Annotated in this window: 885 protein-coding genes, 2 tRNA genes, 4 pseudogenes and 4 riboswitches (2 of these 895 only partly in view); of the genes and pseudogenes, 460 read left to right on the top strand and 431 right to left on the bottom strand. The window is 67.1% G+C overall.

The window, feature by feature from the left end; translation table 11 throughout:
- From QTI05_RS10965 to QTI05_RS10955, 3 genes are all read left to right on the top strand, one after another.
- Positions 1-48, top strand: partial view of an NUDIX hydrolase gene (locus QTI05_RS10965; RefSeq protein ID WP_286624405.1) — the 3' portion only. 534 nt of this gene lie to the left of the window's left edge; only the last 48 of its 582 coding nucleotides appear in the window; the start codon falls outside the window, past its left edge; the stop codon is at positions 46-48.
- Positions 49-69: 21 nt separating this feature from the next.
- A complete protein-coding gene (gene dacB, locus QTI05_RS10960; RefSeq protein WP_286540109.1) occupies positions 70-1482 on the top strand; it encodes a D-alanyl-D-alanine carboxypeptidase/D-alanyl-D-alanine endopeptidase in 1413 nt (470 codons plus the stop codon).
- A gap of 116 nt (positions 1483-1598) precedes the next feature.
- Positions 1599-2957, top strand: coding sequence for a lipase family protein (locus QTI05_RS10955; protein WP_286540110.1), 1359 nt, complete (start codon positions 1599-1601; stop codon positions 2955-2957).
- Positions 2958-2977: 20 nt separating this feature from the next.
- On the opposite strand, the gene QTI05_RS10950 is transcribed toward QTI05_RS10955, so the two are convergent.
- From QTI05_RS10950 to purE, 4 genes are all read right to left on the bottom strand, one after another.
- On the bottom strand, positions 2978-3445 hold the full coding sequence (locus tag QTI05_RS10950) for a hypothetical protein (RefSeq protein ID WP_286540111.1): 468 nt from the start codon (positions 3443-3445) through the stop codon (positions 2978-2980).
- Between the two features lie 63 nt (positions 3446-3508).
- Entirely contained in the window at positions 3509-4510 is a 1002-nt protein-coding gene (locus QTI05_RS10945; protein WP_286540112.1) for an L-threonylcarbamoyladenylate synthase, read from the bottom strand.
- Between the two features lie 7 nt (positions 4511-4517).
- The gene (locus QTI05_RS10940) at positions 4518-5705 is read right to left on the bottom strand and encodes a 5-(carboxyamino)imidazole ribonucleotide synthase (RefSeq protein WP_286540113.1); all 1188 of its coding nucleotides are present in this window, start codon (positions 5703-5705) and stop codon (positions 4518-4520) included.
- Positions 5702-6262, bottom strand: a complete 561-nt coding sequence (gene purE / locus QTI05_RS10935) for a 5-(carboxyamino)imidazole ribonucleotide mutase (RefSeq protein WP_286540114.1) — start codon at positions 6260-6262, stop codon at positions 5702-5704. The genes QTI05_RS10940 and purE overlap by 4 nt, the downstream gene beginning before the upstream one ends.
- 36 nt (positions 6263-6298) lie before the next feature.
- Between purE and QTI05_RS10930 the strand changes: the two genes are divergently transcribed.
- Together QTI05_RS10930 and QTI05_RS10925 are read left to right on the top strand one after the other, a co-directional pair.
- On the top strand, positions 6299-7219 hold the full coding sequence (locus QTI05_RS10930) for a tetratricopeptide repeat protein (protein WP_286540118.1): 921 nt from the start codon (positions 6299-6301) through the stop codon (positions 7217-7219).
- An 8-nt stretch (positions 7220-7227) separates the two neighbouring features.
- Positions 7228-7683: an META domain-containing protein gene (locus QTI05_RS10925; protein WP_286624403.1), complete on the top strand. Its 456-nt coding sequence runs from the start codon at positions 7228-7230 to the stop codon at positions 7681-7683.
- On the opposite strand, the gene QTI05_RS10920 is transcribed toward QTI05_RS10925, so the two are convergent.
- Genes QTI05_RS10920 through QTI05_RS10905 form a run of 4 tightly spaced genes read right to left on the bottom strand, consistent with a single transcriptional unit; the run spans position 7675 to position 15248 of the window.
- Positions 7675-9129 carry a Dyp-type peroxidase gene (locus QTI05_RS10920; protein WP_286624402.1) on the bottom strand — a complete coding sequence of 485 codons (1455 nt, stop codon included), beginning with the start codon at positions 9127-9129 and terminating at the stop codon, positions 7675-7677. The two genes, QTI05_RS10925 and QTI05_RS10920, sit on opposite strands and share 9 nt — an antisense overlap.
- Positions 9126-11126 (bottom strand): hypothetical protein, encoded by a 2001-nt coding sequence (locus QTI05_RS10915; RefSeq protein WP_286624400.1) that lies wholly within the window; start codon positions 11124-11126, stop codon positions 9126-9128. Before QTI05_RS10915 ends, QTI05_RS10920 begins: the two co-directional genes overlap by 4 nt.
- Positions 11048-12277: a cytochrome P450 gene (locus tag QTI05_RS10910; RefSeq protein WP_286624398.1), complete on the bottom strand. Its 1230-nt coding sequence runs from the start codon at positions 12275-12277 to the stop codon at positions 11048-11050. The genes QTI05_RS10915 and QTI05_RS10910 overlap by 79 nt, the downstream gene beginning before the upstream one ends.
- Positions 12270-15248: an ATP-binding protein gene (locus QTI05_RS10905; protein WP_286624397.1), complete on the bottom strand. Its 2979-nt coding sequence runs from the start codon at positions 15246-15248 to the stop codon at positions 12270-12272. The genes QTI05_RS10910 and QTI05_RS10905 overlap by 8 nt, the downstream gene beginning before the upstream one ends.
- Positions 15249-15463: 215 nt before the next feature.
- Here QTI05_RS10905 and QTI05_RS10900 point away from each other — a divergent pair, with 215 nt between their 5' ends.
- Positions 15464-17128, top strand: a complete 1665-nt coding sequence (locus tag QTI05_RS10900; protein ID WP_286624395.1) for a patatin-like phospholipase family protein — start codon at positions 15464-15466, stop codon at positions 17126-17128.
- Positions 17129-17136: 8 nt separating this feature from the next.
- Here the strand turns inward: QTI05_RS10900 and QTI05_RS10895 are convergent, their stop codons facing one another.
- From QTI05_RS10895 to pyk, 6 genes are all read right to left on the bottom strand, one after another.
- A complete protein-coding gene (locus QTI05_RS10895) occupies positions 17137-17793 on the bottom strand; it encodes a Crp/Fnr family transcriptional regulator (protein WP_286540129.1) in 657 nt (218 codons plus the stop codon).
- A gap of 57 nt (positions 17794-17850) precedes the next feature.
- Positions 17851-18516: a helix-turn-helix transcriptional regulator gene (locus QTI05_RS10890; protein WP_286540130.1), complete on the bottom strand. Its 666-nt coding sequence runs from the start codon at positions 18514-18516 to the stop codon at positions 17851-17853.
- A 115-nt stretch (positions 18517-18631) separates the two neighbouring features.
- A complete protein-coding gene (locus QTI05_RS10885; protein ID WP_286624394.1) occupies positions 18632-19537 on the bottom strand; it encodes a phosphoribosylaminoimidazolesuccinocarboxamide synthase in 906 nt (301 codons plus the stop codon).
- A gap of 112 nt (positions 19538-19649) precedes the next feature.
- Entirely contained in the window at positions 19650-20537 is an 888-nt protein-coding gene (locus QTI05_RS10880; protein ID WP_286624393.1) for a fructose bisphosphate aldolase, read from the bottom strand.
- Between the two features lie 84 nt (positions 20538-20621).
- Positions 20622-21518, bottom strand: a complete 897-nt coding sequence (locus QTI05_RS10875) for an alpha/beta hydrolase (RefSeq protein ID WP_286624391.1) — start codon at positions 21516-21518, stop codon at positions 20622-20624.
- A gap of 64 nt (positions 21519-21582) precedes the next feature.
- Positions 21583-23031 (bottom strand): pyruvate kinase, encoded by a 1449-nt coding sequence (gene pyk, locus QTI05_RS10870; protein ID WP_286540135.1) that lies wholly within the window; start codon positions 23029-23031, stop codon positions 21583-21585.
- A gap of 152 nt (positions 23032-23183) precedes the next feature.
- On the opposite strand from pyk, the gene QTI05_RS10865 reads away from it, so the two are divergent.
- A complete protein-coding gene (locus QTI05_RS10865; RefSeq protein ID WP_286624390.1) occupies positions 23184-24281 on the top strand; it encodes a fatty acid desaturase in 1098 nt (365 codons plus the stop codon).
- A 20-nt stretch (positions 24282-24301) separates the two neighbouring features.
- On the opposite strand, the gene QTI05_RS10860 is transcribed toward QTI05_RS10865, so the two are convergent.
- Genes QTI05_RS10860 through def form a run of 6 tightly spaced genes read right to left on the bottom strand, consistent with a single transcriptional unit; the run spans position 24302 to position 28583 of the window.
- Positions 24302-25495: a phosphoglycerate kinase gene (locus QTI05_RS10860; RefSeq protein ID WP_286624389.1), complete on the bottom strand. Its 1194-nt coding sequence runs from the start codon at positions 25493-25495 to the stop codon at positions 24302-24304.
- Positions 25496-25515: 20 nt separating this feature from the next.
- On the bottom strand, positions 25516-25854 hold the full coding sequence (locus QTI05_RS10855; RefSeq protein WP_286624387.1) for an AzlD domain-containing protein: 339 nt from the start codon (positions 25852-25854) through the stop codon (positions 25516-25518).
- Positions 25851-26534: an AzlC family ABC transporter permease gene (locus tag QTI05_RS10850; RefSeq protein WP_444812894.1), complete on the bottom strand. Its 684-nt coding sequence runs from the start codon at positions 26532-26534 to the stop codon at positions 25851-25853. The genes QTI05_RS10855 and QTI05_RS10850 overlap by 4 nt, the downstream gene beginning before the upstream one ends.
- A gap of 60 nt (positions 26535-26594) precedes the next feature.
- Positions 26595-27548 carry a methionyl-tRNA formyltransferase gene (fmt, locus tag QTI05_RS10845; RefSeq protein ID WP_286624382.1) on the bottom strand — a complete coding sequence of 318 codons (954 nt, stop codon included), beginning with the start codon at positions 27546-27548 and terminating at the stop codon, positions 26595-26597.
- Between the two features lie 16 nt (positions 27549-27564).
- Positions 27565-28065 (bottom strand): hypothetical protein, encoded by a 501-nt coding sequence (locus tag QTI05_RS10840; protein WP_286540145.1) that lies wholly within the window; start codon positions 28063-28065, stop codon positions 27565-27567.
- Positions 28062-28583 carry a peptide deformylase gene (gene def / locus QTI05_RS10835; RefSeq protein WP_286540146.1) on the bottom strand — a complete coding sequence of 174 codons (522 nt, stop codon included), beginning with the start codon at positions 28581-28583 and terminating at the stop codon, positions 28062-28064. Before def ends, QTI05_RS10840 begins: the two co-directional genes overlap by 4 nt.
- 163 nt (positions 28584-28746) lie before the next feature.
- Here def and QTI05_RS10830 point away from each other — a divergent pair, with 163 nt between their 5' ends.
- From QTI05_RS10830 to QTI05_RS10820, 3 genes are all read left to right on the top strand, one after another.
- The gene (locus QTI05_RS10830) at positions 28747-29961 is read left to right on the top strand and encodes a LysM peptidoglycan-binding domain-containing protein (protein ID WP_286624380.1); all 1215 of its coding nucleotides are present in this window, start codon (positions 28747-28749) and stop codon (positions 29959-29961) included.
- Positions 29962-29976: 15 nt separating this feature from the next.
- Positions 29977-31125 carry a DNA-processing protein DprA gene (gene dprA, locus QTI05_RS10825; protein WP_286624378.1) on the top strand — a complete coding sequence of 383 codons (1149 nt, stop codon included), beginning with the start codon at positions 29977-29979 and terminating at the stop codon, positions 31123-31125.
- 68 nt (positions 31126-31193) lie between these two features.
- Complete coding sequence (locus QTI05_RS10820) at positions 31194-31709, top strand: Smg family protein (protein WP_286540150.1); 516 nt, start codon at positions 31194-31196, stop codon at positions 31707-31709.
- Between the two features lie 27 nt (positions 31710-31736).
- On the opposite strand, the gene QTI05_RS10815 is transcribed toward QTI05_RS10820, so the two are convergent.
- The 5 genes from QTI05_RS10815 to QTI05_RS10795 form a co-directional block, all read right to left on the bottom strand.
- On the bottom strand, positions 31737-34175 hold the full coding sequence (locus tag QTI05_RS10815) for a DUF1631 family protein (protein WP_286624377.1): 2439 nt from the start codon (positions 34173-34175) through the stop codon (positions 31737-31739).
- 111 nt (positions 34176-34286) lie between these two features.
- Entirely contained in the window at positions 34287-35240 is a 954-nt protein-coding gene (gene secF / locus QTI05_RS10810; protein WP_286540155.1) for a protein translocase subunit SecF, read from the bottom strand.
- Positions 35241-35250: 10 nt separating this feature from the next.
- Positions 35251-37140, bottom strand: a complete 1890-nt coding sequence (gene secD, locus QTI05_RS10805) for a protein translocase subunit SecD (RefSeq protein ID WP_286624376.1) — start codon at positions 37138-37140, stop codon at positions 35251-35253.
- A 133-nt stretch (positions 37141-37273) separates the two neighbouring features.
- On the bottom strand, positions 37274-37606 hold the full coding sequence (gene yajC / locus QTI05_RS10800; RefSeq protein WP_286540157.1) for a preprotein translocase subunit YajC: 333 nt from the start codon (positions 37604-37606) through the stop codon (positions 37274-37276).
- Positions 37607-37781: 175 nt separating this feature from the next.
- On the bottom strand, positions 37782-41378 hold the full coding sequence (locus tag QTI05_RS10795; protein ID WP_286624374.1) for an indolepyruvate ferredoxin oxidoreductase family protein: 3597 nt from the start codon (positions 41376-41378) through the stop codon (positions 37782-37784).
- A gap of 174 nt (positions 41379-41552) precedes the next feature.
- On the opposite strand from QTI05_RS10795, the gene QTI05_RS10790 reads away from it, so the two are divergent.
- Positions 41553-42035 carry an Lrp/AsnC family transcriptional regulator gene (locus QTI05_RS10790; protein WP_286540161.1) on the top strand — a complete coding sequence of 161 codons (483 nt, stop codon included), beginning with the start codon at positions 41553-41555 and terminating at the stop codon, positions 42033-42035.
- 12 nt (positions 42036-42047) lie between these two features.
- On the top strand, positions 42048-43670 hold the full coding sequence (locus tag QTI05_RS10785; protein WP_286624372.1) for an MFS transporter: 1623 nt from the start codon (positions 42048-42050) through the stop codon (positions 43668-43670).
- On the opposite strand, the gene otnI is transcribed toward QTI05_RS10785, so the two are convergent.
- From otnI to ltnD, 4 genes are read right to left on the bottom strand one after another with little or no spacing between them, the layout of a single operon-like run.
- Positions 43667-44473: a 2-oxo-tetronate isomerase gene (gene otnI / locus QTI05_RS10780; protein ID WP_286624370.1), complete on the bottom strand. Its 807-nt coding sequence runs from the start codon at positions 44471-44473 to the stop codon at positions 43667-43669. The genes QTI05_RS10785 and otnI overlap by 4 nt on opposite strands.
- 11 nt (positions 44474-44484) lie before the next feature.
- Positions 44485-45150, bottom strand: a complete 666-nt coding sequence (locus QTI05_RS10775; protein ID WP_286624368.1) for a class II aldolase/adducin family protein — start codon at positions 45148-45150, stop codon at positions 44485-44487.
- Positions 45147-46415: a 3-oxo-tetronate kinase gene (gene otnK, locus QTI05_RS10770; protein WP_286624366.1), complete on the bottom strand. Its 1269-nt coding sequence runs from the start codon at positions 46413-46415 to the stop codon at positions 45147-45149. Before otnK ends, QTI05_RS10775 begins: the two co-directional genes overlap by 4 nt.
- A complete protein-coding gene (gene ltnD / locus QTI05_RS10765) occupies positions 46412-47338 on the bottom strand; it encodes an L-threonate dehydrogenase (RefSeq protein WP_353505948.1) in 927 nt (308 codons plus the stop codon). The genes otnK and ltnD overlap by 4 nt, the downstream gene beginning before the upstream one ends.
- A 79-nt stretch (positions 47339-47417) precedes the next feature.
- Here ltnD and QTI05_RS10760 point away from each other — a divergent pair, with 79 nt between their 5' ends.
- On the top strand, positions 47418-49808 hold the full coding sequence (locus tag QTI05_RS10760; RefSeq protein WP_286540168.1) for a PhoX family protein: 2391 nt from the start codon (positions 47418-47420) through the stop codon (positions 49806-49808).
- Positions 49809-49845: 37 nt separating this feature from the next.
- On the opposite strand, the gene QTI05_RS10755 is transcribed toward QTI05_RS10760, so the two are convergent.
- From QTI05_RS10755 to mltA, 5 genes are all read right to left on the bottom strand, one after another.
- Positions 49846-51306, bottom strand: coding sequence for a glycosyltransferase family 87 protein (locus QTI05_RS10755; RefSeq protein ID WP_286624363.1), 1461 nt, complete (start codon positions 51304-51306; stop codon positions 49846-49848).
- A 100-nt stretch (positions 51307-51406) separates the two neighbouring features.
- Positions 51407-52654: a hypothetical protein gene (locus QTI05_RS10750; protein ID WP_286624361.1), complete on the bottom strand. Its 1248-nt coding sequence runs from the start codon at positions 52652-52654 to the stop codon at positions 51407-51409.
- Positions 52655-52660: 6 nt separating this feature from the next.
- Entirely contained in the window at positions 52661-54082 is a 1422-nt protein-coding gene (locus QTI05_RS10745) for a UbiA family prenyltransferase (protein ID WP_286624359.1), read from the bottom strand.
- A gap of 56 nt (positions 54083-54138) precedes the next feature.
- The gene (locus QTI05_RS10740) at positions 54139-54513 is read right to left on the bottom strand and encodes an SMR family transporter (protein ID WP_286540173.1); all 375 of its coding nucleotides are present in this window, start codon (positions 54511-54513) and stop codon (positions 54139-54141) included.
- A 58-nt stretch (positions 54514-54571) separates the two neighbouring features.
- On the bottom strand, positions 54572-55708 hold the full coding sequence (gene mltA, locus QTI05_RS10735) for a murein transglycosylase A (RefSeq protein WP_286624357.1): 1137 nt from the start codon (positions 55706-55708) through the stop codon (positions 54572-54574).
- On the opposite strand from mltA, the gene QTI05_RS10730 reads away from it, so the two are divergent.
- Together QTI05_RS10730 and QTI05_RS10725 are read left to right on the top strand one after the other, a co-directional pair.
- Positions 55707-55853, top strand: coding sequence for a hypothetical protein (locus QTI05_RS10730; protein WP_286624355.1), 147 nt, complete (start codon positions 55707-55709; stop codon positions 55851-55853). The genes mltA and QTI05_RS10730 overlap by 2 nt on opposite strands.
- A gap of 118 nt (positions 55854-55971) precedes the next feature.
- The gene (locus tag QTI05_RS10725) at positions 55972-56628 is read left to right on the top strand and encodes a YiaD family glycine zipper/OmpA-like lipoprotein (protein ID WP_286624354.1); all 657 of its coding nucleotides are present in this window, start codon (positions 55972-55974) and stop codon (positions 56626-56628) included.
- Positions 56629-56647: 19 nt separating this feature from the next.
- On the opposite strand, the gene QTI05_RS10720 is transcribed toward QTI05_RS10725, so the two are convergent.
- From QTI05_RS10720 to QTI05_RS10705, 4 genes are read right to left on the bottom strand one after another with little or no spacing between them, the layout of a single operon-like run.
- Positions 56648-57283 carry a response regulator transcription factor gene (locus QTI05_RS10720; RefSeq protein WP_286540178.1) on the bottom strand — a complete coding sequence of 212 codons (636 nt, stop codon included), beginning with the start codon at positions 57281-57283 and terminating at the stop codon, positions 56648-56650.
- A gap of 4 nt (positions 57284-57287) precedes the next feature.
- On the bottom strand, positions 57288-59375 hold the full coding sequence (locus QTI05_RS10715) for a sensor histidine kinase (protein ID WP_444812880.1): 2088 nt from the start codon (positions 59373-59375) through the stop codon (positions 57288-57290).
- A 1-nt stretch (position 59376) separates the two neighbouring features.
- Complete coding sequence (locus QTI05_RS10710) at positions 59377-60192, bottom strand: carbon-nitrogen hydrolase family protein (protein ID WP_286540179.1); 816 nt, start codon at positions 60190-60192, stop codon at positions 59377-59379.
- Between the two features lie 8 nt (positions 60193-60200).
- Complete coding sequence (locus QTI05_RS10705; RefSeq protein WP_286624352.1) at positions 60201-64223, bottom strand: YhdP family protein; 4023 nt, start codon at positions 64221-64223, stop codon at positions 60201-60203.
- A gap of 25 nt (positions 64224-64248) precedes the next feature.
- On the opposite strand from QTI05_RS10705, the gene glnE reads away from it, so the two are divergent.
- Positions 64249-67062, top strand: coding sequence for a bifunctional [glutamate--ammonia ligase]-adenylyl-L-tyrosine phosphorylase/[glutamate--ammonia-ligase] adenylyltransferase (gene glnE / locus QTI05_RS10700; protein ID WP_286624351.1), 2814 nt, complete (start codon positions 64249-64251; stop codon positions 67060-67062).
- Positions 67055-68104 (top strand): septal ring lytic transglycosylase RlpA family protein, encoded by a 1050-nt coding sequence (locus QTI05_RS10695; protein ID WP_286624347.1) that lies wholly within the window; start codon positions 67055-67057, stop codon positions 68102-68104. The genes glnE and QTI05_RS10695 overlap by 8 nt, the downstream gene beginning before the upstream one ends.
- Here QTI05_RS10695 and QTI05_RS10690 read toward each other — a convergent pair.
- Positions 68101-68958: a ferritin family protein gene (locus QTI05_RS10690; protein ID WP_286540184.1), complete on the bottom strand. Its 858-nt coding sequence runs from the start codon at positions 68956-68958 to the stop codon at positions 68101-68103. The two genes, QTI05_RS10695 and QTI05_RS10690, sit on opposite strands and share 4 nt — an antisense overlap.
- 96 nt (positions 68959-69054) lie before the next feature.
- Between QTI05_RS10690 and QTI05_RS10685 the strand changes: the two genes are divergently transcribed.
- From QTI05_RS10685 to QTI05_RS10650, 8 genes are all read left to right on the top strand, one after another.
- Entirely contained in the window at positions 69055-69657 is a 603-nt protein-coding gene (locus QTI05_RS10685; protein WP_444812879.1) for a glutathione peroxidase, read from the top strand.
- Positions 69658-69947: 290 nt separating this feature from the next.
- Positions 69948-71270: an NAD(P)/FAD-dependent oxidoreductase gene (locus tag QTI05_RS10680; protein WP_286624345.1), complete on the top strand. Its 1323-nt coding sequence runs from the start codon at positions 69948-69950 to the stop codon at positions 71268-71270.
- The gene (locus tag QTI05_RS10675) at positions 71267-72115 is read left to right on the top strand and encodes a DUF1365 domain-containing protein (RefSeq protein WP_444812878.1); all 849 of its coding nucleotides are present in this window, start codon (positions 71267-71269) and stop codon (positions 72113-72115) included. Before QTI05_RS10680 ends, QTI05_RS10675 begins: the two co-directional genes overlap by 4 nt.
- Positions 72112-73326, top strand: coding sequence for an SAM-dependent methyltransferase (locus QTI05_RS10670; RefSeq protein ID WP_286624344.1), 1215 nt, complete (start codon positions 72112-72114; stop codon positions 73324-73326). The genes QTI05_RS10675 and QTI05_RS10670 overlap by 4 nt, the downstream gene beginning before the upstream one ends.
- A 50-nt stretch (positions 73327-73376) precedes the next feature.
- Positions 73377-73862, top strand: coding sequence for a chalcone isomerase family protein (locus QTI05_RS10665; protein ID WP_286624662.1), 486 nt, complete (start codon positions 73377-73379; stop codon positions 73860-73862).
- On the top strand, positions 73859-75142 hold the full coding sequence (locus QTI05_RS10660; protein WP_286540189.1) for an MFS transporter: 1284 nt from the start codon (positions 73859-73861) through the stop codon (positions 75140-75142). Before QTI05_RS10665 ends, QTI05_RS10660 begins: the two co-directional genes overlap by 4 nt.
- On the top strand, positions 75139-75678 hold the full coding sequence (locus QTI05_RS10655; protein WP_286624343.1) for a DUF3833 domain-containing protein: 540 nt from the start codon (positions 75139-75141) through the stop codon (positions 75676-75678). Before QTI05_RS10660 ends, QTI05_RS10655 begins: the two co-directional genes overlap by 4 nt.
- Entirely contained in the window at positions 75675-76478 is an 804-nt protein-coding gene (locus tag QTI05_RS10650) for an SDR family NAD(P)-dependent oxidoreductase (protein ID WP_286624341.1), read from the top strand. Before QTI05_RS10655 ends, QTI05_RS10650 begins: the two co-directional genes overlap by 4 nt.
- A 9-nt stretch (positions 76479-76487) precedes the next feature.
- Here QTI05_RS10650 and QTI05_RS10645 read toward each other — a convergent pair whose 3' ends face one another.
- Positions 76488-77102, bottom strand: coding sequence for a glutathione S-transferase N-terminal domain-containing protein (locus QTI05_RS10645; protein ID WP_286624339.1), 615 nt, complete (start codon positions 77100-77102; stop codon positions 76488-76490).
- A gap of 123 nt (positions 77103-77225) precedes the next feature.
- On the opposite strand from QTI05_RS10645, the gene purB reads away from it, so the two are divergent.
- Together purB and QTI05_RS10635 are read left to right on the top strand one after the other, a co-directional pair.
- Complete coding sequence (gene purB / locus QTI05_RS10640; protein WP_286624338.1) at positions 77226-78605, top strand: adenylosuccinate lyase; 1380 nt, start codon at positions 77226-77228, stop codon at positions 78603-78605.
- Positions 78605-79165 (top strand): YaeQ family protein, encoded by a 561-nt coding sequence (locus tag QTI05_RS10635; protein WP_286540197.1) that lies wholly within the window; start codon positions 78605-78607, stop codon positions 79163-79165. Before purB ends, QTI05_RS10635 begins: the two co-directional genes overlap by 1 nt.
- Here QTI05_RS10635 and QTI05_RS10630 read toward each other — a convergent pair.
- A complete protein-coding gene (locus tag QTI05_RS10630) occupies positions 79158-79616 on the bottom strand; it encodes a DUF3717 domain-containing protein (protein WP_286540198.1) in 459 nt (152 codons plus the stop codon). The genes QTI05_RS10635 and QTI05_RS10630 overlap by 8 nt on opposite strands.
- 426 nt (positions 79617-80042) lie before the next feature.
- Here QTI05_RS10630 and QTI05_RS10625 point away from each other — a divergent pair, with 426 nt between their 5' ends.
- Genes QTI05_RS10625 through QTI05_RS10615 form a run of 3 tightly spaced genes read left to right on the top strand, consistent with a single transcriptional unit; the run spans position 80043 to position 81688 of the window.
- Positions 80043-80780 carry a TerC family protein gene (locus tag QTI05_RS10625; RefSeq protein ID WP_286540200.1) on the top strand — a complete coding sequence of 246 codons (738 nt, stop codon included), beginning with the start codon at positions 80043-80045 and terminating at the stop codon, positions 80778-80780.
- 28 nt (positions 80781-80808) lie between these two features.
- The gene (locus QTI05_RS10620) at positions 80809-81276 is read left to right on the top strand and encodes a hypothetical protein (RefSeq protein ID WP_286540202.1); all 468 of its coding nucleotides are present in this window, start codon (positions 80809-80811) and stop codon (positions 81274-81276) included.
- A 58-nt stretch (positions 81277-81334) separates the two neighbouring features.
- Positions 81335-81688, top strand: a complete 354-nt coding sequence (locus QTI05_RS10615; RefSeq protein ID WP_286540203.1) for a phage holin family protein — start codon at positions 81335-81337, stop codon at positions 81686-81688.
- 9 nt (positions 81689-81697) lie between these two features.
- Here the strand turns inward: QTI05_RS10615 and QTI05_RS10610 are convergent, their stop codons facing one another.
- Complete coding sequence (locus tag QTI05_RS10610) at positions 81698-83251, bottom strand: M48 family metalloprotease (protein ID WP_286624336.1); 1554 nt, start codon at positions 83249-83251, stop codon at positions 81698-81700.
- An 82-nt stretch (positions 83252-83333) separates the two neighbouring features.
- Between QTI05_RS10610 and moaC the strand changes: the two genes are divergently transcribed.
- Positions 83334-83837, top strand: coding sequence for a cyclic pyranopterin monophosphate synthase MoaC (gene moaC, locus QTI05_RS10605; protein WP_286624335.1), 504 nt, complete (start codon positions 83334-83336; stop codon positions 83835-83837).
- On the opposite strand, the gene QTI05_RS10600 is transcribed toward moaC, so the two are convergent.
- The 31 genes from QTI05_RS10600 to sucC all read right to left on the bottom strand — a co-directional run bounded on the left by QTI05_RS10600 (position 83800) and on the right by sucC (position 119334).
- Positions 83800-85503 carry a PglL family O-oligosaccharyltransferase gene (locus QTI05_RS10600; protein WP_286624333.1) on the bottom strand — a complete coding sequence of 568 codons (1704 nt, stop codon included), beginning with the start codon at positions 85501-85503 and terminating at the stop codon, positions 83800-83802. The genes moaC and QTI05_RS10600 overlap by 38 nt on opposite strands.
- A gap of 73 nt (positions 85504-85576) precedes the next feature.
- Positions 85577-86080 (bottom strand): type IV pilin protein, encoded by a 504-nt coding sequence (locus tag QTI05_RS10595; RefSeq protein WP_286624332.1) that lies wholly within the window; start codon positions 86078-86080, stop codon positions 85577-85579.
- A 10-nt stretch (positions 86081-86090) separates the two neighbouring features.
- The gene (locus QTI05_RS10590) at positions 86091-90698 is read right to left on the bottom strand and encodes a pilus assembly protein (RefSeq protein ID WP_286624331.1); all 4608 of its coding nucleotides are present in this window, start codon (positions 90696-90698) and stop codon (positions 86091-86093) included.
- Between the two features lie 10 nt (positions 90699-90708).
- A complete protein-coding gene (locus QTI05_RS10585) occupies positions 90709-91326 on the bottom strand; it encodes a pilus assembly PilX family protein (protein WP_286624329.1) in 618 nt (205 codons plus the stop codon).
- A gap of 5 nt (positions 91327-91331) precedes the next feature.
- Positions 91332-92336, bottom strand: coding sequence for a PilW family protein (locus QTI05_RS10580; RefSeq protein WP_286624328.1), 1005 nt, complete (start codon positions 92334-92336; stop codon positions 91332-91334).
- On the bottom strand, positions 92333-92953 hold the full coding sequence (locus QTI05_RS10575) for a type IV pilus modification PilV family protein (protein WP_286624327.1): 621 nt from the start codon (positions 92951-92953) through the stop codon (positions 92333-92335). Before QTI05_RS10575 ends, QTI05_RS10580 begins: the two co-directional genes overlap by 4 nt.
- Before the next feature lie 7 nt (positions 92954-92960).
- Positions 92961-93563 carry a GspH/FimT family pseudopilin gene (locus QTI05_RS10570; RefSeq protein WP_286624326.1) on the bottom strand — a complete coding sequence of 201 codons (603 nt, stop codon included), beginning with the start codon at positions 93561-93563 and terminating at the stop codon, positions 92961-92963.
- 155 nt (positions 93564-93718) lie between these two features.
- Positions 93719-94321 carry a sugar transferase gene (locus QTI05_RS10565; RefSeq protein WP_286624325.1) on the bottom strand — a complete coding sequence of 201 codons (603 nt, stop codon included), beginning with the start codon at positions 94319-94321 and terminating at the stop codon, positions 93719-93721.
- Entirely contained in the window at positions 94321-95478 is a 1158-nt protein-coding gene (locus tag QTI05_RS10560) for a DegT/DnrJ/EryC1/StrS family aminotransferase (protein ID WP_286624661.1), read from the bottom strand. The genes QTI05_RS10565 and QTI05_RS10560 overlap by 1 nt, the downstream gene beginning before the upstream one ends.
- A gap of 10 nt (positions 95479-95488) precedes the next feature.
- Positions 95489-96220, bottom strand: a complete 732-nt coding sequence (locus QTI05_RS10555) for a class I SAM-dependent methyltransferase (RefSeq protein WP_286624323.1) — start codon at positions 96218-96220, stop codon at positions 95489-95491.
- Between the two features lie 12 nt (positions 96221-96232).
- Positions 96233-97102, bottom strand: coding sequence for a glycosyltransferase family 2 protein (locus QTI05_RS10550; RefSeq protein ID WP_286624321.1), 870 nt, complete (start codon positions 97100-97102; stop codon positions 96233-96235).
- Between the two features lie 2 nt (positions 97103-97104).
- On the bottom strand, positions 97105-97863 hold the full coding sequence (locus QTI05_RS10545; protein WP_286624320.1) for a class I SAM-dependent methyltransferase: 759 nt from the start codon (positions 97861-97863) through the stop codon (positions 97105-97107).
- A 5-nt stretch (positions 97864-97868) separates the two neighbouring features.
- Complete coding sequence (locus QTI05_RS10540; protein ID WP_286624318.1) at positions 97869-99164, bottom strand: polysaccharide biosynthesis protein; 1296 nt, start codon at positions 99162-99164, stop codon at positions 97869-97871.
- Between the two features lie 21 nt (positions 99165-99185).
- Positions 99186-99956 (bottom strand): hypothetical protein, encoded by a 771-nt coding sequence (locus tag QTI05_RS10535; RefSeq protein WP_286624315.1) that lies wholly within the window; start codon positions 99954-99956, stop codon positions 99186-99188.
- 197 nt (positions 99957-100153) lie between these two features.
- The gene (locus QTI05_RS10530; protein WP_286624313.1) at positions 100154-101731 is read right to left on the bottom strand and encodes a hypothetical protein; all 1578 of its coding nucleotides are present in this window, start codon (positions 101729-101731) and stop codon (positions 100154-100156) included.
- Positions 101728-102813 (bottom strand): pseudaminic acid synthase, encoded by a 1086-nt coding sequence (gene pseI / locus QTI05_RS10525; protein WP_286624312.1) that lies wholly within the window; start codon positions 102811-102813, stop codon positions 101728-101730. Before pseI ends, QTI05_RS10530 begins: the two co-directional genes overlap by 4 nt.
- The gene (gene pseH / locus QTI05_RS10520; protein WP_286624311.1) at positions 102789-103316 is read right to left on the bottom strand and encodes a UDP-4-amino-4,6-dideoxy-N-acetyl-beta-L-altrosamine N-acetyltransferase; all 528 of its coding nucleotides are present in this window, start codon (positions 103314-103316) and stop codon (positions 102789-102791) included. Before pseH ends, pseI begins: the two co-directional genes overlap by 25 nt.
- Positions 103309-104421, bottom strand: coding sequence for a UDP-2,4-diacetamido-2,4,6-trideoxy-beta-L-altropyranose hydrolase (gene pseG, locus QTI05_RS10515; protein WP_286624306.1), 1113 nt, complete (start codon positions 104419-104421; stop codon positions 103309-103311). Before pseG ends, pseH begins: the two co-directional genes overlap by 8 nt.
- On the bottom strand, positions 104418-105110 hold the full coding sequence (gene pseF / locus QTI05_RS10510) for a pseudaminic acid cytidylyltransferase (protein WP_286624304.1): 693 nt from the start codon (positions 105108-105110) through the stop codon (positions 104418-104420). Before pseF ends, pseG begins: the two co-directional genes overlap by 4 nt.
- Positions 105107-106261 carry a UDP-4-amino-4,6-dideoxy-N-acetyl-beta-L-altrosamine transaminase gene (gene pseC, locus QTI05_RS10505; RefSeq protein ID WP_286624302.1) on the bottom strand — a complete coding sequence of 385 codons (1155 nt, stop codon included), beginning with the start codon at positions 106259-106261 and terminating at the stop codon, positions 105107-105109. Before pseC ends, pseF begins: the two co-directional genes overlap by 4 nt.
- Positions 106261-107259: a UDP-N-acetylglucosamine 4,6-dehydratase (inverting) gene (gene pseB, locus QTI05_RS10500; RefSeq protein ID WP_286624300.1), complete on the bottom strand. Its 999-nt coding sequence runs from the start codon at positions 107257-107259 to the stop codon at positions 106261-106263. Before pseB ends, pseC begins: the two co-directional genes overlap by 1 nt.
- An 18-nt stretch (positions 107260-107277) precedes the next feature.
- Positions 107278-109266 carry a polysaccharide biosynthesis protein gene (locus tag QTI05_RS10495; protein ID WP_286624660.1) on the bottom strand — a complete coding sequence of 663 codons (1989 nt, stop codon included), beginning with the start codon at positions 109264-109266 and terminating at the stop codon, positions 107278-107280.
- 58 nt (positions 109267-109324) lie between these two features.
- A complete protein-coding gene (locus tag QTI05_RS10490) occupies positions 109325-111067 on the bottom strand; it encodes a PglL family O-oligosaccharyltransferase (RefSeq protein ID WP_286624298.1) in 1743 nt (580 codons plus the stop codon).
- 64 nt (positions 111068-111131) lie between these two features.
- Positions 111132-111596, bottom strand: coding sequence for a pilin (locus tag QTI05_RS10485; protein WP_286624297.1), 465 nt, complete (start codon positions 111594-111596; stop codon positions 111132-111134).
- A gap of 208 nt (positions 111597-111804) precedes the next feature.
- On the bottom strand, positions 111805-112611 hold the full coding sequence (locus QTI05_RS10480) for a 3',5'-cyclic-nucleotide phosphodiesterase (protein ID WP_286541452.1): 807 nt from the start codon (positions 112609-112611) through the stop codon (positions 111805-111807).
- A 23-nt stretch (positions 112612-112634) separates the two neighbouring features.
- Positions 112635-114911: a CHASE2 domain-containing protein gene (locus QTI05_RS10475; RefSeq protein WP_286624296.1), complete on the bottom strand. Its 2277-nt coding sequence runs from the start codon at positions 114909-114911 to the stop codon at positions 112635-112637.
- Positions 114912-114929: 18 nt separating this feature from the next.
- Positions 114930-115580, bottom strand: a complete 651-nt coding sequence (locus QTI05_RS10470; protein ID WP_286540235.1) for an FHA domain-containing protein — start codon at positions 115578-115580, stop codon at positions 114930-114932.
- 75 nt (positions 115581-115655) lie between these two features.
- Positions 115656-116465, bottom strand: coding sequence for a Stp1/IreP family PP2C-type Ser/Thr phosphatase (locus QTI05_RS10465; protein WP_286624295.1), 810 nt, complete (start codon positions 116463-116465; stop codon positions 115656-115658).
- Positions 116466-116483: 18 nt separating this feature from the next.
- A complete protein-coding gene (locus QTI05_RS10460; RefSeq protein ID WP_286540239.1) occupies positions 116484-117164 on the bottom strand; it encodes a TerC family protein in 681 nt (226 codons plus the stop codon).
- A gap of 100 nt (positions 117165-117264) precedes the next feature.
- Positions 117265-118158 carry a succinate--CoA ligase subunit alpha gene (gene sucD / locus QTI05_RS10455; protein WP_286540240.1) on the bottom strand — a complete coding sequence of 298 codons (894 nt, stop codon included), beginning with the start codon at positions 118156-118158 and terminating at the stop codon, positions 117265-117267.
- Between the two features lie 9 nt (positions 118159-118167).
- The gene (gene sucC / locus QTI05_RS10450) at positions 118168-119334 is read right to left on the bottom strand and encodes an ADP-forming succinate--CoA ligase subunit beta (protein WP_286540241.1); all 1167 of its coding nucleotides are present in this window, start codon (positions 119332-119334) and stop codon (positions 118168-118170) included.
- Between the two features lie 174 nt (positions 119335-119508).
- Here sucC and argC point away from each other — a divergent pair, with 174 nt between their 5' ends.
- On the top strand, positions 119509-120432 hold the full coding sequence (gene argC, locus QTI05_RS10445) for an N-acetyl-gamma-glutamyl-phosphate reductase (RefSeq protein WP_286624294.1): 924 nt from the start codon (positions 119509-119511) through the stop codon (positions 120430-120432).
- A gap of 94 nt (positions 120433-120526) precedes the next feature.
- Positions 120527-120964 (top strand): inner membrane protein YiaA, encoded by a 438-nt coding sequence (yiaA, locus tag QTI05_RS10440; protein ID WP_286624293.1) that lies wholly within the window; start codon positions 120527-120529, stop codon positions 120962-120964.
- Positions 120965-120979: 15 nt separating this feature from the next.
- Here the strand turns inward: yiaA and QTI05_RS10435 are convergent, their stop codons facing one another.
- The 10 genes from QTI05_RS10435 to recA form a co-directional block, all read right to left on the bottom strand.
- Positions 120980-121798, bottom strand: coding sequence for a M55 family metallopeptidase (locus QTI05_RS10435; RefSeq protein WP_286540246.1), 819 nt, complete (start codon positions 121796-121798; stop codon positions 120980-120982).
- 6 nt (positions 121799-121804) lie between these two features.
- On the bottom strand, positions 121805-122689 hold the full coding sequence (gsiD, locus tag QTI05_RS10430) for a glutathione ABC transporter permease GsiD (RefSeq protein WP_286540247.1): 885 nt from the start codon (positions 122687-122689) through the stop codon (positions 121805-121807).
- Positions 122690-122818: 129 nt separating this feature from the next.
- Entirely contained in the window at positions 122819-123739 is a 921-nt protein-coding gene (gene gsiC, locus QTI05_RS10425; RefSeq protein WP_286624291.1) for a glutathione ABC transporter permease GsiC, read from the bottom strand.
- A 16-nt stretch (positions 123740-123755) separates the two neighbouring features.
- On the bottom strand, positions 123756-125294 hold the full coding sequence (gsiB, locus tag QTI05_RS10420) for a glutathione ABC transporter substrate-binding protein GsiB (RefSeq protein WP_286624290.1): 1539 nt from the start codon (positions 125292-125294) through the stop codon (positions 123756-123758).
- A gap of 59 nt (positions 125295-125353) precedes the next feature.
- Positions 125354-127243, bottom strand: coding sequence for a dipeptide ABC transporter ATP-binding protein (locus QTI05_RS10415; protein WP_286624288.1), 1890 nt, complete (start codon positions 127241-127243; stop codon positions 125354-125356).
- Positions 127244-127249: 6 nt separating this feature from the next.
- On the bottom strand, positions 127250-128191 hold the full coding sequence (locus QTI05_RS10410; RefSeq protein ID WP_286624287.1) for an isoaspartyl peptidase/L-asparaginase family protein: 942 nt from the start codon (positions 128189-128191) through the stop codon (positions 127250-127252).
- Positions 128188-129105: a MurR/RpiR family transcriptional regulator gene (locus tag QTI05_RS10405; protein WP_286624285.1), complete on the bottom strand. Its 918-nt coding sequence runs from the start codon at positions 129103-129105 to the stop codon at positions 128188-128190. The genes QTI05_RS10410 and QTI05_RS10405 overlap by 4 nt, the downstream gene beginning before the upstream one ends.
- A 154-nt stretch (positions 129106-129259) precedes the next feature.
- Positions 129260-129682, bottom strand: coding sequence for an SRPBCC family protein (locus tag QTI05_RS10400; RefSeq protein WP_286624284.1), 423 nt, complete (start codon positions 129680-129682; stop codon positions 129260-129262).
- Entirely contained in the window at positions 129672-130124 is a 453-nt protein-coding gene (gene recX / locus QTI05_RS10395) for a recombination regulator RecX (protein ID WP_286540257.1), read from the bottom strand. Before recX ends, QTI05_RS10400 begins: the two co-directional genes overlap by 11 nt.
- 72 nt (positions 130125-130196) lie before the next feature.
- Complete coding sequence (recA, locus tag QTI05_RS10390; protein ID WP_286540259.1) at positions 130197-131303, bottom strand: recombinase RecA; 1107 nt, start codon at positions 131301-131303, stop codon at positions 130197-130199.
- Positions 131304-131448: 145 nt separating this feature from the next.
- On the opposite strand from recA, the gene QTI05_RS10385 reads away from it, so the two are divergent.
- The 3 genes from QTI05_RS10385 (at position 131449) to QTI05_RS10375 (ending at position 134154) form a co-directional block, all read left to right on the top strand.
- Positions 131449-131931, top strand: a complete 483-nt coding sequence (locus tag QTI05_RS10385; protein ID WP_286624283.1) for a MarR family winged helix-turn-helix transcriptional regulator — start codon at positions 131449-131451, stop codon at positions 131929-131931.
- Between the two features lie 29 nt (positions 131932-131960).
- Positions 131961-132632, top strand: coding sequence for a response regulator (locus QTI05_RS10380; protein ID WP_286540261.1), 672 nt, complete (start codon positions 131961-131963; stop codon positions 132630-132632).
- 88 nt (positions 132633-132720) lie between these two features.
- A complete protein-coding gene (locus tag QTI05_RS10375; RefSeq protein ID WP_286624658.1) occupies positions 132721-134154 on the top strand; it encodes a sensor histidine kinase in 1434 nt (477 codons plus the stop codon).
- 24 nt (positions 134155-134178) lie between these two features.
- Here the strand turns inward: QTI05_RS10375 and QTI05_RS10370 are convergent, their stop codons facing one another.
- From QTI05_RS10370 to QTI05_RS10360, 3 genes are read right to left on the bottom strand one after another with little or no spacing between them, the layout of a single operon-like run.
- Complete coding sequence (locus QTI05_RS10370) at positions 134179-134427, bottom strand: sporulation protein (RefSeq protein ID WP_286624282.1); 249 nt, start codon at positions 134425-134427, stop codon at positions 134179-134181.
- Positions 134424-135233 (bottom strand): biotin--[acetyl-CoA-carboxylase] ligase, encoded by an 810-nt coding sequence (locus tag QTI05_RS10365; RefSeq protein WP_286624281.1) that lies wholly within the window; start codon positions 135231-135233, stop codon positions 134424-134426. Before QTI05_RS10365 ends, QTI05_RS10370 begins: the two co-directional genes overlap by 4 nt.
- Entirely contained in the window at positions 135230-135808 is a 579-nt protein-coding gene (locus QTI05_RS10360) for an SET domain-containing protein (protein WP_286624280.1), read from the bottom strand. The genes QTI05_RS10365 and QTI05_RS10360 overlap by 4 nt, the downstream gene beginning before the upstream one ends.
- An 89-nt stretch (positions 135809-135897) precedes the next feature.
- On the opposite strand from QTI05_RS10360, the gene QTI05_RS10355 reads away from it, so the two are divergent.
- The gene (locus tag QTI05_RS10355) at positions 135898-138852 is read left to right on the top strand and encodes a DNA topoisomerase III (protein ID WP_286540267.1); all 2955 of its coding nucleotides are present in this window, start codon (positions 135898-135900) and stop codon (positions 138850-138852) included.
- Positions 138853-138864: 12 nt separating this feature from the next.
- Here the strand turns inward: QTI05_RS10355 and QTI05_RS10350 are convergent, their stop codons facing one another.
- From QTI05_RS10350 to QTI05_RS10340, 3 genes are all read right to left on the bottom strand, one after another.
- On the bottom strand, positions 138865-141096 hold the full coding sequence (locus QTI05_RS10350) for a TonB-dependent siderophore receptor (protein ID WP_444812877.1): 2232 nt from the start codon (positions 141094-141096) through the stop codon (positions 138865-138867).
- Between the two features lie 105 nt (positions 141097-141201).
- On the bottom strand, positions 141202-142098 hold the full coding sequence (locus QTI05_RS10345) for a gamma-glutamyl-gamma-aminobutyrate hydrolase family protein (protein ID WP_286540270.1): 897 nt from the start codon (positions 142096-142098) through the stop codon (positions 141202-141204).
- A gap of 78 nt (positions 142099-142176) precedes the next feature.
- On the bottom strand, positions 142177-143214 hold the full coding sequence (locus tag QTI05_RS10340) for a S1C family serine protease (protein WP_286540272.1): 1038 nt from the start codon (positions 143212-143214) through the stop codon (positions 142177-142179).
- A gap of 388 nt (positions 143215-143602) precedes the next feature.
- Between QTI05_RS10340 and QTI05_RS10335 the strand changes: the two genes are divergently transcribed.
- The 4 genes from QTI05_RS10335 to dbpA all read left to right on the top strand — a co-directional run bounded on the left by QTI05_RS10335 (position 143603) and on the right by dbpA (position 146912).
- Entirely contained in the window at positions 143603-143848 is a 246-nt protein-coding gene (locus QTI05_RS10335) for a hypothetical protein (RefSeq protein ID WP_286540273.1), read from the top strand.
- A gap of 57 nt (positions 143849-143905) precedes the next feature.
- On the top strand, positions 143906-144172 hold the full coding sequence (gene infA, locus QTI05_RS10330) for a translation initiation factor IF-1 (protein WP_286540275.1): 267 nt from the start codon (positions 143906-143908) through the stop codon (positions 144170-144172).
- A 116-nt stretch (positions 144173-144288) separates the two neighbouring features.
- Complete coding sequence (locus QTI05_RS10325; RefSeq protein WP_286624278.1) at positions 144289-145518, top strand: MFS transporter; 1230 nt, start codon at positions 144289-144291, stop codon at positions 145516-145518.
- A complete protein-coding gene (dbpA, locus tag QTI05_RS10320) occupies positions 145515-146912 on the top strand; it encodes an ATP-dependent RNA helicase DbpA (protein ID WP_286540278.1) in 1398 nt (465 codons plus the stop codon). Before QTI05_RS10325 ends, dbpA begins: the two co-directional genes overlap by 4 nt.
- A 20-nt stretch (positions 146913-146932) precedes the next feature.
- Here dbpA and QTI05_RS10315 read toward each other — a convergent pair whose 3' ends face one another.
- Positions 146933-147193 carry a hypothetical protein gene (locus QTI05_RS10315; protein WP_286540279.1) on the bottom strand — a complete coding sequence of 87 codons (261 nt, stop codon included), beginning with the start codon at positions 147191-147193 and terminating at the stop codon, positions 146933-146935.
- A gap of 202 nt (positions 147194-147395) precedes the next feature.
- Between QTI05_RS10315 and QTI05_RS10310 the strand changes: the two genes are divergently transcribed.
- Together QTI05_RS10310 and QTI05_RS10305 are read left to right on the top strand one after the other, a co-directional pair.
- The gene (locus QTI05_RS10310) at positions 147396-148184 is read left to right on the top strand and encodes a transglutaminase-like domain-containing protein (protein WP_286624275.1); all 789 of its coding nucleotides are present in this window, start codon (positions 147396-147398) and stop codon (positions 148182-148184) included.
- The gene (locus QTI05_RS10305) at positions 148184-148498 is read left to right on the top strand and encodes a hypothetical protein (protein WP_286624274.1); all 315 of its coding nucleotides are present in this window, start codon (positions 148184-148186) and stop codon (positions 148496-148498) included. Before QTI05_RS10310 ends, QTI05_RS10305 begins: the two co-directional genes overlap by 1 nt.
- A gap of 6 nt (positions 148499-148504) precedes the next feature.
- Here QTI05_RS10305 and QTI05_RS10300 read toward each other — a convergent pair whose 3' ends face one another.
- The 9 genes from QTI05_RS10300 to QTI05_RS10260 form a co-directional block, all read right to left on the bottom strand.
- Positions 148505-149827 (bottom strand): Nramp family divalent metal transporter, encoded by a 1323-nt coding sequence (locus QTI05_RS10300; RefSeq protein WP_286624273.1) that lies wholly within the window; start codon positions 149825-149827, stop codon positions 148505-148507.
- Positions 149828-149909: 82 nt separating this feature from the next.
- Entirely contained in the window at positions 149910-150380 is a 471-nt protein-coding gene (locus tag QTI05_RS10295) for an adhesin (RefSeq protein WP_286624272.1), read from the bottom strand.
- Positions 150381-150535: 155 nt separating this feature from the next.
- The gene (locus QTI05_RS10290) at positions 150536-151303 is read right to left on the bottom strand and encodes an alpha/beta fold hydrolase (protein WP_286624270.1); all 768 of its coding nucleotides are present in this window, start codon (positions 151301-151303) and stop codon (positions 150536-150538) included.
- On the bottom strand, positions 151300-152325 hold the full coding sequence (locus tag QTI05_RS10285; protein ID WP_286624269.1) for a M14 family zinc carboxypeptidase: 1026 nt from the start codon (positions 152323-152325) through the stop codon (positions 151300-151302). Before QTI05_RS10285 ends, QTI05_RS10290 begins: the two co-directional genes overlap by 4 nt.
- A 166-nt stretch (positions 152326-152491) precedes the next feature.
- Positions 152492-152854, bottom strand: a complete 363-nt coding sequence (locus tag QTI05_RS10280; RefSeq protein WP_286540287.1) for a hypothetical protein — start codon at positions 152852-152854, stop codon at positions 152492-152494.
- 31 nt (positions 152855-152885) lie between these two features.
- Positions 152886-153764, bottom strand: coding sequence for a carbohydrate ABC transporter permease (locus QTI05_RS10275; protein WP_286540288.1), 879 nt, complete (start codon positions 153762-153764; stop codon positions 152886-152888).
- The gene (locus QTI05_RS10270) at positions 153761-154612 is read right to left on the bottom strand and encodes a carbohydrate ABC transporter permease (protein ID WP_286541456.1); all 852 of its coding nucleotides are present in this window, start codon (positions 154610-154612) and stop codon (positions 153761-153763) included. The genes QTI05_RS10275 and QTI05_RS10270 overlap by 4 nt, the downstream gene beginning before the upstream one ends.
- A 58-nt stretch (positions 154613-154670) precedes the next feature.
- The gene (locus QTI05_RS10265) at positions 154671-156002 is read right to left on the bottom strand and encodes an ABC transporter substrate-binding protein (RefSeq protein WP_286540289.1); all 1332 of its coding nucleotides are present in this window, start codon (positions 156000-156002) and stop codon (positions 154671-154673) included.
- Between the two features lie 46 nt (positions 156003-156048).
- A complete protein-coding gene (locus QTI05_RS10260; protein WP_286540290.1) occupies positions 156049-157122 on the bottom strand; it encodes an ABC transporter ATP-binding protein in 1074 nt (357 codons plus the stop codon).
- A 170-nt stretch (positions 157123-157292) separates the two neighbouring features.
- Between QTI05_RS10260 and QTI05_RS10255 the strand changes: the two genes are divergently transcribed.
- The 3 genes from QTI05_RS10255 to QTI05_RS10245 are packed head-to-tail and all read left to right on the top strand — an operon-like array spanning position 157293 to position 160937.
- On the top strand, positions 157293-158069 hold the full coding sequence (locus QTI05_RS10255) for a FadR/GntR family transcriptional regulator (RefSeq protein WP_286540293.1): 777 nt from the start codon (positions 157293-157295) through the stop codon (positions 158067-158069).
- A 10-nt stretch (positions 158070-158079) separates the two neighbouring features.
- Positions 158080-159096, top strand: coding sequence for a D-erythronate dehydrogenase (denD, locus tag QTI05_RS10250; RefSeq protein ID WP_286624268.1), 1017 nt, complete (start codon positions 158080-158082; stop codon positions 159094-159096).
- On the top strand, positions 159093-160937 hold the full coding sequence (locus QTI05_RS10245) for an IlvD/Edd family dehydratase (protein WP_286540296.1): 1845 nt from the start codon (positions 159093-159095) through the stop codon (positions 160935-160937). The genes denD and QTI05_RS10245 overlap by 4 nt, the downstream gene beginning before the upstream one ends.
- Before the next feature lie 39 nt (positions 160938-160976).
- Here QTI05_RS10245 and QTI05_RS10240 read toward each other — a convergent pair whose 3' ends face one another.
- From QTI05_RS10240 to QTI05_RS10220, 5 genes are read right to left on the bottom strand one after another with little or no spacing between them, the layout of a single operon-like run.
- Complete coding sequence (locus QTI05_RS10240; protein ID WP_286624266.1) at positions 160977-162275, bottom strand: NAD(P)/FAD-dependent oxidoreductase; 1299 nt, start codon at positions 162273-162275, stop codon at positions 160977-160979.
- Positions 162276-162283: 8 nt separating this feature from the next.
- Positions 162284-163015 (bottom strand): amino acid ABC transporter ATP-binding protein, encoded by a 732-nt coding sequence (locus QTI05_RS10235; RefSeq protein ID WP_286540298.1) that lies wholly within the window; start codon positions 163013-163015, stop codon positions 162284-162286.
- The gene (locus QTI05_RS10230) at positions 163012-163662 is read right to left on the bottom strand and encodes an amino acid ABC transporter permease (RefSeq protein ID WP_286624264.1); all 651 of its coding nucleotides are present in this window, start codon (positions 163660-163662) and stop codon (positions 163012-163014) included. The genes QTI05_RS10235 and QTI05_RS10230 overlap by 4 nt, the downstream gene beginning before the upstream one ends.
- Positions 163663-163667: 5 nt before the next feature.
- Positions 163668-164426: an ABC transporter substrate-binding protein gene (locus QTI05_RS10225; protein ID WP_286540300.1), complete on the bottom strand. Its 759-nt coding sequence runs from the start codon at positions 164424-164426 to the stop codon at positions 163668-163670.
- Complete coding sequence (locus tag QTI05_RS10220) at positions 164423-165124, bottom strand: helix-turn-helix domain-containing protein (RefSeq protein WP_286624263.1); 702 nt, start codon at positions 165122-165124, stop codon at positions 164423-164425. The genes QTI05_RS10225 and QTI05_RS10220 overlap by 4 nt, the downstream gene beginning before the upstream one ends.
- A gap of 239 nt (positions 165125-165363) precedes the next feature.
- On the opposite strand from QTI05_RS10220, the gene glgX reads away from it, so the two are divergent.
- On the top strand, positions 165364-167508 hold the full coding sequence (gene glgX, locus QTI05_RS10215) for a glycogen debranching protein GlgX (protein ID WP_286624261.1): 2145 nt from the start codon (positions 165364-165366) through the stop codon (positions 167506-167508).
- Positions 167509-167518: 10 nt separating this feature from the next.
- Here glgX and QTI05_RS10210 read toward each other — a convergent pair whose 3' ends face one another.
- Both QTI05_RS10210 and QTI05_RS10205 read right to left on the bottom strand, forming a co-directional pair.
- Positions 167519-168496, bottom strand: coding sequence for a tripartite tricarboxylate transporter substrate binding protein (locus QTI05_RS10210; protein ID WP_286624657.1), 978 nt, complete (start codon positions 168494-168496; stop codon positions 167519-167521).
- Between the two features lie 11 nt (positions 168497-168507).
- Positions 168508-169722, bottom strand: a complete 1215-nt coding sequence (locus QTI05_RS10205; protein WP_286624259.1) for a M20 aminoacylase family protein — start codon at positions 169720-169722, stop codon at positions 168508-168510.
- Between the two features lie 158 nt (positions 169723-169880).
- On the opposite strand from QTI05_RS10205, the gene QTI05_RS10200 reads away from it, so the two are divergent.
- The 4 genes from QTI05_RS10200 to QTI05_RS10185 all read left to right on the top strand — a co-directional run bounded on the left by QTI05_RS10200 (position 169881) and on the right by QTI05_RS10185 (position 171602).
- Entirely contained in the window at positions 169881-170363 is a 483-nt protein-coding gene (locus tag QTI05_RS10200) for a GNAT family N-acetyltransferase (RefSeq protein WP_286657806.1), read from the top strand.
- A 22-nt stretch (positions 170364-170385) separates the two neighbouring features.
- Positions 170386-170688, top strand: a complete 303-nt coding sequence (locus tag QTI05_RS10195; RefSeq protein WP_286540305.1) for a DUF6678 family protein — start codon at positions 170386-170388, stop codon at positions 170686-170688.
- A gap of 113 nt (positions 170689-170801) precedes the next feature.
- Positions 170802-171122 (top strand): low molecular weight protein tyrosine phosphatase family protein, encoded by a 321-nt coding sequence (locus QTI05_RS10190; RefSeq protein WP_286540306.1) that lies wholly within the window; start codon positions 170802-170804, stop codon positions 171120-171122.
- Positions 171123-171227: 105 nt separating this feature from the next.
- Positions 171228-171602: a hypothetical protein gene (locus tag QTI05_RS10185; protein WP_286540307.1), complete on the top strand. Its 375-nt coding sequence runs from the start codon at positions 171228-171230 to the stop codon at positions 171600-171602.
- A gap of 4 nt (positions 171603-171606) precedes the next feature.
- On the opposite strand, the gene QTI05_RS10180 is transcribed toward QTI05_RS10185, so the two are convergent.
- Entirely contained in the window at positions 171607-171957 is a 351-nt protein-coding gene (locus QTI05_RS10180) for a hypothetical protein (RefSeq protein WP_286540308.1), read from the bottom strand.
- A 366-nt stretch (positions 171958-172323) separates the two neighbouring features.
- Between QTI05_RS10180 and QTI05_RS10175 the strand changes: the two genes are divergently transcribed.
- Together QTI05_RS10175 and QTI05_RS10170 are read left to right on the top strand one after the other, a co-directional pair.
- Complete coding sequence (locus QTI05_RS10175) at positions 172324-173136, top strand: alpha/beta hydrolase (RefSeq protein WP_286624253.1); 813 nt, start codon at positions 172324-172326, stop codon at positions 173134-173136.
- Between the two features lie 17 nt (positions 173137-173153).
- Positions 173154-174026 carry an alpha/beta hydrolase gene (locus QTI05_RS10170; RefSeq protein WP_286624251.1) on the top strand — a complete coding sequence of 291 codons (873 nt, stop codon included), beginning with the start codon at positions 173154-173156 and terminating at the stop codon, positions 174024-174026.
- Between the two features lie 71 nt (positions 174027-174097).
- On the opposite strand, the gene QTI05_RS10165 is transcribed toward QTI05_RS10170, so the two are convergent.
- From QTI05_RS10165 to QTI05_RS10145, 5 genes are all read right to left on the bottom strand, one after another.
- Positions 174098-174388 (bottom strand): hypothetical protein, encoded by a 291-nt coding sequence (locus tag QTI05_RS10165; protein WP_286624250.1) that lies wholly within the window; start codon positions 174386-174388, stop codon positions 174098-174100.
- Positions 174389-174502: 114 nt separating this feature from the next.
- Complete coding sequence (locus QTI05_RS10160) at positions 174503-175366, bottom strand: uracil-DNA glycosylase family protein (RefSeq protein ID WP_286624249.1); 864 nt, start codon at positions 175364-175366, stop codon at positions 174503-174505.
- Positions 175367-175379: 13 nt separating this feature from the next.
- Positions 175380-177035, bottom strand: a complete 1656-nt coding sequence (locus QTI05_RS10155; protein ID WP_286624247.1) for an amidohydrolase family protein — start codon at positions 177033-177035, stop codon at positions 175380-175382.
- Positions 177036-177189: 154 nt separating this feature from the next.
- On the bottom strand, positions 177190-178083 hold the full coding sequence (locus tag QTI05_RS10150) for a DMT family transporter (RefSeq protein ID WP_286624245.1): 894 nt from the start codon (positions 178081-178083) through the stop codon (positions 177190-177192).
- A 12-nt stretch (positions 178084-178095) separates the two neighbouring features.
- Positions 178096-178740: a glutathione S-transferase family protein gene (locus tag QTI05_RS10145; RefSeq protein ID WP_286624244.1), complete on the bottom strand. Its 645-nt coding sequence runs from the start codon at positions 178738-178740 to the stop codon at positions 178096-178098.
- 102 nt (positions 178741-178842) lie between these two features.
- Here QTI05_RS10145 and QTI05_RS10140 point away from each other — a divergent pair, with 102 nt between their 5' ends.
- The 6 genes from QTI05_RS10140 (at position 178843) to phnE (ending at position 184068) form a co-directional block, all read left to right on the top strand.
- Positions 178843-179664, top strand: a complete 822-nt coding sequence (locus QTI05_RS10140; protein ID WP_286624243.1) for a hypothetical protein — start codon at positions 178843-178845, stop codon at positions 179662-179664.
- 85 nt (positions 179665-179749) lie between these two features.
- A complete protein-coding gene (locus QTI05_RS10135; protein ID WP_286624242.1) occupies positions 179750-180664 on the top strand; it encodes a hypothetical protein in 915 nt (304 codons plus the stop codon).
- Between the two features lie 60 nt (positions 180665-180724).
- A complete protein-coding gene (locus tag QTI05_RS10130; protein ID WP_286624241.1) occupies positions 180725-181600 on the top strand; it encodes a putative selenate ABC transporter substrate-binding protein in 876 nt (291 codons plus the stop codon).
- Between the two features lie 22 nt (positions 181601-181622).
- Positions 181623-182456, top strand: coding sequence for a phosphonate ABC transporter ATP-binding protein (locus tag QTI05_RS10125; RefSeq protein WP_286624240.1), 834 nt, complete (start codon positions 181623-181625; stop codon positions 182454-182456).
- An 11-nt stretch (positions 182457-182467) separates the two neighbouring features.
- Complete coding sequence (locus QTI05_RS10120) at positions 182468-183301, top strand: PhnE/PtxC family ABC transporter permease (RefSeq protein ID WP_286624238.1); 834 nt, start codon at positions 182468-182470, stop codon at positions 183299-183301.
- Complete coding sequence (gene phnE / locus QTI05_RS10115) at positions 183298-184068, top strand: phosphonate ABC transporter, permease protein PhnE (protein ID WP_286624237.1); 771 nt, start codon at positions 183298-183300, stop codon at positions 184066-184068. The genes QTI05_RS10120 and phnE overlap by 4 nt, the downstream gene beginning before the upstream one ends.
- Here the strand turns inward: phnE and mnmH are convergent.
- Complete coding sequence (gene mnmH / locus QTI05_RS10110; RefSeq protein ID WP_286624235.1) at positions 184059-185120, bottom strand: tRNA 2-selenouridine(34) synthase MnmH; 1062 nt, start codon at positions 185118-185120, stop codon at positions 184059-184061. The two genes, phnE and mnmH, sit on opposite strands and share 10 nt — an antisense overlap.
- A 21-nt stretch (positions 185121-185141) precedes the next feature.
- On the opposite strand from mnmH, the gene selD reads away from it, so the two are divergent.
- Positions 185142-186197, top strand: a complete 1056-nt coding sequence (selD, locus tag QTI05_RS10105) for a selenide, water dikinase SelD (protein WP_286624234.1) — start codon at positions 185142-185144, stop codon at positions 186195-186197.
- 16 nt (positions 186198-186213) lie between these two features.
- Here selD and QTI05_RS10100 read toward each other — a convergent pair whose 3' ends face one another.
- Both QTI05_RS10100 and QTI05_RS10095 read right to left on the bottom strand, forming a co-directional pair.
- On the bottom strand, positions 186214-186942 hold the full coding sequence (locus QTI05_RS10100; protein ID WP_286624233.1) for an alpha/beta fold hydrolase: 729 nt from the start codon (positions 186940-186942) through the stop codon (positions 186214-186216).
- Positions 186943-187054: 112 nt separating this feature from the next.
- Complete coding sequence (locus tag QTI05_RS10095; protein WP_286624231.1) at positions 187055-188053, bottom strand: helix-turn-helix domain-containing protein; 999 nt, start codon at positions 188051-188053, stop codon at positions 187055-187057.
- A 47-nt stretch (positions 188054-188100) separates the two neighbouring features.
- On the opposite strand from QTI05_RS10095, the gene QTI05_RS10090 reads away from it, so the two are divergent.
- On the top strand, positions 188101-188577 hold the full coding sequence (locus tag QTI05_RS10090) for an FKBP-type peptidyl-prolyl cis-trans isomerase (protein ID WP_286540341.1): 477 nt from the start codon (positions 188101-188103) through the stop codon (positions 188575-188577).
- Positions 188578-188599: 22 nt separating this feature from the next.
- Positions 188600-188878: a hypothetical protein gene (locus tag QTI05_RS10085; protein WP_286624229.1), complete on the top strand. Its 279-nt coding sequence runs from the start codon at positions 188600-188602 to the stop codon at positions 188876-188878.
- Between the two features lie 39 nt (positions 188879-188917).
- Here QTI05_RS10085 and QTI05_RS10080 read toward each other — a convergent pair whose 3' ends face one another.
- Positions 188918-189598, bottom strand: a complete 681-nt coding sequence (locus tag QTI05_RS10080; protein WP_286657805.1) for a hypothetical protein — start codon at positions 189596-189598, stop codon at positions 188918-188920.
- Positions 189599-189810: 212 nt separating this feature from the next.
- Here QTI05_RS10080 and QTI05_RS10075 point away from each other — a divergent pair, with 212 nt between their 5' ends.
- A complete protein-coding gene (locus QTI05_RS10075; RefSeq protein WP_286540347.1) occupies positions 189811-190167 on the top strand; it encodes a hypothetical protein in 357 nt (118 codons plus the stop codon).
- Between the two features lie 626 nt (positions 190168-190793).
- Here QTI05_RS10075 and QTI05_RS10070 read toward each other — a convergent pair.
- From QTI05_RS10070 to QTI05_RS10060, 3 genes are all read right to left on the bottom strand, one after another.
- Positions 190794-191594: an aspartate dehydrogenase gene (locus tag QTI05_RS10070; protein WP_444812893.1), complete on the bottom strand. Its 801-nt coding sequence runs from the start codon at positions 191592-191594 to the stop codon at positions 190794-190796.
- Positions 191595-191668: 74 nt separating this feature from the next.
- Positions 191669-191962, bottom strand: a complete 294-nt coding sequence (locus QTI05_RS10065) for a hypothetical protein (protein ID WP_286540350.1) — start codon at positions 191960-191962, stop codon at positions 191669-191671.
- Positions 191963-192051: 89 nt separating this feature from the next.
- Positions 192052-192222, bottom strand: a complete 171-nt coding sequence (locus QTI05_RS10060; RefSeq protein ID WP_286540351.1) for a hypothetical protein — start codon at positions 192220-192222, stop codon at positions 192052-192054.
- Between the two features lie 331 nt (positions 192223-192553).
- On the opposite strand from QTI05_RS10060, the gene QTI05_RS10055 reads away from it, so the two are divergent.
- On the top strand, positions 192554-193873 hold the full coding sequence (locus tag QTI05_RS10055; protein WP_286624224.1) for an ArgE/DapE family deacylase: 1320 nt from the start codon (positions 192554-192556) through the stop codon (positions 193871-193873).
- Here the strand turns inward: QTI05_RS10055 and QTI05_RS10050 are convergent, their stop codons facing one another.
- The 15 genes from QTI05_RS10050 to QTI05_RS09980 all read right to left on the bottom strand — a co-directional run bounded on the left by QTI05_RS10050 (position 193874) and on the right by QTI05_RS09980 (position 210236).
- The gene (locus QTI05_RS10050) at positions 193874-195157 is read right to left on the bottom strand and encodes an aspartate aminotransferase family protein (RefSeq protein ID WP_286624222.1); all 1284 of its coding nucleotides are present in this window, start codon (positions 195155-195157) and stop codon (positions 193874-193876) included.
- 8 nt (positions 195158-195165) lie between these two features.
- Positions 195166-196224 carry a phosphotransferase gene (locus QTI05_RS10045; RefSeq protein ID WP_286624221.1) on the bottom strand — a complete coding sequence of 353 codons (1059 nt, stop codon included), beginning with the start codon at positions 196222-196224 and terminating at the stop codon, positions 195166-195168.
- Entirely contained in the window at positions 196221-197249 is a 1029-nt protein-coding gene (locus tag QTI05_RS10040; RefSeq protein WP_286624219.1) for a histone deacetylase family protein, read from the bottom strand. The genes QTI05_RS10045 and QTI05_RS10040 overlap by 4 nt, the downstream gene beginning before the upstream one ends.
- Positions 197246-197995 carry a GntR family transcriptional regulator gene (locus QTI05_RS10035; RefSeq protein WP_286624217.1) on the bottom strand — a complete coding sequence of 250 codons (750 nt, stop codon included), beginning with the start codon at positions 197993-197995 and terminating at the stop codon, positions 197246-197248. The genes QTI05_RS10040 and QTI05_RS10035 overlap by 4 nt, the downstream gene beginning before the upstream one ends.
- 41 nt (positions 197996-198036) lie before the next feature.
- A complete protein-coding gene (locus tag QTI05_RS10030) occupies positions 198037-198936 on the bottom strand; it encodes a DMT family transporter (protein WP_286624216.1) in 900 nt (299 codons plus the stop codon).
- Positions 198937-198970: 34 nt separating this feature from the next.
- Positions 198971-200338: an aspartate aminotransferase family protein gene (locus tag QTI05_RS10025; RefSeq protein WP_286624215.1), complete on the bottom strand. Its 1368-nt coding sequence runs from the start codon at positions 200336-200338 to the stop codon at positions 198971-198973.
- Between the two features lie 44 nt (positions 200339-200382).
- Positions 200383-201345 (bottom strand): 2-hydroxyacid dehydrogenase, encoded by a 963-nt coding sequence (locus QTI05_RS10020; RefSeq protein WP_286624213.1) that lies wholly within the window; start codon positions 201343-201345, stop codon positions 200383-200385.
- Positions 201345-203003, bottom strand: coding sequence for an ABC transporter ATP-binding protein (locus QTI05_RS10015; RefSeq protein WP_286624212.1), 1659 nt, complete (start codon positions 203001-203003; stop codon positions 201345-201347). Before QTI05_RS10015 ends, QTI05_RS10020 begins: the two co-directional genes overlap by 1 nt.
- On the bottom strand, positions 203000-203842 hold the full coding sequence (locus QTI05_RS10010) for an ABC transporter permease (protein WP_286541460.1): 843 nt from the start codon (positions 203840-203842) through the stop codon (positions 203000-203002). Before QTI05_RS10010 ends, QTI05_RS10015 begins: the two co-directional genes overlap by 4 nt.
- Positions 203842-204816 carry an ABC transporter permease gene (locus QTI05_RS10005; RefSeq protein ID WP_286540367.1) on the bottom strand — a complete coding sequence of 325 codons (975 nt, stop codon included), beginning with the start codon at positions 204814-204816 and terminating at the stop codon, positions 203842-203844. The genes QTI05_RS10010 and QTI05_RS10005 overlap by 1 nt, the downstream gene beginning before the upstream one ends.
- A 1-nt stretch (position 204817) precedes the next feature.
- Positions 204818-206383, bottom strand: coding sequence for an ABC transporter substrate-binding protein (locus QTI05_RS10000; protein WP_286624210.1), 1566 nt, complete (start codon positions 206381-206383; stop codon positions 204818-204820).
- A gap of 93 nt (positions 206384-206476) precedes the next feature.
- Positions 206477-207271, bottom strand: a complete 795-nt coding sequence (locus tag QTI05_RS09995; protein ID WP_286624208.1) for a class II aldolase/adducin family protein — start codon at positions 207269-207271, stop codon at positions 206477-206479.
- Positions 207272-207446: 175 nt separating this feature from the next.
- Positions 207447-207860, bottom strand: a complete 414-nt coding sequence (locus QTI05_RS09990) for a hypothetical protein (protein ID WP_286540374.1) — start codon at positions 207858-207860, stop codon at positions 207447-207449.
- 194 nt (positions 207861-208054) lie between these two features.
- Positions 208055-208669, bottom strand: a complete 615-nt coding sequence (trhA, locus tag QTI05_RS09985) for a PAQR family membrane homeostasis protein TrhA (protein ID WP_286540376.1) — start codon at positions 208667-208669, stop codon at positions 208055-208057.
- 43 nt (positions 208670-208712) lie between these two features.
- On the bottom strand, positions 208713-210236 hold the full coding sequence (locus QTI05_RS09980; protein ID WP_286624207.1) for a CYTH and CHAD domain-containing protein: 1524 nt from the start codon (positions 210234-210236) through the stop codon (positions 208713-208715).
- A 98-nt stretch (positions 210237-210334) separates the two neighbouring features.
- On the opposite strand from QTI05_RS09980, the gene QTI05_RS09975 reads away from it, so the two are divergent.
- From QTI05_RS09975 to QTI05_RS09965, 3 genes are all read left to right on the top strand, one after another.
- Entirely contained in the window at positions 210335-211432 is a 1098-nt protein-coding gene (locus tag QTI05_RS09975; protein WP_286540380.1) for a pirin family protein, read from the top strand.
- A 5-nt stretch (positions 211433-211437) separates the two neighbouring features.
- Positions 211438-211656: a SlyX family protein gene (locus tag QTI05_RS09970; protein WP_286540382.1), complete on the top strand. Its 219-nt coding sequence runs from the start codon at positions 211438-211440 to the stop codon at positions 211654-211656.
- A gap of 144 nt (positions 211657-211800) precedes the next feature.
- Positions 211801-212133, top strand: coding sequence for a hypothetical protein (locus tag QTI05_RS09965; RefSeq protein WP_286540383.1), 333 nt, complete (start codon positions 211801-211803; stop codon positions 212131-212133).
- A 9-nt stretch (positions 212134-212142) separates the two neighbouring features.
- Here QTI05_RS09965 and QTI05_RS09960 read toward each other — a convergent pair whose 3' ends face one another.
- On the bottom strand, positions 212143-212901 hold the full coding sequence (locus tag QTI05_RS09960) for a S1 family peptidase (protein WP_286540384.1): 759 nt from the start codon (positions 212899-212901) through the stop codon (positions 212143-212145).
- Between the two features lie 82 nt (positions 212902-212983).
- Positions 212984-214099: a YihY/virulence factor BrkB family protein gene (locus QTI05_RS09955; RefSeq protein ID WP_286624205.1), complete on the bottom strand. Its 1116-nt coding sequence runs from the start codon at positions 214097-214099 to the stop codon at positions 212984-212986.
- 221 nt (positions 214100-214320) lie between these two features.
- On the opposite strand from QTI05_RS09955, the gene QTI05_RS09950 reads away from it, so the two are divergent.
- The gene (locus QTI05_RS09950) at positions 214321-214629 is read left to right on the top strand and encodes a putative quinol monooxygenase (protein WP_286624204.1); all 309 of its coding nucleotides are present in this window, start codon (positions 214321-214323) and stop codon (positions 214627-214629) included.
- Between the two features lie 111 nt (positions 214630-214740).
- Here QTI05_RS09950 and gap read toward each other — a convergent pair whose 3' ends face one another.
- Together gap and QTI05_RS09940 are read right to left on the bottom strand one after the other, a co-directional pair.
- A complete protein-coding gene (gene gap, locus QTI05_RS09945) occupies positions 214741-215739 on the bottom strand; it encodes a type I glyceraldehyde-3-phosphate dehydrogenase (protein ID WP_286540387.1) in 999 nt (332 codons plus the stop codon).
- Between the two features lie 33 nt (positions 215740-215772).
- Positions 215773-217893, bottom strand: coding sequence for a transketolase family protein (locus QTI05_RS09940; RefSeq protein WP_286540389.1), 2121 nt, complete (start codon positions 217891-217893; stop codon positions 215773-215775).
- Positions 217894-218001: 108 nt separating this feature from the next.
- Between QTI05_RS09940 and QTI05_RS09935 the strand changes: the two genes are divergently transcribed.
- Together QTI05_RS09935 and QTI05_RS09930 are read left to right on the top strand one after the other, a co-directional pair.
- Positions 218002-218391, top strand: coding sequence for an S-adenosylmethionine decarboxylase family protein (locus QTI05_RS09935; protein ID WP_286624203.1), 390 nt, complete (start codon positions 218002-218004; stop codon positions 218389-218391).
- Positions 218392-218402: 11 nt separating this feature from the next.
- A complete protein-coding gene (locus QTI05_RS09930; RefSeq protein WP_286624202.1) occupies positions 218403-219137 on the top strand; it encodes a nucleotidyltransferase family protein in 735 nt (244 codons plus the stop codon).
- Here the strand turns inward: QTI05_RS09930 and QTI05_RS09925 are convergent.
- Both QTI05_RS09925 and QTI05_RS09920 read right to left on the bottom strand, forming a co-directional pair.
- A complete protein-coding gene (locus QTI05_RS09925) occupies positions 219134-221863 on the bottom strand; it encodes a hypothetical protein (protein ID WP_286624201.1) in 2730 nt (909 codons plus the stop codon). The two genes, QTI05_RS09930 and QTI05_RS09925, sit on opposite strands and share 4 nt — an antisense overlap.
- A 112-nt stretch (positions 221864-221975) precedes the next feature.
- Complete coding sequence (locus tag QTI05_RS09920; protein WP_286624199.1) at positions 221976-223937, bottom strand: hypothetical protein; 1962 nt, start codon at positions 223935-223937, stop codon at positions 221976-221978.
- 134 nt (positions 223938-224071) lie between these two features.
- On the opposite strand from QTI05_RS09920, the gene QTI05_RS09915 reads away from it, so the two are divergent.
- Positions 224072-225454: an aminopeptidase P N-terminal domain-containing protein gene (locus QTI05_RS09915; RefSeq protein WP_286540395.1), complete on the top strand. Its 1383-nt coding sequence runs from the start codon at positions 224072-224074 to the stop codon at positions 225452-225454.
- Positions 225455-225465: 11 nt separating this feature from the next.
- The gene (locus QTI05_RS09910; RefSeq protein ID WP_286624197.1) at positions 225466-226452 is read left to right on the top strand and encodes a hypothetical protein; all 987 of its coding nucleotides are present in this window, start codon (positions 225466-225468) and stop codon (positions 226450-226452) included.
- Here the strand turns inward: QTI05_RS09910 and QTI05_RS09905 are convergent.
- The 5 genes from QTI05_RS09905 to QTI05_RS09885 all read right to left on the bottom strand — a co-directional run bounded on the left by QTI05_RS09905 (position 226443) and on the right by QTI05_RS09885 (position 232663).
- A complete protein-coding gene (locus tag QTI05_RS09905) occupies positions 226443-228023 on the bottom strand; it encodes an FAD-dependent oxidoreductase (RefSeq protein WP_286624195.1) in 1581 nt (526 codons plus the stop codon). The genes QTI05_RS09910 and QTI05_RS09905 overlap by 10 nt on opposite strands.
- 109 nt (positions 228024-228132) lie before the next feature.
- Positions 228133-229692 (bottom strand): polyamine aminopropyltransferase, encoded by a 1560-nt coding sequence (locus tag QTI05_RS09900; protein WP_286624193.1) that lies wholly within the window; start codon positions 229690-229692, stop codon positions 228133-228135.
- A gap of 4 nt (positions 229693-229696) precedes the next feature.
- Positions 229697-229915 carry a DUF350 domain-containing protein gene (locus QTI05_RS09895; RefSeq protein ID WP_286540400.1) on the bottom strand — a complete coding sequence of 73 codons (219 nt, stop codon included), beginning with the start codon at positions 229913-229915 and terminating at the stop codon, positions 229697-229699.
- A 92-nt stretch (positions 229916-230007) separates the two neighbouring features.
- The gene (locus tag QTI05_RS09890; protein ID WP_286624192.1) at positions 230008-231486 is read right to left on the bottom strand and encodes a DUF4178 domain-containing protein; all 1479 of its coding nucleotides are present in this window, start codon (positions 231484-231486) and stop codon (positions 230008-230010) included.
- A 121-nt stretch (positions 231487-231607) separates the two neighbouring features.
- Positions 231608-232663 carry an SPFH domain-containing protein gene (locus tag QTI05_RS09885; protein WP_286540402.1) on the bottom strand — a complete coding sequence of 352 codons (1056 nt, stop codon included), beginning with the start codon at positions 232661-232663 and terminating at the stop codon, positions 231608-231610.
- Between the two features lie 196 nt (positions 232664-232859).
- Here QTI05_RS09885 and QTI05_RS09880 point away from each other — a divergent pair, with 196 nt between their 5' ends.
- The 4 genes from QTI05_RS09880 (at position 232860) to QTI05_RS09865 (ending at position 236476) form a co-directional block, all read left to right on the top strand.
- The gene (locus QTI05_RS09880) at positions 232860-235205 is read left to right on the top strand and encodes an NADP-dependent malic enzyme (RefSeq protein ID WP_286624190.1); all 2346 of its coding nucleotides are present in this window, start codon (positions 232860-232862) and stop codon (positions 235203-235205) included.
- Between the two features lie 181 nt (positions 235206-235386).
- Positions 235387-235800: a guanyl-specific ribonuclease gene (locus tag QTI05_RS09875; RefSeq protein ID WP_286540406.1), complete on the top strand. Its 414-nt coding sequence runs from the start codon at positions 235387-235389 to the stop codon at positions 235798-235800.
- Positions 235801-235862: 62 nt separating this feature from the next.
- Positions 235863-236282 carry a barstar family protein gene (locus tag QTI05_RS09870; RefSeq protein WP_435479206.1) on the top strand — a complete coding sequence of 140 codons (420 nt, stop codon included), beginning with the start codon at positions 235863-235865 and terminating at the stop codon, positions 236280-236282.
- Positions 236283-236341: 59 nt separating this feature from the next.
- The gene (locus QTI05_RS09865; protein WP_286657804.1) at positions 236342-236476 is read left to right on the top strand and encodes a hypothetical protein; all 135 of its coding nucleotides are present in this window, start codon (positions 236342-236344) and stop codon (positions 236474-236476) included.
- A gap of 143 nt (positions 236477-236619) precedes the next feature.
- On the opposite strand, the gene rsmA is transcribed toward QTI05_RS09865, so the two are convergent.
- From rsmA to QTI05_RS09850, 3 genes are read right to left on the bottom strand one after another with little or no spacing between them, the layout of a single operon-like run.
- Complete coding sequence (gene rsmA, locus QTI05_RS09860) at positions 236620-237396, bottom strand: 16S rRNA (adenine(1518)-N(6)/adenine(1519)-N(6))-dimethyltransferase RsmA (RefSeq protein ID WP_286624188.1); 777 nt, start codon at positions 237394-237396, stop codon at positions 236620-236622.
- Positions 237393-238820, bottom strand: a complete 1428-nt coding sequence (locus QTI05_RS09855) for a peptidylprolyl isomerase (RefSeq protein WP_286624186.1) — start codon at positions 238818-238820, stop codon at positions 237393-237395. The genes rsmA and QTI05_RS09855 overlap by 4 nt, the downstream gene beginning before the upstream one ends.
- Positions 238821-238831: 11 nt before the next feature.
- Complete coding sequence (locus QTI05_RS09850) at positions 238832-241222, bottom strand: LPS-assembly protein LptD (RefSeq protein WP_286624185.1); 2391 nt, start codon at positions 241220-241222, stop codon at positions 238832-238834.
- A 100-nt stretch (positions 241223-241322) separates the two neighbouring features.
- On the opposite strand from QTI05_RS09850, the gene QTI05_RS09845 reads away from it, so the two are divergent.
- Positions 241323-242411, top strand: a complete 1089-nt coding sequence (locus QTI05_RS09845) for an aminoglycoside phosphotransferase family protein (RefSeq protein WP_286624183.1) — start codon at positions 241323-241325, stop codon at positions 242409-242411.
- Between the two features lie 8 nt (positions 242412-242419).
- Positions 242420-243145: a 16S rRNA (uracil(1498)-N(3))-methyltransferase gene (locus QTI05_RS09840; protein WP_286624180.1), complete on the top strand. Its 726-nt coding sequence runs from the start codon at positions 242420-242422 to the stop codon at positions 243143-243145.
- 5 nt (positions 243146-243150) lie between these two features.
- Here the strand turns inward: QTI05_RS09840 and QTI05_RS09835 are convergent, their stop codons facing one another.
- Complete coding sequence (locus tag QTI05_RS09835; protein WP_286624178.1) at positions 243151-244074, bottom strand: LysR substrate-binding domain-containing protein; 924 nt, start codon at positions 244072-244074, stop codon at positions 243151-243153.
- 81 nt (positions 244075-244155) lie between these two features.
- On the opposite strand from QTI05_RS09835, the gene QTI05_RS09830 reads away from it, so the two are divergent.
- From QTI05_RS09830 to QTI05_RS09820, 3 genes are all read left to right on the top strand, one after another.
- Entirely contained in the window at positions 244156-245520 is a 1365-nt protein-coding gene (locus QTI05_RS09830; protein ID WP_286624176.1) for a M20/M25/M40 family metallo-hydrolase, read from the top strand.
- 122 nt (positions 245521-245642) lie between these two features.
- A complete protein-coding gene (locus QTI05_RS09825) occupies positions 245643-246104 on the top strand; it encodes a YidB family protein (RefSeq protein WP_444812876.1) in 462 nt (153 codons plus the stop codon).
- 41 nt (positions 246105-246145) lie between these two features.
- Complete coding sequence (locus QTI05_RS09820; RefSeq protein WP_286540419.1) at positions 246146-247321, top strand: MFS transporter; 1176 nt, start codon at positions 246146-246148, stop codon at positions 247319-247321.
- Here the strand turns inward: QTI05_RS09820 and QTI05_RS09815 are convergent.
- Complete coding sequence (locus QTI05_RS09815; protein ID WP_286624173.1) at positions 247318-248139, bottom strand: alpha/beta hydrolase; 822 nt, start codon at positions 248137-248139, stop codon at positions 247318-247320. The genes QTI05_RS09820 and QTI05_RS09815 overlap by 4 nt on opposite strands.
- Positions 248136-249647 (bottom strand): M20 family metallopeptidase, encoded by a 1512-nt coding sequence (locus QTI05_RS09810; RefSeq protein WP_286624171.1) that lies wholly within the window; start codon positions 249645-249647, stop codon positions 248136-248138. The genes QTI05_RS09815 and QTI05_RS09810 overlap by 4 nt, the downstream gene beginning before the upstream one ends.
- Before the next feature lie 91 nt (positions 249648-249738).
- Between QTI05_RS09810 and QTI05_RS09805 the strand changes: the two genes are divergently transcribed.
- Positions 249739-250521 (top strand): DUF72 domain-containing protein, encoded by a 783-nt coding sequence (locus QTI05_RS09805; protein WP_286624169.1) that lies wholly within the window; start codon positions 249739-249741, stop codon positions 250519-250521.
- Here the strand turns inward: QTI05_RS09805 and QTI05_RS09800 are convergent.
- Complete coding sequence (locus tag QTI05_RS09800) at positions 250518-251051, bottom strand: bactofilin family protein (protein ID WP_286540423.1); 534 nt, start codon at positions 251049-251051, stop codon at positions 250518-250520. The two genes, QTI05_RS09805 and QTI05_RS09800, sit on opposite strands and share 4 nt — an antisense overlap.
- A gap of 171 nt (positions 251052-251222) precedes the next feature.
- Here QTI05_RS09800 and QTI05_RS09795 point away from each other — a divergent pair, with 171 nt between their 5' ends.
- Positions 251223-252143, top strand: coding sequence for an ion transporter (locus QTI05_RS09795; RefSeq protein WP_286624167.1), 921 nt, complete (start codon positions 251223-251225; stop codon positions 252141-252143).
- On the opposite strand, the gene QTI05_RS09790 is transcribed toward QTI05_RS09795, so the two are convergent.
- The 4 genes from QTI05_RS09790 to QTI05_RS09775 form a co-directional block, all read right to left on the bottom strand.
- Complete coding sequence (locus QTI05_RS09790; protein ID WP_286624165.1) at positions 252088-252675, bottom strand: IMPACT family protein; 588 nt, start codon at positions 252673-252675, stop codon at positions 252088-252090. The two genes, QTI05_RS09795 and QTI05_RS09790, sit on opposite strands and share 56 nt — an antisense overlap.
- 4 nt (positions 252676-252679) lie before the next feature.
- On the bottom strand, positions 252680-253264 hold the full coding sequence (gene metW, locus QTI05_RS09785; protein ID WP_286540425.1) for a methionine biosynthesis protein MetW: 585 nt from the start codon (positions 253262-253264) through the stop codon (positions 252680-252682).
- A complete protein-coding gene (gene metX, locus QTI05_RS09780; protein ID WP_286624163.1) occupies positions 253261-254400 on the bottom strand; it encodes a homoserine O-succinyltransferase MetX in 1140 nt (379 codons plus the stop codon). Before metX ends, metW begins: the two co-directional genes overlap by 4 nt.
- A gap of 112 nt (positions 254401-254512) precedes the next feature.
- Positions 254513-255073, bottom strand: coding sequence for a TMEM165/GDT1 family protein (locus QTI05_RS09775; RefSeq protein ID WP_286540427.1), 561 nt, complete (start codon positions 255071-255073; stop codon positions 254513-254515).
- Positions 255074-255078: 5 nt separating this feature from the next.
- Positions 255079-255264, bottom strand: a riboswitch (yybP-ykoY riboswitch).
- A 252-nt stretch (positions 255265-255516) separates the two neighbouring features.
- On the opposite strand from QTI05_RS09775, the gene rbp reads away from it, so the two are divergent.
- On the top strand, positions 255517-256062 hold the full coding sequence (gene rbp / locus QTI05_RS09770; RefSeq protein ID WP_286624162.1) for an RNA-binding regulator: 546 nt from the start codon (positions 255517-255519) through the stop codon (positions 256060-256062).
- 61 nt (positions 256063-256123) lie between these two features.
- Here rbp and QTI05_RS09765 read toward each other — a convergent pair whose 3' ends face one another.
- From QTI05_RS09765 to QTI05_RS09755, 3 genes are read right to left on the bottom strand one after another with little or no spacing between them, the layout of a single operon-like run.
- A complete protein-coding gene (locus QTI05_RS09765; protein ID WP_286624160.1) occupies positions 256124-256744 on the bottom strand; it encodes a LysE family translocator in 621 nt (206 codons plus the stop codon).
- 45 nt (positions 256745-256789) lie between these two features.
- Positions 256790-257146, bottom strand: a complete 357-nt coding sequence (locus QTI05_RS09760; protein WP_286624159.1) for an antibiotic biosynthesis monooxygenase family protein — start codon at positions 257144-257146, stop codon at positions 256790-256792.
- An 11-nt stretch (positions 257147-257157) separates the two neighbouring features.
- Positions 257158-257781, bottom strand: a complete 624-nt coding sequence (locus QTI05_RS09755) for an FMN-binding negative transcriptional regulator (protein WP_286624158.1) — start codon at positions 257779-257781, stop codon at positions 257158-257160.
- Positions 257782-257865: 84 nt separating this feature from the next.
- Here QTI05_RS09755 and pdxR (QTI05_RS09750) point away from each other — a divergent pair, with 84 nt between their 5' ends.
- Positions 257866-259362, top strand: coding sequence for a MocR-like pyridoxine biosynthesis transcription factor PdxR (gene pdxR, locus QTI05_RS09750; protein WP_286624156.1), 1497 nt, complete (start codon positions 257866-257868; stop codon positions 259360-259362).
- 45 nt (positions 259363-259407) lie between these two features.
- Here pdxR (QTI05_RS09750) and QTI05_RS09745 read toward each other — a convergent pair whose 3' ends face one another.
- From QTI05_RS09745 to QTI05_RS09730, 4 genes are read right to left on the bottom strand one after another with little or no spacing between them, the layout of a single operon-like run.
- Positions 259408-260190 (bottom strand): SDR family oxidoreductase, encoded by a 783-nt coding sequence (locus tag QTI05_RS09745; RefSeq protein ID WP_286540437.1) that lies wholly within the window; start codon positions 260188-260190, stop codon positions 259408-259410.
- 22 nt (positions 260191-260212) lie between these two features.
- The gene (gene lptC, locus QTI05_RS09740; protein ID WP_286541465.1) at positions 260213-260836 is read right to left on the bottom strand and encodes an LPS export ABC transporter periplasmic protein LptC; all 624 of its coding nucleotides are present in this window, start codon (positions 260834-260836) and stop codon (positions 260213-260215) included.
- A gap of 20 nt (positions 260837-260856) precedes the next feature.
- Positions 260857-261417 carry a KdsC family phosphatase gene (locus tag QTI05_RS09735; protein ID WP_286540439.1) on the bottom strand — a complete coding sequence of 187 codons (561 nt, stop codon included), beginning with the start codon at positions 261415-261417 and terminating at the stop codon, positions 260857-260859.
- Positions 261417-262418 (bottom strand): KpsF/GutQ family sugar-phosphate isomerase, encoded by a 1002-nt coding sequence (locus QTI05_RS09730; RefSeq protein ID WP_286624154.1) that lies wholly within the window; start codon positions 262416-262418, stop codon positions 261417-261419. The genes QTI05_RS09735 and QTI05_RS09730 overlap by 1 nt, the downstream gene beginning before the upstream one ends.
- A 54-nt stretch (positions 262419-262472) precedes the next feature.
- Between QTI05_RS09730 and QTI05_RS09725 the strand changes: the two genes are divergently transcribed.
- Entirely contained in the window at positions 262473-264458 is a 1986-nt protein-coding gene (locus tag QTI05_RS09725; RefSeq protein WP_286540442.1) for a monovalent cation:proton antiporter family protein, read from the top strand.
- A gap of 46 nt (positions 264459-264504) precedes the next feature.
- Here the strand turns inward: QTI05_RS09725 and QTI05_RS09720 are convergent, their stop codons facing one another.
- The 8 genes from QTI05_RS09720 to rpmH all read right to left on the bottom strand — a co-directional run bounded on the left by QTI05_RS09720 (position 264505) and on the right by rpmH (position 271041).
- On the bottom strand, positions 264505-265191 hold the full coding sequence (locus tag QTI05_RS09720) for a hypothetical protein (RefSeq protein ID WP_286540443.1): 687 nt from the start codon (positions 265189-265191) through the stop codon (positions 264505-264507).
- 170 nt (positions 265192-265361) lie between these two features.
- The gene (locus QTI05_RS09715; RefSeq protein WP_286624152.1) at positions 265362-266303 is read right to left on the bottom strand and encodes a zinc ribbon domain-containing protein; all 942 of its coding nucleotides are present in this window, start codon (positions 266301-266303) and stop codon (positions 265362-265364) included.
- Positions 266304-266376: 73 nt separating this feature from the next.
- Positions 266377-266844, bottom strand: coding sequence for a Crp/Fnr family transcriptional regulator (locus QTI05_RS09710; RefSeq protein ID WP_286540445.1), 468 nt, complete (start codon positions 266842-266844; stop codon positions 266377-266379).
- Positions 266845-266930: 86 nt separating this feature from the next.
- Complete coding sequence (gene mnmE / locus QTI05_RS09705; RefSeq protein ID WP_286624150.1) at positions 266931-268337, bottom strand: tRNA uridine-5-carboxymethylaminomethyl(34) synthesis GTPase MnmE; 1407 nt, start codon at positions 268335-268337, stop codon at positions 266931-266933.
- 94 nt (positions 268338-268431) lie between these two features.
- Entirely contained in the window at positions 268432-270186 is a 1755-nt protein-coding gene (gene yidC, locus QTI05_RS09700) for a membrane protein insertase YidC (protein WP_286624148.1), read from the bottom strand.
- Positions 270183-270449, bottom strand: coding sequence for a membrane protein insertion efficiency factor YidD (yidD, locus tag QTI05_RS09695; RefSeq protein ID WP_286540450.1), 267 nt, complete (start codon positions 270447-270449; stop codon positions 270183-270185). The genes yidC and yidD overlap by 4 nt, the downstream gene beginning before the upstream one ends.
- Entirely contained in the window at positions 270446-270835 is a 390-nt protein-coding gene (locus QTI05_RS09690; RefSeq protein WP_286540452.1) for a ribonuclease P protein component, read from the bottom strand. Before QTI05_RS09690 ends, yidD begins: the two co-directional genes overlap by 4 nt.
- A 71-nt stretch (positions 270836-270906) precedes the next feature.
- On the bottom strand, positions 270907-271041 hold the full coding sequence (gene rpmH, locus QTI05_RS09685) for a 50S ribosomal protein L34 (protein WP_007834827.1): 135 nt from the start codon (positions 271039-271041) through the stop codon (positions 270907-270909).
- A 280-nt stretch (positions 271042-271321) separates the two neighbouring features.
- On the opposite strand from rpmH, the gene dnaA reads away from it, so the two are divergent.
- The 7 genes from dnaA (at position 271322) to QTI05_RS09650 (ending at position 280223) form a co-directional block, all read left to right on the top strand.
- Positions 271322-272701, top strand: a complete 1380-nt coding sequence (dnaA, locus tag QTI05_RS09680; protein ID WP_286540454.1) for a chromosomal replication initiator protein DnaA — start codon at positions 271322-271324, stop codon at positions 272699-272701.
- A 43-nt stretch (positions 272702-272744) separates the two neighbouring features.
- Positions 272745-273851 carry a DNA polymerase III subunit beta gene (gene dnaN / locus QTI05_RS09675; RefSeq protein ID WP_286540455.1) on the top strand — a complete coding sequence of 369 codons (1107 nt, stop codon included), beginning with the start codon at positions 272745-272747 and terminating at the stop codon, positions 273849-273851.
- A gap of 103 nt (positions 273852-273954) precedes the next feature.
- Positions 273955-276558 (top strand): DNA topoisomerase (ATP-hydrolyzing) subunit B, encoded by a 2604-nt coding sequence (gene gyrB, locus QTI05_RS09670; RefSeq protein ID WP_506555340.1) that lies wholly within the window; start codon positions 273955-273957, stop codon positions 276556-276558.
- Positions 276559-277607: 1049 nt separating this feature from the next.
- The gene (locus QTI05_RS09665) at positions 277608-278096 is read left to right on the top strand and encodes a hypothetical protein (protein ID WP_286657803.1); all 489 of its coding nucleotides are present in this window, start codon (positions 277608-277610) and stop codon (positions 278094-278096) included.
- 96 nt (positions 278097-278192) lie between these two features.
- On the top strand, positions 278193-278657 hold the full coding sequence (locus tag QTI05_RS09660) for a carboxypeptidase-like regulatory domain-containing protein (RefSeq protein ID WP_286624144.1): 465 nt from the start codon (positions 278193-278195) through the stop codon (positions 278655-278657).
- Positions 278657-278986, top strand: a complete 330-nt coding sequence (locus QTI05_RS09655; protein WP_286540470.1) for a hypothetical protein — start codon at positions 278657-278659, stop codon at positions 278984-278986. The genes QTI05_RS09660 and QTI05_RS09655 overlap by 1 nt, the downstream gene beginning before the upstream one ends.
- A gap of 67 nt (positions 278987-279053) precedes the next feature.
- A complete protein-coding gene (locus tag QTI05_RS09650) occupies positions 279054-280223 on the top strand; it encodes a metallophosphoesterase (protein WP_286624143.1) in 1170 nt (389 codons plus the stop codon).
- A gap of 6 nt (positions 280224-280229) precedes the next feature.
- Here QTI05_RS09650 and QTI05_RS09645 read toward each other — a convergent pair whose 3' ends face one another.
- The 4 genes from QTI05_RS09645 to QTI05_RS09630 form a co-directional block, all read right to left on the bottom strand.
- The gene (locus tag QTI05_RS09645; RefSeq protein ID WP_286624142.1) at positions 280230-280730 is read right to left on the bottom strand and encodes a polyhydroxyalkanoate granule-associated phasin; all 501 of its coding nucleotides are present in this window, start codon (positions 280728-280730) and stop codon (positions 280230-280232) included.
- Positions 280731-280822: 92 nt separating this feature from the next.
- The gene (locus QTI05_RS09640; RefSeq protein WP_286540473.1) at positions 280823-281845 is read right to left on the bottom strand and encodes a lysylphosphatidylglycerol synthase domain-containing protein; all 1023 of its coding nucleotides are present in this window, start codon (positions 281843-281845) and stop codon (positions 280823-280825) included.
- Positions 281842-283074 carry a cardiolipin synthase ClsB gene (gene clsB / locus QTI05_RS09635; RefSeq protein ID WP_286540474.1) on the bottom strand — a complete coding sequence of 411 codons (1233 nt, stop codon included), beginning with the start codon at positions 283072-283074 and terminating at the stop codon, positions 281842-281844. Before clsB ends, QTI05_RS09640 begins: the two co-directional genes overlap by 4 nt.
- Positions 283075-283090: 16 nt before the next feature.
- On the bottom strand, positions 283091-283894 hold the full coding sequence (locus QTI05_RS09630) for an endonuclease/exonuclease/phosphatase family protein (RefSeq protein WP_286540476.1): 804 nt from the start codon (positions 283892-283894) through the stop codon (positions 283091-283093).
- Between the two features lie 212 nt (positions 283895-284106).
- On the opposite strand from QTI05_RS09630, the gene QTI05_RS09625 reads away from it, so the two are divergent.
- Positions 284107-284466: a serine/threonine protein kinase gene (locus QTI05_RS09625; RefSeq protein ID WP_286540478.1), complete on the top strand. Its 360-nt coding sequence runs from the start codon at positions 284107-284109 to the stop codon at positions 284464-284466.
- A gap of 82 nt (positions 284467-284548) precedes the next feature.
- Here the strand turns inward: QTI05_RS09625 and QTI05_RS09620 are convergent, their stop codons facing one another.
- Positions 284549-285076 (bottom strand): Spy/CpxP family protein refolding chaperone, encoded by a 528-nt coding sequence (locus QTI05_RS09620; RefSeq protein ID WP_286624141.1) that lies wholly within the window; start codon positions 285074-285076, stop codon positions 284549-284551.
- 192 nt (positions 285077-285268) lie between these two features.
- Here QTI05_RS09620 and QTI05_RS09615 point away from each other — a divergent pair, with 192 nt between their 5' ends.
- Positions 285269-285934, top strand: a complete 666-nt coding sequence (locus QTI05_RS09615; protein ID WP_286540480.1) for a hypothetical protein — start codon at positions 285269-285271, stop codon at positions 285932-285934.
- 49 nt (positions 285935-285983) lie between these two features.
- On the opposite strand, the gene QTI05_RS09610 is transcribed toward QTI05_RS09615, so the two are convergent.
- From QTI05_RS09610 to QTI05_RS09540, 15 genes are all read right to left on the bottom strand, one after another.
- The gene (locus QTI05_RS09610; protein ID WP_286624139.1) at positions 285984-287321 is read right to left on the bottom strand and encodes an RNA polymerase sigma factor; all 1338 of its coding nucleotides are present in this window, start codon (positions 287319-287321) and stop codon (positions 285984-285986) included.
- Positions 287275-287703 (bottom strand): YciI family protein, encoded by a 429-nt coding sequence (locus QTI05_RS09605; RefSeq protein ID WP_286624137.1) that lies wholly within the window; start codon positions 287701-287703, stop codon positions 287275-287277. The genes QTI05_RS09610 and QTI05_RS09605 overlap by 47 nt, the downstream gene beginning before the upstream one ends.
- Before the next feature lie 11 nt (positions 287704-287714).
- On the bottom strand, positions 287715-288143 hold the full coding sequence (locus QTI05_RS09600; RefSeq protein WP_286624136.1) for a YciI family protein: 429 nt from the start codon (positions 288141-288143) through the stop codon (positions 287715-287717).
- Positions 288144-288285: 142 nt separating this feature from the next.
- A complete protein-coding gene (locus tag QTI05_RS09595) occupies positions 288286-288615 on the bottom strand; it encodes a thioredoxin family protein (RefSeq protein WP_286624135.1) in 330 nt (109 codons plus the stop codon).
- Positions 288616-288617: 2 nt separating this feature from the next.
- Positions 288618-289517: a pirin family protein gene (locus tag QTI05_RS09590; RefSeq protein WP_286624133.1), complete on the bottom strand. Its 900-nt coding sequence runs from the start codon at positions 289515-289517 to the stop codon at positions 288618-288620.
- Between the two features lie 67 nt (positions 289518-289584).
- The gene (locus QTI05_RS09585; RefSeq protein WP_286624132.1) at positions 289585-290316 is read right to left on the bottom strand and encodes an aspartate/glutamate racemase family protein; all 732 of its coding nucleotides are present in this window, start codon (positions 290314-290316) and stop codon (positions 289585-289587) included.
- A gap of 7 nt (positions 290317-290323) precedes the next feature.
- Positions 290324-291217 carry an ABC transporter permease gene (locus QTI05_RS09580; protein WP_286624130.1) on the bottom strand — a complete coding sequence of 298 codons (894 nt, stop codon included), beginning with the start codon at positions 291215-291217 and terminating at the stop codon, positions 290324-290326.
- A gap of 368 nt (positions 291218-291585) precedes the next feature.
- Positions 291586-292503: an ABC transporter permease gene (locus QTI05_RS09575; protein ID WP_286624129.1), complete on the bottom strand. Its 918-nt coding sequence runs from the start codon at positions 292501-292503 to the stop codon at positions 291586-291588.
- A 152-nt stretch (positions 292504-292655) separates the two neighbouring features.
- Positions 292656-293936, bottom strand: coding sequence for an ABC transporter substrate-binding protein (locus QTI05_RS09570; RefSeq protein ID WP_286540490.1), 1281 nt, complete (start codon positions 293934-293936; stop codon positions 292656-292658).
- A 66-nt stretch (positions 293937-294002) separates the two neighbouring features.
- Positions 294003-295100 (bottom strand): ABC transporter ATP-binding protein, encoded by a 1098-nt coding sequence (locus tag QTI05_RS09565; protein WP_286540491.1) that lies wholly within the window; start codon positions 295098-295100, stop codon positions 294003-294005.
- A 60-nt stretch (positions 295101-295160) separates the two neighbouring features.
- Positions 295161-295904, bottom strand: a complete 744-nt coding sequence (locus QTI05_RS09560; RefSeq protein WP_286624127.1) for a GNAT family N-acetyltransferase — start codon at positions 295902-295904, stop codon at positions 295161-295163.
- A gap of 3 nt (positions 295905-295907) precedes the next feature.
- Positions 295908-297164 (bottom strand): biosynthetic peptidoglycan transglycosylase, encoded by a 1257-nt coding sequence (locus QTI05_RS09555; protein ID WP_286657802.1) that lies wholly within the window; start codon positions 297162-297164, stop codon positions 295908-295910.
- A gap of 10 nt (positions 297165-297174) precedes the next feature.
- Complete coding sequence (gene xrtQb / locus QTI05_RS09550; protein ID WP_444812875.1) at positions 297175-297759, bottom strand: exosortase Q subunit 2; 585 nt, start codon at positions 297757-297759, stop codon at positions 297175-297177.
- Positions 297740-298633: an exosortase Q gene (gene xrtQa, locus QTI05_RS09545; protein ID WP_286624126.1), complete on the bottom strand. Its 894-nt coding sequence runs from the start codon at positions 298631-298633 to the stop codon at positions 297740-297742. Before xrtQa ends, xrtQb begins: the two co-directional genes overlap by 20 nt.
- A 15-nt stretch (positions 298634-298648) precedes the next feature.
- Positions 298649-300724, bottom strand: coding sequence for a VIT and vWA domain-containing protein (locus QTI05_RS09540; RefSeq protein ID WP_286624125.1), 2076 nt, complete (start codon positions 300722-300724; stop codon positions 298649-298651).
- A 194-nt stretch (positions 300725-300918) separates the two neighbouring features.
- On the opposite strand from QTI05_RS09540, the gene creD reads away from it, so the two are divergent.
- The 4 genes from creD to QTI05_RS09520 all read left to right on the top strand — a co-directional run bounded on the left by creD (position 300919) and on the right by QTI05_RS09520 (position 306776).
- Positions 300919-302358 carry a cell envelope integrity protein CreD gene (gene creD / locus QTI05_RS09535; protein WP_286624123.1) on the top strand — a complete coding sequence of 480 codons (1440 nt, stop codon included), beginning with the start codon at positions 300919-300921 and terminating at the stop codon, positions 302356-302358.
- A 13-nt stretch (positions 302359-302371) separates the two neighbouring features.
- Positions 302372-304747: a penicillin-binding protein 1A gene (locus tag QTI05_RS09530; protein ID WP_286624121.1), complete on the top strand. Its 2376-nt coding sequence runs from the start codon at positions 302372-302374 to the stop codon at positions 304745-304747.
- Between the two features lie 71 nt (positions 304748-304818).
- Entirely contained in the window at positions 304819-305760 is a 942-nt protein-coding gene (locus QTI05_RS09525) for an acyl-CoA desaturase (RefSeq protein WP_286540502.1), read from the top strand.
- A complete protein-coding gene (locus QTI05_RS09520) occupies positions 305757-306776 on the top strand; it encodes an SRPBCC family protein (RefSeq protein WP_286624120.1) in 1020 nt (339 codons plus the stop codon). Before QTI05_RS09525 ends, QTI05_RS09520 begins: the two co-directional genes overlap by 4 nt.
- A gap of 401 nt (positions 306777-307177) precedes the next feature.
- Here the strand turns inward: QTI05_RS09520 and creC are convergent, their stop codons facing one another.
- The 6 genes from creC to QTI05_RS09490 all read right to left on the bottom strand — a co-directional run bounded on the left by creC (position 307178) and on the right by QTI05_RS09490 (position 311918).
- Positions 307178-308617 carry a two-component system sensor histidine kinase CreC gene (gene creC / locus QTI05_RS09515; RefSeq protein ID WP_286624118.1) on the bottom strand — a complete coding sequence of 480 codons (1440 nt, stop codon included), beginning with the start codon at positions 308615-308617 and terminating at the stop codon, positions 307178-307180.
- 4 nt (positions 308618-308621) lie between these two features.
- On the bottom strand, positions 308622-309362 hold the full coding sequence (gene creB, locus QTI05_RS09510; RefSeq protein WP_286624117.1) for a two-component system response regulator CreB: 741 nt from the start codon (positions 309360-309362) through the stop codon (positions 308622-308624).
- Positions 309363-309404: 42 nt separating this feature from the next.
- On the bottom strand, positions 309405-310178 hold the full coding sequence (locus tag QTI05_RS09505; RefSeq protein WP_286540508.1) for a methyltransferase, TIGR04325 family: 774 nt from the start codon (positions 310176-310178) through the stop codon (positions 309405-309407).
- A gap of 13 nt (positions 310179-310191) precedes the next feature.
- A complete protein-coding gene (locus QTI05_RS09500) occupies positions 310192-311241 on the bottom strand; it encodes a cupin-like domain-containing protein (protein ID WP_286624115.1) in 1050 nt (349 codons plus the stop codon).
- 84 nt (positions 311242-311325) lie between these two features.
- On the bottom strand, positions 311326-311724 hold the full coding sequence (gene cueR / locus QTI05_RS09495) for a Cu(I)-responsive transcriptional regulator (RefSeq protein ID WP_286540511.1): 399 nt from the start codon (positions 311722-311724) through the stop codon (positions 311326-311328).
- The gene (locus tag QTI05_RS09490; RefSeq protein WP_286540512.1) at positions 311724-311918 is read right to left on the bottom strand and encodes a heavy-metal-associated domain-containing protein; all 195 of its coding nucleotides are present in this window, start codon (positions 311916-311918) and stop codon (positions 311724-311726) included. Before QTI05_RS09490 ends, cueR begins: the two co-directional genes overlap by 1 nt.
- A gap of 109 nt (positions 311919-312027) precedes the next feature.
- Between QTI05_RS09490 and QTI05_RS09485 the strand changes: the two genes are divergently transcribed.
- Entirely contained in the window at positions 312028-314247 is a 2220-nt protein-coding gene (locus tag QTI05_RS09485) for a heavy metal translocating P-type ATPase (protein WP_286624113.1), read from the top strand.
- Here QTI05_RS09485 and QTI05_RS09480 read toward each other — a convergent pair.
- The 3 genes from QTI05_RS09480 to QTI05_RS09470 are packed head-to-tail and all read right to left on the bottom strand — an operon-like array spanning position 314222 to position 316643.
- On the bottom strand, positions 314222-315496 hold the full coding sequence (locus QTI05_RS09480) for a beta-ketoacyl-[acyl-carrier-protein] synthase family protein (RefSeq protein WP_286624111.1): 1275 nt from the start codon (positions 315494-315496) through the stop codon (positions 314222-314224). The genes QTI05_RS09485 and QTI05_RS09480 overlap by 26 nt on opposite strands.
- The gene (locus QTI05_RS09475; RefSeq protein WP_286540515.1) at positions 315493-315768 is read right to left on the bottom strand and encodes a phosphopantetheine-binding protein; all 276 of its coding nucleotides are present in this window, start codon (positions 315766-315768) and stop codon (positions 315493-315495) included. Before QTI05_RS09475 ends, QTI05_RS09480 begins: the two co-directional genes overlap by 4 nt.
- Positions 315765-316643, bottom strand: a complete 879-nt coding sequence (locus QTI05_RS09470) for an alpha/beta hydrolase (RefSeq protein ID WP_286624109.1) — start codon at positions 316641-316643, stop codon at positions 315765-315767. The genes QTI05_RS09475 and QTI05_RS09470 overlap by 4 nt, the downstream gene beginning before the upstream one ends.
- Before the next feature lie 104 nt (positions 316644-316747).
- On the opposite strand from QTI05_RS09470, the gene QTI05_RS09465 reads away from it, so the two are divergent.
- Positions 316748-317455 (top strand): response regulator transcription factor, encoded by a 708-nt coding sequence (locus QTI05_RS09465; protein WP_286624107.1) that lies wholly within the window; start codon positions 316748-316750, stop codon positions 317453-317455.
- A gap of 1 nt (position 317456) precedes the next feature.
- Entirely contained in the window at positions 317457-318836 is a 1380-nt protein-coding gene (locus QTI05_RS09460; protein WP_286540519.1) for a sensor histidine kinase, read from the top strand.
- Here QTI05_RS09460 and QTI05_RS09455 read toward each other — a convergent pair.
- The 6 genes from QTI05_RS09455 to gstA all read right to left on the bottom strand — a co-directional run bounded on the left by QTI05_RS09455 (position 318831) and on the right by gstA (position 322086).
- Positions 318831-319298, bottom strand: coding sequence for a GNAT family N-acetyltransferase (locus QTI05_RS09455; protein WP_286624105.1), 468 nt, complete (start codon positions 319296-319298; stop codon positions 318831-318833). The genes QTI05_RS09460 and QTI05_RS09455 overlap by 6 nt on opposite strands.
- Entirely contained in the window at positions 319295-319576 is a 282-nt protein-coding gene (locus tag QTI05_RS09450; RefSeq protein WP_286540522.1) for a putative signal transducing protein, read from the bottom strand. The genes QTI05_RS09455 and QTI05_RS09450 overlap by 4 nt, the downstream gene beginning before the upstream one ends.
- 10 nt (positions 319577-319586) lie before the next feature.
- Positions 319587-320057: a group II truncated hemoglobin gene (locus QTI05_RS09445; protein ID WP_286624103.1), complete on the bottom strand. Its 471-nt coding sequence runs from the start codon at positions 320055-320057 to the stop codon at positions 319587-319589.
- A gap of 60 nt (positions 320058-320117) precedes the next feature.
- Positions 320118-320255 carry a hypothetical protein gene (locus QTI05_RS09440; protein ID WP_286540524.1) on the bottom strand — a complete coding sequence of 46 codons (138 nt, stop codon included), beginning with the start codon at positions 320253-320255 and terminating at the stop codon, positions 320118-320120.
- A 10-nt stretch (positions 320256-320265) separates the two neighbouring features.
- Positions 320266-321369, bottom strand: a complete 1104-nt coding sequence (locus QTI05_RS09435) for an alkene reductase (RefSeq protein ID WP_286540525.1) — start codon at positions 321367-321369, stop codon at positions 320266-320268.
- Positions 321370-321477: 108 nt separating this feature from the next.
- Complete coding sequence (gstA, locus tag QTI05_RS09430; protein ID WP_286624102.1) at positions 321478-322086, bottom strand: glutathione transferase GstA; 609 nt, start codon at positions 322084-322086, stop codon at positions 321478-321480.
- Between the two features lie 174 nt (positions 322087-322260).
- On the opposite strand from gstA, the gene QTI05_RS09425 reads away from it, so the two are divergent.
- The 9 genes from QTI05_RS09425 (at position 322261) to QTI05_RS09385 (ending at position 330303) form a co-directional block, all read left to right on the top strand.
- The gene (locus QTI05_RS09425; protein ID WP_286540529.1) at positions 322261-322446 is read left to right on the top strand and encodes a DUF1328 family protein; all 186 of its coding nucleotides are present in this window, start codon (positions 322261-322263) and stop codon (positions 322444-322446) included.
- Between the two features lie 77 nt (positions 322447-322523).
- On the top strand, positions 322524-323411 hold the full coding sequence (locus QTI05_RS09420) for a transglutaminase-like domain-containing protein (RefSeq protein WP_286624101.1): 888 nt from the start codon (positions 322524-322526) through the stop codon (positions 323409-323411).
- Between the two features lie 173 nt (positions 323412-323584).
- Positions 323585-325531: a tRNA uridine-5-carboxymethylaminomethyl(34) synthesis enzyme MnmG gene (gene mnmG / locus QTI05_RS09415; protein WP_286624100.1), complete on the top strand. Its 1947-nt coding sequence runs from the start codon at positions 323585-323587 to the stop codon at positions 325529-325531.
- Complete coding sequence (rsmG, locus tag QTI05_RS09410; RefSeq protein WP_286624098.1) at positions 325528-326178, top strand: 16S rRNA (guanine(527)-N(7))-methyltransferase RsmG; 651 nt, start codon at positions 325528-325530, stop codon at positions 326176-326178. Before mnmG ends, rsmG begins: the two co-directional genes overlap by 4 nt.
- 104 nt (positions 326179-326282) lie before the next feature.
- The gene (locus QTI05_RS09405) at positions 326283-326897 is read left to right on the top strand and encodes a LysE family transporter (protein ID WP_286540534.1); all 615 of its coding nucleotides are present in this window, start codon (positions 326283-326285) and stop codon (positions 326895-326897) included.
- A gap of 8 nt (positions 326898-326905) precedes the next feature.
- The gene (locus tag QTI05_RS09400; protein WP_286624097.1) at positions 326906-327778 is read left to right on the top strand and encodes a ParA family protein; all 873 of its coding nucleotides are present in this window, start codon (positions 326906-326908) and stop codon (positions 327776-327778) included.
- A 41-nt stretch (positions 327779-327819) separates the two neighbouring features.
- The gene (locus QTI05_RS09395) at positions 327820-328362 is read left to right on the top strand and encodes an RBBP9/YdeN family alpha/beta hydrolase (RefSeq protein WP_286540537.1); all 543 of its coding nucleotides are present in this window, start codon (positions 327820-327822) and stop codon (positions 328360-328362) included.
- A 3-nt stretch (positions 328363-328365) separates the two neighbouring features.
- A complete protein-coding gene (locus tag QTI05_RS09390; protein WP_286624095.1) occupies positions 328366-329307 on the top strand; it encodes a ParB/RepB/Spo0J family partition protein in 942 nt (313 codons plus the stop codon).
- A gap of 99 nt (positions 329308-329406) precedes the next feature.
- Positions 329407-330303, top strand: coding sequence for a CsgG/HfaB family protein (locus QTI05_RS09385; protein ID WP_286624092.1), 897 nt, complete (start codon positions 329407-329409; stop codon positions 330301-330303).
- 147 nt (positions 330304-330450) lie between these two features.
- On the opposite strand, the gene QTI05_RS09380 is transcribed toward QTI05_RS09385, so the two are convergent.
- On the bottom strand, positions 330451-331875 hold the full coding sequence (locus QTI05_RS09380; protein ID WP_286624091.1) for an FAD-binding oxidoreductase: 1425 nt from the start codon (positions 331873-331875) through the stop codon (positions 330451-330453).
- 62 nt (positions 331876-331937) lie between these two features.
- On the opposite strand from QTI05_RS09380, the gene QTI05_RS09375 reads away from it, so the two are divergent.
- On the top strand, positions 331938-332510 hold the full coding sequence (locus QTI05_RS09375) for a cob(I)yrinic acid a,c-diamide adenosyltransferase (RefSeq protein WP_286540543.1): 573 nt from the start codon (positions 331938-331940) through the stop codon (positions 332508-332510).
- A 12-nt stretch (positions 332511-332522) separates the two neighbouring features.
- Here QTI05_RS09375 and QTI05_RS09370 read toward each other — a convergent pair whose 3' ends face one another.
- Positions 332523-333743 carry a D-amino acid dehydrogenase gene (locus tag QTI05_RS09370; RefSeq protein ID WP_286540546.1) on the bottom strand — a complete coding sequence of 407 codons (1221 nt, stop codon included), beginning with the start codon at positions 333741-333743 and terminating at the stop codon, positions 332523-332525.
- 183 nt (positions 333744-333926) lie between these two features.
- Here QTI05_RS09370 and QTI05_RS09365 point away from each other — a divergent pair, with 183 nt between their 5' ends.
- From QTI05_RS09365 to QTI05_RS09355, 3 genes are all read left to right on the top strand, one after another.
- Positions 333927-334811: a transporter substrate-binding domain-containing protein gene (locus QTI05_RS09365; protein ID WP_286540547.1), complete on the top strand. Its 885-nt coding sequence runs from the start codon at positions 333927-333929 to the stop codon at positions 334809-334811.
- A 121-nt stretch (positions 334812-334932) separates the two neighbouring features.
- Entirely contained in the window at positions 334933-336948 is a 2016-nt protein-coding gene (locus QTI05_RS09360) for a hypothetical protein (RefSeq protein WP_286540549.1), read from the top strand.
- A gap of 135 nt (positions 336949-337083) precedes the next feature.
- Positions 337084-337599: an RcnB family protein gene (locus QTI05_RS09355; RefSeq protein WP_286624090.1), complete on the top strand. Its 516-nt coding sequence runs from the start codon at positions 337084-337086 to the stop codon at positions 337597-337599.
- A gap of 16 nt (positions 337600-337615) precedes the next feature.
- On the opposite strand, the gene QTI05_RS09350 is transcribed toward QTI05_RS09355, so the two are convergent.
- The 7 genes from QTI05_RS09350 to minC form a co-directional block, all read right to left on the bottom strand.
- Positions 337616-337867 carry a hypothetical protein gene (locus QTI05_RS09350; RefSeq protein ID WP_286540551.1) on the bottom strand — a complete coding sequence of 84 codons (252 nt, stop codon included), beginning with the start codon at positions 337865-337867 and terminating at the stop codon, positions 337616-337618.
- Positions 337868-337953: 86 nt separating this feature from the next.
- Positions 337954-339675, bottom strand: coding sequence for a long-chain-fatty-acid--CoA ligase (locus tag QTI05_RS09345; protein ID WP_286624089.1), 1722 nt, complete (start codon positions 339673-339675; stop codon positions 337954-337956).
- Positions 339676-339689: 14 nt separating this feature from the next.
- The gene (locus tag QTI05_RS09340; protein ID WP_286624088.1) at positions 339690-340586 is read right to left on the bottom strand and encodes an alpha/beta fold hydrolase; all 897 of its coding nucleotides are present in this window, start codon (positions 340584-340586) and stop codon (positions 339690-339692) included.
- The gene (locus QTI05_RS09335; protein WP_286540556.1) at positions 340583-341125 is read right to left on the bottom strand and encodes a phasin family protein; all 543 of its coding nucleotides are present in this window, start codon (positions 341123-341125) and stop codon (positions 340583-340585) included. The genes QTI05_RS09340 and QTI05_RS09335 overlap by 4 nt, the downstream gene beginning before the upstream one ends.
- 219 nt (positions 341126-341344) lie before the next feature.
- Positions 341345-341620: a cell division topological specificity factor MinE gene (gene minE / locus QTI05_RS09330; protein WP_286540557.1), complete on the bottom strand. Its 276-nt coding sequence runs from the start codon at positions 341618-341620 to the stop codon at positions 341345-341347.
- Between the two features lie 3 nt (positions 341621-341623).
- A complete protein-coding gene (gene minD / locus QTI05_RS09325; RefSeq protein WP_286624087.1) occupies positions 341624-342439 on the bottom strand; it encodes a septum site-determining protein MinD in 816 nt (271 codons plus the stop codon).
- 13 nt (positions 342440-342452) lie between these two features.
- Positions 342453-343217 (bottom strand): septum site-determining protein MinC, encoded by a 765-nt coding sequence (minC, locus tag QTI05_RS09320; RefSeq protein ID WP_286624086.1) that lies wholly within the window; start codon positions 343215-343217, stop codon positions 342453-342455.
- Positions 343218-343452: 235 nt separating this feature from the next.
- Here minC and QTI05_RS09315 point away from each other — a divergent pair, with 235 nt between their 5' ends.
- From QTI05_RS09315 to QTI05_RS09305, 3 genes are read left to right on the top strand one after another with little or no spacing between them, the layout of a single operon-like run.
- Positions 343453-344262 (top strand): esterase/lipase family protein, encoded by an 810-nt coding sequence (locus tag QTI05_RS09315; protein WP_286624085.1) that lies wholly within the window; start codon positions 343453-343455, stop codon positions 344260-344262.
- 55 nt (positions 344263-344317) lie between these two features.
- On the top strand, positions 344318-346069 hold the full coding sequence (locus QTI05_RS09310; RefSeq protein ID WP_286624084.1) for a WS/DGAT/MGAT family O-acyltransferase: 1752 nt from the start codon (positions 344318-344320) through the stop codon (positions 346067-346069).
- Entirely contained in the window at positions 346066-346410 is a 345-nt protein-coding gene (locus QTI05_RS09305; RefSeq protein ID WP_286657801.1) for a hypothetical protein, read from the top strand. Before QTI05_RS09310 ends, QTI05_RS09305 begins: the two co-directional genes overlap by 4 nt.
- Here QTI05_RS09305 and QTI05_RS09300 read toward each other — a convergent pair.
- Complete coding sequence (locus tag QTI05_RS09300) at positions 346407-347699, bottom strand: solute carrier family 23 protein (RefSeq protein ID WP_286624081.1); 1293 nt, start codon at positions 347697-347699, stop codon at positions 346407-346409. The two genes, QTI05_RS09305 and QTI05_RS09300, sit on opposite strands and share 4 nt — an antisense overlap.
- 15 nt (positions 347700-347714) lie before the next feature.
- Positions 347715-348140, bottom strand: coding sequence for a hotdog fold thioesterase (locus tag QTI05_RS09295; RefSeq protein WP_286624080.1), 426 nt, complete (start codon positions 348138-348140; stop codon positions 347715-347717).
- A gap of 105 nt (positions 348141-348245) precedes the next feature.
- On the opposite strand from QTI05_RS09295, the gene QTI05_RS09290 reads away from it, so the two are divergent.
- Positions 348246-349556, top strand: a complete 1311-nt coding sequence (locus tag QTI05_RS09290; RefSeq protein ID WP_286624079.1) for a hypothetical protein — start codon at positions 348246-348248, stop codon at positions 349554-349556.
- An 18-nt stretch (positions 349557-349574) separates the two neighbouring features.
- Here the strand turns inward: QTI05_RS09290 and QTI05_RS09285 are convergent, their stop codons facing one another.
- Entirely contained in the window at positions 349575-350549 is a 975-nt protein-coding gene (locus QTI05_RS09285) for a hypothetical protein (RefSeq protein ID WP_286624078.1), read from the bottom strand.
- Positions 350550-350715: 166 nt separating this feature from the next.
- Between QTI05_RS09285 and QTI05_RS09280 the strand changes: the two genes are divergently transcribed.
- On the top strand, positions 350716-351813 hold the full coding sequence (locus QTI05_RS09280; protein WP_286624076.1) for an alpha/beta fold hydrolase: 1098 nt from the start codon (positions 350716-350718) through the stop codon (positions 351811-351813).
- A gap of 365 nt (positions 351814-352178) precedes the next feature.
- Here QTI05_RS09280 and pdxR (QTI05_RS09275) read toward each other — a convergent pair whose 3' ends face one another.
- Positions 352179-353690 (bottom strand): MocR-like pyridoxine biosynthesis transcription factor PdxR, encoded by a 1512-nt coding sequence (gene pdxR / locus QTI05_RS09275; RefSeq protein WP_286624074.1) that lies wholly within the window; start codon positions 353688-353690, stop codon positions 352179-352181.
- 97 nt (positions 353691-353787) lie between these two features.
- On the opposite strand from pdxR (QTI05_RS09275), the gene QTI05_RS09270 reads away from it, so the two are divergent.
- Both QTI05_RS09270 and QTI05_RS09265 read left to right on the top strand, forming a co-directional pair.
- Complete coding sequence (locus tag QTI05_RS09270; protein WP_286540575.1) at positions 353788-354504, top strand: GNAT family N-acetyltransferase; 717 nt, start codon at positions 353788-353790, stop codon at positions 354502-354504.
- 53 nt (positions 354505-354557) lie between these two features.
- A complete protein-coding gene (locus tag QTI05_RS09265) occupies positions 354558-354998 on the top strand; it encodes a GNAT family N-acetyltransferase (RefSeq protein WP_286540577.1) in 441 nt (146 codons plus the stop codon).
- A 313-nt stretch (positions 354999-355311) separates the two neighbouring features.
- On the opposite strand, the gene fahA is transcribed toward QTI05_RS09265, so the two are convergent.
- Genes fahA through QTI05_RS09230 form a run of 7 tightly spaced genes read right to left on the bottom strand, consistent with a single transcriptional unit; the run spans position 355312 to position 361556 of the window.
- On the bottom strand, positions 355312-356649 hold the full coding sequence (gene fahA / locus QTI05_RS09260) for a fumarylacetoacetase (protein ID WP_286624072.1): 1338 nt from the start codon (positions 356647-356649) through the stop codon (positions 355312-355314).
- A gap of 1 nt (position 356650) precedes the next feature.
- Positions 356651-357457 carry a cyclase family protein gene (locus tag QTI05_RS09255; RefSeq protein WP_286540580.1) on the bottom strand — a complete coding sequence of 269 codons (807 nt, stop codon included), beginning with the start codon at positions 357455-357457 and terminating at the stop codon, positions 356651-356653.
- 27 nt (positions 357458-357484) lie between these two features.
- Complete coding sequence (locus tag QTI05_RS09250) at positions 357485-358267, bottom strand: ABC transporter permease (RefSeq protein ID WP_286624071.1); 783 nt, start codon at positions 358265-358267, stop codon at positions 357485-357487.
- A complete protein-coding gene (locus QTI05_RS09245) occupies positions 358264-359118 on the bottom strand; it encodes an ABC transporter permease (RefSeq protein ID WP_286624070.1) in 855 nt (284 codons plus the stop codon). The genes QTI05_RS09250 and QTI05_RS09245 overlap by 4 nt, the downstream gene beginning before the upstream one ends.
- On the bottom strand, positions 359111-359881 hold the full coding sequence (locus QTI05_RS09240) for an ABC transporter ATP-binding protein (RefSeq protein WP_286624068.1): 771 nt from the start codon (positions 359879-359881) through the stop codon (positions 359111-359113). Before QTI05_RS09240 ends, QTI05_RS09245 begins: the two co-directional genes overlap by 8 nt.
- Positions 359881-360828 carry an ABC transporter substrate-binding protein gene (locus QTI05_RS09235; protein ID WP_286624066.1) on the bottom strand — a complete coding sequence of 316 codons (948 nt, stop codon included), beginning with the start codon at positions 360826-360828 and terminating at the stop codon, positions 359881-359883. Before QTI05_RS09235 ends, QTI05_RS09240 begins: the two co-directional genes overlap by 1 nt.
- The gene (locus tag QTI05_RS09230) at positions 360825-361556 is read right to left on the bottom strand and encodes a TetR/AcrR family transcriptional regulator (protein WP_286624065.1); all 732 of its coding nucleotides are present in this window, start codon (positions 361554-361556) and stop codon (positions 360825-360827) included. The genes QTI05_RS09235 and QTI05_RS09230 overlap by 4 nt, the downstream gene beginning before the upstream one ends.
- Before the next feature lie 99 nt (positions 361557-361655).
- Between QTI05_RS09230 and QTI05_RS09225 the strand changes: the two genes are divergently transcribed.
- Both QTI05_RS09225 and QTI05_RS09220 read left to right on the top strand, forming a co-directional pair.
- Positions 361656-363683, top strand: a complete 2028-nt coding sequence (locus QTI05_RS09225; RefSeq protein WP_286624063.1) for an acetoacetate--CoA ligase — start codon at positions 361656-361658, stop codon at positions 363681-363683.
- A gap of 31 nt (positions 363684-363714) precedes the next feature.
- Entirely contained in the window at positions 363715-364296 is a 582-nt protein-coding gene (locus QTI05_RS09220) for a DUF4124 domain-containing protein (protein ID WP_286540590.1), read from the top strand.
- Positions 364297-364305: 9 nt separating this feature from the next.
- Here QTI05_RS09220 and QTI05_RS09215 read toward each other — a convergent pair whose 3' ends face one another.
- Positions 364306-364626: a DUF1161 domain-containing protein gene (locus tag QTI05_RS09215; RefSeq protein ID WP_286624062.1), complete on the bottom strand. Its 321-nt coding sequence runs from the start codon at positions 364624-364626 to the stop codon at positions 364306-364308.
- A gap of 99 nt (positions 364627-364725) precedes the next feature.
- Between QTI05_RS09215 and QTI05_RS09210 the strand changes: the two genes are divergently transcribed.
- Positions 364726-365292 carry a hypothetical protein gene (locus tag QTI05_RS09210; RefSeq protein WP_286624060.1) on the top strand — a complete coding sequence of 189 codons (567 nt, stop codon included), beginning with the start codon at positions 364726-364728 and terminating at the stop codon, positions 365290-365292.
- Positions 365293-365394: 102 nt separating this feature from the next.
- A complete protein-coding gene (locus QTI05_RS09205; protein ID WP_286624058.1) occupies positions 365395-365775 on the top strand; it encodes a VOC family protein in 381 nt (126 codons plus the stop codon).
- A 3-nt stretch (positions 365776-365778) separates the two neighbouring features.
- Here QTI05_RS09205 and QTI05_RS09200 read toward each other — a convergent pair whose 3' ends face one another.
- Positions 365779-366591, bottom strand: coding sequence for a 4-hydroxy-tetrahydrodipicolinate reductase (locus QTI05_RS09200; protein WP_286540594.1), 813 nt, complete (start codon positions 366589-366591; stop codon positions 365779-365781).
- A gap of 19 nt (positions 366592-366610) precedes the next feature.
- On the bottom strand, positions 366611-367519 hold the full coding sequence (locus QTI05_RS09195) for a LysR substrate-binding domain-containing protein (RefSeq protein ID WP_286624056.1): 909 nt from the start codon (positions 367517-367519) through the stop codon (positions 366611-366613).
- Positions 367520-367692: 173 nt separating this feature from the next.
- On the opposite strand from QTI05_RS09195, the gene QTI05_RS09190 reads away from it, so the two are divergent.
- From QTI05_RS09190 to treF, 3 genes are read left to right on the top strand one after another with little or no spacing between them, the layout of a single operon-like run.
- Complete coding sequence (locus tag QTI05_RS09190; RefSeq protein WP_286624054.1) at positions 367693-368892, top strand: acyl-CoA dehydrogenase; 1200 nt, start codon at positions 367693-367695, stop codon at positions 368890-368892.
- 2 nt (positions 368893-368894) lie between these two features.
- Positions 368895-370127 carry a CaiB/BaiF CoA transferase family protein gene (locus tag QTI05_RS09185; RefSeq protein ID WP_286624052.1) on the top strand — a complete coding sequence of 411 codons (1233 nt, stop codon included), beginning with the start codon at positions 368895-368897 and terminating at the stop codon, positions 370125-370127.
- Positions 370124-371743, top strand: a complete 1620-nt coding sequence (treF, locus tag QTI05_RS09180) for an alpha,alpha-trehalase TreF (protein WP_286624652.1) — start codon at positions 370124-370126, stop codon at positions 371741-371743. The genes QTI05_RS09185 and treF overlap by 4 nt, the downstream gene beginning before the upstream one ends.
- Here the strand turns inward: treF and QTI05_RS09175 are convergent.
- The 7 genes from QTI05_RS09175 to QTI05_RS09145 form a co-directional block, all read right to left on the bottom strand.
- Positions 371740-373362: an amidohydrolase gene (locus QTI05_RS09175; protein ID WP_286624050.1), complete on the bottom strand. Its 1623-nt coding sequence runs from the start codon at positions 373360-373362 to the stop codon at positions 371740-371742. The two genes, treF and QTI05_RS09175, sit on opposite strands and share 4 nt — an antisense overlap.
- Positions 373363-373494: 132 nt before the next feature.
- Complete coding sequence (locus tag QTI05_RS09170; RefSeq protein WP_286624048.1) at positions 373495-374475, bottom strand: Bug family tripartite tricarboxylate transporter substrate binding protein; 981 nt, start codon at positions 374473-374475, stop codon at positions 373495-373497.
- Positions 374476-374509: 34 nt separating this feature from the next.
- On the bottom strand, positions 374510-374875 hold the full coding sequence (locus tag QTI05_RS09165; RefSeq protein ID WP_286624047.1) for a cupin domain-containing protein: 366 nt from the start codon (positions 374873-374875) through the stop codon (positions 374510-374512).
- Positions 374872-375861: a quinone oxidoreductase family protein gene (locus QTI05_RS09160; protein WP_286657800.1), complete on the bottom strand. Its 990-nt coding sequence runs from the start codon at positions 375859-375861 to the stop codon at positions 374872-374874. Before QTI05_RS09160 ends, QTI05_RS09165 begins: the two co-directional genes overlap by 4 nt.
- A 363-nt stretch (positions 375862-376224) precedes the next feature.
- The gene (locus tag QTI05_RS09155) at positions 376225-377115 is read right to left on the bottom strand and encodes a beta-keto acid cleavage family enzyme (RefSeq protein WP_286624044.1); all 891 of its coding nucleotides are present in this window, start codon (positions 377113-377115) and stop codon (positions 376225-376227) included.
- Positions 377112-377876 (bottom strand): SDR family NAD(P)-dependent oxidoreductase, encoded by a 765-nt coding sequence (locus tag QTI05_RS09150; RefSeq protein WP_286624043.1) that lies wholly within the window; start codon positions 377874-377876, stop codon positions 377112-377114. Before QTI05_RS09150 ends, QTI05_RS09155 begins: the two co-directional genes overlap by 4 nt.
- An 18-nt stretch (positions 377877-377894) precedes the next feature.
- Positions 377895-378761: a dioxygenase family protein gene (locus QTI05_RS09145; RefSeq protein WP_286624042.1), complete on the bottom strand. Its 867-nt coding sequence runs from the start codon at positions 378759-378761 to the stop codon at positions 377895-377897.
- 133 nt (positions 378762-378894) lie between these two features.
- Between QTI05_RS09145 and QTI05_RS09140 the strand changes: the two genes are divergently transcribed.
- Positions 378895-379923, top strand: coding sequence for a LacI family DNA-binding transcriptional regulator (locus QTI05_RS09140; RefSeq protein ID WP_286624041.1), 1029 nt, complete (start codon positions 378895-378897; stop codon positions 379921-379923).
- Positions 379924-380006: 83 nt separating this feature from the next.
- Here the strand turns inward: QTI05_RS09140 and QTI05_RS09135 are convergent.
- Positions 380007-380147: pseudogene (locus QTI05_RS09135) on the bottom strand (YjiS-like domain-containing protein); the annotation flags it as partial.
- 88 nt (positions 380148-380235) lie between these two features.
- Between QTI05_RS09135 and QTI05_RS09130 the strand changes: the two are divergent.
- The 22 genes from QTI05_RS09130 to QTI05_RS09025 all read left to right on the top strand — a co-directional run bounded on the left by QTI05_RS09130 (position 380236) and on the right by QTI05_RS09025 (position 400499).
- Positions 380236-381126: a LysR family transcriptional regulator gene (locus QTI05_RS09130; protein ID WP_286624039.1), complete on the top strand. Its 891-nt coding sequence runs from the start codon at positions 380236-380238 to the stop codon at positions 381124-381126.
- A gap of 120 nt (positions 381127-381246) precedes the next feature.
- The gene (locus QTI05_RS09125) at positions 381247-382428 is read left to right on the top strand and encodes a CaiB/BaiF CoA transferase family protein (protein WP_286624038.1); all 1182 of its coding nucleotides are present in this window, start codon (positions 381247-381249) and stop codon (positions 382426-382428) included.
- 70 nt (positions 382429-382498) lie between these two features.
- Positions 382499-383512 (top strand): AraC family transcriptional regulator, encoded by a 1014-nt coding sequence (locus tag QTI05_RS09120; protein ID WP_286624037.1) that lies wholly within the window; start codon positions 382499-382501, stop codon positions 383510-383512.
- A gap of 96 nt (positions 383513-383608) precedes the next feature.
- Positions 383609-385111, top strand: coding sequence for a class I adenylate-forming enzyme family protein (locus tag QTI05_RS09115; RefSeq protein ID WP_286624036.1), 1503 nt, complete (start codon positions 383609-383611; stop codon positions 385109-385111).
- Positions 385108-385527: a PaaI family thioesterase gene (locus QTI05_RS09110; RefSeq protein WP_286540620.1), complete on the top strand. Its 420-nt coding sequence runs from the start codon at positions 385108-385110 to the stop codon at positions 385525-385527. Before QTI05_RS09115 ends, QTI05_RS09110 begins: the two co-directional genes overlap by 4 nt.
- Before the next feature lie 31 nt (positions 385528-385558).
- On the top strand, positions 385559-386524 hold the full coding sequence (locus tag QTI05_RS09105; RefSeq protein WP_286624034.1) for a tripartite tricarboxylate transporter substrate binding protein: 966 nt from the start codon (positions 385559-385561) through the stop codon (positions 386522-386524).
- Positions 386525-386541: 17 nt separating this feature from the next.
- The gene (locus tag QTI05_RS09100) at positions 386542-387357 is read left to right on the top strand and encodes an SDR family oxidoreductase (RefSeq protein ID WP_286540623.1); all 816 of its coding nucleotides are present in this window, start codon (positions 386542-386544) and stop codon (positions 387355-387357) included.
- A complete protein-coding gene (locus QTI05_RS09095) occupies positions 387354-387809 on the top strand; it encodes a PaaI family thioesterase (RefSeq protein ID WP_286624032.1) in 456 nt (151 codons plus the stop codon). Before QTI05_RS09100 ends, QTI05_RS09095 begins: the two co-directional genes overlap by 4 nt.
- A gap of 119 nt (positions 387810-387928) precedes the next feature.
- Entirely contained in the window at positions 387929-389113 is a 1185-nt protein-coding gene (locus tag QTI05_RS09090) for a lipid-transfer protein (RefSeq protein ID WP_286624650.1), read from the top strand.
- A gap of 7 nt (positions 389114-389120) precedes the next feature.
- Positions 389121-389564 (top strand): MaoC family dehydratase N-terminal domain-containing protein, encoded by a 444-nt coding sequence (locus tag QTI05_RS09085; RefSeq protein WP_286624030.1) that lies wholly within the window; start codon positions 389121-389123, stop codon positions 389562-389564.
- Between the two features lie 28 nt (positions 389565-389592).
- Entirely contained in the window at positions 389593-390021 is a 429-nt protein-coding gene (locus tag QTI05_RS09080; protein WP_286624029.1) for a MaoC family dehydratase, read from the top strand.
- A gap of 173 nt (positions 390022-390194) precedes the next feature.
- On the top strand, positions 390195-391022 hold the full coding sequence (locus tag QTI05_RS09075; protein WP_286624027.1) for an SDR family NAD(P)-dependent oxidoreductase: 828 nt from the start codon (positions 390195-390197) through the stop codon (positions 391020-391022).
- Complete coding sequence (locus QTI05_RS09070) at positions 391022-392176, top strand: acyl-CoA dehydrogenase family protein (protein ID WP_286624025.1); 1155 nt, start codon at positions 391022-391024, stop codon at positions 392174-392176. The genes QTI05_RS09075 and QTI05_RS09070 overlap by 1 nt, the downstream gene beginning before the upstream one ends.
- Entirely contained in the window at positions 392173-393927 is a 1755-nt protein-coding gene (locus tag QTI05_RS09065; protein WP_286624024.1) for a long-chain-fatty-acid--CoA ligase, read from the top strand. Before QTI05_RS09070 ends, QTI05_RS09065 begins: the two co-directional genes overlap by 4 nt.
- A complete protein-coding gene (locus tag QTI05_RS09060) occupies positions 393924-394724 on the top strand; it encodes an enoyl-CoA hydratase/isomerase family protein (RefSeq protein ID WP_286624023.1) in 801 nt (266 codons plus the stop codon). The genes QTI05_RS09065 and QTI05_RS09060 overlap by 4 nt, the downstream gene beginning before the upstream one ends.
- 24 nt (positions 394725-394748) lie before the next feature.
- Complete coding sequence (locus QTI05_RS09055; RefSeq protein ID WP_286624649.1) at positions 394749-395654, top strand: SDR family NAD(P)-dependent oxidoreductase; 906 nt, start codon at positions 394749-394751, stop codon at positions 395652-395654.
- An 8-nt stretch (positions 395655-395662) separates the two neighbouring features.
- On the top strand, positions 395663-396058 hold the full coding sequence (locus QTI05_RS09050) for a Zn-ribbon domain-containing OB-fold protein (protein ID WP_286624022.1): 396 nt from the start codon (positions 395663-395665) through the stop codon (positions 396056-396058).
- On the top strand, positions 396055-397233 hold the full coding sequence (locus tag QTI05_RS09045; RefSeq protein ID WP_286624021.1) for a thiolase family protein: 1179 nt from the start codon (positions 396055-396057) through the stop codon (positions 397231-397233). The genes QTI05_RS09050 and QTI05_RS09045 overlap by 4 nt, the downstream gene beginning before the upstream one ends.
- A gap of 10 nt (positions 397234-397243) precedes the next feature.
- Positions 397244-398398 carry an acyl-CoA dehydrogenase family protein gene (locus tag QTI05_RS09040; RefSeq protein ID WP_286624020.1) on the top strand — a complete coding sequence of 385 codons (1155 nt, stop codon included), beginning with the start codon at positions 397244-397246 and terminating at the stop codon, positions 398396-398398.
- A 31-nt stretch (positions 398399-398429) separates the two neighbouring features.
- Complete coding sequence (locus QTI05_RS09035) at positions 398430-399416, top strand: Bug family tripartite tricarboxylate transporter substrate binding protein (protein ID WP_286624019.1); 987 nt, start codon at positions 398430-398432, stop codon at positions 399414-399416.
- Positions 399417-399549: 133 nt separating this feature from the next.
- The gene (locus QTI05_RS09030) at positions 399550-399984 is read left to right on the top strand and encodes a hypothetical protein (protein WP_286624018.1); all 435 of its coding nucleotides are present in this window, start codon (positions 399550-399552) and stop codon (positions 399982-399984) included.
- Positions 399942-400499 carry a hypothetical protein gene (locus tag QTI05_RS09025; RefSeq protein WP_286657799.1) on the top strand — a complete coding sequence of 186 codons (558 nt, stop codon included), beginning with the start codon at positions 399942-399944 and terminating at the stop codon, positions 400497-400499. Before QTI05_RS09030 ends, QTI05_RS09025 begins: the two co-directional genes overlap by 43 nt.
- A gap of 308 nt (positions 400500-400807) precedes the next feature.
- On the opposite strand, the gene QTI05_RS09020 is transcribed toward QTI05_RS09025, so the two are convergent.
- The 3 genes from QTI05_RS09020 to QTI05_RS09010 form a co-directional block, all read right to left on the bottom strand.
- Complete coding sequence (locus QTI05_RS09020; RefSeq protein WP_286624016.1) at positions 400808-401821, bottom strand: hypothetical protein; 1014 nt, start codon at positions 401819-401821, stop codon at positions 400808-400810.
- A gap of 149 nt (positions 401822-401970) precedes the next feature.
- Entirely contained in the window at positions 401971-402552 is a 582-nt protein-coding gene (locus QTI05_RS09015) for a hypothetical protein (protein WP_286624015.1), read from the bottom strand.
- A gap of 174 nt (positions 402553-402726) precedes the next feature.
- Positions 402727-402894, bottom strand: coding sequence for a hypothetical protein (locus QTI05_RS09010; RefSeq protein WP_286624014.1), 168 nt, complete (start codon positions 402892-402894; stop codon positions 402727-402729).
- Here QTI05_RS09010 and QTI05_RS27945 point away from each other — a divergent pair.
- Positions 402893-403672, top strand: a complete 780-nt coding sequence (locus QTI05_RS27945; RefSeq protein ID WP_506555339.1) for a winged helix-turn-helix transcriptional regulator — start codon at positions 402893-402895, stop codon at positions 403670-403672. The two genes, QTI05_RS09010 and QTI05_RS27945, sit on opposite strands and share 2 nt — an antisense overlap.
- A gap of 9 nt (positions 403673-403681) precedes the next feature.
- On the opposite strand, the gene QTI05_RS09005 is transcribed toward QTI05_RS27945, so the two are convergent.
- The 3 genes from QTI05_RS09005 to QTI05_RS08995 all read right to left on the bottom strand — a co-directional run bounded on the left by QTI05_RS09005 (position 403682) and on the right by QTI05_RS08995 (position 407658).
- On the bottom strand, positions 403682-404827 hold the full coding sequence (locus tag QTI05_RS09005) for a hypothetical protein (RefSeq protein ID WP_286624013.1): 1146 nt from the start codon (positions 404825-404827) through the stop codon (positions 403682-403684).
- Between the two features lie 5 nt (positions 404828-404832).
- Positions 404833-405789, bottom strand: a complete 957-nt coding sequence (locus QTI05_RS09000; RefSeq protein ID WP_286624011.1) for a serine/threonine protein kinase — start codon at positions 405787-405789, stop codon at positions 404833-404835.
- A gap of 405 nt (positions 405790-406194) precedes the next feature.
- Positions 406195-407658, bottom strand: coding sequence for an aminotransferase-like domain-containing protein (locus tag QTI05_RS08995; protein WP_286624648.1), 1464 nt, complete (start codon positions 407656-407658; stop codon positions 406195-406197).
- Between the two features lie 179 nt (positions 407659-407837).
- On the opposite strand from QTI05_RS08995, the gene QTI05_RS08990 reads away from it, so the two are divergent.
- The 4 genes from QTI05_RS08990 (at position 407838) to QTI05_RS08975 (ending at position 409760) form a co-directional block, all read left to right on the top strand.
- On the top strand, positions 407838-408191 hold the full coding sequence (locus QTI05_RS08990) for a hypothetical protein (protein WP_286624009.1): 354 nt from the start codon (positions 407838-407840) through the stop codon (positions 408189-408191).
- Positions 408188-408673 (top strand): RidA family protein, encoded by a 486-nt coding sequence (locus QTI05_RS08985; RefSeq protein ID WP_286624008.1) that lies wholly within the window; start codon positions 408188-408190, stop codon positions 408671-408673. The genes QTI05_RS08990 and QTI05_RS08985 overlap by 4 nt, the downstream gene beginning before the upstream one ends.
- A gap of 88 nt (positions 408674-408761) precedes the next feature.
- Positions 408762-409223 (top strand): hypothetical protein, encoded by a 462-nt coding sequence (locus tag QTI05_RS08980; protein ID WP_286624007.1) that lies wholly within the window; start codon positions 408762-408764, stop codon positions 409221-409223.
- A gap of 12 nt (positions 409224-409235) precedes the next feature.
- A complete protein-coding gene (locus QTI05_RS08975; protein WP_286624006.1) occupies positions 409236-409760 on the top strand; it encodes a DUF2867 domain-containing protein in 525 nt (174 codons plus the stop codon).
- 7 nt (positions 409761-409767) lie between these two features.
- Here the strand turns inward: QTI05_RS08975 and QTI05_RS08970 are convergent, their stop codons facing one another.
- Genes QTI05_RS08970 through pdxR (QTI05_RS08960) form a run of 3 tightly spaced genes read right to left on the bottom strand, consistent with a single transcriptional unit; the run spans position 409768 to position 412690 of the window.
- Positions 409768-410277, bottom strand: coding sequence for a hypothetical protein (locus QTI05_RS08970; protein ID WP_286624005.1), 510 nt, complete (start codon positions 410275-410277; stop codon positions 409768-409770).
- A 27-nt stretch (positions 410278-410304) separates the two neighbouring features.
- Entirely contained in the window at positions 410305-411225 is a 921-nt protein-coding gene (locus QTI05_RS08965) for a glutaminase (protein ID WP_286624003.1), read from the bottom strand.
- A gap of 31 nt (positions 411226-411256) precedes the next feature.
- Entirely contained in the window at positions 411257-412690 is a 1434-nt protein-coding gene (pdxR, locus tag QTI05_RS08960) for a MocR-like pyridoxine biosynthesis transcription factor PdxR (RefSeq protein WP_286624002.1), read from the bottom strand.
- Positions 412691-412787: 97 nt separating this feature from the next.
- Here pdxR (QTI05_RS08960) and QTI05_RS08955 point away from each other — a divergent pair, with 97 nt between their 5' ends.
- Positions 412788-413228: a carboxymuconolactone decarboxylase family protein gene (locus tag QTI05_RS08955; protein WP_286540654.1), complete on the top strand. Its 441-nt coding sequence runs from the start codon at positions 412788-412790 to the stop codon at positions 413226-413228.
- 6 nt (positions 413229-413234) lie between these two features.
- Here the strand turns inward: QTI05_RS08955 and QTI05_RS08950 are convergent, their stop codons facing one another.
- The gene (locus tag QTI05_RS08950) at positions 413235-414536 is read right to left on the bottom strand and encodes a UDP-N-acetylglucosamine 1-carboxyvinyltransferase (RefSeq protein WP_286624000.1); all 1302 of its coding nucleotides are present in this window, start codon (positions 414534-414536) and stop codon (positions 413235-413237) included.
- An 86-nt stretch (positions 414537-414622) separates the two neighbouring features.
- On the opposite strand from QTI05_RS08950, the gene QTI05_RS08945 reads away from it, so the two are divergent.
- Positions 414623-414790: a hypothetical protein gene (locus tag QTI05_RS08945; RefSeq protein WP_286540657.1), complete on the top strand. Its 168-nt coding sequence runs from the start codon at positions 414623-414625 to the stop codon at positions 414788-414790.
- Positions 414791-414835: 45 nt separating this feature from the next.
- On the opposite strand, the gene QTI05_RS08940 is transcribed toward QTI05_RS08945, so the two are convergent.
- Together QTI05_RS08940 and QTI05_RS08935 are read right to left on the bottom strand one after the other, a co-directional pair.
- Positions 414836-415729, bottom strand: coding sequence for a DMT family transporter (locus tag QTI05_RS08940; RefSeq protein ID WP_286623998.1), 894 nt, complete (start codon positions 415727-415729; stop codon positions 414836-414838).
- Positions 415730-416218 (bottom strand): BON domain-containing protein, encoded by a 489-nt coding sequence (locus QTI05_RS08935; protein ID WP_286623996.1) that lies wholly within the window; start codon positions 416216-416218, stop codon positions 415730-415732.
- 86 nt (positions 416219-416304) lie between these two features.
- Between QTI05_RS08935 and QTI05_RS08930 the strand changes: the two genes are divergently transcribed.
- A complete protein-coding gene (locus QTI05_RS08930; RefSeq protein ID WP_286623994.1) occupies positions 416305-417270 on the top strand; it encodes an isopenicillin N synthase family dioxygenase in 966 nt (321 codons plus the stop codon).
- On the opposite strand, the gene QTI05_RS08925 is transcribed toward QTI05_RS08930, so the two are convergent.
- On the bottom strand, positions 417207-418061 hold the full coding sequence (locus QTI05_RS08925) for an SDR family oxidoreductase (protein ID WP_286623993.1): 855 nt from the start codon (positions 418059-418061) through the stop codon (positions 417207-417209). The genes QTI05_RS08930 and QTI05_RS08925 overlap by 64 nt on opposite strands.
- Before the next feature lie 89 nt (positions 418062-418150).
- Here QTI05_RS08925 and QTI05_RS08920 point away from each other — a divergent pair, with 89 nt between their 5' ends.
- Positions 418151-418639 (top strand): winged helix-turn-helix transcriptional regulator, encoded by a 489-nt coding sequence (locus tag QTI05_RS08920; protein ID WP_286623992.1) that lies wholly within the window; start codon positions 418151-418153, stop codon positions 418637-418639.
- Here the strand turns inward: QTI05_RS08920 and QTI05_RS08915 are convergent.
- Positions 418589-419128 carry a flavin reductase family protein gene (locus QTI05_RS08915; RefSeq protein ID WP_286623990.1) on the bottom strand — a complete coding sequence of 180 codons (540 nt, stop codon included), beginning with the start codon at positions 419126-419128 and terminating at the stop codon, positions 418589-418591. The two genes, QTI05_RS08920 and QTI05_RS08915, sit on opposite strands and share 51 nt — an antisense overlap.
- Before the next feature lie 302 nt (positions 419129-419430).
- Positions 419431-420660, bottom strand: coding sequence for a spore maturation protein (locus tag QTI05_RS08910; RefSeq protein WP_286623989.1), 1230 nt, complete (start codon positions 420658-420660; stop codon positions 419431-419433).
- An 84-nt stretch (positions 420661-420744) separates the two neighbouring features.
- Here QTI05_RS08910 and QTI05_RS08905 point away from each other — a divergent pair, with 84 nt between their 5' ends.
- Positions 420745-422328 carry a phospholipase D family protein gene (locus tag QTI05_RS08905; protein ID WP_286623988.1) on the top strand — a complete coding sequence of 528 codons (1584 nt, stop codon included), beginning with the start codon at positions 420745-420747 and terminating at the stop codon, positions 422326-422328.
- Between the two features lie 46 nt (positions 422329-422374).
- Here QTI05_RS08905 and QTI05_RS08900 read toward each other — a convergent pair whose 3' ends face one another.
- Positions 422375-423244 carry an NmrA/HSCARG family protein gene (locus QTI05_RS08900; RefSeq protein ID WP_286540667.1) on the bottom strand — a complete coding sequence of 290 codons (870 nt, stop codon included), beginning with the start codon at positions 423242-423244 and terminating at the stop codon, positions 422375-422377.
- 57 nt (positions 423245-423301) lie between these two features.
- Positions 423302-424237, bottom strand: coding sequence for an NADP-dependent oxidoreductase (locus QTI05_RS08895; protein ID WP_286623986.1), 936 nt, complete (start codon positions 424235-424237; stop codon positions 423302-423304).
- A 103-nt stretch (positions 424238-424340) separates the two neighbouring features.
- Here QTI05_RS08895 and QTI05_RS08890 point away from each other — a divergent pair, with 103 nt between their 5' ends.
- Positions 424341-425216 carry a LysR family transcriptional regulator gene (locus QTI05_RS08890; protein WP_286623985.1) on the top strand — a complete coding sequence of 292 codons (876 nt, stop codon included), beginning with the start codon at positions 424341-424343 and terminating at the stop codon, positions 425214-425216.
- On the opposite strand, the gene QTI05_RS08885 is transcribed toward QTI05_RS08890, so the two are convergent.
- On the bottom strand, positions 425213-426517 hold the full coding sequence (locus tag QTI05_RS08885) for a D-amino acid dehydrogenase (RefSeq protein ID WP_286623984.1): 1305 nt from the start codon (positions 426515-426517) through the stop codon (positions 425213-425215). The two genes, QTI05_RS08890 and QTI05_RS08885, sit on opposite strands and share 4 nt — an antisense overlap.
- A 52-nt stretch (positions 426518-426569) precedes the next feature.
- Between QTI05_RS08885 and QTI05_RS08880 the strand changes: the two genes are divergently transcribed.
- Together QTI05_RS08880 and QTI05_RS08875 are read left to right on the top strand one after the other, a co-directional pair.
- Positions 426570-428120: an alkaline phosphatase D family protein gene (locus QTI05_RS08880; RefSeq protein WP_286623983.1), complete on the top strand. Its 1551-nt coding sequence runs from the start codon at positions 426570-426572 to the stop codon at positions 428118-428120.
- A gap of 81 nt (positions 428121-428201) precedes the next feature.
- Positions 428202-428822 (top strand): TetR/AcrR family transcriptional regulator, encoded by a 621-nt coding sequence (locus QTI05_RS08875; protein WP_286540672.1) that lies wholly within the window; start codon positions 428202-428204, stop codon positions 428820-428822.
- 4 nt (positions 428823-428826) lie between these two features.
- Here QTI05_RS08875 and QTI05_RS08870 read toward each other — a convergent pair whose 3' ends face one another.
- Positions 428827-429633, bottom strand: a complete 807-nt coding sequence (locus QTI05_RS08870; protein WP_286623982.1) for a metallophosphoesterase — start codon at positions 429631-429633, stop codon at positions 428827-428829.
- Positions 429634-429934: 301 nt separating this feature from the next.
- Positions 429935-430921 carry a LysR family transcriptional regulator gene (locus QTI05_RS08865; protein ID WP_444812892.1) on the bottom strand — a complete coding sequence of 329 codons (987 nt, stop codon included), beginning with the start codon at positions 430919-430921 and terminating at the stop codon, positions 429935-429937.
- Positions 430922-431028: 107 nt separating this feature from the next.
- Here QTI05_RS08865 and QTI05_RS08860 point away from each other — a divergent pair, with 107 nt between their 5' ends.
- The gene (locus QTI05_RS08860; protein ID WP_286623980.1) at positions 431029-431571 is read left to right on the top strand and encodes a hypothetical protein; all 543 of its coding nucleotides are present in this window, start codon (positions 431029-431031) and stop codon (positions 431569-431571) included.
- A gap of 77 nt (positions 431572-431648) precedes the next feature.
- Here the strand turns inward: QTI05_RS08860 and QTI05_RS08855 are convergent, their stop codons facing one another.
- From QTI05_RS08855 to QTI05_RS08845, 3 genes are all read right to left on the bottom strand, one after another.
- Complete coding sequence (locus QTI05_RS08855) at positions 431649-433499, bottom strand: phosphoenolpyruvate carboxykinase (GTP) (RefSeq protein WP_286623979.1); 1851 nt, start codon at positions 433497-433499, stop codon at positions 431649-431651.
- Positions 433500-433644: 145 nt separating this feature from the next.
- Complete coding sequence (locus tag QTI05_RS08850) at positions 433645-433797, bottom strand: hypothetical protein (protein ID WP_286623977.1); 153 nt, start codon at positions 433795-433797, stop codon at positions 433645-433647.
- 111 nt (positions 433798-433908) lie between these two features.
- The gene (locus tag QTI05_RS08845) at positions 433909-435111 is read right to left on the bottom strand and encodes a threonine ammonia-lyase (protein WP_286540680.1); all 1203 of its coding nucleotides are present in this window, start codon (positions 435109-435111) and stop codon (positions 433909-433911) included.
- A 114-nt stretch (positions 435112-435225) separates the two neighbouring features.
- Here QTI05_RS08845 and QTI05_RS08840 point away from each other — a divergent pair, with 114 nt between their 5' ends.
- Together QTI05_RS08840 and QTI05_RS08835 are read left to right on the top strand one after the other, a co-directional pair.
- Positions 435226-437550 carry an ATP-binding protein gene (locus QTI05_RS08840; RefSeq protein ID WP_286623975.1) on the top strand — a complete coding sequence of 775 codons (2325 nt, stop codon included), beginning with the start codon at positions 435226-435228 and terminating at the stop codon, positions 437548-437550.
- Between the two features lie 4 nt (positions 437551-437554).
- Entirely contained in the window at positions 437555-439108 is a 1554-nt protein-coding gene (locus QTI05_RS08835) for a S41 family peptidase (RefSeq protein ID WP_286623973.1), read from the top strand.
- Here QTI05_RS08835 and QTI05_RS08830 read toward each other — a convergent pair.
- A complete protein-coding gene (locus tag QTI05_RS08830; protein ID WP_286540685.1) occupies positions 439105-439932 on the bottom strand; it encodes an IclR family transcriptional regulator in 828 nt (275 codons plus the stop codon). The two genes, QTI05_RS08835 and QTI05_RS08830, sit on opposite strands and share 4 nt — an antisense overlap.
- A gap of 150 nt (positions 439933-440082) precedes the next feature.
- Here QTI05_RS08830 and QTI05_RS08825 point away from each other — a divergent pair, with 150 nt between their 5' ends.
- Genes QTI05_RS08825 through amaB form a run of 8 tightly spaced genes read left to right on the top strand, consistent with a single transcriptional unit; the run spans position 440083 to position 448283 of the window.
- Entirely contained in the window at positions 440083-441171 is a 1089-nt protein-coding gene (locus QTI05_RS08825) for an ABC transporter ATP-binding protein (protein ID WP_286540686.1), read from the top strand.
- A complete protein-coding gene (locus QTI05_RS08820) occupies positions 441168-442028 on the top strand; it encodes an ABC transporter permease (RefSeq protein ID WP_286623971.1) in 861 nt (286 codons plus the stop codon). The genes QTI05_RS08825 and QTI05_RS08820 overlap by 4 nt, the downstream gene beginning before the upstream one ends.
- Positions 442029-442033: 5 nt before the next feature.
- Positions 442034-442828, top strand: coding sequence for an ABC transporter permease (locus QTI05_RS08815; RefSeq protein WP_286623968.1), 795 nt, complete (start codon positions 442034-442036; stop codon positions 442826-442828).
- Positions 442825-443130, top strand: a complete 306-nt coding sequence (locus QTI05_RS08810; protein WP_286623967.1) for a (2Fe-2S)-binding protein — start codon at positions 442825-442827, stop codon at positions 443128-443130. The genes QTI05_RS08815 and QTI05_RS08810 overlap by 4 nt, the downstream gene beginning before the upstream one ends.
- Positions 443127-444518 (top strand): NAD(P)/FAD-dependent oxidoreductase, encoded by a 1392-nt coding sequence (locus QTI05_RS08805; protein ID WP_286623965.1) that lies wholly within the window; start codon positions 443127-443129, stop codon positions 444516-444518. Before QTI05_RS08810 ends, QTI05_RS08805 begins: the two co-directional genes overlap by 4 nt.
- On the top strand, positions 444515-445690 hold the full coding sequence (locus QTI05_RS08800) for an NAD(P)/FAD-dependent oxidoreductase (RefSeq protein ID WP_286623962.1): 1176 nt from the start codon (positions 444515-444517) through the stop codon (positions 445688-445690). The genes QTI05_RS08805 and QTI05_RS08800 overlap by 4 nt, the downstream gene beginning before the upstream one ends.
- Before the next feature lie 11 nt (positions 445691-445701).
- Positions 445702-446748: an ABC transporter substrate-binding protein gene (locus QTI05_RS08795; protein WP_286623960.1), complete on the top strand. Its 1047-nt coding sequence runs from the start codon at positions 445702-445704 to the stop codon at positions 446746-446748.
- Positions 446749-446765: 17 nt separating this feature from the next.
- On the top strand, positions 446766-448283 hold the full coding sequence (gene amaB, locus QTI05_RS08790) for an L-piperidine-6-carboxylate dehydrogenase (protein WP_286624646.1): 1518 nt from the start codon (positions 446766-446768) through the stop codon (positions 448281-448283).
- Between the two features lie 73 nt (positions 448284-448356).
- On the opposite strand, the gene QTI05_RS08785 is transcribed toward amaB, so the two are convergent.
- Genes QTI05_RS08785 through QTI05_RS08755 form a run of 7 tightly spaced genes read right to left on the bottom strand, consistent with a single transcriptional unit; the run spans position 448357 to position 459394 of the window.
- A complete protein-coding gene (locus tag QTI05_RS08785; protein WP_286623959.1) occupies positions 448357-449877 on the bottom strand; it encodes an RNA-binding domain-containing protein in 1521 nt (506 codons plus the stop codon).
- A gap of 7 nt (positions 449878-449884) precedes the next feature.
- Complete coding sequence (locus tag QTI05_RS08780) at positions 449885-451639, bottom strand: restriction endonuclease subunit S (RefSeq protein WP_286623957.1); 1755 nt, start codon at positions 451637-451639, stop codon at positions 449885-449887.
- Positions 451636-453105: a type I restriction-modification system subunit M gene (locus QTI05_RS08775; RefSeq protein WP_286623955.1), complete on the bottom strand. Its 1470-nt coding sequence runs from the start codon at positions 453103-453105 to the stop codon at positions 451636-451638. Before QTI05_RS08775 ends, QTI05_RS08780 begins: the two co-directional genes overlap by 4 nt.
- A 9-nt stretch (positions 453106-453114) precedes the next feature.
- Positions 453115-455571, bottom strand: coding sequence for an EcoAI/FtnUII family type I restriction enzme subunit R (gene hsdR / locus QTI05_RS08770; RefSeq protein WP_286623954.1), 2457 nt, complete (start codon positions 455569-455571; stop codon positions 453115-453117).
- A gap of 23 nt (positions 455572-455594) precedes the next feature.
- A complete protein-coding gene (recQ, locus tag QTI05_RS08765; RefSeq protein WP_444812874.1) occupies positions 455595-457484 on the bottom strand; it encodes a DNA helicase RecQ in 1890 nt (629 codons plus the stop codon).
- Positions 457485-457544: 60 nt separating this feature from the next.
- Entirely contained in the window at positions 457545-458384 is an 840-nt protein-coding gene (locus QTI05_RS08760) for a class I SAM-dependent methyltransferase (protein WP_286623952.1), read from the bottom strand.
- Positions 458384-459394: a tripartite tricarboxylate transporter substrate-binding protein gene (locus QTI05_RS08755; RefSeq protein WP_286623951.1), complete on the bottom strand. Its 1011-nt coding sequence runs from the start codon at positions 459392-459394 to the stop codon at positions 458384-458386. The genes QTI05_RS08760 and QTI05_RS08755 overlap by 1 nt, the downstream gene beginning before the upstream one ends.
- A gap of 87 nt (positions 459395-459481) precedes the next feature.
- On the opposite strand from QTI05_RS08755, the gene QTI05_RS08750 reads away from it, so the two are divergent.
- The 15 genes from QTI05_RS08750 to QTI05_RS08680 all read left to right on the top strand — a co-directional run bounded on the left by QTI05_RS08750 (position 459482) and on the right by QTI05_RS08680 (position 475022).
- Positions 459482-460390 carry a LysR family transcriptional regulator gene (locus QTI05_RS08750; RefSeq protein WP_286623950.1) on the top strand — a complete coding sequence of 303 codons (909 nt, stop codon included), beginning with the start codon at positions 459482-459484 and terminating at the stop codon, positions 460388-460390.
- 195 nt (positions 460391-460585) lie between these two features.
- Positions 460586-461548 carry an ABC transporter substrate-binding protein gene (locus QTI05_RS08745; protein ID WP_286623949.1) on the top strand — a complete coding sequence of 321 codons (963 nt, stop codon included), beginning with the start codon at positions 460586-460588 and terminating at the stop codon, positions 461546-461548.
- The gene (locus tag QTI05_RS08740) at positions 461545-462444 is read left to right on the top strand and encodes an ABC transporter permease (RefSeq protein WP_286623947.1); all 900 of its coding nucleotides are present in this window, start codon (positions 461545-461547) and stop codon (positions 462442-462444) included. The genes QTI05_RS08745 and QTI05_RS08740 overlap by 4 nt, the downstream gene beginning before the upstream one ends.
- Before the next feature lie 127 nt (positions 462445-462571).
- The gene (locus QTI05_RS08735) at positions 462572-463354 is read left to right on the top strand and encodes an ABC transporter ATP-binding protein (RefSeq protein ID WP_286623945.1); all 783 of its coding nucleotides are present in this window, start codon (positions 462572-462574) and stop codon (positions 463352-463354) included.
- Between the two features lie 47 nt (positions 463355-463401).
- On the top strand, positions 463402-464136 hold the full coding sequence (hutC, locus tag QTI05_RS08730) for a histidine utilization transcriptional repressor HutC (protein ID WP_286540705.1): 735 nt from the start codon (positions 463402-463404) through the stop codon (positions 464134-464136).
- A 52-nt stretch (positions 464137-464188) separates the two neighbouring features.
- Positions 464189-465739 carry a histidine ammonia-lyase gene (hutH, locus tag QTI05_RS08725; RefSeq protein ID WP_286623944.1) on the top strand — a complete coding sequence of 517 codons (1551 nt, stop codon included), beginning with the start codon at positions 464189-464191 and terminating at the stop codon, positions 465737-465739.
- A 2-nt stretch (positions 465740-465741) separates the two neighbouring features.
- The gene (gene hutU / locus QTI05_RS08720) at positions 465742-467460 is read left to right on the top strand and encodes a urocanate hydratase (RefSeq protein ID WP_286623942.1); all 1719 of its coding nucleotides are present in this window, start codon (positions 465742-465744) and stop codon (positions 467458-467460) included.
- A 28-nt stretch (positions 467461-467488) separates the two neighbouring features.
- On the top strand, positions 467489-468238 hold the full coding sequence (locus tag QTI05_RS08715; protein ID WP_286540711.1) for a transporter substrate-binding domain-containing protein: 750 nt from the start codon (positions 467489-467491) through the stop codon (positions 468236-468238).
- A 6-nt stretch (positions 468239-468244) separates the two neighbouring features.
- Positions 468245-468913 (top strand): amino acid ABC transporter permease, encoded by a 669-nt coding sequence (locus tag QTI05_RS08710; RefSeq protein WP_286540713.1) that lies wholly within the window; start codon positions 468245-468247, stop codon positions 468911-468913.
- Entirely contained in the window at positions 468910-469494 is a 585-nt protein-coding gene (locus QTI05_RS08705; protein ID WP_286623940.1) for a HutD/Ves family protein, read from the top strand. Before QTI05_RS08710 ends, QTI05_RS08705 begins: the two co-directional genes overlap by 4 nt.
- On the top strand, positions 469491-470711 hold the full coding sequence (hutI, locus tag QTI05_RS08700) for an imidazolonepropionase (RefSeq protein ID WP_286623938.1): 1221 nt from the start codon (positions 469491-469493) through the stop codon (positions 470709-470711). Before QTI05_RS08705 ends, hutI begins: the two co-directional genes overlap by 4 nt.
- Positions 470708-472096: a formimidoylglutamate deiminase gene (locus tag QTI05_RS08695; RefSeq protein WP_286623935.1), complete on the top strand. Its 1389-nt coding sequence runs from the start codon at positions 470708-470710 to the stop codon at positions 472094-472096. The genes hutI and QTI05_RS08695 overlap by 4 nt, the downstream gene beginning before the upstream one ends.
- Positions 472093-472908, top strand: coding sequence for an N-formylglutamate deformylase (gene hutG / locus QTI05_RS08690; protein WP_286623933.1), 816 nt, complete (start codon positions 472093-472095; stop codon positions 472906-472908). Before QTI05_RS08695 ends, hutG begins: the two co-directional genes overlap by 4 nt.
- Before the next feature lie 23 nt (positions 472909-472931).
- Positions 472932-473996 carry a homocysteine S-methyltransferase family protein gene (locus QTI05_RS08685; protein ID WP_286623932.1) on the top strand — a complete coding sequence of 355 codons (1065 nt, stop codon included), beginning with the start codon at positions 472932-472934 and terminating at the stop codon, positions 473994-473996.
- A 171-nt stretch (positions 473997-474167) separates the two neighbouring features.
- Positions 474168-475022: an SH3 domain-containing protein gene (locus tag QTI05_RS08680; protein WP_286623930.1), complete on the top strand. Its 855-nt coding sequence runs from the start codon at positions 474168-474170 to the stop codon at positions 475020-475022.
- Between the two features lie 6 nt (positions 475023-475028).
- Here the strand turns inward: QTI05_RS08680 and QTI05_RS08675 are convergent, their stop codons facing one another.
- A complete protein-coding gene (locus QTI05_RS08675; RefSeq protein WP_286623929.1) occupies positions 475029-475946 on the bottom strand; it encodes a LysR family transcriptional regulator in 918 nt (305 codons plus the stop codon).
- 71 nt (positions 475947-476017) lie between these two features.
- On the opposite strand from QTI05_RS08675, the gene QTI05_RS08670 reads away from it, so the two are divergent.
- The 7 genes from QTI05_RS08670 (at position 476018) to QTI05_RS08640 (ending at position 484547) form a co-directional block, all read left to right on the top strand.
- Positions 476018-476497: a PACE efflux transporter gene (locus QTI05_RS08670; RefSeq protein WP_286540723.1), complete on the top strand. Its 480-nt coding sequence runs from the start codon at positions 476018-476020 to the stop codon at positions 476495-476497.
- A 7-nt stretch (positions 476498-476504) separates the two neighbouring features.
- Positions 476505-476587: riboswitch (S-adenosyl-L-homocysteine riboswitch) on the top strand.
- Between the two features lie 25 nt (positions 476588-476612).
- A complete protein-coding gene (gene metH, locus QTI05_RS08665) occupies positions 476613-479351 on the top strand; it encodes a methionine synthase (RefSeq protein WP_286623927.1) in 2739 nt (912 codons plus the stop codon).
- Positions 479348-481123, top strand: a complete 1776-nt coding sequence (locus QTI05_RS08660; RefSeq protein WP_286623925.1) for an ArnT family glycosyltransferase — start codon at positions 479348-479350, stop codon at positions 481121-481123. The genes metH and QTI05_RS08660 overlap by 4 nt, the downstream gene beginning before the upstream one ends.
- On the top strand, positions 481120-482100 hold the full coding sequence (locus QTI05_RS08655; protein ID WP_286540727.1) for a glycosyltransferase family 2 protein: 981 nt from the start codon (positions 481120-481122) through the stop codon (positions 482098-482100). Before QTI05_RS08660 ends, QTI05_RS08655 begins: the two co-directional genes overlap by 4 nt.
- Positions 482097-482483: a GtrA family protein gene (locus tag QTI05_RS08650; protein ID WP_286623924.1), complete on the top strand. Its 387-nt coding sequence runs from the start codon at positions 482097-482099 to the stop codon at positions 482481-482483. The genes QTI05_RS08655 and QTI05_RS08650 overlap by 4 nt, the downstream gene beginning before the upstream one ends.
- The gene (locus tag QTI05_RS08645) at positions 482480-483361 is read left to right on the top strand and encodes a YihY/virulence factor BrkB family protein (RefSeq protein ID WP_353505946.1); all 882 of its coding nucleotides are present in this window, start codon (positions 482480-482482) and stop codon (positions 483359-483361) included. Before QTI05_RS08650 ends, QTI05_RS08645 begins: the two co-directional genes overlap by 4 nt.
- Before the next feature lie 274 nt (positions 483362-483635).
- Positions 483636-484547 (top strand): zinc ribbon domain-containing protein, encoded by a 912-nt coding sequence (locus QTI05_RS08640; protein ID WP_286657798.1) that lies wholly within the window; start codon positions 483636-483638, stop codon positions 484545-484547.
- A gap of 12 nt (positions 484548-484559) precedes the next feature.
- Here QTI05_RS08640 and QTI05_RS08635 read toward each other — a convergent pair whose 3' ends face one another.
- From QTI05_RS08635 to QTI05_RS08625, 3 genes are all read right to left on the bottom strand, one after another.
- A complete protein-coding gene (locus tag QTI05_RS08635) occupies positions 484560-485747 on the bottom strand; it encodes an amidohydrolase family protein (RefSeq protein WP_286623921.1) in 1188 nt (395 codons plus the stop codon).
- Between the two features lie 27 nt (positions 485748-485774).
- The gene (locus QTI05_RS08630) at positions 485775-486458 is read right to left on the bottom strand and encodes a TetR family transcriptional regulator (RefSeq protein ID WP_286540732.1); all 684 of its coding nucleotides are present in this window, start codon (positions 486456-486458) and stop codon (positions 485775-485777) included.
- A gap of 97 nt (positions 486459-486555) precedes the next feature.
- Positions 486556-487329: a ferredoxin--NADP reductase gene (locus tag QTI05_RS08625; protein WP_286540733.1), complete on the bottom strand. Its 774-nt coding sequence runs from the start codon at positions 487327-487329 to the stop codon at positions 486556-486558.
- A gap of 173 nt (positions 487330-487502) precedes the next feature.
- Here QTI05_RS08625 and QTI05_RS08620 point away from each other — a divergent pair, with 173 nt between their 5' ends.
- From QTI05_RS08620 to QTI05_RS08555, 14 genes are all read left to right on the top strand, one after another.
- Positions 487503-489119 carry a 6-hydroxynicotinate reductase gene (locus tag QTI05_RS08620; RefSeq protein WP_286623919.1) on the top strand — a complete coding sequence of 539 codons (1617 nt, stop codon included), beginning with the start codon at positions 487503-487505 and terminating at the stop codon, positions 489117-489119.
- Between the two features lie 5 nt (positions 489120-489124).
- Positions 489125-490033 carry a UPF0280 family protein gene (locus tag QTI05_RS08615; protein WP_286623917.1) on the top strand — a complete coding sequence of 303 codons (909 nt, stop codon included), beginning with the start codon at positions 489125-489127 and terminating at the stop codon, positions 490031-490033.
- Positions 490034-490043: 10 nt separating this feature from the next.
- Entirely contained in the window at positions 490044-490685 is a 642-nt protein-coding gene (locus tag QTI05_RS08610; protein ID WP_286540736.1) for an amino acid synthesis family protein, read from the top strand.
- Positions 490682-491266, top strand: coding sequence for an amino acid synthesis family protein (locus tag QTI05_RS08605; protein WP_286540737.1), 585 nt, complete (start codon positions 490682-490684; stop codon positions 491264-491266). The genes QTI05_RS08610 and QTI05_RS08605 overlap by 4 nt, the downstream gene beginning before the upstream one ends.
- Before the next feature lie 158 nt (positions 491267-491424).
- Positions 491425-492630: an ABC transporter substrate-binding protein gene (locus tag QTI05_RS08600; RefSeq protein ID WP_286540739.1), complete on the top strand. Its 1206-nt coding sequence runs from the start codon at positions 491425-491427 to the stop codon at positions 492628-492630.
- A gap of 10 nt (positions 492631-492640) precedes the next feature.
- Complete coding sequence (locus QTI05_RS08595) at positions 492641-494557, top strand: ABC transporter permease (RefSeq protein ID WP_286623916.1); 1917 nt, start codon at positions 492641-492643, stop codon at positions 494555-494557.
- A complete protein-coding gene (locus tag QTI05_RS08590; RefSeq protein ID WP_286623915.1) occupies positions 494554-495366 on the top strand; it encodes an ABC transporter ATP-binding protein in 813 nt (270 codons plus the stop codon). The genes QTI05_RS08595 and QTI05_RS08590 overlap by 4 nt, the downstream gene beginning before the upstream one ends.
- Positions 495363-496097: an ABC transporter ATP-binding protein gene (locus tag QTI05_RS08585; protein WP_286540743.1), complete on the top strand. Its 735-nt coding sequence runs from the start codon at positions 495363-495365 to the stop codon at positions 496095-496097. Before QTI05_RS08590 ends, QTI05_RS08585 begins: the two co-directional genes overlap by 4 nt.
- A gap of 29 nt (positions 496098-496126) precedes the next feature.
- Positions 496127-496855, top strand: a complete 729-nt coding sequence (pncA, locus tag QTI05_RS08580) for a bifunctional nicotinamidase/pyrazinamidase (RefSeq protein ID WP_286623914.1) — start codon at positions 496127-496129, stop codon at positions 496853-496855.
- A 9-nt stretch (positions 496856-496864) separates the two neighbouring features.
- Positions 496865-498019 (top strand): ABC transporter substrate-binding protein, encoded by a 1155-nt coding sequence (locus tag QTI05_RS08575; RefSeq protein WP_444812873.1) that lies wholly within the window; start codon positions 496865-496867, stop codon positions 498017-498019.
- Positions 497997-498506 (top strand): (2Fe-2S)-binding protein, encoded by a 510-nt coding sequence (locus QTI05_RS08570; protein WP_286540748.1) that lies wholly within the window; start codon positions 497997-497999, stop codon positions 498504-498506. The genes QTI05_RS08575 and QTI05_RS08570 overlap by 23 nt, the downstream gene beginning before the upstream one ends.
- Complete coding sequence (locus QTI05_RS08565; RefSeq protein WP_286623911.1) at positions 498503-502243, top strand: molybdopterin cofactor-binding domain-containing protein; 3741 nt, start codon at positions 498503-498505, stop codon at positions 502241-502243. Before QTI05_RS08570 ends, QTI05_RS08565 begins: the two co-directional genes overlap by 4 nt.
- Positions 502244-502289: 46 nt before the next feature.
- Positions 502290-503504, top strand: coding sequence for a fumarylacetoacetate hydrolase family protein (locus QTI05_RS08560; protein WP_286623910.1), 1215 nt, complete (start codon positions 502290-502292; stop codon positions 503502-503504).
- On the top strand, positions 503501-503932 hold the full coding sequence (locus QTI05_RS08555; protein ID WP_286623908.1) for an HIT family protein: 432 nt from the start codon (positions 503501-503503) through the stop codon (positions 503930-503932). The genes QTI05_RS08560 and QTI05_RS08555 overlap by 4 nt, the downstream gene beginning before the upstream one ends.
- 15 nt (positions 503933-503947) lie before the next feature.
- Here QTI05_RS08555 and QTI05_RS08550 read toward each other — a convergent pair whose 3' ends face one another.
- A complete protein-coding gene (locus QTI05_RS08550) occupies positions 503948-505084 on the bottom strand; it encodes a saccharopine dehydrogenase family protein (protein ID WP_286623906.1) in 1137 nt (378 codons plus the stop codon).
- Positions 505085-505271: 187 nt separating this feature from the next.
- Between QTI05_RS08550 and QTI05_RS08545 the strand changes: the two genes are divergently transcribed.
- Positions 505272-505733, top strand: coding sequence for an Lrp/AsnC family transcriptional regulator (locus QTI05_RS08545; RefSeq protein ID WP_286623904.1), 462 nt, complete (start codon positions 505272-505274; stop codon positions 505731-505733).
- 45 nt (positions 505734-505778) lie between these two features.
- Here the strand turns inward: QTI05_RS08545 and QTI05_RS08540 are convergent, their stop codons facing one another.
- Positions 505779-506405: a hypothetical protein gene (locus QTI05_RS08540; protein WP_286623902.1), complete on the bottom strand. Its 627-nt coding sequence runs from the start codon at positions 506403-506405 to the stop codon at positions 505779-505781.
- A gap of 525 nt (positions 506406-506930) precedes the next feature.
- Between QTI05_RS08540 and QTI05_RS08535 the strand changes: the two genes are divergently transcribed.
- From QTI05_RS08535 to QTI05_RS08495, 9 genes are all read left to right on the top strand, one after another.
- A complete protein-coding gene (locus tag QTI05_RS08535) occupies positions 506931-507290 on the top strand; it encodes a hypothetical protein (RefSeq protein ID WP_286540772.1) in 360 nt (119 codons plus the stop codon).
- 56 nt (positions 507291-507346) lie between these two features.
- Complete coding sequence (locus tag QTI05_RS08530) at positions 507347-510847, top strand: beta strand repeat-containing protein (RefSeq protein WP_286623901.1); 3501 nt, start codon at positions 507347-507349, stop codon at positions 510845-510847.
- 20 nt (positions 510848-510867) lie between these two features.
- Positions 510868-511299 carry a hypothetical protein gene (locus tag QTI05_RS08525; protein ID WP_286540774.1) on the top strand — a complete coding sequence of 144 codons (432 nt, stop codon included), beginning with the start codon at positions 510868-510870 and terminating at the stop codon, positions 511297-511299.
- A gap of 64 nt (positions 511300-511363) precedes the next feature.
- Positions 511364-512512, top strand: coding sequence for a hypothetical protein (locus tag QTI05_RS08520; RefSeq protein WP_286541481.1), 1149 nt, complete (start codon positions 511364-511366; stop codon positions 512510-512512).
- Entirely contained in the window at positions 512512-513363 is an 852-nt protein-coding gene (locus QTI05_RS08515; protein ID WP_286623899.1) for an SEL1-like repeat protein, read from the top strand. Before QTI05_RS08520 ends, QTI05_RS08515 begins: the two co-directional genes overlap by 1 nt.
- A gap of 11 nt (positions 513364-513374) precedes the next feature.
- Positions 513375-513722 carry a hypothetical protein gene (locus tag QTI05_RS08510; RefSeq protein WP_286623898.1) on the top strand — a complete coding sequence of 116 codons (348 nt, stop codon included), beginning with the start codon at positions 513375-513377 and terminating at the stop codon, positions 513720-513722.
- Positions 513719-514309, top strand: coding sequence for a hypothetical protein (locus QTI05_RS08505; RefSeq protein WP_286623896.1), 591 nt, complete (start codon positions 513719-513721; stop codon positions 514307-514309). The genes QTI05_RS08510 and QTI05_RS08505 overlap by 4 nt, the downstream gene beginning before the upstream one ends.
- The gene (locus tag QTI05_RS08500) at positions 514306-515013 is read left to right on the top strand and encodes an OmpA family protein (protein WP_286540779.1); all 708 of its coding nucleotides are present in this window, start codon (positions 514306-514308) and stop codon (positions 515011-515013) included. The genes QTI05_RS08505 and QTI05_RS08500 overlap by 4 nt, the downstream gene beginning before the upstream one ends.
- A gap of 14 nt (positions 515014-515027) precedes the next feature.
- A complete protein-coding gene (locus QTI05_RS08495) occupies positions 515028-515282 on the top strand; it encodes a zinc ribbon domain-containing protein (RefSeq protein WP_286540780.1) in 255 nt (84 codons plus the stop codon).
- Here QTI05_RS08495 and QTI05_RS08490 read toward each other — a convergent pair.
- The gene (locus QTI05_RS08490; RefSeq protein WP_286623895.1) at positions 515266-516477 is read right to left on the bottom strand and encodes an MFS transporter; all 1212 of its coding nucleotides are present in this window, start codon (positions 516475-516477) and stop codon (positions 515266-515268) included. The genes QTI05_RS08495 and QTI05_RS08490 overlap by 17 nt on opposite strands.
- Positions 516478-516555: 78 nt before the next feature.
- Positions 516556-516918, bottom strand: coding sequence for an HU family DNA-binding protein (locus QTI05_RS08485; RefSeq protein ID WP_286540782.1), 363 nt, complete (start codon positions 516916-516918; stop codon positions 516556-516558).
- 235 nt (positions 516919-517153) lie between these two features.
- Here QTI05_RS08485 and QTI05_RS08480 point away from each other — a divergent pair, with 235 nt between their 5' ends.
- On the top strand, positions 517154-517399 hold the full coding sequence (locus tag QTI05_RS08480) for a GlsB/YeaQ/YmgE family stress response membrane protein (protein WP_286623894.1): 246 nt from the start codon (positions 517154-517156) through the stop codon (positions 517397-517399).
- Positions 517400-517422: 23 nt separating this feature from the next.
- Here QTI05_RS08480 and QTI05_RS08475 read toward each other — a convergent pair whose 3' ends face one another.
- Positions 517423-518967, bottom strand: coding sequence for a YifB family Mg chelatase-like AAA ATPase (locus QTI05_RS08475; RefSeq protein WP_286623892.1), 1545 nt, complete (start codon positions 518965-518967; stop codon positions 517423-517425).
- A gap of 212 nt (positions 518968-519179) precedes the next feature.
- Here QTI05_RS08475 and QTI05_RS08470 point away from each other — a divergent pair, with 212 nt between their 5' ends.
- The 3 genes from QTI05_RS08470 (at position 519180) to QTI05_RS08460 (ending at position 522020) form a co-directional block, all read left to right on the top strand.
- Entirely contained in the window at positions 519180-520043 is an 864-nt protein-coding gene (locus QTI05_RS08470; protein ID WP_286623891.1) for a TorF family putative porin, read from the top strand.
- Positions 520044-520111: 68 nt separating this feature from the next.
- Positions 520112-520450 (top strand): P-II family nitrogen regulator, encoded by a 339-nt coding sequence (gene glnK, locus QTI05_RS08465; RefSeq protein WP_187053895.1) that lies wholly within the window; start codon positions 520112-520114, stop codon positions 520448-520450.
- A gap of 34 nt (positions 520451-520484) precedes the next feature.
- Positions 520485-522020 carry an ammonium transporter gene (locus QTI05_RS08460; RefSeq protein WP_286623889.1) on the top strand — a complete coding sequence of 512 codons (1536 nt, stop codon included), beginning with the start codon at positions 520485-520487 and terminating at the stop codon, positions 522018-522020.
- A 153-nt stretch (positions 522021-522173) separates the two neighbouring features.
- Here QTI05_RS08460 and QTI05_RS08455 read toward each other — a convergent pair whose 3' ends face one another.
- Positions 522174-523190, bottom strand: a complete 1017-nt coding sequence (locus tag QTI05_RS08455) for a Bug family tripartite tricarboxylate transporter substrate binding protein (protein ID WP_286540789.1) — start codon at positions 523188-523190, stop codon at positions 522174-522176.
- Between the two features lie 71 nt (positions 523191-523261).
- On the opposite strand from QTI05_RS08455, the gene QTI05_RS08450 reads away from it, so the two are divergent.
- The 8 genes from QTI05_RS08450 to QTI05_RS08415 all read left to right on the top strand — a co-directional run bounded on the left by QTI05_RS08450 (position 523262) and on the right by QTI05_RS08415 (position 530662).
- Positions 523262-524200: an SMP-30/gluconolactonase/LRE family protein gene (locus QTI05_RS08450; RefSeq protein WP_444812872.1), complete on the top strand. Its 939-nt coding sequence runs from the start codon at positions 523262-523264 to the stop codon at positions 524198-524200.
- Between the two features lie 46 nt (positions 524201-524246).
- Positions 524247-525752 (top strand): FAD-linked oxidase C-terminal domain-containing protein, encoded by a 1506-nt coding sequence (locus tag QTI05_RS08445; protein WP_286623888.1) that lies wholly within the window; start codon positions 524247-524249, stop codon positions 525750-525752.
- Positions 525753-525763: 11 nt separating this feature from the next.
- The gene (glcE, locus tag QTI05_RS08440) at positions 525764-526885 is read left to right on the top strand and encodes a glycolate oxidase subunit GlcE (protein WP_286623885.1); all 1122 of its coding nucleotides are present in this window, start codon (positions 525764-525766) and stop codon (positions 526883-526885) included.
- Positions 526886-526891: 6 nt separating this feature from the next.
- Positions 526892-527692 carry a YoaK family protein gene (locus QTI05_RS08435; RefSeq protein ID WP_286623883.1) on the top strand — a complete coding sequence of 267 codons (801 nt, stop codon included), beginning with the start codon at positions 526892-526894 and terminating at the stop codon, positions 527690-527692.
- 9 nt (positions 527693-527701) lie between these two features.
- The gene (glcF, locus tag QTI05_RS08430; RefSeq protein WP_286623882.1) at positions 527702-528955 is read left to right on the top strand and encodes a glycolate oxidase subunit GlcF; all 1254 of its coding nucleotides are present in this window, start codon (positions 527702-527704) and stop codon (positions 528953-528955) included.
- A complete protein-coding gene (locus QTI05_RS08425; RefSeq protein ID WP_286540797.1) occupies positions 528952-529353 on the top strand; it encodes a carboxypeptidase regulatory-like domain-containing protein in 402 nt (133 codons plus the stop codon). Before glcF ends, QTI05_RS08425 begins: the two co-directional genes overlap by 4 nt.
- Positions 529354-529997: 644 nt before the next feature.
- On the top strand, positions 529998-530123 hold the full coding sequence (locus QTI05_RS08420) for a hypothetical protein (RefSeq protein WP_286540799.1): 126 nt from the start codon (positions 529998-530000) through the stop codon (positions 530121-530123).
- A 14-nt stretch (positions 530124-530137) separates the two neighbouring features.
- The gene (locus QTI05_RS08415; RefSeq protein ID WP_286623881.1) at positions 530138-530662 is read left to right on the top strand and encodes a hypothetical protein; all 525 of its coding nucleotides are present in this window, start codon (positions 530138-530140) and stop codon (positions 530660-530662) included.
- Here QTI05_RS08415 and QTI05_RS08410 read toward each other — a convergent pair.
- Positions 530653-530982: a hypothetical protein gene (locus QTI05_RS08410; protein ID WP_286623879.1), complete on the bottom strand. Its 330-nt coding sequence runs from the start codon at positions 530980-530982 to the stop codon at positions 530653-530655. The two genes, QTI05_RS08415 and QTI05_RS08410, sit on opposite strands and share 10 nt — an antisense overlap.
- Positions 530983-531207: 225 nt before the next feature.
- Here QTI05_RS08410 and QTI05_RS08405 point away from each other — a divergent pair, with 225 nt between their 5' ends.
- From QTI05_RS08405 to QTI05_RS08370, 8 genes are all read left to right on the top strand, one after another.
- Positions 531208-531948 (top strand): response regulator transcription factor, encoded by a 741-nt coding sequence (locus QTI05_RS08405; protein WP_286623877.1) that lies wholly within the window; start codon positions 531208-531210, stop codon positions 531946-531948.
- Positions 531945-533186: a FecR family protein gene (locus QTI05_RS08400; protein WP_286623875.1), complete on the top strand. Its 1242-nt coding sequence runs from the start codon at positions 531945-531947 to the stop codon at positions 533184-533186. The genes QTI05_RS08405 and QTI05_RS08400 overlap by 4 nt, the downstream gene beginning before the upstream one ends.
- 2 nt (positions 533187-533188) lie before the next feature.
- Positions 533189-535600: a CHASE2 domain-containing protein gene (locus QTI05_RS08395; RefSeq protein WP_286623873.1), complete on the top strand. Its 2412-nt coding sequence runs from the start codon at positions 533189-533191 to the stop codon at positions 535598-535600.
- A 139-nt stretch (positions 535601-535739) separates the two neighbouring features.
- Positions 535740-536264 (top strand): hypothetical protein, encoded by a 525-nt coding sequence (locus tag QTI05_RS08390; protein WP_286623872.1) that lies wholly within the window; start codon positions 535740-535742, stop codon positions 536262-536264.
- Between the two features lie 37 nt (positions 536265-536301).
- Positions 536302-536742, top strand: a complete 441-nt coding sequence (locus tag QTI05_RS08385; protein ID WP_286540806.1) for a DUF4019 domain-containing protein — start codon at positions 536302-536304, stop codon at positions 536740-536742.
- A gap of 109 nt (positions 536743-536851) precedes the next feature.
- Complete coding sequence (locus tag QTI05_RS08380) at positions 536852-537160, top strand: hypothetical protein (RefSeq protein WP_286540807.1); 309 nt, start codon at positions 536852-536854, stop codon at positions 537158-537160.
- Complete coding sequence (locus QTI05_RS08375) at positions 537157-537486, top strand: hypothetical protein (protein WP_286540809.1); 330 nt, start codon at positions 537157-537159, stop codon at positions 537484-537486. Before QTI05_RS08380 ends, QTI05_RS08375 begins: the two co-directional genes overlap by 4 nt.
- A gap of 38 nt (positions 537487-537524) precedes the next feature.
- On the top strand, positions 537525-537749 hold the full coding sequence (locus QTI05_RS08370; RefSeq protein WP_286623869.1) for a general secretion pathway protein GspL: 225 nt from the start codon (positions 537525-537527) through the stop codon (positions 537747-537749).
- A gap of 28 nt (positions 537750-537777) precedes the next feature.
- Here QTI05_RS08370 and QTI05_RS08365 read toward each other — a convergent pair whose 3' ends face one another.
- Positions 537778-538509, bottom strand: coding sequence for a GntR family transcriptional regulator (locus QTI05_RS08365; RefSeq protein ID WP_286623868.1), 732 nt, complete (start codon positions 538507-538509; stop codon positions 537778-537780).
- A 274-nt stretch (positions 538510-538783) separates the two neighbouring features.
- Here QTI05_RS08365 and QTI05_RS08360 point away from each other — a divergent pair, with 274 nt between their 5' ends.
- Positions 538784-540271, top strand: coding sequence for an NCS1 family nucleobase:cation symporter-1 (locus tag QTI05_RS08360; protein WP_286623866.1), 1488 nt, complete (start codon positions 538784-538786; stop codon positions 540269-540271).
- Positions 540272-540403: 132 nt separating this feature from the next.
- Positions 540404-541522 (top strand): serine hydrolase domain-containing protein, encoded by a 1119-nt coding sequence (locus tag QTI05_RS08355; protein WP_286623864.1) that lies wholly within the window; start codon positions 540404-540406, stop codon positions 541520-541522.
- A gap of 9 nt (positions 541523-541531) precedes the next feature.
- Here QTI05_RS08355 and QTI05_RS08350 read toward each other — a convergent pair whose 3' ends face one another.
- Genes QTI05_RS08350 through QTI05_RS08340 form a run of 3 tightly spaced genes read right to left on the bottom strand, consistent with a single transcriptional unit; the run spans position 541532 to position 544454 of the window.
- Positions 541532-542119: a hypothetical protein gene (locus tag QTI05_RS08350; RefSeq protein WP_286623862.1), complete on the bottom strand. Its 588-nt coding sequence runs from the start codon at positions 542117-542119 to the stop codon at positions 541532-541534.
- A gap of 35 nt (positions 542120-542154) precedes the next feature.
- Positions 542155-543306 carry a DUF2827 domain-containing protein gene (locus QTI05_RS08345; RefSeq protein WP_286540816.1) on the bottom strand — a complete coding sequence of 384 codons (1152 nt, stop codon included), beginning with the start codon at positions 543304-543306 and terminating at the stop codon, positions 542155-542157.
- Positions 543303-544454 carry a DUF2827 family protein gene (locus QTI05_RS08340; RefSeq protein ID WP_286540817.1) on the bottom strand — a complete coding sequence of 384 codons (1152 nt, stop codon included), beginning with the start codon at positions 544452-544454 and terminating at the stop codon, positions 543303-543305. Before QTI05_RS08340 ends, QTI05_RS08345 begins: the two co-directional genes overlap by 4 nt.
- 152 nt (positions 544455-544606) lie before the next feature.
- Between QTI05_RS08340 and QTI05_RS08335 the strand changes: the two genes are divergently transcribed.
- The 4 genes and pseudogenes from QTI05_RS08335 (at position 544607) to QTI05_RS08325 (ending at position 552928) form a co-directional block, all read left to right on the top strand.
- The gene (locus QTI05_RS08335) at positions 544607-545743 is read left to right on the top strand and encodes a DUF2827 domain-containing protein (RefSeq protein ID WP_286540818.1); all 1137 of its coding nucleotides are present in this window, start codon (positions 544607-544609) and stop codon (positions 545741-545743) included.
- Positions 545744-546048: 305 nt separating this feature from the next.
- Positions 546049-548856 (top strand): annotated as a pseudogene (locus tag QTI05_RS27920) (ESPR-type extended signal peptide-containing protein); the annotation flags it as partial.
- A gap of 1551 nt (positions 548857-550407) precedes the next feature.
- Positions 550408-551844: a YadA family autotransporter adhesin gene (locus QTI05_RS27825; protein ID WP_353505954.1), complete on the top strand. Its 1437-nt coding sequence runs from the start codon at positions 550408-550410 to the stop codon at positions 551842-551844.
- Between the two features lie 190 nt (positions 551845-552034).
- Positions 552035-552928: an OmpA family protein gene (locus QTI05_RS08325; protein WP_286624641.1), complete on the top strand. Its 894-nt coding sequence runs from the start codon at positions 552035-552037 to the stop codon at positions 552926-552928.
- Positions 552929-553078: 150 nt separating this feature from the next.
- Here the strand turns inward: QTI05_RS08325 and QTI05_RS08320 are convergent, their stop codons facing one another.
- The 3 genes from QTI05_RS08320 to QTI05_RS08310 form a co-directional block, all read right to left on the bottom strand.
- Positions 553079-555214: a LamG-like jellyroll fold domain-containing protein gene (locus QTI05_RS08320; RefSeq protein WP_286623859.1), complete on the bottom strand. Its 2136-nt coding sequence runs from the start codon at positions 555212-555214 to the stop codon at positions 553079-553081.
- Between the two features lie 50 nt (positions 555215-555264).
- Complete coding sequence (locus tag QTI05_RS08315; protein WP_286624639.1) at positions 555265-557520, bottom strand: CHASE2 domain-containing protein; 2256 nt, start codon at positions 557518-557520, stop codon at positions 555265-555267.
- A 165-nt stretch (positions 557521-557685) separates the two neighbouring features.
- On the bottom strand, positions 557686-558627 hold the full coding sequence (locus QTI05_RS08310) for a response regulator transcription factor (protein ID WP_353505945.1): 942 nt from the start codon (positions 558625-558627) through the stop codon (positions 557686-557688).
- 477 nt (positions 558628-559104) lie between these two features.
- Between QTI05_RS08310 and QTI05_RS27820 the strand changes: the two are divergent.
- From QTI05_RS27820 to aqpZ, 7 genes and pseudogenes are all read left to right on the top strand, one after another.
- A pseudogene (locus QTI05_RS27820) lies at positions 559105-559221 on the top strand (ESPR domain-containing protein); the annotation flags it as partial.
- Between the two features lie 840 nt (positions 559222-560061).
- A pseudogene (locus QTI05_RS08305) lies at positions 560062-567471 on the top strand (hypothetical protein); the annotation flags it as partial.
- Complete coding sequence (locus QTI05_RS27915) at positions 567463-568149, top strand: YadA-like family protein (RefSeq protein WP_444812891.1); 687 nt, start codon at positions 567463-567465, stop codon at positions 568147-568149. The pseudogene QTI05_RS08305 and the gene QTI05_RS27915, both read left to right, overlap by 9 nt.
- Before the next feature lie 17 nt (positions 568150-568166).
- Positions 568167-569069, top strand: coding sequence for an OmpA family protein (locus QTI05_RS08300; protein ID WP_286623856.1), 903 nt, complete (start codon positions 568167-568169; stop codon positions 569067-569069).
- Positions 569035-569409, top strand: a complete 375-nt coding sequence (locus QTI05_RS08295; RefSeq protein ID WP_286623855.1) for a hypothetical protein — start codon at positions 569035-569037, stop codon at positions 569407-569409. The genes QTI05_RS08300 and QTI05_RS08295 overlap by 35 nt, the downstream gene beginning before the upstream one ends.
- A 53-nt stretch (positions 569410-569462) precedes the next feature.
- Positions 569463-569936, top strand: a complete 474-nt coding sequence (locus tag QTI05_RS08290) for a DUF4019 domain-containing protein (RefSeq protein WP_286623854.1) — start codon at positions 569463-569465, stop codon at positions 569934-569936.
- A gap of 140 nt (positions 569937-570076) precedes the next feature.
- Positions 570077-570793 (top strand): aquaporin Z, encoded by a 717-nt coding sequence (gene aqpZ / locus QTI05_RS08285; protein WP_286623852.1) that lies wholly within the window; start codon positions 570077-570079, stop codon positions 570791-570793.
- Positions 570794-570815: 22 nt separating this feature from the next.
- Here aqpZ and QTI05_RS08280 read toward each other — a convergent pair whose 3' ends face one another.
- The 3 genes from QTI05_RS08280 to lplT are packed head-to-tail and all read right to left on the bottom strand — an operon-like array spanning position 570816 to position 573514.
- On the bottom strand, positions 570816-571301 hold the full coding sequence (locus QTI05_RS08280) for a glutathione peroxidase (protein ID WP_286540834.1): 486 nt from the start codon (positions 571299-571301) through the stop codon (positions 570816-570818).
- 10 nt (positions 571302-571311) lie between these two features.
- The gene (locus tag QTI05_RS08275; RefSeq protein WP_286623851.1) at positions 571312-572208 is read right to left on the bottom strand and encodes a DMT family transporter; all 897 of its coding nucleotides are present in this window, start codon (positions 572206-572208) and stop codon (positions 571312-571314) included.
- Position 572209: 1 nt separating this feature from the next.
- Positions 572210-573514 carry a lysophospholipid transporter LplT gene (lplT, locus tag QTI05_RS08270; RefSeq protein ID WP_286540837.1) on the bottom strand — a complete coding sequence of 435 codons (1305 nt, stop codon included), beginning with the start codon at positions 573512-573514 and terminating at the stop codon, positions 572210-572212.
- A 180-nt stretch (positions 573515-573694) separates the two neighbouring features.
- Between lplT and alr the strand changes: the two genes are divergently transcribed.
- Positions 573695-574786 carry an alanine racemase gene (gene alr / locus QTI05_RS08265; protein ID WP_286540839.1) on the top strand — a complete coding sequence of 364 codons (1092 nt, stop codon included), beginning with the start codon at positions 573695-573697 and terminating at the stop codon, positions 574784-574786.
- 19 nt (positions 574787-574805) lie between these two features.
- A complete protein-coding gene (locus tag QTI05_RS08260; RefSeq protein ID WP_286623849.1) occupies positions 574806-575543 on the top strand; it encodes a hypothetical protein in 738 nt (245 codons plus the stop codon).
- Positions 575544-575563: 20 nt separating this feature from the next.
- Here QTI05_RS08260 and QTI05_RS08255 read toward each other — a convergent pair whose 3' ends face one another.
- Positions 575564-576343 (bottom strand): CDP-alcohol phosphatidyltransferase family protein, encoded by a 780-nt coding sequence (locus QTI05_RS08255; protein WP_286623848.1) that lies wholly within the window; start codon positions 576341-576343, stop codon positions 575564-575566.
- A 16-nt stretch (positions 576344-576359) separates the two neighbouring features.
- On the opposite strand from QTI05_RS08255, the gene QTI05_RS08250 reads away from it, so the two are divergent.
- Genes QTI05_RS08250 through QTI05_RS08235 form a run of 4 tightly spaced genes read left to right on the top strand, consistent with a single transcriptional unit; the run spans position 576360 to position 579769 of the window.
- Positions 576360-577358: a zinc-dependent alcohol dehydrogenase gene (locus QTI05_RS08250; RefSeq protein ID WP_286623846.1), complete on the top strand. Its 999-nt coding sequence runs from the start codon at positions 576360-576362 to the stop codon at positions 577356-577358.
- 30 nt (positions 577359-577388) lie between these two features.
- The gene (locus QTI05_RS08245; protein WP_286623845.1) at positions 577389-577805 is read left to right on the top strand and encodes a 6-pyruvoyl trahydropterin synthase family protein; all 417 of its coding nucleotides are present in this window, start codon (positions 577389-577391) and stop codon (positions 577803-577805) included.
- Positions 577806-577811: 6 nt separating this feature from the next.
- Positions 577812-578882, top strand: a complete 1071-nt coding sequence (locus QTI05_RS08240) for a glycosyltransferase family 4 protein (protein WP_286623844.1) — start codon at positions 577812-577814, stop codon at positions 578880-578882.
- Positions 578879-579769, top strand: a complete 891-nt coding sequence (locus tag QTI05_RS08235) for a hypothetical protein (RefSeq protein WP_286623842.1) — start codon at positions 578879-578881, stop codon at positions 579767-579769. Before QTI05_RS08240 ends, QTI05_RS08235 begins: the two co-directional genes overlap by 4 nt.
- Here QTI05_RS08235 and QTI05_RS08230 read toward each other — a convergent pair.
- The 13 genes from QTI05_RS08230 to hpaR all read right to left on the bottom strand — a co-directional run bounded on the left by QTI05_RS08230 (position 579766) and on the right by hpaR (position 590391).
- The gene (locus QTI05_RS08230) at positions 579766-580569 is read right to left on the bottom strand and encodes a RibD family protein (protein WP_286623841.1); all 804 of its coding nucleotides are present in this window, start codon (positions 580567-580569) and stop codon (positions 579766-579768) included. The genes QTI05_RS08235 and QTI05_RS08230 overlap by 4 nt on opposite strands.
- A gap of 85 nt (positions 580570-580654) precedes the next feature.
- Positions 580655-581632: a 2-dehydropantoate 2-reductase gene (locus QTI05_RS08225; protein ID WP_286623840.1), complete on the bottom strand. Its 978-nt coding sequence runs from the start codon at positions 581630-581632 to the stop codon at positions 580655-580657.
- A gap of 3 nt (positions 581633-581635) precedes the next feature.
- Positions 581636-582421 carry a class II aldolase/adducin family protein gene (locus QTI05_RS08220; RefSeq protein WP_286623839.1) on the bottom strand — a complete coding sequence of 262 codons (786 nt, stop codon included), beginning with the start codon at positions 582419-582421 and terminating at the stop codon, positions 581636-581638.
- Between the two features lie 109 nt (positions 582422-582530).
- Complete coding sequence (locus QTI05_RS08215; protein WP_286623837.1) at positions 582531-583520, bottom strand: Bug family tripartite tricarboxylate transporter substrate binding protein; 990 nt, start codon at positions 583518-583520, stop codon at positions 582531-582533.
- A gap of 83 nt (positions 583521-583603) precedes the next feature.
- Entirely contained in the window at positions 583604-584413 is an 810-nt protein-coding gene (gene hpaI / locus QTI05_RS08210; protein WP_286623835.1) for a 4-hydroxy-2-oxoheptanedioate aldolase, read from the bottom strand.
- Between the two features lie 13 nt (positions 584414-584426).
- On the bottom strand, positions 584427-585230 hold the full coding sequence (hpaH, locus tag QTI05_RS08205) for a 2-oxo-hept-4-ene-1,7-dioate hydratase (protein ID WP_286623833.1): 804 nt from the start codon (positions 585228-585230) through the stop codon (positions 584427-584429).
- Positions 585231-585233: 3 nt separating this feature from the next.
- Positions 585234-585638 (bottom strand): 5-carboxymethyl-2-hydroxymuconate Delta-isomerase, encoded by a 405-nt coding sequence (locus QTI05_RS08200; protein ID WP_286623832.1) that lies wholly within the window; start codon positions 585636-585638, stop codon positions 585234-585236.
- A gap of 5 nt (positions 585639-585643) precedes the next feature.
- Positions 585644-586462 carry a DODA-type extradiol aromatic ring-opening family dioxygenase gene (locus tag QTI05_RS08195; RefSeq protein WP_286540853.1) on the bottom strand — a complete coding sequence of 273 codons (819 nt, stop codon included), beginning with the start codon at positions 586460-586462 and terminating at the stop codon, positions 585644-585646.
- Complete coding sequence (locus tag QTI05_RS08190) at positions 586459-586794, bottom strand: aromatic ring-opening dioxygenase subunit LigA (RefSeq protein WP_286623831.1); 336 nt, start codon at positions 586792-586794, stop codon at positions 586459-586461. Before QTI05_RS08190 ends, QTI05_RS08195 begins: the two co-directional genes overlap by 4 nt.
- Positions 586795-587121: 327 nt before the next feature.
- Positions 587122-588579, bottom strand: coding sequence for a 5-carboxymethyl-2-hydroxymuconate semialdehyde dehydrogenase (gene hpaE, locus QTI05_RS08185; RefSeq protein ID WP_286540855.1), 1458 nt, complete (start codon positions 588577-588579; stop codon positions 587122-587124).
- Complete coding sequence (locus QTI05_RS08180; RefSeq protein ID WP_286540856.1) at positions 588576-589349, bottom strand: fumarylacetoacetate hydrolase family protein; 774 nt, start codon at positions 589347-589349, stop codon at positions 588576-588578. The genes hpaE and QTI05_RS08180 overlap by 4 nt, the downstream gene beginning before the upstream one ends.
- On the bottom strand, positions 589346-589960 hold the full coding sequence (locus QTI05_RS08175) for a fumarylacetoacetate hydrolase family protein (protein ID WP_286623829.1): 615 nt from the start codon (positions 589958-589960) through the stop codon (positions 589346-589348). The genes QTI05_RS08180 and QTI05_RS08175 overlap by 4 nt, the downstream gene beginning before the upstream one ends.
- Positions 589957-590391: a homoprotocatechuate degradation operon regulator HpaR gene (hpaR, locus tag QTI05_RS08170; protein ID WP_286540860.1), complete on the bottom strand. Its 435-nt coding sequence runs from the start codon at positions 590389-590391 to the stop codon at positions 589957-589959. The genes QTI05_RS08175 and hpaR overlap by 4 nt, the downstream gene beginning before the upstream one ends.
- A 120-nt stretch (positions 590392-590511) precedes the next feature.
- On the opposite strand from hpaR, the gene radA reads away from it, so the two are divergent.
- Positions 590512-591903, top strand: a complete 1392-nt coding sequence (gene radA, locus QTI05_RS08165; protein ID WP_286540861.1) for a DNA repair protein RadA — start codon at positions 590512-590514, stop codon at positions 591901-591903.
- A 122-nt stretch (positions 591904-592025) separates the two neighbouring features.
- Here the strand turns inward: radA and QTI05_RS08160 are convergent, their stop codons facing one another.
- Positions 592026-592445: a hypothetical protein gene (locus QTI05_RS08160; protein ID WP_286623828.1), complete on the bottom strand. Its 420-nt coding sequence runs from the start codon at positions 592443-592445 to the stop codon at positions 592026-592028.
- A 174-nt stretch (positions 592446-592619) separates the two neighbouring features.
- Between QTI05_RS08160 and QTI05_RS08155 the strand changes: the two genes are divergently transcribed.
- Entirely contained in the window at positions 592620-593051 is a 432-nt protein-coding gene (locus QTI05_RS08155) for a glycerate kinase (protein ID WP_286541485.1), read from the top strand.
- Here QTI05_RS08155 and QTI05_RS08150 read toward each other — a convergent pair.
- A complete protein-coding gene (locus QTI05_RS08150) occupies positions 593048-594019 on the bottom strand; it encodes a recombination-associated protein RdgC (protein ID WP_286540863.1) in 972 nt (323 codons plus the stop codon). The genes QTI05_RS08155 and QTI05_RS08150 overlap by 4 nt on opposite strands.
- 111 nt (positions 594020-594130) lie before the next feature.
- On the opposite strand from QTI05_RS08150, the gene QTI05_RS08145 reads away from it, so the two are divergent.
- Entirely contained in the window at positions 594131-595078 is a 948-nt protein-coding gene (locus QTI05_RS08145; RefSeq protein ID WP_286540864.1) for a branched-chain amino acid transaminase, read from the top strand.
- Positions 595079-595080: 2 nt separating this feature from the next.
- Positions 595081-595290 carry a zinc-finger domain-containing protein gene (locus tag QTI05_RS08140; RefSeq protein WP_286540865.1) on the top strand — a complete coding sequence of 70 codons (210 nt, stop codon included), beginning with the start codon at positions 595081-595083 and terminating at the stop codon, positions 595288-595290.
- On the opposite strand, the gene QTI05_RS08135 is transcribed toward QTI05_RS08140, so the two are convergent.
- Positions 595256-596134, bottom strand: coding sequence for a LysR family transcriptional regulator (locus QTI05_RS08135; RefSeq protein ID WP_286540866.1), 879 nt, complete (start codon positions 596132-596134; stop codon positions 595256-595258). The two genes, QTI05_RS08140 and QTI05_RS08135, sit on opposite strands and share 35 nt — an antisense overlap.
- A 113-nt stretch (positions 596135-596247) precedes the next feature.
- On the opposite strand from QTI05_RS08135, the gene bla reads away from it, so the two are divergent.
- Positions 596248-597117: a class A beta-lactamase gene (gene bla / locus QTI05_RS08130; protein WP_286623826.1), complete on the top strand. Its 870-nt coding sequence runs from the start codon at positions 596248-596250 to the stop codon at positions 597115-597117.
- Here the strand turns inward: bla and QTI05_RS08125 are convergent.
- The 7 genes from QTI05_RS08125 to QTI05_RS08095 form a co-directional block, all read right to left on the bottom strand.
- Positions 597114-598370: an O-antigen ligase family protein gene (locus tag QTI05_RS08125; protein ID WP_286623825.1), complete on the bottom strand. Its 1257-nt coding sequence runs from the start codon at positions 598368-598370 to the stop codon at positions 597114-597116. The genes bla and QTI05_RS08125 overlap by 4 nt on opposite strands.
- A gap of 77 nt (positions 598371-598447) precedes the next feature.
- A complete protein-coding gene (locus tag QTI05_RS08120) occupies positions 598448-599662 on the bottom strand; it encodes a HAMP domain-containing sensor histidine kinase (RefSeq protein WP_286623823.1) in 1215 nt (404 codons plus the stop codon).
- Positions 599662-600375, bottom strand: coding sequence for a response regulator (locus tag QTI05_RS08115; RefSeq protein WP_286540873.1), 714 nt, complete (start codon positions 600373-600375; stop codon positions 599662-599664). Before QTI05_RS08115 ends, QTI05_RS08120 begins: the two co-directional genes overlap by 1 nt.
- A gap of 67 nt (positions 600376-600442) precedes the next feature.
- Positions 600443-602095, bottom strand: coding sequence for an NAD(P)/FAD-dependent oxidoreductase (locus tag QTI05_RS08110; protein ID WP_286623821.1), 1653 nt, complete (start codon positions 602093-602095; stop codon positions 600443-600445).
- A gap of 5 nt (positions 602096-602100) precedes the next feature.
- Positions 602101-602907 (bottom strand): beta-ketoacyl synthase chain length factor, encoded by an 807-nt coding sequence (locus QTI05_RS08105; RefSeq protein ID WP_286623820.1) that lies wholly within the window; start codon positions 602905-602907, stop codon positions 602101-602103.
- On the bottom strand, positions 602904-604097 hold the full coding sequence (locus QTI05_RS08100) for a beta-ketoacyl-[acyl-carrier-protein] synthase family protein (RefSeq protein ID WP_286623819.1): 1194 nt from the start codon (positions 604095-604097) through the stop codon (positions 602904-602906). The genes QTI05_RS08105 and QTI05_RS08100 overlap by 4 nt, the downstream gene beginning before the upstream one ends.
- Positions 604098-604232: 135 nt before the next feature.
- Positions 604233-605591, bottom strand: coding sequence for an AmpG family muropeptide MFS transporter (locus QTI05_RS08095; protein ID WP_286623818.1), 1359 nt, complete (start codon positions 605589-605591; stop codon positions 604233-604235).
- A 36-nt stretch (positions 605592-605627) separates the two neighbouring features.
- On the opposite strand from QTI05_RS08095, the gene QTI05_RS08090 reads away from it, so the two are divergent.
- Positions 605628-606467 carry a M48 family metallopeptidase gene (locus tag QTI05_RS08090; protein ID WP_286623817.1) on the top strand — a complete coding sequence of 280 codons (840 nt, stop codon included), beginning with the start codon at positions 605628-605630 and terminating at the stop codon, positions 606465-606467.
- Positions 606468-606473: 6 nt separating this feature from the next.
- Here the strand turns inward: QTI05_RS08090 and QTI05_RS08085 are convergent, their stop codons facing one another.
- The 5 genes from QTI05_RS08085 to QTI05_RS08065 form a co-directional block, all read right to left on the bottom strand.
- Positions 606474-607415 carry a hypothetical protein gene (locus QTI05_RS08085; RefSeq protein WP_286623816.1) on the bottom strand — a complete coding sequence of 314 codons (942 nt, stop codon included), beginning with the start codon at positions 607413-607415 and terminating at the stop codon, positions 606474-606476.
- Between the two features lie 358 nt (positions 607416-607773).
- Positions 607774-608724: an ABC transporter substrate-binding protein gene (locus QTI05_RS08080; RefSeq protein WP_286623815.1), complete on the bottom strand. Its 951-nt coding sequence runs from the start codon at positions 608722-608724 to the stop codon at positions 607774-607776.
- On the bottom strand, positions 608721-609545 hold the full coding sequence (locus QTI05_RS08075; RefSeq protein ID WP_286623813.1) for a class II aldolase/adducin family protein: 825 nt from the start codon (positions 609543-609545) through the stop codon (positions 608721-608723). Before QTI05_RS08075 ends, QTI05_RS08080 begins: the two co-directional genes overlap by 4 nt.
- Complete coding sequence (locus QTI05_RS08070) at positions 609542-610654, bottom strand: LLM class flavin-dependent oxidoreductase (protein ID WP_286623811.1); 1113 nt, start codon at positions 610652-610654, stop codon at positions 609542-609544. The genes QTI05_RS08075 and QTI05_RS08070 overlap by 4 nt, the downstream gene beginning before the upstream one ends.
- A 136-nt stretch (positions 610655-610790) precedes the next feature.
- Positions 610791-611771: an ABC transporter substrate-binding protein gene (locus QTI05_RS08065; protein ID WP_286623810.1), complete on the bottom strand. Its 981-nt coding sequence runs from the start codon at positions 611769-611771 to the stop codon at positions 610791-610793.
- Between the two features lie 107 nt (positions 611772-611878).
- Here QTI05_RS08065 and QTI05_RS08060 point away from each other — a divergent pair, with 107 nt between their 5' ends.
- From QTI05_RS08060 to QTI05_RS08040, 5 genes are all read left to right on the top strand, one after another.
- Positions 611879-613090 (top strand): acyl-CoA dehydrogenase family protein, encoded by a 1212-nt coding sequence (locus QTI05_RS08060; protein WP_286623808.1) that lies wholly within the window; start codon positions 611879-611881, stop codon positions 613088-613090.
- Positions 613087-614064 carry an ABC transporter substrate-binding protein gene (locus tag QTI05_RS08055; protein WP_286623807.1) on the top strand — a complete coding sequence of 326 codons (978 nt, stop codon included), beginning with the start codon at positions 613087-613089 and terminating at the stop codon, positions 614062-614064. The genes QTI05_RS08060 and QTI05_RS08055 overlap by 4 nt, the downstream gene beginning before the upstream one ends.
- The gene (locus QTI05_RS08050) at positions 614061-614630 is read left to right on the top strand and encodes a cysteine dioxygenase family protein (RefSeq protein WP_286623805.1); all 570 of its coding nucleotides are present in this window, start codon (positions 614061-614063) and stop codon (positions 614628-614630) included. Before QTI05_RS08055 ends, QTI05_RS08050 begins: the two co-directional genes overlap by 4 nt.
- Positions 614627-615874 (top strand): rhodanese-like domain-containing protein, encoded by a 1248-nt coding sequence (locus QTI05_RS08045; RefSeq protein ID WP_286623804.1) that lies wholly within the window; start codon positions 614627-614629, stop codon positions 615872-615874. Before QTI05_RS08050 ends, QTI05_RS08045 begins: the two co-directional genes overlap by 4 nt.
- Before the next feature lie 140 nt (positions 615875-616014).
- Positions 616015-616560, top strand: a complete 546-nt coding sequence (locus tag QTI05_RS08040; protein ID WP_286623803.1) for a hemerythrin domain-containing protein — start codon at positions 616015-616017, stop codon at positions 616558-616560.
- 53 nt (positions 616561-616613) lie between these two features.
- On the opposite strand, the gene QTI05_RS08035 is transcribed toward QTI05_RS08040, so the two are convergent.
- The 15 genes from QTI05_RS08035 to QTI05_RS07965 all read right to left on the bottom strand — a co-directional run bounded on the left by QTI05_RS08035 (position 616614) and on the right by QTI05_RS07965 (position 627863).
- Positions 616614-616886 (bottom strand): hypothetical protein, encoded by a 273-nt coding sequence (locus QTI05_RS08035; RefSeq protein ID WP_286623801.1) that lies wholly within the window; start codon positions 616884-616886, stop codon positions 616614-616616.
- A 112-nt stretch (positions 616887-616998) separates the two neighbouring features.
- Positions 616999-617280, bottom strand: coding sequence for a hypothetical protein (locus QTI05_RS08030; protein ID WP_286623800.1), 282 nt, complete (start codon positions 617278-617280; stop codon positions 616999-617001).
- Positions 617281-617521: 241 nt separating this feature from the next.
- Positions 617522-618415: a ChbG/HpnK family deacetylase gene (locus QTI05_RS08025; RefSeq protein WP_286623799.1), complete on the bottom strand. Its 894-nt coding sequence runs from the start codon at positions 618413-618415 to the stop codon at positions 617522-617524.
- Positions 618408-619991, bottom strand: a complete 1584-nt coding sequence (locus QTI05_RS08020; RefSeq protein WP_286623798.1) for an ArnT family glycosyltransferase — start codon at positions 619989-619991, stop codon at positions 618408-618410. Before QTI05_RS08020 ends, QTI05_RS08025 begins: the two co-directional genes overlap by 8 nt.
- Positions 619988-621028: a glycosyltransferase family 2 protein gene (locus tag QTI05_RS08015; protein WP_286623797.1), complete on the bottom strand. Its 1041-nt coding sequence runs from the start codon at positions 621026-621028 to the stop codon at positions 619988-619990. The genes QTI05_RS08020 and QTI05_RS08015 overlap by 4 nt, the downstream gene beginning before the upstream one ends.
- Positions 621013-621594 carry a phosphatase PAP2 family protein gene (locus QTI05_RS08010; protein ID WP_286623796.1) on the bottom strand — a complete coding sequence of 194 codons (582 nt, stop codon included), beginning with the start codon at positions 621592-621594 and terminating at the stop codon, positions 621013-621015. Before QTI05_RS08010 ends, QTI05_RS08015 begins: the two co-directional genes overlap by 16 nt.
- Before the next feature lie 195 nt (positions 621595-621789).
- A complete protein-coding gene (locus QTI05_RS08005; protein WP_286623795.1) occupies positions 621790-622170 on the bottom strand; it encodes a hypothetical protein in 381 nt (126 codons plus the stop codon).
- 299 nt (positions 622171-622469) lie between these two features.
- Entirely contained in the window at positions 622470-624218 is a 1749-nt protein-coding gene (locus QTI05_RS08000) for a phosphoethanolamine transferase (RefSeq protein WP_286623792.1), read from the bottom strand.
- Positions 624219-624230: 12 nt separating this feature from the next.
- Positions 624231-624800, bottom strand: a complete 570-nt coding sequence (locus QTI05_RS07995; RefSeq protein ID WP_286623790.1) for a phosphatase PAP2 family protein — start codon at positions 624798-624800, stop codon at positions 624231-624233.
- Positions 624787-625491 (bottom strand): phosphatase PAP2 family protein, encoded by a 705-nt coding sequence (locus QTI05_RS07990; RefSeq protein ID WP_286623788.1) that lies wholly within the window; start codon positions 625489-625491, stop codon positions 624787-624789. The genes QTI05_RS07995 and QTI05_RS07990 overlap by 14 nt, the downstream gene beginning before the upstream one ends.
- Positions 625492-625812: 321 nt before the next feature.
- The gene (locus tag QTI05_RS07985; RefSeq protein WP_286623786.1) at positions 625813-626235 is read right to left on the bottom strand and encodes an EamA family transporter; all 423 of its coding nucleotides are present in this window, start codon (positions 626233-626235) and stop codon (positions 625813-625815) included.
- Positions 626235-626450: a hypothetical protein gene (locus QTI05_RS07980; RefSeq protein ID WP_286623784.1), complete on the bottom strand. Its 216-nt coding sequence runs from the start codon at positions 626448-626450 to the stop codon at positions 626235-626237. The genes QTI05_RS07985 and QTI05_RS07980 overlap by 1 nt, the downstream gene beginning before the upstream one ends.
- Positions 626447-626845, bottom strand: coding sequence for a YkvA family protein (locus QTI05_RS07975; RefSeq protein WP_286623782.1), 399 nt, complete (start codon positions 626843-626845; stop codon positions 626447-626449). The genes QTI05_RS07980 and QTI05_RS07975 overlap by 4 nt, the downstream gene beginning before the upstream one ends.
- A 21-nt stretch (positions 626846-626866) precedes the next feature.
- Complete coding sequence (locus QTI05_RS07970; RefSeq protein ID WP_286623780.1) at positions 626867-627319, bottom strand: DUF4288 domain-containing protein; 453 nt, start codon at positions 627317-627319, stop codon at positions 626867-626869.
- A gap of 4 nt (positions 627320-627323) precedes the next feature.
- A complete protein-coding gene (locus QTI05_RS07965) occupies positions 627324-627863 on the bottom strand; it encodes a hypothetical protein (RefSeq protein WP_286623779.1) in 540 nt (179 codons plus the stop codon).
- A gap of 227 nt (positions 627864-628090) precedes the next feature.
- On the opposite strand from QTI05_RS07965, the gene QTI05_RS07960 reads away from it, so the two are divergent.
- From QTI05_RS07960 to QTI05_RS07945, 4 genes are all read left to right on the top strand, one after another.
- Positions 628091-629311: a helix-turn-helix domain-containing protein gene (locus QTI05_RS07960; RefSeq protein ID WP_286623777.1), complete on the top strand. Its 1221-nt coding sequence runs from the start codon at positions 628091-628093 to the stop codon at positions 629309-629311.
- 46 nt (positions 629312-629357) lie between these two features.
- Positions 629358-630035, top strand: coding sequence for a Vgb family protein (locus QTI05_RS07955; RefSeq protein ID WP_286623775.1), 678 nt, complete (start codon positions 629358-629360; stop codon positions 630033-630035).
- Between the two features lie 20 nt (positions 630036-630055).
- Positions 630056-630802 carry a DUF899 domain-containing protein gene (locus QTI05_RS07950; RefSeq protein ID WP_286623773.1) on the top strand — a complete coding sequence of 249 codons (747 nt, stop codon included), beginning with the start codon at positions 630056-630058 and terminating at the stop codon, positions 630800-630802.
- 144 nt (positions 630803-630946) lie between these two features.
- Positions 630947-632503: a cation:proton antiporter gene (locus tag QTI05_RS07945; protein ID WP_286540911.1), complete on the top strand. Its 1557-nt coding sequence runs from the start codon at positions 630947-630949 to the stop codon at positions 632501-632503.
- 13 nt (positions 632504-632516) lie between these two features.
- On the opposite strand, the gene QTI05_RS07940 is transcribed toward QTI05_RS07945, so the two are convergent.
- Together QTI05_RS07940 and QTI05_RS07935 are read right to left on the bottom strand one after the other, a co-directional pair.
- Positions 632517-632912 (bottom strand): hypothetical protein, encoded by a 396-nt coding sequence (locus tag QTI05_RS07940; protein WP_286623771.1) that lies wholly within the window; start codon positions 632910-632912, stop codon positions 632517-632519.
- 28 nt (positions 632913-632940) lie between these two features.
- Positions 632941-633189: a DUF3297 family protein gene (locus QTI05_RS07935; protein WP_286623770.1), complete on the bottom strand. Its 249-nt coding sequence runs from the start codon at positions 633187-633189 to the stop codon at positions 632941-632943.
- Between the two features lie 107 nt (positions 633190-633296).
- On the opposite strand from QTI05_RS07935, the gene atzF reads away from it, so the two are divergent.
- The 15 genes from atzF to QTI05_RS07860 all read left to right on the top strand — a co-directional run bounded on the left by atzF (position 633297) and on the right by QTI05_RS07860 (position 647802).
- Positions 633297-635003, top strand: a complete 1707-nt coding sequence (gene atzF / locus QTI05_RS07930; protein WP_444812871.1) for an allophanate hydrolase — start codon at positions 633297-633299, stop codon at positions 635001-635003.
- Entirely contained in the window at positions 635000-636001 is a 1002-nt protein-coding gene (locus tag QTI05_RS07925; RefSeq protein WP_286623768.1) for an ABC transporter substrate-binding protein, read from the top strand. Before atzF ends, QTI05_RS07925 begins: the two co-directional genes overlap by 4 nt.
- 2 nt (positions 636002-636003) lie before the next feature.
- Complete coding sequence (locus QTI05_RS07920) at positions 636004-636837, top strand: ABC transporter permease (protein WP_286623766.1); 834 nt, start codon at positions 636004-636006, stop codon at positions 636835-636837.
- Positions 636838-637002: 165 nt separating this feature from the next.
- Positions 637003-637836, top strand: a complete 834-nt coding sequence (locus QTI05_RS07915) for an ABC transporter ATP-binding protein (RefSeq protein ID WP_286623765.1) — start codon at positions 637003-637005, stop codon at positions 637834-637836.
- Positions 637833-638039, top strand: a complete 207-nt coding sequence (locus QTI05_RS07910) for a DUF4089 domain-containing protein (RefSeq protein WP_286623763.1) — start codon at positions 637833-637835, stop codon at positions 638037-638039. The genes QTI05_RS07915 and QTI05_RS07910 overlap by 4 nt, the downstream gene beginning before the upstream one ends.
- Entirely contained in the window at positions 638036-639460 is a 1425-nt protein-coding gene (locus QTI05_RS07905) for an AtzE family amidohydrolase (protein ID WP_286623761.1), read from the top strand. The genes QTI05_RS07910 and QTI05_RS07905 overlap by 4 nt, the downstream gene beginning before the upstream one ends.
- Before the next feature lie 313 nt (positions 639461-639773).
- Positions 639774-640148, top strand: coding sequence for an oxalurate catabolism protein HpxZ (gene hpxZ, locus QTI05_RS07900; protein ID WP_286624636.1), 375 nt, complete (start codon positions 639774-639776; stop codon positions 640146-640148).
- An 80-nt stretch (positions 640149-640228) separates the two neighbouring features.
- Complete coding sequence (locus tag QTI05_RS07895; protein ID WP_286623759.1) at positions 640229-641344, top strand: BMP family ABC transporter substrate-binding protein; 1116 nt, start codon at positions 640229-640231, stop codon at positions 641342-641344.
- Positions 641345-641465: 121 nt separating this feature from the next.
- Positions 641466-642548, top strand: coding sequence for an ABC transporter permease (locus tag QTI05_RS07890; RefSeq protein ID WP_286623757.1), 1083 nt, complete (start codon positions 641466-641468; stop codon positions 642546-642548).
- Positions 642545-643465, top strand: a complete 921-nt coding sequence (locus tag QTI05_RS07885) for an ABC transporter permease (protein WP_286540926.1) — start codon at positions 642545-642547, stop codon at positions 643463-643465. The genes QTI05_RS07890 and QTI05_RS07885 overlap by 4 nt, the downstream gene beginning before the upstream one ends.
- A 10-nt stretch (positions 643466-643475) precedes the next feature.
- Complete coding sequence (gene biuH / locus QTI05_RS07880) at positions 643476-644165, top strand: biuret amidohydrolase (RefSeq protein ID WP_286540927.1); 690 nt, start codon at positions 643476-643478, stop codon at positions 644163-644165.
- A gap of 18 nt (positions 644166-644183) precedes the next feature.
- Positions 644184-645848, top strand: a complete 1665-nt coding sequence (locus QTI05_RS07875; protein ID WP_286623755.1) for an ABC transporter ATP-binding protein — start codon at positions 644184-644186, stop codon at positions 645846-645848.
- Complete coding sequence (locus QTI05_RS07870) at positions 645845-646519, top strand: cysteine hydrolase family protein (protein WP_286623754.1); 675 nt, start codon at positions 645845-645847, stop codon at positions 646517-646519. The genes QTI05_RS07875 and QTI05_RS07870 overlap by 4 nt, the downstream gene beginning before the upstream one ends.
- Before the next feature lie 31 nt (positions 646520-646550).
- Positions 646551-647276: a GntR family transcriptional regulator gene (locus QTI05_RS07865; protein WP_286540930.1), complete on the top strand. Its 726-nt coding sequence runs from the start codon at positions 646551-646553 to the stop codon at positions 647274-647276.
- Positions 647277-647376: 100 nt separating this feature from the next.
- Positions 647377-647802: a DUF3830 family protein gene (locus QTI05_RS07860; RefSeq protein WP_286623752.1), complete on the top strand. Its 426-nt coding sequence runs from the start codon at positions 647377-647379 to the stop codon at positions 647800-647802.
- An 18-nt stretch (positions 647803-647820) separates the two neighbouring features.
- On the opposite strand, the gene QTI05_RS07855 is transcribed toward QTI05_RS07860, so the two are convergent.
- A complete protein-coding gene (locus QTI05_RS07855) occupies positions 647821-648624 on the bottom strand; it encodes an exodeoxyribonuclease III (RefSeq protein WP_286540933.1) in 804 nt (267 codons plus the stop codon).
- A gap of 15 nt (positions 648625-648639) precedes the next feature.
- Here QTI05_RS07855 and pyrE point away from each other — a divergent pair, with 15 nt between their 5' ends.
- Together pyrE and QTI05_RS07845 are read left to right on the top strand one after the other, a co-directional pair.
- Entirely contained in the window at positions 648640-649332 is a 693-nt protein-coding gene (pyrE, locus tag QTI05_RS07850; protein ID WP_286623751.1) for an orotate phosphoribosyltransferase, read from the top strand.
- Between the two features lie 24 nt (positions 649333-649356).
- A complete protein-coding gene (locus QTI05_RS07845) occupies positions 649357-650007 on the top strand; it encodes a DUF4124 domain-containing protein (RefSeq protein WP_286623749.1) in 651 nt (216 codons plus the stop codon).
- A 64-nt stretch (positions 650008-650071) separates the two neighbouring features.
- Here QTI05_RS07845 and gatB read toward each other — a convergent pair whose 3' ends face one another.
- Genes gatB through gatC form a run of 3 tightly spaced genes read right to left on the bottom strand, consistent with a single transcriptional unit; the run spans position 650072 to position 653359 of the window.
- Entirely contained in the window at positions 650072-651568 is a 1497-nt protein-coding gene (gatB, locus tag QTI05_RS07840; RefSeq protein WP_286623748.1) for an Asp-tRNA(Asn)/Glu-tRNA(Gln) amidotransferase subunit GatB, read from the bottom strand.
- Position 651569: 1 nt separating this feature from the next.
- Positions 651570-653063: an Asp-tRNA(Asn)/Glu-tRNA(Gln) amidotransferase subunit GatA gene (gatA, locus tag QTI05_RS07835; protein WP_286623746.1), complete on the bottom strand. Its 1494-nt coding sequence runs from the start codon at positions 653061-653063 to the stop codon at positions 651570-651572.
- Positions 653060-653359, bottom strand: a complete 300-nt coding sequence (gene gatC, locus QTI05_RS07830; protein WP_286623745.1) for an Asp-tRNA(Asn)/Glu-tRNA(Gln) amidotransferase subunit GatC — start codon at positions 653357-653359, stop codon at positions 653060-653062. Before gatC ends, gatA begins: the two co-directional genes overlap by 4 nt.
- Before the next feature lie 212 nt (positions 653360-653571).
- On the opposite strand from gatC, the gene QTI05_RS07825 reads away from it, so the two are divergent.
- The 4 genes from QTI05_RS07825 to mrdA all read left to right on the top strand — a co-directional run bounded on the left by QTI05_RS07825 (position 653572) and on the right by mrdA (position 658342).
- The gene (locus QTI05_RS07825; RefSeq protein ID WP_286540939.1) at positions 653572-654615 is read left to right on the top strand and encodes a rod shape-determining protein; all 1044 of its coding nucleotides are present in this window, start codon (positions 653572-653574) and stop codon (positions 654613-654615) included.
- A 133-nt stretch (positions 654616-654748) separates the two neighbouring features.
- Positions 654749-655756: a rod shape-determining protein MreC gene (gene mreC, locus QTI05_RS07820; protein ID WP_286623744.1), complete on the top strand. Its 1008-nt coding sequence runs from the start codon at positions 654749-654751 to the stop codon at positions 655754-655756.
- Positions 655753-656274 (top strand): rod shape-determining protein MreD, encoded by a 522-nt coding sequence (gene mreD / locus QTI05_RS07815; RefSeq protein WP_286540941.1) that lies wholly within the window; start codon positions 655753-655755, stop codon positions 656272-656274. Before mreC ends, mreD begins: the two co-directional genes overlap by 4 nt.
- 97 nt (positions 656275-656371) lie before the next feature.
- The gene (gene mrdA / locus QTI05_RS07810) at positions 656372-658342 is read left to right on the top strand and encodes a penicillin-binding protein 2 (RefSeq protein WP_286623743.1); all 1971 of its coding nucleotides are present in this window, start codon (positions 656372-656374) and stop codon (positions 658340-658342) included.
- Positions 658343-658348: 6 nt separating this feature from the next.
- Here mrdA and QTI05_RS07805 read toward each other — a convergent pair whose 3' ends face one another.
- A complete protein-coding gene (locus tag QTI05_RS07805; protein WP_286623742.1) occupies positions 658349-658537 on the bottom strand; it encodes a short-chain dehydrogenase in 189 nt (62 codons plus the stop codon).
- 313 nt (positions 658538-658850) lie between these two features.
- On the opposite strand from QTI05_RS07805, the gene QTI05_RS07800 reads away from it, so the two are divergent.
- Positions 658851-659927, top strand: a complete 1077-nt coding sequence (locus tag QTI05_RS07800) for an ABC transporter substrate-binding protein (protein ID WP_286623741.1) — start codon at positions 658851-658853, stop codon at positions 659925-659927.
- Positions 659928-659940: 13 nt separating this feature from the next.
- Here QTI05_RS07800 and QTI05_RS07795 read toward each other — a convergent pair whose 3' ends face one another.
- The 3 genes from QTI05_RS07795 to QTI05_RS07785 form a co-directional block, all read right to left on the bottom strand.
- Positions 659941-660699 (bottom strand): sulfite exporter TauE/SafE family protein, encoded by a 759-nt coding sequence (locus QTI05_RS07795; RefSeq protein ID WP_286540946.1) that lies wholly within the window; start codon positions 660697-660699, stop codon positions 659941-659943.
- Between the two features lie 306 nt (positions 660700-661005).
- Positions 661006-662655, bottom strand: a complete 1650-nt coding sequence (locus QTI05_RS07790; RefSeq protein ID WP_286623740.1) for a GMC family oxidoreductase — start codon at positions 662653-662655, stop codon at positions 661006-661008.
- 88 nt (positions 662656-662743) lie between these two features.
- On the bottom strand, positions 662744-664168 hold the full coding sequence (locus QTI05_RS07785) for an aminotransferase-like domain-containing protein (RefSeq protein WP_286623739.1): 1425 nt from the start codon (positions 664166-664168) through the stop codon (positions 662744-662746).
- A 182-nt stretch (positions 664169-664350) separates the two neighbouring features.
- Here QTI05_RS07785 and QTI05_RS07780 point away from each other — a divergent pair, with 182 nt between their 5' ends.
- The 7 genes from QTI05_RS07780 to QTI05_RS07750 are packed head-to-tail and all read left to right on the top strand — an operon-like array spanning position 664351 to position 672093.
- Positions 664351-665967, top strand: coding sequence for an ABC transporter substrate-binding protein (locus tag QTI05_RS07780; protein WP_286623738.1), 1617 nt, complete (start codon positions 664351-664353; stop codon positions 665965-665967).
- Positions 665968-666019: 52 nt separating this feature from the next.
- A complete protein-coding gene (locus QTI05_RS07775) occupies positions 666020-666961 on the top strand; it encodes an ABC transporter permease (protein WP_286623736.1) in 942 nt (313 codons plus the stop codon).
- A 2-nt stretch (positions 666962-666963) separates the two neighbouring features.
- A complete protein-coding gene (locus QTI05_RS07770) occupies positions 666964-667836 on the top strand; it encodes an ABC transporter permease (RefSeq protein WP_286623735.1) in 873 nt (290 codons plus the stop codon).
- 20 nt (positions 667837-667856) lie between these two features.
- The gene (locus QTI05_RS07765) at positions 667857-669509 is read left to right on the top strand and encodes a dipeptide ABC transporter ATP-binding protein (protein WP_444812870.1); all 1653 of its coding nucleotides are present in this window, start codon (positions 667857-667859) and stop codon (positions 669507-669509) included.
- Positions 669509-670246, top strand: coding sequence for an AzlC family ABC transporter permease (locus QTI05_RS07760; protein WP_286623732.1), 738 nt, complete (start codon positions 669509-669511; stop codon positions 670244-670246). The genes QTI05_RS07765 and QTI05_RS07760 overlap by 1 nt, the downstream gene beginning before the upstream one ends.
- Positions 670246-670590, top strand: coding sequence for an AzlD domain-containing protein (locus tag QTI05_RS07755; protein WP_286623731.1), 345 nt, complete (start codon positions 670246-670248; stop codon positions 670588-670590). Before QTI05_RS07760 ends, QTI05_RS07755 begins: the two co-directional genes overlap by 1 nt.
- Before the next feature lie 30 nt (positions 670591-670620).
- Positions 670621-672093 (top strand): amidase, encoded by a 1473-nt coding sequence (locus QTI05_RS07750; RefSeq protein ID WP_286623729.1) that lies wholly within the window; start codon positions 670621-670623, stop codon positions 672091-672093.
- Between the two features lie 153 nt (positions 672094-672246).
- Here QTI05_RS07750 and QTI05_RS07745 read toward each other — a convergent pair whose 3' ends face one another.
- Positions 672247-673764 (bottom strand): CoA-acylating methylmalonate-semialdehyde dehydrogenase, encoded by a 1518-nt coding sequence (locus QTI05_RS07745; protein WP_286623727.1) that lies wholly within the window; start codon positions 673762-673764, stop codon positions 672247-672249.
- A 107-nt stretch (positions 673765-673871) separates the two neighbouring features.
- Between QTI05_RS07745 and QTI05_RS07740 the strand changes: the two genes are divergently transcribed.
- The 7 genes from QTI05_RS07740 (at position 673872) to QTI05_RS07710 (ending at position 679661) form a co-directional block, all read left to right on the top strand.
- Positions 673872-674858 (top strand): LysR family transcriptional regulator, encoded by a 987-nt coding sequence (locus QTI05_RS07740; RefSeq protein WP_286540959.1) that lies wholly within the window; start codon positions 673872-673874, stop codon positions 674856-674858.
- Between the two features lie 44 nt (positions 674859-674902).
- The gene (locus QTI05_RS07735; RefSeq protein WP_286540960.1) at positions 674903-676045 is read left to right on the top strand and encodes an MlaE family ABC transporter permease; all 1143 of its coding nucleotides are present in this window, start codon (positions 674903-674905) and stop codon (positions 676043-676045) included.
- A 61-nt stretch (positions 676046-676106) separates the two neighbouring features.
- On the top strand, positions 676107-676892 hold the full coding sequence (locus tag QTI05_RS07730) for an ABC transporter ATP-binding protein (RefSeq protein ID WP_286623726.1): 786 nt from the start codon (positions 676107-676109) through the stop codon (positions 676890-676892).
- Positions 676893-676896: 4 nt separating this feature from the next.
- Entirely contained in the window at positions 676897-677874 is a 978-nt protein-coding gene (locus QTI05_RS07725; RefSeq protein ID WP_286623725.1) for an MlaD family protein, read from the top strand.
- Positions 677875-677886: 12 nt separating this feature from the next.
- The gene (locus tag QTI05_RS07720; RefSeq protein ID WP_286540964.1) at positions 677887-678576 is read left to right on the top strand and encodes an ABC-type transport auxiliary lipoprotein family protein; all 690 of its coding nucleotides are present in this window, start codon (positions 677887-677889) and stop codon (positions 678574-678576) included.
- Between the two features lies 1 nt (position 678577).
- A complete protein-coding gene (locus QTI05_RS07715) occupies positions 678578-679072 on the top strand; it encodes a metallophosphoesterase family protein (protein WP_286623724.1) in 495 nt (164 codons plus the stop codon).
- A complete protein-coding gene (locus QTI05_RS07710) occupies positions 679044-679661 on the top strand; it encodes an HAD family hydrolase (protein WP_286623723.1) in 618 nt (205 codons plus the stop codon). Before QTI05_RS07715 ends, QTI05_RS07710 begins: the two co-directional genes overlap by 29 nt.
- Before the next feature lie 3 nt (positions 679662-679664).
- On the opposite strand, the gene QTI05_RS07705 is transcribed toward QTI05_RS07710, so the two are convergent.
- Positions 679665-680306 (bottom strand): MarC family protein, encoded by a 642-nt coding sequence (locus tag QTI05_RS07705; protein ID WP_286541487.1) that lies wholly within the window; start codon positions 680304-680306, stop codon positions 679665-679667.
- A gap of 16 nt (positions 680307-680322) precedes the next feature.
- Positions 680323-681069 carry an SDR family oxidoreductase gene (locus QTI05_RS07700; protein WP_286623722.1) on the bottom strand — a complete coding sequence of 249 codons (747 nt, stop codon included), beginning with the start codon at positions 681067-681069 and terminating at the stop codon, positions 680323-680325.
- Positions 681070-681143: 74 nt separating this feature from the next.
- Here QTI05_RS07700 and QTI05_RS07695 point away from each other — a divergent pair, with 74 nt between their 5' ends.
- The 3 genes from QTI05_RS07695 to QTI05_RS07685 all read left to right on the top strand — a co-directional run bounded on the left by QTI05_RS07695 (position 681144) and on the right by QTI05_RS07685 (position 683361).
- A complete protein-coding gene (locus QTI05_RS07695; protein WP_286623720.1) occupies positions 681144-681764 on the top strand; it encodes a 2-hydroxychromene-2-carboxylate isomerase in 621 nt (206 codons plus the stop codon).
- A gap of 2 nt (positions 681765-681766) precedes the next feature.
- Positions 681767-682450, top strand: coding sequence for a dienelactone hydrolase family protein (locus tag QTI05_RS07690; protein ID WP_286623719.1), 684 nt, complete (start codon positions 681767-681769; stop codon positions 682448-682450).
- 65 nt (positions 682451-682515) lie between these two features.
- Positions 682516-683361, top strand: a complete 846-nt coding sequence (locus tag QTI05_RS07685) for an amidohydrolase family protein (protein ID WP_286624635.1) — start codon at positions 682516-682518, stop codon at positions 683359-683361.
- A 1-nt stretch (position 683362) separates the two neighbouring features.
- Here QTI05_RS07685 and QTI05_RS07680 read toward each other — a convergent pair whose 3' ends face one another.
- Positions 683363-684280, bottom strand: a complete 918-nt coding sequence (locus QTI05_RS07680) for a LysR family transcriptional regulator (protein ID WP_286623717.1) — start codon at positions 684278-684280, stop codon at positions 683363-683365.
- 210 nt (positions 684281-684490) lie between these two features.
- Here QTI05_RS07680 and QTI05_RS07675 point away from each other — a divergent pair, with 210 nt between their 5' ends.
- Together QTI05_RS07675 and QTI05_RS07670 are read left to right on the top strand one after the other, a co-directional pair.
- A complete protein-coding gene (locus QTI05_RS07675) occupies positions 684491-684847 on the top strand; it encodes an alpha/beta hydrolase (RefSeq protein WP_286623715.1) in 357 nt (118 codons plus the stop codon).
- A 241-nt stretch (positions 684848-685088) separates the two neighbouring features.
- Complete coding sequence (locus QTI05_RS07670; RefSeq protein ID WP_286540973.1) at positions 685089-685457, top strand: DUF4148 domain-containing protein; 369 nt, start codon at positions 685089-685091, stop codon at positions 685455-685457.
- A 64-nt stretch (positions 685458-685521) separates the two neighbouring features.
- On the opposite strand, the gene QTI05_RS07665 is transcribed toward QTI05_RS07670, so the two are convergent.
- A complete protein-coding gene (locus QTI05_RS07665; RefSeq protein WP_286623714.1) occupies positions 685522-686649 on the bottom strand; it encodes a magnesium transporter CorA family protein in 1128 nt (375 codons plus the stop codon).
- 6 nt (positions 686650-686655) lie between these two features.
- Entirely contained in the window at positions 686656-687660 is a 1005-nt protein-coding gene (hemB, locus tag QTI05_RS07660) for a porphobilinogen synthase (protein ID WP_286623713.1), read from the bottom strand.
- Between the two features lie 312 nt (positions 687661-687972).
- Between hemB and QTI05_RS07655 the strand changes: the two genes are divergently transcribed.
- The 23 genes from QTI05_RS07655 (at position 687973) to QTI05_RS07545 (ending at position 704771) form a co-directional block, all read left to right on the top strand.
- Complete coding sequence (locus QTI05_RS07655) at positions 687973-688401, top strand: CopD family protein (RefSeq protein ID WP_286623711.1); 429 nt, start codon at positions 687973-687975, stop codon at positions 688399-688401.
- Positions 688402-688406: 5 nt separating this feature from the next.
- Entirely contained in the window at positions 688407-689516 is a 1110-nt protein-coding gene (locus QTI05_RS07650) for a VanZ family protein (protein ID WP_286623709.1), read from the top strand.
- A 9-nt stretch (positions 689517-689525) separates the two neighbouring features.
- Positions 689526-689879 carry a (2Fe-2S) ferredoxin domain-containing protein gene (locus QTI05_RS07645; RefSeq protein WP_286540980.1) on the top strand — a complete coding sequence of 118 codons (354 nt, stop codon included), beginning with the start codon at positions 689526-689528 and terminating at the stop codon, positions 689877-689879.
- Positions 689879-690511 (top strand): alpha/beta hydrolase, encoded by a 633-nt coding sequence (locus QTI05_RS07640; protein ID WP_286540982.1) that lies wholly within the window; start codon positions 689879-689881, stop codon positions 690509-690511. Before QTI05_RS07645 ends, QTI05_RS07640 begins: the two co-directional genes overlap by 1 nt.
- 27 nt (positions 690512-690538) lie before the next feature.
- Positions 690539-691708, top strand: a complete 1170-nt coding sequence (locus QTI05_RS07635) for a D-alanyl-D-alanine carboxypeptidase family protein (RefSeq protein WP_286540984.1) — start codon at positions 690539-690541, stop codon at positions 691706-691708.
- 123 nt (positions 691709-691831) lie between these two features.
- Positions 691832-692209: a 30S ribosomal protein S12 gene (rpsL, locus tag QTI05_RS07630; protein ID WP_174328402.1), complete on the top strand. Its 378-nt coding sequence runs from the start codon at positions 691832-691834 to the stop codon at positions 692207-692209.
- A gap of 144 nt (positions 692210-692353) precedes the next feature.
- Positions 692354-692827, top strand: a complete 474-nt coding sequence (rpsG, locus tag QTI05_RS07625; RefSeq protein WP_114968651.1) for a 30S ribosomal protein S7 — start codon at positions 692354-692356, stop codon at positions 692825-692827.
- An 85-nt stretch (positions 692828-692912) separates the two neighbouring features.
- Positions 692913-695012, top strand: coding sequence for an elongation factor G (gene fusA, locus QTI05_RS07620; RefSeq protein ID WP_286540994.1), 2100 nt, complete (start codon positions 692913-692915; stop codon positions 695010-695012).
- Positions 695013-695154: 142 nt separating this feature from the next.
- Entirely contained in the window at positions 695155-696345 is a 1191-nt protein-coding gene (gene tuf, locus QTI05_RS07615) for an elongation factor Tu (RefSeq protein ID WP_286539813.1), read from the top strand.
- A gap of 14 nt (positions 696346-696359) precedes the next feature.
- Positions 696360-696674, top strand: coding sequence for a 30S ribosomal protein S10 (gene rpsJ / locus QTI05_RS07610; protein WP_007838118.1), 315 nt, complete (start codon positions 696360-696362; stop codon positions 696672-696674).
- A 174-nt stretch (positions 696675-696848) separates the two neighbouring features.
- Positions 696849-698420 (top strand): hypothetical protein, encoded by a 1572-nt coding sequence (locus QTI05_RS07605; RefSeq protein WP_286623707.1) that lies wholly within the window; start codon positions 696849-696851, stop codon positions 698418-698420.
- A gap of 11 nt (positions 698421-698431) precedes the next feature.
- Positions 698432-698956 carry a hypothetical protein gene (locus QTI05_RS07600; protein ID WP_286540997.1) on the top strand — a complete coding sequence of 175 codons (525 nt, stop codon included), beginning with the start codon at positions 698432-698434 and terminating at the stop codon, positions 698954-698956.
- A 214-nt stretch (positions 698957-699170) separates the two neighbouring features.
- A complete protein-coding gene (gene rplC, locus QTI05_RS07595; protein WP_286540999.1) occupies positions 699171-699851 on the top strand; it encodes a 50S ribosomal protein L3 in 681 nt (226 codons plus the stop codon).
- On the top strand, positions 699851-700471 hold the full coding sequence (rplD, locus tag QTI05_RS07590) for a 50S ribosomal protein L4 (protein ID WP_286541002.1): 621 nt from the start codon (positions 699851-699853) through the stop codon (positions 700469-700471). The genes rplC and rplD overlap by 1 nt, the downstream gene beginning before the upstream one ends.
- A gap of 5 nt (positions 700472-700476) precedes the next feature.
- On the top strand, positions 700477-700803 hold the full coding sequence (gene rplW / locus QTI05_RS07585; protein WP_286541488.1) for a 50S ribosomal protein L23: 327 nt from the start codon (positions 700477-700479) through the stop codon (positions 700801-700803).
- Between the two features lie 2 nt (positions 700804-700805).
- The gene (rplB, locus tag QTI05_RS07580; protein WP_286541003.1) at positions 700806-701630 is read left to right on the top strand and encodes a 50S ribosomal protein L2; all 825 of its coding nucleotides are present in this window, start codon (positions 700806-700808) and stop codon (positions 701628-701630) included.
- A gap of 11 nt (positions 701631-701641) precedes the next feature.
- Positions 701642-701920 (top strand): 30S ribosomal protein S19, encoded by a 279-nt coding sequence (rpsS, locus tag QTI05_RS07575; protein ID WP_007838132.1) that lies wholly within the window; start codon positions 701642-701644, stop codon positions 701918-701920.
- Between the two features lie 9 nt (positions 701921-701929).
- Complete coding sequence (gene rplV, locus QTI05_RS07570; RefSeq protein ID WP_213958426.1) at positions 701930-702262, top strand: 50S ribosomal protein L22; 333 nt, start codon at positions 701930-701932, stop codon at positions 702260-702262.
- Between the two features lie 15 nt (positions 702263-702277).
- Positions 702278-703201 (top strand): 30S ribosomal protein S3, encoded by a 924-nt coding sequence (gene rpsC, locus QTI05_RS07565; protein WP_286541008.1) that lies wholly within the window; start codon positions 702278-702280, stop codon positions 703199-703201.
- 28 nt (positions 703202-703229) lie between these two features.
- A complete protein-coding gene (gene rplP / locus QTI05_RS07560; protein ID WP_213958428.1) occupies positions 703230-703646 on the top strand; it encodes a 50S ribosomal protein L16 in 417 nt (138 codons plus the stop codon).
- 58 nt (positions 703647-703704) lie between these two features.
- Positions 703705-703911, top strand: a complete 207-nt coding sequence (gene rpmC, locus QTI05_RS07555; protein WP_286541489.1) for a 50S ribosomal protein L29 — start codon at positions 703705-703707, stop codon at positions 703909-703911.
- Positions 703912-703920: 9 nt separating this feature from the next.
- Positions 703921-704190 (top strand): 30S ribosomal protein S17, encoded by a 270-nt coding sequence (rpsQ, locus tag QTI05_RS07550; protein WP_286541010.1) that lies wholly within the window; start codon positions 703921-703923, stop codon positions 704188-704190.
- Positions 704191-704264: 74 nt separating this feature from the next.
- Complete coding sequence (locus QTI05_RS07545) at positions 704265-704771, top strand: peroxiredoxin (protein ID WP_286541011.1); 507 nt, start codon at positions 704265-704267, stop codon at positions 704769-704771.
- 112 nt (positions 704772-704883) lie between these two features.
- Here QTI05_RS07545 and QTI05_RS07540 read toward each other — a convergent pair whose 3' ends face one another.
- Together QTI05_RS07540 and QTI05_RS07535 are read right to left on the bottom strand one after the other, a co-directional pair.
- Positions 704884-705471: a GNAT family N-acetyltransferase gene (locus tag QTI05_RS07540; RefSeq protein WP_286623705.1), complete on the bottom strand. Its 588-nt coding sequence runs from the start codon at positions 705469-705471 to the stop codon at positions 704884-704886.
- Positions 705468-706181 (bottom strand): cytochrome b/b6 domain-containing protein, encoded by a 714-nt coding sequence (locus QTI05_RS07535; protein ID WP_286623703.1) that lies wholly within the window; start codon positions 706179-706181, stop codon positions 705468-705470. The genes QTI05_RS07540 and QTI05_RS07535 overlap by 4 nt, the downstream gene beginning before the upstream one ends.
- Before the next feature lie 153 nt (positions 706182-706334).
- Here QTI05_RS07535 and QTI05_RS07530 point away from each other — a divergent pair, with 153 nt between their 5' ends.
- Positions 706335-706784: a c-type cytochrome gene (locus QTI05_RS07530; RefSeq protein WP_286541014.1), complete on the top strand. Its 450-nt coding sequence runs from the start codon at positions 706335-706337 to the stop codon at positions 706782-706784.
- An 81-nt stretch (positions 706785-706865) separates the two neighbouring features.
- Here the strand turns inward: QTI05_RS07530 and QTI05_RS07525 are convergent, their stop codons facing one another.
- Positions 706866-707363 carry a TlpA disulfide reductase family protein gene (locus QTI05_RS07525; protein WP_286541015.1) on the bottom strand — a complete coding sequence of 166 codons (498 nt, stop codon included), beginning with the start codon at positions 707361-707363 and terminating at the stop codon, positions 706866-706868.
- A 14-nt stretch (positions 707364-707377) separates the two neighbouring features.
- On the opposite strand from QTI05_RS07525, the gene QTI05_RS07520 reads away from it, so the two are divergent.
- The 9 genes from QTI05_RS07520 to QTI05_RS07480 all read left to right on the top strand — a co-directional run bounded on the left by QTI05_RS07520 (position 707378) and on the right by QTI05_RS07480 (position 714143).
- Positions 707378-707941: a hypothetical protein gene (locus tag QTI05_RS07520; protein WP_286541016.1), complete on the top strand. Its 564-nt coding sequence runs from the start codon at positions 707378-707380 to the stop codon at positions 707939-707941.
- A gap of 45 nt (positions 707942-707986) precedes the next feature.
- Positions 707987-708442: a PTS sugar transporter subunit IIA gene (locus QTI05_RS07515; protein ID WP_286541017.1), complete on the top strand. Its 456-nt coding sequence runs from the start codon at positions 707987-707989 to the stop codon at positions 708440-708442.
- Positions 708411-708680: an HPr family phosphocarrier protein gene (locus tag QTI05_RS07510; protein WP_286541018.1), complete on the top strand. Its 270-nt coding sequence runs from the start codon at positions 708411-708413 to the stop codon at positions 708678-708680. Before QTI05_RS07515 ends, QTI05_RS07510 begins: the two co-directional genes overlap by 32 nt.
- Positions 708681-708765: 85 nt before the next feature.
- Entirely contained in the window at positions 708766-710562 is a 1797-nt protein-coding gene (gene ptsP, locus QTI05_RS07505; protein ID WP_286541020.1) for a phosphoenolpyruvate--protein phosphotransferase, read from the top strand.
- Positions 710563-710730: 168 nt separating this feature from the next.
- Positions 710731-711078 (top strand): DUF4148 domain-containing protein, encoded by a 348-nt coding sequence (locus QTI05_RS07500; protein WP_286541023.1) that lies wholly within the window; start codon positions 710731-710733, stop codon positions 711076-711078.
- 39 nt (positions 711079-711117) lie between these two features.
- Complete coding sequence (locus tag QTI05_RS07495) at positions 711118-711582, top strand: Spy/CpxP family protein refolding chaperone (protein WP_286541024.1); 465 nt, start codon at positions 711118-711120, stop codon at positions 711580-711582.
- Entirely contained in the window at positions 711575-712045 is a 471-nt protein-coding gene (locus QTI05_RS07490) for a DUF4260 domain-containing protein (RefSeq protein WP_286541026.1), read from the top strand. Before QTI05_RS07495 ends, QTI05_RS07490 begins: the two co-directional genes overlap by 8 nt.
- A gap of 35 nt (positions 712046-712080) precedes the next feature.
- The gene (locus QTI05_RS07485; RefSeq protein WP_286541027.1) at positions 712081-712788 is read left to right on the top strand and encodes a response regulator transcription factor; all 708 of its coding nucleotides are present in this window, start codon (positions 712081-712083) and stop codon (positions 712786-712788) included.
- On the top strand, positions 712785-714143 hold the full coding sequence (locus QTI05_RS07480; RefSeq protein ID WP_286623702.1) for a sensor histidine kinase: 1359 nt from the start codon (positions 712785-712787) through the stop codon (positions 714141-714143). Before QTI05_RS07485 ends, QTI05_RS07480 begins: the two co-directional genes overlap by 4 nt.
- Positions 714144-714147: 4 nt before the next feature.
- Here the strand turns inward: QTI05_RS07480 and trhA (QTI05_RS07475) are convergent, their stop codons facing one another.
- On the bottom strand, positions 714148-714801 hold the full coding sequence (gene trhA / locus QTI05_RS07475) for a PAQR family membrane homeostasis protein TrhA (protein WP_286541029.1): 654 nt from the start codon (positions 714799-714801) through the stop codon (positions 714148-714150).
- A 114-nt stretch (positions 714802-714915) separates the two neighbouring features.
- On the opposite strand from trhA (QTI05_RS07475), the gene QTI05_RS07470 reads away from it, so the two are divergent.
- The 3 genes from QTI05_RS07470 to QTI05_RS07460 all read left to right on the top strand — a co-directional run bounded on the left by QTI05_RS07470 (position 714916) and on the right by QTI05_RS07460 (position 717300).
- On the top strand, positions 714916-715959 hold the full coding sequence (locus tag QTI05_RS07470) for an NADP-dependent oxidoreductase (protein ID WP_286623700.1): 1044 nt from the start codon (positions 714916-714918) through the stop codon (positions 715957-715959).
- A gap of 107 nt (positions 715960-716066) precedes the next feature.
- Positions 716067-716693 (top strand): LysE family translocator, encoded by a 627-nt coding sequence (locus tag QTI05_RS07465; RefSeq protein WP_286623698.1) that lies wholly within the window; start codon positions 716067-716069, stop codon positions 716691-716693.
- Between the two features lie 67 nt (positions 716694-716760).
- A complete protein-coding gene (locus QTI05_RS07460) occupies positions 716761-717300 on the top strand; it encodes a DUF1697 domain-containing protein (protein ID WP_286623696.1) in 540 nt (179 codons plus the stop codon).
- Positions 717301-717362: 62 nt separating this feature from the next.
- Here the strand turns inward: QTI05_RS07460 and QTI05_RS07455 are convergent, their stop codons facing one another.
- On the bottom strand, positions 717363-718220 hold the full coding sequence (locus tag QTI05_RS07455; RefSeq protein ID WP_286623694.1) for a DMT family transporter: 858 nt from the start codon (positions 718218-718220) through the stop codon (positions 717363-717365).
- 234 nt (positions 718221-718454) lie between these two features.
- Between QTI05_RS07455 and QTI05_RS07450 the strand changes: the two genes are divergently transcribed.
- Positions 718455-721706: an autotransporter outer membrane beta-barrel domain-containing protein gene (locus QTI05_RS07450; RefSeq protein WP_286623693.1), complete on the top strand. Its 3252-nt coding sequence runs from the start codon at positions 718455-718457 to the stop codon at positions 721704-721706.
- A 7-nt stretch (positions 721707-721713) separates the two neighbouring features.
- Here QTI05_RS07450 and QTI05_RS07445 read toward each other — a convergent pair whose 3' ends face one another.
- The 7 genes from QTI05_RS07445 to QTI05_RS07415 form a co-directional block, all read right to left on the bottom strand.
- Positions 721714-722418: an AraC family transcriptional regulator gene (locus tag QTI05_RS07445; RefSeq protein WP_286541038.1), complete on the bottom strand. Its 705-nt coding sequence runs from the start codon at positions 722416-722418 to the stop codon at positions 721714-721716.
- A gap of 37 nt (positions 722419-722455) precedes the next feature.
- Positions 722456-723580, bottom strand: a complete 1125-nt coding sequence (locus tag QTI05_RS07440) for an SLC13 family permease (protein WP_286623691.1) — start codon at positions 723578-723580, stop codon at positions 722456-722458.
- Positions 723567-725093: a class I adenylate-forming enzyme family protein gene (locus QTI05_RS07435; protein WP_286624634.1), complete on the bottom strand. Its 1527-nt coding sequence runs from the start codon at positions 725091-725093 to the stop codon at positions 723567-723569. Before QTI05_RS07435 ends, QTI05_RS07440 begins: the two co-directional genes overlap by 14 nt.
- Positions 725094-725315: 222 nt before the next feature.
- Positions 725316-726296, bottom strand: coding sequence for a lipoyl synthase (gene lipA, locus QTI05_RS07430; protein ID WP_286623689.1), 981 nt, complete (start codon positions 726294-726296; stop codon positions 725316-725318).
- Between the two features lie 7 nt (positions 726297-726303).
- Positions 726304-727002 carry a lipoyl(octanoyl) transferase LipB gene (gene lipB, locus QTI05_RS07425; protein ID WP_286541041.1) on the bottom strand — a complete coding sequence of 233 codons (699 nt, stop codon included), beginning with the start codon at positions 727000-727002 and terminating at the stop codon, positions 726304-726306.
- A complete protein-coding gene (locus QTI05_RS07420) occupies positions 726990-727280 on the bottom strand; it encodes a YbeD family protein (protein WP_286541042.1) in 291 nt (96 codons plus the stop codon). The genes lipB and QTI05_RS07420 overlap by 13 nt, the downstream gene beginning before the upstream one ends.
- The gene (locus QTI05_RS07415; protein WP_286623687.1) at positions 727277-728158 is read right to left on the bottom strand and encodes a D-amino acid aminotransferase; all 882 of its coding nucleotides are present in this window, start codon (positions 728156-728158) and stop codon (positions 727277-727279) included. Before QTI05_RS07415 ends, QTI05_RS07420 begins: the two co-directional genes overlap by 4 nt.
- Before the next feature lie 137 nt (positions 728159-728295).
- Between QTI05_RS07415 and QTI05_RS07410 the strand changes: the two genes are divergently transcribed.
- From QTI05_RS07410 to QTI05_RS07295, 24 genes are all read left to right on the top strand, one after another.
- Complete coding sequence (locus tag QTI05_RS07410; RefSeq protein ID WP_286623686.1) at positions 728296-728763, top strand: ATP synthase subunit I; 468 nt, start codon at positions 728296-728298, stop codon at positions 728761-728763.
- A gap of 18 nt (positions 728764-728781) precedes the next feature.
- A complete protein-coding gene (atpB, locus tag QTI05_RS07405) occupies positions 728782-729651 on the top strand; it encodes a F0F1 ATP synthase subunit A (RefSeq protein WP_286541045.1) in 870 nt (289 codons plus the stop codon).
- 64 nt (positions 729652-729715) lie between these two features.
- Positions 729716-729979, top strand: a complete 264-nt coding sequence (atpE, locus tag QTI05_RS07400; protein WP_435482248.1) for a F0F1 ATP synthase subunit C — start codon at positions 729716-729718, stop codon at positions 729977-729979.
- A gap of 76 nt (positions 729980-730055) precedes the next feature.
- Positions 730056-730526 (top strand): F0F1 ATP synthase subunit B, encoded by a 471-nt coding sequence (locus tag QTI05_RS07395; protein WP_286541046.1) that lies wholly within the window; start codon positions 730056-730058, stop codon positions 730524-730526.
- 25 nt (positions 730527-730551) lie between these two features.
- The gene (locus QTI05_RS07390; RefSeq protein ID WP_286623684.1) at positions 730552-731082 is read left to right on the top strand and encodes a F0F1 ATP synthase subunit delta; all 531 of its coding nucleotides are present in this window, start codon (positions 730552-730554) and stop codon (positions 731080-731082) included.
- Between the two features lie 42 nt (positions 731083-731124).
- The gene (gene atpA / locus QTI05_RS07385) at positions 731125-732678 is read left to right on the top strand and encodes a F0F1 ATP synthase subunit alpha (protein ID WP_286623682.1); all 1554 of its coding nucleotides are present in this window, start codon (positions 731125-731127) and stop codon (positions 732676-732678) included.
- 21 nt (positions 732679-732699) lie between these two features.
- Positions 732700-733575, top strand: coding sequence for a F0F1 ATP synthase subunit gamma (atpG, locus tag QTI05_RS07380; protein WP_286541050.1), 876 nt, complete (start codon positions 732700-732702; stop codon positions 733573-733575).
- Between the two features lie 49 nt (positions 733576-733624).
- Entirely contained in the window at positions 733625-735040 is a 1416-nt protein-coding gene (gene atpD / locus QTI05_RS07375) for a F0F1 ATP synthase subunit beta (protein WP_286541051.1), read from the top strand.
- A 12-nt stretch (positions 735041-735052) separates the two neighbouring features.
- Positions 735053-735472, top strand: coding sequence for a F0F1 ATP synthase subunit epsilon (locus QTI05_RS07370; protein WP_286541052.1), 420 nt, complete (start codon positions 735053-735055; stop codon positions 735470-735472).
- A 297-nt stretch (positions 735473-735769) separates the two neighbouring features.
- Positions 735770-736939, top strand: a complete 1170-nt coding sequence (locus tag QTI05_RS07365) for an ROK family protein (RefSeq protein WP_286624632.1) — start codon at positions 735770-735772, stop codon at positions 736937-736939.
- The gene (locus QTI05_RS07360) at positions 736936-738450 is read left to right on the top strand and encodes a sugar ABC transporter ATP-binding protein (protein ID WP_286623681.1); all 1515 of its coding nucleotides are present in this window, start codon (positions 736936-736938) and stop codon (positions 738448-738450) included. Before QTI05_RS07365 ends, QTI05_RS07360 begins: the two co-directional genes overlap by 4 nt.
- A complete protein-coding gene (locus tag QTI05_RS07355) occupies positions 738413-739444 on the top strand; it encodes an ABC transporter permease (protein ID WP_286623679.1) in 1032 nt (343 codons plus the stop codon). Before QTI05_RS07360 ends, QTI05_RS07355 begins: the two co-directional genes overlap by 38 nt.
- A 157-nt stretch (positions 739445-739601) precedes the next feature.
- Complete coding sequence (locus QTI05_RS07350; protein ID WP_286541056.1) at positions 739602-740564, top strand: substrate-binding domain-containing protein; 963 nt, start codon at positions 739602-739604, stop codon at positions 740562-740564.
- Positions 740565-740703: 139 nt separating this feature from the next.
- Positions 740704-741873: a Gfo/Idh/MocA family protein gene (locus QTI05_RS07345; RefSeq protein ID WP_286623677.1), complete on the top strand. Its 1170-nt coding sequence runs from the start codon at positions 740704-740706 to the stop codon at positions 741871-741873.
- A gap of 16 nt (positions 741874-741889) precedes the next feature.
- Positions 741890-742555, top strand: coding sequence for a phosphatase PAP2 family protein (locus QTI05_RS07340; protein ID WP_286541059.1), 666 nt, complete (start codon positions 741890-741892; stop codon positions 742553-742555).
- A gap of 9 nt (positions 742556-742564) precedes the next feature.
- Positions 742565-743125 (top strand): DUF3617 domain-containing protein, encoded by a 561-nt coding sequence (locus QTI05_RS07335; protein ID WP_286623676.1) that lies wholly within the window; start codon positions 742565-742567, stop codon positions 743123-743125.
- Between the two features lie 71 nt (positions 743126-743196).
- A complete protein-coding gene (locus QTI05_RS07330) occupies positions 743197-744228 on the top strand; it encodes a LacI family DNA-binding transcriptional regulator (protein WP_286623674.1) in 1032 nt (343 codons plus the stop codon).
- 110 nt (positions 744229-744338) lie between these two features.
- Positions 744339-745301 carry a Bug family tripartite tricarboxylate transporter substrate binding protein gene (locus tag QTI05_RS07325; RefSeq protein WP_286623672.1) on the top strand — a complete coding sequence of 321 codons (963 nt, stop codon included), beginning with the start codon at positions 744339-744341 and terminating at the stop codon, positions 745299-745301.
- Between the two features lie 34 nt (positions 745302-745335).
- Positions 745336-746679: a glucarate dehydratase gene (gene gudD, locus QTI05_RS07320; protein WP_286623670.1), complete on the top strand. Its 1344-nt coding sequence runs from the start codon at positions 745336-745338 to the stop codon at positions 746677-746679.
- Between the two features lie 65 nt (positions 746680-746744).
- Positions 746745-747629 carry a 2-hydroxy-3-oxopropionate reductase gene (locus tag QTI05_RS07315; protein WP_286623668.1) on the top strand — a complete coding sequence of 295 codons (885 nt, stop codon included), beginning with the start codon at positions 746745-746747 and terminating at the stop codon, positions 747627-747629.
- An 81-nt stretch (positions 747630-747710) separates the two neighbouring features.
- Positions 747711-748136: a surface-adhesin E family protein gene (locus QTI05_RS07310; RefSeq protein WP_286541067.1), complete on the top strand. Its 426-nt coding sequence runs from the start codon at positions 747711-747713 to the stop codon at positions 748134-748136.
- 8 nt (positions 748137-748144) lie between these two features.
- A complete protein-coding gene (locus QTI05_RS07305) occupies positions 748145-749251 on the top strand; it encodes a ligase-associated DNA damage response exonuclease (RefSeq protein WP_286541068.1) in 1107 nt (368 codons plus the stop codon).
- Positions 749248-750900 carry an ATP-dependent DNA ligase gene (locus QTI05_RS07300; protein WP_286623667.1) on the top strand — a complete coding sequence of 551 codons (1653 nt, stop codon included), beginning with the start codon at positions 749248-749250 and terminating at the stop codon, positions 750898-750900. The genes QTI05_RS07305 and QTI05_RS07300 overlap by 4 nt, the downstream gene beginning before the upstream one ends.
- Complete coding sequence (locus QTI05_RS07295; RefSeq protein WP_286623664.1) at positions 750897-753497, top strand: ligase-associated DNA damage response DEXH box helicase; 2601 nt, start codon at positions 750897-750899, stop codon at positions 753495-753497. Before QTI05_RS07300 ends, QTI05_RS07295 begins: the two co-directional genes overlap by 4 nt.
- A gap of 6 nt (positions 753498-753503) precedes the next feature.
- Here the strand turns inward: QTI05_RS07295 and trxC are convergent, their stop codons facing one another.
- Both trxC and QTI05_RS07285 read right to left on the bottom strand, forming a co-directional pair.
- The gene (gene trxC / locus QTI05_RS07290; protein WP_286541072.1) at positions 753504-753953 is read right to left on the bottom strand and encodes a thioredoxin TrxC; all 450 of its coding nucleotides are present in this window, start codon (positions 753951-753953) and stop codon (positions 753504-753506) included.
- Complete coding sequence (locus QTI05_RS07285; protein WP_286623662.1) at positions 753950-754276, bottom strand: hypothetical protein; 327 nt, start codon at positions 754274-754276, stop codon at positions 753950-753952. The genes trxC and QTI05_RS07285 overlap by 4 nt, the downstream gene beginning before the upstream one ends.
- On the opposite strand from QTI05_RS07285, the gene pdeM reads away from it, so the two are divergent.
- Positions 754251-755006: a ligase-associated DNA damage response endonuclease PdeM gene (gene pdeM / locus QTI05_RS07280; protein WP_444812869.1), complete on the top strand. Its 756-nt coding sequence runs from the start codon at positions 754251-754253 to the stop codon at positions 755004-755006. The genes QTI05_RS07285 and pdeM overlap by 26 nt on opposite strands.
- Before the next feature lie 18 nt (positions 755007-755024).
- On the top strand, positions 755025-755591 hold the full coding sequence (locus tag QTI05_RS07275) for a cyclic nucleotide-binding domain-containing protein (RefSeq protein ID WP_286623658.1): 567 nt from the start codon (positions 755025-755027) through the stop codon (positions 755589-755591).
- On the opposite strand, the gene QTI05_RS07270 is transcribed toward QTI05_RS07275, so the two are convergent.
- The 4 genes from QTI05_RS07270 to QTI05_RS07255 all read right to left on the bottom strand — a co-directional run bounded on the left by QTI05_RS07270 (position 755588) and on the right by QTI05_RS07255 (position 758364).
- Positions 755588-756193: a nucleotidyltransferase family protein gene (locus QTI05_RS07270; RefSeq protein WP_286623657.1), complete on the bottom strand. Its 606-nt coding sequence runs from the start codon at positions 756191-756193 to the stop codon at positions 755588-755590. The genes QTI05_RS07275 and QTI05_RS07270 overlap by 4 nt on opposite strands.
- A 7-nt stretch (positions 756194-756200) precedes the next feature.
- Positions 756201-756722 (bottom strand): TPM domain-containing protein, encoded by a 522-nt coding sequence (locus QTI05_RS07265; protein WP_286623656.1) that lies wholly within the window; start codon positions 756720-756722, stop codon positions 756201-756203.
- 2 nt (positions 756723-756724) lie between these two features.
- The gene (locus QTI05_RS07260; protein WP_286623655.1) at positions 756725-757672 is read right to left on the bottom strand and encodes a TPM domain-containing protein; all 948 of its coding nucleotides are present in this window, start codon (positions 757670-757672) and stop codon (positions 756725-756727) included.
- A gap of 101 nt (positions 757673-757773) precedes the next feature.
- The gene (locus tag QTI05_RS07255) at positions 757774-758364 is read right to left on the bottom strand and encodes a LemA family protein (protein WP_286541081.1); all 591 of its coding nucleotides are present in this window, start codon (positions 758362-758364) and stop codon (positions 757774-757776) included.
- Positions 758365-758409: 45 nt separating this feature from the next.
- Between QTI05_RS07255 and QTI05_RS07250 the strand changes: the two genes are divergently transcribed.
- Positions 758410-759168: a hypothetical protein gene (locus QTI05_RS07250; RefSeq protein WP_286623654.1), complete on the top strand. Its 759-nt coding sequence runs from the start codon at positions 758410-758412 to the stop codon at positions 759166-759168.
- On the opposite strand, the gene QTI05_RS07245 is transcribed toward QTI05_RS07250, so the two are convergent.
- From QTI05_RS07245 to QTI05_RS07215, 7 genes are all read right to left on the bottom strand, one after another.
- The gene (locus QTI05_RS07245) at positions 759169-759846 is read right to left on the bottom strand and encodes a cysteine hydrolase family protein (RefSeq protein ID WP_353505952.1); all 678 of its coding nucleotides are present in this window, start codon (positions 759844-759846) and stop codon (positions 759169-759171) included.
- A gap of 20 nt (positions 759847-759866) precedes the next feature.
- Positions 759867-760802 (bottom strand): ABC transporter permease, encoded by a 936-nt coding sequence (locus QTI05_RS07240; RefSeq protein ID WP_286541084.1) that lies wholly within the window; start codon positions 760800-760802, stop codon positions 759867-759869.
- Positions 760799-761953, bottom strand: a complete 1155-nt coding sequence (locus QTI05_RS07235; RefSeq protein ID WP_286623652.1) for an ABC transporter permease — start codon at positions 761951-761953, stop codon at positions 760799-760801. Before QTI05_RS07235 ends, QTI05_RS07240 begins: the two co-directional genes overlap by 4 nt.
- Positions 761950-763470: an ABC transporter ATP-binding protein gene (locus QTI05_RS07230; RefSeq protein WP_286623651.1), complete on the bottom strand. Its 1521-nt coding sequence runs from the start codon at positions 763468-763470 to the stop codon at positions 761950-761952. The genes QTI05_RS07235 and QTI05_RS07230 overlap by 4 nt, the downstream gene beginning before the upstream one ends.
- A 38-nt stretch (positions 763471-763508) precedes the next feature.
- Complete coding sequence (locus tag QTI05_RS07225; RefSeq protein WP_444812890.1) at positions 763509-764531, bottom strand: BMP family ABC transporter substrate-binding protein; 1023 nt, start codon at positions 764529-764531, stop codon at positions 763509-763511.
- Positions 764532-764662: 131 nt separating this feature from the next.
- Complete coding sequence (locus QTI05_RS07220) at positions 764663-765049, bottom strand: VOC family protein (protein WP_286623649.1); 387 nt, start codon at positions 765047-765049, stop codon at positions 764663-764665.
- A gap of 13 nt (positions 765050-765062) precedes the next feature.
- On the bottom strand, positions 765063-766064 hold the full coding sequence (locus tag QTI05_RS07215) for an isopenicillin N synthase family dioxygenase (protein WP_286541091.1): 1002 nt from the start codon (positions 766062-766064) through the stop codon (positions 765063-765065).
- 212 nt (positions 766065-766276) lie between these two features.
- Here QTI05_RS07215 and rutR point away from each other — a divergent pair, with 212 nt between their 5' ends.
- Complete coding sequence (gene rutR / locus QTI05_RS07210; RefSeq protein ID WP_286623648.1) at positions 766277-767014, top strand: HTH-type transcriptional regulator RutR; 738 nt, start codon at positions 766277-766279, stop codon at positions 767012-767014.
- Between the two features lie 2 nt (positions 767015-767016).
- Here the strand turns inward: rutR and rutF are convergent, their stop codons facing one another.
- Genes rutF through rutA form a run of 6 tightly spaced genes read right to left on the bottom strand, consistent with a single transcriptional unit; the run spans position 767017 to position 771314 of the window.
- Positions 767017-767562 (bottom strand): NADH-dependent FMN reductase RutF, encoded by a 546-nt coding sequence (rutF, locus tag QTI05_RS07205; RefSeq protein WP_286623647.1) that lies wholly within the window; start codon positions 767560-767562, stop codon positions 767017-767019.
- 23 nt (positions 767563-767585) lie between these two features.
- Positions 767586-768176 carry a malonic semialdehyde reductase gene (locus QTI05_RS07200; protein WP_286623645.1) on the bottom strand — a complete coding sequence of 197 codons (591 nt, stop codon included), beginning with the start codon at positions 768174-768176 and terminating at the stop codon, positions 767586-767588.
- On the bottom strand, positions 768173-768982 hold the full coding sequence (rutD, locus tag QTI05_RS07195) for a pyrimidine utilization protein D (RefSeq protein WP_286623643.1): 810 nt from the start codon (positions 768980-768982) through the stop codon (positions 768173-768175). The genes QTI05_RS07200 and rutD overlap by 4 nt, the downstream gene beginning before the upstream one ends.
- A gap of 4 nt (positions 768983-768986) precedes the next feature.
- Positions 768987-769376, bottom strand: a complete 390-nt coding sequence (gene rutC, locus QTI05_RS07190; protein ID WP_286541097.1) for a pyrimidine utilization protein C — start codon at positions 769374-769376, stop codon at positions 768987-768989.
- 25 nt (positions 769377-769401) lie between these two features.
- Positions 769402-770193, bottom strand: coding sequence for a pyrimidine utilization protein B (gene rutB, locus QTI05_RS07185; protein ID WP_286623642.1), 792 nt, complete (start codon positions 770191-770193; stop codon positions 769402-769404).
- Between the two features lie 8 nt (positions 770194-770201).
- The gene (rutA, locus tag QTI05_RS07180) at positions 770202-771314 is read right to left on the bottom strand and encodes a pyrimidine utilization protein A (RefSeq protein WP_286623640.1); all 1113 of its coding nucleotides are present in this window, start codon (positions 771312-771314) and stop codon (positions 770202-770204) included.
- A gap of 257 nt (positions 771315-771571) precedes the next feature.
- Here rutA and QTI05_RS07175 point away from each other — a divergent pair, with 257 nt between their 5' ends.
- From QTI05_RS07175 to QTI05_RS07165, 3 genes are read left to right on the top strand one after another with little or no spacing between them, the layout of a single operon-like run.
- Positions 771572-772024: a YybH family protein gene (locus QTI05_RS07175; protein WP_286541101.1), complete on the top strand. Its 453-nt coding sequence runs from the start codon at positions 771572-771574 to the stop codon at positions 772022-772024.
- Between the two features lie 13 nt (positions 772025-772037).
- Complete coding sequence (locus tag QTI05_RS07170) at positions 772038-773039, top strand: YheT family hydrolase (protein ID WP_286623639.1); 1002 nt, start codon at positions 772038-772040, stop codon at positions 773037-773039.
- Entirely contained in the window at positions 773032-773571 is a 540-nt protein-coding gene (locus QTI05_RS07165; protein ID WP_286623638.1) for a DUF2946 family protein, read from the top strand. The genes QTI05_RS07170 and QTI05_RS07165 overlap by 8 nt, the downstream gene beginning before the upstream one ends.
- A gap of 80 nt (positions 773572-773651) precedes the next feature.
- On the opposite strand, the gene QTI05_RS07160 is transcribed toward QTI05_RS07165, so the two are convergent.
- The 4 genes from QTI05_RS07160 to QTI05_RS07145 all read right to left on the bottom strand — a co-directional run bounded on the left by QTI05_RS07160 (position 773652) and on the right by QTI05_RS07145 (position 780277).
- Positions 773652-774320 (bottom strand): c-type cytochrome, encoded by a 669-nt coding sequence (locus QTI05_RS07160; protein WP_286623636.1) that lies wholly within the window; start codon positions 774318-774320, stop codon positions 773652-773654.
- 101 nt (positions 774321-774421) lie between these two features.
- Entirely contained in the window at positions 774422-775831 is a 1410-nt protein-coding gene (locus QTI05_RS07155) for an efflux transporter outer membrane subunit (RefSeq protein WP_286541109.1), read from the bottom strand.
- Complete coding sequence (locus QTI05_RS07150) at positions 775828-778986, bottom strand: efflux RND transporter permease subunit (protein WP_286623635.1); 3159 nt, start codon at positions 778984-778986, stop codon at positions 775828-775830. Before QTI05_RS07150 ends, QTI05_RS07155 begins: the two co-directional genes overlap by 4 nt.
- 13 nt (positions 778987-778999) lie before the next feature.
- On the bottom strand, positions 779000-780277 hold the full coding sequence (locus QTI05_RS07145) for an efflux RND transporter periplasmic adaptor subunit (protein ID WP_286623633.1): 1278 nt from the start codon (positions 780275-780277) through the stop codon (positions 779000-779002).
- Between the two features lie 188 nt (positions 780278-780465).
- On the opposite strand from QTI05_RS07145, the gene QTI05_RS07140 reads away from it, so the two are divergent.
- From QTI05_RS07140 to QTI05_RS07115, 6 genes are all read left to right on the top strand, one after another.
- On the top strand, positions 780466-781158 hold the full coding sequence (locus QTI05_RS07140) for a TetR family transcriptional regulator (RefSeq protein WP_286623631.1): 693 nt from the start codon (positions 780466-780468) through the stop codon (positions 781156-781158).
- A 41-nt stretch (positions 781159-781199) separates the two neighbouring features.
- Positions 781200-781274 (top strand) — tRNA-Arg (locus QTI05_RS07135).
- 217 nt (positions 781275-781491) lie between these two features.
- Complete coding sequence (locus QTI05_RS07130) at positions 781492-782100, top strand: hypothetical protein (RefSeq protein WP_286623630.1); 609 nt, start codon at positions 781492-781494, stop codon at positions 782098-782100.
- Between the two features lie 253 nt (positions 782101-782353).
- A complete protein-coding gene (locus QTI05_RS07125) occupies positions 782354-783772 on the top strand; it encodes a 3'-5' exonuclease (protein ID WP_286623628.1) in 1419 nt (472 codons plus the stop codon).
- Positions 783769-784422 carry a DarT ssDNA thymidine ADP-ribosyltransferase family protein gene (locus tag QTI05_RS07120; protein WP_286623626.1) on the top strand — a complete coding sequence of 218 codons (654 nt, stop codon included), beginning with the start codon at positions 783769-783771 and terminating at the stop codon, positions 784420-784422. The genes QTI05_RS07125 and QTI05_RS07120 overlap by 4 nt, the downstream gene beginning before the upstream one ends.
- A 9-nt stretch (positions 784423-784431) precedes the next feature.
- Positions 784432-786114 (top strand): ADP-ribosylglycohydrolase family protein, encoded by a 1683-nt coding sequence (locus tag QTI05_RS07115; RefSeq protein ID WP_286623625.1) that lies wholly within the window; start codon positions 784432-784434, stop codon positions 786112-786114.
- 260 nt (positions 786115-786374) lie between these two features.
- On the opposite strand, the gene QTI05_RS07110 is transcribed toward QTI05_RS07115, so the two are convergent.
- Complete coding sequence (locus tag QTI05_RS07110) at positions 786375-786755, bottom strand: VOC family protein (protein ID WP_286623623.1); 381 nt, start codon at positions 786753-786755, stop codon at positions 786375-786377.
- 64 nt (positions 786756-786819) lie between these two features.
- Positions 786820-787575, bottom strand: coding sequence for an SDR family NAD(P)-dependent oxidoreductase (locus tag QTI05_RS07105; protein WP_286623622.1), 756 nt, complete (start codon positions 787573-787575; stop codon positions 786820-786822).
- 99 nt (positions 787576-787674) lie between these two features.
- On the opposite strand from QTI05_RS07105, the gene QTI05_RS07100 reads away from it, so the two are divergent.
- Positions 787675-788403: a glutathione S-transferase gene (locus QTI05_RS07100; protein ID WP_286623621.1), complete on the top strand. Its 729-nt coding sequence runs from the start codon at positions 787675-787677 to the stop codon at positions 788401-788403.
- Here the strand turns inward: QTI05_RS07100 and rsmI are convergent.
- Positions 788382-789323, bottom strand: a complete 942-nt coding sequence (gene rsmI, locus QTI05_RS07095; protein WP_286623619.1) for a 16S rRNA (cytidine(1402)-2'-O)-methyltransferase — start codon at positions 789321-789323, stop codon at positions 788382-788384. The two genes, QTI05_RS07100 and rsmI, sit on opposite strands and share 22 nt — an antisense overlap.
- A gap of 2 nt (positions 789324-789325) precedes the next feature.
- Between rsmI and QTI05_RS07090 the strand changes: the two genes are divergently transcribed.
- The 3 genes from QTI05_RS07090 to QTI05_RS07080 are packed head-to-tail and all read left to right on the top strand — an operon-like array spanning position 789326 to position 791153.
- Positions 789326-789709 carry a YraN family protein gene (locus QTI05_RS07090; protein WP_286623613.1) on the top strand — a complete coding sequence of 128 codons (384 nt, stop codon included), beginning with the start codon at positions 789326-789328 and terminating at the stop codon, positions 789707-789709.
- Between the two features lie 41 nt (positions 789710-789750).
- Entirely contained in the window at positions 789751-790377 is a 627-nt protein-coding gene (locus QTI05_RS07085; protein WP_286623607.1) for an SIS domain-containing protein, read from the top strand.
- The gene (locus QTI05_RS07080; protein WP_286623605.1) at positions 790374-791153 is read left to right on the top strand and encodes a BON domain-containing protein; all 780 of its coding nucleotides are present in this window, start codon (positions 790374-790376) and stop codon (positions 791151-791153) included. Before QTI05_RS07085 ends, QTI05_RS07080 begins: the two co-directional genes overlap by 4 nt.
- 13 nt (positions 791154-791166) lie before the next feature.
- On the opposite strand, the gene QTI05_RS07075 is transcribed toward QTI05_RS07080, so the two are convergent.
- From QTI05_RS07075 to QTI05_RS07065, 3 genes are all read right to left on the bottom strand, one after another.
- Positions 791167-792093: an NAD(P)-dependent oxidoreductase gene (locus QTI05_RS07075; RefSeq protein ID WP_286623603.1), complete on the bottom strand. Its 927-nt coding sequence runs from the start codon at positions 792091-792093 to the stop codon at positions 791167-791169.
- A gap of 112 nt (positions 792094-792205) precedes the next feature.
- Positions 792206-793342, bottom strand: coding sequence for a PilT/PilU family type 4a pilus ATPase (locus QTI05_RS07070; protein WP_286541129.1), 1137 nt, complete (start codon positions 793340-793342; stop codon positions 792206-792208).
- A 171-nt stretch (positions 793343-793513) separates the two neighbouring features.
- Positions 793514-794557 carry a type IV pilus twitching motility protein PilT gene (locus QTI05_RS07065; protein ID WP_286541130.1) on the bottom strand — a complete coding sequence of 348 codons (1044 nt, stop codon included), beginning with the start codon at positions 794555-794557 and terminating at the stop codon, positions 793514-793516.
- A gap of 71 nt (positions 794558-794628) precedes the next feature.
- On the opposite strand from QTI05_RS07065, the gene QTI05_RS07060 reads away from it, so the two are divergent.
- Positions 794629-795318, top strand: coding sequence for a YggS family pyridoxal phosphate-dependent enzyme (locus tag QTI05_RS07060; RefSeq protein WP_286623601.1), 690 nt, complete (start codon positions 794629-794631; stop codon positions 795316-795318).
- A 12-nt stretch (positions 795319-795330) separates the two neighbouring features.
- On the opposite strand, the gene QTI05_RS07055 is transcribed toward QTI05_RS07060, so the two are convergent.
- Positions 795331-795798 (bottom strand): Lrp/AsnC ligand binding domain-containing protein, encoded by a 468-nt coding sequence (locus QTI05_RS07055; protein WP_286541132.1) that lies wholly within the window; start codon positions 795796-795798, stop codon positions 795331-795333.
- An 88-nt stretch (positions 795799-795886) separates the two neighbouring features.
- Here QTI05_RS07055 and QTI05_RS07050 point away from each other — a divergent pair, with 88 nt between their 5' ends.
- The 4 genes from QTI05_RS07050 (at position 795887) to QTI05_RS07035 (ending at position 801559) form a co-directional block, all read left to right on the top strand.
- Positions 795887-798841 (top strand): L-glutamate gamma-semialdehyde dehydrogenase, encoded by a 2955-nt coding sequence (locus QTI05_RS07050; RefSeq protein WP_286623599.1) that lies wholly within the window; start codon positions 795887-795889, stop codon positions 798839-798841.
- Between the two features lie 84 nt (positions 798842-798925).
- A complete protein-coding gene (locus QTI05_RS07045; RefSeq protein ID WP_286541135.1) occupies positions 798926-800200 on the top strand; it encodes a Glu/Leu/Phe/Val family dehydrogenase in 1275 nt (424 codons plus the stop codon).
- The gene (locus QTI05_RS07040; RefSeq protein ID WP_286623597.1) at positions 800200-800811 is read left to right on the top strand and encodes a nucleoside/nucleotide kinase family protein; all 612 of its coding nucleotides are present in this window, start codon (positions 800200-800202) and stop codon (positions 800809-800811) included. The genes QTI05_RS07045 and QTI05_RS07040 overlap by 1 nt, the downstream gene beginning before the upstream one ends.
- Before the next feature lie 88 nt (positions 800812-800899).
- A complete protein-coding gene (locus QTI05_RS07035) occupies positions 800900-801559 on the top strand; it encodes a DUF2242 domain-containing protein (RefSeq protein WP_286623596.1) in 660 nt (219 codons plus the stop codon).
- Here the strand turns inward: QTI05_RS07035 and QTI05_RS07030 are convergent.
- Together QTI05_RS07030 and rocF are read right to left on the bottom strand one after the other, a co-directional pair.
- Positions 801501-801944, bottom strand: a complete 444-nt coding sequence (locus QTI05_RS07030) for a response regulator (protein ID WP_286623595.1) — start codon at positions 801942-801944, stop codon at positions 801501-801503. The two genes, QTI05_RS07035 and QTI05_RS07030, sit on opposite strands and share 59 nt — an antisense overlap.
- A 97-nt stretch (positions 801945-802041) precedes the next feature.
- Complete coding sequence (gene rocF, locus QTI05_RS07025) at positions 802042-802953, bottom strand: arginase (RefSeq protein WP_286623594.1); 912 nt, start codon at positions 802951-802953, stop codon at positions 802042-802044.
- A 165-nt stretch (positions 802954-803118) separates the two neighbouring features.
- Here rocF and QTI05_RS07020 point away from each other — a divergent pair, with 165 nt between their 5' ends.
- The gene (locus QTI05_RS07020) at positions 803119-803313 is read left to right on the top strand and encodes a hypothetical protein (RefSeq protein WP_286541496.1); all 195 of its coding nucleotides are present in this window, start codon (positions 803119-803121) and stop codon (positions 803311-803313) included.
- Positions 803314-803340: 27 nt separating this feature from the next.
- Here QTI05_RS07020 and QTI05_RS07015 read toward each other — a convergent pair whose 3' ends face one another.
- Positions 803341-804600 carry a branched-chain amino acid ABC transporter substrate-binding protein gene (locus QTI05_RS07015; protein ID WP_286623593.1) on the bottom strand — a complete coding sequence of 420 codons (1260 nt, stop codon included), beginning with the start codon at positions 804598-804600 and terminating at the stop codon, positions 803341-803343.
- Positions 804597-805268 (bottom strand): TetR/AcrR family transcriptional regulator, encoded by a 672-nt coding sequence (locus QTI05_RS07010; RefSeq protein WP_286541142.1) that lies wholly within the window; start codon positions 805266-805268, stop codon positions 804597-804599. The genes QTI05_RS07015 and QTI05_RS07010 overlap by 4 nt, the downstream gene beginning before the upstream one ends.
- A 64-nt stretch (positions 805269-805332) precedes the next feature.
- Between QTI05_RS07010 and QTI05_RS07005 the strand changes: the two genes are divergently transcribed.
- The 6 genes from QTI05_RS07005 to QTI05_RS06980 all read left to right on the top strand — a co-directional run bounded on the left by QTI05_RS07005 (position 805333) and on the right by QTI05_RS06980 (position 813748).
- Positions 805333-806952, top strand: a complete 1620-nt coding sequence (locus QTI05_RS07005) for an AMP-binding protein (RefSeq protein WP_286623591.1) — start codon at positions 805333-805335, stop codon at positions 806950-806952.
- Positions 806953-806960: 8 nt separating this feature from the next.
- Complete coding sequence (locus QTI05_RS07000) at positions 806961-810260, top strand: carboxyl transferase domain-containing protein (protein WP_286623590.1); 3300 nt, start codon at positions 806961-806963, stop codon at positions 810258-810260.
- Between the two features lie 65 nt (positions 810261-810325).
- Positions 810326-811579, top strand: a complete 1254-nt coding sequence (locus QTI05_RS06995; protein WP_286541145.1) for an SGNH/GDSL hydrolase family protein — start codon at positions 810326-810328, stop codon at positions 811577-811579.
- A gap of 129 nt (positions 811580-811708) precedes the next feature.
- Positions 811709-812116, top strand: a complete 408-nt coding sequence (locus QTI05_RS06990) for a thrombospondin type 3 repeat-containing protein (RefSeq protein WP_286623588.1) — start codon at positions 811709-811711, stop codon at positions 812114-812116.
- Between the two features lie 201 nt (positions 812117-812317).
- Positions 812318-812509 carry a hypothetical protein gene (locus QTI05_RS06985; RefSeq protein ID WP_286623587.1) on the top strand — a complete coding sequence of 64 codons (192 nt, stop codon included), beginning with the start codon at positions 812318-812320 and terminating at the stop codon, positions 812507-812509.
- A gap of 12 nt (positions 812510-812521) precedes the next feature.
- A complete protein-coding gene (locus tag QTI05_RS06980) occupies positions 812522-813748 on the top strand; it encodes a hypothetical protein (protein ID WP_286623585.1) in 1227 nt (408 codons plus the stop codon).
- On the opposite strand, the gene QTI05_RS06975 is transcribed toward QTI05_RS06980, so the two are convergent.
- The 3 genes from QTI05_RS06975 to purU are packed head-to-tail and all read right to left on the bottom strand — an operon-like array spanning position 813745 to position 815682.
- Complete coding sequence (locus tag QTI05_RS06975; RefSeq protein WP_286541149.1) at positions 813745-814470, bottom strand: LrgB family protein; 726 nt, start codon at positions 814468-814470, stop codon at positions 813745-813747. The two genes, QTI05_RS06980 and QTI05_RS06975, sit on opposite strands and share 4 nt — an antisense overlap.
- Positions 814470-814820, bottom strand: coding sequence for a CidA/LrgA family protein (locus QTI05_RS06970; protein WP_286623584.1), 351 nt, complete (start codon positions 814818-814820; stop codon positions 814470-814472). The genes QTI05_RS06975 and QTI05_RS06970 overlap by 1 nt, the downstream gene beginning before the upstream one ends.
- A gap of 13 nt (positions 814821-814833) precedes the next feature.
- Positions 814834-815682, bottom strand: a complete 849-nt coding sequence (purU, locus tag QTI05_RS06965; RefSeq protein ID WP_286541151.1) for a formyltetrahydrofolate deformylase — start codon at positions 815680-815682, stop codon at positions 814834-814836.
- Between the two features lie 89 nt (positions 815683-815771).
- On the opposite strand from purU, the gene aptA reads away from it, so the two are divergent.
- The gene (gene aptA, locus QTI05_RS06960) at positions 815772-817106 is read left to right on the top strand and encodes an omega-aminotransferase AptA (RefSeq protein ID WP_286623582.1); all 1335 of its coding nucleotides are present in this window, start codon (positions 815772-815774) and stop codon (positions 817104-817106) included.
- Here aptA and QTI05_RS06955 read toward each other — a convergent pair.
- Positions 817090-817911, bottom strand: a complete 822-nt coding sequence (locus QTI05_RS06955; RefSeq protein WP_286623581.1) for a ChaN family lipoprotein — start codon at positions 817909-817911, stop codon at positions 817090-817092. The genes aptA and QTI05_RS06955 overlap by 17 nt on opposite strands.
- Positions 817912-817979: 68 nt before the next feature.
- Between QTI05_RS06955 and QTI05_RS06950 the strand changes: the two genes are divergently transcribed.
- Positions 817980-819044, top strand: a complete 1065-nt coding sequence (locus QTI05_RS06950) for an AbrB family transcriptional regulator (RefSeq protein WP_286623579.1) — start codon at positions 817980-817982, stop codon at positions 819042-819044.
- Positions 819045-819156: 112 nt separating this feature from the next.
- On the opposite strand, the gene QTI05_RS06945 is transcribed toward QTI05_RS06950, so the two are convergent.
- Positions 819157-819468, bottom strand: coding sequence for a BTH_I0359 family protein (locus tag QTI05_RS06945; protein ID WP_286541156.1), 312 nt, complete (start codon positions 819466-819468; stop codon positions 819157-819159).
- Between the two features lie 77 nt (positions 819469-819545).
- The gene (locus tag QTI05_RS06940) at positions 819546-820709 is read right to left on the bottom strand and encodes a DUF3108 domain-containing protein (RefSeq protein ID WP_286657794.1); all 1164 of its coding nucleotides are present in this window, start codon (positions 820707-820709) and stop codon (positions 819546-819548) included.
- A gap of 108 nt (positions 820710-820817) precedes the next feature.
- Between QTI05_RS06940 and QTI05_RS06935 the strand changes: the two genes are divergently transcribed.
- Entirely contained in the window at positions 820818-821828 is a 1011-nt protein-coding gene (locus QTI05_RS06935; RefSeq protein WP_286623576.1) for a fumarylacetoacetate hydrolase family protein, read from the top strand.
- Between the two features lie 16 nt (positions 821829-821844).
- On the opposite strand, the gene QTI05_RS06930 is transcribed toward QTI05_RS06935, so the two are convergent.
- Complete coding sequence (locus QTI05_RS06930; protein WP_286623575.1) at positions 821845-822636, bottom strand: helix-turn-helix transcriptional regulator; 792 nt, start codon at positions 822634-822636, stop codon at positions 821845-821847.
- A 74-nt stretch (positions 822637-822710) separates the two neighbouring features.
- Here QTI05_RS06930 and QTI05_RS06925 point away from each other — a divergent pair, with 74 nt between their 5' ends.
- The 6 genes from QTI05_RS06925 to QTI05_RS06900 are packed head-to-tail and all read left to right on the top strand — an operon-like array spanning position 822711 to position 828442.
- Positions 822711-823238: a VOC family protein gene (locus QTI05_RS06925; protein WP_286623574.1), complete on the top strand. Its 528-nt coding sequence runs from the start codon at positions 822711-822713 to the stop codon at positions 823236-823238.
- Entirely contained in the window at positions 823231-824361 is a 1131-nt protein-coding gene (locus QTI05_RS06920; protein WP_286623573.1) for an alpha/beta hydrolase, read from the top strand. Before QTI05_RS06925 ends, QTI05_RS06920 begins: the two co-directional genes overlap by 8 nt.
- 7 nt (positions 824362-824368) lie before the next feature.
- On the top strand, positions 824369-826114 hold the full coding sequence (locus QTI05_RS06915) for an FAD-dependent monooxygenase (protein ID WP_286623572.1): 1746 nt from the start codon (positions 824369-824371) through the stop codon (positions 826112-826114).
- Positions 826111-826335 (top strand): hypothetical protein, encoded by a 225-nt coding sequence (locus tag QTI05_RS06910; protein WP_286623571.1) that lies wholly within the window; start codon positions 826111-826113, stop codon positions 826333-826335. Before QTI05_RS06915 ends, QTI05_RS06910 begins: the two co-directional genes overlap by 4 nt.
- Positions 826332-827315, top strand: a complete 984-nt coding sequence (locus QTI05_RS06905; RefSeq protein ID WP_286623570.1) for a Bug family tripartite tricarboxylate transporter substrate binding protein — start codon at positions 826332-826334, stop codon at positions 827313-827315. The genes QTI05_RS06910 and QTI05_RS06905 overlap by 4 nt, the downstream gene beginning before the upstream one ends.
- A gap of 17 nt (positions 827316-827332) precedes the next feature.
- Complete coding sequence (locus tag QTI05_RS06900) at positions 827333-828442, top strand: acyltransferase family protein (protein WP_286623568.1); 1110 nt, start codon at positions 827333-827335, stop codon at positions 828440-828442.
- Between the two features lie 39 nt (positions 828443-828481).
- Here the strand turns inward: QTI05_RS06900 and QTI05_RS06895 are convergent, their stop codons facing one another.
- The 9 genes from QTI05_RS06895 to QTI05_RS06855 form a co-directional block, all read right to left on the bottom strand.
- Entirely contained in the window at positions 828482-829636 is a 1155-nt protein-coding gene (locus QTI05_RS06895) for a toxin-antitoxin system YwqK family antitoxin (RefSeq protein WP_286623567.1), read from the bottom strand.
- A gap of 70 nt (positions 829637-829706) precedes the next feature.
- The gene (locus tag QTI05_RS06890; RefSeq protein WP_286623566.1) at positions 829707-833315 is read right to left on the bottom strand and encodes a hydantoinase B/oxoprolinase family protein; all 3609 of its coding nucleotides are present in this window, start codon (positions 833313-833315) and stop codon (positions 829707-829709) included.
- 14 nt (positions 833316-833329) lie between these two features.
- Positions 833330-834313 (bottom strand): TRAP transporter substrate-binding protein, encoded by a 984-nt coding sequence (locus QTI05_RS06885; RefSeq protein WP_286623565.1) that lies wholly within the window; start codon positions 834311-834313, stop codon positions 833330-833332.
- A gap of 41 nt (positions 834314-834354) precedes the next feature.
- Complete coding sequence (locus tag QTI05_RS06880; protein WP_286623564.1) at positions 834355-835665, bottom strand: TRAP transporter large permease; 1311 nt, start codon at positions 835663-835665, stop codon at positions 834355-834357.
- A gap of 12 nt (positions 835666-835677) precedes the next feature.
- Positions 835678-836211 (bottom strand): TRAP transporter small permease, encoded by a 534-nt coding sequence (locus QTI05_RS06875; protein ID WP_286624630.1) that lies wholly within the window; start codon positions 836209-836211, stop codon positions 835678-835680.
- Positions 836212-836290: 79 nt separating this feature from the next.
- Positions 836291-837256, bottom strand: a complete 966-nt coding sequence (locus QTI05_RS06870; RefSeq protein ID WP_286623563.1) for a TRAP transporter substrate-binding protein — start codon at positions 837254-837256, stop codon at positions 836291-836293.
- Between the two features lie 14 nt (positions 837257-837270).
- The gene (locus QTI05_RS06865; RefSeq protein WP_286623562.1) at positions 837271-838095 is read right to left on the bottom strand and encodes a putative hydro-lyase; all 825 of its coding nucleotides are present in this window, start codon (positions 838093-838095) and stop codon (positions 837271-837273) included.
- Between the two features lie 90 nt (positions 838096-838185).
- The gene (locus QTI05_RS06860; protein ID WP_286541175.1) at positions 838186-839163 is read right to left on the bottom strand and encodes a LysR family transcriptional regulator; all 978 of its coding nucleotides are present in this window, start codon (positions 839161-839163) and stop codon (positions 838186-838188) included.
- Positions 839164-839170: 7 nt separating this feature from the next.
- Positions 839171-839584: a VOC family protein gene (locus QTI05_RS06855; RefSeq protein ID WP_286541177.1), complete on the bottom strand. Its 414-nt coding sequence runs from the start codon at positions 839582-839584 to the stop codon at positions 839171-839173.
- 36 nt (positions 839585-839620) lie between these two features.
- Between QTI05_RS06855 and QTI05_RS06850 the strand changes: the two genes are divergently transcribed.
- From QTI05_RS06850 to QTI05_RS06825, 6 genes are all read left to right on the top strand, one after another.
- On the top strand, positions 839621-840880 hold the full coding sequence (locus QTI05_RS06850; RefSeq protein WP_286623561.1) for a cystathionine gamma-synthase family protein: 1260 nt from the start codon (positions 839621-839623) through the stop codon (positions 840878-840880).
- Between the two features lie 45 nt (positions 840881-840925).
- Complete coding sequence (locus QTI05_RS06845) at positions 840926-841297, top strand: DUF2946 family protein (protein WP_286541181.1); 372 nt, start codon at positions 840926-840928, stop codon at positions 841295-841297.
- Positions 841298-841404: 107 nt separating this feature from the next.
- A complete protein-coding gene (locus tag QTI05_RS06840; RefSeq protein ID WP_286623559.1) occupies positions 841405-843663 on the top strand; it encodes a TonB-dependent receptor in 2259 nt (752 codons plus the stop codon).
- A gap of 23 nt (positions 843664-843686) precedes the next feature.
- Positions 843687-844187, top strand: a complete 501-nt coding sequence (locus QTI05_RS06835) for a copper chaperone PCu(A)C (protein ID WP_286623557.1) — start codon at positions 843687-843689, stop codon at positions 844185-844187.
- A 70-nt stretch (positions 844188-844257) separates the two neighbouring features.
- Positions 844258-845001, top strand: a complete 744-nt coding sequence (locus QTI05_RS06830) for a PhaM family polyhydroxyalkanoate granule multifunctional regulatory protein (RefSeq protein WP_286623556.1) — start codon at positions 844258-844260, stop codon at positions 844999-845001.
- Positions 845002-845037: 36 nt separating this feature from the next.
- Positions 845038-846318: an FIST signal transduction protein gene (locus tag QTI05_RS06825; RefSeq protein WP_286623555.1), complete on the top strand. Its 1281-nt coding sequence runs from the start codon at positions 845038-845040 to the stop codon at positions 846316-846318.
- Between the two features lie 6 nt (positions 846319-846324).
- Here QTI05_RS06825 and QTI05_RS06820 read toward each other — a convergent pair whose 3' ends face one another.
- From QTI05_RS06820 to QTI05_RS06805, 4 genes are all read right to left on the bottom strand, one after another.
- Complete coding sequence (locus QTI05_RS06820) at positions 846325-847821, bottom strand: carotenoid oxygenase family protein (protein ID WP_286623553.1); 1497 nt, start codon at positions 847819-847821, stop codon at positions 846325-846327.
- A gap of 7 nt (positions 847822-847828) precedes the next feature.
- Positions 847829-848242: a DUF2141 domain-containing protein gene (locus QTI05_RS06815; protein ID WP_286623550.1), complete on the bottom strand. Its 414-nt coding sequence runs from the start codon at positions 848240-848242 to the stop codon at positions 847829-847831.
- Between the two features lie 128 nt (positions 848243-848370).
- Complete coding sequence (locus QTI05_RS06810) at positions 848371-849639, bottom strand: D-amino acid dehydrogenase (RefSeq protein WP_286623547.1); 1269 nt, start codon at positions 849637-849639, stop codon at positions 848371-848373.
- 25 nt (positions 849640-849664) lie between these two features.
- Positions 849665-849770, bottom strand: a riboswitch (glycine riboswitch).
- A gap of 18 nt (positions 849771-849788) precedes the next feature.
- A riboswitch (glycine riboswitch) is annotated at positions 849789-849875 on the bottom strand.
- A gap of 13 nt (positions 849876-849888) precedes the next feature.
- Positions 849889-850620, bottom strand: a complete 732-nt coding sequence (locus tag QTI05_RS06805; protein WP_286541208.1) for a helix-turn-helix domain-containing protein — start codon at positions 850618-850620, stop codon at positions 849889-849891.
- 124 nt (positions 850621-850744) lie between these two features.
- Here QTI05_RS06805 and QTI05_RS06800 point away from each other — a divergent pair, with 124 nt between their 5' ends.
- The 8 genes from QTI05_RS06800 (at position 850745) to QTI05_RS06765 (ending at position 857934) form a co-directional block, all read left to right on the top strand.
- The gene (locus QTI05_RS06800; protein WP_286541209.1) at positions 850745-851614 is read left to right on the top strand and encodes a hypothetical protein; all 870 of its coding nucleotides are present in this window, start codon (positions 850745-850747) and stop codon (positions 851612-851614) included.
- Positions 851615-851672: 58 nt separating this feature from the next.
- Positions 851673-853613, top strand: a complete 1941-nt coding sequence (locus tag QTI05_RS06795) for an MFS transporter (RefSeq protein WP_286623546.1) — start codon at positions 851673-851675, stop codon at positions 853611-853613.
- Entirely contained in the window at positions 853613-854284 is a 672-nt protein-coding gene (locus QTI05_RS06790; RefSeq protein WP_286541215.1) for a phosphatase PAP2 family protein, read from the top strand. Before QTI05_RS06795 ends, QTI05_RS06790 begins: the two co-directional genes overlap by 1 nt.
- Before the next feature lie 154 nt (positions 854285-854438).
- On the top strand, positions 854439-854897 hold the full coding sequence (locus QTI05_RS06785) for a hypothetical protein (RefSeq protein WP_286623542.1): 459 nt from the start codon (positions 854439-854441) through the stop codon (positions 854895-854897).
- Positions 854894-855850: a DUF2145 domain-containing protein gene (locus QTI05_RS06780; protein ID WP_353505944.1), complete on the top strand. Its 957-nt coding sequence runs from the start codon at positions 854894-854896 to the stop codon at positions 855848-855850. The genes QTI05_RS06785 and QTI05_RS06780 overlap by 4 nt, the downstream gene beginning before the upstream one ends.
- Before the next feature lie 27 nt (positions 855851-855877).
- Positions 855878-856918 carry a zinc ribbon domain-containing protein gene (locus tag QTI05_RS06775; RefSeq protein ID WP_286623539.1) on the top strand — a complete coding sequence of 347 codons (1041 nt, stop codon included), beginning with the start codon at positions 855878-855880 and terminating at the stop codon, positions 856916-856918.
- 164 nt (positions 856919-857082) lie between these two features.
- Positions 857083-857463, top strand: coding sequence for a DUF3597 domain-containing protein (locus tag QTI05_RS06770; RefSeq protein WP_286541220.1), 381 nt, complete (start codon positions 857083-857085; stop codon positions 857461-857463).
- Positions 857464-857562: 99 nt separating this feature from the next.
- A complete protein-coding gene (locus tag QTI05_RS06765) occupies positions 857563-857934 on the top strand; it encodes a hypothetical protein (RefSeq protein ID WP_286541221.1) in 372 nt (123 codons plus the stop codon).
- A gap of 6 nt (positions 857935-857940) precedes the next feature.
- On the opposite strand, the gene tgt is transcribed toward QTI05_RS06765, so the two are convergent.
- Both tgt and queA read right to left on the bottom strand, forming a co-directional pair.
- On the bottom strand, positions 857941-859113 hold the full coding sequence (gene tgt, locus QTI05_RS06760) for a tRNA guanosine(34) transglycosylase Tgt (RefSeq protein WP_286623537.1): 1173 nt from the start codon (positions 859111-859113) through the stop codon (positions 857941-857943).
- Positions 859114-859118: 5 nt separating this feature from the next.
- Positions 859119-860159, bottom strand: a complete 1041-nt coding sequence (gene queA, locus QTI05_RS06755; RefSeq protein WP_286541224.1) for a tRNA preQ1(34) S-adenosylmethionine ribosyltransferase-isomerase QueA — start codon at positions 860157-860159, stop codon at positions 859119-859121.
- Positions 860160-860228: 69 nt separating this feature from the next.
- Here queA and recG point away from each other — a divergent pair, with 69 nt between their 5' ends.
- The 5 genes from recG (at position 860229) to QTI05_RS06730 (ending at position 865550) form a co-directional block, all read left to right on the top strand.
- Complete coding sequence (gene recG / locus QTI05_RS06750) at positions 860229-862346, top strand: ATP-dependent DNA helicase RecG (RefSeq protein ID WP_286623536.1); 2118 nt, start codon at positions 860229-860231, stop codon at positions 862344-862346.
- 62 nt (positions 862347-862408) lie between these two features.
- Entirely contained in the window at positions 862409-863377 is a 969-nt protein-coding gene (locus tag QTI05_RS06745; protein ID WP_286541228.1) for a hydrogen peroxide-inducible genes activator, read from the top strand.
- 137 nt (positions 863378-863514) lie between these two features.
- Positions 863515-864120, top strand: coding sequence for a Dps family protein (locus QTI05_RS06740; RefSeq protein ID WP_286541229.1), 606 nt, complete (start codon positions 863515-863517; stop codon positions 864118-864120).
- An 88-nt stretch (positions 864121-864208) separates the two neighbouring features.
- A complete protein-coding gene (gene ubiA / locus QTI05_RS06735) occupies positions 864209-865072 on the top strand; it encodes a 4-hydroxybenzoate octaprenyltransferase (RefSeq protein ID WP_286623534.1) in 864 nt (287 codons plus the stop codon).
- A gap of 10 nt (positions 865073-865082) precedes the next feature.
- On the top strand, positions 865083-865550 hold the full coding sequence (locus QTI05_RS06730; protein WP_286541233.1) for a MaoC/PaaZ C-terminal domain-containing protein: 468 nt from the start codon (positions 865083-865085) through the stop codon (positions 865548-865550).
- A 6-nt stretch (positions 865551-865556) separates the two neighbouring features.
- Here QTI05_RS06730 and proC read toward each other — a convergent pair whose 3' ends face one another.
- Positions 865557-866414, bottom strand: a complete 858-nt coding sequence (gene proC / locus QTI05_RS06725; RefSeq protein ID WP_286623532.1) for a pyrroline-5-carboxylate reductase — start codon at positions 866412-866414, stop codon at positions 865557-865559.
- Positions 866411-867571, bottom strand: coding sequence for an esterase-like activity of phytase family protein (locus tag QTI05_RS06720; RefSeq protein WP_286657793.1), 1161 nt, complete (start codon positions 867569-867571; stop codon positions 866411-866413). Before QTI05_RS06720 ends, proC begins: the two co-directional genes overlap by 4 nt.
- A gap of 213 nt (positions 867572-867784) precedes the next feature.
- Between QTI05_RS06720 and rplN the strand changes: the two genes are divergently transcribed.
- The 18 genes from rplN to QTI05_RS06630 all read left to right on the top strand — a co-directional run bounded on the left by rplN (position 867785) and on the right by QTI05_RS06630 (position 876633).
- Positions 867785-868153 carry a 50S ribosomal protein L14 gene (rplN, locus tag QTI05_RS06715; RefSeq protein ID WP_068630284.1) on the top strand — a complete coding sequence of 123 codons (369 nt, stop codon included), beginning with the start codon at positions 867785-867787 and terminating at the stop codon, positions 868151-868153.
- A 13-nt stretch (positions 868154-868166) separates the two neighbouring features.
- Positions 868167-868484 (top strand): 50S ribosomal protein L24, encoded by a 318-nt coding sequence (rplX, locus tag QTI05_RS06710; RefSeq protein ID WP_286541240.1) that lies wholly within the window; start codon positions 868167-868169, stop codon positions 868482-868484.
- Between the two features lie 11 nt (positions 868485-868495).
- Positions 868496-869035: a 50S ribosomal protein L5 gene (gene rplE, locus QTI05_RS06705; RefSeq protein ID WP_286541241.1), complete on the top strand. Its 540-nt coding sequence runs from the start codon at positions 868496-868498 to the stop codon at positions 869033-869035.
- Between the two features lie 7 nt (positions 869036-869042).
- Positions 869043-869348: a 30S ribosomal protein S14 gene (gene rpsN, locus QTI05_RS06700; protein ID WP_286541243.1), complete on the top strand. Its 306-nt coding sequence runs from the start codon at positions 869043-869045 to the stop codon at positions 869346-869348.
- 20 nt (positions 869349-869368) lie between these two features.
- Positions 869369-869764, top strand: coding sequence for a 30S ribosomal protein S8 (rpsH, locus tag QTI05_RS06695; RefSeq protein ID WP_286541244.1), 396 nt, complete (start codon positions 869369-869371; stop codon positions 869762-869764).
- Between the two features lie 25 nt (positions 869765-869789).
- Positions 869790-870323: a 50S ribosomal protein L6 gene (rplF, locus tag QTI05_RS06690; protein ID WP_286541245.1), complete on the top strand. Its 534-nt coding sequence runs from the start codon at positions 869790-869792 to the stop codon at positions 870321-870323.
- A 14-nt stretch (positions 870324-870337) separates the two neighbouring features.
- On the top strand, positions 870338-870703 hold the full coding sequence (gene rplR, locus QTI05_RS06685) for a 50S ribosomal protein L18 (RefSeq protein ID WP_286541500.1): 366 nt from the start codon (positions 870338-870340) through the stop codon (positions 870701-870703).
- Positions 870704-870724: 21 nt separating this feature from the next.
- Complete coding sequence (rpsE, locus tag QTI05_RS06680) at positions 870725-871243, top strand: 30S ribosomal protein S5 (protein WP_140840889.1); 519 nt, start codon at positions 870725-870727, stop codon at positions 871241-871243.
- 14 nt (positions 871244-871257) lie between these two features.
- Positions 871258-871443, top strand: coding sequence for a 50S ribosomal protein L30 (rpmD, locus tag QTI05_RS06675; protein ID WP_286541247.1), 186 nt, complete (start codon positions 871258-871260; stop codon positions 871441-871443).
- A gap of 11 nt (positions 871444-871454) precedes the next feature.
- Positions 871455-871886: a 50S ribosomal protein L15 gene (gene rplO / locus QTI05_RS06670; protein ID WP_286541249.1), complete on the top strand. Its 432-nt coding sequence runs from the start codon at positions 871455-871457 to the stop codon at positions 871884-871886.
- A gap of 25 nt (positions 871887-871911) precedes the next feature.
- On the top strand, positions 871912-873222 hold the full coding sequence (secY, locus tag QTI05_RS06665) for a preprotein translocase subunit SecY (RefSeq protein WP_286623529.1): 1311 nt from the start codon (positions 871912-871914) through the stop codon (positions 873220-873222).
- A gap of 34 nt (positions 873223-873256) precedes the next feature.
- Positions 873257-873370 (top strand): 50S ribosomal protein L36, encoded by a 114-nt coding sequence (gene rpmJ, locus QTI05_RS06660; protein ID WP_013544106.1) that lies wholly within the window; start codon positions 873257-873259, stop codon positions 873368-873370.
- A gap of 23 nt (positions 873371-873393) precedes the next feature.
- The gene (gene rpsM / locus QTI05_RS06655) at positions 873394-873759 is read left to right on the top strand and encodes a 30S ribosomal protein S13 (RefSeq protein WP_286541252.1); all 366 of its coding nucleotides are present in this window, start codon (positions 873394-873396) and stop codon (positions 873757-873759) included.
- A gap of 12 nt (positions 873760-873771) precedes the next feature.
- Entirely contained in the window at positions 873772-874176 is a 405-nt protein-coding gene (gene rpsK, locus QTI05_RS06650; RefSeq protein ID WP_009124825.1) for a 30S ribosomal protein S11, read from the top strand.
- 133 nt (positions 874177-874309) lie between these two features.
- Positions 874310-874933 carry a 30S ribosomal protein S4 gene (gene rpsD, locus QTI05_RS06645; protein ID WP_286541254.1) on the top strand — a complete coding sequence of 208 codons (624 nt, stop codon included), beginning with the start codon at positions 874310-874312 and terminating at the stop codon, positions 874931-874933.
- Positions 874934-875070: 137 nt separating this feature from the next.
- Complete coding sequence (locus tag QTI05_RS06640) at positions 875071-876060, top strand: DNA-directed RNA polymerase subunit alpha (protein ID WP_009124827.1); 990 nt, start codon at positions 875071-875073, stop codon at positions 876058-876060.
- A 76-nt stretch (positions 876061-876136) separates the two neighbouring features.
- Positions 876137-876538 (top strand): 50S ribosomal protein L17, encoded by a 402-nt coding sequence (gene rplQ / locus QTI05_RS06635; RefSeq protein ID WP_286541256.1) that lies wholly within the window; start codon positions 876137-876139, stop codon positions 876536-876538.
- Positions 876539-876556: 18 nt separating this feature from the next.
- Positions 876557-876633: transfer RNA gene (locus tag QTI05_RS06630), tRNA-Met, on the top strand.
- A gap of 57 nt (positions 876634-876690) precedes the next feature.
- Here QTI05_RS06630 and QTI05_RS06625 read toward each other — a convergent pair.
- Genes QTI05_RS06625 through QTI05_RS06600 form a run of 6 tightly spaced genes read right to left on the bottom strand, consistent with a single transcriptional unit; the run spans position 876691 to position 883598 of the window.
- Entirely contained in the window at positions 876691-877086 is a 396-nt protein-coding gene (locus tag QTI05_RS06625; RefSeq protein WP_286541257.1) for a RidA family protein, read from the bottom strand.
- Positions 877083-878696, bottom strand: a complete 1614-nt coding sequence (locus tag QTI05_RS06620) for an AMP-binding protein (RefSeq protein WP_286623527.1) — start codon at positions 878694-878696, stop codon at positions 877083-877085. Before QTI05_RS06620 ends, QTI05_RS06625 begins: the two co-directional genes overlap by 4 nt.
- 3 nt (positions 878697-878699) lie before the next feature.
- On the bottom strand, positions 878700-879893 hold the full coding sequence (locus QTI05_RS06615; protein WP_286623525.1) for an acyl-CoA dehydrogenase family protein: 1194 nt from the start codon (positions 879891-879893) through the stop codon (positions 878700-878702).
- A 5-nt stretch (positions 879894-879898) separates the two neighbouring features.
- Positions 879899-880753, bottom strand: coding sequence for an enoyl-CoA hydratase family protein (locus QTI05_RS06610; protein ID WP_286623523.1), 855 nt, complete (start codon positions 880751-880753; stop codon positions 879899-879901).
- Positions 880750-881226, bottom strand: coding sequence for a MarR family winged helix-turn-helix transcriptional regulator (locus QTI05_RS06605; protein WP_286541264.1), 477 nt, complete (start codon positions 881224-881226; stop codon positions 880750-880752). Before QTI05_RS06605 ends, QTI05_RS06610 begins: the two co-directional genes overlap by 4 nt.
- Positions 881227-881231: 5 nt before the next feature.
- Positions 881232-883598 carry a bifunctional salicylyl-CoA 5-hydroxylase/oxidoreductase gene (locus QTI05_RS06600; protein WP_286541266.1) on the bottom strand — a complete coding sequence of 789 codons (2367 nt, stop codon included), beginning with the start codon at positions 883596-883598 and terminating at the stop codon, positions 881232-881234.
- A 111-nt stretch (positions 883599-883709) separates the two neighbouring features.
- Here QTI05_RS06600 and QTI05_RS06595 point away from each other — a divergent pair, with 111 nt between their 5' ends.
- Positions 883710-884975: a class I SAM-dependent methyltransferase gene (locus QTI05_RS06595; RefSeq protein WP_286541268.1), complete on the top strand. Its 1266-nt coding sequence runs from the start codon at positions 883710-883712 to the stop codon at positions 884973-884975.
- A 5-nt stretch (positions 884976-884980) separates the two neighbouring features.
- A complete protein-coding gene (locus QTI05_RS06590) occupies positions 884981-885304 on the top strand; it encodes a DUF1840 domain-containing protein (RefSeq protein WP_286541270.1) in 324 nt (107 codons plus the stop codon).
- A gap of 4 nt (positions 885305-885308) precedes the next feature.
- On the opposite strand, the gene QTI05_RS06585 is transcribed toward QTI05_RS06590, so the two are convergent.
- Positions 885309-886325, bottom strand: a complete 1017-nt coding sequence (locus QTI05_RS06585) for a Bug family tripartite tricarboxylate transporter substrate binding protein (RefSeq protein ID WP_286657792.1) — start codon at positions 886323-886325, stop codon at positions 885309-885311.
- A gap of 444 nt (positions 886326-886769) precedes the next feature.
- The gene (locus QTI05_RS06580) at positions 886770-887693 is read right to left on the bottom strand and encodes a LysR family transcriptional regulator (protein ID WP_286623522.1); all 924 of its coding nucleotides are present in this window, start codon (positions 887691-887693) and stop codon (positions 886770-886772) included.
- A 112-nt stretch (positions 887694-887805) separates the two neighbouring features.
- Between QTI05_RS06580 and QTI05_RS06575 the strand changes: the two genes are divergently transcribed.
- A complete protein-coding gene (locus QTI05_RS06575; RefSeq protein WP_286623520.1) occupies positions 887806-888564 on the top strand; it encodes an SDR family oxidoreductase in 759 nt (252 codons plus the stop codon).
- Between the two features lie 7 nt (positions 888565-888571).
- On the opposite strand, the gene QTI05_RS06570 is transcribed toward QTI05_RS06575, so the two are convergent.
- The 3 genes from QTI05_RS06570 to QTI05_RS06560 are packed head-to-tail and all read right to left on the bottom strand — an operon-like array spanning position 888572 to position 890969.
- Positions 888572-889021, bottom strand: coding sequence for a MarR family winged helix-turn-helix transcriptional regulator (locus tag QTI05_RS06570; RefSeq protein ID WP_286541275.1), 450 nt, complete (start codon positions 889019-889021; stop codon positions 888572-888574).
- Complete coding sequence (locus QTI05_RS06565) at positions 889021-889983, bottom strand: alpha-ketoacid dehydrogenase subunit beta (RefSeq protein WP_286623519.1); 963 nt, start codon at positions 889981-889983, stop codon at positions 889021-889023. The genes QTI05_RS06570 and QTI05_RS06565 overlap by 1 nt, the downstream gene beginning before the upstream one ends.
- Complete coding sequence (locus tag QTI05_RS06560; RefSeq protein ID WP_286623517.1) at positions 889974-890969, bottom strand: thiamine pyrophosphate-dependent dehydrogenase E1 component subunit alpha; 996 nt, start codon at positions 890967-890969, stop codon at positions 889974-889976. The genes QTI05_RS06565 and QTI05_RS06560 overlap by 10 nt, the downstream gene beginning before the upstream one ends.
- Positions 890970-891140: 171 nt before the next feature.
- On the opposite strand from QTI05_RS06560, the gene xylF reads away from it, so the two are divergent.
- The 4 genes from xylF (at position 891141) to QTI05_RS06540 (ending at position 895432) form a co-directional block, all read left to right on the top strand.
- Positions 891141-892163, top strand: coding sequence for a D-xylose ABC transporter substrate-binding protein (gene xylF / locus QTI05_RS06555; RefSeq protein WP_286541280.1), 1023 nt, complete (start codon positions 891141-891143; stop codon positions 892161-892163).
- A 115-nt stretch (positions 892164-892278) separates the two neighbouring features.
- Positions 892279-893466 (top strand): sugar ABC transporter permease, encoded by a 1188-nt coding sequence (locus tag QTI05_RS06550; protein ID WP_286541283.1) that lies wholly within the window; start codon positions 892279-892281, stop codon positions 893464-893466.
- Complete coding sequence (locus QTI05_RS06545) at positions 893466-894248, top strand: ATP-binding cassette domain-containing protein (protein ID WP_286541286.1); 783 nt, start codon at positions 893466-893468, stop codon at positions 894246-894248. The genes QTI05_RS06550 and QTI05_RS06545 overlap by 1 nt, the downstream gene beginning before the upstream one ends.
- The gene (locus QTI05_RS06540; RefSeq protein ID WP_286623515.1) at positions 894245-895432 is read left to right on the top strand and encodes an ROK family transcriptional regulator; all 1188 of its coding nucleotides are present in this window, start codon (positions 894245-894247) and stop codon (positions 895430-895432) included. The genes QTI05_RS06545 and QTI05_RS06540 overlap by 4 nt, the downstream gene beginning before the upstream one ends.
- 10 nt (positions 895433-895442) lie before the next feature.
- On the opposite strand, the gene QTI05_RS06535 is transcribed toward QTI05_RS06540, so the two are convergent.
- Positions 895443-895568, bottom strand: partial view of a tripartite tricarboxylate transporter substrate-binding protein gene (locus QTI05_RS06535; RefSeq protein WP_286541289.1) — the end only. Its footprint extends 852 nt past the window's final position; only the last 126 of its 978 coding nucleotides appear in the window; the start codon falls outside the window, past its right edge; its stop codon occupies positions 895443-895445.

Below are 895568 nucleotides of genomic sequence, written 5' to 3'. Positions count from 1 at the left end.
AAGACCGTGATGCTGCTGTATCACGCCCAGCTTCACCTGTTCCGGTAGCCCGGCCGGGATAATCGGCGGATGCGTTTTTCCGCCCGCGTTGCCGCCCTCTCCTTCGCCGCGCTGGCATGCGCCGGCGCCGCCGCCCAGCAAAGCCTGCCGCCCGAAGTCGACGCCGCGCTGGCGCGTGCCAAAGTGCCGCGCGAGGCGGTGACGATGCTGGTGGTCGACGCCGAAGGGCAAAAGCCGCCGCGGCTGGCCTGGCGGCCGCAGGTGCCGGTCAACCCGGCGTCGATCATGAAACTGGTCACCACCTATGCGGGGCTCGACCTGCTCGGCCCGGCCTATGTGTGGAACACGCCGGTCTACATCGACGGCCCCATCGCCAACGGCGTGCTGAACGGCAACCTCTACATCAAGGGCCAAGGCGATCCCAAGCTGGTGATCGAGCGGCTCTGGCTGCTGATGCGCCGCGTGCAGGGGCTCGGGATCCACACCGTGGCGGGCGACATCGTGATCGACCGCAGCGCCTTCGAGAACACGGTCGAGCCCGACCCCGCAGCCTTCGACGGCGAGCCGCTGCGGCCCTACAACGCCTCGCCCGACGCGCTGCTGCTGAACTTCAAGTCGGTGGTCATGACCTTCGTGCCGAACCCGCAGGCGCAGACCGCGCAGATCAATTTCGAGCCCTCGCTCGCGGGCGTTTCGCTGCAGTCCACGGTGCCGCTCTCGGCCGGTGAATGCAGCGACTACCGCGGCGGCTTGCGCGCCGAGTTCACCGATCCGGCGCGCATCCGCTTCGCCGGCAGCTATCCGGCGGCCTGCGGCGAGAAGGTCTGGGCCGTTGCCTACGCCGACCCGCGCAGCTACGCGGTGCGCGCGGTCGGCGGCATGTGGGGCGACATGGGCAACCAGCTCAAGGGCCAGGTGCGCGAGGGCCGCGTGCCGGCCGGGCTGAAGCCGGTGTTCGAAAGCGTTTCGCCGCCGCTGGCCGAGGTGATCCGCGACATCAACAAGTACAGCAACAACGTGATGGCGCAGCAGCTGTTTCTCACGCTCGGACTGCAGCAGAAGAATCGCGGCACGCTCGACGCCGCGCGCACCACGCTGCGCCAGTGGTGGAACGACCGCATCGGCACCGGCGAAGGCCAGCCCGTGTTCGACAACGGTTCGGGCCTCTCGCGCGAGGAGCGCATCACGTCTGCGGCCCTGGCCAAGATGCTGCTGCACGCCTGGCGCTCGCCGGTGATGCCGGAGCTGATGTCGTCGCTGCCGGCCACAGGCGTCGACGGCACGCTGAAGAAGCGCGCGCTGCGCTCAGGCGGCGCCGCCCACCTGAAGACCGGCACGCTGCGCGATGCGGCCGGCGTGGCAGGCTATGTCGACGGCGCCAGCGGCCGGCGCTACGTGGTGGTCGCCATCGCGAACCATGTCAACGCCGGCGCGGCACGCCCGGCGTTCGACGCGCTGGTCGACTGGGCCGCGCAGGACTGAAAGGCGAACTCGGCGCGGCGGCTGACAGCGTCCGGGTTTGCCTTGTGGTGAAGTGTTCGGCGCGCGCCCACGATGGCCGCTGGATCGATCCACAACAACATCCATCGGAGACAACGATGAAACGTCTGCATTTCTGGAGTGCCATCGCGGCCGCGGCCCTGCTCACGGCCTGCGGCGGAGGCGGTGACGGCGGCAACTTCAATTTCGGTATCGGCACCGGGGTCGGTCCCAACGCCCCGGCCAGCACCGGCAAGCTGGTGGAGCAGCAAACCATTCTGACCACGCTCACCAGCGCGCAGATCGATGGCGCCACCCAGTCCAGCGGCCTGCAGGCGCTCAGCGGCAAGGCGCAGTGCGACGTGAAGGTGATCGCGCTCAACTACACCACGCTGGGCGCGCGCGGCGAGGACACCAACGCCTCGGGCGTGCTGCTGCTGCCGGCCGGTGCCTGCGCGGCCGCGGCCGCGCCGCTGGTGGCCTATGCCAAGGGCACCGATGTGCAGAAGCCGCGCACGCTGGCCAATCCGTCCGACCCGGAAACGCAGTTGCTGCTGGCAATGTATGCGGCGCAGGGCTACGCGGTGGTGGCGACCGACTACCTCGGCTATGCCAAGTCGACCTACCCGTACCACCCGTACCTGCATGCGGACTCGGAAGCCCGCTCGGTGATCGACGCGATCCGCGCTGCGCGTGCCGCGGTCGTGAACCTCAACGCCAACCTGTCGGGCAAGGTCATGTTCACCGGCTACTCGCAAGGCGGCCATTCGTCGATGGCTGCGCACCGCGCGGCCGAGCGCGACAACGCCGCCGAGTTCAACGTGGTGGCAGGCGCACATCTGGCGGGGCCCTACAACCTGTCGGGCTCGTTCAAGAGCGGCGTGGCGATCGCGGGCTACCAGTTCTTCGTGCCCTTCATCGTCAACTCGTACCAGAAGGTTTACGGCGATGTGTACACCAGCGTCGGCAGCGTCTACAAGGCGCCTTACGCGGCCACCATCGAGAACCTGCTGCCGAGCCCGACGCTCAACTACACCACGCTGGTGACCACCGGCGCGCTGCCTGGCGCCAATGGCGAGACGCCGGCGCAGGCGCGCGACGCGTTGTTCCAGTCGACCTTCCTGAACGACGTGCTGACCAATCCCCTCAACGCGCTGTACCTGGATGCGAAGAAGAACGACCTGTTCGGCTGGAGCCCGCGCGCCAAAACGCTGCTGTGCGGCGGGGCCGGCGATCCGACCGTACCGCCCGCGATGCACCTGGTGCCGATGAAGGCCGATTTCGACGCGCGGGGTGTGACGACGGTCTCGACCGTCGATGTCGATGCCCAGGTGCAAGCCACCTACGGGCCGGGCGGCAAGGCGCCGACCGATGCGGCGTCAGCCGCCTATGCGACCTACTACGGCGCCTACCACGGCAGCTACGAGCCGCCGTTCTGCCACGTTGCCGCGCGCAAGCTGTTCGACGCGGCCAAATAAGAAAGAAGGAAGCGGATGGTTCACTGGCCGGTTTTTTGATCGGCCAGGATCAGCGCAGCGCGGTAGGCCGTACGCCCGGCGATCTTGGTGTGGCTGCTGAGCGCCTTCCACTGGCTCTCCTGCTCGTGCGGCGAGGGGTTTTCGGGCTGTTTCAGCAAGGTCCGGCTCACGTCGAGCAGCGCACCGGCCGAGGTCAGGCAGAAATGGATGGCGGACTCCCTGGGCCGGGCGCGGTAGCTGGCTTCTTCCTTCAATTGCGCCGCCTCTTGCGCCGCGGGCGGCAGGGCGCCCAGTTCGCTCGGGCCGAAAAATGGCACTTCCGGTGATTCGCCCCGTGCGCGCGCCAACAGATTTTCGATGGCCGCCAGCGCGCTGGTGATTAACGCCAACTCGGCGGGGTTCGATTTCATGATCTGGGTGGCGTTTTTTGAATGTGCCAAATTGTGCCCGCAGGCTGCCGCAGTCGGGAGGTAAAAACGCACGAACATTAACGAAAGTATTCACGCGTTGCCACTGCGCAACCCGGGTGCTCCCTCGCATCGATGGCGGATTTACGCCGCGGCCGCGCGCTGCAGCCGGTCGCGCACGCCTTCCCATTCGGGGGCGTCAGGCGGCGTTTCGATCCAGATCAGCCTGGCGCCGCCCGCGTCGAACTCGCGCAGCACCGCGAACAGCTGCTGCGCCGCGATGGCTGCGTCGTCGGGCATGCGCCGCTGCAGCACGCGCTGCGAGCGGCTCTTGACCACGGTGCGCGACCAGACGGCGATGTGCGCCGCATTGGCGCCGAGCACATCGAGCCCGGTCTGCAGTGCGCGGGCGTCCATCAGCCGCAGCTTGGCATTGGGCGCGTAGTGCGCTTCGAGGGTGCCGGAGGCGCGCGGGTCGGGTTGCGCCAGCTCGGCCGGGTCGCGCACGCGCTCGCCGCACACGGCGGCGATCTGGGCCCGCGTGATGGCGCCCGGCCGCAACAGCACCGGCGCGCCGCGGCTGCAGTCGACGATGGTCGACTCGATGCCGACCGCGCACGCGCCGCCGTCGATCACCATGAGCCCGTCGCCGAACTCGTCCTGCACGTGGGCTGCGGTGGTCGGGCTCACCCGGCCGAAGCGGTTGGCACTCGGGCCGGCAAGGCCGGGCACGCCCTGCGCGGCGCAGGCCACCAGCAGCGCCTGCGCGACCGGATGGGCCGGGCAGCGCAGGCCGATGGTGTCCTGCCCGCCGGCCGCCGCAGCGCCCACGCCGGGCTGGCGCGTGACGATCAACGTGAGCGGCCCGGGCCAGAAGGCGGTGATCAGTTGCTGCGCGAACAACGGCAGCGGCTGGGCGAAGCGCGACAGCGACTCGGTGCCCGGAATGCCTGCCGCGACATGCACGATCAGCGGATGGTCACTGGGCCGGCCCTTGGCCGTGAAGATTCCGGCCACCGCTGCGTCGCTGGTCGCATCCGCCCCAAGGCCGTAGACGGTTTCGGTCGGGAACGCGACCAGGCCGCCGGCGCGCAGCAGGCTGGCCGCTTGTTCGATCGCGGCGGAAGACTGTCCGTCGAGAATCACGCGCGGCTCATTCCGACAGCGGGATCGCCAGCCCCAGCAGCGCGGCGGCGAAGTCGGCCGTGCTGCGCACCGCCGCGATGTCGGCGCCGGTGATGTTGAGATGGCCCATCTTGCGGCCACGCCGCGCCTCGGTCTTGCCGTAGAGGTGCAGGTGCGTGCCCGACAGCGCCAGCACATCGCCCCAGGGCGGCTCGGCCGGCGTGTCGCTGTCGAGCAGCCACAGGTCGCCCAGCAGGTTCAGCATGATGGCCGGGCTGTGCTGCCGCGGCGCCGTGAGCGGCAGGCCGGCCAGCGTGCGCACCTGCAGCTCGAACTGCGACACATCGCTCGCGTCCATGCTCCAGTGGCCGCTGTTGTGCGGACGTGGCGCCATTTCGTTGACGACCAGCGTGCCGTCGGTCAGCACGAAGAACTCGACGCAGAGCACGCCGACGTAGTTCAGCCCCTCGGCGATCGACCTTGCAGCGGCCACCGCGCGCTCTGCCTGTGCCGTGAGCATGTTTTGCTCATGCACTTCGGTGACGGCGAGGATGCCGCCGCGGTGCAGGTTGCGCTGCACCGGAAAGTGCACGATCTGCCCGTCGTGCCCGCGCGCGACGATCACCGAGCATTCGAAGTCCAGCGGCATCAGCTTTTCGAGCACGCAGGGCACGCCACCCGTCGCTTCCCAGGCGGCGGCGAGTTCATCGCGCGTCGCCACGCGCTGTTGGCCCTTGCCGTCGTAGCCGAGCCGCGCGGTCTTGAGGATGCCGGGCAGCAGCGCTTCGGTGACCGTGGCCAGATGGTCTGCGGTCTGGATCACGGCATGCGGCGCGCAGGCCACGCCACAGCGGGCGAAATGCGCCTTCTCGCGGATGCGATCCTGCGCAATCGCCACGGCCGGGGCGCCCGGGGAGACCGGCCGCGCGGCGGCGAGGTGCTCGAGCGACGGCGCCGGCACGTTCTCGAACTCGGTGGTGATCGCATCGGCCAGGCCGGCCAGTCGTGCCAGGCCGTCGACATCGGAGTAGTCGGTGTGGATGTGGTGGTGGCTCACGCGACCGGCCGGGCTGTCCGGATCCGGATCGAGCACGGCCGTGAAGTACCCCATGCGTTGTGCCGCCTGCGCAAACATGCGGCCGAGCTGGCCGCCGCCCAGCACACCCAGCGTGGCGCCGGGCAGCACCGGCGGGCCCGTGTTGACCCCGCCGCTCACAACGCACCCCCGCCTTGCGGCGAGAAGGGCGAAACCGGCACGGCAGCCAACGGTGCGTCGGCTCCCGGTGGCGGCAGCGTCATGGCCTGCGCTGCCGCGGTCTGCGCGGTGCGGAAGGTGTCGAGCTGGGTGCGCAGCCGGGGATTGCCGACCGCCAGCATCGCGATGGCGAACAGTGCCGCGTTGGCCGCGCCGGCATTGCCGATGGCGAAGGTGGCGACCGGCACGCCCTTTGGCATCTGCACGATGCTGTAGAGCGAATCGACGCCCTGCAGGTGGCGGCTGGCCACCGGCACGCCGAGCACCGGCACCGTGGTCTTGGACGCCAGCATGCCCGGCAGGTGCGCGGCGCCGCCGGCGCCCGCGATGATCGCCGCGAGGCCGCGCGAAGCGGCGCTTTCGGCGTAGGCGAACAGCTGATCGGGCATGCGGTGCGCCGACACGACGCGCGCTTCGTGCGCGATGCCGAATTGCTGGAGAATCTCGACCGCATGCCGCATCGTCTCCCAGTCGGAGTTCGAGCCCATCACCACGCCGACCTGGATTGCTTGATTCATGGTTTCAATTTTACGTTTGACCCCCGCCTTCGTCCCATGATCGACATCACCCTCGAAAACTTTCAGTCCGAACTCATCGACGGCTCGATGACCACGCCGGTGCTGCTGGACATCTGGGCCGAATGGTGCGGGCCCTGCAAACAGCTCGGCCCGGTGCTCGAAAAGCTGGAAGTCGACTACGCCGGCCGCTTCACGCTGGCCAAGCTCGACGCGGACAAGGTGCCTCAGATCTCGCAGCAGTTGAGCCAGATGTTCGGCGTGCGCAGCATCCCGTTCTGCGTGATGTTCAAGGACGGCCAACCGGTCGACGGCTTCGTCGGCGCCATTCCCGCAGCCGAGATCCGCACCTTTCTCGACAAGCACGTGCCTGCTGCCGAAGCGCTGGAAGCCGCCGCCGAGGAGGAAGCCGCCCAGGACGCGCTGGCCGAGGGCGACACCGAAGGCGCGCTCGAGAAGCTGCAGCATGCCGTCGCCACCGACCCGGCCAACGACGACGCACGCTTCGACTACATCAAGCTGTTGCTGCAGGAGGGCCGCGACGACGATGCCAAGGTGGCGTTTGCGCCGGTGATCGACAAGACTGCCCTGGTTCGCCGCTTCGACGCGCTGCAGCGCTGGATGGACGCGATCGATTTCGCCGCGCCCGCCGTCGGCACGCCGCCCGTGTTGGCGGAGCTGGACGCGAAGATCGCCGCCGCCAAGCGCGACTTCCAGGCCCGCTTCGACCGCGCCCGCCTGCTGATGGCCGCGCAGCAGTGGCCCGCGGCAATGGACGAACTGCTCGAGATCCTGATGCGCGACAAGACCTGGAACGAGGAAGTCGCGCGCAAGACCTACGTGGCGATCCTCGAGATCATCGAGCCGGCCAAGGTGAAAGTGGCCGACGGCCAGATCCCGCCGGTCGACCCGACCGTGTCGACCTACCGGCGCAGGCTGAGCAGCGTCGTGCTGAGCTGAGGCTTCCCATGCGTTTCACGATTCACCCGCTCTCCAGCTTCATCTTCGCGGCCCTGTTCGCTGCAGGCATCACCGCCTGCGGCAGCGGCATCAGTCTCGACGAGCCCATCGAGGGGCCGGTGTGGTGGCTGACGCAACTGAACGGCCAGCCGGTCGGGGCCGGCCGCGAGCCGCAGCGGGATCCGCAGGTCGCATTCGACCGCAACAGCGGACGCGTGAGCGGCTCGGGCGGCTGCAACCGGCTCTCTGGCAGCTTCACGCGCACCGGCAGCGCGCTGCGCATCGGCCAGCTCGCCTCGACCAAGATGGCTTGTGCCGACGCTGCGCGCAGCGATATCGAAGCCCAGTTCCTGCAAGTGCTCCAGACCGCCGCGACCTACCGCCTGGCCGGCCCCGACCGGCTGGTGTTGCTCGACGAGGGCGGGCGCACGCTCGCCTTGCTCAGCAGTCAGCCCTCACGCTGAGGCCGGCGGGCCGGCGGCGATGAATTTCAGCGCGGCCAATCCCGGCAGAAAGAAGTAGCCGCCACCCAATACGGTGGTGAAGCGCGGCAGCGGGCCGACGCGCATGCCGACCGGCAGGCCCTGTACGGTGAAGGCGCGATCGGGCGATGTGCCGAGGATCGGATCCTGCTCGTCGCTCAGCCCGCCAAAGCGCGGGCCACCGATCCAGCTGCGCTGGATGAACTCGAACTGGCGGTCGAGATCCGCGTTGAGCGCCACGAACATCAGCCCCTTGCCCTGGCCGACCTCGCACGGGCTGCTCGCGGCGCCCTCGTCCGCGTAGACGCGTCCGCGCCGCAGCAGCCGGTGCAGCCGGGAGCTCGTCACGCCCTCTTCCGGCGAGCTCGCCACCGCGTCGCGCGGGTTGGCGCGGCGCACATGGGCGCCGCGCGGACAACGAAAGCCGTCGGCGTCGTCCTGGAGGTAGCGAAACCCGTCCAGCCCGGTCTGGCTGTCGGGCGCGGCGGCCAGCGCGTGGCCGTTCTTGCGGCGGCCCATCATGCGTTCGGCGATGTCCGGCACCGGGCAATTACGCGCAAAGGCCTCGAAGACCGCCACATGCTGCTCGATCTGGCGCACCGCCATGTAGCTGCCGTTGCGGCCGAAATCGACGCACGGCGCCGTTGGCGCCGATGCCCAGGCCAGGCCCGGGCAGTACGCCTTTTCGCGGTATTCGTTGGGATGGCCGAGCACGAACTCGCCGAGTGCGACACGCCGGTCGTTGAAAAGCGTCTTGCCCGCTTGCCGCCGGGCGCGCCATTCGGCCTGGGACCAGGCGATGCCGCTGGGCAAGGGCTGGCTCAGCCCATCGCGGAACCCGAAAGGTTCGCGCGAACCCGGGTCTTCCTGCGTCGGCGGGTCGATGTAGGCCGGGCAGGTCGGCACCCGATGCATTTTCACCAGGCCCCGATCCGCGAGCAGGCCCGGATCGAGCAGGCGCGAGGGCACCGCATCGTCCGCCCAGAAGTGCGCCACCAGAAGGTGAACCGCATTGCGGTCGGTGTCGCCCCAGTACCACGCCGTTGTCTTGTCGTCGTCGAGCAACTCGCGGCGCGAAGGCTCGGCCATGCCGCCGCGGAACGCGCTGGGAAAGGGGCGGTCGAGGTCGTCGGTCAAGCCGAGCGCCGACAGGCCCGCATGGCTGAAGGTGAGCGTCACGGATTCGTCGATCGGTCGCCGTGTATCGGCGGTGGCCGGCGCCTCGCCCGGAATGTGCGGCCGGCGAACCTCGCCGAGGGCGCGCACCAGCCCCTGCGCCAGCAGTTCGCCGATCCATTGGCGTGCGAGTACAGCATCGGTAACCTGCAGCAGCAGGTAGTGCCCCTGCCGCAGGCGCGTGAAGCCGGTGCCGACGAGCGCCTGGATGTCACCGAACGCCTGTTCGAGATCGTGATGTGTTTGGCTCATGATTCCAGCGCCCTCGCAATCTGGTCGTCCTTGACGGCGGTGCGCCGGCCCTGCAGCGCCACGCGCAGCCGCGTCGCGCGCACGATGTCGTCGCTCGACAGGCAATACGCCTCGAAGCGGTACAGGTGCGGCACCATGCTGTCGCGCGCATAGGACTTGAACGCCTGTTCGCACTTGCAGCCGCAGAAGATGTGCACGCGCGTCGGCGGAAAGCTGCGCGCCACCTGCACCGCGGGATGGCCGGCACGCGCCGCCTGCCGGGGCCGCAGTTCGGTGTTGCGCCAGATCAGGTTGACGCCCTGCGATGCGCCACGGATGAAGGCATCGAGGTAGCCACCGAACGCGCCGTCGAAGTTGCTGCAGAACAGCAGCCGGCGGCCGTTGTCGAGGATGTGCCAGTGGCCGAAGTGGATGCCGCCCGTCCTGCCGAGTTGGCCTTCGGTGAAGTAGAGCTCACCGAGCAGGTTGATGAGCCAGAGCCAGAAGCGCAGGCGCCGCAGGTGTGCCGGGCTCCTGATCTCGGTCAGGCTGATCATGTGGCCGGTGCGCCTGGCCAGCGCCGCTTCGCAGGCCTGGATGCTGGGGTGCACCGTGTGCAGCGGCACGTCGGGCAGCGGCCCCGGGCGGTCGGCCTCCTTCAGCGCTTCGGCGAGCCTGCGGCCCAGAAAACCGAACAGGCGAGGACCGCAATACAGCCCCGCCCCCACCACGAAGATGGCACCGGACGCCCAGCAGATCGCGGTCAACGGATCTGGCCACACCGACAGATGCAGTGCATCCTGCTTGCAGTTCAGAGCCCCCATCACCCTGAACATCCACCAGGTCAGCCCGAAGACCAGCAGCAGCAACACCGCGCTCACAAGGGACGCGAGCACGACCGGAAAAAACGGCGGCGCACGCAGGTTGGACGCGGCACACACCACCAGCAGCAGGGCAGCGCTGAGCCCGATGGCGAGCAATGCGATGCCCCCCAGCGCCGTGAGCGCCCCCATGCAGGCGGGAATCCACAACACGCCCATCACCACGGTGACGAGCATCACGGCGCTCAGAAACAGCACGAAGATCAGCAACACCACGAATGCCACCACGATCCCCACCGCGCCGTTCATCGCGCCGAAGATGACCGGTAGCAGGATCGCCAGCAGTCCCAGTGCCGCAAACAGCACTGCGGCCGCGACAAAGTCGGGCACGGCAAGGCCCGCGCCGGCGAGCAACTGCGCCGACGCCAGCACGATCGCACCGACCACCGTCAGCAGGCCCAGCAGCGCGAGAAATGGAACCACCAGCCGGACCGACAGCAGGGCCAGTCGCACGACGTCGGGCAGATTGCCATGCCGCCACAGCGAGCGCCGCGGCAGTTCGGCGGCCCAGGCGCCACCGAAACGACGGGCCCAGACGGCCATGTAGTCGCCAAGCGCTGCGCGGTCTGCGAACGGATCCGGCCGCAGGTTGCGAAACGCGCTGCTGGCCTGCTTGAAGAGGTTGTTTTCACCGCGAACCTGCGCCACATCGAGATCGCGGTTGCCCACGAAACCGCAAGCCGCCACGTTGGCATGCTGCGCGAGAAACGCGCGCAGCCAATCCCGCTTGGACGCCGGCGTCGAGCCCTGCGGGCCCGGCCAGTGCGCACGGTAGAGCGACCACAGCGCGCCGAAGCCGTGCTGCAGCATGAGGTCGATGAGTTCGGCCGGCGGTACGCCTTCGTCGACCACCACCTCGAGCATCAGCGACGGCGATGCCATCGGCGAGGCCTCGGGCGCGATGGGCAAAAGCGCGAGCGTCGCGAAATGAATGCGCCCGATGGCGCGGCACATGCGCTCGATGCGGCGCTGCACGCTGGCGGGCACTTCGCCCGGCGCGTCCGCCGCGCCGGGGGTGACGAAACACATCATCTGCTCGCGCGCCATCGCCGCTGCCTCTAGTCCCTGAATGCCAGCCGGGCCGACGCGATGCTCGGGCCGTCGTAGCGCATGCGGCGCCACCACGGGTCGGCCCATTTCACGCCGGGCAACTGGAGCAGGCCGATCAACGCGCTGACCAACACTTCCACCACCTGCTCGGAGGCGATGCAGTGCCGCTGGCCGCCGCCGAACATCAAGTAGCGGTCGGGCGGGTGCACGAAGACGCGGCTCGGGTCGTACACCTGCGGCGGTGCGCCTTTGTGAGCTGCAGGGTCGAACAATGCGCCGATGGTCAGCACCGTCAGCTGTGCGCCGGCCGCGGCGCGCGACGCGCCATCGCTGCCGTAGCGCACATCGCGCGGCACGTCGCGACGCAGGATCGGGAACGGCGGACGAAAGCGCAGCAGTTCCAGCACATGCCGCGCGAACAGCTCGCGCAGCGGCATGTCGTTCCACGGGTCGGTGCATTGGCCGACCCGCTCGGCGAGCTCGCGCAGCACCTTCGGCCGCACCAGCAACTCCTGCATCAGGAGCGCTCCGCTCTGCACCGTTGCAGGATGGCCGACCCACAGCATGCCGACGACGTTGCGCGCGACCTCTTCCCGATGCGTCGAGCCGGGCAAGCCCCAGACGGCCTGCAACGCGGGCAGCCGGGCCTGCACCCAGGCGGTGAGTTGCGCCGCGCTCTCTCTCGCGCGGCGTTGCACCGCGTCGGTGGCGACACCGCCCACGATCAGGTGCGCGCCGATGTTGCGCAGGTGCAGAAAAACCGGATCACCGGACGGCAACGGCGGCAGCGCCGCGCCGAACGCCCCGCCCATCGCCTGCCAGACGATCGGCGCCATGTAGTCGGTGATCAGGTCGAAGCGGCGCACCGGCCCCGCGCGCAGGTCATGAACGAGGCGCCGGCTCTCGGCAGAAGCGCGCGCCGCGAAATCCGGCGAGGGCTGCAGCTTCTTCATCAGCAGTGCGCGCTCGCAAGCGTGCCGCGGGCCGGATTCCATGCCGATGGCAAAGTCGCCCGCCACCAGGTTCGGCCGCTGCGCCGAATTGGAGAACGCAAGCGGTCGCTCGAAGACACCGACAACGTCGTCCCGGGTGGCGACGGTGCGAAGGAAGCCGCGGGTTCTGGGATTCTTCTGGATCACCGCCGCCAGCGCGCGCAAGGCCCGTGGCTGGTGGATCGCGGTGCTGACGCCCTGGTAAGCCGCCCAGCGCCCGAAGCGGGAAAGCGCCTTCTCAAGCATGACTGCTGGGCACCGGCTCGTCCGCCAGGCCGGGCATGCCACAGTCGCGCGCGGCCGCCAGCGCCTGCTGCGCGTGCAAGGCCGCGTCCTGCGCGCGCCCTGCATCGGCCTCGATGCTGGCGAGGAGTTGCAAGGCACGCGCTTCGTGGCCGCGCTGTTCGAGCGCCGCGGCCGCCTCGCACGCGCCGTGCGCGGCCACGAGCGCCTCGTCCATCCGGCCCGCCTCCCGCAACGCGATGGCGAGGTTGAACGGAAAGTAGAACTCGTTGTAGCGGCCGCCGGAAAGCGAGACCTTGGCTGCAATCGCCGGCTCGAGCAGGGCCAGTGCCTGCAGGGCCTGCCCGCTGCGCGCCATGGCTCCGCCGAGGTAGGCCACGATCGCCGGGTGCATGTTCGACAGCTCATGCAGGCGGCACAGCTCGAGCGCCGAACGCAGCAGCGTCACCGCCTCTTCGGGCCGGTGCTGCGCGAGCAGCAACTCGGCCTGCACGAAGTCGACCAGCACGCGGGAGAACGCATGGTCTTCGGTGGCGAGCTCGCGGTAGGCGGCGTCGCATGCGGCCTGGGCGGCATCGAGCTCGCCCTTCCAGATCAGCGTGTCCGCCAGGAAGGTCTTGACGTTGACCGACGCGATCACGGCCCAGCCCGGCATGAGGCGCCGGGCGCGCAGTTCGGCAGCGAACTCGCGTTCGACCTCGGCGGCATCGGCACCTGCCATGGCATAGCGCCCGAGTCCGTGGTTGAGCATCATGCGCGCCTGCATGGCCGCCATCTGCAGGCTGCGGCTGCCGGCGGCCAGCGCCACTGCGCCGGCGTTGGCTGCGGCTTCCAGCCCTTGCCGGTAGCTGCCGCGCGTCCACAGCGTGACGGCGAGTTGCAGCGAAACGGCGGCCTGGCGCCGCGTGTCACCCAGGGTGCGCGTGATGTACTCGGCGCGCTCAAGGTTGCTGACGATCGCGTCGAACAGGCCGACCGCCATCTGTGCGCCCAGCGCCTCCATGCGCAGCGCGAGTTCGCAAGGCAGCATCGCGGCTTCGGGCTCCACGCGCCGGGCAGCCTCGAGCCCCAGCGAGAACACGCGCAGCGCATCGCGGTTGTCGGAGCGCGCAATCGAACGCGTCATGGCGCGCTGTGCGTACTCCGCGGCCGAGAGCCATTGCTCGCCGTTGTACGCGTGATGGGCGAGCACCCCGGGGTTCTCCGAAGGCTTGTCGCCGCTGCGCAGGCGCAGCGCGTCGAAGGCAGCGCGATGGAGCTGGCTGCGGCGCGAGCGCGTGAGCGTCGCCGCCACCGACTCCTGCACCAGCCCGTGGCGAAACGCATAGGCGCCGGCCGACGCGGATGCAGCGATCAGGCCGCCGGACATGGCCTGCCGCAAATGGCTTTCTGCCGCGGCCTCGTCGATGTTCCGCATCGCTGCGACCACGCTCGACAGCAGGGGCTCGCCGACGATGGCCGCGGCCTCGAGGCTTGCCTTGGTCTCGGCCGGAAGCCGGTCGACCCGCGCGCCGATGACCGCCATGATCGATGCCGGCACGCCCAGCGGCGACTGGCCCGATGTGCAACGGTAGGCGCCCGGTGGCCCGAGCAGGCTGCCGCCGTCGACCAGCGTCATCACCATCTGCTCGAGGAAGAAGGGATTGCCGTCGGCGCGGTCGAGCAAGGCGGCGCGGACGCTGTGCAGCGATTCGTCGTCGCCGAGCAGCGCCTGCGCCAGCTTGACCATCTGCGCCGAAGGCAGCGGGCCGATCCAGTGTTCGGCGAACCAGGGCGCATCGCTCCAGCGGTGCACATAGTCCTGCCGGTAGCTCATGAGCACCAGCAGCGGTTGCGACTGCAGGCGCCGCGCCAGGAGTTCGAGCAGCCGCAGGCTGCCGCGGTCGGCCAGGAAGACATCGTCCACCGCCAGCACCAACGGCCCGCTGCGGGTGCGTTCGCGCACCAGCCAGGCGAAGGTGTTGGCGATGCGCTCGCTGCGTTGCAGCGGCGACAGCGCGCGCCACGCGCTGCCGGCGTCGCCGGTGTCGAGCAGATCGGTGAGCGCGGCGGTGTGCAGATCGGTGGGCTGGTCCGGCGCCGTTTCCGTATGGATTGCGTCGACGCCCGAACTGCCGCTTCCCAGGCGCAGCAGCACGCGTGCGAGATCCGCGACCAATCCGTACGGCACATGGCTGGCGTAGGCGCGTGCGGTCACCGGCGCGATCGAGAAACCCGTTTCGCGCAAGTGCGTGCAAAGCTCCGCAATCAGCCGCGACTTGCCGATGCCCGCCTCGCCCCGCACGCCGACTGCGCAGAACGCGCCCGCCCGCACGCGCTCGGCGATCGCCTTCAGGTCGTCGATGGCTTCGCCGCGCCCGACCAGCGGACCCAGGTAGCGCCGGCGTGCGAGCGGCGCCGCCGCCGACCCTTGCGAACCGACCGTGATCTCGTGCACGTCGACCGGCACGCTGAAGCCGCGAATCTCGCGCTTGCCGAGCAGACGCGTCTCGATCTGGTCACCCACCAGCTGCATGGTGTTGCCGCTGACCTGCGCGGTGCCGGGTGCCGCCATTTTCTCCAGCCGCGACGCCAGGTGGATGGGCGGGCCGTCGACGCGGTAGGGCGTCGACAGGTCGGCGCCACCCGGCCCGGCGATGACCTCGCCCGAATCGATGCCGATGCGCACGCGCATGGGCGCCTCTACCGTCGTGTGCGCCTTCATCGCTTCGAGCATTGCGCTCGCCGCCAGGCATGCGCGCAGCGCGTGATCCTCCTGCGCGATGGGCGCGCCGAACAGGGCCAGCAGTTCGTCGCCGCGCCACTGCATGCGGGTGCCGCCATAGGTGGCAACGGCTTCGGCCATCAGGCGATAGGCGGTGTCGAGGTAGGCCTGCCCGTCTTCGGCCCCGGTTTGCACCACCTGGGCGGTGGAGTCGCAGAGGTCGGCGAGCAGCACGGTGACCTGCTTGAGTTCGCGCTGCGCGTCCAGCAACGCACCGCAGTTCCAGCAAAAGCGGTGGCGAGCCTGACGTGGCGTTCCGCAATTTGCACAAGCGATCATCCGTACCTCTGTTATACCGAGCCCCGCCGACTCTATCCGGTGAGACCCGCTTGTCCATACGCCATTCTGAGGAGGGGCGCCCTGGACACAAGACAGATACTCGCCACGCGTTGTCTTGAGAAAATGTTCAGGAGAAGAACCCGCCCATGGCTCGCCCACCGCAGTTCGAACTCGGTCTCTCGCTGGCCGGCGGCGTGTCCTGCGGCGCCTTCACCGCGGGCGCGATCGACTTCATCGTGGAAGCGCTGGACGCCTGGCAGGACGCGCAGGAGCGCAACGACGCCGACGCGCCGGCGCACCGGGTGGTGCTGCGCACCGTGATGGGCGCGTCGTCAGGCGCCTTGACGACCGCGGTACTGGGCGCCGCGTTGCCATATGACATTCCGCCAGTGCGCCCGGGCACCTCTTACGACGACGCATGCCGCAACCCGCTGTTCGAGAGCTGGGTTCACATGACCGGCCTCGACAACCTGCTCGACGCGCGCGATGCGGCGAGCGGCAACGTGCGCTCCCTGCTGGATCCGACGCGACTCGAAGGCGCCGCGCGCAAGGCCATCGAGTTCGGCCAGCGGGCCACGCCACGGCTTCGCCGCTGGCTGCCCGACCCGTTTCGCGTGGCCTTCTCGGTGACCAACCTGCGCGGCGTGCGCTACCCGTTGCTGCACGCCGGTCGCGCGGCAACACCGCCGCGCGCGACGGTGCATGGCGAACTGCTGCGCTTCGCACTCACCGGCCTGGGCGACGGGAGCCACCCGCAAACCGCGCGGCGGGCCGACGAAAAAGAGATTGCCGTCGGCGCCGATCCCGCGGCCGCCTGGGATCGATGGGGGCACGGGTATGCCACCGCAGCCCTCGCCTCCGCGGCCTTCCCGCTGCTGCTGCCGGCCCGGCCGCTGCAGCACCTCGCCGCCGATGCCCGCGCGTTGCAGATCGTGCTGCGCGGTGGCGTCTGCGCCCCGGATCAAGTGGTGACGGCGTCCCCGGCCGATGCTGCCACCGACCCACGCGACCGCGCATTCGACGGCGTCGATGGGGGCCTGATCGACAACGACCCGGTCGACGCCGTCCGCTCGGAGCTGAACGACCGCGACCCGCTGGCCTGCAACCCGCGCGACGGCCTCGTGAGCGACCGCGCGGTGCTGCTGGTCAATCCGTTGCTCGGCACGTCGGCCACCACCGGAGTGCCCTGGTTGCCGACAACGCTGGGCAATGCGCTGCCGCGCCTGCTGTCGACGCTGCTCGACCAGGCGCACCTGCGCATGGAAGACATTGCGCTGGCGACGCGCGAAGACGTCTACAGCCGCTTCCTGATCGCGCCGCACGCCGAAGCGGATCCGTCCACCGCGTCCAGCCGCGCCCTCGCCGGCGGAAGCCTCGGCGGTCTCGGCGGCTACCTGTGCCGCGAATTCCGGTTGCACGACTACCGGCTCGGCCGCCGCAATGCACAGCAGGCGTTGGCAAACCACCTGCTGCTGCCCGAGGACAACCCGCTCTTTGCGAATTGGACGACGACGCAGCGGGCGCACTACGCGGCCGGCGACCGCGAGCTGCCGATCATCCCGCTGGTCGGCCGACTGCACCCGCGCCATGGCGAGGAAGAGCCGTCTCCCGACTGGCCGCGCGGCCAGGCCGACCCGACCGCTTTCGGGCCGGCCTTCGACCGGCGTCTGAACCTCGTTTATCGCCACCTCGTGCCCTGGTGGGCTCGGTGGCTGCTCGCACCGCTCTGGCACCTGTTCGTGCGGCGGCGCGTGCGCAACGGCCTGGTGGAGGCAATGGTCACTGGCCTCCGGCAGCATGGACTGTCGTGACCGCGGCCCTACCAGCGCGCGGGCAAGGCTCGCAGCAACACCAGGCAACGCTGCTCGACGGCAATGTAGCCGCCTTTTTCGAGGTCTTTCAGCAGTCGGCTCACCATCTCGCGCGACGAACCGATCTCGCCGGCGATCGCCTGGTGCGTCAGGCGCTCGGCGATGCGCCGGGTGCCGTCGGGCTCGGCTTGTGCCCGCTCTTCCAGCACGCGCTTGAGCCGGCTGTAGACGTCGAGCAGGGCCATGCTGCGCGCGCTTTCGGTCGCCAGCCGGGCCCGCTGGATGAGCCGGACGATCAGCCCCATCGCGAAGTCGGCATCGGCCGCGATGTGGCGCAGCAGGGTCTCGCGCGTCACCACCGCGCAGACGGTCGGCTCCACCGTCTGCACGCTGGCCGAACGCGGGCCGCCGTCGAGCGACATCTCGCCGACGTATTCGCCCGGTCCGTGGTGGCCGAGCGTGACCTCACGGCCGCGCGCATCGGAGACGAAGGCGCGCAGCCGGCCGGTGAGCACGATGTAGATGGCATCGCCCTGGTCACCCTCTTCGATCAGCACCGCGTGGGTGCGGTAACGGCGCTGCACGCCCAGGGCTGCGAGCTTGAGCAGTGAGGTCGGCAAGGCGGCAAGAGGGTCGGCGCGGTTTCCGGCGGCGGGCGGCGGCATGCGCGGACTATAGAGCCACGCGGCGCAGCACGCCTGCGCGCCGCGGCCACCGCGACCTCAGTCGTGCGCAGAGAGCCTGAGCGCCGACACGATCTGCGGCATGCGCGTGACGCGGTGCACCACCTCGCGGATGCTGCTGCTGCCGGTTTTCTGGCGCACGTTCTTGATGTGCGTGCGCACCGTCGACAGGCAAATGCCCTGGAGCCCGGCGATTTCCTCGGCCCCATGACCGGCGCACAACTGGGCCAGCACGTTCTGTTCGGCCCGCGTCAGCTGCTTGGCCCGGGCGAACATCTGCATGGTGAGCATTTCGCAGCCGGCGGCGCGGCTGCACATGATCAGCACGGTGTCGATCACGGCGCCGGTGTCGCGCGGCTCGAGCGGGATGAAAGCCAGCGACAGCGGCTCGCTCGCGTGCTCCAGCTCGACGATGCTGCGGCAACCGCGCTCGGCGTCCCTGAGTGCCTGGCGAATGCGCGCCTGCCAGGCCGGCTGGCCGGCGCACAGCATGCCGTCGGCATTGCGCAGTGCGCGTGCGGCCGCCAGCTCGCGCCGCGCGGGGTGGTTGGAATGGAGGATGCGGCCGGTCAGGTCGACCAGCACGAGCCCGTGATCGATTTCGTCAAGCACACGCGCCAGCATGCCGGCCTGCAACGCGTCCGGCGGGGCGACCGTGCCGGCACCGAAAGACGGTGGACTTTTTTCATGGATTGCCAGATTCATTTCGCTTCCTCATCCGTTGTGGTGAGGACAGTGTCTGGAATCCGTGCCTTGGCAGGCAGGGACTATTGCCGCGGCGTTTGTGACTTATTTACATTTGTGAAAAACCGTCCACCGGTCAGTCGGTCAGTCGCTGCAGCGCTTCACGGTACTTGGCGGCGGTCTTCTCGATCACTTCGGCCGGCAGGCGCGGCGCGGGCGGGGTCTTGTCCCAGGGCTTGCCATTGATCTTGGTGGCTTCGAGCCAGTCGCGCACGAACTGCTTGTCGTAGCTCGGCGGGTTGGTGCCGTTGCGCAAGGCTTCTTCGTAGCCCTCGATCGGCCAATAGCGCGAGCTGTCGGGCGTGAGCACCTCGTCCATCAGCACCAGCGTGCCGGCCTCGTCGAGGCCGAACTCGAACTTGGTGTCGGCAATGATCATCCCCTTGGTCAACGCGATGGCCGCCGCGGTTTCGTAGATCTGGATGCTGGTTTCGCGGATCTGCTGGGCGAGCGCCGGACCGACGATTTCGACCACGCGGTCGTAGCTGATGTTCTCGTCATGCTCGCCCGCAGCCGCCTTGGCAGCGGGCGTGAAGATCGGGCGCGGCAGCTTGCTGGCGTTGGTCAGGCCCTCGGGCAACGGCACGCCGCAGACGGCTCGATTCTCCTGGTACTCCTTCCAGCCGCTGCCGGCCAGATAGCCGCGCACCACGGCTTCGACCGGGATCGGCTTCAGGCGCTTGACCAGCATCGAGCGGTCTTTCACCTGCGGTGCCTCTTCGGCGGTGACCACGCTCTCGGGTGCGTCGCCGGTCAGGTGATTCGGGCAGATGTGGCCAAGCCGGCCGAACCACCAGAGCGCCATTTGCGTGAGGATCACGCCCTTGCCCGGAATCGGCTCGCCCATGATCACGTCGAACGCGCTCAACCGGTCGCTCGCCACCATCAGGATGCGGTCGTCGCCGACCGCATAGTTGTCGCGCACCTTGCCGCGCGCGAGCAGGGGCAGGCTCTTGATGGAGGACGTGTGGACGGTGGTCATGGCGGAAGGCGGTGTGAAAACGGAAGGGGGAACGGAGGGGGAATGGCGATTGTGCGCGCAGAAAAAAGCCACCGCGAACGGTGGCCGGCATGCGGGCAGAACGCCCCTTGGGTCAGGTGATCGAGGCGCGGTAGATCGACTCGATGGCGGTGTCCAGCGCGCTGTTGAACGCCGCGTCGGACTGCTGTGCGCTCAGGCCTTCGGTCAAGGCACGGCTGAAGCTGGCGATGATTCCCGGGTTGCGCGCCAGGCGGGCATTGGCATCGTCGCGTTCGTAGCCGCCGGAGAGCGCCACCACGCGCACCACTTGCGGATGCGCCACGAGTTCGCTGTAGTAGCCGTCGACGGTCGGGAGCGTGAGCTTGAGCATCACCTTCGATGCGGCAGGCAACGCGTTCAGGCGCTCCAGGAAGCCCTTCTTGAGCACGACTTCGGCCTGCTGCTTGTCGGCCGCACCGATCGAGACTTCGGGCTCGAGAATCGGCACCAGGCCGGCGTTCAGGATCTGCTGGCCGACGGCGAACTGCTGGTCCAGCACGGCAGCGATGCCCTTTTCGTTGGCAGCGTTCACCACCGAACGCATCTTGGTGCCGAAGATGCCCTTGGCCGCGGCGCGTGCGAGCAGGCCGTCGAGTTCGGGCATCGGCTTCATGAGTTGCACGCCGTCGGCTTCGGCAGCCAGGCCCTTGTCCACCTTCAGAAAAGGCACGACCTGCTTGCGCTGCCAGAGGTAGGCGGCGGCATCGAGGCCATCGATCTGCCGATCCATCGTCGCCTCGAACAGGATGGCGCCCAGCACGCGGCGGCCGTCGAACGCGGGGCTGGTCACGATGCGGCTGCGCATCGCGTGCACGAGATCGAACATCTCGGCGTCGCCCTGGTAGGCGCTTTCCTCGATGCCGTATAGCTTGAGCGCCTTCGGGGTGCTGCCGCCACTTTGATCCAGCGCGGCGATGAAGCCTTTGCCCTTGGAGACTTTGTCGAGTTGTTCCTGATTCACTGCGTCGCTCTCGTTCGTGCCGTTGACACGGCGGTAGGGGGGTGGTGCAAGATTGTATCGGCGGCCCCCGATCGGCTCGATTGGCTATTTCCCTGCGTCTGGCGGGAGCCCCAGGAAAGCCAGTACCGGCGGCAGCACCGGGCCACCCAGCCACCGCAGCGGCTTGGCCACGGCAACGATCAGCGTGATGTGGCCGAGGTCGTCGAACTCGCGCGTCTGCACCGACACGCCCGCTGCCTGCAATTTGGCCGCCATCTGCCCGGTATTGCGCACCGGATTGACCACCTTGTCCTCGCGCGCCACCAGCAGCAGCGCGCGCGGCGAGGCGGCCGAGGCATGGGCCAGCGGCTGCGAATCCGGCGGCGTGGCCGGCCAGTTGAAAGCCACCCGCGCGTCGGGGTTCACGATCGGCAGGAAATCGTAGGGGCCGGCCAGCCCGATCCAGCCGGCGAGCTGTTTCGGGCTCGCCCCCACCGCGCCGAGCCAGCGCGCGTCGAGCGCCACCATCGCCGTGTTGTAGCCGCCCGAGCTGTGGCCCATCACATAAACCCGTGATGGATCGGCGCCGAGCCGCGCTGCGTTGTCGAGCGCCCATTTGACGGCGAGCGCACTGTCCTGGACGAACACCGGGTACTTGAACGCGGGCGACCGGCCGTAGTCGGGCAACACGACCACGGCGCCGCGCGCTGCCAGCGCCTCGCCGACGAACCGGAAGCCGGCACGCTCCCCGGTCGTCCAGGTGCCGCCATAGAAGAAGACGACCAGCGGGCGCTTGCCCTCGGCGGGCAAGGTGCTGGCCAGCGGCCGGTAGACGTCGAGCTGCTGGCGCGGCGCCGGCCCATAGGACACGTCGCCCTCCAGCGCGTAGGTGTCGCTCGGCACCACGCTGTTCAGCAGCTTGACCGGGGAGCAGGCGGCCAGCAACGTGGCGGCAGCAGCGATCAGCAGCGCGGTGCGCGGCCTGGGGAAGGGATATCTCATGGGGCAGGTACGCGCGGCAAACCAGAACGGTTTCGCAAGCTGCGCATTGCCGCCACCCGCGGCGTCAGGTCGCCCGGCAGATCTTGAGCATATTGGTGCCACCGGGTGCACCCATGGGCTCGCCGCAGGTGATCGCGTAGACGTCGCCGCTCTGCACGATCCCGCGCTTCTTCAGATGCGCCTCGGCCTGCTCGAGCGCCGTGTCGCGATCGCTCTCCGGATCCATCAGCAAGGGGCGCACGTTGCGAAAGAGCGCCATCTTGCGTTGCGTGGCAAGACGCGACGTCAGCGCATAGACCGGGATGTGCGCCGCATGCCGGCTCATCCAGAGCGGCGTGGAGCCCGACTCGGTCATGGCCACGATCGCCTTGGCGCCGAGGTGGTGCGCGGTGAACAGTGCACCCATGGCGATCGACTGGTCGATGCGGTTGTAGGTGTGGCCGCTGAAGTCGGTGTCGAGGGTCTTGTCCTCGGCCTGCTCGGCCGCTTCGCAGATGCGGCTCATCTCCTGCACGGTCTCGAGCGGGTAGCGGCCCGAGGCGGTTTCGGCCGAGAGCATCACGGCGTCGGTGCCGTCGAGCACTGCGTTGGCCACGTCGCTGACCTCGGCGCGGGTAGGCACCGGGTTGGTGATCATCGATTCCATCATCTGCGTGGCGGTGATGACCACGCGGTCCATCTCGCGCGCCATGCGAATCATCTTTTTCTGCAGCGCCGGCACGGCCGCATTGCCGACTTCCACCGCGAGGTCGCCGCGCGCGACCATGATGCCGTCGCTGGCGCGGATGATTTCTTCCAGCTTGGGGATCGCCTCGGCGCGCTCGATCTTGGCGATCAGCCCCGGCTTGTGGCCGAATTCGGCCGCCGCCACGTTGCAGAGCTGGCGCGCCATTTCCATGTCGGTCGCATTCTTCGGAAAGCTCACTGCCACGTAGTCGGCCTGGAAGCTCATCGCTGTCTTGATGTCTTCCATGTCCTTGCCGGTCAGCGCCGGTGCCGTGAGGCCGCCGCCCTGCTTGTTGATGCCCTTGTTGTTGGACAGCTCGCCGCCGAGCCGCACGGTGGTGTAGACCGCTTCGCCCTTGACCGCATCGACGGTCAGCACGATCAGGCCGTCGTTCAGAAGCAGCCGGTCGCCGGCCTTCACGTCGCGCGGCAGGTCCTTGTAGTCGAGGCCAACCGCATCCACGTCGCCGAGCTCGGTGCGGGCGCCGTCGAGCACGAACTTGGCGCCGGGTTCGAGCCAGATCTTGCCCTCGGCGAACTTGCCGACGCGGATCTTCGGGCCCTGCAGGTCGGCCATGATCGCGACCTCGCGCCCGGTGCGGCGTGCCGCCTCGCGCACCATCAGCGCGCGGTCGATGTGATCCTGCGCCTTGCCGTGACTGAAGTTGAGCCGCACCACGCTGACCTTGTTCAGGATCATCTGTTCCAGCAGTGCCGGGTCGCTCGAAGCGGGCCCGAGCGTGGCGACGATCTTGGTGGCGTGGCGTGGGATGCGGGGGTCGTTCATTTGTCTCTCACTGTTGGTTTGGCTTTGGGCGCTTTTGACGCAATTCTCACATGCGGAAATGACACCGCACGATACGGCAAGTTCAACCGCCAATCGGCCCGATATTGATTTTCGTCATGGTCGGTGTGCGTCGAACACGCTACGGTTCGACCATGAACGCCCTGCCTGACTCCGCCCCGCCCTTGCCCGTGCCGCCGGAAGCGCCGCTGCCGCACCGCAAGACCCTCCGTTCCTGGCTCATCCCGCTCTCGCAGCGCAGCAGCCTGCGGGCGCTGGCGTTGCTCGCCCTCGACTACGCGCTGTTCGTGGCGCTGCTGATTGCCGCAGTGCTGCTCGAGTCCGGCTGGCTCAAGCTGCTGTGCGGGCTGGCCACGGGGTTCGTGATCGGGCGCCTGTTCATCATCGGGCACGACGGCTGCCACCACAGCCTGACGCCGCACCGGGGCCTGAACCGGTGGCTGGGCCGAATCGCCTTCCTGCCATCGCTCACGCCGTTCAGCCTGTGGGACATGGGGCACAACGTGGTGCACCACGGGTTTACCAATCTGAAGGGCGTCGACTTCACCTGGGCGCCGCTCACGCAGGCCGAGTACGCGGCGTTATCGCCGTCGCGCCGCTTCATGGAGCGCGTCTACCGCAGCGGTTGGGCGCCAGGCCTCTATTACATGGTCGAGATCTGGTGGCACCGCATGGTGGCGCGCGACAAGTCGGGCAAGGCCGAACGCCCGGTGTTCTCGCACGATTGCTGGCTGGTGGGCAGCTTCGGCACGGTCTGGTTCTGCGCGCTGGCGGCGGCGGCGCTGGCCACCGGCCAGTCGGTGCTGCTGCTGGTCGCCACGGCGTTCGCGGTGCCGTTGCTGTTCTGGTTCGCAATGATCGGTTTCGTGGTCTACGTGCACCACACGCACGTGAAGGTGAGCTGGCACGACGATCGCGCCGCCTGGCAGCGCGCGCAGCCTTTCGTCTCGACCACCGTGCACCTGACGTTCCCACTGCGCATCGGCGCCCTGCTGCACCACATCATGGAGCACACCGCGCACCACGTGGACATGAGCATCCCGCTCTACAAGCTGAAGGCGGCGCAGGCGCGCCTCGAGGAACTGCTGCCGGACCGCATCGTGGTGCAGCGCTTTTCGTGGGGCTGGTACTTCGGCACCGCGCGCAGTTGCAAGCTCTACGACTTCACGCGCCGGTGCTGGACCGATTTCAAGGGCCGGGCGACCAGTGAGCCACGCGCCGCGCCGGCCTGAGCCGGCCGCGGCGACGCCCCTCAGCCGGCGGCGCGCTGTTCCAGGATCTGCAGCGCCGGCAGCGTCTTGCCCTCGAGGATCTCGAGGAACGCGCCGCCGCCGGTCGAGATGTAGCCGATCTTGTCTTCGATGCCGTACTTGGCGATTGCGGCCAGCGTGTCGCCGCCGCCCGCGATCGAAAAGCCCGGGCTGGAAGCGATGGCCTGCGCAATGACCTTCGTGCCGTTGGCGAAGGCATCGAACTCGAACACGCCGACCGGACCGTTCCAGACGATGGTGCCGGCTTCGCGCAGTTGCGCCGCAAGCTGCGCTGCGGTCTGCGGGCCGATGTCCAGGATCAGGTCGTCTTCGGCCACCTCGCTCGCCGCTTTCACCGTGGCCGGTGCATCGGCCGCGAAGGCCTTGGCCGTGATCACGTCGACCGGAATCGGCACTGCGGCACCGCGCGCGCGCATCGCTTCGATCACGGCTTTCGCCTGGTCCAGCAGATCGGGTTCGGCCAGCGACTTGCCGATCGGCAGGCCTGCGGCCAGCATGAAGGTGTTGGCGATGCCGCCGCCGACGATGAGCTGGTCGACCTTCTCGGCCAATGCCTTCAGGATGGTCAGCTTGGTGCTGACCTTGGAGCCCGCGACGATCGCCACCAGCGGGCGCTTCGGCGCGGTGAGGGCGCGCGTGATGGCATCGATTTCAGCCGCCAGCAACGGGCCGGCCGAAGCCACCTTGGCGTATTCGGCGATACCGTAGGTGGTGGCCTCGGCGCGGTGTGCGGTGCCGAAGGCATCGTTCACGTAGATGTCGCAGAGCGCAGCGAGCTTTTGCGCCAGCGCCGGATCGTTCTTCTTCTCGCCCTTGTTGACGCGGCAGTTCTCGAGCAGCACCACCTGGCCGGGCTTTACCTCGACGCCGTCGACCCAGTCGGCCAACAGCGGCACCTCGCGGCCCAGCAGTTCGCCCAGGCGGGCAGCCACGGGCGCCAGCGAATCGGCAGGCTTGAAGGCGCCTTCGGTGGGGCGGCCCAGATGCGAGGTGACCATGACCGCGGCGCCCGCGGCGAGCGCCTGCTGGATGCAGGGCGCGGATGCGCGGATGCGCGTGTCCTCGGTGATGCGGCCGGTGTCGTCCTGCGGCACGTTGAGGTCGGCACGAATGAAGACGCGCTGGCCGGCAACTTTGCCTTGGGCGCACAGATCGGTAAAGCGGATGACGTTCATGCGCCCGATTCTAGGAGCGCCTACCAGCCGAGCCACAGATGCAGCGGCAGGTAGACCGCCATGCCGACCACGATGGTGCCAAGCACGCCGCGGCGCCAGAAGTAGTAGGCGGCGCCGGCCGCGGCCGCAAAGAGCCGGCCATCCCGCCAGGTCGAGATGAAGTGTCCCTGCGTCATGACGATCTCGGGAATCACCACCGCCGCCAGCGCAGCCACCGGTGCGTAGTGCAGCGCCCGGTGCGCCCACGGCGGAAAACCCCAGGGCCGGTCAAGGATGAAGAAGAAGCAGCGCGTGAGCACGCTGACGCCGGCCAGGCCGACGATGATCAGCAGCGTCCAGGCATCCGTCACACCTTTCATGCCTCGTCTCCTTCGTTGGGATCGAGCCCGAGCTGCCGCTCGAACCAGAAGCAGAGCAGAACCGCCACGCCGATGCCGACCACGATGTTGAGCTTGAGCGGCAGGCTGTAGGCCGCGACCGCGGTGCCTCCCGCGATGGCAATGGCCAGCATTCGCAGCCGGCTGGTGGCCATCGAGCAGAGGATGCCGACCAGGCTCAGCACGCCCGCGAAGCCCAGCCCCCACGCCAGTGGAATGAAGTTCGCCAGCGTCACGCCGAGCAGGCTGAGCCCCATCCACGAGCACCAGGTCACGCAGCAGCCGCCTGCGAGGTAGGCCTCCTGCGCGGCGCGGCCTGCCGCGTCGTCGGCCGGCACCGGGTAGCGGCGCGTGAACAGCGCATAGCTCAGGTCGGCCGTCAGGTAGCCGTTGACCAGCCGGCGCCAGCGCGGCAGGTGCATCAGATAGGGCCGCAGGTGCAGACTGAACACCACGAAGCGCAGGTTCACGCAGAAGCCCGTGGCCAGAATCACCCAGCCTGGCGCACCCCCCACCAGCAACGGGATTGCGGCAAGTTGCGAACTGCCGGCGTAGACCAGCAGCGTCATGGCCACCGCCTCGACCACGCTCATGCCCGACTGCACCATCGCCACGCCGGTCATCAGGCCCCAGGCCGAGATGCCGAGGGCGAGCGGCGCCATCTCGCGGGCGCCCTGGCGAAAGGTGGGCTGGTTGCGGACGCTGGCGAGGAAGAACACCCGTCAGAGCCCGAAAACCTGGCCGGCCTTGACGTCGAAGCCGCGCAGAAAGTCGGCGGCCGCAAGGCGTTTGCCGCCGGCGCGCTGCAGCTCCGTCACCAGTACGACCGAGTTGCCAGCCGCCACCGCAATGCCGCTGGGCGCCACGGCCAGAATGGTTCCGGGTTGTTCGCCGGCCGAGCCGGACTGGACGCGGGCCGCCCAGAACTTGACGGCCTCGCCGTCGAGTGGGCTGGTGGCGCCGGGAAAGGGGTCGAAGGCGCGAATGCGGCGCACGATGGCCTCCGCCGGCTGGGCCCAGTCGATCTTCGCTTCGTGCTTTTCGACCTTGTGGGCGTAGGTCACACCTTCAGCCGGCTGCGCGACGGGCTGCAATGCGCCGGCTTCGGCCAGGCGCAGCGCCTCGACGATCAGCCGGCCACCCATGTCGGCCAGCCGGTCGTGCAGCTTGGCCGTGCTGTCGTCGCCGATGGCCAGCGCCTCGCGCAGCAGCATGTCGCCGGTGTCGAGGCCGGCATCCATCTGCATGATCGTGATGCCGGTCTCCACGTCGCCCGCCTCGATCGCGCGGTGGATCGGCGCGGCGCCACGCCAGCGCGGCAGCAGGCTGCCATGGATGTTCAGGCAGCCCAGCCTCGGCACGTCCAGCACCCATTGCGGCAGGATCAAGCCGTAGGCCGCGACCACCATCACGTCGGCACGCGCGGCGCGCAGCGCTTCGGCTGCCGCCGCCGCGTCGTCGGGGTACTTTCCGTCGAGCCGCAGGCTGCGCGGCTGCGCGACCGGCCAGCCGTTTTTCAGCGCCAGTTCCTTGACCGGGGACGCCTGCAGCCTGAGGCCGCGGCCGGCAGGCCGGTCGGGCTGGGTCAGCACCAGCACGATCTCGTGGCCCGCGGCGGCAAGCTGCGCCAGGGCAATGGCGGCAAAGGCGGGTGTCCCCGCAAAAATGACTCTCAAGCGGTGCTCGCAGACTTCAACGAACCAGAATTTCGAGCGACAGGTCGTCACCCACGTTGTAGTACTGCACCAGGCCCTGGGGGTCTACATAGATATAGAGCAGCCGACGCGAGTTCTGCGCCTTGTAGCGCCAGGCCCAGACCCCGCCGTCGAAGGACGACACGCGCGTGACCTCGAAGGGGCGGCCATACGTGCGCAGGATGTCGGCCTCGCGCCAGACGCCGGGGCGGATGGTGCTGGCGAACAGGCCTTCGTCGAGTTCCTGTCGCACCGAGAACACCCGGCCGGCGGCATCGACATCGACGTTGCTGACCTCGAACCCCGAAGGTGCGCGCGAATACTGCAGACGCTCGACGCCGTTCGGCAAGGCGTACACGGCGGTCGGTGTGCCCAGCCGCTGCAGGGCCTCGGCCTTGCTGGTATTGGGCGGCAGGCGGGTCGGTTCGCTGATGCAGGCCGTCAGTGCGAACGCCAGCGCCACCAGGGCGAGCACTCGTCCGCCACGCGGCACGTTCATTCGCGCCCTTCGCGCTGTTCTTCGCGCTGCGCCTTGAGCAGCTTGCTCTTGATGCGGTTGCGCTTGAGCGGCGAGAGGTATTCGACGAACACCTTGCCGAGCAAATGGTCGAGTTCGTGCTGGATGCAGACCGCGAGCAGGCCTTCGGCCTCGACGGTGCGAAGCTCGCCGTCGAGGTCGAGCGCGGTGCAACGCACGGCAGTGGCGCGTTCGACCCCGTCGTAGATGCCGGGCACCGAGAGACAGCCCTCTTCGTTCAGCACCTTTTCGTCGCTGGCCCAGACGATCTCGGGATTGATCAGCACCAGCGGTTCGTTGCGTTCTTCCGACACATCGATCACCACCAGCCGCTCATGAACGTCGACCTGGGTGGCCGCGAGCCCGATACCATGCGCGTCGTACATGGTTTCCAGCATGTCGGCCACCAGGGTCTTGATGCGCGCATCGACGCCCTGCACGGGCTTGGCCACCGTGTGCAGACGCTTGTCGGGGAAACTCAGAATGGGTCGTTTGGCCATGAAAGCGTGCGAAAGTTGTGGCTATTTTCGCCAATTCCGCGACGGCGCGCGGCGCCCGAAGGGGATAAACGTTGCCCAATCAAGGGCTTCAGCGCAAAATTCGTTGCAAATTGTGAGGATTCGTTTCGCCCGGCGTGGCGCAGTGTGTGCACACCATCAAACCATGAAAACAACCCGACTCAACGCTGGCCTGCGCCCCAACATCCTTGCCACGCTCGGCGCATTGGCACTGCTCGGCAGCGCGACCGTCGCGAACGCACAAAACTATCCCGTCACGCCGGCGCAGCGCGCGACCGCGCAGCAGACTGCCCAAACCGGCATTCCGCTGAGCGAGTTGACGCCGAACGCGCCCGACGAATACACGGTCAAGTCCGGCGACACGCTCTGGGCCATTTCGCGCCTGTACCTGAGGAGCCCGTGGCGCTGGCCCGAACTCTGGGGCATGAACCTCAGCGACATCGCCAATCCGCACCGGATCTACCCGGGCCAGGTGCTGTTCCTCGACAAGACCGGCGGCCGTGCCCGCCTGACGCTGCGCCGCGGCGGCGGCTCGGGTGAGGGTGGCACCATCAAGCTGTCGCCGCGCACCCGCCAGGACACCGTCACGGGGCTGGCGCTGCCGACGCTGAATCCGGCGCTGATCGAGCCGTTTCTCAGCGAGCCGATCGTGGTCGACGAAGACACCCTCAAGACGGCCCCGCGCATCGTGGCCGGCAACGACAGCCGCGTGCTGCTGTCGCGCGGCGACCGCGCCTATGCGCGCGGCGAGCCGAATGCACCGCTGCTCGAAAAGGCCGGCCCGATCAATCAGTTCCGCGTGTTCCGTACGGCCACGCCGCTGAAGGATCCGGCCACCAGCGAAATCCTCGGCTACGAAGCGCAATACGTCGGCAAGGCCCAGTTGCAGCGCAGCGAGTCGACCCAGACCATGATGGAGGCCGGCAAGGAGGTCACCAACGTGGTGCCTGCCACCATCGACATCGTGGCCGCGCGCGAAGAAATACGCGCCGGCGACCGCCTGCTGCCCGAGCCGCCGCGCCAGCTGCTCAGCTACACGCCGCGCGCGCCGATCGACCCCATCACCGATGGGCGCATCGTCTCGGTCTACGGCAACGCCGTGCAGTTCGCCGCGCAGAACCAGGTGGTGGCGATCAACAAGGGCATCCGCGACGGCATCGAAAGTGGCCACGTGATGGCCATCCTCAAGAACGGCGAAACCATCATCGACCGCACCGGCGGCGGCAAGGACACGCTCAAGCTGCCGAACGAACGCATCGGCCTGCTGATGGTGTTCCGCCCGTTCGAGAAGGTCTCCTACGCCCTGGTGCTCGAGATCAACGACACGCCGAAGGCCGGCGACCTGCTCGTCAATCCTTAAACTGCCGCGGCTTTCGTGGAGCGCGCAGAACTCGCGGGCTGGCTGCGGCTCTCGCTGACGCCGGGTATTGGCAACGCCGCGGCGCGCAAGCTGCTGGCGGCATTCGGCCTGCCCGCCGCCGTGTTTGTCCAGCCGGTGGGAGTGCTCGCGCAGGTGACCTCCGACGCCCGGGCTGCGGCGCTGTGCGAGCCGCCACCTGCACTCGATGCGTTGGTGGATCAAACCTGGCAGTGGCTCGACGGCACCGATGACACCGGAGCCGCGCGCCGCATCGTGACCCTGGGCGACCCGGGCTATCCGGCGGCGCTGCTGGAGATGGCCGACCCGCCCCTGCTCCTCTACACGCTGGGCGCCCCGGCGTTCGACCTGACCCAGCTAGGCCGCAGCCTTGGCGTGGTCGGCAGCCGCAACCCGACGCCGCAGGGCGCTTCGAACGCGCGGGCATTTGCACGCGCGCTCGGCGAGGCGCAGATCGTCGTCGTGTCGGGTCTGGCGCTTGGCATCGACGGTGCCGCGCACGAGGGCGCACTCGATGCAGCCGGCGACGCGCCGAAGCTCGCCACCGTTGCGCTGGTCGGCACCGGCCTGGACCGTGTCTACCCGGCGCGCCACCGCGATCTGGCGCGGCGCATCGTGCGGCGGGGCATGCTGATCAGCGAGTTTCCGCTGGGCACACCGCCGCTCACGCAGAACTTTCCGAAACGCAACCGGCTCATCGCGGGCCTCTCGCAGGGCACGCTGGTGGTGGAAGCGGCGCTGCAATCAGGCTCGCTGATCACGGCGCGGCTGGCGGCGGAGCAGGGCAAGGATGTGTTCGCGATCCCCGGCTCGATCCACGCGCCGCAATCGCGCGGCTGCCATGCGCTGATCCGCCAGGGCGCCAAGCTGGTCGAGTCGGTGCACGACATTCTGGAAGAGCTGCGGCTACCGAACACCCTGAATTTCGCGGCGTCCGACGCCCGGCCGGCAGCCGCCGCCGGTCTTTTCGACCCGCAGAACCCCTTGCTCGACGCGCTCGGCCACGACCCGGTGAGCCTCGATGCGCTGAGTGCCCGCACCGGCTGGAGCGCCGGCGATCTTCAGGCCCAGCTGCTCGAACTCGAACTGGACGGCCACGTGGCCCGCTTGCCGGGCGGCCTGTTCCAGCGCAGCGCGTCGGCCTGAACCCGCACGTCGCGCCGGCACAACGCAGGATCGGCGGGCCACGCCGGATGGTGGGCTATATTGGGGCCATGTTCGAAGTGCTCGTGTTCGTCTATGAAAACTACTGGCGCGGCGACGCGTGCCCCGAACCCGAGCAACTGGGCCGCAAGCTCAGCGCGCACGGCTTCGACCCCGACGAGATCCGTGACGCGCTGCAATGGCTCGACGGGCTGAGTCTCGCGACGCAAGGCGTGCAGGTGGCGCGCGATGCCGACGGGACGTCCGGCACCGTCACGCTGCGCGGCACCGGCGAAGCCGCCCTGCCCCAATCGGCCAGCGCGATGCGGGTGTACTCCAGCGCCGAACAGGATCATCTGGGCGCCGAATGCCTTGGGTTCATCAGCTTTCTCGAAACTGCCGGCGTGCTCACAGGCGGGCTGCGCGAGATCGTGATCGAGCGTGCGATGGCCGCGCCCGGCGACCCGGTTGCGCTCGACGAACTCAAGATCATCGTGTTGATGGTGCACTGGAGCACCGGCATCGAGCCCGACGCGCTGGTGCTCGACGAGCTGTGCGAGGGTCGCGAAGGCCGCACCGCCCACTGAGCGGCTCTACCTGCCAGTTCCTGCCTACTAGTTCAGCAGCCGCTCGGGGTTCGCGTCCAGCTTGGCCAGCGCCTCGCGCGTGGCGCGCACGGTGAGGGTTTCCTCTTCGGCGGGCACCAGCAGGCCGGCCTGCAGATAGGAAGCCAGCCGCCCGGCCTGGATCAGGAAGCTGCGGCCATGGGTCGAGGCGAACAGGTGCAGCTGTTTCCGGTCGCTGCGCCAGACGAACTGCACCTGGTTGACCTGGCCGTTGTGATCCAGCATGAACCAGGTGCCAACCTGCAGTTCGTGCGCCCAGGCCAGCATGTCTTCGCTGACCTTGCTGCCGGCGTTCGGAATCACCTCGATCGATGCCGCGTCGACGCCCAGCAGCAGTTCGATGCTGGCCTCGTCCATCGGCAATTCGCCCGAGGACTCGCCACCTTCATCGGTCACGAAATCTTCAAGGTTGCTCAGGCGCTGGGCCATGGCTTCGATCTGGGCCTGCGGAATGGCCTCGGTCTTCGACATGAACGCGTCCGACAGCGTCCCGCCGATGATCTTGATGTGCGCTTCCTGCGGATCACCGACGATGCCCAGCAGGGTCATGCCGGCGCGCAGGCGCTGCAGCAGCTTGGGCAGATCCTGGATCACACGGGTGCGGTCGTTGCGGTTGGGCTTGGCGCTCGCGGCCCACACCAGTTCGGAGGCGGCACGCTTGAGCGTGACCGTCTGCTCGTCCTGGCCGCCATAACGCAGCGCGGCGATGGCCAGCACCTCGGCCCAGACCTTGAACAGGAACTCGCGGATTTCCTCGCGTACCGGCATGTCGTTGAGCATCTTGCGCAACTCGATGGTGTACTGGATCGCCATCGTTTCCTTCTGCTCGACCTGCTGCGCCACGCTCATCAGGCGCTGGGTGGCATCGCTCTGCGTCAGGTACTTGTTGAGGAAGGCGACGAATTCGTCGAACACCAGCTTGAACACGCGCTGGCCGGTCTCGGGGTATTGCTCGATCACCTGCACCACGCGGCGGATCTCGCCTTCGAGGGCGCTGCCCGAGATCGCGGCGGCGTCGAAACCCATCACGCAGGAGCCCATGCGGTCGATCAGCATGCGCGCAGGGTGCTGCAGCGTGCCGAAGAACTCGGGCTCGGCAATGGCCACCCGCAGCACCGGCATCTGCAGACGGGCGAACCAGACGCGTGCCGAAAACGGAATGCGTTCTTCGGCCAGGATCGCCTGGAACATCAGGGCCACGATCTCGACCGTGGCCTTGTCGGCCGTGGTCGGTGCCTTTTTCTTGAGTTCGGCGGTGCGCCGGCGGATATCGAGCGCGGTTTGCTGCACCGCTGTGGCCTCGTCGCCGAGCACGTACTGCGAGGCAGCGATCTGGTAGGCCGCCTCGGCATCGGCAATGGCGGCAGCAAATACGGCACCCCCTGCGCCACCACCGGCCATGCCGCCGCCGCCCATGCCCGGGCCGGCCACGCCGCCTCCGCCGCTTTGCACCCCACCGCGTGTCGTGAAGTCGCCGCCGATGCGCGCGGTGACAAAGCGCTTGAGGTTGAGCAGCACGCCCTGCGCACGGTGGCGTGCCATCAGCAGCGGCGAGCCGCCGGTCGGGCCGTCGGCACCACCCGCGCCGTGGCCGGCGCCCACCACCTGGCCCGACGTGACGCCAATGGCGGCAGGCGCAAAACTGCCCGGCGGCGCGCCGAAGCCGAATTGCTGGCCGGCGAAGCGCTGACTCGACATGCCGCCAGGGCTGGTGGGTGGCACGCCACTGCTCACAAAACTGCTGCCGATCGCACCGGGGCCCGTGTTGGTCACCCCGCCGGTGCGCCTGACGAAGCTCTTCAGGTCGATTTCGGGCATCACGCCCTTGCTGATCAGGAAGGCGTTGGCCTCCTTGTACGCCGCCACCACCACCTCGAGCAGCCGCTGGTGCACGACATCCTGAACCTTGGTCCAGAGTTGGCGCGACAGCCCGGCGGCCAGCCACTGCTCCACCAGCATCTTGGCCAGGGCCTCGGGGCGCAGCACGTCCTTGGCGTCGAGCTCGCTGGTGCCTTCGAGAGACTGGATGCGCAGTCGCAGGTCGTTGAGCTCGAAGCTGGCCTTGTCCTGGATCACCAGCGCGAGCCGCGACGACAGGATGTTGTTTTCCACCACCTCGTCGCCGATCAGTTCGAGCCGTGACAGCGAATTGAGCGACCCGCTGCCAGTCGCAGCCTGGGCCAGCGCCTTGCGCCAGCCCTCCTGCGTCAGGGACACCCAGTTCGACGCCTTGGTCTGGAACGCGATGAAATCGTCGCGATGTTCCTGCATTTCCCGCGCATTGGTGACCTGTTGCGACAGCGCCGTCAGCCGCTCGCGGATCGCCGATGCGGCAGGCGCGATCACACCGCCGGTCGCAGCCACAAAGCGCTCACGCGTCTCTCGGGCAAGTTGCAGGGAGGTGGCGGGAGGCCTCACGGTGCTCATGAAGGTTCAGGACAGCTCAAAAATGCGGGAGTAGGCGCCGAGCTTGCATCGGGAAGGCATTTGGCACAAGACCCGCCGCATGCTCGGTTGCCCGAAATTCGGCCGGCCGCCTCACACCACGGCGCCCGAATTCGGGTCTTCGGGGTCACCGTCGCGCTTGACGGGGCCCTTGACCAGGTCTTCGCGCTTGACGCCGAGCCACATCGCGATCGCCGCCGCGACGAAGGCCGAAGAGTAGATACCGAACAGGATGCCGATGGTCAGCGCCAGCGCGAAGTAGTGCAGCGTCGGGCCGCCGAAGAAGAACATCGACAGCACCACCAGCTGGGTGGAGCCGTGGGTGATGATGGTCCGGCTGATGGTGGAGGTGATCGCGTTGTCGATGATCTCGACCGTGGTCATCTTGCGGTAGCGCCGGAAGTTCTCGCGCACCCGGTCGAAGATCACCACCGATTCGTTGACCGAATAGCCCAGCACCGCCAGCACCGCCGCCAGCACCGCGAGCGAGAACTCCCACTGGAAGAAGGCGAAAAAGCCCAGGATGATCACCACGTCGTGCAGGTTGGCCAGCACGGTCGCGACGGCGAACTTCCATTCGAAGCGGATGGCCAGGTAGATCATGATGCCGACCACCACCATGGCGAGCGCCTTGAGCCCGTTGGTCGTGAGTTCGTCGCCGACCTGCGGGCCGACGAACTCGTTGGCGCGCAGTTCCACACCCGGATCGGCCGCCTTCAGCGCGTCCATCACCTGGGTGCTCTGCTGGGATGCGCTCATGCCCTTCTGGACCGGCAGGCGGATCTGCACGTCGCGTGTCGAGCCGAAGCCCTGCACCTGCACGTCGGGATAGCCGAGCTTGCTGACGGTTTCGCGCACCTTGCCGACATCGGCCGACTGCTGGTAGGCCACGTCCATCACGGTGCCACCCGTGAACTCCACCGAAAGGTGCAGGCCGCGATGCAGCAGGAAAAACACAGCGAGCGCGAAGGTGGCGAACGAAATGATGTTCAGCACCAGCGCATAGCGCATGAACGGAATGGTCTTGTGGATTCTGAAGAATTCCATGGCGTGCCTCTTACTTTGCTTCGGCCACGGCCGTGGAATCGGTATCGGTCTTGGGCTTCCAGACCGTGCCGATCGACAGCGTCTTGAGCTTCTTCTTGCGGCCGTACCAGAGGTTCACCAGGCCACGCGAGAAAAACACCGCCGAGAACATCGAGGTGACGATGCCGATGCAGTGCACCACCGCGAAGCCGCGTACCGGGCCCGAGCCGAAGGCCAGCAGCGCGATGCCGGCAATCAGCGTGGTCACGTTCGAGTCGAGGATGGTGCCCCAGGCGCGGTCGTAGCCGGCGTGGATGGCGGCCTGCGGCGAGGCGCCGTTGCGCAGTTCCTCGCGCACGCGTTCGTTGATCAGCACGTTGGAGTCGATCGCCACGCCGATGGCCAGCGCCATGGCCGCGATGCCGGGCAGGGTGAGCGTGGCCTGCAGGATCGACAGGATCGCCACCAGCAGCAGCAGGTTCACCGCCAGCGCGATCGACGAGAACATGCCGAACAGCATGTAGTAGATGCACATGAAGACCATGATGGCGGCAAAGCCGTACATCACGCTCTCGAAACCCTTCTTGATGTTGTCGGCACCCAGGCTCGGGCCGATCGTGCGCTTCTGGATGATCTCCATCGGCGCGGCCAGCGAGCCGGCGCGCAGCAGCAGCGCCAGGTCGTTGGCTTCCACCACGCTCATCGAGCCGGAAATCTGGAAGCGGTTGCCCAACTCGCCGTTGATCGACGGGGCGGTGAGCACTTCGCCCTTGCCCTTTTCGAAGATCAGCATGGCCATGCGCTTCTTGTAGTTCTCGCGGCTCACGTCGCGCATGATGCGGCCGCCCTTGGCGTCCATCGTCAGGTCGACCTTGGGCTGGTTGCTCTGGGAGTCGAAGCCGGGTTGCGCGTCGGTGAGGTTCTCGCCGGTCACGAGCACCTGCTTCTTGACGATCACCGGCCGGCCGGTGCGATCGAGAAACCGCTCGGAGCCGAACGGCACCGGCCCGCTGCCGGTTTCGGCCGCGCGGCCTTCGGCACTCTCGTCGACCATGCGCATTTCGAGCGTGGCTGTGCGGCCCAGGATGGCCTCGGCACGGGCCGGATCCTGTACGCCGGCCAGTTGCACCACGATGCGGTCGATGCCCTGCTGCTGGATCACGGGCTCGGCCACGCCGAGTTCGTTGATCCGGTTGTGCAGGGTGGTGATGTTCTGCTTGAGCGCCGCGTCCTGCAGGCGGCGTGCCGCCTCCGGCTTGATCGAGCCGACGATCTTCCAGTCGCTGCCTTCCTGGCTGTCGACCGTGCTCAGGTCGGCAAACTGGTCCTGCATCAGCTGTTTGGTGATCTCGAGGCTGGCCGCGTCGCGCATCCGCACTTCGACGGTCTGCCCGTTTCGGGTGACGGCCGTACCGCGGACGCTCTTGTCGCGCAGGGCGGTGCGGATGTCGCCGGCGAAGGACTCGGCCTTCTTATCGAGCACGCCCTTCATGTCAACCTGCAGCAGGAAGTCGACCCCGCCGCGCAGATCCAGGCCGAGGTACATCGGGTAGGCATGCAGCGCGGTGAGCCAACCCGGCGAGCGCGACACCGACCCCGGCGTGACGACGTAGGAAGGATCGTCGCTGCTGGGCGCCAGCGCGCGCTGCAGCGCGTCCTGCGCTTTGAGCTGCTCGTCGGTGCTGCCGAAGCTGGCCCGCACCGACGTACCTTCGAGCGCAATCTTGCCTGGCGTGAGGCCGGCCGCCTTGAGCGTTTCCTGGATGCGCGCCAGCGTGGCGGCATCGACCTTGACGGTGGACTTGGCGGCCGACACCTGCACCGCGGGCGCCTCGCCGAAGAAATTGGGCAGGGCGTAGACGAGCCCCAAAAGAAGCACGATCACGATGACCGTGTATTTCCAGACCGGGTAGCGGTTCATCTTTCAGCCTTGAAACGCGTGGCGCGTTGATTCGTGGGCTGCCGTGGATCCGGCTTTGCCGGGCCACTGGCAGCGCCCCCGGTAGGGGGTAGGCGAAGCGGACACGAAGTGCCGCGCAGCCTGGGGGCGAGCATTACTTGATCGCGCCCTTGGGCAGCACCTGAACAACCGCGCTGCGCTGGATCCGGATCTCGACGCCGTTGGCGATCTCGAGACCGAGGTACTGGTCGCCGATCGAGGTGATCTTGCCGAGCACGCCGCCGGCGGTGGCGACTTCGTCGCCCTTGGCCAGCGCCTCGATCATGGCGCGCGCTTCCTTCTGGCGCTTCATTTGCGGGCGGATCATCACGAAATAGAGCACCACGAACATCAGCACCAGCGGCAGCATGCTGCTGAGCGAGGACAACATGTCGCCACCACCGGCAGCGGGGGCGGCAGCCTGGGCAAAAGCAGAGGAAATGAACAAGAGAGTCTCCAGCAGAGGGAAGGTAGGAACGCGGGCCCGGCCCGCAGTTCCGCGGCCGCAGCATGCGACCCCGCGGCGCGGGGCAGGCCCGCGCGCAGCACCCGGCATTGTATTCGGCGGGGTCGGCGCCGGTTGGCGCTAATCCGGCGCCGTGGACGGGGCTTTCAGCGCACGGTCAGGCGGCCACCCGCCCGGCCTGCGGATCGCGCCATTTCGCCAGCAACTCGGCCCGGCGGATGCGCGCGGCAGCCAGGTTGCGCTCCTTCACATGGCCATAGCCGCGGATCTGCTCGGGCAGGCTGGCGATGGCCAGCGCCGTCTCGTGATTGGCCGCGTTCAACCCGGCCAGCACTTCCTCGATGCTGGCGCGGTACTCGCCGATCAGGGCGCGCTCGGTCTTGCGCTCTTCGGTGCGGCCGAAGATGTCCAGCGCCGTGCCACGCAGGCCCTTGAGCCTGGCGAGGAAGCGGAAGCCAGTCAGCATCGCCGGGCCGAACTTGCGCTTTTGCAGTTCGCCCTTGGCGTTCTTCTTCGCGATGATCGGCGGGGCGAGGTGGTAGTTGAGCTTGAAGTCGCCCTCGAACATGCCATTGACGCGGTCGAGGAAGGCGGTGTCGGTGTGCAGCCGCGCGACCTCGTACTCGTCCTTGTACGCCATCAGCTTGAACAGGTAGCGCGCCGTGGCCTCGGTCAGGCTGGTCTTGCCGGTGGCGGCGCTTTCGGCCTGCTGCACCTTGCCGACAAAGGCACGGTAGTGCTCGGCATAGGCCGCGTTCTGGTAGCCGGTGAGGAACTCGACGCGGCGCTTGACCAGGCTCTCGACCGTGTCGCGCTTCTTGAACTCGATCACCTGGCCCGGCGACACCAGCTTTTGCACCGATGCCAGGTCGTGCGCGGCGCGGCGGCCCCATTCGAAGGCGGTCTTGTTGTTCTCGATCGCGACGTTGTTGAGATCGATGGCGCGCATCAGCGACGCGTATTCCAGCGGCACCCAGCCCTTTTGCCAGGCAAAGCCCAGCAACATCGGATTGGCATAGAGGCTGTCGCCCATCAGCGCCACGGCGGCGGCATCGGCGTCGAAGCTGCCCACGCCATCGATGCCGACGGCACGCGCGATTTCGTTGGCGCAGTCGTCCTGCGGGTTCTGCCAGTTGGCATTGCGCACGAAGGCAGCCGTGGGCGTGCTGTGCGTGTTGAGCGCCACGTGCGTGCGCCCTTCGCGCATGCGCGCCAGCGTCTCGGCGTTGACCGCCACCAGCGGATCGGCCGCCAGGATCAGGTCGGCCGCCGCGGTGCCGACGCGCGTGGTGCGGATCGCGTCCTGCGATTCGCCGATCAGCGCATGGCTCCAGGTGGCGCCGCCCTTTTGTGCGAGGCCCGCCGCATCCTGCGTGACGATGCCCTTGCCCTCGATGTGCGCCGCCATGCCGAGCAGTTGCCCGATGGTGATGACGCCCGTGCCGCCGACGCCGGCGACCACGATGCCCCAGACCTGGTCGGGTGCCAGGGTCGGCACGACCGGCTCGGGCATCGCGCCCATCTCGAACGGCGAGTTGGCCTTGTTCTTCGACTTCTTCTTGAGCGCGCCGCCTTCAACGGTCACGAAGCTCGGGCAAAAGCCCTTGAGGCAGCTCATGTCCTTGTTGCAGCTGCTCTGGTTGATGGTGCGCTTGCGGCCGAATTCGGTTTCAAGCGGCTCCACGCTGAGGCAGTTGCTCTGCACGCTGCAGTCGCCGCAGCCTTCGCACACCAGCTCGTTGATGACGACACGCACGGCCGGGTCGACAGCGGTGCCCCGCTTGCGGCGGCGCCGCTTTTCGGTGGCGCAGGTCTGGTCGTAGATGATGGCCGTGGTGCCGGAAATCTTGCGAAACTCGCGCTGGATCTCGTCCAGGTCGTCGCGATGGCGGATCTTGACGTTGTCGCCCGGCACATGGACGCCCTCGTACTTCTCGGGCTCGTCGGTGACGATGACAACCTTCATCGCGCCCTCGGCATGCAGGCTCTCTGCGATCTGCAGCACCGAATGGCCTTCGGGCCGCTCGCCGACCTGCTGGCCGCCAGTCATGGCGACCGCGTCGTTGTAGAGGATCTTGTAGGTGATGTTGACGCCGGCCGCGATGCTCTGGCGAATCGCGAGCAGGCCGCTGTGGAAGTAGGTGCCGTCGCCCAGGTTGGCAAAGATGTGCTGGTCGGTGGTGAAGGGCTGCTGGCCCACCCATGGCACGCCCTCGCCGCCCATCTGCGTGAAGCCGATGGTGCTGCGATCCATCCAGGTCGCCATGAAGTGGCAGCCGATGCCACCCATGGCGCGCGAGCCTTCTGGCACCACGGTGCTGGTGTTGTGCGGGCAGCCCGAGCAGAACCAGGGCTGGCGGCCTTCGGTCACGCCACTGGCCTGCAGCACGTCCATCGAGCGCTCTTTCGCTTCGAGGATCGCCACCTGCGCCTCGACCCGGGCGCGCATGTCGGCGCCGGCCTGGTCGAGGATGCCGAGCTTCTTCAGGCGCTGCGCGATCGCCTTGGCGATCAGCGCGGGGTTCAGGTCGGCGTTGGCACGCAGGAGCGTGTTGGCGGTGGGGTTGGGCATCGACCATTCACCGCCAGAGAAATCGCCGTCGTCGAGTTCGTTGAACTTGCCGAGCACATTGGGGCGCACGTCGGCGCGCCAGTTGTAGAGCTCTTCCTTCAGCTGGTATTCGATGACCTGCCGCTTTTCTTCGACCACCAGGATTTCCTGCAGCCCGGTCGCGAACTCGCGCGTGAGCTGTGCCTCGAGCGGCCACACCACCGCCACCTTGTGCAGGCGGATGCCGAGCTGGCGGCAGGTGGCGTCGTCCAGGCCCAGATCGATCAGGGCCTGGCGCGTGTCGTTGTAGGCCTTGCCGCTGGCCATGATGCCGAAGCGGTCGTTCGGGCCTTCGATGGTGTTGTGGTTGAGCCGGTTGGCGCGGATGTAGGCCAGCGCGGCATACCACTTGTAGTGCATCAGGCGCGCCTCCTGCTCCAGCGCATGGTCGGGCCAGCGGATGTGCAGGCCGCCCGGCGGCATCTGGAAATCGGTGGGGATGACGATCTCGACGCGCTCGGGGTCGATCATCGCGGTGGCGCTGGATTCGACGATCTCCTGGATCGTCTTCATGCCCGACCAGATGCCCGAGAAACGGCTCATCGCAAAGGCATGGATGCCGAGGTCGAGGATTTCCTGCACGTTGGTCGGAAAGAACACCGGCGTGCCGCAGGCCTTGAAGATGTGATCGCTCTGGTGCGCCGCCGTCGAGCTCTTGGAAATGTGGTCGTCGCCGGCCACCGCGATCACGCCGCCGAACTCGGTGGTGCCGGCCATGTTGGCGTGCTTGAACACGTCGGAGCAGCGGTCCACGCCGGGGCCCTTGCCGTACCAGATGCCGAACACGCCGTCGAACTTGTTGGTGCCCGCGGGCGAGAAGCCAAGCTGCTGCGTGCCCCAGAGCGCGGTGGCCGCCAGCTCTTCATTGACGCCCGGCTGGAACACGATGTTCTGCGCCTTGAGGTACTTGCTGGCCTTCCACAGCGCCTGGTCGTAGCCGCCGAGCGGCGAGCCGCGATAGCCGCTGATGAAGCCGGCCGTGTTCTTTCCGTTCTGCTGATCCCGCAGGCGCTGCAGCATGGGCAGCTTCACGAGGGCCTGCACGCCGCTCATGAAAGCGCGGCCGTAGTCCAGCGAATACTTGTCGTCGAGCGTGACGGTTTCGAGGGCCTTGCGAATGTGCTCGGGTAGCGGCGCGTTCATCGTGTCTGTCTCCAATTTGGCATGGCTTTGTGGGCCTGGCTGACGGGTCGTGGCCCGGGTAGGGCTGGTGCCCATGATGCTCGCAAAGTGTATGCCTGGGTGCGCGACAGGTGTTTGCGTTCTTTGCCCCGATAACGCGGCTTTCAGAAAGATTCTTTCTTAGAATTGCCAGTTATGGAAAGCCTTGATAAGTTCGACCTCGCCATCCTGCAAGAACTGCAGGCCGATGGCCGCCTCACCAACGCCGAGCTTGCGCAGCGCGTCGGCCTGTCGGCCGCCCCCTGCTGGCGCCGCGTGCGCGCGCTGGAAGAGGCCGGCTTCATCAAGGGCTACCACGCCGAGATCGACCGCCACAAGATCGGCCTGGGCGTGCTCGCCTTCGTGCGCGTCGACACGGAGCGCGTACAGGGCGACGCCACCCGCAAGCTCGAAGACGCGATCCGCAAGCTGCCCGAAGTGGTCGCCTGCCACTACATCAGCGGCACCGGCACCTTCGAGCTCCAGGTCGTGGCGCAGGATCTGGACAGCTTCTCGGGCTTCGCGCGCCAGCACCTGATGAACTTGGCCAACGTGAAAGACCTGCAGACCAGTTTTTCGCTCGGCGAGGTCAAGGCCAGCCATGCGCTGCCGCTGGGCCATCTGGCGCCGAAGCGGTAACAATCGGGGCAGATGCCACCGATATCCCCCGAGGAGACACCCCTGCCGCCCCTGCGCCCCGAGCCCGCGCGCATCGGGGCGCTCACGCCGCTCAAGCTGCCGGTGTTCCGCATGCTGTGGAGCACCTGGCTGATCGCCAACATCTGCATGTGGATGAACGACGTGGCGGCAGCGTGGATGATGACCACGTTGACCACCACGCCGATCTGGGTGGCGCTGGTGCAGTCGGCCTCCACGCTGCCGGTGTTCCTGCTCGGCCTGCCGAGCGGCGCGCTGGCCGACATCCTGGACCGGCGCCGCTGGCTGGTGGCCACGCAGTTCTGGCTGGCGGGCGTCGCGATCGTGCTGTGCGCCGCGGTGGCGCTCGACGTGATGAGTGCGCCGCTGCTACTCGCGCTCACCTTCGCCAACGGCATCGGCTTGGCGCTGCGCTGGCCGGTGTTCTCGGCCATCGTGCCGGAGCTGGTGCCGCGCATCCAGCTGCCGGCCGCGCTCGGGCTCAACGGCATTGCGATGAACGCCTCGCGCATCATCGGCCCGCTGGTGGCCGGCGCGCTGATCGCGAGTGCCGGCACCGTGTGGGTGTTCGTGCTCAATGCGGTGATGTCGGTCGCTTCGGGCTTCATCGTGCTGCGCTGGCGGCGAGAGCACACGCCCAATCCGCTGGGCCGCGAGAAGCTCATCAGCGCGATGCGCGTGGGCGTGCAGTTCGTGCGGCAGTCGCAGCGCATGCGCGCGGTGCTGACGCGCATCTCGATCTTCTTTTTTCACTCGACGGCGCTGCTCGCGCTGCTGCCCTTGCTGGCGCGGGGCCTGCAGGGCGGCGACGCCGGCACCTTCACGCTGCTGCTGGCCGCGATGGGCGCCGGCGCGATCGTCGCGGTGCTGTTTCTGCCGCGGCTGCGCCAGGCCTACGAGCGCGACCAGCTGGTGCTGCGCGGCACCATGGTGCAGTCGCTCGCCACGGCCGTGATGGCCTTCGCGCCCAACGTCTGGGTCGCGGTGCCGGCCATGCTGTTCGGCGGCGCGGCCTGGATCACGGTGGCCAATTCGCTGGCCGTATCGGCGCAGCTCGCGCTGCCCGACTGGGTGCGCGCGCGCGGCATGTCGATGTACCAGATGGCGATCATGGGCGCGACCGCGGTCGGCGCTGCGATCTGGGGCCAGGTCGCGACCGTGAGCACGCTGCAACTGAGCCTCAGCATCGCAGCCGCGAGCGGCACGCTGCTGATGCTGATGGCGCTGCGCTATGTGCTCGACCACGGCACCGACGACGACGTGAGCCCGGCCCAGGTCGGCTGGAGCACCGTGCCGACCCACAAGGTGCCTGACGACGGGCGCATCGTGATCAATGTCGAGTACCTGATCGACCCGGCGCGCGCGGCCTCCTTCCACCTCGTCATGCACCAGACCCGGCGCACGCGCCTGAGCGAAGGCGCGATCGGCTGGGAGTTGCTGCACGACATCACGCAGCCCGAGCGCTATGTGGAGCAGATCGTCGACGCGTCGTGGACGGAGCACCTGCGGCGCTTCAACCGCGCCACCGCGGCCGACCTGGCGCTGCGCGAGCGCCGGCTGGCGTTTCACATGGGCGAAGACCCGCCGGTGGTGACGCGCTACGTTGTGCAGCGCTAGACGCGGCGCAGCCAGCCGAGCCCGTCGGACGTTCCCTGCGGCACCGCGCCGCGAGCCGGCCGGTACTCGCAGCCGATCCAGCCGTCCCACTGTCCCGCGGCCATGAGTTCGTCGATCACCCGGAACAGGTAGTCGTGGTTGAGTTCGCCGATGTCGGGTTCGTGCCGCTCGGGCACGCCGGCGATCTGCAGATGGCCTACGCGGCCGGTCGGCAGGTACTTGCGCAGCTTCATCGCGACGTCGCCCTCGACGATCTGGCAGTGGTACAGATCCATCTGCACCTTCAGGTTGGGCGCGCCGACCGCTTCGAGGATCTGGTGGGCATGGTCTTGCCGGTTCAGGAAGAAGCGCGGAATGTCGCGCGTGTTGATCGGTTCGATCAGCAGGTCGCGCCCCACCTTGGCAGCCTGCTCGGCGGCCCAGCGCAGGTTGTCGACGTAGACCGGTTGTACGTCCTCGCGCAGCGTGTCCTCGGCAACCAGTCCGGCCATGATGTGCACGCGCGGGCAATCGAGCGCCGCCGCATAGTCGAGCGCCTTCAGCACGCCTTCGCGAAACTCGGCCTCGCGGCCCGGCAGGCTCGCGAGGCCGCGCTCGCCGCCGTCCCAGTTGCCGGGCGGGCCATTGAACAGCACCTGCTGCAGTCCGTTGGCCTGCAGGCGTGCCGCGAGCTCCTGAGGCGCGTACGCATACGGGAACAGGTATTCGACCGCGCGAAAGCCGTCTTTGGCTGCAGCCTCGAAGCGGTCGAGAAAATCGAGCTCCGGATAGAGCATCGACAGGTTGGCGGCAAAGCGGGGCATTTCAAAAACTCCTACCAGCGCGCGCCGAAAGTGCGGCGCAGTTCATCGATCTCGGCGGCGCCCAGCGGCGCGGGTTTGGCGTTGCCCAGCAACCAGAGCTTCGCCGTTTCTTCCAGTTCTTCCAGCGTGGCCATCGCGGCGGCCGGCGTGTCGTGCCACACGTTGGGCCCGAGTCGCTGTAGCATCACGGCGCGGATCGGCGTGCCCTGTGCGCCGTAGCGCTCGATCGCCTGCGCCACCTGTTCGGCCGCCTCGGGCGCACCGGGCCGGTGGTAGTCGATCACCGGAACATGGCCGACCTTCATCACGAAGTAGGGCGTGAGTGCGGGCAGCAGCTCCGGCGACTTCGACGGCGCCAGCGTGAGGGCAACGCAGTGCGTGGAATGCGTGTGGATCACGCAACGGGTGGCCGCATCGAAGCGGGTCGCCGCCGCATAGATGCAGGCATGCAGCGCGATCGTCTTGCTCGCGCGGTCGCCACCGGTCTGCTGCAAGTTGGCATCGAGCCGCGCGAGCCGCGCAGGATCCAGCAAGCCCAGGCAGGCATCGGTCGGCGTGATCAGGAAACCATCGTCCAGCCGCACGCTGATGTTGCCGGCCGTGGCGTGCACGTAGCCGCGCGCGAACAGGCTCGCGCCAATGCGGCAGATTTCTTCGCGGGCTTCGCTTTCCGTCATTCGAGGACTGTAAAGGCCTTGGTGAAGAAGTCCTCGGTGCCGAAGTTGCCAGACTTGAGCGTGATGTGCAGGCCGGCGCCGCCGGCGGCTTCGGCCTTGGCATGGCACCACGGCACGCCCGGATCGATCTGCGGCCCGATCTGCAACTGCGCGATGCCGAGCGCCTGCACGCAGGCGCCCGAGGTTTCGCCGCCGGCCACGATGAGCTGGCGCACGCCCTGCTCGACCAGCCCGCGCGCAATGGCCGCGACGCAGCGCTCGACCATGGCGCCGGCCGCTTCGACGCCGAGTTGCCCCTGCACCGATTTCACGGCGCCGGCTTCGGCCGTGGAGTACACCAGCAGCGGCCCCGATGCCAGCAACGGCGCGGCCCATGCCAATGCGTCGGCCACCACATCGTCGCCGGCCGCAAGGCGCAGCGGATCGATCGGGAAGGCCGGTCGGCCCGCTGCGATGAAGTGGGCCACCTGCTGGTTGGTGGCCAGCGAACAACTGCCCGACACGACGGCCAGCAGACCGCCGGCAGCCGGCAGCGCGCTTGCTTGCGGCGACGGCGCCAGCCCGAAGTTGGCCGGCAGCGCGATGGCCACGCCAGAGCCCGCCGTGAGCAGCGGCATGTCGGCCAGCGCGGGGCCGAGCCGCAAAAGGTCGTCGTTCGACACCGCGTCGACCACCGCGATGCCGACGCCTTCCACCTTGAGTTGCGCGATGCGCTCGCGCACCGCGTCGGCACCGCGCGCCACCGCCTTGTGGTCGATCAGCCCGACCTTGCGGCGGCACTGGGCCTGCAGCACGCGCACCAGGTTCGCGTCTGTCATCGGCGTGAGCGGATGGTCTTTCATGCCGCTTTCGCTCAGCAGCAGGTCGCCCACGAACAGGTAGCCCTTGAACACCGTTCGCCCGTTGTCGGGGAAGGCCGGCGTGGCAATGGTGAAGTCGCAGCCGATGGCGTCCATCAGCGCCTCGGTCACCGGGCCGATGTTGCCGCGCGGCGTGCTGTCGAAGGTGGAGCAGTACTTGAAGTAGACCTGCTGCACGCCCTGAGCGAGCAGCCAGCGCCAGGCGTCGAGCGACTGGTCGACGGCCTCGACCGGTGCGATGGTGCGCGACTTGAGCGCGACCACCACCGCATCCACATCGGCATCGAGCGGCGCACCCGGCACGCCGATGGTCTGCACCACGCGCATGCCCGCGCGCACCAGGTTGTTGGCGAGGTCGGTCGCGCCGGTGAAGTCGTCTGCGATGCAGCCAAGAACCAGGCTCATGGCGCCGCCTTCTTCGGGAGCTCGATGCCCGGAAAGATCTTGATCACCGCGCTGTCGTCTTCCTTCGCGAAGCCGGCCGTCGAGGCCTGCATGAACATCTGGTGCGCGGTGGACGAGAGCGGCAGCGGAAACTTGCTGGCGCGCGCCATGTCGAGCACCAGCCCGAGATCCTTCACGAAGATGTCGACGGCCGACAGCGGCGTGTAGTCGGCGGCCAGTACATGCGCCATGCGGTTCTCGAACATCCAGCTGTTGCCCGCGCTGTGGGTGATGACCTCGTACAGCGCGGCCGGATCGACCCCCTCGCGCAAACCCAGCGCCATGGCCTCCGCCGCGGCCGCGATGTGCACGCCGGCCAGCAACTGGTTGATGACCTTGACCTTGCTGCCCGCGCCGGCCTTGTCGCCGAGCCGGTAGACCTTGGCGGCCATCGCGTCGAGCACCGCGTCGGCCTTCGCGTAGGCTTCGGGCCGCGCGGCGGTCATCATCGTCATCTCGCCGCTCGCGGCCTTGGCCGCACCGCCGGAGATCGGTGCATCGACATAAAGAATGCCCTGCTGCGCCAGGCGCGATTCGAATGCGATCGACACGTGCGGGTCGACGGTGGAACACATCACGAACACGCTGCCTGGCTTCATCGTCGCGGCCAGCCCATCGGCGCCGAACAGCACGCTCTCGGTTTGCGCCGCGTTGACGACGACCGACACGACGACGTCGCAGCGCGCGCCCAGCTCGGCCAGCGTGGCGCAGGCGTGACCGCCCTCGCGCACAAAGGCGTTGACCGCGTCGGGTCGCACGTCGAAAACATGCAGGTCGTGGCCGGCACGCCGCAGCGACTGCGCCATGCCGCTGCCCATGGCGCCGAGGCCGATCAATCCGGTGGCGAAAGTCATTCTGGTTGTCCCCTTCTTATCGATCCGCATGATCCCCCAAGAATGCCACGAAGCCGTCATGTCGCGCCGATAAGGTCAGGTTCCCCTCAGTGAAGCACCAAAACAAACCATGACCGACGCGCATCTCGTTGCACCCCACATCGATCCTGACGACCTCGACAACAACCCCACTTCGAACACCAGCCTGAACGAAGTCATCGCCACGCGCATGCATCGGCGGCATCTGCTGCGCGGGGGCGTCAGTGCGCTGGCAGCCGCCTCGCTCGGCCCGCTGGCACTGAGCGCCTGTGGCGGCGGAGGCGGTGGGAGCGGCGCCTTCCCGATCGTTCCGGCCCCGGCACCGCCGGTCGCGGCGCCCCCTCCGGCACCGGTTCCGGCGCCGCCGGCCGGCCCGTCGCTCGGCTTCTCGGCCGTGAATAAGAGCCTGGCCGACAGCATCGTGGTGCCGGCCGGCTACACCGCCACCGTGATCTACGCCACCGGCGACTCGATCGACCCGGCTGTGAGCGACTACAAGAACGACGGAACCGACGACAACTTCGGCCGCCGCTCGGGCGACCAGCACGACGGCATGCACTACTTCGGCCTGACTGCCGACGGCAAGCCCACGCTCACCAGCAACGACCGCGCGCTGATGTGCATCAACCACGAGGCCATCAACGGCACCGTGCCGTTCATGCACCCCGCCGGCCAGACCAACCCGACCGGCGTGCGGCCCGAAGCCGAGGCGCTGAAGGAAGTCGAAGCGCACGGCGCGTCGGTGGTCGAAATCGCCAAGAGCGCAGGCAAGTTCGCCACGGTGAAGGCCTCGACCTTCAATCGCCGCGTCACGCCGCGCACGCCGATGGTGTTCGGCGGCCCGGCCAGGGGGTCGGCGCTGCTGAAGACGCTGTACTCCACGGACGGCACGGCCACGCGCGGCATGATCGGCAACTGCGCCAGCGGCTACACGCCTTGGGGCACGTACCTCACCTGCGAAGAGAACTTCGCCGGCTTCTTCACCCGCGGCGCCACGGACGACAGCCTGCGCAGTGCCAAGGAACTCACGGCGTTCCTGCGCATCGGCCTGAAGCAGAACGTCACCGGCGGCCAGCGCTGGTCGACCGTGGTGCCGGCCGATCCAGCCAGCACCGAATACCAGCGCTGGAACGCGAGCGTGACCGGCGTGTCGACCGACGGCACCGACGATTTCCGCAACACGCACAACACCTTCGGCTGGGTGGTGGAAATCGACCCGTACAACCCGACGTCGACGCCGGTCAAGCACACCGGCCTCGGCCGCTTCGCGCACGAAGGCGCGTGGCCGAGCAACCCGGTGGTGGGCAAGCCGCTGGCTTTCTACATGGGTGACGATTCGCGCAGCGAGTACGTCTACAAGTATGTGTCGAAGGCAACCTGGGTCGCGGCCGATGCCAACCCGGCGGATCGCCTCGCCACCGGCGCCAAATACCTCGACGACGGCACGCTCTACGCAGCGAAGTTCAATGCCGACGGCAGCGGCACCTGGCTCAAGCTCGACCTGACCAACACCGCCATCTCGGGCAGCACGGTCTACGCGTTTGCCGATCTGGCGGACGTGCTGGTGAACGCTCGCCTGGCGGCCGATGCGGCCGGCGCGACCAAATGCGACCGCCCCGAATGGACGGCCGTGAACCCGCTGAATGGCGAGATCTACATCACCATGACGGAGAACCCGGATCGCGGCAACGTCGGCACCCTGAGCAGCAACAACGTGCCCAACCCCGACGTGGAGCCGGCCTTCCCGCGTTACTGGCTCGACAACAAGGGCATCACGGCGCAGAACGCCGCCGCCCAGGCCAACAAGGGCGACGTGAACGGCCAGGTGATGCGCATCCGCGAAACCGGCAACGATGCCTCGGCCACCACTTTCAACTGGGACATCTACCTGTTCGGCAGCCAGGCCAAGGCCGATGCCGGGCTCGACGACGTGAACTACCAGAAGAACGTGAACCTGTCGGGCCTGTCGGACTTCAACGACCTGTCCAAGCCCGACGGCTGCTGGTTCTCGCGCGCGAGCGGCATCCTCTGGATCGAGACCGACGACAACGCCTACTACGACGTCACCAACTGCATGCTGCTGGCGGCGATCCCGGGCAGCTACGGCGACGGCGGCAAGATCGACGTGGTGAACCAGGCCAACGGCAAGCCCGGCGTTGCAGGCACCGGGCCAGTCACCGTGAGCACCTATGCCGGCAAGAAGATGACCGACACGATCTTCAAGCGCTTTCTCACGGCGCCCAAGGGTGCGGAAGTGACCGGCCTGGCCGAGTCGCCAGACGGCAAGGCGCTGTTCATCAACATCCAGCACCCGGGTGAAAACACGGTGGCAGCCAACATCGGCGATCCGAGCAAGTACGAAAGCCACTTCCCCGGCAGCGGCGCCGGCGTGGCGGCTTACGGCCCCGGCGGGGCGACTGCACGGCCGCGTTCGTCGACCGTGATGATCACGAAGAACGACGGCGGGATCGTCGGGCTTTGATTCGGCGCCAATGAAGCGATCGTTGCGGTGACCGACGTCACTGCAGCGACGCTTCCGCAGCTGATCGCGGTTGCGGCTCGCCGGCATGAGCACCGGGCGCCGCGGGTCGCTCCTGCGAACTCAGCCTGCACAGCAACGCCAGCATCATCAGCGCGCCGAAAAACAGGTAGGACTGCAGGAAATTGAAGCGCGTGCCGGCGAACAGGTTGGTCGCGGTATTGAACGACTGGCTCGTGAGCACGAAGGTGCCCCACAGGATCGGCAGCGTCCACCGGCCCCACGGCCGCCGTTGCAGTGCAGCCGGGAACACCACTGCAAAAATCGGGAAAAGCACGCCGTAGTGGTGGTCCCAGGCGATCGGCGACGCGATGGTCAGTGCGAGCATGATGAGTGCCAGGTCGAGGGTGCCGGGGCGCTTGGTCACGTTCCAGAGCATGGCCAATCCGAGAACCAGGATCGACGACACGAGCGTCGCTGCGTACACCACCGGATGGAACGGCGGAAAGTCCGTGCCGGACCACACCAGCCCCGCGCCCTGCAGGTTGACGCCGTTGAAGAGCAGGCGGTTCATGAGCCCGTTGACGGACTGGTTGATGAAATAGCTCTCGCCGTGGCGGCCCAGGAACGACACCACCGAGACATAGTCGAGCATGTTGCCGAGCCCGTACATGGCGGTGGCGATCAGGAGAAACACGCCGGTGGTCAGTGTTGCCGACACGGCGAAGACCCACTGCCGCCGCAGCAGCGCCCAGAGGATGACGATGGCCCACTGCGGCTTGATGACACAGCACAGGGCGATCAGCACGCCGGCGAGCTTCGGATTGCCGCGCTGCCATGCCAGCAGCGCCAACGCCGCAGCCAGCGTCATCGAGGTCTGGATCTGGCCGTGAAACTCGGAGCGCGAGATCGGGTAGAACAAGATCACGCTCACGAAACACAGGCCCATCAGGAACGCGGTTGACTGCAGCGGCAGGCGGCTGTCCGGATTCGACGGCTGCGCAGCGCCCATGAAGAGCTTGAAGAACACCACGCCGATCACCGGAACGCAGAGTCGCGACAGGATCTGCAGCGCCGTCACGACCGTCGCGCCATCGACCCGGAACAGCGCCATCGGCACGTCGAGCACCAGCAGGGCAGTGAGCGGGTACTGGAACTTCACATGCTGCTCGAAAAACACGGCGGGGAACACGGGGATGTCGGGATGCATGCGCAGGTGTTCCGACGCGCGCAGCATCGGCATCCATGAGTCGGTCCCCGCGTGCGCCGAAAAGAGCCAGCGGGCATAGCCCAGGGCGCTTTCGATACCAGGCGCATCGACCAGCACCATGACCGCGGAACTCGCCGCCATGCTGCTCAGCAGGAAGCACACCCACGTGCGCCAGTACGACTCGACTGCGGAGGCTGCCGACGAGCGGGGCCAACCCGGAATGCCAGGTCGAAATCGCCAGACGAGACACAGCAGCACGACGGACAGGCCAACCAGAATCGACATCTTCATGCAGCAGCCTCAAAACAGAACGGATTGAAAAAACATCTGAGCATGTGCAAGACCCGTGCGGACGTTCGATTGCGCAACGCGCTGCGGCAGCAGGTCATCGCTAGAACGCGTGAAGTTCAGATGCAGCCGAAAGCGCAGCGGGGGCGCGTTGCACCAGCTGACGGGCCGCCGTCGCGAAGACTGCCGTGTTGTTGACTGCCGCGAAGCCCGCGGCCGCGAGCGCCAAAGCGGGAGCAAGGCGGCCCAGCGGCGAACGCTGCGCGAACACCGCCAACGCCAGGAGCATCGGCAGGAAGTGCGCGGCATAGAGAAAGGTCTCCTCGCCGTAGAAGAAATGCATCAGTGCGTGGATGCCGAGGGTCAGCCCAAGCACCATGGCAAAGCCGCGCCAGCGCGATGCCGATGCCAGACCCCAGACACCTGCCAGCAGCAACAGGCTCCACAGCGCAAGCGCGATGGCCCCGGCCCAGCTGCCCGATGCCGGGGTGCTCAATTGCACCGTCAGAAAATTCAGCCCGGGTGCGGGCTGGAGCTGGGTCAGTACCCCGGGCACGCTGACCGGTGACCAGAAGATCGCCGCCAGCTTGTCGAACAGCGAGCCGGCCCGCGAGAGATTCACATAGTCCAGCTCTTCGCTGCTGCCGAGAAAGAAGAGCTTGGCGAAGCTGTAGTAGCTGCGCTGCACCACCGCCAGGACGGCCACCACCGCAAAGGCGATGGCGCTGATCCGGACGGCGCGGCGCCAGGGTCGCTGCGAGATCGCCAGTGCCAGGCCGGCGATCCAGTTGGTGACGGTGATGCTCAGGCTCGCCGCGCTGGCGATCGTCAGCAGGCGGTCGCTCACCGGTCGATGCACCGCAAGCGCCGCGGTCAGCAACACCAGCAGCAAGCTCAATGAACCGAATGCGTAGGTTTCCGGCACCGAGAACCAGAACTGGAAGCCGGCGCTGCCGATGGCCAGCGCCGAAAAGCACGCAGCCGCGATGCGGCCGGAACCCAGCAAACGGCACAGCGCGTAGAAGCCGGCCACCCACAGCAACCCGCACCCCCACACCACGCGCATCGCGGCCTGGAGATCGCTTCCCGGCCACAGCGCCCGCAGACCGGCAACCAGTGGATGGATCGTGATCGATGCGATCGGGTGAACCTTGGTCCGGTAGTGGTTGCTGCTGGCGTCCACCATGTTGCGCAGCGCACGCGACAGGTCAGCCTGAAACCATGCGTCGTTGCCGTCCGGGGTGTACAGCGCCCCCGGCAGCCGGGACGACAGCGTCGCGAGCACGAACAGCGCCACGCTGCCCAGCGTCACCGCGATGAGCGCATCGAATGCCAGACTCCTGCGCCTCATCCGCCCTCAGCCCGCGAGCCACAACGCCGCGGCGCCGATGCACACGGCCACGCGACTGACCCAGTCGCGTGCAGCGAACACCACCGGGTCGTCGTGAAGCACGCCACGCACCGCCTTGAGCCAGATGCGAATGATCCAGAAAAGGAACACCGGGATCAGCATCCACAGGTAGGCCGGGTGGGCGTAACGCGCCATCATGTCCTGGTTGTTGATGTAGAGGCTCAACAGCAGCGCGGACATCTGCCCGGCGCTGATGCCTGCGCACAGCACGAAGGTTGCGTCGGTGACGTAGTAGCCGCGATCGTTCTTCTCGGTCGTCACCTTGCTGTGCGGGCCGGTGAGCTCCACATAGCGCTTGGCGAGAGCCAGGCTCAGGAAGATGAACAACGAGAAGGAAAGGATCCAGAACGACAGCGGCAACCCGGTCGCCGTTGCGCCGGCGGCGAGCCGGATGGTGTACAGACCGGCCAGCGCGAAGACATCGACCACCGCGCGCCGCTTCAGGAACACCGAGTAGGCGGTGGTCAGCGCCATGTAGAGCAGGAGGACGCCGACGAACTCCCACGGCAACAAAGCCACCGAAAGCGCCAGCGACACCGCGCCGAGCGATGCCGAGATCAACAGCCCCTGCCCGACCGGAATCTCGCCGGACGCGAACGGTCGCCGGTACTTGCGGTGATGGCGCCGGTCGGATGCCAGATCGAGCAGATCGTTGAAGACGTAGATGCCCGACGCCATCAGGCCGAAAACCAGGAAGGCCAGGGCGGCGTCGACCAGGATGTCGGCCGTGAGATCGTGCAGCACAGGCATCAGGGGCAGAAAGATCAGCAGGTTCTTCAGCCACTGGTGCAATCGGATGCCATAAAGATAGCGCCCGAACGGCGCCGCTGCCGGCTCGATCACCGCCTCGGTGCGCGTGTTCAGGCCCGCCTCCCGCGCGAGCCCGCGCGATCGACTCACGACCACTGCGGCGCCTGAGCCGCGCCAGACGGGCATGTCGGCAGCGCGGTCGCCCGCATAGGCGAAGGCTGCGCCGCCCGCGTCGGCCTGAATCGCCGCGAGCTTGTGCACGCCGCCGAGGTTGCGCGCGCCATCCGAGGCGATCACCGCGTCGAACAGCCCGAGGTGGGCCGCCACCTGCTTGGCGAACTTGGCGTCGCTGGCTGTGGCCAGCACGATCCGTCGCCCGGCAGCGCGCGCTTCGCGCAGGTGCTGCAGCACCTGCGGCCGATACGGCAGGGTGGTGACATCGATCTCGACGCGCTGTGCCACCTCGCGCTTGAGAACTGCCTTGCCCCGCAACAGCCAGCCCGGCAATTGCAGCAACGACAGGGGTTCGGTGCGAACCAGTTGCAGCAGCGATTCATGCAACAGATCGGTGGCGATCAGCGTGCCGTCAAGATCCACGTACAACGGCAATGACGCCATGACTTACCTTATCCCCGATTGCTCAGCGGCGTCGGTCTGCGTGCAACAATGAAATTTCAACTTCTGCCTAACACGACGACCCCGATCAGGATGATGGCAATGCCAATAATCCTGCCGGCGCTCAATGACTCCCCGAACAGCTGCCACGCGAGCAATGCAGCGATGACGTAACCCATCGACAGCATCGGATAGGCGATGGTGACGTCGACTCTCGTCAATGCCACGATCCAGAGCGCTGCGCTTACAAAGTAACACACCAGCCCGACTCCGATCCAAGGCTGGGTGGCCGCGCCCCATGCAGCCTGGACCAGTGACGCCGTGCTGCCCATCGACACTGCGCCCAACGACCTTGCGCCCGCCTTCAACATCAGCTGTGCTGCAGAGTTCAGCAACACGCCGGCGAAGATGATGGAAAAAGTGCTCAGGTTCATGGATGCTTTCACAAAGGTGGTACGCAAGCACCGTGCCGCACCCAGTTCACGGGATCGCTCATTTCGGCCACAGCGCCCACAGGCGCAGCGGCTGGTTCACGGCTGCTGCGAGCCGGCCGGCGTCATTGCCGGTGCCGGCGAAGTAGTCGGCGCGCACGGCGCCGGTGATGGCCTTGCCGGTGTCCTGCGCGACCACCAGCTTTTGCAGTTGCACGGTCGGGCCGCTGGAGGCGAGCCAGACCGGCGTGCCGTAGGGGATGCTGTCGCGGTCGACCGCGATCGAGCGCCCGGCGGTGAGCGGTACGCCTTGCGCACCACGCGGGCCGGCCGAGGCATCGACTTCGTTCAGCGCCTCTTCGCGGAAGAACACATAGCGCGGGTTGCTCCACAAGAGTTGCGGCAGGCGCTGCGGATTCTGCACGGCCCAGTCCTTGACGTCGTCGGGCCAGCGGCCGGCACGCACACCCTGCCCGGTGAGCCATTGCTGGATGCTGCGGTAGGGCTGGTCGTTGGTGGCCGAGAAAGCCACCCGCACGGTGCGCTGCACGCCATCGGCCTCGACGATGCGCAGGCGCCCCGAGCCCTGGATGTGCAGCATCATGGCGTCGATCGGATCGGCAAGCCAGGCGATCTCGCGGCCGCGCAGCGCGGCCTGGGCTTCGGGCAAGGTCTCGATCTGCTGGCGCGTGAACCAGGGCTTGCGCGCCGCGATGCCGTCGGGCGCGCGGTACAGCGGCACGCTGAACTGCGCACTCGGCCGGCGCGCGGCGTCGTACACCGGCTCGTAGTAGCTGGTCAGCTGGCCTTCGCTCTGGCCCGTGAGCGATTCGATGCGGTAGGGCTGCAGCCGATCGGTCATCCACTGACGCTGTGCCTCACCGTCGGCGATGGCGAGGCGGCGCACGTCCTGGCACAGCGGCGCAAAGGCCGCGTTGGGCCGCGCGCAGTTCGACACCAGCGCCACCCAGCCTTCGTGCAACGGGTCGGCACCGAAGCCCGGCAGCTCCGACCAGCCCACCGGCACCCAGCGGCTCTTGGGGTGCGTGAGCGAGCCGGTGAGCGGGCCGAGCGGTGGCGGTTCGCCGACCCCCGGCACCTCAGGTACCGTGGGCGTGCGCGGCCCGAAGGAGCAGCCTGCCGCCAATGCCACTACGATCGCGGGCACGGCAAGCCGCCACAGGAGTCCTTTGTTCATGGGTCTGATTTTGCTTGAAGCCCTTGGGGCCGGATTGGTACTGGTGCTGATCGTGTGGTGGACGATGTTCTCGGGCCGCAAGCGCGGCGAGGTCGACCATGGCGATGACGCCGACGAAAGCGGGCCGCCGAAAGAGCGCGACTGACGCCTTGTAAGGCATCGCCGCATGAGGGCGTCATCCGGTAACGCGAAGGAGCTCAGCTCGCCCGAACGGCGCTTTGGCGTCCCGATAATCGCAGGCCACATCGTCGAAAGGGACTGCCATGAAAAAACTCGTTCTCTCCTCCTGCGCCCTCGCCGTGCTGCTGACCGGCTGCGCCGGTGTCAGCGACACGCAGCGCAACACCGGCATCGGTGCCGGCGTGGGCGCACTGGCCGGCGCGGCCATCGGCTCCGCTACCGGCGGCAATCGCGGCGCCATCGGCACCGGTGCGGTAGTGGGTGCTGCCGCTGGCGCACTCGGCGGCTACCTCTGGTCGCAGCGCATGGAAGCGCAGAAGCGCCAGATGGAACAGGCCACGCAGGGCACCGGCATCGCCGTGTCGCAAACCGCGAACAACGAACTCAAGCTCGCGATCCCGAGCGACGCCTCGTTCGACGTGGGTCGCGCCGCGATCAAACCCAACTTTGCGGCCGTGCTCGATCAGTTCTCCACCGGCCTGCGCAACAACGGCAACGCCGAAGTACGGATCATCGGCCACACCGACAGCACCGGTACCGATGCGATCAACAACCCGCTGTCGGTCGAACGTGCCGCCAGCACGCGCGACTACCTGATCTCGCGCGGCGTGCGTTCCACGGCCTTCCAGATCGACGGCCGCGGCTCGCGCGAGCCCGTTGCCGACAACAACAGCGATGCCGGCCGCGCGCATAACCGCCGTGTCGAGATCTTCGTGGGCGAGCGCCCGCCGCAAGGCTGACGGTTGGCAGGGCTGACGGCTAGATGCCGCGCAGAAGGTTGGCAAGTTCGACGGCGGACTTGACTTCCATCTTCTCGAACACGCGGGCGCGGTGCACTTCCACCGTGCGAACACTGATGGCGAGCTGATCCGCGATCAGCTTGTTCGGCAGGCCCTCGACCACCAGCCGCATCACGTCGCGTTCGCGCTCGGTGAGTTCGGTCATGCGGTTCGTCAGGCGCAGGCGCTCGCGCTGGCGCTCGATGGCGCGCAGCGACGCACCGAGCGCCTGCTCGATGCGATCCACCAGCGCGTTGTCGGAGAACGGCTTCTCGCAGAAGTCGAAGGCACCGCGCTTGACCAGGTCGACCGCCGTCGGCACGTCGGCATGGCCGGTGAGAAAGATCACCGGCATGGCTTCGAGCAGCCCGCGCGCGGCAAGTCGGTCGAACAGCACCAGTCCGCTGGTGCCGGGCATGCGCACATCGAGCAGCAGACAACGCGGCTGCACCGGCGCGTCGATCGAATGATCGTGGGCAAGGCGTTCCTCGAAGGCCTCGGCATTCTCGAAATGTTCGCTCATCAGGCGCCGCGAGCGCAGCAGCCAGGCCAGCGCCTCGCGCACGCTGGCGTCGTCGTCGACGATGAAGATCAGGGCATCGATCAGGGGTTGCATCGGTTCAGGGCGAAGTGGATTCGGTGACCAGCGGCAGCGGCGCCGTGGGCACCGCCGCCAGCAGGGTGAAACGGAAAATGGTGCCGCGCGGGCGGTTCGGCTCGAACAGCAGCGCGCCGCCGTGCTGCTCGACCACGGTGCGGCACAGGCTCAGGCCCAGGCCCATGCCGTCGCTGCGCGTGGTGAAGAAAGGCGTGAACAGGCGCTTTGCGACCTCGTCGCTGATGCCGCTGCCGATGTCGGCCACCGAGAACTCGAGCCAGCGGCGTGCTTCGCCGGCGCTGTCGACGCTGCTGCTGTTGCTGCCGCCGCCTCGCGCCGCGCGAATCAGCAGCACGCGTTCATCGATGCCGGCCACGTCCATCGCCTGCATGGCGTTGCGCGCCAGGTTCAGCAGCACCTGCTCGACCAGCGTGCGATCGCACAGCACCTGCGGCAGGTCGCGCTCCAGCACGATGTCGATGCGCACACCGAGCTTGCGTGCCTGCAACTGCACCAGCGGCAGCACGGCATCGATCAGGGCGCGGGGCGAGACCGCCTCGCGCGTGCGGTCGCGCCGGCGCACGAAGTCGTGCACGCTGCGGATCACCTGGCCGGCGCGCTCGGCCTGTTCGCCGATGCGGCGCAGTGCCATGGCGAGCTCCGCGGGCGCGCCGTCGGGCTCGCCATCGAGCAGGTTGAGCGAGCCGGTGGCATAGCTCGCGATCGCGGCCAGCGGTTGCGTGAGTTCATGGCTCAGCAGCGAGGCCATTTCGCCGACGGTGGCCAGCCGCGCGCTGGCCTGCAGCCGTTCCTGGCTGGCACGCGACAGTTCTTCGACACGGCGCTGCTCGCTGACGTCGATGAACGCGCTCATCCAGCCGGTCTGGACGCGCTGCGCATTGAGCAGCGGGGCCTCGAAGATCAGCACCGGAAAGCGCGTGCCGTTCTTGCGCATGTAGACCGACTCGAAGCCTTCGCGCGGGGGCATGCCACCCGCCAGCCGCAAGGTCTGGCGCTGCTGGTACTCGTGCACGAGTTCGGTTGGCCAGTAGGGCGCATCGGGACGGCCGATCAGTTCATCGAGACTGAAGCCGACCATCGCGCAGAAGGCAGGGTTGGCGTAGGTGATGCGGCCCTGCAGGTCGCGCGCGCGCAGGCCGGTGATGACCGAGTCTTCCATTGCCTTGCGAAACGCCAGCGTGTCGGCCAGCTCGCGCTCTGCCCTGAGCCGGCGCCGCGTGTCGCGCGCCAGCAGGATCAGCACGGAAATCAGCGCGATCGATACGCCCGTCACCAGCCCGGTCAGCAGGTTCGGGAACAGATCGGGCTCGGCGCGCCAGCCGTCCACCCGCAGCATCAGCGTGACGCCGGGCAGGTCGATCAGTTGCTGCGACGTGAAGATCCGGTTGCCGCCGCGGCGCGGCGCACCCACCGTGGCCAGGCGGGTGCCGTCGGGCTCGGCAAAGGCCACCTCCTGACCGCGCCGCAGGCTCGGGCCGACCAGTTCGATCAGGGTTTCGCGCATGGCGTAGCTCGCGATCAGGTAGTCGCCGGCTTCGCTCGGCAGGCAGATCTCCATCACCTCCACGCCGGTGCCGCTGCCGACCGGCACGTAGTGGCTCGGCGAATAGGCCGCGCCACCGAGCTTGCTTGCGGCCGCGCAGGCCAGCGCAATGTCGGATCGGCTCGCCTCGCGCGTGGCCTCGTCGAACAGCCGAACGCGGTACGGCGAGTCGGCAGCCGCCCGCAACTGCAGTTGCGGATCGCGCCATTCGAGCCGGACCCATTCGCGGTGCGCACGCAGCAATGCCGTGGCCTCGTCCTCCGGCCAGCGCACGCGGCCGCGGGTATCGGTCATCAGTGCGTTGAGGCTTTGCGCGTTGCGCTGCAGGCCGCCGCGCAACTCGGCCACGGCGTCGGAGGTGTCACGGTCGAGCGCGGCCTGCACCTGGTCGGCCTCGTGCCGGCCCGCGAGCCAGACCACCGTGCCGAGCAGGACCATCACCAGCAGCGCCAGCAGCACCCAGAGAAACCAGCGCTGCCAGAGCGAGCGCAGTCGCGCAACGGCCTGTCGGGCCGGCACGATCGGTTGCTGCGGCAGGGCGGCCACGTCAGAGCACGCGGTGCGACAGCGCGGGGAGCTGGCGCCGCGTCGCTTCAATCTGCGCGGCGTCGATATCGCACAGCACCACGCCCTCGCCGCTGGCCTGCTGCGCGGCGATCACGCCCCACGGGTCGACCACCATCGACTGACCCCAGGTGCGGCGGCCGTTCTCGTGCGTGCCGCCCTGCGCCGGTGCCATCACCCAGGCCAGGTTCTCGATCGCACGGGTGCGCAGCAGCAACTCCCAGTGGGCCGAGCCGGTGGTGTGGGTGAACGCGCTCGGCACCAGCAGCAGTTCGGCGCCTTGGGCGGCCAGCGCCCGGTACAGCTCGGGAAAGCGCAGGTCGTAGCAGACGCTCATGCCGACGCGCCACAGGTGACCGTCGCGCGAGGGCAGCTCGAACAGCACCGGCTGCGTGCCCGGCGTGATGACGCGGCGCTCGTCGTAGTGCTCGCTGCCGTTGTCGTAGCGGAACAGGTGGATCTTGTCGTAGCGCGCCACGCAGTCGCCGGCGGGAGAGAAGGCCAGCGAACTGTTGAAGACATGCTGGTCTTCCGGGCTTTCCATCGGCAAGGTGCCGCCGACGACCCAGAGGCCGAATTCGCGTGCGGCGTCGGCCAGAAAGCCCTGCACCCGGCCGTCGCCCGGGCGTTCGCGCAGTGCGAGCTTGTCGGTGTCGCGCCGTCCCATCACGCAGAAGTACTCGGGCAGCACGGCCAGTTCGGCACCGGCCGCCGCCGCCTCGCCAAGCAACACATGGGCGCGCGCCAGATTGGCTTCGCGTTCGACCGACGACACCATCTGCAGGGCTGCAACTTTCATGGTTTTCCTTAAGGTATCAGCTTGCGCGGCACCTTGGTGATCTTGGGGTCGGCCCAGGTGCCGTCGATCTGGAACTCCTGCGTGGCGGCGGCGGAGAGCGGCCGGCTCAGTGCCGCCTGCGCCAGGAAGGTGGCGAGCCCGATCGCCGGGTTGATCGCCGTGGCGACCAGCGCCGCCGTGCCGGCACTGATCTCAGGCACCACCACCACGTGCAGCGACTGGGTTTCGCGCGCGATATCGGCGTTGCCTTCCATCAGCACGGCGGCGTTGACGCCCTTCATCTGCAGGTTGTTGGTGGAGGCCACGCCGCCCGCGATCTTCGCGTCGCCGCGCAGGAAGTCGAACTGGAAGCCCTGGCTGAAGATGTCGCGGAAATCGAGTGTGAGCCGACGCGGCAGCGCCTGCAGGCTCAGCACGCCGAGCAGCTTGGCCAGGCCGGGGTCGGCCTTGAGGAATTGCCCGGACTCCACGTCGACGTGCAGTTGCCCGCCCAGGCTCGGGTAGTCGAGCGAAAAGGGCGAGCCGCGCCAGTCCACCTCGCCCTCGAGCCGGCCGCGGCCACGCCGCACCACGTCCTTCATGTTGAAGCGGCCGAGCAGCGCACCGGCATCGCTCATGTCGAGCTTGAAGCTCATCGTCATGCGGCGCGCCTCGCCGCGGGCGCGCGACGCGGCCCAGCTGCCCTGGGCGGTGAATGTCCCCTCCGGTGTCGTGAAGTTGAGCTTGTTGAGCCGCCACTCGCGCCCGGCCCCACCGACGTTGACCGCACTGATCTCGGCGCGGCCGAGCCGGCGGCCGAGCAGCTCGAAATCGTCGACCACGATGTCGAGCGCGGGCAGGGTGTCGGATTTCTCGTCCAGCAGCGATTCGACCTCGGGCGCCTCGCTCGGCGCGATCCGCAGCCGCGCCAACCGCGCATAGAGCCGGCCGTCCTGCGACTGGCGGTACTCGACATAGCCGCTGAGATCGTTGGCGTCGATGTTGCCGCGCCAGAGCGTGCCCTCGCGACTGCCGCCGAGCACCACGTTCTGCAGCTTGCGGCCGGCCACGACCAGTTCCTGCGCGCGCAGCGCGATGGAGGTGGGCAAATAGGTCGAGGCTTCGTCGTCCTTGCCCGCCACCGCTACCGCCGCCTCGGGCGCTGCGCCGGCGGCCCCGCCGAACAGCGACTTCCAGGCATCCACATCGACGCGCGCGAGCCGGATGTTGGCCAGCACGCCGCGCGCCGGCAACGCGACCGACTCGCCGCTTTCGAGGCCGACGCCGATGCCACCGGCCAGCACTTTCGACTCGGCGCCGGAGATGTCGCGCAGATAGCGCGCCGACAGCACGCGCCCGATGTCCAGCGAGAGTTCGTCATGCAGCGGTGCGGCGGGGCTGGCACGGGTTGCCAGTTTCTTGGCGAGGCGCAGCGGCATCGCTTCGTCGGCCGCCTTCGCCAGCGGTGCGGGCAACTGCAGCGCCAGGCCCTGCAGGGTGCTGTCCAGCTGGAATTCGGCATTGCCGTCGCGCAGCGAGAACGCGGCCGTGTAGGGCGTGCTGCCGCTCGCGTTCTTCGCGAGCCGGGCGAGCCAGCCGACCTCGCGCGCAGCGCGCAGCCCTTCGGCAGTGGTGGTGCCCTGCGCCTTGAAGCTGAGCTCGCTGCCGGTGCCGGCATAGCGCCCGCGCCCTTCGACCTTGACCTCGCCGCCCGCCAGCCGGGCCTGCACGCCGGCCAGCGCGAAGCCGCTTTCGGTAAAGGTCAGCGTGCCACGCGCCTGGGTGAACGGCGGCGCCTCGGGCACTGGCTGCAGTTCGTTGTCGGCCAGCACCAGGCTTGCCTGCAGCTTGACCTTGTCCATGGCCGCCAGCGGCAGTTCGAGCCGCAGCTTGTAGTCGGCATTGCCGGTGGCGCGGGCGCGCGCAGCGGCCTCGCCGGTGGCGCCGCCAGCGACCGGTGCGGCCACGCGCAGCAGTTCCGCCAGCGGCCCCTTGGCCTGCGCATCGACCTTGAGCAGCGCCGCATGGTGCGACATGTCGGCGATCTCGGCCTCGGCCTTGCTCACCTCGATGCCGGGCGCGCCGACGATACGCCCGCGCGCATTGCGCACCAGCATGCCGGCCCGCTCGAACACCAGCTCGCCCGACAGGCCGGTCAGCGCAGGCCAGTGGGTGCCGGCTGCAGCGCCAGGCACCGGCGGCACGTAGGCATAGGTCACGTCGGCCACCTTGGCGGCGATGCGGAACTCGCCCTGGCGCGGATCCATGAACGGCATGTCGCGCAGGTCGCCGCGCACCTTGAAATCGACCGTGCTCGCAGTGCCCTTGGTCACGCCGTCGCGCACGTAGTCGCGCGTGTGTTTGGGAATCACCAGCGGCAGGTAGCGGAACACGCGGGTGCCGTTGGCCCGCGTGAGCTGGCCCTGGAGATCGAGCACGCCCGGGAACCGCGCGCCCGAGCGCGTGGCCGGGTCGCTGGTGCGCCAGTCGGCCTTGGCTTCGCCCTGTGCATCGGCATTGGAGAAACGCACGCCGGTCACCTGCAGCTGCGCCTTCGGGCCATCGAGCTTCCAGCTCAGCTTGCCCGTGAGCTGGTCGATCGGTACCACGGGCTCCTCGAACACGCCGGGCAGCTCGAGCGCACCCTGCGCGATGCTGACGTCGGCCGTTCCACCGGCGTGGGTTGCGTCGAACGCGATGGTGGCACCGCGCACGCCGGGCGTGCCGACCGGCGCGTCGCCCGGCGAGGCTGCCGGCGCGGTGCCGGGCTGCGAGGCGATGCTGAGTGCGCTGACGCGGCCGCGCGCCTGGTACTGCTCGGGGGCGCCGAGCGGGCCCTGCCAGCTGGTATCGATGCGCTCGACCAACCCGCGCAGGGCATAGGTCGACAGCGCGCGATGGGTGGCCGCGTCCAGCGGCAGCCGGTTGGCGATCACCGCCAGCGCTGCCAGATCGAGCCGGTCGGCCTTGAACACGCCGCGCTCCGGGATGCGGCCCTTGGCCCGCGTACGCTGGAACGACAGGTTGCCACCAGGCCAGCGCAGGCCGTCGACAGTGTCGAACTGCAGGTTGGTGGTCGAGAACTGGAAGCTCTCGTCGCTCACGCTGCCTGCCAGCCGGCCGGTGACGGCGCGCAGCACCAGCGGCTCGAGCTTCTCGCCGAGCACGGCATCGACCCGTGCCAGCGCGAGGTCGAGCGCGCCGCCGCTGATCTGGCCATCGTCCAGGTCGGCCCACACGCGCAATGCGCCATTGCCTTCGCGGATGCGCGCATCGAGTGCCACGTACTGGCCAAGCCGCGTGACGTCGATGTAGGGCAGCTCGGCGTACATCTGGCCATCCCAGGTCTGCCACTTGCCGCTGCGCACCGACAGCAGCGGTTGCCGGAACAGGCCGCGGAAGGTGAAGCGCTGGCCCCAGCCCTCGGGTGGCGTGGCGTCGAGACGCATCGTGTGGCGGCGCGCACTGTTGCGGGCGACGAAGCTCACGTCGCTCAGCAGGATGGGCGGCGTGCCGCGCTGCTCGTCGGTCCAGCGCACGGTCCCGCCTTTGACCGCGAACTCGCGCTGCGAGAAAAACCAGTCGGCCGAACGGGTCTCTCCGCTGGTTTCGGTCGACATGTCGAGCCCGGCCACATGCAGCTTGCCCGCGGCGTCGCGCCGCACGTCGACCTCGGGGCTTTCGACGTAGACCTGTTCGAAGTTGAGGCGCCAGAGCGAGCGCGGCGACACGCTGGCCACCACGCGCGCAAGCTTGAGCGCCTCGCGCTGCTGTGCATCGTGCAGCACCACGTCACGCAGTTCGAAGCTGGGAAAGAGGCTGCCCGATTCCGCCGTGATGGAGCCGATGCGAACCGGCACCCCGATGGCCTTGCTGGCCTGCGCCTCGAGCGCACCACGGTAATCGCCGATTCGCGGCACAATCCAGCCGTGTAGGACAACGACTGACAGCGCGAACAACAACCACGCGGCGATCAGCAAACCCAGTATCCAGCGCGCCGTGACAGCGGTGATTCTGAGCAGACGTGAGGGAGAAGACGTCGTGTCGTTCATTGAGGATCGCGCTGTGTCAGGAATTATGACTGCCAGCCTCCAGACCGGTTCCAGCGCCGACCCGCGCAGCAGCGATGCCATTGCGGCGTCGGGGGCATTGCCGTTGCCAGTGCCGCTGTCGTCCCATTCGCGCTTCGTGCAACGTCTTCGGCGGCGCTATGCCGGCGAACTGGCGCTGTTGCCGCCCGGCGCACCGGTGCGCCCCCACATGATCACGGCCTTCGAGGCGCTGCGCACGCGCGGCGACACGGTGGGCGACGCCCTGCGCATCGTGCGACAGCTCGTGATGGAGCGGCTGGCAGTGATCGACTGCGACGCGCAGGCCCCGCTCGAGCAGATCACCACCGCCGTGACGCAACTGGCCGAGTTCGCGCTCGACACGGCGTGCTGCGAAGCCTGCCGCGAACTCGAGGGCGTGCACGGGGCCCCGCGCGGGCCCGAAGGCCAGCCGGCCCGGATCTGGGTGGTTGGCATGGGCAAGCTGGGGGCACGCGAACTCAACGTGTCGAGCGACATCGACCTGATCTACCTGTACGACCTGGACGGCGAAACCGACGGCAACGCGACGGGCAGCAACCGGATTGCCAACCAGGATTTCTTTGCGCGCGTGGTCAAGCGCATCTATGCACTGGTGGGCGACATCACCGAACACGGTTTCGTGTTCCGGGTCGACCTGGCCCTGCGGCCCAACGGCAACTCGGGGCCGAGCGCGGTGTCGCTCGACGCGCTCGAAGAGTATTTCCAGGTGCAGGGCCGCGAATGGGAGCGCTTTGCGTGGCTCAAGAGCCGCGTGGTCGCGCCACTCGACTGCATTGCCGACACCTCGGCGCAGGCGCTGCGCACGGTGGTGCTGCCGTTCGTGTTCCGCCGCTACCTCGACTACAGCGTGTTCGACGCGCTGCGGGTGCTGCACCAGCAGATCCGCGACCAGGCGGCGCGCCGCAGCGCCGGGCGGCCGGCCCGGGCCAATGATGTGAAGCTGTCGCGTGGCGGCATCCGCGAGATCGAGTTCACGGTGCAGCTGCTGCAGGTGGTGCGCGGCGGCCAATACCCCGAGCTGCGCACGCGCCCCACCCTCGATGCGCTGCAACGTCTCGCGCGCGCCGGCCTGATGCCGCAGGAAACGGCCGATGCGCTGGCCGAGGCCTATGTGTTCCTGCGCCGGGTCGAGCACCGCATCCAGTACCTCGACGACCAGCAGACCCATGTGCTGCCCGTGAGCGACGAGGATCTGCGCTGGATCGCCCTCACGCTCGGCAGTCCGGACTGCTGCGCGTTCCTGAGCCAGCTCGACGCCCATCGCGAACTGGTGGCGCAGGAGTTCGACAAGCTGCTGGGCGGCGAGCCCAAGCCCTGTAACGGCAAGTGCAATGGCGGCAAGAACGGCAAGGCGGCCGCCGCCACACCGGCCGACCTGACCGACCTGCTGGACGAATTGCCGCCGGCCTTCGCGGATCGCATCCGGCACTGGGTCGACCACCCACGCGTGCAGGCACTGCGCGAGGAGACGCAGGCGCGACTGCGCCAACTGGTACAGCGCACCGGTCGCTGGCTGCGCGAAGAGCCCGATGGCGACGCCGCCGGCCAGACCACCAACCATGTCCAGGCCGCGCTGCGCTGGGCCGACTGGATCGAGCCGCTGCTGCGGCGCGAAAGCTATCTGGCGCTGCTGGTCGAGCGGCCGGCGGTGCAACAACGCTTGCTGCGCCTGCTCGGCGCCGCCAAATGGCCGGCGCGCTACCTGCTGCAGCATCCGGGCGTGATCGACGAGCTGGCCAGCGACGAAATGCTGACCAGCCGCTTTCAGGCCGAGGAGTTCGAACGCGAACTCGAAGCGCGCCACGACGCCATGCGCAGCACCGGCGAAGCCGATGAGGAAGCGATGCTCAACATGCTGCGGCGCGCGCACCATGCCGAGGTGTTCCGCACGCTCGCCCGCGACGTGGAGGGCCGGATCTCGGTCGAACAGGTGGCCGACGACCTGAGCGCGCTGGCCGATGCGGTGCTGCGCGTCACCGCGCGCTGGTGCTGGCCGCTGCTGCGCAACCGGCATCGCGCGCAGCCGCAGTTCGCGATCGTCGGCTACGGCAAGCTGGGCGGCAAGGAACTCGGCTATGGCAGCGACCTCGACATCGTGTTCGTCTACGAGGACGACGACGAACGCGCCAGCGAGATCTACGCCGGCTATGTGCGCAAGCTGATCAACTGGATGACCGTCAAGACGGCCGAAGGCGACCTGTTCGAGATCGACACCGCGTTGCGCCCCAACGGCAACTCGGGCCTGCTCACCATCAGCTTCGCGGCCTACGAGAAGTACCAGCTCGGACGCGGCAGCAACACCGCCTGGACCTGGGAACACCAGGCCATGACGCGTGCACGCTTCGTGCTCGGCGATGCCGGGCTCGGCGCCCGCTTCGATGCGATCCGCGAAGCCGTGATCACCTCGCAGCGCGATGTGGCAGCGCTCAGGACGCAGATCGTCGCGATGCGCGAGAAGGTGCGCGCCGCACACCCGGTCAAGCCCGACCGCTTCGACGTGAAGCACAGCCCCGGCGGCATGGTCGACGCCGAGTTCGCGGTGCAGTTCCTGGTCTTGTCGGAAGGCGCAAGCCATCCTTCGCTGCTGCCGAACGTTGGCAACATCGCACTGCTGCTGCGCGCGGAAGAAGCCGGCCTGCTGCCGGCCGGCGTGGGCCGCGCCGCTTCAGAAGCCTATCGCGAGCTGCGCCGCGTGCAGCACCGGGCCCGGCTCAACGAGGAGCCGACCCAGGTGCCGATGAGCGCGCTGGCGAGCGAACGCAGCGCCATGCTCGTGTTGTGGAAGGCCGTCTTTGGCTGAGCGCGCGCGGCCGGCCTTTCAGCACCACGTGCTGGCGCTGGTCATTTGCGCCTCGGCCGCGCTGCTGGCTGGCTGTGCCAGCGGCCCGCGCGGGGCAGCAACCGGGCGCGACGGTGCCGATGCGAACCCGCCCGGCAACCTCGACCAGGTGCCCGACGCCGAGCCCCGCGTCGAGCCGATCCGCGCCGGCGGCGGCACCAGCAAGCCCTATGTGGTGCTGGGCCAGTCGTACGTGCCGATCGCGGACGACCGGCCGTTCCGCGAACGCGGGCTCGCTTCCTGGTACGGCCGCAAGTTCCACAGCCAGTCGACCGCCAGCGGCGAGCCCTACGACATGTACGCGATGACGGCCGCGCACAAGACACTGCCGCTGCCGAGCTACGTGCGGGTGCGCAACCCGGCCAACGGGCGCGAGGCGATCGTGCGTGTGAACGACCGCGGCCCGTTCCACGAGGGCCGCATCATCGACCTCAGCTACACCGCGGCGCTCAAGCTCGACCTGCTGCGCGGCGTGGCACCGGTCGAGATCGAGCGCATCACCAACGAAGACATCCGCACCGGCGCCTGGCGGCGACCGGGCGATACCGCGCTGGCACAAGCGGCGCCCACGGCCCTGCCGCCGCCCGAAGTGCCGGTGCCGGTCGCCATGACAGCGCCGGTGGTCGACCAGCCGCGCAGCACGGTGACCGATCTGGCGCCGCTGGCGCCGATGCCGCTGCCGGCACCCGTTGCGTCGCCGCCGCGGTCACCGTCGACGTCAACGTCGTCGGAGCCGCAGCCGCAGAAGGTCGACACCGCCACCCCCTCGGCCGGGTTCTGGCTGCAGTTGGGCGCGTTCAGCCAGCGCGAAGGCGCGGCGAGTTTTCAGGAAAAGGTGGCCCGGCAGATGCCGTCGCTGGCCACCACGCTGGCGGTGTTCAGCGAGAGCGGCATGCACCGGCTACAGGCCGGGCCCTATGCCTCGCGCGATGCGGCGCTGATGCTGGGTGAACAGGTGCGCAACGGCCTGGGCCTCGCACCGATCGTGGTCGAACGCCGTTAGGCGCCCTGGTATTCGGGCTTGGGGCCGAGCGTGGCGGCCAGTTCCTTGCGGTAGCGATTGAGTTCCTGCACGGTCTTGAAGCTGCGGTTCATCAGCAGGCTCAGGTTGTGCAGGATGCGCTCGCCGACCTTGTTTTCCCACACCGCGTCGAACTTGATCTGGTTGTCGAGCCAGTGCTCGAGCCAGTCTGGATCGGGCATGCGGCTCTGGATCGTGTCGCGCGGGAACAGCGCCTTGCTCACGTGCAGGTTGGTCGGGTGCAGCGCCTGCGCGGTGCGGCGGGCGCTGGCCATCAGCACGCCGACCTTGGTGAAGGCGGCACGCGCCTCGTCGCCGAACTTTTCCATCGCCCGCTTCATGTAGCGCAGGTAGGCGCCGCCGTGGCGGGCTTCGTCCTGGCTCAGCGTGGTGTAGATGTGCTTGATGACCGGCTCGGTGTGCCATTCGGCGGCACGGCGATACCAGTGATTGAGGCGGATCTCGCCGCAGAAATGCAGCATCAAGGTTTCGAGCGGCGGCGCCGGATCGAAGTCGAAGCGCACGTCGTGCAGTTCCTGCTCGGTCGGCGCGTGCTCCGGGCTGAAGCGCTTGAGGTATTCCATGAGCACCAGCGAGTGCTTCTGTTCCTCGAAGAACCAGATCGACATGAAGGCCGAGAAATCGCTGTCGTGCCGGTTGTCGCGCAGGAACATCTCGGTGGCCGGCAGCGCCGCCCACTCGGTGATGGCGTTCATCTTGATGGTCTGGGCCTGCTCGGGTGTCAACCGGGTCGCGTCGAAAGACTGCCACGGGATGTCCCGGTCCATGTCCCAGCGGACGGATTCGAGTTGTCTGAAGAGTTCCGGGTAGAGCATCGGTGTCTTTCTTTAGCCTGCGGATTTTAGTCGGCCGGTTTGGCGCGCCCGTGACAAGCGCGCGATGATGTGGACAAGTGCGCACCGCCGCGGTGGATGCGCCCGCCCTTCCGGAGAAACCTGATGCATCTCGCCCCCCTGTTGAAAACGCTGGCCGCCCCTCTGGTGGCCGCGGCCTTTTTTGTCCTGGCGCCAATGGCGAAAGCCGAGACGGCCACCTGTCCGCCCATCCTGCAACATACCTTCCCGCGTCTGCAAGACGAGAAACCCCAAGCCTTGTGCCAGTACACCGGCAAGGTGGTGCTTGTGGTGAACACGGCGAGCTTCTGCGGCTTCACCCCCCAGTACAAGGGGCTGGAGGCACTCGACAGCAAATACCGCTCGCGCGGGCTCGTGGTGCTGGGCTTTCCGTCGAACGACTTTTCGCAGGAATCGGGCTCCAACAAGGAGATTGCCGATTTTTGCGAAAGCACCTTTGGCGTCAAATTCCCGATGTTCGGCAAGTCGTCGGTGCGCGGGCCCGAGGCCAATCCGCTGTTCAAGCAACTCGCTCAGATGTCAGGCACCACACCCAAGTGGAACTTCTACAAGTACCTGATCGGCCGCGACGGCAAGGTGGTCGAGAGCTATTCGAGCACCACGGCGCCGGATGACCGCGGCTTCGTGCGCGAGCTGGAAAAGCAGCTGGGGTCAAATTGATACCAATCAGTTCACACAAAGACGAATCGGTATTAATATCGACCGATGCGTCCAATCCAGCTTGCCAAGACCGTCACAAATGCTTACGAGTACGCCGGGAACCGGGGTGAGTGGCACTCGCTCATAAAGGCATCGGGCGACGACAAAAGCCCGTCAGTTTTCATGCTGCGAGGTCTTCCGGATGCTTGTCGTCCGGTTGAAATTCCGAGGCGATTCTTCTCCTCCTCCCTCCCTCCCTCCTTCGCATCGGAGCGCCTCGCAGCATTTTTGTATTCACCGGGGTTCGCGGCATGACCAAGCCGCACCCGACGGTTGCCGTCATCGGCGCCGGCATCTCAGGGCTCGCAGCCGCCCACGCGCTGCGCGCTGACACCCGCGTCTCCCTGTTCGAAGCGGGCGACTATTTCGGCGGCCACGCCCACACGGTCGAGCTCGAATTGCCGGTCGCTGCCGGGCAACGCCCGGTGCGCCATGGCGTCGACACCGGCTTCCTGGTCTACAACGATCGCACCTACCCCCACCTGATCGCGCTGTTCGCCGAACTCGGCGTCGAGACGGCTGCCTCCGAGATGTCGTTTTCGGTGCAGGCGCACCGGCCGGACGGCCAACGACTGGAATGGAGCGGCAACAACCTGTCGACCGTGTTTGCGCAGCGCCGCAATCTGCTCGACGGCCGCTTCCTCGGCATGCTGGCGGATCTGCTGCGCTTCAATCGCCTCACCACGCGCATCGCCGAGGCCAGCACCGAGAACGAACTCGCACAGCCGTTGCGCGACTTCCTCGATGCGCACCGCTTCGGCGCCGCATTCCGCGACTGGTATTTCCTGCCAATGATGGGCTGCATCTGGAGCTGCCCGACGCAGCAGATGCTGGCGTTTCCGGTGGCGACCATGATCCGCTTCTGCCACAACCACGGGCTGCTCCAGATCGCCGACCGGCCGCAGTGGCGCACCGTCCGAGGCGGCTCCAGGCACTACGTCGAAAAGATCGTTGCCGGCCTCGACGACGCCCGGCTCGGCACGCCGGTGCGGCGCATCACGCGCACCGCCAACGGCGTGCTGATCGCCACCGACAACGGCACCGAGCGCTTCGACCACGTGGTGTTGGCCGCGCATTCCGACCAGAGCCTGGCGCTGCTGGCCGACGCCTCGCCCGCCGAACGGGCCACGCTCGGCGCCATCCGCTACCAGCCGAACCGCGCGGTGCTGCACACCGATGCTTCGGTGCTGCCGCAGCGGCGCGCCGCGTGGGCCGCATGGAACTACGAGGCCGCCAACGCCACCGATTCGCCGCAGGTCTGCTTGCACTACCTGCTCAACAAGCTGCAGCCGCTGCCCTGGCAGCAGCCGGTGGTCGTTTCGCTGAATCCGCAGCGGCCGATTGCGCGTAGTCAGGTCATGGCCGAATACGACTACTCCCACCCGGTGTTCGATCTCGCTGCGTTGCGGGCGCAGGCCGATGTGCAGCAGCTGCAAGGCCGGCGCAACACCTGGTTCGCGGGCGCGTGGATGGGCTACGGCTTTCACGAAGACGGCCTGAAAGCCGGACTGGCCGCAGCCGCCGGGGTGCGCAGGCGCCTCGCTGGTGGCAACGACGCGAGGCAGGCAGCATGAACGCGATCGAGGCCAAGGAGCACGGCGGCGGTCTGCGCGCGCAGGCTGCAAGACCGCCCGCCACCTCGCCGGTGCCGCTGATGGGCTTTGGTGAAGTGCGCCACACCCGACTGCGCCCGGCGCACAACGCTTTTGTCTATCCGACCTACTTCCTCATGCTGCCGATGCGCGCCCTGCGCCGGCACGGCGGCGGCACGTTGGCCATCAACCGCTTTGCGTCGCTCTCTTTCCACGACCGCGACCATGGCGATGGCCGCGGCCCGGACCAAGGCGGCGCGCTGGCCTGGCTCGATGCCCTGCTGGCCGCCGAGCACATCCACGACGCGACCGGCGAAGTCTGGCTGCACTGCTACCCGCGCGTGTTCGGCTACACCTTCAAGCCGGTGAGCTTCTGGTACTGCCACAGTGCGGCCGGTGCGCTGCGCGCGATCGTGGTCGAAGTGAATAACACCTTCGGCGAACGCCATTGCTACCTGCTCGAGCACCCCGTCTACGGCATGGAGCAGCGTGCGGCCAAGGCCTTCCATGTCTCGCCGTTCTGCCGTGTGCAGGGCGAGTACCGGTTCCGCTTTTTTGTCGACGAGCACCGGCAACGCACCGTGGTGCGCATCGACCACGACGACGCGGGCGGCCCGCTGCTGCAGACCAGCGTCGGCGGCGTGCTCGAGCCACTGACCGCGGCCAGCGTGCGGCGCGCGCTGTGGCGTTATCCCGCGATGACCTTCGGCGTTGTCGCCCGAATTCACTGGCAGGCGGCAAGGCTCTGGCTCAAGCGCGTGCCCTTCGCCGGCAAACCGCCCCGACCCGAGCAACCCGTTTCGCGCGAACACAAGGCGACGCCATGAACCCGACCACCACCGCGCCCTGTTTTTCGCTGCCGCAGGACGCGCCGTCTTCCGCCCGCACCGTGCTCGGCCTGCTGCAGCGCCTGGTGCACGGCTCGCTGACAGTGCGCCTGCCCGACGGCTCGGTGCAGCATTTCGGCACCGCGCCCGGCAGCGGCCCGACGGCTTCCCTCACGCTGCGCAACTGGGAGGTTTGCAGCGCCGCGCTCAAATCGGGCGACATCGGCTTCGCCGAGAGCTACATCGCCGGTGACTGGACGACGCCGAACCTCACCGAGCTGATCAAGGTGTTCATCGCCAACCGCCGCGCGATCGAGGACGTGGTCTACGGCAGCTGGTTCGGCCGGCTGCTGTACCGCGTGCGGCACCTGATGCACCGCAACAGCAAGGCCGGCAGCTCGCGCAACATCCATGCGCACTACGACCTCGGCAATGCGTTCTACCGGCTCTGGCTGGACGAGACGATGAACTACTCGTCGGCATGGTTCGAAGGCGACTTCGGCAAGCCGATGGCCGCGGCGCAGCATGCCAAAGTGCAGCGCGCGCTCGAGCTGGCGCAGGTCAAGCCCGGCGACCGCGTGCTCGAAATCGGCTGCGGCTGGGGCGCGCTGGCCGAGATGGCGGCCAGCCGCTTCGGCGCCAGCGTGACCGGCGTGACGCTGTCGACCGAGCAGCTCGCCTTTGCGCAGCAGCGCACCGCCGGCCTGCCCGCCGACCTGCGCCTGCAGGACTACCGCGACATCACCGACGCGCCGTTCGATGCAATCTGCTCGATCGAGATGGTGGAGGCGGTCGGCCGCGAATACTGGCCGACCTACTTCCAGAGCGTAGGCCGGCTGCTCAAGCCGGGCGGTCGCGCCTGCATCCAGAGCATCGTGATCGACGACCAGCTGTTCGACCGCTACATCGACTCGACCGACTTCATCCAGCAGTACATCTTTCCCGGCGGCTGCCTGCCCTGCCCGCGCGAGTTCCGGCGCGAGGCGGCGGCGGCCGGGCTCGAGGTGGTGGACGAATTCGCATTCGGCCCCGACTACGCCGAGACGCTGCGCCGCTGGCGCGAGAGCTTCCTCGCGCAACGCGGCCAGATCCTGCAACTTGGATTCGATGAAAGGTTCATGCGCATATGGGAGTTCTATCTCGCTTACTGCGAAGCGGCATTCGCCGGGGCCAACATCGACGTGGTGCAGTACACGCTGCAAAAGCGATAGGCGCTCACGCCCTGCTGGCTGGCGCTGCAGGCCTTTTCGGTTTGAATGCGGTGGCACAGGCGAGCGTTCAGCCGGGTGTCGAGGTCAGCGCGGCGCTGCCCGGCGCACAGCGCGCGGGCGCGAGCCGGCTCACCGTATGGGGCTTCGAGATCTACGACGCCAGCCTGTGGGTGACGCCGGGCTTCAGTCCGGCCGAGTGGGCCGGCAAGCCGCTCGCGCTCGAGCTGCAGTACCTGCGCCGGTTCGAGGGCGACGACATCGCACGGCGTTCGCTCGACGAGATGCGCCGCGCCGGCCCGATTGCGCCGGAGCAGGCCGCGCTGTGGCTGCGCACGATGACCCAGGCCTTCCCCAATGTGAACAAGGGCGACCGCCTGACCGGCATCTATGAGCCAGGTGCCGGCGTGCGCTTTCTCCACAACGGGCGCACCACGGCCAACGTACGGGATCCGCAGTTCGCGCAGCGCTTCTTCGGCATCTGGCTCGGGCCGCAAAGCTCGGAGCCCGCGCTGCGCGAGGCGTTGCTCGGCAAATGACCACGCCGTTCAGCCGCCTCGACGGACTGCGCTATGGGCTGCTCGGGCTGCCGCTGGCTTTCGTCGCGCTGCCGCTGTACGTGCTGCTGCCGAACCACTACGCACGCAACTTCGGCGTGCCGCTGGCGGCGCTCGGCCTGGTACTGCTCGGCGCGCGCCTGGTGGACGCGCTGATCGACCCGCTGCTCGGGCGCCTGAGCGACCGGCTTCACGCACGTGCCCCTTCGGCCGTGCTCGGCTTCGGGGCAGGTGCCGCGGTGTTGCTCGCGCTCGGCTTCGGCCTGTTGTTCTTTCCGCAGCTGCTGGTCGACACCTCGCGGCACGGCCTGCTGCTGGCCACGGCCGCTGTGCTGCTGATGCTGAGCTACGCGGGCTACAGCGCGCTCAGCATCACGCACCAGGCCTGGGGCGCGATGCTGGGCGGTGACGCTGTGCAGCGCAGCCGTATCGTCGGCTGGCGCGAGGGGCTGGGCCTGGCTGGCGTGGTGGTTGCATCGGTGGTGCCCACGCTCGCGGGTTTGCCGGTCATGGTCGGCCTGTTCGTTCTGCTGCTGGCGGCCGGCTGGGCGCTGTGGACGCGCGCCCCGCGGCCACGCACGCCGGCCGGTCACGCGGCGGCCGATTTGCGGCTGCCGTTCCGGCGGCCTGCGTTTCGCCGGCTGCTCGCGGTGTTCGTGCTGAACGGCATTGCGAGTGCAATTCCGGCGACGCTGGTGTTGTTCTTCGTACAGGACCGCCTGCAGGCGCCCGAATCGCTGCAGCCCGCATTCCTTGGCAGCTACTTCGTCTGTGCAGCCCTGTCGATTCCGTTCTGGCTGCGCATCGTGCCCCGGCTCGGCCTGGCGCGTACCTGGCTGGCCGGCATGGCGCTGGCCGTCGCGGTGTTCGCGGCCGCCAGCGGCATGAGCGCGGGCGACGCAATGCCGTTTCTCGTGGTGTGCGCGCTTTCGGGCGTCGCGCTCGGCGCCGACCTCGTGCTGCCCGGCGCATTGCTGGCCGGCGTGCTGGCCGATGCCGGCGAGCCCCAGCATGCCGGCGCCTACTTCGGCTGGTGGAACTTCGCCACCAAGCTCAACCTGGCGCTGGCCGCGGGGCTGGCGCTGCCGCTGCTGGGTCTGGCGGGCTACACACCCGGCGCGCGCGATGCCGGCGCATTGCAGGCGCTCACCGCCGCCTACTGCCTGCTGCCCTGCCTGCTGAAGCTGCTGGCCGCCGCGGCGCTGTGGCAGCTGCTGATCCGCGGCACACCCCAATCTCTGCCCCTGAAAGTCTCTCCATGACAAGAAGAAGCTTCTTCGCTGCTGCCGCGGCCGTGGCGCTGGCTGCCGCTCTCGGCGGCTGTGCCGCGCCACAGCCTTCGGACTACGCCGCCGAGCGGCCGGTACTCTCGCTGCAGCGCTATTTCAACGGCAAGCTCGAGGCGCACGGCATGTTCCAGAACCGCAGCGGCAAGGTGGTGAAGCGTTTCGTGGTGCAGATGAACTGCCGCTGGAATGGCGACGAAGGTTTGCTCGACGAAGCCTTCACCTACAGCGACGGCACCACCGGCCGCCGCGTGTGGAAGCTCAAGGCGCTGCCGGACGGCCGCTTCACCGGCACGGCCGACGACGTGGTCGGCGTGGCGCAGGGAGAGCAGCGCGGCAACGCCTTCCACTGGAACTACACCCTCCGGCAACCCGTCGGCGACAAGGTCTACGAAGTGCAGATGGACGACTGGATGATTCTGGTCGACGACCGCGTGATGCTGAACCGCGCCGAGATGAGCAAGTTCGGCGTCACGCTCGGCGCGGTCACGCTTTCGTTCACCCGGCGATGAGGCTGCTCGCCGCTTTCAACCCACCGCTGGAAGACTGGCGCGGCAAGACGGTGTGGATCGTCGGCGCGTCCTCGGGCATTGGCCGCGCGACCGCGTCGGCGCTGCTCGGCCGCGGCGCCTGCGTAGCGGTGTCGGCGCGCAACGGCGAGGCGCTCGAAGCGCTGGCCGCAGAGTATCGCGCCGCACCGGGCGAGCGCGCCCGCGTGGAGGTGCTGCCGCTCGATGTGCGCGATGCCGCAGCGGTGCATTCGGCGCACGCGCAGCTCGCGGCCCGGGGCCCGGTCGACCTGGTGCTGTATTGCGCCGGCACCTACCGGTCGCTGCGCGCCGATGCGTTCGATCTCGACGTGATGCTGGCGCACCAGCAGACCAACTACGTGGGCGCACTCAACGTGCTGGCGGCAGTGCTGCCTGATGCGATTGCGCGCGGCAGCGGCCACATCGCGCTGACGGCCAGCGTGGCCGGCTTCCGCGGCCTGCCGCAAAGCCTGGCCTACGGGCCGACCAAGGCCGCGCTGACCAATCTGGCGGAGGTGCTGTATGCCGATCTGCACGATCGCGGCATCGGCATCAGCGTGATCCAGCCGGGTTTCGTGGCAACGCCGTTGACGGCGCAGAACGATTTCGAGATGCCGGCGCTGATCGCGCCAGCGCAGGCGGCCGACGAGATGCTGAAAGGCTGGGCCCGCGGTGACTTCGAGATTCACTTTCCGAAGCGCTTCACCGGCTGGATGAAGCTGCTGCGGGTGCTGCCGTACCGGCTCTACTTTCCGGCGGTACGGCGCTTCACCGGGCTTTGACGGCGCAGGTCAGGCCGGTTGCGTGTCGGCGAAGCTGGGTCGCGTCAGCAGCTTGTCGTGCAGCCGCGCCAGATTGCTGTGCTTGGCGTGCCAGTCGATGTCGGGAAAGCGGAACGCGATCCAGCCCAGCGCGCAGCCGACCGCGATGTCCGACAGGCTCAGGTGGATGCCACTGCAGAACGGCTTGTCGCCCAGGCCCTTGGCCATGGCGGCGATGCCGGCCTCGACCTTGCCGCGCTGGCGATCCATCCAGGCCTGGCTGCGCTCGCCCTCGCCCCGGCCGGCCCAATTGGCTTCGAGGCGCCAGAGAATGCCCGCATCCATCACGCCATCGGCCAGCGCCTCCCAGGTCTTGACCTCGGCGCGTTCGCGGCTCTGCTGCGGAATGAGCTTGCCGACCGGCGACAGGGTGTCCAGGTATTCGACGATCACGCGCGAGTCGAACATCGCCTCGCTGCCTTCCATCACCAGGCAGGGCACCTTGCCCAGGGGGTTCGAGTGACCGATCGTCGTGGTGTCCGACCAGACATCTTCCTTCACGAACTGGTAGTCCAGCCGCTTTTCGGCCATGACCACGCGCACTTTGCGCACGTACGGGCTGGCGGCGGATCCGATCAATTTCATTCGGGCTCTTCCCTCGGGTAACTTCGTTGTAGCGCTTTGATTCTAGGGGAACCGCCCCCGGCCCGGCCGGCCCCGGCGCGCCGACGAGGGGGAAACGCCACAGCCGGCACCTAAAATTGAAGAATGAGCTTCTCCACCGTTTCCGCCCTTTCCCCCCTTGATGGCCGCTACGCCGCCAAACTCGGCGCGCTGCGCCCCCTGATGAGCGAGCAGGGCTACATGCACCGGCGCGTGCAGGTCGAGGTGGCCTGGTTCATCGCGCTGTCGGACGCCGGTTTTGCCGAGTTCAAGCCGCTCACGGGCGGCGCGCGCAAGTACCTGATGGGCCTGGTGTCCAACTTTTCCGAGGCCGACGCGCTCGCGATCAAGGAGATCGAGAAGACCACCAACCATGACGTGAAGGCGGTCGAGTACTGGATCAAGTCGAAGTTCGACGCCCGGCCCGAGTTGCTCGCGGCTTCCGAGTTCGTGCACTTCGCCTGCACCAGCGAAGACATCAACAACACCAGCCACGCACTGCAGATCCAGTCGGCGCGCGACAAGGTCATGCTGCCCGCACTCGACGGCATCATCGCCACGCTGCGCGAGATGGCGGGCAAGTTCGCCGAAGTGCCGATGCTGGCCCGCACCCACGGCCAGACCGCCAGCCCAACCACGGTCGGCAAGGAAATCGCCAACGTCGCGGTGCGGCTCGCCAAGGCGCGCGCAACCATCGCCGCAGTGGCGCTGCTGGGCAAGATGAACGGCGCGGTCGGCAACTACAACGCGCACCTTGCGGCCTGGCCCGAATTCGACTGGGAAAGCTTCAGCCGCAAGGTGATCGAGACGCCGGCGCCGCTGGGCCTGGGGCTGACTTTCCAGCCCTACAGCATCCAGATCGAGCCGCACGACTACATGGCCGAGTTGTTCGACGCGTTCGCGCGCACCAACACCATCCTGATCGACTTCTCGCGCGACATCTGGGGCTATGTGAGCCTGGGCTACTTCAAGCAGCGGCTCAAGAAGGGCGAGATCGGCTCGTCGACCATGCCGCACAAGGTCAACCCGATCGACTTCGAAAACGCCGAAGGCAATCTCGGCCTGGCGAACGCCGTGCTGCGGCATCTGAGCGAGAAGCTGCCGATCAGCCGCTGGCAGCGCGACCTGACCGACAGCACGGTATTGCGCAACATCGGCGTGGCCTTCGGCTACACCGCCCTGGCCTACGCGAGCCTGGCCACCGGCCTGGGCAAGCTCGAGCTCAACGAGCAGGCGTTGGCCGACGACCTCGACCGCTCCTGGGAAGTGCTGGCCGAACCGATCCAGACCGTGATGCGCCGCTTCGGCGTGCAGGGCGCCTACGAGCAATTGAAGGAAGTGACGCGCGGCAAGACCGTGACGGCCGAGGCACTGCACGGCCTGATCCGCTCGCTCGAGATTCCCGAGGCCGAGAAAGAGCGCCTGCTCGCAATGACGCCCGGCAGCTACACCGGCAAGGCGGCCGAGCTGGCTCGGCGGGCCTGATGGCGCTCAAATCGACGATCTTCAAGGCCAACCTCGCCGTTGCCGACATCGACCACGGCTACTACGCCGACCATGCGCTGACACTGGCGCGGCACCCGAGCGAGAACGACGAGCGGATGATGATCCGGCTCATCGCGCTGGCGCTCAACGCCTACAAGCTGCAGGACGTGGTGCAGGGCGACGGCACGCTCGCTTTCGGCGCCGGCCTCTCGAACGTCGACGAACCCGACGTCTGGCTGCGCGACTTCACCGGTGAAGTGAAACTCTGGATCGAGGTCGGCCAGCCCGAAGACAAGCCGATCATCAAGGCCTGCGGCAAGGCCGACCAGGTGATCGTCTACTGCTTCAGCCACGCCGCCGGCATCTGGTGGAAGGGCATCGAGAACAAGCTGACGCGGCCACAGAACCTGCAGGTGTGGCGCGTGCCGAGCGAGATCTCGCAGGCAGTGGCCGCGCTCGCCGAGCGCAGCATGCAGCTGCAGGCGACGATTCAGGAAAACACGCTGACGCTCGGCAACGGCGCCGAGAGCATCGACATCGAACTGGTCAAGCTCAAGTAGGCAGCTCGGGCTCCGGCGCGGCATCGTCGTCCGGCCAGGTCTGCTCAGCCTCGCGGGCGCGCTCGGCGTACTTGTTGAAACGCCAGGCCGAGTCTTCCATCGTGATGCGCCGCCAGGTGCTGCGCTTCTCGGCAGGCGACATCGCGGGCCAGTGCTGCACCTCGTCGAAGCTGCGGCCGCAGCCCTTGCATTCGTTGTCGCCCTGGCTGGTCGAGCAGATCGCGATGCAGGGCGTGTCGGGCGTGGTCTGGTACCAGGCCAGCCACGCGGCCCAGGCTTCGGCCGGAAACCCGACTTCGTCGACCTCGTCTTCGCGGTGATAGACCATCAACGCGTAGACCTCGGCCAATGCGCGGATCTCGGGCGCAAGCGTGATGCCGTCGGGCGACGGCTTCTGTTCGCGCCAGAAGTTGATGGCGGCCTCGATGTCGGTGATGTGGATGGCGGCCATGAACAGGGTTGCAGCAGCGGACGGGCATCATAGTCCGCACAAGTCCCGATGAAGTAAAAGGTCATTGATGCTATTAAAAACATAGCGCCAAATTACCACTGGCTGCGCCCTTCCGCCGTTTTTTCTTTATGAAAAAGGGAAAACCCAGTGTTGCCATACACGATGGGCCGATGCTTTAATCCGCCCACGAAGGGGAGTAGCTCCCGTCCGTTGCTTCAGGCAGCGGGTATCGCCAGGTCGTCAATACGAAGCAAAACACTTCCGGCCTGTCGGGCAATGCGCTGTACGCGCCTTGTTGAGCAAGACCTTCGATTTGAACCTGCGCAGGGTTAGATCGAAGCGATTGCAAGTCCCCGGAACTTTCCGGTTCCCACTCAGCCGCTTCATCCAACTGCACCGGATGAATCGAAACGAACAGAGGAACGTATGGAACAGTTCATGACCCCAGAATTCTGGGTCGCGGTCGGTCAGATCATCATGATCGACATCCTGCTCGGTGGCGACAACGCGGTGGTGATCGCGCTGGCATGCCGCAAGCTGCCGCCGGCGCAACGCACCAAGGGCATTCTGTGGGGCACCGCCGGCGCCATCGTGCTGCGCGTGGTGCTGATTTTCTTTGCGCTGACACTGTTGGCCATCCCCTTCCTCAAACTGGTTGGTGCCATCCTGCTGCTGTGGATTGGCGTCAAGCTGCTTGCCCCAGAGCACGATGACCCGCACGGCAACATCCAGGGCAGCGACAAGCTGTGGGCCGCCGTCAAGACCGTGATCGTGGCCGACCTGGTGATGAGCGTGGACAACGTGATCGCCATCGCCGGGGCTGCGCAGGGCGCGGGCCAGGGGCATCAGATGCCGCTGGTGATCTTCGGGCTGCTGGTCAGCATTCCGATCATTGTCTGGGGCAGCCAGCTGGTCATCAAGCTGATGGACCGCTTCCCGATCATCATCACGGCCGGCGGCATGCTGCTGGGCTGGATCGCGGGCACCATGGCGGTGTCGGATCCGGCGTTGTCGAACCCGGATGCCTGGACCTGGGTGCCGAAGGTTCCTCAAACCGACATGGTGAAGTACGTTGCCGGCATTGGCGGTGCGGTGCTGGTGCTGTTGATCGGCAAATGGATCGCCGCGCGCCGCCCCAAGGCCGGGCACACCGCTGCGGCCTGATATTGTTAACCACCCGAAGGAGCGCATCATGGAAAAGATCATCGTGTACGTGGACGACGCGGCCTATGCGCGCGAGCACCTCGCGCAGTTGCTGCCCGCCGAGTCCGCCGCCAGCGGTGCGCACCACTGGGTTCTGGTGGCCTGCCCACCCCGCATGACGCACCGCATCAGCAAATGGGTGAGCCACAGCGCGCGCGAGAACTGGCGCGCCAAGTGGTTCAGCAAGGCGCTGAGCGAGCTCACGCCGACCTTGTGCCGGCCAGGTGATCAGCTCACCCCGTTGCTGGCGAAGGGCCGGCTGACCGAGCTCACGCAGCAGCTCAAGCTCGAGCATGGCGCGGCCAAGGTGATCGATGCGCGCCGGCCGAAGATCGGTGTGGACTTGGAGCCGGTGGCGCCGGATGTTCCGCCGGCCGGCCATTCCGGCTGGGCCCTGCCCGGTGCGGTGCTCGGGATGGGCGCGCTGCTGGTCATGGCCAACGAGCTGACCGAGTAGGTACAAACAGTCCACCAAAACGGGCGCCTCGGGCGCCCGTTTTGCTAAGCTGCGGGCGATGCGACTGATCCTCAAATGGCTGCTGAGCGCGCTAGCGCTGTTGGCAGTTACCTATCTCTACAGCGGCGTGCAGGTGAGCAGCTTCACCTCGGCGCTGATCGCGGCCGCGGTGATCGGCCTGCTGAACATGATCGTGCGGCCAGTGCTGGTGGTGCTGACGCTGCCTGTCACCGTCGTCACGCTCGGGCTCTTCCTGTTCGTCATCAACGCACTGATGTTCTGGGCCGCCTCGGGGCTGCTGCAGGGCTTCAACGTGACCGGCTTCACGGCCGCACTGATCGGCTCGCTGATTTACTCCCTGCTGGGCCTGATCATCGAAACCGCGCTCGGCGGCGTGTTCAAACGCAGTTGAGTCCGCGCTTCAGTACAGCGGCTTCTTGTCTTCCGCCAGCTGCTCGCGCACCCGCTGATCGATCTCGCGCGCCCGGCTGTCGATGATCGAGGCCTCGTAATGGTCGACCGGGGTTCCGGGCTTGCGCATCAAGTCCTGCGCCGCCTTGAAGCGGTCGCGTGCGCCCGGGTAGTCGAGGATCGCAACGTTCGCCTCGGCATCGGAACGGATCGCGCGCACCGGCTCGTTCTGCGCGTTGTAGAGGCTGCCCAGCATGCGCCAGACCCCGGCATCGCGCGGGTGCGTGGCAACCCAGTCGCGCAGCGGCGCCACCATGGGCCCCGCGTTGCGCGTGGCAATGGCGGTTTGGGCCGACAGCATCATCTCGGGCCGGTCCTTGGCTTTGGCATCGAGCAGCGCCGCGGCCCGTGCCGGCTGGCCGGCCGCCAGTTCGATCTCGGCTGCCAGCAGCCGGGCCAGCCGCGCCGCCGGCGCGTCGGACGCACTGCGCTCGCGCAGGCGCGCCGCCAGCTCCCGCGCTGGCCCGAAGTCGCGCAACTGGGTGGCCGAGAGCGCGGCCGCGTAAAGCGTGGCCGCCTGCTGCGCGGGCGCGCTCTTGGCGAAATCGCCGGAGCCTGCGGCCTGCACCCAGAGGCGCAGCACGTCGACGCCCGGGCGCGACAGCACCCGGGCCCGGGCCGAAACCATGGCGTGATCCATCACCAGCGGCATGGCAACGTCAGCGCCGGGCTGCAGCTGGAAGCGGCCCTGCATGTCGGCGATGCGCTCGCTGTTGAGCGGGTGGCTGCGCAGGTAGGGGTAAGAGCCGTTGTCATTGAGGCGGGCCGCGTACTGCAGCTTGTCGAACAAAGCGGCGGCGCCTTGCGGCGCAAAGCCGGCCTGGGTCATCACGCCGAAGCCGACACGGTCGGCCTCGCGCTCCATGTCGCGCGAGAAGTTGAGCTGGTTCTGCACTGCCAGCGCCTGGCTGCCCATCACCATGGCCTGGCCGACGTCGCCGTTCTTGCTTTTCGCGGCGGCCAGCATGCCGAGCACCATGGCCGCGATCAGCACCGGCATGTCGCGCGACTGCTTGCCCAGCATGCGCGCGATGTGGCGCTGGGTGACATGCGACAGTTCGTGGCCGAGCACGGTGGCCAGCTCGTCGCGGCTGCCGATCACGCCAATCAGCCCGAGGTTGACGCCCAGGTAGCCGCCCGGCAGTGCAAAGGCATTGATGTTGCGATCCCGGCCGAGCAGCACCGTCCAGGCAAAGCGCTCATCGAGTTCGGGGGTGAGGTCGCCGCGCACGCGGGCGGCGGCCATCAGCTTTTGCCAGACGTCGTTCACGTACTCGACCAGCACCGGGTCGTCGATGTAGTCGGTGTCGCGGTACAGCTCGCGCACGATGCGGTCGCCAAGCAGGCGCTCGGCACTGGCGGTCATTTCGCCGCCGTCGCCCATGCCGGGCAGCAACTGGGCTTGCGCCGACGGCGGCACCAGCACCTGTGACGCTATCAAAACAGTAGCGCACAGCGACCGCAGGACGGGTGCCCTGGCTCGATTTGGCTTGGAATCTGGCATCAAGCGCGACGCTCCTCGTCAGTGGCTCGGCCCCGTATGATGCGCGAGACTTCACAATGTTCAAGCCTGCGCGGCCTCCCCAATGAGTTCACTCACCCATTTCGACAGCCAGGGCCAGGCCCACATGGTCGACGTGGCCGCCAAGCCGGCCACCCACCGCGTGGCGGTCGCCAGCGGCCGCATCGAAATGTTGGCCACCACACTGGCGCTGATCGAATCCGGCAGCGCGAAGAAGGGCGACGTGCTCGGCATCGCGCGGATCGCCGGCATTCAGGCGGCCAAGAAAACCAGCGACCTGATTCCGCTGTGCCATCCGCTGGCGCTGACGCGCGTGGCGGTGGCTTTTGCGGTGGCCAGCGGCGGCGTACCGTACGTGGCCTGCACCGCCACTGTGGAAACGGTCGGGCCGACCGGCGTCGAAATGGAAGCTCTGACCGCCGTCCAGGTCGCCCTGCTCACGATCTACGACATGTGCAAGGCGGTGGACCGCGGCATGACCATCACCGATGTGCGCCTGCTCGAAAAGCACGGCGGCAAGTCGGGCAGCTTCACGGCGCCGGTGGTGCATCCGCCGGCTGGCCTGTGAGCCAGCGCGCATAGTCGGCGGGAAACGCACGCCGGAAGCGTTCGGCCTGCGCAAACGCCTCGTCATCGCGCCCGAGCAGCGCGGCGCTTTCGATCAGCTTGACGATGACGCGCGGCTCCGGCGAAAAGTGCAAGGCGCGCTCGGCCATCGCATGGATTTCGGCCGCGTTGGCCTGCGTGACCGGCGTCAGCGACAGCTCGGCAAAGCGCACCTGGCTGGCAAACAGCCAGGAACCCTGCAGCTTGGCGAGCGTGTCGTCGCGGTATGCGGGCAGGCGTTCTTCGCGCGGCAGGTAGATCTGGCTGATGCGCGTGTAGTCCCAGCCGGCGTAGCCGACGATTGCCATCAAGACAATGGCTGCCAGCGCCCTCCAGCCGGGGCCTGCCGGTTTTTTTGCCGGTGCGCTCGCCGCACGCGGTGCCGGCCACAGCAGCCCCAGGCAAAGGCCGAACACCAGCTGGAACGGCCCGTACCAGAGCGGGTATTCAAGCAAGCTGTGCAGCACGATCACGGCCAGCAGGCCCCAGGCCATGAGCCGCGTCGGATCGCGCTCGCGCCAGGGCCGCGCCGCCAGCACCAGCCAGATGAAGCCGCCGCAGATCAGCGCGGCGGCCGGAATGCCAAGTTCGACGGCCAGGTGCAGCGGCAGGTTGTGCGCGTTGTCCAGAATCTCGACGAAACGCGGGCCCGGGTAGAGCGTGATGTAGTGGGCGTAGCCGAGTTCGCCCCAGCCCCAGCCGGCCAAGGGGTGGCGGGCGATCAGCGTCAGCACGTTGTGCCACAGCACCAGCCGGCTGTGATCGTCGGGTGCGCCGTGGCGCAGCCGGTGCAGCATGTCTTCGACGCCGCTGCTGGCCAGGTGCGGCAGCAGCCAGGCAGCGGCAAAGTAGGCCGGCACCATCGCCAGCAGCCAGGCCGGGTGAGGCAACCGGTAGGCAGCGGCGACGACCGCGCCCCCCGGGCGCCGCTCTCGCCAGGCGATGAAGGCCGCCACGCCGCTGATGCCCAGCAGCTGCAGCAGCCCCGTGCGCGAGGTCGAAGCGGCCGCCGCCAGCAGCAGCCAACCCATCGCCCACAGCAGCGCCACCCGCACACGGCGCCCGTCATACGCGGCATGCAACCAGAGCGCCGAGATGAGCGCCATGCTGATCAGCGTGGCGAACTGGTTGCGCTGGCGCAGATTGCCGTACGCCTGGCCGAGCTCGGGTTGGGTCGTCCAGGGGCGGAGGGGCTCGGCCAGGCCGTAGTACTGGAGCAGGCCGAGGAGGGCGCTGAGGAGGCCGGCCAACAGCAGGCCGGTTGCGAAGGGCGCCCGACCCGCCGGATCATGCCGCGACCATCCGGCGCCGGCGGCCGCCGCCAGTGCCATCGCCACCAGCGCCGCGCACGCAGGCAACCACACACCAGGATCGACGATGCGGGACGACAGGGCGATCTCGCTGGCGACGAGCGCCAGCCAGGCCAGCAATCCGCACCATGGGGATGCCCGTGGCGCCAGAATCATCAGCGCAATGGCGCAACACCAGGAAACAAGCAGTTGCCAGGCGCTGACTGAAGGGCCTGCGATGAGGGGAAAGACGAACGGCAGTGCCACGAACCCCGCAGTCGCACTGCCCCAGGCGCGCAACGGGAGGCGGGTATCGGGCAACGAGGTTTGCGAACTCATGCGAGCGCATTCTGCCGTCCTGGCTCGCCAGCGCAGGCGCGAAGCTCTCAGCGCGGGTCAATGCTCCTGTGCGTCAGCCCCAGCACTTTCGACTGGCCTCGAGATCGGCAACACCGCCCGTCCCGAACCCGGAATGGTTGACCACCGCCTTGCGCCCGGTGTTCGTGACGGTGAAATCGCCGCAGCGATCATTGTTCATGGCACCGGTCCGCGTTGCAGTCAGTGTGTACTGGTTGCCCGCGCTCGAAGCCGAAGTGTCGATCGTGATGGTGTAGGCCGCAGTACCTTCCGAGGGAAACGGTGCGACGCCGAACTGGGCCGCGAACAGCCCGCCTGCCGTGTTGTTGATGGCCACAGCCGCCGCAGTCTGGTCGTAACGATAGTTTTCGCTGTAATTGCGCTCCAGCCACTGCTGCGCTTGCGAAAGCACCGTCTTGGCCTGCGCCCTCTTGCCCTTGGCAATGGACTCTTTGTAGCTCGGGTACGCAATGGAGGCGAGGATCGCCACGATGGCGACCGTGATCATCAGTTCAATCAACGTGAAGCCGGCTTGTTGGCGAAATTGGTTGCGTGTCATGCGAGGTGCCTCAGTTCGCCGTCTTGAGACCCGGAATTTCGCGCCAGAAGATGCGCGACTGGGTGCTGTTTTGCTTTGTATTGACGTCGGTGTTCTGACCCAGAATGCGCTGGCAGTTCAGCCCGGTCGTGCAGCGCGACGTGGAGTCTTCCGTCACGCGGAAGCGCTGATCGAGCCCGGTCAAGCCCAGCACGATGCCCGCCGTGGAACTCGTCACGCCAAAGATGTTCGCAGTGGCAAGCCCTGTCACGGCATTGATCTGCACATAGGCACCCTCTGCGTTGTCGTTGCAGACTGCTCCGGTGGTCGCCTTCTTGTAGACCAGCGGAATGCCGATGTCCTTGCTGACCGCAGAGTAGAGAAGATTGCCCAGCACCATGCCGGACGACAACGGAATGTCCAGATACCAGCCCTTCTTGGTAGCCCAGTTGATGGCTGTGGTGTTGGTTTGCACGATGGCGCCGGTCGTCGAGTCGAAGGACCAGCTTCGCTGCTGCAGCTCGCTCAACCCGGTGGGCAACGCACTGGCGGCCGCATACGGCTTGTCCCAGATGCCGAAGACACGCTGGCTGCGGCTCACATCGGGGAAGTCGCCGGAAAGAACCGATTTTCCGGTGCCGAACACCACCACCTGACCGCCTTGCGGATGGAACCGCACGGCGGGCGCGGCGGTGATGGGCAAGGCCGCGGGAATCGTGGCGCCATCCTTCGCGGCGTAGAGGGGCACTCCGCCGTACGCCACCGACCAGGCCGCCGGATCCGTGCTCGACACGTCGAACTTCCACATTTGCCCCTTGAGGTCGCCGGCATAGATGGTGTCGGCAATGCCGTCGTCGTTGGTGTCGATCCAGGTCGGTTGCATCAGCCCGTTGCCAGTTCCGGTGTCGACAACGAGCTTGCGGTAGTGCGTGCCTTCCGTCCAGACGCCCGTGGTGCCGGGCCCGTTCACGAAGAGGATGTAGAGCACGGCCTTGCCGTTCGTGTTGGTCGCAGTGCTTCCGTAGCCGTTGCCGAACAAAACGGCGAACTTGCCGTTCGGCATCTTCGCAATCTGGGACGCCTGGTTGGTGATCGGATGAATACCGCCTTCGGACAGCACGTAGCCAAGGTCGGCGTCATCGGCCGACGTGAACTGCCACTTGAAGATGCTGGCTGCGTTCCCCTCCGACAGGCGGTTCGACGTGCTGTCGGTATCGGCCGTCACGTCGAGCGCGAAGATACCTTTGCCGCCGCGGCCAAGGCTGGAGAAAAGATAGCTCTTCCAGCTCGTGCCAGCGGTGCTCAGCATCACATCACCGGTGAACGGCGAGCCGTCCATGTAGGCGTTGACGTCGGTGATTGTGGCGTTTGCAACGTCCTTCAGGCGCGATACGAGGGGGCGAGGCACATACGACATCACCGGCGTCAACGTATCGGATGTGAAACCGTGCAGCATGCCGTCGGCCGCACCCACCCAGATCAACTTGTCGCGCTGCTTCTGGGCCGTCTTGAAGGTGCCGTAGCCGGTGAAGTTGGCGCCGAAGTAGTTGGCACTCGGGCGATCCTGCAGCCACGGATTCGAATTGATGACACCGCCCATGACGGAGGTCGCATTCCGGACGCGGAACTGAAGGCCCGCGGCCTCATTGGTGCGGTCGCCGCGAAGGTAATTGATCAACGCATCCTGCCGAGTGGTCGAACTTTCGAGCGCCGTACGATAGACCGCACCGGCGCTGCCGGCTGGCGTGCTCGCAATGCTGGTGGTCGTGAATGCGGTGCCAGTGACGGCATCCAGATTGGTGATGATTCGGCGTGACGCGTTCGCCGTGTTGGTCAGGTTCACATGACCCAACGCGCTTGGTGAGGTTTCGAAATTGCCGCTGGTGTCCAGCTTGTAGGCAGTCAGTTCGCCATGCAGGTCTTGCGGGGAGAAGGTAGCCACGTACTTGTAATCGCCGTTGCGCAGGTCGGGGCGCGACACAGCGGGTGCAGAGTTGGAATTGGCCGTGATGTCGGCGAACACCTGGCGAAGCGAGTCTTCGAGCAAGTCGGGCCGGCGCGCCAGGAAATAGTTGTCCGGAATGCCGTCGGCGCAAGCAGGTTGCGATGCGCCGCCGCAGAGCGCGCCATCGGCCCGCTTGGTGTCCCACTTGGAGACCGCATCTGGCTTGAGAGTCGGAATCTTGGAATCCTTGAAGCCGCCATACTTGGCCATGTACCACAGGGGATCCCGTATAACTGCGTCGAGCGACCCAACCATCTGGTAGCTCAGCATCGTCTCACCCTTGACAAAAGCAGTGCCGACTTTCACGCAGAGCCGAGGTGCCTTTGTGTAGTCCCATCCAGTCCAGGTCGATCCATCGTCGTTGAGGTAACACTTGTCCAGGGCATTTCTGGGCGCCGCCTGCACGCTGGAGGCCGAATATGTTGGCGCAGGCGACTCGGTCGAGACGTAGTTATTGATACCGCTGTGGAAGTGGCTGCCGTCTCGTTGGGTGCCTACCAGCGTGTATCCAAACGCATAGGGCGCGGATGAGCCCGTGTCGGATTCCAGCGTCTGGGTGTAGACCCGGAGCGTTGGAGGACTGGTGCTGGTGTCCGTTTCATAGCGAATGGATCCGAGCATGTCCTGATCCTGGTCTTCGCCAAGCGTGTAGTGCTGCCAAAGCACCACAAAACTGCCCGAAGAGCCATCAGCGGCGCGGTTGAGCACCTTGAAGTCCACCATGTTGCCGGCCAGCGGGTTGCTGGCGCTGATGCTCGCGTCCAGGCTGGCGGGAGTGATGTAGACGTATTTTGTAGGCGATGTGCCGGGCACCGGAATCTGGATGGATGCAGAGCCACCAGCCATCGAGACGGCGTACTGCCGAACTTTCAGGGCTTCCGCGTTGGCGTTGGCCGGAAGGGGGTTGAGATCGGTGCGAATCTGGTTGATGTGAGCCCAATACGCTGCACCGGCACCCAGATACGTACCCTTCATGTTGGGCGCCTCCGGGCACAGGCCGGTCAGCACTGACAGATCGCTGATCGTCTTGCCGGTGCACAAGTCTCCAGGAGTGTTGACACCGTTGTTGTTGCCGATCAGGCGAACGCTGCCGTACAGATTTTCCTGTGTGCCGATGTCCCGCGTGAGTTGAGCCGCAACACCATTCCCGCCGATATCAGTAAACGCGCCATTGACCTGGTCATCGTCGAACGTACTCACACCACTTGAAATGGTGACCATGTTGAGCGGCCGGCACACGTTCTTGCCATACAGCGCTGCGCGCGTCTTGCCGCTCGTGTAGGTTGGATTGCTGACCAGCGGGTCGGTCCAGCTTGGCTTGGGCAAACCGAACTCGTCGTCCATGCTGGTCCCGGGATTGAAGTAACGCGTTTTTCCGGCGAAATAGCGCAATCCCTCCGTCACGATTTCACCGATCGGATTGCCCCAGGACGGACAATGACCATTCGTGATAGCACGCGAGTTGCATGATTCAGAGTAATTACCGTTGTTGGGGTTGTACCCATACAGCCGCAGCTTGCTGAGTGCCTGGATGATCCCCGCCGTGCCGCCGCTCAGGTACTTGAACTGCCCGGTGCTCGAATCGATTTCGTCGTTGATCTCGCTCATGTTCTTGCGCAGCACACCGCCGTCAAGGTTCGAATCGAACGAGCCGAGCATGAGGGCGAATTCCGCCTTGGCCGCCTTGTTGCCGTAGTTGTCGCTTTCGCCAAACTCGTTGAGCAGTCCGCGCGGCTTCCACACCGTGCCGTACTGCTTGCAGCTTTCGTCGCCGATGCTGCTGGACACGCAGGCCTGAACGCGCGCTATATATTCCTTGGAACTCGTCGAGTTCGCCGGGTTGTCGGGCGTACCGCTCTTGTGCGCTACCGTGGTGCCACCGATACCCTGGTAGTTGTTCGACATGAAGGTCACCGTAGCCGGCTTCCAGGTGTAGCTGATCTCCTGGGTCCAGTTGCAGGTCTTGACCTCGGTCATGTTCCAGAGGAGGTAGTTGCCGCGCGCAGTGCGCAGAACGGGCAGCAGTGTGGTGGTCTGCGATGCGCTGTCGCCCGTCGGGTTCTGGTGCCTTCGGCACAGGGTCAGGCCGTCGCTGTAGTTGAACGGCGTGAGGCGATTCAGGTCAGTGCCGTTGTAGAACTTGACAAAGGCCTGACTGTTGCGCGGCACGAACGACAACTCGAGAACAGTGTCGGTGGTGCTGTCCGTCGAGCGCAGGCCGCCATAAAGAATCTTGCGCAACACGTCCATACGGGACATCGTTGCCCAGTTCAGGAAGTTGCCACTCCAGTAGGAATCGGCAGTGCAGTAGTACTTGCCGCTTTCGACCGTGGCGCCAGTGGTGGAAGGAACGAACTTGTTGCCGTCGTGCGTATAGCACTTCGTTGAATCGAAGTACCCGTAGTACTTGAATGCCGGCATGAAGGTGTAGTCGACGGCTCCGTCGAAATTCAGGTCTTCATAGTCGGTATAGGCGCGGCTGAACATGCTGAAGTCCTTCGAGACGTTCAGCATCACCATGGGCAGGTTGGGATCGGGGCTGATGTTGGGCGGCACAGCCTGGATCTGCGCGCCGGCCACGGTGCACCACAACAGCAGCACAGTGCCGACGATTTTCAGGAACATTGTTTTCATGGTCGGCCCTTCAGCCTCGTTTGAAGTAGCTCTGCAGAACCACCTCGGTGTTTTTGTCCAACCCCCAGCCGCGCGCGGTATTGCGGAAGTAGATGTCGTCGCCGCGCTGCATGTACTCGATCATGTATTCGGGCTGGCGCGACACGCCCTTGACGCCGGGTGTGGCGGTGAACATGCCCAGGGGCACGCCGCCCACGAACGTGCAGGTGGTCGGCGGTGTTGTCGCCCATTTGGTAGCGGCACCAGGCCACCACGGCTCCGGATTGGTACCGGCAGTGAAGTTGCTGGCGGCGTAGTACGCCGCAGGTGTTTGCTCGCCAAACCGGCACTGCCCGCGTGGGCAGGTGGCACCGAAGTTGGGCTCGCTGTAGGCCGACTTGATGGGGCGGTCGGCGCCGCGGTCGCATGTGGCGCCGGTGACGCCGCCGGCGAGCATGATGTCGCGTTCGGCGTCGCGCAATGCCGCTTCCGCGGCCTGCCGGGCGACCTCGATGTCGAGCAGATTGCGTGCCATGTCTTCACCGAACAGGATTCGCCTGACCGTGAACGCCGCGGTGCCAGACAGGATCACCAGAAAAATCAGGACAATGATCAGCGATACGCCGCGCTGGGATATGGATCGCTTCATGGCTATCAGAACGTCTTGGTGAGGTTGTTGCGAATGCCGAAAATCCGCGTCTGCTGGCGATAGATGGCCCGGTCAGTCGTCGTGTAGTTCACGGTGGTGCCGTCGCAATCGACGTAGCTGCCCGAAGCTGTCTGCCGCGCGGCCGCGTCCAGGGTTTTCGAGAGCACGCAAACCTGCACCGCAACCACGCGTTGCCAGCCGGTCTTGATGTCACCGTTGATATCAACGGAAGGCAGGGCCGAGACCGCGGTCGCCGTGTAGAACCGCGCGGGCGATTCGAGCGTCGACGCCTCGGCCACGCCATACCTGAAGCGGAGCTGGGTGATGCCCGAAACGAGTGGCTGGTAGGGGTTTGCGTTGGGCCCGTTGCCGGCACACAGAAAGCTGCGCGTCGTGACTGTCTGCCCGTTGTTCACGGTGTAGGTCGTATTAGCGCCCAGGCTGTAGGCATTGCTGATAAACAGCGGCAGATCGACCGTATCGGTGCTGCCGGTGGCGGAGCCGGCGCGTGCCTGGTTGTATGTGGAGCCGCCGAACGTGGCCAACTCCACGCTCTGGCTCAAGCAATCCCTGCGAGTTCCGACACCATTCGTCGAAAAATTGTCCGCGGAAAAATAGTTGATGACCAGCGAATCGGGTTCACTCGTCACCGGTGTGGGGCACCCGCCGGTTGCAACGTCGAACTGACCACCGGTGCACCCGAAAATGCCCTGGTTGTAGGCAACGACGGTGGCTGACACCACGTTGGCGTAGGTACCCTGGAACTTGCTGGAAACCGTGGTGGTCGGAAAATCCGCCGGGTAGAACCCTGCGTTCTTGAGATCGCGGCCAATGATGTCAAGGACGATCGCAGCACTTTCCTGTTGCTGTGACTTTGTTTCGACCACCGACGAAATCCGGTTGGTCGCAACAAAAAGGTAGCTGGCCGCCGCCGCGAGCAACAGCCCGATGGTGATGGAGATGAGCAGTTCGATCAGCGTCAAGCCGCGCTGGCGGGACAGACGATTCATGGCAGCACCCTGGTCGTGTAGCAACGCACGCCGTCTGGCACGGCCGCGTTCGCCGGGCAGCAGAAGCGCGCGCCGGCTTTGTTCTGGTCGGCGACCAAATCGGTGCAATTCTTCTTGGCCAGCGCGACGTCGTCGCTGTCGACGGCGTTCTTGTCGAACCACATCACGCTGACGGTGAAGCCCGTCGTAACGTCGCCAGTGATGTAGCCGGCGCCGCCAGGCAACGTGGCGCGCAACAAGTTGCGCCACTTGGCCTGGTCGTACGCGGCCAGTTGGGCTGGCGTGCAGCTGGCTGCGGAACAGTCTGGACTGTAGGTCGAAGCTGCTGCTGCCACCTGTGTCGCATAGGTTTGCGCCAAGTCGTAGCCGGTGCCGGTCGTGGTGACGCCGCCGATGATGGCGTTGAAGCCTTTAGCGCCTGTGACGTTGCTGCGGATGCGTTCCGACAGGTCGTTGATGGCGGCCGAAACGTTGAGCCGAGCCTCGTTGCCCACCTGGTACTTGAGCGCAGACGCCATCAGGCCCGCGATGCCGACCATGCCCAATGCAAATATCAGCAGGGCGACCAGCGCCTCGATCAATGTGGAACCGGCTTGCCGTCGAATCGTCGTCTTCATCGATGCCTCAGTTCAGGTTGGTGCCGCAGGCGATGCTGCCGGCCTTGGCCACGCGGGCCCGGCCGGTTCGATCCAGGCAGACCGCCTTGGTCGCAGTGCTCTCGCCGGCCGGCGTGAGCGACAGCGACGACTTCGCCGTGAGGCTGCCGGCCATGCCGCGTGAGTTGAATTGCACTTTGCGCAGCGCATCGGCTGCCGGGGCCGCCATGGAAGGGCCGCTCGGGTCGCCCAGATAGGCCTTCAGCAACTCGGCCGTCGAGTCCGCCGCGTTGTCGTCACATTTGTTGTTGGCGAAGATGATCCAGCCCACGTTCCACTCCAGACCCGCCGTGGCGCAAACGGGCGTGGCCGCCGATATATCTGCAGCCATGCACATCGTCACGCACTGGTTGCGGCTGATGGCCGCGCCACGCGCGAACGCCGCGCCCATCACAAACTCGTTGCCCAGCGTCGTGACTTGGCTGTTCTTGCGCATTTCCTGAAAACTCGGCGCAGCCAACGCGAGCAGTATGGCCAGCATCGCGATCACCACCATCAACTCGATGAGGGTGAACCCTTTTGGCTGGTGAGCGCCGCGCGCCCGGTGAATCGGCATTGGGGTGAGTTCCACAACAAATGTATCCAAGTGTGAACTGGGATATTACAAAAGGGTGGAACCCAGGGGGTTACCGTTCGTCGCGCGCCGGCAACCGCTTACCGAAACAATCGCTACGGAGGCGAAGGCGCCGGGAAACGACTTTTTATTTGACGCCGCTGGGAAATGGCTTATCGGCGTGCCGTAAATACTGCAACAACCGTCCGCCAGATGATGCACATATCGAGCCCGAAGCTTTGCTGCCGGACATAGTCCGCTGCATACCTCAGCTTCGCCGGCAGGACTGTTTCGACGTAGAACCGCTCCGGGTCGTCGCTCCCCGCAAGCAGCGCGCTTTCGTCCCTGTAGGCGATCGATGCCGCATCGGTGATGCCAGGGCGCACGCTCAAAACCAAGTTCTTGATGTCAGGTGGATAGATGGCCACGTACCGCGGCACCTCCGGCCGAGGCCCGACCACACTCATTTCGCCGATCAGGACATTGAAAAATTGCGGAAGTTCGTCGAGCTTGTATGCGCGCAACAGGCGGCCCGCCGCAGTAATGCGCGGATCGGCACCGACAGTGACTTGCGGCGCCGGGGCGCCCGATGCGGTTCGCATGGTGCGCAGTTTGAAGATTCGAAACGTCCGCCCATGCAGCCCAACGCGAACCTGACGGAAGAAGATCGGGCCTGGTGAATCGAGTTTGATCCAGGCACTCAGGACGACAAGCAACGGTAGCACCAGCACCAGTGCGAATATCGAAAAAACAAAGTCGAACGCCCGCTTAGGCATCAACCAAGTATCTCGCGCAATGCTGCGATCACCCTGTCCTGATCGCCATCGGTCATGGCTGTAAACAGCGGGATGCTCACCATTGACTGGTAAGCCGCCTCGGCGTGCGGAAACATTTCGGGCTTGAGCGCATAGCGATCGCGCCAATAGGGCTGCCGGTGCAACGGCACATAGTGGACGCTAGTGCCAATGCCACGATCGGCCAAGGCTTGAATCAATGCGTCTCGATTGACCGTAGCCGCCGGAGCGAGCCGAATCACGTACAGATGCCACGCGTGCACTTCCCCGGCGGGCGCATCCGCAGGGAGGATCAGCGGGAGAGATCCCAGTTGCTCTCGGTAGCGCGCGGCCAGATACTGCCGACGCTTCAGAAACTGCGGCAGCTTGGCCAGTTGCACCAGGCCCATCGCCGCCGCGATGTCCGTGAGGTTGTATTTGAAGCCGGGCGCCACGACTTCGTAGTACCAGGCTGGCGTTTTTGACTGGAACCGGTCGAAGGCATCACGATTGATGCCGTGAAGGCGCATGACTTTCATGCGCTCTGCCAGCGCCGCGTCGCGCGTAACGATCATCCCGCCTTCGCCGGTGGTCATCGTCTTGTTGGCGTAGAAGCTGAACACCGTGATGTCGGAATTCAAGGTTCCAACGAGCTTGCCAACGCAGGTCGTCGGCAGCGCGTGCGCCGCGTCCTCCACGATCTTCAGCTTGTATTTCTGCGCAAGTGAAAGCAGCGCGGGCATATCCGCGGCGAGTCCGGCGTAGTGCACCGGGATGATCGCCTTGGTGCGCGGCGTAAGGGCCGCCTCGACAAGCGCGGCATCGATGCAAAGTGTGAGCGGATCAACGTCTACCAGTACGACGTCGGCGCCCAAATAGCGAACGACTTCGGCCGTTGCTGTAAACGTATGGGATGTGGTTACGACCTCGTCACCTGGGCCAATGCCCAGCGCTTCGAGCGCGAGATGAAGACCCGCCGTTGCGGAATTGACCGCCATGCAATGAAGCGCCGGCTCACCAAGAAACGTCCCGAACGCCTCCTCGAAGCGCTTGGCTTTCGGGCCCGTTGTGATCCATCCCGACCTCATGGTGTCGGCGACCTCTGCGATTTCTTCATCGCCGATGTCCGGCAGGGCAAACGGAAGGAATGTCGGTTGCATTGACATGACGTCAATCTTTGGCGATCCAGCACAGCACGTGTGTGCGAAGGAAAGGCATCAGGTTGAAGAGGTGGTAGGCGCAAGGGTGAATACGACACACGCGCCTGCTGATTGGTGGAGCCAGCGTGACGCGGCGCACAGTCATTCGGCCACGCGGGAAAAGCGACCTCACGCGATGAAGGGGCACCGCCCGCACATCCTTGTTGGATGGATTGTCGTAGACAAAGTCGTACCAAAGGACGCCGCCTCCGGGTCGTACCCACGACCACATGCGTTCTGCGAGTTCGTGCTGGAAAACATCGTCCAGCAACGACGAGAAAACGACCGACTGAAACACGATATCTTGGCTTTCAGACGCCACATCGGCCGTACTGGCGTCGCCCTCATGCACATCAAGGGCAACGGGCAAACGAGCACGCGCGCCGGCAACGCGGTCAGACAGCAGTTCAATGCCGTAAAGGTTTTGCGGTGCGAATCCGAAACGGAGGAAGTCAAGGAGATGGCCTCCATAGCCACAACCAACATCCACCAGCCTAAGGTCGCGCAGATCAACATCCGTGTAGCCGCAGACGGATCCGAACAAGAACAGCATTTCTCTCTGCCATTCCTGGGTGCTCAACGCCACCTCGGGCCGCAAGATGCTGTACAGGCCACTTGTCTCTCTGCGCGCATAGCGCTTGGCCACTTCCAACACTTCGCTCTTGGGATGCGAATCCTTCGGCATTGTTTCAATTTTTCTCACGACGAGATTCCGTTAAAGCATCCTGCGGATCCCGCGCAGGTAGATCGACGCGAAAAAGTGCGTGAACGTATAAACATACGCCATGACGCCGAGACCTTTGCCGGACTTGAGACGGTATTTTCTCAGCATTGCCAAATGTCGACCCACCATTCTCAGTTTATTTCCGGATATCTGACTGGCCTGCTGCCGATAGAAGACAAGCGGATGGACGATCTTGATGCTGAACGCCATGTCCTCGTGAACCCGAATGAAGCAATCCGTATCTTCGCGCGCCTTGTAACTCGGCTCTTCGTTAAAGGGGTGCTGCAGCAAGAACTTGCGGCAAGCAACGATGCTGGACGTTGGAGTACGGTATTTGAATAACTGGTGCTTGAGCGTCACACGTTCGATGGGCAGCAGTAAAGGCGGTGGCTCAATCACGATCTGGCCACCGTCTCGGAAATCTTTCATCCTTGTGCTGCACATCAAGACGCCATGCTCATCGATTGCCTGCATCTGCAGTTCGAGCTTGCGAGGGTGCCATAGATCGTCCGCGTCAAGGAAGGCAACCCACTCACCGCGCCCCGCGGCCACACCCACGTTGCGTGGCACCGCTGGCGCTCCGTGATTGCGCGACAGTTGGATCAGGCGAACTCGTGCATCTCGCGTCGCAATCGCTGTCACGACTTGTGCAGTCTCATCGGTGGACTTGTCGTCGACCACGAGGATCTCGACTGCGCTCCAACTCTGCTGCAGCACCGACTCGATCGCCGCCCCCACATACGCAACCGCATTGAAGCAGGGGATGACCACCGACACGAGCGGCGGGGTATCTCTCGCTTCATCCCGCCGTTTAACTCTGAGAGGATGTTGCGCGGCAACATGGACAGGGAAGCTCGACATAGTCAAGTCTCGATGGGCGCGCGACTGAAGACAACGGCCACGTTTGAGACGTTCTTCGAAAGACCGTCTGCCGAATGAGAGATTTTTCGCGGCGCGTCGTGCTCAAAATAAACATGATCGACCTTGCCATCGAACAACAGCTTGATGCTGGCAGAAGAGTTGATCCTCTTTTCGAGCTTGTCGAATTCTTGCAATTGGTACCCAAGCAACTTCTTCTCCTCCACAGGCCCCAAGTTCGAGTATTCGACTCCGATGGCGATTATTCCTCCGGGCCGCGTAACGCGGATCATCTCAAGCGCTGCTTGTTGCGGCTTGGTGCTATAGCTCAGCGTCCATCCGCAGACAACCGCGTCAAACGCGCAATCGTCAAATGGGATTCGATGCATGTCACCCAGCACGATGTGAGGCGAATAGCTGATGAGATCCAAACCCACGAGGTTTTTCATTCGAAAGCCGAGCGCAACCAATGAGTAAAGATCAAACTCATTGCGTGGGCCTATGACCAGTATCCGAGAATCCGCATCCAGCGTTTCAATGATTGCGAGTGGGAACAATAGAAGATTCATGCGGTGATTGGCACCGTAGATCGACCGCATGTTGTGCGACACATTTGCCTTGAGTGCATCTCCGCTGTCCAGAGTGCGTAGGCGCTTGGCGATTCGTATGAAATAAAGCGCGCGAAGGTAGACCCAAAAATGTCGAATCAACGGCTCGGCCAACGGATTGATCCGCTTAAGGGATTGAATAAATCTTTGAATCATGTCGTTCAGCGATGAATGCCGGTAACTGGGCGAACCTCTTGCGTTCTCCACGCTGTAGCCGCCGCGGCCACGGTTCCGAGCAAGCTCAGAAGTGCCGCAAGTAGACCAATATCCCAAAGGGTCGTTGGAGCGCCGGCCCAAGGCGCGGTCCAAGCCAGCCAGATCAGTGTCGCGACAAGCAACGTGACGCCATTCAGAACCAGCAGCCGTGTTTCATAGCCTGTTATCAGCAAGTAGCTCGACCAGAAATCGGAAACTCTCAACACGCCGACAACCAGCAATAGCGGTATCAGGCTGGTCGCCTCCGAGTAAAGGGGGTACCAGCGACCGATGCTGTACTGAAGCAGCGCATTCGCCGGAAACGAGACGAGCGCGCCAAGAGCGAGGACGGCGACGGATGCACGCAGGCAGATGTTGAATGTGACCGCGGATCCAAGAGTGGCGAATCGGCGCGCCAGCATTGGGTACACGGAGGCGTTGATCAAGGCCTGCATCGCTTGTGAAACTGCGAGCAAGATTGCCATCAAGGAATACTGCGCGAACCCGGCGGTGCTGAGCAGGTGCGACGCAACCCATCGATCGACATTGAGTCCCGCAAAGGCGACGAGCATCACCACCATCATCGTCAGCGCAGAGCGCAAACGCAGTCGCGGGAGTCGGCGCAGCGCCAAGCGGTACGCAGCGCACCAGCCCAATGCAATGCGAATCATCGAAGCCCGAAGAATTGCAACAGACAAGACCGCCGACACCATTGCCTCTGTCGCGATGACTGCCACAGGTGAAGATGTGGTCACCGCCACAGTCGTCCCTAGTACAAGCGACAGTCCGGCACGCCCCACTTGTTGCCACGCGTATCTCAGTGCGTCTCCGCGACTGCGACTTTCGGTGGTGGCGACAAGAAACGCTTGCTGCGCAGCACCATGAACAACGCCAATTGCGAGAACCTGTGAACCCATGCCGGCGATCGAGAACCCTGACGCAGCAAACAAACAGACGGCGACAGCACTCGCGACCGCCAGCAAATTGCATTGCGCGGCCCCGATCACCGCGCGCAGTTCCTGGCCACGCACAACATAGCCGGGCCATTCGCGCTGCAGTACTGACTGCAGGCCCAAGCAACCCACCATGCAGAAAGTGCTCGAAACAAGGAGGCCCCCGCTGAATGTCGCAAAAGCATTCAGATCCAGCAATCGCGCCAGAACCAGCATGCGGAACATCACCAGGGCCATTGCCAACGCAAGTAGCGGCGCGTACCAGAGCTGCCGCATGCGGCGTGGCGACAGCATGAGGGGCAGGCGCATGGTTCGATTCACCGCCAGGCGTTACGCAATCATCTGAAGAGCCGATGAGTCTCTTCGGTCATGCATGGCACCGTAGTCGAACAACGCGTACTGCAACTGCAAAAGCAATCGTGGTTCGCGGATGGGAGTCAATCCTTTGTGAACACACAAGGTGTTCTCAGCGAAGCCCGTGCCCGCCGCCCCACATATCTCGACGATCCTGTCTGGAGCGAAACATTCTCTGACCTCGGCGTCGCTGTAGCGGCGGATGTTCCAGCGGTCGCCCAGGCGCAGCATCGGCGGCCGACGATGCGACCCGACGACGTAAACATGCGCACCGTCGCCCGCCTTCACGTCGGTAAGATAAAAGAAGAACTTGAAAAATCGGAAATCGTCGACATCGCGGTGGAAGAGGTGGGCATGGCGGTCACGGTCTTCCTCAAGTGCCTGCACAGGGAAGGTCCACCACAGATTCGCGCCGACAAAAGTTGGCACGGATTCCAGATAGGTGCCGGCGATCCACTGAAGCAATGGGTCTTGCAGCAGAAGGCCGATCGCCGGGCACTGCGTTGCCGCGTTGAAGTACTGGGCCACCAGGATAGGTTTGCCCAACTTCGATTCGGCACCTGGCCGAGCACCCAGGTGAAAGCCGCAATCGACCTGACGATCCGCGAAGCACGCGTGCTTCGAAGCGTATTCCACGAGTTCGCTGCTCAGTGCTTGCGGCAGTCTGAGCCCGAATGCGGCACCGTCTTCGCGCAGCCGCTGAACAAACGCGGTGCGGTCTATCTGGCCGAACAGACTTTGATCCATCCGCGCCTCGCAGTCGCCCAAGTGAACTCGCAGATCTCTGCCCTGCAGCAACCGTCGAGAGTGCCCAACAAGGCTTCGAACCGCGCGGAATCGTGCTGCGCCGCGCATCAAAGTGTAAGCCGGCTGCGAACGCAGAGCTTGCGCGACATTGCTCCACCTAGACATGTATGACTCTCAGAAATGAAAGGCGCCGCTCGCTAGCGGTCACCCAAGGGCATCCACTGCCGGATGTTGTCGATGGGGCGAAACAGCAGCCTGCGTCGCACGGGCTCATATACGCGCGTGTCACGCTCGAGCGCGTCAAGCAGGCCCTGCCAGTCGCGGCGTTCGATGCGTTGCAGCACCTCGTCTTCGGCACGAGTGTCATCGGCGCATTCCTCATCGTCAGCACGAAGCTCGCCCCCACGCAACAACTCGATGAAGCGCTGCGGATCTGCACTCATGTCATATTTGAAACGGGTCGTAGCATCGGCGCGCACGAACTGTGTGTATTGCGGCACACGATGAACCATCGTGTAGGCAAAGCGAAGGGTCAGGCGTGAAATCGATTCGCGCAGGCTGGTTTGCTCGGCCGCCTCAAGGTCGACATGCAGTTGCAGGCTGGTTAGTTCCCGTGCCGACGCGGCGGAGTTGCGGAACCCGGCTTCCTGGTAGATCGATGGCGCGATGCCGATCACCTGCTTGCCGAGCGCGCCCGCCTCCAGCGCGGCGCTGCCGTTGGCAACAACAATCGCATCGCATTGATCGATCAAGCCGAGTGTGCTGACGTCATCGGTGCTGGGAATCGCTTGAATGCCGCGACGCGCGGCCCAGTCCACGTAGTGGCGCTCAGCGTACTCGCCACCCTGGCGACCGATCTTCTCGCCCCAGTTCGGATGGCAGCGCAGCAACAGGTCGCGTGGCTCCAGCCCCAGATGATCGATCAGGGCGTCGTACGCCGCCAGCGGGTCAGCCCAGCCGGCCTCCCAGTCAGGATGCCCCCACACCTCGTTACGGCTGCTGGGGATGAGCAGAATTTTGTGCCGCCCACCCTTCACTGGCCAGTCGGCCGACGTGGCGCCAACGTTGTAGGCTCGCCACTCCTTGACGTTTTGTCGCAGGAAACGCCGCGCCACATACGATGCAGCTTGAACCGCTTGGCGGCCGGTCAGTGGCAGCTCGCGCCAGTGCCCGATCAGGCGGTGCACGCTGCCCAGACCAAGGCATGTTTCCTCGGGATAGAGCTGAAGCCCATCACCGAACCACGTCCGTTCGAGGCTGACCACGCGCACGCCGAGCGACTTCGCAGCCTCGTAGATGGCGCGCGTTGCATCCATTCGGCCATTGAACACGCAGACGGCGTCGAGTTTCTGGTCGCAGATCCAGGCCCGCGCCGCCTGATAGCTCAGTTGTACCGCGGGATGAAGACGTGCCGCGATGGCCTTGAACTCGGAGCCCGCGTAGTCGGCATCGGACTCGAAGCGACCCAGCGTGCTCGCACTCGAATGCGTCCAATCAGGCTGCGCCGGTGCCGCGTCGCGCGGCGCGCTCTCGCCAATCGAAGTGATGTTGCTCCGCGTATATGAGCGGATGCCGCCGGCTCGGCATTGCAGGCATTCTTGCCAAGCCGGCCGGTCGCGCATCTCGCGGGTGTAACAAGTAGGAAGGTCGGAATCGCAAGTCAGGAAAAAGGCTTCGTGCCCCGCCTTCTCGACGAGCCGGGCCAAGAAGTAAGCATGCTCGACGTGCGGGCGCCACGAGTAGATCGTGGCGAAGCCGATGCGCAACGGCTTCACACCAGCAGATCCCACGACACCGGCGTCGCGTAGCCGACGTCCTTGACGAGCACCCGGCCGACGATCTGATCCAGGAACTTCGGCGCCAACCCGTAACCGGGCCTCACGCTGCGCACCGCGTCGGCGGGCACTGTCTCCCCAGCCCTTAACGACTTGACGAAGTACAGCGAGCGGCGGAATTTCACGTTGCCTTGCTCGCTGGACTTGCGGCCGTAGTCGACACTGCCGAGTGCATCCCAGGCGGTGCGGCTGTCGCGGCACAGAGCCTCCAGTTCGCGCGGTTCGAGCGAGAAGCTGTCGTCAGGGCCGCCGCCGCTGCGATCCAACGTGAAGTGCTTCTCGATGATGGCGACGCCAAGTGCGATGCTCGCCAATGCGGTGGTGTTGTCCAATGTGTGATCCGATAGCCCGATCACTGCGCCGAAGCGTTCCCGCATGTCCGCGATCGTGTGCAGGTTGTAGTCGGCCGCCGGCGCCGGATAGCCACTGACGCAATGAAGCAGCGCGAGTTCTTTGCAGCCGCCGGTGCGGGCGGCCTCGACGGCTTCGCCGATCTCTTCTGCGTCTGCCATCCCAGTCGAGATGATCATCGGCTTGCCGGTACTTGCCACGTACCGGATCAGCGGCAGATCCACCGCCTCGAACGAGGCGATCTTGTAGGCCGGCGCACCCAGACTCTCGAGGAGATCGACTGCCGTCGCGTCAAAGGGCGAACTGAAGATCGTGATGCCGCACTTGTGCGCGTGCTCGAACAACACGGCATGCCAATTCCAAGGCGTGTGCGCCTCTTCGTACAAGTCGTAGAGCGTGCGACCGTCCCACACCCCACCTCGAATCTTGAACGGTTCTGCATCACTGTTCAACGTGATTGTGTCGGGCCGGTAGGTCTGCAGCTTGACGGCAGAGGCCCCCGCCGCCTTCGCTGCATCAATTATCCGCAGCGCGGTCTCAAGCTTGCCGTTGTGGTTGGCCGAAAGCTCCGCGATAACGTAGGGCGGCGCATCAATCGCGATGCGCCTACCGGCAATGACAATATTTGGATCTTGAGGCATGGTGTTCACCCCCTCGAAGCCGAGGACCATTCGTATTCGAGGAGGCCGAAACAGACCACCGCGTGGTAGCGCTGACCATCGAAATACTGGTCGCGCAGGATCCCCTCCTGGCGGAAACCCATGGCCGCATGGAAGCTGATGGAGGGCTGGTTGTATGCAATCGCCCGTCCGAAAACCTTGTGCAGCCCGAGGGCATCAAAGGCGTGATCGAGCGCGTGGCGGCCCATGGCGCGACCGGTTCCCTTAGGCGCTTCAGGGGCGACATAGAAGCCCCAGTCGGCGACGTGCGGATGGCCGCTCATGGTCAGACCGACGAAGCCCAGCGGCAATTCTTCCTTCTCGTATATCAGCAGATGACGGCTTGGATCGCGGGCGCTGCGTTCGAACCACGCAATATGTTCCTCGAGGCCGATTTCGTGCTGCGTGAACATGTTGTGTCGAACGTCGGGGTGATTGCGCCACTGGAGCACAAGGGTCAGGTCCGCGCCAGTCATCGGACGGATACGATCCACTGCGGAATTGCTGTCAGACATCGGGGGTCACCATCTCCGCCAACACGCGCGCAACGCCACGGCCGTCAGTGACGCAGCTGGCGGCATCGGCCATCTCATCGAGTTCGTCGCCTCGAAGCAGCCGACTCAAGATGCCGCTAAGGCTGTGCATCGCCGAATTCGCATCACCGAGCAGTACGGCGGCGCCGCAGGCCTCGAGCGCCCTCGCACCTGAAACCTGATTATCGGCCAACACCACTAGAAGCGTGGGAAGCCCGAGACAGCAGCGTTCCCACGCCGTTCCACCAGCTGCACCGATCGCCAAGTCGCTATCGACCATGCGCTGCGCCATGTCGTCGACATCGACCAGCACTTCGGTCGGCCAAGGCATCCGGCCAGCCTGCACGCGCACGCTCTCGAGCCAGGGCGCGGCTGCGCCCATGACGACGCTGAGCCGACAGTCTGGCGGCAGATCACAACGCTGCAGCGCGTGCAAGACCGATTCGGTGGCGTTCGGTTGATCAACCCCACCCATCGTGATCAGTAGGTGCCTAAGCACCGGCTCGGTTCGGCGCTGGAGGCTGCGCTCGCGCAACGCGGCAAACTCCCGACGCAGGAGTGCGAAGCGGGGCCCGGCAAGGACGCGGCACCCTGACGACACCAGCCGCTCATAGTCCGAAGCTTGACGGCCGAGGTTCTGGTCGACCAGTAACTCGCAACGATGCGACCGGTCGGCGAGATCATCGATCGCCAGCATGTGCGCAGCGTGGGCATGCAGTTCTACCTCCCAGCGCCCATCAAGCGCGTAGTGGTCGACAACGATCCAGTCAGTCCGCCGGCCACCCAGCGCTACGATGGTCTGCTGCGCGTCAGTCTGCCAGTCACAGCCCAGCCATCCCGCGTGCGCCGTCGTATCGGACACCGCCACTGGTGCGGCGGGAGTCAACGGCAAAGTCGCGACTTCGTAGCCTTGGCGGCCGATGTATTCCAGCAGGTGGCCGACATGAGCGCGGCTAACAAACCGGCATTGCGCCCCCCGCTCCTTCAGCGCCGACGCCAGCGCCAGGCACCGCATGACATGGCCGGTGCCGATCTGCAGCGATGCGTCGGCACGGAAGACCACGGTTGCACCAGCGAGGTCCGTCACGCCACCGCCTGCAGGGCCTTGAACATCCATTCGGCACGCACCCAGTCGTCCGACGTATCGATGTCTTGCACCCGATGCGGTGCCAACACCAGTGCCGCAGAAGCAGGGCCAAACAGAGTTTCGACCGACTGCCACGCTGGCGCTCGCCCCCAGTAGAACTGTCCGGCGTCGTAGTAGGCCTCCTCAAGGTCTTGAGAGCGGGTCTGGAAGTGCTCGGGGTTGAACATCGCCAGTCGGCCCGCAGCGTCAGTGCGAAACGCCCGCTGGATCGGAGACGGATACTTTGCGACCGAGAAGGCGAAGTCGCTGCCGCTACGCTCGAGCACATCGAGGCCGCGCCGAATGTCGTCGGCCAGAAGAAAGGGCGCCGTAGCGTAGATACAGCACACGAGACTCGGAGTCTCGCCAGTGGCTGCCTGCCACTCGATCGCGTGGCGCACGACCGGGATCGTGCCCGCATGGTCGTCAGACAACTCGAACGGGCGCACGAATGGCGCCTCGGCGCCCGCATCACGAGCCACCTGCGCGATCTCTGCGTCGTCGGTCGAGACGATCACGCGGTCGAAGCAGCCGCTGTCGTATGCGGCAGCAATCGACCACGCAATGATCGGCTTGCCGCAGAACGGCTTGATGTTCTTGCGCGGGATTCGTTTGCTGCCGCCACGCGCGGGAATGACGGCCAGTTTCACGCGAACAATGCCTTGTCCAAGACATCAATCACACGATTCTGCTGGTCATCGGTGAGGGTTGCGTACATCGGCAGGCTAATCGCCTCGGCGTAGTAGCGCTCGGCCTCAGGGTAGGTGCCGCTTGTGCTGCCAAGCCGTCGGTAGTACGGCTGCATGTGCACGGGGATGTAGTGCACGTTAACGCCGATGTTCTGCGCGCGCAACGCCTCGAACACGGCCAAGCGTCGAGTCGCCTCGACACGTACCACGTACAGATGGAGCCCCGAATAGCAATCCGGATGCTGCCACGGCGTGGTCAGCGGCAGCTTGGCGAGCAGTTCGTCATAGCGGCGGGCCACCTCGTGACGCCGCCGTACATAGTCGTGCAGCCGCGCCGTCTGGCTGAGGCCAAGCGCCGCCTGCAATTCGGTCATGCGGTAGTTGAAGCCCAGTTCGATCTGCTCGTAGTACCAGGGGCCATCGGGCTCGCGGCTCATCTGAGCCGGTTCGCGCGTCATGCCATGGCTTCGGAACAGCGCCATGCGTTCGGCGAGTTGCACGTCATTCGTCAGGGCCATTCCGCCTTCGGCACTGGTGATGATCTTCACCGGATGGAAGCTGAACACCGTGATATCGCTGAAGCGGCAATTGCCGACCGGCAGACCCTGGTAGCGGCCGCCCACGGCGTGTGAAGCATCTTCAATGATACGAAAGCCGTATTCGCGGCTAAGCGCTTGCATCGCAGCCATGTCGCAGCTCTGGCCGGCGAGGTGTACAGGCACAACGATCTTGGGCAGGCGGTTCTCGGTTCGGGCCTGCGCCAGTTTGCGGGCGAGGGCGTCGGGGGACAGGTTATAAGTGCGAGGATCAATGTCTACAAAATCAACCCGCGCTCCGCAATAAAGCGCACAGTTGGCGGAAGCTAGGAAGGTGATGGTGCTGGTCCAAAGCCAGTCACCCGGGCCCAGTCCAAGGGCGAGGCACGCGATGTGGAGTGCAGAGGTGGCGCTATTAACCGCGACCGCATAGCTGGCGGTGCAGACCTCGGCCACTGCGTACTCGAAGCGCGGCACGATGGGCCCCTGTGTCAACCAATCCGAATGCAGCACTGACGTAACGGCCGCGATGTCGTCAGCGATGACGTCCTGGCGGCCGTACGGAATGTGCGACATCAGAAGTTTCCGATCTTGTGCTGATTGGTGAGAATCCAGGATCGCAGCATGTCAACAGTCATCCACTCTGGATTGTTGTCACTGGCGTAGACAAAATCTTCAGGCACCTTGGTGCCGTCCTTGATGCGGCTCGGATCGATGCTCCATTTATGAATGGCCGGAAGAATCTTGAAGTGCTCCGGATACTCGTAAGTGTAAAGAGCATCCTCTGCGCTGATCATCTGTTCGTGCAGCTTTTCGCCAGGCCGGATGCCGATCACCTCCAGTTTCGCGTCCGGGGCGACTGCTTGAGCGACATCGGTGATGGCCATCGACGGGATCTTTTTGACATAGATCTCTCCGCCCTGCATGTCTGCGAAAGTGTGCCAAACAAGCTCGACCCCCTGCTCCAGAGAAATCATGAAGCGGGTCATCCGTCTATCAGTGATCGGCAAAACCCCTTTCTCTTTGATTGACAAGAAAAACGGAATTACAGATCCACGCGAGCCCATGACATTTCCATAGCGGACAACGGCAAAACGCGTGTCATGCCCGCCTGCGTATGAATTTCCTGCCACAAATAATTTGTCAGAAGCAAGTTTCGTTGCACCATACAAATTGATTGGACTACTGGCCTTGTCAGTAGACAAGGCCACGGCCCGCTTAACACCTTTATCTATGCAGGCATCAATGACATTCATTGCGCCATTGATGTTTGTCTTCACACATTCGAAAGGGTTGTATTCGGCGGTGGGAACAATTTTGGTGGCCGCCGCATGCACCACATAATCCACGCCATCTAGAGCGCGGTAAAGTCTCTCACGATCACGTACGTCACCGATAAAAAAACGGACTCGAGAATCCCCCTCATACTTTTTTGCCATTTCCCATTGTTTCATCTCGTCGCGCGAGTAGATGATGATTTTTCTGGGGTTGTATCTCGCCAGTGTCATTGCGACAAACGTATGTCCGAATGAGCCTGTTCCACCGGTAATAAGAATCGTTTTTTGGGAGAGCATTTTGCTTGTTTCAGATCATCATGGGCATGGCGAAGAGTATTCGACAATCTCCCCGCTTGTAGCGGTTTCCTCTGCAGCGTAGATAGCGTTCAAATTTTGATGGGCAGATTTTGGTATGTACCCAGGTACGAGCAACTGCAACATCCTTGACATCGCATTGATATCGTCACTACTGGCGGCGCTTAGCAGGGCCTGTAAATAACCTTCGAGAACGGGCCAGGTCATGAAGTCTTCACGCGCGCGAATGATGCGCGGATGACTAGTGGGCAGCGGATTTTCCCCAATGAGTAGTTCCTCGAACAACTTTTCACCGGGTCGCAGCCCCGTAATCTTAATGTGGATATCTCCATTCGGTCGTGCTGCGTCCCGAACCGTCAGGCCCGACAAAGCAATCATCCGCTTGGCCAAATCGAGAATCTTGATCGGCTTACCCATGTCGAGCACAAAAAGATCACCCCCATCAGCCAAGGCGCCCGCATGGAGCACCAGTTGCACAGCCTCGGGGATCGTCATGAAGTAGCGCATGACCTCCGGGTGCGTGACGGTGATTGGCCCCCCTTCAGCAAGCTGGGAGCGAAACATTGGCACCACGCTGCCACTCGATCCGAGCACATTGCCGAAGCGCACGATCGAGAAGCAGGTGTGGCGACGGTTCGTCTCCACCGGAACATCGCCGTTGTCGCCGAACGGACGCACATTGGTAGCGGCGAGCGACTGCAGAACCATTTCGGCGATGCGTTTGCTGGCTCCCATGATGTTGGTGGGTCGAACGGCCTTATCCGTCGAAATCAATACGAAGCGATCGACTTTCGCGTCGATCGCAGCGCGAGCCATATTCAAGGTGCCGAGTACGTTGTTGACAATCCCCTCGCCTGGATTTGCCTCAACTATGGGCACATGTTTGTATGCGGCAGCGTGATACACGGCAGCAGGTTTGTGAGCACCGCATATTGCAGAAATGCGCTCGAAATTGCAGACGCTGGCCAAGAGTGGTACCAAATGGACGTCGGTTCCACTGCGCTTGACCAACGAGGCCAGTTCGCGGTGAATGCTATAGAGCGCGAACTCACTGTGCTCAACAAGCAGCAACTCGCTCGGCCCCTGAAGCGTAATCTGACGGCAGAGTTCACTGCCGATGCTGCCACCGGCACCAGTCACCAGCACAACCCGTCCGGCGAGGCTGCGAGCCAGTAAGTCCGCCTGGACTGCGACAGGCTCGCGACCTAGCAAATCCTCAATGTCGAGATCCTTGAAGTCCTCAACGGTAACGCGCCCGCTCGCCAAATCGGCCAACCCAGGCAGCGAGCGAATACGAACGGGCAAAGACTGCAGCTGTCCGATGATCTGGTTGCGCCTTTGGCGGCTTGCGCTCGGCAACGCCAGAAGAATGTCAGTGACCGACAGCCGACTGACAGTGACAGCCGCGTCTGTTGAAGAGAAAACCGGGACGCCGTTGATGGTGCGCCCCCATTTCGTGGGGTCGTCATCGATGAAACCAAGCAAGGCGTACTGCTGAGCGCTCGCTAAAGCCGCCGCAGTCTGAGCACCTGCTGTCCCAGCACCGTATATGAGCAGGCGATTGCCCGGGTTGCTCGCTCTTCCCATCAGCCAATGCCATCCGAGTGTGCGGCTCGAGCTAACGAGGAGCAGAAAAATAAGTGGTTGAAGAAGGATCAAGCTGCGAGGAATGCCCTCCCAGTGGTACAGGCACCAGATGAACGGAAGGAGCATCAACCCGTATGCGCCAACAGCCTTGCCCGTGGCAAGAATCGCTGCGACCCCCGTATAGCGAAAAATCGCGCGGTACAAGCCAAAATGCACAAAGGTGGGGACAGCCAACAAGGGCGCGATCGCGTACGCCGCCCACTCAGCGCCCACAGGGCGATGGAGCACGTCAAGTCGCAGCGTGAAAGCAACCCACATGGAAAAGAGAGCAAGCCCCACATCGAGCGCGACGACGACGAGGCGCTTTCGCGAGCGAGGCCAGTTGAGCATCCCCCCCTGCATTTGACTTTTAGCCATCCTGCGAATCACGGTTGTTCGACATCGCTAGTATGTCTGGTGGCTAATGCCCTGCTGCTCCATGCAATTCCGCCTTTGCGGGCCATGCAACAGGAGCTAGAGAAGGGTGCAGTTTTTGTGCGTGCGCCCACTTTGCAGGCGCGGAAGCACACTGATCTCGAGGAACGACGCGGCACATTTTTACCAACCAGGACTGCGCCTCTTCTGTTTGGCGATTGAGCCCTAGCAGGACGGCAAGCGCCATGAAGTTACGCGAGCTGGGCGCTATTTGGGTTACATCCCTTGCCCATTGCAACTCCGCCGGGGACACACGAACGGCCGGGTCGAACTTCATGAAGCGCTGCGCTTCGCGCAGCTGAGTCAGGATTAACACGTCAGGGGGCTGGACAGGGCGACTGTTCTTGATACCTGCATTTTCAATCTGCAGAGCCGCATACGCGGCTTCCGCCCTGAAATAGTCCCGCACAACCACTCCTAGCAAAACCGCCCCAAGGCACCAAACGCCAAGCAGGAACCATCTCCCCCCCCTGTGGGGGTTGTGGTTGATCCGCCAAATTCCCAACTCTGCATTCAAAGCGCCCATCACCAAGCCTACAGGCAACAAGCAGTAGGCGTAATGCAGCGGGAACTCCAGCATTGCGTGAATTCCAACGACCATCACAAAGAGGAAGTACACAGCTTCCGGCGCGCGACGCACGCGCCGCGCCACGGTCAACAACCACGCCAACACGCAGGCAGTCAGCAGCAATCCAACCGGGAGCCCCGCCCACAAGACGAAGTCGAGAAAAAGATTGTGCGACTGCGAGAAGGGGTAGCCCATGGCGGGATGGTGATCCGCTACGTTCAGTTGCGCCGGTATTACTTCATTCCAACCGTAGCCACTGAAAGGCCGCTGCCAGGCGGCGTCTACTAGCATGCGCCATAGCTTTGGCCTGAGTTCGCCCGTGAGGCGATCTGTCATCGAAACAGGCGCTTCGAGCATCAGAAGTTGACTAAGGGGCGTCAAAGCCAGCAATACCACCCCATACAACGCAGTCAACCCGCTGGCGTAAAGGTGCGTGCGCCCATTCGCCCATAGCGGTCGCCACCACCAGACCGCGAGCACTATCGCAACAAGGCCTATCGCACCGCTGCGTGATTGCGTGAGGGCCAAACCGAGAATGAGAAATGCTGCGAGCAATAGTGCCGCCCCGCGTCCTATATGTCCGCGCCATGCACCCCAGCCGCCGGCAAGCATCCCCCACAACAGCAAAGTGGCAAGCTGGTTGGGTTGGCCCATATTCGCATAAGGACGCACGCCGTCCACGCTCGATACCCAGACGTCCAAGGATCCGTCTCGGGTAAGCCCCAGCCACTGTTGAAGCTGGAGGCCGACCGAAACAACCGACGCTATCCCGATGGCTAGAAACAGGATATCGCCCATGCAGACCTGGCGCCAACCATGCCACTGCTGACCTACCAACAGGGCCAGAAATAACCCAAGCAAATAGGCACTCGCAATCCATGCCTGCCCTGCAAATGGCAATAGTCCCGTTGCGAGTTGCAAAAACGGCAAGGGCACCAGAAAAGCGACCACCAAGGCCAAACCATGCCAGACCAGCCCTTGCGTAGCGCGCACCAACACCACAAGGCTGATACTTGCGAGGACAACAGCAATCCAAGCGTCAGAATGAAATGAAGACCATGGCCGCGCGTGGTTTGGGAGAAGCCAGGTCAGCGACAACAGAACGACAGCCAACGCCACCCATACCGGGGCAAGAGACACGCGAGAAATATGATTGGCCATAGCGCTTGAAATTCCTGGGCGCAAAAAAAGCCCCATGCGGGGCTTTTTTAATTAGTCGCCTGAATTAGATTCGGCATTCCGACGGGACGAATTTGTTTTTCGTGGCATCGGTAACCTTGCAAGTCCAAGTGATTGGCCCGCCAGGAAGCGTGTTCGCGGCCAAAGCAGCACCGTTCGCCAATGGCGTCAGATTCAGCGTCAATCCACCTGCATTGGTAGTAGTAACCATGACGATCTGGCCGTTGGTAGCGCTCGTCGTCATGCTGGTGACATTCTTCGTGCCTGAACCAGATGCAAAATCAGCGACGCCAAGAGCGAGCGACGATGCGGTATTGGCAGCATTTTCTGCAACGGTGGCCTTGTTGCCCGATGCCAAAACCAAGGCTTCCGATACGCGAGCGCGCACCGTGTAGTCCTGATACGCCGGCAGAGCCACAGCAGCCAGGATACCGATGATCGCCACGACGATCATCAATTCGATAAGGGTGAAGCCGGCTTGTGCGCGGCGTGCGATGGAACGACGGTTCATTTCAAAAAACTCCAGGTTGGTTGATAGAGCCCGGAGAGCCCCCGGTGCGCTGCTCTATCCGCAGCATCTGTGCCACCCACCGCGGAGGGCTCAATCAGCGCGTTTAATGTGGATTTGTTCACATCCGTGTTACAGCGTGTGACGCAACCTGTTGCAACCACCGCGTCTGTGATGACAAATTTGTCACGTGGCCCAAATCTGTCAGCCCTCAGAGCGTCAGAACTGCCGCCGCCTGCAGCCACCGGATGTCGCGCGGCTCAAGCCCGTGCATCTGCCAGCCTTCGGTAAAAGCGTCGATCTGGCTCATGATTTCTTCGGTCTCGGCGGGCTTGGTGTGGGTGATGTAGATCGGGTAGTGCTTGCCGGGGCCGATCTGGGCCAGTTCGTCGGCCAGGGTGGCGGGGGACAGGTGCAGGCTGCGCTGGGCCAGCGCCTGCTCGCGGTTGCTGAAGGCGGTTTCGATCACCAGCATGCCCACGTCGAGCTGGTTCACGCGCTGCCAGAAGGGGCCGTTGCGCTCGGTGTCGCCGCTGAAAACCCAGTGGGGGCCGCCTTCGGCGCAGCGGATGGCGTAGCCGCAGGCCGGCACGGTGTGAACGGCGGGCAATACTTCAAGATGCTTGGGCTCGCGGCTGCCGAGCTGCAGGGTCTGGCCCACGGCCACGTCGTGAAAGGTGACGAATGGGGCTTCGGTGCTGGGGATGTTGGCGAAATCGGGCCAGATCACGTTGTTGAACACGTGGACACGCAGCGCGTTGTTGGTGGCGTGCAGCGCATGCACGCGCAGGGGCCGGCTGCGGCGGCTGGCCACGGCGTCGATCATCAGGGGCAGGGCGGCGATGTGGTCGAGGTGCGAATGGGTGAGCACCACGTCGTCGATGGCGGCCATTTCTTCAAGGCTGAGGTCGCCCACGCCCGTGCCGGCGTCGACCAGCAGGTCGGTGTCGACCAGAAACGAGGTCGTGCGACAGTCTTTGGCAATGGCGCCCGAGCAGCCCAGCACACGCACCTGCATCTTTGCGAAACCCTCTTGGTCAGTCACTTCGTTTCAAACCGGGTTGCGCCGTCCCAGTTCCGGATTTTGGGCTGCAACGCCATCGAGGCTAAACGTTCCGTATACAACCGGTAAAGGAATTTTTTGGCAGACCGCGCCACCAGCGGGGCCAGTGCAGCCTTGGCGGCCACAAGATCCTGCGCGCGATAAGCCAGCAGGAACGCGCCCCAGGCTTCCAGTTCTTCGCGCAGCGCCACGGTCTGCTGCTCGGCGGCGGCCAGCGGCGTGAAGATCGTGACCACCTGCTCCTTGCCTTTGACCCGCACCTGATCCAGCTCCTGCCAAATGTAAGCGAGCGCTGACTGCTGCGTGGAGCGATTGGCGACGATCTCCACGCCGTAGTACCCGCTCAGGCCTTCGAGCCGGGCGGCCAGGTTGACCGCATCGCCGACCACGGTGTAGCTGCGCCGCACGGCGGAGCCCATGTCGCCCACGCTCATGACGCCGGTGTTGAGCCCGATGCCAACGCTGATGCCCGGAAGGCCTCTGGCCAGATGCGCCTGGTTGATCTCCCGCACCGCAGCGGCCATTTCGACGGCGGCCTGCACCGCGAGGGCGGCGTGATCCGGCATGCCGACCGGTGCGCCCCAGAAGGCCATGACGCAATCGCCCATGTATTTGTCGATGGTGCCGCGGCGCTGGCTGATGATTTCGGTCAAGCGGCTGAAGACTTCGTTCAGAAAGGCCTGGAGTTCAACCGGCGCCATCTGCTCCGACAAGCGGGTGAAGCCGCGCATGTCGCAGAACATCACGGTCAGTTCCTTGCTTTCGGCCCGCATGCTGTAGAGGTGCGGGCGCTCGAGCATTTCGTCGACCAGCTGGGGCGGCACGTAGGTTCCGAACAGGCGCGCCAGCCCGCGCCGGCCACGTTCTTCCACAAAGTAGCCCCAGCTCATGTTGATGCCGAAGGCCAGGCTGACCATCATCAACGCGGCAGCCAGCGGCATAACCAGCCGGGCCTGCGCATGCAGCCAGGCATTGAGCCCGACCAGCACGGCAGCCGTGGCGATGGCCAGCAGCGCGGCCGGAGGCGCCGAGAGCAGGCTCAGGCCAGTGGCCAATACCGCGCCCGCCATGACCAGCATGGCCACGTCGTAGCCCGGCGCGTAGTCGGGCACGGTGAGCATGCGGCCGTCGAGCAGCCCCGACACCACGTTGGCATGCACTTCGATCCCGGGGTAAGTGGCGCTGACCGGCGTGGCCCGAAGATCCTGCAGCCCGGGTGCGGTGGCGCCGACCATCACGATCTTGCCGCGCAGCTCTGCCGGCGCCAGTCGTCCGGCCAACACATCCCCAGCCGGGATGTAGCGAAACGACCCGCCATCCGGCCCGCCGTTGCCCCGGAACGGCACCAGCACGCCGGCTTGCGAGTCGACCGGCACCACGATGCGCCCGGCACCACGGCCAACCACCAGCGCTTCGAGCGGCGGGGGCGGCTTTGCCCCCTGCGCGAGCACTGGCCGCACCGAGTCAGCGCCGCTCGCAAGCCGGTACACCGCGAGCGACAACGACTCGTAGTAGCCCGACGCAGCGCCGTCCGAAGCCTTGTCGAGCGCGTCGTAGCGCGCCAGCAGCGGTGTGGCACGGATCACGCCATCGTCGTTGGCGTCGATCACCGAATTGATGAAACCGGCCCGCGGCGCTGCGGCGGCCAGCGCCTCCAGATTGGCGCCGTAGCCGTTCCACTGCGTGGCGTAAGTCCCGTTGGGTGGCAACGCGTCCGGCGCCAGCAGCGGCGCCGGCAACCGACCTCTGGCGCGCGGCGCTTCGGTCCGGGTGAAGTAGTAGCCGAGCGCGACGGGCTGCCCGGCCAATGCGCGTGCAAATGCGGCGTCCCGGTCCAACTCCGGCGCCAACCGCTGCAGTTCGGTCTCGAAGCCGGCATTTCCGCGCAACGGCCCGCGCGCCAGCTGTTGCAGGGTTTCCAGGCCGGCGCTGTGGTCGGGTTCGGCGAACACCACGTCGAAGCCGATCACTGCCGCCTGCTGGCGCGTGGTGAGTTCGGTGGCGAGTTTGGCCAGCTTGTCGCGGCTCCAGGGCCATTGGCCCCATTGCTGCAGGCTGACGTCGTCGATGTCGACGATGACGATGCGCGGGTCCCGCGTGCCCGGCATGGCGGCTCGCAGGCGCGCGTCGTAGATGAAGTGGTCGAGCCGCTCGACCAGCGGCAGGCGCCACACGCCGGTGGCGTGCAACAGCGCCAGCAAGACCGGCAACAGCGTGACGGCGATGCGCGCGCGGTGGCGGCGCAGCCGCGTCATCGCGCCCCGAGCCACCGCTCAGGCTTGGACGAACTGCATCCGGGTGCCGCCGAGTTCGAGCACGTCGCCGTCCTGCAGGGCGACCGCTTCGGCACCGAGCGGTTCGCCGTTGAGCACGGTGCCGCCATCGATCGGTGCCACCACGTAGCCTTGCAGGCGGCGCGTGACTGCTGCAACGGCCACGCCGGGCTTGCCGATGGTGGTGACGACCTTCTGCAGCGAGAGTTCGCGGCCGGCGCCCGCACCCGACAACACGCGGATGACGGCAACGCCGCCAGGCGCGACGAGGGGTGCGTTTTCGGTGGGCGCGGAAGACAGGGGAATGGGCATCGGCGGCGAAGCGATGTAGCTTCGCACCATGCTGGCACCTTCCGGCGCGCTGCCGCCCGCCAGGTAGCGGATCTTGTACTTGCCGACTTCGATGATGTCGTTGTGCTCGAGCGCCTGCTTCTTGATGGCGTGCGCGTTGACGTAGGTACCGTTGGTGCTGTTGAGATCTTCAAGATAGACGTCGCTGCCGATCATGTGCAAGACGGCATGCTCACCGCTGATCGCCAGATTGTCGATCACGATGTCGTTGTAGGGCCGCCGTCCCAGCGTGGTGCGGTCCTTGGCGAGCGTCACTTCCTTGATGACAACCCCATCGATCGAAACGATCATTTTCGGCATGGCCGACTCCTGGATCTCAATGTGTTTTTGTACAGCCTGGCCCCACGGAACGAGCGTCCATTTCCTGAGCCCCCATCATGCGGCGACATCGGATGCAGAACTGCTGTTGGCGCGAGCAAGAACAACAGAAATATTGTCCCGGCCTCCATTCTCGTTCGCAATTGCAACCAAAAGTGTTGCTTTTTCTGAAAGCCCGATATCTTGTAACAAAAGTGTGAAAAGCTGCCCCTCGGCAACCATCTCGCTCAACCCATCCGAACATAGCAGGTAGAGGTCGTTCGGGCGAACGTTGTGTTCGTGCATTTCGAGGCCGACGTGTCGCTCGATGCCCAACGCGCGGGTGACCAGGTTGCGATGCGGCGACTGGGCAGCCTGCTCGGCGGTGATGGCACCCGAGTCGAGCTGCTCCTGCAGCAGGGAATGGTCGCGCGTCAGCTGTTCGAGCTTGCCGTCCCGCAGCCTGTAACAACGCGAGTCGCCAATGTGGCCCACGGTGACCCGGTGCGGCCCGAAAGCGGCCACCACGAGCGTGGTGCCCATGCCCTGAAGTTGCAGATTGGCCACACCTGCTTCCAGGATGGCGTCATTGGCCTCGTCGACGCCCGCCTGCAAGGCCCGTCGGATCGCGCGCGCCGGGGCGCGAGGCCCCGCATGGGCCAGCCAGCGACCGAAACTGGCCTGCAGCAATGCGATCGCCATGCCGCTGGCCACCTCGCCGCCGTTGTAGCCCCCCATGCCGTCGGCCAGGATGGCAAGGCCGAGCGCGGGGTCGAACGCGATCGCGTCTTCGTTGTTGGCGCGCACCCGGCCGGAGTCGGTGAGTGCCGCGAAATCCCAAGGCAATGCCACGGCCCCGTGGACGGGTGCGGCGTTCGAAATTGCCATGGAGGGATTCGCTCTCGTTCAGTGCGCCGCGTGCGCGCGTTTTTGGAACATGCGGCCGAGGGCCACGACAAATGCCGCGCCGGCCGCCGCCGCCGCGTAGTGCAGCCAGGGCTTGGCCGCCAGTACCTCGCGCAGCGACACGTCGCTCACGATGGTTTCGCCGCCAACCCAGCCGATCAGCGCGGCGCCCACCATGACGATGATCGGGAAGCGCTCCATGAGCTTGATCATCAGGGTGCTGCCGAAAATCACCAGGGGGATGCTGATCGCCAGGCCGAGGATCAGCAACACCATGCTGCCCTGCGCTGCCGCAGCCACCGCGATCACGTTGTCCAGGCTCATCACCAGGTCGGCAATCAGGATGGTTCGTACCGCGGCCATCAGGGTTCCGTACTCCTTGGCTCCGCCGTCGTCTTCGTCTTCATCGCCAAACAGCTGAACACCGATGTAGAGCAACAGCAGGCCGCCGACGATCTGCAGGTAAGGCAGCGCCAGCAGTTTGGCCGCCACCACGGTGAGCACGATACGCAACACCACGGCGGCACCCGACCCGAACAGCACCGCTTTCTGCTGCTGATGCGGGGGCAGGGAACGGGCGGCCAGCGCGATCACCACCGCGTTGTCGCCCGAAAGGATGATGTTGATCCAGATAATCTTGACCAGTCCGATCCAGAAGTCAGCACTTTGCAACATTTCCATTTGTCTTCTCCACGTCTGTTATGAATTGAAAAAGCGCCCGCACCCTTGGGGTTGCGAGCGCTTCTCTTTTTGTGGGAGTCTTCGATCGCTGAAGCCGGTTTTACAACCGCGCCTTCAGCAGCTTGCCCAACTCCGAGAAGTTGCGCGTCACGGTAAACCCGCACTCTTCCATGATGGCGAGCTTGGCTTCGGCCGTATCGGCGCCGCCGGAGATCAGCGCGCCGGCATGGCCCATGCGCTTGCCCGGGGGCGCGGTGACGCCGGCGATGAAGCCGACGATCGGCTTCTTCATGTTGTCCTTGCACCAGCGGGCCGCATCGGCTTCGTCGGGGCCGCCGATTTCGCCGATCATGATCACCGCGTCGGTGTCGGGGTCGTCGTTGAAGGCCTTCATCACGTCGATGTGCTTCAGCCCGTTGATCGGGTCGCCGCCGATGCCGACCGCGCTCGACTGGCCGAGGCCGATTTCGGTGAGTTGCGCCACGGCTTCATACGTGAGCGTGCCCGAGCGCGAGACCACGCCGATGCGGCCCTTGCGGTGGATGTGGCCGGGCATGATGCCGATCTTGATTTCGTCGGGCGTGATCAGGCCGGGGCAGTTCGGGCCGAGCAGCAAGGTCTTCTTGCCACCGGCGGCTTCCTTGGCCTTCATCTTGTTGCGCACTTCGAGCATGTCGCGCACCGGGATGCCCTCGGTGATACAGATCGCCATGTCGAGGTCGGCTTCGACGGCTTCCCAGATCGCGGCGGCAGCACCCGGAGGCGGCACGTAGATCACCGACACGGTGGCGCCGGTCTGCTTGGCCGCCTCTTTGACCGAACCGAAGATCGGGATGTTGAAGATCGACTCGCCGGCCTTCTTCGGGTTCACGCCTGCGACGAAGCAGTTCTTGCCGTTCGCGTATTCCTGGCACTTTTCGGTGTGGAACTGGCCGGTCTTGCCCGTGATGCCCTGGGTGATGACTTTGGTGTCTTTGTTGATGTAGATGGACATGGCGTTTCCTTAGGCTTTCTTGACTGCTGCCACGACCTTCTGGGCCGCGTCCGCCATGGTGTCGGCGCTGATGATCGGCAGGCCCGAATCGGCCAGCAGCTTCTTGCCTTCGACTTCGTTGGTGCCCTTCATGCGCACCACCAGCGGCACCTGCAGGTTCACGGCCTTGCAGGCCGCGATCACGCCGGTGGCGATGGTGTCGCACTTCATGATGCCGCCGAAGATGTTGACGAGGATGGCCTCGACGTTCTTGTTCTTCAGCATGATCTTGAAGGCTTCGGTCACCTTCTCGGGGGTGGCGCCGCCGCCCACGTCGAGGAAGTTGGCCGGCTCGCCGCCGAACAGCTTGATGGTGTCCATCGTGGCCATGGCCAGTCCGGCGCCGTTCACCAGACAGCCGATGTTGCCGTCGAGGCTGATGTAGGCCAGGTCGAACTTGGAAGCCTCGACCTCGGCCGCGTCTTCTTCGTCGAGGTCGCGGAAGGCGACGATCTCGGGGTGGCGGAACAACGCGTTCGGGTCGAAGTTGAACTTCGCGTCGAGCGCCTTGATGTTGCCGTTGCCTTCAAGGATCAGCGGGTTGATTTCCACCAGAGACGCGTCGGTCTCCATGTAGATCTTGTAGAGCTTCTGCATCACGTCGACCGCTTGCGGCTGTGAGGCCTCGGGGATGCCGATGCCGGCTGCCAGCTTGGTGCCTTGCGCGTCGGTCAGGCCGACGGCCGGATCGACGAAGTCGGTGATGATCTTTTCGGGCGTGTCGTGGGCCACGCCCTCGATGTCCATGCCGCCTTCGCTCGAGACGATGAACGCCACGCGCTGGGTGGCGCGGTCGGTCACGGCCGAGACGTAATACTCTTTCTTGATGTCGGCGCCGTCTTCGATCAGCAGGCGACGCACTTTCTGGCCTTCGGGGCCGGTCTGGTGCGTGATGAGCTGCATGCCGAGAATCTCGCCGGCCAGCTTCTTCACCTCGTCGATCGAGCGCGCCAGCTTGACGCCGCCGCCCTTGCCGCGGCCACCGGCGTGGATCTGGGCCTTGACCACCCACACGGGGCCGCCAAGTTTCTGGGCGGCTTCGACCGCCTCCTGAACCGTGTATGCCGGGATGCCGCGCGGCACCGGCACACCGAACTTGGCAAGGATTTCCTTGCCCTGGTACTCGTGAATCTTCATGAGGATGTCTCTCGGAAGCGGAAGTGGGTCGGGAGAAGAGGGCTGTTGTCCGGGGGCCACGGCGCGCAACGGGGCGGGGCCGGCGAACAACCGGGGAATGTATCATGGTGCGCTGCACCAACCGCGGGCCCCGCCTGCGGTCAATACGTACTTTCTCCTGCCTCAATACGCCCCATGGTCAAGGTCTTCATCGACGGCGAAGCCGGCACCACCGGCCTGCAAATCCGCGAGCGGCTCGCCACGATGCCTAGCATCGAGGTGGTCAGCATCGCGCCCGAGTTGCGCAAGGACGCGGCCGCCAAGCGCGAGCTGATGGCCAGTGTCGACCTGGTGGTGCTGTGCCTGCACGACGATGCCGCGATCGAATCGGTCGCGCTGATCGACCAGCTCAACGGCAAGAAGCCCAAGATCATCGACGCCTCGACCGCGCACCGCACCAACCCGGGCTGGGCTTTCGGGTTTCCGGAGCTGGTTGCCGGCCACTGGGAGCTGGTGGCCAATGCCGACCGCGTGGCCAACCCCGGCTGCTACGCCACCGGCGCCATCGCCATCGTCCGCCCGCTGGTCGATGCCGGACTGCTGCCGGCCGACTTCCCCATCGCACTGCCGTCGGTCAGCGGCTATTCCGGCGGCGGCCGCACCATGATCGAGGCCTACGAAAAAGGCGAGGCGCCGCTGTTCGAGACCTATGCGCTCGGCCTCAAGCACAAGCACATCCCGGAAATCATGAAGTACACCGGCCTCACGCGCCGGCCCGTCTTCATTCCTTCCGTCGGCAACTTCAAGCAGGGCATGCTGGTGCAGCTGCCGCTGCATCTGGACGACCTGCCGGGCAAGCCGAAGGCCGCCGACCTGCACGATGCGCTGGCCGCCCACTACGCCAGGAGCAACACGCCGGCGAAGTTCGTGAAGGTGCTGCCGCCTACCGAGGGCGGCAAGATCGATCCGCTCGCGCTCAATGACACCAACGAGCTCGAGATTCGCGTGTTTCCGAACGAAGACCACCGCCACGCGGTCGTCATTGCCCGGCTCGACAACCTCGGCAAGGGCGCCAGCGGCGCGGCGGTGCAGAACCTGCAGTTGATGCTGGGACTCTGAGCCCGCAGCCAGCAGCGGCGGCGGCTGCAATCTCTTTGCTACACATTTGATAGCTGCCCCGCTATCATCTGCGCCCAGCAAACGAGGAGAAGTCATGGCCGCCAAATTCCAGAAACCCACAGGTGCGTTCGTCGCCGCGTCGTGGACTGCGCTGTTCGTCGGCGCCGTCGTGTACCTCCTCGGGCTGTGGAACGCCTCGATGCAGCTCAACGAAAAGGGCTACTACTTCACCATCCTGATGTATGGCCTGTTCGCCGCGGTCTCGCTGCAGAAGTCGGTGCGTGACCGGCTCGAGGGCATCAACGTCACGGGCATCTACTACAGCCTGTGCTGGGTGTCGCTGCTGCTGTCGATCGCGCTGCTGGCGGTCGGCCTCTTCAATGCCACGCTGGCCAACAGCGAGAAGGGCTTCTTCGCGATGGCCTTCCTGCTGGCCCTGTTCGGCGCGGTCGCGGTGCAGAAGAATGTGCGCGACATCGGCTCCGACAAGGCCGAAGCGGCGCTCGACGGCGCCACGACCGACGAAGCCTGAGCGACCCGCGCCGGCTCAGCGCAGCATCGCTGACATCGCCGAGCAGCAGTTCAGCATGCGCACCGCGGCTTCGACCGTCGGTGCGCCAAAGCGCAATTCGGTCGGCGCGACGCGCTCGAAGGCAGGCCACTGGCAGAACAGATCGGCCAGTGCCGGTGACTGGGTGTGCAAGGTGACGGCGAGCGGCGTCGGCCACACCAGCGGGGCCGCGTTGCCCCGGTTTTCCAGCGCCGACACCACCCCAGCACGGATGGCCGCGCAGGACTGCGCCGGCGACAGCGAGATGCCGCTGGTCTGGCCCGTGGCCCGCTTGGTCTGCACGAAGACGGCCTGCGGAAAGAGCGCACGGTTCTCGGCGATGAACACATCGTCGCCGCTGCCCATCAGCACCGGCGCGCCGTACTCGCCGGCCAGCGCGCCGTAAAGGCCGGCTTCGCTCATCGGCTGGCCATCGAATGCGATGCCGGCAAAGGCAAAGCTGTTGATGGTGTGGGCCAGGATGCCCGCACCCTGGGCACGCGAGTGGTAGCCGACCATGCAGACGCCATCCACGCCGAGGTCGACGCCGGCCACCATGCTGAGGTAGCGCGGCTTGCCCTGGATGACCTGCGCGCGCGCATCGAGCACGTCGGGCAGCAGGTTGCGGAAGTCGCCATGCGAATCGTTGACGTAGACCTCGGCCGCCCCGCCTTCGAAGGCGCCGGCGATCGCGGCGTTGGCCTCGTCGGTCATCCAGCGGCGGGCGCGCTCGTACTCGGGATTGCCGGCGCGCACCTGCTGGGAATGAAAGACGCCGGCCACGCCTTCGATGTCGACGGAAATCAGGATTTTCATGGCGTCTCAGAGGCGATCGATTTTGGGATCCAGCGCGTCGCGCAATCCGTCGCCCAGCAGATTGAAGGCCAGCACGGTGAAGAAGATGGCCAGCGACGGGAACAGCGCCACGTGCGGTGCGTTGACCATGTCGGCACGCGCCTCGTTCAGCATCGCACCCCACTCGGGCGTCGGCGGCTGCGCGCCCATGCCGAGGAACGACAGGCTGGCCGCCGTGATGATCGACGTGCCCAGCCGCATCGTGAAGTACACGACGATGGCCGAGATGGTGCCCGGCAGGATGTGCCGCAGCAGGATGGTCCGGTCGCTCGCGCCGATGCTGCGCGTGGCCTCGATGTAGGTCAGGTTCTTCAGCACCAGCGTGTTGCCGCGCACCAGGCGCGCAAAGGCCGGCACGCTGAACACCGAGACGGCGATCACGACGTTGACCATGCTGCTGCCGAGGATCGCGACCACGCCGATGGCAAGCAGGATGCCGGGGAAGGCGAAGAGCACGTCGGAGATGCGCATCACGATGCGATCCCACCAGCCGCCGTAGAAGCCCGCCAGCAGGCCCAGCACGGTACCGATGATGGCGCCCAGCACCACCGACATGAAGCCGGCCGCCAGCGAGATGCGCGCGCCCATCAGGATGCGGCTGAAGATGTCGCGCCCGAGCGGGTCGACGCCGAACCAGTGCGCCATCGACGGCGGCGAGTTGAGACGGTCGTAGTCGAAGAAGTTCTCGGCGTCGTAAGGCACGATCCACGGCGCGAGGATCGCCACCAGCACCAGCAGCAGCACGAACACCAGCGCGCCGAAGGCCACGTGCTGCATGCGGAACTTGCGCCAGAACTCGGTCCACGGCGTACGCACCGCAGACGCAACTTCGATGGTGTGGCTTTCACTCATCTCGCCCCTCCTCGCCCAGAAGTCTCTCTGCGCGGAACACCGCGGAACGGGCTCCGCCCGGCCGCAGGTGTTGCCCCCGGCAGGGGGTTGGCGCAGCGACACGAAGTGCGCGAAGACTGGGGGCGAGCATCATCTGTATCGAATGGTGGGATTGATGAAGCCATAGAGCACGTCGACCACGAGGTTGATCAGGATGAACTCGAGCGAAAAGAGCAGCACGAGCGTCTGGATGATGGGGTAGTCGCGCATGTCGACCGCGTCGACCAGCAGGCGGCCGAGGCCGGGCCAGTTGAACACCGCCTCGACCACGATCGAGCCGCCCAGCAGGAAGCCGAACTGCAGCCCCATCATCGTGACGACGGGGATCAGCGCATTGCGCAGGCAATGCTTCAACACCACGAGCTTCTCGGGCACGCCCTTGGCACGCGCGGTGCGCACGAAGTCCTCCTGGATCACCTCGATGAACGACGCGCGCGTGAAGCGCGCCATCACGGCCGCCACGGCGGCGCCGAGCGTGATCGAGGGCAGGACGTAGTGGCGCCACGAGTCCGCGCCCACAGTCGGCAGCCAACCGAGCTGAACCGAGAACACCTGCATCAGCAGCATGCCCAGCGCGAAGGCCGGGAACGAGATGCCGGACACGGCCAGCGTCATGCCGATGCGGTCGGGCCACTGGTTGCGGTACACCGCCGAGGTGATGCCGATCGCCATGCCGAACAGCACCGCCCACGCCATGCTGGTGAGCGTGAGCAGCAGCGTGGGCATGAAGCGCTCGGCGATCTCGGTCGACACCGGGCGCCGCGAGCGCAGCGAATGGCCGAAGTCGCCCTGCAGCATGTTCCCGAAGAAGCTCAGGAACTGCTGCGGCAGCGACTTGTCCAGGCCCAGCTCCTGCCGCACGAGGGCGATCGTCTCGGGCCCGGCGTCCGCCCCTGCGGCGAGCCGCGCCGGATCGCCCGGCAGCATGTGCACGAACAGGAACACCAGCACCGCGACGATGAAGAGCGTCGGCAGCAGACCCAGCAGCCGCTTGATGACGTAGTGGGTCATGGTCGAAGCGCCAGGATCACTTCAGTTCGACTTCATCGAAGTTGAAGCTGCCGTCCGGGATCATGTAGAAGCCCGCCAGGTTGCGCGCCCGCACCGACAGCAATTGCTCGGTCACCAGGAAGGCCCAGGGTGCGTCCTTCCAGATGCGTTGCTGCGCATCGGCGTAGATCTTTGCCTTGGCGGTCGGGTCGGTGGTGACGAGCGCCTTCTTGATGTCGGCATCGACCTCGTCGTTCTTGTAGTAAGCGGTGTTGAAGAGCTTCGGCGGGAAGGATTCGGACGCCAGCAGCGGACGCATCGCCCAGTCGGCCTCGCCGGTGGACGACGACCAGCCGACGTAGTACATGCGCACCGGTGCAGTGGCCGGATCCTGCGCGCTTTCGACGCGCTCGACGCGCTGGCCCGCTTCGAGCGCCAGCACCTGCACCTTGACGCCGACCTGCGCCAGCTGCTGCTGCACGAACTGGATCACCTTCTGAGCGGTCGTGTAGTTGTAGGCAGACCAGAGCGTGGTCTCGAAGCCGTTCGGATAGCCGGCTTCCTTCAACAGCTCCTTGGCCTTGGCCGGGTTGTACGGCCAGGGGCCGAGCTTGGTCGCGCCGTCCACGCCTTTGGGCAGCACGCCCTCGGCAGGAATCGCATAGCCGGAGAAGGCGACCTTGACCAGGGCTTCCTTATTGATCGCGTAGTTGATGGCCTCGCGCACCTTCGGGTTGTCGAAGGGCTTCTGCGTGGTGTTCATCGAGATGTAGCGCTGGATGATCGACGGCGCGGCGGTCACCTCCAGGCTCGGCTTGTCCTTGAGGGTCTGCGCGGCTTCGGGCGGCATCGGGAATGCGAAGTGCGCCTCGTTGGTCTGCATCATTGCAGCACGCGTGTTGTTGTCGACCACCGGGCGCCAGGTGATGGTGTCGACCTTCGGATAGCCCTTGCGCCAGTAGCCATCGAACTTGGCAACCTTGAGGTAGTCGGTGGCCTTCCACTCGACGAACTTGAACGGGCCGGTGCCGACCGGGTTCTGTGCGATGCCCTTGCTGCCGAACTTGGCGAGCGCGGCCGGCGAGATGATCACGCCCGACGGATGCGCCAGCGTGTTGATGAAGGGCGAGAAGGGCTCGGTGAGCGTGAAGCGCACCGTCGTCGCGTCCACCGCCTCGGTCTTGGCGATGTTCTTGTACAGGTTGTAGCGCTTGAGCTTGTTGTCGGGGTTGGTCACGCGGTCGAAGGTGACCTTCACCGCTTCGGCGTTGAAGGGCGTGCCATCGTGGAACTGGATGCCGGTCTTGAGCTTGACGGTGTAGACCAGCCCGTCCTTGCTCACCGTGTAGCCGGTGGCGAGCACCGGCACCATCTTCATGTCCTTGTCGAAGCCGTAGAGGCCTTGGTAGAAAGACTTGGCGACGGCCTGCGACAGCGTGTCGTTGGCGTCGTACGGGTCGGTGGTGGTGAAGTTCGACTGCACCGCGACCACCACGTCCTTGGCGGCGTAGGCAGACAGCGCGAAACCAGCCAGTGCCAGCGCACCTGCGATGTGGGAGAGGCGTTTGTTGAGCATGCAAGGACTCCTTTGAAGTCGGTTGGGATGGGAATCGGGGGAAAAAAGAAAAGTGAAAGTCAGCTGACCGGGTGCAGCGCGACGAAGTGGCCCGGGCCGACCTCGACCAGCGGCTTCACGTCGGGCTCGTAGCCGGCCGGATGCACCGGGCTCGGTATCTCGCCCTTGAGCAGGGTGCGGCCGATGTTGCGGCGGGTCGGGTCGGCCACCGGCACAGCGGCCATCAGGCGCCGCGTGTACGCATGCTGCGGGTTCTCGAAGATGGCGCGGCGCGGGCCGATCTCGACGATCTGGCCCAGGTACATCACGGCCACGCGGTGGCTCACGCGCTCGACCACGGCCATGTCGTGCGAGATGAAGAGAAAGGCCACGCCCAGTTCGCGCTGCAGGTCGAGCAGCAGGTTGATGATCTGCGCCTGGATCGACACGTCCAGCGCCGACACCGATTCGTCGGCCACCACCACCTTGGGGTTGAGCGCCAGCGCCCGTGCGATCGCGATGCGCTGGCGCTGGCCGCCCGAGAACTCGTGCGGGTAGCGTTGCGCATGGTCGGCCGGCAGGCCGACTTTTTCCAGCAGCCAGCGCACCCGCGCCTGCGCTGCGTCGCCGCTCGCGATGCGGTGCACCAGCAGCGGCTCCATGATCGAATAGCCCACCGTCACGCGCGGATCGAGCGAGGCGAACGGATCCTGGAAGATGAACTGGATGTCGCGCCGCAGCGTCTGCACCTCCTTCGTCGGCAGCGCGAGGATGTCGCGGCCATTGAACTCGATCGCGCCGCGCTGGCTCTCGACCAGGCGCAGCAGCGAGCGCCCGGTGGTCGACTTGCCGCAGCCGGATTCGCCAACCAGCGCCAGCGTCTCGCCAGCGTGCAGGTCGAAGCTCACCTTCTCGACCGCATGCACCTGGCGCGTGACACGGCCGAACAGGCCGCTGCGCAACTCGAAGCGGGTGACCAGATCCTTCACGCGCAGGATCGGCGGCACGTCACGCCGCACGGTGTCGTGCGGCAGCGGGGCGGCGACGTGCACGCCGGTGGCATCGACGTGCAGCAGTTCGAACTTGGCCGGCAGGTCGGTGCCGTGCATCGCGCCGAGCTGCGGCACGGCCGACAGCAGGGCGCGCGTATAGGCGTGGCGCGGATCGGCGAACACCTGCTCCGACGCGCCCGCCTCGACCTTGTCGCCGCGGTACATCACCAGCACGCGGTCGGCCACCTCGGCCACCACACCCATGTCGTGCGTGATGAAGAGCACGCCCATCTGCATCTCGGTCTGCAGTTCGCGCACGAGCTGGAGGATCTGCGCCTGAATGGTCACGTCGAGCGCGGTGGTTGGCTCGTCGGCGATCAGCAGCGACGGCCGGCACGAGAGCGCCATCGCGATCATCACGCGCTGGCGCATGCCGCCCGACAGCTGATGCGGATAGCGGTCGAGCACGCTCTTCGCTTCGGGGATGCGAACGAGTTCCAGCATGCGCAGCGCCTCGGCGCGCGCAGCCGCGCGATCCTTGGCCTGGTGGATTGCGATGGCCTCCGCGATCTGGTCGCCGGCCGTGAACACCGGGTTCAGCGAGGTCATCGGCTCCTGGAAGATCATCGCGATGTCGGCACCGCGGATGGTGCGCATGGCGGCATCCGAAGCGCGCGCCAGGTCGAGCACCTGGCCGCTGCGGCGCCGGAAGGCCATGCGCCCATTGACGATGCGGCCACCGCCCCACTCCACCAGCCGCATCAGCGCGAGCGAGGTGACGGACTTGCCCGAACCGGATTCGCCGACGATGGCCAGCGTCTCGCCGCGCTCGACATGGAACGACAGCTGGCGCACCGCATCCACCACGCGTTCCGAGGTGGAAAAGCGCACGGTGAGGTTGTCCACTGCAAGGACGTGCCCTTCGGGCAGCGCTGGCGCAGAGACGGTCGGTGGCGGATCGGCGAGGACGGCAGACATGGCAATTCAGCGGTGGATGGCAGTGTGCGGCAGTTCGGCGCCGCGGGCATGGGCGCGGTACATGCCCTCGGTATTGAACGGCAGGCAGACATTGCCGAGCCGGTCGACCGCGATCAGGCCGCCCCGGCCATCGATGGCGGGCAGTGTCTGCATGACGACCGCCTCGGTGGCCTGCTGCAGCGACTGGCCGGCATAGTGCATTCGGGCGCAGACATCGTAGGCCGCAACGGCGCGCATGAACATCTCGCCGCTGCCGGTGCAGGACACGGCGGCGCTGCGGTCATCGGCATAGGTGCCGGCGCCGATCAGCGGCGTGTCACCAACGCGGCCGACCCGCTTGTTGGTCATTCCGCCGGTCGAGGTGGCCGCGGCGAGGTGGCCGTGCAGGTCGAGCGCAACCGCGCCCACCGTGCCGAATTTGCTGCCCTCGACCAGCGGCGCGCCGTCGTGGTCGAGCGCCACGCGGTTGGCGGCGAGCGCCTGGTGCAGCTGCTTGCGGCGTGCGTCGGTCGAGAAGTACGAGGGGTCGACCATCTCCAGCCCGCGCTCGCGGGCGAAGGCGTCGGCGCCCGCGCCGGCCAGCAGCACGTGCGCGCCCTCCTCCATCACCGCGCGCGCCGCCCGCACCGGCCGGCGAACGCGGGTCGTGCCGGCCACCGCGCCCGCGCGCAGGCTGGCGCCGTCCATCACCGCGGCGTCGAGCTCGTGGGTTTCATCGTGCGTGAACACCGCGCCGTGGCCGGCGTTGAAGAGCGGGCAGTCTTCCAGCATCTCGACCGCAAGGCAGACGGCGTCGAGCGCACTTGCGCCGCGCAGCAGTGCCGCCTGTGCGGCGGACACGATGGCATGCAGCGCATCGCGGTAGGGCTGCGCTGAGGTCGGATCGGCCGATGCCGCAGCGATCGTGCCGGCGCCGCCGTGGATAGCGATCACGGGTGTGGAGGTCATGGGTCTTGTGAAGTTCTGGAAGTCTCGCGCAGACCCTGGCCGCCGTGCAGCCACGGCATGACGGATTCGACCACCTTGCCGGCGAGCTGGAAAGCACCCGGCGTGCAAAGTGCGACGGCACTGGTCAGCGCCTCGATCACGGCCAGCGCGCTGGTCTCGCAGTTGGGGCGGTAGCGGGTTCCAGTCTGCGCATAGAGGGCCACATCGGCGAGCGGCGCGAGCGGCGAGCTGGGCTTGTCGGTCAGCGCGAGCACGCGCACGCCCTGCGCACGCGCGATGCCCGCGAGCGTGACGGTATCGGTCAGGTAGCGCGGAAAGCCGATCGCCACCAGCAGGTCGCCGGGCTTGCCGCGCGACAGCGTGCGGGCACCGTGCGTCACGCCGCCGACCCCGGGCAAGAGGCGCACATCCGGGCAGTACGCGTCCAGCCCGTGCTGCAGCAGGCCTGCGAGCCACGCGCTGGCGCCGTAGCCCACGATGTAGATGGTGTTGGCGTCCCGCACGGACTGCACCGCGACTTCGCAGGCGCCGTGGTCGAGCGCGCGCCGCGTCGCCTCGATGTTGCGGTGGCTCTCTTCCAGCGCTGTGGCGAACACCTCGGCCACGGTCGATGGCTGCGCCAGGTTGCCGCGCAATTGCTCCACCGGCGCCAGCAAGGGTTCGAAGCCGCGCACCAACTCCGCGCGGAAGGTGGCATAGCCCTCGAAACCGAGCGCCCGTGCGAAGCGGTTGGCGGTGGCGACGGACACGCCGACGGTGGCCGCCAGTTCATCGATCGGCAGGGTCGCGACCTGCAGCGGATGCGCCAGCACGTGGTCGGCGACCTGACGATGCGACCGGGTCAACCGCGGCAGCGCCAGCGCAATGCGCTGCGCCACAGTGGTGCCGCCGGCGGGGGAAACAACAGGGGTCATGCCTCGGTGGGTATGCGCTTCACGGGCAAAAAGTAAATTTGATTACAAATATACCCATGCAAAGAAAATTTTTGGTCATTTCTTTGCATGACGCAACTTCCAGACCACCGGGCGGTGGCCGGCCGGTCGCGGCGCGAAGGCGTCGCAAACGGCTTCAGCGCCCGTCTGCTTCGAGCAACTGCCGCAAGGCTTCGAGATCCGCCGCGATCCAGGCGCTGTCGCGCGCAAAAGCCGCGTCGTCCATGCCGGGCTGGCGCAGCAGCGTCAACTGCAGTTCGCAACGCCCGAAGCCGGTGGCGATCACCCGAAACGGCACGTACACCTCGGCCATGCCCTCGGGCGTGACCCAGTGATCCAGCACGCCGAGGGTGTTGGCCGGCACAAAGCGCAGCCGGGCGCGGCCGGCCGGGGTTTCGGCAAGCCAGCCCGACCCATCGTGCAGCACGCGGCCCTTGGCCAGTCCGCTGGCCCATTCGGGCAGGCGTGCCGGGTCGGCGGCCACGGCGTAGGCGCGCTGCCAGTCGCAGGCCACGGCCCGGGTCAGCACGTGCGAAGCCGGAGTTTTTTCAGTCGTCATCGTCGTTGCCTCTCAAGACCTTCGCGACCACCGCGCCCGAAAATCCGCGCGCCAGCAGAAAGCGCACCTGTCGCGCGCGCTCGGTGGCGTCGGCGGGCGGCGCGTCGAAGCGCCGGCGCCAGACTTCGCGGGCACGCAGCAATTCGGTGTCGCGCAGGCCGGCAATCGCCTCGGCGATGGCTTCGGGCGCAATGCCCTTGTGCGCGAGCTCCTGCTTCACGCGCGCGGCACCCATGCGCGGCGCGCGCTGGTGCAGCACCGACTGGACCACGCGCGCCTCGCTGATGAAGTCCTTGGCGGCCAGCTCGTCGAGCGCCCTGGCGAGCGAACCGGGCTCTTCCTCGTGGCGCGCCAGCTTGCGTTCCAGCTCGACGCGCGAGTGCTCGCGCTGGCTCAGCAGGCGCAGCGCACGGCCTTTGAGGGAGGGGGCAGCGAACGCCATTTGCGGTAGCCGTACTGGACGGCCACCGGCTCAGGCCCGCTGCGCAGGCGCTGGCCGAGGCCGATCCGGTGCTTACTTTTCAGCCTTGTCTGCCTTGTCCGCCTTCGCGGGCTTGGCCTCGACGGTTTCGGCGCCCGCATCTGCGGCCAGCAGCGGGATGCCGAGCGACTCGCGCACCTTGTTCTCGATCTCGCGCGACAGTTCGGGGTTCTCGCGCAGGAACTCGCGCGCGTTGTCGCGGCCCTGGCCGATCTTCTCGCCGTTGTAGGCATACCAGGCGCCCGACTTGTCGACGATCTTGGCGACCACGCCCATGTCGATGATCTCGCCTTCGCGGCTGATGCCTTCGCCGAACAGGATGTCGAACTCGGCGGTCTTGAACGGCGGGCTGACCTTGTTCTTGACCACCTTGACCTTGGTTTCGTTGCCGATCGCCTCGTCGCCCTTCTTGATGGTGCCGATGCGGCGGATGTCCAGGCGCACCGAGGCGTAGAACTTCAGCGCATTGCCGCCGGTGGTGGTTTCGGGCGAGCCGAACATCACGCCGATCTTCATGCGGATCTGGTTGATGAAGATGACCATGCAGTTGGTCTTCTTGATGGTGGCGGTGAGCTTGCGCAGCGCCTGGCTCATCAGCCGGGCCTGCAGGCCGGGCAGCGAGTCGCCCATTTCGCCTTCGATTTCGGCCTTGGGCGTGAGCGCGGCGACCGAGTCGATGACGATCAGGTCGACTGCACCCGAGCGCACCAGCGAATCGACGATTTCGAGCGCTTGTTCACCGGTGTCGGGCTGGCTGATCAGCAGGTCGGACAGGTTCACGCCGAGCTTCTGGGCGTACTGCACGTCGAGTGCGTGCTCGGCATCGACGAAGGCGCAGGTGCCGGCCTGGCGCTGCATTTCGGCGATGACCTGCAGCGTGAGGGTGGTCTTGCCCGACGATTCCGGGCCGTAGATTTCGATGACGCGACCGCGCGGCAGGCCGCCGACGCCGAGCGCGATGTCCAGGCCCAGCGAGCCGGTAGAGACCACCTGGATGTCTTCGAGCGCCTCGCCTTCACCGAGCCGCATGATCGTGCCCTTGCCGAACTGCTTTTCGATCTGGGCCAGCGCGGCCTGCAGGGCCTTGGCTTTTTCGCTGCCTGCGACCGAGATGCTGGTGCCTTTGACGAGTGCGTCCATCTGGAAATCTCCTTGAATATCAACGGGTTGGTACTTGTTATACCCAGTCTGCTTTTAATCACAGGCTGGATGCTTGAACAGTAGTGTAGTGGGGCATGAATCGAAGTAAACCCCAATTTTGGTCAGTTTGATTTACTATCGAATCATGGCTGACGATGCACTTTCACATGCCGACGACTGGCGCCAGGTTCACCTCGGCCGACTGCTCGGCCACGCAATGCGCCGCTTCGACGAGCGCGTGCTGGCCCTGATGGCGCACGACGTCGATGTGCCTCTGGCGCTCTCCAATCTCGCCGCGCGGCAGCAGGTCAGCGCCGCCCACATCCACATCACCCGCCACCTCGCGCGCACCGGCTCGCGCCTGACCGACCTGGCCGAGCGCGCCGGCATGACCAAGCAGGCGATGGGCACGCTGGTCGACCAGTGCGAGGCCTGGGGCCTGGTCACGCGCGGGCCCGACCCGCTCGATGCGCGCGCGCGCCGTGTGTTGTTCACCGCCGACGGACTGGCCTGGCTCGAAGCCTTCCGGCGTGCCGTGGCACAGGCCGAACACGAGTTCCACGCCAGCGTCGGCGACGAGATCGCCACCGTGGTGACGATCGGCCTCGAAGCCTACGCTGCGGCCTAAAATTCGCGCCGAACAGCCGGAGAAGGCCCATGCGAATCCTGATTGCCGAAGATGACCAGGTGCTGGCCGATGCCCTGCTGCGCAGCCTGCGCACCTCGGGCGCGGCTTGCGACCATGTCGCGACCGGCTCGCAGGCCGACGCGGCGCTGATGACCAACAGCGAATTCGACCTGCTGATCCTCGATCTCGGCCTGCCCAAGATGCACGGCCTCGAGATCCTGAAGCGGCTGCGCGCACGCGGCTCCACGCTGCCGGTGCTGGTGCTGACCGCGGCCGACAGCGTGGAAGAACGCGTCAAGGGCCTCGACCATGGCGCCGACGACTACATGGCCAAGCCGTTCAGCCTGCAGGAGCTCGAAGCGCGCGTGCGTGCCCTCACGCGGCGCGGCATGGGCAGCACCAGCAACGCGATCAAGCACGGCCCGCTCACGTACGACCAGGCCGGCCGCGTTGCCACCATCGACGGCAAGATGGTCGAACTCTCGGCCCGCGAGCTCGGCCTGCTCGAAGTGCTGCTGCAGCGCGCCGGCCGGCTCGTCAGCAAGGACCAGCTGGTCGAGCGGCTCTGCGAATGGGGCGAGGAAGTGAGCCTCAACGCGATCGAGGTCTACATCCACCGCCTGCGCAAGAAGATCGAAAAGGGCCCGATCCGCATCGCCACGGTACGCGGCCTCGGCTACTGCCTCGAAAAAATCAACTGATGGGCCTCCACGCTCGTCACTGCGTGTGCTCACTGCTTCCCGAGGGAGCGCAGGCCATCCTTGGGGCGACCCGGCGGACGGCCTGGTGATTCGCCTGTTCCAGCACGGCCAGCGCTCGCTGTTCGGCGAGATCCTGGACTGGATGCTCACGCCGCTGCTGCTGCTGGTGCCGGTGAGCATCGGGGTCACGTGGCTGGTGGCACAGGGCATTGCCAACCGGCCGTTCGACCGCGCGCTCGAATACAACGTGCAGACGCTGGCCGCGCTGGTCACGGTGCAGGACAAGCGCGTGCGCTTCTACCTGCCGCAGCCCTCGCGCGACATCCTGCGGGGCGACGACACCGACCGCGTCTACTACCAGGTGCGGGGGGCCGAAGGCGATCTGCTCGGCGGCGACGCCGACCTGCCGCCGCCGCCCGAAGACGAGGTGCCCACGGACGAGCGCGTGTTCATCCGCACCGAACGCATGCGCGACGAGCCGGTGCGCGTGGCCTACACCTGGGTGCAGCCCGCACTGCCGGGGTCGGGGCTGGTATTGGTGCAGGTCGGCGAAACACGCGAAAAGCAGAAGGTGCTGGCCACCGAAATCATCAAAGGCGTGCTGCTGCCGCAGTTTGCGATCCTGCCGCTCGCGATCCTGCTGATCTGGCTGGCGCTGGTGCGTGGCATCAAGCCGCTGTCGGAGCTGGAAGACCGCATCCGCGAGCGCAAGCCCGACGACCTGAGTCCGCTCGACGACAGCGCGGTGCCGGTCGAGGTGGCGCCGCTGGTCATGTCCGTCAACGGGCTGTTGACCAAGCTGCAGGCCTCCATCGCGATCCAGCGGCGCTTTCTGGCCGATGCCGCGCACCAGCTCAAGACGCCGCTGGCCGGGTTGCGCATGCAGGCCGACCTGGCCCAGCGCAAGGGCGCGAGCGCCGACGACCTGAAGCAGTCGCTGCAGCAGATCGGGCGGGCCAGCGTTCGCGCGACCCACACCGTGAACCAGTTGCTGGCACTCGCACGGGCCGAAGGCGGCGCGGGCGCCCGCGCCTGGCAGCACTGCGACCTGGCACGGCTGACCATCGATGTCGTGCGCGAAGCGGTGCCCCGTGCCATCGAAAAGCGGATCGACCTCGGCTACGACGGTGCCGAGCCCGGCGCGCCCGGCGTGATGTTCGACGGCAACCTGACCCTGCTGAAGGAGATGGTGCGCAACCTGGTCGACAACGCCATCAACTACACGCCCTCGTCGGACGAACGGCCGGGGGTGATCACGGCGCGCGTGCTGGCCGACCCGTTCGGCCACGTGGTGCTGCTCCAGGTGGAGGACTCGGGGCCCGGTATTCCGGAGCACGAGCGCGAACTGGTGTTCGAGCCTTTCTACCGCGTGCTTGGCAACGAGGCCGACGGCTCCGGCCTGGGTCTGCCGATCGTGCTGGAAATCGCGCGGCAGCACAACGCCACGGTTCAGCTCGAAGACGCGCGGCCCGGCAGGCAACCGCCCGGCGTGCGCTTCAGCGTGCGCTTCGAAACCGTTTGAACCGAAACGCCGGCGGCTGCCGGATCACGGCGTCGACGCGGCAGGCGCTGGCGCCGGCTCGGCCGGCGCCGCAGGCACGGGCGCTGGCGCCGCTGCCGCTTCGTTGCGGATCTGCAGTGCGCCGGGGCGGATCTGTTGCGTCATGCGCTGTGGCTCGTGTTCCGCGAAAGCAGCCGGCACCGCGCCGAACATCGCCAGCCCACCCTGCGTCCATGCGAAGTAAACCAGGTTGGCGAGCAGCAGCGCCGCCAGCAGAAGGCGGGGTTTGCTCATGACGCCACCCCGCCCGACGGGCGCACGCTGACCTCGGCACTGGTGACCAACTGCAGGCCGGCCGCCGTCTGCACGCGCAGTTCGCCGGCCAGCCCCACGCCTTCGCAGTGGCCTTCGGTGCCGTCGCTCAGGCGCACGTCGCGCCCGCGCAGCGCATCGCGCGCCGCAAAGCCTTCTGCGAAGGCTGCGAAGCCGTGCTCGCCGAACCCCAGCACGCTGCGCACCAGGGGCGGCACGATGTCGGCCAGCACCTGCGGCGCCTGTGCGTCGGGGCAGAACTCACGCAGCCAGGCCGGTGCCGTGCCCAGCCCTGCGGCCTCGCGCGGCCCGATGTTGAGCCCGATGCCGATCACCAGGTAGCGCTGCGCAGCGGCCGGCTGCGGCAACGCGGTTTCGATCAGGATGCCGCCGAGCTTGCGATCCTGCACCGTCCAGAGATCGTTCGGCCACTTCAGGCGCAACTGGCTGCCGTGCGGATCCAGACTTTCGGCCACGCTGACACCGACCGCGAGCGACAGGCCCGACCAGTCCTGCGGCGCGAGCGGCAGCCCGATCGAAAAGGTCAGCGATTCGTCGGGCGCGGCAGTCCCGCCGTCCGCGGTGCTCTGCCAGGGCCGGCCAAGGCGCCCGCGCCCGGCGGTCTGGCGCTCGGCCACCAGCAACACCGGCGCGGCCCCACCGGCCCGTGCGCGGCGCATGAGCTCGGTGTTGGTCGAGTCGATCTCGGCCACCACCTCGACCGCGAAGCCCGGCACCAGCGCGTCGAGTGCGGCACGCAGTTCAGCGACAGGCCAGCGGTTCTTCACTCCTTGCCGGCCTTCCTGGTTTTTTTGGCCTTCTTGGCCTCTTTCTCGGCCTTCTTCTTTTTCTTCGCCTTTTTCTTCTTCTTTTCGGCCTTCGCCTGCTCGTCGTTGTCCTTGGGCGAGAGCAGCGTGCCGCGGCAGGACTCGGCGCCGCACCAGCACGGGAACTCGGCCAGCAGTTCGGGCGTGTAGGGTTCGTCGATGATCAGGCCATAGTCATAGTTGAGTTCTTCGCCGGCGGCGATGTCGCGCAGTGCCTTGATGAAGACCCGGCCGTCCTGCTCGTCGGCCTCGCAGTTGGGCTCGCACGAATGGTTGATCCACTTGGCGGCATTGCCGTTGACCTTGCCGTCGATCACATGCTTGTCATCGATGTGGAAGTAGAAGGTGTGGTTCGGCTGGGCCGGGTCGTGCGGATGGCGGCGCAGCGCCTCTTTCCAGCTGATGACTTCGCCCTTGTATTCGATCAGCGTTTCGCCCTTGGCAATGTCCTGCACCGCGAAGACGCCATTGCCGTGGATGCCGGAGCGCCGCGTCTGGATGCGGCGACCTGTGTTCGAAGGGGATTTGGAGGGCATCGCCGAAGTCTGTTAGTTTGAATATGCACACGTATGCGCGTGCGCGCGTACGCACGCGAGAAGCGGCAGATTGTAGATAGAGAGAAAAGATGACGAAGACTTTGGTGATTGCAGAGAAGCCCTCGGTGGCACAGGACATCGTCCGTGCCCTCACGCCGGTGGCCGGCAAGTTCGACAAGCACGACGAGCATTTCGAGAACGAAAGCTACGTCGTGACCAGCGCCGTGGGGCACCTGGTAGAGATCCAGGCGCCCGAAGAATTCGACGTGAAGCGCGGCAAGTGGAGCTTTGCCAACCTGCCGGTGATCCCGCCCCACTTCGACCTGAAGCCGGTCGACAAGACCAAAACGCGCCTGAACGCCGTGGTCAAGCAGGCCAAGCGCAAGGACGTGACGCAACTCATCAACGCCTGCGACGCGGGCCGCGAGGGCGAACTGATCTTCCGGCTGATTGAACAATATGCCGGCGGCAAGGCGCCGCTGGGCAAGCCGGTGCGGCGCCTGTGGCTGCAGTCGATGACGCCGCAGGCGATTCGCGACGGCTTCGAGACGCTGCGCACCGAAAAGCAGATGCAGGGCCTGGCCGATGCCGCGCGCTCGCGCTCCGAGGCCGACTGGCTGGTGGGCATCAACGGCACGCGCGCCATGACCGCGTTCAACTCGCGCGACGGCGGCTTCTTCCTCACGACCGTGGGCCGGGTGCAGACGCCGACACTGTCGGTGGTGGTCGAGCGCGAGGAGCAGATCCGCAAGTTCGTGAGCCGCGACTACTGGGAAATCCACGCGAGCTTTGCCGCTGAGGCCGGAAAATATCCGGGCAAGTGGTTCGACGCGAACTGGAAGAAGGGCAACGCGCCCACGCTGCCCAACGGCGAACCCGATGCCGAGCAGCGCGCCGACCGGGTGTGGAACGAACGCGATGCGCGCGAGATCGCCGACGCCGCGCGTGGCAAGCCGGCCACCGTCACCGAAGAGTCGAAGCCAACCACCCAGGCTTCGCCGGCCCTGTTCGACCTGACATCCCTGCAGCGCGAAGCCAACGGCCGCTTCGGCTTCTCGGCCAAGACCACGCTGGCGCTGGCGCAGAGCCTCTACGAGCGCCACAAGGCACTGACCTATCCCCGGACGGACTCGCGCGCCTTGCCCGAGGACTACCTGCCCGTGGTGAAAAACACGATGGAGATGCTGGCCAACAGCGGCATGAAGCACCTGGCGCCCTTTGCGAAGCAGGCCGTCGATGGCAACTACGTCAAGCCGAACAAGCGCATCTTCGACAACGCCAAGGTGTCGGATCACTTCGCGATCATCCCGACGCTGCAAGCGCCCAGTGGCCTGAGCGATGCCGAGCAGAAGCTGTACGACTTCGTCGTGCGGCGCTTCCTGTCGGTGTTCTTCCCGAGCGCCGAGCACCAGGTGACCACGCGCATCAGCACGGTCGAGCAGGGGGGCAAGAAGTACCCGTTCCGCAGCGACGGCAAGGTGCTGGTCAAGCCGGGCTGGCTCGCGATCTACGGCAAGGAAGCCGTGTCCGACGACGACGAGAAGGACGGCAAGAACCTGGTGCCGGTGAAGCCGGGCGAAATAGTCAACACCGAATCGGCCGACACCAAGGGCCTGAAGACGCGCCCGCCCGCGCGCTACTCGGAAGCCACGCTGCTCGGCGCCATGGAAGGCGCCGGCAAGACCATCGACGACGACGAACTGCGCGAAGCGATGCAGGAAAAGGGCCTCGGCACGCCCGCCACGCGCGCCGCCACCATCGAAGGCCTGATCGCCGAGAAGTACATGCTGCGCGAAGGCCGCGAGCTGATTCCGACGGCCAAGGCGTTCCAGCTCATGACGCTGCTGCGCGGCCTGGGCGTGGAGGAACTCTCCAAGGCCGAACTCACCGGCGACTGGGAATACAAGCTCGCGCAAATGGAGAAGGGGCACCTCAGCCGCGACACCTTCATGCGGGAGATTGCCGCGATGACCGAGCACATCGTCAAGAAGGCCAAGGAGTACGACCGCGACACCGTGCCCGGCGACTACGCCACGCTCGCGACGCCCTGCCCCAACTGTGGCGGCGTGGTGAAGGAAAACTACCGCCGCTACACCTGCACCGGCAAGCCGGGGGAGCAGCCCTGCGGCTTCTCGTTTGGCAAGTCGCCGGCCGGCCGCACCTTCGAGGTGGTGGAGGCCGAGGCATTGCTGCGCGACAAGCACATCGGCCCGATCGACGGCTTCCGCTCCAAGGCCGGCTGGCCCTTCACTGCGGAGATCGTGCTCAAGTTCGACGAGGAAGAAACCAAGAACTGGAAGCTCGAGTTCGACTTCGGCGACGACAAGAACGCCGACACCGGCGAGATCGTCGACTTCAGCCAGCAGGACACAGTGGGCCCGTGCCCGATCTGCGGTGCGCCGGTGTTCGAGCACGGCAGCAACTACGTCTGCGAGAAGTCGGTGCCGACGAACGAGCAGCCCACGCCGAGCTGCACCTTCAAGACCGGCAAGATCATCCTGCAGCAGCCGGTGGAGCGCGCGCAGATGGAAAAGCTGCTGGCTACCGGCAAGACCGACCTGCTCGACAAGTTCGTCTCGATGCGCACGCGCCGCGCGTTCAAGGCCTTCCTGGCCTGGAACAAGGAAGAGGGCAAGGTCACCTTCGAGTTCGAGCCGCGCACGAGCAAGTTCCCGCCGCGCAAGACCTTCGGCAAGGCCGCACCGGCCGCCGCGAAGAAAACCGCGGCGGGCACTGCAGCCAAGAAGGCGCCGGCCGCGAAAAAGGCGGCGGCGAAGAAAGTCGCCGCGCCCAAGGCACCGCGCAAGCCGGGTGCCGGCCTGAAGCCGAGCGAGGCGCTGGCCGCGGTGATCGGCGCCGAACCGGTGGCCCGCACCGAGGTCATCAAGAAGCTGTGGGACTACATCAAGGCCAACGGCCTGCAGGACGCCACCAACAAGCGCGCGATCAACGCCGACGCCAAGCTCAAGCCGGTGTTCGGCAAGGATCAGGTCACGATGTTCGAACTTGCCGGAATCGTGGGCAAGCACCTGTCCGCGCCCTGAGGACGCTCATGCCTAGAAATCAAGCTTGGCGCTCAAGCTGAAGGTGCGTGGGTCGCCAGGTTTGATGTAGTTCGCATACTGGTATTCCCAGTAGCGCTTGTTGGCCACGTTGTTGACCGCCACGCGGAAGGTCGTGTCATGGCCGCCGATGCGTGTCGCGTAGCTCGCGCCGATATTCGCGACCATGTAGCCGGCCAGCTTCAGCTGGTTCGATGCGTTGAGCATGGTGCCGCCCGTGTACTTCGCGTCGGCCGATAGCTTGAGACCCGGCACCTGCGGCACTGCATAGGACAGCTGTGCCGTGGCCACGAAGTTCGGCGCGCCCGCCACGCGGTTGCCGACGTACTCGCTGCCGCGCCGGTAGGAGGTGTCGAGGAACATCAGGTTGGCACCGAGCTGCCACTGGGAGCCCAGACGGGTCGAGGCGCCCAGTTCGAGGCCTTGGTAGATGGACTGCCCGTCCTGCACGAGGACGTTCTGGCTGTTCGCGTATTCGGCGCCGCGTTCGATGCGGAACAAAGCAGCCGTCGCGCTCCAGCGGTCGCGCTGGGTCTTGATGCCCAGTTCGTACTGCTTGCTCTTCAGCGGCTTCAGCAGGTCACGGTAGTTGGCATAGGTGGAGCCCACCGAAGCGCCCTGCTCGAGGGATTCGACATAGCTGGTGTAGAGCGTCGTGTCCGGCGTGGGCTTGAACATCAGCGCCAGCGTGGGCGTCACCACGCCGTTCTTGGTGTACTCGGAAGACCTGGCGCCAGCGGTGCTGTAGCTGTTCTGTTCGTAGTTGGTGTTGCGCAGGCCCACCAGCGCGGACCAATGCTCCGACAGCTTCACGGTGTCGCTCGCGAAGATCGCACGCTGCGTGATGTCGCTGTCGCGGTAGACCGAGAAGTCGGTCACGCTGGCATAGCCGTTGGTGTTCTGCGCGTAGAGGTTGCCGGTGCCGATCTGCTGGTAGACGCTGTTGCTGCTGTAGTCGTTGGCCTGTTTCTGCCAGGACGCGCCCAGCGTCAGCTGGTGTTCGATGGTGCCCGTGCGCAGCTTGCCTTGCGCCATCGCCTGCCACTGGTCGAAGCGATGGCCCTCGCTGCTGTCGGAGCGGAGGTCGTTGTAGTTGCCGCTCGGATCCAGCAGGTAGGCAATGCCCTCGTTGCGGCTGCGTGCAGCCGTGCTGTGGCTGTAGCTGGTGCTCAACGTCCAGTCAGGCGACAGCTTGTACTCGAGCCCGGTCGAGTAGAGCTTCAGGTCGGTGTTGAGGTGCTGCCCGCTGCCCAGGAGGAGTTGGTTGTCGCCGCTGATCGTGGTGGGCAGGCGCGAGCCGACATAGCTGCCGGTAAAGATCGACGGAGTCTGATCCGTGGACTTGCGTTTCTGGTACAGCGTGTCGAAATTCCAGGTCAGGTCGCGCGTCAGCCTGGCGTCGAGTGCCAGCGACACGGAATCGCGGCGGATGCCACCGTCGTTGAAGGTCTTGCCTTCCTCGTGCGTGGCGTTGAGCCGCACGCCGAAGCGGTCGTCGGCGCCGAAGCGCCCACCGAGGTCGACGTGCTCACTCCAGACGCTGTCGGACTTGTAGCCCACCTCGATGCTCCTCACCGGCTGCGAGGTTGGCTTCTTGGAAACGTAGTTCACGATGCCGCCAGGCGATCCGAAGCCGTACATGAAGCCGGACGAGCCCTTGAGAAGTTCGATCTGCTCGAAGTGCTCGTAGGGCAGGGTGATGGCATAGCTGAGAAAGGGCTTGCCATCGATCCGATAGGCGTTCTGCCAATCCAGCGGCAGACCCCGCACCGTGACGTAGCTGGCCCAGCTGCTGTAGGCGCCGCTGTTGTCGGAGACCGAGGCGTCGAGCGCGAACACGTCGCCCAGCTTCGAGACCTGGCGCTCCGCCAGGTCATCGCTCCTGACCACTGTGGTGGAAAAGGGTGTTTCAAGCTGCGTTCGTGCGCCGAGGGCGCCGCTGCTCACCTTCGTGTCGAGGTGCTGGGCCGTTTCTTCCTGCGGCGAGGCGGTCACGGTGACCGTCGGCAGCACTTTCTCCTTGTCCGTGGCTTCCTGGGCGTCGGCGCGGCCACCCTGGGCGGCGGCCCATAGAACGAGCAGCGTGGCGCCGGTGTGCAGGCCCAGTGTCGAGCGCTTGGAAGCGGGTGTAGAGGCAGATCCGGGCGTCCGATGGGCGCTGGCTGCGGCGATTTCCTTGAACTTGGCGTTTAACAATTTCTTCTCCGTAATACAAATAGCAATCATTATCATTCAAGATTTTGGAGAAACTTGGTGCTGGACAGGGCGCAAAAAAATGCTCGTCGAAGCGAGCCAGGTCAGCCCTTCACAGGGAGGGAGGGCTTGGAAGAGCTAGCGCCGCAGCAAGGCCTGCCGCAGCAACCGGGCCGCACGGTCGCGGATCTGGCCGGGCATGCGGTGGCGCCAGCGCTGCGGCTGGCGCTTCGCGGCTGCGCAGGCGGCCAGGAAGTCGTCGAGGATCGGCGTGTCGTCCACCGTGGTGATCTCGCTGCCCGATTTGTGGAACTCGGGGTGCCATTGCGTGGCCGCGATGTAACCCTGGCTGCCGTGGCCGTTGTGGCGGCCGACACGGCGGATCGCCTCGGGCACGCGGTCGGGGTAACTCCAGGCCTCGACCTCGAAGCCGGGCGCCAGATCCTTGATGCCCTGGTGGTGGATGCTGTTGACGCGCGTGTGCGTCACGCCCGGGTACATCTGCGACAGCCGCGTGCCCTCGACCAGCACCAGGTCGTGGTAGTTCTTGTCGTAGCTCACCGGGTCGCGGTGCGTGAGCGCGTTGGCATGCTGCGTCTCGATGTCCTGGTACAGCGTGCCGCCGAAGGCGACGTTGATCAGTTGCAGCCCGCGGCAGACGCCGAAGATCGGCTTGCCGACCTGCTCGAAAGCCTCGACCAGCGCCAGGTCGTAAAGGTCGCGGATGCGGTCGCCGACCCAGGCGTCCTTCAGTGGCGTCTCGCCGTAGCTGCCGGGCCAGACATCGGCGCCGCCGTGCATCACCACGCCGTCGAGCCACTCGGCATAGTGCGAGAGCTTGGTGTCGCCGCGCGCCGTTTCGCCCGTGGGGCAGGGCACCATCACCACCATCGCGCCGGCCGACATGAGCCAGTGCGCGATCGACTGCTCGACGTACTGCAGGGTCTTGTTGGTGAACAGCGAGCGCGTCGGGTCGGCATGCTGGAAACAGGCAGAGAGGCCGATCTTGAGGCGGCCGGCAACGTTCTGGGACATGGTGGGCGAGCGGTTCGGGGTGATGGCCTCATTGTGCCGACACCCCCGTCGCCGTGGGGTCGGACGACACCCCAGCCGTCAAATGCCTGCGGGCTTGCGCAAAGTCTGCATGCGGTCGATGGCGCGAAACCGGATCTTGCGCACCACCTCGCCCTGCTGCACCGTGAGTTCGATCTCGTCGTCGGGCTCGGCATGCATCCAGAGCTGCTTGTAGAGCGCCTCCGGCGTCGCGACCTTGGCGCCATCGATCTCCAGCACCACGTCGCCGGGTCGCAGACCCGCTGCTTCGGCCGGGCTTTCGCGGCTCACGCGCAGCACCTGCAGGCGACCGTCCAGCGCGCCGGACGAGAGGCCGAGCCAGGGGCGCCGGCTGGCGCGGGTGCTGCCGGTGGCCTGCAGCTCGGCCAGCACCGGCTTGAGCAGGTCGACCGGCACGAACATGTTGCCCGGCAGGCTGCGCGGGCCCTTGCCGGCTGCGTCGGTGGTGAACAGGCTGCCGATGCCGATCAGTTCGCCCTGCAGGTTGAACAGCGGTGCGCCGCTGTGGTTGGGTGCCGGCGGGCTGGTGAAGAAGGCCTGGTCGAGGTGGTACTCCCAGTAGCCCGAAAACGCGCGTTTGCTCACGAGCTGCGTCATGCCGATACCACCGTCGCGGCCGCCGATGCCCACCAGCATCCGGTCGCCCGTCGACGGCGTGGCCGGGCTGCTCAGGGCGACCGATTGCACGCCGCGCAAAGGCACCAGCGGGCGGATCAGGCCGAAGCCGGTTGCGAGGTCGTACGCAACGGCGCGCGCGGGCACGCTGCGGCCGTCGTGCGTGCCCACCTCGATCGACTGCGCCTCGAGCACGAGGTAGCCGATGGTCAGGATCAGTCCGTCGTCGCCGATCACCACGCCGGAGCCGTATCGCGACTGCCCGAGACTCTCGACCGAGTTCGCGCCCGGGATTGCTTCGACGCGCAGGCTCACCAGCGCGGTGTTCACCCGCTGCAGCATGTCGTAGGAGGCGATCGGTGGCGCCGTGGTGGCGGGCGTCGCGGCCAGCGCGGCGGTCGCGATGGCTGCTACGACGGTGAGCGACAGAAGCCGAAGACAAGACACGAAATCGCGCAACATGGCCTTGCTCCTCGCAAGCGATGGTAGACACATGGTGCGCCGCGGCGCGCCATGCTGCAAGCCGCAAGATCGGCCGCCACGGCGAGCTCGCACAGTACTTGCAGCAACACTCGTGCCAGAAGAGCTATAATCGAGGGTTCGCTGACACGACGAAGCACATCTCGTCATACCGCTGGCTGGCCCGGTTCCCGGGCCCCTGATTCCCCTAGCCGGCTCTCACAGTGCGTTGGAGCGCCAGACCGGGCGCCCATGATTGCCACCACTGCCTTCTGTCTTGTAAAGCGAATTTCGCGCCCTGCGTGCCGACCTCCGTCGGCAGCCGCGCGCGCCGTTTTCAAACATTTTCAGGGTGAGCCGCGCCGGTCGCGGCCACCGGGCATAGCAATTCATGGACATCATTCAACACAGCATTGCGGTGGGCAAGTACCTTGTTTCACCCCTTATCCGACACACCGACAACGGCGATTTCGCCGCCTCGGTTTCCATTCGCTCCGGCCGTGGCAGCGGCACGCACGACCGCGTGATGCGCTTCACGCCGCGCTTTGCCAGCCACGCGCAGGCGCTGGGCTATGCCACCGAACAAGGGCTGGGCTGGGTGCGCGAACGCACCGCTCCGCGCGTTGTAGCTGCGTGACATCCCTCAAGCCTTTTTCAGCCCAATTCACGATAATCACGCAGAGGTAAATCATTCATGGCCAAGGAAGAACTGATCGAAATGAACGGCGCAGTCACCGAGGTGCTGCCCGATTCGCGCTACCGCGTCACGCTCGACAACGGGCACCAGCTCATCGCGTACAGCGGCGGCAAGATGCGCAAGCATCACATCCGCATCCTGGCGGGTGACAAGGTGTCGCTGGAGCTGTCGCCCTACGACCTGACCAAGGGTCGCATCACTTTCCGCCACCTGAACGGTCGCGGCCCGATGCCGCCTTCGAACCCCTCCGCTCCCCGTCGCTGAGGCGTGCGGCCAGCAGTGCTGCTGGCCCCTGCCGATCCGGCCTCCGCGCTCCCGTTCCGACGGGCGCTGGAGGCTTTTTCTTTTTCCAGAACAACAACGAGAGACAGAGCGACGCCATGACGTCTTCCGAGCGCGACAACATCGCAGCAGCCTGGCTGATGCTGCTGGCACTGACCACGGCCTTCGCGCTGAGCCAGTCGTACCGCACCGTGGCCGCGATCATGGCGCCACGGCTGCAGGCCGACTTCGGCCTCACGGCGCAGGCGCTCGGCCTCTTTGCCGGCGCATTCCACTTCGCCTTCGGCGCGCTGCAGCTCTTCATGGGCATCGGGATCGATCTGTATGGCGTGCGCCGCACGGTGCTGGCCGCGTTTCCGCTCGCGATCGCGGGTGCAGTGCTGTCGGCGTTGTCGACGAACTTTCCGGTGCTGGTGGCCGGGCAGGTGCTGATCGGCATCGGCTGTGCCCCGGCGTTCCTCGTCTGCACGGTGTTCATCGCACGGCGCTTCCCGGCCGATCGTTTCGCCTCGGTGTCGGGGCTCACGCTGGGCATCGGCTCGGTCGGCATGCTGCTGACAGGCACACCGCTGGCCTGGCTGATCGAGGCAAGTTCCTGGCGCACCGGCTTCTGGGCACTGGCGCTCTGCTCGGCATTGGCCTGGGCGGTGATTTTCTGGCGCGTGCGCGAGCCGGCCCCGACGACCCCGCCCGTGAAGGTGCCGGTGGTGGCTGCGCTGCGCAGCTACGGCGCGCTGTTCGGGCTGCCACACACACTCGGCATCGTCGCGCTCGCCTGCGTCACCTACGCGGCCTTCATCACCTTGCGCGGGCTCTGGCTCGGGCCGCTGCTGATCGAGCGGCACGGCTTTTCGCTGGTGCAGAGCGGCAATGTCGCGGTGATCGTCTCGGTGGTCGGCATGTTCGGCCCGCCGCTGTTCGGCCGGCTCGACCCCGGTCCGGCCACGCGCCGGCGCTGGATCGTCGGCTTCACGCTCGTCGTGGCGGCGCTGTTCGGTGCGATGGCGGTGACGCGCGCCGCCTGGCTCGACGTGGGTGCAGCCATCGCGGTCGGCCTTGCGTCCGGCTACATCGTGCTGCAATACGCCGACGTGAAGGCGGCCTACCCGGCCCACATGACCGGCCGCGCCATGGCGGTGCTCACGATGGCCATGTTCCTCGGCGTGGCGGTGATGCAGTGGCTCACCGGCGTGGTGGCATCGGCCGCCGCGGCGCACGGCTTCAATCCTTTCAGCGCAGTGCTGGCGCAGACGATCGCGGCGCTGCTGCTGCTCGGCGCGACGGCTTTCGCCGCGCTGCCAACCCCCCTCCCGGCAATGCAAACATGACCACGCTCTCCACAGACAACGACAACGATTTCGGCACCCTGCCGCTCACGCCCCAGGCGCTGGCCAACCTCACGCAGCTCGGCTACACGCGCATGACGCCAATCCAGGCGGCCAGCCTGCCGCTGGCGCTGCTCGGCAAGGATCTGATCGCGCAGGCCAAGACGGGCAGCGGCAAGACCGCCGCCTTTGCCCTCGCACTGCTCGCCAACCTGAACCCGCGCCGCTTCGCGGTGCAGGCGATGGTGCTGTGCCCCACGCGCGAACTGGCCGACCAGGTGACCACCGAGATCCGCCGCCTTGCGCGTGCCGAAGAAAACATCAAGGTCGTGACGCTCTGCGGCGGCGTCGCGCTGCGCGGCCAGACCGCGAGCCTGGAGCACGGCGCGCACATCGTGGTCGGCACGCCGGGCCGCATCATGGACCACCTCGACCGCGGCAACCTGAACCTCGAGGCGCTCAATACGCTGGTGCTCGACGAAGCCGACCGCATGCTCGACATGGGCTTCTTCGACGACATCGCGAAGGTCGCGCGCCAATGCCCGCCCGAACGGCAGACGCTGCTGTTCTCGGCCACCTACCCGGAAGGCATCGCGCAGCTCGGCAAGCAGTTCATGAAGAACCCGCAGCAGGTCACGGTGCAGGTGCAGCACGAGGCCGGCAAGATCCGCCAGCGCTGGTACCAGGTGAAGGACAGCGAGCGGCTGCATGCGGTGAGCCTGCTGCTGAACCACTTCCGGCCCGAGAGCACGCTGGCGTTCTGCAACACCAAGCAGCAGTGCCGCGACTTGGTCGAGGTGCTGGTGGCGCAGGGCTTCAGCGCGCTTGCGCTGTTCGGCGAACTGGAGCAGCGCGAGCGCGATCAGGTGCTGGTTCAGTTTGCCAACCGCAGCTGCTCGGTGCTGGTGGCAACCGACGTGGCCTCGCGCGGGCTCGACATCGCCGATCTCGAAGCGGTGATCAACGTCGACGTGACGCCCGACCCCGAGCTGCACATCCACCGCATCGGCCGCACCGGCCGCGGCGACGCCGAGGGCCTGGCGCTGAACTTGGTCAGCATGGACGAGATGGGTTCGGTCGGCAAGATCGAGCAGCTGCAGGGCCGCGAATCGGACTGGCATGAACTGGCGAGCCTGACGCCCGCGGGCGGAGGCGCATTGCAGCCGCCGATGGCCACCTTGCAGATCGTCGGTGGGCGCAAGGAAAAGATCCGCGCCGGCGACGTGTTGGGCGCATTGACCGGCGAGGCCGGCTTCACGCGCGAGCAGGTCGGCAAGATCAATGTGAACGAATTCTCGACCTACGTGGCGGTCGACCGGCGCATCGCGCAACAGGCGCTGCAAAAGCTCTCGAGCGGCCGGGTCAAGGGAAAGAGCGTGAAAGTTCGGCTTCTTTAGTGCGAACGAAGCCGCCGGCTTCAGAGCGTGCCGGCAATGGTCGTCGGGCCGAAATCGGTGTCGGCCGCGTCGGCCGGACGTCCAGGCCGAAGGCCGCAGGGCGTGCCGCAGCGCTTTTCCAGCGCCGACATGCCGGCCAGCATGGCCAGCCCGTAGCTGGGCATCGGCCGCGCAGCGCGCTCCACTGGCGCCTTGCGCCAGGACTCCTTTCGCTGGAGGGCCCAGAAAAATTGACCGGGAGCAGGCTCCTCCACGATCAATGCAATGCGATTCGCGTCCAAGGTAATTCTTTCAAAATGCAAACTGGAACCTGAAGCGGTGTTTGTAAGCCAGCCGCGGCGCGCCGTCCGTGTAAAAGTTCACGGCAGCGCAGTGCTTGAACACCGGCGTCGCATGTTTGTGCGATAAGACCGGAAGCCGAATCTGTTACAGCAGCTCCCCTCTTCTTCAAGGATTTCCATGCGACTCAAGGCACGCTGCGCAATGACAGTGACCGCCGCCACCGACTGCCCGGTGGTGGCCATGCTGCGCCCGCGCAGCGGTGACGCGCAATGGATGGTGAGTGAGCGCTACGAAATGAGCCCCTGGGTGCGAACCACCGAGTACGTCGACAGCTACGGCAACCTGTGCCAGCGCCTGACGATTCCGCAGGGCGAGATGCGCATCGAGGTCGAGATGGAGCTGGAAACCGAGCCGTTGATCCAGGTCACGCCGAGCGCGCGACCCACGCCGGTCGCGCAACTGCCGGGCGACGTGCTTCAGTTTCTGCTGCAGAGCCGCTACTGCCCCTCGGACAAGATGGAAGCCAGGGCTCTGGAGATCGTCGAAGGGTGTGCGCCAGGCTACCCGCAGGCCGAGCGCATCCGCAGCTGGATTCACGAAACGCTCGAGTACCGCTACGGCGTGAGCGATGCCACCACCGACGCGATCGACACCCTGGGCCATGGTGCCGGCGTTTGCCGCGACTTCTCGCACGTCGGCGTGTCGCTGTGCCGCGCGCTCAAGATCCCGGCGCGGATGGTGGTCGGCTACCTGTATCAACTCGACCCGATGGACATGCATGCCTGGTTCGAGGCCTTCATCGGCGGGCGCTGGTACACCTTCGACGCCACGCAAGACCAGCCGCGCGGCGGCCGCATCGTGATCGCGTACGGGCGCGACGCCGCGGACGTGGCGTTCGTCTCGAACTACGGCCCGCTGCAGATGGCAGAGATGAAGGTCACGGTCGACCGGCTGGACGATCCGGCCCCGCCACCCGTGCTGGCGGACTGATGTCGGACGACTACCAGATCGACATTCCGCCGTCGTTCTTCGCGCTCTATACCGACGCACGGCAGCGGCTGAGCGAGCCGATCGGCACCGTGCGGGCGCGCTATGAGCTCTGTGAAGACCTGGCCACGCATCTGATAGAGCAGGCGCAGACGCTGCACCATGTGGCGGTTCCGTCGGAGGACGAGATCCTGCACCGTATCCGCGACGGCTTGCTGTCGGCCGAATCGGGTGTCTCGCCGGCCGAGGCGACCTGGATCGCGCGGCGGCTGGCCGAGTTGCTGAACTGGACCTGCCCGGATTTTTCTGCGGTTTAGTTCGGCCTACCCTGCCAGCACCGACCCGACCAGCCACACGTTGGCGCCGCTGATCACGCCGAACAGCGCCCAGGCCGTGCTGCGGATGACAGCGCCGTTCGCAAAGGCGCCCATCAGGGCGCGGTTGCTGCTGAAGCGGATCAGCGGCCACATCGCGAACGGCAGCTGAAAGCTCAGGATCACCTGGCTCAGCACCAGCATCTTGCCGACACCCGCATCGCCCAGCCACCAGACGCCGATGAAGGCCGGCACCAGCGCCAGCCCGCGCGTGATCAGGCGGCGCTGCCAGCACGGAATCTTCAGATCCAGAAAGCCCTCCATGATGATCTGGCCTGCGATGGTGCCGGTGAAGGTCGAGCTCTGGCCGGAGGCCAGCAGGGCGATGCCGAACAGCGTGGCCGCCAGGGCGCTGCCGACCAGCGGCTCGATCAGCCGGTAGGCATCGGCGATGTCGTTGACCTCGCGTTGCCCGTTGCTGTGAAAAGCGCTGGCCGCCAGCACCATGATCGCGGCGTTGACCAGCATCGCGAGCGACAGCGAGATCACCGCATCGAGCGTGCAGAAGCGGATCGCCTCGCGCCGGCCGGCGTCGGTGGGCGCCACCAACCGGGTTTGCACGATCGACGAGTGCAGATAGAGGTTGTGCGGCATCACCGTGGCGCCGACCACGCCGATCGCCAGGTACAGCGCGCCCGGTTGCTGCAGCCGCTCGAGGCTCGGCACGAAACCCATCGCCGCGCTCGACCAGAGCGGCTGCGACAGGGCCAGCTCGACCACGAAGCAGCCTGCGATGGTGGCGACCAGCCCGAGCACGATCGCTTCGACGCGCCGGAAACCGGCGCCCTGCAGGCCCAGCACCAGCACCGTGTCGAATGCCGTGATTGCGATGCCGACCGGGATCGACATGCCGAACAGCAGGTGCAGCGCCAACGCGCTACCGAGCACCTCGGCCAGGTCGCAGGCGACGATGGCGAGTTCGGCGCCGATCCACAGGAAGCGGCTGGCCGCAGGCGAATAGCGCTCGCGGCAAAGCCGCGCCAGATCCTTCTGCGTGACAAGGCCGAGCCGCACGCACAAGGTCTGCAGCAGCATTGCTGCCAGGCTGGCGAGCAGCACGATGAACAGCAGGCCGTAGCCGAAACGCGAGCCCGCCTCGATGTCGGTCGCCCAGTTGCCGGGATCCATGTAGCCCACCGACACCAGCAGGCCCGGGCCGGCATAGCGCAGCAGCTTGCGGTGGAACGGCAGCCCCGGGTCGACCGTGACACTGCCCTTGACCTCGGACGGGCAGAACGGCGCGGTGGCGGTGCGCGGCAGCGGAAAGAACATCCGCGCGATGATAGGTGCGACGGCCCGCGCCGGCTGTGCACGGAGCGGCGGGTGCGCTGACCGGCACCCGCCCGCTGGTTACTTACTTCTGCACGCCGAGCGCGCCGGAGCCCTGTGCGCTGCCATCAACGCGAGCGCCGGCAGCGCCCGGTTGCACTGCGCCTGCACCTTGCTTCCGGACGGCTGCGCCGCCCGACTTCGCAGCGCCGGTTGCACCGCTCACGACGCCACCAACGCTGTCCTGCACGCCACCGGCGGCGCCACCCACAGCACCGGTCGTGCCGCCGACCACGCCGCCCACGGTGTTCGTGAGGCCGGTCGTGGGAGGCACCGACACGCCCGCGGCGTCGGTGCGCGCACCGGCTCCCGCACCAGCGGAGCCCTGTTGCGAGGCACCGGTTGTGCCGGCTGACGTGTTGGTGTCGACGCGGGCTCCGACGCCGACCCCGACGCCCGGTGCGGTCACCGTCTGGGCGCCCACAGCGCCGGATGCGATGAGCAGGCCTGCAAACAGGGCGCTGACGGCGATGCGATGTTGCTGTTGAGTCTTCATGTGTCGTGTTTTCCTTTGATTCGGTGCCGTCGCCGGCAAGAAACACCGGTCGTGTACCCAGCACCTGAAACCACCGTAGGCAGGCACTTCGACTGCACCCTGTACGCGCCGGCCCCGGGCGCCTGTGGGACAAGTCTGTCAACGAGCGAGCGCGTTCAGCCGGCGCCGGCCGCCCAGAGACCGACCTGGCGCGCCACCCAGGGCCCGTCGTCCAGCGGCAGGTCATGGCCGGCGGTGGCGTGTTCCGCCGTCGGCAGGCGCCATTGCTGCGCGAGGCGCCGCGAGCAGCGCGGGTCGACCAGCGCGTCCCGCCCGCCGACCAGTACCAGCAACGGCACCGGTGGCCGCGCCATCGGTGCGCGGTAGCGCGCGGCGGCCAGCAGTTGGCGCAACGCGTTGCCGCGCGACACCGGGTGCGCCTCGCGCAGCGCGCACCATTTGGCGAGCACCGCCTCGGGCTGCGGCGGGTGGCGGGTGGTCAGTCGCAGGATCGCCTTCTCCTGCGCGCGTGGCGACTGCAGGCCCAGGGCAATCCCGAGCAGCGTGCCGTAGTTGCGCGGCCGCAGCCGCTGATACCAGGGGCTGAACGGGCGCAGGCTGGTGTTGACCAGCACGCAGCCCGCCAGCTCGACTGGATGCTGCGACGCCCATTCGACCGCCACCATCGCGCCCAGCGACATGGCCAGCAGGTGGTACGGCAGCGGCATGCCGAGCGCCTGCAGCTGTTGCCGGCAGCTTTGCATGATCGCTTCGATCTGCGTCGGGCTGCGCGCCTGGTTCAGGCGGCCGTTGCCGGGCAGGTCGAGCGCGACGATGCGAGCGTTCGCGGGCAGCTGGGCGCGCAGCAGATCCGGGAACGCACCCCAGTGGCCCGCTTCGCGCGTCAGGCCGCGCAGCAGCACCCAGGTGCCCGCTGCGGTCATGGCGCCGCCCCGCCGTACCAGCGCGTCATGGCGTCCGCATGGTGCCGCGCGCGCTCGTCGCCCGTGGGCAGCCAGCGCGCGTGGCTGCAGGCGGCGCGGGTGATGAAGTCGAGCCACCCGATGTGACGGCGCAGCACACGCTGCCGGCGATGCAGGATGACCGGGTTGAACATGCCGTGGCGCGAGAAGAGCTGGCGCGGGTTTTTCTTGACCCACAGCCATGACCCCATCTCCAGCGTGACCGGCAGGAACACGGTGTCGGGCCGTCGGCAGGCGTCGAGGTACAGGTAGTCCCACAGGTCGCCGTGGGTGCGGTAGTGCTGGCTTTGCGGCTCGAACACGTAGCGGTGGTGCAGCAGGGTCTGGTCGTGCAGTTCGCACAGCGCGTGCATCTCGGGCAGGTGCGCGATCGGCCGGGAGGTGTGCGCGAACGGAAACCAGATGCGGTCGGTCAGACCGAAGCCGGAATGGCAATCTACCGCCAGGCTGAAGGGACGCCCGAGCAGCTCGGTTTCGACCAGGCGGCACAGCGCCGCGCTCTCGTGCTCCATCGGCGCCCCCGGTGCCCCGCGAAACCACGGCAAGGCGGCGCTGATGCGTTGCCCCCCGACCAGCGACGGCACGCGTTCGGTCGCTTCCACCGGCGCGTTGCGCATCAGATCCACGCCGTGCGGGTTGGCGCGGGTGCCGAGCCACAGGCCGCCCGGGTTCACCAGCGGCATGAACACCAGCCGCACCGTCTCCAGCTGCCGGTGCAGCGTGTCGTCCCAGCGCAGCCGCATCACCAGGCTGCGCAGGTAGGCAATGGCCACCTCCGCGCCGATGCGCTCCAGCCCATGCACGCCGCCGAAGAAGCCGACCGCCGGCGCATCGGGCCGGCTGCTGCCAAGCGTGAATGCATGCACCGGAAAGCATTGGTCGCCCACCACCGCTTCGCACAGCACCCGCTGCGCCATGTGCGCGCCCGCGAGCTCGACGAGCGCCTGCAGTTCGAGCAGTTCGGGGAGTGGCGGTGCGATCACGCGCGCAGGATAGCGGCCCGCGCTGCCATCAAAACGTCACACGGCGCCTGTAGGGTGGATCGATGCTTCGCTTTCAACAATCCTTCCGCGGTGTACCGACCGCCTTGCTGTGGGGCCTGGTCGAATGGCTCGCGCTGGCCCGCTCGCGCCGGCTGCAGCGGCGTCGCTACTGATTGACGAAGCGCCGCACGTTGCCGGCGTAGTCGACGGTGCAGACCACCGCCTGCCCCGGTGTCATGTAGGTGATCTCCCAGATCCCCGGGCCGACCGGCGCATAGCCCATCATGTCGGCGAGCAGCGCACCCCGACGCACCCGGATGAAGTACATGCAGCCTTCCAGCGCTGCAGGCGATGGTGGGCCCATGGCACCGGGCGCGACCATCGGCGCCTGCGGCTGTGGCGGCGGATAGCCCGCGCCGGGATACGGTGCCGGATATGGGCCGGCATGGGGGCCGTAAGGCTGCGGCGCCACGCAGCCGGCCAGCAGGAACGCCGCCACCGCAGTGGCCAGGGAGTGCAGGGGTTTCATCGGACGCTCCGTTCGGAAATGTCCGCCCAGCCTACTCCTTCACAGACCCGGTCATGCCCGACACGTAGTACTCGACGAAGAACGAATACACGAAAGCCACCGGCAGCGAGCCAAGCAACGCGCCCGCCATCAACGGGCCCCAGTGGTAGACATCGCCCTCGACCAGCTCGGTGACCACGCCGACCGGCACCGTCTTGTTCTCGGAGGACGAGACGAAGGTCAGCGCGTAGATGAACTCGTTCCAGCTCAAGGTGAACGCGAAGATGCCGGCCGAGATCAAGCCCGGCACCGCCAGCGGCAACACGATCTTGATGAGGATCTGCCAGCGCGTGGCGCCGTCGATCAGCGCGCACTCTTCCAGCTCGTACGGGATCGAACGGAAGTAGCCCATCAGCAGCCAGGTCGAGAACGGAATCAGGAAGGTCGGGTAGGTGAGGATCAGCGCCATGCGGCTGTCGAACAGGCCGAGCTTGACGACGATCGCCGCGAGCGGAATGAACAGGATCGACGGCGGCACCAGGTAGGCCAGAAAAATCGCGCCGCCCGCGGGCTTCGAGCCCTGGAAGCGCAGCCGCTCGATCGCATAGGCCGCCAGCACCGACGCCACCAGCGAGATGCCGGTCGACACGACCGAGACGATCACCGTGTTCCACAGCCAGGCCGGGTACTCGGTCTTGAACAGCAGCTTCTCGAAGTGCGCCAGGGTCGGCCCGATGATCCAGAACGGGTTGCCGTCGCGCGAGAGCAATTCGTTGTCGGGCTTGAACGAGGTGATCGCCATCCAGTAGAACGGGAACAGCAGCACGAACACGAAGACCAGGATCGGGATGTAGACGGTGACCCAGCGCCGCGGCAGCGACTGCAGGTAGTCCATGCCCTGCGAAGCGTCGTTGTTGCTCTTTTCTGTCATTTGTCACCGCCCTGCTGCCATGCGCGGCGCTGCAATCCGAAGTAGCTGAACATGATGGCCGCCAGAAGGAACGGCACCATCAGCGTGGCGATGGCTGCGCCCTCGGCCAGCGCGCCGCCCGAGATCGCGCGCTGGAATGCGAGCGTGGCCATCAGGTGCGTGGCATTGAGCGGGCCGCCGCGCGTGAGCACGTAGATCAGCTGGAAGTCGGTGAAGGTGAACAGCACCGAGAAGGTCATCACCACCGCGATGATCGGCGTGAGCAGCGGCAGCGTAATGAAGCGGAACTGCTGCCAGGGCGTGGCGCCATCGATTGCCGAGGCTTCGTAGTACGACGGCGAGATGGTCTGCAGCCCGGCCAGCAGCGAGATCGCCACGAACGGGATGCCACGCCACACGTTGGCGATGATCGTGGAGATCCGCGCGTTCCACGGGTCGCCCAGAAAGTCGATGTAGCGGTTGATCAGCCCGAGCTTCATCAGCACCCAGCTGATGATGGAAAACTGCGCATCGAAGATCCACCAGAACGCGATCGCCGACAGCGCCGTCGGCACGATCCACGGCAGCAGCACCACGGCGCGAAAGAAGCTCTGGAACGGCAGCCGCTTGTTCAGCAGGATCGCCAGCCACAGGCCGAGGCCGAACTTCACGACGCTTGCAACCGCTGTGTAGAACAGCGTGTTGAACAGCGCCAGCTGGGTGACGCTGTCGGTGACCAGGAACGAGAAGTTCTCCAGACCGATCCACTCGCCCGTGCGCCCGATCTTGGCGTCGGTGAAGCCGAGCCAGGTGCCCAGCCCCAGCGGGTAGGTCAGGAACAGCAGCAACAGCACCGTGGCGGGCAACATGAATGCCCACCCCAGCGCATGCCGGTTGTTCTGGAACTTCTCGAGCGCCGTCACGCGTTCAGACCTTGTAGTAGCGCTCGGCGCGCTTCTGGGCCCGTTCCATCGCTTCCTTCGGCGGCTTCGACCCGCTGATGGCCTCGGCCACCATGTTGGCGATGATGAAGTCCGCGCCGGCGCCGGCCGAGGCATAGCCCAGCTTGCCCTCGTAGCCGGTCGGCCGCATGTTCTTCACGCTGTCGCGGTACGGCGTGTTCTTCGGGTCGGACGTCCAGATCGAGCACGACTCGTAGGCCGCCAGCGGCTGCGCGATGTAGCCGCCGGCCCCGATCAGCCAGGCGTCGAACTGTTCGCGCTCCATCATGAAGCGCAGGAACTCCTTGGCCGCCTGCGGGTACTTGGTGTACTTGAAGATCATCTGGTTGAAAAACAGATGCGATTCGGTCGGCACGCCCGCCGGCCCGATCGGGAACGACGCGTGGTTGATGTCGGCCACCATTTCCTTGACCTTCGGATCGGTCGAGTTCTTGGCCGCGTAGTAGATCGAGATGCCGTTGTTGGTGACGCTGATCTGGCCGTCGAGAAACGCCTTGTTGTTGTTCGGGTCGAGCCACGACAGCGTGCCCGGAATGAAGTTGGCGTACAGCTCCTTGCCGTACTCCAGCGCCTTCAGCGTCTCGGGGCTGTCGATCACCACCTTGTTGCTCTTGTCGACCAGCTTGCCGCCGTGCGACCAGATCAGCCAGTTGGTCCAGAGGCTGTCGCCGGTGGCGTTGCCGAGCGCGTAGCCGCCCGGCGTGCCCTTTTCCTTCAGGGCCTTGTGCAATGCGAGGAAGCCGGCCGTGTCCTTCGGGAAGGTGTCGAAACCCGCCGCCTTCACGTGGCTCTGCCGGTACACGATCATCGAGCCGGCCGCGCCGAGCCCGAGGCCGAGCCACTTCTTGCCGTCGGGCCGAAGGTACTGCTGCACTGCCGGATACCAGCCGCCGTATTTCTTGCCGAGGTACTCGGCGAGGTCGGTCACGTCGAGCAGTTTCTCAGGGTAGAGGTTCGCGTCGTCGTTGGTCGACAGGATGATGTCGGGCCCGGCGCCGGTGTTGGCGGCCACCGCAGCCTTGGGGCGCACGTCTTCCCAGCCTTCGTTGTCGACGCGCACTTCCACGCCGGTGAGTTCGGTGAACTTCTTGACGTTGGCCATGTAGGCGTCGATGTCACCTTGCACGAAACGGCTCCAGCGCAGCACGCGCAGCTTGGCGCCCTTCTCGGGCTTGAAGGTCATCGCCTGGGCATGGGCGAACGGCGCAAAGATCGCGCTGCCGGTGCCGATGGTGGCGGCCGCGGCCAAGCCGGCCGAGCCTTTGAGAATCGTGCGGCGCTGGTTGAAATCACTCATGGTTGTCGTCTCCTGTTGTTTGAACGGGCCAATCGGTGAAGCTCGGTCAAGCCACCAGTCGCTGGCCGGTGCTTGCGTCGAAAAGATGCGCGCGCTGCAGGTCGGGCTGCAGGTGGATCGTGGTGCCGGGCGCGAAGTCGTGCCGTTCGCGGAACACGGCCGAAAGCTCGGTGCCCTCGTGGCGGCAGGCGACGAAGGTGTCCATGCCGGTCGGCTCCATCACCGCCACGCGCGCCGGGATGCCGCCCGCGTCGGCCAGCATCAGGTGCTCGGGCCGGGTGCCGTACACGACCGGTTGGCCGTCGATGCCGCCCGCCTGCAAAGGCGCAGCGAGCTCGGTGCCATCGGCCAGTTCCACATGCGCTGCGCTGCCACGCCGGCGCAGCGTGCCGGGCAGGAAGTTCATGGCCGGCGAGCCGATGAAGCCGGCCACGAACTGGTTGGCCGGGTGGTCATAGAGGTCGAGCGGACTGCCGGTCTGCTCGATGCGGCCGTCGCGCATCACCACGATCTTGTCGCCCATCGTCATGGCTTCGATCTGGTCGTGGGTGACGTAGATCGAGGTCGTCTTCAGGCGCTGGTGCAGCTCCTTGATCTCGCTGCGCATCGCCACGCGCAGCTTGGCGTCGAGGTTCGACAGCGGCTCGTCGAACAGGAACACCTGCGGATCCCGCACGATCGCGCGGCCCATCGCCACGCGCTGCCGCTGGCCGCCGGAGAGCTGCCGCGGGTAGCGGTCGAGCAGCGCGCCGAGCGCCAGGATCTCGGCCGCGCGCGCCACCTTGCGCTCGATCTCGGCCTTGCCGAGCTTGGCGAGCGCCAGCGAGAACGCCATGTTCTCGCGCACCGTCATGTGTGGGTACAGCGCGTAGTTCTGGAACACCATCGCGATGTCGCGTTCCTTCGGCGGCAGATCGTTGACGCGCTTGTCGCCGATGCGGATCTCGCCGCCGTTGATCTGCTCCAGCCCCGCGATCATGCGCAGCAGGGTCGACTTGCCGCAGCCCGACGGCCCGACCAGCACCGTGAACGAGCCGTCCTGGATGTCGATGTCCACGCCATGCAGGATGGCAACGTCGCCGAAGTTCTTCTTGACCGCCTGGATCGTGACGCTGGCCATGCACTGAGTCCTGAAAGTTCGCGGGTCGACCGGCAACGCGAAAGAGCCCGCATCGCAGCCGGGCAGTATTGACACCGCCTTCACGCAGCGCCATCAGGGCAAACCGGTACGCATTAACCCCCGGTTATTTGTATGATGACCCGATAACTGCGCTAATTTCCTCCGCTGCCGTGCGGGCTGCCGCCCCCTCTTCCCAACCCCTGCGCCTGGTCGTCGACCGGCTGTCGGATCGGTTGGCAGCGCGCCTGGCCGAACAGATCGAATCCGGCCTGCTCCAACCCGGCGACCAGTTGCCGACCGAGCAGCAACTGGCGCTGGCACATGGCGTCTCGCGCACCGTGGTGCGCGAAGCGGTGCACCAGCTCAAGTCGAAGGGGCTGGTCACGTCGCGCCAGGGTTCGGGCGTGTTCGTGGCGGCCCGGCCGATGAATCTGCCGCTGGCGTTCGACCCGAGCGTGCTCGACTCGGTGCAGGCCGTGGTGCATGTGGTCGAAGTGCGGCGCGTGCTCGAGGGCGAGATCGCGGCGCTGGCAGCCGAGCGCGCCACGCGCGCGCAGATCGCGGCGCTGCGGCGTGCGCTGAAAGCCATCGACGCCGCAGCCGCGGCCGGGCACGACGGCGTGGCCGAAGATCTGGCGTTCCACCGCGTGATCGGCGAGGCCACCGGCAACCCGCAGTTCCGCCTGCTGCTCGGCTTTCTGGAGCAGTACCTGCGCGAAGGCATGCGCATCACGCGCGGCAACGAGGCCCGGCGCGTGGATTTCATGGCCGCAGTGCAAACCGAGCACCGGGCCATCTTCGAAGCCATTGCCGCGCGCGACCCGGTGGCCGCCCGGCACCATGCCACCGAGCACCTGATCCGCGGCGAGCAGCGGCTGGTCGAGGGCGGCATCATCCACGGCCAGCAGCGCCGGGCCGCCGCCAAGGCCAGACCGCACAAACCATGAAAGAGACCTCATGAAACTGATGATCACGGGCGGCGGCGGCTTCGTCGGCGCCCGCCTTGCGCGCACGCTGCTCAAGCGCGGCACCCTGGCCGGCCAGCGCATCGATCGCGTGGTGCTGACCGACATCGCGCCGCCGCCGGCCGACCTGCTGGCCGACGCGCGGGTCGAAGCGCGCACCGGCCCGCTGCTCACGCAAACCGACTCGCTGCGCACCGAGGCCTTCGACGGCGTGTTCCACCTGGCCTCTGCCGTGTCCGGCGAATGCGAAGCCGACTTCGACCTCGGCATGCGCTCCAACCTCGACAGCACGCGCGCCCTGCTCGACGCGATCCGCACCCACGTCAATGGCGGCGGCAAGGCGCCGCGGCTGGTGTTCTCGAGTTCGGTGGCCGTGTTCGGGCCCGATGCGGCCGTGCCCATGCCCAAGCTGGTGGCCGACGACACGCTGCCGGCACCGCAAACTTCCTATGGCGCGCAGAAGCTCATCTGCGAGCACCTGATCGCCGACTACACGCGCAAGGGCTATGTGGATGGCCGGGCCGCGCGCCTCATGACCGTGACCGTGCGGCCGGGCCGACCCAATGGCGCGGCGTCGTCGTTCTTCAGCGGCATCATCCGCGAGCCGCTGGCCGGCGTGGAGTCGGTCTGCCCGGTCTCGCCCGACGTGTCGCACCCGATGTCGTCGCCGAGCCGCACCATCGATGGCCTGATCGCCGTCTACGAAGCGAGCCGCGAAGCCTTCTGCGGCCGCACTGCCCTCAACCTGCCGGCGCTCAACGTGCGGGTGAGCGACATGCTCGACGCGCTGGAAGAAGTGGCCGGCCCGAAAGTGCGCGCGCTGGTGCGCTTCGAGCGCGACGAGCGCATCGCCGGCATCGTGGCCAACTGGCCCACCGGCGCATCGGCCGTGCGGGCCAACCGGCTCGGGCTGCAGCCGCACGACAATTTCGCCGACATCATCCGGCAGTACATCGAAGACTGCTCGGCACTCCCCAATGCAGACCAAACCCTGAAGGCCCTGAAGTGAAGAAGACAACGACAAAAGCCCCCACCCCCAAGAGCACGCCCAAGCCGCCGCGCAAAAAGGGCGCGCTCAAGCTGCGTTCGCAGGCCTGGTTCGACAACCCCGACAACGCCGACATGACGGCGCTCTACCTCGAGCGCACCATGAACTTCGGCCTCGGCTTCGAAGAGTTGCAGTCGGGCCGCCCGATCATCGGCATTGCGCAGACCGGCTCGGACATCGCGCCCTGCAACCGGCACCACATCGTGCTGGCCGAGCGCGTGAAAGAGGGCATCCGCGACGCCGGTGGCATCGCCTTCGAGTTCCCGATCCACCCAATCCAGGAAACCTGCAAACGCCCGACCGCCTCGCTCGACCGCAACCTGCAATACCTCTCGCTGGTCGAGGTGCTGTACGGCTACCCGATCGACGGCGTGGTGCTCACCACCGGCTGCGACAAGACCACGCCGGCACAGATCATGGCCGCGGCAACGGTCGACATTCCGGCCATTGCGCTCAACGCGGGCCCGATGCTCAACGGCTGGTACAACGGCGAGCGCACCGGCTCCGGCACCATCGTCTGGCGCGCGCGCGAACTCATGGCCGCGGGCGAGATCGGCTACGAAGGCTTCCTGAAGCTGGTCGCATCGTCGGCCCCTTCCACCGGCCACTGCAACACCATGGGCACGGCCTCCACGATGAACTCGCTGGCCGAGGCGCTCGGCCTCACGCTGCCGGGCAGCGCGGCCATTCCGGCGCCGTACCGCGACCGCCAGGAGATGGCCTACATGACCGGCAAGCGCATCGTCGAGATGGTGCGTGAAGACCTCAAGCCGTCCGACATCCTCACGCGTGCCGCATTCGAAAACGCGATCGTCGTCAACTCCGCGCTCGGCGGCTCGACCAATGCGCCGGTGCACCTGAACGCGATCGCGCGGCACATCGGCGTGCCGTTGACCACGGCCGACTGGGAAAAGCATGGCTACAAGGTGCCATTGCTGGTGAACCTGCAGCCCGCCGGCGAGTACCTCGGCGAGGATTTCTACCGCGCCGGCGGCGTGCCGGCCGTGGTGGCCGAGCTCATCGCCAAGGGCAAGATCCAGACCGCCGTCACGGCCAACGGCCGCACGCTCACCGAGAATTGCGAAGGCCGCTTCACGAGCGACCCCAAGGTGATCTGGCCCTATGCCAAGCCGATGAAGAAGAACGCCGGCTTCCTCAACATCACCGGCAACCTGTTCGATTCCGCGATCATGAAAACCAGCGTGATCACGCCCGAGTTCCAGGAGCGGTACCTGAACGACCCAAGCGACCCGATGGCGTTCGAGGGCACGGCCGTGGTGTTCGACGGCCCGGAGGACTACCACCACCGCATCGACGACCCGAAGATGAAGATCGACGCGCGCAGCGTGCTGTTCATGCGCGGGGTCGGCCCGGTTGGCTACCCCGGCGCGGCCGAGGTGGTGAACATGCGCGCGCCGAGTTACCTGCTGAAGAAGGGCATCACCTCCCTGCCCTGCATCGGCGACGGCCGGCAGTCGGGCACCTCGGGCTCGCCTTCGATCCTGAATGCGTCGCCCGAAGCGGCCACGGGTGGCAACCTCGCGTTGGTGCAGACGGGCGACCGCGTGCGCATCGACCTGAAAAAGCGCACCGCGAACATGCTGGTGTCCGATGAAGAGCTGGCGAAGCGCCGCGCCAAGCTCGACGCCGCCGGTGGCTACCCCTACCCGCCGAGCCAGACGCCGTGGCAGGAGATCCAGCGCGGCATCGTCGACGAACTGTCCGAAGGCATGGTGCTCAAGCCGGCGGTCAAGTACCAGAAGATCCACGCGACCTTCGGCATTCCGCGCGACAACCACTGAGGCGACTGATCGCGCTGAACACCACCAGCGGCCCCGCCATCAAACGCCGCCGTCCGTCATGCGATACCAGCCGATCACCGCCGATACGTAGAGCCGGCGCAGTCCGTACAGCGGAAACGGCTTGATTACCGAGGGCGCCACAGGCAACACCTGGGCGTCGCCGGTGGCGATGTACTCCGCCAGCGCCTGGCCCATGCGCGTCTGCAGCCCCACACCACGGCCTTGGCAGCCGATGTCGATCAGGAGGCCTGGCGCCGGCTCGTGCAAATGCGGTAGATAGTCGCGCGTGATGGCGACATGGCCGCACCAGCGGTAGGCGATCGGCACGTCCGCCGCCTGCGGGAACAGCTTGGCGACCACGTTCTCCAGGTGCGACCAGTCGCCGGGGTGCGCCGGATCGGGCTCGCGAAACGTGCCGCGGCCGCCCATCAGCAAGCGGCCGGTGTGGTCGATGCGGTAGTACAGCAGCAGGTTGCGCGCGTCGGACGACACGTGGCCTTCCGGCAGGATGCTGCGGCGCACCGCTTCGGGCAGCGGCTCGGTCGCGACCTGGAACGAGTTGGCACTGATGATCGACTTGCGCAACTGCGGCCACAGGTCGTCGGTGTAGCCGTTGGTGGCGAGCACCACGCGCTCGGCACTCACCTTCGCACCTTGCTTCGTGGTGGCCTGCCACTTGCCGCCGGACTGCGAAAGCCCGATGACCGGCGATGCGGTGTGGATCACCACCCCCGCCGCCAGCGCGGCGCGCGCCAGGCCGCGCGCGTAGCTCAACGGCTGCACGCCACCGCCGCGCGGATCGACCCAGCCGCCGAGGTACTTTTCGGTGCCGAGCAGGCGGGCCGCTTCGGCGCGGTCCAGCAGGCGCGTGGCCACGCCCTGCGCGCCCCAGTCGCGCACCCGGCGCTCGGCCATCTTCAGCGCGGCCGGCGTGTGCGAGCCCTGCACCCAGCCGCGGCGCTCGTGCGGCACGTCCATCTTGTGCTTGTCGATCAGGTCGAACACCGCGTCGGCGGTGCTGCCCGCGAAGTCGACCAGCCGCCGGCCCCGCTCGGCGCCGAACATCGACAGCAGTTCGCTCGGGTCGTACTTGAAGCCCGGAATCACCTGCCCGCCGTTGCGGCCCGAGCCGCCGAAGCCGATCTCGCGCGCTTCGAGCACCACGACGCGCACGCCGCGCTCGGCCAGATGCAGCGCGGTGCTGAGGCCGCAATAGCCCGCGCCGACGATGACCACATCGGCCTGCGTGTCGCCGTCTAGTGGCGCAGTGTCGGGCGCAGGGGCTGCGGTCGCGGCCCACAGGGACGGGGCCAACGGAAAGAAATCCTCTTGCGGCATGGCGCCTTTCACATCGGGTGGAGAACACGCCGCAGGAAATCCTGCGTGCGCGGGTGTTGAGGGTTGCCGAGCAGTTCGGCCGAAGGCCCCTGCTCGGCCACCACGCCGCCGTCGATGAACAGCACGCGGTCGGCCACCTCGCGCGCGAACTGCATCTCGTGCGTGACGACGACCATCGTCATGCCGGCTTCGGCCAACTTGCGCATGGCCTCCAGCACGTCGCCCACCAGCTCGGGATCGAGCGCGGAAGTCGGCTCGTCGAACAGGATCGCCTTGGGCTGCATCGCCAGCGCGCGGGCGATGGCCACGCGCTGCTGCTGGCCACCCGACAGCTGCGAGGGATGCGCGTTGACCTTGTCGGCCAGGCCGACGCTGGCCAGCAGCTCTTTCGCGCGCTCGGTGGCGGTCCCGCGCGCCTCGCCCTTGACGAAGATCGGCCCTTCGACGACGTTCTCGAGCACCGTGCGGTGCGGGAACAGGTTGAAGCGCTGGAACACCATCGCGACCTCGGTGCGGATCAGCTTGATGGTCGGCGCGCGGTTGTCGACGTGCACGCCGTCGATGTCGATGCTGCCGCCGCTGTAGCTTTCGAGCCCGTTGATGCAGCGCAGGATGGTCGACTTGCCCGAGCCCGAGGGGCCAATGATGCAGACCACCTCGCCTTTGGCGACCGACGCGTCGACGCCCTTGAGCACATGGTGGGTGCCGAAGAACTTTTGCAGGCCACGGATTTCGATCATGTCTTGTTCCGCTTCTCGAGATGCCGCACTAGCAGGATCAGCGGCACGCACATCACCAGGTACATCAGCGCCACCAGCGAGAACACGGTGGCGTTCTGGAAGGTGGAGGTGGCGATCAGCTTGCCCTGCAGCGCCAGCTCTGCAACCGTGATGGTCGAGGCCTGCGACGAGTCCTTGAGCATCATGATCATGATGTTGCCGTAGGGCGGCAGCACGATCTTCACGGCCTGCGGCAGCACAACGCGGCGCATCATCAGCGGCCAGCTCATGCCCATCGCCCGCGCGGCCTCGACCTGGCCGTGGTCGACCGCTTCGATGCCGGCGCGGAAGTTCTCGGCCTGGTAGGCCGAATAGGCAATGCCAAGCCCGAGGATGCCCGCCTGCAATGCCGTCAGCGCAATGCCGAAGTCGGGCATCACGAAGTACAGGAAGAACAGCAGCACGATGATCGGGATGCCGCGCAGCAGGTTGATCACCCCCGCCGCGAAGTTGGCGAGCAGCGGGATGCCCGACACGCGCATGACGGCCCACACCATGCCCAGCACGGTCGAGAGCGCCAGCGAGCCCAGCGTCACCAGGATGGTGAGCCAGGCACCCTGCAGCAGGATCGGAAAGTATTCGCGAACGCGAGCGAGGAATTCGACCATGGCGATCAGGAAGCCAGGCCCCACTTCTTCAGGATGCCGTCGATGGTGCCGTCGGCCTTGAGCTTGGTGAGCGCGGCGTTGACCTTGCCCATCGTCTCGGTGTCACCCTTGCGTGTCGCGATGCCGATGCTGTTGACCATGGTCGGCTTGAAGGTCGTTGCCATGCGCAGGTTGGGGAACAGCCCGCGCGAGATGGCGAAGGCGGCGATCGGTGAGTCCAGAAAACCCGCGTCGATGCGCCCGGCATTGGCGTCGCGCATCAGGTCGGCGGTGGTGTCGTACAGCTTCACCTCGGTGAAAAGGCCGCTCTTTTGCAGCGGGTCGACGAAGGCCGTGCCGACCTGCACGCCGACGCGCTTGCCCTTCAGGTCGGCCATGGCGACGTACCCGGTCTTGTCCGCCACCGGCACCACCACGCCCTCGCCGTAGCTGTAGATCGGCTGCGAGAAGTCGACCACCTCCTGGCGCACCGGCGTGATGAACATCGCGGCCGAGATCAGGTCGATGCGCTTGGTGGTGAGCGAGCTGATCAGCGTGGAGAACTGCATCGGCTCGATCTGCACGCCGAAGCCGGCCTCCTTGCCGACCGCCTTGACGATGTCGGCCATCACGCCGTCGATCGAGTTGGTCTTGGTGTCGAGAAAGGTGAAGGGGCTGCCGGTCGGCGTGGAGCCGACCTTCAGCACGGTCTGGGCCGAGGCCGGCGCCGTCATCGACAAGGCGAGCGTGGCCAGCAGCGAGGCGGCAAGTGCAGCGAGTTTCATGGGGTTTTTCCTTTTCGGGTGGGCGGTGGAGGGAGAGATGCGGATGCGGAGAGCGGTGCGCGCGTGATGGCCCACAGCACCGTGGTGAGCGTGGTGCCGGGGTTGCGCCAGCGGCGGGGCGTGCTACCGTCGTAGCAAAAGCTGTCGCCGGCCTGCAACTTGAGCAGCCGGTCTTCGATGAAGAGCTCGAGCTGGCCCTCGATGACGTAGCCGACCTGCTCGCCCTTGTGCGTGAAAAAGAGCTCGTCGCCGGTCGAGCCGCCGGATTCGATCACGGCGCGGTACATCTCGACCCGGCCGGTCGCGGCCGGCGGCGTCAGGTTTTCCTTGTGGATGCCCTTGTCGCCCAGGTCGATGCGGCGGTGCGCGCCTGCGCGCACCACGGCGCCGTCGACCTCGCCCTGGGTGTCGGCATGCCTGGTGTTGCGCACCAGCGTTTCCATCGGCAGCTGCAGCTCGCTTGCCAGCGCCTCGAGCGTGCGCATCGAAATCGAGCGCAGCCCGCGTTCGATCTGGCTCAGCAGGCTCACCGAGATGCCGCAGGCCAGCGCCACCTGCTGCAGCGGCCGCCCCAGTGCCTTGCGGCGCCGGCGCAACTGCTCACCCAGCCAGAGATCGATGACCGAGTGAATGTGGTGCGCTGGAACCCTTTCAGGTGCATCGGCGGGCTCGGCTGGCAAAGGTTGGCGGCTGTTCATGGAGAATGGGGCATCGGCGTGAAACTTTTACGCTTGTGAATATTTCACATGCAATTCCCGAGCCAATGTAGTCGCTGCCGACTGCTTTCCCATCCGGACAAACGTGTAGACGCCCTGCGCGGGTTGCAGCCCCCCGGCATGGGCCTTGCGGTGGTGTTGGCCTACGGCAGGTTCGGCAGGCCATACGTGGCGGCTGTAACCCGGATGGCGCAAAGTCCTGCTTTTTGTCCGGAAAGTCCATGTCAGACACCCCGCATCCCCACGCGCTCGAAGAAGGCGCCCCGCACCCGCTTGGCGCCACCTACACCGGCCGCGGGGTCAATTTCGCGGTGTTCTCTGCGCATGCCACCAAGGTGCAGGTGTGCCTGTACGACGACGCCGGCACCACCGAAACCGCTTGCGTCACGCTGCCCGAGTACACCGACGAGGTGTGGCACGGCTTTGTGCCCGGCCTGCTGCCCGGCACGCGCTACGGCCTGCGGGTGCACGGCCCCTACGACCCCGAGAGGGGCCACCGCTTCAACCACCACAAGCTGCTGCTCGACCCCTATGCCAAAGCGCACATGGGCGAGCTCAAGTGGGGCCCCGAGGTGTTCGGCTACACCGTCGGCCATCCGGATGGCGACCTGAGCTTCGACGAGCGCGACAGCGCGCCCTTCATGCCCAAGTGCGTGGTGGTCGACTCGCGCTTTGAGTGGAAACAGACCGACGTGCGCGTGCCCTGGAACCAGACCGTGTTCTACGAGACGCACGTGCGCGGCTTCACCATGAAGCACCCGGGCGTGCCCGAGCACTTTCGCGGCACCTTCGCCGGGCTGGCACGCGACGAGGTTATCGGCCCGATCCGCGCGCTGGGCGTGACCAGCGTCGAGCTGCTGCCGGTGCAGATGTTCCTGAACCAGCCTTTTCTCACCGACAAGGGCCTCACCAACTTCTGGGGCTACGACACCATCGGCTTCTTTGCGCTCGACCAGCGCTACATGGACGGCCCGAACATCGACGAGTTCAAGTACATGGTCGACCGCTTTCATGCCCACGGGCTCGAAGTGATCATGGACGTGGTCTACAACCACACGCCCGAAGGCAACGAGATGGGCCCGACGCTGTCGTTCAAGGGCATCGACAACGCGAGCTACTACCGCCTGATGCCGCCCGGCGAAGACGGGCTGGGCAAGCGCTATTACATCAATGACACCGGCACCGGCAACACCGTCAACCTGAGCCACCCGCGCGTGCTGCAGATGGTGACCGACAGCCTGCGCTACTGGGTGACCGAGATGCGCGTGGACGGCTTCCGCTTCGACCTGGCCACCATCCTGGCGCGCGAGCCACACGGCTTCGACGAAGGCGGCGGCTTCCTCAAGAGCTGCCGGCAGGATCCGGTGCTCTCCAGCGTGAAGCTGATCGCCGAGCCCTGGGACATCGGCCCCGGCGGCTACCAGGTGGGCGGCTTTCCGCCCGGTTGGGCCGAGTGGAACGACCAGTTCCGCGACACCGTGCGCGCCTTCTGGAAGGGCGACGAGGCCATGGCACCGGCGCTGGCGCAATGCCTCACCGCCAGCAGCGACCGCTTCAACAACCGCGGCCGCCGGCCGTGGGCCAGCGTCAACTTCGTTACCGCGCACGACGGCTTCACGCTGGCCGACACGGTGAGCTACAACGACAAGCACAACGAGGCCAACGGCGAAGACAACCGCGACGGCCATTCGGACAACCGCAGCTGGAACTGCGGCGTCGAAGGCCCGACCGACGACGAAGACATACTGGCGCTGCGTGCACGCCAGCAGCGCAACCTGCTGGCCACGCTGCTGCTGTCGCAGGGCACGCCGATGCTGCTGGCGGGCGACGAGTTCGGCCGCACGCAGCAGGGCAACAACAACGCCTACTGCCAGGACGACGACATCAGCTGGGTCGACTGGCAGAAGGCCGGCGAGGCGCGCGGCCATGCGCTCACGCAGTTCGTGCAGCACATCACCCACCTGCGCAGAACGCTGCCGGTGCTGCGCCGCAACCGCTTTCTCACGGGCCAGTTCAGCGCGGCCGCGCAGGTGAAAGACGCGACCTGGCTCGCGCCCGACGGTGCCGAGATGGACCATGCGCACTGGCAGGATCCGCAGACCCGCTGCTTCGGCCTGCTGCTGGAAGGCACCGCGCCCGGTTCGTCACTGCCGCAGCCCGCGGCCGACGCCAGCGTGCTGCTGGTGTTCAATGCGTGGGAAGGCGCGATCGACTTCAAGCTGCCGCCGCGCGGCAAGAGCCGCGGCAAGGTGTGGACACGCGTGGTCGACACCGCGCTCGAGGCGCAGGCCGAAGACGCCTTCAAGCCCGGCCATCACTACACCGTGACCGGCCGTTCCCTGCTTGTTTTCAGATCGACGACATGACGGCCTCGCCTCAGTCGACCTTCGCGCCCGAGGCCTTCACCACCAAGCCCATCGCGTCCCAGTCGCTGCGCAGCAGCTGTTGGAACTCGGCCGGCGTCTGGGTGCGTGGCTCTACGCCGAGCCGCACGAAGCGCTCCTGGATCGCCGGGTCGGCCAGCACCTTGTTGACAGCCGCGTTGAGCTTGTCGACCTCGGCCTTCGGCGTGGCGGCCGGCGCGAGCAGGCCGATCCACGAGTCGAAGGCGTAGCCCGGCAGGCCGCTTTCGGCCACGGTTGGCAGATTGGGCAGGAACGGGCTGCGCTTCTGGCCGGTGGTGGCCAGCAGCTTCAGGCGTGCGTCGTTCTGGAAGCCGATGACGCCGATGCTCGACGAGATCACCGCCTGCACGCGGCCGGCCAGCACTTCGTTGACTGCCTCGCCGGTCGACTTGGTCGGGATGTGCGTCATCTGCAGGCCGGCCTTCGCGAGAAACGATGCCATTGCCAGGTGCGTGGCGCTGCCGTTGCCGGCCGAGGCGTAGTTGTACTTGCCGGGGTTGGCCTTGACCTCCTTGATGAAGTCGGCCGTGGTGGCCACATTCATGCCGCTGGCCACCGCGAGCGCATAGCCCGCATTGCCGATGTTGGCGACGCCGACGAAGTCTTTCAGCGGGTCGTAGCTGAGCTTGCTGTAGAGGTGGCCGCCAATGTGGTGGCTGGCCGCGGCCAGGACCAGCGTATTGCCGTCGGCCGGCGCCTTGGCCACGATGGCCGAGCCCACCGTGCCGCCCGCCCCTGCGCGGTTCTCCACCACCGTGGTGGCGCCGAGCGCGGTGCCCAGCTCGGCATTGAAGGCGCGTGCCACCGTGTCCTGCACGGCGCCGGTGCCGAAGGGCACGACGATGTGGATCACGCGCTGCTGCTGCGCGAACGCAGCAGGCAGCGTGGCCGCCATGGCCAATGCGATGAGGGAACGTCGGGCCAGAAGAAGCGCGGTGGTGGTGGTCATGTTCATGGGGTTCATGGAGTTCCTGCGGCAGGCATCCACCGTTGCACCAGCTTCACGAAGTAGCTGGCGCCGATCGGGATGATCTCGTCGTTGAAGTCGAACGAGGTGTTGTGGATGATGCAAGGCCCGGGCCCGTGGCCGTCGAGCCGGTGGTCGCCGTCGCCATTGCCAAGGAATGCGTAGCAGCCCGGCCGCGCCATCAGCATGTGCGCAAAGTCTTCGGCGCCCATGACCGCGGGGAAATCGTCGGTGACCATGTCGTCGCCCACCACCTCGCGCATCACGCCCGCGGCAAAGCGCGCCTCGGCGAGATGGTTGACCACCGGCGGCGAAGCGCGCACGAAGCTCACCTCGGCCGTGCAGCCATGCGCCTCCGCCACGCCCCGGGCCACCGTGCGCAGGCGCTCTTCGATCTTGTCCAGTGCGTCGATTGAAAAGGTGCGCACCGTGCCACCGACCGTGGCAACGTCGGGAATCACGTTGGGCGCGTCGGAGCCCTGCAGCTGCGTCACGGCCAGCAGCGCACGCTCGGTGCTGGCGATGGTGCGCGGCACGATGGTCTGCAACTGCTGCGCCAGCGTGACCACCGCGGCCACCGGGTCGATGCCCGTGTGCGGCATCGAAGCATGCGTGCCGCGGCCGCGCAGCGTGATCTTCCAGGTGTTGCTCGACGCCATCAGCGCGCCCTCGTTGAGTGCAAAGCGCCCTACTTCGCCCACCGGAAAGTTGTGCAGCGCGAACACCGCGTCGCACGGAAAGCGCTCGAACAAGCCGTCCTGGATCATCTTCTTCGCGCCCGCCTTGCCCATCTCTTCGGCCGGCTGAAAGATGAAGTGCACCGTGCCATCGAAATCATCTTTCAGCCCCTGTTGCGACAGATGCCAGGCCGCCGCCAGCAGCATGGTGGTGTGGCCGTCATGCCCGCAGGCGTGCATGCGGCCCGCGTGCGTGGACTTGTGCGCGAACTCGTTGGCCTCGTTGAGCGGCAGCGCGTCCATGTCGGCCCGCAGCCCGATGGTGCGCGTGCCCGTGCCCTTGCGCAGCACCCCCACCAGCCCCGTGCCCGCGATGCCGCGGTGCACCTCGATGCCCCACTCAGCGAGCAGCGCCGCAACTTTCTCGGAAGTGCGATGCTCCTCGAAGCCGAGCTCGGGATGCGCGTGGATGTCGCGGCGGATGTCGGTGAAGCGGGTGGCCTGGGTGGCGAAAGCGTCGAGGAGGTTCATGCGCGGGAGTCGGAAGAAGGACGAGGCGGGCGAAGCGGACGATTCTGCAGCGGACTGCGAAGGCTGTCATGCGGCGGCTCGCCAAGCCTTGCGCCAAGAGCGGCCGTCCGCTCGGTACACTCGCGCCGTTCGTTTCTTCCAGCCCCAGGATTCCTCGAATGCGCCGACTTGCCAAGCCTCAGGACATCGAGGCAGTGTTCTCAATCTACGCGCACGAGAAGGTAGTGCCCTTCCTCACCTACGAGCCCATGTTGCTCGGCGCGTTCGAAGGCATCTACAAGGAGCTCGTCGACAGCGGTTGCTTCTATGTGTGGGAAGCCGACGGCTCAATCGCCGGCTTCTACAAGGCGACCCGCTACCCAGGCCGGGTGCGGCATGTCGCCTTGCTTGGAACCCTGGCGGTAGACCCACGCCGCCACGGGCAAGGGGTGGGGCATGCCATGCTCACCGATGCGATCGAGCGACTCAAGGCCGACGGCATCAGGCGCATCGAGCTGTACGCCGAGAGCGACAACACGCACGCACTGCGCTTCTATGAAAAGCTCGGGTTCGTACACGAAGGCACTCTGCGCGATTTCTACAAGCGGGCAGACGAATCACACTACGTGGACGAGTACGTGTTGGGACTGCTGGTCGCATGACCCTGCCGTTATGACCCCCGTCATGAACAATACCAAGTGGGAAGAGCTTCGACTTGGCATGCACGGGCTCGGGAAACTGTCGCCAAAGTTTCGCGTGCGCAACCTGCGAAGCCAACGCTTGAGCGAATGGGATGGCGAGTGGTTTCATCATTTCTATGGAAGCCACGCGGAGGACGAATGGGTTGAAATCGCCGTGATCTCTTCGGTTCAGCGCGAGGCTGTTCTGAAGGTGCTTCGCTCGGTGCACGTTCCTGGCGCTGCGAGCGACACAGGGTTCAAGGTATTCGGCTACGTGCCGCTCGGCACTCCAGTTGAGTACCTTTGAGTCGGGCACGGGTTTCGGCCGAAGCGGTTTGCACACAGCTTCGGCCAGGAGCGAACGGTCATCAAGCCGCTGCCAAAATTCCGGTTCAACCTATCCTCGTTTAGCCACCACCCATGCGTCATGTCCTCTTCATCTGCAGCAGGAACAGGCTTCGCAGCCCCACCGCGGAGAGCCTGTTCGCGGGGCCTGACATCGAGACGGACTCCGCGGGCCTCGCGCCCGACGCAGACTGCGTGCTGAGCGTCGAACAGGTTGAGTGGGCGGACCTCATATTCGTGATGGAGAGGCAGCATCGGGTCAAGCTCAAGCAGAGGTTCACGGCGTCTTTGCAGGGGAAAAAGGTCGTGTGCCTGGATGTTCCTGACCGGTATCAGTTCATGCAGCCTGAACTCGTCACGCTGCTGCAGCAGAAGGTGGGTCAGCATCTGCGTTAGTCGCGGCCCGGATCGGGCAACCCGGAATTCGAAAGTCACCGGTATTGAGGATTGCCATTCGCTTCCGAGCGGCGTATCTTGGCTGTCGAGAAGAAGGAGCGATCCATGCCTTCACCAGCGGGCTTCTTACAAAGAGACAAACGCGACACGCCCTCCAGCTCATTGAGCTACGCGGACGCAATGGCGCCGCCATCGGATGCCGAGTTGTGCGAGCGCGCCGTGCTCGCCATCTGGCACAGTCTGGACGAGCACGATCTCGTGGACGAGCGGGTACGAGCCGGCCTGGCGAGCGTCCTTGAACCATTGAGCGCTCTGGACTTGGGGGATCGCCTACAACGGTTGCTCGACACGCTCAGGTTGCCCGACCCGATCGATGCAGTTCACCTGTATTGGCTCACTCGCCGGCTCCTGACTTTTGTTCCCGAACTGCAAGCCGTGGCCGCCAGGTCGGGCGGCAATGGACTGCCGCCCTTCGCCTGACGGCCTAGGTGACGACTTGAAAGATGCCCGCCACGGGGAACCAGTCTTTGCCGCCCGAGGCAAAGCCAACTACGGCGTGATCCGCGAAATTGAGCACCGCAGTCAGCGTGAAGTCGGCGCCTGATTTGTACGAGAACACACCGACATCCTTGGTCATCTGGGTTGCGAAGTAGGGCACCTTCTCTGGCGCCTTCCTGGGCTTGACGTCGTTTGCCGGTTTCTGCGTCGCGCCGACGGCGTGCCATTCGACAGTGCCGTTCTTGTGAAACACATGCTCGTGCGTCTGACCTTTGGTCGGGCCTTCGGTCCAGCTCAGCCGGATCGTGGCGCCGCTGATTCTGTTGGCGATTGTCATGGTGAGTAATCCAGGGTGGCGTGCTCAGACTCCCTGTTGTCTCCGGTACCGGTATCGACCAGAGTGACCGAAGACGATGTCGGCAACAAGGCCAATTCGACGTCGGCAGCAAGGCAGAGGCGTCAACTGGATACCTTGTTCTTACTGGCTCGTTGCATTTACTCAAATGTGTAGCCGGTGGCTGACAAGACGAGGCGCCATGTCACCCGAAACTTGCAGCCATGTCCCAATATCTCGTCATCGTCATCGTGTGCCTCGCTTCGGCGCTCGCACTGATTCTGGCCTTGCCGACCGACGCGGTTTCGTCGAATTGGGAGTGGCCAGCGACCACCGCGGCTCCCAGGTAGGCCCGCCACGGGATCGCCGATGCGCCGCAACGCAACGAAAACCTGGACTGCGGCCTTTCTCTTTCTGTTTTTCTTTCTGATTGCACTGGTTTCTCCGGTGCGGGCACAGACCACCCAGCGGGTGGTGGACATTCCCACCCGGCCGGGGGTGACGCAGCGAATGCTCGTGCTGTCACCTCCAACGCCCAAGGCGGCCGTGGTGCTCTTTGCGGGCGGGCACGGGGGCCTGCAGATCTTCCCCAATGGCTCATTCAATTGGGGCGCCGGAAACTTCCTCGTTCGCACACGGGACTTGTTTGCAGAGCAGGGGCTCATGGTTGCGGTCATCGATGCCCCGTCCGATCGGCAGAGTCCGCCCTACCTCGGCGGCTTTCGTCAGACGCGCGAGCATGCGGCGGACATCAAGGCGGTCATTGCATGGATGCGGGAGCAATCCAAGGCGCCCGTATGGCTTGTGGGCACCAGCCGCGGCACGCAGTCCGCGGCCTACGTCGCCACCGAGCTTTCCGGACCAGAAGGGCCGGACGGCATTGTCTTGAGCTCGACCATTCTTGTTGACGGGCGCAGCCGCGCCGTGCCGGCCATGCCGCTGGAAAAGATCCGGATCCCGGTTCTCGTCGTGCACCACGAGCAGGATGGCTGCGCCCTCTGCGCGTTTGCCGAGGTGCCCGCACTCATGGCGAAGCTGTCAAACTCGCCGCGGAAGGAGTTGTTGGCCTTCACCGGCGGAGACAACAAAGGCGATCCATGCGAGGCCAGGGCATTCCACGGCTTCAATGGGCTTGAACGCGAAGTCGTCCAGCAAATCGCTGCCTGGACGCTCGCCAGATAAAAAAACGAGGAATCGACATGGGACTCGCAGGGTTTCGCCGCGCGCTCGCGGTATTCGGCAGCGGCTTGATCCTCGCGGCGATGTCCGCCTGTGGTGGCGGGGGCGGAGGTGGGGGCGGCGGAGGCGGCATCGCGATCGTGCCGCTGACCGGCAGCGCGCCTGCTGCCCAGCCTGCGCCCTCGCCGACCGGCCGTGTGGTGACGGAGACCGTCCGGGCAAAGGCAACCGGCATCTCTTACGTGGTCGAGATCTTCATCCCCGCTGCCTATGACAGCAGCACCGATGCATTCCCCTCCATCTACGCACTCGACGGAGATGCGACCAACGGGCTGCCCAACACGCGGTTCGGCAACCTCCAGAACATTCTGCTCAAGCGCGGCACGAAGGCCCTGCTCATCGGCATCGGTGGCAGCGCGCGGCGGCAGGAGGACTACAACTTTCCGGGTGCCTATGCGTACCACGACTTCCTCACGAAGGATCTGATTCCCTTCATCGAATCGAAGTACCGGACGGACCCGAAGAAGCGGATGCTCACGGGCCTGTCGACCAGCGGCAACCTGGCGGCCACCGCCCTCTTCCTCGAGGCGCCGGACAACCTGGTCTTCTCGTACTTCATTTCCATCGAGGCCGCCTTCTGGCAGCAGAAGGCCCAGAACTACGAGCTGGAACAGAAGATGTTCGATGCGCTGGCCGGCAGGCCCCTCCCCGTCACTTTGATACTCGCGCACTGCGCCAGCAACTGCAATCAGGTGGATGTGAAGGAGATGTACCAGCGCATGGCGGCCAGGGGCTATGCGGGACTGACGCTCATAGAAACCGAGTTCTCGGCGACCCATGTGGGAACGGACGTGCTGGCGTTCGAAGACGCGATGGTCAGACTCCTGAACTAGGAATAGTGAGCGCTGCGCCGGTCCGATCTGCGCGTGTACGGCAGACGTGGATACGGCCCGCAAGCCGGCGCTCAGGCGACCGGCCCACCCCAGCCGATGCCGAATCCGCCGGTGCGCCGTGCCGCATCGGCATCATCCAGGCTCTTGGCCGCGCGGCGCGCCGAGTAGTCGGCGAACAGGGCATCGATGGCGCGCGCTCGCTGCTCGGCGGCACTGGCGCGGCCGTCGGCCTGCAAGCTGCCCTTCACGAGGAACCGGCCATCGGCTTGCTGAAGCTGGGCAGCCACGCCAGGCGCCGGAACCCCCGGGATGGCAATGCCCGCCCGGCGAAGGATGGTCTCTTTCTGGTCGGTGGTGAGCATGACTGGCTCCTTGAGCAAATGGCGTACCCGCGTCGTGAGCAGGATATGCACCAGGGGCAGGCCGCCGCTGTCAGCAACGGTGCATTCGTGTTGTCGGCCGGCGCTTCAGGCGCGCTACCAGGCGATCGGCGCCGCTCCGAAGGCCGCCAGCTTCGCGTTGACCGCTGCGAACGGATTCGGCCCGTTGCTGAAGCCTGGGGCCACCGGGTGCGGCAGCGCAACCTCGCCGGCGCGCGTTTCCCAGGTGCCTGCCTGGGTGGCCGCCAGCTTCACGCCTTCGCTCGCGAGCAGCTTCTGTGCAAATCCGCCGAGGCACAGGAAAACCACCTGGCCGCTCGTGCGCGTTGCCATCGATCGCAGCACCTGGCCGACCACCGGCCGCCAGAAGGGGATGTGGCCGCGCGTCTGTTCCGGTGCGCCGCCCGATTTGTAGCGCGTGATGGTGAGCCCGGCATTGAGGAAGAGCACGCCCTGCGTTTGCTGCAGCCGATCGAAGAGGGCGCGCGGCGATTCGAGCGCGACCGCGGGCGTTGCGATGTGGCGAACGAACGTGGTCCAGCTCATCATCAACACGGCCGGGTCGTTGGTGCGCGCCGCCACCAACATGCGCAGCAGCACGCGCAGGCTGTTGGCGACCGACGCCGCGGGCAGGCCCCAGGCGTCGATGTCGCCCTGCTCGAAGGAGCGGCCGGTCGCGCGGCTCAGCGCGGGGTAGGGATCCTGGCCGATCAGCACGCAGCGCACCTTGGCGGGCGCGAGGCCGTCGAAGGCGCGGAACACGTGGGCATCGGGCCGCGCGCCGGGCAGCGGCTGGTCGCGTCGCGCCGGGTAGATCGGTTGCAGGTCGTCGTAGGTCAGCGTGCCGCCGACCGCGGTCGGGTTGGGGCTGGCGCCGGCGAGCGCCGTGCGCCAGGCGGGCGTGAGGTCGTTGCGCCAGTTGACGGTGAAGTCGTTCAATGCGTCGCGCAGGAGGGCCATGGTGCGGCGGCGTTCACGACCAGAGGTCGCGCAGCCCCTCCTTGATCGTGTCGGGGACGTTCCTTTGCGCGTCCAGGGCGTCGAGGTAGCCGGCATCGTCGACGACGGTCAGCGCATCGATCGCGAGCGGCATGACGACGGCCGAGAGCTTCTTCGTTTCCGCGAACACCGGCCGCATCGCCGCGGCCCGCAGCGTGCGGCCGCCGGGCACGCGCACCGGCAGGTTGGCGCGCATCTCGACGCCGGTGTCGAGGATCTCGTCGAGCGCGAGCCGCCAGGTGTTGGCGCCGGCACGCGCCATCGCCATCAGTGAGATCGGCCGCGGGCGCTCGGCCTTGCGTGCGAGCGCGGGCAGACCGCGCAGCGCGCGGGTCAGGCGATCGCTTGCGCCAGAGAGCGTGAGATCCTTCGTCAGCGGGTCTTCGGCCGGGTGCGCGAGGAACAGCATGCGGTTGGTGCCGCCGACTTTGAGCGTCTCGCCCGCGAAGCCCAGCTTGCGCATCAGCGCCGCGTCGCCGAAGCGGCCGACCCCGTTGATCATCACGAGCGCGAGGTCCGACTCCTTGGCGCGGATGAGCTGCTGGTAAGGGTCGCCCGCGGCGCCCTCGACCACGATGAGGTCGGCACGCTTGCCCACCTCGACGGAGCCGACCACGCGCTCCCAGCCGAGCAGCCCGGCCGACGCGCGCGTGACCATCGCGACCAGTTCTCGCGGCGTGAAGATCGCCCCGTTGGCCTCGCTGAGAATGTGCGCGACCTTGAGCTCGTTGAGCAGGTTGCGGCTGCCCGAGGGCGCCCAGTCGCAGCCAAGCGATATCGGCACGCCGGCCGCCTTGGCCGCGGCGATGTCGGCGGTGCCGCCGTACAGCAGCATGTTGCTGAAGGGCGACCACACCATGCTGCCGCCGTTGGCCGCCAGCACCTGGAAGTCCGGCGCCTGCAGCGCCGCCGCGTGGATGCCGCAAAGCGAGGGCGTGATCGCCCAGCTGGCGCCCCCGATCTGCAGCGACTGGAAGGCGCGGCGCGCGGTCGCGTCGGTGCCTTCGGACAGGTGCAGGAGGTAGCAGGTCTTTTCCTTCTTGAGGCGCGTGAGGAACGTCTGCGCGTCCTTGGCCGCCACGTCGGGCACGCGCGTCGAGGCCGCGGGCAGCGCGGCTTCGTCGTCGGTGGCCTCGACGTTGCGCACCACGCCGCGGAAGTAGCGCCGGATTCCCGACTGGTTCGCCAGCGTGATGCCCTGGCCGGTGGTGGTGCCGCCGATCAGCGCCTTGGCCTCGACGTAGCGGCAGATGGACGCCAGCAGCTCGGGCGTGGCCGCGAGCGTCTGCATCGGCGCGGAGATCTTGCTGTGGTACTCGGCGTGGCGGCCCCACTGGCCGCGGTTGCCGAACTTCTTGGGCACCTGCCACAGCGGCAGCACGTTGTAGGGCATGTGGTTGTGCAGGTCGATGAGGCCGGGGTAGATCGTGCCGCCGGTCTCCGTCACCGGCGTGTTGCCGAAGCCCGCGGGCGCGGGCGCTGTCGCCTCCTGCACGGCGACGATGTCTCCGTTCTGCGTGTAGACGCGGCCGTTCGCGATCACCTTGGCGTTGCCGTTCATCGTGACGACGCGGCCTTCGAGCACCACTCTCGGGCTGTCCGCCGGATCGATGGGTTTCCGGGTGGCCATGATTACTCCTCCAGTTCGCACCCCACCTCAAACTCCCCGACGCGCATCGTGACGTGCCGCGGGTTGATGCGCATCAGGCAGAGGTGATATGTCCGAAGCCCGATCGATCCAAACGTACGCCTGAGCAGTTGGCCCTCGTCAAACGGGTTGATCTTCAGGGTGCCTCCATGCGGGTCTGACGCGCGGGCCACAGCACGGACGCAATGGCCACGACCATCAGCACGACGGCTGCCCAGTCCTGCCAATGCACGGCCTCGCCGAGCCACACCGCGCCGCTGAAAACGCCAAGCACGGGGATGAGCATGACGCTGAGCGACGACGCGATGGGCGGAAGGCCGCGTGCGAGATAGAACCAGGCGGCATGCGCGAAACCGAAAATCAGGATGGCGTTGTAGGCGATAGCGCCCCAGGTCGCGCTGCCCGGCAGGCTCAGCGGCCGCTCGAACAGCAGCGCCAGTACCGTCATCACGGTGGCCGTGAGCGTCGTCATCCAGAACGAGATCGTGAGGGTTGGAACCTCGATCCGGGTGCGGCGCAACAGCTGCGTGCCAAGCGCCCAGGTACAAGCGGCGAAGAGCGCCAGCGCGACATAGCCGGGCCGTCCCGCAAGATCGGTGAACTCGTGCCACAACAGCAGCGCGACGCCGGCGGCGGCCGCGCTGACACCCAGCCAGCCGCGCCTGGAGAGTGCCGTGGAGAACAGCAGCGCGCCGATCACCGCCGAGAAGACCGGCATGCTGTAGCCGAGGATGGCCGCGCGACCGCTCGACAACGCATTCACTGCCAGGATGATGCAGGCATGCCAGATGAACATGTTGGTGGCGCTGAGCCATAGCAACTCGGGCCAGTTCTTGCGCGCGATGCGAAACGGCACTTTCATCGCGACCAGTGCCAGGCCAAGGATCGGGACGCCCAGCCAGATCGAGATCGCCCGAAAGGTCAGCGGCGGATAGCCGGTAACGCCCAGCTTCATGACCGGCCAGTTGAGGCCCCAGACCAATGTCAGCGGAACGAGCAGGGCGAGCTGCAGTCGGGTGAGGGTTTGCATCGGAGGCGAAGCCTATCCCGCCTCGACCCGCGCGCAGTACGCCTCGATGGTCCGCTTCCACGCGGGTCGGGCCAGGCACCGATCCCGATACGACGCGACGCCCGGATATGGCGCGATCAATCCCTCGTCCTTGATGCCCGAGGAAAGCACGTGCGCCATCAGGATGTCGGCGACGGTGAAGTCCTTTGTCGCGACGAACTCGCGGTCAGCGAACCAGCGCTCCAGGTTCGTCAGCATCCGATTCGCCCAGCCGACCAGGAACTCGCGGTGCTTGCCGCAGCTGCCATCCGCCGTCCAGTCGAGCACGATCAGACTGAGCAGCGGCATCTCGACCGTGTTCATCGCGGCGAAACACCAGCGCACCACCTGCGCCTCGCCGGCGCGGTCGCCGGGGATCAGGCGGCCGGACTTCTTCGCCAGGTAGACGAGGATGGCGGCGGATTCCGACACCACCAACCCGTCGTCGTCGATGGACGGGATCTGTTCGAAAGGGCTGAGCCGGCGATAGGCTTCGGTGTTCAGGTCGTGCGCGGGGTGGTCCATGCCGGCCAGCTCGAATGGCAGCTGCATCTCTTCGAGCGCCCACAGCACGCGCAGGTCGCGCGTGTGGCCGCGCGCGCCAGCGTTGACCTTCGAAAAGCCGTAGAGCTTGAGCACGGTGACGTTTCTTCGTTGAAGCTGCCTGCTGCGTAGAGTACCGTGTCTCGGCTTCGAACGCCGTCAACCGTCTAGTTTCGGACGCCCAAGACCTTACGACCCATGCTCGCCCAAACTTTGCTTCGCAGATTCCTCCTCCTCACCCTAGCCACCTTCATTCTCTTTGTTGCTTGGCAAGCCCCCATCGACGCCGCAGCCCGCACCCAGGTGCGCGAAGACCTCGCTCGTGCAGCCAAGGTCTTCGCCACCGCCCGCGCCATCGGTGCGACCTTGTCCGTTGCACAAAGCGCCAATGTCGACCTCAAGCTCTTTGGCACCGGCGTCGGAGTCTCCCCTGGCCAGGCTCTGCGCCCCGTGCAGGAGTTTGTGGATCGGTTCGCAGCGTTGATGCTCGCCGTCAGCGTCGCCTTCGGCATCCAATTGCTGCTGTTGGAAATCGGCGCGCATTGGGTGGTCTCGGCGCTGCTGTCGATCGCGATGCTCGCGGCCACTCTTACGGTGTGGCGCGGCAGAGCACCAATGCCCCGCGTGCTGCAGGCGTTGCTCGTGTTCATGCTGCTCGTGCGCTTCGCAGTACCTCTGAGCGTGGCCGCCAACGGCCTGGTCTACAAAGCTGTGATGGCGCCGGAGTACCAATCGGCGGTCGCCACCCTGGAGCAGAGTCCGGCTGTCAAGATCGAGCCGGGGCCCGATGTCGGCATGCTCACCCGGGCCAAGGCCTGGTTTCAGCGAATGGCGGACGCGCAGTCTGCAATCGAGTCGCTGTTGAGGTCGGCCAGCGACTGGGCCGATCGGATGGTTCGGCTGCTTGCGCTGTTCGCGGTGCAAACCATCGTGCTGCCCCTGGTCTTTCTCTGGCTCTTCTGGCGCGCATGTCGGTTGACGATCGATTCGCTGACACCAAGGCGGGTTCAATCGCGATGACGCAGGTGCTCAATGCGGGAATCAAGGTGGCCATAGGGCGCGGGGCCAGACGGCTGGAACAGAAGCTCGGTGACGGAGCGCAAGCATGAGTGTGGCGAGCAATGCAGAGGGTACAGGCGCCGGGAAAAAATCCGCGTCGCCGATGGGTGGTGTTTCGGATAGGCAAGCAGCTATCGCGACGCGTGGCGCCAGTTGGTTGGGTATCGCCCTAACGCTCTCTTCTGGCATAGCTATCGTATTGGCCCTGCTTGGCTATGGCGTAGCGCTCGCAGTCCAAACCAGCATGGGTATTCCCCATGCGTCGGTCTTCGGCTCCTCGCTCGATCTGTTCAACCTGGGCGGATGGGCTGTCTTTCAGGTCATCTCCAACTTCAAAGCCCTGGACAATTGGGCGTTCTACGCGGACGCGTGGAGTCTGCTGTGGCCGTTTGTTTGGAAGATATGGACAAGCGCGTTCTTCATGGGGCTGATCGCTCTTTTTTGCTTTGGACTTTATCGCCTTGCGGTGCATGTCATGCGCCTGCCTCAGAGTCAGCAGGGCGGGGTAAAGCTCCGTCAGAAGCTCCGCGAGAAGCCATGGCTCGTCATAGCGATCGTCGGGGCCTTTTCCTCGGGCCTCGTTGCGCTGTCCACTCCTGCGGTCATGTTCGCGGGCCTTCTTGCCCTGGTGTTCGGTTGTTCAGTGCTGAGCGTGATCCCACTGGCGGGTCATTTCGCGGGGACGGCACACATCAAGAATTGGGTTGTTGATCCGACGGTCTGCGTGTCAATGGAAGGCCGTTTGCAACGACTCGGCCAGCCAGCCCCCAAGCAAGTCGAAGGTCAGAAGCGAATCGTTGGTGCGGACTGCCTGTCGGTGACGCGCGCCGACGGCAAAGTGGAAAAAGGTCGGCTCGTGTTTTCGACAACGGGCGCCGTCGTGCTGTACAACCCAACGACCCATACGGTTCGGCGCGTACCGACAGAAGGTGCGGTGATCGAGGCGATCGATTCGCTCTGAGAGGAAGCCGATGGCCGAGCCGCGACAATCTCGCCTATCCGCCCTCCTTCCTCCGATCACATGAAACGCCTCATCCTCCAATCCACCCTAGCCCTCCTGGCCACCGCCTGCCTCGCCCCTCTGGCAGCCCACGCGCAGCCCACCGCCGTGCTGCGCGTCTCCGCCATCCCCGACGAAGCCCCCACCGAACTGCAGCGCAAGTTCAAGCCGCTCGGCGACTACCTGGCGCAAGCCACGGGCATGCAGGTGCAGTTCACGCCCGTGACCGACTACGCGGCGGTGGTCGAGGGGCTGGCCACCAACAAGATCGATCTGGCCTGGCTGGGCGGCTTCACCTTTGTGCAGGCCAAGCTGCGCACCGACGGCAAGGCGGTGCCTATCGTGCAGCGCGCGGAGGACGAGGTGTTCACCAGCAAGTTCATCGTGCCGACCGAGAGCAAGGCGAAGACGCTGGCCGACCTGAAGGGCGGCACCTTTGCGTTCGGGGCGCCGTCGTCCACGTCGGGCAGCCTGATGCCGCGCTACTTCCTCATGCAGGACGCGGCCAAGATCAACCCCGAGCGCGATTTCAAGACGGTGGCGTACTCGGGCGCGCACGACGCCACGGTCGCCTTCGTGGCGGCCGGCCGTGCCGATGCGGGCGTGCTCAACGCATCGGTGTGGGAGAAGCTGGTCGAGGCCAACAACCCCAACGCGGCCAAGGTGCGCGTGCTGGCGACCACGCCCACCTACTACGACTACAACTGGACGGTGCGGCCGGGCCTCGACGCGGCCACGACGAAGAAGCTGGCCGACGCGTTCCTCGCGCTCGACGCGGCCAACCCGCAGCACAAGGAGATCCTGGCGCTGCAGCGGGCATCGAAGTTCATCCCCACCAAGGCGTCGAACTACGACGGCATCGAGGCGGCCGGCCGCTCGGCCGGCCTCATCAAGTAACCCGCAGGAAGGCGACGCGACCTTGACGCTCTCGCTGCAAGGCGTGGTGCTGCGCTACCACGCCAATGGCTTCACCGCCATTGCCGATGCCACGCTGCACGTGGGGCAGGGCGAGCGCGTGGCCGTGATCGGGCCTTCGGGCGCGGGCAAGACGAGTTTGCTGCGCATCGCGGGCACCTCGGTGCGCGCGAGCGAGGGGCGCGTGACCGTGCTGGGGCAAGAGCCCTGGGCGCTGTCGGCGTCGGCGTTGAAGGCGCTGCGTGCGCGCATCGGCACGGTGCACCAGGCGCCGCCGATTCCGCCGCGGCTGCGCGTGGTCACTGCCGTGCTCGCGGGCAAGCTGGGCGCCTGGTCGGCGCTGCGGGCGATGAAATCGCTGCTGGTGCCGGCCGATGCGGCAGGCGCGCAGGCGGCGCTCGCGCGGCTGGGCCTGGGGGATCGCGTGTGGGAGCGCTGCGACCGACTCTCCGGCGGACAACTGCAGCGCGTGGGCATTGCGCGCGTGCTGTACCAGGCACCCGACCTGATGCTGGCCGACGAGCCGGTGTCTGCGCTCGACCCGACGTTGGCCGATGCCACCTTGCGCGAACTGGTGGCACAGAGCGAGGCGACGGGCGCGACGCTGCTGGCGTCGCTGCATGCGGTCGACCTGGCGCTCAAGTGGTTCGGCCGCATCGTCGGCATGCGCGAAGGCCGCATCGTGTTCGACATGGCAGCTACCGATGTGACGGCTGCGATGCTGAAAGACTTGTATGCGGCCGAAGGTGGCATCGTTCCCGTGCATGGCGTCGACGCCATCGCTGACGCAGGCGAGGGCACTGCCGACAGTCGGGCTTCGGCGCTGATGTGCCGTTGATCGGGCCTGCGGTGACCGCCACCACAGCCACGCTTCTTCGCGACCCGGCCGCACGCGGCCGTCTCACTGCGCTGCTGGTGGCGGCCGTGGTGCTGTGGCCGATGCTGCTCATCACCGATTTCCGGCCGCTCGCGCTGTTCGACGGCAACAGCCTGCGCGTGATGGGCGGTTTTCTGGCGGGCTTTCTGCCGCCCTCGATGGCGCCGGATTTTCTGGCGCTGCTGCTCAAGGCCACGCTCGAAACGCTGGCGATGGCCACCGCCGGCATTGCGCTGGCGTTGGTGATCGGCGTGCCGCTCGGGCTGCTGGTGGCGCAGTCGCTTTCCATCTCGCGGATCGGGCCCGGGTCGGGGCGCTGGCGCGGACAGGCGGTGCGCGCCGCGGCGCGCGGCCTGATGACGACCCTGCGCGCCATCCCCGAAGTGGTGTGGGCGCTGGTGCTGGTGCGCGCGCTGGGCCTGGGGCCGGCTGCGGGCGTGCTGGCGCTGGCCATCACCTACGGCGGCATGCTCGGCAAGGTGTATGCCGAGATCCTCGAATCGAGCGACACGCGGCCGGCGCGCGCGCTGCTCGAAGCCGGCAGCGGCCGCGTCGCCGCGCTCTGCTACGGGCTGCTGCCCGGCGCGGCGCAGGAGCTGGCCTCGTACACGGTCTACCGCTGGGAGTGCGCGGTGCGCGCCTCGGTGGTGATGGGCTTCGTGGGTGCGGGTGGACTCGGGCAGTTGATGGACCAGTCGATGAAGATGCTCAACGGTGGCGAGGCGAGCAGCATCCTCATCGTGTTTCTGTTTCTGGTGTTGATGGCCGATGCGTTGAGTGCGACGCTGCGCAAGGTGCTGGCATGAACGCGCGCGGCGTGGCGGTGCTGGCCTTTGTGGCGCTCGCGATCACCGCGAGCTTCGCCTACCTCGCCATCGACGTGCGCGGGCTGTTCACGGGTGAGTCGATGCGCGCGATGGGCAAGTTCGTGGCCGAGTTCTTTCCGCCGGACGTGTCGCCGGCGTTTCTTGCAAAGACAGGCTGGGGCGCACTGCAGACGCTGGCGATCTCGGCGCTCGGCACCTTGCTCGCGATGCTGGGCGGCGCATTGCTCGCGCTGCCGGCCTCGGGCCGCTTCGGCGGCGCGGCGAAGCAGGGCGCGCGCTTTTGCCTGAACGTGCTGCGCAGCGTGCCCGAACTGGTGTGGGCTGCGCTGATGGTGCTGGCCGCGGGCCTGGGCCCGTTCGCGGGCGTGCTGGCGCTGGCGCTGCACACCACGGGCGTTTTCGGCCGTCTCTTCGGCGAGGCGCTGGAAAACGCGCCGGCCTTGCCCGAGCGCGCCCTGCGCGAAGCCGGCAGTGGCGCCACGGCCGCCTTTGCCTACGGCAGCCTGCCGCTGGTGGCGCCGCAGTGGCTGGCCTACACGCTCTACCGCTGGGAGATGAACATCCGCATGGCCGCCGTGCTGGGCTTCGTGGGCGCGGGCGGGTTGGGGCAGATGCTGTACTTCCACCTGTCGCTGTTCCAGCAGACGCAGGCGGCGACGGTGATCCTGGCGATGTTCGCGATGGTGGTGGCGGTCGACAGCGCCAGCGGTCGGCTGCGGCGCGGATTGGCGCCGGCTTACGCCTGAGGCGCGTCGAGCGCGAGCACCGCGTCGGCCACGGCGGCGATGCCCGCATCCGACAGATCGTCGGCCGCCACCGCGCGCCGCTGCGCCCAGGTGCTGAAGTGCCGCTCCTGCGAGCGGGCGTAGTGCGGGTCGTAGTGCAGGCGCATCAGCTCGTCGAACAGCGGTGGCAGCTCACCCGCGCGGGCCCAGGCTTGCCAGCGGCCCACGGTTTCCTTGCCCTGCATTTCCTTCAGCAGGCCGAGCTGCGTGGCGAGCGCCTCGCGGTTGTCGCCGAGGTAGGCGTAGTCGCGCAGCAGGTAGGCCAGTCGCGCCTCGGGCGTGGCCTGCACCTCGACGCAGGCGCTCGCGCGCATGCGCGCCACCAGCGGAATCGGCAACGCGATGCGCCCGATGCGGGCGCTCTCGCCCTCGACGTACACAGTGCGCGAGAGGTCGAAGGGTTCCAGCACGGTGGCGATCTGCGTTTCGAAAGCTTTCTGCGAGGGCTGCGGCACGCCAGGCAGGGCGCCGAGCAGCGAGCCCTTGTGCCTGGCCAGGTCTTCGAGGTCGAGCACCTGCGCGCCGCGCGCCGCCAGCGCCTGCAGCACGCGCGTTTTGGCGCTGCCGGTCGCGCCGCAGATCACCTGCAGCCGCAAGCGCGGAACGCATTCGGCAAGCTGGTCCAGCACATGGTGCCTGAAGCTCTTGTAGCCGCCGGCGAGTTGCTGCGCATCCCAGCCGACCAGGCGCAGCCAGGTGACCATCGAGCCGCTGCGCAGCCCGCCGCGCCAGCAGTACACGAGCGGCTTCCAGGTGTGAGGCTTGTCCGAGAAGCGCTCGTTCAGGTGCCGCGCCAGGTTGGCCGCGACCATCGCACCGCCCACGCGGCGCGCCTCGAACGCGCCTTGCTGCTTGTAGAGCGTGCCCACGATGCGGCGCTCGTCGTCGTCGAGCACCGGGCAATTGATGGCGCCGGGGATGTGGTCGAGCGCGAACTCGGCCGGCGAGCGCGCGTCGATCACCACGTCGAACGCATGACGGTCTGCGACGCGCACGGGGCCGCGCTGGGTCATGGGTTTATTCTTCCGGGCATCATGGAACCGATCGCTCTCACACGTTTTTCACACGGCGGCGGTTGCGGCTGCAAGATTGCCCCCGGCTTGCTGGCGGAGATTCTGGCACGCGCACCGCAAGGCCTGGTGCCGCCGGAGCTGCTGGTCGGTACCGAGACCAGCGACGATGCCGCCGTCTACCGCCTCAACGCCACGCAGGCGCTGGTCGCCACCACCGACTTCTTCACGCCGATCGTCGACGACCCATACGACTTCGGCCGCATCGCGGCGACCAATGCGCTGTCGGACATCTACGCGATGGGTGGCACGCCGATCATGGCGCTGGCGCTCGTGGGCATGCCAATCGACAAGCTGCCGGCCGAGGTGATCGGCCGGGTGCTCGAAGGCGGCGCCAGCATCTGCCGCGAGGCCGGCATTCCGATCGCAGGGGGCCACAGCATCGACGTGCTGGAGCCGATCTACGGCCTGGTCGGGCTCGGCCTGGTGCACCCCGACAAGGTGCGCCGCAACTCGGCGGCCGAAGCCGGCGACGTGCTGGTGCTCGGCAAGCCGCTGGGCGTGGGCATTCTCTCGGCGGCGCTGAAGAAGGGGCTGCTCGATGCGGCCGGCTACGCCGAGATGATTCGCCACACCACGCAACTGAACCGCGTCGGCATCGAACTCGCCGCGCTCGACGGCCTGCATGCGATGACCGACGTGACCGGCTTCGGGCTGGCCGGCCATCTGCTCGAGATCTGCAAGGGCTCGGGCCTGCGCGCCGATGTGTCGCTCGACACGCTGCCGCTGATCGCGAGCGCGGTGCCCTTTGCGCAGCAGGGCATCGTGACCGGCGCCTCGGGCCGCAACTGGGCCGGCTACGGCGGGCAGATCGAATGGCCCGGCGCCGCATCCGACTGGCAACGCGCGCTGGTGGCCGACCCGCAGACCAGCGGCGGCCTGCTGGTGAGCTGCCGGCGCGACGCCGTGCCGGCCGTGCTGGCCGCCTTCCGCGCTGCGGGTTTTGCCCAGGCGGGCGAGGTCGGCGCGCTGCGCGCGACGGCGGCTGACGAGACCGCCGGCGTGTCGTTCCTCGCTTAGGCGAACGCAGCGCCCCTCAGTCGCGCCCGGCCTCGATCACTGCGCGCGCCAGGCGCTCCGGGTTGGAAAACCACATCTCGTGGCTGCCGGGGCATTCGACCAGCCGGAACAGCCCGAGCCGCTCGGACAGCCGCGGGTGCCAGGGCAGGCTGTGCGGCAGGGCCGTGTCCTGCTGGCAGTTGACGTAGGACTTGCCGATCGCCAGTTCGGCCAGCGGGCGCTGCAGCACGACCCCGTCGGTAAAGGTGCGGTAGGGATGCGGGTTCAGGATGGCGTAGGCCGAGGTGGCGAGCGCCAGGTCGGCGTCGTTGATGAAGGCCTCGCGCCAGATCTCGAAGGGCAGCACGACGGCACCGCCGTTCGCGGCCGCCATCGCGGTGAACATGCCGACGTAGTGCGGCGGCACCATGTCGTTCAGGGACTCGCCGGGCTGCGGCACGAAGGCGTTGACGTACACCAGCCGGCGCAGCCGCGGCAGCACGCGCTCCGCCACGCCCGAGATCACCATGCCGCCATAGCTGTGGCCGACCAGCCGAACCTCTTTCAGGTCGTTCGCCTCGAGGTAGTCGGCCACCGAGGCCACGGCATCGGCGAGCCCGGTGGTGGCGCGGTCGTCGCCCGGCCGGTTGCCGGCCAGCGTGGGGCAATGCACCACATGGCCGGCGTTGCGGATGTGTTGCGCGACCGCCTCGAGTTCGGCACCGGTGTGCCAGGCGCCGTGGATCAGGACATAGGTGTCGGCCATTCGGGGTCTCCTCTGGTTGTTGCAATCGGCCGCACTCTAGGGCGGGGCGGCGGCTCCGGATGGCCGCTGCGCGCCAGCGCGATGGCCGATTAGCGCCTGCCGTACTTTTTTCTCAGCGCCTGCGGCGCAGCTCGCCGGGCGTTGCGCCGAATTGCCGGCGGCATTGGCGGATGAAGTGCGAGGCATCGGCGAGGCCCACGCGGCGACCGATTTCGGCCCCGGTCAGCCGGTCGAAGCGCGGGTCGTCCAGCAGCCGTCGCGCCACTGCCATGCGGCAATCGACCAGGCATTGCCCGAAGGTGGCGCCGCCCTGGGCCAGGCAGCGGTGCAGCGTGCGCTCCGACACGCCCAGGTCGGCGGCGATGGCGCCGGCGGTGAGCCCCGGCTCGGCATGGCGCTGCTGCAGCCGTTCGCGCACGCGGCGCGCCAGCGCCTGCAGCCCCGGTGCCGGTGCCGGTGCGGCCTCGCCCGCATCTCCCGCCGCGGCATTGCCAGTGGCGAGCGCCAGCAGGGCGCCAAGCTGGTCGGCCATGAGCGCGCCCGGCAGCGGCGGCGATGCGGCCACTTCGGGCGACAGCTGGTGCATGAAGCTGCTGAGGGTGAGGCCCCAGCCCGACTGGCCATCGATGCGCCGGCCCAGCTGCGCCATCGGCTGCGGCAGCCAGGCTTCGAGCCACGCCGGCGGCAGCTCGATCGACAGCGTGTTGGCCGTCAGCGGAAAGTGGAATTCGTAGCAGAAGCGCGAGTCCACCAGCAGCATGTCGCCGGGCAGCAGCCGCGCTTCGCGGCCGGCCTGCGCCGCGTGCCATGGAACGTCGGACTTGCGCAGCAGGTAGTAGAAGTTGTCGCGGCTCTGCGCCACGGCGCGCGGTGTGCGGTAGACGTCCTGGGCGCTACCGCTCACCCGGTTCACGACCAGCGGGCCGAGCGGCGCGGCCTCGAGGCTGGCGCGAAAACCCGGGCCAAGCCGCGCGCTGACGTCCATTTCGAGGAAGCCCTCGCAGATCGCGCCGATCCAGTAGTCGAGCCGCTGCGCCGGCGGCACGGCATCGGTCGCCCAGCGGGCGATGGCGGTGGGCGCGGGGCCCGGCGGCGTGTGGGTACTTTCCAAAGGACACCTCGTTTCACGGGAACGGCGCACTGCGGGAGAATCGTGCCATGCAAATCGCCAAAGACACCGTCGTCACCCTCCGCTACAAAGTTGCCGATGCCCGGGGCAAGCTCATCGAAGAGAGCAAAGACCCGATGGTCTACCTGCACGGCGGCTATGGCAATACGCTGCCCAAGATCGAGGCCGCGCTCGACGGGCGCATGCCCGGCTACCAGGTCACGCTCGAACTCAAGCCGCAGGACGGCTTCGGCGAGCGCGACGAATCGCTCACGCGCACCATCCCCAAGTCGGAGTTCCCGCCGGGCGTGAAGGTGGGCGGCTCGCTCGAAGGCCGCAACGACCGCGGCGAGCCGCAGGTCTTCACGGTGATGAAGATCAAGGGCGACAAGGTGCTGCTCGACGGCAACCATCCGCTGGCGGGCATGGAGCTGCGCTTCAGCCTCAAGGTGACCGAGGTGCGCGCCGCATCGGAAGAAGAGATCGCGCACCGGCATGTGCATGGCGCGCACGGGCACCACCATTGAACCAGCGGGCACACTCGTCACCATGACCACCACCGACCCCAAACTCTCCGCCCGCGCGGCCGACATGAAGAAGATGGTGCTGTGCGAGCCCTGCGCCGGCATCCAGCGCAACTGGCGCCGCGCGCCGGGCCATGCCGAGCTGGTACAGCTTTCGAGCCGCAAGGAAGAGCGCAGCGATGGCGACAGCGGCGGCCACAGCGTCAATGTCACCAGCTACCGCTGCGACCGCTGCGGCACCCGCTGGGAATACGAAAACGACAAGACCAACCAGCAGGCGGGCTGGTCGGTCGTGGGGCACTAGCCGTTGAGCTTCAGCCCGGACTGATGGGCCTGATGGGGCTCATGGTCGGCTGACAATCTCAGCGTCCCGACCCTCCACCTCCACCTCCACCTCCACCTCCACCTCCACCGCCACCGCCACCGCCACCGCCGCCGCCGCCTGGCCCGCCGACACCACCGGGGCCACCGCCACCTGCGCCGCCGCCACCCGCACCACCGCCGGGGCCACCACCACCTGGGCCGCCGCCACCCGCACCACCACCGGGGCCACCGCCACCTGGGCCGCCGCCACCCGCACCACCACCGGGGCCACCGCCACCTGGGCCGCCGCCACCCGCGCCGCCGCCGGGGCCACCACCACCTGCGCCGCCACCACCCGCGCCACCGCCGGGGCCACCACCACCTGCACCGCCGCCACCAGCGCCACCACCCGCCCCGCCGCCGGGGCCACCACCACCTGGGCCGCCGCCACCCGCGCCACCGCCGGGGCCACCACCGCCGGCGCCGCCGCCACCCGCGCCACCGCCGGGACCACCACCACCTGCGCCGCCACCACCCGCGCCGCCGCCTGAACCGCCGCCGCCTGCGCCACCTCCGGCACCCGCGCCCCCGCCACCTGCACCAGCGCCGCCAGCAGCGCCAGCAGCGCCCGCAGCGCCCGCACCACCAGCCCCGCCGCCCCCCGGGCCGCCCGCGGCTGCACCTGCGCCGGTGCTTCCGGCCGCGCTGCTCCCGCCGCCATTGCCCGCCACCGCGGCGCTGGTGACGGCGCCGCTGCCACCGGCAACGCTATACAACGCTTCCTTTCCGGGGCGGGGTGCTGTCGGCCCCGTGGAGGCAGGTGCGATCGTTGCCGTCGGGGGAATCGCCGCCAGAACAGGCGCCTGCACCCGCGGCGCACTGGGCCCCGCGGGGGCGGGTGCGATGGTCGCCGTCGGGGCAACCGCTGCCGGAATGGGCGTCTGCACCCACGGCGCACTGGCCACGGGCATCGACCGTTCCCTGTATTCGCCGCTTGGCACCGGGGCCGGCACGCGCGGCCTGGTGGCGGCAAACGCGGGTTTGGAAATCTTCGTCCGAGCCGGCAGCGGCGCTGCCGTCTGCTCCGCCGGCTCCGTTTGCTCCGTTTGCTCTTTCTGGAGTGGCGGTTCCGGCGAGGCGTCGGTCGGCGCTGGTGCCGTGCTCGCTGGTGCCGTGCTCCGAGGCTCCCGGGAATGCGTGCCGAAGATGACAACCACGGCATCCGATGGCCGGGTGTCGCTGGCAGCCTTGGATGCCGCCTCCTTGCTGCTCACGTCAGCGGCCTGCTGAGGGGCCTTGCCCACCGGGGCCGTGGCGTCTGGCGCTGGCACGAGGACCACGCTGGAAGGCCGATCGCGCAACAGCTCATCGGGCTCGCGAACAAGGAACGCGTAGGCCAGCCCGAGGCCGAGCAGCACCACGCCCACAGCCGCGAAGGTTGGCATCCAGCTTCGTTCAGGAGGAACGGCGGTGACGCTGGGGGCGCGGGGGGTGTCCCTGCCTTGCTGCCAGGTACTGAAGCTTTTGATTCGTTCCAGCTCCGAGGGACCACTTGGCGCAAAGCCGGGGAGTTGGCCAGCGCAGCCAGAACAGAACATCGCGTTGCCGCGGTTGCGCGCTCCGCATGTCGCGCACTCAACCGGCATCTTGAGAACGCTATCGCCCAGTCGCAGCGCGGCGCTCATATGTGCCTCCGCGCACAGGAGCAGAGGTTTTCCCAAGGATCGCGGGGTGTGTTGAAGGCCGGCATCGCCATGGCTTTCCTCGTGGTTCTGAGCGCATGTGAAAACTTCCCATGCAGGCGAAAGTTTTCGTTTGGCTGCACCGATCCGGCTGTAAGACGAAACCGCCTCCTCTTGTCATGGCAAGGAAGAAGCCTTCGGATGGCCTCGCACGGCGAGGCCGCGCCGCACGGGTCAGAACCGCAGCGCGTCCACCCGGTTGAGCACCGCCCGCACCACGCTCCAGGCCGTGAGGGCCGAGGTTTTGGGGTTGTCGGGCGAGGGCAGGTTGTGCGCGCTGAACTCGAGCTGGCCGAAGGCGCCCGCGGCGGCGATGTGGTGCACGTTGCAGTCCGCGCCGGGGTCGGCGATCAGCGTCACGCGCGTGCGGTCGAAGCCGACGCCGGCCAGCGCCACAGTGGCGGCCACGTTGGCATTTTTGGGAAACTGCAGCGCCGCCTGGCGCGCGCTGCCTTCGAAGACCACGGTGGGTGCGGTGAGCAGGTCGAGCGGCCATTGCGCCTCGGCCGGCGTGCCCGACCAGGCCTGCGGCGGCTTGCGGCCGGTGTAGTGCACGCTGTCGAGTCCGCCGACGGCGGCGGCGGCCAGTGCATCGATGGCACCGATGGCACCGCTCATCAATTGCGCCGAGGTGCCGCCCTGTTCAGCTGCGGCGCGCACCTCGTCGGCGACCTGCGGCAAGGCCAGCGCGCCGACCGAACAGATGAAGCACGGGATGCCCCGCTGCAGCGCCGGCACCACGTGCTCGGTCACGGCGCGGCTGCCGGCCATTTCGATCACCAGGTCGCAGGCGTCCCAGGGCACGGCTGCGACCACCGGCACGCCGTGCCAACCCGGGGCCACGCCGGGCTCCGGCGCGCTGGCCGCGCCTGCGGCACGCACCACTGCCGCGATGCGCACCGCATCGCCGTGCGCGACCAGCCGGCTGTGGACTTCGGCCGCAATGGCGCCTGCACCGATGAATGTCACGCGCAACAAGGAGAACCTTCGGGGTAATTGTGGTGGGGCCATTCTGCCCACACCCGCACCCCGATCAGCGCGCGACGCTGCTAGAGCCCGTGCACGATGCCGGCACCGCCCGTCGTTTCGGGAACGAATAATGTCGCCTCGCCCACGCGATCGAAGCGGTGCTCGCGGTCGGAAATGCGCACCGCCGGCATGTTCGTCCAGATCACCACCTCGCGCCCGCCTGCCACTGGCCGGCTGCGGGTTACCTTGAAGACCGGCGGAATCACGATGCTGAAGTCAACGGCCTTCGAGGCCTGCATCGGGGCATTGCCGGGGCCTGCCAATGCCGGCGACGCCGACAGCAGCAACCCCTCCAGCAGGGTGGCTGCCGCCACCCACGCGCCTCTGCTCGTTGCGCCGAGAGGAACTTGCTTTCGATCCACGGCCAGGTTGCTCGTCAAGTGCGGTGTGATGTATGCCCCGTTCAGTGCCAGCCGGTGGCGCCGTGCGACTCCACCTCTTTGCGGCAGGCCTCGAGATCAAGTTGGGTGCGTGCCAGCGCGAGGGCGGCGCCGGGTTCATGACGGGCCAGCGCATCGAGCTGGCTGGCGTAGAGCTTGGTGAGCTCCTGCCACTGGCAAAAAGACGAACTCATTCCTGGGTATTCGAAAGTCATGTTGGTTTCCTGCGTGCAAAACCTGCTCCCTGCATCAAAGGGTGGCGCGGGGTGACCGTCGTCGGCATGTGGCAATGCCGCGCGCGGGCGTAAGGGAATGCGCTGGACTGCCGGGTAAGGGTGCACGGTGGTTCTCCTATGTTCCTTGCCCCCATTGAAGCCCCCGCCATCCCGTCCGGTAACTAGCATTACTGATAGGTAGCAGCGCCGCGGCGCGCAGCAGCGTGCAGTAGTGCCGGATGCCATGGTTTTAATTCGCGCTGGACACCGGCGTATCGCGGCACGAAGCTTGCGGCTTTGTCCGGCGTTCATGAATCCGACCACTGCCACTTTCGATACCGCCCGTTTGCTCGCAACGCTGGACCGCCTCGAGCCCTGGATGACCGACGCGCTGGGCGCGTTCGTGGCCGCACGCAGCCCATCGGGCGCGGAGCAGCCTGCAGCGGTGTTTCTGGAGCAGGCGCTGCACGAACTCGGCCTGGACGCCGAGCGCATCGTGCTCGACAGCAGCCTGCTCGAAGGCCTGCCGATGTTCTCGTGCCCCTGCGACCCCGACAACGGCCGCTACAACCTGCTGGCACGCCATCTGCCGCGCGCAGGCGGTGGCCGCTCGGTGCTGTTCAACGGTCACATCGACGTGGTGCCGACCGGGCCCGAAACGCTGTGGACACAGCCGCCTTACGTGCCCTGGGTGGCCGACGGCTGGCTGCACGGCCGCGGCGCGGGCGACATGAAGGGCGGCATCGTCTGCGCGCTGATGGCGTTTCGCGCGCTGCGCGAGATGGGGCTGCAGCCAGCGGGCATCGTGGGCTTCAACGCGGTGCTCGACGAAGAGAACACCGGCAACGGCACGCTCGCCACGGTGCATGCGCTGCAGAACGCGATGGGCAAGGCCCGGCTCACCGACTTCGACGCGGTGATCATTCCCGAGCCCTTTGGCGAAACGCTGATGAGCGCGCAAGTCGGCGTGTGCTGGCTGTTCGTGGAGATCACCGGCAAGCCGGCCCACGTGGCCTACATGCACCAGGGCGTGAATCCGATCGAGGCCGGCATCGCAGTCATGGCCGACCTGAAGGTGCTCGAAGCCGAGTGGAATGCGGCCGAAGTGCGGCACCCGGCGTTCAAGGATGTGACGCACCCGATCAACTTCAACCTGGGCCGCATCGAAGGCGGCGAGTGGAACTCGTCGGTGCCCTGCACCTGCACGCTGGGGCTGCGCTTCAGCTTTTTCCCCGGCGTCACGGCCGAGGATGCAACGCGCCAGGTGAGCGAGCGCATCCGCGCGACGGCGGCCCGGCTCAACCCGGCGCTGACGGTCGAGCTGCGCTCGCAGGGCCATTTCTCGCCGGGTTGCGAATACAACCTGGACGCGCCGGCGATGCAGGCGCTCGCCGAAGCGCATCGCGCGGTGACCGGGACGTTGCCCGAACGGCTGGCCTGCACGGCCACCACCGACGGCCGGCACTTCGCGTTGATGACCGACATTCCGGTGACCAACTACGGGCCGATCGCCCGCAACATCCACGGCATCGACGAAGCGGTGTCACTCGCCAGCATGAAGCGCGTGGCTGCGGCCATGGCGCTGTTCATGGCGGACTGGTGCGGCGTGGAGCCGATCGATGAAGGCTGATCAGAGCGCGGCGAGCGCCGTGTCGAGCGTATCGACCAGCAGATCGGCATGCGTTTCCGTGAACACCATCGGCGGGCGGATCTTCAGCGTGTTGGCGTGTTCGCCGGTGGCGCTCAGCAATACGCCGCGCTCGCGCAGCCCGTTGACGATGCGCACCGTCTGGGCGGTGGCCGGGGTTTTTGCGGCGCGGTCGGTCACGAGTTCGACGCCGGTGAACAGACCCGCGCCGCGCACGTCGCCGATCAGCGCATGGCGCCCGGCCAGTTCGGTGATGCGGCCGCGCAGGTAATTGCCGACGCGTTGTGCGCTGGCCACCAGGCCTTCGCGCTCGATCACGTCGAGCACCGCCATGCCCGCGGCCATCGACACCGGGTTGCCGCCAAAGGTGTTGAAGTAGCGGCACTCGCGGCCGAATGCGGCCAGCACCTCGGGCTGGACGGCCAGCCCGGCCAGCGGATGACCGGCGCCGAGCGGCTTGCCCATGGTGACCATGTCGGGCAACACGCCGTGGCGCTGGAAACCCCAGAAGCTGTCGCCGCTGCGGCCCAGGCCGGCCTGCACCTCATCGGCGATGAAGAGGCCACCGGCCTCACGCACCGCATCGACCGCCTCGGCCATGAAGCCGGGCGGGTCGGTGAAGATGCCGTCGCTGGAGAACACGGTGTCCACCATCAGCGCAGCCGGACGCATGCCGTGCGCCTTCAGGTCGGCGATGGCTTCGCGCACGCCGCTTGCGAAGACAGCACCCATCTGCGCAGGCGCGATGCGGTAGCTGTCGGGCGCGGGCACGGTGCGCACGTTGTCGCCCAACTGCACGAACTTGCCGAGCGAGGGCGACGCCACTGCAATGGCCGAAGTCACGCCGTGGTACGCGAAGCGGGTGACGATGAGGCCATCTGCCTTGGTGTGCGAGCGTGCGATACGCATGGCGAGGTCATTGGCTTCGCTGCCGGTGCAGGTGAACATCGCGTGCGCGAGTTCCGGCGGCATCGTCGCCAGCAGCCGCTCGGCATAGTCGAGCACGCCTTCGTGCAGGTAGCGCGTGTGCGTGTTGAGCACACCGGCCTGGCGCGCGATGGCCTCGACCACATGCGGGTGGCAGTGGCCAACCGAGGCGACGTTGTTGTAGGCATCGAGGTAGCGCGTGCCGTCGGCGTCGTACAGCCACGCGCCCTCGCCGCGCACCGGGTGCAGCGGGGTTTCGTAGAACAGGCGGTAGGCCGGGCCGAGCACGCGGGCGCGGCGTTCCATCAGGGCCTGGGTGTCTGCAGGGATCGGGGACATGCGAGCTTTCAGTTCAGGCCGCAGGCGTTGCGGAAGGCTTCAGTCGCGGCCCGGGCGCCGATGCGCTCGCAGGCCTGCAGGCGCGCCCACGAGAGCGCGTTGTTGCGCAGCAGATAAGGAGCGTTCTCGGGGTAGCGCGCGGCGCGCCAGCCGCTGATGGCGACCACCATCACCAGCCGCGCCGTGATCATCGTGAACAGCACCTCGACCTCGGCCGGTGCCAGCGGCCGCACCGCGTGGTACGCGGCGACGAAGGGCACGATGTCGACCAGCGGATCGTCGCCGGTGCCGATCTGGTAGGCCGCGGCCACGGCCAGGTCGTCGATGCAGGGCGCGCGCACCATGTCGCCGAAATCGAGGATCGCGGCGATGCGGTCGGTGTCATCCGGCGCCACCAGCACGTTGTAGATGTTGAAGTCGTTGTGGATCGGCTGCGCGGGCAGCGTGCGCAGCAGCGGCGCGGCCTCGCGCTCGAAACGGTCGAGGGCACCACTTGCGAGGGCGCGGCGTTCGGCGTCGGCAATGTGCACGAGCAGGCCGCGCACGCTGTCGGCACGCTGGATGTCCCATGGCAGCGGCAGGTCGCCGGCCGGGTGGTCGAAGCCGGCGAGCGCGAGGTCGAGCCGGGCCAGCATGCGCGCCAGGTTCTGCTGCTGCAGCGGCGTGCGCGGCGCCTCCGGCAGCGGCAGACCGGGCAGGTAGGTGAAAAGGCGCACCACGCGCGACAGCCCGTCGCCGGGGTCGCAGAGGAACGACGGCTCGCCTTGTTGTGTGGGCACGATGCGCTGCACGGGCAGGCCGGGGTCGGTGGCCGCGAGGTGGAGCAGGGCCTGGGTCTGGAAGTCGGCCACCAGCGCGGTCTCGGCCGGGTGCGAGATCTTCAGCATGAAGCGCGCGCCATCGCTCGCGCGTTCGAGCCGGTAGTTGCGGTCGCGCTCGCCGGTGAGAGTCTTCATCTCGCCGGTGATGCCGTAGCGCTCCCGCGCAAGCTGGCGCACCCAGGCCGCGTCGAGTTCGGGCGAGCCTTCGCTCAGCACCGGCACGTCGTCGAAATCAACGCTTGTCATGCGGCCCCTGAAAAGCCGCGCAGCGCGCTCGCAATGTTGGGCCCGAGGTCGTCGGACAGGTAGCCGCCTTCCTGCACCAGCACGGTCGGCAGGCCGAGCCGTGCGATCTCGGCCAGCAGCACCGCAAAGCCTGCGGTCTGGATCTTCATGCCCTTGTACGGATCGTGCTCGTGCGCGTCGAGGCCGAGCGCCACCACCAGCGCGCCGGGCGCGAAGGCCCGGATGCTGTCGCAGGCGTCGCGCAGCACCGGCAGGTAGCCGTCGATGTCGGTGCCGAGCGCCAGCGGCTTGTTGATGTTGTAGCCCAGGCCTTCGCCCTCGCCGCGCTCGTGCGCATGGCCGGTGAAGAAGGGCGTGAAGTTGCGCGGGTCGCCATGCAGCGAGAGGGTCAGCACATCGGAGCGGCGGTAGAAGATGCCCTGCGTGCCGTTGCCGTGGTGCACGTCGATGTCGAGGATCGCCACGCGGCCGTGCACGCCGCGCAGGTGCTGCGCCGCGATGGCGACGTTGTTCAGGTAGCAGAAGCCGTTGGCGCGGTCCACATACGCGTGGTGGCCCGGCGGCCGGCACAGCGCGTAGGCAACGCGCTCGCCGTCGAGCACCAGCTGCGCCGCATGCGTGGCCATGTTGGCCGAGGCGATGGCAGCCTGCCAGGTGTGCGCGCCGATCGTGCAGGCGGCGTCGCCCATGTGGAAGCCGGCCTGGCCGACCACGCTCTCGGGGTAGGTGCAGGGCTGGCCCGGGAACGGGTGGATGTTGGGCATGACCTCGTCCGACGGATCGTCCAGCAGCTGCCAGCGCGCATGGGCCGTTTCCAGAAAGCGCAGGTACTCGGGCGTGTGGATCGCCGCGCGCGGGCCGGGGCCGAAGTCGCGCGTGGCGACGATCTCGTGGCCCGCCTGCTCGACCGCCTGCAACAGGCGGAACGCGCGCTCCGGCTGCTCGTTGCTGCGCTTGAGTTTGCCGCGCACCATGAAGAGCTGCGGGTCATGGTGCTTGTGCGTATCGCTGTAGACGACTTTCATCGATCGGCTCCGCGAGGGGTGGCGGCAACTGCTCCGTGCTGCTCGACGAACAGCGCGCGCACGTGCTGCCACGCGTCGTCGAGGTGCAGCCGCATCGCGGCGCGGGCGGCTGCCACATCGCGCTTCACCAGCGCGTCGGACAGCGGGCGATGCGTCTCGGCCATGGCCGCGGGGTCGTGGTAGACCGCATCGCACAGCGCGATGATCATGCGCATCTCGGTCTGCGTGTTGGAGAAGATGCGGTGCAGGTGCGCGTTGCCCGAGAGCTCGCTGATCAGCGTGTGGAACTCCAGGTCGCGCGCGATGCGCTTGTGCTGCGGCTCGGTCGGCGCCAGGTCGACCATGGAATCGACGAACACCGGCAAGCGCGCCAGATCGGCATCGCTGGCCTTGATGCAGGCGCGCTCGATCGCGGTGAGTTCGAGGCAGATGCGCACTTCGAACAGTTCGTCGATTTCCTGCACGCTGATGGTTCGCACCGCGAAGCCGTGGCGCGGCCGTGCCACCAGCACGCCCTGCCGTTCCAGCCGGCGCGCCGCTTCGCGCACCGGCGCACGGCTGATGCCCATGCGGCGCGCGATGTCGGCCTCGACGATGCGGCTGCCGGGTGCGAGCCGGCCCTCGACGATGGCGCGCGTCAGTTGCGCCTCGACCAGGCCGACCAGGTCGGTCGATTCGACCGATTCGAAAACCGAGGCGTCCGCGCTGTCGGCAGAGGAGGGGGAAGAAGAGGGAGGGAATGCCATGTGCTTTTGTCTCGCGGTGCGGGGCGTTGTCGCCGTTATTTTCACAAGCCGGCGGCGGGCCGTGCCCGTGCCAGGTAGAGGCCGGCCGCCACGATCAGGGCGATGCCGGCGAGCGCCAGGCCGTCGGGCGGCTTGTGGAACCAGAAGGTGCTGAAGCCCACGGCCAACAGCAACTGGAAGTAGTTGAGCGGCGCGAGCGTGGAAGCCTCGACGCGCTCGAAGGCCGCCAGCAGCAGCCACTGCGCGGCCCCGCTGCAGGCGCCGCCTGCCAGCAGCAGCGCCACCGCGCCCCAGGGTGGCGCCTCGGCCGGTAGGAAGAAGGGCGCTGGAATGGCCGTGGCCACGAGGCACACCAGTGCCGTCCACGCGTATTGCACCGGGCTCGGCACCAGGCCTGCAAGCCGCCGCGTGAGCAGCTGGAAGATCGCATAGCAGACCGCCGCCACCGCCATCAGCACCGTGCCGAGCCAGGGCAGGTCGCCGCCGGGCCGCACGATCAGCAGCATGCCTGCGAAGCCCACCGTCACCGCGACCCAGCGGCTGCGCCGCACATGCTCGCCGAGCAGCCAGGGCGACAGCGCCACCATCAGCAGCGGCGCGGTGAAATAGATCGCGGTGGCCTCGGCCAGCGGCATCCAGATCAGCGCGGTCATGAAACAGGTGGCGACGGTGGCGAGCATCACGCCGCGCAACAGCAGCAGCTTCTTCTGCGGCACGCGCCACAGGCGCAGGTCGCCATGGCGCAGCAGCATCGCGAGCGCGATGCAGATCACCGCAACGTAGCGCATCAGGTTGACGAAAGGCGCCGGGTAGAACTGCAGCATGTACTTGCAGAACGCGTCGTAGCTGGCAAAGGCCACCAGCGCGCAGAAAAAGAGCGCGACACCCGTGGCCTTCGAGCCGGGCGGGCGCAGCGCGATGGCGGCCGTGGCAGCAGTCATGCGAGCAGCTGGTCGTCGGTGAAGAAGGCCCGCATCAGAGCGAGGCCTCGAACAGTTCGAATGCGCGGTCGAAGCGCGCGAACATTTCGTCGACCTGTTCGGCGGTGATGATGAGCGGCGGGCAGAACGCCACCGCGTCGCCCATGGCGCGCACGATCAGGCCCTGCGCGAGCGCGAGCTCGGCGAGCCGTGCGCCGGCTTTCAGGGCCGGGTCGAACGGCGTGCGTTTCGCGGGGTCGGCCGAGAGCTCGATCGCGCCGATCAGGCCGACGCCGCGCACCTCGCCGACGTGGGCGCGCGACGCATGGCGCTGCAGGCCGCGCTGGAACCGGGGCGCGAGCGACTGCACGTGCGCGAGGATGTTGTCGTCCTCGTAGACCTGCAGCGTCTCGAGCGCGATCGCCGCCGCGACCGGATGGCCCGAGTAGGTGAAGCCGTGGCCGAAGGTGCCGATCTTGCCGCTGTTGGCAGCCACCGCCGCGTGCACCTTCTCGTTGACCATCACCGCCGAGATCGCCGCGTAGCCCGACGACAGCGCCTTGGCCGAAGTGAGGATGTCGGGCTGCAGGCCGAAGGTGTTGGAGCCGAACATCTCGCCGGTGCGGCAGTAGCCGCAGATCACCTCGTCGGCGATCAGCAGCACCTCGTACTTGCGCAGCACGGCCTGCACCTTCTCGAAGTAGGTGGCTGGCGGCACCAGCACGCCGCCGGCGCCCATCACCGGCTCGGCGATGAAGGCCGCCACCGTTTCGGGGCCTTCGGCCAGGATGCGCTGTTCCAGCGCATCGGCCAGCCGCGTCGCGAAGGCTTCCTCGCTCTCGCCGGCTTCGGCGAAGCGGTAGTGGTGCGGGCACTCCACATGCAGGATGCGGTCGATCGGCAGGTCGAAGTCGCGGTGGTTCGGCACCAGCCCGCTCAGGCTGGCCGCCGCGACGGTGACGCCGTGGTACGCGTTCTTGCGCGCGATGATCTTCTTCTTGGCCGGCTTGCCGATGGCGTTGTGGTAGTACCAGACCAGCTTGACCGCGCTGTCGTTGGCCTCGGATCCGGAGTTGGCGAAGAACACTTTCGACATCGGCACCGGTGCCAGCGTCAGCAGCTTTTCGGCCAGCGCGATGGCGGCCGGGTTCGAGCGGCCGTTGAAGGTGTGATAGTACGGAAGCCCATGCAGCGCCTCGCTGCCGGCCCTGGCCAGCCGCGCGTTGCTGAAGCCCAGTGACGCGCACCACAGGCCCGACATCGCTTCGAGGTAGCGGCGGCCCTGGTCGTCTTCCACGAAGATGCCGTCGCCGCGCGTGATCACCAGCGGCCCGACCTGCGGATGGGTGGCCAGGTTGGTGAAGGGGTGCAGGTGCGCTGCGATGTCGTGGGCAGCGCGTTCGGCGACGGTGATGGCGTTCATGGCAGGAAGGGCAGTGCGGCAAGTTGAGTGAAAGGACGCGTGCTTCAGTAGCCGCGTTCGAGATCGACCTGGTTGGCCGGCCGCTGCCCCTGCTGCAGCGACGCAAGATTGGCCAGTGTCTGCTGCGCGATCACGAGCCGGTCGGTGCGCGTGGCGATGTGCGGCGTGACCAGGATGCGGTCGTCGCCCCAGAACGGATGGCCCTGCGGCAGCGGCTCCTGCGAAAACGCGTCGAGCGTGGCGGCGGAGAGCTGCCCCGCGTCGAGCGCATGCAGCAGGTCGGCCTCGACCAGATGGTCGCCACGCCCCACGTTGACCAGGTGCGCACCGCGTGGCAGCTTCGCGAACAGCGCGGCATTGAGGAAGCCCTGCGTTTGCGGCGTGAGCGGCAGCAGGCACACCAGCGTGTCGCAGCGCGCCAGGAACGCATCGAGCTGCGCATCGCCATGAAAGCCGGTGACACCGGCCGGCAGGTCGTGCTTGGCGCTGCGGCTCCAGCCGCTGACCTCGTAGCCGATGGTCGCGAGCGTCTCGGCGCAGGCCATGCCGAGCGTGCCGAGTCCCGCGATGCCGACGCGGTAGCGGCGCGGCGACACCACGTCCTGCTCCTGCCATTGGCCGGCCGCCGAGCTGGCCACATAGGCCTTCATGCCGCGATGCTGCTGCACCACGGCCCAGGTCACATAGGCCTTCATGCCAGCCGCCATGCCGGTGTCGACGATGCGGCACAGCGGGCGCTCGCGCGGCAGCGCGGGGTCGGCCACGATGTGGTCGATACCGGCCGCGAGCGACTGCACCAGCGTGAGCTTCGGCAGCTGCGCGAGCTGGCCATGCGGTGGAAACCAGCAGACGGCGGCATCGATGTCTTCCAGCGGCCCGAGATCGGCGCCCAGGCGCAGGTCGATGTCGGGGCAGGCCTCGCGGAAAGCGGGCACCAGGTACTGCATGTCCAGCACCTCGCTGAGCAGCGCCACGCACGGCGCGCGGGTGGTCGCACGCACGTCCATCACGCGGCCATCGCCAGCGGGCGGTCGAGCGCGGCCAGCCGCGGCACCGCGTCGATCAGCTTGCGCGTGTATTCGTGCTGCGGGTCGCGCAGCACCTTCTGCGTTTCGCCGTACTCGACCACCACGCCGCGCTGCATTACCGCGATGTGATCGCACATCTGGCCGGCCACGCGCAGGTCGTGCGTGATGAACACCATCGCCAGCTGGAAGCGCTCGCGCACCTGGGCGAACAGCTCCAGCACCTGGGCCTGCACCGACACGTCGAGCGCCGACACCGGTTCGTCGGCCACCAGCAGTTCGGGCTGCATCGCCAGCGCACGGGCGATGCCGATGCGCTGGCGCTGACCGCCCGAGAACTCGTGCGGATAGCGCTGCGCCGCATCGGCGCCAAGGCCGACGAGCTGCAGCAACTCCATGGCGCGCGCCATCGCCTCGGCCTTGCCCACGCCCTGCGCGATCGGCCCGCCCGCGATTGCGGCGCCGATGCGGTGCCGCGGGTTGAGCGAGGCGTACGGATCCTGGAACACCATCTGGATCTTGCCGCCGGCCGCCTGGCGCACGTTGCCGCCCTGCGCGAGGTTGCGGCCCTTGAAGAGAATGCGGCCGCTGTCGAACGGTGCAAGCCCCACGAGGCAGCGCCCGACGCTCGACTTGCCCGAGCCCGACTCGCCGACCAGCCCCAGCGTTTCGCCGCGCAGCAGCTCGAAGCTGATGTCCTTCGCCGCCTGCACCGAGCGGCCGCGCTTGAACAGGCCGTTGCCGGTGCGGTAGGTCTTGCAAAGATCCTGCACCTGCAGCAGGCGGATGGCATCGTCCTGCCGCACCGGGCTCGCGGCCTCGCCATCGGGAATCGCCGCGATCAGCTTGCGGGTGTAGGGGTGCTGCGGCGCGGTGAGCACCTGGCGCGCAGGGCCGGCCTCGACCAGCTTGCCGGTCTGCATCACCGCCACCTGGTCGGCGATCTCGGAGACCACGCCGAAGTCGTGCGTGATGAACAGCACCGCGGTGCCGCGGCGCTGCTGCAGCTCGCGGATGAGCTTGAGGATCTGCGCCTGCGTGGTCACGTCGAGCGCCGTGGTCGGCTCGTCGCAGATCAGCAGCACCGGCTCCAGCACCAGCGCGCAGGCGATCATCACGCGCTGGCGCTGCCCGCCCGACAGGCGAAACGGGTAGGCGTCGATCAGCAGTTCTGGATCTGGCAGGCCGACATCGGCGAGCGCCGCGAGGATGCGGCGGCGCTTCTCGGCTGCGGGCACGTTGCCGTGCGCGTCGAACACCTCGCCGATCTGCTCGCCGATGCGCATCACCGGATTCAGCGCCGTCATCGGCTCCTGGAACACCATGCCGATGCGTCGACCGCGCAGCTCGCGCATCTGCGGTTCGGTCAGCTGCAGCAGGTCGCGGCCCTCGAACAGGATCTGCCCAGCCACCGGCGCCACGTGCGGGCGCGGCAGCAGGCCCATCACGGCATTGGCGATCATCGACTTGCCCGAACCCGATTCGCCGACCACGCAGAGCGTCTGGCCCGGCAGCACCGACAGCGTGGCGCCATCGACGGCGAGCGCGCGGTCGGCACCTGCTGGCAGGCTGATGCCGAGGCCGACGATGTCGAGCACCGGCTGCACGGCCGCGGGCACGGTTGCAACGGTCGCGCTCATTTGCTTCTCCCGTCGAGCCGCGTGTTGAGGCCGTCGTTGAGGCCCTCGCCCACGAGGTTGAGCGCCAGCACGGTGAACACGATCGCCAGGCCCGGGAACAGCGCCATCCACCAGGCCTGGCGCAGCACGGTGCGGGCCGAGCCGACCATGTAGCCCCAGCTCATCTGGTTCGGGTCGCCGAGGCCGAGGAAGCTCAGGCTCGATTCGAGCAGGATGGCCGTGGCCACCATCAGCGACGCCATCACGATGATGGGCGACATGGCGTTGGGCAGGATCTGCGTGAGGATGATGCGCGGCGTCGACTGGCCGGCCAGCAGCGCGGCCTGCACGAAGTCGCGCTGGCGCAGCGTGAGGAACTCGCTGCGCACCAGCCGCGCCACCGGCGGCCACGACACGATGGCGATGGCCGCGACGATGGAGCCCACCGACGGCTGGAAGATGGCGACCAGCACGATCGCCAGCGCAAAGCTCGGCACCGCCTGGAAGATCTCGGTGAAGCGCATCAGGCCCGCGTCGATCCAGCCGCCGAAATAGCCGGCGATGGCGCCCAGCGTGACGCCGATCAGCAGCGCCACCACGGTCGACACCACGCCGATCAGCAGCGAGATGCGCGCACCGTGGATCACGCCGGACATGATGTCGCGGCCCAGCGTGTCGGTGCCCATGGCGAAGCCTGGCTCCGTCCAGGGGCGCAGGAAGGGCTGCTGCACCATGCCCCAGGGGTCGTTGGTGGCAATCCACGGGCCGAGAAGCGCGACGATGGCGACGATCACCAGCACGACCATGCCGATGACCGCACCCTTGTTGCGGGTGAAGCGGCGCCAGAAGGGGCTTTTCATCATGTCAGTTCGATGCGTGGGTCGACCAGCGTGTAGACGAGGTCGGTGACGAGGTTGAACAGCACCGCCATGGCGGCCGTCACGAGAAAGGCGCCGAGCAGCAGGCTGTAGTCGCGCTGCAGCAGCGCGTCGAACATCAGCCGCCCGATGCCGGGCCAGGCGAACACGGTTTCGGTCAGCACCGCGCCGCCGATCATCCCGCCGGCCTGGATGCCGGCCAGCGTGACCACCGGCAGCAGCGCGTTGCGCAGCACGTGCGCACGCAGGATGCGCCCGGGCTTCACGCCCTTGGCGCGAGCCGTCTTCACGAAGTCCATCTGCGCCACTTCGAGCATCGCGGCCCGCGTCATGCGCGCATAGACGGCCATGTAGAACAGCGCGAGCGTGAGCGCCGGCAACAGCAGGTGGCGGCCGATGTCGAGCGCCAGCGCCAGGCCCGTGAGTCCCGAGCCCACGGTGCTGAAGCCGAAGCCCGGCAGCCATTCGAGCTGCACCGTGAACACCAGCACCGCCATCAGCGCAAGCCAGTAGAGCGGGGTGGCGTAGAAGATCAGCGCCACGACGGTGATGGAGCTGTCGACCCAGGTACCGGCCCGCCGCGCCGACAGCGCACCGAGCGTGATGCCGAACAGCAGCGACAGCGCGAACGCCGTGCCGGTCAGCAGCAGCGTGGCGGGCAGCCGGTCCATGATGAGCTTGAGCACCGGCTGCTGCTGGCGGTGCGAGAAGCCGAGGTCGAGCTGCACCACCTTGCCCAGGTAGGTGGCGAGCTGCGTGGTGATCGGCTTGTCGAGCCCGAACTGTTCACGCAGCTGGGCCACGAACTGCGGGTCGGACGCGCCCGACTCGCCGGCCATCACCGACACCGGATCGCCCGGCGCGGCGCGCACCAGCATGAAGTTGACCGTGGCGATCAGCAGGATCGCCACCAGACCCTGCAGCACGCGGGTCAGCATGAACTGCGTGCGCTTCATGTCACGCGATCGATGCGGTGCCGAGGCTGTCGTTCAGGCCGATCGCGGAACTCACCAGGTTGTTGATCTTGGTGCGGTACAGCGTCGGGAAGTTGATCTCGTAGAGCCAGGCCACGGGCACTTCGTCCAGCAGGATCTTCTGCACCTGCAGGTAGATGGCCTTGCGCTTTTCCGGGTCGGCCTCCTTCGCACCGGCATCGAACAGCTCGTCGATCTTCGGATTCGAGTAGCCCTCGACGTTGTTGAACGGCGAGCCCTTGGCGATGTTGCTGGTCGTGTAGTTGCGGGCCACGCCCAGCGCCGGGTCACCGTACTGGTAGACGTAGGTGAAGGCCAGGTCGTAGTCCCACTCGTTGAGCTTCTGGTTCCAGCCGGCCACGTCGGTCGCGACCATTTCGATCTTGATGCCGGCCTGCAGCAGGTTCTGGCGCAGGATCTCGGCCGAACGCGTCCAGGTCTCGCCGTAAGGCAGCGGCAGCATGCGCAGGGTTTCGCCCTTGTAGCCGGCTTCGGCCAGCAGCTTCTTGGCGGCCTCGACATTGCGCGGGTACTTGGCAACGTCGGTGCTGTGGAACTTGATGTTGCTGTTGAACGGGCCGGTCGCAGGCTTGGCGAAGCCTTGCCACGCCACCTTGCAGATGGCTTCGCGGTCGATCGCGAACATCACCGCCTGGCGGAACTTGACGCTGTCCATCGGCGCCTTGCGGTTGTTGAGCCACAACCAGGCGTGCGGCGCGAAGAACTCCCAGCCCTTGGTGGTGACGGCGGCACCCGGCAGCTTGGCCAGGCGCTGCACGTCGAAGTACTCGACGGCGCCGCCCGGCACCACATCGACCTTGCCCGATTCGAACGCCGCGGCGCGCGATGCGGCGTCGGGAATGACGTGGAAGTAGACGCTCTCGACCAGCGGCACGTCCTTGACGTGGTACTTCTCGTTGGCCACGAGCTGGATGTACGAGCCCTTGACCCACTCCTTGAACTTGAAGGGCCCGGTGCCGATCGGCGTGGCGTTGGCCGGGTTGGTGGCGAAGTCGGTGCCTTCGTAGATGTGCTTGGGGATCATCGGCATGCTGCCGACCTCGAAGATGCCGAGGAACGGGCCGAACGGGTACTTGAGCTTGAACTCGACCGTGAGCGGGTCGAGCGCCTTGATGCTTTCCACCGCCGCCAGGTTGGCCCGCAGGCGCGCGTGCGTCTTGCGCAGGAACACATCGGCCGAGAACACCACGTCGGCCGCGGTGAAGGGCTTGCCGTCGTGCCACAGCACGCCGGGCTTGAGCTTGAAGGTGAAGAGCGTGCCTTCCTTGTTCGACGTCCACGAGGTCGCGAGGCCGGGCAGCGGGTTGACCTTTTCGTCGTAGCGCAGCAGGCCCTCGTAGATGTTGCCCGCGACCAGCTGGGTCGGCGCGTTCTGCGTGATGCCCACCATCAGGCTGGGCGGTTCGGGCTGCACGACGGCGTTGATCACGCCGCCCTTCTTGCCGGCGGCCAACAGATGCAGCGGCACGCCCGCGAGCGTCAGGCCGGTGGCGGCGGCACCCAGTTGGATGAGGTTGCGACGTTTCATGGGGACAGGACTCCTTGTGGCTCGAGGGAAGATTGGAAGGACGGGGGACGGATTTCTAGGCGGTGCGGGGGGCGCGGCCCCTGGCTGCGCGCCTCACTGGCGGAACGAGGTAGCGGGCGCCGGCTCGATGCGCTGCAGCAGCGCGCGCCACTCGCGCGCGTTCGGGTCGGGCGTGCCGGGCAGGCGGGTGCTGTCGCCGCTTTCGTACTGGCGCGCGGTTTTCTCGCAGACCTCCGGCGGCACCGGGTAGACCGGCACGCCGCTCGACTGGATCGCCAGCTGCACGCGGCAGGCGCGCTCGAGGTTGAGCATGAGGATGAAAGCTTCGGACACGTTGCGGCCCAGCGTCACGAGGCCGTGGTTGCGCAGGATCAGCGCCTGGGCGGTCGGGCCGAGGTCAGCCACCAGGCGTTCGCGCTCGTCGTCGTCGAGCGCGATGCCCTCGAAGTCGTGGTACACGACCCGGTTGTAGAACTGCAGCGCCCACTGGTTGCAGGGCTGCAGCCCGCCAGCCAGCGACGACACCGCCACGCCAGCCACGGTGTGGGTGTGCAGTACGCAGGCCGCATCGTGGCGTGCCGCGTGCACCGCGCTGTGGATGGTGAAGCCGGCCGGGTTCACGTCGTGGGGCGAGTCGTCCAGGATGCGGCCTTCGAGGTCGATCTTGACCAGCGACGAGGCGGTGATGTCGCGAAACAGCATGCCGAACGGGTTGATCAGGAACTGGCCGTCCTGGCCCGGCACCCGCGCCGAGATGTGGGTGTAGATGCTGTCGTCCATGCCGTAATAGGCGACCAGCCGGTAGGCGGCGGCCAAGTCTTCGCGCACTTGGCGCTCGGCATCGGACATGGGGGGGGCCAGGGGGCCCACGGCGTGCAACGGCGGCATGGCTCTGCTTCTCCGGGTCGGCCGCCCGTTTGCAGGTGCAAACTGTCGACAGTCAACTTTGGACAGCAGCTTGCAAGATGCGGGCCCGCTTGCGCCCAGGGGTTTTCCCTGAAATCAGCGTGGTTTCAGCGTGATGGCGGTGCGCGGACGCACCGATCCGGGGGAGCGAGAGGGCTTAGAAGCGCGAACTGTCGAAGAACGCCTCGGTTTCGGGCAGTTCCTCGCCGGAGAGCACGGACGCGGCATGGCGCGCAGCGTCGGCGGCCGCCATGGCGTCTTCGGAGCACTTGAGCAGGGCCTTGGCCCGTTCGGCGTGGGCCAGATCCGGGAAGTCGTGCATGAGTTTCGCGGCGACCTGCAGCGCCACGCTGGCCGCGCTCAGGCACATGTGAAGACCCACGCGCATGCGGTTGCCATCCTCGTTGTCTTCGACGATGCGCCGCTCTACCTCTTGCAGCGATGGCGGCAGCAGGGCGAAGTCGGTTGCTGCGAGCGTGGGCACGGCCTGCACGCCGAGATACCTGGCCGTGATGATTTCTTCGACCGAGACCCGCGCCTGCTCGATCGTTCTGAGATCGCTTGTTTCCATGAACACCACCCCCGCGTTGTGGCTGACCGCTCCCTGACCGCAACAACAGTCTTGCACAGCAAGGCCGAAATTGGTTTGTTGCAGCGCAACCAGACGCGCTTCAGCGTCAAAACGTCACGCAAATGTGACTGAAATGTCAAATCTTCGGCCCGCCCGGTGCGCAAAAGATGCGTACGCCCCACAGTTAGAGGGCTTCAGAGCACAAACCACGTGATGGCGACGAAATGGCTGGCAGTGCCACCAAGTACGAACAAGTGCCACAGTCCGTGGGCATGCACCCAGCCGCGCCGGTTGCGATAGAACACCGTGCCCGCGGTATAGAGCACCGCGCCGGCCAGCAGCCAGCCGAGACCGCCGCCATCGAGCCGTGCGGCCAGCGGCGCCGCCGCGGCCACGCCGAGCCAGCCCATGCCGATGTAGAGCGGCAGCGAAGGCGCGGCGCCGACGCCGGGCCGCAATTCCCGGTAGATGCCGAAAACCGCCACGCTCCAGATCGCGGCCAGCAGTGCCCAGCCCCATGGGCCCTGCAGCGTTACGAGGCCGAAGGGGGTGTAGGTGCCCGCGATCAGCAGGTAGATCGCGCAGTGGTCGGCGCGCTGCCAGAACAGCCGGGCCGGGCCGCGCGTGCTGTGGAACAGCGTCGACGCGGCGTACAGCACCACCATCGACAGCGCGAACACCAGCGCCGCCGCGATCCGGGCCGCATCGCCGTGCGGCAGCGTCTTGCCGAGCAGCAGGCCTGCGCCGAGCAAGGCGAGCAACAGGCCGAGCAGGTGGGTGTAGCCGTTGAAGCGTTCGCCGTGGTACATCGCGCCGATTCTGGCGGCGGCATGTGACGCGCCTGCGAAGGCCTCAGTCGCCCCCGCCATGGCGCTTCCTGCGCCGCCAGAAGCGCGGGCCGGCAGCGATTTCGCCCAGCGCCTTGCGGCAAGCCCGCGCCCCGGCCGGACGCCGGGCGCTGAACCAGCCGACGGCGAACCAGGCACCGGGGTCGTGTTCCACCGCCTGGCGGTACAGCGCGCTGGCGACCGCTTCGTCGTTGAACTCGCCCAGGGCGTCTTGCGCGGGGCCAAGCCGTGCGAGGTAGCGCTTCGCGCCGGCTTCGACAAACAGCGGCGCGACGAATTCGCCCAGGTAGCGCAGCCGCTTGAGCCGCTTGCGCGCGCGGTGCTGGCTTTCGGCGGCCAGGGTTTCGAAGCGCTTGCCGTCGCGCACCGTTTTCGCGTGCAGCTGCTGCAGGTGCTTGCGCAGCAGGCGCAGCGTGGCTTTGGAGTTGAGCGAGGACTCGCTTACATCCTGAGCTTCACCGGCCGTGAAGCCGATCAGCGCCACCAGAACGGCCTGGAAAGCCGGCGCGCGCACGGCGGTGCCAGCCGGGGGTGCAGGCGCGTTTTCGGCCGGCAACGCGATGGCTGGCGCACCGGCCTCGCGCAGCTGCGGCGCCATGCGTTGCACCACCTGTACGCGGTCGCGCAGCGCGCCGAGCGCGCGAAAGGCATCGACCAGCGGGGGTTCCCAGGCTGCATCGAAAGCGGATGGCGCGAGTTCGCTCAGCTCGCGCAGCGCGGTGCGCAGGCGCCGGATGCCGATGCGCAACTGATGGACTTGCTCCTCGTCCTCGCTGCCCGCCGCGATCTCGCTGGCGTTGGGCAGCATCTGCGCCAGGCAGCTCGCGACCACGGCGCGCTGCACGGCCGGGCCGTCCGGCGGCACATCTTGCGGAAAACGCGGCGGCAGCGCCTTGACGGCCGGCACCACGTCGAGGCCCGCCAGCAGGCGCTCGCCACGCTCGGCCTTGGAAACGGTGCTGAACCACAACCCGTGCTGTTGCGCCCAGCGCTGCGCGAGGGCGACCAGGCCGGCCACCGGGCCACGTTTGAGTTCGAGTTCCAGCTCGCACACCGGTGACTCGCGCGCCTCGGGCGTGCCCGCGTGCGCGACCACCTTGCCCACGTCGAGCGCGAGTTCCACGGTGCTGCCGCCGGCACGCACATCGCGCGTCAGCCGCCAGATGTCGGTCGCATAGGTTTCAGCCAGCGGCGCGCCGGCCAGTGCCTGAACCAGCCGCTCGCCCACCGGCGTGCCGTGGTGGCGCTGCGCATCGGGCGCCGGCACCACCCCGGCGCGCGCGACGCCGAGATCCACGTTGTGCTCCTCGCGATGCAGCGGCCCGTCACCCGCGGCCTTGACGGTCTGCACCCAGCGCCGGCCTTCCTTGCGCAGCCGCAGCACGATGCCACTGGAAGCCAGGGCGCGGTCGGCGGTGTCGAAGTAGCGCGCCTGCAGGCGCGTGCGAACCACGGCGCCGCGGCGCACGGCGGCTTCGACGGCCGCAAGGCGGGTGGGCGGAATGCAGAACTTGAATTCGATTTCCATGAGAGCAAGGGTAGCGATGGGAGATCATTGTTCCGCTGGCAGGTCGCTGCGTCCCACGCCGACCCCTTTCGCATCGGGGTGGGCATCCCCATATTTCAATGATTCACAGAAGGAGTGCCCCCGTGTCCACGATTGCTGCCAGCCCGATTCTCCAGATCAAAGCCCTTGGTTTCCCCTGGGAGACGATCGACCCTTTCCTGTTTTGCGCGTACCACGACGATGCCTATCCGCAGGGCAACGGCGAGATGGCGGTCGACGAAGCGATGCTGGCCGGCCGCCAGCTCGGCTCGGACTTCAGCCGCAAGGACGGCTGGAGCATGTACCACGGCAACCCGGTGCCGGGCTTTCCGGGGCATCCGCACCGCGGCTTTGAAACGGTGACGGTGGTGCGCAAGGGCCTGATCGACCATTCCGACTCGCTCGGCGCCGCGGCACGCTTCGGCGGCGGCGACGTGCAATGGCTCACCGCCGGCAAGGGCATCGTGCATTCCGAGATGTTCCCGCTGCTCGATGCCGCAGCACCGAACCCGCTCGAGCTGTTCCAGATCTGGCTGAACCTGCCGGCGCGCAACAAGATGGTGGCGCCGCACTTCACCATGTTCTGGGCCGAGGACATCCCGCACTTCACCGCCACCGATGCCGAAGGCCGCAGCACCGAAGTCTCGAGCGTGGCCGGCCGCATCGGCCCGGTCGACGGCGCTCCGGGCGAGGGCGGGCCGCTGGCGCCGCCGCCGGACTCGTGGGCTGCGCAGCCCGATGCCGACCTGGCGATCTGGACGATCCGCATGGCGCCCGGCGCGCACTGGACGCTGCCGGCCGCCACCGGCGAGGGCACGCGCCGCACGCTCTATTTCTTCAAGGGCACGTCGGTCGCCGTGGCCGGGCAGGACGTGACGCAGCACGCAATGATCGAGCTGCGCGCCGCGGAAGCGGTCGAGCTGGTCAACGGCAACGGCGCCGTCGCCGAGTTCCTGGTGCTGCAGGGCCGGCCGATCGCCGAGCCGGTGGTGCAGTACGGGCCGTTCGTGATGAACACGCAGGCCGAGATCGCGCAGACCATGCAGGACTACCGCCGCACCCAGTTCGGTGGCTGGCCTTGGGACCACGACGCGCCGGTGCACGGGCGCGACCCGGCCCGCTTCGCGCGGCATCCGGGTGGGCGCGAGGAGCGGCCGCCGGCGCTTCCTGTCAAATAGGCGGGATGGAACATCCGCAAGACGTCGAACACCGCCTGAACGAGCTGGAGATCAAGGCGAGCTACACCGAAGACCTGCTCGACCAGCTCAACCTGGTGATCTACCGGCAGCAGCAGCAGATCGACAGCCTGGTCCAACAGGTGGTGCAGCTGCGCCAGCAGAGCACCGACGCGGGCAGCGGCAGCCCGCGCAACCTGCGCGACGAACTGCCGCCCCACTACTGAGCCTGGCGACCGGCGAGCCGCCATCCAACGGACTGCACGGACCGCACGCGCTGTAACGGCTTGTGCCCGGCGGGTGTCACGTCCTACAGCCGTTCGCGGCCTGGATGTTTTGCCGGCGCGGCCGGCCGGCACTAGCCTTTGGCCATGACCCTTTCCAACTCCATCCGCAGCAAGCTGACGCTGGGCATGCTGGTTGCCGCCGCGCTGGCGCTGGCGGCCTGCACGGATCACGCCGGCAAAGAACCTTCGCGCGAGCAGGTCAACGCGGCCGTCGACAAGACCGAAGCGGCCGCCATCGCCGCTGCCAAGAAGGCGGCAGAACTGGCAGAGACGGCGCGCGACAAGACCGTCGCTTTCGCGAAGTCACCACAGGTGAAGCAGGACGCCGAAAACGCCAAGCAGGCGCTGGAGCGCGCCCTCGACAAGAACAAGCGCGAGAACCAGCCGCCGCCAAACGAGCCGCCGGCGAAACCGTAAGCGCCGAAGTCAGGCCGCAGGCGCCGTGACCTGCGCCACGACGGCGCCGGGTGCGGTCAGCGTGAGCAGGATGTCGGCGTACCAGGCGCAGTTGAGGCCGAGCGACTCGTCGAGCACCAGGTCGCGCGTGCTCATGTCCATGCGCGACGAATGCACGCCGAGCAGCTTCCAAGGCAGCGGGCCTCCGCCGGCCGGCACGCGCATGACGACCGGTGCACCGCTCGTGCCGCGGTGCGTGCGCGCATCCGTCAGAAAGAAACCCTGCCCCTGGAACCGGATGCCGAACGACGAGGCGACGACCGCCTGCCGCACTACCGGCAGGTGATGCACCACGTCGTGAAAGCCGAGCGGAAAGCCGACCACCAGCAGCACGCTGCCGACCTCCACCTCGTCGAGCGAGCGTTGCAGGTGCGCGGGCGTGAAGCAGAACATCGCGGTCGATGCCGGAATCGCGGAGCGCGGAATCTCGATCACCGCGACATCGATCTCGCCGCCCATGTCGCTGCCCTGGCGCCAGGCGCTCTTGCCGTCCACATACAGCCAGACCGATACCGAGAACGAGCGCGTCAGATCAACCGCGTCGGTGTGCAGCTCGATCTCGATGCGGTTGGGAAAGTGCTTGGTCGGCGCGTCCACCACCACGTGCCGGCTGGTCACGAAGAACAGCTGCTCGTCGCGCTCGAAGAAAAAGCCGCTGGCGCCGGTGAGGAGCCGGTCGCCATCGAATGTCGAAACGCGGGCGGTGGTGAGAAGCAGCGATTCGGCCATGGCGGTCTTTCGGAGGGGCCAGCGCTGCAGGATCGCGCGCCGGCCACCCATCTATTGAACACCACAACCTCGCCGGCCGTGGTCAATGCTGCCGTGCCGCCTTGCGCTGCCGCTTTTGCCAGCGCGACACCACGGCGCTGACGAGCGTCACCGCGGCGAACACGGCGACCTGCTGGGTCAGCGTCCTGGTGGCAACCTGCAGCCGCCGCGCGACTTCGCGCTGTGCGGCGGTCGCGCTGGCCAGGGCCGCGCCGTCGGGTTGCGCCGATGCCACCACCGCGGCAGGCGACGCGTCGGTGCCGGCCGCAGCCACCGTGGCCGTGGCCTCGGTGGCCGCCACCGCCTTGGCACCCGCCACCGAGCCGTGCTCGTTCGCATAGACCTTGGTGAACTCCGCCCCCAGCAGAAAGATCTGCGCCGCGTAGTAGACCCAGGCCAACACCACCACCAGCGAGCCCGCCGCCGCGAACGACTCGGTGACGCCGCTCTTGCCGAGGTAGAGGCCGATCAACGCCTTGCCGATTTCGAACAGCACCGCGGTGACCATCGCGCCGATCCAGACGTCGTGCCATGCGATCGGCGCGGTCGGCATCAGTTTGAAGATCATCGCGAACAGCACGGTGCTGACGGACAGCGAGATCGCCATGTTGAGGACCTGCAGTAGCAGCTCGGAGCCCGGCATCAGCCCGCCGGCCCAGCTGCCGAACGCAGCCAGCACCGCGCTGACCGTGAGCGACACCATCAGCAGGAACGCCAGGCCCAGGATGAGACCGAACGACAGCACCCGCGCGCGCAGCAGTGCCCAGACGCCCTTCGGCTTGTCCTTTTCGGGCACGTGCCAGATGCGATCGAGCGCGCTCTGCAGCTCGGCGAACACCGTGGTCGCGCCGATGATCAGGACGCCGACGCCGAGCAGCCCGGCGGCCAGGCCCTTGGCGGGCTCGCTCGCACTGCGCACGAGGCCCTGCACCGCGATCGCGCCTTCGCGCCCGATCAGCCCGGTGAGCTGGGCGACGATCTCGCCCTGTACGGCCTCCCGGCCGAACAGTGCGCCGGCGATGGCGGTCACGATCACCAGCAGCGGCGCCAGCGAGAACATCGTGTAGTAGGAGATCGCCGCGCCCATGCTCGGCGCGAAATCATCCACCCACGCGCTGACTGCCTTGCGGGACAGGTCGAAGAGATGTTTGGGATTCATGGTGTGCGACAGCGAGGCTTTGGGACGAAAGCACTGTCGCGTGCGGCAAGCCGTGCTTCCATGCGCCAAGTTTGAAATTCCAGGTAGGCCAACAGCCTTGAAATTCCGACGGGAACAGGCCGGGTGCCCCTGCAGGCCGCGCGGGCGACAGGCGAGGGGAGGGGCCTCGGCTAGAGTCCGGGACGCATTCCCTCATCAAAACCAACGGAGCCAGATTCACCATGATCCACGTCGTCGCCGTCATCACCGCCAAGGCCGGCCAGCGCGCCGCCATGCTCGAACTCTTTGCCGCCAACCGCGCCGCCGTGCTGGCCGAAACAGGCTGCATCGAATACGCCGCAACCGTCGACGCTGCCGGCATGCCGCCTTCGAAGGGCAGCTTCGGCGCCGACACTTTCGTGGTGATCGAGAAGTGGGAGAGCCTGGCCGCGCTGCAGGCGCACGCGGTCGCGCCACACATGGCGGCCTATGGCGCGAAGACCAAGGAGATGACCGAGAGCCGCGTGATCCACGTGCTTGAGCCCGTCTGACCGCGTCATTCGGGAAACACCGCGGAACGGGCTTCGCCCGGCCGCTGGTGTTGCCCCCGGCAGGGGGTAGGCGAAGCGGACACGAAGTGCCGCGCAGCCTGGGGGCGAGCGTTACTTCGCCACCACGCGCACCATCTCGAGCACCTTGTTCGAGTAGCCCCATTCGTTGTCGTACCAGCTCACGACCTTGACGAAGGTGCCGTCCAGCGCGATGCCGGCTTCGGCGTCGAACACCGAGGTGCGGGGCTCGCCGCGGAAGTCGGTCGAGACGACCTTGTCTTCGGTGTAGCCGAGCACGCCCTTGAGCGCGCCTTCGGACTGGGCCTTCATCTCGGCGCAGATTTCGGCGTAGGTTGCCGACTTCTCGAGCTCGACCACGAGGTCGACCACCGACACGTCGGAGGTCGGCACGCGGAAGCTCATGCCGGTGAGCTTCTTGTTGAGCGACGGGATCACCACGCCCACGGCCTTGGCGGCGCCGGTGCTCGACGGGATGATGTTTTCCAGGATGCCGCGGCCGCCGCGCCAGTCCTTGTTGCTCGGGCCGTCGACGGTCTTCTGGGTCGCGGTGGTGGCGTGCACGGTCGTCATCAGGCCGCGCTTGATGCCCCACTTGTCGTGCAGCACCTTGGCGACGGGCGCCAGGCAGTTGGTGGTGCAGCTGGCGTTGCTGATGATGGCCTCGCCCTTGTAGGTGCTGTCGTTGACGCCGTAGACGAACATCGGCGTGTCGTCCTTGCTGGGCGCCGACATCACGACCTTCTTCGCACCCGCATCGATGTGCTTCTGGCCGGTTTCCTTGGTCAGGAACAGACCAGTGGCCTCGACCACCACGTCGGCGCCGATGTCGCTCCACTTGAGGTTGGCCGGGTCGCGTTCCTGCGTGAGGCGGATCTTCTTGCCGTTGACGATGAGGGTGTTGCCCTCGACCGCGACTTCACCCCTGAACCGGCCATGCACCGAGTCGTACTGGAGCATGTAGGCCAGGTATTCGGGCTCGAGCAGGTCGTTGATGCCGACCACTTCGATTTCCTTGAAGTTCTGCACGGCCGCACGAAACACCATGCGCCCGATACGGCCGAAGCCGTTGATACCGATCTTGATAGCCACTGATTTGCTCCTGGATGGTTGTATGAAACTGGGTTACTTCTTGCCGAGCACGGCGCGCACGGTGGCGGCCACGTTGTCGGGCGTGAAGCCGAAGTGCTTGAACAGTGCCGACGCAGGCGCCGATTCGCCGAAGGTGTCGAGGCCGACCACGGCCGCACAGCCGTATTTCCACCAGCCGTCGGTCACGCCCATTTCGACCGCGATGCGGGGCAGGCCGGCCGGCAGCACGCTCTTCTTGTAGCCCGCGCTCTGGCGGTCGAACACGCTGGTGGAAGGCATGGAGACGACGCGCACCGCGATCTTCTTTTCGGCCAGCAGCTTCTGCGCGGCGAGCGCGAGCTGCACCTCGGAGCCGGTCGCGATCAACACGGCCTTGGCCTTCTTCTTCAGGCCGATGTCGGCCGGCTCGCTGAGCACGTAGGCACCCTTGCTGATGTCGGCCAGGTCTTTCTTCGGCGAATAGGCGAGGTTCTGGCGCGACAGCAGCAGTGCGCTCGGGCGGCGCGCGTTCTGCAGCGCGACGGCCCAGGCCACTGCGGTTTCGGCGGTGTCGCCCGGACGCCAGACGTCGAGGTTCGGAACCAGGCGCAGCGACGCGGCGTGTTCGATCGACTGGTGCGTCGGGCCGTCTTCGCCGAGGCCGATGGAGTCGTGCGTGAACACGTGGATCACGCGGTGCTTCATCAGCGCGGCCATGCGGATCGCATTGCGGCTGTAGTCGCTGAACGTGAGGAAGGTGCCGCCATAGGGGATGTAGCCGCCATGCAGCGCGACGCCGTTCATCACCGCGGCCATGCCGAACTCGCGCACGCCGTAGTTGATGTGGCGGCCGATCACGCCGTGCGGCGACTCGGCGTCGTCGGTGCTGCTGGCGGGCTTGGCTTCGTCTTCTGCGCCCTGCTTGGCCGTTTCGTGCGGCGCGCCGAGCACCACGGCACCGGTCTTCGCGTCGAAGCGCAGCGGTGCGGTGCTCTTGGTGTTGGTGAGGTTGGAGCCGGTGAGGTCGGCGCTGCCGCCCAGCATCTCGGGCAGCGCGGCGGTGAAGAACTCCAGCGCGATCTGCGAGGCCTTGCGCGAGGCCACGGTCTCGGCCTTGGTGTGGGCCGACACCACGGCGTCGAACGCGATCTGGTTGAAGTCCTTCGGCAGCTCGCCCTTCATGCGGCGCGTGAACTCGGCGGCCAGTTCGGGGTACGCGGCGCTGTACGCGGCGAAGCGCTCGTTCCAGGCGGCTTCTTCCTTGGCGCCGCGGGCCTTGCCGTCCCAGTCGGCATAAACCTCGGCCGGAATCTCGAAGGCCGCATACGGCCACTGCAGCGCGCTGCGCGTGAGCGCGATTTCCTCGGTACCGAGCGGCTCGCCGTGGGCCTTGGCGGTGTTGGCGCGGTTCGGGCTGCCCTTGCCGATCTGCGTCCGGCAGATGATCAAGGTGGGGCGCTGGTCGCTCTCGCCGCTCTTCTTGGCCTTGGCGATGGCCTTCGACACGTCCTTCGCGTCGTTGCCGTCGATCGGGCCGATCACGTTCCAGCCATGCGCCTCGAAGCGCTCCTTGGTGTTGTCGATGAACCAGGGCTTGACCTGGCCATCGATGCTGATGCCGTTGTCGTCGTACAGCGCGATCAGCTTGCCGAGCCGCCATGCACCGGCCAGCCCGGCCGCTTCATGGCTGATGCCTTCCATCATGCAGCCGTCGCCGAGGAAGGCGTAGGTGTGGTGGTCGACGATCTCGTGGCCCTTGCGGTTGAACTCGGCCGCGAGCAGCTTCTCGGCCAGCGCGAAGCCGACTGCGTTGGTGATGCCCTGGCCCAGTGGGCCGGTGGTGGTTTCGACGCCCGGCGTCACGTCGATTTCTGGGTGGCCCGGGGTCTTGCTGTGCAGTTGGCGGAAGTGCTTGAGCTCGTCGATGGGCAGTTCGTAGCCGGTGAGATGCAGCACCGCATACAACAGCATCGACGCGTGGCCGTTCGAAAGGATGAAGCGGTCGCGATTGGCCCAGTGCGGGTTGGCCGGATTGAACTGCAGGTGATCGCCCCAGAGCGCCACTGCCATGTCGGCCATGCCCATTGGCGCGCCCGGGTGGCCGGAGTTCGCGAGTTGGACGGCGTCCATTGCCAGCGCGCGGATCGCGTTGGCCATCAAGGCTTGGTTGGCCATTTGGGAAGGCTTTCGAGGAGGAGGGGGTTGGGGGGAACCCGCGATTTTAGCGAGCAGGGGGTGCTTCTTCCGCAGACCCCCGGTTTGTCCTTTGCTAGAGTGCCGCCCATGCATGGACTGCACCTCACCGCCGACCTTCACGACTGCCAGTGCGAGCCGCACTGGCTGCTCGATGCCGAAGCACTCGGCGCGGCATGCCTCAAGGCGGTCGAGGCGGTCGGCCTGCAGGGCGTGGGGCGTCTCTTCCACACCTTTCCCGCCACGCCCGAGGGCCCGGGTGGCGTCACGGCCACCGTGCTGCTGGCCGAGTCGCACCTCTGCATCCATACCTGGCCGGAGCAGCGCGCCGTGACGCTGGATGTGTACGTCTGCAATTTCGGCGGCGACCACTCGGCCAAGGCGCACGCGCTGATGTCGGCGCTGCTCGCGCTGTTTCGGCCCGGCCATGCCGAGCGGCATGCGCTGGCGCGCGGCAGCCTTGCTGCGGTGAACGCGTGACGGCGAAGGCGATGATCCTCGCCGCAGGCCGGGGCGAGCGCATGCGGCCGCTGACCGATGTCACGCCCAAGCCCCTGCTGGAGGTGCGCGGCAAGCCGCTGATGCAGTGGCCGATGGAGGCGCTGGCGGCCGGAGGCTTCACCGAACTGGTGGTCAACACCGCCTGGCTGGGCGACCGGATTTCAAGCCATTTCGGCCCACAGCACACGCTGGAGGGGCATGGTGGACTGTCCATTTCATACTCCCACGAGGGCCGCGACTTCGGTGGCGCGCTCGAGACCGCCGGCGGCATCGTGCGTGCGCTGCCGTTGCTGGGCGAGGTTTTCTGGGTGGCGGCCGGCGATGTGTTCGCGCCCGACTTTCGCTTCACGCAAGAGGCCGTTACACGCTTTGCGGCAAGCGGGATGCTGGCCCACCTGTGGCTGGTGCCCAATCCCGCGCACAACCCGCGCGGCGATTTCGGGCTGTCGCCCGAAGGGCTTGCGCTCGACGATGCGCCGCAGCGACTTACCTTCTCGACCATCGGCCTGTACCGTGCGGCGCTCTTCGCACCGCCCTACACCGAGATTGCCGCGGGCAACCCGCAGGGCATCCGGGCTGCGCTGGCGCCGCTGTTGCGTGCGGCCATGAAAAAGGGCCTGGTGAGCGCAGAACGCTACCCAGGCCCTTGGACTGACGTCGGCACGCCGGAACGGCTGGCGGCGTTGAACCGCACCGTGCCGGACGAGCCGACTGCTATGCCTTAAGGCACGTTCGCACCGGCGACCCCGAAGGCCTTGCCCGGCAGCATCAGGCTGCCGCCGAACTCGAACGGTGCCGCGCCACCGCTGGCGTTGATCGTCGGGCAGCCGCCGTTGGTCTGCTGGCAGGCCGTGAAGCCCGGGTGCAGGTACAGCACGCCATAACGATAGTTGGAGATCGCCTTGCCGCTGTAGTCGGCGATCGAGATCACCGGCGCAAAGGTGCCGCCGCCTTCGTTGTCATCCGCCGAGATCGGGTCGATCAGGTTCTTGTCCTGCAGCGTGCGCTCGATGGCGCCGCTGTTGACATCGAGCCACTGGATCTTGCGCTCGCCCCGTGAGACGACGATCAGCTTGTTGTTGATGTCGTTGCCGGCATTGCCCACCGTGTTGCGGAAGTAGGTCAGGCCCGTCACGTTCTGCCCGATCGCCATGACGCCGGTTTCAGAAACTTCAGCGGGGGTGCCGGTCGCCGTAGGCGACAGGTAGTTGCCCAGCCCGAAGGTGTGCAGCACGCCGTCCTGCGTGGCGATCCACGCACGCGGCGTGTTCCACAAGGTGGCCTTCACCGCCGTTGGCGAGTTTCCGAAGCTGACGGTCTTGATGATCTTCGGCATCTGCTCGGCTGTGTTGTCAAAGGTGAACGGCCACTGGTTGGCAGCCTGCCCCACATTCTTGGTCTGGTTGAAGTCGCTCAACGCGCCGAAGTACATCTTCTTGTAGTACGCGAACAGCGGCTTCAGGTCGATGAACGTGGCCTTGCGCTCGGACTTCGAGATCACCACCGCCACACCGGTCTTCGCATACGCGTTGACGTTGCCACCGCTGATGAAGCTCTGGCGGTTGCTCTCGGTGCTCAGGTTCAGGTGGTCGCGGTCGGCGGTGGTCTGGCCATAGCCGGTCCACGGGTTCACGCCGGTGGTGGCGCTGATCTCCGTGGGCGCCTTCATGTCGGGCAGCTCGATGTAGCCCACCACCTTCATGAACGCGTAGTTGCCCAGGTTCTGCAGCCCCGGGTAGGTCGCGTTCCATTCACCCCAGAAGGTCTCCTTGGTCGGCTGCGCCGGCGTGCAGCTGTTGCACAGGCCCGCCAGTGCGATGACGGCCACGCGTCCGCGCACGTTGACGGTGTCCCACACGGTGACCAGCGCAAACTCGCCGCTGTTGGTGACGGCCACGCCCGTGGGCACCATGCCGGCGTCCAGTTGGGTGGTGACCTGGTTCAGCGCGTTGTTGCTGCCGCGCGCATTGGCGATCAGGCCGCTCTGGTAGGCCACGATGCCTTGCACGCACCAGCCGGGACGGCCTGCGCAGCGAGCCATCGCGACCGGGTTGTTGGCTGCCAGGCCCTGCGCCTTGAAGTTGGCCGCGTTCGGGTCGACGATGCCGTCCGGATAGATCCAGCTGATCTCGGGCTTCTGCGACAGCGCGTTGTTGCCCGCCGCAAGCTGCTGGTACACCGACACGCCCGGGCTCGTTGCCGGGTTGTCGGCGACGAAGGCCGCGTTCGCCATGTCCGAGAAATACCAATCCGCGCTGTCCGTGACAGGGCCACCGACCTGCCAGCTGGTGCGGGTGCCATCGCCTGCGAGTGGTTGCTGGGATCTTGTGAACACGTTGTCCGGCCGCTTGTAGTACTGCGTGCTGACGCTGACGGTCGACGGCGAACCGTAGCGGTAGGTAATGCCCGCGTCCTTGCTCAACAGCGGCGCCATGGCGCGGTAGGAGGCGGGGATCACATTGAGCGACGAGTCGACGATATCGCCGGCGCTGGGTGCGGGTGCAGGCGCGGGTGCCGGTGCAGGCGCTGGAGCGGGCGCAGGGGCCGGTGCCGGCGCGGCGCCGACCGTGTAGCACGCCTTCAGCGTTTGCGGCGCCGGATCGCTGCCGAAGAAGGCGTTGCTGCAGGTGCCAGTGCCAGAGACGGTCTGCTGGACCATGCGGGTGCCGGAGCCGTACTGCACGACCGTCGCGGCAGCGAGCGTGAACGACTGGCCTTCATCGGCGATCTTGGCGCCGGCGACCGGTGCGGGCGCAGGCGCCGGTGCGGGCGCAGGGGCGGGAGCGGGAGCCGGGGCTGGCGCGGGCGCCGGTGCGGCACTCACCACATCGCATTCCTTGATCGTCTGCGGCGCGGGATCGCTGCCAAAGAAGGCGTTGCTGCAGGTGGCCGTGCCCGTGACCGTCTTGGTGACCCAGCGGGTACCCGAGCCGTATTGCACGAGCGTTGCGCTGGAGACCGTGAAGCTCTGGTTCTCTCCCGCCAGGCGGGCACCCGCTACGGGTGCCGGTGCGGGCGCGGGGGCAGGCGCTGGAGCCGGTGCTGGCGCCGGTGCCGCAGCGGTTTGCACGAAACAGCCCTTGATCGTCATCGGCGCCGGATCTCCGAACTCCGCATTGGTGCACTCGACGGTGCCCGACAGCGTCTTGCTGGCCCAGCCGGCATCCGAGCCGTACTGCACGACCTTGGCGGACGCGAGCGTGAAGGTTTCGTTCTCGGAGGCCACCTGTGTCCAGCTTGCGTCGAGCGCCTTGCGCAGGACGGCGTCCTGCTTGCCGGATGCAGTGGTGTCCTGCGCTGCTGCTGCAGTGGTCGCGGAGGGGTCCGCCGCTTTCTCTGCGCCCAGCGAAAGGCCGCTGCCAGAGCCAAGGCCGGAGCCGGAACTGCCGCCCCCGCAACTTGCCAAAAATGCCGCTGCAGCCACGCAGGTCACGGTTCTCAAAATATGCATGTATTCACCAATGAAAAGGTTGAGCGCTACACCGCCGTCGCCAGCGGTCGTATGCGACCACCCGCGACGACTTCCGGCGCGCGCCGGGATCGTCAGGAAGGGGAGAGAAAGATCAGGGCACGTTGCTGCCGGCGAGCATGAACGCCTTGCCGGGCAGAGCCAGGCTGCCGCCGAACTCGAACGGCGCGGCGCCGCCACTGGCATTGATGGTCGGGCAACCTCCCGCAGTCTGCTGGCAGGCCGCGAAGCCCGGGTGCAGGTACAGCACGCCATAGCGGTAGTTGGAGATTGCCTTGCCGTTGTAGTCGGCGATCGAGATCACCGGCGCATAGGTGCCGCCGCCCTCGTTGTCGTCCGCCGTGATCGGGTCGATCAGGTTCTTGTCCTGCAGCGTGCGTTCGACCGCGCCGCTATTGACATCCACCCAGGTGACCTTGCGCTCGCCCCGCGAGACGACGATCAGCTTGTTGTTGATGTCGTTGCCGGCATTGCCCACCGTGTTGCGGAAGTAGGTCAGGCCCGTGGGATTTGCACCGATGCCACCGAAGCTGCCGGTTTCGACCACTTCCGAGGCCGTGCCGGTCGCGGTCGGCGACAGGTAGTTGCCGAGGCCGAAGGTGTGCAGCACGCCGTCTTGCGTAGCGATCCACGCACGCGGCGTGTTCCACAGGCTGGCCTTCACCGCCGTGGGTGCATTGGCCAGGCTCACCGTCTTGATGATCGTGGGCACCTGCTCGGCTGTGTTGGCGAAGGTGAACGGCCACTGGTTGGCAGCCTGCCCCACGTTCTTGGTCTGGTTGAAGTCGCTCAGCGTGCCGAAGTACATCTTCTTGTAGTACGCGAACAGCGGCTTCAGGTCGATGAACGTGGCCTTGCGCTCGGACTTCGAGATCACCACCGCCACACCGGTCTTGGCATACGCGTTGACGTTGCCGCCACTGATGAAGCTCTGGCGATTGCTCTCGGTGCTCAGATTCAGGCTGTCGCGGTCGGCGGTGGTCTGGCCATAGCCGGTCCACGGGTTCACGCCGGTGGTGGCGCTGATCTCCGTGGGCGCTTTCATGTCGGGCAGCTCGATGTAGCCCACCACCTTCATGAACGCGTAGTTGCCCAGGTTCTGCAGCCCCGGGTAGGTCGCGTTCCATTCACCCCAGAAGGTTTCCTTGGCCGGCTGCGCCGGCGTGCAGCTGTTGCACAGACCCGCCAGTGCGATGACGGCCACGCGGCCACGCACGTTGACGCTGTCCCACACGGTGACCAGCGCAAACTCGCCGCTGTTGGTGACGGCCACGCCCGTGGGCACCATGCCGGCTTCCAGCTGGGTGGTGACCTGGTTCAGCGCGTTGTTGCTGCCGCGCGCATTGGCGATCAGGCCGCTCTGGTAGGCCACGATGCCTTGCACGCACCAGCCGGGACGGCCCGCGCAGCGACCCATCGCCACCGGGTTGTTGGCGGCCAGGCCCTGCGCCTTGAAGTTGGCCGCGTTCGGATCGACGATGCCCTCCGGATAGATCCAGCTGACCTCGGGCCGCTGCGACAGCACGTTGTTGCCCGCCGCAAGCTGCTGGTACACCGACACGCCCGGACTCGTTGCCGGGTTGTCGGCGACGAAGGCCGCGTTCGCCATGATCGAGAAGTACCAATCCGCGCTGACCGTGGGAGGGCCGCCGACCTGCCAGTGCGTGCGGGTGCCATTGCCCGCGAGCGGCTGCTGCGCGGCGGTGAACTCGATGTCCGCCCGCTTGAAATACTCGGTGCCGACGCTGGCGGTCGACGCCGAGCCGTAGCGGTAGGCAATGCCCGCGTCCTTGCTCAGTTGCGGCGCCATGGCCTTGTAGGATTCCGGGGAGATGGTGAACGACGTGTCGGCGATGTCGTTCGGCTGCGCCGGGCCCGCGACGACGCCGCCCGTGCCCGTCGATCCGGTTCCGGTGCTCGTCCCGGTGGCCGCCGTCGTGCCGGCCAGCCCTAGCGCGCTGAAGCCGCCGCCACCGCCACCACCGCCTCCACCCCCACAACCCACGAGTGCTATCGCTGCAACCCATGGCAGGATTGCCGTGTTTATGACTTTCAATGTGCTCATCCTCTGATTGACTTGTGCGGTTTTTACATGCATGACTATCGTTGGGGCAATGTTTCTTTCAAATCCTTTCGGGATGTGCTGCGACGCAACAAGCGCTTGTTACATAGCTGTGGCATCGTGCGGGGATGACCTCAACCCTCTACGAAAATCGCCGCGCCCGCTTGGCCACGCAACTGGGTCGCGACGGAATCGCCGTCATTCCGACCGCGGCTGAACGCGCCCGCAACCGCGACAGCGACTTCCTTTATCGACACGACAGTTACTTTTACTACCTCACCGGTTTTGCCGAGCCGAACGCCTGGCTGGTGCTGACCGGCGACGGAAATTCGACGTTGTTTTGTGCGCCGAAGGACCTGGAACGCGAGATCTGGGACGGCTATCGCCTGGGCCCCGAGGCGGCGCCCGCAGCCCTCGGGGTCGACCAGGCTTTCGCGGCCGGCGAACTCGACAGCCAGCTGCCCAAGCTGCTCGAGAACCGCGCCACCGTCTGGTATCCCTTTGCCACGCACAAGGGGCTGGAGTCGCGCATCGACGGCTGGCTGTCGTCGGTGCGGGCCCGCGTGCGCTACGGCGCGCTGTGCCCCGACGAGCAGCGCGACCTGTGCGGCCCGCTCGACGAGATGCGGCTTGTAAAGGACGCGCACGAGCAGGACGTGATGCGCCGCGCGGCACAGATCAGCGCGCGCGCTCACATCCGCGCAATGAAAGTGAGCGCTCGCATGCTGCGCGAGGGCAAGGATGTGCGCGAGTACCACCTCGACGCCGAACTGCTGCACGAATTCCGCCTCGGCGGCTCCCAGTGCCCGGCCTACGGCTCGATCGTGGCGGCCGGTGCCAATGCCTGCGTGCTGCACTACCGTGCCGATGCGGCACCGGTGCGCGCCGGGGAACTGGTGCTGATCGACGCCGGCTGCGAGCTCGACGGCTACGCGAGCGACATCACGCGCACCTTTCCGGCCAACGGCAAGTTCAGCGGCCCGCAGCGCGTGCTGTACGACCTGGTGCTCGCCAGCCAGGAAGCGGCGGTGGCGGCCACCAGGGCCGGTGCCCGCTTTACCGACCCGCACGATGCGACGGTGCGCGTGCTGGCGCAGGGCATGCTGGACGTGGGCCTGCTCGACGCCGACAAGGTCGGCGGTGTCGACGACGTGATCGAGCAGCGTGCCTACTTCCCGTTCTACATGCACCGCACCGGGCACTGGCTCGGCATGGACGTGCACGACTGCGGCAGCTATGTGGAGCCGACGCAGGTCGGCGAGGTGAGCGAACGCAAGGATCCGTTGTCGAACGAGATCATCAAGAACCGCCCCAGCCGCATCCTGCATCCCGGCATGGCGCTGACCATCGAACCCGGCATCTATGTGCGGCCGGGCGAGGGCGTGCCGGAGGAGTTCCACAACATCGGCATCCGCATCGAGGACGACGCGATCGTCACGGCCAGCGGCTGCGAGCTCATTTCGCGCGGCGTGCCGGTGAAGGCGGACGAGATCGAAGCGCTGATGCGCTGAGCCGGCGCCGCATGTCCGACCGCATCTCGATGATCATCCCCAACCAGTCGGGCGGGGTGATGGACTATGTTGCCACCATGACCGCGCAGCTCGGCGGCGACGCGCGCACGCTGGTGTTCGACCCGGCCCGGGACATGGGCGTAGACGGCGACAGCGTGCTGCTGCACTACAGCGGCTACGGCTACGGCCGCTACGGTGCACCGCTGCACCTGCTGGCCTGGGTGCGCCGCAACCGGCCGCGCATGAAGCGCTTCGGCGTGTTCTTCCACGAGACCCATGCGCAGAGCAGCTCGCCGCTGTCGTCGGTGTTCTGGGTGTCGCCGGTGCAGCGCTTCATCGCGACGCAGCTGGCCAGGCATGCCGACTGCTGGATCTCCAACATCGAGGTGTCCACCGACTGGCTGCAGGCCCGGGCCGGCGGGGTGCCGCATGTGCGGCTGCCGATCTATTCGAGCGTGGGCGAGTTGGCCGAGCTGCCGCCTATGCGCGACAAGTCGCTGCTGGTGTTCGGCAGCGAGCCGCTGCGCGCCTCCACCTGGCGCGAGGCAGGTGAGCCGCTGTTCCGATGGGCCACCGCCAACGGCGTCGCGCTGCACGATATCGGCTCGACGATCCACGACGCCGACATCGCGGCCTTGCTGCAGGCGCAAGGCGTCACGCTGCACGGCCGACTGCCGGTGGAGCGCATCCATGCGCTGATGCGCTCGGCGACCTTCGGCATGGTGGCCTACTCGCCGCACTGCGTGGCCAAGAGCAGCGTGTTCGGCGCCTATTGCGCGCACGGGCTGGTGCCGGTGCTGCTGTCGGGCAACACGGGAACCTACGACGGCCTGGCGAGCGGCACGAACTACCTGCACGGGGTGCCCGCCGCAGACCCGGCGCCGGCCGACCTGAAGCGCATCTCGCGCGCGGCCTTCGACTGGTACCAGGGCCATTCGGTCGCCGCGTCCGTCACCGCCATCGACGCATTGCTGCGCCCGCAAGCCGTTCAGCGCTGAACGGCAAGCCCGGCCAGGTGCCCGCGCGTGAACGCTTCCTCGAAGATCGAATAGCCCGACCAGTCGGCGTGCGCGAATGCAAGCCGCCCCACAGATGGCGCCTGCGCGCCAAGCCGGCGCAGCAGTCCGGGTGTCGGCATCGCCATCGCGTGGCCGTAGCGCGTGATGTCGATGCGCGTCGCCTGCGTGCGCAGATCGGCGTGCGGCAGCGACAGCTCGGCCAGCAGTTCGTCGCGCCAGCCGCTCCAGGGGCGCTCGAGCAGCAGTCGGCGCCCGTCGCCCGTGTCGTGGCGACTGGGGCCCAGCGGCCGGTACCAGGTCAGCACGGTCGGGCCGGGGGTCGGGTCGAGCGTCTGGTGGCGCGCGTCGACATAGCCCAGGCCGCGCGTGCCGTACACCACGTTGTCCCAGCTGGGCGCGGCGCCGGGGCGGTCGGCCAGCGGTGCGCGCAGGTGCACGTTGGCGACCAGCCAGGGCGCGTACGCCACGTGTGCGGCCGCGTTGCGCAAAGCCGGCGGCGGCGACTCGACCACCCGCGCGGCGATGAACACCGGCAGCGCGACGATGCAGCGCTCGGCCTGCCAGCGCACCAGCGACTTCGACGTCACGTCGAACACGTCGACCTCGACCCCCTCGCGCGTCTCGGCAATGCGCGTGACGACCTGGCCGCAGCGGAGTCGATCACCGAGCGGCTGTGCGAGCCGGCGTGCCAGCCAGCCGTTGCCCTCGGGCCAGGTGAGGACCGCATCGCGCTCCTCGCTGCCATCACCCGGAGCATGAAAGCCGTGACGGCTCGCGAAATAGTGGATGCCGGCCCAGGCCGACACATGCGCCGCATCGGCGCCGTAGTCGTCGCGGCAGCAGTAGTCCAGATACCAGCGCAGGTGCGGTTCGTCGAAGCCTTCGCGATCGAGCCAGTCCGCGAACGTCACCGCGTCGAGCGCCAGCAACGTGGGCGAGAGCGGCGCATGCAAAGTGGGAATGACGAAGCGCGCCGCAGCCTGCAACGCCTCGATGCGCTGGCCGAACAGGCGGTACTGCGCCAGCGCTGTGGCACCGACACCCTGCACCGGCAGCAGGCCTTCGTGCCATTCGTCCTCGAAAAAAATGCGCTCCTGCGGGCTGTGGCACAGATGGCGTTCGTTGTACTGCCAGCGTCCGGCCACACGCTGGCGCAGGCCGAATTCCTCCAGCAGATCCTGCACTTCGGGCGCATCGTCGCCCGGCACCGGCAGGTAGTGCGCGCCGAGCGGGCAGGCGATGCCGCCCACCACACCGCCGCGGCTGTTGCCGCCGGCCGTGTCTTCGAGTTCGAGCAGCACGAAGTCCTCGACCCCGGACTGGCGCAGCGCGCGCGCCGCTGCCAGCCCCGCAATACCGCCACCCGCGATCACCGCGCGGGTACGGCGCACCTGCGCCGGCGGCTTCGCGCGCAACGCGCCATCGCGCAGCGCGTGCCCGCGCGCGATATCGATGCCGGTAAAGCCCCCCGTGATCTCGGCCGCCGGTGGGCTGCAGCCCCCCAGCGCGAATGCCCCCGCCGTGGCGCCAACAAAGTCGCGCCGTCTCATGCCATGCCGGGAACACCGCAGAACCGGCTTTGCCGGGCTGCTGGTGTTGCCCCCTGCAAGGGGGTTGGCGCAGCGACACGAAGTGCGCGAAGACTGGGGGTGTGCGTAGTCAATGCGCCACCACCTTGCCCCATTCCTGCTCGTAGGTGGTGACCAGAACCTGGTTCGAGAGGCGGTTCACTTCGGTCGGAACCCGCGCCATGTCCTTGGGAAAATCGAACAACAGCGGCAGTGTCTTTGCCGTCAGGAAGCGCAAGCCGTCGGGCAATGCGTCGGGCTGCCGGTAAGGCCTGCGGCTCGCGATGATGAAGCCCCATTCGCCGAAGCTCGGCACATGCGCGTGGTAGGGCGTCGCCAGCAAGCCCACCGATTCGATCGTGGTGGCGACTGTCCAGAAACTGCGGCGCGCGACCAAGGGCGAGGTGGTCTGGATCACGGCGTAGCCGCTGGCCGACAGGCGCTTTTCGAGCAAGGCGTAGAAGGCGCTGGTGTAGAGCTTGCCGATCGCGAAGTTGGTCGGGTCGGGGAAGTCGACCACGATCACGTCGAAGGTATCGTCGGCCCCCAGGCGGCCCTGCTGCAGCCACTGGAACGCATCGGTATTGACGATCTTCAGCTTCGGCGATTTCAGCGCACCGCCGTTCAGCGCCGACAAGGTTTCGTGCGTGCTGAACAGGGTCGTCATGTTCGGATCGAGCTCGACCAGCGTGACCTGCTCGACCGACGGGTACTTGAGGATCTCGCGCACCGCCATGCCGTCGCCGCCACCGAGCACCGCGACTTTCTTCGGTGCGCCCTGCGCGGCCATCACCGGGTGCACCAGCGCCTCGTGGTAGCGGTACTCGTCGCGCTCGGCGAACTGCAGGTTGCCGTTCAGGAACAAGCGGTGCCCAAGCTGGCCGCGCGTGACCACGATGCGTTGGTACGGCGAACTCGCGCTGAACACGATGCGGTCCTGGTAGAACTTGTCTTCGGCCACGGTCGTGATGCGTTCCGCACCGGCGAAGGCCGCGCCGATGGCGGCCAGCGTTAGCAGGCAGGCCAGCGCATGAACGCCGACGCGCCGCAGCTCGTGGCGGAACAGCCAGAGCGCCCACAACGCCACCGCTGCGTTCATGAAGCCGAACAGCAAACCGGTACGGATCATGCCGAGCTGCGGCACCAGCAGCAGCGGGAACGCGATCGACACCGCGAGCGCGCCGAGGTAGTCGAAGGTGAGCACCTGCGACACCAGATCCTTCAACTGCACGTTGCGCTTGAGGATGCGCATCACCAGCGGGATCTCCAGCCCGACCAGCGCGCCAACCACCATCACCAGGCCATACAGCAGCGGTCGGAACGCGCCCGGAACCCAGGCGTTGGCAAGGAACAGGATGGCGGGCAAGGTGCCGCCGACCAGCGCCACCAGCAGTTCGATGCGCAGAAAGTGCGCCGGTAACTGGCGCTCGAAGTAGCGCGAGAGCCAGGAGCCCACGCCCATCGCGAACAGGTAGGTGCCGATGATGGTGCTGAACTGCAGCACCGAGTCGCCGAGCAGGTAGGAGCTCAGCGCCGCCGCGGTCAGCTCGTACACCAGACCGCAGGCCGCGATGACGAACACGCTGGCCAGCAGCGCGATTTCGACCGGCCGCGCGCCCACGGCCCGCGCGGGCGGAGAGACGACGCTCACAGCGTCAATGGATCGCCGCTGCGACGATGACGCAGATGCCGAGGCTCATGGCCGCGACCACGAGGCCGAGCGCCACGTTCTGCTTCTCGACGATCTCGCCCCACAGGTCGTAGGGCGTGATCTTGTCGATGATCAGGAAGCAGAGCCAGAAGATCACGACGCCGATCAGCGCGTACACGAGGGAGCCGAGGACCACGCCCGGTTTCAGCCATTCAAATCCCATGATGAGGACCTCCAGTCAAAGTTGATTCAGTTTGCACTCAGTCATCGCACAATGCGCGCGCTCCAAAACTGGCGCCGCCAAGTCCGGGGGGGTCATTTGTGCCCGCCGCCACTCGAGTAGCCGCCGGACGAGCCGCCCGAACTGCGGTAGCCGCTGCCCGACGAGCTGCTGCAGGTGCTCAGGATGATCAGCAGGACGATGATCACCACCACGATCAGGATGATGGTGCCGCAGCCCAGGCCGGACGCGGCGCTCAGCGGTGCCGCATCGTTGCGCTTGAACATCTCCTTCTTCGCGTCGAGCTTGAACGCGGTGGCGACGGCGGCGCTGTCGAGCTTGTCCCCGGACGACCAGGTCAACTCGCTGGCCGAGCGCTCCATCGACAGCAGCGACTTGCCCGCCGCGAAGTCGCGGTTGAAGGTTTTCTGGCCGCGCTCGACCTTCCAGTAGAACTCGCCGGCCACGTAGGTGGTTTCGGCGTTGTAGGCGTACTGCTGCTGGTAGCTCTTGCCGAGGTAGGCGGCGGTGGTCGCATTGCTGCTGGCCAGGGTCGGTGCACCCGTGGTCGGCTTGACCATGCTCCAGCCGTCTTCGGCATCGACCAGGAAGCTGAAGCCGCGCTTCTTGTTGTAGAGCAGGTATTCGTCCCAGCCGAAGTGCTCGTCGTCGCCGGGTTCGGCCCCCATGCGGTGCTGGAAGCCGACCACCTGCCATGCCACGCCCTGCAGCTGGCCCAGGGTGCCGAGCGGAATCAGCGGGCGCACCGGCTCGTCCTGCTCGGCATGCTTGAGCTCGCCGCCGATGCCCTGGGTCAGGTCGATGATGCTGTTGCAGCTCGCGCAGGTGATGCTCTTGCTGTTCTCGAAGTTGACCGTGACCGGCGCGCCGCAATTGGGGCAGGCGAAGCCGCGGCCTTTCTCGTCCTTGGCCGATTCGTCGCGCAGGCCGGTGAGCTGCAGGTCTTCGAGCTGCACCGCGCGGCCGAGGTAGGCGCCGGGCGGACTGGTGTCGTAGTCGAGGCTGAGCACCAGGCCGTTGTCGCTGCGAAGTTCGACCACGGTGAACGGCTTGCCGAGTTCCGGCAGCCGCGGCAGTTCACCCTGGGCCGACAGCAGCGACACCAGTTCGCTCGAAGCCACCGTGTAGTTCTGGCCGTTGAAGGCGGTCGTGGCGCCGACGCGCAACTCGCCGGCCGGAGGCGCGGGCCGCTGCAATTCGAGCGGCAGCGAGAAGACGTAGGCGCCGTTGTCCTCGCTCAGCGTGCCGGTGCGGTCGCCGTCGAGCGCAGCGATCCACTCCGTCCAGCGCCCGCCCGGGTAGCTGTACTGCAGCCGGCCGACCAGCGTGAAGGGCTTGTCCTGGATGCGGCCGGCGGCAAACAGCTGCAGCGGGCTGAAGTCGTCGAACAGCTCGGCCATCTTGCCCACGCGCGCCAGGGTGTCGCCCTGCCGCACCACGGTGCTCTGGCAGTAGGGGCAGACGGCAAAGGTCGATTGGGCCGAACGGAACTCGACCGGCGCGCCGCAGCCGGGGCAGGGCGCGCGGTAGGCGCGTTGGGGGGCCTCAGCCATGGCAGCGAGGAACGACGGCTGCAGACATCGGGAATACCGTGGAACCGGCTACGCCGGGCCACAGGTATTGCCCCCTGCAAGGGGGAAGGAGAAGCGACACGAAGTGCGCGAAGCCTGGGGGTTAGACCAACTTCTTGAGCAGGTCGGCCTTCTTGGCGTCGAACTCTTCCTGCGTGAGGATGCCCTTGGCCTTGAGCTCGCCGAGCTTTTCGAGCGTGGTCATGACGTCGGCAGCGCTCACCACGGCCACTGCGGGCTGGGCCGCGGCCGCCGCAGCAGCAGCCGCTGCGTTGTTGTTCGGGTTCAGCCCCTGCGCCAGGTTCTGCGCCATTACCTGACCGAGCGCCACGCCGGCCCCCAGGCCCATCGCGTCGCCTGCGATGCCGCTGCCGTGGCCCGCGCCTTCGGCGAACTTCGGAATCGCCTGCGCCGTCTGGTACTGCATGAACTTGCCCATGTCGTTGCCGACCATGCCCATGCCGATTTTCTGGTCGAGGATCTTCTGCAGCTCTTCGGGCAGCGAGACGTTCTGTACCGTGATGCTTTCGAGCTTGATGCCGATCTTGGCGAACTCGGGCACCAGCTGGGTGGCCAGCGCCGTCGCGAACTGGATCTGGTTGGCCGCGAGATCGAGGAACGGCACGCCGCTGGCGGCGATGGCATTGCTGATGTTCTGCAGCACCAGACCGCGCAGCTGGCCGTCGAGGTCGGCCACGCTGTAGATGTCGCGCGTGCCCGAGATCTCGGTGTGGAACAGCTTCGCATCGCCGATGCGGAAGCTGTAGTTGCCGAAGGCGCGCAGCCGCACCGCGCCGAAGTCCTTGTCGCGGATCGTGATCGGCTGGGGCGTGCCCCACTTCTGGTCGACCTGCTGGCGCGTGCTGAAGAAGTAGACGTCGCTCTTGAACGGGGACTCGAACAGCTTGTCCCAGTTCTTCAGGTAGGTGAGCACCGGCAGCGTCTGCGTCGTGAGCTTGTACATGCCGGGGCCGAACACGTCGGCCACCTTGCCCTCGTTGACGAACACCGCAACCTGGGACTCGCGCACCGTGAGCGAGGCGCCGTTCTGGATTTCCATCTCGGCCATCGGGAAACGCCAGGCCAGTGTGCCGTCGCCGGTCTCGGTCCACTGGATGATGTCGATGAACTGCTTCTTGATGAAATCCATCAGGGCCATGGCTTCTCCTCGTCAGGTTGTTCTGGGCGGGGGCATATTGCCACATTGGCGCCGGCCTTCGCCGGCTTTTTGGCGGCCGGGCAGGCCGGCCATGCAGCCTATGCCGCCAGGCCCCGGGTCTACAATCGCGCCCCCTACAACAGTGTCGCGGACGCGCCATTCGACGCGCGCCAGCGACAGCCGGAGCCAGTTGCCCATGTCCGATTCCGCCTCGACCACCACTGCCCCCAGCGCCGAAGACAAGCGCGCCGAACTGCGCCTCGCGGCGCTCGAGTACCACGAGTTTCCGGTGCCCGGCAAGATCGCCATCGCGGCGACCAAGCAGATGGTGAACCAGCGCGATCTGTCGCTGGCCTACTCGCCCGGCGTGGCAGCGCCCTGCGAGGAGATCGTCAAGGATCCGCTCAACGCCTTCAAGTACACGTCCCGGGGCAATCTGGTGGGCGTCATCACCAACGGCACTGCGGTGCTCGGCCTCGGCGACATCGGCCCGCTGGCCTCCAAGCCGGTGATGGAAGGCAAGGGCGTGCTGTTCAAGAAGTTCGCCGGCGTCGATGTGTTCGACATCGAGATCGACGAGAAGGATCCGGTCAAGCTGGTCGAGGTGATCGCCGCGCTGGAGCCGACCTTCGGCGCGATCAACCTCGAGGACATCAAGGCGCCGGACTGCTTCTACGTGGAGCGCGAACTGCGCAAGCGCATGAAGATTCCGGTGTTCCACGATGACCAGCACGGCACGGCCATCACGGTGGCGGCGGCGATGGTCAACGGTCTCAAGGTCGCTGGCAAGGACATCGCCAAGGTCAAGCTCGTCACCTCGGGCGCCGGCGCCGCGGCGCTGGCCTGCCTGAACCTGCTGCTCAAGGTCGGCCTGAAGCGCGAGAACGTCTACGTGACCGATCTGGCCGGCGTGGTCTACGAAGGCCGCGAAGAGCTCATGGACGACGACAAGCGCCAGTACATGCAAAAGACCGACCTGCGCAAGCTGGCCGAAGTGATCGAGGGCGCGGACGTGTTCCTCGGCCTCTCGGCCGGCGGCGTGCTGAAGCCGGCGATGGTGGCGAAGATGGCGCCCAACCCGGTGATCTTTGCGCTGGCCAATCCCAATCCCGAGATCGCGCCCGAAGACGCGCACGCGGTGCGCGGCGACGTCATCATGGCCACCGGCCGCACCGACTACCCGAACCAGGTCAACAACGTCCTGTGTTTCCCGTACATCTTCCGCGGCGCACTCGATTGCGGCGCCACCACGATCACCGACGAGATGGAAATCGCTGCGGTGCATGCGATTGCCGACCTGGCCCAGGCCGAGCAGAGCGAGCGTGTGGCGGCCGCCTATGTCGGCGAGAAGCTGAGCTTCGGCCCCGAATACCTGATTCCGAAGCCGTTCGATCCGCGGCTCATGATGAAGATCGCGCCGGCCGTGGCCAAGGCCGCCGAAGACAGCGGTGTGGCGACCCGGCCGATCAAGGATCTGGACGCCTACCGCGACCGCCTGCAGAGCTTCGTCTACGCGTCGGGCACGACGATGAAACCCATCTTCGATGCCGCCAAACGCGCCAGCAAGAAGCGCGTGGCTTTTGCCGAAGGCGAAGAGGAGCGCGTGCTGCGCGCAGTGCAGATCGTGGTCGACGAGGGCATTGCCCGGCCGACGCTGATCGGCCGCCCGGCCATCATCGCGGCGCGCATCGAAAAGTTCGGCCTGCGCCTGAAGGAAGAGCTCGACTACGACATCGTCAACGTTGAGCAGGATCACCGCTACCGCGATTTCTGGCAGACCTACCACCGCATGACCGAGCGCAAGGGCCAGACCGTGCAAACGGCCAAGATCGAGATGCGGCGCCGCCTGACGCTGATCGGGTCGATGCTGCTGCACAAGGGCGAGGTCGACGGCCTGATCTGCGGCACCTGGGGCACCACCCAGACGCACCTGCACTACATCGACCAGGTGATCGGCAAGCGCGCCGGCGGCTGCGAAAGCACGCCGCAGGACGTGCCGGTGTATGCCTGCATGAACGGCCTGCTGCTGCCCGATCGCCAGATCTTCCTGGTCGACACCCATGTCAACTACGACCCGACCCCGGAAGAGCTGGCCGAGATCACCACCATGGCGGCCGAGGAAATGATGCGCTTCGGCCTGAAGCCGAAGGCCGCGCTGCTGTCGCATTCGAACTTCGGCACCAGCGAGCAGCCCAGCGCGATCAAGATGCGCAAGACGCTGGCGCTGCTGCGCGAACAGGCGCCGTGGCTCGAGGTCGACGGCGAAATGCACGGCGACGTGGCGCTCGATGGCAAGCAGCGCGCCATCGTGATGCCGCACAGCGCGCTGGCGGGCAACGCCAACCTGCTGGTGTTCCCGAACATCGACGCGGCCAATATTTCCTACAACCTGCTGAAAACGGCGGCAGGCGGAAATATTGCGATCGGGCCGGTGCTGCTCGGCGCGGCCAAACCTGTGCATATTCTCACCGCCAGTGCAACAGTTCGCCGCATCGTGAACATGACGGCACTCACCGTTGCGGATGCCAACGCCGATCGCTGAGCGTTTTCCCGACAGCAATCGCTAACTTCGCTGCGAGGGACCGCCCTCTTCGCCCTGCCCATTCCTTGGGCAGGCGCTTGCTATTTGGGCAAGGCTGGTGCACACTCACGGGCTTGAATTTGCGGGTTAACCCCAAGGTTGATCCCTGATTCGGCTCCGCTCTTTTTCCTTCTGGTGCTCCATGGTGGCTAACGCCCCGAACACGTCCCCTTTTTCCAGTTTTGCGATCACCGGCTTGTTGCTGGTGGCGTTGAGCACCGGAGTTCAGGCTCGTGAGTGGTTCGGCACCAAAGCCGGGCAGCCGGTTCGGGAATCGATTGCGTTGACCGAACTGCCGGTGCAAGGGCAGAAAACCTACGCGGCCATTTTGAACGGTGGTTCCTTCCGACATGAAAAAGACGGCTCGGTGTTCGGCAACCGCGAACAACTGCTGCCGCGGGAACGGCGTGGCCACTACCGTGAATACACGGTCGATACCCCCGGTTCGCGTGATCGCGGTGCGCGGCGCATCGTCTGTGGTGGCGAACGCACGACACCGGTGGCCTGCTGGTATACGGCCGACCACTACGCGAGCTTTCGGCGGATCGTGCCATGAGCAGCGATGAACTCGATTGGAGCGGCGCCCCGAAGCGCCTGGAAAAAATGACGACGACAACCATGGAAAGACCAGCGGAGATGACCTTATCCCTTCGTGCCGTGCGACCGAACATCGTGCAGTCGATTCGCGCCTTCCGCGTGAGCGACCTGCAGGAAGCGGCGCATTCGGCGGGCCAGCACTTTCTGTATGCCAATCTGGGCAACGCCCAGACCAAGCAGGACGTGCTCGACCTGATCGCCCAGCAGTTCACCTTTCCGGCGCACTTCGGCAAGAACTTCGATGCGCTGTACGACTGCATGACCGACCCGTTGCACAAATCGGGCCCGCAGCCCGGCTTCGTGATCGTGCTCGAGCAGATCCCGGCCAATGCCAAGTTCGACAAGGAAGCCCGCGAGCAGCTGCTCGACATCTTCCGCGACGCCTCCGACTACTGGGGAGACCGGAAGATACCGTTCAGGTGCTTCTATTCTTTTCTGTAGCCCGTTCTGCACACACCAGCCAAGCAGAACGGGCGAACGAGGCTTCGCAGGGCACAGACGTGCTCTCGGGTATCGACTTGAACGCCGATCCCAACGCCGAGAAAATGCCGACCGACAAGTTGGTCGACGTCTCGCCACTGGCGCTGCGCATGAGCAGCCCTTTCAACGCCGGCTACTGGCTGGCCGCCGCTTAACTGTTGCTCGCCCCCAGGCTGCGCGGCACTTCGTGTCCGCTTCGCCAACCCCCTGCCGGGGGCGGCGCCAGTCGACCGGCGAAGCCGGTTCGACGGCGCCTCACGAACAGAAAAAAGCCCGTCGATGACGGGCTTTTTTCATTTCAGCGTCGGGTTGTTGGGGGGACGGCTTGTGCCAGCGCCACGTACTCGGCCACGGGCACTTCTTCCGCCCGGCGCTGGACATCGAAGCTGCCGGCAAAGCCGTGTGTCTCCAGCCATTTGCCGAGCGTGTGCCGCATGATCTTGCGGCGCTGGCTGAAGGCGACCTGCACGATCTCGCCCAGGCGCGCCGCATCGACCACTGGCGGCTCGGCCAGCGGCACCATGCGCACCACGGCGCTGTCGACCCGCGGCGGCGGCTCGAAGCTCTCGGGCGGCACGAACAGCACGTTTTCCATCGCATAGCGCCACTGCAGCATCACGCTGAGCCGGCTGTAGTCGGAAGTGGCCGGGCGCGCCACCATGCGGTCGATCACTTCCTTCTGCAGCATGAAGTGCTGGTCGGCGATGAGGTGCGCAGAGCCGAGCAGGTGAAAGAGGATCGGCGTCGAGATGTTGTAGGGCAGGTTGCCCACCACGCGCAACGGGGCCGGCGCCTTCTGTGCCGCGAGGGCTGCAAAGTCGACCCTGAGCACGTCGGACTCGATCACCTCCAGTTGCGCATGGGCGCGCAGGCGCGCCGCCAGGTCGCGGTCGAGTTCGATCACGGTGAGGTGGCCGAGCCGTTCGACCAACGGCTGCGTAAGGGCGGCCAGCCCGGGCCCGATCTCGACCATCGCATCGCCCGGCTGTGGCGCTATCGCCTGCACGATCGCGTCGATGATGCCGCCGTCGGACAGGAAATGCTGGCCGAAGCGCTTGCGCGCGATGTGCTTCAAGACTGCGGCGGTTCGCGGAACTCGACAAACGCGCGGGCGCGGACTTCCTGCGACCAGGTGTCGAAGGCTTCGTCAAGACGCTTCTCGCGCAGCGCGTTGCGCGCGGCTTCGCGCTGTTCGGCTGGCGTGAGCTTGCTTTCGCGCCGGCCCTCGACCTGGATCAGGTGCACGCCGAAACGCGACACCACCGGATCGCTGATCTGGCCCGGCGCAAGGCGGTTCATGGCATCCTCGAATTCGGGCACGAACTGGCCCGAACGCGACCAGCCGAGTTCGCCGCCATCCTTGGCGCTGGCATCCTGCGAGTTGTCGCGTGCCAGCCCTGCAAAGTCGGCCGTGCCGCCCTGGATGCGGCGCTTGAACTCCGCCAGCTTGGCCACTGCCTGCTCGTTGCTGAGGCGCGCATCGGTGCGCAACAGGATGTGGCGCACCTGGGTTTGCGTGACGGTGGCATCCGACGCGCCGGCCTGCACCTTGGCCAGCACCTTGAGCACATGGAAGCCCGCACCCGAGCGCACCGGACCGGCCACGCCGTTCACCGGGGTCGACGCCGTCGCTTCGACGAACAGGGGCGGGTAGCGTTCGGCGTTGCGCAATCCCAGCGCACCGCCGTTGGCCTTGTCGGGCGAGTCGGACAGTTCGGTGGCGAGCTTGGCGAAATCCTCGCCACTGCGCGCACGTTGCGCGATGCCCTGGGCCTTTTGCTGCAGCGTGGCGACCTGCGCGTCGCTGGCGCCCTCTGGCACGGCCACCATGATTTGCGCGATGTTGATGTCGGGTGCCAGCGCGGCATTGGGCGAGGTGCGCTGGTCGCGCAGGAACTGCTCGACTTCGAGGTCGCTGATCTTCACGCGCGGCTCCACCTCGCGCTCGCGCAAACGCGTGAGCAGCAGCTGGTTGCGCAGGTCTCGGCGGAACTCCACCTGCGTCAGGCCCTCGGCCGCCACCCGCTTGCGCAACTCTTCCACCGTGAGCTGGTTCTGCCGCGCCACGGTCTGCTCGGCCTGATCGACCGCCACATCGTCGACCTTGATGTTCTGTTCCTTGGCAACCTGCAACTGGGCGCGTTCACCGATCAGGCGTTCGAGCACCATCGAATTCAGTTCAGGGCGCGAGATCTTGCCGGCCTCGGCCGGGTTCTGCTCGATGATGCGCGCCACCCGCTGCTGCACGTCGGAATTGGTGATCGGTTCGGAATTGACCAGTGCCACGATGTACTCGGCGGCACGTTGCGTCGTGGGTGCTGCGGGCGCACGTGGCGCCGGCGGCACCGCGCCGAAACGCTGGGGCGCCCGCATGATGTCGGTGATGCCGCGGCTGGCGGTGCTCGCGGTATTGGGGCGGGAGCCTTGCGCCTGCGCGCCGGACGCCGCGGCCAGTGCCGCAACGACGGCCAGGGTGAGGGTGGAGCGAAGGTGTTTCATGGCGAAGATGCTCAGTCGTAATTGGTAAAGCGGCTGGGGCCGGGAACCGGCTGGCGCAGCGGCGTGTAGCGCGGGATGTTGGTTCGCAAGGTCTGCATCGGGCTGGAACCGACGCTCGAAAAGCCGACGAACTCGAGTTGGAACATGATGCGCTTGTTGGCTGTGACCTGGCCGGTGGTCAGACGTTCCAGCACCACGCGCGCGATGTAGCAGCAGCCGTCGTATTCGACGCCGACCACGGCGTCAGTCAGCTTGCGGTCGATCATGCTGTAGTTGAGCCGGCCCACCGAATACCAACGCCCACCGCCCTGGCCCTTGCCGGGGCCGAGATCCTTGCCCTTGTCACCCCACAGGTCGTTCAGCGGCCACTGCCAGCCGATATCGATCGACTTGTTGCCGTCGCCCGCGCCCACGCTCGAATCGGCCTGGAAGCGGTAGGCCGCGCTGATGGTGCGGTAGGGCCCCGGGCTGTAGCGCACACCGACGGTGTTGCGCGTCGAGGTCTGGGTGTCGGGGTTGTACTGGATCGTCGTGTCGACGCTCCACTTTGGCGTCCAGTTGATCTGGGCGCCGAGCAGCAGGTCGCTGACCCGGTCGGTCACCGGTGCAACGCCGGGCAGCTGGACCTTCTGATCGGCGAACCGGAGCCGCTGCGCGATGCCGAAGCGGGCTGCCTCGGCGCCGGTGTCCGGATCGATCAGGCGAGAAGTGACGCCCAGCGTGAGCAGGTTGTTGTCGGCAATGCGGTCGTTGCCCGAGAACGCGTTTTCGGTATAGATCGTGGCGAAGTTGAAATCGTTCGCCGCGGTGTCGTACACCGGAATGACGCTCTGGTTGCGGTAGGGCGTGTAGACGTAGAACGCGCGTGGCTCGAGGGTCTGGCGGAACGAGCGGCCGAAGAAGCTTGCGTCACGCTCGAAGATCAGGCCGCTGTCGAGGCTGAAGGTCGGCACCGTGCTGCTGGCCGAGCTGGCGCCGGTGGAAAGCGGCGCATCGAACTGGTAGGCGCGGGTGTGCAGCTGGAGCTTCGGAATGATGAAGGTGCCGGGCGTCAGGAACGGCCGACTGATCGCCGCCAGCGCGTAGACCCGCTCGGCATTGGGCTGGAGCTGCACCAACGGGTCGCCACTGAAGCGCGTGTAGTCGGTGTTGAGCGTGATGTCGAAGCCGTGCCAGTCGTACTTGTTGTAGTTGGCGGTGATCTGCGGCAGGCGGTCGTAGGGCGGCGTGATCGGCGACAGGTCGTACTTGAGCGTCTGGTACTGCAAGGCGCGCGCCTGGCCGCTCCAGTCACCCTTGCTCCAGTTGAGCGATGCCTCGCTCGCGAGCAGGCGCTGGGTGAGCGACGGCGTGCGTGTGAAGTCGCGCCAGTAATCGTCGTCGCTCACGCGGTTGAGGCTGAGCGAAGCGCTCAGCGAATCGAGGCCGAAAGGCTTAGGGTCGAAGGTCTGGGAGTGGTGGGCCCAGATGCCCCAGCGGTCGCGGCTGCGCAGCGTGTCGCTCGGCATGTAGTCGAACCGGATCTCGCCGCTGTAGCCCTTTTCGAGATAGCGGAAATCGTTGCTCAGGTTCACGCCGCGCTTGCTCATCACCGTCGGGGTGAAGGTGGCATCGCGGTTCGGTGCGATGTTCCAGTAGTACGGCTGCGTGACCTCGATGCCGTTGATGTTGTCGACCCCGATCGTCGGCGGCAGGAAACCGCTCTTGCGCGCGCTGCTGAGCGGAAAGCTCAGGCTCGGAAAGGGCGGTGTGCTCAGGCCCATGAAAGTGAGCTGCGCGTTCTCGGCCACGCCGACGTTTTCTTCGGTGTCGGTGTTGAGCGTGGTCGCACTCAGCATCCAGGCCGGCACCCAGCCCGGAAAATCTTCGCGCCGGCAGGTGGTGTAGGTGGCCTGCCGCGCAATCGAGCGGGACTCGTCGACGAAGTCGATGCGCTGCGCGTCGCCGTGGCCGCCGGTGGCGAGAAAGCGGTAGCGCACATTGTTGAAGAAGCCTTCGAAGCTCTCGACCTTGAGTTCGAGTTCCGGCCCCTCGTACACATTGCCGGCCTGGTTCACGCGCACGTGGCCGGTGGCCTTGGCAAGATCGCCGGGCTGGTCGTATTCGAGCCGGTCGGCGTTGATCACGGTGTCGCCGCGGCGCAGCGAGGCATTGCCGGTGACCACGGTTTCCAGATCGGGCCGGCCCGTGATCTTGTCGCCGGTGATGAAGCTCGACTGCTCGCCGCGCATCGTTTTTGGCAGCGTTTCCTGCAGCTGGGGGGTGCGCTTGAGTGTCAGCGGCGCATCGAAGTCTGCGCCCTGTGCTGCGGCGCCATGGGCATGCAGCAACGCGAGCGAAAGCACAGCCAGCGGCAGCGGAGGGCGGCACCGGCGCCGGGTAGCGCGGGTCAGATCAGGCATCGGCACAGGCAACAAGAAGGTCGGGCAAGAGCGGCGCAGCGCGGCCGGAGGGGGCAAGGGGTCGGCCGGAGCCGGCTTGCATTTGTAGAATCGATTATCCATGACAGCACCCCCGCCACCGGCCGCCGGCCTCGCCCCGCCCATCTCCTGGAGCGACCCGGCCCGCGCCGTGGCGTTCGAACGCTGGCTGACGGCCATCGCGCCGGCCCAGCGGCTGCTGCCCGAATCGGTGCGGCTGGCGTCGGCCGACGCCAGCTTCCGGCGCTATTTTCGCGTCGACAGCAACGATGTCGCAGTGGGCACCCGGATCGTGATGGACGCGCCTCCAGACAAGGAAAACAGCGCTCCCTTTGTGCAGGTCGCGCAACTGATGGCCGAGGCGGGTGTCAAGGCCCCGCAGGTGCTCGACTGGCACCAGGCCGACGGCTTCCTGCTGCTGGACGACCTCGGCACGCAGACCCTGCTCGACGTGATCGACCCGGCCCGGCCCGAGGCGAACCTACCGCACTACCTGGAGGCAATCGACGCACTGATCCGCTGGCAGCTCGCGTCCAAGCCTGGCGTGCTGCCGCCCTACGACCGGGCGCTGCTCGAGCGTGAGCTGTCGCTGTTTCCAGAGTGGTATCTGGGCAAGTACCGCGGCGTCGCGGTCGAGGGCATGCTGAAGGAGCGGCTTGACCGGGCGTTCCGCCAGATCGTCGAAACCAACCTCGCGTCGGCCAGCGTGTACGTGCACCGCGACTACATGCCGCGCAACCTGATGGTCGGCGCCGACGGCGGGCTGGGCGTGCTCGATTTCCAGGACGCGACCTATGGCCCGATCAGCTACGACATTGCCAGCCTGCTGCGCGACGCCTTCCTGAGCTGGGACGAGGAGTTCGTGCTCGACGTCACCGTGCGTTACTGGGAAGCGGCGCGCCGCGCGAAGCTGCCGGTGGACGACGACTTCGGCAGCTTCTACCGTGCGGTGGAATGGATGGGCCTGCAGCGCCATCTGAAGGTGGCCGGCATCTTCGCGCGGCTGACGCTGCGCGATGGCAAGCCCAAATACCTGGCCGACACGCCGCGCTTCATCCGCTACATCCGCACCACCGCCGCGCGCTATGCGCAGCTCACGCCGCTGCTGCGCGTGATCGACGAAGTCGAAGGCACTGCCGACGCAACCGGTTTCGCATTCGGACGGGTCTGAATCCGCCGATGCCACGCTTCCACTGTTCCGTGCCGCTGTCGGCCGGCGTCGCGCTGACGCTGCCGCCGGGCGCGGCGCGTCACGTACAGGTGCTGCGGCTGCAGCCTGGCGGCGAGATCACGCTGTTCGATGGCGCTGGCGGCGAATACGCCGCGACGGTCGAACGCATGGGCCGCAGCGAGGTCACGGTGCAGGTCGGGGCACACGACCCGGTCGAACGTGAAGCGCCGCGGGCGGTGCAGCTCGCGGTCGGCATGCCGACCAACGAGCGCATGGACTGGCTGGTCGAAAAAGCCACCGAACTCGGCGCGGCGGTGATCCAGCCGCTGGTGACCGCGCACGGGGTGTTGCGGCTCTCTGGCGAGCGCGCGGACAAGAAGGTCGCGCACTGGCAGGCGGTGGCCATCGCCTCGTGCGAGCAATGCGGCCGCAACCGCGTTCCACAGGTGCTGCCGGTGCGCTCGCTGAACGAATGGCTCGGCGCACTGCCGAGCGCCGATGCCGGGGAAGCACGCAGCGTGCTGAGTTTTGCGCCGGGCGCGCGCGCCGCCTCGGCGCTGGCCGCCGCCGGGCCGCAACAACGCTTCACGGTGCTCAGCGGCCCCGAAGGCGGCCTCAGTGCCGCCGAAGAAGAAGCAGCGCTGCGCAGCGGCTTTGCGCCGCTCACGCTCGGCCCGCGCGTGCTGCGGGCCGAGACGGCGGCGCTCGCCGCCCTGGTCGCGCTCGCGGGGTAAGCCGGTCAGGCCGGTTCGCCCGGCGCGGCGCCGGCCGCTTCGGCGAGCCAGCCCGTGAACGCCGCCACCAGAGGGTCTTGCGCCCGGTGCGGCGCAACGAACACGCTGTAGCCGCGGCTGTGCTGGCCGACCCTGGCATGGGCCAGCACCAGTTCGCCCGCCTTCAGTTCGCGCTCGACGAAGTAGCGCGGCACCAGGCCCACGCCGAGACCGGCGCGCACCGCCTCGACCAGCATCGAGAACAGGTCGAAACGGTGACCCGCAACCGCGTTCGCCGGCGTGCGTTCGATCCCGGCCTGTGCGAACCAGTCCTCCCATGCACCCAGCCGTGAAGTGAGTTGCAGCAAGGTGGCGCCGCTGAAGTCGCCGCGCCCCATCTCGCGCCGGCCGCGTGCCTGCGGGGCGCACACGGCGACGCACTGTTCCGGCATGAGCGGCCGCACCGATGCGCCGGGCCAGACGGCATCGTCGTACTGCAGGGCCACGTCGAAGGCCGGCTCGTCCATGTAGACCTGCGTCGGAAACACCTGCAGGTGCAGGCTGCAGGCCGGCTCGCGTTGCGCAAAAGCCGGCAGCCGCGGGATCAGCCAGCGCTCGGCCAGCACCGGAACCGCGCCGACCAGCAGACGCACGCCATCGGGACGCTGCGCCATCGCTTCGAGCGTGTGGTTCTCCAGCCGCAGCAGGTCGCCGGCGATCTGCGCGTGGTAGCGACGACCGGCTTCCGTGAGCTGCGAGCCGCGCGCGGTGCGCAGCACCAGCCGGACGCCCAGTTGCGTTTCGAGCAGCCGCAGCTGCTGGCTCACCGCGCCGTGCGTGAGGCTCAGCGCCTCGGCCGCCTTGCTGAGGCCATGGTGGCGCGCGACCGCGTCGAACACCAGCAGTGCGCGGGTCGTGGGCAGATGGCGGCGGGTGTTAGAAAAACTCACAGCTCGCTAGATTAAAGGAGAGCGGCGCTGGCCGGAAATTGAAAGAATGCCGGCTTGCTGTCCATCCACACCCAACACGCCATGCCGCACGCCCTTCGCCACCGCCTTGCCACCCTTGCCGCCGCAGCCGCGCTGATGGCGGCCGGCGCCGCGCATGCCCAGAGCTTCAACGCCGTGGCGTCGACGCCCGCGCAGGTCAAGCCCGCCATCGACCAGGCCTACACGCAATTGATGGCGTCGCCGGCCATCCTGAAGCTGCTCGACGCGGTCAAGGCCGACCACGACCGCTCGGTCGAAGACCTGAAGATGCTGACCGAGATCGAGGCGCCGCCGTTCAAGGAACAGAAGCGCGCGGAAGCGTTTCTGGCACGCATGAAAGCGCTCGGCCTCGCCGACGCGAAGATCGATGCCGAGGGCAACGTGGTCGGCCTGCGCAAGGGCACGGGCAACGGGCCGAAGCTCCTGATTTCGGCGCACCTGGACACCGTGTTCCCGGCCGGCACCGACGTGAAGGTGAAGGAGCGCGACGGCAAGCTCTACGCGCCCGGCATCTCGGACGACACGCGGGGGCTCAGCGTACTGCTGTCGTGGCTCAAGGTGCTGAACGACAACAAGGTGCAGACCGTGGGCGACCTGCTGTTCGTGGGCAATGTGGGCGAGGAAGAACTCGGCAACCTGCGCGGCATGAAGGCGCTGTTCCGCGATCAGCTCGACATCGACGGCATGGTCGGCCTGGAGCCGGCACCGGACGGCAGCGTGCTGATCCTCGGCACCGGCAGCCACCGCTACGAGTTCACCTTCAAGGGCCCGGGCGGCCACAGCTATGGCGCCTTCGGCCAGGTGCCGAGCGCGATCCATGGCATGGGCCGCGCGATCGCCAAGATCGCCGACGTCAAGACGCCGAGTTTCCCCAAGACCACCTTCACGGTCGGCACGGTCGGCGGCGGCACTTCGGTCAACACCATCGCGCCCGACGCGCGCATGGCGGTGGACATCCGCTCCGACGCGATGGAGCCGCTGCTCGAGACCGAAAAGAAGATCCTCGCCGCGGTCGACGAGGCCGTGGCGGAAGAGAACAAGCGCTGGGGCGTCACCACGCTGGCGGTGTCGAACAAGTTGATCGGCGACCGGCCGGGCGGCCGCACTCCGGCCGACTCGGTGATGGTCGAGGCTGCCATCCGCGCCAACACCGCGTTCGGCCACAAGACACTGCTGTCGGGCGCGAGCACCGACGCGAACGTGCCGATGGCGCTGGGCATCCCGGCCATCATCATCGGCGGCGGCGGCAAGACGGGCGGATTCCATGCGCTGAGCGAGTGGATCGACGTGACAGACGGCTGGAAAGGCGCGCAGAATTCGCTGGTGACGGTGTTGGGACTGGTGGGGGTTCAGGGCGTGAGCGAACCGTTGCTCCCAAAGCGCCCGCCTCGCGCGGCGGCGAAGTAATACTTCACGCCGAGACGCCGAAAGTTGCCACACCGCCGCATTCCGGGACGCGGCGTTCGACAATGCACGCGGTTCTGTCACACACCAAGCGCGCTTCGGCGCACAACCAGCAGGGGAACATCATGGGATTGCTCGATTCGGTACTCGGACAAGTGCTCGGCGGCGGCGCGCAGCAGCAGCAGCCGGGCGGGGGGCTGGGAGGCCTCGGCGATCTCGGCGGATTGGCCGGCGCGCTCGGCGGGCTGCTGGCGAACAACGGCGAGCAGGGCGGGCTCGGCGGGCTCGGCGGGCTGGTCACGAAGTTCGAGCAGGCCGGCATGGGCGACGTGATCGGCTCGTGGATCGGCAAAGGAGAGAACGCGCCGGTCTCGGGCAACCAGCTGAACGATGTCCTCGGCAGCGACACCATCGCGGCCATCGCCAGCAAGCTCGGCATCAATGCCCAGACACTGCTGCCGATGCTGGCGACGATGCTGCCGGCACTGATCGATCACCTGACGCCGCATGGCAAGGTGCCGGAAGAGGGCGTCGGCAACCACGACGATCTGCTGGCATCGCTCAGCGGCTTGCTGCAAAAGGGCTGATACCCGTCGCGGGGCCGGCGCCCGCGGGCAACAATGCCGCCATGAACCGCAATCTCTGGCTGCTGGCGATCTGCCAGGGACTCTTCCTCACCAACAACGTCACCTTCATCGCCATCAATGGCCTGGTCGGGCTGAGCCTGGCGCCGCGCGGCTGGATGGCAACCCTGCCGGTCATGGGCTACGTGGTCGGCGGCGCGCTCTCCACCGGGATCGTGGCGCGCACGCAGCGCCGCTTCGGCCGGCGCGGCTCGTTCCAGACCGGGCTGGCCGTGGCGTTCGGGTCGGCGCTGCTGTGCGGCTACGCGGCCTATTCGAAGAACTTCTGGCTGTTGACGCTGGCCACGCTGGTGGCCGGCTACTACAGCGCCAACGCCAGCCTCTACCGCTTCGCCGCAGCCGAGCTCGCGGCGCCGGCCTGGCGCGAGAAGGCGGTGTCGCTGGTGATGGCCGGTGGACTGATCGGCGCGGTGGTCGGGCCCAACCTGGCCTCGGTCACGCGCGGGTTGTTCGACGTGCCGTTCGTCGGCGCCTACCTCGCGCTCGCCATCGTGGCGCTGCTGTCGATGGCGCTGCTGGCCTTCATCGACTTTCCGCCGGCGCTCACGAAGCAACAGGCCGCTGGTGGCCGGTCGCTCGGTCAGATCATGCGGCAGCCAGTGTTCATCGTTGCAGCGGCAGCCGGCTCGCTTGGCTTCGGCGTGATGAACCTGCTGATGGCCGCCACGCCGATCGCCATGCAGATCTGCAGCCTGCCGTTCCCTGACATCGCACTGGTGCTCGAGTGGCACGTGATCGGCATGTTTGCGCCGGGCTTCTTCACCGGCCACCTGATCCGGCGCTTCGGCGCGCTGCCGGTGATGGGCGTGGGGCTGCTGCTGAACCTGGGTTGCATCGCGGTGGCGCTGTCGGGCGTCGAGCTGCACCAGTTCCTGATCGCGCTGGCCCTGCTCGGCGTGGGCTGGAATTTCCTGTTCACCGGTGCGACGACGCTGTCGCTCACGGCCTATGCGCCGGAAGAGAAAGACCGGGCCCAGGGCGCGCTGAACTTCTGCATCTTCGCCACGCTCGCCGTGACCTCGTTCGCCTCGGGCGTGCTGGTCACCACGCAGGGCTGGCGCCTGCTGAACTTCGGGTCGCTGTTGCCGGTCGCGCTGACGGGTGCGGCCTTGCTGTGGCTCGCCGTCATCCGCCGCCGCACCGCACGCGCAGCCGCCTAGAAGCGCTGTTCGAGCCAGTCGCGGAGGGCGGCGAATACCGGCTCTGCGTGCAGTTCGTTGAAGATCTCGTGGAACAGCGTGTCGAAGCAGGTTGCGCTCACCACGCCGGCCGGCGCGGCTTGCGCAAAGGCGGCGCTCGCGGCCGGCCGCACGAGCTTGTCGTCGCCTGCGTAAAGCAGCAGCGTCGGCACCTTCCAGCGCGGCGCCGCCGCCTGCACAACGGCGCCTTCCTCGGACAGGAAGCGCGCCAGCCGGCCGCAGATGCGGTCGTGGTTGAGCGGGTCGTCGCGGTAGGCCTGCACAACGGCCGGGTCGTGCGAGATGTCGCTGCTGTCGATGCCATTGCCCACGCGCATGTCCGGCGCGATGCGCGGCAACACCGCGATCAGCATCTTCTGCACCGCGTCGAGGCCCGGGTCGAGCCCCGGTGAGGACAACACCAGGCCTTCGACCGGCCGCACGCCGCGCGCGACGAAGCTGGATGCGACCAGGCCGCCGAGGCTGTGGCCGAACAGGATCAACGGCACTTCGGGGCAGGCACGGCGCGTCTGGTCGACTACCGCGGCCAGGTCGTCGATCAGTCGCAGCGTGCTCGGCAAGCCGCCCCGCACACCGCTCGACTGGCCATGGCCGTAGTGATCGTGCGCCCGCACCGCAAAGCCCCAGCTGTTGAGCCGCCGCGCCACGTGTTCGTAGCGGCCCATGTGTTCGCCGAGGCCGTGCAGAAGCTGCACGATCGCGCGCGGCGCCGCGCCCTCGACCGTCCACTCGCGCAGCGCGAGCGTCTCCCCGTCGGGCCGCTTCAATACCGTGCTCAAGCGGCGACGGCTTCGGCCGCGTGCGCCACCGGCAAGGCGGCAATCACTTCAGCCACCGCGGCGGTGAGCTTCTTGGCGTAAGGCACGTGCAGGAACTCGTTGGGCCCATGCGCGTTGCTCTTGGGGCCGAGCACGCCGCAGACCATCATCTGCGCCTGGGGAAAGCCTTCGCTCAGCATGTTCATGAGCGGGATGGTGCCGCCCTGGCCGATGTAGCCGCAGGGCGCGCCGAAATGAGCCTGGCTCGCGGCGTTGAGCGCCTGCTCGAACCACGGCGTGATCGCGGGTGCGTTCCAACCGGTTGCGCCGCCGCCATGCTCGAAGGTCACCCGCGCCTGATAGGGCGCGTTGTCTTCGAGCAGCTTCTTCATTTCCGCCACCGCCGCATCGGCTTCCACCAGTGGCGGCAGGCGCAGCGAGAGCTTGAACGCGGTGTAGGGGCGCAGCACGTTGCCCGCGTCCTTCAGCGCAGGGAAGCCCTCGGCACCGGTGACGCTCAGCGTCGGCTTCCAGGTGCGGTTCAGCAGCGCCTCGACCGGGTCGGTGGTGGTCGGCAGCGCGAACGTGGTCGAGCCGCCGCAGTCGTAGTGCGCCCACGGAAAGCGCTTGTAGACCTCGTCGCCGAGGATCGCGGCCGTGGCCCGGGCCTGTGCCAGCCGGTCGGCCGGCACTTCGCAATGGAAGCTGGCGGGCAGCATGCGACCGGTGGCGCTGTCTTCGAGCCGGTCGAGCACCTGCCGCATGATCCGGAAGCTCGACGGCACCAGGCCCGAAGCGTCGCCGGAGTGGATGCCTTCGGTCAGCACCTCGACCTTGAGCGTGCCGCTCGCCATGCCGCGCAGCGAGGTGGTGAGCCAGAGCTGGTCGTAGTTGCCGGCGCCCGAGTCGAGGCAGATCACCAGACCGACATCGCCGAGCCGGTCTTTGAGCGCGGTCACGTAGGGCAGCAGGTCGTAGGAGCCCGACTCCTCGCAGGTCTCGATGAGGCCGACGATGCGCGGATGGGCCGCGCCTTGTGCCTTGAGCGCCTGCAGCGCCGCGACGCTGGCATAGACCGCGTAGCCGTCATCGGCGCCGCCGCGGCCGTAGAGCAGGCCGTCCTGGTACTTGGGCGTCCAGGGGCCGAGATCGTTGCGCCAGCCGGTGAACTCGGGCTGCTTGTCGAGGTGGCCGTACATCAGCACGGTGTCGGTCATGGCCGTGCCGGTCGCTGGCACCTCGAAAAACAGCACCGGCGTGCGGCCTTCGAGCCGCACGATCTCGAGCTTCAGGCCCTCGACCTTCTGCGCCTCGACCCAGCTGGCCGCGTTGCGGATCACCGTTTCGAGATAGCCGTTGGCCGACCAGTCCTTGTCGAAGCCCGGCGATTTGGCCGGGATCTCGATGTAGCTGGTGAGCTGTTTGACGATGTCGGTGTCCCACTTCGTGGTGACGTCGGACAGGGCGCGTTCGGCGTCGAGGAAGCCGGCGGGCCGTTCCAGCTGACTGCGGTGCAGCGGTGCGTTCATGGTGTGAGGATCTCCGCGGGTGAGGAAAAAAGCATTTTGCGCCTGCACGCCGGCTTGCGTAGAGTGCGATGGCATCAACCCGGAGATCGACGTGAGCAAAGCAGCAGCGAGCAACGTGAGAGTGGGCATCGGCGGCTGGACTTTCGAGCCCTGGCGCGACAACTTCTACCCCAAGGGGCTTTCGCACGCGAAAGAGCTGGGCTACGCGAGCCGCCGCATGAGCGCCATCGAAGTCAATGGCACCTACTACAGCACCATGAAGCCCGAGAGCTTCCGCAAGTGGCACGACGAAACGCCCGACGATTTCGTGTTCTCGCTCAAGGCCTCGCGCTTTGCGACCAACCGCCGCGTGCTGGCCGATGCAGGCGATTCGATCCAGCGTTTCGTGGGCAGCGGTCTTGCCGAGCTGGGCGACAAGCTCGGCCCGATCGTCTGGCAGTTCATGCCGACCAAGCAATTCGACGCAGTGGACTTCGAGGCGTTTCTGGCGCTGCTGCCGAAGAAGGAGGGCAGCCGCAGCTTGCGCCACGTGATGGACGTGCGGCACGAAAGCTTCATCACGCCCGCCTACCAGAAGCTCGCGAAGAAGTACCAGGTGGCCACCGTCTTCACCGACTCCGACAAGTTCCCCTCGTTCGAGGAGCCCGAGGGCGAGTTCGCCTATGCGCGGCTCATGATGGCCGACGCCGGACTCAAGAGCGGCTATGCGCCGAAGGCGCTCGATGCATGGGCCGAGCGCGCGCAGGGCTGGGCCAAGGCGCCGAAGAAGCGCGATGTGTTCGTCTTCTTCATCAACGGCGCCAAAGAAAAAGCACCGGCCGCGGCCGGTGCCTTGCTGGAGCGTTTGGGCTGGAAGCCCGCAGAAGGCCCTTAAGCGGCGGCTTGGAGCGCCGGCTTGCTTTCCGACTTGGCGCCCGAGGTACCGAACGTGATTTCGCCCGACAGCTGGCCGCCTTCTTCGATAACGATCTTGCTGTAGCGGATCTTGCCGGTGACCTTGCCGGTCGAGTGGATCACGAGCTTTTCGCGCACCGTGAGGTTGCCCTCGAACAGGCCATGGATCTCGGCGATGTCGATTTCGGCGGAGCCCTTGAAGGCGCCCTGCTCGGCGATCTGCATCACGCGCGAATCCATCGTGGCTTCCACCAGGCCTTCGACGATCAACGTGTCGCAGTCGGTGATCTCGACGCCCTTGAGCTTGATGTTCGGGCCGACAGTGAGCTTGCTGCCGCCTTCCTTGGCCGCCGCCACGGCATTGGCCGCCTGCGCATTGATCAATGACGACGACGGACTCACCGGCGAGCCTGACAGATTGGTGGGGGAGCCGACCAGCGGTGCAGGACGGGAGGTGAGGTTGTCGGTGTCGCTGGTGCGCTTGCCGAAGAAGGGGGACTGTGTGGCCAAAAGGGAGCTCCTCAAGAAAGAGGACTATCGTAAGAACGCGCTTACGCATCGCGGCACTTCATTGCGAAAGATGCGTAACTGAATAAATCGAAAAACAGGCGGTCTGGGTACTTAAGGTTGCGTTGCGCACCGGATCACGCGGCAGCACCCGACACGTCGACAATCACCCGCATGTCGATCCTCGCACCCTCCGCTTCGCCTGCCGCAGCCACGACGGACGACGACGCGCGCTTCGGCAAGCCCGACAAGGGCTGGCGCGGCGTGCTCTTTTCGGTGATCTTCGAATCCGGAACGCGCGCCGGCCGCCTGTTCGACCTGGTGCTGATCGCGGTGATCCTGGCCAGCGTGGCCGTCGTCATCCTCGACAGCGTGCAGCCGATTCGCGCGCGCTGGGGCAGCGCCTTCAGCCTGCTCGAATGGGTGTTCACCGGGCTGTTCACGCTCGAGTACCTGGGCCGACTCGCTTGCGTTCAGCGGCCGCTGCGTTACGCGATGAGCTTCTATGGCGTGATCGATCTGCTCGCGCTGCTGCCGACCTTTCTGGTGGTGCTGGTGCCCGAGGCCTCGTACCTGATCGACGTGCGCATCCTGCGGTTGCTGCGCGTGTTCCGCATCTTCAAGCTGTCGCGCTATTCGGCCGAGTACCGCATGCTGGTCACGGCGGTCGCGGCGAGCCGCCGCAAGATCACCGTGTTCGTCGGCTTCGTCATGCTCGTGGTGCTGGTGATGGGCACGCTGATCTATGTGGTCGAAGGGCCGACGCATGGCTTCACCAGCATTCCGGTGGCCGTGTACTGGGCGATCTCGACCATGGCCACGGTCGGCTTCGGCGACCTAGTGCCGAAGACCGACCTGGGCCGCTTCATCGCCTCCGTGATGATGCTGCTCGGCTGGGGTGTGCTCGCGGTGCCGACCGGCATCGTGACCGCTGAAATGGCGCGTCGCGGGCCGGACGGTGAACCTGTGCTGCTGCCATCGCGTGGCCTGCTGGCGGCCACCGGCCCCGATGCCCCGCCCCCGGTTGCCCCCCGCCGCCTTACGCCGGCTGCCAGACGACGCGCCCTTGCGCAGCATCGTCGAGGCGGGCGATGAAGGCCGGAGCGGCCGGCGCAGGCAGCACGAGCATGAAGTGGACGAGGCTGTCGTGCCGCACCTCGTCGAGCACGCCGGCCGCAGCCGCCAGTTCGCGCCGCACCAGCCCCTCCAGCGCATAGGGCACGGCACAGCGCAGCACGCGCTGCGCCACGAGCGGCACCAGCGCCGCGCCGAGCAGTGCCTGCGCGATGGCATCGGTGTACGCACGCACCAGGCCACCGGCGCCGAGCTTCACGCCGCCGAAGTAGCGCACCACGGTTGCGAGCACGCCTTCGAGCTGCTGGTGGCGCAGCACTTCGAGCATGGGTCGGCCGGCGGTGCCGCCGGGCTCGCCGTCGTCGTTGGCCGCGGACTGCCCGCCGGCCATCAGGGCCCAGCAGACATGGGCCGCGCCGGGATGGGCCACGCGCAATGCGTCGACCACCGCGAGCGCGGCCGCCCGGTCGGCCACCGGCTGCACGCAGCCGATGAAGCGGCTCTTGCGAATCACGAGCTCGCTGTGCAGCGGTGCGGCGAGCGTGAAAGGCACCGCGTCAGGTGCGCTCGAACTTGAACACCGCGGTGCCGGCACGCGCGTTCGGCAGCCAGCGCACTTCGCGCCCTTCCTGCAGGCCGAAGGCATCGAGCAGCCGCAGCTTGTTGCGTTGCGCGAGCACCTCGAAGTCCTTGAAGGTGCCGACGCGGATGTTGGGCGTGTCGTACCACTGGTAGGGCAGCCGTCGCGTCACGGGCATGCGGCCGCGCGCCACGCTGAGTCGATTGGGCCAGTGCGCGAAATTGGGGAACGCGACGATGCCGGTGCGGCCCACGCGCGCGGTCTCGCGCAGCATGATCTCGGCATTGCGCAGATGCTGCAGGGTATCGATCTGCAGCACCACGTCGAACGAGGCGTCATCGAACATCGCGAGGCCTTCGTCGAGATTGAGCTGGATCACGTCGACGCCGCGGCGAATGCACTGCAGCACGTTGCCGTCGGCAATCTCGACGCCGTAGCCGCTGCAGCCGCGCTCGCGCTGCAGCAGGTCGAGCATGGCGCCGTCGCCGCAGCCGAGATCGAGCACGCGCGCGCCGCGGGGCACCAGGCGGGCGATGAGCTGTTGGGTCGCCAGGTCGCTCACAGCGCAATCCTCTCGAAGTAGGAACGCACCACGCCGTGGTAGCGCGCGTCGTCGAGCAGGAACGCGTCGTGGCCGTGCGGCGCGTCGATCTCGGCGTAGCTCACGCTGCGCCGGTTGTCGAGCAGTGCCTTCACCAGTTCGCGGCTGCGCGCGGGCGAGAACCGCCAGTCGGTCGTGAAGCTCACGAGCAGGAACCTGGCAGAGGCCCGCGCCAGTGCCTCGGTCAGGTTGCCGCCGAAGGAGCGTGCGGGGTCGAAGTAGTCGAGCGCGCGCGTGATCAGCAGGTAGGTGTTGGCGTCGAAGTATTCGCTGAACTTGTCGCCCTGGTAGCGCAGATAGCTTTCGATCTGGAACTCCACCTCCTGCGTCGAATACCGGTAGGCCGTGCCGGCCACTTCGCCCTCGACCGCGCTGCGCAGCATGCGGCCGAATTTCTCGTTCATCACGTCGTCGCTGAGGTAGGTGATGTGCCCGATCATGCGGGCGATGCGCAGGCCCCGCTTGGGCACCACGCCGTGCTCGTAGAAATGGCCGCCGTTGAAGTCCGGGTCGGTCACGATCGCGCGGCGCGCGACCTCGTTGAAGGCGATGTTCTCGGCCGTGAGGTTCGGCGCGCTGGCCACCACCACGGCATGGCGCACGCGCTCGGGGTACTGCAGCGTCCAGCTCAATGCCTGCATGCCGCCGAGGCTGCCGCCCATCACGGCCGCGAGAGTCTGGATGCCGAGCGCGTCGAGCAGGCCGGCCTGCGCGTCGACCCAGTCTTCGACCGTGACGACCGGAAAGTCGGCGCCGTAGACGCGGCCCGATTGCGGGTTGGTGTGCATCGGCCCGGTCGAGCCGAAGCAGGAGCCGAGGTTGTTGACGCCGATCACGAAGAAGCGGTCGGTGTCGACCGGCTTGCCGGGGCCGATCATGTTGTCCCACCAGCCCTCGGATTTCGCCTGGCCCGCATAGCTGCCCGCCACATGATGGTCGGCATTGAGCGCATGGCAGACCAACACCGCGTTGCTCTTGTCCGCATTGAGCGTGCCGTAGGTCTCGTAGGCCAGCGTGTAGTCGGCGATCGACGTGCCGCTGCGCATGGGCAGCGGGCCCGCGAAGGACATCGACTGTGGAACGACTTCAAAAGACATGAAAAAACCCGGCCTCGCCAAAAAACGAGCCGGGTCGGCCACGGTCTTTAGCTGAATTTGTTAAGCGCCCGCAAGCTGTAGCAAATCGGCGCAGTGGAAGTATAGCCGCCGGTCAGCCGGCGATCATCACGAGGCCGAGGATCAGGAAGATCACGGCGGAGATGCCGTGCACCAGCTTGATCGGCACGCGACGCATGATGCGTTCGCCGAGAAAGACCACGGGCGCGTTGGCCAGCATCATGCCCAGCGTGGTGCCGGCCACGACCCAGACGTAGTCGTGCACGAAACGGGCGGCGAGCATCACGGTCGCGATCTGGGTCTTGTCCCCCATCTCGGCCAGGAAGAACGCGATGACCGTGGTGCCGAACACGCCGAAGTGCGAGCTTTTGCCGGCTTCGTCGTCGTCGAGCTTGTCCGGGATCAGCACCCAGATCGCCATGGCGATGAAGGATCCGCCGAGGATCCAGCGCAGCGTGGTCGGCCCGAGCCAGTGCGTGACCCAGGTGCCGACCGCGCCGGCCAGCGCGTGGTTGACGATGGTGGCGGCGAAGATGCCCAGCACGATCGGCCAGGGCTTGCGAAAGCGTGCGGCGAGCACGAGCGCCAGCAGTTGAGTCTTGTCGCCCATTTCGGCGAGCGCGACGATGCCGGTGGCAACCAGAAAAGCTTCCATGACGTGAGGTTCCTTGGGCCGAAGGACGCAATTGACCGTGCAACACCTTCGGCCATATTCCCGAAGTTGCACAGTCAAAGGTCTCGCCAGGTGGAACACTGTTTGCGCCATGTTCTGCTGGGTTGCAGGACAAGTCTGTTGACGCAAGCCCTTCTCGCGATGGAAGGCGGCTACTCCCCAATGACAGCGAGGATTCTAGCCCGATGAGGCGGCATGCAATGTGAGTGGGCGCTGGCTCCCGGAATTTTGCGGACGGCATGGCCCAGGCCGCAAATTCCGTTTTGCGTGTTTGATATTTCACTCATAATGAACGGGCGTCCCTCCGCAAAATACTGGAAGACGCATTCGGGTGATCGGTCAGTTTCGCGCGACTCAGCGATTCAATGTTGGTTGTGCTGTCGGGACTCCATCGCTTTCTTTGATGTGTTTATAGGAGTCCCGTGATGGGCAACAAACTGTACGTCGGCAACCTGCCTTATTCGGTTCGCGACGGTGACCTCGAGCAGGCCTTCGGCCAATTCGGCGCGGTGACCAGCGCCAAAGTCATGATGGAGCGCGACACCGGCCGCTCCAAGGGCTTTGGTTTCGTCGAGATGGGCAGTGATGCCGAAGCGCAAGCCGCCATCAGCGGCATGAACGGCCAGCCGCTTGGCGGCCGCAGCGTCGTCGTGAACGAAGCACGCCCGATGGAAGCACGCCCGCCCCGCACCGGCGGCTATGGTGGTGGCGGCGGCGGTGGTGGTTACGGCGGTGGTGGTGGCGGCTACGGCGGCGGTGGCGCGGGTGGCGGCGGCCGCAGCGGCGGTGGTGGTGGCTACGGCGGCGGCGGTGGTGGCCGCAGCGGTGGCGGCGGCTATGGCGGTGGTGGCGGCGGCGGCGATGGCGGTTTCCGCAGCCCGTACGGCGCCGGCCCGCGCGGCGGCGGTGGTGGTCGCAGTGGCGGCGGCTACGGCGGCGGCAACAACAACGGCGGCAACAGCGGTTACTGACCATCCAGCGTCTTTCGACGCATGCAAAAAAGGCTCCCTCGGGAGCCTTTTTGTTTTCCGGTCACTGCGCTTCTCGCCTTGCCAGCGCCAAGAAGGCGCCCAATCCCACCATGGTGATGCCCGAGGTTCGTGTCATCAGTCGTGCGCGCGCGGCACGTGCTGGGCCCGACTGGAGCAGGCGATCCGCGGCGACCACCGCAACCACGTCAACGAGCGTGTTGAGCGCGACGCACGTGGTACCCAGAAGCACAAGTTGAGAGACGAGGGGCTCGGAGGGTGAAACGAACTGCGGCAGAAAGGCCAGGAAGAAAAGCGCAGTCTTGACGTTCAGGGCCTCAACGGCAACGCCCTCGAACAGCGCACGCCGCGCACCCTGCGGAGCGACACGCTCGACCGTGGAATGCTGCTCCTTGCGCAGCATCAGGCGAAGGCCCAGATAGACCAGATAGGCCGCGCCCAGGTACTTGACCAGGTTGAAAGCCATGGCCGATTGCGCAATCAGCAGCGACAGGCCAAGGGCCGCAGCGGCAACATGGAGCATGCCGCCGATGCCGGTGCCCAGGCACGAAGCCAAGCCCTCCGTCCGACCTCCAGCCACGGTGCGCGCGACCACGTAGGCAATGCCCGGGCCTGGAGTAACGGCCAAAACGACGGCCGTGAGCAAGAAGGCGAGGAATGACATGGGAGTAAGGGGTGTTGCTGCTGGGTGGGTATCGAGTTGTCGAACCTACTCGGTGCGCGAGTCTGAGTGGTTCGCAACCAGTGCGGATTGAGCCAGCGGGTGCGCGATTCCACCACCGCCATAGGATCTGAGCACCTGTGCGATGACGATCTGATACCCGTTGAGCCAACGTGCCTGTCGCTGCTTCGCCTTGATGTGCGCCGGGTGGTCGATCAGCCGACGAAGGGAATCCATCGTGTCCCAGTAGTACACGTTGGAAATCAGGCCAGTCGCCGGGTTCTCCCAAGTCTCTTCGCCCAGGTAGCCGGGGATGGACTTGGCAATCTGCGCTATGACGTTGTCCAACGCGTGGAACTCGTCGTCGTACTGGCGCTTGGCGAACGTGAAGGTCGATGTGTACATGGGTCGTCCATTCAGTCGGCCGGGCGCATCAGTTCGGCCAGTTCGCCGTGGCCACGCGCCTCCAATGTGTCGGCCGCGCCGACGAGATCACGCCCCTCGCGGTTCTGACTCAGCTTGGACTTGCCCACCAGCGAAGTGACGGCGATCTCAATGCCCACGATATTGCGCAGCATGCTATCGATGAACTCCTGCGCCGAGTCACCCATCTTCCACGGCCTGGGTTCGGCCGCCTCGTGCAGCCGCGTCAGGCGCGCGACGATACGGCGCACGAAGCGCTCATCGTCGTGCACGGTCAGTACGCCGTGCGCGTGCACTACCTCGTAGTTCCAGGTTGGCACCAGGCGATGCGACTCCTGCTTGCTCGGGTACCAGTTGGGCGAGATGTAGGCCTGTGCGCCGCGAAAGATCACCATGACAGGGCTTCCCGTGGGGCAGCGTTGCCAAAGCGGGTTCGCGCGGGCAACGTGGGCCGACAGCAGGCCGTGCTCTCCCACTTCAGGATCGAATTCGAAAGGCAGGTGGTCGGCATCCAGCCCGTCCATCCCTTGCGTCACAAGCGTGCCCAGGGAGTGCTCGCGGAGGATGCGGTGCAGTTGTTCGGGCCGGCTCTCGGCGAAATGAGGTGGGATGTACATGGGGCTTGGCTTTGCATTGGCGCGCTATCGCAGACTGTCCCCGAAAACCGGCACAATCGAAAGTGCCAGTTTTATCAATTCTTAATGGTCCAGTTTGCTCCTCACACCGGCCATGGCGCCGGCCGCCGCATCTACGACCTTCTGCGCGCGCAGATCGCCGATGGCACGCTTCCGGCAGGAGCGCGGGCACCGTCGACGCGCGCCTTGGCAGCCGATCTCGGCGTGTCGCGCACCACGGTGACGGCGGCCTACGAACAACTGGCCGCGGAGGGCTTTCTGGCCACATCCCTGGGGCGGGCCGCCCGGGTCGCCAGTCCGCCGGCCACAGTGGTAAACCACTCCGGCCCCTCTGACCGCCGCGGCAAGGCTGCCCTGGCTCTGTCAGCCTTCGGTCGACGGGTGGCGGGCATGGAAATGCCAGGATTGCCTCACGCGGAGCCAGCCCGCATCGACTTCCTGTACGGCGCAGTGGCCTCGCGCGACTTCCCGGCCCTGCGCTGGCGCCGCGCATACCAAGCCGAACTACTGCGCCACCAGCACAGCCTGTACTACGTCCCACCCGAAGGCGACGCGACTCTGCGCCGCGCGCTTCAAGGCTATCTGCGACGCGCGCGCGGGCTGGCCTGTGATGCCGAGCAAATCCTCGTGGTGCACGGCTCGCAGCAGGGCATCGACCTGTGCGCGCGCCTGCTGCTGGATCCCGGCGATGCATTCGTCTTCGAGGAACCGGGGTACCTGATGGCGCGCCGCTGCTTCGAGGCTACCGGCGCCGAACTGCTGGCCGTACCGGTCGACGGGCAAGGCCTGGATACTGCCTGTTTGCCCGGAGACGACCTGGCGCGTCTGGCGTATGTGACGCCTTCACACCAGTTTCCACTGGGTGGCGTGCTGCCCATTGGCCGGCGCTTGGCGCTGCTGCAGTGGGCGCAACGGCACCGCGCCTGGGTCGTCGAGGACGACTATGACGGCGAGTTTCGTTATGGGCAACGGCCGATCGATGCGTTGCAGTCCATCGATACCGACGGCCGCGTGATCTACATAGGCACTTTCTCCAAGGCGCTGTCACCGCAGCTTCGGCTGGGTTACTTGGTACTGCCCACTGAATTGGTGGCGGTGTTTCGACAAGCCAAGCGCATGGCCGACCGACACGCGCCTGTCTTGGAGCAGCGGGTGCTGGCATCGCTGATCGACAACGGAGCCTACGAGCGCCATGTCCGACGCAGTCGGCGCGAGAACGAACGCCGCCGCGCCGTGTTGCTCGACGCTATCGGGCGACACTTGCCAGCCGACGCGCGGGTGGAGGGCACGGCAGCCGGTCTGCATGTGGTTCTCTGGCTGCCGTTCCTTCGGTCACAGGATGAGCCGATTCTGGTGGCTGCCGCCCGCGCTCAGGGCGTGGGCGTCTACCCTGTGTCGCCGCTCTTTGCCAAGTCACGGCCCGGCAAGACTCCTCGCCCCGGCGGGTTGGTGCTGGGATATGCAAGCTTGACGCCCGAACAGATTGAACAGGGGCTGCGGATCTTGGGTGCGGTGATCGCATCGTGGAATCCAGCCGCGGAGCGCTCTCTGCCGCAGCGCTAATCGCCGCAGCGCGTTGCATGCAACGCTCCGCTTGCCGCTTGTTTTTCAGCTTTCGCCAAGCCGCTTCTTGCGGCCACGGCCCTGGACGGCGCGGTCGTAGAGCGCGTTCGGCAGCATCCGCATGATCTTGGCGACAACACCCATCTGCCATGGGATGACGCGGTAGCTCACGCCGGACTCGATGCCGCGAAAAGCCTGTTCGGCGAAATCCTCGGCCTTCATCAGGAACGGCATGCCGTAGCGGTTGCCTTGCGTCAGCGGCGTGTCGATGTAGCCGGGGCAGAGCGTGACCACCCGAACGCCGCTCGGCCGCAGTTCGCCGCGCAGGCTTTCGCAGTACGCCACCACGCCGGCCTTGCTGGCGCAGTAGGCGCCGTGGCCCGGCAGGCCGCGGATCGCAGCAACGCTGCCGATGCCGACCAGACGGCCGCTGCCGCGCGCCACCATCGCCGCGACGAAAGGATGGAACGTGGCGGCCAGGCCGGTGTTGTTGGTGGCGAAGGTGCTGGCCAGCACATCGAGATCGCCGCGTTCCGCGGTGTCGATGCCCACGCTGATGCCGGCGTTGGCAATGACCACGTCGGGCAGGCCCTGCTGCACGATGCAGGCTTGGCCGGCGCCCACGATGCTGTCGGTCTGCGCCACGTCGGCGCTGTAGATCCGGTAGCGTGCCGCGTCCAGTTGACGGGCGCTGGCCCACGATTCGATCTGATCCGTGCGGCGCGCGACCAGCGCGAGGTCGTAGCCGGCGGTGTAGAAACGCGCCGCCAGCGCCTGGCCGATGCCGCTCGAAGCGCCGGTGATGAAGACCAGGCGGCGTTGCGTCATGCTTCTCCCCTTGCTCTTGTTGTCAGGGTTTCGGCGCGGGCGCAGCCGCCGAGGGAATCAGCACGCCGCGCACGCGGCCCTGCAGGTTGGCGACACCGCTCAGGTTGTCGTAGTCGAGCGTATTGGCGGTGAATGTGTCGGTGCCGCGGGTCAGCGTGACTGGCTTGTTCGAGCGCACCTGTTCGGTGTCGAGAAACACGTGCAGGAACTCGCCGCGAAACTCGAGCCGCGGCAGTGGCCGGCCGTTCGCGCCGACGGTCGCATCGCGCACCACCACCGCGTTGCCGAACAGCTGAATCTCGCTGCCGTCGCCGTTCGAGAGGCCACGGTCGGCGGTGGCGCGAGTGACGAGGCCGGCCGGCGAAATCGAGCGCGTCCGGACCTGGTCCACCTCCAGCGTGTCGTTGTCGGGATAGTGCCTGCCTTCCTTGCCGGCCAGCTCGCTGCGCAACTCGCCGTTCGGGAGAAAGTTCTTGATCACGAAGCCACGCATGAAGTAGTCGGGCTCGTGCACGGGCGCCTCTTTGGTGGTCGGCTCGAGCAAGCGTGGCGCGTTGCGCACCAGCCAATAGGTGCCGAGCGCAAGCGCGGCCGTCAGGATGATCGGCAGGTAGAGCGTGGCGCGGTCGACGCCGCGCCGCAGCATCGCGAACAGGGTGGGAGCGTTCAAGCGACCGGCCCCCGCGCCAGATCGAGCAGCCGCCGGTAGTGGCCGCCGGCCGTGAGCAACAGGTCGCAGAATTCGCGCCCCGCGCCTTCGCCGCCACGTGCCGTCGTCACATAGTGCGCGATGGCACGCACTTCGCAATGCGCGTTGGCCGGCGCGGCGGCAAAGCCGCAGCGCGCCAGCACCGGCAGGTCGGGCCAGTCGTCGCCGATGCCGGCAGCTTGCGTCCAGTCGAGGCCCAGCGCCGCTAGCATCGCCTCGGCGGCAGGCAACTTGTTCTCGGTGCCGTAGCGCACGTGTTCGATGCCCAGCGCTTCGAGCCGCACGCGCAACGGCCTGGAATCGCGCCCCGTGATCACTGCCGGGGTGATCCCGGCTTGGCGCAGCAGCTTGAGGCCATGCCCGTCGAGGATGCTGAAGCGCTTGAGCGTTTCGCCATGCTCGCTGAAGTAGACGCCGCCATCGGTCAGCACGCCATCGACGTCGAAAAACGCGATACGCACATCCTGCGCGGCGAGCAGGGTTTCGGGGCTGAAACGGACAACCGGTGTTGCGGCCATCAGATGACCTTGGCCCGCATCAGGTCGTTGATGCTGAGCGCGCCGATCAGCAGGCCGGCCGCATCGACCACCAGGATGCTGGTGATTCGGTGCTGCTCCATCGCCTCGGCCGCCTCCACCCCCAGCGCGTCGGCGCGCACGGTGCGCGGGCCGGCATGCATCACGTCGGCGGCGGTGAGCTCGCGGAGATCGGCGCCGGTTTCGACCAGCCGGCGCAGGTCGCCGTCGGTGAACACGCCGATTGCCCGGCCCTGCGGGTCGATCACGGCGGCCGCACCGAGGCCCTTGGAACTCATCTCGCGCATCAGCTCGCCGAGCTTGGCGGAGGGCGCAACGCGCGGCACCTCGTCACCGGTGCGCATGAGGTCGCTCACATGCGTCAGCAACTTGCGCCCGAGTGCACCGCCCGGATGCGAACGCGCGAAGTCTTCGGTGCCGAAGCCGCGGGCGTCGAGCAGCGCCACAGCGAGCGCATCGCCCAGCGCCATCTGCGCAGTGGTGCTTGCGGTTGGCGCGAGGTTGAGCGGGCAGGCTTCCTTTTCGACGCCGCTGTCGAGCACGAGGTCGGCATGGCGCGCCAGCATGGAGTCGGCCCCGCCCGTGATGGCGATCAACGGGACGCCCTGGCGCTTGACCACCGGCAGGATTGCGGCGAGTTCGTCGCTCTCGCCGCTGTTGGAGATGGCCAGCACCAGATCGACCGCCTTGATCATGCCGAGGTCGCCATGGCTGGCCTCGGCCGGGTGGACGAACATGGCCGGCGTGCCTGTCGAGGCCAGCGTGGCGGCGATCTTGCGGCCGACGTGGCCGCTCTTGCCCATGCCCATCACGACCACGCGGCCGCGCACGTTGAGGATTTTCTGCACGGCCTCGACGAAGCTGGGGCCGATGCGCTCTTTCAGCCCCAGCACGGCCGCCGCTTCGATGTCGAAGGTGAGGCGGGCGCGTGCCAGCAGCTTGTCGGGGTCGGCGCTGGCGGCCAGATCGGGGCGGGAACTCATCGCGGCGATTTTAGGCGGGGCTCGCAAGTCGCCCACATCCTCTAGCATCGGGCCATGTCCTCGTTCCATCTCACGCTCCTATATCTGCTTTCTGCGGTGGTCGGCGTGGTGGTGTGTCGCTCGCTCAAGCTGCCGCCGATGCTGGGCTACCTGGTGGCCGGCGTATTGATCGGGCCGCACGCGATGGCACTGACGGACAACACCGAAGGCATCCGGCACCTCGGGGAGTTCGGCGTGGTGTTCCTGATGTTCGTGATCGGACTCGAGTTCAGCTTGCCCAAGCTGCGCGCGATGCGCCAGCACGTGTTCGGCCTGGGGATGCTGCAGGTGCTGCTGACCATGACCATCGCGACAGCCGGCGCGCTGGTCGTTGCCTCCTGGCTGCCGCCGGAATGGCAGCTCGGCTGGCAAACCGCACTGGCCCTGTCGGGCGCACTCACCATGAGCAGCACCGCGATCGTGGTCAAGCTGATGTCGGAGCGGCTCGAGCTCGAAAGCGAACACGGCAAGCGCGTGATGGGCGTGCTGCTGTTCCAGGATCTGGCCGTGGTGCCGCTGCTGGTGCTGATTCCGGCGCTCGGCGCGCCGCCCGAGGCGCTGCTCAGGGCGCTGGCGCTGGCCTTGGTGAAGGCCAGCTTCCTGATCGGCATCCTGCTCTATGGCGGGCCGCGCGTGATGCGCTGGTGGCTCACCATCGTGGCGCGGCTGCGCAGCGAGGAGTTGTTCATCCTCAACGTGCTGCTGGTCACGCTCGGCCTGGCCTGGCTGACCGAGCTGGCGGGCCTGTCACTCGCACTGGGCGCCTTCGTCGCCGGCATGCTGGTGTCGGAGACCGAATACAAGCACCAGGTCGAGACCGACATCCGGCCGTTCCATGATGTGCTGCTGGGGCTGTTTTTCATCACCATCGGCATGTCGCTGGACTGGCATATCGCGGTCGATCACTGGCTGCTGGTGGCCATGCTGCTGGTGCTGCCGCTGAGCTTCAAGCTGGTGCTGGTGACGGTGCTGGCGCGCACGCTCGGCGCAACCTCCGGCGTATCGCTGCGCACAGGTCTCTACCTGGCGCAGGCCGGCGAATTCGGCTTCGTGCTGCTGGCGCTGGCGCAGGAGCGCAGCCTGTTGCCGGCGTGGCTGGTGAACCCGGTGCTGGCCTCGATGGTGCTATCGATGCTGGCCACGCCCTTCATCATCATGTACAGCAACAAGATCGTGCGAAAGCTGGTTGCGAGCGACTGGCTGCAACAGTCGCTGCAGATGACCAACATTGCGCGCAAGACCATCAACACGAGCAAGCACGTGATCATCTGCGGCTATGGCCGCTGCGGTCAGAACCTGGCGCGCATCCTCGAGCGCGAAGGCATCCCGTACATGGCGCTCGACCTCGATCCCGACCGCGTGCGCCAGGCTGCCGCGGCCGGCGACTCGGTGGTGTTCGGCGACGCCGCGCGGCTGCAGGCGCTGATGGCGGCCGGCCTGGCGCGCGCCAGCGCCGTCGTCGTGACCTACCTCGACGTGGCCGGCGCGCTCAAGGTGCTGTCCAGCACGCGCACCCATGCACCGCAGGTGCCGGTGATCGTGCGCACGCAGGACGACCACGATCTCGAGAAGCTGCAGGCCGCGGGCGCCACCGAAGTGGTGCCCGAAGCCATCGAGGGTTCGTTGATGCTGGCCAGCCATGCGCTGGCGCTGGTCGGCGTGCCGATGCGGCGCGTGATCCGCGTGGTGCAGGATCAGCGCGACGCGCGCTACAACCTGCTGCGCGGCTACTTCCACGGCGCCGACGACGACAACGCCGACGAACTCGACCACGAGCGGCTCAATTCGTTCACGCTGACGCCGGGCGCGCGGGCGATCGGCCAGTCGCTCGCGCGGCTGGCGCTGCATGCGGTCGGGGTGCGCGTGGCCAGCCTGCGCCGGCATGACGGCAAGGCGGTAACGCCGGAGGACGACACAGTGCTGTCGGATGGCGACACGCTGGTGTTGTCGGGCAAACCGGCCGCGTTGGCCGTGGCGATCGACAAGCTGCAGAAGGGCTGAACCCGCGAGCCCTTGAGGCTGCGGCGCCCCCGGACAAGCGCGGGCGTTACATGGGCGTCGTGCCGCTGCGCATCGACCGGTCTCGCTCCACCATATCGCCGGACATCCATTGCGCATCGACCAGCACGAAGCTCTTGCGCTGGGTCAACGTCCAGCCCTCCGGGCCCGGCTGCCAGCGCGCGTTGCGCCAGCTCGGCAGTTCGCGCGCCAGCGCTTCACCGACACCGGGCTGGGCCAGCCAGGGCGCCGGCTGGTCGAGCGACCAACGCACATCCGCCAGCACACCGGTGTAGCGCTTGCCGCGCAGACGCATGTCTTCCACCGGCCCGAGGTTGGACACCGTATCGAGCCGAACCGCCTTTGCCACGCAAAGGCGCCGCGCGCCACCCCATTGCGCGAGCTCGGGCAGCGGGCGGTAGACGGAGATCGGCTCCGAAAGAAATCCGCCCGAGCTGCCACTTTCGGGCCCGGCATAGAGGCCAGCCTCGACCAGCATGTTCATCCACGCCAAGGTGGCCGAATTGTCCAGCTGGACATTGACCGGTTCCTGGTCGTAGGCGAGGCCATTGGCCACGCAAATCGGATCCTGTCCGGGTGCCTGGCCGTTTGCGATGGCATGAGTCATGGCGGCATGCAGTGCGGGCGCGGTGACCTCGGCCGGGGCCATCCACCGATTGACGCCGAAGGCGCCAATGGCCAACAGCGCCAGTGCACCGAGAACGCGAGGCAGCATCCGGCGTCGACGCCCCCCGGAGACGACTTGCGAAGCCGCGCCCGGCGGCGGCATCCGCTGCACCGTCGCGCCGCAGTGGTCGCAGAAAGGCGCCTCACTTTCGACTTCGCGGGAACAGACGGGACACAGCATTTTCTTGAGAACCACTGGCTGCTTCGGCGCGGCCCGCTTCAGTTGAGCAAGCTCGGGTTGCGTTTTTCTTCCTCGAGCCGCTGCTGCGCGCGTACCGCATCGCATTGCGGGGTCGCCTTGAATTCGGCCTTGGCGCATTGGGATGCCATGCACTGCGCCAACGCAACGAAATTGCGGCCAGCGCAAGCGGTTTGAGGGTTGGCTGGCGGCGGCGGGGCTGCCGGTGGCGGCGCGGGCACCGCGGGCGCGGCCGTTTCCGCGGGCGCGGCCGGTGGCGCAGCAACCGGCACCTTGCGAGGCTTCGGTGCCGCTGCAACGACCGGTGGCCGCGCCGGTGCGACAGCGTCGACAGGCGCCGGCGTGGGCGCTGGCGTGGCTACAACGGGCGGGGGCGCGGGCGGCTCGGGCGCGGTTGCGGGCGCCACGGCGGCCGGCTCGGTCACCGGAGCCGGCGCAGGCGCCGCCGCCACGACCGTCGGCGGCGCTGCAGCGACAACGGGCGCGGGATTGCCATCGCGCAGCAGGTACCAGCCACCGGCGCCCACCAGGACGGCAAGTGCGACGATGCCGATCCGGAGCCCCTTGCCCGACGATTTCGGGGTGGCGGCCAACCCCTTGCTGACGTGCGGCGGCGGCTTCCGCGTGACCGCGGGTTGCACGGGCGCAGGCGGCGGTTTCGGCGGTTTCGGCGGCTGTACGCGCGCCGCAGCGCCGACGATCACCGTGGCCTCTTCCGCCGGCAGGGCGGCACGCGCAGGCATTTGCGGCGCAGGTGCCGGAACGCTGGGGTCGAACAATCCGGCCGGCAGCTCCGGCGTGCGCGCAAGCGGTGCTGGAGCCGTGACCGGCCACGCCGTGTCGGCCGGCGGCACAGGGGCGATCGACGGCGCCCGCGGGACGATCAGCTTGGCGCCGCAGCTCTTGCAAAACTTGGCTGCATCACGGTTTTCCGTGCTGCAGTCTGCGCATACCACAGACATCTATTGCTTCTCCGATCTGTTTGTAACGCTGCCGCCTGCCGGCGCCCGGTGGAGCGACGCGGACGCGTCCGTCTCAGGTGACGGCGACGCGTTTCGGGCGATTGACCATGCGTTTGGCGATCACTCCGCCGAGCGCCATGATGAGTTCGAGGCCCACGCTCGGCTGACGATTGGCCAGCTCGGCGAAGCGGATCGGCGTCATGCGCCAGACCCGCGCCGAACCGGTTGCAACCACGTTGGCGGAGCGCGGCAGACGCGAGAAAAAGGAGCCTTCGCCCACCACCGATCCGGGGTTGAGGATGGCCAGCTGCATTTGGCCCTTGTCGCCGATCAGGTGCACGCTCAGCGCGCCGCTTTCGATGAAGAACAGGGTGCGATCGTGTGAGCCCTGGTTGATCAACACCTCTCCTGCAGAGAGGTCGTTCGGGACCATGTAGGCGGCAAGCAACTCCCATTGCTGCGGGCTCAGCGCCGGCGCGAAGGCGTCATAACTGGTGTTTTGTGCAACGGCGCGGCACAGATCCTGGATCGTGGAAGACATATTTCAACCCTTGGTTGGCCGCTTGAAGTATGAAGGATCGGCCTAACCAGGGGGAACAAATGTCACATAAATGCACACTTCTGTTGCTACTTACCAATACAGAAGCGAGAAAAGATCACTCCCAACAGTTCGTCGGCACCGAACTCGCCCGTGATTTCGTTCAGCGCGTTCTGGGCCAGGCGAAGCTCTTCGGCCAGCAGGTCGAGCGCCGGCAGCCGCGCCGCCAGTTGCCCGGCCGCCTGGTCCACGTGGTCGGCCACCTGGCGGAGGGCCTGCACATGGCGCGCACGCGCCAGGTACACACCTTCGGGCACCGCCTGCCAGCCTGCGATGTCGAGCAGCCGGCTGCGCAGCGCCTCGATCCCGAAGCCGGTCTTGGCGGACAGCACCAGGCCGTCCCGCTGCGCCGCGGCCGATACCGCGTCGTGCTTGTTCCAGACATCGAGCACCGGCACCCCGTTCGGCAGCTTGCGCTGGAGCGAGGCAAGGATGTCGCCGTCGCCTGACGCGTAGGCTGCGTCGTCCGCACGCGTGAGGTCGTGCAGGAACAGCACGGCGTCGGCCGATTCGATCTGGTTCCAGGCCCGGGCGATGCCGATCTGCTCGACCTCGTCGTGGCTCTCACGCAGGCCGGCGGTGTCGGCCACATGCACCGGCACGCCGTGGATCTGGATGGTTTGCGCCACGACGTCGCGCGTGGTGCCGGGCACCGCACTCACGATCGCGAGTTCGGCCCCGGCGAGCGCGTTGAGCAGCGAGCTCTTGCCCGCGTTGGGCTGGCCGGCGATCACGACCTTGATGCCTTCGCGCAGCAGCGCACCCTGCTGCGCGCGCCGGCGCACCGCGGCCAGTTGCGCCTGCAGCGCGGCGAGCTGCCCCGCGGCGTCGGCCTTCTGCAGGAAATCGATGTCTTCCTCGGGGAAGTCGAGCGTGGCCTCGACCAGCATGCGCAGATGCACCAGGGCGTCGCGCAGCACATGGATCTCGCGCGAGAACGCACCCGAAAGCGAGCGGCCGGCGCTGCGCGCTGCGGCTTCGGTGCTGGCATCGATCAGGTCGGCGATCGCCTCGGCCTGCGCCAGATCGATCTTTCCGTTGAGGAAGGCACGCTGGCTGAACTCGCCCGGCTGCGCGACGCGCAGGCCCGGCACGCGGGCACGGCCGGTTGCGCCATCGACCTCGGCCGCGGCTTCGAGACAGCGAGCCAGCAGCAGCTGCAGCACCACCGCGCCGCCATGCGCCTGAAGCTCGAGCACGTCTTCGCCGGTGAACGAATGCGGCGCAGGAAAGTGGATGGCCAGCCCGTGGTCGACCGGCTCGCCCGTGGCATCGCGGAAGGGGAGGTAGGTGGCCTCGCGCGGCCTGAGCGGCTTGGCGCAGACCGCGGCGATCAGCGGCGCCAGCCGGGCACCCGACACGCGCACGATGCCCACCGCGCCACGACCGGCGGCAGTGGCAACGGCGACGATCGGGTCGGTGGTGTTCGAGAGCATGGTGCGCATTCTTTCAGAGCCGAAGCCGCCAAAGAAAAAGGGCCGCGAATGCGGCCCTTGGGTGGCGGGGCGGTGGGCGGTCAGCCCGGCAACATCACTTGCCCAGCACGCCGAGCCGCTTGTTGATGAACCACTGCTGCGCAATCGACAGCGTGTTGTTGGTGATCCAGTACAGCACCAGGCCGGCCGGGAAGAAGATGAACATCACGCTGAACGCGAGCGGCATGATCCACATCAGCTTGGCCTGCATCGGATCGGGCGGCGTCGGGTTGAGCCAGGTCTGGAACAGCGAGGTGGCGGTCATCACCACCGGCAGGATGAACCAGGGATCCGGTGCCGAGAGGTCGTGGATCCAGCCGATCCACGGTGCGTGGCGCATTTCGACCGACGACAGCAGCACCCAGTAGAGCGCGATGAACACCGGGATCTGGATCACGATCGGGAAGCAGCCGCCCATCGGATTGACCTTTTCCTCGCGGTAGATGCGCATCATCTCCTGTTGCATCTCCTGCGGCTTGTCTTTCAGCCGCTCGCGCATCTCCATCACCTTCGGGTTGATGGCCTTCATCTTGGCCATGCTGGCGTAGGCCTTGGCATTGAGCCAGTAGAAGGCCGCCTTCAGCAGCACAACCAGCGCGACGATGGCCCAGCCCCAGTTGCCCAGGATGCCGTGCAACTGGTTCAGCAGCCAGTAGAGCGGCTTCGAGATGATCGCGAAGATGCCGTAGTCCTTGACCAGTTCGAGGCCCGGGGCGAGGGCCTCGAGCTTCTTTTCTTCCTCGGGGCCGGCGAACAGGTCGCTGTCGATGGTCTGCGACGCGCCGGGCGCCAGCTTGTTCAACGGAAGCACCATGGCGACCGAATAGAGGTTGTTGCCGAGGTCGGCCACGCGGAATTCGCGTTTCAGGGTATCGCTGCCTGGTGCGTTGAGCAGCCACGCCGAGACGAAGTAGTGTTGGATCATCGCGATCCAGCCGTTGGTGGCCGGCGGCGGCACTTCGGCCTTCTTCTTCTGGATGTCCGCGAAGTCGATCTTGTGGAACTTCTTTTCGTCGGTGTACGCAGCCGGGCCGGCATACGTGTTGGTGCCGAACATCGTGCCGGCCGCCACCGTGCCGTGACGCACCAGTTGGAGGTAGAGCTGCGCATCGACCGGCTGGTCGCTCACGTTGACGACCTGGTGCCTGACGCGGATGGAGTAGTCGCCCCGCGTGAACAAATAGGTCTTGACGTATTTCAGGCCGCCGGCCGGCTGCGACTCGAACACGACTTCGAGCGAATTCTGGCCCTCGGCCAGCTCGCGCGGCCCGGGCTTCGCCGTCATGGCGGTCAGGTGGTTCGGGAAGCGCGCACCGGTGTCGACAGGATTCAGCAGACCGGTCTGCGCCACATAGCGCGTGGCGGGCGAGCCGTCTTCCATCAGCGCCACGTCCTTGACCTCGTTCAGCGGCACGGGCATGCCGACCAGCTTCTTGAACCACTCGACGAGGCCATGGTTGTTGGTCTCGTCGGCGTACTTGCGCAACTGCAGGTGCGAGAGCGTGCCACCCTGGCCGTCGATGACCGCCTTGAACACGTCGGTGGAGACGGTGACCTTTTCACCCGCGGGGGCGCCAGCCTGCGCCGGCACGGCGGCCGAACTTGTGCCGGCGGCGCTTGCGCTGGCGGCGGCGGGCAAGGCAGCGGCGCCGGACGCCGCAGGCGCCACCGGCTGGTTCGCCGGCTTCGCCTGTTGCGCGGATGGCAGGAAGGTCGGCTTGTTGCCGTTGTGGACCTGCCATTGATCCCACAGCAGCACCAGCGAGAAACCAAAGATCACCCAGAGGATGGTTCGGCGAATATCGTTCATGAAGAAGGCTTCTTGTCGGAGATAAGAGAAGTGAACAGCGCGCCGGAGGCGGGCGGCACCGGATCGTGCCCGCCTTCGCACCAGGGCTGGCAGCGTGCCAGCCGTTTCAGCGTGAGGTAGCTGCCGCGCGCGGCGCCGTGGGTTTCGAGCGCCCCGATCGCATACACCGAGCAGGTCGGCTCGAAGCGGCAGGAAGCACCGAGCCATGGGCTCAGCAGCAGCCGGTAGCCTTTGACCAAGCCGACCAGCAGCCGCTGTATCACGGCCGTGCTCCCGCCGCGCGCGCAAGCAACTGCTGGAGCTCGGCCCGCACGGCGGCCTTGAGCCGATCGGAGCTGGCGCTCACGAATTCCTTGCGATCGAAACCGGCGCGCAGGCGCACCACGTGCGCGGCGCGCGGCAGCACCACGTCGGCCGAGGCGCTCACGTTGTAGATCTGGCGTTTGATCGCGTTGCGCGTCACGGCGCGCTTGGCCCAGCGCTTGGGCACCATCGCGCCGATCCACACGTCGTCCACGGTGAACAGGGGTGCGGCAGGATGCGAAGGGCCGTCGAGCGCACAACGGTGCAGGGCGAAGTGAGCGGTGCGCGCCACGGTGGAACCCGCGAGGACGGCCTGAAATTGAGCGCGGGTCTGGAGCCGCTGCATGGAAGCCAGTGCGCCTGCCGGTAAAGCTGGCGGTGGCTCGATGGCTGACAACGGCGCCCGCGGGGGTGCCGTCAGACGGCCAGGCGCTTGCGGCCCTTGGCGCGGCGTGCGTTGATCACAGCGCGGCCGCCACGGGTCTTCATGCGGACGAGGAAGCCGTGGGTACGGGCGCGGCGAACTTTGGATGCTTGGTAGGTGCGTTTCATGATGCTTTTCCTGATGAGCCGCCCGAGGAACGATTGCTTCGGTGCGGTGCGCGGGTGCGGTGGAACCCCGAAACACACAAAGAGGTTTTCAGGGAAACCCGCGATTATCGCAAACATTTGGCCGAGCGACAATATTGGTGGTGTTTCATAACGGTTTGGTGACAGCGCCGGGCATGTGGATAAGGTTTTGACAAGTTAGAATGCCGGGCGCTTTGCACTAGAACTATCCACAAAGTAAAACAAGAGATGACAGCGGGTTTCACAACGCGCCAGCGCCCCCATGCCGGGTGACAGCATCGGCGACAGCCTGTGGCAGGCCTGTGTCGATCAACTGGCGCAGGAACTGTCCGAACAGCAGTTCAATACATGGATCAAGCCGCTGACCGCACAGGTCGCGGACGACCTGTCGCGCATGACCGTGTTCGTCGCGAACCGCTTCAAGCTCGACTGGATCCGGGCCCAGTATTCGGGGCGGATTGCCTCCATGGCCGAGAAGCTTTATGGCCAGCCGGTAGCCGTTGAGTTAGCGCTTGCTCCGCGCGAAGCGCCCTTGCGCTCTACGCCAATGGCCGTCATGTCCGAAACCGACGTGCCGCGCGACGTGCCCGGCCCGGGCGAGGATCCAGCCGCCGCTGCGTTCAAGAACCGGCTCAACTCCGGCCTGACTTTCGACACCCTGGTGGAAGGCACGGCCAACCGCATGGCGCGCGCCGCGGCCATGCACGTGGCCGGCATGCCGGGCCATCTGTACAACCCGTTGTTCATCTACGGCGGCGTCGGCCTGGGGAAGACCCACCTGATGCACGCGGTGGGCAACCGGCTGCTGGCCGACCGGCCCGATTCCAAAGTTCTCTACATCCACGCCGAGCAGTTCGTGTCGGATGTGGTCAAAGCCTACCAGCGCAAGACTTTCGACGAGTTCAAGGAGCGCTATCACTCGCTCGACTTGTTGCTGATCGACGATGTGCAGTTCTTCGCCAACAAGGATCGGACGCAGGAAGAGTTCTTCAACGCGTTCGAAGCCCTGCTCGCCAAAAAATCGCACATCGTGATGACCAGCGACACCTACCCGAAGGGCCTGGCCGACATCCACGAGCGGCTGGTGTCGCGCTTCGATTCGGGCCTGACGGTGGCGATCGAGCCGCCCGAACTCGAGATGCGCGTGGCCATCCTGATCAACAAGGCGCGCGTCGAATCGGTCGAGATGCCGGAAGAAGTCGCCTTCTTCGTGGCCAAGAACGTGCGCTCGAACGTGCGCGAGCTCGAAGGCGCGCTGCGCAAGATCCTCGCGTACTCGCGTTTCAACCAGAAAGAGATCTCGATCGCATTGGCGCGCGAAGCGCTGCGCGATCTGCTGTCGATCCAGAACCGCCAGATCTCTGTGGAAAACATCCAGAAGACGGTGGCCGACTACTACAAGATCAAGGTCGCCGACATGTACAGCAAGAAGCGCCCGGCCAGCATTGCACGGCCGCGCCAGATTGCGATGTACCTGGCCAAGGAACTCACGCAGAAGAGCCTGCCCGAAATCGGCGAGCTGTTCGGCGGGCGCGATCACACCACCGTGTTGCACGCGGTGCGCAAGATCTCGGGTGAACGGCAACAGTTGACCGAGCTGAACCAGCAGCTCCACGTGCTCGAACAAACGCTCAAGGGCTGAAGCGTTGGAACGCAACTCAAAGAAAGATAGGAAGAGGTAAGCAATGATCGTCCTGAAGGCAACACAAGACAAAGTTCTCGCCGCGCTGCAGTCGGTGTCCGGCATCGTCGAGCGCCGCCACACGCTGCCGATCCTGGCCAACGTGCTGATCCGCAAGACCGGCGGGCAGCTGCAGCTCACCACGAGCGACCTGGAAATCCAGATCCGCACGACGGCCGAGCTGGGCGGCGACGAAGGCAACTTCACGACGACCATCGGCGCGCGCAAGCTGATCGACATCCTGCGCACCATGCCGGCCGACCAGACCGTGAGCCTCGAGTCGAGCGCGAGCAAGCTGGTGCTCAAGGGCGGCAAGAGCCGCTTCACGCTGCAGTCGCTGCCGGCCGAAGACTTTCCGCTGGTGCAGGAGGCCGCAAGCTTCGGCCCGGTGTTCAGCGTGCCGCAAAAGACGCTGAAAGACCTGCTGAGCCAGGTTTCGTTTTCGATGGCGGTGCACGACATCCGCTACTACCTCAACGGCATCCTGTTCGTCGCCGAAGGCAAGCAGCTGTCGCTGGTGGCCACCGACGGCCATCGGCTGGCCTTTGCCTCGGCCACGCTCGACGTCGAAGTGCCGCGCCAGGAAGTGATCCTGCCGCGCAAGACCGTGCTCGAGATGCAGCGCCTGCTGTCCGACGCCGAAGGCGCGATCGAGATGCAGTTCGCCAACAACCAGGCCAAGTTCAGCTTCGGCGGCATGGAGTTCGTCACCAAGCTGGTCGAGGGCAAGTTCCCCGACTACAACCGCGTGATTCCCAAGAACCACAAGAACAGCGTCACGCTGGGCCGTGCGCCGCTGCTGGCCAGCCTGCAGCGCACCGCCATCCTGACCAGCGAGAAGTTCAAGGGCGTGCGCCTGAACATCGAGCCCGGCACCCTGCGCATTGCATCGAGCAACGCCGAGCAGGAAGAGGCGCAGGACGAGCTCGACATCGACTACGGCGGCGACGCCATCGAGATCGGCTTCAACGTCACTTACCTGATCGACGCGCTCGCCAACATGAGCCAGGACATGGTCAAGCTCGACCTGGCCGATTCGAACAGCTCCGCGCTGCTGACCATTCCTGACAACGCATCCTTCAAGTACGTCGTCATGCCGATGCGCATTTAGCTCGCCCCCAGGCTGCGGCGCACTTCGTGTCGCCTGCGCCAACCCCCTGCCGGGGGGCATGCACCGTTCCGCCGAGTTACCGAGAGAGATAGGAAGGATCCTGATGAGCGAAGAAAACAAGCCGGAAGTCCCGCACACCGAGCCGGTCTACACGCCGGAGATTCAGATCGTCGGCGAACCCGACACTTCGTACGGCGAAGGCTCCATCACGATCCTCGAAGGTCTGGAGGCGGTGCGCAAACGCCCGGGCATGTACATCGGCGACACCTCCGACGGCACCGGCCTGCACCACCTCGTGTTCGAAGTGGTCGACAACTCGATCGATGAAGCGCTGGCCGGCCATTGCGACGACATCGTCGTCACCATCCACACCGACAACTCGATCTCCGTCACCGACAACGGCCGCGGCATCCCGACCGGCGTGAAGATGGACGACAAGCACGAGCCCAAGCGCTCGGCCGCCGAGATCGCGCTGACCGAGCTGCACGCCGGCGGCAAGTTCAACCAGAACAGCTACAAGGTCTCGGGCGGCCTGCACGGCGTGGGCGTGAGCTGCGTCAACGCACTGAGCAAGACGCTGCGCCTGATCGTGCGGCGCGAGGGCAAGATCCACGAGCTGGAATTCAGCCGCGGCTTCGTGCAGAACCGCCTGCTCGAAACGGTGAACGGCTTTGAGGTGTCCCCGATGAAGATCATCGGCGAAACCGACAAGCGCGGCACCGAAGTCCACTTTCTGCCCGACACCACCATCTTCATCGAGAACGCGGATTTCCATTACGAGATCCTGAGCAAGCGCCTGCGCGAACTGAGCTTCCTGAACAACGGCGTGCGCATTCGCCTGAAAGACGAGCGCACCGGCAAGGAAGACGACTTTTCGGGCGCCGGCGGCGTGCGCGGCTTTGTGGAGTTCATCAACAAGGGCAAGACCGTCCTGCACCCGAACGTGTTCTACGCCGCGGGCGAGCGCCCGGCCGAAACCTATGGCGGCATCCCCGGCACGCACATCGGCGTCGAAGTGGCGATGCAGTGGAACAGCGGCTACAACGAGCAGGTGCTGTGCTTCACCAACAACATTCCGCAGCGTGACGGCGGCACCCACCTGACCGGCCTGCGCGCCGCGATGACGCGCGTCATCAACAAGTACATCGAAGTCAACGAGTTCGCCAAGAAGGCCAAGGTCGAAGTCACCGGCGACGACATGCGCGAAGGCCTTTGCTGCGTGCTGAGCGTGAAGGTGCCCGAGCCCAAGTTCTCGAGCCAGACCAAGGACAAGCTGGTCAGCAGCGAAGTGCGCGCGCCGGTGGAAGACATCGTGGGCAAGCTGCTGAGCGACTACCTCGAAGAACGCCCGAACGACGCCAAGATCATCTGCGGCAAGATCGTCGAGGCCGCGCGTGCCCGCGAAGCCGCCCGCAAGGCGCGCGAAATGACGCGCCGCAAGGGCGTGCTCGACGGCATGGGCCTGCCCGGCAAGCTGGCCGACTGCCAGGAGAAAGACCCGGCGTTGTGCGAGGTGTACCTGGTCGAGGGCGACTCCGCCGGCGGCTCCGCCAAGCAGGGCCGCGACCGTAAGTTCCAGGCCATCCTGCCGCTGCGCGGCAAGATCCTGAACGTCGAGAAGGCTCGCTACGAAAAGCTGCTGACCAGCAACGAAATCCTGACCATGATCACCGCCCTCGGCACCGGCATCGGCCGCGCCGGTGCGACCACGGCGGGCGGCGGCGCCGACGACTTCAACGTTGCCAAGCTGCGCTACCACCGCATCATCATCATGACCGACGCCGACGTGGACGGTGCGCACATCCGCACGCTGCTGCTCACGTTCTTCTACCGCCAGATGCCCGAGCTGGTGGAACGCGGCCACATCTACATTGCGCAGCCGCCACTCTACAAGGTGAAGGTCGGCAAGGAAGAGCAGTACCTCAAGGACGGCCCCGCGCTCGATGCCTTCCTGCTCAAGGTAGCGCTGAAAGACGCGAGCATTGAAACCGGCGGCGACAAGTCGACCACCATCACCGGCGACACGCTGGCCGAACTGGCGCGCAAGCACCAGCTGGCCGAAGCCGTGATTGCGCGCCTGCGCAACTTCATGGACGCCGAAGCCCTGCGCGCCATCGCCGACGGCGTGGTGCTCGACCTGGACACCACGCCCGCAGCCGAGGCCTCGGCCGTGGCGCTGCAGACCAAGCTGCGAGAGCTCAACACCACCGGCGTGCCGGCCGAAGTGTCGAGCGAGTTCGACGTGCGCACTGACAAGCCGCTGCTGCGCATCAGCCGCCGACACCACGGCAACATCAAGAGCAGCGTGATCACGCAGGACTTTGTGCACGGCGCCGACTACGCCGCGCTGGCCGAAGCCGCCAACACCTTCCGCGGCCTGCTCAGCGAGTTTGCGGTGGTCAAGCGCGGCGAAGGCGAGCGCGCCAAGGAAGAAAAAGTGGCCGACTTCCGCATTGCCATGAAGTGGCTGATCGGCGAAGCCGAACGCACCACCTCACGCCAGCGCTACAAGGGCCTGGGCGAAATGAACCCCGAACAGCTGTGGGAAACCACGATGGATCCCAACGTGCGGCGCCTGCTGCGCGTGCAGATCGACGACGCGATCGAAGCCGACCGCGTGTTCACGATGCTGATGGGCGACGAGGTGGAACCGCGGCGCGAGTTCATTGAGCAGAATGCGCTGCGGGCGGCGAATATCGACGTTTGAGCGTACGCACGAGAGCTGCTGCGAACGCCACCCTCGGGTGGCGTCTTGCTTTCAGGCGTCGACGAGGCGGCTGCATTGACAGCGGCGAGTGGACTACACACAGCGCAACCGAAACTGCCGATCCGGCGATTCCTTCCGGTCTCGGGTCAGTTCGTCTTGTGTCCACGCGATCTGCGGCTGTAGCGCCATCGCATCGATCCACCCGATGTGTGCAACCAGCGCCGCGCACTAGCCCCGCGCGTCATTCGCTTTTTTTGCACCACGCGACGACCAGCCACGGCGGCCAGTGCCGCTCGCCCTTGCTCCAGCAGATCGCGCAGGTCAGAGGTCATGGAGTCGTGAGTGTCTCCCATCCCGCAAAGCTCGAGCTAAATCGGCTCGCCGCTATCAAATGGAGAGCGACCCCGGGAGCCAAGCGCTCGATCGCGCCTGACAGTGACAAAGCTGGCACGAAAAAATAAACCCGGCAGTCGTCTCTGCACCGTCATCGCCACGTCACAACCTTCTCCCCACAATCCTTGGCTAACCCTGTGAACAACTTGCGAACTGCTGTGTAGGGCGCGCGCAAGTCATTGTTTTTCAAGGGAAAACTACAGTCTGCTTAATCCGCAAGCAGCCCCTGGGCGCGTGCACCCCCTCCCTTTAGCGGCTCGTTCGCGCCGTGTCAAAGCACAACTCTGGGGACAGTTCCGGCACAAGGCAGTGGTTGTCCACAGACCGGATGGGCGGGGCAATGTTGTCCCTTTTGGCGCGACACCAGAAAAGCGCTGCTGCGCACAGTGGTTGAGAGGACGCAAGTCCTTGTGGCGCCACGGAAAAATGGCACTGTCCACAGATTGGCGCTGCCCTTACTACTACTACTAATTTAAATAAGAAGAATAAGAAGAGATAGCAAGGGACAAGCCGCGCCCGGTGGGCCGGGTACAGCCCGGGCGGCGGGGCAGGGTCGCACCGAATAGCCGAAGAGTGCGCAATGGGGCAAATTGCGACCGCGCCCGAGTCTTGCTTGGGGTGCCTCAAAGGACTTTTCACCGATGACCCTTCGCACCATGTCAGCCCGCTCCCGATTCGCTACCGTGCTTTGTTGTTGCACAGCCTTGTCGGGCAGCTTCGCAACCGGCGCGCAGGCGGCGGCCAACCCGCCGATCCGGATGGCGCAGGGCATCGAGTACATGTGCGGTGGTGCGAACCGCGACGAAGCCGACTTTCTGAAAATGGTGTCGCCGCGCTGGTCGACCACGCTCGAATTTGCAGTCAATCGGGGCCAGCGTGGTGCGTTTCCGGTGCCGGTGCAGGTCAAGGTGCGCGACCGCTACAACGGCCATGCGGTGATGCAGGCCGAGGTCGATGGCCCGTTGATGCTGGCGCGGCTGGAGCCGGGCGCCTACGAGGTCGAGGCCTCGGTGGGTGGTGTTTCGGTGGTGCAGCAGGTCACGGTGATCGGCGGCTATGCAGCGAGCGCGCTGTTCCTGTTTCCGTCGAACGTCGACTTTGCCGCACTGGCGCATCCGCCGCGCACGCTGGCGCAGGGCCAGTAAGCGCCGCTCGTCGCGCGCCGAGTTCAGGTTGGCCTAAGCAGGCCGTCGCAGAGTGAAGTCGTGAATTTGCTTCACTCAGACGAAAGGATTTCGACCATGAACAACTCCTGGCAAACAACGATGCGGCCGCTCGCGGCCGCGGTGCTTTGCGGCGCAGCCCTGCTGGGCGCACTCTCGGCGCAGGCGGCCAATCCGCCCATTCATTTCACCAACGGCATCGAGTACATGAGCGGCGGCATCGGCAGTGACGAGGCCCAGTTCATGGAAACCGTGTCGCCGCGCTGGGCAGCCACGCTCGAATTTGCCGTGAAGGATCGGGCTGACAAGCAAGGCGCCGATTTCGCCGCCAACGTGAGGGTGCAGGTGCGCGACATCTCGTCCGGCAATGCGCTGCTGAGCGCCACCTCCGAAGGCCCGTTCATGCTGGCCCGCCTCGAGCCCGGGCGCTATGAGGTCGAAGCCACCCTCAACGGCCAGACGCTCAAGCAGGAACTGACAGTGCGGGCCGGCATGCCGAGCAAGGCCACCTTCGTCTGGCCGAGCAGTGCTCTGCATTCCTGATGAGCAGTAGCAGCGCAAACGATCAGGTCGTCGTCGTGGCGCGGGGGCTTTCGGCGCATATCCTGCCCACGTCGGCCACGATGATCGGCGTGTGCATGACGGTGCTGTCGATCGGGCACCTGCGCCAGGGCGGACATTCGCGTGTCGTCGTCGACAAGCTGCTGGCGGCCGATGCGCTGGTGTTTCTGGCCAGTGCGGTGCTGTCGTTCATGTCGATCCGCTCGCGCCACGGGGCCGCACAGCACGAGCGGCGCGCCGAAATGGTGTTCCTGGTCGGGCTGGCCGTGCTGGCCATTGGTGCGGTGGCGCTGGCTTTTGTGATCGCGTGACCTTGAATGCAGGGCATGCGCCTTGCATCTGCATCCCCCCGGGCTGTGCCCGTTGCACAAGGCTCCGATGCCGCTTCGTCCCCTGACCCTGCTGACTGCGCTGCTGCACCTGTACATCGGGCTGCGGCTGTCGCCCGGATTAGCAGCGTTCACGCCCACCTGGCCCGTTCTGGTGCTGTTGCTCGCGGTGTCTGCCGTGACCATGCCGCTGCCCTTCATCGGCCTGCGCTCAGCCGCCAAGCCGGTGGCCGACACCTGGAAATGGATCGGCCTGCTCAGCATGGGCTGGTTCTCGTCGATGTTCGTGCTGACCGTCGCGCGTGATTTCGGGCTGCTGCTGGCCTGGGCGGCGAACGCGTTGGGCGGCCTGGCGGTCGATTGGCCCCTGGTAAAGGCCTGGAGCGCCGCTGCGGTGCCTTTGGCGGCCACGGCCACCTCCCTCATCGGTTTCGTGAATGCGCGGCGCACAGCGGGCGTGAAGCGGGTCGACGTGCCCATTGCGGGGCTACCGGCGGCGCTGGAAGGCTTCACGATCGCGCAACTCAGCGACATCCATGTCGGCCCGACCATCAGGCGCGGTTACATCCACCGCATCGTCGAGGCCGTGAACAAGCTGGGCGCCGACGTGGTCGCGATCACCGGCGACCTGGTCGACGGCAGCGTGCCCGAGCTGCGTGACCACATTGCGCCACTGGGTGGCCTGCGGGCACGGCATGGCACCTATGTGGTGACCGGCAACCATGAGTACTACGCCGGCGCATCGGCCTGGATCGCCGAACTGCGCCGCATCGGGCTGCGCGTGCTGCTCAACGAACACGTGGTGCTGCGGCAGGACACGCCGGGCCGCTCGACCGGCGACAGCGACGCATTGGTGCTGGCCGGTGTGACCGACTTCACCGCCGGGCATTTCGATGCCGCGCACGAGAGCGACCCCGAAGGCGCTCTGGCCGGTGCGCCGACCGGCAGCACCACGCGGGTGCTGCTGGCACACCAGCCGCGCAGCGCGCCGGCCGCGGCAGAAGCGGGTTACCAGCTTCAGTTGTCGGGCCACACGCACGGCGGACAGTTCTTTCCGTGGAACCTGTTCGTGCCGATGCAGCAGCCATTCACGGCCGGGCTGCACCGGTTGCGCGACATGTGGGTTTATGTGAGCCGGGGTACCGGCTATTGGGGCCCGCCCAAGCGCTTTGGCGCGCCGTCGGAGATCACGCTGCTGCGCCTGGTTCGGGCGAGCTGACGAAGTTCAGTCGGCGGTCGTCTGCGAAAGGCGGCGATGGTTCGACGTCGCCTTGGCGTGAATCGGCTTGAGCGCGCGCTGCGCAACGCGGGCACCGGCGCTGGAGAAATGGGTGATGGTGGCGGCCGCGCGCGTGGTGGCATCGACCAGGGCCTGGGCGCGCGACAGTGCCTGCGCCGGTGTGAAGCTGGTGGTCAGCGAGACCAGCGCCGTGCCGGTGTTGAACCACTGCTGCACCGCGCGATTCATCAGCGCGTACTGCGTGGTGTGAAGCTGGTTGGCAATGGCCGCGCCCGATTCGGTGACGGCGGCGAGCTTCTCTTCGCTCATGAGGTGGATCTCGCGCATGTCGGCCGATGTCGGCTGCATGCCGTGTTCGGCCATGCGGCGGGTGCGCATCTGGATCACCGAGCCCGAGGAGATCAGCATTTCGCCGGTCTTGAGCGCGACGTCGGTCCACAGCATCAACGGGTTGAAGAAGCGGGGATAGGAGTTGGGAGTGCGCATGAAGTGAACTATAGGCCTCGCCGCGCTGTTTTGCTGCAGTGCAGCATGAATCTGGTGGCGCTCGCCTAGTCAGGACGCGCCAAAACTGCCAACTAGTACCGTTTTGGCGGTTTCGGTGCGGCGATTTGGCCGCTGGCACGGCTCGCGCGGCGTGCCCGCACTTCCATTGCCACATAGGCGATGGTGGCGATCGCCAGCGGGGCGAGGTAGTACAGCGCGCGGTAGCCGATCAACCCCGCGAGGATCTGGCCCTGCGGCAGCTTGTGCGACAGGAGTGCGACGAAAACGGCTTCAAGCACGCCGAGGCCGGCCGGCACGTGCGTGATGACGCCGGCCACCGCGCCGACCAGCAGCACGGCTAGCACCTCGGGGTAGGCCACCTTCTGCTGCAGCAGCAGCCAGACCACGCCGCCCATCAGCGACCAGTTGGTGCACGACATCACCAGTTGCAGCAGCGCCATGCGCAGCGTCGGCACCTGCAGTTCGTGGCCGCGCAGGCTCAGGGTCTTTTCTTTTGCGGTGGCGCACAGCACCAGATACCCGGCGCCGAGCGCCAGCAGCACGCCGCCCAGCACGCGCAGGCCGCCACTGTCGATCTTCCAGTCGGGCGGCAGGTCGAGCGGCCAGAAGCAGAAGGCCGCACCGGCCACCACCAGGTAGCCGAACCAGTTGGTGAGCATGCTGAAACCCAGCACGCGCGTGATCACGGCGTTGCCGAGGCCGAGCCGCGAGTAGAGCCGGTAACGGAACGCGACGCCGCCGACCAGCGAGCCGAGGTTCAGGTTGAACGCATAGCTGATGAAGGTCACGCCCATCACCGTGCGGGTGCCGAGCGGGTGGCCGGTCAGGTAGCGGCCCAGCAGGTCGTAGGTGCTGTAAAGCGTAAAGCTGGCGGCGGCCAGCGCGGCGGCGGTGAGTAGCGTGCTCGCCGGCAGGCGCGAGAACGCAGCCATCACGTCGTCCCAATCGATGCCGCGCGCCTGTTTCACGAGCAGCCAGGCAACCAGCGCGAAGAAGGCCCAGGTGCCGATGCGGCGGGCCCAGAGCCACCGGGGTCTGGCGGTCGGGCCCGATGCGCCTGCGCCTTCGCGCGACGCGGGCGCGGCGGTGGTCATGCGACGTCCGTCTGCGTCGACCCGTTCGGGGCAAGTTCGCCCGCCTCAACTCGCTGAAGGCGCGGCGCGTGGCGCGGCAGCCAGCCGGCCCAGGCCGGATACCAGCGCATCAGGTGGAAGACCAGAAAGCTGCGCACCAGCCGCCAGCCGCTCCAGTCGCCGAGCTGCTGGGTATCGATCTGCTTGCAGCTGTGGTGCATCAGGTGCTCGAGCCGTCCGGCGAGCACGGCATTGAACGCCTGGTCGCGCACGACGACGTTGGCTTCGAGGTTGAGCGACAGTGACAGCGGGTCGAGGTTGCTGGAGCCCACCGTGCACCAGCGGTCGTCGACCAGCGCGACCTTGCCGTGCAGCGGCCGGTCGCAATACTCGTAGATGCGCACGCCGGCATGCAGCAGGTGGTGATACAGCATGCGCGCGGCGGTCTTGACGATCGGCATGTCGGGCTCGCCCTGCAGGATCAGGCGCACGTCGACGCCGCGCCGCGCCGCGCGCCGCATCTCCCGGATCAGCGTGTAGCCCGGAAAGAAGTACGCGTTGGCAATGGTGATGCGCTGGCGGGCCGTGCGGATCGCGGCGCGGTAGTGGCGTTCGATGTCGTTGGTGTGGCGGCGGTTGTCGCGCGTGACGAACAGCACCTCGGCACTGCCGGCGTCGGGCACCGCGTTCATGTCGGGCGCTTGTTTCAGGCGCTGGCGGTACCAGCGATGGCCCTTGCCGCCAACCGCGATCGCATGCAACACGAAGCGGTGGATTTCGCTGACGATCGGGCCGGCGAGTTCGACCGCGTAGTCCTGCTTGGCCTTCGGCCCGAAGTCGGTCAGATGGTCGGCCGAGAAGTTGATGCCGCCGACGAACGCGCGCAGGCCGTCGACCACCACGATCTTGCGATGCATGCGCCGCAGCATGTTGGTACGCCAGCCCATCAGCTTGCTGCCGGGGTCGAACATGCGCACCTTGACGCCGGCCGCAGTGAGGCTGCCGATGTATTCGCCCGACAGGTCAGGCGAGCCGAAGCCATCGATCATCAGGTCGACGCGCACGCCGCGCTGCGCGGCGGCGAGCATCGCCTCATGCAAGCCCTTTCCGACCTTGTCCTCGAACAGGATGAAGGTCTCGATGATCACCTCGCGCTCGGCCGCGGCGATGGCCTCGAACACGCGCGGGAAGTACGCCTCGCCGTTCTCGAGCAGGTCGACCTTGTTGCCGGAAACCCAGCGCGCGCTCATGGTGCAGGGCCTCTTTTCAAAGTTCGATCTCGGCAACCAGCGGGGCATGGTCGGACAGGTGCGACCATGGCTTGCGCGGCAGCACGACCGGCGCGTGCACGCCGGCGTTGCGAACGTAGATGCGGTCCAACTGGAGCAACGGAAACCGGGACGGAAAGGTCTTGGCGGCGCTGCCGTTGGCCTGGACGAACACCTCGCGCAGCGCAGCGCCTTCTTCAAGGACATCGTGTGCGCGGCCGCGCCAGTCGTTGAAGTCGCCGGCAACGATCAGCGGGGCGTCGCCCGGCACCTCGTCCCGGACGATGTGGCACAGCAGCTCGAGCTGCTGCTGACGGTGCGTTTCGGCCAGCCCGAGATGCGCGCAGATCACGTGCACGTCGATCGGTCGGCCGGGCAGCCTCAGCACGCAGTGCAGCAATCCGCGCTTTTCCGGTCCGGCGATCGAGATGTCGTGGTTCTGGAAATGCACGATCGGAAACTTCGACAGCACCGCATTGCCGTGGTGCCCCTTCGGATAGACCGCGTTGCGGCCGTAGGCGAACTGCGGCCACATGGTGTCGGCCAGGAATTCGTAGTGCGGCGCCTCGGGCCAGTTGTCGTGCTTGCGCGCATGCCGATCGTGGGTGCCTTGCACCTCCTGCAGAAACACCACGTCGGCTCCGATCGTGCGCACCGCATCCCGCAGTTCGGGCAGGATGAACTTGCGGTTCAGCGCCGTGAAGCCCTTGTGGGTGTTGACGGTCATCACCTTCAACGAGGTGGGCGCAATCGGCGAAGAGGAAGTCACGGCAGATGCCGCCGGCGGTGAGTGAAGCAACATGGAACGTCGTTTGTACGACCAGGCGGGCATATCGCCTGTAGGAAAGGAACGTAGGAACGCTCCGCGGAGGGTCTTGCCTGCGCCGCGCGCCGGCCTGCTCCTACAGGCCGGGCTTGCGCAGGATCACATCCGCGCCGTGCTCCGGGGGCCACGGTGGTTTCAGAGCTTCGAAAAGGGGCTCGCGTGTTCCAACCATTTCAAAGGACGACAACATGAAGCACACCCATCTTTTCTCTTCCGCGCTGCTGGCCGGCATGATGGCTTTTGCGGGGATCGCCTCGGCGCAGAACCCCGGCCCGGTCAAGCCCTCCGAAGTTGAACCGGCGTCGCGCGAAGCGGTGCGTGCCGAAGCGCGCGCCAACAACAAGAGCCCTGCCAACACCCTCACACCGGGCGGCGAGGCGAGCACCAAGACCAACAACCAGCCGAACATGGCGCCAACGCCGATCAGCGGCACCACGCGGGGCGAAGTGCGCCAGGAAGTGCTCAAGACCAGGCCGCAATTCGGCCAGAAGGGCGAACGCCCCGCCGTGCCCACCAATCCGAAGCATGAGACCGGAACTCCCCAGTAACGCGCCTCGTGCCACGTGAAAAAGCCCGCAGTGCGCAAGCGCTGCGGGCTTTTGTTCAAGGGCCGCGCGGGCGGCCGGTGGCTCAGCCCTTGGCGGGCGGGGCCTGGTGGCCGCGATGGCCGTGGTCGCCACGGTGGCCGCGGCGCATCGACTCGGCGTCGAAGGTCTTCTGTTGCTCGGGCGTCAGCACGGCGTAGAAGGTTTTGGTCGCTTCGGCGCGCTGAGCAAACCTTGCGCTGCGTTCAGCCTGGCGCGCCTGCATCCGTTCGAGGCGTTGCGGGGTCGTCATCTTTTCGAACTCGGCCCGGGCCGCCGCACGGTCCGGACGCTGTGCCGGGCGGGCCGGCGGCTGCGTCGCGGCGGTGAAGGTCGACCACGCGCCCTCCTGCGAAGCGTTGAGCTTGAGCTTGGTCTTCAGCTCGGCCAGGTGCTTGGCGCGCCGTTCCTGCATGCGCTCGAAATGCTTGCCGTCATGGGGCTTGTGCATGCGGTGCTCGGCGGCCGGACCGGCAGGCGGCGCGGCGGTCGGGGCCGGCGCCTGGGCCGAAGCGGCAAAAGCCGCGGTGGCCAGCAAGCCGGCGGAAACGAGACGTTGGGTGAGCGAGATCATGGAGAGAGCTTCCTTTCTGAGAAGCCTGATGCCACTCGGCAGCAGGTGAAGGGAAGTGTGGAAGCGCACTGTTTCGCCGCCATGAGCGCACGGTAGCGTTGCGTAAAGATACAGTGAATCGCAGCCCCTTCCTCAAGTAACCATTTGTATGATCCAATCGCCAGACGTGTCAATGAACTGGTAGGTGAATGCATGAAGAAGGTGCTCAGCATGTTGTGCGTCGCGGCATTGGTCTGCGGCTGTGCGGTTCGGCCGAAGGAAGGCCCGGGCTCGGGTTCGGGCGCGACCTCCTATATGCCCGTGGTGGAGCCAACGGAGGTCGACACCGCCGTTTATGACGCCGACGTGGCGACCTGCCGCAAGTCCGCCAGCAGCCTGCCGTTCACCGCCACGCAGCATGACGACGCGCTGCTCGGCGTCGACGCGATCACGATCGGCGCGGGCATTCTCTACGGCTGGCCCACATTCGCGGGGTTCGCCGCGATCGGCGGGTTGGCCGGCTTCGACTATGCCGTCTACACGCCCGAGCGTGCGGCCTGGAAGGCTCGGCAGGAAACCCTGATGGCCAATTGCCTGGCCCAGAAGGGCTATGTCAACGCCGACCCGACGGTGCGCGTGACCTGGGTTCCCCTGAACAAGCGCCCGGTCGACGCGCTGCGGGCAACCGGCGTCGACACTTACAGCGCCGAGCAACTCGCCAAGGCGCAACGCTGCAACGCCATGCCGCTGGCCCAGCTGGTCGACAAGGGCCCGGGCTACGAGCGTCATTCGATCGCGTGCAGCAACGGCCAGGTGATGGCGGTGCGCTGCGAGTTCGGCAACTGCCGGGCGACGCAGGGCATCACGTCGCGCAACTGAGCGTTGGCCATCGTCACCAAAGCCCGCCTCGAGCGGGCTTTTTTTCGCGCTACCGCGCGCAGTCGGCCGCGCGTTCGAGCAGCAGGGCGCGCTCGCGCGCATTGCGCGTGAGCGCGGCGGCGGCCTTGAAGTGGGCGCAGGCTTCGGCGGTGCGGCCGAGTTTGGCCAGCAGGTCGCCCCGCACGCTCGGCAGCAGGTGGTAGCCCTGCAGGGCGCCGTCGGCGACCAACGCATCGACGATCTCCAGTCCGGCGGCCGGGCCGAAGGCCATCGAGACGGCGACCGCGCGGTTGAGCGCCACCACCGGCGAGGGCATCAGCTGCGCCAGCGCGTCGTACAGCGCCGCAATGCGGGCCCAGTCGGTCGCCTCGGCGGTGCGCGCCCGCGCGTGGCAGGCAGCGATGGCGCCTTGCAGGGCATAAGGGCCGAGTGCGCCGCCAAGCGCTTCGGCCCGTGCCAGCGCGGTGAGCCCGCGGCCGATGAGCAGCCGATCCCAGCGCGCCCGGTTCTGCGCCAGCAGCAGGATCGGTACGCCCTGGGCATCGACCCGGGCGGCGGTGCGCGAGGCCTGGATTTCCATCAGCGCAACGAGGCCGTGTACCTCGGGCTCTCCGGGCATCAGTTCGGCAAGCACCCGGCCAAGGCGCAACGCCTCGTCGCACAGTGTCGGCCGCATCCAGTCGTCGCCTGCGGTGGCGGCATAGCCCTCATTGAACACGAGGTAGATCACCTCGAGCACCGAGGCCAGCCGCGACGGCAGCTCGGCGGCACGTGGCACTTCGAACGGCACGCGCGTCTCTGCCAGCGTGCGCTTTGCGCGCACGATGCGCTGGCCGATGGTCGCCTCGGGCACGAGAAACGCGCGGGCAATCTCGTCGGTGGTCAGGCCGCCGAGCAGGCGCAGCGTGAGTGCCACGCGCGCATCGGGTGACAGCACCGGGTGGCAGGCGGTGAAGACCAGCCGCAGCAGATCGTCGCCCACGTCGTCGTCGAGTGCCTCGTGCGTTTCGATAACGAAGTGCGCCTCCCGGGCCACGAGCTCGTGGCCGTATTCCTCGTGCTTGCGCTCCAGCAGCTTGCGGCGGCGCAGTTCGTCGAGCCCGCGATACTTGGCCGCGGCCATGAGCCAGGCGCCGGGGTTGTCCGGCACACCTGTCGAGGGCCACTTCTCGAGGGCGGCGACCAGTGCATCCTGCGCCAGTTCTTCGGCCAGGCCGACGTCGCGCACGATACGTGCGAGGCCCGCGATGATCTTCGCGGACTCGATGCGCCAGACCGCGTCGATCGCGCCGTGCGTCGCGCCCGGGCCGTTCACTGCCCGGCCACGGCGCTGGTCCTGGTCATGCTGCGCCGCCCATCTGGCGGTCGAGCGCGGCCCGCTCGACATCGGTGATGCCTTCGAAGTCGTCGAGCTCGTAGAGCTGCCGCAGCTCGAGCGACACGTTGCCGTGGCCGTCGCTGGCCGGCCAGCGGCGAACCCAGTCGAGTGCCTCTTGCTTGGACGCCACCTCGATCAGCGTGAAGCCGGCGATCAGCTCCTTGGCTTCGGCGAACGGGCCGTCGGTCACGCTCGGCTTGCCGGACTTGAACTGGATGCGTGCGCCGCAGGCACTGGGCTTCAGGCCCTGGCCGCCGCGCAGGATGCCGGCGTCCATCATGGCCTGGTTGTAGGCCATCATGTCCTTCAGCATCTGGTCGTTGCCCTCGCCGACCGGGTTGGCTTCCGATTCGGTCTCGGCGTCGGCCTTGCGGATGATCATGAATTTCATGCCGCGCTCCGCTACTGTTGCTGAGCGGCCGCCTCGGCGCGCAGCCGCTCTTCCTGTTCGCGCAACTCGGGCGTGAAGGCCTCGCCGAAGTCCTCTGCCGCGAAGATCTGGCGGATCTCGATCTCGGAATCGCCAGGCATCGGGTTCGGGCAGCGCTTGACCCACTCGATGCACTCCGCCTTCGACTTGCATTGCAGCAGCCAGAAGCCGGCGACCAGTTCCTTGGTTTCGGCGAAGGGGCCGTCGATGACGGTGCGCTCCTTGCCCGAGAAGCGCACGCGCGCGCCCTTCGTGCTCGGGTGCAAGCCTTCGCCGGCAAGCATCACGCCGGCCTTGACCAGCGTTTCGTTGTACGCGCCCATCTCCGCGAGCAGTTGCTCGCTGGGCATGATGCCGGCTTCGGAATCGGCGGTGGCCTTGACGATGACCATGAATTTCATCTCGATCTCCTGAGAGGTTGCGGTGGTGGGTGAGCCGCCGGCCGGTCAGGAATCGACTGGATTCACGGCGCCTCTGTTGACACGCCGAACGGGCCGGCGCGGATTCGACATCGGCACGGGCCTTGTTTTGTAACAGTCGTTTTCAAGCCGGCGCGGTGATCTCGCCGAGGGCGCGTGCGATTTCGTCGGAGGTGGTGGGCCGCACCACGCGCGCGGTTTCCTTGCCGTCGCGCAGGAACACAAGCGTGGGCCAGAGCTTGATCTGGAACGAGCGGCCCAGCGGCAGGCCGCTGCCGTCCTCGACCTTGATGCGGCGCACCCCGGAATGGCCTTCGAAGGCGGCATCGACCAGCGGTTCGGCGCGTTGGCAGTAGCCGCACCAGTTGGTGCCGAATTGGACGACGGTGGCGCCTTCATGCCGGTTGAGTTCGGCGCGGGTGGTGGATTCGGGGGTGTAGGGGATGGCGCTCATGTTCAGCCCAGTTTGCCATTCTGGAAGTCGTGCATGGCCTGCGTGACCTGTTCGCGCGTGTTCATCACGAACGGGCCGTACTGCACGATCGGCTCGTGCAGCGGCCGGCCGGCGATCAGCAAGGCGCGGGCGGCGCTGTGGTTGGTGGCGGCGGCACGCAGGTGCACGCCGTCGCTGCCGGGGTCGTTGGCCAGGATCGCCATGCGCCGGGTCGGCACCTCGCTGCCGGCGATCCAGACCGACTCGCGAAAGGCGTAGACCAGCGCGTTGTGGTCGTCGGGCAGCGGCTGCGAAAACTCGGTGCCCGGCGGCAGCGTGATGTCGAGGTAAAGCGGCTCGGTGTGCTCGCGCTGCTCCGCCCCCTGCACGCCATGGCTGGCGCCGGCAATCACGCGCACCTGCACGCCGGATGGCGTCGTGTACTCGGGAATCTCGGCGCTCTGGATGTCGCGGTACCAGGGCTCGCGCATCTTGTCCTTGGCCGGCAGGTTGAGCCAGAGCTGGAAGCCTTCCATGAGGCCGTCTTCCTGCTCGGGCAGTTCGCTGTGCACCAGGCCTCGGCCTGCCGTCATCCATTGCACGCCGCCGTTGGACAGCAGGCCCTCGTGGCCGGCGCTGTCGCGATGCCGCATGCGGCCGGCAATCATGTAGGTGACGGTTTCGAAGCCGCGGTGCGGATGGTTCGGAAAGCCGCCGATGTAGTCGCCCGGGTTGCTGCTGCCGAAGGCGTCGAGCATCAGGTACGGGTCGAGCCGTTGCTGCAGCGTCTGTTGCAGCACACGCGTGAGCTTGACGCCGTCGCCGTCGCTGGTCGAGACGCCGGCCACGATGTGGTCGATGCCGCGCGGCGTGGCCACGGGCATCAGGTCGGTGAGATGGTGGTGGGTGTGTGCGCTGGTCATCGGAAGATGGTGGCACCAAGTCGCGAACCGCGCCAGCAACGCGGATGTCCGGTCTGTGGTTGGTTGGTCAGGGCAGCGCGGCCATTTCCCAGGAGACGTTTTCCCAGGCGACGCCGAAGCCGCTTTCGCCGGCTTCGCGCCGGGTGCCGCGCACCGCCTCGAGCGCCCATTGCGCGCCGGCCTGCACGCTGTCGATCAGAGGCACCGGCACGTCGGCTGCGATGTCGGCCGCCATGCCCGCGAGCCCGGCGCCGCCGAGGATCACGGCCTGCACCTTGAAGCGCTCGGCCGCATCGCGGCAGGCCTGCGCCAGCAACTTGCGCGCGCCGACCGGGTCGGCCGCGAGTTCGGCACCGGTCGGCGCCACCGTGTGGATGCCGGCCATCGTTTGCGCGTGGCCGAGCGCGCCAGCCAGGCGCGACAGCATCGGCCGCCAGCGCTCGCCTCCGGTCACGACGGCAAAACTGCCATGCCAGGCCGCCGCTGCAAAAGCCGCCTCGGCGAGACCGGTGACCGGCACGCCCGCGCCTTCGCGCAGCGCGAACAGGCCGGGGTCGCCGAAGCAGCCGATCAGCACCGCGTCGGGCTTCGGTCGCTGCGTGAGCGCGACGGCCCAGGCGTCGAGCACCGTGTGGTTGGCCACCGCGTAGCTGGCCTCGGACGAGATGTAGGGCGCGCCGAAGCGGGCGGTGAGGGTGTGCACCTCGAGCGCGCTGCCGGCTTCCTTTTGCACATGCTGCTGCAGCAGCGCGCTGACGGAGGTCGAAGTGTTGGGGTTGATGACGAGCAGCGAAGGCATCGCGCGCTCAGTGCGTCTTCTTCGTGGAGCGGCGGCGCAGCAGCGCGGCCGTGCCGAGCGCGATCGCCATCACGCCGAACGACACGATGGTCGTCACCGTGCCGAGCGCGTAGATCGACGGCGTGGTGACGGTCGACGTGAGGCCCTGCAGTTCGAGCGGCAGGGTGTTGACGTCGCCGATGGCCTGCGAGGTGCGTGCGATCTCGTCCCAGCTCAAGGTGAAGCCGAACATGCCGATGCCGATGATCGATGGCCCGATCAGCGGCAGCACCACGTGGCGAAAGGTCTGCCAGGGCGTGGCGCCGAGGTCGCGTGCGGCTTCTTCGTAGGCGGGGTTGAACCGGTTGAACACGGCGAACATGATCAGGAGGCCGAAGGGCAGCGTCCAGGTCAGGTGGGCGCCGAGCGCGGAGGTGAGGAGGCCGAGCGCGGTGCCGTAGTTCTCGAGCGTGCTGGTTGCGTCCATCGCGGTCAGCGTTTCCTTGATGCCGGTGTCGAGCAGGCGGAACTGCAGCCCGATGCCGAGCGACACAATGATGGACGGCATGATGAGGCTGGCGACGGTGATGAAGAACAGCGCATTGCCGCCCTTGAGTTTCTTGCGGAACGCGAGGCCGGCCAGGACCGACAGCACCACGGTGAAGAGCATGACCACGGCGCCGAGCATGAGCGAGCGGCGAAATGCCGCGCCGATGTCGACGGTGCCGAGGCCCTCGGCGAGCTTGTGGAACCAGTGGAGCGACACGCCGCGCAGCGGAAACGTGAGGCCGCCTTCCGGGCCCTGGAAGCTGAGCACGAAGATCGTAATCATCGGGCCGTAGAGGAACAGCACGAACAGTGCGAAGACGATGGCAAGGGGCCAGAAGCCGGCGGAGCGTTGTTCACCGATGCGTTGGCTCATCCTTGTTGCTCCGCTTTGGCGCGTTGCTGCCCAAGGCCTGCATTCGGGGCGCGGTTGTTCAGGGCGCGTGCGGAGGGCACCGGGTATCCCCCTCCGCGAATGTCCCCCGCCTTCGGCTCCTCCTTTATTTCGCTGCGGGGGATACCCGGCACCCTCCGCACGAGTGACGCCGTGTTGTATTCGTCGATCAACCACCGCTCTGACGGATCAGGCCGATGGTGTGCTCTGCGCAGCGAAATAAAGGAGGAGGCCGAAGGCCGGGGGACATTCGCGGAGCAGAGTACGCCGTCGGCCTGATCCTGCCCACAGCGCCCCAAACGACCCAAGTAACGCAGGCCGCATCGGATGGAAAAGCCCGGCCTCATTCCTCAGAGTTCCTTGCGAATGTCGACGAGCCGCGTCAGGCCCCAGATGATCATCAGCACCACCGCCAGCAGAATCATCGCGTTGGCTGCGGCGAGCGGAAACTGCAGGTACGAGGTCTGCACCTGGATGATCTTGCCGATCGACGCGATCTGCTGGCCGCCCATCACGCCGATGGTGACGAAGTCGCCCATGACGATGGTGATGACAAAAATCGAGCCGATCAGGATGCCGGTGCGCGACAGCGGCACGATCACGTTCCACAGCGTCTGCCAGCCGGTGGCACCCGAGTCGCTGGCCGCTTCGAGCAGGCTGCGGTCGATGCGCATCATCGAGTTGAAGATGGGCACGATCATGAACATCGTGTACAGATGCACGAAGGCCAGCACCACCGAGAAGTCGGAGAACAACAGCCACTCGACCGGCTCGTGCACCAGACCCATGCCCATCAGCCCCTGGTTGACCAGCCCGTTGCGGCCCAGCAGCGGCACCCACGAGATCATGCGGATCACGTTGGACGTCCAGAACGGCACGGTGCACAGCACGAACAGCGCGGTCTGCATGCCTGGCGACCGCACATGGAACGCAAGAAAGTACGCGACCGAAAACCCGACCAGCAGCGTGATGCCCCAGACCAGCAGGCAGAACTTGAGCGTGCTGATGTAGGTGCTGAGCGTGACGCAGAAGTCACCGTTGTCGGTGAGCTGCGAACAGCCTTCGAAGATGCTCAGGTAGTTGCGCAGCGTGACGGCCGGAATCAGCTCGTACTCGTTGAAGTTCCACAGGCTGACCATCGCGATCAGCGCCAGTGGAATCAGGAAGAACAGCAGGAACACCAGCGCAAACGGTGCGGCCTGCCACCAGGCCTTCACGGCGTGGGTGGGCATGGAGGCGGCGTGGCCGGATGCGACAGGGGTGCTCATGAAATGGCGCAGCGTTGTTTATTCAAAGGCGAGCAGCGCGAAGCCCGTTGGTGAGACACCGCGGAACCGGCTTTGCCGGGCCGCTGGTGTCGCCCCCTCCAGGGGGTGGGCGAAGCGAAGCGCAGCCTGGGGGTCGAATTTGTCGACAGCCTTCAGGCTGCGACGAATTCGTTCCACTTTTTGACCATGTATTCGTTCTCGTCCATCACCGCGTTCCAGCAGGCGATGCCGCCCATGCGCTGCTCGTAGCTGCCGCCGTCGCGCACCGCACCGGCCTTGGCCAACACGTCGCCGTTCGGGCTCTTGATGTCCTGTGCGGCGGCCTTGCCTTCCATCCAGTAGGCCCACTCGTAGGCTTCCATCTTGGCCTTGGCGGTTTCGAGCACGGCGCTGTAGTAGCCCTGGCGATTGAGGTACGCACCGGCCCAGCCGTCGAGGAACCAGTTGATGAATTCGTAGGCGCCATCGAGCTTCTTGCCCGACAGCGTGGCCGGCAGGCCGAAGCCGGCGGCCCAGGCGCGGTAGCCCTCCTTGAGCGGCTGGAAGTTGCAGGCGATGCCCTTGGTGCGCACGGCGGTCACGGCCGGGCTCCACATCGACTGGATCACCACTTCGCCGGACGCCATCAGGTTGACCGACTCGTTGAAGTCTTTCCACAGCGCACGGAACTGGCCGGCTTTCTTGGCTTCGATCAGGGTCTTGATCGTCAGGTCGATCTCGGCCTTGGTCATGTTGCCCTTGTCCTTGTACTTGTGGATGCCCTTGGCCTCCACCACCATCGCGGCGTCCATGATGCCGATCGAGGGGATGTTCAGGATCGCGGCCTTGCCCTTGAACTCGGGGTTGAGCAGTTCGGCCCAGGAGCTGATGGGGCGCTTGATCAGATCCGGGCGGATGCCCAGGGTGTCGGCGTTGTAGACCGTCGGGATCAGCGACATGAACTGCGTCGGCGTGGCCGAGAACTTCTTCGACTTCTCGCCTTCGAGGTAGATCACCTTCTTCGGTGCCGTGCCCTGGTCGCCGACCGCCTTGCCTGCCACTTCACCCTTGGTGAACAGCGTGGTGATCTTGTCGGCGTTCTTGATCTTCTTGGTGTCGATGCCTTTCAGGTTGCCGGTCGGCACGATCTTCTTGAGCGAGAAGAACTCGGTGTCGATCAGGTCGAAGCTGTTGGGCGCGGTGACGGCGCGCTTGGTCACGTCGTCGGTGGTCACGGCCACGTACTGGATCTCGATGCCGGTGTCGGCCTTGAACTTGTCGCCGATCGCCTTGTCCTGGTTGACCGCGGTGCCGAGGTAGCGCAGCACGATCTTCTCTTGCGCGTGGACGAAGGGCGCCATGCCCGTGGCCAGGATGCCGGCCATGCCGGTGGTGCCTTGCAGCAGGGCGCGGCGCTTGATGCCGTTGGCGGAAGAGTCGATCGGTTCGGACATGAGGAGGCCTCCAGAGTTGGTGATGAGGGGTGAACGCAGGGGAAAAACGAAGAAGAAGAAGGAAGCTCAGGCGGCGACGGCAGCGAGCTCGTCGCGATGCCCGCGGCCCCGTGCGGAGGGCGTGCTGCGCTCCGCCGGCCGCTTGACGCCGGGGCCGAGCACGCGCGCGTCGGCCGCATCCCACGAGAGGCGAACCTGCTCGCCCGCCGCGTAGGGGCGGGCCAGGAAGGCGGCCTCGTTGAGCAGCACCGACACGCCCTTGCGGCCGGCCGCGGCTTCGGTGACTTCGAGGCCCATCAGCACATAGGTGCCCTGGTACTCGACATCGGTGATGTGCGCCGCGATGCCGGCCTCGTCGGGGCCGCTCACGCGCATGTGGTCGTTGCGCACCGCGATGGGGCCGGTGGGGGTGTCGATCACGTTGTGGCCGCCCATGAAGCGTGCCACGAACTCGCTGGCCGGATGGTTGTAGACCATGTGCGGCGAGCCGACCTGCTCGATCAGGCCGTGGTTCATGACCACCATGGTGTCGGCCAGCGCCATTGCTTCTTCCTGCGAGTGCGTGACGTGGATGAAGGTGAGGCCCAGCTCCTTCTGCCAGCGGCGCAGCTCGGCGCGCATCTGGATGCGCAGGAACGGGTCGAGCGCCGACAACGGCTCGTCGAGCAGCAGCACGCGCGGTTGGGTGATGAGCGCCCGCGCCAGCGCCACGCGCTGCTGCTGGCCGCCCGAGAGTTCGGCCGGCTTGCGTTCGGCCAGATGGCCCATGGCCACGCGTTCGAGCAGGTCGCCCGCACGCTTGTGACGTTCGGCCTTGCCGACGCCCTTCATCTTGAGGCTGAACGCGACGTTGTCCAGTGCCGACAGGTGCGGGAACAGCGCGAAGCTCTGGAACATCATGGCCGTGCCGCGTGCAGCGGCCGGCAGGTTGGTGATGTTGCGGTTGTCGAGCAGGATGTCGCCGACGGAGACCGACTCGTGCCCCGCGATCATGCGCAGCGTGGTGCTTTTGCCGCAGCCCGACGGCCCCAGCAGGCAACAGTAGCTGCCGCTTTCGATGCGCAGGTCGATCTGGTCCACCGCCGCGGGAGTGCCCGCGGCGTAGCGCTTCGTCAGCGCGACGATTTCAACGGCCGCAGGCGGGGGCGTAGCAACAGCATCCATTGATGCCCCAATTGCAAGACATGTGCCACCCGGCGCCGCACCGAATCGGTGCGGCCAACGCTATGCCGGCAGCCAGTATGCGTAGCGCCAGGCCGGGCTGAAGCCGGCGCGGCGGTAGAGCGAAAGCGCCGGAGCGTTGCCCGCTTCGACCTGCAGAAACACCCGCTCGACGCCCCGGGCCAGCGCCGCCTGCGCGAGCCCGGCCAGCACCCGGCCGGCCAGGCCGTGGCCGCGTGCGGCCTGCTCGGTGCGCATGCCGTGCACGCTGGCCCAGCCGTGGCCGAAGGCGATCGCACCGGCCGCCACGGTACGGCCGTCTTCGCGCACGCTGGCGAACAGCGTGCCGGACGCGCGGCTCAACGCACGCACGCGGCTGGCGCCATCGACCGGGTCGAAGCCGGGGCCGAGGAACACCGATTCCCAGCCGGCATCGGGTGCGGCGTCGACCTCGGCCGGCGCGTCGGCCGCGAGCGCCCCCATGGCCTGCGCATGGCCGATCTGCGTGACGGTGGCCTTGCAAGCGCCATAGCCGCGATGCGCGAGCGCCTCACGCATCGCGTCGAAACAGGGCGCGTCGGGCAGGCGGAACGCGGGTGGCAGGCCGCGTGCGTGGTAGCGGGCCTCGATGCGTTCGACCAGCCCGGGCCCGGGTGCCAAATGGCGCAACGGCAAAGCTGTTTTCGCGCGGCTCACGGTGCCACTGTCGAAGGGGAGGAGCCACCCTTCAGGCAGCTCTTCAACGGTTTGTGGCGAGACGGCGGCGATGGTGGCGCGTTCGATCGCTTCGATGTCGGCGGGCTCCATGGGTCAGGGCGGCGGCGCGAAACGCGCGTTGGCCACGCCTTTCAGCAGCGATTCGCGCTGTCCGCGCGTGATGCCGCGGATCCCTTCGGCCACCAGCTTGGAGCGTGCCGCGTCGATGTTGCCGGTGCGCTGCCATTGCGCGATTTCGGCGCCGGGGTTGTGCAGCATCGCGGCCAGCCAGACGGCCTGCGCCGGCTCCAGCCTGGCAGCACTGCGCTTGAAATAGCGTTTGGCCGCTGCTTCGGCGCCGCACACGCCGCTGCCCCAGGGCGCGTTGTCGAGGTAGAGCTGCAGGATGCGCGGCTTGCCGAGCGTCTGTTCCATCTCGACCGCGTAGAGCAGTTCGCGCAGCTTGCGTTCGCCGGTGCGCTCGCTGCCGGTGACCAGCAGCTTGGTGAGCTGCTGCGTGAGCGTGCTGCCGCCGCGCTCGACCTGGCCGGCCTTCTGGTTCGCCGCAACTGCGGCGCCGAGTTCGGTCAGGTCGTAGCCAGGGTGCTGAAAGAAACGCTGGTCTTCGGCCGCCATCACCGCGCGTGCGAGCCAGCTCTCGGCTGAAAGCCGCGATGGCGCGCCGCAGCTGCTGCGCGCATTGAGCATCGCTTCGGTGCCGAGGCCTTCGACCGTGAACTGCGAGATCGTCGGCTGGATCGTGAAACTGTCGGCCGGCAAGGCCAGCTGCGCGTGCAGCGCCATGGTGCCGCCGATGCGCGCGCGCTGCAGTTCGGGCAGCGCCGGTACGAACACGCCATACCACTGGGCGATCGGCGCGTCGGCCATGGTGATGTCGAGCTGCAGCGTTTTCTGCGTCAGGCGGCCATCCCAGCGGCCGCGCAGTGCCGGCGCGTCGGCGCCCGCGGCCTTGGCTTCGAGCGTGCCGTTGAGCACGACGACGTCGCGGCGTACCGTGATCAGCAGGCTGTCGACCTTGATCGGCTGGGCGCCGAGTTCGGGGACGGTGGCGCTGCAGGGCGCGCAGACCAGTTCGAGTGTCTGGCGGGGCTCGTTCCAGCCAAAATGCACCGGGCCGTAACGTGTGTCGAGCGTCTGGCCGTCGAGTTGCGGCGCGAACCAGGAGGCGGTGGCGAGGCGGATCGCGGTCGGCACGCCGACATCGAAGCCGACCGGCCCGGCCTTCACCCGCATCGACCATTCGCCGGCCGCCGGTGCCAACGCGATCTTCACGATCAAGACAATAGCGACGGCGACTGTGGCCACAAGCGCCAGAGCCACAAGAAGCAGGTCACGCAGAGTCTTCTTCACAAATTCTTCTTCAGAGCAGTTTCGCTGTCGTGACGGCTTGCCACGGTCCCTTCGATTGTCCGCTTGCCGCGGCCCAGTACCAGGCTGAAGTGTCGGTGAAAGAACTGCCATCGGCGGCCTCGATGCGCTCGCATACCCTCAAGTTTGAGGGGAGGGTTTGCCCTTGGCCGCGCATGGCCGAGAAGCAGCGCCAGAGCCGTCGCTGCGCGTCGCGCTCAAGGCGGGCCTGCTCGATGCGGTAACCCAGTGCACGGTAGCAATCTGCGGCGGGGTGCAGCATGCGGGTGGGCGACTTGACCTCGCGCAGCACCAGCATCTGGTGGCCATCGGTCATGCGCGCGATGCTGCCCGGGAACTGCTGCGCGAAGCGTTGCTCGACGGCGCTCAGTGCCAGCGGACGCAGCGGCGCACCGTCCCATTCGGCAGGCCACTCATGGAAGGCGGTCGGCGCGGCTGGCGTTGCAGCAGGCCGCAGTGCCTGGGCGCTGGCCCAGAGCAGGCACAGCAGCATCGCGAGCGCGAACAGCGCCTTGTGCGCGACGCGCTGCATGAAATGGTTGGCGAACAGAAAACGTTCAAGCAGTCGTATCGACACGGCGGCCTCCAGGGATGGTGATCAGGCCGGGAATGGCCGGCGTGCGGCGTGGCGTCATGGCCCGCGCGATGCCGCCGCACACAGCGGCCAGCACCAGCAGTCCGAAGGCGTTGTGCGCCCAGGGTGCAAGCGGGCGGCCTGCGGCTTCGAAAGCCACCAGCACACTGTTGCGCAGGATGTTGCCGGCCAGCACGAGCAGGCCCACGGCCGGCAGCCGCGCAAGGAAGGCGCGGTCACTGCGACCAGCCCACAGCGCGACCGCGCAGGCCGTGAAGTAGCCGAACCACACCATCTGCACGCCGGAGCAGGGCGCATCGACGATCACGAGCCGGCCGTCCACCAGCAAGGTGGTGCCTTCGCGTGCCACACCGAAGCCCGGCGCCAGCAGCCAGCGGCTGGCCTCGGCCGTGACCACGCGCAGCGGGTAGCCGGCGTAGAACTGCAGCGACGAGAGCAGCGGCAACGCCAGCACCGCCAACCCGGCGACCGGCAGCGCGGCCACGCGGCGTGGCAGGAAGGCCATCAGCCCGCAGGCGAGCGCCAGTACTGCGAGCAGGCTGGCGGCGAGCGGCGGCAGGGCCATTCGCAGCAGCGTGGCCGCAAGCGTCCCGCCGGCGGCCAGCGCGAGCCAGCCGAGGCGCGGCGAGGCGCGCAGGTCGTGGCGCAATTGCCAGACCAGCAGCGCGAGCGATGCGAGCGCCAGCAGGCCGAGCGGGTCGTCCGACCCGTCGCCCAGGCGTGCCGCCATCCAGAGCCAGGTGGGCGTGAGCGCCGCGGCCTGCAGTGCCAGCCAGCCGGCCGCAGGTGCGCGGTCGAGGCGAATGCTCCAGTCGACCAGGCGCGGGTGGGTTTGTGCCAATGATGCAAGCGACATGTGCAGCCTTCTTCTTCAAGCGGTCAGACGGCGCGGGTCATGCCGGCGTGCGCGGCGGCGCAGCATGGCCAGCATCGACAGCACCACGGCGATGGCACCCAGCGTCTCGGGCTCCGGCGTGCTCGGCACCTCGGCGCCGAGCGTTGCGCCGCCCACGGCCAGCTCGCTCACGCCCTTGGGCAGGGGCGAGGGCTGGGCGACGCTCGCAGCGTTCTGCGGCACCGGGTTGCGCACCACCTTGTCGACCGCGATGAAGCTGGTGTACTGCGTGAGCAGGCTGTACTTGAGGCCCAGGTCGGTGATGCGCTGCTTGAACGCGTCGCCGCCTTCCAGCGCTTCCTGGTCGCTCAAGGCGCCGATGCGGTGGCGTGCCCACAGCGTGCGCAGCGCGGCCGTATCCTGGCGCACCTTTGCGTCGATCGCGAGTTCCTGGCGGTACGGGCCGCTGGCGCTCTGGCCTTCGATGATCACGCGGCCCCTGGGCAATCCCTCCGAGCTCGAGCGCCATTTGCCAAACACGATCACCGGGCGCTCGCCGAGCACGTCGGGCAGGGCGGTCGGCTCCACGTCGTAGACATCGAGGCCGCCGAACGTGGCCTTCACATTGGTGAGCACCGGCGACTCGACCATGCGGCGGAAGCGCGCGGCCTGCTCGGGTGCCTGGATCGGGTCGGTGATGATGAAGGGCTCGCCCATGCCGGCACGGGCCAGGCCTTCCATCAGATGCCGGTTGACCGAACTGCCGATGCCGAACGCGAACACGTTGGCTTTCGACAGGTTCTTGCGCACCAGCTCAAAGGCTTCGCGCTCGACCGTCACGTAGCCATCGGTCACCACCACCACGGTGCGCGACACGTTCTCGGGCTTGGGTTCGGCATAGACGCGCTTCAAGGCCGGAATCAGCTCGGTGCTGCCGCCGCCCTCGTACTTGTTGATGGTGGCGAGTGCCTGCTCGATGTTGGCGCGCGTGGCCGGCACCGACTTCGGCGACAGCATCTTGCTGCTGCCCGAAAACAGCAGCACGTTGAAGGTGTCGCTCGGGCGCAGCCCGCCGATCAGGCGTTCGAGCATCACCTTGGCGGTGTCGAGCGGAAAGCCGTGCATCGAGCCCGAGATGTCGACCACGAAGATGTAGTCGCGCGGCGAGACGGCGCTGGCGGCCACCGACTTGGGCGGCTCGACCATGGCGAGAAAGAAGTTCTCGTCCTGGCCCTTGTAGAGCATCAGGCCCGATTCGATCCTGTCGCCGGCCAGCCGCCAGGCGAGCACGAAGTCGCGGTTGTTGGCGGGCTCGGTGCTCGCGGCCAGTGCGATGTCGGCATGCTGGTCGTTGTCGTCCTTCTTGACGTCGACCGCGTGCGTGGCCGAGCGGATCTCCTTGATGCCGAGCGGCGTGTCGATCGCGACCTTGAGCTTGAAGGTGGTGTCAGGCGCCACGCCGGCGCGCAGCACCGGTTGCGCAACCCACTTGGCATTGGCGTTCTCGGATTGAGGGCTGTTGTAGCGCGGGCCCACCACGGTCGGGAACACGAACTGGTAGTTGCCGCCACTGGGCACCAGCAGTTCGGTGTAGCGCAGCTCCACCTTCACGTCGTCGCCCGGCAGGATGTTGGCAACGTTCATCTGGAACACGTTGGGCAGGTGCTGTTCCAGCAGGGCGGCGGTCTTGCCTTCCTTCTTGGCCGTGTCGTATTCGATCTTCGCCTGCTGCTTCTCGCGGATCTGCGCGGTGATGAGGCGATCGCCCAGGCGCACGTTGAGGCCGCTCACGGCCGCCTTGGTCGAACCCGGGAACACGTAGCGCGCCTCGATCGCGCGCTGGCCTTCGTTGCGGTAGGTCTGCGTCACGGTCACGTCGGCGATCACGCCCGAGACCCGCACGTTGACCTCCGTGCCCTTGAGCGGCAGCCGGTCGGTATCGGGCGAATCGCTCTTGACGAAGAAGTACGGGCTCTCGGTCTTCAGGCGTGGGCCGGGCGCCTCCTGCGCGCCGACCGGCCGGGCCGTGAGCAATACGAAGCAGGTGGAGGCAATGCTCACGGTGGCGAGCCAGAGCCAGCGGCCGGGGCGGGGAGAGGTGGCTTGCAGCATGGGTTGTGTCCTCGGGTCGTGCGAACTTGCACGGGACTCAATGTCGCGAGCGGCTGCGAAGGCAATAGGAAGACTGCGGGAAGGCAAAACGCCTGTGTGAAGTCTGTGTGAAGTGCAGCGGCGGCAGCGCTTCATGAAGGCTTCTGCAACGGCCGCGAGCATCGGCGCTTCGAACAAACCGAAGGAGGACATCCATGTTCCAGGCGCTGAAGAATTCCATGCTGCTCAAGGTCATCGGCCTGGTGCTGCTGACCCTGTTGCTGTGCATCCCGCTGGCCGAAATCGGCTCGCTCAATCGTGAACGCGGGCGCAGCCAGCAGGAAGCTGCACAGGAGCTGGCCAGCACCTATGCCGGCAGCCAGACCGTGATCGGCCCGCTGCTGGTGGTGCCCTATGTGGAGCGCTGGAGCGAGACCCAGCGCGACGCCAAAGGCAGCGTCATCGGCAGCGTTGCGCGCAGCAAGGAGCTGACGCACATCGTGTTTCCGGACACGCTGCATACCGAAGGAAGCCTGACGCCGCAGGAGCGCTACCGCGGCATCTTCAAGATACCGTTCTACACGCTCAACGCGACGTTGAGCGGTGGGTTCGCCGGTTTTGATCCGGCGAGCGTTGCGCACAGCGAGGACGACTCGAAGATCGAGTTCAAGGCGCCCTTCGTCGCGTTCAGCGTGAGCGACCTGCGCGGGCTCGACGGCTCGCCCGCGCTCGACCTCGGCGGCGAGACCTTGCGCTTTGCCCAGCGCGTGCCGGGCATGGCCGACGACGGCTGGCTCGGTGGCGGTATCCACGCACCGCTCGCCGGCAGCGCGCTCGCGGCCTGGCAGACGAAGAAGCCCTTGCCTTTCAAGCTCAAGCTCGGCCTGGTGGGTCAGGAAACGCTCTCGATGGTGCCGATCGGCGACGAGACCACCGCGCATCTGACGTCGCCCTGGGCACACCCCAGCTTCGGTGGCCGCTTTCTGGCTTCGGAGCGCGCGATCACGGCACAGGGCTTCGATGCGAAGTGGCGCGTGTCCTCGCTCGTGACCTCGGCGCGGGAACAGGTGCGCGCCGGCATGGCCAGCCCAGGCCCAGCGGAAGCCGCCACGGCTGCGGCCGCCGTCGCCGTGGACACCGCACGCCATGCCGGCAATGCGGCACGGCGCATTGCCGGCCCGCTGGAAAGCTTCGATGTGTCGCTGGCCCAGCCTGTCAATGTCTATTCGATGTCGACGCGCGCCGGCAAGTACGGTGCGCTGTTCATCGGGCTGGTGGTCATGGCGGCCTTCATGTTCGAACTTTTCCGCAAGCTGCGACTCCATCCGGTGCAATATGGCCTGGTCGGCCTGTCGATCGCGCTGTTCTTTCTGTTACTGCTCGCCCTGTCGGAAAAGCTAAGGTTCCCTGTTGCCTACGCTGGTGCGGCCGGCGCCAGCGTGTTGCTGCTCGCGGCCTACTTCAGCGCCGTGCTCGGTGGCTGGCAGCGCGGCGTGTCGTTCGGTGGCTATGTGGCGGTGCTGTACGGTGCGCTCTACGGGCTGCTGGCGTCGGAGAGCAATGCCCTCCTGCTCGGCGCGTTGCTGATCTTCGGCATGCTGGCCACGCTGATGCTCGCGACCCGCAAGGTCGACTGGTATGCGCTGGCGAATTGATAGCTCTCTCCTCATGAAAAAACTCTTCTTCATTCCCAAACCCGCTTCGGGCCCCATGCGAGTCCTCTGGTGGGGCGGTGCCGTGGTGGCGGGCGGCGCGCTCGCGACGCTCTGCGTGGTCGGCCTGGCCGTGGCGGTGATCACGCCCAAGTTGCCCGATGTGTCGGAGCTGTCCGACTACCGCCCGAAGTTGCCGCTGCGCGTGTATTCGGCCGAGGGCGTGCTGATCGGCGAGTTCGGCGAGGAGCGCCGCAGCTTCGTGCCGATCGCGGCCGTGCCCAAGGTGTTGAAGGACGCAGTGCTCGCGGTCGAGGACGCGCGCTTCTACGAGCACGGCGGCCTTGACTACAAGGGGCTCGCGCGTGCGGTGCTGGTCAACCTGCGGCATGGCGTAAGCCAGGGCGCCTCCACGATCACGCAGCAGGTGGCGCGCAACGTCTATCTCAGTTCCGAGAGAACCCTGACGCGCAAGACCTACGAGGCGTTGCTGGCGTTCAGGCTCGAACGCGAGCTCAGCAAAGACCAGATCCTCGAGATCTACCTGAACCAGATCTACCTCGGCAACCGTTCCTATGGTTTTGCGGCGGCGTCGGAGGCGTATTTCGGCAAGCCGCTGCAGGATCTCACGGCCGCCGAGGCAGCGATGCTGGCCGGCCTGCCCAAGGCGCCGCGCAGCGGCAACCCGCTGAGCAACCCGCGCCGCGCGCGCGACCGCCAGCTGCATGTGATCGGCCGCATGCAGGCCACCGGCGTGCTGACGGCCGAACAAGCGGACGCAGCCAGGGCCGAGCCCCTGCACCTGCGCGATGCGGCCGACCCGAAGCGCCTGCATGCCGAGTACGTGGCCGAGACGGTGCGCCGCCTGATGGTCGAGAAGTACGGCGACAGCACCTACACGCGCGGCCTCAAGGTCTACACCACGCTGGTGGCGGCCGACCAGGCGGCGGCCTACAAATCGCTGCGCAAGGGGATCATGGATTACGAGCGGCGCCAGCCCTATCGCGGCCCCGAGAAGTACGTCGACCTGCCGGCCGACCCGACACCGGCGGTGCTGGACGAAGCGGTCGACGACGCGCTGGCCGATCATCCAGACAACGGCGATGTGATGGCGGCTGTGGTGCTGGCGGCGGGCCCGAAAGAGGTGACCGCGGTGCGCGCGAACGGCGACACGCTGCAGATCACGGGTGAAGGGTTGCGCCCGGTGCAAACGGGCTTGTCGGAGAAGGCGGCGCCGAACGTCCGGATCCGGCGCGGTGCCGTGGTTCGCGTCGCAAAGACGGCGAAGGGCGGCTGGGAAATCACGCAGTTGCCGGAGGTCGAGGGCGCCTTCGTCGCGGTCGATCCGCGCAACGGTACGGTGCGCGCCCTGGTCGGCGGCTTCGACTTCGACAAGAACAAGTTCAACCACGTCACGCAGGCCTGGCGCCAGCCGGGCTCGAGCTTCAAGCCCTTCATCTACTCGGCCGCGCTGGAAAAAGGGTTCACGCCCGGCACCGTGATCAACGACGCGCCGCTGTTCTTCGATGGCAGCACCACCGGCGGCACGCCCTGGGAGCCGAAGAACTACGACGGCACCTTCGATGGCCCGATGACGATGCGGCATGCGCTCGAGCAGTCGAAGAACATGGTGTCGATCCGGCTGCTGCAGTCGATCGGCACCCAGTACGCGCAGGACTGGATCACGCGCTTCGGCTTCACGGCCGAGAAGCACCCGGCCTACCTGCCGATGGCGCTCGGTTCCGGCTCGGTCACGCCGATGCAGATGGCCACCGCCTACGCGGTGTTCGCCAACGGTGGCTACCGCGTGAACCCGCACCTGGTGACGCGCGTCACCGACCACAAGGACCAGGTGCTGGTCGACACCCCGCCGCCGCCGCTCGACGAAAGCATGCGCGCCATCCCGGCACGCAACGCGTTCGTGATGGACACGCTGTTGAACAGCGTGGTGAAGAACGGCACCGGCCGCAAGGCCTGGACGACGCTGCGGCGCGACGACATCTACGGCAAGACCGGCACCACCAACGACTCGATCGACACCTGGTTTGCCGGCTTCCAGCCGACCATGGTGGGCATCGCATGGATCGGCTACGACACGCCGCGCCAGCTCGGCGTGCGCGGCGAAACCGGCGGCAGCCTGAGCCTGCCGGTGTGGACGGGCTTCATGGACACCGCGCTCAAGGGCGTGCCGGTGGCCGCGCTGAAGGCGCCCGACGGCGTGGCGCAGGTGGACGGCGAGTGGTACTTCGACGACTTCACGCCGGGCCACGGTATCGCGAGCCTGGGGATCGACGTGGCCGAGCCGCAACCCGCCGAAGCGTTGGCGCCCGAACAGGTGGCACCGCCGCCACCGCCGGAGGAGCGCAACCGGATCCTGGAGTGGTTCCGGTGAGCGCAGCGGCGCCGGTGATTGCGACTTCGAAGCGCTGAAATCCCGACCGTCGCCTGCACGAGAATCCGTGCATGCAACCGATGCCTCTCCGCCACCGCGTGCACGCCGACGCGCTGGCCATGGTGTGCGATGGCACGGTGCGCTGGAGTCCGGTCAAGTCGCTGTGGTTCACGGGCATGGCAGCGGTGGCGCTGGTCGGGGGCGCGTTCACTTTCAGCTGGGCCGCGCTGGCGTTGTTTGCGGCGAGCACTGCGCTTGTGCTGCTGTTCGGGCATTCGCTCGGCAGCCATCGCAAGTTGATCCACAACAGCTACCAGTGCCCGAAGTGGCTCGAATACCTGCTGGTCTATGCCGGCGTGCAGGTCGGGCTGGCCGGGCCGATCGGTCTGCTGCGCCAGCACGAGCTGCGCGACTTTGCGCAGCGCCTGCCTCAGTGCCACGACTACCTGCGCCACGGCCGCACGCTCTGGCGTGATGCCTGGTGGCAGCTGCATTGCGAGCTCCGTCTGCACACGGCGCCGCGAATCGAAATCGAATCCATCGTGGCTGACGACCCGTTCTACCGCTGGCTGGAGCGCACCTGGATGCTGCAGCAGTTGCCGCTGGCGGCGCTGTTCTGGCTATGGGGCGGCTGGGCCTTCGTGGTGTGGGGCGTTTGTGCACGCATCGCCGCGGGCGTGTCCGGCCACTGGCTGATCGGCTGGTTCGCCCACAACCGCGGTGACATGCACCATGAAGTGCGCGGCGCCGCGGTGCAAGGCCGCAACATCCGCTGGACCTCGCTGCTGACCATGGGCGAAGGCTGGCACAACAACCACCATGCGTTTCCGGGCTCGGCACGGCTGGGTCTGGCGCCAGGCGAATGGGATCCGGGCTGGTGGATGCTGTGCGCGCTGCGTCGGGCAGGGCTGGTGTGGGGCTTGCGCCTGCCGGCCGACTTGCCTCGCAGACCCGAGCTGATGCCGCTGACCCCTGCCGGTACCGCCGCGACGACCACGCCACTCTCGCCATGACCACCCAAGACCAAGAACTGCCGAAGCTCGAAGTGCCCGAAGACGATGGTGCGCGCAAGATGCCATTTTCCCGCTGGCTGCCGGTGCTGTTCGGCGCTGGAATTGGCCTCGCCTTGCGGCTGGTGTTCAGCGGTGATCCGGCCGGGGGGCGCTTTACAGCCATGAGCTGGGTGTTCATCTACCTGGCGCCCGCACTGGTGGGGGCCGTGACGGTCTATTTCGCCGAGCGGCAGGTGCCGCGCACCTTGGGCTACTGCTTTCGCGCCGGCGCCGTGGCCAACCTGCTGTTCGTGCTGGGCACGATGGCGGTGCTGATCGAGGGCCTCATCTGCGCCGTGATCATCGTGCCGCTGTTCATGGTGCTGGGCGGCCTCGCAGGCATGCTGATGGGGTTTGTCTGCCGCAAGCTGATCTGGCCGCGCGCCACGCTCTACAGCCTGACCGCCCTGCCGCTGGCGTTGGGCGCGCTGGTCGATGCCGCGCCGCCGCCGCGCGAGATCGAACGCATCGAGCGCAGCATCGTGATCGCGGCGCCGCCGTCTGCCGTCTGGCAACAGATCCACGATGCGCGCGACATCCGGCCCGAGGAAGTGCAGCAGGGCTGGATGTACCGCATCGGCGTGCCACTGCCGCAGAGTGGCGTGACGCAGGACACCGAGCATGGCCGCGTGCGCAAGATCACCATGGGCAAGCAGATCCACTTCGAGCAGGTGGAGCAGGAACGGCAGGAGAACCGGCATGTGCGCTGGACCTACCGCTTCGACAAAGACTCGATCCCGGCCGGCGCGCTGGACGACCACGTGATGATCGGCGGCCATTACTTCGACCTGATCGACACGGCCTACACGCTGACCCCCACCGTTGACGGCGCGACGCGGCTCGACATCAACATGGGCTACCGCGTGAGCACCGACTTCAACTGGTACGCGCGGCCGGTGGCCAGTCTGTTGATCGGCAACTTCGAGGACGTGATCCTGAAGTTCTATGCGCACCGGGCCGAGCGCGCGCCGCGCTGAGATTCATACCGGGTCGCATTCAAAGATAAAGATCCCTAACCTTTGCCGACAGGAGCATCTCGCGCCCGCGCTTCGTGCTTGACGTTTTGGGGTTCGTTCGGGGCGGGCCGCTGGCGGCGGGTGGCCCCTTCCGCGAATGTCCCCCGGCCTGCGGCCTCCTCCTTTATTTCGCTGCAGGGGCCACCCATCACCATCGGCCTGGGCACGCTCTGCTTGTTCAGCGCGAACAGTCACGCCGCGTCCAGGATCAGGGCGGTGGGGCACGCTGCGCAGCGAAATAAAGGAGGAGGCCGAAGGCCGGGGGACATTCGCGGAGCAGCGTGCCCCGCCGCCCTGAGCCCACCCCGGAACCTCAGCGCCCAGATCAACACCGGATGGAGATCTTTGAATGCAAGACCGTATCAGTCGTGCGCCGCCAGCGGCAGCGTCAGCGTCGCCAGCGCCCCGCCGCCCGGCCCGTTGACCAGCTCGACGCGGCCGCGGTGCAGGTTCGCAATCTCCTTCACGAACGCGAGGCCGAGGCCGGTGCTCTTCTTCTGGTTGTGCGGGCGCGCCAGCGAATAGAACTTCTCGAACACCTTGTCCTTGGCGTAATCGGGTATGCCCTGGCCGCGGTCGCGTACCGTGATGCGGGCCAGGCGTGCGGTGGCCTGCAGCGTCAGCACCACCTCGCGGCCGGCCGGCGAGAAGTCGATCGCGTTGTCGAGCAGGTTGCTCACCGCGCGGCGCAGCAGGAAGGGGTCGCCTTCGGTCGTTGCCTGCGCGTCGATGGCCACGCGCAGCCCGACGTTGCGCGCCGACGCGGCGGGGCGGGCGCCGGCCGCGATGTCCTGCAGCAGCGGCCCCAGCGCGACCGGCTCGGTGCGGTCCAGCGCGCGCCGCGTTTCGAGCGCGGTGAGCTCCATCATGCGGTCCACGATCTCCTGGATGCGCTGTGTCTCGCGCGTGATGTTGACCAGGAAGTGCTCGCGCTCGGCCTGCGGCATCGAGGGCTCCTGCAGCAGTTCTGCCGCACCGCGGATGGCCGAGAGCGGGCTCTTCACTTCGTGCGTGAAGGTCTGCACATAGTCGGCCACGTAGTTGCGGCCGGTGAGCGTGTCGCGCATCTCGCCGAAGCTGCTGCGCAGTGCGTCGAGCGCGCGGCGCGCCATGCGCGGCACGCTCAGGCGCGGTTGGCTGCGCACCCAGCCCCAATAGTCCGAAATCAGTCCGAACGGCCGCACCAGCCAGATCGACACGATGATGGCCAGCACCAGCAGCGCGAAGGCCGAGCCGACACCGACCCACAGCGTGCGGGCTCGGGCGTCTTCGACGAACTGGCCGAAGCTCTGCACCGGCTTGCCGACGCTGACCACGCCGACGATCTCCTCGTTCCAGCGGATCGGCGCGCTCACATACATGACCGAGGTGCGCGGGTCGCTTTCGACATCACGCGAGGTGCGTGCGCCGTACATGCCGGCCAGTGTGCGACTGACGTCGCTCCACTTGGAAAAGTCGGCGCCGTTCTGGCGGCCGGTCGAGTCGAACATCACGCGGCCGCTGCGGTCGGTCACGTATACGCGCAGTTCGACCCGGCGCTTGTGCAGGTTGTAGATCTGGGCCGAGAACTCGCGGGCGTAAACCGACTGGAACAGCGGCTCGAGCCGGGCCGTGTTGAGCGCGCCGGCGATCACGTCCTGCTCGATCAGGCTGGCCATGAGCTGCGAGGTTTCGACCAGCGATTCTTCGGCCGACTCGCGGTAGCGCGGGTCGATGTCGCCGACCACGCGGTACAGCAGGAACGCGATGCCCGCCGTGTAGATCAGCAGGATGCCGATGAAGATGCGGGTTCTGCGGCTCACGGGCTCAGGGCGTGGCCGGCAGTTCTTCGTTCAGCGCATAGCCGGTGCCGCGCAGCGTGCGGATCGGCTCGACGTCGGGCGCAATCGTCTTGAGCTTGGCACGCAGTGTCTTGATGTGCGCGTCGACGGTGCGGTCGAAGCTTTCGCTCGCATCGTCCCACACCAGCTGCAGCAGCTCGTCGCGCGTGAACACGCGGCCGGGGCGCTGCACCAGCAGGCGTAGCAGGCCGTATTCGTAGCGCGACAGATCCAGCGCGCGGCCGTAGTAGCGGATCTGCATGCGCTCGACATCGAGTGCGAAGGGCTGCGGGCTGGCTGCCGCCGCCGGGGTCGGCATGGCCGCGGGCGCCGGGGCCATGCCGCGTCCGCTGCGGCGCAGGATGGTGCGAACGCGCGCCACCAGCTCGCGCGGCGAGAAGGGCTTGGCGATGTAGTCGTCGGCACCGAGTTCGAGGCCGACCACGCGGTCGATCTCGTCGCTGCGCGCGGTGAGAAAGATCATCGGCACCTGCGCGCCGCCCGGCAGCGCGTGCAGGCGCTTGAAGAGTTCGAAGCCGTTGAGGTCGGGCAGCCCGACATCGAGAATGGCCAGGGCCGGCGGCTCCAGCGCGAACTGCGCCAGCGCCTCTTCTGCCGTGGCGCACCACACGGGCGTGAAGCCGTCGCTCTTGAGCACGTACTGCAGTGTGTCGGCAATGCCCGACTCGTCTTCGGCGATCAGGATGCGGGGGTTCGGCGACGGCATGGCGCGAATGGTAGCGGCTCGCGCCGCGCCAGCCTGCTTTGGCTACAGCAGGTCGAAGCAGCAGCCGGCGTAGTAGACGCTGTCGCCGCCTTCGACGAAGGGCACGTCGATCGGCTTGCCTTCGTTGCGCCAGGCGTCGCGGCGCTTGTAGCCGGCGTTGGTGAGCTGGGCGATCAGGTCGTCGTAGCGCTGGATGCGGTAGGGGCTGAAGCCGAAGCCGAGGCTGTGCACCGTGAAGATCGCGCGATCGGCATGCACCGCGGTGGTGTTGAGGATGATGCGCCGGGGCTTGACCGCGAGCGCATCGATCACCTGCGTCAGCGTTTCCGGCATGAACTGCAGGGTGCCTGCGATGAACAGCACGTCGTAGCCACTGGCGTCCCTGAAGTCGGTCGTGAAATCCAGCTCCTTGCCGACACCGCGCTCGGCCGCGATCTCGCGGCCGGCCTGCACCACGCCGGGGACGTCGCAGACCGTCCAGTGCAGGTCGGGCGGGTAGTTGAGCATGCGGCGGAACGCATGGAACTTGATGCCCGCGTGGCCGCCGAGGTCGAACACGCTGCGCATGCCGTCCTCGAGCGAGCGGCCGAGCCAGAACAGGCCCGGGTAGTCGAAAAAGAAGACTTGCTGGCTGTAGAGCTTGCGCGCCTCCTCGGCGTTGTCGAAGCCGAGCGGCTTGGAGGTGGGCGCGGCCGCCGCGGCAGCCTCGAAGCTCGGGTAGGAGCCCATGAAAAGGTGCTCGTCGACGTTGTCGATGAACTTGCGGCGGTACGCCGCTTCGCGCATCTTGCGCACGGGCGGCAGGTGATCCAGCATGGGTGGGAGCTACTCAGTTCGTGGGGATGCGGATGCGCAACTGGCGGCGCGATGGCTCGGGTGCCACTTCGGCCGATACCGGCGCCAGCAGGCCCGGCAGCACCAGTGCGCGGGCCAGCGCGGGGGAGTTGTGCTGCAGGCGCTCCATCGCGTCGAGCAGGCGGCCGGCGGTTTTGAGGTAGGTGCGCATCAACCAGGCCTTGCGCGGCGCTTTCTTGGCCTCGTCGTTCGCCACTTCGTCGACATAGTCGCCCCAGTTGGAGCCATCGAGCATGTTGGTGCAGACCGAGATCGAGGTCGACAGCGCGCGCGCCGCATGCCACCACTTGGCCGGCACGAAGATCATGTCGCCGGGCTTGAGTATGGTGCGGTACTGCGTTGCCTTGGCCAGCAACGGGTAGCGCCCCAGATCCTGCGAGACCGGATCGTCCACCATCGAGTGGTTGGGAAAGAACTTCTTCGGATACAGGTACTGCCCGTCTTCGGGTGCGTACATCACGAATTCCTTGTCGCCATAGATCTCGGTGATGGCCGCATGCGCGTTCTCGCCGTCGTAGTGCATCACCGGAAACTTGCTGCCAACGCCGCCGATCAGGAGCTTGAGGTAGCCATCGGGACGGCGCCATTTCTCGAGCATCAGCGGGCTCGCGTAGCGGCGCGCAAAGGCGAACTTGTTCTGCGGAATCACGTCGGGCAACAACTCGGGCAGCACCTCGTGCAGGAACGAGCGGTACATGTAGGGGCCCGGCTGCTCAGGGCTCGAGGCCAGCACCTGGTCGATGAACTGGTCGAACGGCATGTTGCGGTCGTAGCCGATCGCTACCGGCTGGCTGCCGAAGCGCTGCTTGAAATGCTCTGGCGTCCAGTTGCGCATCGCGGGCCAGTCGCCTGCCACGTTGGAGATGACGACTGGCCGGTTGGCGTGCATGTAGCGCGCGAGGAAGTCGTCGTAACTGAGGTGCGTGCCATCGATGCGCTCGATCGGCAGCCAGGCCGCCGGGGTGCGGCCGGGCGCGGTGGCTGGCATCGCCGAGAGCACCGGCTCGGCGGCTTGAGTTTGCATTTGCATACATTTATCTTACAAAAACCCTTGCTGGCCGGCAATGACTTTGGCATGCACGAAGTGCATATATCTCGTGTTCGAGGCTCAATTGCCGGCCAGATCCTCCAGGATCGGGCAGTCCGGCCGGCTGTCGCCGTGACAGCAATGCACCAGGTGCGACAGCGTCTGGCGCATGGCCTGCATCGCGGCAATGCGCTGGTCGAGCTCGGCCAGGTGCTTCCGGGCGATGGTCTTGACGCTCGAGCTGGTGCGCTGGCGGTCGTGCCACAGGTCGGCCAGTTCGGCGATCTCATCCATCGAGAAGCCGAGATCCCGGGCCCGCTTGATGAAGCGCAGGCTGTGGATGTCGGCCTCTCCGTACTGCCGGTAGCCGCTTTCGGTGCGGGCGACCTCGGGCAGCAGGCCGAGGCCTTCGTAATGCCGCACCATGCGGGCCGATACGCCGGAGCGCCGGGCCGCTTCGCCGATGGCAACCGCGGACATCACGCGGCCTTGTAGCCCGCGTTCTCGATCGCGAGGATGATGTTTTCGCGCGGCTGCTGGCTCACCACGTCGACATGGCCGGTCGGCAGGTCGACCGTGACCTGCGCCTCGGGGTCGATCTGCTGCACCGCCCGAGTGACGGCCTGCTGGCAATGGCCGCAGCTCATGCCGCTGACCTGGAATTTCTGGCTCATGGAATGCTCCTTTGGTGTCGAACGGATTTCAGTCTGAACCTTGACAGCGTGGCAAGGTCAAGCGGGTGGGCCTTGACCTTGCCATGGTGTGAGGCTTTAGCCTTCGGGCATGAGCTCTGCGAACACCACCACACTGGACATTTCCGTCGGCGGCATGACCTGCGCTTCCTGCGTGAGCCGGGTCGAGCGTGCGCTGCAGAACGTGCCCGGCGTGCAGGCCGCGACGGTCAACCTCGCCACCGAATCGGCGCGCATCGCGTACGCCGCCGATGAGGGCATGGATGCGCGCTTGCGCCGCGCAGTGCGCGCGGCCGGCTACGAGCCGCGTGCCGCCGCCGAGGCGCAGGCCCTGCAGGCCGCATCAGGCTGGAGCGGCTTTGCACCGGTTGCGGCCGGACTGCTGTTGTCGGCGCCGCTGCTCGCGCCGATGCTGGTTCAGCCCTTCGGGCTGGACTGGATGCTGCCGCCCTGGGTGCAATTGATGCTGGCCGCGCCGGTGCAGTTCTGGCTCGGCGCGCGCTTCTATCGCGCCGGCTGGCATGCGGCGAAGGCGCGCACCGGCAACATGGACCTGCTGGTGGCGCTCGGCACCAGCGCGGCCTTCGGGCTGTCGCTCTGGCTCTGGTGGCGTGCGGCCAGCGGCGAGCACGCCGGCCACGCCGTGCCGCATCTGTACTTCGAGGCCTCGTCGGTGGTGATTGCGCTGGTGCTGCTGGGCAAATGGCTGGAGGGCCGCGCCAAGCGGCAGGCCACCTCGGCGATTCGCGCGCTGCAGCAACTGCGGCCTGAGACGGCGCACCTGGTCGGCCCGCAAGGCGAAACCGACCTGCCGCTGGCCGAGGTGATGCCGGGCGACCGGCTCGCGGTGCGGCCCGGCGAGCGCGTGCCGGCCGACGCGCGCGTGCTCGAAGGCGAATCGGAGGTCGACGAATCGATGCTCACCGGCGAGCCCTTGCCGGTGGTCAAGCGTATGGGCGACATGCTCACGGGCGGCTCGGTCAACGGCGCCGGCCGGCTGGTGACCGAGGTGTGTGCGGTCGGTGCCGAGAGCGTGCTGGCGCGCATCATCCGGCTGGTGGAAGACGCGCAGGCGGCCAAGGCGCCGATCCAGCGGCTGGTCGACCGGGTCGCTGCCGTGTTCGTGCCGGTGGTGCTGCTGATCGGACTGGCCACGCTCGCGGGCTGGTGGCTGGCCGGCGCCGGCCTCGAGTCGGCGCTGATCCATGCGGTGGCGGTGCTGGTGATTGCCTGCCCCTGTGCGCTCGGCCTTGCCACCCCGGTCGCGGTGATGGCCGGCACCGGTGTCGCAGCGCGCAACGGCATCCTCATCAAGGACGCGCAGGCGCTGGAGCTGGCGCACCGCGTCGACACCGTGGCCTTCGACAAGACCGGCACGCTGACGCTCGGCACGCCCGAAATGATCGCGTTGCTGCCTGTGGATGGCAACGACGACGAGGCCGCGTTGCTGAAGATTGCAGCCAGCCTGCAAAGCGGCAGCGGGCATCCGCTGGCGCGCGCCGTGCTCGCTGCCGCGCAAACCCGTGGCGTGCCGGTCGAGGCGCCGCGCGACCTGCAATCGCTGCCCGGTCGGGGCGTGCGCGGCACCGTCGCCGGTGGTGACTGGGCGATTGCGAGCCTGCGCTGGTGCGAGGAACTCGGCGTGCCGGTGCAGGTGCCGCGGGCCCAGCAGGATCAGGGCGCGACGCTGTCGGCGCTGCTACGGTTCGATGGCGGCCAGCCCGCCGTGCGCGCACTGCTGGCCTTCATCGACCAGCCCAAGCCGCATGCGGCCGAAGCGGTCGCCGCGCTGCGTGCGCGGGGCTTGCGCGTAGTGATGATTTCGGGCGACAACGTGCGCGCCGCGCAGGCCATGGCGGCGCGGCTCGGCATCGACGCTGGCGACGTGCGTGCCGAGGTGCTGCCGGCCGACAAGGCGGCGCAGGTGAGCGCGCTGAAAGAGGGCCGGCATGTCGTCGCGATGGTCGGCGACGGCGCCAACGATGCGCCGGCGCTGGCCGCCGCCGATGTCGGCATCGCCATGGCCAATGGCACCGACGTGGCGATGGAGGCGGCCGGTATCACCTTGATGCGCGGCGACCTCGCGCTGGTGGCCGAGGCGCTCGAGCTGTCGGCGCGCACCGTCGCCAAGATCCGGCAGAACCTGTTCTGGGCCTTTGCCTACAACGTGGCCGGCATCCCGCTCGCGGCCTTCGGACTGCTGAGCCCGGTGGTGGCCGGTGCGGCGATGGCGCTGTCCAGCGTCAGCGTGATGGCGAATGCACTGCTGCTGCGGCGCGTTCGGATCAGCCCGCAGCGCGGCCGGCAATGAGCACGGCGTTGGTGCCGCCGAACGCGAACGAGTTCGACATCGCGTAGCGCAGATCCTTCGCTTCGCGCGCCGCGCCGCGCACCAGGTCGAGTGCGAAGGCCGGATCGGGCACGCGCAGATGGGCGGTGGGTGGCAGCAACTGCCGATCGAGCGCGCGCAGCGCGGCCACCAGTTCCACCACACCGCCACCGCCCAGCAGGTGGCCGTGGACGGCCTTGGTGGCGCTGACCGGCACGCCGTTGCCGAACACCGTGTGGATCGATGCCGCCTCGGCCGCGTCACCGGCCAGGGTGGCGGTGCCGTGCGCGTTGACGTGGCCGATCTGCCGCGCATCCAGCCCCGCGTCGCGCAGGGCCGCGCGCATCGCCCGGGCCTGGCCACTGGCGTCGGGGTTGGTGATGTGGCTGCCGTCGCAATTGGTCGCATAGCCGACCAGCGAGAAGCCGCCCGCGACGCCGCGGGCCTGTGCATGCGCTTCGGATTCGAGCACCAGCGCAGCCGCACCCTCGCCCAGCGCGAAGCCGGCCCGGTCGGCCGAGAAAGGCCGGCACGCGGTCTCGGGGGCGCCTGCGGGCGGCGGCGCCATCACGCGCATGCTGTGCCAAGCCGTCATGAGGCCCGGCGTGAGCATGGCGTCATGGCCGCCGACGATGGCCACGTCGATCCAGCCGCCGCGGATCGCGCGCATCGCCTCGCCGATCGCCACCGCCGACGATGCGCACGCACAGGCGTAGCCGATGGCACCACCGCACGCGCCGAAGTGCAGGGCGAGTTCGGCCACGGCCGCATTGGGCATCACGGTCAACACCGTGGTGGGCCGCATGCGGCGCTGCTCGCCATAGAACGCTTGCGTGGTGGTGTCGAAGGCGGCGGCGCCGGCCATGCCGCTGCCCCAGAACACGCCGACGCGGTCGGGGTCGAGCGTGGCGGTGTCAAGGCCTGCCTGCGCGGCGGCGTCCTGCGCCGCAGCCAGCGCCATCGCGGTGCCGCGGTCGAGCGGCAGGCGCGAGCTGCTGCGCACGTTCGCGTCGAAGTTGCAGGGAGCGATGGCCAGCTCGACCGGATCGAAGCCGTCGACCGCCAGCGTGTGCGCGCGCACCGCCGAGCGGCCGTTGAACAGCGCGTCGTCGAAGTCGGCGAGTGTGCGGCCGATCGGCGTGAGCAGGCCGATGCCGCTCACGCGCACCGGTGCAACGGCGCTGCCGGCGATCGATGCCGCCAGCGCCGCGTGAACCGCGCTGCTGCTCACGCTGAAAAAGCAGGCACGCCCACCGCCGGTTCGCCGGCCAGGTCGATCACCTCGCACAAATGCTGCAGCGTGAGGCCTGCCTCGCGCGGGTCGAGCCGGTCTTCGGGAATGCGCAGGTGAAACGCGTCCTCCACGGCAAACACGAACTCCATCAGCCCGAGCGAGTCGAGCCCGAGATCGGACAGCACGGCCTCCGGTCTCAGGCTGGCCCGTTCGACGTGGAAATCGTTCACCAGGATCGCGGCGATGCTGTTGAAGGTTGGCGTGTTCATGCGAAGCTTTCCTGCAGGCGGGGGAGGGGTAACAGCGGCGCGGTGCCATGGGCCACGGCGTCGGCGAAGGCCAGCGTCTCGCGCAGCACCTGGTGGCGGTCGTTGTCGATGGTGATCATGTGGTAGCTGTTGCCGAGCACCACGCTGCGAAAGGTGCCGCAGCCGAGGCCGCGTGCGAGCAGCTCGAGGTTGGCCACGCTGGCCACCTCGTCCTCGCGCGCGTGCAATGCCAGCACCTGTGCGCAGCGCACCTGGCCCAGGTGGCGGCGCACATGGCGCAACAGCCGGTCGTGCTCGCGCAGATGGTCGATGCCGATCACCGCGCTGCCTGCGCGAGAGATCTGGCGGCTGCGCAGTTCGCGCGCGATCCAGGCGCGCACGCGCTCGTTCTTCACGCCGTAGGGCGCGCGCTCGCGGTACCGCCAGAAGCGCCCGAGTGGCGTGTAGAGCGCCAGCGGCAGCAGCGCCTGGGTGCGCGGAACGGCCCAGCCGTCGAAGCGCAGCGCGGTCGACATCAGCACCAGCGCATCGACGCGCTCGCCGCAGCGGATGGCCGCGCCGAGCGCGAGCGCCGAACCGGCCGAGATGCCGACCAGCAGCACCTTGTCGTGGAGGGCACGCAATGCATCGACGCGCGCCTCGATCGTGGCCAGCCACTGCGTCCACGGTGCGGCCTGCTGCAGCGGCCTGGCGGCGTCGAACGAGTAGCCTTCGATCGGCAGCGCATCCACCGCGTAGCCGTGCTGGCGCAGTGCCGACTGCACGCTGGAGAGCTCGTCGGGCGTGCTGCAAAGGCCATGTAGCAGCACGACCGCGGTGCGGTGCACGGCGGGGTGCATGAAGCTCAATGAACCATCGGGTTCGCGTGCGCTCATAGGGTCAGCTGTCGTATGCTCATGCCGCGTTTATCGGGCCGACCCACTGACTGCGCGCTGACCCTCCCGGCTGGTGGACATAACCAACTCTTTCAAACCGCCCCATGCGAATCCTCCTGGTTGAAGACGATGTGGTGCTGCGCGACATGATGCTGCGCAGCCTCGGTGATGCGGGCCACCGCATCGATGTGGCGACCAACGTCGAGGACGCCGACCACCTTTGGCGCGTGCAGCCCTTCGATGCGGTGCTGCTCGACCTGAACCTGCCGGCCAGTGGCAGCGCGACCAGCGGCCTGGCCAGCGGGCTCGCAGCACTGCGGCAGGCACGCGGGCGCGGCGACCGCACACCGGTGCTGGTGCTGACTGCGCGCGACCGCACCGAGGAGCGCATTGCAGGCCTCGATGCCGGCGCCGACGACTACCTCGGCAAGCCGTTCGACCTGGCCGAAGTGGAGGCGCGGCTGCGCGCGCTGGTGCGGCGCGCACAGGGCACCGAAGACATCGTCACGCTGGGCAAGCTGAAGCTCGATCGCAAGGCACGCCGCTTCTCTGACGGCGCCGGCCCGCTCGACCTGCCGGCGCGCGAGTTCGAGGTGCTGTGGGAGCTCATGAGCCCACCCGGCCGCGCGGTGAGCAAGCGCACCCTGTCCGACAAGCTCTCGGGCTTCGACGAAGCACTCGGCGACAACGCGCTCGAAGCCTTCATCTCGCGGCTGCGCAAGAAGCTGGCGGGCACCGGCGCCGGCATTCGCACGCTGCGCGGCATCGGCTACCTGCTCGAAGCAGAACCTGAAGCCGAGCCGAACGACTGACATGGCGCAGTCCCGCGCGCCCTCGCTCACACGCAGGGTTCTGCGCAATGTGCTGTGGCCACTGGCGCTGACCTGGTTGCTTGGCACCGCGGTGGCGACCGGTGTGGCCAACTACCTCACCGATCAGGCGTTCGACCGCGCCATGCTCGACGATGCCCACGCGGTCTCGGCCAATATCCAGGCGGGCGAGCGCGGACCCGAGTTGCTGCTGTCGCCGCGCGAAGTCACCACCGTGCTGTTCGATGAGCAGGAAGAGGTTCACTTCGCCGTGCTGCGGCCCGACGGTTCGCTCATCGCGGGCGACCCGGATCTGAAGGCGCTGGCGCCCGAGGGCGGAACGCGCTATCGCTTTTCCGATATCGCCTACCACGGCAAGACCTTGCGCGCGGTGGTTCTGAGCCAGGAAGCGCCGGCCGCCTTCAGCGTGGTGATCGCGCAGACAACACGCGAACGCGCGGCGTTGGTCGAGCGCCTGCTCTTCTACGCTTTGACACCGCAGCTGCTGTTGCTGGCGCTGCTGGCGGTGTGGATCTGGCGCGGCGTTCGCAGCGACCTGCGACCGCTCGGTGCGCTTCAGCATGCACTGGACCGGCGTGATGCCGACGACCTGGCTCCGGTCGCGGTGGTGCGCACCTCGCGCGAGGTCGAGCGACTCGGGGACGCGGTCAACTCGCTGTTCGAGCGGCTCGGCCACAGCGTGGCCGCGCAGCGGGAGTTCACCGGCAACGTCGCGCACGAACTGCGCACGCCGCTGGCCGGCATTCGCGCACTGGTCGACTACGGCCTCGGGCAGAACGATCCGGCCGTATGGCGCGAGCAGCTGGAGCGCGTGGCGAAGAGCGAGGCGCGCGCCAGCCACCTGATCGACCAGCTGCTGGCGCTGGCGCTGGCCGACGAGGCCCATGCCGCGCAGCAACGCGCGCCCGTGCGGCTGGCCGAGGTCGTTGAGCGCACCGTGCTGCGCCACCTGGCGCGCGCCGACGCACGCGGCGTCGACCTCGGTGCGCGCGGCATCGACGATGACGCCGGCGCGACGGTGCAGGCCAACGTGGCGCTGATCGAAGGCATCCTCGACAACCTGATCGACAACGCCTTTCGCTATGGCGGCCGCACCATCACGGTCGAGCTGGCCGGCACCGTGCTGAGCGTGATCGACGACGGTCCCGGCATTCCACCCGAGGCGCAGCGCGATCTGCTGCAACGCTGGGCCCAGGGCCCCGCCGGGCTCCAGCTCGGAAAGGGTGCCGGGCTGGGCCTGTCGATCATGGCGCGCTATGCGCAGTTGCTCGGCGCAGGCTTCACGCTGCAGAACGATGCGGTGACCGGCGGCCTGCGGGCCAGCGTGGCGTTCGGCCAGCCGGGCGGCCCCGGCGCGTCATAGCGCCAGCGACTTGCGATAGAACACGCGGTCGTAGCCGTCTTCGGTGCGGCGACCAGTCTCTACGTAGCCGATGTGTGGGTAAAAGCGCTGGTTCTCGGTCATCTTCGCGTTGGTCGCAAGGCAGATGCTGCTGCGACCACAGCGGCGTGCCTCGTCTTCGGCGAACTGCAGCAATGCGCGGCCGAGCCCGGTGCCCTGGTGCGACGGCAGAACCGCCACCGTGTCGACATAGAAGCCGTCCTTGTAGCCGGGCTCCAGCACCAGCGCGCCGACGATGCATTCGCCGTCCTGCGCGACCCAGGCGCGTGCCGCCTCGATCAGCGCCGCGAAGTCCGCGCGCATCGGGCCCGGCACCTGGCCGCCCATGCGCTCGATGTAGTGGCTGAACGCAGCACCCACGCACGCGGCAAGGGCCTGCGCATCGGCGGGCCCGGCCAGGCGGATGGCCGGCGTGGGTTTCATGCGGCCGGATCGAAGTCGTCGTCGAGCGCGAACTCTCCGCGCTCGAAGGCCGCGATCACCTGCTTCGCTTCGTCCACATGCGCCGCCGCCACGCGCAACTTGGCACCCCCGACGGCCACGCTCCACAACGCGTTGGCCTGCACGAGGTTGGCGTCGGCCACGGTGGCGGGCACGCCGGCTGCGGCCAGGCAGGCGCAGAGCATGTGGGCGTCCGTGGGCGTGAGGTCGCGCGCGACCGTGATCATGTCGCCGGCGTAGTCGTCGGAGCGGCGGATCATGACGTTCGGCTCATGGCTGGTATGGGCCCTTGACCTCGCCCCAGCCCCACTTCGGCATCGGTGCGTCGGCGTCGGCCGTGGCGCCGGGCTGGGAGTTGAGCACGGCCAGCCGAGAGCCCCACTCCAGGTATCCGACCAGTGCCGAGCGGAACTCCGGATCGTCCGGCAGTTGCAGTTCGTCGGCGGTGTCGAGCAGCAGCGCGACCCATTCGCGTCGCTGCGCCTGATCGAGGTGCCGGTTCAGGTGCTGCCGGATCATGTGCGGATGCCCGCCGTGCTGCGCCGAGTAATCGGCCGGGCCGCCCAGAACCTCAGCCAGAAACGCCGCCACGTGTTGCGGGTGCGCGCCATCCATGTGGGCAAAGATCGGCGCGAGCAGCGCGTTGTCCCGCACGCGCTCGTAGAACCGCGTCGTGAGGCGATTCAGCGCGCCGAGGCCGCCGAGCCAGTCGTAGAGCGTGGGAACGGATGCTGTGGTCATGCGCCTGGGCCCGAAGCTGCAGATGCATGTGATTGTGATGCTGAATGACCTGCGATGCGCTCAGCTGTCGGCCAGATAGCCGCGTTCAAACGCCTGCGCGCCAAGTGGCGCTGCGCGGTACAGCGCAGCGAGCTCGTCCCAGTCGAGCGTCTCGATGGACGACGACCAGGTCAGCAGCGCAGCGTTGTCGGCGGTCACGCAGTCGCTGTCAGGCCAGCGCCGGGTAGTCGGTGTAGCCCTTCTCGCCACCGCCATACATCGTCGCCTTGTCCACCTCATTCAGCGGCGCGTTCTCGCGCAGGCGGCGCACCAGGTCGGGGTTGGCGATGAAGGGCTTGCCGAACGCGACCAGGTCGTCGCCTTCTTTCACGGCGGTTTCGGCCAGCGGCTTGTCGTAGCCGTTGTTCACCATCCAGGCGCCCCTGCCGCCGGCGGTGCGGTAGGCCGCCTTCAGGGCGTCGTAGTCGAACGGGCGGTCGTCGATCTCCCGCGGGCCGCCGGTGGCGCCTTCGATGATGTGGATGTAGGCCAGGTTCATCGTGGCGAGCTGCTTCACCACGTGGTCGAACAGTGGCTGCGGATTTTCGTCGTGCGCGTCGTTGGCCGGAGTCACCGGCGACAGGCGGATGCCGGTCTTGCCGCCGCCGATGGCGTCGACCACGGCGCGCGTCACCTCGAGCAGCAGGCGGGCACGGTTTTCGATGCTGCCGCCGTAATCGTCGGTGCGCCGGTTGCTGCCGGTCTTCAGGAACTGGTCGAGCAGGTAGCCATTGGCGCCGTGCACTTCGACGCCGTCGAAGCCCGCGGTTTCGACCGCGTTGCGTGCCGCCGCAGCGTAGCTGTGGACGATGCCGGGCAGCTCTTCGGCCTTGAGCGCGCGCGGCTCGGAGGTCTCGACGAAGGTCGGCACGCCGTCCTTGATCAGCACGGTCTTGGTCTTGGCCGTGATGGCCGATGGTGCGACCGGCTTGCCGCCATCGGGCTGCAGTTCGGTGTGCGAGACGCGGCCCACGTGCCAGAGCTGCACCACGATCTTGCCGCCCTTGGCATGCACGGCATCGGTGACCCGCTTCCACGCGTCGAGCTGCTCGGTGCCGTAGAGGCCGGGCACGTCCGCGTAGCCCTGGCCCTGGTGGCTGATGGCGGTGGCCTCGGTGATGAGCAGGCCGGCGCTGGCACGTTGCGCGTAGTAGGTGATGGCGATGTCGCGCGGGATCGCGTCGGGCGAGCGGTTGCGCGTGAGCGGCGCCATCACGACGCGGTTGGCGAGCTGCAAGTCGCCGGCCTGCACGGGGTCGAAAAGAGTGGGCATCTTCGGTGTCGAGCGTTGTTGTGGATGAACACCCGCAGCGTATGCCCGCGCCTGCAACCGTGCTGCCGCGGGGTTGTCGGCTTTGGTGTAAGCGTGCCGACGACGCGGTTACTTGAGCAGGCCTTCGGCCTTCATTGCCGCCTGTACGGCCGGCCGCGCGCCGACGCGTGCGTGCCAGGCCTGCACGTTCGGAAACGGCGCGAGATCGACGCCGGTCGGCTTGGCCCAGTTGGTGACGGTGAAGAGGTAGCCATCGGCCACGCCGAAGTGTTCGCCCATGAGCCATTCCTTGCCGGCGAGCTCCTTGTCGAGCCAGGTGTAGCGGCTGGTGAGCTTGTCCCGGGCGATGGTCTTGTACGCGTCGGGGGTGGCCGGGTTGAACAGCGGGCTGAAGCCCTTGTGGATCTCGGTGCCGATGAAGGTGAGCCACTCCTGCAGGCGGTAGCGCTGCAGCGTGCCGTTGGCCGGTGCCAGGTTCTTCTGCGGCGACAGGTCGGCAATGTACTGAAGGATGGCCGGGCCTTCGCGCAGGTGGGCGCCGTCGTCGAGTTCGAGCAGCGGCACGTAGCCGAGCGGGTTGATGCCGTAGTAGTCGGTGCCGTCCTGCAGTTTGTGGCTCTTGGTGCTGGCCATCACCAGCTCGAAGGCGAGGCCGGCTTCGTGCAGCGCGATGTGGGGTGAGAGCGAACAGGCGCCGGGCGAGTAATACAACTTCATGAACAGATGCTCCTGATGGATGGAATGGGAGGTTTGCAGCGCACGGATGCTAGCCGTTTCGCCGCGCGGGCTTGTCCTACGGGCCTTTGGGCGGGCTGCCGATCCGGTGCAGCAGCCCGCGTCTTCTAAGCTTTTCTTCACCGCGGCCAGAGGGCCGCTCCCAGGAGTTCAGTCATGTTGAAGTACGCCATCATTTTTGCGATCGTTTCGCTGATCGCCGGCGCGCTGGGCTTCGGCGGCGTGGCTGCCGGCGCGGCCGGCATTGCCAAGGTGCTGTTCGGTCTGTTCCTGATTCTGGCGGTCGTGTTCCTGGTGCTCGCGGCGCTCGGTGTCGGCGCCGTGAAAAAGGCGCTCGACTGAGCGCGGCCGGCCCTCATGGGGTGCCGGTGCCCGGCAAGCAGCCGGACGCCGGGTTCCCCGATTTGCAGGGAGGATCAATGCACTTCTCGACGATCGACGCGACACTCGAGTACCAGGTGAGGGCGCCGGCGCACATGGTGCTCAACATCGAGGCGGCGCGTTGCGCTGCGCAAGCCGTGCTGAGCGAGCAACTCGTGGTCGAGCCGCCCGTCGAGATGAATGCCTTTTGCGACGAGGGCAGCGGCAACCGTTTCATTCGCTTCGATGCGCAGCCGGGCCCGCTCAAGATCCGCTACCGCGCCAGCGTGCGGCGCTCGCCGGTGGCGGTGCCACCGGATCTTGCCGAGGCATCCGTGAGCGCCGTGCCCAACGAGGTGCTGCACTACCTGATGCCGACGCGCTACTGCGAGTCGGACTTGATGTCGCGCGCGGCGCAGCAGCTGTTCGGCAATCTGCCGACCGGCATTGGTCGGGTGCAGGCGATCGCCGACTGGGTTCACGACAACATCACCTACGAGCCGGGCACCAGCAGTTCCACGACGACCGCGCAGGAAGTGTTCGTGCAGCGCGCGGGCGTGTGCCGCGACTTCGCGCACCTGGGCATCACGCTGTGCCGGGCGCTCAACATTCCGGCGCGGCTGATGGTGGGCTATGTCTGGTTCGACGAGCCACCACAGGATTTCCACGCAGTGTTCGAGGCCTGGATCGGCAGCCAGTGGGTGCTGTTCGACGCCACCCGCATGGCGCCGGTCGACCGCATCGTGCGCGTCGGCACTGGACGCGATGCCAAGGATGTGGCCTTCTGCACCATCTTCGGCCCGGTCAGCATGACCAACAAAGCGCTGACCGTGCGTGAGTTTGAGGGCGAGACCGCGCCGCTCATCGGCAACGGGAAACCGGTGCCGATAAAAACCAGGCCCGCCGGCCCCGAAGCGGCAGCGCACACGGTCGAAACGGCTGCTTGAGGTTGTGCGCTATTAAAATGATAGCAAACAATGCCGATTGGACGGGCGCTGCAGCTCGATTTGGTTTGTGGCGCGACGGCTACGGCGCTTGACCTTGCTGTCGGCATACGGCAGGGCGCCCGATTAAAATCGGTGCCCCATTTCGCTGTGCGCACACCTTGCGCCTGCTCCCCATGCTCTACCCTGAAGAATTCGATGTGATCGTCGTCGGCGGCGGCCACGCCGGCACCGAAGCCGCGCTGGCCGCGGCCCGGATGGGCGCCAAGACGCTGCTGCTCAGCCACAACATCGAGACGCTGGGGCAGATGAGTTGCAACCCCTCGATCGGCGGCATCGGCAAGGGCCATCTGGTGAAAGAGGTCGATGCGCTCGGCGGTGCAATGGCGATTGCCACCGACGAAGCGGGCATCCAGTTCCGCATTCTCAATTCGAGCAAGGGGCCGGCCGTGCGTGCAACACGTGCACAGGCAGATCGCGTGCTCTACAAGGCCGCGATCCGGCGTCGGCTCGAGAACCAGCCGAACCTTTCGCTGTTCCAGCAGGCGGTGGACGACCTGATGGTCGAAGGTGATCGCGTGGTCGGTGCCGTTACGCAGGTCGGCATCGCGTTCCGCGCCCGCACCGTTGTGCTGACGGCCGGCACCTTTCTCGACGGCCGCATCCATGTGGGGCTCGACAACTACCAGGCCGGCAGGGCGGGCGACCCGCCGGCGATCAGCCTGTCGGCGCGGCTCAAGGAACTGAAGCTGCCGCAAGGCCGCCTCAAGACCGGCACGCCGCCGCGGCTCGACGGCCGCACCATCGACTTCAGCAAGTGCACCGAGCAGCCCGGCGACGGCATGCCCGGCGGCACCACCGATGCACTGCCGGTGTTCAGCTTCATGGGCAACACTGCGATGCATCCGCAGCAGATGCCGTGCTGGATCACGCACACCAATGCGCGCACGCACGAGATCATCCGCTCCGGGTTCGACCGCAGCCCTATGTTCACCGGCAAGATCGACGGCGTGGGGCCGCGCTATTGCCCAAGCGTGGAAGACAAGATCAACCGCTTTGCCGACAAGGAAAGCCACCAGATCTTTCTGGAGCCCGAAGGCCTGACCACCAACGAGTACTACCCGAACGGAATCTCGACCAGCTTGCCGTTCGACATTCAATACCAGCTGGTGCGGTCGATGGCCGGGCTGGAGAACGCGCACATCCTGCGGCCGGGCTATGCGATCGAGTACGACTACTTCGACCCGCGCGCGCTCAAGACGAGTTTTGAGACGCGGGCGATCCAGGGGCTGTTTTTCGCCGGCCAGATCAATGGCACCACCGGCTACGAAGAGGCGGCGGCCCAGGGCTTGTTCGCCGGCATCAACGCCGCGCTGCAGTGCCGCGGCGAAGACGCCTGGTTGCCGGGGCGAGATCAAGCCTACCTTGGCGTGCTGGTCGACGACCTGATCACCAAGGGCGTGACCGAACCCTACCGCATGTTCACCAGCCGGGCCGAGTTCCGCCTGCAATTGCGCGAGGACAACGCCGACATGCGTTTGACCGAAGCAGGGCGCAAACTGGGCTTGGTCGACGATGCGCGCTGGGATGCGTTTGCGCGCAAGCGCGACGCTGTTTCACGTGAAACAGAGCGGCTCAAGTCGATCTGGGTCAACCCACGCAACTTGCCGGCAGCTGAGTCCGAGCGCGTGCTCGGCAAGGTGATCGAGCACGAATACAACCTGGCCGATCTGCTGCGCCGGCCCGATGTGAGCTACGGCGCCTTGATGTCGCTGGACGGTGGCAAATACGCCGCGGAGGAGGGTGCGACCCTCGGTGCAATTGAAATCGAGCAGATCGAGATCGCAGCCAAGTACTCTGGCTACATCGATCGCCAGCAGGACGAAGTGCAGCGCGCAGCGCATTTCGAAAACCTCAAGCTGCCGGCAGACTTCGACTACGGCCAGGTTGCCGCGCTGAGTTTCGAAGTGCGGCAAAAGCTGGCCAAGCACCGCCCCGAAACGCTGGGCCTGGCCTCGCGGATCTCGGGTGTGACGCCGGCTGCCATCTCGTTGCTGCTGATTCATCTGCGCAAAGGCGGGCACCGCGCCTTCACAACGGCTGCGGCCGAGCTGACGGAATGAGGCCGCAGGAAGCCGCGCTGCGTGAGGGCGCGGCGGCTTTGGGCTTGCAGCTGACCGACCGCCAGTCGGAGCGCCTGCTGGCCTATGGCGCGCTGATCCTCAAATGGAACAAGGTCTACAACCTGACGGCGTTGCGCGACCCGCAGTCTGTGCTGACGCACCATCTGCTCGACAGCCTGGCGGTGATCGCACCGTTGAACCGGGTGCGGCCGAGTGCCCGCAAGCTCATCGATGTGGGGGCCGGCGCCGGGCTGCCGGGCGTGGTCATCGCCATTCTTCGGGACGATATCGACGTGAGCTGCCTGGACGCAGTGGCAAAGAAAGCCGCCTTCGTCCAGCAGGTGGCGGCGGAGCTGGCGTTGCCCAATCTGCGCGGCGTGCACGCGCGGGTCGAATCCTTGGCGGGGCGGTACGACATCGTGAGCTCGCGGGCCTTCGCATCGCTGGCTGACTTCTTCAACGGCTCACAGCAACTCGTCGCGCCGGATGGCCTTTGGCTCGCCATGAAGGGCAAGGCGCCTACGGACGAACTCGCTGCACTGGCAGGCGGCGTCGATGTGTTTCACGTGGAACAGTTGACGGTGCCCGGGCTGGACGCCGAGCGTTGCATTGTCTGGGCGCGGCCCAAACAGCCGCCGGCCGCCTGATTTTTCTTGCCTTTTGGCGGTCGGACGGGGCATCGCGAGGCCAGAGCGCGGCGGCCTTGCGTACACTCCGGGTTCCCCCTTTTCTCCAGCCATTGAGGCCACCCATGTTCGGCATCGCTGATTACGGCGCGTTCGTCGCAGCCATCGTTGTGTTTCTTGCGATTCCCGGCCCGGGCAATCTGGCGCTGGTCACGTCCACCAGCAAGGGCGGCATCCGCGGCGGCTTGGCGGCCACCCTGGGTGTGATCGCTGGCGACCAGGTGCTGATGTGGGCAGCGGTGGCCGGCATCGCTGCCTTGCTGGCGGCCTACCCGACGGTTTTCCATGCTGTGCAGTGGCTGGGCGCCGCGTACCTGGCCTGGCTCGGCTTCAGGATGCTCAGGGCCAAGCCCGGTGCGGCGCCAATCCTGAACATCCGCCCGCGCCAGTATTTCCGCCAGGCATTGGCGATCACCCTGCTGAACCCCAAGGCCATCGTGTTCTACATGGCCTTCTTCCCGCTCTTCATCGACCCCGCGCAGCACCAGGGCGCCACGACTTTCGGTGTGATGGCGCTGACCATCGCGGTGCTGACCTTCCTCTACGGGCTGGCCGCCACGCTGCTTACCCACTTTCTTGCGGAGCGGCTGCGTGCCAATCCGCGCATCTCGGCCACGCTCGAAAAGCTGGCTGGCGTGTTCTTGATCGCCTTCGGCGTCAAGCTCGCGATCTCGCGCTGAAGGCACGCATGGCCCGCATTTTCTGCATCGCCAACCAGAAGGGTGGAGTCGGCAAGACCACCACCACGGTGAATCTGGCCGCCGGACTGGCCAGGGTCGGGCAGCGGGTCCTCATGATCGACCTGGATCCGCAGGGCAATGCGACCATGGGTTCGGGCATCGACAAGCGCAAGCTCGAACTCACCGTCTACGATGTGCTGCTCGAATCGGCGACCGTGGCCGAGGCGCGCATCCGGGCCGACAAGTGCGGCTACGACGTGCTCGGCGCCAACCGCGAACTGGCCGGTGCCGAGGTGGAAATGGTCGCGCTCGATCGCCGCGAAAAGCGTCTGCGCACCGCGCTGGCGTCCGTCGGCGCCGAATACGACTTCGTGCTGATCGACTGCCCGCCTTCGCTGAGCCTGCTCACGCTCAACGGCCTGTGCGCCGCGCATGGCGTGATCGTGCCGATGCAGTGCGAATACTTCGCCCTCGAAGGGCTGACCGACCTGGTCAACACCATCAAGCAGGTGCACGCCAACCTCAACAAGAACCTGCAGATCATCGGCCTGCTGCGCGTGATGTTCGATCCGCGCATCACGCTGCAGCAGCAGGTGAGCGAGCAGCTCAAGGCGCACTTCGGCAGCAAGGTGTTCGATACCGTTATTCCGCGCAACGTGCGTCTGGCCGAGGCGCCGAGCTACGGCCTGCCGGGCGTGGTGTTCGACCCGGCCGCCAAGGGAAGTCAGGCTTTCGTCGCCTTCGCCCAAGAGATGGTGGAGAAGATGCCGCCTGCCAGCGCCACCACTGGCACAACACCCGTGCCTGCACCCGACGCAGCGCCGCAGTTCGTGGCGGCACCCGTGGTCGCGCCCGAAGCTCCTGCCCAAAACGACCTCTGATGCCCGTCAATTGGGCATAGGCAGCTATCAATTTAATAGCAATGACGATTTCATCGACCTGGCTGCTGCCCGGCTGGCTGAACAGCGACGCGGCGCACTGGCAGAGCCGCTGGGAGGCGGTACACGGCGACCACCGCGTCGAGCAGCACGACTGGCAACGCCCGCTGCGGGGCGACTGGCAGGCCCGGCTCGAAGACGAACTGCTGGCGGCGCCGAGCCCGGTGACGCTGGTCGCGCACAGCCTGGGCTGCATCCTCGTCGCCGCTTGGGCGGCCCACTCGCGCAACACGCACAAGGTGCGGGCTGCCTTGCTGGTGGCGCCGGGTGACCTCGAACGCGACGACGTCCGGCAGATGATTCCGGGCTGGGCGCCGATCGTGCGCCAGCCCCTGCCGTTTCCGGCGCTGATGATCGCGGCCAACGACGATCCGTACTGCGACCAGAGCCGCTCGCGCCAGATGGCTGCGGACTGGGGCGCACGCTTCATCGATGCTGGCCGGGGCGGGCATCTCAACGGCGAATCGGGCCTGGGCGACTGGCCCGAAGGCCGCAAGCTGCTCAACGACCTTCTGAAAGAAAGCTGATCCATGGCCACCAAAAAACCAAAGGGCCTCGGCCGCGGACTCGAAGCGCTGCTCGGCCCGACCGCCAGCGAATCGGGCGAAGCCCGTGCCGACAGCGATCAGCCGCAAAACCCGACCAACCTGCTGCTCGACCAGATGGTGCCCGGCGTCTACCAGCCGCGCACCCGCATGGACGAGGGCGCGCTGTACGAACTGGCCGAGAGCATCAAGGTGCAGGGCATCATGCAGCCGATCCTGGTGCGCCGGCTCGATGCCGATTCGGCCGCCGCCAAGAACGCCGAGTACGAAATCATCGCGGGCGAGCGCCGCTTCCGCGCCGCCAGGCTGGCCGGGCTCGAGAGCGTGCCCGTGCTGGTGCGCGACGTGCCGAACGAAGCCGCGGCGGCGATGTCGCTGATCGAAAACATCCAGCGCGAAGACCTCAACCCGCTCGAAGAAGCCCAAGGCCTGCAACGGCTGGTGTCTGAGTTTGGGCTCACTCACGAGCTGGCGGCGCAGGCCGTGGGCCGCTCGCGCAGCGCCGCCAGCAACCTGCTGCGCCTGCTCAACCTGGCCGAGCCGGCGCAGGCGATGCTGATGGCCGGCGACATCGACATGGGCCATGCGCGCGCGCTGCTGGCGCTCGAAAAGGCCATGCAGATCACGGCCGCCAGCCAGATCGTGGCCCGCAAGCTGTCGGTGCGCGAGACCGAGGCGTTGGTCAAGAAGCTCGGCGCCGACTTCAGCCTGTCGTCGCCGCGCCACTCGCGCACGGAGGAAAAGTCGCGCGATCTGCAGCGCGTCGAAGAGGAACTGGCCGACCTCTTGACCGCCGAAGTCGAAGTGCGCATCAAGAAGCGCAGCAAGCGCGCAGGCAAGGTGGAGCAGAGCGGCGAGCTCGCAATCCACTTCGGTTCGCTCGACGCGCTGAACGGCCTGATCGAGCGCATCCGCCGAATGACATAGTCCGCGGCGGCATGACTTTCGGCAATTGGCCGACTGCTTTTTTCCGCCTATGCTCCCGAAGTTACCTTTTTTAACTGTGTGCTTCTGAGGGACTCGACCATGCATTTCGCCAAACTACCGCTTGCCGCTGCTGTCGTCGGCGCGCTGCTTCTGGCCGGCTGCCAGACCACCGACATGCAGATGGGTAGCCAGTCTGCCAAGACCGTCGCCACCGGCAGCGCCGCCGGCTCTTCGTCGGCCAATGCCAGCGGCGCGCTCGAGCGCTGCGCATCGCCGCTCGGCACCGTCTCGCTGATCGAGAACCAGTCGGCCGGCTGGTACACCATCATCACCGGCGAATACAAGCTGCCCCCCACCGCCACGCTGCTGCGTCTGCTGATCCAGCAATCCAACTGCTTCGTCGTGGTCGAGCGCGGCGCTGCAGGCATGAACGCGATGAACCGCGAACGCGCCCTGATGCAGTCCGGCGAGATGCGCGCCGGCAGCAACTTCGGCGCCGGCCAGATGGTGGCCTCCGACTACGGCATTTCGCCCGAGGTCGTGTTCAGCAACAGCGATGCCGGCGGCATGGGCGCGGCGCTGGGCGGCATCGTGAACCGCGGCCGCTACAGCAACGTGCTGGCCAATGTCGGCGGCAGCCTGCAAACGCGTGAAGCCAACACCATGCTGACGCTCATCGACAACCGCTCGGGCGTGCAGATCGGCGTGTCGGAAGGCAGCGCCTCCAAGACCGATTTCGGCGGCTTCCTGAACATCGCGGGCGCTTCGGCGGCCGGCGGCATCGGTGGCTACTCGCGCACGCCGCAGGGCAAGGTGATCGCGGCAGCCTTCATGGACTCGTACAACCAGCTGGTCATCTCGTTGCGCAACTACAAGGCGCAGGTCGTGCAGGGCCAGGGCCTCGGTGGTGGCGGCCGCCTGGGCGTCGACGGCGGCGCAGCCCCGTCGCAAACCTCGGCCCCGGCCGATCGTCGCCAGACCAACCGCAAGAAGTAAGCGCTCGACGATCAACGAAAAAGCCCGCCATCAGCGGGCTTCTTTCTTTTCGCGAACACCGTGGAACCGGCTTTGCCGGGCCGCTGGTGTTGCCCCCGGTAGGGGGTTGGCAAAGCGACACGAAGTGCGCGCAGCCTGGGGGTGAGCCTAGATCGCGAAGATCTTGCCCGGGTTCATGATGTTCTTCGGATCCAGCGCGCGCTTGATGGTGCGCATCATGTCGATCGCACCCGTGCCGGCCTCCGACACCAGAAAGTCCATCTTGTGCAGCCCCACGCCGTGCTCGCCGGTGCAGGTGCCTTCGAGCGCGATCGCACGCGTCACCAGCGTGTGGTTCAGCGTCTCGGCCCTGGCGCGCTCCTCGGCGTCGTTGGGGTCGATGAGATAGCCGAAGTGGAAGTTGCCGTCGCCCACGTGGCCGACCAGGAAGTAGGGGATGCCGCTGGCATCGGCTTCGGCCACCGACTCGAGCAGGCAGTCGGCCAGGCGCGAGATCGGCACGCAGGTGTCGGTGCTGATGACGCGGCAGCCAGGGCGCGACTGGATCGCCGCGAAGTAGCTGTTGTGCCGCGCCGTCCAGAGACGCGTGCGCTCTTCCGGCGTGCTGGCCCATTCGAAGGCGTTGCCGCCGTGCCCGCTGGCAAGTTCCTGAACCGTCTCGGCCTGCTCCTTCACGCCGGCCGGCGAACCGTGGAATTCCATCAGCAGCATCGGCTCTTCGCGCAAATTGAGTTTGGAGTACGCGTTGACCATGCGCACCGAGTTCGCGTCGATCAGCTCCACGCGCGCGATTGGAACGCCGAGCTGGATGATTTCGATCGTGGTGCGCACGGCTGCCTCGATGCTCGGGAACGAGCAGATCGCAGCCGACACCGCCTCTGGCAGCGGGTAGATGCGCAAGGTGATTTCGGTGACCACGCCAAGCGTGCCTTCGCTGCCGACCATCAGACGCGTCAGGTCGTAGCCGGCCGACGATTTCTTGGCGCGCGTGCCGGTGCGGATGATCTCGCCGCTTGCCGTCACGACCTCGAGCGCCAGCACGTTCTCGCGCATGGTGCCGTAGCGCACCGCGTTGGTTCCGCTGGCGCGCGTGGCCGTCATGCCGCCGATCGATGCATCGGCTCCGGGGTCGATCGGAAAAAAGAGGCCGGTGCTCTTGATGTCTTCGTTGAGCTGCTTGCGCGTGACGCCAGGCTGCACCGTGACCGTGAGGTCGTCCGCATTGACCGACAGCACGCGGTTCATCCGCGATACGTCGATGCTGATACCGCCCTGCACCGCGAGCAGATGGCCCTCAAGCGAAGAACCGACGCCGAACGGAATGACCGGCACGCTGTGCTCGCTGGCGAGCTTGACCGCATCGGCCACATCCTGCGTGCTTTCGGCGAACACCACGGCCGAGGGCGGCGGCGCTTCGAATGACGACTCGTCGCGCCCGTGCTGCGTGCGCACGGCCAGCGCCGTCGAGCAGTTCGCGCCGAAGCGGGCCTTGAGCGCGTCGATCAATGTATCGGGCACGTTGCGCAAGGCAAGCTCGGGCGTCAGGTGGGCGAGGGCAGTGGGGGCATTCATGGGCGCTATCTCCAGGGGGCGGTTTACCATTCTATGAACCGCCCCTCCAGAAAGACAGCCCCATGGGCAATCGCCTCACCCAGATCGCCACCCGCACCGGCGACGACGGCACCACCGGCCTCGGCGACAACACGCGCGTGCCCAAAGACCACCTTCGCGTGCACGCGATGGGCGACGTGGACGAGCTCAACTCCAACATCGGCGTGCTGCTGTGCGAGCCGATGCCCGCGGGCGTGCGCGAGTTGCTGGTCGACGTGCAGCACCAGCTCTTCAACCTTGGCGGCGAACTCTCGATGCCGGGCTACACGCTGCTCAAGCCCGAGGCATTGCTGCAGCTCGACAACGCGCTGGCCGAGCACAACGCCGCGCTGCCGCGGCTGGCCGAATTCATCCTGCCGGCCGGCACGCGTGCAGCCTCGCTCGCGCACGTGTGCCGCACGATCGCGCGCCGCGCCGAACGCGCGGTGGTGGCGCTGGGGCAGGGCGAGACGCTCAACGACGCGCTGCGCCAGTACCTGAACCGCCTGAGCGACCTGCTGTTCGTGTTGGCACGCGTGCTCAATCGCGTCGATGGCGGCGACGACGTGTACTGGAAGAGCGAGCGCATGGCGCGCGCCCAGGCCGACGACCAGTAACGCGCGTGCCCTTCAGGGCTGCGCTTCGAGTGCGTCGGCGATGCGCTCGGCCGAGCCGAATGCCAGCGTGAAACCGAGCGCTCCGTGGCCGGTATTGAACAGCAGGTTCTTCGGCGCTCCGGCCAGGCGGCCGAGGATCGGCAAGCCGGTTGGCGTGGCGGGCCGCATGCCCGTCCAGGGATGGAGCTCGGTGAAGTCGCTGCTCTTCGGGAACACCGCCCGCGTCGAAGCCACCAGCGACTCGATGCGCGTCGCGGGAATCGAGGCGTCGTGCCCGACCAGTTCGGCCATGCCGGCCACGCGCAGGCGGTTGCCCAGGCGCGCGAACACCACCTTGCGTGCGGCGTCGGTCACGCTCACGGTCGGTGCAGCGCCGGGCCCGGAATCGACGTCGAGCGTGATGCTGTAGCCCTTCAGCGGATACACCGGCAGCCGCAGGCCGAGCCGGCGCGCGAGGGTGTGCGACGCGGTGCCGAGCGAGAGCACGAACGCCTCGCCGTCGATCGCGCCGCGCGCCGTGGTCACTGCGCTGACCGCATCGCCGCGCAATGCAAAGCCGTCGACCTCCTCACCGAGCACGAACTGCACGCCGCGCTCGCGCAGCGACGCGACGAGCGCGGTACAGAGCTTCAGGCAGTCGGCCGCGCATTCGCTGTCGGTGTAGACCGCGCCGGCGATCTCATGCCGCACCGCGGCCAGCGCCGGCTCGATGCCGACGCACTCGTCGGGCTTCACGATGCGCTGCGGTGCGCTGCCGAGTTCGCGCTGCAGGTCGAGCTGGCGCGCGGCACCGTCGAGCGCGGCCTGGCTGCGATAGATCACCAGCTTGCCGGTGGCCGAGAAATCGCAGTCCGGTTGCAGCGCCTGGCGCATCGCCTCGAAGCCCGCGCGGCTGCGCAGCGCGAGCGCCAGCAGCTGCGCCGTGGTCGCGCGCGAGGTCGTGCCATTGCAGGCCGCCAGAAACGCGAGCCCCCAGCGCCACTGGTGTGGATCGAGCTGCGGCCGCAGCTTGAGCGGCGAGGCGGGCGAAAGCAGCAGCTTGGGTAACTGTTTCCATATCGATGCATCCGCCAGCGGTTGAACGTACGAATAGCTCAGTTGCGCGCCGTTGCCGCCGCTCGCGCCGCGGCCGGGCTCGGCGCGATCGACCACGGTGACCGCGTGGCCGCGCCGTGTGAGTTCCCACGCGGCGGCGAGACCGACGATACCGGCGCCGAGCACTGTGACTTGCATGTCGGGTTGAAGTTGAAGGGAAGGAGGGGGAGAAAAGGGTTGGTGTCGTTCTTGCGTTTGCCGCAAGCAGTGCGCCAACTTTACGGGCGTTCGGGAAAAGGAGGGGATCGCCATGGCCCTGCCGCTCCTAGACTGCCCGCTCGTTGCGTCCCGTTTCATCCCGAAGCCAAAGGAATTTTCGACATGAAGTTTTCTGCTGTGACCTCCGCCCTGCTGTTGCTCGGCCTTGCAGGTGGCGCCCAGGCCGCCGACACGCTGGCCAAGATCGCCGCGGCCAACAAGATCACGCTGGCCTACCGCGAATCGTCGGTGCCGTTCAGCTACCTCGACGGCCCCGAGAAGCCCATCGGTTTCTCGGTAGACATCGCCAACGCAGTCGTGGCCGAGGTCAGGAAGAAGCTCAACAAGCCGAACATCGAGGTCGGCCTGATGGCCGTGACCTCGCAGAACCGCATCCCGCTGATCAGCAACGGCACGATCGACCTGGAGTGCGGTTCCACCACCAACAACACCGCGCGCGCCAAGGACGTGGCCTTCGCCGTCAATCACTTCTACACCGGCACCCGGCTGCTCGTGAAGAAGACCGCGGGCGTCAAGGACTACGCCGACCTCAAGGGCAAGAAGGTCGCGATCACCGCAGGCACCACCAACATGCTGGTGGTGCGCAAGTACAACGAGGAGAAAAAGCTCGACATCGACATCGTGTCGGCCAAGGACCATGCCGATGCGCTACTGCTGGTGGAGAGCGACCGCGCCACTGCTTTCGCGATGGACGACATCCTGCTGTTCGGCCTCAAGTCGAACGCCAAGGCGCCGAACGAGCTCGAAGTGGTCGGCGAGTCGCTGCAGGTCGAGCCCTACGCCTGCATGCTGCCGAAGGACGATCCGCAGTTCAAGGCGCTGGTCGACGGCGTCATCACCGGCATGATGAAGTCGGGTGAGTTCGAGAAGCTCTACAACAAGTGGTTCATGGGCCCGATCCCGCCGAAGAACCAGGCGATCGGCCTGCCGCTGAGCCCGCAACTGCGCGACAACATCAAGACCCCGAGCGACAAGCCGGCAACATAACCCTCACGCGCACTTTATTGCTGCAATCTGAGAACTTTCGGACTAAAGTTGATCTGAAAGAAGGGGAGTGCGACCAGCCGGGGCGCGCCCGCAGCGCGCAAGGATTCCCTGGAGGAATCTCATGCAGCGCGTTGCTTCGTCCCGCGCCCACAGCGAAGGCGCGAATCATTTCCGCGTCGAGCACCAGCGCGGCGTGCTGCTGGCGGGCAATGCCGAGCCGGTGCACGTTTCGCTCGCCGGCCGAGACGTGGCCGAGCGCGGCGCGGAACACCGCGGCAAGCCGCAGACGCCCCCCGGTTTTCTGGATCGCGAGGAAATCACCGGCGTCATTCTTGGCTCGTTGCACGCCGGCCTGTCGGCGGTCGAGGTAACGGGCGAGGCCGGCAGCGGCAAGACCTGGCTGCTGCGCCACGCCGGCGAACAGGCCGGAACGCTCTTTCGCGACGGCGTGGTGTGTGTTCCGGACGGCATGCTGGGCGGCTTCGACCTGCTGCAGTCGCTGTTCGACGCGTTCTACAGCGTCGATGCGCGCTGCCGCCCGGCCCGGGTCGAGCTGCGCGCACGGCTGTCCACCAAACGCGTGTTGCTGCTGGCGGACGACGCTGCGCTGGACGACCGTGCAATCGAGCAACTGCGCGACATCGCACCCGACTGCGCCGTGTTGATGACCACCAGCGCGCCGACGCTGCAGCGCGAAGCCACGCCGATCGCGCTGGGCGGGCTGCCAACCAGCTACGCCATGACCTTGCTCGAGCAGCTGCGCGGCGGGCCGCTGTCCGGCGCCAGCTTTGGCGAAGCGCTCGAGCGTTGCCATGCCTTGCGCGGCAATCCCGAACAGCTCGCGCGCAGCGCGCCGCCCGGATCCGTGGTCAAGGCCGAACAGCCCGGCCTGCCGTCGCGCACCAGCCCGGCTGCGCTCGCCATGCTCGGTGCCGACGCCCGCGCCGTGCTCGACACGCTGGCCGCCTTCAGCCCCTACCCAGTGCAAGCCACGGTGCTGGCAGAGCTTTGCGGCAAGCCCGATGCGCACGCGCTGGTGCTGCGCCTGTGCGATGCGGGCTGGATCTACGAGGACGAGGATCAGCTGCGCCTGCTGCCGCATGCCGTGCCGGCGCTGCAGGCGGCACCGGCGCTGGTGCGGCACCGACGCACCGCGGGGCTGGTGCGCCTGGGCCACCATATCGCGCAGCAGTCGTCCTCGGCGGCTCCGGCTTTGCTGGTGATGCCCTTGCTGTGGCTCACCCTGGCACAGGCGCGCGAGGCCGACGCGCTGGCCGATGTGGTCGCCCTCGGGCGCGCCTGGGACTTGCCGCTCACGCTGGCGACGCGCTGGGATGCGGCCAGGTACCTGCTCGAGCGGCACGCCGAAGCGGCCAGGGCGCTGGGCAATCCGGTTGAGTGCGCCTGGGCGCTGCACCAGCGCGGCACGCTGGAGTTGGCACAGGGCTATCCACCTCGCGCGGCGCAGTTGCTGCGCGAGGCCTTCAAGCTCGCGCAACTGGCCGACGACACGCAGCTGGCCGCATCGGCGCGCTATCACCTCGGCTGGCTGATGCCGGAGGCACCCCCGGAAGGCTGGGACGATGCGCCGCAGCTCGGGTTGGGGGTGGCCGCAAGCGATTCCACCATTGGCCAGGGTCATCCGTCGTGGTTGCCGCCACCGACGCCGGCGCTGCCGGCCTACGGCACTGCCGTGTCGTGGGGCGAGCGTCCGCTGCTGGGGCAGCTCGGCGTCGCGTTCGGCCTCGGCCTGGTCGGGGCGCTCGGCGTGGCGGGCCTGCTGCGCCTCACCGAGAAAGCGGAACTGGCGCTGGTGCCGGCGGTGCCGATCGATTTCGGCCACGTCACGCTGTCAGCGGCGTCCGGCGTGCCGCCTTATGTGCTGTTGGTGCAAAACGCGGGCTCGCGCACAGCTGCGCCGCCCGCCCCGCAAATCGGGGGTGCTGCCGCCTCGCAGTTCAGCGTGGAGGACGACTGCCAAGGGCGCGAGCTGGATACCGACGAAACCTGCCGGCTCGTGGTGCGCTATGCGCCCACACGTCCCGGCAAGCACCAGGCGCAGCTGGTGCTCGGCGCCAGGGCGGGCCTGCCGCTGTCCGGGGAGGCGCTGGCCGATCCCCTGCCGGCCGCAAAGTAGCCATCGGGCCGGCCGCGCGCCGACCATGACGGATACCTGACCCTGACACAGCTTTACATTGCCGCCACCTCCGCAGCGCCAGTCCGATACACGCGCCGCCGACACTGAACTCGTCATCCAACCAAGGAGTTCAGCATGAACATCAAGTCCAGAACCGTTGCCATCGTGGCCGCCACACTCGCGCTTTCGGGCGTCGGCAGCGCCTTCGCCCAGGATCGCTTCCAGCCGCGCAGCCCGGATCGCGATGGCCGCTTCGAGCAGCGTGGTGATCGCCAGGACTTCCGCAATGACCGCAATGGTCGCCACGACCGCGACGGCCGCTTCGACCACCGCGGTGATCGCCAGGACTTCCGCAATGACCGCAATGGTCGCCACGACCGCGACGGCCGCTTCGACCACCGCGGTGACCGCCAGGACTTTCGCGATGGCCGCCACGTGGATCGCAGCGGCTTCCCGTCACCGCATGCCGAATGGCGTCGTGGCGGTCGCGTGCCGACCGAATACCGCGGCCGCAACTACGTCGTGAACGACTGGCGCGGCCACCACCTGAATGCGCCGCCGCGCGGCTATCAGTGGGTGGGGGTGGGTGGTGACTACGTGCTGGCCGCGCTGGCGACCGGGCTGATCGCCCAGATCATCGTCGGCCAGTGACCGCGGGCAACGGCGGCTAGACCGCCGTTGGCGCCAGCTGCGCGCGCACGTTGCGCCCGGTGATGGTGAGCCGCAGGCCACCGCCGTGCCACTCGAGCCAGTTGAGCGCGACGTAGTCCTCGATGTCTTTGGCATCGATCTGGTCGGCGTGGCGTTGCTGGAGCCGGTTGACGGTGTCCGGCAATGCCTGCCGGAGGCGTTCGCGGTGCGCTGCCTGCTCGGTCGCCTTTTGGGAAGGCGCCGAGTATGCGCGGGAAGTTGCTGCCATTGCTTGTCCGTTCTGGAACTTGGAATGTTCCCCAATGTACGCCCGTGTGATGACACCGGGCGTATTCTTTTTTCTACCTGCCGATCTCAGGCCGGCGTCTTGCTCGCTGCGCGCTTCGCATTCTCCTCGTCGTACAGCTCCTTCTTCGACAGCTTGCCGACGGCGGTCTTGGGCAGCTCGGCGCGCACGTCGATCTCGCCCACCATCTCGTGCTTGCCGAGACGGTCTTTCAGGAACACCTTGAGCGTATCGAGGCTCAACGGTTCAGCGCCGGCCTTGAGCTTGATGAAGGCCTTGGGCGACTGGCCGCGGTAGGCGTCGGGAATGCCGATCACCGACACCTCTTCCACCGAAGGATGCTCGTAGATCGCCTCTTCGATCGTCCGTGGGTACACGTTGAAGCCGCCGCACAGCAGCATGTCCTTGGTGCGGTCGACGATGAAGACGAAGCCGTCATCGTCCATGATCGCCACGTCGCCGCTGCGGAAGAAGCCGTCGCTGGTCATGCTTTCGCGCGTGGCCTTCTCGTTGTGCCAGTAGCCCTTCATCACGTTCGGGCCCGAGATGCAGAGCTCGCCGCGTTCGCCGCGCGGCACTTCTTCATCCGGGTTCTCCAGGCTGCGCATCGACAGCGTGATGCCCGGCAGCGGCATGCCGCAGGAGCCGCCCTTGCGCCGTCCGCGTGCGGGCGTGAAGCTGCCGGTGGGCGAGGTCTCGGTCATGCCCCAGCCTTCGTTCAGGTTGCAGCCCGTCATGGCGAAGAACTTGTGGGCCACCTCCACCGGCAGCGGCGCACCGCCCGAGCCGCAGGACTTGAGCGATCGCATGTCGATCTCCTTGGCCTTCGGGTGGTTGGCGATGGCGGTGTACATGGTCGGCACGCCGGCGAACATGGTGATCTTCTTGGCTTCGAACTCCTTCATCACGGTCTCGAGTTCGAAGCGCGTGTGCAGCACGATCTCGGCGCCGAGCCGGATGCCCATCAGCATGTTGACCGTGAGCGAATAGATGTGAAACAGCGGCAGTACCGCTAGCACGCGCTCCTCGCCGAATTTCACGATCGGGTCGTCGCCCGACAGGCTCTCGACGTACTGGCCGCAGGCCGCCGTCAGGTTGCCGTGCGTGAGCATCGCGCCCTTGGGCAGCCCGGTGGTGCCGCCGGTGTACTGCAGCGCGGCCACGGCCTCGGCCGGGTTGCCGATGTCGTGCGGCGTGTACCGGCCGTCGTTGTCAAGCAGTTGCGCAAACGACATGTGGAAATCGTCGCTCGCCACCGGCGCCAGCATCTTCGCGGCTTCGAGGTGCGCGCGCGTCGGCGCCGGTGCGGCCGAGTATTCGCCGAGCGTGCCGACGATGAGCTTCTTCAGCCGCGAATGGCCCAGCAGGCGCGCCATCTGCGGGTACAGCACTGCCAGGTCGAGCGTGACGAGGATGTCGGTCTCGCTGTCTTCCACCTTGTGCTCGAGCACGCGCTCGGCATCGAGCGGCGAGTAGTTGACCACCGTGCCGCCGGCCTTGAGGATGCCGAAGAACGCGATCGGGTAGTGCGGCGAGTTCGGCAGGTAGAGCCCCACATGCACGCCCGGCTTCACGCCGAGCTTCTGGAAACCGCTGGCCGCATGGTCGACCAGGGTGCCGAACTCGCGGTAGGTGATGCGCCGGCCCATGAAGTCGAGGAACGGCCGATCGGGCCACTTCGCCACGGCCTCATCGAGCAGTTGCTGCACGGGCGTGACGGGCAGGGGTGCGTCCCAGCGCACCCCTGCGGGGTAGGAAGATGTCCACGGATGCGGGTTGCTGTTGCTCATGCTTGTCTCTCTCCTTATTTTGATTTTTGCGAATGGTTGGCGATGGCGCCGACCAGCTGCGGCCACAGCGACACCGGCAACGCATGCCCCATGGTCGGCAGGCGCAGCAGCTTGGCGCCCGGGATCGCGGCGGCCACGTCGATGCCGGCCTGCACCGGCACCAGCGGATCGGCATCACCGTGGATCACCAGCGTCGGCACCTGCGTGTCGCGCAGGGCCGGCTTGCGGTTGCCCGACGCAAAGATGGCCGCCAACTGGCGTGCTGTGCCGGCGGGGTTGAGTCCGCGCGTGAACACGGCACGCGCGCGTTCGGCATCGCGCGCCTCGTCTTCCGGGAACGGGTGCGGCCCGCGCAGCACGCGCCAGACCTTGGCGTAGTGCGGAATGAACGCCTCGAGCGTTGCGGGCGCCGGCGTGAACAGCACGCCCATCGCTTCTGCCGTGGGCGGGGGCAGCGTCGGGTCGCCGGTCGACGACATGATGCTGGTGAACGACAGCATCCGCCTGGCATGGTGGATTGCCATTTCCTGCCCGATCGCGCCGCCCATCGAGGCGCCGACGATGTGGGCACGTTCCAGCTTCAGTGCGTCGAGCAGGCCGGCCACGTCGTTCGCCATGTCGCGCAGCGTGTAGGGAACGGTGAACGGCTGGCCGCCCAGGGCCTTCATCATCAGCGCCTGCACGTCGGGCACGCCGAGCTGCGGGAGCTGGGTCGACAGCCCAACGTCGCGGTTGTCGAAGCGGATCACGTGCAGGCCGCCGGCAGCCGCCAGATGGGCGCAGAACACCTCGTCCCAGCCGATCATCTGGGTGCCGAGGCCCATGATCAGCACCATCGGCACGGCGCCCGGGTCGCCGAAGCTGTCCCAGGCCAGCTCGACGCCGTTGGCCCGGGCGACGCCGTGGCTCACTTGCCGCCGCGCTTGAGCAGCTTGCTGACCTGTTCCACGTTGTCGTTGATGCGTTCGCGCACCACGTTGAAGGCATCGGCCTGCGACTTGGCGGCCAGGTCGGCCAGCTCCTTCATGTCGTCGAGCGCGCGCTTGAACGAGGCACGGGCCATTTCGTCGAGCTTGGCCAGGTTTTCCTTCGGATCCTTGCCGGGCATGCCTTGCACCGCACCTTGCCAGTCGCTGATGGACGACTTGAGCATTTCGGTCTGCCGCGCCACCACGGCCTGCAGGCCCTTGTAGGACTTCTCGTTGGCCTCGACCAGCGCTTTCAGATCCTTGCGTCCGTTGTCGAGCAGCGCGCCGGCGGCGCCCTGCACGTTCATTTCCTTGAAGCGCTCGGCGATGCCGGGGATGTTCAGGGCTTGCAGCCGCTCGGTCACGCCCTTGAACGGCTTGGCCATCGCTTCCTGGATGTCTTGCACCGGGTTCGCGCGCGGCGCTGCTTTCGGTGCGGCGGCGGCGGTCTTCTTGGGGGCGGTCTTCTTGCTGGTGGCCATGTTTGCTTTCGGTGAGGGTTGTGGAATCGGGCGGCTGACACGATACGCCGCCGCCGCGCATTCGGCGAGCCTCGCCGCGCAGATTTCGCTGCGGGGTTTCCCGCTGTCCCCCACCGGACTGGCCCGCACGCAACTCCTGTCCACCAATGAAAACGCCCGCCAGCATTGCGCTGGCGGGCGTGGGCGGCGATCAGATCGATGGCCGGGCGCGATGCGGCCTCAGCGTGCTGGCACCACCGCGTCGGGCAACTCGATCTTCACCTCCAGCACTTCGAGATCGTCCTGGCGTTCCAGGTTGACCTTGATGTCTTCCGGCCGGATCGACACGTACTTGGAGATCACTGCCACCAGCTCGCGCTGGAGGTCGGCCAGGTACGCCGGCGGCCGGCTGTTGCCGAGGCCCGAGCGTTCGTGCGCCAGGATGATCTGCAGCCGCTCCTTGGCGACGCTCGCCGTCTTTTTCTTTTCGCCGAGCAGGAACGAGAGAAAGGACATGGCTTACTTCCCTCCGAACATGCGCTTGAAGAAGCCCGGCTTCTGCGCTTCGACAAAGCGCAGGGGCTTGTCTTCGCCGAGGAAGCGCGCCACCACGTCGCCGTAGGCTTCGGCCACGTCGCTGCCCTTGTCATGGATCGCGGGCACGCCCTGGTTCGACGCGTTGAGCACGCTTTCCGACTCGGGGATCACGCCGATCAGCTTGATGCGCAGGATGTCCTGGATGTCTTCGAGCGACAGCATCTGGCCGCCGGCGACGCGATTCGGGTTGTAGCGCGTGATCAGCAGGTGTTCCTTGATCGGCTCGCCGCCGTCCACAGCGCGCTTGGTCTTGCTGCTGAGCATGCCCAGGATGCGATCCGAGTCGCGCACCGAGGAGACTTCGGGGTTGGTGACGACCAGCGCCTCGTCGGCGAAGTGCATCGCCATCAGCGCGCCGGTTTCGATGCCGGCCGGCGAGTCGCAGACGATGTAGTCGAAGTCCATCGCGGCCAGGTCCTTCAGCACCTTCTCGACGCCGTCCTGTGTCAGCGCGTCCTTGTCGCGCGTCTGCGAGGCGGCCAGCACGAACAGGTTGTCGCACTGCTTGTCCTTGATCAGCGCCTGGTTCAGGTTGGCCTCGCCCTGGATGACGTTGATCAGGTCGTACACCACGCGGCGCTCGCAGCCCATGATCAAGTCGAGGTTGCGCAGGCCCACGTCGAAGTCGATCACCGCCGTCTTCTTGCCCGCGAGTGCAAGCCCCGAGGCAAAGCTCGCGCTCGTGGTCGTCTTGCCGACGCCGCCCTTGCCCGAGGTCACCACCACAATTTTGGCCATCGCCTGTCCTTCTCTATTTTGTTGATGTGATCGGATCGATCACGAGTTTCTTGCCGTCGAGGCTGATCTGCGCCGCCTTGCCGGCCACGTCGGGGCCGAGCGGCACTTCGGCCGTGCGGTAGATGCCTGCAATCGCCACCAGCTGCGCTTCGAGGCAGGTCGTGAAGATGCGCGCCTCGGTGTTGCCACGGGCCCCTGCAATAGCCTTGCCACGCAGCGGCGCGTAGACGTGCACGTTGCCGTCGGCGATCACTTCGGCGCCGAAGCTCACCACCGCGGTCACGATCACGTCGCCGCCGCGGGCGTAGACCTGCTGGCCCGAGCGCAGCGGCTTGTCGATCAGCAGCGTGCCGTTGGCCGGCACCGGCACTTCGCGCACGATCTGCGGGGCGGGGCTCGCTGCCTCGGCGGGGGCTGCCGGTGGGCGCGCCGGCGGCGACACCGGCATGGCGGCCAGCGCCAGGCCGGCGGCTCGGGCGGCGATGTTCTGTTCGGGGTTGCCGCCGCGCACGGCGATCGGCTGCGTCTGGTGCCGTGCCAGCAGGGCGCGCAGCGCGGTGAAGTCGAGCACGGCCGTTTCTCCCTCGTCCTGCAGCAGCGAGAGGTCGATGACCACTGGCTCCTGCTCGAAGAAATCGGGAGAGTCGGCCAGCTGGGCGTCGAGCGCCTCGGTCAGGACAGCCAGGTCGGCCGTCTTGAGGATCACCGCAATCAGCGGCAGCGTCGCGCTCTTGAATTCGAAAACCGCTCGGGTGCGCGCGGCGGATGCATCGGCCATGGGAAACGTCTTGCGGAAAGCGCTCAAGTCTAACGGGCGCAGCTACCGGCCCCGGCGCGAGGCGGCGCAACCGCTCACTCAGCACAACACTCTTTGCATCGGGTTGCATTTGAGGTGCACCGCTTTCGTGCCTGCGGTAAACCCTAGTCGCGGCGGCGACCCGGTGGTGCTCCACTTTTGGGCTCAACCTCTACAAAATCCGGCGCACACGAAATACCCATAGGGAGCTATTTTTTTGAAACTCGCCGACGTCCTGCCCTTCAGGGGCCTGTTCCGGAACACGCCCGACGAAAGCCGTCCGTCCAAGCTGCTGCTGCTGCTCGAAAGCCGAGTGATATGGGAGCTGTCGAGCCTGCCGCTCGCCATGCCCTGGCTGATGGCCCGCGTGCCGCGCGGCGATGGCCATCCGGTGCTGGTGCTGCCGGGGCTGATGGCCGACGACGTTTCCACGGTGCCGCTGCGCCGCTTTCTGGCTGCGCGCGGCTACGACGTCACGGGTTGGGGCCAGGGCCGCAACTTTGGTCCGCGCCAGGGCGTGCTCGGCCAGATGCGCAAGACGCTGGCCGAACTGCATGGGCGCACCGGCCGCAAGGTCAGCGTGATCGGCTGGAGCCTGGGCGGCGTGTACGCGCGCGAGTTGGCGCGCGAGGCGCCCGACCAGGTGCGGCAGGTCGTCACGCTCGGCAGCCCGATCTACGGCAACCCCCATACCAGCAGCAACGCCTGGGGCGTCTACCAGATGGTGAGCGGCAAGAACGACGTCGACCCCGGCGAACGCGGCGAAGGCCCGCCGCCGGGCGTGCCCACCACCTCGATCTTCACGCGCACCGACGGCATCGTTGGCTGGGGCTGCTGCATCGAGAAGAAAGGCCCGCTCACCGACAACATCGAGATCGTCGGCGCCACCCACAGCGGCCTGGGCGTGCATCCCCTGGTGCTCTATGCGCTGGGCGACCGGCTGGCGCAGGCCGAAGACGGGTGGACACATTTCAGCCCGCGCGGGCTTGAACGCGCGCTGTATCCTGCGGGCAGCCCCGATCGCTGAGCGAAGCCGGGGCCCCAGAGAACAACTTCAAGCGACACGGGACAGAGGAGACACCATGAAACACCTGAGCGGCCTCGATTCGACCTTCCTTCACCTCGAAACGCCTGAGATGCCGATGCACGTCGGCTCGCTCAACGTGCTCGACCTGCCCGAAGGCTACGAAGGCGACTTCTACGAAGATGCCAAGGCCTACCTGCTGTCGCGCATCCACCTGGCCGACGTGTTCACGCGCAAGCTGGCGCTGATGCCGTTCGACCTGTCGAACCCGGTGTGGGTCGACGACGAAGATATCGACATCGACTACCACGTGCGCCATGTCACGCTGCCCAGCCCCGGCACCAACCGCCAGCTGCAGCAGTACGTGGCGCGCCTGCATTCCACGCTGCTCGACCGCAGCCGGCCGCTCTGGGAGTTCTTCATCATCGACGGCCTCAAGAGCGGCCAGATCGGCCTCTACACCAAGGTGCACCATGCCGGCATCGACGGCCAGGCCGGCGTCGAGGTCGGCAAGGCGATCTTCGACATGGAGCCGACCGGCCGCGTGGTCAAGCCGCCGCGCACGCGTCCGCATCGCAATGAATACCAGCTCGGCATGGCCGAACTCGCAGGCGCCGCGCTGCGCAACACCGCTCAGCAGTACGTCAAGCTCTTCAAGATGGCCCCGGCATTGGCCAAGGCTATCGGCGGGCTGGCCAAGCCGGTCGAAGGCGCGGACGGCAAGTCGGTCAGCGCGATGCCCAAGAAGTTCAGCCTGTTCGCGCCGCGCACCTCGCTGAACGTGTCGATCACCAACCAGCGCACCTTTGCCGGCCGCACCATCTCGCTGGCGGAAACCAAGCACATCGCCAAGCACTTCGGCGTGTCGCTCAACGACGTGGTCATGGCCACCGTGGCCGGCGCCATGCGCCACTTCCTGGCCGACAACAACGAGCTGCCCGACAAGCCGCTGGTGGCCGGCGTGCCGGTGAGCTTGCGCGAAGCGGGCGACACCACTGCCAACAACCAGGCCAGCATCATCCTGGTGAGCCTGGCGACCGACATCAAGGATCCGGTCGAGCGCATGCGCGCGATCAACACCTCGTCGACCTCGTCCAAGTCGATGATGAGCCGGTTCAAGGCGGTGGTCATGGACGACTTTCCGATGTTCGGCGCCCCCTGGCTGATGTCGGGCATGGCCTCGATGATCGGGCGCTCCGGCCTGGTCAACCTGCTGCCGCCGACGGCCAACGTGGCGATCTCCAACGTGGCCGGCGCGCCGTTCCCGATGTACTTTGCCGGCGCGCTCGTCACCTGCTACTACCCGGTGTCGATCGCGAGCCACGGCATGGCGCTCAACATCACCGTGCAGAGCTACAACGGCCGCATGGACTACGGCCTGATCGCCTGCCGCCGCGCCGTGCCCGACCTCACCGAGCTCGGCGACTACCTGCTGGCCGAGCACCGGCTGCTGATGGAGCTGACCCAGACGCTGCCCGGCGATGCCAAGACGGCCGGCGCCGCCGGCAAGGCCGCTGCCGCCAAGACCGCCGCGCCGCCGCCGCCGGTGGCCGAGGTCGTGAAGGCTAGGCCTGCCGCGGTGAAGGTGGAAGCGCCCAAGCCCGAGCCGAAACCCGCGGCGAAGAAGGCGGCGGCGAAGAAGGCCCCGGCCCCCAAGGCACCGGCGAAGAAGGTGGCCGCCAAGAAGGCAAGCCCCGTCGCTGCCAAGGCGGCCGCGAAGCCGGCCGCCAAAAAGACGGCGGCCAAGAAGGCAGCGGCCAAGAAGGCCGCGCCGGCCGGGCGCGCGCGCAAGACCGCGAGCGCAGCATGATGAACCGGGCACCCTTGATGATGATGCGCAGCGCCTTCGTGGCGTGGATGGCGGCGCTCGTGCTGTCGCCGCTGGCAGCGCAGGCTGCCGACGATCACGCCAGACCGGCGCCGGCGGGCAGCCAGAGCAAGCCGCTGCAAAGTGTGAAGCGCGGCACCGATGCGGCCGGCCGCAGCATCAACCGCGCCGACCACGCGGCGCGCCGTGGCATCGCCACCGGCAGCGAACGCGCCAGCGCCGGCCCGCGCCGTGTGGGCGAGGCGTTCGGCCGCAAGCTGGCCCCCGGTTCCAGCGGCCGCGCCGCGCCGCCGCCGGTCGGGCCGCAGGGCAACCCGCCTTAAGCGTTGCGCGAGCGCCCGAGCAGCGCCCACAGCAGGATGGCGCCAAAGGTGGCGGTGCCGATGCCACCCAGCGCGAACTGGCCGAACTTGAGCGTGAAGTCGCCGGTGCCGATGATCAGCGTGATGGCAGCCACGATCAGGTTCCGGTTCTGCGAGAAGTCGACCTTGTTGTCGACCCAGATCTTGGCGCCCGCGATCGCGATCAGGCCGAACACCACGATGCTCACGCCGCCCATGACCGGCAGCGGAATCGCCTGGATCACCGCGCCGAACTTGGGGCTGAAGCCCAGCACCAGCGCGATCAGCGCGGCCACCACGAACACCGCGGTCGAGTAGATGCGCGTGGCGGCCATCACGCCGATGTTCTCGGCATAGGTGGTTACGCCGGTGCCGCCCGCCGCGCCGCTCACCACCGTAGCAATGCCGTCGCCGATGAAGGCGCGGCCCATGTAGCGGTCGAGGTTGCGGCCGGTCATCGCGGTCACGGCTTTCAGGTGGCCGAGGTTCTCGGCCACGAGGATGATCGCCACCGGCGCGATCAGCAGCATTGCGTTGCCGGTGAACACCGGCGCGGTGAAGGCCGGCAGGCCGAACCAGGCCGCGTTGGCAATGCCGCTCAAGTCCATCGGCTTGCCCAGGCCCAGGCCGTTGGTCAGCACCGCGTAGACGATGCTCGCGAGGATCAGGCCAACCAGGATCAGCAGCCGCTGCAGCATGCCGCGCGCAAACACCGCCACCAGCCCGACGCACAGGAAGGTGACCGCCTGCATCCACGCGTCGAAATTGTTGGCCGCCATGTTCTTGATCGGAATGCCTGCCAGGTTGAGCCCGATCACCGCGACCACCGCCCCCGTGACCACCGGCGGCATGAAGCGCTCGATCCAGCCGGTGCCAACCATCTGCACGATGGCGCCGATCAGCACGTAGAGCACGCCGCAGGCCACGATGCCGCCCAGCGCCACAGCGATGTTGGCGTTCGGCCCTGTCCCGGCGTAGCCGCTGGCCGCGATCACCACGCCGATGAACGCGAAGCTCGATCCGAGATAGCTCGGCACCCGTCCGCCCGTGACCAGAAAAAAGATCAGCGTGCCGACGCCGCTCATCAGGATTGCGATGTTGGGGTTGAAGCCCATCAGGATCGGTGCCAGCACCGTGGCGCCGAACATCGCGATCACGTGCTGCACCCCCATCACGGCGGTCTGCGGCCAGGGCAGGCGTTCGTCGGGCGCGACGACGCTGCCACTGGTGGCCTGCACCTCGCGCCAGCGGGGGAGGTAGGAATCGGTCATGTGCAGTCTCCTTTTTTACGCGCGTTGCGGCTGCATTGCCATCGTGAGGCGCGAGACGCAGGTCAGCTCGCCGGCGTCGTTCGTCATCTCGATCTGCCAGACCTGGGTGGTTCTGCCGCGGTGCACCGGCCGCGCGGTGCCCGTGACCCAGCCGCCCATGGCGCCGCGCAGGTGGTTGGCGTTGCTGTCCAGGCCCACGGCGCGTTGCCCCTCGGGCGAGGCGTAGTAGGCGCCGGTCGAACCCAGCGTTTCGGCCAGCAGCACCGACACGCCGCCGTGCAGCAGGCCATACGGTTGCACGGTGCGTGCGTCGACCGGCACGCGCGCGCGCAGGAAGTCGTCGCCGATCTCGGTGAACTCGATGCCGAGCGCGGCCACGGCGCCCTCGGCGCTGCGCGAATTGAGGAGGTCGAGCGTGACGGGTTTTTGCCAGATGGGCATGCGGGGCTCCAGGCCAGTGAAGGTGCAACACTGTAGCGAGCCCGCGCCGTGCAAACGGGCGGCCGGCCGACATCGGCGACACCGCCCCGACCCTAAGCTCGGCGCATGACCCGCCCACAACGATGGATTGCCGGCATCGCCGCCACGGCGCTGGCGGTGGTCGTGCTGCTGGCCGCCGGCCTGGCCTGGTGGCTGCCCAGCGATGAGGAGCTTGCCGCGCGCATTGCGAGCGAGTTCGAGCAGCGCACCGGCATCGGCCTGCGCGTCGGCGCCGCGCACTGGACGCTGCGGCCCGGCCCGGCCATCACGCTGAGCGAGGTCGCCACCACCCAGAAGGAGCCGATCACTGTGCAAAAGCTGGTGCTGCGCGCCGGCCTGTCGGCGCTGCTGGCGCGTCGCGTGCAGATCGGCACCGTCGAGATCGAGGGTGCGGTGCTGCCGCGTGCATCGGTGCGCGCGTTCCGGCAGCTCGGCGACAAGGCGCAGCAGCCGGTGGGCGGCTGGACGGTTCACAGCGTTCCGGTCGAACACGCCCGCTTCAGCGACCTGACCTGGATCGACCGGCGCGGCATCGCGCTGGCCTATGACGGCAGCATCGACTTCGACCCCGGCTGGCTGCCGCGACACGCCGAAGTGGCGCGACGCGAGGTGACACCGCCGGCCCGCCTCGTGCTGGAGCGCGAGGACGGCACTGACCGCTGGCGCACCGACATCGAGGTGGCGGGCGGCAGCTGGAACGGCACCACCACCGTGCAGACCTTGCCCGACCAGCGTCTGCGCCTGCATGCCGAGCTCACGCCGCGCAACGTCGACATCGCGCTGCTCACGGCCGCCTTCAAACGGCGCGCGCCGGTCGAAGGCCGCATCGAGGGCCGCACCGAAGTCGATGCCGAAGCCGACAACCCCATCGCGCTGCTTCGGGTGCTGCACACGCGCACGCGCTTCACGGTGCGGCCCGCCACGCTGCTGCGCTTCGACCTGGCCAAGGCGGTGGTCACCGCCGGCATCAGCCGCGGCGGGCAGACCCCGCTCGATGAACTTGCCGGCACGCTCGAAACGCAGAACACCGACGACGGCGTGGTGATGCGCTATCGCGACCTCAAGGCGCGCTCCGGCCTGCTCACCGCCAGCGGCAGCGTCACCATGCTGAACCGCAAGCTCGACGGCGAGGCGGCGGTCGACCTGGTCGATGGCGTGGTCGGCGTGCCGCTCAAGGTGGGCGGCACGGTCGACGTGCCGGAACTGTCACTCACCGGTGGTGCGCTGGCCGGCGCAGCCATCGGCAGTGCCGTGCTGCCGGGCGTCGGCACCGCGATCGGCGCGCGCATCGGGCAGAAAGTGGAGCAGCTGTTCGGCGGCGGCGACGGCGACAAGAAGCCGAAAAAACCCGCGGCACGCGGGCCGCGCAGCAACTGAGGCCGGGCGGCGGGACGCTCAGTGCACCACCGTCGCGTCGGCCCGGATCGGAACCGCGTACGCGAGCGGCGCCAGCGCCGCGTTGATGCGTTGCATCTGCGCGTCGCTGACGAGGCTCGCCAGCATCTGCTGGAAGCGCGGCTCTATCGCGCCCGAAACGATGTACTGCCAGCGGTAGGCCTTCAGCACGGTCGCGTCGATCGCTGCGGCCTGTGCGCCATCGGCCGGCACGCCGCTCACCGACTTGAAGTACGCCGCATCGCTCGCGGCCTGCGCCTGCAGGATGCCGTCGACGCCGCCAACGAGGGCGATCAGATCATCGACCGCAGCGTCGCGCGCCGCGTCCGACGGCAGCTTGCGGTCTTCCCGCACCCATTCCAGCTCGTCGATGACGGCGTGCTGTGACTCTTCACGCCAGTGGTACAGGAACACGTCCTTGAACAGCGCCGACAGGCCCTCGGCCCCTTCGATGCTGGCGCGGTAGTGCGCCAGCGAGAACAGTTCGATGTCGCAGGTCAGCGCCAGCACGGCCCAGGTGCACTTGCCGAGGACAAAGGATGCAACGTCGTTCGGGGCCACCTCGAACCGGTAGCCGGGCGGCATGCTGGCGCCCACCAGCAGTTCGATGCGGCGGAACAGTTCCTGGTGCTTCAGCTCTTCGTCCGTGAAGCGGACGATCGCCTCGAGTGCGGTCTGGTCGCCGAGCCAGTGGTCGCGGCTCACCTCGAGCATCTTCGCGCCGATGAAACGCTCGACCAGTCCGAACATGTTGGCGTAGGTTCGGCCCTGCACCTGGCTCAGGAAGCGCTGCTGGCCCGCGCTCAGAAAGCCCAGTTCGTCGACCAGAGACAGCCCGTCGGGAAGAAACTTGTGGTCCAGATCGAACTCGCGACCGCGGATCACGTCGCGGTCGATGTCCCAGCGGATTCGTTTGGAGACTTCGATCGTTCTGGCATAGCGTTGTGCGTCGCTCGACGCGTGGCTCGTTTGCATGGCAACCCCTTCAAGGATCGATCCGTCCGATTGACGTGAGCCGATCATTCCCCTGGGTCCTCTGCGCCGCATGGGGCGGCTGTCCCACGAACGCGGTGGCCAGCCGCATCTGCCGGCAGGAACGTGGTGTAACCGTCCCACGCCGGGAAGCGCGAGACAATCCGGCATGGCGTCGTCGTCCCGTCAAACCATCCGCTTCTGCGTGGCGCCCGACGGCACGCGCATCGCCATCGCCTCGATCGGCTCGGGCCCGCCGCTGATGCGCGCCGCGCACTGGCTGAGCCATGTCGAGCACGACGCCGACAGTCCGGTCTGGCGTCCCTGGCTGGAGGCGCTGGCCCGGCACCACACCTACATTCGCTACGACCAGCGCGGCTGCGGCCTGTCCGACAGCGATGTCGCCGACTTCTCGCTCGATGCCTGGGTGGCCGACCTGGAGGCGGTGGTCGACAGTCTCGGGCTGCGCCGCTTCCCGCTGCTCGGCATGTCGCAAGGCGGCGCGGTGGCCATCAGCTACGCGGTGCGCCATCCTGACAAGGTGTCGCACCTGATCCTGCACGGTGCCTACGCCCGCGGCGCGCTGCGTCGCGCCGGCGCCGCCAGCGAGAGGCTGGAGGCCGAGACGCTGGTCAACCTGATCCGCATCGGCTGGGGGCGCGACAACCCGGCGTTCCGGCAGGTGTTTACCAACCAGTTCATCCCGGGCGGAACGCCGCGGCAGCACCTCTGGTGGAACGAGCTGGAGCGGCTCACGGCCAGTCCCGACAACGCGGCACGCACACTGGAGGCGTTCCATCAGGTCGATGTCACCGATCTCGCCGCCCACTTGCGCGTGCCGACCCTGGTGCTGCATGCGCGCGGCGATGCCCGCGTTCCCTTCGACGAAGGACGCCGGCTGGCGGCGCTGATTCCGGACGCGCGCTTCGTGCCGCTCGACAGCGACAACCACGTGCTGCTCGAGAGCGAACCGGCCTGGGCGACCTTTCTGGCGGAGCTGCACGGCTTTCTCAGCGTGCCGCCGGCCGCCGCGGCGCAAGGCGCGGCGAACGAGGCGGCCCTGACACCCGCCGAGCGCGACGTGCTGCGGCTGGTGGCGCTCGGGCTGGACAACGCGGCGATTGCACGGCAACTGCAAAAGAGCGAGAAGACGGTGCGCAACCAGGTGTCGAGCATCTTCGACAAGCTCGGCGTGCACACGCGGGCGGAAGCCATCGTGCTGGTGCGCGACCGCGCGCTGGGTTTTGAAAGCCCGCCGCCGGGCTGACCCCGGATGCAGCGCGCGTGCCGGCGTTGGCAAATGTCGGAGTCGCGTAGGCGAGTGGTGCCCCGGCGGTAGTCCTCCATTCGAACCGTCGCTGTGAGCGAGTACTGCAACGTTGCGGTCTAAATTCGAAGGCCTACTTCGAAGCTATCGGGGCGCGTTGTCGGCCCCCTTGTGGCAGCCTCGGCCAGGAGCGGTCGTCGGTGACCGGCAGCATCATGGCAACTCGCCAGTGCAGCGCACTGATTTGTTAAGCGTTCACCACCGGTGGCGGCTAAGGTCACTTGGTGTCGGCGATGGCGCAGGGGGGGTGATACGTCTGTGCAGCGCACGACCAATCTGCAGGTGATGGACTGCACGCATGCGTTTCAAGCAAGCCCCCCTCTCAACAGCATTCCAAGCCTCTTGGCCAGCGGGGCAATCGTCTCGATCGGTGTATTGCCGTAGCCCAGCACCAGCCCGTTGTCCTGCGCCTGCGGGGCCAGTGCGAAGGTGGACAGCGCCTGTGGCGCCATGCCCCAGCGCCGCGCCGCTTCGACCACCTGCACATCTCTCATGGCCGGGTCAATCCGCACGCACAGGTGCAGGCCACAGCGCCCGCCTTCGATGCTGTGCGGCACGCCCAGATGTTGGCTCAGCGCCTCGCGCAAGGCCTGCTGGCGCTCACGGTACAGGCGACGCGCGCGCCCCAGATGACGGGCGAACTGGCCGGACTCGATGAAGTGCGCCATGGCCAGTTGTTCGTGGCTGTGTCCGCCGCGCAGCAACTCGCGCAGTGGCGATGTCAGCACCGCCAGCAAATCGGGCGGCACAACCAGAAATCCCAGCCGCAAGGCCGGGAACATGGTCTTGGAAAACGTGCCCACATAGAGCACGGGCGCGCCTTCTACCAGCCCCTGCATGGCCCCGATGGGATCGCCGCTGTGGCGGAATTCGCTGTCGTAGTCATCCTCGATGATCCAGGCGCCGTGGGCCTGCGCCGCGGCAATCAAGGCCAGACGACGGGCCACGGACATCACCGTGCCGATAGGGTACTGGTGGGAGGGCGTGGTGTAGATCAACCGGGGTTGTTCGCGCAGCCAGTCCTTGGCACCGAACTGCAGGCCCTCCGCATCCAGCCGCTTCGCAAGCACCCGCAAGTCACCAGCCTGAAGCGCTGATTTGGCGCCTCGGTAGCCCGGGTCTTCCATCCACGCCGTGTCGCCGGGGTTGGTGAGCAGGCGCACGCACAGTGTCAGTGCCTCCTGCGCCCCTTCGGTGATCACCACCTGAGCGGCCGTGCAGTGCACGCCGCGCGTCAGCGCCAAATGGTTGGCAATGGCGGCGCGCAAAGGCATCTGGCCCAAGGGATCACCATAGTTGAGCGTGCTGGCCGATGCCGTGGCCCATGCACGGTCCAGCGCCCGGCGCCAATGGGTAAATGGAAACTGAGCAAGCGTGGGCACGCCGGGACGAAGCGCGGTGCACTCCGCCGCCATGGGGGCGCTGGGGCGCAATTCGGCCAAGCGGCTGGCGAGTGGTCGAGAGGTTGTTGGCATGGCGGCTGTTGCGCGCTGGCGTTGGCGCGGCGCATCAGCGTTTGACTGCGCCAGCATGGCTACCACCGTGCCCTGCCGATCTGCCAACACATAACCCTCGGCCAGCAACTGCTCATAGGCCAGGCTGGCGGTGTTGCGCGAGACGGCAAGCGCCTGCGCCAGCACTCGGGTGGCAGGCAGGCGCAGGCCGGCAGGCAGATGCCCGGTCACGATCGCTTCCTTGATGCGACGACACAGCTGGCGCTGCAGCGGCTCGGTGCTGACCCGATCCAACGGGGTCTCCAGCAGTTCGGGTAAAGATGATGGCGCGTCCGCGGACGGGTCATTGAGGTTGGATTTCATGGTCTCGTGGCACCATCAGAAATTCATGTCGTGGAACTTTATATCAGACCACGATAGCGATATCGTCGGTCTGCATTCGCCTCATCCAGAGATCCCCATGACACGACAGAACGAGTATGACCAACCGATCGGCGATGCCGTTCCCGGCTGGTCAAGCCGACTGCTGCCGCCCCACGCCAGCATAGAGGGCCGCTTTTGCCGCCTGGAACCCATCGACGCCAAGCTTCACGGACCCGATCTGTTCGCGGCCAATGCCGCGGCACCCGACAACCGCGCCTGGACCTACCTTTTTCAGGAGCCGTTTGCCGAGTACGAGGCATTTCTCGCCCACCTGGAACAAACTCAAGCGAGCCGCGATCCGCTGTTCTTTGCCGTGGTGGACAGCAAGTCCTACCGTGCTGTGGGCTCTCTCGCCTTGATGCGCATTGACCCCGCGCACGGCGTGATCGAGGTCGGTAGCATCAACTACTCCCCCTTGGTTCAGCGCAGCCCCGCCGCCACCGAGGCCCAGTACCTGCTGATGAAACTGGTGTTCGACACGCTGGGCTACCGCCGATTTGAGTGGAAGTGCGACAGCCTGAACGCCCCGTCACGCAGTGCAGCGCAGCGCCTCGGTTTCAGGTTTGAAGGCGTCTTTCGGCAGGCGATTGTCTACAAAGGCCGCTCGCGCGATACGGCGTGGTTTTCCATCATCGACGGCGAGTGGCACGCCGTGAAGGCGGCGATGGAGGCTTGGCTTTCATCAGACAACTTTTCGCTCGATGGCACGCAACGCATGTCCCTGGCGGATATACGGCGGCGGCTGGTCGACTGAGTGCCTTCGGCGCTTCACACCAGCTTTCACAACGCACTGGAAGGACAAGGCACATGAACATTCGGTTGGCACAAGCGCAAGACTACGCGCAGTGGTTTCCCCTCTGGGAGGGTTACCAAGCCTTCTACAAAACCAGCATTTCCGAGCATGTGACCCAGCAAACCTGGGCGCGCTTCATGAACCCCGCCGAACCGATGCACTGCGCCGTGGCCGAGCACGAGGGCGTGCTGGTGGGCTTCGTGCACTACATCTTCCACCGCAGTTGCTGGACGGCGGGCGACTACGTCTATCTGCAGGATTTGTTCGCCGCGCCAGAGCGGCGCGACAAAGGCGTGGGGCGAGCCTTGATCGAGCATGTCTATGCGGCCGCGCGCTCGCAGGGTGGCAGCCGCGTCCACTGGCTCACGCACGAGAGCAACACACACGCGATGAAGCTTTACGACAACATCGCCGAGAAGAGCGGCTTCATTCAGTACAGAAAACTGATGGCATGAAGTGCCTTTCACTGGCTGCTCCTCGCAGTCACTTTGGTGCTGGGCAATTCGTCGCTGAATCGCGCACCTGGAAAGCTGTTGTTCGACTTCGAGCTCGTTGCGGCCGACGCCAGGCCCTTGCGAACGACCGCTGCCTACGAACATCGATTCCACACTGCGTTGTCCGACCGGCAGCTTGCTGGGTGGACCTGCCAGTCGGCCAGAAAACCGCCACAGACTCCTTTGGGCCCATTTGCGACATCCGTAGGCACAACTGGTTGAGCATCTCGAGCAGGAAGGCGGCCACAGTTCGAGCGGAAGCGCTTGATTTCGTTTAGCGCGCCGGTGTCGCCCACCCCAGCGCTGGCAGCACCGTCCCCCGGCTCTCCCCGAACCCGATGCGCGCCGCGCCCGGCTTCGCGCACGCGCCGCGCAGGATCACCGCGTCGCCGTCCGCCAGAAAACTGCGTTGCTCGCCGTTGGCCAGCGTCACCGGTGACTGGCCCGCGCGGGCCAGTTCGATGATGGCGCCGGCCTCGCCCGGCCCGGGGCCGGAGATGGTGCCGCTGCCGAACAGGTCGCCAGCATTCAGGCTGCAGCCGCCGACCGTGTGGTGCGCGACCATCTGCGCAGGTGTCCAGTACTGGTGCCGGAAGCTGGTGGCCGACAGGCGCGACGCGCCGGTGCCTTCGGTGCGCGCCTTGTCGCTCTCCAGCCAGACCTCCAGCTGGATGTCGATCGCACCCTCGGCACGGTTGGCCTCGGTGTCGAGATAGGCGAGCGGCTGCGGCTCGCCGGCCGGCCGCGTCCAGGCCTGGCGGTAGGGCGCGAGCGCTTCCATCGTCACGATCCACGGCGAAATAGTGGTGGCGAAGTTCTTGGCCAGGAAGGGGCCGAGCGGCGCCATCTCCCAGAACTGGATATCGCGCGCCGACCAGTCGTTGAGCAGGCAGATGCCGAAGATGTGCTGCTCCGCCTGCGCGAGCGGAATCGGCTCGCCGGCCGCGTTGCCCTGGCCGATCCAGATGCCGAGTTCCAGCTCGTAGTCGAGCCGCGCACAGGCGTGGAAGGTGGGCGCCGCGGCGCCGGGCGCCAGGGTCTGGCCCATCGGCCGGCGGAACCGCTGGCCGCTCACGCCGATGGTCGACACGCGTCCGTGGTACGCGATCGGAATCCAGCGGAAGTTGGGCGTGACGTCGCCCTCGGGGTTGAAGATGCGCGTGATGTTCAGCGCATGGTCGATCGAGGTGTAGAAGTCGGTGTAGTCGCCGATGCGCGCGGGCACGGTGTATTCCACCTCGGCTTGCGCCACCAGGCATTGGCGCACGCTGTCGGTGCCGTGGCGCGTGTCGGACTTCAGCAGCGCGAACAGGGCATGGCGCAAGGTCTGCCACGCGGCCGGGCCTTGCGCGAAGAAGTCGTTGAGCGCCGGCTGCGCGGCGGCGCGTGCGGCATGGAGCGCGAGGCCGTCGAGCTGCCCGCCGGCTGCCAGCGCCGCCAGGTCGAGCACCTGGTCGCCGATCGCCACGCCGCCGCGAAAGGCTTCGCTGCTGCCCGCGCGGCGAAACACCGCATGCGGCAGGTTCTGGATCGGAAAGTCGCAGCCCTCGGCATTGGCCGAGGCCAGCCAGCTGCGTGCTGCGGGGTCGTGGGTGTGGTTGAGCGCCGGCATGTCAAACCGAGGCCATCAAGGCATCATCGAAGATCGCGACGGCGCGCGTCCAGCCGGCCGATGCGCCGCGGATCTTGTGCGGAAAGCAGCTGATGAAGAAGCCTGAAGGCGGCAGCGCCTCCAGGTTGTGCAGCTTCTCGAGGTGGCAGTAGCCGATGTCGCGGCCGGCCTTGTGGCCTTCCCAGATGAGGGACGCGTCATGCGTCTCGCCATACTTCTTCGCGGTGTGCACGAAGGGTGCGTCCCAGCTCCAGGCGTCGGTGCCGGTCAGGCGCACGCCGCGCTCCAGCAAATACATCGTCGCCTCGTAGCCCATGCCCGCGCCGGCCGAGACGAAATCGGAGTGGCCGTAGCGCGAACCGGCGCGCGTATTGACCACCACGATCTCCAGCGGCTTGAGCGTGTGGCCGATGCGCTTGAGCTCGGCCTCGACGTCCTCTGCCGTCACGACGTAGCCGTCGGCGAAGTGCCGGAAGTCCAGCTTCACGCCGGGCTGGAAGCACCATTCGAGCGGCACGTCGTGGATCGCGATCGCGGGCTTCTTGTCGCCCAGCGCCTTGTCCATGGTCGAGTGGAAGTGGTAGGGCGCATCGAGGTGCGTGCCGTTGTGGGTGGACAGCTGCACCATCTCCACCGCCCAGCCTTCGCCGTCGGGCAGGTCTTCCTTCTTGAGACCGGGGAAGAAGGGCTCGATCTGCTCGTAGGTCTGCTCGTGCGTGAAGTACTGGATCTTCGGCGCGAAGGCGGGCGGGTCGGACAGCACATCGTTTTCGAGAAAGATCGAGAGATCGACAAACTTGCGTGGCATGGGGACTCCTTTGGAATGTGTTGTGGTTCAGGGTTGCTGCCAGCGCAGCAGCTTCTTTTCGGCGAGGGCCAGCAGCGCATTGCTGGCAAAGCCGATCAGGCCGAGCAGCACGATGCCGGCGAACAGGTCGCTCGCACGGAAGGCGCGCGCCGCGAGCAGGATGGCTTGGCCCAGGCCGCTTTGCGAGGCGATCATTTCGCCCACCACGGCAACGATCAGCGAGATCGTCATCGACAGGCGCATGCCCGCCAAGATGTCGGGCAGGGCGTTCGGCAGGCCGACCTTCCAGATGAAGGCGGCGCGCGACATCTGCAGGCAGCGCGCCACCTCCGACAGGCGCGGCTCCACCGCCGCAAAGCCATGCACCGTGGCCAGCAGCACCGGCCACATGGCACCGAAGGCAACCACGAACAGCACCATTCCCGGGTTCAGGCCGAAGATCGAGATCGCCAGCGGCAGCAGTGCCGAGGCCGGCAGCGGACGCACGAACTCCAGCGTCGGTTGCGCCCAGGCGCGCACCGCCGGCGAGACACCGATCGCTGCGCCCAGCAGCACGCCGAATAGCGATGCCAGCAGCCAGCCCTGCAGCATGCGCAGCACCGTGGCCTGCGTGAACGCCAGCAGTTCGCCATTGCCGTTGCCCGAGAGATTGAGGCCATCGGCCAGGCTCGCCAGCGTGGCCTGCGGTGTCGGCAGGAATACGCGGCTGACCCAGCCGGCGTTGCTGGCGCCCCACCAGAGCGCAACCAGCACGGCGAGCACGCCGACCGAGCCAAGCCAGCTCAGCGCCTGGTTCTTGCGGCCGTTCATGCCGGCACCCCCATGCGGCGCGCCACGAAGCGTTGCAGCTGCAGCATGCCGACATTGACCGCGAAGCCGACCACGCCGATCCAGCCCAGCCAGGCCAGCATCAGCGCCGGGTCGAGGCTCTGCTGCGCGATCATCATCGCGTAACCCATGCCGTTGGGGTTGGCCGCGATCTCGACAGTCACGGCCACCACCAGTGCGACGGCGACGCCAAGGCGCAATGCCACGAACAGCCGCGGCACGATCGCTGGCAGCACGATCTTCCAGGCGCGCTCGCGCGCCGAGAGGCCGAGCACGCGGCTCACCTCGAGCAGGCGCGGCTCGACCTGCTGCACCGCCGACTGCACCAACACCAGCATCGGCCAGAAAGTGGCAAAGGCGACGATGGACAACTCCATGCGCACGCCGAAGCCGAACATCAGCATCGCCAGCGGAATCAGCGCCACCGACGGCACCGGGCGGAACACCTCGATCGACAGAAAACTCAGGCGCGCCGCGCGGCGCGAGAGCCCGAGCGCAATGCCCAACCCGACGCCGAGCCCCGCGCCGATGAGCAACCCGAGCGCGGCGGTGCCGAGCGTGAAGCCGGTGGCCTGCCAGAGCGAGCCATCCATGGCCGCCCCCACGAAGGCCTTGGCCGCCGCGCTCGGCGGTGCGAGCGCATCGCTGCCCAGTGCCGCCGCACGCCGCGCGTACCACTCGAACAGCGCCAGCAGTGCCAGCGGCAGTACAAAGGGCCGGACGATGCCAGGAACACCGCGGAACCGGCTTCGCCGGGCCGCTGGTGTTGCCCCCTGCAAGGGGGTGGGCGAAGCGACACGAAGTGCGCGAAGCCTGGGGGTGTGCCTAATCATGTCCGTGCTCGATGAAGGCGAAGAGCTCGCGGCGCAGCTTCAGGAACTCGGGGTGCTCCTTGGTCGTCAACTGGTCGCGCGGGCGCGGGATCTGCACGTCGATCATCCGCGCCAGGCTCGGCCGGCCCGGGCCGGGGTTGGCCTGCAGCGCGATCACGCGGTCGCCGAGGTAGATCGCCTCCTCGAGGTCGTGCGTGACGAACAGCACCGTGAGTCCGTCGTCGCGCACCAGCCGCGCAAGCTCGTCCTGCAGGCTCTGGCGCGTGAGCGCATCGAGCGCGCCGAAGGGCTCGTCCATCATCATCAGCTCGGGCTTTTGCGCCAGGCAGCGCGCGATCTGGGCGCGCTGCTGCATGCCGCCCGAGAGCTGCACCGGGAACTTCTGTCCGTGCTTCGCGAGGCCGACCTTGGCCAGCACCTCGGCGATGCGCGCCGGTCGCTCGGCGCCCGGAATGCCGGCGGCTTCGAGTGCGAGGCTCACGTTGCCTTCGACGGTTCGCCAGGGCAGCAGCGCGCGGCCGTAGTCCTGGAACACGAAGGCCACTTCGCGAGAAGGCCCGGTCATGGGCACGCCATTGCGCCGCACCTCGCCGGCGCTGGCCGTGGCCAGGCCACTGGCCGCGCGCAGCAGCGTGGTCTTGCCGCAGCCGCTCGGGCCCACGATGCAGACGAACTCGCCGCGCCCCACGTCGAAGGAGGTGGGCGAGAGGATCTCCTGGCGGCCGAAGCAGATGGTCACGCCGTCGAAGCGCAGGAACGGCATCACTTGGCGATCAGCCTGGCGGCTTCGAGGGGGGTCTTCAGCATTTCCTGGTCTTTCATCAGATCGATCCAGTAGCCCACCTGCTTTTCGCTCACGATCGCGCCGGGCGGCGAGATCTGGGCCTTGGCCAGCACCTCCGGTGGCAGCTTGATGTACTTGCCGATCGCGCTGCGCATCCGGGCGTCGTTCTTCGGCTGCTGCATGAAGGTCGCGGCCTCGACCACCGCCTCGCGGAAGCCACGCGCGGCGGCCGGGTTCCTTGCCACCCACTCGCGCTTGGCGGCATGCACGATGGTCTGGTTGCCTTCGGGCAGAAAGGTGGCGTAGTACGAGGCCACATAGCCCGCGCCGCTCTCGGTGATGCGGCTCATGAACGGGTCGGCCGTCACCACCGCATCGACCGAGCCGCCGCGCAGCAGATCTGCATGCTGCGGGAACGCGGCCTCGACGAAGCTCACCTTGCGGTAGTCCACGCCACTGCCTTTGAGCCAGGCCCGGAAGGTCACGTGCAGGAAGGCACCCAGGCCGGGCACGCCGATCTTCTTGCCCACGCAGTCCTGCGGTGTGCGGATGCCCGAGCCCGCGCGCGCCACCAGGCCGAAGCCGGTGAAGGTCTTGGAGGTGACGCCGCCGCCGGACACCAGCACCAGGTCAAGCCCGCCATCCACCGCCTGCAGGAACACCGAGGGCGTCGGCCCGCCGATGTGAAGCGAGTCGGACTGCAGCGCGGCCGGAATGGTCGAGTTGAGCGGGATGAACTTGAGCTCGACATCGAGGTTGCGCTTCTTGAAGTAACCCTCTTCGGCCGCCACGAAGACCGAGGCGAAGTCGGTCACCGCGGTGTAGCCGAACACGATCTTCGTAGGGGGCTGCTGTGCGCGCAAGGGCAGCGCGGCGGTGGCCGATGCGGCTGCGAGCGCCGACAGCAGGGTGCGTCGTTTCATCATGGCTTGGGTCTCCTGGGGATGGCTTTTTGTGTACGCGGGGTCTTGGGTTTCGGCAGCGCGGCGCGCAGGCCGCCGACGATGAAGTTCACCAGCATCGGCGCCATCGCAGGGTCGGCGCGCGTGTTCTCGCCGCGCGAGAGCCGCTCGATGCGGCTGTCGTTCAGGTGGTGCAGCAGCGAACCCAGCGCGAACTGGTAGCCCCAGGCGACCTGGCCGCGCGTGGCATGCGGCAGCGCAATGAGCAGCGCGTCGATGAATGCCTCGGCCAGCGGGTCGAAGTAGCCGCGCAGCACGCGGTCCGCCTCTTCACTGGTGTGGGAGAGCTCGCGCGCCACCAGCAGTGCGTAGTACTCGCCCTCGGCGCTGGCGCGAAGGGCCAGCACCGGTGCGGTGAAGGCTTCGATGATGCGCGGCAGCGTGTGCGGGTCTTCGGGGTCGTTCTCCACTGCGGCGAGGCCGGCGAGCCGCGCCTTGATGGAGTGGCTCCAGTGTTCGAAGATGGCGTGAAAAAGCTCGTGCTTCTGGCCGTAGTAGTACCCCACCAGGGCCAGCGGCACGCCGGCCTCCTCGGCGATCTGGCGGATCGTCACGGCGTGGTAGCCGTGCTGGGCAAACAGCTTCTCGGCCGCCAGCAGGATGGCCTGCCGGCGGTCGGGCCGGGCGGCCTCGGCGCTGACGGCGGCGGCCCGATGGGTGCTGCGCCTGGCGGGCGGGTTGCGAGCATTCATGGCGGGTATTGAACGCTTGTACAAAAATCTTGTACACACGTACAAACCCTGAGGTCAACCCCGATTGAGCACGCTCGTTCGCAGGGCTACGCTCGGTTCATGCCCGTTCCCAATATTCCCCAGATCCGCCTCTATCAAACCTGGCTGCGCGAGAAGCGCGGCCTGTCTTTCGACAGCTACGACGCGCTGTGGCGCTGGTCCGTCACCGATCTCGATGCCTTCTGGCAAAGCATCTGGGACTACGCCGGCCTGCAGTCGCCCACGCCGCACAGCGCGGTGCTGGCCGAGCGCAAGATGCCGGGCGCCGTGTGGTTCCCCGGCGCCCAGGTCAACTACGCACGCGAGATCCTGCGCCATGCCGATGCAGCCCATGCCGCCGGCATGCTCGCCATCGTCAGCGACAACGAACTCGGCGAAGTGCGCGAGCTGTCATGGCCCGAACTGCGCCGGCAGATCGCCGCGGTGGCGCTCACGCTGAAGTCGCTCGGTGTGCAGCGCGGCGACCGCGTGGCGGCCTACCTGCCCAACGTGCCGGAAACCATGGTCGCGTTTCTTGCGTGCTCGAGCATCGGTGCGATCTGGAGCGTGTGCGCGCCCGACATGGGCACGGCCGCCGTGGCCGACCGCTTCCGCCAGATCGAGCCCAAGGTGCTGATCGCGGTCGACGGCGTGCACTACGGCGGCAAGCCGCTCGATCGCAGCGCAGTGCTGCAGGAGCTGCGCGGCCAGCTGCCGAGCGTGCAGAAGCTGCTGCTCTTGAAGACGCCCTTTGCCGCGGGCCCCGTCGAGCACGACGTCGACTGGACCGAGGCCACGGCGCGCAACGATGCCGAAGTCGCCGCCTTCGAACCCGAGTGGCTGCCCTTCGACCATCCGATCTGGATCGTCTATTCGAGCGGTACCACCGGCCTGCCCAAGCCCATCGTGCACGGGCAGGGCGGCATCCTGCTCACCATGCACGCCTGCGGCCTGCACAACGACGTGGGCGCGAGCTACGGCGCCAACAACTTCGGCGAGCGCTACCACTGGTACAGCTCCACCGGCTGGGTGATGTGGAACTCGCAGCTCTCGGGCCTGGCCTTCGGCGCCACCATCTGCATCTACGACGGCAACCCCGCGGGCAGCAAAGAGAAGCCCGACTGGAGCGTGCTGTGGCGCTTTGTCGCGCGGCACCAGGTCACCTTCTTCGGTGCCGGTGCGGCCTACTTCACCAACTGCATGAAGGCCGGCGTCGTCGCGAAGGACTGCGGCGATCTCTCGCGCGTGCGCGCCCTCGGCAGCACCGGCTCGCCGCTGCCCGAAGAAGTGCAGCGCTGGGGCACGAAGCAGATCCTCGATGCAGGCTCGAAGGAAGTGTGGTGGTGCAACATCTCGGGTGGCACCGACTTCTGCGGCGCCTTCGTCGGCGGCAACCGCGAGCTGCCCGAAGTGCCGGGCCAGATGCAGTGCCGCGAGCTCGGCCATGCGGTCGAGGCGTGGAACGAGCAGGGCCAGCCGGTCATCGGCGAAGTCGGCGAGCTGGTCTGCACCCAGGCCATTCCGTCGATGCCGCTCTACTTCTGGGGCGATGAAGGCAACGCGCGCTACCTGTCGAGCTACTTCGACACCTATCCGGGCGTCTGGCGCCACGGCGACTGGATCAAGATCGGCGAAGACGGCGGCTGCATCATCTACGGCCGCAGCGACGCCACCATCAACCGCCAGGGCCTGCGCATGGGCACCAGCGAGATCTACAGCGCCGTCGAAGGCCTGCCCGAAGTGCTCGACTCCATGGTGGTCGATCTCGAATACCTGGGCCGCGACAGCTACATGCCGCTGTTCGTGGTGCTGCGACCTGGCGTCGCGCTCGACGACGCGATGCGCGGCAAGCTCAACAACGCCATCAAGACCTCGCTGTCGCCGCGCTTTCTGCCGAACGACATCTTCCAGGTCGACGAGATCCCGCGCACGCTGTCGGGCAAGAAGCAGGAGCTGCCGATCAAGAAGCTGCTGCTGGGCCAGCCGATCGAGCGCGTGGTCAACAAGGAGGCGATGGCGAATCCCGGCAGCCTGGATTGGTACGTCGCGCTGGCGAAGCAGCGCGCCGCCGGAGCATCGGCCGCGGCCCCGGTTCCGCGTCGCTCGTAGTGCCATGCCAACAGCGTCACAATGGCCGTTCATGAAGTCCCTGCTTGTCCTCGCGATCCTGGCCACCTTCGGCGCGGCTGCCGATGCGGAGGTTCTGCGTTGCGCCGACGCAGCCGGCAACGTGAGCTACACCGACAACGCCTGCCCCGCGGGCGCCAAGCCGGTGGGGCGCGTCGCGATTCCGGAGCCCGTGGTTCCGAGCGCCGACGAAGCTGAACGGCGCCGCCAGGCGCAGATCGACAGCGCTGTCCGTTCGAGCCAGTCCCAGCGCGAATCGACCGAAGCGGCTGCGCGCCAGCCGGCACCGCAGCCGAGCGGGCCGATCGTCATCGACGCCAGCCGCACTGGCACTCCCGGCGGGCGGTCGTCGGACAGCCGCTGGAGCAACCGCAGCGACGAGCCGGCATTCATCGATGATGGCCAGCCCTATCCCGGCGTGGTGGGCAACCCCGTGCGGCCACGCAACATGGCCCCACGCATTCGCAACTGCGATGCCGGCGGCTGCCAGGACACGCAGGGCAACCACTACAACCGCTCGGGCCAGATCGACCGCTACCGCAGCATCGACGGCAAGACCTGCCAGCCGGTCGGCACGACCACGATCTGCCGCTAGCAGGGGCCGCTACTGCGGCTTGCGGCAATCGCCGCCAACCGACGCCGTGCCGTCCTTGCATTCGGTCAGCATTGGTTCTTCGTTGCTGCGCGGCTGCGGCGCGGAACCATCCTCGCGCTGATAGACGATCTTCTTGCTGCCGAGTTCGCAACTGCCGACCACCTGGCCCGTGGCCGGCGCGCTCGCATCGACCGTGGTCACGCTGAAGCGCGCGACGCCGGCGGCAGCGATCTTGGCTTCGATCTGGCTTCGCAGGGTTTCGCAGCTCTCGGCGCCGCTGGCGGTGCCGGCAAACATGCAGGCCAGGGGAACAAGCCACAGTTTCATCATGGTGAGACCTTCCTCATGAAGCGGGCAATCGGCCAGTCTACCGGCATAGGCCACGCGGACGATCGCGGACCGGCGCCATCGCCGCTAAGCTCGCGCCCCATGCCCGCAGACACCCATCCGCAAGACGCGACGAAGATCGCGCTGTCGCCCGACGGCATGCTGCGCATCGAGCAGGAACTGATCGAAGACGATCGCTCCGGCCCCTGGGAGACCACACGCGTGTTCGCGCTGCCCGGCGGCGCGCTGCTCGCGCACGCGACGAGCCACGGCTACGCGCCCGAACCGCCGCGCTTCCCGGCGCATGGCGTGGTCGTGCTGCCCCTCACCGATCGCTCCGGCCAGTGGCGCCAGGTGCGCATCGATGCGGTGGCGCGCGGCTTCAGGCTGCTGCCCGGCGAGGTCGACGAACCGCTCGCGCTGCTGTCGAAGCGGCTCGGCCTGGACGAGCCGGCCGCGCACTACACGCCGCCGCCGGCTGTGGTTTCGGCGGCGCAGACCTTCCTGATGCTGCTCACCACTTTCGGCAGCCTCGTCTTCGTGCTCGGCGGGCTGTGGATGATGTGGTCCGGCCACACCGCGAAGGATCGCTGGACCGGGCTCGCAGGCGTGGTGTTCTTCGGCGGTTGCATGTGGGGGTCGCTCTCGGAGATGCGGCAGCGGCGCTGATCAGGGCCGCGCGGACGGAATGCACCGACGCAAACTGTCACAGCGCCGCGCCGCGTGCATGTGATGAATGCCGATTGCGAGCCACGACGACCAAGGACTGCCATGCTCAAGACCGCCACGCTGCATGCCTATGTGCCCGCCCACAACGTGGAGCGCTGCCGCCGTTTCTATGACGAGAAGATCGGCCTCGGCCCCGGGCGCAAGGCCGGCCCGGGCTACACCTTCGAATGCGCGGGCGGCACCTCCTTCTTCGTCTACCCGTCGCCCGGTGCCGGCACCAACAAGGCGAGTTGTGCCTTCTGGCATGTCGACGACGTTGCGGCCGTGGTCGACTGGCTGAAGGTGCGCGGCGTGGTGTTCGAGCAGTACGACATGCCGGAGACCGCGCCCGGCAGCCGCATCTATCCGGCCGAGGACGCCAGTGCCGCGTGGTTCAAGGACACCGAGGGCAACATCATGGCCGTGGTGCAGAGCCCGTACTGAGCGCTACAGGTCCATCACCTTGTCGAGCCCGCGCAGCAGCCCGGTGTGGCCTCCGACCTTGCGGATCGCGAGCAGCGCACCGTCGACATAGGGCTCCGCGCTGGCGCCGGCTTCGTGCCGCAGATGCAGGCGCTGGTCTTTCATGCCGAAGATGGTTTCGATGCCGAGCACGAAGCCCGGCACGCGCACCGCGTGCACCTGCACGCCGTTCAGCGTGGCGCCACGCACGCCGTCCGGGCCGTTGACCTGGTCGAGCGGCACGCCGATCGCCGGCTGCCGCACGGCGCCGAGCCGAAGCGCCAGTTCGCGGCCGGTGCCGGAAGGCGCGTCGGGCTTCGAATCCTTCGCGTAGTCGATGATCTCGAAGTTCGGGATGTAGCGCGCCGCCATTTCCGCAAAGCGCTGCAGCAGCACGGCCGTCAGTGCGAAGTTGCCGCAGGCGAGCACCCCGCGGTCTGTGTCGCGCGCGGCCTTGTCGATCGCGGCGTAGTCGGCGTCGCTCAGGCCCGAGCTGGCAACCACCACATGCGCGCCGGCCGCCAGCGCGGCCAGGATGTTGGTCTTGACGATCCCGATGCTGCCGGGCTTTGCGTACTCGACATACACGTCGCAGCCCTTCGCCAGCGCGATCGCCTCGGCGGCGCTGCCGGACACCATGCCGGTGACCGTCGGCAGGTTCAGCAACTCGCCGAGCGGCCGTCCGGCATTGCGGTGCCCGACGGCACCCACCAGCTGGAGATCGTCTTGCGCTGCGATGCCGCGCGCCAGCGCCGCGCCGGCCCAGCCCGTGGCGCCGGAAAGAATCACACGTTGCATGGCTGCTCCTTCTCTTGTGTCATGTGCTGCTGCTGCCCGCTTGCGCCTGCAGCCAGGTGATGAACCGCGTCAACAGCGGCCGGTCGTCGCCGCGTTCGGGCGTGACGAGATAGTAGTTGCGCTCGCCCGATAGCGGCCGTGCGCAGGCCACCACCAGGTCGCCACGCGCAAGCTCGTCTTCCACCAGCATGGTTGGCATGAGCGCTACGCCAAGGCCGTGCGCGGCGGCGGTGGCCAGCATCGAGAACAGTTCGTAGCGCGGGCCGCCACGCGCGTTGGGCGCGTCGACCTGCTGCGCGTCGAACCACTGGCGCCAGCCGTCGGGGCGGGTGCTCTGCTGCAGCAACGGCAGCTTCGCGACCGCCGCAGGCGTGACCGGCTTGCCCCGTGGCAGCAGCTTCGGACTGCACACCGGCACCACGTCCTCGTGCAGCAGCAGCAGCGCGCGCGTGCCGGCCCAGTTCGCGACCTGCGCGGGGGTGCCCGCGTACAGCGCCGCATCGAACTCGGCATCGGCGAACAGGAACGGGCGTGTGCGCGTCTCGATGTGCACCACCACGTCGGGCTGCAGCGCGGCGAACGCAGGCAGGCGCGGGATCAGCCAGCGCGTGGCGAAGGTCGGAACGGCCGCCAGCGCGAGCGACCCCCCTTCACCCTGGTGCGCCATCGCGTCGAGCGTGTCGCGCTCCATCGCCTCCAGGCGCTTTGTGATCTGCCGGGCGTAGGCGGCGCCGCTCGCGGTGAGCGCGACGCCGTGCCGCGTGCGGCGAAACAGGGCCACGCCCAGAAAGGCCTCGAGCGTGCCGATCTGGCGCGACACGGCGCTCTGCGTCAGCGCGAGCTCCTGCGCCGCGCGCGTGTAGCTCTCGTGCCGGGCAGCGGCATCGAAACACACGAGGGTTTGCAGGGGCGGTATTTTGCGGCGCATGTATGCTGCCAGTGTATGACTGGGGTGGGGTCTTCGCCAATGGCAATGGCGAGAAAGCCCGCCGCGAGACATGCGTACTCCTCATGTCTGAGTGCGCATTACTCGTTTGCGCCACGGCCCTTGCGCCGCTAGGATCGACCGCATCCCCCATTTCAATTTCCGGAGACAGCCACATGGCCACCAAAGCGCACTTCCACTGGGACGACCCGATGTTGCTCGAGCAGCAGCTCACCGACGACGAGCGCATGGTGCGTGACGCGGCCAACGCCTACTGCCAGGAACGCCTGCTGCCACGCGTGACCGAAGCCTTCCGCTCCGGCGCGACCGACCCGGCCATCTTTCGCGAAATGGGCGCACTGGGCTTGCTGGGCCCGACCATTCCCGAGCAGTACGGCGGCCCCGGCCTCAACTATGTCTGCTACGGCCTGATCGCGCGCGAAGTCGAACGCGTCGACTCCGGCTACCGCTCGATGGCCAGCGTGCAGAGCTCGCTCGTGATGGTGCCGATCAACGAGTTCGGCACCGAAGCGCAAAAGCAGAAGTTCCTGCCCAAGCTGGCCACCGGCGAATGGATCGGCTGCTTCGGCCTGACCGAGCCCGACCACGGCTCCGACCCCGGCAGCATGGTCACCCGCGCCAAGAAGGTGCCCGGCGGCTACTCGGTCAGTGGCGCCAAGATGTGGATCAGCAACTCGCCGATCGCCGACGTGTTCGTGGTCTGGGCCAAGGAAGTCAGCGAGTCCGGCACGGTCGGCCCGATCCGCGGCTTCGTGCTCGAGAAGGGCATGAAGGGCCTGAGCGCCCCCGCGATCCACGGCAAGGTCGGCCTGCGCGCCAGCATCACCGGCGAGATCGTGATGGACAACGTGTTCTGCCCCGAGGAAAACGCGTTCCCCGAAGTGCAGGGCTTGAAGGGCCCGTTCACCTGCCTCAACAGCGCCCGCTACGGCATCTCGTGGGGCGCACTCGGCGCCGCCGAGGACTGCATGCACCGCGCCCGCCAGTACACGCTGGACCGCAAGCAGTTCGGCCGCCCGCTCGCGGCCAACCAGCTGATCCAGAAGAAGCTGGCCGACATGCAGACCGAGATCGCCCTGGGCCTGCAGGGCAGCCTGCGCCTGGGCCGCATGAAGGACGAAGGCACGGCCTCGGTCGAGATCACCTCGATCGTCAAGCGCAACAACTGCGGCAAGTCGCTCGACATCGCTCGCATGGCACGCGACATGATGGGTGGCAACGGGATCAGCGACGAGTTCGGCGTGGCGCGGCATCTGGTCAACCTCGAAGTGGTCAACACCTACGAAGGCACGCACGACATCCATGCGCTGATCCTGGGCCGTGCCATCACGGGCATCGCTGCGTTCGCGAACTGAACATGGCAGCGGCAGCCCTCGACGGCATCAAGGTTCTCGATCTCTCGCGCGTGCTCGCGGGCCCGTGGTGCACGCAGATCCTCGCGGACCTGGGTGCCGACGTGGTCAAGATCGAGCGCCCCGGCGTCGGTGACGACACGCGCACCTGGGGCCCGCCGTTCCTGAAGGATGCGGGCGGCCACGACACCAACCAGTCGACCTACTTCACCGCCTGCAACCGCAACAAGCGCTCGGTCACACTCGACATGGCCACGCCCGAAGGGCAGGCCCTGCTCAAGCAGATGGCCGCGCAGAGCGACATCGTGGTCGAGAACTTCAAGACCGGTGGGCTCAAGCAGTACGGGCTCGATCACGAGAGCCTGCGTGCCGCGAACCCGCGCCTCATCTACTGCAGCGTCACCGGCTTCGGCCATGACGGCCCGCACGCCTCGCGCGCTGGCTACGACCTGATGATCCAGGCCACCAGCGGCATGATGAGCATCACCGGCCGCCCCGACGAGGCACCCGGCGGCGGCCCGCTGCGCGTGGGCGTGGCGCTCACCGACCTGTTCACCGGCGTCTATGCGAGCACCGCGATCCTGGCCGCGCTCGAAGTGCGGCACCGCACCGGCGAGGGCCAGCACATCGACATGGCCTTGCTCGATGTCGGCATGGCGATCCTCGCGAACCAGGCCAGCGCGTTCCTGAACACCGGCGCGGCGCCGCAGCGCCAGGGCAACAGCCATCCGAGCCTGGCGCCCTACCAGGACTTCCACACCAAGGACGGCTCGATGCTGCTGGCCATCGGCAACAACGGCCAGTTCGCGCGCTTCTGCGAAGCGGCGGGCCATCCCGACTGGGCCGCCGATGCCCGCTTTGCCACCAACACGCTGCGCGTGCGGCACCGCGAACTGCTCATTCCGCAGATGGAAGCGGTCACGCGCACGCGCAACACGGCCGAGTGGATCGCACTGCTCGAAGACAAGGCCGTGCCCTGCGGCCCGATCAACGACATCGCCCAGGCCTTCGACGACGAACAGGTCAAGGCGCGCGGCCTGGCCGTCGCCCTGCCGCGCGATGCGGGCGATGGCATTGCGCAGATCGTCGGCGTGGCAAGCCCGCTGCGCCTGCAGGCCACGCCGCCGGTGCTGCGGCGTGCGCCGCCGGCACTCGGCCAGCACACCGACGAGGTGCTGGCCGAAATGGGCGTCGATGCGAAACAGCTGGCCGCGCTGCGCTCGGCGGGGGTGATCTGACGACGCGTCACGCACAACGGGCGTCAGCGTGTCCGGCGCCGGACACGCTGACGCCGGCGGATCGCTACCAGGAGCTGTTCACGGCCGTGCAGGGCGCGCGCGTGTTCGCCGACAGCAAGACCTTCGTCGACTGTGCGCCGCGCGGTGAACCGGCCGACATCCTGGCGGCCTACCGCGCACAGTGCAGCGCAGCCGGCTTCGACCTCGCTGCGTTCGTCGCTGCGAACTTCGAGGTGTTGCTGCCCGAGCCGAGCGAGTACGTCTCGGTGCCGGGCCAGCCGCTCTGTGCGCACATCGACGACCTGTGGCCCGTGCTCACGCGGCAGCCGCTCGACCATCCGCCGCGCGGCTCGCTGCTGCAAGTGCCGTACCCCTACGTGGTGCCGGGCGGCCGCTTCGGCGAGCTCTATTACTGGGACTCGTACTTCACGATGCTGGGCCTCGCCGCGAGCGGCCGGCCCGAGCTGCTGCACGACATGGTCGGCAACTTCGCGCACCTGATCGACACCTACGGCCATGTGCCGAACGGCACGCGCACCTACTACCTCACGCGCTCGCAGCCGCCGCTCTTTGCCTTCATGGTCGAGCTCGCACAGCAGCTCGGCAGCATCGACGCGGCGGACTGCCTGCCCCAGCTGCGGCAGGAGCACGTCTGGTGGATGCGCGGCAGCGAAGGCCTGGCGCCGGGCGCGGCCAGCGGGCGCGTGGTGCGGCTGCCCGACGGGCGGCTGCTCAACCGCTACTGGGACGAGCGCGATACGCCGCGCGAAGAAGCCTGGCTGGAAGACGTGACGACCGCGCGCGCTTCGGCATCCGACGCAGCCGAGGTCTACCGGCACATTCGCGCCGCGGCCGAATCAGGCTGGGACTTCAGCACGCGCTGGCTGGCGTGGTCGTCGGCCGTGAACGATGCCGCATCGCTCGCCGGCATCTGCACCACCGACATCGTGCCGGTGGATCTCAACGCCTTCCTGTACAAGCTCGAAACCACGATCGCAGACCTCGCGCAACAGTCGGGCGACGCGGCCACTGCGCAGGCGTTCGCGCAGCATGCGCAGCAGCGCAAGGCCACCGTCATCGAGCTGCTGTGGGACGAAGGGCAGGGCGCGTTCTTCGACCACGACTGGCGCCTCGGCACCCGGCGCACCTGCCTCACGGGTGCCACCATTGCGCCGCTGTTCGCCGGTCTTGCCGAACCGGCGCACGCCGACGCATTGGCGGCCACCGTGTCAGGCAGGCTGCTCGCACCCGGCGGCTTCTCGACCACCGAATACGCCAGCGACCAGCAGTGGGACCAGCCCAATGGCTGGGCCGCACTGCAATGGATGGCGATCGACGGCTTTGCGCGCAATGGGCACGAGGCGCTCGCGCGCACCATCGCGCACCGCTGGCTCGCCACGGTCGCCGCGGTCTACGAACGCGAGGGCAAGCTGGTCGAAAAGTACGCGCTGCGCCAGCGCGAGCACGAAGCTTCAGCCGGCGGCGACGGCGGGGAGTACCCGCTGCAGGATGGCTTCGGCTGGACCAATGGCGTCACGCGCGCGTTGCTGGCGGCGCACCTGCAGCACACGGCGCACGGCTGCGTCGCGCACTCGGCTGCGCCGCTGCACCGTTAGTGCGGTGCAGCCGCGAACGGCGCCGCCACATAGACCACCTTGCCGCCCACCACCGTCATCAGTGACACCGTCTTGCCAATGCGCTCCAGTGGCACGGTGAAGACGTCCTGGTCGAGCACGGCAAAGTCGGCGAGCTTGCCGACCTCCAGCGTGCCGCGTTTCGCTTCGTCGAAGCTGAACCATGCGCTGCCCGCCGTGTAGAGCCGCAAGGCCTGCTCGCGCGTGGGCGTCTCGTCGGGGCCGCGGGTGGGCTGGCCGCTGACGGTCTTGCCGTCGAGCATCCAGCGGATCGCGACGAACGGGTTGTACGAGGCAACGCGGTGCGCATCGGTGCCCGCACCCAGGTTCACGCCTGCGCGCAGGGCGGTGCCGATCGGCGGCATGCGGCGTGCTGCCTCGCCGCGAGTCTTCAGTGCACGGTCGCCCTGGAAATACATCGCGTCCTGCATCGTCCAGCCCATGCCGAGCGCCTTCATGCGGGCCAGCGTTTCCGGGGAGGCGTCGTCCAGGTGCGCGATCGACCAGCGCAGGCCGGTGATCGGCACTTCGCGGTTCAGGCGCTCGTACAGGCCGAGCAGATGATCGACCGAGCTGTTCTCGAGCCAGTGGATCGTCACCGTCATCTTCCGGGTCGCGGCCCACCTGATCAGCTCGTAGAACTTCTCCCGCGTCGCATCGTTCGGAAAATTGTTGTTGTACATGCCGATGGTCAGGCGCTCGCCGAGGCCGTTGAAGCGCAGCATGTCGTCGCCGAAACCCATCGGCAGCATCTGCGTGAGATCGCGAAACTCCTCGAGTTCGGCGCCGGGCTTCTGCGCGAAGATGCTGTAGGCGACCCGCACCGTCAGCGCCTTCTGGCGCCACAACTCGAACAGCGCCGCGTACTGCGATGGCGCGATGCTGAAGCCGCCCGGGTCGACCAGGCCGGTCACGCCGAGCCGGTTGAGTTCGGTGAAGAAAGCCCGGGTGCCCGCGAGGTTGTCGTCGTAGGTCGGCTTGGGCAGCTTGTCGAACAACGCCGAGATGCCCACGATGTCGCCGGCCATCCAGCCCGGCCCGCCGTCGCTGCCTTCGGGCGGCGCCTTCATGCCGGCCGGCAAGGTGCCCGCCGGCACGCCGAGTGCTTCCAGCGCCTTGGGTGTCATCACCACGGCCTCGTAGAAGAGCTGCACATACACCGGGTTGTCGGGCGCGGCTTCCTGAAGCTCGGCCATGGTGGGTCGGCGGCGTTCGGCGAACTGCTGCTCCGTCCAGCCGCCCGCCACGATCAACCACCCGCCGGGCCGTGCCCGCGCGGCTGCCGCGCGGATGCGGGCCATCGCCTCGGCGATGGTGCCGGCATCGATCCAGTTGACCTCGGTCGAATAGCTCAGCGCCGCGCGCACCGCATGCATGTGCGAGTCGATGAGGCCGGGGATCACGGTGCGGCCACCGGCATTCACAGTGTGTGTGATGGGGCCCGTGAGCGTGCGCATTTGCGTGGCGTTGCCGATGGCCACGATGCGGCCATCACGCACGGCAAGCGCCTGCGCGGTGGTGGAAGCGGCGTCGAGCGTTGCGATCTTCGCGTTGGTGACGATCAGATCGGCCGGTTGCGCCTGTGCGACGACAGGCAGCAAAAAGGCGGCAGCGAGGGCTAAAGTTCTTCGTGAGACACCACGGAACCGGCTTTGCCGGGCCGTTGGTGTCGCCCCCTGCAAGGGGGTTGGCGCAGCGACACGAAGTGCGCGAAGACTGGGGGTGAGCATATTTCAATCCACCTTGATGCCGGCCGCCTTGACCACCTGCTGCGCCTTGGCGGTTTCGTCGACGATGAACTTGTCGAACTGCGCCGATGGCATGGTGAAGGGTTCGGCGCCGAGCTTGTCGAGCCGCTCCCTGAGTTCGCTCGACACCATGATCTTCGCGACCTCGGCCTGCAGCGCGTCGACCACCGGCTTCGGCGTTTTGGCCGGCGCGAACAGGCCAACCCAGAACAGGTACTCCGAACCCGGCACGCCGCCTTCGACCGTGGTGGGCAGGCTGGGCTGCACCGCCGAGCGCTTGCCGGTGCCGACCGCCAGCGCCTTGAGCTTGCCGCTCTGGATCAGCGGCAGTGCCGACACCATCGGCGCAAAGAACCAGTCGATGCGGCCGCCCATCACTTCGGTCATGGCCTCGGGCGTGCCGCGAAAAGGCACATGCTGGGCCTGGATGCCGGCAGCCAGGCGGAATACCTCGGCATTCATGTGCGTGGCCGAGCCGTTGCCGGCCGACGCGTAGTTGAAGCCGCCCGGCCTGGCCTTTGCCTGCGCGACCAGATCCTTCACATCGTTGAACTTGCCCGGCGTGGTGACCAGCACATTGGGCAGGCTCGCCATCGGCGTGATGCCGGCGAAATCCTTCAGGGTGTCGTACGAGAGGTTGGGGTAGATCGACGGATTGACCAGGTGGCCGGCCGAATGCACCAGCAACGTGTAGCCGTCGGCCGGCGCCTTGGCCACCAGCGCCGCGCCCAGCGTGCCGCCGGCACCGGGCTTGTTGTCGACGATCACGCTGGTGCCGAGCGCCGGGCCGAGCCGCTCCGCCACCAGGCGCGCGACGATGTCGGTGCCGCTGCCGGCCGTGAACGGCACGACCAACCGGATCGACTGGCCGGCCGGCCAGGCGCCCTGCGCATGCGCGCCGGCGACGGTGCAGGCGGCCAGCGCGCCGATGACGATATGGCGACGGGTGGGGTGCAAGGAAGTCATGGTGTCGTTGTCTCCGTTGGATGGGGTCTTCTTTTCAGGGGCCGGCCGGCGGCGCGTTCGCCATCACCAGCGCCACCAGCACGGGCCGGTTGGTGCGGTTGATGAGCTGCCGCTTCTCGCCGGGCGCGAAGCGGGCGGAGTCGTAGCGCTCCAGCACCTGCTCCTGCCGTGGTTGTCCATCGACCTCGCCGACCAGCGTGAGCTGGCCTTCGAGCACCAGGTAGAGCTTCTCCATCGCCGAGCCGTCGAGCGTGGTGTGGCCGCCGGGCAGGATCTGGCTCATGCCCATCCACATCTGCGCCGAGGGCCCAGCCTCCTTGCCCTGCAGGCGAAGGCAGCGCATGTCGAAGTGGTTCGGCGCCTCGTAGGCCGGCGCTGCGTCGAGTCGGGTGACGTTCATGGCCGCAGCACCACGCGGTCGGTGCTGCCCGACAGCACCAGGCGGTAGGCATCGATCGCCTCGTCGAGCGCGAAATGCCGCGCCACCGGAAACGGCTTCAGCGTGCCGCGCTCGAAGCCGTCGCGCATGGCATCGAGCTGCGCGGCGCAACGCACGCAGTCCATCGCGAGCGAGTCGATGCCGACGAAGGTATGCATGCCGCGGTAGAACGCGAAGATGTCGAACGGCACGGCGCGGTCATGGGTGGCAATGAAGATCTGCGTCGCGCCCTTGGCCATGGCCTTGTTCGCGGCCTCGAAGTAGACGCTGCCGACCGTGTTGTAGACCACGTCGGCACCGCGCCCGCCGGTGAGCTCGCGCACCCGCTCGCCCACCTGGCCCTGTGTCGCGTCGATCACGTCGACCGGGCCGCTGGCAAAACCCTCGAACGCACCGCCGCGCCGCTGCACCGCGATCACGCGCGCGCCGGCCTGGGCCGCCAGCTGCACGGCCGCCTGGCCGACCTTGCCGTTGGCGCCGAGCACCAGCACTGTCTGGCCCGGCTGCGGCATGCCGCTGCGGCGGAAGCCTTCATACGCGGTGACGAAGGGCACGCCGACGGCGCCGGCTTCGTCCATCGAGATGTTGTGCGGCTTGGCACGCAACGCGCCTTCGGGCAGCACCAGATAACGTGCATGCGAGCCGTCGCGCGTGATGCCGATATCGCCGCCCGAGCCGTAGACCTCGCGGCCGATCCATTCGCTGGGCCCGCTCACCACGGTGCCTGCAAAGTCGCGGCCCGGAGTGCGCGGCCAGACGGCCTGCGGCATGATGCCCAGCGTCGCCTTCACGTCGCTCGGGTTCACCGCGGCGGCGGTGATGCGTACCACGGCGTGCCCGGGCGGTGCTGTGGGTTCCGGCTGAGGTGCAGCGTCGAGTTGCAGCGCATCGAGGTTGGCGGCCTTCTCGTTCACACGCAGAGCGCGAGAGGTGTGGGTTGTGTGCATGGCGGCTACGCTCATCTCAGTTCTTCACCGTGTGTTGTGTTGCGGGTTGCTTGTGCTCGTGGGCTGTTGTTCAGGGTGCGTGCACAGGCCACCGGGTACTCCCCTCCGCGAATGTCCCCCGCCTTCGGCTCCTCCTTTATTTCGCTGCGGGGAGCACCCGATGCCCTGTGCACGATGGACGCGGCTGTTGTGCTGGCCGATCAACCGCTGCGCTGAGCGATCACGTCGATGGGGTGCCTTGCGCAGCGAAATAAAGGAGGAGGCCGCAGGCCGGGGGACATTCGCGGAGCAAGGTACCCCGTCGGCGTGATCGCACCCCGAATGACCCACAACGCGACGAACAAAAGAGCAAGGTTTCATCTCCTAGCCCCCCGCACCAGCCAAGCCCAGCATGGCGCGCGCCTCACGAGGGTTGGCAATCTCGCCGCCCAGGCTCACGATGATGTCGCGCGCCTTCGCGACCAGTTGCGCATTGCTCTGGGCCAGCACGCCCTTCTCCAGGTAGATGTTGTCTTCCATGCCCACGCGCACATGGCCGCCGAGCAGCCAGGCCTGCGCCACGATCGGAAACTCCATGCGGCCGATGCCGAAGGCGCTCCAGAAGGCACCGCGCGGCAGCATGTTGCGCGCGTACAGCAGCGTCTCGGGCGTGGGCGCAAAGCCGTACTTCACGCCGAGCACGAAGGTCCACATCGCAGGCCCGTCGAGCGTGCCGTCGGCGATCAGGTCAAGCGCGAGGTTGATGTCGCCCGAATCGAAAATTTCCAGCTCCGGCTTCACGCCCGCCGCGCGAATCACCTTCGCCATGCGGCGCACGTTCTTCGGCGTGTTCATCACCACGTCGGGCCCGGAATTCATGGTGTTCAGATCGAGCGAGCACACGTCGGGCCGGATCAGCGCGATGTGCTCCACGCGCTTTTCCGGCGGCAGCAGCGAGGTGCCGGGCGCATAGACCTTGGGGTCGTCCTCGCTCGGAATGAAGCGGCCGCCCGGCCCGGTCGTGAGGTTGATCACCAGCTCGCGGTTCTCCTTGCGGATGCGCTCGACCACCTCGCGGTAGAGATCGACCTCCATCGACGGCTTGCCGGTCTGCGGATCGCGCACGTGGATGTGAACCTGCGCAGCCCCGGCCTCGGCCGCGGCCAGGCATTCGTCGGCAATCTGCACCGGCGTGATCGGCAGGTGCGGCGTCTGCTCGGGCTTCACGAGATTGCCGGTCACCGCGCAGGTGATCAGTGTCTTTGTTTCACTCACAGGTGCCTTCCTCCATCGACCACGATGCGCGTGCCGGTCACGAAGCGCAGCGTGGTCGCCAGTGCTTCCACCGTGGCGGCCACGTCTTCGGGCAGGCCGATGCGGCCCAGCGGCGTCGTGGCGGCCATCTTGTCGGCGAACTCGGCGCCGCGGCCCGGCACGAAGGGCGACGCCACCGCGCCCGGCGACACCGACACCACGCGCACCGCCGGCGCCAGGGCCTTGGCCAGCGCATCGCCGACCACGTCGAGCCCGGCCTTGGCCGCAACATAGGCGAGGTTGCTGCCGACGCCGGTAAAGCCCGCGATCGACGACACGTTCACGATCAGCCCGTCGCCGCTGGCCTTGAGCAGCGGCGCAAAGGCGCGGATGGTGGCAAACACGCCGCGGAAGTTGGCGCGCAGCAGTTCGTCGATGAGCTCGTCGGTCAGTGCGTCGAGGTCGGCGGCCGGCACGGGCTGCGTGTGGCCCGCGCTGTTGACCAGGATGTCGCAGCGGCCGTGCGTGGCCTGCACGTTCGCGGCGGCGGCCTGCAGGCTGGCGCTGTCGACGATGTCGGCGCGCAGCGCACCGTGGCGCTGGCCGCGCTCGGAGGGCAGGGCGGCGGCGCGCTCTGCGGCATCGTCGCCTTTGCGGTGCAGCAGCACGCAGGTCGCGCCCAGTGCCGCCAGCCGGCGCGCGCTCGCGTAGCCGATGGCGCCGAGGCCGCCGGTGATGACGGCCACCTTGCCGTCAAGTCGGGAAACAGGATCGAAGCTCATGGGATGGCAGTGGGTTCATCAGGGAATGGGAGGGCGTGGAAACTTCATCTCGCCGGGCTCCAGCGCAAAGTCGTACTGCAGCGTGGCGCTGCGGCCATCGGCCGCCGGCGCGAACCGGCCGATGAGCCGGCGCGTGACGCCGAAGGTCGGGTCGCTTTCGAGGTTCTGGTCGTCGTCGGCGAACACCTGCGTGACCAGCACCTTGAAGCCCGGCTTGCTCACCATGAAGTGCAGGTGCGCCGGCCGGTTCGGGTGGCGCTGCTGCGCGCGCAGCAAACCGCCGCAGGGCCCGTCGGTCGGTACCGGGTAGCCGGCCGGCCGCACGCTGCGAAAGTGGAAGCGGCCTTCGGCGTCGGTGCGGAAGCGCCCGCGCAGGTTCATGTCGTCCTGGGTCGGATCCTGGTTCTCGTAGAGGCCCACCGGCGAGGCCTGCCACACGTCGACCACCGCATCGGCCACCGGCTGCCCCTGCGCGTCGCGCACCGCACCCGCCACGGCGAGCGGAATGCCCGGCGTGCCGGAGCGCGCGATCGAGTCGCCGCTTTCGCAGGCCGGCGAGCCGTCGCGCCAGAACGGGCCGAGCAGCGCGGCCGGCGACTCGCCCTGAGGGTCCTGGTTGTTCTGCAGCGCGACCAGCGTCGAAATGCCGAGCAGGTCGGCCGCCAGCACCACCTCATTCTTGGTGTCGCCGGTGGCCTGGCCGAGGGCGACGACGAACTCCAGCGCCTGCTCGAACTCGTCTTCGGTCAACTTCACTTCCTGCACGAACGCATGAAGATGGCGCGTCAGCGCCGCCATCAGGGTGCGCAGGCGCGCGTCTGGCGTGCGCGCCATGGCTTCGAGCGCGATCGGCAGCACGGAGTCGGGGGTGGTCACGAGATTCATGGATGCAACCCAGGTTTATGCAATCGTTTGCATATTATGTGGCGAGATGCCCGACGCCCAAAATCAGGGTTTACGTGAGTCCCCCTTGGCAAAGAGGGCTTAGGATCCAGCAAGCCACAAACGTTTGCACCCAATGGCCTCCCAGCACGCCCCCCCAATCACCATCCGCGATGTCGCGCTGGCCGCCGGGGTGCACGTGTCGACCGTGTCGCGCGCGCTCAATCCGGCCAAGCGCCGCCTGATCAGCGACGACGTGCTGCGCGTGGTCGAGGAGGCCGCGCAGCGGCTCGGCTACCGGCCCAACCGGGCCGCCGCTGCGCTGCGCACGGGCCGCACCCACACCATCGGCGTGCTGGTGCCTGACATCACGAACCCGGTGTTTCCGCCGATCCTGCAGGGCATCGAGGCCAGCGCCGCGGCGCGCGGCTACTTCGTGTTCGTCGCGAACGTGGGCGATCCGCAGCTGGCGCAGCCGATCCTCGAGCGCATGCAGGCGCAGCAGATCGATGGCCTGGTGCTGGCGATTGCGCTGCGCGACGACCCGCTGGTCGACTACATCACGCGCAACGGCATGCGCGCGGTGATGGTCAACCGTGCCGACGAAACCGGCCGCCTGCCCGCCGTGGTGAGCGATGACCGACTCGCGATGAAGCTCGCGGTCGACCACCTGGTGGGGCTAGGCCACCGCCGCATCGCGCACCTGGCCGGTCCCCAGAACGTGCCGACCGGCGTCGGCCGCCGGCAGGGTGTCGAGCAGGCGCTGCGCGACCACGGCATGACCATGGCCGCAGTGGTCGAATGCGACAGCTACAGCCGCGAGGGCGGCCGGGCCGCCATGCGCGAGCTGTTGGCGGGCGGCAGCCCGCTGCCCGATGCAATCGTCTGCTGCAACGACCTCGTTGCGCTCGGCGGCTACGACGTCCTGCGCGAAGCGGGCATCCGCATTCCGCAGGACATCTCGATGACCGGGCACAACGACATGCCGCTGGTCGACATGGTCGACCCGCCGCTCACCACGATCCGGCTGCCCCATCGCGAACTCGGCTGGCGCGCGGCCGGGTTGCTGTTCGACGAGATCGAGGGCAAGGCGCTGTCGGCTACGACCGTGGTGCTGCGGCCCGAACTCGTCGTGCGCGCATCGACGCGCATGCGCCCGGCCTGACGCCAGCCCGGCGCGTCGGTGGTGTCAGAGGTACCAGGTGCATTTGTCACGCGCCGTCGAGACCACTCCTGAACTTCGCTCCGGCCGATCCCCAGGTCGTTGAGTTCCCGGTCGCTCATGTGATGGAGTTCCAGGCGCTGGTGCCGCGCAGCCAGCACGCGGCCAACCCAGCGCCGCAGCGCGGTGAGCAGGGAAAAGGACGACGGTTGCTGCGGGCTCGACATGGTGTTCTCCTGTGATGGAAGTGCATCTTCGGCGCCTGCGTGCTATTGTGGAAGTTGAGAATTCTGAAGCAATCGATCAGGAAACCTGATGCGCCAAATCAACCTCGACCAGCTGCGCACGCTGGTTGCCATTGCCGATCTCGGCACCTTCTCCGCAGCCGCGCAGGCGCTGCACCTGGCGCAGCCGACCGTGAGCCTGCACGTCAGCGAACTCGAGTCGCGGCTCGGTGCGCGGCTGGTGGTGCGCGGCAGCCGCAGCGTCACACCGACCGCGGCCGGCGCAGCACTGGTCGAGCGAGGACGCAGGCTGCTGCGCGACGCCGATGACGCGGTCGAAGCCGTCAAGCGCCAGGCCGAAGGCCGGCTCGGCCGGGTGCGCCTCGGCACCTCGACCGGCGTGGTGATCGACCTGCTGCCGCAGGTGCTCGAAGCACTGCAGGCCAGCCACCCGGGCATCGACGTCGAAGTGAGCATCCTCGGCTCCAACCAGGCGATGGAGCGCCTTGCGCTCGGCACGCTCGACATCGGCCTGGTGGCCGTGCCGCAGCCGCCGATGCGCGACCTCGTCGTCGCACCCTGGCGCAGCCAGCCCATGATGGCCTTCGTGCCACAGAAGTGGAAGGCGCCCAAGCGTGCAACGCCCCAGTGGCTGATCGAGCAGCCGCTGATCTTCAACGACGCGACCACCCACATGTACCGCCTCACGATGGAGTGGTTCGCCAACGCCGGCTGCTCGCCGCGCGCACGCATCGAGCTCAACTACGACGCCGCGATGCGCAGCCTGGTGGCGGCCGGCTACGGGGCCGCGGTGCTACCGGTGCAGCACGGCACCGACGCGGCGCTGAACGGCCGCATGCAGATCCTGCCGCTGAGCCCCAAGCTCACGCGCCGGCTGGGCATAGCGCATCGCGCGAAGGCGTCGCTCGATGGCGCTACGCAGAGCGTCGTCGACACCCTGATGGAATTCCGGCAGCGTTGACGTCGGCCGCATCGGCCCACGCCGTGGTCGCGGCGTCCGGGGGCCTGACGCTTTTCGCCAATCCACGGGATAGCTGCCGCCATTGCCGGCGGGCTGCGCGTCCTCTAGATTGCCCTCCCAATGACCTCTTCTCCTGAATCCCTCGCGAGCGCATCCACCGGCGCGCCGCTCGCCGGCGTGCGCGTGCTCGACCTGACCCGGCTGTTGCCGGGCCCGCTCGGCACGATGCACCTGGCCGATCTCGGCGCCGACGTCGTCAAGATCGAGGACACCGGCGCCGGCGACTACGCAAGCGCCACCGTGCGCGCGCTCGTCAACCGCAACAAGCGCGCGATCCGCATCGACCTCAAGCACCCCGAAGGCGTTGCCGCGCTGCTGCGCCTGTGCCGCGATGCCGACGTGCTGGTGGAAGGCTTCCGGCCCGGCGTGATGCAGCGGCTGGGCGTGGGCTACGAGGCGGTGGCGGCCGTCAACCCGCGCATCGTCTACTGCAGCATCAGCGGCTTCGGCCAGACCGGCCCGCTGTGCGACACGCCGGGGCACGACGTGAACTACGCGGCCCTGGCGGGCGTGGCCGACCAGATCGGCAACGCCGCGGGCCCGGCGCTGTCGAACCTGCCCGTGGCCGATTTGCTGGGCGGCACCATGACTGCGGTGGCCGGCATCCTCGCCGCGCTGTTCGACGCAGCCCGCAGCGGCCGCGGACGGCATGTGGACATCGCCATGGCCGATGGGGTGCTGGCCCATGCGGTACTGCCGCTGGCCGGCCTGCACCAGCATGGCGAGGTGCCGCGCACCGGCCACGGCGCGCTGACCGGTGCGCTCGCCTGCTACGGCTTCTATCGCACAGCGGACGATCGGCACGTCGCGGTCGGCGCGCTGGAAGCGAAGTTCTGGGACGACCTGTGCCGCACGCTGGAGCGCCCCGACCTCGCACCACTGCACCGCAGCGGCGACCCGGCGACAGAGGAACGCCTGCGCGCGGAACTGGCCGCCATCTTCGGCGCGCAGCCGCTCGCGCACTGGCGCAGCCTGTTCCACGACGGCGTCGGTTGCGTGACGCCGGTGCTGCGCATCGACGAAGCGCTGGCGCATCCGCACTTCCGTGCGCGCGGCATGCGCATCGCGGCCGACGATGCGGCGCTGCCGCAGCTCGGCTGTGCCATCAAGATGACGGGCTTCGACCCGTCCACCCCGCGGCCAGCCCCGCGCGCCGGGGAGCACACCGAGGAGATCCTGCGCGCGGCCGGGCTCGACGCGCCGGCCGTGGCTGCCTTGCGGGCGGCAGGCGCCGTCGGGTGAGGCGGCGCCACGCCCGGCACGGCGGGTGCTGCCTACAATTCAACAGGCCGAGCCGCGGCGACCGCCATCGATGACGCTCACCCACCACACCGTTGCCATCCAGCAGGTGCACCACATCCTGATGGGGGCGCGGCATCGCGGGCTCGATGTGGCTCCTCTGCTGGCACGCGCAGGCATTGCAGCACCGCTGCTGGAGTCGCCGCTGGCCCGCATCTCGCAGCGCCAGTACGCGCTGCTGATCCACGCCCTGCGGCGCGAAATGCGCGACGAGATCTGGGGCCTGCTGAGCAGCCCGCTGCCGCCCGGAAGCTTCGGCCAGTGCATGCGCCAGCTGGTGCGCTGCGCCACGCTGGGCGAGGCCATGCGCGAAGGCTTCGCCTGGTACCACCTGCTGCTGAACGACTTCGTGCCGCGCCTGTCGGTGCAGGGCGATAGCGCGCACGTGCAGTTCGTGCTGCGGCGCGCCTCTGATGTGCGGCTCGACTACGCGGTGAAGGCCTTCATGCTGCTCGGCTTCAACACCTTTTCGTGGCTGGTGGCGCGCCGCATCCCGGTGCTGGGGGTCGACTACACGGCGGAGCAGACGGGCATGGACAGCTCACGCGTGTACCAGGTGCCGATCCGCTACGGGCAACCCCACGTCGGCCTGTGGTTCGACGCACGCTGGCTCGATCTGCCGGTCGTGCAGTCGCAGCAGAGCCTGCGCGAATTCCTGGCCAGCTCGCCCGCCAACCTGATCGTGCGATACCGCGACACCAGCAGCCTCACCGAACGCATTCGCCGGCTGCTGCGCAAGGGGCTGGGCGCCGACATGCCGTCGCTCGAGGCGGTGGGCGAGGCGCTCGCCGTGACGCCGCAGACGCTGCGCCGACGGCTGCGCGAGGAGGGCCGCGGCTTCCAGCAAATCAAGGACGAACTGCGACGCGATGCCGCCATCGACGACCTGCTGCACACGCAACTGCCGCTGCTCGACATCGCCAACCGCGTGGGCTTTTCGGAAGCCAGCACCTTCCACCGCGCCTTCAAGCAGTGGACCGGCGTGGCCCCGGGCGAGTACCGCCTGGCGCACGGGCCGGAGCGCTGAGCGGTTTCGCCAAGCCCTTTGGCGCTTCCCGCCATTGGTCAGGGCCGCACGCAGGCCTAACCTTCGCCGCATCCTCAACAAGCCGGCGGTTCCATCGTGTATCTCACCCAAGGCCTGCATCGCGCGCTGCAGCGCTGCCCCGACAAGACGGCGCTCACCCACGTCGCCGAAACCGGCACCCGTAGCCATACGCATGCGCAGGTGGCGAACGGTATTGCGCTGCAGGCGGCCGCGCTGGCGAAGCGCGGCATCGGGCGCGGCGACCGCGTGGCGCTGCTCGCGCCCAACAACGACCAGCTGGTGCGGGCCATCCTTGCCTGCTGGTGGCTCGGCGCCGTCGCCTGTCCGCTGAACATCCGCTGGAGCACACCCGAGCTGGCGCACGCGCTGCAGGACAGCGAAGCGTCGCTGCTGCTCGTCGATGAAACGCTGCAGGCGCTTGCACCAGCCGGCGCGACCGCGCTGCTGCGCCTGGGCGCGCTGGAAGAAGAGAGCGCCGCGCTGGAGCCGCTCGCCGATACGCGCACCGGTGGCGACGCGCTCGCCGCCATCCTCTACACCGGCGGAACCACCGGCCGCTCCAAGGGCGTGATGCTGAGCCACGCGAATTTCTGGACCGCATCGATGACGCGGGGCGCCGAGCTCAACAATGCGCCGGACTCGGTATCGCTGCTGGTGGCGCCGCTGTTCCACGTGGCCGGGCTCGGCCGCCTGGTGGGCCAGCTGATCGTGGGCGGCAGCTGCGTGACGATGGCGCAGTTCCGTCCCGCATCGGTGATCGAGGCGATCGCGGAGCACCGCATCGGCGACATCATCGTGGTGCCGAGCATGCTGCAGTCGCTGCTCGACGACCCCTCGTTCACGCCCGAGCGCGTGCGCAGCCTCACGCGCATCGCCTTCGGTGCAGCACCGATGCCGCCGGACCTGCTGGACCGCGCACTGGCCGCCTGGCCGGACGCCGAGTTCTTCCAGGCCTATGGCCTCACCGAAACCGCGGGCGCCGTGTGCATCAACCTGCCGGCGAACCACCGGCCCGAGGCACGCGCCACCGGCCGCCTGAACTCCGTCGGCCGCGCTGGCCTCGGCGCCGAGATCATCGTCGCGGACGAGAGCGGCCACGAGCTGCCGCGCGGCGAAGTCGGCGAGATCCTGGCACGCGGGCCGATGGTCATGCAGGGCTACTGGCGCAACCCCGAGGCAACGGCCGCCGCGCTGCAGGGCGGCTGGCTGCACACCGGTGATGCGGGCCGCATGCTGCCCGACGGCCATCTCTTCATCGTCGACCGCCTCAAGGACATGATCATCAGCGGCGGCGAGAACGTGTACTGCGCCGAGGTCGAGGCCGCGCTGCGCGGCCATCCGCAGGTCCGGCAGGCGGCGGTCATCGGCGTGCCGGATGCGCGTTGGGGCGAGGCGGTGCACGCGGCGGTGGTGCTGGCCGACGGTGGCAGTGCCGACGCAGATGAACTGCGCGCCTGGTGCCGCGAGCGCCTGGCCGGCTACAAGTGTCCGCGTGGCATCAGCTTCGTGCGCGAGCTGCCGCTGTCGGCCGCCGGCAAGGTGCTGAAGAACGTGCTGCGCGAGCAGGTGCGCGCATGAAACCCGTCGTGGGCGCAGACGGCCGCAACATGTTCGGCCAGGTGCCCTTCACGCGGCTGCTGGGTGCGCGCCGCGAGTACTCCGAGGCCGGCCGTGCCCGCCTCGTCATCGACGCGCGGCCGGAACTCGGCAACGTCATCGGCGCCATGCACGGCGGGGTGCTGGTCACGCTGCTCGACGTGGCCATGGCCAGTGCCGCCGTGTCGCTGTTCGACTTTGACCGCACCGCCGTCACGCTCAACCTCAACACCAGCTTTCTCGAACCGGGCCGCGGCCGGCTCACCGCCGATGGCGAAGTCGTGCAGCACGACAGCAACGTCGCCTGGTGCCACGCCTCGATCACCGATGCCGACGGGCGCGTCGTCGCGCGCGCCCAGGGTTCCTTCCGCTACCTGCCGCTGCCGCAGGCCGCCTGACCCGCAATTTCAACCGACAGGAGACAACACCATGACGAAGATGCATCGCCGCGCGGCCCTGGCCGCACTGGCCGCCTGCGCGCTGGCCGCGCCGCTGGCGCAGGCCGCCGACCCTTACCCGCACAAGCCAATCCAGCTCGTGCTGCCATTTCCGCCCGGCGGCTCTTTCGACCCGATCTTCCGCACGCTGGCCGAGGCTGCCTCCAGGGACCTGGGCCAGCCCATCGTGCTGATGCACAGGCCGGGCGCAGGCGGCGTCACCGGCACCGCATCGCTGGCGACCATGAACGAGGCCGACGGCTACACGATCGCGGTCATGCACAACTCGGTGATCCGCGCGCCGCTGGTGCAAAAGGTGACCTGGGACCCTCTCAAGGATTTCACCTACCTGATCGGGCTGGCCGGCCTCACCACCGGCATCGTGGTGGCCGCCGACGCGCCCTGGAAGTCGCTGCCCGAACTGCTGGCCGACGCGAAGAAGCGTCCCGGCGCTGTCAGCTGGGGCAACGTCGGTGCGATCAGCATCAACCGCATCTACGCCGAGCGGCTCGCCAAGCAGGCGGGCACCTCCTTCAACCTGGTGCCCTACAAGGGCGGCAGTGAGGCTTTCCAGGCGGTGATCGGGCGCCATCTCGACGTCTACGGCGACCCCGGCTTCGGGCCCCAGGTTCAGGGCGGCAAGGTGCGCCTGCTCGCCACCTTCACCGCGGAGCGCCTGAAGCGCTACGACGCGCCGACCGTGAAGGAGCTGGGTCATGACATGGTGATCGAATCGCCGGTGGGCCTGGTTGCGCCGAAGAACCTCGATCCGAAGATCGCCGCCAGGCTGCACGCGGCCTTCAGCAAGGCTGCGGCGGACCCCGCCTACCTCCAGCAGCTGGAGCTGTTCGACATGCAGCCCAAGCTGATTACCGGCGAGAGCTATGCCGACTATGCCCGTACCCAGTTCGAGCGCGAGCGGAAGATGCTGGCCGAGATCGGCTTCAAGCCGGAGTGAGCGGAATGATGAACCCCATGGACTTTTCCGCATTCGATTTCAAGGGACGCCACGTGGCCGTGGCCGGTGGCTCCAGCGGCATCAACTTCGGCATCGCGCAGGCCTTCGCGCGTGCAGGCGCGCGCATCACGGTGCTCAGCCGCTCGGCCGACAAGGTGGCGGCGGCCGCGCAGCAACTCGAAGCGCTCGGCACCGAGGCGCTCGGCATCTCCGCGGACGTGCGCCAGCCCGACGCGCTGGAGCGCGCCTTCGCGCAGGCCGCCGATCGCTTCGGCCCGATCGACGTGCTGGTCTCGGGTGCAGCCGGCAACTTCCTCGCCAGCGCGCTCGACATGTCGCCCAATGCTTTCAAGACGGTGGTCGACATCGACCTGCTCGGCAGCTTCAACGTCGCGCGGTTGGCGCATGCGCACCTGCGCCAACCGGGCGCCTGCGTGATCCAGATCTCGGCCGGGCAGGCCTTCACGCCCACGCCCTTCCAGGCCCATGTTTGCGCGGCCAAGGCGGGTGTGGACATGCTGACGCAGGTGCTCGCACTGGAGTGGGGGCCGCAGGGCATCCGCATCAACTCCATCGTGCCCGGGCCGATCGCGGACACCGAAGGCCTGAAGCGCCTCGCCCCCACCGACGACACGATGGCCGCGATGGCGCAGCGCGTGCCGCTCAAGCGCCTGGGCCGCATCGAGGACATCAGCCGCATGGCCATGCTGCTGGCCAGCGACTGGGGCTCGTACATCACCGGCGCGATCATCCCTGTCGATGGCGGCCTGGCGTTGACCGGCCCGCGCGACTTCACCGCAGCGGCGGCGGCCTCGAAGCGGGTGCCGGCATGAGCCGGCAACTGGCGAGCGCGCAGCAGCAACAACAGCAGCAATCGCTGGAGGAGGGCGACCGCCCGCGCAGCGGCCCGCAGCGCTACGTGCCCTTCTCGGAGCACATCGGCCTGCGCGTCGAAAGCGCCGAGGCTGGCGAAGCCGTGGTGTCGGTGGAACTGCGCCCCGAGCTGATGAACAACCACGCGAGCGGCCACGGCGGCGTGCTGATGACCTTGCTCGACAGCGCAATGGCGCATGCCGCGCTGTCGCGCGTGGCCTATGCGCGCGAGGTCGTCACCGTCGACATGCACGTCGCCTTCATGCGGCCCAACAGCGGGCGGCTGCAGGCGCAAGGGCGCGCCACCGGCGGCGGCCGCTCGGTGTGCTTCTGCGAAGCCACTGTCACCGACGCCAGCGGCGAGGTGGCGGCGCGCGCCATGGGCACCTTCCGCTACCGCGATCCGGCGTGAGCGCAGCGCCTGCATCCATGAGCATTTCGGCCAATCGTTTTGGCCCAATCCGCGATTGTTGAAACGGCCACCGCGGCCGAGACTTGTCTTCATCGCATCCAGGAGTTTCCATGACACGTATGCAACGCCCCGTCCACGTGGTCGGCGTGGGGATGATCCCCTTCACCAAGCCCGGCGCCAGTGACCCGTACACCGTGATGGGAGCGCGCGCCGCGAAGCTCGCGCTCGACGATGCCGGCGTCGACTATTCGCTGGTGCAACAGGCTTACGTTGGCTACGTCTACGGCGATTCCACCGCCGGCCAGGCGGCCATCTACGGCGTCGGCCTCACCGGCATCCCGGTCTTCAACCTCAACAACAACTGCTCCACCGGTTCGAGCGCGCTGTTCCTCGCGCGCCAGGCGGTCGAAAGCGGCATGGTCGAATGCGCCATCGCGCTCGGCTTCGAGCAGATGCAGCCCGGCGCGCTCAAGGGCGCCTACGACGACCGTCCCTCGCCGATGACGCGCTTCGCCGAGGTAATGGCCGAGAAGCAGGGCTTCATTCCCGAAGCGCCGCGCGCAGCGCAGTTCTTCGGCGGCGCCGGCCGCGACTACATGGCGCAGTACGGCATCCGCCGCGACACCTTCGGCCGCATCTCGGTCAAGGCGCGCCAGCATGCCGCGCGCAACCCGCTGGCGGTGTTCCGCCAGACGCTGACGCTGGACGAGGTGATGGCCTCGGCGCCGGTGTTCGATCCGCTCACCCGCTTCCAGTGCTGCCCGCCCACCTGCGGCGCGGCCGCGGCAATCGTCTGCTCCGCCGAGTTCGCCAAGAAGCACGGGCTGGACATGCGCGTCGTGATCGCGGCGCAGGCCATGACCACCGACACGCCCTCCACCTTCGAGAGCAAGGACATGCGCAAGCTGGTGGGCTACGACATGACCGCGGCCGCAGCGAAGCAGGTGTACGAAGCGGCCGGCATCGGCCCCGAGGAGCTGGACGTGGTGGAGCTGCACGACTGCTTCACCGCCAACGAGCTGATCACCTACGAGGCGCTGGGCCTCACGCCTGAGGGCACGGCCGAGCGCTTCATCGTCGACGGCGACAACACCTATGGCGGCCGCGTGGTGACCAACCCTTCCGGCGGCCTGCTGTCCAAGGGCCATCCGCTCGGCGCCACCGGCCTTGCGCAATGTGCAGAGCTGGTGTGGCAACTGCGCGGCCAGGCCGAGCAGCGGCAGGTGGAGGGCGCGCGTCTCGCGCTGCAGCACAACCTGGGTCTGGGCGGCGCATGCGTCGTCACGCTCTACCAAGCCACCTGATATCGAGATGATCGATCGCCGCCACATAGGCCACACGCTGCCGCCGTTCCAGGTGGAAGTGGAGAAGGGCCGTCTGCGCTTCTTCGCCAAGGCCACGGGCCAGACCGACCCGGTCTACATCGACGAAGCCGCGGCACGCGCCGCGGGGCATCCAGGCCTGCCGGTGCCGCCAACCTTTTTCTTCTGCATGGAGATGGAGTCGCCCAACCCCGCCGCCATTCGCGAGCTGCTGGGCATGGACTACCGCAGCCTGCTGCACGGCGAGCAGGGCTTCAGCTATCACGCGATGGCCCATGCCGGCGACACGCTGCGCTTCGAGCAGCGCATCGCCGACATCTACGACAAGAAGGGCGGGGCGCTCGAGTTCGTGGTGCGCAATACGCGCGTCAGCAACCAGCGCGATGAACTCGTGGCGGAACTGCGCTGCGTGACGGTGGTGCGCAATGGCTGATGCCGCTTTGATCGACGCTCTGATTCCAATGACAAGCAAGACCCTTCCTGCCTGGGACGCACTGCAACCGGGCGACACCTTGCCGCCGCTGGAACTGCCACCGATCAGCCGTCTGGCATTGGCGCTGTACTGCGGCGCCTCGGGCGACCACAACCCGATCCACGTCGACATTGACTTCGCCAAGTCCGCCGGCATGCCCGATGTGTTTGCGCACGGCATGCTGTCGGCCGCGTGGCTCGGGCGGCTGTTGACCAACTGGGTGCCGCAGTCGGCCATCCGCTCGCTCGATGTGCGCTTTGCCGCCATCACGCAGATGGGCGAGCGCATCACCTGCACCGGCACGGTCGCCGAGAAATTCGAACACGAAGGCCGGCGCTGCGTGCGGCTGCAGGTCGCAACAACCAATGCGCAAGGCACACCCAAGCTGACCGGCGAAGCACTGATCGCCTGGCATTGAGATGAAAACCCACCCCCGTTTCTCGCTCACTTCGTGTAGCGCGCATACCCCCTCAAGGGGGCAACACCAGCGGCCCGGCAAAGCCGGTTCCGCGGTGTTTCACGAACGGGCATCGCTACGCTCGTCGCGACGTGTCGCGGGTGGCGCCATGAACCACTGATACAGGACAACACATGAACCGAAAACTCGAAGGCAAGGTCGCCCTCGTCTCTGGCTCCGGCCGCGGCATCGGGCGCGAGATCGCGCTCAAGCTGGCGAGCGACGGCGCCAGCGTCGTCATCAACGACCTCGATGCCGAACCGGCCGCGCAGACCGTCGCCGACATCGTGGCCGCGGGCGGCAGCGCCACGGCCTGCGCCGGCAGCGTGACCGACAGCGGCTTTGCCGACCGGTTCGTGCGCACCGCCATCGACAGCTATGGTGGCCTGGACATCATCGTCAACAACGCCGGCTACACCTGGGACAACGTGGTGCAGAAAATGACCGACGAGCAGTGGGAGGCCATGCTCGCCGTGCACCTGACCGCGCCCTTTCGCATCCTGCGCGCGGCCTCGGGCTTCATCCGCGATGCGGCCAAGCGCGAGACCGACGAAGGCCGCGAGGTGTTCCGCAAGGTGGTCAACATCTCGTCCACCTCCGGCGTGTACGGCAACGCGGGCCAGGCCAACTACGCAGCCGCCAAGGCCGGCATCAACGGGCTGACCAAGGCGATGGCCAAGGAATGGGGCCGCTACAAGGTCACCGTCAACAGCGTCGCGTTCGGCCTGATCAAGACCCGGCTGACCGAAGCCGATGCCAGCGCGGGCGCGAGCATCGACATCGAGGGCCGGCAGATCAAGGTGGGCGTCAATCCGCAGATCCTGAAGAACGCCGAAGCCATGATCCCGCTGGGCCGCGGCGGCACGCCGCAGGAAGCGGCCGGCGCGGTCTACCTGTTCTGCATTCCGGAGTCCAACTACGTCAGCGGACAGGTGCTGGTCTGCGGAGGCGGCAGGCCGTGATGAATGTGACCCGGCCGTGGATGAACGAAGAGCTGGAGATGCTGCGCGACAGCGCGCGCCGCTTCTTCGAGCGCGAATGCGTTCCCAACGAGCCGCGCTGGCGCGCGCAGCACCATGCCGACCGCGACATCTGGAGCAAGGCCGGTGCGGCCGGGCTGCTGTGCGCGAGCATCCCCGAGGAATACGGCGGCGGCGGCGGCAGCTTCCTGCACGAGGCCGTGATCTGCGAGGAGCAGATGCGCGCCATGGCGCAGGCCTTCAGCAACAACGTGCACAGCGGCATCGTCGCCCACTACCTGCTGGCCTACGGCACCGAAGAACAGAAGCGCCGCTGGCTGCCACGCATGGCCAGCGGTGAACTGGTGGCCGCCATCGCGATGAGCGAGCCCGGCGCCGGCACCGACCTGCAGCGCATCAAGACGCAGGCGAAGCGCGAGGGCGACCACTGGTGCATCAGCGGCAGCAAGACCTTCATCACCAACGGAATGCACGCCGGCCTGGTCTGCGTTGCAGCCAAGACGGGTGCCGCGGGCGGTGCCAAGGGCATCTCGCTGCTGATGGTCGAAACCGAAGGCACGGCGGGCTTCCGCCGCGGGCCGCTACTCGACAAGATGGGCCAGAAGACGCTGGACACCACCGAGCTGTTCTTCGACGACGTGCGCGTGCCGGCCGACAATCTGCTGGGCGGCCAGGAGGGCAGCGGCTTCGCGCAGCTCATGGCGCAGCTGCCGCGCGAGCGCATGCTGATCGCCGTCGGTGCGGTGGCGACCATGCAGCGCGCGATCAACGACACGCTTGCGTACGTGCGCGACCGCCAGGTGTTCGGCGAGCCGTTGCTGAAGATGCAGAACACGCGCTTCAAGCTGGCCGAGTGCGAGACGCAGGCGCAGGTGGCGCGCGCCTTCGTGGACGACTGCATCGCCCGACTGATGCGCGGTGAGCTCGACGTGCCGACGGCCGCCATGGCCAAGTGGTGGACCACCGACGCCTGCTGCCGCATCGTCGACGAGTGCCTGCAGCTGCACGGCGGCTACGGCTTCATGAACGAGTACCCGATCGCGCGGCTCTATGCCGACGTGCGCGTCGGCCGCATCTACGGCGGCGCCAACGAGGTGATGAAAGAGATCATCGCGCGGGCCATGGAGAAGCAATGATGGTGAGCGCCGCACGGCCGCCCGAAGGCGCGAAGGCCCCCCCGGGGGGCAGCGACCCACACGCAGTGGGGGAGCGTGGGGGCACTCTTCGCGTTCGTCCGCACTTCCGCTTCTGGCCCAAGGGCGTCGCACGCGAGCTGGTCGTGCCGCAGGCAACGCTGCCGGAGTACCTCGAGGTTGCAGCGCGGCGCTATCCGGACAAGGCCGCGATCGTCTATTGCGGCAGCGTCGTGCGCTATGCCAAGCTCCAGCAGCGCGTGGCTGCGATGTCGGCCTGGCTGCGCGACACGCTCGGGCTGCAGCGCGGCGACCGCGTGCTGATTGCCAGCCAGAACTGCCCACAGTTCGTGGTTGCCTGCTACGCGATCCTGCGTGCGGGCGGCGTCGTGGTGCCTGTGAATCCCATGAGCAAGGCCCAGGAGGTTAGGTACTACGCAGAGAACAGTGGCGCGCGCATCGCGTTCGTGGCGCAGGAGCTGCTGGAGTACTTCGAGCCCGGCCTGTTCGACCGCATCGTCGTGCATGCGTACAGCGAGGCCGTGGCGGATGCCTCCGACGAGATCCCGAACTGGGTGCTCGAGCCGCTGCGTCCGATCGCGCGGCCCGATTGCGCGGGGTGGGCCAGCGTGCCGGCCACCGGCGATGGTGCAGACGCGGGTGTACTCCCCACGGATCTCGCCATCCTGCCCTACACCTCGGGTACAACCGGCCACCCCAAGGGTTGCATGCACACCCACCAGACAGTGATCGCGTCCCTGGCCGCCTCGCACGTCTGGAAGGGCCTGCATTGCGAGACCGTGGTGCTGGCCGTCGCACCGCTGTTCCACATGCTCGGCCTGCAGAACGGCATGAACATGCCGATCTTTCTGGGCGGCACTTCGGTGATGCTGCCGCGCTGGAACCCGGCCCTGGCCGCCCGGCTGATCGAGCGCCACCGCGTCACCGCGTGGACGGCTCCGCCGGCGATGATCCTGGACTTCTTCGCGAACCCCGAGGTGGCGCAGCGCGACATCTCGAGCCTGACCCTGCTCTCCGGCGGCGCTGCGGCCATGCCCGAAGCGGTGGCAACGATGATGCAGCAGCGCTACGGCATCACCTACAACGAAGGCTACGGCCTGACCGAGACCGCCTCCTTCCTGCAGGCCAACCCGCTTGGGCGCGGCAAGCGCCAGTGCCTGGGCATCCCGGCGCAGGGCGTGGACACCCGCATCGTCGATCCGCAGACGCTGAAGGAACTGCCGCAGGGCGAGTTGGGCGAGCTGGTCACCCACGCGCCGCAGAACACCGTCGGCTACTGGCGCAACCCGCAGGCCGACCGCGACGCCTTCTTCGAGCTGGACGGCAAGCGCTTCTTTCGTACCGGCGACCTCGCCTACGTGGACGAGGAAGGCTACTTCTTCATGCGCGACCGCCTCAAGCGAATGATCAACAGCTCGGGCTTCAAGGTCTGGCCGGCCGAGGTGGAGAACATGATGTACGAGCACCCGGCGATCCACGAGGCCTGCATCATCGGCGTGCCCGACGCGAAGCAGGGCGAGGCGGTGAAGGCGATCGTCTCGCTCAAGCCCGCCTTCCGCGGCGAGGTGCAGGCGCAGGACATCGTCGATTGGGCACGCGAGCGCATGGCGGTCTACAAGGCGCCGCGTCTCGTGGAATTCGTGGACGCGCTGCCCAAGTCGGGCACCGGCAAGATCCTCTGGCGCGAGCTGCAGGAGCAGCATCGCACTCCGCCCGCCAAGGAGTCGACATGAGCGACACCCCGGTTCGCTTCGAGCGCCGCGGCACCACGGCCGTGGTGACCCTCGACAACCCCGCCACCCGCAACTCTTTCACCCCCGAGTTGAAAGAGGGCGTGGCCGCTGCCATCGCGCAGGTCAAGGCCGACAGCGGCATCCGTGCCGTGGTGATCACCGGCGCCAACGGCGCCTTCTGCGCGGGCGGCGACCTGCGCGGCATCGCCGCCGCCGGCGCGCTTGAAAGCGACAGCCTGCGCGCACGCATGCACGGCACGCACGCGATCTTCCGCGAGCTGCTGTCGCTGGATCGCCCCGTCATCGCGGCGGTGGACGGTGCGGCCTACGGTGCCGGCTTCAGCCTGGCGCTGGCGGCGGACTTCGTGCTGGTGACGCCGCGCGCCCGCTTCTGCATGGTCTTCATGCGGATCGGGCTCGTACCGGACTGCGGCGCCACCTACACCCTGCCGCGCATCGTCGGCGCGCAGCGCGCCCGCGAGCTGTTCCTCTCGTCCCGCGAAGTGGATGCGCGCGAGGCGCTGGCGCTCGGCATCGCGATGGAGCAGCACGAGCAGCCCGCGCTGCTGCCGCGGGCGCTCGCGCTGGCAGACAGCTTTGCCGGCGCCTCGCCGCTGGCCGTGAGCCTGGTCAAGCGCATCGCGCTCGACGCAGGCGCCATGGAAGCCGCCTTCGAGGCCGAGGCCAACGGCCAGGCCCTGTGCTTCCAGACCACGCCGCACCGCGACGCGTTGCAGCGGTTTTTTGACAAGCAGCCGCCGGCCTTCCAGTGGCCGCCGCGCACCGACAAGGAGTAAGAGCGAATGAGCAGTGAAACCCAAATGCTGGAAGGCAAGGTCGTCGTGGTCACCGGTGCCGGCGGCGGCATCGGGCGCGACATCGCGCTGGCGATGGCGCGCGAAGGTGCCAAGGTGGTGGTCAACGACATCGGCGCATCGGTCGGCGGAGAAGGGCAGGACGCGGGCCCGGCGCAGGCCGTGGTCAACGAGATCAAGGCCTTCGGCGGCGAGGCGGTGGCCAACACAGACAGCGTGTCGGAGCAGGCTGCCGCGGCGCGCATCGTTGGCACGGCGGTGGAGGCCTTCGGCCGCGTCGACGTGGTCGTCAACAACGCCGGCATCCTGCGCGACCGCTTCTTCCACAAGATGAGCGCCGAAGAGTGGGACGCCGTCATCAAGGTGCACCTGTACGGCGGCTTCTACGTGAGCCGCGCCGCTGCCACGCACTTCAAGGAGCAGGAGAGCGGCTGCTTCGTGCACATGACCTCTACCTCAGGGCTGGTCGGCAACCTCGGCCAGGCCAACTACAGCGCGGCCAAGCTCGGCATCGCCGCGCTGTCGAAGTCCATTGCGCTCGACATGCAGAAGTTCAACGTGCGCTCCAACTGCATCTCGCCCTTTGCGTGGAGTCGCATGATCGGCTCGATCCCGACCGAGACGCCCGAGGAGCAGGCGCGTGTCGATCGGCTCAAGCAGATGACGCCGGCCAAGATCGCGCCGCTGGCCGTCTGCCTGGCCAGCGATGCTGCGAAAGACGTCAACGGACAGATCTTTGCCGTGCGCAACAACGAGATCTTTCTCATGAGCCAGCCGCGGCCGGTGCGCTCGGTGCACCGCAGCGAAGGCTGGAGCCCGCAGACCGTGGCAAGCCATGCGCTGCCCGCGCTCAAAGCGAGCTTCTACGACCTGGATCGCTCAGCCGACGTGTTCAGCTGGGATCCGATCTGAGGACAGGCATGACGACGCAGACGATTCCCGAAGGCGTGCAGGCCTTCCACCAACGCGAACTGGATGCCGGTCGCTTTCTCCTCCAGTGCTGCGGCGGTTGCGGCCGCTACGTGTACTACCCGCGCGAGGGCTGCCCGCACTGCGGCAGCACCACGCTGGAGTGGAAGAGCTTCAGTGGCCTCGGCACCGTGCATGCCGTGACGACCGTGCGGCGCAAGCCCGCGGATGGCGGCGACCTCAACGTCAGCCTGATCGAGCTCGACGAAGGCGTGCGGCTCATGAGCCGCGTGGACAACCTCGCGCCCGACGCGGTGCGCATCGGCCAGCGCGTCAAGGCGCGGGTGCGGGTGAAAGACGGCCGCGGTTTGGTGCTGTTCGACGCCATCGACGGAGCGACTGCATGAGCGCCGGGCTCAAGGCCCTGCGCGGTAGCGCGGCCATCGCCGGCATTGCCACCTTCGGCTGCGGCGAGACGCCAGGCTTTACCGACATGGAACTGCTGGCACGCTCGGCCCATGCGGCGGTGGCCGATGCCGGCCTGACGATGCGCGACATCGACGGCCTCTGCACCGCGAGCGCTTCGGCCGCGATGTGGGCACTGCCGGTGGTCGAGTACCTCGGCCTCAACCCGCGCTACATCGACGGCACGATGCTGGGGGGCAGCAGCTTCATCGCGCATCTCTTGCCCGCGATGCATGCGATCCGCTCTGGCCAATGCAGCGCGGTTCTCATCTGCTACGGCAGTGCGCAGCGCAGCGCCGCCTTCGGCCGGCGCGAGATCGTGGCGGCGCGCCGCTTTCTCGACCCGCAGCCCTACGAGCACCCTTACGAGCCGATGCTGCCGGTGTCGGCCTATGCGCTGGCCGCATCGCGCCACATGCACGAGTTCGGCACCACGCGCGAGCAGCTTGCCGACGTGGCGGTGGCGGCCCGCGCGTGGGCCCAGCTCAACCCGGAAGCCTTCATGCGGGAGCCGCTCACGCGCGCCGATGTGCTGTCCGCCCGCATGGTGTCGGACCCGCTGACCGTGCGCGACTGCTGCCTGGTCACCGACGGGGGCGGCGCCTGCGTGCTGGTGAGCGCCGAGCGCGCGCGCGATCTGCCGAAGAAGCCGGTCTATGTGCTCGGCAATGCCACGGCGGTGTGGAACCGGCAGATCTCCTCGATGGCGGATCTCACGGTGACGGCGGCCAGCCAGTCGGGCCGCGAGGCCTTCGCCATGGCGGGGCTCGCACCGAAGGACATAGACGTCGTGCAGCTGTACGACGCCTTCACCATCAACACGCTGCTGTTCCTGGAAGACCTGGGCTTCTGCCCCAAGGGCGAAGCGGGCCGCTTCGTCGCCGATGGCGCCATCGCGCCGGGCGGCAAGCTGCCGGTCAACACCAACGGCGGCGGGCTGTCGTGCGTGCATCCCGGCATGTACGGCATCTTCGCGCTGATCGAGGCCGTGCGGCAGCTGCGCGGCGATTGCGGCGAGCGCCAGGTGAACAACGCCCACACCGCCATCGCGCACGGCAACGGCGGCATGTTGTCGAGCCAGGCCACCGCGATTCTCGGCACTGCCGAAGCCCTCTGAGAAAGCCAGCATGATCCGCGACCCGCAAACCCTCGAAGCCCTGCTCGACGCCGTCAACCGCTTCGTGCGCGAGCGCCTGGTGCCGGCCGAAGCCCTCGTGGCCGAGACCGACGAGATCCCCGACGACATCGTGCGCGAGATGAAGGAGCTGGGCCTGTTCGGTCTCACCGTGCCCGAGGAGTACGGCGGCCTCGGCGTGACGATGGAAGAAGAGGTGATGGTGATGCTGGCCATGGGCCAGACCTCGCCGTGCTTCCGCTCGCTCTTCGGCACCACGGTGGGCATCGGCTCGCAGGGCATCCTCTTCGACGGCACCGAAGCGCAGAAGAAGAAGTACCTGCCGCGCCTGGCAACCGGCGAGCTCATCGCCTCCTTCGCGCTGACCGAGCCCGAGGCCGGCTCTGACGCGGCGTCGCTCCGCACCACCGCGATCCGCGAGGGCGACCACTACATCGTCAACGGCACCAAGCGCTTTATCACCAATGCGCCGCATGCCGGCATCTTCACGCTGATGGCGCGCACCAATCCGCAGGACAAGGGCGCGGGCGGCGTTTCGGCCTTTATCGTGGAAGCGAACACGCCGGGCATCACCATCGGCCTCAAGGATCGCAAGATGGGCCAGCGCGGCGCCCACACAGCCGACGTCATCTTCGAGAACTGCAAGGTGCCTGTGAGCCAGCTGATCGGCGACCGCGAAGGCCAGGGCTTCAAGACCGCGATGAAGGTGCTGGAGAAGGGCCGCATCCACATCGCCGCCATCTGCGTCGGCGTGGCCGAGCGCATGCAGCGCGATGCGTTGAACTACGCCATCGAGCGCAAGCAGTTCGGCCAGCCCATCGCCGAGTTCCAGCTGGTGCAGGCGATGCTGGCCGACAACCAGGCCGAGATCTACGCCGCGCGCTGCATGGTGATCGATGCGGCGCGCCAGCGCGACGAGGGCCGCAACGTTTCGACCGAGGCTTCGTGCTGCAAGCTGTTTGCCTCCGAGATGTGCGGCCGCGTGGCCGACCGCGCGGTGCAGATCTTCGGCGGCGCCGGCTACATCGCCGACTACGGCATCGAACGCTTCTACCGCGACGTGCGCCTGTTCAGGCTGTACGAAGGCACCACGCAGATCCAGCAGATCGTCATCGCACGCAACCTGGTGCGCGAAGCGACGCGTTGAGTTTTTCCCACCCACCCGAGGAGACAAGACCATGAAGACATCGAAGATGCGAAGAATCTGCATTGCGGCCGGCATTGCCGCCGGCCTGACCGCCGCGCTGGCCACACCGGCCCTGGCGCAAACCGCCTACCCGAGCCAGCCGCTGAAGCTGGTGGTGCCGTACCCCGCCGGCGGCGCCACCGACACGCTGGCGCGCACCATCGGGCAGAAGCTGCAGGAAGCCTGGGGGCAGCCCGCACTGGTCGACAACCGGCCCGGCGCCGGCGGCACCATCGGCAACAGCTTCGTTGCCAAGGCGCCGGCCGACGGCTACACCCTGCTCATCGCCATCACCGCGCTGATCCAGCAGCCACCGCTCATGGAGAAGCTGCCCTACGACCCGCTGAAGGATCTTGCCCCCGTCACCATGATCGCGCGCAGCCCGAGCATGCTGGCCGTGCCGCTGGACTCGCCCGCGAAAGACCTCAAGAGCTTCATCGCGATGGTGAAGGCCAGCCCCGGCAAGTACAACTTTGGCAGCTACGGCGCCGGCACCTCGTCGCACATCCAGGGCGCGCTGCTGAACATGCAGGCCGGCATCGACCTGGTGCACGTGCCCTTCCAGGGCGCAGCGCCGCTGGTGACCAACCTGGTCGGCGGCCAGCTCGCCTCGGCCTTTGTCGACAGCGCCAGCGCCCGGCCGCACCTCAAGTCCATGCGCCCGCTGGCCGTGACCGGCACGCAGCGCATGCCCGGCCTGCCCGACGTGCCCACCTTCGCCGAGCTGGGCTACCACTCCTTCGACCCCTACGGCTGGTTTGGCGTGTTCCTGCCCGCCGCCACACCGGCGCCGGTGGTGCAAAAGCTGTCGGAAGAGATCAACCGCATCCTGCACTTGCCGGACGTCACCGCCAAGATCGAGGCGCTGGGCCTGCAGGTGGGCGGCGGCAAGCCGGAGGAGTTCCAGAAGGTCGTGCGGACGGATGCGGCGATCTACGCGAAGATCATCAAGGATGCGAATATTCGGCTGGCGCCGTGAGTGGCGGCAGTCGGCTGCGGAATCAACCGGTCGATGCAGCCTATTGGCTGAACGTTTCAGCAGGTGCTTGAAAGTTGAGAGTCTTGCTGGGCGCTCGTTCTTGGTCTGATTCAAAAAAAGGTGGAGACTCAATGTGCCAAGTTCGCTGATGACCTTTCGAGGCAAGAGCTTCTGGATGCACAACGCCGTAGCGGAGGTGTGGTTCGCCGCTTTCACGCGGGAGGTTGTAGGCGAAAAAGGAGCGCCAGAGTGGATCCAGTCCATGTTGGATGATGTGGCGCCGGCGCTTGAGCACGGATGGGTCGACGGAATAGTGATGAGTGCCTTCGACGAGCACCTCACATCAAATCAGAGGTTGGAAGCCTTCCTGCCTCGAATGGCAAGGACGAACTCGTACCTTCGTTCGGCCGCTGTTCTTGGGGACGTGGTGGTTGTCGGGAGGTTTTGCGTCAGCAAGGAATTCTTGCTGCCGCAAATTGAACGACTGGAAGACCTTTTCCTACGCCCCCAGGTGCTCTCCGAGCCATGGGAGATATTTACAGCGCCGGCAGGTTGGCGAGCCGCATGACAGGCGGCAGACGACCAGCAGCGGACACACCCGACATCAATATCTTCGCCATGCCACGACCACTTTCAGCAGATCGCGAGCGAGAGTTCCAGGAGTTGTTCGCGCTCGTTGATTTCTGGGCGACACACGTCAAGAAGACCGCACCGAACTCCCAAAATAACATGGCAGATGTCTGCGCAAACATCGTTCAGCAGCATGGGCGGTCAAAGGCGCTTGAAGGCCTACGCATGGCGGCCAATGACATCATCGAGGAATTGAGCGACATCCCTTCAGAAGAAGTCGCTTCGCTTGACGAATCCATGCTTGCCTCCGGACTCGTGACGTTGTCCGAACTTCGTCGTCGATACGCCTCTTCGTACAAACGCATTGTGAAGCGCGGCCACATCCGCAACGACACGGAGTACTACCTCATCAATGGCATTGTGGTCGATCTGGCCAAAGCGGTTCCGGATGCGGAGCGCCGTGAGCTTCAGCGGCTCACTGAGGCATACGAAGCGATGGCGAGACGACCGTAACAGCGCTTTCTGACGCGGCGGTACGTCCGCTTTGCAGCGATTGCTGTCTGCGCCACGAAGCGAGTTAAGGGCTGCTTTTGCGCCAAGAGCAGTCATTCAATCTGTGACAAGCCGCTCGACGTGAAAGCGGCGGACCTAGGAGCTCGCGTCTTGAAATGATGTTCCGCGCTGTCACCTCTGAGCTCGACGAAGACAAGGCGTACTTCCTGTTCGTCGGCTGCGAGCATCGCAACGGGCTCGTTACGTCGCGGGTGACAAGGGCGAGATCGCGTTTGCTCAAGCCGTCGGCGTGAACAGTCGCATGCAAGTCAATACTCGTCGGCGTCGTTTTCATCTCCGAAGGCGTCTTGATGCTCTGCTTGATAGACCTCTGAGCGCTTCTTGAGTGCAGCGCGAACACGCTCCCCCATTTCGACGGTTTGCGCGTTGAGCTTCGTCAAGTCACCGCCTAAGCCAATGTCGGCTCGCGCTGATGCCATTACTTCGTTCACATGCCCATTCAGGGCGGTCTGCCTCTCAATCACAAAGCTCAGATACTCCGACACTTTGCGTTGAAGCTTTGCATCAAGATCGTTGACAAGCTGCACCCACTGATGCTCAGACCGCATCGAGCCGCGCTGCTCGCGACTTACATTGTTCTCGCGGTTTAGCCAGTCCGGCGTCATCCTTTGCGCCTGTGGTTGGGCTCGCATTGCGCGCAGCTCCTCGCCCAATTGAGCCGTCTCAGCCTCGAACTTCCTCAACTGCTTCGTGAAGGCTGCAATGCTTTCTCGCAGTTCCTTGATGACTTCAGCTCGCGCCAAAGCCACGAAGTAAAACTCGTTGACTTGCGTGTAAAACTCGCGGACCCCGTAAGCGGATTCGACCTCGCCCCAGATCCAGAGCTTGTTTACGGATGCGCTCATGATGGAAAGTAGAGCACGCTCTTCGAACTTCGCATCCGGGTTAGCAAGGCCTCCGATGAACTGCTGCACCTTTTGGTAGTCGGCAAGAATTTCGACGTAGATGTCGCGGCGAGCTTCCATCAGGCGATTGGTATTGGCTTCATCCCTGTCATGCGCCATCTTGGCGTCGGCAGCCTCCTGCGCTGCCTTGAGCTGTTTATCGGTGGTTGCGGCTGCTGCCGTGAGCTGCTTGCCCAAGTTCAACGCCGCGGCATCTAGTTGCTTTGTCGTGTTCTCCGCGCTGAGCTGCAGGTTGCTTCGCGTCGCCCAGATGCTGTAGACCAATACAAGGAACGCAACAAGCGGCGTCAGGTACGTTGGATCGTGCCAGCTTGTTTCCTTTGCCTGTGTTTGCAGCGTGATCGCGATGGTTTTCACACCAGCCTCAACCGGTAGCAGAACGGGGGCAGAGGCGGTAGGCAGAGTACCGGGCGCCACGGGTGCGGACGCCGGTGCTTGGGCTTGGGTTGGGACTATTTCCGCCGGCGCGGAAGCAGTAGAGGTTCGCCAAGTGACTTCGGCCATAACTACATCGAACCGTCAGCAAATACTTTTTCGGCCATAAGCTTCAAGACCATACGCACGTCCTTCGCCTTTACTTGCAGATCAACGAACTCGGTATTCGCGTTGTCTTGGTAAGTCAGCCGTGAGGCACCTCCCGTCATGCGCCCGTTGCTCGCCATGTTCTTCGGAATCTCCTCAAGCTGGTCAGAGGGAGGCCGGGCGCCATAGATCGGGACGTGCGTGCCGAAGTACGTCCCGACATAGTTAAGGATGCCATCTGGAGTTTTTTCGGCAGCAAGCCTTTCGGCGGCTGCAGCCCAAAGAGTTTTGTTTGCCCGCGCCTCTTGGTACGCAAGTTTCGTGGCGACACGGAGCGGCATGAGGCCTCCTAAGCGCATTTTCCCAAACGCTTGAAGTCGACGTCCCATCGAGAAGGGAAGCGATGAAAGCTCGACGACGCCGTAGACCAGTAGACAGGCAGTCACAACGTACAGAGCTTTTGCGCCCAATGACCACTTAAAGTCGCCGATGGCTATTGCCGTGCTGAAGACGAATGTGGCTGCCGACCAAAAGCCAGCGGTTCCCACCACTTTTCCCTGGAACATGCCCTCACTCCGTTATTGGTTGAGCTCCATGCTGCCACAGCCGTGCACACCCCCCTGATTTGGGCGCACCGACCCACGAACGTGGGACATGCTCACCACAGTTTCCGGCATGAGGTGATCGATGCCGAGCGGCACATCGTTGCGCCCGCCGTGCTCGGCCCGAGTCCGGCGGAATCACACCTGCGAATGCTCATTGATCGCCCGCCGGGTATCCGCGACCAACTCGACGCCAGCGATCATCAATGCGCCGCCTGCGTTGGGTAGCAGGTTGAGATCGAACAGCATCGCCGTCGTCCGGACGCTTGTGGCGTCAGTGTCCGTCAGTAGCGTCAAGCGGCGCATGAGGCGGCGAGGAAGTTACCATTCGCCCATGATGAGTTGGAGCGGATTGAGATTGGCAGAGCCCGGTGAGATGGTTTCTGCAACTTCCACGGAAGCCGTACCGGCCCCGATGGTCCGGCCTCGTCCATTCGCCAGCGAACAGCTGTTGGTGGAGTCCATCCTCAAATGCATGCGAGGAGGCAGACGAAATGGCTGGACTGTGACGTTGGAACTCGACGCTGGGGTTGGTTTGGCGGACATCGTGGTGGCGAATCGAGCGCCAAACTCTACGCGCAGTTTGAGGGCCTTGGCCTCGATGCCTCTGCGCTTGGCGCCCCTTCTTGATCCGGCAGTGTCAACAGGCATCACGTCAATGCGTGAGCTTGCGCGGGTGCTCGGCCTGTCCAACAGCGCAACGACGAGAGTCTATGCGGCGCTGCGAGACGCCGGTGTGATTCGACCTCGTGCTGATGGGTTCGCGCTTGCCACTGTCGAGCAGCCGCCTTTTCAGGCCATCGTGGCAGTAGAGGCCAAGCTGTCAGATTGGGCCCGTGCGTTGGTTCAGGCCTATCGCAACCAACAATTCGCTGACGAGTCTTGGGTGGTGCTTGACCACTGCCATCACAAGGCGGCTGTCCGGAATGCAGACGAGTTCAGAAAGGCCGGAGTTGGCTTGGCTTCTGTTGCCCAGAAACAAGGCCTTTTCGTACACGTCCCTGCTGCTGCAGTTGGGCCGATAAGCACAGGGAAACGCTGGACGGCCCAATCAGCCTTGGCTAAGCGAGTCGTTCTTCGATAGGAACAGCCGTCAGCTAAGGGCGTCAGCCCAAGCTTTGACGTGTCCTCCACGCCCATGTTTTTCCAGTTGAATGCCGAGGCCGGCAATAGCCTCGTAGGCATGCTTTGCCTTGCTAAGTCGGTCCAGCAGGTAGACACGACGATCACCAGCCGACACCTTGTCGAGCACACGGAACTCGTCGTGCATGTTCTCGAAGTAGTGCTTGTAAAGTTGAGCCTGGTTGAACGTGGGTTCCACTGGAAGCGCAAGTGCCTCTTCCGAGTGCGCCGTGCCACGATAGACCGCTTTCCAGACGGCTGGCGCCTTTGCCCGGATCGTTTTGGCATCCTCGAACTGCAACCAGTTCATGAGGCCACTCAAGTAGATGCGCGCCTTGGGTCCTCTGCGTTCGTCTTCGGACACTAAGAATCGTTCGATGGAGAAGATTCGAGTGTTTTCAAACGATCCGATAGTTAGGCTCAAATCGCCAACTGTGGAGAACAGGAGCCCCTCGACGTTCGTGTAGCCGACAGTCAGTGCTAGACCTGTGGCACGGATCTGCGTGAAGAAGTGGAGGCATTCACGCAGAAAATCGCCATCTTGAATCAGTTTGGAATCTCTCGGATGTTGGTACATCAGATAGATTTCGTCCACATTGGGATAGGACGTAATCCAATTCAAAAGCCTCGTCCTGAAGCCAGCATCTTGGATCATTGCCGAGGTGATCGCAACCGACAGGCAGAGGGGTCGGTCACCCGCTGCTTCCATGAATGCTTCAACGGTGAACTGTCGCTGACGGTCAACGTAGTCTGTGAGCATCTGATCGATGAAACGCGTGGGTACGACTACCTTGCGGAAGCCAAGCTTAATCTGAAACTCGACACACTCTCGAGCCACAGCAAGCGCCTGCGCCTTGAAGGTAGATGTCTGAAATCCGCCGTCAACGCTCTCCGGAAAAAACGGGTAAGTCAGAAGCTTAGGCTTTCTGGAACTCGGAAGATAGAACTGAGGGTCAAACAAGGAGGTTGCTCGTGTCTCCGGCTTCAGCTTTTCAACCGCCGCGATGTTCTGATGTAGTGGGCTGAGGATTAGGCCGTCACCGAGACCTAGGTCTTGGAGGGAGTCGACGTTCCAATTGCTGTTGTGACCGACCTGATGCAGAAGTTGAAGAGCCATGGTGTCTACCCCAGAGAAATTTTTTGAAGGCCTTCGAGAAGCACCGCTGGAGTTCTCGGACGCATGTAGGGCGCCTGGCTCATCAACGACTGTACGAAGCCGGACACCTCGGCATCCGCTGCTCCCAAATCAAGGAGTGTGGCTGACTTGCACTTTTCAATGGCCTCGGCCAACTCGAAGTTGTTCATTTCAGGGTTCGTGTGAAATGGATGGCGTCCAGAAATGAGGACGTACATGAGAATCCCCAACGCAAAGAAGTCAGTCTTAAAGCTGATGGCATCTTTGTCATTCTGAATCTGCTCTGGTGCGGCATAGTCCAAGGTCAGAGGTGCCTTCCCCCAGCCATCTTGAGTAATGCCTGCTCCTCCAGTCTCGCGCACGATTCCTAGATCGATGACAACCACTTCACCATCTGGTTTGATCAAAATGTTGTCTGGTTTGATGTCGCGGTGCACGAATCGCTTTGGATGAACCCAGAGAGGCATCAAAGCGTTCGCGATGCCGAGGCAAAGTCTTCCGACTGCATCGGGCTTGCCATGGAAGTTCGCCATGATTCGACTTAAAGGGGTCGACTCAACAAATCCTTCGATGCTGACGTACAGGTTCTGAGGTAGGGGCTCATCAGTGACCGGGTTTTCGATGAACAAGTTGTAGAACCGTAGCGAGGGAAAGTTTACGGGTCTGAGCTCTTCCAAGATGGCAGTCTCCGCTTGCAATCGCGTGAGTGCGTCTGCCGAAGCGCCGGCGACGACCTTAACTACGATCCGTCCCCACGACTCCCAGCCGTGCAAGAAGCCAGGCTTTCCATCCGCCGGCGGCGGGACGTCGGGGGGAATCCGAGCATCTTCGAAACGGCCGATGTACACCACCCGTTGCCCAGATTGAGCCGCAACCTCTTCGATTACCAAACTCGGCAGGCATGCGACGAGATGGTCGCGAAGACCTTGGGAATCTACATGCACCTTACTCTCCGTCTCAGATTTTCCAGCGGAGTCTAACGTCTCGCCACATTTGGAATTCGGTTCAACGCTTCAACACGCGGATTGATGCGCGTGGTGTAGTGATTGCTCAGTGACCTGCCCATTCAATGCCTTGCCCATCCGTAGACCCGGGCGCGCGAGCCGCGCTGCTGCAAAGCCACCAGACCTCGGTTCGCTAGGAATTTCCAGAGCGTCGCCCACTTCACGAGGTACGGTCACTGTCTGCTTTCACGCTCAGCGGCCCTTCAGCGGAGGCAATCTGATGGCCGCTCCCAGTCTCAATCAGTCATCGGCGCGATCCAAACGAGCGGTCACTTATGACGAATGCCGTCCTTTCAAATGTGATGGTCACATGGCGCATTGGGCAATGACCACGCTCCCAACCCTTCAACCCGCCGCCGCCCCAACAATCTCCCCCAACCGCTTCAACCCCGCATCGATCGCGTCGTCATACGGCCAGCCGCAGTTGAGCCGCAGGTAGTGATCGCTGCGCGCGCTGTTGGAAAACAGCCAGCCCGGCGCCACCAGGATGCCTTCGCGCAGCGCGGCGTCGAACACCGCGGCCGACGCGCACTGCTTGGGCATCTCCACCCACAGCTGCAAGCCGCCGTTGGGCAGGTTCAGCCGCGTCCCCGCGGGAAAGTGGCGCGCTATTGCCTCGGCCGTGCGCTCGCGCTGGCCGCGCAATACGGTGCGCAGCCGGCGCAGGTGGCGGTCGTAGGCGCCGGTGGCCATGAATGCGCCGGCGCCGAGTTGCGACAGCACTTCGTTGTTGCGCGTCTGCGCGTACTTGAGCATTTCAACGCGGGCCTGCCAGCGGCCGGCCGCGATCCAGCCCAGGCGCATGCCGGGCGCCAAGATCTTGTGCATCGACGCGCAATGGATCACGTTGCCGGCGTTGCCGCCGCGGTCCCATGACTTGATGGCGCGCGGCGTGTGGTCAACGTCGAGCAGCTCGCTGTAGGTGTCGTCTTCGATCAGCGCAATGCCCTGCTGCTCGCACAGCTGCACCAGCCGCTGCTTGTGCGCATCGGGCATCACGCTGCCCAGCGGGTTCTGCAGGTGCGGAATCACCACCACGGCCTTGATGTCGGTGTAGGTCTGCAGCGCCAGCTCGAGCGCTTCGATCGACAGGCCGGTCTGCGGACTGGTGGGGATTTCGAGCGCGCGCAGGCCCAGGCTTTCCAGCACCTGCAGCAGGCCGTAGAAGGTGGGCGATTCCACCGCGATGGTGTCGCCGGGCTTCGCCACCGCGCGCAGCGCGAGGTTGAGCGCCTCGATGCAGCCATTGGTGACGAGCACCTCCTCGGGCGCGAGCGTCATGCCGGCCGCGAGTGCGCGCTTGGCCAGCACGGCGCGAAAGTGCGGGTCGCCCTGCAGCGGCGGCACGCCGGCCAGCAGCTCGGGGTGCAGGCGCAGCGCGCGCGTCATGCCGGCGCGCAAGGCCTCGGCCGGGTAGAACTGCGGCGCGGCACGCGCGATCGAGAAGTTGAGCTTGATGTCGGCCCCGCGCCGCTGCGCCACGAAGGCCGACACGCGCGCGTGGATGCCGACGTACTGCGCCGGGTCGGGCCGCTGGCCGGCCGGGGGCTCGTCCATCGGCGTCATGCGCAGGCGCTGTGGCCGGCGAACGAAGTAGCCGGAGCGGTCGCGCGCCTCGGCCCAGCCGTCGGACTCCAGCGTGCGGCACAGCTGCAGCGCGGTCGAGAGGCTGATGTCGTGCAGCCGCATCAGGTTGCGCAGCGAGGGCATGCGCTCGCCCGCCTGCAGCGAGCCGGCCTCGATCGCGCCGCGGTAGTGCGAGGCAAGGCGGCGGTACAGCGGCGGCTGGGTGGGCGACGGCGTCGTCATCATGTGCATGGCCCGATGGTGGCCCGGGAGCGCAGGGTTGAAACAAATGCAGATTGCGCGAAAACGACCATAACAGACGGCCCGGCCGCTGGGCTGTTCTGGTTGCAACAGCGCGGCCTGTGTCTGTTTTGGGAAGGCCTGCAGGCCGAACATCAAGGCCTTGCTTCAAGGAGCCTTCGATGATCCGCACCACGACCACCACCATCACCCGGCTGCAGCGCGGCGAAACGCTGCACATGCCGCTCGACGCCCACACCACGCTGCAGGTTGCCGCAGGCGAGGTCATCGTGCGCGAGCCGCTGCGCTGGCTCGGCGACACTGTGGTGGCGCCGGTCGCGACGCTGTCTGAAGGCCGGAGCCACCGCCTGCAGAACGGCGGCTGGGTCGAACTCCGGGCGCTGGGCGACGGTGCCGAAGTCCGGAGCCACCGGCCGATGTCCGCGCTGCACGCCCTGTACGCCGCCTGGCAGACCCTGTGGCGCCGCGCGACGCTGAGCCCGCTTCACCACCCTACCGACAAGGAACCCGCATGACCGCACCGACCCGCCAGGCCATTGCAGACCAGATCGCGGCCGAGCTCGGCCACAGCTTCGAGGGCGAAATCCGCATCGGCGGCCACTACGCCTCGGCCGTGCGCGATGGCCGCATCGTCTATCTCAGCGGACAGGTGCCGCGCGTCGGCAGCACCGTGGTCGTCACGGGCCGGGTCGGCGAGGCGGTGTCGCTCGACCAGGCCCGGCTGGCCGCGCAGATCTGCACGCTGCGCGCCCTGGCGATCCTGCGCCAGACGCTGGGCTCGCTCGACGCCGTCGAGAAGATGCTGCGCGTGATCGTTTACACGCAGAGCACGCCCGACTTCACGCAGCAAAGCGAGGTGGCCGACGCCGCATCAGACTTGCTGCACCGCGTGTTCGGCGAGGCCGGCGTGCACACGCGCACCTCGGTCGGCGTATACAGCCTGCCAAAGAATGCGGCGGTGGAACTCGACATGATCGTGGCCGCGCGCGAGGGCTGACGCGCAAGGGAATATCCTGTCGGCTGTCCGTGGAGGCCCTGCGTTGCAGGTAGACCCCTCGGGTTTCGACAATACAAGGAGTTTCCTTTTGAAAGCCACCCCCTTCATCCTCGCCGCGCTGCTTGCTGCCGCGGCGCTCCCTGCGGCCGCACAGGTTTCGGTCAACATCAACGTGCCGGGCCTGGTGCAGATCGCGCCACCGCAGCCGCGCTTCGAGCGCGTGCCGGGCCCGCGTGCCGGCCAGGTCTGGGTGCCGGGCCACTGGCAATGGAACGGCCGCGACTACATTTGGGCCGGTGGCCATTGGCAGCGCGCCCGCCCCGACTACGCCTATGCGCCCGGCCAATGGATCCAGGCCGATGGCGGTTGGCGCTGGCGCGAAGGCGACTGGCGCCGCGCGGAGCGCCGGGAAGCGCGTCGTGAAGAACGCCGCGACGAACGCCGGTACGACCGCCATGAACGACGCTACGACCGTCATGAACGGCACGACGACCATCACGGCGGCGGCCACCACTGCCCGCCGGGCCAGGCGAAAAAGGGCAACTGCTAAGGCAAGGAGCGCATGCCCACGCCACTCCATCGCGCCCATGCCGTCGCGCTGCCGCCTGGGGTGCGCGTTGCGCACCTCTACCCGGGAGCCTTTCTGGCCGACGCGTTCGCGATCGACCTGCCGCCCGGCGCCACGCACGACGTGCTGGCGCTCGCGCATTTCGCGCTGGCGCGGCAGGCGCCGTGGGTCGAGCGCCTGATGGCCGTGCGTGATGCGATCGTGTCGCCGTTCGGCCTGAAGACCGCGCACGCCCTGCGTGCCGACAATGGCGCGGCAAGCCCGGCGCGCGTCGGCATCTTTCGCATCTACGAAACCTTGCCCGACGAAGTGGTGCTGGGCGAGGACGACCGTCACCTGGACTTTCGCCTCTCGGTGCAGCGCTCTGCCGGCCAGCTGACCGCCGTCACCGTGGTGCACTGCCACAACCTGCTGGGCCGCACCTACATCCGCGCGATCGCGCCGTTCCACCGCAGGGTGGTGCGCTCGGCGCTGAACCGCGCCGCGCGGGCCGGCTGGCCCGCTGCCGCGGCGGCCTGAAAAAACGCTAGCGCGGCTTGGGCGAGTAGCCGCTCTCGATCCATGCCTCGGCGCTGGCGGCACTGAGCTTGAACGTCGGCGCCACGCGCGCCTCGCCGAGTTGCGTGCCGAACTCGTCCTGCGCGGTGAGCAGGGCGTAGGGGTTGTCTTCGTCGGGCACGATCTGCAGCGCCACGCGGATGCGTTCCGATCCGGCGCCGACGCTCAGCTGCTTGTTGAGTTGTGCGTGCAGTTGCTGCTCGTGGCGGCGCAGCACTTCCGATGCGGTCTTCACCAGCGTGTGGAAGGCGGGCGCATCGAGCGGCTTGGGGTTCTTCTTGTCGCGGCCCATCGTCCAGGGGCCGACCAGCGCGGGCTCGGATTCGCCCTGGCGTGTCATCGCCACGGCCCAGCCGTCGTCGTCTTCGTTCTTGATCACGCTGGCTGTCCAGAGCGCGTCGCGCCAGAGGCGGGGTTCCTGGATGTCGGTGCTGTCGGCGTCGTTGCCGCTGTCGATGGAGGGAGTAATTTCAGTCATGAACCGGCAAGTCTTGCACAGGCGCGGTCAGAACACCGACAAGCCCGTCTTCGTCACGAACAGCTCGAGCGCCTTCATGCCCAGCAGCGAGTTGCCGGTGGCATCGAGCGCGGGCGACCACACGGCCAGGGTCAGCTGGTCGGGCACCACCGCGACGATGCCACCGCCGACGCCGCTCTTGCAGGGCAGGCCGATGCGAAACGCGAACTCGCCGGCGGCATCGTAGGTGCCGCAGGTCAGCATCAGCGAGTTGATGCGGCGCGTCTGGCGTTCGGTCAGCAGGTTCACGCCCGGCGCCCAGGGGTGCACGCCGTCGCGGCAGAGGTAGCCGGCCGCGCGCGCCAGTTGCACGCAGCTCATCGACAACGCGCACTGGTGAAAGTACATGTCGAGCACCGTCTCCACGTCGTTGTCGAGCTTGCCGAAGCTCTTCATGAAATTGGCAAGCGCGTAGTTGCGATAGCCCGTGGCTGCCTCGGACGCGGCCACTTCGACGTCGAAGGAAATCGGGTCGCCGGTGAGGCTGTTCATCAGCTCCAGCACGTCGGTCTTGGCCTCGCGGCCGAACAGGCTCAGCAGCCGGTCGGCGACGGCAATGGCGCCGGCATTGATGAACGGGTTGCGCGGCTTGCCCTGTTCGTTCTCCAGCTGCACCAGCGAGTTGAACGGGTTGCCTGAAGGCTCGCGGCCGATGCGCTCCCACAGCGCTTCGCCGAGCCGCTGCATCGCCAGCGTGAGCGTGAACAGCTTCGACACGCTCTGGATCGAGAAGGGTTTGTTCGCATCGCCCGCATGTGCCTCCTGCCCGTCGCAGGTGCGCAGCGCCATGCCGAACTGCGCAGCCGGCACGCGGGCCAGTGCCGGTATGTAGCTCGCAACGGTGCCCCCCGCACCGAGCAGCGGACGGATCTCGGCGTCGATCTCGTCGAGCACGGGTTGGAACTTCATGGTGTGTCGTTTCAAAGGCAGGTGGAGCGGTTCAGGCGATCTGCATGAGTATGTCGCGCACGCGGTCGAGCGAGGGGTCGATGTCGAGCGTGTCGATGGCGCCGTAGCCCATCATCAGCCCGGGTTGTGGCTCGCTGAAATGGAAGAAGGGCGCCAGCGGGTAGAGCCCGACATCGACGCGCCGCGCCAGCGCGACCAGCAGCGCCACGTCCAGCGGCTTGCGGCACAGCGCGGCAATGTGAAAGCCCGCGGCCGCGGGCACCAGGCGGAACCAGGGTGCAAGGTCGCCCTCGAAGCGCGCGACCAGCTTCTCGCGCCGCAGCGCATAGGCCGCATGACAGCGCCGGATGTGCCTGGCCAGCAGCCCGTCGTCGATGAACTTCGCCAGCGCCCACTGCTGTGCTGGCGCGGTGTGCGAGTCGGTCAGGTGCTTGGCGGTCGCGACCGCGCTTCGGATCGAGGGCGGCGCAATCAGGTAGCCGAGCCGCAGCTGCGGGGACATCGTCTTGGAGAAGGTGCCCACGTAGGCCACCGTGCCCTGGGTGTCGAGGCTGTAGAGCGTGTCGGTCGGCCGCCCCGCATGGCGGAACTCGCTGTCGAAGTCGTCTTCGATCACCACCGCGCCGAGTTCCTGCGCGCGCCGCAGCAGCGCGGCTCGGCGCGCCGGGCTCATCGGCATGCCGAGTGGAAACTGGTGCGCCGGTGTCACGTAGATGAAGCGCGTGCCGGCGGGAATCGCGTCGACCACGATGCCTTCGTCGTCGACCGGCACGCCCACCACGTGCGCCCCCTGCGCGGCGAGCAGGTTGCGCATCGGCGGGTAGCCGGGCTCCTCGATCGCGACCGTGCTGCCCGGCGCTACCAGCACCCGCGCGACCAGGTCGAGCGCCTGCTGCGCGCCGGCGGTGACGATCACGTCGTCGGCGTCGCAGCGCACACCGCGCGCGAACGCGATGTGCCGGGCAATGGCCTGCCGCAGCGCCGGCACGCCTTCGGCCGTGCCGTAGAGGCTGCGCGAGGACGTGAACTGCCGCAGCCCGTGCAGCATGCAGCGGCGCCAGTCGTCGGCCGGAAACAGCGGCCCCGAGGGCACGCCGCCGATGTACTCGTAGCGCGCGCCGCCTTCGCGGTCCATCTGGCGCAGCGGGGTGGCCATGCGGCGCCACTGCTCCACCACGGCGGCGCCGGCCAGATCCTCGGTGCGCTGCGGCGCCGTGCGCGTCACCATCCCTTCGCCGACGAAGGTGCCGATGCCGGCGCGGCCAATCAGCAGCCCGTCGCGGGTCAGCCGCGCGAAGACCTCGGCCACGGTCTTGCGCGAAATTCCGAGCTGCTCCGCCAGCAGGCGCGTGGGCGGCAGGCGCTCGCCAGCCACCAGCCGGCCCGAGCGGATCGCGTCCTTGAGCTGGCCATGGAGCTGGCCGCCCAGGTCTTTCTTCCCCTCGATCACGACGTGCAATTCCATCCGTGGACTCCTCGATTTGCAGCGGATTGGTCACCTTCGGGCGGCCTGTGCGCTTTGACAATTCTCTCCACACAACCACTGCACGAAGGAGCACACCATGGAAACCCGTCTCAATTTCTACAAGGCTTCGCCCGACGCCATCAAGGCGATGCTGGCGCTCGAAGCGTCGGTGAGCAAGCTCGGTCTGGCGCCGCTGCTGCTCGACCTGGTCAAGCTGCGTGCCTCGCAGATCAACGGCTGCGCGTTCTGCGTCGACATGCATTCCACCGATGCCCGCAAGCGCGGCGAAACCGAGCGCCGCCTGTATGGCGTGGCGGCCTGGCGCGAGTCGCCGTTCTTCACGCCGCGCGAACGCGCCGCGCTGGCCTGGACCGAAGCGCTCACGCGCGTGGCCGACACGCATGCGCCCGATGCCGACCATGAAGCGCTGTGCGCCGAGTTCAACGAGCGCGAGCGCGTCGACCTCACGCTGGCCATCGGCGCCATCAACATCTGGAACCGGTTCGCGGTCGGCTTCCGTGCAATGCCGGCGGCCTGAGCGGGCTCACTCCTCGCTGGTCCACTCCACCTGCACGCCGAGCTGGCGCAGGTTTTCGACGAAGTGCGGATGGGCGCGGCGGATCGGCGTGGCATTGCGGATCTCGGAGCGGCCTTCGATGCTGGCCGCGACCATGAACAGCGCGATCGCCACGCGGATGATGTAGGGGCTCTCCACAACGGCCGGCGTCAGCGGATTGCCGCCGAAGGTGATGAGCCGGTGCGGGTCGGACGAGAACACATGGGCGCCGAACTTCGACAGCTCGCCGGTCCAGCCGAGCGCGCCGTCGTACACCTTGTTCCAGAACATCGCATTGCCCTGGGCGCGCACGCCGAGCGCAATGAAGATCGGCAGCAGGTCTACCGGGAAATACGGCCAGGGGGCCGCCTCGACCTTGGTCAGCACGTTGCTCGTGAACGGCGTCTGCACCTTGAGCGGCCCGGCGCTGCGCGCGCGCGACCAGCCGTCCTCGTGCGTGATCTGCACGCCGAACTTGGCGAAGGTGCGGTCGATCAGCGGGAACTGCGCCGGCGCACTGTTGCGCACCATCACATCGCCGCCGGTGATGGCGCCGAGCGCGAGAAAAGTGGTGATCTCGTGGAAGTCTTCGTCGAAGCGGAACTCGCCACCGCCGAGCGCTGCACCGCCATGCACCGTGAGGCGCGAGGTGCCGATGCCTTCGATGCGCGCGCCGAGCCCCACCATGAAGCGGCAGAACTCCTGCACGTGCGGCTCCGAGGCCGCGTTGGTCAGCGTCGAGGTGCCGTTGGCACCCACCGCGCACAGCACGAAGTTCTCGGTGGTGGTGACCGAGGCGTAGTCCAGCCAGTGGTCGGCCGGCACCAGGCCGCCGGTGTGCCGGATGATGAGCGAGCCCTCGGCGCGCTCGACGGTGCTGCCGAATTGCCGGAACACCTCCACGTGCGGATCGATTTCGCGCACGCCGAGCGTGCAGCCCTTGACGTTGTCTTCCAGCCGCGCCACGCCGAAGCGCGCCAGCAAGGGCGGCACCAGCATGATCGACGAGCGCATCTCTTCGGGCAGCCGATGGCGCTGCGCATCGAACACGGTGTCGCGATGGTGCAGGTGCAGCGTGCCGGTGGCATCGTCCATGCGAACCTCGCTGCCGAGCGTGCGGAAGATCTCGAGGATCTTGCGGACATCGGTGATGTCGGGCACGCCGTGCAGCTGCAGGGGCTCGCGCGTCAGCAGTGTGGCGCACAGCACCGGCAGGACGGCATTCTTGTTGGCGGAAGGAATGATGCGGCCGCGCAGTGGCGTGCCGCCGTGGACGATGAGATTGGACATGGGCAGGGCCCGATATGCTACCGGCGCAGGCTTGGTTTTCCGCTGTGGCCTAATTACGCCCGGACATTTTTTTACCGGAGCCACTCATGCCCACCAAAATCAGAACCGAGAGCGACCGTTCCGCTCCCAAGCCCACTCCCGCACCGGGTTTCACCATGCCCAAGTCGGGTGGCGGCCAAAAGCGCAGCCTCGAGCGCGGCACCGCGACGCGCAGCAAGAAGAACCCCGGCAAGCGCGCCAAGAAGGGCGGCTAAGCGGGCCCCGAGGGCTTACGCGCCTTGGGGGCAGCCCTGTGGCGCTCAAGCCCTCTTCCGGTTCACGAGGACGATCCCCAGCCCCACGCCCGCCAGTGCCAGCACCAGTTGGAGCGTGAGCGGCTCGGCCAGCAGCACCACACCGAACACCAGCGCGAACAGCGGGGTCAGGAAGGTGAACGACGACATCTTGGTCGCCGGATAGTGCCGCAACAGCCACATCCACGTCAGGTAGCTCGCGAACGCGCCGATCACGGTTTGCAGGCCGATCGACGTCCAGGCCCAGGCTGAATACGCAAAGCCCCACGACTCGCCGAGCGCGAGCGAGAGAAACGGGCAGACCGCCGCGGTCACCGCCACTTGGTAGAACAGCGTCTTTTCGGCGCTCGCCGTGGCGAGCTTTGTCGCGCGCAAAGCGAGCGTGGTCAGTCCCCAGAGCATGCCGGCCACCAGTCCCAGCACGTCGCCGCGCAGCTGCGCCGAACTGGAGTGCCCGAAGCTTTCGCTGAAGGCCAGCACGACACCGCCGAAGGCCAGTGCCAGGCCAACCCATTGCAGCCCGCGCAGCCGCTCGGCCGGCACCCAGCGCGGCAGGAACAGCGCCACCCAGAACGGCGAGGTGTAGAGAAACACCGTGAGCCGCGAGGCGGTGGTGTGCTGCAGCCCGATGTAGATGCAGCAGAACTCGCCCGCGAACAGCAGCCCGGCCAGCAGGCCGCCCGGCAGCGTGCCGTCGCGCGCGAACAGCGGCACCCCGCGCGAGCGGCACCACAGCCACAGCAGCGCCACGGCGCCCACCATGCGGATGGTGGCCTGCCAGAGCGGCGGCACCTCGGCGACGGTGGTCTTGATGAGAATCTGCTGCAGCCCCCAGAACGCGCAACAGGCGATGAGCAGGGTGATGGCGCGGGTGTCGAGATGGGTCTTGCGGTCGATCATTTATTTCTGGCGGTTCGATTCTTCTTCGTCGTTCACGGGGTAGGGCGCCCGGCCGCGAGTGCCGATCATCAGGTCGGGCACAACAGTCTCTACGTCCTTCACCGCGCGTGCGGCGCGCTCGAGGCGCTGCGCCAGCGCGCGCGTCGGCACGCAGCCCTGCAGGTAGACCCAGCGGCGCTGCACCGTCACCCACACGCTGCCGCGCTGCAGGCCCGGTACGCGGGCCAACGCGCGGCGCAGCTCGGGTGCGATCGCCTTGTCGTAGCGGTAGGCGTTGCTGTCGGCGCAGCGCCCGGCCAGCCAGCAACTGGTGCCGCGTTCGAGCCGGCTGTGCATCTGGCTGCGCCGCTCGGCCTCGGTGTACAGCGGGCCCAGCGGCACCGGGCAGGCCGGCAGGCCCGGTGCGACCTGCATGAACGGGTCGTCGAACCAGTTGCGGCGCTGCTCGCCGGCGTGGGCCGCGTCCGTCAGCGCCAACAGTGCCAGCAAGACATGCGGGCAGGAGCGGAGACAACGGCGCGGCATGCGTCGATGGTAGCCGTGACGCCGCGCGCTGGCTGGTGCAGACTGGCAGGATGAACACCGCCATCCCCGTCATCGACATCTCGGCACTTGCCTCGGACGATGCGGCAGCGCGTGCCCACGTGGCGGGCGAGGTGGGCGCGGCCTGCCGCGAGGTCGGCTTCTTCGCGATCACCGGCCATGGCGTGCCGGCCGCATTGCTGGTCGACGCCTTTGCTGCCAGCCGCGAATTCTTCGCGCTCGACGCCGCGGCCAAGCAGGCGTTGGCAATCGGGCAACTGGGCCACAACCGCGGCTATGTGGGGCTCGGCACCGAGGCGCTCGACGAGAAGAAGGGCGCCGACCAGAAAGAAGCCTTCAACCTGATCTGGACCGACGAGCGCGTGCGGCCGCCCAACGCATGGCCACCGATCGACGGCTGGCGTGCGCGGGTGCAGGCGTACTTCGATGCGGGGCTGCTGGCGGCGCGCAGGCTGCATGCGGCCTTTGCCATCGACCTCGGGCTCGCGGAGGGCTTCTTCGACGACAAGATCGACCGGCCGCTCGCCACGCTGCGCTTTCTGCACTATCCGGCGCCGGCGCCCGGCGCAGCCGCAGAGGGCCTCGGGGCCGGTGCCCATACCGACTACGGCAACGTGACACTGCTGGCCACCGATGGCGTGGCCGGGTTGCAGGTGCGCACGCGCGGCGGCGACTGGGTCGACGCGCCGTCGGTGCCCGGTGCCTTCATCTGCAACATCGGCGATTGCCTGATGCGATGGACCAACGACGTGTACGTGTCGACGCCGCACCGCGTGGCGCGGCCCACGCGCGAGCGCTATTCGATCGCGCTGTTTTTCGACCCGAACGCCGACGCGCTGGTCAGTGCGATCCCGTCGTGCGTGCCCGCAGGCGAGCTGCCCCGCTATGAGCCGATCACCGCGCAGGCCTACCTGCAGTCGCGCTTCGACGCGACCTACGCGGTCAGTGCCGCAGCCACCGTGGTCGCCAGCGGCGTGGTCGGCCGGCCGATGAGCTGACTCAGCTGCCGGCTGTCGTCGAACAGCGCGCCCTTGGCAGTGCCCGCGTCCGAGTTGGCCAGCAGTGCCGCAAAGCCTTCCGGCAGGCCGGCCTGCACCAGCGCGGCCTTGTACGCCGGCTCGGGCAGATCCTGGTAGGCCACCGTCTTGCCCGACTGGCGCGCGATCTCTGCCGCGAGTTCCGACAGGGTGTAGCCCGTGTCGCCAGCCAGCTCGTACACGCGCCCGGCCTGGTCTTCGCGGGTCAATACGGCCGCCGCGGCTGCCGCGTAGTCGGCCCGGGCCGCCGATGCGATGCGGCCTTCGCCGGCCGCGCCCAGCACCGCGCCATGCTGGAGTGCGACAGGGATGCTCGCCGTGCGGTTCTCCGTGTACCAGCCGTTGCGCAGCAGCACGAAGGGCAGGCCGGAGGCGCGCAGGGCGGCTTCGGTTTCCTTGTGCTCGGCTGCGAGCGCCAGGGGCGAGGTGTCGGCGCGCAGGATGCTCGTGTACGCGATCAGTTTCACGCCGGCTTTTGCGGCGGCCTCGATCACCGCGCGGTGCTGTGCAGCGCGCTGGCCGACTTCGCTGGAAGAGATCAGCAGCAGCTTCTCGACGCCCTGGAACGCGGCTTCGAGCGTGGCGGGCTGGGCATAGTCGGCCTGGCGCACCTGCACGCCGAGGGCGGCCAGGTTCTTGGCCTTCTCGGGGCTGCGCACGGCGGCGACGATCTGGGCGGCAGGAATCTTCGGCAGCAGTGCCTCGATGACGAGGCGGCCGAGTTGGCCGGTAGCTCCGGTGATGGCGATCATGAGAGAAATCCTTAGGCGGAATGGAAGGGAATCGGCAGAATACCGGCAGCACAAACTTTTTGTAAGTACGTACATAAAGGTAAGTACCCATGCCATCCGCCCCCAAGGCTCCCGCCACTGGCCCCGGCGCCGCAGGCAACGGCCCGCTGGCGCTGCAGTTGCAGCGCGGCGCATTGTTCTCCGTCGACTGCCCTTCCCGCGCAGTGCTCCAGCACGTCACCAGCCGCTGGGGCGTGCTGGTGCTGGTGGCGCTGCTCTCGGGCATGCATCGCTTCAGCGACCTGCGTCGGAAGGTCGGCGGCGTCAGCGAGAAGATGCTGGCGCAGACCCTTCAGTGGCTGGAGAGCGACGGCTTCGTGCTGCGCAAGTCCTATCCGGTGGTGCCGCCCCACGTCGAGTACAGCCTGACGCCGATGGGTGTCGAAGTGGCGCGCCAGGTCGAGGGCCTGGCCGACTGGATCGAGGGCAACCTCCACCGCATCCTCGACGAACGCCGTACGCGGGAACGCCCGCGCGATGGCGCAGCCTCAGAGCGGGTGCTCGGTGTAGAACCGCCCGCCGTGGTACAGCAGGGGTGATGCGCCTTCGCGCCAGCTGCAGCGCTCCACTTCGCCGACGAAGATCACGTGGTCGCCTTCGTCATAGCGGCTGCGGTTGAAGCACTCGAAGCTCGCTGCGGCACCGGCCAGCAGCGGCGCACCGCCGAGCCCCTCGGCGAAGTCCACATCGGTCCAGCGGTTCAGCAGCTTCTGCGCGAAGCGCTCGGCCAGCTCTTTCTGGTTCGCCGCCAGGATGTTGATCGCGTAGTGCGAGCCGGCACCCAGCGCCGGCATCGAGCCCGAACTGCGCGCCAGGCTCCACAACACCAGTGGCGGCGTGAGCGAGACCGAGTTGAAGGAGTTGGCCGTCAGCCCGACCAGCGAGCCGTCGGCCGCGCGCGCGGTGACGATCGTGACGCCGGTGGCGAACATGCCAAGCGCGTCGCGGAATTCGTCGGTCGAGAAAGAGGGCGCTTGCGCCTGGGCGGGGACGGTCACGAAGAATGGGGGAGAAGGGCAGGCTTGCATTCTGGCCGATCGGCCTTGGCGGCGCTGTCGTGCGGGTTCCATTGATGTGATTGCCGCATCAATGCGCCTGTGCGTTTTCATCGAAGCAAGGGCTCTGCGCGCCTACGATGAATGCATCAGGCCGCGCCATGCTTCTCCACCCTCGCACACTCCCTTCCGACCCGGTCGCCGGCTTTTTTGCGCAGGCGGTCGAGGAGCGCTATCGGCCCTGGAGCCGTGCCACGGAGATCGCGCACTGGCTGAGCGTGGCGGCCAGCGGCGTCTTCATGACCGCAGTGATTCTTGCCGGCGCCGCTTCGCCGTCAACCGAAGAACCAGTAGCAGACGGCGATGGCAGCCACCACGCCGGCGAACTCCGCAGCCAGCGCACACCCGACCGCGTGCCGCGCGCGCTGGATGCCGACCGCGCCGAAGTACACGGCCAGCACATAGAAGGTGGTCTCGGTGCTGCCCTGGATGACCGCGGCGGCGAGCGCGGGGAAGCTGTCGACGCCCTGGCTCTGCATCGTCTCGATCAGCATCGCGCGCGCCGCGCTGCCCGAGAACGGCTTGACCAGCGCGGTCGGCAGTGCGTCGACAAAGCGTGCGTCCCAGCCTGATTGCGCAACGAGCCATCGGATGCCGCCGAGCGCGAAGTCGAGCGCACCCGACGCGCGCAGCACGCCGATGGCGCAGAGCATCGCGACCAAGTAGGGCAGCAGGTTCTTCGCCACGTCGAAGCCTTCCTTGGCACCTTCGATGAAGCTCTCGTACACCTTCACGCGGCGCAGCGCCCCGACCAGCAGGAACACGATCACGATGCCGAACAGCGCCAGGTTGCCGAGCAGCGACGAGAGCGAGGCCAGCGCCGCGGCCGACAGCGTTCCGAGCAGTGCCATGAAGCCGCCCAGCACCAGCGCACCCGGCAGCAGGTAGGCCAGCACCACCGGATCCCACAGGCGCAGCCGCTGCATCACGGCCACGGAGAGCAGGCCGACCAGCGTCGACGCGCTGGTGGCCAGCAGGATCGGCAGGAACACCAGCGTCGGGTCGGCCGCGCCCTGCTGTGCGCGGTACATGAAGATGGTCACGGGCAGCAGCGTGAGCGACGAGGCGTTCAGCACCAGAAACAGGATCTGCGCGTTGGTCGCGCTGGCGGGGCTCGGGTTCAGAGTCTGCAGTTCGCGCATCGCCTTCAGCCCGATCGGCGTGGCGGCGTTGTCCAGGCCCAGCGCGTTGGCCGCGAAGTTCATCGTGATGAGGCCGAGGGCAGGATGCCCAGCCGGCACCTCGGGCATGAGCCGCCGGAACAGCGGCCCGAGCAGGCGCGCCAGCCAGGCGACCAGCCCGGCCGCCTCGGCGATGCGCAGCAGGCCGAGCCACAGCGTCAGCGTGCCGAACAGCAGCACCATCACCTCGACCGCCAGCCGCGCCATCGCGAACAGGCTTTCCACCACCGCCGCGAACACGGCCGCGTCGCCGCCGACCAGCCAGCGCCCGAGTGCGGCCACCGCGGCGACGAGGAAGAAGCCGAGCCACAGTCCGTTGAGCATGCGTTGTCCCTTGTTGCAAGTGCCGGGCGATCATAGGTGCCGGTTGTCTGGTCAGGCCCTGCCGCCGGTCTTACAGTGCGGGCCATGCGTGCACCGGACTCCCTCCGTTCCCTGCTGGCGATTGGCGCGGCCTTGCTGCTCGGCGCCTGCGCCAGCCTGCCGCCGCCGGTGCCGGGCGTGCCGACGCATGCGATGTCCGATGTCGCCACCACCTCGCTCGCGCGCCTCGTGGCGGCCGATGCGGCGGCCCATCCGGCGGCTTTCTCGGGCTTCCGGCTGCTGCCCGAGGCGGCGTTCGCCTTCGACGCCCGCATTTCCCTCGCGCGCAACGCCGAAAAAACGCTCGACGTCCAGTACTACCTGATCCAGAACGACGATGTCGGGCTGCTGTTCCTGCGCGAGCTGCGCGACGCCGCCGCGCGCGGCGTGCGGGTGCGGCTACTCGTCGACGATCTCTACACCGGCGGCGAAGACGAGCTGTTCAGCACGCTCTCGGCCTACCCGAACGTGGAGGTGCGGCTGTTCAACCCGCTGCCGTCGCGCGCGGCCTCGCTCACCGCGCGGCTGGCGTTGTCGCTGCACGAGTTCGGCCGCATCAACCACCGCATGCACAACAAGCTGCTGGTGGCCGACAACAGCTTTGCGGTTTCGGGCGGGCGCAACATCGCCAACGAATACTTCATGCGCAGCACCGCGGCCAACTTCATCGACATGGACGTGCTCTCGTGCGGGCCGATCGTGCGCCGAATGTCCGACGCCTTCGACCGCTACTGGAACAGCGGGCAGGTGTGGCCCATCGACAGCGTCGCGCCGCTGCCGCTGCCGCTGCGGCTGCGGCCCGACGCGGCGCAACGCCGCTTCGACGAACTGGTGAGCACGGCCGCGCCCGACGTGCCGATACGTGCGCGCGACGTGCTCGACCGCCCGCCGGTCGGGCAGCAGCTGGCGACGGGGCAGCTCGACTTCCGCTGGGCCCACGCCGAGCTCTTTGCCGACGACCCGGCCAAGATCACGCGCCCGCCGGCAGAGGCCTTTCGCGGCAGCGTGACGGAAGGCGCGCTGGGCGTCATCGGCTCGGCGCGCAAGGACGTGCAAATTGCGTCGCCGTATTTCATTCCGGGCGCACGCGGCCTCGAGATGATGAAGACGGCCATCGACCAGGGCGTTCGCGTCGCGGTCGTCACCAACTCGCTGGGCGCGACCGACGAGCCGCTGGCCTATGCGGGCTACGAGCGCTACCGCGCCGACATGCTGAAGATCGGTGTCGCCGTTTCCGAGATCGCACCCGAGTCGACCGGCCGCTCGGGCCGCTTCGGCGATTTCGGCAAGTCGATCAGCCGGCTGCATGCCAAGCTCGCGGTGGTCGATGCGCGGCGCATCTTCATCGGCTCGATGAACCTCGACCACCGTTCGGCGGCCGTCAACACCGAACTGGGGCTGGTGGTCGACAGCCCCGAGCTCGTGCACGACTATGTGCAGCTGGTGACCGGCAACCGTTTGAACCTCGGCTACCGGCTGCGCATGGGCCCCGATGGCAAGCGCGTGCAATGGCTCGAGTACGACGACCAGGGCGGCGACGTGGTGCATGAGGATCAGCCCGGCCAGTTCCTGTGGCTGCGCTTCAAGAACTGGCTGCTGCTGCCGATCGTGGGCGAAGAACTGCTTTAGGGCCTCGCCACGTTGTTCCGGAGATCGCGTTGCCCGCCCGTGCCTTCTACGACGCGGCAATGGCCTCCCTGACGAAGTCGGCGTACTTGCGCAGAGGACGGCCAAGGGTGGCCTGCAGGTGATCCGCTGCGCCGTCCGCACCGTGCATGCCGAACTTCTGGATCCCGGCCATCATCAGGCGCATGTCGTAGGCAAGCCAGGATGGCCCCATCGCAGCCATCTGTCCTTCGAACGCCGCCACGTCATCCCCGCCGTAGGTCACTTCGCGACCGAGCGCCGCACTCCAGATCTTGGCCACCGACTCTCCGGTCAACAGCTCGGGCCCGACCAGCTCCAGCGTCACGCGTGGTGACGGTGCAGGCGCGCGATCGCGGCGCAGCAGTTCGGCGACGGCGGCGTCCGCGATGTCTCGCGCATCGATCATCGCGACGCCCGCCGAGCCGATCGGCATCGGGTAGACGCCGTAGCCCTGGATCACCTGCTGGACCATGCGCTCGTTCTGCATGAAGTAGGCCGGCCGAAGGATGGTCGCCGGAATGTCGAGGCTCTCGATCATTCGCTCGACCGTGTGCTTGCCGGTGAAGTGCGGCACATTGGTGAACTTGTCCGCATGAATGACCGACAGGTAGACGACGCGCTCGATGCCAGCCTCGCGCGCCAGGTTCAGCGCGACGAGGGCTTGCGTCACCTCGTCGGGCGTGACGGCGTTCAGCAGAAACAGCGTGCGCACGGACGAGAGCGCCGCGCGCAATGAAGGCACGTCGGTGAGGTCGCCAACGACCTCCTTGACGCCGGCCGGAAAGCTTTGCTTTCCGGGTGTGCGAACGAACGCGCTGACTTGCGCGCCGGCAGTGGCCAGGCCTTGGACGACGAGGGAACCGATGGTGCCGGTGGCACCTGTGACGAGAATGCTCATGAAAATCTCCAGGGGTTGAGGGGAAACGGGTTAGGTGGGTAAGGGGGAGGGGGTCGATCAGCGCGAAAAGTCCGCGACGACCTTGCCGATGCGAGGGCCGGTGCGATTGCGTTCGATGGCCGCGGGGATATCGTCGAAGCCCACGACTTCGCCGAGCTTCGAGATCAGCGTGCCTTGGGCGATCTCCGCCGCCAGCCGTTCCAGAAGGGCTGTGTCCGGCTTGTTCACGAACCACAGTCCGCGGCGGCCGGGGGGCGTGCGTGCAAGGATGTCGGCCGAGGACGTGCCGACGATCGCGCCATCCTTCGTCAGCACCTGCCACGAGCGATCGAGCACTTCGCCGCCGACGTAGTCGAGCACCAGATCGATGTCCCGCGCGACCGATTCGAAGCGTTCGGTCCGGTAGTCGATGACGTGGTCTGCGCCCAGGCTGCGCACGTATTCGACGTGCGCGGTCGACGCCGTTGCGAAGACTTCGGCGCCTGCCCGCTTGGCGTACTGCACGGCATAGCCGCCCAGCCCTCCCGCTGCGCCGTGAATCAGGATTCGCTGACCTGCGGCGATCGGACCCGCGTGGTGCAAGCTGTGCCAGGCGGCCACGGCCGCTACAGGCACGCCGGCCGCGTGCACGTCGTCCAGGCCTTGCGGCGTGCGCACCAGCTTCGCCTCGTCGACGGTCACGAAGTCGGCATAGGCACCCAGCCCGCCGAGCGGCCCCATGACACGATCGCCCACACGAAAGCGCGAGCTCTCGGGCCCGACCGCCTCGACGACACCCGCGAGTTCGATGCCCAGCACGGCGGGCAGTTGAAGCGGGAAAGCCTGCTGGACGAAGCCTTCACGAACTTTCCAATCGATGCCGTTCACGCCGGCCGCCCGAACGCGGACCAGAACCTGGCCCCGTCCGGCTGAGGGCCTCGCGATCTCGGCAAGCTCCGCGGCGGCAACGCCGCCATAGGCCCGGATCAGGACAGCACGTTGAGTGGTGGTCATTTCAATTTCCTCATGTCCAAGTTGCAATGAGGAGAAGATAGGCCGTTGCATCGATAAAACGAAGATGCGAAGATGAAGACACCTCGTTTCAAATTCGGAACACATGGACCTGAACGCATTGACCGACTTCGCGCTCGTCGCAACGAATGGCGGCCTCGGAAAGGCAAGCCGCGCGAGCGGGAGATCGAAGGCGACCCTGTCCCGGCGCATCGCGGAGCTGGAAGAGCAACTCGGCGTGCGGCTCATCGAGCGCAGCGCCCGCGGGCTCAAGCTCACGGAAGCCGGCCAGATGCTGATGGATCGCACCGAAGGGCCGATGCACGAGGTGGCCGACGCCATGACTTCCGCGCGTGAGGGCTTGTCAGTACCGCGCGGACGCTTGCGTGTCGCTTCCCCGGTGCTGTTCTCCCAGTTGGCGATGGGTCGCATCTGCGCCGAGTTCTGCGCGGCTTACCCCGACGTCACGTGCGAGGTGGTGGCGGACGATCGCCTGGTGGACCTCGTCGAGGAGCAGTTCGACGCCGCGATCCGGATCAATCCGAGCCCGGACAGTAGCCTCGTGGGCCGGTGCTTCGCCAAGGACCGTTTGGTGGTCGTGGCGGCGCCCTCTGTGCCCGTGCCAACGCCAGGCAAGGTCAGCCCCGTTCCCGGCATCGTTTCAACAAGCTTTCAAGCCGGGAATTGGACGCTCGACGACGGACGCCTTGTCCTGGAGCCGATCCCGAGGCTCAGGCTTTCCTCGTTCCTGATGATTCGCGACGCTGCGATCGCCGGCGCCGGCGCCGCCCTGATACCGCAGTCCATTGCGTGGAACCAACTGACGCGCGGAGAGCTGATTCAGTGGGGCATGGTTTCGGGCGTGGAGGCCGAGCTCTGGGTCCTGCATACATCAAGGCGACTTCCTGCGCCGAAGGTTCGGGCGTTTGTCGATTTCATGTGCGAGCAATATCCGGAGGGATCTCTCGTGCTGAAAGGCTAGCCGCCGCGGCAGTCGAAGCCCTCGATCGGAGCGACGTTGCCGCTGATCAGCTCGGCCATCGCCTTGCCCGAGCCCGCGCCGTGCGTCCAGCCGAGCGTGCCGTGGCCGGCGTTGACCCATAGCTTGCCGACGCGCGTGTGGCCGATGTACGGGATGTTGGTCGGGGTGGCGGGGCGCAGGCCGGTCCAGAAATTCGGCTGGCCGCCTTCGTCTTCGCTGCGCGTGTCGCACACGCCGGGCAGCACGGTTTCGATGCGCTCGGCCAGCATGCGGCAGCGCCGGCGCGCCAGTGCCGTATCGAGCGCATGGTCGTAGCCGTTGAGTTCGACCGTGCCGGCCACCCGCAGGCGGTCGCCCAGGCGCGTCATGGCGCATTTCACCGTGTCGTCGATGGTGCTGACCCAGGGCGCGCCCTCGGGCCGGCGCAGCGCGAAGGTGGCGCTGTAGCCCTTGCCGGGGTAGATCGGCAGATCGACGCCCACCGTGCGCAGCAGCGGTGCGCTGTACGCGCCGCAGGCCACCACCACCGCGTCGGCGCGCAGCGTCAGGTCGTTCTGCGCCGAATCGCGCGCCGAGCCACCGCCGATGTCCACCGATTCGACCGCGCCGCCGGCGAGGTTGAGGCGCTGCACCGAACGGCCGAACAGCATGCGAGCGCCGCGGGCCGCGCAGCGCCGTGCGAGCGCCTGCGTGAAGAGCCGCGCATCGCCCGACTCGTCGCTTGCCGTGTAGGTGCCGCCGACGATGCGGTCGCCGAAGCTTCGCAGCGCCGGCTCGATGGCAAGCAGCTCGTCGCGGCCCACCACGCGGCGCTCGACGCCGTAGCGCTGCATCAGCGCCGCCGCCTGCGCTGCGCCGTCCAGCGATTTGGCGTCGGTGAAGTAGTGGGCAATGCCGCGCTCGAGCCGGTCGAACTCGATGCCGGTGGACAGCACGACGTCATTGAGCGCGGCATGGCTGTACGCGCCGAGCGCGATGATCTGCTCGACATTGCGGGCAAAGGCCGCGTCGTTGCACTGCGCCAGGAACTTCAGGCCCCAGCGCCATTGCTGCCAGTCGAAGCGCGGGCGGAACAGCAGCGGCGCGTCGTTGTGGAACATCCACTTCAACAGCTTGGCCGGCGCGCCCTTGTGCGCCCACGGTTCGCAGTAGCTCACCGAGATCTGCCCCGCGTTGGCGAAGCTGGTTTCCATTGCCGCGTCGGCCTGGCGGTCGACCACGGTCACGCTGTGCCCGCGCCCGAGCAGGTGCCAGGCGGTGCTGATGCCGATGATGCCGGCGCCGAGAACGATCACTTTCATGCAGTCAGTGTTGCAGACTTGCGCACGCCGCCGGGCACGGACAATGGCCGCGATGCAGCTTCGTCGCCGAGACTTCCACCGCGCCGCGCTCTGGCTTGCCCTGGGCAGTTGGGGCGCCACGACCGGTGCGCGCGCTGCCAACGATCCGCGCTGGGCCAGCGACCCGTTCACGCTCGGCGTGGCAAGCGGCCAGCCGCGGCCCGACAGCGTGGTGCTGTGGACACGGCTGGCCGCCCCGGAACTCCAGGAGGAACCGGCCGCCGGCGACCGTGCGGCCTTCGCAGTCCGCTATGAAATCTACGGCGATGCCGCGTTGCGCCAGCCGGTGCAGCAAGGCGAAGCGACGGCCTGGCCGTCGCGCGGCTTCAGCGTCCATGTGCTGGCGCAGGGGCTGCAGCCGGGTCGCGACTACTGGTACCGGTTTGCCTGCGGCAATGCGGTGAGCCCTGTGGGCCACACCCGCACGGCGCCTGCGGCCGAAGCGGACGTGCGCCGGCTGCGGCTCGCGCTGGCGTCCTGCCAGCATTACGAGCAGGGCTTCTTCGCCGCGCACCGCGAGATCGCCGCACGGGACATCGACTTCGTGCTGTTCGTCGGCGACTACATCTACGAAGGCAGCAGCCCGGCCTACACCGCGCGCCAGCACGGCAGCCCCGTGCCGCACACGCTCGACGAGTACCGCGCGCGCCATGCGCTCTACAAGCGCGATGCCGACCTGCAGGCCGCGCACGCGGCGCACCCGTGGATCGTGACGCTGGACGACCACGAGGTGGTGAACGACTACGCGGACGACCGCGATCCCGGCTACAGCGATCCCGCGCGGTTCCTGCGCCGGCGCGCTGCGGCCTACCGCGCCTACTTCGAGCACATGCCGATGGCGATCGCGCCCGAAGGCCCGGCCATGCGCATCCACGACCGCTTCCAGTGGGGCCGGCTGGCCGAGTTGTGGACGCTCGACTCGCGCCAGTACCGCAGCCACCACGCCTGCCCCGATCCGCAGCGTGATGCGGGCCGTTCGGTGATCGGCTGTAGCGAGCTCGCCGACCCGTCGCGCACGATGCTGGGCGCCGAGCAGGAGCGCTGGCTTGCACAGGGCCTGGCGGGTTCGTCGCGGCGCTGGAAGCTGCTGGGCCAGGCCACGCAGGTCAGCGCCACCGGCATCGAGACGCCCGCAGGCCGCAGCACCTGGACGGACGCGTGGGACGGCTACCCCGCGGCGCGCCAGCGCCTGTTGCAGGGCATCGTGGACGCCGGTGTGCGCGACGTGGTCTCGCTGGGCGGCGACGTGCACCGCCATGTGGCCGCCGACCTGCGCGTGGGGCCCAACGACAGCGCCTCGCCGGTGGTGGCAAGCGAGTTCATCGGCGGCTCGGTCACTGCGCACGGCGCCAGCAAGACCGCGATGGCGCGCCTGCGGCGCGACAACCCGGACGTGAAGCATGCCCGCGGCGACCAGCGCGGCTGGGCCCTGGTCGACGTGACGCCGGACGCGCTGCACTGCGAGATGCGCGCCACGCCGCACCCAGTGCCGGTGGATGCGGTGTTCACCCGGCAGGCCGCTTTTGTGGTGCAGGCCGGCCGTGCGGGCGTCGAGTCAGCATGACGCGTGGGTTCTGATCGAGACTGTGCAGTAGCTTCACAGGCGGGTCGGCTGTTCGGTGACGCGCGGGACTAGAATCCTGGCATGAACTCGGCCGTCGTTGCGCCCAAACCGTCTTTCAAGGAGCAGATGCTCGTGGCCCGCGAGGAAGCGATCGTCCAGGCCGTCAACCGGTTGCTGGCCGAAAAGGGCTTCGAAGCGATGACGGTCGACGAGGTGGCCGCCGCCGTGGGCATCGCCAAGGCCAGCCTCTACAAGCATTTCCCGAGCAAGGAAGACCTGGCCGCTGCCGCAATGGTGCGGATCATGAAGCGGACGCAGGATTTCATGGCCGCGTTGCCGGCCGACGGCGATCCGCTCGATCAGCTCAAGGCGGTGGCCCGCTGGGCCATGGAGGTGCAACTGGCCGGCGAAATGCCGTCACTGCCGCATCAGAGCTCCTCGCTGCGCACCACCCTGATGGCCAACCGCGCCTACATCGACCGCCTGATGGGCGTGAGCGACACGCTCGGCGGCTGGATCAAGGCGGCGCAGGCCAACGGCACGCTGAGCAGCAAGCTGCCGGCCATCGCGGTGCTCTACACGCTGTTCGCGCGGGCCTGCGATCCGGTGCTCGAGTTCCTCAAGGCCGGCGACAAGTACAGCGACGCGCAAATCGTCGACATGGTGCTCGAAAGCTGCTTCGCCGGGCTGTCGGCGCGCTGAGCCTTCAGCGCACCTCGACGCACAGCGTCGGCTTGAAGCTTTCCTGCTCGCCCTTGCTGCGGTAGCCGAGCGGGTTGGCGACCACGCGGCAGCCGTCCTTCACATAGTCGAACGCGCAGTGCAGGTGACCATGCAGCCAGAGCGAGGCCAGCGGCAGCAGTTCGTCGAGCGAATTGCAGAAACCGGCGGTGCCCGGCGTCAGGCCGTAGCGCGGGTCGGCGCTCGCGAGGGTCGGCGCAAAATGCGTGATCGCCACCGTGGTGCCATCGTAAGGCTCGGCCAATGCATTGCGCAGCCATACCTGGCACGTAAGTGAGTGCTCTCTCAATGCATCGGCCATGAAGGGCTGGCCGGCCCGCACCGTGGCCGCTTTCTCCAGGTAGAAATTGGCCGCGCGCATCGCCTTGCCGCGGGCCTTGAGCTGCTCGGTCATGCCGGCGGCCGGGTCCACCAGCGCGTCGAAGTCGCTCCAGAGCGTGGTGCCGATGAAGCGGATGCCGCCGATCACCCGCGTTTCGCGCTCCAGCCAGAGGATGCCGAGCGCGTCGCAGCTGTCGCGCAACCGGGCGTGCACCGCGTCGAAGTCGTCGCCGTCGTACTCGTGGTTGCCGGGCACATAGATCACCGGCGTCGGCCAGCCGTTTTTCGGGGAGAAGCGGCCCAGGCCGAAGTCGGGGTCGGTCAGGCGCGATCCGTTCTGGTAGGAGCCGATGTCGCCCGCCAGCACCAGCAGATCGGCGTCCGGTGCAGGCTCCGGCACGAAGCGGGGGTGCGATTCGAGGTGCAGGTCGGATAGCAGTTGCAGCTTCATTGCGGGCCAGTCTAGGGGAATGTGCCCATGCGCATCGGGCATGAAGTCGGGCTTGAAAGACTAGGGAAAACCCTTAACCTTGAGTACATCACCACACCAGCACGGTCCAAGGCCGTGCATCCGTATGTTTTCGTTGTTTGGTCAATTGATTGGTTTTTTCCGTTCCCCCGCCGCCGTTGTGCCTTCGAGCCCGGCCGCCGCGCTGCTTGAAAGCGCCGATTCGTGTGCCGGCGTCGACCCGCACCACGCGCACGAGCTGCGCGAAGCCGCGAGCGCCTGGCTGCGCGTTGTGCGCTGAGCTTCAGCCCCCTTCGGGCACCTTCTGCCCGATGACCGAGCGCGCAAACGCCACCGCGGCGGAGCGCACCAGTGCATCCCGCAGCCATTCATGCGAATGACCGTGCTGGGCGCGGCGATGCCAGACGGCGTCGACATGCAGCAGTGGCTGGTCGAACGGCAAATCGCGCAGCACCAGCTGGTCGTCGATGCCGGTCACGTTGACGAAATGGCGCGGCAGCACCGTCAGCAGGTCTGAATTGGCGACCACCCGGCCCGCCGTGAAAAACTGGTTCACCGTCACCACGATGCGCCGCTCGCGTCCGAGCGTGCCGAGCGTCTGATCGACGAAGCCGTAGGGCCGGCCCGAAAAACTCACGAGCAGATGGCGCGCGGCGCAGTAGTCGTCGAGCGTCAGCGGCTGGTCGGCGAGCGGATGGTCGCGCCGCATCACGCACACGTACTGGCCGACATAGAGCCGCTGCGTCTCGAATGGCACGGCGGCACCCGACTGGCCGCGCGCCGTCAGGCTGGCCAGCACCGCCGGAAAGTAGCCGACCGCCATGTCAGCGCCCTCGCTCTCGAGCAACTGGCGCGGGTCGCGCGTGGTCAACGGCACCACCCGGATCGAGATGCCGGGCGCCTCGCGTTCGGCAATCTGCACCAGGCCCGGGATCAGCTCGGCCGCGGTGGCATCGGCCATCGCCAGCACGAAGCTGGTGTCGGCTGTGCCCGGGTCGAAGTCGCTGGGTGCCAGCGTGTGCTGCAGGTGCCGCAGCGCGTCGCGGATGGTGGGCCAGAGCGCCAGCGCGCGCGGCGTGGGCTCGACACCCGCGCCCGAGCGGCGAACCAGTTCGTCGCCCAGCACGTCGCGCAGCCTCCGCAGTGCATTGCTCACCGCCGGCTGGGTCAGCGACAGGTTGCGGGCCGCGCGGGTGAGGTTGCGCTCGGCCATTACCTCGTCGAAGACGCGCAGCAGGTTGAGATCCAGCGTGCGAAAGTTGACATTTATCATCGTGGTGAATGATAAACATCAGAAAGATAAAGTGGAATAACACTAGGGAAACCCCTAATATCACTGCATCGGCTTCGGCCATTCGTTCCTTGGAGGAATCCACCATGACCAGTTTTGTCCACGTTGACCAACCCCAAGTCCATCCCGGCGTGCAGCGCGCCGAGATCCTGTTCGGCCGCTTCAGCGAAGTCCGCCGCAACGGCGCCAGCTCGCGCCATCTGATTCTGCTGTTGCTGGTGGCCGTGCTGGCCTCCGCGATGGTGGTCGTCGACACGCTCGTGTCCAACTGGACCGAGGCCAGCGTGCTGGCGGCTTGGGTTGCGCTGTGCGCCTTCGCGTTCGCCGCCCTGGCGCTCTACGCGGATATTTTCCGCGCCGGCTTCGCCCGCGTTGCTGCGGTGTTCCGTGAATCGGCCCAGAACCGTGCCGCCGCCCGCGCCGATGCCCGCTTCCTGGCCACCGCCCAGAGCGACCCGCGCGTGATGCAGGAGCTGCAAGCCGCGATCTCGCGCCGCAACTCGGATGCCGAAGTGGCAGCCGGCACCCAGCCCGCAGCGCCCGCGCTGAAGGCAAGGCGTTCGGAAGAAGGGCAAGTGCCCACGCTGTACGAAGCCATGCGCCGCCTGAACGCTTCGCGCTACTACTGAGCCCTCGCGGCTCCCGCAAAAAAGCCGCCCTTGGGCGGCTTTTTTCATGGCGTCGGCTCCGGGAGCCGGGGCAGGCCTCAGGCCTCCAGCCGCTCCTCGATCGCGGCCTTGGTTGCCGGCAGTTCCTTCGGCAGGTGGTGCGCAAGCTGCGCGAACAGCTCTTCGTGCAATTTCAGCTCGTCGCGCCAGGCCGACTTGTCGATGCTGGTGACGGTGTCGAACTGCTCGGCGCTGAAGTCGAGGCCCTTCCAGCTCAGATCCTGGTAGCGCGGGCTCACGCCGAACACGTGCTCGGTGCCCTCGGCCTTGTGCTCGATGCGCTCGATCATCCACTTGAGCACGCGCATGTTCTCGCCGTAGCCCGGCCAGACGAACTTGCCATCGGCACCCTTGCGGAACCAGTTGGTGGTGTAGATCTTCGGCAGCTTCGCGCCCGACGCGTCGAGCTTCTTGCCGAGGTCGAGCCAGTGCTGGAAGTAGTCGCTCATGTTGTAGCCCATGAACGGCAGCATCGCGAACGGGTCGCGCCGCACCACGCCGGCCTGGCCGGTGGCCGCGGCGGTCGTCTCCGAGCCCATCGTGGCGGCCATGTAGACGCCTTCGACCCAGCTGCGCGCTTCGGTCACCAGCGGCACGGTGGTCGAGCGGCGGCCACCGAAGATGAAGGCGTCGATCGCCACGCCCTTCGGGTCGTCCCAGGCTTCGTCGAGCGCCGGGTTGTTGGTGGCAGCGACGGTGAAGCGGGCGTTCGGGTGTGCCGCCTTGGCGCCGGTTTCCTTCGCGATGGCGGGCGTCCATTCGTTGCCCTGCCAATCGATCGCGTGGGCCGGTGCGTCGCCCATGCCTTCCCACCAGACGTCGCCGTCGTCGGTCAGCGCCACGTTGGTGAAGATGGTGTCGCGCTCGATGCTGGCCATGCAGTTCGGATTGGTCTGCACGTTGGTGCCGGGCGCCACGCCGAAGTACCCGGCTTCGGGGTTGATCGCGCGCAGGCGGCCGTCGGCCTGCGGCTTGATCCAGGCGATGTCGTCGCCGATGGTGGTGACCTTCCAGCCTTCGAGGCCGGCCGGCGGAATCAGCATCGCGAAGTTGGTCTTGCCGCAGGCGCTCGGGAACGCAGCAGCCACGTGGTACTTCTTGCCCTCGGGGTTGGTCACGCCAAGGATCAGCATGTGCTCGGCGAGCCAGCCTTCGTCGCGGCCCATGTTCGATGCGATGCGCAGCGCAAAGCACTTCTTGCCGAGCAGCGCATTGCCGCCGTAGCCCGAGCCGTAGCTCCAGATCTCGCGCGTTTCAGGGTAGTGGACGATGTACTTGGTCTTGTTGCAGGGCCAGGCCACGTCTTTCTGCCCGGCTTCGAGCGGCGCGCCGACCGTGTGGACGCAGGGCACGAAGTCGCCGTCGACACCGAGCACGTCGTGCACGGCACGGCCCATGCGCGTCATGATCTTCATGTTGACCGCCACGTAGGCGCTGTCGGAGAGCTCGATGCCGATGTGGGCAATCGGCGAGCCGAGCGGGCCCATGCTGAACGGCACCACGTACATCGTGCGGCCCTTCATGCAGCCGTCGAACAGCGGCTGCAGCGTGGCGCGCATCTCGGCCGGTGCCATCCAGTTGTTGGTGGGGCCGGCGTTTTCTTTCTTTTCAGCGCAGATGAAGGTGCGGTCTTCCACGCGCGCCACGTCGCTCGGGTCGGATGACGCGAGGTAGGAGTTCGGCCGCTTGGCCGGGTTGAGCTTCTTGAAGGTGCCGGCGTCCACCAATTGCTGGCAGAGACGGTCGTACTCTTCGGTGCTGCCGTCGCACCAATGGATGTTGTCGGGTTTGCAGAGTGCGGCCATATCGGCCACCCACGCGATCAGCTTCGCGTTCTTGACATAAGAGGGTGCCTGAAGGTTCAAGCCCTTCATCACGGGTGCGTTCATCGGAAGTCTCCTGGGTTTTGAAAATCGTCTTTTCAAACGAACCTCGGCGCCGATGCGCACGAAGGCCGTTGGAGAAAACGTTTTCTGCCGGAGTTTCGAAGGAGCGCCCGGCGGGCCCGCACAGGGGCCCGCACAGCCGAGGGGCTCAGGCCATGTAGACGGCGATCGATGCCAGCAACAGCATCAGGACGCCGCCGGCGAGCGGCAGCACGAGCGGCATCAACGGCACGATTGACTCGACCGCGTCTTTCTCGACAGCGGCGCCGTGGGCCGGCTCGACAGGGGTGGGTGTAGACATTAGTAGTACCTCAGGTTCTCGAAACTGGCGGCTATTTTACCGGTGGGGTCGCGGGCCGCGCCTAAGGGTCAGCCCGGTTGGTCGTAGGACAGGGAGCACTGGCCGGTCGGCCTATCGCTGTTCCTCGGCGGCGAAGCCGGCCTCATGCAGGGCACCGAGCACCGCCGCCAGATGCGGCCGCCCGCGCGTCTGCAGCACCAGTTCGACATCGACGTTCTGGGCTGCCAGCATGGTGAAGGCGCGCTGGTGGTGCACCTCGTCGATGTTGGCGCCCGCTTCGGCCACGGTCGCCGTGATCTGGGCCAGTGAACCCGGCACATCGCGGGCGCTGACCCGCACGCGGGCCAGCCGTCCGGCCCGCACCATGCCGCGCTCGATGATGGCCGCGAGCAGCAGCGGGTCGATGTTGCCGCCCGACAGGACCAGGCCGACCTTCTTGCCGCGAAAGCGCTCCGGATGCCGCAGGAGTGCCGCGAGGCCGGCCGCGCCCGCGCCCTCGACCAGCGTCTTTTCGATTTCGAGCAGCATCAGGACGCCCTGCTCGATGTCGCCCTCGTCCACCAGCAGCAGATCGTCGACCAGGCGCTTGATGATTTCCTGCGTCAGCCTGCCCGGCGTGCCGACGGCAATGCCTTCGGCGATCGTGCTGCTGCCCTGCACATGGTGCGTGCCCTGCACCGCATTGACCATCGCCGGGAAGCGCGAGGTCTGGACGCCGACGATCTCGATGCCCGGCCTGCGCGCCCGCGCCGCGATCGCCATGCCTGCGATGAGCCCGCCACCGCCGACCGACACCACCAGCATGTCCAGATCAGGCACCGCATCGAGCATCTCGAGCGCGACCGTGCCCTGGCCCGCGATGATGGCCTCGTCGTCGTAGGGGTGCACGAAGGCCAGGCCCTCGCGCTCGGCCAGCTCGAACGCATGGGCGCGCGCGGCGTCGAGCGTGTCGCCATGCAGCACCACCTCGGCGCCGAAGCCGCGGGTGCGCTCGATCTTCACGCCGGGCGTGAAGCGCGGCATCACGATCAGCGCGCGCAGGCCCAGCCGTTGTGCGTGATAGGCCACGCCCTGCGCGTGGTTGCCGGCCGACATTGCCACCACGCCGCGCGGAGGCGTGCCCTCGGTCAATTCGACCAGTTTGTTGCAGGCGCCACGCTCCTTGAACGACGCGGTGAACTGCAAGTTTTCGAACTTGAGGAACACCTGCGCGCCGACGATGTCCGATAGCGTGCGCGATTCCACGCACGGCGTATCGAGCAATTGCCCGCGCAGGCGCTGTGCGGCCCTGCTGATGTCTTCGATTCCAACCATGGCGGCGATTGTGGACGGATTCACAACATCAGGGTTTTTACTGTTCCCATGTCTTCCAGAACCCAAAAGTCTGCGTTATGGTCGCTCTGAGTCGGCTCTACAAAAGGTGCTCCGATGGTCAAACGTTCCGGTGTTGATGAGGTGGTGGCTGCCGCGCGCGGCCAGGCTCTGCCTTCGCCCGGACTCAAGGGTGCGCCGGTGCTCGAGCTCATGTGCTCGCACTTCGTGCTCACGCTCGCGGCCAAGCAGGGCCCGCGCTTCAATGTGCGACGCGATCTCAATGGCCTGCTGTCGCTGACGGGCCGTCATCTCGTGTGGCCCGCTCCCGTGCTGCACCGTTTGCGCGAGTTCCTTGGCCGGCGTTGCGCCGGCAACGAAATCTGGAAGGGCGTCGAGGGCTTCGACGGGCGCACGCTGCTGGAGCGCCACGGCGTCTGGCGCGGCCCGTACGAGGAGGGCACGCTGTTCTTCTACCTCGACGAATACGCCAAGGACCAGCCGAAGGATCTGCTCTCGGTGCTCTCGGCCACGCGCGACTGGCTCACGCATGCGTTGCGCAAGCAATCCACGCTGGTCGAGAAGAACATCGACGCGCTCGCCGGCCTGCTGCTGCTCAACAAGGCCGAGCGCGCGCTGCTGCTCTACGGCACGCTCGCGCGCTACCAGCGCGACCTGCGCTCGCTGCTGGTCGAGTTCAAGGTCAACAACGCGCCCGAGGCCTATGCCGCAATCGCCGAAGTGGCCGGCGTCAACGCCAGCGATGTGGGCGAGGCGTTGCGTGCCGGTTCCCGGCTGGAGCGCATCGGCCTGGTCGAGAACCTCATTTCCGAACACAACATCACCGACCTGGCCGACCTCATGAAGGTCAGCGAGAAGCTGCCCCCGGTGCTGATGCGCGAGTACCGCGACCAGAACGAACTGATGGCCGTGTTCACCCGGCCGTCGGCCAAGAGCGCACTCGCAGTCGACGATTTCGCCTTCGTGTCCGACGAAGCGCAGATGCTCATCACGCTGCTGCGCGCTGCCGTTGCGCGCAAGGAGCCCGGCGTCAACGTGCTGATGTACGGCCCGCCCGGCACCGGCAAGACCGAGCTGGCCAAGGTGGTGGCGCAGGCGGCGGGGCTCGAGCTGTTCGAAGTGGAGTACGCCGACCGCGACGGCAATTCGCTGAGCGGCCGCGACCGCTACCGTTCGCTGCAGATCGCGCAGGTATTTCTCAAGGGCAGCGCCCGGGCCGCGCTGCTCTTCGACGAGGTCGAAGACGTGTTCCCGCCGATCAGCACCGAGGCAGCGCAGTACATGTCGCGCGCCGAGCAGATGCCGGCACCGACCAGCGGCAGCGTCAGCGGCAAGGCCTGGGTCAACCAGATCCTCGAAACGAACGCCGTGCCCACGCTGTGGGTGACCAACCGCATCGAGCAGATCGACCCGGCTTTCCGGCGCCGCTTTGCCTATCACCTCGAACTCAAGTCGCCCCCGCCCGGCGCGCGCGAGCAACTCGTGCGCAAGACGCTCGAGGGCGTGGCCGTGTCGGAGGCCTTTACCGCCAAACTGGCCGAGCGCAAGGGTTTGACGCCCGCGCAGATCCGCACCGCGGCGCGTTTTGCCGACCTTGCCAAGACCGAGGATGTGTCGGTCGAATCGCTGATCGAGCGGCAGCTCAAGAATGCCGATCTCGCACTCGGCACCACCGACCGGGGCCGCGGCGAGCGCCGCAGCGTCACGACCTACGACCTCGACATGCTCAACGTCGAGACGCGCTTCGAGATCCCGCGCATCGTGGAGGCGGTCAGGGCGCGCGGCCACGGCACGCTGTGCTTCTACGGTGCGCCCGGCACCGGCAAGACCGCGCTGGCCGAGCACCTGGCCCGTGCCATCGGCCGGCCGCTCATCATCAAGCAGGCCAGCGACCTGATGAGCAAGTACGTCGGCGAAACCGAACAGAACATGGCCGCCATGTTCAAGGAGGCCGAGGCCGAGAAAGCCGTGCTGCTGCTCGACGAGGCCGACTCCTTCCTGCAGGACCGCCGTGGCGCGCAGCGTACCTACGAGGTCACCGAGGTCAACGAGATGCTGCAGGGCATGGAGCGCTTCAACGGCGTGTTCGTCTGCACCACCAACCTGATGGACCGGCTCGACCAGGCGGCGCTGCGGCGCTTCACCTTCAAGATCAAGTTCATGCCGCTCACGGCCACCCAGCGCGAACGCATGTTCATCACCGAGGCGCTGGCGGGCGACGCGACGCTGATGACCGGCGATCTGCGCGTGCGCCTGGCCAGGATGGATCAGCTCTGCCCGGGCGACTTCGCCGCGGTGAAGCGCCAGACCGACATCCTTGCGACCGAGTTCTCGGCGGCCGAGTTTCTCGAGCAGCTCGAGGCCGAGCATCGCATCAAGCCCGAAGTGCGCGAATCGCGTGGCATGGGTTTTGTGCAGTAGCGCCGTGCGACGCCACCTTGCAGGCGTCGCCGCCATCTGTGCCCTCGCGGTCCTCGCGGCCTGCGGGGGTGGCGGAGGGGGCGGCGGCGGCGGATTCCTGCCCATTGCTTCGGCCCCGGCCGTCGCGCCGGCCACAGCCGATGCCGAGGTCATCGTCGCCTCGTCCACCGTGGCCGGGCTCTGCGCCGCGCCGCGCTTCGGCGTCGACCCCGACACCGGCGCAGCCTTCCCCGACCGGCCGGGCTCGCTCGCCGACGAGAAGCGCTGGCTGCGCGGCTGGATCAACGAAACCTACCTCTGGTACGCCGAGGTGCCGACCGGTCTGCAGCCGGCCGCGTACGCCACGCCGATCGCCTACTTCGCCGCGCTCAAGACACCGGCCGTCACGGCGTCGGGCCGCGCCAAGGACCGCTTTCACTTCACCTACGACACTGCCGTCTACCGCGCGCTGTCCCAGTCGGGCGTGTCGGCCGGCTATGGCATGGAGATCGCCTTTCTGAGCAGCACCGTGCCGCGCGATCTGCGCGTGGCCTATGTCGAGCCGGGCGCCGCGGCCGCCGTGGCCGGCATCGGCCGCGGCGCGAAGCTGCTCGAGATCGATGGCGTCGATGTCGTCAGCGGCACCGACACCGCCCGGCTCAACGCCGGCCTCGCCCCGGCCAAGGCCGGCGAGCAGCACGGCTTCAAGCTCGGCCTGCCCGACGGCAGCACGCGCAGCGTGACGCTCACCTCGGCCAACGTCACCAGCACGCCGGTGCAGAACGTGAAGACCATCGACACGGCGAGCGGCCGCGTCGGCTACCTGCAATTCAACGACCACAACGAACCGGCCGAGGCGCAGCTGATCAGCGCCGTGAACCAGTTCAAGACCGCCGGCATCGCCGACCTGGTGATCGATATGCGCTACAACGGCGGCGGCCTGCTGGCCGTGGCCAGCGAGCTGGCCTTCATGGTGGCCACGCCCGCCGCCACGCAGGGCAGGATCTTCGAGCGGCTGCTGTTCAACGACAAGAACCCGTTCGGCCTGAACCCCGCACTGGGTGCCGTGCCGTTCTACGGCACCACGCGCGGCTACTCGACCACCGCCGGCCAGGCGCTGCCGCAACTGGGGCTGTCGCGCGTCACGGTGCTGACCGGGCCGGACACCTGTTCGGCCAGCGAGTCGGTGGTCAATTCATTGCGCGGCGTTGGCGTTGCGGTCAACCTGGTCGGCGGCGCCACCTGCGGCAAGCCCTACGGCTTCTATCCGCAGGACAACTGCGGCACCACCTACTTCGCGATCCAGTTCCAGGGCGTCAACGCGCAGGGCTTCGGCGACTATGGAGACGGCTTCGCACCCACCTGTGCCGTGGCCGACGACTTCGGTCATGCATTGGGCGACCCCGCCGAGGCGCGGCTGGCGGCGGCGCTGAGCCTGCGCAGCGGTGGCGCCTGCCCGGCGGCGGGCAGCACCAAGACTGCGATTGCCGGTGCCGCCAAGACGGACGTGGGCGACGGCCCTTACCTGCGCCGCTCGCCCGCGCGCGAGAACCGCGTGCTCGAAGCTCCCTCGCGCTAGAGATCCTTGTTGTCTGCGGCCGCGAGCCGCCGCGAGGGCTGGCGCAAGGTCGGGTCGAAGGGGTTGATCTTCGGCCCGATGGTGGCCGCTTCGCGGCGCAGCAGTTCCACCACGGTTGGCATGCGATCCGGGCTCAGGCGGTCTGCGATGGTGCCGACGCTCAGCGCGGCGACCGCGCGGCCTTCGCGGTCGCAGATCGGCACCGCGACACCGGCCATGCCTTCGAGCAGGCCGGTGCTGCGGCCGGCAAAGCCGGCCTGGCGCACGCGCTCGATCTCGGTGCGCAGATAGACCTCGTCGTACACGCCGTACTCGCGCACCCGCGACAGGTTGAAGCGGATCACCTCCTCGCGCTCGGCTTCGGGCAGGAAGGCGAGGATGGCGAGCGCGCCCTGGCCCACACCCAGGGCGACCCGGCCACCCACGTCGCCGACGAACGAGCGGATCGGAAACGGCCCTTCGCTGCGGTCCAGGCACACCGCATCGAAGCCGCTGCGCACCATCAGGAAGATGGTGTCGCCCAGGCTGCCGCACAGGCGCAGCATCGCCGGCCGGCACAGGCTGCGCAGGTCGCCGGGGTTGCCGGCGCGCGCGGCCAGCGCGAAGAAGTCGACGCTGAGCCGGTAGAGCTTGCTGCGCGCATCCTGCTCGACCATGCCTTCGGCCACCAGCGAGCGCAGCAGCCGGTGCACGGTGGCCTGGGTCAGCCCCACATCGAGCGCCAACTGGGTGACGCGGGCGCCCCCGGATGGGGCTTCGGCCAGGGCGCGCATGAGCGAGAAAACGCGTGGCACGGCGCCGGGGGCTGCTTCGGGTGTGGCCATGGGGTCATCCTGTGAAATCTGCAGTCCACTATAGCGCCTTCATATTCCGTTCAACGGAATAAATCAAAGAAACATTCCGTTTGATGGAATACCCGAACGAAGCTGGCTCGGCTGTTGCAATAGAGTGGAATACACGAAGGAGTGTTCTCCATGTCATTTCTCACCTTGAGCGACGTGAGCAAGCTCTACGGCAGCACGCGCGCGGTTTCGGCGATGAACCTGTCGGTCGAGCAGGGCGAATTCGTTTCCCTGCTGGGGCCGTCGGGCTGCGGCAAGACCACCACGCTGCAGATGGTGGCGGGCTTCGAGTCGGTCAGCAGCGGCACCATCACGCTGGCCGGGCGCGACATCACGCATGCCAAGGCCAACACGCGCGGGCTGGGCATCGTGTTCCAGAGCTACGCGCTGTTCCCGCACATGACGGTGGCCGACAACGTGAGCTTCGGCCTCGAGATGCGCAAGATGCCCAAGGCCGAGCGCCGCGAGCGGGTGGCCCGCGCGCTCTCGCTGGTGCACCTCGAGCCGCATGCGGCCCGCTATCCGCGCGAGCTGTCGGGCGGCCAGCGCCAGCGCGTGGCGCTGGCCCGCGCACTCGTCATCGAGCCGCCGGTGCTGCTGCTCGACGAGCCGCTGTCCAACCTCGACGCCAAGCTGCGCGAGGAAATGCAGTTCGAGCTGCGCCAGATCCAGCGCAAGGTCGGCACCACCACCGTGATGGTCACGCACGACCAGAGCGAGGCCATGTCGGTGAGCGACCGCGTGGTGGTGATGCAGGCCGGCGTGGTGACGCAGGTCGACGAGCCGATGCGCATCTACGAGCATCCGCGGACCCGCTTCATCTCCACCTTCGTCGGCAAGGCCAACCTGCTCGACGCGCGCGTGTGCGAGGTCGGCACCCGCGTGCGCGTCGCGCTCGGGGCGCGGCAGTTCGATGTGGCCGTCGACAACGCCACCCACTTCGCGGTCGGCGACACGGCACTCTTCAGCGTGCGGCCCGAGAAACTGCAACTGGTGGCGCGCGGCAGCGGCCGCATCGATGCCGAGGTGCAGGAGCGCTTCTTCCTCGGCAGCCAGTGGCTCTACCGCCTCGCGACCGATGCGGGCGAGTGGACGGTGCTGAGCCCCAACGACGGCCGCGATGCGCTGGCCGTGGGCCAGGCCGCCGCGCTCGACTGGCCCGACCATTGCGCACGGCTGCTGCCGGCCGAGGCGCCCGTGGCAACCGAGGCCATGGTGTGAGCAACCGCGCCAAGCCTGCCGCGCCCTGGCTGCTGGCCGGCCCGGCCATCCTGCTGTTCGCGACGCTGCTGCTCGTGCCGCTGCTGCTCACGACGGTTCTGTCCTTCAACGTCTACGACGCCGCCACCGGCGTCAAGGCGGGGCAGTACACGCTCGAACACTACGTGCACGTCTTCACCGACCACTACTACCTCGGCATCTTCTGGCGCACCTTCTGGATCTCGCTGCTGGTCACGCTGATCTGTGTTGCCATCGGTGCGCCCGAGGCCTATGTGCTGAGTCGCATGCGCAACCCCTGGCGTTCGGTGCTGCTGCTGATCGTGCTGGCGCCGCTGCTGGTGTCGGTGGTGGTGCGCGCCTTCGGCTGGAGCATGCTGCTCGGCCCCGAGGGTCTGGTGAACGGCGCGCTGCGCTGGATCGGCATCGGCCCGGTCAAGATGCTCTACACCGAGATCGCGGTGGTCATCGCGCTGGTGCACGTGATGCTGCCCTTCATGGTGATCCCGGTCTGGACGTCGCTGCAGAAGCTCGACCCCGGCGTCGAGAACGCAGCGCTGTCGCTCAACGCCTCGCCCTTCACCACGCTGCGGCGCGTGGTGCTGCCGCAGGTCATGCCGGGCGTGCTGTCGGGCAGCCTGATCGTGTTCGGCCTGAGCGCGAGTTCTTTCGCCATCCCCGGCCTGCTCGGCGGGCGGCGCCTGAAGATGGTGGCCACCGTCGTCTACGACGAGTACCTGCACGAGCTCAACTGGCCGCTGGGCGCCACCGTTGCGCTGGTGCTGCTGGCGGCCAACCTGGTCGTGATGCTGAGCTTCAACCGCATGGTCGAAGGCCGCTACAAGAAGGCGCTCGGATAGCCATCATGAGAAACAACGGCCCCTTCGCCCTGGCGTTCAACGCGCTCGTCATCGCCTTCATGCTGGCGCCGCTGCTGGTGGTGTGCGTGGTGGCGTTCACGCCCGAGAACACGCTCACCATTCCGACCACCTCGTTCTCGCTGCGGTGGTTCCGCGAGGTGTTCAGCCATCCGGACTTCGTGCTGTCGTTCTGGAACAGCCTGTGGCTCGCGCTGGGGTCGGCCACGCTGGCCACGGTGCTTGCGGTGCCGGCCGGCATCGCCATCACGCGCTACGACTTTCCGGGCCGCGACTTTCTCAACGGCCTGTTTCTCTCGCCGCTGATCATTCCGCACCTGGTGCTCGGCGTGGCCATGCTGCGCATGTTCGCGCTGGTCGGCGGCACCGGCAGCTTCGGCTGGCTGGTGCTGGCGCACACCGTGATCGTCACGCCGTACACCCTGCGGCTGGTGGTGGCGGCGCTGGTGGGCTTCGACCGCAGCGCCGAGCATGCGGCGCTTTCGCTCGGCGCAAGCCAGGCCACGGTGTTCCGCCGCATCACGCTGCCGATGATCCTGCCGGGCGTCACCGGCGGCTGGCTGCTGGCCTTCATTAACAGCTTCGACGAGGTGACGATGTCGATCTTCGTCACCGCGCCGTCGACCGTCACGCTGCCGGTGCGCATGTACATGTACGCGACCGAGTCGATCGACCCGCTCATGGCCGCTGTGTCGGCATTGATGATCGCGGTGACGGCCGGGGCGATGCTGCTGCTCGACCGCATCTACGGTCTTGACCGCGTGCTGGTGGGAAGGTCATGAGCGCCGTGCAACCACTGCTGCGCCGCCTGGCCGAAACCGGCCGTGCCGAAGTGCCTTTCGTGCTCGACGGCGTGCCGCGCACCGCGCTCGCGGGCGACACGGTTCTCACGGCCGTGCTCACGCACACCGGGCAGCTGCGCCGCAACGAGTTCAGCGGCGCGCCGCGCGCCGGCTTCTGCATGATGGGCGCGTGCCAGGACTGCTGGGTGCAGACCGTCGACGGCGAACGCCTGCGCGCCTGCTCCACCTTCGTGCAGCCGGGCATGTCATTGGTGACCGGCACTGTCCAGGAGGCCGCATGAACGGTGACACCGCGCCCCCCGTGATCGTCGGCGCCGGCCCGGCCGGCGTGCGCGCGGCGCAGACGCTGGTGGCGCACGGCCTGCGGCCGGTGCTGATCGACGAGGCCGCGCGCGCCGGCGGCCAGATCTACCGGCGCCAGCCGCCGCAGTTCGGCCGCAGCAGCCGCACGCTCTACGGCTTCGAGTCGGGCCGCGCCGATGCGCTGCACCAGAGCTTCGACGCGCTGAACGCGCAAGTCGACTACCGGCCCGACAGCCTGGTGTGGAACGCGCAAGGCGACCAGCTCGACGTGCTGCATGGCCCGAGCCAGCGCACGCAGCGCGTGGCCTTCGCGCAGCTCATCGTCGCCACCGGCGCCACCGACCGCGTGCTGCCGATGCCGGGCTGGACGCTGCCGGGCGTCTACACGCTGGGCGGCGCGCAGGTCGCGCTCAAGTTCCAGGGCTGTGCCATCGGCGAGCGCGTGGTGCTCATGGGCACCGGGCCGCTGCTGTACCTCGTGGCCTACCAGTATGCGAAGGCCGGTGCCAAGGTCGTGGCGGTGCTCGACACCGCGCGCCTCGCAGACCAGGTCGCCGCGTTGCCGGCCATGAGTTCCCAGCCGGCGGTGCTGCTCAAGGGCCTGTACTACGTCGGCTGGCTGCGCGCGCATGGCGTGCCGATCCACGGTGGCGTGCGGCCCCTGCGGGTGCTTGGCGACGAACGCGTGCGCGGCGTCGCCTGGCACGATGGGCAGGGCGAGCGCACGCTCGAATGCGATGCAGTGGGCTTCGGCTACGCGCTGCGTTCCGAGACGCAACTGGCCGACCTGCTCGGCTGCCGCTTCGCCTATGCCGCTCCGCACCGCGCGCACCTGCCCGAGCGCGATGCGGCCGGTCGCAGCAGCGTGGCTGGCATCTACCTGGCCGGCGACGGCGCCGGCATCATGGGCGCGGACGCGGCCGAGTGGGCCGGCGAGCGCGCGGCGTTCGCGTTGCTGGCCGACCGCGGCATGGCGATCGATGTGGCCCGCGCGCAATCGCTTGAACAGAAGCTGGCCCGCCTCGTCGGCTTTCGCGGCGGCCTCGAGCGCGCCTTTCCCTTCCCGGCAGATTGGGCCGCACACGCGCCTGACGAGCTCGTGGTGTGCCGCTGCGAAAACGTCACCGCCGGCACCTTGCGCCAGACCGTGCGCGAAACCGGTGCCGACGAGATGAACCGGCTGAAGGCGCTGTGCCGCGTCGGCATGGGCCGTTGCCAGGGCCGCATGTGCGGCGTGGCCGCGGCCGAAGTGCTGGCGCATTGCACCGGCCAGCCGGTGCAGCAGGTTGGCCGCCTGCGCGGGCAGGCGCCGATCAAGCCGATCCCGATGCAGCTGGTCGCCGCGAGCGAGGGCATGTCGTCATGACGCGGCGCATCGACACCGATGTGGCGATCGTCGGCGGCGGCATCGTCGGCGCCTCGGCAGCACTGGCGCTGCGCCGCATGGGCCGGCAGGTGGTGCTGCTGGAGCGCGACCTCTGCGGTTCACGCTCCAGTGGCGTCAACTTCGGCGGCGTGCGCCGGCAAGGCCGCCCGCTGAGCCAGCTGCCGCTCGCGCAACGTGCGCACCGCATCTGGGGCGAACTCACGGCCTTGCTGGGCACCGACGGCGAATACCTGCGCTCGGGCCACTTCAAGATCGCGCGCAGCGAGGCCGACCTGGCCGCGCTCGAGCGCTACCGCGAACTCACCCGTGACTTCGACCTCGGCCTTGAAATGATCACGGGCGCGGCCTTGCGCGCGCGTTCCGGCTGGCTCGGCCCCAAGGCGCTGGGCGGCTCGTTCTGCCCCGAAGACGGCCAGGCCAATCCACGGCTCGTGTCGCCCGCGTTTGCACGCGCAGCCGAACGTGCGGGCGCGCAGGTGTTCGAGCGCACGCCGCTTGATGAGGCGGTGCACGACGGCCAGCGCTTCGTGCTGCGCTCCACCGCGGCCGCGTTGGAGGTGCGTGCGCCGGTGCTGCTCAACTGCGCCGGCGCCTGGGCCGGCCCGCTCGCCGAACAGTTCGGCGACGCGGTGCCGCTGCGCACCGGCAACCCGGCGATGGCCGTCACCGAGCCACTGCCGGTCTTCATGGACTGGAGCCTCGGCGTCGAAGGCGGCGGCATCTATTGCCGGCAGGCAGCGCGCGGCAATGTCGTGATGGGTGGCGGCGCGGGCTACGCGCTCGACGCCGACCGCGCACGCGTCGAGCGCGGCACCATCCACGGCATGTGCCGCCAGGCGATCGAGCTGCTGCCCGCGCTGCGGCATGCCCACATCCTGCGCACCTGGAGCGGCAGCGAGGGCTACCTGCCCGACCGGCAGCCGGTGCTGGGCCCGAGCATCGGCAGGCCGGGGCTGTTCCATGGCTTCGGCTTTTCGGGCGCGGGCTTCCAGATCGGCCCGGCCGCCGGCGAGGTGCTGGCCGAGCTGGCCTGCAAGGGCCACAGCAGCACCCCCATCGATGCCTTCGCGGCCGATCGCTTCCATCGCCTGCCTGTTTCGTCCCCGTCTTCCACCCCGCCTGTTCCCCACGCCACTTCCGTCACGCACTGAAAGGAATCCCCATGACCCGCAAGACATCCCTGATCGCCGCCGCCTTCCTCGCATCCCTGCTGCCCGCCGGCGTCGCCTTCGCGCAGGCCAAGACGCTCTACATCGGCATGAACGGCGGCACGATGGAGAAGACGTACTCGCAGTACGTGTTCGGCGAATTCGAAAAGCAGACCGGCGCCAAGGTCGTGGTGGTGCCCGGCACCTCGTCGGACATCCTGGCCAAGGCCCAGGCCAACAAGGACAAGCCGCAGATGCACGTGATGTTCCTCGACGACGGCATCATGTACCGCGCCATCGGCATGGGCCTGTGCGAGAAGCAGCGCCCGAGCGCCGCGCTCAACGAGCTCTTTCCCGCGGCGCGCTTCAAGGGCGACATGGCCAGCGGCGTGAGCCTCGGCATGACCGGCATCGCCTACAACAAGAAGATGTTCACCGAGAAGGGCTGGGCTGCGCCCACCTCGTGGATGGACATGGCCGACCCCAAGTTCAAGGGCAAGGTGGTGTTCCAGTCGATGCCGTCGTCGTCCTTCGGCCTGCACGGCTTCCTGATGTTCAACCGCATCCAGGGCGGCAACGACAAGAACGTCGACCCCGGCTTCAACGCCTGGCCCAAGACCATCGGCCCGAACGTGCTCGAGTACATCCCGAGCTCGGCCAAGCTGTCGGAGATGGTGCAGACCGGCGAGGCCGCGCTCTTCCCGCTCACGCCCACGGCCGTGGCGGCGCTCAAGGAGAAGGGCATCCCGGTCGAGTACGCCCAGCCCAAGGAAGGCTCGGTGGTGCTCACCGTGGGCCAGTGCGTCATCGCCAACAACAGCGAACCCGAGCTCTCGCAGAAGCTCGCCGAATACCTGTTGAGCCCGCAGGCCCAGGCCGCGGCGCTGCAATATGGCAGCCAGTTGCCGACCAACCCCAAGACGCCCGCCACCGGCGATGCGGCCAAGCAGGTGGCGCAGATCAACGAGTGGATGAAGAACGCCGTCACGGTCGACTGGGAAAGCGTCAATGCCAACCGCCCCGCGTGGAACACGCGCTGGAACAAGACCATCGAACGTTGAGGCACCCACAGATGACGATGACCGCCCCCGCCGCCCAGATCCAGACCTTGCTCGGCCGCATCGGCGTGCCACGCGCCGCCTACAACGGCGGCGGCCTGCGCGTGCGCTCGCCGATCGACGGCAGCACCATCGGCCAGGTACCGATGCACACGCCGACCGACGTGGCGCGCACCGTCGGCGAGGCCCACGCGGCCTTCCTGGCCTGGCGCACCGTGCCCGCGCCGCGCCGCGGCGAGCTGGTGCGCCTGCTCGGCGAAGAACTGCGCGCCGAAAAGGAAGCGCTCGGCACCGTGGTCTCGCTCGAGGCCGGCAAGATCCTGACCGAAGGGCTCGGCGAGGTGCAGGAGATGATCGACATCTGCGACTTCGCGGTCGGCCTGTCGCGCCAGCTGTACGGCCTGACCATCGCGTCGGAGCGGCCGGGCCACCGCATGATGGAAACCTGGCATCCGCTGGGCGTGGTGGGCGTCATCAGCGCCTTCAATTTTCCGGCGGCCGTGTGGTCATGGAACGCGGCGCTTGCCTTCGTCTGCGGCGATGCGGTGGTGTGGAAGCCGTCCGAGAAGACACCGCTCACCGCGCTGGCCTGCCAGGCACTGTTCGAGCGTGCCGCCAAGCGTTTCGGCAGCGATGCGCCTGCCGGGCTTTCGGGCGTGGTCGTCGGCCTGCGCGACGTGGGCGAGGCCATCGTGGACGACGCACGCGTGCCGCTGGTGTCGGCCACCGGCAGCACCCGCATGGGCCGCGAAGTGGGTCCGCGCGTGGCGCAGCGCTTCGGGCGCAGCCTGCTCGAGCTGGGCGGCAACAACGCCGTCATCGTCACGCCCTCGGCCGACCTCGAACTCGCGGTGCGCGGCATCCTGTTCGCCGCAGCCGGCACGGCTGGCCAGCGCTGCACCACCACGCGCCGGCTGATCGTGCACGAGAGCGTGCGCGAAGTGCTGGTCGCGCGACTGCGCAAGGCCTACGAGGCATTGCCCATCGGCGATCCGCGCGTGGCCGGCACGCTGGTCGGCCCGCTGATCGACCAGGCCGCCTTCGACGCGATGCAGGCCGCGCTGGCGGCTGCGGCGAAGGAGGGCGGCAAGGTGTCAGGCGGCACGCGTGCTTTGGCTGCGCAGCATCCCGACGCGTTCTACGTGCACCCGGCCATCGTCGAGATGCCTTCGCAAACGGCCACGGTGTGCCACGAGACCTTTGCGCCCATCCTCTACGTGCTGGGCTATGACCGCTTCGAGGACGCCATCGCCCTGCACAACGCGGTGCCGCAGGGCCTCTCGTCGGCAGTGTTCGGCAACGACCTGCGCGAAACGGAATTCTTTCTCTCGGCCGCGGGCTCGGACTGCGGCATTGCCAACGTCAACCTCGGCACCTCGGGCGCGGAGATCGGCGGCGCCTTCGGTGGCGAAAAGGAAACCGGCGGCGGCCGCGAATCAGGCTCCGATGCCTGGCGCAACTACATGCGGCGCGCCACCAACACCATCAACTACTCGCGCGAGCTGCCGTTGGCGCAGGGGGTGCGGTTCGACGTGTGAGCACTCCTGGCCCCTGCGGCATTGTCTGGCCAGAAAACAAAGTCACCGCTAAGTGGTTGTCGTCAAAGGAAATTTATTCTTCCCCAGGTTTGTTATCTTCCAGAAGAGATAACAAACTCATCTCGGCCGGCGCCTCATTGGGCTTGGCGTAACCCATGTTCCGCTTGCCCCGGCCGGGCAAAGGCACCAGCACCCCCTGATCGCGCCAGGCGGCCAACAGCTTCGAAGCGCGCAGCGTGTCCACCCCGGCGATTCTGACCACGTCGGCATTGGCGATCGAGCCATTCCGGTCGATCCAGTCGCTGACCTGATCCCAGGCCGATGGCCGTTTCAGATTGAAGAGCGTGACCGTGACGCTCTCCACCGCCGTCGAGGTGTTCTGGCGGTACTGCGGAGGATAGAGATCCGCCAAGGCCATCTCGGCAAACATCATGGGCACCCCCTCGCCCGCATCGATGTTCGGTCGTTCCCGAAACTCGCGCAGGTTGCCGGCAATCAGTGGGTTGCGCGCCTTGGAGCCCATGCGCGCGATGGTCGCTGGCGCGATGTTGCCGGGCAGCAGGCCGGGGCTTTCTACTTCGATGCGGTCGTCGAAGATGCGCACGAAAATGTCCCGGTTGAGCCGGTAGTCTCGGTGCACGATCGCGTTGACGAGGGCTTCCTTGACCACGCGCTCCGGGTAGGCATGCAGGGTCTTGAAGCCGCTGCTGCTGAGTGTTAGCCCTTGCGCCAGTTCGTCGAGCACCGTCTTCACAGCGGCATCGATCAGGTCGATCAAGGGGCCGCGAAGGGTCTTGGGCGCCTTGCGCAAGTTCGGTGTGGCACCTGTGACCACCTGCTTGCCGTCGTACACCATCACGCGAACATCGGCGCGCGAGTCCAGCGCGGCAAGCAGGCTGCCCGGCTCATCGGCGAAGAGCAGCACCGCAGCTCGCCGTGGGCGAACTTCCCCCGCCACCTCGTCGGCCAGTCCAATCCTCAGCAGCTGTTCGGCAAAACTGCCCGTCAGCGGGCCGCGTGCGTCAGCAAAGCGCAGCCAGGCCTGCGTGCGCAAGCGCTCCAGCGCCACGGCCACGGGCTCGCTCGTCGCGCTGCGGATCCCGCGCTGGTACGAAAGCTCCGTGATCTCGCTGGCGCTCATTGGCCGGTTGCTCGCGTCCATCCTTTTGAACGTGCCGCCATGCGTGATCGAGTGCACGCCGCTGCTACGGCCCACATGCACCAGCAGCAGATAACCTGTCTTTCCGCTGGAAGGCCCGCCGTGCAGCGTGCAGCCCAGCCGTGCCAACCGCACTGTGTCGATGGATGGCGAAAACTCCGTCAGCAGCTTGCGCTGCAACTCGTCCACCGCTTCCGGGTTCTCCTCGATGCCGAACAGCCGGGCCTCGCCGGTGAACTCCTTCGGGTCGGCCACCCCCAGCACCAGCGTGCCGCCTTCCGCATTGGCAAAGGCGCAGATCGTTTCCAGCGCCTTGCCCACCATCTTGCCGCTGACTCGCTTGAACTCGAGACGACGGCTTTCTGGGAGCGTCAGAAGTTCCCGAAGGGCGACGGCCTGCAGCCGGGTAGAGGTCGAGGTCGAGGTCGAAGGCATGGTGGGATCAGAGCGTGGCGGATGCGATAAGCGCTTCGGCGAGTTGCGCTTGCGTGTGCCGATTGGCGGCTAAACGTTGGCGCAGGTCGGTGCAGAGGCTGCGGAGTTCTTCGACGCGGGCGACGATGCGGGATTGCTCGGCGAGCGGTGGCAACGGCACAACATATCGCTCCAAGGCTTGCCCGACAAAGTGCTTGATGGTCGCGCCCGTGAAATGCCTGTCTAAGCTACCAGCCCTCGCGTCAGCTTCGAGGCAAAGCGCCAAAAATCCAGAGCGCACCCCACTGAACGGCCGCACTCGATGCAAAGCTTTTTGAAAGTACATCGCGTCGGTGGCGCCGCCCCATATTGCGCACCGGCCAGGTTCGCCACCTTCACAGATCAATAAATCACCGGGGTGCAATCGGAACTCATCGAGTTCGCTCATCTCAAGATGAATGTGTTTGATGTCGTCTAGTTCAAATCGGCCCCATTGGACATTGGTATTTCTCAAATAGGGGTAAGGCTTGCCAGTGTTTTTCGCCTTGTCGAGCATCTTGCCCAAACGGGTGTCGGTGATCGTTCCCAGTCTTGCCCAAGACCATCGCGCAGGCAGCTTGAACGGTTGTTCTTTGTCAGTGGCGAGCGCGAACGACTTGGCTCGCTTGAGCTTCCGCTCGGAGACCAATTGTTCCTTTTCCATCCGTATTTTTTCCAGCAACACGCTTGCAGGTTCATCGTCCGGGTCTTGCCGCACGAGAAGTCCGCGTATGGCGAGCTGGAGAATGGTTTGCTCCAGCGCATCGATGGCTTCGGGGCGGTCGAGCAGGATGTCGAAGTGCTCGGCGATGCGTTGCCAGCGGTCGGCCAGCGCCTCGGGCGAGGCGCTGTCGGTCAGTGTGCCGAGCAGGGCGGTGACGAGCTGGCTGTGTTGCGCGGCTTCGAGCCGGCCCTTGGCGTCCAGCGCGTCGCACAGGGGCATTAGTTCTTCGACTCGGGCGACGATGCGGGTTTGTTCGGCGAGGGGCGGCACGGGGACAACAAATCTTGCGAGATCCCCAGCGCCAAGATTCGGTTGTGCAGTTCCGTTGTCAAAGCGCCTGATCAAAGCTGAAGCTAAGGGCGACGCCAAATACAGCATGGCGTAGGAGACGGATAGCTGTTTGGAAAGCCTAATGATCACCAACGACGAGGAGATTGCGCCGAGCATTTCGTTGTCAACAAGAGCGAATTTTCCTAGCGATCCGCGCAAACAATAGAGGATGTCGTCCTTCTGGATCTTGCCGCTTCGTAACGAGTTAAAAGTCTGAGAGGTGATGTAATTCAACTCGGAACAGTCAACGCGCCCGTTGAGCAGGTGCCCTGCATTGATGAAGGCGATGCCCTCATTCACAAAATTAGACCGGGATGGGTAGTTGCTTCCCCGGTCGCCATTTTCGAATGCGGCCAAGGAGCCCAGCCGCGCCCATTGCCAGTGCTGCGCCAGTGCAAAGGGCTTTTCTTCGGGGGCGATTGTGTTGTTCCAGCGATCGCGCGCAAATTTCCCCTGTGTGATCTGGCGCCTCCCGTCCGCCTGAATTTTCTCAAGAAGCGCACTCGCCGGCTCATCACTCGCGTCCTGCGGAACCAGCTTGCCTTGCACCGCCAAGCTGAGGATCAACTGGCGCAAGCGCGCCACGCCGCCGGGCGCAGTCGCAAGCAACTCGAAGTGCCGCACCAGCTGCGCTTCCCGCTTGACCACGTATTTCGCGCTTGGCTTGCGCGCCTTCAGCAACGCACTCATGCGTTCGCGCCCAGCGACTGCGACAGGATTGCCTTGAGCTGATCGCGCAGCGCCTGCGCCTCGCGCTGCAGCCGCGCATGGTCGGCCAGCAAGGTCTCGGGATCGTGACTAACCACATCGACGGCATGCGGGTTCTTCTGATCCAGGTTATAGCCCGCCGCCTTGATCTGCTCGATGCTGACCTTCCACGCGCGCTCGGTCTCCACGCGGCTGGCAAAGCCGTCGGCGGCGCTGCCCCACCAGGCTTTCTCGGCGTCGAACTCTTCGAGCCGAATCGGCTTGGTCTTGTTGTAGTTTTTCGCACCCGGTGGGTACGGGTGCTCGTAGTACCAGACGTATTGCGTCGGCTGGCCCTTGGTGAAGAACAGCAGATTGGTCTTGATGCCGGTGTAGGGCGCGAACACGCCGTTGGGCAGCCGCACGATGGTGTGCAGGTTGCACTCATTGAGCAACTGTTCCTTGATGCGGCTCTTGACGCCTTCGCCGAACAGAGTGCCATCGGGCAGCACCAGCGCGGCGCGGCCGCCGGGCTTGAGGATGTGCTTGATGAGCACGAGGAACAGGTCGGCCGTTTCCTTCGTGCGTACGTCGGCCGGGTAGCCCTGTTCGATGCCGGGCTCCTCGATGCCGCCAAACGGCGGGTTGGTCAGCACCACATCTACGCGGTCGGCGTTGGTGTAGTCGCGCAATGGGCGGATCAACGTGTTGTCGTGGCGGATCTGGCTTGGCACTTCGATGCCGTGCAGCATGAGGTTGGTTACGCACAGCATGTGCGGCATCTGTTTTTTTTCGACACCGAAGATGCTGGCCTGCAACTGCGCTTCTTGCGCCGGGTTGTGCACCTGCTTGCGCATGTGCTCGATCGCGCAAACCAAGAAGCCACCGGTGCCGGTGGCCGGGTCTAGCACGCGCTCACCAAGCTGCGGATCGCTCTGGTCAACCATGAACTGCGTGACGGCGCGCGGCGTATAGAACTCTCCTGCGTTGCCGGCGCTCTGGAGGTCTTTGAGGATCTTTTCGTAGAGGTCGTTGAACTGGTGGCGCTCGGCCTGGCGGTTGAAGTCGATGCCGTTGAGCTTGTTGATCACCTGGCGCAGCAGGTGACCACTCTTCATGTAGTTGTAGGCGTCTTCGAACACGCTGCGCACCACGTAGCCGCGCGGGTCGCGTTGCGCATCGCTGCGCAGGCCTTTTAGCGCGGGGAAGAGCTTTCCGTTGACGAAGTCCAGCAGTGTCTCGCCCGTCATGCCTTCGGCGTCGGTGGCCCAGTGGCGCCAGCGCAGCGCCTCGGGGATCGGGCTGGTATAGCTGTCGCGCGTGAGTTCGAGTTCTTCTTCCAGCGCGTCGAACACCTTCAAGAACAGCAGCCAGGTGAGCTGCGAGATGCGCTGCGCATCGCCGTCGACGCCGGTGTCCTGGCGCATGACGTCCTGAATGGACTTGATGAGAGGGGCAAAGTTGGACATGAGCGGTTCTTAAAGGTCATCAGGGCCGTAGAGCGCCTGCTCGACGTCGCGCAGCGCGCCGAGATACTGAATCCGGCCGCCAAAGCTGCGCACCAGCTCGGCCGGGCTGCCGATGTGCGAGAAGGGCTGCACCTTGAGCACGTCGTCGCTCTCGATGCTGGCAATGCCTTCGTCGGTGTACTTGTCGAGCAGCGCATCAATCACGCGGCGCGCTACCGGGCCGTAGCGCTCGAACGCCGCGCGCTGCTTGGCCTTCAGGGCGCGTTGCCGGCGAGTCTGCAGCGGCTGGTGCCAGGCGACGTGTAGCAACAGGTCGAACGCATCGAGATCCTTGCTGCCCATCTCATCGGCCAGGGCTTCGAACAGTACGCCATGCGATTCGAGTTCGGCGAGCAATGCGGCCTTGCGTTCGGCGCTGTTCCACGCCTGCAGGAACTTGTCGAGCGAGTCGTAACGGCGCGTTAGGTTGATGCGTGTGTAGTCGCGCAAGCTGTCGGTAATAAGCTTGCCATCAGCGCTCAAATATTGCACCCGCTCGCGGGCGACAACCACGGTGACGTTGTTGTCGAGCACGTATTTGCGCGGTGGCGGCTCCCCGGGGCCGAGCGGCCCGAGGGGGCCAGTCGGCGGATCGAACGGGTCGCGGGGCGTGCCGGTACCCTCGGGTTCGCCATCGGTCGGCTCGGGCGGCACGATGGGTTCGTCAGGGCCAGGCGTGAAGACCTGTTCAGGTTCACCATCGAAAGCCGGATCGGCAAAGAGCTCGGTCGCGCGCTTGAAGTCGAGCAGCGTGAACCAGGTCTTGCCGAGGTCTTCGCGCAGCCGAGTGCCACGACCGATGATCTGCTTGAACAGTGTCATCGACTGGATGTTCTGGTCGAGCACGATGAGCTTGCAGGTCTGCGCGTCTACGCCGGTGCTCATCAGGCGAGAGGTGGTGGCGATCACCGGATACGTTTTCTCGGGGTCGATGAAGTTGTCGAGCTCCCGCTTGCCCTCGGCGTTGTCGCCGGTGATCTGCACCACGTACTTGGGCTGCGCCCGGCAAATGTCGGCATTGGCATTGCTCAAGGCCTGGCGCATGCGATTGGCGTGGTCGATGTCCTCGCAGAAGACGATGGTCTTGGCGTAACGGTCGGTGCCCTTGAGGTATTCGGTGATGCGTGCGGCCACGGCTTCGTCGCGCGCTTCGAGCACCAGCTTGCGGTTCATGTCGGCGCCGGTGTAGACGCGGTCTTCGATGGGCTGGCCGTGCTTGTCGGTCATGCCTGCGGTGGGGCGCCAGCCAAAGGCATCCTTGTCGAGGTCGACGCGGATCACCTTGTACGGCGCGAGGTAGCCGTCGTCGATGCCTTGCTTCAGGCTATAGGTGTAGAGCGGATCGCCGAAGTAATCGGCATTGGATTCGCCCGTATCACTTGCCTTGGGAGTGGCCGTCAGGCCCACCTGCGTGGCGCGGGTGAAGTAGGTCAGGATCTCGCGCCAGGCCGAGTCTTCGGACGCGCTGCCGCGATGGCATTCGTCCACGATGATGAGGTCGAAGAAGTCCGGCGAGAACTGCTTGTAGATATTGCGGTCTTCGTCCGCACCCGACACCGCCTGGTAGAGCGACAGATAGATCTCGTAGCTCTTGTCGACCAGCTTTGTGGTCTTGTTGACGGCGAGGTCGACTTCTTCGATGAACTTCTGGCCTTGGGCGTCTACGCGCTCGATGCCCTTGGCGTTCGGGCTGAGCTTGGCCATCGCGCCCTTGAACGGCCGAAAGTCGTTGACCATGGTCTGGTCGATCAGGATGTTGCGGTCGGCAAGAAACAGGATGCGCTTCTTGGCGCCACTCTTCCACAGGCGCCAGATGATCTGGAACGCGGTGAAGGTCTTGCCCGTGCCAGTGGCCATGACGAGCAGCACGCGGTCTTGGCCGTTGGCGATGGCCTCCACCGTACGGTTGATGGCGTTGAGCTGGTAGTAACGCGGCGTTTTGCTTGGGGCGTAGTCTTGGGCCACGACGCGACTGACTTCGGGCGTCCAGCCCTTCCATGTGCAGTAGCGCGCCCACAGCGCTTCGGGCGACGGGAACTCATCGAGCGTGATGTTCTGTTCCAGCACGCCAGTGGCGAGCGTGGCATCGCGGAACACGAAACCGTCGCCGTTGCTGCTGAAACTGAACGGCACGGTCAGCAGATCTGAATACTGAATCGCCTGGGGCATGCCGGCACCCACGGCGTGTTGGTTGTCCTTGGCTTCTAAGGTCGCCAGCGGAATGTCGGCCTTGTAGAACAACGCGTAGTCGGCACGCAGCACGGTGGTCTTGTCGCGTTGGGCCTTGCTACCGCGTACCACCACGCGGCCTGCGCGCAATGGAAACTCCCGATAGATCTGATCCGTGCCACGCCAGCCCGCCTTGACGAGGGCCGGCGTGATGTACCTGTCACAGATATCGGTTTCGGAGAGTCGGCTTTTTTCCAAGGCGTTCTCGTTTTGTGGTGACCTCAGAAACTCGAACAAACCCGCAGCACATCCGCCCCGTAGGCCTCGAGCTTCTTGCTGCCGATGCCGCTGATGCCCTGCAGGTCTTCCAGCGTGACGGGCGCGCGCTCGGCGATGGTCGCGAGCGTGGCGTCGTGGAAGATCACGTAGGCCGGCAGGTTGTGCTCACGGGCCACTTCGGCGCGCCACGCCTTCAGTGCGGCAAAGCGGGCCTGGCCGGCCGCATCGAGCGCGGCGGCGGCCGGCGAGGGCGCGCCGCGTGGCGTCTTCTCGCGCCGCGTCTTGCCGCCGGAGCGCGAGGCCGGCGACGAAACCGACTCGCGCAGCGCCACGCTCGCCTCGCCCTTGAGCACGGCGCGCGAGCCTTCGGTGAGCTTCAAGGTATTGAAGGCTTCGGTGTCGACCGCCAGCGCGCCGGTGGCGATAAGCTGGCGCAGCACGCCGCGCAACTGCACCTCGCTGAACTCGGCGCCGAGGCCGAAGGTGCTGATGCTTTCGTGCCCGAACTGCTTGACCTTCTCGGTCGCCTTGCCGCGCAGGATGTCCATGATGTGGCCTGCGCCGAAGCTGATGCCGCTTTGCTGCTGCACGCGGTAGATGGTGCTCAGCAGCTTGCGTGCGGCATCGGTGCCATCCCACACCTGCGGCGGCGTGATGCAGTTGTCGCAGTTGCCGCAGGGTGTGCTCTGTTCGCCGAAGTAGCCGAGCAGGCGCACGCGCCGGCAATCGCTGGCCTCGGCCAATGACAGCAGTGCATCGAGCTTGCCGCGCATCACCTGCTTGAACTCCTCGCCGGCCGGGCTCTCGTCGATCATGCGGCGCTGGTTCACCACGTCCTGCAGGCCGTAAACCATCCAGGCATCGGCCGGCGCGCCGTCGCGGCCGGCACGGCCGGTCTCCTGGTAGTAGCCCTCGATGTTCTTGGGCATGTCGAGGTGGCCCACGAAGCGCACGTCAGGCTTGTCGATGCCCATGCCGAACGCGATGGTCGCCACCATCACGATGCCGTCCTCGCGCAGGAAGCGATCCTGGTGCTTCTGCCGCACCGCCGAATCGAGCCCTGCGTGGTAGGGCAGCGCGTTGATGCCCGCGCTCTGCAGCGCCACGGCCACGTCTTCGACGCGCTTGCGCGACTGGCAATAGACCACGCCGGCCTCGCCCTCGTGCTCGCGCTCGATGAAGCGCAGCAGCTGCGTGGTTGCGTCCTTCTTCTCGACGATGGAATAGCGGATGTTGGGCCGGTCGAAGCTCGAGACGAACTGCCGCGCCTCTTCGAGCTGCAGGCGTTCGACGATGTCGGCGCGCGTCAGCGCATCGGCCGTGGCGGTGAGCGCGATGCGCGGCACGCCGGCGTAGCGCTGGTGCAGCACCGTCAGCGCGCGGTACTCCGGGCGGAAGTCGTGGCCCCACTGGCTCACGCAATGGGCCTCGTCGATGGCGAACAGCGAGAGCTTGCCGCGCGACGCCAGCCCGTCCATCAACTCCAGAAAGCGCGGCGTGGTCACGCGCTCGGGTGCGGCGTAGAGCAGCGTGATCTCGGCGCGTGCCAGGCGGCGCTCCACGTCCTGCGTCTGCGCCCAGTCCAACGTGGAGTTGAGAAACGCCGCGTTCACGCCGGCCTCGTGCAGCGCGCCCACCTGGTCGTGCATCAGCGCGATCAGCGGCGACACCACGATCGCCACGCCGTGCCCCGCACGCTGCCGCGCGATCGCCGGGATCTGGTAGCAGAGCGACTTGCCGCCGCCGGTGGGCATCAGCACCAGCGCGTCGCCGCCGCCCACGACGTGGTCGACGATCGGCGCCTGCGGGCCGCGAAAGGCCTGGTAGCCGAACACCTCGTGCAGGATCTGCAGGGGCTCGGTGGAATTCGACGGGGAGGGCAAGGCGGACACGACGGCTGACGGGACTGAGGGGATGGCCCATTGTCGCCGCCCTGCCAGGCCGCCTCCGAGTCAGGGGGCGGCGGCGGAGCAGAGCAGCAACTCGTTCGGTCCGTGCCAGCCGTCTGGCGCACCGAACACGCCGAGCTGGGCAGTCATGTCGTCCCACGCAGCGCGTTGGGCATCCGGTGGCAGCGGCGCGAGCATCTGCATGAGCGGGGAGCCGGACGTTTGCACGAACTCGATGTAGGCGGCCGCGCTGGGCAGGTGGAACGGCGCCGACACCGGCCTGACTTCGACCTCGACGAAGCCGGCCGCGCCCAGCAGTCGAGCCATCCGGCCCGGCTCGCCGAGGCTGAGCAACGTGCCCGGGGCATACGGCGATGCGGCAGGCAGCGCGCGATGCCGCATCGCTGTCGCCGCCATGATCGCAATGCACGGGTTGCCTTGTGGTGCACCGAACACCAGTGCGGCGAATCGCCCGCCCGGCTTCAGGGCAGCGCGCGCCGCCTTCAACGCATCGATCGGGGCGAGGCAGAACATGAGTCCGAGCCGGCACAGGGCTGCATCGAATACGGCACCGTCCAGATCGAGCTGCTGCGCATCGGCCACGCGGGTTTCGACCTGCCGCAGGCCCGCGGCGTCGGCGTTGGCCTGCGCGAGTGCCAGGATGCGCGGCGAGATGTCGGTGGCGAGCACCTTGCCCTGCGGGCCGACCCGCCGCGCAATGTCGAGCGTCTGGTCGCCGGCGCCGGCCGCGATGTCGAGCACGCGTGCGCCGGGCCCGATGCGGGCCGCATCGAGCATTGCGTGGGTCGCGTCGTTCAGCCAGGCGCGGATCAGCGGTGCGCTGCGGTTCCAGCCCTCTGCAGCAGCGTCCCAGCCAGCAGCGGCATCGGAAGTGGCGGTCATCACTCCGCCCGGATCGCGGCAGCGCGAATCAACGGCGCCCACACCCGCTGCTCGGCCGCGATGCGCTCGACCAGCTCGGCCGGGCTGCTGGAGGCCGCGACCATGGCCGACTCGCCGAATGCGGCCACGAGCGCCGGCTGCGCAATGGCTGCGCGCAGCGCCTGCGAAGTAGCGGCCAACGTGGCCGGCGGCGTACGGCCCGGCAGGAAGAAGGCAAACCACTCGCGCAGCACCAGCTTCGGATGACCCTGCTCGACCAGCGTTGGCACGTCGGGCGAAAAGGCGCTGCGCTGTGCACCCGACGTCGCCAGCAGGCGCAGCCGGCCGCTCGCGCGATGTGGCCGGAGCAGCCCCTCGGGCAACACCAGCACGGCGATCTGCCCGCCCAGCAACCCCGCGAGCGCCGGTGGACCGCCGGGGTAGGCGACGTGCTCCCAGGCCACGCCCGCTTCCTGGAACAACATTGCTTCGAGCAGATGCGGCAGCGTGCCGGTGCCCGGGGATCCCGCGTTTGTCAGGCCCGGGTTCTGCCGCATCCACACGAGCAACTGGCGGATGTTCGTCACGCTGCCCGGCACCGCCGGGCCAACGGCGATGCCCAGCGTCATCTCGCCTGCCAGCGACACCGGTTGCAGATCGATGGCCGGGTCGTAGGCCAGCCTGGCGTACAGCGAGGGGTAGATGGTCGCGATGGCGCCTTGCGCCAGCAACAGCGTGCTGCCATCCGGTGCGGCAGTCTTGAGCGTATTGACGGCGATCTGGCCGGCAGCGCCCGGCCGGTTGTCGACCACGACCGTTCGCGCATCGAGCTCGGCCAGCGCCTCACCGACGCGCCGTGCCACGGTGTCGGGCACGCTGCCGGCCGGGCCGCTGCACAGGATGCGCAGCACATCGCCGCGCGAGGTTTGCGCCTGCGCGCGTCGCCAAAAGGGGGCGGCGAGCAGGGCGCTTGCAGCGCCGGCCAGCAGCGCGCGGCGTCGCGGGCGGAGCAGAATGGAATGGCGCAGCATCGTGATGAACCCGGTGTTGAATGCATCTAGCCTAGGTAGGCGGCCCACCTGCCACAAGGCGCAAGCTTGCAGAACGGGGCCGCGGAAGTGCATAACCGAACCATGCTCGACTGGGACGACCTCAAGTATTTCGTGGCGGTGGCGCGGCACGGCAGCACGCTGGCCGCTGGCCGGGCTTTGCAGGTGGATCAGTCGACCGTGCAGCGTCGCTTGGCAGCACTCGAGCGGCACATCGGCCGACCTCTGACGTTGCGCCATCCGAGCGGCTACCGTTTGACGGCGTTCGGGCAGGAGATGTTGCCCGCTGCGCAAGAGGTCGAGCGCGCGGCGCTCGCCTTCGAGCAGGCGCTCGCCGACTCGAAGCGCAACGCGGCCGGCGTGATCCGCATGACGTGCCCTGAACCGCTGGTCAACCGCCTCACGCGTTCCGGCCTGCTCGACCGCTTTCATGCCCGGCATCCGGCCTTCAGGGTCGAGTTCGTCATGAGCGACAAGTACCTCGATCTTCGCCATGGCGACGCCGACGTCGCCCTGCGCTCCGGCGACACCGTCGACGGCGCACTGGTCGGGCGCAAGCTCGGCGATTCGCTCTGGGCTGTCTACGCCAGCCGGACGTACGTCGCGCGGCACGGGCAGCCGGCGCGCATCGAAGAGCTCGCCGATCATCCCCTCGTTGGCTTTGACGACACGATGGCCAACCACCGCGCAGCCAGCTGGCTGCGCGAGGTGGCACCGCAAGCCCACATCGTGGCCCGCAACGACAGCGTGCTCGGCCTGCTGCTTTCGGTGAAGGCCGGCGTCGGCATCGCGCCGCTGCCCACCGCGCTGGGTGATGCCGAGCCCGATCTGGTGCGGGTGCTCGGGCCTGTTCCCGAACTCGCGCGAATCTGGCGTCTGCTGGCACTCCCGGAAGTGCGGCGCACGCCGCGCGTGTCGGCCCTGTTCGATTTCATGGTCGAAGAGATCGATGCCCTGCGCCCGATCATCACCGGCTAGGGCCGCCGCCGCCGGCTGGCACGGCGTTTGCGATGGTCTAGCGATCGCGCCGCATCCACCTGTATAGACAGCAATCTGGTGCATTTTCCTAAGAGAAGTGCACCAGATTCGCACACAGGGTTCACCCTGTATATACAAGTTGGGGCGCCCGACCACAATTCACCCATCCCGCTAGTCAGAACCCCAGGAGCTCCCATGGTCAAAACGGTCGTCTTCAAAGTTGCCACCCTTCTTGCAGCCGGCCTCTGTGCCGCGGGCGTCGCCCAGGCGCAGGACACCACCAAGATCGCGCTCGGCATGTCCGGCTGGACCGGCTTTGCGCCGCTCACGCTGGCCGACAAGGCCGGCATCTTCAAGAAGAACGGGCTCGACGTCGAACTGAAGATGATTCCGCAGAAAGACCGCCACCTGGCGCTGGCCTCCGAAGCGATCCAGTGCGCCGCCACCACGGTCGAGACGCACGTGGCCTGGAACGCCAACGGCGTGCCGATCGTGCAGATCTTCCAGATGGACAAGTCCTACGGCGCCGACGGCCTGGCCGTGCGCAACGACATCAAGAGCTTTGCCGATCTCAAGGGCAAGAGCATCGGCGTCAGCGCGCCGGGCACCGCGCCGTACTTCGGCCTGGCCTGGATGCTCAACAAGAACGGCATGACGCTGAAAGACGTGAAGCTGGTGTCGCTCGAGCCGCAGCCCGCCGCCACGGCGTTCGTCGCCGGCCAGAACGATGCCGCCATGACCTACGAGCCCTATCTCTCGACCGTGCGCGCCAACCCGACCGCCGGCAAGATCCTGGCGACCACGCTCGACTATCCGATGGTGATGGACACGGTTGGCTGCGCGCCGACCTGGCTCAAGGCCAATGCCAAGGCGGCGCAGGCGCTGACCAACTCGTACTTCGAGGCGCTGGAGATGATCAAGACCGACCCCGCCAAGGCCAACGAGATCATGGGTTCGGCCGTCAAGCAGAGCGGCGAGCAGTTCGCCAAGTCGTCGGCCTACCTGCGCTGGCAGGACAAGGCCGCCAACCAGAAGTTCTTTGCCGGCGAGATCACCAGCTTCATGAAGGATGCCGAAAAGATCCTGCTCGAGGCCGGCGTGATCCGCAAAGCGCCGGAGAACCTGGCCGTCACGTTCGACGCTTCGTACATCAAATGAACTGGCTCGCCCCCAGGCTGCGCGCACTGCGTGTCGCTTCGCCAACCCCCGACCGGGGGCAGCGCCAGCGGCCCGGCGTAGCCGGTTCCGCGGCGCTTCCGGTGCGAAGCCAACGCCGCGCGATCGCGCCGCTGGAGCCCGTGAGCAGCCGCGCGCGCTGGCTGCTCGGCGTCGGCTTCTTCATCCTGTTCGTCGCGGTCTGGGCCGTCTTCACGCTGGGCGGCTTCGTTTCGCCCACCTTCCTGGCCAGCCCGGTCACGATGGTGAAAGAGGGCTACCTGCTCTTCACCGAGTACAACTTCATCCACGACATCGGCATGACCGTGTGGCGGGTGTTCGGTGGCTTCGTGCTTGCCGCGCTGATCGCGGTGCCGCTCGGTATCGCGATGGGCGCGTGGAAGCCGGTCGAGGCCTTCTTCGAGCCCTTCGTGTCGTTCTGCCGCTACCTGCCGGCGTCTGCATTCATTCCGCTGCTGATCCTCTGGGCCGGCATCGGCGAGACGCAGAAGCTGCTGGTGATCTTCATCGGCTCGGTGTTCCAGATCATCCTGATGGTCGCGGTCATCGTGGGCGGCGCACGCAAGGATCTGGTGGAGGCCGCCTACACGCTGGGCGCCAACAGCAAGGGCATCGTGGCGCGTGTGCTGATTCCGGGCGCCGCACCGGGCATCGCCGAGACGCTGCGGCTGGTGCTGGGCTGGGCCTGGACCTACGTGATCGTGGCCGAACTGATCGGCTCGTCCTCGGGCATCGGCCACATGATCACCGACAGCCAGGCGCTGCTGAACACCGGCCAGATCATCTTCGGGATCATCGTGATCGGGATCATCGGGCTGGTGTCCGACTTCGCTTTCAAGGCGCTCAACCGCCGCTTGTTTGCCTGGAGCACCATATGAGGCTCACCCCCAGTCTTCGCGCACTTCGTGTCGCTACGCCAACCCCCTTGCAGGGGGCAGCACCAGCGGCCCGGCAAAGCCGGTTCCGCGGTACTTCCCGAATGAACACCTGGCAAGGTGACGTGCTATGAATCATCAACTCTCCATCCAGGGCGTTTCGCGCGTCTTTGAGGGCGCCCGGGGCCAGCGCACGCAGGCGCTGCTGCCGATCGATTTCGAGGTCAAGGAGAACGACTTCGTCACCATCCTCGGCCCCTCGGGCTGCGGCAAGTCGACGCTCTTGCGCATCGTTGCGGGGCTCGACTTTCCGACCACCGGCCAGGTGCAGCTCGACGGCCGGACCATCGAAGGCCCGGGCGCCGACCGCGGCGTGGTGTTCCAGAGCTACACGCTGTTTCCCTGGCTCACCATTGCGCAGAACATCCGTTTCGGCCTGCGCGAGCGCGGCATGAGCGAATCTGAGCAAAAGGAGCGCAGCGACTTCTTCATCGCCAAGGTGGGCCTGCGCGGCTTCGAGCATCACTTTCCCAAGCAGCTCTCGGGCGGCATGCAGCAGCGCACCGCCATCGCTCGCGCGCTCGCCAACGACCCCAGGATGCTGCTGCTCGACGAGCCGTTCGGCGCGCTCGACAACCAGACGCGTGTGCTGATGCAGGAGCTGTTGCTCGGCATCTGGGAGTCGGCGCAGAAGACGGTGCTGTTTGTCACGCATGACATCGACGAGGCGATCTTCATGGCGAACCGCGTGGCCGTGTTCAGCGCACGGCCGGGTCGCATCAAGACCGAGATCGCGGTCGACTTCCCGCATCCACGCCACTACACGATCAAGACCTCGCCCGAGTTCATGGAGATCAAGGCCAGGCTGACCGAAGAGATCCGTGCGGAATCGATGGCGGCGGCGGAGCATTGATGTGAACCCCCACGCTCATCACTTCGTCTATTCGCGGGAGGCCCAACATGAAGCGTGATCTGCCGACGCTCGCGCTCTACGCGCAGGTCAAGGAGCACATCTCCCGCAAGATCCAGGACGGCACCTGGCCGGCCGGGCACCGGCTGCCGTCGGAGCACGAACTGGTCGCGCAGTTCGGCATCTCGCGCATGACCGTGAACCGCGCGCTGCGCGAGCTGGTCGAGCAGGGCCGCATCGTGCGGGTGGCCGGTGTCGGCAGCTTCGTGGCCGAAGACAAGCCGCAGTCCACCCTGCTGCAGATCGCCAACATCGCGAGCGAAATCCGCGCGCGCGGCCACGACTACGGCTACCAGCTGGTGGTGGCCGAGCGCTTTGCGGCGTCGCCCGATGTGGCGGCCTGGCTCGACCTGCGCGCCGGGGAGTCGGTGTTCCACACGGTCTGCCTGCATCTCGAGGATGGCGTGCCGGTGCAGCTGGAAGACCGCTTCGTCAACCCGCGCGTGGTGCCCGATTTCCTGGAGCAGGATCTTGTCGCCACGCCGCCCAGCGAATACCTGGTGCGCCATGTTCCGTTCGACCAGATCGAGCACCTGGTCGATGCCGTGCTGCCCACGGTCGAGCAGGCCCTGCGCCTGTCGATGCCGGCCGCCGAGCCCTGCCTGCTGCTCACGCGCCGCACCTGGACGCGCACCGTGCCGGTGACGCTGGTGCGCTGCCTGCACCCGGCCTCGCGCTACCGGCTTGGCAGCCGCTTTCGCGCCGACGGCAATCCAGTTTCCTAGACCGGGGCGCTCTGCTTCGCGTCCGGCCCACACCCCTTGTATAGACAGCTTCATGACCATTGCATCCATCGTTGAACTCACGCCCGGTCAGGTCGATCTCGCGCTGCTGCGCCGCATCCATGCGGGCGGCCTGCGCCTCACGCTCGATCCCTCGGTGCAGGTGGGCCTGCGCGCCGCACAGGCCGCGGTGCAGCACATCGTCGACAACGACGAAGTGGTCTACGGCATCAACACCGGCTTCGGCAAGCTCGCGAGCACGCGCATCGGCAACGACCACCTGGCCGAACTGCAGCGCAACCTGGTGCTGTCGCACAGCGTCGGCACCGGCGAGCCGCTGGACGCGGCGGTGGTGCGGCTGGTGCTTGCGACCAAGGCGGTGAGCCTCGCGCGCGGGCACTCGGGCGTGCGGCCGGCACTGGTCGATGCGCTGCTCACGCTGTTCAACGCCGGCATCACGCCATCGATCCCGCGCAAGGGGTCGGTCGGCGCTTCGGGCGACCTCGCGCCGCTCGCGCACCTGGCATGCGTGCTTATCGGCGAAGGCGAGGCGACCACGGCCGAGGGCAGGCGCGTCAGCGGTGCCGAGGCGATGCGCCTGGCCGGCCTCGCGCCCTTCGTGCTCGGCCCCAAGGAGGGCCTGGCGCTGCTCAACGGCACGCAGGTGTCGACCGCGCTCGCACTGGCCGGCCTGTTCGGCGCCGAAAACGTGTTCGCCTCGGCGCTGATGTCGGGTGCACTGTCGCTCGAAGCGATCCAGGGCTCCATCAAGCCCTTCGACGCGCGCATCCACGCCGCGCGCGGCCAGCCGGGCCAGATGGCGGTGGCGGGTGCGGTGCGCACCTTGCTCGAAGGCAGCGAGATCGTGCCTTCGCACGCCGACTGCGGTCGCGTGCAGGATCCGTATTCGGTGCGCTGCATTCCGCAGGTGATGGGCGCGTGCCTCGACAACCTCGCGCACGCGGCGCGCGTGCTGGTGATCGAAGCCAACGCGGCCTCCGACAACCCGCTGGTGTTCGTCGACACGGGCGAGGTGATCTCGGGCGGCAATTTCCACGCCGAGCCGGTCGCGTTTGCGGCCGACATCCTCGCGCTCGCCATTGCCGAGATCGGTGCGATCGCCGAGCGCCGCATCGCGCTGCTGCTGGACACTGGGCTGTCGGGCCTGCCGCCGTTCCTGGTGCACGACGGCGGGCTCAACTCGGGCTTCATGATTGCGCAGGTCACGGCCGCGGCGCTCGCGTCGGAGAACAAGTCGCTCGCGCATCCGGCCAGCGTCGACAGCCTGCCGACTTCGGCCAACCAGGAAGACCATGTGTCGATGGCCACCTTCGCGGCGCGCCGGCTCGGCGGCATGGTGAACAACACGGCAGTCGTCGTCGGTGTCGAGGCGATGTGTGCGGCGCAAGGCATCGAGCTCAAGCGCGGCCTGAAAAGCTCGCCGCTGGTCGAAGCCGAATTCACCGCCATCCGCGGCAACGTGGCGTTTCTCGAACGCGACCGCTACCTCGCACCCGACATCGAAGCCATGCGGCTGTGGGCCCTGAAGGCCGCGCTGCCCGCCGTCCTGCTGAACATTCTTCCCAGTCACGCCAAGGAGCTCTGACCATGAACGCACCCGACAAATTCATCCCCGTGGCAGCCGACCCGCGCCACGACCCGACCCGCGTGATCCGCGCCCCGCGCGGCAGCCAGCTCAGCTGCAAGAGCTGGCTCACCGAAGCGGCCTATCGCATGCTGCAGAACAACCTCGACGCCGAGGTGGCCGAGCGGCCACAGGATCTGGTGGTGTACGGCGGCATCGGCCGTGCCGCGCGCAACTGGGCCTGCTATGACCAGATCCTGGAATCGCTGCGCAAGCTCGAGAACGACGAGTCGCTGCTGATCCAGTCGGGCAAGCCGGTGGGCGTGTTCAAGACGCACGAGAACGCGCCGCGCGTGCTCATCGCCAACTCGAACCTGGTGCCGAAGTGGGCCACCTGGGAGCACTTCAACGAACTCGACCAGCAAGGCTTGTTCATGTACGGCCAGATGACCGCCGGCAGCTGGATCTACATCGGCAGCCAGGGCATCGTGCAGGGCACCTTCGAGACTTTCGTCGAGGCCGGCCGCCAGCATTACGACAACAGCCTCGCGGGCAAGTGGATCCTCACGGCGGGCCTCGGCGGCATGGGCGGCGCGCAACCGCTGGCCGCCACGCTCGCGGGTGCGGTGTCGCTCAACATCGAGTGCCAGCAGTCGAGCATCGACTTTCGCCTGCGCACGCGCTATGTCGACAAGCAGGCGAAGGACATCGACGACGCGCTCGCGCTCATCCAGCACCACTGCGAGAAGAAGGAGGCCGTGTCGATCGCCTTGCTCGGCAATGCGGCGGACATCGTGCCGGAACTGGTGCGGCGTGCCCGCGCCGGCGCCATCAAGCCCGATCTCGTCACCGACCAGACCTCGGCGCACGACCTCATCAACGGCTATCTGCCCTCGGGCTGGAGCGTGGCGCAATGGCAGGACGCCATGAAAGACCCGGCCCGGCATGCGGGGCTGAAAGCGGCGGCGGCCAAGTCCTGCGCGGTGCATGTGCAGGCCATGCTCGACTTCCAGGCCATGGGCGTGCCAACGGTCGACTATGGCAACAACATCCGCCAGGTCGCGTTCGACGAGGGCGTAAAGAATGCGTTCGACTTTCCCGGCTTCGTGCCCGCCTACATCCGCCCGCTGTTCTGCGAGGGCAAGGGCCCGTTCCGCTGGGTCGCGCTTTCGGGCGACCCCGAAGACATCTACAAGACCGACGCCAAGATCAAGGAACTGTTCCCCGACAACAAGCACACGCACCGCTGGCTCGACATGGCGCGCGAGCGCATCGCGTTCCAGGGCCTGCCGGCGCGCATCTGCTGGCTCGGCCTCGGCGAGCGCCACAAGGCCGGCCTCGCCTTCAACGAGATGGTGAAGAGCGGCGAGCTGAAGGCGCCGATCGTGATCGGCCGCGACCACCTCGACACCGGCTCGGTCGCGAGTCCGAATCGCGAGACCGAAAGCATGAAGGACGGCACCGATGCCGTGTCCGACTGGCCGCTGCTCAACGCGCTGCTCAACACCGCCGGCGGCGCCACCTGGGTCAGCCTGCACCACGGCGGCGGCGTCGGCATGGGCTACTCGCAACATTCGGGCGTGGTGATCGTCGCCGATGGCACGGATGCTGCTGCGCAACGGATCTCCCGCGTGCTCTGGAACGACCCGGCCTCGGGCGTGATGCGCCATGCCGATGCCGGCTACGACATCGCGATCGCGACGGCGAAGAAGCAGGGGCTTCAACTGCCGATGGTCAAGTAACCCTCCTTCCTCTCCAACGAAAGTCACCATGCAGATCCGCCGCCAGTTCCTTCTTGCCACCGCCTTCGCCGCATTGGCCCTTGGCGTCAGCGCCCAGGCACAGGCCCAGGCCGTGCTCACGGTCGGCACCGACGCCACCTTTCCGCCGATGGAATTCGTCGACAACGGCAAGCGCACCGGCTTCGACATCGAACTGGTCGAAGCCATCGGCAAGACCCTGGGTCGCAAGGTCGAGTGGGTCGATATCGACTTCAAGGGCCTGATCCCGGGCCTGATCTCGAAGCGCTTCGACATGGCCGTGTCGGCGATCTACATCACCGACGAGCGGAAAAAGGTGGTCGACTTCACTGCGCCCTACTACGCGGGCGGCCTGGTTGCAATGGTGAAGGCCGACAACACCACGATCAAGGCGCCGGCCGACCTGAACGGCAAGAAGGTCAGCGTGCAGGTCGGTACCAAGTCGGTCAGCTACGTGAAAGAGAAGTACCCGCAGGTGCAGCTGATGGAAGTCGAGAAGAACCAGGAGATGTTCAACCTGGTCGACATCGGCCGCAGCGACGCCGCCGTGACCGGCAAGCCCGCCGCCTACCAGTACGTGCGCACGCGACCCGGCCTCAAGGTGCTCGACGAGCAACTGACCACCGAGGAATACGGCATGGCGATCCGCAAGGACTCACCCGAACTCACCAGTGCCGTGAACGGCGCGATCGAGAAGATGAAGGCCGACGGCACCTATGCCGCCATCGTGAAGAAATGGTTCAGCAACACGGCCAAGTAGTCTTGCGTGGATCTCGACTTCTCACCCGTCTGGCAAGGCTGGTCTGCGCTGCTGCAGGGCGCGCTCGTCACGGTCGAGATCACGGCCTGTGCGCTGCTGCTCGGCTGCGTGCTCGGCCTGCTGGTCGGCATCGGGCGGCTGAACCCGGCGCGGCGCTGGCTTTATTCGGTCTGCACCGCCTACGTCGCGGTCATCCGCGGCACGCCGCTGCTGGTGCAACTGTTCATCCTGTTCTTCGGGCTGCCGCACTTCGGCATTTTGCTGCCGGCGTTTTTCTGCGGTGTGCTGGGGCTCGGCGTGTACTCGGGGGCCTATGTGTCGGAGATCGTGCGCGGCGCGATCCAGTCGATCGACCGGGGCCAGACGCTGGCGGCCGAGTCGCTCGGCATGACGCCCTTCGTCGCGATGCGGCAGATCGTGCTGCCGCAAGCCATCGTGCGCATGATCCCGCCGCTCGGCAACGAGTTCATCGCGCTGATCAAGAACTCGGCGCTGGTGTCGCTGCTGACCATCCACGACGTGATGCACGAGGGGCAGAAGATCATCAGCGTTTCGTACCGCTCGCTCGAGGTGTACCTTGCGATCGCGCTGGTGTACTTCGTGCTGACCGGCACGGTCACCTTGATCCTGCGGCACTTCGAGCAGAAGCTGCGCCAAGGAGGGCTGCTGCGATGAGCATTCAACGTTTCACATTCAACGAGCTGCCGGTCATGCGTTGGAAGAATGGCGGCGGCGCCACGCGCGAAGCCGTCAACTGGCCGCCGGGCGCGGGGCTCGATGCCTTCGACTGGCGCGTGAGTATCGCCAACATCGCGGCAAGCGGGCCGTTCTCGGTGTTCGCGGGGGTCGACCGCCAGATCATGCTGCTCGAGGGCGACGGCGTGCGGCTCAAGTCCGACGACTTCGATCACCGAATGGCCGCGCCGCTCGAGCCCTTTGTCTTCCGTGGCGACGCGGCGGTCGAGTGCACCTTGCTCGGCGGGCCCTCCGTCGATTTCAACGTGATGGGCCGGCGCGCGCGCGGCACGGCTGAGCTGCGCATCATCGCGGAAGCGGCGACGCTGCCGCGTGTGAGTCATGGGTTGCTGATGAGCGTGGATGGCCAGTGGCGCATGGGTGGCAGCAACCTGGCGCAGGGGCAGGGCGTCTGGTGGGCCGACCAGGTCGAGGAATGGCATGTGAAACCTGCCAGCCGCTCGGCCCGCCTCGCGATGGTGGCGTGGTGGCCGATCCAGGGAGAGATACCTTCAACATGAAAAGCTTCGACGCCCATCCCTCGGCCGACGGACTCTGGACCGGCTTGCGCTCCGATGGCGGCGACGAGCTGGCGATCGTGGTCGGGCAAGGCACGATCCGCTGGATCGGCGAACGCGCCGCACTGCCGGCCGCGCACGCCGGCCTGCCTCTGCACGACGGCGGCGGCGCGCTGGTCACGCCCGGCCTGGTCGATTGCCACACGCACCTGGTCTACGGCGGCCAGCGCGCCAACGAGTTCGCGATGCGGCTCGCCGGTGCCAGCTACGAAGAGGTCGCGAAGGCCGGCGGCGGCATCGTCTCGAGCGTGCGCGCCACGCGCGAAGCGAGCGAAGACGAGCTGTTTGCGAGCGCCGGCGCGCGCCTGCAAAGCCTGCTGGCCGAAGGCGTCTGCGCCATCGAGATCAAGTCGGGCTACGGCCTCGCACTCGAGCACGAGCGCAAGCAGCTGCGTGTGGCGCGCCGGCTCGGCCAGGCGCATGGCGTCACGGTGCGCACCACTTTCCTCGGTGCGCACGCACTGCCGCCGGAGTACGCCGGCCGCAGCAGCGACTACATCGACCTCGTGTGCCGCGAGATGCTGCCCGCGCTCGCGGCCGAAGGGCTGGTGGATGCGGTCGATGTGTTCTGCGAGCGCATCGCGTTCTCGCTGGAAGAAACCGAGCGTGTGTTCCAGGCCGCCCGGGCGCTCGACCTTCCGGTCAAGCTGCATGCCGAGCAACTGTCCGACATGGGCGGCGCCGCGCTCGCGGCGCGCTACGGCGCGCTCTCGTGCGACCACATCGAGCACCTGTCGCAAGCCGGCATCGACGCGATGCGCGAAGCCGGCAGCGTCGCCGTGCTGCTGCCGGGCGCCTACTACACGCTGCGCGACACGCAACTGCCGCCAATCGCCGCGTTGCGCGCAGCCGGCGTGCCGATGGCCGTCTCGACCGATCACAACCCCGGCACCTCGCCCGCGCTGAGCCTGCTGCTGATGGTGAACATGGCATGCACGCTGTTCCGCCTCACGGTGCCCGAAGCGATCGACGGCGTGACGCGGCATGCGGCGCGTGCGCTGGGCCTGCAGGACACGCATGGCGACATCGCGGTCGGCAGGCCCGCCAACTTCGTGCTGTGGAATCTGCGCGAGCCGGCCGAGATGGCCTACTGGTTCGGCCAGCGGCCGGTGCGCACGGTGGTGCGGCAGGGCCGCATCGCGGAAGGCGTGGGCGCATGACGCAGACGCTGTTTGCAGCCGATGCACTGCTGCCTGGCGGCTGGGCCAGGAACGTGTCGCTGTCGTGGGATGCGGCCGGCACCTTCACCCGCGTCGAAGCCGGCGTGCAACCGGCGCCGGGCGCGCAAGTGGCCGCGGGCCCGGTCATCCCCGGCATGCCCAACCTGCACTCGCACGCCTTCCAGCGCGCCATCGCGGGCCTCACGGAGTTTCGGGGCGAGGCGCAGGACTCGTTCTGGAGCTGGCGCACGCTGATGTACCGCTTCGCCTCGCGGCTCGATCCACTGCAGCTCGAAGCGATCGCGCTCGGGCTCTATGTCGAGATGCTCGAGGCCGGCTACACCGCGGTGTGCGAGTTCCACTACGTGCACCACGATGCCGATGGCCGGCCCTATGCCGACGACGCCACGCTCGCGCTCGCCCTGCTGCGTGCGGCGCAACGCGCCGGCATCGGCCTCACGCTGCTGCCCGTGCTCTACCAGACCAGCGGCTTTGGCGGCCTCGCGCCGAACGAGGGGCAACGCCGCTTCATCCGCTCGACCGATTCGATGCTCGCGTTGCTCGAGCGCCTGAAGCCGCTGTGCGATGCGCAAGGCGCGCGGCTGGGCCTGGCACCGCACTCGTTGCGCGCTGTGCCGCCCGAGGGGTTGCGCGAAGCACTCGCCGGGCTGTCCGCGATCGATGCGAGCGCGCCCGTCCACATCCACATCGCCGAGCAGACGCGCGAGGTCGACGACTGCATCGGCTGGAGCGGCCAGCGCCCGGTTGCCTGGCTGCTCGACCACGCACCGGTCGACGCACGCTGGTGCCTGGTGCATGCCACGCACATGGACGCCGACGAATACCGGCGTGCGGCCGCGAGCGGCGCCGTCGCAGGGCTGTGCCCGACCACGGAAGCGAATCTCGGCGATGGCATCTTCGACCTGGTCGCCTGGCGTGCGGCCGGCGGCGCGTGGGGCATCGGCTCCGACAGCCACATCTGCGTGAATGCCGCCGAAGAGCTGCTGATGCTCGAATACAGCCAGCGCCTCGCGACGCGCCAGCGCAACGTGGCGGCCGACGCGGCGCAGCCGCAGGTCGCCGCGGCCATGACGCTCGCGGCGGTGCAGGGCGGGGCGCAGGCCGCCGGACGCCGCATTGCCGGCCTCGCGGTCGGCCAGCAGGCCGACTGCACGGTGCTCGATGCCACGCACCCGGCCCTGGCCGGTTTGCCCGCCGCCGACATGCTCTCGTCCCATGTGTTCGCCAGCCACCGCACCAGCGCGATCGATGCCGTGTGGGTCGCGGGCGAGCCGCGCGTGCAGGCCGGGCGCCATCTTCTCCACGACAGCGCGACGGCCGGCTTCGTCGCCGCGCGCAGCCAGTTGCTGACCCACACGCCATGAGCCTTTTCCAGACCACCGAACCGCCTTTCCGATTCCGCCAGGGCACCCGCCCGCTGCTGATCTCGATGCCGCACGTCGGCACCCATGTGCCACCCGCGCTGGCCGAACGCTTCACCGCGCAGGCGCGCCATGTGCCTGACACCGACTGGCACCTGGAGCGGCTCTACGACTTCGCCGACGAACTCGGCGCGTCGGTGCTCGTGGCCACGCACTCGCGCTACGTGGTCGACCTGAACCGCCCGCCCGACGACCAGAACCTCTACCCGGGCCAGGACACGACCGGCCTGTGCCCGGTCGACACCTTCGACAAGACGCCGATCTACGCGGCTGGCGACGTGCCGGGCCAGCCGGAGATCGCCGCGCGCCGCTTCGCGATCTGGCATCCGTACCACCGGCAGCTGCAGGCCGAGCTCGACCGCCTGAAAGCCGCGCACGGCACCATCGCGCTGTGGGATGCGCATTCGATCCGCTCGGTGCTGCCGCGCTTCTTCGAAGGCAAGCTGCCCGACCTCAACCTCGGCAGCGCCAACGGCGCGAGTTGCGACCCGGCGCTCGCGGCAACCTTGCTGGGCATCGCGGCTTCGGCGCCCGGCTACACCGGCGTGCTCAATGGCCGCTTCAAGGGCGGCTACATCACGCGGCAGTACGGCAACCCCGCGCGCGGCATCCATGCGGTGCAGCTCGAGATGACGCAGTGCAGCTACATGCAGGAGGCCTTGCCGTTCGACTACCTGCCCGAGGTCGCGGCGGGCGTGCAGCCGCATGTGCGCCGCATGCTCGAAGCCGTGCTGACCTTCGTCGAACAACGTTAAGGCGCGGTTTCTACAATCGGGGCATGAAGCCCGTCACCTACACCCGCGGCCAGGCATTGCCCGGCATCCTTGCGCAGCGCATTGCGATCCTTGACGGCGCGATGGGCACGATGATCCAGCGCTTCAAGCTCAACGAAGCGCAGTACCGCGGCGAGCGTTTCAAGGACTTCGAGCGCGACGTGAAGGGCAACAACGAGCTGCTTTCGCTCACGCAGCCCGATGTCATCAGCGACATTCACGAGGCTTACCTGGCAGCGGGCGCCGACCTGATCGAGACCAACACCTTCGGCGCGACCACCATCGCGCAGGAGGACTACAAGATGGCCCACCTGGCGCGCGAGATGAACCTCGAGTCCGCCAAGCTGGCGCGCGCAGCCTGCGACAAATACAGCACGCCCGACAAGCCGCGCTTCGTGGCCGGCGCCCTCGGCCCGACGCCCAAGACCGCGAGCATCAGCCCCGATGTGAACGACCCCGGCGCGCGCAACGTCGATTTCGAATCGCTGCGCGCGGCGTATTACGAGCAGACCGAGGCGCTGGTCGAAGGCGGCGCCGACGTGATCCTGGTCGAGACCATCTTCGACACGCTCAATGCCAAGGCTGCGCTGTTTGCGGTCGACGAATACTTCGACAACAGCGGCCACCGGCTGCCGCTGATCATCAGCGGCACCGTGACCGATGCCTCCGGCCGCATCCTGAGCGGCCAGACCGTCACCGCCTTCTGGCACAGCGTGCGCCATGCGCAGCCGCTGGCAGTCGGCCTCAACTGCGCGCTGGGCGCGGCGCTGATGCGGCCGTACATCCAGGAGCTGGCGAAGGTGGCCGGCGATACGTACATCAGCTGCTACCCGAATGCCGGGCTGCCCAACCCGATGAGCGACACCGGCTTCGACGAGACGCCCGATGTCACGTCGCGGCTGCTGCATGAGTTTGCGTCCGAGGGGCTGGTCAACATCGTCGGCGGCTGCTGCGGCACCACGCCCGATCACATCGCAGCGATCGGCCGCGCGGTCTTGGCCGTAGCGGGCCGCGCGTTGCAGCGCACGCCGTTCTATCGCGAAAGCAGCGAGGCGCAAGCCGCGGCCTGACCCGCGCTGTTGCGCGAGGGGCGGTCGCGCCCATGTCAAGCGCAGGTGAAGCTGATTGCCGGAGGTTGCAGTCGTGCACCACACGCGCCATCCGGGCGTTGACTGTGGAGGTGTGGGCTGATTGACAACACCCGAACGCGGCCTACCCTCGATTGCAAAGGAAACAACGCCATGAACAACCAACACGTCACTCGCTGGCTCGCCGTGGGAGCGGTTGCGCTGGCCCTGCCGCTGGCGGCAGCGGCCCAGGAGGCTTACACGCGGGGGCCGGTCAATCTGCGCGCCGGTCCATCGAACGACTACCCTTCTATCACCCGGCTCAGGCCAGGCCAGCCGCTCGAAGTGCTCGGCTGCACCAGCGGCTATGGCTGGTGCGATGTGGTGCTGCCCGATGGCCTGCGCGGCTGGGCCGCGGCCCAGCGCCTTGAATACCCCTACCGCGGCGGCAACGTGCCGCTGGCCACCTACGGCGCGACCATCGGCGTGCCCATCATCAGCTTCAACATCGGCAGCTACTGGGGCGACCACTACCGAGACCGCTCCTGGTATGGCGACCGCCGCTGGTGGGGCAACCGCCCGCCGCCGCCGCCTCAGCAAGGCTGGCGTCCGCCCCCGCCGCCGCGGGCGAGCTGGCAACCGCGCCCGGTCGAGCCGGGCTACCGCCCCGAACGCGGCTACGACAGGCCCGAACATGGCTACAACCGGCCGCAGCCGGAGTATCGACAACAGCCGGGTGGCCCGGGCTACGGGCCCGATCCGGGCTACCGGCAGCACCCGGGCGATGGCCAACGGCCACCCCGCGATCCGGGCTTCCGCGCGCCACAACCCGGCCCCGGCATCGGTCATCCCGGCCCGGGCGTCATGCCGCCGCAGCAAGGCGGTGGCCGGCCGAACGTGGGCGCAGTACCCACGCCGCCGGCGCCGCCCAACGTCAACGTGCCGCAGGCGCCGCGGCCGTACACCCCCCCGGGCGCTCGGCCCAATCTCGGGGATGGTTCGGGCGCGCAGAGGCCCGACGGGGGTTGACAACCTTCAGGCGGCGGGCGCCACCAGTGCGCCCTCGCTCCTGTCGGCGCGCTGGATGAGCTGAATGAAGCGTTGCGCGCCCAGGCCGAGCGGGCGCTCCTTCGACCACACCACGTCGACCCACAGATCGAGCCCGTTCGAGAGGTTCTCGAACTCGATCTCCACCAGTTCGCCGGCCGCCACATGGGGCTGCGCGAAGCTGCGCGGCAGCCACCCCCAGCCGACCCCCGCCTTGATGAGGCTGAGCGCCGCCTGGGCGTTGTCGCTGCGCCAGATGTGCCGCGCGAACACCAGGCGCGGATCGCTCGATGCGAGGTCGCGGCCGGCCACGACCATTTGCCGCGTGTTGGTCAGGTGCTGCTCGCGCAGGCGCCGGCCGGCTGCGACGAACACCGGGTGGTTCGGCGCGATTACCGCCACCAGCAATTCGCTTCCGACCTCCTGAAAACCTTCGCGCCCGTCGATGCTGGGGCGCTCGAACACCAGCGCCAGCTGGGCCCGGCCGGTGTGCAGCATTTCGAGCGCATCGGCCTGGGGTGCCGCGAGCACTTCGACTTCGAGCAGCGGGTGCTCCTGCGCCAGCGCGGCGAGCGGCGCGCTCCAGGGTGCAGACAGCAATTCCGGCGCAATCGCCAGCGTGAGGTGGTTCTCGAGCCCCTGCGTCAGCCCAAGCGCCTGCACCTGCAGCGCCTTCAGCTGGGCCGCCAGCAGCCGCGCCTGCGGCTCGAGCGAGCGCGCCGCCGCGGTGGGGCGCGGCTCGCGCCCGCTGCGGTCGAACAGTGGCAGGGCGAGTTCCGCCTCGAGATGGGCGATGGTCATGCTCACGGCCGAAGGCACGCGGCCGAGCGACCGTGCGGCGGCCGAAAACGAGCCGCGGTCGATCACCGCCAGAAAGACTTCGACCGTGTCGCTGGAAAAGGCCATGGGGTTGTCTATCAAGTTATCTGAAAGAAGATGACTTTTTATATCAGTTCTTGCGTCATAAAGTCGATTCCATGCAAGGAATTCAACGCAAAGTCGTCTACATCAGCCTCTATGAAGGCATTGCCATCGTCGCGGCCGCCGGCGGCCTGTCGCTCATGACGGGCCAGGGGCTGGGGCATTCGGGCGCGCTGGCCGTGGCGGCATCGGTCGTGGCGGTGGTCTGGAACCTCGCGTTCAACACCCTGTTCGAGCGCTGGGAGTCGCGCCAGGCCGCGCGCGGGCGCAGCGTGCGCCGGCGCATCGCCCATGCGATCGGCTTCGAGGGCGGCCTGATCGCCTTCCTGGTGCCGATGTTCGCGTGGGGGCTGGGCGTGAGCCTGTGGGAGGCCCTGGTGATGGACCTTGGCCTGGTGCTGTTCTTCCTGGTCTACACCTTTGCCTTCAACTGGGCCTTCGATCGCGTGTTCGGCCTGCCGACCTCGGCCTCGGCCGCGGGGGCCAGCGCAGGGCGGCCGGGGGTTTGTGAACCGGCCCTGGGCAAGACGACTTAAAATCCGCGCTCCCAAGGAGCGTTGCAACATCCCCCGCGCGGAGATGTCAGGCTTGGGGTTCCAGGTCTCCCGCAACGACGCTCACCTGCTGATCCGATTCACACAGGTGAGTGCCATGTCCCAAGTCCCCGTTCCCCCCATGCTGCTGTCCGGCCTCGAACCGGTCACGATCGGCGAGGGCTCGCTGTTCGTCAACATCGGCGAGCGCACCAACGTGACGGGCTCGAAGGCCTTTGCGCGAATGATCCTGAACGGCCAGTTCGAAGAGGCGCTGGCGGTTGCGCGCCAGCAGGTCGAGAACGGCGCGCAGGTGATCGACATCAACATGGACGAAGCCATGCTCGACAGCAAGGCGGCGATGGTTCGTTTCCTGAACCTGATCGCGAGCGAGCCCGACATCGCGCGCATGCCGATCATGGTCGACAGCTCGAAGTGGGAAGTGATCGAGGCCGGCCTGCGCTGCATCCAGGGCAAGGGCATCGTCAACTCGATCTCGATGAAGGAGGGCGAGGCGCAGTTCAAGCACCAGGCCAAGCTGCTGCGGCGCTATGGCGCAGCGGCCGTCGTGATGGCCTTCGACGAGACAGGCCAGGCCGACACCTACCAGCGCAAGGTCGAGATCTGCGAGCGCGCCTACCGCATCCTGGTCGACGAGATCGGCTTTCCAGCCGAGGACATCATCTTCGACCCCAACATCTTCGCGGTGGCCACCGGCATCGAGGAGCACAACAACTACGCGGTCGACTTCATCGAGGCGACGCGCTGGATCAAGCAGAACCTGCCCGGCGCCAAGGTGTCGGGCGGCGTCAGCAATGTGAGCTTCAGCTTCCGCGGCAACGACCCGGTGCGCGAAGCGATCCACACCGTGTTCCTGTACCACGCGATCAAGGCCGGCATGGACATGGGCATCGTCAATGCCGGCATGGTCGGTGTCTATGACGACCTCGAGCCGACCTTGCGCGAGCGCGTCGAGGACGTGATCCTGAACCGCCGGCCCGACGCCGGCGAGCGCCTGGTCGAAGTGGCCGAAACCGCCAAGAGCGGCGCCAAGGACGAGAGCAAGCGCAACGACTGGCGCGGCACGCCCGAGGCCCCCGTGACAGTCGGCCAGCGCCTGACCCACGCGCTGGTGCACGGCATCACCGAGTTCATCGTCGAAGACACCGAAGAGGCCTACCAGGACATCCTCGCCAAGGGCGGCCGTCCGCTGCACGTGATCGAAGGCCCGCTGATGGACGGCATGAACGTGGTCGGCGACCTGTTCGGCCAGGGCAAGATGTTCCTGCCACAGGTGGTGAAGTCGGCCCGCGTGATGAAGCAGGCCGTGGCGCACCTGCTGCCCTACATCGAGGAAGAAAAGCTGCGCGACGAAGCCGCCGGCCGCGACGTGCGCACCAAGGGCAAGATCATCATCGCCACCGTCAAGGGCGACGTGCACGACATCGGCAAGAACATCGTCACCGTCGTGCTCCAGTGCAACAACTTCGAGGTCGTGAACATGGGCGTGATGGTGCCGTGCCACGAGATCCTGGCGCGCGCCAAGGTCGAGGGCGCCGACATCGTGGGCCTGAGCGGCCTCATCACGCCGAGCCTCGAAGAGATGCAGTACGTCGCGGGCGAGATGCAGCGCGACGACCATTTCCGCATCAAGAAGATCCCGCTGATGATCGGCGGCGCCACCACCAGCCGCGTGCACACGGCGGTCAAGATCGCGCCGCACTACGAAGGCCCGGTGGTCTACGTGCCCGATGCCTCGCGCAGCGTGAGCGTGGCGCAGTCGCTGCTCTCCGACCAGGCCACGAAGTACATCGACGAACTCAACGCCGACTACGACAAGGTGCGCCACCAGCATGCCAACAAGAAGCAGGTCACCCTGTGGCCGCTGCAGAAGGCGCGTGCCAACAAGACGCCGGTCGACTGGTCGGCCTACACGCCGACCGTGCCACGGTTCCTCGGCCGCCGCGTGTTCAAGAACTTCGACCTGACCGAGCTCGCCAAGTACATCGACTGGGGCCCGTTCTTCCAGACCTGGGATCTGGCCGGGCCGTTCCCTGCGATCCTGAAGGACGAGGTGGTCGGCACCGAGGCCGTGCGCGTGTATGCCGATGCCAAGCGCATGCTGCAGCGCCTGATCGAAGGCCGCTGGCTCAGCGCCAGCGGCATCGTCGGCTTCTGGCCGGCCAATACGGTGAACGACGACGACATCGTGCTCTACACCGACGAGTCGCGCACTGAAGTCGCGCTCACCTGGTACGGCATGCGCCAGCAAGCCGAAAAACAGGTGATCGAGGGCGTGATGCGCCCGAGCCGCTGCCTGGCCGACTTCGTGGCGCCGAAAGACAGCGGCATCAAGGACTACGTCGGCGTGTTCGCCGTGACCGCCGGCCTCGGCATCGAGAAAAAGGAAAAGTACTTCATCGACGACCTCGACGACTACTCGGCCATCATGTTGAAGGCGCTCGCCGACCGCCTGGCCGAAGCCTTTGCCGAGGCCATGCACCACCGCACGCGCACCGATCTCTGGGGCTATGCGACGAACGAGGGCTTGAGCAACGAGGACATGATTGCCGAGAAGTACCGCGGCATTCGCCCGGCGCCCGGCTATCCGGCCTGCCCCGACCACAGCGTCAAGGGCCCGATGTTCGACCTGCTGCACTGCGCCGACATCGGCATGAGTGTGACCGAGAGCCTGGCCATGCTGCCGGCTGCGAGCGTGAGCGGCTTCTATCTGGCGCACCCCGAAGCCACGTACTTCAACGTCGGCAAGATCGGGCACGACCAGCTGGTGGATCAGGCCCGGCGCCGCCAGGCCAGCGAGGCCGACCTCGAGCGCCTGCTGGCGCCCAACCTTTGACGCCGCATCCGGGAGTCGTTATTCAGAAGCTTGTTTTTGCAGCCGCACACTACGCGGCCTTTGCGGTGTTCGTGGCGGCTTGCTGGGGCTTCGGCCGGCTGCTGCTCTCGCGCCTGGCGGCGCCTGCACACCGCGACCGGTGGCTCGAAACGGCGATGGCCACGGCGCTCGGGTTGGGGTTGTTCGTCGTCGCCTTGCAAGCACTGGCGCTGGCGGGTGCATTGAGCCGCGGCGCGGTTCTTGTGCTGGTGGCGGCCGGTGCGCTGGCCGGCGCGCTCCAATGGCGCGCCTGGCGGCGGCAACCGGACGCCGCGGCGCCCGCCCTCACGCGGGGTGACCGCTTTGCGCTGGCCGCGCTGGCATGCGTTGCACTGCCCACGCTGACGGCGCCGCTTGCGCCGCCGGTGGCGTTCGACGAGATCATGTACCACCTGCCCTATGCGCGGCAGCTGGCCGAGAGCGGCCGCATGGGCGTGTACGAGTGGCTGCGCTATCCCTGGTTTCCGTACAACTACGACCTGCTCTATGCGGCCGCGCTGCAGGTCTACGACGACGTGTTCACGCACCTGCTGCATGCGCTGGCGGGCTGGCTGTCGGTGGTGATGATCTACCGGCTCGGGCTGCGCCACGTGAACCGGCTGGTGGCCTGCATCGGCGCGGCGATCTGGCTGGCGCTCGGCGACTACCCGAACTCGTACATCGACATGGGCGTGGCGCTGTTGGTGTTGTCGGCCTTCGTGGCGCTCTGGTGGTGGCACGAGGCGGCGGCGCCGGATCGCGGCGTGCGCTGGCTGGCGCTGGCCGCCTTCTTTCTCGGCGTGGCCGCGGGCTCCAAGTACCAGGCGCTGATTTTCCTGCCGCTGGTCGCGGTGTTCGTGGTGCGGCGCGAGCGCCGGCCGCAGGTCTGGGCGCTGGCCCTGCTCTGTTTTCTGTTGCCCTGCATCTACTGGTATGCGCGCAATGCGCTCATGACCGGCGATCCGTTCAACCCGATCGGCGCGCGCCTGTTCGGCTTCACCAACTGGAACGCCGCGGATTACGCGCAGCAGATCATCGATGTGCAGCAGCACCATGCGAGTCCGCCCAACGTGATGCTGTGGCCGGTGCTGCTGGCGCCGTTCAGCCTGGCCTGGAAGCGCTCGCCCGCCGTGCGTGCTGCCGTGGTGTTCTGCGCCTGGGCGTTGCTGGTGTGGGGCGTGACCTCGCGCTACCCGCGCTACCTGCTGCCGTCGTACCCGCTGATCGCCTTGATGGCGGCGGTGGGCTGGCACCAACTGTTTACCTGGATCGGCCGGGCCTGGCGCTGGCAACTGCCGGCGAGGGCCCCGCAGATTGCCGGCGGCGTGCTGATCGCCGCGCTCGTCGCGACATCCCTCTCGCACAGCGCGCGCAACGTGCGCATGATCTCGCCCACGCCGGAAAGCCGCGAGGCCTTCTTCCGCGAACGCATTCCGGGCTACGAGGTGCTGAGTCACCTGCGCGCGCATCCGGTCGAGGGCAAGCTCTACCAGGTGGCACTGAACGATTCGCTCTACTTCGCGCCGAACCCGGTCTGGGGCGATATCTTCGGGCCCTGGCGCTATTCGGATTTCGTCTACCTGCCGGCCGACCAGATGGCGCGCAAGCTGCGCGACCAGCAGTTCAGCCGCATCGTGATCCAGACCGCGCTGGCGCCTTACATTCACACCAAACCCGACTTCGACCGCTACTTCCAACTCATCACCGAGAAGGACGGCGTGAAGGCCTACCGCATTCTTCCGACCTCGCCATGACCGAGCCCCTAGCGTCCCCGCTGCCTCCACTGCGAATAGCCGCAGTGATCCCCTGCTACAACGAGGCGCTGGCCATCGGGCAGGTGATCGAGGCCTTTCGCGCTGCGCTGCCCGAGGCCGAGATCCACGTGTTCGACAACAACTCGAGCGACGACACGGCCGCCGTGGCCGCCGCCGCAGGTGCACACGTGACCCACGTGGCGCTGCGTGGCAAGGGCAACGTGGCGCGCCGCATGTTTGCCGACGTCGATGCCGATGTCTACGTGATGGTCGACGGCGACGCGACCTACGACCTGGGCGAGGTGCACCGCATGGTCGACATGCTGGTGGCGGGCAACCTCGACATGGTGGTGGGCGCACGGGTCGACGACGAGCGGGATGCGCAGACCTACCGGCGCGGCCACCGCTTCGGCAACCGGCTGCTGACCGGTGCCGTCGCGAACCTGTTCGGTGGCGGCTTCACCGACATGCTGTCGGGCTACCGCGTGTTCTCGCGCCGCTATGCCAAGTCGTTCCCGGCGCTGGCGCGCGGCTTCGAGATTGAAACCGAGCTCACCGTGCACGCGCTCGAGCTGCGCATGCCCTATGCCGAGCTGCCCTGCCGCTACCTGTCGCGGCCCGAAGGATCCGAAAGCAAGCTCTCGACCTACCGCGACGGCTGGCGCATCCTGCGCACCATCACGCGGCTCTTCATCAGCGAGCGGCCGCTGGCGTTCTTCTCGATCGTGGCCGGCCTGCTGACCCTGGGCGCGCTGGTGCTGGTCGAGCCGCTGGTCGTCACCTATCTGCGTACCGGCCTGGTTCCGCGCCTGCCGACCGCCGTGCTGGCCACCGGCACCGTGCTGGTCGCGATGCTCTCGCTGGTGTGCGGCATCGTGCTCAATACCGTCACCGTCGGCCGGCAGGAGGCCAAGCGCCTGCGCTACCTGGCCATTCCGGGCGTGCTGTCCGTCGTCCGGTACGGCCGCGGCCGATGAAGGCGGCGCGCAGCTTCGGCTGGTTCCTCGTTGCGGGGCTGCTGGGGCTGCTGGTCGACGTGGCCGTGCTGTACCTCGCGGCGCCGTGGCTGGGCTGGTACGCGGCGCGCGTGCTCTCGTTCCTGGCGGCGGCCACGGTCACCTGGCAGGTCAATCGCCGTTACACCTTCGCCGATGCGGCGCCCCATGCCTCGCTGCTGCGCGAGTACGTGGCCTACCTGTCGGCCATGCTCGGGGGGGCGGCGGTCAACTATGCGGTCTACGTGCTGACGCTGCACTGGCTCTCGGGTCCCTGGGTGGCGGCCATCGGCGTTGCGCTTGGCAGCGCGGCCGGTCTGGTGGTCAACTTCGTGTCGGCACGTTACCTGGTGTTCAAGCATTGACGGAGTTCCTCAAGACCCTCGCTGCGCCGCTGCGCCCCCTGCTGCCGCTCTGGCGCGCCGGCACGCTGTGGAGCGAGGCGGACGGCCTGCGCATGAGCGCGGCGATGTCGTTCTACGGCATGCTGAGCCTGGCGCCGTTGCTGGTGCTGCTGGTCGCGGTGCTGGGCTGGTGGCTGGACCGCGAGTTCGTCGAGACCCGCCTCATCAGCGAGATCAGCGCCGTGGTCGGCCAGCGCGGCGCCGAGGTCATCAAGCAGGCCATCACGAGCGCGCAGGAACCGAAGGAAGGAATCATCGCATCGGTGATCGCCTTCGCCCTGCTGATCTCGGGCGCCACGGGCGTGTTCACCGAGCTGCAATCGGCCATCGAGCGGCTCTGGCGGCATGGCGGCGAGGCGGCGGTTCAAGTGCCCTGGTGGCACAAGGCGTCGCTCCGGCTGCGCGGGCTCGGCTACATCCTGGTGTTCGGATTCCTGCTGCTGATGTCGCTCGCGGTCACCACGGCGCTCAACCTGGCGACGGGCTGGGCCGGCACCTGGCTGCCGATGGAGGCGTTGCTCAAGGTGGTGAACGAGGTGGTTTCGTTCGCCTTCGTCACGGGTCTGTTTGCGGCGCTGATGCGGCTCAGCAGCGGCCCCAAGCCGGCGCTGCGTCATCTGGTGCTGGGCGGCGCCGTCGGGGCGATCCTGTTCACGCTCGGCAAGCATGTTCTGGCCTTCTATCTCTCGACCGCGGCCGTGGTGTCGGCCTACGGCGCGGCCGGTTCGCTGGTGGTGCTGCTGATGTGGATCTACTTCTCGTCGGCGATCCTGCTGTTCTCGGCGGGTTGTGCGCGCGCGGTGTCCGATGACGCGAAGGCGCGTGCTGCGGGGGGCTGAGTTTCCGGGGTGGGCTCAGGGCGGCGGGGCACGCTGCTCCGCGAATGTCCCCCGGCCTGCGGCCTCCTCCTTTATTTCGCTGCGCAGCGTGCCCCACCGCCCTGATCCTGGACGCGGCATGACCGTTTCGCGCTGAACACCACCATCGGCCCACCCCAACGCCAAATCGGGCCGTCAGCACGAGATGCATGCGGCTGCGTTCAGTGACATGTGGACACGCACTCTGGATGCAAACTGACAACCTAAGCCTTCGTATTCATGCAAAGTGAAGCGCATGTTCAAGGTCAGGTCTCCATCGGTCGTCTGCCCGGCGTGCGGCAGTCCCAATCGCGCACAGGCAATTTTTTGCGCGGCATGCGCCGCTCGGCTCGGCGAAGAGCCGTCGATTGCGCACGCCCAGCAGCGAGCAGCCGCGGCGGCCGCAACGGTGCCGCCGCCGCACGGCACCGGCCTGGATGCGCCACGCACCAATTATTCGCGGCCGATGCCGCTGCATGCACCACCTTCGGACGCGCTCGGCTTCTGGTTCAAGTTCTGCATGACCGGACTGGTGCTGATGCTCGGGTTCATCGCCTGGGCGGTCTACGTGCTGACCGGCAGCAAGGCCGTGCCGCCACTGCCCGTGGGGCAGGGCGGCGCTGCGCCGATGTCGCAAAGCGCGCCGCCAGCGCCGCCTGCTGCATCGACGCCGCCGCTGGTGGCCGCCGTGGCGCCGGCGTCGGCCTCGCAGAAATCTGTCGCGGCCGCATCGGCACCGCCGGCAACGCCTGCGCCGCCGCCGGCACGCGTTGCAACGACCCGTCGTGCGCCCGATGCCGATACCGATGCCAATCCCGATACCCGCCGCCGCAGCCCCGAGACGGCGCAGCAGCGCCCCGCGGGCGCGCAACGCCAGGCCTCGCGCGAGCGCAGCCGGCAGCCGGTGTGGAATGAGGAAGAAGAGGTCGCTGCGCCGGGAGGCGGCGCGTGGGTCATGCCGTCCCGGCCGCCCGCGGTCACGTCCTCGCCGCAGTTCCGGGATGCGGGGCCGCCGATCGTGCCGGGGCCGGGGCCGCGCGAGCCGTATGTCGCATCGCAGGATGCACCGGCGGCAGTGCCCGCCGGCGATCTCGGTCCGCCGATCGCGGTCGGGCCCGGGCCGCGCTACGACTATTCGACGCCGAGCGCCGGCGCCGGCCGCAGGTAGCCCGCGCCGGGCCTACAGGACGACCGGAATCTCGGTCGCTGGCGGCGTGTTGCGGCTGCGGCCGCAGCGCACGATGCCGTCGATCATCACCATGCCGACACCCGGAATGTCGCCGAGCTGAACGCTCTCGAGCAGGCCCGGAGCCGGCGAATGCTGGGCGCGATCCATGAACACGAAGTCGGCATCGCGGCCGACCTCGATCAGCCCGCAGTTGAGCTTGCGGATCCTGGCCGTGTTGCCGGTCGCAAAGCAGAACACCAGTTCGGCCGGGATGTTCGCGATCGACGACAGCATCGCCACCATGCGCAGGATGCCCAGCGGCTGCACGCCCGAGCCGGCCGGCCCGTCGGTGCCGAGGATCACGCGGTGCGGGCACTTGAGCTCCAGCGCGGCCTTGGCTGCAGCGATGGCGACCTTTTCGTTGCCGTTGTGCACGATCTCGATGGCGCGGCTGCTCTTCTCGCAGAGCTCGCACACATGCGCCTCGGGCAGCGCGGTGTGGCCGCCGTTGATGTGGCCGATGATGTCGGCGTCGGCCTCCAGCACCACGTCCTTGTCGATCAGGCCTGAGCCGGGAATCGAAGGCCCGCCCGTGTGGATCGTGCTCTGGATGCCGTACTTGCGCGCCCAGGCCACCATCTCTTTCGCTTCGTAGCCGGCCTTGACCGAGCCCAGGCCCACTTCGCCGAGCAGGCCGACGCCGGCCTCGGCAAGCTCCTTGAAGTCGCTCTCGACCATGCCCTTCTCGATCACCGGCGCGCCGGCCAGCACCTTCACGCCGCCCGGGCGGAAGTTGTCGAACGCGCGCTGCGCCGTGATGGCCAGCGCCTTCAGGCCGACGATGTCCTTGGGCCGGCCCGGCAGGTGCACTTCACCGGCCGAGATCATCGTCGTCACGCCGCCGTTCATGGTCGAGTCGATCCAGCCCAGCTGGCTCTGGCGCGGCGTCCAGTCGCCGAACACCGGGTGCACGTGGCTGTCGATCAGGCCGGGAGCGACGCAGGTCTTTTTGCAGTCGATGACGGTCTTCGCACCCTCGAGGTCGCAGTCCTTCTCCTTGCCGACCGCGACGATGAGGCCGTCGTTCACCACGATGGTGTCGGCATCAAGGATGGGCTTGTCGATGTCGCCCGACAGCAGCAAGCCGATGTTCTTGATGACGACCTTGCCGGACTTGCCGGCTGCAGCAGCTTCTGCCATGGGGGACTCCTCGTGGGTGGAGATGTTCTAGGGGGAGAGGGGTGCCGCGCTGACCGCGCGCAGCACCGTGTCGATCGCGAAGGCCTCCCAGCGCGCCACGGCCTCCGCGGTTTCCAGCGGCTCGCCGAGAAAGGCGGTCAGCGTGTGCCGGTTCGACATGTAGAAGTAACCGGTCGAGGCGATCAGGAGGTAGACGTCGCGTGCCGCCACGTCGGGCCGGAACAGGCCCTTGGCGACGCCGCTGGCCAGCACCTCGCGGATCACCGCGATCGCGTGCGACGAGTATTCGCCGGCACGCAGCGATTTCGCGATGTGGCGCCCTTTGTGCAGGTTCTCGGTGTTCAGCAGCGTGACGAACTCGGGGTTCTTGCGGTAGTAGCCGTGCACGAAGCGGATCACGGCGGTGAGCGTCTCGACCGGGCGGCCGGCATCGAGCGCGATGGCCGTCTCCGCGTCGTCCATCGCGCGGTACATCTCCTCGAGCACCGCGATGAACAAGCCTTCCTTGCTGCCGAAGTAGTAGTAGATCATGCGGTCGTACGACTTGGCCGCCTTCGAGATCTTCTCGACGCTGCCGCCGTCGTAGCCGTACCTGGCAAACACCTTGGTCGCCGCCTTGAGGATGGCCTTGCGCGTGGCCTGCGCGGCAGCGTCGCGCACGCCGGTGCCGCGACGTTGGCCGTTGACAGGCAAGGCCTTGGCGACAGCCATCGTCAGCGGCCGAGCGCCGGGCCGCCCCAAGCCGGCCGCGCCTCCCCCTCGGGGGGTGGAGTTACACGAGCGCAGCGAGTGAAAAGCCGGGGGGCTGTCATTTCTCAGCGAAGGCGCGTTCGACGACGAAATCGCCAGGCGTGCTGGTGTTGCCTTCCTTGAAGCCCTTGGCCTCCAGCATGTGCTTCAGGTCGGTCAGCATGCCGGGGCTGCCGCACAGCATCACGCGGTCTTCGGCGGCATTGAGCGGGGGCAGGCCCAGGTCGTCGGTCAGCTTGTTGCTCTCCATCAGCTCGGTGATGCGGCCCATGTTGCGGAAGTCCTCGCGCGTCACGGTCGGGTAGTAGAGCAACTGGTTCTTGATCAGGTCGCCCAGAAACTCGTGCTGAGGCAGGTGGTCGAGCACCAGGTCGTGGTAGGCCAGCTCGTCGACCTGGCGCACGCCGTGCACCAGGATCACCTTCTCGAACTTCTCGTAGGTGTCGGGGTCGCGGATCACGCTCATGAACGGCGCGAGGCCCGTGCCGGTGCCCAGCAGGTACAGGCGCTTGCCGGGCAGCGTGTAGTCGATCAGCAGCGTGCCGGTGGGCTTGCGGCCCACGATGATCTTGTCGCCCGGCTGGATGTGCTGCAGCTTGGAGGTCAGCGGGCCTTCCTCGACCTTGATGCTGAGGAACTCGAGGTGTTCTTCGTAGTTGGCGCTGACGATGCTGTAGGCGCGCAGCAACGGCTTGTTGTTCACCCGCAGGCCGATCATCGTGAAATGACCGTTCGAGAAACGCAGCGCGGGGTCGCGCGTCGTGGTGAACGTGAACAGGCGGTCGGTCCAGTGGTGGACGCTGAGGACGGTTTCTTCGCTGAAGGCACTCATGACTTGAAGTTGGTTCGGTAAAAACGCCGTTGCGCGTTGGCATTGCATTTGCTACATTGATTTTGAATGTAGCGTTCACAACATCAAAGTGGAGTGAATGCTACACAAAGAGCAAATCGATCACAAGCATCTTCTGAGCCAGCCGATGCGGGTGATCCCCCTGATTTTCCACGATGACCGAACACACAAAAACCGACGGGCTTCCGGGCATGGACATGCCGGTCATGGGCGACCTTGCCGGGCGCGCGCCGCTGCGCAACGACAAGATGAGCGTGGCCAAGGTCGAGTGCAACGCCTGCCCGGTGCTTTGCCAGATTTCCGAGGGGCGCAGCGGCGCCTGCGACCGCTACGCGAACCGTGCCGGCACGCTGGTGCGGGTCGATCCGGTGGTGCTGTTGCGCCGCGCGGTCGAAGCCGATGCCACCGCCCTGGTGCCGTTTGCACGCCCGGCGGCCGATGCATCCGCGGATTTGCCCGCCGATGGTGCGCCCGACTGGGACGGCGACCTGTTGCTGGCCGACGAAGTGTTCGTCACCGGGGTCGGCTCTTCCACCACCTACCCTGACTACAAGCCGGCGCCGTTCATCGTCGGCTCGAAGGCGCGGGGCGTCGACATGGTCACGGTGGTGACCGAAGGCATCTTCAGCTACTGCAGCTTCAAGATCAAGATCGACACGGACCGCTTCCTCGGCGCCGAGCAGGCCAACGTGCGCTACAAGGGCGAGGTGGTCGGCCACGTGACCACGGCCGAGTACGGCTCGCAGATGCTGTCGCTCGGCGGCGTGCACCACCTCACCGGCGGCAGCAAGAAGGAAGGCCGCATGACGGTCGAGCTGATGCAGCTGCTCGGCAACAAGAAGCCGGTGGAATGCACCATCGACGGCGGCGCGAGCCTTGTGATCCAGGCCGGCCGCGCGCCCATCGTCAACGGCGTCGAGGAGCAGCGCATGCGCGTCGGCTGCGGCTCGGCCGCGGTCGGCATCTTCGCGCGCCAGTTCGCCGGCGTGGCCGACGAGGTGGTGGTGGTCGATGACCACATCACCGGCGTGCTCACCCAGCACCAGGCCGGCCGCTGCCTCGACATGGCGCCTTCGGGCATCGAGATGCGCGGGCGCAAGTCGACGCCGGGGCGCTACTTCCAGGTCGCCAATCCCGGCAACGGCTGGGGCGGCACCGACATTGCCGATCCGCTGTCGATCATCGAGGGATGGGAGGCGGGGGTTGCCAAGCCCGGCCTGCGCCTGCTCATGACTTCGACCACGGGCGAGCATGCCCAGTGGTATGTGCTCGACGAGACGCTGCAGCCGGTCGAGCAGCCGATGCCCGACGAAGTGCGCCGCATCGTCGAGCGCATCGGCGAGAACTGCGAGCCCTCGCTCTGCACCGTGCTGTTCCTCGGCGGCGCCGGCGGCAGCCTGCGTGCGGGCGTCAGCGAGAACCCAGTGCTGCTCACGCGCGCCATCAAGCGCGCGCTGGTCAACGTGACCTGCGGCGGTGCGCCGGCCTATGTGTGGCCCGGCGGCGGCATCACGGTGATGGTCGACGTGATGCGCATGCCCGACAACAGCTTCGGCACCGTGCCGACGCCGGCGATCGTCGCGCCGATCGAATTCAGCATGCGGCTCGACGACTACGCCGCGCTCGGCGGCCACACCGGTCATGTGTTCCCGCTCGAACAGGCGCTGGCACGCGGCGCCTGGCAGGACGACGGGGCGCCGCTGGCGCGGCAGTGGCAGCAGATCGATGCCGCGAATCCATGGCCGCTCGGCCAACCGCCGATGCTCGGCTGAAAACCATGTCTGCGCAACGCAGGGCGCTCGACGCGCACCGCTGGCACCTGAGTCACGGGCCGATCGACATCGTGGCCGAGGCCCATGGCGAGCCGCGGGCGGTCGCCGCCGCGCATGAAGCGGCATGGCAGCGCTTCGGCACCGTGCTCGGCGAGCTGGTCGACGAGTTGCCGCTGTTGCGCCAGCCAGTTGGTGCCCGGTGCGCGCTGCACGGCCCGGTGGCGCGGCGCATGTGGAGCGCCTGCTTTCCGTTCCACGCGGCCTTCATCACGCCGATGGCCGCTGTGGCCGGTTCGGTGGCGCAGGAACTGATCCGGTTCTACGAGCGCCCCGGCATCGACCGCGCCTGGCTCAACAACGGCGGCGACATCGCGTTGCACCTCGCTGCGGGGCACTCGGTGCGCGTGGGCCTGTTCTCCGACCTGGCGCGTTTCGACCCGCGCGATGTGGGCGCCATCACGACCGACGGGCAGTTCGAGATCACCGCCGACATGCCGGTGCGCGGCGTCGCGACCAGCGGCTGGCGCGGGCGCAGCTTCTCGCTCGGCATCGCCGACAGCGTCACGGTGCTGGCCCGGAGCGCCGCCGAGGCCGATGCGGCGGCGACCGTCATCGCCAACGCGGTCAATGTGGAAGACGCTGGCATCACGCGCCGCCCCGCCAGCGAATGCAAGGACGAGAGCGACCTCGGCGACATTCCGGTCACGGTCGGGGTCGACGCGCTCGCCCCGGCCCAGGTGCGCCGCGCACTGGATGCGGGCATGGCGCGCGCCCTCATGCTCCAGCAGGGCGGATTGATCGACTCGGCGGTGCTCGTTTGCCAGGGGCAGTACCGCGTGGCCGAGCCCTTATGCTCCAAGGCCCGGCTGCCGGATCGCGCATCCCGGATGGCCGTTGGTTCAGTATTTGCTTAACGAAATGTCCATGATCGAAATCCGCCGCGTCTTCACGCAAGTCGAGCACATCCACCACGAGTTCGGCCCCCGCGCCGCGACTCCGCTGGTGCGTGGCGCCATCGGCGCCGTGCTGACCAACCCTTTCGCCGGCCGCTACGAGCCCGACATCCTGCCGATGATGACGTTGCTCGATCCGGTCGGTGTCGACATGGCGCACCGGCTGCTCGCGGCCATGGACGTGGGCACGGAGCAGATCGCCACGTACGGCAAGGGCGCGATCGTCGGTGCCGCGGGCGAGCTCGAACACGGCGCGCTCTGGCATGTGCCGGGCGGCTATGCAATGCGCGAGCTGCTCGGCTGGAAGGGCGACCGCAATGCGTACCGCAAGGGTGAGGCCGAAGAGAAAACCGGCCAGCCTGCGAATGCGCTGTCGATCGTGCCCTCGACCAAGAAGGTCGGCCCGCCGGGCGCTGCGCTCGACGTGCCGCTCACCAACATCAATGCCAGCTATGTGCGCGGCCAGTTCGATGCGATCGAGGTGCGCGTGCCCGGTGCGCCGGCCGCGGACGAAATCGTCTTCATCCTCGCGATGAGCACCGGCTACCGCATCCATGCCCGCGTCGGCGGGCTGCTCGCCAAAGACATTTCCAAGTGGGACGGACTCCGATGACTGCCAATATCCGCAAACTCCTCGTCCAGGTGGACGAGACCCGTATCGAAATGGGCCAAGCCATCGACCCGCCGACGCGCCGCGCCGTAGCCATCGCCGTGATCGAGAACCCCTACGCCGGCCGCTACAGCGAAAACCTCGACGAGCTGATCGCCATCGGCGAAGAGCTCGGTGCGCTGCTCGGCCAGAAGTGCGTGGCCGCGCTCGGCATCGCACCGGGTGCCGCGCAGAGCTACGGCAAGGCCGCGATCGTCGGCGAAGCCGGCGAGCTGGAGCACGCCGCTGCCATCCTTCATCCCAAGCTCGGCGCGCCGCTGCGCGTGGCGGTGGAGAAGGGCGCGGCCCTGGTGCCGTCCAGCAAGAAGCGCGGCACGCTCGGCACCGCGATCGACGTGCCGCTCGGCCACAAGGATGCAGCCTTCGTGCGCAGCCACTTCGATGCGGTCGAAGCCCGTGTCTCCGATGCCCCGCGCGCCAACGAGATCGTCGTTGCCGTCGCAGTTACCGACAGCGGCCGCCCGTTGCCGCGCATCGGCGGCCTGAAGGTCTCTGAAATCAAGGGCGAAGACGGATTGAAATGAAGCTCGAGTATGAAGCTCGCCCTCAGTCTTCGCGCACTTCGTGTCGCTCCGCCAACCCCCTGCCGGGGGCAACACCGGCGGCCCGGCGAAGCCGGTTCCGCGGTGTTCCGCGAAAAGTCAGTTATTCGTTTTTGTTCCCTGTACTCAAGGAGTTTTTCATGAAACCACTGCGTCATGTCTTCAGCGCCGCGGCACTCGCCACCCTGGCCACCGCTCTCGTTCCCGCGCATGCGCAGGGCGTTATCAAGATCGGCGAGGTCAACAGCTACAAGGCGCAGCCCGCCTTCCTCGAGCCCTACAAGAAGGGCATGGAACTGGCCGTCGAAGAGATCAATGCCAAGGGCGGCATCAATGGCAAGAAGGTCGAACTCATCACGCGTGACGATAACGCGAACCCCGGCGACGCGGTGCGTGTGGCCGAAGAACTGGTGGCACGCGAGAAGATCGACGTGCTGACCGGCACCTTCCTGTCGAACACCGGCCTGGCCGTGGCCGACTTCGCCAAGCAGAAGAAGTTCTTCTTCCTGGCCGGTGAACCGCTCACCGACAAGATGACCTGGCAGGGCGGCAACGAGTACACCTTCCGCCTGCGCCCCGGCACCTACATGCAGGCCGCGATGCTGGTGCCCGAGGCGGTCAAGCTCAACAAGAAGCGCTGGGCCATCGTCTACCCCAACTACGAATACGGCCAGTCGGCCGTGGCCGCCTTCAAGAACCTGCTGAAGGCTGCACAGCCCGACGTGGAGTTCGTGGTCGAGCAGGCCACGCCGCTGGGCAAGGTCGACGCCGGTGCCGTGGCCCAGGCACTGGGCGATGCCAAGCCCGATGCCATCTTCAACGTGCTCTTCGGCGCCGACCTGTCGAAGTTCGTGCGCGAGGGCAACACCCGCGGGCTGTTCAAGGACCGTGCCGTGGTCAGCGTGCTGACCGGCGAGCCCGAATACCTCGACCCGCTGAAGGACGAAGCGCCTAACGGCTGGCTCGTCACCGGCTACCCCTGGTATGGCATCCAGACGCCCGAGCACAAGGCCTTCTTCCTGGCCTACCACGGCAAGTACAAGGACTACCCGCGCCTCGGCTCGGTGGTCGGCTACAGCATGATCAAGTCGGTCGCGGCCGGCATCACCAAGGCCAAGAGCACCGAAACGCCGAAGCTGGTCGCCGCCTTCAAGGGCCTGCAGGTCGACACGCCGTTCGGCAAGATCACCTACCGTCCGGAAGACCACCAGTCGACCATGGGTGCCTTCGTCGGCAAGACCAAGAACGAAGGCGGCAAGGGCGTGATGGTCGACTATGTCTATCTCGACGGCGCCAAGTTCCAGCCTTCGGCCGCGGATGTGAAGAAGGCGCGCGCGGCGCAATGAAGGTCGCCGGATGAGTTTGTCTTCCTTGCTGCTGCAGTTCCTCACGGGGCTGTCGTCGGCTTCTTCGCTGTTCCTCGTGGGGGCGGGCCTGTCGCTGATTTTCGGCGTCACGCGCATCGTCAACTTCGCGCACGGCTCCTTCTTCATGGTGGGCATCTACATCGCCTACACGCTGGTCGAGAAGCTGGGCACCGGCCTGGGCTTCTGGCCGGCACTCGTGATCGCAGCCGTCGCCGTGGGCATCCTCGGCGCGCTGATCGAGGTGGTGCTGCTGCGCCGCATCTACAAGGCGCCCGAGCTGTTCCAGTTGCTCGCGACCTTTGCACTCGTGCTGGTGATCAAGGACGCAGTGCTGTGGCTCTGGGGCCCCGACGAGCTGCTCGGCCCGCGTGCGCCGGGCCTGTCGGGCTCGGTCGAAATCCTCGGCCGGCAGTTCCCGAGCTACGACCTGTTCCTGATCGTGGTCGGCCCGGTGGTGCTGGGCCTGCTCTGGCTGCTGCTCACGCGCACGCGCTGGGGCACGCTGGTGCGCGCCGCCACGCAAGACCGCGAGATGGTCAGCGCGCTCGGCGTCAACCAGGCCTGGCTGTTCACGGCCGTGTTCGCGCTCGGCGCCCTGCTGGCAGGGCTCGGCGGTGCGCTGCAGTTGCCGCGGGAGCCCGCCACGCTCGAGATGGACCTCAACACCATCGGCGCGGCCTTCGTGGTGGTGGTGGTCGGCGGCATGGGCTCGATCCCGGGGGCGTATGTGGCGGCACTGCTCATTTCCGAGATCAAGGCCGTCTGCATCTGGCTCGGCGTGGTCGATGTGTTCGGCTACAGCGTGTCGTTCTCCAAGCTCACGCTGGTGGTCGAATTCCTCGTCATGGCGGTGGTGCTGGTCTGGCGCCCGTGGGGCCTGTTCGGCAGGCCGCAGGCGCCGAGCCGCTATGTCGGCATGCAGGAAGAGCCGCTGCGCCGCGCCGGCAAGGGCTACCTCTGGCTGGTCGCCGCGCTCGGTGCCGTGCTGATGGCGATGCCGCTGCTCACGGCCGATTCGCCCTACACCACGGTGCTGCTGATCGACCTGCTGATCGCCGCGCTGTTCGCCGCCAGCCTGCACTTCATCATGGGCCCGGCCGGCATGCACTCGTTCGGCCACGCGGCGTACTTCGGCCTGGGCGCGTACGGCGCCGCGCTGCTGGTGCGTTCGAGCGGCCTGCCGATGGAGGTGGCGCTTATCGCGGCGCCGCTGGTCGCGGCCATAGGTGCCTTCGTCTACGGCTGGTTCGCGGTGCGGCTGTCGGGCGTGTACCTCGCAATGCTCACGCTGGCCTTCGCGCAGATCACCTGGGCCATCACCTACCAGTGGGATTCGTTCACCGGCGGCAGTAATGGCCTCACCGGTGTCTGGCCCTCGGAATGGCTGTCGGACAAGCGCGCCTACTACTGGCTCACGCTGGTGCTGGTGGGCGGCGGCATCCTCATGCTGCGCCGCGTGCTGTTCTCGCCGTTCGGCTATGCGCTGCGCGCCGGGCGCGATTCGGTGCTGCGCGCCGACGCGATCGGCATCGACGTCAAGCGCATGCAGTGGACGGCCTTCGTCATCGCGGGTGCCGCGGCCGGGCTGGCTGGCTCGCTCTATGCGTTCTCCAAAGGCAGCATCTCGCCCGAAAGCCTCAGCGTCGGCAAGTCGGTCGACGGCCTGGTCATGGTGCTGCTGGGCGGCATCCAGACGCTGGCCGGGCCGGTGGTGGGGGCCTTCACCTTCAGCTGGCTGCACGACGCGGTGGCGCGCAACACCGACTACTGGCGCGCGATGCTGGGCGCGATCATCCTGATCCTGGTGTTGCTGTTCCCGCAAGGCATCGCGGGCTTCACGAAGCAACTGTTCGACCGGTTGAAGCGCAAGCCGGACGCGGTGGAAGTGAAGGAGGCCAAGGCATGAGCACGTCGCCTCTTCTCAAGGTCGACAACCTCGGCAAGTCGTTCGGCGGCGTGAAGGCGGTCGACGGCATCAGCTTCGAACTCGCCGCCGGCGAACTGCTGGCACTGATCGGCCCCAACGGCGCCGGCAAGTCGACCACCTTCAACATGGTCAACGGCCAGCTCAAGGCAGACCAGGGTTCGATCCTGTTCGACGGGCACGAACTGGTGGGCCGCAAGCCGCGCGCCATCTGGCGCCTGGGCGTCGGCCGCACCTTCCAGATCGCCGAAACCTTTGCATCGCTCACAGTGGTCGAGAACGTGCAGATGGCGATGCTCTCGCACGACGGCAAGTTGTTTTCAATGTGGCGCCGCGCGGCCGAGCACAAGCGCGACGAGGCGCTCGCGCTGCTGGAGCAGGTCGGCATGAAGGCGCAGGCCGATCGCCCCTGCAGCGAACTCGCGTACGGCGACGTCAAGCGCGTCGAACTCGCGATCGCCATGGCCAACAGCCCGAAGCTGTTGCTGATGGACGAGCCCACGGCCGGCATGGCGCCGAAGGAGCGCAATTCGCTGATGGCACTGACCAAGGAACTCGTGATCCAGCGCGGCCTGGCCGTGCTGTTCACCGAACACAGCATGGACGTGGTGTTCGCCTACGCCGACCGCATGATCGTGCTGGCGCGTGGCCGGCTCATCGCGCAGGGCAAGCCGCTCGAGATCCGCGACCATCCGAAGGTGCAGGAGGTGTACTTCGGCAGCGGCAAGACCTTCGAGAAGATTGCAGAGAAGGCCGCCGAAGTGAACGCGGCGGTGGGAGCGGCAGGATGAGCACACACGAAACATTGCTCCAGGCGAAATCGCTGTGCGCCTGGTATGGCGCCGCGCAGATCCTCTACGACGTGGATCTCGAAGTGCGGCGCGGCGAAGTGGTCGCGCTGATGGGCCGCAACGGCGCCGGCAAGTCGACCACGCTCAAGGCGCTGATCGGCATGCTGCCCAAGCGCCGCGGTGCGGTGAGCTTTCTGGGCCACGACATCTCGAAGCGGGAGCCGCACGTGGCGGCGCGGCTGGGCCTGGGCTTCGTGCCCGAAGACCGGCGCGTGTTCACCGACCTCACGGTGATGGAGAACCTCGAGGTCGGCAGACAGCCCGAGCGCCGCTGGACGGACGGCAGCAGCGCGCCGGTGTGGACGCCCGAGCGGCTGTTCAAGCTGTTTCCCAATCTGGGTGAAATGCCGAACCGTCCGGGCGGCCGCATGAGCGGCGGCGAGCAGCAGATGCTGACCGTGGCGCGCACGCTGATGGGCAACCCGTATCTGGTGCTGCTCGACGAGCCATCGGAAGGCGTGGCGCCAGTGATCGTCGAGCAGATGGCCAACATGATCCTCGAGCTCAAGGCACATGGCGTGAGCATCCTGTTGTCGGAGCAGAACATGCACTTTGCCGAACTGGTGTCGGACCGCGCCTATGTGCTCGAAAAGGGCCAGATCCGCTACCAGGCCTCGATGGCCGAACTCGCCGCCAACGACGAGATTCGCCGCGCGTATCTCAGCGTCTGATTTTTTCTCAACCTCCCGGAGCATTCATCATGTCCTACGCCAATCGCAGAACCCTTCTCAAGTCCGGCGCCGCACTCGGCCTCATGGGCGGTTTCGGCCTGTCCGCCTTCGCGGCCGGCAAGATCAAGCCCGGCAGCAAGGCCGCGCTGATCGTGGTCGACGTGCAGAACTGCTTCCTCGACGGCGGTACGCTCGCGGTCAAGGGCGGCAACGAAGTCATCCCGATCATCAACAAGCTGGCGCCGGGCTTCGAGAACGTGGTCGTCACGCAGGACTGGCACACCGCAGGCCATGCCTCGTTCGCGAGCACGTACACGGGCAAGAAGCCGTTCGAGACCACCAAGCTCAGCTACGGCACGCAGGTGCTGTGGCCGGATCATTGCGTGCAGGGCACCGAGGATGCCGCGCTCGGCAAGGAACTCAAGGTGCCGACCGCGCAGCTCGTCATCCGCAAGGGCTTCCACAAGGACATGGACAGCTACTCGGCCTTCGAGGAGGCCGACCACAAGACGGCGACCGGGCTGGCCGGCTACCTCAAGGCGCGTGGCATCAAGACCGTGTTCGTCACCGGCCTGGCCACCGACTTCTGCGTCGCCTGGACCGCGATGGATGCACGCAAGGCAGGCTTCGAGGCCTATGTGATCGAAGACGCGACGCGTGGCATCGACCTCAATGGTTCGCTGGCTGCGGCCTGGAAGCAGATGACCGCCAAGGGCGTCAAGCGCATCCAGTCGGCCGACATCGCCGTGGCCGCCTGAGGTATGGGCTTGCATTTCAAGCAACGCGCCCGCGCGGCGTGGCATGCGGCGCTGTGGCTGGGTGCCGCGCTGCCCGGCCTGGCGCTCGCCGAAACCGGCGTGTCCGACAGCACCATCCGTATCGGCCAGTCGGCCGTGTTCAGCGGCGTGGCCAAGGACTTCGGCATCGACTACCGGGCCGGCATCCAGCTCTACTTCGACCGCGTCAACAAGAGCGGCGGCGTCAACGGCCGCAAGCTCGAACTGGTGTCGTACGACGATGCCTACGAGCCGCAGCGCACGGCTGCCAACACCGCCAAGCTGATCGACGAAGACAAGGTGTTCGCGCTCACCGGCTATGTGGCCACCGGCAATCTGGTGGCCGCGATGCCGCTGGCCACCAAGGCGGGCGTGCCGATGTTCGCGCCGCTGGTCGGCACCACATCGTTCCGCACCAACTTCGACCGCCACCTGTTCCATGTGCGAGCTGGCTACGACCTCGAGCTGCGCAAGATCATCAGCCACCTCTCGACCATCGGCAACAAGAGCATCGCCGTGGTGTTCCAGGACAGCGCCTTCGGCAAGTCGAACCTCGCCACCTGCGAGCAGCTGGCGGCCGAGTACAACGTCAAGGTCGTGCAGACGCTGCCGATGGCAATCACCGCGACCGACGCCAAGGCCATCGGCGAGAGTCTGGCCAAGACACAACCCGGCGCGGTGGTGATGATCATGGCCGGCCGCATGACCGAGGTGTTCATCCGCGACTACCGCACCAGCGGTGCCGCTGCGCCTCTGTACACGCTGTCGGTCGGCATCACCGATGCGCAGGGCTCGGCGCAGCGCCTCAACGGCAAGCTCGAAGGTCTGGTCACGGCCAGCATCGTGCCACCGCCGCAGGTGCCGCGCCTGCCGATCGTGGCCGACTACCAGCGCGACCGCGCCGAGTTCGGCCAGAAGATCGACAGCTACACCGCACTCGAGGGCTACATCGTCTCGCGCGTGCTGGTCGACGGCATCAAGCGCGCGGGCCGCAGCCTCACGCGCGAGGGCTTCATCACCGCGCTCGAAGGCATGGGCAACGCGCGCTTCGGTGAGTTTCCCGTGACCTACAGCGCGAAGAACCACAACGGCTCGAACTTCGTGGATCTGGAGATGTACACCCGTGACGGCAGCCTGCGGCGCTGAAGCCGCACAGAGACTCGAACTGCAGGTCAACGGCCGGCCGCAGGTGCTGGCTGTCCCGCGTGAGGCCTCGCTGCTGCATTTGCTGCGCAACGACCTCGGGCTCAACGGCCCGAAGTACGGCTGCGGGCTCGGCCAGTGCGGAGCGTGCACGGTGTGGGTCGACGGCGTGGCCGCGCGATCCTGCGTGATCCCGGCGCACGGCGTGGCAGGCCGCTGCATCACCACGCTGGAAGGGCTGGGCTCGCGCGACGACTGGCACCCAGTGCAGCAGGCCTTCGAGGATGCACAGGCGGCCCAGTGCGGCTATTGCCTCAACGGCATGGTGATGCAGGCCGCCGCGCTGCTGGCGCGCGAGCGCAGGCCGAGCGAGGACCGCATCCGTGCCGAGCTGTCGGGCAACCTGTGCCGTTGTGGCACGCACGTGGAAATCCTGCGTGCGGTGCAGCTCGCGGCGCAACGCATCGCCGACAAGGACGAGCCCTTGTGACGCGTCGCGCCGATGCACCGCGCACGCGGGCCGATTTTCTGGAGGCCGATGGCGTGCTGGTCGTGGTACGCGAGACACCACCCGCGCCGCCACCGGCCCAGGGGCAGCCGGCACTCGTCTCCGGCAATCCGGCCGAGGGCCCCGAAGTCCTGCTTGCGCTGTGGGACGACGGCAGCGCGACCGCGCTCAACGGCCATGTCGATCTCGGCACCGGCCTGCAGACTGCGCTGGCGCAGATCGTGGCCGAGGAACTCGACCTGCCGCTCGCGCAGCTGTGCGTGGTGCTGGGCGACACCGCGCGCGCGCCCAACCAGGGCGCGACCATTGCCAGCGCATCGATCCAGTTGCACGCCGCGCCGTTGCGGCTCGCCGCGGCGCAGGCGCGCGGCTGGCTGATCGCGCAGGCGGCCGAATGGCTGGGCATTCCCGAGGCCGATCTCACGGTGACCGACGGCCGCGTGCATGCGCGGGCCGATGCCGCGGTCGGCCGCTCGTTCGCTGAACTGCTGGCAGGGCAGCGCGGCCTGCTGATGCTCGCCGCCGACACGCCGCTCAAGCATCCCGACGACTACCGCCTGGTCGGCACGCGCGTGCCGCGCATCGACATTCCGGCCAAGCTGGCCGGCGATGCCGTGTTCGTGCACGACATGCGCGTGCCCGGCATGCTGCACGGCCGCGTGGTGCGGCCGCCCTATGCGGGCGCTGACCACGGCGAGTTCATCGGCAACACGCTGGAGGCGGTCGACCAGGCATCGATCGCGCACATTCCCGGCATCCGCGCCGTGGTGGTGATCCGTGATTTCGTCGGCATCGTGGCCGAGCGCGAGGAGCATGCGGAGCAGGCGCTGCGCGAACTGCGCGTGAGCTGGAAGCCCTGGCCCGGGCTGCCGTCGCTCGACGACCTCGAAGGCGCGATCCGCGCCAACCCGTCGACACAGCGCCTGCTGGTCGATGAGGGCGATGTCGACGCCGCGCTCGCCGCTGCAGCGCAGCCGATGCCGCGCACGTATGTGTGGCCCTACCAGATGCATGCGTCGATCGGGCCGTCCTGTGCCCTGGCCGACTGGCGCGGCGAGCCCCACGCAGTGGGTGAGCGTGGGGGCACGGTGCTCACGGTGTGGGCCGGCACGCAGAATCCGCACGTGTTGCGCGCCGACCTCGCGCGCCTCATGGGGCTGCCCGATGTGGCCATCGAAGTCGTGCGCATGGAAGCAGCCGGCTGCTATGGCCGCAACGGCGCCGACGACGTGGCGGCCGACGCGGCGCTGCTGGCCCGGGCCGTCGGTGCGCCGGTGCGCGTGCAGCTCACGCGCGAGCAGGAGCACGCCTGGGAGCCCAAGGGCGCGGCGCAGCTGATGCAGGTCAACGGCGGGCTCGCGGCCGACGGCAGCGTGGCCGCCTACGACTTCGAAACCTCGTACCCGTCGAACGGCGCGCCGACGCTCGCGCTGCTGCTCACGCGCACCATCGAACCGGTGGCGCAGGCTTTCGAGATGGGCGACCGCACCGCGCGCCCGCCCTATGCGTACGAGAACCTGCGCGTCAAGGTCAACGACATGGCGCCGATCGTGCGCGCCTCGTGGCTGCGCGGCGTGTCGGCGCTGCCCAGCTCGTTCGCGCACGAGTCGTATGTGGACGAGCTCGCCACCGCTGCCGGCATCGACCCGGTCGAGTTCCGCTTGCGGCATCTGCCCGACCCGCGCGCCGCCGAGCTGCTGCGCGCCACCGCGCAGAAAGCCGGCTGGCGCATGCGCACCGGCCCGCAGGAGAACGCCGACGGCGGGCTCGGTGCCGGTGGCGACATCCTGTTCGGCCAGGGCGTGGCCTACGCGCGCTACATCCACAGCAAGTGGCCCGGCTTCGGCGCGGCCTGGGCCGCCTGGGTGGCCGATGTCGAGGTCAACCAGAAGACCGGCGAAGTGCATGTGCGCCGCGTGGTCGTCGGCCACGACGCAGGCCTGCTGATCAACCCAGCCGGCGTCGAGCACCAGATCCACGGCAACGTGATCCAGACCACCAGCCGGGCGCTGAAGGAGAAGGTGCAGTTCGCGCCCCAGGCGCCGCACAAGGCCGGGCTGTTGCCCGGCGTGCCGCCCGCCGGCGTGGTGGTGAATCGCGAATGGGGCAGCTACCCGATCCTCAGCTTCCGCGAAGTGCCGGTGATCGAGGTGATGCACATGCCCCGCCCCGGCGAGCCGGCGCTCGGTGCGGGCGAGTCGTCATCGGTGCCGGGCACCGCGGCGATCGCCAATGCGATCTTCGATGCGACCGGCGTGCGGTTTAGGTCGCCGCCGTTCACGCCCGAGGTGGTTCGTGCAGGCTTGTACCCGAATTGGCTCCCTCCCCCTCCGGGGGAGGGCGGGGGCGGGGGCGAGCAGCGGTCGAATGGCGACGCCGTCGTGCCCCCATCCCAGCCTTCCCCCGGGAGGGGAAGGAGCAAGACGGCCTGGGCCACGGCTTTTGTGCTCGGCAGCCTCGGCGCCATCGCCGGCCTGCTTGGCTGGCGCCCCGCGATCGCGCCGGTCGCGCTCAGCGCACCGGTCTACACCGAAGCCACGATCGAACGAGGCCGCGTGCTTGCCGCCATCGGCGACTGCGCCGTCTGCCACACCGCACCCGGCGGCGCCGTCAACGCGGGCGGCCGTGCCATGGAAACGCCGTTCGGCACGCTCTACACCACCAACCTCACGCCCGATGCCGAGACGGGCATCGGGCGCTGGTCGTTCAGCGCGTTCCAGCGCGCGATGCGCGAAGGCGTCTCGCGCGACGGCCACAGGCTCTACCCGGCGTTCCCGTACACCGCATTCGCCAAGACCAGCGACGACGACCTCAACGCGCTCTACGCGTACTTCATGGCGCAGCCCGCGGTGCACGCCGAAACGCCTTCGGCCGAGCTGAAATTCCCGTACAGCGTGCGCCCGCTCATGGGCTTCTGGAACGCGATGTTCCACGACCCGGCGCCGTACCAGCCCGTGGCCACGCAGACGGCCGAATGGAACCGCGGTGCCTACCTGGTCAACGGCCTCGGCCACTGCGGCGCCTGCCACACGCCGCGCAATGCGCTCGGCGCCGAACAGGGCGGCAGCGCGTATCTGACGGGCGCGATGGTCGAGGGCTGGGAAGCGCCCGCGCTCACCGCGCGCTCGGCCTCGGCCGTACCCTGGAACGCCGACGCGCTCTACCGCTATCTGCGCAATGGCCATGCGCCGCAACACGGCATCGCCGCGGGCCCGATGGCAGAGGTGGTGCGCGAACTCGGCGCAGTGCCCGATGCGGACATCCGCGCGATGGCGGCCTATCTCGCCAGCTTCAACCCGCAATCGACCGAAGCGCAGGCTGCTGAAAAGGCGCAGCAGGTGATTGCCACGGCCGCCAGCCGCCAGGGCCAACTGCTCGGCCCGGCGCAGCGCATGTTCGACAGCGCATGCGCGAGCTGCCACCACGACGGCAACGGCCCGACGCTGCTCGGCGTGAACACGCCGCTCGCGCTCAACAGCAACCTCACCAGCCGCCGCCCCGACAACCTGCTGCGCACCATCCTCGACGGCGTGCGCGAGCCGGCGACCAAAGACATCGGCTTCATGCCCGCCTTCCGCGAGGCACTCGACGACGCGCAGATCGCCGAACTCGCCGGCTACATGCGCGCGCGTTTCGCGCCCGGCCAGCCGCCATGGCGCGATCTGCCGCAGGAGGTGGCGCGCGTCCGTGCAAGCGCTTCGCACGGCGCGGCGCGCTGAGCGCATCCCGGTACCATCGGGCAAAGAAACCCGGAGACACAACGACATGCCCAGCGCCACCCTGACCCCGCAAGATGCCCTGCCACGCGACGCCGATCGCGCAACCCTGATCGGCCGCCTCTGGCAACCCGACGTGGGCCCGGTGCTGGTGGCCGTGCACCAGGGCCAACTGCACGACCTGTCGCGCATCGCGCCAACCGCGAGCCAGTTGCTCGAACTCGACGCGCCCGTGGCGCACATCCGCACGGCGCTGCGTGACGGCACGGCCCCACGCATTGCTGCACTCGATGCGGTGCTGGCCAACAGCGACGAGACGCTGCGCGACACCTCGAAGCCCTGGCTGCTCGCGCCCTGCGACCTGCAGGCCATCAAGGCCAGCGGCGTGACCTTCGTCGCCAGCCTGCTCGAACGCGTGATCGAGGAGCAGGCGCGCGGCGACGCGGCCAGGGCCGAATCGATCCGCGCCGGACTGACCGACGTGCTGGGCGACAACCTGGCCGGCATCGTGCCGGGCTCGGCCGCAGCCGCGAAGGTCAAGGAGGTGCTGATCGCCCAGGGCGTGTGGTCGCAGTACCTCGAGGTCGGCATCGGCCCCGATGCCGAGATCTTCACCAAGGCACCTGTGCTGGCGGCGGTCGGCACCGGCGCCGATGTCGGCATCCACGAAGGCTCGGTCTGGAACAACCCCGAGCCCGAAGTCGTGCTGGCCGTCAACAGCCAGGGCCACACCCGCGGCGCCGCGCTGGGCAACGACGTGAACCTGCGCGACTTCGAAGGCCGCAGCGCGCTGCTGCTCGGCAAGGCCAAGGACAACAACGCATCGTGTGCGATCGGCCCCTTCATCCGCCTGTTCGACGAGCACTTCGGCATCGATGACGTGCGCCGCATCACGGTCGGCCTGCAGGTCACCGGGCCCGAGGGCTTCGAACTCGAAGGCTCGAGCTCGCTCGCCAAGATCAGCCGCGACCCACTCGACCTGGTGGGCCAGGCGATCGGCCCGCAGCACGACTACCCCGACGGCCTGATGCTGTTCCTCGGCACCATGTTCGCGCCCACGCAGGATCGCCATGGCCCGGGGCAGGGCTTCACACATGTGGTGGGCGACCGCGTCAGCGTCAGCGCCCCCGAACTCGGCGCGCTGGTCAACCGCGTGGTGCATTCGCAGCAGGCCGCGCGCTGGAACTTCGGCATCGGTGCGCTGATGCGCAACCTGGCCGGGCGCGGGCTGCTGCAGGGTGGGGCGCCGACGCGAACCCCATGAACGCCACCCTGCAGCGCTTCGGCTATCCAGACTCCGTCATCAAGGAGTATGTTCATTGGGTGGTGATGGTCAGGCCGGGGCAGGTCACGCTGGGTTGCACGGTCATCGCCGCGAAGTCCGGGTGCACCAGCCTGGGAGACTTGACTCCTGAGGAAGGCGCGGAGCTGCCGCAGGTGATCGGCGACTTCGAGCGAGCCGTGCGTCGAATCGCACCCGCGCTGAAGTTCAACTACCTCGCGCTGATGATGGTCGATCCGAATCCGCACTTCCATGCCATCCCGCGGTACGCCGCCGAGGTTCATATCGGTCGAACCGCCTTTGCCGATGCCGCATTTCCCAACCCGCCGGACTTGCGCTCTGTCCATGAATTGACGGCGGAACAACTGGAGGATGTGAGGCTGCTGCTGGCGCAAAGCTGGCAGGCTTGACCCCGGGGGCCTTCTTCAGGCATGTGCGAGTTCACTCTGGGGCGCGCTGGCGGAGGGCGAGACGCCGAGGCCCTTGTAGTAGTGGCCGACCCGGGTCGCGAGGAACTGCTCGAGCGGGGCCTGCTCCTGGCCGACGAAGCCGCGCGGCGGAAGCTTCCCCTGCTGCAGCAGCTCGAACACGCCGACGACGCCAGCCGCGGTGGTGAGTTCGATCGCCGTGCGGTCCTTCCCGCGCAGCGGCGCACCGAACACGCGCCCTACGCGCGTCTCCTGTTCGAAGCGGCCATCGCGCAGGCCGGACGCCGAGGCAAACAGGATCACGACGTCTTCACGGCTGTGCGGCACGGCATGCTCGAGCACCTGGCGCAGCAGGTCGCGGCGCTCGATCAGGCGCAGGTCGTGCAGCAGGAAGTTCATCGCGGCGCGGTGGCCCGGATAGCGGATGGTCTTGTAGTCGAGGTTTCTGACCTTCCCCTTCAGGGTCTCGCACAGCGTGCCCAGGCCGCCCGACGTGTTGAAGGCTTCGAACGCCTCCGCGTCGAGCGTGAAGGTCTCATGCCCTTCCATCGGCTGCACCGACACGAGCTGGCCGTTGACGATGGCATCGCACGGGTTGCAGTACTCGTTGATGACGCCGTCGATGCTCCATGTGAAGTTGTAGCGCAGGCTGTTCGTCGCATTGCGCGTGAGGGCGCCGACGCGCAGCCGCAGGTCGTAGAGCTCGTCGAAGCGGCCGGCCAGGTAGCCGCCGAGCATGCCGATCACGCCGGGCGCCAGGCCGCACTGCGGCATGAGGATCGAAGTCGCGTCCTTCGATATCGCGCGGATGGCCCTCGTCGCCGCCACGTCTTCGGTGAGGTCGAAGTAGTGGACGCCGCACCTTGCAGCCTCGGTCGCCACGCGCTGCGCGAGGTAGAAGGGCAGGCAGTTGATCACGACCGAATGGGCCGAGAGCGCCGCGCCTAGGTCCTGCGCGCTTTCGACGTCGAGCGCGATCCTGCGAACCAGCGCGTCGCTTTCGGTGGCGCGGCCCGGTTTCACATCGGCAAGCGTGACCGGCAAGCGGTGGTACTCGGCGATCATGTCCGCCACCGTGCTGCCAACCTTGCCAGCACCCAGAACCAGAACATTCTTGATCTGCAGCTTCGTCATTTCATTTCTCCTGTGAGCATGTTTGCCCGCTGGAGAAACTGTAGGAGCGAGTGCTGGCAGATGGTAGAGAGCAGATCGTCGAAAGAGCGAGGGGGTTCGTCAGTCTGACGCGGGCGTTGGTCACTTGCGACCACGGGCCTCGCCGGTCAGGCCACGCCACAATCGCTGAGTTTTGCAAGGTTCCCCCATGGACTCACGACTTGATGACCTCGATCAGCACCTTCTGAGCTTGCTGCAGGCCAACGCCCGCGAGCCGGCGGCCAACCTGGCGCGCAAGCTGGGAATCGCCAGAACCACGGTGGTCGCGCGCATCGCCCGGCTGGAGCGTGAGGGCATCGTCGCGGGTTACGGGGTTCGCCTCGGCCAGCGACTCGAACGCGCTGCGGTTCGCGCGTTCTGCGGGCTCAGCGTCAACGCCAAAAGCGCCCCCGCGGTCATCGCGGCGCTCGAGCGCCTGCCCGAGGTGGAGGAGGTCTGGGCCGTGAGCGGTCAGTTCGACTACATGGTCCTTCTGCGCTGCGGCACGCCCGAACAGCTGGACGAGTTGCTCGATCAGCTGGGTCAGATCGACGGCATCCACCAGACCCACACCTCCATGGTGCTCAGTCGAAAGATCGACCGACGCAGCACGGTTCCTCACAGCGGATAGCCTTCGCCGCCCTCGGTTCGCGAGCGGCAAGCCGGCGCTGCTGAACTACACCGGCAGGCAGCGCAACTGCGCCTGGGGCGACTGCAGCTTGTCGGCGTACCAGCCGTCGCGCGCGGGCGAGATCAGCGCACCGAGCCCGTCCATCAGTGCCACGCTGTCATTCGCCTTGGTGTCGCGATAGCACTCGCCGAGCTTGCGCAGCGTGTCGCGCAGCGCCGTGGCCTGCGGCGGGTTGGTTTTCTCCAGGGCCTGCGCGCTGTCGCCGAGCCACTTCTCGTAAGACGCCAGCGTCTGCTCGGGCAGCTTCGCGGCCTCTTCCTTGGGGATCATCGTGGCGTAGAGCTTTTGCAGGCTCTCGGCGCCGCTGCGGGCCATGCGCAGGCTCACGTCGTACTGCGCCTCGAATGCGCCTTGACGGTAGATCACCCGGCGCACCTTGTAATCGAGTTGTCCCTTCTCGCCACCCAGCGTCTGAACCAGCTCGCGTGCCTTGGCGTTGTTGGCGTCCTGCTCGAAGTTGGCCTGCAGCGCCTGCGCGATATCGGCATCGGCCGGAAAAGCGATATCGGATTTGCAGGCGGACAGGCCGGCCGCCGAAAGCACCACGACGGCCGCGGCCGATGCGCGTCGCGCGAAAAAAGAGGAACAAAAACGATCACGAAAGGTCGACATTAGGTATTCGGGAAGTGAGAACGACTCAAGTTTGCGCGAGTGAGTGCGCGCCTCCTGTCAGACTCGTCCGACGTGAATTCCCTTTAGCGGCAAGGACTTGTAACTAAATATTGCAGAATCCATTGCATTTGCGTTTGGATTCGTTTTGATTCGGCCGCCAAGGGTTGACATCGCCCGCGTGCGGTGTCCGGACTCGGTCATCCGTTGGCATGCCCACCCGCCACGCAATCCCCGCATTACCGAATGCCGCTTTAATTAAGAGCAAGCGTTCACGTGCGAATTCGGGCAGCGCTTTTTCGGCCCTCTATGCGACGCGCGCGTTTAATTTACGGCCCATAAATCGATGCGAAAAAAGTTCGCGTGGATCGCTGCCGTCTATTTCTTTTTGTAAGGAATAGCGCCGTCAACATGGATTTACAAATAAGAAGCAATTTGTCATGTGCCCTCGGTAGATTGGCCGCTCGTGGTCCACACCCCCGGACTGCGCTTCAACCCTTCAACCGCAATCCTTTCAGGAGTGAACACATGAAGAAATTCGCTGCAGCCGGCGTCGTCACGCTCGCATTCTTTTCCGCCTCGGCCTTCGCGCAGAGCGGCAACATCAGCATTCCGGGCGTGGGCAAGGCCTCCGGTTCGACCGGCTCCGAAGTCACCAACAGCAAGATCACGGTGAGCAACAACAGCGCCAAGAATGTCATCTCCGGCGGCGGCTCGGTGGGCCTCAAGCTGGCCGGCGTCGAGATGAGCGGTATGGCCAACGTCAACAGCGTGAACATCACCGGCTCCAAGGTCAAGAACAGCGAAATCATGGTCACCGGCAACACGGCCGAAGACATCAAGGCGATCGGCGGCACGGCCAACGTCAACTCCGTGAACATCAACTGAGTTCGACCCGTCCCGCGGGCCGATCCACGGCCCGACGACCTGTTCTGGAGACGCCTGTGCCCTTCGCCCTCGTGCAACACCGCAAGACCCTGATCGCCATGGCGCTGCTTGGCGCCGGCTTCGCGCTGCCGCTGGCGGCGCAGGCGCAGGAGGGCGTGCTCCATGGCCTGGGCTGGCTCACGGCCCGGCCCGGCAGCGAGGTGGACGGGCGCTCCAGCGCCATCGCCACCGGCAACCGGGCCCCGGCGCAGGTCAGTGCGAGCGGCGGCAAGGCCGGCGCCGGCCTCGGGCTCGCGGCCTCGGCCGAACTCGTTTCCACCGCGCAGGCCAACACCATCGGCCTGTCGGCGCTGCAGGTCGGCAACTCGCAGGTCAGCGTGCTGCAAAACCAGGTGCAGGGCTTCGTCTCCGCGGTGGGCGGTGCGGCCACGGCCAACACGGTGCTGCTCTCGGGCGGCACCGGCCGCCGGCCGCTGGCCGACAGCCGCGTGCTGGTGAGCGGCAACCAGGCAAACAACATCGAGGCGATCGGTGCCAAGGGCGCGATTGCCCTCGGCGCGATCGGCTCGCTCCAGCTGCCGGGCCGCGCCACGGCCAACGGCGTGCTGGCCGACGAATCCGAAATGCGCCGCATGCAGCTGTCGGTCACCGGCAACAAGGCCGACGGCGTGCAATCGGTCGGCGGGGCGGCACTCGCCAACGCCACCACGCTGGCGCGCAGCACGGCCGAAGACCTGACCGTCACCCAGGGTGGCAACACGGCGCGCGACGTGCGCGCGGGCGGTGGTTCGGGCAGCGTCGGTGGCGGCATGGTCGCCTCGGCGGATCTGAGCGGCGTGGCGGCCGCCAACTCCTTTGCGGCGGCCGGCAGCCAGGTCAAGGGCGCGCGCATCACGCAGCAGGGCAACGACACCAACGGCATGTGGGCACTCGGCGGCAGCGCCCTGGCCAACAGCGTGAACCTGGCCGACTACACGGGCAGCGATCTGCGCAACTACCAGGCCTTGCAGTCGGGCAACCGCGCGAGCAAGGTAGAAGCCAGCGGCGGCAGCGGCTCGCTGCTGATGGGCGCCCTGGCCGACGTGACCATGTCGGCATCGGCGCTCGCCAACAGCGTGTCGATCCAGAAGGGCGACGTGCAGGGTGCCACGCAGCACACGCTCACCGGCAATACGGCCGACAAGGTGCAGGCCGTCGGCGGTGCGGCCGCGGCCAACAGCATCTGGCTGCAGCAGTCGACCACGCAGCGCAGCAACGTCACGCTGAGCGGCAACACCGCGAGCGACATCAACACCGCCGGCGGCGGCGCGAGCATCGGTGGCGGCGTGGTGGGCTCGTTCGAACGCAACGGCCGTGCGCTGGCCAACAGCCTGGCGCTCGACAGCAATGCCACCTTGCAGAACACGCCGATCACGATCAGCGGCAATACCGCGCGCGGCGTGCAGGGTTCGGGCGGGCTCGCCGCCGCCAACAGCGCGCTGCTGAGCGATGCCCGCGTGCAGAACGGCACGCTCAACATCGCAGGCAACACCGCCGAGAACGTACGCGCCAGCGGCTTCGAGGGCAGCGCCGGCGGCGGCCTGCTGTTCTCGAGCAAGCAGAACGCGATGGCACTCGCCAACAGCCTGGGGGTGTTCGGCTCCACGGTGGATGCGGGCTCGGTCGCGCTCTCGGGCAACACCGCGCGCGACCTGTCGGCGCAGGGCGGCAAGCTGGTGGCCAACAGCGTGAGCGTGGAAAAGGGCGAGGGCGGCGGCTCGCGCCTGTCGGCAGCCACCAGCGTCAGCGGCAACACCGCGTCGCAGGTGTCGACCGGCGCCAGCTCGATGGCCGGCCCCGGCAACGTGTTCAGCGAGAAGAGCGTGGCCCGCGCGGCCACCAACGCAGTGGTGCTCTACCAGAACGTGCGCGTCGACGCCGCCTCGCCGATCTCGGTGGCCGGCAACCGCGCCAACAACGTCGGCGCCATCGGCGGCACGGCGCTGGTGAACGCCCTGGCGGGCTACCGCGATGCGAGCGTGACGGGCAGCCCGATCACCATCGCGAACAATACGGCCGACGACGTGCGCACCGGCGGCGGCTACAACCAGGCCGCCGGTATCGGCAGCGCGAAGAACGGCATCCTCGTGGCCAACGGCATCTACCTCGAAGGCGAGGGCGGCGTGCGCCTCAACGGTTCGCCGGTGAGCATCCAGGGCAACGTGGCGAAGGCGCTCAATGCGGACGGCGGACGTGTCAATGCCAATGCGCTGGCGCTCAACGGCAGCGGCGACATGCAGGGCAGCGCCATCACGCTGTCGAACAACCGCGCCGAGAACGTGCGCAGTCATGGCGACGAAGGCACTGTCGCGGGCTATGCGGTGATGGACCGCGGCGTAGGCTACGCCAGCGCCAATGCGGTGCAGGTGATGGGCGCGCTGCGTGCCAGCAGCATGCAGTTGCTCGGCAACACCGCGACCGACGTCTCGGCCGACAAGGGCGTGGCGCTGGCCAACAGCGCGGTGGTCGACAAGTCGGGCGCAACCGATGCGACGCAGACCACCATCACGGCCAACAACGCCGAAGGCGTGAGCACGCGCGACGGCAAGACGGCGGTCGCCAACAGCGTCTACAACGAAGGCCAGCTGACCGGCTCCTCGCTCACCATCGCAGCCAACCGAGGCAGCGCGCAGGTCGGCTCCGAAGACGTCAGCGCCAACAGCGTGCGCAACCGCGAAGGCGCGCGCATGGCGGGCACCAACGTCACGATCTCCGGCAACCAGGGCCGGGTCGCGCAAAAGGGCAGCATCAACAGCGTCGACAACCAGGGCACGCTGGGCGGCAGCAACATCACGATCATCGGCAACCGCGGCTCGGTCGAGGGCGGCGGTATTGCCAACAGCGTGATCAACAACGGCAACATCGCCGGCAGCCAGATCCACATCCTGGGCAACCAGGGCAGCACGCAGGGTGGCGGCACGGTCAACTCGGTGATCAACCAGGGCCGCATCGGCGCCAGCAACATCGTCATCGCCGGCAACACGGGCTCGGCGCAAGGCAGCGGCACGGTCAACAGCGTGCACAACCGCGGCAACGGCAACCTGATCAGCAGCAACATCGCCATCATCGGCAACCGCGGCAGCGCCAACGGCGGCGGCATGGTGAACAGCGTCGACAACCAGGGGCTCCTGACCGGCCGTATTGCCATCCTCGGCAACCAGGGCAGCGCGCAGGGCGGCGGCACGGTCAACTCGGTGGTGAACCGCGGCGTGCTGGCCGGCAACGTGGTCATCGCCGGCAACCGCGGCACGGCCATGGCGGGCGGCACGTCGAACTCGGTCATCAACCGCGGCGTGATCACGGGCAGCGTCGCGATCGTCGGCAACCAGTCGATGGCCGGCGTCGGCATCACCACGGGCAGCGTGCGCACCACGGCCGGCGTGCTGGCCGGTTCGGCCGGCGTTGCCGGCAACACGCCGTGGGCTGCGAACGTCGGCTACACGGTGACCAAGCCGTCGAGCGGCGTGGTCAACCACAGCGTCACCGTGGGCCCGGCCGTCACCGTGCTCAGCATGTAACGCATGCAAGGAGAGTCACCATGAACTTCGTCCGCATCACCACCACCGCCGCGCTGGGCGCCGCACTGCTCGCGCTGGGCGGCCACGCCTCGGCACAGCTCGTCAACTACGGCGAAGCGATGGGCGCCTACAAGGATTCGAAGGAAGCCGGCGTCAAGCTGGTCGACGGCGTGACGCCAGGCGTCACGGCCAAGGCACGCGTCGCGCGGGCGCTCGAACAGAACAAGGTGGTGGAGCAGCAGGCGCTGGTGCAGCCCGACGGCACGCTGAAGCTGCCGCCGAACCAGACCAACCTGGTGATCCGCACCAACTACAACAACGTGCAGCAGGGCGCCGATGGCCAGCTGCGCATCGCGAGCCCGACCATTCAGGGCAACGTGAGCGGCAACGTGACGCTGTTCGTCGATGGCAAGGGGGTGGAGAACATCACGGTCCTGAACAACGGCCGATGAGCTGCGCTGCGCAACAGCGTCCGGCGAACGAGCATGAACAAGAACAACTTTTCCCGTGAAACGCATGACCTCGCAAACCACTTCGCGCTTCCGGCGCGGGATCCTCGCCCTGGCCGCCACCACGTTGCTGGCCGGCTGTGCCACCACTGAAAACGCACTCGGCGACGCCGACAAGCTGCTGGCCGCCAGGGAGGCCGCCAAGCAACTTCCCTCGGCCAATCTCAGCAACTACGCCACCTCGCTCGGGCGCTTCGGCCGCATGCTCGACATCTACAAGGACGGCGATCCGGTGGTCTACATGCAGACCCGCAACATCCTCGATGCGACCAACCTGTCGAACCCGCTGGTGGGCTCCGAGATCCCGGGCGACATCACAGAGATGGTTCGCACCGCGGTCAACCGCATCGGCGCGCGCATCGTGTACGTGCCGTACCACCCCGACTACCTGATCTCGCAGGCGCAGCTCGGCGCGAAGTTCGGTGTGACGATGCCCGACTTCCTCATCACCGGCGCGCTTACCGAGTTCGACCGCGCGCTGTCGGGCGCCGGCCGCTCGAACTCGGCCAGCGTCGAGTTCGGCAAGGGCAAGGGCGAGACCGCGCTGGGCGCCGACGTGAAGCGCACCGCCATCCTGTCGGCGCTCGCGCTCGACCTCAACCTGGTGAGCTTCAGCACTCAGCAGATGGTGCCGCGCATCCAGGCCTCGAACGTCATCAAGGTGCTGAACTTCACGGCAGAAGACAACGCGAGCCTGGGCTTCTACGGCGACTCGTTCGGCTTCAAGCTCGAAGGCCGCTACCTGCAGGGCCGGCACTCGGCCATCCGCACGCTGGTCGACCTGAGCGTGCTCGAGCTCATGGGCAAGGCCACCAACACGCCTTACTGGCGCTGCATTCCGAACGGCGTGCCGGATCCGGTGGTGGTCGACAACATGCGCGCCTCGTTTGAAGGCCTCACGCCCCAGCTGAAGATCGGACTGGTCCAGGTGATGCTGCGCAAGTACGGCCAGAACGTGACCGTCAACCAGAAGCTCGACGAGCCCACGCGCGAGGCGCTGCGCAACGTGTACTCGACACGCTACCCGCAGGTCGGCGACAGCGTCGACGTGCTGACCTGGCAGGGCTTCGAGCCGCTGTTCTTCGGCGTGCCGATGCCCTGGGATCCGCCGCTGGTCACTCAGGCCGGCGCGCCACCGGCGAAGGCGGGCACCTGATGCGCCAGTTCGCCTTGCCGGTGCTGGCCATGCTCGCGTTGCTGCATGGCGGGCTGGCGTGGGCACAGGCGGCCGCGAGCACGGGCGCCGTGACGCAAAGCGGCGCGGCGCGCGCGTCGGTGGCGGCCGGTACCGGCGGCACCCCCGCGCCTGCGACCTCGTCCGGCACCATCGGCGCTCCGGTGGCCGGCACCGGGGCGCGCTACGTCGAGTCGTGCCAGCAGGCGCTCGAGCGCGGCGTGGTCAACCCGGGTTGCCAGGGGCCGCTGTACCAGAGCGAGATCGCGCGGCTGAAAGAAGACGCGCTGCGCACCAACAACCCGAACCTGCTGACGCTGTTGGGCGACGCCTATCAAAGCAACCGCAGCGGCGTGTCCGACATCGGCCAGGCCTACCGCTGGTACCTGCTCGGCGCGGTGCGTGGCGACCCGCGTGCGATGCAGCGGCTGAGCGAGCTCTACAAGAACGGGCGCGGCGCGCCGCAGGACAACATCAAGGCGCTCGGCTATGCGCGCCTGACCCAGCGGCTCGCACCGCCCGGCAGCACCAGCGCCCGGCAGGCGACCGAGGCCATCACCTCGCTGGGCGGCGAAATGGCGACGGAAGAAATGGCCCTGGCCGAGCGCTTTGCGAGCGACCTGGAAAACACCATCCGCCGGCAGGGCGGTTTGTCGCCCGAGGCAGCGTCGGCAGCCGCGGGCGCGCAGACTGCACCACCCGTCGCCAAGACAGCGAGTTCGCTGGCCCGCCTGCCGGGCATGGGCGCCGTTCAGCCCGAAGGCGTGGCCGCGCAACCTTCGGCGCCGCCCGGCAGCCTGCCCGGGCGCGACAGCCTGACGCGCCAACCTTGAGGAGCTTCTGCATGCATCACCGCAGCCATTTACTTCACATCTTCTGTTCTCTCGGCATCGTGGCGGCGGCGCCCGCTGCCGCGGCTGGCACCACCGTCATCGAGAACCCGGGCAGCGGCACCAACCGCATAGAGGTCAGCGGCAACAAGGCGCAGAACGTACAGGTGCAATGCGCCGACGGCAATACGAAGAACACGGCGGCAGCCGGCAACGTCAACAGCGTCAACATCGACGGCCGCGCGCTGCAGGGCAAGACGGTGATCGTCACCGGGCGCAACAGCCGCGACGTGCGCGCCGACGCCGATTGCAAGGGCGGCACGGTGCCGAACGCCAACGTCAACAGCGTCAACATCCGATGAAACCCGAATCCTCCATCACGTTGCTGGCCATCGTGTTCGCCTTGGCGCTCGCCGGGTGCGGCGACAAGAGTGCACCGCCAGCGTCGACTGCGCCCGCCGCAGTTTCACCCGCCCCAATCGCACCTGCAGCACAACCCACGCCTGCACTCGCCGCGCCGCCACCGACCGCTGCGATGCCGGCACCCGCAGCCGCGGCAGCGCCCAAGCAGGTCGCGCTGAGCGTGCAGGGCGTCGCGAGCGCGGGCCTGACGGTGCGCGTGAAGAACATCGAGCTGGGCGAGGACGCGACCGTGCTCACCGTGAGCGCGTCCTTCGGCAGCCGCGAGACCAACTTCACCAACCTTGCGGAGACCGTCACCTACCTGGCCGACCCCGCGGGCAACCGCCTGATGCTGCGGCCGCCTGAGGACAACCGCTATCTGCGCATCGTGTCGGGCGACACGATGGAAGGCAAGCTGGTGTTCCTTGGCGCCGTGCCGCCCGGCACACCGCAGTTGCGGCTGGTATTCAACGAGGGCAACACGCCCGACAACACCGCGGGCCCCGGCCTCTCGATCACGCTGCCGTTGCAGCAAGGCGGTACATGACGCGAGGCGCGCACGTGCTGGCCGTGTTGTGGTGCGCCGGCACGGGGCTGGTGGCGCCTGCGTCGGCCCTCACGGTCGAGCGCGTCGCCCGGAGCCTGAAGGACGTGCCGAGCAGCTTCGTGCGCGTGGCCGATGCGCCGCGCACGGAGTTCCGCAAGGCCGGTGTGGCGGGCGCGCTCGCCAGCAGCGCCACGCCGTCGCAGCTGGGCAGCGCAGCGGCGCCGAGCACGGTGTTCCGCCTGGCCGAAGTGCCACCGGCCCGCGTCGCCGTAACGCGCGAACTGCTCGACACGCTGCAGGCGCGCCAGACCGAGCAGCAGGCCATCGTGATCGACCTGCCCGCCGACGTGCTGTTCGATTTCGACAAGGCCGAGCTGCGGCCCGATGCGCGCGCCTCGCTCGAGAAGGCTGCCGAGCTCTTGCGCAGCTACCCCGAAGCGCCGGTCACCATCAACGGACACTCCGACGGCAAAGGCACCGATGCCTACAACGAAGTGCTCTCGAAGCGGCGCGCACAGGCCGTGGCCGCCCGGCTGCAGGGCGAGCCGGCCCGCGCGTTCGCGGTGCACGGGTTCGGCAAGCAGCGGCCGCTTGCATCGAACACCCGACCCGATGGCAGTGACGACCCGGACGGCCGGCAACGCAATCGGCGCGTCGAGATCATCATCCAGCCACCCACCGCGGTGGCGGGCAAGAAATCCTGAGGAGGAGAACGACCATGGCGCTCATCGCATGTCCCGAATGCGGCAAACAGGTGTCGACGCAGGCCAGCACATGTCCTTCGTGCGGTGCGCCGGTGCCCGGCAGCACCGCGCCCGCCGCGGGGCGGCGCGAGCCGCTCGTCAATGCCGGGCTGCTCGGCAAGATTGCAGCGGTCGTCGGCGCCTGGCTGGTGGTGCCGTGGGTGGTGCGGCTGCTCGCCTTCCTGGCCGGTATCGTGATGCTGATCGTGATGTTCAGGTCCGCGCGCTGAACCGCTGCGCGCCCACCAGCGCCAGCACCGCCACCACGCTCACGACCAGCAGCACCCACAGGCCCGCGGTGTAGCCCAGCGCCGGCGTCCACAGCAGGCCCAGCATCAGCGGCGCGACGGCACGCGCGATGGCGCTCGGCAAGCCGAGCGCGCCATTGAGCGTGGCAACGTGGTCGCGGTTCACGTACTGCGCGATGGCCGTGCCCTTGACGATCGTCAGCATGCCGTTACCCATGCCGTAGAGCGCCACGAACAGCAGCGCCGCGCCCGCATGGCCACCGCCGGCCAGCAAGGCGACGAGCCCGAGCGGGATCAGGCACGGGATCAACCGATTCGCCAGGTGCAGGTCGAAGCGGTGTTCGAAGAAGTAGAGCAGCGCGCGTCCCAGCACCTGCACCAGGCCGATGCTGGCGGGAATCGCGATCGCCCACGACTCCGACAGCCCGCTTTCGCGCAGCAGGCTCACCATGTGCGGCGGCAGGGCCACGGTCACGGCCATCAGCAGCACCACGAACACGCCCACCAGCAGGAACGGTGCGCTGCGCAGGTAGTGCGCGACCGGCAGGGGTGCAGTGCCGGCCGGTGCGTCGGTCTTGGCACGCGCCGGCGGCGCGTGGCGCAGCACCCGTGCATGCAGCGGGACGCAGACGAACAGGTGGATCGCTGCCAGCACCCACAGCGCGTGCCGCCAGCCCAGCGCGCCCACCAGCCCCGCGACCAGCGGGATGAACACCGTGCTGGCCAGCCCGCCCAGAAATGTCAGCGTGATGATGGCGCGGCGAAAGTCATCTGGAAAGCGGCGCGTCACGATCGCGAACGCCGGGTTGTAGAGGGTGGCGGCCAGTGCCGCGCCGAGCACGATCCACACGGCGTAGAAGCCGGCTGCGTTCTGGATGAAGCTGTGGGCAAAGAGGCCGGCGGCCATCACGAGCGAGCCCCCGGTCATCACGGCGCGTTCGTGGCCGCGGTCGATCCAGCGGCCGACCGTCCACGCCATCACGCCTTCGGCCAGCAGCGCGAGGCTGAATGCCAGCGACGACTGTGCGCGGCTCAAGCCCAGCGCCTGCTCGACCGGCGCCATCAGCAGCGCGAATGCATAGAACACGCTGCCCCAGGTGATGAGCTGGCCGACCGACAGCCAGCCGACCATGCGGCCGTCGTAGGGCGCTGCGGGCGATCGACTCGACATCAACATCGTGCGTTCTCTCAACAAAAACGAAAACGGCCCCTCAGGGCCGCGGTGCTCACTCCGCAGCATGCGCTGCGAGGCCGATCACTTCTTCTTGGCAGCGGCCTTCTTGGCAACCGGCTTGGCGGCCGGCTTTGCAACGGCTGCCTTGTCGGCCTTGCGCTTCGCGGCCTTGGGATCCACGGCCGCCTTGAACGATGCGCCCGGGACGAACTTGGGCACCTTCTGTGCGGCAATCTTGATCTTGGTGCCAGCTTGCGGATTGAAACCGGTGCGCGCAGCACGTGCCACCTGCTTGAACGTGCCGAAGCCGACGATCTGAACGGGGTCGCCCTTCTTGACTGCAGCGACGATGGCGCTGGTCACGGTTTCGAGGATGCGCGCGGCTTCGGCCTTGCTGACGGTATGGGTGGTGGCGATTTTTTCGACGAGTTCGATGCGGTTCACTGAGAGATTTCCTTGGACTAGAGATCAGGCACTTGCCTGTTGCAACGCTGCCAGCAGGCGCTGGCAGCGAGGGGCGGCAGTTTAGCCTCCGGTGCAGCGGGTCGAACCCTCATCCGAAAAACCTGCCCGGAAAGCACAAGTTCACGGCTCGCCTTCATCCTTGTTCCTTCATGACTTGCGCCGCTGTTAGGCTCGCCGCTGAACGGTCATTTCGACCAATCAAGGGAGTAGATAAATGAGCTTGTTGTGGTTTCTCGTCGTGGGTCTTGTTGCGGGCTGGCTGGCCGGCGTTCTCGTCAAGGGCGGTGGCTTCGGCCTTGTCGGCGATCTCATCGTCGGCGTGATCGGCGCCTTCCTCGGCGGCTTTCTTTTCAGCACCTTTGGCGTCTCGCTCGGTGGCGGCCTCATTGGCAGCATCGTTGTTGCCACCGTCGGTGCCGTGGTGCTGTTGTTCATCGTTCGCCTCGTCAAGCGCGCATAGCGATCCCCTGATGCAGCGGCCACTCAGGCCGCGCCGCGCAGCGCCCGGCGATACTGCACCGCTTCGGCCACATGTGCCGTCTGCACCTGCGTGGCGCCGGCCAGGTCGGCGATGGTGCGCGCGACCTTGAGCGTGCGGTGCGTAGAGCGGGCACTCCAGCCGAGTTTGGCGGCAGCGGTTTGCATGAAGCGCAGGCCCGCATCGTCCAGCGCGGCGTGGGTGTCGATTTCGCGCCCGTGGAGCGCCTGGTTCGGCTTGCCCTGGCGCGTGGCCGCGCACTCGCGAGCCGCCTCGACCCGGGCACGGATCCCGCCGGTCGCTTCGCCCGGCTGCGCCGTCAGCAGCTCTTGCGCCGACACGGCCGGCACTTCGATGTGAAGGTCGATGCGGTCCAGCAGCGGGCCGCTCAGCTTGCCCTGGTAGCGCGAAATCTGGTCGGGCGTGCAGCGGCAGGCCTTCAGCGCCGAGCCCGAAAAACCGCAGGGGCACGGGTTCATCGCGGCAATGAGCTGGAAGCGCGCGGGGAACTCGGCGCGCCTGGCGGCCCGCGCGATCGTGATCGTGCCGGTCTCCAGTGGCTCGCGCAGCGCCTCCAGCGCGCCGCGCGGAAACTCGGGCAACTCGTCGAGGAACAGCACACCATGGTGCGCCAGCGAGATCTCGCCAGGGCGCGGCGGCGAGCCACCGCCCACCAGCGCGATCGCACTTGAGGTGTGGTGCGGCGCGGCGAGTGGGCGGCGCATCCAGCGCTCGACCGCGAAGCGGCCGCCAAGGCTCGACACCGCTGCGCTCTCCAGTGCCTCTTCGACCGTCATGGCCGGCAACAGGCCCGCGAACCGCTGCGCCAGCATCGACTTGCCGGAGCCTGGCGGGCCGACCATCAGAAGGCTGTGCGAACCTGCCGCTGCGATCTCGAGCGCGCGCTTGGCGCCGGCATGGCCCTTCACGTCCGATAGCTCGGGATAGTTCACGACGTGAGTGCCGGCTTCGGCTGAAACCCTTGTCCATCCATCGTCGCCGGGCGCCGGCTCCGGGAGATCGGTGGCGCCTGCCGGCAGAAACTGGCGCACCACATCGAGCAGATGGCGAGCACCATAGACATGCGAGCCCGGCACCAGGGAGGCCTCCCGGGCGCTGTCGGCTGGCAGCACAAGCCGGGTCGCAATGCCCCGGCTGTGCAGCGCCAGCGCCATGGCGAGTGCGCCGCGCACCGGCCGCAGCTGGCCCGACAGCGACAACTCGCCGGCAAATTCCCAGCCGGCCAGCCGTGCCGCGTCGATCTGGCCGCTGGCGGCAAGGATGCCGAGTGCGATCGGCAGGTCGAAGCGGCCGGAATCCTTCGGCAGATCGGCCGGTGCCAGATTGACCGTGATGCGCTTGTTGTTCGGAAACTCGAGGCCGGCGTTCTGGATCGCGCAACGCACCCGCTCACGCGCCTCTTTCACTTCGACATCCGCCAGGCCGACCAGCGTGAAACTGGGCAGACCATTGGCCAGATGCACCTCGACCGTGACACTGGCCGCTTCCAGGCCGAGCAATGCACGGCTCTGCACCAAAGACAGACTCATTTTCTCTCCCTTCACCAAGATGGTGCGTCCATCTTTGGTGCAATCTTGCTTTCTTTCCGGTCTACTCGCCGCGATGCGGAAACATTGGATGACGAATCGGTTGTTTGCAAGGGAACTCGCGTTGCCCCACGGCGTCGCCGCTGTGCACTTTGGCACGCTCCCTGCTATGAACGGGTTCCACCCCCATCCACACCCTCCGAGGAGTTTCCCCGATGATGCACCGTAAAACCGCCAAGGCTTTGGTCGCGCTGGCCGCCGCTCTGACCGCGTCGAGCGCTGTCCTGGCCCAAACGACGCCGGCAGCGGACCCGGCGCCCGCGTCGCCGTTGACGGCCAACATCTCGCTGACCACCAACTACAAGTTCCGTGGCCAGGATCAGGATCAGATCGGCAAGAACGACTACTACAAGACGCGCGCCGTCAAGCCCGCGATCCAGGGCGGTTTCGACTACGCGCACGAGAGCGGCTTCTACGTGGGCAACTGGAACTCCAGCGTCAACTGGCTCCAGGGCAATAGCATCGAGAGCGACATCTACGGCGGCTACAAGTTCAAGGGCGGCCCGATCGACTGGGACGTGGGCGTGCTGACCTACATCTACCCGGGCAACAGCCTCGGCAACACCACCGAAATCTACGGTGCCGGCACCTGGGCCGACGACGCGATCGGCTCGTTCACCCTCAAGTACTCGCACACCGTGTCGAAGGATTACTTCGGCTACGCTGGCGCCAAGAACGGTTCGGGCCTGAAGGGCCGCGGCACCGGCTACCTGAACCTGGCCTACAGCAAGGAAATCGTTCCGAAGCTCACGCTGAAGGCGGCGGTCGGCTACACGCGCATGTCCAGCGACATCCGCAGCCTCGGCTACAAGAGCTATGTGGACTACAACGTGGGTGCCAGCTACGACTTCGGCGGCGGCCTGTCGCTTTCGGGCGCGGTCGTGGGCGCCAACAAGAAGAGCTCCTACCTGCTGACCAGCAACCCCGGCATTGAAATCCCGGACTTCGGTACATTCGGCGCCCAGCAGCAGTCCGTCAACAAGGCCCGCTTCATCGTCACCCTCACCAAGACGCTCTGAACGCGACACAGCCAGGCGCGGCCTGAGTTGCCGCGCCCATCCCTTTATTCCTCAGGAGTCATAAAACCATGAAGCTGGTCACAGCCATCATCAAACCCTTCAAGCTCGACGAGGTGCGCGAGGCGCTCTCGGCGATCGGTGTGCAAGGCATCACCGTGACCGAAGTCAAGGGCTTCGGCCGACAGAAGGGCCACACCGAGCTCTACCGTGGCGCAGAGTACGTGGTCGACTTCCTGCCGAAGGTCAAGATCGAAGCGGCTGTGTCCGACGAACTGGTGGAGCGCGTGATCGAGGCGGTCGAGGGCGCAGCCCGCACCGGCAAGATCGGCGACGGCAAGATTTTTGTCTACAACCTCGAGCAGGTCGTTCGCATCCGCACCGGCGAAACCGGCCGTGAAGCCCTCTGATTTCAGGTATTTCAAGGCACGAAAGAACACCGAAATGAAAAAACTGCTCGTCTCCCTCGCGCTCGGCCTGAGCGTTCTCACTGCCGGCGTCACCGGCTTTGCCCAGACGCCGGCGCCGGCCGCTGCTGAAGCTTCGGCTCCCGCCGCCGCGGCAGCCCCGGCCGCAGCACCCGCACCGGCCGCCCCCGCTGCTGCAGCAGCGCCCGCGGCAGCTGCCGCCGCACCTGCCGCCGCACCCGCCCCGTCCTTCAACAAGGGCGACACCAGCTGGATGATGCTGTCGACGTTGCTGGTCATCATGATGACCATCCCGGGCCTCGCACTGTTCTACGGCGGCCTGGTCCGCAGCAAGAACATGTTGTCGGTGCTGATGCAGGTCATGGTCACGTTCTCGATGATCGTGGTGCTGTGGCTCATCTACGGCTACAGCCTCGCGTTCACCGAGGGCAACTCCTTCATAGGCGGGTTCGACCGGCTGTTCATGAAGGGCATCTTCGACCCGGCCACCGGCGTGTTCGCCCCGGGCGCGACCTTCAGCAAGGGTGTCTACATCCCCGAGTTGCTGTTCGCCGCCTTCCAGGCCACGTTCGCCGGCATCACCTGCTGCCTGATCGTCGGTGCCTTCGCCGAGCGCGCCAAGTTCTCGGCGGTGCTGCTGTTCATGGTGATCTGGTTCACCTTCAGCTATGCGCCGATCGCGCACATGGTCTGGTTCTGGATGGGCCCGGACGCCTACACCGCCGCTGGCGTGGTCGACGAGATGAACGGCAAGGCCGGCCTGATCTGGCAGTGGGGCGCGCTCGACTTCGCAGGCGGCACCGTGGTGCACATCAACGCGGCCGTTGCCGGCCTGGTCGGTGCCTATGTGATCGGCAAGCGCGTCGGTTACGGCAAGGAAGCCTTCACGCCGCATTCGCTGACGTTGACCATGGTCGGTGCCTCGCTGCTGTGGGTGGGCTGGTTCGGCTTCAACGCCGGTTCGGCCCTCGAAGCCGGCACCAGCGCCGTGCTCGCGTTCATGAACACCTTCTCTGCCACCGCCGCTGCCGTGCTCGCATGGTGCATCGGTGAAGCGCTGATGCGCGGCAAGGCCTCGATGCTGGGTGCCGCTTCGGGCGCCGTCGCCGGCCTCGTGGCCATCACGCCGGCTGCCGGCAACGTCGGCCTCATGGGTGCCATCGTGATCGGCTTCGTCGCCGGCTTCGCCTGCCTCTGGGGCGTCAACGGCCTCAAGAAGCTGCTGGGTGCGGACGACTCGCTCGACGTGTTCGGCGTGCACGGTGTCGGCGGTATCGTCGGCGCACTGCTCACCGGTGTGTTCAACACGCAGGCACTCGGCGGCCCCGGCCTCGTGGGCGACTGGGTCACGGCGTCGGTCATCTCCAACCCGATCGGCACCCAGGTCTGGATCCAGCTCAAGGCTGTGGTGCTGACCATCGTGTGGTCGGGCGTGGTCTCGTTCATCGCCTACAAGATCGCCGACCTGACCATCGGTCTGCGCGTGACGGAAGAAGAAGAGCGCGAAGGCCTCGACATCTCCGCGCACGGCGAAACCGCATATAACAGGTAACCCCCCAGGCTTCGCGCACTGCGTGTCGCTTCTCCTTCCCCCCTGCTGGGGGCAACACCAGCGGCCCGGCTGAGCCGGTTCCGCGGTGTTTCTGGAACTCAAGAAAAAGCCACCCTCGGGTGGCTTTTTCTTGTCTGACTCGGGGGGTCTTGGCTATTCGGCGCGGATGTCGTTGTTCTTCACGACCTCGCCGAGCAGCTTGTAGTAGTCGCGCGTCATCGCGGCCAACTGCTCGGGGGTGCCGCCGCCGGCGTCGTCGCCGCGCTCGGCAATGGTCTTCTGGATGGCGGGGTCCTTGATCGCGGTGTTCATTGCCGTGTTGACCTTCTTCACGATGTCGGCGGGCAGGCCGGCCGGCCCGTACAGGCCGATGAACGAAATGATCTCGAAGTCCTTGATGCCCCGCTCCTTCGCGGTGGGCACGTCGGGGAAGGCCGGCACGCGCTTCGCGCCGGTGGACATCAGCGCCTTGAGCTGTCCGGACTTGAGCATGGGCGCGACCACGGAAGAAGCGTCGAACATGCAGGGGATGCGGCCGGCGATCAGGTCGATCATGGCCGGGCTGCTGCCCTTGTAGGGCACATGGCTCATCTTCGGCTTGCCGATGCGCTCGCGGAACAGCTCCATGGTGGTCTGCACCAGGCTGCCGGGCCCGCCCGAGGCGTAGTCGACGGTCTTGCCGGCCTTGTCTTCGGCCTTGACCCAGGCGATGAATTCCTCGACCGTCTTGACCGGCAGGTTCGCCGGCACGACCAGCATCAGCGACGAGGTCAGCAGCAGCCCGATGGGCGTGAGCTTGAGCGGATCCGCCACGGTGGTGTTGCGGTAGGTGTGCGGATTGAGCACCATGTTGCTGCCATTGCCCACCAGCAGCCGATAGCCGTCCGGCGGCGACTTCGCGATGTAGTCGGTGGCGATGTTGCCGTTGACGCCGGGCTTGTTGTCGATCACCACCCCCTGGCCCAGGCTGGTCTGCATGCCGGCGGTGAGCACCCGCCCGGCAAAGTCGGTCTGCCCGCCGGGCGGATAGCCGACCACCAGCGTCACCGCTTTGGTCGGCCAGGCCGCTTGTGCTGATGCGAAGCCCGGCAGCATGCCGCCGAGGCCCCCCAAACCGAGTTGCAACGCCGCCCGGCGTGAAAGCGAGGCGTTCGATCCGTCGTGTTCCATGTGTTGCTCCCGTGCTGGAGAGGCCAGCCGCTGCATCATAGGAGCGTGTGGACGGGCTCACAAGGCCGCCCATGCCCGCACAATCCCGCACCATGTGGCAAACGCTTCCAAACTCCCTCTGCGAACTTGGCGAATCGCCGTTCTGGCATCCGCACGAGCAATCGCTCTACTGGATCGACATTCCGGGCCGCGCCGTGCTGCGCACACGCGGCGCGACCGGCGGTGAGGTCCAGCGCTGGCCTCTCGCCGAGGAGCCGGGCTGCATCGCGCCGGCGCGGCGCGGCGGCCTGGTGCTGGCGCTGCGCAGCGGCATCTACCGTGCACGCGAATGGGGTGGCGCACTGCAGTTGCTGGCGCCGGCCGACTACGACACCACCACCCTGCGCTTCAACGACGGCAAGTGCGATCCGCTCGGCCGCTTCTGGGCCGGCACGCTGAACGAGCCGAAAGACCAGGCCAACGCCACGCTCTACTGCCTCGATGCCCGTGCCGGACGCGCGCCCGTCGTGACGAAGATGGCCAATGCCGCCACCACGGCCAACGGACTCGGCTTTGCGCCCGACGCGCGCACCGTCTACTGGGCCGACACCGCGGCGCACGCGGTGCGCGCCTGGGACTGGGCCGGCGAGGCCAATGCGCTCACGCGCGAACGCGTGTTCCACCAGTTCGACATGAAGCCTGCAAGCTGGACGCCGGAGAGCGGCGTGCCCTACCAGGGCCGGCCGGACGGCGCCACCATCGACGCGGCCGGCGACTACTGGGTCGCGATGTTCGAAGGCGCGCAACTGCTGCGCCTCTCGCCTGCCGGCGAAGTGCGCGAGGCGATCGCGCTGCCGGTGCAGTGCCCGACGATGCCCTGCTTCGGCGGCGACGACTTGCGCACGCTGTTCGTCACAAGCGGGCGCAAGGGCCGCCCGGCCGCGGAGATCGCGCGACTGCCGGCGTCGGGCAGCGTCATTCAGCAGCGCGTCGCCACGCCCGGGCTGCCCGTTGCGTTCTTCGAGGACTGACGCGCCGGGCTGGCGGGTCTACCATCGGCGGCATGAAGGTATCTGCATGAATGCGCCGTTGAGCCCGATCCAGCACGATCTGCTCTCGAAGTCAGAGCGCCAGGCGCAGGTGGTGCGGGCGCTGCAGGCCAGCTTGCCTTCGCACGCGCTGATCTGGCACGACGAGGACACCACGCCTTACGAATGCGACGGCCTCACCGCCTATCGCCAGCGCCCGCTGGTGGTGGCCTTGCCCGAAACCGAAGCGCAGGTGCAGGCCGTTCTCAAGACCTGCCACCAGCTCGGTGTGCCGGTGGTGGCGCGCGGCGCCGGCACCGGGCTCTCGGGCGGTGCGATGCCCGATGCGATGGGCGTGACGCTCTCGCTCGCCAAGTTCAACAGGATCCTCGACATCGATCCAGTCGCGCGCACGGCCAGCGTGCAGTGCGGCGTGCGCAACCTCGCGATCAGCGAAGCCGCTGCACCCTATGGCCTCTACTACGCGCCCGATCCATCGAGCCAGATCGCCTGCACCATCGGCGGCAACGTGGCCGAGAACTCGGGCGGCGTGCACTGCCTCAAGTACGGCCTTACCTTGCACAACGTGCTGCGCGTGCGCGGCTTCATGGCCGATGGCGAGGCGGTCGAGTTCGGCAGCGCCGCGCTCGATGCCGCAGGCCTCGATCTGCTTGCACTCGTGATCGGCAGTGAAGGCATGCTGGCCGTCACCACCGAGGTGCTGGTCAAGCTGGTGCCCAGGCCGCAGCTCGCGCGCTGCATCATGGCCAGCTTCGACGACGTGCGCAAAGCCGGCGACGCGGTCGCGGCCGTGATTGCGGCCGGCATCATCCCGGCGGGCCTGGAGATGATGGACAAGCCGATGACCGCCGCCGTCGAGGATTTCGTGCGCGCCGGCTACGACCTCACGGCCGAGGCCATCCTGCTGTGCGAATCCGACGGCACGCCCGAAGAGGTCGAGGAAGAGATCGGCCGCATGAGCGAGGTGCTGCGCCGCTGCGGCGCCACTGCCATCGCGGTGAGCGAAAACGAGGACGAGCGCCTCAAGTTCTGGAGCGGCCGCAAGAACGCGTTCCCGGCCTCGGGCCGCATCAGCCCCGACTACATGTGCCTCGACTCGACCATTCCGCGCAAGCGCCTGGCCGACATCCTGCTCGCGATTCAGCAGATGGAAATCAAATACAACCTGCGCTGCTGCAACGTGTTTCATGCCGGCGACGGCAACCTGCACCCGCTGGTGCTGTTCGATGCCAACGACCCCGACGAGCTGCACCGCTGCGAGCTGTTCGGCGCCGACATCCTCGAGACCAGCGTCGCGATGGGCGGCACCGTGTCGGGCGAGCATGGCGTGGGCGTGGAAAAACTCAACAGCATGTGCGTGCAATTCACAGGGCCCGAAAACGAGCAGATGTTCGGCGTCAAGCGCGCGTTCGATCCGGTCGGCCTGCTCAACCCCGGCAAGGTGATCCCGACGCTGCAGCGCTGCGCCGAATACGGCAAGCAGGTGGTGCGGGGCGGCAAGACGCTGCCGTTCGCCGAACTGCCGCGGTTTTGAGGCGCGTGACCTTGACCGATTCCGCCCCTCACGCCCTGCATACCCTCATTGACCGCGTGCGCGCCGCCGCTGCGCACGCCAGCCCGCTGCGCATCCACGGCGGTGGCACCAAGGACTTCTACGGCGAAGCGCTGCAGGGCGAAGCGCTCGACACCACGCCGCTCGCCGGCATCACGAGCTACGAGCCGAGCGAGCTGGTGGTCACGGTGCGCGCCGGCACGCGGCTGCTCGAACTCGAAACCCTGCTCGCCACCGAGGGCCAGTGCCTTGCTTTCGAGCCGCCGCGCTTCCAGCCCGGCGGCACGGTTGGCGGCATGGTGGCGGCGGGCCTGAGCGGCCCGGCGCGTGCCAGCGTCGGCGCAGTGCGCGATCACCTGCTCGGCGCCGAGCTGCTCAACGGCAAGGCCGAGTTGCTGCGCTTCGGCGGCACGGTGATGAAGAACGTCGCCGGCTACGACGTCTCGCGCGTGCTGGCCGGAGCGCTCGGCACGCTGGGGCTCATCACCGAAGTCAGCCTCAAGGTGCTGCCGATGGCGCCGGCCGAAGCCACGCTTGACTTCGAATGCAGCCAGGCCGACGCACTGCGCCTGCTGAACGCATGGGGCGGCCAGCCGCTGCCGCTGAACGCCAGCGTCTGGCGCGAACGCGACGGCGCGGGTGTGCTTTCGCTGCGCCTGCGCGGCGCAGTGGCCGCAGTGGAGGCGGCCTGCGCGCATCTGGGCGGTGCGCGTCAGGACGCCGATCGCAGTGCGGCCGCGTGGCAGGCGTTGCGCGACCAGCAGGACCCATGGTTCGACGCTGATGCGCATGACCTGTGGCGCGTGTCGGTGCCGCAAACCGCGCCGGTGCTGGCGATCGATGGCGCGCCGCCGCTGATTGAATGGCACGGCGGTCAGCGCTGGTACCGCGCGGCGCCGGGGCAGGGTGCTGCGATCCGCACTTCAGCCCGCGGCGTCGGTGGCCACGCCACCCTTTTCAGGGCAGCGGCCGCAACCGGCGCGGGCGCGCCAGCCCGATCTGGTTCCACTTTCGAACCGCTGTCGCCGGTGCTCGAGCGCATCCACCGCGCGCTCAAGCGCGAGTTCGATCCGCACGGTGTGTTCAACCGCGGCCGGCTGCACGCCGCCTGGTAGGCCAGCATGCGGCGCCTGCGCTTTCTCACCGGCCGGCACCGAACGCCGTCCATCAACCGCCTGCTCGGGCTGCTGCTTGCGTTCATCGCGGGCGCTGTCAATGCGGGCGGCTTTCTCGTGGTGCACATGTACACCTCGCACATGACCGGCTTCGTCTCGATGCTGGCCGACAACCTGGTGCTGGGCAACATGGCGCTGGTGCTCGGCGCCACGGGCGCGTTGCTGGCCTTTGTCTGCGGCGCGGCCTTCACGGCCGTGGTCGTGAACTGGGCGCGCCAGCATCGTCTGCGCAGCGGCTTCGCATTGCCGCTGCTGTTAGAAGCCCTGCTGCTGTTGCTGTTCGGGCTGGTGGGTGCCACAACGCTCAGCCAGGCGACACCGTTCGCGGTGCCGTTGACCGTGCTGCTGCTGGCGTTCCTGATGGGGCTGCAGAACGCGCTGGTCAGCAAGGTGTCGTCGGCGCAGATCCGCACCACGCACATGACGGGCGTGATCACCGACCTCGGCATCGAGCTCGGCAAGCTTTTCTACTGGAACCGGGCTGGCACGCCGGCCAGCGCACAGGTGCGTGCCAATCGCGCGAAGCTGCGGCTGTTCAGCCTGCTGCTGGCGATGTTCCTGATCGGCGGGCTGGTCGGTGCCGCGGGCTTCAAGTACATCGGCTTCATCTGGGTGGTGCCGCTTGCGGCGCTGCTGTTCGCGGTGTCGCTGCCGCCGTTGCTGCAGGATCTGCGGCATTCCATCTACCTGCGCGCAGCCATCGGGCGCATCGCGCGGGCACTGTGGCCGCACGCCAGCCACCGCTGAACACATTCCATGCAAACCGAACTCGCCCCCGAATTCCGCGACACCGCCGATGGCCGCGAAGCCGAAGCCATCCTGCGCAAGTGCGTGCACTGCGGCTTCTGCACCGCGACCTGTCCCACGTATCAATTGCTCGGCGACGAACTCGACGGGCCGCGTGGCCGCATCTACCTCATCAAGCAGGTGCTCGAAGGCAAGGCGCCGACGCGCAGCACGCAGCTGCACCTGGACCGCTGTCTGACCTGCCGCAACTGCGAAAGCACCTGCCCCAGCGGCGTGCAGTACGGCCACCTGGTCGACATCGGCCGCAAGATCGTCGACCAGAAGGTGCCACGCCCCGCGATGGAATCGGCCACGCGCTGGCTATTGAAAGAGGCGCTGCCGTCGCCGCTGTTCGGCCCTGCGATGAAGCTCGGGCAATCGGTGCGCGGCCTGCTGCCCGAGGCGCTCAAGGCCAAGGTGCCAGCCAAGCAGGATGCCGGCGCGTGGCCGACGCGAACGCATGCACGCAAGATGCTGATGCTGGCCGGCTGCGTGCAGCCCGCGATGATGCCGAACATCAACAGCGCCACCGCGCGGGTGCTCGACGCCGCCGGCATCGAGACGGTGATCGCGAAAGAGGCCGGCTGCTGCGGCGCGGTCAAGTTCCACCTGAACGACCAGCAGGGCGGCATGGCGCAGATGCGCGCCAACATCGACGCCTGGTGGCCCCAGGTCGAGCGCGACGAGGTGGAAGCGATCGTCATGAACGCCTCGGGCTGCGGTGTCACCGTGCGCGAGTACGGCCACATCCTGCGAGACGACGCGGCCTATTCGCTGAAGGCCAAGCGCATCAGCGAACTCACGCGCGACCTCAGCGAGTTGCTGCCCGAGCTGGTGCCGCTGCTCAAGGCCCGCGTAAAGGCACCGGCCGGCGTGGTGGCCTACCATCCGCCCTGCACTCTGCAGCATGGGCAAAAGTTGCGCGGCGGTGTCGAAGTGAACCTGCGCGCGCTCGGCTTCGACCTACAGCTGACGAGGAATGAATCCCACCTGTGCTGCGGCTCGGCCGGTACCTACTCGGTGCTGCAACCGGACTTGGCCTATCCGCTGCGCGACCGGAAGTTGGGCCACTTGCAGCAGTTGCAGCCGACCACCATCGCCTCGGCCAACATCGGCTGCATCACGCACCTGCAAAGCGGCAGCGAAGTCCCGGTCAGGCATTGGGTCGAGCTGCTCGATGCTGCCCTGGTGGTTTCACCGTCTTCGAAGGAGCAAACGTCATGAACCGTCTTCAATGGATCGCCGCCCTCGGCATCGCCAGTGCGTTGCAGGCCCAGGCGCAGACCCCCGTCGCTATCCCGCCCATGAAGGGCGATGGCGCGGTGCGCTGGGTTTGCGGCGGCATCGGCGTGGACGAGTCCACTGCGATGCGGTCGGCGATGAAATCGCATCCGCTCTCGCTGCTGTTCGCGCGCAAGGACGGCGCCTACCTGGCCGAGATCGACGTGACGATCCAGCGCAGCGACGGCGGCCCGACGCTGGCGTTGCGCGCGGACGGCCCGGTTTGCCTGATCGATCTGCCGGCCGGTCGCTACACCGTGCAAGCTGCCACAGGCGGTGCAACACTGAAGGAGTCGGTCACTGTCGGCGGCGCACCCAAAACAGCCGACTTCCGCTTCTGAAGTGAGGCGCGGCGTGAGGAACGCCGCTCTCTGCGCAGCAGGCATTGCGTCCGCGCTTCGTGCTTGACGTTCCGGGGTAGGGCCTGTGGCGTGGGGTAGGCCGCTGGCGGCGGGTGGCCCCTTCCGCGAATGTCCCCCGGGCTTCGCCCTCCTCCTTTATTTCGCTGCAGGGGCCACCCACCACCATCGGCCAGGGCACGATCGTTGTGTTCAGCGCGAAACGGTTCCGCCGCCCTGATCCCGCCCGACCTCAGGGTCCAGCTCCCGCCACAAGACCCTCGGTGCTCAGACCACCGCCGATTTAGGGTTCATACCTATTTGTTTGCGCAAACATTCGAGCCAAACTCAATTGTTTGCGCAAACAACCGATGTGGTTGTGCAAGCCAACTGATGGAACACGCACAAGGAGATCCTGTGACCGCGGAAACATTGTTTGACATTCTCATATCACTAATCGATGACTAAGTGGCAATTCCATCGCTCTGTTTTTGCGCTTTTTGTCACGGATCGGCCGCAAAAAAGAAATGTCCGTGGGCGTTCTGTGCAGTTTTGCCTATCAGGTTGCCCGCGTGAATTTGATACTCCCGCCCGGCTCCTGCCAGCCTTTCGTCTGATGGTGGGCACATCAACTCAAGGGGGGCTCAATGAACCGATTCAACAAAACCATCTGGGACGCATCGCCATCGTTTGTGTCGGCCTGGCGCGCGGAGGCGCCAACGCGCAGGCAGCCCAACGGCCAGGTCGACTTCGAGGTCTCCGGGGAGCGATGAGCATGGCGCGGGCAATGTGTCGTCGGGCCGGCTTCGCAGGCTTTGCAGCCCTCGCCGCGCTGGCGGGGGTGGCTGCGTATGCGCAGCAGGGCGCACCGGCCGGCCCGAATGCCAACACGCTGGATCAGCTCGCCCGCACCGCGGGGGTTCAGAAGTGCGCGCAGGCCGCCACCGCAGTGAGCCCATTCATGACGGGCTTCGGCGCGGAACACGGGGCATTGCTCATGGCGCACCCGGTGGCGCCGGATGCCGCGATGTTCGGCGCCACCATCGAACGAACCACCGAGCACGGGCCGAGCCTGGTCAGCGCCTGGTTCGCGCCCACCCCGCGCGGCAACTGCGACGTGGGCTACGACCTGATCGACGTGTGGCCCAAGGCCTGCCAGGACGTGGCGCGCGAAGTGTTCAACCATGCGGTTCCGTTGGTCGGGGTCGGCCGCAGCATCGGCGTTCTCGCGCTCGGCCCGACCCATCACGTCTACCTGATCGGCACACCAGCCGGCTGCGTCAGCATCCGCAAGGAAGTGCTCTACCCATGAAGCTCAGGCAGATGGTCACGCACGGGTTCCTGCAATTCATACCCGCACCGCGCGATGGCCCGCAGCATCCAGCCGTGTTCGGCGCGCAGGCCGCGCACGCCGTGCGCACGCAGCGCTTGCGCGTCCTGGAACGCGACAGGCATGTGGCCGAGCCGGTTGACCACGCTGCTCACGCGGCGGCGGGAACGCCGATTGGAGTCGACGATGGCCACGCACCGCTCGGCGTGCGCCCGCGATGCCAGACCCATGTTCAAGCCGCTGTCCATCGTCGCCCTTTGCTCGTGCGGCATCTGCAACTCGCTCCCGTTTTTGAGTTGCATTCCGTTGGGGCTGCATGGTGCCGTGGGCCTGTCGTGCGGCGAGCCGTTGGCAAGAATTCACCAGATTCCACGGCGACAACCCATCCAGATGCGGCACTACCGCACACGCCGCGTTTCTCACTCCGCGCCTCAACCGTTCTTGTCGAGATGCGTCGGATTTCGATGCTCGACACAGCGGCACCCTCGCGCAAACCCCGTTCTTGACTCCCTATAGCGGCCTCCACCATGCGCATCGCCATCCTCGAAGACGAACCCACCCAGATGAGCCATTTCATCAACACCATCGAGCGTCAGTTGACGGTGGGCGACGAGCCGGTGGTATGTGTGCCCTTCGATCAGGGCGAGGATTTGCGCCGCGCGCTGCGTCGCGAAACCTTCGACCTGCTGGTGCTCGACTGGAACGTGCCCGATCTGGATGGGGTCGAACTGCTCCAATGGCTGCGGCAAATGCAGGAAGGCTCTGTGCCGGTGATCATCCTGAGCGCGCGTGCCTCGGAGCGCGACGTGGCAGGCGCACTCGGCGCCGGCGCCGACGACTACGTGGCCAAGCCTTTTCGTCCCCTGGAACTTGCGGCACGCATCCGCCGCCTCCTGGGGCGGCAGCAGCCGGCCGTGGCAGCACCGGTGGAGCGTTTCGGTGCCTGGGCATTCGATCGGGCTTCGTCCAGCGTCAAAGTGGAAGCCCACGATCAGGCCCCCGGGTGGCAGCAGGTGCTGACCGACAGCGAGTACCGCCTCGCACTGGCGCTGTTCCGCAATCTCGGCAGGCCGGTGTCGCGCGCCTACCTGGTGGAGTGCATCGGCCAGAACGGCGAAGGGCCCACCCGCGCGCTTGACACCCACATCTACCGGGTGCGCACCAAGCTCGGCCTGTACGCTTCGCACGGGGTGCGGCTGCAGACGGTGTACGGCCTGGGCTATCGACTGGAACTGGTGGCCGAGGCGAACCCCAAGGAGTCCTCATGAGCTTGAGGCTCAATGACGCGCTGACCCTCGCCTTGGCCCTTGTGCTGACCGGCGCAGTGCAGGCGCAAGGAACCCACGTGGTGCGGCCCGGCGAGACGCTGTGGGACATTTCGCGCCAGCACATGAACACGCCGCTGCGCTGGCCCGAACTGCAGCGCGACAACGCGGTGCCGCTACCGCGGAAGCTGCAACCCGGGCGGGTGCTGCAGCTTGGCGGTGCGGTAGCCGCCGTGCGAGAGCTTGAGGGCATGGCATGGATCAAGCGCGGCAACGATGCGCCGCGCGCACTGCTGGTGGGGACCGCGGTGCAGGCCGACGACGTGCTCATCACCGACCGCGACGCATTTCTCAGCCTGGAGCTGGCCGACGGCAGCCGCGTGGTCGTGCCTTCGAGCAGCGCGCTGCAGGTGCTCGTCGCGAATGGGCGCGTGACGCGGCTTGAGCTGCTGAGCGGGCGGGTCGAAGCGCACGTCCAAAAGCAGAACGGCCGGGAGTTCGAGATACGCAATCGCACTTCGGGGCTCGGCGTGAGGGGCACGCATTTCCGTGCACGCGATGAAGACGGCGTCACGGCCGCCGAGGTGATCGAAGGGGCGGTGGCGGTTTCAAGCAACGGCCAACCCGTGCTGGTGCTGGCGGCCGCGAGCGGCACGCGGCTCGACGGTGCCGACGCACTGAAGGCACAACCGCTGTTGCCGCCGCCGCAGCGGGCAACGGACACATCCGGCGCCGAGGTGGCAGCAGTGCCCATCGAAGGGGCCCGAAGCTACCGGTTGCAACTGGCGCGCGACGAGCGCTTTCTGCAGATCGTGCACGAGGCGCGTTCGGCGCAAGGCAGGTTCACGCTGCCGAATGAGCTGGACGCCGGCTTCTACCACCTGCGGCTGACCGCCCTCGACCCGCAGCAGATCGAAGGGATGCCCGGCGACAGCACGATCTACGTGCCCGGCGGCATGCCGCGCAGCAGTGTGCTGCGCATGAGCGACGGCCGCTACGAGATCCGTTGGCCGGCACGCCCGGGACAGCGCTACCTCTTCGAACTGGCGCGCACGCCGGCTTTCGCACCGCCGCTGGTGAGCGAGCCCGTCGTGTACGGTGGCGGCGTGGTCGTGGGGCCGCTCGATACGCCTGGGCCTTACCACTGGCGCAGTCGCGCACTGACGCCGGGCACCGATGCACCGGGCGGCGTCCAGGAAGGCAGCTTCGAAGTGCCTGCCCAGGCGCCCCGGAGTCCTTGAGCGTGAGACGGCGTAGCTGGCGCTTTCTTGCGGAATGGCTGCTCATGGCGCTGTTGTTGCCGCCACTGCTGTGGTGGCTGCAAAGTGCGCCCGGGCTGTCGCAGGCCGATCTGGCGCTGTACGACTGGGCAATCGCCCACAGACGACCCGATCCCTCGCTCGACGTGCTGGTGGTGGGCATCGATGAGCGCAGCCTGAACGCGCTGGGCCCCTGGCCATGGCCGCGCAGCGTGCATGCCCGGCTGTTGGAGCAGCTGGCATTGCAGGCACCGCAGGCCGTCTTGCTCGACCTGTTTCTGGATTCGCCTTCCCAGTACCCCGACGACGACCAGCGCCTGGCAAGGGCGCTGGCGCAAGTGCCGGTGTACCTCCCGTTGCGCTATGTCAGCCCCGCAGAAGCCGGAACCGGCGAAATACCCCACTTCGAGGAACCCTTGCCCATGTTCGCCCACAACGCCAGGGCGGTCGGTCACGCGCTCCTTACCACCGATGCGGACGGCGTCACACGGCGAATGAACCTGAGCGAAGGCACGCCCGGCGCAATGAAGCCCTATGTGGGTTGGCAAATGGCAAACGCGTTGGCGGGGAGCGCGGCGCCTGCGCTAGCCGTCGCTGCGCCAGCAACGCCGGAGCGCGACGGCTGGCAGGCGCAGGGGTCCTTCGGCATACCGTTCGCCGGACCCGCCGGCACCTGGCGCACCGTCTCTTACGCGAGCGTGCTGCGTGGCGAGGTGCCGCCGGAGTTGCTGCGCGGCAAGCTGGTGCTCATTGGAGCGCTCGCGAATGCCAGGTTGGGCGACGAGCTGGCGGTGGCCGGTGCCGGGCCGGTGATGCAGTTTTCCGGCATCGAACTGCATGCCAATGCCATCGAGGCGCTGCGGCATGGCCGCACCGTGACTTTTGCCGACGGAGCTGGGCTGCTGCTGTGGACGACGCTGCCGGTCTGGCTCGCGTTGGCGCTGTTCCTGTGGGCAGCGCGGCACGCATGGGCATTTGCATTTGGGCTGGGTGCAGCCTGCCTCGTGGTGAGTCTGGGCCTGCTCTGGCGCCAGCACCTGTGGCTGCCGCCTGCGGCGCCCTTGCTCGGCATCGCGCTGGTTTACTTTCTCTGGAGCTGGCGCCGGCTCGACGCGCTGCTCCGCTTCTTCCGCGAACGCGTGGCAGCGCTGAATGCCGTTCCGGCCGGCGCCTTCGAACCCGAACCCCGGGCGCCCGCGCAAGCCTGGGACAGCGTGGAAGCACAGACGCAGGCGCTGGACGGCGCCATCGACCGCATCGCCCGGATGCAGGCGCTGCTTGCAACCGGGCTCTGGCAAATGCCGGTGGCGGTGCTGGTCTGCAGCGACGCCGGCACGATCGTCCAGAGCAATGCTGCCGCCCGCTCACTGCTGCTCGCGGGGTTGCCCAGTGGATCTTTCGCGGACGACCCGTTGCGTGGCAGCACAGTGCGCGGAGTGCTTCAGCAAGCGACGTGCGAAAGCCCGCCCGCGCGGCTCGAGCCCAACGTGGCCGAGCATTGGTCGGATGAGTTGTACACGGAGCGCACGGCAATAACAGGCAAGGTGTTCCGGGGCCGCGCCGCGCCATTGGCCGACGCGCACGGCAGGGTAACGGCATGGATGGTGGTGCTGCGCGACCTCACAGACCAACGCCGCGCCGAGCGCGAGCGCGAGCAATGGTTGAGCTTCATGTCGCACGACATGCGCACGCCGCAGATCAACATCCTTGGCTTGCTGAACCTGCATGCCGGTGGCGCCAACGGCATGAATCCGGGCCGATTGACCGAAGGCGTGCGCCGCGAGGCTGAACGCTCCTTGGCGCTCGCCGACGGCTTCGTCGACTTGATTCAGGCACGCCTGCACACCTACCGCTTTGCCGAAATGCCCGCCGGCGCCGTGGCACTCGATGCGGTCGATCAGGTATGGGCCCATGCGATGGCAAGCGGCGTGGCGCTGACGACCCGCTTCGAAGCAGAAGACGCAATGCTCTGGGTCGACCTGGCGCTGCTGACCCGCGCCATCGTCAACCTGCTGCGCAATGCCATTCGCCACAGCGCGGCGGGCAGCACGATCGAGCTTTGCATCACCACCGATACCGACGCAAGGCCCGGCCGCGTGTTGCTCGCCATTCGCGATCAGGGCGAAGGCATGACATCACAGCAGATGCAATCGTTGCTGCAGCCGACTGAACCGGGCAGCCCGGCGGTCCCGTCCGCGGCTCCTGTACCGCCCGGCACCGCGCGCTCGCATGGCATCGGGCTGGCCATCGTGCGCGCCGTTGTCGAGCGGCACGGCGGACTGCTCAAGGGCTCCAGCGCGCGAGGCGTCGGAACGACGTTCGTGCTCGACCTGCCGCTGCATTTGCCCGCGGTGGCCGCAGTGGCCGCGATGGCCACGATGGCCGCCAAATTCTGATCCCCCGCCCGGCGCCGTATGTGCGGTATTAACGCTTTCAGTCGCCTGGCACACCAAAATTCTGAGCAATTCTCGCGAGCGGCCCGGTGGTCGCCACTGTTTCTTGCCCAATTGACAAGTCACACAGTTGAGCGCCCGCATGAATACGACACACGAACCTCCGAAGCGCCGGCACGCCGGCACCGCCACCGCCACAAAACCGAAGCCGGCCGAGTTTGTAGCCGTACTCGACCCGGTGCCCTTCAAGCGGGCGCGCACGCGCCGCCTGCTCGCAGGGCTGGGCCTGCCGACGCTGGGTTTCGATCGATCTGCCGAGTTGAGTGCCAAGCTCGCCGCGGGGCACCGCTTCACCATGCTCGTTCTGGCCTTTGAAGGCAGCATCGCCCGCGTACGCGTCGAACTGGAGCACCTGGTCGAATGCGTCGGGCCCGAGGTGCCGATCATGCTGTTGATAGACATTGAACAGGTCGACCTCGCGGCCGACGTGATGGGAAGCGACTACTACGACTTCCTGATGGCCCCGTTCTCCGAGGAAGAGCTCCTCACGCGGCTCGGCCTGCTGTATCTGAACTGGAGCCGCCAGGTCAACTTCGACCTTGCACGGCGAATGCAGGGGTTCATCGAAAGCCGGCACGGCGACGAAAACCAGCCTATGCCGCTGTAATCGTGGAAACAAGTCAACCAAAGGAACAGGGTCAATCATGAGAATCAATTTGAAGGCGGCGTGGCCATTGGCGCTCGCAATTTTCTGCAGCGCGGCATCCGCCCAGGACCTCGACCCGTCTGCATTGGTGAAGGCGGCGCAAGCCACCATCCAGAAGATCGACGAGGGTAGCCCCGCGGGCGTTTGGGAGGACATGTCCGGCGTGGTGAAACAACGCGTCACGCGCAAGGACTTCACCGAGGCAACCCTGCGCGCACGCCAGCCCTTGGGCACCCCGGGCACCCGTTACTGGGTTGCGATCTCGCGCCAGCGACTGGCAGCAGCCACGGAGTCAGTGCCGGCCGGCATGTACAGCACCGTCCAGTTCGAGACCCAGTTCCAGGGCAACAAGGCGGTGCGCGAACTGGTTTCGTTCCGACTCGACGAAGACAAGACATGGCGCGCGAGCGGGTACACCGTGCGCGGTGAAGCCCGCTGAGTCGGCAATGGGCAGGCGCCGAACGGCACGGTGATCTCGAACGTGGTGCCGGGCGGGCACGGCGACAGTCGGTGCCGTGGGTGTTCAGTTGATTCAGGGAGGGACGATCATGGAAAAGCAAAAACAATTCCGCGCGACGATGCTGGCAATGGCGCTGGTGGCCTTGCCGCCGCTTGTCGCCGCCATATGCGTGGTGGTGCTCGGGGGCTGCGCCAGCCCGAGCTACCCCATCACGCCGCAGGCGCACGCCAACGCAGCGCGGGAGAACCCGCCACCGCCGAAGGACGAAGACTTTCTCAAGCTCAGCCCGGCCAAGTGGGACTTCGTCGGCGGGCCCGTGGGCGACTGGCCGGGCTCCGCGCGTGGAAATCGAAGTGGTGGGTGGGCGCTAGCAGCAAGGCAGGCAAGAACTGTATGAGTGACCGTAGTCGCTACCTGATCCTCTTGCCCATCGCGTTGGCAGCCGGCTGCCAGATGCGCGGCGACGTGCGCCCGCTGTCGTCCGAGGTGCCGCGCCCCCCGGCCTTTGTCGCTGCGCCCGAGGCCTGCAGTGCTTCCCGGAGCCACTTCGCCTTGGCCCAGCGCATCAGCGCTCCGCTGCTGGAAGAACTGCGCCAGCGTACCGGCGCCCGGCGCGCCCGCACGCAGCCGGTCGATGGCCTCCAGAGCACCGAATACGATGCCGCGCGACTGACCGTGGACATCGAGCCGAACGGCCGCATCGTGGGCACGCGATGCGCGTAGGCGGCCACGAGCCGACCCGCCCTTCCGCAGGCGCCAGGTTGTACGCCTGGCGCCCGATCCTGCTCGGCGCGCTGATCGGCATGCTGATCGCGCAGGTGCTGGTCATGAAGTGGCTCGCCGAGGCCCAGGTTGAAGCAGGCATCGAACGCCAGGCGCGCGAGGCGGCCGCACGCGCGGCGCAAGCGCGCTGCTTCGAAGCCGCGACACACCGTACCAAAGACGCTTGCCGCGTTGGCCTCGCAACGGCCGACGGCGGGCGCTGATCGCGCCGGAGATTTATTTGATGCCGAGCTACGGCCTCTTGGCCCGTGGTCTGCGCTCCTTTCGAGCGTCGCCGGCTGCCTTGGGAGACATGACTCCAAAGATGGTTTTGAAGTCCAACTCCTCTTGCGTCGCGGGTTGTTGGATACCACGCTCAACATGATCCAGATGTTCCAGCATCAAACGCTCGGCGCGGCGCACATCACCGGATTCGATTGCTTCGACCAGCTTGGCATGCTCGTCTGGAGGGCAGGCGCTGGTGGCAAGGGAGTCGTACTGAGAAATTGCAAGGCTGGTGAGTGTGGCGAGGCGGCGGAGGTTATCTCCGAACATCTTGTTCTCTGTGATCAGCGCCATCCTGACGTGAAAATCACCCGTAAGACGTGCCAGCGTAGCCCGATCACCGGCCGCACGCGCACGGTCTTCGTCGTCGATGTGACTTCGCAGCACGACCACGGGCTGCCCCGCGAACTGGGTGGTCAATTGGGCAACGATGGCCCGTTCCAATGCCCGACGCATCTCGAATACATCCCTCAAGTCTCGGGGCGAAGGAGAGGCGACAAACGCGCCACGGTTGACGTGCAATTCCACCAGCATTTCCTGGCTCAGTCGAGCCAGGACCTCACGAATGCGAGCGCGGCCGGATTGAAACGCCTCGGCCAGCCGCTCCTCGTTGAGTTTTGTCCCGGGAAGCAAGCGCCGCTCACTGATCGCCGAGTAGATGCGTTCGTAGATTTCCTGGTTGCTGAGCGACGTCGTCATGAAGGTTTGCTGATGCGCATGGTTGATTCGATTATCTGTTGGCGCAAATCGATCGCCGCTGCGGATCGCACCAGTTTCGCGCCTCGGCCGCCCCATAGACAGGCGTTCTGCTCGATCTCGGTGACCAGCTGATTGCACTTTTTGCTGTCAAACTAGTCATGGTTTGCCGACAAAGCGAAAAGCACATTGCGTTCAATCTGGCCTGTTTATTGCAAGCACATCGGTTGCGACACCTGATCAGAGGGGTCGCCAACCAATCCTTCAAGGAGTCACCATGTCATCCAGCGCCAATGAAGTTCCGGTGATCGTCGTTACCGGCGCCCATCCGCAGCTCTACAACCACGACCTTGCGCCTGTGGCGCCCGAGGGCCGAACGTGGGGCACCTTCAGTCTGTTTGCGATGTGGATGTCCGACGTCCATTCGGTCGGCGGCTACACCTTCGCGGCGAGCTTGTTCTTCCTCGGACTCGCGGGCTGGCAAGTGCTGCTGTCGATGGTCGTGGGCATCACCATCGTGTACTACCTCATGAACCTGGTAGGCCGGCCGTCGCAGAAATACGGCGTGCCATTTCCGGTGTTTGCCCGGATGGCCTTTGGCGTGATGGGCGCGAACCTGGCGGCCATCGTGCGCGGCATCGTCGGCATCGTCTGGTACGGCGTGCAAACGTACTTTGCGTCCAAGGCAGTCGAGGTGCTGGTCATCACGCTCTTTCCGTCGGCGGCCGACCTCACGCACAACAACATGTTCGGTCTCTCGACCCTCGGCTGGGCCAGCTTCCTGTTCATGTGGTTTTTCCAGCTCGTCATCTTCCTGTCGGGCATGGAGTCGATTCGCAAATTCATCGATTTTTGTGGGCCGATCGTCTACATCGTGATGTTCGTACTGGCCGGATGGATGATCTCCAAGACAGGCCTGGACAGCTTCTCGATGCAGCTTTCGGACAAGAAGTACACGGGCATCGAGTCAATCGGCCTCATGGCCAATGCTGCGATGCTCATCGTGGCCTACTTCGCCGCGCTGCTCCTGAACTTCGGCGACTTCTCCCGCTTCGCCAAGAGTGACTCGGCCATGAAGCGCGGCAACTTCTGGGGCTTGCCAGTCAACTTCATCCTGTTCGCGATCATCACGGTGATCGTCACCGGCGGATCGATGAAGGTGTTCGGTGAAGCCATCATGGATCCGGTGCTGATTGTCGAGAAGATCAACAATCCCATAGCGACCATCGTCGGTTCCATCACCTTCATCGTCGCGACGATGGGCATCAACATCGTGGCCAACTTCGTCTCGCCGGCCTACGACATCGCCAACCTCGCGCCACAGAAGATCAACTTCAAAATGGGCGGCCTGATCACGTCCATCCTGTCGGTTCTGGTCTGCCCTTGGTTCTTCGTGTCCAGTGCCCATGCCATCACAGTCTTCGTGAGCATCTTCGGCGCCGTGCTCGGCCCGATGTTCGGGATCATGGTGGCCGACTACTACCTGGTGAAAAAGCAGACCATCGTGCTGGAAGACCTCTACACGCTGTCGCCCAAGGGCAGCCTGCACTTCGACGGCGGCTGGAACAGGAAAGCGCTGATCGCGCTGGCGTTGTCGGGCGCACTGTCGATCGGGCTGGCACTGGCCGGCGCGTTTGGGCTGATGTTCAACGTGGGTGACTGGGGATGGCTGATCGGCGCGAGCTCGGGCGCGATCCTCTATGTCTTGATCAACCGTGCGGGCGTTGCCGTGACGACAAGACCTGGATCAATCGCCACCTCGTAGTGCACCGGACCGTGCCGACGTAAAGGGAGTGGCTCAGGTAGCAAGAGACGAAGGACGCTTGGCGCATCGGCCTCGCGAGCGCTGACACCGGGCGCTAGCCTATATTCGGCCCTCGTTTATTGTTAGGGACGCATGACCTCAGCACTGCCCGCGAAACTGAAGAACATCGGCCACGCACTGATGCTGCTCTTCGTGCTCGGTTCGGTGCAAGGATGCAGCTCGCCCGAGCCGCTTGTCCGTGCAGCGGATGAACTCTCCGCGCCGCTGCCTTCGGCACAGCCCTCGGAGGTCGAAATGGATGGCGCGCTCCTGCGGCAGGCCGTCTCGGATCTGCCCCCGGAGAGCGAGCATGGCCTGCGGAGCATGCTGGTGATGCGTCGCGGAAAACTGGTTCTTGAAACCTACTGGAACGGACGCGATGGCAATGTCCAGCAAGACATCCGTTCTGCGACCAAGAGCGTCACTTCGCTTCTGCTCGGAATTGCCGTGGACAGAGGCCTCGTCAAGAGCGTGCAGGAACCCGTGCGCACTTATCTCGGCTCGATCTATCCCGAGAGCGCCTTGCTGAAGCAGGACGTCAAGGTGGAGCATCTGCTGACGATGCGCAGCGGCGCCGCGTGCAACGATCACGATGGGGGCTCCCCCGGCCAGGAAGACAAGATGTACCGCGAGCGGGACTGGGTTGGCTTCTTCCTGGCGTTGCCGATGGCAAACCCCGCAGGCGAAGCGGCGCACTACTGCACGGGCGGCGTGGTCGCTCTCGGCAGGATCCTCGCCGCTACCAGCAAGGCTTCCGTACCGGAGTTTGCCAACAATGCCTTGTTCGATCCGCTGGGCATCACGGGGGCACGCTGGAGCCGCTTCGACAATGGTCGGCAGACCGACACTGGTGGCCATCTCTTCCTGCGGCCGCAGGACATGCTCAGGATCGGCCAGCTCGTGCTGCAAGGAGGCGTGTGGAACGGGCGCCAGCTGGTGTCCCGCGCGTGGATCGAGCAGTCAACCCGTGAGCACACGCGAATCGACAACAGACGGCCGTACGGCTATCTCTGGTGGCCCCAGCCTGCGCCGTATCGAGGGCGTCAAGTCCGGGCGATCCTTGCGGATGGAAATGGAGGCCAGTACATCTTCGTGGTTCCCGAACTCGAACTCGTGGCCGTCTTCACCGGAGGAAACTACAACTCGAGAAAGGCGCAGCGGCCCTTCGAGATCATGAGCAAGTACATCCTGCCGGCCGTACAGGCCCCCTGACTGTCTCGCCTATCGCTTCTTCGGCAGCTGCCCCGTCGCACCAACAGGCGCCACGCCCGGCCCGGCAGCGGCGTTCTGCCAGCCATATTCGACATAGCGCCGGATGATCAGGCAGCCCGGCGGCGAATCGATCAGCGAGACCGACGAGGTCGGCTCCTTCTCATCGGTATAGACCGCGTAGTTGGGCAGCAGCCGCGTCATCTTGTAGTTCGCCAGCTCCTGCTGGCCGACGCTCGCACACGTAAAGGGCGCGACCGAAATGCGCTCGGCCGACACGGTGCAGGCGCCGCTGTCGTCGGGAATGGCGGTGATCGACGCAGCCACGCCGGCGTTCGGAAACTCCATGCCGACCAACGCGAACGTCGGCCCGGCATCGGGGCGCTTGCGATCCCAGTCGAGCAGCACGTCGTGGCTGCGGGCACCCTGCACGGTCAGCGTGGAAAGCCGCGTGATGGCGGGGAGGCAGCGCTTGATGCCCACGCTGGTGGCGGCGCGCGTCAGCGTGTCCTGCGGCGCCGCGGGGGGTGCCTGGGGAACCAGCACGCCCTGGGCGAGTGCTGTGCCGGCGGCTGCCCATGCGAGGGCAGCGGTCAGCATGCGAGGAAATCGTTGGGCCGGCCTCATCCCGGTACTTATGCGTAAAGGTTTTCGATGGTGGCGGTGTAGGCGCGCACGTTGTCCTCGCCCTCGGGGTCGAGCGTGGCGATGAAGCGGCGAGCGCGCTCGCGGTAGGCCGGCAGGTTGGCATCGTGCTCGGCAAGGGCGCGCTGCAGGGCGCGGCCACCGTCCTCGCAGTCGAAGCCGTGGTAGCGGTAGCCGCAGTCGCCGATGAGGTGCGAGTTGTGGATCAGCGCGTAGCCGCCGTACAAGGCCTCGTAGTAGAGATAGTTCTGCGCGTTCTCCCAATGGTGCGCGAACACGGCGTCGATCCTGCCCGGCATCACCTGGTACATCGGAAAGCGCCCCTCGAAGGTGGCCAGCCCGTGCTGCACGATATCCAGGCTCTGGGCGAAGCCAATGAACAGCGGCTTGTCCTTCAGGTGGAAGCTGTTGTAGACCCAAACCTTCTCGATCAGCCGGGGCTGCGCGCGGTGCGCCGCCTCGCAGCCGAGCATCGGGATGAAGCTGGTCTTCACCATGCAGATGTTGGGCTCGAAGATGGCTACGCGCCACTGCTTGCGGCCGGGCTCGTAGGCAAAGGGCGGGCTCTGCGGCGCGCGGGCCATCGCGCGCTCCAGCACCATAGGGCTCCAGAGGTGCGGCATGAGCCGCACCGGCGCGCGGAAGGTGCTCTCGAAGTAGGGCTTGCACGACACCTCGTACTCGGGGATCGTCCAGACCTCGTCGTAAGGTGCGCCCGAGATCAGCAGGCCGTTCGGCTTGTCGAAGATCATGCGCTCGATGTCGATCACGTAGTCGTTGCCCACGCGCATCGAAACGATCTTGCCGCCGCGCTCGCGGAACGCCACGGACCACGGCATGGCCAGCTGGGCGCTCATCTCGATCATGAGGTCGAGTTCTTGCGCGGCCGTGGCCATGTCGATGACGGGCACAGGCGAATCGGCGAGAAAGTTGGTGGCATCTGCAGGGCCGCCGTCGCCGCCGCCGGCCACCAGCACGGCGCTTTCCACGCGCGGCGAACGCAGCAGCAGCATCACGAGGAACAGGCAGTTCTGGTACACGCCGTTTTCCCAGAGGCTCTGCTCGCCCTTGCGGATGAAGATGGAAACGCCGACCTTCAGCTTCACCGGCATGGCGGTCTTTTTCTGTTGCGCTCCGCTCATGCGGCCGCCCTCATGCCGTCGGCCCGGAATGCGGCATTGCCACCCACCAGGTGCAGCAGGCGCTGCGCATAGCCGTCGACGTTCGCGGGGTTGAGCGGGTCGACCGACTCCAGAACCCGCAAGGAGCGGGCGCGGTAGTCGCCCTGCTGCTGGTCGTGGTCGCGCACGGCTTGCAGCAACTGCGCCGCGCCCGCGGCGATGTCGAAGTCGGGGTAGTAGTAGCCCGCATCGCGCAGCCAGGGCGAGTTGTGCACCAGCGGGTAGTTGCCGTAGAGCGCATCGAGGTAGCTGTAGTTCTGGTCGTTCTGCCACTGGTGCGACACCACCGCGTCGGCGAACTGCACCATGAAGCCCGCGAAGTCGTGCCGGCCATGGAACACCGCCTTGTGCTGGCGCACGATGTCGAGCGAGTTCGCCAGGTAGAGCATGGTCGGGTGATCCTTGATGTGCAGGGTGTTGAGCACCTGCATGGAGGTGACGGCGGCCGGGTTGGCGCGGTAGGCTCCGTCGCAGATCAGCATGGGCACGCTGCTCGACTTCACCACCGAGATGTTGGGCTCGAAGATCGCCACGCGGAAGCCCGGCTGCTCCGCCGTGCGTCGCGTGTAGCCGAAACGATGGCCCGCGGCCTCGACCTCCGCGGCGCGCTGGGCCAGGAAATACGGCGACCACAGGTAAGGCACCTCGAACACCGGGCGGCGGTGCAGGGTGCGCATCATGGGCGTGAACACCGCGTCCTTGGGCAGCAGCCACACCTCGTCGCAGCGGTCGGGCTTGCTGAAGTGGCCCTTGCCGGTGAACACGATCGGCTCGGCCAGCGCCACGAAAGGCTGGCCCACGCAATGAAAAACGACGCGGCCGCCGCGCGCGCGGAAGTAAGAGAGCCATTGCACATCGAGCGCGCCCGCCATCTCGATGACCACGTCCAGCGCATCGGTCAGCTCGTGTGCCCGCCCGAAGGCCAGGCCCATGGCGGCCAGATCCACCTGAGGCGGCATGTTCGGCTGGTCGCCGGCATCGATCAGCGTTACCGATTCGACGAACTCGATGCGTTGCAGCAGCCGGGCCAGAAACAGGACGTTCTGCCCCATCCCGTTTTCCCAGATGTTCTGCTCGGCGTGAGTAAGGATTGAAATACCAATTCGCATGGGCTCAAGGTGTACCAAAAAAAACGACCCGGCCGCGGCCGATGCTGTGGCTTATTTCCTTCTTTTGCTTTCCATCGATGCGGGCGGCCACACCCTATGATGCGGGCGACCAAAATCATTGCGACGTTTAACTATTTTTAACAATCAAGGCAATGGCGACTAATACAAGCCTCCGAGTAGGAATCACCATCGGCCTGCACCACGAAGCCGAAACCCTCTGGAACAACGGCATCAAGCAAAACGCCGTGTTCCTGGCGGAAGCCCTGAAGCACTGCCCGGCCGTGGCCTCGGTGGTACTGGTCAACACCACGGCCATCCCGATCACGCCGGCCCTGCCCTGGGACCAGACACGCTGGCCCACGGTTCCTTTCGAGAGCGCCAAGGACAGCGTCGACGTTCTCATCGAGCTTGGCGGCCAGATCGGCCCGGAGCAGACCGACTATCTCAAGCGCCGCGGCACGCGGCTCGTGTCTTACTGCTGCGGCTGCGAATACGTGAGCGCCATGGAGTCCATGCTGTTCAACAAGCCGCTCTGGGGGCAGAACCTGTTCGTGAACCGGCGCTACGACGACATCTGGATGGTTCCGCAGGTGGCAAATATCAGCCAACCCTACTTCGAAGTGCTGCGCCGGGCCGAGGCGCGCCCCGTGCCTTTCGTCTGGAGCCCGGTGTTTCTGGACGAACGCACGCGCGACCTGCCCCATGCCGGCATCTACCACCCGCACGCCGGCCCCCGCCGGCTCAGCGTGATGGAGCCCAACATCAACGTCGTCAAGTTCTGCCTCTACCCGGTCTTCATTGCCGAGTTGGCCTACCGCACGCGGCCTGAAGCCATCGCTCAGCTGCAGGTTACCAACGCTGAACGGCCCGCCAAGGAGAGCATGGAGTTCATCACGCTGATGAACCAGCTCGACCTCATCCGCGACCACAAGGCGGTGTTTCTCGGCCGGCACGAAACGCCCGTCTTCCTGGCGCAGAACACCGACATCGTGGTCTCGCACCAGTGGGAGAACCCGCTCAACTACTTCTATCTGGAAACCTGCTGGCAGGGCTATGCGCTGGTACACAACGCGCACCTGTGCGCGGATCTTGGCTACTACTACCCGGGGAACGACGTGGCCGGCGGCAGCGCCCGCCTGCTCGAGGCCATCGACACGCACGACGCCCAGGCCGAGGCCTACCGGGAGCGCCAGCGCGGCCTGATCGGCCGCTACCTCCCCGGCAACGCCGCAGCCACCGAGGCTTACAACACCCTGTTGCTCGGCCTGATGCAGCGCACCGCGCTATAGGAAAACAGATCAGCGCTGCGCGGCCAGTTCCTGGCCAGCCCGCAGCGCACAGGCACCACAGCTTCTGGGAGAAATCTGTGAAGTAGTGCCGCCTTCAGGGCCCTTGTTGCGGTCCAAATCTGATCAATTCTCGCGAATTCCTCACTCGCCGAGAGGGCCCCTTCACCATCCGCTCCGTCTGTCGACGAAGTGTTACGCGCATCAATGATGCCGACATTTTTGTTGCGCGATGTGGGCAATGGGGAAGGCGCGAAAACGCGTTCACCGGCGCTCCGATTAACGGTACAGCCCAAGAGGAGAAGACGGTGAACAAGGTATATCGATCAATTTGGAACACGACGCTCGGCACATTCGTGGCCGCCCCGGAAACGGCGAAGGCGGCTGGCAAGAAGGCCGGCTCTTCGGTGAACGTCGTGGAGGGTGGCGCGCTCGGCGATGGTTCGGGCCTTGGGCTTTCGGCTGGGGGTGGGGCGGGGCGCTTCGCCCTTACGGTGCTTGCGGCGGGCATGTTCCTTGGCGGTGGCGTGCTTGCTCCGCGCGATGCAATGGCCGATTCGTCGAGCATCGTCATTGGCGGCGGAACCCAAACCAACGTCACCACCGGTTGCGAAGCTGCAGCCAACCCGGCCTCTGCCCTCGCCATCGGGTGCCTGGCAGGCGCTTCTGCCGAAAGTGCAACCGCGTTGGGTGTGGTTGCTACGGCCCAGGCATTTCGTGCGACGGCCATCGGTGCCTTTGCGACTGTGATGCCTGACAGTGAGCAAGGACTTGCCATCGGGTACAACGCCGTTGCACGCGGCGGCATCAACGCAAATGCCATCGGTACGCAAACGAGGGCGAGTGCGGACAATGCAACGGCAGTCGGGTCGAACGCCAGCGCCCTCGGCGTGGAGTCTGTTGCGGTAGGTTTCTTTGCTACTGCGGCCTTCAACGATTCGGTGGCGATCGGACACCTTGCGAGAGTGGACAGCAACTCTGGCATCGCCATCGGCGATCAGAGCTACTCGGGTGGCCAGACGGGTATCGCGCTCGGCTATCAGGCTAGGGCAATTGGCCAGGACACCGTTGCCATTGGCAGGACCCTAACGGTGAACGGAAACTATGCGGTCGGGATCGGCTCCGGCGTGGATGCAAACACGGATAGCGTCGCAATCGGCCACACCGCCATTGCCGGCGGTGTCAGCTCCACCGCGATTGGTGCTTCTGCCAGGGCAGCCGGCGGGAACGATTCCGCCTTCGGCACTGGGGCTACGGCAACTGGCGGCAATAGCGCTGCCTTTGGCGTTAGCGCAAGAGCCACTGGTGTTTCGTCCGTTGCCGTCGGCGACAACTCAGTTGCTTCCTCACTGGAATCTGTAGCCATCGGTGCGCACGCGCAGGCTAATGGCGGCAAGTCCGTATCCATCGGTTCGCGCAATACCGCCTATGGCAATGGTGCCGTGTCGATTGGTGACCCGAGCTTTTCGAGCGGTACGGGCGCCTTCACCGGTGGTGCCGACAACATCGCCAACAGCGACGGCACGGCCACCGCCACTGCGGCCAACATGGCCAATGGCGCGGTCGCCATCGGTAACAACAACAAGGCCATCGGCCAGGGCTCAGTGGCTCTGGGTAACGGCAGCACGGCCGGGGCAGCGGGCATTGCGGGCAACGTAGCCATCGGCGACGGGGCTACTGCCGCGGCCAGCGCAGGCGATGTGGCGCTGGGCTCGGGCTCCACCACGGCGGCCGCTGTGGGAACGGCCGGCGCGACGATCAATGGCAAAGCCTACACCTTCGCCGGCGCGGCACCTGCCAGCACCGTCAGCGTCGGCTCGGCGGGCGCCGAACGCACCATCACCAACGTGGCGGCAGGCCAGCTCAGCGGCACCAGCACCGACGCAGTCAATGGCTCGCAACTCTTCGCGACCAACAGCGCCATCAACAGCCTGACAGCCAGCGCCACGCACTATGTCAGTGTGAACGACGGCGGCACGACAGGCGCCAACTTCGCCAACGACGGGGCGGCGGGCAAAAACTCCATTGCGGTTGGCGTGGGTGCCAGCACCACGGCGGCGGCCACCGATGGCGTGGCCATCGGCAGCGCGGCCACGGCCAGCGCGACCACTGCGATCGCGCTTGGCTCGAGTGCGCAGGCTACGGCCGGCAACGCCACGGCCCTGGGGACCAACGCGGGCGCCAGCGGGGGCTCCAGCGTGGCCATCGGCAATACGGCGGCCGCGAGCGGCACGCAGGCAACGGCTGTGGGCTCGTTCTCCAGCGCTTCGGGGGACAACGCGGTCGCGCTGGGTACTTTCGCGGATGCCTCCGGGAAAGACTCTTTTGCCGTTGGAGGCCTTTCGGTGGCGAGCGGGACCTCCGCCATCGCCATCGGATCGGGCGCGCAGGCAACCAACGCGGGCGATGTGGCACTGGGCTCGGGCTCCACCACGGCGGCCGCTGTGGGAACGGCCGGCGCGACGATCGGTGGCACCGCCTACACCTTCGCCGGCGCGGCACCTGCCAGCACCGTCAGCGTCGGCTCGGCGGGCGCCGAACGCACCATCACCAACGTGGCAGCAGGCCGGATCAACGGCACCAGCACCGACGCGATCAACGGCAGCCAGCTCTTTGCCACCAACACGGCGATCGAGACGCTCTCGACTTCAACGTCCACGGGCATCACTTCGCTGTCAACAGGATTGAGTACGTCAGGCAGTGCAATTGCATCGCTGTCGACCGGTTTGTCGACCACCGGCAGCAACCTGGCCTCTTTGTCGACTTCGACCTCGACCACGGCCAGTTCGCTCTCGACCGGCTTGAGCACGACCGACAGCACCGTGGCCAGCTTGTCGACCTCGACGTCCACGGGCTTGAGCACGGCGACCAGCGGCATCACCAGCCTGTCGACGGGCCTGAGCACGACCAACAGCACCGTGACCTCGTTGTCGACTTCGACGTCGACCGGCATTGCTTCGCTGTCGACGGGTCTTTCCAATGCGGTCATGTATGACAACGCAGGCCACACGTCTGTGACGCTGGGCGGCGTGGGTGCAACAACGCCAGTGGTCCTTACCAATGTCGCCGCGGGCGTGAATCCCACGGACGCGGTGAACTTCAGCCAGTTGACGTCGCTGTCGACTTCGGCCTCGACCGGCATCACTTCGCTTTCGACCGGCCTCAGCACCACCGACAGCACCGTTGCAAGCCTGTCCACCACGGTGAGTTCGTCGACGAGCGGTCTCTCGAGTCTGTCGACTGCGTTGAGCACGACCGACAGCACCGTTGCGAGCCTGTCGACTTCGACCTCCACCGGCCTGAGCACGGCAACCAGCGGCATCGCGAGCCTGTCGACTGGCTTGAGCACCACCGACAGCACCGTTGCCAGCTTGTCGACCTCGACGTCCACCGGTCTGAGCACTGCGACCAGCAGCATCGCCAGCCTGTCGACTTCGACCTCAACCGGCATCAGCAGCCTGTCCACAGGCCTGAGCACGACGGACAGCACCGTGGCCAGCCTGTCGACTTCGACATCCACGGGTCTGAGCACCGCAACCAGCGGCATCGCCAGCTTGTCGACCTCGACCTCAACCGGCATCGCGAGCCTATCGACGAGCTTGAGCACCACGGACAGCACCGTTGCAAGCCTGTCGACTTCGACTTCCACCGGCCTGAGCACGGCAACCAGCAGCGTCGCCAGCCTGTCGACTTCGACCTCGACCGGCATCAGCAGCCTGTCGACCGGCTTGAGCACGACTGACAGCACGGTTGCAAGCCTGTCGACTTCGACCTCCACGGGTCTGAGCACGACAACCAGCGGCATCGCCAGCCTGTCGACCGGCCTGAGCACGACCGACAGCACCGTGGCCAGCTTGTCGACCTCGACCTCGACCGGCATCGGCAGCCTGTCGACCGGCTTGAGCACGACGGACAGCACTGTTGCAAGCCTGTCGACTTCGACCTCCACGGGTCTGAGCACGACAACCAGCGGCATCGCCAGCTTGTCGACGGGCCTGAGCACGACCGACAGCACCGTGGCCAGCCTGTCGACCTCGACCTCGACCGGCATCAGCAGCCTGTCGACTGGCTTGAGCACAGCCACCAGTGGCATCGCGAGCCTGTCGACCGGCCTGAGCACGACTGACAGCACTGTTGCAAGCCTGTCGACCTCGACCTCGACCGGCATCAACAGCCTGTCGACTGGCTTGAGCACAGCCACCAGCGGCGTCGCCAGCCTGTCGACCGGCTTGAGCACGACCGACAGCACTGTTGCCAGCCTGTCGACTTCGACCTCCACGGGTCTGAGCACGGCAACGAGCGGCATCGCCAGTCTGTCCACGGGCCTGAGCACAACCGACAGCACTGTGGCGAGCCTGTCGACCTCGACCTCGACCGGCCTGAGCACTGCCACTAGCGGCATCGCCAGCCTGTCGACTGGCCTGAGCACGACGGACAGCACCGTTGCAAGCCTGTCGACTTCGACCTCCACGGGTCTGAGCACGGCAACCAGCGGCATCGCCAGCTTGTCGACGGGCCTGAGCACGACCGATAGCACCGTTGCCAGCCTGTCGACCTCGACCTCGACCGGCATCAGCAGCCTGTCAACGGGCCTGAGCACGACCGACAGCAATCTTGCCAGTCTGTCGACTTCGACTTCGACCGGCATCAGCAGCCTGTCGACCGGCTTGAGCACGACTGACAGCACGGTTGCCAGCCTGTCGACTTCGACCTCCACGGGTCTGAGCACGGCGACCAGCGGCATCGCCAGCCTGTCCACGGGCCTGAGCACGACCGACAGCAATCTCGCCAGTCTGTCGACTTCGACCTCCACGGGTCTGAGCACGGCAACCAGTGGCATCGCCAGTTTGTCCACGGGCCTGACTTCGCTCTCGACGTCGACCTCGACCGGGATCAGCAGTCTCTCGACCGGCGTTGCTTCGCTGTCCACCGGCCTGAGCACCACCAACAGCAACCTGGACAGCGTCGGGACTGGCGCAGCCGCAGCATTGGGTGGCGGCGCTTCCTACAACCCGACGACGGGCACCTGGACGGCTCCTTCGTACACCATCAACAATGCCAACGGCACGGTCAGCACCGTGAACAACGTGGGCGATGCGTTGACCGGTGTCTACACGCAGGGCACCAGGTACTTCCACGCCAACTCGACCCTGCCGGATTCGATCGCGAGCGGTGCCAACTCGGTCGCGATCGGGCCGAACGCAGTGGCAAGTGGTGACAGCGCGATCGCCGTGGGCCTTGGCGCCCAGGCGACCGGAACGAACGCCGTTGCCATCGGTACCGGTGCGCTTGCCACGGGTTCCGTGGCCCTCGGCGCCAGCTCCCGCGCCGGGGGCGGGGGCACGGCGGTCGGCGACTTCGCCGACGCAGGCGGTACGCCGCTGAGTGCCGCACCGACGATCTCGCGAGGCACTGCGATCGGCTACGGCGCCATCGTCCAGCAAACCGGTGGTGTCGCGCTGGGAACCGGATCCGTCGCCAACAGGGCTGCGGGCACGGTCACCGAGGCGTACACCGGCGTGTCGGTCAACGCGCAGGCGGCGGTGTCGGTCGGCAGTGCAGGCAACGAGCGCCAGATCACCAACGTGGCCGGCGGCACGCAGGCCACCGACGCGGTGAATCTGCGGCAGTTGCAGGCGGCCAGTGCTGCTTCGGTGCAGTACGCCACCAATCCGGATGGCAGCGTCAACTACAACCAGGTCACTCTGGGGAATGGCCAGGCGCCCAACGGTACGGTGATCTCGAACGTGGCACCTGGGGTGAAGGGCACCGACGCGGTCAACGTGAACCAGTTGAACAGCGGTGTCGCCGCGGCCACTGCCTATACCGACTCGCGAGTCAACGGCTTGCAGACCAGCATCAACGACGTGGCCAAGAAGTCGTATGCGGGGGTTGCGTCGGCGATGGCAATGGAAAGCGCGCCGTACATCCCGGGCAAGCTGACCTATGCCGCAGGGCTGGGCTACTACCAGTCCCAGAGTGCCGTCGGCGTTTCGTTGCGGCGCACGTCGGACAACGGCCGCTGGAGTGTCACGGGCGGTGCCTCGGTGAGTCCGGCAGGCGGCGTTGCGGTGCGAGCGGGGATTTCGGGTGTTTGGGATTGATGGGGCGCCTGGAGAAATCATGCAAAGCACCATGCACTTCACTCGCCGCAGCCTCGCCGCTGCCGTGTCGGCCCAAGGCGCGCCTGGCTCGCCTGCGGAGCCGACATCGTTCCCCGCGCTCGAAAGCTTCCCCTTCGGGGGGCGCCGGGCGCACGTTCAACCAATTCGCGGAGTTTCGATCTTGAAAAAAATGATTCAACAGCGGGCAAAACCCCTCGTGCCGATGCTGCAGTTCGTGCCGCTGGCGGTCGTGGCTGCTTTTTTGCTCACGCTCGGCGGCTGTGCCGGCTCGGCGGCGGTCGCGCCGCAGGCCGGAATGATCAAGGAAGATTCGCCGCCGCCCCGTGCGGAGGATTTTCCCAAGCGCGACGCCGTGAAGTGGAAGGAGGGCGCGTTCCCGAGTACCGAGGCGCTGCGCACCATGCGTACCGGTATGGGCAAGGACGAGGTGCGCGCGCTGCTCGGATCGCCTCACTTCAGCGAGGGCATCGCCGGAGTGCGCGAGTGGAACTACTTCTTCCACTTTCACACCGGCAAGGGCCCGGAGTTCACCACCTGCCAGTACATGGTGCGCTTCAACCGCGACATGCTGACCAACGGCATGTATTGGAAGGAGCCCGATTGCGCGATGCTGGTTGATCCGCCGCAGGTCAAGCCGATTCCGGCAGTGGTCACGCCGTCGCCTGCACCTGCGCCGGCGCAGAAGGTGACGCTGGGCGCCGACGGGCTGTTCCGCTTCGATGGTGGCTCCCTTGCCGACCTGCAGCCCGCAGGGCGCGCGAAGATCGAGCAGCTGGCCGCGGAGATCAAGCGCAGTTTCCGCAAGCTGAACTACGTCGCGGTGACGGGCCATACCGACCGGCTGGGCTCCGAAAGCTACAACGAGAAGCTCTCGCTCGCTCGTGCCAATACCGTAGCTGATTTGCTGGCGCAAGGAGGGGTTCCAAAGGGGGTGATCCGTACCGCAGGCACGGGCGAGCGACAGCCGCTCGCGCAATGTCCAGGCGCCGCGAAGACGCCCGCACTGGTGGCTTGCCTGCAGCCCAATCGTCGCGTGGAGATCGAGGTGAGCGGGGATCGGTAAAGCCCCGACCCGCTAGCGATCGAGGGGAGCGTTTCGCAGCGCCCCCTCCCTTCAAGATCATGAACCTGTACGGCCTGGCGGCTGTACAGGTTTTTTGGCTTTTCCCGGCACGCTCGGGCAGCTCGAGTCGGCAGATGGGTCTCTGCCTGCCTAGACCAGTGCCGCGATCTCCGCCGCGCTCAGCGCGCCGCTGTAGAGCCGGAAGTCGTCCAGCCGCCCCGGCAGTGTCGGATCCGCCGCGAACTGGGAGCGCCCGAGCCAGTTCTGCGTGGTCTCGCCGAGATGGAAGGGCGCCAGTGTCATCTGCGTGTTGGTGCCGACCGCGATGCCGTCGACGTACAGCGTGCCGAGGCTGTCCGACAAGGTCACCGCCACATGCACCCAGCGGCCGGTAGGCAGTGCCGCGTTGCCGTCGATCACCTGCTCGTTGTAGCCGTGGACCGTGGAGATCGCATAGCGGACCGTGCCGGCATTGCTGCGCGGCGTCAGCATCATGTAGCGGCGCGGGCCGGAGCCGAAGTCGAACACGCGCGACCATGTGGCGGCGCTGTCCAGGAACACGCGGGCTGCGATCGTGAAGTCGGCAAGATCCTTTGCCAGACCGGTCGCGAGCGTGGCGTGGCCGTTGCCGCCGTCGTCGGTCTTCTTCTGCAGCAGCAGCTCGGGTTTGATCGCCACCCTCGCTTCGGTCGAGGGCGCGCTCTCGCCTGCCGCGTTCACGCCGACGACCGCGTAGTAGTACACGGCACCGGCAACGGCGGTGCTGTCCGTGAAAGTCAGCGTGTCGGTGATACCGGCGACGAGCGTGGCGTAGGGGCCGCCCGCGTTGTCGCCACGCTTGACCGTGTAGCTCAGTGCGTCGGTGCAGCCCCACCACGACAGCAACACCTGCGGCCCGCGCAGCCGCGCCGTGAGGCTGCTCGGGCGCAAAGGCGTTGCGAGCGGATCACGCGTGAAAGTCAGCGTGCCGAAGCCCAGCTGGTCGCCGTTGCCGCCGTCCCCCTCGGGGCGCATTTGCGCGACTTGCAGGGCGGTGTAGGGCGTCGCGATGCCGAGGCGATTGGCATAGTGGTTGTGCACGCTCTCCCAGATCCCACGCCGGTGGCCCTGGCCGGCGCTAGACAGCACCGACTGCGTGCCCTGCCTGTTGATGTTGGTGAAGAAGGGCACCGTGTAAAAGGCGCCGGAGCCATCTAGAAGGTTGGACTTCGCCACGTACTCGGCGCCGGCCAGAAAGCGGTTGTTTTCGTAGCCGTAGACGTCGTCGCCCTGGTTCCATGCCATTTCGCAGAACGCGCCCGCGAGACCGATGCCGAGCGTGCAATGCCCCTGGTCGCGCCCGCTCTCCTGCCATTGGCCGAGGTAACCGGGATGCACGTGATAGACCGCCTGCAGGCCCGCGCCGTTGCCCTGGCCGGTCTTGTAGTAGCCGAGCGCCTCGTCATAGATGTCCTGCCGGTCGCACAGCACGCCGATGGCCAGCATCGAGGCCAGCGCGCACTGGTCCCAGTTGGCCCAGTAGTTGGTGATGACCGAGCCGTTGTGGTTGACCAGGAAGCTGTGGTTGAGCGGGTAGAACACGGTCAGCATCATGTTCTGGAAGCGCGCCAGATCGCCTGCCGCCCAGCCGGTGTAGGAGCGCATGATCTCGGCCGCATTGGCGAACTGGTAGCCATAGATGCCCGCCGCCAGGAAGCGGTCCGCATTGCCGTTGATGGCAGTCAGCGTGGAAGACCACGCGTTCAGGAACACCACCGCCAGGTCGGCGTAGCGCGTGTCTTGCGAGACTTTCCAGCGCAGCGCCAGTTGGTAGGCGCGCGCGATGTCGATGTACATCTGGGCGAAGTTCGAGTCGTCGCCGCCGCGGATCACGGTGGCCAGCGGACGCGGGCTGGCGCCGAGCTGCGCGCGGCCGTTGGATGTCAATGCGGTCCAGCCGCTCAGCCAGGGCTGCGCGCCGGCGCCCACTTTCACGCGCATGCGCTCGAAATCAGCCTCGCTGTGCAGCAGGCCGGGGTGCGTGAACTTGCGCGCTTGCGTCGTTGAACTCGCAACGGGTTCGGTCGATGCAACGATTTCGGTAGAAGCGCCTGTCGCGACTGCCCCGCCAGACGAAGCCGCCGCACCCTGCGTGGCGCCGAGCGCGCTTGGGCTCCCGAATCCGTCAACGCCGCCGCCGCCATTGCCCCCGCAACCTGCGGCTCCCAACGCTGCCAAGCTCACCGCGCCCATGCAGAAGGTACGGCGGGCCAGTCGCGTGCTGTTTTCGTTGTCTTGGGAATGCATGATCGAGCAGGATATGTGAGGTTTTGTTACAGCAACATTTATGCCTGTGGCTAGCACGCGTCGGCCACGATGTCTCGTGGCAGAACGAGCTGAAACGTGGCGCCTCGTCCGGCCGTGCTTTCAAGCAAAACCTTGCCGCCGTGGCGCACGGCAACCGTTTTGACGAAGGCCAGGCCAAGCCCGGCGCCATCGGTGCGAGTCATCGAGGCGCCTTTCAGGAAGGGCTCGAAAACCGCGGCTTGCTGATCCTCCGCGATGCCCGGCCCTTCATCCTCCACCCGGAGGGCCCAGCCATCGGCATGCGGCTCGACGGCGCAGGTGACCGTGGAACCCTCGGGCGCGTATTTGAGTGCGTTGCCCAGCAGGTTGTCGAGCGCGCGGCCCACCAGCTCGCGATCCACATGGCTCAGCGCTTCCTGCGGCCCGGGCGCAAGCGTCACCTCGATCTTGTTGCGCTGGCGCGTTTCCCACGCATCGTCGATGCATTCGCGCAGCATGTCCGCCAGGCAGCAGGGCTCGAAGCGATAGTGTTGAGACCGGGCCCGCGCCAATTGAATGAAGCCATCCGACAACGCCAGCGCCTTGCGCGCATGCCGTTCGATCCGGTCATGGAATTGCTGCGGCGTCATCGCCGTTGGATCATGCCGATCGAGCGCCAGCAGCGTGAGGATGGATGTATGTGGCGCACGAATGTCGTGGCTGAGAAAGTGCATGGCATCGTCCCGCTGGCGCTGGAGCTCGCGCATTTCGGTGACGTCGACGATGCTCACGATCCAGCCCGTATGCTGCCCGTCGGCGCTGAACGAAGGCGCCTGCTTGACCAGCAGGTCGCGGCCCGGAATGTCCCGTGCGGCTGTTGCACGTGAAGCAGGGGCCTGGGCCAGCGACTCCGGCGTAACGACAAGTTGATGATGGTCGTCATTCGAGCGCACGTAGCGCATCAGATCGACCACCGATGCATCGCCTGACCAATCGCCGCCCGGCACATTGAAGTAGCGTGTTGCGGCGGCATTGGCCAGCAACAACTTGCCCGACCGGTCGCACACCAGCGTCGCATCGGGCAGGTTGTCCAGGCTGTCGCTCACAAACCGGTGCAGGTCGCGCAGTTGCCAGGTGGTCTTCTCCAGTGCCTTGATGCGCCGGTCCAGAAAATCCCCCGAGGAACGTTTCCCACCCGAGGGCGCCTGACCCAGGTTGGCACTCGCACGCAAATGGGTCGAGGCCTCGATCAGGTAGCGCGAGGCTGCGCTCAACCTTCCCCAGCCCCATAGCGCATACGCGATGCCCAGGCCCAGCATTCCCGCTAGCGGCGCAAACTGCTGGTGCAGCATCGCGCCGCCGACGAAGGTGGCCAGCCACAGCCACAGGGCCAGCGCGCCAGTGAGCAGCAGCGCCGCCAGGGGCCCGACCAAGGTCATGCCAATCAATGCCAGCAACACCACCAGTGCGTTCAGGCCCGCGTTCAGCCACGTCGGCGTCGGTGTCACCTCATAGCGGCGCAACAGACTGTCGAGCACGTTGGCCGTGATCTCGATGCCCGGCATCAGTTGCTCCTGGCTCGCGACCGGCGTCGCGTACTGGCTGCCCAGCCCTGCGGCCGTGGTACCCACCAGAACGTACTTGCCCCGGAACGTGCCGGCCGGCACTTCGCCCTTGAGCGCATCGACGTACGAGATCCGCGGGAAATGGCCACTGGGGCCCGCGAAAGGCAGCACCATCTTGTGCGAGCGCCGCCAATCGAGCCATTCGCTGGAGGGCGGGGTAGGGATCAGTTTCTCGTCGTCCGGATTGCCGGGAACATCCGCAATAGAACGATCCGGTTCCCCGATGCGGAGCATCGCGAGGCTGAAGTGATCTTGCTGGGCACCGCGCGGGCCTTCGCGCAAGTACACGTTGCGCGCGATGCCGTCGTTGTCCACCGACAGGTGGTCGAAGCCCAGGCGATTCGCAGCGGCAGCGAGCGACACGGTGGGCGCCATCGTCATCGGGCTGCCGCCATGGTTGTGCATCATCATCGGCAACACCACCTTGCCGCTTCGCTCCAGCGCAGACGCCAGTGCGGCGTCGTCGTCGGGGTGTTGTATGTCTTCTTCCGTCAGCAGAAGGTCAAGGCCAATAGCGCGCGGCCCATCCTGCGTGATTCGGTCGATCAACTGAGCATGCAGCTTCCGGCGCCAGGGCCAGCGCCCGAGCGCGGCCATGCTTTTCTCGTCGATGGCGACGATGACCACGTCGCTGTCGCGCACATCCCGGCCCTGCGCTGCCACGATCGCGTCCTGCACCAGACGGTTGGGCTGGCGCAACATGCCGGACACATCCATGCCGACGACCAGCGCCAGGGCAATGGCCGCGACGACAATCCACTCAAGCCTGCGCGCGAGTCGGTGGCGTACGCACCTGCTCAAGGGCACGCCGGCCCGTAGAGTCTGGAAAGCTCGCATGAACAGAGAGACGAACCCGGTCGAAGGGGATCAGTTCTCGCAGGTCTCGAGGTTCTGCACGGCTTCGAGGCGATAGCCCTGACCGTAAACCGCGCACAACCGGTAGCCGTTTTCGGGCCGCAAGCCCAGCGCGATTCTCACCCGCGACACATGCGTGTCGAGTGAACGCGACATCAATTCCGAACCCAGCGGGTTGTTGGCCTTCCACATCCCTTCCAGCAGGTGGCGCCGCGACACCAGGCGGCCCAGGTTGCGGAACAGGAACAGCGCCAAGTCGAATTCCTTCTGCGTCAACGGCACCGGCTTGCCGTCGACATCCAGACTGGTCTGGGCCGGCAAGAACCGGTAGCGCCCCCAGCATTCTTCGACCGCCTTGGGTTCGAAGTACGCGCGGCGCAGCAACGCCCGCACGCGTGCAGTCAGTTCCGACACGCGAATCGGCTTGCTCATGAAGTCATCCGCACCCACCTCGAGCCCTTCCACCACATCGCGCTCGCCGCGCCTGTTGGTCACGAAAAGGATCGGCACGTGGTCATGCACGTTGCTTCGGACCCAGCGCACGATGTCCAGCCCGCTCATGTCGGGCAGCTCCCAATCGAGCAACAGTAAATCGAAAGACTCGCGCCGCAATTCATTCAGCAATGCGGCGCCATTCGTAAACGTATGGCAATGGTGTCCCATCGCCTTTAGAGTACTTTTGGTTAAATCGAGCTGGTCGATATCGTCATCAAGTGCTGCAATTCGCATGAAATTTCGCTGCTGGCCAGCCAAACGGCAATGCGGGCGTGTAGTAGATGGGTCGACCCCGAGTCTAGTAACAATCGGTTCTTCGCGCGCCAGACGAATGTCAACAATTGTCAAATGAGCGGCCATGGTGACGGGTTTCAAACGCCGTTGAGCATGGTTTGTATCAATGCCCGGCATCGATACTGGAAATACGCCGAAACCGCACCAATCCAGGGTTTTTTGCACCGCATGAGTGCATATAGCCGCCCTCAGATCCTCTCCATCTGAATACGTCGTTGCAGCGCATCGATACGCTGTTGCTTTGTTGCAACGCGTGAGGTGATCGCCACGACGCGGCCCTTTTTCCTCACGATCCGGAAGTTCCCGCGAACTGAGTAATTTCGCACGATCGCGTGCCTCACATTGTTAAACATAGTCAATTCGATAGACATGTGCGCCCATCCGAAGGCGCTGGGCTGCAGCTCAATTCCCGCAAGTTCCGTCAATTCGCTGATTTGACAATGTTTGAGTTTTTGTTACGCCATGTGACCGCCATTATTTATCCCGGTTTTGATGTTAAGTCTGCCGCACATTTGTACTACCAATGTTTTACAAATTTGGAAATAAGAGATCGGCGCCGCCTTGGGCAAGAGGAACGGTTTCATGCGCCGAAATGGTCTTAAGGCCATTAAGTAATTTGCTTTAAATGGATGGACGGGGCACATGAACAGAACTTATCGCTCGCTTTGGAATGAATCCATTGGCGCCTGGGTTGCGGCATCGGAGATCACCTGCGCTCGCGGAAAGCGCGGCGCCAGTCGCGTGGCGCTTGCCGCCACAGGCGGAGTGCTTGCATCCGTCCCGGCGGGGCGCCTGCGCAGGGGGGTTCTGACTGCGCTGCTGGCGATGGGCGGTTTGGGATGGGGCTCTTGGGCACAGGCGCAGGTGAACTGCAATGCGGCGCCCTACAACTTCTACAACGGCAGCTCGACGTGCGTGGGTTTTCAGTCCCAAGCGACTTTTGGCGGAGCCACTGCGATAGGTTTTAACGCCTTCAGTACGGGGCTGAATGCCACGACTCTCGGCTACCAAGCCCTTGCCTCTGCGACCAACGCCCTTTACCTGGGTGCGCGCACCGCCGCCGGGACAGGTGCATTGGCCCAGAGCGCCATTGCAATCGGCACAGACGTGACCGCCAGTGGAAATGCTGCCGTTGCCGTTGGCATCCAAGCCCAGGCAACCAACGCATCAGCCACCGCCGTCGGCGCCCTCGCTCGGGCACTAGGGAATAGTTCGCTGGCGCTCGGAACGTCAGCGCTCGCAATCGGGGACAGCACAGTTTCGGTCGGCCAGGGTGCCGGTGCGGGCTCGACGATCGCCAATACTGGTTCGGTCGCTGTGGGTGTTGCCGCCGGAACGCTGGTCAGCGGCGCGCTGAACACCGCCCTGGGGGGAGGCACTGCGAGCGTGATGCGGGGTGCGGGTTCGGGCGTCACGGGAACGCGCAACGTCGCCTTCGGCACAGGCGACGGTACGGTTGCTTACGATGCCACCTTGAAAGCTGCGGCAGGCAGCCTGGTCAGCGGCAACGACAACATCGCCATCGGCACCAACGCAGGCATCGGCGTCGCGAGCAACGCGACGACGTCGATCGGCCTGAACGCGAATGCGAGCGCGGACAGGGCAATCGCGATCGGCTCCCAGGCAATCGCTTCCGTAACGGATGCCATCGCGCAAGGCAGCAGCGCCAACGCGAGCGCCCTGAATGCCATTGCGATTGGCTTCGGGTCGATCGCCTCCAAGATAAATTCCATCAATCTTGGCGCGCGCACGCTTGCAGGAACGGGCGCCACTGCGGTGGGCGCCGTCGCCATTGGCACGGATGTGACGGCATCGCAGGATCGCGCTGTCGCGATGGGGATCGTAAGCCGGGCAACCGGCCTGGATGCCGTAGCGGTCGGTACCCGGGCCAACGCGGCTGCCGACAATGCCACCGCGCTCGGCTCCGGCGGAACCAGCGCCGCGACCGCCGTGCGCGCCTCGGGCACCGGTTCTGTGGCGCTGGGCGGCAACACGACCGCGGGCGCCAACGCGGCGGGCACCAACGCCATCGCCATCGGCGGAGAGTCGTCCGCGACCCAGACCGAAGCGATCGCAATGGGCCGCCTGGCGACCGCCTCGGCCTTGAACACCATCGCGGTCGGCAGCAATGCGCGGGCCGATTCGGCCGAAGCGGTTGCGATCGGCACCAACGCCGTCGCCACCGGCGGCCGCGCCGTATCGATCGGCTCGGGCAACGTCGCCAGCGGCAACGGCGCAGTGGCCATCGGCGACCCCAGCACCGCAACAGGCAACGGCGCTCTCGCTCAAGGCCTGGACGCCACGGCAACGGGCGATGGCGCGGTGTCCCTGGGCAACACCAACATGGTCGGCGGCGGCGGTCAGGCGGTCAGTGTTGCCGGGACGGCGGCGCAAGGTGCAGTGGGCATCGGCTATCACAACACCGTGACCGGCCAGGGCGCAGTCGGCATCGGCAACAGCAACACGGCGACCGGCCAGGGCTCGGTGGCCCTCGGCAATGCCTCGTCGGCGACTGTCGCCGGTGGCGTCGCCTTGGGCGACACCGCCAGTTCCAGCGCCAGCAATGCCTTGGCGCTGGGCTCAGGCGCCGTGGCGAGCGACGCGGGCGCAGTGGCCCTGGGCGCAGGCTCGAAGACGGCCGCCGCAGTCGGTACGGCCGGCGCGACGATCGGTGGCACCGCCTACACCTTCGCGGGCGCCACGCCAGCCAGCACGGTCAGCGTGGGCGCGGTGGGTTCCGAGCGCACCATCACCAACGTGGCGGCGGGTCGCATCAGCGCGACCAGCACGGATGCCATCAACGGCTCGCAGCTCTACGCCACCAACCAGGCGGTGCAGGCCATCGCGGCCAGCACGCCCACCCATTACTACAGCGTGAACGACGGCGGCACGCAGCAGGCGAACTACACCAACAACGGAGCGGTGGGCGTCAACTCCATAGCGGCTGGCGTGGGTGCCAGCACAACGGCGGCGGCCACCAATGGCGTGGCCATCGGCAGCGCGGCCACGGCCAGCGCGACCACCGCGATCGCGCTTGGCTCGAGTGCGCAGGCGACGGCCGGCAACGCCGTGGCCCTGGGGACCAGCGCGGGCGCCAGCGGGGGCTCCAGCGTGGCCATCGGCAATACCACGACCGCGAGCGGCCTCACGGCAACGGCTGTGGGCTCGTTCTCCAGCGCTTCGGGGGACAACGCGGTCGCGCTGGGTACTTTCGCCGATGCCTCCGGGAAAGACTCTTTTGCCGTTGGAGGCCTTTCAGTGGCGAGCGGGACCGCCGCCACCGCCATCGGCCTCAACGCGACCGCCTCCGGGAGTAGCGCTGTTGCCCTAGGCGAGCAGGCCAATGCCACTGCGGGCGCCGCGACCGCGCTTGGCTTCGGTGCGCAGGCTACGGCCGGCAACGCCGTGGCCCTGGGGACCAGCGCGGGCGCCAGCGGGGGCTCCAGCGTGGCCATCGGCAATACCGCGGCCGCGAGCGGCACACAGGCAACGGCTGTGGGCTCGTTCTCCAGCGCTTCGGGGGACAACGCGGTCGCGCTGGGTACTTTCGCGGATGCCTCCGGGAAAGACTCTTTTGCCGTTGGAGGCCTTTCAGTGGCGAGCGGGACCTCCGCCATCGCCATCGGATCGGGCGCGCAGGCAACCAACGCGGGCGATGTGGCACTGGGCTCGGGCTCCACCACGGCGGCCGCTGTGGGAACGGCCGGCGCGACGATCGGTGGCACCGCCTACACCTTCGCCGGCGCGGCACCTGCCAGCACCGTCAGCGTCGGCTCGGCGGGCGCCGAACGCACCATCACCAACGTGGCGGCAGGCCGGATCAGCGGCACCAGCACCGACGCGATCAACGGCAGCCAGCTGTTCGCGACCAACGGCGCCATCGACGCGGTGAGCGCCGTCGCCAACAAGGGCTTCAACGTGACGACGGCGGCGACGGGCAGCGGCACGGTGAGCGGCAGTACGTCGAAGAACATTGCGCCGGGCGCCACCGCCACCTACACGGCGGGCAACAACATTGCCATCACGCAGAACGGTGCCGAGGTGCAGATCGCGACCTCGGCCACGCCGACCTTCGCCAGCGTGACCACCACCAACCTGACAGCCACCGGCCCGACGACGCTCAGCGGTGGCACCACCATCGGCGGCAGCCTAACGGTGAACCCGGGCACCACGGTGAACATGGGCAACAACGTCATCACCAACGTGGCGGCGGGTCTCAACGCGACCGACGCGGTCAACCTGACCCAGCTCAACACGGCAACTGCGGCGGTGCAGACGCACTACTTCAGCGTCAGGGACAATCCGGCTCCGCAGCAAGGCAACTACCTCAACGATGGCGCGACGGGTGACGGTGCGGTAGCGGCTGGCCTCAATGTCAGTGCATCGGGCGAGTCCTCGGTGGCAATGGGCAATGTGGCGGTCGCCAGCGGTAAGTTCTCTGCTGCCATTGGCCTCAATTCTTCCGCCACCAAGCAAGGGGCGACCGCAATTGGCTGGAGTACGGATGCGACGGGCTTTGTTTCGACCGCGGTAGGGACAAACTCGACGGCCTCTGGCGACTGGTCGACCGCGCTCGGCGACAACACGATCGCTGCCGGCCTTGGTTCAACGGCTGTCGGCGACGGGGCAATCGCCAATGAAGCGCGCGACGTCGCACTGGGCTCGGGTGCGATAGCCACCGGAGTGCCGGGCACAGGGCCGGGCACAGGGCCGGCCATCGCAATCGGCAATCTTTCCAGCGCAACAGGTGCTGGCACGGTGGCCTTGGGCAACGCCGCGACGGCTACGGGTACGGGCAGCCTGGCTTTGGGCGACACGGCTGTGGCCAGCAACGCGGGCGCCGTGGCGCTGGGCTCGGGCTCGGTCACGGCAGCGGCCGTGGGCACGCCCGGCGTGACCATTGCGGGCACGCCCTATGTCTTCCAAGGCACCAACCCGGCCAGCACGGTGAGCGTGGGGGCGGTTGGCGCCGAGCGCACCATCACCAACGTGGCGGCAGGCCGCATCAGCGGCACTAGCACGGATGCCATCAACGGCAGCCAGCTGTTCGCGACCAACAGCGCGATCGATGTGGTATCCGTGACGGCCAACAAGGGCTGGAACACGACGACGGCGGCCACAGGCACCGGCACGGTGACTGGCACCAGCACGGCCAACGTGGCGCCTGGCGCGCTGGTGACGACGACGGCGGGCAACAACATTGCGATCACGCAGAGCGGCACCAACCTGACCATTGCCACCAACCCAGATCTGGTTGCGACCAGCGTGACCACGGGCAACACCACGATCAACAACGCTGGCCTGACCATCACCGGCGGCCCGAGCGTGACCAGCACGGGCATCAATGCCGGCAACACCGTCATCACCAATGTGGCGCCCGGCGTGGCCGGCACCGATGCGACGAACGTGAACCAGCTGAACGCGGTGAGCGCTGTCGCCAACGCAGGCTGGAACGTCACCACGGCAGCCACCGGCACCGGCACCGCCACTGGCACCACGGTGCAGAACATTGCCCCGGGCGCCACGGCGACCTATACCGCGGGCAACAACATTGCCATCACGCAAAACGGTGCCGAAGTGCAGATTGCCACCTCGGCGACGCCGACCTTCACCAGCGTGACTACCAACAGCCTGACGGCCACCGGCCCGACGACGCTCAGCGGCGGTACCACCATCGGCGGCAGCCTGACGGTGAACCCGGGTACCACGGTGAACATGGGCGGCAACGTCGTCACCAATGTGGCGGCTGGCAGCAACCCGACCGACGCGGCGAACGTGGGTCAGATCACCACGCTGTCCAACACGCCACTGACCTTCACCGGCAACACCGGCACGGTGGACAGAAAGCTGGGCGAGACCCTGGCCATCACCGGCGTGGGCAGCACGGCTGGTACCTACAGCGGTGCCAACCTGCGCACCGCCGTGGTCGGCAACGAGGTGCAGTTGCAGATGACGGACACGCCGGTGTTCACCAGCGTGACCACGGGCAACAGCACGCTGAACACCAACGGCCTGACCATCACCGGCGGCCCGAGCGTGACCAGCACGGGAATCAACGCCGGCAACACAGTGATCACCAACGTGGCACCTGGCGTGGCTGGCACCGACGGGGTGAACGTCAACCAGTTGACCGCAGTGAGCACGACGGCCAACAAGGGCTGGAACGCCACCACGGCCGCCACCGGCACCGGCACGGTGACGGGCACCACCGTGCAGAACATTGCACCGGGCGCCACGGCAACCTACACCGCGGGCAACAACATCGCCATCACGCAGAACGGTGCCGAGGTGCAGATTGCGACCTCGGCCACGCCGACCTTCACCAGCGTGACTACCAACAGCCTGACGGCCACCGGTCCGACTACGCTCAGCGGCGGCACCACCATCGGCGGCAGCCTGACGGTGAACCCGGGCACCACGGTGAACATGGGCAACAACGTCATCACCAATGTGGCGGCGGGCACCAACCCGACCGACGCGGCGAACGTGAGCCAGGTCACGGCGGCAGGCAACAAGTGGATCATCGGCTCGCCCACGACCTACGTGGCGCCCGTCTCCACGGGCACCGACAGCACCGCTGTCGGCTCCGGCGCATCGGCCGCGGGCAACACCAGCGTGGCCATCGGCACCGGCGCAAGCGCCACCACGACCAACAGCGTGGCGCTGGGCAACGCCAGCACCACGGGCACGGCGGTTGCCACGCCGGGTGCCACCATCGGCGGCACGCCCTACACCTTCGCGGGCGCTGCGCCAACGGGGGTGGTGAGCGTGGGCAGCGCGGGCAACGAGCGGCAGATCACCAACGTGGCGGCAGGGCAGCTCAATGCCACCAGCACCGATGCGGTGAACGGCAGCCAGCTGTACCAGACCAACCAGGCGATCGATGCGGTGGGCACGACGGCCAACAAGGGCTGGAACGTCACGACGGCGGCCACCGGCACCGGCACGGTGACGGGCAGCACGTCGCAGAACATTGCCCCGGGCGGCACGGCCACCTACACGGCAGGCAACAACATTGCCATCACGCAAAACGGTGCAGAGGTGCAGATCGCGACCTCGGCGACGCCGACCTTCACCAGCGTGACCACCGGGGGCCTGACGGCCACCGGCCCGACCACGCTGACCGGCGGCACGACCATCGGCGGCAGCCTGACGGTGAACCCTGGCACCACGGTGAACATGGGCAACAACGTCATCACCAACGTGGCACCCGGTGTGGTTTCGGCGACCTCGACCGATGCGGTCAACGGCAGCCAGCTCAATGCGGTGACGACGACGGCCAACAAGGGCTGGAACCTGAGTGCCAATGGCGAGGCGACGCCGCAAAACATTGCGCCAGGCGCAACGGCAGACTTTGCCAACGGCAGCAACACGACCGTCACGCGCGCGGGCAACCAGATCCGGGTCGATGTGGTGGCAGATCCGACTTTCAACTCCGTGACCACAGGCAACACCAGGATCGACAACACCGGCCTGACCATCGTGGGTGGCCCGAGCGTAACCACCACCGGCATCAATGCCGGTGGCACGCAGATCACGAACGTGGCAGCCGGCACGGCCGCCACGGATGCTGTCAACCTGACCCAGCTGAACACCGTGGTGGCCGGTAGCAAGACCAAGTACTACAGCGTCAACTCCATCGGTGGCGGCAACGAGGACAACCTCGGCGCGACCGGCGCCGACGCCATCGCGTCGGGCAAGGGCGCAACGGCCGCAGGTGCCTCCAGCGTAGCCATGGGCCTGGGCGCCACGGCCAGCACGGCCAACAGCGTGGCGCTGGGTGCGGGCTCGGCCACGGCGACAGCCGTCGGCACGCCCAGCACGACGATCAACGGCACGACTTACAACTTCCAGGGCATCACGCCTGTGGGCACGGTCAGCGTGGGCAGCGTGGGCGCCGAGCGCACCATCACCAACGTGGCGGCGGGCCGGCTCTCTGCGACCAGCACCGATGCGATCAACGGCAGCCAGCTGTACCAGACCAATCAGGCAATCGATGCGGCGACGACGACGGCCAACAAGGGCTGGAACCTGAGTGCCAATGGCGAGGCAACGCCGCAAAACATTGCGCCAGGCGCAACGGCAGACTTTGCCAACGGCAGCAACACGACCGTCACGCGCACGGGCAACCAGATCAGGGTCGATGTGGTGGCAGATCCGACTTTCAACTCCGTGACCACAGGCAACACCAGGATCGACAACGCCGGCCTGACCATCGTGGGTGGCCCGAGCGTAACCACCACCGGCATCAATGCCGGCGGCACGCAGATCACGAACGTGGCAGCCGGCACGGCCGCCACGGACGCTGTCAACCTGAACCAGCTGAACACCGTGGTGGCCGGCAGCAAGACCAAGTACTACAGCGTCAACTCCGTCGGTGGTGGCAACGAAGACAACCTCGGTGCCACAGGTGCCGACGCCATCGCCTCGGGCAAGGACGCCAGTGCAACCGTCGCCGGCTCCGTTGCACTCGGCTCGGGCTCCGTCTCCGACCGGGCCGTCGCGCCTTCCACCGGCAGCATTCCGGCGGGCAGTTCATTGATCAACTACAACACCACCGACCGCACGCTGCTGGGCGCCCTCTCGGTCGGCAGCGCCACTACCTACCGCCAGATCACCAACGTCGCCGACGGCACGCAGGCGCAGGACGCGGTCACGGTGCGCCAACTCAGCGGCGCGCTGCAGTCTTTCGCGGTCACGCCGATCCAGTACTTCCACGCCAACTCCACCGCAGCCGACTCGCTCGCCATCGGGGCGGAGTCCGTGGCGGTGGGACCGCAGACCGTGGTCAACGGCAACAACGGCGTGGGCATCGGCAATGGCGCCGTGGTGCAGCAGAGCGCGCCGGGCGGCATCGCGATCGGCCAGGGAGCGACCTCGCACCTGGCCGACTCCATCGCCTTGGGTACACAGGCTTCGGCGGCGGCTGTTCAGGGTGTCGCGCTCGGTGCGGGCACCAACGTGACGCAGGCCGGCGGCGTGGCGTTGGGCGCGGGGTCGGTGGCCTCCACCGCCGCGGGCGTGGCAGGCTATGTGCCGCCCACCGCGACGGATTCGCAGCGCATCGCCATCGGCGCGACCACCAGCACGCTGGCGGCCGTGTCGGTTGGCAATGCGGCCACCGGGCAGTTCCGCCAGATCACCGGCGTGGCCGCGGGTTCGGCCGACAGCGATGCGGTCAACGTCTCGCAGCTCAGGGGGGTGCAGGGCCAGGTAGCGGTGGTCGACCGGTCGGCGGTCAAGTACGACACCAACCCGGATGGCTCCATCAACTACAACACCGTGTCGATGGGCGGCAGCAACGCGACCGGTCCGGTCACGGTGCACAACGTGGCGCCCGGCGTGGCAGGCACCGACGCGGTCAACGTGAACCAGCTCAACAGCGGCATCGCAGGGGCCAATGCATACACCGATGCACGCGCCAATGCCCTCGGCGGCGAGATCAACAGGGTGGGTCGCAATGCGTATGCCGGCGTGGCCGCCGCGATGGCCGTGCAGATGCCCGGCCAGTCACTGCCGGGCAAGACGGTGATGCGCATCGGCTACGGCACCTTCAAGGGCGAGAGCGCGGTGGGCGTGAGCTTCCGCCGGACGGCCGAAAACAATGGCTGGAGCGTCACGGGTGGCGTGGGCATGAGCCGTGCCGGTCCGGCCGCAACAGTCGGTGCCGAGTGGGTGTTCAATTGATTCAGGGGAGTTCGACCATGAAAAATCAAAAACCACAGGAGGCGACGTTGCTGGCAATGGCGCTGGGGGCCTTGCCGCCGCTGGTTGCGTGCGTGCTGGTGCTCGGCGGCTGCGCCAGCGCGAGCTACCCCCTCTTGCCCGAGGCGCAGGCCAACGTCGCAAGGGACAACCCGCCGCCGCCGAAGGACGAAGACTTCCCGAAGCTCAGCACGGCCAAGTGGGAGCAGGGCGCGTTCCCGAGCCTGGAGGCGTTGCGCGCCATGCGCACCGGCATGGGCAAGGATCAGGTGCGCGAGTTGCTGAGCTGGCCGCATTTCACCGAGGGCCTGGGTGGTGTGCGCGAGTGGAACTACATCTTCCATTTCCGCACCGGCAAGGGCCCCGAGTACGTCACCTGCCAGTACATGGTGCGCTACAACAAGGACGTGCTGACCAGCGGCATGTACTGGAAGAACCCCGAATGCGCCGCGCTGGTCAATCCGCCGGAGGCCAAGCCGATTCCGGTGGTGGTCGCGCCGGCGCCGGCACCGGCACAGAAGGTGACGCTGGGTGCCGACGGCCTGTTCCGCTTCGACGGCGGGGCCGTGAGCGACCTGCTGCCCGAGGGCCGCGCAAAGGTCGAGCGGCTGGCCGTCGAGATCCAGCGCAACGCCAAGCAACTGCAAGGCATCGTGGTGACCGGGCACACCGACCGGCTGGGCTCCGAAAGCTACAACGCGGCGCTCTCGCTGGCGCGCGCCAACAGCGTGCGCGAGCTGCTGGCGCAAAACGGCATCGACCGCCGGCTGATCCGTACGCAAGGCATGGGGGAACGCCAGCCGGTGGCTCAGTGCCAGGGCACCGCGAAAACCCCTGCGCTGGTGAGCTGCCTGCAGCCCAACCGCCGTGTCGAAATCGAAGTGGTGGACGGGCGGCAGTAAGAACAGCATGGGCGACTGGCGTCGTTACCCCACCCTCTTGCTTTTCGCGCTGGCAGCCGGCTGCCAGATGCGGGGTGAGGTGCGGCCGCTGTCGTCCGAGATTCCGCCGCCGCCGGCCTTTGTCGCCGCCCCTGAGGCCTGTCTTGCCGCCCGCAGCCGCTTCGCGTTGGGCCAGCGAATCAGCCTGCCACTGCTGGAAGAACTGCGCCAGCGCACGGGAGCCCGGCGCGCTCGCGCGCAGCGGATCGACGACCCGCAAAAAAATACCGAATCCGATGCCGCGCGACTGACCGTGGATGTCGAGCCGAGCGGTCGCATCGTGGGCGCGCGATGCGCCTAGGCGGCCCTGCGCCGTCGAACATCACCGTATCAACCCACCCTCAAGGAAATCCAATGAAACGTTTCATGCTGCCCGCGGCACTCACGCTGTGCGTCGTGGCCGGCCCGGCGCTCGCCCAGACGCCCGCCCCGCGGACGCCGGCGGCGCCACAGCAGCAGGCTGCGGCCCCCGATCTCGATCCCAACGCCCTGGCCAATGCAGGATTGCAGATCGCGCAGGCAATCGATCGCGACCAGATCGCCGGGCTCTGGGAAGGCGCATCGGCCGTCACCAAGCGTTTCGCGAAACGCGAGGAGTTCGTGGCCAATGTTGCCGGCAGCCGCAAGCCTCTGGGCGCGGTCGTCGAGCGCAACTGGATGGTGGTGCGGCGCCAGCAGGTCGCCGACGGCGGCCAGATCCCGTCCGGCCTTTACGCGAGCGTCGAGTTCGCGACGCGGTTTCGCACCGACCCGCCGCGAACCGAGCTGGTGTCGATGCGACGGGACGAAGACGGCACCTGGCGCTTTGCCGGCTACGTCGTCAGGTGAGTGCGCCCTCGACAAGCCGCTCGCCGACCCGCCACAGGGAAAAGTGCACGTATTTGCGCTTTCTATTGTTAACAACCGTCAAGTCGATCGACTGACGGCGCATCTGTCCTTATCTTCTCCCTGTCAGCGCTGAGGCATCCATGCACAAAACAAACATTTCCATCTGGTCAGCCGAGTTTCTTGGAACCTTCTGGCTCACGCTCGGCGGCTGCGGCAGCGCGGTTCTTGCCGCCGCCTTTCCGGGCCTGGGCATCGGGCTTCTTGGCGTATCGCTGGCCTTCGGCCTGACGGTGGTCACCGGTGCCTACGCGTTCGGGCCGATCTCGGGCGCGCACTTCAATCCGGCCGTCTCGTTCGGCCTGGTGGTCGCCGGCCGGATGCGCGCATCGGCACTGCCGGGCTATGTGATCTCGCAAGTATTCGGCGCGTGTGCCGCGGCGGCCGTGCTGTACCTCATTGCGACCGGGCGCCCGGGTGCGGACATCGGCAGCTTTGCGGTGAACGGCTATGGCATCCACTCGCCCGGGCAGTACGGCCTTGTCGCCGCCCTGCTCTGTGAAGTGGTCATGACGGCGATGTTCCTGATCGTGATTCTGGGTGCGACTGCAAAACCCGCCGCCTCGGGATTCGCGGGCCTTGCCATCGGCCTGTGCCTGACCCTGATCCACCTGGTCTCGATTCCGGTGACCAACACGTCGGTCAATCCGGCGCGCAGCATCGGGCCGGCGCTGTTCGGGCCGGCGTGGGCCTCGTCGCAGCTCTGGCTGTTCGTGGTGGCGCCACTTGCAGGTGCCGCGATCGGCGCCCTGGTCCATCGCTTTCTGTTGAAGAGCAGCGACGAGGCGGAGGCGGGTTGAGGGTTGAGGTGGCGCCCGGCTTTCAGCCGGCCAGCGCAGCCTCGATGTCGCGCACCATCGAGGCGGGTGTTTCGAGCGGCGCATAGCGCTTGAGCACCTTGCCGTCGCGCCCGAGCAGGAACTTGGTGAAGTTCCACTTGATCGCGGTGCTGCCCAGCAGGCCGGGTTTTTCCTTCGTGAGCCACTGGTAGAGCGGCGCGGCGCTGCTGCCGTTGACGTCGATCTTCTCCATCATCGGAAAGCTCACGCCGTAGTTCTTGGTACAGAAGGCGCCGATCTCCTCGTTGCTGCCCGGATCCTGCGCGCCGAACTGGTTGGACGGAAAACCCAGCACCGTCAGACCCTGCTCCGCGTATTTCTCGTGCAACTCTTCGAGCCCCGCGAACTGCGGGGTGAAGCCGCACTTGCTGGCGGTGTTGACGATCAGCATCACCCGGCCCTTGTAGGCGGAAAGCTTCACCTTCTTGCCGTCGATCTGCTGGGCTTCGAAGTCGTAGACGGTGGTCATCGCATGTCTTTCAGGTAGGTAGGGGCCGATCATCGTCCGAGCCCGGCGTTCGTGCAAACGACGACCATGCCGCCGCGGCAACGATCAGCACACCGCCCAGCAGCACGCGCCCGTCCAGCGTGGCGGCGCCGAGTGCGGCCGACGACACACTGGCGAACAGCACTTCCGACAACATGATCACTGCCGTGGCGCTCGCGGCCAGCCGCGCGGCACCGTACTGCAGGCAGACGTTTCCCAGCACCAGGCCGAGGCCGAGCGCGGCGGCCCAGCCGAGCCAGCCCACGCTCGCCAGTGTCATGGCCGGCGCGGCCATCGCGCCCAGGCCGGTGGCGGCCAGCGCCGTGGCACCCGCCACCACCGCGCAGCCCGCGAACATGGCGAGCGCGCGCGACATGCCCGGTGCTGCATGCAGGTCGCGCAACAGGACGTTGACGACCGCGAAGCTGAAGCCTGCGGCCATGCCCAGCCAGTCCGGCAGGCTCGCGGGCACCGGCCATTCGACGCCGGGCGCCTTCAGCACCACGGCCACGCCGGTCAGTGCCAGCGCGACGCGCAGCAGCGCGCCCGGCGTCGGGCGCTCGCCCAGAAAGGCCCAGCCGAGCAGCACGCTCCACAGGGGCATCAGATAGAAGAGCAGCACCACGCGCACCACGTCGCCCTGCGTCACGGCCCAGTTGAAACCGACGTTGGTGAAGCCGGCAGCGAGCCCGAGCAGCGCGAGCCGGGGCCAGGCCGCGAAGCCGCGCCACGCCTGCGGGCGCACCATGCTCAGCGCGAGTGCGATCGCGATGTAGATCAGCGCCGTCGCCCACACCGGGTGCACGCCGTGGGCTTCGATCTGGCGGAACGGAAACCACGAGACGCCCCAGACGAACGCGTTCAGCAGCAGGGCGAGTGCGGGCGCCACCTCAGTGGTGTTTGTCGCTGCGTGCGATGGCCAGCAGGTGCGCGATTTCTTCGGGGTATTTCACGCAGTTGCTTTCATGCCAGCGCTTGATCAGCCACATGAAGCCGGCCACCACGAGGCCGAACGCCGTGATCGCGGTATAGGCCGACAGGCCCATCCCGGTGCAGGCGCTGTAGAACGCGCCGAGCAGCAGGATGCAGGCCTGCTCGTTGAAGTTCTGCACGGCAATGGAGCGGCCTGCGCCCATGAGGTTGTGGCCGCGGTGCTGCAGCAGCGCGTTCATCGGCACCACCAGAAAACCGCCGAGCCCGCCCAGCAGGATCAGGAACGGGATCGCCACCCAGAGGTTGGTGATGAAGTTCAGCGAGATGATCAACAGGCCCATGCCGATGCCGAGCGGGATCACGCGGGTTGCCATGTCGAGCTTCATGCGCATCGACGCCACCACCGCGCCGACGGCGGTGCCGATCACCACCACGCCGGTGAGCGCGGTGGCCTGGGCCGTGTTGTAGCCGAGGGCGAGCGAGGCCCAGGCCAGCACGATGTATTTGAGGTTGCCGCCCGCGCCCCAGAACAGCGTGGTGGTGCCGAGCGAGATCTGGCCCAGCTTGTCGCGCCACAGCCGCGAATTGCAGTGCCAGAAGTCCGGCAGCAGCGCGAACAGGTTGCGCACGAAGCTGTGCCGCGGGTTGGAGCGCAGCGGCCGCATCTCGACGCCGGTGTGCGGAATGCGGGTGTTGAACCAGGCCGCGATCAGGTACACGAAGATCAGCACGCTGATGGCGGCAGCGGGCGGGGTGTCGACGCCGGTGTCCACCATCGGCAGGTCGAACGCCAGGAGATGGCTCGACACCATGTGGCCGACCAGTTGCCCGCCGAGAAGGATGCCCAGGATGATCGACGCGATGGTCAGGCCCTCGATCCAGCCATTGGCCTTGACCAGCTGCGAGGCCGGCAGCAGTTCGGTCAGGATGCCGTACTTGGCCGGCGAGTAGGCCGCGGCGCCGAGCCCGACGATGGCGTACGACAGCAGCGGGTGCGAGCCGAACAGCATCATCACGCAGCCGACCACCTTGATGGCGTTGCTGATGAACATCACCTGCCCCTTGGGCAGCGCGTCCGAGAACGCGCCCACCAGCGGCGCGAGCACCACGTAGAAGACGGCGAAGATCGGCACCAGCGCGGCGCGCTGCCATTCGGGAGCCCCGGTGGTTCGCAACAGTTCGATGGCGGCGACGAAAAGCGCGTTGTCGGCCACCGACGAAAAGAACTGGGCCGACATGATGGTGTAGAAACCGCGCTTCATCGATGGGCTGGCTGGCCAGAGGAGTGAGGGCCGCTGGCAATAGTGGAAGAGGTCTCCGCCCCGGGGCGGATGCGCGGTTATAGCATGGGGTCAAATGACAGAATAAGGAGCACGCGTGCGGGTTCGCCCGCGGCCCGAACGTGCTGTTTTTCTCGCCTTCCCCTTTGTCCACGCTCCACCATGCCGCGCCCCATCCTCGCCACCGTCCATACCGACGCCCTTCGCCACAACCTTGACCGTGCGCGCCGCTCCGCGCTCGACGCGCGGGTCTGGGCCGTGGTCAAGGCCAACGCCTACGGCCACGGCATCGAGCGCGCCTACGAAGGCCTGCGCGGCGCCGACGGCTTTGCGCTGCTCGATCTGGCCGAGGCCGAGCGCGTTCGCGCCCTCGGCTGGCGCGGGCCGGTGCTGCTGCTCGAAGGCGTGTTCGACGCGCGCGACCTCGAGCTGTGCTCGCGGCTCGACCTCTGGCACACGGTGCATTGCGACGAGCAGATCGACATGCTGGCCGCGCACAAGACCCAGCAGCCGCAGCGCGTGTTCCTGAAGATGAACTCGGGCATGAACCGGCTCGGCTTCACGCCCGAGCGCTACCGCGCGGCCTGGACCCGGTTGAACGCGCTGCCGCAGGTCGACGAGATTTCGCTGGTGACGCACTTCAGCGACGCCGACGGTTCGCGCGGCATCGCGGCGCAGGTCGCCGCCTTCCAGCAGGCCACCGAAGATTTGCCCGGCGAGCGTTCCATTGCCAACAGCGCCGCACTGTTGCGCCATGCCGACAGCACGCGGGCCGACTGGGTGCGCCCCGGCATTGCGTTGTACGGCAGCGCACCCGACTTTCCCGAACACGACGCGGCGCACTGGCAGTTGCAGCCGACCATGACGCTCGCCAGCAAGCTCATCGGCATCCAGACGCTGGCGGCGGGCGCGCTGGTCGGCTACGGCTCCAGCTTTGCGGCCGAGGCGCCGATGCGCATCGGCGTCGCGGCGGTCGGCTATGCCGACGGCTATCCGCGCCACGCCCACACCGGCACACCGGTGCTGGTGAACGGCGTGCGCACGCGCATGGTCGGGCGCGTGAGCATGGACATGATCACGGTCGACCTCACGCCCGTGCCCGACGCCGGTTTCGGCAGCGAGGTCACGTTGTGGGGCCGCTCGGCCGTCAACGGCGCCGTGCTGCCGATCGACGAGGTGGCGCGGGCCGCCGGCACGGTGGGCTACGAGCTCATGTGCGCGCTCGCGCTGCGCGTGCCGACGGTGATTGCGTGATGTTCGCCACGGCCGCCGCATGAAAGTCCTGTCGAACTGGCGCTCGGTCAAGCTGTGGGAAAGCGCGTTCGAGCGCGATCTGCACCGGCGCCACAGCCTGCGTGCCTACGGCCTCCTGATCGGCACCTTCACGCTGTTGCTGATGTGGGGCGTGTCCAGCCTGGTCATGCGCTTCGGCACCCACTCGCTGGCTGTGCGCTACCTGTTCACGCTGGGCGTCGGCTACATCGCCTACCTGCTGATCCTGCGCTGGTGGGCGCAGCGGCTGGCGCAAGACCGCACGCATTTCAATCCCGATGTCGACATGCCCGATGTTTCCGGCGGCGGCAGCGACCACGGCTTCGACACCGGCTATGCCGACCTGGCCCATGCCGACGGCACCGGCCTCGGCGACCTCGCCGGTGGCGCGCTCGAGGCGGTCGGCAGCGCCGACGAGGGCGCCATCGTCGTGGTGCCGGTGCTCGCGATCTTCCTGATCGGTATCGCCATCGTGTTCGGCGCCGGCTGGCTGGTGCTGCTTTACTTCGGCTCCGACGTGCTGCTGGCCGTCACGCTGGAGATCGCGTTTTCCTACGTGTCGGCGCGTGCCGCCGTGCGGCTGGCGCGCGAGGGCTGGCTCTCGGCCGCGCTGCGGCTGACCTGGAAGCCGCTGCTCGGCGCCGTGATCTGCGCGGTCGTGCTGGGCGCCGCCATCGACCACTTCATGCCCGACGTGCAGACGCTGCCGCAGGCGGTTCGGGTGCTGCTCGGTCGTTGACCGGCCGCCACGGCCGCGCTTCAGGCGTGGCGGCGGCGTGCCAGCCAGCCGATGTCTGAAGTGAACGAGTAGAGCAGCGCTGCCAGGCCGGCCCCTGCGATCCAGCGCGCGGCGGACGCTTCCACCCACGGCGCGAGGCAGACGATGAGCGTCACGGTCTGAACCACGCAGATCGCCTTGCGCAGCAGGCGCGGCGGCAGCGGACGCGCCAGCCAGGGCGAGGGCGCGGCGGCGGCGACGAAGCCGTAGCGCAGCAGCCCGGCGAGCAGGATCCATGGGCCCACCTTGTCCGTTTGCACTGCCAGCACGCACAACACCAGGATCAGCAGCGCATCGGTTTCCATGTCGAAGCGCGCCCCGAACGCGGAGGCCGAGCCGCTGCGGCGCGCCAGCGGCCCGTCCACGGCGTCGAGCACCGCCGCCACCGTGGCCACCGCAACCAGGGCCCACGCGCCGGCGGGCGAGCTCGCCGCTGCCTCGCCGATGCTCGCCGCCAGCATGGCGATCAACGCCAGCCGCAGCAGCGTGACGGCGTTGGCCGACCCGAAGCGCGCATGCGGCCGGTGCGCCGGCAGTGCCCGCCACGCGAGTGCACAGCCCAATCCGAACACGGCCATCGCCTTCGCCGCATACCAGCCGCCGAGCCAGGCCTGCGCTGCCGCCAGCGCCGCACCGGCCAGCAGCAGTCCGATCGCTGCCACGGTACGCGCGGCATCGTGCCGCAGCGCGGCCAGGCCGGCTGTGTCGGCGGGACGGGGGGAAGCATGGCTTGAAAGCATCGCCTTAAGATCGGTCGGCATCACTATCCAAAGCAGCATGCCAGCAATTCAGTCCCGCGTCGCCTCCGGGGATTCGCGTGCCTGCTGGACCGAGGCGCCCGGCCGGGCGGCGATCCGCTCCGAGACGCTCCCTGCACCGGGCGCGAACCAGGTGCAGGTGCGCGCCCTGCACAGCGGCGTGAGCCGCGGCACCGAACTGCTGGTGTTCCGCGGCGAAGTTCCACCCAGCGAATTCGCCCGCATGCGGGCACCGTTCCAGGCCGGCGAGTTTCCGGCGCCGGTGAAGTACGGCTACGCCAGTGTCGGCGTGGTCGAGGACGGCGCCGCAGATCTGTTGGGGAAGACGGTGTTCTGCCTCCATCCGCACCAGACGCGCTACGTGGTGCCGGCAACGGCCGTGCACCCCTTGCCCGATGGCCTGCCGGCCGCGCGTGCGGTGCTGGCGGCCAACATGGAGACGGCCGTCAACGCGCTGTGGGACGCCGCGCCGCGGCTCGGCGACCGCATCGCGGTGGTCGGCGGCGGCGTGGTCGGCTTGCTGGTGGCCTGGCTGGCCGCCCGCTTGCCGGGCTGCCAGGTCGAGCTGATCGACACGCACCGGCCGCGGGCGCGCGTCGCCGCGCAGCTCGGGCTCCGGTTCGCGACCCCGGACGCAGCCACCCGCGACGCCGACCTGGTGGTGCATGCCAGCGGCCAGCCTGCCGGGCTGGTGACCGCGCTCGGGCTGGCCGCCTTCGAGGCGACCGTGCTGGAACTCAGCTGGTACGGCCAGCGCGCCGTGTCGTTGCCGCTCGGCGAGGCATTCCACGCGCGCCGGTTGACGCTGCGCAGCTCGCAGGTCGGGCAGGTGGCCAGCGCGCAGCGCAGCCGCTGGAGCCACGACCGGCGCATGGCGCTCGCGCTCACGCTGCTGTGCGATCCAGTGCTCGACGCGCTCATCACCGACACCGCGCCTTTCGACGAACTGCCGGCGGTGCTGGCGCGGCTGGCGGCCGGTGCGCCCGACACGCTGTGCCAGCGCATCGATTACCTATGAAGCTCGCCCCCAGTCTGTGAAAAGGAAACCATGTACAGCGTCAATGTCCGCGACCACTTCATGATTGCCCACAGCTTCCGCGGCGAGGCCTTCGGGCCGGCCCAGCGGCTGCACGGCGCCACCTATGTGGTCGACGTGGAATTCCGCCGTGCGGCGCTGGACGTCGACGGCATGGTGGTCGACATCGCGCGCGCCACCGACGTGCTGCGCAGCGTGCTGGGCGAGCTGAACCTGCGCAACCTCGACGACGAGCCGGCGTTCGAAGGCCGCAACACCACGACCGAGTTCATGGCGCGCGTCATCTTCGACCGCATCGCCGCGCGCAGTGCCGCCGGCGAACTTGGTCCGCATGCCGGCGGACTGGCCTCGCTGCGGGTGCGGCTCCACGAGTCGCACGTGGCATGGGCGGCCTACGAAGGGCCGATGCCGGCGCTCGATCCGCGCTGAGTCTGCATGACCGCGGCCTGCTTCTTCCTCGTGCCCGGCGACTGGAATGCGGCCACCGGCGGCTATGGTTACGACCGGCGCATCGCGGCCGGCCTGCGAGGCGCGGGTTGGGCGGTCGACGTGCGGTCGCCGGGCGATGCGTTTCCGCTGCCGGATGCCGCCACGCTCGATCGGGCGCGTGACGTGATCGCCGCGCTGCCCGACCACGCCTTGGTGGTGGCCGACGGGCTCGCGTTCGGCGCGTTGCCCGAACTGGTCGAAGCGCACGCCCGGCGCCTGCGCTGGGTGGCGCTGGTGCACCACCCGTTGTCGTTCGAGGCCGGCCTGCCGGACGACGTGCGCCACCGGTTGTTCGACAGCGAACGGCGCGCACTGGTGCATGCGCGGCACGTCGTCGTGACCAGTCCGTCCACCGCGCGCGCCCTCGGCGCGTTCGGCGTGGCGCCGTCGCGTGTGACGGTGATCGAGCCCGGAACCGAAGCGGCGCCGCTCGCCACCGGCGGCGGTGCCGGCGCGCAGGCGCTGTACCTGCTCTGCGTCGCGACGGTCACCACCCGCAAGGGCCACGCAGTGCTGATCGAGGCGCTGGCCGGCCTGGCGGATCGAAGCTGGACGCTGCATTGCGCGGGCAGCCTGGCACGCGACGCTGCGGCGGTGGCTGCGGTGCAGGCGCTGGTGGCGCAGCACGGCCTGCAGGATCGCATCGTCTGGCACGGCGAGGTCGATGGCGCCCGGCTCGACGGGCTTTATGCACAGGCCGACCTGTTCGTGCTGCCGTCCTTCCACGAAGGCTATGGCATGGCGCTGGCCGAGGCACTCGTGCGTGGCCTGCCGGTCGTCAGCTGCGCCGCCGGCGCGATTCCCGACACGGTACCGCCCGCTGCGGGCCTGCTGGTGCCGCCCGGCGATGCGGCCGCGCTGCAGGCGGCGCTGCAGCGTGTGATGGACGAGGCCGGTCTGCGCACCGCGCTGGCGGCCGGTGCGCGTGCCGCCGGCGCGCAGCTGCCGACCTGGCCACAGGCCGTCGCTCGCTTCGCCACCGTGCTGCATCAGGTCGGCGAGGCCACCGCGCCATGAGCGGATTCAGCGCCGACTGGCTGGCGCTGCGCGAGCCGTTCGACCGTGCCGCGCGCGCCGCGACACCGGACGCGGAATGGTTGCACGCGCGAGGGCGGCGCGCCGGATCGCGCGGACAAGCGCTGCAGGTGGTCGACCTCGGCAGCGGCACCGGCGCCAACTTGCGCGAGATCGCGCCGCGCCTGGGCGGCCTGCAGCACTGGCGCCTGGTCGACCACGACCCGCAACTGCTGGCCGCGCTGCCCGATGCGCTCGCGCCGTGGGCCGCCGCGCACGGCCTGCGGTTGCAGCAGCGCGAGGCCTTGCTGGTGATCGAAGGCGGCGACGGCCTGCGCATCGAGATCGAGCGTTGCGAGGCCGATCTGGCCCACGGACTCGACACCGTACCGCTCGAGGGCGTGCACCTGGTCACGGCCTCGGCCTTGCTCGATCTCGTGTCCGCAGCCTGGCTCGACGCGCTGGTGGCGCGCTGCAGCGAGGCCGGCGCAGCCGTCTGGTGGGCGCTGACCGTCGACGACCGGATCACGTGGACGCCTTGGGATCCGGACGACGCGCTGGTGCTCGCGCAGTTCCACGCTCACCAGCAGCGCGACAAGGGCTTTGGCCCGGCGCTCGGCGGCGCCGCGGCTGGCCGGGCCGCGGATCGCCTCGCGGCGGCCGGCTACCGGGTCACCCGCACCGCGACCGACTGGCAGGTCGACGGGAGCCGGGGCATGGCCGACCTTGCGATGTTGCAGGCCATGGTCGAAGGCATCGCCGCCGCGGCCGCCGAGCAGGCGCCCGCGCTGGCCGAACGCGCAAGGCATTGGCAGGCGCGCAAGCTCGCCCAGCTAGACACGTTGCGCCTTCAGGTCGGGCACACCGACGTGCAGGCCTGGCTGCCTTAGGGCTGCGGGTTCGGCATCGGCGCAGCGCGCAAGTCCAGATCCCACAGCACGTCGCCGCCAAGCGCAAAGGTGCGTGCCGGTGGCCGCAGGGCATCACGCATCGCGGTCGCGGGCTGCACCGTCAGGCCGCGCTGGCCGCCGCCGATCAGCACTGGTGCCAGGATCAGGTGCAGGCGGTCGAGGCAGTCTTGCCGCACGAACTCCGACACCGTGATGCCGCCGCCTTCGACGAAAAGCCGTTGCAGTCCGCGCGCATGCAGCGCCTCGACCACGGCCGGCAGGGCGAGCATGCGGCTGTCGGTACGGCGGGCCACGGCAATGACGCGCGCGGCGCCGAAGCGGGCCTCGGCTTCGGTGCGCCGGTCGTTTCCGCACACCAGCAGGGTCGGCGCCAGGTCGTCGTTGAAGATGCGCGCCGAGGCCGGCACGCGCAGCGAGGGGTCGAGCAGCACGCGCGTGGCGTTCGGCCCCGGCACCCGCCGCGTCGTCAGTTGCGGGTTGTCGAGCGACGCGGTGCCGGCGCCGACGATCACGGCATCGCACAGCGCGCGCAGGCGGTGTACATGCACCAGCCCTTCGGGCCCGTTGACGAAGCAGGAGTCGCCGGTGTGCGTCGCGATGCAGCCGTCCAGGCTCTGGCCGAGCTGGCCGACCGCCCAGCCGGCGCCGCGCCGGCAGCCGTCGAGCAGCGGCTTGAGCAGATCGAAGAGCGCCTGCGCGCCTGGATCGTGATCGCCCTGCAGCGCATGGCCGGTGGCTTCATGCCACACCACGCCTGCTGGCACGTCGACCGCATCCATACCGCTTCGATGTCGTTGTGCGATCGCAAGGCACAACGGCCAGATGGCCTCGGGAGCAGGGGGCGGGCGGGCCTTCACCAGCGGGTCAGTACAGGCCGAGCTGCCGTGCCTGCACCCGGGCCAGGCCCAGCAGTGCGTCGGTGAAGGGTGCGGGCACCTTCGTGAGCTGGCCCAGTTCGCGCACCGCACCCACCAGCGCGTCGAGCTCCACGGCGCGGCCGGCTTCCACGTCCTGCAGCATCGAGGTCTTGAACGCGCCGAGCTTGCGCGTCACGGCATGGCGGTCCTCCGGGCTGTCGGTGATGGTGATGCCGATGCGCGCGCCGATCTCCTTGGCTTCGAGCATCACGGCCGAGATGAACCCCAGCAGCAACTCGTCGCCCATGATCCGGTCGGTGGCGGCGCCGGTGAGGGCGCTTACGGGGTTCACCGTCATGTTGCCCCAGAGCTTGAACCACACGTCTTTCTGGATCTGTGCCGACAGCTTGGTGTCGATGCCGGCACGCGTGAACAGCGCGAGCAGTTGCTTGACGCGCGCCGTCGCCTCGCCCGAGGGCTCGCCGATGATCAGCCCGTTGCCGAAGTGGTGCCGCACCACGCCGGGCCCATCGAGCGAGCAGCTCGCATGCACCACGCCGCCGATCACATGCCGGTCGGGAATGGCGGCGGCGATTGCGCCTTCGGGGTCGACCGTCGCGAGTCGGGTGCCGGCCAGCGCGCCGCCGAAGCCGCCCTGCAGAAACCACCATGGCACGCCATTCATTGCGACCAGCACGATGGTGTCGGGCCCGAGCAGCGGGCCGATGCGTGCGGCCACGCCGGCCAGCGCGGGCGCCTTCACGGCCACGACCACCAGATCCTGCTCGCCGAGCTCGGCCGGGTCGGCCACCGCGTTCACGGGCACGCGGGTGCGGACGTCGCCCCGCATCAGCGACAGGCCGTCGCGCTGCAGTGCTTCGAGCGTGGCGCCGCGTGCCACCACGTTGAGGCGTTCGCCGGCCTGGGCCAGCGCGACGCCGATCCAGCCACCGATCGCGCCGGCGCCGTAGATGCAGACTCTCATCGTTCAGTGCCTGTAGCTGTCGTCGATACGGTCGACCTGCCGCACCAGCGCGTCGAACATGTCCTGGCCCGCACCGTGGTCCGGGTTGAACTGCAGCGAGTCATGCGTGCAGCGCTGCGCCACTTCATCGCTGACCGGGATCGCGGCGCCCATCGAAAAGGTCGCCATCTGGATCTCGCAGGCGCGTTGCAGCGTCCACAGGATCGCAAAGGTCTGCGGCAGCGTCCGGCCCCAGGCCAGCAGGCCGTGGTTGCGCAGGATCACGGCCGGCTTGTTGCCCATGCTTTTGAGCAGGCGCGGCCCTTCGTCGGCATGGATCGTGATGCCCTCGAAGTCGTGGTACGCCACCATGCCGTGCAACTGCGCGGTGTAGAAATTGGTCTGCTGCAGGCCGCCCTGCAGGCAGGCCACGGCCACGCCGGCCGTGGTGTGGGTGTGCATGACGCAGTGCGCATCGGGCAGCCCGTCGTGGATGGCTGCGTGCACGGTGAAGCCGGCCGGGTTGACCGGGTACGCGCCGCCGTCGAGCACCTTGCCCTCGAGGTCGATCTTCAGCAGGTTGCTTGCCGTCACCTCGCTGTAGTGCAGGCCGAAGGGATTGATGAGGAACTGCTTGGCACCGCCCGTCACGCTGTCGGGCAACCGCACCGTGATGTGGTTGTAGATCATCTCCGTCCAGCCCAGCATCGCGAACACGCGGTAGCAGGCCGCAAGCTGCAGCCGCGCAGCGCGCTCGTCGGGATGGAGGGAGGGATGGATCAACTGGGACGCTGTGGCGGGTGTGTTCATGGGATTCCTTTCGTGGAACACCGCGGAACCGGCTTTGCCGGGCCGCTGGTGTTGCCCCCGGTAGGGGGTTGGCGAAGCGACACGAAGTGCGCGAAGACTGGGGGCGAGCCTAGCCCTCTGCGGTGAAGCCGACCTGTTTGACAATCGGGGCCCACTTGGCGGTGTCTTTCTTGAGCAGCTCGGTCAGCTCGCCCGGCGTGGACGACATGGCTTCCAGGCCGAAGGTGCCGAGGCCGTCGATCACGTCCTTCGATGCCAGCGCGGTCTTCATGGCGGTGTTCAGGCGCGCCACGACTTCGGGCGAAGCCTTGGCCGGCAGCAGGAACGCGAACCACTCGCTGTGCGCCATGTCCTTGATGCCCTGTTCGCCGAAGGTCGGCACGTCGGGCGCAAAGCGGCTGCGCTTGGCACCCGACACGCCCAGGATGCGCACCTTGCCGGTGGCCAGATGCTGCGTGATGTCGCCGATCGGGCCCGACACGGCCGAGACGTTGCCGCCCAGCAGGTCGAGCATGGCGGGCTGGGTGCCGCGATAGGCGGCATGCTTGAGTTCCACGCCCGCGTTCTTGCCGAGCAGCGCGCCGATGAAGTGCGGCGTCGAGCCCGCGGCCGGCGAGCCGTAGTTGGCGCCGGCGGGGTTGGCCTTGGCCCAGGCCAGGAATTCGGGCACCGTCTTGACGCTCGCTGGAACAGCCGGGCCGACGGCGAAACCGAAGTCGAAGATGCAGGCGATGCTGACCGGCGTGAGGTCCACCAGCGGGTCGTACGGCAGCTTCTTGTAGATGTGCGGGTAGATCGTGAGGATCGAGGTCGGCGTCTGCAGGATGGTGGCGCCGTCGGCCGGCTGGCCCTTGACGTAGGTGACGGCGATCTGCCCGCCCGCGCCGGTGCGGTTCTCGACCACGCAGGCGTTCGCATAGGGCGGGCCGAGCTTGGTGGCAACGCGCCGGCACAGCGTGTCGGACGTGCCGCCCGCGGCAAAGCCGGTGATGAGCCGGGCCGTCTCGATCTGCGCCTGTGCAAAGGCCTGCTGGCCGATGGCAGCGAGCAGGGTGGCGGCGCCGGTCGATTGCAGGATGTGGCGGCGGGTGGTGTCCATGGTGTCTCCAGAAGTGGTTTCGAGCGGATATTTTTCCAGCAAGAGGCCTTGCTGCGTCCCCGCGTTTACCTGACGTGCAGCTCTCAATAGGTCTTGCTGACCGGTGCCGCGGCAACGCCCGACTTGAAGTGCGCGGCCAATGCGGTGGTGTGGCGGATCAGCAGGTTCGTGTCGAGCCCGACGGCGACGAAGGTGGCGCCCAGATCCAGGTATTTGCGCGCCAGCGTTTCGTCGGGCGTCAGGATGCCGGCGGCCTTGCCGGCGCGCTGAATGCGCGCGATCGCGTCCGCGATGGCGGCCTGCACCTCGGCATGGGCGGGGTTGCCGACATGGCCGAGCGAGGCCGACAGATCGGCCGGACCAATGAAGATGCCGTCCACGCCCTCGGTTGCCGCGATCGCGTCGAGGTTGGCCAGCGCCTCGCGCGTCTCGGCCTGCAGCAGCAGGCAGACCTGGTCGTTGGCTTCTTTCGGATAGTTGGCGTAGCGGCCCCAGCGCGAGGCCCGCGCGCCGCCCATGCCGCGGATGCCCTGCGGCGGATAGCGCATCGCGCGCACGATCGCGGCGGCCTGCTCGGCCGTGTCGACCATCGGCACCAGCAGGGTCTGGAGGCCGAGGTCGAGGTACTGCTTGATCAGCGCCGTGCCAGCATCGCCGTGGCCCAGCGGCACCCGCGCGATGGCGTTCGTGCCGGGGTAGGCGGCAATGGCCTGTGCCTGCTGCAGGATGCTCTGCAGCCCGTTGGGCGAGTGCTCGCCGTCGATCAGCAGCCAGTCGAAGCCGGCGCCGGCGCAGATCTCGGCGCTGTAGGCGTCGGCCAGGCCGAGCCACAGGCCGATCTGTGCGCGCTTTTCGCGCAGGGCTTGCTTGAAGGGGTTGACGGGTGTTTGCATGGTGGAGTCCTGTTCAGGCGAAACGGAAGGCGATCGAGCCCAAGGGCCCGTAGTCGGCGTGGAAAGTGTCGCCCGGCACGGCGCTGGTCGGACGCGTGAACGAGCCGCCCAGCACCACCTCGCCGGCCTCGAGGCATTCGCCCCAGGGGGCGAGCTTGCTGGCGAGCCAGGCGACGCCAGTGGCCGGATGGTTCAGCACGGCTGCCGCCACGCCCGATTCTTCGATCACGCCGTTCTTGTACAGCAGCGCGCTGACCCAGCGCAGGTCGACCGCGTCGGGCTTGACCGGCCGCCCGCCCATCACGATGCCGGCGTTGGCCGCGTTGTCGGCGATGGTGTCGAACACCTTGCGCATCTGCTTGGTGTGGCGGTCGAACTGCTCGATGCGCGAGTCGATGATCTCGATCGCGGGCACCACGTAGTCGGTGGCGGCCAGCACGTCGAAGATCGTCACGTTCGGGCCTTCGAGTTTCTTGCCGAGCACGAAGGCCAGCTCGACCTCGACGCGCGGCGCGATGAAGCGCGTGAACGGGATGTCGCCGCCCTGGTCGAAGAACATGTCGTCGAGCAGGGTGCCGTAGTCGGGCTCCGTGATCTGGCTGGCCTGCTGCATCGCGCGCGAGGTCAGGCCGATCTTGTGGCCTTTGACGGTGCGGCCTTCGGCGAGCTTGGTCTTGACCCATTCGCGCGAGACCGCGTAGCCGTCTTCGACCGTCATCTCCGGATGGCGTTTGGAGAAATGCTCGACCTGCACGCGCGACTGCTCGCTGTGGTGCAGCTCGGCCGCAAGTTGCTGGATGACGCTGTTGGAGAGCATGGGCTAGGGGTTGAACAGGGGATGCAGGTTGTTGTGCTTGCCGTCGTAGACCTGGCCCGGCGCCTCGTCGATCTGCAGTGTCACACCGAGCAGCCGTTTTGGGAACAGCGGGTCGAAGTGTTCCTTGGCGCTCGCCAGCAGGGCGTCGCCCACGGTCGTCTTGACCGCGCCGGAGCGACCCGCGGCCATGCGCAGGTTCAGGTAGACGAAGGCATAGTCCGCGTGGCCGTCGGCCACCGCATAGTGCGCGGCTGGGTAGGCCAGCACGCGCGTGCCGCCGGTCGGGAACACCTGCTTGCCGGCCTCGTCCCGCTGCGCCAGCATGGTGTCGGCCAGCGTGCGGCACAAGATCGACATGTCGGTCTGCGTTTCGAGGTTCGGTGTGTAGAGGATGACCAGATGGGGCATGTGCGTTACTCCACCGACATCGTGGCGGCCGTGCAGCTCACCGCGAAAATCGGAATCGCTTTCATGTGAAAGATCTCGCCGCGCCCGCGTGCTGCGGCAGCCACGGCGACGAAGGTGCGGATCTCGAAACCGCCCTGGCCCGCTTCGCGGTAGGTGGCCTCATCGGTATAGCCCAGCATGCCAGCGCGGTCGTTCGCGCACCAGTGTTGCATGAAGGCAGCGTCCCAGGCTTCGTTGATCTTGCCCGAGTCGGGCGTCGCCGGCCAGTGCGAGATGCCGCCGGTGCCGACCAGCGCAATGCGCTCCGGCGCCGCATCGCAGGCGCGGCGCAGCGCCTCGCCGAAGGCCCAGGCCCGGTGCAGCGGCGTGAGCGGTGGCCCCTGGCAGTTGATGTTGACCGGGATCACCGGCAGGTCGTATTTCGGCGTGAGGAAGTTGAGCGGCACCATGATGCCGTGGTCGAACTTCCATTCCTCCGCATACGCCACGTCGACCGTTTGCATCACCTCGCGGATCAGGCGCTGCGACAGCGCGGCATTGCCGGGCACGGAAGTCTTCGCGATGCCGAGCCAGGCGGGGTCTTCGATCGGCCCTTCGTAGCGATCGGCCATGCCGATCGCATAGGCGGGCATGTTGTTCATGAAGAAGTTGGCGAAGTGCTCGGCCGCGATCACGATCACGGCGTCAGGCTTGGTCGCGCGCATTGCTTCGCCGAAGCGATGGAACTGCGCATGGAACGCATCCTTGACTGCCGGGTCGGCTAGGTGTGCGCGGCCGGTGATGCCGGGGGCGTGACTGCAAACGCCTGCGAATACGAGACTCATACGCCGGCCACCTTTTCGTCCGTGCCCGTTGTCATGGCATAAATTCCTGCGCGCACCGGGCCGTATTTGCGAACGCCTTCCCGCATGGCTTCGAGGTAGTCGGCCCACGGCATACCGAGCAGTGGTGCAAAGTGCATCAGCAGTTGCCCATTGCAGCCCAGCACGTAGAGCTTGCCGATGTCGCCCGCGTCGATGGCTTCACGCTCTTCGTCGGTGAAGTCATAGGCAGCCAGCAACGCGGCACGTGTGTCGCTGCCTTCGCTGTACCGGCGCTGCACATTGGCGTCGCGGTTGAGTGCGAACAGGAATTTCTGCATGGCGTAAAGGCTCATTGCAGGAACTTTGTATCTTCTTTCGGGGCGCGTGCACAGGCCACCGGGTACTCCCCTCCGCGAATGTCCCCCGGCCTGCGGCCTCCTCCTTTATTTCGCTGCGGGGAGTACCCGATGCCCTGTGCACCAGGGCACGCTGTGGGTGTACCGTCGATCAACGACCGCTCTGGATAACGATCACGTCGATGGGGTGCCTTGCGCAGCGAAATAAAGGAGGAGGCCGCAGGCCGGGGGACATTCGCGGAGCAAGGTACCCCGTCGGCGTGAGCGCGCCCTGAACAAAGCGCCCGACGCTCAACCCGCTCAAGCGAAAAGCAGAGGCTCATCTCAGACCCCCCAATGCGGAATATGGTGCGAACCCATCGACACCGCAACGTTCTTCGGCTCGCAGAACACCTCGTAGCTCCAGGTGCCCCCTTCGCGCCCCGTGCCCGAGGCCTTGGTACCGCCGAAGGGCTGGCGCAGGTCGCGCACGTTCTGGCTGTTGACGAAGCACATGCCGGCCTCCACCGCAGCAGCGACGCGATGTGCGCGGCCGATGTTCTCCGTCCACACGTAACTCGAGAGGCCGTACTGGATGTCGTTGGCCAGACGGATCGCATCGGCCTCGTCGTCGAACGGAATCAGGCAGGCCACCGGGCCGAAGATTTCTTCTTGTGCGATCCGCATGCGGTTGTCGACATCGGCGAACACCGTCGGCAGCACGTAGTTGCCGCGCTTCACACGATCGGGCAGTTCGGGCGTGCCGAGCCCACCGCACAGCAGCGTCGCGCCTTCCTTCGGGCCCAGATCGATGTAGCTGCGCACCTTGGCCAGATGCGCCTGTGAAATCATCGGGCCGACGATTGTCTTCTCGTCGAGCGGGTCGCCAACGGTGATGCGCTTTGCACGCGCCGCGAACTTCGCGGCGAAGTCGGCATAGATCGACTTCTGCACCAGGATGCGCGAGCCCGCCGTGCAACGCTCGCCGTTGTTGCTGAAGATCATGAACACCGCCGCGTCCAGCGCGCGGTCGAGATCCGCGTCGTCGAAGACCACGAACGGGCTCTTTCCGCCGAGCTCCATGCTGAACTTCTTGAGGCCCGCGCTCTTCACGATGCGGTTGCCCGTGGCGGTGGAGCCGGTGAACGAGATCGCGCGCACGTCGGGATGTGCGACCAGCGGCTCGCCGGCCTCCTTGCCGTAGCCATGCACCAGGTTCAGCACACCGGGCGGAATGCCGGCTTCGAGCGCCAGCTCGCCGAGCCGTGCTGCGGAGAGCGGCGACAGCTCGCTCATCTTGAGCACCGCCGTGTTGCCGAACGCGAGGCAGGGCGCGACCTTCCAGGTCGCCGTCATGAACGGCACGTTCCACGGCGAGATCAGCGCGCAGACACCGACCGGATGAAACAACGTGTAGTTGAGATGCGTCTCGGTCGGGTAGGTGTGGCCGTCGACACGGGTGCACATCTCGGCGAAGTAGGTGAAGTTGTCGGCTGCGCGCGGCACCAGTTGCTTGCCGGTCTGCGAGATGGTCTGGCCGCAATCGTCGGTCTCGGTTTGCGCGATGGCCGGCACGTTGGCCGCGATCAGCTCGCCGAGCTTGCGGATCAGCCTGGCGCGCTGCGGCGCCGGCATGCCGGCCCATTTCGGGAAGGCTTCCTTGGCGGCGGCCACGGCGGCGTTCACTTCGGCTTCGCCGCCCGAGGCCACTTCGGCCAGCACCTCCTGCGTCGCGGGGTTCACGGTCTCGAAGTAGTCGGTGCCGGCAACGGCCTTGCCGTCGATCAAGTGGTCGATTCTCATGGGGTTCCTTGAATGGTGTTCACGAGCGCGCCGATACCTTCGATCTCGGTGACGATCACGTCGCCCGGCTGGCAATCGACCACGCCGTCGGGTGTGCCGGTGAGGATCAGGTCGCCCGGCGAGAGCGTCATGAAGCGGCTGAAATACTCGATCAGGAACGGCGCGTCAAAAATCATGTCGCGCGTGTTGCCCGATTGCGTGACCTTGCCGTTCACGGTGGTCGAAAGGGCAAGCGCCATCGGATCGGGCACGTCGGCCGCATCGACGAACCACGGCCCGATCGGCGTGCAGGTGTCGCGGTTCTTCACGCGCAGGTTGGGGCGGTACCAGTTCTCGAGGTAGTCGCGGATCGCGTAATCGTTGGCGACCGTGTAGCCGCCGATGAAGTCGTACGCGTCGTCGCGCCGCACCTTCTTCGCGGTCTTGCCGACCACGATGACCAGCTCGCACTCGTAATGCATGAACTGCACGCCGGCCGGGCGCTGCGTGAACTGGCGGTGGCCGGTCAGCGTGCCTTCGCCCTTCACGAACACCAACGGTTCCTCGGGCGCCTTGAATTCGAGTTCCTTCGCGTGGTCGGCGTAGTTGAGGCCGAGCGCGAGGATGGTGCGCGGACGCGGCGTCGGCGCGAGCGGCGGCAGCCAGGTGAGCAAGTCCTGGAACACGACGCGGCCGTCGTCGAGGCGCACGGCCGCGTCGGGATGGCCGCCGAATTCGTGGGCGGTGCCGGTATGTTCGCGGCCTTCGTAGATGACGCGTGCGTGCTTCATGCGGCCTCCTGCACCAGCGTGTTGCGCAATGTCTCGAAGCCTGGCGCCACGATCTCGATGCGGTCACCGGCCTGCGCCATCGGGCGGCCCGCATTGCAGCCCAGCATCAGCACATCGCCGGGTGCCAGCGTCATGAAGGCATTCACGTCGGCCAGCAATTGCGGCGCGCTGCGAACCAGTTGCGAGAAGTCGGCCGTGTGGCGCGTCTCGCCGTTGATCCGCACTTCGAGCGAGAACCCGGACGGATCGCCGCCGACACGCAGCGCCGGGCCGATGCCCAGGAAACCGTCGACGCATTTGTATTTGACCGGCGGCCGGAAGAAGCTCGCGTGCGGCAGCGAGAAGTCGTTCATCAGCACATGGCCGGCGACGCTGCCCTGGGCACCGATCACCATCGCAATCGTGGCGCCGACTTCGACCTGCGCTGCATCGCGCGGCAGCGTGACTGTGCTGCCGTGCGGGCTCCAGGTGTTGGCCGTCTTCACGTACAGCACGGGTGCTTGCGGCGGCGCCTTGTAGGGCGGCAGGCTCATCTGCGGCGCCAGCGCTTCGGCTTCCGCCTTGAAGTTGAGCAGCACGCCGTACACCGTGCCCTGCGGAACGAAGCTCATGGTTGCTCCAGTGCGATGAGTTGATCGAGCAGCACATACAGCTCGCCGAGCTTGGCCTTGCCCATGGACGCCTCGAGCCATGCGTAGTGCGCCTCGATGGTGGTGGAAAGCCGCTTCACGAGCTTCTTGCCCTGGGGCGTGGCCTCGATCACCGTGCGGCGCTGGTCGTCCGGATCGCGGGCGCGCCGAACCAGGCCGTCGCGCTCCATGCGCGCGAGCACGCCGGTCAGGCTGGGGCCGAGGATGAAGGCTTCGCGCGCCACGCGGCCGGTTTCGACAGCGCCGTGCTCGCCGAGCACGCGCAGCACGCGCCACTGCTGATCCGACAGCGCATGCTCGCGCAGGCTGGGCCGGGTGTGGGCCATGACGGCCTCGCGCGCCTGCAGCAGAAGGCGCGGCAGGTTGCGGTGAACGAAGGGGGTGGTGCTCATGGAAGGTGGCTATTATTTAACATGTTAAGTGTTTTGCAAAGACCTGCCGAAGCCTGTGGCGCCGGGGTTTTCCCGGAGGCGTCGCGCGGGCCCGGCAGCGACGCTGCCTACACTCGCCCGATGGCCAAGGAAAAAACAAACTACGTCTGCAGCGAATGCGGCGGCATCAGCCCCAAATGGCTCGGCAAATGCCCGAGCTGCGGCGCCTGGAACACGCTGGTCGAACAGGTCGCCGGGCCAACCGGCGGGACCGCCAACAACCGCTTCGGCACGCAATACGCGGCGCTGGCCGGCGCGTCCGAACTCGCCACGCTCTCGGAGATCGAGGCCAACGACGTGGCGCGCACGCCCACCGGGCTCGATGAACTCGACCGCGTGCTCGGTGGCGGCATCGTGGCCGGCGGCGTCACCCTGATCGGCGGCGACCCCGGCATCGGCAAATCGACCCTGCTGCTGCAGGCCGTCGATGCGCTGCAACGCGCCGGGCAGAACGCGTTGTATGTCACCGGCGAGGAAAGCGGTGCGCAGGTGGCGCTGCGCTCCAGGCGGCTCGGGCTCGATCATTCGCAGGTGCAGGTGATGGCCGAGATCCAGCTCGAGAAGATCATCGCCACGCTCGACGCGAACCGGCCGGCGATCGCGGTGATCGACTCGATCCAGACGGTCTACTCCGATCAGCTCACGTCGGCCCCCGGCTCGGTGGCGCAGGTGCGCGAATGCGCCGCGCATCTCACGCGCTTTGCCAAAACCAGCGGCACGGCCGTGGTGCTGGTCGGCCATGTCACCAAAGAGGGCGCACTGGCCGGTCCGCGCGTGCTCGAACACATGGTCGACACGGTGCTGTACTTCGAGGGCGACACGCACTCGAGCTTTCGCCTCGTGCGCGCCATCAAGAACCGCTTCGGCGCGGTCAACGAGATCGGCGTGTTCGCCATGACCGAGCGCGGCCTGAAGGGCGTGACCAATCCGAGCGCGATCTTCCTGAGCCAGCATCCGGAGCCGGTGCCCGGCAGCGTGGTGCTGGTCACGCTCGAAGGCACGCGGCCGATGCTGGTCGAGATCCAGGCGCTGGTCGACAACGGCGGCCCGAGCCCGCGGCGCCTCAGCGTGGGCCTGGACCGCGACCGCCTCGCGATGCTGCTCGCCGTGCTGCACCGCCATGCCGGCGTGGCCTGCATGGACCAGGACGTGTTCGTCAATGCGGTCGGTGGCGTGCGCATCAGCGAGCCCGCGGCCGACCTGGCCGTGATGCTGGCCATCACCTCGAGCCTGCGCGGCAAGCCGCTGCCCAAGGGCTTCATCGCTTTCGGCGAAGTGGGACTGGCCGGCGAAGTCCGCCCGGCACCGCGCGGCCAGGAGCGCCTGCGCGAGGCGGCCAAGCTCGGCTTCAGCATCGCGGTGGTGCCCAAGGCCAACGCGCCGAAGAAGGGCGCGAAAGAGATCGAAGGCCTCACCATCCACGCGGTCGAACGCGTCGAGGAAGCCATGGACGTGGTGCGGCAGCTTCAGTGAGCCCCAGGACGGCACTTCATGCGTGAGGCGCCACCGATCCGGCTCTGCCGGTCGGTCGGCGCCGCCCCCGGCCGGGGGAAGGCAAGCGACACGAAGTGCGCGCCGCCTCGGGGGCGAGCCTCTTAATCACCGATGTGCATCGTGAACGCGGGGCCGCTGTTGAGCACGCAGCTGCCGGTGCCCAGTGTGGCCGAGTTCATCGTGTACCGGCAACTCAAGATGCCGCCGCGCGTGCCGCTCGCGTTCGCGATGCCGCCGCGCTGCGAGCCCGCGACGCGTGTCGCCTCTCCCTGGAACTGTTCACCACCGATCACCGCGCTGAAGTGGCCGCGGCCGTTCATGTCGTTGGTGACCACGCCTGCGACCGTTCCGTAGGGGGCGGCTTCGGCATTGCTCGGGTAGAGCCGGGCGGTGAAGGTTTGGGCGACTGGCCCGGCCGGCATCACGGCGATGGCCTGGGCCGGCGGTGTGACTTGGCCGATCGGCTGCATCGGCACCACGTAGCAGCCGCTCAGCGCGGTGGCGGCGACGACTGCAGCCACGGCCAGGCGGATGGAAGAAGCAGAGGAGGATGAGAGGGGATTCATACATCTGACGATGGCCCGGGCACATGCCCGTGCGCACCAATGTGCCCACGGCGCCCGGCGCGCTCAAGCCGTTTTGCGCCGGGTATCGAAACGCGGACCCGCCGGTAGCCGCGCCGGCTACCGGCGACAATCCGCGCCATGAATCTGCGAAAAATCCTGGTGCCGCTCGGCGGACTCGTGCTCCTGGGCTTCGCCTGGAAGAGCTATGGCTGGGCCGGGGTGGCGCTGGTGTCGGGCGCCATCGTGATGTTCCTGCTGATGCACTTCAACCGCACCATGCAGGTGATGCGGCGCGCAGCGAACCGGCCGATCGGCTATGTCGACAGCGCGGTGATGCTCAACGCCAAGCTCAAGCCCGGCGTGACCCTGTTGCACGTGATGGCGCTCACGCGTGCCATCGGCGAGCTGCGCTCGCCCAAAGACCAGCAGCCCGAGCTGTACCGCTGGACGGATGGCGGCGGCTCGTGGGTCGATGCCGAATTCCAGGACGGCAAGCTGCGCCAGTGGTCATTGACGCGGCCGGAGTCGGAAGATTCGGCGTACCAGCCGCCCCTGCCCTAGAACGGCGCGTCTTCGGTTTCCTCTGCGGAGGGCACGGGGTCGGCTGCCACCGGTGCCGCCGTGCCGAGCGCCATTTCACCGCCCAGCGCTTCGAGCAGATCGGGCACCAGTTGCCCCAGCTCCCCGGTCGCGATGGCGGCATCGGCGTCGAAGTTGTCGTCCTTCGCATCCCGTGACGAGGTGGCGCTGTCGGTGCCTTCAAGGAACACGATCTTGCGCAGCTGCATGCCTTCGGTGAGCTCGAACGACACGCGGTCGTCCCAGGTCATCGCGAGCCGGGTCGGGCGCTTGCCGGCGGCGATGTGCTGGCGCACTTCCTCGATGTCGAGCGCGTGCTTGGCATAGCGCACCACCGATTTCGATTCGTCGCTGGCCTTGAGCTCGCATTCGCGGTCGATGCTGAAGCCGGCCGGCGGCTCCTGCGTCGAGAGCCAGTTCGACATCGCGGCGGCCGGCTCGATCTGGGTCGACAGTTGCGCGACCGCAAAGCCGTCGAGCGCCTTGACCAGCGCCGTGACCACTTCGTCGGCGCGTGTCGCGTTCGAGCTGTTCACCACCAGCCGGCGCTCGACTGGGTCGATCCATACCGCGACCTTGGCCTGGCGGGTGAAGGCCATCGGCAGCAACTCGTGCGCGATGTCTTCCTTGAGCTCTTTCTTTTCTTTCTTGCCGGGCTTGCGGCCGGTGGCGGCCTCGATCTGTGCGCAGCGCTCGTCGACCTTGCGACGCACCACCGAGGCCGGCACGGCCTTGGCCTCGATCATGAATTCGAGCAGCCACTGGCCGTCGATGGATTCGACCAGCGGGCCATGCGCGGCGCCGCGCGGCTCGATCCAGCCGGCCGATTTTTCCTGCGAAGGGCCGCAGGGTACGAAGCGCTGGCCATCCAGGGCCTGTTCGGCCTGCTCGAGCGTGGCAGACCATGAAGATTCGATGCGGTAGACGATGACGTTCTTGAAGAAGGACAAAGGGACACTCTTTCCTGAAGCGGTGGGCCGAAACGTTGGGCGAAACCGCCATTGTGGCCGGGCCGTAAAATCGCCGGCTCCGCGAACCCCTTTCCCTCAAAGGACACAAAAATGAGCGCCCTCGTCCCTCCCGCGCCTTCAATGGCCGACCGTGACGGCAAGATCTGGATGGACGGCCAGCTGGTCGACTGGCGCGATGCCAAGATCCACGTGCTGACCCACACGCTGCACTACGGCTGCGGCGCCTTCGAGGGCGTGCGCGCCTACAACACGGCCGACGGCACGGCGATCTTCCGGCTCGAGGAGCACACCGAGCGCCTGTTCAACAGCGCCAAGATCCTGCGCATGAAGATTCCCTTCAGCAAGGAAGAGGTCAACGAGGCCCAGAAGCAGGTCGTGCGCGAGAACAAGCTCGAGAGCTGCTACCTGCGCCCGCTCACCTGGATCGGCTCGCAGAAGCTGGGCGTCAGCCCCAAGGGCAACACCATCCACCTGATGGTCGCGGCCTGGGCCTGGGGCGCCTACCTCGGCGAAGAGGGCATGAAGCGCGGCATCCGCGTCAAGACCTCGAGCTACACGCGGCATCACGTCAACATCACGATGACGCAGGCCAAGGCGGTCAGCAACTACACCAATTCCATTCTGGCCAACATGGAAGCGCTGGACGACGGCTACGACGAGGCGCTGCTGCTCGATGCGAGCGGTTTCGTCTCCGAAGGCGCGGGCGAGAATATCTTCGTGATCAAGGGCGGCGTGGTCTACACGCCTGACCTGTCGGCCGGCGCGCTGAACGGCATCACGCGCAACACCGTGCTGCACATCTGCAAGGATCTGGGCCTGGAACTGGTGCAAAAGCGCATCACGCGCGACGAGGTCTACATCGCCGACGAGGCCTTTTTCACCGGCACTGCCGCCGAAGTCACGCCGATCCGCGAACTCGACCGCATCGAGCTCGGCGCCGGTTCGCGCGGCCCGATCACCGAGAAGATCCAGACCGCGTTCTTCGATATCGTGAACGGCAGGAATCCCAAATACGCCCACTGGCTCGCGAAAGTCTGAACATGTCCACCACCGCTGTCGTCGAACTCCTCGGCAAGGAACTGAATCACCAGGGCGGCGTGTTCTGCCCGAACCCCAAGGCCGACATGCCGCTTTGGAACAACCACCCCAAGGTGTACCTCGACGTGGGCCGCACCGGCGAGGCCAAGTGCCCCTATTGCGGCACGGTCTACCGGCTCAAGGCCGGCGAGATGCTGGGACACCGGCACTGAGCCGCAGCCAGCCGGCGAACGCCGCCATGGCGGGCGTCACCGGCTTGGACTTGAGGCGTGTGAGCCAGTAGCCGCCCCGGTCTATTTCAACCGCGAACGGGCGCGCCAGCCGCCCATGCCGCACGTCCCGCTCGAACATGCGGGCCGGCAACAGCGCCACGCCGGCGCCCTGGGCCGCTGCCTCCGCCATCGTCAGCGACGAATCGAACACCGCGCCGCGCAGGATCGGGCAGGCCGTCCCGGCGGCGGCGAACCAGGCGCTCCACTCGTCGCTGCGGTAGGAGCGCAGCAGCACCTGGCCCGCCAGGTCTTCCGGCCGCCGCAGCCGCGCCGCGATGTCGGGCGCGCACAGCGGGCACAGCGGCGCTGCGAACAGCAGTTCCGCGTCGGTGCCATGCCAGGCGCCGTCGCCGAAGCGCACCGCAAAGTCCAGGCCCTCGCCGGCCAGATCCACGCGGTTGTTGTTGGTCAGCAGGCGCAGGTCGACGAACGGATGCGTCTGCTGGAACTCGCGCAGCCGCGGCATCAGCCAGCCCACCGCAAAGGTGCCGACCGCGCCCAGCGTGAGCACTTCGCGCGACCGGCCGGCACCGAACTGCCCGAGCAGCGACTCGATCCGGTCGAACGACTCGGCCAGTGCCGGCAACAGCGCGGCGCCTTCGTCGGTCAACGCGAGCCCCCGCGGAAGCCTTCGGAAAAGCGGGACACCCATCCGGTCTTCGAGATTGCGCACATGCTGGCTCACGGCCGTCTGGGTGACGTTGAGCTCTGCGGCTGCACGAGTGAAGCTGAGATGGCGCGCGGACACTTCGAACGCGCGCAGGGCATTGAGGGGGAGGTGCATGGCGTTGGCGCGAGCCCCAAGTTTTGCTTGGGGCTCGCTGCGATTATTGCCATTTGCCGGAGCGGCGTTGCCTGCCTATCGTTGCGCCTCCATTTCATCCACCGCGTGTATCCATGAAGCCTCCGATCTCCCGCCGCAGCCTCTTGCTCGGCACCGTATCCGCACCCCTGATCGGCGCCTGCGCGCCCCTTGCCGCGGCGTCGCAGCCGCTCGCCAGGCTCGAGGCCGACGCCGGCGGCCGGCTCGGCGTGATGGCCTTCGACACGGCCAGTGGCCGACAGCTCGGGCACCGCGCCGACGAGCGCTTTGCGGCCTGCAGCACCTTCAAGGTGCTGGCCGCGTCCGCCGTGCTGGCCCGGAGCGCCAACGATGCCGGCCTGCTGCAGCGGCGGGTGCGCTACGAGGCGGCGAGCCTGGTGAACTATTCGCCGATTACCGCCAAGCATGTGGCCGACGGCATGACCGTTGCCGAACTGTGCGCGGCCGCGCTGCAATACAGCGACAACACAGCCGGCAACCTGCTGATGACGCTGGTTGGCGGGCCGGCCGGGGTGACCGCGTTCGCCCGGGCCATCGGCGACACCACCTTCCGCCTCGACCGCTGGGAAACCGAACTCAACACCGCGATCCCGGGCGACCCGCGCGACACCTGCACGCCCGCCGCGATGGCGCGCAACCTGCAGCGGCTGCTGCTCGGCGACGCACTGCCGCCCGCCCAGCGTGCGCAGTTGGAGGCATGGATGCGCGGCAACACCACCGGGGCTGCGCGCATCCGCGCGGGCGTGCCGGCCGCCTGGGCGGTGGCCGACAAGACCGGGTCGGGCGACTACGGCAGCGTGAACGATCTGGGTGTGGCCTGGCCGCCGACCGGTGCGCCGCTCGTGCTGGCGATCTACTTCACGCAGGAAGTTCGGGATGCGCCGATGCGCAACGACGTGCTGGCCGCCGCCGCGCGCATCGCGGCCGAAGCGCTGGCTTCTTAGGCCTCTTGGGGGGCAAGAGGGCCGAGGCGCGCCGCAGCGCCTCGCCGGGGCCACAGCTCGCTCCACGGCTCGCCCGGCTCCTGCACCAGCCGCAGGTAGAGCATCGCGATCCAGAGCAGGCTCAGGCCGATCTGCGCATCGCGCAGCGCCGAGTTCACGCTGGTCGCCACCAGCAGCACGAACATCGCCACCAGCGCGAAGCGGCCGGTCAGGTCGTGCCGCCGCCAGGCCTGCCAGAGGCCCACAAGGACGATCACCAGGAGGCTCAGCGCACCGGGCACGCCGGCCTGCGCACCCATCCACAGGAAGTCGTTGTGCGGCATGTTGTAGTCGGCCAGCAGCTTGGGCCCGCGCAGATGCCACTGCTGCGTCCAACCGCCGATGCCCCAGCCGGTGAGCGGCTTGTCGATGATCATGCGCGCCGTGTCGCGGTACATGTAGAAGCGCACCACCCAGCTGCCTTCCGACACGGCGCCGGCCTGCGCCGCCTCGATCTCCTGCACGCCGAGCGCGAACTTCTGCTGCACCGTGGGCGATTGCCACACCGCCACGCCGACCAGCGCGCCGCCGAGCAGCATCGCGATGGCCAGCACGCGCAACTGCCGTCGCCACTGGTGCAGGCAGGCCAGCGGCAGCGCCAGCAGCAGGGCCAGCATCGAGGTGCGCGACGGCAGCGTGAACGTGATGATCACCATCACCGCCAGCGTGAAGCCGAACGCGAGCACGACGGGCCATGGGCGGCGCCCGGCCAGCAAGGCCAGCCCGAGCACGGCCGCGCTGGCGCCGAAGATGGTCAGCAGCAATGCGTTGCTGATCGACTTGTTGCCGACCAGCACCAGCAGGCCGCGCCAGGCCTCCGCCATTGGAAAGCCGACCGTGTAGTACAGCGCGATCATCACGATGCCGATCACCGCCATCAGCAGGAAGCCGCGCAGTGCCCAGATGGCTTCTTCACGCGTCAGCGCCAGCGCCATCAGCACCGTGGCTGCGATGCGCAGGCCATGCACGATGTTCGACGGCGTCTGCGGATAGTGCGCGCCGAAGGCCAGCACCAGCAGCGTCCAGGTGACGTAGGCCACGATCGGCCACCAGAGCGGATGGTGTCGCACGCGTTGCGCGCGCTCGCGCCAACCGCCACCCGCAAGCAACGCCAGCAACAGCAGCGCAAAGGCGCCGTAGTTGGCGCCGACCGGCATGAAGACCACAAAGCCCCAGAGCATCGCTGCCGGGCGAACCAACCAATTTCTCGACATGGGCGAGATTCTAGGGATCAAAAGCGGATCAAAAGAGGCGAAGGTGCCCGTCTTTCGGGCGCAGGCAGCTATGATTTTTATAGCGAGGCGACACCCGCGCGCGGCAGCGCGATGACGAAGCTGGCGCCGCCGCCCTCGCGCCCCTCGCAGCGCACGCTGCCGCCGTGGCGCTCGACGATCGACTTCACCAGCGCCAGCCCGAGCCCGACGCCGCCTTCGCGCTCGCTTGCGCCGGGCAGCCGGTAGAAAGGCTCGAAGATGCGCTCGCGCAGTGCGGCCGGCACGCCCGGGCCGCGGTCGTTCACGCGCACCTCGGCACTCTGTGCATCGACCGCCAGCTCCACGCTGATCTCGCCGGCGCCGTAGCGGCGCGCGTTTTCCAGCAGGTTGCGGATCGCGCGGCGCAGCAGGCGCGCCACGCCCGGCACGTTGAGGCCGTTGCTGCTGGTGCCGTCGACCAGATCGAGCTCGGCGCCGACGCGCGAGCATTCCTCGGCGGCCAGCCCGGTCAGGTCGACCGTCTCGACCGTGCCCATGTCGGCTTCGTGCGCGTCGAGCCGGCTCGCGAGCAGGATCTCGTCGATGAGCTGGTCGAGTTCGCCGATGTTGCGCGAGATCTCGTCGCGGGCGGTGGCGGTTGGCGTGGCATTGGTGCCCATCAGCTCCAGCCCCATGCGGATGCGGGTGAGCGGCGAGCGCAGCTCGTGCGAGGCATTGGCCAGCAGCGACTTGTGCGAGCGCACCAGCGTCTCGACCCGCGCCGCCGCGGCGTTGAAGCGTTTTGAAAGGTCGGCCACTTCATCGTCCCCGTGCTCGGGCACGCGCACCGACAGGTCGCCGTCGCCCCAGCGCTGCACGCCGCGCTGCAGCGTTTCGAGCCGCTGCGTGATGCGCCGCACGATCGGGTAGACGCCGAGCGCCACAGCAACGCCGACCAGCGCGATCATCCAGATGAAGCCGAACGGCGTGCGCCAGGCCGGCGGCGCCTGGCGGCTGGCCGGGCCGGCCTGCTGGTCGCGCGGCGGCATCTGCAGCGTCAGCGCGCGGCCGTCGCTCAGGGTGAGGTCGAACTCGAGGCCCTGGCCGCGCACGCGCGTGGCCTGGCCGCTGCCGATCACGCGGTCTTCGGCGTCGCGCACGACCACCGTGCGCGGCAGCACCGAGATGCGGTCGCGTTCGCTTTCGGTCGCCACGCGCACCATCCAGCTCGCGGTGAGCGTGAGGATGACCACGCCCGCCACCACCGCCAGCCAGATGCGGACGTAGAGGTGGCGGGAGTAGAGATTGGCCATCAGTCCTGCTGCTTGGCGAAGACGTAGCCCACGCCGCGCACCGTGAGGATGCGTTTCGGCGTCTTTGCATCGACCTCGATCGCGGCGCGGATGCGCCCCATGTGCACGTCGATCGAGCGGTCGAAGGCCTCGAGCTCTCGTCCGCGCACGGCTTCCATGATCTGGTCGCGCGTGAGCACGCGGCCGGCGCGCTCGGCCATGGCCACCAGCAGGTCGAACTGGTAGGAGGTGAGATCGGCCAGTTCGCCGCCCACCGTCACGGCGCGCGCGTTGCGGTCGATCTCGAGCGAGCCGAAGCGCATCAGCGTGGCCGCCGCGGTTTCGCTGGCGGTCTCGCTGCGGCGCCGCAGCACGGCGCGGATGCGCGCCAGCAACTCGCGTGGCTCGAACGGCTTGGGCAGGTAATCGTCGGCGCCGATTTCGAGGCCGATGATGCGGTCCATCGGATCGCCCTTGGCGGTGAGCATCAGCACCGAGACCTTGGCCAGTCCGCCGGGCAGCGCCCGGATGCGGCGGCAGACCTCGAGCCCGTCGATGTCGGGCAGCATCAGGTCGAGGATCACGAGATCCGGTGCGCGCTGCTGCAACTGCTCCAGCCCGCTGATGCCGTCGGGTGCATGCGTGACGCCGAAGCCCGACTGGGTGAGGTATTCGCTCACCATCTGCGCCAGGCGGGCGTCGTCTTCGATCATCAGGAGTTGCGGTGTGCTCATGGAACGATCGTCGCGGCACGCCGGCAAGGCGGCTTGAACGCTGCGTAAAGTTGGGTAAACGCGCAGGTTACGCGAGGACGGCGGTTGCCGTAAAAAGCATCGCAGTCTGCGTCCGGTCCGCGGGCAGCCCGGGGATCTCTTGCGCCAGCACCGGGCCGAGTGCACCGCTGCCCAGCGTGGGGTAGTCCTGGTTGGCGCGCTCGACCATTTCGCTGGCCAGCTGGCGCAGCAGCACCACCGCCGACCGGATGCGCCGGCGGAAGGCGTCGTCGTCGTCGCGCTTGTCTTTCATGCTCTGGTTGAGCTCGACGAACCACGGCAGCGCCGCATGGTCCAGCATCACGGCCGGGTTGCGCTTGGCGCTCACGCCGGACCATTCGCGCATGAAATGCTGCGCCGCAATGTTGAGCTTCTGGCAATGCACCAGTTCGTTCTTCAGGCTGCCGAGCACCGTCAGATCGGTGAGCCGCTCCTGGAAGAAGATCTGCGACAGCACGCTCCAGTAGTAGGTGTAGTCCCAGATCACCTTCACCGGCAGCACTTCGGGGTCGCCGAACAGGGGGTACTGGTCCTGGTAGAGCGCCAACGTGCTCTCGTAGAACGAGTGGTAGAGCTGGTCGTACAGCTGCGCGCGCGCTTCCAGCGGATCGCCGGCACGGTCGTGCGCGATCAGGTCGGTGATGTAGGTGTTGCTCATCGCGATGAAGTCGCTGCCGGGCGAATAGAACGGGTCGAGGAACAGGCCGGCCTCGCCGGTCAGCGCCCAGCGCTTGCCCGAAAACACCTGCTTGCAGCCATGCGAGAAGTGGCGCAGGAACAGGAAGTCCTGCAGCAGGTGGCGCTTGTCGTCGAGCTTGTCGAACACCGCCGGCTGCCAGCGCTTGAGCCAGTCCATGGCCTTGTCGAAGGTGTTGTAGGTTTCCAGCGGGTGCAGCTTCGGGTCGGCCACGATGCCGACCGAGTGCGAGCCCGAGGCCAGCGGGATCAGCCAGACCCAGTAGCCCGCGCCGCACATGTGGTTGGTCGAGAGCCAGCGCGCCTGCGGCTCGCACAGCGCGCGCCACTCCTCGTTGTCGCTCCATTGGTCGACGTCGATGCGTTCGCCGATGCGGAACCACGCGGCGTCGACGTCGTGCGCGTTGGTCTCGGCCAGCCCCAGCTTGCGCTTGAGCAGGCCGGCGCGGCCGCAGGCGTCGATCAGCCAGCGCGACTGGGCGCTGTGGGTCTCGCCGCCCTGCGTCCAGCTCAGACGGTGCAGGCCGTTCGTGTCTTCGCCCTCGGCCAGCTCGATCTGCCGCACCATCGCGTTGTCGACGAAGCGCACGCCGTGCCGCAGCGCTTCCTCGCCCAGGTAGTTCTCGAAGATGCCGCGGTCGATCTGGTAGCTCGGTATCGGCAGGTAGCGGCTGGCGCCGATCTCGGTCACCTGGTCGATGTCGCGCCGGCCCTCGCTGAAGAAGAAGCGGAAGCCGAACTTGTACAGCTGGCCCGAGTGCATGTGCGGCTTGAGGCCCAGCACGGTGTCGAAGTAGTGCGCGCCGATTTCCACCGAAGATTCGCCCACCTTGTGCGCCGCATGCGGCAGCGGGTGGCTACGGCGTTCCAGCACCAGCACGTCGATGCCCTCGAAGCGCTGCTTGAGCTGAATTGCGAGGGTGAGTCCTGCCAGACCGCCCCCCATGATCACGACGTCGTGTTGAGGGGCTGTGGCAGTTGTCATGGGTCTCAATCCGTATGTTGGTGCAGCGCGATGCGCAGCGAGAGGGTGGGTGCCAGCGGCATCAGCAGCGGCAGTGGGTTGTTGGCAGCCAGTGCCTCGAACAGTGGCAGCGCATCGGCGATCGCGTTCACCTGCAGCGCGCGCGCCGCTTCGGATTGCAGCATCGGCGCCTGCACCGGGCCTGGCTGAAGCGACCAGTCGAACGATGCCACGGTGCGCTCGGTGCGCGTGGGTGCCACCACGAATGCCACGGCCAGCAGACCCCGGCTGGTGGTGACCGAGCTCAGCGCCCCGACGGCCGGCACGTCGAAGCCCACCAGCAGCACGGCGCGCTGGTCGGCCGCACATTGGGTCGCGGCCTCCAGCAGGCCGGCCGCGAAGCTGGCTTCGTAGGCGGTCAGCGAGTTGCTGGCCGCCATGCAGCCGGTGCCGATCGTCCAGTAGCCGACCGCAGCGTTGTGCACCGAGTTGTGGAACTTGGTGGGCGACAGCAGCTTGGGGTCGCTCGCGAGCGTGCTGCACATGTAGTCGTTGATGCCGAGGTCGCCGTGCGCCGACGCAAACACGCAGGGCAGATCTTTCGCGTCGCGGCCCGACGTCGCAACCGTGGCGGTCGCGACTTCCAGTGCCAGGGCCACGGTGTCGGGGGCGCGGCGCCGCTCTGCCGGCGCCAGCAGTTGCGGCGCGGGCCGCTTGGCCGGCGGGTCGACCAGCGCGCCCTCGCCGCGCAAGGCGGCCCGTGCGACGTCCCAGCCAGGAAGCGAAGGCGCCCAGAACGAGGGGCCTTCGATATAGAGCGTGGGCGTGCTCATGTTGCGACCCCCTTGCCGAAGACCAGGGCGCAGTTGTTGCCACCGAAGCCGAACGAGTTGGAGAGCGCGTACTTCACCTCGCCGCGCGCCGGCTCGATCCTGATCTGCGGACCGAAGTCGGCCCCGATCTCCTGGCAGTTGACGGTGCCGGGCTTCAGCCCGGTTTCGAGCGCGAGCAGGCTGATCACCGCCTCCACGATGCCGGCCGCGCCGAGCGTGTGGCCGGTAAAGCCCTTGGTCGAACTGGCGTGGGTGGTGGCGGGGAAGCGCCGCGCCACCAGGCCGCCTTCGACCTCGTCGTTCTTCGTGCTGGCGGTGCCGTGCATGTTGATGTAGTCGATCGCGTCGGTGCCGAGGCCGGCGCGCGCGAGCGCATCGTCGAGCGCATGCTCGGCGCCCAGGCCTTCAGGGTGCGGCGTCGACATGTGGTGCGCGTCGCTCGATTCGCCGTAGCCCAACAGCTGCAGCGGGCCTGTGCCGCGTTCCAGCAGCGCGAAGCCGGCCGCCTCGCCGAGGCTGATGCCGTCGCGTTGGGCATCGAACGGCCGGCAAGGCTGCGGCGACACCAGTTCCAGCGAGTTGAAGCCGAACAGCACGCTGCCGCAGAGCGTGTCGACGCCACCGACCACCGCCGCGTCGACCAGCCCGAGCCGGATCAGCCGCTCGGCCGAGGCGAAGGCCTTGGCGCTCGACGAGCAGGCGGTCGAAATGGTTTCACACGGTCCTTCGAGCTGCAGCACCTCCTGCACGAACAGCGCGAGCGAGTGCGGCGTGTGCAGACGCGGGCGCTGCTGGTCGGGGCGGAAGTCGCCGTTCTCGTCGAGCTGCGTGTAGGCCAGCTCGGTCTCGCCGATGCTGGCGGTCGAGGTGCCGAGGATCAGCGCGATGCGGGAGGCGCCATGGCGCGCGCGCGCCGCTGCGACCGCTTCGATGAAACCGTCGGCATGCAGGCCGAGCCAGGCCAGACGGTTGTTGCGGCAATCCCATTCGGCCAGCGTTTCAGGCCACTGCAGCTCTTCGAGGCCGTCGACGCGGCCGATCCAGGTCGGCAGGGGCGCTGGGCCGAAGTCGTTGGCGCGCAGGCCGCTGCGGCCTTGCTCGAGCGCGGCGAGCAGTGGCGCCTTGCCGACGCCGACAGCCGACGTGGCGGTGAAGGCACTGATCTGGAGAGGAAGAATCGGGGAGGGCACGACGGTGTTTCGAAAAGGAAGAAGACGGATTCGGGGGCGGGGCAGATTGGCGCCAGGCCGGAGCGGCAAAGCCTACCAGTTCGATCGCCGGCGCCGCGTGGGGCTTTTCCGACAGAAACGACCGGCCATCCTCGGCTAGGAGCGGGGCTCCGACGCCTGCCGGGCGCGCGCCGCCAGCGCCACCAGCAACAGCACCGGCACGCCCAGCAGTGCGGTGGCGGTGAAGAAGGTGCCGTAGCCATACGCATCGACGAACGCGCCCGAATAGCCGGCAATGAACTTGGGCAGCAGCAGCATCATCGAGCTGAACAGCGCGTACTGCGTGGCCGAATAGTTGATGTTGGTGAGGCTCGACAGGTAGGCGATGAATGCCGCCGAGGCGATGCCGCCTGCCAGGTTGTCGGCCGACACCACCGCCACCAGTGCCGTGAGGTCGTGCCCGCGCGTGGCGAGCCAGGCGAACAGCAGGTTGCTCGCCGCGCTGAGCACGGCGCCCAGCATCAGCACCCGCATCACGCCGAAACGCATCGACAGCACGCCGCCAACGAAGGCGCCGACCAGCGTCATGATCACGCCGAAGATCTTGCTGACCGTGGCCACCTCGTCCTTGGTGAAGCCCATGTCGACATAGAACGGGTTGGCCATGATGCCCATCACCACGTCGCTGATGCGGTAGATGGCGATCAGCGCGAGGATCAGCGCGGCCTGCCACTTGTAGCGCCGGATGAAGTCGGCAAAGGGTTCGACCAGCACGCTCTGCAGCCACTCGGCCGCGTTCTTCGGCTTGGCCAGCACGCGTCGGGCCGGCTCGGGCGAGAGCAGCACGGTGAGCACACCCACCGCCATCGAAGCAGCCATCACCAGGTAGGCGGTGCGCCATGCGGCGTTCTGGTAGCCGCCGCTGCCGCTCACCTCGGCCCAGGCCGCGACCCACAGCACGCCGGCGCCGGCCCAGATCATCGCCAGCCGGTAGCCGGTTTGATAGGCCGCTGCCAGCGCCGCCTGCTTGCGCGTCTCGGCCGATTCGATGCGGAACGCGTCGAGCGCAATGTCCTGCGTGGCCGAGCCGAACGCCACCAGCAGCGCGCACCAGATCAGCGGATGCAGTCCGGCGCGCGGATCGTTCATCGCCATGCCGACCAGGCCGGTGATGACGATGGCCTGCGCCAGCAACAGCCAGCCGCGCCGGCGCCCGAGCAGCGTGGTCAGCGGCGGCAACGGCAACCGGTCGACCAGCGGCGCCCAGACCCACTTGAACGCATAGGCCAGGCCGACCCAGCTCAGGTAGCCGATGGTGGTGCGGTCGATGCCGGCTTCGCGCAGCCGGAAGCTCAAGGTGCCCAGCACCAGCAGCAGCGGCAGCCCGGCCGAGAAACCGAGCGCGAGCATGCGCAGCGTGGCTGGCTCGAGGTACACCTTGAGCGTGTCGCGCCAGGGCAGCTTGCGGTCTTCTTCGGAAGCGGGGAGGGTTTGTTCGGCGGTGGGTGGGGACATGGAGGGCGAACGGGGCAGGCTGCTTATTATTCCCCCATGTGTTCACGCTGCTTTGGCTTCCCCTCTTCCAACCCCGGCGTTGCGCGCCGCGCGTTCCTCCTGCTCGCGGCCGGCGCCGCCGTTGCGGCCCCCGCGCTGGCGCAGGTCGAGGTCGGCAATCCCTCGATGGCGCGCAACCTCGTGCCCGCCGACAACATCGAGCAAGCCGGCACCCAGCAATACGGGCAACTGCTTGCACAGGCCAGGGCCAAGGGCGCGCTGGCAGGCGACGGCAACCCGCAACTGCTGCGGCTGCGTGCCATCGCGGCACGGATCATTCCGTTCGCTGCGCAATGGAACCCGCGGGCGGCGAAGTGGAAGTGGGAGGTCAACCTGATCGGCAGCAAGCAGATCAACGCCTTCTGCATGCCGGGCGGAAAGATCGCATTTTTCACCGCCATCCTCGACACGCTGAAGCTGACCGACGACGAGGTCGCGATGGTGATGGGCCACGAGATGGCGCACGCGCTGCGCGAACATGCGCGCGCGCGGCTGGCCAAGAGCGTCGGCACCGGCGCGGCGCTGTCCATCGGCGCGCAGATCCTCGGCCTCGGCCAGGCCGGCGACGTGGCGGCGCGAGCCGGCACGCAGCTCATCACGCTCAAGTTCAGCCGCAACGACGAAACCGAAGCCGACCTGGTCGGGCTGGAGCTGGCGGCGCGTGCGGGTTACGACCCGACGGCTTCGGTCTCGCTCTGGAAGAAGATGGCCGAGGCCAACAACAAGGCGGGCGGCCTGAGCTTCCTGTCGACCCACCCGAGCGGGCCCGACCGCATCAAGAAGCTCGAGGCCAACGTGCCGAAGGTCGAGGGGCTGTACCGGTCGGCTAAGCGCTGACGCCGATCACCAGCGTGCCGGCGGATCCGGCACGTAGCCCGCCTGCGGGTTTTGCGGAAACGCCCGCGGCCGCGCCACGCGCTCGTCGGGATCGGGAATGACGCCCATGCGGATCAGGTTGGCGCGGCTGTCGTAGCGCAGCGCGATCACTTCGTCGGGCGTGCTGCGGGCGCGCTCGAAGCGGGTGTGCGTGATCACCGATTCCTCGCGCTGGCCGTGGCCGGTGCCCAGCTTTTGTTCCGCCATGGTGGAGCGCTCACGCCGCGCGAGTGCCGAGGGCGCGGCGTCGCTGGCCGCGCCCGCGCCCAGCGAGCCGGCGGGCGAAGCCGGTGCGGGCGCAGCCGCCTCCGCTTCGGCCGGGGCGGCAGCCTTGTTGGCGGCGGCGCGATCCTGCATCGGCGTGGACTGCATCACGGGCGGCGGCACCGGGCGCGGCTCGGGCCGGCGCTCGCTGAACACCGCGACGCCAATCACGCCGAGGTCGAGTGGCCTGCCGGTGCGCGATGCGTACGAGTCGCCCGGTGCGGTGAATTCGAAGGCCGCGATCTCGCGGTCGCTCTTGCGCCAGCCGGCAATCTGCCCGGCGCCCAGCGGGCCGAGCACGTAGCCGTCCTGGTTCCAGCCAGCGGTCTGGCCATTGAGCACGTTGATGCCGTCGACCGACATCACCACCAGGATGCGTTCGCGGCGCAGGTTGCGGATGGTGATGCCGTAGCGCGCGCCCGGTCGGCCGGCCACATAGCGCTGTCCATCGGCGGCGGTATAGACCTGCAGCGTTTCGCCGCTGTCGCGATCCTGCACGTCGATGCGGAGCCAACGTCCGTCGATCTGCGTGCGCGCCCAGGTTGGCAACGCACTGGCCGCGAGCAGGCCGGCTGGCAGGCCGAGCAACAGGCGGCGGTTCATCAAGCCCGCACGGGGCGGCAGGGCGGCGACAGGATGGGACATGAAAGGCTCCTCGCAAGCCGGTCGACATTGACCGTGGAGGCTTGTACGGCGCAGCGCGCGAAACCGGGTTAGGGGGTTCGCAGGTTCGCTTGGGGCTTGGGGCGGGCCGCTGGCGGCGGGTGGCCCCTTCCGCGAATGTCCCCCGGGCTTCGCCCTCCTCCTTTATTTCGCTGCAGGGGCCACCCACCACCAGCGGCCAGGGCACGCTCGTGGTGTTCAGCGCGAAACGGTCACGCTGCGTCCAGGATCAGGGCGGTGGGGCATGCTGCGCAGCGAAATAAAGGAGGAGGGCGAAGCCCGGGGGACATTCGCGGAGCAGCGTGCCCCGCCGCCCTGGTCCCCGCCCTGAAAGACCGCCTCACCCGCTAGTACCGAACCCCGTGTCGAAGGTATCGCGCACCTCCAGTCGCTGTTTGATCAGCCCGACCTGCTGGTAGAAGTCGGCTGTCCCCTGCTGGTCGGCGATGACCTTGGCATCGATCGCCACCCAGCGTTGCTGGCGCCGCTCGAACTGCAGCTTCGCCGCCTCGGGCGGGATGCCGATGATGCGCGCCAGCGTGGCCGAGAACGCGTCCACGTTGCGGTACGACCAGGCCTGCGCGCGCACCACGCGCAGCAGAAAGTCCTGCAGCACCGGGCGCTTCGCCGCGATCGCTGCATCGGTGGCGGCCAGATAGCTCAGGCCCGGCAGCAGGCCGCGGCCGCTCACCAGCACGCGCGCATGCTGGCTGGTTTCGGCCAACGCGGTGTAGGGCTCCCAGGTCGCCCAGGCATCGACCGAACCCTGCGTCAGCGCCAGCTTGGCATCGGCCGGCGCCAGAAAGCGGATGTTGACCTCGTCGGGCTTCAGGCCCGCCGACGTGATCGCCTTGAGCGTCACGTAGTGGCCGATCGAGCCGCGGTTGGTCGCGATGCTCTTGCCTCGGAGATCGGCCGCGGTCTTCAGCGGCGAGTCGGGCCGCACCAGCACCGCGGTGCCGTACGAATCGGAACGGTTGGCGCCGATCGCCTTCACCCGCGTGCCAGCCGCCAGCGCGAAGATCAGCGGCGCATCGCCGATCGGGCCGGAGTCGACAGCGTTGGCATTCAACGCTTCGGCCAACGGCGCAGCTGCAGGAAATTCCGACCACTGGATGTCATAGCCCAGGCCCTCGAGGCCGCCGGCCGCTTCGAGCAATGCGCGCAGGCCGCCCTTCTGGTCGCCAGCCTTGAGCACGGGGCGCGGCTGCGCGCGTAGCGAAAGTGCCGGTGCTGCCAACGCGGCACCCGTGGCCAGCGCAAGAAAGCGCCTGCGGTCGGGCGTGCTCATTCCAGCAGCTCCGGTTCGGCTTCGACCAGGCCTTCGTACAGGCTCTCGAAGGCGTGGCGGGCGCCGTCCGGTCCGCCGATCTGGCCGTGCGTATGGCGGGCCACGGCGTCGTCGATCGGTTGCGGCTGGCCGGCGGCCTCGGCCAGCAATTGCGTGTGGCAGGCGTTGTCGAGCGCGATGTACCACCAGGCCGCGGCCTCGACCGTCGGGCCCGCGCTCAGGATGCCGTGGTTCTTCAGGATCGCGCCCTTGCGGTCGCCCAGCGCCTTGGCGATGCGCAGGCCTTCGCTATCGTCGACCACCATGCCGGTGAAGTCGTCGAACAGCGCCACGTCGTCATGGAACACGCAACTGTCCTGCGTGAGCGTGTCGAGCTTGCGGCCCAGCGTCGACCAGGCCTTGCCGTAGGTCGAGTGGGTGTGCGCCGCGGCGACGATCTTCGGGTTGTGCTCGTGGATCGCCGCATGGATCGCGAAGGCGGCCTTGTTGAGCGGGCGATCTCCGATGACGGTTTCACCCCGGGAGTTCACCAGCAGGAGGTCGGACACCTTGATGCGCGAGAAATGGATGCCCAGCGGATTGACCCAGAAGTGGTCGGCCAACTCGGGGTCGCGCGCCGTGATGTGGCCGGCCAGGCCCTGCGCAAAGCCGAAACGTGCGAACAGGCGGAACGCCCCGGCCAGCCGTTCCTGCCGGTGGCGGCGCTCGGCGCCGATGCTGGTGCGCGGCGCGGGCGGGTCGAACCAGTACTTCTGCTGCGGGTTCGGGTTGAGCTTGAGTGGCTGCGTCGCGTTGCGGTCGAGCGAAAGAACTGCGCTCATGCGGCTTTCCTCTGTGACGCGATGCGCTGCGCTACCAGCTCGCGCGTGCGCGGAATCAGTTCGCGGCCATAGTCGATGGCGTCTTCCAGCGGGTCGAAGCCGCGGATCAGGAAGGTGGTCACGCCGAGGTCGTAGTAGTCCAGCAGCGCATCGGCCACCTGCTCGGGCGTGCCGACCAGCGCGGTGCTGTTCGAGCGGCCGCCGATCTCCTGCGCCACCGCGGTCCACAGGCGCTTGTCGAGCCGCGAGCCTTGCGACGCCGCCGCCAGCAGCCGCTTGGCGCCCTCGCTCTGCTGCGGGCCGCCGCGGCCGAAGCCCTGCACCACGCGCAGTCGCTTCGTCTCGGCCAGGATCTGGTCGGCGCGTTCCCAGGCCTTGTCCTCGGTCTTGGCCAGGATCGGGCGGAACGACACCGAGAAGCGCACCTGCCGGCCGTGCTTGGCGGCCTCGGCGCGCACGCGCGAGGTCAGCTCGCGCGCCTGCTCCAGCGATTCGCCCCACAGCGCGTACACGTCCGCATGCTTGCCGGCCACCGGGATCGCGGCCTCCGATGCGCCGCCGAAATACACCGGCACATGCGGCTTGCCGTTCAGCGTCTGTACCGGCTTCACTTCCGAGAATGCGTTCTGGAAGCGGTAGTGCGCGCCTTCGTGGTCGAACGGCTTCTCGCTCGTCCACACGCGGCGCAGCACGTCGAGGTACTCGTCGGTGCGGGCGTAGCGCTGGTCGTGGTCGAGCCAGTCGCCGTCGCGCCGCTGCTCTTCGTCGGAGCCGCCCGAGATGTAGTGCACGCCGAGCCGGCCGCCGCTGAACTGGTCGAGCGACGCGAACTGGCGCGCTGCCAGCGTCGGCGCGACGAAGCCCGGGCGGTGCGCGAGCATGAAGTGGATGCGTTCCGTCACCGAGGCCGCGTAGGCCACCGTCAGCGTGGCATCGGGGCCGGTGGAGTGATGCGGCACCAGCACGCGGTCGAACCCGGCCTGCTCATGCGCCTGCGCGAAAGCGCGCACGTACTCGCGGTCGATCGCCGGCCCCTTGGCGGCATGAATCTCCGAGACCTTCTGGCCCTGGATCATGCCGATGAATTCAACGTCGTTGTGGTGGCTCATGCTGTTCCTTGGTATTGAGAGGAGGAATGTTCCTGGGTGGAACACCGCGGAACCGGCTTTGCCGGTCCGCCGGTGTTGCCCCCGGCAGGGGGTTGGCGAAGCGGACACGCAGTGCCGCGCAGCCTGGGGGCGAGTCCTAGATCAAGCTGCGATCCCACAACGGCCGCACGTTGGCCGGGCCGTCGAGAACGCCGAGCTTCTGGAAGGTGTCGGCCACGTCCTGGTGGCTGCGAATAACGCCGTCGTCGACGGCCGCGAGGCTGTAGTCGCCGCTGCGCCCGTTGAACAGTTCCACCAGGTCGCCGACCGGCACGCGCGTCTCGGCCGACTGCGCGCGCGCATAGGCCAGGAAGTTGCCGTTGATCCAGGCGAACGAGCGCTGCAGCCGCCGCAGCAGGTCGGCAATGGCGGCACGGCGCGGCGCGTCGTTCAGCGTGCGCGGGTTGGCATAGATCGGAAAGTTGCCCGAGAGGTAGCCGACGCCGGTCTTGATGGTGCGGGCGCCGTACTGCGTGCGCGCGAGCTGGCCGTTGTAGCCGTAGATCGCCCAGGCATCGAGATCGCCACGAGCAAAGGCCGAGAGGCCGTCGGCCGGTGTCAGGCTCACCGGCTGGATGTCGGCGAACGACAGCCCGGCCTCGGCCAGCTGCTTGGCCAGGTAGTAGTGCGAGGTGGTGGCGCGCACGTAGCCCACGCGCTTGCCCTTGAAGTCGGCGATGCTGCGGATCGGCGCATCCTTGCGGGCCAGCGTGGCCTGGTTATTGAGGTCTTCGTGCGTCACCGCGACGAAGCGCACATTGGCTTTCTGCCGCGCTGCGAACACGGCCGGGATCTCGCTGCCCGAGCCGAGATCCAGCGCGTCGCCGTTGATGGCCTCGATGTGCAGCACGCCGTTGTTCAGCTCGCGCCAGTCGATCTTGTAGGGCGTGTCGGCCTGGCCCGAGGCCTGCAGCAGCGGGCGCCACAGGCCCTTGTAGGTGCCGACGCGCAGCGTCACGCCGCGCAGGTCGGCCTGGGACGCGCTCGCCGCCTGTGCCAGCGGCGGGAGCAGGCCGGCGGCGGCGGTGGCGGCTGCGGCCTGGAGCCACGCACGGCGATGGAGGGATGAAGGTGTCATGACCCCGACCGTAGCCATCGCGGCCCGAAAAGCGAACTCAGAAAAACGAGTTTGCATATGCGGGATCGGTTGTTCCCCGGCGCGCCGCACGCCGCTACCTTCGCGGCATGAGTGCCATACCCCTGCGCCGCGATGCGCCCGTTTCCGAATCGCCCGATGCGGCCTTGCTTGCGCAACTGACCGCGCTGTTTGCCACCACCGCGGCCGACCACGACCGCAGCGGCGCCTTTCCGCGCGCCAACTTCGAGCTGTTGCAGGCCCGCGGCCTGATCGGACTGGTGGCGCCGCAGGCCTTCGGTGGCGGCGGTGCCACGCTGGCTGCGGCACGCCGCGTGATCGCGGCGGTTGCGCGCGGCGAGCCGGCCACCGCGCTGATCCTCACCATGACTTACCTGCAGCACCACGCGATTGCGCGCAGCGACAGCCGCTGGCCCGCGGCGCTGCGCGAGCGCGTGGCACGCGATGCCGTGGCGCACGGTGCGCTGATCAATTCGCTGCGGGTCGAGCCCGCGCTCGGGTCGCCGGCGCGCGGCGGCCTGCCCGCCACCATCGCACGGCGCGATGGTGAGGGCTGGCGCCTCAGCGGCCACAAGCTCTACACCACGGGCATCGAAGGCCTGCGCTGGCTGGCGGTGTGGGGCCGCACCGACGAGGCCGCGCCGCGTGTCGGCACCTTCCTCGTGCCGCGCGATGCGCCTGGCATCCGCGTGATTGCAAGCTGGGATCACCTGGGCCTGCGCGCCTCGGGCAGCCACGAGGTCGTGTTCGACGATGTTGCGATTCCGCTTGCGCATGCGGTCGACCTGCGTGCGCCGGCCGACTGGGCGCCCGACGCCGGCAGCCAGACCGACATCGATGCCCATGCGGTGCAGCAGGCCTGGATGGTCGTGCTGCTCGGCAGCCTCTACGACGCGGTCGCGCAGGCCGCGCGCGACTGGCTCGTGGGCTTTCTCAACCAACGCGCACCCAGCGGCCTCGGTGCGCCGCTCGCGAGCCTCCCGCGCATCCAGGAGACGGTCGGCGAGATCGAAGCGCTGCTGCGCGTGAACCGCGTGCTGCTGGACCACGCCGCTGGAGCGGTGGACGGCGGTCATGCACCCGCGGCCGCCGACAGCGGCCTGCTCAAGTACACGGTAGCGAACAACGCGATCCGCGCAGTCGAGCTCGCGCTGCAGTCGAGCGGCAACCACGGCCTCACGCGCCAGAACCCGCTGGAGCGCCACTACCGCGACGTGCTGTGCGGCCGCATCCACACACCACAGAACGACGCTGTGCTGGTGGCCGCAGGGCGCCGTGCGCTGCAGGAGCTTGTTGCATGAACGCACTCCATCTCTCCCGTCGCCGCTGGCTGCAGCAGGCCGGTGTTGCCTCGCTCGGTGCGGCCGGATTCATCGGCCACCATGCGGCAGCGCAGACCCAGGCCGCGCTCGTGCTCGGCGACCAGGCCGGCGGCCTGCGCGCGCTGTTCGAAGCCTCGCGCGCACTCGAGGGCGCGCCGTTCGCCTGGCGCTGGGCCAACTTCCAGGGTGCGGCGCCGCTGTTCGAGGCGCACCGCAGCGGCGCGGTCGATACCGCAGTGGCCGGCGACCTCCCTGTGCTGGCCGCGGCCGTCGGCAAGACGCCGCTCAAGATCGTGGCCACACGCGTCGGCAAGGCCGAATCGCTCGGCATCGTGGTGCAACCGGGCTCGCCGCTGCGCAGCGTGGCCGACCTGCGCGGCCAGACCGTGATCGTCTCGTCGGCGCGCGGCAGCATCTCGCAGTACCAGCTCTACGGCGCGCTCGAAGAAGCTGGCGTGCGGCGCGACGAGGTCACGGTCAAGTTCGTGCTGCCGACCGATGCGGCCGCGGCCTTCGCGTCCAAGCAGATCGATGCCTGGGCCATCTTCGATCCCTACTACACGATCGCCCTGCAGCAGGGCGGCCGCATCCTGCGCGACGGGCGCGGCATCAACACAGCGCTCGGCTTCATCACCGCGAGCGAGGCGGCGCTGGCCGATGCGGGCAAGCGCGCAGCGATCGTGCAGTTTCTCGACCGGCTGGCGCGCGCTGGCGACTGGGCGCTGGCCAATCCGGAGGCCTATGCACAGGCCTACACCCAGCTCACACGGCTGCCGATCGAGGCAGCGCGCACCATCACCGCACGCTCGGCCGTCGCCGGGCGTCCTGTGAGCGAGGCCGACATCGTCGCGCTGCAGACCGTGGCAGACCGCTCGGCGCGCGACGGCATCCTGCCGGTGCGGGTCGACGTGCGCGCCATCACCGACGCGCAGCTCTGGCGCCGCGCCGCGTGAGCGCCGCCGCGATTGCACCGCTGCACGATTTCGTCGCCGCCTTCAGCCGCCTGCTCGACAGCGCGCCGGACGAGGCGCGCATCCTGCGCGAAGGCGGCGCGCTGCTGCGCCGGCTGGTTGCGCACGACGGCTGGCTGCCTGATGCGTATGCGCAACCCGATCCGTCGCGCTACCAGCAGTTCGCGCTGCATGTCGATCCGGCCGCGCGCTTTTCGGTGGTGAGCTTCGTCTGGGGCCCGGGCCAGGCCACGCCGGTGCACGACCACACGGTGTGGGGCCTGATCGGCATGCTGCGCGGGGCGGAGTACAGCCAGGGCTATGCGCAGGTCGGCGACACCTTGCAGCCGCAAGGCGAGCCGGTGCGGCTGGCTCCGGGCGACGTGGAAGCCGTGTCGCCCACCATCGGCGACGTGCACCGCGTGCGCAATGCGCACGACGACCGCGTGTCGATCAGCATCCACGTCTACGGCGCCGACATCGGCCGTGTGCAGCGGCATACTTACCCGCCCGAAGGAGGGCGCAAGCCCTTCGTCTCCGGCTATTCCAACCTGCAGCGCCCGCCATGACCGACACCCTCTCTTTCGCGGACGTGCGCGCCCACCTGCTCGCCCGCCGCGAGATCGCCCTGATCGACCTGCGCGAAGAGCATCCCTTCGCACAGGCCCATCCGCTCTGGGCCGCCAACCTGCCGCTCTCGCGCATCGAGCCCGATGCGCGGCGCCGCATTCCGCGCCATGACACGTTGATCGTGCTCTATGGCGAGGACGATGCGGGCGAAGACCTGGTGCCGCGCGCCGCCGCCCTGTTCGCCGCGCTGGGCTACACCCGCGTGCACCGGCTCGAAGGCGGTCTCGAAGGCTGGCGCGAGGCCGGCGGCGAGCTGTTCCGCGATGTCAACGTGCCGAGCAAGTCCTTCGGTGAGCTGGTCGAGCACGAGCGCCACACGCCGTCGCTGTCGGCGCAGGAGGTGAAGGCACTGGTCGACGGGCAGGCGAACGTGGTCGTGCTCGACGCGCGCCGCTTCGACGAGTACCAGACCATGAGCATCCCCACGGCCACCAGCGTGCCGGGCGCCGAGCTGGTGCTGCGCGTGCGCGCGCTCGCGCCCGATCCGGCCACGCAGGTCATCGTCAATTGCGCCGGCCGCACGCGCAGCATCATCGGCACGCAGTCGCTGGTGAACGCCGGCATTCCGAACCCGGTGGCGGCCTTGCGCAACGGCACCATCGGCTGGAAGCTGGCGGGGCAGGTGCTCGACCAGGGGGCGGTGCGGCGCGCACCGACCGTGCTCGGCGAGGCCATCCGCACACAGGCGCAGGCCGATGCGCGCGGCGTGGCCGAGCGCGCCGGCGTTCAATGGATCGCGCTGGCCGCCCTGCATTCGCTCGAGGCGCCCGACCGCACGCTGTACCGATTCGACGTGCGCACGCCCGACGAATACGCGGCCGGGCACCTGCCCGGCTTCGCCAGTGCGCCGGGCGGCCAGCTGGTCCAGGAAACCGACCACCACGTGCCGGTGCGCGGCGCGCGCATCGTGCTTGCGGACGACGACGCCGTGCGCGCGCCGATGACCGCATCGTGGCTCGCTCAGATGGGCTGGGACGTGCATGTGCTCGCGCCCGTCGATGCCGCCGCGTTCAGCGAAACCGGTGCGCCGGGCGCGGTTCACTCAGTCGGCGCACAACGCTACCGCCGCCCCTACGAGGGCACCGATGCCCCGGCCGAAGCGATGCAGGCCTACCTCGACTGGGAGTTCGGCCTGGTCGCGCAACTCGCGCGCGACGGCACGCACCACTTCCGGGTGATCTGAGGCGGGTCGATCGAGCTCACCGGCCACCGGGGGAAGGCCACGTTGCAGCGCCGGCCGCAACGCTGTACAAGTACCCTGTTGGCAGGATCGAACCTCCCGGCAGGCCCGCAGGGGCAGACCGGCTCAAAGGGGATGAAAACATGTTGGCGGCCGAATGTGCGTGGGCCATCTTGCGAGCCGAGCACGCTCGCATGCGCGAGTTGTCGACGCGGGTCGACGGCACGCTGAAATCCGGCGGTTGGGCGCACCCGCAATCGCAGGCCGCGTCGCTCGTCGAACTCGTCGAGCACTTTCAGGCATTCGAAGAAACAACGCACCGCCCCAAGGGCGTCGTGCTGCTCGAGACCATGCGTGGCAGGTCGGCCGAGGCAGACGAACTGCTCAATGAGCTCGAACTGGAAAGCCGGCACTGCGACGACCTGCTCTCGCAGTCGAAAGCCGCGTTGAAGCTGGCCGGATCGGGCGACATGGGCGCAGCCAGAACCGCCGAAACCCTGCTGCAGGAGCATCGCCGGCTGATGGCCGCCCACCTGGAGCGGGAGGACACGCTGCTCCACTCGCAAACCGCACTGTTGCTGACAGGCGAGGAATGGGCCGCCGTGGTGTCTTCGATGTCCGAAGCCATGGGGGGGCCGCGAAAGAACCCAACCGGAGGCGTCCGCTTTCCAGAGGATGATTGGCGCTGATCCGTCAGGCGCAGCAGGCGCTTGGCACACTTCCGCTTTGTCGGCTTGGCCCCTTATGCGCCCCCAATGTTGGCGCCCGCCACCGGGGTTCCCTGGTGATAGACGACTTGCCACCGCTCCGAAACCCGGCGCCACAACGTCGCTCTTCGGGTCACCCGGTGGCCCTGATGGAGGGTGTACGTGAGCAGGTAGTTGGCTGGCGCGAGCTCCTGGCAGAAGAACTCCCTGGCCTCCCAGGAAGCTTCGTCTTCAGTGGTCGGCTCAAGCGCTTGCAGTTCGGCCTGCACATCCAGCAATCGTGCTTCGGTCGTTCGATCAGGTTCCATTGAGGTTTTTGGAAAGTTCACGTCCCAGCCATGTACCTATCGCAGTCAAACCAGCCGCTGCAAGTAGCAGGGCGATTTCGACGCGGACCCGTCTGCTCATTGCCAGTTTCGGTCAGGCCCGTGTAGGCGTACCCTCGACCCAGACCACCTCATTGGGATGATGCTGGTCGATGGTATCAAGCGCCTCCTCAAGCACCTCAGGGTCGCGAGCGCCCAATTCGTAGCTGAATCGCGAAAGACTCTTGCCTTTCAACAAGGCGTAGTCCGCATCGGAGATTGCATCCGCACCACACCAAACAGCGGGTGCCGATGTTTCTGCAAGGCGTAGCGCCTCCTTCAATCCACCTGCGGTGATTGCGATTGGCCACTCGAAGTCGCAACGGTCAATCGACATGACAGTCGTTAAGCATCGGGAGCGCGAAACGTGCACTTTTCTCCGTCGCTCGTAGAGGGTCGCTCTTTTACCCCGCCGCCGCGGCCTGGGGGCCATCGATCCGCTTCGCGAGTGCGCGCTGGGCACCCGTGCGCTGGCGCAGTTCTTCCAGCAGCGGTAGGCTGATGCGTCGGCCGGCGTCGCGACGTGGTTGTTGTTCAGCTTCAGCGGCGATTGAGCAGGGATTCAGAGTGTCGCCGGATCAACTCGCCGAGCGAGTCGAAATTCCGCGCTGTTTCGACATCGCCAGACCGGCCCGCAACAATCGCGTCAGGGTCACCGGCCGAACGCTGCCGGTTCCGCTGTGCCAGGGGAAGTCGATTGCGCCCAACTCCTCGTACTCTTGGAGCCGGGCATTCGCGTGGGGATCCGCTGCAAAAGGGGCAGCAGATGGGTGGCACATCAGCACGTCGCCTGTGCGGGCGGTGCGCAGCCAGTAGTCCAGTCGGCTCCGATAGGCGCCGGCGTCGCCATCAAAGTCATACACACCCAGAAGTCCGCGGCTGCAGGGGATGCCGCGAGAGCGGGCCTGCTGTTGCAGGGTAGAGCCGCCGAGCGCGTGGATCATCCGAGCCTTCAGGCCCTCTCGCCGCAGTGGGCCGCCGGGCTCTGTGCTGCGCAGCCATGGCGGCGACGTTGGATAACGCCTAGAGATCTCCTCGACCAGCACCTCGCGCACCACCGGAAACTGGTGCACGTGCCGATGACCGTCGATGAAGGCGGGTGCGCATCCCATGGCGTCCTCGAAGCGCGTGAGCTGGTCGCAAACGTCGGACCTCAGTCCTTCCACGAACACCGTTCGTGTGTAGGTTTGCAAGAGCAGTCCCGCCAAACCGGGCTCGGCTCCATCCCCCTGCGACGGCCGGGTGAGATCAAGGTGCAGGCCGACTTCGAGCTGTTCGGGGGCAATGCGGCGCAGCATCCGCGCGCCGTCCACCCAGGCGCTGCGCCGCACCATGCCGCTGGTGGCGGAAATCTTGCCGCGCTCGGCCAGGTCAACGACCGCCGTGTTGACGCCGGCGCCTAGACCGAAATCGTCGGCGCATATGCAGATCTCCTGCATCGCGACTGCCCCGAGCCCGATGGCCTCAGTCATTGCCGGCCGCATTGGAGGCTGGTGCAGCGGACGCGGAGGTCAAGCAATGCGGGTCGCTGGAGGCACTCCCTGGGAACCGCCATGCGGCAAGGGCATCGTTGACCACCACCAACTGGGCGCGAGCCAGCCAGGGATTGGTGAGCTGCGCGAAGTTCGGCCCGACAATCCAGGTGGCGCGGGGCACGCAGAGCGTGTAAGCCAGCTGGGTTCGGTTCAGCAACGTCGCAGCAGTGCGCGCCGGTTCGAAGCGCCCCGCATCGGAGAGTTCCTTGCGCCAGTTGTCGCGCGTGTCGCGTGCCGCGGCCTCCCAATCGTCCGATACCAGCACTGGCTCGCGCAGATTCCAGTAGAAGGGGATCTCGTAGTCGTAGCTGTCGACCATCAGCACCCGCTCGCCGGGCGCGACCGACATGCCGGCAGGCAGTCTCAGGCGAGTGCCGGGCGGTGCCGAGTAGATCGCGACAATCGGCACACAAGCCACGCACACCGCGACGGCCACCAGCGCGGTCGCGAGCAACGGGGTCCGTAGCGCATAACGTGAACGACCCGCGAACACGCGCTGTGCGATCACGTAGGCCAGCGGCGGGAGTGCCGGCAGCACGTATCCCACGAGCTTGGAGCGCGGCACTGAGAAGAACACAACGATCACCGCGAGCCATATCCACATCAGCCAGTCAACATCGCAGCGCTCGGCACGCGTTTCGTCATCCTTGCCGCGTGGCACCAGCATCCAGGCGAACCACGGCAGCGTCAGTCCAGCCAGCACCGGCAGGTAGAACCAGAAGCCCTGCTCGTTGTTGAAGCCCGACGAAGCGAAGCGCCGGAAGTGCTGCGTCACGACGAAGTAGTCGAAGAACCCTGGGTACCTCACCTGCATGAGCACGAACCATGGACCGGCAAGGACTAGCAGCAGGGCCCAGCCCGGCAACCACAAAGCGAGCTGCAGCGCCGCGAGCCGGTGTGTCACGGCGCACCAGATCGTCACGATCATCGCGGGGAGCACGAGGCCGATGAGACCCTTGGCCAGCAGCCCGGCTGCGGCGAACAGGTAAGCGCCCGCGAGCAGCGCTCGCCATGGCTCTCCACGCTCCTTCGCCAATGCAGCCCCGGCCGCCAGCAGCACTGTGCACGCGATGCATCCCGCCACCAGCATGTCGAGGTTGGCGAACTGCGCGCCCAGGAAAAAATAAGGCGTGGTCACCAGCACCACGGTCGACAGCAGCGCTACGTGTGGCGTCGACCAACGGCGAAGGAAAAGATACAGCGCCGTCGCGCCCGCGACCGCACCGAGCACCGAGGGCAGCCGCGCCGCCCATTCCACCGGGCCCGTCACCGACATCGCCGCAGCCCCGATCCAGTAGAACAGCGGCGGCTTGTGGAAGAAAGGCAGGCCGTCGAGCCGCGGTACCAGCCAGTCGCCTGAGTTCAGCATGGCCAGCGCGACGCTGCCGTAGCGGCCCTCGTCGGGCGCCATCAAGGGGCGGGCCCATGCCGTCGCCAGCAGCCACGCGAAGAGCGCCAGCACGAACCACAGGAGGCGAGGGGAAACCCAGAGGTCGGATTCGTTGGCTTTCATGGCGTGCCGTTCTTCAGACCGGTTCCGTGCTCCCGGCTCACCACGTACAACGGGCGGCCCTTGACCTCCTCGTAGATGCGCGCGATGTATTCGCCCACGATACCCGTGGAGATCATCTGCACGCCGATGAAGAACATCAGGCTCACGACGATAGTGGTCCAGCCGGAGACCGCGTTGCCGAACAGGAGGTAGTCGATGGTCACGTAGAGGCCGTAGCCGATGGCAGACAGCGCAAACATCAGTCCGACCACACTGACCATGCGCAGCGGCCAGGTCGTGAAGGCGGTGAGCCCGTCGATGGCCAGCCGTACCAGGCGCTGCGCATTGAAGGTGCTAACACCCTGCGCGCGCGGCGCAGGTGTGTAAGGTATGGCAACGGCGCGGAAGCCCACCCAGGCATACAGGCCCTTCATAAAGCGGCTGCGCTCGGACAGGCTCATGAGTGCATCGACCACCTTGCGGTCCATCAGGCGAAAGTCGCCTGCATCCTTGGGGACGGCGAACCTATCCGAGGTGTCGAGCAGGCGGTAGAAGAGGCTGCTGCCGAATTGCTTGAACCGGCTTTCGTCGGTGCGCGCCTCGCGCACTGCGTACACCACTTCGGCACCGGCCAGCCACTGGGCGATCATCTTTTGGATGAGGCCGGGCGAGTGCTGTAGGTCGCCATCGAGCAGCACCACGGCGTCGCCGGTGGCAGCGGCCAGGCCCGCGGTGAGGGCGGCTTCCTTGCCGAAATTGCGCGACAGCGAGATGCAGCGAAAACCGGGAAGCTCACACCAGGCGCGCGCGACTTCCTCCGTGTCGTCGGTGCTGCCGTCGTCTACGACGATGATTTCCCAACGCAAATTGGTAGCCCATAGGATTTCTTCGAGTCGAGGCAACAGCTGCCGCAGATTAACGCCCTCGTTGAAGCATGGAATGACGCAGGAGACGGCCTTGTTCTGCCGCTCTCCCGTCAGTCCAAGCCCATCGACGATTCTGGTGGCTGCCTCGCTCTGCAGCCTGATATTCGTCGAAGAATTCATGAATGCCTCCATGGCGAACCCGCCTCCCGTGTGCCCGTGTGTCGTTGCATTCGAAGCGTGAAAAAATGAACCAGCCAACAACCTATGACGACCGCGCCAGCGATCAGCGCACCAAGCAGCAGGCCCGCGGCGATGTCGAGAGGGAAATGGACGCCCACGTACACCCGGGCCCATCCGGTGATGGCCGCCAGCGCCAGCAGCGGACCGCCCCACCGGCGCAGGGTGGGGCGCAACGTGAAGGCCAGCGCCACCATGAACATCACGGCCGCGTGCGTGCTTGGCAATGAGCCGCGACCCCCGTGCGCGATATATGCTGGCGCCAGCCCGAGTGCGAAGGGGCGGGGTAGGTCAAGAGACATCGCAATGGCGTGCGACAGCAGCGATGTCAATCCCGCCGCAGCCGCAACGATGCACACGTAAGCCCGGTCGGCACGGTATCGCCACAGGGTAACTAAGAGGATGGCCGCGCTTAACCAACTGCCCCAAAGCGCGCAAGCCCCGGCGACGGAAAGCAGCCACGGCACGGGATCGCTGCCCGCCGTGAGCCAGTGGAAGAGCGTGAGGTTCAGCGCATTCATGGCGCGACCCCGGTCAAGATGAAAGAAAGCACAGACGCAGGGCGACGCCCCATGCGGCATGCGCACCCCAGGAAATTGGACATGGTCAGAACCTTTCGGCAAGGAAGGCCAAGCTGCGGATGCGACGGAGCACGTCACGACGTCGTGCGAGGTCAGGCAGCGAGGAGATGCGACGCGCGCGGCGTCGTTCGCTTCTCAGGCAATGAAAGGTGGCGCGGTGGTGGGCGGCAAACGTCGCCAAGGCTCCACAGGAGGTGGTGGATCACTGTGCGTCGGCACACGCTCTGGGGTCGTGCGCACAATAGGCATGACCAGACGCACCATCGCAAGTACCAGCGGGAGCATCGCCAGAACTGCGGCCATGAGGGTGTTCAGCGCGAGATTGAGCGCGTCGGGGTGCTTGAGGGTCGCCGGGGTCTGCGCGAACACGGTGGTTTCGTGATCGGACGGATGATCGGCGCGATTGTCGGGCTCGAACTGCACCGCTTCGCCCGCGATGTGCAGTCTGAGCATCGGCTCGTCCTCGAGACCATCGCAGCGGTAGTGCGCCGCAATGAACGGCAGCAGCAGCACCATGGCAACACCTGCCCAGCACCACCGCAAACAGTGGTTAGCAACCCACTTCCTGATTCGCGCGAGCAACATGCGGCATCGTAGGTCTCAATGGTGAACGCCAGCTGATTGACCCGTTCAGCCTTCCTTAAGGAAGTATTGCCCCCTCGCCGTGGTGCCGCCGTGTCCACGGATCGCCGAACGACTGATATTGCGTCGAACATTTGCGCAACGATGGGGACGGTCGCCGATGCGCCACTTTCGCACCCATGACCGTCTTCCAAGCGCTTTTCTGAATTGAATACCTGCGTCCAACATGCGCGTCAACCCGTGTTGCGGCATGCCCCGAGGGCATCTAGCGCCGGCCTGTAGGTGGGCGTGATCACGTCCATCAGGCCCAGCACCGTGTGATAGAGGTTGTCGTGCGTGAGTGGCGTGTCCAGCCTCGCTTCCATGCACGAGCGCGAGAGCTTGCGCCGCTTGCTCATTCCTTCGCTGAACCAGGTGACCATCGGCACGTGCTTCTGCGCCTCGGGCGCGAAGCTGTATGGCACGCCGTGCAGGAACAGGCCGTACTCGCCGAGCGATTCGCCATGGTCGCTTACGTACAGCATCGCCGGGTCGTACGCCTTCGACTGTGCCTTGAGCCAGTCGATGGTGTCGGCCAGGAAGCGGTCGGTCTGGACGATGGAGTTGTCATAGGCGTTTATCAGCTCGTTGTGGCCGCATTCAGCCAGCGCGTTCGTCTTGCACTCGGGCTGGAAGCGCTTCACGTCGGGCGCCGAGCGTTTGTAGTAAGCGGGCCCGTGGCTGCCCATCTGGTGCATGACCAGCACCACGCCCTTGGCGCGGCGCTCCGCCGGCAGCGCGGCAATGCGCACGTCCAGGCCATTGAGCATCACGTTGTCCAGGCACTCGTCGCCGTCGCACAGCGCCTTCTTTGTTGCGGCGTCAAGACCTTCGAAGGCCGATGCATTGGGGATGCGCGTGCACACGCCCTTGCAGCCAGCTTGGTTGTCCAGCCAGAGTACGGCCAGGCCCGCGGCCTGCAACACGTCGACCAGGTTCTCGTAGTCGTCCTTGCGCGATTCGTAGCCTTGCTTGCCCAGTGGCGAGAACATGCAAGGCACCGAGACCAGCGTGTTGGTGCCGCACGAATGCACGTCGCGGTAGCTCAGCACCCCGCGCTTGGCCAGTTCCGGGGTGGTGTCGCGCGCGTAGCCGTTCAGGGCAAAGTGATCCGCACGCGCAGTTTCGCCCACTACGACCACGAACATCGGCGGGCGCGCCTGCGCGGCATAGCTCGCACCGAGCGTGGTGCCGGCCGTGATCGGGATCAGCTTGCCGCTGCGCTTGAAGAGCGGCTTGATGAACACGGCGCCCGTCGAGTAGAGGCTCGCAATCGGGTTCATCATGTAGCGCAGGTGGACGTTGTTGCGCATCAGCGGCGCAAGTTGCCGGTTCATGGCCACCGCCGTGCCCAACGCCACCACCACGGCCAGCAGCAGCAGGGCAGCGTTGCGCCAGAGATTCGAGAAGAAGCGCATCCGAATGATGCGCACGCGCCAGAGCAGCATCGCCGCGGGCACCACGACCACCCCCACGTTGAAGGCCATGCGCCAGCTCAGCAGGTCGCGCGCTTCCTTAGCGTCGGTCTGCAGCGCGTTGGCGATCATGGTTGGATCCATGACGACGCGGTACGCCAGCATGTAGTGCTGCACCACCGCGGCCAGCACGACCACCGCGAACCAAAGCGGCTTGAGCCAGCGCGACCAGGCCGTGAGCGAAAGGAATGCCACTGAGCCGCAAAGTGCGAGCAGGCCCACAGCAATGGTCGTTGGCATGTAGGCGCTCGGCGCCCCGCCGATGCGGGCCAGTTCGTTCCCCAGAGGCCAGTTGGTGGTCAGCAGCAAGTAGAGGCTGAGCCAGAGCACGACTTGCCAGGCGGGACGCGGCCGTGCGAGCCCTTGACTAAAGCGCACCCACAGCGCGGCCGGGGAGTAATTTTGTGCAGGCGCCTCCACCTGATGTACGTGGTGTACCGGTGCAGTTTCGAGATCCGAAGGTGACATAGGACGCAATTCTCAGGTTCGCCGTGCGCGCGACCGCCTGCGCCGGGCAGGCATTCTGGCGAGGGCAAGGCTCAGCGGTCTGCTCACGCCGCGCTCGACCATGATCGACACCAGCGCCCCAAGGAGCACCGCCCCGGCCACGTCGGAAGGAAAGTGCAGCCCAAGGTAGAGGCGGCTCCAGCCTACTACCGCCGCCAGCCCAAGTGCCGCCAGCATGGGCGCGCGGTGCGGCAGGCACCCCAGGGAGAAAGCCGCGGCAAAGGTGGCGGCCGCATGCAGGCTCGGAAAGCCCGGCCGCACGCCCTGCGGCGCCCACTGGATGCCCAGGCCGTAGGCCGCGGGCCTCGGGAACGGCAACGCCGAGCGAAATGTGTTCACGACGATCCAAGTCGCCAGCACGCTCACCAGCGCGGTGAAAAGCGCATAGCGCCAACGCTTGTCGAACGCGGCGCCTGCGATGATCGTCAGGGCGAGCAGGGCCGGCAGCCCCTCGGAGGCGAAACGTGCGAACTCGACGAGCCACGGCGATGCAGACGCGCCCGCATTGAGCCATCCAAAAAGAGTGAAATCAAACGCTTGCATGAAGAGAGCGATTCCCCTTGGCAAGGAATGGATTTGGCCGCGTCACGGCCACTTCTATGGCGAACCCGACTGTCCAGCAGATCCAGGCGGTCCAGAGCGTGTGGCTCATGTAGTGGGCGCCGCGCAGTTGTTGCGCCAACCCCAGCGCCAAGCCCGCGATGGCCGCGATGCCCAGCCAGACCAATGCCGCGCGGTCGGAAACACGGCGCAGCACGAAATAGCCGCCGACATAGGCAAACGCGGCCGAGGCGTGTCCGGCTGGAAAGCACCCGCCGGCACCGCCATCCCTCACGCTCCACGACCAGTGCGACACGTAGCGCGCAACGCCGCCGAACTCCTTCTGATCCCAGGGGCAGCTCGTGTGGCTGAAATGCTTGATGAGGCTGACGGCGAGTACCGAAACCAGCACGGTCAGCGCGAGCTGCGTCCGCTCCCGCGTGGCCAACTTGCGCAGCACGCCCACGGGCCAGCGGATGGCAATGAACAGGCCGATCACCAGCAGCCAACTCAGATCCCTGGCGCCCACGTGCATCACGTGAACCAGGAATGGGTTCTCGCGCAGAGGAAACCCAATTGGGGTGCCCATCACGCGCGCCAGCTTCAGATCGCCGTTGGAGACATCCCAGAACATCAAGAAAGCCAGTGCGAGCAGCGTCACTGCGCCGAGGCGGAGGGTCGTGGTGCGTGTCATGAACAAAAAAGCAGGCCTCGAGACGGTGCGAGAGCCTACTTTCGCGGGATGAACCCAGCCTGAAGCGACCGGCTCAATTCCGGGCATGACACAGCGTGCCCATCGCAGGGGCGGTGATCCATGCGAACTATTTGTCTACGAAGACAGTCCTCCCTGCAGTCGCTGCCCATGCTGGAGCCAGCGACCTGGCGATGACGATTTGTTTTGGAGATCTCGACTTCAAGAGGTTTGTCGGCTGAGCAGCGGTACTGGCAGCCGGTGCTCCGAGCCAACGGCGGTGATTTCGGAGCAATCGCGCCGCGGGCGCCTCCGATGCTGCCGCTAGCCTCTTGCGATCACGATCAACCCGCCCACCATCATTGCGCCGCCGATGAGCTTGGGGGCCGTCAACGTTTCGCCAAGCAGAAGCCAGGCCAACACCAGCGCGACCACGACGCTGCCTTTGTCGATGAGCGCAACTGTGGACACCTCGCCTAGCTTGATGGCCTTGTAGTAAAAGACCCACGAGCCTGCGGTAGTGACACCGGATAGCGCGAGCCAGCCGATGTTGCGGGGCGTAAGAGAGCGCACTTGGTCGAAAGGAACGACGGCTGCGGCAAACATGAGAACGAATGCGAAGACGAAAGATGTTCGAACGGCCAGTCCCAGATCGCCGGAAATGCCAGCAAGACCCAACTTGGCGATCACCGAAGTGAAGCCGGCGAAGGCCATGGAGACCATGGCGTAGAGGATCCACTTTTCCATCACTGCCTCCTGAAGGCGCAGCCAAAAAAAACCAGGCCGATCAGCGCCCAGGGTAGCGCGCCGGAATAGGCTTCAAGGGCAAATGGAAGCACAAAGTCGGCGGCCACATCGAGCCAACATCTGTGCTGGCAGATCTCCTTCTTGGAAATGCCAAACACGGCACCGATACCGCCGGCACCAAGGCCGAAACATAGCTCCAAAGGTCTGGCTTTCATACGCGGTGCGACCACCACCAGTACCAGACCGCAACGCCGATGGCGATCCACAAGGTCACGATCGCAACGGCTCCGATGCGACTCGTCGGCTTCTTCCCTGTCCTTTGCATCCAGTCGTCCGCCTGACTACGGCACTCGGCCAGTGTGGATGCCGGAATCATCCTGACTGCCAACCAGATCAGGGCCGGAAGAAGAAGAACGTCGTCGACGTAGCCCAGGATAGGGATGAAATCTGGGATGAGGTCGATCGGACTCAATGCGTAGCTCACGACGAACACACCGAGCGCCTTGGCATACCAAGGGGTTGCTGGGTGTTTGCCGGCGAACCAGAGCGTCAGGCCGTCGCGCTTGATCCGCACCGCCCAGCTTCTAGCTTGTAAAGCGAAAGAATGCATGCCGTGAGATCGGTATCAGCGTCAGGGCTTGGCCGATGGCCGCAGTTTAGCCTGCAAGCCAAGGACGGAAGTCGCCTGGCTATGATGGGATGGCTGACCGCTTGGGTCGCAACTTCCGCAGTAGTTGGTTAGCTTGAGGTTTTTAAGCTTTCGAGGAGCACGCTCCGTCCACGCGATTTCGGCTCCATCCCCAAGCTCCTCGTAGATCGGAAGCACTTCGGTGATGCCAACCAACTTCCATTGAACAGGTACGCCATCCGGCCCACCTTTGTAGGGCTTCGCAGCTTCGCGAGCTACGCTCATACCCTTTCCGTAGGCATCGTCAAGCGTACTTGCCTTGACAAGGATCGTGTTCTCCCACGACAAGAAGCGAGCTTCGTCGTCGTCTTTTTGGGCATCCTTCAACTCGACGAAACGCAGTAGGTACGACACCAAGTACCAACCCACCGGCGAGAGATTCCTGTCGTGTGTCATCGAACTATCGTGCGGTTCGTTCGAAGTGGCGTTGATAAACGTTTACGTAGTTGGTGCCGACCTGACAGCAGCTGATGTTCTCGTAGTCCAGCCGGATCGGGGTGTCTACCCAGTTGGCGGCGCCGGTGAATTGTTGAACCTCGACCCAACTCGCCGCGGTCTTCTGGACGCGACCAATCACAAGTTCTTTCATGTCGCTCGTTTCGCATTCGAGAGTCACGAGGGCGTTCTGCTTCGCAAGTTGGGAAATCAATGCTCGCCAGTTGAGCAGATCAAAAGTGGATGCGAACGGAACCTTCTCTTCCAGGCCCTCGTGCGCCAGCAGTTCTTTCTGAAACCTGTCCGTTGCTGACGCTTGTACTTCGCTAATGTCAGCGACACGAAGCACCATGAGTCCGTCGAGGTTGAAGTCGTATACGTACTGGAGTACGACGAGTTCGTCTGAGGACGCCAGAACGAAGCCCTGAATGCTGTTGGTGTCGATCTCGTCCCGAGAGATCGAGACCAGATCGCGGTTCTTCTGATGCTGGGCAAGGTGATGCATGTCGTGTGCGAGGTGATTGCAGCGCCGCTCGAATTATTCGCTGATCCTGGCCGACTGTGGTCCTTGCAAGTTCCCAAGAGTCTGCCGGCTCTGCCGAGTCCAGTGCATCTTCGACCCAGTTCAAAAATCCTCCTGGTGCTCACGAGCTTTGTGTGAGCCTAGACAAAAGTTGGACGACGCCCAGATCGTGCGTGCGACGCCACCGCACCGCGGTGTAGCCTGTCGCCATGGACTCCCTGATCGCCGCCTCCGCGCGTGCGCTCGCAGCGGGCGACGCGCTCGGCGCGCTCAAGCGGGTGGCTCTGCGCGACGACCCTCCGGCGCTGGCATTGCGCGGCATTGCCATGGCCCAGCTCGGCGAACACCCGCGCGCCCGCGAGTTGCTGCGGCGCGCGGCCCGCGGCTTTGGTGCGCACGAGGAGCTGGCGCGTGCGCGCTGTGTCGTCGCCGAGGCCGAGGTGGCGCTGGCCATGCGGGATCTCGGTGGTTCGCCGCGCCCGCTGGCGGCGGCGGCGAGCACGCTCGAGGCGCGCGCCGATCGTGCCAACGCGCTGCAGGCGCGGCTGATCGCGGTGCGCAGGCTCGTGCTGCTGGGCCGCCTCGACGAGGCTGCGGCCGCGCTGGCGCGGCTGGATGCGCGTGGACTGCCACCGGCGCTGGCGGCGGTGGCCAGGTTGACCGAAGCTGAGCTGGCACTGCGCTCGCTGCGCACGGCCTCGGCGCGGGCGGCGCTCGCACTGGCGCAAGAGGCGGCCGATCGGGCCGGCGTTCCGGCGCTCCTGGCCGAGCTGGCGGAGCTGCGGGCCGTGCTCGATCGTCCCGCCGCGCGGCGCCTCTTCGCCGGCGCCGAGCAGGCGCTGTGCCTCGATGAAGTTGCCGCGCTGCTGGCCTCGGACGCCCTGGTGGTCGACGCCTGCCGCCGCGGCTTGGGCGCCGGCGACGCATGGCGGCCGCTGGCGCGCCGACCGGTGCTGTTCGCGCTGGCGCGTGCACTCGCCGAAGCGTGGCCGGGCGATGTCGATCGCGAAGCCTTGATCGCGAACGCATTCAACACACGTCGGCCCGACGAGACGCACCGCGCGCGCCTGCGGGTCGAGATCGGCCGTCTGCGCGCGCTCGTCAAGCCGCTCGCGCACATCGAGGCCACCGCGCGAGGCTTCGTCCTCAAGCCGCACGGCGATCGCGCCGTCGTCGTGCTGGCGCCGCCCATCGACGGCGAGCAGGCATCGCTGGTGGCGCTGCTGTCCGACGGCGCGGCCTGGTCGACCTCGGCGCTGGCACTGGCGCTGGGGGCCAGCCAGCGCACCGTCCAGCGCGCGCTGGTCGAGCTCGAGGCGGCCGGGCGGGTGCGCGCGATCGGTCAGGCACGCGCGCGCCGCTGGCTGTCGCCGCCGCTGGCCGGATTCACGACGATCTTGTTACTCCCCGCTGCGCTGCCGTTTGCATAGAGTTGTCTCCAGGCGCCGATTCGAGGCGCACCACCAGGAGCCAGCGATGAGCAGCAACACAAGCAAAGACAGACCCCAGGCCACGGCGCATGCAGCCGAGATCGTGCGCGAGTACGGCCCCTTCCCCGGCGTCGATCAAATCCACGGCGTGACCCACGACGGCCGCCGCGTCTGGGCCGCCACCGGGGCCAGCCTGGTCGCCTTCGATCCCGAGACAGGCGAGCCTGCGCGCACGCTCGCCTGTGCCTGCGACGCCGGCACCGCCTTCGATGGCACGCACCTCTATCAGATCGCCGAGACACGCATTGACAAGATCGACCCGGTCAGTGGCAACGTGGTGGCGTCGATCCCGGCGCCCGGCAGCGGGAGCGACTCCGGGCTCACCTGGGCCGAGGGCAGCCTGTGGGTGGGCCAGTACCGCGATCGCCGGATCCACCAGATCGATCCGGCCACCGGTGCCGTGGTGCGCACCATCGAGTCCAACCGTTTCGTCACGGGCGTGACCTGGGTCGACGGCGAGCTGTGGCACGGCACGTGGGAAGGCGACGTGAGCGAGATCCGCCGGATCGACCCGTCGAGCGGCACCGTGCTCGAGCGGCTCGAGATGCCGAGCGGCGTTGGCGTCAGCGGGCTCGAGTCCGACGGCGCAGACCTCTTTTATGCGGGCGGCGGAGAGAGCGGAAAGATCCGCGCCGTGCGCCGCCCGAAAGCCGCCAGAGCGTGATCACGCACAAGGAGTCCGTCATGAACACAGCCATTGCCGAACAAGCCAACACCTTGAACCACCCCGTCGTGTCGAAGGAGCGATGGATTGCCGAGCGCAAGTCGCTGCTGGCGCGCGAAAGGGAACTGACGCACCTGCGCGACCAGATCGCCCGCGAACGCCGTGCGCTGCCGTGGGAGCGCGTCGAGAAGAACTACACCTTCGACACTCCCGAGGGCCGGCGCTCGCTCCCCGATCTGTTCGAAGGCCGCAGCCAGCTGCTGGTGCAGCACTTCATGTTCGGCCCGGGGTGGGAGCAGGGTTGCCCGAGTTGCTCCTTCATGGCCGACCACATCGCCGGAATGCAGGTGCACCTCGAACACCGCGACGTCACGCTGCTGGTGGTCTCGCGCGCGCCGCTGGACGAGATCGAGCGCTTTCGCCAGCGCATGGGCTGGCAGTTCAAGTGGGTCTCGTCGCATGGCAGCGATTTCAACCACGACTTCGGCGTCAGCTTCACGCCGGAAGCGATGGCCAGGGGCGAGGTCTATTACAACTACAGCGTGCGTCCGTTCCCGAGCGAGGAGGCGCCCGGCATCAGCGTGTTCTGCAAGGACGGCGCGGGCGATGTCTTTCACACCTACTCGACCTACGAGCGCGGCGTGGAAGTGATGATGGGCACCTACAACCTGCTCGACCTCATGCCGAAGGGCCGCGACGAGCACAACCCGGTCTATGCGATGGATTGGGTGCGCCACCACGACCGCTACGAGCCGGCCACCGACTGACCGGCGTGATCGCCATCGGGGGCGTGTTACTCATCGGGCCGGGCCTTGAGAGGCTTCGGATCGGGAGGCATTCCGGCGCTGCGCCAAACGGCCGCGCCGCCGACAATGACCCATCCGAACCGCCCCTGAAAGACCCCGCCCGCCATGACCACCTTCGAATGGATCATCGTGCTGCTGCTCGGCGCAGCGCTGCTCGCGGCACTCGCGCGCAAGGTCGGCGCGCCGTATCCGACCTTTCTGGCGCTTGGCGGCACCTTGCTCGCCTTTGTGCCCGAAAGCCCGCGCTGGACGCTTGACCCGCACCTTGCGCTCACGCTCTTCGTTGCGCCGGTGCTGGTCGACGCCGCCTACGACACCTCGCTGCGCGACCTGCGTGCCAATTGGCGGCCGGTGGCGGGGCTCGTCATCGCAGCGGTGGGCACCACGGTGCTGGCGGTCGCGTTCACGGCGCGCTGGCTGGTGCCGGAGATGCCGTGGCCGGTGGCGATCGCGCTCGGCGCCATCGTGGCGCCGCCCGACGCCGCTGCGGCCACCGCGGTGATGCGGCAGGTCAAGCTGCCGCACAAGCTGCTGAAGATCCTCGAAGGCGAAAGCCTGCTGAACGACGCGAGCGCGCTGCTCGTGTACCGGCTCGCCATCATGGCCATGCTGGCCGGGCACCTCGGCTTTGCCAGCTTCGCGCCGGTGTTCCTGCTGACCGTGTTCGGCAGCCTTGCCGCCGGCGTGGGCTGCGCGTATGCGCTGCGGCCGTTGACAGCCGGGCTTCGCGACGTCCCGATCGCGCTGATCGTGCAGTTCGCGCTGACCTTCGGCGTCTGGATCGCGGCCGAGGCGATCGGGCTCTCCGGCATCCTGACCCTGGTTACGTATGCGATGACGGTCGCACGGCGCAGTGGCCCGCAAATGCCCGCGCACATGCGCGTGCCGATCTTCGCGGTGTGGGAGACAGTGGTGTTCGTGCTGAACGCCTTCGCGTTCGTGCTGATCGGCATGCAGCTGCGGCCGATCTGGGAGCGGCTCGAGGCGGGCGGCGCGCGCACCGATGCGCTCGTCACCGCTGCGGTGGTGCTGGTGGTCACGATTGCAGCCCGCTTCGTGTGGGTGCTGAGCTATCACGCACTGAAGCGCCGGCGCGCCGCCAGTGCCGGTCGCACGCCGCCCACCTTCGGCAGCGGCATCGTGCTCTCATGGGCAGGCATGCGCGGCATCGTGACGCTGGCCGCGGCCTTCGCGATTCCCGAAACGCTGCCCGGCGGCGCGCCATTCCCGTTCCGCGACCTGATCCTGCTGTGCGCGTTTGCGGTCGTGCTTGGCACGCTGGTGCTGCAGGGCCTGACGATGGCGCCGCTGATCCGCTTCATGGGCCTGACCGACGACGACCCGGTCGGCCGCGAGATCCGGCTCGGTCGCACGCATGCGTACCGCGCGCTACTCGATGCGATCAAGGACGACGACACGCTCGCCGCGAAGTTGCTGCGCAAGGAATACGGTGCGGTGGTCGATCTGAACACCAGCCAGGCGCCCGACGCGCCGGTCGACGAGGTGCCCGGCGGACCGCTGCGGCGCCGCGCGATCGCGGTGGCGCGGCAGCGCGCGTTCGAACTGCGGCGCGACGACGTGATCGGCGACGACGCCTATCGCGTGCTGGTGCAGGAGCTCGACTGGGCCGAGCTGAGCGCCGGTGGCGGCCGGCAGGACTGACGCGCCGCCGCCCTCAGCGCACCGTCGACATCACCGTGGCGCGGCACCTCGGCTGGTCGCGCGGCGCCAGCATCATGCAGTTGTCCAGCGCGCGCTGCTGCATGTCGCTCAGCTTGGGCTGCTCCCTGGGTTGGTCCTGCCATTGACGGTACGTCGGCGGTGGCGGCGGCTGATCGGCCCATTGCTGGCGGCGGTCGTAGTCCCGCCGTTCGTACTCACGCCGTTCATACCGGTCGTGGTCGCGGTCGCGGTCGCGCCGCAGTTGCCGCATGCAGGAATTGAAGTCGACGCCGGAGCGGCCGCTGGCGCAGTACCTGCGGTCGCTTTCGTACACGTCGATGTCGCTCTGGGCCACGGCACTGAAGGTGTTCATGAGGCCCAGGAAGGCCAGGACAGCAAGTTTTTTCATGATGGTTGGACGGGAGACCCGTGGTTGATTACCGGTAGAACACCTCGACCCGCCCCTTCAGCTTGATCAGCAGCGGCTTGCCCTTGCGATCCAGCGTCCGGCCTGCGGGCACCTTGATCCAGCCTTCGCTGATGCAGTACTCCTCCACGTCGGCCCGCTCCTTGTCATTGAAGCGGATGCCGATGTCGCGCTCGAACACGGCAGCGACGTGGTGCGGGCTGCGCGGGTCGATCGACAGATGGTCGGGCAGGGGTGGAACTTGATCGGCTTCGGTCATGGATGGTTTCTTGCTTCCTCGATTACCGCCATTTTGACCCCCTTGCGGCCGAAAAACCGGCTGGCACGCCGCTTGCATCTAATCATGTACACAAGACAGGATGCTTGATGATGGTGCATGAAATGGCTCCGCTCGCCGGGCCCGCTTCGAATGACGAAACCGCCGCCGCCGCCTGGATCGCGCGCTTCGCCGTGCCGGTGCAGGGCGCGCAGACCGGGCCGCTCGCGGGGCTGCGCTTCGCGATCAAGGACAACATCGACGCCGCCGGCGTGCCCACCACGGCCGCCTGCCCGGCGTTCGAGCGCTTTCCGGCGGAACACGCCCATGTGGTGCAGCGCCTGCTCGATGCCGGTGCCACGCTGGTCGGCAAGACCAACCTCGACCAGTTCGCCTGCGGCCTGAACGGCACGCGCTCGCCGTACGGCGCCGTGCCCAATGCCTTCGACGCGCGCTATGTATCGGGCGGCTCCAGCTCTGGCTCGGCCTATGTGGTCGCCGCCGGCCAGGTCGACTTCGCGCTCGGCACCGACACCGCCGGTTCGGGGCGCGTGCCGGCCGGCCTCAACAACATCGTCGGGCTGAAGCCCACCAAGGGGCTGCTGAGCACGCGCGGCGTGCTGCCGGCGGCGCAGAGCGTCGACTGCGTCTCGGTCTTCGCGCCTACCGTGGCGCTTGCGCTGCAGGTGCTGCATGTGGCCCGGGGCTTCGACGCGGCCGACCCCTATGCGCGGCCGCTGCGGCTGCTTGGCGCGCCGCTGCCGGCGCGCTTCCTGTTCGGCGTGCCCGCAGCCCTCGAATTCTTCGGCGACCAGCTTGCAGCGGCGGCCTTCAACGACGCAATCGCGCGGCTCGAAGCACTCGGGGGCGAGCGCGTGGCGATCGACTACGCACCGCTGGCCGAAGCCGCCGCGCTGCTCTACGACAGCGCACTGGTGGCCGAGCGCTACGCCGCGGTGCGCCCGTTCTTCGATGCCCACGAGGCCGACGTGATCGAGCCGGTGCGCAGCATCCTCGCGAGCGGCCGCAATTACGACGCGGCCGACTTCGTCGACGCGCAGATCCGCCTGCGCGAAATCGCGCAGCGCGTGGCACCGATGTGGCAGCACATCGACCTGCTGCTGGTGCCGACCGCACCCACCCACTGCACCATCGAGGCGATGCTGGCCGACCCGGTGGCGCGCAACCGCGAACTCGGCGCGTACACCAACTTCGTCAACCTGCTCGACTACGCGGCGCTGTCGGTGCCCAGCAGCATCCGACCCGACGGGCTGCCGTTCGGCATCACGCTGATCGGCCCCTGCGGCAGCGACCTGCAACTGGCCGAGCTGGGCCAGCGCTACCACCACGCCACCGGCCTTACGCTGGGTGCGACCGGGCAGCCGATGCCGCCGCCGGTCGCAATGCCGATGACTTCCGACACCGTCAAGGTCGCGGTCGTCGGCGCCCACCTGTCGGGCATGCCGCTCAACGGCCAGCTGCGCGAGCGCGGTGCGCGGCTGGTGGCCGAAACGCAGACCGCGCCGCAGTACCGCCTCTACGCCTTGCCCGGCACCGTGCCGCCCAAGCCCGGCATGGTGCGCGTCGCGCCCGGCACCGGCGGCGCCATCGCGGTCGAGGTATGGGAGATGCCCGTCGCGCATTACGGCAGCTTCGTCGCGCTCATTCCGGCGCCACTTGGCATCGGCAGCCTGACGCTGGCCGACGGCAGCAGCGTGCAGGGCTTTCTGTGCGAAGCGCTGGCGCTCGAAGGTGCCGAAGACATCACACAACACGGCGGCTGGCGCCGCTTCATTTCACTCAGGAGCGTTCCATGACCCCCAAGCCAATCTCTTCCGGGCCGTCGCGCCGCAAACTGCTGCAAGCAGGCGCCGCCGGCCTCGGTGTGCTGGCCGCACCCGCCATCGTGCGCGCCCAGGGCGGCCCGAAGATCCGCATCGGCTTCTGGCCGGTGGCGGCTGGTCTGCCGTTCTTTGCGGCGATCGAGAAGGGCTATTTCAAGGAAGCGGGCCTCGACGTGGAGCCGCTCAAGTTTGCCGGTGCCCAGCAGGTGATGGAGGCGATGCTGTCGGGCCGCTCCGACGGCAGCTCCAACGGCACCGGCTCGGCCAACCTCGCGATCGGCGAGATCGCGCAGCCGGGCCTGTTCAAGATCTTCTGCACCAACCCGAGCAACGCGAAGTTCGTGCTCGACGAGTTCATCACCGGCAAGGACAGCCCGATCAAGACCATGGCGGACCTCAAGGGCAAGAAGGTCGCGTCCGGCCCCGGCATCCAGAACGTCACGCTGTGCAAGACAATGCTGGAGCGCGCCGGCGCCACCGGTGCGACGGTGTCGGAACTGCCGATCGGCCAGCACGTCGCCTCGCTGGTGGCCGGCCAGGTCGACGCCTGCTACACGCTCGAGCCGACCGGCACCATCGGCCGCATGAACGGCACCACGCGCGTGATCGAGGCCGGCGTGGTCGCCCGGTACATCCTGGGCGACCCGATGGCACCCTGGCACGGCGGCGCGGCCAGCCTGACCACCGAGTTCATCAAGAAGAACCCCGAGGTGTCGAAGAAGTTCATCGCCGCCTACGCGCGCGGTGTCGAACTGGTGCGCAGCAAGCCCGACGATGCGCGCCAGTACATGAAGGGCTACACCGCCATCGAGGGCCCGCTCACCGCCGAGGTGCCGCTCGCCTCGTACATGCTCTACAACGAGTTCAAGCCGAGCGACGTGGCGTACTTCCAGAAGTTCTACGACCTGTTCACCGAGAAAGGTATCTTCGAAAAGAAGGTGCTGGTGGACGGCCTGCTCTACAAGGCCTGACCATGGCCGAACCGACCTCTGCCGCCGCCGCGCCGTGGGCGCCCCCGGCCGCCGCTGCCACCGCCAGCGCGGTGCCGAAGAAGCCGGTGTGGGACCGCTGGCTGCCCGCCATCGGCCCGATCGCACTGTTCATCCTGTGGGATCTGGTGGTGCGCCTCGGCTTCATCAAGCCGATCCTGCTGCCGACGCCGGCCGACACCGTCTCTGCGCTCATCACCGGACTTGCGGGCGGGCCGTTGCTGCTCGACTTTGCGGTCACCGTGTGGCGCACGCTGCAGGCGTTCGCGATCGCCGCCATCGTCGGCGTGCCGCTTGGCGTGCTGCTGGGCAGCAACGAGAAGGCCTACCGCAGCGTCGAATTCCTGATCGACTTCTTTCGCTCGACACCCTCGTCGGCGCTGATTCCGCTGTTCCTGCTGATCTTCGGCGTGTCCGACATCAACAAGGTGGCGATCGCGGCCTTCGGCGCGTTCCTGATCGTCATCTTCAACAGCGCCTACGGTGTCATCAACGCGCGCAAGCAGCGCGTGATGGCGGCGCGCGTGATGGGCGCCTCGCGCTGGCAGATCTTCAAGGACGTGCTGATCTGGGAAAGCCTGCAGCCCTCGTTCGTGGGCCTGCGCTCGGCCGTGTCGATGGCGCTGGTGATCGTGATCGTGGCCGAGATGTTCATCGGCAGCGACAACGGCCTCGGCCATCGCATCATCGACGCGCAGCAGGTGCTCAACGTCAAGAGCATGTATGCCGCCATCCTCGCGGCCGGCGCGCTGGGCTATGCGCTCAACATCCTTTTCCTCGTGGCCGAGCGCCGCATCGTGCACTGGAGCGGAAGGTAATGGCCCACCCCCAGTCTTCGCGCACTTCGTGTCGCTTCGCCAACCCCCTGCGAGGGGGCGCCGCCTGCGGCCCGGCAAAGCCGGTTCCGCGGCGGCTCACGAACGGCGCTCGCTGCGCGGCGCCTCGATTCGCCCGTTCCGGTATTACCGCATCTGGAGGCTTGTATGCGCGCTTCGTCTGACATTGTCCTCAACGGCCCGGTTTACGCCGACGTGCCGAAGCCGGCTTTCCAGCCCGGGCCGGCCGGCACGCACATCACCATGCGCGGCCTGACCAAATACTTCGCGGGCTGGCCGCTCTACGAGAACTTCGATCTCGACATTCCGAAGCATGCGATCGTCTCGGTGTTCGGGCCCAACGGCTGCGGCAAGTCGACGCTGATCAACATGATCGCGGGCCTGATCCCGATCGACTCGGGCGAGATCCTGTTCGACGGCAAGTCGCTCAAGGACACCAAGATCGGCTACGTGTTCCAGAACTACCGCGAAGCGATGTTCCCGTGGATGCGCACCATCGATAACATCGCCTACCCGCTCAAGCTGGAAGGCAAGTCGAAGGCCGAAGTCGACCGCCGCATGGAAGAGCTGGTGGCGTCGTTCGACGTCAAGTTCGACCTGAAGCGCTTTCCCTACGAACTCTCGGGCGGCCAGCAGCAGACCGCATCGATCATGCGCGCGCTGGCGCCCAACCCGGAGGTGCTGTTTCTCGACGAGCCGTTCTCGGCGCTCGACTTCGAGATGACGCTGTTCATCCGCGAGAAGCTGCAGGAGGTGTTCATGCAGACCGGCACCACCATGCTGCTGGTGTCGCACGACCTCGAAGAGGCCGTGTACCTGGCCGACCAGGTGCTGCTGCTGACCAAGCGGCCGACCAAGGTGGCCGAGATCCTTGCCTACGGCGACGCGCGGCCGCGCACGCTCGACACGCTCAGCGCGGCCAGCTTCATCGCGACGAAGAAGCTCAGCCTCGAGATCTTCCAAAGGGAAGTCCGGCGATGACGCCCGCCCAGACCGAAGCCTATGTCGACGCGGCTGCCGCGGCGCTCGACCTGAAGCTGCGGCCCGAGCATCGCCCCGGCGTGCTGCGCTACTTCGCGCTGGCCGCGGAAATGGCGGCGCTGGTCGAGGCCGTGCCGCTCGATCCGCATGCGGAGCCCGCGGTGAGCTTCGTGCCGGTGTCGCCGAAGGAGCCGGAGGCATGAGTGCAGCCGAACTTCTGCTGAAAGACGCATCGGCAATGGCCGATGCGGTGCGCAGCAACGCGGTCAGTGCCGTCGCCCTGGTGCAGGCCAGCCTGGACCGCATTGCCGCGACCGAACCACGCGTCAACGCGTTTACCGACGTGGTGCGCGAACGCGCGTTGCGGCGCGCCGGCCAGGTCGATGCATCGCTCGCCTCGGCCAACGGCGCGCGCACACGCGAGCTGCCGCTGCTGGGCGTGCCCTTCGCCGTCAAGAACCTGTTCGACATCGCCGGCCTGCCCACGCTCGCCGGCTCGAAGATCGAGCGCGACAGCACGCCGATGCGCGCGGACGCGGCCCTGGTGCGGCGACTCGAAAGCGCCGGCGCGGTGCTGGTCGGCGCGCTCAACATGGACGAGTACGCCTACGGCTTCACCACCGAGAACAGCCACGTGGGCGCAGTGCGCAACCCGCACGACCTCACGCGCGTCGCGGGCGGTTCGTCGGGCGGTTCGGGCGCGGCGGTCGCGGCCGGCCAGGTGCCGCTCACGCTCGGCTCCGACACCAACGGGTCGATCCGTGTGCCGGCCTCGCTGTGCGGCATCTTCGGGCTCAAGCCGACCTTCGGGCGCCTGCCGCGCACCGGCAGCTACCCGTTCATCTCGAGCCTCGACCACCTCGGGCCGTTCGCACGCTCGGTGCGCGACCTCGCACTCGCCTACGACGCGATGCAGGGCCCCGAGGCGGTCGAGCCGCACGATCCCGGCTGCGTGCAGCGTGCCATCGAGCCCACCGCGTCGCAACTGACGCACGGCCTGGCCGGACTGCGCATCGGCGTGCTCGGTGGCTACTTCCGCCAGCGCGCGCAGGCCGACGCCCTGAGCGCTGTCGATCGCGTGGCCGAAGCGCTGGGCGCCCGCAAGGTCGTCGAGTTGCCGATGGTCGAGGCCGGCCGCGCCGCCGCGTTTCTCATCACGAATTCGGAAGGCGCCGCGCTGCACCTGGCCAACCTGCGCAAGCGCCCGCAAGACTTCGAACCGCTCTCGCGCGACCGCTTCCTCGCCGGTGCGCTGTTGCCGGCGGCTTGGGTGGCGCGGGCGCAGCGCGTGCGGCGTCTGTATGCGGAGCGGGTGGCAAAGCTGTTCGAGCGCTTCGACATCCTGCTGGCTGCGTCCACGCCTTGCGCCGCGACGCCGATCGGTGCGGAATGGTTCGACATCAACGGCCACCAACTGCCGGTGCGCCCGAACATGGGTGTGCTGACGCAGCCGATCTCGTGCATCGGGCTGCCGGTGTGCGGCGTGCCGGTGTGGGGCGCGCATGCCAGCTTGCCGATCGGCGTGCAGGTCATCGGTGCACCGTGGCGCGAAGACCTTGTGCTGCGTGTTGCGGCGGCGCTCGAAAGCGCTGGGGTGGTTCAGTCGCCGGTGGCGGGGCTATGACCTGGATGGTTGGCTCGGGGCGGGATCACGCCGACGGCGTGCTCTGCTCCGCGAATGTCCCCCGGCCTTCGGCCTCCTCCTTTATTTCGCTGCGCAGAGCACGCCATCGGCGAGATCCGTCAGAGCCGCGGTTCATCGACGAACACAACACAGCGTGTCCCGTGCCGAGGGCATCGGGTGCTCCACGCAGCGAAATAAAGGAGGAGCCGAAGGCGGGGGACATTCGCGGAGGGGAGTACCCGGTGTCCTCGGCACACGCCCCGAACGAACGAACGAACGAACCCAAGTAACCGACATGAATGAAGCAATGTCCCTGGCCATCAACCTGCCCGACATCGTGGCCGAAGTCACCACCGCCTTCGCGCGTTACGAAGACGCACTCGTGAACAACAAGGTCGACGTGCTCGACGAACTGTTCTGGGACAGCGCGCACACGCTGCGCTACGGCGCCACCGAAAACCTCTACGGCTACGACGCCATCAAGAACTTCCGCGCCGGCCGGCCCGCGACCGGCCTCTCGCGCGACATCCTGCGCACCGTCATCACCACCTACGGCACCGATTTCGCCACCACCAACGTCGAGTTCCAGCGCCACGGAAGCCCAAGGACGGGGCGCCAGAGCCAGACCTGGATGCGCACCGCACAAGGCTGGCGCGTGGTGGCCGCACACGTGAGCCTGCTGGGCTAACTCACGCAGGCACGCTTTATGCACACCGTCTTGTATCCAAGTTAATCCCGCCCTGTTTCCGTTTTTCTTTGGAGCACACCATGAGCCAGATCAACCGTCGCGACTCCCTCAAATCCATCGCTGCGCTCGGCGCCGCCACCACGCTCGGCGGCTGGAGCGCGCTTGCCAATGCCCAGAAGCCGCTGACCGTGGGCGTGATCTACGTCGGCCCGCGCGACGACTACGGCTACAACCAGGCGCACGCACAGGCCGCTGCCGAAATCAAGAAGCTGCCCGGCATCAAGGTGGTCGAGGAAGAGAACGTGCCCGAAACCGCCGCGGTACAGAAGACCATGACCGGCATGATTTCGCAGGACGGCGCCAAGCTCCTGTTCCCCACCTCGTTCGGCTACTTCGATCCCCACCTGCTGGCGCTGGCCGCCAAGTACCCCGACGTGCGCTTCTCGCATTGCGGCGGCATGTGGACGGAAGGCAAGCATCCGAAGAACGCGGGCAGCTTCTTCGGCTACATCGACGAGTGCCAGTACCTCAACGGCGTGATCGCGGCGCACATGACCAAGAGCAACAAGATCGCCTTCGTCGCCGCCAAGCCGATTCCGCAGGTGCTGCGCAACATCAACGCCTTCACGCTCGGTGCGCGCTCGGTCAAGCCCGGCATCACCTGCAGCGTGATCTTCACCGGCGACTGGTCGATGGCCGTGAAGGAAGCCGAGGCCACCAACAGCCTGGCCGACCAGGGCTGCGACGTGTTCACGATGCACGTCGACGGCCCCAAGGTGGTGGTCGAGACGGCCGCCAAGCGCGGCAAGATGGTGTGCGGCTACCACGCGAGCCAGGCCAAGCTGGCGCCCGCCGCGTACCTCACGGGTGCCGAGTGGAACTGGCTCACCGCGTACAAGACCATCATCGACGCGGCGCAGACCGGCAAGCCGCACCCCAACTTCCTGCGCGGAGGCCTGAAGGAAGGCTTCGTGAAGATGTCGGCCTACGGCTCGATGGTCACCGATGCCGCGAAGAAGCAGGCTGACGAGATCAAAGCCAAGATGCTCGCGGGCAACTTCGACATCTTCAAGGACGGCATCAAGGACAACAAGGGCGCCGTGGTAGTTCCGGCCGGCAAGGTGCTCAAGCAGACCGACCTCGAGCTCGAAAAGATGAACTACCTGGTCGAAGGCGTGCTCGGTAGCATCGGATGACATCCCCCAGCCTTCGCGCACTGCGTGTCGCTTCGCCAACCCCCTTTGCAAGGGGGCGCAGCCGGCGGCCCGGAAAAACCGGTTCCGCGGCTGCCCGCGCCTGAAGACAGGGGCACGCATCATGCGCAACGCCATTAAGGAAATCGCCCTGCCGGCGTTCGCCATCGCGGCGGCGTTGCTGGTGTTCGGGGTGCTGGTCTGGTTCGCCGGGGTCAATCCGGTGGACGTGTGGATCACGCTGTTCAAGGGCGCGTTCGGCGACTGGTTCTCGTGGCAGAACACGCTGCAGCGCGCCGCGCCGCTCATGCTGACGGCGCTGTGCGTCGCGATTCCGGCGCGTGCGGGGCTCATCATCATCGGCGGCGAAGGCGCGCTGGTGCTAGGCGGTCTGGCCTGCGCCGCGCTGCCCTACATCGTGCCGCTGCCGGGCAACATCGTCGGCACCGTGTTCGTGTGCCTCGCCGGCGCCGTCGCCGGCGCGCTGTGGATCATGCTGGCCGGATGGCTGCGCCAGTACCGCGGCATCAACGAAACCATCAGCAGCCTGTTGCTCGCTTACATTGCCATCGGCATCTTCAAGCACCTGGTCGAAGGCTTGCTGCGCGACCCGGCCAGCCTGAACAAGCCCTCGACGCATCCGCTGGCCGAAGGGCTGCTGATCGGCGGCATGTTCGGCTCCGACGTGCACTGGGGCCTGGCGATTGCCGCGGTGGCCTGCATCGGGCTCGGGCTCTGGCTGCGCGCCACGGCGTCGGGCTTCTCGATTCGCGTGGTCGGCGGCAATCCGCGCACCGCGCAACTCGTGGGCCTGCCGGCCACGCGGCTCATCCTCGCGGCCTGCGGCCTGGGTGGCGCCTGCGCCGGGCTGGCCGGTGCGGTCGAGGTGGCGGCAGTGCATACCAATGCCAACGCTTCGATGATCGCGGGCTACGGCTACGCGGGCATCCTGGTGTCGTTCATTGCGCGGCACAACCCCATTGCGATCATCCCCGTGGCCATCCTGTTCGGGGGCTTCGGCGCGGCGGGCAGCCTGCTCCAACGCCGGCTCGGCCTGCCCGATGCGTCGGTGCAGGTGCTGCAGGGCATCGCCTTCGTGCTGATCCTGGCGAGCGAAGGCCTGCGCATGGTCGACTGGAAGACGCTGCTCAGGAACCGCATGCCGCGCGCGGTTCAGCCCAAGCTGGTGAAGGAGACCACTGCATGACCGCCGACCAGTGGATCGCGCTCGTGGCCGGCATCGTCGGCGGCGCCTTGCGCGTGGGTGCGCCGTTCTTGTTCGTGAGCCTGGGCGAATGCCTCACCGAGAAATCGGGCCGCATCAACCTGGGTCTCGAAGGCGTGCTGGTGCTGTCGGCCATGGCGGCCTTCGGCGGGGCCTACCTCGCCGACTCGGCCTGGATCGGCGTGCTGGTCGGTGCCGCGGCCGGCGCGGTGCTCGCGCTGCTGCATGGCCTGCTGTGCTCGCTCGACCGCGTCAACGACGTGGCCACCGGCATCGCGCTGATGCTGTTCGGCACTGGGCTCGCGTTCTACCTCGGCAAGCCGCTGATTCAGCCGCAGGCGCCGCAGCTCCCGGCCATTCCGCTCGGCTTCTGGAGCGATAACACGGTGGTGCGCGCGGCGCTGCAGATCAATGCGCTGGTGCCGATCGGCATCGTGCTCGCGGTGTTTCTCTGGTGGGCCTTCGCCCGCACGCGCGCCGGCCTGCTGGTGCGCATGGCGGGCGACTCGGCCAACGCCACGCGCGCACTGGGCTACTCGGTGTCGGGCATCCGCATCGCGGCCACCACGGCGGGCGGCGCCATCGCCGGGCTCGGCGGTGCATCGCTCACGCTGTTCTATCCGGGCAGCTGGAACGAAGGCATCTCGAGCGGGCAGGGCCTGATCGCGGTGGCGCTGGTGATCTTCGCGCGCTGGAGCCCGCTGCGCTGCGTCGGCGCAGCATTTCTCTTCGGCGGTGCGGGTGCGATCGGGCCGGCGCTGCAGTCGGTTGGCGTGGGCTGGGGCTATCACCTGTTCAACACGGTGCCCTACGTGCTCACGCTCGTGATCCTGGTCCTCACCTGCAAGCCGGGCAGCGTGGCGATCGGCAGCCCGGGTGAACTCTCTTCGACACGGTAAAAGACATCCCATGACCGCCACCGTTGCAGCCCAACCCTACGCCTGGCCGTACAACGGCGACCTGCGTCCGGAGAACACCGCGCTCATCGTCATCGACATGCAGACCGACTTCTGCGGCAAGGGCGGCTATGTCGACGTGATGGGCTACGACCTGTCGCTGGTGCAGGCGCCGATCCAGCCGATCGCGCGCACGCTGGCGGCATTGCGGCCTCTGGGCTTTCACATCATCCACACGCGCGAAGGGCACCGGCCCGACCTGGCCGACCTGCCGCCCAACAAGCGCTGGCGCTCGCGCCAGATCGGCGCCAACGGCGTGGGCATCGGCGACGATGGGCCGTGCGGCCGCATCCTGGTGCGCGGCGAGCCGGGCTGGGACATCATTCCGGAGCTGGCGCCGCTGCCGGGCGAGGTCGTCATCGACAAGCCGGGCAAGGGCTCGTTCTACGCCACCGACCTGGAACTCATCCTGCGCACGCGCGGCATCGAGAACCTGATCCTGGCCGGCATCACCACCGACGTGTGCGTGCACACCACCATGCGCGACGCCAACGACCGCGGCTTCGAATGCCTGCTGCTGTCGGACTGCACTGCCGCCACCGACCACGGCAACCACCTGGCCGCGCTCAAGATGATCACGATGCAGGGCGGCGTGTTCGGCGCGCATGCCGAGTCCACGGCGCTGCTGGCGGCGCTCACCTGACCACCCCGCGAGGACACCATGCCCGAAGAAGCCGCCACGACACCCATCGGCGCCTTGCCCGCCGGCACCGGCGCCCTTGCGCTCGACACCTACCAGCTCACCAAGCGCTTCGGCACCTTCACCGCGATGGACAGCGTGACCATGCGCGTGGAACCCGGCACGGTGCACGCGCTGCTCGGCGAAAACGGGGCAGGAAAGAGCACGCTGGTGAAATGCGTGGCCGGCTTCCAGCGCGCGGAGGAGGGCAGCATCTTGATCGACGGGCGCGAGCAGGACATTGCCAACCCCATCGTGGCGCGCGCGCTCGGCATCGGCATGGTCTACCAGCACTTCACGCTGGCGCCCGGCATGACGGTCGCCGAGAACCTGCTGCTCGCGGGCGGCAAGACACCCGCGCTGATCGACTGGAAGGTCAAGCGCGCCGAGCTGCAGGCGTTCCTCGCAACCACGCCGTTCAGCCTGGATCTGGACGTGACGCCGTCGTCGCTCGCGGCTGGCGAGAAGCAGAAGCTCGAACTGCTGAAGCAGCTCTACCTGAAGCCGCGTTTGCTGATCCTCGACGAGCCCACCTCGGTGCTCACGCCGCAGGAGGCCGACGAGGTGCTGGGCCATGTGCGCGCCTTTGCGCAAAGCGGCATGTGCACCGTGCTCATCATCACGCACAAGTTCCGCGAGGTGATGGCGTATGCCGACAGCGTGACGGTGCTGCGCCGCGGCAAGGCCGTCAAGCATTGCCGCGTGGCCGACACCAGCCCGGCGCAGCTCGCAGCTTCGATGATGGGCGAGGGCGACGCACCACCGCCCGAGGCGGGACTGCCCGACGCACTGGGGGCGCCCGCCGCGCTCACCGGCCGCGCGCTGCATGGTGCGCAAGCCACGGCCCGCGATGCCAAGGTGTTGCTCCAGGTCGACGGCCTGGTGGCGCAGGGCGACCGCGGCACGCTGGCCGTGCACGACCTGAGCCTGCAGGTGCGCGCCGGCGAAATCCTCGGCGTGGCCGGTGTCTCGGGCAACGGCCAACGTGAGCTGGTCGAAGCACTCGTGGGGCAGCGTCCGCGCCTGGCCGGCAAGGTCACGGTGCGCGGCGAGCCCTATCTCGCAAGGCGCGAGGAGAACCGCCGCCTGAAGGTGCGCAGCCTGCCCGAAGAGCCGCTGCGCAACGCCTGCGTCGGCGATCTCAGCGTGGCCGAGAACATGGCGCTGCGCGACTTCGATCAACCGCCGTTGGCCAGCGGCGGCCTGTTGCGCTTTCCGGTGTGGCGCAGCCGCGCGCGCGAATGGATTGCCGAGTACGGCGTCAAGACGCAGGGTGAGGGCGCGCCGATCCGCAGCCTCTCGGGTGGCAACGTGCAGCGCGCCGTGCTCGCGCGCGAACTGGCTGGCGACATCGACGTGCTGATCGCGGCCAACCCGGTGTTCGGCCTCGACTTCGCGGCCGTGGCCGAAATCCACAGCCGCATCATGCAGGTGCGCGAGAAGGGCGGCGCGGTGCTGCTCATCAGCGAAGACATCGACGAACTGCTGGAGCTGGCCGATCGCATCGTGGTGATGAGCGAAGGCCGCATCGTCTACGAGACCGACGCGGCCACGGCCGAGCGCCATGTGCTCGGCGCACACATGGGCGGTGGCGACCACGGCCATGGCCACCACGCGGGCGAAGCTGTTGTTGCGGAGGCTGCATGAGCTTGCTGCAGATCGACGCGACCCCGTTCGCCTACCCGTTCGACATCGCCAGCACCGCCTTCGTCATCATCGACATGCAGCGCGACTTCATCGAGCCCGGCGGTTTTGGCGAAACGCTGGGCAACGACGTGTCGCTGCTCGAAGCCATCGTGCCGGCGACCCAGGCCGTGCTGCAGGCCTGGCGCCAGGCGGGCGGCCTGGTGGTGCACACGCGCGAGGCGCACCAGCCCGACCTGTCGGACTGCCCGCCCGCCAAACGCAACCGTGGCGCGCCGACACTGCGCATCGGCGACGAAGGCCCGATGGGCCGCATCCTCGTGATGGGCGAGCCCGGCAACCAGATCATCGACGCGCTCGCGCCCATCGACGGTGAGATCGTCATCGACAAGCCCGGCAAGGGCGCCTTCTATGCCACCGGCCTGCACGAGATGCTGCAGGCCAGGGGCATCACGCACCTGCTGTTTGCCGGCGTGACCACCGAGGTGTGCGTGCAGACCACCATGCGCGAGGCCAACGACCGCGGCTACGACGGCCTGCTGCTGGAAGACTGCACCGAAAGCTATTTCCCCGCGTTCAAGACCGCAGCGGTCGAGATGATCCGCGCGCAGGGCGCCATCGTCGGCTGGACGGCGCCGAGCGCGGCGCTGCTGGCCGTTCTGCCCGCCGCCTGACCCGGACTGCAGCAGCGACTAACATTCCACGGTGCCCATCGTCCAAGCCGTTCCCCATCCCGCCGCCGCTGTCGATGCCGTCGTGTTCCGCACGCGCGCCGACGAGGTGTATGCGCAACTGAAGCGGGATGTCGCCGAGTTCCGCATGGTGCCCGGCGACCGCTTCACCGAAAACGAGATCAGCGAACGCCTCGGCGTGTCACGCACACCGGTGCGGCAGGCGCTGTTCAGGCTGCAGCAGGAGGGCTATGTCGAGGTGCTGTTCCGGAGCGGCTGGCGCGTGCTGCCCTTCGACTTCGACCAGTTCGAGCAGCTGTACGACCTGCGCATGGTGCTGGAGACCACCGCCGCGCACCGCCTCTGCGAGACCGACCGCCACATCGACCGCGGCTTGCTCGACAAGCTGGTCGGCATCTGGCTGGTGCCCGCCGCGCAACGCAGCACCGACGCCACCCAGGTCGCGCAGTGGGACGAGGAGTTCCACTGCGCACTGGTCGCCGCAGCCGGCAACGCCGAGATGGCCCGCGTGCACAGCGACGTGACCGACCGCATCCGCATCATCCGCAGGCTCGACTTCACCAAGCAGCCGCGCATCGACGCCACCTACGACGAGCACGCCAAGATCCTGAAAGCTGTGCGCGCCAACCGCGGCGACCAGGCCGCGATGCTGCTGCGCGCGCACATCGAGACGAGCCAGGCCGAGGTGCGGAAGATCACGCTGCATCAGGTGCATATGGCGCGGCATGCGGCGGGTTAGATTGCCCAGCAGGCAGATCGCCCATATCTCGCGCCAGATGCCGTGATCCGCAGCCGCGGCGCCACTGCTGCAAAATTGCAGCCCATCCCTGAAAACCCTCATGACCCGACTCAAGATCACCGCCGGCGGCTTCGACTTCGTCGCCGAAACCCACCCTGATGCGCCGCTCACCGTGGCCGCGTTTGCCAAGCTGCTGCCCTATCGGCAAAAGCTGATCCATGTGCGCTGGAGCGGCGAAGGCTGCTGGGTGCCGCTGGGCGAGTTCAAGCTCGAGGCCGACGGCGCGCCAGTGGGCTTCGAGAACCACACCAGCCACCCGTCGGTCGGCGACATCCTGTTCTATCCGGGCGGCTACAGCGAAACCGAGATCATCCTGGCCTATGGCGCCTGCAGCTTCGCCAGCAAGATGGGGCAACTCGCCGGCAACCACTTCCTCACCATCGTCGAAGGCAAGGAAAACCTGCGCAAGCTGGGCACCAAGGTGCTGTGGGAAGGCGCGCAGGACGTGCTGTTCGAGCTGGCCTGACCCTGGCTACGGTTACGGCTAAAGCGTGAAGTCGTAGTCGACCGTGATCGGCGCGTGGTCGCTGAACTTCACGGTCTTGTAGATCTCTTCGCTGCGCGCTAGTGCCGCGGTCTTCGGTGTGGCCAGGTGGTAGTCGAGCCGCCACCCCACGTTGTTGGCGTAGGCCTGGCCACGGTTGCTCCACCAGGTGTAGGCGGCGTCGGTGGTGTCGGGCTTCAGCATCCGGTAGACGTCGACCAGGCCGGCGCCTTCCGTGCCCGCATCGAGCAGCCGGGTCATCCAGGCGCGCTCTTCGGGCAGGAAGCCGCTGTTCTTCTGGTTGCCGCGCCAGTTCTTGAGGTCGATTTCCTTGTGCGCGATGTTGATGTCGCCGCACAGCACGAACTCACGCGTTTTCTTCAGCGCGATCAGGTAGGGGAAGAAGCCCGCCAGAAAGCGGAATTTGGCAGCCTGGCGCTCCTCGCCCGACGAGCCGCTCGGAAAGTAGCAGCTGATGACCGAGAACTTCCGCTTGGGCGTGTCGAAGCGCAGTTCGAGATACCGGCCCTCGGCATCGAACTCCTTGTCGCCCCAGCCGACGATCACGTCGCTCGGCACGTGCCGGGTGTAGATCGCGGTGCCGGCGTAGCCTTTTTTCTCGGCGTAGTGGAAATGGCCCTTGAGCCCGGCCATCTCTTCGAAGCGGCCGGTGACGTCGCTGGCCTGCACGCGAATCTCCTGCATGCAAATACAATCCGGCGCCAGTTCGGCCACCCAGTCGGCCACGCCTTTGGTGGAGGCCGAGCGCAGGCCATTGAGGTTGAGGCTGGTCAGTTTGAACACAACAAGGATTTCCAGATGGCTGTGAGTGGTGGTTCGGACAATGGCTCGAAGCAGCTGGCCCAGGATTTTGTGCAGTTCGCACTCGATGCCGGTGTGCTGCGCTTCGGCGAGTTCAAGATCAAGTCGGGCCGCATCAGTCCGTATTTCTTCAATGCCGGGCTGTTCGACGACGGCGCCAAGCTGGCCCGGCTGGCCGGATTCTATGCAGAGCGGCTGATCGCCAGCGGGCTCGAGTTCGACATGGTCTTCGGCCCGGCCTACAAGGGCATTCCGCTGGGCGCCACGGTGGCGGTCGAGCTCGCGCGGCGTGGCTGCAATGTGCCGTTTGCCTACAACCGCAAGGAGGCCAAGGCGCATGGCGAGGGCGGCAGCCTGGTCGGCGCACCGCTGCGGGGCCGGGTGCTGATCGTCGACGACGTGATGTCGGCCGGCACCGCGGTGCGCGAGTCGATCGCGATCATCGAGGCGGCCGGCGCCACGCCGCATGCGGTGGCGATTGCGCTGGACCGGCAGGAGAAGGCAACCGAGAACGGCGCCGACGTGGACTACAGCGCCGTGCAATATGTACGAAATCAGCTCGGCTTGCAGGTAACGGCCATCGCCACGCTCGATGACTTGTTACAGTACCTCACGGGCCGCGCCGACCGCACGCTGGACGCCCACCGTGCGGGAGTGTTGGCCTACCGGGAGCGCTACGGCGCAACCTGACGACAAATCTAAAGGAACGATGCCGTGCGCTTCGCCGTATACCTTGCCGGGCTGCCGTTGTTGCTGCTGACCGGCATCGTGCAGGCGCAGCCCCAGGCGGCGCCCGCCGGCATCTACACTTGCATCGATTCGCGCGGCCGCAATATCACGTCGGATCGGCCCATTGCCGACTGCGTGGACCGCGAGCAGCGCGAACTCAACCCGAGCGGTACCACCCGGCGCCGCATCGAGCCGACCTACACCGCCAAGGAGCAGGCCGAGCGCGATGAGCGTGCGCGCCAGGCCGCGCTGGTCGCGCTGCGGCAAAACGAGGATCGGCGGCGCGAGCGGGCGCTGTTGATGCGCTACCCCAACCTCGCAGCGCACGAACGCGAGCGCAAGGAAGCGATCTCGCAGATCGACGCCGTGATCCACGCCGCGCGCAAGCGCCAGGCCGAGCTGGTCGACGAGCGCAAGAAGGTCGACGACGAGCTCGAGTTTTACAAGGGCGATGCGAGCAAGGCGCCGGCCTCGATCCGCCGCCAGCTGGACGACAACGCCCAGAGCGCGGTGGTGCAAAACCGCTTCATCGGCGAGCAGGAAGACGAGAAGAAGCGCGTGAATGCGCGCTTCGACGAGGAGCGCGCGCGCCTGCGCCAACTGTGGACGGTCGACGCAGGCGGCGTCGCGAAATAGGGCTCGCCCTGCCGGGGGCGGCGCCGATCGACCGGCAAAGCCGGATCGATGGCACCTCACCGCTTCAACCCAACTTGGCTTTCAAAAGCGCATTGACCTGCGCCGGATTGGCCTTGCCCTGGCTGGCCTTCATGACCTGGCCCACCAGCGCATTGAAGGCCTTGTCCTTGCCGGCGCGGTACTCGTCGATGTTCTTCTGATTCGTGGCCAACACGCCGTCGATGATCTTGTCGAGCGCACCGGTGTCGTTCATCGGCTTCAGGTCCTTGGTCTCAATGATCGCGTCGACGTCGCTGCCTTCGCCGCTCCACAACGCATCGAAGACCTGGCGCGCCGCGTTGTTCGGGATCGTGCCGTCGCTGATGCGCGCGATCAGCTGGCCCAACTGCGCGGCCTTGACCGGCGCAGCCTCGATGCCGATCTCCTGCGCATTGAGCCGCCGTGTCAGTTCGCCCGTGATCCAGTTGCTGGCCAGCTTGGGCGTGCCGCCGGCCGCGACCGTGGCATCGAAGTAGCGCGCGAGCGTGGTGCTCTGTGTGAGCTGCGCGGCGTCGTAGGCCGACAGCCCGTGGTCGCGCACATAGCGCTCGGCCATCGCACGCGGCAGCTCGGGCATGCCGGCCTTCACGCGGTCGATCCAGTCTTGCGCGATCACCAGCGGCGGCAGGTCGGGGTCGGGAAAGTAGCGGTAGTCGGCCGCGTCTTCCTTGGTGCGCATGGCGCGCGTCTCGCCGGTGTCGGGGTCGAACAGCACGGTGGCCTGCTGGATCGCGCGGCCGTCCTCGATCTCGCCGATCTGCCAGCGGATCTCGTAGTCGATCGCCTGCTGCATGAACCGGAAGCTGTTCAGGTTCTTGATTTCGCGGCGCGTGCCGAGCGGCGCGCCGGGCCGGCGCACCGACACGTTGGCGTCGCAGCGAAAGCTGCCTTCCTGCATGTTGCCGTCGCAGATGCCGATCCAGGTGACGATCTTGTGCAGCTCCCTGGCATAGGCCACGGCCTCGGCGGTGGAGCGCATGTCGGGCTCGGTCACGATCTCGAGCAGCGGCGTGCCGGCGCGGTTCAGGTCGATGCCGCTCTGGCCGACGAAGTTCTCGTGCAGCGACTTGCCGGCATCCTCCTCGAGATGGGCGCGCACCAGGCGCACGGTCTTCTGCTCGTCACCGACGAAGAAGCTGACCGAGCCGCCCTGCACAACGGGGATCTCGAACTGGCTGATCTGGTAGCCCTTGGGCAGGTCGGGGTAGAAGTAGTTCTTGCGCGCGAACACGCTGCGCGGCGCAATGTGCGAGCCGAGCGCGAGCCCGAGCTTGATCGCGCGTTCGACCGCGCCCTTGTTCATCACCGGCAGCGTGCCGGGCAGCGCCAGGTCGACCGCGCAGGCCTGCGTGTTGGGCTCGGCGCCGAAGGCGGTGGAGGCGCGGCTGAAGATCTTGCTCGCGGTCGACAACTGGGCATGGGTCTCGAAGCCGATGATGACTTCGAAGCCCTGCACCAGCGGGCCTGTGGGGCGGCCGGCTTGCGCTTCAGCGAAGGGGTTCACGACAGCGGTCTCACTCATCTCAGAAGCCCTCCGGGGTGCGGGTGTGCCAATCGGTGGCCTGCTGGAACCGGTGGGCGGCATTCAGCAGTTTCGCTTCGCCGAAGTAGTTGCCGATGAGCTGCAGGCCCACCGGCATGTTGGCTTCGCCGAAACCCGCTGGCAGGCTCATGCCCGGCAGACCCGCCAGCGAGCCGGGCAGCGTGAAGATGTCCGCCAGGTAGTCGGCCACCGGGTCGTCGCCGTGTTCGCCGAGCTTCCAGGCGACGGTCGGCGCGGCCGGGCCGGCGATCAGGTCGCACTGCGCAAAGGCCTGCTGGAAATCGTCGGCGATCATGCGGCGCACCTTCTGCGCCTGCAGGTAGTAGGCATCGTAGTAGCCGTGGCTCAGCACATAGGTGCCGATCATGATGCGGCGCTTGACCTCGTCGCCGAAGCCTTCCTCGCGCGTCTGGGCATACATGTCGGCCAGGTCTTTGTACTTCGCGGCGCGGTGCCCGAACTTGACGCCGTCGAAACGGCTCAGGTTGCTCGATGCCTCGGCCGCGGCCAGGATGTAGTAGACCGGGATCGAGAGCTCGGTGCGCGGCAGCGTGATCGCCACGCGTTTCGCGCCGAGCTTCTCGTACTCGGCCAGTGCCGCATCGATCGCCGCGCGCACCCCGGGCGCGACGCCGTCACCCAGAAATTCCTTCGGCACGCCGATGCGCAGGCCTTCGAGCGAGTCGCCCAGGCTGCGAGAGAAGTCTTCGGCCGGACGGTCGATCGAGGTCGAATCGCGATCGAGATCCGGTCCGCACATCGCCGACAGCAGCAGCGCGCAATCCTCGGCCGAGCGGGCCATCGGGCCGGCCTGGTCGAGGCTGGAGGCAAATGCCACCATGCCGTAGCGCGAGGCGCGGCCGTAGGTCGGCTTGATGCCGGTCACGCCGCAGAACGAGGCAGGCTGGCGGATCGAGCCGCCGGTGTCGGTGCCGGTCGCGGCCGGCGTCAGGCGCGCGGCCACGGCCGCGGCGCTGCCGCCCGACGAGCCACCGGGGATGCGGCTCACGTCCCACGGATTGCTCACCGGCGTGGCGGCGTCGAAGCCGATCGCGGGCACGGCCACGTTCTCGTTGGCCGAGCCCATTGCGAATTCGTCGCAGCTCAGCTTGCCGAGCGTGACGGTGCCGGCCTCGGCCAGCTTGCGCACCACGGTGGCGTCGAACGGCGAGCGGTAGCCCGCCAGGATGCGCGAGCCGGCGGTGGTCGGGAAGTCGGTGGTGACGAAGATGTCCTTGTGCGCGATCGGCACGCCGGTGAGCGAAGGCGCACCGCCGGCAGCGAGCTTCTCGTCGGCGGCGCGGGCCTGGGCCAGGGTCAGGTCGGCGTCCAGCGCGACGAAGGCGCCGAGCGACTGGTGGGTGCGGGCACGATCGAGAAAGTGCTGCGCCGTTTCCACGGCCGACACCTCGCGCGCTGCCAGCGCCCGGGCGAGCTGGGCCACGCCCTGTTGGTGGAGGTCGGGCCGGCTCATTCGATCACCTTCGGCACCAGGAACAGGCCCGCCTCGACGGCCGGCGCGCTCCTCTGGTTGGCTTCGCGGTTGTTCGCCTCGCTCACTACGTCGTCGCGCAGGCGCAATGAAATATCTTCAATTGCGGCCACTGGATGGGCCAGCGGCGCGATGCCGGTGGTGTCGACGGCACGCATGCGTTCGACCAGGTCGAAGAAGCCATTGATCTGGCCAAGCATGCGCTCGCTTTCGTCGGGAGCCAATTGCAGCTTCGCCAACGAAGCGATGCGCGCGATATCGGAATGGGAGAGAGACATCGGAAAAACCGGGTGAACCGGAGCAAATCGCACGCCGCGAGGGGGTGCAGACACGGGAGACGAAGGGGATTCGGGTATTATCCCGCCTTTGCCGCAACCCCCGCGAACGCGCCGGCTTTTGCCGCAAAAACGACCAATCCACCCCGTCAGACGACCCAATAAGAGAGCGACGACATGCCGATGCGTGTGCCGTGCTCCAGAGGATTCCACACATGTTTGGAGCTTTCCGTCGGTACTTTTCGACCGACCTCGCCATTGACCTCGGCACCGCCAACACCCTGATCTTTGCCCGCGGCAAAGGCATCGTGCTCGACGAACCGTCGGTCGTGGCGATCCGCCACGAAGGCGGCCCCCACGGCAAGAAGGTGATCCAGGCTGTGGGCCGCGAGGCCAAGGCCATGCTCGGCAAGGTGCCCGGCAACATCGAGGCGATCCGCCCGATGAAGGACGGCGTCATTGCCGACTTCGTGATCACCGAGCAGATGATCAAGCAGTTCATCAAGATGGTGCACCCGCGCTCGATGCTCACGCCGAGCCCGCGCATCATCATCTGCGTGCCCTGCGGCTCCACCCAGGTCGAGCGCCGTGCCATCAAGGACGCGGCCGAAGCAGCCGGCGCCACGTCGGTCTACCTGATCGAAGAACCGATGGCCGCCGCGATCGGCGCCGGCCTGCCGGTGTCGGAAGCCTCCGGGTCGATGGTGGTCGACATCGGCGGCGGCACCACCGAAGTGGGCGTCATCAGCCTCGGCGGCATGGTCTACAAGGGCAGCGTGCGCGTCGGTGGCGACCGCTTCGACGAAGCCATCATCAACTACATCCGCCGCAACTACGGCATGCTGATCGGCGAGCCGACGGCCGAAGTCATCAAGAAGACCATCGGCTCGGCCTTTCCGGGCTCCGAAGTCAAGGAGATGGAAGTCAAGGGCCGCAACCTCAGCGAAGGCGTGCCGCGCAGCTTCACGATCAGCTCCAACGAAGTGCTGGAAGCCCTGACCGACCCGCTCAACAACATCGTTTCGGCCGTCAAGAACGCGCTCGAGCAGACGCCGCCCGAGCTGGGCGCCGACATCGCCGACCGCGGAATGATGCTGACCGGCGGCGGCGCGCTGCTGCGTGACCTCGATCGCCTGCTGGCCGAGGAAACCGGCCTGCCGGTGCTGGTGGCCGAAGACCCGCTGACCTGCGTGGTGCGCGGCTGCGGCATCGCGCTGGAGCGCATGGATCGGCTCGGAAGCATCTTTACCTCGGAATAAGCTCACCCCCAGGCTGCGCGGCACTTCGTGTCCGCTTCGCCCACCCCCTGCCGGGGGCGGCGCCAGCGGCCCGGCAAAGCCGGTTCCGCGGCACCTCACAAAAATTCAGGTGTTTCTGGCGTAAAACCGCACCATGCCGCTCGGCACCGTTGACCGCACCGCCCCGCCCCTCTTCAACCAGGGGCCGTCGGCGCTCAGCAAGCTGATCTTCTTCAGCGCGCTGTCGCTGTTCCTGATGGTGGCGGATGCGCGCTTCGACATCGTGCGCCCGGTGCGCGCCGCCGTCGGCGCGGTGCTGTACCCGGTGCAGTGGATCGCGCTGAAGCCGGTGCAGATGGCCCTCGGCGGCACCCGCTATTTCGAAGACCTGCAGGTGGCCCAACGCAACGAAGCCGACGCGCGCCGTGCGCTGGCGCTGCAGTCCGAGCGCGCTGGCCAGGCCGACGCGCTGGCGCAGGAGAACACGCGGCTGCGCGCGATGCTCGACCTGCGTGCCACCACCGACACGCCGGGACGCGTTGCCGAGGTGCTGTACGACGCGGCCGACCCTTACACCCGCAAGCTGATCCTCGACCAGGGCATGACACAAGGCATCGCGGCCGGGTCGCCCGTGATCGACGAGCACGGCGTGCTCGGGCAGGTGACGCAGGTGCAACCCTTCACCAGCGAGGTGACGCTGGTGATCGACCGCGACCTTTCCATTCCGGTGCAGAACGGCCGTACCGGTGCGCGCAGCGTGGCGTTCGGCGAGGCCAACGCCCACGGCGGCGGGCTCGAACTGCGCTTCATGCAGGCCAACTCCGATGTGCAGGAAGGCGACCTGCTCACCACCAGCGGGGTGGATGGCGTCTACCCGCCGGGACTGCCGGTCGCCAAGATCGACCGTATCGAGCGCCGGGCCGATTCGGCCTTTGCGCGCATCCATTGCGTGCCGCTGGCCGGCGTGACGGCCGCGCGCTACGTGATGGTGCTGTCGCCGTTGAGCGCGCGCTCCGCGCCGCGCCCTGCGGCACCGGCTGCGGCGCCCACGGCCACCGCGAAGAAGAAGGCCGACAAGGAAAAGGCAGTCAAGGACAAGACCGACAAGGCCGAAAAAGACAAGGCTGACAAGGCTGACAAGAAAGGCGCGGCAGCACGATGATCATGCGTCCTGGTCAACAGCAGCTGCTGCTCCCCGTCAGCCCGCTCTTCATGTGGGGCAGCCTGTTTCTTGCGCTGGTGATCGACATGCTGCCGCTCGGCCGCATCGCCTGGATGCCCGACGTGCTGGCGTTGGCCATCGTGTTCTGGAGCGTGCACCAGCCCACCCGCATCGGCATCGGCGTGGCGTTCGTGTTCGGCTTGTGCATGGACGTGCACCAGTCGGCCATGCTCGGACAGCACGCGCTGTCGTACACCACGCTCGGATTCCTGGCGATCATGATCCACCGCCGCCTGCTCTGGTACCCGGTGGTGTCGCAGGCATTGCAGCTGCTGCCGCTGTTCGCGCTGTCGCACCTGATCGAACTGGCGATCCGCATGGTCGGCGGCGGCTTGTTCCCGGGCTGGAACCTGCTGCTGGCGCCGGCGCTCGAAACCGCACTCTGGCCGCTGGCCAGCCTGCTGCTGCTGGCCCCGCAGAAACGCACGCCCGAGCCCGACGCCAATCGGCCGCTGTGATGCCAGGTGCTACCAAAGCCATAGCGTGGAGCGCAGGCCGGGCGGGCGCTGCCACCCGATTGCCATTGAACACCCGGAAGCCTAAGCTCCAGCCCCGATGACCGAGATCCGCAACGTCGCCGCCGACCTCGCGCGCTTCAAGCGCCGCGTGATCGTGATCGGCCTCGTCGTGCTGACAGCCTTCAGCCTGCTGTGCATGCGGCTGGTCTACCTGCAGGTGGTGCGCCACGAAGACCTGGCCGAACAGGCCGAGAACAACCGCACCGCGATCGTGCCGGTGGTGCCGAACCGCGGCTTGATCCTGGATCGCAACGGCATCACGCTGGCCTCGAACTATTCGGCCTACACGCTGGAAATCACGCCTTCGAAAGCCGGCGATGTCGAGCAGACCATCGACGGCCTGACCGAGGTGCTCGAAGTGACGCCGCGCGATCGCCGGCGCTTCAAGCGGCTGCGCGAGGACTCGCGCAACTTCGACTCGATCCCGATCCGCACCCGCCTGAGCGACGAGGAGGTGGCCCGCTTCGCGGCGCAGCGCTACCGCTTCCCGGGTGTCGAGATCAAGGCGCGGCTGTTCCGCAACTACCCCCACGGTGAAATCGCGAGCCATGTGCTCGGCTACATCGGTCGCATCAACCAGACCGAAAAAGCCGCGATGGAGGAGTGGGAGGACGAGGACTTCGCCAACTACAAGGGCACCGAGTACATCGGCAAGCTCGGCATCGAACAAAGCTACGAGAAGACGCTGCATGGCCAGACCGGCGTCGAGCAGATGGAAACCTCGGCCGGCGGCCGCGCGGTGCGGCGCCTCGCCGGCCATCCGGCCACGCCGGGCAACACGGTGATGCTGTCGCTCGACATCAAGCTGCAGAAGCTGGTCGAGGACATGTACGGCGAGCGCCGCGGCGCGCTGGTCGCGATCGATCCCAAGACCGGCGAGGTGCTGGCCTTCGTGAGCAAGCCGACCTTCGACCCCAACCTGTTCGTCGAGGGCATCGACAGCGAAAGCTGGAAGGAACTCAGCGAATCGCTCGACAAGCCGCTGCTGAACCGCGCGCTGCGGGGCACCTACCCGCCGGGCTCGACCTACAAGCCTTTCATGGCGATGGCAGCCCTGCAAACCGGCAAGCGCGGGCCGAACGTGGTCGTCAACGACCCCGGGTATTTCAATTTCGGCGGGCATCGCTTCGGCAGCCCCGAGGGCAACATCGGTGGCGTCGACATGCGCCGCTCGATCCAGCTGTCGAGCAACATCTACTACTACTCGCTGGCCAACGAGATGGGCGTGGATCTGATCCACGACTTCATGAAGCCGATGGGCTTTGGCCAGATCACCGGCATCGACCTCGGCGGCGAGTTGCGCGGCGTGTTGCCGAGCACCGAGTGGAAACGCAACGCCTACAAGCGGCCCGAGGCGAAGAAATGGTACGCGGGCGAAACCATTTCGCTCGGCATCGGGCAGGGCTACAACAGCTTCACCATGCTGCAGCTGGCCCAGGCGACAGCCATCGTGGCCGACGGCGGCCTCAAGCACCGGCCGCACCTGGTGCTCGCGACGCGCGACGCGGTCAGCGGCAAGGCCGTGCCGGTCGCGCAACCGCCAGTCGTCGACCTCGGCTTTGCGCCGGCCAACGTGGCGGTGGTGCGCGAGGGGTTGCAGGCGGTGATCACCGCCGGCACCGCGCGCGGCGTGTTCGCCGGCGCGCCGTACACCGCCGCCGGCAAGACCGGCACCGCGCAGGCGGTCAGCCAGGCGCAGAACACCAAGTACAACGCCCGCGCGCTCGAAGAGCACCAGCGCGACCACGCACTCTTCATGGCGTTCGCACCGGCCAACGACCCGAAGATCGCATTGGCGGTGATCGTGGAGAACGCGGGGTGGGGCGCCGGTGCCGCTGCGCCGATCGCGCGGCGTGTGTTCGACTACTGGCTGCTCGGCCAGTATCCGAGCGAGGCCGACATGGCGGCGATCAAGGTGGGCAAGGCCACCGCGCCGATCGGCAAGCCGCGGCTGGCGAGCGAAGCGGCCTGGCCGGCGCCGGTGACGACGCCTGCAACCGCGCCCTGAATCAGCTCACCACTCGCCGGTTTCGCGCACCCGTTGATCGGGATCGAGGCGGCTGAGCCGCTCCTGCTGCACCTGCGCGTTGAGGCGGTTCCGGCGCTGCGAAAGAACCCCGAAATGACGCGTCACGGCTGTCACCATGGCCGGTCGCGGCGGCGCGGAGGCGGGCGTGCCGGTCGGGCTGTGCTGGCTGCGCATGGGGATTCCTTTCAAGGAGCCTCCATGATCGATCCGGTTCGCCGGATGTAGACAAAAGTTTTCGTGAACTCCTTGGGCTTTCAGGTGACTGATCGACCTGCCGTCGCGTGCCGGCCACACAGGTGACTACGGGTTAACCCTTGATTTGCGAGGGTTACCTCTCAATCTGTACGCTTCCGGTTTTTGTAAACAATCGTTACAGAGAACGATGGCGGCGAAGCGCGCCGGAAAGGTCACGGACATGGGGAAGCAAGAGGGATATCGGCTCGGGGGATGGCGTCGCGCATGCGCGGCCGCTTTTTTGCTGGCGGGCGTGCACTGGAATGCGGTGGCCGCTGGCGAGCCCATCGTCATCGGCCAGGTCGCGCCTTTCACGGGCTCGCAGGCAGTCACGGGCCGGGCCATCCACGCCGGCGCCAAGCTGTACTTCGATGCCGTCAATGCCAAGGGCGGTGTGCGCGGGCGGCCGATCAAGTTCGTGACGCGCGACGATGCGCAAAAGGTGGAGGAGAGCGTGCGGCTGACCCGCGAGATCATCGCGGCCGAAACGCCGGTCGCCCTGATCGGAACGGTGGGCACCGCCAACCTCGAAGCCATCGCCAAGGATGGCGTGCTGGCGCAGCAGAAGATCGCGTTGATCGGCGCCGTCTCGGGCGCCAGCAGCGTGGCACAGGCGCCGGGCATGCATGTGGTGAAGGCGAGCTACCAGGACGAGGTGGCGCGGCTGTTCAGCCAGCTCTCTGGCGTGGGCGTGCAGCGCGTCGGCCTGCTGTTCCAGGACGACAGCCTGGGCCGCGACGTGCTGGCCGGCGCCGAGGCGGCCGCCAAGCGCTACGGCATGCAGCTGGTGGTGCGTGCCGGCTACCCTCGCAACACCGTCGCTGTCGAGAAGGCCGTGGCCGAGATCGCCAAGGCCAAGGTGCAGGTGGTCTTTCTGGGTGCGACCACGGCGGCCGGCATCGAGTTCGTCAAGCAGTACGTGACCGCAGGCGGGGCCGGCAGCATGGTCTACGGCATGTCGATCATCGACACCGACGCGCTGCTCAAGGCGCTCGGGCCCGAGCGCGCGCGCGGCTACGCTTTCTCGGTCGTTCTGCCGCAGGGGGGCGACCGCAGCACCGTCGCACGCGAGTACCAGCAGCTGCGCCAGGCCTCCAGCGACGCGGATCTGTCGGCGCGCTCGATGGAGGGCTTCATCGCCGCCAAGGCGCTGGTCAAGGTGATGGAGGGGGCCAGCCCCCTCAACGCGGCCGGGATCGCCACCGCGCTGGCCTCGTCGAAGGCCGTCGACGTCGGTGGTTACCTGCTCGACTTCAGCACCAAGGGCCAGACCGCCTCGCGCTACGTGGACTTCGCGATGTTCGGCGACGGCGGCAAGCTGGTCCACTGACCGGCGGCCCCGCTCACCGCAGGAACGCGTCGTAGCCGGTCTTGAGAATGAGGGCGCTCACGACCACGATGAACACGCCGCGCACGAAGCCCGCGCCGTGCTTGAGCGCGACGCGGGTGCCCAGCACGCTGCCGGCCACATTGGCGACCGCCATCACCAGCCCGTAGTGCCACCAGACGTGGCCCTTGGCCGCCAGCAGCAGCAGGGCGGCGAGGTTGGTGGCCACATTGATCAGCTTGGCCGAGGCCGACGCGTTCAGGAAGTCGTAGCCGAGCCAGCGCACGAACAGGAACACGAGGAAGCTGCCGGCGCCGGGGCCGAAGAAGCCGTCGTACAGGCCGATCAGCAGCCCGACGGTGCAGGCGGCCAGCGTTTCGTGGCGTCCGATGAAGCGAGGCACATGGTGGCGGCCCATGTCCTTGCGCGCCAGCGTGTAGCCCAGCACGGCCAGCAGGATGAAGGGCAGGGCGCGGCGCAGGAATTCGCCCGGAAACACCGTCACGGCCCAGGCGCCCGCCATCGAACCTGCAAAACCGACGGCTGCGGCCGGCAGCAGGGCCGACCACTGGATCTGCACGCGCCGGCTGAACTGCGCAGCCGATGCGGCGGTGCCCCAGATCGAGGCGCTCTTGTTGGTGCCCAGGAGCGTGGCGGGTGGCGCGCCCGGGAACGTGGCGAACAGCGCGGGCACCAGAATGAGTCCGCCGCCGCCCACGATCGAATCGACAAAGCCCCCGAGCAGCGAGGCGCCCGTCACCACCAACATTTCCATGGCGGCCATTCTCGCATCGGAGTTTGCTATCAAATCGATAGCTATAAATGCCCGGCTGGCCAATGCTGCAGCACGATCCGCCATAAAAAAAGCGCCGACCAGCGGCGCTTTTTAAAGGAAGTGGGCATCTCGTGAGTGGATGCCTTTGGAATCGTTCTATTTGTTCGCGAAGTTTTGTCTCCTCGGCCCCGCCCTGACGGGCATGGCCCGTTGCGAGTGGCGAGACTGTAGGGGCCGCACCGTCGCAGTGCATTGGGGGATACCCGTTCCACTCCCGTCCGCGCAGAATAAATTTGTTTCTAAAAGTTAGCTGGCGGCGCCCGTCGTGCGCTTGGCGTCGGCCCGAATCCATGCGGCCGCCTTCTCGGCCATCATCAAGGTCGGGCTATTGGTGTTGCCGCTGGTGATGGTCGGCATCGCGCCGGCGTCGACCACGCGCAGTCCCTGGATGCCGCGCACGCGCAAGCGCGAATCGAGCACTGCCATGGGGTCGTTGTCGGCGCCCATCTTGGTGGTGCCGACCGGATGGAAGATCGTGGTGGCGATGTCGCCGGCCAGGCGCGCGAGTTCTTCGTCGCTCTGGTACTGCACGCCCGGCTTCCATTCTTCGGGCTTGTACCTGGCCAGCGCGGGCTGGGCCGCGATGTGGCGTGTCACGCGCAGCGAGTCGGCCGCAACCTTGCGGTCTTCGGCGGTGCTCAGGTAGTTGGGTGCGATGGCCGGGGCATCCTGATAGCGGCTGCTCTTGATGCGCACCGTGCCGCGGCTGGTCGGGTTGAGGTTGCACACGCTCGCGGTGAAGGCCGGAAAGCTGTGCAGCGGCTCCCCGAAGGCGTCGAGCGACAGCGGCTGCACGTGGTACTCGAGGTTCGGGTGCTCATGATCGGGCGAGCTGCGCGTGAAGGCGCCGAGCTGCGACGGCGCCATGCTCATCGGGCCGGTTCGCTTCATCAAATACTCGAGGCCGATCTTCGCCTTGCCGAGCTTCGATGAGGCCAGCACGTTGAGCGTCGGCGCGCCGTCGATCTTGAACACGGCGCGGATCTGCAGGTGATCCTGCAGGTTGGCGCCGACGCCGGGCAGGTCAGCGACCAGCGGAATGCCGTGCTGTTGCAGCAGGTCGGCCGGGCCGATTCCCGACAACTGCAGCAGCTGCGGCGAGCCGATGCTGCCGCCGCAGAGAACCACTTCGCGCGTCGCATGTGCGGTGACCATCTCGTGGCCGTCCCACACCTGCACGCCGGTGCAGCGCTGCGTGCCGTCGGGCTGTGTTTCGACGATCAGCTTGGTGACATGGGCGTTGACCCACATCTCGAAGTTGGGCCGGCCGTAGCAGGTCGGGCGCAGGAAGGCCTTGGCCGTATTCCAGCGCCAGCCGTCTTTCTGATTGACCTGGAAGTAGCCCACGCCTTCGTTGTTGCCACGGTTGAAATCGCTCGAATGCGGAATGCCCGCTTCCTGCGCCGCCAGCGCGAACGCGTCGAGGATGTCCCAGCGCAGGCGCTGCTTCTCGACCCGCCACTCGCCGCCGGCGCCGTGCATTTCATCGGCACCGAGGTAATAGTCTTCGTGCTGCTTGAAAGCGGGCAGCACGTTCTGCCAGCGCCATTCGTCGTCGCCGGTGAGGGCCGCCCACTGGTCGTAGTCGCGTGCCTGGCCGCGCATGTAGATCATGCCGTTGATGCTGGAGCAGCCGCCCAGTGTCTTGCCCCGCGGATAGCGCAGCGTGCGGCCGTTGAGCCCGGCATCGGGCTCGGTGCTGTAGAGCCAGTCGGTGCGCGGGTTGCCGATGCAGTAGAGATACCCGACCGGGATGTGGATCCAGTGGTAGTCGTCCTTGCGGCCGGCCTCGATCAGCAGCGTGCGCTTCTGCGAATCCCGGGTCAATCGGTTGCACATCAGCGCCCCCGCGGTGCCGCCGCCGATGACGATGTAGTCGAAAGTGGTGTCGCTCAACGCGTTGTCTCCAGATCAACAAAAAGCCCGAGCCGGTGTATCCGGGCCTCGGGCTTTGCAGTTTAGGCGCCAATGACTGGCGGCCTGCTCAGCGGGCCGGCGTCCGCGGCGAGCGGGAGCGCCCGCCTTCCGCCGCGAGGTACCGGTAGAGCCGGGGATCGTCGGCATAGCCCACGTTGAAGCGCAGCCACGGCGTCGGGCGCAGGTCGGTGCGGAACAGGTCACCGGGCGCCAGCAGGAAGCCTTCGGCGATGGCGCGCTGCGCGAGCGCGCGCATGTCGACGTCGTCGCGCTCGAAGCGCGCCCACAGGAACGGCCCGCCGGCCGGCCGCAGGAAGAGTTGCATGCCGGCCGCCTCCAGCCCGTCGCACACCTTCTCCTGCGCTTGGCGCAGTCGCGTGGCCAGTTGCGCGAGGTGGGCCCGGAAACGACCCTCGGCCAGCACGCCGTGCAGGAGCTTCTCGTTGAGCTCCGAGGTGGTGAGGCTATTGACCATCTTGTGAAGGATCAGCTTCTCCGCGAACTCCTCGCTGCAGGCCACGAAACCCACCCGCAGGCTGGGCGACACGGTCTTCGAGAAACTCCCGATATGGATCACGCGCTGCAGGCGGTCGAGGCTTGCCAGCGAGGTGGCGCCGGGCGACTCGAGGCCCGACATCGCGTCGTTGTCGACGATATGAAAATCCAGCTGCTCCGCCAGTCGCAGCATCTGGTAGGCCACCGCCGGACTGCATTGGCTGCCAGTGGGGTTGTGCAGATTGGCGGTCGTGAAGAAGGCCTTGGCGCGGTGCCGCTGCGCGAGCGTGCGCAGCGCCTCGAGGTCAGGGCCCTGCGCGGTGCGCTCGATGCCCACGAGCTTCAGGTCGAGCGAGCGCAGCATGGCGAACAGGTTGGTCGAACTGGGCTCGTCGACCAACACCACGTCGCGCGGCTGCAGCAGGCAGCGCGCCGCGAGGATGAGCGCCTGCGATGCCCCGTGCGTCAGCACGATCTGGTGCGGCGGCGCCTCGATGCCCTTCTGTGCCAGCAGCACCTGGATCTGCTGGCGCAGCGGCAGGTAGCCGTACGGGTTGCCGTAGTTCGCGAGGCCTGCGGCCGACTTGCGCGAGAGCGCGGCCAACGCGCGCCGCACGCCTTCGGTGTGCAGCAGCTCCGGCGGCACCCAGCCGCAGCCGGCGTTGAGCAGGCTGCGGTCGTCCTCGTACACATGCTTGAGCAGCCAGAGCGAATCGACCGAGGTGCGGCCCGCGAAAGGCTTGCGCCTCGCGCCGGAACGCTCGGGGGCCGCGACGTAGTAGCCGCTCGCGCTGCGCGCCTCGACATGGCCCTCGGCCACGAGGCGCTGGTAGGCGTTGGTCACCGTCATGGTGCTCACGCCGCACGATGCCGCGAGCCCGCGGACCGAGGGCAGCTTGTCGCCCGGTTTCATCGCACTCGACGAGATGTCGTGCAGCAAGGCGTCGTAGACCTGCCGCACCAGCGGGGTCGAAAGGGTGGGGTCGATAGCGATCATGGTGGCGGGTCGATGCACGGTTTGTGTGCGGGGCCAGGCCCCAATCGAGTGATCTTGCCTCAACTGTTCTGCAACAGAAAACAGAACTGTATATATGCGTTTCAGGCGATTGCAGTCCCAATGCAGAGCACGCCGGCCCTGATGGGCGGGCTGCGCCCATCAACCTGAACACCCCAACGTCCATGCAGCAACGCTCTCTCGGGCCCGTCGGCCCCACCGGTTTCCTGTCGCGCCGTTTCACGAAGTGGGCCACCACCGCCCTGCTCGCGGGCGCGGTCATGGCTCCGGCCATGGCGCAGACCAGCACCCTCAAGATCATCCCGAGCAGCAACATCACCGTGCTCGACCCGATCTGGACGACGGCCTACGTGACGCGCAACTTCGGCTACATGGTCTACGACACGCTGTTCGCGACCGACCTCGCAGGCCACATCAAGCCGCAGATGGTCGACAAGTGGAAGGTGTCCGCCGACAACAAGACCTGGACCTTCACGCTGCGCGACGGCCTTGAGTTCCACGACGGCAAGCCGGTCACTGGCGAAGACGTGGTCGCCTCCATCAAGCGCTGGGCCAGCCGCGACACCTTCGGCGCCCAACTGGCCAAGAACACCGAGCGCTACGAGACGCCCGACGCCAAGACCTTCGTGATCGTGCTGAAGGAGCCCTTCGGCCTGGTGCTCGAAGCGCTGGGCAAGCCGTCGTCGAACGTGCCCTTCATCATGCCCAAGCGCATGGCCGACACCCCCGGCGACACGCAGGTCAAGGAGTCGATCGGCTCCGGCCCGTACGTCTTCAAGGCCGACGAGTTCCGCCCTGGCGAGCGCGTCGTGTTCACCAAGAACACTCGCTACAAGCCGCGCGCCGAAGCGCCCTCGGGCACGGCCGGCGGCAAGAATGTGTACGTCGACCGCGTTGAATGGCTGCTCATCCGCGACGCGCAGACGCAGATGAATGCGCTACTCAACGGCGAGGCCGACATCCTGGAGCAGCCCGCGTTCGAGCAGTACGCCACGCTGCGCACCAACCCCGATGTCAAGCTGGTCGATGCCCAGCCGGCCGGCAACCAGTTCATCCTGCGCTTCAACTTCCTGCAGCCGCCCTTCAACAACGAGAAGGTGCGCCGCGCCGCCATGCTGGCGCTGGGCCAGGAGGCCTTCTTGCGCACGCAGGTGGGCACGCCGGGCCTCACGCGCTACTGCAAGAGCATGTTCCCGTGCGGCACGCTGTTCGAGTCGGAGCAGACCGGCGACTACACCGGTGTCGCCGATCCGGCCAAGGCCAAGGCCCTGCTGGCCGAAGCCGGCTACAAGGGCGAGCCCGTGGTGCTGATGCGCCCGACCGACAACGCGACCATCGGCAAGCTGCCGCTGGTGGCCAAGCAGCAGCTCGAGCAGGCCGGCTTCAAGGTCGACATGCAGGCCATGGACTGGTCGACGCTGGTGGCTCGCCGCGCCAAGAAGGACGCGCCCTCGGCCGGCGGCTGGAGCGCCTTCATGACCTCGTGGACCGCCTCGGACATTCTCAACCCGATCACCATGGCGATGATGAATGCGACCGGCGACAAGGGCTGGTTCGGCTGGCAGACGGACGCCAAGCTCGAAGAGATCAAGGCCCAGTTCACGCAGGCCAAGACCGACGCGGACAAGAAAAAGCTGTCCACTGCGGCCCAACTGCGCGCCTTCGAGATCGCGACTCACGTGCCGGTCGGCCAGTACAACCAGCCCGCCGCCGTGCGCAAGAACATCGACGGCCTGGTGCCGGCGGGTGCGCAGGTGTACTGGAACATCAAGAAGCAATAAGCGAAATCGGCGGGGGCCTTGAGGGCCGCCGACCGGCCGCGGAGTTCCTCCTATGCTCACCTTCCTCGGCAAGCGCCTGCTCGCCACCCTGCCCGTGCTGATGGTCGTCGCCATCGCGATCTTCATGATCGTGCGGCTCACGCCCGGCGACCCCGCCGCCGTCATCGGCGGCAACAGCGCCACCAACGAAGACCTGGACCGCATCCGCGTGCAGCTCGGCCTGACGAAGCCGCTGTGGACGCAGTTCGCGATCTGGGGCAACGGCGTGCTGCACGGCGACCTGGGCTTCTCCTTCTTCCTGAACAAGCCGGTGACCGAACTCATCGGCCAGCGCATGGAGCCCACGCTGTCGCTGGCGGTCGGTACGCTGCTGCTGGCCGTGCTCATCGCGCTGCCGCTGGGCACGCTGGCGGCCTGGCGCATGGGCGGCTGGCTCGACAAGGCCGTGATGGCCTTCTCGGTGGCCGGCTTCTCGGTGCCTGTGTTCGTGGTCGGCTACGTGCTGATCTATGTGCTGGCGATGAAGCTGCAGTGGTTCCCGGTGCAGGGCTACCGGCGCATCGCCGATGGGGTCGGCCCGTGGCTCAACCAACTGGTGCTGCCGTGCCTCACGCTGGCCATCACCTACGTGGCGCTGCTCTCGCGCGTCACGCGCGCTGCCGTGAGCGAGGCGCTGACCGAGGACTACATCCGCACCGCGCGTGCCAAGGGCATCACCGAGCTGCAGGTGCTCATGCACCACGCGCTGCGCAACGCCGCGGTGCCGGTGGTCACGGTGATCGGCGTGAGCGCCGCGCTGCTGCTCGGCGGCGTGGTCGTCACCGAGACGGTGTATGCCATTCCCGGCCTGGGCCAGCTCACGGTCGACGCAGTGCTCAACCGCGACTTCCCGGTGCTGCAGGGCGTGGTGCTGTTCTTCGCGCTCGTCTACGTCGGCGTCAACCTGCTGGTCGACCTGAGCTATCTGTTCCTCGACCCGCGCATCCGCTACTGATCATGAGCAACCTTCAAAGACTCTGGCGCAACACCGCCGTGCGCGGTGGCCTCGTCGTGCTGGCCGTGCTGGCGCTGCTGGGCGTGTGCGCGCCCTGGCTCGGCACCTTCGACCCGTCGGCGATGGACCCGAGCTTCATCTCGGTGGACGCTGGCACCGCGGGCCGGGTCACGCTGCCCGACGGCAACCAGATCGCCCACACCTTCTGGATGGGCAGCGACAGCGTGGGGCGCGACGTGTGGAGCCGCGTGCTCTACGGCACGCGCATCTCGATGCTGGTGGGCCTGTTCACCGCCTTCGTCGCCATCGCCTTCGGCTGCCTGCTCGGCATGCTGGCCGGCTACTTCCGGGCGGTCGACGCGGTGCTGATGCGGGTGATGGACGGCGTCATGGCCATCCCGGCCGTGCTGCTGGCCATCACGCTTGTGGCGGTGCTCGGTGCCAACCTGTCGACCGTGATCCTCGCGATCGCGGTGCCCGAGGTGCCGCGTGTCACGCGCCTGGTGCGCGCGCTGGTGATGAGCCTGCGCGACGAGCCTTTCGTCGAGGCGGCGCGTGCGCTGGCTACACCCGACTTCACCATCCTGTGGCGCGACATCCTGCCCAACGCGCTGGCGCCGCTGATCGTGCAGGGCACCTTCATCGCCGCGTCGGCCGTGCTGACCGAGGCCATCCTGAGCTTCCTCGGCCTGGGTCTGCCGTCGGACGTGCCGACCTGGGGAAACATCATGGCCGAAGGTCGCGTGCAGTTCTCGCAGAGCCCGGGCAACGTGCTGTTCCCCGCGCTGTTCCTGGTGCCGACGGTGCTGGCGATCAACCTGCTGGGCGACGGCCTGCGTGACGTGCTCGACCCCAAATTCTCCAAACGCGTGTGAGCCTGCGACCCATGACTGACATGACCGATTCCCCGGGCCGCGAGCTGATTCTCGAAGTGCGCGGCCTGCAGGTGGGCCTGCCGTCGGATGCGGATCGCCCGCATGCGATCGAACACCTTGATCTGCGCCTCGACGCTGGCCGCACGCTCTGCGTCGTGGGCGAGTCCGGCTCCGGCAAGTCTGTGCTGGCGACCACCGTGATGGGCCTGATGGCAAAGGGGCTGACGCTCTCGGCCGGGCAGGTGGTGCTGTCGGGGGAGACGCTGGTCGACCAGGGCCGCTTCATCTCCGACAAGCGCCTGCGGCAGCTGCGCGGCACCGGCATGGGGATGGTGTTCCAGGAGCCGATGACGGCGCTGAACCCGGTGCTGAGTTGCGGCGAGCAGGTCGACGAACTATTGCGCACCCACACAACTTGGGGTGCCGCCGAGCGCAAGGCGCACATCCTCGCGATCTTCGAGCGGGTGCGCCTGCCCGACCCGGCACGCATCTTCGCGAGCTTCCCGCACCAGCTCTCGGGCGGGCAGCGCCAGCGCATCGTGATCGCGATGGCGATCATCCTCAAGCCCCGCCTGCTGATCTGCGACGAGCCGACCACGGCACTCGACGTGACCACGCAGGCCGAGATCCTCAAGCTCATCGCCGAGTTGCAGGCCGAGGAGGGCAGCGCCGTGCTCTTCATCACCCACGACATGGGCGTGGTCGCAGAGATCGCCGACGAGGTGATGGTGATGCACCGCGGCGCGCTGGTGGAGCAGGGCGCCTGCGAACAGGTGCTGCGCCGCCCGCGCGAGGCCTACACGCGCATGCTGCTCGACGCCGTGCCCGGCATGACGCCGCCGCCCGCGCGCACGCTGCCGGACGGGCCGGCGCTGATAACGGGCGACGGCGTCGGCAAGGTCTACACGCGGCGCGACTGGATGGGCCGCGCCAGGCACAACACCGCGCTGCAGGCCGCGAGCGTCGCGGTGCACCGCGGCGAGACGGTGGGCGTGGTAGGCGAGTCCGGCTCGGGCAAGTCGACCTTCGCGCGCTGCATGATCCGGCTGATCGAACCGAGCGAAGGCCGCATCCTCTGGGGCGATGCGCCGGTGCACGACCTGCCTGAAGGCCGCCTGCGGCCGCTGCGCTCGCGGGTGCAGGTGGTGTTTCAGGATCCGAACCGCTCGCTCAACCCGCGGCGCACCGTCGGCTCATCGATGGTCGAGGGCGCGATGAACTTCGGCATGGACCGCATGCATGCGCGCAAGACCGCCGAAGAGCTGATGGACCGCATCCAGCTGCCGCGCACCGCGCTCCAGCGTTACCCGCATCAGTTCTCCGGCGGCCAGCGCCAGCGCCTCGCGATCGCGCGGGCCATCGCCTGCCAGCCGCAGGTGCTGGTGGCGGACGAGGCGGTGTCGGCGCTCGACGTGTCGGTGCAGGCGCAGATCCTCGAACTGCTGCGCGAGATCCAGCGCGACCTCGGGCTGGGCATTCTCTTCATCACGCACGACCTGCGCGTCGCGGCGCAGCTGTGCGACCGCGTGATCGTGATGAGCCAGGGCCGCATCGTGGAGCAGGGCGCCACCGGGCGGGTGTTCAACGCGCCCGAGAACGACTACACGCGCCGACTGCTGGCCGCCGCGCCGCGCGCGGAACTCGCGGGCCAGCCGGTGCCGACGGCGCTCTGATGCGACAGCCGTTCCCGTCGCCGCGGCTCAACGACCCCGTATGGCGCCACGAGTTCACCCAGGGTTGCCGTGACATCAGGGGCCCGGCGCTCGGCACCCTGGCCATGGGCCTGGTCGCCGGCGTGGCAATGGCCAAGAGCGGCGTCGGCCTCGGCGTGATCCTCGGCATGTCTCTGCTGGTGTTCGCCAGTGCGTCGCAACTGGCCTGCCTGCCGCTCATCGCCGCCAACGCGCCGCTGTGGGTAATTGCCGCGACCGCCTGCGTGCTCAACCTGCGCTTCGTGGTGTTCAGCGTCAGCTGGCGGCGCTATTTCGGCGGGCATGGCCGGCCGCAGCGCGTGCTGCTGTCCTACCTGGCCGGTGATCCGGTGTACGCGCAGTTCGTGCAGCGGCATCCGGTGCCCTCGCCGACCGGCCGTGCGACCGTGTCGCAGCAGGGCTACTTCCTCGGCCTGGCATTGACCAACTGGGCCGCCTGGCATGCCGCGTCGCTCGCGGGCATCTTCCTGGCCGACGCCATTCCCACCGCCTGGGGTCTGCACTTCGTCGGCGTGCTGGCACTGCTCGCGCTCGCGCTGCCGATGCTGACCGACCGCGCGGTGCGCTGCTCGGCCCTGGCGGCCGCGTCGGTCGCGCTGGCCACCGCCTCGTGGCCGATGGGCCTGAACGTGGTCGCGGCCATTGCGACGGCCTTCGTGGTCGGGCTCTGGGCCGACCGCCACTGGAACGTGCGCTGATGCATGCGGCCCACGGGATGTACGCCTGGCTCGCGGTGCTGGCGCTGGTGCTGGTGACCGTGCTCACGCGCAGCTTCTTCCTGCTGCCCAACCGCGACCCGCGCCTGCCCGGCTGGCTGCGCCAGGGCCTGCGCCATGCCCCGGTAGCGGCGCTGCTTGCGATGGTGGTGCCCGAGGTCTTGCTGAGCAACGGCCACCTGCTGGCCGACTGGCGCGACGCGCGGCTGTTCGCCGTGGCGGCGGCCTTGCTGTACTACCTGGCCCGGCGAGGCGACGTGACCGGGACGATCCTGGTCGGGACGGCTACGCTCATGGTGCTGAGGCTGGGATTCGGCTGGCCTTGATTCGACAACTGAAGAGAAACGGAAACTGAAATGACGATGGCAATGACCTGGTCCGAATGGGCGGACCACGATGCGGTGGCGCTGGCCGAACGGGTGCGCAAGGGCGACGTGAGCCCGGCCGAACTGGCGGCGCAGGCGAAGGCTGCCGTCGAGAAGGTCAACGGCCCGCTCGATGCGGTGGTCGAAGTGTTCGACGACGCCGTGGCCGACCCGGTGGGCAACGGCACGAACACCGGCGGCACCTTCGCCGGCGTGCCCTATCTGATGAAGGACCTCGGCCCCACGCTCAAGGGCCGTCTGCAGGAATTCGGCTCGCAGCTGATGCAGGGCCACCGCCCCGCCGAAGACAGCTTCCTCACCGGCAAGATCCGCCAGGCGGGCCTGAACATCATGGGCCGCACCACCACGCCCGAGTTCGGCGTGTGCAGCTCGGCAGAAAACTCGCTGTACGTCACGCGCAACCCCTGGGACACGGCCTACACCACCTACGGCTCCTCGGCCGGCACCGGCGCCATCGTGGCCGCGGGTGTGCTGCCGATGTCGCACGCCACCGACGGCGGTGGCTCCATCCGCATTCCGGCCGGCGCCAACGGCAACATCGGCCTGAAGGTGTCGCGCGGCGTGTTCTCGCTGGCGCCCGGCCTGTCGGATCTGTCGGGCCTGGTGTCGATCCAGGGCTGCCACAGCCGCACGGTGCGCGACACGGCGACCTTCGTCGACCAGTGCCGCGGCGGCGCGCCCGGCGAGTTCATGCCGTTCTGGTCGCCGGCCGAGCCGTACAGCGAACTCATCCAGCGCGACCCCGGCCGCCTGCGCATCGCGCTGTCGCACGAGTGGGGCGACTACCGCGCCGTGCCGCATTTCGTGGCCGAGCTCGAGCGTGTCGGCCGCTTCCTCGAAGGGCTGGGCCATCACGTCGAATGGGCGCTGCCGAAGGTCGACTTCCAGACCGCCTTCGCCGCGCAGACCACCTGCTACATCAGCAACTTCGCGCAGGTCATCGCCGGCCAGATTGCGCGCCTGGGCCACGAGCGTCCGCCGGCCGATCTGCTGGAGCCGATCAACATCAAGATCTGGGAAGCGGGCCTGAACACGTCGTACACCGAGCGCTCGAAGATGCAGGCGGTGTTCAACACCACCTCGCGCGCCTTCGGCAACTTCTTCGAGGACTGGGACATCATCCTCACGCCGGTGACCGCGCTGCCTACGCCCAAGGTCGGCACCACCGAGTACCTCACGGTCAGCGACAACCCGTCGGTCTACGACTGGTTCGGCAACCTGTGGAAGAACTTCGCGTACACCCCGCTCGCCAACCTGTGCGGCATGCCCGGCATCTCGCTGCCGCTGGCTGCGCAAGAGAACGGTTTGCCGCTGGGCATCCAGGCGCAGGCGCGTCAGGCCAACGACGGGCTGCTGCTGCAACTGGCGGCGCAGATCGAGCGGGCCATTGGGGGCAAGTGGAACGCGGGGTTGCGGCCGGGTGTGCATGTGACCGGCGCTTGAACACGATGGGAAATCGGGCGCTGGGCTCATGCCGGGGGACATTCGCGGAAGGGGCTACCCGTCGCCCTCGAGCCCATCCCGAACAGCAGTCAACAAAGAAAAACGCCGCGAGCCTCCAAAGGCCCGCGGCGTTTTTCATAGAAGGCGGTCGAGTTACTTCGCCGTCGGCATCACGAACTCCGCACCCTTGCCGATGCTCTCGGGCCAGCGCTGCATGATCGATTTCTGCTTGGTGTAGAAGCGCACGCCTTCTTCGCCATACGCATGCATGTCGCCGAACATCGAGCGCTTCCAGCCACCGAAGCCGTGCCAGGCCATCGGCACCGGGATCGGCACGTTGATGCCGACCATGCCGACCTGGATGCGCCGCGAGAACTCGCGCGCCACATTGCCATCGCGCGTGAAACAGCTCACGCCGTTGCCGAACTCGTGCGCGTTGATCAGGTCGACCGCTTCCTTCAGATCGTGCACACGCACGCAGCCGAGCACCGGGCCGAAGATCTCTTCCTTGTAGATGCGCATGGCGGGCGTCACATGGTCGAACAGCGTGCCGCCCATCCAGAAGCCGTTGTCGCAACCGTTGCCCGCTGCCCCGGCATCGAAGCCGCGGCCGTCGACCAGCAGCTTCGCGCCTTCCTGCTCGCCCAGCGCGATGTAGCCGGTGATGCGCTCGTGGGCGGCTTTGGTGACGATCGGGCCCATTTCGGCCGCGAGGTTCTCGCCGTCGAGCACCTTCAGCGTCTTGGTGCGCTCGACCAGCTTGGGCAGCAGCTTGTCGGCCACGTCGCCCACCAGCACCGCCACGCTGATCGCCATGCAACGCTCGCCGGCCGAGCCGTAGCCTGCCCCGATCAGCGCATCGACCGCCTGGTCGATGTCGGCGTCGGGCATCACCACCATGTGGTTCTTGGCGCCGCCCAGGGCCTGCACGCGCTTGCCGTGGCGGGCACCGGTTTCGTAGATGTAGTTGGCGATCGGCGTCGAGCCGACAAAGCTCACCGCCTTCACGTCCGGGTGTTCGAGCAGCGCATCGACCGCGACCTTGTCGCCCTGCACCACGTTGAACACGCCGTCGGGGAGGCCCGCTTCCTTCAGCAACTCGGCCATGCGCAGCGAGGCGCTCGGATCGGTCGGGCTCGGCTTCAGCACGAAGGTGTTGCCGGCCGCGATCGCCACCGGGAACATCCACATCGGCACCATCACCGGAAAGTTGAACGGCGTGATGCCGGCCACCACGCCGAGCGGCTGGCGCAGCGTCCAGTTGTCGATGCCGGTGCTGACCTGGTCGGTGAAGTCGCCCTTGAGCAACTGCGGAATGCCGCAGGCGAACTCGACGATGTCGATGCCGCGGCTGACTTCGCCCTGCGCATCGGTGAACACCTTGCCGTGCTCGGCGGTGATCAGGTGCGCCAGCTCGTCCTTGTGCCGGTTGAGCAGTTCGAGAAACTTGAACAGCACGCGTGCGCGGCGGATCGGCGGCGTGTCGGCCCAGGCCGGGAACGCGGCTTGCGCGGCGGCCACCGCGGCACCCACTTCGGCCGCACTGGCCAGGCCGGCGTAGCCGGTGACCGAGCCGGTGGCGGGGTTGGTCACGTCCTGGCCGCGGCCCGAGGTGTTGGCAACCATCTTGCCGTTGATGAAGTGGTCGATGGGTGTCTTGGTGAGTTGCATGGGAGGTGTCGGGTAGTGGCAGGGGTGCGGGCAGTTTAGGCAGCGTGGGTCGGCCCGCCAAGCGGCTGCCGCTGAATTGATTGTTCGGTATGGTGAACAATGCAGGCATGGAACACCAAAAGATCGAAGCACTCTGGGTTCATCTGCACTGGCTCACCGTGCTGGCCCAGCAAGGCAGCTTCACGGCGGCGGCGCAGCGCCTGGGCGTCAGCAAGGCGGCCATGAGCCAGCGCATCGCCGAACTCGAGCGTGCGGCCGGCGTGCCGCTGGTGCAGCGCACCACGCGCAGCGTTCGGCTGACCGAGGCCGGCCAGCGGCTGGTGGAGGACATGCGCGAGCCCTTCGAGCAGATTGCCCGAGGCTTTGCCGGGGTGCGCGACCTTGCGGGCGTGCCGCGCGGGCTGGTGCGCGTGACCGCGCCGGTCGCGTTCGCGCGCCAGCAACTGGTGCCGCGGCTGGCCGAGTTCCTGCGCGCCCAGCCCGAGGTGCGGCTCGAGCTCGACCTGTCCGATCGGCTCCGCTCGCTCGCGATGGAAGGCTTCGACCTCGCGATCCGGCACACCGCCGCGCCGCCCGACACGCACGTGGCCTGGACGCTCTGCCACACGCGCTCGGTGCTGGTCGCCAGCCGCGCCTACCTGCGCCGCCGCGGCATGCCCGACGGGCCGCAGGCGCTGGCCGGCCACGACTGCCTGCACTACCCGCGCGCGCAGGACACGCCGGCCTGGCATTTCGAGGCCCGTGCGCCCGGGCGCGGGCCGACGGCACCGCGCATCACCGTGCCGGTGTCCGGGCCGCTCGCGGCCAACAACAGCGAGGCGCTGCGCGACGCCGCCATCACCGGCCTGGGCATCGCGCTGATGCCGGATTTCAGCGCGCAGGCGGCGTTGCAGGCGGGCAAGCTGGTGGAGGTGCTGCCGCAATGGCAGCCAGTGGGTGCTTTCGGCGAACAGCTCTACGCGATCCGGCCCTACGCCACCCATGTGCCGCGGGCGGTCACCGCGTTCGTGGCGTGGCTGCGTGACGTGCTGGCGCCGGGGTTCAGCGTGGGCCGCGCTCCTACGTCGCGTGCACAACCCCTGCGGTTACGATGAAGTCCGCTTCCACACACGAGCCGCCTCCGGAACCGATCGCACCCATGTCCGCCGCTGCACCCACCCTTGCGCCTGACGCTTCGCCGCGCATCGAGCATGCGGGCGGCGCCGTGGTGGCAAGCGGTCGCTGGACGGCGTTGGCGTTGTCCCGGGCCGGCGCCTGGCAGGCGCTGTCGAAGAGTCTGGCGTCGGCCTCGGCGCAGTCCGCGACAGGCTGGGACCTGCGGCCGATCGACCAGCTCGACCATATCGGCGCGCAGGTGCTCTGGAACCACTGGGGCCAGGCCTGGCCGACGCAGCTCGAGATGGATCCGCAGCACAAGGCCGTGCTCGACCAGGTGGCGCAGTACACCTGCCGTGCGCCCGACGAGACGCCGCCGTCGCTGGCCGATCGCTTCAAGACCTTTGCGCACACCGGCCCGCGCATCATGTTCGTGGCGAGGGATTTCCTGCGCCTGATCGGCCAGCTGGTGCTCGACATCGGCAAGCTGATCCGTGCGCCGCACCGCGGGCCCTGGCGCGATTTTTCGGGCCAGCTCTACCAGTTCGGCACCACCGCACTGCCGATCACCGCGCTGGTCGGCCTGCTGATCGGCGTGGTGCTGGCCTACCTCACCTCGCAACAGCTGCGGCAGTACGGCGCCGAGACCTTCATCGTCAACATCCTCGGCCTGTCGCTGATCCGCGAACTGGGTCCGGTGCTGGCGGCGGTGCTGATCGCCGGCCGCTCCGGCTCGGCCATCACGGCGCAGATAGGCGTGATGCGCGTGACCGAAGAGCTCGACGCGATGCGCGTAATGGGCATTCCGCACGGCTTCCGGCTCGTGATGCCGCGCGTGCTGGCGCTGGCCATCGCGATGCCGCTGATCAGCCTCTGGACATCGGCGGCAGCGCTGTTCGGCGGCATGATCGCGGCCGATCTGGCGCTCGATATCTCGCCTGCGTACTTCATGTCGGCATTGCCGCGCGCGGTGCCGATGTCGAACCTCTGGCTCGCGATGTCGAAGTCGGCCGTGTTCGGCGTCCTGATCGCGCTGATCGGCTGCTACTTCGGCATGAAGGTCAAGCCCAACACCGAGAGCCTCGGGCGCGGCACCACCTCCTCGGTGGTCACCTCGATCACGGTGGTGATCCTGGTCGACGCGCTGTTCGCCGTGTTGTTCAAGGGCATTGGGTTCCGCGCATGAGCGCCGCGCCGGGCCGCCCCAAGCAAGCTCGCACCGCAGTGCGCAGCACGAAGGTACTCGCATGACCGACGCTGTCGAAAACGTGGTCGAGATCCGCAAGCTGTGGACCGTGTTCACCTCGCCCGACGGCGACCAGGTGGTGCACCGCGACCTCGACCTCACGATCCGGCGCGGCGAGGTGCTGTCGCTGGTGGGCGGCTCCGGGACCGGCAAGACGGTGCTGCTGCGCCAGATCCTCGGGCTCGAACACCCCACCAAAGGCGAGGTCACGGTGCTCGGCCAGCCGCCCGGCCACCTCAGCGCGATGGCCGCGGCCGATGTCGGCATGCTGTTCCAGCACGGCGCGCTGTTCTCGGCGTTCAGCGTGCTCGACAACATCGCGTTTCCGCTGCGCGAACTGAAGCTGCTGCCGGACGACCTGATCCGCGACGCCGCACTGGTCAAGCTGCAGATGGTCGGGCTGGAACCGCAGCACGCCACCAAGAGTCCGTCGGATCTGTCGGGCGGCATGATCAAGCGCGTGGCGCTGGCACGCGCGCTCATCATGGATCCGCCGTTGCTGCTGCTCGACGAGCCCACCGCCGGGCTCGACCCCGAAAGCGCCGACGGCTTCTGCGACCTGCTGAGCGGGCTGCACCGCGAACTCGGGCTCACGGTGGTGATGGTGACGCACGACCTCGACACCCTGTTCGACCTGAGCACCCGCATCGCCGTGCTGGCAGACCAGAAGGTGATCGTGGCCGGCAGCGCGCGCGACGTGATCGCCTATCCGCATCCGTTCATCCACGAATATTTCCTCGGCGGCCGTGGCCAGCGTGCCATGGAAGCCCTGCACGAGAAGAGGTAGACCCATGGAAAACAAAAGCCACGCCATCGCCGCCGGCGCCTTCGTGCTCGGCCTGCTCGCCGCGCTCGTTGCGCTGGTGGTCTGGCTCACGCGCGACAACACGGTGCGCAACATCTACGAGCTGTCCACGCGCGACGCGGTCAGCGGGCTGCAGCCGCAGGCCACGGTGCGCTACCGCGGCATCGCGGTCGGCAAGGTGGCCTCGATCGACTTCGACCCCAAGGTGAAGGGCAACGTGCGCGTGCGCATCACGGTCGACGAGCGCGTGCCGCTCACCACCTCGAGCTACGCCACGCTGAGCTACCAGGGGGTGACCGGCCTGGCCTTCATCGCGCTTGACGACAAGGCCGACGGCAGCCCGACGCTGGTGCCCGACAACGACAACCCGCCGCGCATTCCGCTCAAGCCCTCGGTGCTGGCCCAGCTGCAGGATCGCGGCGAAGCCATCATCAACCAGATCGAAGAGGTGACGAAGCGCGCCAACAAACTGCTCGGCGACGACAACCAGAAGCGCATCGCCGACGCGCTGGAAAACATCGCGCAGGTGGCCGCCACAGCCAACCAGGTGACACGCTCGTTCGACAACACGCTCAAGACCCGCATCGATCCGGCGTTGGCGGCCATCCCGCCGCTGGCCAACACGGCGCGCGAGTCAATCGCCACCTTCCGCACCACCGCGAACGACTTCTCGCGCGTGGCCAATTCGGTCAACGGCACGCTCACGCGGCTGAACGCCGAGGGCGGCACCATGGACCGGCTCGGCAACGGTACCACCGCGTTGCAGCAGACACTGGAGTCGCTCAACACCACCACGCTGCCGCGCTTCAACCGCGCGGCCGACGACACCTCGTTGGCCGCACGCCGCGTCGGCCGCGTGGCCGATGCCATTGCCGACAATCCGCAGTCGGTGCTCTACGGCACCGGCACGCCGTTGCCGGGGCCGGGCGAGCCGGGCTTCGTCGCACCGCCGGCCCGTCCCTGAGAAAGCACGCACATGACCGCATTTGCTATCAAGACAATGACTGCTCGCGCAGGCAGGACGGGCGCGGCAGGCCTTTTTTGCCTGGCAATTCTGGGCGCGCTGGGCCTGGCCGGCTGCGGTGCGTTGCCCGACAAGCCCGGCCGCACCGTGCTCTACGACTTCGGCCCCGGGCCGCTGACCGCTGCACTCGAGGCCGCGCCGTCCGCCGTGCTGCCCCCGATCACGCTGGCCGACCTCGACACCAGCGCCTCGCGGCTCGAAGGCACGCAACTGCACTATCGCCTCGGCTATGCCGACGCCAACGAACTGCGTCCATACGCGGGCTCGCGCTGGACCCTGCCGCCCACGCAACTGCTGCGCCAGCGCCTGCGCGATGCGCTGGCGCAACGGCGCACCGTGCTCGGCACGCTGGAGGCCGCCAACCTGACGCGCACCGAGGGCCGCACCACCGACCTGTTGCGCATCTCGCTCGAAGAGTTCAGCCACTACTTCGAGTCGCCCGCCAGCAGCGTCGGCCTGGTGCGCGTGCGCGCTACGCTGGTCCGCGGCAGCCCGGGCGGGGAGCGCGTGCTGGGCCAGCGCCTGGTCGTCGTCACGCGTCCCGCGCCGAGCGCCGACGCTGCCGGCGGCGTGAAGGCGCTCACCGCGGCCACCGACGCAGCGGTGGCCGAGCTGGTGCAATGGGCAGACGGGCTCAAGTGACGTGACACGCATCGGCCTGATCTCCGACACGCACGGCCTGCTGCGGCCGGAGGCGCTGGCGTTTCTGCAGGGCTGCGACCACATCGTGCACGGCGGCGACATCGGCGGGCCGCAGATTCTCGAGCAGTTGTCCGCCATTGCGCCGCTCACCGCCGTGCGCGGCAACAACGACCGCGAGCCCTGGGCCGACGCCGTGCCCGAAACCGACATGGTGCAGGTCGGCGGCGTGTTCCTCTACGCGCTGCACGACATCGCCGAGCTCGACATCGACGCCGCGGCCGCCGGCGTGCAGGTGGTCGTCACCGGCCATTCGCACAAGCCGCGCATCGAGCGGCGGGACGGCGTGCTCTACATCAACCCCGGCAGCGCCGGGCCGCGGCGCTTCAGCCTGCCGATTTCGGTGGGCGAACTTGTCGTCGATGGCGGCACGGTCACGCCGCGCCTCGTTGAACTCGAACTTGCCCCGAATGCAGATGCCCCAAAAGCCGCCCGTTGAAGCCCTGTTGTTCGACCTAGGCGGCGTGGTGTTCGAGTTCGACTTCGAGCATGCGCTGCAGCATTGGGCGCTGCATTCGGCGCTGCCGCTGGACGAACTGCGCCAGCGCTTCGGCTTCGACGAGCCCTACCGCCGGCACGAGCGCGGCGAGATCGCCGCTGCCGACTATTTCGAAAGCCTGCGCCGCACCCTGCGGCTCAGCGCCAGCGACGAACAGATCGCCCACGGCTGGAACGCGATCTTCCGCGCCGAGATCACCGAAACGCTGGACGCGATCCAGCAGGCACGCAAGCACTGGCCCTGCTACGCGTTCAGCAACACCAACGCCGAGCACCAGCGTGCCTGGACGGCGGCCTACCCGCGCATCGCCACCACTTTCGACCGGGTGTTCGTTTCATCGGAGATCGGCCTGCGCAAGCCCGAAGCCGCCGCGTTCGCCCACATCGCCGAAGCGATCGGCGTCGCGCCATCGGCCATCCTGTTCTTCGACGACTTGGCCGAGAACGTGACCGGCGCCATTGCCGCCGGCCTGCAGGCGGTGCAGGTGCGCTCGCCCGCCGATGTGCGCGAGGCGCTGGCGCGGCTCTGAGGTTCAGGCGACGCGGTTCAGGATCGGAAACAGCTTGCCGAGCCCGTCGGCCATCACTTCCACGGCCAGCGCAGCGAGGATCAGGCCCATCAGCCGGGTCATCACGTTGATGCCGGTCTTGCCGAGCACGCGCGCGATCGGCTCGGCCAGCGAGAAGGCGGCGGCCGTGGCCAGCGCGATCACGGCGCCGTAGCCGACCAGCACCAGCAGCTCCCAGATGTGGCGCGTCTTCTCGGCATAGATCACCACGGTCGACATGGTGGCCGGGCCGGTCAGCAGCGGGATGGTCAGCGGCACCACCGCGATCGACGCGCCGAGCGATGCCTTGACCTCGGTGGCGCGAATCTCTTCGTTGGTGGTCTTGCTTTCGGCCGGCTTGGCATTGAGCATCGAGAGCGAACTCATCAACAGCAGCAACCCGCCACCGACCTGGAAGCTCGCGATCGAGATGCCGAAGAAGCCAAGCAGCTGCAAGCCCAGCAACGCACTCACACCGATCACCACGAAAGCGCTGAACGATGCCACCATGACGGTACGCCGCCGCTGGCCTTCGGTGAAGCCCTGCGTGTAGTGGATGAAGAAGGGCACGATCGCGAGCGGGTTCACGATCGCCAGCAGTGTGATCAGCGGCTTGATCAGATCCATCGCCGGGGTGGCCATGTCAGCGCCCCCCGGTGATGTCGACGAACGACGCGGTCGCGTAGCTGGCCTCCGCGGACAACAGCCAGACGATGGCGTTGGCAACCTCGTCGGCGCTGCCGGTGCGCTTCATCGGCACCGTGGACGCCAGTTGTGCGGCGCGGTCGGGCAGGCCGCCGGAGGCATGGATCTCGGTCTCGATCAGGCCCGGGCGCACCGCGTTGACGCGAATGCCTTCGTCGGCGACCTCTTTCGCGAGGCCGATGGTGAAGCTGTCGATGGCGCCCTTGCTCGCGGCGTAGTCGACATACTGGCCGGGCGAGCCGAGCCGCGCCGCCGCGCTCGAGAGGTTCACGATCACGCCGCCACGGCCTCCGTGCCGGGTGCTCATGCGCTGCACCGCTTCGCGGGCGCAAATGAAGCTGCCGATCACGTTGATGCGCAGCATGCGCTCCAGCCGTGCCACCGTCATCTGGTCGACGCGGGACTGCATGTCGACCACGCCGGCGTTGTTGACAAGGCCGCTCAGCGGGCCGAGCTCGGCATCGACCTGGTCGAACATGGCGAGCACCTGCGCCTCGTCGCCCACATCGGCCTGCACCGCGATCGCCCGGCCGCCTTCGGCGCGGATGGCCTGCACCACCTCGTCGGCCGCAGCCGCCTGGCTCGCGTAGTTGACGGCCACGGCCCAGCCGCGCCGCGCCGCGAGCCGCGCCGTGGCAGCGCCGATGCCGCGGCTGCCGCCGGTGATCAAGAGCACCTGATTCAAAGCCCGCCTCCTGCACAGAATCTGCGCGTCAGTTAAAACCCCCCGACGCCGGATTACATCATCGAGGAGACCGATTGAGCCGCACCATCGACTACTACTTCACACCGCAAAGCCCGTGGACGTATCTGGGCCACGCGCGCTTCGCCGCCTTGGCCGAAGCCGCCGGTGCCACGGTTCGGGTGCGGCCGGTCGATTTCGGCGCCGTGTTCCCGGTGTCGGGCGGACTGCCGCTCGGCAAGCGCGCGCCGCAGCGGCAGGCCTACCGGCTGGTCGAACTGGCGCGCTACTCGCGCCACCTGGGCATGCCGTTGATCCCGCAGCCGAAGTTCTTTCCGGTGTCGGGCGACGATGCGGCACGGCTGATCATTGCGGTGGATCTCAACGACGGCACCGACGCTGCGATGAAACTCTGCAGTGCCCTGTTTGCTGCGGTCTGGGTGCAGCAGCGCAACATCGCCGATCCGAAACATCTGGAAGCGATGGTGGTTGAATGCGGGTTGCCCGCGCGCCGCATCGAGCAGTCGCAAAGCCAGGCGGTGCAGGAGCGCTACGAGCAGTACACGCAGGATGCGATCGAGGCCGGCGTGTTCGGCGCACCGAGCTATGTAATCGACGGCGAAATCTTCTGGGGGCAGGATCGGCTCGACTTCGTCGCCAGCGCCCTGCAACCACCACCCACCACCAACGGAGCATGACCATGGGCCAATCCATCGACCTCACCGCCAAAGACGGCTTCACCTTCCCGGCCTACATTGCCGAACCAGCCGGCGCGCCGAAGGGCGCCGTCGTCGTGGTGCAGGAAATCTTCGGCGTCAACTCGCACATCCGCGCAGTGGCCGACGGCTATGCGGCCGCGGGCTATCTCGCCGTGGCGCCGGCGACGTTCCACCGCGTCAAGCCCGGTGTCGAACTTGGCTACACCGACGAAGACATGAAGGCCGGCTTCGGCCTCAAGACCGCGGTGGAAGCACTGCCTGCGCCCGGCGTGCTGCAGGACATCCAGGCGGCGGTCGACTACGCGGGCAAGGCCGGCAAGGTCGGCATCGTGGGCTACTGCTGGGGCGGGCTGCTCACCTGGCGCGCGGCGGCATCGGTGTCGGGCCTCGCGGCGGCGGCGCCTTACTATGGCGGCGGCATGACCACGCCGGAAGAAAGCGCGCTGCAACCGAAGGTGCCGGTGCTGGCCCATTTCGGCAACAACGACCACTGGATTCCGCTGCCCACCATCGACGACTTCCGCACCGCGCACCCCGAGGTCGAGGTGCATGTGTACGAATGCGGTCACGGTTTCAACTGCGACCAGCGCGGCTCGTACAACGCGGAAGCGGCAAAGGTCGCGAAAGAACGCACGCTCGCGTTCTTCGCGAAGCACCTGACCTGAGCGTGCCGGCCTTCAAGCCTCCGCTGCCAGCGCCCGCAGTACGGGCACTGGCAGCGATCGCCTTGATGGCAAGCAGCGTGATCGCACAGGCCGCCGACTACACCGGTCCGCTGTTCGACACCCACCTGCACTACAACCAGGAGGCGTGGGACGGCAACACCGGCCCGTTTCCGCCGACCGAGGCGCTCGCGCGCATGCAGCGCAACGGCGTGAAAGCCATCGTGGCCAACTCGCGGCCCAACGCCGGAACGCAGACCCTCGCCGCCGCACGCGAGACGCGCGAGGCCGGCGTCACGGTGGTGCCCTTCGTGCGGCTCTACCGCAACCGCGACGACTACACCAGCTGGTTCCGCGACGAGACGATCTACGAGATGGTGCATGCCGAACTCGCGCGCGGCACAGCGAGCGGGCCGTACCGCGGCATCGGTGAATTCCATCTGTACGAGAGCGCCAATGCCAACGGCCCGGTCGCAAAAAAACTGATCGTGCTGGCGGAGCAGAAGCAGCTCGCGGTGCTCGCGCACGTGGACGACGTGGCGATCGATCTGTTGATGGCGAACGCGCCGTCCAAGGGCAGGGCGCTGCGCCTGATCTGGGCGCACACCGGCATCGGCGGCGCGCCGGTGGCGCGCGTGCGCGCACTGCTCGAGCGCTATCCGCTGCTGATGGGCGAGCTCTCCTACCGCCCCGGCCTGACCTGTGCCGATGGCAAGCTGTGCCCTGAGTGGCGCGAATTGATCCTGCAGTACCCGGAGCGCTTTCTGGTGGGCTCCGACACCTGGGTCAACCAGCGCTGGAGTTCGTACGACGAACTGATGCAGGGCTATCGCGCCTGGCTCGGCGACCTGCCGCCGGCCGTGGCGCGGCGCATCGCCTGGGACAACGCGGCCGACCTGTTCGGCGTGAAGTGACTCAGGTCTTTTTCGGCTTGGGACCCTTGCCGGGAGTCCCCTTGATGCGGGTTTCCAGAAAATCCAGCAGCGCGCGCAACGCCGCGCTGTTGTGGCGTCGTTGCAGGTAGGCGGCCGACAACCACATGTCACCCCTCACATAGTCCTGCAGCACCGGCTCGAGCTCGCCTTTGTCCAGGTACGACTGCACCAGCAGCGTAGGCAGGTAGAGCACGCCAAAGCCGTGCAGCGCGACTTCGATCAGCGGCGCGCCTTCGGTCGCGTCCATGCGGCTCTTCACGTCCACCTTGAACGGCTTGCCGTCGACCTCGAAAGTCCACTCCGGATGCTGGCCCTGGTTGAAGTTGGTCAGCGCGTCGTGCTGCGCGAGTTCCGAGGGGTGCGTCGGCTTGCCATGCTTCTTCCAGTAGCGCGGCGAGGCGCACACCACCAGATCCATCAACAGCAGGCGCCGCACGATCAGGTTGGCGTCGGTGATCGGGCCGAAGCGCAGCGCGACATCGATGCCTTCCTCGGCCAGATCCACCACGCGGTTGGTCAGCTGCAGGCTGATGTGCACGTCGGGGTAGTAGCCCATGTACTGGGCCAGCAGGTTCGGCAGGTTGCCCTGGCCCATGCCATGCGAGGCCGAGATGCGCAGCCGGCCCCGCGGCTTGCTCGCGTGATCCTGCAGTTCAGCCTGCGTATGCTCGACCATCTCGATCACCGGCTTGCTGCGCTCGAGCAGCAGGGCGCCGGCATCGGTGAGGCTCACCGATCGGGTGGAGCGGTTGAGCAGGCGCACGCCGAAGCGCGTCTCGAGCTCGGCCACGTACTTGCTCACGGTGGCCTTTGACATGTCCAGCCGCTTGGCCGCCTGCGAAAAACTGCCCTGTGCGGCCACTTCGTGGAAGGTTTTGATGAGGTCAAGACTGTCCATAGGCTCCTGGATTGTTTCGATAGCGTGAACGCAGCGGTTCGATTCTCAAGGGTTTTTACCTATATTCCTGGTTCAAAATTCATCTCACGGGCAAGCACTCCAGCAAACCCGAGTGAACAAAGGCCCCCGAGCGAGGAAAGCGTCAACGAAGACGCAATCCCACCCAAGACCAGTTCGATTCAACTGACTCAATGCTCAAAGGAAATTGAAATGAAGACCACCTCGAAGATCATCGCCGCCGCCGCTCTCACCATTCTGGCTGCCGCCGGCGCACAAGCCGAAACCTATGATGGCGTGCACCAGCTGACCAGCGGCCTCGCTCGCGCCGATGTCGCTGCCGAAGCCACCGTCGCTGCCCGTGCAGGCAACGTGTATGGCGACGGCGTGTCGTCCAACGTGGCACCGGCCCTGACCGCTTCGGTCGATCGCGCTGTCGTCCGTGAACAGGCTGTCGCTGCCGCGCACAACCCGCTGCAGAGCCTGGATCGCCGTGCTTTCTACCGTGACCAAGTGCCGGCGGCCTACAGCAAGCCGACCGTGTCCTTCACGCGCCAGGCAGCGCTGTAATTCATCCGGCCGCTTCTGCGGCCGCGTGACAGCGACACAAACCAAGGCCGGGGCGGCGCGCAAGCGCTGCCCCGGCCTTTTTCTTGTGCACGTCAGGCTGCGGTCATTGTTTCTAAGGAGGAAACGTGGTGTCTCCTTTTCGTGCGTTTCTCAAGGGGCAAACGGCTCGAAACTTCGGGCCACAGGCAGGCGCTACCGCAAGCCTGGCTCGATACCACCATCCGCCATCAAAGGAACCGACATGAAGACCTCTTCGCAACTCATCGCTGCCGCAGCCCTCGCATTTGTCGCCGTTGTCGGCGCGCATGCTGAAACCTACCTGGGCGTTCACCAATCGGTTTCGGCGCTCAACCGCGCCGATGTCGACGCTGAAGCCGTTCGCGCCGCTTCGGCACCTAACCAGAACGTGACCCGCGGTTCGCGCGGTGCCGACCCGTTCACCTCGGTGGCCGACCCGGCTGCCGTGCGTGCCCAGGCCGTTGCAACCGCGAGCGCCCCTGACCAGAACGTGTCGAGCGGCTCGCGCGTCAACAGCCGCGTGATCTCGACCATGAAGAACCCCGCCGAAGTGCGTCTGCAGGCGCAGCGCGACGGCGTTCAGGCCAAGTAAGCACCGGCCGTTAAAAAAAAGCCCGGGCTGCGCAGGCAGCCCGGGCTTTTTCATGGGCGCGTGCTCAGCGCGCCGTGCGCGCGAGGTAGCGTTTGCGCCAGAACACCAGCACCAGAACCACCGCCACGACCACCATGGACCCCATGGCGATCCAGAAACCGTCGGCCTTGTGTACCAGCGGAATGAACTCGAAGTTCATGCCGAAGATCCCGGCGATCAGGTTCAGCGGCAGGAAGATCGCAGTCAGCACCGTGAGCACCCGCATGATGTCGTTGGTGCGGTGGCTCTGCACGCTGAAGTGCATCTGCACGGCGGTCTCGGCGTTCTGCTCGAGCCGGCGCACATGGTGCACCACGCGCTCGATGTGTTCGTGCACGTCGCGGCTGCGCACCATGACCAGCTCGCGGTCGCGCCGTTCCGCCGCGTCGTCGGGCATTGGCAGGGTTTCGAGCGCGTCAATCCAGTCCTGCACCGCGGCGCGCTGGTCTTCGCAGATTTCGTCCAGGTGGTGCAGCGATTGGCGCGCCTGCATCAGCGCGCCCCAGTTGGTGAAGCGGCTGCGCGGGTCGATCAGCTCGGCCTGCCAGTGGTCAAGCTGCCGGGTGAGTTCGCGCCGCAAATCGAGGTAGCCGTCGACGATCTGGTTCACCAGCCGCAGCATCAGATCCGCCGGGCCGCTGGGCAGCCGCGCGCTCGTGGCGCGTACATCGAGCGCTGGTGCGCCGCCGCCCGGTGCGGCTGCGGCCAGCAGCTTGGCCGCATAGATGTCGCGCAGCGCTCCGCCTTCGGGGTGCACTGAAAGCAACACGCGGTCGAACACGGCGAAGCCGACCGGGCGCGTGTCGATGCGGCGCAGTACCGTCGGGCCGCCCCGCGCTGGAGGTGGCGTGCCCGGCGTGGCGGCCTCGACGCCCGCCGCCAGCCGACGGAACACCAGCACGTCGTAGAGCGAGGTGAAGTCGTAGTGCGAGGGCAACTGGTCGTTCAGCAGGTCGGCCACATGCAGGTCGACCAGCCGGGTGCCGCACAAGGCTTGGAGAATGTCCTGCACGTTGCCGAGCTCGGCCCGGAATTCCTCGCGCGTCAGCGAGATCCAGAGGTAGCTGCCGTTGCCGCAAACGCCGGGCCGGGCCAATGGCGCGAGCGAATCGTGCTCGATCACCCGGCTGCTGTCGATTTCGAGGCTGCGCATCGGGCGTTATTGTTTCTGTAGCAAGCGGGCGGCGTCGAGCGCAAAGTAGGTAAGCACGCCGTCGGCGCCCGCGCGCTTGAACGCGAGCAGGCTTTCCAGCACCACTGCATCGTGGTCGAGCCAGCCGTTCTGCGCGGCGGCCTTCAGCATGGCGTACTCGCCGCTCACCTGGTAGGCGAAGGTCGGCACGCGGAACTCGTCCTTCACGCGGCGCACGATGTCGAGGTAGGGCATGCCGGGCTTCACCATCACCATGTCGGCGCCCTCGGCAATGTCGATCGCCACCTCGCGCAGCGCCTCGTCGCTGTTGCCGGGATCCATCTGGTAGACCTTCTTGTTGCTCTTGCCGAGGTTGGCGGCCGAGCCGACCGCATCGCGAAATGGGCCGTAGAACGCGCTCGCGTACTTGGCGCTGTAGGCCATGATGCGCGTGTGGATGGCACCGTTGGCTTCGAGCGCGTCGCGGATCGCGCCGATCCGTCCGTCCATCATGTCGCTCGGCGCGACGATGTCGACGCCGGCTTCGGCCTGGACGAGCGCCTGCTTCACCAGCACTTCCACCGTCGGGTCGTTGAGGATGTAACCGGTCTCGTCGAGCAGGCCGTCCTGGCCGTGGCTGGTGTAGGGGTCGAGCGCCACATCGGTCATCACGCCGAGTTCGGGAAAGCGCGACTTGAGCGCGGCCACCACGCGCGGGATCAGGCCATCGGGATTGAAAGCCTCGTCACCGTCGGGCGTCTTCAGGCTGGCATCGATCACCGGGAACAGCGCCATCACCGGAATGCCGAGCGCCACGCATTGTTCGGCCACCGGTAGCAGCAGGTCGAGGCTGAGCCGCTCGACGCCGGGCATCGACGCGACTGGGTCGCGCCGTTGCTGGCCCTCCTGCACGAACACCGGGTAGATCAGGTCGTGCGACGTGAGCGCGTGCTCGCGCACCAGATTGCGGCTGAACGCATCGCGGCGCAGGCGGCGCGGGCGGCCGGCGGGAAAGGGGGCGAGAGGGGTCATGGGGAAAATTGTGCCCGAACTGCTGCGGCGCGGCCGTTGTGCGCCGCACGACCGTTCGTTCTTTGATTTCGCATTGATGAATACTTTATGGTTATTTTGAAGGGGCAAAAATGTCAAAAAAAAGTTACCAGCGCCTTGAAAGCACGGGGTTGCTTTGTTAAATTCTGTCTTGGGCGGCTTGCCGTCCCCCGCTTTTCCTCCCTGAGCGGGTGCCTTGATGTGTGACAGCAAAAGGGCTTCCTGGCCCGACGTTTTGACGTCGGGCTTTTTTTTGTCCGCTCGCCGTCAGGGCGGCGCCACTAAACTGCCTTCATGCTCTGGGTCAAGTCGCTGCATATCGTGTTCGTCGCAAGCTGGTTTGCAGGGCTTTTCTATCTACCCCGGATTTTCGTGAACCTGGCGATGGTGCCGCCCGAATCGATCGCCGAGCGGGCCCGCTTGCTGCTGATGGCGCGCAAGCTGATGCGCTTCACCACCTTCCTGGCCGTGCCTGCGCTGGCGTTCGGCCTGTGGCTCTGGTTGGGCTACGGCATCGGCCGGGGCCCCGGCAACGGGTGGATGCACGCCAAGCTGGTCCTGGTGCTGGTGGCGCTCGGTTATCACCATGCCTGCGGCGCGTTGCTGCGCCGCTTCGAAGCGGGCATCGACCGGCACAGCCATCGCTGGTATCGCTGGTTCAACGAGGCGCCGGTGTTCCTGTTGCTCGGCATCGTGATCCTGGTCGTGGTGAAGCCCTTCTGACCACGGTGGCAGCGCACAAGACCACCGCACTGCCCCTGGCGCTCGCCTATGCGGCGCTGATTCTCTACGCCAGCCTCTATCCGTTTGCCGACTGGCGCGACCAGGGCATCGCGCCCTGGGCCTATCTGGCGGCGCCGTGGCCCAAATACTGGACCGGTTTCGATTTCGCGATCAATATCGCAGGCTACGTTCCGCTCGGCTTTCTGGCCGCGCTCACGGTGCTTCGGACCCGGGCCGCCGCGAGTGGCGCGCGCGCCGTATTGCGGGCGACCCTGGCGGGCGCGGCGATCTCGTTCGCGATGGAAACCTTGCAGAGCTATCTGCCGGCGCGCATTCCGTCGAACGTCGACTTCGGCTTCAACACGGCCGGCACGCTGCTCGGCGCAGTGCTGGCGGTCGGGCTCGAACGCATGGGCGCCATCGCGCACTGGCACCGCACGCGCTCGAACTGGTTCGTCGAGGACGCGCGTGGCGCGCTGGTGCTGCTGGCGTTGTGGCCCGTCGCACTGCTGTTCCCGGCGGCTGTCACGTTCGGGCTCGGCCAGGTGTTCGAGCGGCTCGAAACCGCCATCTCCGAACTGCTGCTCGACACGCCCTTCATCGACTGGATGCCGTTGCGTCAATTCGAGCTGCAGCCGCTGGTGCCGGGCGTCGAACTGTTGTGCGTGATGCTTGGTGCGCTGGTGCCGTGCCTGCTCGGCTTCATGGTGACGCGCTCGGCGGTGCGGCGCGCGATGCTGCTGCCGTTGACGCTGCTGGTCGGCATCGCGGCCAGTGCGCTCTCGGCGGCGCTGAGTTACGGGCCGCCGCACGCCTGGTCGTGGCTCAGCCTGCCCGTGCAGATCGGGATCGTCGCGGCGGGGTGTGTCGGCATCGTCTTGCTGGGGGCGCCGCGGCGGCTATGCGGCGGGTTGTTGCTGCTGGCGCTGGTGTTGCACCTGAGCCTGCTGAACCAGGCGCCTGAAAGCGCCTACTTCGCCCAGACGCTGGCCACGTGGGAGCAGGGCCGCTTCATCCGCTTCAACGGGTTGGCGCAGTGGCTGGGTTGGCTCTGGCCCTTTGCCACGCTCGGCTACGCGCTGGTGGCGCTGTCGCGCCGTACACGCCAATCCTAGAATGGCTCGATGCCCAGTTCTCCGCCTCCCGCTTCGCCCGGTTACTACGGCCGCCATATCTTTTTCTGCCTGAACGAGCGCAAGAACGGCGAAGAGTCCTGTGCGCAGCACGGCGCCCAGGCCGGTTTCGACCACTGCAAGTCGCGGGTCAAGCAGGCCGACCTGGCCGGGCCGGGCAAGGTTCGCGTCAACAAGGCAGGTTGCCTGGATCGCTGCGCGGGCGGGCCGGTGGCAGTGGTGTACCCGGAGGCCGTCTGGTACAGCTTCGTCGACCTCGAAGACATCGACGAAATCGTCGATTCGCACCTGAAGAACGGGAAGGTGGTCGAGCGGCTGCTGCTGCCGCCCGACGTGGGCCGCTAATGAACGCGCAAACCGAAAAAATCCAGCTCGAGGGCGGAGCCGGCGTCATCCAGGCGCTGCGCGATGGGCCGGTTGCCGGCACGGCGCCGCGCGGTGTGGCCGTGATCGCACATCCCCATCCGCTGTTCGGCGGCACCATGGACAACAAGGTGGTGCAGACGCTGGCGCGCGCCTTCATCGGGGCAGGCTGGGCGGCGGTGCGTTTCAACTTCCGCGGCGTTGGTGCCAGCGAAGGGGTGCATGACGAAGGCCGCGGCGAGGCCGAAGACATGCTGGCCATCGTGCAGCAGGTGGCACCCGAGGGGCCGCTGGCGATCGCCGGGTTTTCCTTCGGCGCCTTCGTGGCCATCAACGCGTTGCAGTCGCTCTGGGACACCCGCGATGTGCAGCGCGTGGCGTTGGTTGGCGCCAGCGTGGCGCGGGTCCCGCCGCCGGCGCTGCCCGAGGCCGCGCACGACCGCGTGCTGCTGGTGCACGGCGAGCAGGACGATACGGTCGCGCTGGCAGCCGTGCTGGACTGGGCGCGGCCACAGTCACTTCCTGTCACAGTCGTTCCCGGAGGCGGCCATTTCTTTCACGGACAATTGCCGCTGCTCAAAAATCTCGTCGCCCGCCATCTGCGCGCGGGCTAGTTTTCTCCTGTTCCCCCCGACGTTTTCATGACCCGTTTTTCGAAAGCGCTGCGTGCGCTGCTGCTCGTTGCCGCCCTTCCGTTCTGCATGGTCGTTGCCGCCCAGGTGCCCGCGCCGCCGGAAGTCGCCGCGCGCAGCTACCTGCTGCTCGATGTCACGGCCAACCAGTTGCTGGCGCAGAAGGACATCGACATGCCGGTCGAACCGGCGTCGCTGACCAAGCTGATGTCGGCATACATCGTGTTCGACGCGTTGCGCGCCAAGAAGATCACGCTGACGCAGACCATGCCGGTTTCCCAGCGCGCCTGGAAGATGCCCGGCTCGCGCATGTTCATCGACCCGAAGATGCAGGTGCCGGTCGAAGATCTGATCAAGGGGCTCATCGTGCAGTCGGGCAACGACGCCACCGTGGCGCTGGCCGAGGGGGTCGGCGGCACGGTCGAGCACTTCGTGGAACTCATGAATGACCAGGCCAAGGCGCTGGGCATGAAGAACACCAGCTACAAGAACCCCGAAGGACTGACCGCGCCCGGCCACACCACGACCGCGCGCGACCTCAGCATCCTGGCGACCCGGCTGGTGCGCGACTTTCCGGAAGAGGCCAAGTACTACGCGATCAAGAAATACCGCTATCCGGGCACGCCTTCGACCAACGACACCAACCGCAACCTGCTGCTGTTCCGTGATCCGACGGTCGACGGCCTGAAGACGGGGCACACCGATGCGGCCGGCTTCTGCATGATCGTGACGGCCAAGCGCGACTTTCCGAACCTGACCGGCGGCCGTCGCCTTCTGACCATCGTGCTCGGCGCGAGCAGCGAGAACGCGCGTGCCAACGAATCGCAAAAGCTGCTGAACTGGGGCTACACCGCGTACGACGCGGTGCGCCTGTTCGATGGCGGCCAGGCGGTCGCGACCCCGGCGGTCTGGAAGGGAAAGCAGAACACCGTGAAGCTGGGCCGCAACGACCCGATCGTGGTGGCCGTGCCGGCCGGCTCGGCCAGCAAGATCAAGACGCAGATCGCCCGGCCCGATCCGCTGGTAGCGCCGTTCGCCAAGAATCAGACGGTCGGTTCGCTCAAGGTCACGCTGGGTGATCAGCCCGTGACCGAGGTGCCGCTGGTGGCGCTGGAAGCCGTGGAGCAGGCCGGCGTGCTCGGCCGGGCCTGGGACGCCGTAAGGCTCTGGATCAAGTAGCGCCGGGCTGCTATACTCGTGGGCTTTTCGGAAATTTCCGAAGGGTTTCACGTTTTCGTCATCTCCTGCCTCCTCATGTCACGATGAGGGATCCCGGCGGAGTGTTACTGGACTTATTCATTCATGCCAACCATCAATCAACTGGTGCGTCAGGGTCGCGAGGTCGAGAAGATCAACTCGAAGAGCCCTGCCATGCAGAACTCGCCGCAACGTCGCGGTGTCTGCACCCGGGTCTACACCACGACCCCGAAAAAGCCGAACTCGGCGCTGCGTAAGGTTGCCAAAGTGCGCCTGACCAACGGCTTCGAAGTCATTTCCTACATCGGCGGCGAAGGCCACAACCTGCAGGAACACAGCGTGGTGCTGGTTCGTGGCGGTCGTGTCAAGGACTTGCCTGGTGTCCGCTACCACATCGTGCGCGGTTCGCTCGACTTGCAAGGCGTGAAAGACCGCAAGCAGTCGCGTTCCAAGTACGGCGCGAAGCGCCCGAAGAAGGCTTAAGGCTTTCTGTATTTCAACGGTGTTCGGCGTGCCTTGGCGGGCGCATCGAGCGAAGTGACCCGGTTTTGGGTCGAGTAAGTGAGAGTTCTTGTTGACTCTCGCGGTGCTGGAAACGGTGCCAACTGAAGCAAAGAGGTTAGAAAAATGCCACGTCGTCGCGAAGTCCCCAAACGTGAAATCCTGCCGGATCCGAAGTTCGGCAATGTCGAGTTGTCCAAATTCATGAACGTGATCATGGAAGGCGGCAAAAAGGCGGTTGCCGAGCGCATCATTTATGGCGCGCTCGAGCAGATCGAGAAGAAGAACCCGGGCAAGGATCCGGTCGAAGCCTTCACCATGGCCATCAACAATGTGAAGCCGATGGTCGAAGTGAAGTCGCGCCGCGTTGGTGGTGCGAACTACCAGGTGCCGGTCGAAGTGCGCCCGGTGCGCCGTCTTGCGCTGTCGATGCGCTGGATCAAGGAAGCCGCCCGCAAGCGTGGCGAAAAGTCGATGGCCCTGCGTCTGGCCAATGAACTCATGGAAGCCACGGAAGGCCGTGGCGGTGCCATGAAGAAGCGCGATGAAGTGCACCGCATGGCCGAGGCCAACAAGGCCTTCAGCCACTTCCGCTTCTAAGCACCGTCCCCTCAAATCAGACAGGCTGGAAGCCCGACTCACCGTGTGGTGAGCGGGCTTTCATCCGTTAATGGAGTAATTTCTCATGGCACGCAATACCCCCATCGAGCGCTACCGCAACATCGGTATCTCGGCGCATATCGACGCTGGCAAAACCACGACGACCGAGCGCATCCTGTTCTACACCGGCGTGAACCACAAGATCGGTGAAGTGCACGACGGCGCCGCCACGATGGACTGGATGGAGCAGGAGCAGGAGCGCGGCATCACGATCACCTCGGCTGCCACCACCTGCTTCTGGAAAGGCATGGGCGGCACGTTCGACGAACACCGCATCAACATCATCGACACCCCCGGCCACGTGGACTTCACGATTGAAGTCGAGCGCTCGATGCGCGTGCTCGACGGCGCCGTGATGGTGTACGACGCGGTCGGCGGCGTGCAGCCCCAATCCGAAACCGTCTGGCGCCAGGCCAACAAGTACAAGGTTCCGCGTCTCGCGTTCGTCAACAAGATGGACCGCACCGGCGCCGACTTCCTGCGCGTGCGCCAGATGATGGTGGATCGCCTGAAGGCCAACCCGGTCGTGATCCAGATCCCGATCGGTGCCGAAGAGCGCTTCCAGGGCATCGTCGACCTCGTCAAGATGAAGTCGATCATCTGGGACGAAGACAAGGGCGTGACCTTCAAGTACGGCGAAATCCCGGCCGACCTCGCCGACGTCTGTGCCGAATACCGCGAAAAGCTGGTCGAGGCTGCTGCCGAATCGAGCGAAGAGCTGATGAACAAGTACCTTGAAGGCGAGGCGCTGACCGAAGCCGAGATCAAGGCCGGCATCCGTCAACGCACCATCGCCGGCGAAATCCAGCCGATGCTGTGCGGCTCGGCCTTCAAGAACAAGGGCGTGCAGGCCATGCTCGACGCAGTGGTCGAGTACATGCCTGCACCGACCGACATTCCGCCGGTCAAGGGCATGGACGAAGATGAAGTGCCGACGACCCGCAAGGCCGACGACAGCGAGAAGTTCTCGGCCCTGGCTTTCAAGCTGATGACCGACCCGTTCGTCGGCCAGTTGACCTTCGTGCGCGTCTACTCCGGCGTGCTGACCAAGGGCGACAGCGTCTATAACCCGGTGCGTGGCAAGAAAGAGCGCATCGGCCGGATCGTGCAGATGCACGCCAACAACCGTGTTGAAGTCAGTGAAATTCGCGCTGGCGACATTGCTGCCTGCATCGGCTTGAAGGAAGTGACCACGGGCGAGACCCTGTGCGATCCCGCTTCGATCCTGACGCTGGAACGCATGGTGTTCCCGGAATCGGTGATCTCGCAGGCCGTCGAGCCCAAGACCAAGGTCGACCAGGAAAAGATGGGCATCGCCCTGCAGCGTCTGGCGCAGGAAGATCCGTCGTTCCGCGTCAAGACCGACGAAGAATCGGGCCAGACCATCATCGCCGGCATGGGCGAACTGCACCTCGAAATCATCGTGGACCGCATGAAGCGCGAGTTCGGCGTGGAAGCCAATGTCGGCAAGCCGCAGGTGGCATACCGCGAAACCATCCGCAAGACCGTGGACGAAGCCGAAGGCAAGTTCGTGCGCCAGTCGGGCGGCAAGGGCCAATACGGTCACGTCGTGCTCAAGATCGAACCGCAGGAAGCCGGCAAGGGCTTCGAGTTCGTCGATGCGATCAAGGGCGGCGTGGTGCCGCGCGAATACATTCCCGCGGTCGAAAAGGGCGTGATCGAAGCGCTCGGCCAGGGCGTGCTCGCCGGCTACCCGGTGGTCGACGTCAAGGTCACCCTGCACTTCGGCTCGTACCACGACGTGGACTCGAACGAAATGGCGTTCAAGATGGCCGCCATCTTCGGTTTCAAGGAAGGCTGCCGCAAGGCCAGCCCGGTGATCCTCGAGCCGATGATGGCTGTGGAAGTCGAAACGCCTGAAGACTACGCCGGCAACGTGATGGGCGACCTGTCCTCACGCCGCGGCATGGTGCAGGGCATGGAAGACATGATGGGTGGCGGCAAGGCCATCAAGGCCGAAGTGCCGCTGTCGGAAATGTTCGGCTACTCGACCACGCTGCGTTCGATGTCGCAAGGCCGTGCCACGTACACGATGGAGTTCAAGCACTACGCTGAAGCTCCGCGCAACGTTGCAGAAGCCATCGTGGCTGCTCGCGCGAAGTAAGTTTTCAAGAACGTCGGGCGACGCACGGCGTCGCCCAACTTGTCTGCGATCCGGTGCCGCCCTGTTCCCGTGCGGGGCGAACCAGCAATCGGATGCAGACATAAAACCAATACACGGGAATGCTCTTTCTAAGGATTGAAAAATGGCAAAAGGTAAATTCACCCGCACCAAGCCGCACGTGAACGTGGGCACGATCGGTCACGTTGACCACGGCAAGACCACGCTGACGGCGGCGATCGCGACGGTGCTGTCGGCCAAGTTCGGCGGCGAAGCCAAGGCGTACGACCAGATCGACGCGGCCCCTGAAGAAAAGGCCCGCGGCATCACGATCAACACCGCGCACGTCGAATACGAAACGGCCAACCGCCACTACGCCCACGTCGACTGCCCCGGCCACGCTGACTATGTGAAGAACATGATCACCGGCGCCGCCCAGATGGACGGCGCCATCCTGGTGTGCTCGGCCGCTGACGGCCCGATGCCCCAGACCCGCGAACACATCCTGCTGGCCCGCCAGGTCGGTGTGGGTTACATCATCGTGTTCCTGAACAAGTGCGACATGGTCGACGACGCCGAACTGCTCGAGCTGGTCGAAATGGAAGTGCGCGAACTCCTGGACAAGTACGAGTTCCCGGGCGACGACACCCCGATCATCCACGGCTCGGCCAAGCTCGCCCTGGAAGGCGACAAGGGCAAGCTGGGCGAAGAAGCCATCATGAAGCTGGCCGAAGCGCTCGACACCTACATCCCGACGCCCGAGCGCGCCGTGGACGGCACCTTCCTGATGCCCGTGGAAGACGTGTTCTCGATCTCGGGTCGCGGCACCGTGGTGACCGGCGCCGTCGAGCGTGGCGTGATCAAGGTTGGCGAGGAAATCGAGATCGTCGGCATCCGCCCGACCGTCAAGACCACCTGCACCGGCGTGGAAATGTTCCGCAAGCTGCTGGACCAAGGTCAAGCTGGCGACAACGTTGGCGTGCTGCTGCGCGGCACCAAGCGCGAAGAAGTCGAGCGCGGCCAGGTGCTGTGCAAGCCCGGCTCGATCAAGCCGCACACGCACTTCACCGCTGAAGTCTATGTACTGAGCAAGGACGAAGGCGGCCGTCACACGCCGTTCTTCAACAACTACCGTCCGCAGTTCTACTTCCGCACGACGGACGTGACCGGCGCGATCGAGCTGCCGACCGACAAGGAAATGGTCATGCCCGGCGACAACGTGAGCATCACCGTCAAGCTGATCAACCCGATCGCGATGGAAGAAGGCCTGCGCTTCGCCATCCGTGAAGGCGGCAAGACGGTCGGCTCGGGTGTCGTGGCAAAGATCCTCGCCTGATAAGGAACCGCGTCATGGCCACCAAGCAAAAAATCCGCATCCGCCTGAAGGCGTTCGACTACAAGCTCATCGACCAGTCGGCCGCTGAAATCGTGGACACCGCCAAGCGCACCGGCGCGATCGTCAAGGGCCCCGTGCCCCTGCCGACCCGCATGAAGCGTTTCGACATCCTGCGCTCGCCGCACGTCAACAAGACGTCGCGCGACCAGCTCGAGATCCGCACGCACCAGCGCCTGATGGACATCGTCGACCCGACCGACAAGACCGTGGACGCGCTGATGAAGCTCGACCTGCCGGCCGGCGTCGACGTCGAGATCAAGCTGCAGTAAATCGCCGGAAACCGGTTCGACAAAGCCCGCGTGCATTTCGGCAAGCGGGCTTTTGTCTTTTTCGCCGCGCCTGTGGCATTCTTCGCAGGTATTGGCGCGTCGTCGTTCGGGAACTCCCAGCACAGGGAAAGGGTGGCAGGTATGAAAAAGATGTTGTGGTCTCGCGGTGTCGCGATGTTTGCCCTCGTCGTGCTGGCTGGTTGCGGTGGCGGGGGTGGCGGCGGTGGCGCGGCCTTCTTCCCGCTTTCGGGCATTGCCGTACCGGGCGACACAAGCATTCCGGTCACGCTCAGCGGTACCGCCACCTACGACGCGGTGCCCAACGCAACCGGCGCGCTGCTCTACGGCTCCATCAGCGCCAAGCCCGTGCGCGGCGCTGCAGTGGAAGTGCTCAACGCTGCGTCGGCCGTGTTGGCCAGCACCACGACCGATGGCAACGGCGTGTACTCCGTGACAGTGCCTTCAAACACCCAGGTCTTCGTGCGGGTCAAGGCCCAGATGGTGCAGGGCGGCAGCGGCGCCACCTGGGATGTCAGCGTGCGCGACAACACGCAATCCGATGCGATCTACGTGATCGATTCGCCCACCTTCTCGTCGGGCGCAGCGGCGCTGACGCGTGACCTGCGCGCAACCTCCGGTTGGGGTGGCGCGTCGTACACCGGCACCCGAATCGCGGCGCCGTTCGCGGTGCTCGACACGGTCTACACGGCAATGCAGAAAGTGCTTTCCGTTGCGCCGGCTACAGCCTTTCCTTCGTTGCGGGTGTTCTGGAGCATCAACAACGTGCCTTCCGGCGGCAGTCCGGCGCTTGGCCAGATCGGAACCACCTCGTTCTCGAGCGGCGGCTCTAGCGGCCGCGCAATCTATGTTCTGGGCAAGGAAAACGTCGATACCGATGAATACGACGCCTCGGTGATCGCGCACGAGTGGGGGCACTACTACCAGTCGGCGTTCAGCCGCGACGATTCGCCGGGCGGCGAGCACTCCCAGTCGCAGCGGGTCGATCGCCGTTTGGCCTTCTCGGAGGGTTGGGGCAATGCCTGGTCGGGCATTGCATTGGCGCGCAGCAATTACACCGATTCGGGTGGTGCCGCACAGGCGCAGGGCGTCAACATCGATCTTTCGGTGGGGCCCGCGAGCAATCCCGGCTGGTACCGGGAGGCGTCGATCCAGTCGATCCTGTGGAATCTCAACCAGCAGGTCGGATTCCAGCCGATCCACGCCGCCATGACCGGCTCGTTCAAGACGGCCGTTGCCGTCACCTCGATCCATCCCTTCGCCGCCGCTTTCAATGCCGCGTCGCCGGGCAGCGCCTCCGCGCTGGCCGGTCTGTTGGGCGGGCAAAACATCAGTGTGGCGGCGAACGACCCGTTCGGGACGGCCGAAACCAATGCTGGCGGCACACCTGTGATCGCCTCGGCGCTGCCGATGTACGTGACGGCCCCCATCGGCGCCACCACCGTCGCTTGCGTCTCCAACATCGCCGGTGCCGGCAACAAGCTCGGCAGCTTCGTTTATCTGCGCGTCACTGCGCCCAGCGCGGGCGCCCGCCAGATTTCGGTGACGGGCCCGGCCGCGGCCGATCCGGACTTCGAGGTCTACAGCGGCCGGTTGCTGGCGCTCAGCGATGGCCTCGGGTCGACCGAAACTGCGGCCGTCGGCCTGCTGGCCGGGGACAACGTTGTTGTTCTGCGCGACTACAACGACTCCGCCGCATCGACCTGCTTCAACGTCAGCATCACTTGAGGAACACCGCCATGAACATCCGTCGCAGTTCGAGCGTGACCTTTCTGGCGCTGGCTCTGGCAATTCCGCTGGCGGCGTCGGCCGATGCCCCCGCCGGGCCCGGCATCGCCAAGACATCATCGAGGCAGGCCACCATGACCCAGGCCGCGAAAAAGCCCAACGGCTCCGGCGTCGACGTGCAGTACACGGTCGACGGTTCGCCGCAGGTCGGCCGCAACACGACTGTGACCATTCGTTTCGACGGCGTCGTCGATCCGGCCGGCGCGGGCGTGCGGCTCAGCGCCGATCCCGGGCTTACGCTGACCGGCAGCGCCGAGCTCCGCCTGCCGGCTGGCGAGGCCACCACCATCACCGTGCAGGTGGCCCCGGGCGCCGAGGGGATCTCCTACCTGAACGTTTTCACCACGCAGAACGGGTTGACCAGCGCAACATCGATCCCGGTGCGGGTCGGCAAGGTCGCGCCGACGATGCGCTCGAGCGGCGATCTCAAGAAGACGCCGGCGGGCGAGCCTGTGATATCGATGCCGGTGCGCTGAGCGCTGCGGGCGGCCCATCGGCCGCCCTTGCGCGGTGGCCCCGCCCCGGGCTATAATCTTTGGCTCTGCCTTTCGTGCGTCCTTTGGGGCGCCAAAAGGTCGGGTCTTATCAACCTTCTTCCGTGGCCGGGTTCCTTCAACAAGGATTCGGTCAACGCTGTCGCCAATTGAAGTGGCAGCGGCGGGAGAGGACTTCCATTTTTGGAGAAAACAAATGAGTCTGAGCAACTCCCTCGGGTTGCTGGGTCGCAAGGTGGGGATGATGCGTCTCTTCACCGATGATGGGGACGCAGTTCCTGTCACGGTGGTGGATGTGTCCAACAACCGCGTGACCCAGATCAAGTCGCAAGAGACGGATGGCTACGTTGCCCTGCAGGTGACGTTCGGTTCGCGCAAAGCATCGCGCGTGACCAAGCCCCAGGCCGGCCACCTCGCGAAAGCGGGCGTCGAAGCCGGTGAAATCATCCAGGAATTCCGTGTGACCGCCGATACGGCCGGTCAGCACAAGGCCGGTGGTGTCATCGCCGCAGGCAGCGTGTTCGCGGTCGGCCAGAAGGTGGACGTGCAGGGCACTTCCATCGGCAAGGGCTTCGCTGGCACCATCAAGCGCCACAACATGAGCTCGCAGCGCGCGTCGCACGGTAACAGCCGTTCGCACAACGTGCCGGGTTCCATTGGTATGGCGCAGGATCCGGGCCGTGTGTTCCCGGGCAAGCGCATGACGGGCCATCTCGGCGACGTCACCGTGACCACGCAGAACCTCGACGTGTTCCGCATCGACGAAGCGCGCCAGCTGCTGTTGATCAAGGGCGCGATTCCGGGCTCCAAGGGTGGCTTCGTCACCGTGCGCCCCGCCGTCAAGGCCAAGCCGCAAGCTGCTGAAGGAGCGAAGTAATGGAACTCGAACTCCTGAACGAACAAGGCCAGGCTGCGTCGAAGTTCGACGCCCCCGAGACCGTGTTCGGCCGTGACTACAACGAAGACCTGGTTCACCAGATCGTCGTTGCATTCCAGGCCAACGCCCGTCAGGGCACGCGCGCCCAAAAGGATCGCGAGCAGGTCAAGCACTCGACCAAGAAGCCGTTCAAGCAAAAGGGAACGGGCCGTGCCCGTGCCGGTATGACGTCCTCGCCGCTGTGGCGCGGGGGTGGCCGGATTTTCCCGAACATGCCCGACGAAAACTTCTCGCAGAAGATCAACAAGAAGATGTATCGCGCCGGCATGGCGTCGATCCTCTCGCAGCTCGCCCGCGAAGGCCGTCTGGCCGTGGTGGACTCGCTCACGGTTGATTCGCCCAAGACCAAGCCGCTGGCGGCCCGGTTCAAGGCAATGAATCTGCAATCGGTGCTCGTGATCGCCGACGAAGTCGATGAAAACCTGTACCTCGCTTCGCGCAACCTGGTGAACGTGCTCGTCGTCGAGCCGCGTTACGCCGATCCGGTTTCGCTGGTGCACTACAAGAAGGTGCTGGTCACCAAGGCTGCCATCGAAAAGCTCAAGGAGATGTTCGCATGAGCCGCATGAATCCTACGCCCGCCGCCCGCCAGTTCGACGAAGGTCGACTGATGACGGTGCTGGTCGCGCCGATCGTGTCCGAAAAGGCCACGATGGTCGGCGAGAAGTCGAATGCGGTCACCTTCAAGGTGCTGCAAGACGCCACCAAGCCCGAGATCAAGGCCGCTGTTGAACTGATGTTCAAGGTCGAAGTCCAGGGCGTGTCCGTGCTCAACACCAAGGGCAAGACCAAGCGCTTCGGCAAGTCCATCGGCCGCCGCGACAACGTTCGCAAGGCCTACGTGACGCTGAAGGCCGGTCAAGAGCTCAACCTCGTCGGGGAAGGCGCTTAATCATGGCCGTCATCAAGATGAAACCCACTTCGCCGGGCCAACGTGGCGCGGTGAAGATCTCGCGGGATCACCTGTTCAAGGGTGCCCCGCACGCAGCCCTTCTGGAGCCTCAGTTCCAGAAGGCCGGCCGCAACAACAACGGCCACATCACGACGCGTCACAAGGGCGGTGGGCACAAGCACCACTACCGCGTGGTCGACTTCGTGCGCAACAAGGACGGCATCCCGGCCAAGGTCGAACGCATCGAATACGACCCGAACCGCACCGCCCACATCGCTCTGGTCTGCTATGCCGACGGCGAGCGTCGCTACATCATCGCCCCGCGCGGTCTGGAAGCCGGTGCCACGCTGCTGAGCGGTGCCGAAGCACCGATCCGCGCCGGCAACACGCTGCCGATCCGCAACATCCCGGTGGGTTCAACCATCCACTGCATCGAGCTGCAACCCGGCAAGGGCGCGCAAATCGCCCGCTCGGCCGGCACGTCGGCCACGCTGCTGGCCCGCGAAGGCGTCTACGCCCAGGTGCGCATGCGCTCGGGCGAAGTGCGCCGCGTGCACGTCGAATGCCGCGCGACCATCGGTGAAGTTGCCAACGAAGAACACAGCCTGCGCCGTCTCGGCAAGGCCGGTGTCAAGCGTCACATGGGTATTCGCCCGACCGTTCGCGGCGTGGTGATGAACCCGGTGGATCACCCGCACGGTGGTGGCGAAGGCAAGACCGGCGAAGGCCGCCATCCTGTCGACCCGTGGGGCAATCTCACCAAGGGCTACCGTACCCGTAACAACAAGCGCACGCAGGTCTTCATCGTGTCGCGTCGCAAGAAGTAAGGGACAGCCTCATGACTCGCTCTCTCAAAAAGGGTCCTTTCGTCGACCACCACCTGGTGGCCAAGGCCGACAAGGCCGTGACGACCAAGGACAAGAAGCCGATCAAGACCTGGTCGCGTCGCTCGATGGTCCTGCCCGAGTTCATCGGCCTGACCATTGCCGTGCACAACGGCAAGCAGCACGTGCCTGTCTACATTACCGACCAGATGGTCGGCCACAAGCTCGGCGAATTTGCGCTCACCCGCACGTTCAAGGGGCACCCCGCGGACAAGAAAGTCCAGAAGAAGTAAGGAACGACCATGTCTGAAACACGTGCAGTCCTCCGCGGCGTCCGCCTCTCGGTCGACAAGGGCCGTCTGGTCGCTGACCTGATCCGCGGCAAGAAGGTCGATCAAGCGCTCAACGTTCTGCAGTTCACGCAGAAAAAGGCCGCTGTGATCATCAAGAAGGTGCTCGAGTCGGCCATCGCCAACGCCGAGCACAACGACGGTGCCGACATCGACGAACTGAAGGTCAAGACCATCTACGTTGAACAAGGTGCCACGCTCAAGCGCTTCACCGCGCGCGCCAAGGGCCGCGGCAACAGCATCAGCAAGCCCACGTGCCATGTGTACGTGACGGTTGGCAACTAAGAGGCCAGGAAGACTATGGGACAAAAAATCCACCCGACCGGCTTCCGCCTTGCGGTTACCCGCAACTGGTCCAGCCGCTGGTATGCCAACAACCGCGATTTCGCGGGCATGCTGGCCGAAGACATCAAGGTGCGCGAGTACCTGAAGAAGAAGCTCAAGAACGCATCGGTCTCCCGCGTGATGATCGAGCGCCCCGCCAAGAACGCCCGCATCACGATCTACTCGGCACGTCCGGGCGTCGTGATCGGCAAGAAGGGCGAGGACATCGAGAACCTCAAGCGCGAACTGGGCAAGCAGCTCGGCGTGCCGGTGGCAGTGAACATCGAAGAAGTGCGCAAGCCCGAAATCGATGCCAAGCTGATCGCCGACAGCATCACCCAGCAGCTCGAAAAGCGCATCATGTTCCGCCGCGCCATGAAGCGCGCGATGCAGAACGCCATGCGCCTCGGCGCGCAGGGCATCAAGATCATGTCGTCGGGCCGCCTGAACGGCATCGAAATCGCACGTTGCGAGTGGTACCGCGAAGGTCGCGTGCCGCTTCACACCCTGCGCGCCGACATCGACTACGGCACCTCGGAAGCCAAGACCACATACGGCGTCATCGGCGTCAAGGTCTGGGTCTACAAGGGCGACACGCTGGGTCGCAACGACCTGCCGGCCGTAGAAACGCCGCGTCCCGACGACGAGCGTCGTCCGCGTGGTCCGCGCCGTGATGGCCGCCCAGGTGGCGACCGTCCGGGTGCAGACCGTCGTGGTCCCGCACGCCCCGCAGCCCGTGGCCCGATCGGTGGCAACACCGCGCCGGCCGATGGCAGCGACAAGCCCGCAGAAGCCACCGGTGGTGCCCCCGCACCGGGTGCAGACGCCCCGAAACCCGCCGTTAAGCGCGTCCGCAAAGCCGCGCCAGCTGCAGCAGCTGACGGTGCCAAGACCGAGTAATCGGTCTTAGAACCACGGAGTAAGAAACATGCTGCAACCTGCACGCAGAAAGTTCCGCAAGGAACAAAAGGGCCGCAACACCGGCATCGCGACCCGGGGCAACTCGGTCGCCTTCGGTGACTTCGGTCTGAAATGCACCGACCGCGGCCGTCTCACGGCGCGTCAGCTCGAAGCCGCGCGTCGCGCGATTTCGCGCCACGTGAAGCGCGGTGGCCGTATCTGGATTCGCGTGTTCCCCGACAAGCCAATCTCCCACAAGCCCGCTGAAGTGCGGATGGGTAACGGCAAGGGCAACCCCGAGTACTACGTGGCTGAAATCCAGCCCGGCAAGATCGTGTTCGAGATCGTCGGCGTGCCCGAAGAACTCGCTCGCGAAGCGTTCCGCCTGGCTGCCGCCAAGCTGCCGCTGCGCACCACGTTCGTCTCGCGCCAGCTTGGCGCCTGATGGGAGAACACTGATGGCAACACGTAAAAAGAAGGACGCCGCGGCCAAGCCGGTCAAGGTGTCGAAGGCCGCAACGCTGCGCGACAAGGATGTCGCCGGCCTGCAGACCGAAATCAAGGAATTGCAAAAGGCCCATTTCGGCCTGCGCATGCAGAAAGCCACGCAACAGCTGTCGAACACCTCGACGTTGCGCGTGACGCGTCGCGACATCGCGCGCGCCAAGACCATTCTTGCCCAGAAGCAAGAAACCCAAGCCGCCAAGTAAGGAGTGAACATGACGGAAGTTAAAAAGTCCCTCAAGCGCACCTTGATCGGCAAGGTGGTCAGCGACAAGCGTGAGAAGACCGTGACCGTGCTGGTCGAGCGTCGTGTGAAGCACGAGCTCTACGGCAAGATCGTGGCCAAGACGAGCAAGTACCACGCCCATGACGAAAAGGGCGAGTACCACCTCGGCGACACCATCGAGATCACCGAAAGCCGGCCGATCTCGAAGACCAAGAACTGGGTTGTGACCCGTCTGGTCGAAAAGGCCGCTGCGGTCTAAACCCCGGGCCCGCAGCCCACGCCGAAACGGCCCACAATGTGGGCCGTTTTTCTTTTTCTGGAGCATCTTTCATCATGATCAAAGTCGGCGACACCCTTCCAGCGGCCACCCTGCAGGAGTACTCGGAGGTTGAAGGCGAGGCTTGCAGCATCGGCCCGAACCCGGTCGATGTGGCCAAGGCTTCGGCCGGCAAGACCATCGCACTGTTCGCATTGCCCGGTGCCTTCACGCCGACCTGCTCGGCCAAGCATGTCCCGGGCTATGTGCAGCACTTCGACGACTTCAAGGCGGCCGGCGTCGACGAGATCTGGTGCGTCAGCGTGAACGACGCTTTCGTCATGGGCGCCTGGGCGCGTGACCAGAAGACCGGCGCCAAGGTGCGCATGCTGGCCGACGGCAGCGCCGACTTCGCCAAGGCCACCGGCCTGACGCTCGACCTCACGGGCCGCGGCATGGGCCTGCGCAGCAATCGCTATTCGATGCTGGTGAAAGACGGCAAGGTCGCCTCGCTCAATGTCGAAGCGCCCGGCAAATTCGAGGTCAGCGACGCCGACACCCTGCTGGCCCAAGCGCGGGGCTGATCCAAGAATTCTTTCGCGAGGTGCCACGGATCCGGCTTTGCCGGGCCGTCGGCGCCGCCCCCGGGCGGGGGTAGGCGAAGCGACACGAAGTGCGCGCAGCCTGGGGGGCGAGCTATAGCTCCACCTTGAGGTAGTGCGCCCCGGCAATCGGGTTGTGATAGTAGGGCGGCACTTCCTCGAAACCCAGGTCTTCATAGAGCGCACGCGCCGATTCCATGTCGTCGAGCGTGTCGAGCAGCACGCAGCCGTAGCCCGCGCTGCGGGCTGCATCGAGCAGCGCCTCGGCGATCTGGCGGCCCAGTCCGAGTCCGCGAAAACCCGGCCGCACGTAGAGCCGTTTCATTTCCGCCGCGTTGGGGTAGTCGGCGGTATCGAGCGGGCGCAGCGCACCGCAGCCCGCCACATGCGCCGGCCGGCCGTCACCTCGTGTGAGCAGCGGCGCGCCGGTGGCTTGTTGCACGTTGGCGTCGGTCGCATCGACCAGCGCCAGCAGCAGGAAGCCGCGCGGCTCGGCGTAGTCGCCCGGCAGCCCTGCCAGCTCCTCTTCGAAATTCTGAAAGCACAGGTCGACGTCCAGTGCTTCGGCATAGTCGCGGAACACCGTGCGCGCAGCCTCGAGTTCGTGCGGCTCGTCGGGCGTCAGCAGCACGATCTCGGGCGTGTCGGCCAGCGGCAGGGGGCGCGATACGGAGTAGCTCATGCGCGCAACGATGCAATCCAGGCTGCGAAGCCGGCGCACAGGGCGAAGATCAACAGCGCCATCAGCCGTGTCGCCATGTTGTCGCGGCTCTCGGCGATGCGACCGCCGCTCAGCAGCTTGTCGCCGGAAAACATGGGCCGAATCAGGTGATCGCGCTTCACCAGCACGTAGAACAGGATCGCCAGCACATGCAGGCTGACCAGCCCGATCACGATCCACTTGCCATACCGCGTGTGCCAGCCGCTGGCGAGGCTCACCGTGGCGTTGGAAACGAAGCGCGTCAGCGGCCCGGACGCCGAGATCTCGTCGTCCGCGACGAGGCCGCTCGCGACCTGCAACGCCAGGATGCCGAGCAACGCGAACACCGAAAACGCGCCGAGTGGGGTATGGCCGATCAGATGGTCGGGATGGGCCCGGCCAGCCAGGTAGGCGAGCACCGAGCGCGGCGAATAGATGAAGGCCGCAAAGCGTGACCAGCGCCCGCCGACGAAGCCCCACACCAGCCGGAACAGCAGCAGCGCCAGCACCGCATAGCCGAACCGGAAGTGCCATTCCATGACGCCCCCCAAGCCGGTGACGAGCAGGCAGATCACCGCCAACGCCAGCGCCCAGTGAAACAGCCGTGTCGGCAGATCCCAGATCCGGGCCGGACGCGCAAGCTCGTCTCCCAGCGCGGCGCGGTGGGTGGTCGGCTCGAACGAAGCGCTCATCGGAGGGGTGGGGCGGGCTGCGGAACACGCAGATTAGCAAAGTCGGGCCGGGGGTGTCTGCGGGTTGTTGCTATGCGACGGCCGGGGGATGCCCCCTCACACTGACGCGCAGCGCCGTTTCGAAGCGCTGCCCCACCTCGAGGAACACTCACGATGAACCGTCTTGCCCTGTTCGCCTTCGCTGCGGCCTGCGCCGCGCTGTCGACATCCGCTGCTGCTCAGTTCGCCAAACCCGAAGACGCGGTCAAGTACCGCCAGAGCGCGATGTTCATGCAGAGCCAGCATTTCGGGCGCATCGCCGCCATGGCCAACGGACGCGTGCCCTACGACCAGGCCAGCGCTGTCGCCAACGCGGAAGTCGTGGCCATGGTGTCGCAATTGCCGTGGAGCGGCGCCTATGGGCCGGGCACGGAGGGCGGCAAGGCAAAGGCCGAAATCTGGAAAGAGCCGGCCAAGTTCAAGGAACACAGCGACAAGCTGGTCGCCGAAACCGCCAAGCTGCTGGCCACCGCCAAGACCGGCAACCTGGAGGCGCTGAAGGCGGCGGTCGGGTCGGTCGGAGGTACCTGCAAATCGTGCCACGACAGCTTCCGCCGCGAGTAGGCGTTTTGCTACGAAGTTGATAGCTGCTTGCGCCCGCCTGGCGGGCGCTGCAGGTCGATCCGGCTTGCAAGTTGCAGCCGGTCAGACCTCGGTCAGAAGCTTTTCGATCAGCTGGTGCAGCTCGGCGAAATCGGGCTCGCCCACGTACCGCTTGACGATCTCGCCGCGCTTGTTGACCAGATAGGTGGTCGGCGTGAGCTGCACGTCGCCCCAGGCCTTGGCCACCGCGCCGGTGTTGTCGATCGCCACCTTGAACGGCAGCTTGCGCGTCTCGGCAAAGTTCACCACGTAGCTCGGCGGGTCGTAGCTCATGGCCACGGCCAGCGTGTCGTAGCCCTTGCTCTTGTACTTGTCGTACGTGGCGATCACCTTCGGCATCTCGCCGACGCAGGTGACGCAGCTGGTGGCCCAGAAGTTGACCAGCGTGACCTTGCCCTTCAGGTCGTTGGTGCTCTTCTGGCTGCCATCGAGCAGCACGAAGGTGGAGGCTGGAGCCTCCGTGGCGCCCGAATTCAGGTACACGCCCACGCCGGCCGCCAGGGCGATCGCGGTTGCGGCAACATAGAGGGCTTTTTTCATGGGGTGTCTGACAGATGGAGCGTCGCGATTTTAGTTCCGCCGGCTTTTGGCTGCTGGCCGCGCCGATGCTCCTGCTGGCGTTCGCCTGCAGCCCCACTTTCAACTGGCGGGACGTTGCGGCAACCAATGCCGAGCTGAAGGCGCTGATGCCCTGCAAGCCCGACCGCGCCGAGCGCCGGATTCCGCTCGGCAGCGAGACGGTGAGCGTCCAGATGGCCGGCTGCGAAGCCGGCGGCGCCACTTTTGCGGTGGCCCATGCCCGCGCCGACAACGTGGCCCAGGCCGAGGCCTGGCTGGCCGCCTGGCGCGCCGGCACGCGCGCCCAGTGGCAGGCCGCAACCGGAGGCCAGATCCAGGAGGGGCCGGTCAGCGTGGTGCGCGCCGCCGCCTCGCCGGCGCCCTGGCAGATCGAGGCGCGGGGCGCGGGGCCCGACGGCAAGCCGACCGAGGCCCGCGTGCGCTGGTTTGCGCATGCGCAGCGCGACGGTAGCGTCGCGATCTACCAGGCCACGGTGCTCGGCAAGCCGTCGGCCGCAGACGCCACGGGGACTTTCTTCGACGGGCTGCGCCTGCCGTGAGATCGCACAACCCCCGCATAATCAGCGACCGACCTCCGACACCGCATGAACAGCATTTTCATCATCGCCCACTCGCCACTGGCCCAGGCGCTGAGGCAGTGCGCGCTGCACGTGTTCCCCGATTGCGAGAACTCCATCGTGGCGCTCGACGTGTTGCCCAATGTCTCGCCCGAAGAGACGCTGGCGGCGGCGCGCATCACGCTGCAGCAGCAATACCGCACGCCGCGCTCCCAGGTGCTGGTGCTGGCCGATGTGTTCGGTGCCACGCCTTGCAACGTGGCGCAGAAGCTGGTCGACGGCGCCCGCTCGCGGCTCGTGGCCGGTGTCAACCTGCCGATGCTGCTGCGCGCCGTGACCTACCGGCACGAACCGCTCGAGGCGCTCGTGCAGCGCGCGGTCACCGGTGGCACTGCGGGTGTCATGCAGGTTGCCGTTGCGGCACCCCAGAACCAGGCCCGAAGAAAACTCAGTGATCAAGAACTCCGTGACCATCAGCAATAAGCTCGGGCTGCATGCCCGTGCTTCGGCCAAGCTCACCAAGCTGGCTGGCAGTTTTCCATGCGACGTGTACCTGGCGCGCGGCGACCGCCGCGTCAATGCCAAGAGCATCATGGGCGTGATGATGCTGGCCGCCGGCATCGGCGTCACGATCGACATCGAAATCAGCGGCGACCAGGAACAGGAAGCCATGGACGCGGTGGTCGACCTGATCAACGACAAGTTCGGCGAAGGCGAATGAACATGCCCCCACGCTGCGCACTTCGTGTCGTCGCTGCCCCCCGAGGGGGTGCGGCCGGCTTGGGGCGGCCCGGCGCCGGCCTGGCATGACCTTCGCAGTCCACGGCCTTCCGGTTGCCCGTGGCATCGCGATCGGACGCGCCGTGCTGGTGGTGTCGAGCCGCATCGACGTTGCCCACTACTTCATCAAGCCCGAAGAGATCGACACCGAGATCGGCCGCGTGCGCAGTGCGCGCAATGCGGTGGCCGAAGAGCTCGTCAAGCTGCAGGCCAGCGTGGCCCTCATGGGCCCGAAAGACGCGCCGCACGAGCTCTCGGCGCTGCTCGAGGTGCACCAGATGCTGCTGCAGGACGAGGCCCTGTCCGAAGGCGTCAAGCACTGGATCACCGAACGCCTCTACAACGCCGAATGGGCGCTGACCACGCAGCTCGAAATCATCGCGCGCCAGTTCGACGAGATGGAGGACGAGTACCTGCGCGAGCGCAAGGCCGACCTCGAGCAGGTGGTCGAGCGCCTGCTGCACCGCATGAAGGGCACCGCCGCCGTGCTGGCACCGAAGCCGCCGCGCCGCAAGCGCGCGGCCGAGGCGGAGGACGACGAAGACGTGACCGTCAGCGACGGCATCGACGTGCCGCTGGTGCTGATTGCGCACGACCTGTCGCCGGCCGACATGCTGCAGTTCAAGAAGAGCGTGTTCGCCGGCTTCGTCACCGACGTGGGCGGCCGCACCTCGCACACCGCGATCGTCGCGCGCAGCATGGACATTCCGGCCGTGGTCGGCGCGCGCAGCGCGAGCCAGCTGGTGCGCCAGGACGACTGGGTCATCATCGACGGCGATGCCGGCGTGGTGATCGTCGACCCGTCGCCGATCATCCTGGCCGAGTACGGCTTCAAGCAGCGCCAGGGCGACCTCGAACGCGGCCGGCTCTCGCGCCTGCGCCACAAGCCGGCCGTCACCCTCGATGGCGAGCGCGTCGACCTGCTGGCCAACATCGAGATGCCGGAAGACACGCTCAACGCGGTCAAGGCCGGCGCCGTGGGCGTGGGCCTGTTCCGCAGCGAGTTCCTGTTCATGGGCCGCGAGTCGCAGCGCCTCTCGCGCCTGCCCGACGAGGAAGAGCAGTACCAGGCCTACAAGCGCGCGGTCGAGGGCATGCAGGGCATGCCGGTCACCATCCGTACCATCGACGTCGGCGCCGACAAGCCGCTCGACGGCAAGTCGGCCAGCAAGCAGGAGCACCTGAACCCGGCGCTCGGCCTGCGCGCGATCCGCTGGAGCCTGGCCGACCCGGCCATGTTCCTGACGCAACTGCGCGCCATCCTGCGCGCCGCGGCGCACGGCGAGATCCACCTGCTGATTCCGATGCTCGCGCACGCCAGCGAGATCCGCCAGACGCTGTCGCTGATCGACTTTGCCCGCGCCGAGCTCGACAACCGCGGCGTGGTGTACGGCCACGTGAAGCTTGGCGCCATGATCGAGATCCCGGCCGCGGCGCTCACGCTCAAGACCTTCCTGAAGTACTTCGACTTTCTCTCGATCGGCACCAACGACCTGATCCAGTACACGCTGGCAATCGACCGGGCCGACGAAGCGGTGGCGCATCTCTACGACCCGGCGCATCCGGCCGTGCTGCGCCTGGTGGCCGACACCATTGCGGAATGCCGTCGCCAGGGCAAGGGCGTCAGCGTCTGCGGCGAAATGGCGGGCGACCCCCAGTTCACGCGACTGCTGCTCGGCATGGGCCTGCGCAGCTTCTCGATGCACCCCTCGCAGATCCTCACGGTCAAGCAGGAGGTACTGCGCGCCGACACCAACAAGCTGGTGCCGTGGGCGCAACAGGTGCTCGAGGCCGACGACCCGGCGGTGCTGCTGGCGCGCTGAGGTTCCGGGCCCGATCGGCCTGCAGCGCCGTTTTGCGGGCGCAGGCGCCGTTGAGCAACGGCGTTGACATCAAACGAAACATTACGAGACCGCGCTGAAAAGACGCGGCGCGACGCTGCTCGCACCATCGAGGCTCCTTCAACAAGCACTCCCTGAAAGGCCTCGATCATGAACATCCGCTCCACCTTCCTCGCCGTTTCCGCGCTGGCCCTGCTGGGCACCTCTGCCGTCCAGGCCGAGACCTATGCAGGCGTGCAGGCGCCCGTTTCCGCCATGAGCCGCGACGCCGTGCATGCCGAAGCCCTGCGCGCTGCTTCGGCACCCGACCAAAACGTGACACGCGGTTCGCGCGGCCCGGAAACCGTGGCCGTTTCGCAGGATCGCGCCGCGGTTCAGGCCGAGGCCGTGCGCGCGAGCGCCGCGCCGGACCAAAACGTGAGCTCGAGCTCGCGCGTCAACAGCAAGGTCATTTCGACCATGCAGAACCCGGTCGACGTGCGCACCAGCAAGCTCTGACGCGCCGCCTTCCCCTCCATTCCATCTCAAGGACATCTCATGAAGCACTGGATCAAACGTTCCCTTTTCGGCCTCCTCGGCGGCGCGCTCGTGGTCGGCAGCATTGCCGGCTGTGCGGGCCAGCGCCATGGCTGGGGCAGCGGCGACTCGGCCGAATTCCGTGCCAAGGTGGTCGAGCGCGTCGGCAGCAAGCTCGACCTCGACGCCACGCAGAAGCAGAAGCTCGCCGTGCTCGCCGAAAAGCTGCAGGCGCAGCGCACGGCGATGCGTGACGCGGGCGGCGCCGGCGGCGCGCGCTCGCAGTTCACGTCGCTGTTCGCCGGCAACAAACTCGACCAGGCTGGCGCCGCCAAACTGGTCGACGAAAAGACGGCAGCGGTGCGCGCCGGCAGCCCCGAAATCATCGCGGCAGCGGCCGACTTCTTCGACAACCTGAACCCGTCGCAGCAGCAGAAGGTGCGCGAGTTCATGGCCCGTGGCCGCCGTTGGGGCCATCGTGGCTGAAGCCGCGGGCGTCAGCGGCGGGCGTGGCTGGCGCCGCGCCGAGCGAGTGCCGGGCGTCAGCACCGTGGTTCCGGTGCTGCCCGGCGCGGTGCGCGGCGGCGTGCGCAATCTGCTGCGCCTCGAAGGCGCGGTGCTGCTGGTCGGCGCGCTGGTCGCGTACGGCCAGGTCGGCGCCGGCTGGGGCGCATTCGCGCTGCTGTTCCTCGTGCCCGATGTCTCGCTGCTGGGCTACCTTGCCGGCGCGCGCACCGGGGCCATGCTCTACAACGCCGCGCATTCCTACTTCGGGCCGGCCGCGCTGATCGCGCTCGGCGCGCTGGCCGCGCAACCGGTGGCGCTTGCGCTGGGGCTGGTCTGGCTGGCCCACATCGGCTTCGATCGCCTGCTGGGCTACGGTCTCAAGTACGGCAGCAGCTTCGGTGCCACCCACCTCGGGCAACTCGGCCCGCGCGACGCGTGGTGATCCTTTTAAAGGGGTCCCGCAGTCACAATCCGGCCATGCCTCGCATCCTTCTGATCGACGACGACGAACACCTGGCGCCGCCGCTCGCCACTTACTTCGCGCGCTTCGACTGCACGCTGGAAAGCGCGACGCGGCCGAGCGAAGGGCTGGCCAAGCTGCGGGCAGGCCACTACGACGCTGCGATCCTCGACGTGATGCTGCCCGAGATGGACGGTTTTGCGCTGTGCCGCGAGATCCGCAAGGAGAGCGAGATCCCGATCGTGATGCTCACGGCGCGCGGCGATGTGATGGACCGCGTGGTCGGCCTCGAGATCGGGGCCGACGACTACCTGCCCAAGCCCTTCGAGCCGCGCGAGCTGGTGGCGCGCGTGCAGACCATCCTGCGGCGCCAGCGGGCGCAGCTCGCCGCCGCGCCCGCCGCGACGGCGGCGACGACGCAGCGCCTTGCGTTCGACGGCCTGGCCATCGACCTCGACCGGCGCGAAGTGCTGCGCCAGGGCGAGCGCGTCGAACTCACCGGCACCGAATTCGAACTGCTCGCGCTGCTGGCTGCCGAGCCAGGCCGGGTGTTCAGCCGCGACGACATCCTGAATCGCCTGCGCGGCCACGAGGCCGACCTGTACACGCGTGCGGTCGACATCGTGGTGAGCCGTCTGCGCAAGAAGCTGGAGCCGCTCGACTGCATCAAGACACTGCGCAACGCGGGCTACACGCTCGCGGTGGCCAGAAGCGAGCGGGCATGAGGCGTCGCGGCCGCGTGCTGGCTTCGGCCGACCGGGCGCTGGCTGCTGCGGGCCAGGCCAGCCAGCGCGGCCAGCGGCGCTGGCGCCATTCGCTGCGGCTGCGGCTGGTCACGCTGTTCGTCGTGCTCGCGGTGGCGCTGATGGCCGTGTTCGTCGGCGGCATGAAGTCGGCCCTGTCGAGCACCGGCTGGCGCGAGGTCGCACGCCCGCTGCTGGTCGACTACATGGATCGCGTCGTGGTCGAACTCGGCAGTCCGCCCGATGTGGCGCGCGCGCAGGCGTTGGTCGACCGGCTGCCGATCGCCCTGCACATCGAAGGCCCGAAGGTGAACTGGGATTCGCATCCCGGCCGCAGCGACCGCCGCGGCTGGTTCTCCGACCGTTGGCGCGAACGCGGCGCGCCGGACGATCCCTGGTTCGTCCGGCCGACGGCCGACGGTCACCGCATCACTTTCGGCTGGAGTCCGCGCATGTGGCAGCACCAGCCCAGCAATGCCGACTGGATCACCGCGGTGCTTGCGCTCGGGCTGATCCTGCTGGCCTACGCGCTCGTGCACAAGTTGCTCAAGCCACTGGACGACATTCGCAAAGGCGCCGACCGCTTCGGCCGCGGCGACTTTGCGCAGGCCATTCCGCTGCGCCGGCGCGACGAGCTCGGCGACCTCGCGCACCGCATCAACACCATGGCGCACGACCTCGAAGGCATGCTCGATGCCAAGCGCGCACTGCTGCTCGCGCTGAGCCACGAGCTGCGCTCGCCGCTCACACGCGCACGGCTCAATGCCGAGCTGCTGCCCGACACGCCCGAGGGCGCCGCCGAGCGCGCTGCCCTGTTGCGGGATCTGAACGAGATGCGCGACCTCATCAGCGACCTGCTGGAAAGCGAGCGCCTCGCCAGTCCGCACGCGGCGCTGCAGCGCGAGCCGGTCGACCTGACGGCGCTGGTGCGCGAGGTGGTGGCCGAGCAGGCCGAGGGCCCGCAGGTGCAGCTGGATCTGCCCGAGGCGCTGCCGGTGCGCCCGCTCGACCGCACCCGTGTGCGCCTGCTGGTGCGCAACCTGCTCGACAACGCGTTGCGCTACAGCGCCGGTGCACCGCAGCCGCCGCGTATTTCGCTGCGCACCGAGGGCAAGGGCGTGCTGCTCGAAGTGCGCGATTTCGGCCCCGGCGTCGACGAGGCGCAGCTCGAGCACCTGACCGAACCGTTCTACCGCACCGACAGCGCGCGCCAGCGCGCGACCGGCGGCGTCGGCCTCGGGATGTACTTGTGTCGGCTGGTGGCCGAGGCGCATGGCGGCAGGCTCGAGGTGCGCAACGCGCAGCCCGGTCTGGCCATTTCGGCGCTGCTGATCTGATCGATCAGCCGTGCGCGTGCCAGAGTGCCGCGAAAAAGTGGCAGGTGCTGCCCCCCAGCACGAACAGGTGCCAGACGAAGTGCGCGTAGCGCAGCTTCGAGTCGAGCAGGAACACCACTGCGCCCGCGGTATAGGACAGCCCGCCGGCCACCAGCCAGCCTAGCCCGGCCGGCGACATGCGCTCGACCAGCGGCACGGCAGCCACCAGCGCCATCCAGCCCATCGCGACATAGAGCCCGGTCGACCAGAGCGGATGCTGCAGGCGGTTGAGCAGCTTGGCGCCGACACCCACCACCGCGGCCGCAGTCACCGCGCTCAGCAGCGCCCAGCCCCAGGGCCCGCGCAGCACGCCGAGCAGGAACGGCATGTAGCTGCCCGCAATGAAGAGGTAGATGGCGGCATGGTCGAGCCGGTTCAGCAGCAGCTTGGCGCGGCCGGCTGGCAGCGCGTGGTACAGCGTCGAGATCAGGTACAGCACGATGGCTGTGCCTGCGAACAGCGAGGCGCCGACGACGTTGGCGGCCTGGCCCTGCTGCGCGGCGTTGAAGACCAGGATCGGAAGGGCTGCGACCGCAAGCAGCAGGCCCAGCCCATGGCTCACCGCGTTGGCGATCTCTTCGCCGAGGGTCTGGATTCGGGGAGGTGTCAGTTCGGACATGGGTTCATTCTGCACAAAGCCGCTGTCGCGCGCGCTACGTCAGGCGACCTAGACCGGAGATAGCATCCGGCTCCACAGCCGACTCCTCAAGACATATCCCAAGGAAACAACGCCATGACTGCCACGCTCACCAACCACCAGGTTCGACTCGCCAAGCGCCCCGAGGCCGCCGCCACGCGCGAGCACTGGCGCTTCACCACCGAGCCCGTGGGCGAGCCGGCCGAGGGCGGTGTGCTGGTCAAGACGCTGTCGCTGTCGCTCGACCCCGCGATGCGCGGCTGGCTCAACGACGCCAAGAGCTATATCCCGCCGGTGGCTATCGACGAGGTGATGCGCGCCGGCGGCGTGGGCCGCGTGGTCGCGTCGAAGAACCCGGCGTTCGCGGTAGGCGACACGGTCTACGGCACGCTCAACGTGCAGGAGTACATGCTCATTCCGCAGGAGGAGATCAAGCGCAACGGCTTGGTGAAGATCGACCTGCGCGTCGGCACCATCGGCCAATGGCTCAACGTGCTCGGCATGCCGGGCATGACCGGCTACTTCGGCTTGATGGATGTGGGCCAGCCCAAGCCGGGCGAAACGGTCGTCGTCTCGGGCGCGGCCGGCGCGGTCGGCCAGACGGTCGGCCAGCTCGCGAAGATCAAGGGCTGCCGCGTGGTCGGCATCGCGGGCGGCGCGGCCAAGTGCGACTGGGTGGTGAAGGAACTGGGCTTCGACGCCTGCATCGATTACAAGGCCGGCGAAGGCGCCGTGCGCGCGGGCCTGAAGGAACATTGCCCCAAGGGCGTCGACATCTACTTCGACAACGTCGGCGGCGAAATCCTCGACCAGGTGCTGGCCAGGCTCGCGCGCAAGGCCCGCATCATCATCTGTGGCGCGATCAGCCAGTACAACAACGCCAACAGCATGCCCGGCGCCGGCCCGCGCAACTACCTGAGCCTGCTGGTGAACCGCGCGCGCATGGAAGGCATCGTGGTGTTCGACTATGCCGATCGCTTCCCCATCGCCATTGCCGAACTCTCGGGCTACCTGAAAGACGGCCGCATGAAGAGCAAGGAAGACACCGTCAAGGGCATTGACACCTTCCCCGAATCGCTCAACAAGCTGTTCGCGGGGGAGAACTTCGGCAAGCTGGTGCTACAGGTGGCGGAGAGCTGAGCGGCGCCACATGCCAACGCGGTATTGGCATGAGCTTGCCCAGGAAAGGCCGCTTGGAGGAGGATCGCGGATGACGCCTAACCCCTTCCATCTGGAGAGCACCTTCCATGCCCATGGAACTCTGGTTCGCCTTCGTCGCCGCATCCGCGGTTCTTCTCATCATTCCCGGGCCGACGATCCTCACGGTGATCAGCTACTCCATGGCCCATGGCCGTCGCGCCAACGTCCCGCTTGTCGCCGCCGTCGCACTTGGCGACTCCACCGCATTGGTCGTCTCGCTGCTCGGCCTGGGTGCGCTGCTGGCAACGTCTGCCTTCTGGTTCACGGTGGTCAAGTGGGCAGGCGGCCTGTATCTGCTCTACCTTGGCGTGAAGCTCCTGCGTGCAGGCGTGTCGTCCGCCGAATTGGCCGCACCGGCCGCGCCGAAGTCTCGCTGGAGATTGTTCGCAAACACCTACCTCGTGACGGCGCTCAATCCGAAGGGCATCGTGTTCTTCGTGGCGTTCCTGCCCCAGTTCATCAACCCGAGTGCCAGCGTCACGCGTCAGCTCTGGGTTCTTGCCGTCACGTTCGTCGTCATGGCCACGATCAATGCGAGCCTCTATGCCGTGTTCGCAGCTTCGGCGCGCAGACTCCTGGCATCTCCGCGGGCGCAGCGGCGCTTCAATCTTTCTGGCGGCGCGCTCCTCTCGGCCGCCGGTGTGTGGGCACTGCTGGCCAAGCGTCCTGCGTGAAGAGGGCCAGCGCCTTCCTCGAACGGATCCGCCTGCGTCCAGCGTTAGGCCTGCCAGGAGCCCGGCATTGAAGTTCGCGGCCTTCTTCCGGAACCTGAATCTCGGACGGCCGCCCGCGCCGACGCGCATCCAGTTCGAAGAAGCATTCGCCGCCGCCGGGGCAGAAGAACCGCGCTCCTTCCTGACGAATGGCTCGCTGGTCTTCAGCGCGAAGAACCGCCAAACAGCATCGCGGGTGCTCTCGACCGCGCGCCGGAACCTGGCGTCGGCTTGCGGACTGCAGGAGCCGGCCTTCCTCCGCGAGGTCGAGTACCTGGCCGGACTGGTGGCGCTTGAACCGTTTGCGTACATCGATCCGTCGGTCGTCTACGGCTGCTACGTCACGTTTCTGCCGGAGAACTTCGCGGCCATCGGCGAGCGCCCTGCCGCCAACCGCCGCGGCGACGTCGCGGTCGTGCAGTACACCGGGACGGAACTGCTCTCGTGCGCGCTCCAGCTGGGCAAATCGCCGGGCAGCCCGAATGCCTTTGCCGAGAACGTGTTCCAGATGCCGGCGACCACGCGCGCCTGGAACACCATCGTTCGCCTGGTCGAGCGGCATGCCTGAGCCTTTGCTGGAACGGCAGTCGCCACGCGTGCGGCGCGCCGTGGCCGACTGGCCGGGTTTCGTCAGCGCGCGCGCGTTCCCATCACGGCCGCCGAGATGATCAGCAGCGCCGCAAGCGCAATCGTCCAGCTCAGCGGCCGTCCCGTCACCACCAGCAACAGCGCGGTCGACGCGAGCGGCGTGAGGTAGCTCAGGATGCCGATCTGCCGCGCATCGCCTCGCTTCAGCGCCATGTCCCACAGGTAAAACGCGGCGCCGAGCGGGCCGAGTCCACACAGCACGACCAGCAGCCAGTCGCGCGCCGAGAGCGCTGCCGCAGGTTCGAGCAATGCATGGCACGCCAGCGAGAGCAAGCCCGAAACCAGTCCGAACAGGCCGATCGCCGCTGTGGGAAACGCCGGCACGCGCTGCGTCCACAACGAGTAGCTGGCCCAGATGAAGGCCGACCCGGCCGCCAGCCCGAAGCCCCAGGTCTCGCCGCTTGCAGAGGTGGCACCGCTGCGAGCGCCGAGGATCGCGATGGCTGCGCCGACGAAGCCCAGCAACGCCGCCACCAGATGCAGCGCGCGCAATGAAACGCCGCGCAGCAGCACGGGCGCAAGCACCACCATCAGCAGCGGCCAGAGGTAGTTGACCAGGTTGGCCTCGACCGGCGGCGCATGCCGCAGCGCGATGAACAGCAGGAAGTGAAAGCCGAACAGGCCGTAGATGCCGAGCGCCAACGTGGTTGCCGGCACTTGCCATGCGGCGCGGTCGCGCAGCACGCTGGGCAGGCTCAGCACGCTGCCGATGGTGAGCGCCAGGCCGGTCAGCAGAAAGGGCGGCAAATGGGCGAGCGCAGTGCCGAGCGAGGCCAGCGAGGCCCAGAGCGCGATCGCGCCCAGGGCGTAGAAACGGGAGGCAGAAGACGCCGATGGCATGCCCTCAGCTTACGGATCGTCGTCGTCGCGCAACGCCGGCGTGTCGTCGCGTTTCAACGGACGGCGTGAAATCTGACACGTTATCGGGGGAGAACGGCCAACTGGCCTGTAATAACAAAGTTACACTCGCCAACTCAAAAATGCTACTTTTGTTTGCTGGCTCGGGTGCCCCTTGGGTACATCGTTCCAGCGAAAACAGCAGCTCCCTGTCACCAAGCCCCGAGGCAGCTTCCCATGAATCGTATCTACCGCGTTGTGTTCAATCAGGCTCTCAACAGCTGGCAGGCTGTGTCCGAAATTGCGCGAGGGCGTGTGCGCAGCAGCAGCCCGGCCGTTGAGCGTCCGTCCAGGGCCGAATCCGCCCCGAATGCGGGTGGCTTTCGGGCCGTGGCGACCGCCGCGATGCTTTGCCTGCTGGCCGGCGCGGCCACGGCCGGCGGCGGCGGCGCGGGCGGTCAGCCCACCCAAACGATCATCCACGGCGGCGCGGGCGGCAGCGACAGCGCAGGTGGTGCAGGCGCTGTCAACGACACCAATTTCGGCTCCTTCGGCGGCGATGGCGGCTCCGCGACGCCCGCGGGTGCGACTGCGGGCTCGGCTGCATTTCCGGGTGTTCCGGTCGTCGGGCCTGCCGGTGCCGGGGGCGCAGCCGGCATCCCCGGTACGCCGGACGGGTCGCCGGGCGGAAGCCAGACGGTGGGAGGCTTCGGCGGCGGCGGCGGCGCCGGTGCTGCCGGTGCGAGTGGAGTGGTCACGGTCAACGGCGGTCTCCTGACGGGTGGCAACGGCGGCGCCGGTGGTGCCGGGTTCTTCGCCGCCGGCGGCGGCGGCGGCGGCGGCTACGGCGTGGTGCTCGACCCGTCGGTCACTTCGTTTGCCAACAACGGCACCATCACCGCCGGGACGGGCGGCGTAGGCGGAAATGCCAATTCACAGGGCGCCGGCGGCGGCGGGGGCGGCACGGGCGTCTACTTCGCGCCGGCGGCCACCACCAGCCTAATCGTCAACAACGCCGCGAGCCTGATCCAGGGTGGCAACGGCGGCAACGGCGGCAATGGCATCGGCGCCGGTGGCACCGGCCCGAGCGGTGGCGGCGGTGGCGGTGGCGGCAACGGCGTGACCATGCTCGGCGGCCAACTGCGCAACGAAGCCGGGGCTGCCATCGTCGGCGGCAATGGCGGTGCGGGCGGCGCGGGCGATGCCACGCAGGGCGGCGGCGCGTCGGGTGGCGGTGGCAACGGCGGCAATGCGATCAATATCAATGCCGGTGGCACGCAGATCTTCAATGCCGGGACGCTGACGGGTGGCAATGGTGGGGCAGGGGGCACCAACACCACCGGACCAACCGGTGCAGTGGGCAGCGCCGCCGTGGGCGTCGGCGTCGTGGGCAATGCCAACACGGTCATCAACGCGGGCAGCATCTCGGGCGGACTCGGCGGCGACGGCGTCACGCGCGGCAACGCCGTGACCTTCCTGGGCAACAACAACACGCTGGAGCTGCAAACCGGCTACGCCTTCACCGGCAATTCCGTGGCCAGCGGAACCGGCAACGCGCTGGCACTGGGTGGCACCACCAATGGTGCTTTCGACGTGGCCGGCATCGGCAGCCTGTACCAGGGCTTCGACGCCTACCGCAAGACCGGGACCGGAACCTGGACGCTGAGCGGCAGCAACGCGGCTGTCACGCCGTGGACGGTGCAGGCCGGCACCCTGGCGATCGCCAGCGATGCAAATCTGGGCGCCATCGGCGGCGCGCTGACGCTGGACGGCGGCGCGCTGCAGACCACCGCCAGCATCGCGACCGCCCGCCAGGTGATTCTGGGCGCGGCCGGTGGCACGCTGCAAACCGACGCCGGCACCACGCTCTCGCTGAGCAGTGGCATCACGGGCGCGGGCAGCCTGCGCAAGGACGGCACCGGCGTGCTGGTGCTGAGCGGCGTCAACGGCTACACCGGTGCCACCACCGTGGCAGCCGGCACGCTGCAGGCCGGCGCGGCCAACACCTTCGCTGCGGCCAGCGCCCACACCGTGGCCGCCGGCGCCACGCTCGATCTGGCTGGCTTCAATCAGACCTTTGCCGCGCTGAACAACGGCGGTACCGTCAACCTGCTGGGCACCACGCCGGGCACCACGCTGACAGTGACGGGCCCCTACGTCGGCAACAACGGCACCCTGCGGATCGGCACGTCGCTGGGCAACAGCGCCAGCGCCACGGACCGTCTGGTGCTGAGCGGCGCCACCGCCGTGGCCAGCGGCAGCACCACTGTGCAGGTCGTCAACATCGGAGGGCTCGGCGCGCAAACCACCGGCAACGGCATCGAGGTCATCAGCACGGCCAATGGCGGCAGCATCGGCGCCAACGCCTTCAGCCTGGCCGGCGGTCATGTGGATGCGGGCGCCTACGAGTACCGCCTGAACACGACCAGCAGCGGTGGGTACCTGAGTTCCACCACGAGCGTTGTTCCGACGCCCACCACGCCCACCACTCCGACTACTCCGACCACCCCGACGAACCCCGCGACGCCCGGGGTACCGGTCGGCACGGTTCCCACCTACCGCGCCGAAGTGCCGCTCTTTGCCGCATTGCCCGAGCAATTGCGCCAGGGCAACCTCGCCATGCTCGGCAACATGCACCAGCGCACGGGTGACGACGCGGGCGATCGGCAGGCCTGGGCGCGCGTGATCAGCACCGATCGCAACATCCGCCAGACCGGCACCGTCAGCCCCGAAAGCGATGGTCGCCTGACCGGCCTGCAGGCTGGCACCGACCTCTGGGCCAATGCCGGATGGCGCGCCGGCGTATACGTCGGCCAGCTCGACGGCGACATGAAGGTCAGCGGTTTCGCACGCGGCATCCAGAACCTCGCGGTCGGTTCGAACGACCTGCGCAGCCAGTACCTCGGCGCTTACGCCAGCTACAAGAACGCGGGGGGCTTCTATGCCGACGCGGTGCTGCAAGCCGGGCGCCACCGTTACACCGTGCAGCCGAGCCTGGCCCTCAGCACCAGCGGCAAGGGCGACAGCCTGCTGGCCTCGATCGAGGTCGGCCAGTCGTTCCCGCTGGCGCCGAACTGGACGATCGAGCCGCAATTGCAGCTCGTGCATCAGCGCCTGAGTCTGGACGATGCCTCGATCTTCGGTGCGCAGGTGCAGCAGGACGCCGACAGCGGCTGGCTGGTGCGGGCCGGCGTGCGCGTGAAGGGCGAGATCGCCACCGGCATCGGCATGCTGCAGCCCTACGGCCGCTTCAACGTCTACAGCAGCAGCAAGGGCAACGATGTCACGCGCTTCATCGGACCGGCGGCCTATACCGACATCCTGACGCGCACCGGTGGCACCAGCAGCGAGCTGGCAGCCGGCGCAACGCTGGTGCTGTCGCCCACGACCAGCCTCTACGGCGAACTCGGCAAGCTCTGGGCTTCGGGCGGCAATGCGCGCGTCAAGAGCTCGGTCAACGCCAGCCTCGGCGTGAAGGTGCGCTGGTAAGCAGCGCCTATCCGGCGCGCCGCATCGCTGCGGTGAGCGCCGATGGCGAGCGGTAGCCGGTGCGTCGCGCCACCTCGGCGACGCCGAGGCCATGGCCGCGCAACTGGCGCGCATGTGCCAGCCGCTGCTGACGCAGCCACTGCATCGCCGCGACGCCCAGTTCGTCGCGGCAGCGCTGGGCGAACTGGCTCGGGCTCAGGCAGACCACGGCGGCCAGGTCGGCCACGCTCAGCGGTCGCTGCCAGCGCGCCTGCGCCCAGAGGCTCAGTGCGGCCCAGTCGATCGGTCGGCGCCGGCTGGCGCTGGCGGGCAGCGGGCCCCAGGCTTCAAGCAGCAGGGCCGGCCCGTGCTGCAGCGCGAGCGCCGGGGCGTCGGGCTGGCTCAGGCACAGCGCGAGATAGCGTGCGAGCGACAGCGCCTGCGGCGCCAGCGGGGAGCGTCCTGCCGCGCGGGCCCACGGCATTTCGCGCGTGTCGAGCACGAGGCACCGGGCGCCGTCGCGCGCTTCGAAGTCGTGCCGGTCGCCAGGCTCGACCACCCAGCCGTCGCCGGCCGCGATGCGCCGGCCGCGGCCTTCCACTTCCAGATCGAGTTGTCCTTCGAGGCCGACGAGGATCTGGAAGTGATCGTGCGCATGGCTGCCGCGCGACGCGCCATAGCGGCGCAGCGAGAGGCCGTGCGGTGCGGGGGCGGGCGTGGCGGTCGACGACATGGTGCGACATCGATTGTCAGTGCGCCCGGCAGCGCTGTCACCCGATGCGCAGCAACAGGGCCGAGGCGGCGCAGACGATCAGAAACGGAATGCTGATGCGATGAAACTCGGCCAGGCCGTTCGGCAGCTTCGCGAGCCGCAGCGCGATCAGGTTGGCCAGCGAGCCCAGCACGCAGCCGAAGCCGCCGACGCTCACGCCGGCCGCCAGCGCGGGTAGGTCGTGCACGGTGCGGTCGAGCAGGATCGCGGCCGGCACGTTGCTGATGACCTGCGACGCCGCGATCGCGGCCAGATAGGCGCGCCAGCCTTCTGCGATCGGCCACCGTGCAAGCCGCTCTGCGATCACCGGCAGGTCGGCCAGCTGGCGCAGGTCGACGAACATCAGCGCGATGATGAGAAGCAGTGCCCAGTCGACGCCACGCAGCACGCGCGGGCGGAACAGCAGGAAAACACCGAACACCAGGCCCAGCCCGGCCAGCAGCCAGTGGCGGTCGAGCGCCACCACGAAGGCGACGAACAGCGCGCCGGCCAGCCACAGCAGCCGGGGCTGCACCGGCTGGGCGTCGACCGCGGGCTTGAGCGAAATAGGCGTGCGCGGCACCAGGAACCACACCGCGACGAACAGCCAGAACAGCATCACCGCCACGGTCGGCGCCATCATCCCGACGAAGCCGGCAAAGCTTTCGCCCGAGCGGTGCCAGAGATACAGGTTCTGCGGGTTGCCGATCGGCGTGAGGGCCGAGCCGGCATTGACGGCCAGCGCTTCCAGCACCACGAGCCTGGCCAGCGGCAGGTGCGCCTGGGTGGCGAGTACGCGCGTCAGCGGCACCAGCAGGAACAGGCTCACGTCATTGGTGACCAGCGCCGACAACAGCGCGGCACCGGCGGTCAGCAGCAGCGCAAGGCTGCGCAGCGTGGTCATGCGTGCCAGCAGGCGCTGCGCGGTGGCCTGCAGCATGCCGCTCTGCTCGACGCCCTGGGTGATGGCCAGCAGCCCGGCCAGGGCGCCGATGGTCTGCCAGTCGACCAGATGGAGGTAGTCGAGCGGCGCGCGCGGGTGAACCACGGCAAAGCCGATCGCAACGGCCAGCAGCACCCAGAGCAGGCCATTGCCGCCGCCCTCGTTCGGCGGGGCTGTCGCTACCGCCTCAGCCGCGGGCATGCAGATCGCGCAGTTCGCGCTTGAGCACCTTGCCGATCGCACTGCGCGGCAGATCGTCGATCAGCCGCAGCGCAGCGAGCCGCTGGGTCTTGCCGAGCTGGGCGTTGGCCCATTGCAGCAACGTGTCGGCGTCGGTGGTGTCGCCGGCCCGGCGCACCACGAAGGCGACCGGCGTCTCGCCCCATTGCTCGGACGGCACGCCGACCACGGCCACGTCGGCCACCGCCGCATGGGCGCGCAGCACGGCTTCGAGATCGCTCGGGTAGATGTTGAAGCCGCCGCTGATCACCATGTCCTTCTTGCGGTCGAACAGCGTCAGGAAGCCCTCGTCGTCGAAGCGGCCGATATCGCCGGTGCGGATGAAGCGCTTGCCTTCGGGCGAGAACCATTCGGCTTCGCGCGTCTTTTCAGGCTGGCGGTGGTAGCCGACCATCATGCCGGCCGAACTGCCGACCACTTCGCCGTCTTCGCCGGCCGCCACTTCCTGGCCGGCCTCGTCGATCAGGCGGATGTCGCTGCCTTCGGCCGGCCGGCCCACGGTATGCAGCTTGGTCGGGTGCAGGTGGGCTTCGAGGATGCAGGTGCCGCCGCCTTCGGTCATGCCGTAGAACTCGATCAGTCCGCCGGGCCAGCGCGCCAGCACGTCGGCCTTGAGCGCGGCGTTGAACGGTGCGCTGGTGCTGAACTTGAAGCGGAAGGACGACAGGTCGTGCGCTTCGAACGCCGCGTGCGCCATCAGGCGCTGGTACTGCACGGGCACCAGCATGGTGTGCGTGACGCGATGCCGTTGCGCCAGTGCCAGGTAGCCGGCCGCATCGAACTTCGGCATCAGGATCACGCAACCGCCGAACGCGATGGTCGGGAAGAACACCACCAGCGTGGTGTTGGAGTAGAGCGGCGTCGACAGCAGCGTGACCGTGTCGGGCCCGTAGCCATAGCCGGCACCGCGCTTCACATGCGACCAGCGCATGCCGTGGCCCTGCACGATGCCCTTGGGCTCGCCCGTGGTGCCGGAGGAATAGATGATGTTGAAGGGCGAGGCCGGCTGCAATTCGACCGGATCGGGGCGCGATCCCGCCGGCGCGAGCCAGTCGTCGAGGGCACGCCCGGCCTGGGAGCCGTCGAGCGCGATGCGCGGAATGCCACCGGGGCGGGCGGATCCGACCACCTCGGCGGCCGAGGCATCGGTGAAGAGCCATCGGGCGTCGGCATCTTCCATCATGCGAACCAGACTGGCCGGCGTCGACCCGGGCGCCAGCGGCGCAACCGCGACACCGGCGCGCAGAGCGCCCAGGAATACGGCGGCGTAGGGCACCGACGGCGTTGCGCAAATGGCAACTGCGTCGCCAGCACGGAGACCATCGCGCTGGAGTGCCACCGCGACGCGATCCATCAGCGCATCGAGTTCGGAATAAGTGAGCGCGGACTTCCCATCTTGCAATGCAGGGCTGTGGGGGCGCTGCTGTGCATGGATCCGGATCAAGTCGGCGATCAAGCCGAAATCCCGGGCCATCGCATCCTGGAAAGTGTCCGAGTCGGTCATGGGCGAATGAAAAAGAGTGTCAACGCAATGTCTGGCGGCCGCGTTGGAAGGTGCCGCAAGCCTTCGGGCTGGCGTCAAGTACGAGGAGCCATGATGACCCAATCCAACAAACCCGCTGTTCGCGCAGACGACAAGCGTTCCGGCCCGCCGACCCGCCGCCGTCCGGCCCGCCAGTCGCCCTCCGCCTGAGCCTCACACGCCGGCGGCGTGTGCCTGCTCGTCGGCGTGGTAGCTCGAACGCACCATCGCGCCCACCGCGGCGTGGCTGAAACCCATCTTGTAGGCCTCTTCCTCGAACATCTTGAAGGTGTCGGGGTGCACATAGCGGCGCACCGGCAGGTGGCTGTTGCTCGGTGACAGGTACTGGCCGATGGTCAGCATGTCGATGTCGTGCGCACGCATGTCGCGCATGACCTGCAGAATTTCTTCGTCCGTCTCGCCCAGCCCGACCATGATGCCGCTCTTGGTGGGCACGCCGGGGTGCAGCGCCTTGAACTTCTTCAGCAGGTTCAGGCTGAACTGGTAGTCGCTGCCGGGGCGCGCTTCCTTGTAGAGGCGCGGTGCGGTTTCCAGGTTGTGGTTCATCACGTCCGGCGGCGCGGCCTTCAGGATTTCGAGCGCGCGGTCGTCCCGGCCGCGGAAGTCGGGCACAAGGATCTCGATCTGCGTTTGAGGCGAGAGCGCCCGGATGTTCTGGATGCAGTCGACGAAATGCTGGCTGCCGCCATCGCGCAGGTCGTCGCGATCCACGCTGGTGATCACCACGTACTTGAGCTTGAGCTTGGCGATCGTCTTCGCGAGATTGAGTGGCTCGTCGACATCGAGCGGGTCGGGCCGGCCATGGCCCACGTCGCAGAACGGGCAGCGGCGCGTGCACTTGTCGCCCATGATCATGAAGGTGGCCGTGCCCTTGCCGAAGCACTCGCCGATGTTCGGGCACGAAGCTTCCTCGCACACCGTGTGCAGGTTGCTCTCGCGCAGGATCTGCTTGATCTCGTAGAAGCGGGTGGTCGGCGAGCCGGCCTTGACGCGAATCCATTCCGGCTTTTTCAGCGCCTCGCCCTGGATCACCTTGACCGGGATGCGCGACAGCTTGGCCGCGGCCTTCTGCTTGGCGAGCGGGTTGTAGGTGTCTTGGCTTTGGGCGTCGCGGACGACTTCGGATGTGCTCATGGCGTGATCAGGGTGCCAGGTACGTGACCAGCTTCTGGCCCAGTACCCGGGCAGCTTCGTCCCAGGTGGTTTGGACCCCGATTGTAGAAAGGTCGACCGTTTTCAGTCCCGCATAGCCGCAAGGGTTGATGCGCGAGAAGGGCTCAAGATCCATCGCCACGTTGAGCGAGACGCCGTGGTAGGTGCAATGGCGGCTGACCTTGATGCCGAGCGCAGCGATCTTGCCGAGGCCGCGAAACGGGTCGGCGGGATGCATCGGGCCGGTCAGCGCCGCATGTGAAAACGGGTCGTCGAGCCGCACATAGATGCCCGGCGCGCCGCCTACGCGATGGCCGGTCACGCCGAAATATGCGAGCGTGCGGATCACCGATTCCTCGAGGCGGTAGACGTATTCCTTGACGTAATAGCCGGCCCGCTTGAGGTCGATCAGCGGATAGGCCACCACTTGGCCGGGCCCGTGGTAGGTGACCTGGCCGCCGCGGTCGGTCTGAATCACGGGGATGTCGCCCGGGTTCAGCAGATGGTCGGCCTTGCCTGCAAGGCCCTGGGTGTAGACCGGCGGATGCTCGCAGATCCATAGCATGTCGCGCCCTTCCGGCGGGCGCTCCAGCGTGATCCGGCGCATCGCGGCCCAGGTCGGCTCGTAGTCGACGCGGCCGAGAAGCTCGATCGGCAGGGGTGCGACGACCGTCGTCAGATCACCCATTTGGTCATCGGGTGGCTGGTCAGCGCGCGATAGATATCGTCCAGCTGCTCGCGGCTGGTGGCGGTCACTGTCAGGGTCACGCTGAGGTAGTTGCCCGCCTTGCTGTTGCGCAGTTGAACCGTGCTCGCATCGAAGGCCGGATCGAACCGTTCGGCAATCTCGGTCATGGCGTGCACGAAGCCGTCGACGTTGGCGCCCGCCACCTTGATCGGGAACAGCGAGGGGTATTCGATCAGCGACTCCTGGCGCGTCGCGATGTGGTCGTTGTTGTCGCTCATGAAGAAACTCCGTTCTGTCGCTTGGCCTGCTGGTAGGCGGCGTACAAGGCGTCATAGATAGGGCCGGGCCGCCCGGTTCCAATGGGCAGGCCGTCCAGCGTCGTTACCGGCAGCACTTCCTTGCTGGCAGACGACAGCATGAGCTCGTCGGCACCGAACACTTCCTCGCGGGTGACGCGGCGCAGCTCGTACGGAATGCCCGCTTCGCGGCACAGCCGCTGGAGCAGGTCATAGCGGATGCCCTTGAGCACGAGCTGGTCGGGCACCGGGCCTGCGAGGCGGCCGCCCTTGACGATCCACACATTGCTCGAGGAGGCTTCGCTCAGCGCGTCGTCGCGGAACATGATGGTTTCCGTCGCGCCGGCTTCCACGCTGATCTGCCGCGCCAGCACGGCGCCGAGCAAGCTGGTGCTCTTGATGTGGGCCTTCTGCCAGCGGAAGTCTTCGGCAGTGACACAGGCCACGCCCTTGGCGCGAACCGCATCGGGCACGGGCTTCAGCGGATTGACCATCGCGAACACCGTGGGCGTGATGCCTTGCGTCATCGCGTGGTCGCGCGGCGCAACGCCGCGCGTCACCTGGAAATACACGGCCACCGATGGCGCCGCCGCCTGATCCACCAGCTGTTGGGCGATCGCGCGCCATTGCGCGGCCGTGTGCGGGTTCGTGATCTGCAACTCGGCCAGCGAGCGGCCGAGCCGTGCGATGTGCTCGTCGAAACAGAAGAGATGGCCGTCGTACGCAGGCACCACTTCGTAGATGCCGTCACCGAAGATGAAACCGCGGTCCAGTACACTGACCTTGGCCTGACCGAGAGGCGTGAATGCACCGTCGAGGTAGCAGAGCGATTCGGGAAGGGCGGTGGCGAGAGGATGCATGCGGGGAATTATGGGCGGCTGCCGTCAAGCGCACTCATTCCACCCCATGCGCCGCGAAACGGCGGGAGGCCATGGGTTTTTACTTATAATCAATGGCTTTGTAGAAATTCTGCTTCGTCACTCGGGCGCCATTCCAAATGAGAAAAATAGCCCGGGACGCGGAGCGTGAAGAAGACTCCGACGCAGATTTCAAGCCGCTGACCGCCGATGAGGCGCGCCAGTTGCGCGAAAGAAGTCCTTCGATCTCCCCTTGGCGGGTGATCTCGGGTCAGGCCCTTGCGGGCCTGCTGGTGGCTTTGGCCGCCTGGGGTCTGACGGGGAGGCAAAATCTGGGTTGGTCGGCCGGTTATGGCGCGTTGTCGGTGGTGGTTCCCGCTGCTGTCTTCGCACGCGGCCTGACGGGTCGTTTGTCTTCCCTGAATCCGGCCACCGCGATGGTCGGGTTCTTTGTGTGGGAAATGGTCAAGATGGCTTTGACGCTGGCAATGTTGCTGGCGGCGCCAAAGCTGATAACGGCGCTGAGCTGGCCGGCGATGCTGGTGGGTTTGGCGGTGGCAATGCAGGCGTATTGGGTGGCGTTGATGTTCGCCCCCAAGCGCAAGTAACTGAGAGACGAGTAACAGATGGCTGCTGAAAACGCTGCGGAACATGGTCAGACCGCTGGTGAATACATCATTCACCATCTGACGCACCTGCAAAACGCCAAGCCCAAGGCGGTTGTCGACTTTTCTGTTTTCAGCTTCGATTCCATGTTCTTCTCGATCGCGCTCGGCGTGATCGGTTGCTGGGTCCTGTGGTTGGCTGCACGCAAGGCCACGTCCGGCGTGCCGGGCCGCTTCCAGGCCTTTGTCGAGTTGCTTGTTGAAATGGTCGACCAGCAGGCCAAGGGCATCGTCCACAACAAGGAAAGCCGCAAGTTCGTGGCGCCGCTTGCGCTGACGATCTTCGTCTGGATCTTCCTGCTCAATGCAATGGACTTGTTTCCGGTCGATCTGTTCCCGTACCTGTGGGGAAAAGTTTTCTCGGCGGCCGGCGGCGATCCGCATCACGCCTATCTGCGCGTCGTGCCCACGGCCGACCTGTCGGTGACGATGGGCCTGTCGGTCGCGGTGCTGCTGATCTGCCTGTACTACAACATCAAGATCAAGGGCTTGGGCGGCTGGGTTCATGAGTTGTTCACCGCACCGTTCGGCAACCACTGGGCGCTGTACCCCTTCAATTTCGCGATGCAGATGATCGAGTTCGTTGCCAAGACGGTCTCGCACGGCATGCGGTTGTTCGGCAACATGTACGCTGGCGAGCTGATCTTCCTGCTGATCGCACTGATGGGCGGCGCGTTCACGCTGTCGGCCACCGGCATCGGCCTGGCGATCGGTCACATCATCGCGGGCACCGTCTGGTCGATCTTCCACATCCTGATCATCACGTTGCAAGCCTTCGTGTTCATGATGCTGGCGCTGGTGTACATCGGCCAGGCCCACGATCACCACTGATCAAGTTTTCGTTTTCGTTTCCGTTTTCTTTTTTCTCGTCAACCAAAGTCCCTTAGGAGTCATCATGGAAGTTATCAGCTTTGTTGCACTGGCCGCCGGCCTGATCATCGGTCTCGGCGCGTTCGGCGCTTGCGTCGGCATTGGCATCATGGGCAGCAAGTACCTCGAATCGGCTGCACGCCAACCCGAGCTGATGGGTGAACTGCAAACCAAGATGTTCCTGCTGGTCGGTCTGATCGACGCATCGTTCATCATCGGTACCGGTGTGGCCCTGTGGTTCGCCACTGCCAACCCGTTCCTGGCGCAAATCGCCAACCTGCCGAAGTAATCAGGCTTCTCGTCGGACCCAAGTTGTCGTTCCCATCGGAATGGCTGCGGAATCCATCCCAAAGAGAGGGTGAAAAGTGAGCATTACCGGTACCTTAATCGTCCAGATGATCGTGTTCCTGATCCTGGTCGGGTTCACGATGAAGTTCGTGTGGCCGCCGATCGCGAAGGCGCTGGACGAGCGCGCCGTCAAGATCGCCGACGGCCTGGCTGCGGCTGACAAGGCCAAAACCGAACTGGCTGCGGCCGACAAGAAAGTCGAATCCGCGCTGAGCCAGGCCCGCAACGAGTCGGCCCAGCGGCTGGCCGATGCGGAGCGTCGTGCCCAGGCGATCGTGGAAGAGGCCAAGGGCCGCGCCACCGAAGAAGGCAACAAGATCGTCGCCGCCGCGCGCGTCGAAGCCGAGCAACAGTCCGCCAAGGCCCGCGAGGCCCTGCGCGAGCAGGTCGCCGCGCTCGCCGTCAAGGGCGCCGAGCAGATCCTGCGCAAGGAAGTGAACCCCGCGGTTCACGCCGATTTGCTGGCCCGCCTGCAGACCGAACTCTGAAGCACGAGGCGCAACGAGGATCACCATGGCAGAAATCGCCACCATTGCACGCCCCTACGCCGAGGCCTTGTTCAAGGCTTCCGCGGCCGACCTTCAGGGCGCTGGCGCCTGGCTGGAGCAGGTTGCAGCGATCGCGGGCCAGCCGCAGCTGCAGCAGTTCGCCGACAACCCGAAGGCCACGCCCGAGCAGGTGCTCGGCGTGATCGCCGGTGTCGCGGGTGGCACGCTGCCCGCGCAGGCCAATAACTTCCTGTCGGCCCTGCTCGAAAACGGTCGCTTTGCGGCCCTGCCCGAGATTGCCCGGCAGTTCCGCCTGCTGGCCAATGCCCAGCGTGGCTCGTCCGATGCGGTGGTGTACAGCGCCTTCCCGATCGACGACGCGTCGCTCGCGTCGCTCGCGGCCGTGCTCGAAAAGCGCTTCGGTCGCAAGTTGCAGGTGTCGGTTCAGCTCGATCCCTCGTTGATCGGTGGCGTTCGCGTGGCGGTGGGTGACGAGGTGCTCGACACCTCCGTCAAGGCCCGCCTCGAACAAATGAAAGTTGCGCTGGCGGCGTAAGCCCTCGGCCCCTTACCCTTACCAAGAAAGAAGGAAAGAGTCATGCAACTCAATCCCGCAGAAATTTCCGAACTCATCAAGAGCCGTATCGAAGGTCTTGGCGTCAGCGCCAATATCCGCAACGAAGGCACCGTGGTGTCGGTGACCGACGGCATCGTGCGCGTGCACGGCCTGTCGGACGCGATGCAGGGCGAAATGCTCGAGTTCCCGCCGAGCGCCGACGGCACGCCGTCGTTCGGCCTGGCGCTGAACCTCGAGCGCGACTCGGTCGGCGCTGTGATTCTGGGCGAATACGAGCACATCTCCGAAGGCGACACGGTCAAGTGCACCGGCCGCATCCTGGAAGTGCCGGTCGGCCCCGAACTCATCGGCCGCGTGGTGAACGCGCTGGGCCAGCCGATCGACGGCAAGGGCCCGATCAACGCCAAGATGACCGACGTGATCGAAAAGGTCGCACCGGGCGTGATCGCCCGTAAATCGGTGGACCAGCCGCTGCAAACCGGCCTCAAGTCGATCGACTCGATGGTGCCGATCGGCCGCGGTCAGCGCGAGCTGATCATCGGCGACCGTCAGACCGGCAAGACGGCAGTGGCTATCGACGCGATCATCAACCAGAAGGGCCAGGGCGTGACGTGTATCTACGTCGCCATCGGCCAGAAGGCTTCGTCGATCAAGAACGTGGTGCGCGCGCTGGAGCAAGCCGGTGCCATGGACTACACGATCGTGGTCGCTGCTTCCGCTTCGGAATCGGCCGCCATGCAGTACGTGTCGGCCTACTCGGGCTGCACGATGGGCGAGTACTTCCGCGACCGCGGCGAAGACGCGCTGATCGTCTATGACGACCTCTCCAAGCAAGCCGTCGCATACCGCCAGGTGTCGCTGCTGCTGCGCCGTCCGCCAGGCCGCGAAGCCTACCCCGGCGACGTGTTCTATCTCCACAGCCGCCTGCTCGAGCGCGCAGCCCGCGTGAACGCCGACTACGTCGAAGCCTTCACCAAGGGTGAAGTCAAGGGCAAGACCGGCTCGCTGACGGCCCTCCCGATCATCGAAACGCAAGCTGGCGACGTGTCCGCTTTCGTGCCGACCAACGTGATCTCGATCACCGACGGCCAAATCTTCCTGGAAACCAACCTGTTCAACGCCGGTATCCGCCCCGCCATCAACGCCGGTATCTCGGTGTCGCGCGTGGGTTCGTCGGCCCAGACCAAGATCATCAAGGGCCTGTCCGGCGGTATCCGTACCGACCTGGCGCAGTACCGTGAACTGGCTGCGTTCGCGCAGTTCGCTTCCGACCTCGACGAAGCCACCCGCAAGCAGCTCGACCGCGGTGCCCGCGTGACCGAACTGCTCAAGCAAGCCCAGTACAGCCCGCTGCCGATCTCGCTGATGGGCGCCACGCTGTTCGCGGTGAACAAGGGCTTCATGGACGACCTCGACATCAAGAAGGTGTTGAGCTTCGAGCACGGCCTGCACCAGTTCCTGAAGTCCAGCCACGCTGCGCTGCTCGACAAGATCGAGAAGGCCAAGGCGCTCGACAAGGAAGCGGAAGCCGAGTTGACGGCCGCCATCACGTCGTTCAAGAAGTCGTTCGCCTGATCGGCCGACCAAGGAGCTCTTATGGCAGCTGGTAAGGAAATCCGCGGCAAGATCAAATCGGTGGAGAACACCAAGAAGATCACCAAGGCCATGGAAATGGTCTCGGTTTCCAAGATGCGCAAGGCGCAGGAACGCATGCGCGCGGCCCGCCCCTACAGCGAGAAGATTCGCAACATTGCGGCCAACCTCGGCAAGGCGAACCCGGAGTACACGCACGCGTTCATGAAGACGAACGAGGCGAAGGGCGTCGGGTTCATCATCGTGACCAGCGACAAAGGCTTGTGCGGTGGCTTGAACACCAACCTGCTGCGCGCCGTCACGATCAAATTGCGCGAGGCACAGAGTGCCGGCATGGCGATCGAATCGGTTGCCATCGGCAGCAAGGGCCTCGGCTTCCTGAACCGCATCGGCGCCCGCGTGGTCGCGCATGTCACCCATCTGGGCGACACGCCGCACCTCGACAAGCTCATCGGCCCGGTGAAGACGCTGCTCGACGCCTATGCCGAGGGCAAGCTGTCTGCCGTGTACCTGTGCTACACCAAGTTCATCAACACGATCAAGCAGGAGCCGATGGTCGAGCAGCTGCTGCCGCTGGCCGCCGAATCGCTGCAGACCGAGCCGGGCGCGCACTCGTGGGACTACATCTACGAGCCCGATGCGCAAAGCGTGATCGACGAGCTGCTGGTGCGCTATGTCGAATCGCTGGTGTACCAGGCGGTGGCCGAGAACATGGCGTCCGAGCATTCCGCGCGCATGGTCGCGATGAAGGCCGCCACCGACAACGCCGGCAACGTGATCGACGAACTCAAGCTGGTCTACAACAAGACCCGTCAGGCCGGCATCACCAAGGAACTCTCCGAGATCGTCTCGGGCGCGGCAGCAGCCGCGGGCGTGTAAGCCAGTTTCACGGTCGTCCCCCTACAAACAACCTTTTATCGGAGCACACATGGCTCAAGCAAACGCAGTGCAAGGCAAGATCGTTCAATGTATCGGCGCCGTGGTCGACGTGGAATTTCCGCGCGACCAGATGCCGAAGATCTACGACGCGCTCAAGTTCGAAGGCAGCGCGCTGACGCTCGAGGTGCAGCAGCAGCTCGGTGACGGCGTCGTGCGTACCATTGCGCTCGGCTCGTCGGACGGCCTGCGCCGCGGCCTGATCGTGACCAACACGCAAGCGCCGATCACGGTGCCCGTCGGCAAGGCCACCCTCGGCCGCATCATGGACGTGCTGGGTGCGCCGATCGACGAACGCGGTCCGGTCGACCAGACCTTGACCGCCTCGATCCACCGCAAGGCCCCGGCCTACGACGAGCTGTCGCCTTCGCAAGACCTGCTGGAAACCGGTATCAAGGTGATCGACCTGGTGTGCCCGTTCGCCAAGGGCGGCAAGGTGGGCCTGTTCGGCGGCGCCGGCGTGGGCAAGACCGTGAACATGATGGAACTCATCAACAACATCGCCAAGGCCCACTCGGGGCTGTCGGTGTTCGCCGGTGTGGGTGAACGTACCCGCGAAGGCAACGACTTCTATCACGAGATGGCCGACTCCGGCGTCGTGAACCTCGAGAAGCTCGAGGACTCGAAGGTGGCCATGGTCTACGGCCAGATGAACGAACCCCCGGGCAACCGCCTGCGCGTGGCGCTGACCGGCCTGACCATCGCCGAGTCGTTCCGCGACGAAGGCCGTGACGTGCTGTTCTTCGTGGACAACATCTACCGCTACACGCTGGCCGGTACCGAAGTGTCGGCGCTGCTGGGCCGCATGCCTTCCGCCGTGGGCTACCAGCCGACGCTGGCCGAAGAAATGGGCCGCCTGCAAGAGCGGATCACGTCGACCAAGGTCGGCTCGATCACCTCGATCCAGGCCGTTTACGTGCCGGCCGATGACTTGACCGACCCGTCGCCCGCCACCACCTTCGCCCACTTGGACTCGACCGTGGTGCTGTCGCGTGACATCGCTTCGCTCGGCATCTACCCCGCCGTGGATCCGCTCGATTCGACCTCGCGTCAGCTCGACCCGAACGTGGTCGGCGAAGAGCACTACAACGTGGCCCGCGCCGTGCAAGGCACGCTGCAGCGCTACAAGGAACTGCGCGACATCATCGCGATTCTGGGCATGGACGAACTGGCTCCCGACGACAAGCTCGCCGTGGCCCGCGCCCGCAAGATCCAGCGTTTCCTGTCGCAGCCGTTCCACGTGGCCGAAGTGTTCACCGGCTCGCCCGGCAAGTACGTGCCGCTGGCCGAAACCATCCGTGGTTTCAAGATGATCGTGAACGGCGAAGCCGACCACCTGCCGGAACAAGCGTTCTACATGGTGGGCGGCATCGACGAGGCGTTCGAGAAGGCCAAGAAGGTCTCTTAAAAAGGAATCACCATGGCAGGCACCATTCATGTGGACGTGGTCAGCGCGGAAGAGTCGATCTTCTCGGGCGAAGCCAGGTTCGTCGCGCTGCCCGGTGAAGCCGGCGAGCTCGGCATCTATCCGCGCCACACGCCGCTGATCACGCGCATTCGCCCCGGCGCCGTGCGCATCGAAACGGCCGACGGCGGCGAAGAGTTCGTGTTCGTGGCGGGCGGCATTCTCGAAGTGCAGCCCAACACCGTCACCGTGCTGTCCGACACCGCCATCCGCGGCAAGGATCTCGACGACGAAAAGGCGAACCAGGCCAAGGCTGCAGCGGAAGAAGCGCTCAAGAACGCCAAGACCGACATCGACATCGCGATGGCGCAGTCGGAACTGGCCGTCATGGCCGCCCAACTGGCTGCTTTGCGCAAGTACCGGCAAAAAAAGTAGCTCGCCCCCAGGCTGCGCGGCACTTCGTGTCCGCTACGCCAACCCCCTGCCGGGGGCAACACCAGCGGCCCGGCGGAGCCGGTTCCGCGGTGTTCCACGAATCAAAGCCGCCTTCGGGCGGCTTTTCTTTGGGCGCATCGATTGTGTTGGGAGGTGGCTTCGGTCTGAATTTGGTCGAAGTTGAGCCTTGTCCGGCTGAAGCAGCGCACCTAGTATTCGCCTTCGTGCGGCACAGAGAGGCCGTGCACAAGACGGAGACAACATTTGACGCGCTGGAGCGGCCTCACTGCCGATGAGATGCAGTTGCTGGAAGCGACCTTCTGGTCGGCCGGCGGCTCGCGCCACGGCATGGCCGAACGGCTCGGCTTTTCCAAGAGCAAGGCCAACGGCCTGATTGCCGGCCTGGTGGAACAGGGCCTGCTGGCCGAATCCGGTTTGCAGCCTTCTTCGGGCGGACGCCGCGCCGAGAATCTCCAGCTCCATGGTGCGCTCGGCGTCCTGATCGGCATCGACATCGGTGCGACGAGCCTCGACGTGGCCGTGCTGCGCCCAGATCTCACAAGCCTCGCGCAGCATGCGGAACCGGCCGATGTGCGCCAGGGTCCAGGTGTGGTGCTGGCCCGCGTGGGCGCGCTGATGCGCGAACTGCTGGCCCGGTGCGGCTTTGCCGCCCGGGATGTGATCGGTATCGGCATCGGCGTGCCGGGCCCGGTCGACTTTGCCGGCGGGCAGCTCGTCAATCCGCCGCTGATGCCGGCCTGGGACAGCTTCTCGATCCGCGACTACCTGCGCGAGGACTATGCAGCGCCGGTGTTCGTCGACAACGACGTGAACCTCATGGCGCTTGGCGAGCTCTGGCGCCTGCGGCGCTCGCTCAGCAACTTTCTCGTGATCAAGGTCGGCACCGGCATCGGATGCGGCATCGTCTGCCACGGCGAGGTCTACCGCGGCGCGGCCGGCTCGGCCGGCGACGTGGGCCACATCTGCGTCGACCAGGAGGGCCCGCGCTGCCGCTGCGGCAACCTCGGCTGTGTCGAGGCGATGGCGGCCGGGCCTGCGATCACGCGCATGGCCACCGAGGCGGCCGAAGCGGGCCAGAGCGCCGCGCTGGCAGAGTACCTGCGCACGCGCGGCCGCATCGACGCGATCGATGTCGGCGAAGCCAGCCGCGCCGGCGACGCCGCGGCCAACGGCATCATCCAGCACGCCGGCAACCTGATCGGCCAGATGCTGGCGTCGGTGGTCAACTTCTTCAACCCGTCGCACGTGTTCATCGGCGGCGGCATCACGCGCATCGGGCCGCTGTTCCTGGCGGCGGTGCGGCAAAGCGTCTACCAGCGCTCGCTGGCGCTGTCGACGCGGCATCTGGAGATCCAGTACGCGCCGCTCGGCGCGCAGGGCGGGCTGGTCGGTGCGGGCGTGCTCGCCATGCACGAAACACTCAAGGTGAGAGGCATCGCGCCATGAGCACCAAGCCCAGCGTGTCGGTCGAGTTCGTCGACATCGTCAAGGCCTTCGGGCCGGTGCAGGTGCTGCACGGCGTGAGCTTCGCGCTCGAGCCCGGCCGCGTCTACGGTCTGCTCGGCGAGAACGGCGCCGGCAAGTCCACGATGATGAAGATTCTCGCGGGCTACGAGCAGCCGACAGCGGGCAACGTGCGCATCAACGGCAGTGTGCAGCACTTTGCGAGCTCGCGCGATGCCGAGGCGCTCGGCATCGTGCTGATCCACCAGGAGTTCAACCTGGCGGAAGACCTCAGCGTCGCGCAGAACATCTTCCTCGGCCATGAAAAGAAGAAGGGCTTCTGGCTCGACGACAAGGCGATGGAGCGCGAGGCCGCAGCGGCGCTCGCCCAGGTCGGCCTGCAGATCGACCCGACCACCAAGGTGCGCCGCCTGATCGTCGCGGAGAAGCAGCTCGTGGAGATCGCGAAAGCCATTGCCCGCCATGCGCGGCTGCTCATCATGGACGAGCCGACTGCGACGCTCACGCCGGGCGAGACCGAGCGGCTTTTCCGGCTCATTGCGCAGCTGCGCGCCGACGGCGTGACCATCGTCTACATCTCGCACAAGCTCGACGAAGTGGAGCAGGTGACCGACGACGTGCTCGTCATGCGCGACGGCCGCTTCGTCACGCGCGCACCCACGGCCGAACTCACGCGCCAGCAGATGGCCAATCTGATGGTGGGTCGCGAACTGGCCGACCTCTACCCGCCGCGCGACCTGGTCGTCGTCGGCAGCGCGCCGGCCCTGCAGGTGCGCCACTTCAGCGTGCCGGGCTGGGCGCAGGACGCGAGCTTCGAAGTGCATGCGGGCGAAATCCTCGGCTTCGCGGGGCTGGTCGGCGCCGGCCGCACCGAGCTGTTCGAAGGCCTGATGGGCCTGCGCCCCGCGAGCGGCGAGGTGCAGATGCTGGGCCAGGCGGCGCATCTGCGCAACCCGCGCGACGCTGCCAAGCACGGCTTCACCTACCTGAGCGAAGACCGCAAGGGCAAAGGTCTGCACGTCAACTTCGGGCTGCGCCAGAACCTCACCCTGATGGCCCTCGAGCGCTATGCACAGCCGTGGCTCAAGCCCGAAGCCGAACGCGCCGCGCTGGCCGAAGCGGTGAAGGACTACGGCATCCGCACCGGCTCGCTCGACGTGAAAGCCTCGTCGCTCTCCGGCGGCAACCAGCAGAAGCTCGCGCTCGCCAAGGTGCTGCAGCCGCAACCGAAGATCGTGGTGCTCGACGAGCCCACGCGCGGCGTCGACGTCGGCGCCAAGCGCGATATCTATTTCCTGATCCAGCGACTGGCCCGCGAAGGGCTCGCCGTGATCGTCGTCTCGTCCGAGCTGATGGAACTGATCGGCCTGTGCCACCGCGTCGCGGTGATGCGCGCAGGCCGGCTCGTCACCACGCTGGATGCAGACCATTTGACCGAAGAGGAGCTCATCGCTCATGCCACCGGAACAGCCAGCATCCCCGCAGTCGCCTGAGGCCGCACAGCAGCAGCACCGCAGCGAAAGCAAGCCGCGCTGGACCGAGCGCCTGCATGGCCTCGGCCCGGTCATCGGCCTGGTGTTGCTCTGCATTGCCGGCACCTTGCTCAACGGCGATTTCGCCACCGTCGACAACGCGATGAACGTGCTCACGCGCACCGCCTTCATCGGCATCATCGCGGTCGGCATGTGCTTCGTGATCATCTCCGGTGGCATCGACCTGTCGGTGGGCTCGATGGCGGCGCTGATCGCCGGCAGCGTGATCATGTTCATCAACTGGGCCGGCCCCGCCACGGGCTCGCCGCTGCTGGCCGTGCTGCTCGGTGCCGGCATGGCGGTGCTGCTCGGGGCGATGTTCGGGCTGGCGCACGGCCTCCTGATCACCAAGGGGCGCATCGAGCCCTTCATCGTCACGCTCGGCACGCTCGGAATCTTTCGCGCCTACCTCACGTACTTTGCCGACGGCGGCGCGCTCACGCTCGACAACGAGCTTTCGGATCTCTATGCGCCGGTGTACTACGCGAGCCTTGCCGGCATTCCGGTGCCGGTGTGGGTGTTCGTGATCGTCGCGATCATCGGCGGCGTGATCCTGAACCGCACGGCCTACGGGCGCTACGTGCAGGCGATCGGCTCCAACGAGCAGGTGGCGCGCTATGCGGCGGTCGACGTCGACCGCGTGAAGATCCTCACTTACGTGCTGCTCGGCGTGTGCGTCGGCATCGCCACGTTGCTGTACGTGCCGCGCCTCGGTTCGGCTTCACCGACCACCGGCCTGCTGTGGGAGCTCGAAGCCATTGCTGCGGTGATCGTCGGCGGCACCGCGTTGAAGGGCGGCGCCGGCAGCATCACCGGCACCGTGATCGGCGCGATCCTGCTCTCGGTCATCAGCAACATCCTGAACCTCACCAGCATCATCAGCGTGTACCTCAACGCGGCGGTGCAGGGCTTCGTGATCATCATCGTCGCGTTCCTTCAACGCGGAAAAAGATGAGCTCGCCCCCAGGCTTCGCGCACTTCGTGTCGCTTCGCCAACCCCCTCGCGGGGGCAACACCAGCGGCCCGGCGGAGCCGGTTCCGCGGTGTTCCACGAACCAGCCGTCCACTCAGCTTTCCGTTCCAGTTCCATCAACCAAGAGGAGACATCCAGCATGACAACTTTCACACGTCGCATCGCACTCACGGCCGTTGCGGCCGCTGCATTCGCCAGCCTGCCGGCGCTCGCTGCCGAGAAGGTCAACCTCGGGGTTTCGATCCCGGCTGCCACGCACAGCTTCATGGGCGGCATCAACTACTGGGCCAACCAGGCGAAGAAGGATCTGGAGAAGCAACACAAGGACTTGAAGATCACGATCAAGACCGCCAGCGGCGCGCCCGAGCAGGCCAACCAGCTGCAGGACTTCACCACCGTGACCAAGATCAACGCGCTCGTGATCTTCCCGTTCGAGTCGGCCGCGCTGACCAAGCCGGTTGCACAGGTCAAGGCCAAGGGCGCCTATGTCACCGTGGTCGACCGCGGCCTCACCGACACCAGCGCACAGGACGCGTATGTGGCCGGCGACAACACCGCCTTCGGCAAGATCCCGGCCGAATACATCGTCAAGCAACTCGGTGGCAAGGGCAACGTGGTGGCGCTGCGCGGCATTGCGACCACGCTCGACAACGAGCGCATGGACGCCTTCAATGCGGTGCTCAAGGGCAGCCCCGACGTGAAGCTGCTGGACGCCAAGTACGCCAACTGGAACCGCGACGATGCGTTCAAGGTCACGCAGGACTACCTCACGCGCTTCAAGAACATCGACGCCATCTGGGCAGCCGACGACGACATGGCCGTGGGTGTGCTGAAGGCGATCGAGCAGGCCAAGCGCGACGACATCAAGATCATCTTCGGCGGCGCGGGCGCCAAGGGCATGGTCAAGACCATCATGGACGGCAAGGACAAGCGCATCGGCGCCGACGTGAGCTATTCGCCCAAGTTCATCTACGACGCGATCAAGCTCACCGCCGAGGCGCGGCTGAAGGGCGAGAAGCTGCCTGCGACGACGATCATTCCTTCGGTGCTGATCACCAAGGAAAACGCCAAGGACTTCTACTTTCCCAATTCGCCGTTCTGACTTGTTGCTCGCCCCCAGGCTGCGCGCACTTCGTGTCGCGCGCGCCTTCCCCCTGCCGGGGGCAACACCTGCGGCCCGGCGGAGCCGGTTCCGCGGTGTTCCGCGAAGAGCCCGGAGAACTGAAAGCAGAGCGGTATCAATGAGCATCCCTATTTCTTCCCGCAAGCTGCGCTACGCCATGGTGGGCGGCGGGCGCGACGCCTTCATCGGGGCCGTGCACCGCAAGGCGATTGCGCTCGACGGCCAGGCCGAGCTGGTGGCTGGCGCGCTCTCGTCGAGTCCCGACAAGGCGCGCGCGTCGGGCCGCGACCTGTATCTCGCCGATGACCGCAACCACGGCGACTGGCCGGGCCTTTTGGCCGACGAGCTGAAGCGGCCGGTGCACGAGCGCATCGACTTCGTCTCGATCGTGACGCCCAACCACGTGCACTTTCCGGTGGCGCAGGCTTTCGTCGAGGCCGGCTTCCACGTGGTCTGCGACAAGCCGCTGGTTCATACATGCGAGCAAGCCGATGCGCTGGTCGCCGCGGTGAAGCAGCGCGGCACGGTGTTTGGCGTGACCTACAACTACACCGGCTATCCGATGGTGCGGCAGGCCCGCGCCATGGTGCAGGCCGGCGAACTCGGCGAGCTTCGCAAGGTCGTCGTCGAATACAACCAGGGCTGGCTCGCGAGCCAGCTCGAAGGCGGCGGCAACAAGCAGGCCGACTGGCGCACCGACCCGGCCCGCAGCGGGGCGGCCGGCGCCATCGGCGACATCGGCTCGCATGCCGAGAACCTGGTCGCGACCGTGACCGGCCTGGCGATCGAAAGCATTTGCGCCGATCTCAGCAGCCTGGTGCCCGGGCGCGCGCTCGACGACGATGGCAGCCTGCTGCTGCGCTTCGCTGGCGGCGCACGCGGCGTGCTCGTTGCATCGCAGATCAACACCGGCGTCGAGAACGACCTGCGCCTGCGCGTGTCGGGCACCCTCGGCACGCTTGAATGGCGGCAGGAGCAGCCGAGCCAGCTCGCGCATCTGCCGCACGACGGGCCCAAGCGCATCCTCACGCGCGGCTCGCCCTGGCTGCACCCATCGGCCCAGCGCGCCAGCCGCATTCCGGCCGGCCATCCCGAGGGTTTCATTGAAGCCTTCGCCAACGTGTATGGTGGCGTCATGGCAGACATCCGGGCCCACCTCGACGGCACCCCAAGCACCGACCCGTTCACGGCCGATTACCCGCGCGTGGAAGACGGCGCGCGCGGTGTGCGCTTCATCGAACGTACTGTCGCATCCGCGGCAAGCGACCGGAAATGGACGCCCTGGTGAATCCCGGACGCCGGTGATGCAGTCGTCCTGGCAAGGCGCGCTCGGCCGGCGCTGCGCGACCTTGTGGGCCCTCAAGCTGGTCGGCAACAGCGTTGCGACGGCCGGCTTCTTCGTGCTGTATTTCGGGGTCATGTCGCGCGCGCTGCCCCACGCCTGGGTGCTGCCGCTCACGCCGCTCGACCGGTGGCTCGAACTGCGCGTGGCGGCGCTGCCGCTCTACGCCTCGCTCTGGCTCTACCTGGCGTTGCCACCGGCGTTTGCCAAGGACCTGCGGGAACTCACGGCCTTCGCGCTCCATGCCGCGCTGATGAGTGCCGTCGCGCTGGCTGTGTTCTGGTTTATGCCGACCGCGGTGCCGATCTTCCCGGTCGATGGCGAGCTGCATCCGGCGCTCCACTTTCTCAAGACCACCGACGCGGCCGGCAACGCCTTCCCGTCGCTGCACGTTTCCTTCGCGGTGTTCGCCTGCGCCGTGCTGATGCGGCAGTTGCGCGAGGTTGGCGCGCCGGCCTGGGTGCGGGCGCTCAACGTCTTGTGGGCCGTGGGCATCGTCTACTCGACCATGGCGGTTCGCCAGCATGTGGCCATCGACGTGGCGGGCGGACTGCTGCTCGGCCTGCTGTTCTGCTGGGGCTCGGCGTATGCCGATCGCGCTATTCCGCGCGCGCAGCGCAGCAAGTAGAAAGGTGGCATGTCCGCCATGAAACGCCTCGCGAGCCTGCGCCTTCGGCGCACCCTGTTCTGCAGCCTCTGCCTGGGTAGCGTCGCCGGTGCCGGCCAGGCCGCGGACTACCCTCCGCGCAAGCCCGGCCTGTGGGAAACCTCGGTGCAAACCGATGCCAAGGGCAGCGAGAAGATGGGGCCGCTCGTCAGCCAGCAATGCATCGACGCGGCGAGCGACAAGGCACTGCGCGAGATGGGCATGGGCATGAGCCAGGGCATGTGCAGCAGGCAGGACATGCGCTCCGAAGGCGGCAAGCTGGTGGTCGACTCGGTCTGCAAGATCGGCAACACCACTGCCACCACGCACGGCGTCATCAGCGGCGACTTCAGCTCGTCCTACCGCATGGAAATGACCTCGACCTACAACCCGCCGATGATGGGCCGCAGTGGCGGCGCTTCGGTGATCGCGGCCCGATGGCTGGGCCCGTGCAAGCCCGATCAGAAACCCGGCGACATGATCATGTCGAACGGCACGAAGATGAACATGCTCGACATGATGAAGAACGCGCCGAAAGGGCCGGCGAAGTAGGCGCGATGCGGCCGGCGGACTGCGGTGCGCCGTGCACCCGGTAGCGCTACCGGGTCGCTAGAATCTTCGGCATGACCGCTCCCGCCACTCCGGCACGGCGCGCCCGCCGCGGCAGCGGCGCCGTCACGCTGCACGACGTTGCCCGGCTCGCCGGGGTGGCGCCGATCACCGCATCACGCGCCCTGAACACGCCGTCGCAGGTATCGCCCGACGTGCTGAAAAAGGTGACCGACGCGGTCGGCCGCACCGGCTACGTGCGCAACCGGCTGGCCGGCGGGCTGGCTTCGGCACGCAGCCGGCTGGTGGCCGCCGTGGTGCCCACCATTGCGGGCCCGGTGTTCCTGCAAACCGTCCAGGCACTCACCGAAGCGCTGGCCGAACACGGCTACCAGCTCATGCTGGGGCAGAGCGGCTACGTCGATTCGCGCGAGGACGCGCTGCTCGAAACCATCATCGGCCGTCGGCCCGACGGCATCGTGCTCACCGGCATCATGCATTCGGCACAGGGGCGCAAGCGGCTGCTGGCGGCCGGCATCCCGGTGGTCGAAACCTGGGATCTCACGCCGACGCCGATCGACATGCTGGTCGGCTTCTCGCATCCGGAGGTGGGGCGCGCCGTGGCCGAATTCCTGCTGGCCCGGGGCCGCCACCGGCTCGCCGTGGTGGCGGGCGACGACGAGCGCTCGACCCGCCGCCTGCAGGCCTTCTCCCAGGCGGCTGCGGCGGCGGGCCTGCGCGAGGTTGCCGTGGTCACGGTGCCGGCGCCGACCACGCTGAAGAGCGGCCGCGCCGGGCTCGGCGAACTGCTGCAGCGCCTGCCGGACACCGATGCCGTGTTCTGCAGTTCGGATCTGCTGGCGCTCGGCGTCATGACCGAGGCGCAGGCGCGCGGCATCGCGGTGCCCGCGCAACTCGCGGTGGTCGGTTTCGGCGACCTGGCGTTCTCTGCCGACCTGTACCCGGCACTCACCACGGTGCGCATCGACGGCATGGCCATCGGGCGCCAGGCGGCGCAGTTCATCGTCGACCGTGCCGAAGGGCGCGAGGTGGCGCCGCGCGTGGTGGATATCGGCTTTTCGATCGTGGCGCGCGAAAGCGCCTGATCCGTATAAACCCCTAGATTGGGTGCTTGACGTGGCATTTGGTAGCGCTATCATTGCGCCCAGATCATTCTGGTAGCGCTACCGCATGGCGCCCACATTTGGAGACACCCATGAAACGACTCATCGCCAGCCTCGCGCTCGGCCTCGCCGCCACCTCCGCCGCCTGGGCCCAATCCTGGCCGTCCAAGCCCGTCACGCTGATCGTGCCGTTCCCGGCCGGCGGTTCCACCGACATGGTGGGCCGGGCCATCGGCACCAAGCTCGCGGCCACGCTCGGCCAGCCCTTCCTGGTCGACAACAAGGCCGGCGCCACCGGCACCATCGGCGCCACGCAGGTCAAGCGCGCGGCGCCCGACGGCAGCACCTTCCTGGTCACCTCGCTCGGGCCGCTGGTGATCGCGCCGCACCTGATCAAGGGCATGCAGTACGACGCGCTCAAAGACTTCGACTTCATCACCGTGGCCGTGCAGGCGCCCAACGTGCTCGTGGTGCCGGCCAACTCGCCGCACAAGGATGTGGCCGACGTGATCGCGTTCGAGAAAAAGAACCCCGGCAAGATGACCTTCGCGTCGTCGGGCAACGGCTCCAGCGACCACCTGACGGCTGAACTCTTCTGGCAGCAGACCGGCACAACCGGCCTGCACGTGCCCTACAAGGGCGGTGCCCCGGCCATGACCGACCTGCTCGGAGGCCAGGTCGACGGCTCGTTCCAGAACGTCAACGCGGTGGTGCAGAACATCAAGGCCGGCAAGCTCAAGGCGCTGGCGGTCACGGGCGCCAAGCGCTCGCCGGTGCTGCCCGACGTGCCCACGCTCGCCGAGGCCGGCGTGAAGAACGTCGAGGTCTATTCGTGGCAGGCCGTGGTGGCGCCGAAGGGCCTGCCGGCCGACGTGCGCGCCAAGGCGAGCAGCGCGATCGTCGCCGCCCTGAACGACCCGGCCATCAAGCAGCAGTTCACCGACATCGGCCTCGAGGTGGTGGCCAACACGCCGGAACAGTTCGCCGCGTTCCAGGCCAAGGAATATGCGCGCTGGAAAAAGGTCATCGAGACCGGCAAGATCACGGCGGATTGAACGCGCCTCCGCCCCCTTTCAGAACAACCTGACCATGACCGCTTCTTCCTCATCCTCCACCCCCCTCATCACCGAACTGCGCGTGATCCCCGTCGCCGGCCGCGACAGCATGCTGCTCAACCTGAGCGGCGCGCACGGCCCCTTCTTCACGCGCAACATCCTGATCCTGACCGACAGCGCCGGCCGCACCGGCGTGGGCGAGGTGCCCGGAGGCGAGAAGATCCGGCAGACGCTGGAAGACGCGCGCGGCCTCATCGTCGGCCAGCCGCTCGGCTCGCAGCAGCGCCTGCTGCAGGAAGTGCAGAGCAAGTTCGCCGACCGCGACAGCGGCGGGCGCGGCCAGCAGACCTTCGACCTGCGCACCACGATCCACGCGGTCACCGCCATCGAGTCGGCGCTGCTCGACCTGCTCGGCCAGCACCTCGGCGTGCCGGTGGCGGCGCTGCTCGGCGAAGGCCAGCAGCGCGAGGCGGTCGAGATGCTCGGCTACCTGTTCTACGTGGGCGACAAGGCCAGGACCGACCTGCCGTACGCCAGCGACCCCGGTGCCGACAACGACTGGTTCCGGCTGCGCCACGAGGCCGCAATGACGCCCGAGGCGATCGTGCGACTGGCCGAAGCGGCGCGCGAACGCTACGGCTTCAACGACTTCAAGCTCAAGGGCGGCGTGCTGCGCGGCGACGAGGAGGTCGAGGCCATCGTCGCGCTGCACGAGCGCTTTCCGCAAGCCCGCGTCACGCTCGACCCGAACGGCGGCTGGCTGCTGAAGGATGCGATCCGCCTGATGCGCGACATGCGTGGCGTGGTCGCCTATGCCGAGGATCCGTGCGGCGCCGAAGACGGCTTCTCGGGCCGCGAAGTGATGGCCGAATTCCGCCGCGCGACCGGCCTGCCCACGGCCACCAACATGATCGCGACCGACTGGCGCCAGCTGAGCCATGCGCTTGCGCTGCAGTCGGTCGACATCCCGCTGGCTGACCCGCATTTCTGGACGATGGCCGGCTCGGTGCGCGTGGCGCAAACATGCCGCGACTGGGGCCTGACCTGGGGCTCGCATTCCAACAACCATTTCGACGTGTCGCTGGCGATGTTCACGCACGTCGGTGCGGCGGCGCCCGGCCGCGTGACCGCGATCGACACGCACTGGATCTGGCAGGACGGCCAGCGCCTCACCAGGGATCCGCTGCAGATCGTCGATGGCCATGTGCAAGTGCCGAAGAAGCCCGGCCTCGGCGTCGAACTCGACATGGCCGAGGTCGAGAAGGCACACCAGCTCTACAAACAGCACGGCCTGGGTTCGCGCGACGATGCCACGGCCATGCAATACCTCGTGCCGGGCTGGAAGTTCGATCCGAAACGCCCGGCGTTCGATCGCTGAACAACGACAACCCGGTGCGCGCCGCGCCGGGAACCGGCTTCTCCATCGACTGAAAGGACACTGCAATGAACATCGGATTCATCGGCCTCGGCATCATGGGCGCGCCCATGGCGCTGCACCTGGTCAACGCGGGGCATCAGCTCTACTACGTCAAGCGCAGCAAGGTCAACGCCGAGATCGCGGCCAGCAATGCCATCGCCTGCGCCAATGGCAAGGAGGTTGCGCAACGGGCCGAGATCGTGATCACGATGGTGCCCGACACGCCCGATGTCGAAGCCGTGCTGTTCGGCGCAGACGGCGTGGCCGAAGGCCTCTCGAAGGGCAAGACCGTCATCGACATGAGCAGCATCTCGCCGATCGAGACCAAGGCCTTCGCGAAGAAGATCAACGACCTGGGCTGCGACTACCTCGATGCCCCGGTGTCGGGCGGCGAAGTGGGCGCCAAGGCCGCCAGCCTGACCATCATGGTCGGCGGCACCGAAGAAGCTTTCGCGCGCGCCCGGCCCCTGTTCGAGCGCATGGGCAAGAACATCACCCATGTCGGCGGCACCGGCGACGGCCAGACCACCAAGGTGGCCAACCAGATCATCGTGGCGCTCAACATCGCGGCGGTCGGCGAGGCCCTGCTGTTCGCCAGCAAGGCAGGGGCCGACCCGGCCAAGGTGCGCCAGGCCCTGATGGGCGGCTTTGCATCGAGCCGCATTCTCGAAGTGCATGGCGAACGCATGATCAAGCGCACCTTCAATCCGGGCTTTCGCATCGCGCTGCACCAGAAAGACCTGAACCTGGCGCTGGCCGGCGCCAAGGCCATCGGCGTGGCGCTGCCGCAGACGGCCAACGCGGCACAGCTCATGCAGGCCTGCGCCGCCAACGGCTGGGATCAGCTCGACCACTCGGCACTGGTCAAGGCGCTGGAGCTCATGGCGTCGCACGAAGTGGCAAAGGGCTGAGGGCCGCTGCACGTCGCCGCCGGCACGTTACAGTCATCCATGTTTGTCGCAGGGGGCGGCATCGGTGCTGAAGGAGTCGACGTGAAGACGTTGTTGGTGTTGCTGCTGCTCGGTTCGGTGGGCGCACCGGCGTTCGCCCAGACCCACTGGTTCACCGTCACCGGCAATCCGCAGGATCCGGCGGTCAATACGGTACAGGTCGACCCTGTCGCCGTGGCGACCTCGGTCGACCGCAGGGTCATGAACGTGCGCGTCAGCCGCTCGGCCGATCGCGTCAACTGGGACGGCGTGCCCTATCGGTCGTACGAGTCGCAGGTCGCGTTCGACTGCCGTGCCGGAAAAGCCGAGTACCTGAACGCGATCTACTACCTGGCGCCTTTCTGGACGGGCACCTCGCACCACACGACCGACTACGCGGCGAGTCCGCGGCCGATGCTGTTTCGCGATGTCGAGCCCAACCCGACCCACCGGATCGTGCGCGCGGCGTGCCGCACCCGGACGGGCTGAGTTCAGGCATGTCTGCCGACCTGGTCGTAGCAAGGCCCGAAGGCCTCTACTGCCCGGCCGGCGACTTCTACATCGACCCCTGGAAGCCGGTGGAGCGTGCCGTCATCACGCATGCGCACTCCGATCACGCGCGCGTCGGGCACGGCCACTACCTCGCGCACACCGACAGCGCCGGCACGCTGCGCACCCGGCTCGGTGCCGACATCCGCCTGCAGACCCTGCCCTATGGCGAGGCCATCGAGCACCACGGCGTGCGCGTGTCGCTGCACCCGGCCGGGCATGTGCTCGGCTCGGCGCAGGTACGGCTCGAGCATGGCGGCCGCGTGTGGGTCGCTTCGGGCGACTACAAGACCGAGCCCGACGGCACCTGCACGCCCTTCGAGCCCGTGCCCTGCGACACCTTCATCACCGAATCGACCTTCGGCCTGCCGATCTACCGCTGGCCGACGCAGGCCGTGCTGTTCGCCGAAATCAACGACTGGTGGCGCCGCAATGCCGAAGAGGGGCGCGCATCGGTGCTGTTCTGCTATGCCTTCGGCAAGGCGCAGCGAATCCTGCACGGCGTCGACGCCGGCATCGGGCCGATCGTGGTGCATGGCGCGGTCGAGCCGCTCAATGCCGTGTACCGCGCGGCCGGCGTCGCGCTGCCGGCGACGCTGCGCGTGACCGATCCAGGCGTCGACGCCCGGACGCTGCAACGTGCGCTCGTGCTGGCGCCGCCCTCGGCGCAGGGCACGCCGTGGATGCGCCGCTTCGGCAACTATGCGGATGCGTTCGCCAGCGGCTGGATGCAACTGCGCGGCACGCGCCGCCGACGCGGCGTCGACCGCGGCTTTGTCATGAGCGACCATGCCGATTGGCCGGGGCTGCAGCAAGCCATTGCCGGCACCGGCGCCGGGCGCGTGCTGGTGACGCACGGCAGCGTCGCAGTGCTGGTGCGCTGGCTCACCGAGAACGGGCTGGAGGCGCAGGGCTTCAAGACCGAGTATGGCGACGAAGACGTGGCGGATGTTGCTCCCTCCCCTACCGGGGGAGGGCAGGGGAGGGGGCCTGCGGCGGTCGACGAAGACCCCCATCCCAACCTTCCCCCGGAAGGGGAAGGAGCAAATTCATGAAAGCCTTCGCCGCGCTGTACCGCGAACTCGATGCGACCACGTCGAGCCTGGCCAAGCAGGCGGCGCTGCAGCGCTACCTGCACAGCACAGCACCCCAAGACGCCGCCTGGGCCGTCTACTTCCTCGCCGGCGGCAAGCCGCGCCAGCTGGTGCCGACCAAGCTGCTGCGCCTGCTGGCGCAGGAAGCAGCCGGCCTGCCCGAATGGCTGTTCGACGAGAGCTACGAGGCGGTCGGCGACCTGGCCGAGACCATCGCGTTGCTGCTGCCGCCTCCAACCGAGCAGCACGACCGGGGGCTTGCCGCGTGGGTCGAGCAGCACCTGCTGCCATTGCGCAAGACACCGCCCGACGAGTTGGCCGACACGCTGCGCGCGCAGTGGCGCCAGCTCGCGCCCGACGAGCGCCTGGTCTACTTCAAGCTCATCACCGGCGCCTTCCGCGTCGGCGTGTCGAAGCTGCAGGTGACGCAAGCGCTCGCGGCCGTGGGCGGCATCGACGCCAAGCGCGTCGCGCAGCGCCTCATGGGCTACACCCACATCGGCGGGCAGCCGACCCCGAGCGACTACGCGAAGCTGATCGCCCCCGAAAGCGATGGCGAGCAGAACCAGCAGACCAGCGGCCAGCCTTACCCGTTCTTCCTGGCGCACCCGTTCAACGAACCGGTCGAGCGCTTCGATGCGCTGCTCGGGCCACCGGCCGACTGGATCGTCGAATGGAAGTGGGACGGCATCCGCGCGCAACTGGTCAGGCGCGCAGGGCAGGTGTGGCTCTGGTCGCGCGGCGAAGAACTCGTGACCGACCGCTTCCCCGAACTCGCGACCATGGGCGAAGCGCTGCCCGACGGCACCGTGCTCGACGGCGAGATCGTCGTGTGGAGAGACGATCGCGTGCAGCCCTTCGCCGAACTGCAGCGCCGCATCGGCCGCAAGACGCTCGGCCCCAAGCTGCTGCGCGAGATCCCGGTCGTGCTGCTCGCCTACGACCTGCTCGAATGGCAGGGCCGCGACCTGCGCGCGCTGCCGCAGGAAGAGCGCCGCGTGTTGCTGGACGAGCTGGTCACGCAGGTGCAGCACCCGCAACTGATCGCAAGCCCCATGCTCACCGGCGACAGCTGGGGTGACTTGTCACGCCAGCGCGAGGCCGCGCGATCCATGGGCGTCGAGGGGATGATGCTCAAGCAGCGCCGCGCCGCGTACGGCGTAGGCCGCACCAAGGACGTCGGCACCTGGTGGAAGTGGAAGATCGACCCGCTCAGCATTGACGCGGTGCTGATCTACGCACAACGCGGCCATGGCCGCCGCGCCAGCCTGTACAGCGACTACACCTTCGCCGTGTGGGACGGCCCGCCGGCGCAGGCCGACCGCAAGCTCGTGCCCTTCGCCAAGGCCTACTCCGGCCTCACCGATGCAGAGATGAGCCGCGTCGATGCCGTGATCCGCAAGACCACCGTCGAAAGCTTCGGCCCGGTGCGCAGCGTCAAGCCGACGCTGGTGTTCGAACTCGGCTTCGAAGGCATTGCCCGAAGCACGCGCCACAAGAGCGGCATCGCGGTGCGCTTTCCGCGCATGCTGCGCTGGCGGGAAGACAAGCCGGTGGAGGAGGCGGACACGCTGGAGACGCTGGCGGCGTTGTTGCCGGCCTCGACATGAAGCAGGCTGACCTGCTCGCCTGGTTTGCGGCGCGCAGCTGGAAGCCCTTCAAGTTCCAGCGCGAAGTGTGGAAGGCGATCGGCGACGGCCACTCGGGCTTGCTGCATGCGACCACGGGCGCGGGCAAGACCTACGCGGTGTGGCTCGGCGCGCTGAAGGCGTTCGCCGTGGCACCGAAGGCGCCTGCGCGCGCCACGGCGAAGAAGGTCGCACCGCCGCTCACCGTGCTGTGGATCACCCCCATGCGCGCCTTGGCCGCCGACACCCTGCGCGCGCTCCAGCAGCCGCTCGAAACCCTCGCCCCCGACTGGTCGGCCGGTGCGCGCAGCGGCGACACCTCCAGCGCCGAGCGCAGTGCGCAGAACGCGCGGCTGCCGACCGTGCTGGTCACCACGCCCGAGAGCCTGTCGGTGCTGCTCTCGCGGGCTGACGCGCGCGACGTGCTCGCCACGGTGCGGATGGTGGTGGTCGACGAGTGGCACGAGCTGCTGGGCAGCAAGCGCGGCGTTCAGGTGCAGCTGGCGCTGGCGCGATTGCGGCGCTGGAACCCGGGCCTGTGTGTCTGGGGCATGTCGGCCACCCTCGGCAACCTGCCCGAGGCGATGCGCACCCTGCTCGGCGGCGACGATGGCGTCATGGTGCAGGGCCAGGTGCCCAAGCAACTCGTCATCGACTCGCTGCTGCCCGGCCGGGCCGAGCGCTTTCCGTGGGGCGGGCATCTGGGCCTCACGATGCTGCCGCAGGTCATCGAAGAGATCGCCAAGAGCAGCACCACGCTGGTCTTCACCAACACGCGCTCGCAGTCGGAGATCTGGTACCAGGCCATGCTCGAAGCGAAGCCAGAGTGGGCCGGGCTCATCGCGCTGCACCACGGCTCGCTCGACCGCGCGGTGCGCGAATGGGTCGAGGCAGGGCTCAAGAACGGCGAGCTGCGCGCGGTGGTGTGCACGTCGAGCCTCGATCTCGGCGTGGATTTTCTGCCGGTCGAGCGCGTGCTGCAGATCGGGTCGCCCAAGGGTGTCGCGCGGCTGCTGCAGCGTGCCGGCCGATCGGGCCATGCGCCGGGCCGGCCCTCGCGCATCACGCTCGTGCCGACGCACAGCATCGAGATGGTCGAGGGCGCGGCTGCGCGCGATGCGATTGCGGCCGGCCACATCGAGGCGCGCAGTTCGCCCGAGCAACCGCTCGATGTCCTGGTGCAGCATCTGGTCACCGTCGCGCTCGGCGGTGGCTTCCGGCCCGAGGATCTCTACGAAGAAGTGCGCAGCACCGCGGCCTATGCCCACCTCGGCCGCGAGAGCTGGGAGTGGTGCCTGTCGTTCGTGGCGCAGGGCGGCCCGTCGCTTGCGGCATACCCCGACTACCGGCGCGCCGTGCCCGATGCCGAAGGCGTGTGGCGCGTGCCCGATGCCCGGCTCGCGCGGCGCCACCGCATGAACATCGGCACCATCGTGAGCGACGCGAGCATGGCGGTGCAGTACGTCGGTGGCGCGAAGCTCGGCTCGGTGGAAGAGAGCTTTGCCGCGCGCATGAAGCCGGGCGACTGCTTCCTGTTCGGCGGCCGGCTGCTCGAACTCGTGCGGATCCGCGAGATGACGGCCTGGGTGCGGCGCGCCAGCGGCAAGCGGCCAGCCGTGCCGCGCTGGAACGGTGGCCGCATGCCGCTGTCGACCACGCTGGCCGATGCGGTGGTGCAGCAGCTTGCGCTGGCCGGCGCGGGCCGCTACGACTCACCCGAGTTGCAGTGCGTGCGCCCGCTGCTCGAGATCCAGCAGCAGTGGTCGGCACTGCCGACACCAAAAACGCTGCTGGCCGAGCTGCTCAAGACGCGCGAAGGCTGGCACCTTTTTCTCTACCCGTTCGCCGGCCGCCACGTGCACCTCGGCCTTGCCAGCCTGATCGCCTGGCGCGTCGCGCAGCACGCCCCGCGCACCTTCTCGATCGCGGTCAACGACTACGGCTTCGAACTGCTGAGCGCCACCGAAGTCGACTGGCCAACACTGTTGCCGCAGGTGCTGGCGGCGCGCGATGAAGCGACGCTGCTGCACGAGGTGCTGCAAAGCCTGAACGCCGGCGAACTCGCGCAGCGCCGCTTCCGCGAGATCGCGCGCGTGTCGGGCCTGATCTTTCAGGGCTACCCGGGCGAGAAGCGCAGCAACAAGCAACTGCAGGCCTCGTCCTCGCTGTTCTGGGAGGTGTTCCGAAAGTACGACCCGCAGAACAAGCTGCTGCTGCAGGCCGAGGCCGAGCTGCTCGCGCAAGAGCTGGAAATCAGCCGCCTGCGCGCGAGCCTGGCGCGCATCAGCACGCAGCAACTCGTGGTTCAGTCACTGGCAAGGCCCACGCCCTTCGCGTTTCCGCTCATGGTCGAGCTGTTCCGCGAAAAGCTCACCAACGAGAACGTGGCCGACCGCATTGCGCGCATGGTCGAACAACTGGAGAAGGCCGCAGGCGGCGCGGTGCCGGTCGGCGATGCGGAGCGCGTCAGGAGCACGCTGGCGTTCGGGCAGGAGGGCGCCTCGGAACGCGGCGGCGCGCGTTCGGCGGGCAAGCCGCGGCGGGAGCGCAAGCCCTCGCGGCCATTGCCGCCGCTGTGACGCGCTTCAACCGGCTCCGTTGGCTTTCACCCACCGCACGATGTCCGCCGCGCCCATCGCCCCGGCCTGCCGCGCCACCTCGCGCCCGCCGCGAAACAGCGCCAGCGTCGGAATGCTGCGGATGTTGAAGCGCGCGCCCAGCGCGGGCAGCGCCTCGGTGTCGACTTTGGCCAGCCGGACCTGCGGTTCCAGCTGCCCCGCAGCCTGCTCGTAGCCCGGCGCCATCTGGCGGCAGGGGCCGCACCAGGGCGCCCAGAAGTCGACCAGCACCGGGATCTCGTTGCGCGCGATGTGGCGGTCGAATGTCGCTTCGTCGGCCAGCGCCGTAGAGTGCGCCGTGAACAGCGGGCGGTGGCAGCTGCCGCAATCGGGCGCGCTGCCCAACTGCGCCGCGCGCACGCGGTTGGTGGTGTGGCAGTGCGGGCAGACGATGTGCAGCGAAGGCGATTCGGTCATGCGGAAGAACTGGGGTTGGCCGGGTCCGATTGCAAGGTGGTCGCTGCTTCGGCGACGCGGTTCGCAATCCACGCCTGAAACTGCCGCTCGGCCTGCAGCTTGAATTCGTTGCGCATGCGGTTGCAGACGGCGTGTGCCAGCCGCCGGTGCTTCGGCTTGCGTATGCTGCCGAGCGGGGCATCGAGCAGGTGCTCGATGGTGGCCGAATCAGGCTGGCTGCGCGGCTCCGAAAAATCCATCGGCAGGCCACACCAGTGGCAATTGCCGCCAAAAGAAGACTTCAGTGCTTGCACGCTCATGGGCCCTATGTTCGCCGAAGCCAAGACCCCTCCGGCCCGCGTTGGCGCATCTTTTTTGCGACACTCGTGGCCCGTGATTTCCGCGAACCTCCCCACTTCGCCGTTCCCGATCCGTTGGGCGGACGAACAGCTGCATCTGCTGCCCGAGCGCGCGCTCTGGTGGCCCGGGGGCGAGACCTTGTTCGTGGCCGACCTGCACCTCGGAAAGGCGGCCACGTACCGCGCGCTCGGCCAGCCGGTGCCGGGCGGCACCACGCTGGAGAACCTGGCGCGGCTCGACGATCTCATTGCACGGCATGCGCCGCAACGCATCGTGTTCCTCGGCGACTTTCTGCATGCCGCGCAGGCGCGCACGGTGCTCGCCGCGGTCGAAGCCTGGCGCATTCGCCATGCCGGCGTTGCGATGACGCTGGTGCGCGGCAACCACGACAGCCGTGCCGGCGATCCGCCCGCATCACTCGCCATCGATGTGGTCGACGAGCCGTATCTGCTCGGCCCGTTCGCCTGCTGCCACCACCCGCAAACGCACCCCACGCACTTCGTGCTGGCCGGCCATCTGCATCCGGTGTGCCGGCTCTACGGCCGTGGGCGCGACAGCCTGCGGCTGCCGTGTTTCGTGAGCGAGCCGGGCCAGGCGATCCTGCCGGCCTTCGGAGAATTCACCGGTGGCTGGCTCATGGAGCCCGCGCCTGGCCGACAATTCCATGGTGTCGGCGGTGCGGCTGTCTGGGCGCTGCCGGCAACACTCCCCTGAACCTGCGTTCTGTTTCGTATGCCGCACACCCATCCTTCCCTTGCCACGCCCGATCTGCGGGAGCGCGCCGCCAGGCTGCTGATGGCGGCTGCGCCGTCGACGCACATGAGCCTTGCCGAGGCCACGATCGTGGTCAACCTGATGGAGCCCGCCTTCGTCAGCATCGGCACCGTGCTGATGGAAGAGGGCGAGGCCGAAGACACCGACTACATGGCGCTGGTGCTCGAAGGCGAAGTCCGCGCAGAGAGCGGGGGCGGCATTCCGGGCGAGGAAGTCGTCATCTCGGTGCTCGGGCCTGGCAGCCTGATCGGCGAGATGGGCATGCTCGATGGCTCGCCGCGCTCGGCCACCTGCACCGCGTTGACCGACCTCAAGCTCGCGACCTTGTCGGGCGCCATGTTGCTGGCCCTGATCGATACGCAGCCTTCCGCGGCGGCACGCCTGCTGCTGGGCGTTTCGGTGGCGCTGTCGGCGCGCGTGCGCGAAAGCAACCGCCGCCTGCGCGCCCTGGCGAGCGTGAGCCGCGCGGTGCAGCTCGAACTGGACGCGACGCACGCAGTCAACCGGCGCTTGCTCGACCGCTAAACGTTCGTTCCGGCCGTCTCAGTCGTCCCGGCCGTAAGGCGCAGCCCGGGCCAGCGGTCGGCGTAGTCGGCTGCCTTGCGCAAGTACAGCGCGCGGTGGTCGCACAACGGGTTCGGCGCCAGCACACCCTGGTAGATTGCCTCCAGTCCGTACGGCGCGTAGAGCACCGGCCCGTGTGGCCCGGGCTGCAGCGCAACACAGGTGCCGGCCACCAGAAACCGGTCGATGCCGTCGCGCGCGCTGCCGAGCGCCGGATAGTCATGGCCGAACCAGGCGCGATACCAGGTGTGCACCCGCGCCTGGTTCTTGGCCTCGACCACGATGCCGCGGTCGGCCAGCAGGGCCTGCACGCGTGCGCCGACGGCCGCCTCGGCGGCTTCCGACAGGTCGCTGCCGTCGAAATAGAACAGGTCGTAGTCGCGGATGCCGGCGTCCGGCGCGCGGCCGGCCTGCAGGTTCCACACGGTCTGGAACAGGCAGCCGGCCACCAGCCAGGCGTCAGGCAGGGCCAGCGCAGGCAGGCGCTGCAGGATGGCGCGGTTGTGGTCGTTGCGCAGGGCTTCGTCGATGAAGCGCTGCGCCAGCGCAGGCGGTGCGTTCACGACACGCTCACAGGACGACGGGTGCGTCGGGCAGCTCGTTGCGGTTGTCGCTGCCTTCGGCCGCCGGGAAGTGCGTGACCAGCAGGGCCGACACCTCCTCGAGCGCCTGCGTCAGCCCATCCTCGAAGCGCCCCTCGCGAAAAGCGGCGCCCATGCGTTGGGTCATGGAGGACCATTCGGCGGCATCGACATGCGCGTCGATGCCGCGGTCGGCCACGATCTCGATCGCGTGCTCGGCCAGCAGCAGGTAGACGAGCACGCCGTTGTTCTGCGCGGTGTCCCACACGCGCAGCTTGCCGAACAGCATGATCGCGCGTTGCCGCGCCGGCGCATCGCGCCAGAGGTAGGACATCGGCAATCCGGCCTCGACGCAGATGCGGATTTCGCCGGTGTGGCGATGCTCGCTGGCCGCGACGCGGCGCGTGAGCCGCTCCAGCATGTCGGCCGGCAGCACGCGGCGCACCTGCGCCTCGTCGATCCAGCGATGCCGCCAGATGCGGCCCAGCGTCTTGAAAGAGAACCCGGCCATCGCTACCAGTCCCCCGAGGCGCCACCGCCCCCGAAATCGCCACCACCGCCGGAGCTGAAGCCACCGCCCCCGCCACCCGACGAGCCGCCGCCGAAGCCGCCGCCAAACCCACCACCGCCACCGCCAAAACCGCCGCCACCGCGCCCGCCACCGAGCGAGGGCAGGGAGATGGCGCCCGAGAACAGCGTGAACAGCAGCGCCACGAAACCGGCGATCACGGCCAGCACCACGCTGGCGGTGACGACCATCGCGATCGCGCCCGCCCCAAGGCCGGTGACCAGCGGCCCCAGCTTGTTGCCGAAAATCGAGCGCGCGACGCGGCCGATCACGAGCACGCCGAAGAACAGGAAGATGCCAAGCTCGGCCCAGTCGATGTCGAGGTTGCCGAGCAGGCCGCCGGCGCCCTTGCCGCCGGCTTCACCGCTGACCTCGGGCAGTGCCTCGCCGTTGATGCGCGCGATGAGCTGGTCGGTCGCCGCGCTGAGCCCGCCCGCAAAATCGTTGTTGCGAAAGCGCGGCTTCATCTCGTTGTCGATGATGCGCGCCGCCGCCAGATCGGGCACCGCGCCTTCAAGGGCCTTGGCGACCTCGATGCGCATCTTGCGGTCGTCCTTCGCCACGATCACCAGCACGCCATCGCCCACCTCCTTGCGGCCGATCTTCCAGGTGGCGGCAACGCGGTGGGCATAGCTCGCGATGTCTTCCGGCGCCGTGGTCGGCACCATCAGCACCACGATCTGCGACCCCTTCTTCTGCTCGAACCCGGCCAGCTTGGCCTCGAGCACCTGCAACTGCGTGGCATCGAGCGTGCCGGTCTGGTCGATCACCCGGGCCGTGAGCGCCGGCACCGGCAGCACCCCCTGCGCGAATGCCCCTGCCGGCGCCAGCACAAAAAAGAAGCAGGCGGCCAGCACCCATCGCAAGAAGGCCGCCGCCGAAGGCGCGGCCATTTCGGGGAACACCGCGGAACCGGCTTTGCCGGGCCGCTGGTGTTGCCCCCGGCGAGGGGGTTGGCGAAGCGACACGAAGTGCGCGAAGACTGGGGGTGGACCTACTTCTTGTTGAAGTCGACCGTGGGTGGCTTGGAGATCTCGGCCTCGTTCTGCACGCTGAAGGTCTGTTTCGGCGGGTAGCCGAAGATCTTGGCCGTCACGTTGGTCGGAAAGCTGCGCGAGAGCACGTTGTACTCCTGCACCGTCTTGATGTAGTTGTTGCGCGCCACGGTGATGCGGTTCTCGGTGCCTTCGAGCGTCACGCGCAGGTCGCGAAACGCCTGGTTGGCCTGCAGCGTCGGATAGCGCTCGGCCACCACCATGAGCCGCGACAACGCGCCTGACAGCTCACCCTGTGCCTGCTGGAACTTGTTGAACGCCTCGGGGTTGTTCAGCGTCTCGGGCGTGACCTGGATCGACGTGGCCTTGGCGCGCGCCTCGATCACCTTGGTGAGCGTCTCCTGCTCGAAATTGGCCTCGCCCTTCACGCTGGCGACGATGTTCGGCACCAGGTCGGCACGGCGCTGGTACTGGTTCAGCACCTCGCTCCAGGCAGACTTGCTCGCCTCGTCGAGCTTCTGAAAGTCGTTGTATCCGCAGCCCGTCAGCGACAGGGCCAGCACCATCATTCCAAGCCAGCGTTTCAACATCGAGCGATCCTCCTGAGTGCAAGGCGGCGAAGTTAGCATAGATGGATGGTGGTCGATCCCTTTCAGGCACTGCAGGCGGCGCAACGCAAGCCGCCGTCCTACACCGGGGCTGCCGCGACCACTTTGCTGATCGCCGGCGCCACTGGGGCGCTCGGCAACGAACTGTTGCGGCGCATGGCCGGCGCGCAGCGCCATGCCCACATGCTGGTGCTGGCGAAAGAGCCGATCACCGACGGGCTGCGCGGCGTGGAAACGGCCGTCGTGCCGGCCGGGCCGATCGCGCAGTGGCCGTTGCGCAAGGCCGATGCGGCGCTGGTGTCGTTCGACCCGCCGCGCCTCTATCACGACCGCGAGCGCGCGCTCTGGACGCCCGCGCCGGCCGAACTGCCCGAACTCGCGCGCTGGCTCAAGGCCTGCGGCGTGCAGACGCTGGCGATCGTGCAGCCGCACGCGCAGGGCCGGATGCCCGAGGCGCTCAAGCGAGGGCTGGCCAGCCTCGACGAACAGGCCGTGGTGGCGCTCGGCTTCGAGCGCGTGCTGCTGGTGCGCTCGGCGCAGAAGCCGGCCGCGCAGCGTTTCGCCAATCCGGCCGAGCGGCTGGCGGCATGGATGCTGTCGATCTTCCGCTTCATGGTGCCGAACAGCGAGCAGCCGGTGCGTGCCAGCAAGGTGGCCGAGTTCGTCGAGCTGGCGCTGCGCACCGCACCGCCCGGCGTGCACATCGCGGCGCCTGAAGTCGTTTGGCAGGCGGCGCAGGGCAACTTGCCGGAAGTGGTGCGGGGCTGGCTCGGCGCGCAGAGTTGATCAGCCGCCGCGCCACTGGGCCAGCAGATCCTGCGACTCCATCACCAGGCCTAGGTGCAGCGACACCATGGTGAGCGCCGCGGCTTCGAGCGCCGCGTCGGTGCCGCGCACCAGATCGCGCAGCACGATCACGCGGTAGTTGTGGTTGTTGGCATCGAACGCCGTGTTGAGCACGCAGCAGTCGGTGAAGCCGCCGTCGAGCACCACCGTCGTGATGCGCTGGTTGCGCAGCAAGAAATCCAGATCGGTCGGGTAGAAGGCCGACAGGCGCCGCTTGTTCTCGACGCGCATGTCGCCGGGCTCGACTCGCGTGACCCATTCGGTCCACGGCGAGCCTTCGATCGCGTGCGCATCGGCATTCGGGATCGGGCCCACATGCAGCGGAAAGGTGCGGCGCCAGGCGGACGGAATGCCGCGCACGTCGTCGACCCCATCGGGCCGCAGCGTCGACTTCACGTGCACGATGCGGCCGCCGAGTGCACGCACGGCGTCGTGGAACGCGTCGATCGGCGCCACCACGTCGCGCGCCCGCGGTGCGGGGCAGGGGCAGTCGGGCGAATCGTCGAGGTGGCCGCGGTGCATGTCGATCGAGATCACCGCCGTGGTGGCCGGGTCGAGGTAGTCGGCGAACTGCGCCGCGTCCAGTTCGCGCGGCTGTTCGTAGACGAAGGCGCGCAGGGGCGTTGGTGTCATCGGCGTCATCGGCGTTCCTCCCGCAGGTAGGGCTGGCCCAGCGCGCCGGGCTCGCCGTCGCCACCGCGGCGTGCCAGCGCCACCCACACCATCACGGCCAGCGTCACCGCATAGGGCGTCATCAGCACGAAATACTGCGGCAACTGCACGCCGGCCGCGGCGAGTTGCGGAATGAGCGCCTCGATGCAGCCGAACAGCACTGCGCCGGCCAGTGCCTTCCACGGCGACCAGCGCGCGAAGATCACGAGGCCGACCGCGATCCAGCCACGCCCGCCGGTCATGCCCGCGATCCACAGCTTGGTGCTGACGACCGAGATGTAGGCGCCGGCCAGGCCGACCAGTGCAGCGCCCGCGAGCACGGCCGCAAAGCGCCATGCGGTGACGCTGATGCCGGCCGCATCGGCCGCCTGCGGGTTCTCGCCGACCGCGCGCAGGCGCAGGCCGGCGCTGGTGCGCGTGAGATACCAGACCACGCCGATGAAGATCGGCAGCGTGAGGTACACGACGATGTTCTGCGCGAACAACCGGCCGACCAGCGGCAGGTCGGACAGGGGCCACAGCGGGATCGCGCTGAAGCTCGTGACGGCGACGTTGGTCCAGCCGAACAGCGTCCCCATGAGACTGGTGAGGCCCTGGCAGAAGAACACCAGCGCAAGCCCGGCGATCACCTGGTTCACGCGCAGCAGGATCACCATCACCGCGAACAGCAGCGACACGCCGCTGGCCGCCAGCATCGCGATCACCAGCGAGATGCCCGGCTGTCCCAGCGCGATCTGCGCGCCGATGCCGGCCAGCGCGCCGACCAGCATCAGCCCCTCGGCGCCGAGCGACAGCACGCCCGCGCGTTCGGTGAGGATCAGGCCCAGCGCGGCCAGCGCGTAGGGCACGGCGAAGTCCGGCGCGTTGCCGAGCCAGTTGGTGGCGATGGCGAAGGCGTTCATCGGACGTTGCGGATGCGGTGGCGGATGAAGAAGTCCGACGATGCCACGCAGATCACCACGATCGCCTGGATCAGCTGCACCATCGAGAACGGGATCTGATAGAAAACCTGCAGGTTCCGTCCGGCCACGAACAAGGCCGCCACCAGCACCGCGACCACGGTTGCCGCCAGCGGGTTGTTGCGCGCGAGGAAGGCGATCAGGATGCCGGAGAAGCCGTAGCCCGAATGGAAGGCCTGCGTCAGCCGGCCTTCCTGGCCCGCCACGACGACGAAGCCCGCAATGCCCGAGAGCGCGCCCGACAGCAGCACCGCCGACAGGATCATGCGCCGCACCGGCACGCCCACCGCATCGGCCATGCGCGGATTGGCATCGACGAAGCGCAGGTACAGCCCGGCGCGGCTGACGCCGACGAACCACCAGGCAAGAAGTGCCACGCACAGCGCCAGCCCGATGGCGGCTGTGCTGACATTGCCGAACCATTCCGGCAGGCGCTCGAAGGCGCGGAACTGCGGCGAGTACGGAAACGAATCCTTCGGGTCTTTCCAGGCCCCGTACACCAGGTGCAGCAGGAAGTTGCCCGCAATGTAGTTGAGCATCAGCGACGAGATGATCTCGTTCACGCCCAGCCTGAGCTTGAGCAGCGCCGGCGCCAGCGCCCAGAGCAGGCCGAACGCGATCGCCATGGCCAGCATCAACGGCAGGCGCAGCGCGGGCGGGCCGAGGTCGAAGAAGGAGATCGCCGTCGCGCCGATCGCGCCCCAGATCATCTGGCCTTCGAGCCCCAGGTTCCAGAAGCGTGCGCGGAACGCCAGCGACGCCGCGATGCCGACCAGGATCATCGGTGCGGCCTGAAACAGCACGGCCTGCAGGCTCTGCTTGTCGAACAGCGTCTGCAGCACGAATTCGTTGAGCAGTTCGTTGGCGGGCACGCCGGCCGCCACCAGGATCGCGGCCGAGATGCCCATGCCGATCGCGAGCGACACGGCCAGGATCAGCGCCTGCCGCGGCCAGGCCATCTGCTGGCGGATTTCCAGCGCGAAACGGCGGCTGGCCAGCGGCCGGGCCTGCGCGGTGGGCTCTTTGCCGGGAACACCACGGAGCTGGCTTTGCCCGGCCGCTGGCGCTGCCGCCTGCAAGGGGGTGGAGTTCATCTGCTCACCATCGCCTGCCCGATCGCCTGTCGATCGGCCGGCTGTTCGAATTCGGCCACGATGCGCCCGCGCGTCATCACGCCCACGCGATCCGATAGGGCCAGCACCTCGTCGAGGTCTTCGCTGATCAGCAGCACCGCGGCGCCCGCATCGCGCGCAGCCAGCAGCCGCGCATGCACCTCGGCGCTGGCGCGCACGTCGAGGCCGCGGCTCGGGCTGTGTGCCAGCACGATGCGCGGCGCGCGGCCGAACTCGCGCGCAAGCACCAGCTTCTGTGCATTGCCGCCGGACAGCAGCGCGGCCTTCTGGTCGAGCTGGCGCACGCCCTGCACGTCGAACGCCGCAACGGCCGTCTTCGCGTCGGCTTCCATCTGCTTCGTGTCGAGCCGCCAGGGCGAACCGTAGCGCCCGTCATGCACCTGGCCGATGCCGAAGTTCTCGGCCACCGACAAGGCGCCCGCCAGTGCAATGCCGTAGCGATCCGCCGGGATGGCCGCGAACTGCAGCGCACGGCGACCGGAAGTGGTGGCGGCCCGCAGGTCGCCGAAATCCTGCAGCGTGATGCTGCCTTCGATCGCGGGGTCGAGCCCCATCAGCGCCGCGGACAGCTCGCTCTGCCCGTTGCCACCGACACCCGCCAGGCCGTAGATCTCGCCGGCGTGCAGCGTGAGGTCGACGCCGTCGAGCGCAGGGCGGCCGGCGGCCGGGGCCGAGCGCAGTCCGCGAACCGTGAGCCGCGCCTCGCCGGCCGGCGTGCGCGTGCGCTGCCCGGCGCCGGGCAGCGCGATCGATTCGCCGACCGTGAGCTGCACCAGCTCCGCGATCGCCACGGTCCGGGGATCGACCGTCCGGATCGTGCGGCCGCCGCGCATCACGGTCACGCGGTCGGCCCAGGTCTTGACGTCGGCCATCTTGTGCGTGACCAGCACCACCGCGGCGCCGTTGCGCGAGAGCGCATGCACGGTAGACAGCAGGCGCTCGGCCTCCTGGTCGGTCAGCACGGCGGTGGGTTCGTCGAGGATCAGGATGCGCGCGCCGGCCAGCAGCACCTTCAGGATCTCGACGCGCTGCTGCTCGGCGATCGACAGGCGCTCGGTGCGCTGGCGCGGATCGATGTCGAAGCCCAGCGCCGCGGCCTTGGCGCGGATCTCGGCCTCGAGCGTGGCAAGCCGCTTGCGGTGGCTGCCCTCGCCAGTGGCGAGCGGATGGCCCAGCATGATGTTCTCGGCCACGGTAAACGGCTTCACCAGCTTGAAGTGCTGGTGCACCATGCCGATGTGGTGGCGCGCCGCGTCACGCGGGCCGCTGAACTGCACCGGGTTGTCGTCGACCAGGATCTGGCCGGCCTCGGGCGCGTAGAGCCCGGCCGCGATGTTCATCAGCGACGACTTGCCCGCGCCGTTCTCGCCGAGCAGCGCATGCACCTCGCCCCGGCGCACGCTGAAGTCCGCATCGATCAGCGCCTTGAAGCCGTCGAAGGACTTGCCGATGCCCGTCAGTTGAAGTGCGGTCGCCATCCCTGCCTTGTGCCGTGCCCGTGTCGTGCCTCGTGCGCCTACTTCTGCGTGACCACGCCCTTGACGTACCAGTCCATCTTCCAGAGGTCGGCGTCCGACAGCGCGGCGCCGGCGGCCACGCGTTCCTTGCCGTCGCGGTCTTTCAGCGGGCCTGCATAGACCTGCTTGCCCTTGAGGATCGCATCGCGTTCCGCGGTGATCAGCGCGGCCTTGTCCTTCGGCACGCCCGCGCCGAAGCCGGCGATGTCGGTGCCGCCGTCCTTCATCTCGATGAAGGCGCCGTACTGCGAAGGCTTCCAGTTGCCCGCCATGACCTTCTTCAACTCCGGCGTGAGGAACTTGTCCCAGACCCAGACCGACGAGCACAGCGTGGCCTTGGGCGCGAACTGGCGCAGGTCGCGGTGGTGGCCGGTACCGTAGACGCCGCGCTCCTGCGCCACGATCTGCGGTGTGGGCGAGTCGACGTGCTGGCCGATCACGTCGGCACCCTGGTCGATCAGCGCCATCGCGGCCGCGCGCTCTTTCACCGGGTCGTTCCAGGCGCCGGTGTAGATCACGTTGACGGTGGCGTTCGGATTCATCTTCTGCGCGCCGAGCGCGAACGCGTTGACGGTCCAGTTCACCACGCCGAACGGGTTGGCCGCGACGAAGCCGAGCTTGCCGCTCTTCGACGCCGCGCCGGCGGCCATGCCGCAGAGGTACTGGCTTTCGTAGGTGCGGCCGTAGAACGATTCGAGGTTGGTGCCGTTGGTGGTGCCCGAGCCGTTCAGGAAGGCGACGTCGGGGTACTTGGCAGCCAGCTCCTTGAAGGTGTCGGAGTAGCCGAAGGCGGTGCCGATCACGATGTTGGCGCCGCGCGAAATGAAGCGCTCGGCGGCCGGCTTGATGGCCGACGCATCTTCGGGCACGTTCTCGACGAACTGGATCTTCTTGCCCAGCGCGGTCTCGACCTTGATGCGCGCCTCGTCGAAGGCCTGCGTCCAGCCGCCGTCGTTCTTGGGGCCGAAATACAGCATGGCGATCTTCGGTTCGCCCTTGAGGGTGAAGCCGTCGGCGGCCATGGCGGGCACCGCCAGCACGGTGCAGACGGTCAGCGCCAGAACAGCGCCTGGGGAAAGAGTGCGGAACATGGAAGAACCTTTCGTGGTGGGCAGGGGAGGACTAGAAAAAAACGACTGGCCGCAGGCGCTCGTCACATCATGAAATTGATGCGGAACACATTGCCTTCGGGGTCGAGCAGTACCGACTGGTACCAGTGGTAGTAGGTGACATAGGGCGCCTTGACCAGCGTGGCGCCGGCCTCGACGGCGATGGGCACCATGCGGTCGACCTCGGCCTGGCTGTCGACGTCGATGTTCAGCAGGAACTTGACGCCGCGCGTGTCCGAGAACTCGGCCAGGTGCAGCAACTCGTAGGCGTCCAGCGCGTTGAAGCCGAGGCTGGACCGACCGGTGTCGAGTCCGCGAAAGATCGGCGAACGGATCGCCTCGATCTCGGGAAAGCCGAACACGCGCTGGTAGAAGCCGCTGAGCGCGACCACGTCTTTCGCGAACACGTTGACGTACGACAGGTGGGCCATGGCGTCGTCGGGTTCAGGCCGCAGCCTTGGTGCCGCCGAAGGTGGTCTGCTTGACGAACTTCGACATCAGGTGGTCGCCCGAAGAGATCGGCGCGTACTTGGGTTTTTCGCCGGGCGCGAGGCAGCTGCGCAGGCACTCCACCATCGCGTCGTAGTTGGGCTGGTGAAAGAACACCAGCGACTGGCGGCGGTTGGTGCTGGCCGCCTCGAAGGGCGGGTTCACCACGCGGTGCAGGGTCGACACCCACTGGTCGTTGGTCCACTGCATCATGAGGTCGGCAATGTTCACCACCAGCCCGCCGGGGATCAGCGGCACGTCGACCCATTCGCCGGCCTTGTTGCGCACCTGCAGGCCCTTGTCGTCCGGCAGCACGATGGTGAGGCTGCCGTAGTCGCTGTGCGCGCCGGCACGCAACTGGCCGGGCAGCGGCGCCTCTTTCTGCGGCGGGTAGCTCAGCACGCGGAACATGCTGATGTGTTCATTGATCTTGTCGTCGAAGAAGTACTCGGGCAACTCGAGGCTGAGCGCGAAGATCCGCATCAGCGAGCGCGCGAGATCGCTCATCGCCTCGAAGTACGCCTCGCAGGCCTCGCGGAAGCCGGGAATGTCGGGCCAGCTGTTGGGCTCGAAGTGCGGGCCGGCCGCCGGGCCGCGGTGGTATTCGTCATCGGGCACGTTCGACGGGCCGGTCGAGAACGACTCCTTCAGGTCGCCCGGCGCTTCCTCTTCGAGGCTGTACGACAGGCCCTCCTCGCCAACCGCGCTGTAGCCGCGCACCGCGTCTTCGCGCGGACGATCGACCTTGCGCTTCTCGGCCAGCGGCAACTCGAAGAAGCGGCGCGACAGCGTCGACACGCGCTCGATCAACTCGGGCGAAATGCCGTGGTTCGTGATGACGAGAAAGCCGATGCTGCGGCAGGCCTCGTCCACCTTGCGCGCAACCTCGGCGCGGCCTGCTGCGGTGCCGGAGAAATAGGGCGAGAGATCGATGATCGGTACGGAAAGCAATGTCATGCCTTGAATCCTTGGGGCAACGCCTGAACAGGGGCGTCAGCACGGCTGGTATGCAACGTCTGTGCCAGTTTGACCAAATGGACAAATGCAGTAGCCTGCGTCCGTGTGGTGCATCGGCCATGCGCGCGCCTTCCGGTGGTGCGCGGTGCGGGTATGACTCGTGCGAGCATGCGATGCACCGGACACAGAGCAATCGAAGAAAGCAACAGGACATGCCAAAGACCACAGGTGGGGCGGCCGCCACGCGCGCAGGCGCGGCTGGCAAGCTGGCGACCAAGCCCTCGCAGCGCGCGCTGGGCAAGCGTGCACCCGGCACGCGCAGCCCCGCCGCCGTGAGCCGCCGGCTGCGCCAGATCGAGGACAAGCGCAGCGTCATCCTCGCGGCCGCGCTCGGCCTGTTCTCGCGCTTCGGCCTGCAGGGCACCAGCCTCGACCAGGTGGCCGCGCGCGCCGATGTCTCCAAGAGCAACCTGCTCTATTACTTCGCGAACAAGGAAGAGCTCTACGTGAGCGTGCTGCGCGACCTGCTGGCCATATGGCTCGAGCCGTTGCGCGGCTTCAGCGCCGAGCAGGATCCGCGCGAAGCCATCAGCGACTACATCCGCCGCAAGCTGGTGATCTCGCGCGACCGGCCCGATGCATCGCGCCTGTTCTGCCTCGAAATGATCCAGGGCGCGCCGCTGCTGCGCGACGAGCTCGGCCGCGAGCTGCGCACGCTGGTCGAGCGCAAGTCGGAAGTGATCCGCGCCTGGGTCGAGGCCGGCAAGCTGGCGCCGACGGATCCGCACCACCTGATCTTTGCGCTGTGGGCGATCACGCAGCACTACGCGGATTTCGGCGTGCAGGTGCAGGCCATCACCGGCCGCACGCTCGACGATCCGGAGTTCTTCGAGCAGACGGTGGACAACGTGCAGCGCATCGTGCTCGGAGGCATCGCTCCGCCGCCCTGAATTCAGTGCGGCGGCAGCAGGTCGTGGTAGCGGCGGTCGAAGTAGATGAGGCCGTGCGCAGCCGCACCGACGGCGATCGCCACCACTTCGCAGAACAGCACGTCGTGCGTGCCGACGCCGGTGCTGCGCACCACGCGGCAATCGAACGAGACGGCCGCGCCGTCGAGCACTGGCGAGCCGGTGATGCAGCGGCGCCAGTTCGCGCTGGCAAAGCGCTCGTCCATGGGCGTCTTGCCGCCAAACACGCCCGACAGCGTCTGCTGGCCTGCGGCCAGCACGTTCACGCACAGCACACCGTTGGTCTGGAAGGCCGGGTACACCGATGCCGTGCGGTTCAGGCACAGCAGCAGCGTCGGCGGGTCGTCCGTCACGCTGCACACGGCCGAGGCGGTGAAGCCGGCCCGGCCGGCCACGCCGTCGGTGGTGATGATGTTGACCGCAGCGCCGAGCCTCGCCATGGCATCGCGGTATTCGCTGCGGGGCAGCGCCACCCCATGCGCGGAGGGCAGGGCGCCGCGGCTGGTGGCGGAAATGGTCGGGTTCAGCATGGGAGTGCTCCGGCGGCGTGGGGTCAGGCCAGCGTGCAGGCTTCGTCGAAGTCCAGCCGCGGCAGGCGGCTGAAAACCTTCGACGGGTCGCCGTGGCCGAGGTTGATGAGGAAGTTGGCAGTCCAGGTGGTGCCGGCGAAGAATGCGGCGTTGACCTTGGCCTTGTCGAAGCCTGACATCGGCCCCGCATCGAGCCCGAGCGATCGTGCGGCGAGCATCAGGTAGGCCGCCTGCAAGGTGCCGTTGCGGAACGCCGTTTCGTGTGCCATCTCCGGGCTGCCGGTGAACCAGGGACGGGCATCGGTGTGCGGAAAGAGCTTGGGCAGCTTGTCGTAGAACGCGGTGTCCCAGGCGGCGATCACGGTCACCGGTGCGGTCATCGTCTTGTCGTAGTTGCTGGCCGACAGTGCCGGTGCCAGCCGCTGCTTGGCCTCGGGCGTGCGCACGAAAACAAAGCGTCCGGGCGAGCAGTTGGCCGAGGTCGGGCCCATGCGCGCGAGCGCGTAGATCTGTGCGAGCTGCGCGTCGGACACGGGCTCGGCCGTCCAGCCGTTCTGGGTGCGCGCTTCGGTGAACAGGGCTGCCAATGCGGTGGCGTCGAGTGCGGGGCTCATGCAGGAATTCCGGTCAGGTTGGTTTGCTGCGCCAGGAAGGCGAGCAGCGTGCGGTTGAAGTTGTCTGGGTCGGTCACGCTGTGCGCATGGCCGCCGTGCGGCACCAGGTCGAGCGTGGCATGCGGCAGGCCATCGGCCAGGCGCTGCGAGCAGGTCCAGGGCACCAGCACGTCGTCCTGCGCAGCGGCCACCAGCGTGGGCGTGGCGATGTCCGCGAGTCGTGCATCGGCATCGAAGGCGCGCAGTGCCGCGATGCGCGCACGCATGTTGGCTTCGCCCGGGAAATGGGCCACCGCGTGTTCCACCTCGGCATTGACCTGTTCGGCATGCGCCGCGGCCCAGGCGGCCGGGTACAGGAAGATCGGCTGCGCCTCGACATATGCGCGCGCGCCGCAGGCGCCGAGCAGCGCGAGCCGGGCGTCGAAGCAGCGCGCCGAATGCGGGTTGGGCCTGGACCATGCATTGATCAGCACGAGCCCGGCAACGCGTTCGGGCGCGTCCAGCGCGAGCTGCAGGCCGACCAGTCCGCCCAGTGCATGGCCGACCAGGACGCATTGCGCGGTGCCGGTGACATCGAGCACCTCGGCCACGTCGCGCGCCATGTCGGCGATGGTGTGGCCGGCGGGCAGTGCCTCGGGGCTGCGCCCGGTGCCGCGCTGGTCGTAGGCGACCACGCGCCAGCCGGCATCGACCAGCGCGGGAATCTGCGGCTTCCAGAAGGCGGCCGAGCCGCCGAGGCCGGAGGACAGCAGCACGCTCGGCGCGCCGGCCTTCGCCTTGCCGTGGACTTCGGTGTGCAGCGCCATGGGCTCAGGGCTTGCCGACGTGTGCAATGGATGCGATTTCCACCAGCGCGTCGGGCTTCACCAGCCCGCACTGGATGCAGTAGCGCGCCGGCTTCACGCCCGGAAAGTACTCGGCGTACACCGCATTGACCTTGGCGTAGTCGGCCCAGTCCTTGATCATGATCATGTTGAAGGTCACGTCGTCCATGGTGCCGCCGGCCGTCGTGATCACGCTCTTGATGGTTTCCAGCACGTGGCGCGTCTGCGCCGTGGCGTCGCCGACGTGAACCACGTTGTTGTCCTTGTCGAATGGCAGCGTGCCCGACACGTAGACGACACCGTCGGCCATGGTGCCGGGCACGAAGGGGGCGATCGGCGTGGTGGTGCCGGGCGGGATGATGGCTTGCTTGGGCATGGTTGCTCCTTCTTGAAAAACGAGATCAGGTGGAGAGTGCAACGGTCGGCGCAGGCGCTCCTGTTGCCGTGGCCGGCGCGAAGGTGCGGATGAAGTCCTCGACGCGCGACACCCAGCCGAAGAAGGTCTCGACGTTGTAGACCGACGCCTGCTGGATCGCGGCGCCGCCGAGTTCATGCGTCGCGTCTTCCAGCATCACGGCGAAGTACTCGAGGTGGAAGGCATCGCGCAGCGTGGACTCGACGCACACGTTGGTCGCGATGCCGGTGAACACCAGGTTGCGGATGCCGCGCGCGCGCAGCGTGCTGTCGAGCGTGCTGTTGAAGAAGCCGCTGTAGCGCGTCTTCGGGATGACGATGTCGCCCTCCTGCGGCTTCATCGCATCGACGAGTTCGTAGTCCCAGCCGCCTTTGGCGAGGAACTTGCCCTGCAGCTCGGGCTTGCGGCGCATGGTCTTGAGCGCGTTCGACTTGTACCAGTTGGGCGAACCCGGGCCGCCTGCTTCCACGTACGCCGAATCCCAGCCGTTCTGCAGGAACACCACGAGCACGCCCGCCGCGCGTGCCGCGGCGATGGTGCGGCCGATGTTGGCGATCACGCCCTGCGCGCCAGAGATGTCGAACCCGGCCGAGTCCACGTAGCCGCCGATCGAGGCATAGGCGTTCTGCATGTCGACCACGATCAGCGCCGAGTTGGCGGCGTGCAGCGCGAGCGGCTCGGGCCGCGCCGGCAGCACCAGCGGCGCAGGCGCGCCGGGCGCGTTCGGCACGCCGACGGGCCGGGTCGATGTGAGGGTGGTGTTCCTGGGCGTGTTCATGGAGCGCCTCACGCTGCGAGTGCCTGCGGCTGCACCTGCGACGGCACGGGCGTGTCGATGTGGGTGCGGCTCTTCATCAGTGGCTGGATGCGCTCGCCGAAGGCTTCCACGCCTGCGACGAAGTCGTCGAAGGTCAGCAGCACGCCCTCGGTGCCGGGCACCTCGGCCATTTCGTCGAGCATCTGCGCGACGTTCGCGTACGAGCCCACCAGCGTGCCCATGTTGATGTTGACCGCCGAGGTCGGGTCGGTCATCTGGCGCACGTTGGTGTCGGCGCCCGACTTGGTGTCGGCCGCGCCCTGCGCGCCCAGCCAGCGGATGGCTTCCTGGTCGGCGCCGGCCTTGTAGTGCTCCCACTTGGCGCGCGCGGCTTCGTCGGTCTCGTCGGCGATCACCATCATCAGCACGTAGGTGGTGACGTTGCGGCCGGTTTTCTTCGTGGCCTCGATCAATTTCTCGGCGGCGGGCGCGAAGGCCTTGGGCGTGTTGACGCCCTTGCCGAAGCAGAAGTTGTAGTCGGCGTACTTCGCGGAGAAGTCCATGCCCGCATCGCTCTGGCCGGCGCAGATCACCTTCATGTCGGCCTCGGGCTGCGGACTCAGGCGGCAGTCGTCCATCTGGAAGTGCTCGCCCTTGAAGTCGGACTGGCCCTTGCCCCAGAGGTCGCGCAGCACCTGGATGTACTCGGAGAGGTACTGGTAGCGCGTGCCGAAGAACTCGTCGCCAGGCCACATGCCCATCTGCGAGTACTCGGGCCGCTGCCAGCCCGTCACCAGGTTGAGGCCGAAGCGGCCGTTCGAGATCGAGTCGATGGTCGAGGCCATGCGCGCGACGATGGCCGGCGGCATCACCAGCGACGCGGCGGTGGCGAACAGCTTGATCTTGGTGGTGACCGCTGCCAGCCCGGACATGAGGGTGAAAGACTCCAGGTTGTGATCCCAGAATTCGGTCTTGCCGCCAAAGCCGCGCAGCTTGATCATCGACAGCACGAAGTCGAGGCCGTAGTGCTCGGCCTTCAGCGTGATCTCCTTGTTGAGCGCAAAGCTGGGCTTGTATTGCGGTGCGTTCTCGGACAACAGCCAGCCGTTGTTGCCGATCGGGATGAAGATGCCGACGTTCATGCGGTGCGCTCCTGGGTCATAAGGTGGATGGAGCCGTCCTATGCATACCCCGTGCCAGCCTACAAGTTGTTTGAAATCAACAACTTGCGCGCGTCTGGCGTCGCTCGTTTGACCAAATGGTCCAAAATGGAGCGCTTACTCTTTCGGCGCACGGAACGCATTGGTGCAAATGGCGTCTGACGGTGCATGGGGCGCGCCGGTGCAAGCGGCACAATCGTTGACTCCCGCCCCGGCCCTTCCTCCTTTCCTCTGCTCTCATGCCCAAGTCCCCCTCTCGCACCGCGGTCAGCGTCGGCGGCACTGCCGATGACGTCGAGGCCGCTTTCTACGAAGCGCTGCAGCGCGGCGACATCGAGGCGCTGATGGCGTGCTGGGCCGACGACGACGAGATGTTCTGCGTGCACCCGGGCGGGCCACGGCTGGTCGGGCCGGGCGCGATCCGCGCGGCGTTCGAGCAGATGTTCGGCAACGGCGCGATCCATGCGACACCGGCGCGCGTGCGCAAGGTGGAGTCGCTGGCGAGCGCGGTGCACAACGTGCTGGAGCGCATCGAAGTGCTCACGTCCGAAGGCCCGCGCCACGCCTACGTGCTTGCCACCAACGTCTATCACAAGACCGCGCAGGGCTGGCGCATGGTGGCGCACCATGCGAGCCCCGGCGCCGCGCACGCGCCCGACGAGGCCAACGACCCGCCGCAAACCCTTCACTGACCTGACACCACGGATGCAGCAGTACACCGCACCGCGCTGGCTACCCGGCGGCAACCTGCAGACGATCTGGCCCGCGCTCTATGCGCGCCGCCTGGACGGCCCTGCACCGGTCTACCGGCGCGAGCGCTGGCCCACGCCGGACGGCGACTTCGTCGACGTCGACTTCATCGACGGGCCTGTTGCACCGGGGCCCAGGCCGCTGCTGGTGCTGTTCCACGGGCTCGAGGGCTCGTCGCGCAGCCACTACGCCGAGGCGTTCGCCGCCTTCGCCGCCGCGAACGGCATGGCCTTCGCCGTGCCGCATTTCCGCGGCTGCAGCGGCGAGCTGAACCTGGCGCCACGGGCCTACCACTCGGGTGACTTCGAGGAGATCGGCTGGATCCTGGCGCGCCTGCGTGCGCGGCACGATGCGGCAGGCGGCGGTGCGCTGTTCGCTGTCGGCGTGTCGCTCGGCGGCAATGCGCTGCTGCGCTGGGCCGAGGAGGCCGGCGACAGCGCCAGCCGCATTGCCAGCGCCGTGGCCGCGGTGTCGGCGCCGATCGACCTTGCCGCCGGCGGGCGCGCGATCGGGCAGGGCTTCAACCGGCTGGTCTACACGCGCATGTTCCTGTCGACCATGAAGCCGAAGGCGCTGGCCAAGCTGGCGCAGCACCCGGGCCTGTTCGACCGCGAGCGCATGCTGGCCGCCCGCGATCTCTACGCCTTCGACAACATCTTCACCGCGCCGCTGCACGGCTTTCGCGACACCGACGACTACTGGTTGCGCGGCTCCGCCAAGCCGCACCTGCATGCGATCCGCATTCCCGCGCTGGTGGTCAACGCCACCAACGACCCCTTCGTGCCGGCCGCGAGCCTGCCGCGCCAGGCGGACGTCGGCCCCCACGTCACCCTGTGGCAGCCGCCGCACGGCGGCCATGTCGGCTTTCCGCAGGGCCGTCCGCCCGGCCATGTAGGCGCGATGCCCGAAGCGGTTGGCGCCTGGCTGCTGGGCGCGCAAAATCTGCCCCATGGATGACATCGTCAAACAGGCGCTTGCCAAGTGGCCGAACGTGCCGCATTGCTACGGCTGGCTCGGGCTCGACGCCCGCGGCAACTGGTACATGCGCGACGACCGCACGCAGGCGGCCGGCCCGTTCGCCACGGCCAAGGGGTCGCTGCTGCGGCACGACAAGCTGATCGACTTCATCCAGCGCAACTACGAGCACGACGAGGCCGGCCAGTGGTTCTTCCAGAACGGGCCGCAGCGCGTGTACGTCGAGCTGGAGGCGGCACCGCTGGTGTGGCGCATCGGCGAGCCCGATTTTTCGGTCACGGCCCACACCGGCGTGGCGGTGGAGCCGACCGGCTGCCTGCTCGACGAACAGGGGCGGCTCTACCTGGTGGCGCCGATCGGGCTGGGCCTGGTGCACACGCAGGACGTGGGGCTGGCCGCCGAGGCGATCGAGCAGGGGCGCTGGCAGCCCGAAGACGTGCTGGCGGCCGACCTGCCCGCACGCTTCGGCCATGTCATGAGCCCGGCGGCCGGGCGCGCCGTGTCCCACGCGTAGCGGCCCAGGAACAGGTCGGAACAGGCAAAGAAAAAGCCGGCCACAGGGCCGGCTTTTTTGATGGCTGCTGCGCGCCGAGCCTACTTGGCGGCGCCTTCGGCGGCAGGCGCTGCAGGCGCGGCGGCGGCTGTCGTGGGTGCGGCTGTTGCGGGTGCTGCGGGTGCTGCACCCGACGCGGCGCCTTCGGCCGGTGCTGCACCGGCGGCCGGGCGATCCGGCACCGGGAACTTGGCGCCGCCCGAGTTGGCCATGTAGACCACGGCACGGCCGATTTCGAGGTCTTCGAAGTCGCCGCCGCCTTGCGCCGGCATGGCGCCCTTGCCCTTGAGCGCATGTTCAAGCAGCGTGGCATAGCCCTGGCCGATGCGCGGCGCCCAGGCGGCCGCGTCGCTGAAGTGCGGTGCACCCGGGATGCCGGGCGCGCCATGGCAGGCGATGCACTGGCCCTTGAACACAGCTTCGCCGAGGGCGAGCGGGCGGTTGGCATCGCGGATCTCGATCGAGCCGACGCGCTTGAGGCGCTCTGCCACATCGCGGTCACGCACGTCCTTCGAGACGCCGTACAGGTCGAGCTCGGTGGTGGTGGTGCCGGCGGGGTGCGACTCCGACACCACGTACGAAACCAGCCCGACGATGATCAGGATGGGGGCAACGAAGGAGAAAAAAACCGCCAGCAGCAGCTGCTTGGGATTCTTGATCGGGCCGGTATGGGCGTCTTCGGTGGCCTGGTAATGCGGGTCTGCGCTCATGGCGTCCTCAAAATCGGGGGCTTCTTCGGGGGCGTGGGGTTAACCGGCGGATTATAGAGAGGGCCTTCGCAGCCCCCTCCAGACAGCCGCCGGGCCGCCACTCATTCCTTCCAGCCGCCGCCCAGGGTCTTGTAGAGCACCACCTGGTTCTGGAGCAGTTGCAGTTGCACCTGCACCGCAGCCTGCTGCGCAGTGAACAGCGAGCGCTGCGAGTCGAGCAGGTCGAGCGAACTCGCGATGCCGTTGCGATAGCGCAGGTCGGCCAGCTTGTAGCGCACGCCTTCGGCATCCGCCGTGGCACGCAGCGCGCGCGCCTGCTCGCCCAGCGTCACGCGGCCGGCCAGTGCGTCGCCCACTTCGCGGAACGCGCTCTGGATCGACTTCTCGTATTGCGCCACCGCGATCTCGCGGCCTGCCCGTGCCGAGTCCAGGTTGGCCTGGTTGCGCCCCGCATCGAAGATCGGCAGCGTGATCTGCGGCGCGAAGCTCCAGGCCTTGGTGCCGCTGTCGAACAGCCCCGAGAACTGGGTGCTCGCCGTGCCGATGGAGGTCGTCAGCGACACCCTCGGAAAGAACGCCGCGCGCGCCGCGCCGATGTTGGCGTTGGCCGCGATCAGTTGCTGTTCGGCGGCGCGGATGTCCGGCCGTTCGATCAGCAGGTCGGAGGGCAGGCCGGCCGGCACATCGGGCATGGGTGCAGCACCGGCCAGGCCGCGGGCGCCCGCCAATGCCTCGGCCGGCACCGGCGCGCCGAGCAGCAGTGCGAGCGCGTTCTCGTCCTGCAGGCGCGTGCGTTGCTGCTGCGCATAGGTGGCGCGTGCGGTCTCGGCCAGCGAGTTGGCGAGCTGGAAGTCGATTTCCGACGAGACGCCGTTGTCGAAGCGCATCTTCGTGAGGCGCAGCGTGTCTTCGCGCGTGGTCAGCGTCTGGCGCGTGATGTCGAGCAGCTCTTCGTCGGCCAGCAGCGTCAGCCAGCCGTTCGCCACCGAGGTGATGAGGCTGATCTGTGCGGCCTTGCGCGATTCCTCCGTGGCCAGGTACTGGGCCAGTGCGTTGTCCTTGAGGCTGCGGATGCGGCCGAAGAAGTCGAGCTCCCAGGCCGTGATGCCGAGGTTGACGCTGTACTGCGACGACACGCTGCCCAGGCTGCTGTCGAAGGCCTGGAAGGCGTTGGGGCTCGAGCGCGAACCGCTGCCCGTCAGGCCCACCGCCGGAAACAGCGCGGAACGCTGAACCTGGAACTGCGCGCGCGCCTGCTCGATGTTGAGCACCGACACGCGCAGATCCCGGTTGTTGGCCAGCGCGGTGTCGATCAGCTTCGCCAGGCGCGGATCGGTGAAGAATGTCTGCCACGGCACCGAGGCGGCGGCCGGGCCGGCCGGCTGCGCCGGATCACCCGGGAACACGGTCGGCACCGGCGCGGCCGGGCGTTCGTAGGTGGGAATCAGCGAGCAGCCGGTGGCCAGCAACGCCGCGGCCAGCAAGGTCGGAATCAGTTTCTTGGAGGTCATGCTTTTTCTTCCTCGATGCCGGCGGCGGCCGCATGCCGCTTGTCGGCCTCACGTTGCCGCGCGCTGCCCTTGAACACGGTGCGCACGACCACGAAGAACACGGGGACGAAGAACACCGCGAGCGCGGTGCCGGTCACCATGCCGCCCAGCACGCCGGTGCCGATGGCGCGCTGGCTTGCCGAGCCGGCGCCGCTGGCCGTCACCAGCGGCACGACGCCAAGGCCGAAGGCCAGCGAGGTCATCACGATCGGGCGGAACCGCAGGTGGGCCGCGGCGAGCGCCGACTCGACCACGCCCTTGCCGGTGGCCTGCAGGTCTTTCGCGAACTCGATGATCAGAATCGCGTTCTTCGCGGAGAGCCCGATGATGGTGATCAGGCCGACCTGGAAGTACACGTCGTTCGAGTAGGCGCGCAGCATCGTCGCCAGCAGCACGCCGAGCACGCCGAGCGGCACCACCATGATCACCGAGAGCGGAATCGTCCAGCTCTCGTACAGCGCGGCCAGGCACAGGAACACCGCCAGGATCGCGAAGCCGTACAGGATGATGGCCTGCGAGCCGGCGAGCTTTTCTTCGCGCGACTGGCCGGTCCATTCGAAGCCGAAGCCGGGTGGCAGCTGCGCGGCGAGCTTTTCCATCTCGGCCATCGCCGCGCCCGAGCTGTTGCCCGCCGAGGCCGAGCCCGAGATGCGCACGGCCGGGTAGCCGTTGTAGCGCACCGTCTGCTGCGCACCGTTGACCCAGCGCGTCGTCGCGAAGGTCGAGAGCGGCACCGGGTTGCCCTGCGCGTTGCTCGCGTTGAGTTTCAGCAGATCCTGCGGCTGCATCCGTGCCGGCGCATCGGCCTGCACCACCACGCGCTGCAGACGGCCCCGGTTCGGGAAGTCGTTGATGTAGCTGGAGCCGAGTGCGGTCGACAGCGTCGTGTTGATCGCATCGAACGTCACGCCCAGTGCATTGGCCTTGTCGCGGTCGATGTCGATCTGCAGCTGCGGCGCATCTTCGAGGCCGTCCGGGCGCACCTGCGCCAGCAGCGGGCTCTTGCTGGCCATGCCGAGCAACTGGTTGCGCGCGTTGACGAGCGCCTCGTGGCCGGCACCGCCGCGATCCTGCAGGCGGAAGGTGAAGCCGCTGGCATTGCCCAGTTCGGGAATGGGCGGCGGGCTCAGCGGATAGATGAACGCGTCGCGCACGCTCGAAAGCGCGCCGAACGCCCGGCCCGCGAGCGCCTCGGCCGACTGGCTCGGTTCCTTGCGCTGATCCCAGTCCTTCAGCGTCACGAACGCGAGGCCGGCATTCTGGCCCTGGCCCGAGAAGCTGAAGCCCAGCACGCCCACCATGCTCTGCACTTCGGGCTGCTTCAGGATGAAGCCTTCGACCTGCTCCATCACCGACAGCGTGCGCTCCTGCGTCGCACCCGGCGGCAGCTGCACGTTCACGATGATGTTGCCCTGGTCTTCCTGCGGAAGGAACGAGGTCGGCAGGCCGCGGAAGATGACCACCACCGCGGCGGCGATCGCCACGTAGATGATCAGGTAGCGCGCCGCGCGCTTGAGCATGCGCGCCACCCAGCCTTCGTAGCCCTTGGCCGTGCGCGAGAAGCCGCGGTTGAACCAGCCGAAGAAGCCCTTCTTTTCATGATGGCTGCCCTTTTCGATCGGCTTGAGCAGCGTGGCGCAGAGCGCCGGCGTGAGCGACAGCGCCATGAAGGCCGAGAAGCCGATCGACGCGACCATCACCGCGGAGAACTGGCGGTAGATGTTGCCGGTGGAGCCGGCGAAGAAGGCCAGCGGCACGAACACCGAGATCAGCACCACGGTCACGCCGATGATGGCGCCCGAGATCTGCTTCATGGCCTTGCGCGTGGCATCGAGCGGTGACAGGCCCTCCTCGGTCATGATGCGCTCGACGTTCTCGACCACCACGATCGCATCGTCCACCACGATGCCGATCACCAGCACCATGCCGAACATGGTGAGCACGTTGATCGAGAAGCCCAGTGCCGACAGCACGGCAAAGGTGCCCAGCAGCGCGATCGGCACCACGATGGTTGGAATGATCGTGTAGCGCCAGTTCTGCAGGAACAGGAACATCACCACGAACACCAGCGCCACCGCCTCGAACAGCGTCTTCACCACTTCCGTGATGGAGATGCTCACGAAGCGCGAGCTGTCGTACGGAATCGTCCACTTCACGCCTTCGGGGAAGTACTTGGCGAGCTCGGTCATCTTGGCGCGGATCGCCTTGGCCGACTGCAGCGCATTTCCGTTGGGCGCCAGCTGCACGCCGATACCGACGGCCGGCTGGCCGTTCAGGCGGGCCGAGGTTGCGTAGGCCTGGCCGCCGAGTTCGATGCGCGCCACGTCCTTCAGGCGCACGGCCGAGCCGTCGGTGTTGGCACGCAGCACGATGTTGCCGAACTGCGTCACGCTGGTGAGCTGGCCGTTGACCACCACGGTGGCTGCGATGCTCTGGCCGGTGATGTTCGGCAGGTCGCCGATCGAGCCCGAAGACACCTGCGCGTTCTGCGCGCGGATGGCGGCATTGACGTCGGCTGCCGACAGGTTGAAGCCCTGCAGCTTGGTCGGGTCGATCCAGATGCGCATGGCGCGTTCGGTACCGAACAGTTGCGCCTGGCCGATGCCGGCCACGCGCTGCAGTTCAGGCAGGACGTTGCGCGAGGCGTAGTCGCCCAGCGCGATCGGGTCGATCGCCGGATTGTCCGAAGACAGGATCGTGAACAGCAGGAAGTTGTTGCGCGACTTGTCGACGCGCACGCCCTGTTGCGTCACCGAGGCCGGCAGGCGGGGCGTGGCGCGCGAGAGGCGGTTCTGCACGTCCACCTGCGCCAGGTCGGCATTGGTGCCCGTTTCGAAGGTGACCGTGATCGTGCCGGTGCCGTCGGCCTGCGCCACCGACTCCATGTAGATCAGGCCGGGCGAACCATTCATTTCACGTTCGATCACCGACAGCACGCTGTCCTCCAGCGTCTGGGCCGAGGCGCCCGGGTACGCGGTGGTGATCACGATGGCGGGCGGTGCCACCGGCGGGTACTGCGAGATCGGCAACTGCGTGATTGCCACGCTGCCCATCACGATGACGAATAGCGCGATCACCCACGCGAAGATCGGGCGCTCGATAAAGAACTTGGCCATGCGGGCGCGCTCCTTACTGCTTCGCCGCCGGCGCGGAAGCGGCTGCGGCAGGTGCGGCCGGCGGCGTTGCCGCACCCGGGGCCGGTGCCTTCCACGGCACGGCCTTCACCGGCGTGCCGGGCGGCATCATCTGCAGCTTCTGGAAGCCGTCGACCATCACCTGTTCGCCGGCCTTCAGGCCGTCGAGAACCACCCACTGGTTGTTCTGCGCGGCGCTGATCTTCACGGTGCGCTTGCTGATCTTGCCTTCGGCATCGACCACCGACACCGTGTCGCCCTGCTGCGTGCGGGTGACCGACTGCTGCGGCACCGTGATCGCGTTGCTGACCTGGGCCTGCTCGATGCGCACGCGCACATAAAGGCCCGGCAGCAGGTCGCCCTTCGGGTTCGGCACCTCGGCACGCAGCGTCACCTGGCCGCTGGTGGGGTCGACCGTCAGGTCGGTGAACAGCAGCTTGCCGGGCAGGGCGTATTCGCTGCCGTCTTCGAGCACCACGCGGATGCTGGCCGCGGCGGAACCGTCGGCCTGCTTGAACTGGCCGTCCTGCATTGCGCGGCGCAGCTTCAGCACCTCGGAGGCCGACTGGGTGAAGTTCACGTAGAGCGGGTTGATCTGCTGGATCACCGCCAGCTCCGTCGCATCGCCCTGGCCGACCAGTGCGCCTTCGGTGACGAGCGCGCGGCCGATGCGGCCCGAGATCGGTGCGGTGACCGATGCGTAGCCGAGGTTGATCTTCGCGGTGGCGACCGACGCGCGGCCTACGGCCACGTCGGCTTCGGCCGATTTGGCCGAGGCGACCGCCGTGGCGTACTCCTGCTTGCTGACCGCGTTGGCTTCGACCAGCGGCTTGTAGCGCTCGGCCAGGGCCTTGGCCTGGGCCGCGTTCGCCTCTGCCCGCGCCAGGCTGGCTGCAGCGCTCTGCGCCGCGGCCGCGTAGGGCGCCGGATCGATCTTGAACAGCGCCTGCCCGGCCTTCACGTCGCTGCCTTCACGGAACAGCCGCTCCTGCAGGATGCCGGCCGCCCGTGCCCGCACCTGCGAGACGCGCGAGGCTTCGAGCCGGCCGGGCAGCTCCGTCACCAGGCCGACATTGCCCGGCGTGGCAATCACCACGCCCACTTCGGGCGCCGGCGGCTTGCCGCCTCCAGCACCGCCCGGTGCGCCGCCTGCGGCGGCTGGCGCCTCGCCTTTGCCGCACGCGGCCAGCGAGAGCAGCGCCACGGTGGCGAGGGCGGCCACGACGGCACGCAGCGGAAACGACGAACGATGAGAAACATGCGAGACGGGCATGCGATTCCTTCCAGTGAGGCACGAAAAGACGGGGTGGGGCGCTGCGTGCCAGGCAAAAACAAAAACCATGGCAACGCCGCGACCTAGGGCAAGCCCGCTAGTTTACATACATTCATGGATGTATAGTGACAGCCGGCAAAGGCCCCACGATAAAGGAGGGGCGCTCTATTTACAAATCAGGAAATTTGGTGGCACGACGTACGAAGGAAGAAGCATTGGCCACGCGGCATCGGTTGCTCGATGCCGCGGAGCTGCTGTTTCAGGCGCAAGGCGTCTCGCAGACCTCGCTGCAGCAGATCGCGCAGCAGGCCGGGGCAACGCGCGGCGCGATCTACTGGCACTTCAAGGACAAGGCGGATCTGTTCAACGCGATGATGGACCGCGTCAAGCTGCCGCTCGAGGCCGCGGCGCGCTTCACCGACGAACCGGCGCAGGATCCGCTCGATGCGATCGAGAACGCGATGGTCGGCGCGCTGCGCCAGGTGACCACCGACCCGCAGGTGCGCCGTGTGTTCGAGGTGGCAATCCACAAGGTCGAATACGCGGGCGAAACCGCGTCGCTGCAACTGCGCCACCTCGAGAGCCGCGATGCCTGCATCGTCGACTTCGAAAAGGCGCTGCGGCTGGCCTCGCGCCGCGCCAAGCTCAAGCTGCCGCTGCCGGCCAGCATGGCCGCGCATGGCCTGCACGCCCTCATCAGCGGCCTCATCCAGAACTGGCTGCTCGATCCCGTGGCCTTTGCGCTGGTGCCCACCGGCCGCCGCACCTTCAATGTCTACCTTGCCGGCCTGGGCTTCGACCGCCCCGGCCTGCGCGCCGACCTCGCCGCGCCGGAGACCGGGCCCGGCTCAGGGGCGCGCAGCAGCATCCCTGCGCGATAGGCGATAATCCAGAGCGCTGGCCCAGGCCGGCGCACCCCTCTCTCGCTGTATTTCAACGGATAGAATTCGGCCCTCCGAAGGCTGAGATCCAGGTTCGATTCCTGGCGGCGGGACCAAATACAAATCCGGATGAGTTCAAACTCTTCCGGATTTTTTATTTCTCCTCTGAAAACCCACAGATTGCCGTTCGCAGTGAGCCGCTGGAGTGTGAGGCTACTTTCGGAGTATTTTCTCGCGGTGGAGGCAAATTCCTTCTGTATCGAAGCCACCTTTGAGGAGGCGCCCGGGGGCTCAATCCACATGCGCCTTTATTTGCAACGCTAGGTCTGAAAAATGCTCGAAGTCCCACTGCTCTGGCCCTCGATAGCCACACCTCCTGGAGAGGTTGTCGCGATCAAGGATCTCTATGCGGCGCTGACGGGCTTGAACTACAGCGTTGAGGCTTGGGAGGCGGCACTCCTCCTTTATGAGACCTCCAAGCAGCCTCCATCTTCAATCTCAAGATCAGTTGCAAGTCGCTGGCGCTTCATAGCCTGCAATGAATGTGTTCTGGAGCTGTATCACCTTCGAGCTCGGCTCGAGAAGATCCGCTCCGTCATGCTCCGAGCTTGTCCATCGCTGCGGCCATTGCTCAACACATCGACTATGCGGAGCGCGTCTAAGCGCCTTGACGAGTACTTCCCCGACATAGAGCTGCTCCGCCATGCGACCGCGCATCGGGGGGAGAACGAGGCGCATCCTGAATCGCACGCGCCGGATGGTCACCACGCCCTTAGCGGATTCCGGGAGCCCGATAGGTACAGCACACCTTACAACGGTACGCTTCGCTATCTGGACGTTACGAATCAGTCGCTCGAACGCATTTACGAGGTAGTTGCAGAGTTTCTCTCTGCCTTCGCCGATGCGGCCACTGAGTTGGAGAAGCAGGGCTCCTTGGAATGAAGCGATTTTTAAACTGACTTTTAGCCCTACATCCAGCGGTCAAACTCCGGGTTAAATCCTTCGCTTGCCACCCATATCAAAACGTTGACGAATGATTTGGAACGGATCGAACGTCGCCTCTCGGCCGGGTTGGAGCGCGTTCCGCTGAAGAGGCGCTCCCGACCTTTGACTAGACACTTCCAGAAGTGCCACACAAAATGGAACGGGCAATTGCGTGCCCACGCCGCGAGCACAACAAATAGAAGGGTTTCGCATGAAAGCGCTGATGGAGGTTACACCCACACCAGAACAGCTGGCGCTCTTCTCCCGTGTACGACCCGGGGTTGAGGTCATCCGGGGAGCGGCGGGAAGCGGTAAGACGACTACCGCTGTCCTTAAGCTGCGACAGGCCGTAGCGTTCTTCCTCAGTCGGATGAAGCGGCAGCACGATAAGACTCAACTGAGAGTACTTATTCTCACGTTCAACAGGACGTTGCGCGGATACGTAGCTGAGTTGGCGGCGAAGCAGTTCGAGCAAGGTAGCACTATTAGCTTGGAGATCAGCACCTTCTCGAAATGGGCCATGGGTCTTCTCGGATCTGTAAACCTCCTCGACGAAAAGGTGGCACACCGGAAACTGCGGCAATTGGGGGCGGGGCTTCCATTTTCTGACGCCTTCATTATTGATGAAGTGGAGTATGTGCTCGGGAAGTTCTTGCCAGACGACCTAGGGGCCTACCTGACTGTTCGAAGAGATGGGCGCGGCAACACTCCTCGAATGGAAAAAGCAGCCAGAGAACTTTTAATGGCCACTGTAATTTTGCCGTATCTGGAGTACAAGCTTGAGGCGGAAAAGCTCGACTGGAGCGACCTTGCGGTGCGGGTGGCAACTGCGAATCTAGCCAGCTACGACGTGGTCGTTGTCGACGAAACGCAGGACTTCTCTGCAAATCAAGTCAGGGCTGTAATGGCTCAAATGGCGAGTGAACACACAGCCACCTTTGTACTTGACTCCGCTCAACGGATCTATGCGCGAAGCTTTACGTGGCAAGAGGTAGGCGTGACTGTTCGGCCCGAGAATAGCTTTCGGCTCAGCACCAACTATCGAAACTCCAAGGAGATTGCTCAGTTTGCAGCCTCCATCTTGGAGGGTATCCCCATCGATGACGACGGCAGCATGCCGGATTTCAAGAGTGCCGCTAGGTCTGGAACTCTTCCAGTTGTCTTGGAAGGCAAGTATTCAGGTCAGCTCAGGTTCGCACTCAACTTCATCAAAGATGAAGTTGACCTCAACTTGGAATCTGTCGCTTTCCTGCACCCAAAAGGCTACGGCTGGTTCGACGGCGAGGGCGGGCTGCGAGCTACTTTGGCAAGAGAAAAACTGCCGTATGTTGAGATCGCTCGAAATAACGAATGGCCCCAGGGTTCCGAAAATATTGCGCTAAGCACTCTGCATTCTGCAAAGGGCCTTGAGTTCGATCATGTGTTCATCTTGGGCCTGAACGCTGAAGTGCTGTCTATTGAGGAAGTTGGCGCAACAAACGAGGAAGAGAAGCTAGTCACCCTTAGGCGCCTTCTCGCCATGGGCGTAGGTCGTGCACGAAAGACCGTCGTGATCGGCTATAAGCCTGAGGACAAGCCTGAGCTAGCCGACTTTTTTGCAGCTGGAAAGTATGAGAAGAAGACAGTATGAATATTGCCGAGATAATTGCTACTCGCCGCATCGAATCGATTCTGCATTTCACCAGCAACAAAGGCTCTTTGGGAATTCTAGATGCACGCGCTATCAAGGCGAGGGCGCGTTTGAACAAGGACGAGAGGCTTGAGCACATCTTTATGCCCAACGCCGCTGATCGCAGTCGGGACGAGAAATGGCTCGACTACGTGAACCTCTCCATTTCGCGGATCAACGAGTCGTTCTTCAACGTTTCCGCTGGGTCTTGGCACAAAGAGAAGGATTTTTGGTGGTGCATCTTCGATTTCTCGCCAGACATTCTTAACCATCAGGGCGTCTATTTCACTACTACGAATAACATGTACAGCGGTGTTAAGCGCAACCAAGGCGGCGACGCACTCGAGGCAGCATTTGGGCGTCGGATTGTTCAGTGGAGCAGTTCGCGTAGTAGCTCAATCATTCAACGGGATGTCGCGCTGTCGCCAGCGCTCACCACTTGCGCGCAAGCTGAGATTCTCTATCCAGGAGAACTCTCAACTGACTTTCTACAGGCGGTCTACGTATCCGCTGACGAATTCGCCGACGAGCTTGCGTCGCAATGTTCGGTGGTCGGCCATCCGGCAGTGGATATCCGGGTGCGCCCCGAGTTGTTCGGCAGCATAAAGTAGGCTTCAACTATGAGCGACTCTCGCAAGCTGCGAACAATTTCATCCTGCCTATGGGCGGCTTACGGCGATGCCCTAGGCTTCCCCACCGAGTTGGCCAACCCAAGCTTGATTGCTCAAAGGATTGGCGAGCCCACATCACGTCAGTTGGTGCCGTGGAAAAGAATGGTCGGTGGGCGCTTTGGGGCTCTAGCGAAACTTGACGCAGGTAGCTATTCGGATGACACGCAGTTAAGGTTAGCAGTCTCTCGAGCCATTCGCGGGGACGGGGTCTTTGATGTTGAGGCCTTTGCGAAAGTCGAGCTACCGATCTGGCTTACTTATTCCCTCGGTGCTGGACGTGGCAGTAAGGCGGCGGCTAGTTCATTAGCAAATCGCGGCACGAACTGGTTCAGCAACTTTTTCAACAACGGTGACATCACTTACGTGACCGGGGGCGGCAACGGCGCGGCTATGCGAGTGCAGCCGCATGTCTGGTGCGCTGGAGAACTCGCGAACGAAAAATCCTTTCTGCCGGACGTCGTTCGCAATGCGGTCTGTACTCATGGACATGTGCGTGGGATTGCCGGCGCAATGATTCATGCTTCCACGTTGGCGTATGTATTGAGAACGGGCGTCATTCCTGAACCGAGTGATTGGATGGACTTCGCCCAAGTTGTGCAGGGACTTCCGGAAATCATCGCGGGGGATCCTGATCTCAATACGTTCTGGCGTCCAACGTGGGAGAAATATAGCGGCAGTTCGCTGGAAAGCATAGTTTTAGACGTGGCTGATGAATGGGCGCACTCCGTCGGATTCGCCATATCTTTGATCGAAGGGGGGCGCGAGGATGCGTATCGATCGATCGTTCAATCGTTAGATGGTTTTAGCGATGCTCAGCGCGGCTCGGGACTTAAAGCCAGTCTTTTCTCTTTAGCGGCAGCTTGGCTACTCAAGGATCTCGGCCCGCAAAAAGCCTTAGAGGTTGTTGCGAACCTGCTCCACAGTGACACGGACACCATAGCCACGATGGCGGGCGCGTTGCTGGGAGCACGGTTTGATCAAGCGCCGCCAAATGAAAGGGTGCAGGATCACGATTATCTGGAACGAGAGGCGATGAGACTTTTTTCAATCAGCCAAGGGCAGGGAGGGGTCAGCTTCACTTATCCAGATCTGCTCTATTGGCAGCCGCCGAGAACGTCTCTTGACTCGGTAGGGCGATTTGGCGAGAGCCTTGCCATAGCTGGTCTTGGCGCGTTAGAGAATTTTGGGGAGGAGTTCACTTCGAACCAAAAGGGAACTGTTTGGCAGTGGGGGCGTCTTTCTTTTGGACAAACTGTTCTCTGTAAGCGTCGCGTCTTGCTCAAGGAACTCCCCCCTCACTCACTGCCTGATCGACGACGGCCGCTGCCACAGACGTCCCCGAAGAACGCTCTCGCCCGATCGCATATGCCCCCTCAAGTCGCTACTCCTGACATGTTTAACCAAGCTCCTGGTAGAGATTTCACTGAGAAGAATGAGCCTGCGCGGAAAAAAAGTGTCGATCTGCCATCGCTAGATGAACTTAGTGACCTGGCCATTCGGGCTCAGTTTGACCCGGCGCTGATCGGGACGCACCTACTAGGATTTGCCGAGCAACCAAATGGCCTAGAGCTAGCTATGGGCTACGCTGCAATCGTTGTAAAAGCCCGACGAGCACGCCTCAAGCGGAGCTAGCGTAAACGTTCGACTGCTTGCTGTCGTTCCGTGATCGTCCTACGGATGGGCGCGCACATTGCCAGCCCCATCAGAATTACCAGTACGAAGTCCGCATCCGCAGGCACGAAGACTTTGTCAGGCATGTGTCTGCTTCACCTCACTGTGCTCAGCCATGCGTCAAACGTCGTCCGCAGCTGTTCGGCAAGGTTGCGCGCGACGCCGTAGATTGGCTACAGCCGTGCCGCGGCGCGCGCATTGCATTGGTCTTGCTCCATCCCCTACCCCAGATCCTGATGCAAACAGAGGATGTTGCCTTCAGTATCGAGAAACCAGGCCGCCTTTTCCGCGCCCAGCACGCAGACATGCTCCACAGTCTTCAGCCCCGGAAAGTCGTAGTTCTCGAACACCACGCCAGCCTGCTTTAACTCAGCAATGCTCGCCGCGATGTCGGGCACCCGAAAGCTGACGGCGGTGTGGTCGGCCTTGGTGCCGCCTTCTTTCGGAAACAGCGCCAGCGTGGTGCCTCCGCAGTCGTAGGTGAACTTGCCATCGGGCTTCAGCTCGCCGGGCCGCAGGCCGAGCGAACCTTCGTAGAAGCGTCGGGCGCGCTCCAGATCCTTCACGGGCAACATGGTGGTTACCGGGGCATCCATCAGCATAGGCACCTCCTTTCGGACGAGACCTGAATTCTGCGCCTGCGGCGGCCTTGGCGGGGGCCTTAGCTTAGCTCCAGCCGGCGTCCACGACGAAGTTCTGCGCGCTGCACATGCGCGAGTCGTCGGCGGCGAGAAACAGCGCCATGGATGCGATGTCGCTGCCCATCACGCGGCCGGGCAGGCATTGCGCGGTGTCGATCTCGGCGGCGGATTCGGGCTTCACCCACAGCTTGAGCTGCCGCTCGGTCATGACCCAGCCCGGCACCAGCGTGTTGACACGGATGTTCTGCTTGCCGAGGTCGCGCGCCAGCGAGCGCGTGAGGCCCTGCGCGGCCGACTTGCACATGGCGTAGACCGAGAGGTCGGTGTTCTTGTTCATCCAGCTCACCGAGCCGAGGTTGATGATGCTGCCGCCGCCCAGCTGCACCATGTCGGGCGCCACGGCCTGGGCCGCGAAGTACTGGTGCTTGAGGTTGACGGCCACCGTCCGGTCGAAGAATTCGGGGGTCACGTCGGCCACCTTGTGGCGATGGTCGTTGGCCGCGTTGTTGACCAGTGCGCCGATGGGGCCGAAGCGCGCGCGCACCGCATCGATGGCGGCGCGCAGTGCGGCGATGTCGGTCACGTCGCAGCGCTGGAACAGCGCGCTGTCGGCGCCGAGCTTCTGCGCCAGGGCCTGGCCGGCGGTCTCGTCGATGTCGACGAAGCCGACTTTCGAGCCTTGCGCCGCAAAAGCCGCGACCACGTCTGCGCCGATGCCCGAGGCGCCGCCCGAGACGAAAACAGTGCGGCCCTTCAGCGAGGGGTAGATGGCATGGGTCATCGAAAAGCGTCCTTCTTTTTGAGGAGGTGGAGTTTGCCAGCAGCCGGGCTGGCTTGAAGCTTGCGTTGAAAATAAGGCGACAGCGCCAACGACCCTCCCATGACCTACCAACTGCACTACTGGCCCACCATCCAGGGCCGCGGCGAATTCGTTCGCCTCGCGCTCGAGGCGGCGGGTGTCGACTATGTCGACGTGGCGCGCGAGTTGCCGGCCACCGGCGGTGGCGAGGCCGCGCTGATGCGCCGGGTGCGCGACCCGCACAACCCGTTCGCGCCCTTTGCGCCACCGTTCCTGGTGCACGGCGACATCACCGTCGGCCAGACCGCGGCGATCCTGCTGTACCTCGGCCCGCGCCTGCACCTGGTGGGCGAAAGCGAAGAGGCGCGCATCTGGACGCACCAGCTGCAACTGACCATCGCCGACGTGGTGGCCGAGGCGCACGACACGCACCATCCGGTCGGCATCGGCCTCTACTACGAAGACCAGCAGCCCGAGGCGCGGCGCGTGGCGCAGTCGTTCCGCGACGAGCGCATCCCCAAGTTCCTCGGCTGGTTCGAGCAGGTGCTCCAGCGCAATCCGGCTGGCGACACGCACCTTGTCGGCAGCGCGCTGAGCTATGCCGACCTGTCGCTGTTCCAGCTGGTGGCGGGCCTGCAATACGCCTTTCCGAAAGCCACGGCGCGCGCGCTGGCCAAGACGCCATCGGTTGCCAAGCTGCACACCAACGTCGCGCGGCGCCAGCGCGTCCACGAGTACCTGCACAGCCCGCGGCGCATCCCGTTCAATGAAGACGGGATCTTCCGGCGCTATTCCGAGCTGGACGCCTGATCGCGCAGCCTGAGCGCGGCGTCGTACAGCGCGTTGCGCGGTGCGCCGGTGATCTCGGCGGCGAGCTTGACGGCGGTCTTCACCGGCAGCTCGGCCAGCAGCAGGCGCAGCACGCGCTCGCCGTCGCCCGCATCGTCGTCCGCTTTCGCGGACGGATGCAGCACCAGCGCGAATTCGCCGCGCGTGCGTTGCGGGCCGGCCGCGAGCCAGGCCGGTAACGCCTCCGCGGCGACGGTGGCGATTTCTTCGAACTGCTTGGTGAGCTCGCGGCCCAGCGTCACGCGGCGCGAGCCCAGCGCGGCCAGCGCCTTCGCCATGGCCTCGATGCGGTGCGGCGCCTCCAGCAGCAGTACCGCGCGCGGTTCGTGCGCCAGGCGCTGCACGGCGGTATCGCGCTCGCCAGCCTTGGTCGGCAGGAAGCCGGCGAACACGAAAGCGCTGCCGTCGTCCTCGCTGCCGACCAGCCCGGCCGCGCTCAGCAGCGTGGTGACGCTGCTGGCGCCCGGCAGCGGCAGCACGCGGTGGCCGGCCTCGCGCACCGCGGCCGTGAGCCGGGCGCCGGGGTCGCTCACGCCCGGCGTGCCGGCGTCGCTCACATAGGCGATGCGTTCGCCCTGCGCGAGCCGTGCGATCACGCCCTGTGCGGCCTCGGCCTCGTTGTGCTGGTGCACGGCGAGCAGGCGGGCACCGGGCCGGTCGATGCCGTAGGCGCGCAGCAGGCTCTGCGTGTGGCGCGTGTCTTCGCAGGCGATCGCGTCGACGATTTCCAGCACATGCAGCGCACGCAGCGTGATGTCGGCCAAGTTGCCGATCGGCGTGGCAACCACGTACAGCGTGCCCTGCGGATAATGCTGCGCACCCGCGGCATCGCGCGCCGCCTGCAGTGCGGCGCCGAACGAAGCGGGGGCCAGGGAGCTCAAGGGTGTTTCTCCAGAACAAGAGATCAGGGACGACGAAACAGCGTGGTGACGCCGGTGAAGACGCGGCGCTCGCGCATTTGCTCGATGCCGGGCTGCTGCTCGTCGCGCGCAATTATCGAACCCCGGGGCGCGGGGGCGGCGAGATCGACCTGATCATGCGCGCACCGCGCGACGGCACGCTCGTCTTCGTGGAGGTGCGCCGCCGCGCCAGCGGCACGCACGGCGGTGCCGGCGGCAGCATCACGGGCGTCAAGCAGCGCCGCATCGTGTTCGCGGCGCGGCACTACCTCATGAAGCTGCGCAGCTGGCCGCCCTGCCGGTTCGACGTGGTGCTGGTGGAGGGGGGCGGCATAGAGTGGCTGCAGGGCGCGTTCGACGCGGGCTAACACGATTTGTTGCACCGGCTGTCGCTATCATCCGGGCCAACATGCTCGAGCAACGTATTCAGCAGCACTTCATCGACAGCGCCGACCTCAAGTACCAGGCCGGGCCCGCCCTCAGCAAACCCATTTCGCAAGCGATGCAGGCGCTGCTGGCCTGCGTGACCAGCGGCGGCAAGATACTCGCCTGCGGCGCAGGCGTCTCCGGCCTGCTCGCGGCGCAGTTCGCGGCGCAGTTCGTCGGCCGCTTCGAGCGCGAGCGCCCCGAACTCGGCGCCATTGCGCTGGCCGGCGACAGCGCCGATCCGCTGGCCGACACGCCCGAAGCCGCCGATGCCGACCGGCTGGCGCGCCAGGTGCGCGCATTGGGCCAGGCCGGCGACGTGCTGCTGGCCATCAGCGCCAGCGGGCAATCCGCCGCCGTGCTGGCCGCGGTCGAGGCGGCCCATGCGCGCGACATGACCGTGGTCGCCCTGCTCGGCAATGCGCCGGGCGATGGCCGTGGCGAGCGCAACGGCGGTGCGGTCGGGCGCGCGCTGCGCGAAACCGATGTCCAGGTCTGTGTGCCGCACGAGCGTGCGGCACGTATCCACGAAGTCCACCTGCTCGCGCTGCACTGCATGTGCGACGGTGTGGATGCCCAGCTACTCGGAGAACAGGAAGTTTCCCTATGACGATGACATCCACTCAACGCCTGGCGTGCGCACTCACGGCCGGCGCCGCTCTGGTGGCCGGCCTCGCGGGCTGCGTGCCGCTGGTGATCGGCGGGGCGGCCGTCGCCGGTGCCGGCATGGTGGCGACCGACCGTCGCACCTCGGGCGCCCAGCTCGACGACCAGGGCATCGAACTGCGTGGCGCGGCCCGCGTGCGCGACATCGCCAACGACGACATGAACGTCACCGTGATCAGCTTCAACCGCCAGGTGCTGCTGGTGGGCACGGTCGGCAACGAGGGCGACCGGCGCCGCGTCGAGGAGTCGGTTTCGCGGGTCGACAACGTGCGCTCGGTCGTCAATGAAATCACCGTCGGGCCGGGCAGCACGCTGCCGCAGCGCTCCAACGACGCCTTCATCACCGGCAAGGTCAAGGCCTCGCTGCTCGACCAGAAGGACATCTTTGCCAACGCGTTCAAGGTCGTGACCGAGCGCGGCGTGGTCTATCTCATGGGCATTGCCACGCGCCGCGAGGTCGACCGCGCGACCGACATCACGCGCGGCGTGCCGGGTGTGCAGAAGGTGGTGCGGGTGGTCGAGGTCGTCTCCGATGCCGACCTGGCCGCGACGCAGGCCCGCCAGGGCGGTACCGGCGCACCGCCGCCGCCAGTGCAGGATGGGGCGTCGTCCTCTTCCGCGCGCGTGCCGCTGCCGCCGATGGCGCCACTGCCCTCGACGGGCGGTACGGCGGCACCGGCGCCCGCCGGCAGCGGCGTCACGACCTCGCCGGTGCGCTGATTCCGGCGCGCGACTACTTCAGCCTGGTGATGAGGCTGGAGGTGTCCCAGCGCTTGCCGCCGGACTGCTGCACGTCGGCATAGAACTGGTCGACCAGTGCCGTGACCGGCAGCCGGGCGCCGTTGCGCTTGGCCTCGTCGAGCACCAGCCCCAGATCCTTGCGCATCCAGTCGACGGCAAAGCCGTAGTCGAACTTGCCGTCGATCATGGTCTTGCCGCGGTTTTCCATTTGCCAGCTCTGTGCCGCGCCCTTGCTGATGACGCCGAGCACCGCCTCCATGTCGAGGCCGGCCCGCTGGCCGAAGGCGATGGCTTCGCTCAGGCCCTGCACGAGTCCCGCGATGCAGATCTGGTTGACCATCTTGGCCAACTGGCCCGCGCCGCTTTCGCCGAGCAGCGTGACGGCGCGCGCAAAGACCGCGATTGCCGGCTTGACCTGTTCGAACGTGGCGGCGTCGCCACCGCACATCACCGTCAGCGCGCCGTTCTGCGCGCCGGCCTGGCCGCCGGACACCGGTGCATCGATGAACTGCAGACCCAGCGCGAGCGCGGTCTTGGACAGCTCACGCGCCACGTCGGCCGAGGCCGTGGTGTGGTCGACGAACACCGCGCCCTTCTGCATGCCGGCGAAGGCACCGTCGTCGCCGAGCACCACCGAGCGCAGATCATCGTCGTTGCCGACGCAGCAGAACACGATCTCCGCGCCCGCCACCGCCTCACGAGGCGTGGCACCTTGCTTGAGCGTGCCGGTGGCCTTGGCCCCGGTGAGTTGCGCCAGCCATCCAGCCGACTTGGCCGCCGTGCGGTTGTAGACCGTCACGCTGTGGCCCGCCAGCGCCAAGTGGCCGGCCATCGGGTATCCCATCACGCCAAGGCCAAGAAAGGCGACTTTGCGAGAAGGGGTGGAGTCGTAGGTTTTAGGGGTGATGGTTGAAGTCATCCCCGAAGCTTAGCGGTGAACACCGCGGAACCGGCTCCGCCGGGCCGCAGGTGTTGCCCCCGGTAGGGGGTTGGCGTAGCGGACACGAAGTGCCGCGCAGCCTGGGGGCGAGCTAAACGATCGCGAAGTGCTCGGTGCCGGCCGAGAGGTCGGTCGTGCGGGCGCGCTGGCTGTTGAGCTTGATCTGCAGCCGCAGGTCGTTCTGCGAATCGGCGTTGCGCAGTGCGTCCTCGAGCGAGATCGCGTTGTATTCGAACAGGTCGTACAGCGCCTGGTCGAAGGTCTGCATGCCGAGGTTGCGGCTCTTGCGCATGATTTCCTTGATCTCGCCGACCTCGCCCTTCAGGATCATGTCGGAGATCAGCGGCGTGTTCAGCAGGATCTCGACCGCCGCCACGCGGCCGCGCCCGTCTTCGGTGGGCACCAGGCGCTGCGACACCAGCGACCGCAGGTTCAGCGACAAGTCCATCAGCAGCTGCATGCGGCGCTCTTCCGGGAAGAAGTTGATGATCCGGTCGAGCGCCTGGTTGGCGCTGTTGGCGTGCAGCGTGGCCATGCAGAGGTGGCCCGTTTCGGCGAAGGCGATGGCATGGTCCATCGTTTCGCGGTCGCGGATTTCGCCCATCAGGATCACGTCTGGCGCCTGGCGCAGCGTGTTCTTGAGCGCGGCCTCCCAGGTGTCGGTGTCGATGCCCACTTCGCGCTGCGTCACCACGCAGTTCTTGTGCGGGTGCACGAATTCGATCGGGTCTTCCACCGTGACGATGTGGCCTTGCGAGTTTTCGTTGCGCCAGTCGACCATCGCGGCCAGCGTGGTCGATTTGCCCGAGCCGGTGGCGCCGACCAGGATGGTCAGCCCGCGCTTGGTCATCGCCACGTCTTTCAGAATCTGCGGCATGCCGAGCCCGTCGATGGTCGGCAGCTTTTGCGGGATGGTGCGCAGCACCATGCCGATCTTGCCCTGCTGCACGAACGCGTTCACCCGGAAGCGGCCGATCTCGGTCGGCGAGATCGCGAAATTGCACTCCTTGGTGCGCTCGAACTCCGCCGTCTGCCGGTCGTTCATGATCGAGCGGGTAAGGGCCAGCGTGTGCTGCGCGCCGAGCGCCTGGCCCGACACCTTGATGACCTTGCCATCGACCTTGATCGCCGGCGGAAAGTCGGCCGTGATGAACAGGTCGCTGCCGTTGCGGCTCACCATGAGCTTGAGCAGGTCGTTGATGAACTGGCTGGCTTGATCGCGTTCCATGATTGCGACTCCTGATTCAGTGTGCCGTCGTCGATGGACGAGCGCGGCCGTAAGAGGTTATTCCCATTCGCGAAATACCGCGGAACCGGCTCTGCCGGGCCGCCGGTGTTGCCCCCGGCAGGGGGTTGGCGAAGCGACACGCAGTGCGCGCAGACTGGGGGCGAGCCGAAGTCATCCTGGGAAATTCTCGGGGATCTTGGCCTTGCCGCGTGCTTCGGCAGCCGAAATGACACTCCGGCGCACCAGGTCGGTCAGGTTTTGGTCGAGCGTCTGCATGCCCTGGCCCTGGCCGGTCTGGATCGACGAATACATCTGCGCCACCTTGCCTTCGCGGATCAGGTTGCGGATGGCGGGGGTGCCCAGCATGATCTCGTGCGCCGCCACGCGGCCCTGGCCGTCCTTGGTCTTGCACAGGGTCTGCGAAATCACGGCCTGAAGCGACTCCGAAAGCATCGCCCGGATCATGTCCTTTTCTTCGCCGGGGAACACGTCGATGATCCGGTCGATGGTCTTGGCGGCCGACGAGGTGTGCAGCGTGCCGAACACCAGGTGGCCCGTTTCGGCCGCGGTCATGGCGAGGCGGATGGTTTCCAGGTCGCGCATTTCGCCGACCAGGATCGCATCCGGGTCTTCGCGCAGGGCGGAGCGCAGCGCGGCCGCGAACGAGAGCGTCATCGGCCCGACTTCGCGCTGGTTGATCAGGCACTTCTTGGACTCGTGCACGAACTCGATCGGGTCTTCCACCGTCAGGATGTGGCCGTACTCGGTTTCGTTGAGGTAATTGACCATCGCCGCCAGCGTGGTCGACTTGCCCGAGCCCGTGGGGCCGGTGACCAGCACCAGGCCACGCGGCTTGAGCGCCAGATCGCCGAAGATCTTGGGTGCGTTGAGCTGTTCGAGCGAAAGGATCTTCGAGGGAATCGTCCGGAACACCGCTGCCGCGCCGCGCGACTGGTTGAAGGCATTCACGCGAAAGCGCGCCAGGCCTTCGATTTCGAAGGAAAAGTCGACTTCGAGGAACTCTTCGTAGTGCTTGCGGTGCGTGTCGCTCATGATGTCGTACACCATGGCATGCACCTGCTTGTGGTCCAGCGCGTCGACGTTGATGCGCCGCACGTCGCCGTGCACCCGGATCATCGGCGGCAGACCGGAAGAAAGGTGCAAGTCCGACGCCTTGTTCTTGACGCTGAACGCCAGCAATTGGGTAATGTCCACGAGACTCCTCAATCAGCAGTGACGCGACCGGCCAGAAGGGTCGGTCACGTTTTGATACGGTTTTGACGATTATGACGATGATTGGCGACAAGCTCCAGCAAGTTCAGGCGAGGATCGTGACGGCCTGCACGGCTGTCGGGCGCGATCCTGCAAGCGTGCGCCTGCTTTCAGTCAGCAAGACGTTTCCGCCCGAAGCGTTGCGCGAAGCCCACGCGGCCGGACAGCACGCCTTCGGCGAAAACTACGTCCAGGAAGGCCTGGCCAAGATCGAGGCGCTGGCCGATCTGCGCGCAACCCTCGAATGGCATTGCATCGGGCCGCTGCAAAGCAACAAGACGCGCGCCGTGGCCGAGCAGTTCGACTGGGTGCACAGCATCGACCGCCTGAAGATCGCCGAGCGCCTCAGCGCGCAGCGCCCGGCCGGGCTGCCGCCGCTGCAGGTGTGCCTGCAGGTCAATGTGGACGGCGGCGCCAACAAGTCGGGCGTGCCGGCCGAAGAGGCGCTGGCGCTGGCGCGCGCCGTTGCGGCGCTGCCACGGCTGCAACTCCGCGGGCTGATGGCGATTCCCGAGCCGGCGCCCGATTTCGCAGCGCAACGCGAGCTGTTCCTGCGCGCCACCGCGGTTTTCGACCAGATCCGTGCGGCCGGCATGCCGCTCGATGTACTGTCGCTCGGCATGTCGGCCGACCTGGAAGCGGCCATCGCGGCCGGCAGCACGATGGTGCGCGTGGGGTCGGCGATCTTCGGTGGGCGCAGCTGACGGGGTCGGCGCTCAGGCCGGCAACGCCAGCCGCGTCGTGCTCTTGACCTCTTCCATCACGGCGTAGGTGCGCGTTTCGCGCACGCCGGGCAACTGCCACAGTACGGTGCCGGCGAAGTCGCGGTAGGCGGCCATGTCGGCCATGCGGGTCTTGAGCAGGTAGTCGAAGCCGCCGGCCACCATGTGGCATTCCATGATCTCGTCGCGCACCTGCACCGCGGCCTTGAACTGCTCGAACACATTGGGCGTGGTCCGATCGAGCAGCACCTCGACGAACACCAGCATGCCGCGGCCGAGCTTGTGCGGGTCGAGTTGCGCTTCGTAGCCGCGGATGAAGCCGTCGCGCGTGAGGCGCTGCACGCGGGCCAGCACGGCGGTCGGCGAGAGGGCGACGGCTTCCGCCAGCTTGAGGTTGGAGATGCGGCCGTCTTCCTGGAGGATCTTCAGCAGCCGAAGGTCGATGCGGTCGAGGTCAGGCATTGGATGATTATCCGGTTGGATGCGGGTGTTTTGGTGAGTAATTCGCCACGAGAGTAGAGAACATAGCGATATCAACCAAGGAATTGCCGTGCGCCTGCCAAACCCCTACCGCCCCGAAGCCGACGTCGTGTCCCGGCGCCTCGCCGCACTTGCCGGCGCACTCGACTGGCATGCGGCCGCCGCCGTGGCCGCTCCCTGGGTCGAACAGGTGCGGCGCAATCCGCCGCCGTTCTGGGCCATGGAAAGCCTGCTGCGCGAATATCCGATCTCCAGCGCCGAGGGCCTGGCGCTCATGCGGCTGGCCGAGGCGCTGCTGCGCGTGCCCGATGCCGAAACCGCGATTGCGCTCACCGCCGACCAGCTCGGGCGGGCCGATTTCGATGGCGCCGCCGATTCCGCGCTGTCGCGGCTGTCGTCGTCCGCGATCGCGCTGTCCAAGAAGTTCCTGCCCGATGGCGAGCATGCACCGGGCCTCATGGCCAAGCTCGGTGCGCGCACCGTGGTCGCGGCCACGTTGCGCGCCGTGCAACTGCTGGGCCGCCAGTTCGTGCTGGGCCAGACCATCGGCGAAGCGATGCAGGAGGCGCGCTCGGCGCAGAAGAAGCAGCCTCAGCTGCGCTACAGCTATGACATGCTGGGCGAGGGCGCGCGCACCGCGGCCGATGCCGCACGCTATCTGCAAAGCTACCTCGACGCGATCGATTCGATCGCGGCCGCCGCAGACAGCGCAGGCGCCCCCGCCCGGAACGACGGCATTTCCATCAAGCTCAGCGCGCTGCACCCGCGCTACGAAGACGCGCAGCGCGAGCGCGTGCTGCGCGAGCTGGTGCCGGCCGTCTGGCAGCTCTGCGAACGCGCGGCCGACGCCAACCTCAACCTGACGATCGACGCCGAAGAGGTGGATCGGCTGGAGCTTTCGCTCGACGTGTTCGAGGCGCTGGCCGCCCGGGTCGCCGCCGAACGCCCGCAGTGGCAGGGCTTCGGCCTTGCGATGCAGGCCTACCAGACCCGCGCGCTGGAACTCATTGAGCACGTCACCGCGCTGGCGCGCAAGTACCGGCTGCGCCTGATGTGCCGGCTGGTGAAGGGCGCCTACTGGGATGCCGAAATCAAGCGCGCGCAGGAGCTCGGCCTGCCGCACTACCCCGTGTTCACGCACAAGCACCATAGCGACGTGAGCTACCTGGCTTGCGCGCGTGCGTTGCTGGCCGCGCCCGATGCGATCTACCCGCAGTTCGCTACCCACAACGCCGGCACGATCGCGGCGATCCTGCAGATGGCTGGCAACACGCCCTTCGAGCTGCAGCGGCTGCATGGCATGGGCGAGGGCGTCTACCGCGAACTCATGAAGACCACCCCGGCGCCGGTGCGCGTCTACGCTCCGGTAGGCCAGCACAAGGATCTGCTGGCCTACCTGGTGCGGCGCCTGCTGGAAAACGGCGCGAATTCGTCGTTCGTGAACCAGCTCGGCGACGACCATGTGCCGCTTGACGAGTTGCTGGCCTCGCCGCTGCACCTGACCGCCGCGTCGCCGTTGCCTGCGCCCGAATGGCTCTACGGCCCGGCGCCGGCCCGGCGCAACAGCACGGGGCTCGACCTCGCGGTCGAATCGATGCGCGCGCCGCTGTTGGCCGCCGGTGCCGCAACCGTGGTGCCGGCCGTGCCCGAAGCAACGGCCGCCTCGGCCGCCAGTGCGGTGCAGGCCAGCGCCGCCAGCTACCGGCAGTGGCACAAGACCCCCGTTGGCGCGCGCGCCGCCATGCTGCGCCAGGCCGCCGATGCGCTGCAGGCCGACCTGCCGCGCTTTTGCGCGCTGCTGGTCAAGGAGGCCTTCAAGACCTGGGGCGACGCCATCGCCGAAGTGCGTGAGGCAGTCGACTTCCTGCGCTACTACGCCGACGAGGCCGAGCGGATCATGCGGCCGGTCGCGCTGCCCGGACCCACGGGGGAAAGCAACGAACTCCGGCTCACCGCGCGCGGGCCGTGGGTCTGCATCAGCCCCTGGAACTTTCCGCTCGCGATCTTCATGGGCCAGGTGGCGGCGGCGCTCGCCACAGGCAACACGGTGCTGGCCAAGCCGGCCGAGCAGACACCGGCCGTCGCGCTCGAAGCCGTCAGGCTGCTGCATGCCGCGGGCGTGCCCGCCGACGTGCTGCAACTGCTGCACGGCCCGGGCGAAACCGTGGGTGCCGCGCTGGTCGCAGCGCCCGGCGTGGCGGGCGTGGTGTTCACCGGCTCGACCCAGGTCGCGAAGATCATCCACCGTGCGCTGGCCGCGAAGGACGGCGCGATCGTCCCGCTGATCGCCGAGACCGGCGGCATCAACGCGATGCTGGTCGATTCGAGCGCATTGCCCGAGCAGGTGGTCGACGCGGTGGTGCAGAGCGCGTTCCGCTCGGCCGGCCAGCGCTGCTCGGCGCTGCGCCTGCTGTGCGTGCACGAGGGCATCGCCGACCACGTGATCGAGATGATCCGGGGCGCGGCCGCCGAGCTGGCCGGCGGCGACCCGGCGCTGCTCGCCACCGACGTCGGCCCGGTCATCGATGCCGAGGCCTTCGACAACATCACGCGCGCCACGCAACGCCTGGGCGCCGAGCAGAAAGTGCTGCTGGCGCCCGCCGCACCGACCCGGGAGGCGGCCAATTTCATCGCGCCCGCCGCCTACGAGGTGGATTCCATCGACAGCGTCAAGGCCGAGATCTTCGGCCCGGTGCTGCAGATCGTGCGCTGGTCGGGCGAGCCGTCGGCCGTCATCGAGCGCATCAACACGCTGGGCTACGGCCTCACGCTCGGCATCCAGACCCGCATCGACTCGCGCGCGGCTGCGCTGGCCGCGCAGGCGCATGTCGGCAACATCTACGTGAACCGCAACATCATCGGCGCGGTGGTCGGCGTGCAGCCGTTCGGTGGCGAGGGCCTGAGCGGCACCGGCCCGAAGGCGGGCGGCCCGCATTACCTCTACCGTTTCTGTGCGGAGCAGACGGTAACCATCAACACGACGGCGGCAGGCGGCAATGCCGCGCTGCTTGCCGCAAGCGCATAACGGCCAACGCAACTGGCATAGCCCATGGCGTCGCGGGCGCGACACGGCTATCGTTTCGCCCATCCATTCACCCGAGGCCTCCTCATGAGCGAAAAACTGTCCTTCGTCAATCCCACGCCCAACAGCCCGTGGGGCACCTACCTGCAGCAGGTCGACCGCGTCGTGCCCTACCTCGGCGGCCTGGCCAAGTGGGTCGAGACGCTGAAGCGCCCCAAGCGCGCGCTGATCGTCGACGTGCCGATCGAGATGGACGACGGCCGCATCGCCCACTACGAGGGCTACCGCGTGCAGCACAACATGTCGCGCGGCCCGGGCAAGGGGGGCGTGCGCTTCCACCCCGACGTGACGCTCGAGGAAGTGATGGCCTTGTCGGCCTGGATGACGGTCAAGACCGCCGCAGTGAACCTGCCCTACGGCGGCGCCAAAGGCGGCATCCGCGTCGACCCCAAGAAGCTGTCGTTGAAAGAGCTGGAGAAGGTCACGCGCCGCTACACCAGCGAGATCGGCATCATCATCGGCCCGCACACCGACATTCCGGCGCCCGACGTCAACACCAACGGCCAGATCATGGCCTGGATGATGGACACCTATTCGATGAACGTCGGCGGCACTGCCACCGGCGTCGTCACCGGCAAGCCGCTGCACCTGGGCGGCTCGCTGGGCCGCGTCAAGGCCACCGGCCGCGGCGTGTTCGTCACCGGCCGCGAAGCGGCGCGCCGCCTCGGCCTCGACCTGCGCGGTGCACGCATCGCGGTGCAGGGCTTCGGCAACGTGGGCTCGGTCGCGGCCGAGCTGTTCGCCGAAGCGGGCGCGATCATCGTGGCGGTGCAGGATCACACCGGCACCGTGGTCAACGAAAAGGGCCTCGACCTGGAAAAGCTGATCCCGATCTCGCGCACCGTCGCGGGCGCGGTCAGCTTCAAGGGCGGTGACGTGGTGCCGAACGAGCAGTTCTGGGACGTGGCCTGCGACATCCTGATTCCGGCCGCGCTCGAAGGCCAGATCACCGCTGCGCGCGCCAAGAAGACCAGCGCCAAGCTCGTGCTCGAAGGCGCCAACGGCCCGACGGTGCCGGAGGCCGACGACATCCTGGCCGAGCGCGGCGTGCTGGTGGTGCCCGACGTGATCTGCAACGCCGGCGGCGTGACGGTGAGCTACTTCGAATGGGTTCAGGACTTCTCGTCCTTCTTCTGGGACGAGGACGAGATCAACGTGCGGCTCGACCGCATCATGATGAACGCGCTCAACCACATCTGGGACACGGCCGACAAGCACAAGATCACGCTGCGCACGGCCACCTATGCGGTGGCTTGCGAGCGCATCCTGATGGCGCGGCAAGAGCGCGGCCTGTATCCCTGATGCAGATCGGAGCCACCGAGCTGGCGCGCGTCGACGCGCTGCTGGCCGATGGCCGGCGCAAGCTGCTTGGGCTGGTCGGCGCCCCCGGCGCCGGCAAATCCACGCTCGCCGCGGCGCTGCAAGAGGCGCTGGGCCCGCGCGCGCAGGTCGTGCCGATGGACGGCTTTCACCTCGCCAATGTCGAACTGCAACGGCTCGGCCGGGCCGCGCGCAAGGGCGCACCCGACACCTTCGACAGCGCGGGCTACGCGGCGTTGCTGCAACGCTTGCGCCTGCAGGGCCCCAACGAAACCGTCTACGCCCCCGAGTTCCGCCGCGAGATCGAGGAGCCGGTCGCCGGCGCCATCGCGGTGCTGCCGCAAACGCAACTGGTCATCACCGAAGGCAACTACCTTCTGTTGTGGCCGGCCGCGGCGGCGCTGCTCGACGAGGCCTGGTATGTCGAGGTCGATGACACCCTGCGGCGCGAACGCCTGACCCGCAGGCACGAGCAGTTCGGCCGCAGCCCCGAGGCCGCAATCGCCTGGGTGGCCGCCACCGACGACCCGAACGCACAGCTGATCGAGTCCACGCGCGCACGCGCGGATCACATCGTCCACATCGGTCGCTGACCGCTGTCTGGCAGGCGCCGGGGAACGCGCACGGCATTTGCTTGCTCGAAGCGGGGCCGGCGCCGTGCCGGGTAGCATCCGTCCTCCCATGCCTCTGCCCGCCTTGCCTTTCCCATCGACCGCGCTGCCGCGCGCACCGCTGCTTCTGCTGGCGGCGTTGCTGCTGGCCGGTTGCGGCTCGACCTCGCCGACGCGCCGCATCTCGTACGAGCCCGAGGAATTCGACTCCACCACCACCCACACCCGTACCTACACGGCCACCGAGGCCCAGACCTGCGAGGCCGCGCGCCGTGCGCTGCTGAGCCAGGGCTATCTGATCACGGCGGCCAACCCTGACCTCGTCACCGGGCGCAAGAGCTTCCAGCCGGCCAACGAGGTGCATGTCGAGGTCGAGTTCCGCGTGGTCTGCGCCAAGGAGGCCGGCGCGGGCCGGAACAAGCCTCGCACCACCATCGCTTTCGTCAGCGCGCTGCAGGATCGCTACAGCCTGAAGAAAACCAACAACTCGGCCAGCGTCGGTGTCGGCGCGTTCGGATCGCTCTCGGTGCCGTTCTCGGCCAGCGACGACGCGCTGGTCAAGGTGGCGAGCGAAACGCTGACGGACGAGCGCTTCTACGACCGCTTCTTCGTGCTGCTCGACCGCTTCCTGGCGCCGCCGGACGAGGCGCCGGCGGCAGAGGATCCCCCGGTCAGCCCGGTTGCTCCGGCGACGACTTTTCCAGTGCCTTCTTCTCCGAACCGGGGCTGAGGCCGTCGGCGGCCGTTGCCAGCGCCTCTTCGAGCTGGTCGATCCCGAACGGCTTTTGCAGCCACAGCGTGCCGGCCACCGGCCGGGCAGGCCGGGTCTGACCAGTCGCAAAGATCACCCGCAGTTGGTGGTGCGCGAGCAGGCTCTCCACCAGGTCATAGCCCGACAGCGCGGGCAGGCCGATATCGGTGAGCAGCACATCGAACGCACCCTCCATGAAGCGATCCTTGGCAAGCTCGGCACTCTTCACGCCGGTGGCCCAATGGCCGAGCAACTGCACCATTTCGACCGTCAGCATCAGGGTTTGGGGGTCGTCCTCGACCACCAGCACGCGCAGGGCGCGCGGCGGCGGGTTCGGGGATGAGTCTGGGGGAACGGCTTGCATGGTCGAATGCGCAGGGCCGGCCCACTGTAGGGCATGCCGCGGCGGCCTGCATGTCACGGACTTCACAAGCCGACGTAGGAGTCCGGCCTTTGCCTTGTCAGCGCACCAGCGTCGACTTGCCGAACAGGCTCTCGATCAGCTCCACCGCCACCTCGGCGGTGCGGTTGCGCACGTCGAGTGCGGGGTTGAGCTCCACCACGTCGAGCGAGCCCAGCCGGCCGGTGTCGGCGATCATTTCCATGCACAGCTGCATCTCGCGCCAGGTCGGGCCGCCCCGCACGCCGGTGCCAACGCCGGGCGCGTAGTCGGGGTCGAGGCAGTCGAGGTCGAAACTCACATGCAGGTGGGTGTTGTCGTCCACGTCCTGCAGCGCCTCGGTCATCGTGGTGCGCATGCCGTGCTCGTCGATGTGGCGCATGTCGAACACCTGCAGCCCGTGCGCGCGGATGGACTTTTTTTCCTCGGCGTCGACGCTGCGGATGCCGAGGAAGCGAATCGCATCAGGGGCGACCGCGGCCTGCTCGCCGCTCCAGCCGGTCAGCGCGGCCGGGCCGTGGCCCAGCAGGCAGGCGACCGGCATGCCGTGGATGTTGCCGCTGGGGCTGGTGGTGTCGGTGTTGACGTCGGTGTGCGCGTCGAGCCAGATCACGCGCAGCTTCTGCCCGCGCCGGCGCACGTGCCAGGCAATGGCGCTGATCGAACCGATCGCCAGGCAGTGGTCGCCGCCCAGCAGCACCGGCAGATGGCCGGCGCCGAGCGCACTGTCCACGGCCTGATAGACCGAGCGGTTCCAGGCCACCACTTCGTCCACATGCCGCAGGCCGGCTTGCGGCGCGGCCCAGGGCGTGGCCGGCCCGGCCAGGTTGCCGCTGTCGCGCACCGCGAAGCCGAGCCGCGCGAGCATGCCGGGCAGGTCGGCCACGCGCAGCGCGTCGGGGCCCATGCCGGCGCCGCGCACGCTGGCGCCGATGTCGGTGGGTGCGCCGATCAGTTCGAGGGTGGTGGGCATGGGTTGAATCCTTCTTGTTCGCCGGTCGCGTGAACTCTGCCACGTTCCCGCACACATCTTTGCCGAAACCTGAATCCGCCTGTGCAATAACTGCGTAGCTCGATCGTTCTGACAAAGAACGTTGCAGGGGGGGTATCCACAACCAAGGAGATTGATTTGGCGACCATGTGCGATTTGGCGCTCACCGTGGAAGAGCGCGAAGAGGGACAGTTCTACTGGGTGGTGCTCGAAGCCGCCAACGACGAGTCGCAGGATGTGCTGGTGTACCGCCGCGTCGAAGTGGCGGCCCGGGCGCAGCCGAACTACTCCAACGCGCTGATCGTCGGCGCTGCGGTGGTGCGGCGACTCAGCGCCGACTGAGAAGCATCTGCTTGTTCGGCGCGCGCCTTATTGCGCCGGCCGCACCATCTTGCACTCCGTGCCCTGCGCCAGCTCGTTGCCGGTATAGACGGCATCGGTTCGGAAGCCGTACGTGGTGCCTTCCCAGCCGACCTTGACGGCCTTGCCGTCCACCGGCGCGATGGTGTTGACCACCTGCGGCAGCAGCAGCTGGTGGTCTTCGGCGCGCATGCGCACCGGGCCGACCACCGATTCGAACGTGAGGTCTTCCATCGCCTTCGCGATCTTCGACGCATCGGTGCTGCCGGCCTTGACGATGGCGGCGGCCAGGATGCGCGGGGTCATCTCGATGCGTGGCGCCAGGAAGTCCTTTTGCGTCTTGGCCTTGTAGGCCTTGGCCAGCGCGTCGACCTTCGGCACGTCGGCCTGGCCGGGGTGCCATTCGGCGACCCAGGTCAGCTGCCCCATCCTGGCCTGCGAAACCGCCAGAACGGTGCCTGGCACCGAGCCCGCACTGTGGTTGAAGTAGCGCAGGTTGTAGCCGGCATCGCCCGCGGCCTTCAGCAGCAGGGTCATGTCCTGGCCCCAGTTGCCGGTGATCACCGAATCGGCGCCGCTCTGCTTGATGTTGGCGAGGTAGGGCGAGAAGTCCTTCACGCGGCCGATCGGATGCAGCGCCTCGCCGACGAACTGCACGTCGGGCCGCGCGAGGCCGACCATCTGGCGGCCGTAGCTGGCCCATTGCTTGCCGTGCGCGTAGTCCTGGTTGAGCAGGTAGACCTTCTTCACGTCCGGCGTCTTCTTGATGTAGTTGGCAATCGCCTTCATCTTCATCGCGGTGTTGGCATCGGTCTGGAAGTGCCAGAAGCTGCACGACTTGCCGGTGAGGTCGGGGTCGATCGAGGAGTGGTTCAGCACGAGCAGCTCCTTGCCCGGATTGCGCTCGTTCCAGCGGTTCACCGCCTGCACCAGCGCCGCCACCACCGACGAGCCCGAGCCGCCGGTGACGATGGCGCGTGCGCCCTGGTCGATCGCAGCCTGCAACGCGCTCTGGCTTTCCTGCGCCGAGAGCTTGCTGTCGAACTGGAGCAGTTGCATCTTCTGGCCGCCCGGCAGTCCGCCCCTGGCATTGATGTCGTCGATCGCGTAGCGCGTGTGCGCCAGCATCAGCTCGCCGACATTGGCGAACGGGCCCGAGAGCGGATCGATGTAGGCGATCTTGTAGGTGGCCGGCTGTGCCAGCACGGCGCCGCCGGCCAGCAAGAGGGATGCGAGCGCCACCGGGCGCAGCGAAAGGGCGAGCTTCATGGGGTGTCTCCAGTGGGTTTGATCTTCAGGCCGAGCACACGCCCCGCCAGGGTGCTGAGCTCGGCCACCACTTCGTCTGCCGACAGGCGACCGTCGGGCCGGTACCAGGTGTAGAGAAATCCGGGCAGGCTGCAGGCTGCGAGCGCGGTGATCTTGGTGTCGGCAAAGTCGAGGTCTCCATCGCGGCGCGCCTGTTCGAGCAGCGGGCACAGCCGGCCGTAGAAGTGGTTGGCCAGCTTCTTCAGCGCGGCCGTGTATTCGGGCCGGTAGACCTGCGGCTCGCGGTACGGAAAGAAGCCGCAGGGGTAGTGCGCCACCGTCGCGCGGATCAGCCGCTCCAGCGCTTCGAGCACCTTGGCGCAGGCCGGGCGTGCATCATCGGCGGGCAGGTCGAGCACGGTGAAGCAGGCGACCGCCGGCCGCCATGAGAGCACCTCGAAGATCTCCTGCTTGTCGCGGAAGTAGTAGTAGACGAAGGGCTTGGTCACGCCCAGGGCGCCGACGATCTGCGCCATCGTGGTGTTGGCATAGCCCTGGCGCGCGAACAGCTCGGCCGCGGCCTGCAGGATGCGCTCGCGCTGCACTTCGGTGCTGGCGGTGGCCGCGCGCTGGCGTCCCGTGCCATGGGGAAGCCCGGGTTTGTGCGGTGTCTCCAAAGTTCTACCCATCGGTAGGATTGTTCGGGCACGATCTGGCGAAAGCGGCTATCGCTAACCCTGAGAGAGTGACGCCATGGAGACAAAAGAAGTTCGTCCGCAACAACCCCTGCACGCCTTCCTGCGCGACAACGCACGTCTGCGCGGCGACCAGGCGGCCTGCATCTGGTACGGCACCCGCATGAGCTGGGCCGAACTCGATCGCGCGAGCGACGCCTTCGCCGCAAGGCTGCAAGCGCTAGGTGTGCGCAAGGGCGAGCCGGTCGTGCTGTTCCTCAACAACTGCCCGCAGTATCTGGTCGCGCACTTCGGCATCCAGAAGATCGGCGCCATCGTCTGCCCGAGCGGGCCGCTCAACAAGGAGCATGAGCTGGCCTACCAGGTCGGTGACCTGAAGGCACGCGTGATCGTCGCGGCCTCGTCGTTGCTGCCGGTGGTCGACAAGGTGCGGCCGCAGAGCCAACTGGAGCATGTGTTCGCGGTGCACTATGCCGATCTGTTGCCGCCGGAGCCTGCGCTCGACCTGCCGGCCGAGCTGCGTATCGCGCAGCAGGCGCAGCAGGCGCCGCGCGAGCTGCCCGTGGGCTGCGAAGACTTCCTGGCCGTGATGCGCAGCGGCGCGACGCCGCAACCCGTGGCGGTCGAGCTCGACGACGTCGCCCTCATGACCTACACCTCGGGCACCACCGGCCTGCCCAAGGGCGCGATGCTGAGCTATGGCAATGCGCTGTTCAAGACGGCGGCAGCGGCCGACTGCAACGGCGTGACGGCCGACGATGTGCTGCTCTCCATCGCGCCGCTGTACCACATCGCCGGCATGCTGATGGGTGTCAACGTGCCGGTGCTGACCGGTGCCACGTCGGTGCTGCTGCACCGCTTCGACCCGCACGCGGTGCCGCAGGCCATCGAAAAATACAAGGTGAGCTGGTGGTACAGCATCGCGCCGATGAACGTGGCCGTGATGCAGCTGCCCGACATCGCGTCGTTCGACCTGGCCAGCCTGCGCATGAACCCGGTCACGAGTTTCGGCATCACCTTCACTGAAGGGCTGGCCGCGCAGTGGAAGGGCTTCGCGAAAAACTGCACCTCGTTCGAAGCCGCCTATGGGCTCAGCGAAACCCACACCTGCGACACCTACACGCCGCATCACGCGCCGCGCTGGGGCACGCAGGGCGTGCCGGTGCCGGGCGTCACGATCCGCATCGTCGATGCCGACACCGGCGCGGATGTGCCGACCGGAGAGATCGGCGAAATCGTGCTGGCCAGCCCCGGCACCTTCAAGGGCTACTGGAACAAGCCAGAGGCCACTGCGGCCACCTTGCGCAACGGCTGGGTGCACACCGGCGACATGGGCAAGCTCGACGCCGACGGCTACCTCAGCTTCATCGGCCGCTTCAAGGAAATGATCAAGGTTTCCGGCTACAGCGTGTTCCCGGAAGAGGTCGAGACCATCCTGATCAAGCACCCCGCGGTGGCGCAGGCTGCGGTGATCGCGCAGCCCGATGCCGAGAAGGGCGAAGTGGTGAAGGCCTTCATCGTGAGGAAGGCCGGTGCCGAGGTCGATGCCGACGCATTGATGGCCTGGTCGCGCGACAACATGGCCAGCTACAAGGCGCCGCGTTCCGTGGCCTTCATCGATGCATTGCCGACGACGGGCGCCGGCAAGGTGCTGCGCCGCCTGCTCAAAGACCAGTAAAGGCATTCGTGTTCAAAAAAATTCTTGTGGCCAACCGCGGCGAGATCGCGGTGCGGCTGGTGCGTGCGCTGCGCGATCTGGACATTGCCAGCGTCGGCGTGTTTGCCAGGGACGATGCGCAGGCGCTGCATGTGCAGCTGGCCGACAGGGCCGTCGCGCTCGATGCCACCGGCCCCTCGGCCTACCTCGACATCGCGGCGCTGCTTGCCGTGGCGCGCGCCGAAGGCTGCGACGCGGTGCACCCGGGCTATGGCTTCCTCAGCGAACGCGCCGACTTCGCGCAGGCCTGCGCCGATGCCGGCCTGATGTTCATCGGCCCCACGCCCGACCAGCTCGCGCTGTTCGGCGACAAGGCGCGCGCCCGCGCGCTGGCCGAACAGTGCGGCGTGCCGGTGATGCCTGGCAGCGCCGGCGCGGCCACGCTGGCGCAGGCCCAGGCATTTTTCGCCGCGCAGACCGCTGATGGCGCGCAGGCCGGCGTCATGGTCAAGGCCATCGGTGGCGGCGGCGGCCGCGGCATGCGCGCGGTGCTGCATGCCGAAGACCTGGCCGAAGCGCACGCGCGCTGCGTGTCGGAAGCCAGGGCGGCGTTCGGTGTCGACGGCGTCTACGTCGAGCGCCTGATGCTTGACGCGCGGCATATCGAAGTGCAGGTGATCGGCGATGGCATGGCCGTCGCAAGCCTGGGCGAGCGCGAGTGCACCTTGCAGCGGCGCTTTCAGAAGTTGGTCGAGATCGCGCCGAGCCCGTCGCTGCCGGAGTCGCTCCGTGCGCAAATCACCGATGCGGCGCTGCGCATGGCCAAGGCGGTCGGCTACCGCAGCCTCGGCACCTTCGAGTTTCTGGTCGATGAAAGCTCGACGTCGCTGCCCTTCGTGTTCATCGAAGCAAATCCGCGCCTGCAGGTCGAGCACACGGTGACCGAAGCCGTGACCGGGCTCGACCTGGTGCAGTTGCAGATCGCCGTGGCAGGCGGCCAGCCATTGCGCGAACTCGGCGTCGAAGAAGGGCACACGGCGCCGCAACGCGGCTTTGCGATCCAGTGGCGCATCAATGCCGAGACGCTCGATGCAGCAGGCCAGGCGCGGCCTGCGAGCGGCACGCTGTCGCGTTTCGATCTGGCCGAAGGGCCCGGCGTGCGCGTCGACAGCCACGGCTACGCGGGGCTTGCGCCATCGCCGCACTACGACACGCTGCTGGCCAAGCTGATCGTGCAGTCGTCGTCGCCGCGCTTCGCCGACGCGCTGCGCCGCTCGCTGCGCGCGCTGGAGGAGTGCCGCATCGAAGGCATTGCGACCAACCTTGCGCTGCTGCGCGCCATTGCCGCGCGGCCCGAGTTTGCGACGCAGGCGGTGCACACGCGCTTCGTCGAAGCGCACCTCGGCGAGCTGCTGGCCGCGGCGGCCCGGCTCGAACAACCGGCCAGGAAGGTGACCACACCCGCCGCGGTCGCGCCTGCACCTGCGCCGGATGACGACGACGGCCTGACGATTCGGGCGCCGATGGCCGCCAGGCTCGTGCAGTTCGAAGTCGCGGTCGGCGACGTGCTGCCGGCTGGCGCACAGCTCGGCGTGCTCGATGCCATGAAGATGGAGCATCTGCTCAACGCACCGCAGGCCGGCCGCGTGGTGGCACTGTTCGCGGCGCCGGGCGACTACCTGGTCGAAGGGCAGCCGCTGGTGCAGCTCGAAGCGGTCGATGCGCATGCGGTCGAGGCCGAGGTGCAGGCCGCGCACGACCTCGATGCGATCCGCCCCGATCTGCAGAAGGTCATCGACCGCCACGCGCCCACGCTCGATGCCAACCGCGCTGCGGCCGTGGCCAAGCGCGCGCAGCAGGGCGGCCGCACCGCGCGCGCCAACATCGCCGACCTGTGCGACCTCGACACCGACCCCGGCAACTTCAGCGAGTACGGCGCGCTCGCCATCGCGGCGCAGACGCGGCGGCGCAAGCTGGACGACCTGATCGCCAACACGCCGGCCGACGGCATGGTCACCGGCATCGGCAGCATCAACGCCAGGCAGTTCGGCCCCGAGAAGTCGCGCTGCGCCGTGCTGGCCTACGACTACACGGTGCTGGCCGGCACGCAGGGCATGCGCAACCACCACAAGACCGACCGCATGCTCGGCATCGCGCACCAGCTCAAGCTGCCGGTGGTGCTGTTCGCCGAGGGCGGCGGCGGCCGGCCGGGCGACACCGACATGCCGATCGTGGCCGGCCTCAACAACCACACCTTCAGCCAGTTCGCGGCGCTGTCGGGCAAGGTGCCGGTGGTCGGCATCGTGCATGGCCGCTGCTTCGCGGGGAACGCGGCGCTGCTGGGCTGCAGCGACGTGATCATTGCCACGCGCGGCAGCAACATCGGCATGAGCGGACCGGCCATGATCGAAGGCGGCGGGCTCGGCACCTTCGCACCGGAGCAGATCGGCCCGAGCGGCGTGCAGTCGAAAAACGGCGTGATCGACATCCTGGTGCAGGACGAGGCCGAGGCGGTCGCAGCGGCGAAGCAGTACCTCTCGTACTTTCAGGGCACGACGCTGGACTGGCACTGCGCCGACCCGCGTGCGCTGCGCCATGCGGTGCCGGAGAACCGGCTGCGCGTGTACGACGTGCGCGCCGCGATGCGCGGCCTGGTCGACAGCGGCTCGCTGCTCGAACTGCGCGCCGGCTTCGGCGCCGGCATCCTCACCGCGCTGGCGCGCATCGAGGGCAAGCCGGTCGGGCTGCTCGCCAACAACCCGCAGCACCTGGGTGGCGCGATCGACGTGGCCGCCGCCGACAAGGCCGCGCGCTTCATGCAGCTGTGCAACGCGCACGGGCTGCCGATCGTCGCGCTGTGCGACACGCCCGGCTTCATGGTCGGCCCCGAGATCGAGGCGCAGGCGCAGGTGCGCCACGTGTGCCGCATGTTCATGGTGGCCGCGCACCTGCGCGTGCCGTACTTCTGCGTGGTGCTGCGCAAGGGCTACGGGCTCGGTGCGCAGGCGATGGCGGCAGGCGGCTTCGATGCGCCGGTGTTCACCGTGGCCTGGCCGACCGGCGAGTTCGGCGCGATGGGGCTCGAAGGCGCGGTGCGGCTCGGCTACCGCAAGGAGCTCGAGGCCGCGGCCGAGGGCGCCGCGCGCGACGCGCTCTTCACGCAACTCGTGGCGCAGCAGTACGCCAACGGCGAGGCCATCAACATGGCGCAGACACTCGAGATCGACGCCGTGATCGACCCGGCCGACACGCGGGTCTGGCTGGTGCGCGGCCTGGCCTCGGCGGCGCGCCCGCCCGAGCCCGCAGTCGCCTACGTCGACACCTGGTAACACGTCCCGGGCGCCTCGGGCGTCGCGGGGGCCATGAGGCCTTTAGACTGCGCGGCTTTGGTCGCATGAAACGAACTTCGCTGCTCGTCTGGCTGGTGCTGCTGTGGGCTGGCGCGTGCGTGGCCCGGGCCGATCCGGCGCCGCCGCGCTGGGTCGCCAGTTGGGCCGCCGCCCCGCTGCAGCACTTTCCGGCCGCCGCCCCTGCGGGCGCCGCCCCGGCGCCTGCGGCGTTCCCCGCGCGGACGACCCTGCGCCAGCGCGTGTTCCCCACCGTGGGAGGCGACCGGGTGCGCGTGCGCTTCTCCAACCTGTTCGGCACCGTGCCGCTGCATGTGGCCGAAGCGACTGCCGCGATCGGCACGGGCGGGCCTGGCGTGTCGCCGGCCACGCTACGGCCACTGTATTTCGGCGGGCAACGGGCAATCACCATTGCGCCGGGCACCGAAGCCTGGAGCGATGCGGCACCCGTCGCGGTGCGCGCAGGGCAGGCCGTGGCAGTCAGCTTCTATCTGGACGAGGCGACGCCGTTCGGGACGGCGCACCACCTGCCGTTGAGCGCGACTTGGGCCGTGCCCGGCAATTCGGTGGCCAGTGCGATGCTCGAAGGCGCGGTGCAGCCCGATTGGAACCACATCGTCACCGGGCTCGATGTGGCGGGCCCCGCATCGGCCCGCGTGGTGGTGGCTTTCGGCGATTCGGTCACCGAGGGCGTCAACGCGTTTGCGCCGGTGCGCACGCGCTACCCGGACCGGTTGGCAGAGCGCCTGCGGGAGCCGGCGAAGAACAGCACGACCGTGGCGGTGCTCAATGCCGGCATCTCGGGCAACCGCCTGCTCAGCGACTGGATCGGCCCCAAGGGCATCGACCGGTTCGAGCGCGATGTGCTGGGGCAAAGCGGCGTGACGCACGCGATCATCCTGATCGGCATCAATGACATCGGCTTCGGCGCGCTCAACGGCCCGGCCGGCAGCCCGGTGCCCGTGGGCGATCCGGTCAGCGCGGAGCAACTCACGGCAGGGCTGCAGCGGCTGATCGACCAGGCGCGTGCCAAGGGTGTGAAAGTCGTGCTTGGCACGCTGATGCCGATCAAGGGCAGTGGCTACTGGAACGCAGACAACGAAGCGCGGCGGCAGGCCGTGAACCGGTGGATCCGCGGCCGGCAGCAGGTCGGCGTAGTCGACTTCGATGCGGTGATGCGCGATCCGCGCGACCCGCAGGCGCTGAATCCGCTCTATGACAGCGGCGACCACCTGCATCCGGGCGATGCCGGCTACGCGGCCATGGCGTCGGCGATCGACCTGCGCCAGTTGCTTGAATAGGGGCGGGAAACAGCAGCTCGCCGGGTTACGGTTGGCGATCCGGCTTTACACAAGCTGCCGAGTCCCGCTGACAGAGGCTTTACACGGCCTGCCCACCATGAAGGCTCCTGTAACTCATGAGGAGCCCCCATGAAAAGACTCATTCTTGCCGCCGGCGCCGCCACCGTGTTGTCGCTGGGCGCCTTCACCGTGCCGACGGTTGCGCAAGCTCAGCCCCGTGTCACGGTTCAGGTCGCACCGCCCCCGCCGCGCGCCGAACGTGTGCCAAGGCTGCACCGCGGCCAGGCGTGGGTGCCGGGCCATTGGGAATGGCGGGGCAGCCGGTATGTGTGGATCCGCGGCCAGCAGGTTCGCGCGCGGCCCGGCTATCAGTACCGCGCGCCCGAATGGCGTGAGCGGGACGGCCGTTGGGAAATGCGCCGCGGCCAATGGGATCGGGATCACGACGGCGTGCCGAACCGTGCCGACCGTGATCGCGACGGCGACGGTGTGCCGAACCGTGCCGACCGCCGGCCGGACAATCCGAACCGCAACTGATCGACCGCAGTCATCGTGAACAGACGCCCGCCAGCCATGGCGGGCGTTTTTTTTGTGAGGCAGGAGGTATGGCGTAGGCCATGCCGGCATTACCCCCGAAGGAGGATGCGCGACACCAGGCGGCTCGCCATACTGGCGCCAACCCGCCACGGCCTCCGGCCGACGCGGGATCTGGAGGGCCCTTCGATGGACGCCACCCCGTTGTTCCGGCCGCTCGTGGCGGCCGCGCTGAGCTTGCTGGCACTGGGCGCATCCGCGCAGGTACCCAAGCATGCGCCCGGCACCATCTGCTTTACGCCCCGCCTGTGGTGCTGGGCCCAGCCCCCGGGCCAGCCGGGCGGCGCGTGCAGTTGTCCCACGCCGTATGGTCGTGCGGAAGGCACGCTCGGCTGAGCGGAGGTGGCGATGGAGCAGACGGCGAACGCACAACCGATCGTGGATCTCGAAGCGCTGGTGTCCGACCTGCGCCTTGTCTGCGCCTACGCCGCCAAGGCGGGGCTGATGACCGAGGATCTGCTGGCGGCTTCCGACCGCGCCGACCAGGCGCTGCTCGACCCGCAAAGAAGGGATGCCAAGCCGGTTCTGGCCGCGCTCAGCCTCGGTGCGCAGCGGATCGCGCCCATGACCGTGGCAGACCTCAAGTTCAGGCGCGACCCTTTCCTGCCCGAAAACCAGCAGCGGGGCCGCGTGGCGCAGTTCTGGCTTGCGTCGTTCGCGCTGGTCGTGCTGGGCTTTCTGGTGGTCTACATGCTGGCGCTGCAGAGCGAGCAGGATGCGCTGGCCAACATCGAACAGGTGCAGCGCCTGAATGCGCGCCAGAAGCTGTCGGCGCTGCGCCGCATGGCCCAGGACAAGCAACTCACCGAGCGCGCCGCGCTCCAGGAACAGTATCGGGAGAAGGCGGTCGAGCTCGCTTTTATCTACGGGCGGATCGTCAATTCCTACGGGCAGAGCCGCGCTGCGGCCGACATGACGCTCAATCCCGTGATCGGCCTGCACAAGGCGTGGCAGGACTGGATCGCCACCTTCACCGCAGCGGACAAAGGCATGCCCACGCTTGCGCCAAGCCCCGATCCGGAGCTGTGCCTGGGCGGCGATGACGGCGACTTCAAGCCGCCCAAGAGCATCACGCAGCAGCCGCCCTGGCTTCAGACCGCAGTGAAGGACGATGTGGCGGACTTCTGCTTCCTGATCAATGTCGTTGGCCGCGACCAGCCGGCGTCGAACATCGACAGCCAGATCCAGGAGCAACTGACGATGGCGCCGCAGATCAAGTTCAATGCCTCGGCCCGGGCGCAGTGGATCCTGCCCTTTCTCTATGGGCTGCTCGGCGCCACCGTCTTCATGATGCGGCACGTGGCCAGCGTGCGCACGCCGGCCGTCGAATGGTTTCCGATGTTCATGCGCGTCACGCTGGGCGGCGTGGCCGGCATCGTGATCGGATGGTTCTCGACGGCCAACGGCAGCACCTCGCTGCAGGGTGCCAGCAGCCTGTCGCTGCCCTTTGCGGCGGCCTTCGTCACGGGCTATGGCATCGACGTGCTGTTCTCGATGCTGGACCGCGTGACGCGGTTGATCGGGTCGCCGACCGTGCCTGCCACCGGGGCCGAGCGAAGCGCGGCGGCTGGCTAGAGCAGGCGAAACACCAGCGGCATCAGCAGCGCCGCCAGCACCACCTGCAGGCCGAGCGCGAGCCCGGCATAGGCGCCGGCGTCGGCGTTCACATGCAGCGCGCGTGCCGCGCCGATGCCGTGCGCCGAGGTGCCGAGCGCAAAGCCGCGCGCTGCCATGCCCAGCGGGCCGGTGCCGATGCGCAATGCATCGAACAGGTACTTGCCCGAGAGCGCGCCGATCATGCCGGTGAGCACGGCGAACACGGCCGACAGCGCCGGGATGCCGCCGATCTTTTCAGCAATGCCCATCGCGACCGGCGCCGTGACCGACTTGGGCGCCAGCGACAGCACCACGTCGTGCGGCAACCCCACCGCCCAGCCGAGCGCAAGCGCCGAGCCGCTGGCGGCGGCACCGCCGAGCAACGCTGCCAGCAACAGCCGGCCGTAGCGTGCGCGCAGTTCGGCACGGCGCTGCCACAGCGGCCAGGCCAGTGCGACGACGGCCGGCCCGAGCAGGAAGTGGATGAACTGCGCGCCGGCAAAGTAGGTCGGGTAGTCGACGCCGGTGGCGAGCAGGCAGCCCGCAATCACCACCACCGACCACAACACCGGATTGGCCCACGGTGCATTGCCCAGCCGGCTGTAGGCTGCCTGCGCGAGCAGGTACACCACCAGGGTCGCCGTCAGGCCGAACAGCGGCGTTGCCGTGAGGTAGACCCAGAGCTGGACGAAGTGCGGCATCAGGCGTCCTTTCTCGCGCGGTCGGGCCAGAAGAGCACCAGCGCCGTCACCGCGAGCCCGATCCAGGTCGACAGCGCGATCACCAGCAACATGCGGCCGCCGTACTGGCTCACGAGCGCCAAATGGGTCATCACGCCGACGCCCACCGGGATGAACAGCAGCGAAAGGTGCGAGAGCAGAAAGCCGGCGCATTCGCCGACGGGTTCGCGGATCGCTTCGAAGCGCAAGCCGGCGAGCATCAGGACCAGTCCGAGCACCGGACCGGGCAGCGGCAGCGAGAGGCCGCGCGACAGCAGTTCGCCCGCGGACTGGAACACCAGCAGCCAGGCGAGCCCGCGCAAGCCCTGCATTGCGCGCGGCCTCTCAGCGGAACACCACGGTGCGGTGCCCGTTCAGCAGCACGCGGTGCTCGCTGTGCCACTTCACGGCGCGCGCCAGCACCTGGCTCTCGGTGTCGCGGCCGCGTGCGGTGAGGTCTTCCACCGTGTCGGTGTGGTCGGCGTGCGCCACGTCCTGTTCGATGATCGGGCCTTCGTCGAGGTCGGCCGTCACGTAGTGTGCGGTGGCGCCGATCAGCTTCACGCCGCGGTCGTGCGCCTGGTAGTAGGGCTTGGCGCCCTTGAAGCTCGGCAGGAACGAATGGTGGATGTTGATCGCGCGGCCGGCCAGCTTCTGGCACAGGTCGTTGCTGAGGATCTGCATGTAGCGCGCCAGCACCACGAGTTCGGCGCCCTCGGCCTCGATGACCTCGAGCTGCTTGGCCTCGCCCTGTGCCTTGGTTGCGGCCGTCACCGGGATATGGTGGAACGGCACGTTGTAGCTGGCCGCGAGCTGGTAGAAGTCGCGGTGGTTCGAGACGATGGCGCGCACGTCGATCGCAAGATGCCCGCTCTTCCAGCGGAACAGCAGGTCGTTCAGGCAGTGGCCGTCCTTGCTGACCAGGATCACCGTCTTCATCGGCACGGCGGCGGCGTGCAGTTGCCAGTGCATGCCGAAGCTCTCGGCCAGCAGCGCGATCTGCGAACGCAGCGCGGCCTCGTCGGGCACGGCGCAGGCGAAGCGCACGCGCATGAAGAACAGGCCGGTGTCGTGGTCGTTGTATTGGGCCGCCTCTTCGATGTTGCCGCCGCGCTCGAGCAGGAAGCCGGAGACGGCGTGCACGATGCCGGTGCGATCGGGGCAGGAGAGGGTGAGGATGTACGCAGTGCTCATAAGGGCGAGCATTGTCGCAGCCGCGGCAGGGGTGCATGGCCGGTGCCAGAATGCCCCTTTCCCCCAGCGCGCCGCGCCAGGAGCGACCCATGGCCTTCAACGATTTCAACATGGACAACCAGTGGTTGCCCTTCACCCCCAACCGCCATTTCAAGAAGGATCCGCGCGTGTTCGTGGCGGCCGACGGCATGGAGTTCACCACGCACGACGGCAAGAAGGTGATCGACGGCATCTCGTCGCTCTGGTGCGTGGGCGCGGGCCATAAACGGAAGCCCATCAACGAGGCGATCAAGCAGCAGCTCGACACGCTCGACTACGCCACCGCCTTCCAGGTCAGCAACGACCGTGCGTTCAAGGCGGCCGAGATGATCGCGGCGCTGGCTCCCGGCGACCTGAACAAGGTGCTGTTCTGCAACTCGGGCAGCGAAGCGGCCGATACCTCGCTGAAAGTGGCGCTGGCCTACCATCGTGCGCGCGGCGAGGGCCACCGCAACGTTTTCATCGGCCGCGAGAAGGGCTACCACGGCGTCGGCTTCGGCGGCATGTCGGTCGGCGGCATTCCGGGCAACCGCAAGGTGTTCGGCACGGCGTTCCTGCCGCGGGTGGATCACATGCGCTTCATCCACGACTCGGTGAACCATGCCTACATCCACAACGAGGAGCCAGCCTGGGCCGAAGACCCGCTGCTGGAGCTCGAACAACGCATCCTGCCACTGCACGACCCGAGCAACGTGGCTGCGATCATCGTCGAGCCGGTGGCCGGTTCGGCCGGCTGGTACCTGCCGCCCAAAGGCTACCTGAAGCGGCTGCGCGAGATCTGCGACAAGCACGGCATCCTGCTCATCTTCGACGAGGTCATCACCGGCTTCGGCCGCATGGGCACCAACTTCGCATCGGACTACTACGGCGTGGTGCCCGACATGCTGAACTTCGCCAAGTGCGTGACCAACGGCGTGATTCCGATGGGCGGCGTGATCTGCCGCGACAAGCTGTACGACGCGATGATGAAGACCGATGCGCCCGAGCACGTGGTCGAGTTCTTTCACGGTTACACCTACTCGGGCCATCCGGTGGCCTGTGCCGCGGCCATCGCCACGCTCGACCTGCTGCAGCGGGAGAACCTGTTCGCGCGGGCCGGCGAAATGGGCCCGGTGCTCGGCGACGCGTTCCACAGCGCCTTCAAGGGCCTGCCGAACGTGGTCGGCATCCGCAGCCTGGGCCTGGCCGCAGCGGTGGAGCTCGCGCCGATCGCCGGCTCACCGGGCAAGCGCGCCTACGACATCTTCCTGGACTGCTATCACAAGGGTTCGCTGGTGCGGCCGGCCGGCGAGGTGCTGGTGATCGCACCGCCGTACATCGTGGAAAAGGAGCACATCGACACGCTGGTCAACACGCTCGCCGACAGCATCAAGAAGCACGCTTGAGCGTGGCGCAGTAGTCTTTCTCGGGCAGCGGCGCGGTCTGCCAGGTGCGGTCGAACTCGGTGTCGGCCTCAGCCGGCGCCGAAGCCGATGCGAGCAGCCTGACCGACACCACCTTGATGTCGGTCGGCAAATGCTGCGGCACGCCGAGCGTACGCAGCGCGTGGGCGCTGCCGGAGATGAGCAGCACCGTCTTGCCGGGCTGGCGCGCCTTGACGATCGTCTGCGCCATCGCGCGGTCGCGCGCGATCTGGATGCGTGTCATCGGCACGATCTGCGCGGCCGGCAGCAGGTTGCAGTGGCCACTGCGCACCGCCTCCTGCTGCAGCACGCGGGCCGCGTCGCTCAGTTGCGCATCGAGTGACACATCGACCATCGCGTCCTTCATGCGGGCGCGCGGCATGTTGGCCCCGATCACCGGCACGCCGGCCCGTACCGCGGCCATCACGGCCGGGCCGTAGTCTTCCCAGGGCCAGGCCTTGTCCTGCCATTCGAGCGCGGCGCGCACCTGGGCCTCCGTGGCCGTGGCCGGCAGGCGCGCGGTGCTCTGGCCGTCCTCGGCCATCTCGAGCGCCAGCGCGGCGAGTTGATCCTTGGCGAGCAGCGCTTCCACCGTCTCGCGTTCGATGCGGTGATGCTCGTCGGCATCGTGCTGCTCGCCCAGCAGCAACGCGTCTGCGGGCAGCAGCGCGGCAACGCGCTTCGCCACCGGCGCATCGGCTGCGGGTGGCAGCCAGGCACAACCGGCGGCCAGCAAGGTCACCGACACGGTCAGGATTGAAAGCGGGCGCAGGCTGGTGAACAACATCGCAGGGATACTAAGCGAGGGCCTTCTCTGGCCGTGCCATCCCTTTTCGCTTTCGCCTGTCTCCGTTCGTGTCTTCCCGCTTCTTCGTTCGCGTGCTCGGGACGCTGCTGCTCGCGCTGGCGGCCGCCGGCCTCTGCCTGCTGCTGCACGCGCCGCTGCCCTGGATGATCGGGCCCTTGCTGGCGGTGTCGATCGCGTCGATCCTGGGTCAGCCCACGGCCAGCTACACGCCCTTGCGCAATGGCGGCCAGTGGGTGATCGGCGCCGCGCTGGGCCTTTATTTCACGCCCTCGGTCAGCGCGCTGGTGGTCAGCGTCTGGTGGGCGATCGGGCTGGCCATCGTCTGGGCGCTCGCGCTCGGCTGGCTGTTCGGTCAATGGCTCCATCGGCGACATGGTGCCGAGATGCGAGGCGTCACGGGGCCTGCCATGCGGGCGACGACTTACTTCGCAGGCGCAATCGGCGGCGCGTCCGAGATGACTTTGCTGGCCGAGCGGGCCGGCGCGCGCACCGACCTGGTGGCCGCAGCGCACAGCTTGCGGCTCATGGTCGTGACGGTAACCATCCCGTTCGCCATGCAGTTCAGCGGTCTGCACGGGCTCGACGCGCTGCCGCCGCTGATTCGCGACGTGCGCTGGGGCGGGCTTGGCTGGCTGGCCGTCGCCACCGGCGTCGGAGCGCTGCTGATGCGCGCCAGCGGCCGTACCAACCCATGGTTCATCGGCCCGCTGCTGGTCGCGATGGGATTCACCATGACCGGCACCACGCTGTCGGCCGTGCCGACCTGGCTGTCGAACGCGGCCCAACTCGTGATCGCCGTCAGCCTGGGCGTGCGTTTCAGCCGCGAGTTCCTGTACACGGCGCCGCGCTGGCTGGCGTCGGTGGCGCTCGGCACGGTCGCGATGCTGGTGTTGTGTGGGGCTTTCGCGGTGCTGCTGGCCTGGGGCACCGGCCTGCACTGGGCCACGATGGTTCTCGGCACCTCGCCCGGCGGCATTGCAGAAATGGCAATCACGGCCAAGGTCTTGCAGCTAGGGGTGCCGGTGGTGACGGCGTTCCAGGTGTGCCGACTGGTGGCGGTGCTGTTGATCGTAGGGCCGCTCTACAGCCGTCTCTACGCAAAATCAGCTTGATTACACATTCGAGAACCACCGCGGAACCGGCTCCGCCGGGCCGCCGGTGGCGCCCCCGGCAGGGGGTTGGCGCAGCGACACGAAGTGCGCGCAGCCTGGGGGCGATCCAAATCTAGTGCATCAGCACCGGGTTTTGTGCCAGTTCGGCGTACCCCTCGAGGGTGTCTTCCACCTCTTCCTGGGTCGGGGTATTGAGCTGCCAGGCGGTGATCTTCTGATGGAACAACTCGGCCCAGGAGCCATCGAGGTAGACCTCCTTGCCGGAGCGCTTGTCCACGATTTCAAAACCGTGGCGAGCCAGCACCGGGATGTTGGGCGCGATCGGTTCATCGTCCTCGTTGGGTTGCACGTGTACGACGACGAAAGAATCCGAGTCATAGAGCATCTGCATGGCGGGGTGGCTCCTGTAGTCGATTGCATTCATGATCACTAGATAGCAATCAACGCGCCAGTTTCAAGAACTGCCGACTGTTTGCAGGCATTTGGCCCACAAGAGCGTGATCAATTCGCCACCGGCGGGGCCGTTTTGTCGCGCAATTGCATGTCGATGATGTCGCCATCGGTCTGCGTTTGCCGGATTCGGACAGGCAAATAGCCGATTTCAGGTGCCAGCCAAAGCTCGAGTTTGTGGTCGAACTCGCGGCGCGGGCTGCGGGTGAGCTTGCGCACCGTGAAGTCGCCCGCCGGCACGTGCATCGGTTCTTCGCCCTCGACGTTGAAGACCCAGACGTCGGCATCGCGCGGCCCGACGGTCTGCACCTCGATCTTGCTGCCTTCGGGAAAGCGCTTCGGATCGCCGGCCATCAACGCGCCGAGCTGCATCACCACGCTGAGCCGATCCTGCGCACCCGGCAGCAGCGGCACCGTGGGCGCGTTGTTGCTGAACACCACCTTGCCCTGGTCGCGCACCAGATGCGAGGCCACCTCGGCCTTGCGCGCCTCCGAAAACCGCGTCGGCGCGATGCCGCTGCCGTCGACGCGGCCAGTGCTGGTCTGGCGCAGGAAGGTGCGAAACAGCATCGTGAGCGACAGCCGGGCGTTGTACTCGGCGCCGTTCTGCAGCCAGATCAGCTCGCCGAACACGCCTGACATCGGTTGCGGGCCGCGCTGGCCGGTGACGTCGAAGGCGAGGCGCACCGAGCCTGGCACGACCAGTGGCTGTGTGGCGCCGGCGGTCAGCGTGGCCATGGCGGGGTTGGAGCCGCCGGCCGGGCCCGCTGCGTCCGGTGCCGGCGCCGCAGCGACGCCGTCGGGCCCGGAGGCAGCAGATGCCGGCGCCTCCGCGGCGGGTTCGGCAGGTATCGGATCCTGCGAGGTTTCCGCCGTCAGCACCGGCGGTGTAGCCGCTGGCGGTGCCGGATCGACGCGTGGCGGCGTGATCGCACGCGGGCGCTTGGGCGGCGCGGGCCTGGCCACGCGCACGGGCGGCGGTGGTGCCGCAGCAGGCGCCGGTGCCTCTGCAGCGGCCGGCGGCGGCGCGATCACGATCGTGCGGGTGATGAACTTGCTCGCGAGCGGCAGTTGCTCCGACCCGATGCCTGCGGGCATCAGGCCCAGCACCACCAGGTGCACCGCCACCACCAGCACGGTCAGCAACGCGAGCACGCGCCAGGCCGGGCGCGCTGCGCCGGCCAGCGGTGGAGCAGCATCAGCGGTGCGCGGCATCGTCGTCATGGCAGGTGGAAGAGGGCGGGCTCGGTACACTGCCGCCGTTCAACCAGTTTAGTAGAGCGATGCCGGCCGCCCGGCGTTCCGCACCGACCACCGTACCCCATGAAACTCGCCACCTACAAAGACGGTTCGCGCGACGGCCAGCTCGTCGTCGTCTCGCGCGACCTCGGCAGCGCCCACTACGCCACCGGCATCGCCAGCCGCCTGCAGCAGGTGCTGGACGACTGGGGCTTCATGAGCCCGCAGCTGCAAGACCTGTACGACAGCGTCAACGCTGGCCGCGCACGCCATGCCTTTCCGTTCGACCCCGCGCAGTGCATGGCGCCGCTGCCGCGCGCCTACCAATGGGCCGACGGCTCGGCCTACCTGAACCACGTCGAACTGGTGCGCAAGGCCCGCAATGCCGAAGTGCCCGAAAGCTTCTACACCGACCCGCTGATGTACCAGGGCGGCAGCGATGATTTCATCGGGCCGACCGACCCGGTGGTGGTCGCGAGCGAATCCTTCGGCATCGATTTCGAGGCCGAGATCGCGGTCGTCACCGGTGACGTGAAGATGGGTGCCTCGGCCGAACAGGCGCTCGACGGCATCCGCCTCGTGATGCTGGTCAACGACGTGAGCCTGCGCAACCTGATCCCGGCCGAACTCGCCAAGGGCTTCGGCTTCTTCCAGAGCAAGCCCGCCACCGCGTTCAGCCCGGTCGCGGTCACGCCCGACGAACTGGACGACGCCTGGATCGGCGGCCGCGTGCATCTCACGCTGCAAAGCACCTGGAACGGCCGCAAGGTCGGCCTGTGCGATGCCGGCGACGAGATGACCTTCCACTTCGGCCAGCTCATCGCGCACATCGCGAAAACGCGCAACGTGCGCGCGGGCAGCATCGTCGGCAGCGGCACCGTCAGCAACAAGGGAGTCGAGAAAAAAGACGGCGGCATGGACTGGCCCAAGGGCTATTCGTGCATCGCCGAAAAGCGCTGCATCGAAACCATTCAGGACGGCCAGCCGAGCACCGAGTTCATGAAGTACGGCGACACCATTCGCATCGAGATGAAGGGCAAGGACGGGCAGTCCGTATTTGGCGCGATCGAGCAGGAAGTCGTCGCGCCGCATTGATGGCTGGCTGAAGCTTTCAGCGGCCCCCAAGCTCCAGCAGCAACGCCTTCAGCGTCCCGATTCCCAGCCGCCGGAATGCACGGTACTGGTGGGTGCGCACGGTGCTGAGTTCCACGCCCAGCGCGCGCGCCGCTTGCTTGGCGGTGCGGCCGGCCAGCAGGTGGCCGATGACCTCGCGCTCGCGCACGGTCAGCACCAGCAGGCGTGGCTCGGTCGGCCGGATGCCGGAGGATTGCTGCGAGGTGGCCGCCCCGACCAATCCGCGGCTGTGCGCGGCGGTGGCCTCGGCCAGCAGTGCGCCGTGCGCGGCAATCAGCCCGAAATCCGCTTCATCGAACTCCGGCAGCGCCAGGCTGCGATAGAAGCTCACGGCCGCGCGCTGGCCGCCGGGCAACAGCAACAGCACCGAACTGCGCTCGCGAATGCCGACATCGCCATAGCAGGCCGCGCGGTAGGCCGGGTCGGCCACCTCGTCGGCGCGCTGGTGGCTCAGCCACAACTGCGGCTGCTTCGGCAGCTTGCGCGCCGAGAGCCACACCATGTTGGGGTCGAGCAGGTCGAAGCGGTTCTCGATGTAGCGCTCCGATGTCAGCGCCGCGGCATCGCCGTAGTTGCTGGCCGTTGAAACGGTCACCACGCGGCCGCTGGCGCCGAGCGCGAACACGGTGCAGAAGGTGAGCGGAAGCACCTGCTGCATCGCGGCCAGAAAGCCGTCGGCGAGGTGCGGCGTGCCGATGCCGGCAACGATGCGCACCGCGACCGAAGCGTCCACAGGCGTGCGGGCGGGATGGATGCGGCGTCGCTTCATGGGATCTTGGGGTAAATACCTCGTACGAAGTTACGACACGCAGCAACGGGGGGCATCGGGACAATCCCTCCACCATGACGCACCCCACGACGCTCCATCCGATCCACGGCCTGCACCACTTCGCTTGGCGCTGCCGCGATGCCGAGGAAACCCGCCACTTCTACGAAGACATCCTCGGCCTGCCGCTCACGCACGTGATCAAGAAGGACACGGTGCCCTCCACCGGCGAGCACTGCCCCTACGTGCACATCTTCTTCCGCATGGCCGACGGCTCGCACATCGCATTCTTCGACCTCGGCGACAACATGATCGCCGCGCCTTCGCCCAACACGCCGGCCTGGGTCAACCACATCGCGCTGCGTGTCGAATCGGACCAGGCGCTGCAGGACATGAAGGCACGGCTGCAGGCCCACGGCATCGACGTGATCGGCATCACCGACCACGACGGCTACATCCACTCGATCTACTTTTTCGACCCCAACGGCCTGCGGCTTGAACTGACCACCGAGCTCGCGACCCAGCCCGTGCTCGAGGGCTACAAGCGCGACGCGCACGCATCGCTGGCGACCTGGACGGCCCAACGCAGGGCCGCGCATGTCTGAGGCCGAGCTCGTTGTCATCGACGTCCAGCCAGGCGTCACCATGGAAAGCCAGTCGGGCCTGCAGGCGCTGCGCCCGCGCATCTTCGGCGCGCTGATGCGGCCGAAAGGGCAGGGCAGCGGCACGGCGGCGATCGTGATGCATCCCACCAGCAACTTCATGGGCCACTACCTGCTCGAGCCGCTGGCCGCACGCGGCATCGCCTGCATGGGGCTCAACTCGCGCTATGCGGGCAACGACACCATGCTGCTGATGGAAACAGTGCTGCAGGACCTGGGCGCCGGCGTGAAATGGCTGCGCGCGCAGGGCTTCCGCAAGGTCGTGCTCGTCGGCAACTCGGGCGGTGCGGCGTTGTCGGCGTTCTACCAGTCGCAGGCCGAGTCGCTGACCGCAACCACCTTTGTCGACGGCCTGCCCACGCACCTGTCGCCGGCCGATCTGCCGCCGGTCGATGCGCTGATGCTGTCGGCCGCGCACCCGGGCCGTTCGCGGCTGCTCGCCGAGTGGCTCGATCCCTCGGTGATCGACGAGGCCGACCCGCTCGCGACCGACCCGGCCTTCGACCTTTATGCGAGAGGCGAGCCCGTGCCCTTCGCGGGCGACTACGTGGCGCGCTTTCGGGCCGCCCAGCTTGCACGGCGCGACCGCATCGAAGCCTGGGTGTGGGGGCGGTTGCGCATGCTGCGCGGCACGCCGGGAGCGCCGTCGGACCAGACCTTTCTGGTCTACCGCACCCACAGCGACCCGCGCTTCCTGGACACCTCGCTCGATGCCAACGACCGGCCGGTCGGATCGATCTGGGGCGACGCGCGCACGGTCAACTACGCGGCCAATGCGATGGGCCGTTTCAACACGCTGCGCTCATGGTTGTCGCAATGGTCCTCTGCTTCGCAGGCCGATGGGCCGGCCTGCCTCGCGCGCACCTCGGTGCCAGTGCTGCTGATGACGCACACGGCTGACGGCTCGACCTTCCCGAGCACGGCCGCACTCTGGCGCGAGGCGGGGCGCGACCGGCTCACCGAAGTACCGGTCGTCGGCGGCAACCATTACCTTGCGGGCCAGCCCGCGCTCGTCACGCAATCGGCCGACACGATGGAAGCCTGGCTGCAACGGGTTCTGCATTGAGATTTCGATGAGCCCTTCCGCCATTCCCACCGTTCCCTCCGCCCGCGCCGGCGACGCTGCCTCGGGGCCGCTGCCGCCCATGGCCGGCGATGCGTTGCCGCCTTCGGTTGGCGCCTTCCACTACACGCGCTTTGCGCCTTTCACGCCGCCGCTCGAGGACGGCATCGCGCCGGGCCGGCATCCCGTCGTCATCGCCGGCGGCGGGCCGGTCGGCATGGCGCTCGCGCTCGGCCTTGCCAACCATGGCGTGCGCAGCGTGATCCTCGAAGCCGACGACACCGTCTGCGTCGGCAGCCGCGCGGCCTGCATCTCGCGCCGCAGCCTGGAGATCATGGAGCGTCTCGGCGCACTGCCCGCGTTCCTGGCCAAGGGGCTGCCGTGGACAGGCGGGCGCAGCTTCTACAAGACCGACGAGGTGTTCCGCTTCGAGATGCCGCACGACGACACGCAGAAGCTGCCGCCGATGATCAACCTCGAGCAGTACTACATCGAGCAGTACCTGCTCGACCAGATCGAGCGCCGCAACGCGGCAACGCCGGGGGTGGTCGACATCCGCTGGGGCACCGAACTCGTCGCGCTCGCGCAGGACGACGAGGGCGTCACGCTCGACGTGCGCAATGCCGACGGCGGCTACACCCTGCATGGCCAGTGGCTCGCCGCCTGCGACGGCGGCCAGAGCTTCGTGCGCAAGGCGCTCGGGCTGGCGCTCGAAGGCACCGGCTACGAGGGGCGCTACGTGATCATCGACATCGAGCTGCACAGCGATCACCCCACCGAGCGCCGCGCCTGGTTCGATCCGCCCTGGAATCCGGGTTCGACCGTGCTCATGCACCGCCAGCCCGACGACATCTGGCGCATCGACTACCAGCTTCGCGCAGGCCAGAGCACCGAAGAAGCGCTGCAGCCCGCGGCTGTTGCCGAGTTCGTGCAGCGCCATCTCGACGCGATCGGCGAAGGCCATCTGCCATGGCACACGGTCTGGACATCGGTCTACCGTGCCGGCGCGATGACGCTCGCAAGCTACCGCCACGCACGCGTGCTGTTTGCCGGCAACGCGGCGCATGCGATGCCGATCTTCGGTGTGCGCGGCCTCAATTCGGGTTTCGACGACGCCGACAACCTCGCGTGGAAACTTGCCTTCGTGGCGCGCGGCGTTTCGGACGCGGCGCTGCTCGACAGCTATTCGCAGGAGCGCATCGCGGCCTTCCACATCAACGCCGAGAGCGCGATGCGCAGCACCGAATTCATGTCGCCGCCCTCGCGCGGGTTCGACCTGCTGCGCGAGGCCGCTTTGTCGCTTTCGGCCCGGCACCGCGAGATCGCCAAGCTCATCAACCCGCGGCAGACCGAGGCGGTGCGCTACGACGACTCGGCCCTCTCGAGCGAGAGCGACGCGCTGGCTGCGGGGCCGAAGCCCGGCGAAGCGATGCCCGAGTTGCAACTGGGCCCGGATCGGCACCTGACCGATCTTCTGCAGGCGCCGGCTTTCACCTTGCTGGTGCTGCAGGGCGAGAGCGTGCCGTTCGACATGGAGGGCGTGCCGCTGGTGCAGCACACGCTGCAGCGCGATGCGCACAACGCCGCCGCCTTCGCCGCGCTCGGTGCTGACGAGCTGCGTGGCGCGGTTTACCTGCTGCGCCCTGACGGCCATGTGGCCGCGCGCTGGCGCGACGCGCCACCGGTCGAGGTGCTTCGGCAGGCGCTGGTGCGCGCCGGTGCGCTGCATCCTGCCGCGAACCTGGAGCCCGCATGACCGCCACGCTGCCACCCGAAGCCCGCGACCGCCTCTACGCCGCGTGCGCGAATGCCATCAGCGAAGCCGGCGACGCGCGCGAATCGCTGTTCCTTGCGCGGCTCGCGCTGCTGCTGTTCGAACAGGTCGGCGACGAGGCGCGCTGCCGCCAGGCGCTGGCCGACGCGCTGGACGCGCTGCCACTACCATCCCTTTCATCATCCCCGGAGACAACAACTTGAACGCCCAACGCAGAACCCTCCTCACCGGCCTGGCCGCCGCTGGCGCCACCGCCACCCTCGCACCGTGGGCGCGCGCCCAGGGCTACCCCGAGCAACCGGTCAAATGGATCGTGCCGTACCCGGCGGGCGGCGGCACCGACGTGATCGCGCGCACCTTGTCCGAGGCGATGCGGACGGGGCTCGGCCAGGCCATCGTGATCGACAACCGGCCCGGCGCCTCGACCAACATCGGTGCGGATTTGGTGGCGAAGTCGAAGCCGGACGGCTACACCATCATGTCGGCCGACAACGCCGTGCTGGCCTTCAATGAATACCTGTTCGGCAAGCTGCCGTTCAACCCCGAAAAAGACTTCAGCTACATCGGCGCGATCGGCCGCTTTCCGCTCGCGCTCGTGGTGCACCCGGACTTTCCGGCGCAAGACTTCAAGGCTTTCCTGGCCTACGCGAAGGCCAACCCCGGCAAACTGAACTACGCTTCCCCCGGCAACGGCTCGCCGCACCACCTTGCGATGGAAATGTTCAAGAACCGCACCGGCACCTTTCTCACCCACATCCCGTACCGCGGCGCCGCGCCCGCGATGGCCGACGTGATGGGCGGCCAGGTGCCATGCATGTTCCTCGACCTCGCGTCGGGCCTGCCGATCATGCAGGGCAACAAGGTGCGCGTGCTTGCGATCGGCTCGGCGCAGCGCAACAAGCTGCTGCCCAATGTGCCCACGCTGGCCGAGGTCGGCGTGCCGAACACCGAGGTGTTCGCGTTCCAGGGCGTGCTCGGCCCGGCCGGGCTGCCTGCGCCGGTGGTCGCCAAACTCAACGGCGAACTCAACAAGGCCTTCGGTAATCCGGCGGTGCAAAAACGCTTCAACGATTTCGGCATGGAAGCGTTGCCGGGTACGCCCGAGCAGTTCGCGGCGCTGTCGCGTGCAGAATCCAAGCGTTGGGGGCCGATCATCAAGGCCCAGGGCATCAAGCTGGACTGAGGGAATCGAACCGACCGATGAACACGGCGCCGCGACGCATCGAAGGCAGCACCAGCCTGGTGCTGGACAGCCTGCGCCTGCTCGCGGCACTCACGGTGCTCTATCGGCACATCGAAGACGTCTGGTTTCCCGCGACGGCGCATGTGGCCCAGCTCCCTGGCGACCTCTCGCACGCGGCGGTGATCGTGTTCTTCGTGTTGTCCGGCTTCGTCATCGCCTACACCACCAGCGAAAAGCAGCGTGGCCTGTCGTCCTATATGCAGGCGCGCTTCAGCCGCCTGTGCTCGATGGTCATTCCAGCGCTGCTGCTGACGGCCGTGGTGGAAATCGTGGTCAGGGTTCAGGCAAACCCCGACCTGATCGCCAACTACGTGCGCGGAACCTTCGGCCCGCGCTATGCCATCACCGCCCTGTTCCTGAACGAGATCTGGTTCTTCTCGGCCGCGCCGCCGGTCAACCGGCCGCTCTGGTCGCTCGGCTTCGAGTTCTGGTACTACGTGATCTTCGGCCTCTGGTACTGCACCGGCCGCGGCCTCAAGTCGTGGGCACTGGCGCTGGGCGCCTGCCTGGTGGCCGGGCCGAAGATCGTGCTGATGATGCCGATCTGGCTGATGGGTTGCGCGGCCTACCACCTGCCGCGGCCGCAACTCGGGCGCGGCCTGTCGTGGCTGTGCGTGGCGCTGGCACTCTCTGCGGCGGCGTGCACCGTGCTCTATCTGCCGCCCTTCCCCTATGCGCTGGGCGAGAAGCCGCTGTTCTTCGCGAACCAGTTCGCGAGCGACTGGGTGGCGGGCGTGTTCGTGGCACTGGCGCTGTGGATGCTGCCACCGGCAGCACCTGCGGCGGCCGTGGTGGCGTCGCCCCGTGTGGCGCGCAACTTCCGGGTGCTGGCCGACCTGACCTTCCCGATCTACGTGCTGCACCATGCGCTGCTGGTGCTCTACCTCGCCCTGTTCGGGCTGAAGGTGAACGACGCCAGCCAGTTCTGGCAGGCGGTCGTCGTGATCCTCGTCGTGTCGTCGCTGCTCGGCCTGGTGCTCGAGTGGCAGCGGCCCAATTGGTCGCGCTTCTTCAGGTGGCTGTTCGCGGCAGTGCAGCCCCGGCTCCGGAAGGCGTTTGCACGCTAGCCGGCGCGGCCATCGCGGCTGGCACGGCGGCTGCAACGGCTATTTGGCAAACGCCTTGCGCGACCCGTCCTCGAACACCTCGTCGTCGCGCTGCAGCTTGCCGGTCTCGTCCCAGGCGCGTTCGCGGGTGACCCGGCCCTTCGCGTCGTAGACCGATTCGGTCACGAGCGTGCCCTTGTCGTCGAAGCGCTGGTGCGTGCCGGCTGGCATCTGGCGGCCGCGCGGCGGGGCGCTGTAGCGGCCCAGGCTGGCGCGCTGGCCGTTGTCGTGGAAGGTGGCGTTCTCGACCGTGCGCGACTCGCCGCTGCCGCTGTAGACCGACTGGCTGCGCGGCTGGCCGTTCAGGAAGAAGCTCTTGTCGCTGACGGGCTCGCCGGTTGCGTTCCAGCGCTGCTCGCGCACCAGCGTGCCGGTTTCAGAGAACGCCTGTTCGACCTGCCGGATGCCGCCGCGTTCGGTCAGGAGCCAGACGGTCTCGGCGCGCTTCACGCCCTCCGCCGAAAAGCGCCGCTCGGTGCGCTGGCTGCCGGTGATCTCCTCCTGTGCCGACGGCTTGCCGTTGTCGTAGAGGTTCTCGCTGCGCTGCCGCTTGCCGCTGGCCCACACGGCGCGGGTGCGCAGGGTGCCACGCGTGTCGAACAGCTCGACCTCCGCAGCCTTGCCGCCGAAGCCGCAGAGCCTGGTGTCGTCGGCCGCGGGGGCCAGCATCGGCCGCTCGCCGCAGCGCAGTGCCGAGAGCTGGCCGCTTTCGTTGAACTCCACCGAAGCCTGTTCGCCCCCGGCCTCGGCGTAGAAAGCCGCTCGGCGCAACTGGCCGTTCGGATGGAAGCTGCGTACCAGGCCGCGCTCGCTGCCGTTGACGTAGGTCGCCTCGCGCAGCACCTGGCCGGTCGGCGAGAACTCGCGCGCCCGGCCCTCAACGTTGCCGTTCGCGTTGACGCTGTGTTCCTTGATGAGCTGGCCCTTGCCGTAGTAGCGCACGATGCCCATGAACACGCCGTTCTTCAGCTCCTGCTCGCGCTGCAGTTCGCCGCTGTCGCGATCCTTGCAGCGCATCAGGCCGGTCTTGCCGGCGGTGGTGCTGCCGTTGGCCGGATTGACGCTCTGGCCGTTGAGTTCGCAGTCCTGGATCGCCATGGCAGCGAACGGCGCGGCAAGGGCGGCTGCAAGCAGCAAGGTACGGGGCGACGACATGGGCAACGCGTCCGGAAGACAAGTGGCGGGGCCACCAGTCTAGCGGGCGGGTGCGCGTGCCACAGGCGTGTCAGTGCACTCCGAAGCCGCCGCCGCCCGGCGTGTGAACCTCGAACACGTCGCCCGGCTTCATCTCGGCCTGGCCGATGTGCGCGAGCAGCAGTTCGGAGCCGTCGGCGCGCACGACGCGGTTCAACCCCACCTGGCCGCACTGTCCGCCCGCGAAGCCGAAGGCCCCGTGCACGCGGCCGTTGGAGAGGATGCTGGCCGTCATGTCTTCCAGGAAGCGCACGCGCCGCACCGCGCCGTCACCGCCGCGCCAGCGCCCGGCGCCACCCGATCCGCGGCGGATTTCGTGGCTGTCGAGCCGCACCGGAAAGCGGAACTCGAGCACCTCGGGGTCGGTCAGGCGCGAGTTGGTCATGTGGGTCTGAACCACGCTGGTGCCGTCGAAGCCGTCGCCCGCACCCGAGCCGCCCGAGAGGGTCTCGTAGTACTGGTGCGACGCATTGCCGAAGGTGAAGTTGTTCATCGTGCACTGGCCAGCGGCCATCACGCCGAGCGCGCCATAGAGCGCGTTGGTGATGCAGGTCGAGGTCTCGACGTTGCCGGCCACCACCGAGGCCGGCGCGTCCGGGTTGAGCATCGAGCCGGGCGGGATGATCACGCGCAGCGGCTTCAGGCAGCCCGCGTTGAGCGGAATGTCGTCGTCGACCAGCGTGCGGAACACATACAGCACGGCGGCCATGCACACCGCGGTGGGCGCGTTGAAGTTGTTGTCCTGCTGGGCCGAGGTGCCGGTGAAGTCGACCTCGGCGCTGCGCGTGGCCGCGTCGACGCGGATCGCCACCTCGATCTGCGCGCCGTTGTCCAGCGGCAGCGTGAAGCGGCCGTCCTTCAGCCGCGTGATGACGCGGCGCACCGACTCCTCTGCGTTGTCCTGCACATGGCGCATGTAGGCCTGCACCACGTCCAGCCCGAACTGCGCGACCATCTTGCGCAGCTCCTGCGCACCTTTCTCGTTGGAGGCGATCTGGGCCTTGAGGTCGGCCATGTTCTGCTGTGGATTGCGCGCCGGGTGGGCGCCGCCCTGCAGCAGCGCCAGCATCCCGGCCTCGCGCAGCACGCCGCGCTCGACCAGCTTGAAGTTGTCGATCTGCACGCCTTCTTCCTCGATGCGCGTGGAGAAGGGCGGCATCGAGCCCGGCGTGGTGCCGCCGATGTCGGCATGGTGGCCGCGGCTGCCGACGTAGAACATCGGCTTGTCGTTCGCCCCGCCATCGTCGAGATACACCGGGGTGATGACCGTGATGTCGGGCAGGTGGGTGCCGCCGTGGTACGGGTCATTCAGCACGTACACATCGCCGGGTTGCATCCGGCCCGCGTTCTCGCGGATCACGGTCTGGATGCTTTCGCCCATGCTGCCCAGGTGCACCGGAATGTGCGGCGCGTTGGCGATGAGCTCGCCCGCACCGTCGAACAGGGCACACGAGAAATCGAGCCGCTCCTTGATGGTCACGGAATAGGCGGTGTTCTGCAACTGCAGCCCCATCTGTTCGGCGACGTTCATGAACAGGTTGTTGAACACCTCGAGCAGCACTGGGTCGACCGTGGTGCCGGCCGCATGCGCGACCGGCCTGGCCGCGCGGCGGTCCAGCATCAGGTGGTCGAGCGCAGTGAGCTGCGCTTCCCAGCCGGGCTCCACCACCGTGGTCGCGTTCTTCTCGGCAATGATCGCGGGGCCGGGAATCACGTCGCCCGGGCGCAGGTCTTCGCGCACGACCAGCGCCGCGTCGTGCCAGGCGCCGCCCGAATACATGCGCACGGTTTCGCGACGCGGCACCTCGCGCACCGGATGCATGGCGTGGCGGGGCTCCGCGGGCGCATCGCCGGGCACCACTGCTTCGACCGACACGGCCTCCACGACCAGTGGCTTGCCCTGCATGAGGAACGCGAAGCGCTGGCGGTACGCCGCCTCGAAGCGGCTCTGGATCGCGGCCAGGTCGCCGAAGGGCACCACCAGCGCCGAGTCGCTGCCTTCGTAGCGCACATGCACCCGATGCAGCACGCTCACCGCACCGGCGTTCACCTGCTGGCGCTCGAGTTCGGCCTGCGCCGCCGCGCCGAGCGCGTCGAGCCGCTCGGCCACGAGGGGCAGCGTTTCCGCTGCCAGCGGCAGCTCGACGGCCTGCTCGCGGATCACGTTCTGGTCGGCCAGCCCCATGCCGTAGGCCGACAGCACGCCGGCCATCGGATGCACGAACACGCGACTCATCCCGAGCGCATCGGCCACCAGGCAGGCGTGCTGGCCGCCGGCACCGCCGAAGCATTGCAGCGTGTAGCGCGTGACGTCGTAGCCGCGCGCCACCGAGATCTTCTTGATCGCGTTCGCCATCTGCTGAACCGCGATCCGGATGAAGCCTTCGGCCACATGTTCGGGGCTGCGCCCGGTCTGCGCCGCCAGCGCGCCGAAGCCGTCCGCCGCCGCAGCGTGGCTCAGCGACTCGTCCGCACCGGGGCCGAACACAGTGGGGAAATAGCGTGGCTGCACCTTGCCGAGCATCACGTTGGCATCGGTCACGGCCAGCGGCCCGCCGCGCCGGTAGCTGGCGGGGCCGGGGTTGGCGCCCGCACTTTCAGGGCCGACGCGGAAGCGCGCGCCGTCGAAGCTCAACACCGAGCCGCCGCCCGCGGCCACGGTGTGGATGCTCATCATCGGCGCGCGCATCCGCACGCCGGCCACCTGCGTCTCGAACTCGCGCTCGAACTCGCCCGCATAGTGCGACACGTCGGTCGAGGTGCCGCCCATGTCGAAGCCGATCACGCGCGCCTGCTCGGCCAGTGCGGCGGTGCGGGCCATGCCCACGATGCCGCCGGCCGGGCCGGACAGGATCGCGTCCTTGCCCTGGAACACCTGCGCGTCGGTCAGGCCACCCGAAGACTGCATGAAGAAGAGCCGCACGCCGGGCATCTCACCTGCCACCTGCTCGACGTAGCGGCGCAGGATCGGCGAGAGGTACGCGTCGACCACGGTGGTGTCGCCGCGGCTCACGAACTTCATCATCGGGCTGGTCTGGTGCGAGGTGCTGATCTGCGTGAAGCCCACTTCGGCGGCGATGCGCCGTGCCGCCTGTTCGTGCGCGCTGTACCGGTAGCCGTGCATGAAGACGATCGCCACGCTGCGCAGGCCGCGGCCGAAGGCGGCCAGCAGCTCGCCGCGCAGGCCGCCCTCGTCGAGCGCCTCGACCACGTCGCCGTGCGCGCCGATGCGCTCGCGCGCTTCGATCACGTCGCTGTAGAGCAGTTCGGGCAGCACGATGTGGCGGTCGAACAGGCGCGGGCGGTTCTGGTAGGCGATGCGCAGCGCATCGCGAAAGCCGCGCGTGGTGACCAGCAGCGTGGGTTCGCCCTTGCGTTCGAGCAACGCGTTGGTGGCCACCGTGGTGCCCATCTTCACGCACTCGACCAATGCCGGCGTGACCGGCTCGCCGGGCTTCAGCCCGAGCAGGTGGCGGATGCCGGCCACGGCCGCGTCCTTGTACTGCTCGGGGTTCTCCGACAGCAGCTTGTGGGTGGTGAGCGAGCCGTCAGGGCGCCGGCCCACGATGTCGGTGAAGGTGCCGCCGCGGTCGATCCAGAATTGCCAGCGGTTGCTGAGGGGAGTGGGTTGGTCTTGCATGGTGGAGCGGTCGCTCAGCGTTTGCTGTCGACGTAGTAAGGAACAAAGATGCGGTTGGCTTCATTGCCGACCGAGCGCACCCATTCGAGCGAGAACTTCTCGCCCATGCGCTTGAGGTCGGCCTCGAAGTCCGGCGAAACGCGGCCGACCTGGAGGCCGCGGCTGCGCAGTTCGTTGGTGGCGTCGGCGGCTGCGGCCTGGCTCAGGGCCCAGCCGCGCGCCTCGGCCTCCTGCCCGGCGGCCAGCAGCATCTGCTGCAGATCGGGTGCAAGCGCCTCGAAGGCCTTCCGGTTGACGAAGACGATGTTCTTCGGAAACCAGGCATTGATCTCGTAGTAGTACTTCGCGCGGCCCCACACCTGGTTCTCCACGCCGGTGACCGCCGAGGTGATCATGCTGGTGATGCGGCCGGTGGCGAGCGCCTGGTTCACCTCGACCATCGGCACGTCGACCGGTGTGGCGCCCAGCAGCTCGGCAATGCGTTCGGTGGTCTGGTTGTAGGTGCGCATGCGCGCGCCGCGGAAGTCGGCCGCCGTGCGCACCGGCGTGTCGGTGTAGAGCCCCTGCGGCGGCCACGGAACGGCATAGAGCGCCTGGAGGCCGCGTGCCGCGAAGTGCTGGTCGATCAGCGGCCGCTGCAGCGTCCACATGCGCCGCGCGTCGGCGTAGCTTCCCACCACGAACGGAACGGCGTCGGCCCCCGCGATCGGGATCTCCTTCACCATGCTGGTCATGATGGTCTCGCCGGCCTGCACCTTGCCGTCCTGCACCGCCTGCCGGATGTCCGCCAGCTTCACCAGCGCGTTGTTCGGCTTCACTTCGATGCGCAGGCGGCCTGCGCTGGCGCGCGCCACGTCGGCCGCCATGCGCTCGATGTTCTGCGTGTGGAACGACTCGATGCGGTAGCCGGTGGCCAGCTGCCACTGGACGGCGGTTTGCGCCAGGCAAGGCTGTCCCGACGCGGCTGCGAATGCAGTCGCGATCCAGATGTGCTTCATGCGGATCCCCTAAGAGCGCAACGGCTGGCGTTGCGGGTGCGTCACTTCGCCGGCCCCATCACGAGGTCGGGCACGATCGTCACGATCTGCGGGAACACGGTGATCAACCCGATGCAGAGCACCAGGCAAAGGAAGAACGGGATCGCGGCCCGCGCGATGCGGTTGCTGTCCTTGCCGGTCATGTTCTGCAGCACGAAGAGATTGAAGCCCACGGGTGGCGTGACTTCGGCAATCTCCACCAGCAGGATCACGAAGATGCCGAACCAGATGAGATCGAAGCCGGCCTTCTGGATCATGGGCAGCACCACGGCGGCGGTCAGCACGATCATGCTGATGCCATCCAGCGCCGTGCCGAGCACCAGGTACACGAGCACCAGGCAGGCAATCAACGCGTAGGGCGACAGGTGCATCGAATTGACCCACTCGGCCAGCTCGCGCGGGATGCCGGTGAAGGCCATGGTCTTGGTCAGGAAGGCCGCGCCCGCGAGGATGAACATGATCATGCAGCTGGTGCGTGCCGATCCGAAGAGGCCTTCCTTGAAGTTGCTCCATGTGAGCGAGCGGCTCCAGGCTGCCAGGGCCAGCGCGCCGACCACGCCGTAGGCAGCGCACTCGGTGGCCGTGGCCCAGCCCGCCACCAGCGACCAGCAGATGAACACGATCAGCAATGCGCAGGGGATCAGGTTCCTGGAGAGGCGCAGCTTTTCGCGCAGGCTGGTCGGCGGCTCTTCCGCGGGCATCAGTGCCTTGTTGCGCAGCGCCCACCAGGCGATGTAGGCGCAGAACAGGAACATCAGCACCAGGCCGGGCAGGAAGCCTGCCAGGAAGATGCGGATGATCGACGCATCGGCGGCCACCGCGTAGACCACCATGGTGATCGACGGCGGGATCAGGATGCCGAGCGTGCCCGCCGTGGCCAGTGAGCCGATGGCGATGTTCTCGTCGTAGCCGCGCTTCTTCAGCTCGGGCAGCGAAACCTTGGCGATCGTTGCGCAAGTCGCGGCGGATGAGCCGGACACCGAGCCGAAGATGCCGCAGCCCAGAATCGTGGTGTGGAACAGCCGTCCGGGGATTCTGCCGAGCCAGGGTGCCAGGCCGGTGAACATTTCCTGGCTGAGCTTGGTGCGAAACAGTATCTCGCCCATCCAGATGAACAGCGGCAGCGCCGCCAGCTCCCAGCTGGCATTGCTTTCCCAGAAGGCCGAGAACAGGTTCAGGCCCGGCTGGCTGGTCGTGAAGAAGGCCTGGCCAACCCAGCCGCAGATCGCCAGTGTCATGGCAATCCAGACACCGCCGGACAGCATGAGCAGCATCAGCAACAGGAGAATGGCACCGACGGTGAGGATGTCCATGATCTTGACCTTTCAGAGATCGGAAGAGAAGTCGCCCTGGGCGTGGCGTTCTTCCACCAGTCGCACGTAGGTCGGAATGCCGCCGCGTACGACGATCAGCAGTTCGTCGAGCAGCGCCACCAGGAACAGGACCGAACCGATGGCAAAGCTCATCTGCGGAATCCAGATCGGTATCGCCCAGAGTCCCTGCGCCAGCTCGTTGAACTGCCAGCTCTCGAACGTGAACCGGCAGGCCCACCAGGCGAGGTATCCCATCGCGACGCAAGCCACCGCGAGGCAGGCCAGTTCGAAGCGGCGCCGGTTGGGCACGGAGAGCTTTTCCAGCACCAGCGTGACCCGCACGAAGTCGCCATGCTTGAAGGCATGGGCCATCGTCATGAAGGCGGCGGCGGCACACAGCCACGACACCACGTCGGTGATGGCGCCGGTCTGAAAGCCGAACTGCCGCCCCAGCGTCTGGACAACCATCAGGATGCAGATGAGCGCGATGCAGCCCGCGCCCAATGCGCCGGCCACCAGGTAGGTGCGGTCGAGCGCGCGCCGCAGTGCGTGCGGCGCTGCCGACGGGGCGGCGGCGATGCCGTCCAGGGGCGTGTCCATATTGGCGGTCAGCGACATGGGAGGCTCACTTCCGGGCGTAGGTGTCGATGACCGCCTGGCCATCGGCACCGGCCAGCTTGATCCAGTCGGCCGTCATGCGGTCGCCGATGACCTTGAGTTCCTTCTTCAGGCCTTCGGCGCCGACGTCGACGGTCATGCCCCGGGCGGCCAGCTCCTTGATGTACTCCTCGTTCTTCTGCTCGCTGAGCTTCCAGCCGCGCTGCTCGGAGGCCGCGGCCTGTTGCAGCACCGCCTCCTGCGTCGGCTTGTCCAGGGCCTCGAACGCCTTCTGGTTGACCACCACGGCGTTGCGCGGCAGCCAGGCTGCCACACCATAGAAGTACTTGATGCTCTCGTACAACTTGCTGTCCACGCCGCTCGCGCTGGACGTGAGGAAGTTGTCCACGCCGCCGGTGGCCAGCGCCGCCGGCAGTTCGGCCAGCTGGATCGTCACCGGCTGCGCACCCACGGCCGTCGCGATGTACGAGGTGGCCGGGTTGTAGGCGCGCATCTTGGTGCGGTTGAGATCCTTGAGTGTCGCCACCGGCTTGGTGGAGTACAGGCTCTGCGGCGGCCACGGCACCGTGTAGAGGAGCTTGACGCCCTGCGCGGCCAACGTCTTCGCCAGCAGCGGCCGGGAGGCTTCGTCCAGCCGTTTCGAGTCTGCATAGCTCGTGGCCAGGAACGGAATGGAGTCGATGCCGAACACCGGCGCTTCGTTCGAGGCGCCCGACAGGAGGAGTTCCCCGGCCGGCACCTGGGCCGACTGCACGGCGCGCTTGATTTCGTTCGCCTTGAAGAGCGAGGCATTGGCGTGCACCGCGATCTTGAGCTTTCCGCCGGTGGCCTTCTCGACGCCTTCTGCGAACTGCTGCAGGTTCTGCACCGGGAATGTGTTGACGCCGTAGCCGGACGGCAGATCCCACTTGACCTGGGCGGAGGCGGTGCCGGCAGCCGCGGCCGCGGCCAGGCAGAGCATGAGTTTTTTCATCGGGGGGTCCTTGTTCAGAAGCTGGCGAGCTGGTGGTTGAAAAGATCGGTGATGAGCATCGCGCCCGGGGCGTGCGTGATGCAGAACGCGGGGCGGGCCTGCGCGATGGCCGCCTGGGGCGTGACGCCGCAGGCCCAGAACACGGGCAGCTCGTCGGGCAGCACCGCCACCGCGTCGCCGTAGTCGGGTTTCGACAGGTCGGCGATGCCGATCAGCGCGGGGTCGCCGATGTGCACCGGCGCACCGTGCACGGCCGGAAAGCGCGAGGTGATCTGGATCGCGCGGATCGCATCCGGCGCGCGCAGCGGCCGCATCGACACCACCATCGGCCCGCTGAACGGGCCTGCGGCCTCGGTTGCGATGTTGCTGCGGTACATGGCCACGTTGCGGCCTTCGGCCACGTGGCGCAGCGGCAGCCCGGCTTCGAGCAGTGCCTGTTCGAACGAGAAGGAACATCCGATCACGAAGGTCACCAGGTCGTCGCGCCAGAGGCTGGTGATGTCGGTCGGCTGCTCGACCAGCTCGCCCTCGCGCCAGACCCGGTAGCGCGGCACGTCGGTGCGGATGTCGATGTCGCGGCCCAGCGTGGGCAGCAGCGGCTGGCCGGGCTCCGACACGGCCAGCAGCGGGCAGGGCTTGGGGTTGCGCTGGCAATAGCGCAGGAAGTCGTTGGCAAAGGCCTCGGGAAGGATGACCACGTTGCCCTGCACGTGGGCCTGTGCAGCGCCGCTGGTGTGCGCTGTCCAGTCGCCCTTGCGGATCATTTGCCGCACCTGGGCGGGATCCTGCAATGCCTTGCTGCCGGCGCCCTGTGGCGCGAAACCTGAAGTTGAGCCCACCGCATCTCCTTGTCGGAAACATGTCACCTGGATGACGATGGGCGGATTGTGGTGGGCGCCTTACCCCACCGCAAACTCAAAAAATTTCGCTCAGCTCATCGATTTTGTCGATGCTCCGGAATGAGGCGCGTAACGCTTCGGATCGGTGCGTTTCACCTTCTTCGCCGCGGCCGCCGGCAGCGCCTCGGGCTTGGCCGTGACATACGCGAAGGCCGACTTGACGACGGTCTCGACAGCCATCGACGACGGGTCGGCACGGAAGCTGGCGTGGATCGGCAGCGGCTGCAGCGCCGTGTCGCAGGAGAGCTGCCGCAGGTGCGGGTAGCCCAACAGCCGCTGCACCGCACGGCGCGGCAGCGTCGCCACGCCGAAGCCGCCTTGCACCAGTTGCACCATGGCCGAAATCGACGAGATGGTGTGAACGCGACGCGGTTCGATGTGCGCTTGCCGCAGCACGTCGAGCAATGCCACGTGCGGCTGCGAGCCGCGCTGGAAGGTCAGCAGGTCGTGCTCTGCGAGCGCGGCCAGGGTGTAGCGGCGCTTGCGGTGCAGTTCCTTGTTGCCGAGGAACACCATGTCCATCGGCGGCAGCGCCCGGCTGCGCACGCCGTCGGCGGTGGCGGGCAGTGCCGCGAACACCAGGTCCTGCGTGCCGCGGCGCACCTGCTCCACCAGGATCGGCGTGGTTTCGACCGTGAGTTCGAGTTCGAGCGCCGGCTGGTCGATGCGCAATTTCTCGATCCACGGGATCAGCCAGGAGTGCAGCACCGACTCGATGGCGCCGATGCGCAGCGCCACCGTTGCCATCGGTGCGCCAGCGCCCATCTCGGACTTGAGCTCGCGCTGCAGCTCCAGCAGGCGCTGCGCATAGACGAAGAAGCGCGAGCCTGCGATGGTCAGACGGAACTGCTTGTCGCGCCGGTCCAGTAGCAGCACGCCGAGCTCTTCTTCGAGCGCCGCGACCCGGCTGGACATGGCCGACTGCGTGAGGAACAGCTTCTCGGCGGCGCGCGTCACGCTCTTGAGCGACACCACCCAGTAGAACGCCTCGACAAAACGCAGATTCACGGCAGCCCTACTTGTCGTACAGCGTCTCGAGCGAGCGGAAGCCCTTGACCTCGATCGGGTTGCCGAACGGGTCGCGAAAGAACATCGTCCACTGCTCGCCGGGCTGGCCTTCGAAGCGCACCTGCGGCTTGAGCACGAAGTCGGTGTTGGCGGCTTCGAGCCGGTCGGCCAGCGCGCGCCAGTCGGGCAGGGCGAGGGCCAGGCCGAAGTGCGGCATCGGCACCATCACCTCGCCCACATGGCCGGTGTTCGCGGTGGCGAAAGGCTCGCCGAGGTGCATCGAGATCTGGTGGCCGAAGAAGTCGAAGTCGACCCAGGTGTCGGTGCTGCGGCCTTCGACGCAACCCAGCACGTCCCCGTAGAAACGGCGGGCGCCGTCGAGGTCGCGAACATTGAAGGCAAGGTGAAATATGCTGTGCATGGCCGCAGCATAGCCGCGCACACCCCGAAGCACACCATGAAGCCCGAAGACGAATCCACGCCCGACCCGACCACCCGCCTCGTGCACGCCGACCGCCACTTCGACAAGGCGCAGGGCGGGGTGCACGGCGGCGTGCACATGCCGGTTCACACCTCGGTGCAGTACGGCTACGAGCGCGTGGAAGACCTCATCGGCGTGTTCCAGGGCACGGTCAAGGGCCGTTTCAACTATGCGCGCCAGGGTACGCCGACCACGGCTGCGCTGGAGTCCAAGCTCACGCAGATGGAAGACGGCGTCGGCACGGTCTGCTTCGCGACCGGCATGGCGGCGGTGTCGGCCGTGTTCTTCACGCTGCTGCGCACGGGCGACCATCTGGTGGCGAGCCGCTACCTGTTCGGCAACACGATCAGCCTGCTCGGCACGCTGCAGGGGCTGGGTGTGCAGGTCACGCTGGTCGATGCGACTTCCGCGCATGCGGTGGCCGACGCGATCACGCCGGCCACCCGCATGGTGTTCGTCGAAACCATCGCGAACCCCGGCACGCAGGTGCCCGATCTCGCGGGCATCGGTGCGTTGTGCCGGCAGCACGACCTGCTCTATGTGGTCGACAACACCATCACGTCGCCGGCCTTGTTCCAGCCGAAGACCGTGGGTGCGAGCCTCTCGGTCAACTCGCTGACCAAGACCATCGCCGGCCATGGCAATGCGCTCGGCGGCGCCGTCACCGACACCGGCCTGTTCGACTGGTCGGGCTGCGCCAACATCTTCGACGGCTACCGGCAAGGCGATGCGAAGCAGTGGGGCCTGACGCAGCTGCGCAAGAAGGCGCTGCGCGACATGGGCGGCACGCTGAGTTCGGATGTAGCGCACCGCATCGCGGTCGGCGCCGAGACGCTGGCGCTGCGCATCGCGCAGACCAGCGCGACGGCGCTCGCACTCGCCACCTTTCTCGAAAGCCATCCGGCCGTGGCGCGCGTGCACTATCCGATGCTGGCTTCGCACCCGCAGCACGCGATCGCAAAGGCGCACTTCGCCGCCGGTGCGTGGTTGTTCTCGTTCGAGCTGCGCGATGCCGACGCCTGCATCGCGGTGCTCAACCGGCTGCAGTTGCCGATCAAGGCCACGGGCATGGGTGACACGCGCACGCTGGTCATTCCGGTGGCGCCGACGATCTTCTGGGAGGTCGGCGCAGCGCGGCGCGCCGAACTCGGCATCGCCGAAGGGCTGATCCGCGTCTCGGTCGGGCTCGAGCGGGCGAGTGACCTGATCGCGGATTTCGGGCAGGCGCTGGCGTGACGCGCCGCGCGCCCGGCATGCCGCCGGCGCGATAATCGCCGTTCCATGCTTGCTTCCCTGCGCCACGCCCTGCACATCGGCCTTCTCGGCCGCTTCGTGCTGCTGTGGTTCGTGCTGTCGCTCGGCGTCGCTGCTGCCTCGCCGCTGGTGCACCCGCAGGCGATGGAACTGGTGTGTTCCAGCGCCGGTGCGGTCAAGGTCATCGTGCAGACCGACGACGGCGCGCAGGAACTCGGCGCGAGCCACATGGACTGCCCCCTTTGCGTGCTGACCGGCGCACCGCCGCCGGCCGCGCCGCTGGCCGGGCTGCCGGTGATTCAACCGCTGGGCCATGCTGTCCAGTCGATTCCGGCCGCGCGCATCGCCGCAGCCACCGCCGCGCCGCTGCCGCCGCGCGGGCCTCCCGTTTTCTCCTGACGCTGTCGATGTCGCAGCTGCTCGCGCCCCTGGTGCGGGCACTGCAGGCCGTTTGGCCTTGAACCAAGCTTCTGGAGATTCCGTTGAGAAGAAGAACACCCATTGCGATGGCCGCTGCCATCGCGCTTTCGGCGCCGGCCTGGGGGCAGGACGTCGACGGCAGCACGCGCGCGCTCGGCACGATCACCGTCACCGGTGGCCGGCCGACTTCGCTGCCGACGCAGATACCCACCACCATCGAGGGCACCACGCGCGAGCAGATCGAGGCCACGGTCAACGCCACCGACGCCGAAGACGCGCTCAAGTACCTGCCGAGCCTGGTGGTGCGCAAGCGCTACATCGGCGACTACAACCACGCCGTGCTGGCCACGCGCGCGTCGGGCACCGGCAACAGCGCGCGCTCGATGGTCTATGCAGACGGCATTCCTCTGTCGAACCTGCTGGGCAACGGCGCCACCTTTGCGCCGCGCTGGGGCATGGTGTCGCCGGAAGAAATCGAACGGGTCGACGTGCTGTACGGCCCGTTCTCGGCCGCCTACCCGGGCAACTCGGTCGGCGCGGTGGTGGACTATGTGACGCGCATGCCCGAGAAGTTCGAGGCGCACATCAAGCTCAGCGGCGCTGCGGGCAGGTTCGAGCAGTACGGCAGCAGTTCGTCGCCTTCCGCGAACCAGCTCGACCTGTCGCTCGGCGGCCGCAACGGCGATTGGTCCTGGTGGCTCAGCGCCAACCGCACCCACAGCAAGGGCCAGGCGCTGGTGTTCGGCAACCGGCTGCTCAGTGCCGGCACGGTGGGCAGCGCGGGCGTGCCCGTCACCGGTGCGGTGTTCGGCCTGAGCCCGACCAACCAGCCCTGGTGGCTGGTCGGCGGCAGCACGATCTACGACACCGAGCAAACCCAGGCCAAGCTCAAGCTGGCCTACGACTTCTCGCCCACGGTGCGCGCCACCTACACGCTCGGCGGCTGGAACAACAGCACCTACGGCGCGGTCGACAGCTACCTGCGCGACCGCAACGGCCTGCCGGCGTATTCGGGCCGAGTCAACATTGCGGGCCGCACGTACAACCTCGACACGCCTAGCCTCGCGCTCGCGCCGACGCAGAACGACATCACGCACACGATGCAGGGCCTGTCGGTCAAGAGCCACACCGGCGGCGTGTTCGACTGGGAGCTGTCGGGCAGCCTCTACGACTACGGAAAAGATCAGTTGCGCACACCGACCACGGCGCAATGGCTGGCCGGACGCACCACCGACATGAAGGGCACCGGCTGGAACACGCTGAAGGCCGCGGGCACATGGCGCCCGACCGGCTCGGCTGAAGGTTTGGGTGCGCACGTGGTCGACTTCGGCGTGCAGCAGGACACGGCGCACCTGCGCACCCAGGTGCGCAACACGGCCGAGTGGTACGCGGGCCCGGCGCTCACGCCGTTCTCGCAGTTCAACGGCAACACGCAACTGCAGTCGCTCTACGCACAGGACACCTGGCGCTTTGCCAAGGACTGGAAGACCACGCTGGGCCTGCGCTACGAGCACTGGACGGCCTATGGCGGCGAACTCGGCAATGCAACCAGCGTGCTCAGGTTCGGCGAGCGCAGCGAGAACCACGTCTCGCCCAAGGCCGCCATCGCCTGGCAGGCGAACGGCGACTGGCTGTTCAAGGCGTCGGCCGGCCGCGCGATCCGCAACCCGACGGTGAGCGAGCTCTACCAGGGCCAGATCCTCGGCAGCACCATCGTCAACACCAACCCCGATCTGCGGCCCGAGCGCTCCTGGACGACCGAGTTCAGCGCCGAGCGTGACCTGAAGGGCTGGGGCGTCGAGGGCCTGCTGCGCGCCACCCTGTTCCTCGAGCGGACGAAAGACGCGCTCTACAGCCAGACCGCGGCCAATGGCATCACGACGATCCAGAACGTCGATGCGATCCGCACCAGGGGGCTGGAGCTGGCGGCCAATCTCTACGATGCCGGTATCAAGGGGCTGGAACTGGGCGGCAGCCTGACGCTGGCCGATTCGAAGATCGTGGCCAACAGCGGCTTTCCGGCGAGTGTCGGCGCGCAGCAGCCGCGCGTGCCGCGGGTGCGCGCGGCGCTGCTCGCCACCTACAAGCCCGATGCAAACTGGGCCTTTACCTTCGGCGCACGCTACAGCGGCAAGCAGTTCGGCACGCTCGACAACAGCGACCCGAACGGCTTTACCTACACCGGCTTCAGCAAGTACTTCGTGACCGACATCCGCGTGCGCTATCGCATCGACAAACAGTGGAGCGCGGCCGTGGGCATCGACAACCTCAACAACTACCGGTACTGGGCCTTTCACCCGTACCCGCAACGCACCTTCGTGGCTGAACTCAAGTTCGACCTGTGACTCTCATCTCTTCAAGGAACTTCATGAAACACTCGATTGCTCTCAAATTCATAGCACTTGCCCTGGCAATGGCGGGCATTACAGCCGCTTTCTCCCAGACAAATCCGGCCGCCGCGGTCGAAGTGAAAGACGCCTGGGTTCGGCCAGCCGTGCCGGGCCAGAGCGGCACCGGCGCCTTCATGAAGCTCAGTGCACCCGCGGGTGCACGGCTGGTCGGCGTGCAGACCCCGGTGGCCGGCGTGGCCGAGGTGCACGAGATGAAGATGGAGGGCGACACCATGCGGATGCGTGCCGTCAAAGGCGGACTCGAGCTGCCGGCGCGCCAGACCGTGGAGCTCAAGCCCGGCGGCTACCACCTCATGCTGATGGACTTGAAGCAACCCGTTACCAAGGGCGGCACGGTGCCGATCACGCTGCAGTTCGAGGATGCGAAGGGCGCCAGGAGTTCGCTCGCGCTCAATGTGCCGGTGGGCATGCCGGCTGCGCAGCAGGCGCCTGCCGGTGCGCATGAGCACAAGCACTGATCCGGCCGGTAAAACCGGCATTGCTTGGAGTAAGCTGCCACGAAACAACACCCCTGCAGGAGACAAACCCATGACCGACGCGGCCAAACCTTTCAACTTTGCCAACTTCGTGCCCGGCTTCGATTTCCTGAAGAACCTCACCACCGGGGGTGCCGCCGGCGCCGCCAACGCCGTGCCCGGGCTGTCGGGCCTGGCGAGCTGGGTGGCACCGACGCTGAGCGTGGAAGAAGTCGACAAGCGCATCCAGGAGTTGAAGACCGTGCAGTTCTGGCTCGACCAGAACCTCAACGCGCTCAAGGCCACGATCCAGGCACTCGAAGTGCAGAAGATGACGCTCTCGACCCTGAAGGGCATGAACGTGCGCATGGAAGACCTGGCCAACTCGTTCACGCGCGCCGCCACCGTGGCATCGCAGGCCTCACCCCGTGCGGCGGCACCGGCGCCGGTGGCTGCTGCTCCCGCGATGGCACCGCCGCCGCCCGCGCCCGCGCCCACTGAACCCGCACCGGAATCGGCGCCCGAGCCCGATGCCAAGCCCAAGGGCAAGGCCGCTGCCGCCGCGCCCACGGCCGGCGTGGTCGACCCGCTCCAGTGGTGGGGTGCGTTGACGCAGCAGTTCGAGCAGATCGCCAGCGGCGCCATGCGCGATGCCGCCAGCCTCAAGGTGCCGTCCATGCTGCAATCGGCGGTCGACCAGGCTTCCGATGCGGTCAAACAATCCGTCTCCGTGGCCAGCGGCAAGAAGCCTGTGGCCGCGAAGAAGAAGACGCCCTCCAAACCTGCGGCCAAGCGCGCCGCACCCAAAAGACGCTGAGCCGCGCCGGTCGCGGCTTCAGGATCGGACACTGACATGAAGCTATTTCCCTCCGGTCACGCGACCCACCCCCAGTGGCGAATGGCTGCCGGCCTGGTGCTGGCGCAGTTGCGTGCGCAGATGGCGCTGCCCGAATACGCGCAGTCGCCCACGCTGGGCCTGCTCTACATCACCGACCACTACGGTGCCGATGCGCAAGAGATCCTCGATCACCTCGGCGCCGAGCTGCCCGAGGTCACCGACTGGGCCGGCACCGTCGGCATCGGCGTCTCGGCCAACAACGCCGAGTACTTCGACGAGCCGGCACTGAGTCTGATGCTGTGCGAGCTGCCGAGCGACCAGTACCGCGTGTTCTCGGGCGTGGCGCCCTTGAGCAGCGCCGAGATGGCCGGCTTCGAGGCGCACACGGCGCTGGTGCATGCCGACGCCGAAACGCACGACCTGCCCGAACTCCTCGGCGACCTGGCGGTGCGCACCGACACCGGCTACCTGTTCGGAGGGCTCGCGTCCGGCCGCGCCGGTGCGCTGCAGTTCGCGATCGGCGGCAACGGCAACATCAAGGGCCACGGCGCGGCCGGCGGCGTGTTCAGCGGGGGCCTGTCGGGCGTGGTGTTCGGCGAGGGCGTGCGGCTGGTGTCGCGCGTCACGCAGGGCTGCCAGCCGTTGGCGGGCGGGGCAGGGCGCGAACGCGAGATCACCGAGGCCGACGGCAACGTGCTGCTCACGCTCGACGGCGAACCTGCGCTCGACGTGCTGCTGGCCGAACTCAATGTGTCGCTCGACGAACCGCAGGAAGCCATCGACGCCGTGCGCGCCACGCTGATCGGTCTGGTCGATGCCGGCAATGACGGCGTGCGCCGCACCGGCGACCTCGGCGCCGACGTGCTGGTGCGCCACATCATCGGGCTCGACCCCACACGGCGCGGCATCGCCATCGCCGACCAGGCCGAGGCCGGCATGCGCATGAGCTTCTGCCGGCGCAGCGCACAGGCCGCGCGCGCCGACCTCATGCGCATCTGCGCCGAGATCCGCGAAGAGCTGGAGCCCGAAGAGCAGACGCTCGAAACCGCGACCGCCATCGCAGCCGGCGAGGCCGAGCGCGCGCCGCACCCGGCGCGCCGCGTCGCCGGGGCGGTGTACGTGAGCTGCTCGGGCCGCGGCGGTCCGCACTTCGGCGCGCCGGGCGCCGAGTTGCAGATCGTGCGCCATGCGCTCGGCGACGTGCCGCTGGTCGGCTTCTTCGCCGCCGGCGAAATCGCGCGGCACCACCTGTATGGCTACACCGGCGTGCTCACCGTGTTCACCGCCGCCGACTGAGCTTTCTCAGGCCGGCACGAAAACCCCGTGCAGGCCCAGCGGCAGCGAATAGGGCAGCGTCGCCTGGGCCACCGGCCCGTCGCCGAGGCGGTCGGCCGCAAAGCACGAGAGCACGGTCTTCTTCTGTGCGAAGTCCAGCACGGTGCCGAGCACCCAGCCCGCACCGGCGCCGTCGGGCACGAGCACGTGTTCTTCCACCATCGCCTGCTGTCCGTAGACAAAGCACTGTGAGCTGCCGGATTCGACGTCGGTGACGGCGATCGCGGCAAAGCCCGGGCGGTCTTGCGCCACCTGTGTCGCATGCACCACCCGGCGATGGCGCAGCCCGACACGGCGCGGATCGATGCGGGGAAACTCGGCTTCGAGCGGCAGGGTGGTCTGCGTGGCCCGGCCGCTGCCCAGATTCAGGGTGGCGACGGTCAGGTGCGGCTCGGCGCAGCGCACGCGGCGTGCGCGCATCACTTCGCGGTTGCTCGTGAACACGCTGGCCGCGGTGTTCGAGCGCACGTAGTCGACGTGGATCACCGTGCCGTCTGCCGCCTCTTCCGACCAGGCATTGCCCAGGTGGAACAGGAAGCCGGCCGGCAGCGCCAGTGTCTGGCGCTTTTTCCAGTCCTTCTTGTCGACCACCAGCACACGCATGCCGAGTTCGGGCCGCCACACATGGGCATCGAGAAAGCTCGCGCCGGCCTGCTTGCGCTGTGCGTCGTACACCAGCGGTGGCATCAGGAACACGAGGTGCCGATCGGTCACCGCAAAATCATGGACCATCGGCAGGTCGGGCACCGGCACGGCGTCGGCCCGGCGCAGCGCACCGTCGGGTGCGAGTTCGTAGAGCACCAGCAAGCCTTGGCTGGCGCCGACGCCGAAGTTCCACACCGTGCCATCGGGGTCGACCTTCGGGTGGGCCGAAAACGGCAGGCCTGCCAGGTCGGCACGCCAGGTCTTCAGGCCCAGTGTGTCGAGCGTGCGCGGATCCAGCCGCGTGGCCGAGCCGCCCTCCCACAATGCCAGCAGTTCGCCCGACAGCGGGAGCAGGCTGGTGTTGGCGACGTTGATGCTGTCGGGCGACTCCGGCGGCTCGACCCCGGCAATGATGGTGCCGAAGCCTTCGGTGAGCCGATGGCCCGCGCGCAGTTCGCTGGTGCGTTTGGCGGTCGCGACGTAGCGGCCCTGGTGCCGCACCTCGCTGCCTTCGATCAAGAAGCGCTGCGTCATGCCGTCGCCGTCGAACCAGTGGTGGTAGCGCTCGCCGCCAAGGTCGTGGCCGGCCGGGCCGATGCGGTAGAGCGAGCCGCGCAGCGCATCGGGAAAGCGGCCGCGCACCGTGGCGGGCGTGAGCGGCAGGTCGCCCGGCGGTGTGGCGAAGCCGAGCTTCCAGGGCGCGCCGGCTGCATTGAACTCGGTCTGCCAGTTTTCGGGGCCGGCGGCGTGCGCCAGGGGGGCCAGCAGCGGGGCAGCGCCGGCGGTGGCCAGCAGGCGCAGGAGCTTGCGTCGATCCATGATGGCCTCAGCGCAGGTGCACGGTGGTCGTGGTGTCGGCCTCGAGCGGAAATGAGGCCGCGTCGAAGGTCGGCGGCCCCATCTTGCCCTTGGCGTCATTCGAGAAGCCGTAGCGCTCGATCGGCAGGCCGAGCAGGTTGGCGTCGAGCTTGCCGTTGCCGTTTTCGTCGGCAAACAGTCTCAGCACGTAGCGACCCGCAGGCAGGCCGAGAAAGGCGAGCTGCGCATTGCCCGCGCGCACCGGCAGTGTTTGCGAGGCCACCGATTTGCCGCCGGCATAGGCGTCGGCACTGTCGTAGAGCGCCACGTACAGCGTGGCCGGCACGGCCGGGCCGTCGGCCACGGCCACGCGCAGATCGGCGGCGCTGGCCGCCAGCGGCGCCAGCAGGGCAGCGGCGCACAGGGTCTGGAATGAATACATCGACGGGACTCCTCAAAAGTTGGAGCCCCGAAGATCGCGCGTGCCGGCTTCGCCAGCCAGCGCAATGCGACGAAATGCAGGAGGCGCGCGCGAAACGCGGATTTGCGCGCGCCAGCGCCGCGGCGGCCTCAGCCGTTCGTGAACGCGAAGTCCACCTCGGGCGCGAGCCCGCTCACGATGCGCGCGATCGATTTGCCGGAGCCGCACGAGTGCGTCCAGCCCAGCGTGCCGTGGCCGGTGTTCAGGAAGAAGTTGGGCAGCTTCGTCTTGCCGATCAGCGGCACGTTGCTCGGCGTGGCGGGGCGCAGACCGGTCCAGAACTGGGCCTGCGAGGCATCGCCCGCACCCGGGAACAGCTGCTCGACGCGGCGCACGATCGCTTCGCAGCGCACGCGGTTCAGGTCGCGGTCGTAGCCATTGAGTTCGGCCGTTCCAGCGATGCGCAGGCGGTCGCCGTCGGCGGCGGTGTAGCGTGAGAACACGAGCTTGAACTCGTCGTCGGTCAGCGAAACCTGGTGCGCCTTCGAGGCGTCCTTGACCGGCATCGTCACCGAGTAGCCCTTGGCCGGGTAGATCGGCAGGCGGATGCCGAGCGGCGCGGCGTAGATCGGGCTGAGCGAGCCCATCGCCAGCACATAGGCGTCGCCCACGATGCGCTGGAAGCGGCCTTCGCTGTCGGTCGCCTCGACGTGCTCGATCTTGCCGCCGGCCTCGCGGATCGCAGTGACCGTGTGGCTCATCAGGAACCTGACGCCGGCCGCCTCGCAGAGCTTGACCAATTCGCGCGCGAAGCGGTTGGCGTCGCCCGACTCGTCTTCGGCCGTGTAGGTGGCGCCGGCCAGTTGCGGGCGGATGTGGGCCAGCGCGGGCTCGATCTTCACCGCCTCGTCGGCCGAGATCACATGGCGCTCGCAGCCGAGGGCACGCATCTGTTCGGCCGGCTTGAGCGCGCCGTCGAACTCCTTTTGCGTCGTGTAGAAGTGCAGGATGCCTTCGGTGCGCTCGTGGTACGCGATGCCGGCCTCGCGGCGCAGCGCCTGCAGCATGTCGCGGCTGTAGGTGCCCAGGCGCACGATCTGCGCGATGTTGTGCCGGGTGCGGGCCGGCGTGCATTCGCGCAGGAACTGCAGGCCCCAGAGCCACTGGCGCATGTCGGCGCGGATGCGGAACAGCAGCGGCGCGTCTTCCTTGCCCAGCCATTGCAGCACCTTGAGCGGCGCGCTCGGGTTGGCCCAGGGTTCGGCATGGCTGACGGAGATTTGCCCGCCGTTGGCAAAGCTGGTTTCGGCGGCCGGCGTGGCCTGCCGGTCGATCACGGTCACTTCGTGGCCGAGTTGCTGGAGGTAATAAGCCGAGGTGACGCCGAGCAAGCCGGCGCCGAGAACGATCACACGCATGGAAGAGCCTCTTCAGTAGAAGGTGGCCGCTCCCCCTGTCCTTGGTACCTGAGAGATTCAGCCGCTGCGCCCGCAGTGGCCTTGCTCCTTCGGTGCATCACAGGTTGTGATGGCTCTCCAGACGGCGTTTCAATGTGTGCAGTACGCAACCGGGATCGACCGGTTTACCTGAGCGTTCATGGGAGTTTGCGCCTTCGGTGGGGCCGCTTGCCGGCCCGCTCTCCTGCAGAGGTGTGAGTCTAGCCGCTATTAGCGGCGCAGGCGCGTGAAGCCCTCGAACTCCCAGTTGCGCATGCCCAACACCAGCGTGTAGCCCTCGCGGTCTTTCTCGGCGATCTTCTGGTCGGTCTGGTGCTGTTGCGCGAAGTCCTGCGCAACGCGCTGCAGCCGTTCGCGGAACGACGGCGCCAGCGCCCGGCTGATGGTGCCGTGCACCAGCATCAGCGCCTCGGCCGGGCCGTCGAAGCCGCCGCGGTAGTAGTCGAGCACCACGTTGTCGCGAAAGAACTCCATGAAGGGACCGTGCGGCCGCCAGCGGAAGGTCTTGGCCAGCTTGAGGCGGTAGCGGTTCATCGGCCGCAGCTCGATGATGCCGATCCGGTCGAGTTGCGCAAAACAGACGATGCATTCAGCCTCGGTGATACGGTAGGTGCTCGTGATTTGCTCCAGCGTCCACTGGCTCAGCACATTGATGGCCACCAGCAGCAGCTTCTTGTCCTTGACCACGGCTTTCTCCTGCTCGTGCGTCAGTTCCTTCAGCAGTGGCTGGGCATCGGCCACCCGCCGCGCGAGTTCGGCAAAGTCGAGCTTGAGCGCGCGGCAGATGGCATCGACCCGCGACAGCGGCATGTCGCCCTTGGCCAGCATGCGCTTGACGCTGGACTCGGCCATGTCGAGCGAGCGCGCCAGGTCGGCGTAGGTCATGCGGGCGCTCTTGAGTTCGTTCTTGAGGGCGAGGACGAGGTCGACGGTGGTGCTCATGATGGATTGGGTACCTTTATTTGATACTGCAAGTCGTGAAAAAATGCTCCGTATCGATTTTCGATGCCCCGGGCGAGGTTGACAACCTACATTCCGCCGCACACCCACCTACCGGAGCCCCGCCATGAATTTCTTCTCCGTGCGCCGCCTGTTCGCCAGCCTGCAACCGCGCGAGGCCGGCCTGCTCGGCGTGCTTGTGTTGTTCACGCTGCTCGCGCTGTTCGGCCCGGAGCTGCCGGCGCGGGCTGGCGGCGGCACCCTGCTGGCCGACAGCCGCGAGTGGCGCGGTCTGCCGAACGCGATGGATGTATTGAGCAACCTGCCGTTCTTCGCGATCGGGCTGTGGGGCCTGATCCGGCTGCACTGGCTCGACCACGCGCACGAGCGGGCGCAGGCTGCGATGCCGACGCGGCCCCATGCGCTGGTCGAGCCGCCGGTCGACGCGCTCGACTGCGCCTGGTTGTTCTTCGCCGGCCTGATCCTTACCGCCGCCGGGTCGGTCTTCTATCACCTGCAGCCCGATGCACTGCGGCTCGCCGCGGATCGGGCCGGCATGGCGGTGGCGTTTTCCGGTCTGATCGGCATGGCCGTATGCGAGCGGATCAGCCACCGGGCCGGCTGGCCAGCCGCCTGGTTCACGCTGGCCGCCGGCCTGCTGGCGGTGGCGGTCTACCATGAGACGCGCAATGTGATGCCCTGGGCGGTGGTGCAGTTCGGCGGCATGCTGCTGGTGCTCGGGCTGGCGTTGCTGCGCCCGGTGGCCGGCGCATGGGGCCTGCGGCTCGGCTGGGTGATCTTCTTCTACGCGGCGGCCAAGCTGTTCGAGATGGCCGACGGTGCGATCTACGAAGCCACCGCGCATCTGGTGTCGGGCCACAGCCTCAAGCACCTGACCGCTGCCCTGGCAGCGCTCCCGGTGCTGCTGACGCTGCGCACGGCAGAACGCCACACGCTGCTGCGGCACAATTCGGGCGCAGCGACCGCTACGGCGTGAAGGCTGCGCTGTCAACGCCGTCCCGGCCAAGTCGAGGCACCACGAGGCACAACGATTCATGACAACAACAACTGCCGCTGCCCCCGCCACCGAAGCGCATGCCAACCAGTTTGCGCTGCTCGGCCAGCGGCGTTTTGCGCCGTTCTTCTGGACGCAGTTTGCCGGCGCGGCCAACGACAACCTGTTCAAGTTCGCCTTCACCGTGATGGTGACCTACCAGCTCCAGTTGAGCTGGATGCCGCCGGCCATGGCGGGGCTGGCGATCGGCGCGCTGTTCATCCTGCCCTTCCTGCTGTTCTCGGCGACGGCGGGCCAGCTCACCGACAAGTTCGACAAGACGAAGATGATCCGCTTCGTCAAGAACCTCGAGATCGCGATCATGCTGCTCGCGGCGTGGGGCTTCGTCCGGGCCGATGCCGCGGTGCTGCTGGGCTGCGTGTTTCTCATGGGGCTGCATTCCACGCTGTTCGGGCCGGTCAAGTTCGCCTACCTGCCGCAGGTGCTCGATGCACGCGAGCTCACGGGCGGCAACGGCATGGTCGAGATGGGCACCTTCGTCGCGATCCTGCTGGGCCAGGTGGCGGGCGGGCTGCTGGTCGCGCTGCCGGGCATCGGACACACCACGGTGGCGGTGGCATGCGTGCTGCTCGCACTGGTCGGCCGCGGCGTCGCGCAGGCCATCCCGCCCGCACCGGCGACCGATCCGGGCCTGGTCATCAACTGGAACCCCTTCAGCGAGACCTGGCGCAACCTGAAGCTGGCGCACGGCAACATCGTGGTGTTTCGCTCGCTGCTTGGCATCTCGTGGATGTGGTTCTTCGGTGCGGTGTTCCTGAGCCAGTTCCCGAGCTTCGCCAAGGAGGTGCTGCACGGCAACGAGCAGGTCGCTTCGCTGCTGCTGGTGGTGTTCTCGGTCGGCATCGGCATCGGTTCGCTGCTCTGCGAAACGCTGTCGCGCCGCCAGGTCGAGATCGGTCTGGTGCCGCTGGGCGCGATCGGCATGAGCGTGTTTGCCATCGATCTCTACTTTGCCTCGCGCGCCTTGCCACCGGTGGCCGAGATGGGGCTCGGTGCTTTTGTGCGGCAGCCTGCGCACTGGCGCGTGATGGCCGATCTCGGGCTGCTGTCGCTGTTCGCAGGGCTCTACAGCGTGCCGATGTATGCACTCATCCAGCTGCGCAGCCAGCCCACGCACCGCGCGCGGATCATCGCTGCCAACAACATCCTCAATGCCCTCTTCATGATCGGCAGCTCGGTCATCGCCGGTGCGCTGCTCGGCGCCGGCTTCACCATTCCGCAGATCTTCCTGTTCACCGGGATCGCCAATGCGGTGGTGGCGTTCTATATCTTCATGCTGGTGCCGGAATACCTGCTGCGTTTCGTGTCGTGGGTGCTGTCGCACTTCATCTACCGCTTCAAGGTGCGCGGCGAACAGCACATTCCGGCCGAGGGCGCGGCCATCCTGGTCTGCAACCACGTGAGCTTCATCGACGCGGTGCTGCTGATGGCGGCGAGCCCGCGGCCGATCCGTTTCATCATGGACCATCAGATCTTCCGGGTGCCGGTGCTGGGCTGGCTGTTCAAGCTGGCCAAGGCGATTCCGATCGCGCCGCAGAAAGAAAACCCCGCGGCCTATGAAGCCGCCTTTGCGCAGGCTGTGCAGGTGCTGCGCGAAGGCGATCTGCTCGCGATCTTTCCCGAGGGCGCCCTGACGCGCGACGGCGAATTGCAGCCGTTCAAGGGCGGTGTCATGAAGATCGTCGACAGTGCGCGCAGCCAGGGCATCGAGGCCCCGGTGATCCCGATGGCGCTGAGCAACCTCTGGGGCTCGTACTTCAGCCGCATCGAAAGGCGCGGCGACAAGAACATCGCGATGGCCAAGCCGTTTCGCCGCGGCTTCTTCAGCAGCGTTGGCCTGCATGTGGGGGGTGTGGTGCCGCCGGCCGAAGTGCAGCCCGACGCGTTGCGACAACGCGTGCATGCGCTGCTCGTGAGCTGATGGCGTCTTTGCGCCACGCTCTGTGGCAGGTCATCGCATCGGTTCCGGAGTCGTTCTGGCACGCCTTGACCTGGTTCGGCGACAGTGGCCTGCTGCTGCCGGCGGCGGTATCGATCACGGTGTGGCTTGCGCTGTCGCGGCGTACCTGGCCGACAGCGGCGCTGTGGGTGCTCGCGTTCGGCTGCGGCAGCACGGTGATCCTGATTTCCAAGCTGGCCTTCATGGGCTGGGGCATCGGTAGCGCGCGCTTCAATTTCACCGGCTTCAGCGGCCACACTGCGATCTCCGCGAGCGTCTGGCCGGTGGCGCTGTGGCTGATCGCCAGCCGCCAGAGCCATCGCGTAAGGGTCGCAGCCGTGCTGATCGGTTGGGCCCTGGCCGCGGCCATCGGCGTGTCACGCCTGGCGTTGTTTGCGCACTCGGGGTCGGAAGTGGCGGCCGGCTACCTGCTCGGCGTGGCGGTCAGCGCCAGCTTTCTGGTGTTGCAGCGCGGGCGCCCGCATTCGCGCATCCCGGGGCTGCTGGTGGGGCTGAGCCTGCTGGTTCCGCTGACCTTGCTGAAGCCCGGCACACCGGCACCGACCCAGAGCGCGCTGGAACTGATGGCAATACGACTGGCCGGCGTGGAGCGGGCCTATACGCGCGAAGATCTGCTACGGCGACCCGGGTGATGTTTGGCGCATATTGGTATCGAAATTCGATACCTTGAGGGCATCGCGTCGCCACCGGTGCAGTATTAAGAGGCTTTTGGAATGGGTGAGCCACATCATTCGCACACCTTCAACACGCCGCGAGGCCCACATGCAAAACCGTTCCGGAATCCTCATGAAAAAGTCGTTCGCAACCGTCCTGATCGCAGCCTGCGCCGCAGTGGCGGGCGTGAGCGCTCCGCTGCAGGCCCAGGCCCAGAGCGAAGCCTCGGCTGCACTCTCGATGCTGCCGGTGGCGTCGGTGGTCGGTGCCGCTTCCGTGGCCGGTAGCGCAGCCAGTGCCGTGGTCGCGCTGCCGGCGGCGCTGTCGGTCGGCGGTGCGGTGCTCACCGTGGTGGCGGTCGAGGCTTCGGCCGATGGCGCCGTCTACCTGCTCGAGCGTGCCTCGGACGGTGCGCGCGCCAGCGTCAAGGTTTCGGGGCGCGTCGCGCAGGGCGCTTCGCTGGCGGTGGGCACCACGGTGCTGGTCAGCGTGATCGGCAGCGGCGTGCTGCTGTCGGTCGCCGGCGAAGTGCTGGCCTTCCTGCCCAACGCTCTGGGCCGCGCCCTGCTGCACAACGAGAGGCTGGGATGAACTTCCGCAATTCGTCGCTGAGCTCGCTGCCGCCCGAGGACGTGCTGAACGCGCTGCGGGCGGCCCGGGCCGACGCCGCAACGACCAACTTCGGCCCGTACGACAAGGAAGACGCCCAGCAAGTGCCGCTCTGGCAGCGGGTGTTCCGCACCGTTGCCCGGGCCGCGCTGGTGGTGGCTGCAGTGGTGCTTGCGGGCGTGTTCGTGTTCCCGATCAACGCCCATGCCGGCCGTTCCTGCGAGGCGGCCAAACCCACGCCGGCACTCATCATGAAGGGCATGCAACTGGCCGAGCGCACCTCGACCGCGCTCGATGCCAGCGGTGCGCGCGTGGTGGTGCTGGCGCGTGCCGGCCAGAACCTCGAGAAATACGGTTTGCAGTACTCGCACCTCGGCCTGGCCTACAAGACCGACGCCGGCCCGTGGCGCGTGGTGCACAAGCTCAACCACTGCGGCACCGCCGTCGCGGCGGTCTACCGCCAGGGTCTTGGCGAGTTCTTCCTCGACGACCTTTGGCGCTATGAAGCGGCATGGGTGGTGCCGACGCCGGCCGTGCAGGCACAGCTGTTGACGGCGCTGCAGGCGCCGCCCGCCGCCGTTTTGCGGCTTCACAGCGCGCCTTACAACCTGGTGAGCTATGCCTGGGGCCAGAAGTACCAACAGTCGAACCAGTGGGCAATCGAGACGCTGGCCGGCGCGATGGAGCCGGACACGATCCGCACCCGCGGCCAGGCGCAGGCCTGGCTGCAGTTCAAGGGCTACGAACCGGGCACGCTGAAGCTGGGTGCGCTGACGCGGCTGGGCGGCCGCATCAGCGCAGCCAACGTGGCTTTCGACGACCACCCGAACGAGAAGCGCTTCTCCGACCGCATCGAGACGGTGACCGTGGACTCGGTGTTTGCGTGGTTGCCGCGGGCCGGCCTGGGCGCCGCGCCGGTGCGTCTGAAAATCTGAGCCGAATCAACCGAGAGAGAAGAGTTCATGAGCAAGTCGTTGCGTTTGTCGGAGAAGTGGTTCCGCCGGGGCCTGTGGGTCGTGGCGCTGGTGTTTGCGAGCTTCCTGATCGGGCTCGGCGGCACCGTGGTGGGCGACCTGCCGCAGGTCGAGCATCAGCGCACGTTGGACGACTTCATCGACAAGGCGGCCGCCGAACCGCTGCGCGCGGCCGTCAAGGAGGCGGGCCGCGCCGGCCAGCAGGCGCAGCGCGACCTGGCGCAGGCCGAGCTGAAGCTGCAGGCCGCGTCGCAGGCCAGCGAGAACGCCCGCGAGACCTTTGCCAACTGGGTCGCCACGCGTCGCGCCACGCAGCAGCCGGACCAGGATGTGGAACTGATCGCCCGCACCAAGGCGCTCGACGGACTCAAGGCCCGGGTAGACGCCGAGCAGCAGAAGGTCGATGCGCAACGGCAAATCGCGCTCGATGCCCGCCAGGCGCAGGAGCGCGAGCAACAGAAGCTCGGCGTGCTCGAGCGGGACGCGCAGAAACTGATGGATGCGGACTATCGCCGCGTCGAACTGCGCGTGTTCGGCTACCGGCTCGCGCTCACGCTGCCGCTGCTCGCCATCGCCGGTTGGCTGTTCGTGAAGAAGCGCAAGGGCACGTACTGGCCGTTCGTCTGGGGCTTCATCTTCTTTGCGCTGTTCGCGTTCTTCGTGGAACTGGTGCCCTACCTGCCGAGCTACGGCGGCTATGTGCGCTACATCGTGGGCATCGTGGTCACGGTGCTGGTGGGGCGCTATGCCATCGTCGCGCTCAACCGCTATCTCGCACGCCAGAAACTGGCCGAAGCACAACCCGATCAGGTGCGGCGCGAGGAGTTGAGCTATGACACGGCGCTGGCGCGACTGGCCAAGAGCGTCTGTCCGGGCTGCGAGCGACCGGTCGACCTGAAGAACACCGCCATCGATTTCTGCCCGCACTGCGGCATTGGCCTGTTCGATCATTGCCGTACCTGCGACACACGCAAGAGCGCGTTCTCCCGGTTCTGCCACGGGTGTGGCACGGGGGCGGCCGCCGCCTGAAAAAGCGCGCGCTGTAAGCGTGTGTAAGAGCCGGTCGATCGACCACTTCCGCACGGACGCACGACGCCTCGTCACATTTGCGCGCGCAGTCGCGTGATAGAACCTCCGCTGCGTCGCACATCGCGCGCAGCAACCCACCCTTCACATCACCCGGGAGCAATGACATGAGCATTTTCGGCAGCATCCTTTCCAAGATCTTCCCCTCTGCCCACGCAGCCGAGGTCGAGGCCGCGACGGTCGCTCCGGCCCCGGGTGCGGCACCGGCCCCCGCGCCGCCGCCTTCGCCCATCACCCTGGTCGACGTGGAAGCGCTGCTCGACGGCATGCCCGGTGCGAAGAACCTCAACTGGCGCACGTCGATCGTCGACCTGATGAAGCTGCTCGGCCTGGACAGCAGTCTCGATTCGCGCAAGCAACTCGCGCAAGAGCTGAGCTACGGCGTCGACACCAGCGACAGCGCCAAGATGAACATCTGGCTGCATCGCCAGGTCATGACCAAGCTTGCGGCCAACGGCGGCAAGGTGCCTTCCGACCTGATCGCCTGATCGCCTGAGCGACGCAAGGCGTATGGCTTCCGGCAGGTTCGCAGCCGGGCCCGGTGTGGCTACGCTCGACGGTTTTCCAGAACACAGGACACCGTCCCCATGCACCCCACCTTCCGTCGCGCCGTTTCTTCCCTGGTTCTGACCTCGGCCTGTGCCTGGGCGCTGGCCGCGTCGGCACAGGCGCCGGCCGGCGTCAAGCTGTTCAAGTTCGTCTCCACGCGGGACGAGATCGTGGTCGGGCTCGATGCCGCGCAGCTCGGCGCCGGCAGCGGCCCCGAAGTCGGTCGGCTCGCGGCGATGCTGGCCGACAAGGGCCAGCTCACGGTCTGGCAGTACGCCTCGCACAAGGAGCCGAGCGGCGAGCTGGTGCAGGCGCCGCTGCGCCAGGTCGCGATCTTCAAGAACGACGCGGTGCGCATCGAGCCCTACAGCACGCCGTTGCCGGTCAAGCCGATCGGCACGGCGAAGTAGTCGTTGCTACACCCCGCGTGCGCGCTCGGCCTTGAAGCTCGCGCGGAACGCGCTGAACATGCCGGCCTCGAGCGCCGCGCGAATTTCTGCCATCAGGTTCAGGTAGTAGTGCAGATTGTGGATGGTGCAGAGCATCGGCCCCAGCATCTCGCCGCAGCGATCCAGATGGTGCATGTAGGCGCGGCTGAAACCCTCGCGGCCGCCGTCGTTCCATGACACCCCCGACGTGCCGGCACACGCATGGCAGGTGCAGCTCGGATCGAGTGGTTGCGGGTCGCTCTTGTGGCGTGCATTGCGCAGCTTGAGGTCGCCGTAGCGCGTGAAGATCGTGCCGTTGCGCGCATTGCGCGTCGGCATCACGCAGTCGAACATGTCGACGCCGTCGGCCACGCCTTGCACCAGGTCTTCGGGCGTGCCGACGCCCATGAGGTAGCGCGGCTTGTGGGCCGGCAGCCGGTGCGGCGTGTGGCCCATGATGTGCAGCATCTGGGCCTTCGGCTCGCCGACGCTGACGCCGCCAATTGCATAGCCCGGAAAGTCCATCTCGACCAGCTGCGCGAGCGATTCTTCACGCAGGTTCTCGAACATGCCGCCCTGCACGATGCCGAACAGCGCGTTCGGGTTATCGAGCCGCGCGAACTCGGTCTGGCAGCGCTTCGCCCAGCGCAGGCTCAGCTCCATCGATGTGCGCGCCTCGTCTTCGGTCGTGATGTGGCCGTCGGTGTCGTAGGGCGTGCACTCGTCGAACTGCATGACGATGTCGCTGTTGAGGATGGTCTGGATCTGCATCGAGACCTCGGGCGTGAGGAACAGCTTGTCGCCGTTCACCGGGGACGCGAACTTGACGCCTTCCTCGCTGATCTTGCGCATGGCTCCGAGCGACCAGACCTGGAAGCCGCCGGAGTCGGTGAGGATCGGCTTGTTCCACTTCTCGAAGCCGTGCAGTCCGCCGAAGCTCGCCATCACGTCGAGGCCCGGCCGCATCCACAGGTGGAAGGTGTTGCCCAGAATGATCTGCGCGCCCATCTCCTCGAGGCTGCGCGGCATCACGCCCTTGACCGTGCCGTAGGTGCCGACCGGCATGAAGATCGGCGTCTGCACCGGGCCATGGTTCAGCGTGAGCGTGCCGCGGCGCGCGTGGCTGTCGGGGTCGGTAGTGAGAAGTTCGAAGTGCAGCATGGTGTTCAAAGGGTTCGCTCGAGCAGCATTGCGTCGCCGTAGCTGAAGAAGCGGTAGCGCGCGTGGATCGCATGGGCATAGAGCGCCATCACCCGCTCGTAGCCGGCGAAGGCGCTCACCAGCATCATCAGCGTGCTCTTGGGCAGGTGGAAGTTGGTCACGAGCAGGTCGACGTGCGTGAACGCGAAGCCCGGCGTGATGAAGATGCGCGTATCGCCGCTGGCCTCGCCGCTTTGCGCCCACGATTCGAGCGTGCGAACCGTGGTGGTGCCGATGGCGACGACGCGGCCGCCGCGCGCCTTGCAGTCGGCGATCGCCTGCTGCGTAGCGGCGGGCACCTCGTAGCGCTCCGCATGCATCTGGTGCTCGGCGATGTTCTCGGTTTTCACCGGCTGGAAGGTGCCGGCACCGACGTGCAGCGTGACGTTGGCGCGTTGCACGCCGCGCGCGTCGAGCGCTGCCAGCAGCGCCTCGTCGAAATGCAGCGCCGCCGTCGGCGCGGCCACCGCCCCCGGCACGCGTGCGAACACGGTCTGGTAGCGGCTTTCGTCTTCGGCCGAGTCGGTGTGTTCGATGTAGGGCGGCAGCGGCACATGGCCGTGGCGGCTCATCAGCGCATAGGGGTCTTCGCCGGCATCGCTTTCGAAGGCGAAAAGGAACAGCGCACCGTTCGCGTCGGGCCAGCGACCGAGCAGGGTGGCGCGAAAGCCGCCGACCATCTGCAGCACGGTGCCGACCAGCGGCTTCTTGCTGACCTTCATGTGGCATACGACTTCGGATCCGGTCAGCACGCGCTCGACCAGCAGTTCGAGCTTGCCGCCGGTCGGCTTTTCGCCGAACAGGCGCGCCTTGACCACGCGCGTGTCGTTGAACACCAGCAGATCGCCGGCGCGCAGCAGCGAGGGCAAGGTCTTGAAGATGCGGTCGACCGGCACCGGGCCGGTGCCATCGAGCAGCCGCGACGAGGTGCGCTCCGCGGCGGGGTGTTGCGCCACCAGGTCGGCGGGCAGGGCGAAATCGAAATCGGAGAGGGTGAAGGCAGACATGCTTGAGGGCCGGACAGACCCGTTCCAAGAGAAGGCGGCGATTGTCCCATGCCAAGGCAGAATCGTCCGATGGCCGACATCTCTCCTGCTGCGTCCGCGTTCCCAGCGCTGGTGCGCGCCGGCGCGCCGCCACCCGGTTCGGGCCTGAGCGCGACCCAGCGCGCGCTGCGCAAGCTGGGGCTGCTGCGCGACATCGACTTTGCGCTCTACCTGCCGATGCGCTACGAAGACGAAACCCGCATCGTGCGGCTGGTCGACACGCGCGACGGCGATCTGGCGCAGGTCGAAGGCGTGGTGGTGGCGAGCGAAGTCACGTTCAGGCCGCGCCGCCAGTTGCTGGTGACGCTGGACGATGGCAGCGACACCTGCATCCTGCGCTTCTTCAACTTCTACCCCTCGCAGCAAAAGCAGCTCGAAGTCGGCGCGCGGGTGCGCGTGCGAGGCGAAATGAAGGGCGGTTTTCTGGGCCGGCAGATCATGCAGCCCAGCGTCAAGAGCGCCGGCATCGCGCTGCCGCTGGCACTCACGCCGGTCTATTCGACCATCGCGGGGCTGGCGCAGCCGGTGCTGCGACGTGAAGTGCGCGCGGGCCTCGCGCGGGCCGTGCTGGACGAAACCATTCCCAGCCAGCACCTGCCGCGCGGCGCATGGAGCCTGCGCGATGCGCTCTCGTTCCTGCACTACCCGACACCCGACGCCGCCATGGTCACGCTCGAGGATCGCAGCCATCCGGCCTGGCAGCGGCTCAAGGCCGAGGAACTGCTGGCGCAGCAGCTCTCGCAACTGCAGGCGCGGCGCGAACGGGCGGCGCAACGCGCACCGGTGCTGAGCCCGGCACGCACATCGCAGACGCTGCATTCACAGCTGATGGCCGTGCTGCCATTCGCGCTGACCGGTGCGCAGGCCCGCGTGGGCGAGGAAATTGGCAAAGACCTCATGCGCCCGATCCCGATGCACCGGCTGCTGCAGGGCGACGTCGGCTCCGGCAAGACCGTGGTCGCGGCGCTGGCGGCCGCGCTCTGCATCGACGCCGGCCACCAGTGCGCGCTGATGGCACCCACCGAGATCCTCGCTTCGCAGCACTTTGCCAAGCTGGTCGGCTGGCTCGACCCATTGCTGGCCGAGCGCGGATTGCGCGTGGCCTGGCTCACCGGCAGCCAGAAGAAGAAGGAGCGCGACGGGATGGCCGCCGCCGTCGAAAGCGGCGAAGCGGCGCTCGTCATCGGCACGCATGCGGTGATCTCGGAGAAGGTGCGCTTCAAGCACCTCGCGCTGGCGATCATCGACGAGCAGCATCGCTTCGGCGTGGCGCAGCGCCTGGCGTTGCGCGGAAAAGCAACGCAAGGGCTCGAGCCGCACCTGCTGATGATGAGCGCCACGCCGATCCCGCGCACGCTGGCGATGAGCTACTACGCCGATCTCGATGTATCGACGCTCGACGAGCTGCCGCCCGGCCGCACGCCGATCGTCACCAAACTCGTGGCCGAGCATCGGCGCGACGAGGTGATCGGACGCATCCAGGCCCAGCTCGCGCAGGGGCGGCAGGTGTACTGGGTGTGCCCGCTGATCGAAGAGAGCGAGGCGGTGGACCTGCGCAACGCGACCGAGACGCGCGACGAACTTGCCGGGACGCTGGGCGACAAGGTCAGCGTCGGCCTGCTGCACTCGCGCATGCCCACGGCCGAAAAGCAGGCGGTGATGGCGGGCTTCACGGCCGGCACGCTGCAGGTGCTGGTCAGCACCACGGTGATCGAGGTCGGTGTCGACGTGCCGAATGCCTCGCTGATGGTGATCGAGCATGCCGAGCGCTTCGGTCTGTCTCAACTGCACCAGTTGCGCGGGCGCGTGGGGCGCGGCGCGGCCGCGTCGGCCTGTGTGCTGCTGTATGCGCCGAACGAGGGCGGCCGCGTCGGCGAGACGGCGCGCGCGCGGCTCAGGGCCATGGTTGAAACCGGCGACGGTTTCGAGATTGCGCGGCGCGACCTGGAAATCCGCGGGCCCGGGGAGTTCCTGGGCGCCCGGCAGTCGGGCGCACCACTGCTGCGCTTTGCCGATCTGGAGGCCGATGCGTTGTTGCTCGACTGGGCGCGCGAACTCGCGCCCCAGATGCTCGGCCTTCATCCCGATCTGGCGCAAAAGCACGTCGATCGCTGGCTCGGCAGCAAGGCCGAATACCTCAAGGCCTGAGCGCATCTGCGCCGGCACGGCGCCACGCCCCGGGCAGTCCTTGCGCATAATTGACGCAAGCTATGACCCTGACCGAACTCAAATACATCGTTGCCGTCGCCCGCGAACGGCATTTCGGCAAGGCGGCCGAGGCCTGTTACGTCTCGCAACCCACCCTGTCGGTGGCGATCAAGAAACTGGAAGAAGAGCTCGAACTCAAGCTGTTCGAGCGCAGTGCGGGCGAGGTCACCGTCACGCCGCTCGGCGAGCAGATCGTGCAGCAGGCACAGACGGTGCTCGACCAGGCCGCTGCCATCAAGGAAATCGCCAAGCGCGGCAAGGATCCGCTGGCGGGGCCGTTGAACCTCGGCGTGATCTACACCATCGGCCCTTACCTGTTGCCCGACCTGGTGCGCCAGAACATCGCGCGCACGCCGCAGATGCCGCTGGTGCTGCAGGAGAACTTCACGGCCAAGCTGCTGGAGATGCTGCGGGCCGGCGAGATCGACTGCGCCGTCATGGCCGAGCCCTTTCCGGACACCGGCCTTGCCATGGCACAGCTCTACGACGAGCCTTTCATGGCCGTGGTGCCGGCGAGCCATCCGCTGGCCGCGCGCGATTCGGTCACATCGGACGAGCTCAAGAACGAGACCATGCTGCTACTCGGCACCGGCCACTGCTTTCGTGACCACGTGCTCGAGGTTTGCCCCGAGTTCGCGCGTTTCTCAAGCAATGCCGAGGGCATCCGCAAGAGCTTCGAAGGCTCGTCGCTCGAAACCATCAAGCACATGGTGGCGGCCGGCATGGGGGTGACGCTGGTGCCGCGGTTGTCCGTTCCCGCCGACGCGCTGGTGCCCCGGCTCAAAGGCCGTGGCAAGGAGCCCGAACAGATCGTGCGCTACCTGCCGATCGCCGACGCGCAGGGCCGCGAGCCGCCGACCCGGCGCGTGGTGCTGGCATGGCGCCGCAGCTTCACGCGCTACGAGGCGATAGCCGCGCTGCGCAACGCGATCTACGCCTGCGAGTTGCCGGGCGTGACGCGGCTGTCCTAGCCGCAAGTTGCGCCGCCGGCCTACGCGCCGGTGCACCGGTTGCGGCCATCGCTGCGATAGAGTGCGGCTGTTGCGAAGCCGCCGCGCGGCTTCTACAGTTTCTCCTTCTCCGCTATCTACTTCAAAGGACGTCATCCATGCCCAAGGCAAGCCCCAAGTCGCCGAAGAAATCCAAGTCGCCGATCACGGCCGCCCCTGCTGCTGGCGCGGGCAAGGTGCCTGCAAAGGGCGGCACGGTGGTGGCGCACGAGTCGGGCAGCCGCAATGCGCCCATCATCAACATCGGCATCGACCGCCAGGATCGCGCGGCCATTGCGGAAGGCCTGAGCCGCGTGCTGGCAGACACCTACACGCTCTACCTCACCACGCACAACTTCCACTGGAACGTGACCGGCCCGCACTTCAACTCGCTGCATGCGATGTTCATGAACCAGTACACCGAGCTCTGGGGCTCGACCGACGTGCTCGCCGAGCGCATCCGCGCGCTGGGCCACTACGCACCGGGTTCGTACGCCGAGTTCAGCAAGATCGCCACCGTGCCCGACGTGCCGCAGAACCCGCCCAAGGCGATGGAGATGGTGCGCATCCTGGTCAAGGGCCACGAAACGGTCTCGCGCATCGCGCGCGAGTTCATTCCGGTGGCCGAAGAAGCGGGCGACGATCCAACGGCCGACATGCTGACGGCGCGCTGCACGGTGCACGACCAAACCGCCTGGATGCTGCGCTCGCTGCTGGAAGATTGAAGCGTATGTTTCGTGCGCGAAACGCCGCGGAACCGGCTTTGCCGGGCCGCTGGCGTTGCCCCCTTGAGGGGGGAGGCGGCTACACGAAGTGAGCAAGCAACGGGGGTGGGCCCCCTACCTCGACCTGATCCGCTGGAATCGCCCTGCGGGCTGGCTGCTGCTGCTCTGGCCTACGCTGGGCGCGCTCTGGTTCGCGGCCGATGGGTGGCCGGGCTGGCACCTGGTCGTGGTGTTCACGCTCGGCACCTTCCTCATGCGCAGCGCGGGCTGCTGCGTCAACGACGTGGCCGACCGCGATTTCGACCGCCACGTGAAGCGCACCGCCCAGCGGCCCGTGACCAGCGGTGCGATTTCGGTCAAGGAGGCGCTGGCGCTCGGTGCGGTGTTGGCGTTGCTGGCCTTCGGGCTGGTGCTCACCACCAACCGCGTGACGGTGCTCTGGTCGTTCGTGGCATTGGCCATCACGCTGGTCTACCCGTTCGCCAAGCGCTTCGTGTCGATCCCGCAAGCGGTGCTGGGCATTGCCTTCAGCTTCGGCATTCCGATGGCCTTTGCGGCGGTGCAGTCCAACGTGCCGGTGTTTGCGGCCTGGCTGTTGGCTGGCAACCTGTTCTGGGTGCTGGCCTACGACACGGAATACGCGATGGTCGACCGCGACGACGACCTCAAGATCGGCATGAAGACCTCGGCCATCACCTTCGGCCGCTTCGATGTGGCGGCCGTGATGCTGAGCTACGCGATCTTCCTGGCGGTCTGGACCTGGGCCGGCGCGAGCCGATCGCTCGGCGTACTGTTCTTTGTGGGGATCGCCATTGCTGCGGGGCAGGCGATCTGGCACTGGCGGTTGATCCGTGAGCGAACCCGCGATGGTTGCTTCAAGGCTTTCCGATTGAACCATTGGCTGGGTTTCACGGTGTTCGTCGGCGTCGTGGCCGGCTACGCGATTCGTTGAAGGGGTGCGCATGCTCGACCGCCTGACGCAGAAGATCGGCCAGGAGGGCCTGTCCGAATGGCATCTCATCACGCAGGAGATGGTCGACCGCTACGCGGTGCTGTCGGGCGATGGTGAAGGCGAGTGGATTCATCTCGACCCGGAGCGCGCGGCGCGCGAGGCGAACTACGGCGGCACGATCGTGCCGGGCTTCTTCCAGGTCTCGCACCTGATCCGATTGACCGGCGAGGCCATGCGCACGCTGCTGCCCTTCGACACGAACCACGCGCTGAACTACGGCTTCGACCGCCTGCGCTTCGTCAAGCCGATGCCGGTCGGCGCGCGCTTCCGGGCGCGGGTGCGCATCCTCGGCGTGACGCCCAAGGCGGAAGACAGCTTTTTGCTGAAGGAAGAGGTGCTGCTCGAACTCGAGGACGGCACCGTCACGCTGGCCGCCGAGTGGCTGTTCTTTCTCGGGCCGCGCGCGCTCGCCGCCTGAACGGGTTCAGCCGCGCCCGAATTCCTCGCCCAGTTCGGCGGCGCGCTTCTGCGCTGCGCGAATGGCGGTTTTGAACTGGGTCTTGACGTCCGCGCCTTCGAGCGAGGTGATGGCCGCGTAGGTGGTACCGCCCTTGGAGGTCACGCGCTCGCGCAGCACCGAGGGCGGCTCGGTCGCGCTGTGCGCCAGCGCCGAGGCGCCGGTGAAGGTGCCGATGGCCAGCCGCTGGGCCTGGTCGGGCGTGAGGCCCATCTCGACGCCGGCTTCGGTCATCGCCTCGATGAAATAGAAGACGTAGGCCGGGCCCGAGCCGGACATCGCCGTCACTGCGTCGAGCGCGGACTCGGCATCGACCCAGAGCAGTTCGCCGGTCGGTGCGAGCAGCTGCCCGACCAGCGCGCGATCGGCCGCGTCGACGTCCGGCCGTGCGAACAGCCCGGTCATGCCCTGGCCGACCAGCGCGGGCGTGTTGGGCATGGCACGCACGATGCGCTCGCTGGCGAGCCAGCGAGCGATGCTGTCCGAGGGAATGCCGGCCGCCACGCTCAGGTGCAGCGCGCTGCCGGCATGGGCGCGCACGGGCTGGGCGGCTTCGGCAAAAGTCTGCGGCTTGACCGCCCAGACCAATACCTCGCAGCGTGCCAGCGCAGCGCTGCCCTGGGGCTGCGCCGCGATGCCGAAATCGTGTGCCAACCGCTCGCGGGCTTCGGCAAAGGGTTCGACCACCTCGAAGGCGGCCGCGGGCACGCCTTGGCGGATCAGCCCGCCGAGGATCGCGCTGGCCATGTTGCCGCCACCGATGAAGCCGATCGGGGGCAGGGGGGCGCCGTCGGGGCGCGGCAGGGAGGTGGCAGTGATGGTCATGGTCGGTCGGTGAATGCGAAGGCGGCGAACTGGGTGACTTGCAGCGGGTTGAAATTGTCGTCGCTCACCACCACCAGCACGCGCTGGCCATCGGGCAGAGGCGGGCCCCAGCACATGCCTTCGGTGTTGTCCAGGCGCGAGAGGCCGAGCGTCGCGAAGTCGGCCACCAGCGTCTTGGTGGCTGCGCGGTGGTTGCCGGGCGTGAGGGCGTCGAGCGCCAGCGTGTCGGTCGCGTCGCGCGTGTCGATCTCGTAGAGGCGCAGCGAGTTGCCGACACCGGTTGCGTAGGCGCGCTCCAGCACCAGCATGCGGTGCGCGTCGAGCATCAGTATCTCGCTCACGCCGTTGTCGGCATATGTGCCCGTCAGCAGGGGCCGCATCGGAATGCGATCGGGCTGATAGGCAATCTGGCCCACCGCACGTCCGCTGGACAGCTCGACCCGCGTGAAGCGGCAGGGCCCGCCCGCCGAGTCAACGCTCGGGACGGCGCCGTCCTGCGCCAGCGCGTTTTCCATCGCGAGCCAGCAATGGCGGTTGTCGGGCGTCAGCGCCAGGCCTTCGAAACCCAGGTTGTCGCGCGCGCCGCGCCGGCGCTCGCGCGACGGCTCGAACATGGCGGGCAGTTCGAACTGGCGCAGCAGGCTGCCGTCGCGCCGGCTTTCATACAGCGCGGGGCCGAAGCCGCGCGCCTCGTCGCCTTCGGATGTCCAGAGGATCGAGCCCGTGTCCGGTCGCAACCGCAGCGCTTCGGGATCCGGCACTGGCACGCCCTCGCGGGCTTGGCGCCTGGGCGCCCAGGTGGTGCCGTCGGCCTGGCGCAACGATGTGACTTCGCTCAATTCCGGGATGGCGCCAAATGCCCAGCGTGCCGTGTAGAAACGAGCCGGTGCCATATCCGACCGATCGTCTGACAGAAGCAAGTACTCACCTTTGTCGTTGTCGTAGTCGATGCCTGACAGTCCGCCGACCTGGGTGCCCCTGAAAGCCAGGCGGTGCGGCAGCCTGGCTTCGCCGAGCAAGTGCAGCCGCTGTCGACCGCCGCCGGACGCAGCCGGCAGCGGACTGTTGCAGCCGCCCAACGCGCTGGCCAGCGCCGCTGCGCCACCCAGCAGCAGGCGGCGGCGTGTCGGCAACGGAGGGGCTGGGAGCTTCGGCACGCCGCGAGTCTAGGCCGAAACGAACGCGCCGAAGGAGGCGTGTTGACAGGCCAGGGATCACGTGCAACAATCGCGGGCTTCGCTTCAAAAAGGCGAGGCTTTCCGCCCAGACGGATGTGCCCCAAGTGGTTTGGGGTGCGGACGACGGGCCCAAGACTGACTGCGGCAGACCCATTTCGGGCCTGCATCGGTACAAGTTGGGAACTACGAACAATGATCCAGACTGAATCCCGGCTCGAAGTGGCCGACAACACAGGCGCGAAATCCGTCCTGTGCATCAAGGTGCTCGGTGGCTCCAAGCGGCGTTATGCCAGCGTGGGCGACGTCATCAAGGTGAGCATCAAGGAATGTGCGCCGCGTGGTCGCGTCAAAAAGGGCGAGATCTACAGCGCCGTGGTGGTTCGCACCGCCAAGGGCATCCGTCGCGCCGATGGGTCGCTCGTCAAGTTCGACGGCAATGCCGCCGTTCTGCTCAATGCCAAGCTGGAGCCGATCGGCACCCGCATCTTCGGACCGGTGACGCGCGAGCTGCGCACCGAAAAGTTCATGAAGATCGTGTCGCTGGCCCCCGAAGTTCTCTGAGGACAACAACGCCATGAACAAGATTCGCAAAGGCGACCAGGTCATCGTGTTGGCCGGTCGTGACAAGGGCAAGCGCGGCACTGTGTCGCTGCGCAAGGATGACGCCCACCTGATCGTCGACGGCATCAACATCGTCAAGAAGCACGCCAAGCCGAACCCGCTCAAGGGTACGACTGGTGGCATCGTCGAGAAGACCATGCCGATTCACCAATCGAACGTGGCGATCTTCAATGCCGCGACCGGCAAGGCCGATCGCGTGGGCATCAAGGTCACGGACGGCAAGCGCGTGCGCGTCTTCAAGTCCAGCGGCGAAGAAATCAAGCTGGCCTAAGGAGTACTCACATGGCACGTCTCCAACAAATCTACCGCGAGAAAATCGCGAAAGACCTGACCGAAAAGTTCGGCTACAAGTCGCCGATGCAGGTTCCGCGCATCACCAAGATCACGCTCAACATGGGTGTGGGTGAGGCGGTTGCCGACAAGAAGGTGCTCGACAACGCCGTCGGCGACCTGACCAAGATCGCCGGCCAGAAGCCGGTCGTCACCAAGTCGAAGAAGGCCATCGCCGGCTTCAAGATCCGTGAGCAACAGCCGATCGGCTGCATGGTCACGCTGCGCGGCGTGCAGATGTACGAGTTCCTGGACCGTTTCGTGACCGTGGCCCTGCCGCGCGTGCGCGACTTCCGCGGGATCTCTGGCCGTGCCTTCGATGGCCGCGGCAACTACAACATCGGCGTGAAAGAGCAGATCATTTTCCCCGAGATCGAATACGACAAGGTTGATGCCCTGCGCGGTCTCAACATCAGCATCACGACGACGGCCAAGAACGACGAAGAAGCCAAAGCGCTTCTCGCCGGCTTCCGTTTCCCGTTCAAGAACTGAGGCGACCATGGCTAAAGCATCATTGATCCAGCGCGAACTCAAGCGCGACAACCTGGTCGCCAAGTACGCTGCGAAGCACGCCGAACTCAAGGCGATCGCCAACGACGCGAAGAAGAGCGACGAAGAGCGTGCGGCTGCCCGTCTGGGCCTGCAAAAGCTCCCGCGCAACGCGAACCCGACCCGTCAGCGCAACCGTTGCGCCATCACCGGTCGCCCGCGTGGCACCTTCCGTCAGTTCGGTCTGGCCCGCGCCAAGATCCGCGAACTGGCTTTCGCTGGTGACATCCCCGGTGTCACCAAGGCCAGCTGGTAAGCCAGGCAGGAGCAAACAACATGAGCATGAGTGATCCTATTGCCGACCTGCTGACGCGTATCCGTAACGCGCAGATGGTGGCGAAGCCCACCGTGTCGGTTCCGTCTTCCAAGGTGAAGATCGCAATCGCACAGGTGCTGAAAGACGAGGGCTACATCGACAGCTTCCAGGTCAAGACCGAAGCTGGCAAGTCCGAACTCGAAATCGCACTGAAGTACTACGCCGGTCGCCCGGTGATCGAACGCATCGAACGCGTGAGCCGCCCCGGCCTGCGCGTCTACAAGGGCAGCACCGCGATTCCGCAAGTGCAGAACGGCCTTGGCGTTGCGATCGTGACCACGCCGCAAGGCGTGATGACCGACCGCAAGGCGCGCGCTACCGGTGTCGGTGGCGAAGTGCTGTGCTACGTCGCCTAACCGAGACATTGAGGAGTCACTGAAAATGTCCCGAGTCGGAAAAATGCCGGTCGCCATCCCCGCAGGTGTGGATGTGTCGATCAAGGACGACCAGATCAACGTGAAGGGCACGGGCGGCACGCTCGCGCTGACCCGCAACGTTCTGGTCAACGTCGTCAACAAGGATGGCAAGCTGAGCTTCGAGCCCGCCAACGAATCGCGTGAAGCCAACGCGATGAGCGGCACGCTGCGCCAGCTGGTCAACAACATGGTGGTCGGCGTGACCAAGGGCTTCGAGAAGAAGCTCAACCTCGTCGGCGTGGGCTACAAGGCCCAGGCGCAAGGCGCCAAGCTCAACCTCACGGTGGGCTACTCGCACCCCGTCAACATCGACATGCCGCAAGGCATTACGGTGGCAACCCCGACCCCGACAGAAGTCGTGATCAAGGGTGCAGACCGTCAACGCGTCGGCCAGATCGCCGCCGAGATTCGCGCTGTTCGTCCGCCTGAGCCTTACAAGGGCAAGGGCATCCGTTATTCGGACGAAAAGATCGTGATCAAAGAGACCAAGAAGAAGTAAGGGGCAGCAAAATGATGTTGACCAAAAAAGCACAACGTCTGCGCCGCTCGCGCCAGACCCGCATCCGCATCGCGACCCAGGGCGTGGCCCGTCTCACGGTGAACCGCACCAACCTGCACATCTACGCCACCGTCATCTCCGGCGACGGCGCCAAGGTGCTGGCCACGGCCTCGACGGCCGAAGCCGAAGTGCGCAGCTCGCTCGGCGCGTCTGGCAAGGGTGGCAATGCCGCCGCCGCCACGCTGATCGGCAAGCGCATCGCCGAAAAGGCCAAGGCAGCCGGCGTCGACAAGGTTGCTTTCGACCGCGCAGGTTTTGCGTACCACGGCCGCGTCAAGGCGCTGGCCGATGCGGCCCGCGAAGCCGGTCTGCAGTTCTAACCGAACGCTCAGGAATTCAAAATGGCAAAGATTCAGGCAAGAACGCAGAACGAAGGACCGGAAGACGGTCTGCGCGAGAAGATGATCGCGATCAACCGCGTCACCAAGGTGGTGAAGGGTGGTCGTATCCTCGGTTTCGCAGCACTCACCGTGGTCGGTGACGGCGACGGCAAGGTCGGCATGGGCAAGGGCAAGTCGAAAGAAGTGCCGGCAGCCGTGCAGAAGGCCATGGAAGAAGCCCGCCGCAACCTGTTCAAGATCTCGATCAAGAACGGCACGCTGCACCACCGCGTGACCGGCCACCATGGCGCCGCTTCGGTCGTCATGATCCCGGCCCCGAAGGGTACCGGCATCATCGCCGGCGGCCCGATGCGCGCCGTGTTCGAAGTGCTGGGCATCACCGACATCGTGGCCAAGAGCCATGGTTCGTCGAACCCCTACAACATGGTTCGTGCCACGCTGGACGGCCTGAAGAATTCGACCACCGCCTCTGCCGTCGCTGCCAAGCGCGGCCTGACGGTCGAAGAACTCTTCGCCTGAACTGGAGCATCGGAATGACGACGCAACAACAAACGCTCAAGGTGCAACTGGTCAAGAGCCCGATCGGCACCAAGGAAGCACATCGCGCCACGGTGCGCGGCCTGGGCCTGCGCAAGCTCAACAGCGTGAGCGAGCTGCAGGACACGCCCGCCGTGCGCGGCATGATCAACAAGATCAGTTATCTGGTCAAAGTTCTGTAAGAGAGACTGATATGGAACTCAATGGCATCAAGCCGGCGGACGGCGCCAAGCATTACAAGCGCCGTGTCGGTCGCGGTATCGGCTCCGGCATCGGCAAGACGGCAGGTCGCGGTCACAAGGGCCAGAAGTCGCGCGCGGGTGGTTTCCACAAGGTGGGTTTCGAAGGCGGTCAAATGCCTTTGCAACGTCGCCTGCCGAAGCGCGGCTTCAAGTCGCAGCTGCTCAAGTACAACGCCGAAGTCACGTTGACCGCGCTGGAAGCCCTCGGCCTGGCCGAAGTCGACCTGCTGGCACTGAAGCAAGCTGGCCTCGTCGGCCAGATCGCCAAGGTCGTCAAGGTCATCAAGACCGGTGAACTGACCAAGGCCGTCAAGCTGACGGGCATCGGCGCGACCGCCGGCGCCAAGGCCGCGATCGAAGCCGCTGGCGGCAGCGTCGCCTGAACCCGGCACCGGAAAGAAGGCTGTAGTGGCAACCAACGCGGCAACGCTCGCAAAGACAGGCAAGTTCGGTGACCTCCGTCGCCGGCTGGTCTTCTTGCTGCTCGCGCTCGTGGTCTATCGCATCGGCGCGCACATTCCTGTTCCGGGCATCAACCCGGATCAGCTGGCGCAGCTGTTCCAGGGGCAGCAGGGCGGCATCCTGAGTCTGTTCAACATGTTTTCGGGCGGCGCGCTGTCGCGCTTCACCGTGTTCGCGTTGGGCATCATGCCGTACATCTCCGCGTCGATCATCATGCAGTTGATGACCTACGTGCTGCCCTCCTTCGAGCAATTGAAGAAGGAAGGCGAGGCCGGTCGTCGCAAGATCACGCAGTACACGCGCTATGGCGCCCTGGGTCTTGCTTTGTTCCAGTCGTTCAGCATCGCCGTGGCGCTCGAATCGTCGGCAGGCCTGGTGATCACGCCCGGCTTCGGCTTCCGCATCACGGCCATGATCAGCCTCACGGCCGGTTCGATGTTCCTGATGTGGCTGGGTGAGCAGATCACCGAACGCGGTCTCGGCAACGGCATCTCGATCCTGATCTTCGCAGGCATCGCGGCGGGTCTTCCCAATGCCATCGGCGGCCTGCTCGAGCTGGTTCGCACCGGCGCCATGAACGTGCTGGTTGCACTGTTCATCGTGGCGACGGTGGTGCTGGTGACCTACTTCGTGGTGTTCGTGGAACGCGGCCAGCGCAAGATTCTCGTGAATTACGCGCGGCGCCAGGTGGGCAACAAGGTCTATGGCGGCCAGTCGTCGCATCTGCCCCTGAAGCTCAACATGGCCGGTGTGATTCCGCCGATCTTCGCCTCGTCGATCATCCTGCTGCCGGCGACCGTGGTCGGCTGGTTCAGCACCGGCGACAGCGTGCGCTGGATCAAGGACATCGCAGGTGCACTGACGCCGGGCCAGCCGATCTACGTGCTGCTGTATGCAGCGGCCATCGTCTTTTTCTGCTTCTTCTATACGGCCCTTGTGTTCAACAGCAAGGAAACGGCCGACAACCTGAAGAAGAGCGGTGCGTTCATTCCGGGCATTCGTCCGGGTGACCAGACCGCGCGCTACATCGACAAGATCCTGGTTCGCCTGACGTTGGCTGGCGCGGTGTACATCACCTTCGTCTGCCTGCTGCCAGAGTTCCTGATCCTCAAGTACAACGTGCCGTTCTATTTCGGCGGCACCTCGCTCTTGATCATCGTTGTGGTGACCATGGACTTCATGGCCCAAGTGCAGAACTACATGATGTCCCAGCAGTACGAGTCGCTGCTGAAGAAGGCCAACTTCAAGACGTCGTAGTCCAGGTTAACGAGAACAGTTCTAGGAGAATGAAATGAGAGTTTCGGCTTCGGTCAAAACCATTTGTCGCAATTGCAAGGTCATCCGCCGCAAGGGTGTGGTGCGAGTGATCTGTACCGACCCGCGCCATAAGCAGCGCCAGGGTTGATTCGAGAGTATTAGAGGACGCACATGGCACGTATCGCTGGCATCAACATTCCGCCGCACAAGCACGCTGAGATCGGCCTGACCGCCATTTTCGGCATCGGTCGCACCCGCGCTCGCAAGATCTGCGAAGCGACTGGCATCGACTATTCGAAGAAGATCAAGGATCTGACCGACGCCGATCTCGAGAAGATCCGCGACCAGATCGCGCTCTTCACGATCGAAGGTGACCTGCGTCGCGAAACGACGATGAACATCAAGCGTTTGATGGACATCGGCTGCTACCGCGGCTTCCGCCACCGTCGTGGCCTGCCGATGCGCGGCCAGCGCACGCGCACCAATGCCCGTACCCGCAAGGGTCCGCGCAAGGCTGCGCAGTCCCTGAAGAAATAAGGATAGACCAGCATGGCTAAAGCTCCTGCCAATAACGCCGCACAGCGCGTTCGCAAGAAGGTTCGCAAGAACGTTGCGGACGGTATCGCCCACGTGCATGCCTCGTTCAACAACACCATCATCACGATCACCGATCGCCAGGGCAACGCCCTGTCGTGGGCTTCGTCGGGTGGCCAGGGCTTCAAGGGTTCGCGCAAGTCGACGCCCTTCGCAGCGCAGGTCGCTTCGGAAGTCGCCGGTCGTGCTGCCGTGGAACAGGGCATCAAGAACCTCGATGTCGAGATCAAGGGCCCCGGCCCGGGTCGCGAATCGTCGGTGCGCGCACTCGCCGCACTCGGCATCCGCATCAACTCGATCGCCGACGTGACGCCAGTTCCGCACAACGGCTGCCGTCCGCAAAAGCGTCGTCGCATCTAAAGCGACAACGCCCGGCGCAGCCTGCTTCACAGCGGCTGCGCATTTTGTTTTTTCAACAAGCCCACCGCCATCGGCACGCCGCTGATGGCTCCCGCAGGTTCTCCCCGCGGCAGATGACACAAAGGAAGATCAAGTGGCACGCTACCTCGGCCCCAAGGCCAAACTTTCCCGCCGCGAAGGCACCGACCTGTTCCTCAAGAGCGCCCGTCGCTCCATCCAGGACAAGGCCAAGTTCGACTCCAAGCCCGGCCAGCACGGTCGCACCTCGGGTCAGCGCACCTCCGACTTCGGCCTGCAACTGCGTGAAAAGCAGAAGGTCAAGCGCATGTACGGCGTGCTCGAAAAGCAGTTCCGCCGCTACTTCGAGGAAGCCGATCGCCGTCGCGGCAACACCGGCGCCAACCTGCTGTTCATCCTCGAGGCACGCCTCGACAACGTGGTGTACCGCATGGGCTTCGGCTCGACCCGCGCCGAGGCACGCCAGCTCGTGTCGCACAAGGCGATCACGGTCAACGGCAAGTCGGTCAACATCCCGTCGTACCTGGTCAAGACCGGCGACGTGATCGCCGTGCGCGACAAGTCGAAGAAGCAGACCCGGATTGCCGAGGCGCTGCAACTGGCCGCACAAGTCGGCATGCCGGCCTGGGTGGAAGTGAACGCCGACAAGGGCGAAGGCGTGTTCAAGAAGGTGCCGGATCGCGACGAATTCGCCGCCGACATCAACGAATCGCTGATCGTGGAGCTGTACTCGCGTTAACGCGAGTACATGGAAGAAAACGAGGCTGCTGCGCGGCCTCGTCCTTGATTTTTTTTGTTCCCTCCGCGCTGCACCGCGCAGGGCACTTCACCAGCCTTACCGGTGTAACGAACCGGGGGTATTGAGAGGAAGTCTGCATGCAAACCACCCTGCTGAAACCCAAGACCATCCAGGTCGAGCAACTCGCCGCCAACAAGGCCAAGGTCACGCTCGAACCCTTCGAGCGCGGCTATGGCCACACGCTCGGCAACGCGCTGCGTCGCGTTCTGCTGTCGTCGATGGTGGGCTACTCGGCCACCGAAGTCACGATCGCCGGCGTGCTCCACGAGTACTCGTCGATCGACGGCGTGCAGGAAGATGTCGTCAACATCCTGCTGAACCTCAAGGGCGTGGTGTTCAAGCTCCACAACCGCGATGAAGTCACGCTGAGCCTGCGCAAGGACGGCGAAGGCCCGGTGCTGGCGTCGGACATCCAGACCCCGCACGACGTCGAGATCATCAACCCCGACCACGTGATCGCGCACCTGTCGCAAGGCGGCAAGCTCGACATGCAGATCAAGGTTGAAAAGGGTCGCGGCTATGTGCCCGGCACGATGCGCCGCTACGCCGACGAGCCGACCAAGTCGATTGGCCGCATCGTCCTCGACGCTTCGTTCTCGCCGGTCAAGCGCGTGAGCTACACGGTCGAAAGCGCCCGTGTCGAACAACGCACCGACCTCGACAAGCTGCTGGTCGAAATCGAAACCAACGGCGCGATCACCGCCGAAGACGCCGTGCGCGCTTCGGCCAAGATCCTGGTCGAGCAACTGGCTGTGTTTGCCCAGCTCGAAGGTGGCGAACTCGCCGCGTTCGACGCGCCGGCACCGCGCAGCGCGCAACAGTTCGACCCGATCCTGCTGCGCCCTGTCGACGAACTCGAACTGACCGTGCGTTCGGCCAACTGCCTGAAGGCCGAAAACATCTACTACATCGGTGACCTGATCCAGCGCACCGAGAACGAGCTGCTCAAGACCCCGAACCTGGGTCGCAAGTCGCTCAACGAAATCAAGGAAGTGCTCGCCTCGCGCGGCCTCACCTTGGGCATGAAGCTCGAAAGCTGGCCGCCGGCCGGCCTCGACAAGCGTTAATCAACCGAAGCGGTCAACCGCAAAGGGCAGTACCTGACACGGCTGCCTTTATTAAAAACCTCAAAAGGAAATCACCATGCGTCACGGTCACGGACTCCGCAAACTCAACCGCACCAGCTCGCACCGCCTCGCGATGCTGCAGAACATGATGAACTCGCTCATCGAGCATGAAGTCATCAAGACCACCGTCCCCAAGGCCAAGGAATTGCGCCGTGTGGTCGAGCCGATGATCACCCTGGCCAAGAAGCCGACGGTCGCCAACAAGCGCCTGGCCTTCGACCGCCTGCGCGATCGCGACAGCGTGGTCAAGCTGTTCAACGTGCTGGGCCCGCGCTACAACACGCGTCCGGGCGGCTACACGCGCATCCTGAAAATGGGTTTCCGCGTGGGCGACAACGCGCCGATGGCGCTGGTCGAATTGGTCGACCGTCCCGAAGTGAAAGAAGACGCATCTGCCGAGCAGAGCGCCGCTGAATAAGCTATAATTCCATCTTGCCGCGCGATGGAGCAGCCTGGTAGCTCGTTGGGCTCATAACCCAAAGGTCGCAAGTTCAAATCTTGCTCGCGCAACCAAATTAAAAGGCCCTGTTTTCGAACAGGGCCTTTTTTCTTTGGCGGTCGTTTTCTTTCTCAGTCGGGAATAACGGCCGTCACCTCGATCTCGACCTTGGCGCGCGACTCCACCAGCTTTGCGACCTGCACGCAGGTCATTGCCGGAAAGTTGCGGCCCATGGCCTCGCGATACACCGGGCCGAGTTCGCCAAGGCGCGCGTTGTACTCGTCGCGGTCTGTGATGTACCAGGTCATCCGCACCATGTGCTCGGGCCCGGCACCGGCTTCGCGCAGCACTTCGACGATGTTGCGCAAGGCCTGGCCGGTCTGCGCGATGAAATCGTCCGACTCGAACTGCTGCTGCGCGTTCCAGCCGATCTGGCCGCCGACGAACACCTGGGTGCCGCGGGTCGCGATGCCATTGGCATAGCCCTTGGGCGGCAGCCAGCCGGGCGGTTGCAGAAACTGCATCATGGATTTGTCCTTAATTTGAAGCGTTGGAGCTTGCCGGTTTCGGTGCGGGGCAGTGCGGCCACGAATTCGATCTCGCGCGGGTATTTGTAGGGTGCGATGCTGGCTTTCACGTGGTCTTGCAGCGCCTTCACCAGCACGGCATCGCCGGTGTGGCCCGGCTTGAGCACGCAGAAGGCCTTCACCACCATGCCGCGCTCTTCGTCGGGCTTGCCGATCACCCCGCACTCGGCGACTGCGGGATGACGCAGCAGCGCGTCCTCGACTTCGGGGCCGCCGATGTTGTAGCCGGCCGATACGATCATGTCGTCGGCGCGCGCCTGGTAGAAAAAGTAGCCGTCTTCGTCCTGCACGAAGGCATCGCCCGGGTAGTTCCAGCCGTTCTTCACGTAGTCGGTCTGGCGCGCGTCGTCGAGGTAGCGGCAGCCGACCGGCCCGATGATCGCCAACTTGCCCACGGTGCCGCGCGGCACCTCGTCGCCTTGTTCATCCACCACCTTCGCGGTGAAGCCCGGCACGGCCTTGCCGATGGAGCCTCGCCGGATGTCATCGCCGGCCGCCGAGATGTAGATGTGGAACACCTCGGTGCCGCCGATGCCGTCGAGCATCTCGATGCCGGTGGCCTCCTTCCAGAGCTGGCGGGTTGCGTCGGGCAAGGCCTCGCCGGCGCTCACGCTGATGCGCAGGCTCGGCACGCCGTGCTGCCGGGCGAACGGCGCCATCTGGCGGTAGAAGGTGGGTGCGGTGTAGCAGATGGTCGCGCCGATCTCGTTGATCACCTTGACCATGCCTTCGGGCGTGTAGCCGGCATCGGGGAAATAGACCGAGGAGCCGGCCCACATCGGGTACACCAGCAGGCCGCCGAGCCCGAAGGTGAAGGCCAGCGGCGGCGAGCCGATGACGATGTCGTCGCTGCGCGCCTTGAGCACATGGCGCGGCCAGGTTTCGCACATCGCGAGCACGTCGCGATGGGTGGTGACGGGCGCCTTGGGCTTGCCCGTAGTGCCGGAGGTGAAGGCCAGCAGCGCAATGTCGTCGGCCGCCGTCGGACAGGCTGGGAAGATGCCGCTTTTCGCCGCGGCGCGCACTTCGAGCGAGTCGGCGTTGTCGGGTTGGTTGAAGGCCAGCACCGCCTTCAGCACCGGATGGCCGGCGCGCGCCGTCTCCAGTTCGGCCAGCAAGCGGCCGTCGCACAGAGCCGCCGCAGGCTCCGCCTTGTCGATGATTTCTTCGAGCTCCTTGGCGCGCAGCAGCGGCATCGTGGCGACGGCGATCAACCCCGCCTTGACCACCGCGAGCCAGGCTAGCGCCATCGACACCGAGTTGCCGCCGCGCAGCAGCACGCGGTTGCCGGGCACGAGGCCGAGATCTTCGACCAGCACCTGCGCGATCCGATTCGCCTCGACCGCCGCTTGCGCGTAGCTCAGCGTGCGGGTCGGCGAGCGCAGCATGGGCAGGTCGCCGAAGCCCTTGGACGCGGCCTTGTCGAGCAGCTCCTCGACCAGGTTCAACTGGTCGGGCAACTGCAGTTCCGGCAGGTCGTAGCGGAACGTGGGCAACTGCTCTGCCGGTGGCAGGCGGTCATGCACGAATCGGTCGATTTGGGCGCTCAAGATCTATCCCCGCAGAACGGACTTGCCGATGATGAGTTGTTGAACCTCGGTCGCACCCTCGTAGATGCGCAGTGAGCGGATGTCGCGGTACAGGCTTTCGACCTTGGTGCCGACCTGCACGCCCAGGCCGCCATGCAACTGCAGTGCCATGTCGATCACGCGCTGCGCGTTCTCGGTCGCGGCCATCTTGGCCATTGCGGCCGCCGCCGTGAGGTCGCCCGCTGGCTTCTGGCCGCTGCGCTCCGCTTCGTCGCGCATCCATGCGGCACGGTAGGTGAGCAGTGCGGCCGCATCGACCAGTGCCGCCATGTCGCCGAGCTTGGCCTGCGTGAGCTGGAAATCGGCGAGCGAGTGGCCGAACATGCGGCGGCGCTGCGCATGCGCAATGGCTTCGGCCAGCGCACGCCGCGCCATGCCGAGAGCGGCTGCCGCCACCGAGGCGCGAAAGATGTCGAGCGTGCGCATCGCGAGCTTGAAGCCGCCATTGAGATCGCCCAGCTGCGCCGCGCGCGGGACATCGCAACGGTCGAACTTCAATGTTGCCAGCGGGTGTGGCGCCATCACGTGGATGTGCGCCGAACTGTCGAGCCCCGCGCTGTCGGCGTCGACGATGAACGACGTGATGCCGCGTGTGCCACCGGCCGGATCGGTTTTGGCAAACACGCAATAGAAGTCGGCGATGCCGCCGTTGCTGATCCAGGTCTTGGTGCCGTCGAGCCGCCAGCCATCGGCCGTGGCCTCGGCCCTCATCGCCATCGCGCCCACGTCGGAGCCGGCTTCGGGCTCGCTCAGTGCGAAGGCCGCGATCTTGCTGCCGTCGGCCACGGCGGGCAGATAGGCCGCCTGCTGCTCGGCGCTGCCGGCCAGCGTGATCGCGCCGCTGCCGAGGCCCTGCATGGCGAAGGCGAAATCGGCCAGCGGCGAGTGGTAGGCCAGCGTTTCGCGCAGCAGCACCAGCGCGCGCGAATCCAGGCGCTCGAGCGCACCGCCCGAAGCGGCCGGCACGCAGTAGCGCAACCAGCCGCCGTCGCCGAGCCGGCGCACCCAGTCGCGGCAAGCCGCGCGGTCGTCGCGCTCGTCGACATCCTGCGCGGCGGCCCAGGGCAACAGCCCCCGCGCGAGTTCGCGGTGCGCCGCGTCGAAGAACGGCAGCGCCAGGTGCGCGGTGGAAGGCGGAGCCGGGGGCGTCGTGTTCATGCTGCTCAATCTCCGCCGAACACCGGCTTGCGCTTCGCCGCGAACGCTTCGTAGGCGCGCTTGAAGTCTTCGGTCTGCATGCAGATCGCCTGCGCCTGCGCCTCGGCCTCGATCGCCTGCTCGATCGTCATCGACCACTCCTGCGACAGCATGGTCTTGGTCATGCCGTGCGCAAAGGTCGGGCCGTCGGCCAAGTCGCGCGCGACCGCTGTGGCGGCTGCGAGCAGGGCATCGCTTTCGTGCAGCGCGTTGAAGAAGCCCCAGGCGTGGCCTTCGGTCGCGGTCATCGCGCGGCCGGTGAACAGCAGTTCGGACGCGCGGCCCTGGCCAATCATGCGCGGCAGCAGCGCGCAGGCGCCCATGTCGGCGCCGGCCAGCCCGACGCGGGTGAACAGGAAGGCCGTGCGCGTGGCCGGCGTGCCGTAGCGCAGGTCGCAGGCCAGCGCGATCATGGCGCCGGCACCGGCACAGATGCCGTCGATAGCACCAACGATCGGCTGCGGGCACTGGCGCATGGTCTTGATCAGGTCGCCGGTCATGCGGGTGAACTCGAGCAGCGCGGGCATGCGCATCTGCGTGAGCGGGCCGATGATCTCGTGCACATCGCCGCCCGAGCAGAAGTTGCCGCCGGCGCCGGTGATCACGATCGCCTTCACGTCGGTCGCGTACTGCAGCGCGCGAAACAGGTCGCGCAGCTCGGCATACGAATCGAAGGTCAGCGGGTTCTTGCGTTCGGGCCGGTTCAGCGTGATGGTGCCGACGCCATCTGCGAAGGTCCAGGCGAAGTGCTGCGCCGCGTACGCCGCCTTGGGTTCGAACTGCGCGTGCATGGGGTTGCTGGCGCCGATGTAGTGCTTCATGCGGGTTCCGTGGTGGTGGTGTGGGAGTGCTGCTTGACCTTGCCGAGCAGCTTGTGCAGTTGCGCGATCTCCTTGCCGTTGAGCCCGGCAAAGGCTTCGACGATCCAGGCCTCGTGCTGTTGCGCCATCTCGTTGAAGATCTTGCGGCCGCGCGTCGTGAGCCGGATGCGCCAGGCGCGCCGGTCGTTCGCCACGTCGACGCGTTCGACCAGCCCTTCGGTCACGAGCTGGTCGGTGATGCCGGTGACGTTGCCGCCCGTCACCATCATGCGGCGCGAGAGCTCGTTCATCTTCAGTCCGTCCGGCGCGCGCTCCAGCTGCGACATCAGATCGAAGCGCGGCAGCGTGGTGGCGAACTGTTCGCGCAGGCCGTTGCGAACCTGCTTTTCGATCAGCTGCGTGCAGGTCAGCAGGCGCAGCCAGAGCCGAAGCTCGTCGGGATGTTCGCTGTGGGCGCGTGCTTCCAGATCCATGGCGTTCACTCCTCGGGTGTTGTTGCTTTGACAGCCGCTTGCGCAGTACCGGCGGCGGCCGCAGCAATTTCTTTTTGCTTGGAGATCTCGCGGTAGAGCTGGTCGCGGCCACTGAGGTACTGCTTCGGCCAGGTGACCGCCCGGCTCTGCAGCTTGGCGGCCTCGTGCAGCGTCCAGGCCGGATCGGCCAGGTGCGGCCGCGCGATGGCGCACAGATCGGCGCGGCCGGCCGCGATGATGCTGTTGGCCTGGTCGGCGTCGGTGATGGCACCCACCGCGATGGTCGAGATGCCGACCTCGTTGCGGATGCGGTCGGCAAACGGCGTCTGGTACATGCGCCCGTAGATCGGCCTGGCGGCCCGCGTGGTCTGGCCCGACGACACGTCGATGAAATCGCAGCCGGCTTCCTTGAACAGGCGCGCCACCGTCACCGCATCGGCGTCGGTGTTGCCGCCGGGCGCCCAGTCGTGCGCCGAGATGCGCACGCTCATCGGCCGATCGGCCGGCCAGACGGCGCGCATCGCTGCAAATACCTCCAGCGGATAGCGGCAGCGCCGCACGATGTCGCCGCCGTATTCGTCGTCGCGCAGGTTGGTCAGCGGGCTGATGAAGGAGGCCAGCAGGTAGCCGTGCGCGCAATGCAGTTCGAGCCAGTCGAAGCCGGCCTCGGCCGCACGCTTCGTGGAACGGGTGAACTGGTCGCGCAGCGCGTCCATGTCGGCGCGCGTCATCGCGGCGGGCAACTGGTTCTGTTCGCCGTAGGGCAGCGCACTGGCTGCCAGCAGCGGCCAGTTGCCGGCCGGCAACGGTTCGTCGGTGCCTTCCCAGCCGAGCTGCGTCGAGCCCTTCGGCCCGCTATGGCCGAGCTGCATGCCGATGTAGGCGCTGCTCTGGCCGTGCACGAAGTCGACGATGCGCTTGAACGCTGCGCTTTGCGCGTCGTTGTAGAGCCCGGTGCAGCCCGGTGTGATCCGGCCTTCGGGCGTCGGGCTGGTCATCTCGACCATCACCATCGCGGCGCCGCCGAGCGCGCGCGCGCCCAGGTGCACCAGCAGAAAATCCTGCGGCACGCCGTCGACCGCGCTGTAGGTTGCCATCGGCGACACGATGATGCGGTTCTTCAGCGTGAGCCCGCGCACGGTGAACGGCATCAGCATCGGCGCCACGCCCGCGCGGCCGGCCAGCCATTGCTCATAGCCGTCCAGCCAGCCGGCATCGCGCAGCCGCAGGTTCTCGTGGCTGATGCGCTGCGAGCGCGTGAGCAGCGAATACGCGAACTGCTCGATCTGCATGCCGCTGTAGCGCGTCACGTTCTCGAACCATTCGGTCGAGTTGCGCGCCGCGTTCTGGATCTTCAGCACCTCGACGCTGCGCCGGCCTTCGTAGGCTTCCAGCACCTCGTCCAGCGAGCCGCCTTCCTCGAAAGTCCTGGCGAGGTCGATCGCGTCCTCGAGCGCGAGCTTGGTGCCCGAGCCGATCGAGAAGTGCGCCGTGTGTGCCGCGTCGCCCATCAGCACCACCGGGACGGTCTTGCCGCCGACCTCGACGTGGTGCGTCCAGTGCTTGCACACCACGCGCGGAAAGCGGATCCAGATGGCCGAGCCGCGCAGGTGCGATGCATTGCTGATCAGCGCGTTGCCGTCGAGATAGCGTGCGAACAGCTTCTCGCAGAACGCGACCGCCTCGGCCTGCTCCATCTTGTCGAGGCCATGCGCCTGCCAGACTTCTTCAGGCGTTTCCACGATGAAGGTCGAGGTGTCTCCGTCGAACTGGTAGGCATGCGCCTGGAACCAGCCGTGCTCGGTCTGCTCGAACGCGAAGGTGAAGGCGTCGAACATCTTCTTCGTGCCGAGCCAGACGAAGCGGCAGCGGCGCAGGTCGATGTCGGGCTGGTACGCGTCGGCATAGCGCTGGCGGATGCGGCTGTTCAGGCCGTCGCTGGCGATCACCAGGTCGGCGTTGTACTGCGCGGCCAGCGCCTGGTCGTCGGTGGCGTCGGTTTCGAACACCAGGTCGACGCCGAGCGCCAGGCAGCGCTCCTGCAGGATGTTGAGCAGGCGCTTGCGGCCGATGCCGCAGAAGCCGTGGCCGCCGGAGCGCACGCTGCGCCCCTTGAAGAAGACCTCGATGTCGTCCCAATGGTTGAAGGCCGCGCCGATCAGCGCTGCGCTCTCGGCATCGGCTGCTGCCAGGTTGGCCAGCGTCTGGTCGCTCAGCACCACGCCCCAGCCGAAGGTGTCGAACGGGCGGTTGCGCTCAACCACGGTAATCTTCAGCGCGGGCTGGCGCACCTTCATCAGCAGTGCGAAGTACAGCCCGGCAGGGCCGCCCCCGATGCACAGCACGCTGCGAAGCGCGGGAACTGGCGGCATTTGGCTATTCATGGCTAAATAGTTTAAGCATAAACAATCTTGTGTCAATGGCCCAAAGGGCATCGGGAGGGGGCGGTTGACGAGTGCACCCGCGCTCGCAAGAATGACTTTATGCAGAGCCTGATACCGAAAATCGAATCGCGCCTGGATGCGCTTTCTGTTCCGATCGCCCTGGAATTGCCCGACGGACGTCGGGTCGAGATGCCCGGCTCACGCATCACGCTGGCCTTTTCGGAATGGTCCGGGCTGGCCAAGCTGGCGTCGAGCCAGATCGGCGCGATCGGCGAGGCCTACGTCGAGGGAAGGGTGCAGATCGAAGGCAAGATGCGCGACCTCACCGATGCGGTGGTGGGCCTGCTGCCCGGCAACCCGGCCGAAACCAACAGTGGCTGGTGGGGCCGCCTGTTGCGGCGGGCCAAGTCCCGCGGCGCCCATTCGCTGAACAAGGATGCGGCGCAGATCGAGTTCCACTACGACGTCTCGGACGACTTCTACGCGCTCTGGCTCGATCCGCGGCGCGTCTACTCGTGCGCCTACTTCCGGACGCCGGAGATGACGCTGGCGCAGGCGCAGGAGGCCAAGCTCGACCACATCTGCCGCAAGCTCATGCTGCAACCGGGCCAGCGCTTTCTGGACATCGGTTCGGGCTGGGGTGCGTTGCTGTTGTGGGCGGCCGAGCACTACGGCGTCGATGCGACCGGCATCACCTTGTCGAAAAACCAGCATGCCTACGTGCAGCAACTGATCGAAGAAAAGGGCCTGCAGGGTCGCGTGCGGGTGGAGTTGCGGGACTACCGCGAGCTCTCGACCGGTCAGCCGTTCGACCGCATCTCGTCGGTCGGCATGTTCGAGCATGTCGGCGCGGCCAACATGCCGGCGTACTTCGCCAAGATCAATTCGCTGCTGGTGCCCGGCGGCATCGTGATGAACCACGGCATCACCGCGGGGCAGCTCGATTCGACGCAACTGGGCAACGGCATGGGTGACTTCATCGAGAAGTACATTTTTCCGGGCGGCGAACTGCTGCATGTGACGCATGTGTTGCGCGAAATGGCGGCGGCCGGGCTCGAGATGGTCGATACCGAAAACCTGCGCCCGCACTACGCGCGCACGCTCTGGAGCTGGTCGGACACGCTAGAAGCCAGGCTTGACGAGGCACTTGCGGTGCTGCAGCGCACGGCCGGCCAGACCGGCCGCGCCGAGCGCATCCTGCGCGCCTACCGCCTCTACCTGGCGGGCTCGGCCATGAGCTTCGAGCAGGGCTGGATTTCGCTCTACCAGATGCTGGCCATCAAGCCCGACCGCAGCAAAGCGACGGGCCCGGTGCCCGGGGCACAATCGGCGTACCCTTTCGTCCGAGACTTCCTCTACAAGTAAGAACCATGCTGTACCGATTCAAATCGCAAGCGAGTGCCGACATCGTGATGCTCGAGGCCAATGCCCGCCAACTGCTCGACATCATGGGCAAGGCGGGCGGCCCAAAGGGCATCATCACCGTGGAGCAGATTCCGGCGGCGCTTGCCGCGCTGGAGGCCGCGGTGCGCAACGAAGGTGCCAACCAGCACAACCATGACTCTTTTGCGGTCGAAGGTCATGCCGAAGACGCCGAACGCCAGCACGTGGGCCTGCACCAGCGCGCCGCGCCACTGATTCACATGCTCAAGGACTCCCTGTCGGACAAAAAAGACGTCGTCTGGGGCGTGTAGAGCCTCAGTCGACCTTGGCGCCGGAGTCCTTCACGACCTTGGCCCACTTGGTGTGCTCGGCCGCAATGAACCGCGTGAACTCGGCGGGCGTGTTGCCACTCGGGATCGCGCCTTGCGCCAGCATCTTTTCCTTGATCGCCGGGGTGCCGAGCGACTTCGCCACTTCCTGCTGAATCCGGCTCACGATCTCGGGTGAGGTGCCGGCCGGCGCCAGCAGGCCGAACCACGAACTGGCCTCGTAGCCCTTGAGCGACGGGCCACCCGCCTCTTCCACGGTCGGGATGTCGGGCAGGGCGGCCGAGCGCTTCGAGCTGGTCACGGCCAGCGCCACCAGCTTGCCGGCCTTGATCTGTGCCATCGACGAAGGCAGGTTGTCGAACATCACGTCGGCATTGCCACCCACCATGTCGAGCAGGGCCGGGCCAGAGCCCTTGTACGGGATGTGGGTCATGAAGCTGCCGGTCATGCTCTTGAACAGCTCGCCGGCCAGGTGGATCGACGTGCCGCTGCCGCTCGACGCCATGTTGAGCTTGCCGGGGTGGCTCTTGGCGTACTTCACGAAATCGGCCACGTTCTTGATGCCCATTTCCTTCGCCTTGTCGGCATTCATTTCCATCACGTTTGGCACTGCGGCCACCAGCGTGATCGGCACGAAGTCCTTGATCGGGTCGAACGGCAGCTTGGCGTACAGCGCGCGGTTGATGCCGTGCGTGCCGACCGTGCCCATCAGCAGCGTGTAGCCGTCATTCGGCGCCTTGGCCACGATGTCGGCGCCCACGTTGCCGCCGGCGCCGGCCCGGTTGTCGACGATGAACTGCTGGCCGAAGGCCTTCGACAATTCGGGCGCCACCGCGCGCGCCAGGATGTCGGTGGTGCCGCCGGGTGCGAACGGCACCACGATGCGCACCGGCTTGGTCGGCCAGGTGCCCTGCGCGGCCGTTGGCCCTGCTGCCAAAACGAGAACAGCCGCCGCAGTGGCAGCAAGCGCTGTACGTCGATTGGGTTTGGAAAGAACAGTCATGTCTGCTTTCTGGAAGAGATGGAAGAGAGTGAGCGGGCCGTCGCTGAGGCGCGCCGCGTCATCGGCATGGCCGCAGTTGTACGTGCGAAGCGGCCCATCCGCTGAGGGTAATAACCCCGGCCTGCGGGCTCATGCGGTCTTGCATTCAAGGATCTCGATCTGGCTTTGCTTTGATCTGGGCGCTGAGGTTCGGGGGCGGGATCAGGGCGGCGGGGCACGCTGCTCCGCGAATGTCCCCCGGCCTGCGGCCTCCTCCTTTATTTCGCTGCGCAGCGTGCCCCACCGCCCTGATCCTGGACGCGGCGTGACCAATTCGCGCTGAACACCACGAGCGTGCCCTGGCCGATGGTGGTGGGTGGCCCCTGCAGCGAAATAAAGGAGGAGGGCGAAGCCCGGGGGACATTCGCGGAAGGGGCCACCCGCCGCCAGCGGCCTACCCTGATATCAGTCGCCGCGCATGCGCCGGGCAAAGTCTGCCGCGCGGAAACGCTCAACCACAAAGTCGACGAACACGCGCGTTTTGGCCGGCAGAAGTTTCTTGCCGGGGTAGTAGAGCGACAGTGCGCCGGAGTCGGCATGCCAGCCTGGCAGCAGCCGCACGAATTCGCCGCTCGCGAGACCGGGCGCGGCAAAGGGCATCGGCAGCAACGCCACGCCGAGGCCCATGCGCACCGCCAGCGCGATCGCCTCGGGGTCGCTAAAGATCGCACGCGGCTTTGGTTCCACCGCGCCTTCCTCGCCGGCCGCGTTGCGCAGCGTCCAGGCGCGCACGCGGCCGGTCGGCGAGGAACGCCGCACGATGCCGTCGAGCGCGGCCAGATCCGCCGGCTGCTGGGGCATCGGCCGCGCTGCCATGTAGCCGGGCGACGCCACCGCCACCACATGCACCCGCCCGAGTTCCCGCGCGACCAGCCCCGGCGTGAGCTCGATGCCGCCGCCGATGGCCGCGTCGAAGCCTTCGCCGATCAGGTCGACCTGCCGGTTGTCGAAATGCCAGTCGGGCAGCACGGCCGGATAGCGCGCCAGGAACTCCCCGAGCAGCGGCACCACATAGGCACGGCCGAACGCCTGCCCCATGCTGACCTTGAGCGTGCCGGCCGGTTGCCCGCCGACGGTGCTCACGTTCGCCAAGGCATCCTGCAGGGTGGCGAGCCCGCCGCTCACCTGGCGCAGGAAGCCCTCGCCGGTTTCGGTGAGCGTGAGGCGCCGCGTGCTGCGCTGGAACAGGCGCACACCCAGCCGGGCTTCGAGCCGCGCCACGTTCTTGCTCACCGCCGCCGGCGTCAGGCCCAGGCGCCGCGCTGCCGCGGAAAAGCTGCCGGCCTCGGCGCTTTGAACGAAGGATTCGAGATGGCTGAGGGCTTCCATCGCCACATTTTCAACCAACGGTTGAAGCTGATTGGGTTTTTTAGCGGCTACCGGGAACAGCCAACCATCGCCAAACTGAGGGCCTGTTCAACACATTCCGTCGAAAGACACCATGACCACCTCTTCCAACTCCCTTCCGCTGGCCGGCAAGGTTGCCTTCGTCACCGGCGGTTCGCGCGGCATCGGCGCCGCCATCGTGCGCCGGCTGGCCAACGATGGCGCCGCGGTCGCGTTCAGCTACACCAGTGCCAAGGCGCCGGCCGACGAACTGGTGCGCAGCATCGAAGCGGCCGGCGGACGCGCGCAGGCGCTGCGCATCGACAGCGCTGACGCCGCCGCGCTGACCGCCGGCATCAACCAGGCCGCGGCCGATTTCGGTCGTCTCGACATCCTGGTCAACAGCGCGGGCGTGTTCGTTCCGGGTGCCATCGGCGAGTTCACCCTCGCGGACTTCGACCGCACGGTGGCTGTCAACGTGCGCGCGGTGTTCGTCGCCACCCAGGCCGCCGTGGCCCACATGGGGCAGGGCGGACGCGTGATCAACATCGGAAGCACCAACGCCGACCGCATGCCGTTTGCCGGCGGCAGTGCTTATGCGATGAGCAAGGCGGCGCTCAAGGGGCTGGTGCAGGGGTTGTCGCGGGATCTCGGCCCGCGCGGCATCACGATCAACAACGTCCAGCCGGGCCCGGTCAATACCGACATGAACCCGGCCGACGGCCCGCAAGCCGGCTTCATGCACAGCTTCATGGCGCTGGATCGCCACGGCCACCCGGAGGAGATCGCCGGCATGGTCGCCTACCTGGCCAGCCCGGAAGCCGCTTTCGTGACCGGCGCCAGCCTCAACATCGACGGTGGTTTTGCCGCCTGACGCCGCCTCAGTCGATCGGCTCCGCGCTGCTCGCCACCGACGCCATCAGCTTGTCCAGCGTGGCGCCGAAGCGCGCCAATTCCGCGGCATCCACGCCCGCGAACAGTTCGGCTTCGCGCTGCCGGCCGAGCGCATGCACGATGCCAAAGAGCTCCTTGCCGGCCGCCGTGAGGTAGAGCCGGCTGCGGCGCTGGTCGGTCGGGTCGTCGCGCGCCTGCAGGCGGCGGGCGCGCTTGAGGCCGGCCAGCGCGCGGCTCACCGACATCTTGTCCAGGCCGGTCTGCTCGACCACCTGGGTGGCGGTGTAGCCCGGGTGCGCGCCGAGCACGGCCATCGCGCGCCATTCGTTCAGCGTGAGCTGGTGCTGGCGGCCGACGCGCTGCTGGAACGGGCGCGCAGTGAGGTTGACCACCCGCACCAGCTTGAAGAAAAGCGAGTCGTCGCTGTCCATGGGCATCAGGCGACCAGCCTGCGCGCCGCCGCCACGATCTGTTCGGCGCTCACGCGCGACTGCGCCTCGAGCACCGGCGCATAGCCGACCGGGATGCGCGGCGCACCGAGCCGCGCGACCTTGCAGCCGGTCGCCTCGGCCGCCGTTGCCGCGATCTCGGCGCCGAAGCCGGCGGCCCGCACCGCCTCGTGCACCACCAGCAGCTTGCGCGTGCGCCCGCATGAGGCCAGCACCGCTTCGCGATCCCACGGCCAGAGCGTGCGCAGATCGAGCAGGTCGACCGCGATGCCGTCGGCCGCCAGCGCGTCGCAGGCGGCGGCGCATACCTGCAACTGCTTGCCCCAGCTCACCAGCGTGAACTCGTCGCCGTCGCGCAGCCGCGCGGCCTGGCCGAGCGTGGCGACCTGCGTCGTATCGACCTCGCCGCGCGCGCCCCACAGCGCCTTGTGCTCGATGTAGACCACCGGGTCGCCGCAGCGCAGGGCCGCGCGCAGCAGGCTGTAGTTGTCCTGCGGCGTGGCCGGGCTCACCACCACCACGCCCGGCAGGTGGGCGAACCAGGCTTCGAGCGACTGCGAATGCTGCGCGGCCGACGCGTCCCAGATGCCGCCCGGCATGCGCGCCACCAGCGGCACGCGGCCCTGGCCGCCGAACATGAAGCGGTTCTTGGCGGCCTGGTTGACGAGTTCGTCCATGCCGCACAGCGCGAAGTCGACCACGCGCATCTCGACCACCGGGCGCAGGCCCGCGAGCGCCATGCCGACGCCCGCGCCCATGATCGCGGCCTCGCTGATCGGCGTGTCGATCACGCGCTCGGTGCCGAAGCGCTGCTGCAGCCCCTTGTACTGGCCGAAGATGCCGCCGCGTCCGACGTCCTCGCCGAGCACGACCACGTTGGCGTCGGCTTCCATCTCGTGCTGCAGCGCGAGTGCGGCGGCTTCTGCGTAGCTGAGTTCGCTCAATGCCATTGGCCGGCCCCGGTGGTCTGCACGTCGGTGAAGGCGGCGCTGGCGTCCGGCCAGGGCGCCGCCGCGGCGGCGGCGAGCGCGGCTTCGACTTCGCGCTGCGCCTCGGCATCGATCGCGTCCAGCGCGGCGGCCGCCACGCCGGCTTGCAGGCACTGCATGCGCGCATTGGCGATCGGGTCGGTCGCCAGCGCGGCGGCCAGCTCCCCGGCGTCGCGGTAGGCGGCCGGATCGACCGACACATGGCCCTTCACACGGTAGGTCAGCGCATGCAGCAGGCGCGGCCCGGCGCCGCTGCGCACCTCGGCCACCAGCCTGGCGGCGGCTGCGTGCACCGCGAACACGTCGTTGCCATCGACCTGCGTGGCCGCGATGTCGAGCGCCCGCGCGCGGGCCGACGCGCCGTCGCCGGCCGTCATCGGGCCGCTTGCGGTGGTGGCGCTCCAGCGGTTGTCCTCGCAGACGAACAGCACCGGCAGCTGGTAGACGCGGGCCCAGTTGAGCGCTTCGAGAAAGGGGCCGCGGTTGATCGCGCCGTCACCGAAGAAGCAGACCGTGATGGCGTCGCGCCGCTGCAGTTTTTGCGCATGGGCCGCACCCACCGCGATCGGCAGCCCGGCCGCCACCACGCCGTTGGCGCCCAGCATGCCGACCGAAAAATCGGCGATGTGCATCGAGCCGCCCTTGCCGCCATTGAAGCCGGTTGCCTTGCCGAACAGCTCGCACATCATCCGCGTGAGGTTGGCGCCCTTGGCCAGCGTGTGGCCGTGGCCGCGGTGCGTGGACGTCAGGTAGTCGGTGGGCGCGAGGTGGGCGCAAACGCCGGCCGGCACGGCTTCCTGCCCGGTCGACAGGTGCAGCGGGCCGCGCACCCTGGCGGCGCCCGCAGCCTCCTGGCCATAGGCGCTCACGCCGCCCTGGCTGGCCGCTTCGGCGGCATTCTCGAAAGCGCGGATCCGCGCCATCGTGCGGTAGAGGGACGAGTGCATCTTGTCTCCAGCGCCCGCACACCGGGCGCCAACGCCGAAATCGTATCGGGCGTGACCAATTCGCGCGCACGGATTAACCCGGGAATTCCCCGATGACCGGTCCGCGTTCCGGATGAGATAGTTAGTTTGCCACCCGAACTAATTAACCTCGTTCCAACCGGAGACACACCCATGCAACTCAAGAGCACCCTCACCGCACTGGCCCTCGGCCTTGCTGCCATTGGCGCCTGCGCCCAGACCGTGGTCGGCGTGAGCTGGTCGAACTTCCAGGAAGAGCGCTGGAAGACCGACGAAGCCGCGATCAAGACCCAGCTCGAAAAGCTCGGCGCCAAGTACATCAGTGCGGATGCCGGCGGCTCGCCCGAGAAGCAGCTCGGCGACATCGAGGGCTTGATGGCCAAGGGCGCCAAGGTGCTGATCGTGCTGGCGATGGACAAGGACGCGATCCTGCCTGCCGTTACCAAGGCCGTGCGCCAGAAGGTGCCCGTGGTGGCCTACGACCGCCTGATCGAGGCGCCCGGCGTGTTCTACATCACCTTCGACAACACCGAGGTCGGCCGCCTGCAGGCGCGCGAGGTGTTCAAGCTGGCGCCCAAGGGCAACTACGTGATGATCAAGGGCTCGCCGACCGACCCGAACGCCAACTTCCTGCGCGCCGGGCAGCAGGAAGTCATTGCCGATGCGGTGAAAAAGGGCGACATCAAGATCGTCGGCGACGAATACACCGAAGGCTGGAAGCCCGAGGTTGCGCAGAAGAACATGGAGCAGATCCTGACCAAGGCCGGCGGCAAGGTCGACGCGGTCGTGGCTTCCAACGACGGCACCGCCGGCGGCGCGGTGGCGGCGCTCTCGGCCAAGGGCATCCGCGGCATTCCGTTGTCGGGCCAGGATGCCGACTTCGCGGCGCTGAACCGCGTGGCGCTCGGCACGCAGACCGTCACGGTCTGGAAGGACTCGCGCGAACTCGGCAAGGAAGCCGCCAGCGCGGCCATCGCCCTCGCGGGCGGCAAGCCGGTCGAAAAGGCCGCCAGCTGGGACAAGGGCGAGAAGAAGATCGCGCTCCAGTCGCGCTTCCTCACGCCGGTGGCGATCACGCGCAGCAACCTCGACGTGGTGGTGAAGGCCGGCTGGATCAAGAAGGACGAACTCTGCAAGGGCGTCACGGGCGACAAGGCCCCCGCTGCCTGCAAGTAGCAGAGCACCCCCCAGGCTTCGCGCACTGCGTGTCGCTACGCCAACCCCCTCACCGGGGGCAACACCAGCGGCCCGGCAAAGCCGGTTCCGCGGTGTTTCCTGAAGGAGTCATTCCATGAATCAGTCTTTGCCACTCTGGCGCCGGGCCGGGGTCGACCTGCGCCTGGTGCTGATGAGCGTGCTGCTCATCGCGATGGGCGTGGTGTTCCACATCCTCTCGGGCGGCATCTTCCTGTCGCCCGAGAACCTCTACAACATCGCGCAGCAGACGGCCGTGGTCGGCATCGTCTCCACGGTGATGGTGCTGGTGATCGTGGCGCGCCACATCGACCTGTCGGTCGGCTCGGTGATGGGCTTCGTCGGCGTGCTGATCGCCTACCTGCAGTACACCTCGGGCTGGTCGTGGCCCACTGCCTGCCTCGCGGGGCTCGCGGTGGCGTTGCTGGTGTCCATCTACCAAGGCTGGCTCACGGCGGTGCTGGGCGTGCCGTCGTTCGTGGTCACGCTGGGCGGGCTCATGTCGTTCCGCGGTGCGGCGTTTCTCGTGGCCGACGGCAAGACCCAACCGGTCAACGACGAGTTCTTCCAGAGCCTGGGCGGCGGCTACGACGGCGGCATCGGCGTCACGGCCACCTGGGTGCTCACGGCGGTGGTGGTGGCGATCCTGTTCGCGCGCATGGTGCAGAAGCGCCGCGCGCGCCAGCACCACGAGATGCCGACCGAGGCGGTCTGGGTCGACGTGCTGCTGACAGCGGTGCCGGCCGCGGTGCTGGTGGCGTTCGCGTGGACGATGAACCACTACCAGATCTCGTCCAAGACCGAGGCGCAAGGCATCCCGATCCCGGTGCTGATCTGGGCCGCGGTGGCGATCGTGCTGTCGTTCATCGTGCACCGCACGCGCTTCGGCCGTTACGTGTTCGCGATGGGCGGCAACCCGGACGCGGCGGCGCTGGTGGGCATTCCGGTCAAGCGCGTCACGCTGATGCTGTTCGCGCTGCTCGCGGTGCTGGTGACCATCGCGGCGATCGTATCGATCGCGCGGCTCAACGCCGGCACCAACTCGCTCGGCACCGGCATGGAGCTCTACGTGATCGCGGCAGCCGTCATCGGCGGCACCGCGCTGGCCGGCGGCAGCGGCTCGATCTTCGGCTCGGTGCTGGGCGCGCTGATCATGCAGTCACTCGACAGCGGCATGCTGCTGCTCGACGTGCCGATCGGCAAACGCATGGTGATCATCGGGCAGGTGCTGATCATCGCGGTGGTGTTCGACGTCCTGTACCGCCGCAAGTTTGGAGAGAACTGATGGCCGCCACGATCGACAAGACAAAGCCATTGGTCGAGCTGCGCGAGATCCGCAAGGCTTTCGGCGGCGTGCACGCGGTGGACGGCGTGAGCGTCAACCTCTACCCGGGCGAAGTGGTCGCGCTGCTGGGCCACAACGGCGCCGGCAAGTCCACGCTGATGAAGATGCTCGCGGGCGCCTACCCGATCGACTCGGGCGACACGCTGATCGCCGGCGAGAAGGTGCACATCCGCACGCCTGCCGAAGCGCAGGCGCAGGGCATCGAAACCATCTACCAGACGCTGGCGCTGGCCGACAACCTGGATTCGGTGTCCAACCTCTTCCTCGGCCGCGAGAAGATGACGCGCTGGAACACGCTGGACGACCATTTCATGGAAGGTGCGGCGCGCAAGGTGTTTCACCGGCTCAACAAGAACTTCACGAACATCCGCGTGCCGGTGCGCCGGCTGTCGGGCGGGCAGCGCCAGGTGGTGGCGATCTCGCGCGCGCTGTACTTCAACGCGCGCATCCTGATCATGGACGAGCCCTGCGCCGCGCTCGGGCCGGAAGAGACCGCGATGGTCGGCCGGCTGGTCAAGCAGCTCAAGGACGACGGCGTCGGCATCTTCCTGATCACGCACGACATGCCCGACGTGTTCGGCCTCTCGGACCGGCTCGCGGTGATGAAGAACGGCCGGCTGGTCGGCACCTACCGCACCGCCGACGTCACCGAGGACGAGGTGCTCGGGATGATCATCGCGGGCAAGAAGCCGGAAGGCAAAGCCGAGGCACCCCACGCGTGAAAACGATTGGCGACCAGCAACTGCTCAAGCGCATCAACCGCAGCGTGGTGCTGCGGCTGCTGCGCGCACAGCCGGGCTTGTCGCGCGCACGGCTTGCCAGCGAAAGCGGATTGACCAAGTCGACCGTGAGCGGCCTGGTGCGCGAACTGATCGACGACCGCTGGCTCAGCGAGGCCGGCGCCGCGGTGAACGACGGGTTGGGCCGGCCGTCGACGCCGCTGCACATCAACGACCGGGTGCGTGCGCTGGTCGGGGTGGAAATCGGCGTCGAGACGATGCGCGTGGCTTGCGTCTCGCTGCTGGGCGAGGTGCTGCACGCGGATGCGCAACCGCTGGCCAGCACCGAACCCGCGCGCGCCTGCGCGCAGGCAGCCGCGATGTGCGCGCAGGCCTGGAAGCAGATCGCGGCGCGCGGCCTTGAACTTTCGGGCATCGGTGTCGGCGTGCCGGGCGCGGTCGACGACGCCACCGGCATCGTGCTGTTCGCGCCGAACCTGGGCTGGCGCCGGCTCGACCTGTTGCCCGACCTCATCGAGGCCTTCGCGGTGGCCGGCCTGCCGCGCGTGCCGGTGCAATTGCAGAACGAGGCCGACGTGGCCGCGCTCGGCGAATACGAATTCTGCAAAGGCGAGGGCGAAGACCCGCTGATCTTTGTCGACTGCGACGTCGGCGTCGGCGCCGGCATCGTGCTGAACGACCGGCTCTTCACCGGCGCGCAAGGCATGGCGGGCGAGATCGGCCACACCATCCTGCAGGCCGATGGGCCGTTGTGCTCCTGCGGCCGGCGCGGTTGCGCCGAGGCATTCTTCGGCTCCCGCGTACTCGGACGCGGTGCCGGCGACGTGAAGCGGGCCGGGCAGATGCTCGGCGTGCTGCTGCAGAACCTCTGGACGGCGTTCGACCCGCGCGCCATCGTCATCGGCGGCTCGACCTGCGAGGCGCATCCCGAATTCCTGCGCAGCGCGATCGCCACGGTGCAAAGCTATGCCGATGCTGCCGGCATGCCGCCGCCTGCGGTGCGTGGCGCGCGCCACGGGTTGCTCGCGCCAGCGGTGGGCGCCGCGGCGCTGGCGCTGCACGACTACCTGCGCCCGATGCACCCGAACACGGTGACGCGGCGAGAGCGCAGCGGCGCGCGCGCAAAAAAGCCGCCGGGCCCGGTGGGCGCAGCGGCTTTGCGTTGACGCGGAAGCGTCAGTCAGCGTAGATGCCGGCGGCCTTGATGACCGGGCCGAAACGCGCCACCTCTGCCTGCACGAACTTCTTGTGCTCGGCCGGCTCCATGCGCTTGTCGTTGACCACCACGGCGCCCAGGCCTTC

This window comes from Variovorax fucosicus (assembly GCF_030316825.1).
GTDB classification, from domain to species: Bacteria; Pseudomonadota; Gammaproteobacteria; order Burkholderiales; family Burkholderiaceae_C; genus Variovorax; species Variovorax fucosicus.
Note: the sequence above shows the minus strand (reverse complement) of the source record. Positions and strands in the feature narration are given on the sequence as shown.

What these genes read in the sequence shown, in the direction of transcription:
- dacB (WP_286540109.1), top strand. Translation starts at nt 70, where the DNA reads ATGCGTTTTTCCGCCCGCGTTGCCGCCCTCTCCTTCGCCGCGCTGGCA.
- QTI05_RS10955 (WP_286540110.1), top strand. Translation starts at nt 1,599, where the DNA reads ATGAAACGTCTGCATTTCTGGAGTGCCATCGCGGCCGCGGCCCTGCTC.
- QTI05_RS10950 (WP_286540111.1), bottom strand. Translation starts at nt 3,445, where the DNA reads ATGTTCGTGCGTTTTTACCTCCCGACTGCGGCAGCCTGCGGGCACAAT.
- purE (WP_286540114.1), bottom strand. Translation starts at nt 6,262, where the DNA reads ATGAATCAAGCAATCCAGGTCGGCGTGGTGATGGGCTCGAACTCCGAC.
- QTI05_RS10930 (WP_286540118.1), top strand. Translation starts at nt 6,299, where the DNA reads ATGATCGACATCACCCTCGAAAACTTTCAGTCCGAACTCATCGACGGC.
- QTI05_RS10925 (WP_286624403.1), top strand. Translation starts at nt 7,228, where the DNA reads ATGCGTTTCACGATTCACCCGCTCTCCAGCTTCATCTTCGCGGCCCTG.
- QTI05_RS10920 (WP_286624402.1), bottom strand. Translation starts at nt 9,129, where the DNA reads ATGAGCCAAACACATCACGATCTCGAACAGGCGTTCGGTGACATCCAG.
- QTI05_RS10915 (WP_286624400.1), bottom strand. Translation starts at nt 11,126, where the DNA reads ATGGGCCGACCCGTGGTGGCGCCGCATGCGCTACGACGGCCCGAGCAT.
- QTI05_RS10910 (WP_286624398.1), bottom strand. Translation starts at nt 12,277, where the DNA reads ATGCTTGAGAAGGCGCTTTCCCGCTTCGGGCGCTGGGCGGCTTACCAG.
- QTI05_RS10900 (WP_286624395.1), top strand. Translation starts at nt 15,464, where the DNA reads ATGGCTCGCCCACCGCAGTTCGAACTCGGTCTCTCGCTGGCCGGCGGC.
- QTI05_RS10895 (WP_286540129.1), bottom strand. Translation starts at nt 17,793, where the DNA reads ATGCCGCCGCCCGCCGCCGGAAACCGCGCCGACCCTCTTGCCGCCTTG.
- QTI05_RS10890 (WP_286540130.1), bottom strand. Translation starts at nt 18,516, where the DNA reads ATGAATCTGGCAATCCATGAAAAAAGTCCACCGTCTTTCGGTGCCGGC.
- QTI05_RS10885 (WP_286624394.1), bottom strand. Translation starts at nt 19,537, where the DNA reads ATGACCACCGTCCACACGTCCTCCATCAAGAGCCTGCCCCTGCTCGCG.
- QTI05_RS10875 (WP_286624391.1), bottom strand. Translation starts at nt 21,518, where the DNA reads ATGAGATATCCCTTCCCCAGGCCGCGCACCGCGCTGCTGATCGCTGCT.
- pyk (WP_286540135.1), bottom strand. Translation starts at nt 23,031, where the DNA reads ATGAACGACCCCCGCATCCCACGCCACGCCACCAAGATCGTCGCCACG.
- QTI05_RS10865 (WP_286624390.1), top strand. Translation starts at nt 23,184, where the DNA reads ATGAACGCCCTGCCTGACTCCGCCCCGCCCTTGCCCGTGCCGCCGGAA.
- QTI05_RS10860 (WP_286624389.1), bottom strand. Translation starts at nt 25,495, where the DNA reads ATGAACGTCATCCGCTTTACCGATCTGTGCGCCCAAGGCAAAGTTGCC.
- QTI05_RS10855 (WP_286624387.1), bottom strand. Translation starts at nt 25,854, where the DNA reads ATGAAAGGTGTGACGGATGCCTGGACGCTGCTGATCATCGTCGGCCTG.
- QTI05_RS10850 (WP_444812894.1), bottom strand. Translation starts at nt 26,534, where the DNA reads ATGGCGCCGCTCGCCCTCGGCATCTCGGCCTGGGGCCTGATGACCGGC.
- QTI05_RS10840 (WP_286540145.1), bottom strand. Translation starts at nt 28,065, where the DNA reads ATGAACGTGCCGCGTGGCGGACGAGTGCTCGCCCTGGTGGCGCTGGCG.
- def (WP_286540146.1), bottom strand. Translation starts at nt 28,583, where the DNA reads ATGGCCAAACGACCCATTCTGAGTTTCCCCGACAAGCGTCTGCACACG.
- QTI05_RS10830 (WP_286624380.1), top strand. Translation starts at nt 28,747, where the DNA reads ATGAAAACAACCCGACTCAACGCTGGCCTGCGCCCCAACATCCTTGCC.
- QTI05_RS10820 (WP_286540150.1), top strand. Translation starts at nt 31,194, where the DNA reads ATGTTCGAAGTGCTCGTGTTCGTCTATGAAAACTACTGGCGCGGCGAC.
- QTI05_RS10815 (WP_286624377.1), bottom strand. Translation starts at nt 34,175, where the DNA reads ATGAGCACCGTGAGGCCTCCCGCCACCTCCCTGCAACTTGCCCGAGAG.
- secF (WP_286540155.1), bottom strand. Translation starts at nt 35,240, where the DNA reads ATGGAATTCTTCAGAATCCACAAGACCATTCCGTTCATGCGCTATGCG.
- secD (WP_286624376.1), bottom strand. Translation starts at nt 37,140, where the DNA reads ATGAACCGCTACCCGGTCTGGAAATACACGGTCATCGTGATCGTGCTT.
- QTI05_RS10795 (WP_286624374.1), bottom strand. Translation starts at nt 41,378, where the DNA reads ATGAACGCGCCGCTACCCGAGCACATTCGCAAGGCCCTCGAAACCGTC.
- QTI05_RS10790 (WP_286540161.1), top strand. Translation starts at nt 41,553, where the DNA reads ATGGAAAGCCTTGATAAGTTCGACCTCGCCATCCTGCAAGAACTGCAG.
- QTI05_RS10785 (WP_286624372.1), top strand. Translation starts at nt 42,048, where the DNA reads ATGCCACCGATATCCCCCGAGGAGACACCCCTGCCGCCCCTGCGCCCC.
- otnI (WP_286624370.1), bottom strand. Translation starts at nt 44,473, where the DNA reads ATGCCCCGCTTTGCCGCCAACCTGTCGATGCTCTATCCGGAGCTCGAT.
- QTI05_RS10775 (WP_286624368.1), bottom strand. Translation starts at nt 45,150, where the DNA reads ATGACGGAAAGCGAAGCCCGCGAAGAAATCTGCCGCATTGGCGCGAGC.
- otnK (WP_286624366.1), bottom strand. Translation starts at nt 46,415, where the DNA reads ATGAGCCTGGTTCTTGGCTGCATCGCAGACGACTTCACCGGCGCGACC.
- ltnD (WP_353505948.1), bottom strand. Translation starts at nt 47,338, where the DNA reads ATGCGGATCGATAAGAAGGGGACAACCAGAATGACTTTCGCCACCGGA.
- QTI05_RS10760 (WP_286540168.1), top strand. Translation starts at nt 47,418, where the DNA reads ATGACCGACGCGCATCTCGTTGCACCCCACATCGATCCTGACGACCTC.
- QTI05_RS10755 (WP_286624363.1), bottom strand. Translation starts at nt 51,306, where the DNA reads ATGAAGATGTCGATTCTGGTTGGCCTGTCCGTCGTGCTGCTGTGTCTC.
- QTI05_RS10750 (WP_286624361.1), bottom strand. Translation starts at nt 52,654, where the DNA reads ATGAGGCGCAGGAGTCTGGCATTCGATGCGCTCATCGCGGTGACGCTG.
- QTI05_RS10745 (WP_286624359.1), bottom strand. Translation starts at nt 54,082, where the DNA reads ATGGCGTCATTGCCGTTGTACGTGGATCTTGACGGCACGCTGATCGCC.
- QTI05_RS10740 (WP_286540173.1), bottom strand. Translation starts at nt 54,513, where the DNA reads ATGAACCTGAGCACTTTTTCCATCATCTTCGCCGGCGTGTTGCTGAAC.
- QTI05_RS10730 (WP_286624355.1), top strand. Translation starts at nt 55,707, where the DNA reads ATGGGTCTGATTTTGCTTGAAGCCCTTGGGGCCGGATTGGTACTGGTG.
- mltA (WP_286624357.1), bottom strand. Translation starts at nt 55,708, where the DNA reads ATGAACAAAGGACTCCTGTGGCGGCTTGCCGTGCCCGCGATCGTAGTG.
- QTI05_RS10725 (WP_286624354.1), top strand. Translation starts at nt 55,972, where the DNA reads ATGAAAAAACTCGTTCTCTCCTCCTGCGCCCTCGCCGTGCTGCTGACC.
- QTI05_RS10720 (WP_286540178.1), bottom strand. Translation starts at nt 57,283, where the DNA reads ATGCAACCCCTGATCGATGCCCTGATCTTCATCGTCGACGACGACGCC.
- QTI05_RS10710 (WP_286540179.1), bottom strand. Translation starts at nt 60,192, where the DNA reads ATGAAAGTTGCAGCCCTGCAGATGGTGTCGTCGGTCGAACGCGAAGCC.
- QTI05_RS10705 (WP_286624352.1), bottom strand. Translation starts at nt 64,223, where the DNA reads ATGAACGACACGACGTCTTCTCCCTCACGTCTGCTCAGAATCACCGCT.
- glnE (WP_286624351.1), top strand. Translation starts at nt 64,249, where the DNA reads ATGACTGCCAGCCTCCAGACCGGTTCCAGCGCCGACCCGCGCAGCAGC.
- QTI05_RS10690 (WP_286540184.1), bottom strand. Translation starts at nt 68,958, where the DNA reads ATGCTCTACCCGGAACTCTTCAGACAACTCGAATCCGTCCGCTGGGAC.
- QTI05_RS10685 (WP_444812879.1), top strand. Translation starts at nt 69,055, where the DNA reads ATGCGCCCGCCCTTCCGGAGAAACCTGATGCATCTCGCCCCCCTGTTG.
- QTI05_RS10680 (WP_286624345.1), top strand. Translation starts at nt 69,948, where the DNA reads ATGACCAAGCCGCACCCGACGGTTGCCGTCATCGGCGCCGGCATCTCA.
- QTI05_RS10675 (WP_444812878.1), top strand. Translation starts at nt 71,267, where the DNA reads ATGAACGCGATCGAGGCCAAGGAGCACGGCGGCGGTCTGCGCGCGCAG.
- QTI05_RS10670 (WP_286624344.1), top strand. Translation starts at nt 72,112, where the DNA reads ATGAACCCGACCACCACCGCGCCCTGTTTTTCGCTGCCGCAGGACGCG.
- QTI05_RS10660 (WP_286540189.1), top strand. Translation starts at nt 73,859, where the DNA reads ATGACCACGCCGTTCAGCCGCCTCGACGGACTGCGCTATGGGCTGCTC.
- QTI05_RS10655 (WP_286624343.1), top strand. Translation starts at nt 75,139, where the DNA reads ATGACAAGAAGAAGCTTCTTCGCTGCTGCCGCGGCCGTGGCGCTGGCT.
- QTI05_RS10650 (WP_286624341.1), top strand. Translation starts at nt 75,675, where the DNA reads ATGAGGCTGCTCGCCGCTTTCAACCCACCGCTGGAAGACTGGCGCGGC.
- QTI05_RS10645 (WP_286624339.1), bottom strand. Translation starts at nt 77,102, where the DNA reads ATGAAATTGATCGGATCCGCCGCCAGCCCGTACGTGCGCAAAGTGCGC.
- purB (WP_286624338.1), top strand. Translation starts at nt 77,226, where the DNA reads ATGAGCTTCTCCACCGTTTCCGCCCTTTCCCCCCTTGATGGCCGCTAC.
- QTI05_RS10635 (WP_286540197.1), top strand. Translation starts at nt 78,605, where the DNA reads ATGGCGCTCAAATCGACGATCTTCAAGGCCAACCTCGCCGTTGCCGAC.
- QTI05_RS10630 (WP_286540198.1), bottom strand. Translation starts at nt 79,616, where the DNA reads ATGGCCGCCATCCACATCACCGACATCGAGGCCGCCATCAACTTCTGG.
- QTI05_RS10625 (WP_286540200.1), top strand. Translation starts at nt 80,043, where the DNA reads ATGGAACAGTTCATGACCCCAGAATTCTGGGTCGCGGTCGGTCAGATC.
- QTI05_RS10620 (WP_286540202.1), top strand. Translation starts at nt 80,809, where the DNA reads ATGGAAAAGATCATCGTGTACGTGGACGACGCGGCCTATGCGCGCGAG.
- QTI05_RS10615 (WP_286540203.1), top strand. Translation starts at nt 81,335, where the DNA reads ATGCGACTGATCCTCAAATGGCTGCTGAGCGCGCTAGCGCTGTTGGCA.
- QTI05_RS10610 (WP_286624336.1), bottom strand. Translation starts at nt 83,251, where the DNA reads ATGCCAGATTCCAAGCCAAATCGAGCCAGGGCACCCGTCCTGCGGTCG.
- moaC (WP_286624335.1), top strand. Translation starts at nt 83,334, where the DNA reads ATGAGTTCACTCACCCATTTCGACAGCCAGGGCCAGGCCCACATGGTC.
- QTI05_RS10600 (WP_286624333.1), bottom strand. Translation starts at nt 85,503, where the DNA reads ATGAGTTCGCAAACCTCGTTGCCCGATACCCGCCTCCCGTTGCGCGCC.
- QTI05_RS10595 (WP_286624332.1), bottom strand. Translation starts at nt 86,080, where the DNA reads ATGACACGCAACCAATTTCGCCAACAAGCCGGCTTCACGTTGATTGAA.
- QTI05_RS10590 (WP_286624331.1), bottom strand. Translation starts at nt 90,698, where the DNA reads ATGAAAACAATGTTCCTGAAAATCGTCGGCACTGTGCTGCTGTTGTGG.
- QTI05_RS10585 (WP_286624329.1), bottom strand. Translation starts at nt 91,326, where the DNA reads ATGAAGCGATCCATATCCCAGCGCGGCGTATCGCTGATCATTGTCCTG.
- QTI05_RS10580 (WP_286624328.1), bottom strand. Translation starts at nt 92,336, where the DNA reads ATGAATCGTCTGTCCCGCCAGCGCGGCTTGACGCTGATCGAACTGCTC.
- QTI05_RS10575 (WP_286624327.1), bottom strand. Translation starts at nt 92,953, where the DNA reads ATGAAGACGACGATTCGACGGCAAGCCGGTTCCACATTGATCGAGGCG.
- QTI05_RS10565 (WP_286624325.1), bottom strand. Translation starts at nt 94,321, where the DNA reads ATGCCTAAGCGGGCGTTCGACTTTGTTTTTTCGATATTCGCACTGGTG.
- QTI05_RS10560 (WP_286624661.1), bottom strand. Translation starts at nt 95,478, where the DNA reads ATGCAACCGACATTCCTTCCGTTTGCCCTGCCGGACATCGGCGATGAA.
- QTI05_RS10550 (WP_286624321.1), bottom strand. Translation starts at nt 97,102, where the DNA reads ATGTCGAGCTTCCCTGTCCATGTTGCCGCGCAACATCCTCTCAGAGTT.
- QTI05_RS10545 (WP_286624320.1), bottom strand. Translation starts at nt 97,863, where the DNA reads ATGATTCAAAGATTTATTCAATCCCTTAAGCGGATCAATCCGTTGGCC.
- QTI05_RS10540 (WP_286624318.1), bottom strand. Translation starts at nt 99,164, where the DNA reads ATGCGCCTGCCCCTCATGCTGTCGCCACGCCGCATGCGGCAGCTCTGG.
- QTI05_RS10535 (WP_286624315.1), bottom strand. Translation starts at nt 99,956, where the DNA reads ATGGATCAAAGTCTGTTCGGCCAGATAGACCGCACCGCGTTTGTTCAG.
- pseI (WP_286624312.1), bottom strand. Translation starts at nt 102,813, where the DNA reads ATGGTCCTCGGCTTCGAGGGGGTGAACACCATGCCTCAAGATCCAAAT.
- pseH (WP_286624311.1), bottom strand. Translation starts at nt 103,316, where the DNA reads ATGTCTGACAGCAATTCCGCAGTGGATCGTATCCGTCCGATGACTGGC.
- pseC (WP_286624302.1), bottom strand. Translation starts at nt 106,261, where the DNA reads ATGTCGCACATTCCGTACGGCCGCCAGGACGTCATCGCTGACGACATC.
- pseB (WP_286624300.1), bottom strand. Translation starts at nt 107,259, where the DNA reads ATGCTCTCCCAAAAAACGATTCTTATTACCGGTGGAACAGGCTCATTC.
- QTI05_RS10495 (WP_286624660.1), bottom strand. Translation starts at nt 109,266, where the DNA reads ATGCAGGGGGGGATGCTCAACTGGCCTCGCTCGCGAAAGCGCCTCGTC.
- QTI05_RS10490 (WP_286624298.1), bottom strand. Translation starts at nt 111,067, where the DNA reads ATGGCCAATCATATTTCTCGCGTGTCTCTTGCCCCGGTATGGGTGGCG.
- QTI05_RS10485 (WP_286624297.1), bottom strand. Translation starts at nt 111,596, where the DNA reads ATGAACCGTCGTTCCATCGCACGCCGCGCACAAGCCGGCTTCACCCTT.
- QTI05_RS10480 (WP_286541452.1), bottom strand. Translation starts at nt 112,611, where the DNA reads ATGCAGGTGCGTGTGCTGGGCTGCTCGGGCGCCATTGCCAAAGACTGT.
- QTI05_RS10475 (WP_286624296.1), bottom strand. Translation starts at nt 114,911, where the DNA reads ATGACGCGGCTGCGCCGCCACCGCGCGCGCATCGCCGTCACGCTGTTG.
- QTI05_RS10470 (WP_286540235.1), bottom strand. Translation starts at nt 115,580, where the DNA reads ATGCCGAAAATGATCGTTTCGATCGATGGGGTTGTCATCAAGGAAGTG.
- QTI05_RS10465 (WP_286624295.1), bottom strand. Translation starts at nt 116,465, where the DNA reads ATGGCAATTTCGAACGCCGCACCCGTCCACGGGGCCGTGGCATTGCCT.
- QTI05_RS10460 (WP_286540239.1), bottom strand. Translation starts at nt 117,164, where the DNA reads ATGGAAATGTTGCAAAGTGCTGACTTCTGGATCGGACTGGTCAAGATT.
- sucD (WP_286540240.1), bottom strand. Translation starts at nt 118,158, where the DNA reads ATGTCCATCTACATCAACAAAGACACCAAAGTCATCACCCAGGGCATC.
- sucC (WP_286540241.1), bottom strand. Translation starts at nt 119,334, where the DNA reads ATGAAGATTCACGAGTACCAGGGCAAGGAAATCCTTGCCAAGTTCGGT.
- argC (WP_286624294.1), top strand. Translation starts at nt 119,509, where the DNA reads ATGGTCAAGGTCTTCATCGACGGCGAAGCCGGCACCACCGGCCTGCAA.
- yiaA (WP_286624293.1), top strand. Translation starts at nt 120,527, where the DNA reads ATGGCCGCCAAATTCCAGAAACCCACAGGTGCGTTCGTCGCCGCGTCG.
- QTI05_RS10435 (WP_286540246.1), bottom strand. Translation starts at nt 121,798, where the DNA reads ATGAAAATCCTGATTTCCGTCGACATCGAAGGCGTGGCCGGCGTCTTT.
- gsiD (WP_286540247.1), bottom strand. Translation starts at nt 122,689, where the DNA reads ATGAGTGAAAGCCACACCATCGAAGTTGCGTCTGCGGTGCGTACGCCG.
- gsiC (WP_286624291.1), bottom strand. Translation starts at nt 123,739, where the DNA reads ATGACCCACTACGTCATCAAGCGGCTGCTGGGTCTGCTGCCGACGCTC.
- gsiB (WP_286624290.1), bottom strand. Translation starts at nt 125,294, where the DNA reads ATGCTCAACAAACGCCTCTCCCACATCGCAGGTGCGCTGGCACTGGCT.
- QTI05_RS10415 (WP_286624288.1), bottom strand. Translation starts at nt 127,243, where the DNA reads ATGTCTGCCGTCCTCGCCGATCCGCCACCGACCGTCTCTGCGCCAGCG.
- QTI05_RS10410 (WP_286624287.1), bottom strand. Translation starts at nt 128,191, where the DNA reads ATGACCTCCACACCCGTGATCGCTATCCACGGCGGCGCCGGCACGATC.
- QTI05_RS10405 (WP_286624285.1), bottom strand. Translation starts at nt 129,105, where the DNA reads ATGACCCCTGTTGTTTCCCCCGCCGGCGGCACCACTGTGGCGCAGCGC.
- QTI05_RS10400 (WP_286624284.1), bottom strand. Translation starts at nt 129,682, where the DNA reads ATGACGACTGAAAAAACTCCGGCTTCGCACGTGCTGACCCGGGCCGTG.
- recX (WP_286540257.1), bottom strand. Translation starts at nt 130,124, where the DNA reads ATGGCGTTCGCTGCCCCCTCCCTCAAAGGCCGTGCGCTGCGCCTGCTG.
- recA (WP_286540259.1), bottom strand. Translation starts at nt 131,303, where the DNA reads ATGGACGCACTCGTCAAAGGCACCAGCATCTCGGTCGCAGGCAGCGAA.
- QTI05_RS10385 (WP_286624283.1), top strand. Translation starts at nt 131,449, where the DNA reads ATGGCTGACGATGCACTTTCACATGCCGACGACTGGCGCCAGGTTCAC.
- QTI05_RS10380 (WP_286540261.1), top strand. Translation starts at nt 131,961, where the DNA reads ATGCGAATCCTGATTGCCGAAGATGACCAGGTGCTGGCCGATGCCCTG.
- QTI05_RS10370 (WP_286624282.1), bottom strand. Translation starts at nt 134,427, where the DNA reads ATGAGCAAACCCCGCCTTCTGCTGGCGGCGCTGCTGCTCGCCAACCTG.
- QTI05_RS10360 (WP_286624280.1), bottom strand. Translation starts at nt 135,808, where the DNA reads ATGCCCTCCAAATCCCCTTCGAACACAGGTCGCCGCATCCAGACGCGG.
- QTI05_RS10355 (WP_286540267.1), top strand. Translation starts at nt 135,898, where the DNA reads ATGACGAAGACTTTGGTGATTGCAGAGAAGCCCTCGGTGGCACAGGAC.
- QTI05_RS10350 (WP_444812877.1), bottom strand. Translation starts at nt 141,096, where the DNA reads ATGATTGCTATTTGTATTACGGAGAAGAAATTGTTAAACGCCAAGTTC.
- QTI05_RS10345 (WP_286540270.1), bottom strand. Translation starts at nt 142,098, where the DNA reads ATGTCCCAGAACGTTGCCGGCCGCCTCAAGATCGGCCTCTCTGCCTGT.
- QTI05_RS10340 (WP_286540272.1), bottom strand. Translation starts at nt 143,214, where the DNA reads ATGTTGCGCGATTTCGTGTCTTGTCTTCGGCTTCTGTCGCTCACCGTC.
- QTI05_RS10335 (WP_286540273.1), top strand. Translation starts at nt 143,603, where the DNA reads ATGGACATCATTCAACACAGCATTGCGGTGGGCAAGTACCTTGTTTCA.
- infA (WP_286540275.1), top strand. Translation starts at nt 143,906, where the DNA reads ATGGCCAAGGAAGAACTGATCGAAATGAACGGCGCAGTCACCGAGGTG.
- QTI05_RS10325 (WP_286624278.1), top strand. Translation starts at nt 144,289, where the DNA reads ATGACGTCTTCCGAGCGCGACAACATCGCAGCAGCCTGGCTGATGCTG.
- dbpA (WP_286540278.1), top strand. Translation starts at nt 145,515, where the DNA reads ATGACCACGCTCTCCACAGACAACGACAACGATTTCGGCACCCTGCCG.
- QTI05_RS10310 (WP_286624275.1), top strand. Translation starts at nt 147,396, where the DNA reads ATGACAGTGACCGCCGCCACCGACTGCCCGGTGGTGGCCATGCTGCGC.
- QTI05_RS10305 (WP_286624274.1), top strand. Translation starts at nt 148,184, where the DNA reads ATGTCGGACGACTACCAGATCGACATTCCGCCGTCGTTCTTCGCGCTC.
- QTI05_RS10300 (WP_286624273.1), bottom strand. Translation starts at nt 149,827, where the DNA reads ATGTTCTTTCCGCTGCCGCGCACCGCCACCGCGCCGTTCTGCCCGTCC.
- QTI05_RS10295 (WP_286624272.1), bottom strand. Translation starts at nt 150,380, where the DNA reads ATGAAGACTCAACAGCAACATCGCATCGCCGTCAGCGCCCTGTTTGCA.
- QTI05_RS10290 (WP_286624270.1), bottom strand. Translation starts at nt 151,303, where the DNA reads ATGACCGCAGCGGGCACCTGGGTGCTGCTGCGCGGCCTGACGCGCGAA.
- QTI05_RS10280 (WP_286540287.1), bottom strand. Translation starts at nt 152,854, where the DNA reads ATGAAACCCCTGCACTCCCTGGCCACTGCGGTGGCGGCGTTCCTGCTG.
- QTI05_RS10275 (WP_286540288.1), bottom strand. Translation starts at nt 153,764, where the DNA reads ATGACAGAAAAGAGCAACAACGACGCTTCGCAGGGCATGGACTACCTG.
- QTI05_RS10270 (WP_286541456.1), bottom strand. Translation starts at nt 154,612, where the DNA reads ATGTTGCCCGCCACGGTGCTGTTGCTGCTGTTCCTGACCTACCCGCTG.
- QTI05_RS10265 (WP_286540289.1), bottom strand. Translation starts at nt 156,002, where the DNA reads ATGAGTGATTTCAACCAGCGCCGCACGATTCTCAAAGGCTCGGCCGGC.
- QTI05_RS10260 (WP_286540290.1), bottom strand. Translation starts at nt 157,122, where the DNA reads ATGGCCAGCGTCACGATCCAGGCGGTCAAGAAGAACTTCGGCGACGTT.
- denD (WP_286624268.1), top strand. Translation starts at nt 158,080, where the DNA reads ATGAAACTGATGATCACGGGCGGCGGCGGCTTCGTCGGCGCCCGCCTT.
- QTI05_RS10240 (WP_286624266.1), bottom strand. Translation starts at nt 162,275, where the DNA reads ATGCCGCAAGAGGATTTCTTTCCGTTGGCCCCGTCCCTGTGGGCCGCG.
- QTI05_RS10235 (WP_286540298.1), bottom strand. Translation starts at nt 163,015, where the DNA reads ATGATCGAAATCCGTGGCCTGCAAAAGTTCTTCGGCACCCACCATGTG.
- QTI05_RS10230 (WP_286624264.1), bottom strand. Translation starts at nt 163,662, where the DNA reads ATGGTCGAATTCCTCGCTCGCGTTCGCGAATACTTTCCGATCCTGCTG.
- QTI05_RS10225 (WP_286540300.1), bottom strand. Translation starts at nt 164,426, where the DNA reads ATGAAACTCGCTGCACTTGCCGCCTCGCTGCTGGCCACGCTCGCCTTG.
- QTI05_RS10220 (WP_286624263.1), bottom strand. Translation starts at nt 165,124, where the DNA reads ATGAACAGCCGCCAACCTTTGCCAGCCGAGCCCGCCGATGCACCTGAA.
- glgX (WP_286624261.1), top strand. Translation starts at nt 165,364, where the DNA reads ATGTCAGACACCCCGCATCCCCACGCGCTCGAAGAAGGCGCCCCGCAC.
- QTI05_RS10210 (WP_286624657.1), bottom strand. Translation starts at nt 168,496, where the DNA reads ATGACCACCACCACCGCGCTTCTTCTGGCCCGACGTTCCCTCATCGCA.
- QTI05_RS10205 (WP_286624259.1), bottom strand. Translation starts at nt 169,722, where the DNA reads ATGAACCTCCTCGACGCTTTCGCCACCCAGGCCACCCGCTTCACCGAC.
- QTI05_RS10200 (WP_286657806.1), top strand. Translation starts at nt 169,881, where the DNA reads ATGCGCCGACTTGCCAAGCCTCAGGACATCGAGGCAGTGTTCTCAATC.
- QTI05_RS10195 (WP_286540305.1), top strand. Translation starts at nt 170,386, where the DNA reads ATGAACAATACCAAGTGGGAAGAGCTTCGACTTGGCATGCACGGGCTC.
- QTI05_RS10190 (WP_286540306.1), top strand. Translation starts at nt 170,802, where the DNA reads ATGCGTCATGTCCTCTTCATCTGCAGCAGGAACAGGCTTCGCAGCCCC.
- QTI05_RS10185 (WP_286540307.1), top strand. Translation starts at nt 171,228, where the DNA reads ATGCCTTCACCAGCGGGCTTCTTACAAAGAGACAAACGCGACACGCCC.
- QTI05_RS10180 (WP_286540308.1), bottom strand. Translation starts at nt 171,957, where the DNA reads ATGACAATCGCCAACAGAATCAGCGGCGCCACGATCCGGCTGAGCTGG.
- QTI05_RS10175 (WP_286624253.1), top strand. Translation starts at nt 172,324, where the DNA reads ATGCGCCGCAACGCAACGAAAACCTGGACTGCGGCCTTTCTCTTTCTG.
- QTI05_RS10170 (WP_286624251.1), top strand. Translation starts at nt 173,154, where the DNA reads ATGGGACTCGCAGGGTTTCGCCGCGCGCTCGCGGTATTCGGCAGCGGC.
- QTI05_RS10165 (WP_286624250.1), bottom strand. Translation starts at nt 174,388, where the DNA reads ATGCTCACCACCGACCAGAAAGAGACCATCCTTCGCCGGGCGGGCATT.
- QTI05_RS10160 (WP_286624249.1), bottom strand. Translation starts at nt 175,366, where the DNA reads ATGGCCCTCCTGCGCGACGCATTGAACGACTTCACCGTCAACTGGCGC.
- QTI05_RS10155 (WP_286624247.1), bottom strand. Translation starts at nt 177,035, where the DNA reads ATGGCCACCCGGAAACCCATCGATCCGGCGGACAGCCCGAGAGTGGTG.
- QTI05_RS10150 (WP_286624245.1), bottom strand. Translation starts at nt 178,083, where the DNA reads ATGCAAACCCTCACCCGACTGCAGCTCGCCCTGCTCGTTCCGCTGACA.
- QTI05_RS10140 (WP_286624243.1), top strand. Translation starts at nt 178,843, where the DNA reads ATGCTCGCCCAAACTTTGCTTCGCAGATTCCTCCTCCTCACCCTAGCC.
- QTI05_RS10135 (WP_286624242.1), top strand. Translation starts at nt 179,750, where the DNA reads ATGAGTGTGGCGAGCAATGCAGAGGGTACAGGCGCCGGGAAAAAATCC.
- QTI05_RS10130 (WP_286624241.1), top strand. Translation starts at nt 180,725, where the DNA reads ATGAAACGCCTCATCCTCCAATCCACCCTAGCCCTCCTGGCCACCGCC.
- phnE (WP_286624237.1), top strand. Translation starts at nt 183,298, where the DNA reads ATGAACGCGCGCGGCGTGGCGGTGCTGGCCTTTGTGGCGCTCGCGATC.
- mnmH (WP_286624235.1), bottom strand. Translation starts at nt 185,120, where the DNA reads ATGACCCAGCGCGGCCCCGTGCGCGTCGCAGACCGTCATGCGTTCGAC.
- selD (WP_286624234.1), top strand. Translation starts at nt 185,142, where the DNA reads ATGGAACCGATCGCTCTCACACGTTTTTCACACGGCGGCGGTTGCGGC.
- QTI05_RS10100 (WP_286624233.1), bottom strand. Translation starts at nt 186,942, where the DNA reads ATGGCCGACACCTATGTCCTGATCCACGGCGCCTGGCACACCGGTGCC.
- QTI05_RS10090 (WP_286540341.1), top strand. Translation starts at nt 188,101, where the DNA reads ATGCAAATCGCCAAAGACACCGTCGTCACCCTCCGCTACAAAGTTGCC.
- QTI05_RS10085 (WP_286624229.1), top strand. Translation starts at nt 188,600, where the DNA reads ATGACCACCACCGACCCCAAACTCTCCGCCCGCGCGGCCGACATGAAG.
- QTI05_RS10080 (WP_286657805.1), bottom strand. Translation starts at nt 189,598, where the DNA reads ATGGCGGCGGGAGCAGCGCGGCCGGAAGCACCGGCGCAGGTGCAGCCG.
- QTI05_RS10075 (WP_286540347.1), top strand. Translation starts at nt 189,811, where the DNA reads ATGGGCGTCTGCACCCACGGCGCACTGGCCACGGGCATCGACCGTTCC.
- QTI05_RS10060 (WP_286540351.1), bottom strand. Translation starts at nt 192,222, where the DNA reads ATGAGTTCGTCTTTTTGCCAGTGGCAGGAGCTCACCAAGCTCTACGCC.
- QTI05_RS10055 (WP_286624224.1), top strand. Translation starts at nt 192,554, where the DNA reads ATGAATCCGACCACTGCCACTTTCGATACCGCCCGTTTGCTCGCAACG.
- QTI05_RS10050 (WP_286624222.1), bottom strand. Translation starts at nt 195,157, where the DNA reads ATGTCCCCGATCCCTGCAGACACCCAGGCCCTGATGGAACGCCGCGCC.
- QTI05_RS10045 (WP_286624221.1), bottom strand. Translation starts at nt 196,224, where the DNA reads ATGACAAGCGTTGATTTCGACGACGTGCCGGTGCTGAGCGAAGGCTCG.
- QTI05_RS10040 (WP_286624219.1), bottom strand. Translation starts at nt 197,249, where the DNA reads ATGAAAGTCGTCTACAGCGATACGCACAAGCACCATGACCCGCAGCTC.
- QTI05_RS10035 (WP_286624217.1), bottom strand. Translation starts at nt 197,995, where the DNA reads ATGGCATTCCCTCCCTCTTCTTCCCCCTCCTCTGCCGACAGCGCGGAC.
- QTI05_RS10030 (WP_286624216.1), bottom strand. Translation starts at nt 198,936, where the DNA reads ATGACTGCTGCCACGGCCGCCATCGCGCTGCGCCCGCCCGGCTCGAAG.
- QTI05_RS10025 (WP_286624215.1), bottom strand. Translation starts at nt 200,338, where the DNA reads ATGAACGCCATCACCGTCGCCGAACGCGCTGCCCACGACATCGCAGCG.
- QTI05_RS10020 (WP_286624213.1), bottom strand. Translation starts at nt 201,345, where the DNA reads ATGGACGTGCGTGCGACCACCCGCGCGCCGTGCGTGGCGCTGCTCAGC.
- QTI05_RS10015 (WP_286624212.1), bottom strand. Translation starts at nt 203,003, where the DNA reads ATGAGCGCGACCGTTGCAACCGTGCCCGCGGCCGTGCAGCCGGTGCTC.
- QTI05_RS10010 (WP_286541460.1), bottom strand. Translation starts at nt 203,842, where the DNA reads ATGAAAAGCCCCTTCTGGCGCCGCTTCACCCGCAACAAGGGTGCGGTC.
- QTI05_RS10005 (WP_286540367.1), bottom strand. Translation starts at nt 204,816, where the DNA reads ATGAAGCGCACGCAGTTCATGCTGACCCGCGTGCTGCAGGGTCTGGTG.
- QTI05_RS10000 (WP_286624210.1), bottom strand. Translation starts at nt 206,383, where the DNA reads ATGAAACGTCGCAACCTCATCCAACTGGGTGCCGCCGCCACCGGCCTG.
- QTI05_RS09995 (WP_286624208.1), bottom strand. Translation starts at nt 207,271, where the DNA reads ATGCCGCCGTTGCACGCCGTGGGCCCCCTGGCCCCCCCCATGTCCGAT.
- QTI05_RS09990 (WP_286540374.1), bottom strand. Translation starts at nt 207,860, where the DNA reads ATGGAAACAAGCGATCTCAGAACGATCGAGCAGGCGCGGGTCTCGGTC.
- trhA (WP_286540376.1), bottom strand. Translation starts at nt 208,669, where the DNA reads ATGTACCACGGCGAACGCTTCAACGGCTACACCCACCTGCTCGGCCTG.
- QTI05_RS09980 (WP_286624207.1), bottom strand. Translation starts at nt 210,236, where the DNA reads ATGGAAATCGAATTCAAGTTCTGCATTCCGCCCACCCGCCTTGCGGCC.
- QTI05_RS09975 (WP_286540380.1), top strand. Translation starts at nt 210,335, where the DNA reads ATGATTCACAGAAGGAGTGCCCCCGTGTCCACGATTGCTGCCAGCCCG.
- QTI05_RS09970 (WP_286540382.1), top strand. Translation starts at nt 211,438, where the DNA reads ATGGAACATCCGCAAGACGTCGAACACCGCCTGAACGAGCTGGAGATC.
- QTI05_RS09965 (WP_286540383.1), top strand. Translation starts at nt 211,801, where the DNA reads ATGACCCTTTCCAACTCCATCCGCAGCAAGCTGACGCTGGGCATGCTG.
- QTI05_RS09960 (WP_286540384.1), bottom strand. Translation starts at nt 212,901, where the DNA reads ATGGCCGAATCGCTGCTTCTCACCACCGCCCGCGTTTCGACATTCGAT.
- QTI05_RS09955 (WP_286624205.1), bottom strand. Translation starts at nt 214,099, where the DNA reads ATGAATCCCAAACATCTCTTCGACCTGTCCCGCAAGGCAGTCAGCGCG.
- QTI05_RS09950 (WP_286624204.1), top strand. Translation starts at nt 214,321, where the DNA reads ATGATCCACGTCGTCGCCGTCATCACCGCCAAGGCCGGCCAGCGCGCC.
- QTI05_RS09940 (WP_286540389.1), bottom strand. Translation starts at nt 217,893, where the DNA reads ATGGCCAACCAAGCCTTGATGGCCAACGCGATCCGCGCGCTGGCAATG.
- QTI05_RS09935 (WP_286624203.1), top strand. Translation starts at nt 218,002, where the DNA reads ATGCATGGACTGCACCTCACCGCCGACCTTCACGACTGCCAGTGCGAG.
- QTI05_RS09930 (WP_286624202.1), top strand. Translation starts at nt 218,403, where the DNA reads ATGATCCTCGCCGCAGGCCGGGGCGAGCGCATGCGGCCGCTGACCGAT.
- QTI05_RS09925 (WP_286624201.1), bottom strand. Translation starts at nt 221,863, where the DNA reads ATGCATATTTTGAGAACCGTGACCTGCGTGGCTGCAGCGGCATTTTTG.
- QTI05_RS09915 (WP_286540395.1), top strand. Translation starts at nt 224,072, where the DNA reads ATGACCTCAACCCTCTACGAAAATCGCCGCGCCCGCTTGGCCACGCAA.
- QTI05_RS09910 (WP_286624197.1), top strand. Translation starts at nt 225,466, where the DNA reads ATGTCCGACCGCATCTCGATGATCATCCCCAACCAGTCGGGCGGGGTG.
- QTI05_RS09905 (WP_286624195.1), bottom strand. Translation starts at nt 228,023, where the DNA reads ATGAGACGGCGCGACTTTGTTGGCGCCACGGCGGGGGCATTCGCGCTG.
- QTI05_RS09895 (WP_286540400.1), bottom strand. Translation starts at nt 229,915, where the DNA reads ATGGGATTTGAATGGCTGAAACCGGGCGTGGTCCTCGGCTCCCTCGTG.
- QTI05_RS09890 (WP_286624192.1), bottom strand. Translation starts at nt 231,486, where the DNA reads ATGGCTGAGGCCCCCCAACGCGCCTACCGCGCGCCCTGCCCCGGCTGC.
- QTI05_RS09885 (WP_286540402.1), bottom strand. Translation starts at nt 232,663, where the DNA reads ATGGCCCTGATGGATTTCATCAAGAAGCAGTTCATCGACATCATCCAG.
- QTI05_RS09880 (WP_286624190.1), top strand. Translation starts at nt 232,860, where the DNA reads ATGTCCGATTCCGCCTCGACCACCACTGCCCCCAGCGCCGAAGACAAG.
- QTI05_RS09875 (WP_286540406.1), top strand. Translation starts at nt 235,387, where the DNA reads ATGGTGGCTAACGCCCCGAACACGTCCCCTTTTTCCAGTTTTGCGATC.
- QTI05_RS09870 (WP_435479206.1), top strand. Translation starts at nt 235,863, where the DNA reads ATGGAAAGACCAGCGGAGATGACCTTATCCCTTCGTGCCGTGCGACCG.
- QTI05_RS09855 (WP_286624186.1), bottom strand. Translation starts at nt 238,820, where the DNA reads ATGAAACACCTTCGCTCCACCCTCACCCTGGCCGTCGTTGCGGCACTG.
- QTI05_RS09850 (WP_286624185.1), bottom strand. Translation starts at nt 241,222, where the DNA reads ATGCCTGATCTGACCCGCGCTACCCGGCGCCGGTGCCGCCCTCCGCTG.
- QTI05_RS09845 (WP_286624183.1), top strand. Translation starts at nt 241,323, where the DNA reads ATGACAGCACCCCCGCCACCGGCCGCCGGCCTCGCCCCGCCCATCTCC.
- QTI05_RS09840 (WP_286624180.1), top strand. Translation starts at nt 242,420, where the DNA reads ATGCCACGCTTCCACTGTTCCGTGCCGCTGTCGGCCGGCGTCGCGCTG.
- QTI05_RS09830 (WP_286624176.1), top strand. Translation starts at nt 244,156, where the DNA reads ATGCCGCACGCCCTTCGCCACCGCCTTGCCACCCTTGCCGCCGCAGCC.
- QTI05_RS09825 (WP_444812876.1), top strand. Translation starts at nt 245,643, where the DNA reads ATGGGATTGCTCGATTCGGTACTCGGACAAGTGCTCGGCGGCGGCGCG.
- QTI05_RS09820 (WP_286540419.1), top strand. Translation starts at nt 246,146, where the DNA reads ATGAACCGCAATCTCTGGCTGCTGGCGATCTGCCAGGGACTCTTCCTC.
- QTI05_RS09810 (WP_286624171.1), bottom strand. Translation starts at nt 249,647, where the DNA reads ATGAACGCACCGCTGCACCGCAGTCAGCTGGAACGGCCCGCCGGCTTC.
- QTI05_RS09795 (WP_286624167.1), top strand. Translation starts at nt 251,223, where the DNA reads ATGTCGATCCTCGCACCCTCCGCTTCGCCTGCCGCAGCCACGACGGAC.
- metX (WP_286624163.1), bottom strand. Translation starts at nt 254,400, where the DNA reads ATGTCTTTTGAAGTCGTTCCACAGTCGATGTCCTTCGCGGGCCCGCTG.
- QTI05_RS09775 (WP_286540427.1), bottom strand. Translation starts at nt 255,073, where the DNA reads ATGGAAGCTTTTCTGGTTGCCACCGGCATCGTCGCGCTCGCCGAAATG.
- rbp (WP_286624162.1), top strand. Translation starts at nt 255,517, where the DNA reads ATGGGCAACAAACTGTACGTCGGCAACCTGCCTTATTCGGTTCGCGAC.
- QTI05_RS09765 (WP_286624160.1), bottom strand. Translation starts at nt 256,744, where the DNA reads ATGTCATTCCTCGCCTTCTTGCTCACGGCCGTCGTTTTGGCCGTTACT.
- QTI05_RS09760 (WP_286624159.1), bottom strand. Translation starts at nt 257,146, where the DNA reads ATGTACACATCGACCTTCACGTTCGCCAAGCGCCAGTACGACGACGAG.
- QTI05_RS09755 (WP_286624158.1), bottom strand. Translation starts at nt 257,781, where the DNA reads ATGTACATCCCACCTCATTTCGCCGAGAGCCGGCCCGAACAACTGCAC.
- pdxR (WP_286624156.1), top strand. Translation starts at nt 257,866, where the DNA reads ATGGTCCAGTTTGCTCCTCACACCGGCCATGGCGCCGGCCGCCGCATC.
- QTI05_RS09745 (WP_286540437.1), bottom strand. Translation starts at nt 260,190, where the DNA reads ATGACGCAACGCCGCCTGGTCTTCATCACCGGCGCTTCGAGCGGCATC.
- lptC (WP_286541465.1), bottom strand. Translation starts at nt 260,836, where the DNA reads ATGCTGCGGCGCGGCGTCGACCGCGCCACGCTCTACCTGCCGATCATC.
- QTI05_RS09735 (WP_286540439.1), bottom strand. Translation starts at nt 261,417, where the DNA reads ATGGCCGCAACACCGGTTGTCCGTTTCAGCCCCGAAACCCTGCTCGCC.
- QTI05_RS09730 (WP_286624154.1), bottom strand. Translation starts at nt 262,418, where the DNA reads ATGAGTTCCCGCCCCGATCTGGCCGCCAGCGCCGACCCCGACAAGCTG.
- QTI05_RS09725 (WP_286540442.1), top strand. Translation starts at nt 262,473, where the DNA reads ATGTCCTCGTTCCATCTCACGCTCCTATATCTGCTTTCTGCGGTGGTC.
- QTI05_RS09720 (WP_286540443.1), bottom strand. Translation starts at nt 265,191, where the DNA reads ATGCTGCCTCGCGTTCTCGGTGCACTGGCGCTGTTGGCCATTGGCGCC.
- QTI05_RS09715 (WP_286624152.1), bottom strand. Translation starts at nt 266,303, where the DNA reads ATGTCTGTGGTATGCGCAGACTGCAGCACGGAAAACCGTGATGCAGCC.
- QTI05_RS09710 (WP_286540445.1), bottom strand. Translation starts at nt 266,844, where the DNA reads ATGTCTTCCACGATCCAGGATCTGTGCCGCGCCGTTGCACAAAACACC.
- mnmE (WP_286624150.1), bottom strand. Translation starts at nt 268,337, where the DNA reads ATGCTCTCGAACACCACCGACCCGATCGTCGCCGTTGCCACTGCCGCC.
- yidC (WP_286624148.1), bottom strand. Translation starts at nt 270,186, where the DNA reads ATGAACGATATTCGCCGAACCATCCTCTGGGTGATCTTTGGTTTCTCG.
- QTI05_RS09690 (WP_286540452.1), bottom strand. Translation starts at nt 270,835, where the DNA reads ATGCAGCGGCTCCAGACCCGCGCTCAATTTCAGGCCGTCCTCGCGGGT.
- rpmH (WP_007834827.1), bottom strand. Translation starts at nt 271,041, where the DNA reads ATGAAACGCACCTACCAAGCATCCAAAGTTCGCCGCGCCCGTACCCAC.
- dnaA (WP_286540454.1), top strand. Translation starts at nt 271,322, where the DNA reads ATGCCGGGTGACAGCATCGGCGACAGCCTGTGGCAGGCCTGTGTCGAT.
- dnaN (WP_286540455.1), top strand. Translation starts at nt 272,745, where the DNA reads ATGATCGTCCTGAAGGCAACACAAGACAAAGTTCTCGCCGCGCTGCAG.
- gyrB (WP_506555340.1), top strand. Translation starts at nt 273,955, where the DNA reads ATGAGCGAAGAAAACAAGCCGGAAGTCCCGCACACCGAGCCGGTCTAC.
- QTI05_RS09665 (WP_286657803.1), top strand. Translation starts at nt 277,608, where the DNA reads ATGTCAGCCCGCTCCCGATTCGCTACCGTGCTTTGTTGTTGCACAGCC.
- QTI05_RS09660 (WP_286624144.1), top strand. Translation starts at nt 278,193, where the DNA reads ATGAACAACTCCTGGCAAACAACGATGCGGCCGCTCGCGGCCGCGGTG.
- QTI05_RS09655 (WP_286540470.1), top strand. Translation starts at nt 278,657, where the DNA reads ATGAGCAGTAGCAGCGCAAACGATCAGGTCGTCGTCGTGGCGCGGGGG.
- QTI05_RS09650 (WP_286624143.1), top strand. Translation starts at nt 279,054, where the DNA reads ATGCCGCTTCGTCCCCTGACCCTGCTGACTGCGCTGCTGCACCTGTAC.
- QTI05_RS09645 (WP_286624142.1), bottom strand. Translation starts at nt 280,730, where the DNA reads ATGCGCACTCCCAACTCCTATCCCCGCTTCTTCAACCCGTTGATGCTG.
- QTI05_RS09640 (WP_286540473.1), bottom strand. Translation starts at nt 281,845, where the DNA reads ATGACCACCGCCGCGCCCGCGTCGCGCGAAGGCGCAGGCGCATCGGGC.
- clsB (WP_286540474.1), bottom strand. Translation starts at nt 283,074, where the DNA reads ATGAGCGCGCGCTGGGTTTCCGGCAACAAGGTCGACCTGCTCGAGAAC.
- QTI05_RS09630 (WP_286540476.1), bottom strand. Translation starts at nt 283,894, where the DNA reads ATGTTGCTTCACTCACCGCCGGCGGCATCTGCCGTGACTTCCTCTTCG.
- QTI05_RS09625 (WP_286540478.1), top strand. Translation starts at nt 284,107, where the DNA reads ATGAAGCACACCCATCTTTTCTCTTCCGCGCTGCTGGCCGGCATGATG.
- QTI05_RS09620 (WP_286624141.1), bottom strand. Translation starts at nt 285,076, where the DNA reads ATGATCTCGCTCACCCAACGTCTCGTTTCCGCCGGCTTGCTGGCCACC.
- QTI05_RS09615 (WP_286540480.1), top strand. Translation starts at nt 285,269, where the DNA reads ATGAAGAAGGTGCTCAGCATGTTGTGCGTCGCGGCATTGGTCTGCGGC.
- QTI05_RS09610 (WP_286624139.1), bottom strand. Translation starts at nt 287,321, where the DNA reads ATGTCGAGCGGGCCGCGCTCGACCGCCAGATGGGCGGCGCAGCATGAC.
- QTI05_RS09605 (WP_286624137.1), bottom strand. Translation starts at nt 287,703, where the DNA reads ATGAAATTCATGATCATCCGCAAGGCCGACGCCGAGACCGAATCGGAA.
- QTI05_RS09600 (WP_286624136.1), bottom strand. Translation starts at nt 288,143, where the DNA reads ATGAAATTCATGGTCATCGTCAAGGCCACCGCCGATTCCGAAGCCGGC.
- QTI05_RS09595 (WP_286624135.1), bottom strand. Translation starts at nt 288,615, where the DNA reads ATGAGCGCCATCCCCTACACCCCCGAATCCACCACCCGCGCCGAACTC.
- QTI05_RS09590 (WP_286624133.1), bottom strand. Translation starts at nt 289,517, where the DNA reads ATGACCAGCGCACACACCCACCACCATCTCACCGACCTGATGCCCGTG.
- QTI05_RS09585 (WP_286624132.1), bottom strand. Translation starts at nt 290,316, where the DNA reads ATGCCTTCGCTGCTCGTCATCAACCCCAACACTTCGACCTCCGTCAGC.
- QTI05_RS09580 (WP_286624130.1), bottom strand. Translation starts at nt 291,217, where the DNA reads ATGAGCCAACGCATCGGTGAACAACGCTCCGCCGGCTTCTGGCCCCTT.
- QTI05_RS09575 (WP_286624129.1), bottom strand. Translation starts at nt 292,503, where the DNA reads ATGAGCACCCCTGTCGCATCCGGCCACGCCGCCTCCATGCCCACCCAC.
- QTI05_RS09570 (WP_286540490.1), bottom strand. Translation starts at nt 293,936, where the DNA reads ATGTCCGAACCGATCGACTCTTCCGCCAACGGCATCAAGCGCCGCGCC.
- QTI05_RS09565 (WP_286540491.1), bottom strand. Translation starts at nt 295,100, where the DNA reads ATGGATGCTGTTGCTACGCCCCCGCCTGCGGCCGTTGAAATCGTCGCG.
- QTI05_RS09560 (WP_286624127.1), bottom strand. Translation starts at nt 295,904, where the DNA reads ATGGAGCCCGCCGACATCGAAGCGATCGAACGCGCCACCATCGCCGCC.
- xrtQa (WP_286624126.1), bottom strand. Translation starts at nt 298,633, where the DNA reads ATGTCGCTTGCATCATTGGCACAAACCCACCCGCGCCTGGTCGACTGG.
- QTI05_RS09540 (WP_286624125.1), bottom strand. Translation starts at nt 300,724, where the DNA reads ATGCTGCAAGCCACCTCTCCCCGCCCCGGCCGCTGGCTCTGGCTCGCC.
- creD (WP_286624123.1), top strand. Translation starts at nt 300,919, where the DNA reads ATGTTCCAGGCGCTGAAGAATTCCATGCTGCTCAAGGTCATCGGCCTG.
- QTI05_RS09530 (WP_286624121.1), top strand. Translation starts at nt 302,372, where the DNA reads ATGAAAAAACTCTTCTTCATTCCCAAACCCGCTTCGGGCCCCATGCGA.
- QTI05_RS09525 (WP_286540502.1), top strand. Translation starts at nt 304,819, where the DNA reads ATGCAACCGATGCCTCTCCGCCACCGCGTGCACGCCGACGCGCTGGCC.
- QTI05_RS09520 (WP_286624120.1), top strand. Translation starts at nt 305,757, where the DNA reads ATGACCACCCAAGACCAAGAACTGCCGAAGCTCGAAGTGCCCGAAGAC.
- creB (WP_286624117.1), bottom strand. Translation starts at nt 309,362, where the DNA reads ATGCCGTCGCCGAACCCCCGCATCCTGATCGCCGAAGACGAGTCGGGC.
- QTI05_RS09505 (WP_286540508.1), bottom strand. Translation starts at nt 310,178, where the DNA reads ATGCTGGATCACCTGCCGCCCGTGCGCAAGATGCGCGAAGCGGCGTAC.
- QTI05_RS09500 (WP_286624115.1), bottom strand. Translation starts at nt 311,241, where the DNA reads ATGCAAACTCAAGCCGCCGAGCCGGTGCTCTCGGCGATGCCAGCCACC.
- cueR (WP_286540511.1), bottom strand. Translation starts at nt 311,724, where the DNA reads ATGTCCGCGGTTGCCATCGGCGAAGCGGCCCGGCGCTCCGGCGTATCG.
- QTI05_RS09490 (WP_286540512.1), bottom strand. Translation starts at nt 311,918, where the DNA reads ATGAGCCAGAAATTCCAGGTCAGCGGCATGAGCTGCGGCCATTGCCAG.
- QTI05_RS09485 (WP_286624113.1), top strand. Translation starts at nt 312,028, where the DNA reads ATGAGCTCTGCGAACACCACCACACTGGACATTTCCGTCGGCGGCATG.
- QTI05_RS09475 (WP_286540515.1), bottom strand. Translation starts at nt 315,768, where the DNA reads ATGAACACGCCAACCTTCAACAGCATCGCCGCGATCCTGGTGAACGAT.
- QTI05_RS09470 (WP_286624109.1), bottom strand. Translation starts at nt 316,643, where the DNA reads ATGAGCGCACGCGAACCCGATGGTTCATTGAGCTTCATGCACCCCGCC.
- QTI05_RS09465 (WP_286624107.1), top strand. Translation starts at nt 316,748, where the DNA reads ATGCGAATCCTCCTGGTTGAAGACGATGTGGTGCTGCGCGACATGATG.
- QTI05_RS09460 (WP_286540519.1), top strand. Translation starts at nt 317,457, where the DNA reads ATGGCGCAGTCCCGCGCGCCCTCGCTCACACGCAGGGTTCTGCGCAAT.
- QTI05_RS09455 (WP_286624105.1), bottom strand. Translation starts at nt 319,298, where the DNA reads ATGAAACCCACGCCGGCCATCCGCCTGGCCGGGCCCGCCGATGCGCAG.
- QTI05_RS09450 (WP_286540522.1), bottom strand. Translation starts at nt 319,576, where the DNA reads ATGATCCGCCGCTCCGACGACTACGCCGGCGACATGATCACGGTCGCG.
- QTI05_RS09445 (WP_286624103.1), bottom strand. Translation starts at nt 320,057, where the DNA reads ATGACCACAGCATCCGTTCCCACGCTCTACGACTGGCTCGGCGGCCTC.
- QTI05_RS09435 (WP_286540525.1), bottom strand. Translation starts at nt 321,369, where the DNA reads ATGCCCACTCTTTTCGACCCCGTGCAGGCCGGCGACTTGCAGCTCGCC.
- gstA (WP_286624102.1), bottom strand. Translation starts at nt 322,086, where the DNA reads ATGAAGTTGTATTACTCGCCCGGCGCCTGTTCGCTCTCACCCCACATC.
- QTI05_RS09425 (WP_286540529.1), top strand. Translation starts at nt 322,261, where the DNA reads ATGTTGAAGTACGCCATCATTTTTGCGATCGTTTCGCTGATCGCCGGC.
- QTI05_RS09420 (WP_286624101.1), top strand. Translation starts at nt 322,524, where the DNA reads ATGCACTTCTCGACGATCGACGCGACACTCGAGTACCAGGTGAGGGCG.
- mnmG (WP_286624100.1), top strand. Translation starts at nt 323,585, where the DNA reads ATGCTCTACCCTGAAGAATTCGATGTGATCGTCGTCGGCGGCGGCCAC.
- rsmG (WP_286624098.1), top strand. Translation starts at nt 325,528, where the DNA reads ATGAGGCCGCAGGAAGCCGCGCTGCGTGAGGGCGCGGCGGCTTTGGGC.
- QTI05_RS09405 (WP_286540534.1), top strand. Translation starts at nt 326,283, where the DNA reads ATGTTCGGCATCGCTGATTACGGCGCGTTCGTCGCAGCCATCGTTGTG.
- QTI05_RS09400 (WP_286624097.1), top strand. Translation starts at nt 326,906, where the DNA reads ATGGCCCGCATTTTCTGCATCGCCAACCAGAAGGGTGGAGTCGGCAAG.
- QTI05_RS09395 (WP_286540537.1), top strand. Translation starts at nt 327,820, where the DNA reads ATGACGATTTCATCGACCTGGCTGCTGCCCGGCTGGCTGAACAGCGAC.
- QTI05_RS09390 (WP_286624095.1), top strand. Translation starts at nt 328,366, where the DNA reads ATGGCCACCAAAAAACCAAAGGGCCTCGGCCGCGGACTCGAAGCGCTG.
- QTI05_RS09385 (WP_286624092.1), top strand. Translation starts at nt 329,407, where the DNA reads ATGCATTTCGCCAAACTACCGCTTGCCGCTGCTGTCGTCGGCGCGCTG.
- QTI05_RS09380 (WP_286624091.1), bottom strand. Translation starts at nt 331,875, where the DNA reads ATGAATGCCCCCACTGCCCTCGCCCACCTGACGCCCGAGCTTGCCTTG.
- QTI05_RS09375 (WP_286540543.1), top strand. Translation starts at nt 331,938, where the DNA reads ATGGGCAATCGCCTCACCCAGATCGCCACCCGCACCGGCGACGACGGC.
- QTI05_RS09370 (WP_286540546.1), bottom strand. Translation starts at nt 333,743, where the DNA reads ATGCAAGTCACAGTGCTCGGCGCCGGTATCGTCGGTCTCGCCGCCGCG.
- QTI05_RS09365 (WP_286540547.1), top strand. Translation starts at nt 333,927, where the DNA reads ATGAAGTTTTCTGCTGTGACCTCCGCCCTGCTGTTGCTCGGCCTTGCA.
- QTI05_RS09360 (WP_286540549.1), top strand. Translation starts at nt 334,933, where the DNA reads ATGCAGCGCGTTGCTTCGTCCCGCGCCCACAGCGAAGGCGCGAATCAT.
- QTI05_RS09355 (WP_286624090.1), top strand. Translation starts at nt 337,084, where the DNA reads ATGAACATCAAGTCCAGAACCGTTGCCATCGTGGCCGCCACACTCGCG.
- QTI05_RS09350 (WP_286540551.1), bottom strand. Translation starts at nt 337,867, where the DNA reads ATGGCAGCAACTTCCCGCGCATACTCGGCGCCTTCCCAAAAGGCGACC.
- QTI05_RS09345 (WP_286624089.1), bottom strand. Translation starts at nt 339,675, where the DNA reads ATGAGCAACAGCAACCCGCATCCGTGGACATCTTCCTACCCCGCAGGG.
- QTI05_RS09335 (WP_286540556.1), bottom strand. Translation starts at nt 341,125, where the DNA reads ATGGCCACCAGCAAGAAGACCGCCCCCAAGAAGACCGCCGCCGCCGCA.
- minE (WP_286540557.1), bottom strand. Translation starts at nt 341,620, where the DNA reads ATGTCCTTTCTCTCGTTCCTGCTCGGCGAAAAGAAAAAGACGGCGAGC.
- minD (WP_286624087.1), bottom strand. Translation starts at nt 342,439, where the DNA reads ATGGCCAAAATTGTGGTGGTGACCTCGGGCAAGGGCGGCGTCGGCAAG.
- minC (WP_286624086.1), bottom strand. Translation starts at nt 343,217, where the DNA reads ATGGCCGATGCATCCGCCGCGCGCACCCGAGCGGTTTTCGAATTCAAG.
- QTI05_RS09310 (WP_286624084.1), top strand. Translation starts at nt 344,318, where the DNA reads ATGAAACACCTGAGCGGCCTCGATTCGACCTTCCTTCACCTCGAAACG.
- QTI05_RS09305 (WP_286657801.1), top strand. Translation starts at nt 346,066, where the DNA reads ATGATGAACCGGGCACCCTTGATGATGATGCGCAGCGCCTTCGTGGCG.
- QTI05_RS09300 (WP_286624081.1), bottom strand. Translation starts at nt 347,699, where the DNA reads ATGACCGATTCCTACCTCCCCCGCTGGCGCGAGGTGCAGGCCACCAGT.
- QTI05_RS09295 (WP_286624080.1), bottom strand. Translation starts at nt 348,140, where the DNA reads ATGCCCATCTGGCAAAAACCCGTCACGCTCGACCTCCTCAATTCGCGC.
- QTI05_RS09290 (WP_286624079.1), top strand. Translation starts at nt 348,246, where the DNA reads ATGACCCGCCCACAACGATGGATTGCCGGCATCGCCGCCACGGCGCTG.
- QTI05_RS09285 (WP_286624078.1), bottom strand. Translation starts at nt 350,549, where the DNA reads ATGCAAACGAGCCACGCGTCGAGCGACGCACAACGCTATGCCAGAACG.
- QTI05_RS09280 (WP_286624076.1), top strand. Translation starts at nt 350,716, where the DNA reads ATGGCGTCGTCGTCCCGTCAAACCATCCGCTTCTGCGTGGCGCCCGAC.
- pdxR (WP_286624074.1), bottom strand. Translation starts at nt 353,690, where the DNA reads ATGAAATCCAACCTCAATGACCCGTCCGCGGACGCGCCATCATCTTTA.
- QTI05_RS09270 (WP_286540575.1), top strand. Translation starts at nt 353,788, where the DNA reads ATGACACGACAGAACGAGTATGACCAACCGATCGGCGATGCCGTTCCC.
- QTI05_RS09265 (WP_286540577.1), top strand. Translation starts at nt 354,558, where the DNA reads ATGAACATTCGGTTGGCACAAGCGCAAGACTACGCGCAGTGGTTTCCC.
- fahA (WP_286624072.1), bottom strand. Translation starts at nt 356,649, where the DNA reads ATGCCGGCGCTCAACCACACCCACGACCCCGCAGCACGCAGCTGGCTG.
- QTI05_RS09255 (WP_286540580.1), bottom strand. Translation starts at nt 357,457, where the DNA reads ATGCCACGCAAGTTTGTCGATCTCTCGATCTTTCTCGAAAACGATGTG.
- QTI05_RS09250 (WP_286624071.1), bottom strand. Translation starts at nt 358,267, where the DNA reads ATGAACGGCCGCAAGAACCAGGCGCTGAGCTGGCTTGGCTCGGTCGGC.
- QTI05_RS09245 (WP_286624070.1), bottom strand. Translation starts at nt 359,118, where the DNA reads ATGATTAGGCACACCCCCAGGCTTCGCGCACTTCGTGTCGCTTCGCCC.
- QTI05_RS09240 (WP_286624068.1), bottom strand. Translation starts at nt 359,881, where the DNA reads ATGCCGTTCCTGCGCTTCGACGGCGTGACCATCTGCTTCGGCCGCCAG.
- QTI05_RS09235 (WP_286624066.1), bottom strand. Translation starts at nt 360,828, where the DNA reads ATGATGAAACGACGCACCCTGCTGTCGGCGCTCGCAGCCGCATCGGCC.
- QTI05_RS09230 (WP_286624065.1), bottom strand. Translation starts at nt 361,556, where the DNA reads ATGAATGCTCGCAACCCGCCCGCCAGGCGCAGCACCCATCGGGCCGCC.
- QTI05_RS09225 (WP_286624063.1), top strand. Translation starts at nt 361,656, where the DNA reads ATGCCCGTTCCCAATATTCCCCAGATCCGCCTCTATCAAACCTGGCTG.
- QTI05_RS09220 (WP_286540590.1), top strand. Translation starts at nt 363,715, where the DNA reads ATGAAGTCCCTGCTTGTCCTCGCGATCCTGGCCACCTTCGGCGCGGCT.
- QTI05_RS09215 (WP_286624062.1), bottom strand. Translation starts at nt 364,626, where the DNA reads ATGATGAAACTGTGGCTTGTTCCCCTGGCCTGCATGTTTGCCGGCACC.
- QTI05_RS09210 (WP_286624060.1), top strand. Translation starts at nt 364,726, where the DNA reads ATGCCCGCAGACACCCATCCGCAAGACGCGACGAAGATCGCGCTGTCG.
- QTI05_RS09205 (WP_286624058.1), top strand. Translation starts at nt 365,395, where the DNA reads ATGCTCAAGACCGCCACGCTGCATGCCTATGTGCCCGCCCACAACGTG.
- QTI05_RS09200 (WP_286540594.1), bottom strand. Translation starts at nt 366,591, where the DNA reads ATGCAACGTGTGATTCTTTCCGGCGCCACGGGCTGGGCCGGCGCGGCG.
- QTI05_RS09195 (WP_286624056.1), bottom strand. Translation starts at nt 367,519, where the DNA reads ATGCGCCGCAAAATACCGCCCCTGCAAACCCTCGTGTGTTTCGATGCC.
- QTI05_RS09190 (WP_286624054.1), top strand. Translation starts at nt 367,693, where the DNA reads ATGGCCACCAAAGCGCACTTCCACTGGGACGACCCGATGTTGCTCGAG.
- QTI05_RS09185 (WP_286624052.1), top strand. Translation starts at nt 368,895, where the DNA reads ATGGCAGCGGCAGCCCTCGACGGCATCAAGGTTCTCGATCTCTCGCGC.
- QTI05_RS09170 (WP_286624048.1), bottom strand. Translation starts at nt 374,475, where the DNA reads ATGACTTCCTTGCACCCCACCCGTCGCCATATCGTCATCGGCGCGCTG.
- QTI05_RS09165 (WP_286624047.1), bottom strand. Translation starts at nt 374,875, where the DNA reads ATGAACGTCACCCGACTCGACGCAGCGCCGGCCTACGAGGCGCCGAAC.
- QTI05_RS09160 (WP_286657800.1), bottom strand. Translation starts at nt 375,861, where the DNA reads ATGCACACAACCCACACCTCTCGCGCTCTGCGTGTGAACGAGAAGGCC.
- QTI05_RS09150 (WP_286624043.1), bottom strand. Translation starts at nt 377,876, where the DNA reads ATGAGCTTCGATCCTGTTTCCCGACTTGACGGCAAGGTGGCCGTCATC.
- QTI05_RS09145 (WP_286624042.1), bottom strand. Translation starts at nt 378,761, where the DNA reads ATGAATCTCGTGACCACCCCCGACTCCGTGCTGCCGATCGCGCTCGAA.
- QTI05_RS09140 (WP_286624041.1), top strand. Translation starts at nt 378,895, where the DNA reads ATGGCCTCCCAGCACGCCCCCCCAATCACCATCCGCGATGTCGCGCTG.
- QTI05_RS09130 (WP_286624039.1), top strand. Translation starts at nt 380,236, where the DNA reads ATGCGCCAAATCAACCTCGACCAGCTGCGCACGCTGGTTGCCATTGCC.
- QTI05_RS09125 (WP_286624038.1), top strand. Translation starts at nt 381,247, where the DNA reads ATGACCTCTTCTCCTGAATCCCTCGCGAGCGCATCCACCGGCGCGCCG.
- QTI05_RS09120 (WP_286624037.1), top strand. Translation starts at nt 382,499, where the DNA reads ATGACGCTCACCCACCACACCGTTGCCATCCAGCAGGTGCACCACATC.
- QTI05_RS09110 (WP_286540620.1), top strand. Translation starts at nt 385,108, where the DNA reads ATGAAACCCGTCGTGGGCGCAGACGGCCGCAACATGTTCGGCCAGGTG.
- QTI05_RS09105 (WP_286624034.1), top strand. Translation starts at nt 385,559, where the DNA reads ATGACGAAGATGCATCGCCGCGCGGCCCTGGCCGCACTGGCCGCCTGC.
- QTI05_RS09100 (WP_286540623.1), top strand. Translation starts at nt 386,542, where the DNA reads ATGGACTTTTCCGCATTCGATTTCAAGGGACGCCACGTGGCCGTGGCC.
- QTI05_RS09095 (WP_286624032.1), top strand. Translation starts at nt 387,354, where the DNA reads ATGAGCCGGCAACTGGCGAGCGCGCAGCAGCAACAACAGCAGCAATCG.
- QTI05_RS09090 (WP_286624650.1), top strand. Translation starts at nt 387,929, where the DNA reads ATGCAACGCCCCGTCCACGTGGTCGGCGTGGGGATGATCCCCTTCACC.
- QTI05_RS09085 (WP_286624030.1), top strand. Translation starts at nt 389,121, where the DNA reads ATGATCGATCGCCGCCACATAGGCCACACGCTGCCGCCGTTCCAGGTG.
- QTI05_RS09080 (WP_286624029.1), top strand. Translation starts at nt 389,593, where the DNA reads ATGACAAGCAAGACCCTTCCTGCCTGGGACGCACTGCAACCGGGCGAC.
- QTI05_RS09075 (WP_286624027.1), top strand. Translation starts at nt 390,195, where the DNA reads ATGAACCGAAAACTCGAAGGCAAGGTCGCCCTCGTCTCTGGCTCCGGC.
- QTI05_RS09070 (WP_286624025.1), top strand. Translation starts at nt 391,022, where the DNA reads ATGAATGTGACCCGGCCGTGGATGAACGAAGAGCTGGAGATGCTGCGC.
- QTI05_RS09065 (WP_286624024.1), top strand. Translation starts at nt 392,173, where the DNA reads ATGATGGTGAGCGCCGCACGGCCGCCCGAAGGCGCGAAGGCCCCCCCG.
- QTI05_RS09060 (WP_286624023.1), top strand. Translation starts at nt 393,924, where the DNA reads ATGAGCGACACCCCGGTTCGCTTCGAGCGCCGCGGCACCACGGCCGTG.
- QTI05_RS09055 (WP_286624649.1), top strand. Translation starts at nt 394,749, where the DNA reads ATGCTGGAAGGCAAGGTCGTCGTGGTCACCGGTGCCGGCGGCGGCATC.
- QTI05_RS09050 (WP_286624022.1), top strand. Translation starts at nt 395,663, where the DNA reads ATGACGACGCAGACGATTCCCGAAGGCGTGCAGGCCTTCCACCAACGC.
- QTI05_RS09045 (WP_286624021.1), top strand. Translation starts at nt 396,055, where the DNA reads ATGAGCGCCGGGCTCAAGGCCCTGCGCGGTAGCGCGGCCATCGCCGGC.
- QTI05_RS09040 (WP_286624020.1), top strand. Translation starts at nt 397,244, where the DNA reads ATGATCCGCGACCCGCAAACCCTCGAAGCCCTGCTCGACGCCGTCAAC.
- QTI05_RS09035 (WP_286624019.1), top strand. Translation starts at nt 398,430, where the DNA reads ATGAAGACATCGAAGATGCGAAGAATCTGCATTGCGGCCGGCATTGCC.
- QTI05_RS09025 (WP_286657799.1), top strand. Translation starts at nt 399,942, where the DNA reads ATGGGAGATATTTACAGCGCCGGCAGGTTGGCGAGCCGCATGACAGGC.
- QTI05_RS09015 (WP_286624015.1), bottom strand. Translation starts at nt 402,552, where the DNA reads ATGTTCCAGGGAAAAGTGGTGGGAACCGCTGGCTTTTGGTCGGCAGCC.
- QTI05_RS27945 (WP_506555339.1), top strand. Translation starts at nt 402,893, where the DNA reads ATGAGGCGGCGAGGAAGTTACCATTCGCCCATGATGAGTTGGAGCGGA.
- QTI05_RS09010 (WP_286624014.1), bottom strand. Translation starts at nt 402,894, where the DNA reads ATGCGCCGCTTGACGCTACTGACGGACACTGACGCCACAAGCGTCCGG.
- QTI05_RS09005 (WP_286624013.1), bottom strand. Translation starts at nt 404,827, where the DNA reads ATGGCTCTTCAACTTCTGCATCAGGTCGGTCACAACAGCAATTGGAAC.
- QTI05_RS08995 (WP_286624648.1), bottom strand. Translation starts at nt 407,658, where the DNA reads ATGACGACGCCGTCGCCCACCCAGCCGCCGCTGTACCGCCGCCTTGCC.
- QTI05_RS08990 (WP_286624009.1), top strand. Translation starts at nt 407,838, where the DNA reads ATGATCCGCACCACGACCACCACCATCACCCGGCTGCAGCGCGGCGAA.
- QTI05_RS08985 (WP_286624008.1), top strand. Translation starts at nt 408,188, where the DNA reads ATGACCGCACCGACCCGCCAGGCCATTGCAGACCAGATCGCGGCCGAG.
- QTI05_RS08975 (WP_286624006.1), top strand. Translation starts at nt 409,236, where the DNA reads ATGCCCACGCCACTCCATCGCGCCCATGCCGTCGCGCTGCCGCCTGGG.
- QTI05_RS08970 (WP_286624005.1), bottom strand. Translation starts at nt 410,277, where the DNA reads ATGACTGAAATTACTCCCTCCATCGACAGCGGCAACGACGCCGACAGC.
- QTI05_RS08965 (WP_286624003.1), bottom strand. Translation starts at nt 411,225, where the DNA reads ATGAAGTTCCAACCCGTGCTCGACGAGATCGACGCCGAGATCCGTCCG.
- pdxR (WP_286624002.1), bottom strand. Translation starts at nt 412,690, where the DNA reads ATGGAATTGCACGTCGTGATCGAGGGGAAGAAAGACCTGGGCGGCCAG.
- QTI05_RS08955 (WP_286540654.1), top strand. Translation starts at nt 412,788, where the DNA reads ATGGAAACCCGTCTCAATTTCTACAAGGCTTCGCCCGACGCCATCAAG.
- QTI05_RS08950 (WP_286624000.1), bottom strand. Translation starts at nt 414,536, where the DNA reads ATGTCCAATCTCATCGTCCACGGCGGCACGCCACTGCGCGGCCGCATC.
- QTI05_RS08945 (WP_286540657.1), top strand. Translation starts at nt 414,623, where the DNA reads ATGCCCACCAAAATCAGAACCGAGAGCGACCGTTCCGCTCCCAAGCCC.
- QTI05_RS08940 (WP_286623998.1), bottom strand. Translation starts at nt 415,729, where the DNA reads ATGATCGACCGCAAGACCCATCTCGACACCCGCGCCATCACCCTGCTC.
- QTI05_RS08930 (WP_286623994.1), top strand. Translation starts at nt 416,305, where the DNA reads ATGAACACCGCCATCCCCGTCATCGACATCTCGGCACTTGCCTCGGAC.
- QTI05_RS08925 (WP_286623993.1), bottom strand. Translation starts at nt 418,061, where the DNA reads ATGATCGCCATCACCGGAGCTACCGGCCAACTCGGCCGCCTCGTCATC.
- QTI05_RS08920 (WP_286623992.1), top strand. Translation starts at nt 418,151, where the DNA reads ATGCCATCCGCCCCCAAGGCTCCCGCCACTGGCCCCGGCGCCGCAGGC.
- QTI05_RS08915 (WP_286623990.1), bottom strand. Translation starts at nt 419,128, where the DNA reads ATGCAAGCCTGCCCTTCTCCCCCATTCTTCGTGACCGTCCCCGCCCAG.
- QTI05_RS08910 (WP_286623989.1), bottom strand. Translation starts at nt 420,660, where the DNA reads ATGCTCAACGGACTGTGGCTCGGCTTCTTCCTCGTCGCCGCGGTGGCC.
- QTI05_RS08905 (WP_286623988.1), top strand. Translation starts at nt 420,745, where the DNA reads ATGCGTGCACCGGACTCCCTCCGTTCCCTGCTGGCGATTGGCGCGGCC.
- QTI05_RS08900 (WP_286540667.1), bottom strand. Translation starts at nt 423,244, where the DNA reads ATGAGCATTCTCGTCACAGGTGCCACCGGCACCATCGGTTCCCTCGTC.
- QTI05_RS08895 (WP_286623986.1), bottom strand. Translation starts at nt 424,237, where the DNA reads ATGACCACCACTCAACGTGCTGTCCTGATCCGGGCCTATGGCGGCGTT.
- QTI05_RS08890 (WP_286623985.1), top strand. Translation starts at nt 424,341, where the DNA reads ATGGACCTGAACGCATTGACCGACTTCGCGCTCGTCGCAACGAATGGC.
- QTI05_RS08885 (WP_286623984.1), bottom strand. Translation starts at nt 426,517, where the DNA reads ATGAAAGTGATCGTTCTCGGCGCCGGCATCATCGGCATCAGCACCGCC.
- QTI05_RS08880 (WP_286623983.1), top strand. Translation starts at nt 426,570, where the DNA reads ATGCAGCTTCGTCGCCGAGACTTCCACCGCGCCGCGCTCTGGCTTGCC.
- QTI05_RS08875 (WP_286540672.1), top strand. Translation starts at nt 428,202, where the DNA reads ATGAACTCGGCCGTCGTTGCGCCCAAACCGTCTTTCAAGGAGCAGATG.
- QTI05_RS08870 (WP_286623982.1), bottom strand. Translation starts at nt 429,633, where the DNA reads ATGAAGCTGCAACTGCTATCCGACCTGCACCTCGAATCGCACCCCCGC.
- QTI05_RS08860 (WP_286623980.1), top strand. Translation starts at nt 431,029, where the DNA reads ATGACCAGTTTTGTCCACGTTGACCAACCCCAAGTCCATCCCGGCGTG.
- QTI05_RS08855 (WP_286623979.1), bottom strand. Translation starts at nt 433,499, where the DNA reads ATGAACGCACCCGTGATGAAGGGCTTGAACCTTCAGGCACCCTCTTAT.
- QTI05_RS08850 (WP_286623977.1), bottom strand. Translation starts at nt 433,797, where the DNA reads ATGTCTACACCCACCCCTGTCGAGCCGGCCCACGGCGCCGCTGTCGAG.
- QTI05_RS08845 (WP_286540680.1), bottom strand. Translation starts at nt 435,111, where the DNA reads ATGGTTGGAATCGAAGACATCAGCAGGGCCGCACAGCGCCTGCGCGGG.
- QTI05_RS08840 (WP_286623975.1), top strand. Translation starts at nt 435,226, where the DNA reads ATGGTCAAACGTTCCGGTGTTGATGAGGTGGTGGCTGCCGCGCGCGGC.
- QTI05_RS08830 (WP_286540685.1), bottom strand. Translation starts at nt 439,932, where the DNA reads ATGGCCACACCCGAAGCAGCCCCCGGCGCCGTGCCACGCGTTTTCTCG.
- QTI05_RS08825 (WP_286540686.1), top strand. Translation starts at nt 440,083, where the DNA reads ATGTCATTTCTCACCTTGAGCGACGTGAGCAAGCTCTACGGCAGCACG.
- QTI05_RS08815 (WP_286623968.1), top strand. Translation starts at nt 442,034, where the DNA reads ATGAGAAACAACGGCCCCTTCGCCCTGGCGTTCAACGCGCTCGTCATC.
- QTI05_RS08810 (WP_286623967.1), top strand. Translation starts at nt 442,825, where the DNA reads ATGAGCGCCGTGCAACCACTGCTGCGCCGCCTGGCCGAAACCGGCCGT.
- QTI05_RS08805 (WP_286623965.1), top strand. Translation starts at nt 443,127, where the DNA reads ATGAACGGTGACACCGCGCCCCCCGTGATCGTCGGCGCCGGCCCGGCC.
- QTI05_RS08800 (WP_286623962.1), top strand. Translation starts at nt 444,515, where the DNA reads ATGACGCGGCGCATCGACACCGATGTGGCGATCGTCGGCGGCGGCATC.
- QTI05_RS08795 (WP_286623960.1), top strand. Translation starts at nt 445,702, where the DNA reads ATGACCCGCAAGACATCCCTGATCGCCGCCGCCTTCCTCGCATCCCTG.
- amaB (WP_286624646.1), top strand. Translation starts at nt 446,766, where the DNA reads ATGACCGCCCCCGCCGCCCAGATCCAGACCTTGCTCGGCCGCATCGGC.
- QTI05_RS08785 (WP_286623959.1), bottom strand. Translation starts at nt 449,877, where the DNA reads ATGCCTTCGACCTCGACCTCGACCTCTACCCGGCTGCAGGCCGTCGCC.
- QTI05_RS08780 (WP_286623957.1), bottom strand. Translation starts at nt 451,639, where the DNA reads ATGAGTGCGTTGCTGAAGGCGCGCAAGCCAAGCGCGAAATACGTGGTC.
- QTI05_RS08775 (WP_286623955.1), bottom strand. Translation starts at nt 453,105, where the DNA reads ATGTCCAACTTTGCCCCTCTCATCAAGTCCATTCAGGACGTCATGCGC.
- QTI05_RS08760 (WP_286623952.1), bottom strand. Translation starts at nt 458,384, where the DNA reads ATGACCGCCACTTCCGATGCCGCTGCTGGCTGGGACGCTGCTGCAGAG.
- QTI05_RS08755 (WP_286623951.1), bottom strand. Translation starts at nt 459,394, where the DNA reads ATGCTGCGCCATTCCATTCTGCTCCGCCCGCGACGCCGCGCGCTGCTG.
- QTI05_RS08745 (WP_286623949.1), top strand. Translation starts at nt 460,586, where the DNA reads ATGGTCAAAACGGTCGTCTTCAAAGTTGCCACCCTTCTTGCAGCCGGC.
- QTI05_RS08740 (WP_286623947.1), top strand. Translation starts at nt 461,545, where the DNA reads ATGAACTGGCTCGCCCCCAGGCTGCGCGCACTGCGTGTCGCTTCGCCA.
- QTI05_RS08735 (WP_286623945.1), top strand. Translation starts at nt 462,572, where the DNA reads ATGAATCATCAACTCTCCATCCAGGGCGTTTCGCGCGTCTTTGAGGGC.
- hutC (WP_286540705.1), top strand. Translation starts at nt 463,402, where the DNA reads ATGAAGCGTGATCTGCCGACGCTCGCGCTCTACGCGCAGGTCAAGGAG.
- hutH (WP_286623944.1), top strand. Translation starts at nt 464,189, where the DNA reads ATGACCATTGCATCCATCGTTGAACTCACGCCCGGTCAGGTCGATCTC.
- hutU (WP_286623942.1), top strand. Translation starts at nt 465,742, where the DNA reads ATGAACGCACCCGACAAATTCATCCCCGTGGCAGCCGACCCGCGCCAC.
- QTI05_RS08715 (WP_286540711.1), top strand. Translation starts at nt 467,489, where the DNA reads ATGCAGATCCGCCGCCAGTTCCTTCTTGCCACCGCCTTCGCCGCATTG.
- QTI05_RS08705 (WP_286623940.1), top strand. Translation starts at nt 468,910, where the DNA reads ATGAGCATTCAACGTTTCACATTCAACGAGCTGCCGGTCATGCGTTGG.
- hutI (WP_286623938.1), top strand. Translation starts at nt 469,491, where the DNA reads ATGAAAAGCTTCGACGCCCATCCCTCGGCCGACGGACTCTGGACCGGC.
- QTI05_RS08695 (WP_286623935.1), top strand. Translation starts at nt 470,708, where the DNA reads ATGACGCAGACGCTGTTTGCAGCCGATGCACTGCTGCCTGGCGGCTGG.
- hutG (WP_286623933.1), top strand. Translation starts at nt 472,093, where the DNA reads ATGAGCCTTTTCCAGACCACCGAACCGCCTTTCCGATTCCGCCAGGGC.
- QTI05_RS08685 (WP_286623932.1), top strand. Translation starts at nt 472,932, where the DNA reads ATGAAGCCCGTCACCTACACCCGCGGCCAGGCATTGCCCGGCATCCTT.
- QTI05_RS08680 (WP_286623930.1), top strand. Translation starts at nt 474,168, where the DNA reads ATGAACAACCAACACGTCACTCGCTGGCTCGCCGTGGGAGCGGTTGCG.
- QTI05_RS08675 (WP_286623929.1), bottom strand. Translation starts at nt 475,946, where the DNA reads ATGGCCTTTTCCAGCGACACGGTCGAAGTCTTTCTGGCGGTGATCGAC.
- QTI05_RS08670 (WP_286540723.1), top strand. Translation starts at nt 476,018, where the DNA reads ATGCAAGGAATTCAACGCAAAGTCGTCTACATCAGCCTCTATGAAGGC.
- metH (WP_286623927.1), top strand. Translation starts at nt 476,613, where the DNA reads ATGTCCCAAGTCCCCGTTCCCCCCATGCTGCTGTCCGGCCTCGAACCG.
- QTI05_RS08655 (WP_286540727.1), top strand. Translation starts at nt 481,120, where the DNA reads ATGACCGAGCCCCTAGCGTCCCCGCTGCCTCCACTGCGAATAGCCGCA.
- QTI05_RS08650 (WP_286623924.1), top strand. Translation starts at nt 482,097, where the DNA reads ATGAAGGCGGCGCGCAGCTTCGGCTGGTTCCTCGTTGCGGGGCTGCTG.
- QTI05_RS08640 (WP_286657798.1), top strand. Translation starts at nt 483,636, where the DNA reads ATGTTCAAGGTCAGGTCTCCATCGGTCGTCTGCCCGGCGTGCGGCAGT.
- QTI05_RS08635 (WP_286623921.1), bottom strand. Translation starts at nt 485,747, where the DNA reads ATGGCAGAAGCTGCTGCAGCCGGCAAGTCCGGCAAGGTCGTCATCAAG.
- QTI05_RS08630 (WP_286540732.1), bottom strand. Translation starts at nt 486,458, where the DNA reads ATGGCTGTCGCCAAGGCCTTGCCTGTCAACGGCCAACGTCGCGGCACC.
- QTI05_RS08625 (WP_286540733.1), bottom strand. Translation starts at nt 487,329, where the DNA reads ATGAGTGCCTTCAGCGAAGAAACCGTCCTCAGCGTCCACCACTGGACC.
- QTI05_RS08620 (WP_286623919.1), top strand. Translation starts at nt 487,503, where the DNA reads ATGACCGAACACACAAAAACCGACGGGCTTCCGGGCATGGACATGCCG.
- QTI05_RS08615 (WP_286623917.1), top strand. Translation starts at nt 489,125, where the DNA reads ATGTCTGCGCAACGCAGGGCGCTCGACGCGCACCGCTGGCACCTGAGT.
- QTI05_RS08610 (WP_286540736.1), top strand. Translation starts at nt 490,044, where the DNA reads ATGATCGAAATCCGCCGCGTCTTCACGCAAGTCGAGCACATCCACCAC.
- QTI05_RS08605 (WP_286540737.1), top strand. Translation starts at nt 490,682, where the DNA reads ATGACTGCCAATATCCGCAAACTCCTCGTCCAGGTGGACGAGACCCGT.
- QTI05_RS08600 (WP_286540739.1), top strand. Translation starts at nt 491,425, where the DNA reads ATGAAACCACTGCGTCATGTCTTCAGCGCCGCGGCACTCGCCACCCTG.
- QTI05_RS08595 (WP_286623916.1), top strand. Translation starts at nt 492,641, where the DNA reads ATGAGTTTGTCTTCCTTGCTGCTGCAGTTCCTCACGGGGCTGTCGTCG.
- QTI05_RS08590 (WP_286623915.1), top strand. Translation starts at nt 494,554, where the DNA reads ATGAGCACGTCGCCTCTTCTCAAGGTCGACAACCTCGGCAAGTCGTTC.
- QTI05_RS08585 (WP_286540743.1), top strand. Translation starts at nt 495,363, where the DNA reads ATGAGCACACACGAAACATTGCTCCAGGCGAAATCGCTGTGCGCCTGG.
- pncA (WP_286623914.1), top strand. Translation starts at nt 496,127, where the DNA reads ATGTCCTACGCCAATCGCAGAACCCTTCTCAAGTCCGGCGCCGCACTC.
- QTI05_RS08560 (WP_286623910.1), top strand. Translation starts at nt 502,290, where the DNA reads ATGCCCAGCGCCACCCTGACCCCGCAAGATGCCCTGCCACGCGACGCC.
- QTI05_RS08555 (WP_286623908.1), top strand. Translation starts at nt 503,501, where the DNA reads ATGAACGCCACCCTGCAGCGCTTCGGCTATCCAGACTCCGTCATCAAG.
- QTI05_RS08550 (WP_286623906.1), bottom strand. Translation starts at nt 505,084, where the DNA reads ATGACGAAGCTGCAGATCAAGAATGTTCTGGTTCTGGGTGCTGGCAAG.
- QTI05_RS08545 (WP_286623904.1), top strand. Translation starts at nt 505,272, where the DNA reads ATGGACTCACGACTTGATGACCTCGATCAGCACCTTCTGAGCTTGCTG.
- QTI05_RS08540 (WP_286623902.1), bottom strand. Translation starts at nt 506,405, where the DNA reads ATGTCGACCTTTCGTGATCGTTTTTGTTCCTCTTTTTTCGCGCGACGC.
- QTI05_RS08535 (WP_286540772.1), top strand. Translation starts at nt 506,931, where the DNA reads ATGAAGAAATTCGCTGCAGCCGGCGTCGTCACGCTCGCATTCTTTTCC.
- QTI05_RS08525 (WP_286540774.1), top strand. Translation starts at nt 510,868, where the DNA reads ATGAACTTCGTCCGCATCACCACCACCGCCGCGCTGGGCGCCGCACTG.
- QTI05_RS08520 (WP_286541481.1), top strand. Translation starts at nt 511,364, where the DNA reads ATGACCTCGCAAACCACTTCGCGCTTCCGGCGCGGGATCCTCGCCCTG.
- QTI05_RS08515 (WP_286623899.1), top strand. Translation starts at nt 512,512, where the DNA reads ATGCGCCAGTTCGCCTTGCCGGTGCTGGCCATGCTCGCGTTGCTGCAT.
- QTI05_RS08510 (WP_286623898.1), top strand. Translation starts at nt 513,375, where the DNA reads ATGCATCACCGCAGCCATTTACTTCACATCTTCTGTTCTCTCGGCATC.
- QTI05_RS08505 (WP_286623896.1), top strand. Translation starts at nt 513,719, where the DNA reads ATGAAACCCGAATCCTCCATCACGTTGCTGGCCATCGTGTTCGCCTTG.
- QTI05_RS08500 (WP_286540779.1), top strand. Translation starts at nt 514,306, where the DNA reads ATGACGCGAGGCGCGCACGTGCTGGCCGTGTTGTGGTGCGCCGGCACG.
- QTI05_RS08495 (WP_286540780.1), top strand. Translation starts at nt 515,028, where the DNA reads ATGGCGCTCATCGCATGTCCCGAATGCGGCAAACAGGTGTCGACGCAG.
- QTI05_RS08490 (WP_286623895.1), bottom strand. Translation starts at nt 516,477, where the DNA reads ATGTTGATGTCGAGTCGATCGCCCGCAGCGCCCTACGACGGCCGCATG.
- QTI05_RS08480 (WP_286623894.1), top strand. Translation starts at nt 517,154, where the DNA reads ATGAGCTTGTTGTGGTTTCTCGTCGTGGGTCTTGTTGCGGGCTGGCTG.
- QTI05_RS08475 (WP_286623892.1), bottom strand. Translation starts at nt 518,967, where the DNA reads ATGAGTCTGTCTTTGGTGCAGAGCCGTGCATTGCTCGGCCTGGAAGCG.
- QTI05_RS08470 (WP_286623891.1), top strand. Translation starts at nt 519,180, where the DNA reads ATGATGCACCGTAAAACCGCCAAGGCTTTGGTCGCGCTGGCCGCCGCT.
- glnK (WP_187053895.1), top strand. Translation starts at nt 520,112, where the DNA reads ATGAAGCTGGTCACAGCCATCATCAAACCCTTCAAGCTCGACGAGGTG.
- QTI05_RS08460 (WP_286623889.1), top strand. Translation starts at nt 520,485, where the DNA reads ATGAAAAAACTGCTCGTCTCCCTCGCGCTCGGCCTGAGCGTTCTCACT.
- QTI05_RS08455 (WP_286540789.1), bottom strand. Translation starts at nt 523,190, where the DNA reads ATGGAACACGACGGATCGAACGCCTCGCTTTCACGCCGGGCGGCGTTG.
- QTI05_RS08450 (WP_444812872.1), top strand. Translation starts at nt 523,262, where the DNA reads ATGCCCGCACAATCCCGCACCATGTGGCAAACGCTTCCAAACTCCCTC.
- QTI05_RS08445 (WP_286623888.1), top strand. Translation starts at nt 524,247, where the DNA reads ATGAATGCGCCGTTGAGCCCGATCCAGCACGATCTGCTCTCGAAGTCA.
- QTI05_RS08435 (WP_286623883.1), top strand. Translation starts at nt 526,892, where the DNA reads ATGCGGCGCCTGCGCTTTCTCACCGGCCGGCACCGAACGCCGTCCATC.
- glcF (WP_286623882.1), top strand. Translation starts at nt 527,702, where the DNA reads ATGCAAACCGAACTCGCCCCCGAATTCCGCGACACCGCCGATGGCCGC.
- QTI05_RS08425 (WP_286540797.1), top strand. Translation starts at nt 528,952, where the DNA reads ATGAACCGTCTTCAATGGATCGCCGCCCTCGGCATCGCCAGTGCGTTG.
- QTI05_RS08420 (WP_286540799.1), top strand. Translation starts at nt 529,998, where the DNA reads ATGAACCGATTCAACAAAACCATCTGGGACGCATCGCCATCGTTTGTG.
- QTI05_RS08415 (WP_286623881.1), top strand. Translation starts at nt 530,138, where the DNA reads ATGTGTCGTCGGGCCGGCTTCGCAGGCTTTGCAGCCCTCGCCGCGCTG.
- QTI05_RS08410 (WP_286623879.1), bottom strand. Translation starts at nt 530,982, where the DNA reads ATGCAACTCAAAAACGGGAGCGAGTTGCAGATGCCGCACGAGCAAAGG.
- QTI05_RS08405 (WP_286623877.1), top strand. Translation starts at nt 531,208, where the DNA reads ATGCGCATCGCCATCCTCGAAGACGAACCCACCCAGATGAGCCATTTC.
- QTI05_RS08400 (WP_286623875.1), top strand. Translation starts at nt 531,945, where the DNA reads ATGAGCTTGAGGCTCAATGACGCGCTGACCCTCGCCTTGGCCCTTGTG.
- QTI05_RS08390 (WP_286623872.1), top strand. Translation starts at nt 535,740, where the DNA reads ATGAATACGACACACGAACCTCCGAAGCGCCGGCACGCCGGCACCGCC.
- QTI05_RS08385 (WP_286540806.1), top strand. Translation starts at nt 536,302, where the DNA reads ATGAGAATCAATTTGAAGGCGGCGTGGCCATTGGCGCTCGCAATTTTC.
- QTI05_RS08380 (WP_286540807.1), top strand. Translation starts at nt 536,852, where the DNA reads ATGGAAAAGCAAAAACAATTCCGCGCGACGATGCTGGCAATGGCGCTG.
- QTI05_RS08375 (WP_286540809.1), top strand. Translation starts at nt 537,157, where the DNA reads ATGAGTGACCGTAGTCGCTACCTGATCCTCTTGCCCATCGCGTTGGCA.
- QTI05_RS08365 (WP_286623868.1), bottom strand. Translation starts at nt 538,509, where the DNA reads ATGACGACGTCGCTCAGCAACCAGGAAATCTACGAACGCATCTACTCG.
- QTI05_RS08360 (WP_286623866.1), top strand. Translation starts at nt 538,784, where the DNA reads ATGTCATCCAGCGCCAATGAAGTTCCGGTGATCGTCGTTACCGGCGCC.
- QTI05_RS08355 (WP_286623864.1), top strand. Translation starts at nt 540,404, where the DNA reads ATGACCTCAGCACTGCCCGCGAAACTGAAGAACATCGGCCACGCACTG.
- QTI05_RS08350 (WP_286623862.1), bottom strand. Translation starts at nt 542,119, where the DNA reads ATGCTGACCGCTGCCCTCGCATGGGCAGCCGCCGGCACAGCACTCGCC.
- QTI05_RS08345 (WP_286540816.1), bottom strand. Translation starts at nt 543,306, where the DNA reads ATGAGCGGAGCGCAACAGAAAAAGACCGCCATGCCGGTGAAGCTGAAG.
- QTI05_RS08340 (WP_286540817.1), bottom strand. Translation starts at nt 544,454, where the DNA reads ATGCGAATTGGTATTTCAATCCTTACTCACGCCGAGCAGAACATCTGG.
- QTI05_RS08335 (WP_286540818.1), top strand. Translation starts at nt 544,607, where the DNA reads ATGGCGACTAATACAAGCCTCCGAGTAGGAATCACCATCGGCCTGCAC.
- QTI05_RS08325 (WP_286624641.1), top strand. Translation starts at nt 552,035, where the DNA reads ATGATTCAACAGCGGGCAAAACCCCTCGTGCCGATGCTGCAGTTCGTG.
- QTI05_RS08320 (WP_286623859.1), bottom strand. Translation starts at nt 555,214, where the DNA reads ATGCATTCCCAAGACAACGAAAACAGCACGCGACTGGCCCGCCGTACC.
- QTI05_RS08315 (WP_286624639.1), bottom strand. Translation starts at nt 557,520, where the DNA reads ATGTTGCGCCAGCCCAACCGTCTGGTGCAGGACGCGATCGTGGCAGCG.
- QTI05_RS08300 (WP_286623856.1), top strand. Translation starts at nt 568,167, where the DNA reads ATGAAAAATCAAAAACCACAGGAGGCGACGTTGCTGGCAATGGCGCTG.
- QTI05_RS08290 (WP_286623854.1), top strand. Translation starts at nt 569,463, where the DNA reads ATGAAACGTTTCATGCTGCCCGCGGCACTCACGCTGTGCGTCGTGGCC.
- aqpZ (WP_286623852.1), top strand. Translation starts at nt 570,077, where the DNA reads ATGCACAAAACAAACATTTCCATCTGGTCAGCCGAGTTTCTTGGAACC.
- QTI05_RS08280 (WP_286540834.1), bottom strand. Translation starts at nt 571,301, where the DNA reads ATGACCACCGTCTACGACTTCGAAGCCCAGCAGATCGACGGCAAGAAG.
- lplT (WP_286540837.1), bottom strand. Translation starts at nt 573,514, where the DNA reads ATGAAGCGCGGTTTCTACACCATCATGTCGGCCCAGTTCTTTTCGTCG.
- alr (WP_286540839.1), top strand. Translation starts at nt 573,695, where the DNA reads ATGCCGCGCCCCATCCTCGCCACCGTCCATACCGACGCCCTTCGCCAC.
- QTI05_RS08260 (WP_286623849.1), top strand. Translation starts at nt 574,806, where the DNA reads ATGAAAGTCCTGTCGAACTGGCGCTCGGTCAAGCTGTGGGAAAGCGCG.
- QTI05_RS08255 (WP_286623848.1), bottom strand. Translation starts at nt 576,343, where the DNA reads ATGCCGACCGATCTTAAGGCGATGCTTTCAAGCCATGCTTCCCCCCGT.
- QTI05_RS08250 (WP_286623846.1), top strand. Translation starts at nt 576,360, where the DNA reads ATGCCAGCAATTCAGTCCCGCGTCGCCTCCGGGGATTCGCGTGCCTGC.
- QTI05_RS08245 (WP_286623845.1), top strand. Translation starts at nt 577,389, where the DNA reads ATGTACAGCGTCAATGTCCGCGACCACTTCATGATTGCCCACAGCTTC.
- QTI05_RS08240 (WP_286623844.1), top strand. Translation starts at nt 577,812, where the DNA reads ATGACCGCGGCCTGCTTCTTCCTCGTGCCCGGCGACTGGAATGCGGCC.
- QTI05_RS08235 (WP_286623842.1), top strand. Translation starts at nt 578,879, where the DNA reads ATGAGCGGATTCAGCGCCGACTGGCTGGCGCTGCGCGAGCCGTTCGAC.
- QTI05_RS08230 (WP_286623841.1), bottom strand. Translation starts at nt 580,569, where the DNA reads ATGGATGCGGTCGACGTGCCAGCAGGCGTGGTGTGGCATGAAGCCACC.
- QTI05_RS08225 (WP_286623840.1), bottom strand. Translation starts at nt 581,632, where the DNA reads ATGAGAGTCTGCATCTACGGCGCCGGCGCGATCGGTGGCTGGATCGGC.
- QTI05_RS08220 (WP_286623839.1), bottom strand. Translation starts at nt 582,421, where the DNA reads ATGAACACACCCGCCACAGCGTCCCAGTTGATCCATCCCTCCCTCCAT.
- QTI05_RS08215 (WP_286623837.1), bottom strand. Translation starts at nt 583,520, where the DNA reads ATGGACACCACCCGCCGCCACATCCTGCAATCGACCGGCGCCGCCACC.
- hpaI (WP_286623835.1), bottom strand. Translation starts at nt 584,413, where the DNA reads ATGCAAACACCCGTCAACCCCTTCAAGCAAGCCCTGCGCGAAAAGCGC.
- hpaH (WP_286623833.1), bottom strand. Translation starts at nt 585,230, where the DNA reads ATGCTCTCCAACAGCGTCATCCAGCAACTTGCGGCCGAGCTGCACCAC.
- QTI05_RS08200 (WP_286623832.1), bottom strand. Translation starts at nt 585,638, where the DNA reads ATGCCCCATCTGGTCATCCTCTACACACCGAACCTCGAAACGCAGACC.
- QTI05_RS08195 (WP_286540853.1), bottom strand. Translation starts at nt 586,462, where the DNA reads ATGAGTCTCGTATTCGCAGGCGTTTGCAGTCACGCCCCCGGCATCACC.
- QTI05_RS08190 (WP_286623831.1), bottom strand. Translation starts at nt 586,794, where the DNA reads ATGAGCCTTTACGCCATGCAGAAATTCCTGTTCGCACTCAACCGCGAC.
- hpaE (WP_286540855.1), bottom strand. Translation starts at nt 588,579, where the DNA reads ATGAGAATCGACCACTTGATCGACGGCAAGGCCGTTGCCGGCACCGAC.
- QTI05_RS08180 (WP_286540856.1), bottom strand. Translation starts at nt 589,349, where the DNA reads ATGAAGCACGCACGCGTCATCTACGAAGGCCGCGAACATACCGGCACC.
- QTI05_RS08175 (WP_286623829.1), bottom strand. Translation starts at nt 589,960, where the DNA reads ATGAGCTTCGTTCCGCAGGGCACGGTGTACGGCGTGCTGCTCAACTTC.
- hpaR (WP_286540860.1), bottom strand. Translation starts at nt 590,391, where the DNA reads ATGAGCACCACCCCCTTCGTTCACCGCAACCTGCCGCGCCTTCTGCTG.
- radA (WP_286540861.1), top strand. Translation starts at nt 590,512, where the DNA reads ATGGCCAAGGAAAAAACAAACTACGTCTGCAGCGAATGCGGCGGCATC.
- QTI05_RS08145 (WP_286540864.1), top strand. Translation starts at nt 594,131, where the DNA reads ATGAGCGCCCTCGTCCCTCCCGCGCCTTCAATGGCCGACCGTGACGGC.
- QTI05_RS08140 (WP_286540865.1), top strand. Translation starts at nt 595,081, where the DNA reads ATGTCCACCACCGCTGTCGTCGAACTCCTCGGCAAGGAACTGAATCAC.
- QTI05_RS08135 (WP_286540866.1), bottom strand. Translation starts at nt 596,134, where the DNA reads ATGCACCTCCCCCTCAATGCCCTGCGCGCGTTCGAAGTGTCCGCGCGC.
- bla (WP_286623826.1), top strand. Translation starts at nt 596,248, where the DNA reads ATGAAGCCTCCGATCTCCCGCCGCAGCCTCTTGCTCGGCACCGTATCC.
- QTI05_RS08125 (WP_286623825.1), bottom strand. Translation starts at nt 598,370, where the DNA reads ATGTCGAGAAATTGGTTGGTTCGCCCGGCAGCGATGCTCTGGGGCTTT.
- QTI05_RS08120 (WP_286623823.1), bottom strand. Translation starts at nt 599,662, where the DNA reads ATGGCCAATCTCTACTCCCGCCACCTCTACGTCCGCATCTGGCTGGCG.
- QTI05_RS08115 (WP_286540873.1), bottom strand. Translation starts at nt 600,375, where the DNA reads ATGAGCACACCGCAACTCCTGATGATCGAAGACGACGCCCGCCTGGCG.
- QTI05_RS08110 (WP_286623821.1), bottom strand. Translation starts at nt 602,095, where the DNA reads ATGACAACTGCCACAGCCCCTCAACACGACGTCGTGATCATGGGGGGC.
- QTI05_RS08105 (WP_286623820.1), bottom strand. Translation starts at nt 602,907, where the DNA reads ATGAGCACGCCCACGCTCTATATCGAAGGCCCCTCGTTCTGGGCGCCT.
- QTI05_RS08095 (WP_286623818.1), bottom strand. Translation starts at nt 605,591, where the DNA reads ATGTCCCCACCCACCGCCGAACAAACCCTCCCCGCTTCCGAAGAAGAC.
- QTI05_RS08090 (WP_286623817.1), top strand. Translation starts at nt 605,628, where the DNA reads ATGTGTTCACGCTGCTTTGGCTTCCCCTCTTCCAACCCCGGCGTTGCG.
- QTI05_RS08085 (WP_286623816.1), bottom strand. Translation starts at nt 607,415, where the DNA reads ATGTCCCATCCTGTCGCCGCCCTGCCGCCCCGTGCGGGCTTGATGAAC.
- QTI05_RS08080 (WP_286623815.1), bottom strand. Translation starts at nt 608,724, where the DNA reads ATGAGCACGCCCGACCGCAGGCGCTTTCTTGCGCTGGCCACGGGTGCC.
- QTI05_RS08075 (WP_286623813.1), bottom strand. Translation starts at nt 609,545, where the DNA reads ATGAGCGCAGTTCTTTCGCTCGACCGCAACGCGACGCAGCCACTCAAG.
- QTI05_RS08070 (WP_286623811.1), bottom strand. Translation starts at nt 610,654, where the DNA reads ATGAGCCACCACAACGACGTTGAATTCATCGGCATGATCCAGGGCCAG.
- QTI05_RS08065 (WP_286623810.1), bottom strand. Translation starts at nt 611,771, where the DNA reads ATGACACCTTCATCCCTCCATCGCCGTGCGTGGCTCCAGGCCGCAGCC.
- QTI05_RS08060 (WP_286623808.1), top strand. Translation starts at nt 611,879, where the DNA reads ATGAGTGCCATACCCCTGCGCCGCGATGCGCCCGTTTCCGAATCGCCC.
- QTI05_RS08055 (WP_286623807.1), top strand. Translation starts at nt 613,087, where the DNA reads ATGAACGCACTCCATCTCTCCCGTCGCCGCTGGCTGCAGCAGGCCGGT.
- QTI05_RS08045 (WP_286623804.1), top strand. Translation starts at nt 614,627, where the DNA reads ATGACCGACACCCTCTCTTTCGCGGACGTGCGCGCCCACCTGCTCGCC.
- QTI05_RS08040 (WP_286623803.1), top strand. Translation starts at nt 616,015, where the DNA reads ATGTTGGCGGCCGAATGTGCGTGGGCCATCTTGCGAGCCGAGCACGCT.
- QTI05_RS08035 (WP_286623801.1), bottom strand. Translation starts at nt 616,886, where the DNA reads ATGGAACCTGATCGAACGACCGAAGCACGATTGCTGGATGTGCAGGCC.
- QTI05_RS08030 (WP_286623800.1), bottom strand. Translation starts at nt 617,280, where the DNA reads ATGTCGATTGACCGTTGCGACTTCGAGTGGCCAATCGCAATCACCGCA.
- QTI05_RS08025 (WP_286623799.1), bottom strand. Translation starts at nt 618,415, where the DNA reads ATGACTGAGGCCATCGGGCTCGGGGCAGTCGCGATGCAGGAGATCTGC.
- QTI05_RS08020 (WP_286623798.1), bottom strand. Translation starts at nt 619,991, where the DNA reads ATGAAAGCCAACGAATCCGACCTCTGGGTTTCCCCTCGCCTCCTGTGG.
- QTI05_RS08015 (WP_286623797.1), bottom strand. Translation starts at nt 621,028, where the DNA reads ATGGAGGCATTCATGAATTCTTCGACGAATATCAGGCTGCAGAGCGAG.
- QTI05_RS08010 (WP_286623796.1), bottom strand. Translation starts at nt 621,594, where the DNA reads ATGAATGCGCTGAACCTCACGCTCTTCCACTGGCTCACGGCGGGCAGC.
- QTI05_RS08005 (WP_286623795.1), bottom strand. Translation starts at nt 622,170, where the DNA reads ATGGTGCTGCTGCTGCCGTTCATTGCGGCGCACTACCGCTGCGATGGT.
- QTI05_RS08000 (WP_286623792.1), bottom strand. Translation starts at nt 624,218, where the DNA reads ATGTCACCTTCGGATCTCGAAACTGCACCGGTACACCACGTACATCAG.
- QTI05_RS07995 (WP_286623790.1), bottom strand. Translation starts at nt 624,800, where the DNA reads ATGCAAGCGTTTGATTTCACTCTTTTTGGATGGCTCAATGCGGGCGCG.
- QTI05_RS07990 (WP_286623788.1), bottom strand. Translation starts at nt 625,491, where the DNA reads ATGACACGCACCACGACCCTCCGCCTCGGCGCAGTGACGCTGCTCGCA.
- QTI05_RS07985 (WP_286623786.1), bottom strand. Translation starts at nt 626,235, where the DNA reads ATGGAAAAGTGGATCCTCTACGCCATGGTCTCCATGGCCTTCGCCGGC.
- QTI05_RS07980 (WP_286623784.1), bottom strand. Translation starts at nt 626,450, where the DNA reads ATGAAAGCCAGACCTTTGGAGCTATGTTTCGGCCTTGGTGCCGGCGGT.
- QTI05_RS07975 (WP_286623782.1), bottom strand. Translation starts at nt 626,845, where the DNA reads ATGCATTCTTTCGCTTTACAAGCTAGAAGCTGGGCGGTGCGGATCAAG.
- QTI05_RS07970 (WP_286623780.1), bottom strand. Translation starts at nt 627,319, where the DNA reads ATGACACACGACAGGAATCTCTCGCCGGTGGGTTGGTACTTGGTGTCG.
- QTI05_RS07965 (WP_286623779.1), bottom strand. Translation starts at nt 627,863, where the DNA reads ATGCATCACCTTGCCCAGCATCAGAAGAACCGCGATCTGGTCTCGATC.
- QTI05_RS07960 (WP_286623777.1), top strand. Translation starts at nt 628,091, where the DNA reads ATGGACTCCCTGATCGCCGCCTCCGCGCGTGCGCTCGCAGCGGGCGAC.
- QTI05_RS07955 (WP_286623775.1), top strand. Translation starts at nt 629,358, where the DNA reads ATGAGCAGCAACACAAGCAAAGACAGACCCCAGGCCACGGCGCATGCA.
- QTI05_RS07950 (WP_286623773.1), top strand. Translation starts at nt 630,056, where the DNA reads ATGAACACAGCCATTGCCGAACAAGCCAACACCTTGAACCACCCCGTC.
- QTI05_RS07945 (WP_286540911.1), top strand. Translation starts at nt 630,947, where the DNA reads ATGACCACCTTCGAATGGATCATCGTGCTGCTGCTCGGCGCAGCGCTG.
- QTI05_RS07940 (WP_286623771.1), bottom strand. Translation starts at nt 632,912, where the DNA reads ATGAAAAAACTTGCTGTCCTGGCCTTCCTGGGCCTCATGAACACCTTC.
- QTI05_RS07935 (WP_286623770.1), bottom strand. Translation starts at nt 633,189, where the DNA reads ATGACCGAAGCCGATCAAGTTCCACCCCTGCCCGACCATCTGTCGATC.
- atzF (WP_444812871.1), top strand. Translation starts at nt 633,297, where the DNA reads ATGATGGTGCATGAAATGGCTCCGCTCGCCGGGCCCGCTTCGAATGAC.
- QTI05_RS07925 (WP_286623768.1), top strand. Translation starts at nt 635,000, where the DNA reads ATGACCCCCAAGCCAATCTCTTCCGGGCCGTCGCGCCGCAAACTGCTG.
- QTI05_RS07920 (WP_286623766.1), top strand. Translation starts at nt 636,004, where the DNA reads ATGGCCGAACCGACCTCTGCCGCCGCCGCGCCGTGGGCGCCCCCGGCC.
- QTI05_RS07915 (WP_286623765.1), top strand. Translation starts at nt 637,003, where the DNA reads ATGCGCGCTTCGTCTGACATTGTCCTCAACGGCCCGGTTTACGCCGAC.
- QTI05_RS07910 (WP_286623763.1), top strand. Translation starts at nt 637,833, where the DNA reads ATGACGCCCGCCCAGACCGAAGCCTATGTCGACGCGGCTGCCGCGGCG.
- QTI05_RS07905 (WP_286623761.1), top strand. Translation starts at nt 638,036, where the DNA reads ATGAGTGCAGCCGAACTTCTGCTGAAAGACGCATCGGCAATGGCCGAT.
- QTI05_RS07895 (WP_286623759.1), top strand. Translation starts at nt 640,229, where the DNA reads ATGAGCCAGATCAACCGTCGCGACTCCCTCAAATCCATCGCTGCGCTC.
- QTI05_RS07890 (WP_286623757.1), top strand. Translation starts at nt 641,466, where the DNA reads ATGCGCAACGCCATTAAGGAAATCGCCCTGCCGGCGTTCGCCATCGCG.
- QTI05_RS07885 (WP_286540926.1), top strand. Translation starts at nt 642,545, where the DNA reads ATGACCGCCGACCAGTGGATCGCGCTCGTGGCCGGCATCGTCGGCGGC.
- biuH (WP_286540927.1), top strand. Translation starts at nt 643,476, where the DNA reads ATGACCGCCACCGTTGCAGCCCAACCCTACGCCTGGCCGTACAACGGC.
- QTI05_RS07875 (WP_286623755.1), top strand. Translation starts at nt 644,184, where the DNA reads ATGCCCGAAGAAGCCGCCACGACACCCATCGGCGCCTTGCCCGCCGGC.
- QTI05_RS07870 (WP_286623754.1), top strand. Translation starts at nt 645,845, where the DNA reads ATGAGCTTGCTGCAGATCGACGCGACCCCGTTCGCCTACCCGTTCGAC.
- QTI05_RS07860 (WP_286623752.1), top strand. Translation starts at nt 647,377, where the DNA reads ATGACCCGACTCAAGATCACCGCCGGCGGCTTCGACTTCGTCGCCGAA.
- pyrE (WP_286623751.1), top strand. Translation starts at nt 648,640, where the DNA reads ATGGCTGTGAGTGGTGGTTCGGACAATGGCTCGAAGCAGCTGGCCCAG.
- gatB (WP_286623748.1), bottom strand. Translation starts at nt 651,568, where the DNA reads ATGAGTGAGACCGCTGTCGTGAACCCCTTCGCTGAAGCGCAAGCCGGC.
- gatA (WP_286623746.1), bottom strand. Translation starts at nt 653,063, where the DNA reads ATGAGCCGGCCCGACCTCCACCAACAGGGCGTGGCCCAGCTCGCCCGG.
- gatC (WP_286623745.1), bottom strand. Translation starts at nt 653,359, where the DNA reads ATGTCTCTCTCCCATTCCGATATCGCGCGCATCGCTTCGTTGGCGAAG.
- QTI05_RS07825 (WP_286540939.1), top strand. Translation starts at nt 653,572, where the DNA reads ATGTTTGGAGCTTTCCGTCGGTACTTTTCGACCGACCTCGCCATTGAC.
- mreC (WP_286623744.1), top strand. Translation starts at nt 654,749, where the DNA reads ATGCCGCTCGGCACCGTTGACCGCACCGCCCCGCCCCTCTTCAACCAG.
- mreD (WP_286540941.1), top strand. Translation starts at nt 655,753, where the DNA reads ATGATCATGCGTCCTGGTCAACAGCAGCTGCTGCTCCCCGTCAGCCCG.
- mrdA (WP_286623743.1), top strand. Translation starts at nt 656,372, where the DNA reads ATGACCGAGATCCGCAACGTCGCCGCCGACCTCGCGCGCTTCAAGCGC.
- QTI05_RS07805 (WP_286623742.1), bottom strand. Translation starts at nt 658,537, where the DNA reads ATGCGCAGCCAGCACAGCCCGACCGGCACGCCCGCCTCCGCGCCGCCG.
- QTI05_RS07795 (WP_286540946.1), bottom strand. Translation starts at nt 660,699, where the DNA reads ATGGAAATGTTGGTGGTGACGGGCGCCTCGCTGCTCGGGGGCTTTGTC.
- QTI05_RS07785 (WP_286623739.1), bottom strand. Translation starts at nt 664,168, where the DNA reads ATGATCGCTATCGACCCCACCCTTTCGACCCCGCTGGTGCGGCAGGTC.
- QTI05_RS07780 (WP_286623738.1), top strand. Translation starts at nt 664,351, where the DNA reads ATGCAGCAACGCTCTCTCGGGCCCGTCGGCCCCACCGGTTTCCTGTCG.
- QTI05_RS07775 (WP_286623736.1), top strand. Translation starts at nt 666,020, where the DNA reads ATGCTCACCTTCCTCGGCAAGCGCCTGCTCGCCACCCTGCCCGTGCTG.
- QTI05_RS07770 (WP_286623735.1), top strand. Translation starts at nt 666,964, where the DNA reads ATGAGCAACCTTCAAAGACTCTGGCGCAACACCGCCGTGCGCGGTGGC.
- QTI05_RS07765 (WP_444812870.1), top strand. Translation starts at nt 667,857, where the DNA reads ATGACCGATTCCCCGGGCCGCGAGCTGATTCTCGAAGTGCGCGGCCTG.
- QTI05_RS07760 (WP_286623732.1), top strand. Translation starts at nt 669,509, where the DNA reads ATGCGACAGCCGTTCCCGTCGCCGCGGCTCAACGACCCCGTATGGCGC.
- QTI05_RS07755 (WP_286623731.1), top strand. Translation starts at nt 670,246, where the DNA reads ATGCATGCGGCCCACGGGATGTACGCCTGGCTCGCGGTGCTGGCGCTG.
- QTI05_RS07750 (WP_286623729.1), top strand. Translation starts at nt 670,621, where the DNA reads ATGACGATGGCAATGACCTGGTCCGAATGGGCGGACCACGATGCGGTG.
- QTI05_RS07745 (WP_286623727.1), bottom strand. Translation starts at nt 673,764, where the DNA reads ATGCAACTCACCAAGACACCCATCGACCACTTCATCAACGGCAAGATG.
- QTI05_RS07740 (WP_286540959.1), top strand. Translation starts at nt 673,872, where the DNA reads ATGGAACACCAAAAGATCGAAGCACTCTGGGTTCATCTGCACTGGCTC.
- QTI05_RS07735 (WP_286540960.1), top strand. Translation starts at nt 674,903, where the DNA reads ATGTCCGCCGCTGCACCCACCCTTGCGCCTGACGCTTCGCCGCGCATC.
- QTI05_RS07730 (WP_286623726.1), top strand. Translation starts at nt 676,107, where the DNA reads ATGACCGACGCTGTCGAAAACGTGGTCGAGATCCGCAAGCTGTGGACC.
- QTI05_RS07725 (WP_286623725.1), top strand. Translation starts at nt 676,897, where the DNA reads ATGGAAAACAAAAGCCACGCCATCGCCGCCGGCGCCTTCGTGCTCGGC.
- QTI05_RS07720 (WP_286540964.1), top strand. Translation starts at nt 677,887, where the DNA reads ATGACCGCATTTGCTATCAAGACAATGACTGCTCGCGCAGGCAGGACG.
- QTI05_RS07710 (WP_286623723.1), top strand. Translation starts at nt 679,044, where the DNA reads ATGCAGATGCCCCAAAAGCCGCCCGTTGAAGCCCTGTTGTTCGACCTA.
- QTI05_RS07705 (WP_286541487.1), bottom strand. Translation starts at nt 680,306, where the DNA reads ATGGATCTGATCAAGCCGCTGATCACACTGCTGGCGATCGTGAACCCG.
- QTI05_RS07690 (WP_286623719.1), top strand. Translation starts at nt 681,767, where the DNA reads ATGGGCCAATCCATCGACCTCACCGCCAAAGACGGCTTCACCTTCCCG.
- QTI05_RS07685 (WP_286624635.1), top strand. Translation starts at nt 682,516, where the DNA reads ATGGCAAGCAGCGTGATCGCACAGGCCGCCGACTACACCGGTCCGCTG.
- QTI05_RS07680 (WP_286623717.1), bottom strand. Translation starts at nt 684,280, where the DNA reads ATGGACAGTCTTGACCTCATCAAAACCTTCCACGAAGTGGCCGCACAG.
- QTI05_RS07675 (WP_286623715.1), top strand. Translation starts at nt 684,491, where the DNA reads ATGAAGACCACCTCGAAGATCATCGCCGCCGCCGCTCTCACCATTCTG.
- QTI05_RS07670 (WP_286540973.1), top strand. Translation starts at nt 685,089, where the DNA reads ATGAAGACCTCTTCGCAACTCATCGCTGCCGCAGCCCTCGCATTTGTC.
- QTI05_RS07665 (WP_286623714.1), bottom strand. Translation starts at nt 686,649, where the DNA reads ATGCGCAGCCTCGAAATCGACAGCAGCCGGGTGATCGAGCACGATTCG.
- hemB (WP_286623713.1), bottom strand. Translation starts at nt 687,660, where the DNA reads ATGACCCCTCTCGCCCCCTTTCCCGCCGGCCGCCCGCGCCGCCTGCGC.
- QTI05_RS07655 (WP_286623711.1), top strand. Translation starts at nt 687,973, where the DNA reads ATGCTCTGGGTCAAGTCGCTGCATATCGTGTTCGTCGCAAGCTGGTTT.
- QTI05_RS07645 (WP_286540980.1), top strand. Translation starts at nt 689,526, where the DNA reads ATGCCCAGTTCTCCGCCTCCCGCTTCGCCCGGTTACTACGGCCGCCAT.
- QTI05_RS07640 (WP_286540982.1), top strand. Translation starts at nt 689,879, where the DNA reads ATGAACGCGCAAACCGAAAAAATCCAGCTCGAGGGCGGAGCCGGCGTC.
- QTI05_RS07635 (WP_286540984.1), top strand. Translation starts at nt 690,539, where the DNA reads ATGACCCGTTTTTCGAAAGCGCTGCGTGCGCTGCTGCTCGTTGCCGCC.
- rpsL (WP_174328402.1), top strand. Translation starts at nt 691,832, where the DNA reads ATGCCAACCATCAATCAACTGGTGCGTCAGGGTCGCGAGGTCGAGAAG.
- rpsG (WP_114968651.1), top strand. Translation starts at nt 692,354, where the DNA reads ATGCCACGTCGTCGCGAAGTCCCCAAACGTGAAATCCTGCCGGATCCG.
- fusA (WP_286540994.1), top strand. Translation starts at nt 692,913, where the DNA reads ATGGCACGCAATACCCCCATCGAGCGCTACCGCAACATCGGTATCTCG.
- tuf (WP_286539813.1), top strand. Translation starts at nt 695,155, where the DNA reads ATGGCAAAAGGTAAATTCACCCGCACCAAGCCGCACGTGAACGTGGGC.
- rpsJ (WP_007838118.1), top strand. Translation starts at nt 696,360, where the DNA reads ATGGCCACCAAGCAAAAAATCCGCATCCGCCTGAAGGCGTTCGACTAC.
- QTI05_RS07605 (WP_286623707.1), top strand. Translation starts at nt 696,849, where the DNA reads ATGTTTGCCCTCGTCGTGCTGGCTGGTTGCGGTGGCGGGGGTGGCGGC.
- QTI05_RS07600 (WP_286540997.1), top strand. Translation starts at nt 698,432, where the DNA reads ATGAACATCCGTCGCAGTTCGAGCGTGACCTTTCTGGCGCTGGCTCTG.
- rplC (WP_286540999.1), top strand. Translation starts at nt 699,171, where the DNA reads ATGAGTCTGAGCAACTCCCTCGGGTTGCTGGGTCGCAAGGTGGGGATG.
- rplD (WP_286541002.1), top strand. Translation starts at nt 699,851, where the DNA reads ATGGAACTCGAACTCCTGAACGAACAAGGCCAGGCTGCGTCGAAGTTC.
- rplW (WP_286541488.1), top strand. Translation starts at nt 700,477, where the DNA reads ATGAATCCTACGCCCGCCGCCCGCCAGTTCGACGAAGGTCGACTGATG.
- rplB (WP_286541003.1), top strand. Translation starts at nt 700,806, where the DNA reads ATGGCCGTCATCAAGATGAAACCCACTTCGCCGGGCCAACGTGGCGCG.
- rpsS (WP_007838132.1), top strand. Translation starts at nt 701,642, where the DNA reads ATGACTCGCTCTCTCAAAAAGGGTCCTTTCGTCGACCACCACCTGGTG.
- rplV (WP_213958426.1), top strand. Translation starts at nt 701,930, where the DNA reads ATGTCTGAAACACGTGCAGTCCTCCGCGGCGTCCGCCTCTCGGTCGAC.
- rpsC (WP_286541008.1), top strand. Translation starts at nt 702,278, where the DNA reads ATGGGACAAAAAATCCACCCGACCGGCTTCCGCCTTGCGGTTACCCGC.
- rplP (WP_213958428.1), top strand. Translation starts at nt 703,230, where the DNA reads ATGCTGCAACCTGCACGCAGAAAGTTCCGCAAGGAACAAAAGGGCCGC.
- rpsQ (WP_286541010.1), top strand. Translation starts at nt 703,921, where the DNA reads ATGACGGAAGTTAAAAAGTCCCTCAAGCGCACCTTGATCGGCAAGGTG.
- QTI05_RS07545 (WP_286541011.1), top strand. Translation starts at nt 704,265, where the DNA reads ATGATCAAAGTCGGCGACACCCTTCCAGCGGCCACCCTGCAGGAGTAC.
- QTI05_RS07540 (WP_286623705.1), bottom strand. Translation starts at nt 705,471, where the DNA reads ATGAGCTACTCCGTATCGCGCCCCCTGCCGCTGGCCGACACGCCCGAG.
- QTI05_RS07535 (WP_286623703.1), bottom strand. Translation starts at nt 706,181, where the DNA reads ATGAGCGCTTCGTTCGAGCCGACCACCCACCGCGCCGCGCTGGGAGAC.
- QTI05_RS07530 (WP_286541014.1), top strand. Translation starts at nt 706,335, where the DNA reads ATGAACCGTCTTGCCCTGTTCGCCTTCGCTGCGGCCTGCGCCGCGCTG.
- QTI05_RS07525 (WP_286541015.1), bottom strand. Translation starts at nt 707,363, where the DNA reads ATGAAAAAAGCCCTCTATGTTGCCGCAACCGCGATCGCCCTGGCGGCC.
- QTI05_RS07520 (WP_286541016.1), top strand. Translation starts at nt 707,378, where the DNA reads ATGGAGCGTCGCGATTTTAGTTCCGCCGGCTTTTGGCTGCTGGCCGCG.
- QTI05_RS07515 (WP_286541017.1), top strand. Translation starts at nt 707,987, where the DNA reads ATGAACAGCATTTTCATCATCGCCCACTCGCCACTGGCCCAGGCGCTG.
- ptsP (WP_286541020.1), top strand. Translation starts at nt 708,766, where the DNA reads ATGACCTTCGCAGTCCACGGCCTTCCGGTTGCCCGTGGCATCGCGATC.
- QTI05_RS07500 (WP_286541023.1), top strand. Translation starts at nt 710,731, where the DNA reads ATGAACATCCGCTCCACCTTCCTCGCCGTTTCCGCGCTGGCCCTGCTG.
- QTI05_RS07495 (WP_286541024.1), top strand. Translation starts at nt 711,118, where the DNA reads ATGAAGCACTGGATCAAACGTTCCCTTTTCGGCCTCCTCGGCGGCGCG.
- QTI05_RS07485 (WP_286541027.1), top strand. Translation starts at nt 712,081, where the DNA reads ATGCCTCGCATCCTTCTGATCGACGACGACGAACACCTGGCGCCGCCG.
- QTI05_RS07480 (WP_286623702.1), top strand. Translation starts at nt 712,785, where the DNA reads ATGAGGCGTCGCGGCCGCGTGCTGGCTTCGGCCGACCGGGCGCTGGCT.
- trhA (WP_286541029.1), bottom strand. Translation starts at nt 714,801, where the DNA reads ATGTCCGAACTGACACCTCCCCGAATCCAGACCCTCGGCGAAGAGATC.
- QTI05_RS07470 (WP_286623700.1), top strand. Translation starts at nt 714,916, where the DNA reads ATGACTGCCACGCTCACCAACCACCAGGTTCGACTCGCCAAGCGCCCC.
- QTI05_RS07465 (WP_286623698.1), top strand. Translation starts at nt 716,067, where the DNA reads ATGCCCATGGAACTCTGGTTCGCCTTCGTCGCCGCATCCGCGGTTCTT.
- QTI05_RS07455 (WP_286623694.1), bottom strand. Translation starts at nt 718,220, where the DNA reads ATGCCATCGGCGTCTTCTGCCTCCCGTTTCTACGCCCTGGGCGCGATC.
- QTI05_RS07450 (WP_286623693.1), top strand. Translation starts at nt 718,455, where the DNA reads ATGAATCGTATCTACCGCGTTGTGTTCAATCAGGCTCTCAACAGCTGG.
- QTI05_RS07445 (WP_286541038.1), bottom strand. Translation starts at nt 722,418, where the DNA reads ATGTCGTCGACCGCCACGCCCGCCCCCGCACCGCACGGCCTCTCGCTG.
- QTI05_RS07440 (WP_286623691.1), bottom strand. Translation starts at nt 723,580, where the DNA reads ATGCCCGCGGCTGAGGCGGTAGCGACAGCCCCGCCGAACGAGGGCGGC.
- QTI05_RS07435 (WP_286624634.1), bottom strand. Translation starts at nt 725,093, where the DNA reads ATGGCCCGGGATTTCGGCTTGATCGCCGACTTGATCCGGATCCATGCA.
- lipA (WP_286623689.1), bottom strand. Translation starts at nt 726,296, where the DNA reads ATGAGCACATCCGAAGTCGTCCGCGACGCCCAAAGCCAAGACACCTAC.
- lipB (WP_286541041.1), bottom strand. Translation starts at nt 727,002, where the DNA reads ATGGGTGATCTGACGACGGTCGTCGCACCCCTGCCGATCGAGCTTCTC.
- QTI05_RS07420 (WP_286541042.1), bottom strand. Translation starts at nt 727,280, where the DNA reads ATGAGCGACAACAACGACCACATCGCGACGCGCCAGGAGTCGCTGATC.
- QTI05_RS07415 (WP_286623687.1), bottom strand. Translation starts at nt 728,158, where the DNA reads ATGCATCCTCTCGCCACCGCCCTTCCCGAATCGCTCTGCTACCTCGAC.
- QTI05_RS07410 (WP_286623686.1), top strand. Translation starts at nt 728,296, where the DNA reads ATGAGAAAAATAGCCCGGGACGCGGAGCGTGAAGAAGACTCCGACGCA.
- atpB (WP_286541045.1), top strand. Translation starts at nt 728,782, where the DNA reads ATGGCTGCTGAAAACGCTGCGGAACATGGTCAGACCGCTGGTGAATAC.
- atpE (WP_435482248.1), top strand. Translation starts at nt 729,716, where the DNA reads ATGGAAGTTATCAGCTTTGTTGCACTGGCCGCCGGCCTGATCATCGGT.
- QTI05_RS07390 (WP_286623684.1), top strand. Translation starts at nt 730,552, where the DNA reads ATGGCAGAAATCGCCACCATTGCACGCCCCTACGCCGAGGCCTTGTTC.
- atpA (WP_286623682.1), top strand. Translation starts at nt 731,125, where the DNA reads ATGCAACTCAATCCCGCAGAAATTTCCGAACTCATCAAGAGCCGTATC.
- atpG (WP_286541050.1), top strand. Translation starts at nt 732,700, where the DNA reads ATGGCAGCTGGTAAGGAAATCCGCGGCAAGATCAAATCGGTGGAGAAC.
- atpD (WP_286541051.1), top strand. Translation starts at nt 733,625, where the DNA reads ATGGCTCAAGCAAACGCAGTGCAAGGCAAGATCGTTCAATGTATCGGC.
- QTI05_RS07370 (WP_286541052.1), top strand. Translation starts at nt 735,053, where the DNA reads ATGGCAGGCACCATTCATGTGGACGTGGTCAGCGCGGAAGAGTCGATC.
- QTI05_RS07365 (WP_286624632.1), top strand. Translation starts at nt 735,770, where the DNA reads ATGCAGTTGCTGGAAGCGACCTTCTGGTCGGCCGGCGGCTCGCGCCAC.
- QTI05_RS07360 (WP_286623681.1), top strand. Translation starts at nt 736,936, where the DNA reads ATGAGCACCAAGCCCAGCGTGTCGGTCGAGTTCGTCGACATCGTCAAG.
- QTI05_RS07355 (WP_286623679.1), top strand. Translation starts at nt 738,413, where the DNA reads ATGCCACCGGAACAGCCAGCATCCCCGCAGTCGCCTGAGGCCGCACAG.
- QTI05_RS07350 (WP_286541056.1), top strand. Translation starts at nt 739,602, where the DNA reads ATGACAACTTTCACACGTCGCATCGCACTCACGGCCGTTGCGGCCGCT.
- QTI05_RS07345 (WP_286623677.1), top strand. Translation starts at nt 740,704, where the DNA reads ATGAGCATCCCTATTTCTTCCCGCAAGCTGCGCTACGCCATGGTGGGC.
- QTI05_RS07340 (WP_286541059.1), top strand. Translation starts at nt 741,890, where the DNA reads ATGCAGTCGTCCTGGCAAGGCGCGCTCGGCCGGCGCTGCGCGACCTTG.
- QTI05_RS07335 (WP_286623676.1), top strand. Translation starts at nt 742,565, where the DNA reads ATGTCCGCCATGAAACGCCTCGCGAGCCTGCGCCTTCGGCGCACCCTG.
- QTI05_RS07330 (WP_286623674.1), top strand. Translation starts at nt 743,197, where the DNA reads ATGACCGCTCCCGCCACTCCGGCACGGCGCGCCCGCCGCGGCAGCGGC.
- QTI05_RS07325 (WP_286623672.1), top strand. Translation starts at nt 744,339, where the DNA reads ATGAAACGACTCATCGCCAGCCTCGCGCTCGGCCTCGCCGCCACCTCC.
- gudD (WP_286623670.1), top strand. Translation starts at nt 745,336, where the DNA reads ATGACCGCTTCTTCCTCATCCTCCACCCCCCTCATCACCGAACTGCGC.
- QTI05_RS07315 (WP_286623668.1), top strand. Translation starts at nt 746,745, where the DNA reads ATGAACATCGGATTCATCGGCCTCGGCATCATGGGCGCGCCCATGGCG.
- QTI05_RS07305 (WP_286541068.1), top strand. Translation starts at nt 748,145, where the DNA reads ATGTCTGCCGACCTGGTCGTAGCAAGGCCCGAAGGCCTCTACTGCCCG.
- QTI05_RS07300 (WP_286623667.1), top strand. Translation starts at nt 749,248, where the DNA reads ATGAAAGCCTTCGCCGCGCTGTACCGCGAACTCGATGCGACCACGTCG.
- QTI05_RS07295 (WP_286623664.1), top strand. Translation starts at nt 750,897, where the DNA reads ATGAAGCAGGCTGACCTGCTCGCCTGGTTTGCGGCGCGCAGCTGGAAG.
- trxC (WP_286541072.1), bottom strand. Translation starts at nt 753,953, where the DNA reads ATGACCGAATCGCCTTCGCTGCACATCGTCTGCCCGCACTGCCACACC.
- pdeM (WP_444812869.1), top strand. Translation starts at nt 754,251, where the DNA reads ATGGGCCCTATGTTCGCCGAAGCCAAGACCCCTCCGGCCCGCGTTGGC.
- QTI05_RS07275 (WP_286623658.1), top strand. Translation starts at nt 755,025, where the DNA reads ATGCCGCACACCCATCCTTCCCTTGCCACGCCCGATCTGCGGGAGCGC.
- QTI05_RS07265 (WP_286623656.1), bottom strand. Translation starts at nt 756,722, where the DNA reads ATGGCCGGGTTCTCTTTCAAGACGCTGGGCCGCATCTGGCGGCATCGC.
- QTI05_RS07260 (WP_286623655.1), bottom strand. Translation starts at nt 757,672, where the DNA reads ATGGCCGCGCCTTCGGCGGCGGCCTTCTTGCGATGGGTGCTGGCCGCC.
- QTI05_RS07255 (WP_286541081.1), bottom strand. Translation starts at nt 758,364, where the DNA reads ATGTTGAAACGCTGGCTTGGAATGATGGTGCTGGCCCTGTCGCTGACG.
- QTI05_RS07250 (WP_286623654.1), top strand. Translation starts at nt 758,410, where the DNA reads ATGGTGGTCGATCCCTTTCAGGCACTGCAGGCGGCGCAACGCAAGCCG.
- QTI05_RS07240 (WP_286541084.1), bottom strand. Translation starts at nt 760,802, where the DNA reads ATGAACGCCTTCGCCATCGCCACCAACTGGCTCGGCAACGCGCCGGAC.
- QTI05_RS07235 (WP_286623652.1), bottom strand. Translation starts at nt 761,953, where the DNA reads ATGAACTCCACCCCCTTGCAGGCGGCAGCGCCAGCGGCCGGGCAAAGC.
- QTI05_RS07230 (WP_286623651.1), bottom strand. Translation starts at nt 763,470, where the DNA reads ATGGCGACCGCACTTCAACTGACGGGCATCGGCAAGTCCTTCGACGGC.
- QTI05_RS07225 (WP_444812890.1), bottom strand. Translation starts at nt 764,531, where the DNA reads ATGGCCGCCGACGGCTTCACCCTCAAGGGCGAACCGAAGATCGCCATG.
- QTI05_RS07220 (WP_286623649.1), bottom strand. Translation starts at nt 765,049, where the DNA reads ATGGCCCACCTGTCGTACGTCAACGTGTTCGCGAAAGACGTGGTCGCG.
- QTI05_RS07215 (WP_286541091.1), bottom strand. Translation starts at nt 766,064, where the DNA reads ATGACATTGCTTTCCGTACCGATCATCGATCTCTCGCCCTATTTCTCC.
- rutR (WP_286623648.1), top strand. Translation starts at nt 766,277, where the DNA reads ATGCCAAAGACCACAGGTGGGGCGGCCGCCACGCGCGCAGGCGCGGCT.
- rutF (WP_286623647.1), bottom strand. Translation starts at nt 767,562, where the DNA reads ATGCTGAACCCGACCATTTCCGCCACCAGCCGCGGCGCCCTGCCCTCC.
- QTI05_RS07200 (WP_286623645.1), bottom strand. Translation starts at nt 768,176, where the DNA reads ATGAGCCCCGCACTCGACGCCACCGCATTGGCAGCCCTGTTCACCGAA.
- rutD (WP_286623643.1), bottom strand. Translation starts at nt 768,982, where the DNA reads ATGGCGCTGCACACCGAAGTCCACGGCAAGGCGAAGGCCGGCGCGCCG.
- rutC (WP_286541097.1), bottom strand. Translation starts at nt 769,376, where the DNA reads ATGCCCAAGCAAGCCATCATCCCGCCCGGCACCACCACGCCGATCGCC.
- rutB (WP_286623642.1), bottom strand. Translation starts at nt 770,193, where the DNA reads ATGAACACGCCCAGGAACACCACCCTCACATCGACCCGGCCCGTCGGC.
- rutA (WP_286623640.1), bottom strand. Translation starts at nt 771,314, where the DNA reads ATGAACGTCGGCATCTTCATCCCGATCGGCAACAACGGCTGGCTGTTG.
- QTI05_RS07175 (WP_286541101.1), top strand. Translation starts at nt 771,572, where the DNA reads ATGCCCAAGTCCCCCTCTCGCACCGCGGTCAGCGTCGGCGGCACTGCC.
- QTI05_RS07170 (WP_286623639.1), top strand. Translation starts at nt 772,038, where the DNA reads ATGCAGCAGTACACCGCACCGCGCTGGCTACCCGGCGGCAACCTGCAG.
- QTI05_RS07165 (WP_286623638.1), top strand. Translation starts at nt 773,032, where the DNA reads ATGGATGACATCGTCAAACAGGCGCTTGCCAAGTGGCCGAACGTGCCG.
- QTI05_RS07160 (WP_286623636.1), bottom strand. Translation starts at nt 774,320, where the DNA reads ATGAGCGCAGACCCGCATTACCAGGCCACCGAAGACGCCCATACCGGC.
- QTI05_RS07155 (WP_286541109.1), bottom strand. Translation starts at nt 775,831, where the DNA reads ATGACCTCCAAGAAACTGATTCCGACCTTGCTGGCCGCGGCGTTGCTG.
- QTI05_RS07150 (WP_286623635.1), bottom strand. Translation starts at nt 778,986, where the DNA reads ATGGCCAAGTTCTTTATCGAGCGCCCGATCTTCGCGTGGGTGATCGCG.
- QTI05_RS07145 (WP_286623633.1), bottom strand. Translation starts at nt 780,277, where the DNA reads ATGCCCGTCTCGCATGTTTCTCATCGTTCGTCGTTTCCGCTGCGTGCC.
- QTI05_RS07130 (WP_286623630.1), top strand. Translation starts at nt 781,492, where the DNA reads ATGCTCGAAGTCCCACTGCTCTGGCCCTCGATAGCCACACCTCCTGGA.
- QTI05_RS07125 (WP_286623628.1), top strand. Translation starts at nt 782,354, where the DNA reads ATGAAAGCGCTGATGGAGGTTACACCCACACCAGAACAGCTGGCGCTC.
- QTI05_RS07120 (WP_286623626.1), top strand. Translation starts at nt 783,769, where the DNA reads ATGAATATTGCCGAGATAATTGCTACTCGCCGCATCGAATCGATTCTG.
- QTI05_RS07115 (WP_286623625.1), top strand. Translation starts at nt 784,432, where the DNA reads ATGAGCGACTCTCGCAAGCTGCGAACAATTTCATCCTGCCTATGGGCG.
- QTI05_RS07110 (WP_286623623.1), bottom strand. Translation starts at nt 786,755, where the DNA reads ATGCTGATGGATGCCCCGGTAACCACCATGTTGCCCGTGAAGGATCTG.
- QTI05_RS07105 (WP_286623622.1), bottom strand. Translation starts at nt 787,575, where the DNA reads ATGACCCATGCCATCTACCCCTCGCTGAAGGGCCGCACTGTTTTCGTC.
- QTI05_RS07100 (WP_286623621.1), top strand. Translation starts at nt 787,675, where the DNA reads ATGACCTACCAACTGCACTACTGGCCCACCATCCAGGGCCGCGGCGAA.
- QTI05_RS07085 (WP_286623607.1), top strand. Translation starts at nt 789,751, where the DNA reads ATGCTCGAGCAACGTATTCAGCAGCACTTCATCGACAGCGCCGACCTC.
- QTI05_RS07080 (WP_286623605.1), top strand. Translation starts at nt 790,374, where the DNA reads ATGACGATGACATCCACTCAACGCCTGGCGTGCGCACTCACGGCCGGC.
- QTI05_RS07075 (WP_286623603.1), bottom strand. Translation starts at nt 792,093, where the DNA reads ATGACTTCAACCATCACCCCTAAAACCTACGACTCCACCCCTTCTCGC.
- QTI05_RS07070 (WP_286541129.1), bottom strand. Translation starts at nt 793,342, where the DNA reads ATGGAACGCGATCAAGCCAGCCAGTTCATCAACGACCTGCTCAAGCTC.
- QTI05_RS07060 (WP_286623601.1), top strand. Translation starts at nt 794,629, where the DNA reads ATGACGATGATTGGCGACAAGCTCCAGCAAGTTCAGGCGAGGATCGTG.
- QTI05_RS07055 (WP_286541132.1), bottom strand. Translation starts at nt 795,798, where the DNA reads ATGCCTGACCTCGACCGCATCGACCTTCGGCTGCTGAAGATCCTCCAG.
- QTI05_RS07045 (WP_286541135.1), top strand. Translation starts at nt 798,926, where the DNA reads ATGAGCGAAAAACTGTCCTTCGTCAATCCCACGCCCAACAGCCCGTGG.
- QTI05_RS07040 (WP_286623597.1), top strand. Translation starts at nt 800,200, where the DNA reads ATGCAGATCGGAGCCACCGAGCTGGCGCGCGTCGACGCGCTGCTGGCC.
- QTI05_RS07035 (WP_286623596.1), top strand. Translation starts at nt 800,900, where the DNA reads ATGCCTCTGCCCGCCTTGCCTTTCCCATCGACCGCGCTGCCGCGCGCA.
- QTI05_RS07030 (WP_286623595.1), bottom strand. Translation starts at nt 801,944, where the DNA reads ATGCAAGCCGTTCCCCCAGACTCATCCCCGAACCCGCCGCCGCGCGCC.
- rocF (WP_286623594.1), bottom strand. Translation starts at nt 802,953, where the DNA reads ATGCCCACCACCCTCGAACTGATCGGCGCACCCACCGACATCGGCGCC.
- QTI05_RS07020 (WP_286541496.1), top strand. Translation starts at nt 803,119, where the DNA reads ATGTGCGATTTGGCGCTCACCGTGGAAGAGCGCGAAGAGGGACAGTTC.
- QTI05_RS07015 (WP_286623593.1), bottom strand. Translation starts at nt 804,600, where the DNA reads ATGAAGCTCGCCCTTTCGCTGCGCCCGGTGGCGCTCGCATCCCTCTTG.
- QTI05_RS07010 (WP_286541142.1), bottom strand. Translation starts at nt 805,268, where the DNA reads ATGGGTAGAACTTTGGAGACACCGCACAAACCCGGGCTTCCCCATGGC.
- QTI05_RS07005 (WP_286623591.1), top strand. Translation starts at nt 805,333, where the DNA reads ATGGAGACAAAAGAAGTTCGTCCGCAACAACCCCTGCACGCCTTCCTG.
- QTI05_RS06995 (WP_286541145.1), top strand. Translation starts at nt 810,326, where the DNA reads ATGAAACGAACTTCGCTGCTCGTCTGGCTGGTGCTGCTGTGGGCTGGC.
- QTI05_RS06990 (WP_286623588.1), top strand. Translation starts at nt 811,709, where the DNA reads ATGAAAAGACTCATTCTTGCCGCCGGCGCCGCCACCGTGTTGTCGCTG.
- QTI05_RS06980 (WP_286623585.1), top strand. Translation starts at nt 812,522, where the DNA reads ATGGAGCAGACGGCGAACGCACAACCGATCGTGGATCTCGAAGCGCTG.
- QTI05_RS06975 (WP_286541149.1), bottom strand. Translation starts at nt 814,470, where the DNA reads ATGCCGCACTTCGTCCAGCTCTGGGTCTACCTCACGGCAACGCCGCTG.
- QTI05_RS06970 (WP_286623584.1), bottom strand. Translation starts at nt 814,820, where the DNA reads ATGCAGGGCTTGCGCGGGCTCGCCTGGCTGCTGGTGTTCCAGTCCGCG.
- purU (WP_286541151.1), bottom strand. Translation starts at nt 815,682, where the DNA reads ATGAGCACTGCGTACATCCTCACCCTCTCCTGCCCCGATCGCACCGGC.
- aptA (WP_286623582.1), top strand. Translation starts at nt 815,772, where the DNA reads ATGGCCTTCAACGATTTCAACATGGACAACCAGTGGTTGCCCTTCACC.
- QTI05_RS06955 (WP_286623581.1), bottom strand. Translation starts at nt 817,911, where the DNA reads ATGTTGTTCACCAGCCTGCGCCCGCTTTCAATCCTGACCGTGTCGGTG.
- QTI05_RS06945 (WP_286541156.1), bottom strand. Translation starts at nt 819,468, where the DNA reads ATGAATGCAATCGACTACAGGAGCCACCCCGCCATGCAGATGCTCTAT.
- QTI05_RS06940 (WP_286657794.1), bottom strand. Translation starts at nt 820,709, where the DNA reads ATGCCGCGCACCGCTGATGCTGCTCCACCGCTGGCCGGCGCAGCGCGC.
- QTI05_RS06935 (WP_286623576.1), top strand. Translation starts at nt 820,818, where the DNA reads ATGAAACTCGCCACCTACAAAGACGGTTCGCGCGACGGCCAGCTCGTC.
- QTI05_RS06930 (WP_286623575.1), bottom strand. Translation starts at nt 822,636, where the DNA reads ATGAAGCGACGCCGCATCCATCCCGCCCGCACGCCTGTGGACGCTTCG.
- QTI05_RS06925 (WP_286623574.1), top strand. Translation starts at nt 822,711, where the DNA reads ATGACGCACCCCACGACGCTCCATCCGATCCACGGCCTGCACCACTTC.
- QTI05_RS06920 (WP_286623573.1), top strand. Translation starts at nt 823,231, where the DNA reads ATGTCTGAGGCCGAGCTCGTTGTCATCGACGTCCAGCCAGGCGTCACC.
- QTI05_RS06915 (WP_286623572.1), top strand. Translation starts at nt 824,369, where the DNA reads ATGAGCCCTTCCGCCATTCCCACCGTTCCCTCCGCCCGCGCCGGCGAC.
- QTI05_RS06910 (WP_286623571.1), top strand. Translation starts at nt 826,111, where the DNA reads ATGACCGCCACGCTGCCACCCGAAGCCCGCGACCGCCTCTACGCCGCG.
- QTI05_RS06900 (WP_286623568.1), top strand. Translation starts at nt 827,333, where the DNA reads ATGAACACGGCGCCGCGACGCATCGAAGGCAGCACCAGCCTGGTGCTG.
- QTI05_RS06895 (WP_286623567.1), bottom strand. Translation starts at nt 829,636, where the DNA reads ATGTCGTCGCCCCGTACCTTGCTGCTTGCAGCCGCCCTTGCCGCGCCG.
- QTI05_RS06890 (WP_286623566.1), bottom strand. Translation starts at nt 833,315, where the DNA reads ATGCAAGACCAACCCACTCCCCTCAGCAACCGCTGGCAATTCTGGATC.
- QTI05_RS06885 (WP_286623565.1), bottom strand. Translation starts at nt 834,313, where the DNA reads ATGAAGCACATCTGGATCGCGACTGCATTCGCAGCCGCGTCGGGACAG.
- QTI05_RS06880 (WP_286623564.1), bottom strand. Translation starts at nt 835,665, where the DNA reads ATGGACATCCTCACCGTCGGTGCCATTCTCCTGTTGCTGATGCTGCTC.
- QTI05_RS06870 (WP_286623563.1), bottom strand. Translation starts at nt 837,256, where the DNA reads ATGAAAAAACTCATGCTCTGCCTGGCCGCGGCCGCGGCTGCCGGCACC.
- QTI05_RS06855 (WP_286541177.1), bottom strand. Translation starts at nt 839,584, where the DNA reads ATGCACAGCATATTTCACCTTGCCTTCAATGTTCGCGACCTCGACGGC.
- QTI05_RS06850 (WP_286623561.1), top strand. Translation starts at nt 839,621, where the DNA reads ATGAAGCCCGAAGACGAATCCACGCCCGACCCGACCACCCGCCTCGTG.
- QTI05_RS06845 (WP_286541181.1), top strand. Translation starts at nt 840,926, where the DNA reads ATGCTTGCTTCCCTGCGCCACGCCCTGCACATCGGCCTTCTCGGCCGC.
- QTI05_RS06840 (WP_286623559.1), top strand. Translation starts at nt 841,405, where the DNA reads ATGGCCGCTGCCATCGCGCTTTCGGCGCCGGCCTGGGGGCAGGACGTC.
- QTI05_RS06835 (WP_286623557.1), top strand. Translation starts at nt 843,687, where the DNA reads ATGAAACACTCGATTGCTCTCAAATTCATAGCACTTGCCCTGGCAATG.
- QTI05_RS06830 (WP_286623556.1), top strand. Translation starts at nt 844,258, where the DNA reads ATGACCGACGCGGCCAAACCTTTCAACTTTGCCAACTTCGTGCCCGGC.
- QTI05_RS06825 (WP_286623555.1), top strand. Translation starts at nt 845,038, where the DNA reads ATGAAGCTATTTCCCTCCGGTCACGCGACCCACCCCCAGTGGCGAATG.
- QTI05_RS06820 (WP_286623553.1), bottom strand. Translation starts at nt 847,821, where the DNA reads ATGGATCGACGCAAGCTCCTGCGCCTGCTGGCCACCGCCGGCGCTGCC.
- QTI05_RS06815 (WP_286623550.1), bottom strand. Translation starts at nt 848,242, where the DNA reads ATGTATTCATTCCAGACCCTGTGCGCCGCTGCCCTGCTGGCGCCGCTG.
- QTI05_RS06810 (WP_286623547.1), bottom strand. Translation starts at nt 849,639, where the DNA reads ATGCGTGTGATCGTTCTCGGCGCCGGCTTGCTCGGCGTCACCTCGGCT.
- QTI05_RS06805 (WP_286541208.1), bottom strand. Translation starts at nt 850,620, where the DNA reads ATGAGCACCACCGTCGACCTCGTCCTCGCCCTCAAGAACGAACTCAAG.
- QTI05_RS06800 (WP_286541209.1), top strand. Translation starts at nt 850,745, where the DNA reads ATGAATTTCTTCTCCGTGCGCCGCCTGTTCGCCAGCCTGCAACCGCGC.
- QTI05_RS06795 (WP_286623546.1), top strand. Translation starts at nt 851,673, where the DNA reads ATGACAACAACAACTGCCGCTGCCCCCGCCACCGAAGCGCATGCCAAC.
- QTI05_RS06790 (WP_286541215.1), top strand. Translation starts at nt 853,613, where the DNA reads ATGGCGTCTTTGCGCCACGCTCTGTGGCAGGTCATCGCATCGGTTCCG.
- QTI05_RS06785 (WP_286623542.1), top strand. Translation starts at nt 854,439, where the DNA reads ATGAAAAAGTCGTTCGCAACCGTCCTGATCGCAGCCTGCGCCGCAGTG.
- QTI05_RS06780 (WP_353505944.1), top strand. Translation starts at nt 854,894, where the DNA reads ATGAACTTCCGCAATTCGTCGCTGAGCTCGCTGCCGCCCGAGGACGTG.
- QTI05_RS06775 (WP_286623539.1), top strand. Translation starts at nt 855,878, where the DNA reads ATGAGCAAGTCGTTGCGTTTGTCGGAGAAGTGGTTCCGCCGGGGCCTG.
- QTI05_RS06770 (WP_286541220.1), top strand. Translation starts at nt 857,083, where the DNA reads ATGAGCATTTTCGGCAGCATCCTTTCCAAGATCTTCCCCTCTGCCCAC.
- QTI05_RS06765 (WP_286541221.1), top strand. Translation starts at nt 857,563, where the DNA reads ATGCACCCCACCTTCCGTCGCGCCGTTTCTTCCCTGGTTCTGACCTCG.
- tgt (WP_286623537.1), bottom strand. Translation starts at nt 859,113, where the DNA reads ATGCTGCACTTCGAACTTCTCACTACCGACCCCGACAGCCACGCGCGC.
- queA (WP_286541224.1), bottom strand. Translation starts at nt 860,159, where the DNA reads ATGTCTGCCTTCACCCTCTCCGATTTCGATTTCGCCCTGCCCGCCGAC.
- recG (WP_286623536.1), top strand. Translation starts at nt 860,229, where the DNA reads ATGGCCGACATCTCTCCTGCTGCGTCCGCGTTCCCAGCGCTGGTGCGC.
- QTI05_RS06745 (WP_286541228.1), top strand. Translation starts at nt 862,409, where the DNA reads ATGACCCTGACCGAACTCAAATACATCGTTGCCGTCGCCCGCGAACGG.
- QTI05_RS06740 (WP_286541229.1), top strand. Translation starts at nt 863,515, where the DNA reads ATGCCCAAGGCAAGCCCCAAGTCGCCGAAGAAATCCAAGTCGCCGATC.
- QTI05_RS06730 (WP_286541233.1), top strand. Translation starts at nt 865,083, where the DNA reads ATGCTCGACCGCCTGACGCAGAAGATCGGCCAGGAGGGCCTGTCCGAA.
- proC (WP_286623532.1), bottom strand. Translation starts at nt 866,414, where the DNA reads ATGACCATCACTGCCACCTCCCTGCCGCGCCCCGACGGCGCCCCCCTG.
- rplN (WP_068630284.1), top strand. Translation starts at nt 867,785, where the DNA reads ATGATCCAGACTGAATCCCGGCTCGAAGTGGCCGACAACACAGGCGCG.
- rplX (WP_286541240.1), top strand. Translation starts at nt 868,167, where the DNA reads ATGAACAAGATTCGCAAAGGCGACCAGGTCATCGTGTTGGCCGGTCGT.
- rplE (WP_286541241.1), top strand. Translation starts at nt 868,496, where the DNA reads ATGGCACGTCTCCAACAAATCTACCGCGAGAAAATCGCGAAAGACCTG.
- rpsN (WP_286541243.1), top strand. Translation starts at nt 869,043, where the DNA reads ATGGCTAAAGCATCATTGATCCAGCGCGAACTCAAGCGCGACAACCTG.
- rpsH (WP_286541244.1), top strand. Translation starts at nt 869,369, where the DNA reads ATGAGCATGAGTGATCCTATTGCCGACCTGCTGACGCGTATCCGTAAC.
- rplF (WP_286541245.1), top strand. Translation starts at nt 869,790, where the DNA reads ATGTCCCGAGTCGGAAAAATGCCGGTCGCCATCCCCGCAGGTGTGGAT.
- rplR (WP_286541500.1), top strand. Translation starts at nt 870,338, where the DNA reads ATGTTGACCAAAAAAGCACAACGTCTGCGCCGCTCGCGCCAGACCCGC.
- rpsE (WP_140840889.1), top strand. Translation starts at nt 870,725, where the DNA reads ATGGCAAAGATTCAGGCAAGAACGCAGAACGAAGGACCGGAAGACGGT.
- rpmD (WP_286541247.1), top strand. Translation starts at nt 871,258, where the DNA reads ATGACGACGCAACAACAAACGCTCAAGGTGCAACTGGTCAAGAGCCCG.
- rplO (WP_286541249.1), top strand. Translation starts at nt 871,455, where the DNA reads ATGGAACTCAATGGCATCAAGCCGGCGGACGGCGCCAAGCATTACAAG.
- rpmJ (WP_013544106.1), top strand. Translation starts at nt 873,257, where the DNA reads ATGAGAGTTTCGGCTTCGGTCAAAACCATTTGTCGCAATTGCAAGGTC.
- rpsM (WP_286541252.1), top strand. Translation starts at nt 873,394, where the DNA reads ATGGCACGTATCGCTGGCATCAACATTCCGCCGCACAAGCACGCTGAG.
- rpsK (WP_009124825.1), top strand. Translation starts at nt 873,772, where the DNA reads ATGGCTAAAGCTCCTGCCAATAACGCCGCACAGCGCGTTCGCAAGAAG.
- QTI05_RS06640 (WP_009124827.1), top strand. Translation starts at nt 875,071, where the DNA reads ATGCAAACCACCCTGCTGAAACCCAAGACCATCCAGGTCGAGCAACTC.
- rplQ (WP_286541256.1), top strand. Translation starts at nt 876,137, where the DNA reads ATGCGTCACGGTCACGGACTCCGCAAACTCAACCGCACCAGCTCGCAC.
- QTI05_RS06625 (WP_286541257.1), bottom strand. Translation starts at nt 877,086, where the DNA reads ATGATGCAGTTTCTGCAACCGCCCGGCTGGCTGCCGCCCAAGGGCTAT.
- QTI05_RS06615 (WP_286623525.1), bottom strand. Translation starts at nt 879,893, where the DNA reads ATGAACACGACGCCCCCGGCTCCGCCTTCCACCGCGCACCTGGCGCTG.
- QTI05_RS06610 (WP_286623523.1), bottom strand. Translation starts at nt 880,753, where the DNA reads ATGAAGCACTACATCGGCGCCAGCAACCCCATGCACGCGCAGTTCGAA.
- QTI05_RS06605 (WP_286541264.1), bottom strand. Translation starts at nt 881,226, where the DNA reads ATGGATCTGGAAGCACGCGCCCACAGCGAACATCCCGACGAGCTTCGG.
- QTI05_RS06600 (WP_286541266.1), bottom strand. Translation starts at nt 883,598, where the DNA reads ATGCCGCCAGTTCCCGCGCTTCGCAGCGTGCTGTGCATCGGGGGCGGC.
- QTI05_RS06595 (WP_286541268.1), top strand. Translation starts at nt 883,710, where the DNA reads ATGCAGAGCCTGATACCGAAAATCGAATCGCGCCTGGATGCGCTTTCT.
- QTI05_RS06590 (WP_286541270.1), top strand. Translation starts at nt 884,981, where the DNA reads ATGCTGTACCGATTCAAATCGCAAGCGAGTGCCGACATCGTGATGCTC.
- QTI05_RS06585 (WP_286657792.1), bottom strand. Translation starts at nt 886,325, where the DNA reads ATGACTGTTCTTTCCAAACCCAATCGACGTACAGCGCTTGCTGCCACT.
- QTI05_RS06580 (WP_286623522.1), bottom strand. Translation starts at nt 887,693, where the DNA reads ATGGAAGCCCTCAGCCATCTCGAATCCTTCGTTCAAAGCGCCGAGGCC.
- QTI05_RS06575 (WP_286623520.1), top strand. Translation starts at nt 887,806, where the DNA reads ATGACCACCTCTTCCAACTCCCTTCCGCTGGCCGGCAAGGTTGCCTTC.
- QTI05_RS06570 (WP_286541275.1), bottom strand. Translation starts at nt 889,021, where the DNA reads ATGCCCATGGACAGCGACGACTCGCTTTTCTTCAAGCTGGTGCGGGTG.
- QTI05_RS06565 (WP_286623519.1), bottom strand. Translation starts at nt 889,983, where the DNA reads ATGGCATTGAGCGAACTCAGCTACGCAGAAGCCGCCGCACTCGCGCTG.
- QTI05_RS06560 (WP_286623517.1), bottom strand. Translation starts at nt 890,969, where the DNA reads ATGCACTCGTCCCTCTACCGCACGATGGCGCGGATCCGCGCTTTCGAG.
- xylF (WP_286541280.1), top strand. Translation starts at nt 891,141, where the DNA reads ATGCAACTCAAGAGCACCCTCACCGCACTGGCCCTCGGCCTTGCTGCC.
- QTI05_RS06550 (WP_286541283.1), top strand. Translation starts at nt 892,279, where the DNA reads ATGAATCAGTCTTTGCCACTCTGGCGCCGGGCCGGGGTCGACCTGCGC.
- QTI05_RS06545 (WP_286541286.1), top strand. Translation starts at nt 893,466, where the DNA reads ATGGCCGCCACGATCGACAAGACAAAGCCATTGGTCGAGCTGCGCGAG.